The 922,746-nt window shown below is 59.9% G+C and carries 769 protein-coding genes, 15 tRNA genes, 1 other RNA gene, 55 pseudogenes and 3 riboswitches (2 of these 843 only partly in view); of the genes and pseudogenes, 432 read left to right on the top strand and 408 right to left on the bottom strand.

All coding sequences use genetic code 11. The features are described 5' to 3' along the window. From M0746_RS16450 to puuE, 6 genes are all read right to left on the bottom strand, one after another. Positions 1-420: the beginning of a nucleobase:cation symporter-2 family protein gene (locus tag M0746_RS16450; protein ID WP_258449933.1), read on the bottom strand. 933 nt of this gene lie to the left of the window's left edge; only the first 420 of its 1,353 coding nucleotides appear in the window; its start codon is at positions 418-420; its stop codon lies off the left edge, out of view. 168 nt (positions 421-588) lie between these two features. Next, positions 589-1,902, bottom strand: coding sequence for a urate hydroxylase PuuD (locus M0746_RS16445; RefSeq protein ID WP_258449932.1), 1,314 nt, complete (start codon positions 1,900-1,902; stop codon positions 589-591). Positions 1,903-1,953: 51 nt separating this feature from the next. Beyond that, the gene (locus M0746_RS16440) at positions 1,954-2,457 is read right to left on the bottom strand and encodes an ureidoglycolate lyase (protein ID WP_258449931.1); all 504 of its coding nucleotides are present in this window, start codon (positions 2,455-2,457) and stop codon (positions 1,954-1,956) included. A gap of 120 nt (positions 2,458-2,577) precedes the next feature. After that, complete coding sequence (gene alc, locus M0746_RS16435; protein WP_126361596.1) at positions 2,578-3,573, bottom strand: allantoicase; 996 nt, start codon at positions 3,571-3,573, stop codon at positions 2,578-2,580. Between the two features lie 87 nt (positions 3,574-3,660). Beyond that, positions 3,661-4,176, bottom strand: a complete 516-nt coding sequence (gene uraD / locus M0746_RS16430) for a 2-oxo-4-hydroxy-4-carboxy-5-ureidoimidazoline decarboxylase (protein WP_258449930.1) — start codon at positions 4,174-4,176, stop codon at positions 3,661-3,663. Next, the gene (gene puuE / locus M0746_RS16425; RefSeq protein ID WP_208938137.1) at positions 4,173-5,099 is read right to left on the bottom strand and encodes an allantoinase PuuE; all 927 of its coding nucleotides are present in this window, start codon (positions 5,097-5,099) and stop codon (positions 4,173-4,175) included. Before puuE ends, uraD begins: the two co-directional genes overlap by 4 nt. A gap of 430 nt (positions 5,100-5,529) precedes the next feature. On the opposite strand from puuE, the gene uraH reads away from it, so the two are divergent. Continuing rightward, on the top strand, positions 5,530-5,883 hold the full coding sequence (uraH, locus tag M0746_RS16420; RefSeq protein ID WP_208938131.1) for a hydroxyisourate hydrolase: 354 nt from the start codon (positions 5,530-5,532) through the stop codon (positions 5,881-5,883). A 100-nt stretch (positions 5,884-5,983) separates the two neighbouring features. Here uraH and M0746_RS16415 read toward each other — a convergent pair whose 3' ends face one another. From M0746_RS16415 to M0746_RS16380, 8 genes are all read right to left on the bottom strand, one after another. Then, positions 5,984-7,525: a hypothetical protein gene (locus M0746_RS16415; protein WP_258449929.1), complete on the bottom strand. Its 1,542-nt coding sequence runs from the start codon at positions 7,523-7,525 to the stop codon at positions 5,984-5,986. A gap of 86 nt (positions 7,526-7,611) precedes the next feature. Continuing rightward, positions 7,612-9,276, bottom strand: coding sequence for a hypothetical protein (locus M0746_RS16410; RefSeq protein WP_258449928.1), 1,665 nt, complete (start codon positions 9,274-9,276; stop codon positions 7,612-7,614). A gap of 240 nt (positions 9,277-9,516) precedes the next feature. Further along, positions 9,517-11,361 (bottom strand): hypothetical protein, encoded by a 1,845-nt coding sequence (locus tag M0746_RS16405; RefSeq protein WP_258449927.1) that lies wholly within the window; start codon positions 11,359-11,361, stop codon positions 9,517-9,519. Positions 11,362-11,528: 167 nt separating this feature from the next. Continuing rightward, complete coding sequence (locus M0746_RS16400) at positions 11,529-14,183, bottom strand: calcium-binding protein (protein WP_258449926.1); 2,655 nt, start codon at positions 14,181-14,183, stop codon at positions 11,529-11,531. A 17-nt stretch (positions 14,184-14,200) separates the two neighbouring features. Next, a complete protein-coding gene (locus M0746_RS16395; protein WP_258449925.1) occupies positions 14,201-15,040 on the bottom strand; it encodes a hypothetical protein in 840 nt (279 codons plus the stop codon). 219 nt (positions 15,041-15,259) lie between these two features. After that, positions 15,260-15,889, bottom strand: a complete 630-nt coding sequence (locus M0746_RS16390; RefSeq protein WP_090282497.1) for a LysE family translocator — start codon at positions 15,887-15,889, stop codon at positions 15,260-15,262. Between the two features lie 88 nt (positions 15,890-15,977). Beyond that, complete coding sequence (locus M0746_RS16385; RefSeq protein WP_090282498.1) at positions 15,978-17,327, bottom strand: NCS2 family permease; 1,350 nt, start codon at positions 17,325-17,327, stop codon at positions 15,978-15,980. A gap of 316 nt (positions 17,328-17,643) precedes the next feature. Beyond that, a complete protein-coding gene (locus M0746_RS16380; protein ID WP_208938119.1) occupies positions 17,644-18,090 on the bottom strand; it encodes a MarR family winged helix-turn-helix transcriptional regulator in 447 nt (148 codons plus the stop codon). 82 nt (positions 18,091-18,172) lie between these two features. Here M0746_RS16380 and M0746_RS16375 point away from each other — a divergent pair, with 82 nt between their 5' ends. Beyond that, positions 18,173-19,339 (top strand): aminotransferase-like domain-containing protein, encoded by a 1,167-nt coding sequence (locus tag M0746_RS16375; RefSeq protein WP_258449924.1) that lies wholly within the window; start codon positions 18,173-18,175, stop codon positions 19,337-19,339. 161 nt (positions 19,340-19,500) lie between these two features. Here M0746_RS16375 and M0746_RS16370 read toward each other — a convergent pair whose 3' ends face one another. The 5 genes from M0746_RS16370 to M0746_RS16350 all read right to left on the bottom strand — a co-directional run bounded on the left by M0746_RS16370 (position 19,501) and on the right by M0746_RS16350 (position 22,273). Next, entirely contained in the window at positions 19,501-19,872 is a 372-nt protein-coding gene (locus M0746_RS16370) for a glutathione S-transferase N-terminal domain-containing protein (protein WP_208938115.1), read from the bottom strand. A 105-nt stretch (positions 19,873-19,977) separates the two neighbouring features. Then, a complete protein-coding gene (gene folE / locus M0746_RS16365) occupies positions 19,978-20,523 on the bottom strand; it encodes a GTP cyclohydrolase I FolE (protein WP_003236739.1) in 546 nt (181 codons plus the stop codon). Between the two features lie 77 nt (positions 20,524-20,600). Next, positions 20,601-21,158 (bottom strand): Smr/MutS family protein, encoded by a 558-nt coding sequence (locus tag M0746_RS16360; RefSeq protein WP_258449923.1) that lies wholly within the window; start codon positions 21,156-21,158, stop codon positions 20,601-20,603. A gap of 73 nt (positions 21,159-21,231) precedes the next feature. Next, a complete protein-coding gene (locus M0746_RS16355; protein WP_258449922.1) occupies positions 21,232-21,552 on the bottom strand; it encodes a hypothetical protein in 321 nt (106 codons plus the stop codon). A 130-nt stretch (positions 21,553-21,682) separates the two neighbouring features. Continuing rightward, positions 21,683-22,273, bottom strand: a complete 591-nt coding sequence (locus M0746_RS16350) for a cysteine hydrolase family protein (protein WP_090282502.1) — start codon at positions 22,271-22,273, stop codon at positions 21,683-21,685. A gap of 238 nt (positions 22,274-22,511) precedes the next feature. On the opposite strand from M0746_RS16350, the gene prmB reads away from it, so the two are divergent. Then, positions 22,512-23,420, top strand: coding sequence for a 50S ribosomal protein L3 N(5)-glutamine methyltransferase (gene prmB, locus M0746_RS16345; RefSeq protein WP_208938082.1), 909 nt, complete (start codon positions 22,512-22,514; stop codon positions 23,418-23,420). A 167-nt stretch (positions 23,421-23,587) separates the two neighbouring features. On the opposite strand, the gene M0746_RS16340 is transcribed toward prmB, so the two are convergent. Both M0746_RS16340 and M0746_RS16335 read right to left on the bottom strand, forming a co-directional pair. Beyond that, complete coding sequence (locus M0746_RS16340) at positions 23,588-24,379, bottom strand: hypothetical protein (RefSeq protein WP_258449921.1); 792 nt, start codon at positions 24,377-24,379, stop codon at positions 23,588-23,590. A 99-nt stretch (positions 24,380-24,478) separates the two neighbouring features. Then, positions 24,479-25,432 carry an alpha/beta hydrolase gene (locus M0746_RS16335; protein WP_258449920.1) on the bottom strand — a complete coding sequence of 318 codons (954 nt, stop codon included), beginning with the start codon at positions 25,430-25,432 and terminating at the stop codon, positions 24,479-24,481. Between the two features lie 130 nt (positions 25,433-25,562). On the opposite strand from M0746_RS16335, the gene aroC reads away from it, so the two are divergent. The 5 genes from aroC to mtnC all read left to right on the top strand — a co-directional run bounded on the left by aroC (position 25,563) and on the right by mtnC (position 29,783). After that, positions 25,563-26,654, top strand: coding sequence for a chorismate synthase (gene aroC / locus M0746_RS16330; protein ID WP_258449919.1), 1,092 nt, complete (start codon positions 25,563-25,565; stop codon positions 26,652-26,654). Positions 26,655-26,688: 34 nt separating this feature from the next. Continuing rightward, positions 26,689-27,834 (top strand): MFS transporter, encoded by a 1,146-nt coding sequence (locus M0746_RS16325; RefSeq protein WP_208938074.1) that lies wholly within the window; start codon positions 26,689-26,691, stop codon positions 27,832-27,834. After that, positions 27,831-28,457, top strand: coding sequence for a methylthioribulose 1-phosphate dehydratase (locus M0746_RS16320; RefSeq protein ID WP_258449918.1), 627 nt, complete (start codon positions 27,831-27,833; stop codon positions 28,455-28,457). Before M0746_RS16325 ends, M0746_RS16320 begins: the two co-directional genes overlap by 4 nt. 92 nt (positions 28,458-28,549) lie before the next feature. Then, positions 28,550-29,095 carry a 1,2-dihydroxy-3-keto-5-methylthiopentene dioxygenase gene (locus M0746_RS16315; protein WP_258451496.1) on the top strand — a complete coding sequence of 182 codons (546 nt, stop codon included), beginning with the start codon at positions 28,550-28,552 and terminating at the stop codon, positions 29,093-29,095. A gap of 4 nt (positions 29,096-29,099) precedes the next feature. Next, positions 29,100-29,783, top strand: coding sequence for an acireductone synthase (gene mtnC / locus M0746_RS16310; RefSeq protein WP_258449917.1), 684 nt, complete (start codon positions 29,100-29,102; stop codon positions 29,781-29,783). Between the two features lie 111 nt (positions 29,784-29,894). On the opposite strand, the gene M0746_RS16305 is transcribed toward mtnC, so the two are convergent. After that, positions 29,895-30,173 carry a DUF3509 domain-containing protein gene (locus M0746_RS16305; protein WP_016773780.1) on the bottom strand — a complete coding sequence of 93 codons (279 nt, stop codon included), beginning with the start codon at positions 30,171-30,173 and terminating at the stop codon, positions 29,895-29,897. A gap of 383 nt (positions 30,174-30,556) precedes the next feature. Here M0746_RS16305 and M0746_RS16300 point away from each other — a divergent pair, with 383 nt between their 5' ends. The 10 genes from M0746_RS16300 to M0746_RS16255 all read left to right on the top strand — a co-directional run bounded on the left by M0746_RS16300 (position 30,557) and on the right by M0746_RS16255 (position 39,661). Next, positions 30,557-32,395: a long-chain-acyl-CoA synthetase gene (locus M0746_RS16300; protein WP_258449916.1), complete on the top strand. Its 1,839-nt coding sequence runs from the start codon at positions 30,557-30,559 to the stop codon at positions 32,393-32,395. Positions 32,396-32,491: 96 nt separating this feature from the next. Further along, positions 32,492-33,010 (top strand): ankyrin repeat domain-containing protein, encoded by a 519-nt coding sequence (locus M0746_RS16295; RefSeq protein ID WP_208938060.1) that lies wholly within the window; start codon positions 32,492-32,494, stop codon positions 33,008-33,010. An 86-nt stretch (positions 33,011-33,096) separates the two neighbouring features. Continuing rightward, positions 33,097-33,627: a hypothetical protein gene (locus M0746_RS16290; protein ID WP_258449915.1), complete on the top strand. Its 531-nt coding sequence runs from the start codon at positions 33,097-33,099 to the stop codon at positions 33,625-33,627. Positions 33,628-33,699: 72 nt separating this feature from the next. After that, positions 33,700-33,891 (top strand): PLDc N-terminal domain-containing protein, encoded by a 192-nt coding sequence (locus M0746_RS16285; protein ID WP_090282512.1) that lies wholly within the window; start codon positions 33,700-33,702, stop codon positions 33,889-33,891. Between the two features lie 237 nt (positions 33,892-34,128). Then, entirely contained in the window at positions 34,129-35,004 is an 876-nt protein-coding gene (gene speE, locus M0746_RS16280; protein WP_090282513.1) for a polyamine aminopropyltransferase, read from the top strand. Positions 35,005-35,209: 205 nt separating this feature from the next. Next, entirely contained in the window at positions 35,210-35,443 is a 234-nt protein-coding gene (locus M0746_RS16275; protein WP_093103157.1) for a hypothetical protein, read from the top strand. 212 nt (positions 35,444-35,655) lie between these two features. Continuing rightward, entirely contained in the window at positions 35,656-36,003 is a 348-nt protein-coding gene (locus tag M0746_RS16270) for a ribonuclease E inhibitor RraB (protein WP_003223226.1), read from the top strand. Between the two features lie 485 nt (positions 36,004-36,488). After that, positions 36,489-37,898: a circularly permuted type 2 ATP-grasp protein gene (locus tag M0746_RS16265; RefSeq protein ID WP_103303811.1), complete on the top strand. Its 1,410-nt coding sequence runs from the start codon at positions 36,489-36,491 to the stop codon at positions 37,896-37,898. 12 nt (positions 37,899-37,910) lie between these two features. Then, positions 37,911-38,861, top strand: coding sequence for an alpha-E domain-containing protein (locus M0746_RS16260; RefSeq protein ID WP_007914063.1), 951 nt, complete (start codon positions 37,911-37,913; stop codon positions 38,859-38,861). Continuing rightward, positions 38,858-39,661 (top strand): transglutaminase family protein, encoded by an 804-nt coding sequence (locus M0746_RS16255; protein WP_090282517.1) that lies wholly within the window; start codon positions 38,858-38,860, stop codon positions 39,659-39,661. The genes M0746_RS16260 and M0746_RS16255 overlap by 4 nt, the downstream gene beginning before the upstream one ends. A gap of 117 nt (positions 39,662-39,778) precedes the next feature. On the opposite strand, the pseudogene M0746_RS16250 reads toward M0746_RS16255, so the two are convergent. Further along, positions 39,779-40,557 (bottom strand): annotated as a pseudogene (locus M0746_RS16250) (c-type cytochrome). A gap of 626 nt (positions 40,558-41,183) precedes the next feature. Here M0746_RS16250 and M0746_RS16245 point away from each other — a divergent pair. From M0746_RS16245 to M0746_RS16235, 3 genes are read left to right on the top strand one after another with little or no spacing between them, the layout of a single operon-like run. Next, complete coding sequence (locus M0746_RS16245) at positions 41,184-42,389, top strand: acetyl-CoA C-acetyltransferase (protein ID WP_258449914.1); 1,206 nt, start codon at positions 41,184-41,186, stop codon at positions 42,387-42,389. Between the two features lie 24 nt (positions 42,390-42,413). Then, positions 42,414-44,558, top strand: a complete 2,145-nt coding sequence (locus M0746_RS16240) for a 3-hydroxyacyl-CoA dehydrogenase NAD-binding domain-containing protein (protein ID WP_258449913.1) — start codon at positions 42,414-42,416, stop codon at positions 44,556-44,558. A gap of 55 nt (positions 44,559-44,613) precedes the next feature. Further along, positions 44,614-45,378 (top strand): amidotransferase, encoded by a 765-nt coding sequence (locus M0746_RS16235; RefSeq protein WP_258449912.1) that lies wholly within the window; start codon positions 44,614-44,616, stop codon positions 45,376-45,378. Between the two features lie 92 nt (positions 45,379-45,470). Here M0746_RS16235 and M0746_RS16230 read toward each other — a convergent pair whose 3' ends face one another. The 3 genes from M0746_RS16230 to M0746_RS16220 all read right to left on the bottom strand — a co-directional run bounded on the left by M0746_RS16230 (position 45,471) and on the right by M0746_RS16220 (position 48,205). Continuing rightward, positions 45,471-46,442 (bottom strand): magnesium and cobalt transport protein CorA, encoded by a 972-nt coding sequence (locus tag M0746_RS16230; protein ID WP_206414991.1) that lies wholly within the window; start codon positions 46,440-46,442, stop codon positions 45,471-45,473. A gap of 132 nt (positions 46,443-46,574) precedes the next feature. Next, positions 46,575-47,297 (bottom strand): 1-acylglycerol-3-phosphate O-acyltransferase, encoded by a 723-nt coding sequence (locus M0746_RS16225; protein ID WP_258449911.1) that lies wholly within the window; start codon positions 47,295-47,297, stop codon positions 46,575-46,577. Positions 47,298-47,515: 218 nt separating this feature from the next. Next, positions 47,516-48,205, bottom strand: coding sequence for a crotonase/enoyl-CoA hydratase family protein (locus tag M0746_RS16220; protein WP_258449910.1), 690 nt, complete (start codon positions 48,203-48,205; stop codon positions 47,516-47,518). Between the two features lie 292 nt (positions 48,206-48,497). On the opposite strand from M0746_RS16220, the gene M0746_RS16215 reads away from it, so the two are divergent. From M0746_RS16215 to M0746_RS16200, 4 genes and pseudogenes are all read left to right on the top strand, one after another. Next, positions 48,498-48,587, top strand: a tRNA-Ser gene (locus M0746_RS16215). Between the two features lie 198 nt (positions 48,588-48,785). After that, positions 48,786-49,217 (top strand): LexA family protein, encoded by a 432-nt coding sequence (locus M0746_RS16210; RefSeq protein ID WP_258449909.1) that lies wholly within the window; start codon positions 48,786-48,788, stop codon positions 49,215-49,217. Further along, a complete protein-coding gene (locus tag M0746_RS16205; protein ID WP_258449908.1) occupies positions 49,204-50,484 on the top strand; it encodes a Y-family DNA polymerase in 1,281 nt (426 codons plus the stop codon). Before M0746_RS16210 ends, M0746_RS16205 begins: the two co-directional genes overlap by 14 nt. A 96-nt stretch (positions 50,485-50,580) precedes the next feature. Beyond that, positions 50,581-50,900, top strand: a pseudogene (locus M0746_RS16200) (YbjQ family protein). Between the two features lie 55 nt (positions 50,901-50,955). On the opposite strand, the gene M0746_RS16195 reads toward M0746_RS16200, so the two are convergent. After that, positions 50,956-51,234, bottom strand: a complete 279-nt coding sequence (locus tag M0746_RS16195) for a hypothetical protein (protein WP_258449907.1) — start codon at positions 51,232-51,234, stop codon at positions 50,956-50,958. Positions 51,235-51,459: 225 nt separating this feature from the next. On the opposite strand from M0746_RS16195, the gene M0746_RS16190 reads away from it, so the two are divergent. From M0746_RS16190 to M0746_RS16175, 4 genes are all read left to right on the top strand, one after another. After that, the gene (locus tag M0746_RS16190; RefSeq protein ID WP_258451495.1) at positions 51,460-51,648 is read left to right on the top strand and encodes a hypothetical protein; all 189 of its coding nucleotides are present in this window, start codon (positions 51,460-51,462) and stop codon (positions 51,646-51,648) included. Between the two features lie 301 nt (positions 51,649-51,949). Beyond that, positions 51,950-52,321, top strand: coding sequence for a bacteriocin (locus M0746_RS16185; protein ID WP_258449906.1), 372 nt, complete (start codon positions 51,950-51,952; stop codon positions 52,319-52,321). A gap of 135 nt (positions 52,322-52,456) precedes the next feature. Next, positions 52,457-52,873 carry a YMGG-like glycine zipper-containing protein gene (locus M0746_RS16180; RefSeq protein ID WP_203421357.1) on the top strand — a complete coding sequence of 139 codons (417 nt, stop codon included), beginning with the start codon at positions 52,457-52,459 and terminating at the stop codon, positions 52,871-52,873. A 117-nt stretch (positions 52,874-52,990) separates the two neighbouring features. Further along, on the top strand, positions 52,991-53,158 hold the full coding sequence (locus tag M0746_RS16175) for a hypothetical protein (protein WP_258449905.1): 168 nt from the start codon (positions 52,991-52,993) through the stop codon (positions 53,156-53,158). Positions 53,159-53,236: 78 nt separating this feature from the next. Here M0746_RS16175 and M0746_RS16170 read toward each other — a convergent pair whose 3' ends face one another. Then, on the bottom strand, positions 53,237-53,620 hold the full coding sequence (locus tag M0746_RS16170; protein WP_258449903.1) for a hypothetical protein: 384 nt from the start codon (positions 53,618-53,620) through the stop codon (positions 53,237-53,239). After that, positions 53,613-58,402, bottom strand: a pseudogene (locus tag M0746_RS16165) (RHS repeat-associated core domain-containing protein). The gene M0746_RS16170 and the pseudogene M0746_RS16165 overlap by 8 nt, the downstream one beginning before the upstream one ends. A gap of 242 nt (positions 58,403-58,644) precedes the next feature. On the opposite strand from M0746_RS16165, the gene M0746_RS16160 reads away from it, so the two are divergent. After that, positions 58,645-59,340: an HAD-IA family hydrolase gene (locus M0746_RS16160; RefSeq protein WP_258449902.1), complete on the top strand. Its 696-nt coding sequence runs from the start codon at positions 58,645-58,647 to the stop codon at positions 59,338-59,340. 87 nt (positions 59,341-59,427) lie between these two features. On the opposite strand, the gene M0746_RS16155 is transcribed toward M0746_RS16160, so the two are convergent. Further along, positions 59,428-60,174 (bottom strand): 3-oxoacyl-ACP reductase family protein, encoded by a 747-nt coding sequence (locus M0746_RS16155; protein WP_258449901.1) that lies wholly within the window; start codon positions 60,172-60,174, stop codon positions 59,428-59,430. 126 nt (positions 60,175-60,300) lie between these two features. Between M0746_RS16155 and M0746_RS16150 the strand changes: the two genes are divergently transcribed. After that, a complete protein-coding gene (locus M0746_RS16150; protein ID WP_258449900.1) occupies positions 60,301-61,224 on the top strand; it encodes a LysR family transcriptional regulator in 924 nt (307 codons plus the stop codon). A gap of 105 nt (positions 61,225-61,329) precedes the next feature. Here the strand turns inward: M0746_RS16150 and M0746_RS16145 are convergent, their stop codons facing one another. The 3 genes from M0746_RS16145 to M0746_RS16135 form a co-directional block, all read right to left on the bottom strand. Further along, positions 61,330-62,058 carry an aspartate/glutamate racemase family protein gene (locus tag M0746_RS16145; RefSeq protein ID WP_258449899.1) on the bottom strand — a complete coding sequence of 243 codons (729 nt, stop codon included), beginning with the start codon at positions 62,056-62,058 and terminating at the stop codon, positions 61,330-61,332. Positions 62,059-62,113: 55 nt separating this feature from the next. Then, the gene (locus M0746_RS16140) at positions 62,114-63,652 is read right to left on the bottom strand and encodes an NCS1 family nucleobase:cation symporter-1 (RefSeq protein WP_258449898.1); all 1,539 of its coding nucleotides are present in this window, start codon (positions 63,650-63,652) and stop codon (positions 62,114-62,116) included. A 574-nt stretch (positions 63,653-64,226) separates the two neighbouring features. Next, entirely contained in the window at positions 64,227-64,967 is a 741-nt protein-coding gene (locus M0746_RS16135) for a phosphoadenylyl-sulfate reductase (protein ID WP_093103105.1), read from the bottom strand. A gap of 163 nt (positions 64,968-65,130) precedes the next feature. Between M0746_RS16135 and thrH the strand changes: the two genes are divergently transcribed. Continuing rightward, the gene (gene thrH, locus M0746_RS16130) at positions 65,131-65,748 is read left to right on the top strand and encodes a bifunctional phosphoserine phosphatase/homoserine phosphotransferase ThrH (protein ID WP_258449897.1); all 618 of its coding nucleotides are present in this window, start codon (positions 65,131-65,133) and stop codon (positions 65,746-65,748) included. A 197-nt stretch (positions 65,749-65,945) separates the two neighbouring features. Here the strand turns inward: thrH and pabB are convergent, their stop codons facing one another. The 4 genes from pabB to rloA all read right to left on the bottom strand — a co-directional run bounded on the left by pabB (position 65,946) and on the right by rloA (position 70,615). Continuing rightward, positions 65,946-67,289, bottom strand: coding sequence for an aminodeoxychorismate synthase component I (pabB, locus tag M0746_RS16125; RefSeq protein WP_258449896.1), 1,344 nt, complete (start codon positions 67,287-67,289; stop codon positions 65,946-65,948). Positions 67,290-67,551: 262 nt separating this feature from the next. Further along, a complete protein-coding gene (locus M0746_RS16120) occupies positions 67,552-68,538 on the bottom strand; it encodes an alpha-L-glutamate ligase-like protein (protein WP_056784132.1) in 987 nt (328 codons plus the stop codon). Further along, on the bottom strand, positions 68,538-70,073 hold the full coding sequence (gene rloB / locus M0746_RS16115; protein ID WP_258449895.1) for an osmotic stress tolerance membrane protein RloB: 1,536 nt from the start codon (positions 70,071-70,073) through the stop codon (positions 68,538-68,540). The genes M0746_RS16120 and rloB overlap by 1 nt, the downstream gene beginning before the upstream one ends. Positions 70,074-70,078: 5 nt before the next feature. Then, positions 70,079-70,615 (bottom strand): retropepsin-like aspartic peptidase RloA, encoded by a 537-nt coding sequence (gene rloA, locus M0746_RS16110; RefSeq protein WP_258451494.1) that lies wholly within the window; start codon positions 70,613-70,615, stop codon positions 70,079-70,081. A gap of 402 nt (positions 70,616-71,017) precedes the next feature. Between rloA and M0746_RS16105 the strand changes: the two genes are divergently transcribed. The 6 genes from M0746_RS16105 (at position 71,018) to prpD (ending at position 79,643) form a co-directional block, all read left to right on the top strand. Continuing rightward, complete coding sequence (locus M0746_RS16105) at positions 71,018-71,740, top strand: GntR family transcriptional regulator (protein ID WP_172833342.1); 723 nt, start codon at positions 71,018-71,020, stop codon at positions 71,738-71,740. Next, positions 71,737-72,630, top strand: a complete 894-nt coding sequence (gene prpB, locus M0746_RS16100) for a methylisocitrate lyase (RefSeq protein ID WP_203421366.1) — start codon at positions 71,737-71,739, stop codon at positions 72,628-72,630. Before M0746_RS16105 ends, prpB begins: the two co-directional genes overlap by 4 nt. Before the next feature lie 67 nt (positions 72,631-72,697). Further along, a complete protein-coding gene (prpC, locus tag M0746_RS16095; RefSeq protein ID WP_093103085.1) occupies positions 72,698-73,825 on the top strand; it encodes a bifunctional 2-methylcitrate synthase/citrate synthase in 1,128 nt (375 codons plus the stop codon). 205 nt (positions 73,826-74,030) lie between these two features. Continuing rightward, positions 74,031-76,625 carry a Fe/S-dependent 2-methylisocitrate dehydratase AcnD gene (gene acnD, locus M0746_RS16090; RefSeq protein ID WP_258449894.1) on the top strand — a complete coding sequence of 865 codons (2,595 nt, stop codon included), beginning with the start codon at positions 74,031-74,033 and terminating at the stop codon, positions 76,623-76,625. A gap of 54 nt (positions 76,626-76,679) precedes the next feature. Then, on the top strand, positions 76,680-77,870 hold the full coding sequence (gene prpF / locus M0746_RS16085; protein ID WP_258449893.1) for a 2-methylaconitate cis-trans isomerase PrpF: 1,191 nt from the start codon (positions 76,680-76,682) through the stop codon (positions 77,868-77,870). A 288-nt stretch (positions 77,871-78,158) separates the two neighbouring features. After that, positions 78,159-79,643 carry a 2-methylcitrate dehydratase gene (gene prpD, locus M0746_RS16080; protein WP_258449892.1) on the top strand — a complete coding sequence of 495 codons (1,485 nt, stop codon included), beginning with the start codon at positions 78,159-78,161 and terminating at the stop codon, positions 79,641-79,643. A gap of 133 nt (positions 79,644-79,776) precedes the next feature. Here prpD and ppsR read toward each other — a convergent pair whose 3' ends face one another. Beyond that, entirely contained in the window at positions 79,777-80,595 is an 819-nt protein-coding gene (ppsR, locus tag M0746_RS16075; RefSeq protein WP_203421371.1) for a posphoenolpyruvate synthetase regulatory kinase/phosphorylase PpsR, read from the bottom strand. Between the two features lie 168 nt (positions 80,596-80,763). Between ppsR and ppsA the strand changes: the two genes are divergently transcribed. The 8 genes from ppsA (at position 80,764) to M0746_RS16035 (ending at position 88,993) form a co-directional block, all read left to right on the top strand. Then, the gene (gene ppsA, locus M0746_RS16070; protein ID WP_258449891.1) at positions 80,764-83,139 is read left to right on the top strand and encodes a phosphoenolpyruvate synthase; all 2,376 of its coding nucleotides are present in this window, start codon (positions 80,764-80,766) and stop codon (positions 83,137-83,139) included. A 183-nt stretch (positions 83,140-83,322) separates the two neighbouring features. Continuing rightward, complete coding sequence (locus M0746_RS16065; RefSeq protein WP_258449890.1) at positions 83,323-84,312, top strand: lysophospholipase; 990 nt, start codon at positions 83,323-83,325, stop codon at positions 84,310-84,312. 210 nt (positions 84,313-84,522) lie between these two features. Then, a complete protein-coding gene (gene rraA / locus M0746_RS16060; protein ID WP_258449889.1) occupies positions 84,523-85,014 on the top strand; it encodes a ribonuclease E activity regulator RraA in 492 nt (163 codons plus the stop codon). Positions 85,015-85,035: 21 nt separating this feature from the next. Then, positions 85,036-86,031 carry a zinc transporter ZntB gene (locus M0746_RS16055; protein ID WP_258449888.1) on the top strand — a complete coding sequence of 332 codons (996 nt, stop codon included), beginning with the start codon at positions 85,036-85,038 and terminating at the stop codon, positions 86,029-86,031. Between the two features lie 63 nt (positions 86,032-86,094). Then, complete coding sequence (locus tag M0746_RS16050; protein WP_090282551.1) at positions 86,095-86,343, top strand: CrfX protein; 249 nt, start codon at positions 86,095-86,097, stop codon at positions 86,341-86,343. Between the two features lie 2 nt (positions 86,344-86,345). Next, on the top strand, positions 86,346-87,170 hold the full coding sequence (locus tag M0746_RS16045) for a mechanosensitive ion channel family protein (protein WP_007944522.1): 825 nt from the start codon (positions 86,346-86,348) through the stop codon (positions 87,168-87,170). Between the two features lie 90 nt (positions 87,171-87,260). Then, entirely contained in the window at positions 87,261-87,851 is a 591-nt protein-coding gene (gene sigX, locus M0746_RS16040; RefSeq protein ID WP_042558499.1) for an RNA polymerase sigma factor SigX, read from the top strand. A 107-nt stretch (positions 87,852-87,958) separates the two neighbouring features. Next, entirely contained in the window at positions 87,959-88,993 is a 1,035-nt protein-coding gene (locus M0746_RS16035; RefSeq protein WP_016773833.1) for an OmpA family protein, read from the top strand. Positions 88,994-89,068: 75 nt separating this feature from the next. On the opposite strand, the gene cobA is transcribed toward M0746_RS16035, so the two are convergent. The 8 genes from cobA to M0746_RS15995 form a co-directional block, all read right to left on the bottom strand. Next, entirely contained in the window at positions 89,069-89,818 is a 750-nt protein-coding gene (gene cobA, locus M0746_RS16030) for a uroporphyrinogen-III C-methyltransferase (protein WP_258449887.1), read from the bottom strand. A 13-nt stretch (positions 89,819-89,831) separates the two neighbouring features. Next, positions 89,832-92,546 carry a nitrate reductase gene (locus M0746_RS16025; protein ID WP_258449886.1) on the bottom strand — a complete coding sequence of 905 codons (2,715 nt, stop codon included), beginning with the start codon at positions 92,544-92,546 and terminating at the stop codon, positions 89,832-89,834. After that, positions 92,546-92,863 carry a nitrite reductase small subunit NirD gene (gene nirD / locus M0746_RS16020; protein WP_090282554.1) on the bottom strand — a complete coding sequence of 106 codons (318 nt, stop codon included), beginning with the start codon at positions 92,861-92,863 and terminating at the stop codon, positions 92,546-92,548. The genes M0746_RS16025 and nirD overlap by 1 nt, the downstream gene beginning before the upstream one ends. Beyond that, entirely contained in the window at positions 92,860-95,313 is a 2,454-nt protein-coding gene (nirB, locus tag M0746_RS16015) for a nitrite reductase large subunit NirB (RefSeq protein WP_258449885.1), read from the bottom strand. Before nirB ends, nirD begins: the two co-directional genes overlap by 4 nt. Before the next feature lie 412 nt (positions 95,314-95,725). Beyond that, positions 95,726-97,396 (bottom strand): bifunctional protein-serine/threonine kinase/phosphatase, encoded by a 1,671-nt coding sequence (locus M0746_RS16010; RefSeq protein ID WP_258449884.1) that lies wholly within the window; start codon positions 97,394-97,396, stop codon positions 95,726-95,728. A gap of 7 nt (positions 97,397-97,403) precedes the next feature. Continuing rightward, a complete protein-coding gene (locus M0746_RS16005) occupies positions 97,404-98,615 on the bottom strand; it encodes a nitrate/nitrite transporter (RefSeq protein WP_258449883.1) in 1,212 nt (403 codons plus the stop codon). Positions 98,616-99,042: 427 nt separating this feature from the next. Next, the gene (locus M0746_RS16000; RefSeq protein WP_093103051.1) at positions 99,043-99,618 is read right to left on the bottom strand and encodes an ANTAR domain-containing response regulator; all 576 of its coding nucleotides are present in this window, start codon (positions 99,616-99,618) and stop codon (positions 99,043-99,045) included. A gap of 15 nt (positions 99,619-99,633) precedes the next feature. Beyond that, complete coding sequence (locus M0746_RS15995) at positions 99,634-100,845, bottom strand: CmpA/NrtA family ABC transporter substrate-binding protein (protein WP_258449882.1); 1,212 nt, start codon at positions 100,843-100,845, stop codon at positions 99,634-99,636. Between the two features lie 224 nt (positions 100,846-101,069). Here M0746_RS15995 and M0746_RS15990 point away from each other — a divergent pair, with 224 nt between their 5' ends. Continuing rightward, the gene (locus M0746_RS15990) at positions 101,070-102,089 is read left to right on the top strand and encodes a quinone-dependent dihydroorotate dehydrogenase (protein WP_258449881.1); all 1,020 of its coding nucleotides are present in this window, start codon (positions 101,070-101,072) and stop codon (positions 102,087-102,089) included. Positions 102,090-102,347: 258 nt separating this feature from the next. On the opposite strand, the gene rmf is transcribed toward M0746_RS15990, so the two are convergent. Continuing rightward, positions 102,348-102,563: a ribosome modulation factor gene (gene rmf / locus M0746_RS15985; RefSeq protein WP_003223300.1), complete on the bottom strand. Its 216-nt coding sequence runs from the start codon at positions 102,561-102,563 to the stop codon at positions 102,348-102,350. Positions 102,564-103,094: 531 nt separating this feature from the next. Between rmf and rlmKL the strand changes: the two genes are divergently transcribed. Continuing rightward, positions 103,095-105,365 (top strand): bifunctional 23S rRNA (guanine(2069)-N(7))-methyltransferase RlmK/23S rRNA (guanine(2445)-N(2))-methyltransferase RlmL, encoded by a 2,271-nt coding sequence (gene rlmKL, locus M0746_RS15980; RefSeq protein WP_258449880.1) that lies wholly within the window; start codon positions 103,095-103,097, stop codon positions 105,363-105,365. Positions 105,366-105,509: 144 nt separating this feature from the next. Next, positions 105,510-107,893, top strand: a pseudogene (locus tag M0746_RS15975) (sensor domain-containing diguanylate cyclase). A 145-nt stretch (positions 107,894-108,038) separates the two neighbouring features. Here M0746_RS15975 and dacB read toward each other — a convergent pair. Further along, on the bottom strand, positions 108,039-109,499 hold the full coding sequence (gene dacB / locus M0746_RS15970) for a D-alanyl-D-alanine carboxypeptidase/D-alanyl-D-alanine endopeptidase (RefSeq protein WP_258449879.1): 1,461 nt from the start codon (positions 109,497-109,499) through the stop codon (positions 108,039-108,041). A gap of 233 nt (positions 109,500-109,732) precedes the next feature. Between dacB and M0746_RS15965 the strand changes: the two genes are divergently transcribed. Further along, positions 109,733-110,077, top strand: coding sequence for a YggL family protein (locus M0746_RS15965; RefSeq protein WP_258449878.1), 345 nt, complete (start codon positions 109,733-109,735; stop codon positions 110,075-110,077). A 240-nt stretch (positions 110,078-110,317) separates the two neighbouring features. Here the strand turns inward: M0746_RS15965 and M0746_RS15960 are convergent, their stop codons facing one another. Next, the gene (locus tag M0746_RS15960) at positions 110,318-111,508 is read right to left on the bottom strand and encodes a benzoate/H(+) symporter BenE family transporter (RefSeq protein ID WP_258449877.1); all 1,191 of its coding nucleotides are present in this window, start codon (positions 111,506-111,508) and stop codon (positions 110,318-110,320) included. Between the two features lie 357 nt (positions 111,509-111,865). Between M0746_RS15960 and M0746_RS15955 the strand changes: the two genes are divergently transcribed. Continuing rightward, a complete protein-coding gene (locus tag M0746_RS15955; protein WP_039763010.1) occupies positions 111,866-112,630 on the top strand; it encodes a GntR family transcriptional regulator in 765 nt (254 codons plus the stop codon). Between the two features lie 275 nt (positions 112,631-112,905). Here the strand turns inward: M0746_RS15955 and guaD are convergent, their stop codons facing one another. From guaD to xdhA, 4 genes are all read right to left on the bottom strand, one after another. Continuing rightward, positions 112,906-114,210: a guanine deaminase gene (gene guaD / locus M0746_RS15950; protein WP_258449876.1), complete on the bottom strand. Its 1,305-nt coding sequence runs from the start codon at positions 114,208-114,210 to the stop codon at positions 112,906-112,908. 13 nt (positions 114,211-114,223) lie between these two features. Next, positions 114,224-115,081 (bottom strand): xanthine dehydrogenase accessory protein XdhC, encoded by an 858-nt coding sequence (gene xdhC / locus M0746_RS15945; RefSeq protein ID WP_258449875.1) that lies wholly within the window; start codon positions 115,079-115,081, stop codon positions 114,224-114,226. A 126-nt stretch (positions 115,082-115,207) separates the two neighbouring features. Continuing rightward, positions 115,208-117,601: a xanthine dehydrogenase molybdopterin binding subunit gene (xdhB, locus tag M0746_RS15940; RefSeq protein ID WP_258449874.1), complete on the bottom strand. Its 2,394-nt coding sequence runs from the start codon at positions 117,599-117,601 to the stop codon at positions 115,208-115,210. Further along, positions 117,594-119,048 (bottom strand): xanthine dehydrogenase small subunit, encoded by a 1,455-nt coding sequence (gene xdhA / locus M0746_RS15935; protein WP_258449873.1) that lies wholly within the window; start codon positions 119,046-119,048, stop codon positions 117,594-117,596. The genes xdhB and xdhA overlap by 8 nt, the downstream gene beginning before the upstream one ends. Positions 119,049-119,316: 268 nt before the next feature. Between xdhA and M0746_RS15930 the strand changes: the two genes are divergently transcribed. From M0746_RS15930 to ffs, 6 genes are all read left to right on the top strand, one after another. Beyond that, complete coding sequence (locus M0746_RS15930; RefSeq protein ID WP_093103020.1) at positions 119,317-119,976, top strand: GntR family transcriptional regulator; 660 nt, start codon at positions 119,317-119,319, stop codon at positions 119,974-119,976. Positions 119,977-119,978: 2 nt separating this feature from the next. Further along, positions 119,979-123,467 carry a chromosome segregation protein SMC gene (gene smc, locus M0746_RS15925; RefSeq protein ID WP_258449872.1) on the top strand — a complete coding sequence of 1,163 codons (3,489 nt, stop codon included), beginning with the start codon at positions 119,979-119,981 and terminating at the stop codon, positions 123,465-123,467. A 225-nt stretch (positions 123,468-123,692) separates the two neighbouring features. Beyond that, on the top strand, positions 123,693-124,556 hold the full coding sequence (gene zipA / locus M0746_RS15920; RefSeq protein WP_258449871.1) for a cell division protein ZipA: 864 nt from the start codon (positions 123,693-123,695) through the stop codon (positions 124,554-124,556). An 85-nt stretch (positions 124,557-124,641) separates the two neighbouring features. Continuing rightward, complete coding sequence (gene ligA, locus M0746_RS15915; RefSeq protein ID WP_258449870.1) at positions 124,642-126,999, top strand: NAD-dependent DNA ligase LigA; 2,358 nt, start codon at positions 124,642-124,644, stop codon at positions 126,997-126,999. A 258-nt stretch (positions 127,000-127,257) separates the two neighbouring features. Continuing rightward, positions 127,258-128,424: a zinc-binding metallopeptidase family protein gene (locus tag M0746_RS15910; protein ID WP_258449869.1), complete on the top strand. Its 1,167-nt coding sequence runs from the start codon at positions 127,258-127,260 to the stop codon at positions 128,422-128,424. A 110-nt stretch (positions 128,425-128,534) separates the two neighbouring features. Beyond that, positions 128,535-128,631, top strand: an RNA gene (gene ffs, locus M0746_RS15905) — signal recognition particle sRNA small type. 210 nt (positions 128,632-128,841) lie between these two features. On the opposite strand, the gene M0746_RS15900 is transcribed toward ffs, so the two are convergent. Beyond that, a complete protein-coding gene (locus M0746_RS15900) occupies positions 128,842-129,591 on the bottom strand; it encodes a substrate-binding periplasmic protein (RefSeq protein WP_258449868.1) in 750 nt (249 codons plus the stop codon). Positions 129,592-129,736: 145 nt separating this feature from the next. Here M0746_RS15900 and dnaX point away from each other — a divergent pair, with 145 nt between their 5' ends. The 5 genes from dnaX to M0746_RS15875 all read left to right on the top strand — a co-directional run bounded on the left by dnaX (position 129,737) and on the right by M0746_RS15875 (position 135,498). Continuing rightward, positions 129,737-131,830: a DNA polymerase III subunit gamma/tau gene (dnaX, locus tag M0746_RS15895; RefSeq protein ID WP_258449867.1), complete on the top strand. Its 2,094-nt coding sequence runs from the start codon at positions 129,737-129,739 to the stop codon at positions 131,828-131,830. 67 nt (positions 131,831-131,897) lie between these two features. After that, on the top strand, positions 131,898-132,236 hold the full coding sequence (locus M0746_RS15890; RefSeq protein ID WP_093103000.1) for a YbaB/EbfC family nucleoid-associated protein: 339 nt from the start codon (positions 131,898-131,900) through the stop codon (positions 132,234-132,236). A gap of 201 nt (positions 132,237-132,437) precedes the next feature. Further along, positions 132,438-133,472: an NADP-dependent oxidoreductase gene (locus M0746_RS15885; protein ID WP_258449866.1), complete on the top strand. Its 1,035-nt coding sequence runs from the start codon at positions 132,438-132,440 to the stop codon at positions 133,470-133,472. A 65-nt stretch (positions 133,473-133,537) separates the two neighbouring features. Continuing rightward, positions 133,538-134,140, top strand: coding sequence for a recombination mediator RecR (gene recR / locus M0746_RS15880; RefSeq protein WP_258449865.1), 603 nt, complete (start codon positions 133,538-133,540; stop codon positions 134,138-134,140). A gap of 209 nt (positions 134,141-134,349) precedes the next feature. Next, on the top strand, positions 134,350-135,498 hold the full coding sequence (locus tag M0746_RS15875) for an acyl-CoA dehydrogenase family protein (protein WP_258449864.1): 1,149 nt from the start codon (positions 134,350-134,352) through the stop codon (positions 135,496-135,498). A gap of 184 nt (positions 135,499-135,682) precedes the next feature. On the opposite strand, the gene M0746_RS15870 is transcribed toward M0746_RS15875, so the two are convergent. Together M0746_RS15870 and fnr are read right to left on the bottom strand one after the other, a co-directional pair. Then, positions 135,683-136,231 carry an adenine phosphoribosyltransferase gene (locus M0746_RS15870; RefSeq protein ID WP_024012326.1) on the bottom strand — a complete coding sequence of 183 codons (549 nt, stop codon included), beginning with the start codon at positions 136,229-136,231 and terminating at the stop codon, positions 135,683-135,685. A gap of 87 nt (positions 136,232-136,318) precedes the next feature. Then, positions 136,319-137,053 (bottom strand): fumarate/nitrate reduction transcriptional regulator Fnr, encoded by a 735-nt coding sequence (fnr, locus tag M0746_RS15865; protein WP_090282580.1) that lies wholly within the window; start codon positions 137,051-137,053, stop codon positions 136,319-136,321. A 154-nt stretch (positions 137,054-137,207) separates the two neighbouring features. On the opposite strand from fnr, the gene M0746_RS15860 reads away from it, so the two are divergent. Next, on the top strand, positions 137,208-137,690 hold the full coding sequence (locus M0746_RS15860) for a hypothetical protein (protein ID WP_258449863.1): 483 nt from the start codon (positions 137,208-137,210) through the stop codon (positions 137,688-137,690). Here M0746_RS15860 and hemN read toward each other — a convergent pair. The 6 genes from hemN to ccoG form a co-directional block, all read right to left on the bottom strand. Beyond that, a complete protein-coding gene (gene hemN / locus M0746_RS15855; protein WP_258449862.1) occupies positions 137,687-139,069 on the bottom strand; it encodes an oxygen-independent coproporphyrinogen III oxidase in 1,383 nt (460 codons plus the stop codon). The two genes, M0746_RS15860 and hemN, sit on opposite strands and share 4 nt — an antisense overlap. A gap of 195 nt (positions 139,070-139,264) precedes the next feature. Further along, positions 139,265-139,948: a sulfite exporter TauE/SafE family protein gene (locus M0746_RS15850; protein ID WP_258449861.1), complete on the bottom strand. Its 684-nt coding sequence runs from the start codon at positions 139,946-139,948 to the stop codon at positions 139,265-139,267. Beyond that, positions 139,941-140,153 (bottom strand): cbb3-type cytochrome oxidase assembly protein CcoS, encoded by a 213-nt coding sequence (ccoS, locus tag M0746_RS15845; protein WP_258449860.1) that lies wholly within the window; start codon positions 140,151-140,153, stop codon positions 139,941-139,943. The genes M0746_RS15850 and ccoS overlap by 8 nt, the downstream gene beginning before the upstream one ends. A 22-nt stretch (positions 140,154-140,175) precedes the next feature. Next, positions 140,176-142,626: a heavy metal translocating P-type ATPase gene (locus tag M0746_RS15840; RefSeq protein WP_258449859.1), complete on the bottom strand. Its 2,451-nt coding sequence runs from the start codon at positions 142,624-142,626 to the stop codon at positions 140,176-140,178. 240 nt (positions 142,627-142,866) lie between these two features. Continuing rightward, positions 142,867-143,406, bottom strand: coding sequence for a FixH family protein (locus tag M0746_RS15835; RefSeq protein WP_258449858.1), 540 nt, complete (start codon positions 143,404-143,406; stop codon positions 142,867-142,869). Positions 143,407-143,417: 11 nt separating this feature from the next. Continuing rightward, positions 143,418-144,833 carry a cytochrome c oxidase accessory protein CcoG gene (ccoG, locus tag M0746_RS15830; RefSeq protein WP_258449857.1) on the bottom strand — a complete coding sequence of 472 codons (1,416 nt, stop codon included), beginning with the start codon at positions 144,831-144,833 and terminating at the stop codon, positions 143,418-143,420. A gap of 482 nt (positions 144,834-145,315) precedes the next feature. Between ccoG and M0746_RS15825 the strand changes: the two genes are divergently transcribed. Then, positions 145,316-146,329, top strand: coding sequence for a metallophosphoesterase family protein (locus M0746_RS15825; RefSeq protein ID WP_258449856.1), 1,014 nt, complete (start codon positions 145,316-145,318; stop codon positions 146,327-146,329). A 53-nt stretch (positions 146,330-146,382) separates the two neighbouring features. Here the strand turns inward: M0746_RS15825 and M0746_RS15820 are convergent, their stop codons facing one another. From M0746_RS15820 to ccoN (M0746_RS15775), 10 genes are all read right to left on the bottom strand, one after another. Next, positions 146,383-146,802, bottom strand: coding sequence for a type II toxin-antitoxin system VapC family toxin (locus M0746_RS15820; RefSeq protein WP_258449855.1), 420 nt, complete (start codon positions 146,800-146,802; stop codon positions 146,383-146,385). Next, positions 146,802-147,056 (bottom strand): type II toxin-antitoxin system Phd/YefM family antitoxin, encoded by a 255-nt coding sequence (locus tag M0746_RS15815; RefSeq protein WP_258449854.1) that lies wholly within the window; start codon positions 147,054-147,056, stop codon positions 146,802-146,804. Before M0746_RS15815 ends, M0746_RS15820 begins: the two co-directional genes overlap by 1 nt. 500 nt (positions 147,057-147,556) lie before the next feature. Beyond that, positions 147,557-148,540 carry a cytochrome-c oxidase, cbb3-type subunit III gene (ccoP, locus tag M0746_RS15810; RefSeq protein ID WP_101157381.1) on the bottom strand — a complete coding sequence of 328 codons (984 nt, stop codon included), beginning with the start codon at positions 148,538-148,540 and terminating at the stop codon, positions 147,557-147,559. Continuing rightward, positions 148,537-148,722, bottom strand: a complete 186-nt coding sequence (locus M0746_RS15805) for a CcoQ/FixQ family Cbb3-type cytochrome c oxidase assembly chaperone (protein ID WP_003175465.1) — start codon at positions 148,720-148,722, stop codon at positions 148,537-148,539. Before M0746_RS15805 ends, ccoP (M0746_RS15810) begins: the two co-directional genes overlap by 4 nt. A gap of 5 nt (positions 148,723-148,727) precedes the next feature. Continuing rightward, positions 148,728-149,336, bottom strand: coding sequence for a cytochrome-c oxidase, cbb3-type subunit II (ccoO, locus tag M0746_RS15800; RefSeq protein ID WP_007917161.1), 609 nt, complete (start codon positions 149,334-149,336; stop codon positions 148,728-148,730). Further along, positions 149,336-150,778 (bottom strand): cytochrome-c oxidase, cbb3-type subunit I, encoded by a 1,443-nt coding sequence (gene ccoN / locus M0746_RS15795; RefSeq protein WP_024012334.1) that lies wholly within the window; start codon positions 150,776-150,778, stop codon positions 149,336-149,338. The genes ccoO (M0746_RS15800) and ccoN (M0746_RS15795) overlap by 1 nt, the downstream gene beginning before the upstream one ends. A gap of 499 nt (positions 150,779-151,277) precedes the next feature. Further along, on the bottom strand, positions 151,278-152,234 hold the full coding sequence (ccoP, locus tag M0746_RS15790) for a cytochrome-c oxidase, cbb3-type subunit III (RefSeq protein ID WP_258449853.1): 957 nt from the start codon (positions 152,232-152,234) through the stop codon (positions 151,278-151,280). Continuing rightward, complete coding sequence (locus M0746_RS15785) at positions 152,231-152,428, bottom strand: cbb3-type cytochrome oxidase subunit 3 (protein WP_258449852.1); 198 nt, start codon at positions 152,426-152,428, stop codon at positions 152,231-152,233. The genes ccoP (M0746_RS15790) and M0746_RS15785 overlap by 4 nt, the downstream gene beginning before the upstream one ends. A 3-nt stretch (positions 152,429-152,431) precedes the next feature. Further along, positions 152,432-153,040, bottom strand: coding sequence for a cytochrome-c oxidase, cbb3-type subunit II (gene ccoO, locus M0746_RS15780; protein WP_090282591.1), 609 nt, complete (start codon positions 153,038-153,040; stop codon positions 152,432-152,434). 10 nt (positions 153,041-153,050) lie between these two features. Beyond that, a complete protein-coding gene (ccoN, locus tag M0746_RS15775) occupies positions 153,051-154,475 on the bottom strand; it encodes a cytochrome-c oxidase, cbb3-type subunit I (RefSeq protein WP_090282592.1) in 1,425 nt (474 codons plus the stop codon). Positions 154,476-154,567: 92 nt separating this feature from the next. On the opposite strand from ccoN (M0746_RS15775), the gene M0746_RS15770 reads away from it, so the two are divergent. Both M0746_RS15770 and M0746_RS15765 read left to right on the top strand, forming a co-directional pair. After that, positions 154,568-155,248 carry an alpha/beta family hydrolase gene (locus M0746_RS15770; protein WP_258449851.1) on the top strand — a complete coding sequence of 227 codons (681 nt, stop codon included), beginning with the start codon at positions 154,568-154,570 and terminating at the stop codon, positions 155,246-155,248. A gap of 1,115 nt (positions 155,249-156,363) precedes the next feature. Next, positions 156,364-156,728 (top strand): annotated as a pseudogene (locus tag M0746_RS15765) (DUF6124 family protein). A 194-nt stretch (positions 156,729-156,922) separates the two neighbouring features. Here M0746_RS15765 and M0746_RS15760 read toward each other — a convergent pair. The 6 genes from M0746_RS15760 to inhA form a co-directional block, all read right to left on the bottom strand. After that, complete coding sequence (locus tag M0746_RS15760) at positions 156,923-157,432, bottom strand: hypothetical protein (protein ID WP_258449850.1); 510 nt, start codon at positions 157,430-157,432, stop codon at positions 156,923-156,925. A gap of 133 nt (positions 157,433-157,565) precedes the next feature. Further along, positions 157,566-158,036 (bottom strand): hypothetical protein, encoded by a 471-nt coding sequence (locus M0746_RS15755; protein ID WP_258449849.1) that lies wholly within the window; start codon positions 158,034-158,036, stop codon positions 157,566-157,568. 430 nt (positions 158,037-158,466) lie between these two features. Beyond that, entirely contained in the window at positions 158,467-158,886 is a 420-nt protein-coding gene (locus tag M0746_RS15750) for a type II toxin-antitoxin system YafO family toxin (RefSeq protein ID WP_258449848.1), read from the bottom strand. A 499-nt stretch (positions 158,887-159,385) separates the two neighbouring features. Beyond that, positions 159,386-160,951: a methyl-accepting chemotaxis protein gene (locus tag M0746_RS15745; protein WP_090282598.1), complete on the bottom strand. Its 1,566-nt coding sequence runs from the start codon at positions 160,949-160,951 to the stop codon at positions 159,386-159,388. Between the two features lie 101 nt (positions 160,952-161,052). Next, positions 161,053-161,844, bottom strand: coding sequence for a CPBP family intramembrane glutamic endopeptidase (locus M0746_RS15740; RefSeq protein WP_258449847.1), 792 nt, complete (start codon positions 161,842-161,844; stop codon positions 161,053-161,055). Between the two features lie 225 nt (positions 161,845-162,069). Then, positions 162,070-162,756 carry an isonitrile hydratase gene (inhA, locus tag M0746_RS15735; RefSeq protein WP_258449846.1) on the bottom strand — a complete coding sequence of 229 codons (687 nt, stop codon included), beginning with the start codon at positions 162,754-162,756 and terminating at the stop codon, positions 162,070-162,072. 90 nt (positions 162,757-162,846) lie between these two features. On the opposite strand from inhA, the gene M0746_RS15730 reads away from it, so the two are divergent. After that, the gene (locus M0746_RS15730; RefSeq protein ID WP_258449845.1) at positions 162,847-163,830 is read left to right on the top strand and encodes a GlxA family transcriptional regulator; all 984 of its coding nucleotides are present in this window, start codon (positions 162,847-162,849) and stop codon (positions 163,828-163,830) included. On the opposite strand, the gene M0746_RS15725 is transcribed toward M0746_RS15730, so the two are convergent. The 4 genes and pseudogenes from M0746_RS15725 to M0746_RS15710 form a co-directional block, all read right to left on the bottom strand. After that, entirely contained in the window at positions 163,799-164,686 is an 888-nt protein-coding gene (locus M0746_RS15725) for an alpha/beta fold hydrolase (protein ID WP_258449844.1), read from the bottom strand. The genes M0746_RS15730 and M0746_RS15725 overlap by 32 nt on opposite strands. Positions 164,687-164,774: 88 nt before the next feature. Beyond that, positions 164,775-165,164: a hypothetical protein gene (locus M0746_RS15720; protein WP_258449843.1), complete on the bottom strand. Its 390-nt coding sequence runs from the start codon at positions 165,162-165,164 to the stop codon at positions 164,775-164,777. Between the two features lie 309 nt (positions 165,165-165,473). After that, positions 165,474-167,299, bottom strand: a pseudogene (locus M0746_RS15715) (glycoside hydrolase family 15 protein). After that, positions 167,292-168,091 (bottom strand): annotated as a pseudogene (locus M0746_RS15710) (SDR family oxidoreductase). The pseudogenes M0746_RS15715 and M0746_RS15710 overlap by 8 nt, the downstream one beginning before the upstream one ends. A gap of 241 nt (positions 168,092-168,332) precedes the next feature. Between M0746_RS15710 and M0746_RS15705 the strand changes: the two are divergent. Then, positions 168,333-169,505, top strand: a complete 1,173-nt coding sequence (locus M0746_RS15705; RefSeq protein ID WP_258449841.1) for an MFS transporter — start codon at positions 168,333-168,335, stop codon at positions 169,503-169,505. Between the two features lie 107 nt (positions 169,506-169,612). Here the strand turns inward: M0746_RS15705 and M0746_RS15700 are convergent, their stop codons facing one another. Beyond that, complete coding sequence (locus tag M0746_RS15700; protein ID WP_258449840.1) at positions 169,613-170,749, bottom strand: cupin-like domain-containing protein; 1,137 nt, start codon at positions 170,747-170,749, stop codon at positions 169,613-169,615. Between the two features lie 129 nt (positions 170,750-170,878). On the opposite strand from M0746_RS15700, the gene M0746_RS15695 reads away from it, so the two are divergent. The 7 genes from M0746_RS15695 to M0746_RS15675 all read left to right on the top strand — a co-directional run bounded on the left by M0746_RS15695 (position 170,879) and on the right by M0746_RS15675 (position 200,346). Next, positions 170,879-171,616, top strand: coding sequence for a thioesterase II family protein (locus M0746_RS15695; RefSeq protein ID WP_258449839.1), 738 nt, complete (start codon positions 170,879-170,881; stop codon positions 171,614-171,616). A gap of 244 nt (positions 171,617-171,860) precedes the next feature. Then, positions 171,861-174,011 (top strand): condensation domain-containing protein, encoded by a 2,151-nt coding sequence (locus tag M0746_RS29515; RefSeq protein WP_446731335.1) that lies wholly within the window; start codon positions 171,861-171,863, stop codon positions 174,009-174,011. Between the two features lie 17 nt (positions 174,012-174,028). After that, positions 174,029-180,946, top strand: coding sequence for an amino acid adenylation domain-containing protein (locus M0746_RS29510; protein ID WP_446731334.1), 6,918 nt, complete (start codon positions 174,029-174,031; stop codon positions 180,944-180,946). 20 nt (positions 180,947-180,966) lie between these two features. Further along, entirely contained in the window at positions 180,967-184,272 is a 3,306-nt protein-coding gene (locus tag M0746_RS29505; protein WP_446731333.1) for an amino acid adenylation domain-containing protein, read from the top strand. Then, positions 184,272-197,951 carry a non-ribosomal peptide synthase/polyketide synthase gene (locus M0746_RS15685; RefSeq protein ID WP_342454881.1) on the top strand — a complete coding sequence of 4,560 codons (13,680 nt, stop codon included), beginning with the start codon at positions 184,272-184,274 and terminating at the stop codon, positions 197,949-197,951. Before M0746_RS29505 ends, M0746_RS15685 begins: the two co-directional genes overlap by 1 nt. Further along, positions 197,840-199,321, top strand: coding sequence for an alpha/beta fold hydrolase (locus tag M0746_RS15680; protein WP_342454880.1), 1,482 nt, complete (start codon positions 197,840-197,842; stop codon positions 199,319-199,321). The genes M0746_RS15685 and M0746_RS15680 overlap by 112 nt, the downstream gene beginning before the upstream one ends. Before the next feature lie 65 nt (positions 199,322-199,386). Further along, positions 199,387-200,346, top strand: coding sequence for an alpha/beta hydrolase (locus M0746_RS15675; protein WP_258449838.1), 960 nt, complete (start codon positions 199,387-199,389; stop codon positions 200,344-200,346). Positions 200,347-200,415: 69 nt separating this feature from the next. Here the strand turns inward: M0746_RS15675 and M0746_RS15670 are convergent, their stop codons facing one another. The 5 genes from M0746_RS15670 to pvdM all read right to left on the bottom strand — a co-directional run bounded on the left by M0746_RS15670 (position 200,416) and on the right by pvdM (position 208,377). Beyond that, positions 200,416-202,878 carry a TonB-dependent siderophore receptor gene (locus M0746_RS15670; RefSeq protein WP_258449837.1) on the bottom strand — a complete coding sequence of 821 codons (2,463 nt, stop codon included), beginning with the start codon at positions 202,876-202,878 and terminating at the stop codon, positions 200,416-200,418. 117 nt (positions 202,879-202,995) lie between these two features. After that, positions 202,996-204,645: a cyclic peptide export ABC transporter gene (locus M0746_RS15665; RefSeq protein ID WP_258449836.1), complete on the bottom strand. Its 1,650-nt coding sequence runs from the start codon at positions 204,643-204,645 to the stop codon at positions 202,996-202,998. Positions 204,646-204,788: 143 nt separating this feature from the next. Beyond that, entirely contained in the window at positions 204,789-205,697 is a 909-nt protein-coding gene (pvdO, locus tag M0746_RS15660) for a dihydropyoverdine dehydrogenase (protein ID WP_258449835.1), read from the bottom strand. Between the two features lie 32 nt (positions 205,698-205,729). Next, positions 205,730-207,010 carry a pyoverdine-tailoring periplasmic protein PvdN gene (gene pvdN, locus M0746_RS15655; RefSeq protein WP_258449834.1) on the bottom strand — a complete coding sequence of 427 codons (1,281 nt, stop codon included), beginning with the start codon at positions 207,008-207,010 and terminating at the stop codon, positions 205,730-205,732. Further along, positions 207,007-208,377, bottom strand: a complete 1,371-nt coding sequence (gene pvdM, locus M0746_RS15650; protein WP_258449833.1) for a pyoverdine-tailoring dipeptidase-like protein PvdM — start codon at positions 208,375-208,377, stop codon at positions 207,007-207,009. The genes pvdN and pvdM overlap by 4 nt, the downstream gene beginning before the upstream one ends. Positions 208,378-208,569: 192 nt before the next feature. Here pvdM and pvdP point away from each other — a divergent pair, with 192 nt between their 5' ends. Next, positions 208,570-210,189, top strand: a complete 1,620-nt coding sequence (gene pvdP / locus M0746_RS15645) for a pyoverdine maturation tyrosinase PvdP (protein WP_258449832.1) — start codon at positions 208,570-208,572, stop codon at positions 210,187-210,189. Between the two features lie 119 nt (positions 210,190-210,308). On the opposite strand, the gene M0746_RS15640 is transcribed toward pvdP, so the two are convergent. The 3 genes and pseudogenes from M0746_RS15640 to M0746_RS15630 form a co-directional block, all read right to left on the bottom strand. Then, positions 210,309-211,703, bottom strand: a complete 1,395-nt coding sequence (locus tag M0746_RS15640) for an efflux transporter outer membrane subunit (RefSeq protein WP_258449831.1) — start codon at positions 211,701-211,703, stop codon at positions 210,309-210,311. Positions 211,704-211,710: 7 nt separating this feature from the next. Further along, entirely contained in the window at positions 211,711-213,684 is a 1,974-nt protein-coding gene (locus M0746_RS15635; RefSeq protein ID WP_258449830.1) for a MacB family efflux pump subunit, read from the bottom strand. Then, positions 213,685-214,859 (bottom strand): annotated as a pseudogene (locus M0746_RS15630) (efflux RND transporter periplasmic adaptor subunit). 322 nt (positions 214,860-215,181) lie between these two features. On the opposite strand from M0746_RS15630, the gene M0746_RS15625 reads away from it, so the two are divergent. From M0746_RS15625 to M0746_RS15515, 23 genes are all read left to right on the top strand, one after another. Beyond that, complete coding sequence (locus M0746_RS15625; protein WP_274705820.1) at positions 215,182-215,664, top strand: sigma-70 family RNA polymerase sigma factor; 483 nt, start codon at positions 215,182-215,184, stop codon at positions 215,662-215,664. 133 nt (positions 215,665-215,797) lie between these two features. After that, positions 215,798-217,132 carry a lysine N(6)-hydroxylase/L-ornithine N(5)-oxygenase family protein gene (locus M0746_RS15620; protein WP_258449829.1) on the top strand — a complete coding sequence of 445 codons (1,335 nt, stop codon included), beginning with the start codon at positions 215,798-215,800 and terminating at the stop codon, positions 217,130-217,132. Between the two features lie 616 nt (positions 217,133-217,748). Beyond that, positions 217,749-220,448: a magnesium-translocating P-type ATPase gene (gene mgtA, locus M0746_RS15615; protein WP_258449828.1), complete on the top strand. Its 2,700-nt coding sequence runs from the start codon at positions 217,749-217,751 to the stop codon at positions 220,446-220,448. Between the two features lie 1,300 nt (positions 220,449-221,748). Then, positions 221,749-222,282, top strand: a complete 534-nt coding sequence (locus M0746_RS15610; RefSeq protein WP_258449827.1) for a fimbrial protein — start codon at positions 221,749-221,751, stop codon at positions 222,280-222,282. 114 nt (positions 222,283-222,396) lie between these two features. Then, the gene (locus M0746_RS15605; protein ID WP_258449826.1) at positions 222,397-223,155 is read left to right on the top strand and encodes a FimD/PapC N-terminal domain-containing protein; all 759 of its coding nucleotides are present in this window, start codon (positions 222,397-222,399) and stop codon (positions 223,153-223,155) included. 4 nt (positions 223,156-223,159) lie between these two features. After that, positions 223,160-224,812 (top strand): fimbria/pilus outer membrane usher protein, encoded by a 1,653-nt coding sequence (locus M0746_RS15600; RefSeq protein WP_258449825.1) that lies wholly within the window; start codon positions 223,160-223,162, stop codon positions 224,810-224,812. Between the two features lie 29 nt (positions 224,813-224,841). Beyond that, positions 224,842-225,576, top strand: coding sequence for a fimbrial biogenesis chaperone (locus tag M0746_RS15595; protein ID WP_258449824.1), 735 nt, complete (start codon positions 224,842-224,844; stop codon positions 225,574-225,576). After that, a complete protein-coding gene (locus M0746_RS15590) occupies positions 225,573-226,595 on the top strand; it encodes a fimbrial protein (protein WP_258449823.1) in 1,023 nt (340 codons plus the stop codon). Before M0746_RS15595 ends, M0746_RS15590 begins: the two co-directional genes overlap by 4 nt. A gap of 113 nt (positions 226,596-226,708) precedes the next feature. Then, entirely contained in the window at positions 226,709-227,884 is a 1,176-nt protein-coding gene (locus M0746_RS15585; RefSeq protein ID WP_258449822.1) for an EAL domain-containing response regulator, read from the top strand. Between the two features lie 162 nt (positions 227,885-228,046). Next, positions 228,047-228,673 (top strand): response regulator transcription factor, encoded by a 627-nt coding sequence (locus M0746_RS15580; protein WP_258449821.1) that lies wholly within the window; start codon positions 228,047-228,049, stop codon positions 228,671-228,673. A gap of 57 nt (positions 228,674-228,730) precedes the next feature. Further along, a complete protein-coding gene (locus M0746_RS15575) occupies positions 228,731-232,309 on the top strand; it encodes a transporter substrate-binding domain-containing protein (protein ID WP_446731341.1) in 3,579 nt (1,192 codons plus the stop codon). Between the two features lie 132 nt (positions 232,310-232,441). Further along, positions 232,442-232,855: a DUF4398 domain-containing protein gene (locus tag M0746_RS15570; protein ID WP_258449819.1), complete on the top strand. Its 414-nt coding sequence runs from the start codon at positions 232,442-232,444 to the stop codon at positions 232,853-232,855. A gap of 10 nt (positions 232,856-232,865) precedes the next feature. Beyond that, the gene (locus tag M0746_RS15565) at positions 232,866-233,639 is read left to right on the top strand and encodes an OmpA family protein (RefSeq protein WP_258449818.1); all 774 of its coding nucleotides are present in this window, start codon (positions 232,866-232,868) and stop codon (positions 233,637-233,639) included. 191 nt (positions 233,640-233,830) lie between these two features. Then, a complete protein-coding gene (locus tag M0746_RS15560) occupies positions 233,831-235,999 on the top strand; it encodes an autotransporter outer membrane beta-barrel domain-containing protein (protein ID WP_258449817.1) in 2,169 nt (722 codons plus the stop codon). A gap of 166 nt (positions 236,000-236,165) precedes the next feature. Continuing rightward, the gene (locus M0746_RS15555) at positions 236,166-236,588 is read left to right on the top strand and encodes a hypothetical protein (protein WP_258449816.1); all 423 of its coding nucleotides are present in this window, start codon (positions 236,166-236,168) and stop codon (positions 236,586-236,588) included. Then, on the top strand, positions 236,578-237,813 hold the full coding sequence (locus M0746_RS15550) for an EAL domain-containing response regulator (protein WP_258449815.1): 1,236 nt from the start codon (positions 236,578-236,580) through the stop codon (positions 237,811-237,813). The genes M0746_RS15555 and M0746_RS15550 overlap by 11 nt, the downstream gene beginning before the upstream one ends. Before the next feature lie 90 nt (positions 237,814-237,903). Further along, positions 237,904-238,344 carry a chemotaxis protein CheY gene (locus M0746_RS15545; RefSeq protein ID WP_258449814.1) on the top strand — a complete coding sequence of 147 codons (441 nt, stop codon included), beginning with the start codon at positions 237,904-237,906 and terminating at the stop codon, positions 238,342-238,344. A 144-nt stretch (positions 238,345-238,488) separates the two neighbouring features. After that, positions 238,489-239,115 carry a response regulator transcription factor gene (locus M0746_RS15540; RefSeq protein ID WP_258451491.1) on the top strand — a complete coding sequence of 209 codons (627 nt, stop codon included), beginning with the start codon at positions 238,489-238,491 and terminating at the stop codon, positions 239,113-239,115. A 9-nt stretch (positions 239,116-239,124) separates the two neighbouring features. After that, on the top strand, positions 239,125-242,340 hold the full coding sequence (locus tag M0746_RS15535) for a transporter substrate-binding domain-containing protein (protein ID WP_258449813.1): 3,216 nt from the start codon (positions 239,125-239,127) through the stop codon (positions 242,338-242,340). A 173-nt stretch (positions 242,341-242,513) separates the two neighbouring features. Further along, positions 242,514-243,380 carry a pirin family protein gene (locus M0746_RS15530; protein ID WP_258449812.1) on the top strand — a complete coding sequence of 289 codons (867 nt, stop codon included), beginning with the start codon at positions 242,514-242,516 and terminating at the stop codon, positions 243,378-243,380. Between the two features lie 326 nt (positions 243,381-243,706). After that, entirely contained in the window at positions 243,707-245,149 is a 1,443-nt protein-coding gene (locus M0746_RS15525; protein ID WP_258449811.1) for a mechanosensitive ion channel family protein, read from the top strand. Between the two features lie 81 nt (positions 245,150-245,230). Continuing rightward, positions 245,231-246,025: an exodeoxyribonuclease III gene (gene xth / locus M0746_RS15520; protein WP_258449810.1), complete on the top strand. Its 795-nt coding sequence runs from the start codon at positions 245,231-245,233 to the stop codon at positions 246,023-246,025. Positions 246,026-246,125: 100 nt separating this feature from the next. Then, a complete protein-coding gene (locus M0746_RS15515; RefSeq protein ID WP_258449809.1) occupies positions 246,126-246,959 on the top strand; it encodes an arylamine N-acetyltransferase family protein in 834 nt (277 codons plus the stop codon). On the opposite strand, the gene M0746_RS15510 is transcribed toward M0746_RS15515, so the two are convergent. Continuing rightward, entirely contained in the window at positions 246,956-247,285 is a 330-nt protein-coding gene (locus M0746_RS15510) for a BrnA antitoxin family protein (protein ID WP_258449808.1), read from the bottom strand. The two genes, M0746_RS15515 and M0746_RS15510, sit on opposite strands and share 4 nt — an antisense overlap. Before the next feature lie 324 nt (positions 247,286-247,609). On the opposite strand from M0746_RS15510, the gene M0746_RS15505 reads away from it, so the two are divergent. After that, the gene (locus M0746_RS15505) at positions 247,610-249,133 is read left to right on the top strand and encodes a nucleobase:cation symporter-2 family protein (protein ID WP_090282630.1); all 1,524 of its coding nucleotides are present in this window, start codon (positions 247,610-247,612) and stop codon (positions 249,131-249,133) included. A gap of 119 nt (positions 249,134-249,252) precedes the next feature. Here the strand turns inward: M0746_RS15505 and M0746_RS15500 are convergent. Continuing rightward, positions 249,253-249,328 (bottom strand) — tRNA-Asn (locus M0746_RS15500). A gap of 219 nt (positions 249,329-249,547) precedes the next feature. Between M0746_RS15500 and M0746_RS15495 the strand changes: the two genes are divergently transcribed. Further along, positions 249,548-249,778 carry a hypothetical protein gene (locus M0746_RS15495; protein WP_258449807.1) on the top strand — a complete coding sequence of 77 codons (231 nt, stop codon included), beginning with the start codon at positions 249,548-249,550 and terminating at the stop codon, positions 249,776-249,778. Here the strand turns inward: M0746_RS15495 and M0746_RS15490 are convergent. Further along, positions 249,775-249,975: a hypothetical protein gene (locus tag M0746_RS15490; protein WP_258449806.1), complete on the bottom strand. Its 201-nt coding sequence runs from the start codon at positions 249,973-249,975 to the stop codon at positions 249,775-249,777. The genes M0746_RS15495 and M0746_RS15490 overlap by 4 nt on opposite strands. Before the next feature lie 225 nt (positions 249,976-250,200). Further along, positions 250,201-251,397, bottom strand: a complete 1,197-nt coding sequence (locus M0746_RS15485) for an amino acid aminotransferase (RefSeq protein WP_258449805.1) — start codon at positions 251,395-251,397, stop codon at positions 250,201-250,203. 337 nt (positions 251,398-251,734) lie between these two features. On the opposite strand from M0746_RS15485, the gene uvrB reads away from it, so the two are divergent. From uvrB to M0746_RS15420, 13 genes are all read left to right on the top strand, one after another. Next, a complete protein-coding gene (uvrB, locus tag M0746_RS15480) occupies positions 251,735-253,750 on the top strand; it encodes an excinuclease ABC subunit UvrB (RefSeq protein ID WP_090282634.1) in 2,016 nt (671 codons plus the stop codon). A gap of 227 nt (positions 253,751-253,977) precedes the next feature. Next, positions 253,978-255,459 (top strand): glutamate--tRNA ligase, encoded by a 1,482-nt coding sequence (gene gltX / locus M0746_RS15475; protein ID WP_258449804.1) that lies wholly within the window; start codon positions 253,978-253,980, stop codon positions 255,457-255,459. Between the two features lie 202 nt (positions 255,460-255,661). Beyond that, positions 255,662-255,737: transfer RNA gene (locus M0746_RS15470), tRNA-Ala, on the top strand. A gap of 79 nt (positions 255,738-255,816) precedes the next feature. After that, positions 255,817-255,892, top strand: a tRNA-Glu gene (locus M0746_RS15465). Positions 255,893-255,945: 53 nt separating this feature from the next. Next, a tRNA-Ala gene (locus M0746_RS15460) sits at positions 255,946-256,021 on the top strand. 80 nt (positions 256,022-256,101) lie between these two features. Next, positions 256,102-256,177: transfer RNA gene (locus M0746_RS15455), tRNA-Glu, on the top strand. Between the two features lie 182 nt (positions 256,178-256,359). Next, positions 256,360-256,899 carry a TetR/AcrR family transcriptional regulator gene (locus M0746_RS15450; RefSeq protein ID WP_093102857.1) on the top strand — a complete coding sequence of 180 codons (540 nt, stop codon included), beginning with the start codon at positions 256,360-256,362 and terminating at the stop codon, positions 256,897-256,899. 30 nt (positions 256,900-256,929) lie between these two features. Beyond that, positions 256,930-257,763: an alpha/beta fold hydrolase gene (locus M0746_RS15445; protein ID WP_258449803.1), complete on the top strand. Its 834-nt coding sequence runs from the start codon at positions 256,930-256,932 to the stop codon at positions 257,761-257,763. Positions 257,764-257,810: 47 nt separating this feature from the next. Then, entirely contained in the window at positions 257,811-258,260 is a 450-nt protein-coding gene (locus M0746_RS15440) for an acyl-CoA thioesterase (protein WP_258449802.1), read from the top strand. A gap of 143 nt (positions 258,261-258,403) precedes the next feature. Next, a complete protein-coding gene (locus M0746_RS15435) occupies positions 258,404-259,363 on the top strand; it encodes a tRNA dihydrouridine synthase (RefSeq protein ID WP_258449801.1) in 960 nt (319 codons plus the stop codon). Between the two features lie 119 nt (positions 259,364-259,482). Continuing rightward, positions 259,483-259,929 (top strand): Hsp20 family protein, encoded by a 447-nt coding sequence (locus tag M0746_RS15430; protein WP_258449800.1) that lies wholly within the window; start codon positions 259,483-259,485, stop codon positions 259,927-259,929. Positions 259,930-260,116: 187 nt separating this feature from the next. Then, complete coding sequence (locus M0746_RS15425; protein WP_258449799.1) at positions 260,117-260,812, top strand: DUF1266 domain-containing protein; 696 nt, start codon at positions 260,117-260,119, stop codon at positions 260,810-260,812. Continuing rightward, positions 260,809-263,499 (top strand): DUF805 domain-containing protein, encoded by a 2,691-nt coding sequence (locus M0746_RS15420; RefSeq protein WP_258449798.1) that lies wholly within the window; start codon positions 260,809-260,811, stop codon positions 263,497-263,499. Before M0746_RS15425 ends, M0746_RS15420 begins: the two co-directional genes overlap by 4 nt. Here M0746_RS15420 and M0746_RS15415 read toward each other — a convergent pair. From M0746_RS15415 to M0746_RS15405, 3 genes are all read right to left on the bottom strand, one after another. Continuing rightward, on the bottom strand, positions 263,496-265,187 hold the full coding sequence (locus M0746_RS15415; RefSeq protein WP_258449797.1) for a molecular chaperone HscC: 1,692 nt from the start codon (positions 265,185-265,187) through the stop codon (positions 263,496-263,498). The genes M0746_RS15420 and M0746_RS15415 overlap by 4 nt on opposite strands. 90 nt (positions 265,188-265,277) lie before the next feature. After that, a complete protein-coding gene (locus M0746_RS15410) occupies positions 265,278-268,556 on the bottom strand; it encodes a PAS domain S-box protein (RefSeq protein WP_258449796.1) in 3,279 nt (1,092 codons plus the stop codon). Positions 268,557-268,630: 74 nt separating this feature from the next. Next, positions 268,631-269,515: a LysR family transcriptional regulator gene (locus M0746_RS15405; RefSeq protein WP_258449795.1), complete on the bottom strand. Its 885-nt coding sequence runs from the start codon at positions 269,513-269,515 to the stop codon at positions 268,631-268,633. Between the two features lie 139 nt (positions 269,516-269,654). On the opposite strand from M0746_RS15405, the gene leuC reads away from it, so the two are divergent. The 23 genes and pseudogenes from leuC to M0746_RS15290 all read left to right on the top strand — a co-directional run bounded on the left by leuC (position 269,655) and on the right by M0746_RS15290 (position 295,288). Beyond that, on the top strand, positions 269,655-271,073 hold the full coding sequence (leuC, locus tag M0746_RS15400; protein ID WP_258449794.1) for a 3-isopropylmalate dehydratase large subunit: 1,419 nt from the start codon (positions 269,655-269,657) through the stop codon (positions 271,071-271,073). A 12-nt stretch (positions 271,074-271,085) separates the two neighbouring features. Then, the gene (gene leuD / locus M0746_RS15395) at positions 271,086-271,730 is read left to right on the top strand and encodes a 3-isopropylmalate dehydratase small subunit (RefSeq protein WP_258449793.1); all 645 of its coding nucleotides are present in this window, start codon (positions 271,086-271,088) and stop codon (positions 271,728-271,730) included. Between the two features lie 145 nt (positions 271,731-271,875). Beyond that, positions 271,876-272,643 carry a class I SAM-dependent methyltransferase gene (locus M0746_RS15390; protein WP_258449791.1) on the top strand — a complete coding sequence of 256 codons (768 nt, stop codon included), beginning with the start codon at positions 271,876-271,878 and terminating at the stop codon, positions 272,641-272,643. Between the two features lie 54 nt (positions 272,644-272,697). Then, complete coding sequence (leuB, locus tag M0746_RS15385; RefSeq protein WP_090282646.1) at positions 272,698-273,780, top strand: 3-isopropylmalate dehydrogenase; 1,083 nt, start codon at positions 272,698-272,700, stop codon at positions 273,778-273,780. Between the two features lie 66 nt (positions 273,781-273,846). Then, complete coding sequence (asd, locus tag M0746_RS15380; RefSeq protein ID WP_039762046.1) at positions 273,847-274,959, top strand: aspartate-semialdehyde dehydrogenase; 1,113 nt, start codon at positions 273,847-273,849, stop codon at positions 274,957-274,959. A 709-nt stretch (positions 274,960-275,668) separates the two neighbouring features. Further along, positions 275,669-276,679 carry an aspartate-semialdehyde dehydrogenase gene (locus M0746_RS15375; RefSeq protein WP_258449790.1) on the top strand — a complete coding sequence of 337 codons (1,011 nt, stop codon included), beginning with the start codon at positions 275,669-275,671 and terminating at the stop codon, positions 276,677-276,679. Between the two features lie 209 nt (positions 276,680-276,888). Then, entirely contained in the window at positions 276,889-279,543 is a 2,655-nt protein-coding gene (locus M0746_RS15370; protein WP_258449789.1) for a FimV/HubP family polar landmark protein, read from the top strand. 275 nt (positions 279,544-279,818) lie between these two features. Then, the gene (gene truA / locus M0746_RS15365; protein ID WP_047600206.1) at positions 279,819-280,643 is read left to right on the top strand and encodes a tRNA pseudouridine(38-40) synthase TruA; all 825 of its coding nucleotides are present in this window, start codon (positions 279,819-279,821) and stop codon (positions 280,641-280,643) included. A 63-nt stretch (positions 280,644-280,706) separates the two neighbouring features. Further along, positions 280,707-281,330 carry a phosphoribosylanthranilate isomerase gene (locus M0746_RS15360; protein WP_258449788.1) on the top strand — a complete coding sequence of 208 codons (624 nt, stop codon included), beginning with the start codon at positions 280,707-280,709 and terminating at the stop codon, positions 281,328-281,330. A 206-nt stretch (positions 281,331-281,536) separates the two neighbouring features. Then, complete coding sequence (gene accD / locus M0746_RS15355; protein WP_090282652.1) at positions 281,537-282,457, top strand: acetyl-CoA carboxylase, carboxyltransferase subunit beta; 921 nt, start codon at positions 281,537-281,539, stop codon at positions 282,455-282,457. Continuing rightward, the gene (gene folC / locus M0746_RS15350; protein ID WP_258449787.1) at positions 282,454-283,761 is read left to right on the top strand and encodes a bifunctional tetrahydrofolate synthase/dihydrofolate synthase; all 1,308 of its coding nucleotides are present in this window, start codon (positions 282,454-282,456) and stop codon (positions 283,759-283,761) included. Before accD ends, folC begins: the two co-directional genes overlap by 4 nt. After that, positions 283,745-284,410 (top strand): SPOR domain-containing protein, encoded by a 666-nt coding sequence (locus tag M0746_RS15345; RefSeq protein WP_258449786.1) that lies wholly within the window; start codon positions 283,745-283,747, stop codon positions 284,408-284,410. Before folC ends, M0746_RS15345 begins: the two co-directional genes overlap by 17 nt. A gap of 98 nt (positions 284,411-284,508) precedes the next feature. Further along, positions 284,509-285,069 (top strand): CvpA family protein, encoded by a 561-nt coding sequence (locus M0746_RS15340; RefSeq protein WP_090282655.1) that lies wholly within the window; start codon positions 284,509-284,511, stop codon positions 285,067-285,069. A 41-nt stretch (positions 285,070-285,110) separates the two neighbouring features. Then, on the top strand, positions 285,111-286,616 hold the full coding sequence (purF, locus tag M0746_RS15335) for an amidophosphoribosyltransferase (protein ID WP_090282656.1): 1,506 nt from the start codon (positions 285,111-285,113) through the stop codon (positions 286,614-286,616). Between the two features lie 73 nt (positions 286,617-286,689). Further along, positions 286,690-287,900, top strand: a pseudogene (locus tag M0746_RS15330) (O-succinylhomoserine sulfhydrylase). Beyond that, positions 287,897-288,673: an SDR family oxidoreductase gene (locus M0746_RS15325; RefSeq protein ID WP_258449785.1), complete on the top strand. Its 777-nt coding sequence runs from the start codon at positions 287,897-287,899 to the stop codon at positions 288,671-288,673. Before M0746_RS15330 ends, M0746_RS15325 begins: the two are co-directional and overlap by 4 nt. 190 nt (positions 288,674-288,863) lie before the next feature. Then, positions 288,864-288,939, top strand: a tRNA-Val gene (locus M0746_RS15320). 54 nt (positions 288,940-288,993) lie between these two features. After that, a tRNA-Asp gene (locus M0746_RS15315) sits at positions 288,994-289,070 on the top strand. A gap of 93 nt (positions 289,071-289,163) precedes the next feature. Continuing rightward, positions 289,164-289,240, top strand: a tRNA-Asp gene (locus M0746_RS15310). 474 nt (positions 289,241-289,714) lie between these two features. Beyond that, positions 289,715-292,546: a xanthine dehydrogenase family protein molybdopterin-binding subunit gene (locus M0746_RS15305; protein WP_258449784.1), complete on the top strand. Its 2,832-nt coding sequence runs from the start codon at positions 289,715-289,717 to the stop codon at positions 292,544-292,546. Next, positions 292,539-293,078 (top strand): (2Fe-2S)-binding protein, encoded by a 540-nt coding sequence (locus M0746_RS15300; RefSeq protein WP_258449783.1) that lies wholly within the window; start codon positions 292,539-292,541, stop codon positions 293,076-293,078. The genes M0746_RS15305 and M0746_RS15300 overlap by 8 nt, the downstream gene beginning before the upstream one ends. Before the next feature lies 1 nt (position 293,079). Further along, positions 293,080-294,315 (top strand): c-type cytochrome, encoded by a 1,236-nt coding sequence (locus M0746_RS15295; protein ID WP_258449782.1) that lies wholly within the window; start codon positions 293,080-293,082, stop codon positions 294,313-294,315. A 1-nt stretch (position 294,316) separates the two neighbouring features. Continuing rightward, positions 294,317-295,288, top strand: a pseudogene (locus tag M0746_RS15290) (XdhC family protein). A gap of 46 nt (positions 295,289-295,334) precedes the next feature. On the opposite strand, the gene M0746_RS15285 reads toward M0746_RS15290, so the two are convergent. Then, on the bottom strand, positions 295,335-296,618 hold the full coding sequence (locus M0746_RS15285; RefSeq protein WP_258449781.1) for an NAD(P)/FAD-dependent oxidoreductase: 1,284 nt from the start codon (positions 296,616-296,618) through the stop codon (positions 295,335-295,337). A gap of 183 nt (positions 296,619-296,801) precedes the next feature. Between M0746_RS15285 and M0746_RS15280 the strand changes: the two genes are divergently transcribed. Further along, positions 296,802-296,878 (top strand) — tRNA-Val (locus M0746_RS15280). Positions 296,879-296,987: 109 nt separating this feature from the next. Here M0746_RS15280 and M0746_RS15275 read toward each other — a convergent pair. From M0746_RS15275 to M0746_RS15195, 17 genes are all read right to left on the bottom strand, one after another. Further along, positions 296,988-298,124, bottom strand: a complete 1,137-nt coding sequence (locus M0746_RS15275) for a tyrosine-type recombinase/integrase (protein WP_258449780.1) — start codon at positions 298,122-298,124, stop codon at positions 296,988-296,990. Then, positions 298,124-298,357 carry a hypothetical protein gene (locus M0746_RS15270; RefSeq protein ID WP_258449779.1) on the bottom strand — a complete coding sequence of 78 codons (234 nt, stop codon included), beginning with the start codon at positions 298,355-298,357 and terminating at the stop codon, positions 298,124-298,126. Before M0746_RS15270 ends, M0746_RS15275 begins: the two co-directional genes overlap by 1 nt. Positions 298,358-298,401: 44 nt before the next feature. Beyond that, positions 298,402-298,581 (bottom strand): hypothetical protein, encoded by a 180-nt coding sequence (locus M0746_RS15265; RefSeq protein WP_258449778.1) that lies wholly within the window; start codon positions 298,579-298,581, stop codon positions 298,402-298,404. Between the two features lie 51 nt (positions 298,582-298,632). Beyond that, positions 298,633-299,397, bottom strand: a complete 765-nt coding sequence (locus M0746_RS15260) for a hypothetical protein (RefSeq protein WP_258451490.1) — start codon at positions 299,395-299,397, stop codon at positions 298,633-298,635. A 49-nt stretch (positions 299,398-299,446) separates the two neighbouring features. Further along, on the bottom strand, positions 299,447-299,854 hold the full coding sequence (locus M0746_RS15255) for an ASCH domain-containing protein (protein ID WP_446731300.1): 408 nt from the start codon (positions 299,852-299,854) through the stop codon (positions 299,447-299,449). Between the two features lie 232 nt (positions 299,855-300,086). Continuing rightward, positions 300,087-300,449, bottom strand: a complete 363-nt coding sequence (locus M0746_RS15250) for an HNH endonuclease (protein ID WP_258449776.1) — start codon at positions 300,447-300,449, stop codon at positions 300,087-300,089. A gap of 44 nt (positions 300,450-300,493) precedes the next feature. Beyond that, positions 300,494-301,243 carry a coiled-coil domain-containing protein gene (locus M0746_RS15245; RefSeq protein ID WP_258449775.1) on the bottom strand — a complete coding sequence of 250 codons (750 nt, stop codon included), beginning with the start codon at positions 301,241-301,243 and terminating at the stop codon, positions 300,494-300,496. Positions 301,244-301,254: 11 nt separating this feature from the next. Then, positions 301,255-301,812: a hypothetical protein gene (locus M0746_RS15240; RefSeq protein WP_258449774.1), complete on the bottom strand. Its 558-nt coding sequence runs from the start codon at positions 301,810-301,812 to the stop codon at positions 301,255-301,257. Between the two features lie 44 nt (positions 301,813-301,856). Then, positions 301,857-302,780, bottom strand: coding sequence for a DNA cytosine methyltransferase (locus M0746_RS15235; RefSeq protein WP_258449773.1), 924 nt, complete (start codon positions 302,778-302,780; stop codon positions 301,857-301,859). Between the two features lie 44 nt (positions 302,781-302,824). Continuing rightward, a complete protein-coding gene (locus M0746_RS15230; protein WP_258449772.1) occupies positions 302,825-303,982 on the bottom strand; it encodes an RNA-directed DNA polymerase in 1,158 nt (385 codons plus the stop codon). A gap of 212 nt (positions 303,983-304,194) precedes the next feature. Then, on the bottom strand, positions 304,195-304,548 hold the full coding sequence (locus M0746_RS15225) for a four helix bundle protein (protein WP_210555617.1): 354 nt from the start codon (positions 304,546-304,548) through the stop codon (positions 304,195-304,197). A 56-nt stretch (positions 304,549-304,604) separates the two neighbouring features. After that, complete coding sequence (locus M0746_RS15220) at positions 304,605-305,198, bottom strand: DUF1566 domain-containing protein (RefSeq protein ID WP_258449771.1); 594 nt, start codon at positions 305,196-305,198, stop codon at positions 304,605-304,607. Between the two features lie 118 nt (positions 305,199-305,316). After that, positions 305,317-305,793, bottom strand: coding sequence for a hypothetical protein (locus M0746_RS15215; protein WP_258449770.1), 477 nt, complete (start codon positions 305,791-305,793; stop codon positions 305,317-305,319). Positions 305,794-305,849: 56 nt separating this feature from the next. After that, entirely contained in the window at positions 305,850-306,161 is a 312-nt protein-coding gene (locus M0746_RS15210) for a hypothetical protein (protein ID WP_258449769.1), read from the bottom strand. A gap of 81 nt (positions 306,162-306,242) precedes the next feature. Continuing rightward, a complete protein-coding gene (locus tag M0746_RS15205; protein ID WP_258449768.1) occupies positions 306,243-306,533 on the bottom strand; it encodes a hypothetical protein in 291 nt (96 codons plus the stop codon). A gap of 11 nt (positions 306,534-306,544) precedes the next feature. Then, positions 306,545-306,829, bottom strand: a complete 285-nt coding sequence (locus tag M0746_RS15200; protein WP_258449767.1) for a hypothetical protein — start codon at positions 306,827-306,829, stop codon at positions 306,545-306,547. Between the two features lie 549 nt (positions 306,830-307,378). Then, positions 307,379-307,525 carry a hypothetical protein gene (locus M0746_RS15195; RefSeq protein WP_178116885.1) on the bottom strand — a complete coding sequence of 49 codons (147 nt, stop codon included), beginning with the start codon at positions 307,523-307,525 and terminating at the stop codon, positions 307,379-307,381. 11 nt (positions 307,526-307,536) lie between these two features. Here M0746_RS15195 and M0746_RS15190 point away from each other — a divergent pair, with 11 nt between their 5' ends. Continuing rightward, a complete protein-coding gene (locus tag M0746_RS15190; protein WP_258449766.1) occupies positions 307,537-307,746 on the top strand; it encodes a hypothetical protein in 210 nt (69 codons plus the stop codon). Positions 307,747-307,796: 50 nt separating this feature from the next. Here M0746_RS15190 and M0746_RS15185 read toward each other — a convergent pair whose 3' ends face one another. Next, positions 307,797-307,958 carry a hypothetical protein gene (locus M0746_RS15185; RefSeq protein WP_258449765.1) on the bottom strand — a complete coding sequence of 54 codons (162 nt, stop codon included), beginning with the start codon at positions 307,956-307,958 and terminating at the stop codon, positions 307,797-307,799. 401 nt (positions 307,959-308,359) lie between these two features. Next, entirely contained in the window at positions 308,360-308,995 is a 636-nt protein-coding gene (locus tag M0746_RS29060; protein WP_342454879.1) for a S24 family peptidase, read from the bottom strand. 186 nt (positions 308,996-309,181) lie between these two features. On the opposite strand from M0746_RS29060, the gene M0746_RS15175 reads away from it, so the two are divergent. From M0746_RS15175 to M0746_RS14955, 45 genes and pseudogenes are all read left to right on the top strand, one after another. After that, positions 309,182-309,382, top strand: coding sequence for a transcriptional regulator (locus M0746_RS15175; protein ID WP_258449764.1), 201 nt, complete (start codon positions 309,182-309,184; stop codon positions 309,380-309,382). A 68-nt stretch (positions 309,383-309,450) separates the two neighbouring features. Further along, positions 309,451-309,876 (top strand): phage regulatory CII family protein, encoded by a 426-nt coding sequence (locus M0746_RS15170; RefSeq protein WP_258449763.1) that lies wholly within the window; start codon positions 309,451-309,453, stop codon positions 309,874-309,876. 71 nt (positions 309,877-309,947) lie between these two features. Continuing rightward, a complete protein-coding gene (locus tag M0746_RS15165; RefSeq protein ID WP_342454878.1) occupies positions 309,948-310,685 on the top strand; it encodes a phage antirepressor KilAC domain-containing protein in 738 nt (245 codons plus the stop codon). Beyond that, the gene (locus tag M0746_RS15160) at positions 310,685-311,428 is read left to right on the top strand and encodes a DnaT-like ssDNA-binding domain-containing protein (protein WP_258449762.1); all 744 of its coding nucleotides are present in this window, start codon (positions 310,685-310,687) and stop codon (positions 311,426-311,428) included. Before M0746_RS15165 ends, M0746_RS15160 begins: the two co-directional genes overlap by 1 nt. Before the next feature lie 242 nt (positions 311,429-311,670). Next, positions 311,671-312,120, top strand: coding sequence for a replication protein P (locus M0746_RS15155; protein WP_258449761.1), 450 nt, complete (start codon positions 311,671-311,673; stop codon positions 312,118-312,120). Further along, positions 312,113-312,322: a hypothetical protein gene (locus M0746_RS15150; RefSeq protein ID WP_122747179.1), complete on the top strand. Its 210-nt coding sequence runs from the start codon at positions 312,113-312,115 to the stop codon at positions 312,320-312,322. Before M0746_RS15155 ends, M0746_RS15150 begins: the two co-directional genes overlap by 8 nt. Next, entirely contained in the window at positions 312,313-312,615 is a 303-nt protein-coding gene (locus M0746_RS15145; RefSeq protein ID WP_258449760.1) for a DUF1364 domain-containing protein, read from the top strand. The genes M0746_RS15150 and M0746_RS15145 overlap by 10 nt, the downstream gene beginning before the upstream one ends. Further along, positions 312,612-312,743, top strand: a complete 132-nt coding sequence (locus tag M0746_RS15140) for a hypothetical protein (protein ID WP_258449759.1) — start codon at positions 312,612-312,614, stop codon at positions 312,741-312,743. Before M0746_RS15145 ends, M0746_RS15140 begins: the two co-directional genes overlap by 4 nt. Continuing rightward, positions 312,740-313,171 (top strand): VRR-NUC domain-containing protein, encoded by a 432-nt coding sequence (locus M0746_RS15135; RefSeq protein ID WP_258449758.1) that lies wholly within the window; start codon positions 312,740-312,742, stop codon positions 313,169-313,171. The genes M0746_RS15140 and M0746_RS15135 overlap by 4 nt, the downstream gene beginning before the upstream one ends. Beyond that, a complete protein-coding gene (locus M0746_RS15130; protein ID WP_258449757.1) occupies positions 313,168-314,451 on the top strand; it encodes a tyrosine-type recombinase/integrase in 1,284 nt (427 codons plus the stop codon). The genes M0746_RS15135 and M0746_RS15130 overlap by 4 nt, the downstream gene beginning before the upstream one ends. Before the next feature lie 13 nt (positions 314,452-314,464). After that, positions 314,465-314,659: a hypothetical protein gene (locus M0746_RS15125; protein ID WP_258449756.1), complete on the top strand. Its 195-nt coding sequence runs from the start codon at positions 314,465-314,467 to the stop codon at positions 314,657-314,659. Then, positions 314,656-314,973 (top strand): hypothetical protein, encoded by a 318-nt coding sequence (locus M0746_RS15120; protein WP_258449755.1) that lies wholly within the window; start codon positions 314,656-314,658, stop codon positions 314,971-314,973. The genes M0746_RS15125 and M0746_RS15120 overlap by 4 nt, the downstream gene beginning before the upstream one ends. A gap of 2 nt (positions 314,974-314,975) precedes the next feature. After that, positions 314,976-315,167: a hypothetical protein gene (locus M0746_RS15115; protein WP_258449754.1), complete on the top strand. Its 192-nt coding sequence runs from the start codon at positions 314,976-314,978 to the stop codon at positions 315,165-315,167. 2 nt (positions 315,168-315,169) lie between these two features. Beyond that, complete coding sequence (locus tag M0746_RS15110; RefSeq protein WP_258449753.1) at positions 315,170-315,733, top strand: hypothetical protein; 564 nt, start codon at positions 315,170-315,172, stop codon at positions 315,731-315,733. Between the two features lie 151 nt (positions 315,734-315,884). After that, positions 315,885-316,259 (top strand): putative holin, encoded by a 375-nt coding sequence (locus M0746_RS15105; protein ID WP_151550806.1) that lies wholly within the window; start codon positions 315,885-315,887, stop codon positions 316,257-316,259. Beyond that, positions 316,260-316,541, top strand: coding sequence for a phage holin family protein (locus M0746_RS15100; protein WP_071171687.1), 282 nt, complete (start codon positions 316,260-316,262; stop codon positions 316,539-316,541). A gap of 1 nt (position 316,542) precedes the next feature. Further along, complete coding sequence (locus M0746_RS15095) at positions 316,543-316,926, top strand: HNH endonuclease signature motif containing protein (protein WP_258449750.1); 384 nt, start codon at positions 316,543-316,545, stop codon at positions 316,924-316,926. A gap of 148 nt (positions 316,927-317,074) precedes the next feature. After that, the gene (locus M0746_RS15090; protein WP_258449748.1) at positions 317,075-317,227 is read left to right on the top strand and encodes a hypothetical protein; all 153 of its coding nucleotides are present in this window, start codon (positions 317,075-317,077) and stop codon (positions 317,225-317,227) included. After that, positions 317,224-317,562 (top strand): phage terminase small subunit P27 family, encoded by a 339-nt coding sequence (locus tag M0746_RS15085; RefSeq protein ID WP_258449747.1) that lies wholly within the window; start codon positions 317,224-317,226, stop codon positions 317,560-317,562. Before M0746_RS15090 ends, M0746_RS15085 begins: the two co-directional genes overlap by 4 nt. Beyond that, positions 317,563-319,290 carry a terminase large subunit gene (locus tag M0746_RS15080; protein WP_258449746.1) on the top strand — a complete coding sequence of 576 codons (1,728 nt, stop codon included), beginning with the start codon at positions 317,563-317,565 and terminating at the stop codon, positions 319,288-319,290. Between the two features lie 6 nt (positions 319,291-319,296). Beyond that, a complete protein-coding gene (locus tag M0746_RS15075) occupies positions 319,297-319,461 on the top strand; it encodes a hypothetical protein (RefSeq protein ID WP_164488109.1) in 165 nt (54 codons plus the stop codon). Next, positions 319,454-320,791: a phage portal protein gene (locus M0746_RS15070; RefSeq protein WP_151550810.1), complete on the top strand. Its 1,338-nt coding sequence runs from the start codon at positions 319,454-319,456 to the stop codon at positions 320,789-320,791. Before M0746_RS15075 ends, M0746_RS15070 begins: the two co-directional genes overlap by 8 nt. Then, positions 320,788-321,489 carry an HK97 family phage prohead protease gene (locus tag M0746_RS15065; RefSeq protein WP_258449745.1) on the top strand — a complete coding sequence of 234 codons (702 nt, stop codon included), beginning with the start codon at positions 320,788-320,790 and terminating at the stop codon, positions 321,487-321,489. Before M0746_RS15070 ends, M0746_RS15065 begins: the two co-directional genes overlap by 4 nt. A 9-nt stretch (positions 321,490-321,498) precedes the next feature. Further along, positions 321,499-322,758, top strand: coding sequence for a phage major capsid protein (locus tag M0746_RS15060; protein WP_150743304.1), 1,260 nt, complete (start codon positions 321,499-321,501; stop codon positions 322,756-322,758). 58 nt (positions 322,759-322,816) lie between these two features. After that, positions 322,817-323,044: a hypothetical protein gene (locus tag M0746_RS15055; protein WP_258449744.1), complete on the top strand. Its 228-nt coding sequence runs from the start codon at positions 322,817-322,819 to the stop codon at positions 323,042-323,044. Positions 323,045-323,046: 2 nt separating this feature from the next. After that, on the top strand, positions 323,047-323,532 hold the full coding sequence (locus M0746_RS15050; protein ID WP_258449743.1) for a phage gp6-like head-tail connector protein: 486 nt from the start codon (positions 323,047-323,049) through the stop codon (positions 323,530-323,532). After that, positions 323,533-323,895, top strand: coding sequence for a phage head closure protein (locus M0746_RS15045; RefSeq protein ID WP_258449742.1), 363 nt, complete (start codon positions 323,533-323,535; stop codon positions 323,893-323,895). Further along, entirely contained in the window at positions 323,888-324,409 is a 522-nt protein-coding gene (locus tag M0746_RS15040) for a hypothetical protein (protein WP_258449741.1), read from the top strand. The genes M0746_RS15045 and M0746_RS15040 overlap by 8 nt, the downstream gene beginning before the upstream one ends. A 20-nt stretch (positions 324,410-324,429) precedes the next feature. Next, on the top strand, positions 324,430-325,020 hold the full coding sequence (locus M0746_RS15035; protein ID WP_258449740.1) for a phage tail terminator protein: 591 nt from the start codon (positions 324,430-324,432) through the stop codon (positions 325,018-325,020). Next, positions 325,017-325,223: a DUF2635 domain-containing protein gene (locus tag M0746_RS15030; RefSeq protein ID WP_258449739.1), complete on the top strand. Its 207-nt coding sequence runs from the start codon at positions 325,017-325,019 to the stop codon at positions 325,221-325,223. Before M0746_RS15035 ends, M0746_RS15030 begins: the two co-directional genes overlap by 4 nt. Next, entirely contained in the window at positions 325,223-326,719 is a 1,497-nt protein-coding gene (locus tag M0746_RS15025) for a phage tail sheath subtilisin-like domain-containing protein (RefSeq protein WP_258449738.1), read from the top strand. The genes M0746_RS15030 and M0746_RS15025 overlap by 1 nt, the downstream gene beginning before the upstream one ends. Positions 326,720-326,778: 59 nt before the next feature. Next, entirely contained in the window at positions 326,779-327,126 is a 348-nt protein-coding gene (locus M0746_RS15020; protein ID WP_258449737.1) for a phage tail tube protein, read from the top strand. Next, complete coding sequence (locus M0746_RS15015; protein WP_150743313.1) at positions 327,123-327,416, top strand: phage tail assembly protein; 294 nt, start codon at positions 327,123-327,125, stop codon at positions 327,414-327,416. The genes M0746_RS15020 and M0746_RS15015 overlap by 4 nt, the downstream gene beginning before the upstream one ends. Before the next feature lie 130 nt (positions 327,417-327,546). Further along, positions 327,547-329,616, top strand: a complete 2,070-nt coding sequence (locus M0746_RS15010) for a phage tail tape measure protein (RefSeq protein WP_258449736.1) — start codon at positions 327,547-327,549, stop codon at positions 329,614-329,616. After that, positions 329,617-330,872 (top strand): annotated as a pseudogene (locus M0746_RS15005) (DNA circularization protein). A gap of 3 nt (positions 330,873-330,875) precedes the next feature. Then, a pseudogene (locus M0746_RS15000) lies at positions 330,876-331,976 on the top strand (phage baseplate assembly protein); the annotation flags it as partial. 9 nt (positions 331,977-331,985) lie between these two features. Continuing rightward, positions 331,986-332,492 carry a phage baseplate assembly protein V gene (locus tag M0746_RS14995; RefSeq protein WP_258451488.1) on the top strand — a complete coding sequence of 169 codons (507 nt, stop codon included), beginning with the start codon at positions 331,986-331,988 and terminating at the stop codon, positions 332,490-332,492. After that, on the top strand, positions 332,492-332,890 hold the full coding sequence (locus M0746_RS14990) for a phage GP46 family protein (RefSeq protein WP_258449735.1): 399 nt from the start codon (positions 332,492-332,494) through the stop codon (positions 332,888-332,890). Before M0746_RS14995 ends, M0746_RS14990 begins: the two co-directional genes overlap by 1 nt. Further along, entirely contained in the window at positions 332,880-333,917 is a 1,038-nt protein-coding gene (locus M0746_RS14985) for a baseplate J/gp47 family protein (RefSeq protein WP_258449734.1), read from the top strand. Before M0746_RS14990 ends, M0746_RS14985 begins: the two co-directional genes overlap by 11 nt. Beyond that, positions 333,908-334,507 carry a YmfQ family protein gene (locus M0746_RS14980; protein WP_258449733.1) on the top strand — a complete coding sequence of 200 codons (600 nt, stop codon included), beginning with the start codon at positions 333,908-333,910 and terminating at the stop codon, positions 334,505-334,507. The genes M0746_RS14985 and M0746_RS14980 overlap by 10 nt, the downstream gene beginning before the upstream one ends. Positions 334,508-334,518: 11 nt before the next feature. Next, entirely contained in the window at positions 334,519-335,394 is an 876-nt protein-coding gene (locus M0746_RS14975; protein ID WP_258449732.1) for a hypothetical protein, read from the top strand. Then, entirely contained in the window at positions 335,391-335,816 is a 426-nt protein-coding gene (locus M0746_RS14970) for a tail fiber assembly protein (protein WP_274705818.1), read from the top strand. Before M0746_RS14975 ends, M0746_RS14970 begins: the two co-directional genes overlap by 4 nt. Before the next feature lie 96 nt (positions 335,817-335,912). Further along, positions 335,913-337,049, top strand: a complete 1,137-nt coding sequence (locus M0746_RS14965; protein WP_258449731.1) for an acyltransferase family protein — start codon at positions 335,913-335,915, stop codon at positions 337,047-337,049. Between the two features lie 55 nt (positions 337,050-337,104). Further along, entirely contained in the window at positions 337,105-337,527 is a 423-nt protein-coding gene (locus M0746_RS14960; protein WP_258449730.1) for a cell wall hydrolase, read from the top strand. Continuing rightward, entirely contained in the window at positions 337,524-338,030 is a 507-nt protein-coding gene (locus tag M0746_RS14955; protein WP_258449729.1) for a lysis protein, read from the top strand. The genes M0746_RS14960 and M0746_RS14955 overlap by 4 nt, the downstream gene beginning before the upstream one ends. Here M0746_RS14955 and M0746_RS14950 read toward each other — a convergent pair. Next, entirely contained in the window at positions 338,006-338,395 is a 390-nt protein-coding gene (locus M0746_RS14950) for a hypothetical protein (RefSeq protein ID WP_258449728.1), read from the bottom strand. The two genes, M0746_RS14955 and M0746_RS14950, sit on opposite strands and share 25 nt — an antisense overlap. Positions 338,396-338,625: 230 nt before the next feature. On the opposite strand from M0746_RS14950, the gene M0746_RS14945 reads away from it, so the two are divergent. Then, positions 338,626-338,690: transfer RNA gene (locus tag M0746_RS14945), tRNA-Val, on the top strand. A gap of 124 nt (positions 338,691-338,814) precedes the next feature. Here M0746_RS14945 and M0746_RS14940 read toward each other — a convergent pair. Further along, a complete protein-coding gene (locus tag M0746_RS14940; protein WP_258449727.1) occupies positions 338,815-339,345 on the bottom strand; it encodes a GAF domain-containing protein in 531 nt (176 codons plus the stop codon). A 198-nt stretch (positions 339,346-339,543) separates the two neighbouring features. Here M0746_RS14940 and M0746_RS14935 point away from each other — a divergent pair, with 198 nt between their 5' ends. Beyond that, positions 339,544-339,798 (top strand): hypothetical protein, encoded by a 255-nt coding sequence (locus M0746_RS14935; protein ID WP_258449726.1) that lies wholly within the window; start codon positions 339,544-339,546, stop codon positions 339,796-339,798. A 14-nt stretch (positions 339,799-339,812) separates the two neighbouring features. Further along, the gene (locus M0746_RS14930; RefSeq protein ID WP_258449725.1) at positions 339,813-340,268 is read left to right on the top strand and encodes a DUF2214 family protein; all 456 of its coding nucleotides are present in this window, start codon (positions 339,813-339,815) and stop codon (positions 340,266-340,268) included. Between the two features lie 225 nt (positions 340,269-340,493). On the opposite strand, the gene csrA is transcribed toward M0746_RS14930, so the two are convergent. Further along, positions 340,494-340,688: a carbon storage regulator CsrA gene (csrA, locus tag M0746_RS14925; RefSeq protein WP_003179932.1), complete on the bottom strand. Its 195-nt coding sequence runs from the start codon at positions 340,686-340,688 to the stop codon at positions 340,494-340,496. 249 nt (positions 340,689-340,937) lie between these two features. On the opposite strand from csrA, the gene M0746_RS14920 reads away from it, so the two are divergent. Beyond that, on the top strand, positions 340,938-341,303 hold the full coding sequence (locus M0746_RS14920) for an SPOR domain-containing protein (protein ID WP_208938017.1): 366 nt from the start codon (positions 340,938-340,940) through the stop codon (positions 341,301-341,303). Between the two features lie 86 nt (positions 341,304-341,389). Next, entirely contained in the window at positions 341,390-342,301 is a 912-nt protein-coding gene (locus tag M0746_RS14915; RefSeq protein WP_258449724.1) for a siderophore-interacting protein, read from the top strand. 51 nt (positions 342,302-342,352) lie between these two features. Here the strand turns inward: M0746_RS14915 and M0746_RS14910 are convergent, their stop codons facing one another. From M0746_RS14910 to M0746_RS14900, 3 genes and pseudogenes are all read right to left on the bottom strand, one after another. Next, the gene (locus M0746_RS14910; protein WP_208938008.1) at positions 342,353-343,042 is read right to left on the bottom strand and encodes an endonuclease; all 690 of its coding nucleotides are present in this window, start codon (positions 343,040-343,042) and stop codon (positions 342,353-342,355) included. A gap of 39 nt (positions 343,043-343,081) precedes the next feature. After that, positions 343,082-343,246, bottom strand: a pseudogene (locus M0746_RS14905) (DUF1654 domain-containing protein); the annotation flags it as partial. 268 nt (positions 343,247-343,514) lie between these two features. Further along, positions 343,515-344,603: an asparaginase gene (locus M0746_RS14900; protein WP_258449723.1), complete on the bottom strand. Its 1,089-nt coding sequence runs from the start codon at positions 344,601-344,603 to the stop codon at positions 343,515-343,517. Between the two features lie 348 nt (positions 344,604-344,951). Here M0746_RS14900 and M0746_RS14895 point away from each other — a divergent pair, with 348 nt between their 5' ends. The 8 genes from M0746_RS14895 (at position 344,952) to M0746_RS14860 (ending at position 352,567) form a co-directional block, all read left to right on the top strand. Further along, a complete protein-coding gene (locus tag M0746_RS14895; RefSeq protein WP_258449722.1) occupies positions 344,952-345,398 on the top strand; it encodes a hypothetical protein in 447 nt (148 codons plus the stop codon). A 201-nt stretch (positions 345,399-345,599) separates the two neighbouring features. Further along, a complete protein-coding gene (locus M0746_RS14890) occupies positions 345,600-346,556 on the top strand; it encodes a sugar ABC transporter substrate-binding protein (protein ID WP_258449721.1) in 957 nt (318 codons plus the stop codon). A gap of 56 nt (positions 346,557-346,612) precedes the next feature. After that, complete coding sequence (locus M0746_RS14885) at positions 346,613-348,166, top strand: sugar ABC transporter ATP-binding protein (RefSeq protein ID WP_258449720.1); 1,554 nt, start codon at positions 346,613-346,615, stop codon at positions 348,164-348,166. Further along, complete coding sequence (locus M0746_RS14880; protein ID WP_258449719.1) at positions 348,163-349,140, top strand: ABC transporter permease; 978 nt, start codon at positions 348,163-348,165, stop codon at positions 349,138-349,140. Before M0746_RS14885 ends, M0746_RS14880 begins: the two co-directional genes overlap by 4 nt. A 3-nt stretch (positions 349,141-349,143) precedes the next feature. Next, on the top strand, positions 349,144-350,163 hold the full coding sequence (locus M0746_RS14875) for a LacI family DNA-binding transcriptional regulator (protein WP_258449718.1): 1,020 nt from the start codon (positions 349,144-349,146) through the stop codon (positions 350,161-350,163). A gap of 24 nt (positions 350,164-350,187) precedes the next feature. Next, complete coding sequence (gene rbsK / locus M0746_RS14870; RefSeq protein ID WP_258449717.1) at positions 350,188-351,105, top strand: ribokinase; 918 nt, start codon at positions 350,188-350,190, stop codon at positions 351,103-351,105. Next, the gene (gene rbsD / locus M0746_RS14865; RefSeq protein ID WP_208937999.1) at positions 351,102-351,506 is read left to right on the top strand and encodes a D-ribose pyranase; all 405 of its coding nucleotides are present in this window, start codon (positions 351,102-351,104) and stop codon (positions 351,504-351,506) included. Before rbsK ends, rbsD begins: the two co-directional genes overlap by 4 nt. Positions 351,507-351,538: 32 nt before the next feature. Next, positions 351,539-352,567, top strand: coding sequence for a nucleoside hydrolase (locus tag M0746_RS14860; protein ID WP_208937998.1), 1,029 nt, complete (start codon positions 351,539-351,541; stop codon positions 352,565-352,567). Positions 352,568-352,599: 32 nt separating this feature from the next. Here M0746_RS14860 and M0746_RS14855 read toward each other — a convergent pair whose 3' ends face one another. Further along, positions 352,600-352,809 carry a hypothetical protein gene (locus M0746_RS14855; RefSeq protein WP_258449716.1) on the bottom strand — a complete coding sequence of 70 codons (210 nt, stop codon included), beginning with the start codon at positions 352,807-352,809 and terminating at the stop codon, positions 352,600-352,602. A gap of 129 nt (positions 352,810-352,938) precedes the next feature. Here M0746_RS14855 and M0746_RS14850 point away from each other — a divergent pair, with 129 nt between their 5' ends. Both M0746_RS14850 and M0746_RS14845 read left to right on the top strand, forming a co-directional pair. Next, positions 352,939-353,241 carry a hypothetical protein gene (locus M0746_RS14850; RefSeq protein WP_208937996.1) on the top strand — a complete coding sequence of 101 codons (303 nt, stop codon included), beginning with the start codon at positions 352,939-352,941 and terminating at the stop codon, positions 353,239-353,241. Positions 353,242-353,408: 167 nt separating this feature from the next. Further along, positions 353,409-353,725: pseudogene (locus tag M0746_RS14845) on the top strand (I78 family peptidase inhibitor). Between the two features lie 69 nt (positions 353,726-353,794). Here the strand turns inward: M0746_RS14845 and M0746_RS14840 are convergent. Both M0746_RS14840 and M0746_RS14835 read right to left on the bottom strand, forming a co-directional pair. Next, positions 353,795-354,007: a cold-shock protein gene (locus M0746_RS14840; protein WP_003179963.1), complete on the bottom strand. Its 213-nt coding sequence runs from the start codon at positions 354,005-354,007 to the stop codon at positions 353,795-353,797. A 290-nt stretch (positions 354,008-354,297) separates the two neighbouring features. Further along, positions 354,298-354,600: a hypothetical protein gene (locus tag M0746_RS14835; RefSeq protein WP_208937994.1), complete on the bottom strand. Its 303-nt coding sequence runs from the start codon at positions 354,598-354,600 to the stop codon at positions 354,298-354,300. A 370-nt stretch (positions 354,601-354,970) separates the two neighbouring features. Between M0746_RS14835 and thrS the strand changes: the two genes are divergently transcribed. From thrS to M0746_RS14790, 9 genes are all read left to right on the top strand, one after another. Next, on the top strand, positions 354,971-356,893 hold the full coding sequence (gene thrS / locus M0746_RS14830; RefSeq protein WP_258449715.1) for a threonine--tRNA ligase: 1,923 nt from the start codon (positions 354,971-354,973) through the stop codon (positions 356,891-356,893). Continuing rightward, positions 356,893-357,444: a translation initiation factor IF-3 gene (gene infC, locus M0746_RS14825; protein WP_169432615.1), complete on the top strand. Its 552-nt coding sequence runs from the start codon at positions 356,893-356,895 to the stop codon at positions 357,442-357,444. The genes thrS and infC overlap by 1 nt, the downstream gene beginning before the upstream one ends. 60 nt (positions 357,445-357,504) lie before the next feature. After that, entirely contained in the window at positions 357,505-357,699 is a 195-nt protein-coding gene (rpmI, locus tag M0746_RS14820; RefSeq protein WP_002553160.1) for a 50S ribosomal protein L35, read from the top strand. A gap of 27 nt (positions 357,700-357,726) precedes the next feature. Beyond that, complete coding sequence (gene rplT, locus M0746_RS14815; protein ID WP_002553161.1) at positions 357,727-358,083, top strand: 50S ribosomal protein L20; 357 nt, start codon at positions 357,727-357,729, stop codon at positions 358,081-358,083. Between the two features lie 109 nt (positions 358,084-358,192). Then, a complete protein-coding gene (gene pheS, locus M0746_RS14810; protein ID WP_090282682.1) occupies positions 358,193-359,209 on the top strand; it encodes a phenylalanine--tRNA ligase subunit alpha in 1,017 nt (338 codons plus the stop codon). Positions 359,210-359,235: 26 nt separating this feature from the next. After that, entirely contained in the window at positions 359,236-361,614 is a 2,379-nt protein-coding gene (pheT, locus tag M0746_RS14805) for a phenylalanine--tRNA ligase subunit beta (RefSeq protein ID WP_258449714.1), read from the top strand. A gap of 3 nt (positions 361,615-361,617) precedes the next feature. Further along, positions 361,618-361,920 carry an integration host factor subunit alpha gene (gene ihfA, locus M0746_RS14800; RefSeq protein ID WP_002553164.1) on the top strand — a complete coding sequence of 101 codons (303 nt, stop codon included), beginning with the start codon at positions 361,618-361,620 and terminating at the stop codon, positions 361,918-361,920. Further along, positions 361,901-362,257, top strand: a complete 357-nt coding sequence (locus M0746_RS14795; RefSeq protein ID WP_003179985.1) for a MerR family transcriptional regulator — start codon at positions 361,901-361,903, stop codon at positions 362,255-362,257. The genes ihfA and M0746_RS14795 overlap by 20 nt, the downstream gene beginning before the upstream one ends. An 89-nt stretch (positions 362,258-362,346) precedes the next feature. After that, positions 362,347-362,423, top strand: a tRNA-Pro gene (locus tag M0746_RS14790). A 78-nt stretch (positions 362,424-362,501) separates the two neighbouring features. Here M0746_RS14790 and M0746_RS14785 read toward each other — a convergent pair. The 3 genes and pseudogenes from M0746_RS14785 to M0746_RS14775 form a co-directional block, all read right to left on the bottom strand. After that, positions 362,502-362,840, bottom strand: a pseudogene (locus tag M0746_RS14785) (integrase); the annotation flags it as partial. Between the two features lie 90 nt (positions 362,841-362,930). Further along, a complete protein-coding gene (locus M0746_RS14780; RefSeq protein WP_258449713.1) occupies positions 362,931-363,056 on the bottom strand; it encodes a hypothetical protein in 126 nt (41 codons plus the stop codon). Positions 363,057-363,085: 29 nt separating this feature from the next. After that, a complete protein-coding gene (locus M0746_RS14775; protein WP_258449712.1) occupies positions 363,086-363,241 on the bottom strand; it encodes a hypothetical protein in 156 nt (51 codons plus the stop codon). Between the two features lie 288 nt (positions 363,242-363,529). Between M0746_RS14775 and M0746_RS14770 the strand changes: the two genes are divergently transcribed. The 4 genes and pseudogenes from M0746_RS14770 to M0746_RS14755 all read left to right on the top strand — a co-directional run bounded on the left by M0746_RS14770 (position 363,530) and on the right by M0746_RS14755 (position 366,929). Beyond that, positions 363,530-364,651: an acyltransferase family protein gene (locus tag M0746_RS14770; protein ID WP_258449711.1), complete on the top strand. Its 1,122-nt coding sequence runs from the start codon at positions 363,530-363,532 to the stop codon at positions 364,649-364,651. Between the two features lie 61 nt (positions 364,652-364,712). Next, positions 364,713-365,135 (top strand): annotated as a pseudogene (locus M0746_RS14765) (cell wall hydrolase). After that, positions 365,135-365,634: pseudogene (locus M0746_RS14760) on the top strand (lysis protein). The pseudogenes M0746_RS14765 and M0746_RS14760 overlap by 1 nt, the downstream one beginning before the upstream one ends. A gap of 587 nt (positions 365,635-366,221) precedes the next feature. Next, positions 366,222-366,929, top strand: a complete 708-nt coding sequence (locus tag M0746_RS14755) for an acyltransferase family protein (RefSeq protein ID WP_258449710.1) — start codon at positions 366,222-366,224, stop codon at positions 366,927-366,929. A 399-nt stretch (positions 366,930-367,328) separates the two neighbouring features. On the opposite strand, the pseudogene M0746_RS14750 reads toward M0746_RS14755, so the two are convergent. Continuing rightward, positions 367,329-368,012, bottom strand: a pseudogene (locus M0746_RS14750) (SOS response-associated peptidase family protein). 54 nt (positions 368,013-368,066) lie between these two features. Further along, positions 368,067-368,561 (bottom strand): hypothetical protein, encoded by a 495-nt coding sequence (locus M0746_RS14745; RefSeq protein WP_258449709.1) that lies wholly within the window; start codon positions 368,559-368,561, stop codon positions 368,067-368,069. A gap of 400 nt (positions 368,562-368,961) precedes the next feature. On the opposite strand from M0746_RS14745, the gene M0746_RS14740 reads away from it, so the two are divergent. Both M0746_RS14740 and M0746_RS14735 read left to right on the top strand, forming a co-directional pair. Further along, entirely contained in the window at positions 368,962-369,138 is a 177-nt protein-coding gene (locus tag M0746_RS14740) for a hypothetical protein (RefSeq protein WP_258449708.1), read from the top strand. Positions 369,139-370,054: 916 nt separating this feature from the next. Beyond that, the gene (locus M0746_RS14735) at positions 370,055-370,342 is read left to right on the top strand and encodes a hypothetical protein (protein ID WP_258449707.1); all 288 of its coding nucleotides are present in this window, start codon (positions 370,055-370,057) and stop codon (positions 370,340-370,342) included. Between the two features lie 113 nt (positions 370,343-370,455). Here M0746_RS14735 and M0746_RS14730 read toward each other — a convergent pair whose 3' ends face one another. Continuing rightward, positions 370,456-370,731, bottom strand: a complete 276-nt coding sequence (locus M0746_RS14730) for a hypothetical protein (RefSeq protein WP_258449706.1) — start codon at positions 370,729-370,731, stop codon at positions 370,456-370,458. A 196-nt stretch (positions 370,732-370,927) separates the two neighbouring features. Between M0746_RS14730 and M0746_RS14725 the strand changes: the two genes are divergently transcribed. Then, on the top strand, positions 370,928-371,257 hold the full coding sequence (locus M0746_RS14725; RefSeq protein ID WP_258449705.1) for a hypothetical protein: 330 nt from the start codon (positions 370,928-370,930) through the stop codon (positions 371,255-371,257). Positions 371,258-371,286: 29 nt separating this feature from the next. Here the strand turns inward: M0746_RS14725 and M0746_RS14720 are convergent, their stop codons facing one another. The 3 genes from M0746_RS14720 to M0746_RS14710 all read right to left on the bottom strand — a co-directional run bounded on the left by M0746_RS14720 (position 371,287) and on the right by M0746_RS14710 (position 374,601). Beyond that, positions 371,287-372,231, bottom strand: a complete 945-nt coding sequence (locus M0746_RS14720; RefSeq protein ID WP_258449704.1) for an alpha/beta hydrolase — start codon at positions 372,229-372,231, stop codon at positions 371,287-371,289. Positions 372,232-372,343: 112 nt separating this feature from the next. After that, positions 372,344-373,342, bottom strand: a complete 999-nt coding sequence (locus tag M0746_RS14715) for an NAD(P)H-quinone oxidoreductase (protein ID WP_258449703.1) — start codon at positions 373,340-373,342, stop codon at positions 372,344-372,346. Positions 373,343-373,401: 59 nt separating this feature from the next. After that, a complete protein-coding gene (locus M0746_RS14710; protein WP_258449702.1) occupies positions 373,402-374,601 on the bottom strand; it encodes an MFS transporter in 1,200 nt (399 codons plus the stop codon). 109 nt (positions 374,602-374,710) lie between these two features. Between M0746_RS14710 and M0746_RS14705 the strand changes: the two genes are divergently transcribed. Together M0746_RS14705 and M0746_RS14700 are read left to right on the top strand one after the other, a co-directional pair. Further along, positions 374,711-375,586 carry a LysR family transcriptional regulator gene (locus M0746_RS14705; protein WP_258449701.1) on the top strand — a complete coding sequence of 292 codons (876 nt, stop codon included), beginning with the start codon at positions 374,711-374,713 and terminating at the stop codon, positions 375,584-375,586. 250 nt (positions 375,587-375,836) lie between these two features. Next, positions 375,837-376,307, top strand: a complete 471-nt coding sequence (locus M0746_RS14700; RefSeq protein WP_090282692.1) for a hypothetical protein — start codon at positions 375,837-375,839, stop codon at positions 376,305-376,307. 50 nt (positions 376,308-376,357) lie between these two features. On the opposite strand, the gene M0746_RS14695 is transcribed toward M0746_RS14700, so the two are convergent. Continuing rightward, a complete protein-coding gene (locus M0746_RS14695; RefSeq protein ID WP_208937983.1) occupies positions 376,358-377,080 on the bottom strand; it encodes a pirin family protein in 723 nt (240 codons plus the stop codon). Between the two features lie 214 nt (positions 377,081-377,294). On the opposite strand from M0746_RS14695, the gene M0746_RS14690 reads away from it, so the two are divergent. Beyond that, positions 377,295-378,245, top strand: a complete 951-nt coding sequence (locus tag M0746_RS14690; protein ID WP_090282694.1) for a GlxA family transcriptional regulator — start codon at positions 377,295-377,297, stop codon at positions 378,243-378,245. A gap of 90 nt (positions 378,246-378,335) precedes the next feature. Next, positions 378,336-379,792 (top strand): annotated as a pseudogene (locus M0746_RS14685) (ATP-binding protein). On the opposite strand, the pseudogene M0746_RS14680 reads toward M0746_RS14685, so the two are convergent. Together M0746_RS14680 and M0746_RS14675 are read right to left on the bottom strand one after the other, a co-directional pair. Next, positions 379,769-382,599 (bottom strand): annotated as a pseudogene (locus M0746_RS14680) (ATP-binding protein). The pseudogenes M0746_RS14685 and M0746_RS14680 sit on opposite strands and share 24 nt — an antisense overlap. 147 nt (positions 382,600-382,746) lie before the next feature. Next, positions 382,747-383,178, bottom strand: a complete 432-nt coding sequence (locus M0746_RS14675; RefSeq protein ID WP_258449700.1) for a helix-turn-helix domain-containing protein — start codon at positions 383,176-383,178, stop codon at positions 382,747-382,749. A gap of 248 nt (positions 383,179-383,426) precedes the next feature. On the opposite strand from M0746_RS14675, the gene M0746_RS14670 reads away from it, so the two are divergent. The 6 genes from M0746_RS14670 to ycaC all read left to right on the top strand — a co-directional run bounded on the left by M0746_RS14670 (position 383,427) and on the right by ycaC (position 389,823). Then, positions 383,427-384,410, top strand: a complete 984-nt coding sequence (locus M0746_RS14670; protein ID WP_446731273.1) for an MBL fold metallo-hydrolase — start codon at positions 383,427-383,429, stop codon at positions 384,408-384,410. A 54-nt stretch (positions 384,411-384,464) separates the two neighbouring features. Further along, positions 384,465-385,388, top strand: coding sequence for a LysR family transcriptional regulator (locus M0746_RS14665; RefSeq protein WP_208937977.1), 924 nt, complete (start codon positions 384,465-384,467; stop codon positions 385,386-385,388). An 831-nt stretch (positions 385,389-386,219) separates the two neighbouring features. Next, positions 386,220-386,633, top strand: coding sequence for a DoxX family protein (locus M0746_RS14660; protein WP_258449699.1), 414 nt, complete (start codon positions 386,220-386,222; stop codon positions 386,631-386,633). Next, the gene (locus M0746_RS14655) at positions 386,626-387,252 is read left to right on the top strand and encodes an antibiotic biosynthesis monooxygenase (protein WP_258449698.1); all 627 of its coding nucleotides are present in this window, start codon (positions 386,626-386,628) and stop codon (positions 387,250-387,252) included. Before M0746_RS14660 ends, M0746_RS14655 begins: the two co-directional genes overlap by 8 nt. Positions 387,253-387,292: 40 nt before the next feature. Next, the gene (locus M0746_RS14650) at positions 387,293-389,131 is read left to right on the top strand and encodes an amidohydrolase (RefSeq protein WP_208937974.1); all 1,839 of its coding nucleotides are present in this window, start codon (positions 387,293-387,295) and stop codon (positions 389,129-389,131) included. Positions 389,132-389,199: 68 nt separating this feature from the next. Then, positions 389,200-389,823 carry an isochorismate family cysteine hydrolase YcaC gene (gene ycaC / locus M0746_RS14645; RefSeq protein WP_090282704.1) on the top strand — a complete coding sequence of 208 codons (624 nt, stop codon included), beginning with the start codon at positions 389,200-389,202 and terminating at the stop codon, positions 389,821-389,823. 241 nt (positions 389,824-390,064) lie between these two features. Here ycaC and M0746_RS14640 read toward each other — a convergent pair whose 3' ends face one another. Both M0746_RS14640 and M0746_RS14635 read right to left on the bottom strand, forming a co-directional pair. Then, positions 390,065-391,492 carry a mechanosensitive ion channel family protein gene (locus M0746_RS14640; protein WP_258449697.1) on the bottom strand — a complete coding sequence of 476 codons (1,428 nt, stop codon included), beginning with the start codon at positions 391,490-391,492 and terminating at the stop codon, positions 390,065-390,067. A 51-nt stretch (positions 391,493-391,543) separates the two neighbouring features. Further along, a complete protein-coding gene (locus M0746_RS14635; RefSeq protein ID WP_258449696.1) occupies positions 391,544-392,563 on the bottom strand; it encodes an alpha/beta hydrolase in 1,020 nt (339 codons plus the stop codon). A 161-nt stretch (positions 392,564-392,724) separates the two neighbouring features. Between M0746_RS14635 and M0746_RS14630 the strand changes: the two genes are divergently transcribed. After that, positions 392,725-393,624 (top strand): LysR family transcriptional regulator, encoded by a 900-nt coding sequence (locus M0746_RS14630; protein WP_258449695.1) that lies wholly within the window; start codon positions 392,725-392,727, stop codon positions 393,622-393,624. Positions 393,625-393,884: 260 nt separating this feature from the next. Here M0746_RS14630 and M0746_RS14625 read toward each other — a convergent pair. Next, positions 393,885-394,165, bottom strand: a pseudogene (locus M0746_RS14625) (hypothetical protein); the annotation flags it as partial. 138 nt (positions 394,166-394,303) lie between these two features. Between M0746_RS14625 and M0746_RS14620 the strand changes: the two are divergent. Then, positions 394,304-395,101: a class I SAM-dependent methyltransferase gene (locus tag M0746_RS14620; protein WP_258449694.1), complete on the top strand. Its 798-nt coding sequence runs from the start codon at positions 394,304-394,306 to the stop codon at positions 395,099-395,101. Positions 395,102-395,712: 611 nt separating this feature from the next. Here the strand turns inward: M0746_RS14620 and M0746_RS14615 are convergent. From M0746_RS14615 to M0746_RS14540, 16 genes are all read right to left on the bottom strand, one after another. Next, positions 395,713-396,405 (bottom strand): N-acetyltransferase, encoded by a 693-nt coding sequence (locus M0746_RS14615; RefSeq protein ID WP_258449693.1) that lies wholly within the window; start codon positions 396,403-396,405, stop codon positions 395,713-395,715. Next, the gene (locus tag M0746_RS14610) at positions 396,402-397,592 is read right to left on the bottom strand and encodes a GNAT family N-acetyltransferase (protein WP_258449692.1); all 1,191 of its coding nucleotides are present in this window, start codon (positions 397,590-397,592) and stop codon (positions 396,402-396,404) included. Before M0746_RS14610 ends, M0746_RS14615 begins: the two co-directional genes overlap by 4 nt. Before the next feature lie 4 nt (positions 397,593-397,596). Continuing rightward, entirely contained in the window at positions 397,597-398,286 is a 690-nt protein-coding gene (locus M0746_RS14605; RefSeq protein WP_258449691.1) for a GNAT family N-acetyltransferase, read from the bottom strand. Between the two features lie 61 nt (positions 398,287-398,347). Continuing rightward, on the bottom strand, positions 398,348-400,267 hold the full coding sequence (locus tag M0746_RS14600) for a hypothetical protein (RefSeq protein ID WP_258449690.1): 1,920 nt from the start codon (positions 400,265-400,267) through the stop codon (positions 398,348-398,350). Further along, positions 400,264-401,571: an oligosaccharide flippase family protein gene (locus M0746_RS14595; RefSeq protein ID WP_258449689.1), complete on the bottom strand. Its 1,308-nt coding sequence runs from the start codon at positions 401,569-401,571 to the stop codon at positions 400,264-400,266. Before M0746_RS14595 ends, M0746_RS14600 begins: the two co-directional genes overlap by 4 nt. After that, positions 401,568-402,569: a polysaccharide deacetylase family protein gene (locus M0746_RS14590; RefSeq protein WP_258449688.1), complete on the bottom strand. Its 1,002-nt coding sequence runs from the start codon at positions 402,567-402,569 to the stop codon at positions 401,568-401,570. Before M0746_RS14590 ends, M0746_RS14595 begins: the two co-directional genes overlap by 4 nt. A gap of 13 nt (positions 402,570-402,582) precedes the next feature. Continuing rightward, positions 402,583-403,719 (bottom strand): glycosyltransferase, encoded by a 1,137-nt coding sequence (locus M0746_RS14585; protein ID WP_258449687.1) that lies wholly within the window; start codon positions 403,717-403,719, stop codon positions 402,583-402,585. Beyond that, a complete protein-coding gene (locus M0746_RS14580; RefSeq protein WP_258449686.1) occupies positions 403,712-404,680 on the bottom strand; it encodes a glycosyltransferase in 969 nt (322 codons plus the stop codon). The genes M0746_RS14585 and M0746_RS14580 overlap by 8 nt, the downstream gene beginning before the upstream one ends. After that, positions 404,677-406,044, bottom strand: a complete 1,368-nt coding sequence (locus tag M0746_RS14575; protein WP_258449685.1) for an O-antigen ligase family protein — start codon at positions 406,042-406,044, stop codon at positions 404,677-404,679. Before M0746_RS14575 ends, M0746_RS14580 begins: the two co-directional genes overlap by 4 nt. Next, on the bottom strand, positions 406,041-407,132 hold the full coding sequence (locus tag M0746_RS14570; protein ID WP_258449684.1) for a glycosyltransferase family 4 protein: 1,092 nt from the start codon (positions 407,130-407,132) through the stop codon (positions 406,041-406,043). The genes M0746_RS14575 and M0746_RS14570 overlap by 4 nt, the downstream gene beginning before the upstream one ends. Next, positions 407,129-408,721: a GumC family protein gene (locus M0746_RS14565; RefSeq protein WP_258449683.1), complete on the bottom strand. Its 1,593-nt coding sequence runs from the start codon at positions 408,719-408,721 to the stop codon at positions 407,129-407,131. Before M0746_RS14565 ends, M0746_RS14570 begins: the two co-directional genes overlap by 4 nt. A 16-nt stretch (positions 408,722-408,737) precedes the next feature. Next, positions 408,738-409,760, bottom strand: a complete 1,023-nt coding sequence (locus tag M0746_RS14560; protein WP_090282722.1) for a polysaccharide biosynthesis/export family protein — start codon at positions 409,758-409,760, stop codon at positions 408,738-408,740. A gap of 21 nt (positions 409,761-409,781) precedes the next feature. Then, positions 409,782-410,429: a CpsD/CapB family tyrosine-protein kinase gene (locus M0746_RS14555; protein ID WP_258449682.1), complete on the bottom strand. Its 648-nt coding sequence runs from the start codon at positions 410,427-410,429 to the stop codon at positions 409,782-409,784. Beyond that, positions 410,429-411,175, bottom strand: coding sequence for a sugar transferase (locus M0746_RS14550; RefSeq protein ID WP_258449681.1), 747 nt, complete (start codon positions 411,173-411,175; stop codon positions 410,429-410,431). The genes M0746_RS14555 and M0746_RS14550 overlap by 1 nt, the downstream gene beginning before the upstream one ends. A 14-nt stretch (positions 411,176-411,189) precedes the next feature. Further along, complete coding sequence (locus M0746_RS14545) at positions 411,190-412,224, bottom strand: NAD-dependent epimerase (protein WP_258449680.1); 1,035 nt, start codon at positions 412,222-412,224, stop codon at positions 411,190-411,192. Next, the gene (locus M0746_RS14540) at positions 412,221-413,573 is read right to left on the bottom strand and encodes a UDP-glucose dehydrogenase family protein (protein WP_258449679.1); all 1,353 of its coding nucleotides are present in this window, start codon (positions 413,571-413,573) and stop codon (positions 412,221-412,223) included. The genes M0746_RS14545 and M0746_RS14540 overlap by 4 nt, the downstream gene beginning before the upstream one ends. Before the next feature lie 388 nt (positions 413,574-413,961). Between M0746_RS14540 and M0746_RS14535 the strand changes: the two genes are divergently transcribed. The 7 genes and pseudogenes from M0746_RS14535 to M0746_RS14505 all read left to right on the top strand — a co-directional run bounded on the left by M0746_RS14535 (position 413,962) and on the right by M0746_RS14505 (position 422,517). Continuing rightward, a complete protein-coding gene (locus M0746_RS14535) occupies positions 413,962-415,659 on the top strand; it encodes a sulfatase-like hydrolase/transferase (protein WP_258449678.1) in 1,698 nt (565 codons plus the stop codon). A 790-nt stretch (positions 415,660-416,449) separates the two neighbouring features. Continuing rightward, entirely contained in the window at positions 416,450-417,103 is a 654-nt protein-coding gene (locus M0746_RS14530; RefSeq protein ID WP_208937919.1) for an ABC transporter ATP-binding protein, read from the top strand. Next, positions 417,100-419,571 (top strand): ABC transporter permease, encoded by a 2,472-nt coding sequence (locus tag M0746_RS14525; protein WP_258449677.1) that lies wholly within the window; start codon positions 417,100-417,102, stop codon positions 419,569-419,571. The genes M0746_RS14530 and M0746_RS14525 overlap by 4 nt, the downstream gene beginning before the upstream one ends. Continuing rightward, positions 419,561-420,639 (top strand): annotated as a pseudogene (locus M0746_RS14520) (lipocalin-like domain-containing protein). Before M0746_RS14525 ends, M0746_RS14520 begins: the two are co-directional and overlap by 11 nt. Positions 420,640-421,394: 755 nt before the next feature. Beyond that, positions 421,395-421,637 (top strand): hypothetical protein, encoded by a 243-nt coding sequence (locus M0746_RS14515; protein ID WP_258449676.1) that lies wholly within the window; start codon positions 421,395-421,397, stop codon positions 421,635-421,637. Between the two features lie 11 nt (positions 421,638-421,648). Then, on the top strand, positions 421,649-421,846 hold the full coding sequence (locus M0746_RS14510; protein ID WP_208937914.1) for a hypothetical protein: 198 nt from the start codon (positions 421,649-421,651) through the stop codon (positions 421,844-421,846). An 86-nt stretch (positions 421,847-421,932) separates the two neighbouring features. Continuing rightward, positions 421,933-422,517 carry a hypothetical protein gene (locus tag M0746_RS14505; RefSeq protein WP_208941122.1) on the top strand — a complete coding sequence of 195 codons (585 nt, stop codon included), beginning with the start codon at positions 421,933-421,935 and terminating at the stop codon, positions 422,515-422,517. Positions 422,518-422,837: 320 nt separating this feature from the next. Here M0746_RS14505 and M0746_RS14500 read toward each other — a convergent pair whose 3' ends face one another. The 7 genes from M0746_RS14500 to M0746_RS14470 form a co-directional block, all read right to left on the bottom strand. Continuing rightward, positions 422,838-423,665, bottom strand: a complete 828-nt coding sequence (locus M0746_RS14500) for a glycosyltransferase family 2 protein (RefSeq protein WP_258451485.1) — start codon at positions 423,663-423,665, stop codon at positions 422,838-422,840. A 258-nt stretch (positions 423,666-423,923) separates the two neighbouring features. After that, positions 423,924-425,312, bottom strand: a complete 1,389-nt coding sequence (gene hglS, locus M0746_RS14495; protein WP_258449675.1) for a 2-oxoadipate dioxygenase/decarboxylase HglS — start codon at positions 425,310-425,312, stop codon at positions 423,924-423,926. Positions 425,313-425,395: 83 nt separating this feature from the next. Further along, positions 425,396-426,616: a glycolate oxidase subunit GlcF gene (gene glcF / locus M0746_RS14490; RefSeq protein ID WP_258449674.1), complete on the bottom strand. Its 1,221-nt coding sequence runs from the start codon at positions 426,614-426,616 to the stop codon at positions 425,396-425,398. A gap of 2 nt (positions 426,617-426,618) precedes the next feature. Continuing rightward, complete coding sequence (gene glcE, locus M0746_RS14485; RefSeq protein ID WP_258449673.1) at positions 426,619-427,668, bottom strand: glycolate oxidase subunit GlcE; 1,050 nt, start codon at positions 427,666-427,668, stop codon at positions 426,619-426,621. After that, on the bottom strand, positions 427,668-429,167 hold the full coding sequence (gene glcD / locus M0746_RS14480) for a glycolate oxidase subunit GlcD (RefSeq protein WP_258449672.1): 1,500 nt from the start codon (positions 429,165-429,167) through the stop codon (positions 427,668-427,670). The genes glcE and glcD overlap by 1 nt, the downstream gene beginning before the upstream one ends. A 151-nt stretch (positions 429,168-429,318) precedes the next feature. Continuing rightward, on the bottom strand, positions 429,319-430,245 hold the full coding sequence (locus M0746_RS14475) for an alpha/beta fold hydrolase (RefSeq protein WP_258449671.1): 927 nt from the start codon (positions 430,243-430,245) through the stop codon (positions 429,319-429,321). A 21-nt stretch (positions 430,246-430,266) separates the two neighbouring features. Beyond that, a complete protein-coding gene (locus tag M0746_RS14470; protein ID WP_258449670.1) occupies positions 430,267-431,721 on the bottom strand; it encodes a flavin-containing monooxygenase in 1,455 nt (484 codons plus the stop codon). 177 nt (positions 431,722-431,898) lie between these two features. On the opposite strand from M0746_RS14470, the gene M0746_RS14465 reads away from it, so the two are divergent. Further along, the gene (locus tag M0746_RS14465) at positions 431,899-432,972 is read left to right on the top strand and encodes a diguanylate cyclase (RefSeq protein ID WP_258449669.1); all 1,074 of its coding nucleotides are present in this window, start codon (positions 431,899-431,901) and stop codon (positions 432,970-432,972) included. A 212-nt stretch (positions 432,973-433,184) separates the two neighbouring features. Next, positions 433,185-434,423, top strand: a complete 1,239-nt coding sequence (locus tag M0746_RS14460; protein WP_258449668.1) for a M20/M25/M40 family metallo-hydrolase — start codon at positions 433,185-433,187, stop codon at positions 434,421-434,423. Positions 434,424-434,640: 217 nt separating this feature from the next. On the opposite strand, the gene M0746_RS14455 is transcribed toward M0746_RS14460, so the two are convergent. From M0746_RS14455 to M0746_RS14420, 8 genes are all read right to left on the bottom strand, one after another. Next, positions 434,641-435,510 carry an isocitrate lyase/PEP mutase family protein gene (locus M0746_RS14455; RefSeq protein WP_024012471.1) on the bottom strand — a complete coding sequence of 290 codons (870 nt, stop codon included), beginning with the start codon at positions 435,508-435,510 and terminating at the stop codon, positions 434,641-434,643. A gap of 164 nt (positions 435,511-435,674) precedes the next feature. Further along, positions 435,675-436,709 (bottom strand): arginine N-succinyltransferase, encoded by a 1,035-nt coding sequence (gene astA, locus M0746_RS14450; protein WP_208937905.1) that lies wholly within the window; start codon positions 436,707-436,709, stop codon positions 435,675-435,677. A gap of 61 nt (positions 436,710-436,770) precedes the next feature. After that, complete coding sequence (locus M0746_RS14445; protein ID WP_258449667.1) at positions 436,771-437,787, bottom strand: arginine N-succinyltransferase; 1,017 nt, start codon at positions 437,785-437,787, stop codon at positions 436,771-436,773. Positions 437,788-437,905: 118 nt separating this feature from the next. Next, entirely contained in the window at positions 437,906-439,255 is a 1,350-nt protein-coding gene (locus M0746_RS14440) for an APC family permease (protein WP_258449666.1), read from the bottom strand. A gap of 92 nt (positions 439,256-439,347) precedes the next feature. Further along, a complete protein-coding gene (locus M0746_RS14435; RefSeq protein WP_258449665.1) occupies positions 439,348-440,100 on the bottom strand; it encodes an N-formylglutamate amidohydrolase in 753 nt (250 codons plus the stop codon). After that, positions 440,084-441,415, bottom strand: coding sequence for a glutamine synthetase (locus M0746_RS14430; RefSeq protein WP_258449664.1), 1,332 nt, complete (start codon positions 441,413-441,415; stop codon positions 440,084-440,086). The genes M0746_RS14435 and M0746_RS14430 overlap by 17 nt, the downstream gene beginning before the upstream one ends. Next, complete coding sequence (locus M0746_RS14425; RefSeq protein WP_258449663.1) at positions 441,412-442,056, bottom strand: isochorismatase family cysteine hydrolase; 645 nt, start codon at positions 442,054-442,056, stop codon at positions 441,412-441,414. Before M0746_RS14425 ends, M0746_RS14430 begins: the two co-directional genes overlap by 4 nt. A gap of 2 nt (positions 442,057-442,058) precedes the next feature. Next, positions 442,059-442,913 carry a MurR/RpiR family transcriptional regulator gene (locus M0746_RS14420; RefSeq protein ID WP_258449662.1) on the bottom strand — a complete coding sequence of 285 codons (855 nt, stop codon included), beginning with the start codon at positions 442,911-442,913 and terminating at the stop codon, positions 442,059-442,061. Positions 442,914-443,245: 332 nt separating this feature from the next. Here M0746_RS14420 and M0746_RS14415 point away from each other — a divergent pair, with 332 nt between their 5' ends. Next, positions 443,246-443,815, top strand: a complete 570-nt coding sequence (locus M0746_RS14415) for a histidine phosphatase family protein (RefSeq protein ID WP_258449661.1) — start codon at positions 443,246-443,248, stop codon at positions 443,813-443,815. After that, entirely contained in the window at positions 443,815-444,573 is a 759-nt protein-coding gene (gene cobF, locus M0746_RS14410; protein ID WP_258449660.1) for a precorrin-6A synthase (deacetylating), read from the top strand. The genes M0746_RS14415 and cobF overlap by 1 nt, the downstream gene beginning before the upstream one ends. 258 nt (positions 444,574-444,831) lie before the next feature. Here cobF and M0746_RS14405 read toward each other — a convergent pair. The 3 genes and pseudogenes from M0746_RS14405 to M0746_RS14395 all read right to left on the bottom strand — a co-directional run bounded on the left by M0746_RS14405 (position 444,832) and on the right by M0746_RS14395 (position 447,412). After that, positions 444,832-446,012, bottom strand: a pseudogene (locus tag M0746_RS14405) (acetyl-CoA C-acetyltransferase). Positions 446,013-446,023: 11 nt separating this feature from the next. Then, on the bottom strand, positions 446,024-446,689 hold the full coding sequence (locus tag M0746_RS14400) for a CoA transferase subunit B (RefSeq protein WP_201238959.1): 666 nt from the start codon (positions 446,687-446,689) through the stop codon (positions 446,024-446,026). Positions 446,690-446,713: 24 nt separating this feature from the next. After that, entirely contained in the window at positions 446,714-447,412 is a 699-nt protein-coding gene (locus tag M0746_RS14395; RefSeq protein WP_258449659.1) for a CoA transferase subunit A, read from the bottom strand. 283 nt (positions 447,413-447,695) lie between these two features. Here M0746_RS14395 and M0746_RS14390 point away from each other — a divergent pair, with 283 nt between their 5' ends. After that, on the top strand, positions 447,696-448,577 hold the full coding sequence (locus tag M0746_RS14390; RefSeq protein WP_258449658.1) for a LysR family transcriptional regulator: 882 nt from the start codon (positions 447,696-447,698) through the stop codon (positions 448,575-448,577). 250 nt (positions 448,578-448,827) lie between these two features. Here M0746_RS14390 and M0746_RS14385 read toward each other — a convergent pair whose 3' ends face one another. The 3 genes from M0746_RS14385 to M0746_RS14375 form a co-directional block, all read right to left on the bottom strand. Next, positions 448,828-449,670, bottom strand: a complete 843-nt coding sequence (locus M0746_RS14385; RefSeq protein ID WP_258449657.1) for an NAD-dependent protein deacetylase — start codon at positions 449,668-449,670, stop codon at positions 448,828-448,830. A gap of 51 nt (positions 449,671-449,721) precedes the next feature. After that, a complete protein-coding gene (locus M0746_RS14380; protein WP_258451484.1) occupies positions 449,722-450,768 on the bottom strand; it encodes a class I SAM-dependent methyltransferase in 1,047 nt (348 codons plus the stop codon). A 158-nt stretch (positions 450,769-450,926) separates the two neighbouring features. Further along, positions 450,927-451,781, bottom strand: coding sequence for a hypothetical protein (locus M0746_RS14375; protein ID WP_258449656.1), 855 nt, complete (start codon positions 451,779-451,781; stop codon positions 450,927-450,929). Between the two features lie 283 nt (positions 451,782-452,064). On the opposite strand from M0746_RS14375, the gene M0746_RS14370 reads away from it, so the two are divergent. Then, positions 452,065-452,904 (top strand): HvfB family MNIO-type RiPP peptide maturase, encoded by an 840-nt coding sequence (locus tag M0746_RS14370; RefSeq protein ID WP_258449655.1) that lies wholly within the window; start codon positions 452,065-452,067, stop codon positions 452,902-452,904. Beyond that, on the top strand, positions 452,897-453,646 hold the full coding sequence (locus M0746_RS14365; RefSeq protein ID WP_258449654.1) for an HvfC family RiPP maturation protein: 750 nt from the start codon (positions 452,897-452,899) through the stop codon (positions 453,644-453,646). Before M0746_RS14370 ends, M0746_RS14365 begins: the two co-directional genes overlap by 8 nt. A 118-nt stretch (positions 453,647-453,764) precedes the next feature. On the opposite strand, the gene M0746_RS14360 is transcribed toward M0746_RS14365, so the two are convergent. Further along, positions 453,765-455,072 carry an ATP-binding protein gene (locus M0746_RS14360; RefSeq protein ID WP_208937889.1) on the bottom strand — a complete coding sequence of 436 codons (1,308 nt, stop codon included), beginning with the start codon at positions 455,070-455,072 and terminating at the stop codon, positions 453,765-453,767. Beyond that, positions 455,069-455,809, bottom strand: a complete 741-nt coding sequence (locus M0746_RS14355) for a response regulator (protein ID WP_090282763.1) — start codon at positions 455,807-455,809, stop codon at positions 455,069-455,071. Before M0746_RS14355 ends, M0746_RS14360 begins: the two co-directional genes overlap by 4 nt. A gap of 298 nt (positions 455,810-456,107) precedes the next feature. On the opposite strand from M0746_RS14355, the gene M0746_RS14350 reads away from it, so the two are divergent. Genes M0746_RS14350 through M0746_RS14340 form a run of 3 tightly spaced genes read left to right on the top strand, consistent with a single transcriptional unit; the run spans position 456,108 to position 458,197 of the window. Beyond that, positions 456,108-456,371 (top strand): DUF2790 domain-containing protein, encoded by a 264-nt coding sequence (locus M0746_RS14350; RefSeq protein ID WP_258449653.1) that lies wholly within the window; start codon positions 456,108-456,110, stop codon positions 456,369-456,371. A gap of 29 nt (positions 456,372-456,400) precedes the next feature. Continuing rightward, positions 456,401-456,949: a hypothetical protein gene (locus M0746_RS14345; protein ID WP_258449652.1), complete on the top strand. Its 549-nt coding sequence runs from the start codon at positions 456,401-456,403 to the stop codon at positions 456,947-456,949. Between the two features lie 36 nt (positions 456,950-456,985). After that, a complete protein-coding gene (locus M0746_RS14340) occupies positions 456,986-458,197 on the top strand; it encodes a cytochrome c biogenesis protein DipZ (protein WP_258449650.1) in 1,212 nt (403 codons plus the stop codon). A gap of 17 nt (positions 458,198-458,214) precedes the next feature. Here the strand turns inward: M0746_RS14340 and M0746_RS14335 are convergent, their stop codons facing one another. Next, positions 458,215-458,676 carry a GNAT family N-acetyltransferase gene (locus tag M0746_RS14335; protein WP_258449649.1) on the bottom strand — a complete coding sequence of 154 codons (462 nt, stop codon included), beginning with the start codon at positions 458,674-458,676 and terminating at the stop codon, positions 458,215-458,217. 235 nt (positions 458,677-458,911) lie between these two features. Between M0746_RS14335 and M0746_RS14330 the strand changes: the two genes are divergently transcribed. Together M0746_RS14330 and M0746_RS14325 are read left to right on the top strand one after the other, a co-directional pair. Next, positions 458,912-459,184 carry a DUF4242 domain-containing protein gene (locus M0746_RS14330; RefSeq protein ID WP_208937884.1) on the top strand — a complete coding sequence of 91 codons (273 nt, stop codon included), beginning with the start codon at positions 458,912-458,914 and terminating at the stop codon, positions 459,182-459,184. Positions 459,185-459,217: 33 nt separating this feature from the next. After that, positions 459,218-460,029: pseudogene (locus tag M0746_RS14325) on the top strand (class I SAM-dependent methyltransferase). 664 nt (positions 460,030-460,693) lie between these two features. Here the strand turns inward: M0746_RS14325 and pcsA are convergent. After that, the gene (gene pcsA / locus M0746_RS14320; RefSeq protein ID WP_208937882.1) at positions 460,694-461,416 is read right to left on the bottom strand and encodes a phosphatidylcholine synthase; all 723 of its coding nucleotides are present in this window, start codon (positions 461,414-461,416) and stop codon (positions 460,694-460,696) included. A gap of 254 nt (positions 461,417-461,670) precedes the next feature. Between pcsA and M0746_RS14315 the strand changes: the two genes are divergently transcribed. Together M0746_RS14315 and ligD are read left to right on the top strand one after the other, a co-directional pair. Beyond that, complete coding sequence (locus tag M0746_RS14315; protein WP_258449648.1) at positions 461,671-462,432, top strand: tellurite resistance TerB family protein; 762 nt, start codon at positions 461,671-461,673, stop codon at positions 462,430-462,432. 134 nt (positions 462,433-462,566) lie between these two features. After that, positions 462,567-465,200: a DNA ligase D gene (gene ligD, locus M0746_RS14310; RefSeq protein WP_258449647.1), complete on the top strand. Its 2,634-nt coding sequence runs from the start codon at positions 462,567-462,569 to the stop codon at positions 465,198-465,200. Here ligD and M0746_RS14305 read toward each other — a convergent pair whose 3' ends face one another. Together M0746_RS14305 and M0746_RS14300 are read right to left on the bottom strand one after the other, a co-directional pair. After that, positions 465,201-465,602, bottom strand: coding sequence for a hypothetical protein (locus tag M0746_RS14305; RefSeq protein ID WP_258449646.1), 402 nt, complete (start codon positions 465,600-465,602; stop codon positions 465,201-465,203). A gap of 80 nt (positions 465,603-465,682) precedes the next feature. Then, positions 465,683-465,997: a DUF2388 domain-containing protein gene (locus tag M0746_RS14300; RefSeq protein WP_090282773.1), complete on the bottom strand. Its 315-nt coding sequence runs from the start codon at positions 465,995-465,997 to the stop codon at positions 465,683-465,685. A gap of 163 nt (positions 465,998-466,160) precedes the next feature. Between M0746_RS14300 and M0746_RS14295 the strand changes: the two genes are divergently transcribed. Further along, positions 466,161-466,814 carry a DUF2238 domain-containing protein gene (locus M0746_RS14295; protein ID WP_258449645.1) on the top strand — a complete coding sequence of 218 codons (654 nt, stop codon included), beginning with the start codon at positions 466,161-466,163 and terminating at the stop codon, positions 466,812-466,814. Between the two features lie 4 nt (positions 466,815-466,818). On the opposite strand, the gene sodC is transcribed toward M0746_RS14295, so the two are convergent. Continuing rightward, complete coding sequence (gene sodC, locus M0746_RS14290) at positions 466,819-467,340, bottom strand: superoxide dismutase [Cu-Zn] SodC (RefSeq protein ID WP_258449644.1); 522 nt, start codon at positions 467,338-467,340, stop codon at positions 466,819-466,821. Between the two features lie 180 nt (positions 467,341-467,520). On the opposite strand from sodC, the pseudogene M0746_RS29500 reads away from it, so the two are divergent. Both M0746_RS29500 and M0746_RS29495 read left to right on the top strand, forming a co-directional pair. Further along, positions 467,521-468,339: pseudogene (locus M0746_RS29500) on the top strand (MCP four helix bundle domain-containing protein); the annotation flags it as partial. Next, positions 468,334-469,197 (top strand): methyl-accepting chemotaxis protein, encoded by an 864-nt coding sequence (locus M0746_RS29495; protein WP_446731299.1) that lies wholly within the window; start codon positions 468,334-468,336, stop codon positions 469,195-469,197. The pseudogene M0746_RS29500 and the gene M0746_RS29495, both read left to right, overlap by 6 nt. 152 nt (positions 469,198-469,349) lie before the next feature. Here the strand turns inward: M0746_RS29495 and M0746_RS14280 are convergent, their stop codons facing one another. Then, positions 469,350-469,781: a nuclear transport factor 2 family protein gene (locus M0746_RS14280; RefSeq protein ID WP_258449642.1), complete on the bottom strand. Its 432-nt coding sequence runs from the start codon at positions 469,779-469,781 to the stop codon at positions 469,350-469,352. Between the two features lie 495 nt (positions 469,782-470,276). Between M0746_RS14280 and mqo the strand changes: the two genes are divergently transcribed. Further along, on the top strand, positions 470,277-471,926 hold the full coding sequence (mqo, locus tag M0746_RS14275; protein ID WP_258449641.1) for a malate dehydrogenase (quinone): 1,650 nt from the start codon (positions 470,277-470,279) through the stop codon (positions 471,924-471,926). A gap of 67 nt (positions 471,927-471,993) precedes the next feature. On the opposite strand, the gene M0746_RS14270 is transcribed toward mqo, so the two are convergent. Together M0746_RS14270 and M0746_RS14265 are read right to left on the bottom strand one after the other, a co-directional pair. Then, positions 471,994-472,422 (bottom strand): nuclear transport factor 2 family protein, encoded by a 429-nt coding sequence (locus M0746_RS14270; RefSeq protein WP_258449640.1) that lies wholly within the window; start codon positions 472,420-472,422, stop codon positions 471,994-471,996. 27 nt (positions 472,423-472,449) lie between these two features. Next, positions 472,450-472,800, bottom strand: a complete 351-nt coding sequence (locus tag M0746_RS14265) for a hypothetical protein (protein WP_258449639.1) — start codon at positions 472,798-472,800, stop codon at positions 472,450-472,452. Positions 472,801-472,868: 68 nt separating this feature from the next. On the opposite strand from M0746_RS14265, the gene M0746_RS14260 reads away from it, so the two are divergent. Beyond that, positions 472,869-473,684: an OBAP family protein gene (locus M0746_RS14260; protein ID WP_258449638.1), complete on the top strand. Its 816-nt coding sequence runs from the start codon at positions 472,869-472,871 to the stop codon at positions 473,682-473,684. Positions 473,685-473,794: 110 nt separating this feature from the next. Here the strand turns inward: M0746_RS14260 and M0746_RS14255 are convergent, their stop codons facing one another. After that, a complete protein-coding gene (locus tag M0746_RS14255) occupies positions 473,795-473,986 on the bottom strand; it encodes a hypothetical protein (protein WP_258449637.1) in 192 nt (63 codons plus the stop codon). A 289-nt stretch (positions 473,987-474,275) separates the two neighbouring features. Here M0746_RS14255 and M0746_RS14250 point away from each other — a divergent pair. The 3 genes and pseudogenes from M0746_RS14250 (at position 474,276) to M0746_RS14240 (ending at position 476,600) form a co-directional block, all read left to right on the top strand. Next, positions 474,276-475,771 (top strand): annotated as a pseudogene (locus M0746_RS14250) (helix-turn-helix transcriptional regulator). 140 nt (positions 475,772-475,911) lie between these two features. Beyond that, positions 475,912-476,166: a DUF1652 domain-containing protein gene (locus M0746_RS14245; RefSeq protein WP_208937859.1), complete on the top strand. Its 255-nt coding sequence runs from the start codon at positions 475,912-475,914 to the stop codon at positions 476,164-476,166. Positions 476,167-476,387: 221 nt separating this feature from the next. After that, positions 476,388-476,600, top strand: a complete 213-nt coding sequence (locus tag M0746_RS14240) for a hypothetical protein (RefSeq protein WP_208937858.1) — start codon at positions 476,388-476,390, stop codon at positions 476,598-476,600. A 72-nt stretch (positions 476,601-476,672) separates the two neighbouring features. On the opposite strand, the gene M0746_RS14235 is transcribed toward M0746_RS14240, so the two are convergent. From M0746_RS14235 to M0746_RS14220, 4 genes are all read right to left on the bottom strand, one after another. Continuing rightward, on the bottom strand, positions 476,673-477,440 hold the full coding sequence (locus tag M0746_RS14235) for an SDR family oxidoreductase (RefSeq protein WP_007911074.1): 768 nt from the start codon (positions 477,438-477,440) through the stop codon (positions 476,673-476,675). A gap of 22 nt (positions 477,441-477,462) precedes the next feature. After that, positions 477,463-478,530, bottom strand: coding sequence for a phosphotransferase family protein (locus M0746_RS14230; protein ID WP_258449636.1), 1,068 nt, complete (start codon positions 478,528-478,530; stop codon positions 477,463-477,465). Positions 478,531-478,728: 198 nt separating this feature from the next. After that, a complete protein-coding gene (locus tag M0746_RS14225; protein WP_258449635.1) occupies positions 478,729-479,697 on the bottom strand; it encodes a 2-hydroxyacid dehydrogenase in 969 nt (322 codons plus the stop codon). A 240-nt stretch (positions 479,698-479,937) separates the two neighbouring features. Next, positions 479,938-480,321 carry a tautomerase family protein gene (locus tag M0746_RS14220; protein WP_258449634.1) on the bottom strand — a complete coding sequence of 128 codons (384 nt, stop codon included), beginning with the start codon at positions 480,319-480,321 and terminating at the stop codon, positions 479,938-479,940. A 209-nt stretch (positions 480,322-480,530) separates the two neighbouring features. Here M0746_RS14220 and M0746_RS14215 point away from each other — a divergent pair, with 209 nt between their 5' ends. The 3 genes from M0746_RS14215 to M0746_RS14205 all read left to right on the top strand — a co-directional run bounded on the left by M0746_RS14215 (position 480,531) and on the right by M0746_RS14205 (position 482,474). Continuing rightward, on the top strand, positions 480,531-480,725 hold the full coding sequence (locus M0746_RS14215) for a hypothetical protein (protein ID WP_258449633.1): 195 nt from the start codon (positions 480,531-480,533) through the stop codon (positions 480,723-480,725). A 50-nt stretch (positions 480,726-480,775) separates the two neighbouring features. Then, positions 480,776-480,946, top strand: a complete 171-nt coding sequence (locus tag M0746_RS14210) for a hypothetical protein (protein WP_258449632.1) — start codon at positions 480,776-480,778, stop codon at positions 480,944-480,946. Positions 480,947-481,193: 247 nt separating this feature from the next. Beyond that, positions 481,194-482,474 (top strand): HAAAP family serine/threonine permease, encoded by a 1,281-nt coding sequence (locus tag M0746_RS14205; RefSeq protein ID WP_258449631.1) that lies wholly within the window; start codon positions 481,194-481,196, stop codon positions 482,472-482,474. 282 nt (positions 482,475-482,756) lie between these two features. On the opposite strand, the gene acnB is transcribed toward M0746_RS14205, so the two are convergent. Further along, on the bottom strand, positions 482,757-485,366 hold the full coding sequence (gene acnB / locus M0746_RS14200) for a bifunctional aconitate hydratase 2/2-methylisocitrate dehydratase (RefSeq protein ID WP_101155229.1): 2,610 nt from the start codon (positions 485,364-485,366) through the stop codon (positions 482,757-482,759). Between the two features lie 468 nt (positions 485,367-485,834). On the opposite strand from acnB, the gene M0746_RS14195 reads away from it, so the two are divergent. After that, on the top strand, positions 485,835-486,305 hold the full coding sequence (locus M0746_RS14195; protein ID WP_208937850.1) for a DUF1289 domain-containing protein: 471 nt from the start codon (positions 485,835-485,837) through the stop codon (positions 486,303-486,305). Positions 486,306-486,555: 250 nt separating this feature from the next. Here M0746_RS14195 and M0746_RS14190 read toward each other — a convergent pair whose 3' ends face one another. Further along, the gene (locus tag M0746_RS14190) at positions 486,556-487,419 is read right to left on the bottom strand and encodes a universal stress protein (protein ID WP_258449630.1); all 864 of its coding nucleotides are present in this window, start codon (positions 487,417-487,419) and stop codon (positions 486,556-486,558) included. A gap of 159 nt (positions 487,420-487,578) precedes the next feature. Here M0746_RS14190 and miaE point away from each other — a divergent pair, with 159 nt between their 5' ends. The 3 genes from miaE to M0746_RS14175 all read left to right on the top strand — a co-directional run bounded on the left by miaE (position 487,579) and on the right by M0746_RS14175 (position 490,317). Next, positions 487,579-488,181, top strand: coding sequence for a tRNA-(ms[2]io[6]A)-hydroxylase (gene miaE / locus M0746_RS14185; protein WP_073471188.1), 603 nt, complete (start codon positions 487,579-487,581; stop codon positions 488,179-488,181). A 141-nt stretch (positions 488,182-488,322) separates the two neighbouring features. Next, positions 488,323-489,030: a winged helix-turn-helix domain-containing protein gene (locus tag M0746_RS14180; RefSeq protein WP_258449629.1), complete on the top strand. Its 708-nt coding sequence runs from the start codon at positions 488,323-488,325 to the stop codon at positions 489,028-489,030. Then, a complete protein-coding gene (locus tag M0746_RS14175; protein WP_258449628.1) occupies positions 489,031-490,317 on the top strand; it encodes an ATP-binding protein in 1,287 nt (428 codons plus the stop codon). It begins immediately after the preceding gene. A 99-nt stretch (positions 490,318-490,416) separates the two neighbouring features. Here M0746_RS14175 and M0746_RS14170 read toward each other — a convergent pair whose 3' ends face one another. Then, the gene (locus M0746_RS14170) at positions 490,417-490,905 is read right to left on the bottom strand and encodes a GFA family protein (protein ID WP_258449627.1); all 489 of its coding nucleotides are present in this window, start codon (positions 490,903-490,905) and stop codon (positions 490,417-490,419) included. A gap of 139 nt (positions 490,906-491,044) precedes the next feature. Here M0746_RS14170 and glsB point away from each other — a divergent pair, with 139 nt between their 5' ends. Continuing rightward, positions 491,045-491,953, top strand: a complete 909-nt coding sequence (gene glsB / locus M0746_RS14165; RefSeq protein ID WP_024013269.1) for a glutaminase B — start codon at positions 491,045-491,047, stop codon at positions 491,951-491,953. A 196-nt stretch (positions 491,954-492,149) separates the two neighbouring features. After that, complete coding sequence (locus tag M0746_RS14160) at positions 492,150-493,652, top strand: aldehyde dehydrogenase family protein (protein ID WP_258449626.1); 1,503 nt, start codon at positions 492,150-492,152, stop codon at positions 493,650-493,652. Positions 493,653-493,771: 119 nt separating this feature from the next. Here the strand turns inward: M0746_RS14160 and M0746_RS14155 are convergent, their stop codons facing one another. Both M0746_RS14155 and cynS read right to left on the bottom strand, forming a co-directional pair. After that, a complete protein-coding gene (locus tag M0746_RS14155) occupies positions 493,772-494,431 on the bottom strand; it encodes a carbonic anhydrase (protein WP_258449625.1) in 660 nt (219 codons plus the stop codon). A gap of 58 nt (positions 494,432-494,489) precedes the next feature. Then, on the bottom strand, positions 494,490-494,957 hold the full coding sequence (gene cynS / locus M0746_RS14150) for a cyanase (protein WP_133336556.1): 468 nt from the start codon (positions 494,955-494,957) through the stop codon (positions 494,490-494,492). A gap of 122 nt (positions 494,958-495,079) precedes the next feature. Here cynS and cynR point away from each other — a divergent pair, with 122 nt between their 5' ends. Next, a complete protein-coding gene (gene cynR / locus M0746_RS14145) occupies positions 495,080-495,961 on the top strand; it encodes a transcriptional regulator CynR (RefSeq protein WP_258449624.1) in 882 nt (293 codons plus the stop codon). Positions 495,962-496,134: 173 nt separating this feature from the next. Here cynR and M0746_RS14140 read toward each other — a convergent pair whose 3' ends face one another. Together M0746_RS14140 and M0746_RS14135 are read right to left on the bottom strand one after the other, a co-directional pair. Further along, positions 496,135-496,464: a hypothetical protein gene (locus M0746_RS14140; protein ID WP_041480831.1), complete on the bottom strand. Its 330-nt coding sequence runs from the start codon at positions 496,462-496,464 to the stop codon at positions 496,135-496,137. A 542-nt stretch (positions 496,465-497,006) separates the two neighbouring features. Next, positions 497,007-498,950, bottom strand: coding sequence for a DNA topoisomerase III (locus tag M0746_RS14135; RefSeq protein ID WP_258449623.1), 1,944 nt, complete (start codon positions 498,948-498,950; stop codon positions 497,007-497,009). Between the two features lie 186 nt (positions 498,951-499,136). Between M0746_RS14135 and M0746_RS14130 the strand changes: the two genes are divergently transcribed. Beyond that, the gene (locus M0746_RS14130; RefSeq protein ID WP_258449622.1) at positions 499,137-499,505 is read left to right on the top strand and encodes a DUF427 domain-containing protein; all 369 of its coding nucleotides are present in this window, start codon (positions 499,137-499,139) and stop codon (positions 499,503-499,505) included. Between the two features lie 61 nt (positions 499,506-499,566). Here the strand turns inward: M0746_RS14130 and M0746_RS14125 are convergent, their stop codons facing one another. From M0746_RS14125 to M0746_RS14110, 4 genes are all read right to left on the bottom strand, one after another. Beyond that, on the bottom strand, positions 499,567-500,568 hold the full coding sequence (locus M0746_RS14125; protein WP_258449621.1) for a hypothetical protein: 1,002 nt from the start codon (positions 500,566-500,568) through the stop codon (positions 499,567-499,569). Positions 500,569-500,659: 91 nt separating this feature from the next. Then, positions 500,660-501,343, bottom strand: a complete 684-nt coding sequence (locus tag M0746_RS14120) for a hypothetical protein (RefSeq protein WP_258449620.1) — start codon at positions 501,341-501,343, stop codon at positions 500,660-500,662. Between the two features lie 147 nt (positions 501,344-501,490). Then, positions 501,491-503,113: an MFS transporter gene (locus M0746_RS14115; protein WP_258449619.1), complete on the bottom strand. Its 1,623-nt coding sequence runs from the start codon at positions 503,111-503,113 to the stop codon at positions 501,491-501,493. Between the two features lie 134 nt (positions 503,114-503,247). Continuing rightward, positions 503,248-504,909, bottom strand: a complete 1,662-nt coding sequence (locus tag M0746_RS14110; RefSeq protein WP_258449618.1) for a GMC family oxidoreductase — start codon at positions 504,907-504,909, stop codon at positions 503,248-503,250. 133 nt (positions 504,910-505,042) lie between these two features. Between M0746_RS14110 and M0746_RS14105 the strand changes: the two genes are divergently transcribed. From M0746_RS14105 to arsH, 4 genes are all read left to right on the top strand, one after another. After that, a complete protein-coding gene (locus M0746_RS14105) occupies positions 505,043-505,927 on the top strand; it encodes a LysR family transcriptional regulator (RefSeq protein WP_258449617.1) in 885 nt (294 codons plus the stop codon). 111 nt (positions 505,928-506,038) lie between these two features. Then, on the top strand, positions 506,039-506,386 hold the full coding sequence (locus M0746_RS14100; RefSeq protein ID WP_258449616.1) for a metalloregulator ArsR/SmtB family transcription factor: 348 nt from the start codon (positions 506,039-506,041) through the stop codon (positions 506,384-506,386). A 14-nt stretch (positions 506,387-506,400) separates the two neighbouring features. Continuing rightward, entirely contained in the window at positions 506,401-506,871 is a 471-nt protein-coding gene (locus M0746_RS14095) for an arsenate reductase ArsC (RefSeq protein ID WP_258449615.1), read from the top strand. A gap of 9 nt (positions 506,872-506,880) precedes the next feature. Further along, positions 506,881-507,579 (top strand): arsenical resistance protein ArsH, encoded by a 699-nt coding sequence (gene arsH, locus M0746_RS14090; protein ID WP_258449614.1) that lies wholly within the window; start codon positions 506,881-506,883, stop codon positions 507,577-507,579. Between the two features lie 91 nt (positions 507,580-507,670). On the opposite strand, the gene M0746_RS14085 is transcribed toward arsH, so the two are convergent. The 3 genes from M0746_RS14085 to M0746_RS14075 all read right to left on the bottom strand — a co-directional run bounded on the left by M0746_RS14085 (position 507,671) and on the right by M0746_RS14075 (position 511,013). Further along, positions 507,671-508,612: an AraC family transcriptional regulator gene (locus tag M0746_RS14085; protein WP_258449613.1), complete on the bottom strand. Its 942-nt coding sequence runs from the start codon at positions 508,610-508,612 to the stop codon at positions 507,671-507,673. 28 nt (positions 508,613-508,640) lie between these two features. Continuing rightward, complete coding sequence (locus tag M0746_RS14080) at positions 508,641-509,474, bottom strand: oxidoreductase (RefSeq protein WP_258449612.1); 834 nt, start codon at positions 509,472-509,474, stop codon at positions 508,641-508,643. 138 nt (positions 509,475-509,612) lie between these two features. Beyond that, positions 509,613-511,013 (bottom strand): amino acid permease, encoded by a 1,401-nt coding sequence (locus M0746_RS14075; RefSeq protein WP_258449611.1) that lies wholly within the window; start codon positions 511,011-511,013, stop codon positions 509,613-509,615. A 943-nt stretch (positions 511,014-511,956) separates the two neighbouring features. Here M0746_RS14075 and M0746_RS14070 point away from each other — a divergent pair. The 6 genes and pseudogenes from M0746_RS14070 to M0746_RS14045 all read left to right on the top strand — a co-directional run. Then, positions 511,957-512,319 carry a DUF6124 family protein gene (locus M0746_RS14070; protein ID WP_258449610.1) on the top strand — a complete coding sequence of 121 codons (363 nt, stop codon included), beginning with the start codon at positions 511,957-511,959 and terminating at the stop codon, positions 512,317-512,319. Positions 512,320-512,455: 136 nt separating this feature from the next. After that, positions 512,456-513,997 (top strand): phospholipase effector Tle1 domain-containing protein, encoded by a 1,542-nt coding sequence (locus tag M0746_RS14065; RefSeq protein ID WP_258449609.1) that lies wholly within the window; start codon positions 512,456-512,458, stop codon positions 513,995-513,997. Continuing rightward, a pseudogene (locus M0746_RS14060) lies at positions 513,997-514,652 on the top strand (DUF2931 family protein). Before M0746_RS14065 ends, M0746_RS14060 begins: the two are co-directional and overlap by 1 nt. An 8-nt stretch (positions 514,653-514,660) precedes the next feature. Beyond that, complete coding sequence (locus M0746_RS14055) at positions 514,661-515,317, top strand: DUF2931 family protein (protein WP_258449608.1); 657 nt, start codon at positions 514,661-514,663, stop codon at positions 515,315-515,317. A gap of 202 nt (positions 515,318-515,519) precedes the next feature. Then, positions 515,520-515,929 (top strand): annotated as a pseudogene (locus M0746_RS14050) (GNAT family acetyltransferase); the annotation flags it as partial. Positions 515,930-516,170: 241 nt separating this feature from the next. Next, positions 516,171-516,603, top strand: a pseudogene (locus tag M0746_RS14045) (GNAT family N-acetyltransferase); the annotation flags it as partial. Positions 516,604-516,752: 149 nt separating this feature from the next. Here M0746_RS14045 and M0746_RS14040 read toward each other — a convergent pair. Continuing rightward, positions 516,753-517,748 (bottom strand): IS110 family transposase, encoded by a 996-nt coding sequence (locus M0746_RS14040; RefSeq protein WP_258449372.1) that lies wholly within the window; start codon positions 517,746-517,748, stop codon positions 516,753-516,755. A gap of 741 nt (positions 517,749-518,489) precedes the next feature. On the opposite strand from M0746_RS14040, the pseudogene M0746_RS29490 reads away from it, so the two are divergent. Continuing rightward, positions 518,490-518,995: pseudogene (locus M0746_RS29490) on the top strand (chemotaxis protein CheW). A gap of 420 nt (positions 518,996-519,415) precedes the next feature. Here M0746_RS29490 and M0746_RS14030 read toward each other — a convergent pair. Next, a complete protein-coding gene (locus tag M0746_RS14030; RefSeq protein ID WP_258449606.1) occupies positions 519,416-520,519 on the bottom strand; it encodes a DNA alkylation repair protein in 1,104 nt (367 codons plus the stop codon). Between the two features lie 2 nt (positions 520,520-520,521). Beyond that, the gene (locus M0746_RS14025; protein ID WP_258449605.1) at positions 520,522-521,127 is read right to left on the bottom strand and encodes a glutathione S-transferase; all 606 of its coding nucleotides are present in this window, start codon (positions 521,125-521,127) and stop codon (positions 520,522-520,524) included. Positions 521,128-521,256: 129 nt separating this feature from the next. Here M0746_RS14025 and M0746_RS14020 point away from each other — a divergent pair, with 129 nt between their 5' ends. Beyond that, positions 521,257-522,363 carry a hypothetical protein gene (locus M0746_RS14020; RefSeq protein WP_258449604.1) on the top strand — a complete coding sequence of 369 codons (1,107 nt, stop codon included), beginning with the start codon at positions 521,257-521,259 and terminating at the stop codon, positions 522,361-522,363. A gap of 25 nt (positions 522,364-522,388) precedes the next feature. Here the strand turns inward: M0746_RS14020 and M0746_RS14015 are convergent, their stop codons facing one another. Further along, complete coding sequence (locus M0746_RS14015; RefSeq protein ID WP_258449603.1) at positions 522,389-523,297, bottom strand: MurR/RpiR family transcriptional regulator; 909 nt, start codon at positions 523,295-523,297, stop codon at positions 522,389-522,391. Between the two features lie 404 nt (positions 523,298-523,701). Between M0746_RS14015 and M0746_RS14010 the strand changes: the two genes are divergently transcribed. The 3 genes from M0746_RS14010 to M0746_RS14000 all read left to right on the top strand — a co-directional run bounded on the left by M0746_RS14010 (position 523,702) and on the right by M0746_RS14000 (position 526,245). Next, positions 523,702-524,106 carry a TraR/DksA family transcriptional regulator gene (locus tag M0746_RS14010; RefSeq protein WP_065260998.1) on the top strand — a complete coding sequence of 135 codons (405 nt, stop codon included), beginning with the start codon at positions 523,702-523,704 and terminating at the stop codon, positions 524,104-524,106. A 217-nt stretch (positions 524,107-524,323) separates the two neighbouring features. After that, the gene (locus tag M0746_RS14005; RefSeq protein ID WP_258449602.1) at positions 524,324-525,928 is read left to right on the top strand and encodes a methyl-accepting chemotaxis protein; all 1,605 of its coding nucleotides are present in this window, start codon (positions 524,324-524,326) and stop codon (positions 525,926-525,928) included. A 113-nt stretch (positions 525,929-526,041) separates the two neighbouring features. Then, positions 526,042-526,245, top strand: a complete 204-nt coding sequence (locus tag M0746_RS14000; RefSeq protein ID WP_258449601.1) for a hypothetical protein — start codon at positions 526,042-526,044, stop codon at positions 526,243-526,245. A 5-nt stretch (positions 526,246-526,250) separates the two neighbouring features. Here M0746_RS14000 and M0746_RS13995 read toward each other — a convergent pair whose 3' ends face one another. The 3 genes from M0746_RS13995 to M0746_RS13985 are packed head-to-tail and all read right to left on the bottom strand — an operon-like array spanning position 526,251 to position 527,235. Further along, positions 526,251-526,490, bottom strand: coding sequence for a DUF2789 domain-containing protein (locus tag M0746_RS13995; RefSeq protein ID WP_258449600.1), 240 nt, complete (start codon positions 526,488-526,490; stop codon positions 526,251-526,253). 50 nt (positions 526,491-526,540) lie between these two features. Further along, positions 526,541-526,810 carry a hypothetical protein gene (locus tag M0746_RS13990; RefSeq protein ID WP_258449599.1) on the bottom strand — a complete coding sequence of 90 codons (270 nt, stop codon included), beginning with the start codon at positions 526,808-526,810 and terminating at the stop codon, positions 526,541-526,543. After that, positions 526,798-527,235: a hypothetical protein gene (locus M0746_RS13985; RefSeq protein ID WP_258449598.1), complete on the bottom strand. Its 438-nt coding sequence runs from the start codon at positions 527,233-527,235 to the stop codon at positions 526,798-526,800. The genes M0746_RS13990 and M0746_RS13985 overlap by 13 nt, the downstream gene beginning before the upstream one ends. Between M0746_RS13985 and M0746_RS13980 the strand changes: the two genes are divergently transcribed. From M0746_RS13980 to M0746_RS13965, 4 genes are all read left to right on the top strand, one after another. Then, entirely contained in the window at positions 527,230-527,679 is a 450-nt protein-coding gene (locus tag M0746_RS13980; protein ID WP_052178306.1) for a hypothetical protein, read from the top strand. The genes M0746_RS13985 and M0746_RS13980 overlap by 6 nt on opposite strands. Then, entirely contained in the window at positions 527,676-527,873 is a 198-nt protein-coding gene (locus M0746_RS13975) for a hypothetical protein (RefSeq protein WP_208937814.1), read from the top strand. Before M0746_RS13980 ends, M0746_RS13975 begins: the two co-directional genes overlap by 4 nt. 126 nt (positions 527,874-527,999) lie before the next feature. Beyond that, complete coding sequence (locus M0746_RS13970; protein ID WP_258449597.1) at positions 528,000-529,016, top strand: ABC transporter substrate-binding protein; 1,017 nt, start codon at positions 528,000-528,002, stop codon at positions 529,014-529,016. Positions 529,017-529,207: 191 nt separating this feature from the next. After that, the gene (locus M0746_RS13965) at positions 529,208-529,648 is read left to right on the top strand and encodes a DUF3995 domain-containing protein (RefSeq protein ID WP_208937812.1); all 441 of its coding nucleotides are present in this window, start codon (positions 529,208-529,210) and stop codon (positions 529,646-529,648) included. A 110-nt stretch (positions 529,649-529,758) separates the two neighbouring features. Here M0746_RS13965 and M0746_RS13960 read toward each other — a convergent pair whose 3' ends face one another. From M0746_RS13960 to M0746_RS13930, 7 genes and pseudogenes are all read right to left on the bottom strand, one after another. Further along, entirely contained in the window at positions 529,759-530,121 is a 363-nt protein-coding gene (locus tag M0746_RS13960) for a Na+/H+ antiporter subunit G (protein ID WP_208937811.1), read from the bottom strand. After that, the gene (locus M0746_RS13955) at positions 530,118-530,396 is read right to left on the bottom strand and encodes a K+/H+ antiporter subunit F (RefSeq protein ID WP_090284207.1); all 279 of its coding nucleotides are present in this window, start codon (positions 530,394-530,396) and stop codon (positions 530,118-530,120) included. Before M0746_RS13955 ends, M0746_RS13960 begins: the two co-directional genes overlap by 4 nt. Next, positions 530,393-530,881: a Na+/H+ antiporter subunit E gene (locus tag M0746_RS13950; protein WP_258449596.1), complete on the bottom strand. Its 489-nt coding sequence runs from the start codon at positions 530,879-530,881 to the stop codon at positions 530,393-530,395. The genes M0746_RS13955 and M0746_RS13950 overlap by 4 nt, the downstream gene beginning before the upstream one ends. Next, positions 530,878-532,556, bottom strand: a pseudogene (locus M0746_RS13945) (monovalent cation/H+ antiporter subunit D). The gene M0746_RS13950 and the pseudogene M0746_RS13945 overlap by 4 nt, the downstream one beginning before the upstream one ends. After that, positions 532,553-532,897 (bottom strand): Na+/H+ antiporter subunit C, encoded by a 345-nt coding sequence (locus M0746_RS13940; protein WP_007910763.1) that lies wholly within the window; start codon positions 532,895-532,897, stop codon positions 532,553-532,555. The pseudogene M0746_RS13945 and the gene M0746_RS13940 overlap by 4 nt, the downstream one beginning before the upstream one ends. Next, complete coding sequence (locus tag M0746_RS13935) at positions 532,897-535,815, bottom strand: monovalent cation/H+ antiporter subunit A (RefSeq protein ID WP_258449595.1); 2,919 nt, start codon at positions 535,813-535,815, stop codon at positions 532,897-532,899. The genes M0746_RS13940 and M0746_RS13935 overlap by 1 nt, the downstream gene beginning before the upstream one ends. 245 nt (positions 535,816-536,060) lie before the next feature. Further along, complete coding sequence (locus tag M0746_RS13930) at positions 536,061-536,993, bottom strand: DMT family transporter (RefSeq protein WP_258449594.1); 933 nt, start codon at positions 536,991-536,993, stop codon at positions 536,061-536,063. An 88-nt stretch (positions 536,994-537,081) separates the two neighbouring features. Here M0746_RS13930 and M0746_RS13925 point away from each other — a divergent pair, with 88 nt between their 5' ends. Together M0746_RS13925 and M0746_RS13920 are read left to right on the top strand one after the other, a co-directional pair. Continuing rightward, a complete protein-coding gene (locus M0746_RS13925) occupies positions 537,082-537,645 on the top strand; it encodes a helix-turn-helix domain-containing protein (protein WP_208937807.1) in 564 nt (187 codons plus the stop codon). Next, a complete protein-coding gene (locus tag M0746_RS13920) occupies positions 537,646-539,055 on the top strand; it encodes an FAD/NAD(P)-binding protein (protein WP_258449593.1) in 1,410 nt (469 codons plus the stop codon). Between the two features lie 100 nt (positions 539,056-539,155). Here the strand turns inward: M0746_RS13920 and M0746_RS29215 are convergent, their stop codons facing one another. Together M0746_RS29215 and M0746_RS29210 are read right to left on the bottom strand one after the other, a co-directional pair. Further along, positions 539,156-539,551, bottom strand: a complete 396-nt coding sequence (locus tag M0746_RS29215; RefSeq protein ID WP_342454988.1) for a hypothetical protein — start codon at positions 539,549-539,551, stop codon at positions 539,156-539,158. A 32-nt stretch (positions 539,552-539,583) separates the two neighbouring features. Next, positions 539,584-540,090, bottom strand: coding sequence for a polyprenyl synthetase family protein (locus tag M0746_RS29210; protein ID WP_342454987.1), 507 nt, complete (start codon positions 540,088-540,090; stop codon positions 539,584-539,586). Positions 540,091-540,471: 381 nt separating this feature from the next. On the opposite strand from M0746_RS29210, the gene M0746_RS13910 reads away from it, so the two are divergent. Further along, a complete protein-coding gene (locus tag M0746_RS13910; protein ID WP_258449592.1) occupies positions 540,472-541,455 on the top strand; it encodes a terpene synthase family protein in 984 nt (327 codons plus the stop codon). 94 nt (positions 541,456-541,549) lie between these two features. Here M0746_RS13910 and ppnN read toward each other — a convergent pair whose 3' ends face one another. Continuing rightward, entirely contained in the window at positions 541,550-542,923 is a 1,374-nt protein-coding gene (ppnN, locus tag M0746_RS13905) for a nucleotide 5'-monophosphate nucleosidase PpnN (protein WP_090284194.1), read from the bottom strand. A 224-nt stretch (positions 542,924-543,147) separates the two neighbouring features. Here ppnN and M0746_RS13900 point away from each other — a divergent pair, with 224 nt between their 5' ends. Then, positions 543,148-543,675 carry a DUF3087 domain-containing protein gene (locus tag M0746_RS13900; RefSeq protein WP_208937805.1) on the top strand — a complete coding sequence of 176 codons (528 nt, stop codon included), beginning with the start codon at positions 543,148-543,150 and terminating at the stop codon, positions 543,673-543,675. Between the two features lie 13 nt (positions 543,676-543,688). Here the strand turns inward: M0746_RS13900 and M0746_RS13895 are convergent, their stop codons facing one another. Then, positions 543,689-544,576 (bottom strand): NAD(P)/FAD-dependent oxidoreductase, encoded by an 888-nt coding sequence (locus M0746_RS13895; protein WP_258449591.1) that lies wholly within the window; start codon positions 544,574-544,576, stop codon positions 543,689-543,691. Between the two features lie 131 nt (positions 544,577-544,707). Between M0746_RS13895 and M0746_RS13890 the strand changes: the two genes are divergently transcribed. Continuing rightward, positions 544,708-545,154, top strand: coding sequence for an Rrf2 family transcriptional regulator (locus tag M0746_RS13890; RefSeq protein WP_258449590.1), 447 nt, complete (start codon positions 544,708-544,710; stop codon positions 545,152-545,154). Here M0746_RS13890 and M0746_RS13885 read toward each other — a convergent pair. Beyond that, the gene (locus M0746_RS13885) at positions 545,145-545,528 is read right to left on the bottom strand and encodes a DUF2784 domain-containing protein (RefSeq protein ID WP_258449589.1); all 384 of its coding nucleotides are present in this window, start codon (positions 545,526-545,528) and stop codon (positions 545,145-545,147) included. The genes M0746_RS13890 and M0746_RS13885 overlap by 10 nt on opposite strands. Positions 545,529-545,675: 147 nt before the next feature. Between M0746_RS13885 and M0746_RS13880 the strand changes: the two genes are divergently transcribed. Then, complete coding sequence (locus M0746_RS13880) at positions 545,676-545,816, top strand: hypothetical protein (RefSeq protein ID WP_258449588.1); 141 nt, start codon at positions 545,676-545,678, stop codon at positions 545,814-545,816. Positions 545,817-545,862: 46 nt separating this feature from the next. Here the strand turns inward: M0746_RS13880 and M0746_RS13875 are convergent, their stop codons facing one another. Next, a complete protein-coding gene (locus M0746_RS13875) occupies positions 545,863-546,135 on the bottom strand; it encodes a hypothetical protein (RefSeq protein ID WP_090284184.1) in 273 nt (90 codons plus the stop codon). Between the two features lie 248 nt (positions 546,136-546,383). Then, positions 546,384-547,064, bottom strand: a complete 681-nt coding sequence (locus tag M0746_RS13870) for an SOS response-associated peptidase family protein (RefSeq protein ID WP_258449587.1) — start codon at positions 547,062-547,064, stop codon at positions 546,384-546,386. Between the two features lie 211 nt (positions 547,065-547,275). Here M0746_RS13870 and M0746_RS13865 point away from each other — a divergent pair, with 211 nt between their 5' ends. Then, on the top strand, positions 547,276-548,175 hold the full coding sequence (locus M0746_RS13865; protein ID WP_258449586.1) for a polysaccharide deacetylase family protein: 900 nt from the start codon (positions 547,276-547,278) through the stop codon (positions 548,173-548,175). Between the two features lie 97 nt (positions 548,176-548,272). Next, a complete protein-coding gene (locus M0746_RS13860; protein ID WP_208937800.1) occupies positions 548,273-548,515 on the top strand; it encodes a DUF1652 domain-containing protein in 243 nt (80 codons plus the stop codon). A 4-nt stretch (positions 548,516-548,519) separates the two neighbouring features. On the opposite strand, the pseudogene M0746_RS13855 reads toward M0746_RS13860, so the two are convergent. Beyond that, positions 548,520-548,881, bottom strand: a pseudogene (locus M0746_RS13855) (NUDIX hydrolase). Between the two features lie 224 nt (positions 548,882-549,105). Here M0746_RS13855 and M0746_RS13850 point away from each other — a divergent pair. Beyond that, positions 549,106-549,303: a DUF2188 domain-containing protein gene (locus M0746_RS13850; protein ID WP_208937798.1), complete on the top strand. Its 198-nt coding sequence runs from the start codon at positions 549,106-549,108 to the stop codon at positions 549,301-549,303. A gap of 67 nt (positions 549,304-549,370) precedes the next feature. Here M0746_RS13850 and M0746_RS13845 read toward each other — a convergent pair whose 3' ends face one another. Continuing rightward, positions 549,371-549,610: a hypothetical protein gene (locus tag M0746_RS13845; protein WP_208937797.1), complete on the bottom strand. Its 240-nt coding sequence runs from the start codon at positions 549,608-549,610 to the stop codon at positions 549,371-549,373. A 184-nt stretch (positions 549,611-549,794) separates the two neighbouring features. On the opposite strand from M0746_RS13845, the gene M0746_RS13840 reads away from it, so the two are divergent. Both M0746_RS13840 and M0746_RS13835 read left to right on the top strand, forming a co-directional pair. Then, positions 549,795-550,130 carry a hypothetical protein gene (locus tag M0746_RS13840; protein WP_258449585.1) on the top strand — a complete coding sequence of 112 codons (336 nt, stop codon included), beginning with the start codon at positions 549,795-549,797 and terminating at the stop codon, positions 550,128-550,130. A gap of 107 nt (positions 550,131-550,237) precedes the next feature. Further along, entirely contained in the window at positions 550,238-550,843 is a 606-nt protein-coding gene (locus M0746_RS13835; protein ID WP_258449584.1) for a DUF6338 family protein, read from the top strand. A gap of 128 nt (positions 550,844-550,971) precedes the next feature. On the opposite strand, the gene M0746_RS13830 is transcribed toward M0746_RS13835, so the two are convergent. Then, positions 550,972-551,874 carry a LysR substrate-binding domain-containing protein gene (locus tag M0746_RS13830; protein ID WP_258449583.1) on the bottom strand — a complete coding sequence of 301 codons (903 nt, stop codon included), beginning with the start codon at positions 551,872-551,874 and terminating at the stop codon, positions 550,972-550,974. 120 nt (positions 551,875-551,994) lie between these two features. Here M0746_RS13830 and M0746_RS13825 point away from each other — a divergent pair, with 120 nt between their 5' ends. Then, positions 551,995-553,362 carry an MFS transporter gene (locus M0746_RS13825; RefSeq protein WP_258449582.1) on the top strand — a complete coding sequence of 456 codons (1,368 nt, stop codon included), beginning with the start codon at positions 551,995-551,997 and terminating at the stop codon, positions 553,360-553,362. Positions 553,363-553,392: 30 nt separating this feature from the next. After that, entirely contained in the window at positions 553,393-554,667 is a 1,275-nt protein-coding gene (locus M0746_RS13820; RefSeq protein ID WP_258449581.1) for a glucarate dehydratase family protein, read from the top strand. Positions 554,668-554,769: 102 nt separating this feature from the next. Here M0746_RS13820 and M0746_RS13815 read toward each other — a convergent pair whose 3' ends face one another. Continuing rightward, on the bottom strand, positions 554,770-555,654 hold the full coding sequence (locus tag M0746_RS13815) for a LysR substrate-binding domain-containing protein (RefSeq protein ID WP_258449580.1): 885 nt from the start codon (positions 555,652-555,654) through the stop codon (positions 554,770-554,772). Positions 555,655-555,812: 158 nt separating this feature from the next. Between M0746_RS13815 and ydiJ the strand changes: the two genes are divergently transcribed. After that, positions 555,813-558,839: a D-2-hydroxyglutarate dehydrogenase YdiJ gene (gene ydiJ, locus M0746_RS13810; protein WP_258449579.1), complete on the top strand. Its 3,027-nt coding sequence runs from the start codon at positions 555,813-555,815 to the stop codon at positions 558,837-558,839. Here the strand turns inward: ydiJ and M0746_RS13805 are convergent. The 3 genes from M0746_RS13805 to M0746_RS13795 all read right to left on the bottom strand — a co-directional run bounded on the left by M0746_RS13805 (position 558,772) and on the right by M0746_RS13795 (position 562,243). Continuing rightward, positions 558,772-559,458 (bottom strand): paraquat-inducible protein A, encoded by a 687-nt coding sequence (locus tag M0746_RS13805; protein WP_258449578.1) that lies wholly within the window; start codon positions 559,456-559,458, stop codon positions 558,772-558,774. The genes ydiJ and M0746_RS13805 overlap by 68 nt on opposite strands. Beyond that, entirely contained in the window at positions 559,455-560,051 is a 597-nt protein-coding gene (locus tag M0746_RS13800; RefSeq protein ID WP_258449577.1) for a paraquat-inducible protein A, read from the bottom strand. The genes M0746_RS13805 and M0746_RS13800 overlap by 4 nt, the downstream gene beginning before the upstream one ends. 800 nt (positions 560,052-560,851) lie before the next feature. Then, positions 560,852-562,243, bottom strand: coding sequence for an aldehyde dehydrogenase family protein (locus M0746_RS13795; RefSeq protein WP_208937787.1), 1,392 nt, complete (start codon positions 562,241-562,243; stop codon positions 560,852-560,854). Between the two features lie 105 nt (positions 562,244-562,348). Between M0746_RS13795 and ptrR the strand changes: the two genes are divergently transcribed. Beyond that, entirely contained in the window at positions 562,349-563,227 is an 879-nt protein-coding gene (ptrR, locus tag M0746_RS13790) for a putrescine utilization regulator PtrR (protein WP_258451483.1), read from the top strand. 24 nt (positions 563,228-563,251) lie between these two features. On the opposite strand, the gene M0746_RS13785 is transcribed toward ptrR, so the two are convergent. After that, positions 563,252-563,878 (bottom strand): isochorismatase family cysteine hydrolase, encoded by a 627-nt coding sequence (locus M0746_RS13785; protein WP_258449576.1) that lies wholly within the window; start codon positions 563,876-563,878, stop codon positions 563,252-563,254. Between the two features lie 99 nt (positions 563,879-563,977). Here M0746_RS13785 and M0746_RS13780 point away from each other — a divergent pair, with 99 nt between their 5' ends. After that, positions 563,978-564,475 carry a winged helix-turn-helix transcriptional regulator gene (locus M0746_RS13780; RefSeq protein WP_258449575.1) on the top strand — a complete coding sequence of 166 codons (498 nt, stop codon included), beginning with the start codon at positions 563,978-563,980 and terminating at the stop codon, positions 564,473-564,475. A gap of 701 nt (positions 564,476-565,176) precedes the next feature. Here the strand turns inward: M0746_RS13780 and M0746_RS13775 are convergent. The 7 genes from M0746_RS13775 to M0746_RS13745 all read right to left on the bottom strand — a co-directional run bounded on the left by M0746_RS13775 (position 565,177) and on the right by M0746_RS13745 (position 572,269). Next, positions 565,177-565,800, bottom strand: a complete 624-nt coding sequence (locus M0746_RS13775) for a glutathione S-transferase family protein (RefSeq protein ID WP_258449574.1) — start codon at positions 565,798-565,800, stop codon at positions 565,177-565,179. Positions 565,801-565,901: 101 nt separating this feature from the next. After that, the gene (locus M0746_RS13770; protein ID WP_258449573.1) at positions 565,902-567,317 is read right to left on the bottom strand and encodes a purine-cytosine permease family protein; all 1,416 of its coding nucleotides are present in this window, start codon (positions 567,315-567,317) and stop codon (positions 565,902-565,904) included. A gap of 160 nt (positions 567,318-567,477) precedes the next feature. Beyond that, on the bottom strand, positions 567,478-568,626 hold the full coding sequence (gene argE / locus M0746_RS13765; RefSeq protein WP_258449572.1) for an acetylornithine deacetylase: 1,149 nt from the start codon (positions 568,624-568,626) through the stop codon (positions 567,478-567,480). Next, on the bottom strand, positions 568,623-569,300 hold the full coding sequence (locus M0746_RS13760; RefSeq protein ID WP_258449571.1) for a DUF1028 domain-containing protein: 678 nt from the start codon (positions 569,298-569,300) through the stop codon (positions 568,623-568,625). Before M0746_RS13760 ends, argE begins: the two co-directional genes overlap by 4 nt. A 127-nt stretch (positions 569,301-569,427) precedes the next feature. Next, complete coding sequence (locus tag M0746_RS13755) at positions 569,428-569,844, bottom strand: RidA family protein (protein WP_039763092.1); 417 nt, start codon at positions 569,842-569,844, stop codon at positions 569,428-569,430. A 51-nt stretch (positions 569,845-569,895) separates the two neighbouring features. Further along, positions 569,896-571,215, bottom strand: a complete 1,320-nt coding sequence (locus tag M0746_RS13750; protein ID WP_258449570.1) for a flavin-containing monooxygenase — start codon at positions 571,213-571,215, stop codon at positions 569,896-569,898. A gap of 235 nt (positions 571,216-571,450) precedes the next feature. Beyond that, a complete protein-coding gene (locus M0746_RS13745) occupies positions 571,451-572,269 on the bottom strand; it encodes an alpha/beta fold hydrolase (RefSeq protein WP_208937779.1) in 819 nt (272 codons plus the stop codon). A gap of 220 nt (positions 572,270-572,489) precedes the next feature. Here M0746_RS13745 and M0746_RS13740 point away from each other — a divergent pair, with 220 nt between their 5' ends. The 4 genes from M0746_RS13740 to M0746_RS13725 all read left to right on the top strand — a co-directional run bounded on the left by M0746_RS13740 (position 572,490) and on the right by M0746_RS13725 (position 587,773). Continuing rightward, a complete protein-coding gene (locus M0746_RS13740) occupies positions 572,490-574,196 on the top strand; it encodes a ShlB/FhaC/HecB family hemolysin secretion/activation protein (protein WP_258449569.1) in 1,707 nt (568 codons plus the stop codon). Positions 574,197-574,222: 26 nt separating this feature from the next. Further along, complete coding sequence (locus M0746_RS13735) at positions 574,223-585,763, top strand: two-partner secretion domain-containing protein (protein ID WP_258449568.1); 11,541 nt, start codon at positions 574,223-574,225, stop codon at positions 585,761-585,763. Continuing rightward, on the top strand, positions 585,760-586,305 hold the full coding sequence (locus M0746_RS13730; RefSeq protein ID WP_258449567.1) for a hypothetical protein: 546 nt from the start codon (positions 585,760-585,762) through the stop codon (positions 586,303-586,305). Before M0746_RS13735 ends, M0746_RS13730 begins: the two co-directional genes overlap by 4 nt. A 460-nt stretch (positions 586,306-586,765) precedes the next feature. Next, a complete protein-coding gene (locus M0746_RS13725) occupies positions 586,766-587,773 on the top strand; it encodes a glycosyltransferase family 2 protein (RefSeq protein ID WP_258449566.1) in 1,008 nt (335 codons plus the stop codon). 88 nt (positions 587,774-587,861) lie between these two features. On the opposite strand, the gene M0746_RS13720 is transcribed toward M0746_RS13725, so the two are convergent. Continuing rightward, on the bottom strand, positions 587,862-588,905 hold the full coding sequence (locus tag M0746_RS13720; RefSeq protein WP_258449565.1) for an LLM class flavin-dependent oxidoreductase: 1,044 nt from the start codon (positions 588,903-588,905) through the stop codon (positions 587,862-587,864). Between the two features lie 203 nt (positions 588,906-589,108). Here M0746_RS13720 and M0746_RS29485 point away from each other — a divergent pair. Both M0746_RS29485 and M0746_RS29480 read left to right on the top strand, forming a co-directional pair. Then, positions 589,109-590,149 (top strand): annotated as a pseudogene (locus M0746_RS29485) (cache domain-containing protein); the annotation flags it as partial. A 138-nt stretch (positions 590,150-590,287) separates the two neighbouring features. Further along, positions 590,288-591,058 (top strand): methyl-accepting chemotaxis protein, encoded by a 771-nt coding sequence (locus tag M0746_RS29480; protein WP_446731298.1) that lies wholly within the window; start codon positions 590,288-590,290, stop codon positions 591,056-591,058. Positions 591,059-591,190: 132 nt separating this feature from the next. Here the strand turns inward: M0746_RS29480 and M0746_RS13710 are convergent, their stop codons facing one another. Next, positions 591,191-591,676, bottom strand: coding sequence for a flavin reductase family protein (locus M0746_RS13710; protein WP_258449563.1), 486 nt, complete (start codon positions 591,674-591,676; stop codon positions 591,191-591,193). A 324-nt stretch (positions 591,677-592,000) separates the two neighbouring features. Here M0746_RS13710 and M0746_RS13705 point away from each other — a divergent pair, with 324 nt between their 5' ends. Both M0746_RS13705 and M0746_RS13700 read left to right on the top strand, forming a co-directional pair. Then, complete coding sequence (locus M0746_RS13705; RefSeq protein WP_258449562.1) at positions 592,001-593,407, top strand: purine-cytosine permease family protein; 1,407 nt, start codon at positions 592,001-592,003, stop codon at positions 593,405-593,407. A 266-nt stretch (positions 593,408-593,673) separates the two neighbouring features. Beyond that, on the top strand, positions 593,674-594,774 hold the full coding sequence (locus tag M0746_RS13700) for a polyamine ABC transporter substrate-binding protein (RefSeq protein WP_258449561.1): 1,101 nt from the start codon (positions 593,674-593,676) through the stop codon (positions 594,772-594,774). Between the two features lie 116 nt (positions 594,775-594,890). Here the strand turns inward: M0746_RS13700 and M0746_RS13695 are convergent, their stop codons facing one another. The 3 genes from M0746_RS13695 to M0746_RS13685 form a co-directional block, all read right to left on the bottom strand. Continuing rightward, positions 594,891-595,865, bottom strand: coding sequence for a TerC family protein (locus tag M0746_RS13695; protein ID WP_258449560.1), 975 nt, complete (start codon positions 595,863-595,865; stop codon positions 594,891-594,893). A 243-nt stretch (positions 595,866-596,108) separates the two neighbouring features. Continuing rightward, the gene (locus M0746_RS13690) at positions 596,109-596,576 is read right to left on the bottom strand and encodes a hypothetical protein (protein WP_258449559.1); all 468 of its coding nucleotides are present in this window, start codon (positions 596,574-596,576) and stop codon (positions 596,109-596,111) included. Positions 596,577-596,752: 176 nt separating this feature from the next. Continuing rightward, a complete protein-coding gene (locus M0746_RS13685; RefSeq protein WP_258449558.1) occupies positions 596,753-597,541 on the bottom strand; it encodes an AraC family transcriptional regulator in 789 nt (262 codons plus the stop codon). Between the two features lie 82 nt (positions 597,542-597,623). On the opposite strand from M0746_RS13685, the gene M0746_RS13680 reads away from it, so the two are divergent. Then, positions 597,624-598,622 (top strand): bile acid:sodium symporter family protein, encoded by a 999-nt coding sequence (locus M0746_RS13680; RefSeq protein WP_258449557.1) that lies wholly within the window; start codon positions 597,624-597,626, stop codon positions 598,620-598,622. A gap of 10 nt (positions 598,623-598,632) precedes the next feature. Here the strand turns inward: M0746_RS13680 and M0746_RS13675 are convergent, their stop codons facing one another. The 12 genes and pseudogenes from M0746_RS13675 to M0746_RS13620 all read right to left on the bottom strand — a co-directional run bounded on the left by M0746_RS13675 (position 598,633) and on the right by M0746_RS13620 (position 613,759). Continuing rightward, entirely contained in the window at positions 598,633-599,388 is a 756-nt protein-coding gene (locus tag M0746_RS13675; protein WP_258449556.1) for an ABC transporter ATP-binding protein, read from the bottom strand. Then, positions 599,382-600,443 carry a FecCD family ABC transporter permease gene (locus M0746_RS13670; RefSeq protein WP_258449555.1) on the bottom strand — a complete coding sequence of 354 codons (1,062 nt, stop codon included), beginning with the start codon at positions 600,441-600,443 and terminating at the stop codon, positions 599,382-599,384. The genes M0746_RS13675 and M0746_RS13670 overlap by 7 nt, the downstream gene beginning before the upstream one ends. Beyond that, positions 600,440-601,621, bottom strand: coding sequence for an ABC transporter substrate-binding protein (locus M0746_RS13665; RefSeq protein WP_258449554.1), 1,182 nt, complete (start codon positions 601,619-601,621; stop codon positions 600,440-600,442). Before M0746_RS13665 ends, M0746_RS13670 begins: the two co-directional genes overlap by 4 nt. Positions 601,622-601,682: 61 nt before the next feature. Further along, the gene (locus M0746_RS13660; protein ID WP_258449553.1) at positions 601,683-604,097 is read right to left on the bottom strand and encodes a TonB-dependent receptor; all 2,415 of its coding nucleotides are present in this window, start codon (positions 604,095-604,097) and stop codon (positions 601,683-601,685) included. A 97-nt stretch (positions 604,098-604,194) separates the two neighbouring features. Next, positions 604,195-605,174, bottom strand: a pseudogene (locus tag M0746_RS13655) (FecR domain-containing protein). Beyond that, complete coding sequence (locus M0746_RS13650) at positions 605,175-605,690, bottom strand: sigma-70 family RNA polymerase sigma factor (protein WP_258449552.1); 516 nt, start codon at positions 605,688-605,690, stop codon at positions 605,175-605,177. A gap of 86 nt (positions 605,691-605,776) precedes the next feature. Beyond that, entirely contained in the window at positions 605,777-606,961 is a 1,185-nt protein-coding gene (locus M0746_RS13645) for an aminotransferase class V-fold PLP-dependent enzyme (protein ID WP_258449551.1), read from the bottom strand. Positions 606,962-606,976: 15 nt separating this feature from the next. Beyond that, positions 606,977-608,218, bottom strand: coding sequence for an MFS transporter (locus M0746_RS13640; RefSeq protein ID WP_258449550.1), 1,242 nt, complete (start codon positions 608,216-608,218; stop codon positions 606,977-606,979). A 13-nt stretch (positions 608,219-608,231) separates the two neighbouring features. Next, positions 608,232-610,082: an IucA/IucC family protein gene (locus tag M0746_RS13635; protein WP_258449549.1), complete on the bottom strand. Its 1,851-nt coding sequence runs from the start codon at positions 610,080-610,082 to the stop codon at positions 608,232-608,234. A 36-nt stretch (positions 610,083-610,118) separates the two neighbouring features. Next, positions 610,119-611,279 carry an NAD/NADP-dependent octopine/nopaline dehydrogenase family protein gene (locus tag M0746_RS13630; protein WP_258449548.1) on the bottom strand — a complete coding sequence of 387 codons (1,161 nt, stop codon included), beginning with the start codon at positions 611,277-611,279 and terminating at the stop codon, positions 610,119-610,121. A gap of 28 nt (positions 611,280-611,307) precedes the next feature. Continuing rightward, complete coding sequence (locus M0746_RS13625; protein WP_258449547.1) at positions 611,308-612,351, bottom strand: PLP-dependent cysteine synthase family protein; 1,044 nt, start codon at positions 612,349-612,351, stop codon at positions 611,308-611,310. 13 nt (positions 612,352-612,364) lie between these two features. Further along, positions 612,365-613,759, bottom strand: coding sequence for a Y4yA family PLP-dependent enzyme (locus M0746_RS13620; protein WP_258449546.1), 1,395 nt, complete (start codon positions 613,757-613,759; stop codon positions 612,365-612,367). 614 nt (positions 613,760-614,373) lie between these two features. Between M0746_RS13620 and M0746_RS13615 the strand changes: the two genes are divergently transcribed. From M0746_RS13615 to M0746_RS13600, 4 genes are all read left to right on the top strand, one after another. Beyond that, a complete protein-coding gene (locus tag M0746_RS13615) occupies positions 614,374-615,264 on the top strand; it encodes an HpcH/HpaI aldolase/citrate lyase family protein (RefSeq protein ID WP_258449545.1) in 891 nt (296 codons plus the stop codon). 23 nt (positions 615,265-615,287) lie between these two features. Further along, positions 615,288-615,689: a ParB N-terminal domain-containing protein gene (locus tag M0746_RS13610; protein WP_208937755.1), complete on the top strand. Its 402-nt coding sequence runs from the start codon at positions 615,288-615,290 to the stop codon at positions 615,687-615,689. A 110-nt stretch (positions 615,690-615,799) separates the two neighbouring features. Further along, positions 615,800-618,037 carry a TonB-dependent receptor gene (locus M0746_RS13605; RefSeq protein ID WP_258449544.1) on the top strand — a complete coding sequence of 746 codons (2,238 nt, stop codon included), beginning with the start codon at positions 615,800-615,802 and terminating at the stop codon, positions 618,035-618,037. A 90-nt stretch (positions 618,038-618,127) separates the two neighbouring features. Further along, positions 618,128-618,496: a fe2+ zn2+ uptake regulation protein gene (locus M0746_RS13600; protein ID WP_208937753.1), complete on the top strand. Its 369-nt coding sequence runs from the start codon at positions 618,128-618,130 to the stop codon at positions 618,494-618,496. Positions 618,497-618,514: 18 nt separating this feature from the next. On the opposite strand, the gene M0746_RS13595 is transcribed toward M0746_RS13600, so the two are convergent. Further along, the gene (locus M0746_RS13595; protein WP_258449543.1) at positions 618,515-619,114 is read right to left on the bottom strand and encodes a LuxR C-terminal-related transcriptional regulator; all 600 of its coding nucleotides are present in this window, start codon (positions 619,112-619,114) and stop codon (positions 618,515-618,517) included. Between the two features lie 113 nt (positions 619,115-619,227). Here M0746_RS13595 and M0746_RS13590 point away from each other — a divergent pair, with 113 nt between their 5' ends. After that, positions 619,228-620,883 (top strand): ATP-binding response regulator, encoded by a 1,656-nt coding sequence (locus M0746_RS13590; protein WP_258449542.1) that lies wholly within the window; start codon positions 619,228-619,230, stop codon positions 620,881-620,883. Here the strand turns inward: M0746_RS13590 and yecR are convergent. From yecR to M0746_RS13575, 3 genes are all read right to left on the bottom strand, one after another. Further along, positions 620,855-621,163: a YecR family lipoprotein gene (gene yecR, locus M0746_RS13585; protein WP_090284101.1), complete on the bottom strand. Its 309-nt coding sequence runs from the start codon at positions 621,161-621,163 to the stop codon at positions 620,855-620,857. The two genes, M0746_RS13590 and yecR, sit on opposite strands and share 29 nt — an antisense overlap. Positions 621,164-621,361: 198 nt before the next feature. Continuing rightward, positions 621,362-622,534: a cystathionine gamma-synthase gene (locus M0746_RS13580; RefSeq protein ID WP_258449541.1), complete on the bottom strand. Its 1,173-nt coding sequence runs from the start codon at positions 622,532-622,534 to the stop codon at positions 621,362-621,364. Then, the gene (locus M0746_RS13575; RefSeq protein ID WP_258449540.1) at positions 622,531-623,907 is read right to left on the bottom strand and encodes a pyridoxal-phosphate dependent enzyme; all 1,377 of its coding nucleotides are present in this window, start codon (positions 623,905-623,907) and stop codon (positions 622,531-622,533) included. The genes M0746_RS13580 and M0746_RS13575 overlap by 4 nt, the downstream gene beginning before the upstream one ends. Before the next feature lie 359 nt (positions 623,908-624,266). Between M0746_RS13575 and metE the strand changes: the two are divergent. Further along, positions 624,267-626,552: pseudogene (gene metE / locus M0746_RS13570) on the top strand (5-methyltetrahydropteroyltriglutamate--homocysteine S-methyltransferase); the annotation flags it as partial. Between the two features lie 651 nt (positions 626,553-627,203). Here the strand turns inward: metE and M0746_RS13565 are convergent. From M0746_RS13565 to M0746_RS13555, 3 genes and pseudogenes are all read right to left on the bottom strand, one after another. Beyond that, positions 627,204-627,967, bottom strand: a pseudogene (locus M0746_RS13565) (ABC transporter ATP-binding protein). Further along, the gene (locus tag M0746_RS13560; protein WP_446731272.1) at positions 627,964-628,980 is read right to left on the bottom strand and encodes a FecCD family ABC transporter permease; all 1,017 of its coding nucleotides are present in this window, start codon (positions 628,978-628,980) and stop codon (positions 627,964-627,966) included. The pseudogene M0746_RS13565 and the gene M0746_RS13560 overlap by 4 nt, the downstream one beginning before the upstream one ends. Then, entirely contained in the window at positions 628,977-629,990 is a 1,014-nt protein-coding gene (locus M0746_RS13555; protein ID WP_258449539.1) for an ABC transporter substrate-binding protein, read from the bottom strand. Before M0746_RS13555 ends, M0746_RS13560 begins: the two co-directional genes overlap by 4 nt. 143 nt (positions 629,991-630,133) lie before the next feature. Next, a riboswitch (cobalamin riboswitch) is annotated at positions 630,134-630,326 on the bottom strand. A gap of 247 nt (positions 630,327-630,573) precedes the next feature. Here M0746_RS13555 and M0746_RS13550 point away from each other — a divergent pair. After that, positions 630,574-630,927: pseudogene (locus M0746_RS13550) on the top strand (ParD-like family protein); the annotation flags it as partial. After that, a complete protein-coding gene (map, locus tag M0746_RS13545) occupies positions 630,924-631,715 on the top strand; it encodes a type I methionyl aminopeptidase (protein WP_258449538.1) in 792 nt (263 codons plus the stop codon). The pseudogene M0746_RS13550 and the gene map, both read left to right, overlap by 4 nt. 171 nt (positions 631,716-631,886) lie before the next feature. Here the strand turns inward: map and M0746_RS13540 are convergent, their stop codons facing one another. From M0746_RS13540 to ribBA, 5 genes are all read right to left on the bottom strand, one after another. Then, entirely contained in the window at positions 631,887-633,041 is a 1,155-nt protein-coding gene (locus M0746_RS13540; RefSeq protein WP_258449537.1) for an ABC transporter ATP-binding protein, read from the bottom strand. Positions 633,042-633,058: 17 nt separating this feature from the next. Beyond that, positions 633,059-633,868 (bottom strand): ABC transporter permease, encoded by an 810-nt coding sequence (locus tag M0746_RS13535; RefSeq protein WP_008088090.1) that lies wholly within the window; start codon positions 633,866-633,868, stop codon positions 633,059-633,061. Positions 633,869-633,874: 6 nt separating this feature from the next. After that, positions 633,875-634,783, bottom strand: coding sequence for an ABC transporter permease (locus M0746_RS13530; RefSeq protein WP_258449536.1), 909 nt, complete (start codon positions 634,781-634,783; stop codon positions 633,875-633,877). Continuing rightward, complete coding sequence (locus M0746_RS13525) at positions 634,780-635,805, bottom strand: ABC transporter substrate-binding protein (protein ID WP_258449535.1); 1,026 nt, start codon at positions 635,803-635,805, stop codon at positions 634,780-634,782. Before M0746_RS13525 ends, M0746_RS13530 begins: the two co-directional genes overlap by 4 nt. 320 nt (positions 635,806-636,125) lie before the next feature. Continuing rightward, the gene (ribBA, locus tag M0746_RS13520) at positions 636,126-637,235 is read right to left on the bottom strand and encodes a bifunctional 3,4-dihydroxy-2-butanone-4-phosphate synthase/GTP cyclohydrolase II (protein ID WP_258449534.1); all 1,110 of its coding nucleotides are present in this window, start codon (positions 637,233-637,235) and stop codon (positions 636,126-636,128) included. 68 nt (positions 637,236-637,303) lie between these two features. Here ribBA and M0746_RS13515 point away from each other — a divergent pair, with 68 nt between their 5' ends. After that, entirely contained in the window at positions 637,304-637,600 is a 297-nt protein-coding gene (locus tag M0746_RS13515; protein WP_208937743.1) for a DUF1330 domain-containing protein, read from the top strand. 124 nt (positions 637,601-637,724) lie between these two features. On the opposite strand, the gene M0746_RS13510 is transcribed toward M0746_RS13515, so the two are convergent. The 7 genes from M0746_RS13510 to M0746_RS13480 form a co-directional block, all read right to left on the bottom strand. Beyond that, entirely contained in the window at positions 637,725-638,288 is a 564-nt protein-coding gene (locus tag M0746_RS13510) for an NUDIX hydrolase (RefSeq protein WP_258449533.1), read from the bottom strand. Position 638,289: 1 nt separating this feature from the next. Beyond that, complete coding sequence (locus M0746_RS13505; protein ID WP_090282928.1) at positions 638,290-639,042, bottom strand: GntR family transcriptional regulator; 753 nt, start codon at positions 639,040-639,042, stop codon at positions 638,290-638,292. A 58-nt stretch (positions 639,043-639,100) separates the two neighbouring features. After that, entirely contained in the window at positions 639,101-639,490 is a 390-nt protein-coding gene (locus M0746_RS13500) for a carboxymuconolactone decarboxylase family protein (RefSeq protein WP_090282929.1), read from the bottom strand. Positions 639,491-639,621: 131 nt separating this feature from the next. Then, positions 639,622-640,107 (bottom strand): flavin reductase family protein, encoded by a 486-nt coding sequence (locus M0746_RS13495; protein ID WP_258449532.1) that lies wholly within the window; start codon positions 640,105-640,107, stop codon positions 639,622-639,624. Between the two features lie 12 nt (positions 640,108-640,119). Next, on the bottom strand, positions 640,120-641,601 hold the full coding sequence (locus M0746_RS13490) for an aldehyde dehydrogenase (RefSeq protein WP_258449531.1): 1,482 nt from the start codon (positions 641,599-641,601) through the stop codon (positions 640,120-640,122). After that, positions 641,598-642,431: an alpha/beta fold hydrolase gene (locus tag M0746_RS13485; RefSeq protein WP_208937741.1), complete on the bottom strand. Its 834-nt coding sequence runs from the start codon at positions 642,429-642,431 to the stop codon at positions 641,598-641,600. The genes M0746_RS13490 and M0746_RS13485 overlap by 4 nt, the downstream gene beginning before the upstream one ends. Before the next feature lie 31 nt (positions 642,432-642,462). Continuing rightward, positions 642,463-643,053 carry an amino acid synthesis family protein gene (locus M0746_RS13480; RefSeq protein ID WP_258449530.1) on the bottom strand — a complete coding sequence of 197 codons (591 nt, stop codon included), beginning with the start codon at positions 643,051-643,053 and terminating at the stop codon, positions 642,463-642,465. 462 nt (positions 643,054-643,515) lie between these two features. Here M0746_RS13480 and M0746_RS13475 point away from each other — a divergent pair, with 462 nt between their 5' ends. Together M0746_RS13475 and M0746_RS13470 are read left to right on the top strand one after the other, a co-directional pair. Then, positions 643,516-644,559, top strand: coding sequence for a WD40/YVTN/BNR-like repeat-containing protein (locus M0746_RS13475; protein WP_258449529.1), 1,044 nt, complete (start codon positions 643,516-643,518; stop codon positions 644,557-644,559). After that, entirely contained in the window at positions 644,556-646,940 is a 2,385-nt protein-coding gene (locus M0746_RS13470) for an efflux RND transporter permease subunit (protein WP_258449528.1), read from the top strand. The genes M0746_RS13475 and M0746_RS13470 overlap by 4 nt, the downstream gene beginning before the upstream one ends. Positions 646,941-647,341: 401 nt before the next feature. Here M0746_RS13470 and M0746_RS13465 read toward each other — a convergent pair whose 3' ends face one another. Together M0746_RS13465 and M0746_RS13460 are read right to left on the bottom strand one after the other, a co-directional pair. After that, a complete protein-coding gene (locus M0746_RS13465; RefSeq protein WP_024013185.1) occupies positions 647,342-648,061 on the bottom strand; it encodes a FadR/GntR family transcriptional regulator in 720 nt (239 codons plus the stop codon). 199 nt (positions 648,062-648,260) lie between these two features. After that, entirely contained in the window at positions 648,261-649,997 is a 1,737-nt protein-coding gene (locus M0746_RS13460; protein WP_258449527.1) for an IlvD/Edd family dehydratase, read from the bottom strand. 194 nt (positions 649,998-650,191) lie between these two features. Here M0746_RS13460 and M0746_RS13455 point away from each other — a divergent pair, with 194 nt between their 5' ends. The 8 genes from M0746_RS13455 (at position 650,192) to M0746_RS13420 (ending at position 657,191) form a co-directional block, all read left to right on the top strand. Continuing rightward, positions 650,192-651,514: an MFS transporter gene (locus M0746_RS13455; protein ID WP_258449526.1), complete on the top strand. Its 1,323-nt coding sequence runs from the start codon at positions 650,192-650,194 to the stop codon at positions 651,512-651,514. Positions 651,515-651,673: 159 nt separating this feature from the next. Then, positions 651,674-652,666, top strand: coding sequence for an AraD1 family protein (araD1, locus tag M0746_RS13450; protein ID WP_258449525.1), 993 nt, complete (start codon positions 651,674-651,676; stop codon positions 652,664-652,666). Between the two features lie 9 nt (positions 652,667-652,675). Next, positions 652,676-654,256 (top strand): aldehyde dehydrogenase (NADP(+)), encoded by a 1,581-nt coding sequence (locus M0746_RS13445; protein WP_258449523.1) that lies wholly within the window; start codon positions 652,676-652,678, stop codon positions 654,254-654,256. A gap of 267 nt (positions 654,257-654,523) precedes the next feature. Then, a complete protein-coding gene (locus M0746_RS13440) occupies positions 654,524-654,823 on the top strand; it encodes a DUF5629 family protein (RefSeq protein WP_208937734.1) in 300 nt (99 codons plus the stop codon). Continuing rightward, the gene (locus M0746_RS13435) at positions 654,823-655,998 is read left to right on the top strand and encodes a lactonase family protein (RefSeq protein ID WP_258449522.1); all 1,176 of its coding nucleotides are present in this window, start codon (positions 654,823-654,825) and stop codon (positions 655,996-655,998) included. The genes M0746_RS13440 and M0746_RS13435 overlap by 1 nt, the downstream gene beginning before the upstream one ends. Positions 655,999-656,153: 155 nt before the next feature. After that, entirely contained in the window at positions 656,154-656,333 is a 180-nt protein-coding gene (locus M0746_RS13430) for a hypothetical protein (protein ID WP_090282941.1), read from the top strand. A 391-nt stretch (positions 656,334-656,724) separates the two neighbouring features. Next, entirely contained in the window at positions 656,725-656,937 is a 213-nt protein-coding gene (locus M0746_RS13425) for a hypothetical protein (protein WP_093102180.1), read from the top strand. Then, complete coding sequence (locus M0746_RS13420) at positions 656,934-657,191, top strand: hypothetical protein (protein ID WP_208937732.1); 258 nt, start codon at positions 656,934-656,936, stop codon at positions 657,189-657,191. Before M0746_RS13425 ends, M0746_RS13420 begins: the two co-directional genes overlap by 4 nt. Before the next feature lie 85 nt (positions 657,192-657,276). Here M0746_RS13420 and M0746_RS13415 read toward each other — a convergent pair whose 3' ends face one another. From M0746_RS13415 to M0746_RS13370, 10 genes are all read right to left on the bottom strand, one after another. Continuing rightward, positions 657,277-657,873: a glutathione S-transferase gene (locus M0746_RS13415; protein WP_258449521.1), complete on the bottom strand. Its 597-nt coding sequence runs from the start codon at positions 657,871-657,873 to the stop codon at positions 657,277-657,279. Then, positions 657,870-661,511 carry an AAA family ATPase gene (locus M0746_RS13410; protein ID WP_258449520.1) on the bottom strand — a complete coding sequence of 1,214 codons (3,642 nt, stop codon included), beginning with the start codon at positions 661,509-661,511 and terminating at the stop codon, positions 657,870-657,872. Before M0746_RS13410 ends, M0746_RS13415 begins: the two co-directional genes overlap by 4 nt. Continuing rightward, on the bottom strand, positions 661,508-662,752 hold the full coding sequence (locus M0746_RS13405; RefSeq protein WP_258449519.1) for an exonuclease SbcCD subunit D C-terminal domain-containing protein: 1,245 nt from the start codon (positions 662,750-662,752) through the stop codon (positions 661,508-661,510). The genes M0746_RS13410 and M0746_RS13405 overlap by 4 nt, the downstream gene beginning before the upstream one ends. A gap of 175 nt (positions 662,753-662,927) precedes the next feature. Then, entirely contained in the window at positions 662,928-664,565 is a 1,638-nt protein-coding gene (locus tag M0746_RS13400; RefSeq protein WP_258449518.1) for a BatD family protein, read from the bottom strand. Beyond that, on the bottom strand, positions 664,562-666,301 hold the full coding sequence (locus M0746_RS13395; RefSeq protein WP_258449517.1) for a tetratricopeptide repeat protein: 1,740 nt from the start codon (positions 666,299-666,301) through the stop codon (positions 664,562-664,564). The genes M0746_RS13400 and M0746_RS13395 overlap by 4 nt, the downstream gene beginning before the upstream one ends. Continuing rightward, complete coding sequence (locus tag M0746_RS13390; RefSeq protein ID WP_258449516.1) at positions 666,298-667,377, bottom strand: vWA domain-containing protein; 1,080 nt, start codon at positions 667,375-667,377, stop codon at positions 666,298-666,300. The genes M0746_RS13395 and M0746_RS13390 overlap by 4 nt, the downstream gene beginning before the upstream one ends. Further along, positions 667,370-667,867, bottom strand: a complete 498-nt coding sequence (locus M0746_RS13385; protein WP_258449515.1) for a DUF4381 domain-containing protein — start codon at positions 667,865-667,867, stop codon at positions 667,370-667,372. The genes M0746_RS13390 and M0746_RS13385 overlap by 8 nt, the downstream gene beginning before the upstream one ends. Beyond that, positions 667,864-668,808: a DUF58 domain-containing protein gene (locus tag M0746_RS13380; RefSeq protein WP_258449514.1), complete on the bottom strand. Its 945-nt coding sequence runs from the start codon at positions 668,806-668,808 to the stop codon at positions 667,864-667,866. Before M0746_RS13380 ends, M0746_RS13385 begins: the two co-directional genes overlap by 4 nt. Before the next feature lie 5 nt (positions 668,809-668,813). Beyond that, positions 668,814-669,773, bottom strand: a complete 960-nt coding sequence (locus M0746_RS13375; RefSeq protein WP_007913915.1) for an AAA family ATPase — start codon at positions 669,771-669,773, stop codon at positions 668,814-668,816. A 290-nt stretch (positions 669,774-670,063) separates the two neighbouring features. Then, the gene (locus M0746_RS13370; RefSeq protein ID WP_258449513.1) at positions 670,064-670,417 is read right to left on the bottom strand and encodes a hypothetical protein; all 354 of its coding nucleotides are present in this window, start codon (positions 670,415-670,417) and stop codon (positions 670,064-670,066) included. A 291-nt stretch (positions 670,418-670,708) separates the two neighbouring features. On the opposite strand from M0746_RS13370, the gene M0746_RS13365 reads away from it, so the two are divergent. Together M0746_RS13365 and M0746_RS13360 are read left to right on the top strand one after the other, a co-directional pair. Beyond that, the gene (locus tag M0746_RS13365) at positions 670,709-672,103 is read left to right on the top strand and encodes a hypothetical protein (RefSeq protein ID WP_258449512.1); all 1,395 of its coding nucleotides are present in this window, start codon (positions 670,709-670,711) and stop codon (positions 672,101-672,103) included. A 480-nt stretch (positions 672,104-672,583) separates the two neighbouring features. Further along, positions 672,584-677,479: an NAD-glutamate dehydrogenase gene (locus tag M0746_RS13360; RefSeq protein ID WP_258449511.1), complete on the top strand. Its 4,896-nt coding sequence runs from the start codon at positions 672,584-672,586 to the stop codon at positions 677,477-677,479. 59 nt (positions 677,480-677,538) lie between these two features. Here M0746_RS13360 and M0746_RS29475 read toward each other — a convergent pair whose 3' ends face one another. The 6 genes from M0746_RS29475 to pdxR all read right to left on the bottom strand — a co-directional run bounded on the left by M0746_RS29475 (position 677,539) and on the right by pdxR (position 682,508). Then, the gene (locus M0746_RS29475) at positions 677,539-677,790 is read right to left on the bottom strand and encodes a delta-60 repeat domain-containing protein (RefSeq protein ID WP_446731271.1); all 252 of its coding nucleotides are present in this window, start codon (positions 677,788-677,790) and stop codon (positions 677,539-677,541) included. Positions 677,791-677,876: 86 nt separating this feature from the next. Next, positions 677,877-678,668: a hypothetical protein gene (locus M0746_RS13355; protein WP_258451481.1), complete on the bottom strand. Its 792-nt coding sequence runs from the start codon at positions 678,666-678,668 to the stop codon at positions 677,877-677,879. A gap of 423 nt (positions 678,669-679,091) precedes the next feature. Beyond that, on the bottom strand, positions 679,092-679,805 hold the full coding sequence (locus M0746_RS13350; protein ID WP_258449510.1) for an ATPase: 714 nt from the start codon (positions 679,803-679,805) through the stop codon (positions 679,092-679,094). 217 nt (positions 679,806-680,022) lie between these two features. Then, positions 680,023-680,424 carry a cupin domain-containing protein gene (locus tag M0746_RS13345; RefSeq protein WP_258449509.1) on the bottom strand — a complete coding sequence of 134 codons (402 nt, stop codon included), beginning with the start codon at positions 680,422-680,424 and terminating at the stop codon, positions 680,023-680,025. A 233-nt stretch (positions 680,425-680,657) separates the two neighbouring features. Further along, the gene (locus tag M0746_RS13340) at positions 680,658-680,951 is read right to left on the bottom strand and encodes a putative quinol monooxygenase (protein WP_169430672.1); all 294 of its coding nucleotides are present in this window, start codon (positions 680,949-680,951) and stop codon (positions 680,658-680,660) included. A gap of 123 nt (positions 680,952-681,074) precedes the next feature. Further along, positions 681,075-682,508 (bottom strand): MocR-like pyridoxine biosynthesis transcription factor PdxR, encoded by a 1,434-nt coding sequence (gene pdxR / locus M0746_RS13335; protein WP_258449508.1) that lies wholly within the window; start codon positions 682,506-682,508, stop codon positions 681,075-681,077. A gap of 496 nt (positions 682,509-683,004) precedes the next feature. Between pdxR and M0746_RS13330 the strand changes: the two genes are divergently transcribed. Next, positions 683,005-683,445 (top strand): carboxymuconolactone decarboxylase family protein, encoded by a 441-nt coding sequence (locus M0746_RS13330; protein WP_258449507.1) that lies wholly within the window; start codon positions 683,005-683,007, stop codon positions 683,443-683,445. Positions 683,446-684,303: 858 nt separating this feature from the next. Here M0746_RS13330 and M0746_RS13325 read toward each other — a convergent pair. Then, the gene (locus M0746_RS13325; RefSeq protein ID WP_258449506.1) at positions 684,304-684,618 is read right to left on the bottom strand and encodes a hypothetical protein; all 315 of its coding nucleotides are present in this window, start codon (positions 684,616-684,618) and stop codon (positions 684,304-684,306) included. Positions 684,619-684,767: 149 nt separating this feature from the next. Between M0746_RS13325 and M0746_RS13320 the strand changes: the two genes are divergently transcribed. Genes M0746_RS13320 through M0746_RS13310 form a run of 3 tightly spaced genes read left to right on the top strand, consistent with a single transcriptional unit; the run spans position 684,768 to position 687,008 of the window. After that, positions 684,768-685,490 carry a secretin and TonB N-terminal domain-containing protein gene (locus tag M0746_RS13320; protein ID WP_258449505.1) on the top strand — a complete coding sequence of 241 codons (723 nt, stop codon included), beginning with the start codon at positions 684,768-684,770 and terminating at the stop codon, positions 685,488-685,490. Beyond that, on the top strand, positions 685,487-686,038 hold the full coding sequence (locus tag M0746_RS13315; protein WP_090282961.1) for an RNA polymerase sigma factor: 552 nt from the start codon (positions 685,487-685,489) through the stop codon (positions 686,036-686,038). The genes M0746_RS13320 and M0746_RS13315 overlap by 4 nt, the downstream gene beginning before the upstream one ends. A 31-nt stretch (positions 686,039-686,069) precedes the next feature. After that, on the top strand, positions 686,070-687,008 hold the full coding sequence (locus M0746_RS13310) for a FecR family protein (protein ID WP_258449504.1): 939 nt from the start codon (positions 686,070-686,072) through the stop codon (positions 687,006-687,008). A 550-nt stretch (positions 687,009-687,558) separates the two neighbouring features. On the opposite strand, the gene M0746_RS13305 is transcribed toward M0746_RS13310, so the two are convergent. Both M0746_RS13305 and gspH read right to left on the bottom strand, forming a co-directional pair. Further along, positions 687,559-688,167, bottom strand: a complete 609-nt coding sequence (locus M0746_RS13305) for a prepilin-type N-terminal cleavage/methylation domain-containing protein (protein WP_258449503.1) — start codon at positions 688,165-688,167, stop codon at positions 687,559-687,561. After that, complete coding sequence (gene gspH, locus M0746_RS13300; RefSeq protein WP_208937715.1) at positions 688,164-688,616, bottom strand: type II secretion system minor pseudopilin GspH; 453 nt, start codon at positions 688,614-688,616, stop codon at positions 688,164-688,166. Before gspH ends, M0746_RS13305 begins: the two co-directional genes overlap by 4 nt. A 133-nt stretch (positions 688,617-688,749) precedes the next feature. Between gspH and M0746_RS13295 the strand changes: the two are divergent. The 10 genes and pseudogenes from M0746_RS13295 to M0746_RS13250 all read left to right on the top strand — a co-directional run bounded on the left by M0746_RS13295 (position 688,750) and on the right by M0746_RS13250 (position 699,027). Then, positions 688,750-689,179 (top strand): annotated as a pseudogene (locus M0746_RS13295) (type II secretion system protein N). A gap of 394 nt (positions 689,180-689,573) precedes the next feature. Continuing rightward, positions 689,574-690,800 carry an SIR2 family protein gene (locus M0746_RS13290; RefSeq protein ID WP_258449502.1) on the top strand — a complete coding sequence of 409 codons (1,227 nt, stop codon included), beginning with the start codon at positions 689,574-689,576 and terminating at the stop codon, positions 690,798-690,800. Further along, positions 690,793-691,773 carry an ATP-binding protein gene (locus tag M0746_RS13285; RefSeq protein WP_258449501.1) on the top strand — a complete coding sequence of 327 codons (981 nt, stop codon included), beginning with the start codon at positions 690,793-690,795 and terminating at the stop codon, positions 691,771-691,773. Before M0746_RS13290 ends, M0746_RS13285 begins: the two co-directional genes overlap by 8 nt. Then, complete coding sequence (locus M0746_RS13280; protein ID WP_258449500.1) at positions 691,728-692,663, top strand: ATP-binding protein; 936 nt, start codon at positions 691,728-691,730, stop codon at positions 692,661-692,663. Before M0746_RS13285 ends, M0746_RS13280 begins: the two co-directional genes overlap by 46 nt. A gap of 8 nt (positions 692,664-692,671) precedes the next feature. Further along, on the top strand, positions 692,672-692,881 hold the full coding sequence (locus tag M0746_RS13275) for a KTSC domain-containing protein (protein WP_258449499.1): 210 nt from the start codon (positions 692,672-692,674) through the stop codon (positions 692,879-692,881). A 429-nt stretch (positions 692,882-693,310) separates the two neighbouring features. Beyond that, positions 693,311-693,670, top strand: coding sequence for a DUF6124 family protein (locus M0746_RS13270; RefSeq protein WP_203418357.1), 360 nt, complete (start codon positions 693,311-693,313; stop codon positions 693,668-693,670). A gap of 429 nt (positions 693,671-694,099) precedes the next feature. Beyond that, the gene (locus M0746_RS13265; protein ID WP_258449498.1) at positions 694,100-694,888 is read left to right on the top strand and encodes an SDR family NAD(P)-dependent oxidoreductase; all 789 of its coding nucleotides are present in this window, start codon (positions 694,100-694,102) and stop codon (positions 694,886-694,888) included. A 147-nt stretch (positions 694,889-695,035) separates the two neighbouring features. Then, positions 695,036-695,551, top strand: a complete 516-nt coding sequence (locus M0746_RS13260; RefSeq protein ID WP_258451480.1) for a sigma-70 family RNA polymerase sigma factor — start codon at positions 695,036-695,038, stop codon at positions 695,549-695,551. Continuing rightward, positions 695,538-696,518 (top strand): FecR domain-containing protein, encoded by a 981-nt coding sequence (locus tag M0746_RS13255; RefSeq protein WP_258449497.1) that lies wholly within the window; start codon positions 695,538-695,540, stop codon positions 696,516-696,518. Before M0746_RS13260 ends, M0746_RS13255 begins: the two co-directional genes overlap by 14 nt. Before the next feature lie 118 nt (positions 696,519-696,636). Next, positions 696,637-699,027: a TonB-dependent siderophore receptor gene (locus M0746_RS13250; protein WP_258449496.1), complete on the top strand. Its 2,391-nt coding sequence runs from the start codon at positions 696,637-696,639 to the stop codon at positions 699,025-699,027. A gap of 97 nt (positions 699,028-699,124) precedes the next feature. Here the strand turns inward: M0746_RS13250 and M0746_RS13245 are convergent, their stop codons facing one another. The 4 genes from M0746_RS13245 to M0746_RS13230 all read right to left on the bottom strand — a co-directional run bounded on the left by M0746_RS13245 (position 699,125) and on the right by M0746_RS13230 (position 703,872). Further along, positions 699,125-699,937, bottom strand: a complete 813-nt coding sequence (locus M0746_RS13245; RefSeq protein WP_258449495.1) for a DUF1206 domain-containing protein — start codon at positions 699,935-699,937, stop codon at positions 699,125-699,127. Between the two features lie 363 nt (positions 699,938-700,300). Further along, on the bottom strand, positions 700,301-701,173 hold the full coding sequence (locus tag M0746_RS13240) for an isocitrate lyase/PEP mutase family protein (RefSeq protein ID WP_258449494.1): 873 nt from the start codon (positions 701,171-701,173) through the stop codon (positions 700,301-700,303). 118 nt (positions 701,174-701,291) lie between these two features. Continuing rightward, complete coding sequence (gene dctA / locus M0746_RS13235; RefSeq protein WP_258449493.1) at positions 701,292-702,599, bottom strand: C4-dicarboxylate transporter DctA; 1,308 nt, start codon at positions 702,597-702,599, stop codon at positions 701,292-701,294. A gap of 103 nt (positions 702,600-702,702) precedes the next feature. Further along, the gene (locus M0746_RS13230; RefSeq protein WP_258449492.1) at positions 702,703-703,872 is read right to left on the bottom strand and encodes a mandelate racemase/muconate lactonizing enzyme family protein; all 1,170 of its coding nucleotides are present in this window, start codon (positions 703,870-703,872) and stop codon (positions 702,703-702,705) included. 99 nt (positions 703,873-703,971) lie between these two features. Between M0746_RS13230 and M0746_RS13225 the strand changes: the two genes are divergently transcribed. Beyond that, positions 703,972-704,847 (top strand): LysR family transcriptional regulator, encoded by an 876-nt coding sequence (locus tag M0746_RS13225; protein ID WP_258449491.1) that lies wholly within the window; start codon positions 703,972-703,974, stop codon positions 704,845-704,847. A 55-nt stretch (positions 704,848-704,902) separates the two neighbouring features. On the opposite strand, the pseudogene M0746_RS13220 reads toward M0746_RS13225, so the two are convergent. Next, positions 704,903-705,963, bottom strand: a pseudogene (locus M0746_RS13220) (SDR family oxidoreductase). Positions 705,964-706,065: 102 nt separating this feature from the next. Between M0746_RS13220 and M0746_RS13215 the strand changes: the two are divergent. Further along, complete coding sequence (locus M0746_RS13215) at positions 706,066-706,695, top strand: dTMP kinase (RefSeq protein ID WP_258449490.1); 630 nt, start codon at positions 706,066-706,068, stop codon at positions 706,693-706,695. Between the two features lie 93 nt (positions 706,696-706,788). Here M0746_RS13215 and gspI read toward each other — a convergent pair whose 3' ends face one another. Next, a complete protein-coding gene (gspI, locus tag M0746_RS13210; protein WP_258449489.1) occupies positions 706,789-707,175 on the bottom strand; it encodes a type II secretion system minor pseudopilin GspI in 387 nt (128 codons plus the stop codon). Positions 707,176-707,322: 147 nt separating this feature from the next. Between gspI and gspG the strand changes: the two genes are divergently transcribed. The 23 genes and pseudogenes from gspG (at position 707,323) to M0746_RS13105 (ending at position 743,910) form a co-directional block, all read left to right on the top strand. Beyond that, the gene (gene gspG / locus M0746_RS13205; protein WP_090282977.1) at positions 707,323-707,781 is read left to right on the top strand and encodes a type II secretion system major pseudopilin GspG; all 459 of its coding nucleotides are present in this window, start codon (positions 707,323-707,325) and stop codon (positions 707,779-707,781) included. 8 nt (positions 707,782-707,789) lie between these two features. Next, entirely contained in the window at positions 707,790-708,749 is a 960-nt protein-coding gene (gene gspK, locus M0746_RS13200; RefSeq protein WP_258449488.1) for a type II secretion system minor pseudopilin GspK, read from the top strand. Beyond that, positions 708,746-709,924: a type II secretion system protein GspL gene (gene gspL, locus M0746_RS13195; RefSeq protein WP_258449487.1), complete on the top strand. Its 1,179-nt coding sequence runs from the start codon at positions 708,746-708,748 to the stop codon at positions 709,922-709,924. Before gspK ends, gspL begins: the two co-directional genes overlap by 4 nt. Then, complete coding sequence (locus tag M0746_RS13190; protein WP_258449486.1) at positions 709,917-710,459, top strand: type II secretion system protein M; 543 nt, start codon at positions 709,917-709,919, stop codon at positions 710,457-710,459. The genes gspL and M0746_RS13190 overlap by 8 nt, the downstream gene beginning before the upstream one ends. Beyond that, entirely contained in the window at positions 710,456-712,837 is a 2,382-nt protein-coding gene (gspD, locus tag M0746_RS13185) for a type II secretion system secretin GspD (RefSeq protein ID WP_258449485.1), read from the top strand. Before M0746_RS13190 ends, gspD begins: the two co-directional genes overlap by 4 nt. Continuing rightward, positions 712,834-714,240, top strand: coding sequence for a type II secretion system ATPase GspE (gspE, locus tag M0746_RS13180; protein ID WP_258449484.1), 1,407 nt, complete (start codon positions 712,834-712,836; stop codon positions 714,238-714,240). The genes gspD and gspE overlap by 4 nt, the downstream gene beginning before the upstream one ends. Next, positions 714,240-715,451 (top strand): type II secretion system inner membrane protein GspF, encoded by a 1,212-nt coding sequence (gene gspF / locus M0746_RS13175; RefSeq protein ID WP_208937695.1) that lies wholly within the window; start codon positions 714,240-714,242, stop codon positions 715,449-715,451. Before gspE ends, gspF begins: the two co-directional genes overlap by 1 nt. A 498-nt stretch (positions 715,452-715,949) precedes the next feature. Next, positions 715,950-717,059, top strand: a complete 1,110-nt coding sequence (locus tag M0746_RS13170; RefSeq protein WP_208937694.1) for a substrate-binding domain-containing protein — start codon at positions 715,950-715,952, stop codon at positions 717,057-717,059. A 93-nt stretch (positions 717,060-717,152) separates the two neighbouring features. Beyond that, entirely contained in the window at positions 717,153-718,262 is a 1,110-nt protein-coding gene (locus M0746_RS13165) for a substrate-binding domain-containing protein (protein WP_258449483.1), read from the top strand. 229 nt (positions 718,263-718,491) lie between these two features. After that, a complete protein-coding gene (locus M0746_RS29470) occupies positions 718,492-724,002 on the top strand; it encodes a two-partner secretion domain-containing protein (RefSeq protein ID WP_446731332.1) in 5,511 nt (1,836 codons plus the stop codon). Between the two features lie 26 nt (positions 724,003-724,028). Beyond that, entirely contained in the window at positions 724,029-728,339 is a 4,311-nt protein-coding gene (locus M0746_RS29465) for a hypothetical protein (protein WP_446731331.1), read from the top strand. A 2-nt stretch (positions 728,340-728,341) separates the two neighbouring features. Next, positions 728,342-730,993, top strand: a complete 2,652-nt coding sequence (locus M0746_RS29460; protein WP_446731330.1) for a filamentous hemagglutinin family protein — start codon at positions 728,342-728,344, stop codon at positions 730,991-730,993. Positions 730,994-731,047: 54 nt separating this feature from the next. Continuing rightward, a protein-coding gene (locus tag M0746_RS13155; RefSeq protein WP_446731262.1) for an IS3 family transposase occupies positions 731,048-732,189 on the top strand; the annotation gives its coding sequence in 2 pieces (ribosomal slippage) (positions 731,048-731,309 and positions 731,309-732,189; 1,143 coding nt in all). 718 nt (positions 732,190-732,907) lie between these two features. Then, entirely contained in the window at positions 732,908-733,795 is an 888-nt protein-coding gene (locus M0746_RS13150) for a Dyp-type peroxidase (RefSeq protein ID WP_258449482.1), read from the top strand. A gap of 219 nt (positions 733,796-734,014) precedes the next feature. Further along, a complete protein-coding gene (locus M0746_RS13145; protein ID WP_258449481.1) occupies positions 734,015-734,767 on the top strand; it encodes a GntR family transcriptional regulator in 753 nt (250 codons plus the stop codon). After that, on the top strand, positions 734,764-736,494 hold the full coding sequence (locus tag M0746_RS13140; protein WP_258449480.1) for a fumarate reductase/succinate dehydrogenase flavoprotein subunit: 1,731 nt from the start codon (positions 734,764-734,766) through the stop codon (positions 736,492-736,494). Before M0746_RS13145 ends, M0746_RS13140 begins: the two co-directional genes overlap by 4 nt. A gap of 28 nt (positions 736,495-736,522) precedes the next feature. After that, positions 736,523-736,768 carry a 4Fe-4S dicluster domain-containing protein gene (locus M0746_RS13135; RefSeq protein ID WP_003225615.1) on the top strand — a complete coding sequence of 82 codons (246 nt, stop codon included), beginning with the start codon at positions 736,523-736,525 and terminating at the stop codon, positions 736,766-736,768. A gap of 234 nt (positions 736,769-737,002) precedes the next feature. After that, on the top strand, positions 737,003-738,406 hold the full coding sequence (locus M0746_RS13130; protein ID WP_258449479.1) for an ABC transporter substrate-binding protein: 1,404 nt from the start codon (positions 737,003-737,005) through the stop codon (positions 738,404-738,406). Positions 738,407-738,537: 131 nt separating this feature from the next. Next, a complete protein-coding gene (locus M0746_RS13125) occupies positions 738,538-739,311 on the top strand; it encodes an ABC transporter permease (protein ID WP_258449478.1) in 774 nt (257 codons plus the stop codon). Further along, positions 739,311-740,159 (top strand): ABC transporter ATP-binding protein, encoded by an 849-nt coding sequence (locus tag M0746_RS13120; protein ID WP_258449477.1) that lies wholly within the window; start codon positions 739,311-739,313, stop codon positions 740,157-740,159. Before M0746_RS13125 ends, M0746_RS13120 begins: the two co-directional genes overlap by 1 nt. Next, entirely contained in the window at positions 740,156-741,118 is a 963-nt protein-coding gene (locus M0746_RS13115; RefSeq protein ID WP_258449476.1) for a HEAT repeat domain-containing protein, read from the top strand. The genes M0746_RS13120 and M0746_RS13115 overlap by 4 nt, the downstream gene beginning before the upstream one ends. Then, on the top strand, positions 741,115-741,402 hold the full coding sequence (locus M0746_RS13110; RefSeq protein ID WP_258449475.1) for a DUF971 domain-containing protein: 288 nt from the start codon (positions 741,115-741,117) through the stop codon (positions 741,400-741,402). The genes M0746_RS13115 and M0746_RS13110 overlap by 4 nt, the downstream gene beginning before the upstream one ends. Positions 741,403-741,989: 587 nt before the next feature. Beyond that, positions 741,990-743,910, top strand: a pseudogene (locus M0746_RS13105) (tyrosine-protein phosphatase). A gap of 48 nt (positions 743,911-743,958) precedes the next feature. On the opposite strand, the gene M0746_RS13100 reads toward M0746_RS13105, so the two are convergent. The 3 genes from M0746_RS13100 to M0746_RS13090 form a co-directional block, all read right to left on the bottom strand. Beyond that, a complete protein-coding gene (locus M0746_RS13100; RefSeq protein ID WP_258449474.1) occupies positions 743,959-745,086 on the bottom strand; it encodes a mechanosensitive ion channel family protein in 1,128 nt (375 codons plus the stop codon). A 186-nt stretch (positions 745,087-745,272) separates the two neighbouring features. Then, positions 745,273-746,250 (bottom strand): AraC family transcriptional regulator, encoded by a 978-nt coding sequence (locus tag M0746_RS13095; RefSeq protein ID WP_258449473.1) that lies wholly within the window; start codon positions 746,248-746,250, stop codon positions 745,273-745,275. Between the two features lie 81 nt (positions 746,251-746,331). Then, on the bottom strand, positions 746,332-747,897 hold the full coding sequence (locus M0746_RS13090; RefSeq protein WP_258449472.1) for a sensor domain-containing diguanylate cyclase: 1,566 nt from the start codon (positions 747,895-747,897) through the stop codon (positions 746,332-746,334). Positions 747,898-748,163: 266 nt separating this feature from the next. Between M0746_RS13090 and M0746_RS13085 the strand changes: the two genes are divergently transcribed. Then, on the top strand, positions 748,164-748,601 hold the full coding sequence (locus M0746_RS13085; protein ID WP_258449471.1) for a DNA methylase: 438 nt from the start codon (positions 748,164-748,166) through the stop codon (positions 748,599-748,601). A gap of 19 nt (positions 748,602-748,620) precedes the next feature. On the opposite strand, the pseudogene M0746_RS29455 reads toward M0746_RS13085, so the two are convergent. Then, positions 748,621-749,517 (bottom strand): annotated as a pseudogene (locus M0746_RS29455) (LysR family transcriptional regulator). Positions 749,518-749,742: 225 nt separating this feature from the next. Between M0746_RS29455 and M0746_RS13070 the strand changes: the two are divergent. After that, positions 749,743-750,369 (top strand): hydrolase, encoded by a 627-nt coding sequence (locus tag M0746_RS13070; RefSeq protein ID WP_258449469.1) that lies wholly within the window; start codon positions 749,743-749,745, stop codon positions 750,367-750,369. A 143-nt stretch (positions 750,370-750,512) separates the two neighbouring features. On the opposite strand, the pseudogene M0746_RS13065 reads toward M0746_RS13070, so the two are convergent. From M0746_RS13065 to M0746_RS13055, 3 genes and pseudogenes are all read right to left on the bottom strand, one after another. Further along, positions 750,513-751,564, bottom strand: a pseudogene (locus M0746_RS13065) (alpha/beta hydrolase family protein). 54 nt (positions 751,565-751,618) lie between these two features. After that, entirely contained in the window at positions 751,619-751,978 is a 360-nt protein-coding gene (locus M0746_RS13060) for a hypothetical protein (protein ID WP_258449468.1), read from the bottom strand. A 94-nt stretch (positions 751,979-752,072) separates the two neighbouring features. Next, the gene (locus M0746_RS13055; RefSeq protein WP_258449467.1) at positions 752,073-754,199 is read right to left on the bottom strand and encodes a TonB-dependent receptor family protein; all 2,127 of its coding nucleotides are present in this window, start codon (positions 754,197-754,199) and stop codon (positions 752,073-752,075) included. Positions 754,200-754,452: 253 nt separating this feature from the next. On the opposite strand from M0746_RS13055, the gene M0746_RS13050 reads away from it, so the two are divergent. The 4 genes from M0746_RS13050 to cydB are packed head-to-tail and all read left to right on the top strand — an operon-like array spanning position 754,453 to position 757,480. Then, entirely contained in the window at positions 754,453-754,668 is a 216-nt protein-coding gene (locus M0746_RS13050; protein WP_258449466.1) for a hypothetical protein, read from the top strand. Between the two features lie 23 nt (positions 754,669-754,691). After that, positions 754,692-755,081: a VOC family protein gene (locus M0746_RS13045; RefSeq protein ID WP_258449465.1), complete on the top strand. Its 390-nt coding sequence runs from the start codon at positions 754,692-754,694 to the stop codon at positions 755,079-755,081. A 32-nt stretch (positions 755,082-755,113) separates the two neighbouring features. Then, complete coding sequence (locus M0746_RS13040) at positions 755,114-756,466, top strand: cytochrome ubiquinol oxidase subunit I (protein ID WP_258449464.1); 1,353 nt, start codon at positions 755,114-755,116, stop codon at positions 756,464-756,466. A gap of 12 nt (positions 756,467-756,478) precedes the next feature. Next, a complete protein-coding gene (gene cydB, locus M0746_RS13035; RefSeq protein ID WP_258449463.1) occupies positions 756,479-757,480 on the top strand; it encodes a cytochrome d ubiquinol oxidase subunit II in 1,002 nt (333 codons plus the stop codon). 2 nt (positions 757,481-757,482) lie between these two features. Here the strand turns inward: cydB and M0746_RS13030 are convergent, their stop codons facing one another. Then, positions 757,483-760,104 carry a bifunctional diguanylate cyclase/phosphodiesterase gene (locus M0746_RS13030; protein ID WP_258449462.1) on the bottom strand — a complete coding sequence of 874 codons (2,622 nt, stop codon included), beginning with the start codon at positions 760,102-760,104 and terminating at the stop codon, positions 757,483-757,485. A gap of 219 nt (positions 760,105-760,323) precedes the next feature. On the opposite strand from M0746_RS13030, the gene M0746_RS13025 reads away from it, so the two are divergent. Continuing rightward, positions 760,324-762,519, top strand: a complete 2,196-nt coding sequence (locus M0746_RS13025) for an OsmC domain/YcaO domain-containing protein (RefSeq protein ID WP_208937668.1) — start codon at positions 760,324-760,326, stop codon at positions 762,517-762,519. Positions 762,520-762,621: 102 nt separating this feature from the next. Here the strand turns inward: M0746_RS13025 and M0746_RS13020 are convergent, their stop codons facing one another. The 4 genes from M0746_RS13020 to M0746_RS13005 form a co-directional block, all read right to left on the bottom strand. Further along, positions 762,622-763,698, bottom strand: a complete 1,077-nt coding sequence (locus M0746_RS13020) for an SMP-30/gluconolactonase/LRE family protein (protein WP_258449461.1) — start codon at positions 763,696-763,698, stop codon at positions 762,622-762,624. Next, the gene (locus tag M0746_RS13015; protein WP_258449460.1) at positions 763,695-764,840 is read right to left on the bottom strand and encodes a sterol desaturase/SRPBCC family protein; all 1,146 of its coding nucleotides are present in this window, start codon (positions 764,838-764,840) and stop codon (positions 763,695-763,697) included. The genes M0746_RS13020 and M0746_RS13015 overlap by 4 nt, the downstream gene beginning before the upstream one ends. Before the next feature lie 111 nt (positions 764,841-764,951). Then, complete coding sequence (locus M0746_RS13010; RefSeq protein ID WP_203421961.1) at positions 764,952-765,815, bottom strand: LysR family transcriptional regulator; 864 nt, start codon at positions 765,813-765,815, stop codon at positions 764,952-764,954. Between the two features lie 177 nt (positions 765,816-765,992). After that, a complete protein-coding gene (locus tag M0746_RS13005; protein WP_258449459.1) occupies positions 765,993-767,711 on the bottom strand; it encodes a hydrogenase maturation protein in 1,719 nt (572 codons plus the stop codon). Between the two features lie 403 nt (positions 767,712-768,114). Between M0746_RS13005 and M0746_RS13000 the strand changes: the two genes are divergently transcribed. Together M0746_RS13000 and M0746_RS12995 are read left to right on the top strand one after the other, a co-directional pair. Continuing rightward, the gene (locus M0746_RS13000; protein ID WP_208941108.1) at positions 768,115-768,591 is read left to right on the top strand and encodes an MbcA/ParS/Xre antitoxin family protein; all 477 of its coding nucleotides are present in this window, start codon (positions 768,115-768,117) and stop codon (positions 768,589-768,591) included. Continuing rightward, a complete protein-coding gene (locus tag M0746_RS12995; RefSeq protein WP_258449458.1) occupies positions 768,588-769,091 on the top strand; it encodes an RES family NAD+ phosphorylase in 504 nt (167 codons plus the stop codon). The genes M0746_RS13000 and M0746_RS12995 overlap by 4 nt, the downstream gene beginning before the upstream one ends. A gap of 88 nt (positions 769,092-769,179) precedes the next feature. Here the strand turns inward: M0746_RS12995 and M0746_RS12990 are convergent, their stop codons facing one another. Both M0746_RS12990 and M0746_RS12985 read right to left on the bottom strand, forming a co-directional pair. Then, a complete protein-coding gene (locus tag M0746_RS12990; RefSeq protein WP_016774477.1) occupies positions 769,180-769,497 on the bottom strand; it encodes an SCP2 sterol-binding domain-containing protein in 318 nt (105 codons plus the stop codon). A 62-nt stretch (positions 769,498-769,559) separates the two neighbouring features. Beyond that, the gene (locus tag M0746_RS12985) at positions 769,560-770,270 is read right to left on the bottom strand and encodes a histidine phosphatase family protein (RefSeq protein ID WP_258449457.1); all 711 of its coding nucleotides are present in this window, start codon (positions 770,268-770,270) and stop codon (positions 769,560-769,562) included. A 204-nt stretch (positions 770,271-770,474) separates the two neighbouring features. On the opposite strand from M0746_RS12985, the gene sohB reads away from it, so the two are divergent. Further along, a complete protein-coding gene (sohB, locus tag M0746_RS12980) occupies positions 770,475-771,506 on the top strand; it encodes a protease SohB (RefSeq protein WP_258449456.1) in 1,032 nt (343 codons plus the stop codon). Between the two features lie 69 nt (positions 771,507-771,575). Here the strand turns inward: sohB and M0746_RS12975 are convergent, their stop codons facing one another. The 4 genes from M0746_RS12975 to metH all read right to left on the bottom strand — a co-directional run bounded on the left by M0746_RS12975 (position 771,576) and on the right by metH (position 778,334). After that, positions 771,576-772,070: a DUF934 domain-containing protein gene (locus tag M0746_RS12975; protein WP_208937660.1), complete on the bottom strand. Its 495-nt coding sequence runs from the start codon at positions 772,068-772,070 to the stop codon at positions 771,576-771,578. Further along, positions 772,054-773,712 (bottom strand): nitrite/sulfite reductase, encoded by a 1,659-nt coding sequence (locus M0746_RS12970; protein WP_258449455.1) that lies wholly within the window; start codon positions 773,710-773,712, stop codon positions 772,054-772,056. The genes M0746_RS12975 and M0746_RS12970 overlap by 17 nt, the downstream gene beginning before the upstream one ends. Before the next feature lie 504 nt (positions 773,713-774,216). Then, complete coding sequence (locus tag M0746_RS12965; protein ID WP_258449454.1) at positions 774,217-774,435, bottom strand: DUF2970 domain-containing protein; 219 nt, start codon at positions 774,433-774,435, stop codon at positions 774,217-774,219. Positions 774,436-774,623: 188 nt separating this feature from the next. Then, positions 774,624-778,334: a methionine synthase gene (gene metH / locus M0746_RS12960; protein ID WP_258449453.1), complete on the bottom strand. Its 3,711-nt coding sequence runs from the start codon at positions 778,332-778,334 to the stop codon at positions 774,624-774,626. A 154-nt stretch (positions 778,335-778,488) separates the two neighbouring features. On the opposite strand from metH, the gene M0746_RS12955 reads away from it, so the two are divergent. After that, positions 778,489-780,783 (top strand): fatty acid cis/trans isomerase, encoded by a 2,295-nt coding sequence (locus M0746_RS12955; protein WP_258449452.1) that lies wholly within the window; start codon positions 778,489-778,491, stop codon positions 780,781-780,783. 58 nt (positions 780,784-780,841) lie between these two features. Here M0746_RS12955 and M0746_RS12950 read toward each other — a convergent pair whose 3' ends face one another. Then, positions 780,842-781,354 carry an SET domain-containing protein-lysine N-methyltransferase gene (locus M0746_RS12950; RefSeq protein ID WP_258449451.1) on the bottom strand — a complete coding sequence of 171 codons (513 nt, stop codon included), beginning with the start codon at positions 781,352-781,354 and terminating at the stop codon, positions 780,842-780,844. A 299-nt stretch (positions 781,355-781,653) separates the two neighbouring features. Next, positions 781,654-785,337, bottom strand: coding sequence for an SET domain-containing protein (locus M0746_RS12945; RefSeq protein WP_258449450.1), 3,684 nt, complete (start codon positions 785,335-785,337; stop codon positions 781,654-781,656). A gap of 268 nt (positions 785,338-785,605) precedes the next feature. Here M0746_RS12945 and nfuA point away from each other — a divergent pair, with 268 nt between their 5' ends. Next, complete coding sequence (nfuA, locus tag M0746_RS12940; RefSeq protein WP_003225494.1) at positions 785,606-786,190, top strand: Fe-S biogenesis protein NfuA; 585 nt, start codon at positions 785,606-785,608, stop codon at positions 786,188-786,190. Between the two features lie 123 nt (positions 786,191-786,313). Here nfuA and cobM read toward each other — a convergent pair whose 3' ends face one another. From cobM to M0746_RS12920, 4 genes are all read right to left on the bottom strand, one after another. Next, positions 786,314-787,060 (bottom strand): precorrin-4 C(11)-methyltransferase, encoded by a 747-nt coding sequence (gene cobM, locus M0746_RS12935; RefSeq protein WP_258449449.1) that lies wholly within the window; start codon positions 787,058-787,060, stop codon positions 786,314-786,316. 78 nt (positions 787,061-787,138) lie between these two features. Next, the gene (locus M0746_RS12930; protein WP_208937652.1) at positions 787,139-787,552 is read right to left on the bottom strand and encodes a cobalamin biosynthesis protein; all 414 of its coding nucleotides are present in this window, start codon (positions 787,550-787,552) and stop codon (positions 787,139-787,141) included. Next, on the bottom strand, positions 787,549-788,250 hold the full coding sequence (locus tag M0746_RS12925) for a CbtA family protein (protein WP_258449448.1): 702 nt from the start codon (positions 788,248-788,250) through the stop codon (positions 787,549-787,551). Before M0746_RS12925 ends, M0746_RS12930 begins: the two co-directional genes overlap by 4 nt. 10 nt (positions 788,251-788,260) lie before the next feature. Continuing rightward, positions 788,261-788,458, bottom strand: coding sequence for a CbtB domain-containing protein (locus tag M0746_RS12920; RefSeq protein WP_208937650.1), 198 nt, complete (start codon positions 788,456-788,458; stop codon positions 788,261-788,263). Between the two features lie 117 nt (positions 788,459-788,575). Then, positions 788,576-788,797: riboswitch (cobalamin riboswitch) on the bottom strand. A gap of 84 nt (positions 788,798-788,881) precedes the next feature. Next, a riboswitch (cobalamin riboswitch) is annotated at positions 788,882-789,093 on the top strand. Between the two features lie 100 nt (positions 789,094-789,193). Between M0746_RS12920 and cobW the strand changes: the two genes are divergently transcribed. The 5 genes and pseudogenes from cobW (at position 789,194) to M0746_RS12895 (ending at position 797,965) form a co-directional block, all read left to right on the top strand. Continuing rightward, complete coding sequence (gene cobW, locus M0746_RS12915) at positions 789,194-790,264, top strand: cobalamin biosynthesis protein CobW (protein ID WP_258449447.1); 1,071 nt, start codon at positions 789,194-789,196, stop codon at positions 790,262-790,264. Between the two features lie 3 nt (positions 790,265-790,267). Then, on the top strand, positions 790,268-794,116 hold the full coding sequence (cobN, locus tag M0746_RS12910; protein ID WP_258449446.1) for a cobaltochelatase subunit CobN: 3,849 nt from the start codon (positions 790,268-790,270) through the stop codon (positions 794,114-794,116). A 303-nt stretch (positions 794,117-794,419) separates the two neighbouring features. Beyond that, positions 794,420-795,427: pseudogene (locus M0746_RS12905) on the top strand (ATP-binding protein); the annotation flags it as partial. 4 nt (positions 795,428-795,431) lie between these two features. Then, on the top strand, positions 795,432-796,094 hold the full coding sequence (locus tag M0746_RS12900) for a vWA domain-containing protein (protein ID WP_446731340.1): 663 nt from the start codon (positions 795,432-795,434) through the stop codon (positions 796,092-796,094). Between the two features lie 311 nt (positions 796,095-796,405). Continuing rightward, positions 796,406-797,965 (top strand): TerC family protein, encoded by a 1,560-nt coding sequence (locus M0746_RS12895; protein ID WP_258449444.1) that lies wholly within the window; start codon positions 796,406-796,408, stop codon positions 797,963-797,965. Between the two features lie 138 nt (positions 797,966-798,103). Here the strand turns inward: M0746_RS12895 and M0746_RS12890 are convergent, their stop codons facing one another. The 3 genes from M0746_RS12890 to M0746_RS12880 form a co-directional block, all read right to left on the bottom strand. Next, complete coding sequence (locus M0746_RS12890) at positions 798,104-799,180, bottom strand: GGDEF domain-containing protein (RefSeq protein ID WP_258449443.1); 1,077 nt, start codon at positions 799,178-799,180, stop codon at positions 798,104-798,106. A gap of 158 nt (positions 799,181-799,338) precedes the next feature. Continuing rightward, positions 799,339-799,773: a thioredoxin domain-containing protein gene (locus M0746_RS12885; RefSeq protein ID WP_258449442.1), complete on the bottom strand. Its 435-nt coding sequence runs from the start codon at positions 799,771-799,773 to the stop codon at positions 799,339-799,341. 91 nt (positions 799,774-799,864) lie between these two features. Then, the gene (locus tag M0746_RS12880; protein ID WP_258449441.1) at positions 799,865-800,269 is read right to left on the bottom strand and encodes a hypothetical protein; all 405 of its coding nucleotides are present in this window, start codon (positions 800,267-800,269) and stop codon (positions 799,865-799,867) included. 424 nt (positions 800,270-800,693) lie between these two features. On the opposite strand from M0746_RS12880, the gene M0746_RS12875 reads away from it, so the two are divergent. The 8 genes and pseudogenes from M0746_RS12875 to M0746_RS12840 all read left to right on the top strand — a co-directional run bounded on the left by M0746_RS12875 (position 800,694) and on the right by M0746_RS12840 (position 807,429). After that, positions 800,694-801,542, top strand: coding sequence for a transporter substrate-binding domain-containing protein (locus tag M0746_RS12875; RefSeq protein ID WP_258449440.1), 849 nt, complete (start codon positions 800,694-800,696; stop codon positions 801,540-801,542). 51 nt (positions 801,543-801,593) lie between these two features. Then, on the top strand, positions 801,594-802,256 hold the full coding sequence (locus M0746_RS12870; protein ID WP_024012746.1) for an amino acid ABC transporter permease: 663 nt from the start codon (positions 801,594-801,596) through the stop codon (positions 802,254-802,256). A gap of 9 nt (positions 802,257-802,265) precedes the next feature. Then, positions 802,266-802,928: an amino acid ABC transporter permease gene (locus M0746_RS12865; protein ID WP_258449439.1), complete on the top strand. Its 663-nt coding sequence runs from the start codon at positions 802,266-802,268 to the stop codon at positions 802,926-802,928. Further along, positions 802,925-803,716: an amino acid ABC transporter ATP-binding protein gene (locus M0746_RS12860; RefSeq protein WP_208937641.1), complete on the top strand. Its 792-nt coding sequence runs from the start codon at positions 802,925-802,927 to the stop codon at positions 803,714-803,716. The genes M0746_RS12865 and M0746_RS12860 overlap by 4 nt, the downstream gene beginning before the upstream one ends. A gap of 29 nt (positions 803,717-803,745) precedes the next feature. Further along, entirely contained in the window at positions 803,746-804,135 is a 390-nt protein-coding gene (locus M0746_RS12855) for a RidA family protein (RefSeq protein WP_258449438.1), read from the top strand. Between the two features lie 211 nt (positions 804,136-804,346). Beyond that, entirely contained in the window at positions 804,347-805,111 is a 765-nt protein-coding gene (locus M0746_RS12850; RefSeq protein ID WP_258451478.1) for an IclR family transcriptional regulator, read from the top strand. Between the two features lie 39 nt (positions 805,112-805,150). Beyond that, on the top strand, positions 805,151-806,365 hold the full coding sequence (locus tag M0746_RS12845; RefSeq protein ID WP_258449437.1) for an amino acid deaminase: 1,215 nt from the start codon (positions 805,151-805,153) through the stop codon (positions 806,363-806,365). Positions 806,366-806,497: 132 nt separating this feature from the next. Then, positions 806,498-807,429 (top strand): annotated as a pseudogene (locus M0746_RS12840) (sugar kinase). A gap of 114 nt (positions 807,430-807,543) precedes the next feature. Here the strand turns inward: M0746_RS12840 and M0746_RS12835 are convergent. Both M0746_RS12835 and M0746_RS12830 read right to left on the bottom strand, forming a co-directional pair. Then, positions 807,544-807,819: a peptidylprolyl isomerase gene (locus M0746_RS12835; RefSeq protein WP_007912322.1), complete on the bottom strand. Its 276-nt coding sequence runs from the start codon at positions 807,817-807,819 to the stop codon at positions 807,544-807,546. A 50-nt stretch (positions 807,820-807,869) separates the two neighbouring features. Continuing rightward, the gene (locus M0746_RS12830) at positions 807,870-810,407 is read right to left on the bottom strand and encodes a PAS domain-containing hybrid sensor histidine kinase/response regulator (protein WP_258449436.1); all 2,538 of its coding nucleotides are present in this window, start codon (positions 810,405-810,407) and stop codon (positions 807,870-807,872) included. Positions 810,408-810,521: 114 nt separating this feature from the next. On the opposite strand from M0746_RS12830, the pseudogene M0746_RS12825 reads away from it, so the two are divergent. Both M0746_RS12825 and M0746_RS12820 read left to right on the top strand, forming a co-directional pair. After that, positions 810,522-811,627 (top strand): annotated as a pseudogene (locus tag M0746_RS12825) (PilT/PilU family type 4a pilus ATPase). Between the two features lie 125 nt (positions 811,628-811,752). Further along, positions 811,753-815,595, top strand: a complete 3,843-nt coding sequence (locus M0746_RS12820; protein WP_258449435.1) for a hypothetical protein — start codon at positions 811,753-811,755, stop codon at positions 815,593-815,595. 23 nt (positions 815,596-815,618) lie between these two features. On the opposite strand, the gene M0746_RS12815 is transcribed toward M0746_RS12820, so the two are convergent. The 10 genes and pseudogenes from M0746_RS12815 to M0746_RS12770 form a co-directional block, all read right to left on the bottom strand. Beyond that, the gene (locus M0746_RS12815; RefSeq protein ID WP_258449434.1) at positions 815,619-817,574 is read right to left on the bottom strand and encodes an acetoacetate--CoA ligase; all 1,956 of its coding nucleotides are present in this window, start codon (positions 817,572-817,574) and stop codon (positions 815,619-815,621) included. Between the two features lie 71 nt (positions 817,575-817,645). Next, positions 817,646-818,419 (bottom strand): 3-hydroxybutyrate dehydrogenase, encoded by a 774-nt coding sequence (gene hbdH, locus M0746_RS12810; RefSeq protein WP_208937635.1) that lies wholly within the window; start codon positions 818,417-818,419, stop codon positions 817,646-817,648. Between the two features lie 7 nt (positions 818,420-818,426). Continuing rightward, entirely contained in the window at positions 818,427-819,818 is a 1,392-nt protein-coding gene (locus M0746_RS12805; protein ID WP_258449433.1) for a GntP family permease, read from the bottom strand. 284 nt (positions 819,819-820,102) lie between these two features. Beyond that, complete coding sequence (locus tag M0746_RS12800; RefSeq protein WP_258449432.1) at positions 820,103-821,509, bottom strand: sigma-54 interaction domain-containing protein; 1,407 nt, start codon at positions 821,507-821,509, stop codon at positions 820,103-820,105. A 168-nt stretch (positions 821,510-821,677) separates the two neighbouring features. Further along, on the bottom strand, positions 821,678-823,252 hold the full coding sequence (locus M0746_RS12795) for an ABC transporter ATP-binding protein (RefSeq protein WP_258449431.1): 1,575 nt from the start codon (positions 823,250-823,252) through the stop codon (positions 821,678-821,680). Positions 823,253-823,261: 9 nt separating this feature from the next. Next, positions 823,262-824,284: an ABC transporter permease gene (locus M0746_RS12790; protein ID WP_258449430.1), complete on the bottom strand. Its 1,023-nt coding sequence runs from the start codon at positions 824,282-824,284 to the stop codon at positions 823,262-823,264. After that, complete coding sequence (locus tag M0746_RS12785) at positions 824,284-825,345, bottom strand: microcin C ABC transporter permease YejB (RefSeq protein WP_258449429.1); 1,062 nt, start codon at positions 825,343-825,345, stop codon at positions 824,284-824,286. The genes M0746_RS12790 and M0746_RS12785 overlap by 1 nt, the downstream gene beginning before the upstream one ends. Next, positions 825,345-827,212 (bottom strand): annotated as a pseudogene (locus M0746_RS12780) (extracellular solute-binding protein). The gene M0746_RS12785 and the pseudogene M0746_RS12780 overlap by 1 nt, the downstream one beginning before the upstream one ends. Positions 827,213-827,342: 130 nt before the next feature. Then, positions 827,343-827,624, bottom strand: coding sequence for a peptidylprolyl isomerase (locus M0746_RS12775; protein ID WP_016774509.1), 282 nt, complete (start codon positions 827,622-827,624; stop codon positions 827,343-827,345). A gap of 97 nt (positions 827,625-827,721) precedes the next feature. After that, on the bottom strand, positions 827,722-828,591 hold the full coding sequence (locus tag M0746_RS12770) for a lipase family alpha/beta hydrolase (protein WP_258449428.1): 870 nt from the start codon (positions 828,589-828,591) through the stop codon (positions 827,722-827,724). Positions 828,592-828,924: 333 nt separating this feature from the next. On the opposite strand from M0746_RS12770, the gene M0746_RS12765 reads away from it, so the two are divergent. Continuing rightward, positions 828,925-830,004: a hypothetical protein gene (locus M0746_RS12765; RefSeq protein ID WP_258449427.1), complete on the top strand. Its 1,080-nt coding sequence runs from the start codon at positions 828,925-828,927 to the stop codon at positions 830,002-830,004. A gap of 51 nt (positions 830,005-830,055) precedes the next feature. On the opposite strand, the gene M0746_RS12760 is transcribed toward M0746_RS12765, so the two are convergent. Then, on the bottom strand, positions 830,056-831,132 hold the full coding sequence (locus M0746_RS12760) for a 3-deoxy-7-phosphoheptulonate synthase (protein WP_258449426.1): 1,077 nt from the start codon (positions 831,130-831,132) through the stop codon (positions 830,056-830,058). A gap of 336 nt (positions 831,133-831,468) precedes the next feature. Next, positions 831,469-831,597 (bottom strand): hypothetical protein, encoded by a 129-nt coding sequence (locus tag M0746_RS12755; protein WP_258449425.1) that lies wholly within the window; start codon positions 831,595-831,597, stop codon positions 831,469-831,471. Positions 831,598-831,830: 233 nt separating this feature from the next. Between M0746_RS12755 and M0746_RS12750 the strand changes: the two genes are divergently transcribed. The 7 genes and pseudogenes from M0746_RS12750 (at position 831,831) to M0746_RS12720 (ending at position 835,997) form a co-directional block, all read left to right on the top strand. Then, entirely contained in the window at positions 831,831-832,274 is a 444-nt protein-coding gene (locus M0746_RS12750; RefSeq protein ID WP_208937625.1) for a GNAT family N-acetyltransferase, read from the top strand. Between the two features lie 127 nt (positions 832,275-832,401). Further along, entirely contained in the window at positions 832,402-833,043 is a 642-nt protein-coding gene (gacA, locus tag M0746_RS12745; RefSeq protein ID WP_016984198.1) for a response regulator transcription factor GacA, read from the top strand. A gap of 1 nt (position 833,044) precedes the next feature. Then, positions 833,045-834,867, top strand: a pseudogene (uvrC, locus tag M0746_RS12740) (excinuclease ABC subunit UvrC). A 32-nt stretch (positions 834,868-834,899) separates the two neighbouring features. After that, on the top strand, positions 834,900-835,460 hold the full coding sequence (pgsA, locus tag M0746_RS12735; RefSeq protein WP_007950102.1) for a CDP-diacylglycerol--glycerol-3-phosphate 3-phosphatidyltransferase: 561 nt from the start codon (positions 834,900-834,902) through the stop codon (positions 835,458-835,460). Between the two features lie 60 nt (positions 835,461-835,520). Then, positions 835,521-835,596: transfer RNA gene (locus tag M0746_RS12730), tRNA-Gly, on the top strand. A 45-nt stretch (positions 835,597-835,641) separates the two neighbouring features. Further along, positions 835,642-835,715, top strand: a tRNA-Cys gene (locus M0746_RS12725). A 195-nt stretch (positions 835,716-835,910) separates the two neighbouring features. Then, positions 835,911-835,997 (top strand) — tRNA-Leu (locus tag M0746_RS12720). Positions 835,998-836,288: 291 nt separating this feature from the next. Here M0746_RS12720 and M0746_RS12715 read toward each other — a convergent pair. From M0746_RS12715 to M0746_RS12680, 8 genes are all read right to left on the bottom strand, one after another. Next, positions 836,289-836,519 (bottom strand): hypothetical protein, encoded by a 231-nt coding sequence (locus tag M0746_RS12715; protein WP_090283253.1) that lies wholly within the window; start codon positions 836,517-836,519, stop codon positions 836,289-836,291. 121 nt (positions 836,520-836,640) lie between these two features. Next, on the bottom strand, positions 836,641-836,865 hold the full coding sequence (locus M0746_RS12710; RefSeq protein WP_258449424.1) for a hypothetical protein: 225 nt from the start codon (positions 836,863-836,865) through the stop codon (positions 836,641-836,643). A gap of 103 nt (positions 836,866-836,968) precedes the next feature. Continuing rightward, positions 836,969-838,006: a DNA topoisomerase IB gene (locus M0746_RS12705; protein ID WP_258449423.1), complete on the bottom strand. Its 1,038-nt coding sequence runs from the start codon at positions 838,004-838,006 to the stop codon at positions 836,969-836,971. 69 nt (positions 838,007-838,075) lie between these two features. After that, entirely contained in the window at positions 838,076-839,155 is a 1,080-nt protein-coding gene (gene modC, locus M0746_RS12700) for a molybdenum ABC transporter ATP-binding protein (protein WP_258449422.1), read from the bottom strand. A 3-nt stretch (positions 839,156-839,158) separates the two neighbouring features. Then, positions 839,159-839,839 carry a molybdate ABC transporter permease subunit gene (gene modB, locus M0746_RS12695; protein WP_208937621.1) on the bottom strand — a complete coding sequence of 227 codons (681 nt, stop codon included), beginning with the start codon at positions 839,837-839,839 and terminating at the stop codon, positions 839,159-839,161. Further along, positions 839,840-840,607 carry a molybdate ABC transporter substrate-binding protein gene (modA, locus tag M0746_RS12690; RefSeq protein WP_258449421.1) on the bottom strand — a complete coding sequence of 256 codons (768 nt, stop codon included), beginning with the start codon at positions 840,605-840,607 and terminating at the stop codon, positions 839,840-839,842. It abuts the gene before it with no gap. A gap of 128 nt (positions 840,608-840,735) precedes the next feature. Further along, positions 840,736-841,800 (bottom strand): NAD(P)H-dependent flavin oxidoreductase, encoded by a 1,065-nt coding sequence (locus M0746_RS12685; RefSeq protein ID WP_258449420.1) that lies wholly within the window; start codon positions 841,798-841,800, stop codon positions 840,736-840,738. Positions 841,801-841,908: 108 nt separating this feature from the next. Beyond that, complete coding sequence (locus M0746_RS12680) at positions 841,909-844,341, bottom strand: autotransporter (RefSeq protein WP_258449419.1); 2,433 nt, start codon at positions 844,339-844,341, stop codon at positions 841,909-841,911. 188 nt (positions 844,342-844,529) lie between these two features. Here M0746_RS12680 and acuI point away from each other — a divergent pair, with 188 nt between their 5' ends. Beyond that, a complete protein-coding gene (gene acuI / locus M0746_RS12675; protein WP_258449418.1) occupies positions 844,530-845,513 on the top strand; it encodes an acrylyl-CoA reductase (NADPH) in 984 nt (327 codons plus the stop codon). A gap of 19 nt (positions 845,514-845,532) precedes the next feature. Here acuI and ada read toward each other — a convergent pair whose 3' ends face one another. From ada to M0746_RS12655, 4 genes and pseudogenes are all read right to left on the bottom strand, one after another. Beyond that, positions 845,533-846,600: a bifunctional DNA-binding transcriptional regulator/O6-methylguanine-DNA methyltransferase Ada gene (ada, locus tag M0746_RS12670; protein ID WP_258449417.1), complete on the bottom strand. Its 1,068-nt coding sequence runs from the start codon at positions 846,598-846,600 to the stop codon at positions 845,533-845,535. A gap of 80 nt (positions 846,601-846,680) precedes the next feature. Continuing rightward, positions 846,681-847,353: pseudogene (alkB, locus tag M0746_RS12665) on the bottom strand (DNA oxidative demethylase AlkB). An 8-nt stretch (positions 847,354-847,361) separates the two neighbouring features. Continuing rightward, positions 847,362-847,526 carry a hypothetical protein gene (locus tag M0746_RS12660; RefSeq protein ID WP_208941159.1) on the bottom strand — a complete coding sequence of 55 codons (165 nt, stop codon included), beginning with the start codon at positions 847,524-847,526 and terminating at the stop codon, positions 847,362-847,364. Between the two features lie 29 nt (positions 847,527-847,555). Then, positions 847,556-847,858: a DUF1883 domain-containing protein gene (locus tag M0746_RS12655; protein WP_007912251.1), complete on the bottom strand. Its 303-nt coding sequence runs from the start codon at positions 847,856-847,858 to the stop codon at positions 847,556-847,558. Positions 847,859-848,068: 210 nt separating this feature from the next. Between M0746_RS12655 and M0746_RS12650 the strand changes: the two genes are divergently transcribed. Together M0746_RS12650 and M0746_RS12645 are read left to right on the top strand one after the other, a co-directional pair. Beyond that, positions 848,069-848,425 (top strand): hypothetical protein, encoded by a 357-nt coding sequence (locus tag M0746_RS12650; RefSeq protein WP_203417816.1) that lies wholly within the window; start codon positions 848,069-848,071, stop codon positions 848,423-848,425. Positions 848,426-848,496: 71 nt separating this feature from the next. Next, entirely contained in the window at positions 848,497-848,727 is a 231-nt protein-coding gene (locus M0746_RS12645) for a hypothetical protein (protein ID WP_090283265.1), read from the top strand. A 3-nt stretch (positions 848,728-848,730) separates the two neighbouring features. Here M0746_RS12645 and M0746_RS12640 read toward each other — a convergent pair whose 3' ends face one another. Together M0746_RS12640 and M0746_RS12635 are read right to left on the bottom strand one after the other, a co-directional pair. Beyond that, entirely contained in the window at positions 848,731-849,018 is a 288-nt protein-coding gene (locus M0746_RS12640) for a hypothetical protein (protein ID WP_203422080.1), read from the bottom strand. A 138-nt stretch (positions 849,019-849,156) separates the two neighbouring features. Next, a complete protein-coding gene (locus M0746_RS12635) occupies positions 849,157-849,342 on the bottom strand; it encodes a hypothetical protein (protein WP_090283267.1) in 186 nt (61 codons plus the stop codon). A gap of 256 nt (positions 849,343-849,598) precedes the next feature. Here M0746_RS12635 and galU point away from each other — a divergent pair, with 256 nt between their 5' ends. Beyond that, entirely contained in the window at positions 849,599-850,438 is an 840-nt protein-coding gene (galU, locus tag M0746_RS12630) for a UTP--glucose-1-phosphate uridylyltransferase GalU (RefSeq protein ID WP_053120371.1), read from the top strand. A 128-nt stretch (positions 850,439-850,566) separates the two neighbouring features. Then, positions 850,567-851,925: a glutathione-disulfide reductase gene (gorA, locus tag M0746_RS12625; RefSeq protein ID WP_258449416.1), complete on the top strand. Its 1,359-nt coding sequence runs from the start codon at positions 850,567-850,569 to the stop codon at positions 851,923-851,925. Here the strand turns inward: gorA and M0746_RS12620 are convergent. Then, positions 851,922-852,930 (bottom strand): annotated as a pseudogene (locus M0746_RS12620) (DNA-binding protein). The gene gorA and the pseudogene M0746_RS12620 overlap by 4 nt on opposite strands. 175 nt (positions 852,931-853,105) lie before the next feature. On the opposite strand from M0746_RS12620, the gene M0746_RS12615 reads away from it, so the two are divergent. The 3 genes from M0746_RS12615 (at position 853,106) to ahpF (ending at position 856,432) form a co-directional block, all read left to right on the top strand. Continuing rightward, complete coding sequence (locus M0746_RS12615; protein ID WP_258449415.1) at positions 853,106-854,044, top strand: site-specific integrase; 939 nt, start codon at positions 853,106-853,108, stop codon at positions 854,042-854,044. Between the two features lie 137 nt (positions 854,045-854,181). After that, the gene (gene ahpC, locus M0746_RS12610; RefSeq protein WP_016774916.1) at positions 854,182-854,745 is read left to right on the top strand and encodes an alkyl hydroperoxide reductase subunit C; all 564 of its coding nucleotides are present in this window, start codon (positions 854,182-854,184) and stop codon (positions 854,743-854,745) included. Positions 854,746-854,869: 124 nt separating this feature from the next. Beyond that, positions 854,870-856,432 carry an alkyl hydroperoxide reductase subunit F gene (gene ahpF / locus M0746_RS12605; protein ID WP_258449414.1) on the top strand — a complete coding sequence of 521 codons (1,563 nt, stop codon included), beginning with the start codon at positions 854,870-854,872 and terminating at the stop codon, positions 856,430-856,432. A gap of 161 nt (positions 856,433-856,593) precedes the next feature. Here ahpF and gloA read toward each other — a convergent pair whose 3' ends face one another. Then, positions 856,594-857,115 (bottom strand): lactoylglutathione lyase, encoded by a 522-nt coding sequence (gene gloA / locus M0746_RS12600; RefSeq protein ID WP_108182643.1) that lies wholly within the window; start codon positions 857,113-857,115, stop codon positions 856,594-856,596. 138 nt (positions 857,116-857,253) lie between these two features. On the opposite strand from gloA, the gene M0746_RS12595 reads away from it, so the two are divergent. Then, the gene (locus M0746_RS12595) at positions 857,254-857,772 is read left to right on the top strand and encodes a DUF4946 domain-containing protein (protein WP_258449413.1); all 519 of its coding nucleotides are present in this window, start codon (positions 857,254-857,256) and stop codon (positions 857,770-857,772) included. Positions 857,773-857,988: 216 nt separating this feature from the next. Here M0746_RS12595 and M0746_RS12590 read toward each other — a convergent pair whose 3' ends face one another. From M0746_RS12590 to M0746_RS12580, 3 genes are all read right to left on the bottom strand, one after another. After that, the gene (locus M0746_RS12590; protein WP_090283274.1) at positions 857,989-858,354 is read right to left on the bottom strand and encodes a histone-like nucleoid-structuring protein, MvaT/MvaU family; all 366 of its coding nucleotides are present in this window, start codon (positions 858,352-858,354) and stop codon (positions 857,989-857,991) included. 233 nt (positions 858,355-858,587) lie between these two features. Beyond that, positions 858,588-860,123, bottom strand: coding sequence for an EAL domain-containing protein (locus M0746_RS12585; protein WP_258449412.1), 1,536 nt, complete (start codon positions 860,121-860,123; stop codon positions 858,588-858,590). A gap of 98 nt (positions 860,124-860,221) precedes the next feature. Continuing rightward, the gene (locus M0746_RS12580) at positions 860,222-861,094 is read right to left on the bottom strand and encodes a LysR family transcriptional regulator (protein ID WP_258449411.1); all 873 of its coding nucleotides are present in this window, start codon (positions 861,092-861,094) and stop codon (positions 860,222-860,224) included. 76 nt (positions 861,095-861,170) lie between these two features. Here M0746_RS12580 and M0746_RS12575 point away from each other — a divergent pair, with 76 nt between their 5' ends. Both M0746_RS12575 and hppD read left to right on the top strand, forming a co-directional pair. Continuing rightward, complete coding sequence (locus tag M0746_RS12575; RefSeq protein WP_258449410.1) at positions 861,171-862,106, top strand: DMT family transporter; 936 nt, start codon at positions 861,171-861,173, stop codon at positions 862,104-862,106. A gap of 250 nt (positions 862,107-862,356) precedes the next feature. Then, on the top strand, positions 862,357-863,433 hold the full coding sequence (hppD, locus tag M0746_RS12570; RefSeq protein ID WP_258449409.1) for a 4-hydroxyphenylpyruvate dioxygenase: 1,077 nt from the start codon (positions 862,357-862,359) through the stop codon (positions 863,431-863,433). Positions 863,434-863,558: 125 nt separating this feature from the next. Here hppD and rarD read toward each other — a convergent pair whose 3' ends face one another. The 4 genes from rarD to M0746_RS12550 all read right to left on the bottom strand — a co-directional run bounded on the left by rarD (position 863,559) and on the right by M0746_RS12550 (position 869,491). Further along, entirely contained in the window at positions 863,559-864,440 is an 882-nt protein-coding gene (gene rarD / locus M0746_RS12565) for an EamA family transporter RarD (RefSeq protein ID WP_258449408.1), read from the bottom strand. 169 nt (positions 864,441-864,609) lie between these two features. Continuing rightward, positions 864,610-866,721, bottom strand: coding sequence for an acyltransferase family protein (locus M0746_RS12560; protein ID WP_258449407.1), 2,112 nt, complete (start codon positions 866,719-866,721; stop codon positions 864,610-864,612). Between the two features lie 110 nt (positions 866,722-866,831). Next, positions 866,832-867,845: an aldo/keto reductase gene (locus M0746_RS12555; RefSeq protein WP_258449406.1), complete on the bottom strand. Its 1,014-nt coding sequence runs from the start codon at positions 867,843-867,845 to the stop codon at positions 866,832-866,834. Positions 867,846-868,177: 332 nt separating this feature from the next. Next, positions 868,178-869,491, bottom strand: coding sequence for an MFS transporter (locus tag M0746_RS12550; RefSeq protein ID WP_258449405.1), 1,314 nt, complete (start codon positions 869,489-869,491; stop codon positions 868,178-868,180). Between the two features lie 171 nt (positions 869,492-869,662). On the opposite strand from M0746_RS12550, the gene M0746_RS12545 reads away from it, so the two are divergent. The 4 genes from M0746_RS12545 to M0746_RS12530 all read left to right on the top strand — a co-directional run bounded on the left by M0746_RS12545 (position 869,663) and on the right by M0746_RS12530 (position 875,213). Next, entirely contained in the window at positions 869,663-870,784 is a 1,122-nt protein-coding gene (locus M0746_RS12545) for a sugar diacid recognition domain-containing protein (RefSeq protein WP_208937598.1), read from the top strand. A 238-nt stretch (positions 870,785-871,022) separates the two neighbouring features. Next, positions 871,023-872,162: a glycerate kinase gene (locus tag M0746_RS12540; RefSeq protein WP_258449404.1), complete on the top strand. Its 1,140-nt coding sequence runs from the start codon at positions 871,023-871,025 to the stop codon at positions 872,160-872,162. 196 nt (positions 872,163-872,358) lie between these two features. Continuing rightward, complete coding sequence (locus M0746_RS12535) at positions 872,359-873,984, top strand: methyl-accepting chemotaxis protein (protein ID WP_258449403.1); 1,626 nt, start codon at positions 872,359-872,361, stop codon at positions 873,982-873,984. Between the two features lie 41 nt (positions 873,985-874,025). After that, the gene (locus M0746_RS12530) at positions 874,026-875,213 is read left to right on the top strand and encodes a pyridoxal phosphate-dependent aminotransferase (RefSeq protein ID WP_258449402.1); all 1,188 of its coding nucleotides are present in this window, start codon (positions 874,026-874,028) and stop codon (positions 875,211-875,213) included. Between the two features lie 149 nt (positions 875,214-875,362). Here the strand turns inward: M0746_RS12530 and M0746_RS12525 are convergent. The 5 genes and pseudogenes from M0746_RS12525 to M0746_RS12505 form a co-directional block, all read right to left on the bottom strand. Continuing rightward, a pseudogene (locus M0746_RS12525) lies at positions 875,363-876,330 on the bottom strand (2-hydroxyacid dehydrogenase). A 12-nt stretch (positions 876,331-876,342) separates the two neighbouring features. Continuing rightward, the gene (locus M0746_RS12520; RefSeq protein WP_208937592.1) at positions 876,343-877,641 is read right to left on the bottom strand and encodes an MFS transporter; all 1,299 of its coding nucleotides are present in this window, start codon (positions 877,639-877,641) and stop codon (positions 876,343-876,345) included. Between the two features lie 57 nt (positions 877,642-877,698). Then, positions 877,699-878,718: a sugar kinase gene (locus tag M0746_RS12515; RefSeq protein WP_258449401.1), complete on the bottom strand. Its 1,020-nt coding sequence runs from the start codon at positions 878,716-878,718 to the stop codon at positions 877,699-877,701. Further along, a complete protein-coding gene (locus M0746_RS12510) occupies positions 878,711-879,493 on the bottom strand; it encodes a sugar phosphate isomerase/epimerase family protein (RefSeq protein WP_258449400.1) in 783 nt (260 codons plus the stop codon). Before M0746_RS12510 ends, M0746_RS12515 begins: the two co-directional genes overlap by 8 nt. Positions 879,494-879,631: 138 nt before the next feature. Then, complete coding sequence (locus M0746_RS12505; RefSeq protein ID WP_258449399.1) at positions 879,632-880,660, bottom strand: LacI family DNA-binding transcriptional regulator; 1,029 nt, start codon at positions 880,658-880,660, stop codon at positions 879,632-879,634. Between the two features lie 220 nt (positions 880,661-880,880). On the opposite strand from M0746_RS12505, the gene M0746_RS12500 reads away from it, so the two are divergent. The 5 genes and pseudogenes from M0746_RS12500 (at position 880,881) to M0746_RS12480 (ending at position 886,191) form a co-directional block, all read left to right on the top strand. Continuing rightward, positions 880,881-881,636 (top strand): hypothetical protein, encoded by a 756-nt coding sequence (locus M0746_RS12500; protein WP_258449398.1) that lies wholly within the window; start codon positions 880,881-880,883, stop codon positions 881,634-881,636. A gap of 140 nt (positions 881,637-881,776) precedes the next feature. Further along, entirely contained in the window at positions 881,777-882,814 is a 1,038-nt protein-coding gene (locus M0746_RS12495; protein ID WP_258449397.1) for a hypothetical protein, read from the top strand. Between the two features lie 95 nt (positions 882,815-882,909). Continuing rightward, the gene (locus tag M0746_RS12490; RefSeq protein WP_258449396.1) at positions 882,910-883,800 is read left to right on the top strand and encodes a hypothetical protein; all 891 of its coding nucleotides are present in this window, start codon (positions 882,910-882,912) and stop codon (positions 883,798-883,800) included. 182 nt (positions 883,801-883,982) lie between these two features. Continuing rightward, positions 883,983-884,759 carry a hypothetical protein gene (locus M0746_RS12485; protein ID WP_258449395.1) on the top strand — a complete coding sequence of 259 codons (777 nt, stop codon included), beginning with the start codon at positions 883,983-883,985 and terminating at the stop codon, positions 884,757-884,759. Next, positions 884,756-886,191: pseudogene (locus M0746_RS12480) on the top strand (autotransporter outer membrane beta-barrel domain-containing protein). The gene M0746_RS12485 and the pseudogene M0746_RS12480 overlap by 4 nt, the downstream one beginning before the upstream one ends. Before the next feature lie 67 nt (positions 886,192-886,258). Here M0746_RS12480 and M0746_RS12475 read toward each other — a convergent pair. The 5 genes and pseudogenes from M0746_RS12475 to M0746_RS12455 all read right to left on the bottom strand — a co-directional run bounded on the left by M0746_RS12475 (position 886,259) and on the right by M0746_RS12455 (position 891,947). Beyond that, on the bottom strand, positions 886,259-886,477 hold the full coding sequence (locus M0746_RS12475) for a hypothetical protein (protein ID WP_258449394.1): 219 nt from the start codon (positions 886,475-886,477) through the stop codon (positions 886,259-886,261). 9 nt (positions 886,478-886,486) lie between these two features. Then, complete coding sequence (locus M0746_RS12470; RefSeq protein WP_258449393.1) at positions 886,487-886,717, bottom strand: hypothetical protein; 231 nt, start codon at positions 886,715-886,717, stop codon at positions 886,487-886,489. A 201-nt stretch (positions 886,718-886,918) separates the two neighbouring features. After that, positions 886,919-887,560 (bottom strand): DUF1345 domain-containing protein, encoded by a 642-nt coding sequence (locus tag M0746_RS12465; RefSeq protein WP_258449392.1) that lies wholly within the window; start codon positions 887,558-887,560, stop codon positions 886,919-886,921. Between the two features lie 116 nt (positions 887,561-887,676). Then, a pseudogene (locus M0746_RS12460) lies at positions 887,677-890,774 on the bottom strand (multidrug efflux RND transporter permease subunit). A 15-nt stretch (positions 890,775-890,789) separates the two neighbouring features. Continuing rightward, positions 890,790-891,947, bottom strand: coding sequence for an efflux RND transporter periplasmic adaptor subunit (locus M0746_RS12455; RefSeq protein ID WP_258449391.1), 1,158 nt, complete (start codon positions 891,945-891,947; stop codon positions 890,790-890,792). Between the two features lie 265 nt (positions 891,948-892,212). On the opposite strand from M0746_RS12455, the gene M0746_RS12450 reads away from it, so the two are divergent. Continuing rightward, positions 892,213-892,914 carry a response regulator transcription factor gene (locus M0746_RS12450; RefSeq protein ID WP_258449390.1) on the top strand — a complete coding sequence of 234 codons (702 nt, stop codon included), beginning with the start codon at positions 892,213-892,215 and terminating at the stop codon, positions 892,912-892,914. Positions 892,915-892,918: 4 nt separating this feature from the next. Further along, a complete protein-coding gene (locus M0746_RS12445) occupies positions 892,919-894,220 on the top strand; it encodes an ATP-binding protein (protein ID WP_258449389.1) in 1,302 nt (433 codons plus the stop codon). Between the two features lie 140 nt (positions 894,221-894,360). Here M0746_RS12445 and pncA read toward each other — a convergent pair whose 3' ends face one another. The 6 genes and pseudogenes from pncA to M0746_RS12415 all read right to left on the bottom strand — a co-directional run bounded on the left by pncA (position 894,361) and on the right by M0746_RS12415 (position 897,604). Next, positions 894,361-894,987, bottom strand: coding sequence for a bifunctional nicotinamidase/pyrazinamidase (pncA, locus tag M0746_RS12440; RefSeq protein WP_258449388.1), 627 nt, complete (start codon positions 894,985-894,987; stop codon positions 894,361-894,363). Between the two features lie 168 nt (positions 894,988-895,155). Then, positions 895,156-895,488: pseudogene (locus M0746_RS12435) on the bottom strand (transcriptional regulator); the annotation flags it as partial. After that, positions 895,485-895,958: an RNA polymerase sigma factor gene (locus tag M0746_RS12430; protein WP_446731297.1), complete on the bottom strand. Its 474-nt coding sequence runs from the start codon at positions 895,956-895,958 to the stop codon at positions 895,485-895,487. The gene M0746_RS12430 and the pseudogene M0746_RS12435, both read right to left, overlap by 4 nt. 53 nt (positions 895,959-896,011) lie before the next feature. After that, positions 896,012-896,212, bottom strand: coding sequence for a hypothetical protein (locus M0746_RS12425; RefSeq protein ID WP_208941157.1), 201 nt, complete (start codon positions 896,210-896,212; stop codon positions 896,012-896,014). Positions 896,213-896,566: 354 nt separating this feature from the next. Further along, positions 896,567-897,046 (bottom strand): hypothetical protein, encoded by a 480-nt coding sequence (locus M0746_RS12420; protein ID WP_258449387.1) that lies wholly within the window; start codon positions 897,044-897,046, stop codon positions 896,567-896,569. A gap of 219 nt (positions 897,047-897,265) precedes the next feature. Further along, positions 897,266-897,604 (bottom strand): DUF2834 domain-containing protein, encoded by a 339-nt coding sequence (locus M0746_RS12415; protein ID WP_208937452.1) that lies wholly within the window; start codon positions 897,602-897,604, stop codon positions 897,266-897,268. 250 nt (positions 897,605-897,854) lie between these two features. On the opposite strand from M0746_RS12415, the pseudogene ilvA reads away from it, so the two are divergent. Continuing rightward, positions 897,855-898,839 (top strand): annotated as a pseudogene (ilvA, locus tag M0746_RS12410) (threonine ammonia-lyase, biosynthetic); the annotation flags it as partial. 33 nt (positions 898,840-898,872) lie between these two features. Here ilvA and M0746_RS12405 read toward each other — a convergent pair. Next, positions 898,873-899,178, bottom strand: coding sequence for an NIPSNAP family protein (locus tag M0746_RS12405; protein WP_258449386.1), 306 nt, complete (start codon positions 899,176-899,178; stop codon positions 898,873-898,875). Positions 899,179-899,199: 21 nt separating this feature from the next. Then, positions 899,200-899,685 carry a serine protease inhibitor ecotin gene (gene eco / locus M0746_RS12400; protein ID WP_258449385.1) on the bottom strand — a complete coding sequence of 162 codons (486 nt, stop codon included), beginning with the start codon at positions 899,683-899,685 and terminating at the stop codon, positions 899,200-899,202. A 366-nt stretch (positions 899,686-900,051) separates the two neighbouring features. On the opposite strand from eco, the gene M0746_RS12395 reads away from it, so the two are divergent. After that, on the top strand, positions 900,052-900,321 hold the full coding sequence (locus M0746_RS12395) for a DUF1652 domain-containing protein (protein WP_258449384.1): 270 nt from the start codon (positions 900,052-900,054) through the stop codon (positions 900,319-900,321). Here the strand turns inward: M0746_RS12395 and M0746_RS12390 are convergent. Together M0746_RS12390 and M0746_RS12385 are read right to left on the bottom strand one after the other, a co-directional pair. Continuing rightward, on the bottom strand, positions 900,318-900,716 hold the full coding sequence (locus M0746_RS12390) for a hypothetical protein (RefSeq protein ID WP_203417854.1): 399 nt from the start codon (positions 900,714-900,716) through the stop codon (positions 900,318-900,320). The two genes, M0746_RS12395 and M0746_RS12390, sit on opposite strands and share 4 nt — an antisense overlap. Before the next feature lie 89 nt (positions 900,717-900,805). Beyond that, a pseudogene (locus tag M0746_RS12385) lies at positions 900,806-901,074 on the bottom strand (DUF2790 domain-containing protein). Between the two features lie 489 nt (positions 901,075-901,563). Here M0746_RS12385 and M0746_RS12380 point away from each other — a divergent pair. Continuing rightward, a complete protein-coding gene (locus M0746_RS12380; RefSeq protein ID WP_258449383.1) occupies positions 901,564-901,860 on the top strand; it encodes a hypothetical protein in 297 nt (98 codons plus the stop codon). A 52-nt stretch (positions 901,861-901,912) separates the two neighbouring features. Here M0746_RS12380 and M0746_RS12375 read toward each other — a convergent pair whose 3' ends face one another. The 10 genes from M0746_RS12375 to M0746_RS12330 all read right to left on the bottom strand — a co-directional run bounded on the left by M0746_RS12375 (position 901,913) and on the right by M0746_RS12330 (position 913,697). Next, entirely contained in the window at positions 901,913-902,332 is a 420-nt protein-coding gene (locus M0746_RS12375; protein WP_258449382.1) for a DUF3304 domain-containing protein, read from the bottom strand. Positions 902,333-902,357: 25 nt separating this feature from the next. Beyond that, complete coding sequence (locus M0746_RS12370; RefSeq protein WP_258449381.1) at positions 902,358-902,855, bottom strand: DUF3304 domain-containing protein; 498 nt, start codon at positions 902,853-902,855, stop codon at positions 902,358-902,360. A gap of 72 nt (positions 902,856-902,927) precedes the next feature. After that, positions 902,928-903,401 (bottom strand): DUF3304 domain-containing protein, encoded by a 474-nt coding sequence (locus tag M0746_RS12365; protein WP_258449380.1) that lies wholly within the window; start codon positions 903,399-903,401, stop codon positions 902,928-902,930. A gap of 94 nt (positions 903,402-903,495) precedes the next feature. Continuing rightward, the gene (locus tag M0746_RS12360) at positions 903,496-904,470 is read right to left on the bottom strand and encodes a tetratricopeptide repeat protein (protein WP_258449379.1); all 975 of its coding nucleotides are present in this window, start codon (positions 904,468-904,470) and stop codon (positions 903,496-903,498) included. 55 nt (positions 904,471-904,525) lie between these two features. Next, positions 904,526-905,065 carry a sel1 repeat family protein gene (locus tag M0746_RS12355; protein ID WP_258449378.1) on the bottom strand — a complete coding sequence of 180 codons (540 nt, stop codon included), beginning with the start codon at positions 905,063-905,065 and terminating at the stop codon, positions 904,526-904,528. Between the two features lie 420 nt (positions 905,066-905,485). Further along, complete coding sequence (locus M0746_RS12350) at positions 905,486-906,457, bottom strand: tetratricopeptide repeat protein (protein WP_258449377.1); 972 nt, start codon at positions 906,455-906,457, stop codon at positions 905,486-905,488. 48 nt (positions 906,458-906,505) lie between these two features. After that, on the bottom strand, positions 906,506-907,480 hold the full coding sequence (locus M0746_RS12345; protein WP_258449376.1) for a tetratricopeptide repeat protein: 975 nt from the start codon (positions 907,478-907,480) through the stop codon (positions 906,506-906,508). 9 nt (positions 907,481-907,489) lie between these two features. Beyond that, positions 907,490-910,756, bottom strand: a complete 3,267-nt coding sequence (locus tag M0746_RS12340) for a hypothetical protein (RefSeq protein WP_258449375.1) — start codon at positions 910,754-910,756, stop codon at positions 907,490-907,492. A gap of 32 nt (positions 910,757-910,788) precedes the next feature. Next, positions 910,789-911,652, bottom strand: a complete 864-nt coding sequence (locus M0746_RS12335) for a DUF4123 domain-containing protein (protein ID WP_258449374.1) — start codon at positions 911,650-911,652, stop codon at positions 910,789-910,791. After that, positions 911,643-913,697, bottom strand: coding sequence for a type VI secretion system Vgr family protein (locus M0746_RS12330; protein ID WP_258449373.1), 2,055 nt, complete (start codon positions 913,695-913,697; stop codon positions 911,643-911,645). Before M0746_RS12330 ends, M0746_RS12335 begins: the two co-directional genes overlap by 10 nt. Before the next feature lie 642 nt (positions 913,698-914,339). Here M0746_RS12330 and M0746_RS12325 point away from each other — a divergent pair. Further along, entirely contained in the window at positions 914,340-915,335 is a 996-nt protein-coding gene (locus tag M0746_RS12325; protein WP_258449372.1) for an IS110 family transposase, read from the top strand. 95 nt (positions 915,336-915,430) lie between these two features. On the opposite strand, the gene M0746_RS12320 is transcribed toward M0746_RS12325, so the two are convergent. The 7 genes from M0746_RS12320 to M0746_RS12290 form a co-directional block, all read right to left on the bottom strand. Then, the gene (locus tag M0746_RS12320; protein WP_258449371.1) at positions 915,431-916,051 is read right to left on the bottom strand and encodes a transglycosylase SLT domain-containing protein; all 621 of its coding nucleotides are present in this window, start codon (positions 916,049-916,051) and stop codon (positions 915,431-915,433) included. 44 nt (positions 916,052-916,095) lie between these two features. Then, positions 916,096-917,034 (bottom strand): carbohydrate kinase family protein, encoded by a 939-nt coding sequence (locus M0746_RS12315; RefSeq protein WP_258451476.1) that lies wholly within the window; start codon positions 917,032-917,034, stop codon positions 916,096-916,098. Positions 917,035-917,047: 13 nt separating this feature from the next. Further along, entirely contained in the window at positions 917,048-918,544 is a 1,497-nt protein-coding gene (gene xylB / locus M0746_RS12310; protein WP_258449370.1) for a xylulokinase, read from the bottom strand. Positions 918,545-918,683: 139 nt separating this feature from the next. Continuing rightward, a complete protein-coding gene (locus tag M0746_RS12305) occupies positions 918,684-920,159 on the bottom strand; it encodes a mannitol dehydrogenase family protein (protein ID WP_258449369.1) in 1,476 nt (491 codons plus the stop codon). A gap of 15 nt (positions 920,160-920,174) precedes the next feature. After that, positions 920,175-921,278, bottom strand: a complete 1,104-nt coding sequence (locus tag M0746_RS12300; protein WP_090288524.1) for an ABC transporter ATP-binding protein — start codon at positions 921,276-921,278, stop codon at positions 920,175-920,177. Between the two features lie 163 nt (positions 921,279-921,441). After that, positions 921,442-922,272, bottom strand: a complete 831-nt coding sequence (locus M0746_RS12295) for a carbohydrate ABC transporter permease (RefSeq protein WP_090283315.1) — start codon at positions 922,270-922,272, stop codon at positions 921,442-921,444. Between the two features lie 8 nt (positions 922,273-922,280). Beyond that, positions 922,281-922,746, bottom strand: the 3' portion of a protein-coding gene (locus M0746_RS12290) for a carbohydrate ABC transporter permease (protein ID WP_203417866.1). Its footprint extends 461 nt past the window's final position; only the last 466 of its 927 coding nucleotides appear in the window; its start codon lies beyond the right edge, outside the window — the gene reads right to left on this strand; it ends in the stop codon at positions 922,281-922,283.

Genomic DNA, 922,746 nt, shown 5'->3' with positions numbered 1-922,746 from the left:
CGGCGGGAAGAAACGCACGACCTTGGACATGAACGGCGCGATCAGCATGCCGAAGAAACCGGCGGCGATGGTGGCGCCGAAGATCCCTTGCAGACCAATGCCGGGCATGCCCGCCATGGCGACCATGCTGCCGACCGCCGCAAAACTGGCGCCCATCATCACCGGCATGCGAATGCCCATCGGGCCGATGCCCAGCGATTGCACGATGGTGGCGATGCCGGCGACCAGCAGGTCGGCGTTGATCAGGAAGGCGATTTCTTCACGACTCAGGCCAGCGGCCTGTCCGATGATCAGCGGCACCGCGATGGCGCCACCGTACATCAGCAGAACATGTTGCAGACCGACCAGGATCAGTTGCAAAAGGGGCAAACGCTGAATGGCGGGTGCGTCGGGGATGCGCGCGTTGGACAGCTCGGACATGCAACACCTCGGATCTTTTTTATTCTTGTGATTAACAGCTGCCGGGTTGCTTGCAGCTGTTTCTTTGCATCAGGTTGACCGCATTGCGGCCAATCGCTGGCAAGCCAGCCCCCACACAGGCAGTGCAAAACCTTGTGGGAGCTGGCTTGCCAGCGATGCTTTTACGGCTTAGTTGGTCTGCGCTCCCTGGGCAATCCAGGCACCGATCAGGTCACGTTCCTGCTGGGTCATCTGGGTGATGTTGCCCAGTGGCATGATCTGCGTGGTGATGGCTTGCGCCTGAATGCGCGCGGCGTTCTGGCGGATCTGCTCGGGGGTGTCGAGGATCACACCGGCAGGCGCTGCGCTGAACAACGGGCTGGTCGGCTTCGACGAGTGACAAACCGTGCAACGTTCCTGAATCACGTGGTGCACTTTGTCAAAACCGGGACCGGCATTGGCGGCTTGCGCCGGTGCTGCAGCAGGCTCGGCAGGTGCCGCAGGTTGCGCCGCTTCAGCCGGTTTTGCGCCACCCCCCAGCGCCGTTTCCGGCAATGGCTGGTACTCGATTTGCGCCGGTGCCTTGGCCACTTCCGGGGCGTTCGACATTGGCATCGGACCGGTGACGTAAGCCAGGCAGATCATGCCCACAGCGCCGACCGGCAGGGTCCAGGCGAACTTGTGGCTGTCGTGACGGGTATTGAAGTAGTGACGCACCAACACCGCCAACACCGCGATCCCGGCCAGGATCAACCAGTTGTACTGGCTGCCGTAGGTGCTCGGGAAGTGGTTGCTGATCATGATGAACAGCACCGGCAGGGTGAAGTAGTTGTTGTGTCGCGAACGCAGCAGGCCTTTGGCCGGCAGCGCCGGGTCCGGCGTGCGGTTCTCAGCGATGGCTGCAACCAGTGCGCGTTGTGCCGGCATGATGATGCGGAACACGTTGCCGACCATGATGGTGCCGATGATCGCGCCGACGTGCAGGTACGCACCGCGACCGCTGAACACTTTGCTGAAGCCATACGCCGCGCCGATGATCAGCACGAACAGAATGAAACCGAGCAGGGCAGGGCGTTTGCCCAGTGCCGAGTCGCAGAGGAAGGAGTAGATGAACCAGCCGACGAACAGCGAGCCGAGACCGATGGCCACGCCTTCCGGACCGCTCAGCGTGCTGCCCGGTGCGAGCAGGTAGAGCGTCGGATTGGAGTAGAACACCACGCACAGCAGCGCGATCCCCGACATCCAGGTGAAATAGGCTTCCCACTTGAACCAGTGCAGGTTGTCCGGCATGGACGGTGGGGCCAGTTTGTATTTTTCCAGGTGGTAGATGCCGCCGCCGTGGATCGCCCACAGATCACCGGCCAGACCGGTTTTCGGGTTGACGCGGTTGAGGTTGTTCTCCAGCCAGACGAAGTAGAACGACGCGCCGATCCAGGCCACGCCAGTGATCATGTGAACCCAGCGCACGCTCAGGTTCAGCCATTCCAACAGATGTGCTTCCACAGTCTTTACCTCTCGCCTGTCACTCTTGTTGTCGAGTGATCAGACCTTCTCTTATTGGTGGGGGGCGAGGATCAAACGCTCATCCTCTTTGAAAAAATGCTCATCGCAGTTATTGCCTGTGCCACTGCGATCAACCACCAGGAAGTCATCCCGCTTTTCGATCGTCAGCACCGGGTGGTGCCAGACGCCGCGATGGTAATTGATGCCCTGCCTGCCGTTGGTGACGAAGGCGCGGACCAAGCCTGATACAGGTACATCGCCAAGTGGCGCGACCACGATCAGAAAGGGGTTGCCGAGCAGCGGAATGAAAGCCTGGCTGCCCAGCGGATGGCGTTCCAGCATGCAAACGGTCAGCGGCATGTCCTGCGCATCGGCGCGGAAAATGCTGATGATCGCGTTGTCCTCAGGCTGTGCGGTTTCGACCGTCGCCAGTTTGTGGAAGCGCATGGTCGAACCGTTGTTGATCATGAAGTGATCGCTGCCGTCGGTTTCGATCACGTCACCGAAAGGGGCGAAGGCTTCTTTGGTCAGCGGTTCAATCGTCAGTGTGCGCATGCTGTTCTTCTTATCCGAATTCTGTGTTGACTGTTCTGACGCCTTCGCGAGCAGGCTCGCTCCCACCTTTGGAATGCAATCCCCTGTGGGAGCGAGCCTGCTCGCGAATGGGTTCAGCGCTTATTTAGCGACCTTGCCCAGTACACGCAGGCGACTCACGCCCCCATCCGGGAACACGTTCAGGCGGATGTGGGTGATCGGGCCCAGCGCTTTGATCTGCTCGACGAAGGTGTGTTCGGCGTGCATTTCCAGCTTCTGGCTTGGCAGCAGTTCGCGCCAGAACAGCGACTGGGTTTCGATCTGGCTGTCGGTGCCGCCCTTGACGAACGCGCCCTGGATCGAGCAGGTGTCCGGGTAGTTGCCCTTGAAGTGCAGGGTGTCGACAACGATTTTTTCGATTTCGCCCGGATGACCCAGGGCGACGATCACCCAGTCATTGCCCGGCGTACGGCGACGTGCGGTTTCCCAGCCGTCGCCCATGTTGATGCCACGGCCCGGGTTGAGGATGTTGCTCATGCGGCCGAAGTGTTCGTCGGAGCAGGCGAGGGCGCGGCCACCGTTGAGGGCTGCTGCCAGGTCGACTTGCTCGTTGTCGCCAACCGCCGACCAGTCGCGGAACGGAACGCCGTACACACGCAGGCGCGCAACACCGCCGTCCGGGTAGATGTTGAAACGCAGGTGGCTGAACGCCTGGTCGTTGCTGATTTCATGATAGTGGTGGCTGTTGCCCTGCAGCTCGACGGCCGACAGCACTTCAGTCCATTGAGTGTTTTCATCCGGCTCGCCCGAGGCCAGGAAGCAGGCTTCCAGCGAGGCCGACGGCGGGTAGTTGCCGGTGAAGAATGAGGTGTCGATGTCCACGCCCTTGATCGAGCCCGGTACGCCGAGGCGGATCACTGCGCTGTCGAAACCTTCGAAACGCTTGCGACGCGACTCCCAGCCGTCCATCCACTTGCCGTTGTCATCGAACACGCCCTCCTTCCATACGGCCGGGGTCGGCTGAAACAGACGATTGGCGTCTGCGAACCAGTCATCGGTGACCGAAATGATCTTGGTGCCCAGACGGGCGTCGGCCAGGTTGACGTATTTTTCGAAAGGTACGGCGTAAGCTTTCATTCTTCTTGTCTGCCTTTGAATAAGTGGCTGGGGATGCTTGCAGGGCCCTGGGCGTTTACGCGTTCATTCACGCTCGGGCCAGGCTTGCTAAAGAGTCAGTAAACGGAACAGGGCAATCTTGTTGATCTCCGCCAGCGCGCATTTGAACTCGGCTTCCACCGAATGATTGATGCGCGTTTCGAACGCCGCGAGGATCTGATGCCGGTTGCTGCCTTTTACCGCCATGATGAAGGGAAACTTGAACTTGGCCTTGTAGGCGTCGTTCAGCTCGGTGAAGCGCTGGAACTCTTCGGCCGTGCATTGGTGAATACCGGCGCCAGCCTGTTCATTGGTGCTGGCTTCGGTCAGTTGGCCCTGGACGGCGGCTTTGCCGGCCAGGTCCGGGTGAGCGTTGATCAGTGCCAGCTGACTGGCGTGATCGGCGCTCAACAGGATGTCGCTCATGCGCTGGTGCAGGGTTTCGATCTCGTCGATCGAGGTGTCCGCACCGAGGTCGTAGGCCTTTTCGGCCACCCATGGCGAATGTTCGTAGATGTCGGCGAAGGCTTTGACGAAAGCGTCGCGGCTCAGGGTCGACGGCTGCAGGGTTTGAAAGCGGCTCATTGGGCGGCCTCTTGGTACGGGTGGGTTTCATGCCAGTGGCGCGCGATGTCGACGCGACGGCTGAACCACACCTGTTCATGACTTTTGGCGTATTCGATAAAGCGCTTGAGCGAAGCGAGGCGACCGGGGCGGCCGATCAGCCGGCAGTGCAGACCGATCGAAAGCATTTTCGGCGCTTCGGCACCTTCGGCGTAAAGCACATCGAAGGCGTCTTTGAGGTATTCGAAGAAATCGTCGCCCTTGTTGAACCCCTGCACCTGGGTGAAGCGCATGTCGTTGGTGTCGAGGGTATACGGAATCACCAGGTGCGGCTTGCCCGTCGGGTTGTTCGGTTCCCAGTAGGGCAGGTCGTCATCGTAGGTGTCGCAGTCGTAGAGGAAACCACCTTCTTCCATCACCAGCCGACGGGTATTCGGCCCGGTGCGGCCGGTGTACCAGCCCAGCGGGCGCTCGCCGGTCAGTTCGGTGAGGATGCGGATCGCTTCGAGCATGTGCTCGCGTTCCTGCGCTTCGTCCATGTACTGATAGTCGATCCAGCGGTAGCCGTGGCTGCAGATTTCGTGGCCGGCCTCGACCATCGCGCGGATCACATCCGGGTGACGCTGAGCGGCCATGGCCACGGCGAAGATGGTCAGCGGAATGTCGAATTCCTTGAACAGTTTCAGAATGCGCCAGACGCCGGCACGGCTGCCATACTCGTAAAGCGATTCCATGCTCATGTTGCGCGCGCCTTGCAGCGGCTGCGCGGCGACCATTTCAGACAGGAACGCTTCGGATTCCTTGTCGCCGTGGAGAATGTTGCGCTCGCCACCTTCTTCGTAATTGAGCACGAAGGACAAGGCGATGCGGGCATTGCCCGGCCAGTGTGGGTGAGGAGGGTTACTGCCGTAACCGATCAGGTCGCGTGGGTAGTCAGCGCTCACTGCAGTCTTCCTTCTTATACGTTGACAGAGGGTGTGGCGGCCTGGCGGTGAGGGATCAGGCTGGCGTCACAGCGATGGGCTGATTGTATACAACTTTATTTACATTTTGTAAGCCTGAATTTTCGCATTTTTCGCCGACTGTCATCTTTTCCTGATAATGGCGTGAGCCTGCAAGAAACCTGCCTGCCCCGTCAGCTATTGCACGGAAGGCGCAATGAATAGGCGTATCGCCGGTTAATCCGGAGGAAACCCCCGGATGGCGGGGGTGGCAAGAAAAATGTCGTTTTTATTGTGTACAATTTTTTTGAAAAGTGTCTTAATCAGTCGCTCGCCGCAGCGTTTCGTGCTCCGAATCGGTGCGGTCTCCTTTTCAACTGACTTCGGGAGGCGCGCAGTCTGACTGCTCCACGCAGGCAGGCGCGCAGAATCAATGGGACGTTTGACTACTCACGTTTTGGACGCTGCACACGGTTGCCCGGGCAGTTCGATCAAGGTCGAGCTGTACCGCGTTGAAGGTTCGCAACTGGAATTGGTCGCCAGTGCGGTCACCAACAGCGACGGCCGGGTCGATGCACCGCTGCTGCAAGGCGATGACTATCGCACCGGGGTTTATCAGGTTCAGTTCCATGCGGGCGATTACTACCGCGCCCGTGGCGTCCAGTTGCCGGAGCCGGCGTTTCTGGATGTGGTGGTGCTGCGTTTCGGTATCTCTGCCGAGCAGGAGCACTACCACGTGCCGTTGCTGATTTCGCCTTACAGCTATTCCACCTATCGGGGCAGTTGATCCCCCAAGCGGCTGCCCCTGCCGGGAAGCGACTGCGCATATAGCTTCTTTGGTCTTTCGCCCGCTCACACTGCGGGCTTTTTTTCGTCTGGCGGCCCCCTCAATTTTCTCTGACGATAAACAACGTCGTCTGCCCCAACGCGTCCACTTGTATGCCGCCGCGCAACCAGACCGCTTCGCGTGTATCGCTGGCCTCGGCACGCGGCTGCTCCCTCTCGCTCACGCTCGGCACCTGTGCGGTATCGTCGAGCGCGTTGACCGGATAAACCTTCAGCGCAAATGCCTGGTCGATGCCATGCCGATGAAAGCGCAGTTCATGGCGTGACCCTGGCGGTGCGGTGCGTTCGATGACGTAGCCTTCATCGGCCAGCACCTCGCTGAACAGTTTATGCAATCGGGCCGTCGAAGGCTGGCTGGCGAAGCGGTTCCAGTGATGAGCGAAGCGCCCGGGGTCGAAGTCCAGTCGCGGCAAACCATAATCTGGCGTCGAGGGCAGGGACTGCATGCCGGATATCGCGAGCGGCCGGCGCAACATCAACAACGGCTCGGCCAGTTGCCCTTGCGGTGCTTTGTGCAGATGCCGGTGGGTCCAATGGCGCAAGACCTGGTTGAGCGATGCCAAGCCTGTACCGGTGATGATCTCGCAATCACTGGCATGATTGAACATCGCCCGGGCCAGTGCGCTGACGGAGCGGTCTGCCAGCGATTTGAAGGTTCGGGCGATGTATTGGGTGATCGGCATTTCGAAGGGAACGACGCTGTCGAGTACCGTCCACTGGTTATTGCTCAGTACGGCATATTTGGGTTGCAGCGATGGGTGATCTCGCAGCATGTATTCGAAAGCGTCGTACAGGGCCGGGGAGAACAACGGATTTTCCAGATAGACCAGTCGCGAGTGCGCATTCAGGTCTTGCTTCACTATCTGATAGAAGTGTCCGTCTATTTCGATGTGTTGCCCGAGCGCCGGGCGAACACGGCGGCCCCAATTTCGCCAGAGGCCGAACGGCAAGTTCAGTGCCCCGGGATGGGCTGCGAGCAGACTGTCGCTGAGTGTCTGGCTGGTGTCTGCGGTTTCTTCGGCAGGTACGCTGCCACGCGGTTGGTATCGCCACAGTCGGGTCCCGGGAATACGTTCGAACAACACCGTTGAAACGTTTCGCGTTGTTGCAAAAATCTGTTGATACTGACCGGCGCTGTTTTTGCGCACCAGGACGGTTCCGAGCGCGGTGTCGACATAGGTTTTGCGATGTTTGTCATAGCGCACCCCATCCTGCGTATCGAGCGCAGAGGTGAGCAGGGCGGCATCTTGCGCAGCCAGATAAACCGGGGTTTGTGACTCAATGCGCTGAGCATCGACGTACGGCGATTCAATTGCCGTAATTGGCGAAAAGCCGTGTCTGTTGATCTGGACCGCGCCAGGTGGTAACAGCGTAGTTTCACTGATCTGTACCGAGGCCGGATAAGCAGGCGCGCTCGGTTTTCCGGCGGGGAACAGGTGGGCGTTGTATTCGTCGGTGAGTCCGACGGGTAAATCGGCGGAACCGGAGCGGACGCTGTCGGACGCGGCGGTTTTGGGGCGTAGCGATGTTGGCAGAGTATCGGGCGGAATGATTCCCGCCCCGCGGCTTGGTGGCTTGACCATGGAGAGTATCCCTTGTGGAGCGATGTGTGGATGGCAGTGCTTGCGCGAGGAGAAATGCGCATCACCGCCGTGGCTCTGGCTGTGTTTCAACCTTCTCGCACAATGAAAAGCGTTGGATGGTCGACGGACAGGTACTGTATGCCGCCCACCAGATAGGCCACTTCGGTTTGATCCAGGAAGCGTTTCAGTGCCTGTTTGTTCTGGGAATTGAGCAGCGCCAGGAATTGCGGATTGGTGAAATTCGAGCCCGGGGCGGTATAACGCGCAACATGGTCGCCGCTGACGGGTGGCAGTTTCAGGATGAACAGTGCGGCAATGTTCGGTGGACTGAAAACCACGGCGTTTTCTTCGAGCTGACGCGGGGACGGCGTAACGGTGTAACCGTTGTCCTGCAGGATGTGTGCAAACAATGCGCGCAAATTTGCCGGAGTAGGCGCCGCCGTATAGGCGTCCCATTGCTGTGGAAATTTCTTCGGCTCGAAATCCAGGCGCTGCAGCAGGTTGACGTCAGGCGCGGGTAACGCCAGTAATCTGCCGCCTGTCAGGTTGCCGGGCAACGTCGACAGTGTCGGCAACATCAGCAGCGGGTCGCTCAGGCCAAGGCCTGGGGCTTCATGGTTGACCCTGTCGAGCCAATAGCGGTAGGTCAGGGTCATGACTGACAAGCCGTCGCCCGTTATGCCGTCCGGCAGCGATACGCGATCAAACACCGCTCTGGCAAGGTTGTCGATCGACGGGTCCGAAAGGTGCTTGAAGGCCGTGGAAACGTATTGGGCCTGGGGCATCGCGAACGGCGGGTGATCGTCGAGCACTCTCCACAGGCCATCCCGTTTCAGGGCCCATTTTGGTTGGCGCGAGGGGTCATGACGCAACATGTCTTCGAATGCGTCATATCGGCCCGGCGAAAAACCGGGGTGCTGCAGATAGACCAGACCGCTGTCGGCTCCCAGGCTCTGGGCGACGATCCGGTAATGCAAACCGTCTATTTCGATCGACTCGCCTGATTCGGGTCGTGTGGTTCGGCCCCAGTTTTTCCATAGCGCAGTTGAAAGATCCAGAGCGGTATCCTGGCGCGAGACGAGATCCGCCACCAGAGCGCGTGTATCGCTCGCCGCAAGGGCTTGCTCTTGCGCAGAAATACGCCTGGCCGGTACCGCCAGGACGTGCGCGGACTCAGCGAACAGCGGGTCGACCCACGGATCAGTGGCTTGCCGCGACGAGTCGACCTCACGCCAGAGCGTGCTCCCGGGAATCTGCTCGACTCGCTGGCCGGTCGGCGTCGATTCACCTGCGAAGGTTTGTCGCCAGCCATCCGCGCTTCTGCCCACCATGACGACGCCCTCAGGCAGCTCGACATAAGTTTTGTTGCGCTTGTCGTACAGAAAACCTTCGGTGCCGTTTGCCTTGCGTTTAAGTAGCAGGACGGATGCGGGATTGATGTATGCCGGCGGCGAGAACCGCTCATCGCTTGAGGTGCCGGCCAGTGCAAACGGTTCGTTATGTACAGGATTTATCGCCAGCGAGTCAGTCACCCGCGCTGTACTCGCTACGGTGCGGCTGGCCGGTGCGGGGCTAATGATGACACTGGGGCGGGGCGCGGGTGCACCCGGCAAGGTTTGCGGAGTGTTCGGATCCGGATTGGCCCCCGTGTCAGCCGTGGATGTGGCCGGTTGATCAGGCAGGGGATGTGGCAATGTCGCCGGCGTTTCGGGCGATGTCGGGCGAGGGATTTTTTTCGGCGGTTTGGCCATTTGATTGCTCGTTGCAAGGCTGGGCAGGGTTGGCCGTAAACTCGGGAGGCTGCTTCGCTGTGCTGATGCGCAACCGCGCGCTTGCCCGATGTGTTGGCGTGAAGATGCCATGGTCGGCAAACGCCTGGTCCGGCGTGCGGTACATATGTATCGAGCAGAGGGAGATTGCTGCGGGCTGTTACGCGTTTCGTGAACAGCCTGCGCTCGCTGAAAAATCCGGCGAGCGCAGGCAGGCCGGGTTTACCGATCTCTGATGATGAACACCGAGTCCGGATTGGAATCGACCTTCAATACGCCGCCGATGAGCCAGGTCACTTTGTTGTCTGCCGTCGCGGTGGTCAGGGTGCGAAAGGCGTCGTCGCCAATCCTCGCCGGCAGATGCGGATCTGCCAGTTCATTGCCCGGCGTGTGGGACAGGCCGACGTGGTCAACCGAGCCCAGTTTCAGGAAATACACCTGATCATGGGGCTGGCGCCTGAACACCAGGGTTGGCCTGTGATGGTCATGCGTCAGCGGGAAGATGTCGTAGCCACTGCGTACCAACAGGGCGCCAAGCAAACGCCTGAGGTTCAGATCGCTGGGGTAGGTCTTGTAATGATTCCATTCGACTGGAAAGCGCAGCGGGTCAAAACTCAGCCGTTGCAGCTCGCTGTCGGACTGCGAGGGCATGGGGATGAGCTTTTTGCCGTTGATATCGATTGAGGGCGCCACCGCCAGCATGTTCAACGGGTCGGCATAGGCCGGAGCGGTGGGAAAGGGCTTTTGCTTCCACTGGTGCAGCACCGCCTGAATATTCACCAGACCGGTGCCGGTAATGACGGCCGAGTTGTCTGCCAGTTCAAACAGCTTTCGCGCGACGGCCCATGCCGTGGCTGCGGAAAAGTCCGTAAAGGTATTGGCAACCGATTGCGCGATGGGCTCTTCGAAAAAGCGTTTTCCAGGATGGACTTCGCCGGGGTCGTTACCGATGCGAAACGTGGCGACCGGTTGCAATGACGGCGCGGTGCGCAGCATCTTCTCAAACGCATCGAAGCGCCCCGGAACAAAGTCGGGGTGTTGCACAAAATAGACTTTGGGGGTGCGGTTGGAGCCGACGGGCACGATTGGATAATGAAACCAGCCAAGCTGGATCGATTCCACCGCCGGTGGTTTGTTCAAATGTCCCCACGGTAACCAGAAGAATGGCGTTTGCGCGGTCGGTACGTTGGCGTCAAGCGGAGCCGCAAACGGTTGTTCGGTCACTTCTGGCCGCGCTCGTTTGCTCGGGCCGGCGGCCGGCTCGGCCGATTCTGCGCCACGCCGAGACGCAGCGGCTGGCGGAGTGCCGGTGGCGAGTGTCTGCAGTGCTTTGGGTCGCCAAAGCAGCGTGCCGGGGATCGGCTCGAACACGATATCGGAGGAATGTCTTGTTACCGCCGAGGCGTGTCGGTACTCGCCTTGCGGATCTTTACGCACCATCACCGTGCCTTCTGCGGTATCGACGAACGCTTGCTTGAGCTTGTTGTAGCGGATGCCACTCGTTGAAAGTTCGGCTTTGGTCAGGGTATTGGCGTCATCCGCTGAGAGGTAGCTGAGCTGATGCGAAGGAGCCGGGGCGCCGGTGGGGACGCCGGGACGATGAATGGACCAACTGGCCTGGCCCTCGATCCGCGTCAGCAGTGGGCCGGGCACGCCGGGGGCGAAAGTCATGGGCACGTAATAATTGCCGCGAGGATTCTGCTCGACGAGAAAACGGCCGGCGCTGCCGAGTTGCGCGTAGGTGCGTTGATCGGGCCCGGTAAACAGCCCGCTGTCATCACCGATCGGTGTTAGCTCATGCAAACGTTCCTGCGGCCAGGCGACTGCATTGCGCGCGCCATTTCCGGTATCGCTGGCTGACTCCGGCATCACGCGCACGGTGATTGCCGAACGGTCGGTGACTGACGCGTCGGGCAATGCCGTGGCCGAATCGATAGCGGAGGCAAGGGGATCGGGCAGGTGGGGGCGCCCGCGGGTGCCTGTACCTGAATTCAATGGCTCGGCTCGTGTGGTCACGGTGGTATCGACTGCTTTTGTCACAACAATTTTTTTCGGTGGCTTGGCCATATACAACTACTCAATGAGGGTGAGAACGAGCGCAATCAGCCGCTCGCCGTATTGTTCAGGCGCACCCGTTTACATCCCGTAAGGCCAAGGCCCGGGAAGTGCTGACGAAGTTCGCTTACTTCAACTGCAGAGTGCGCAAAAGATCAGTGGTGGACACTGTGGAGGCGTTACGCCGGCGGGACGTTGATCAACGGCGGATTGAAAATGCGCGCATCCTGATGGCCGCATTGATTGAGCACTCGCAATGCGGAATATTCGACACGGGATTTGTCGCTGCGCAGGATCCAGTCAAATGTGGCAAAGCTGTAACTGAATGCGCCGGGCCAGTTGTCGGCGAAGGCGATATTGCGCACTTTTACTTGCCGACCGGCCATCGATGCGAAGGCTTTTGGCAAGGGCCGGGTCGGGTCGGGTGCTTCGAAATACCGCGCATCAAGGCCGTCTTCATAGACCCGGTCAAATGAAAGATCCACGACATGCACGACGCCTTTTTCGCTGATCACGCGGATTTGATCGATCAGATCTTCACTGCCGTAAACGGGCAGGTGCACCGTGCAATTGCCGATCAGCAACTGATTGTTTTCCAGGCTCACCTCGACCGGTCCCAATGCTGTCGCATCGATTTCCCAGGTCGATGAGTAAGGCAGCCTGAGTTCGGCATCGGCCATTGCGCCAGGCGTGGAAAGTCTGATGGTCATGGCGGCAGCCAGATGCACCAGATAGGTTGCCCCTTGACCTTCCAGAGTCTCCATCGCGGTTTGACGGGGCAACGAGCTAAGCGTGGCGCAGGCATTCAAAGCACCGAGCTTGTACGCTTCATTCGTTGGCAACTCATAGTCAAATTGCTTCTTTCGAAACTCGAGAGGCAGATGGATAGGGGTGGTCCAGTGCAGGAATTCAGTCGCCTGATAGTTGGCATCGGCAGGCGCGGCATCCGTTTCCGGCGTGAGCTCAGCGTTCAGGGCAATGCCGTCACTGAATATCAGCAAATATTTATGGCTGGGGCGCGCGGCCATGGTGCGCAAGATCTTGATCATGTTTCTGGGATCAGAACCACCTCGCGCTTGGGCAAAATATTTAAGTGTGATGTGCGTTTTGCCGAAGTGATACGTCAGATCACAACCGGCTATCAGGTCTTTATATTTTTCCGACTCACGCGCAAAAAAATGCGCTTCGACCTTGCTCAATTCGCTGCTGGCGTAGTCCAGATGAATGCTGGTAACCACGTCGGGTCTTTCGACGGCATAGAATGCGATGCTTTGCATCGCGCGGGGCACGTAATACTGAGTTTCGCGCTGATCCATTGTCCAGCATTCGGGTGAATAAAGGATAATCGGTCGCGCCGGGCTTCCGTGTTTGCTGATTACTACTTCGATATCAACTTTTGCTCCGCTTTCAATTGTCTCGGGAAGGTCCGGGCGTAGTTGATAGCCGTCCTTGGTCAGAAAAGTAAGCTTGCCATTTTTCAGTTGGGTTATACCGTCTACTTTTTTATAAACATCGCGAATGATGACCAGGTTTTTTGGTCTGTCGTAGAACTCAAATCCGGAAGTAATAACCAGCGCGTTGTTTTCGATATGCCAGCTTTCAATCAAACCAATACGCCAGTTCAATTCGACGCTGCTTTCTTGCTCGCCGTCTTCGATGATGCAGATACGACCTTCCACGTGATCGACGAAATATTCATCGACGCCTTCCTCACCCGATGCGGTTGCATCTTTATGCAGCATGTGTATCTGGTCGTTGCCGGCACCCGCATTGATCGTGTCACTGCCGCGTGACTTGATGATGTTGCGGTGCTCGTTTCCCCTGACAGTGCTGGCAGCACTGCGAACGGTGTCAATATTTTCGATATTTTCCACAAGGCTGTGGAATTGGTAGGTTGCGCCATCCTCCACCTTGGAGGCCGGCGTTCTTATGTGCAACGTGCCTGCGGGCAAGTCTATGTCATAGCCTTTGTCCGTGAAGTTGTGACCGTTGAGCGTTAGCGTGTCATTACCTGCGCCGCCTCTCAGTTTTGAGTAATCCGATTCAGCAATGTTTTTTCTTAGCGCCTCTGCTGCATCTTCAAACACGAACTGGTCATCTTTTTCCCCGCCCGTCAGGTCCTTGGTTCCCGAGCCGTAATGGAAAACGTTGGGTTTCTTCTCAACGCCTTTGATCGAATCACGGCCATCGCCGATAAACCACAAGATGCTCTTGTCGTCTCCGGCAACGCCCAGCTCTGCGCCGGGTGTGTCCTTGGTGACGCCATCACGGGCGTCGATCGTGTCATCTGTCCCCCGTACCACCGGGACGTTTTCCATTTCCCAGGAATCGACCTTGGTCCACCAGTTGCGCCTGCGTACGCGCGTGGCCACCAGATCAACGGCGAAGGCGCCATTGACGACCGCTTCGGTGGTGTCCTTCAGGTCTGCATCCAGCAGCCTGCGCGCCTTGTGTTTGAGCTGTTGCGAATGCTGGATCAAGGTTTTGGCCTGGTTGTAGCGGTCCTTGACGCCTTGCTCGACATCCATCATGCAGAACGTAAAAAAACCGGAGCGCCAGCGTTCGCCCAGCGTCAGTTCAATGTATTCGTCGATGTCTTCGACGACGCGTACCGCCCCATATACCTGCGATCCGATGGCCAGGCACGCGCCGGCCAACAGTCCCGCTGGCCCCACGAAGGGCAAGCCGGCCATCGCTGCCGTTCCCAGGATGACGGTCATGGCGGCGCTGGTGATGCTCAAACCGGCGCTGACGTAATGATCAATGGCTTCTTTTCCGGTGGCATGACTGGCAGCGTTCAGCGAGCGGACCGCTGTGTAGATATCGAAAGGCAAGGTCAGGGCGCCGCCAATCAACCCCCGGAGCGACCCAGCCTGAGCGCAAATCGGGTTTTGGCAAAGTCGCGGAAAACGGTCTGCCCGGCGGTCAACATCTCGGTGGCAATCTTGCTGACGCCAATATCAATCGCAATGGAACCGATTTCCGAAGCAATCCCGACACTGTTTATTACCACTTCCGAGGTGTCGCCCGCTTTGATTGCAGCGATCACGCCGCGCAATCCCGCGTATATGCCGAACGCTTGAAGGCCGACGCTTGAGCCAACGGTCAGATAGGATTTTGTCGCGGCAGCCCAGCGGCCGGTATTTTTCGGGAGTTGGGTATGTTGCAAATCGAGGTTTTGTGCGCGGGTAAGAAGTTGCTCGATTTTGTTGCGATAGTTGCCAGGGCCGGCTTCGCTTTGCGTGACTTCACGGATCATTCGTGGCGCCGTGAGAGGGCGGCGACTGGCCATGTCAAAGAGCAGATTCGGTAGCAGGTATACGTCGTTGCCGCTCGAAGCCTTCATGCAACGCTCTACGGCGCTGGCGTTGAACTGCAACGAGTTGATGAACGATCGCTTGGGCGTGCGGAAGAAGGTGTTTTCACCGTTCAACGGTTTTCCGTCAATGGTTGCGCCCAAAGCATCGAGGGAAGCCCGTGTTATCGAAATTTCGCCGATTTGTAGCGGGCCGAAGACCGTGTCGTTGACCTTCAATTGGCCAGTTTTGTTTTTGCGGGAAGTGTCCGGTGCAGTATCTGCAGCGTTATCGAAATCAATTGTCGAAGCATCATGTGCGTTTTTCTCGAACTTCATGTCGTTGATCACGACCGGATCTAATTGAATCGAGGCTTCGCTTATCAGAGTGGCCATTTGAACTTCCTTGTCCTGGCGGGTTGTTGTTAAAACAGGCCGGGATAATAAGGGGAGTGTTCAAATGGTGTACATCAATGGGTTGTTGCGGTGTATTGCGCATCATCCCGGTGATGTTTGCGGCGGGGCTTTCAAGTTGGGGTCGCCGTCTGACGGAAATCTCTCAAGTCAGACGGTGCCAATAGTCGATTCGTAATGAACCAACGGATCAAACCTTTTTCAGTGACTGCTGAGCAACGAGGCTGCACCGGCACCGCCGAACAGACCGGCACTGATACGGTTGAACCAGCTTTGCCCCTTGCCGCTGCGCAGGTACCGTGCCGCGCCATGGGCACCGAGGCCGTAGGCCAGTTTGCACAACAGGTCCAGCACGGTCCAGGTGGCGATCATCACCAGCAGTTGCGGCAGAAACGGTTGCTCGGCGCTGAGGAACTGCGGCAGGAACGCGGCAAAAAACAGGATGTCTTTCGGGTTGCTGGCGCCCAGCACGAAGGCGCGGGTAAACAGTGCGCGAAAGCGCGGCACCGGCGCGGCTTGCGGTACGTCGGCACCGACCGACGGCTGACGCGACTGTTGCCAGCTCTGCCAGGCGAGGTAGAACAGGTACAGCGCGCCGACGATTTTCAGTGCACTGAACAATTGCTCGGAGGCGAGCAACAATGCACCCAGGCCCAGGGCCGATGCGCTGAGCAGGCAGATCGAGGCCGTGACACCGCCTAAAAACGCCGGGTAGGAACGGCGCAGTCCGTAGTTCAGGCTGTTGCTGATCATCAACAACGACAGCGGCCCCGGAATGAGGATCACCACCAGCGCAGCGCCGCTGAACAGCAGCCAGGTTTCCAGACTCATCTTGTTGCTCCTTTTTTGTTGTATTCATGAATGTGCAAAAGCCCCACCGGTGAGGGTGGGGCTGTCTGGAAACCGGACCGCGTAGCGCTTAGAGGAAGATGAACTTGGCGATGAAGATCGCGCAGAGTACCCACAGGCTGACGGAGATTTCCTTGTACTTGCCGGTCCCGGCCTTCAACGCCACGTAGGTGATGAAGCCCAGTGCGATGCCGTCGGCGACCGAAAAGGTCAGCGGCATCATGATCGCGGTGACGATGGCCGGAATCGCATCAGTGGCCTCATCCCATTCGATATGGGCCATGCCGCCCATCATCAGCATCGCGACGTAGATCAATGCACCGGCGGTGGCATACGCGGGAATCATGCCGGCCAGCGGTGCGAAAAACATCGCCGCTATAAATAGCACACCTACGGTCACGGCGGTAAGACCAGTCCGACCACCCGCTGCCACACCTGCGGCACTTTCCACGTAACTGGTTACTGGCGGAACGCCGACCACGGCACCGAAAACGCTGGAGGCGCTGTCGGCCTTCATCGCGCGCGAAAGGTTTTCGATACGACCGTCAGGGTTGACCAGATTGGCGCGCTGGGCGACACCCATCAGCGTGCCGGCGGTGTCGAACATGTGCACGAACAGGAAGGCGAGGACCACGCTGATCATGCTGACGTTGAACACGCCGGCAACGTTCATGGCCATCCAGGTCGGCGCCAGGCTCGGCGGGGCGGACATGATGCCCTGGTAGTGAACGATGCCCAGCCCCCAACCGGCGAGGGTGACGGTGATGATGCTGATGAGAATGGCGCCGAAGACTTTGTGATAGCTGAGAATCGCGATCATCAGAAAGCAGATCGCGGCGAGCAGCGGGCCGGGTTCGCGCAGCGAGCCAAGCTTGATCAGGGTGGCCGGGCTATCAACGACGATGCCAGCGGTTTTCAAACCGATCAGCCCGAGAAACAGACCGACGCCGGCGCCCATCGCGAAGCGCAGGCTGACCGGGATGCTGTTGAGCAGCCATTCGCGAATCCGCGAGAACGTCAGGATCATGAACAGCACACCGGAAACGAACACCGCGCCCAGTGCGGTCTCCCAGTTGTAGCCCATGGTCCCGACCACGGTGTAGGTGAAGAATGCGTTGAGGCCCATGCCCGGCGCCAGGCCCACCGGCCAGTTCGCATAGAGGCCCATCAACAGGCAGCCCAGCGCGGCGGCGATGCACGTGGCGACGAAGGCTGCACCGTGATCGATCCCGGCATCGGCCATGATGTTCGGGTTGACGAAAATGATGTAAGCCATGGTGATGAAGGTTGTCAGACCAGCAATTAGCTCGGTCTTCACCGTGGTGCCATGCAAGCTGAGTTTAAACAGACGCTCCAGCAGGCCAGTGCGTAAGGGCGGCGAGAGATCCAGCGGCGATGCTTCGGATTTGCGGCTTTCCACAGCGAGTACTCCTCAAGAGTTTTATTGTTATTTCCAGGGCCGGACCCATGAGGGGTGGCAGCGGCCCTTTGAGGCATACGCGAATTTGTTGACCATGCGGTCAGGAACTCGCACGCTGTGGATTATGCTTTTGTGTACAAATAAAGCAAATATTGTTTTTGGTTTTGTCTTCAGTTTTTCCAGTGATAGGGATATATGGCCCTTCAGGCCCCCATCGCTGGCAAGCCAGCTTCCAAAGGATTCTTGGGTTTCTTCATATCTGTGTACGCCCCTGATCATTGTGGGAGCTGGCTTGCCAGCGATGAGGCCCGAACAATCAATCGAGAGCTGCCTGGCTCTTGCCCAGCGCCACATTCACCGCCAGCCAGCCGTTCACTGCCGCCTCGCCAGCCTCGGCAAACACCCGTTCGAGCAATTTCACCTGTTCGCGGCGCAGCGCCTGCTCGAACTTCGCGCCTTCGGCAGTCAATTCCAGCAGGCGTTTTCGCTTGTCGGTCTGCGACGCCACGCTGTCGACCAAATGCATTTCCTGCAACTGGCGCAACGGCATATTCAGCGCCTGTTTGCTCACGCCGAGCAGTGCGAGCAATTCCTTCACGCTCAGATTCGGGTAACGGGCGATGAAAAACACGATGCGCTGATGCACCCGCGACAGGCCGCGGCGTTCGAGCATTTCGTCTGCCTTGGCAGTGAACGCCTGATAGCCGAAGAAAAACGCTTCCATGGCGTGCTGTTGGCTGATCGGGTTTTTAAGGTCAAGCATGTTGACGTACTCGTTGGCGTTGGCGTAATTTCAGTCAATCAGTTTGACTCATTTTCCTTACGCCTCGCTACCGGTGACTTCCATGGCTTTTTCCGAACGTGTCACGCGCCTTAAAAGTTCTTTGATCCGCGAAATTCTCGCTGCCGCTCAGCGGCCCGAGGTGATGTCGTTTGCCGGTGGCTTGCCCGCCGAGGCCATGCTGCCGAAAGTCGAGTGGGCCGACATGCCGCTGTCGCTCGGCCAGTACGGCATGAGCGAAGGCGAACCGGCATTGCGTGAAGCCTTGGCGGCGGAGGCGAGGGCGCTCGGGCTGGAGTGCCAGGCGAGTCAGGTGCTGGTGGTCAGCGGTTCGCAGCAAACTCTCGATCTGGCGGCGAAGCTGTACATCGACAAAGGCACGGAGATTTTGCTCGAAGCGCCGACCTACCTCGCCGCGCTGCAGATTTTCCAGCTGTTCGGCGCCGATTGCCTGACCGTCGCGCAAGAGGTCGACGGCCCGAATCTGGTGCAGTTGCGCGAGCGCCTGCAGCAGCATCGTCCCGCGTTCATCTATCTGATCCCGACCTTTCAGAACCCGTCCGCTGTGCGCTACAGCGAAGCCAAGCGTGCCGCCGTCGCCGCGCTGCTCGATGAATTTGGCGTGACGCTGATCGAAGACGAGCCCTACCGCGAACTGACGTTCGACGGCGCCAGTGCCAGACCGATCGCCGGCCGCTTGCAAAGCGCCAGCTGGATCTACACCGGCACCGTGTCGAAAACCCTGCTGCCAGGGTTGCGCGTCGGCTATCTGATTGCCAGTCCCGACCTGTTTCCGCATTTGCTGAAACTCAAGCAGTCCGCCGATCTGCACACCAATCGCATCGGCCAATGGCAGGCGCTGCAATGGATCGGCAGCGACAAGTATCAGCAGCATTTGAACGAGCTGCGCGGGTTTTACCGGCAGCGGCGCGATGAATTTCAGTCGGCGCTGGAAAAGCATTTTGCCGACCTGGCTGATTGGGAGATACCGCAGGGCGGGCTGTTTTTCTGGCTGACACTGAAGCGGCCGCTGGACACGCGAACATTACTCAACGATGCCTTGGCCAACGATGTGGCGTTCATGCCCGGTGAGCCGTTTTTCCCGGATCCGGATAACCACCTTGGGCATTTACGTTTGAATTTCAGCCACATCGATCCGGCGCGGCTGGATGAAGGATTGCAGCGATTGGCGGCGGTGGTGCGCAAGGCTCAGCACGATAAAGCGGCGTAAAAAAACCGGCTTGAGGGCCGGTTTATTGTTGGCTGGGATTTTTGGTGCCTGGGAGGGCCTCATCGCTGGCAAGCCAGCTCCCACAGGTTTTTTTAACGCCACAGATCAATGTGGGAGCTGGCTTGCCAGTGATGGGGCCATCAGCAACTCCGCCCCAACCATCAGACCGCAGCGAAGCGCTTGTCCAGATAATCAATAATCACCTTGGACTCATACATCCAGGTCGTCTGGCCATTCTCTTCGATGCGCAGGCAAGGCACCTTGATCCGGCCGCCCTGTTCCAGCAGGGTCTGGCGGTCCCGCTCGTTGTTCTTGGCGTCTTTGAGCGCCACCGGCACATTCAGGCGACGCAGGGTGCGACGGGTCTTCACGCAGAACGGGCAGGCATGGAACTGATACAGGGTCAGATCCTTGGCGGCAGCGTCGACTTGCGCCTGAGCAGCGGCGGGGCGCTGTTTCTTGCCCGGGCGGGTGATGAAGTCGATGAAGATAACCAGTTGGCCGAGGCCGACACGAAGCGCTTTGACGAACACGTTGAAAGCCTCACGGTGCGAATTGAGAAAGGCGCGCAGCTTACCCGATTTTTCACGGACGAAAAAAAACCGGCGATGAAAGCCGGTTTTTTCTGCCGCGGCGAATTACTTGATGAGGCTGAGGAATTCGCTGCGGGTCGCGGCGTTTTCGCGGAATTCACCGAGCATCACCGAGGTGATCATCGATGAGTTCTGCTTCTCGACACCGCGCATCATCATGCACATGTGCTTGGCCTCGATCACCACGGCCACGCCCAGCGCCCCGGTCACCTGCAACACGGCATCGGCGATCTGGCGGCTCAGGTTTTCCTGAATCTGCAGGCGGCGAGCGTACATGTCGACGATCCGCGCCACCTTCGACAGGCCCAGCACCTTGCCGCTCGGGATGTAGGCCACATGCGCCTTGCCGATGAACGGCAGCAGGTGGTGTTCGCACAACGAATACAGCTCGATGTCCTTGACCAGCACCATTTCGCTGTTGTCGGAGCTGAACAGGGCACCGTTGGTGACCTCTTCGAGCGTCTGTTCATAACCGCGGCAGAGGTACTGCATGGCTTTGGCGGCACGCTTTGGCGTGTCGAGCAGGCCCTCGCGGGAGACGTCCTCGCCCAGTTGGCCGAGAATCGCGGTGTAATTCTGTTCCAGGGACATGAAACTACCTGTGGGGATTTTCGCAAGCGGCAAGGGTACGGCGGCGGACACAACCCTGCAAGTTCGGTGTGACGCGATTATTCGTCGCGGCCTTCCATCATGGTGCGTTTGAGCATCACGTAAACCGCGCCGGCGCCGCCGTGTTTTGCCTGGCAGGAGCAGAATCCGAGGACCTGCGCATGCTGGCGCAGCCAGGTGTTGACGTGGCTTTTGATCATCGGCCGCTTGCCGTCCAGCCGCACAGCCTTGCCGTGGGTCACGCGTACGCAGCGGATTTCAAATCTGGTCGCTTCGGCGAGAAAGGCCCACAGAGTTTCCCGGGCTTTTTCCACGCTCATGCCATGCAGGTCGAGGCTGCCTTCGAACTGGATCTGGCCGATCTTGAGCTTGCGCATCTGGCTTTCCTGCACCCCGTCGCGCGCCCACATCAACTCGTCTTCCGGGCCGACGTCGATCACGAACTGGTCGGACAGGCCGTCAATGATCGTGGTGCCGGTGCGCACGGTAGCGGACTGGCGCAATTTGGCGATTTGCGCGCGGTCAGCCTTGGGTTTGCCGGTGTCGGCGCGGTCGTGCTTGATCGGCTTGACGCCTTGGATGGCACTTTTGAACAGGGAAAAATCGTCGTCTTGCATGTCAGCCTCCGCGAAGGGCGGCCAGTTTACCCAAGTCGAAACAAAACGGCCCGGCAAAAAGCCAGGCCGTTGATCAGTCGTGTTTTTTCATCAGGTGCGGGGACATGTTCAGTTCCCGCGATTGCCGTGCGCGACGGCGGCAGCGGCGCCACAGGGCGACACCGAAATACAGAAACAGCAAGCCGACCGCCAGAATGATTGCCGAGCCCTTCGGCGTAGCGTTCAGGTCACCGAGCGCCGGCGGGCGCCCGAGCAGGCTGGCCGCCCCGGCCATCGCCAGCAGCACGCCGAACGTCGCCAGAATGGCGGCGATCGCAGCGCCGAATCGAAAACGCCAGTTGCTTTGGCCTTTGGGCCGCAAGCGGCGTGCGTCAAATCCATCGGATAACTTCATTCCGACCTTCCTCAATGGGTATCGGCCCTTCGACCGGGAGTTGACCGGGTTGTTCCTGAGGCTATGGCATTTGCGGCAAATCAGCGGGCTTAATGGATGAGCGGCGCCGCAAGCCGCTCATCCGCGCAGATCAGATCAGGTCTTGCGTCAGGGCGAGGGTGGCGAAGTTGTCCGCCATGATCGCCATTTCGGCTTCCTGCACTTGCTCGGCCTTGAGTACGCCGCCCTTGAATGGCAAGTCACGGGTCGCGCAGGCGTCTTCGACCAGGGTGCAGCGAAAACCCAGATTCTTCGCTGCGCGCACGGTGGTGCTGACGCTGGAATGGCTCATGAAACCGCAGACGATCAGGTCCAGCGAACCCAGGTTTTGCAGGCGGTCGAGCAATTCGGTGCCGTGAAACGCGCTCGGCAGCAGTTTGCCGATGATGGTTTCATCGCCCTGCGGCTCCAGGCCGGGGATGAATTCGCCGCGCTCGCCCTGCGGGTCGAACAGGCCACCGACGGTGCCGAGGTGACGCACGTGCACGATCGGCCGACCGGCGGCACGGGCTGCGGCAACCAGTTGTTTGATGTTCGCGACGGCCGCGTCCATGCCACTCAGGGCCAGCGGGCCACTGAGATATTCTTTCTGGGCATCGATGATGACCACGGTGGCATGACTCAGTGTGGCCGCTGCGTAACCGCGACCGCTGAGTTGAAACATCGTTTTTGGAACGGACATTCTGGGGCTCCTTGGGGTGGGGCTTTTGCGACATTGTCCTCTGGCTGAGCGCTTCTGTGAATCGCTACCATCGTAGGCGCCGTCGTTATTGGCCTGCAGCCTTGTCAAGTTACACCTTCTGTTCAATAGCTGATGCAAAAAACAGAAAACTCCTACCGTTGCCGCACGGGTTTTCCTGCGTCGTCGTCGCGCGTTTTGGCTGTTAGAATCGCCAGTCGTTTTTTCAGGAGTTCTGCCCGTGATCACTTCCCGACTTCGTACCCTGCGCGACCACATCCGTTGGGCCGTCAGCCGCTTCCATGGGGAGGATCTGTTTTTCGGCCATGGCACCGACAATGCCTGGGACGAAGCCCGGCAATTGGTACTGGGTGCGCTGCATCTGCCGTGGGAGATCGCCGACAGCTACCTCGATTGCGCGCTGGAAGACGATGAACTGGTCAACCTGCAACGCCTGCTCAAGCGTCGCATCGAAGAACGCATTCCTACCGCGTACCTGCTGGGCGAGGCGTGGTTCTGTGGTATGTCGTTTATCGTCGACGAGCGCGTATTGATTCCGCGTTCACCGATTGGCGAGCTGATCGAAAACCGCTTTGCACCGTGGCTCGGCAACGAACCGGCGCGGATCCTTGACCTGTGCACCGGCTCCGGTTGCATCGGTATCGCCTGTGCCTACGAGTTCCAGAATGCTGAAGTAGTGCTGGCCGATCTTTCGTTCGAAGCACTGGAAGTGGCCAATCAGAATATCGAACGGCATGGCGTCGACGAGCGCGTCTATACCGTGCAGGGCGATGGTTTCGATGGGTTGCCGGGGCAGCGTTTCGACCTGATCGTGTCGAACCCGCCTTACGTGGACGCGGAAGATTTCGCCGACATGCCGGACGAATATCAACATGAGCCTGAGCTGGGCCTGGCCTGTGGCGATGATGGCTTGAACCTGGTGCGGCGCATGCTCGCCGAAGCGGCCGATCACCTGACCGAGAAGGGCCTGCTGATTGTTGAAGTGGGCAACAGCCAGGTGCATGTCGAGGCGTTGTACCCGGAAGTGGATTTTGCCTGGCTGGAATTCGCCCGTGGCGGGCATGGGGTGTTCATGCTGACGGCGGAGCAGTGCCGCAACCATCAGGCCCTGTTCGCGTCCCGCGTTTAAGGTTGTGACAGATCGTTCCCACGTTCCGCGTGGGAATGCCTCAACGGACGCTCTGCGTCCGCTTTTGGGACGCGGAGCGTCCCGGGCTGCATTCCCACGCAGAGCGTGGGAACGATCAGGGTGGGAGCGAGCCTGCTCGCGAATGGTCGCGCCCCGGTCTAAAGCCCTCAGCGGTGCGTAGCAATCCAGATCAGCAGCCCCGCCTGAAACACCGCAAACGCCACCAGACAGGTGATGGTGAAACGCAATCCGGCGTCTTCACGCTTGAACTTGCTGACTTTCTCTTCCTGCTTTTTCAGCTTCACTTCCTGCTCGGCCAGATTCTGCTCGGCCTGCTGGAGCATCTGCGCCGCTTCAAGAATCTCGACGATCTGTAGCTTTTCGCTGTTCCAGTCACCGAGCAGATCGCCGACCTGCACGGTCTTGATACTGCCTTTGAGATGCTGGGCATCGGCGTACGCCACGTCGAAACCGTGCACCCGCAAAAAATGATCGCGACGCAGACGGGTGTCTTCGTTCAGCGCGTCCTTGTTGTTCAGATCCATGCCGTCGACGGTGTAGCCGGGCCAGCGTTTTTTCGCCCAGTTGATGCCTTGCGCGGCGATGAAACGGCCGATGCCACGGTTCAGCGGTTCGATCTGCAAGCCGCTTTCCGGGCCGAAGCGCACACGCTTGGTGCTGTGGTCGGCCCACACATCGAGGTGGTTCTGTTCCTTGCGCACCCGTTGGCCGGGCAGTTTGATTGCCATGCGCATCAGGCTGTGTTCTTTGCTGTGACGCTCGGCGTAGCCAAATTCGACGAAGCGCAGCGGCCGCCCGCCGGTGTGGCGGTCGGTCTGCAGCGGCGCCAGGCGGAGCATCTTGTGGTGCTCGGCGTGAACATCCGCCCACGGCAGCTCGACCGCTGGCGGTGCGTCTTTTTCAGCGGTGGTGTCGGGTGAAGTCTGGGTATCAGTCATAACGGCGCGATCCTGTCCATGCCCTGCTTGTCACCAGCCGTTGCGCTGGCGACAAAGGCTTATCGGCCGTTTTTTCAAGGACTGGAGGGTAAACAGCGGTTAACGGATTCGAAGTCCGTCAATAAAACCGAGGATCGCCGAACCCAGTTCGGCGGCCAGCGGCAAATTCGGGTCCTTGTACGAGGCTAATTGACGTTTCATGTCGTTGTGCACGATGCGCAGCACGTGGTTCATACCTTCGATCACCACCAGTTGTGCATCCGGTTTGGCGGCCTTGAGCAGCTTCGCGTCTTCGGTGCCGACCTGAATGTCATTGCTGCCCTGAACGATCAATGCCGGCATCTGCAACTGCGCGAAGGCTTTGGCGGGGTCCTGGCGGAACAGCGAAATCAGATACGGCTGCACGCTCGGGCGGAAAATCACCTGCAACGGTTGCGGCACATTGTCATCGGTGCGGCCGGCCTTGAGGCTGTCGAGCAGTTCATTGCTGCGCAGCATCAGTGGCGGCGGCAGGCTGCGCGCCAATTGTTCGCGGATCACCTGATCGACCGGTCGCGCGCTGCCGGACAGGGAAATCACCGCCGCCGCATCGAGCTTCGGCGCGGCGAGGCTGGCAATCAGCGCACCTTCGCTGTGTCCGAGCACGATCAGCGGGCCGAAACGCGGATCGGCCTTGAGCTTTTGCCCCCACGCCACGGCGTCCGCCGCGTAAGCCTCCACCGACAGATTGCGCTCGTCCGGAGTTGCGGCGAGGCTCGCGGCCACTCCGCGCTTGTCGTAACGCACGCTGGCAATGTTGTGTTTGGCCAGGACCCACGCCAGTCGTTTCAAGCTGTCGTTACGCCCGCCGTCGGGGTTGTTGCCGTCACGATCGGTAGGACCGGAGCCAGAAATGATCAGGACAACCGGCACCGGGCTGTCAGACTTTGGTAGCAACAGCGAACCGAAAAGTTCGCCGTTGTCTGTAGTCAAAGTGACCGGGCGTTGCAGGACCGTCGCTTGGGCAAAGCCCGTGAACAGGGTAAGACTCAAGATCAAAACTCGCAGCATCATCACGCCATCATTCGCCAAGGTGCCGGTTGGACTCGCCAACACCGCCAAGGTTCGAGGATGAACTACTCGGTTAGCCTGCGTATACTGGCGCGCATCAAGAATTCGGGTTTGATTTCACGGAGCGTCCTGCATGTCCGGCAATACCTACGGCAAGTTGTTCACTGTCACCACCGCTGGCGAAAGCCATGGTCCGGCGTTGGTCGCCATTGTCGACGGCTGCCCGCCGGGCCTGGAGATTTCCCTGGAAGATCTGCAGCGCGACCTCGATCGCCGCAAGCCGGGCACCAGCCGCCACACCACCCAGCGCCAGGAAGCCGACGAAGTCGAAATCCTCTCGGGCGTGTTCGAGGGGCGCACCACCGGTTGCGCGATCGGCCTGTTGATCCGCAACACTGACCAGAAGTCCAAGGACTACTCGGCGATCAAGGATCTGTTCCGCCCGGCCCACGCCGACTACACCTACCATCACAAATACGGCGAGCGCGATTATCGCGGCGGCGGTCGCAGCTCGGCGCGCGAAACCGCCATGCGCGTGGCGGCCGGGGCCATTGCGAAGAAATACCTGGCCAGCCAGGGCATCGTCATCCGCGGCTACATGAGCCAGCTCGGCCCGATCGACATCCCGTTCAAGACCTGGGATTCGGTGGAAGAGAACGCCTTTTTCAGCCCTGACCCGGACAAGGTGCCGGAGCTGGAAGCCTACATGGACCAGTTGCGTCGCGATCAGGACTCGGTCGGGGCGAAGATCACCGTGGTTGCCGAAGGTGTGATGCCCGGCCTGGGCGAGCCGATTTTCGATCGTCTCGACGCCGAACTGGCCCACGCGCTGATGAGCATCAACGCGGTGAAAGGCGTGGAAATCGGCGCCGGTTTCGCCTCGGTGGCCCAGCGCGGCACCGAGCACCGCGATGAAATGACTCCCGAAGGTTTTCTCAGCAACAACGCTGGCGGCATTCTCGGTGGTATCTCATCCGGTCAGCCGATCGTCGCCCATCTGGCGTTGAAGCCGACATCGAGTATCACCACCCCGGGCCGTTCGATCGACATTCACGGCAACCCGGTCGACGTGATCACCAAGGGCCGTCACGACCCGTGCGTCGGCATCCGTGCCACGCCGATTGCCGAGGCAATGATGGCCATCGTGCTGATGGATCACCTGCTGCGTCACCGTGGGCAGAACGCCGATGTACGCGTGAGCACGCCGGTACTGGGCCAGCTCTGATGGCTGCGCTCAAAGCCGTCGCGGCATAACCGGCGTGGCGGCGCTTCCGTACTGGCGGCTGTCCAGTTTCTATCTGTTCTATTTCGCCTTGCTCGGTTCGACGGCGCCGTTTCTGGCGCTGTACTTCGATCATCTCGGCTTCAGCGCGGCGCGCATCGGCGAGCTGGTGGCGATCCCGATGTTGATGCGCTGCGTGGCGCCGAACATCTGGGGCTGGCTCGGTGACTACACCGGCAGGCGTCTGGCCATCGTGCGCTTTGGCGCGGTATGCACGCTGCTGACCTTTTCGCTGATTTTCGTCAGCAAGAGCTACGCGTGGCTGGCGATGGTCATGGCCCTGCATGCGTTTTTCTGGCACGCGGTGCTGCCACAATTTGAAGTCATCACCCTGGCGCACTTGCAGGGTCAGACTTCGCGCTACAGCCAGATTCGCCTGTGGGGCTCGATCGGTTTCATCATCACCGTGGTCGCGCTGGGCCGGCTGTTCGAATGGCTGAGCCTGGATATCTACCCGGCGGCGCTGGTGCTGATCATGGCCGGCATCGTACTCAGCAGCCTGTGGGTGCCCAATGCGCAGCCGCCACAAGGCAACCGGGCGAGCGGCGAGGGCTTTCTCAAGCAGTTGCGCAATCCTGGCGTGCTGGCGTTTTATGGTTGCGTGGCGCTGATGCAGATGAGCCACGGCCCGTATTACACCTTTCTGACCTTGCACCTTGAGCGACTCGGTTACAGCCGCGGCGTGATCGGCATGCTGTGGGCAGTGGGGGTGGTGGCCGAGGTGCTGATGTTCATGGCCATGAGCCGGATTCTGGCGCGGTTTTCCCTGCGTCGGGTGCTGATGGCGAGTTTTCTATTGGCGGCGCTGCGTTGGGTACTGCTGGGCACGTTCGCCGAATTTCTCTGGGTGCTGCTGTTCGCCCAAGTGCTGCACGCGGCGACTTTCGGCAGCTTTCACGCCGCTGCCATCGCGTTCGTGCAACGTAGCTTCGGCGCACGTCAACAGGGCCAGGGCCAGGCGCTGTATGCGGCGCTGGCCGGCACCGGTGGTGCGCTCGGCGCGCTGTATTCCGGCTACAGCTGGAATGCCTTGGGCGCGACATTGACGTTCAGTATTGCCAGTCTCGCGGCGCTCGCCGCGGCCGTTATCATTGCCACACGCATGCAAGAGGACAGGCCATGAGCCTTACCCGTGAACAACTCGCTCAGCAAATCGTCGACGCCGGGCGCTTCCTCTATGGTCGCGGCTGGTCGCCGGCCACCAGCAGCAACTATTCGACGCGCCTGTCGCCGAGCGAAGCGCTGCTGACCGTGTCGGGCAAGCACAAGGGCCAGTTGGGCCTGGACGATGTGCTCGCCACCGATCTCTCCGGCAACAGTCTGGAACCGGGCAAAAAGCCCTCCGCCGAAACCCTGCTGCACACTCAGCTTTATAGCTGGCGCGCGGAAATCGGCGCGGTGCTGCACACCCATTCGGTGAACGCCACCGTGCTGTCGCGCCTGACGCCGCAAGACTTCATCGAGTTCGAAGACTACGAGCTGCAAAAAGCCTTCAGCGGCATCTCGACCCACGAATCCCGGGTGCGTGTGCCGATTTTCGACAACGATCAGGACATTGCGCGCCTCGCCGCCAAGGTGCAGCCTTGGCTCGACGCCCATCCCGATTGCGTCGGCTACCTGATTCGCGGCCACGGCCTGTACACCTGGGGCGCACAAATGAGCGACGCACTGCGCCAGATCGAGGCCTTTGAATTTCTGTTTGAATGCGAGTTGACAACCCGCAGCGTCATGAACCGTCAGGGCTGACTGCACCGCAAGTCGCCCGTTTGCCTGATAAAACGCACTGCCCGACCGGTCTGCAAGAGCCGGACGGCAAGGCCGATACCGAGGAATTGCCCATGAGCAGCCTGTCCGTTTACCACGTTTCCAGCCCTGAAATTCCCAACAAGGTGCTGACCCATTTCGAAGACATCGCCTCGACGCTGGCCGAGCAGGGCGTGCGCTTCGACCGCTGGCAAGCCGCGGCGAAGATTCAGCCCGGCGCCACTCAGGAGGAAGTGATCAGTGCTTATAAAGAGCAGATCGACAAGTTGATGACCGAGCGTGGCTACATCACCGTCGATGTGATCAGCCTGAACAGCGATCACCCGCAAAGAGCCGAATTGCGCGCCAAGTTCCTTGAAGAACATCGGCACGGCGAAGACGAAGTCAGATTTTTCGTCGCTGGCCGTGGCTTGTTTACCCTGCACATCGACGATTACGTTTATGCCGTGCTTTGCGAAAAGAACGACCTGATCTCGGTTCCGGCGGGCACCAAGCACTGGTTCGACATGGGCGAGCATCCGCATTTCGTGGCGATCCGTCTGTTCAACAACCCGGAAGGCTGGGTTGCCAATTTCACCGGCGAAGACATCGCCGGCCGTTTCCCGCGTCTGGAGGACTGAGCCCGTGCCGATCAAAGCCATCCTCACCGATATCGAAGGCACCACCAGCGCGGTCAGTTTCGTGTTCGACGTGCTGTTCCCCTACGCGGCAGAACATCTGCCGGACTTTGTGCGCCAGAACGCCGAGCGTGCCGATGTCGCTGAACAGCTTGATGCAGTACGCCGTGACAGCAACGAGCCGAATGCGGACATTGAGCGGGTTGTTGAAATCCTCCTCGGCTGGATCGCCGAAGACCGCAAAGCCACGCCGCTAAAGGCCTTGCAGGGCATGGTCTGGGCCGAGGGGTATCACGCCGGGCAGTTGAAGGGGCATGTTTACGCGGATGCCGTTGAAGCTCTGCAACGTTGGTATCAGGCCGGTTATCAACTGTTTGTTTACTCGTCCGGCTCGATTCAGGCGCAGAAGCTGATTTTCGGCTGCTCGGAGGCGGGAGATCTGACGCCGCTGTTCAGCGGTTACTTCGACACCACGTCGGGGGGCAAGCGCGAGGCGCAGTCGTACACCAACATCCAGCAAGCGCTGGGCGTGGCGCCCGAGGAAATCCTGTTCCTTTCGGACATCGTCGAAGAACTGGACGCTGCTCAAGCCGCTGGCCTGCAGACCTGCGGCCTGGCGCGTGAAGGCGGGGAGCTGGGAAGCCACATTACTGTCGACAGCTTCACCGGCATCGAACCGGAAGCCTTCTGATCTTGCAGTGAAAGGAAAATGTGGGAGCTTGCTCGCGCAATGGTTTCTCACCGGAAAAAAACAAACAGGCCGTGAAGCGCATGCTCCACGGCCTGTTTTGTTTGAAGCGAATTACAGCGAGTGATACGTCGGCAGGGCAAAACGCTGCTGGCTCTGCAGCATTGCAATTTGCGGCAACTCACTGGCTTGTTCGGCCAGGTCACGACGGATTGCGCTGATCGCCCACGACAGTTGGTCGCCAGCGTGCAACTGCTGATACGAGAGTGCGCGTTTGAAGACTTTGCCGTCGCTGCTACGCAGAGTGAGCAGGATGCCACCGTCAGGACGTGGGGCAGTGCTGACTTCGTAGTTGGAGAACAGCGATGTAAATTTTTCTTGAATCAGGCTCATGTCATCAGCTCCGTATGTACTTGAATGGCAAGCATGCATAGGAGGTTGCAGCGATTGTGCCAGCATTTATCTTTTTAAAAATTGTTTAAAAACAACAACTTACGATAATACGAATTTTAGCTGGTCGTGCAAACTGCATGAATGGCCATCGTGCATCCTGCATTTTGCGGGATTATTCCTGGCACCATGGAACCAAATGCCGCAGCGAAGATCTTCGCGGCGGCCGTGCGCCCGGTGGATACAAAACATTGCAAAAACCGCGTGTACAGCCCGCGAAGCGCTGACGTATTTTCAAGCTCGACCCGCGTTTGAATGCGCCGGTTGCTTCAAGCCAAGCCCGACAATAAAAACATCGGCCAGCCAAGGTCGAACGGGGAGCTTCCATGCGTCACGCGCCAAGCGACACGATTACCTGGGGCATGATGCTCCGCAAACTGCCGATGATTGCCAAAGCCATCCCGCGGGTGGTCAAAGGCATGAAAGCAGCCAACGTCACGGACCCGACGCAAACCTGTGGCCTTGGCTGGACGTTCGAACAAGCGACGCTGCGCAACCCCGACGGCCCGGCCCTGATGCAGGGCGATGTGCGGCTGACGTACGCGCAGGTCAATCAATGGGCCAATCGCATCGCGCACTACCTGAACGGGCAGGGCATCGGTAAGGGCGACGTGGTTGCGGTGTTCATCGAGAACCGCCCGGAATTGCTGGTTACCATTCTGGCGCTGGCCAAGGTCGGCGCGGTCAGTGCCTTGCTCAATACCGCACAGACCCGCGATGCGCTGATTCACAGTATCAACCTGGTCGCTCCGGTGGCGATCGTGGTCGGCGAAGAGTTGCTGCCAGCCTTTGCCGCCGTCCGCGAGCACGTGTCGATTGGCGCGCAACGCACCTGGTTCGTGGCCGATCAGGACACCTACAGCCATCCGGGCATCGCGCCCGAAGGCTACATAAACCTGATCAGCGCCAGCGCCGATGCCAGCAGCGACAATCCGCCGAGCAGCCAGCAAATCTTCTGCAACGATCCGTGTTTCTACATCTACACCTCTGGCACCACCGGCCTGCCCAAGGCCGGGGTATTCAAGCATGGGCGCTGGATGCGCAGCTCCGCCAGTTTCGGCATGATCGCCCTCGACATGAGCCCTGACGACGTCGTCTATTGCACCTTGCCGCTGTACCACGCCACCGGTCTGTGCGTGTGTTGGGGCTCGGCGGTCAACGGCGCAGCGGGCTTTGCGATCCGGCGAAAATTCAGCGCCAGTCAGTTCTGGAGCGACGTGCGCCGCTACCGTGCGACCACGATCGGCTACGTCGGCGAGTTGTGTCGCTATCTGGTCGATCAACCGCCCAATGCCGACGACAGTCGCCACGATGTGCGCAAGATGATCGGCAATGGCTTGCGCCCCGGGGCCTGGGCCGAGTTCAAGGGCCGTTTCGCGGTCGAACACATTTGCGAGTTGTACGCAGCGAGCGACGGCAATATCGGTTTCACCAACGTGCTCAACTTCGACAACACCATCGGTTTCTCGCTGATGGCCTGGGAGTTGGTGGCCTACGATCACGACACTGGCGAGCCGCTGCGCAGCGCCGATGGTTTCATGCGCAAGGTCGGCAAGGGCGAGGAGGGCCTGCTGCTGGCAAGGATCGACGAAAAAGCCCCGCTGGACGGCTACACCGACCCGCAGAAAACCGCCCGGGTCGTGCTGCAAGACGTTTTCACCAAGGGTGACCGTTATTTCAACACCGGCGATCTGCTGCGCAATATCGGTTTCGGTCATGCGCAGTTTGTCGATCGCCTCGGCGACACCTATCGCTGGAAGGGCGAGAACGTCTCGACCACCGAAGTCGAAAACCTGTTGCTGCTACACCCGCACATCTCCGAGGCGGTGGCCTATGGCGTGGAGATCCACAACACCAACGGCCGTGCCGGAATGGCCGCCATCACCCCGGCGGAATCCCTGGCGACGCTGGATTTCGCCGAGCTGCTGGCCTTCGCCCGCGAGCGCCTGCCGTCCTATGCGGTGCCGTTGTTCCTGCGGGTCAAGGTGAAAATGGAAACCACCGGCACCTTCAAATACCAGAAAACCCGTTTAAAAAATGAAGCTTTCGACCCCGGCCAGACGGGAGGCGACCCGATTTATGCGTGGCTGCCTGGCACACAGACGTATAGCCGCGTCACCGAGCAGATACTGGCGGAAATCCTCGAAGGCAAACACCGTTATTGATTTCAGCTATGGCGGCGCTGTGGAAAAAGAGGGTGACAGTTTTCGTCTGCCTCGGGAAACTGTGGGCTTTCCGATTGACCGAAGTGGAGTTGCCCCATGTCCGACCAAAGCCGCCAGATGACCCCGGAAGAAGCTGCCGAATTCACCGAGCAGGTCTTCAACAAGGCGCGTGACGGTGATGCCGAAATGCTTGATCGTTTGGTGACGGCCGGTTTGCCGGTGAACCTGAAAAACAGCAAGGGCGACACTTTGCTGATGCTCGCCAGCTACTACGGCCATGTCGATGCCGTGAACGTGCTGCTCAAACACAAAGCTGATCCGGAAATGCGCAATGGCAACGGCCAGAGCCCGATCGCCGGCGCCGCGTTCAAAGGCGATCTGCCGGTGGTCAAAGCGTTGGTGGAGGCGGGTGCCGAGATCGAAGGGTCGTCCTTTGATGGCCGTACCGCCTTGATGATGGCGGCGATGTTCAATCGCGTGGAAATCGTCGATTACCTGATCAGCAAGGGCGCCGATCCGCGGGCCAAGGACGCCAATGGCGTTACGGCGCTGGACGCTGCGCGCACCATGGGCGCGGTCGACACCACCGCGCAACTCGAGAAGCTGTTGGGCTGAAATCCGCCCTCACGGACTGTGGCGAAGCAGAGAATGCGCTATCCTTCGCGCCCTTGAAATCTCCCTTCGCCACAGGATCCGCCCTCATGAAAGCTGCACTCGTCGAACTCATCAGCAAAATCAGCTCCGGCTGCATGGGCGAGGACGAAATCCTGAAAGTGGCTGACGAAGCGGCGCAAGCCTACGCTGATGCCGACGCCTTTCTGACCGCCAACCCGGACATCAACTACGACGACACCTTCCCGATTCCGTTGGGCGAGTGGGTGGTGGTTGGCAGCCTGCCCGAAACCGTGCTGTTCCAGGCCGATACCTACGTCGACCTGTTCGCGCAAATCGTCGCCTCGTTCGGCCCCGGTGTGGATTTCAATCTCAAGCCCAAGCAACTGGCCAAGACCGAAGCCTTGACCGCGCTCAACCGCATTCAGGTACAGATGAGCAGCCTGAACAAGGAGAACGGCGGCTACACGCTGATGAACTTCAGCCAGTTGCTCGACGACGAACTGCAAATGGTGCTGGTCTACGGCAACGACGTGCCGCGCGTACTGGAGCTGTGCGCCGAAGTCGGCATCAGCGCTGCACCGGCACTCGAAGCGTTGAAGGTCGCCGTTCACGTCTGATTCGCAATAAAACGGAACCCTGCGCCGGGCCGTCTATCCTAGAAGTGCATGCCACTATTCTGGAGCGACATTATGGGTTCCACGTTCAACGGTCTGATCGGCCTGATCATCCTCGCCCTCGACATCTGGGCCATCATCAATGTGCTGAAAAGCGGCGCGTCCACCGGAATGAAAATCGTCTGGGTGCTGCTGATCATCCTCCTGCCGGTGCTTGGCCTGATCATCTGGGCGATTGCCGGACCGCGGGGCAATGTGCGGGTCTGAATCTGGTTCACGATCAATACATCACCTGTGGGAGCTGGCTTGCCAGCGATGGGATCAACGCGGTGTCTCTGACGAACCGGGTTGGCCCCATCGCTGGCAAGCCAGCTCCCACACGGTTATCTGTCCGGCTGAACAAGTGAGGTTCGACCTGTCATCTTCGGCAACGTAGAATGCGCGCCTTTCCCGGGCAATCGTCCCCACGATTGGCGCCCGCGCATTTCATCGGAGCACTTGACCATGACCGTCACCAAAACCAGCGAGTACCTGGAAACCCTCTACGAAGGCTACGGCCAGCGTTTTCGCATGGAAAAACTGCTGCACGAAGTGCGCACCGAACACCAGCATCTGGTGATCTTCCAGAACCCGCGCATGGGCCGGGTGATGGCGCTGGACGGCGTGATCCAGACCACCGAAGCCGACGAATTCATCTACCACGAAATGCTCACCCACGTGCCGATTCTCGCCCATGGCAGCGCCAAGCGTGTGCTGATCATCGGTGGCGGTGACGGCGGCATGCTGCGCGAAGTGACCAAGCACGCTGGCGTTGAACACATCACCATGGTCGAAATCGACGGCACCGTGGTCGACATGTGCAAAGAGTTTCTGCCGAACCATTCCGCCGGCGCCTACGACGATCCACGCCTGAACCTGGTGATCGACGACGGCATGCGTTTCGTCGCCACCACCACGGAAAAATTCGACGTGATCATCTCTGACTCCACCGACCCGATCGGCCCGGGCGAAGTGCTGTTTTCGGAGAACTTCTACCAGGCCTGCCACCGCTGCCTCAACGAGGGCGGCATTCTGGTCACGCAGAACGGCACACCGTTCATGCAGATCGACGAAGTGAAAACCACTGCCGGTCGCCTCAACAGCCTGTTCCCGGACTGGCATTTCTATCAGGCGGCGGTGCCGACCTACATCGGCGGCTCGATGACCTTCGCGTGGGGCTCGACCAACCCGGCTTATCGCAAACTCAGCCGTGAAACCCTGCAACAGCGTTTCATCGGCAGCGGCATCGTCACCCGCTACTACAATCCGGAAATCCACATCGGCGCCTTCGCCTTGCCGCAATACGTGCTGCAAGCAATCAACAAGCCGGGCAATAACTGACTCCCAACACAGCACCCCTGTAGGAGTGAGCCTGCTCGCGATAGCTATTGATCAGTCGATATCTCTGTGACTGGCAAACCGCAATCGCGAGCAGGCTCACTCCTGCAATTCGATCATCGCGCTGTGTAATCCTTTTGAACCAACTATCGCGGCAAAACGTCCAGATAGAGGTAAGCCCATCTACGGGTTGATCGAGGAGGCACTGATGCAAAAGTGGAAAGTCACTTTCGTGGATGATCATGGTGAAATCGTTGATGAAATCTTCGAACGTGAGGAATGCCCGACCGACGATGAAGCCGCGCGGCTGATCAAGGAAAGGCTCCTTCCGGTGGCTGCCCAACTGGATCTGAACGATCTGGAAGGACGCACCGCCGATGCTGGCGTTAAAAACCTCAAGACCCAGAACGGCATCGAGATCCGCAGCATCACGCCAATCTGAACACTTCCTGTCATCTCGTAAACCAGGCCTTGGCAGCGCCGCTCTCTTGCGGCTACTCTGCAGGGGAGATCAGCGAATGGATCGCTAAGGTCTGGTCTTGTCAGCTACATGCTTGTTTCCCGCGTACAACCGCAGCGTTGTCGAAGTACTTAGGCCACAGGCCCGGGGCGGGAATACGGAAAGTCTATCCATCTATGCGAGGGGGACGATTCATGAGCACAGCCTATCAAGAAGACATCAGCAGCAATGTTCTGCGCCGCATGAAAGAAGGCGGTTTCGACTTTTCCCGGTTTCATCCCATCGAGTTCTACGCCATTTTCCCGGACGAGGAGCGGGCGCGCAGGGCGGCAGGCAAATTTCGCGGTGAATCCATCAATGCTCAGGTCAGCGCGCGTGATGATGGCGCCTGGTCGCTGGAACTCAGCAAGGTCATGTACGCAACCTATGACGATATCGGTGATTTCGAGCAGGGCTTTTCCGCCGTGGTCGAACCGCTGGGCGGCATCATCGAAGGCTGGGGCGTCAAGCAGGAGGTGCGCAACCGCTACCGTTTGAACTGATCGCTTGCACGGCTTGTAGCGCAACGGCTGACCTTCGGGTCGGCCGTTGTTGTTTGTGCGCTGCGCAAACGCTGTGGCAAAACCCTGAAACAAGAATCCGGGGCAAAAAAAAGCCACCGGAGAGGGTGGCTAAAAGGGAAGAGCGATCCGCGACTGAAACCCTTGCGGGCTATAGCGGGCGGGCTGCCGGAGCAGTCCAGGTCAGTTGAGCTGGCAGTTTCGTGAGGCGGTGGCCGGCGAAGTTTTGCAGCGAATGCGCGGATTATCCGTACGCTGCGGCGGGCAGTGAAATCAGTTCTGACTATGCTGGTGATAGGCGTTGCAATGCGTCGCAATGAAGCGGGGGCAATCCTGTTGGAGCATTTGTCGCACAGGAATGGTGCGGTGTCTGCGATGTGAATATCCAACCGATTGAAATTAAAGCGTTTATGCCGATGGCACGGGCCTTGCGAAGGCCTGTATGTCCGGGTGACAAGGAGTACGGCATGATCCGCACCTATTTTGATGAGATGTACGATGCCGGCGGCCAGGTTCGCCCGCATTATCGCGAGTTCGCCCGATGGCTGGCCGATACGCCGGATGAACTGCTGGCGCAACGGCGGCGCGAAGCCGATCTGCTGTTCCACCGCGCCGGGATTACCTTCACGCTCTATGGGGACGAGCAGGGCACCGAGCGTTTGATTCCGTTCGACACTATCCCGCGCAGCATTCCTGCCAGCGAATGGCGGATCGTCGAGCGCGGCTGCATCCAGCGGGTCAAGGCGCTGAACATGTTTCTCGCCGACCTGTATCACGAGCAGCGCATCATCAAGGCCGGGATCATTCCCGCCGAACAGGTGCTGGCCAACGAGCAATACCAGTTGGCGATGCAAGGCCTGGATCTGCACCGGGATATCTATTCGCATATTTCCGGCGTCGATCTGGTGCGCGACGGCGACGGCACCTATTACGTGCTCGAAGACAATCTGCGTACGCCGAGCGGCGTGAGCTACATGCTCGAAGACCGCAAGATGATGATGCGCCTGTTTCCGGAGCTGTTCGCCGCCCAGCGCATCGCACCGATCGACCACTACCCGAACCTGTTGCTCGACACCTTGAAAAGCTCAAGCCCGATTGATGACCCGAGTGTGGTGGTGCTGACGCCGGGGCGCTTCAACAGTGCGTTTTTCGAGCATGCGTTTCTGGCGCGGGAAATGGGCGTGGAACTGGTCGAGGGCGCGGACCTGTTCGTGCGTGACGACAAGGTGTTCATGCGCACCACCGATGGCCCGAAAGCGGTCGACGTGATCTATCGACGCCTCGATGACGCCTTTCTCGACCCGCTGGCGTTCAACCCGGATTCGATGCTTGGCGTGCCGGGGCTGCTGTCGTCCTACCGCTCCGGGAATGTCGTACTCGCCAACGCGATCGGCACTGGCGTGGCGGATGACAAGTCGGTGTATCCGTTTGTCACCGACATGATCCGTTTCTACCTCGACGAAGAGCCGATCCTGAAAAACGTGCCGACCTGGCAATGCCGCAACCCGTCTGAACTGTCCCACGTGCTGGCCAATCTGCCAGATCTGGTGGTCAAGGAAACCCAAGGCTCCGGCGGTTACGGAATGCTGGTGGGGCCGGCCGCGACGACGGCCGAAATCGATGCGTTTCGCGAGCGCATCAAAGCCAAACCGCATGCGTACATTGCACAGCCGACGCTGTCGCTGTCGACCTGTCCGACCTTTGTCGAAAACGGCATCGCGCCGCGCCATATCGATTTGCGTCCGTTTGTCCTGTCCGGGCGCGAAACCCGGGTGGTGCCTGGCGGTTTGACGCGCGTGGCCCTGCGTGAGGGTTCCCTGGTGGTGAATTCCTCTCAGGGTGGCGGAACCAAGGACACCTGGGTGGTCGAGGATTGAAGGAAGCTTGCCATGTTAAGTAGAACTGCCTCGGATCTGTATTGGATGTCGCGTTATCTGGAGCGCGCGGAAAACCTCGCGCGGATGCTCGACATCAGTTATTCGCTGTCGCTGATGCCGCAGGACGGGCGTGGCGACGGTTTGCATGAGCTGGCGATGCCGCTGCTGATCACCGGCACCCTCGATGATTATCTGGAGCGTCACGGCGCGCTGCATGCCGAACGCCTGCTGCACTTTTTCGCCCTCGATGCGGCCAACCCGGCCAGCATCTACAGTTGCCTTGGCGCCGCGCGGGCCAGCGCTCACGCAGTGCGCGGGCGGATCACGGCGGACATGTGGGAGAACATCAACGCCACCTGGCTGGAAATTCGCGGGATCGCCGAGCAGGGCCTGAGCCGCTATGGCATGAGCCGTTTCTGCGAATGGATCAAGGAGCGCTCGCACCTGTTTCGCGGCGCATCCTACGGCACGATCATGCGCAACGATGCGTTCCGCTTCATTCGTCTGGGTACGTTCATCGAGCGCGCAGACAATACGCTGCGCTTGCTCGATGCCCGTTATGAAATGGCCGGCGATCAGGCCGAAGCCGTCAGCGACGGCACTGCGCATGCGTATTACCAGTGGAGTGCCTTGCTGCGCGCATTGTCATCCTTCGAGGCCTACACCGAAATCTACCGCGATGCTCCCGGCGCCCGACATGTCGCCGAACTGCTGCTGTTGCGCGCTGATGTGCCGCGTTCGCTGCGTGCCTGCACCGAAGAGATCGACCAGATCCTCGCGCAACTGCCCGGTGCCAACGGGCGACCGGCGCAACGTCTGGCCGCGGAAATGGACGCGCGCCTGCGCTACACCGGCATCAACGAAATCCTCGAGGAAGGCCTGCACGCTTGGCTGACCGAATTCATTCCCTTGGTGCGCCAGTTGGGCAACGCCATTCACAGTTCCTACCTGGAGGCTGCATGAGACTCTCCATTAGCCACGAGACCACCTATCACTACGAAGATCAGGTGCGCGCGAGCATCCAGTACCTGCGCCTGACACCTCACGACAGCGAGCGTCAACATGTGCTGAGCTGGCAACTCGACTTGCCGCGCCCGGTGCGCGCGCAACTCGATCCGTTCGGCAATATCCTGCATGTGCTGACCATGGATGAGCCCCACGAAGCGATCATCATCGGCGCGCGCGGGCAGGTCGATATCGATGAGCTGCGCGAGGCCGAGCATGAGAGCCAGTCGGCGCTGCCATTCCTGCGTTTTACCCGACTGACCGAGGCGGACGAGGCGCTGCGCGCGTTCGCGGAAAAATCCTGCAAGCAGCGTCGTGATCGCACGGCGTTGATCGATTTGATGCACGGCTTGAATCAGTACATGACCTACACGCCGGGCTCTACCGAAGTCGATACCAGCGCCGCCGAAGCATTTGCCGGGCGCGCTGGTGTGTGCCAGGACCATACCCACGCGTTTCTGGCCTGCGCCCGCAGCCTGGGGGTTCCGTCACGCTACGTATCGGGCTATTTGTACAGCGAGGATTGTGAGCATCTGGCCAGTCACGCCTGGGCGGAAGCCTGGCTGGATGACGCCTGGTACAGCTTCGACGTGACCAATCAACTGGCGCGGCCGGAGCGGCATCTGAAGCTGGCGGTAGGTCTGGATTACCTGGATGCCTGCCCGGTACGCGGCATGCGCCGTGGCGGCGGGTGTGAGCAGATGCATGCGAAGGTGCTGGTGTCGCCGACGCCGGTCATTTCCGTGCAACAACAATAACTGACACACGCGACCCCCTGTAGGAGTGAGCCTGCTCGCGATAGCGATAGGTCAGACACATTAATGCTGACTGACCCACCGCTATCGCGAGCAGGCTCACTCCTGCAGGGAATGGCGTCAGGGCTTAACCTTGCGTCCGGCCATGTGCCTTAGATACCCCACCAGCATTTCCAGCTCCCCATCCGGCAACACCTCTGCAGAGAACCCCGGCATCTTCGCCTGCGGCCACTGGCGCAAGCTCTGCGGATCGCGAATGTAGCGCTTGAGGAAGTCCGCGCCGAAATACTCGGTCGGGTTGTACGGGATATTCAGATCCGGCCCGAATTGCGCATCCCCGCGCCGTTCAAGCGGTGACAGGCCAGGCAGTTTTTCTGAAACAGCGCGAAACCCTGATTCACCGGGTCATCTGCCTTCAACGCCGGGTCCGGCAGCAGGGCAGGGAAGCGCTCGGCGACGGGCGCCATGCGCTTGATGCTCGCCACTTCGAACGGCCATTGTTCGGGACTGATGTGACCTTTCTGCGGATCGCTCCAGACCAGATAGAACGGCCCGGCGCTGTGTTTGCCTGCCGCCAGCGGTGGCCAGGGCTGCGCCGGGTCTTCGATGGCCAGCCACGCTCGCGCGCCGTCACGGTTGAGCAACGGCGCCGCAGCCAACTCTGCGGCAAAGCCGTCCAGCGCCACCGCTTGCAGGTGATCTTGCGGCTGGATGCCGGTCAGCAACGCGGCCATCGGCACGACACGATAGGTCATGTCCCTTTTGTAGGACACATCGTTTTTGATCGTCAGGGTTTGCACTTGAGGATGCCTGAGCAATTCCTCGGTCTGCCAGGTGCGAGCGGTTGCGCCCAACTGCAAATCAAGCTGAGCGGCTGACAAGGGCATGCTGAGCAGCATCGCCCCGAACACAATGAGCGCTTTCAATTGAACGCCATCCCTGTCGTGGAAAGGCGCAAAGATTGGCACAGCCACGCTGGCCCGGATAGCGGGCCAGTCATCTATTCGCTGGCGATTGTTTGCACCTGCCGCTTGATTCAGCCGATGACCTTGGTCAGATTCGGCAAAATCAACAACAGCGTCGTGGCAAAAAGAATGAGCCCTGCTTGACGTACTTTGGGTTGTTTGAACATGGCTTGACCGCCTTTTTGTTATTTCCTGATGCCTGCCTGCATATCCATGACGGCACGCGTTGCACTTCCTGTTGAAGAACGCCGGCCTCGGCAAAACCCGACGACCATGACGTACATCTTCTACATTAGGGCCCACGCGGACCGTGCCTTAGATCCATTTCATATGTCCTTGCTGCGATCCGCGATTAAAACGCTATGAGGCGTATTGCCAGCTTCTTGGTTGGCCGCTGGCTAGACAACTCGCCGACCTGAACCGGTTCACCTGATGGCCGATGACCGTCCGTCTGAGCATGTGCGTCAAGCGCTTTGAGCGCTGTGGTCATTGAATCCTCGGGCGCTGCGGTCGAGAGTGAGGCCACACCCCTTCACTGATCGCCCAGGTTCGAGGACGCCATGACCGAAGCTCTGATATTCGATGCGTTACGCACGCCCCGCGGCAGGGGCAAGGCCGACGGCGCTTTGCACAGTGTCAAACCGGTGAATCTGGTCGCCGGACTGTTGACCGCATTGCAGCAACGCACCGCGCTGGATACCAGCCAGGTGGATGATGTAGTGCTTGGCTGCGTCACGCCGGTCGGTGATCAAGGCGCTGACATCGGCAAAACCGCGGTGCAGGTCGCCGATTGGGACGTCAGCGTGGCGGGGCTGCAAATCAATCGTTTCTGCGCTTCGGGTCTGGAAGCGGTCAATCTTGGCGCGATGAAAGTGCGTTCGGGTTTCGAAGAATTAGTGGTGGTCGGTGGCGTCGAATCCATGTCGCGCGTGCCGATGGGCAGCGATGGCGGCGCTTGGGCGCTGGACCCGCAAACCAACCTGCACAGCCATTTCACTCCGCAAGGCGTCGGCGCGGACCTGATCGCGACAATTGAGGGTTTCAGCCGCCACGACGTCGATGCCTACGCGCTGCACTCCCAACAAAAAGCCGCGCGGGCCCGGGCCGATGGCTCGTTCAACAAATCACTGGTGCCGGTGCAGGACCAGAACGGCATTATCCTGCTCGACCACGATGAGTTCATTCGCGCCGAATCGACGCTTGAAGGTCTCGGCAAACTCAAGCCGAGTTTCGAAATGATCGGCCAGATGGGTTTCGACGCCACCGCGCTGCGGGTGTACAGCCATGTCGAGCGGATCGATCATGTGCATACGCCGGGCAACAGTTCCGGGATCGTTGACGGTGCCGCGCTGATGCTGATCGGCTCCGAAGCCAAGGGCAAAGCGCTGGGCCTGCAACCCCGCGCGCGCATCGTCGCCACGGCGGTGACCAGTACCGACCCGACCATCATGCTCACCGGCCCGGCACCGGCCACCCGCAAGGCACTGGCCAAGGCCGGGCTGCGCGTGGAAGACATTGACTTGTTCGAGGTCAACGAAGCGTTTGCCTCGGTGGTGCTCAAATTCATCAAGGACATGGCCGTCGATCCGCACAAGGTCAACGTCAACGGCGGCTCGATCGCCATGGGCCATCCGCTCGGTGCCACTGGCTGCGCCATTCTCGGCACGTTGCTCGATGAGCTGGAGGCGCGGCGCTTGCGCTACGGCCTGGCGACGCTGTGTGTCGGCGGCGGCATGGGCATTGCCACCATCATCGAACGCCTCTGAGCCCCGCATTCAAGGAACCGTGTCATGAACCAAGCCATTCGTTACGAAGCAGGCCCGGACGGCATCGTCGTGCTGACCATCGACCTGCCGGGCCAGAGCGCCAACACCATGAGCGCCGTGTACCGCGAGGCCATGGCCGCCTGCGTCGCCCGGCTGGTCGCGGAAAAAGACCAGATTGCCGGGGTGATCATTACCTCGGCGAAGAAAACCTTCTTCGCCGGCGGCGATCTCAACGAACTGATCAAGGTCGGCAAGCCCGAAGCCAAAGCTTTTTACGACATGGTGCTAACCCTCAAAGGGCAATTGCGCACCCTGGAAACCCTCGGCAAACCGGTGGTCGCCGCGATCAATGGTGCGGCGCTGGGCGGCGGTTGGGAGATATGTCTGGCCTGCCACCACCGGGTGGCGCTCGACGATGCTTCGGTGCAGCTTGGTCTGCCGGAAGTGACCCTCGGCCTGTTGCCAGGTGGCGGCGGCGTGGTGCGCATGGTACGCATGCTCGGCATCGAAAAAGCCCTGCCATATTTGCTCGAAGGCAAGAAAGTCCGTCCGCAGCAAGCGCTGCAGGCGGGTTTGATCGACGAGCTGGCGGCGGATCGAGACGATTTGCTGGCCAAGGCTCGCGCCTGGATCGTCGCCAACCCGACGGCGGTGCAGCGTTGGGATGTGAAGGGTTACCAGATTCCTGGCGGTACGCCGTCGAACCCGAAAGTCGCGCAGATGCTGGCGATTGCGCCGTCAATTCTGCGCGCGAAAACCCAAGGCACGTTGCCTGCGCCGGAGAAGATTCTCTGCGCGGCGGTGGAGGGCGCGCAGGTCGATTTCGATACTGCGCATTTGATCGAAACCCGTTATTTCACCGAACTGACCACTGGGCAGATCTCGAAAAACCTGATCGGCACGTTCTGGTTTCAGCTCAATGAAATCAACGCCGGCGGTTCGCGGCCTCAGAGTGTCGCCCCTTACAAAACGCAGAAAGTCGGCGTGCTTGGCGCGGGGATGATGGGCGCCGGCATCGCTTTCGTCAGCGCGTCGGCGGGCATCGACGTGGTCCTCAAGGACATCAATCTCGCCGCCGCCGAGAAGGGCAAGGCCCATTCGGCGGCGTTGCTCGACAAGAAAGTTGCCCGTGGCCACATGGACGCGGCAAAGCGCGAGGCAATACTGGCGCGGATTCGGACCACTGACAATGATGCCGATCTGGCCGGTTGCGACCTGATCATTGAAGCGGTGTTTGAAGATCGCGAGCTCAAGGCCCGGGTTTCTGCGGCGGCACAGCGTGTCGTGGGGCAGGAAGCGGTGATCGCTTCCAATACCTCAACACTGCCCATTACCGGTCTGGCCGCTGCTGTGCCTGATCCGGGCAAATTCATCGGCCTGCATTTTTTCAGCCCGGTGGAAAAAATGCCGCTGGTGGAAATCATCAAAGGCGCACACACCAGTGATGAAACCCTGGCGCGTGGTTTCGATTTCGTCCTGCAGATCAAGAAAACCCCGATCGTGGTCAACGACAGTCGCGGCTTCTTCACCTCGCGGGTATTCGGCACCTTTACCAACGAAGGCATCGCCATGCTCGGCGAGGGCGTCAGCGCGCCGATGATCGAGACCGAGGCGCGCAAGGCCGGCATGCCGGTCGGGCCTCTGGCAATCTCCGACGAAGTTTCCCTCAGCCTGATGAGCCATATCCGCCAGCAAACCGCCAAGGACCTACGGGCTGAAGGGAAACCGCTGACCGAGCATCCTGCCTTCGCCGTGATCGACTTGCTGCTCAATGAATACAAGCGAGCGGGCAAAGCGGCCGGCGGCGGCTTCTACGAATACCCGGCCGGTGCGCAGAAGCATTTGTGGCCAGAGTTGAAGGCGCGTTTCGAGAACGCCGACGGGCAGATTCCAGCCAAGGATGTGCGTGATCGGCTGCTCTTCGTGCAAGCTCTGGAAACCGTGCGCTGTGTGGAGGAGGGCGTGTTGACCTCGACGGCAGACGCCAACATAGGCTCGATTTTCGGTATCGGTTTCGCCGCGTGGACCGGCGGCGCGCTGCAGTTCATCAATCAATATGGCGTGAAGGATTTCGTCGCCCGAGCGCAGTACCTGGCCGAGCAATATGGCGAGCGGTTTGCGCCGCCGGCGTTGTTGCTGGACAAAGCGGCAAAAGGCGAAAGGTTCTAGACACGGGAGCATGTCGGGGCTTGCCTTGGTCGGGTGTTTCAGGGCAGGCTCTGGGGTGTGCAATATTCCCATCACGTGTCAGGTATTTTTTTGTGCGCTACGCATCTGCATTCTGGAAACCGACAACCTGCGTCCGGAACTGGTCGACCAATATCAGGGTTACGGGCAGATGTTTCAGCGCCTGTTCTCGCAGCAACCCATTGCCGCCGAGTTCACTGTCTACAACGTGATGGAAGGCCAATACCCGAGCGATGAGCTGAGTTTCGATGCGTACCTGATCACAGGCAGCAAGGCCGATTCGTTCGGCACCGATCCATGGATTCAAACTCTCAAGACTTACCTGCTGAACCGCTACGAGCGCGGTGACAAGCTGCTGGGCGTGTGCTTCGGCCATCAGCTGCTGGCGCTTTTGCTGGGCGGCAAGAGCGAGCGCGCCACCCAAGGCTGGGGCGTTGGCACGCACAATTACAAACTGGCGGCCAAGGCACCGTGGATGAACCCGGTGCGCGAAGAACTGACCTTGCTGATCAGCCATCAGGATCAGGTCACTGCGCTACCGGAAAACGCCACGGTGATCGCCTCCAGCGATTTCTGCCCGTTCGCCGCGTACCACATCAACGACCAAGTGCTGTGCTTCCAGGGGCACCCGGAATTCATTCACGACTTTTCGCGAGCACTGCTGGATCTGCGGCAGGAGGCGCTGGGTTCACAGATCTACAGCAAAGGCGTGGCCAGCCTGGAGCAAGAGCATCATGGCGCGACAGTCGCCGAATGGATGATGCGTTTCGTCGCGCACAAGCCGCAAACCGTTCAAAGCTGAAAAGCTTCGCGAACAGGCTCGCTCCCACCTTTGACACCGATCAATGTGGAGAGCGAGCTTGCTCGCGAATCGCCCGGACAACCCGGTTCCCTTTACAACCACCCAGACCGCTTGAAACTCGTCCACAACCCCACACACCCCACCGTAATAAACCCCAGCACCGCAAAATAGCCGTAGTGCCAGGTCAACTCCGGCATGTTCTCGAAGTTCATCCCGTAAATCCCCGCCACTGCCGTCGGGAATGCGAGAATCGCAGCCCACGCGGCAAACTTGCGCTGCACCACACTCTGCCGTGACGCCTCTAGCAACACGCCAATTTCGATGGTCTGGCTGGCGATGTCGGCCAGCGTGCTCAGGTCTTCCATCTGCCGCGTGACGTGGATCTGCACGTCGCGAAAGTACGGGCGCATGTTCTTGTCGATAAACGGGAAGCTGAGCTTTTGCAGCTCCTCGCCAATTTCCACCATCGGCGCTGCGTAGCGGCGCAGGCGCACGACATCACGGCGCAAGCCATGCAGTTTTTGAATGTCACGCTCGTTCAACGCGCTACACAGGACGTTGCGCTCCAGCTCATCAATCTCGGCATGAATCGCTTCGCCCACGGGCTGGTAGTTTTCGATGACAAAATCGAGCAAGGCATACAGCACGAAATCTTCGCCGTGCTCCAGCAGCAGCGGGCGTGCCTCGCAGCGTTGCCGAACGTGCGCGTAGGACGCCGAATGGCCGTTGCGGGCGGTGATGATGTAGCCCTTGCCGGCGAAGATATGCGTCTCGATGAATTGCAGAACGCCGTTTTCACGCACCGGCGAGTAGGTGACGATAAACAAAGCGTCACCGAAGGTTTCCAGTTTCGGCCGGCTGTGTTTTTCCAGGGCGTCTTCGATGGCCAGTTCGTGCAGGTTGAACTGGCGTTGCAAATTGAACAGTTCCTGAGCGTCCGGTTCTTCAAGGCCGATCCACACAAAATGCCCGGGCTTTGCCGCCCAGGCCGCGCCTTCGTCGATGGAAATATCGCTAACTTTCTTGCCTTCGCTGTACACCGCAGCAGCAACAACTCGACCCATGGTGGTGATTCACTTCTTCTTGGCTGGTGGCAGGGATTCACGGCATCAGCTTAGCCGTGTCGCTGCTTGAGAGTCAGTGAAATCTGCACAGTTCAGCCGGCAAAAGAAAACCCGCACAGGGCGGGTTTCGTTTCACGCGGCTTGCAACTGCCGATCCATCGATGCGATGCACTCGCGCATCTGTTCGCGGCACTGGTTGATGAGCATGGGCATGTCGTCCATGGTCAGGCCGGCGGTAGGAATCGCCGGCAGCGATCGTATGAGAATGTCGCCGCTGCGCCAGCGATCGAGGCGCATCTGTTTAACGTAACTGCTGACGCACACCGGAACGATCGGCACGCCCGCTGCAATGGCCATCTGGAACGCGCCTTTCTTGAATGGCAGCAGTTCTTCACCCAGATTGCGCGTCCCTTCCGGGAATACCCAGATCGAGGTGTCTTCGTTCTGCAAGGTGTGGGTGGTGGTGAGCATCGACTGGCGCGCCTTGTGCGCGTTGCCACGGTCGATCAACACATTGCCGGCCAGCCAGAACAACTGCCCGAACAGCGGCACCCACTTCAGGCTCTTCTTGCCGATGCACACGGTACGCCGTGGCACGACGTTGCCGAACACGAACAGATCATAGTTGGACTGATGGTTGGCGATGATCACGCAGCTGTCGGGCTTGTTCATCAGGCCGCTGACCTCGGACTTCACCCGCAGGCGCAAAATGCACATTGCCGGCAGTGCGTAGAGGCGGGCACAGAGGCGACTGTTGTCGGGATTGAACGGACGGCAAAGCCCAAGAATCACGCCAAGCACACCGGCCAGAATAAAGTGCAGGCCCATCAACAACATACGAAACACGAACAGCATTTTCAGGCCCATCGGGACAAAAGGTGGCGCAGTGTACGGATGTGCACTGTTTTCGGCAATTGCCGCCATAGAGGGCGCAGATAGGCGATGTTTAAGCGCATGTTTCAGTGGGGGCTGTCAGGCGCGTCCTAGAGCCACCCGCGAATGTTCAACAACGGGCGTAAGAAAAAGCCCGACACGACGGTCGGGCTTTTCTGGTGCTCTGCATTCGCCAAAGGTCAGCCCAGATGCTGCTGATCCAACGCGATGGCGTTATCGAGAGTTTCCAGCAGCGCCTTGCGTACCTTCAGCTTGGTGTTCTTGTGCGCCGTCATGTTGATCTTCTTCAACTGACGCGCAGCGGCGAGGGCGGCCGCTTGCAACTCCTCGGCCGAGACCACCTTGTCGAGGAAACCGGCGTCGACCGCGTTTTGCGGATCGAACATCTCGCCGTTGATCACCGAGCGATGGAACGCCGAGCGACGCAGACGATCCCGCGCCAGCTCGATACCCGCGTGGTGCATGGTCATGCCGATCTGCACTTCGTTCAGGCCGATGCTGAACGGCCCGTCAACGCCAATCCGGTAATCGGCCGACAACAGAATGAACGCGCCTTTCGCCACCGCGTGCCCTGGGCAAGCGACGATGACCGGGAACGGGTGAGCGAGCAGGCGACGCGCCAATGTCGAACCGGCCGTCACCAGCGACACTGCTTCCTTAGGGCCGGCGGTCATGACCTTCAAATCGTAACCACCCGACAAAATCCCCGGCTGCCCGGTGATGATCACCACGGCACGATCAGCCACCGCTTGATCCAGCGCCGCATTGAATGCCGCAATCACATCCGGCGAAATGGCATTGACCTTGCCATTGTTCAGGGTCAGGGTCGCGATACCGTCTTCGAGGTGGTAGGCAATCAGCTCACTCATGACGCTATTCCTTATTAGAAAGATGGGCAGACGTTACCCACCGCCGCAGGCCAGGTAAAGCGCCGTGACTGACCCGCCAGTCACCGTTTCCCGGCTCTTCCTGCGTAACGAGGCGTTTGCTTCTATAAGGAAGCGCCTGCCCACCGGAGATTGGCCGGTTTGGCATCGCGGGTCGATGCAGAAAATCGTTTCTCGCTTAACCGCATGAAAATTCTGAAAAAAAATTTGCCATCGCAAAAGCTTTCGACTACATTAGCGCGCCTCGACAGACAGAACATGTTTGAAGAGATACGGTGAAGTGTCCGAGTGGCTTAAGGAGCACGCCTGGAAAGTGTGTATACAGGAAACTGTATCGAGAGTTCGAATCTCTCCTTCACCGCCATATTCAGTAAACACAAACCCCTGATTTTCCTAGAGAAAGTCGGGGGTTTGTGGTTTTTGGCGTTTAAAAAAAGTTGTTCACTTAAAGTTGTACAAATCAGTGTCACCCGTCGAAATCTCCTACCCACCTCATTGACCGACTGAAGCCTCACGCGTTTACTGTATGTGCATACAGTAAACTCACTATCAGGTTCGTCCCATGAGCGTCACCCTCCTTGGTTCCCTTGCCGACGCCGGCGAAAAGCTTCCGCTGTATTCGTTTCAGATTCCTGCGGGTTTTCCTTCGCCGGCGGCCGATCACATCGAAAAGCACATTTCCCTTGATGAGGTTTTCGAGATTCGTGCGCCGCACGTTTATCTGGCGAAGATCGAAGGGGAAAGCATGCGCGATGCCGGGATATTTTGCGGCGATCTGGTGATTGTCGATCGCAGCCGCACGGCAGAGCATGGCGATATCGTTATCGCCGGGCTCAACTCCGAGCCGATTTGCAAGCGTCTGCACATGCGCGATAACACCATCATTCTGTTGTCCGCCAACAGCAAATACCCGCCGCGCTACGTGATGGAGGGCGACGAGCTGGTTATCTGGGGCGTGGTGACTTACAGCGTGCGCGACCATGGCAAATCGTGACCAGGTTTTTGCGCTGATCGATTGCAACAGCTTCTACGCAAGTTGTGAGCGGGTATTCCGGCCTGATCTGGCGAAGACGCCGATCGTGGTGCTGAGCAATAACGACGGCTGCGTTATCGCGCGCAGTTACGACGCCAAACCTTTTGTGAAAATGGGCGCGCCGTACTTTCAGATTCGCGATGATCTGCGCCGGCACGGCATCCAGGTGTTCAGCAGTAACTACGCGTTGTATGGCGACATGAGCGAACGGGTGATGACGATCATCGAGTCCATGGTGCCCGCCGTCGAGGTGTACAGCATCGATGAAGCGTTCGCCGATCTCAGTGGCATTCCTGGTGATCTGACGGTATTTGGCAGGACCATTCGTTCTGCCGTTTACAAACGCACCGGTATCCCGGTCGGCGTCGGCATCGCGCCGACGAAGACGCTGGCCAAACTCGCCAACCACACGGCAAAACGCTTACAGGCGCACACCGGCGGCGTTGTCGATATTTGCGACCCGGTCAAACGTGACTGGGTGCTGCGCAACACCGACGTGGGTGACGTGTGGGGCGTTGGCCGGCGGATGAAGGCTCATCTCGAAAGCATGCAGATAAGAAGCGCGATGGACCTGGCGAAGGCTGATCCGTGGACATTGCGGCGCAAGTTCAGCGTGGTGATCGAGAAGACTGCGCGCGAACTCTGTGGGACATCGTGTCTGGAGCTGTCGGAAACAGAGCCGCCGAAGCAGGAAATCTGCAGTAGCCGCATGTTCGGCAACCGCCTGACCACAATCGAACCAATCAAGGAAGCGGTGGCGACCTATGTGCATCGCGCGGCAGAAAAGCTGCGTGCGCAGAACTCGTTATGCAAGAAGATCCGCGTGAGCATCCGCACCGGCATGTTCAATCCGGAGGAGGCCAAGTACGCCAATGGCGCGCTGATTGAGCTGCCTTACCCGACGAACGACGTGCGCTTGCTGTGCAAGGCGGCGAGCGAGGCGATTGACCGGTTGTTCAGGCCGGGCTTCAAGTACAGCAAGGCTGAGGTGTTGTTGATGGATCTGCGCCAGCCCGGGGAATTTACCCAGGATCTGTTTGCTCAGGCACAACCGCAGGCGGCGGAGAAAGTGATGGGCGTTCTGGATCGGATCAATCAGCGCTGGGGCAGCGGGACGCTGCGCGCGGCAAGCGTGCCAGCGGATCCGGCCTGGGGGATGCGGCGGGAGATGATGAGTTCGAGTTTCACGACGAGGATCGATCAGTTGTGGGTGGTTAAATGCAATTGAGGCAACAAGGATTACGGTTTGGCGTCGCATTGCTTCAATCGAGTGGATCGGCCTTACAATCGCGGCCTTCACTTTTGCAATAAAAGGACTTTTTTCATGATCATTTCCACCACTCATTCCGTCGAGGGGCGGCAGATCACCGCGTACCTGGACATTGTCAGCGCCGAGTCTGTACAAGGCGTCAACGTTATCCGCGATATGTTTGCGGGCATGCGCGACTTCTTTGGCGGGCGATCGCAAACCTTGGAGCGTGCGTTAAAAGAAGCTCGCGTTCAGGCAACCGACGAACTCAAGGATCGTGCGCGGGCTCTGCAGGCTGACGCCGTGGTCGGCGTGGATTTTGAGATCAGCATGCCGGCAGGCAAGGGGGCATGGTGGTGGTTTTCGTGACCGGTACGGCAGTGAAGCTGCGCTGATCATCGCCGTCAGAGCAACGCCCATCCGCACAAAGAATGGGCGTTGCCGCGTCAATCAGCCTTGAGGCTTGAGAATCACCGTGCCTCTTGAGTCATAGGTCAGCGGTGTGTCGATGGCGACAAGGGGCGGTGTTCCGTCAGGCTGGGTTGATGGTGCTGGTTCGCGGGGGTGATAGATGACGCCTGGCTGCAGAAGCGGTTTGTCCGGGTATTTGATGGTGATCTCGCCCGAGGCGATCTTTTCCTTGAGTTTTTCCGCACCGGCTTTGCCGGCTGCGATCTGCTCGTCCGTGAGTTTTACGACTGGCATGTTCGGGAATCCGTTGATCTGCATGATCTCTCCTTGAGATTCATTTGTAGGAACAAGGGCAACGGCTGTTCAAAGAAAATCTTTAGGGGTTGATCACCGTGTTACGACGCTTGATCCATTCGTCGGTGATCAGCATGGTTGGACGGCAAGTCCAGTCGTGACCAGCTAGTCTCAAAAGCGCTGAGGGGCGATATTTTTGCAGGCAAAACTGTTTTGCCGGTGTCGACCCGGTTATGCAGGGGAGAGGCTATGACAGGTCCGTATGTCGAAGATGATGGCGCTGAGTTTTCATTCAACAACTGTGTGCGCTGCGGTCAGTCGGAGTATCAGTCGGGTTTTGGCGAAGATCCGGTGAGCAACGGCAAAATCAAATCCATGGCCCCGAAAGGGCCGAAAGCGAAATTCCTGCCCAAGGTCACGGCAAGGACCAGAAAGTGATTTCATCCCGCAACCCCGTCATCGAACGGGGTTTTTTACGAGCGCAGGAACGTGGCCACGGCGTTGACATTAATGTCGGGTTTTTTTCACAAACTTTTCACGTTGGTCAACGTAGGGTGAAGCCATCCGTTAGAAAGCAAGTCTCCAGCCCGTCTCCCCAGCGGGCTTTTTTTTGTCTGGCATAAAACCTTTTCTCTGATTGCGGTCCAAACGACGCTGTCGCGTGCGTCTGGACTTTCCCGCGCCAAGCGCATTAAATCCCGGCCCTTCTTGTTCATCCCGTTTATTTGAGGTTTTCGTCATGCGTTTAACACTGCCTGCTCTGGTTCTTGGCCTACTGGTTGCTCAAGGTGCAATGGCTGCCGGCGACGGCACCGCTGCGCTGGGCGGCGGCCTGGGTGGCGCGCTGGGTAACGTGGTCGGTCAGAAAATGGGCGGCAGCACGGGTGCAGCCATTGGCGCTGGCGTCGCGGGCGCAGCGGGCAGCGCAGTCGCCGCACGCAAGGGCAGTCGCACCAAAGCGGCGATCGGCGGCGGTGTCGGCGCAGCCGGTGGTTCGGTGATCGGCAATAGCCTGGGCGGCAAGACTGGCGCCACCATTGGCGCAGGTCTGGGTGGTGCGGCCGGCGGCGCGGTGGGTAGCAACCTGGGCAAAGGTCACAAGCGCCACTGAGCCTGATCGCTGGTCAGAAAAAGCCCGACTTGATGTCGGGCTTTTTCATGGCTGAACGTTTCGCCAGAAATCATCTCCAATCTGCATACGCCCGGCTTGGGCGGACTGTCCCGATTCGGGAACTGCGAGGTTCAAATGCGATTGTCATTATCTGCACTGTTTTTCGGTTTGTTCGTGGCGCAGGGCGCGATGGCTGCCGGAGACGGCAGCGCTGCCGTGGGCGGTGGTCTCGGCGGTGTGCTGGGTAATGTGGTTGGCGGACAACTCGGCGGCAGCACGGGCGCAGCGGTCGGCGCGGGTGTTGGCGGTGCGGCCGGCAGTGCCGTCGGCGCGGACAAACGCAATCGCACCGAAGCCGCCATTGGTGGCGGTCTTGGCGCAGCAGGCGGCTCGGTCGTCGGCAACAGCCTCGGCGGCTCCACCGGGTCAGCTATTGGCGCCGGTCTAGGCGGCGCAGCGGGCGGTGCGGTGGGTAACAATCTTGGCGACGACGGTGGATCTCATTCCGGCGGCCACAAGCACAAGAACAAACACAAAAATAAACACCGCTGATTGATCAACGGAAACCCGGCCCGGCGCCGGGTTTTTCGTGTCTGGCAGTTGGAAAGAGGAACGATTGGTGGCGGGGCTTTTCGAACGTCATACATCCACGCGATCAAGAGGTTCGCCATGACTCCTGAAACTGAAGGCAAAGAAGAGAAGGGCCCGAATGGACAGCCGTTTATCAATGATCCGGGGAATGAGGATCCGGGGTCGTTGATGGAGGATGCGACTGTGCCGTTGAATGATTCAGATGAGGCGGATATGGAGTATGAGGAGGATGGGGATGAGCAGTAATAGGATTTTCATATAATCGAATAAGACGATATGTGTCATACAGGAGGGCCTGTATGCTCAGGCCCTGTATGAAAAAAATTAGCTAGTTAAAAAAGAAACATCAATCCGCTCTGCGTTGATTTTCACGAAATGGCCGTTCAGATGAGGGTATTCGAAGTGGATACCTTGATCAGGGAACTCGACGACAGACTTGAATGTGTCTCCGTCCAAATATCCATATATTTCACACGAAAAACTATTTTCAAGCATTTCGACGTATAAGTTTTCATTTTGTATTTTTGAAATGCGCAATTCATTCGGTAACACCATGTCAAATTCGACTTCATACGTCTCGCCCGCCTCAATTGCAGATGGGCAGTGGCTTACGAAACATCTTAGAATCGTTCCGTTCACCTCGAGTACGACGAGTTCTTCGATGATTGGGTCGATCTCAATGATCTGAACTGGGTACTTATTAATCATCAGCCTGCCTCACTGTTTTATCTTTTACGTTGCCGTTCACCGTCCGCCAGAAGTCTTTTCCGCTTTTAGCATGTAGGGTTGTGATTTCGTTTTCTTGATTTGTGCCTACAAAAGCAAATTTTGCCTCTCCCTTGCGATTGTTTCCCATGAGCTTCAGATAACCTGAGCGAATTTCACCCTTATATGCGTACTCAACGCGTGTGCCTGAATCTATCACTTCCCTAGCGATGGTTAAGTATTCTTCTTTGCTAATGGCATTGAACTCTGAACCATGTTTTTGAAAATGCCCATTGAGCTTTTCTTCGCTACCGAAATTCCGAGGCGAAGACCTAGGTACTGGGGTCTTCGGCTCACCTTCATCAACCTTAGCCCCACCAGTCCCACCCGGCACCTCACAACCCGGCTTCCCCGGCGGCGGGCAGTTGGAACTCAACCCCAACGGATCCACCCACCCCGTCGGATTCGGCACGTACTGGTACTGATTCAACCCACCGGCCAGCTTCACCGGGTCCGGCGTCAGATACCGCCCCAGCCGCGGGTCGTAATACCGGTGCCGGTTGTAATGCAATCCGCTTTCGTCATCGAAATACTGCCCCTGAAAACGCAGCGGCTGGTTCAGGTAATCGTCGCCGGCGAGGGTCAGCGCGGCGGTTTTGCCGTAGGCGTCGTATTGCGCGGACCAGACGATGTCGCCGCCGTAATCGGTGAGTTCTTGCGGCGTGCCGAGGTGGTCGAGTTGGTAGTAGAACGGGCAGGCTTTTTTCGGGCCTTTGCCATCGAGCAACGCGAGTGGGCGGAAGGTGCCGGGTTCGTAGACGTAGCTGCGGTATTCGTTTTCGCTGCTTTCGGCGACGACTTGGTCGCCTTGCCAGAAGAACTCGGTGGTCTGGCCGTCGACGGTTTTGCGGATGCGCCGGCCGAAGGCGTCGTATTGGTAAGTGGCGGTCTGGCCGTCGGGGCGGGTCAGGCTGATCAGGCGGTGCTGGCTGTCGTAGCGGTATTCGGTGACGAGTGTTTGCGCTTTGCCGCGGCGTTCGCGGATCAGGTTGCCGAAGGCGTCGTAGTCGTAATGGCGGTCGCCCTGCATCAGCAGGCGGTTGCCCTGAATCCGGCACGGGCCGGGGCGGTCCTGCATCAGCAGGTTGCCGGCCGGGTCGTGGGCGAAGGATTCCGGCAGTTCGTCGCGTGAGTGGCGGACGCGGATCAACCGGTCGAGGGCGTCGTAGCCGTAGGTGCGTTGGCCGTGGCGGCTGTCGGCGATGTGGGCGAGATTGCCGTTGGCGCTGTAGGCATAATCGCGGCGGTAGAGCGAATCGCGCTGATGGCCTACGGCGTGGGCGAGCAATCTTCCCTGTTCGTCGTAGGCATATTCGCTGAGCAGCAGGCCTTGCTGGCGCTGCACTTCGCGGCCGAACTGGTAGACGTGGCGGGTCAGTGGTGTGCCGTTGAGGTCGATCGCGGTCAGCGCGCCGCCCTTGGCGTAGTGATAGTCGAGTTTGCTGTTGTCCGGCAGGCGCAGGCGTTTGAGCTGACCGCAGGCGTCGTAGGCGTAACGCAAGGTGCCCCAGCCCTGATGCTCGGTGATCAGCCGATCCTGGCGGTCATATTCGAAGGCCAGCGGGTGGTTGTGGCCGTCATCGACGGCGATCAGACGGCCGAGGCGGTCGTAGGCATATTCAACCTTCACACCATCGGGAAGGGTCTTGACCAACAAGCGTCCGGCCGCATCGCGCTCATAAGCAGTCAGCAAACATGAGCCATCATCACCAAACTCGGTCTTCTCCAGCAGATGCCCGTTCAGGTCATAGGCATACGCCGTGCGCCGTCCGTCAAAACCCGTCTCCTGTCGGATCAATCCGCTTGGCGTGTAGTCCAGCCGGTACTTTTCCCCGGACTCGTTTTCGATCTCGGTGAGCAGCAGCTGCGCATGGTCATAGCGGTACTGCACCTGCGTGCCGTCGGGATTGATCCGCCGCGAGACCAGATGCAAGTCATCGTCATACTCGTAACGGGTGATGCGCCCGAGCTCGTCGCGTTCGGCAGTGACCTGGCCGTAAGCGCCGTAGCTGTAGGCGCGAGTGCTGCCGGTAGGAAAAGTCGTCTGGATCAGTCGGCCAACGGCATCCCACTGCTGGCGGGTAACGGCGCCGTGTTCGTCAGCACTTGTAGTTCGCCGCCCCAATGCATCGTAGGAAAAACGCCGCACGCCGCCGTCGGGCAGGGTTTCTTCGGTCAATTGGCCGAGCGGATTCCACACCAGCTTATGGCGGCTGCTGTCCGGGTAGCGGATCGACAGCAGCTGGCCGCGCACGTTGTAGTAGTAATGGGTGACCTGGCCGTCAGGGTCGACCGCTTCGGTGACATCGCCCTCGGCGTTGCGCCGGTAGGTCCACACCGCATCGCCTCGGCAACGCTTGTAGAGGAAACCGTTGCGGTACTCGTATGACGTTGGCGCGTCGTCCGGCGGAATCAGCGCGATCAGCCGTCCGACTTCGTCGTAGCGGTATTCGGTGACGGCGCCCAGCGGGTCCTGCTCGGCGATCAAGCGGCCGGCCGCATCATAGGCCTTGAGGTGTTCGCCGCCATCCGCCTCGACCTTGCGCACCAGCCGCGCGCGGTCGTCGTGGACGTAGGTTTCTTCGGTGCCGTCGACGTACTGCACCGCGACACTGCCGTCGTCCGCCCAGACGTAACGGGTGTTCATCTGCGAGAACGAGGCCCAGTGCCGGACGCAGCGCGCCGCTTTTCCCGTGCGCTCCCATTCCCAGAAGAAACTGGCGCCGCCGGCCAGTTGCCGCTGCAAAATCACATGAGCGTCGTCGTAGTCGTAACGCTCGCTGTCGCCGACCGCGTTGGTCGCTTCGATCAGATTTTGATAGGCGTCGAAGCGGTAGCTGACCAGCGTTTGCTCCGTGTGCCAGGCGCCCTCACGAAACACCTGATAATCCACGCCAACCAGCTGTGCGCGGTCATAGCGCAACAGCAGCGAGCGACCGGCGCCGTTATCCAGCCGATGCACCCGATCAGCCCGATCACGCTGCACCGAAAGCCGATTGCCATACGCATCACTGACCGCCACCAACCGCCCGGCGCGAAAGTGATAAAACCGCGCCGCTTCCCCGGCCAGCGCCAGAACCAGCTCTTCCGGCTCATCCCCAGAAAAATCGCTGCACGCGACAAACTGTTGTGAATCGCCGGCCGGGTCCCACTCGGCAAGGGAAACCGCGTACGCCGGTTTTCATGGTCGACCCAGACAACAAAGTCACCCTCAAACTCCAGCCGATGCGCCAGCGAATGGCTCCAGCCAAACCCCAGGCCAATGTCGATCTCGACCGCGCTTGATCGATACAAACGACTGAACTCGAACGGCAGCACACCATCAAGCACCGCATCGGTCAGCGTCAGTAGCTCTTCGCCGGTGACCATCGACACCGGACAACCATTGGTGCAGGTGTGCGGCACGCAATCGGCGCTGTCGCCGTTGGGGTTTTTCGCTTGGTCGGGGGAGTCGTCGTAAGGCTCATGGCGCTCCATCCGCGTCGAGCCGCCAGATTTGGCCCGCGCCAGCGGCGCCGGATTCGGCACCGTCAGCACCACCGAATCGGCCTGACGAATGTTCAGCGGGATGGAAGGCGCCGGTTTCAACGCCACGTCACGCGCATGCAACACCAGCGGTTTCAACACGCTCGCATGCTTGTTCAGTTCCGGCGTCGTCGACGTCAACTCCGCCAGGCGCAGCGCCGAGCCCGCCAGCCATTGCCGCGCCCGTGGCGACTTGATCTTGTCCAGCACCTTGCTGCTCGAACGCAGCGACACACCGGCACCGCCGGCCACGCGCATCAGCAGAAAACTGACCAGCAGTTCGACCCGCACCTCGGCCACTACTTCGGCGAGGTACTGCGGCGGCAGCATCTTCAACCAACTGGTAAACGCGGCCAGATGAATGAACAGCAGCGGCTCGTCGCTGAGCATCAACAGCGCGTTGGCGATGGCCTCGTTTGAAGCCGCGAGCAACGCCTCCAGTTCGAGGTCGCTCAGGTATTCGAGGAGTTTTTCGCTGTTGAGCTGCAAATCAGCGAGGAGGGCGAAGACCTGTTTGACGTCGTCCCAAACACCGTTCAAAGCGTTCTCGAAACCGCGCCAGTCGGCCCGTTGCAACTGCCCGTAACGCTCAAGAAACCCTGCGCTGGAAAACTCCGTCCACTGCGGTTGAAACCCGGCCCATTCGCCGCGCAACCAGCCTTCCAGTTCCGCAATAACCCCTTCATAAGAGGCATACAGCGCCCGCACCTGCGCAGTGGAAACATCGGGAAAGAAGGTGATGCGATAACGCTGGCCCCGTTCGCAGTCGGTGACTTGCAGAATGCCGCTGGGGCCGATGGTGTAACGCAGCGGTTCGCCGAAGGACGGGACGCCGTCGACTTCGCCGAGCAGCGGTTCAAGCATCACCGGTGTATTGCCGATCGGCACAAAACGCGCGGCTTCGAACAGGTGCACCAGCGTCAGCGACCCGCCGGCCGGGCACATGACCACCGATGAACTGAGCGGCTGGCGCGAGGTGATCGGTGCACTGAGGCGCACGTCGTTGCCGACGGTAAACACCTGCTCGATATCGAGCGCGGTGCCGGTCCAGAACTGCTCGGCCCAAGCGTCGTAGTTGTTCAGGCACAGGCGGAATTCGCCGATGAGGGCTTCGAAATCCGGTTGCTCGGGATTCAGCGCGGCCACCACCAGCAAACCGATGCTGTTGTTCAGGGCCAGGAGCCGATCAGGTTCAAACATTCGCAGTCGCTCGCGCACATCAAAAAGGTGCGGGGACTTTGCGGGGGATCAAACGAGAAAGAAGTCGGGTAAGTAGGCAGTGTCTGTAGGATGTTTCGCTAATTTTTCGCGAGTGTTTCAGCGCCCCGCGGACATTGGCCGTTGCTCAAAGTCTGTCGGGCTCGCTATGCTGCTGAACCCTTTAATCCGATCCGAGCAGCGGCCATTTTGCCGCCTGGGATGTCATTGATAACGGATCCGAGATGAATGCACCGCTGAAGGCGTTAGGCCCGATCAAGGCCGTGATTTTCGATATGGACGGTTTGCTGCTGGACACGGAGGGCATCTACACCGAAGTCACTTCGCTGATTGTCGGGCGCTACGGGCGCACCTTTGACTGGAGCATCAAACAGAACATCATTGGCCGTGGCGCCAATGATCTGGCGAACTACGTGGTGCAGGCGCTGGACCTGCCGATCACTGCCGAAGAGTTTCTGCAGATCCGCGAGCCACTGATGCGCGAGCGTTTCCCCAAAGCGCAAGCGATGCCGGGCGCAGAGGAATTGGTCCGCCATCTCAAGGCGCACGATATTCCGATCGCCGTGGGCACCAGTTCTTCGCGACAGTCGTTCGGCCAGAAAACCACGCTGCACCGTGATTGGTTCGCGCTGTTCGATTTCATCGTCACCGCCGACGATCCGGAAGTCGGCGCGGCGAAACCGGCGCCGGATATTTTCCTCACCGCCGCCCGACGTCTGGGCGTCGCGCCGCAGGATTGTCTGGTATTCGAGGATTCGCCGTTCGGCGTAACCGCCGCGAAAGCCGCCGGGATGACCGCCATCGCTATCCCCGATGCCGCGATGCCCGATGAAAAGTACGCACACGCCGACGGCATTCTTCGTACCTTGAAAGGCTTTACGCCAAGCGCCTTCGGTTTGCCGATGCTGGAATGGGCCTGAACCGGAATGGGCCTGAACCTGAAATAAAAAACGCCGCCGCTCTATAAAAGGAGCGGCGGCGTTTTACTTTCAGGCAACTCAGTAAGATCAGGCGCCGAAACCACCGTCGATGGTCAGGCTGGCACCGGTGATGTAACCGGCTTCCGGTCCTGCGAGATAAGCGACGAAACCGGCGATTTCCGCAGCGGTGCCGTAACGACCGACGGCCATCAGCGGGATCAGGCTTTCGGCGAAGTCACCGTGCGCCGGGTTCATGTCGGTGTCGACCGGGCCGGGCTGCACATTGTTGATGGTGATGCCGCGCGGGCCGAGGTCGCGGGCCAGACCTTTGGTCAGGCCGACCAGCGCCGATTTGCTCATGGCATACACACCGCCACCGCCGAAGGGCATGCGGTCGGCGTTGGTGCTGCCAATGTTGATGATCCGCGCGCCTTCGCCCATGTGCTTCGCTGCTTCCTGCGAGGCGATGAACACGCTGCGCACGTTGATGGCCAGTGTCCGGTCGAAATCTTCCAGGCTGAAGTCTTCCAGTGGCGCAATGGCCAGCACGCCGGCGTTGTTGACCAGAATATCGAGGCGACCAAAGGCTTCGACGGTGGCGCTGACGGCGTCGCGGATGGCTTCGGCGTCGGCGCTGTCAGCCTTGATCGCCAGGGCTTTGCCGCCGTTGGCAGTAATGCTGTTTTGCAGTTCTTCGGCCTTGGCGGCGGAGCTGACGTAAGTGAAGGCAACAGCAGCGCCTTCAGCGGCCAGGCGGTTGACGATGGCAGCGCCGATGCCGCGCGAACCGCCTTGAATCAGAGCGACTTTGCCGCTGAGGTGTTGAGTGGTCATTGTTCGATCTCCAAATGTTCAAGGCGGGATGCCTTGGTGTTGGTGCCGAGTATCGGCGTGGTATCGACAACCGTGTAGACCCTGATTGCTATAGTCTGTGTAAACCAGAAGTTTATAGTGGTGATCATGGAAACGTTCAGCAGTATCGAATGCTTCGTGCGCAGTGCCGAGGTTGGCAGCTTCGCCGAAGCCGCGCGCCGCTTGAGTCTGACTCCGGCGGCGGTTGGCAAAAGTGTGGCGAAACTCGAAGCGCGGCTCGGCGTGCGGCTGTTCCAGCGTAGTACACGCAGCCTGACGCTGACCGAGGCCGGGCAATTGTTTTTGAGCGAAGTCAGCGCCAGCCTGACCACGATCCAGAACGCCGTAGCCAACCTGGCCAGCGCCGGAGGCCAGCCCGCCGGCACGTTGAAAGTCAGCATGGGCACGGTGTTCGGGCGCCTGTATATCGTGCCGTTGCTTGGTGAGTTCTTACGGCGCTTTCCGGCGATCAACCCGGACTGGCATTTCGATAATCGACAGGTCGATCTGATAGGTCAGGGGTTCGATGCGGCAATTGGCGGTGGTTTCGAACTGCCTCAAGGCGTGGTCGCACGCAAACTGACCCCGGCTCATCGGGTGCTGGTCGCGTCGCAGGACTATCTATCGGCGCACCCGGCGATCACTCAGCCGGACGACCTCAAACAGCACGACGGTATCCTGATTCGCTCGCCGCAAACCGGGCGCGTGCGTTCCTGGCAACTGACCCACCGCGACCGACAACACAGCCCGTTGACCCTGCAGGCGCGGATGACCATGAGCGATTCCGAAGCGGCGTGTGCGACGGCGATGCAAGGGTTGGGCATTGCGCTGGTGAGCATGCCGTTTGCGGTCGGGTATCTGCAGGCGGGGACGTTACAGCGGGTGCTGCCGGACTGGTTTGTCGACGATGGCAATATTTCGATTTACTACGCCGAGCATAAATTGTTGCCGGGCAAGACCCGGGCATTTGTCGACTTTGTGATTGAACAGTTTGCGGAGCGGGGGTTGGCGCGGCAGTTCAGTGCCATTTGAGCAGGGCTTGAGACCGAGTTGCCCCTTTCGCGAGCAGGCTCGCTCCCACGGGGGAGCGCATCCAAATGTAGGAGTGAGCCTGCTCGCGATGAACGATAACGTGGGCTATCGAGCAAACCGCCCCGGCCAGCCCACAATGTTCTTCGGCCGCGGCGTTGCATACGTGCGTACTTTCGAAGTCGACAAACGCAAGCGCACCAGCGATTCGGCAATCGTCACCGCCGCTGTCACGCCATCGACCACCGGCACACCGGTCCGCCGACGAATCTGCTCATCGAGCCCGGCCATGCCGCCGCAACCCAGGCAGATCACCTCGGCCTTATCCTGGGTCACCGCCAATTCAGCTTGATGCACAATCGCTTCCAGCGCACGTTGCGGCTCGTGTTCCAGCTCGAGCACGGCCAGACCACTGGCCCGTACCGACGCGCAACGATCCCACAGACCGGACAGTTTCAGCCGATCCTCAATCAGCGGAACGGTGCGATCGAGCGTGGTTACCACCGAATAGGCGTGGCCGAGAAACATCGCCGTACTCGCCGCCGCATCGGTGATGTCCACCACTGGCACGTTGAGCAGTTCCTGCAGACCTTCGCGGCCGTGTTCGCCGTAGCCAGCCTGAATCACCGCGTCGAACGGCTGGTCGTAAGACATCACCCGGTCCATCACGGCGATGGCGGCGAGATAGCTTTCGAAGTTGCCTTCGATTGAGTCTGCGCCGAAGTACGGGGTCAGGCCGACGATTTCGGTGCCGGGTGACGCGACCGCCTGCGCCGAACGGGCGATGGCTTCGGTGATGGATTCGGTGGTGTTGACGTTGACCACGAGAATGCGCATGGGGAAATCCTTATTGCGGGCAGTAGTGCGGCCCGAAAACCGGGCCGCGAAGGGCTTAATGGCAGACGTTATCGACCGCGATGGACTCGCCGCTGACGTCGGCGTAGTGCGGCTGACGTTTGGCGATGATCAGATAAAGCATCCCGGCGATCCCGGCGCCGATCAGCCAGGAAAACGGTGAGACGCTGTGGAAACCCGGCACCAGCGCCAAGACGATGGCGATCAGCGCTGCGGGAATGAACGCCGCCACGGCGCGGAAATTGACGCCACGGCTGTAGTAATAAGCGCCATCGGCTGCTTCGCTGTAGAGCTGAGGCACGTTGATCCGGCCTTTGCGGATCAGCCAGTAGTCGACCATGATCACCCCGTACAACGGGCCGAGCAGGGCGCCGAGACCGGAGAGGAAATACACGATCACCAGCGGGCTGTTGTAAAGATTCCACGGCAGGATCAGCACCGCGATGGTCGCGCTGATCAATCCGGCGCGGCGGAAGGTCAGGTACTTCGGCGCCAGGTTGCTCAGCACGAAGGCCGGCGCGACGAAGTTGGCCATGATGTTCACCGCCACGGTGACGATCAGAAACGCCAGGCAGCCGAGTACCAGAAAGAACGTGTTGGGAATCGAGGCGATGATTTCGGTCGGGCTTTCGATGATTCGCCCGTTGATCTGAAATTGCGCGCCGCAGAGCAGGACAGTAATCGCAGCGAATACCAGAATGTTTACCGGCAAGCCCCAGAAATTTCCCACCTTGATGGTCTTGCGGCACGGTGAGGAGCGGGCGAAATCGCAGAAATTCAGAATCAAAGTGCCGTAGATCGCCAGCCACAATGCGCCACCGGCAAAAATGTTGCGCCACATCTCGGCACCGGTCAGCGGTTCGCGGATCGACCAGGCGATGGTCGCGTTGGCCTGGAAGTACATCCATGCGGCGAGGGCGGCGACGGTCAGCAGAATCACCGGACCGGCAAAGGCCTCGTATCGACGCACCATCTCCATGCCATAGGCAAGAATCGCCAGTTGCACCAGCCAGATCGCCACGAAACACACCCAGCCCAGACTCGACAGGCCGAGGATCGAGTTGTGGTCGTATTCGGCGAAGCCGGGATGCACCGCTGTGAGCAACACCCGGAATACCACTGACGCCAGATACGTCTGAATGCCGAACCATGCAATCGCGATCACGGCACGAATCAGCGCAGGAATCTGCGCCCCATGAATGCCGAAACTGATCCGGCTGATCACCGGAAACGGCACCCCGGTTTTCTGTCCCATGTAACCGGACAGGTTCATGAAGAAGTACACCAGCGCCGCGCCGATCCCCAGCGACAGCAGAATCTGCCAGCCACCCAGGCCCAACGCGTACAGACCGATGGCGAACGAGTAGTTGGCGATGTTGTGCACGTCATTCGTCCACAGCGCGAAGATGCTGTATTTGCCCCAGCGCCGTCCTTCGACCTTGGTCGGCGCCAGGTCGCTGTTGTGCAGACGTGGGCTCAGTTGCAGCGGCTCGCTCAGTCCGCCGTCGGGCAACGGCTGATCAAGCGCGGAGGAGGGCAGATTCAGCGCGATGTTATTGGAGAGACTTGTACGCATTCCGGCAGGCTCCTGATGTTCAGGCCGCGATGACTGTGCATGAGCCGGCGGGCTCGACATATCTTCGTCGCGACAGTGACAACATCACTGGTTACGGGGCATCTGCAGCCTGTACGGGATAGGGCGCTTCAGGCTTGCGGATCGAAAGTGATTTCATGTTCTGCAGTTTTGTATACAAAAAATGTATGCACCTAAGCGAGATCTATGCCAGTTGCGGGTCTATACGCAGCGTTGCTAATTTCGAAACGTTATCGACAGTCGATAAGTGGCTGAAAACCGGGCGGTAAAAACTGACCGATTGCACAGTTAATTATTTTCGGCGGAGGATTTTGTTCGAGGGCGCGAAGGAGGGGATTTGAGCGGGGATGTAACTTTTCAGGGCGTGAAAAGAAAAGTGCACACATAAATGGCACCGATGGTGACAGTCGTGTGTACACATTTTTCGATTCGCAGGAGATTCAATGTAGGAGTGAGCCTGCTCGCGATAGCGGTGTGTCTGTCCTGAACATCATGGCAGACACACCGCTATCGCGAGCAGGCTCACTCCTACAAGGGAAATCAGTGTCGCTGAAGCCTATGCTTTGGACTTGCTGATGATATTCCCTGCATGCAACCCGCATTCTTTCTGCGTCGCTTCTTCCCACCACCAACGGCCTTCGCGCTCGTGCTGGTTGGGCAGGACCGGGCGGGTGCAGGGTTCGCAGCCGATGCTGATAAAGCCGCGTTCATGCAGGCTGTTGTAAGGCAGCTCCAGCATGCGGATGTAGCCCCAGATTTCTTCGCTGGTCATTTGCGCCAGCGGGTTGAACTTGTACAAGGTGCGCTCCGGGGTGGAGAACGCGGTATCGATTTCCAGCACCGCCACGGCACTGCGCGTGCCTGGGCTCTGGTCGCGGCGCTGGCCGGTGGCCCAGGCTTTGACGCCGGCGAGTTTGCGCCGCAGCGGCTCGATCTTGCGGATGCCGCAGCATTCGCCGTGGCCGTCGCGGTAGAAACTGAACAGGCCTTTTTCCTTCACGAACGGCTCAAGTTTCGCATGGTCCGGCGAGACGATTTCGATGTCGATCTTGTAGTGCTCGCGCACCTGCTCGATGAAACGGTAGGTTTCCGGGTGCAGACGCCCGGTATCGAGGCTGAACACTTTGACGTTCTTGTTGAGCTTCCAGGCCATGTCCACCAGCACCACATCCTCGGCGCCGCTGAAAGATATCCACAGCTCATCACCGAACTCGGCGAAGGCGAGTTTGAGGATGTCTTGTGCGGATTTGTTGGCATAGGTCGTGGCGAGTTCCACGACGTCGAACGTTGGGCTCATCAGGGCGGCTTCCTACAGGTCGGTGGCGCTGGGCGCTCTATATGGCGCCGATGGTAACAAAAACCAACAGGGCTCGGGGCGTGCTGTGCGTTGCGCGTCGGCAGTCGAGTCGCTAGAGTTCGGCCTCGCTCGACTCGATAATCACTACAAACGGGAGTGTCTTGTGGAAATTGCTTGCCTGGATCTTGAAGGGGTACTGGTACCGGAAATCTGGATCGCTTTCGCGGAAAAAACCGGCATCGACTCGCTCAAGGCCACCACCCGGGACATTCCCGACTACGACGTGCTGATGAAGCAACGTCTGCGCATTCTCGATGAGCACGGCTTGAAACTGTCGGACATCCAGGAAGTGATCGCCACGCTCAAGCCGCTGGACGGCGCGGTGGAGTTCGTCGACTGGCTGCGCGAACGCTTTCAGGTGGTGATCCTGTCGGACACGTTTTATGAGTTCTCTCAGCCGTTGATGCGCCAGCTGGGTTTCCCGACGCTGCTTTGCCATCGTCTGATTACTGACGAAACCGGGCGCGTGACCAGCTATCAGTTGCGTCAGAAAGATCCCAAGCGCCAGTCGGTGCTGGCATTCAAGAGCCTGTATTATCGGGTGATTGCGGCGGGGGATTCGTATAACGACACGAGCATGCTGGGTGAAGCGGATGCCGGGATTCTGTTTCATGCACCGGACAATGTGATCCGCGAGTTTCCGCAGTTTCCGGCGGTGCATACATTTGCCGACCTTAAGCAGGAATTCCTGAAAGCCTCTAATAGAGAGTTGAGTTTGTAGTCGTCTGAAAGGGCGTCTTCGCGAGCAGGCTCGCTCCTACACGGTGATCGTTCCCATGCTCTGCGTGGGGATGCCTCAATGGACGCTCCGCGTTCGGCTTTGGATAGGGACGCGGAGCGTCCCGGGCTGCATTCCTTTGCTGCGCGTGGGAACGATCGATGTAGGAGGCTGCTTCGGGCGGCGTTCCGACGATGCTTTTAGAGGTTTTGCAGGGTATCGAGCAGGATGCGGACCTTGGTGATCGACTCCTGATACTCCGCCTGCCAGTCCGAATCGGCGACGATCCCGCCGCCGCCCCAGCAGCACACCTGCCCATCCTTGACCAACAGACTGCGAATGGCGATGGAGCTGTCCATCTCGCCGCGCACGTCCAGATACAGCAACGACCCGCAATACAGGCCGCGCCGCGTCGGCTCCAGTTCGTCGATGATCTGCATCGCACGAATCTTCGGGGCACCAGTAATCGAGCCGCCGGGGAAGCTGCCGGCGATCAGATCCAATGCGTCGCGCTCCTCTGCCAGTTCCCCGGTCACGCTGCTGACCAGATGATGCACATTCGGATAGCTTTCCAGGCTGAACAACTCCGGCACTCGCACCGAGCCGATGCGACAGGTGCGGCCGAGATCGTTGCGCAGCAGGTCGACGATCATCAGGTTTTCCGCGCGATCCTTGGGGCTGGCCAGCAGTTCCGCGGCGTTGGCGGCGTCTTCGGCTGGCGTCAGGCCGCGTGGGCGGGTGCCTTTGATCGGGCGGGTTTCGACCTGGCGCTGGCTGACTTTGACGAAACGCTCCGGCGACAGGCTCAGCACCGCGCCGCCGTCGGCCAGACTCTGGAAACCGGAAAAGGGTGTCGGGCAGGCTTCACGCAACTTGCAGTAAGCCAGCCATGGATCGCCCTGGCACGACGCGCGAAAGCGCTGGGCGAAGTTGACCTGATAGCAGTCGCCGGCCTGGATGTACTGCTGAATACGCTCGAACGCCTGACGGTAATCGTCGGCTGAGAGGTCGGCTTTCATTGGCTGGTTGAGTTTGAACGGGATCAACGCATCAACCGCCGGCTGCGTGAACAGAGCGATCAGTCGCTGCTGTTCACTGTCGGCAAGGGACGGGTGAAAGACCAATTGGCTGGTTTGGGTCTGGTGATCGCTGATCAGCGCCCAGTCGTACAATCCGAAACGCGCGTCCGGCAGTTGCAGATCATCCTGGGCCTGACTCGGCAGGTTTTCCAGATGCCGGCCGAAGTCGTAGCTCAGGTAACCGATCAGGCCACCGGCGAATGGCAGCTCGCAGCCCGTTGGCAAATCAGCCTCGCCCAAGCGGTCGAGGTTATCGCGCAGGCGCTGCAGAAAATGCGCACCGCTTTCATCCGGCAATACCGCCAATTGTTCCAGCGGCCATGCGCTGAGCAGGTCGAAGCGACCCCGTTCGGCACTCGGCCGACCACTGTCGAGCAGCACGGCGCCGGGCGCGTTGCGGATGGCCGCGAAGTAGTCGGCGGGATTGGCGCGATAGGGCAGCGGGTGTACGGAGCAGGTCAACATGGGCGGGGCAGATCGGCCGTGGAGGCGGGGTGGGGATTGTAGTCTTCTGCGCTGCCAGATCAAAGTCAAAAGCCACCCCCTCACCCCAGCCCTCTCCCCTAAGGGGGCGAGGGGGAAAGGGAGCCGATCTCCATGGCTTTCAAGGCCTGAGTTCGACTGGGCTTCACAAGTCAGCGTATCTCTCGCATTCACCACGGTCAGTCCCCTCTCCCTCTGGGAGAGGGCTAGGGTGAGGGGCTTTTGCTCCTGGCTTTTAGGCTTGTCAGCCCTCGACCGCCGGAATATGCCCAAACATCTCCTGGGTAAACGCCACCCGCTCTTCAACCGACTCCGTCACGCCGCGTGCCTTCAGCTCTTCCAGTCGCGCTTCCACCGCATGGGTACGCAAGGTCAGTCCGCAGTCATTGGCGATCTGGATATTCAGTCCCGGCCGCGCATTCAGCTCGAGAATCAGCGGGCCTTTCTCCTGATCGAGCACCATGTCCACGCCGATATAACCCAGCCCGCACAACTCATAGCAGCCGGCGGCGAGTTTCATGAAACCGTCCCAGTAGGGCAGTTGCACGCCGTCCACCGCGTTGGTGGTGTCGGGGTGTTTGGTGATGATGTTGTTCAGCCAGGTGCCGCGCAGGGTCAGGCCGGTCGCCAGGTCGACACCGACGCCGATCGCGCCTTGGTGCAGGTTGGCCTTGCCGCCGGACTGGCGGGTCGGCAGGCGCAGCATGGCCATCACCGGGTAACCCATCAGCACGATGATGCGGATGTCCGGCACGCCTTCATAGCTGATGCTTTTGAAAATCTGGTCCGGCGTGACGCGGTATTCGATCAGCGCGCGGTCACGGTGGCCGCCCAGCGAATACAGGCCGGTGAGGATGCTCGAAATGTGGTGCTCGAGCTCTTCGTGGGCGAGGATCTTGCCCGACACGGTGCGATACCGACCCTCGAAGCGGTCGGCGATGACAATGATGCCGTCGCCACCCGCGCCCTGGGCCGGTTTGATCACGAAGTCGCTGCGCCCGCCGATGATCTCGTCGAGCTTGTCGATTTCCTTCTCGGTGGAGATCACCCCGTACAGTTCCGGCACATGGATGCCGGCGGCGATGGCGCGCTCCTTGGTGAGGATCTTGTCATCGACGATCGGGTAGAGGCTGCGCTTGTTGTACTTGAGCACGTAATCGGCATTACGCCGATTGATGCCCATGATGCCGCGCGCCTCCAGCGCCTTCCAGGTCTTCCAGAAACCGAACATCAGGCGTCAGCCTTCTTCAGGAAAGCCTTGAAACGCACCAGTTCGGTCAGGCGGTAGCCGCGATAGCGACCCATCGCCAGCATGAAGCCGACCAGAATCAGCAGGATCGCCGGGAAGGTAAACACGAAGTACACCAGCTCCGGCACCGTCATGATCAGGTGCGCCAGCGAGGCGGCGAACAGCGTGCCGATCGCCACTTTCAGCGCATGGTTGGCGCCGCGTTCTTCCCAGGTGATCGACAGCCGTTCAATGGTCATGGTCAAAATCACCATCGGGAACAGCGCCACCGACAGACCGCGTTCCAGACCCAGTTTATGGCTGAACAGACTGATCGCCGCGATCAGCACCACGACAAACGTCAGCACCACCGACAGGCGCGGCAGCATTTGCAGTTTCAGGTGTTCCAGATACGAACGCAGCGACAGCCCCAGCGCGGTAATCACCGTGAACAGCAAGATACCGAAGCCCAGTTGCGTTTCGCGGAAGGCGAGGGCTATCAGCACCGGCGTAAACGTGCCGAGGGTCTGCAGGCCGATCAGGTTGCGCAGGATCAGAATCACCAGCACGCCGATCGGGATCATCACCATGATCATGAACGTCTGCTGGGTCTGCAGCGGCAAGCCGTACAGCGAGTATTCGAGGAAGTTGGCGTCGGTGTTTTCGTCGGTCAGCTTGGCCAGACGAATCGCGTTCATTTCGCTGTTGTTGAGGCTGAAGGTCACGTTGGCTTTCTTGCCGCCGTCGACGGTGATCAGGTTTTCGTCGCCGGTCCACCACAGCAGGCGGTCGGTCGGCAGGCCTTGCTCGCCGGTTTCCGGGTTGAAGTACAGCCAGTCGTTGCCGTTGAAACTGCGCAGCCACAATTCAGGCATTTGCGGCTGGTCGGCGACGAGGCGGATGGTGTGGACTTTTTCCACCGGCACATGGGCGATGGACAGCAGCAGTTCGACGATTTTGGCTTTGTGCGCGGTCGACGGATCGCCGGCCAGCAGCAGTTTCACGTTGTCGTCATTGAGATTGTTGACGCGTTTGATCGCCTCGCCAATAAAGGTTTCGACGTCGGCGGAGTGCTGGCGGATCGGCGCGAGCAGGGCTTCGGCAGCGATTTTTTCCGGGCCTTCGATGACCATGCTGTCGCGGAAGGTCGGGCCTTTGACCTTGGATTTTTCCGCGGTGAAGCGTTTGGTCAGGACCAGACGGTAATACAGGGTCTGATTGCCCTTGGCGCGGCGGGCCGACCAGGTCACCTTGCGGTTGCCGTCGACGCGGTTCACCGCGACCCCGTAATTATTGGAGATGAAGCTCTCGTTGAGGCTCACATAGTCGCGGCTCAGCGGCGGCACGAACATCTGGATCTTCACCGGATCCTTGGTGCTGGCGACGAACTCGACCTTGGCGTCGATGTTCCACAAGTCGTCGGTGGCGTCTTCGGTCACCGGGATGCCGAGCACGAAAATCTGATAGGCCGTAACCGAAACGCCCAGCAGCACCAGCACGGCGATCAGGATTTTCAGGTGGAAGGTTAGAGAACGCATGGAAATTACTCGGCGGTATGAGCGGCGATGGTGCAGGCAGGTTTGCCGGCAGCGTATTTAAGACTGGGGTCGACCAGCGCGTCGAAGCGTTTCAGCGCCTCGGAGCCGATCAAAAGCGGATATTGGAACGCACTTCGGTCGGTCAGGTTCACTTCGATGCTGCGCAGCGCCGAACCCATGCAGATATCCAGCTCGATCACCGGACGGGCGGTGTACTTCTTGCCTTCTTCCGGGTCGTAGTCGCCGGCGCGGCGCTTGATCTTGCTGACCCGTGCCAGCGGCCGTTCGATCGGGTGCGAGTGCGCGGCGTCGATCGCCAGGTAGAAACGTACCCAGGACTCGCCGTTGCGTTTGAAGCGTTTGATGTCGCGGGCGCTCAGCGAGGCGGTTTTCGCGCCGGTGTCGAGTTTGGCCGCGACTTCGAGATTGATGCCGTCAAGCGAAGCATATTCGTTGAGACCGTACACGGTTTTTTCCCCCGCGGCGGCGAGGCCGGGCAGGCAAAAAAGGGCAAAAAAGGCGGGATAAGGCTTGAGTCTCATAAATCCTGGTGCGCAGCGTTCCGTGGTCGGTTCAGGCCTTTGGCAATGGTTGCCCAAGACCTTTCGTGTGCCTGGCAGCTTTTTATGACAAGCCGTACAAATGGCCAGCAAATGCGGGCGGCATTCTAGCACGGTGGTTTTATGGCGCCAGCGCCACAGCCGGTCTATAACCCCTGACGGATTCCCCTTGTGGGAGCGAGCCTGCTCGCGAATGCGCTGGGTCATTCGAAACATCTTTGATTGACACACCGCATTCGCGAGCAGGCTCGCTCCCACAGGTTTCAATGCGCTCCATGGGTTTGGTTATTAGACGATTGTCGACAATCCATATTTATCCTTTGACGTATGGCGCTCGATTGGCTAATTTTTGCCGCATTGGATTTGAAGGTGTCGACAATCATGCTGGATCAACTCGATCCCCCGGTCATCAGCGGCGACGATTCGGAAACGCTCTCGGAGAATGTCTTCCGGCGGATTCAGGCAGCCATCGTCAAAGGCGAGATCGCCCCGGGCAGCAAGATCTCCGAGCCGGAGCTGGCGCGCACCTACGGCATCAGTCGCGGGCCGTTGCGCGAGGCTATTCACCGCCTGGAAGGCCAGCGCCTGCTGGTGCGGGTGCCGCATGTCGGTGCGCGGGTGGTCTCGCTCAGCCACGCCGAACTGCTCGAACTCTATGAAATCCGCGAATCCCTTGAAGGCATGGCCTGCCGGCTGGCCGCCGAGCGCATGAGCGTCGAAGAAATCGACGAACTGCGTCGGGTGCTGGAAACCCACGAGCGCGACGCGGCGTTCCAGGCCGGCGTCGGTTATTACCAGCAGGAAGGCGATTTCGATTTCCACTACCGGATCATTCAGGGCAGCGGCAACCGCACATTGACGCAAATGCTCTGTGGCGAGCTGTACCAACTGGTGCGCATGTACCGCATCCAGTTTTCCACCACGCCGAACCGCCCGCGCCAGGCCTTTGCCGAACACCACCGGATTCTCGATGCCATCGCCGACCGTGACGGTGAGCTCGCCGAATTGTTGATGCGCCGTCACATTGGCGCCTCGAAACGCAACATCGCCCGTCATTACCAGGACGGCGCCCATAACCAGACAGCCACTGAACGAGGTGAGTCATGAGTTCCAACCCGAACACTCCCGGCCAGCGTTTCCGCGATGCGGTCGCCAGCGAGCACCCTTTGCAAGTGGTCGGCGCGATCAACGCCAATCACGCGCTGCTGGCCAAGCGCGCCGGTTTCAAGGCGATCTACCTGTCCGGTGGCGGGGTGGCCGCAGGTTCGCTCGGCGTGCCGGATCTGGGCATCACCGGTCTGGATGACGTGCTCACCGATGTGCGGCGCATTACCGACGTCTGCGATCTGCCGTTGCTGGTGGATGTGGACACCGGTTTCGGTTCCTCGGCGTTCAACGTCGCGCGTACCGTCAAGTCGATGAGCAAGTTCGGCGCGGCGGCGATTCACATCGAGGATCAGGTCGGCGCCAAGCGCTGCGGCCATCGTCCCAATAAAGAAATCGTCAGCCAGCAGGAAATGGTCGACCGCATCAAAGCCGCGGTCGATGCGCGCACCGACGACAGCTTCGTGATCATGGCGCGCACCGATGCGCTGGCGGTGGAAGGGCTGGAATCGGCACTTGATCGTGCCGCCGCGTGCATCGAGGCCGGTGCCGACATGATTTTCCCGGAAGCCATCACCGAACTGGACATGTACAAGCTGTTCGCCAGCCGCGTGAAAGCGCCGATTTTGGCCAACATCACCGAATTCGGCGCGACGCCGCTGTACACCACCGAGCAACTGGCCGGCGCCGACGTGTCGCTGGTGCTCTATCCGCTGTCGGCGTTCCGCGCGATGAACAAGGCGGCGGAAAACGTCTACACCGCTATCCGTCGCGACGGCACGCAACAGAATGTCATCGACACCATGCAGACTCGCATGGAGCTTTACGATCGCATCGACTATCACACCTTCGAGCAGAAGCTTGATGCGCTGTTTGCACAGAAGAAAGGCTGATCAAAAACCCTGTGGGAGCCTGCTCCCACCTGTTTCCCCTACAAGTTCAAGAAAACTGGAGACAACAATGGCCGAAGCAAAAGTACTCAGTGGCGCCGGGCTCCGTGGCCAGGTGGCCGGGCAAACCGCGCTGTCCACCGTGGGCCAGGCCGGTGCCGGGCTGACCTATCGCGGCTATGACGTGCGCGAACTGGCCGCCGACGCGCAGTTCGAGGAAGTCGCCTACCTGCTGCTGTACGGCGAACTGCCGACCCAGGCGCAACTCGCCGATTACCAGCAAAAGCTCAGCAAACTGCGCGACCTGCCGCAAGCCTTGAAGGAAGTGCTCGAACGCATCCCGGCCGACGCCCACCCGATGGACGTGATGCGCACCGGTTGCTCGTTCCTCGGCAACATCGAGCCGGAGAAAGATTTCTCCGAGCAGCGCGACAAGACCGACCGCCTGCTCGCCGCGTTTCCGGCGATCATGTGCTACTGGTATCGCTTCAGCCACGACGGCAAACGCATCGATTGCGTCAGTGACGAGCCGACCATTGGCGGCCACTTCCTGCACTTGCTGCACGGCAAGAAGCCGAGCGAGTTGCACGTCAAAGTGATGAACGTGTCGCTGATCCTCTACGCCGAGCACGAATTCAACGCCTCGACCTTCACCGCCCGCGTTTGCGCTTCGACCCTGTCCGATCTGTATTCCTGCGTCACCGCGGCGATCGGTTCGCTGCGCGGCCCGTTGCACGGCGGCGCCAACGAAGCGGCGATGGAAATGATCGAGCGCTTCTCGTCGCCCGAAGAGGCGATCAAAGGCACCCTCGGCATGCTCGAGCGCAAGGACAAGATCATGGGCTTCGGCCACGCGATCTATAAGGACAGCGACCCGCGCAACGAGGTGATCAAGGGCTGGTCGAAAAAGCTTGCTGACGAAGTCGGCGACAAGGTGCTGTTCCCGGTTTCCGAAGCCATCGACAAGACTATGTGGGAGCAGAAGAAGCTGTTCCCGAATGCCGACTTCTACCATGCCTCGGCGTACCACTTCATGGGCATCCCGACCAAGCTGTTCACGCCGATCTTCGTCTGCTCGCGCCTGACCGGCTGGGCCGCGCACGTGTTCGAACAACGCGCCAACAACCGCATCATCCGTCCAAGCGCCGAGTACACCGGCGTCGAACAGCGCAAGTTCGTGCCAATCGAACGTCGCTGACCGGGGAGGGCCGAACACTGATCTTGAAGTCCACCTGAAACCCTGTGGGAGCTGGCTTGCCAGCGATGACTGAGTCACATGCACCATTGATGTCGACTAGCGCACCGCTATCGCTGGCAAGCCAGCTCCCACAGGGTGCAGTGTGGATTGCAAGATCGGTGTCTGGCCTTAGCCTTGAAACCACCGTGACCCGAGTCCTGACCCGATGAACACACAATTTCGTAAAACCCTGCCCGGCAGTCCTCTGGATTATTTCGACGCCCGAGCGGCAGTCGAGGCGATCCAGCCCGGGAGCTACGACACGCTGCCGTACACCTCGCGCGTCCTCGCGGAAAACCTCGTGCGGCGCTGCGACCCGGCCACGCTCACTGATTCCCTCAAGCAATTGATCGAGCGTAAGCGCGACCTGGATTTTCCGTGGTTCCCGGCGCGGGTGGTCTGCCACGACATTCTCGGCCAGACCGCACTGGTCGACCTCGCTGGCCTGCGCGACGCCATCGCCTTGCAGGGCGGCGACCCGGCACAGGTCAACCCGGTGGTGCCGACGCAGTTGATCGTCGACCACTCGCTGGCCGTCGAGGCCGGCGGTTTCGACGCTCAGGCGTTCGAGAAGAACCGCGCCATCGAAGACCGTCGCAACGAGGACCGTTTTCACTTCATCAACTGGACCAAAAAGGCTTTCAAGAACGTTGATGTGATCCCGCCGGGCAACGGCATCATGCACCAGATCAACCTGGAGAAAATGTCCCCGGTGATTCAGGTGCGTGACGGCGTGGCGTTCCCCGACACCTGCGTCGGCACCGACAGCCACACCCCGCACGTCGATGCGCTGGGTGTAATCGCCATCGGCGTCGGCGGTCTCGAAGCCGAAAGCGTGATGCTCGGTCGTGCGTCGTGGATGCGTCTGCCGGAAAGCGTCGGCGTCGAACTGACCGGCAAGCTGCAACCGGGCATCACCGCCACCGACATGGTCCTGGCGCTGACCGAATACCTGCGCAAACAGAAAGTCGTCGGCGCTTGGCTGGAGTTCTTCGGCGAAGGCGCCGCAGCGCTGACCCTCGGCGATCGCGCGACCATCTCCAACATGGCCCCGGAATATGGCGCCACTGCAGCGATGTTCTACATCGATCAGCAGACCATCGATTACCTGAAGCTCACCGGTCGCGAAGACCAGCAGGTACAACTGGTCGAGCAGTACGCCAAGCTGACTGGCCTGTGGGCCGACAGCCTGAAAGGCGCGCAATACGAGCGCGGCCTGAGCTTCGATCTGTCGTCGGTGGTGCGCAACATGGCCGGCCCGAGCAACCCGCATGCGCGCGTCGCGGTATCCGATCTGGCCGCCAAAGGCATTTCCGGGCAGTGGGATGAGGTGCCGGGGCAAATGCCCGACGGCGCAGTGATTATCGCCGCCATCACCAGTTGCACCAACACCAGCAACCCGCGCAACGTCATCGCCGCAGGTCTCTTGGCGCGCAATGCCAATAAACTCGGCCTGACCCGCAAACCGTGGGTAAAATCGTCGCTGGCGCCGGGCTCGAAAACCGTGGCGCTGTACCTCGACGAAGCCGGGCTGACCACTGAATTGGAACAGCTCGGTTTTGGTGTGGTGGCCTTCGCCTGCACCACCTGCAACGGCATGTCCGGCGCGCTCGATCCCGTGATTCAGCAAGAAATCATCGACCGTGATCTGTACGCCACCGCCGTGCTTTCCGGCAACCGCAACTTCGACGGGCGCATTCACCCGTATGCCAAGCAGGCATTCCTCGCTTCGCCGCCGCTGGTGGTCGCTTACGCCATCGCCGGAACCATCCGCTTCGATATCGAGAAAGATGTGCTGGGCGTGGTCGATGGCCGGGAAATTCGCCTGAAAGACATCTGGCCGAGCGATGAAGAAATCGACGCCGTGGTGAAGTCGTCGGTCAAGCCTGAGCAGTTCCGTCAGGTCTATATCCCGATGTTCGCCGTCCACGAAGACACCGGCCCGAAAGTCGCGCCGCTGTACGAATGGCGCGAGATGAGCACCTACATTCGCCGTCCGCCTTACTGGGAAGGCGCACTGGCCGGCGCACGACCACTGAAGGGCATGCGCCCGCTGGCGGTGCTGCCGGACAACATCACCACCGATCACCTGTCGCCCTCCAACGCGATCATGCTCGACAGTGCCGCTGGCGAATACCTGGCGAAAATGGGCCTGCCGGAAGAGGACTTCAACTCTTACGCCACCCACCGTGGCGACCACTTGACCGCGCAGCGCGCAACCTTTGCCAACCCGAAACTGTTCAACGAAATGGTCGTGGAAAACGGCCAGGTCAAGCAGGGTTCGCTGGCCCGTGTCGAGCCGGAAGGCAAAGTGATGCGCATGTGGGAAGCCATCGAAACCTACATGCAGCGCAAGCAGCCGCTGATCATCATCGCCGGCGCCGATTACGGTCAGGGCTCGTCCCGCGACTGGGCGGCGAAAGGCGTGCGCCTGGCCGGTGTCGAGGCGATTGCCGCCGAAGGCTTCGAGCGCATCCACCGCACCAATCTGGTGGGCATGGGCGTGCTGCCGCTGGAGTTCAAACCCGGCACCAACCGTCACACGCTGGCGATTGATGGCAGCGAGACCTACGACGTGATCGGCGAGCGCAAACCGCGCGCGGACCTGACGCTGGTGATCCATCGCAAGAACGGTGATCGGGTGGAAGTGCCGGTGACCTGCCGTCTGGATACCGCTGAAGAAGTGTCGATCTACGAGGCCGGCGGCGTGTTGCAGCGTTTTGCGCAGGACTTCCTCGAGGAGTCGGCGGTTGCCGTTTAAATCAACTGATGTGGGCATGGGATTTCAAGTCCCATGCTTTCGGTAAGGAGCAATATGGCTCACGCAGCACAAATCAAGATCCCCGCGACCTACATGCGCGGCGGCACCAGCAAAGGCGTGTTCTTCAGCCTCAAGGATCTGCCCGAAGCCGCGCAGGTTCCCGGCCCGGCCCGCGATGCTTTATTGCTGCGGGTGATCGGCAGCCCCGACCCGTACGACAAGCAGATCGACGGCATGGGTGGCGCCACGTCGAGCACCAGCAAAACCGTGATCCTGTCGAAGAGCACCCGCGCCGATCACGACGTCGACTACCTGTTCGGTCAGGTCTCGATCGACAAGCCGTTTGTGGACTGGAGTGGCAATTGCGGCAACCTCTCGGCGGCGGTCGGTTCGTTCGCCATCAGCAACGGTCTGGTCGACGCCAGCCGCATCCCGCAAAACGGTGTTGCGGTGGTGCGCGTGTGGCAGGCCAACATCGGCAAAACGATTATTGCTCACGTGCCGATCACCGATGGCGAAGTGCAGGAAACCGGTGATTTCGAACTCGATGGCGTGACCTTTCCCGCTGCTGAAGTGCAGGTGGAGTTCATGGACCCGGCGGCGGAAGAAGAGGGTGGTGGCGGTTCGATGTTCCCCACCGGCAACCTGGTCGACGAGCTGGAAGTGCCGGGTGTCGGCACGTTCAAGGCAACGCTGATCAACGCAGGCATTCCGACGATTTTCGTCAACGCCGCAGACATCGGCTACACCGGCACCGAGCTGCAAGGCGCGATCAACAGCGATCCGAAAGCGCTGCTGATGTTCGAGACGATTCGCGCGTACGGCGCACTGCGCATGGGCCTGATCGCGAATGTCGAGGAAGCGGCGAAACGGCAGCACACGCCGAAAGTCGCGTTTGTCGCCAAACCTGCGGATTACATCGCGTCCAGCGGCAAGGCCGTTAACGCTGGCGACGTCGATTTGCTGGTGCGCGCGCTGTCGATGGGCAAGCTGCACCACGCGATGATGGGCACCGCTGCGGTAGCGATCGGCACAGCGGCGGCGATTCCCGGCACGCTGGTCAATCTCGCTGCTGGCGGAGTCGAGCGCAACGCCGTGCGCTTTGGCCATCCGTCCGGCACGTTGCGCGTCGGTGCCGAGGCCAGTCTGGAAAGCGGCGAGTGGGTGGTGAAGAAAGCCATCATGAGTCGCAGTGCGCGGGTTCTGATGGAAGGCTACGTGCGCGTGCCCGGCGATTCTTTCTGACCCGGCACTTTTTACCCTCACCCCAGCCCTCTCCCAAAGGGAGAGGGGGCCGACCAAGGTGTCTTGGGTCATACATCGACCTGAGAGATCGAGTCGATTATGGATTCAGCGACGTGCTTTCAGGTCGGTGAACCTCAACAGCATCCCCCGATCGGTCCCCTCTCCCTCGGGAGAGGGCTAGGGTGAGGGGCTACCCTCTGACACAACAATAACCAGACACCACCCGACCATAACCCGCCAGGCCTTTGAGGAAGACCCACCACTCACATTCAGAACAGGAGAACAGCCATGAGCGCCAACGTCGACCTGAACAACCGCCCCGACTACGACGATGTCCTGCAGACGATCGCCGACTACGTCCTGACCTTCGAAACACCCTCCGCCGAAGCCCTCGACACCGCCCGCAACTGCCTGATGGACACGTTGGGCTGCGGCCTGCTGGCGCTGCGGTTTCCCGAATGCACCAAACACCTCGGCCCGATCGTCGAGGGTACGGTTGTGCCTTTTGGTGCCCGAGTCCCCGGCACCAGCTATCGTCTTGATCCGGTCAAAGCCGCGTGGGACATCGGCTGCATCGTTCGCTGGCTGGATTACAACGACACCTGGCTCGCTGCCGAGTGGGGTCATCCGTCGGACAACCTCGGCGCCATCCTCGCCGTTGCTGATCACCTGTCGCAAAAACGTATCGCCAATGGCGAGCCGCCGCTGACCATTCGCGATGTGCTGGAAGCAATGATCATGGCCCACGAGATTCAGGGCGTGATCGCTTTGGAAAATGCCTTCAATCGCGTCGGCCTCGACCACGTGATGCTGGTGAAAGTCGCTTCAACCGCTGTCAGCGCCAGACTCATGGGGGCTAATCGCGACCAGTTGCTGTCGGCGCTGTCGCATGCCTTTGCCGACGGGCAGGCGCTGCGCACGTATCGCCATGCGCCCAACGCCGGTTCGCGCAAATCCTGGGCGGCGGGGGATGCGGCGAGTCGTGGTGTGCGTCTGGCCGATATCGCCATGCGTGGCGAAATGGGCATACCCGGTGTTTTGAGTGCGAAACAGTGGGGCTTTTACGACGTGTCGTTCAGCCACACCAACAACGATCTGGCGCTGAAACCCGAGGGCAAACGCGCTTTCAGTTTTTCCCGACCGTTCGGCAGTTACGTCATGGAAAACGTGCTGTTCAAGATCAGCTTCCCCGCCGAGTTTCATGCGCAAACGGCCTGCGAAGCGGCGGTGACCCTGCACCCGCAGGTGCGCAATCGTCTGCATGAAATCGACCGGATCGTCATCACCACCCATGAATCGGCGATTCGCATCATTTCAAAGGTCGGGCCGCTGGCCAATGCTGCCGACCGCGATCATTGCCTGCAGTACATGACCGCCGTGCCGCTGGCGTTCGGCACTCTGGTGGCCGAACAGTACGAAGACGATTTCCACAAGGCGCACCCGATCATCGACGTGCTGCGCGAAAAAATGGTCATCGTTGAAGATCCGCGATTCAGCCGTGAATACCTCGAGCCCGACAAGCGTTCGATTGCCAATGCGGTGCAGGTGTTTTTCAAGGACGGCAGCAGCACCGACAACGTGCTGGTGGAATACCCGCTCGGCCATCGCCGCCGTCGGGCTGAGGGGATTCCGTTGTTGGAGGACAAGTTCAAGGCCAACCTGGCGACACGTTATGTCGGGCAGCGTTGCGCGCAGATTGTTGCCTTGTGCAAGGATCAATCGCGGCTGGAAGGCACACCGGTGAATCGGTTCATTGATCTGTTGGTGATCTGACAGACCGCGTCATCGTTCTTCGCGGGCAAGCCCGCTCCCACAGGGTTTTGTGATGAACGCAAAAATCGTGAACGCCTTCAGAACCTGTGGGAGCGGGCTTGCCCGCGATAGCGTCAGGTCAGGCACCGCAAACCTACTTGAACCGCCGCTCAACCCCTTTCTCCACCAGAATCTTCGCGGAAATCTCTTCCACGGAAAAATGCGTGGAGTTGATGTGCGGGATGTTCTCGCGGCGGAACAGGTTTTCCACTTCGCGCACTTCGAATTCGCACTGGGCGTAGCTCGAATAGCGGCTGTTGGGCTTGCGCTCGTTGCGGATGGCGGTGAGGCGGTCCGGGTCGATGGTCAGGCCGAACAGCTTGTGCTGATGGGCGCGCAGGGCGCTCGGCAGGGTCAGGCGCTCCATGTCGTCTTCGGTCAACGGATAGTTGGCCGCACGGATGCCGAACTGCATCGCCATGTACAGACACGTCGGCGTTTTGCCGCATCGCGACACGCCGACTAGTATCAGATCGGCTTTGTCGTAATAGTGGGTGCGCGCGCCGTCGTCGTTGTCGAGGGCAAAGTTCACCGCCTCGATGCGCTCCATGTAATTGGAGTTGTGCCCGATCGAATGCGATTTGCCGACGGTGTACGACGAATGCTCGGTCAGCTCCTGTTCGAGCGGGGCGAGGAAGGTCGAGAAAATGTCGATCATGAAACCATTGGACGTTGCGAGAATCTCACGAATGTCCTGATTGACGATGGTGTCGAAGATGATCGGCCGAAAGCCGTCGGTTTCAGCGGCTTTGTTGATTTGTTGTACCATGGCCCGCGCTTTTTCAACGCTGTCGATGTACGGCCGCGTGAACTTGCTGAAGGTAATGTTTTCGAACTGCGCCAACAGGCTTTGACCCAGGGTTTCGGCAGTGATGCCGGTGCCATCGGAGATGAAGAAAGCGGATCGTTTCATTTGCACCTTGGGCCTTAAGTTAATTCTTGGATATGATAGGCGCGATTTGTCGGCCGCGATTGGCCCGCATTCTCACTTATTTTCCAGGTCCAGGCCATACAGCCGGCCAAGGCTCCCCCGGGCCGCCGGCTTCTGAGCTTTTCCAACACAGTTAGTGGAGAGATCACCTTGGTAGAGTACGTAGTTTCCCTCGATAAGCTCGGCAAACACGATGTTGAGCATGTGGGGGGCAAGAACGCATCCCTGGGCGAGATGATCAGTAACCTGGCAGGCGCCGGTGTTTCGGTCCCCGGCGGCTTCGCCACGACGGCTCAGGCCTATCGTGACTTCCTCGAACTGAGCGGCCTGAACGAGCAGATCCACAAGGCCCTCGACGCGCTCGACGTCGACGACGTCAATGCCCTGGCCAAGACCGGTGCGCAGATCCGCCAATGGATCATGGACGCCGAATTCCCCGAAAAACTCAACACCGAGATCCGCACCGCGTTCGCCGCGCTGTCGGCCGGTAATCCTGATGTCGCCGTGGCCGTGCGTTCCTCTGCCACCGCCGAAGACCTGCCGGACGCGTCCTTCGCCGGTCAGCAGGAAACCTTCCTGAACATCCGTGGCGTGGACAATGTCATCCGCGCCGCCAAAGAGGTATTCGCTTCGCTGTTCAACGACCGGGCGATTTCCTACCGCGTGCATCAGGGCTTCGACCACAAACTGGTCGCCCTGTCGGCCGGCGTGCAGCGCATGGTGCGGTCGGAAACCGGCACCGCCGGCGTGATGTTCACCCTCGATACCGAATCCGGCTTCCGTGACGTGGTGTTCATCACCGGCGCCTACGGCCTGGGCGAAACCGTCGTACAAGGCGCGGTTAACCCGGATGAGTTCTACGTACATAAAGGCACGCTGGAGGCCGGTCGTCCGGCGATCCTGCGTCGTAACCTGGGCAGCAAAGCCATCAAGATGATCTACGGCGACGAGGCCAAGGCCGGCCGTTCGGTCAAGACCGTCGATGTCGACAAGGCTGAGCGCGCGCGTTTCTGCCTCACCGATGCTGAAGTCAGCGAACTGGCCAAGCAGGCGATGATCATCGAGAAGCACTACGGCTGCCCGATGGACATCGAGTGGGCCAAGGACGGTGACGACGGCAAGCTGTACATCGTGCAGGCGCGTCCGGAAACCGTGAAAAGCCGCACCCAGGCCAACGTCATGGAACGTTACCTGCTCAAGGAAACCGGAACCGTGCTGGTGGAAGGCCGCGCCATCGGCCAGCGCATCGGCGCCGGCAAAGTGCGGATCATCAAAGACGTTTCCGAGATGGACAAGGTCCAGCCGGGCGACGTGCTGGTCTCCGACATGACCGACCCGGACTGGGAACCGGTAATGAAGCGCGCCAGCGCCATCGTCACCAACCGTGGCGGGCGTACCTGCCACGCGGCGATCATCGCGCGCGAACTGGGCATTCCAGCGGTCGTCGGTTGCGGCAACGCCACCCAGCTGCTGAAGGATGGCCAGGGCGTGACCGTGTCCTGCGCCGAAGGCGACACCGGTTACATCTTCGAAGGCGAACTGGGCTTCGACATCAAGAAGAACTCCGTTGATGCCATGCCGGAGCTGCCGTTCAAGATCATGATGAACGTCGGCAACCCGGACCGCGCCTTCGACTTCGCGCAACTGCCAAACGCCGGCGTTGGCCTGGCCCGTCTGGAATTCATCATCAACCGCATGATCGGCGTGCACCCGAAAGCACTGTTGAACTACGACGGTCTGCCGCAGGACATCAAGGAAAGCGTCGACAAGCGCATCGCCGGTTACGACGATCCGGTCGGTTTCTATGTCGAGAAACTGGTCGAAGGCATCAGCACCCTGGCTGCCGCGTTCGCACCGAAGAAAGTCATCGTGCGTCTGTCGGACTTCAAGTCCAACGAATACGCCAACCTGATCGGCGGCAAGCTCTACGAACCGGAAGAAGAAAACCCGATGCTGGGCTTCCGTGGCGCTTCGCGTTACATCAGCGAATCGTTCCGCGACTGCTTCGAACTCGAATGCCGCGCGCTGAAACGCGTGCGCAACGAGATGGGCCTGACCAACGTCGAAATCATGGTGCCGTTCGTCCGTACCCTTGGCGAAGCCAGCCAGGTGGTCGACCTGCTCGCCGAAAACGGCCTGGCCCGTGGCGACAACGGTTTGCGCGTGATCATGATGTGCGAACTGCCATCCAACGCGATTCTGGCTGACGAGTTCCTTGAGTTCTTCGACGGTTTCTCGATCGGTTCCAACGACCTGACTCAGTTGACCCTGGGCCTGGACCGCGATTCCGGTATCATCGCGCACCTGTTTGACGAGCGTAATCCGGCGGTCAAGAAGCTGCTGGCCAATGCCATCCAGGCCTGCAACAAGGCCGGCAAGTACATCGGCATCTGCGGTCAGGGCCCTTCGGACCATCCGGACCTGGCCAAATGGCTGATGGAGCAGGGCATCGAAAGCGTTTCGCTGAACCCGGACACCGTGCTGGAAACCTGGTTCTTCCTCGCCGAAGGTCAGGCTCAGGCTTGATAGATATGTAACGGCCCGCTCCCCTGTAGGAGTGAGCCTGCTCGCGATAGCGATATAACAGCCGCCATCAATGGAGGCTGACACACCGCTATCGTGAGCAGGCTCACTTCTACAAGGGGGATGGCTTTAGATTGAAGTAGGGCGGGCTCTTGTAGATGCCGCCCTTTTTTGTGCAAGAGCATTATGCAAAGCAGCAGCAACCTGTTTCCTGTCGCCCTGATCAGCGCCGAGCGGCGCGGCGATCTGAGCGAAGATGTGTATCGACTCAAACCCGGCAACAGCCCCGACTGGTCCGTGGAAATCGCCGTCACCCGCCTGGGCATGGCCGATGACTCGGCGCCGCGCGGCGTGCCGGTAATCCTGCTGCACGGCAGTTTTTCCAATCGACGTTTCTGGTTTTCGCCCAAAGGTCTGGGCCTGGGCGCGTATCTGACGCGGCTGGGCTTCGATGTGTGGATCCCGGAGATGCGCGGCCACGGTCTGTCGCAGCGCAACGAGGACTATCGGCGCAACCGCGTCGCCGATTACGCGCGCTACGATCTGCCGGCGATTGCCGCGTTCGTGCGGGAGCAGAGCGGGCAGATTCCGCACTGGATCGGCCACTCGCTGGGCGGGATTACCCTGGCGGCGGCGCTGGGTGGCGAATATCTAGGCGAACCGGCGGTGGCGTCGGCGGCGTTTTTCGGCACGCAGGTCAGCCGCACGTACTGGCCGCTGAAAATTCCGCCGCTGGAGTGGGGCAGTCGCTTTATTCTCAAGCGTTTCGCACAGTTGTCCGGTTCACGCCTGCGGCGCGGCCCGGAAGACGAGCCGATCGGCCTGGCCATCGAAAGCATGCGCTGGTACGGCTTGTTCGGCCGCTTTGGCGACAAGGACAAGGATTGGTGGGCCGGGCTCGCCGATGTTCAGGTGCCGGTGTTGGCGGTGACGGCGGCGGGCGATCATCAGGACCCGGCGTGGGCCTGTCGCAAGCTGTTCGAGCAGATCGGCTCCGAGCACAAGCAGTTCGTCAATCTGGGGCGCGAGCAAGGTTTCAGCGACAATTTTGGCCATGTCGAAATGCTGGTGAGCAAAGCGGCGCAGACCGAAGTGTGGCCGCTGGTGGCGCGCTGGCTGAATGATCAGCAGACGCCATTGCTGGCGCAAGCGGCGGATCTGGCCGCGGCGGTGTAAGGGGCGTTCCGTTCGGCCGGGCTTGCGGCTAAGATATGACGCATTGTGCGGTTCTGGTCATATTTTGCGGCTGTTTAGCGATTACGTTTCAGGCTGTGTTCAGGTTCGCTCAGCGACCATGGCGTGGGCTAAGGTAAACAGCGACTGGCCGGACTCGTCTCATCAGAATGCGGCATCCTTGATCGTCTTGCTTTTTACAGGAGTTTTTCGATGGACCATTACCTTACGCCTGACCTGTGCGACGCCTACCCGGAGCTGGTGCAGGTGCTGGAACCGATGTTCAGCAATTTCGGCGGCCGTGATTCCTTTGGCGGCGAAATCGTGACCATCAAATGCTTCGAAGACAACTCGCTGGTCAAGGAACAGGCCGAACTCGACGGCACCGGCAAAGTGCTGGTGGTCGACGGCGGTGGCTCGCTGCGCCGTGCACTGCTGGGCGACATGATTGCCGAAAAGGCTGCGAAAAACGGTTGGGAAGGCATGGTGATCTACGGCTGCATCCGTGACGTCGATGTCCTCGCCCAGACCGATCTCGGCGTGCAGGCGCTGGCCAGCCACCCGATGAAGACCGAAAAGCGCGGCATTGGCGACCTCAACGTCGCGGTGACCTTCGCCGGTGTGACCTTCCATCCGGGCCACTATGTCTATGCGGACAACAACGGCGTGATCGTTTCGCCGAGTCCGCTGCAGATGCCTGAATAAGCTTTTCGACAAGGGATGCGGATGTTCGAGGAAGAAAACGCGCAGTGGGGGCTGGTGCATGCCCTGGTGCTGGACGGTAAGGGCGGCGCGCGTTCGATAGCCCGGACGGAACTGGACGATCTGCAGCTGCAGGCGCACGAAAGCCTGTGGCTGCATTGGGATCGCAGCCATCCGCAGACCCAGACCTGGCTGCGCAAATCCAGCGGACTCAACGAGTTCACCTGCGACCTGCTGCTGGAAGAGAATACCCGCCCGCGTCTGTTGCCGCTGCCGGACTCCGAATTGCTGCTGTTTTTGCGCGGGGTCAATCTCAATCCGGGTGCCGAGCCGGAAGACATGGTGTCGGTGCGGATTTTCGCTTCAGCGCAACGGGTGATCTCCCTGCGTTTGCGGCCACTGCGGGCCACTGATGAATTGCTTGCGCAATTGGCTGACGGCAGAGGCCCGAAGACATCATCAGAACTCATCCTCTATCTGGCGCAGTTCCTCACCAACAAAGTGCAGGACCTGGTCACGTGCCTCTCGGAAATCGCTGATGAGGAAGAAGAAAAGATGGATGCCGACGAACGGTATTCTCCCGAACACGGGTCGATTTTGCACATCCGCCGGCGAGCAGCCGGGCTCAAGCGTTTTCTCGCTCCACAGCGGGATATTTTTGGCCTGCTGACACGCATAAAGCTGCCGTGGTTCGTTGAAGACGATGCCGATTACTGGAACGAACTGAACAACAGCCTGACCCGCTATCTGGAAGAGCTGGAATTGACCCGAGAGCGCGTGGGGCTTGTGCTGGAGGCCGAGGACCGGCGTCTGAACGTGCACATGAATCGCACCATGTACCGCTTCGGCATCATCACCTGCATCTTCCTGCCGATGAGTTTTATCACCGGTCTTCTGGGCATCAACGTTGGCGGGATTCCGTTCGCCAGCAGCCCGTACGGTTTCCTCATCGCATGCTCGACGGTGCTTGCCCTGGCCTTCGGTCAGTGGTGGTTGTTCCGACGTTTGCGCTGGGTTTGAAGAGGCCGCATGTGACCCGACCAAATTTGCCCGCGTCTTTCACAGACATCACGAGAGGTGCGTATGCACGATCCGTTTGAACAGTCTTTGCGCGACATGCTCAACGCCTCGCCGTCCAGCCGCGACGACGACGCCTGCCTGGGCCGCGTGCTCAAAACCGCCAACCGCCAGGTCGGCGCCGGTGATCTGTTCAGCCTGCTGGGCCGCTGGCTGCCCGCGCTGATGATCGCCCTGAACAATGGTTCGGCGCATGTCTCGCCGGTTTCCCGTCTTCGTAAACCTGCTGTTCGCACTGCTGATAAGGCTGATTGAATATGGAACTTGATCTCTGGACTCAGAGCCTCGTCACTGCAATGACTGCGTTGTGGACCAAAGTCGCTAATTTCATTCCGAACCTGTTCGGCGCACTGGTGGTGCTGCTGTTGGGTTTCGTCGTGGCCAAGCTGCTCGACACCTTGCTCTCCAAGTTGCTGGCCAAATTGGGCCTCGATCGCCTGATGGGCGGCACCGGTCTGACCAAACTGTTGTCGCGTGCGGGCCTGCAAGTGCCGATCTCGACCTTGATCGGCAAAATCGTTTACTGGTTCGTTCTGCTGATTTTCCTGGTATCTGCAGCAGAATCCCTTGGCCTTGAGCGAGTTTCAGCTACGCTGGACATGCTGGCGCTATATCTGCCGAAAGTTTTCGGCGCCGCCCTGGTGCTGCTGGTCGGTGTGTTGCTCGCGCAATTGGCCAATGGCCTGGTGCGCGGGGCGGCGGAAGGCGTAGGCCTGGACTACGCTTCGGGGCTGGGGCGTATCGCGCAGGGGCTGGTGATCATCATCAGTATCTCGGTGGCGATCAGTCAGCTCGAGGTCAAGACCGACCTGCTGAACCACGTGATTGTTATCGTTTTGATTACCGTTGGTCTGGCCGTTGCGCTGGCCATGGGTTTGGGAAGCCGGGAAATTGCCGGTCAGATTCTTGCGGGAATCTATGTGCGTGAGTTGTACGAGGTTGGGCAACAAGTGCGTGTTGGCGAGGTCGAAGGCCAGATCGAAGAGATCGGCACGGTTAAAACCACATTGCTGACCGATGAGGGTGAGCTAGTCTCTCTCTCCAATCGGATCCTGCTGGAACAGCATGTGAGTAGCCGCTAAACCGGCAAACCCTGCTAATGTATGCCGCCGCAAAATGCCAGCCGAGGCTGGCTGCGGTGGACATTGACCTGACTGTCGGCACGACTTGTTTTGAATAAAGCCCAAACGCTATCCACGCGCTACGACCCCCGCGAGCTCTCTGATGAGGAGTTGGTCGCGCGCTCGCACACCGAGCTTTTTCACGTAACGCGCGCCTACGAAGAGTTGATGCGGCGTTACCAGCGAACATTATTTAATGTCTGTGCGAGATATCTTGGGAACGATCGCGACGCAGACGATGTCTGTCAGGAAGTGATGCTGAAGGTGCTGTATGGCCTGAAGAACTTCGAGGGGAAATCGAAGTTCAAAACCTGGCTTTACAGCATCACTTACAACGAATGCATCACGCAGTATCGGAAGGAACGGCGTAAGCGTCGCTTGATGGACGCTCTCAGCCTCGACCCTCTTGAAGAAGCGTCTGAAGAAAAGGCGCCGAAACCGGAGGATAAGGGTGGGCTTGATCGCTGGCTGGTGTATGTGAATCCGATTGACCGCGAAATTCTGGTGCTACGATTTGTCGCAGAGCTGGAGTTTCAGGAGATCGCAGACATCATGCACATGGGTTTGAGTGCGACAAAAATGCGTTACAAACGCGCTCTAGATAAATTGCGTGAGAAATTTGCAGGCATTGCTGAAACTTAGTTCAGCGCAAATATCTCTTACGTGTAGGCAAGTTCTGATAGACTTGCCGCCGAGTTGTCCCCCGGTTTGCGGGACTGCTTCACAATCACCAGATGGGGATTTAACGGATGAAACTGAAAAACACCTTGGGCTTGGCCATTGGTTCTCTGATTGCCGCCACTTCGTTCGGCGCTCTGGCACAAGGCCAAGGCGCAGTTGAAATCGAAGGCTTCGCTAAGAAAGAACAATTCGACAGCGCTCGTAACTTCAAGAACAACGGCAACCTGTTCGGCGGTTCGATCGGTTACTTCCTGACCGACGACGTAGAACTGCGTCTGGGCTACGACGAAGTGCACAACGTACGTGCCGACGATGGCAAGAACGTCAAAGGCGCTAACACCGCTCTGGACGCTCTGTACCACTTCAACAACCCAGGCGACATGATTCGTCCATACGTTTCGGCCGGTTTCTCTGACCAGAGCATCGACCAGAACGGTTCGAACGGTCGTAACCGTTCCACCTTCGCCAACGTTGGCGGCGGTGCCAAGCTGTACTTCACCGAGAACTTCTACGCCCGTGCTGGCGTTGAAGCTCAATACAACATCGACCAGGGCGACACCGAGTGGGCTCCTAGCGTCGGTATCGGTGTGAACTTCGGTGGCGGCTCCAAGCCTGCTGCTGCTCCAGTTCCAGCACCAGCTGAAGTCTGCTCCGACAGCGACAACGATGGCGTTTGCGACAACGTTGACAAGTGCCCGGACACCCCAGCCAACGTAACTGTTGACGCTGATGGCTGCCCAGCAGTTGCTGAAGTTGTTCGTGTTGAGCTGGACGTGAAATTCGACTTCGACAAGTCGGTTGTCAAGCCAAACAGCTACGGCGACATCAAGAACCTGGCTGACTTCATGAAGCAGTACCCATCCACCACCACTACTGTTGAAGGTCACACTGACTCCGTCGGTCCTGACGCTTACAACCAGAAACTGTCCGAGCGTCGTGCAAACGCCGTTAAGCAAGTTCTGACCAACCAGTACGGTGTTGAATCGTCCCGCGTTCAGTCTGTTGGCTACGGCGAATCCCGCCCGGTTGCTGACAACAAAACTGACGCTGGCCGCGCTGTAAACCGTCGCGTAGAAGCGCAGGTTGAAGCTCAAGCTAAGTAATTAGCTGCCGCTCTGAGAAAAGCCCGGCTTAGGCCGGGCTTTTCTTTGTCTGCGATTTGCCGAGGTGGTGTGTATTCAGGCCGTCGCCAGCGAAGGCAGATCGTATTGCGCTGACTGACTGGCGGCCGCAACTGCGCCGATCACCAGAATCGCAGGACTTTTCAGCTCGAATAACCGGGCATCCTCACACATGGCGCTCAGGTCGCTGCGGCATTCGCGCTGCACCGGCAGTGAAGCATTCTCGATCATCGCCACCGGCGTATCCGCCGCCATGCCCCCGGCCAGCAGTTGCTCGCGAATCTCGCCTAGTTTGGCCACACCCATATAGATCACCAGTGTCGTCCCGCTCTGTGCCAGTGCCTGCCAGTTCAGTTGGCTATCGTCCTGAGTGTGCGCGGTCACCAGCGTTACGCCGCGGGCCACGCCGCGCAAGGTCAGGGATATATCGCATTGCGTGGCGCCGGCCAGGCCAGCGGTGATGCCGTTGACCAGTTCCACTTCGACGCCGCGCTCGCGCAGCCACTGCGCCTCTTCACCGCCACGGCCGAAAATGCACGGATCGCCACCCTTGAGCCGCACCACGCATTTGCCGTGGCGTGCGTAACGCAGCATCAGCCGGTGGATGAACGCCTGCGGAGTCGAGCGACAGCCGCCGCGCTTGCCCACGGCAATGATCCGCGCGTCAGGGCAGTGTTCCAGCACCGCTGCGTTGACCAGGTCATCGATCAGCACCACATCGGCCGCGCGCAATGCGCGTACCGCTTTGAGGGTCAGCAATTCCGGATCACCAGGACCTGCACCCACCAGCCAGACTTTTGCATTCATGGTGTTTTCCTCATCAGATGACGGCGGCTGGCTGCACATCGGCGGCCAGCAGGCGTTTGATTTCCGGGACGCACGAGCCGCATTGCGTGCCGCAGCCCAATTGATTTTTCAGACCCTGCAGATCCAGACCCTGGCGAATGCCAGCGCAGACAGCGTTGAGGCTGACGTTTTTGCAGTTGCACAGCGTTTTATTGGCCGCGACCTGCACCCCGGTATTGCCCGGCGGCGCACTCATCGGCGCCAGTAGCCAACGGCGCAGTTGTTCGTCGGCGCGACCCTCCAGCCACAAGCCCTGCAACCAATGTTGCGCGAGGGTTTCGCCGGCCAGACGAATCGCGGTGATCCGGCCATTCTCGATGCGCACGCGTTTGCCAATGGCGCGGCGTGGATCGTCGTAAGCGAGGACCGGACCGTCGATCAGTGACAGACATTGATCGATTTGCGCGAGCAATGGCGCATCCGGCGCCTCGTGGCTGGCAGCGCGTATCAGCAGCGCCGGACGTTCGCGTCCGACAAGGCTGAGGCTGACGTAGGAAAACGCCTCGCAGAGCGGTCGTAGCGTCTCGAAATGCCGCTGCACATCGCCCTCGATCAAAGCGAAAAGCTGCCACGGCAGATGGACCGGCTCCAGACGCACGCCGCTGTGTTTCAGTTCCGGTTGTTTTGATAACGGATCGAAGGCCGGCTGGGTCAGGTTGTTCACGCCGCCCTTGAGAAAACGATCGCCCCAGTGCATCGGCAAAAACGCCTGACCGGGGCGCACGCTGTCATCGCTGCCGACCGCAACAATCACCGCGCCACGACGGCTTTTCAGATTGACCAGATCGCCCGGTTGCAGACGGTGCCGGCGCATTTCATCGGGATGCAGGCTCAACACCGCTTCGCTGACATGGCCGAACAGTTGCGCAGCAGTGCCGGTGCGGCTCATGCCGTGCCACTGATCGCGCAGGCGCCCGGTGAGCAGGGTCAGCGGGAAACGCGCGTCGCGTTGCTCCTTGGCGGCACGGTACGGCTCGGCGATGAATTGCGCGCGACCGCTGGCGGTAGGAAAAATACCATCGCCGTACAAGCGTGACGTGCCTTGGCGGGCGCCGGCAGGGAAGGGCCACTGTTGCGGGCCGATCTCATCGATCAGCGCATGGCTGATGCCGGACAGGTCGAGATCGCGGCCACGGGTCAGGCCTTTGAACTCATCGAACAATTGCGCAGGCTCAGCGAAGGCAAACAGACTCGGTTGCTGCGCACGCAGACGTTGCTCCAGCCGCTGGGCGAAATCCACGGTGATCGCCCAGTCCGCCCGTGCTTCGCCGGGTGGGAGAATCGCCTGGCGAACGTGGGAAATGCGCCGCTCGGAGTTGGTCACCGAGCCTTCCTTCTCGCCCCAACTGGCGGCGGGCAGCAACAGGTCAGCGAAGGCGGCGGTTTCGGTGGTGCGAAACGCTTCCTGCAACACCACGAACGGGCACGCCTCAAGGGCCGCGCGCACCGCGCTTTGGTCCGGCATCGATTGCGCCGGGTTGGTACAGGCAATCCACAGCGCCTTGATCTTGCCGCTGCGCAGGTTTTCAAACAGTTCGATGGCGCTGAGCCCGGGCGCTTCCGGTAAATTTGCCACGCCCCAATATTCCGCCACTTCCGCTCGGTGCTGCGGGTTGGTCGCATCGCGGTGGCCGGGCAGCAGATTTGACAGACTGCCGGTTTCACGCCCGCCCATGGCATTCGGCTGACCGGTCAGGGAGAAAGGTCCTGCGCCCGGCCGGCCGATTTGCCCGGTGGCCAGGTGCAGATTGATCAGCGCGCTGTTCTTCGCGCTGCCGGCGGTGGACTGGTTCAAGCCCATGCACCACAGCGACAGAAAGCTCGGCGATGTACCGATCCATTCGGCGCACTGCTGCAACTGCTCGACGCTGATCCCGCACAGTTGCGAAACCATTTGCGGGGTGTAGTCGCGCACCAGATTCTTCAGCTCGGCCAGTCCTTCGGTGTGTGCCTTGATGAAATCGCGGTCGACCCAGTCTTCCCACAGCAGCAGATGCAAAATCCCATGAAACAGCGCGACATCGGTGCCCGGCAGAATCGCCAGATGCAGGTCGGCCAGATCGCAGGTGTCGGTACGCCGCGGATCGATGACGATGACTTTCATCTGCGGACGCCGCGCTTTGGCGTCTTCCAGGCGCCGGAAAAGTACCGGATGGGCGTAGGCCATGTTACTGCCGACGATCATCATGCAATCGCTCAGCTCCAGATCTTCATAACTGCACGGTGGCGCGTCGGCACCGAGGCTGCGTTTGTAGCCGACCACGGCCGAAGACATGCACAGCCGTGAGTTGCTGTCGATGTTGTTGGTGCCGACCAGCGCCCGCGCCAGTTTGTTGAAGGCGTAATAATCCTCGGTGAGCAACTGTCCGGAGATATAGAACGCCACGCTGTCCGGGCCGTGCTCGGCGATGGTGTCGGCGAAAACATTGGCCGCATGTTCCAGCGCGGTGTCCCAGTCTGTGCGGCTGCGCGCCAGGCCTTTGCCCAGGCGCAACTCCGGATAGAGCGCGCGGGCGGCGAGGTCGCCGGTCAGGTGCAGGGTCGAGCCTTTGCTGCACAGTTTGCCGAAGTTGGCCGGGTGCGCCGGATCGCCGCTGACGCCGAGGATGCGCTCGCCGTCATGCTCGATCAGTACGCCGCAGCCGACCCCGCAATAGCAGCAGGTCGAGGCGGTCGTCTGGCGGTTCATCAGATGGCGTCCCGCAGGGCCAATTGCACCCGACCGTTTTCCACCCGCGCTGGATGGTGATGGGCGCAGCCAACGTCCGGCGCCTGGGCTTCACCGGATTCGAGGTCGATCTGCCAGTTGTGCAGCGGGCAGGCCACGCGTTTGCCATAGATCAGGCCTTGGGACAGCGGCCCGCCCTTGTGCGGGCAGCGGTCGTCGAGGGCGAAAACCTCATCGTCGCTGGTACGAAAAATCGCGATGTCTCCTTTGGGCCCGGCAATGATCCGCGAGCCAAGCGCGTTGATCTCGTCGAGGGCACAGATATCGAGCCAGTTCATGCCGGCACCTCCAGGTTTTTCACAGGGATCACATCGAATTCTTTCTTCAGTTGCGGTTGCGCCAGACGCTCTTTCCACGGGTCCTGTTCGAACGACAGAGAGAATTGCAGGCGCTCGTTCAAGGCTTTGCGACGCTCGGCGTCTTCGAGCACGTTCTTCTTGATGTGCTCCATGCCGACCCGTTGCAGGTAGTGCACGGTGCGTTCGAGGTAGAAGGCTTCTTCGCGATACAGCTGCAGGAACGCGCCGTTGTATTCGCGCACTTCATCAGCGGTTTTCAGTTTGACGAAGAACTCGGCGACTTCGGTTTTGATCCCGCCGTTGCCGCCGATGTACATCTCCCAGCCGGAATCGACGCCGATGATTCCTACGTCCTTGATGCCCGCTTCCGAGCAATTGCGCGGGCAGCCGGAGACCGCAAGTTTGACCTTGTGCGGCGACCACATGTTGAACAGGTCGTGCTCGAGGTCGATGCCCAGTTGCGTCGAATTCTGCGTGCCGAAGCGGCAGAACTCGCTGCCAACGCAAGTCTTCACCGTGCGGATGGATTTGCCGTAGGCGTGGCCGGACGGCATGTCGAGGTCTTTCCACACGCCGGGCAGGTCCTGCTTTTTGATGCCGAGCAAGTCGATGCGCTGACCGCCAGTGACCTTGACCATCGGCACGTTGTATTTGTCAGCCACATCGGCAATTCGCCGCAGCTCCGAAGGATTGGTCACGCCGCCCCACATCCGTGGCACCACCGAATAGGTGCCGTCCTTTTGAATGTTGGCGTGGGCGCGTTCGTTGATCAGGCGCGATTGCGGATCGTCCCTGGCTTCGCCCGGCCAGGTGGAAATCAGGTAGTAGTTGAGCGCCGGGCGGCAGGTCGCACAGCCGTTCGGCGTGCGCCAGTTCAGGTAGCTCATGGTGTCGGCGATGGTCAGCAGATGCTCCTGGCGTATCGCCTGGCGGATCTGCCCGTGATTGAGGTCGCTGCAACCGCAAATGGCTTTTTCGCTTTTCGGTTTGACGTCTGCCGCGCCGCCGACCGTGTTGATCAGGATCTGCTCGACCAGGCCAGCGCAGGAACCGCAGGAGCTGGCAGCCTTGGTGTGTTTCTTCACTTCATCGACGCTGAACAGGCCGTGTTCCTGAATCGCTTTGACGATGGTGCCTTTGCACACCCCGTTGCAACCGCAGACCTCGGCGCTGTCGGCCATGACCATGGCTTTGTCCTGGCCCTGATGTCCTACGTCGCCTAAAGCGTTTTCGCCGAACATCAAGTGATCGCGGATCTCACCGATGGCGTGATTCTCACGAATCTGCCGGAAATACCAACCACCATCTGCCGTATCGCCGTACAGACAGGCGCCGACCAGCACGTCATCCTTGATCACCAGTTTTTTGTACACACCGCCAATCGGGTCGGAGAGGGTGATGGTTTCGGTGCCTTCGCCGCCCATGAAGTCGCCGGCGGAGAACAGGTCGATGCCGGTGACTTTGAGTTTGGTCGAGGTCACCGAGCCCTGATAGCGAGCGAAGCCCAGTTGCGCGAGGTGGTTGGCGCAGACCTTGGCCTGTTCGAACAGCGGCGCGACCAGACCGTAGGCGATGCCGCGGTGGCTGGCGCATTCGCCGATCGCGTAGATACGCGGGTCGTAGGTTTGCAGGGTGTCGTTGACGAGAATCCCGCGGTTGCACGGGATGCCGGCCTTTTCCGCCAGTTCGGTGTTGGGGCGGATGCCAGCGGCCATGACCACCAGATCGGCGGGGATGATGTCGCCGTTCTTGAACTGCACCGAGCCGACCCGGCCATTGCCAGCGTCGTGCAGGGCCTGGGTCTGTTCGCACAGGCGGAAATGCAGGCCGCGCGATTCCAGTGCCGATTGCAGAAGCTGGCCGCTGGTCTTGTCCAGTTGTCGCTCCAGCAGCCATTCACCGAGGTGCACCACGGTGACGTGCATGCCGCGCAGCATCAGGCCATTGGCCGCTTCGAGGCCGAGCAGGCCCCCGCCGATGACCACGGCGTGCTTGTGGGTTTTGGCGGTGTCGATCATCGCCTGGGTGTCGGCAATGTCACGGTAACCGATCACGCCCTGCAGGGTGTTGCCAGGAATCGGCAGGATGAACGGCGTCGAGCCGGTGGCGATCAGCAGGCGATCGTATTCGGCTTCGCTGCCATCCTCGGCGATCACCCGGCGTTTGACCCGGTCGATCTCCACCACTTTGCGGTTGAGCAGCAGCTTGATGTTGTTTTCCAGGTACCAGTCGAGGTCGTTGAGCACGATCTCTTCGAAGGTCTGCTCACCGGCCAGCACCGGCGACAGCAGGATGCGGTTGTAGTTGGTGTGCGGTTCGGCGCCGAAGACCGTGATGTCGTACAGCTCGTTGCTCAGTTTCAGCAGTTCTTCGAGGGTGCGAACCCCGGCCATGCCATTGCCGATCATCACCAGTTTGAGTTTCTTCATCAGGTTCTCCGGGGAGCTGCGGCGGGCCTCTGGTGGGCCGTCGGGCCGTGCTCGACAAATTTTGCGCAAACAAAAAAAGGCGTCCCGCTAGTTGCCTAGCGAGGACGCCTTTGTCCTGGTCCCGTTCTCTCGGGGAGCCCAGCTTCGTCGTTGAAGGTTGGGCTTTATGTGTGTGTTGAGAGGAGTAATGCAGTGGTTGTGCCAACTTGGGAAGTGGCGGGTTTATTGGGGGCTGGCTGAATATGAAGGGTGGTTTTTGCACCGATTGGAGGCGTGTTGCTCGTTCGTGGCGCATTCAACCGGAAAGATTTGCAGCGCAGCGTCTGGCGTCATTGCGAGCAGGCTCACTCCTACAGGGGACCGCATTTCAACTTGTAGGAGTGAGGCTGCTCGCGATAGCCGCAACTCGGTTTCAACTGTGAAACAACAACACAAGCAGCACCACATTCCCCAACAACGCCACCAACGCCATGGTCCGCCAGACCTTCAACGGCTCGCGCTCCAGCAAAGGTCTGGGCCGCACACTCAAACTGCGCCGCTCACCCTGTTCCAGCAGCAGCAACCATTCCTCCGCCGTTTCAAAGCGCTGCTGCGGATCGGCCGCGACGCCGCGCTCCAGACTCTGCGCCAGCCATTCCGGCAGATCCGGGCGGAAACGACTGGCGCTCACCGGCACGCCAAATCGCGGCCGCTGAAACGCTTCGATCTCGCCGTAGGGAAAATGTCCGCTGAGCAGGTAATACAGGGTTACGCCGACCGAATACAGATCCTGCTGCACGCTCGGCGAATCACCGCGAAATGCTTCCGGGGCAATGAAGCTGGGGGTTCCCGGCAACGTCGACGGCGCGTCCTGCGACAGACCGGGGCAGTAGGCGAGGCCGAAGTCCAGCAGACGCAATTCGCCGTCATCGCCCCAATGCAGGTTTTCCGGCTTGACGTCGCGGTGCAGTATCTGCCGCCGATGCAGCAGGCCAACCGCGCGCAGCAAGCGCTCGGCAATGTCCTGCCACTGCGCCAGCGGCAGTGGGCCGTGTTGTTGAAATAATTGGGCGAGGGTCGTTCCGGGGTATTCGCGCATCACGTAATACAGATGCTGGCGCTGCGGGCAGGCATGTACTTCGGGGAAGTGCCGACCGGCGACGCGCCTGAGAAACCATTCTTCGGACAGCAGTGCTTGCCCGGCCTGCGGATCATCCTCCAGACGCGCCGGCAAGGTTTTCAACAACCACGACTGGCCCTGGCCATCGGCGACCCGATACAGCAGCGATTGCTGGCTCTGCGCAACAATGCCTTGCACTTGCCAGCCTTCGAATGACTGGCCGGGTTTCAGCGGCGGCGGCAAGGGCCATTGCTGCAGATGAATCAAGGCGTCGCCAATGCTCGACTCGCCGAGCGCATCGACGCGCACCAGCAAGGCACTGGCGTTGTCCTGACTGCCGGCCAGATGCGCGGCGTTGATCAGCGTCTGTGCGGCGTTGGGCAGGTCCGGTTGATCGCGCAAAATCGCCGCGATCGCGGTATCACCCAGCGTCGACCAGACGCCATCGCTGAGCAGCACGAAGCTTTCGCCTTCCTGCAACTCACCGTCGAGAAAATCCAGTACCAGGTGCTGATCCAGGCCCAGCGCGCGCTTGAGCACATGTTGCATGCCCGGTTGGTCCCAGACGTGATCCTCGGAGATGCGCTGCAAGGTGTCGGCGTGCCAGCGATACACCCGGCAATCGCCGACGTGGGCGAGGGTGAAGCGCCGACCGCGCAGCACCAGCGCACTGACCGTGGTCAGCAGCGGTTGCCCACTGCCATTGGCCTGCAACCAGCGGTTTTGCGCGAGTAACAGACGATCCAGCGCTTGTGCCACGCTCCAGGTTTCCGGCGTGGCGTAGTAGTCCAGCGCCAGCGCCTGCAAGGTCGAACGCGCGGCGAGGCCGCCATCGGCGCACTGGCTGACGCCGTCGGCGATGGCGAACAGATAACCTTTGCTTGCGGCCAGCGCTGGCGCCGGCGTCACCGCACGCAGCGCGTCCTGATTCTCCGCGCGCGGGCCAGTGGCGCTGGCTTCGGCAAAGCTCAGTTGCAGAGCCATCGACGCCTCAGACCCGCGCCGCCGTCACCGCTGCCGAACCCCAGGTGGTCCTCCAGCGACGCTTGACGCCGTGCAGGCCAAACCATGCCAGGACGCCGAGGCTGGCGAACAACCACAGCGCCAGTTGATAGCTGCCGGTGCTCTGTTTGATCGCGCCCATGCCAGCCGCCAAAGCGAAACCGCCGATGCCGCCGGCCATGCCGATCAAACCGGTCATTACACCGATTTCCAGACGGAAACGTTGTGGCACCAGTTGGAACACCGCACCGTTGCCGGCGCCCAGACCGAGCATGGTGCAGACGAAAAGCGCCAGCGCGGCGTAGGAACTTGGCAGGTTGAAGCCGACGGCGGCGATGCAGATGGCAGCGACGGTGTACATCGCCAGCAAGGTGCGGATGCCACCGAAGCGATCCGCCAGCGCGCCACCCAATGGGCGCATCAGGCTGCCGCCGAACACGCAGGCGGCGGTGTAGTAACCGGCGGTGACCGGGCTCAGACCGTATTGATCGTTGAAGTAGCCGGGCAGGGCGCTGGCCAGACCGATGAAGCCGCCGAAGGTCACGCTGTAGAAAAACATGAACCACCAGCTGTCACGGTCGCCGAGGGCTTTGAAGTAATCGGCCATGGCTTTTGGTTTCGGCCGCTGCGGGGCGTTTTTCGCCAGCAAGGCAAACAGCATCAACGTCAGCATCAGCGGGATCAGGGCGAAACCAAAGACATTGCTCCAGCCGAACGCGGCGGCAATCACTGGCGCGAGCAGTGCGGCGAACACCGTGCCGGAGTTGCCCGCACCGGCAATGCCCATGGCTTTGCCCTGATGCTCTGGCGGATACCATTGCGAGGCCAGCGGCAGGGCCACGGCGAACGAGGCGCCGGCCATGCCGAGGAACAGGCCGAGGATCAGCGCCTGTTCATAACTGTGAATACCGAGTTTCCACGCACCGAACAGTGCGCAGATGACGATGACCTGGCCGATCAGCCCGGCGGTTTTCGGCGATAGCCGATCAGCCAGCATGCCCATAATGAAGCGCAGCACCGCGCCGGCGAGAATCGGCGTGGCGACGACCAGGCCGCGTTGTTGGGTGGTCAGTTGCAGGTCGGTGGCAATCTGCACCGCCAGTGGGCCGAGCAGGTACCAGACCATGAAGCTCAGGTCGAAATACAGAAAGGCCGCGAACAATGTCGGGGTGTGGCCGGATTTCCAGAAGCTTGAATTCATCGCGCACCTCAGCTGATAAGAGTCTCGGGAGTCATGCACAGCAGGTGGAGCGCCTGCACGGCCGCACCACCGGCCCCGGTCTGTGGGGCCAAAACGCAAAAACGCCGCTACCGGATTCGCGATTGAGCGAATGGGGTGAGCGACGTCTTTGTCGTGGGTGGGGCAACCGCCGTTGGTTACCTGTGCGTTTACATAGCGAGATTTGTGCCAACAGGGAAAGATCAAAAGCCCCTCACCCTAGCCCTCTCCCAGAGGGAGAGGGAACCGAGCGGGGATGGCCGAGTGATTTGCCGATCTGAACGATTTCGAGTGAATCCATAATCGACTCGGTCGTTCAGGTCGGCGGACAGCGCAAGACAGCGCGGTCGGTCCCCTCTCCCTCCGGGAGAGGGCTAGGGTGAGGAGCTCTTGATTTGCAACGAAGATTTCAGCCCAGCAACTCGCTCATCGCAATTATCTGCTCCGCCACCTGTATCAGCTTCTGCTGCCGGCTCATGGCCTGGCGCCGCATTAGCGTGTAAGCCTCTTCTTCATTGCAATCCTTCATCTTCATCAACAAACCCTTGGCCAGTTCGATGCGCTTGCGCTCGGCCAGTTGCTGGTCCCGTGCCTGCAACTGCGCGCGCAAGGCCTGGTCGCTTTCGAAGCGCGCCATCGCCACGTCGAGAATCGGCTGCAGGCGCTGGGCGTGGATGCCCTCGACGATGTAGGCGCTGACCCCGGACTTGATCGCCTGGCGCATCACCGTTGGGTCATGTTCATCGGTAAACATCACGATCGGCCGTGGCTGGTCGCGGCTGACCAGCACCACTTGCTCCATGACATCGCGGCTTGGTGACTCGGTATCGATCAGGATCACGTCCGGGCGCACCGTTTCGACGCGTGCAGGCAGGTCGATGGTCAGACCGGACTCGTCGATCACCTCGAAACCGGCCTCGGTCAACGCGGCCTTCAGACGGCCGACTTTTTTCGCGGTGTCGTTGATCAGCAGAATGCGCAACATGTTCGCGGCCTCCGGTCAGCGCTGGGCAAGCAGGGGAGCGTCGTCGCTCAGCGCGTGCAGCTTGAAGCTACGCGCATAGCCGGCCGGATCGCTGCCGTCCCAGACCTTGCCGTCGAGCAACTGGCTGCTGCGCATGTCGGTGCCCCAGGCGGCCACGCCAACTGCCGTTGCGGCATCACGATACAGCTGCAATTGCTGCACCTGACGCGCCACGGCGAGGTAGTCCGGGTCGCTGCGCAGCAGACCCCAGCGGCGGAACTGGGTCATGAACCACATGCCGTCGGAAAGGTACGGCAAGTTGACCTCGCCATGGCCGTGAAAGCGCAGCGCGTGCGGGTCTTGCCAGCGATTGCCGAGGCCGTCGGCATAGTCGCCGAGAAAACGCGGTTCGATGCACGCCACCGGCGCATCGAGATATTCCGCCGCGCTGAGCAGGTGCGCGGTGCTGCGACGATTTTCCGGGCTGGCTTCGATGAAGCGGCTGGCCTCGAGAATCGCCATCACCAAGGCCCGCGCGGTATTCGGGTATTGCTCGACGAATTCACGGGTGCAACCGAGGACTTTTTCCGGGTGATCGGGCCAGATGGTCTGGCTGGTGGCAAGGGTGAAACCGAGGTCCTGCTGCACCGCGCTGGCGGCCCACGGCTCGCCGACGCAAAAACCGTCGATGCGCCCGGCTTGCAGGTGCGCGACCATTTGCGGCGGCGGCACCACCACACTGTCGACGTCCTGCAACGGATGAATGCCTTGGCTCGCCAGCCAGTAATACAGCCACATCGCATGGGTGCCGGTGGGGAAGGTCTGGGCGAAGGTCAGTTTTGCGCGGCTTTGGTGCACGTGGCGGTCGAGCGCTTCAGGACTGTTCACGCCGAGGTTTTGCAGACCTCGCGACAGGTTCAGGCTTTGGCCGTTCTGATTGAGGCCCATCAGCACCGCCATGTCGGTCGGTGCGACACCGCCGATGCCCAGGTGCACGGCGTAGATCAAGCCGTACAAACTGTGCGCGGCGTCGAGTTCGCCGCTCACCAGGTTGTCGCGCAGGTTGGCCCACGAGGCCTGGCGCTTGAGGTTCAGGGTCAGGCCGTAAGGCTGGGCAAAGCCCTGCGTGGCCGCGACGACGACCGAGGCGCAGTCGCTCAGGGCCATGAAGCCGAGGTTGATCGCGCTCTTTTCCGGCGCATCGCTGCCATTGACCCAGGCCAGTGGCCCGGCCGTCAGTTCATTCATATACCGCCACCTCGAAAAAAAAGCGCCGCCGCGGACTTTGCCCAGGCAAATCCCGTCGACGACGCCATTGTCCGTGCTCGTCTGCCGTCATTGGCCGGCGAGTTGATAACCGGGAAAGTGCAAGGCATATGCCAGCCGGCGCGATTTGCGCGTGCGCCTCGCGCCGCAGGGCGATGCCCGGCTATAATCGCCGCCTCTTTTCGCCGCCCGAGTCATCGCCGCCCATGTACACCCTGGCCCGTCAGCTGTTGTTCAAACTTTCCCCGGAAACCTCCCACGATCTGTCGCTGGATCTGATCGGCGCGGGTGGGCGTTTGGGCCTCAACGGCTTGCTGTGCAAGGCGCCGGCGCAGGTGCCGGTGACCGTCATGGGCCTGGAGTTTGCCAACCCGGTCGGGCTGGCGGCGGGTCTGGACAAGAACGGCGCGGCCATCGATGGTTTCGCACAACTGGGTTTTGGCTTTGTCGAAATCGGCACCGTGACCCCGCGCGCCCAACCGGGTAATCCGAAACCACGGATTTTCCGCCTGCCGGAAGCCGAGGCGATCATCAATCGCATGGGTTTCAACAACCTCGGCGTCGACAACCTGCTGGCGCGCGTCGCTGCAGCGAAATACAAGGGCGTGCTGGGCATCAACATCGGCAAGAACTTCGACACGCCGGTTGAACGAGCGGTCGACGATTACCTGATCTGCCTCGACAAGGTCTATGCCCACGCCAGCTACGTGACGGTCAACGTCAGCTCGCCAAACACCCCGGGCCTGCGCAGCCTGCAGTTCGGTGATTCGCTCAAACAGCTGCTGGCGAACCTGGCCACGCGCCGCGCCGAACTGGCGCTGCGCCACGGCAAACATGTGCCGCTGGCGATCAAGATCGCCCCGGACATGACTGACGAAGAAACCGTGCAGGTGGCGCAGGCGTTGATCGACACCGGCATGGACGCGGTGATCGCCACCAACACCACCCTCAGCCGGGTCGGCGTTGAAGGCATGGAGCATGGCGACGAGGCGGGCGGTCTGTCCGGCGCACCGGTGCGCGAGAAGAGCACCCACACCGTGAAGGTGCTGGCGGGTGAGCTGGCCGGGCGTTTGCCGATCATTGCCGCTGGCGGGATCACCGAAGGCAAGCACGCGGCCGAGAAGATCGAGGCGGGTGCGAGTCTGGTGCAGATTTATTCGGGCTTCATCTACAAGGGCCCGGCGCTGATTCGCGAAGCGGTCGACGCCATCGCCGCACTGCGCTGAGCCATCTGACACCACGGTGATCCCTTGTAGGAGCGAGCCTGCTCGCGAAAGCGGTATGTCAGTCACATTATTGGGTCTGGTACACCGCCTTCGCGAGCAGGCTCGCTCCCACAGGCTATCTGTTCAGCTCAATGATTTCGCAGGCAATAAAAAGGGCTCCTCGAAGGAGCCCCTGGGCCGTAGCCCGCCGTCCGGGAGGGACGTGCGTGGTTAATTCGTTACAGATTCAGATTGTCGTGTCGGAATAAATGCCCTGTGTCAGCCGACGGCGTGAAGTTCGTTGAGTCTGTGGATTCCCGCAGTGCCGGTCATACCGTCCCAGTTGTCGCCGCGTCCTTCTCGCCAGCCGTTGATCCAGGCTTGACGTACCGACGGTAGAGTAAATGGGCAAAGCTCACGGGATTTGCCACCAACGCCATATTGATATCCGCGCAAAAACGCTCTTTCCAACGGATCACGCTTAAGTCTTCTCATAGGGTGTTTCCCTCACTTGTTGACTGTAGTGTCGCGTTGACCTCAATTGAGGTCTGGCAGAAAAAACCTGCCATGGTGCGGCTCGCTGCCGGCGTGGCGAGCCAAGGTGTTGACGCCGTTGCGACGTCAACCTGTATGCAGTTCTAACCAATGAGTCACAGCGAGGGAATGACCGTTTTGTCATAAGCACGTAACGGAAAGGATGCTATGGCAATAAGTAACCGCGTATTAATTGAACGATTCTTGAGCAAACCCCGGTATGATCGGCGCCGCGCTGGATGATGGGGTTAATTCTTTAGTGAGAATGACCCACGTTTGCGCTCAGGTAATAAGCGACGAAGGGTCACTTCGAGACATTTTGTTGCTTCAACTTTTTTATCTGTCCCGGCATCTAAGCTCTTTTAACCCGAGCAGCGGGGATGGAACGGCACACCTTCGTGCCACGCGGGCGCTCTTTCAGAAAAGCGCCTGATTGAAAACCGGATCGGCAATGCGTTGCCGATCCACTAGCCAAAGGCTCTGGAAATCACCATGTCCGACCGTTTCGAACTCTTCCTCACTTGCCCCAAAGGCCTTGAAGGCCTGCTCATCGAGGAAGCCGTCGGGCTTGGCCTTGAAGAAGCGCGCGAGCACACCTCCGCCGTGCGTGGCATAGCGACCATGGAAACCGCCTATCGCCTGTGCCTCTGGTCGCGTCTGGCCAACCGTGTGTTGCTGGTGCTCAAGCGCTTCCCGATGAAAGACGCCGAAGACCTGTATCACGGCGTGCTCGACATCGACTGGCAAGACCACATGCTCAGCGACGGCACTCTGGCCGTTGAATTCAGCGGCCACGGCTCGGGCATCGACAACACCCACTTCGGCGCCTTGAAAGTCAAAGACGCCATCGTCGACAAGCTGCGCACGCCGCAGGGCGACCGCCCGTCGATCGACAAGCTCAACCCGGACCTGCGCATTCACCTGCGTCTGGATCGCGGCGAAGCGATCCTCTCCCTCGACCTCTCCGGCCACAGCCTGCACCAGCGCGGCTATCGCTTGCAGCAGGGCGCGGCGCCGCTGAAGGAAAACCTCGCGGCCGCCATCCTGATCCGTTCCGGCTGGCCGCGCATTGCTGCCGAAGGTGGCGCACTGGCTGACCCGATGTGCGGTGTCGGCACGTTCCTCGTCGAAGCGGCGATGATCGCCGCCGATATGGCGCCGAACCTGCGCCGTGAGCAATGGGGCTTCACCGCCTGGCTCGGCCACGTTCCGGCGTTGTGGAAAAAACTCCACGAAGAAGCCGTTGAACGCGCTGCGGCCGGTCTGGCCAAGCCGCCGCTGTGGATTCGCGGTTACGAAGCCGATCCACGCTTGATCCAGCCGGGCCGCAACAACGTTGAGCGCGCCGGTCTGAGCGAGTGGATCAAGATCTATCAGGGCGAAGTCGCGACCTTCGAACCGCGTCCGGACCAGCACCAGAAAGGCCTTGTCATCTGCAACCCGCCGTACGGCGAGCGTCTCGGTGACGAAGCCAGCCTGTTGTACCTCTACCAGAACCTCGGCGAGCGTCTGCGTCAGGCCTGCCTGAACTGGGAGGCGGCGGTGTTCACCGGCGCCCCGGATCTGGGCAAGCGCATGGGCATCCGCAGCCACAAACAGTATTCGTTCTGGAACGGCGCGCTGCCGTGCAAGCTGCTGTTGATCAAGGTCCTGCCAGATCAGTTCGTCACCGGCGAGCGGCGAACCCCGGAACAGCGTCAGGCCGAGCGCGAGCAAGCGGCCTACGATCAGACCCCGGACGAGCCGCAGGAACGCAAGTTCAACAAGAACGGCAACCCGATCAAGCCGACCCCAGCCCCGGCACCGGTGATCGAACAGCCGCGCTTGAGCGAAGGCGGGCAGATGTTCGCCAACCGCCTGCAGAAAAACCTCAAGGCCATGGGCAAGTGGGTCAAGCGCGAAGGCATCGATTGCTACCGCGTCTACGATGCCGACATGCCGGAATATGCGATGGCCATCGACCTGTACCACGACTGGGTGCACGTCCAGGAATACGCCGCGCCGAAATCCATCGACCCGGAAAAGGCCTCGGCGCGCATGTTCGACGCGCTGGCAGCGATTCCGCAGGCGCTGAACGTCGACAAGAGCCGCGTGGTGGTCAAGCGTCGCGAACGTCAAAGCGGCACCAAGCAGTACGAGCGTCAGGCGGCACAGGGCAAGTTTGTCGAGGTCAATGAAGGCGGGGTGAAGCTGCTGGTCAACCTCACCGACTACCTCGACACCGGCCTGTTCCTTGATCACCGGCCGATGCGCATGCGCATTCAGAAAGAGGCCGCCGGCAAGCGCTTCCTCAATCTGTTCTGCTACACCGCGACCGCCAGCGTGCACGCGGCCAAGGGCGGCGCGCGCAGCACCACCAGCGTCGACCTGTCGAAAACCTACCTGGACTGGGCGCGCCGCAACCTGTCGCTGAACGGTTTCTCGGACAAGAACCGTCTGGAGCAGGGCGACGTGATGGCCTGGCTGGAAAGCAGTCGTGACGAGTACGACCTGATTTTCATCGACCCGCCGACCTTTTCCAACTCCAAGCGCATGGAAGGCATCTTCGACGTGCAGCGTGATCAGGTGCAGTTGATCGATCTGGCCATGGCGCGTCTGGCACCGGGCGGGGTGCTGTATTTCTCCAACAACTTCCGCAAGTTTCAATTGGAAGAAAACCTCGCCGAGCGTTACGCGGTCGAGGAAATCAGCGCACAGACCATTGATCCGGACTTCGCCCGCAATACCAAGATCCACCGCGCCTGGAAAATCACGGCTCGTTGACGCCTGCCGGGATTGGATCCTCAGAGCCTTGATTTTAAAAGGCTCCGCGGATCTGCCCGCGCTAGCTAAATTAGTGGCTAATAGCTATAACTCACACACGGTCAATGGGGTTTTCCCGTAATGCTCGCGCAGTGAGTGGTCTTTATGTCGTTGCACCCCGTGCGCCCGAAGATACTGGGCTTTATCAGTGAAGACGTCTCGGCCTGGCTGGTCGCGATGCTGGTATTGCTCGCCGGCGGGATTCTCACGGGGCTGCTCGCCTGGGCCAGTTACAACCAGTTTCAACAACAATTGCGTCAGCGCTTCCAATTGCTGGCCAACGAACGCTACAGCCGCATCGAAGAACGCTTTCAGGATCAGGAACAACGCCTCGATAGCCTGCGGCGGTTCTTCGCCAATTCCGAATCAGTTTCCCGTGCCGAATTCGACGGTTACACCCGACCGTTATTGCTGCGCACCCAAGCCTATACCTATGCCCCAAGAATCAGCGGCGCCGAACGTGCGCTGTTCGAGCAGCGTGTGCGTGACGAAGGCCTGAGCACATTCACCCTGCGTGAGCTGGACGCAAACGGCGAACTGCAACTGGCGGCGCCGCGCGATGAATACGTGCCGGTGCTGTACACCCAGACGCAGAGCCGACTGCCGGCGCCGCTGGGCTATGACTTGCTCGCCCAGCCATTGCGCCGAGAAACCCTGCAACGTGCCGACCAACTGCGCAGCCTGGTGGTGTCGCAACCGATGCACCTGGTCGGTATAGAACCGTCCTATGCGCGCGGTGTATTGCTACTCGCACCGGTGATACGCCCTGGCGAGGCACAACCGTTCGGCTATGTGATGGCGGTGATCAGCATGCGTCAGTTGCTCGCCGACGGCTTGCCGGATGCGCTGCATGATTATCTCTCGGTGCGCATCCTTGATCTGTCGACCCAGGACCAGCATGAGGTGCTGTTCGAGTCGAGCAATCAAGCGGTGCCGAGCGATCTGGCGACCACGCGACTGGTGCGCATGGCCGATCATGACTATCAGGTCGATATCCTGCCGAGCGAAGGGTTCATGCAGGCCAATCACTCGTCAGTCAGCAGCGTGGTTGTGCTGGGCAGCTTGCTCAGTCTGTTGCTCAGCGCGTTGCTCTACGTGCTGGTCAGCCAGCGCCAGCGCGCCTTGCGCCTGGTTGAGCTGCGCACTCAGGAACTGCACGCCAGCGAACAGGAACTGCGCGGCACCCACGGCCAGTTGCGCGGAGTGCTCAACGCGGCCACTCAGGTGGCAATCATCGCCACGGACTTGCGCGGTGTGATCAATACCTTCAACCCCGGCGCCGAGCAGATGCTCGGCTACAGCAGCGCCGAAGTCGTCGGCCGCATGACTCTGGAAAACCTGCACTTGCCCCGCGAACTGGCCGCCCGCGCGGCCGAGCTGAGCGCGCGTTACGGCAAAAGCATTCCGACCTGCCATGCCATGCTGGTCGAGGGCGGAGAAGTCGGCGGTCACGAGGCCCGCGAATGGACGCTGGTGCGCAGCGACGGCAGTCACCTGCCGGTGAATATGCTCGCCACCCCGGTGCTCGATGAGCAGGGTTTGTGGGTCGGGCATCTGGCGATCTGCATCGACATCACCGAGCGCAAGCGCGTGCACGAAGTGCTCGCCGCGCGCGATGTACTGCTAAAGAAGCTCAGCGCCCATGTGCCCGGTGGCATCTACCAGTTCAAGATGGAATTCGATGGGCGTTTCAGTGTGATTTACGCCAGCGACGGTATCCGCGAGATCTACGAACTGGAGCCGGACGTGCTGCTGTTCAACGCTGAGGCGATCTTCACCCGCATTCATCCACAGGACGTGACCCGTGTGCGCTCCTCGATTCGCGCCTCGGCCGAAAGCCTCAGCCCGTGGCGCGAAGAGTACCGCGTGCAACTGCCCGAGCGCGGCCTGCGCTGGGTACGCGGTGAAGCGACGCCCGAGGAGCAGCCGGGCGGAGGCGTGTTGTGGCACGGCTACATCTCGGACATTTCCGACCTCAAACGCGTGGAAGAAGAACTGCGCGCGTTGTCGATCACCGACTCACTGACCGGCATTTACAATCGCCGCTACTTCCAGGAACGCCTGACCACCGAAATGGCCCGGGTCGAGCGCGGCGGTGGCGAGTTGTCGGTGATCATGCTCGATATCGATCACTTCAAGCGCATCAACGACCATTACGGCCACGCCGTTGGCGACCGAGTGTTGCAAGCAGTGTGCGAACGGATTGGCCATCGTTTGCGCCGCACCGATGTGTTCTGCCGTCTGGGCGGCGAGGAGTTCATGGTGCTGTGCCCGGACATCGACGGCGAACACGCTTACATGCTGGCGATGGAACTCTGGGAAGGCCTGCGCAGTGCGCCGCTGGATGTGGTTGGCGTGGTCACGGCGAGTTTCGGCATCGCCAGCTGGCGACCGGGGAGGGCGCGGATGCGTTGTTGCTGAGGGCAGACTCGGGCGTGTATGCGGCGAAGCAGAAGGGGCGGGATCGGGTTGAGCGGCAGATGAACTGAGCCGCTGATGCTCGATACACCACAAACCCGTGGGAGCTGGCTTGCCAGCGATAGGGTCATTCCTGTCAGCATATTCGGTGACTGACAGTCCGCTATCGCTGGCAAGCCAGCTCCCACCGGGTTTTGTGGTGTGGCTTGGATTGCGTTACAGCACCGAAGCGGTCTGCGGCAGCTTCGGCTGTTTGTACAGGTCCAGTAGCACCTGATCGAGCACCGACGATGCGCCGAACGGTGCCTTGTCATTCAGAATCGCCACCACCGCCCAGGTGTTGCCGTTCACATCACGGCTGAACCCGGCAATTGCCCGCACGGTGTTCAACGTACCGGTCTTGATGTGCGCTTCACCGCGCATGGCGGTGGTCTTCAGCCGTTTGCGCATGGTGCCGTCGGTACCGGCGATCGGCATCGAGCTGATGTATTCGGCGGCATACGGGCTGTGCCAAGCGGCTTGCAGCATGCTTGCCATTTCACGGGCGCTGACACGTTCGGCGCGAGACAGGCCGGAGCCGTTTTCCATCACCAGATGCGGCGCGGTAATGCCTTTCTTCGCCAGCCACTGGCGTACTACCCGTTGCGCGGCCTTGGCGTCGTCACCGTCGGCTTCGTTGCGAAAACGCTGGCCGAGGCTGAGGAACAGCTGTTGGGCCATGGTGTTGTTACTGTATTTGTTGATGTCGCGGATGATCTCGGCGAGGTCCGGCGAATAGGCGCGCGCCAGCAGCTTGGCATTGCCCGGCGTCGAGGCCAGACGATCCTGGCCCTGGATGCTCCCACCCAGTTCTTTCCAGATCGCCCGCACGGCACCTGCGGTGTAGGTGGCGTGATCGAGCAGCGACAGGTAGGTCTGCGAGCTGCAACCTTCGCCCAACTGCCCGGCGACGGTCACGTTGACGCTGCCGTCAGCCTGCGGCACCGGGTTGTAGCGCACGCCGCCGGTGCACTGCTTGGATGGCAGCGCCTTGACGGTGTTCTGGATATGGATGCTGGCGATCGGTGGCTCAACGGAAATCAGCACGCGGCCACCGTCGTTGCGTGCGACGAAGCGCAGCGCCTTGAGGTTGACCAGCAGCGAGTCGGGTTTGACCAGAAACGGCTTGTTGTCGTCATTGCCGTCGTCGTTGAATTCCGGCAGTTGCGGCTGGATGAAGAAGTTGCGGTCGAGCACCAGATCCCCGGTGATCTGAGTCACGCCGTTGGCGCGCAGGTCGCGCATCAGCAGCCAGAGCTTTTCCATGTTCAGCTTCGGATCGCCGCCACCCTTGAGGTAGAGATTGCCATTGAGAATGCCGCCACTCAGGTCGCCATCGGTGTAGAACTCGGTTTTCCACTGGTGGTTGGGGCCGAGCATTTCCAGCGCCGCGTAAGTGGTCACCAGTTTCATCGTCGAGGCCGGGTTCACCGACACGTCGGCGTTGAACACGGTCGGCGTGCCCGGACCTTCCAGCGGCACCATCACCAGCGACAAAGCGCTGGGCTGCAGCTTGCTGGCCTTGAGGGCTTTTTCGACGTTGGGGGTGAGGGCGGTGTTGATGGTGGCGGCGGAAACAGGCAGTGCCAGCGGCAGAAGAAGGCCGGCGAGGAGCAATGGACGCAACGATTTGATCATATGAAATAAAACCCTACAGCCGAGGGGGAAAATAACGAGGGCATGGATGAAAAAGCCCTCAGTGGTCATGAAAGTGTCGGCATTATGCCCCAAGCTGTAACAGCTTGTGCCTTGTCGGGGCACTGCAAATCGTTATTTTTTACAGGCGGTCGGCCACAGAGGCCAGAGAGTCGGGCAATCGCCGGCTTAAACTGGTAAAGTGCCGGCCGTTATTACTTAAGAGGATTGTTCCAATGGCGACTAACCGTTCCCAGCGTCTGCGCAAAAAACTGTGCGTTGATGAATTTCAAGAGCTGGGTTTCGAACTGAACCTGGACTTCAAAGAAGACTTGTCCGAAGAAGCCATTGACGCTTTCCTCGAATCATTCATCAAAGAAGCCATGGAAGCCAACGGTCTGGGTTATGTCGGCGGCGATGACTTCGGTCTGGTGTGCCTGCAGAAGCGTGGCTCGGTCAACGAAGAGCAGCGCGCTGCCGTTGAAGCCTGGCTGAAAAACCGCTCCGAGCTGACCAAGTACGAAGTCAGCCCGTTGCTGGACGTGTGGTATCCGGAAAAGCCGATCAACGCGGCCAAGTGATACTGAAAGAACGGCGACCTGAGGGTCGCCGTTTTTTTTCGTCTGGGGTTTGGGGGGTCGGCTTGGGTTCAGCGCTGAGCCAGACCCTCACCCCAGCCCTCTCCCAGAGGGAGAGGGAGCCGATCTGTGGGCTTTTCAAAATGTGGTTCGACTCGGTATCCCATGTCAGCATATTTTGCGAATTCAACGCGGTCAGTCCCCTCTCCCCCGGGAGAGGGTTAGGGTGAGGGGCTTTTGATCTTAGGCTTTGCGCCAATTGAGGATCACCAGCGTCAGCACTCCCGCCACAATCCCCCAGAACGCCGACCCAATCGAAAACAACGTCAGCCCCGACGCCGTAACCATAAAGGTGATCAGCGCCGCCTCACGTTCTTTCACCTCAGTCATCGCAATGCTCAAACCATTGATGATCGAACCAAACAGCGCCAATGCCGCAATCGACAGCACCAGCTCTTTCGGCAGTGCGGCAAACAGTGCCGCCAACGTTGCGCCGAACACCCCGGCAATCCCGTAGAAAATTCCGCACCAGACGGCAGCGGTGTAACGCTTGTTGCGATCTTCGTGGGCGTGCGGGCCGGTGCAGATGGCGGCGCTGATGGCGGCGAGGTTGATCCCGTGGGAGCCGAACGGCGCCAGCAGCAGCGAGGCGATGCCGGTGGTGGTGATCAGCGGCGAGGCCGGGACGTTGTAGCCGTCGGCGCGCAGGACGGCGACGCCGGGCATGTTCTGTGAGGTCATGGCGACCACGAACAGCGGAATGCCGATGCTGATGGTAGCGGCCAGGGAGAAGTGCGGCGTGGTCCACACCGGGGTGGCCACTTCCAGATGAAAGCCGCTGAAATCAAGCAGCCCCATGAAGCCCGACAGCGCGGTGCCGATCAGCAGCGCCGCGAGCACGGCATAGCGTGGCGACAGGCGTTTGACCAGCAGATAAGTGAAGAACATCCCCAGCACCAGCCCGGTACGGTGCTGCGCAGCGACGAAGATTTCGCTGCCGATCTTGAACAGGATCCCGGCCAGCAATGCCGCGGCCAGTGAGGCGGGGATCTTTTTTACCAGCCGTTCGAAGCTGCCGGTCAGGCCGCAAATGGTTACCAGCACTGCGCAGGTGATGTAGGCGCCGATTGCCTCGCCGTAGCTCACGCCGCCGAGGCTGGTGATCAACAGTGCAGCGCCGGGTGTCGACCAGGCGATGGTGATCGGCGTGCGATAACGCAGCGACAGGCCGATCGAGCACACCGCCATGCCGATCGAGATCGCCCAGATCCACGAGGAAATCTGCCCGCTGGTCAGGCCCGCCGCTTGCCCGGCCTGAAACATCAGCACCAGCGAACTGGTGTAACCGGTCATCATCGCAATGAAGCCGGCGACGATGGCGGACGGTGTGGTGTCGGCGAGGGGCCGCAAGCGGGCGTGGGTGGCGTCGGTCATGACGGTGGTGTTCCTTATACCAATGGAGATCCCCGCCACAGCACAGAGCCCCTGTAGGAGCGAGCCTGCTCGCGAAAACGGAGTGTCAGTCAGCATTCATAGTGAATGTGAAATGGCTTTCGCGAGCAGGCTCGCTCCCACCGGGATCACCGGCGTGCAGCGGATTCTGCGATCAAGCCTAAACTCAAACCGGACGGATCGTTGCAATACAGCCGAAGTCGCAAACAGCCGTACAGTCGTGTTGCCACCATTCATTGTGTACAATCGCGCTGTTTTTTACGCGATACTTGCCAGCGACCTACTGTGCCGTATTACAGTCACGGTCTATTCGCCGCAGTTCTTCCGACCCGAGTGCCCATGAACGAACAGTTGCAACCCCTCAAGAAACAACCGCGAGCAGGCAAAGCCGGGCGCAGCGGAACCCAGGACGATATTGTCTACGCGCATATCTTCGAGGCGATCCTCGAGCAGCGTCTGGCGCCCGGCACCAAGTTGAGCGAAGAAGCGCTAGGGGAAATCTTCGGGGTCAGCCGTACCATCATTCGCCGTGCGCTGTCGCGTCTGGCCCATGAAGGCGTGGTGTTGTTGCGGCCCAACCGTGGCGCGGTGGTCGCCAGCCCGAGCGTTGAGGAAGCACGTCAGGTGTTTCTCGCACGGCGTCTGGTCGAGCGTGCGATCACTGAACTGGCGGTGCAGCACGCCACGGCCGAGCAGATCGCCGAGCTGCGGCAGATGGTCAATGACGAACGCGACAGCTTCTCGCGCGGTGATCGCGGCGCCGGTATTCGCCTCTCGGGTGAGTTTCATCTGAAGCTGGCGGAAGCGGCGATGAACGCGCCATTGATCAGCTTCCAGCGCAGCCTGGTTTCGCAGACATCGCTGATCATCGCCCAATACGAAAGCGGCAACCGTTCGCACTGTTCGTACGATGAACACACCCAGTTGATCGACGCGATCGAAAAACGCGACGGCGAACTGGCGGTGAACCTGATGATGCACCACATGGATCACATCGACAGCAAGCTCAACCTCGACGAGGAAGGCGCGTCGGATGACCTGCATGCGGTGTTCTCGCATTTGTTGCAGACCAAGAAGCCGGGGCGTTCGAGCGCCAAGCTCTGAGTTGAACCGAGTCGCTCCAATCGCTGGCAAGCCAGCTCCCACAGGTTTTGCGGCGTATCACAGATTGTGTGAGCCTCACAAAACCCTGTGGGAGCTGGCTTGCCAGCGATAGCTCCCTGACCGGCAACAAAAATCCCCCGGGGTAAACACCACTGGGGATGATCGTTCCCACGCTCCGCGTGGGAATGCCTCTTGGGACGCTCCGCGTCCAGTGACGCGGAGCGTCACGGGTTGCATTCCCACGCAGAGCGTGGGAACGATCAGTGCGAAGAGGCTTAGCGCTGATGCACCAAAGCCCCCGCCGCATAGGTCTGCGACACGGTTCGGTCATCGCCCAAAGTCATCAGCACGAACAACGTTTCGGCAATGTTATTGGACTGCTTCAACCGGTAGTTCAGCAGCGGCGTGGCGTTGTAATCCAGCACCAGGAAGTCGGCATCACTGCCGGGTTGCAGGTTGCCGATCTTGTCTTCCAGACGCAGCGCCCGCGCACCGCCCAGGGTCGCCAGATACAGCGACTTGAACGGGCTCAGCCGCGCACCTTGCAGTTGCATTACCTTGTACGCTTCGTTCAGCGTCTGCAGCAGCGAGAAACTGGTGCCGCCGCCGACATCCGTGCCCAGGCCGACATTGAGCTTGTGCTTTTCCGCCATCGGCAGGTTGAACAAACCGCTGCCGAGGAACAGGTTCGAGGTCGGGCAGAACGAGATCGCCGAACCGGTCTCCGCCAGCCGCGCGCATTCGTCATCGCACAGGTGCACGCCGTGGGCAAACACCGAGCGCTCGCCGAGCAGCTGATAGTGGTCGTAAACGTCGAGGTAGCCTTTGCGTTCCGGGAACAGCTCCTTGACCCACTCGATTTCCTTGAGGTTCTCGCTGATGTGGGTCTGCATGTACAGATCCGGGTATTCGGTCAGCAGTTGGCCGGCGAGGGTCAGTTGTTCCGGGGTGCTGGTCGGCGCGAAGCGCGGGGTCACTGCATAGTGCAGGCGGCCCTTGCCGTGCCAGCGCTCGATCAACGCCTTGCTCTCGACGTAGCTCGATTCGGCGGTGTCGACCAGGTAGTCCGGGGCGTTGCGGTCCATCATCACTTTGCCGGCGATCATCCGCAGGTCGAGCTTTTCGGCCGCTTCAAAAAACGAGTTCACCGATTGCGGGTGCACGCTGCCGAACACCAGCGCGGTGGTGGTGCCGTTGCGCAGCAGTTCCTTGATGAAAATGTCCGCCACTTCGTCGGCGTGAGCCTTGTCGCCGAACTGGCTTTCGCAGGGGAAGGTGTAGGTGTTGAGCCAGTCGAGCAGTTGCTCGCCATAGGAACCGACCATACCGGTTTGCGGCAGGTGGATGTGGGTGTCGATGAAGCCCGGGGTGATCAGCGCGTCTTGATGATGCTCGATCTCAATGTCCGCCGGCAGGGTCGGCAGCAGGTCGCTGGCGTGGCCGAGGGCACTGATCTTGCCGCCATCGACCACCAGCAGGCCGTCCTCGAAATATTCGTAGGAGGCTTCGATGCCGACTTCGGCGGGGTCGGCAATGCTGTGCAGGATGGCGGCGCGGTAGGCTTTGCGAGTCAGAGGCATGAGGGTTCTCTAATCAGTTTGAGGCTTTGAGTTTGGCGGACTGGCTGCGGCGCGAGGCCGGCAGCAATCGGGCAATCGGTTCGGCGCTGGCGCTGTGCTGGCCGAAGTTGGCGTTGTAGGTGGCGATGATTTCGCCGGCGATGGAAATGGCGATCTCCACCGGCAGTTTGCCTTTGACTTCGCTGATGCCCATCGGGCAGCGCATGCGTTGCACCACGCCGGGGTCGAAACCGCGATCACGCAGGCGATGTTCGAACTTGACGCGTTTGGTCTTCGAGCCGATCAGGCCGAACCAGGCGAAGTCGTTGCGTTTGAGAATGGCGGCGGTGAGTTCCAGGTCGAGCTGATGGTTGTGGGTCATGACGATGCAATAGCTGCCGGCGGGCAAATCATCGATTTCATCCACAGGCTCTTCGCTGACGATTTTACGTACGCCGTGGGGGATGTGCTCAGGGAATTCCGCCGCGCGCGAATCGATCCAGCGCACCCGGCAGCGCAGACTGGCAAGCAGCGGCACCAGGGCGCGACCGACGTGGCCGGCGCCGAATACGGCGATCTGCGCTTGCACCTGGCCCATCGGTTCGAACAGCAACACCGTGGCGCCACCGCAGCACTGGCCGAGACTGGCACCGAGGCTGAAACGCTCCAGATGGGTGTCCTGCTTGCCGCTGGCGAGCATGTCGCGGGCGATCTGCATGGCCTTGTATTCCAGATGCCCGCCACCGATGGTGTCGAACATCCGGTGGGCGCTGACGACCATTTTCGAGCCGGCATTGCGTGGTGTCGAGCCGAGCTCTTCGATGATCGTCACCAGCACACAGGGCTCGCCCTGGTTCTGCAGGTCGGCGAGGGCGTCGATCCAGTTGTACATAAACACCTCTCAGATCGTTCCCACGCTCTGCGTGGGAATGCATCACTGGACGCTCCGCGTCCGCTGTTCAGGGAGCGACGCAGAGCGTCGCGGGCTGCATTCCCACGCGGAGCGTGGGAACGATCATCAAACAACCTCGACTTCGGTCGCGGTCGTTTTCACCGCTTTGAGCTGGCGCATCTGCTCACATCCCCACAACACCCGCTCCGGGGTCGCCGGTGCGTCGATTTTCGGTTGATGCTTGTAGTCACCGAGGCTCGCCACCGCATCCTTGATCGCGCACCACGCGGCAATCCCGAGCATGAACGGCGGCTCGCCCACAGCCTTGGAATGGAACACCGTGTCTTCCGGGTTCTTGCGGTTTTCCACCAGTTTCACCCGCAGGTCCAGCGGCATGTCCGCCACGGCCGGGATCTTGTAACTGGCCGGGCCGTTGGTCATCAGCTTGCCCTTGTTGTTCCAGACCAGCTCTTCCATGGTCAGCCAGCCCATGCCCTGGACGAAACCGCCCTCGACCTGACCGATGTCGATCGACGCGTTCAGCGAGGCGCCGACGTCGTGAAGAATGTCGGTGCGCAGCATCTTGTACTCGCCGGTCAGTGTGTCGACGATCACTTCGCAGCACGCCGCGCCGAACGCGAAGTAGTAGAACGGACGACCACGGGCCTGACTGCGGTCGTAGTAGATTTTCGGCGTCTTGTAGAAGCCGGTGCTCGACAGCGACACCTGATTGAAATACGCCTGCTGGATCAGCGCTTCGAAGGTCAGAATGTGTTCACGCACGCGCACATGGCCGTTGCGGAACTCGACGTCTTCTTCGCTGACCTTGAAGTGCCGCGCGGCGAATTCGACCAGACGATGCTTGATGGTTTCTGCCGCGTTCTGCGCCGCTTTACCGTTGAGGTCGGCACCGCTGGAGGCGGCGGTCGGCGAGGTGTTCGGCACCTTGTCGGTATTGGTCGCGGTAATCTGCACGCGGTCGATTTCGACCTGGAACACTTCAGCCACAACTTGGGCGACTTTGGTGTTCAGACCCTGGCCCATTTCCGTGCCACCGTGGTTCAGGTGGATGCTGCCGTCGGTGTAGATGTGGATCAGCGCACCGGCCTGGTTCAAGAAGCTCGCGGTAAAAGAAATACCGAATTTCACCGGGGTCAGCGCCAGACCCTTTTTCAGGATCGGGCTGTTGGCGTTGTAGCGACGGATCGCTTCGCGGCGCTCGGCGTACTGGCTGCTTTCTTCCAGTTCGGCGGTCATCTCTTCGAGCATGTTGTGCTCGACGGTCTGGTAGTAGTGAGTAACGTTGCGTTCGGTCTTGCCGTAGTAGTTGGCCTTGCGCACCGCCAGCGGATCGAGGTTGAGGTGGCGGGCGATCGCGTCCATCACTTCTTCGATGGCGACCATGCCTTGTGGGCCGCCGAAGCCGCGATAGGCGGTGTTCGACGCAGTGTTGGTCTTGCAGCGGTGACCGTTGATGGTCGCATCGCCGAGGTAGTAGGAGTTGTCCGAGTGGAACATCGCGCGGTCAACGATCGACGCCGACAGGTCCGGCGAGCAACCGCAGTTGCCGGCCAGGTCCATGTTGATCCCGTGCAGGCGACCGGTGCTGTCGAAACCGACGTCGTACTCGACATAGAACGGGTGGCGCTTGCCGGTCATCAGCATGTCTTCGACGCGCGGCAGGCGCATCTTGGTCGGCTGGCCGGTGAGGTGCGCGACCACCGCGCAGAGGCACGCCGGGCTCGCGGCCTGGGTTTCCTTGCCGCCGAAACCACCGCCCATGCGGCGCATGTCGACGACGATCTTGTTCATCGACACGTCCAGCACTTCGGCGACCAGTTTCTGCACTTCGGTGGGGTTCTGCGTCGAGCAGTAGACGATCATGCCGCCGTCTTCGGTCGGCATCACCGAGGAGATCTGCGTTTCCAGATAGAAGTGTTCCTGACCGCCGATGTGCAAGGTGCCCTGAATGCGGTGTTCGGCGCTGGCCAGCGCGGACACTGAATCGCCACGCTGATGGGTGTGGCTGTCGAGCACGAAATGGCGTTTGCGCAAGGCTTCGACCACGTCGAGCACCGGTTCCAGATCTTCGTATTCGATGATCGCGGCCATCGCCGCTTTGCGCGCGGTTTCCAGATCCTTCGCCGCGACGGCGAGCACCGGCTGGCCGACGAATTGCACATCGTCGATGGCCAGCAGCGGATCGCCCGGTAGCAACGGGCCGATGTCTTTCAGGCCCGGCACGTCTTCGTGGGTGATGACGATGCGCACGCCTTCGAAGGCGTAGCAGGGCTGGGTGTCGATGCTGAGGATTTTCGCGTGGGCGCGGTCCGACAGACGCGCGTACAGGTGCAACTGGTTCGGAAATTCCAGACGATCATCAATGTACTGCGCTTCACCGGACACATGCTTGGCGGCGCTGTCGTGCTTGACGCTGCGGCCGACGCCGGTGGTCAGGTCTTTGGCGAACAGTTCAGCCAGTTCAGCTTGAGTTTTCTCTACGCCGTGATGGTTAGACATAAGCGGTCACCCGAGTCTCGATGTGCGGTGTTTGCAGTTCGATGAAGTATTTGCGCAGCAGGTTCTGCGCGCTGAGCAGGCGATATTCCTTGCTCGCGCGGAAGTCGCTCAGCGGCGTGAAGTCCTCGGCCAGTGCGGCGCAGGCGCGTTCGATCACGGCGTTATTGAACGGCTGACCGAGCAGCACGGCTTCGCAATGCGCGGCGCGTTTCGGAATGGCTGCCATGCCGCCGAAGGCGACGCGGGCGTCGGCGATCACACCGTTTTCCACGCGCAGATTGAACGCGGCGCAGACGGCGGAGATGTCGTCGTCCAGACGCTTCGACACTTTATAGGCACGGAACAACTGCTCGGCGCTGGCACGCGGGACGATGATTTTTTCGATGAACTCACTTTCCTGGCGGGCCGTGACGCGGTAATCGATGAAGTAATCTTCCAGATTCAACGTGCGGCGGGTTTCGCCTTTGCACAGCACGATCTGCGCGCCGAGGGCGATCAGCAGCGGTGGCGAATCACCGATCGGCGAGGCGTTGCCGATGTTGCCGCCGAGGGTGCCCTGGTTGCGGATCTGCAGGGAGGCGAAGCGCTGCAGCAGTTCGCCGAAGTCCGGGTACTCGGCCTTCAGTGCTTCGTAGCAGTCGGAGAGGGCGGTGGCGGCGCCGATTTCGAGGCGATCTTCAAAGCGTTCGATGCGCTTCATTTCCGCGACGTTGCCGACGTAGATCATAACCGGCAAGGTGCGGTGGAACTGGGTGACCTCCAGGGCCAGATCGGTGCCGCCGGCGAGCAGCCGGGCTTGTGGATAAGCGTCGTAAAGGTCGGCCAGATCGGCCACGGTCAGCGGCACCAGGCAGCGCTTGTCGCCGCTGTTGAGTTCGCCGATATCGGTCGGGGCGATGGCTTTGAGGCGGGCGATGGTTTCGGCTTCGCGGGCGTCGAACTGATCGGGCTGTTTAGCGCAGCACGATTGCTCGGCCGCCGCCAGAATCGGCCGATAGCCAGTGCAGCGGCAGAGGTTGCCGGCCAGCGCTTCGTGGGCCTTGGCGTGATCCGGGGCATCGCTGTTCTTTTGCAGGGCAAACAGCGACATGACGAAGCCGGGGGTGCAGAAACCGCACTGCGAGCCGTGGCACTCGACCATGGCTTGCTGGACGCTGTGCAGTTCGCCTTTATGTTTGAGGTCTTCAACGCTGATCAGTTGTTTGCCGTGCAGCGACGACACAAAGGTCAGGCACGAATTGAGGCTGCGATAACGAATGTGCTCACGCCCGGCGTCATCCGTCTGCAACTCGCCGACCACCACGGTGCACGCACCGCAGTCACCGCTGGCGCAACCTTCTTTGGTGCCGGGCTTGCCGACATGGTCGCGCAGGTAATTGAGCACAGTCAGATTCGGGTCCAGGGCGTGCTCGCTACGGAGTTCCTGGTTAAGTAAAAACTGGATCACGGAAGGCCTCGCAGACTCATTATTGTTGTTAACCGACGTGAACCGAATTTAGCAGGTCTGACTTTTCGGTCAATGGTTTTCTGACTTAAAGGTCAGGAAAAACGGTTTCGCCGATCAACAACGTGTCTATTCAGTATTGACCCTCATCGGTCACTGCGCTTTTTTGCGGGAATCGTGCCAAAAACCGCTGAGTGGGCACTCCGCCATGACCGTGCATTTGCGCTACACTGCGCCGCTTGTGCAGATCGATAGAGTTTGAAGGACAACCATGACGTTCAAGGCGCCGGACAGCCTCGCCGAGCAAATCGCTCACCACCTCGCCGAGCGCATCATTCGTGGCGAAATGAAGCCGGGAGAGCGTATCCAGGAACAGAAGGTCACGCTGGCGCTCAATGTCAGCCGCGGCTCGGTCCGCGAAGCCTTGCTCATCCTCGAACGCCGCCACCTGATCGCGATCCTGCCGCGGCGTGGCGCCCACGTCACCGAACTCACTGCGCACAAGGTGCAGAGCCTGTGCACGCTGATGAGCGAGCTGTACATCCTGCTCGGCAATTCGGTGGCCAACGGCTGGCAAGTGCAGTCGGACATGGCGCCGTTCGTGCAGATCCAGCAGCGCCTGACCGGGCATTACGAACGCGGCGATATCCGCAGCTTCGTCGATGACAGCTTCGCGGTGATGCGCGCGGCTTATCCGTTCGCCAACAATCCGTATCTGCAGGAAACCGTCGAGAACCTGCAACCGGCGATGAGCCGTGCGTACTTTCTCGCCCTCGAACAGCGCAAGGCAGAAATGAGCGAGTTCCTTGAGCTGTTCGAACGCCTGCTCGCCGCCGTGCTCGCCCGTGATTTGCCGCAGATCCGCATCGTGCTGACGGCGTACGCCCAGCGCAGCTGCGATCTGGTGGTGTCTGCGCTGACGGTTGCTTAAGCGTGCGGCTCAAGTGCATCAAACTGGCAGGATTCAAATCCTTCGTCGATCCGACCACGGTGAACTTCCCCAGTAACATGGCGGCAGTGGTCGGGCCGAACGGTTGCGGCAAGTCGAACATCATCGACGCCGTACGCTGGGTGATGGGCGAAAGTTCGGCAAAGAACCTTCGCGGCGAGTCGATGACCGACGTCATCTTCAATGGCTCGACCAGCCGCAAGCCGGTGAGCCAGGCGAGCATCGAACTGGTGTTCGACAACTCCGACGGGACCTTGCTGGGTGAGTACGCGGCCTACGCCGAGATTTCCATTCGCCGCAAAGTCACCCGCGACAGCCAGACCACTTATTACCTCAACGGCACCAAATGCCGGCGGCGCGACATCACCGATATCTTCCTCGGCACCGGCCTCGGGCCGCGCAGCTACTCGATCATCGAGCAGGGGATGATCTCCAAGCTGATCGAGTCCAAGCCCGAAGACCTGCGTAACTTCATCGAAGAAGCCGCCGGCATCTCCAAGTACAAGGAACGTCGGCGCGAAACCGAAAACCGCATCCGCCGCACCCACGAAAACCTCGCGCGTCTGACCGACCTGCGCGAAGAGCTGGAACGCCAGCTCGAACGCCTGCACCGGCAGGCCGAAGCGGCGAAGAAGTATCAGGAATTCAAGGCCGAGGAGCGTCAGCTCAAGGCGCAACTGTCGGCGCTGCGCTGGCAGGATCTCAACGAGCAGGTCGGCCAGCGCGAGTCGATCATCGGCACCCAGGAAATCAGTTTCGAGGCGTTGGTCGCCGAGCAGCGTAACGCTGACGCGGCGATCGAGCGCCTGCGCGACGGCCACCACGATCTGTCCGAGCGCTTCAATCTGGTGCAGGGGCGTTTCTATTCGGTCGGCGGCGACATCGCCCGGGTCGAGCAGAGCATCCAGCATGGCCAGCAACGCTTGCGCCAATTGCAGGACGATCTCAAGGAAGCCGAACGCGCGCGCCTGGAAACCGAATCGCACCTGGGTCACGACCGCACCTTATTGCTGACCCTTGGCGAAGAGCTCGACATGCTCGTCCCCGAGCAGGAAGTCACCAGCGCCGCCGCCGAAGAAGCCGCCGCGGCACTGGAAGATTCCGAAAGCGTGATGCACGGCTGGCAGGAGCAGTGGGATGCGTTCAACCTGACCTCCGCCGAACCGCGGCGTCAGGCCGAAGTGCAGCAGTCGCGCATTCAGCAACTCGAGTCGAGCATGGAGCGTCTGGCCGACCGGCAGAAACGCCTCGGCGAAGAACGCGCGCTGCTGTCCGCCGACCCGGAAGACGCAGCGATCATGGCGCTCAACGAGCAACTCGCCGAGTCCGAAGCGACGCTGGAAGATTTGCAAACCAGTGAAGAAGCGCAGGTCGAAAAGCTCGAACAGCTGCGCCAGGAGCTGCAGCAAGCGCTGACCGCGCAGCAACAGGCGCAGGGCGATCTGCAGCGGCTCAACGGGCGCCTCGCATCCCTTGAAGCCTTGCAACAGGCGGCGCTGGATCCGGGCACCGGCACTGCCGAATGGCTGAAGGAACACAACCTCACCGAGCGCCCGCGTCTGGCCGAAGGCCTCAAGGTCGAGGCCGGTTGGGAGCTGGCGGTGGAAACCGTGCTCGGCGCCGATCTGCAAGCGGTGCTGGTCGACGATTTCAGCGGCTTCGATCTGTCCGGCTTCAGCCAGGGCGATCTGCGCCTGCTCAGTCCGGCCAGCGATGGTGTGCGCGTGGCTGGCAGTCTGCTGGATAAAGTCGAGGCGCAGATCGATCTGTCGCCGTGGCTCGCTCAGGTCAAACCGGTCGATAGCCTCGAGCAGGCCTTGGCCATGCGCGGGCAGCTCGGCGCTGGCGAAAGCCTGATCAGCCGCGACGGTTACTGGGTCGGTCGGCACTTTTTGCGCGTGCGCCGGGCCAGCGAAGCGGAAAGCGGCATGCTCGCTCGTGGGCAGGAAATCGAAGCACTGCACCTCGAGCGCGAAGAGAAGGAAGCCACGGTCGAGGCCATGGAAGCGCGCCTGCAAACCCTGCGTGCGCAACAGCGTCAACAGGAAAACGGTCGCGAGCATCTGCGCCGTTTGCTGCAGGACGAAGCCCGTCAGCAAGGCGAATTGAAAGCGCAGTTGTCCGCCGGCAAAGCCAAGGCCGAACAACTGACCCTGCGCCGCACGCGTCTCGATGAAGAACTGGTCGAACTCGCCGAACAACGCGAGCTGGAACACGAACAGGTCGGCGAAGCGCGCATGCAATTGCAGGAAGCGCTGGACGCCATGGCGCTCGATACCGAGCAGCGCGAGTTGCTGCTGGCCCAGCGCGACAGCCTGCGCGAACGCCTCGATCGGGTGCGTCAGGAAGCGCGGCAGCACAAGGACCACGCCCATCAATTGGCCGTGCGTCTCGGCTCGTTGCGCGCGCAGCACGACTCCACGCGCCAGGCGCTCGAGCGCCTGGAAATGCAGGCCGAGCGCCTGACCGAAAAACGCGAACAGTTGAGTCTGAATCTGGAGGAGGGCGAGGCGCCGCTGGAAGAGCTGCGCCTGAAACTCGAAGAACTGCTCGACAAGCGCATGACCGTCGACGAAGAACTCAAGACCGCACAGATCGCCCTGGAAGACGCCGACCGCGAACTGCGCGACGCGGAAAAACGCCGCACCCAGGCCGAGCAGCAATCGCAGCTGATTCGCGGCCAGCTCGAACAGCAACGCATGGAATGGCAAGCCCTGACCGTGCGGCGCAAGGCCTTGCAGGATCAGTTGCTCGAAGACGGCTACGATCTCAACGGTGTGCTCGCGACATTGACCGCACAGGCCAGTGAACGCGAAGCCGAGGAAGAACTCGAACGCATCAATGCGCGGATTCAGCGCCTGGGCGCGATCAACCTCGCGGCCATCGACGAATACACGCAACAATCGGAGCGTAAACGTTATCTGGATGCGCAGGATGCCGATCTGGTCGAAGCGCTGGAGACGCTGGAAAACGTCATTCGCAAGATCGACAAGGAGACCCGCAACCGTTTCAAGGATACCTTTGATCAGATCAACGGCGGTTTACAGGCGCTTTTCCCAAAAGTTTTTGGCGGCGGGCGCGCGTATTTGGAACTGACGGGCGAAGATCTACTCGATACAGGGGTGACGATCATGGCGCAGCCGCCCGGAAAGAAGAACAGCACCATCCATTTGCTCTCCGGTGGCGAAAAAGCCCTGACGGCACTGGCCCTGGTTTTTGCCATCTTCAAGTTGAATCCGGCGCCGTTCTGCATGCTCGATGAGGTTGACGCGCCACTGGATGACGCTAACGTTGGACGCTACGCACGCCTGGTCAAAGAGATGTCGCAGACCGTGCAGTTCATCTATATCACCCACAACAAGATCGCCATGGAAATGGCCGAGCAGTTGATGGGCGTGACGATGCACGAGCCGGGTTGTTCGCGGCTGGTGGCGGTGGATGTCGAGGAGGCGATGGCGATGGTGGACGCCTAGCGGCGCAGCTTTGAGCCGCGAGCTTCAAGCTGCAAGTAAATGGCTTGGAGCCTGTAGCTTAAAGCTTGTAGCTGCGAAGCCGTTGATCGTGCTAGTTTAATGTCAATTTTTCGTATACGTGGGCAAAACGCCTGTCAGAACATAGAGTTGGCGCCACGTTTTAAAGCGGTTTACGCAGTGTAAACCCCTTATTTTTCAGCATTTTTTATAGAGGCACGGGATTACATGGAAATCGGTCTGCGCGAGTGGCTGATCGTCATCGGCATCATTGTGATAGCCGGTATTCTTTTCGATGGCTGGCGCCGTATGCGCGGCGGCAAGGGAAAACTGAAATTCCGTCTTGACCGAAGTCTGTCCAACCTGCCGGACGAGGACAGCAGCGCCGAGCTGCTGGGCCCGGCCCGCGTACTGGACACGCACAAGGAACCGCAACTGGACGAGCACGATCTGCCGTCGGTAAGCATGCCGGCCCGTGAAGCCCGCGAGCCGCGCGAATCCGCTTCGAAACGTGGCAAGCGGGGCAGCAACGGCCCGGCACAGGGCGACCTGAACCTTGACCTGGATCTGGATGGCGGCCCGAGCTTCAACAGCCGTGACGACGACTTCGCTGAAGACAGCAAGCCTTCGCCGGCGGTAGCCGACAAGGATCAGCCGCAAGCCGAAGAGGTGTTGGTGATCAGCGTGATCTGCCGCGACCCGGCCGGCTTCAAAGGCCCGGCGTTGTTGCAGAACATCCTCGAAAGCGGTCTGCGATTTGGCGAGATGGATATTTTCCACCGCCACGAAAGCATGGCTGGCAACGGTGAAGTGCTGTTCTCCATGGCCAATGCGGTCAAGCCGGGCATTTTCGATCTGGACGACATCGACCATTTCAGCACCCCGGCGGTGAGCTTCTTCCTCGGCCTGCCAGGCCCGCGTCATCCGAAGCAAGCCTTCGACGTGATGGTGGCGGCAGCCCGCAAGCTGTCGCAGGAACTCAATGGCGAGCTGAAAGATGACCAGCGCAGCGTTCTGACCGCGCAGACCATCGAGCATTACCGCCAGCGCATCGTCGAATTCGAGCGCCGCGCCCTGACCCAGAAGCGTTGATACAAAAGGTTGTTCCTGTTTAACGGGACGATCGGCAGAATGATTGAGCAGCCTCGGCTGCTCTTTTGCTTTATGAGAGACCACCATGACCGCCGCGAAAAACCGCATCCTCGAGCTGCGCGCTGAACTCGACCAGCACAACTACCGCTACCACGTTCTCGACGAGCCGAGCATTCCGGACGCCGAGTACGACCGGTTGTTCCACGAGCTCAAGGCGCTGGAAGCGGCCAACCCGGAACTGATCACCAGCGACTCGCCGACCCAGCGCGTCGGCAGCGTGGCGCTCACCGCGTTCACTCAGGTTCGCCATGAAGTGCCGATGCTCAGCCTCGGCAACGCCTTCGAAGAAACCGACATGCGCGAGTTCGATCGCCGCGTCACCGAAGGGCTCGACCTGCCCGCGGGCGATCTGTTCGGCAACGGGGCGGCCGTGGAATACAGCTGCGAGCCAAAACTCGATGGCCTGGCGGTCAGTCTGCTGTATCAGGACGGTGTGCTGGTGCGCGGCGCCACGCGCGGCGACGGCACCACCGGTGAAGACATCAGCGTCAACGTGCGCACCGTGCGCAACATCCCGCTCAAGCTGCATGGCGAAGGCTGGCCGGCGACGCTGGAAGTGCGCGGCGAAGTGTTCATGTCCAAGGCCGGGTTCGAGCGCCTCAATGCCTCGCAACTGGAAATCGGCGGCAAGACCTTCGCCAACCCGCGCAACGCCGCGGCCGGCAGCCTGCGCCAGCTCGATTCGAAGATCACCGCCAACCGGCCGCTGGAATTCTGCTGCTACGGCATCGGCCAGGTCTCGCACGATATTTCCGACACCCACATCGGCAACCTCAAGCAGTTGCAGAAGTGGGGCATGCCGATCAGCCACGAACTGAAACTGGCCAAGGGCATCGACGAGTGCCTGGAGTACTACCGCGACATCGGCGCGCGACGTGATTCGCTGGCCTATGAAATCGACGGCGTGGTGTTCAAGATCAACAGCATTGCCGATCAGCGCGAACTGGGCTTTCGCGCCCGCGAGCCGCGCTGGGCGATCGCGCACAAATTCCCGGCCATGGAAGAACTCACCGAACTGCTCGACGTGGAATTCCAGGTCGGCCGCACCGGCGCAGTCACGCCGGTGGCGCGCTTGAAACCGGTGAAAGTCGCCGGCGTTACCGTCGCCAATGCCACGCTGCACAACATGGACGAAGTCGCGCGACTGGGCCTGATGATCGGCGATACCGTGATCATTCGCCGCGCCGGTGATGTGATTCCGCAAGTCGTGCAAGTGGTTACCGAGCGTCGCCCGGAACACGCGCGAGCAGTGGCCATTCCAGAGAATTGCCCGGTCTGCGGTTCTCATGTCGAGCGCACGCAACTGATCAAGCGCAGCAAGGGCAAGGAAACCGTCAGCGAAGGCGCGGTGTATCGCTGCGTCGGCCGTCTGGCCTGTGGCGCGCAACTCAAGCAGGCGATCATTCACTTCGTCTCGCGCCGGGCTATGGACATTGAAGGGCTGGGTGACAAGAGCGTCGAACAATTGGTCGACGAGGGACTGGTCAATTCCCCGGCCGATCTGTATGCGCTGAAGTTCGACGACATCGTCGATCTGGAAGGCTTTGCCGAGGTGTCCAGCAACAAGCTGTTGAAGGCGATCGAGGACAGCAAACAGCCGGGGCTGGCGCGTTTTATCTACGCGCTCGGCATCCCGGATGTTGGCGAGGAGACCGCCAAGGTGCTGGCGCGCTCGCTGGGGTCGCTGGAGCGGGTACAACAAGCCTTGCCGCAAGTGCTGACCTACCTGCCGGATGTTGGGCTGGAAGTGGCTCACGAGATTCACAGCTTCTTTGAGGATGCGCATAACCAGCAGGTCATCAGCGAGTTGCTCGGCCACGGTTTGCAGATTCAGGATCAGGGCGAACTGGGCGCCGAGTTCGCCGCGAGCACCACGCTGGGCGGGTTTCTCGACAAGCTGCATATTCCTTCGGTGGGCCCGGGTGGCGCGCAGAAACTCGCCGACAAGTTCGGTTCGCTGGAAGCGGTGATGAGCGCTGACTGGCTGGACATGCGCCAGGCCTTGCCGGAGAAACAGGCGAATGCGGTGCGCGAGTTTTTTGCCCTGCCCGAGCATCGACAACTGGCTGAGGCGTCGGAAAAACAGCTGCGTGATTTCGGCATGCACTGGCAGAGCGAAAAGAAAGTCGTCGAAGGCCTGCCATTGTCCGGCGAGACCTGGGTGCTGACCGGCAAGGTCGAATTGATGAGCCGGGATGTGGCGAAAGAGCATCTGGAAAGCCTCGGCGCGAAAGTCGCAGGCTCGGTGTCGGCCAAGACCCATTGCGTGGTCGCCGGGCCCGGTGCCGGCTCGAAACTGACCAAGGCCAATGAGCTGGGCGTGAAGGTCATGGATGAAGAGGCGTTTATCGCTTTCCTCAAAACCCACGGTATTTCCGTGTGACCTTTTTCTAACGTCCCTTTAACTGATCGTTCCCACGCTCCGCGTGGTAACGCATCCCGTGACGCTCTGCGTCACAGCGGACGCGGAGCGTCCGGGGCGGCATTCCCACGCGGAGCGTGGGAACGATCAGTCGAGAAGGCGTGGGAACGATCAGGTGGCGAGGTGCGGCGGAGCGTGGGAACGATCAGTCGAGAAGGTGCGGGAACGATCTTCGCGCCAGGATGATCTAGTCTTGGCCAGTCCCAGGGAGAGATCGCCATGCACCGCTTCTTCGAGCAGCTCAGTTCCCGCATCATCGCGCCGTTCATGGCCGGGTCTTCACGCAACAGCAAAATCTGGCCGTGCCGCTGCGGGCAGTCGCTGTTCTTTCGCAACAGCCAGTGCCTGGCGTGCAACGCCTTGCTCGGTTATCAACCGGAAGAAAGCCGCCTGACCTCGCTGCAGCCGGGGCCGCAAGCCGATACATGGACGCTCGACGCCGATCCCGACGCCGGATTGTTTCGCCGGTGCGCCAACCTCGATACAGCCGCTGCGTGCAACTGGCTGCTGCCGGCCAACGAGCACGACAGCCTGTGCATCGCCTGCAGTCTCAATCGCACCATTCCCGATCTCTCCGTCCCGGAGAACCCGGAGCGCTGGCGCAAAGTCGAAATCGCCAAACGCCGCCTCGTCGCGCAACTGATCACCCTTGGCCTGCCGGTCATCCCGAAAAGCGTCGACGAAGAAACCGGACTGGCCTTCGACTTCATCGGCATCGACCTCGAAGGCAACGCACCGATGACCGGCCACGCCAACGGCCTGATCACCCTCGACATCAAGGAAGCCGACGACGCCCACCGCGAGCAGGTGCGGGCGCAGATGCACGAACCCTATCGCACGCTGCTCGGGCATTTTCGCCACGAAGTCGGCCACTACTACTGGGATCGCCTGATCGCCAACGGCCCGTGGCTCGGCGCGTTTCGAAGCCTGTTCGGCGACGAGCGCGCCAGTTACGCCGAAGCGCTCGATCGGCATTACCAGCAGGGCGCCCCGCTGGACTGGCCGCAGCACTACGTCAGCGCCTACGCGACCATGCACCCATGGGAAGACTGGGCGGAAACCTGGGCGCATTACCTGCACATGATGGACGCCGTGGACACCGCACTGGGCTTTGGCATGAGCGCGCGGGAAATGGACTTTGACTACCAACCGTTTCCATCCAGCACCTTGTACGACCCGGAGCATCCCGGTGGCGAAGCGTTTCTGTCATTCGTCAACGCGTGGATCGAACTGGCTGGCATGCTCAACGAATTGTCGCGCAGCATGGGGCAGCCGGATTTCTACCCGTTCGTGCTGCCAGCGCCGGCGATTGCCAAGCTGCACTTCATCCATCTGGTCATCCAGCAGGCGGGAGGGCGGGCCGACGAGGTGCTCCAGGCGCAATAGCAAGTGCTTGAGCCCCTTGATATTTTTAATCTGCAACCAGGGTTGTAACTTCGTCTCAGACAGGTACAATGGCGCGGCTCGCCGACAGGCAAGCGTCGTTATGGTGACCCCATCGGTCCCCCCGCAACGATTACCCGTGAACCTGGTCAGAGCCGGAAGGCAGCAGCCACAGCGGGAACATTGTGTGCCGGGGTGTGGCTGGTGGGGTCGCCACCTTAACGAACAATCGAACGCTTCAACCAGAACTGCATGGGTTTCGCCCACTGCGGTTTTTTTGTGTCTGTGATTTACCAATTCGACACAAATACCCTTGGCGACAAAGCTCCTGTGGGAGCTGGCTTGCCAGCGATAGCGGTGGGTCAGGTTCAACTATTTCACTGAAAATCCGCAATCGCTGGCAAGCCAGCTCCCACAAGGTTATGGGGTATTGTCGGAATTGCCGGTATACAACCGAATAATCTCCTCAATCTCCCCCGACATCTTCATCCGCAGCAACGTGCGCAATATCCGCTGCACCGGCACGCTCGGATCGTTCCTCACGTAACAGCCCACTTCCTGCTCCTGCAGCACCGCGACCGCTTGCAGTTGCTGGGCCGGCAGCAGGCGTTGATTGAACCAGTCCAGTGTCCACTGGTTGCTCACCGCGTAGCGATAACGCCCGGCCAGCAGTTTTTCCAGCACCAGCTCCTGATTGCGTGCGTCTTCACGTTGCAGTTGATCGGCGTCGAACAGCGGTTGCAGTGTCGGGTAGGTGTAGCCTCGCACGGTGCCGAGGGTCTGGCGGGGCAGGTGGGCGGGATCAATGTTTGGCGGTTGGTCCTTGCGGCTGACCAGCAGGTCGCGCTGGAACAGCAGCGGCACGCTCCACAGGTAATCGCCGGACTGATTCGGCAGCCACGACTGGGCGGCATAGCAGCGCACATCGATCTCGTCGTTTTCCATGGCGCTTTGTACGCGCGCGCGCGGCAGCACGATGAATTCGGCCGGCACGCCGACCTGCGTCGCCAGGCTGAGCATCAGGTCGTAAAGAATGCCCTGGGTCGGGCGGTTGCGTTCGAGCTGCACCATCGGCATCGCCCAACTGTCGGACACCGCGAAGCGCAGCGGCGGTTCGGCCGCCGTCGCGCTCAGGCTGATCCCCAGCAATGCCGCCATCGCCCACCGCATAAACGCTCCGGTCATTGCCCGTCCCGAGCCGATAAAAGCCTCTTCTGATGGAGCTTAGCCATTTTAGGCGCGGACACCGGATGCAATTTTGCCCTTGCTCCGCTAGCATTAGCCGCTTCAGCTTCCTTCGTTGCGACGGTTTTCGATGAGTTATCAGGTTCTTGCACGTAAATGGCGTCCGCGCTCGTTCCGCGAAATGGTCGGCCAGACCCATGTGCTCAAGGCTCTGATCAATGCCTTGGACAGCCAGCGGCTGCACCATGCGTACCTGTTTACCGGGACGCGCGGGGTGGGCAAGACCACCATTGCGCGGATCATTGCCAAATGCCTGAACTGTGAAACAGGTATCACCTCCAGCCCGTGCGGCGAGTGCTCGGTGTGCCGGGAAATCGATGAGGGGCGTTTCGTCGACCTGATCGAAATCGACGCCGCCAGCCGCACCAAGGTCGAAGATACTCGCGAGCTGCTCGACAACGTGCAGTACGCGCCGAGCCGTGGGCGCTTCAAGGTCTACCTGATCGACGAAGTGCACATGCTTTCCAGCCATTCCTTCAATGCGCTGCTGAAAACCCTCGAAGAGCCGCCGCCGTACGTCAAGTTCATCCTGGCGACCACTGATCCGCAGAAACTTCCGGCAACGATTCTCTCGCGCTGCCTGCAGTTCTCCCTGAAGAACATGACGCCCGAGCGTGTGGTCGAGCATTTGACCCACGTCCTCAGCGCCGAGAACGTGCCGTTTGAAGACGATGCATTGTGGCTGCTCGGTCGCGCCGCTGACGGTTCGATGCGCGATGCCATGAGCCTGACCGATCAGGCCATCGCTTTCGGTGAAGGCAAGGTCCTTGCTACCGACGTGCGGGCGATGCTCGGCACGCTGGATCACGGCCAGGTCTATGACGTCCTGCATGCGTTGATCGAAGGCGACGCCAAGGCATTGCTCGAAGCCGTGCGGCATCTGGCCGAGCAGGGCCCGGACTGGAACGGCGTGCTCTCGGAAATTCTTAACGTATTGCACCGTGTCGCCATCGCCCAGGCGTTGCCCGAAGGCGTCGACAACGGACACGGCGACCGTGATCGCGTATTGGCGTTGGCCCAGGCGTTGCCGGCCGAAGACGTGCAGTTCTATTACCAGATGGGCCTGATCGGTCGCCGCGACTTGCCGCTGGCGCCGGACCCGCGCGGTGGTTTCGAGATGGTTCTGCTGCGGATGCTGGCGTTCCGACCGGCCGACACGGCAGACGCCCCGAGGCAACCGCTAAAGCCAGTGGGGATCAGCCAGGCCACAGTTGATTCCGCAAACACCGTGGCTGCCGCGCCCAAGCCTGCGCCGGTGGTCGCCGCGCCCGTTGCGCCAGCGCCGACGCCAGTGGCTGCGCCTGCACCTGCACCGGCCGCCGCGCCCGCGCCAGTTGCAGCCGCTGAACCGGAACCCGTGGCAGAGCCTGAGCCCGTGGCCGTCGAAGCGGTGGTTGATCTGCCGTGGAACGACCCGGTAGAAGCCGAGGCTGAACCGGCGCCAGTGCAGCAGCCCGCCGTCGAGCCGGTGCTGGAAACTGCCGCCGAGCAACCCGAGTTGCCGCCGATGCCGCTGCCAACCCCGGACAGCGTCGTCCCTGATGCGCCGGAGTGGGCTGCGGCGCCGATTCCTGAGCCGTCGGTCGCGGATGTCGATGCCGCCACGCCGGGCATTGATCTGGACGACGAGCCGCCGCTGGACGAGGATTACATCGAGCCGGACATCGATTCGGCGTACAGCTACCTCGACGAACTGGCCAGTGAACACGCCGCCGACCCCGAACCGGAACCCGAGCCTGAACCGGCTGCGGCCCCGGCCACCGGTCTGGCTGCGCAATGGCTGGAGCTGTTTCCGAAACTGCCGATTTCCGGCATGACCGGCAGCATCGCCGCCAACTGCACACTGATCGCGGTGGATGGCGATCACTGGCTGATGCACCTCGATCCGGCGCACAGCGCGCTGTTCAACGCCACTCAGCAGCGCCGTCTCAACGATGCGCTGAACCAGTTCCACGGGCGTACGCTGAGCCTGACCATCGAGCTGATCAAGCCCGAGCAGGAAACCCCGGCCCAGGCTGCCTCACGGCGCCGCGCCAACCGTCAGCGCGAGGCGGAGGAGTCGATCCACGGCGATCCGTTCATCCAGCAGATGGTTCAGCAGTTCGGTGCGGTGGTGCGACACGATACTATTGAACCTGTCGACGCCTTGGTCACCCAAGGCTAATAACTGAAGGTGTCCGGCCGACTTCGCCGGGCGCTGTTTTGATCCAAGTACATTTGAGGTGATTACCATGATGAAAGGTGGCATGGCCGGCCTGATGAAGCAGGCGCAGCAGATGCAGGAAAAAATGGCCAAGATGCAGGAAGAACTGGCCAACGCCGAAGTCATCGGCAAGGCCGGCGGCGATATGGTCACCGTGGTGATGACCGGCCGTCATGACGTCAAGAGCGTGACCATCGACCCGAGCCTGGTCGAAGGCATGAGCGAAGACGACAAGGAAATGCTCGAAGCTGTGGTCGCTTCCGCCGTCAACGACGCGGTGCGCAAGATCGAAGCCAACAGCCAGGAAAAAATGGGCAGCATGACCGCCGGCATGAACCTGCCAGCGGGGATGAAACTGCCATTCTGATTCGCCAAGCGGCGGCAGATGAGCTACACAAAATGCCAGGCATTGCGCCTGGCATTTTTGTTTCTGCCGGGGCAGCCTGATCGTTCCCACGCGGAGCATGGGAACGATCAGTCCCGGCCAACTGAAGAAACATCGAACACACCACCGCCACAACGGTCTGCTCCCTATACCGCCGATTTCCAATTCACAGGAGACGCTGACATGTCCGACCCTCTCACCCTCAACCAACGCTTCGTCCTCGCCTCGCGGCCGACCGGTGCGCCGACACCGGAGAATTTCCGTCTTGAGCGCGAAGCGTTGCCGGACCTCGAAGACGGTCAGGTGCTGCTGAAAACCCTGTACCTGTCGCTCGATCCGTACATGCGCGGGCGTATGAGCGATGCTCCGTCTTACGCAGCGCCAGTGCAGATCGGCGAAGTGATGACGGGCGGCGCGGTCAGCCGTGTCGAGGATTCGCGTCATCCGAAATTCCACAAGGGCGATCTGGTGGTCGGCGCGACCGGTTGGCAGAGCCATAGCATCAGCGACGGCCGGAACATCATTCCGATTCCCGCTGGCCTGCCGAGTCCGTCCATGGCCCTCGGTGTGCTGGGGATGCCGGGCATGACCGCGTACATGGGCCTGATGGACATCGGCCAGCCGCAAGAAGGCGAGACCCTGGTGGTCGCCGCCGCTTCCGGTGCAGTCGGCTCGGTGGTCGGCCAGGTGGCGAAGATCAAAGGCCTGCGTGTGGTCGGTGTGGCCGGCGGTGCCGAAAAATGCCAATACGTGGTCGAGGAACTGGGCTTCGACGCCTGCATCGACCACAAGGCGGACGATTTCGCCGAGCAATTGGCCAAGGCCTGCCCCGAGGGCATCGACATTTATTTCGAGAACGTCGGCGGCCATGTCTTCGATGCGGTGGTGCCGTTGCTCAATCCCAAGGCGCGCATTCCGTTGTGCGGCCTGATTGCCGGGTACAACGCTTCGGAAGCGCCGAAAGGCCCGGATCGCCTGCCAATGTTGCAACGCGCGTTGCTGACCAAGCGCGTGCGCATTCAGGGCTTTATCGTCTTCGACGACTACGGTGACCGCCAGCCGGAATTCATCAGCCACATGGTGCCCTGGGTGCGCGACGGCAAGGTCAAATTCCGCGAGGACGTGGTCGAAGGTCTGGAGCAGGCGCCCGAGGCGTTTATCGGTCTGCTGGAGGGGCGCAACTTCGGCAAACTGGTGGTGAAGGTCGCTGAGGATTGAGCATTTGACGCTGGCCGGAGGCGCGGGTATAAACCGCGTCTCGTTGTTTTGTCGGACTTTTCCCCATGAGCTTCAGCCCTTTGATTCGCCAACTGATCGACGCCTTGCGCACCTTGCCGGGTGTCGGTCAGAAAACCGCCCAGCGCATGGCGTTGCAGATGCTCGAGCGCGATCGCAGCGGTGGCGTGCGTCTGGCCCAGGCCCTGAGTCAGGCCATGGAAGGGGTCGGCCATTGCCGGCAATGCCGCACGCTGACCGAAGACGATCTGTGCCCGCAATGCGCCGATAATCGCCGCGACGACACGCTGTTGTGCGTGGTTGAAGGTCCGATGGACGTTTACGCGGTCGAGCAGACCGGTTTTCGTGGACGTTATTTCGTGCTCAAGGGGCATTTGTCGCCGCTCGATGGCCTCGGGCCTGAGGCGATCGGCATTCCGCAGTTGATGGCGCGGATTGAAGAGGCGGGCACGTTTACCGAAGTCATCCTCGCGACCAACCCGACGGTGGAAGGTGAAGCGACCGCGCATTACATCGCGCAACTGCTGCAGAACAAGGGCCTGATCGCCTCGCGGATTGCGCACGGCGTGCCGCTGGGTGGCGAACTGGAACTGGTCGACGGCGGCACGCTGGCGCATTCGTTTGCCGGGCGTAAACCCATCTCACTGTAAGTTCTTTACTGTCTGTTCTGGCCTCATCGCTGGCAAGCCAGCTCCCACAGGTTTCTTTGTTGAACACAATATTTGTGAACGCCCGAGATCCCTGTGGGAGCTGGCTTGCCAGCGATGACCGCACCGCGGTCCGTCAGATTTACACAATAGAGTTGAAAACCAAGCAAGCGCTCGGTTAAGTTCGGTGAACCCCTTCGCGGAGTTTGCCCATGCCCGCCTTCCAGGAATACTTCGACCCCAGCCATCAATTGGTCCGCGACAGCGTCCGGCGTTTCGTCGAGCGCGAGATCCTGCCGGACATTGACCAGTGGGAAGAAGCCGAAAGTTTCCCTCGTGAGCTGTACCTGAAGGCCGGCGCGGCGGGCATCCTTGGTATCGGTTATCCCGAAGCGCTCGGTGGCAGCCATGCGGGCGATCTGTTTGCCAAGGTTGCCGCCAGTGAGGAGTTGATGCGCTGCGGCTCTGGCGGCCTGGTGGCGGGGCTGGGTTCGCTGGACATCGGCTTGCCGCCGATCGTCAAATGGGCGCGGCCCGAGGTGCGTGATCGCGTGGTGCCGCAGGTGCTCAGCGGCGAGAAAATCAGCGCCTTGGCGGTGACCGAACCCGGCGGCGGTTCCGACGTCGCCAACCTGCAGACCCGCGCGGTACGCGACGGCGACTGCTACCGGGTCAGCGGCAGTAAAACTTTTATCACCAGTGGCGTGCGCGCCGACTTCTACACTGTCGCGGTGCGCACCGGTGCGCCGGGTTTTGGCGGCATCAGCCTCTTGCTGATCGAGAAGGGCACACCGGGTTTCACCGTTGGCCGCTCGTTGAAGAAGATGGGCTGGTGGGCGTCGGACACCGCCGAGTTGTTCTTCGACGATTGCCGAGTGCCGCTGGGCAATCTGATCGGTGCGGAAAACATGGGCTTCGCCTGCATCATGGGCAACTTTCAGAGCGAACGCCTGGCGCTGGCGCTGATGGCCAACATGACCTCGCAGCTTGCGCTGGATGAGAGTCTGAAATGGGCGCGCGAGCGTGAGGCCTTCGGCAAACCAATCGGCAAGTTTCAGGTGATCAAGCATCGCCTTGCCGAAATGGCCACGGCATTGGAAGTGTCGCGCGAATTTACTTACCGGCAAGCGGCGAAAATGGCCGCGGGGCAGAGCGTGATCAAGGAGATCTCCATGGCGAAGAACTTTGCCACGGACACCTCAGACCGGATCACCACCGAAGCGGTGCAGATTCTCGGCGGGCTCGGTTACATGCGTGAAAGTCTGGTGGAGCGGCTGTATCGGGATAACCGCATACTGTCGATTGGCGGCGGGACTCGGGAAGTGATGAACGAGATCATCAGCAAGCAGATGGGGCTTTGAGTTGATCGTTCCCACTCGCAGCAAAGGAATGCAGCCCGGGACGCTCCGCGTCCCTATCACAAGCTGCTGGCCTCATCGCTGGCAAGCCAGCTCCCACATGTTTTGGGTGCATACACAATATTTGTGAACGACCGAAATCACTGTGGGAGCTGGCTTGCCAGCGATAGCGTCAGTACAAGCGCTGCTACTTATCGGTCAAGGCAAACTGCGTCAGGCAGAACGTCGGAATGCCCATGTCCTGCAGGCGCTGCGAGCCTTGTAGCTCGGGCAGGTCGATAATCGCTGCGGCTTCATGCACGCGCGCACCCATGCGGCGGATCAGGTTGGCGGCGGCGATCAGCGTGCCGCCGGTGGCGATCAGGTCATCGAACATCACCACCGAGTCGCCTTCGCACAGGCTGTCGGCATGCACTTCCAGAAACGCCTCGCCGTACTCGGTGGCGTAACCTTCGGCGAGCACGTCCGCCGGCAGTTTGCCTTGCTTGCGGAACAGCACCAGCGGCTTGTTCAACTGATAGGCCAATACCGATCCGATCAGGAAACCACGGGCATCCATCGCACCGATGTGGGTGAAGTCGGCTTCGACATAGCGGTGGGCGAAGCTGTCCATCACCAGGCGCAGCGCCGTCGGCGACTGGAACAGCGGGGTGATGTCGCGAAAGATCACGCCCGGTTTCGGGAAGTCGATCACAGGGCGGATTAGGGATTTGATGTCGAAGGAGTCGAAGACCATCGTCGAGGTGTCCTGGCAGGGCTGCAAACGGCGCAGTATACTCGCGGCTGAAACGATTCGCTCAACCGCGGGTCGTGATCGGCCTTCTTAGCCTTCGATCGAGCCACCGGCCAGCGCGCACAGCTGGATAGGGTCGAGGATGTGAATTTCCTTGCCCTCGGCGGCGATCAGTTCGTTCTGCTGGAAACGCGTGAACACCCGCGACACGGTTTCCACCGCCAGGCCCAGATAGTTACCGATTTCATTGCGCGACATGCTCAGGCGGAACTGGTTGGCCGAGAATCCGCGGGCGCGGAAACGTGCGGACAGGTTGACCAGAAACGTCGCGATGCGCTCGTCAGCGGTTTTCTTCGACAGCAGCAACATCATTTGCTGGTCGTCGCGGATTTCCCGGCTCATCACGCGCATCAACTGACGGCGCAGCTGTGGCAGTTGCAGGGCCAGTTCGTCGAGACGTTCGAAGGGGATTTCGCAGACCGAGGTAGTCTCCAGTGCCTGGGCCGACACCGGATGTTTCTCGGTGTCCATGCCGGACAGGCCGACCAGTTCGCTCGGCAGGTGGAAGCCGGTCAATTGCTCTTCGCCGCTGTCGCTAAGGCTGAACGTCTTGAGGGCGCCGGAGCGTACTGCATAAACGGAATCGAACGTGTCGCCCTGGCGGAACAGGAATTCACCCTTTTTCAGCGGGCGACCGCGTTTAACGATTTCGTCCAGCGCGTCCATGTCTTCCAGATTCAACGAGAGTGGCAGACACAGCGGGGCCAGGCTGCAATCCTTGCAATGGGCCTGGGTGTGAGCGCGCAGTTTGACTGGCTCGGACATTTCTTCAATCCTTGTGGGAAAACACACATAAGACGTAAGGGTAACTCACCGAAGGACCTTCAGGCCAGCGCATGGCGATGTTGTCCTTCAGACATAAAGCCCTACCCAAAGCGGCCGATAAACAGGTATCAGACCGCATGAAAGGAAGGATCCGATGACTGCCATTGGCACGCTAGGCCCCGGTAACAGCGGCGTTCCGGCATTGCCGGAGGTCGCCAGCAACGACGTCGCCAACGAGCGCGACGCTGACGCGTTGAACAGCACAACCCCGACCTTGGTCGAGGGCGTCAAAGTGTCGCTGTCCGGTGCGTCGATCGCCAGGGCCGCCACTGTCGGCGGTGAAAACAGTGATATCGACAACAGCGGTCTGCCGGAAAACATCCAGCAGTTGCTGAAGATGATCCGCAAGTTGCAAAAACAGATTGCCGAGAAGAAGGCGCAAATGAACAAGGTCATGGCTGACAAGAGCCTGTCCAACGAAGAACGGATCAACAAGCTTGCCGCCCTGCGCGGGGCCATTGCCGCGCTGAACAGCGGCGTGGTCACCGCCAACCTGGCCCTGTCCAAAGTCATGGGCCAGTCGGCGATGACACCGGACCAGAACCTCAAGGTCGGCGCCTTGCTCACCAAAAACTAGATCACCCGTGAAAAGCGCTGACGATTCTGTTGTTGCAGGTATGCGTCGAACACCATGCACACCGAGCGCACCAGCAGACGCCCGGCCGGCGACACACTGATCCGCTCGCGATCCAGTTCAATCAGGCCATCGTTGGCCATGCCTTGCAGTTGCGGCCACAGTTCAGCGAAATAGCCCTCAAAGTCGATGTTGAAACGTTGCTCGATGTCGGCGAATTCCAGGCTGAAGTTGCAGATCAGTTGCTGAATCACTTCGCGGCGCAAGCGATCGTCGGCGTTGCACACCAGGCCACGGCTGGTTGCCAGCTGCGCGCTCGCCAAGGTGTTTTGGTATTGGTTGAGATCGCTGGTGTTCTGGCAGTACAGGTCACCGATCTGGCTGATCGCCGAAACGCCCAGGCCAATCAGGTCGCAATGGCCGTGGGTGGTGTAGCCCTGGAAGTTGCGTTGCAGGGTCTGTTCTTCCTGAGCGATCGCCAGTTCATCGTCGGGCAGGGCGAAGTGGTCCATGCCGATGTAGCGATAGCCGGCGGCGGTGAGCTGTTGAATGGTGCGTTCAAGCATTTCCAGCTTTTGCGCCGGCGCTGGCAGTTCGTGGCTATTGATCCGCCGTTGCGGCATGAAGCGTTCCGGCAGATGCGCGTAGTTGAACACCGAGAGCCGATCCGGCTGCAGGCTGATCACTTCCTCGACGGTGCGCGCGAAGTTGTCCGGGGTCTGTTTGGGCAGGCCGTAGATCAGGTCGATGTTGATCGAGCGAAATTGCAGGGTGCGCGCGGCGTCGATCACCGCGCGGGTTTCTTCCAGGCTTTGCAGGCGATTGACGGCGCGCTGCACGGCCGGATCGAGGTCTTGCAGGCCGATGCTGACGCGGTTGAAGCCCAGCTCGCGCAGCAGGCCCATGGTCGACCAGTCGGCCTCGCGTGGGTCGATCTCAATACCGTAATCACCGGAATCATCATCGAGCAGATTGAAATGCTTGCGCAGGTGCGCCATCAGTTGCCGCAGTTCGTCGTGGCTGAGAAAGGTCGGCGTGCCGCCGCCAAAGTGCAATTGCTCGACTTTCTGGGCCGGGTCAAGGTGGCAGGCGATCAGCTGGATTTCCTGCTCCAGCCGTTGCAGGTACGGCGCGGCGCGTCCGCGGTCCTTGGTGATGACCTTGTTGCACGCGCAGTAGTAGCAAATGTTCGCGCAGAACGGCACATGCACGTACAGCGATAATGGGCGCTGAGCTTTGCGGCTGTCGCGCAGGGCATGGAACAGATCGAAGGTGCCGACCTGACCGTGAAATTGCACGGCGGTCGGATACGAGGTGTAGCGCGGCCCCGCCAGGTCATAGCGGCGGATCAAATCGGTGTCCCAACGAATGGCGTCGAGCATGCGGGCATTCCCCCGGATAGGCTGGCAGTGTGGGCGAGTCTAGGGGAGGGGGCTGCGGGGCATCTTGATTTGCATCAACAGGGGGGATTTGTATTGTTTGTGCGGGCCTCTTCGCGAGCAGGCTCGCTCCCACAAGGGATTTGCAGTGTTCACTAGATCAGTGAGCGAGCCTGCTCGCGAAGGCCGCACCGCCGATCAATGGCCCATAAGCCAATGCTGATGCGGGCCGGGAAGGGTCCATATACCAAACAGAATGACCAGCAACCCACCGGCCATGCGCACACTGCGCTTGCGCAGGATCGCGGTCACCCGTTCCGCCGCCAGCCCGGTCGCCAGCAACACCGGCCAGGTGCCCAGGCCAAATGCGAGCATCAGCAGGGCACTGTCCAGTGCATTGCCTTGGCTCGCCGACCACAGCAACGTGCTGTAAACCAGCCCGCACGGCAGCCAGCCCCACAGCGCGCCGAGCAGCAAGGCGCGTGGCAGACTCGACACCGGCAGCAAGCGATTGGCGACGGGCTGAATGAAGCGCCACAACCCACGCCCGAGCGACTCAATGCGCGTCAGCCCGCTCCACCAACCGGCGAGATACAAGCCCATGGCGATCAGCAGCAACCCGGCCAGCACGCGCATGAACAGCGCCGCCGGGCTGTTGGCGACCGCCCAGCCGGCGAGGCCGATGAGCAGGCCGGCTGTGGCGTAGCTGAGAATCCGCCCGAGGTTGTACGCCAGCAGCAAACGAAAGCGCCGGCTGCGCTGCTCCTTGGGAATCGCCAGGGTCAGTGCGCCCATCAGGCCGCCGCACATGCCCAGGCAGTGGCCGCCACCCAGCAAGCCAAGAATCAGGGCGGATACCAGCAGTGGCGCCAGTTCAAGCATGCGGTGGCGCCTTGTCGTCCGGTTTGTTCGCGTTGATCTCGTCTACGGCGGCGGTGTGGTTCGGGTCCTGATCGTCGAACAGGATGCTGTGCGCCGGGCCGTCGAGGTCGTCGTACTGGCCGCTGTCCACCGCCCAGAAGAAGATGTACACGGCGATGGCCACGATCAGCAGTGCAGCGGGAATCATCACGTAGAGAGCTGGCATCGGTACTCCGGGCTCGCGCGGCTCAGGCCGGTAGCGGGCGGGTTTCTGAACGGGTGCTGGTGTGCGGCGCACCCGGCAGGCGAGTCAGGCGCAGGGCATTGAGCACCACGGTCAGCGAACTGATCGACATGCCGACCGCAGCCCACACCGGAGTGATCCAGCCGAGGGCGGCAAACGGCAACATGAGGCCATTGTACAGCGCCGCCCACAGCAGGTTTTCGATGATTACCCGACGCGTACGGCGTGCCAGTGTGAAGGCTTGCACCAGCGCGTCGAGGCGGTTCGACAGCAACACCGCATCGGCACTGGTTTTCGCCAGATCGGTGGCCGAGCCCATGGCTACACTGATGTCGGCCGCCGCCAGCACCGGCACATCGTTGACGCCGTCGCCGAGCATCAGCACTTTGCGTCCTTCTCTGTGCAGTTGTTGCAGCACTTGCAGCTTGTCGTCCGGGCGCAAACTGCCGCGTGCCTCATCAATACCCAGTTCGGCGGCGACGCTGGCGACCATTGGCGAGCTGTCGCCGGACAGTAGCAGCGTGCGCCAGCCGCGCGCCTTGCACGCGGCGAGCAGGGCGGGTGCATCGTCGCGCAGGCGATCGTCGAGCACCAGCCACGCCAGCGGAGCGTTTTCGTCACCGAGCAGCAACCATTGGCCTGCCTCATTCGGCATCGCCGGGACGCTCGCACCGCTCAGCGCGCAAACGAAGTCTGCCTGACCAATGCGCAAGCGCTGCCCGGCCACCGAGCCTTCAAGGCCTAGCCCCGGCGTGCTGTGTACTTCATCAGCGGCCAGGGGCGCACGGCCGAAAGCGCGGGCGATCGGGTGTTCGGAACGGTTCTCCAGGGCGGCGGCGAGGCTCAGACACTGCTCGCTGTCGAGTGCGCCGAGCGGTCGGATCGAGCGCAGCACCAGGCGGCCTTCGGTGAGGGTACCGGTCTTGTCAAAAATCACCGTGTCGATCTGGTTCAGACCTTCCAGTACATGCCCGCGCGTCAGCAGCAAGCCGAGTTTGTGCAAGGTGCCGGTGGCGGCGGTGAGGGCGGTCGGCGTCGCCAGCGACAGTGCGCAAGGGCAGGTCGCGACCAGCATGGCGAGGACGATCCAGAACGCTCGCGACGCATCCAGTTGCCACCACAGCAGGCCGATGGCGGCAGCGGCGATCAGCGACAACAGCAGGAACCATTGCGCGGCGCGGTCGGCGATTTCTGCCAGTCGCGGTTTCTCGGCCTGGGCGCGGTCGAGCAGGCGCACGATCGCTGACAGGCGCGTGTCGTGGCCCAGCGCCTGAACTTCCACAGTCAGTACGCCTTCGACATTCAGCGTGCCGGCGGTTACAGCATCGCCCAGCGTGCGCGGTTGCGGCAGGTATTCGCCGGTCAGCAGCGATTCGTCGATGCTTGACTGGCCGTCGATGATCTTGCCGTCCGCCGGCAGCACCGAGCCGGGCTGCACCAGAATCCGCTCGCCGACGCGCAGTTCGCTGAGCAGGATGCGCTCGCTCTGACCGTTGGCATCCAGCCGCAAACAGGAGGCCGGCAGCAGGTTGACCAGTTGCGCGGTGGCGGCCGCGGTGCGCTCGCGGGCGCGCCGTTCCAGATAGCGACCGGCGAGCAGGAATAGCGCGAACATGCCGACCGCATCGAAATACAACTCGCCGACGCCAGTGATTGCCGTCCAGATTCCGGCGATGTAAGCACTGCCGATCGCCAGCGAAACCGACACGTCCATGGTCAGGTGGCGTGTGCGCAGATCGCGCATCGCCCCTTTGAAAAACGGTGCGCAGCTGTAGAACACGATTGGCGTGGTCAGAAACAGCGCGACCCAGCGCAGGATCGTGTGCAGTTCCGGGCTGAGGTCGATGTTGAATTCCGGCCACGTCGCCATGGTCGCCATCATCGCCTGGAACCACAGCAGCCCGGCGACGCCGAGCTGGCGCAGGGCACGGCGGTTTTCGCTGGCCAGTTGTTCGCTGGCGCGGTCGGCCTGATACGGGTGGGCGGCGTAGCCGATGTGGCGCAGTTCGGCGAGGATCTGGCTCAGCGGTAACTGCGCGTCGGACCAGCGCACGTGCAGGCGATGGTTGGACAGGTTCAGTCGCGCTTCGGCAACCGCAGGCAGGGTGCGCAGATGTTTCTCGATCAGCCAGCCGCAGGCGGCGCAACTGATGCCTTCCATCAACAGCGTGGTTTCGGCCAGCTCGCCTTCGTGGCGCACGAACGGTTGCTGGACGTCAGCGCGGTCGTACAGCGCCAGTTCGTCGGTCAATTGCACCGGCAGGGCTTCGGGGTTGGCCGAGGCTTCGCTGCGGTGGTGGTAATAGCTTTCCAGCCCGCCGGCAACGATCGCCTCGGCCACGGCCTGACAGCCCGGGCAGCAGAATTCGCGCGATTGCCCGAGGACGACGGCGGTGAAGCGGCTGCCGGACGGGACGGGCAGGGCGCAGTGGTAGCAGGGGAGTGGGGTGGTCACGATGCGCGTTCCGATGATCGTTCCCACGCTCGGCGTGGGAATGCCTCCCCGGGCGCTCCGCGTCCGCTTCGGCTGGGACGCAGAGCGTCCCTGGCTGCGTTCCCACGCTGGAGCGTGGGAACGATCAAAGCGGTGTCAGTCGCCGACATTGCTATGGTCATGCGCAAAACCCTGAGGCGCTGAAGATCAGTCCCCTCTCCCTCTGGGAGAGGGTTAGGGTGAGGGGCTTTGGACCTTGACTCACTTTTTCAGATCTTCCGCACCCTGCAACGGCTCATCGCCCAGCAGCAGTTCCTTGTCATGGCTGACCAGTTCTTCCTCGAACATGCGCCACACATGTTCATCCTGACTACCCAGCAACTCGACAAACCGCCGACCTTCAACCTTGTCATTCAACTGACCGATGTAACGCCCGGTCTCGCTCTCGCTGCGAGTCAGGACAATCTTGCGATCCTTCTCGGGTTGCGTCGGCGAGATCAGATTCAATTCCAGCGTGTTCGGCTGACTGTCACCGCTCAAGCGCAAGTCGACTTCACCGGTGACATCGTCCAGATGCACCGCCGCGCGCATTTTCAGGGTTTGCGCCAGCAGTTCACGGTCCAGCGAACGGTTGATGCCTTTGCCCGCCTCGTAATAGTTGTCGTTGACCAGATTGTCCGGGTTGTTCACCGCAATCGTCACCATCGACAGGGTCAGCGCCACCGAGCAGGCCAGAATGCCGATGATGATCCACGGCCAGAGGTGCTTGTACCAGGGACTTGCAGCGTTTGCGGCAGACATATGCAGTTCTCTCAACGAATTTGCGGGCCGATGAATCGGCTCTTGGCTTCAATGTGGACGCTGTTGTCATCGGCATCCTTGAGGATGAATTTCACCTCATTGGTGCTCGATGGCAGTTGTTCCGGTGCGCTCGACAACTCGACCGGCATGCTGACGATATCGCCGGCAGCCACCTTGATCTCGCGCTTGCCTTGCAGACGCAGGTCCGGCAGACCTTCGGCTTGCAGCACATAGGTGTGATCGCGCTGGTCCTTGTTCATGATTTTCAGGCTGTAGACGTTTTCGATCCGGCCTTCGGCGTTTTCCCGGTACAGCACACGGTCCTTGCTGACGTCGAAACCGACCAGAGAGCGCATGAAGAAGGCCGCGACCAGCAGGCTGATCATCGCCAGCAACACCACGGCATAACCAATCAGGCGTGGCCGCAGTTTATGGGTTTTCTGCCCGGACAGGTTGTGTTCGGTGGTGTAGCTGATCAGCCCGCGCGGGTAATCCATCTTGTCCATGATGCTGTCGCAGGCGTCGATACAGGCAGCGCAACCAATGCACTCGATCTGCAGGCCGTCGCGAATGTCGATGCCGGTCGGGCAGACCTGCACGCACATCGTGCAGTCGATGCAGTCGCCCAGCCCCAGCGCCTTGTAGTCGATGCCTTTTTTACGTGGGCCACGGCTTTCGCCACGGCGCGGGTCGTAGGAAACGATCAGCGTGTCCTTGTCGAACATCACGCTCTGAAAGCGCGCATACGGACACATGTAGATGCACACCTGCTCGCGCAACCAGCCGGCGTTGCCATAAGTGGCGAGGGTGAAGAAACCGACCCAGAAGTACGACCAGCCATCGGCCTGGCCAGTGAAGAACTCAATGACCAGTTCGCGGATCGGCGAGAAGTAACCGACGAAGGTCATGCCGGTGACAAAACCAATCAATAGCCACAGCGCGTGCTTGGCCGCTTTGCGCAGAAACTTGTTGGCGCTCATTGGCGCCTTGTCGAGTTTGATGCGCTGGTTGCGGTCGCCTTCGGTGACCTTTTCGCACCACATGAAAATCCATGTCCACACACTTTGCGGACAGGTGTAACCGCACCAGACTCGCCCGGCATACACGGTGATGAAAAACAGGCCAAACGCGGCAATGATCAACAGGCCCGACAGCAAGATGAAGTCCTGCGGCCAGAACGTCGCGCCAAAAATGAAGAACTTGCGCTCCGGCAGGTTCCACCACACGGCCTGATGACCGCCCCAGTTCAGCCACACCGTACCGAAATACAACAGGAACAGCGCCGCACCGCCGAGCATCCGCAGATTGCGGAACAGGCCGGTGAAGGCGCGGGTGTAGATTTTTTCGCGTGAGGCGTAAAGGTCGACGCTGTTGTTCGGGTTTTTGCTCGGTGGTGTGACGTCGTGTACCGGAATCTGGTTGCTCATCATTGCATCCCACGGCAGTGGAAAAATGCCTTGGTCGATACGTGCCAACCAAGGTCAAAAAGGGCTGTTGCAGTGGCGCGATGATACGCCTGTCGCTCTGGCTCAAGGGTGCGACCTTTGGTCGCGTTGGGTAAAAAACCTGAATGGTGTAGCGATTGCAGGAAAGGCTGATGCAGATCAATTGACTATAGACGAAGGGTGTTGCTTGCATTCTCTGTGTTGCCGCAGCAGAACAGCGCCTTGAGTCAATCATCGGCGCAGCCTGCGGTTCTGTGTGAAAGCGATTAATCGGCGGCTATTTCTAGAAATACATGTAGCGGTGAATCTTTTTCAGTTGTCTTTAAGTTCTTTCGTAAGTTGCGCACCCGGCTGTTGCTTGAAATAAAGGTTATTAATGTTTGATATGTCTCAATTGCCCGAATGCGGTAGCTTTAATCGCCGTTCAATGGTGGACGGTTAAAGTTTAATGAGAGGGATCTCCCATGTTTTATAAAAAGTTTCTGGGTGCGTGCTCGCTATGGGTTTTTCTATTGGCGACCTCCGCTTACGGACAAGACAGTGAATATTCTCCCCAGTATTTGATTTTTACTTCCGACCCACAATTTCCGTGGACCGAGAGTTCTGATTTCGGTTGGAAGGAGACCGCATCAGACCGTGACAAGCGCTCGCGCTGGCTGATTGAAACCCAGTACTCGGATGTGGCTAATTTTCGACGCAACTTTCATCGATACCCGGAGCGAATTCCGGTGATGATCAATGGTGACATGACCGCTTTTGGCCATGGCTCGGAACGCTCGACAGTGCAGGAAATTCTCGATCGACAACTGGGTGGCAACTACGACTACGGTCTGGGCAATCACGACTACCAGAACAACATCAACGATTGCGCTTTTCCCGAGAATAATTGTGCGGCCGGCAGCATATCGGACTTGAAAGACCGCTATTGGGGTAAGGTCGATAACTTTGATCTGGCACTGAGGGATGACGGCGGCCGGAAAACCTTTTACGGCAGTCTCGCCTATTCCAAAGATTATGGTGACGTACATCTGGTGCAGTTGAATAACGAACCGACTTATTCAGTGCGGTTTTCTTCCGGGTTTCCACTGTTCAAAACCGATTACGAGATTTCCGATTCGCTGGACTGGCTGGAAAAAGATCTGAAAGTGGCGCGTGACAAAAATCAGATCATTATTCTCAACATGCACAAGCCTGATCGCTGGGCCGGCACGCGTGAGCAAATGGAGCGATTTCGTATGATGATCGAGAAGTACGCCGTGACCGCAGTGTTCGCAGGACACTTGCATACCGATCCTGGCGGCTACTACCGCAATTCGAGCAGTTTCGGCAGTGTTCCGGTGTATCTGAGTGGCGGCGCGTCGAATCAGACCTATCTGATCGCTGAATTCGCCGCAGATCGCAAGACCATGGACGTGCATCAGGTCAATGCCAACAACTGGCCGAGCCGTAAGCTGATCGCGACGGTGGATGTTCGATAAGAAGCAGTAAATGGAAAAAAGCCCTGCCAGTGAATGGCAGGGCTGTCAGGCGTTCAGCTATTTCCAGTGCGCCATGGATTGAGCACAGAAACGCCGCTTGGCTGAAAATCGACAACGTTACGAGTGACCACCGTCAGACCATGCACAAGTGCGGTAGCAGCGATCAAGGCGTCGCATTCATTGCTGCGATCAGGCACATGCAGCTGTGCGCATCGGGTAGCCACGGAACTATCGACTGGCAGGATTCTTCCCGAGAACGCTGGTTTGACGTGACGCTCAAGCCAGCTGCGCAGTTGGGCACCCTGTGCCGGATCACGTCGCTCGACGCGCAATATCCCGATTTCCAGCTCCAGCACAGTAATGGCGGATAAATACAAATTGGCGGGGGCAATGCTGTTTGCCCACTCAATGACCTGTTTGTCACCGCGAGGTTTTCTTAACTCGGATACCACGTTTGTATCGAGCAGAAACATCAGGGCAGATCCACTTTGCGAGCCGTGATGATTGCGCGTTGTGGCTCGAAATCGACTTCAGGTGGGTCCGGCATGACGAGCAGATCGACAATGCTGGCTTGGGTGCTGGTCAGTTTTTGGTATTGCTCGATGCTTAGCAATACATGCGCAGGTTTGCCGCGGTCAGTAATGAAAACGGGTCCATGATTCGCAGCTTTTTTCGCACCGCTCGTATCCTGGTTGAATTCGCGGCTGGACATGGTCGTGATCGTCATGCTCGGCTTCCGGATATTTTGGTGTAGAAACGTTACTACTCCGGGTGTTGTCAAGCAATCAGAAAGACGTATGGCAGGCGATTGAGTTGTCATTTTCATAAGGCACCCTGGAAGCGCCCTGTTGAATACAGGCGCAAAATGTTTAGGATCGATTGGTTTTTCATAGCCTGTCAAGGCAGCCTGCCACCCCCAGGCCGTCCAGCCCGCCAGCGTTACCTGGGGCGCAAGAGGTGTCGAGTGGCCTTTCTATAGGGGCGGGCGCCAGGCTCGATGCCTTGCGTGCGCAGGGCTGAACCGGTTGCTGCGGTGTGCTCTGATTGTTTTCTGACATGCGGACCTCTTCCTTGAAGATTCTCCCGGTGCGGCTCACCGGGGTTAAAAAAATTACAGCGCACCGCAGCAGGGGTCTATCAACAAAACGTCTCAAAGCGTAAATGCCAGCATGAAAAAAGGCCCCGCCAATCGAAATTGGCGGGGCCTTTGTGTTTGAAGCGTTGGCCTTACTCGGCGTTCGCCTCGGGTGCTTTTTCACCGTGGGACAAGCTATAAACATACGCCGCCAGCAGGTGCACCTTGTCGTTGCCCTGCAGTTGTTCCTGCGCCGGCATCTGGCCCTGGCGGCCGTAACGGATGGTCTGCTGCAGTTGCGCGAAGCTCGAGCCGTAGATGAATGCGCCCGGATGGGTCAGGTCAGGCGCGCCCATGGCCGGGGTGCCTTTACCTGCAGGACCGTGGCAGGCCACGCAGTTGGCCGCGAACAGTTTCTGCCCGTTGGCCGGATCGGCCTTGGTGCCTTCCGGCAGTTTGCGCCCGTCGAGGTTGGTCACGACAAACGCCGCCACGTCGGCCACGCCTTGCTCGCCGATGACTTCCGCCCACGCCGGCATCACCGCGTGGCGACCGCCCATGATGGTGGTCTTGATGGTTTCTGGCTCGCCGCCCCAGCGCCAGTCGGCGTCGGTCAGGTTAGGGAAGCCATAGGCACCCTTGGCGTCGGAGCCGTGGCACACCGAGCAGTTGGAGGCAAACAGGCGACCGCCCATTTTCAATGCTTGCGGGTCCTTGGCGACTTCTTCGATCGGCATCGCTGCGAACTTGGCGAAGATCGGACCGAAGCGGGCGTCCGAACGGGCCATTTCCTTTTCCCATTCGTGCACGCCGGTCCAGCCGGTCTGGCCGTTGGCGAACGCGGTCTGCTTTTCGTTATCCAGATAGTTGTAGCCCGGCAGCAGACCTTTCCAGTTGCCCAGACCCGGATACAGCACCAGGTAGCCCAAGGCGAAAATGATGGTGCCGACGAACAGCATGAACCACCATTTCGGCAGCGGGTTGTCGTACTCCTCGATCCCGTCGAAGGAGTGGCCGACCGTCTCGTCCGTCTGTTCGCTGCGCTGGCCCTTGCGGGTCGACAGCAACAGCCAGGTCAGGGCGAAGATCGTACCGAGACTGAGGACTGTGACGTACAGACTCCAGAATGTAGTCATTCTTTGTTACTCCTAGAAGCTTGCTCGACGTGCTTGATGGCTTCGGGATCATCCGCAAAAGGCAGCAAGGTCGCGTCTTCAAACTCCGACTTGCGCTTGGGGCTGAACACCCACAATGCCAGACCGATAAAGGCCACCATCACGACAACGGTGCCCAGGCCGCGAATCATCCCGATATCCATCAGATTCACCGTTTGCTTTTGATGATGGTGCCCAGGCCTTGCAGATAGGCCACCAGCGCGTCCATTTCGGTTTTGCCCTTCACGGCATCCTGTGCACCGGCGATGTCTTCGTCGGTGTAAGGAACGCCGAGGGTGCGCAACACTTCCATTTTCTTCGCGGTTTCCTTGCCGTCGAGCTTGTTTTCCACGAGGAACGGGTAAGCCGGCATTTTCGACTCGGGCACCACGTTGCGCGGGTTGTACAAGTGCGCACGTTGCCAGTCATCGGAGTAACGACCGCCGACACGGGCCAGGTCCGGACCGGTACGTTTGGAACCCCACAGGAACGGGTGGTCCCAGACGCTTTCACCGGCAACCGAATAGTGCCCGTAGCGTTCGGTTTCAGCGCGGAACGGGCGGATCATCTGCGAGTGGCAGCCGACACAACCGTTGGCGATGTAGACGTCGCGGCCTTCCAGTTCCAGCGCCGAGCGTGGCTTCATGCCCTCGACCGGCTTGTTGGTAACGTCCTGGAAGAACAGCGGAACAATTTGAGTCAAGCCACCGACGCTGACGGCGATGACCATGAAGAAGGCCAGCAGGCCAATATTCTTCTCGACAGCTTCATGCTTCATCAGTGAGCTCCAACGACGGCAATCTTGGCGGCGGCTTCGGCTTCAACCGGGTCCGACGCACGGACGGTGCGGTACACGTTGTACGCCATCAGCAACATGCCGCTGGCAAAGAACGCCCCGCCCAGCGCACGGACGATGAAGCCCGGGTGGCTGGCCTGCAGCGCTTCGACGAACGAGTAGGTGAGGGTGCCGTCATCATTGATTGCACGCCACATCAGGCCCTGGGTGATGCCGTTGACCCACATCGAAGCGATGTACAGCACGGTGCCAATAGTGGCGAGCCAGAAGTGCGCGTTGATCAGGCCGGTGCTGTGCATCTGCGCACGGCCGAACAGCTTCGGAATCATGTGGTAGATCGCGCCGATCGAAATCATGGCTACCCAGCCGAGAGCACCGGCGTGTACGTGGCCGATGGTCCAGTCGGTGTAGTGCGAGAGCGAGTTGACGGTCTTGATCGCCATCATCGGCCCTTCGAAGGTCGACATGCCGTAGAACGCCAGCGAGACCACGAGGAAACGCAGGATCGGGTCGGTGCGCAACTTATGCCAGGCGCCCGAGAGGGTCATCATGCCGTTGATCATGCCGCCCCAGCTCGGCGCCAGCAGGATGATCGACATTGCCATGCCCAGCGACTGCGCCCAGTCCGGCAGGGCGGTGTAGTGCAGGTGGTGGGGGCCGGCCCAGATGTACAGGGTGATCAGCGCCCAGAAGTGCACGATCGACAGGCGATAGGAGTAGATCGGGCGTTCGGCCTGTTTCGGCACGAAGTAGTACATCATCCCGAGAAAACCGGTGGTCAGGAAAAAGCCCACGGCGTTGTGGCCGTACCACCACTGGATCATTGCATCGGTGGCGCCCGAGTAGGCCGAATACGACTTGAACAGGCTGACCGGCAGCGACATGTGGTTGACGATGTGCAGCATCGCGGTCACGACAATGAACGCGCCGTAGAACCAGTTACCGACATAGATGTGCTTGGTTTTGCGTTTGGTGATGGTGCCGAAGAACACCAGACCGTAGGTGACCCAGACAATCGCCAGCAGAATCGCGATCGGCCATTCCAGCTCGGCGTATTCCTTGGTGGTGGTGTAACCCAGCGGCAAGGTGATGATGGCGCCGACGATCACCGCTTGCCAGCCCCAGAAGGTGAAGGCCGCGAGGCTGTCGGAAATCAGTCGCGTCTGGCAGGTTCGCTGCACGACATAGTAGGAAGTGGCGAACAGTGCACAACCACCGAAGGCGAAAATCACTAGGTTTGTGTGCAACGGGCGCAAGCGTCCAAAGCTCGTCCACGGCAGACCGAAGTTCAGTTCCGGCCAGACCAGTTGCGAGGCGATGAAGACACCGAGCCCCATGCCAAGGATCCCCCAGACCACCGTCATGATGGCGAACTGGCGGACTACCTTATAGTTATAAGCAGTCGGACTGATTGCTGTGCTCATTCTAAGGTTCCACGGTTTGGGTATTTTTATAGGGATAAAATCGGCCGCAAGTATGTATAAAGCAGGGGGTCATTGCAACGCGCCATGACCTGAGTCAATGCTTTCCAACGCTGATTCTGCGGCCTTTCCATGTGCCGCGTAAGGTCAAAAATGGCCTCTGACAAAATGTCGCAGTGGACGAAAAATCTGCGTGGTCCGGATCGCTGCCGACGGCGTCTGTTCCTGCGTCGTATTCGGGACGATGAAGGGCTATCGGCGCAACAGCCGGTATCCATTGGCGTTGGCGGCGAATCCGTCTGCCGGTTCATCGAACGCATCGCGCAAAATCGATCTGCGACCGCAACGAGCCGGTCCGCTTCGATGAAGCGTAGACCCGAATCCGGGGTTCCGAAAGGAGAGGGTGTGAGGGGTGCGACAAAAAGAAGCAGCTACGAGCTGCAAGCTGCAAGCGACAAGTGGGTACAAGTCGCCTGCAGATTTGTATACAGGGATGTCGCTTTTACTTGGAGCTTTCAGCTTGAAGCTTGTCGCTCAATTGCTCATTATTTCTAGAAAGGCTGTACACATAAGCGGCAAGCAATTGTACTTTATCGTTGCCCAGCAGCTCGTTCTGCGCTGGCATGTGTCCTTGTCGACCGTGGCGAATGGTCTGTTCCAATTGGGTCAGACTGGTGCCATAGATGAAGCCGGCCGGGTGCGTCAGGTTCGGCGCGCCCATCGCCGCAGTGCCTTGGCCGGTGGCGCCATGGCAGGCGACGCAAGTCGTGCTGAATGCCTGCTGCCCGGCCTGCAGATCCGCCTTGCTGTCGGCGGGTAGCGGCAGGCCGGCCAGTTCGTGGCGCACGTAGGCTGCAACGTTTTTCACTCCGGCCTCACCGAGTACTTCGCCCCAGGCTGGCATCGCTGCCATCCGCCCACCCATGATGGTGGTCTTGATGGTTTCGGCGTCGCCGCCCCAGCGCCAGTCGCTGTCGGCGAGGTTAGGGAAGCCGAACGCGCCTTTGGCATCCGAGCCGTGGCACACCGAGCAGTTGGAGGCGAACAGACGGCCGCCCATTTTCAGCGCCTGTGGATCCTTGGCCACTTCTTCCAGCGGCATCGCCGCGAACCTGGCGAAGATCGGCCCGAAGCGAGCGTCGGCCTTGTTCATTTCCTTTTCCCACTCGTGCGCGCCGGTCCAGCCATCCTCGTAACCGGGCAGGATGCCTTTCCAGTTACCCAGTCCCGGATACAGGATCAGATAGCCCACAGCAAACACCAGCGTGCCGGCGAACAGCATGAACCACCACTGCGGCAGCGGGTTGTCGTACTCCTCGATGCCGTCGAAGCTGTGGCCCATGGTCTGGTCGACGCTGCCTTTGGTCTCGCCCCGGCGGGTGCCGATCAGCAGCCAGGTCAGGCCGATCAGGCTGCCAATGGTCAGCACGCAGATCCACGTACTCCAGAAGGTGGTCATGGCCGGGTACTCCTTGTTTCAGGGGCTGAAGGTGTTTCGGGTAGTGGTTCGTCGGCGAACGGCAGCAAGCGTGCTTCGGCAAACTCCGGCGTGCGCTTGCGGTTGAATACCCACAATGTCAGGCCAACGAAGGCGACGAACACCACGACCGTGCCGAGGCCGCGTATCAGGCCAGTGCTCATTTCAATGACCATGGCTCACCTCTTGCTCTTGATCGCAGTGCCGAGCACTTGCAGGTAGGCGACGAGGGCGTCCATTTCGGTTTTGCCCTTGAGGCTGGCGACCGCGCCACTGATGTCGTCGTCGGTGTACGGCACGCCGAGGGTGCGCATGGTTTTCAGCTTGGTTTCGGTGTGGCTGCTGTCGACCGCTTGCGTGACCAGCCACGGGTAGGCTGGCATCTTCGACTCCGGCACAACGTTGCGTGGGTTGTACAAATGCGCGCGGTGCCAGTCATCCGAGTAGCGCGCGCCGACCCGCGCCAGGTCCGGCCCGGTACGTTTCGAACCCCACAGGAACGGGTGATCCCAGACGCTCTCACCGGCCACAGAGTAGTGCCCATAGCGCTCGGTTTCGGCGCGGAACGGGCGGATCATCTGCGAATGGCAACCGACGCAGCCTTCGCGGATATAGATGTCGCGGCCTTCCAGTTGCAGCGCGGTGTAGGGTTTCATGCCTTCCACCGGTTTGTTGGTGACGTCCTGGAAGAACAGCGGGACGATCTGGGTCAGGCCGCCGATGCTCACGGCGAACACCATCAGCAGCATCAAAAGGCCGACGTTCTTTTCAATGGTTTCGTGTTTCATGGCGGACTCCTCAGGCCATCTGCGCGGCAGCGACGACGTCGGCAGGCTGCGAGGCCCGCACGGTGCGCCAGGTGTTGTAAGCCATCAGCAACATGCCGCTCAGGAAAATCGCCCCGCCGATCAGGCGCACGACAAAGCCCGGATGGCTGGCCACCAGGGTTTCGACGAAGGAATAGGTCAGCGTGCCGTCCTCGTTCACTGCGCGCCACATCAGGCCCTGGGCGATGCCGTTGACCCACATCGACGCGATGTAAAGCACGGTGCCGATGGTCGCGAGCCAGAAGTGCGCGTTGATCAAACCGATGCTATGCATCTGCGCCTTGCCGAAGATTTTCGGGATCATGTGGTACAGCGCGCCGATCGAGATCATCGCCACCCAGCCGAGCGCGCCGGCGTGAACGTGGCCGATGGTCCAGTCGGTGTAGTGGGAGAGGGCGTTGACAGTCTTGATGGCCATCATCGGCCCTTCGAAGGTCGACATGCCGTAGAACGCCAGCGACACCACGAGGAAGCGCAGGATCGGATCGCTGCGCAATTTATGCCAGGCACCCGACAGGGTCATCATGCCGTTGATCATGCCGCCCCAGCTCGGCGCCAGCAGAATCAGCGACATCACCATGCCCAGCGACTGCGCCCAGTCCGGCAGCGCGGTGTAGTGCAAGTGGTGCGGGCCGGCCCAGATGTACAGGGTGATCAACGCCCAGAAGTGCACGATCGACAGGCGATACGAATACACCGGGCGCTCGGCCTGTTTCGGTACGAAGTAATACATCATGCCGAGGAAGCCTGCGGTGAGGAAAAAGCCCACGGCGTTGTGGCCGTACCACCACTGCACCATCGCGTCGGTTGCACCGGCGTACAGCGAATAGGACTTGGTGAAACTTACCGGCAGCTCAAGATTGTTGACGATGTGCAGAATCGCCACGGTGATGATGAAACCGCCGAAGAACCAGTTACCGACATAGATGTGCCTGGTCTTGCGCTGCATGATCGTGCCGAAGAACACGATTGCGTAGGCGACCCAGACGATGGTGATCAGGATGTCGATCGGCCATTCCAGCTCGGCGTATTCCTTGGAACTGGTGTAACCCAGCGGCAGGCTGATGGCCGCCAGCAGGATCACCAGTTGCCAGCCCCAGAAACAGAACGCGGCGATTTTCGGTGCAAACAGTTGCGTCTGGCAGGTGCGTTGCACCGAGTAGAACGAACTGGCGAACAGCGCGCAGCCACCGAAGGCGAAGATCACCGCGTTGGTGTGCAGCGGGCGCAGGCGGCCGAAACTGGTCCAGGGCAAATCGAAGTTGAGTTGCGGCCAGACCAATTGCGCCGCGAGAAAAACCCCGAGGCCCATGCCGACGATGCCCCACACCACCGTCATAATGGCGAATTGGCGGACCACCTTGTAGTTGTAGGCGGTACTGATAGAAGTGTTCATGGTTCCCCATCCACGGTTCAGCCGAAGTGAGCGCGCGCAAACCGCGCGAATCCTTCGCCTGGAGTTATAGGCAGACTAAAAGCGAGGCAAGCATGGACAAACAGCACAAGGCCAGTATTGACGGGGATCAATGGGCGCAGTGTGTGCGTGATCATGGGTGGCTTTGGGATGCCGCTGTTGGTGAGGCTTCGGCGACTCTGATCCTTGCTCACGGTGCTGGTGCGCCGATGGATAGCGACTGGATGAACGACATGGCTGGGCGCCTTGCCGGGCTTGGGGTCAATGTGTTGCGGTTTGAGTTTCCGTATATGGCGCAGGGGCGGGTGGATGGGGTTAAACGTCCGCCGAATCCGGCGCCGAAACTTTTGCAATGCTGGCGGGAGGTGTTTGCGCTTGTGCGGCGTCATGTCGCTGGGGTTTTGGCGGTTGGCGGGAAATCGATGGGCGGGCGGATGGCCAGTTTGCTCGCGGATGAGTTGGGGGTGGATGCGCTGGTGTGTCTGGGGTATCCGTTTTATGCGGTGGGGAAGCCGGAGAAGCCGCGGGTTGAGCATTTGGCTTCGCTGCGCACGCGGACGCTGATTGTGCAAGGTGAGCGGGATGCTCTCGGCAATCGTGAGGCGGTTGAAGCGTATTCGTTGTCGGCGAGTATTTCTGTGGTCTGGATGGTGGCTGGGGATCATGATTTGAAGCCGCTCAAGGCTTCCGGGTTTACGCATTCGGGTCATTTGGCGGGTGCTGCGCAGAAGGTGGCTGAATTTCTCCGCAACTGAATTTGAGCCGGGTCGGGATTTTGCGTTGCATGAAGATCTGCCCCCTTTCCCCCTCGCCCCCTTGGAGGGAGAGGGTTGGAGTGAGGGGGGCGCTTTTGATCTTGGCTCTTGAGGGCATATCCGTTGCTGCGGTAACGGCCGCTTACGGTTTCGCCTGACGGCGACTCACTTTTTTACAAACGCCTAAAAAAAGTAAGCAAAAAAACGCTTGCTCCTACGTTCGGCCCTCGCAGGCTCGGGTCCCTTCGCTCCGGGATCGATCCGGGCGCAGCGGCTACGGTTTGCTTCGCTGCACCTCCTTCCGCTGTGTACGACTGCGTCGTACGGTCGCTGCGCTCCCACGCCCGGATCAATCCCTCCACTCAGCCTTCCGACGTCGCCGATGAGTCAAGATCAAAAGCACTCGAGCTAACGCTCATTGTTGAGTGGTGCGGCTTCGCCGCGGGCAGCTGCGCTGCTTTGCTTTTGTGAGCGAGCTTGCTCGCGAAGGCGGTCTGACAGCCGACCTGTTTCTTACGGATGTACCCAATCCAACTGTAGGAGTGAGCCTGCTCGCGATGACGCCCTGACAACCGACGATTATCTACCGGCTGGACTCAATCCCTGTGGGAGCTGGCTTGCCAGCGATGGCGACCTCCGAGCCGACCAATCCCCCACTGATGTACCCGGTCCAAATGTGGGAGCGAGCCTGCTCGCGAAAGCTCTCGTTCAAACGACATCAAACCAACCAGCCTGTCAGAGGTGATCCCAGCACTTAAACATCATCGGATGGCCGCGTTTAAACTACACGAGCCGTTACTCCATAACGGCTACAACTCCTTGCGCCATTACCTACGCCTACGCCAGAATCCGCCGGCTTACACGGCTATGGGGCGGGCTATATCGTTTGCCGGTCACTGCAAATTAGTGATCGGGTTTGGTAGCCCGCTTCGGTACGGTCGTATAGCGTCACCTTATGCAGCTTTTTTGGCCGCGTTTTATATGGTGGACATGCGTGGGGCTCATTCGTGAGCGCCGGGTTCTGTATCGACCGGTCTACCAACCCGCGCATGGCCGCCACCCGCCGTTTGGTAGCGAGGGTGATGGCTCCTATGTCTCGATACGGAGCTTTATCTATGTTCAAAATCACACCCAACCCACCCGTCACCGACCAAATCCCCACGACCCGGCGCTGACCCCGCAAAAGGTCAAAGAAGCCACCGACCGCGCGCTCGATTACTATCTCAAGCCCGAAGACCTGGCGGCCGCGCCAACCTCGCCAAAAAATCGCCCGGTCTATCTCGTCGACCCGACGCTGGATGACGAAACCCTGCTGGTGGAGGCGAGCGCGTCGCTTTCATATGCTCATGCCATGGCCGGCAACATCGCCCACTCCATAGGCGGCCCGGAGCGTAAACCGCTGCTGGCGCTGCAACAGGTGATCATGCTGAACGAGCTGTTGGTCAATCGACTGTTGGATAAGCTGAAGTTGCCTGACTAATCGTCAGTTTCGGCGATGTACAGTTCAGCGGCGCAAAGAGCCCGGAAGCTTCCGCTGTCCGGGCTTCATCAAATAACCGGCGTCGACGAGCGATCGTCGACGCGATCTGCCGTGGTTGCAGGCATTGCCGACTTTGCTGAATGAAATTGCCGCGAGTAAAGAAGGCGTTTTTTGAGGGAGGAGCCCCTGCGCGATTATCTTGGTGTGGATGAATGATAGTCATGACCCTTGTGGGGTGCGTTTCGTGTCAGTTTGAAGTTTCCATGCGGATTTAAACGATAACGACCGGACAGGAATTTCGCGCTGAATTCGCCGGTGACGGTACCCACTTTACGATCCAGTCTGATGGTAAGTTCCGCATCGTCGGCATCGACAGATGTGAATCCCGTGTATCCCGGTGGCGCCGGGATTGAATGAAGATGGCTACAGTGCATACCTAGGCCATCATTCAGTTTGTAGGTGTACTCCATCAAGTCTTGGTCGCGGTAAGGCACGCTTAACTGAAAAGCAAACCAGTTCCCTTTCTCAGCGCTCCCGGTCGAACCGGCAAAGACCCAGTGTTCTTCACCCGTGGGTGGAAAGATATCGTGGAAAAACGAGCAGTTTTGAGCGTTGATTAACTCTGATCCGTAATTCCAATGAAAGTCATCGGTAGTGTGCTTAATATTCTTTTTATTCGGAATAAAAATTGTCTTATTGCTCATGATGGAACCCTCCTTCGTATTCGTCCAAGTGTGTGATCCTGCGGGATTCCACAGTTTGAGCGAGCCTGCTGGCGAAAGCGTTGCACTGTTATGGAGTGAGCTATCTTTTTAGTCGAGGCGCTAACGTAGCAGATTACAAATCATCTCTGAGCAAGTTGAAAGTTCCTTCCGGCTGGGGGCGGTAACCATGACTTTTGAATGTTGCTTCGAATTTACCTACAGCAGTCCCCTTGGTGGGATGGAGGTCGATACTGAGTGTGGCTTCATCAGCATCCACATAAGTAATTCCATAATATCCAGACGGTCCAGGCGATGAGTGACCATGCTTGAACGTTAGCCCATCTTTTAGCGTATAGGTTTTATTGAACGGAGCGTCATTGGTGTAGGGGATCGAGAAAAGGTAGAGGAAGAGGTTTTCGCCCTCCAGCGTTCCCGTCGACCCTGATATTGACCAGCTTTTTTCGCCGGTCGGAATAAAATGGTGTAGATAAAAGACAGTACTTGTGGCTATCGTTTCATCACCGGTATCAAATTGCCAGGCAAGGACGTTTTCCTGTTTCTGAATGAAATCTTTTTTCGGGATGAAAATAGCTTGTGCGGACATCTTTAGCTCCTTGTTCATATCGTGAGAATCATCGCCAGTTGTCTGTTTTGACAATCTATAGATATGCCCATGAAAGTTGACTGTCTACTGTCAAACCTGACAGTAGACAGTCGCGATGTTTTGTGGGCTCCGTAAATATTCTCGATTATCCAGCGCAAATCTTTTAGAGAAGTTAGTACGAGTTTCACATACCTGGGGCGGGTGAATGCTGCGCAATGGTGGCTGAGCTCTTCATACGCAGCCTCGACTCAAACCGAACCGCTGTTTGGGTAATTTCCATGACGCAACAAAAAACCCGGAAGCTCACGCCGTCCGGGTTTTTTGATTCCAGCCTACCAATCAGCGGTTAAACCGCTCCACCAAGGAGTACTAACCTGTGGCGATCACGCCGTCAGAGCTGTAAATCTCGCTTGCTTTCGGCATTGACCGCTTACAGATTATCCACATCAGGAAAAATAACCCTGCCCAGTGTCCAAGGCTCAACGATATCGCAATGCACGCTGCGCAAAAAAGATCCCCACTCTTTTCGGTTATGCGCATCCGGGCCGGTGATTGTCAGTAGTAAATACTCATCGCGAAAGGCGTCATACGCATAGATCAACCAAAAGTCATTGTCAGCATCGTCACGCAATGCTGTCCGGTAATACTGACGATTGATTTTTGCCCATCGAGCCTGCTGTGCCTGTGTACTGGCAAGATGAATATGATGCATGTCGCTCAGATCGAGACGCTCATCGCGCCCGAAAATGGCAGGCAATTCATCGCAGAGTTTGTAGTTGTAGAAGTGTGCAGCGAAGTTTTGCCAGTTATTGATTCGTTCAAAAAGTGCAGAAATTTTGATGGCTGGCATCCAGGCCTACTTTGTAATAGGTAGCCTGCCAGTGATCACAAATTTATCGAACACTTTCTGCCCATCACGCGCGGCTTGCCGAACATCAAGGAATGTCAGTTCTTCACGGACTGCCTTTTTGCTGGGTTTGTCGGTTTTTCGAGTGGTGGCCATCGGAGCCTCCGAAGGATGTGTATTCATGCTGACCAGCTTATGTGAATAAGTTTTGACCGGCAAACGATAGAACCTTGCCTCAACGAGCACCAGTCGGCGCATTCTGGGCGAGTTGTAGGCAGTGTCGGCATTGCTTGAGTGAGATCGTCGTCGGCAGAGAAGGCCTCTTCGCGAGCAGGCTCGCTCCTACAAGGGATCGTGACCGGGTACATAAACCTGTGATCACCGCAGATCCAATGTAGGCCTTCGCCTGTTCGCGATGACGATCTGCCGGCGACCAAAAATCCCAGATCAAAAAAAACCCGGAAGCTCACGCCGTCCGGGTTTTTTGATTCCAGCCTACCCATCAGCGGTTAAACCGCTCCACCAACGAGTACTGCGTATTCGCCGTCTTCGTCAGCTCTTCACTCAGCAACGCCGAGTTATGCGCTTGTTCCGAGGTCTGGTCCGCCAGTTCCGAGATGTTGCTGATGTTGCGGCTGATCTCTTCAGCCACCGCACTTTGCTCTTCGGTTGCCGCAGCGATCTGCGTGGTCATGTCGGTGATGTTGGCCACTGCTTCGCTGATGCCGACCAGTGCCTGATCCGCTTCCAGCACCCGCGCCACGCCTTCTTCGGCCTGGCGGTGCCCGGCTTCCATGGTTTGTACGGCGCTGGAGGCGGTCTGCTGCAGCTTAGCGATCAGCGCATGAATCTGCCCGGTGGATTCGCTGGTGCGTTGCGCCAGTTGACGGACTTCGTCAGCCACTACGGCAAAACCACGACCCATCTCGCCGGCACGCGCCGCTTCAATGGCGGCGTTGAGGGCGAGCAGGTTGGTCTGGTCGGCGATGCCTTTGATCACGTCGACCACGCCGCCGATTTCGTCGCTGTCTTTGGCCAGTTGCGTCACGGTCAGGCCGGTTTCGCCGACGACCACCGACAGGCGCTGGATGGCTTCGCGGGTTTCGCCGGCGATGTCGCGGCCGCGGCCGGTGAGGCGGTTGGCTTCCTGGGTGGCGTCAGCGGTGCGTTGTACGTGGCTGGCGACTTCCTGGGTGGTGGCGGCCATTTGGTTGACGGCGGTGGCGACCTGTTCGGTTTCCACACGCTGGCGTTCCAGACCGGTCGAGCTGTTGTGCGCCAGGGCGTCGGACTGCTTGGCCTGGTCGGTCAAGTGTTCGGCGGTGTCCTGCAGACGGGTCAGGCAGGTTTTCAGGCGCGCTTCCTGGCTGAGGATCGACATTTCCAGACGCGCCTGCGCACCGCGACTGTCGGTGTACATCTGCGCGATCAGCGGGTCGGAAGTGGTCTGCTCGGCCAGGCGCAGCAGGCGCTTGAGCCCGCGTTGCTGCCATTGCAGGCCCATCAGGCCCAGCGGCACCGACAGCGCGGCGGCGAGGGCGAAGCCCCACTGTGAGGTCAGGGTCGCGCCGATCATGAAGCTCAACTGGCTGACCAGAATGAACGGCAGCCAGTCCTGCAGGATCGGCAGCCATTTATCGGTGGATGGAATGGCCGACTTGCCCTGGTTGATGCGTTGGTAGAGCGCTTCGGCACGGCGGATCTGTTCGGCGGTGGGCTTGACGCGCACCGACTCGTAACCGATCACCTGGCTGCCATCAAACACCGGTGTGACGTAGGCATTCACCCAATAATGGTCACCGGATTTGCAGCGATTCTTGACAATGCCCATCCATGGCAAGCCTTGTTTCAGTGTGCCCCACATGTGCGAAAACACCGCCGACGGCACGTCAGGGTGACGGACCAGATTGTGCGGTGCACGGATCAGCTCCTCACGCGAAAACCCGCTGATCTCGACGAAAGCGTCGTTGCAGTAGGTGATCACGCCCTTGGCGTCGGTTGTGGAAATCAACCGTTGCTGTGCCGGAAAAGTCCGTTCGCGTTGTGTGATGGGCTGGTTATTACGCATGTTGTTCAATCCGCAAGGCTTTGAAAGGTTGTCGGCGCTGACAGGTTTTTATTGAAGTTTTTTTTCAGATTTAAGTACGCCGTCGCAAAACGGCGCTTGCGTCAACTGGCCAGCATCGGATAGGTGAACAGGCCGAAGTGCAGCAGGTTCAGGCCGAAATGCGTGGCGATCGCCGCGCCAAGACCGCCGAAACGGTAGGCCAGACCATAGCCGACCCCCGCCAGCCCTGCCAGTAACACCCAGGTCCAGCCGGCACCGACATGCGCCAGGCCAAACAGCAGCGAGGCCAGCAGCAGCGCGAGGTTTTCGCCGTAAGGCAGGTGTTGCAAGCGACGGCTGAGGCCGCCCTGTATATAGCCGCGAAACAACGCTTCCTCGACCAGCGTCACCAGCAACAGATTGTTCAGCACCCACAGCCAGGCTTGATCCGGCCACTTCGGTGCCCAGGCGATGATGCCGAGCAACAGCGCGCCTCCGAGGGCAAGAACGGCGCAGAGCGTCAGTGCGAGGGCTGTGGCGTACACGCTAAGGCGCAATGAACGGCGACCGACAATCCATGGGCATACCAGCAATAGCCAGAAGCCCGCCAGCGGTTTGTCCAGATTCAGGTACATCGAGAAGGGCACGGCGTTGTCGGTGAAACGCTGGGGGTCAATGACCCGTCCGTTGGCGAAGCCCGGTAGCCAGTGCAGCGCCAGCGCGAGGGCCAATACGATAAACAAGCCATGGCCAAGAAAACGTGCGACCGGTACCTGTTGCTGGCGAACCGCGAACCCGGCGAATACCAGCAGCGCCACTGAGATCAGTGCCAGCCAGCCGAGCTGACCGTGGCTCAGTGCCCATCCATAACCGAGGCTGAGTAGCGCAAGATAGAGCCATGGCAGAGCCTTCATCGAAAAATCCTTGTGCGAGTTTTGTCGAAGGGCTTTCTACACGGGCGGGGGAGGGGACAAGTGAAGGTGTGGCCGTAAAACGGGACAGATAGCAAACCTGAGCATGGCCGGATTCCCTGTGGGAGCTGGCTTGCCAGCGATTAAGCCGTCCAGCCGACATTTCATCGACTGGACCATTGCTATCGCTGGCAAGCCAGCTCCCACAGGTTTTGTATCCAACGGAATCTAGCGCATGTTGAGCCTGGCCGCGGCGCGCTCGGTAATCTCCGTACGCAACTTCAACGAAGGCGCGGCGCGCAGGCGGGCTTCATCGACAACTGCACTCGGCGCACTGTCCGGGCTGCCCGCGTTGAACGGTGGCGCCGGCGCATATTCCAGCTGCAACTGCACCAGTTGCGCGGTATCCGCACCCACCAGTTCCGCCGCCAGTACCAAGGCAAAATCGATCCCGGCGGTAATCCCGCCACCGGTAAACAGATTGCCGTCGCGCACCACCCGATCCTTCACCGCAATCGCGCCCAGCGTCGGCAGCAGATCGTGATACGCCCAGTGGGTGGTCGCACGTTTGCCTTGCAGCAGACCCGCCGCGCCGAGCACCAGCGAACCGGTGCAAACGGAGGTCACGTAACGCGCCTGCGCTGCCTGGCGTTTGATGAAATTCAGGGTTTGCTCATCTTCCATCAGCGGCCCGACGCCGCCACCGCCGGGCACGCAGATCACATCCAGATCCGGGCAGTCCTCGAACGTGGTGGTCGGTTTCAGCAGCAGGCCGGTGCTGGCGGTGACCGGCATCAAATCCTTCCAGACCAGATGCACCTGCACCCCCGGCAGCGAGGCGAGTACGTCATAAGGGCCAGTCAGGTCGAGTTGCTGAACCTGGGGAAACAACAGAAAACCGATCTGCAAAGTCATCGTGCTTACTCTCATGATAGGGCTGGACGGCTTCACTGTAGGCGCGTAGGTTCTGGCGCATACGCCAATCACCCCACGAATTACGCCAATATGCCTAAAGCCATTCATGTTCTCGCGTTTGCCAACATGCAGATCCTCGACGTCACCGGGCCGTTGCAGGTGTTCGCCTCGGCGAACGATCTGGCTCGCCAGCGCGGGATGCCGGTGCCCTATGCGCCAACGGTGATTGCCAGCGGCGGCGGGGCGGTGATGTCGTCGGCGGGTTTGGCGGTGTTGGCCGAACCCTTGCCGAGCGAGCCCAGCGATACTTTGATCATTGCCGGAGGCTGGGGCATTTATCCCGCCGCTGAAGATCTGCAGCTGGTCGATTGGGTGCGCCAGCACGGTAATCATTGCCGGCGCGTGGCCTCGGTGTGCACCGGCGCGTTTCTCCTCGCTGCCAGCGGCTGGCTCGATGGCCGCCGCGTGGTAACCCACTGGACGCGCTGCGAGCAACTGGCGCAGCAGCACCCGAATCTGCACGTCGAAGCCAACCCGATCTTCATCAATGACGGCCCGGTCTGGACCTCGGCGGGCGTCACCGCCGGCATCGACCTGGCCTTGGCGATGGTCGAAGAAGACCTTGGCCGAGACATCGCCCTCGATGTCGCACGGCATTTGGTGGTGTTCCTCAAGCGTCCCGGCGGTCAATCACAATTCAGCGTGACGCTGTCGTTGCAAAATCAGGGCAACCGTTTCGACGAACTGCACGCCTGGATCGCCGAAAACCTGACCTGCGACCTCGGCATCCCGACCCTCGCCGAACAGGCCGGCATGAGCGAACGCAGCTTCGTGCGCCACTACCGCGCCGACACTGGCCAGACCCCGGCCCGCGCCATCGAACTGATCCGCGTCGAAACCGCGCGACGGCTGCTCAGCGACAGCGCTTTGCCGGTGAAACGCATCGCCGCCCATTGCGGATTTGGCAGTGAGGAGACGCTACGGCGCAGTTTCCTGCGCGCCATCGGGGTGACGCCGCAGGCTTATCGCGAGCGGTTTTCGCTCAGCGCTGCAGCAGATCCAGCAATGCCTTGAGGATTTGCTGCGGCGCTTCCTCGGGAATGTTGTGGCCGACCCCGGCCAAAATCCGCCGCTCATAAAAGCCGCTGAAATGTTCGGCATCCGCATCAATAACCGCAGGCGGGCCAACGCCATCGTCGGCGCCGCACAGCGAAATGGTCGGAATGCTGATCATCGGTTGTTTCGCAAGCGCCTCTTCCATCCACTCCAGTGCCGGATCGCCCGAAGCGTAGCCGAAGCGATGCCGGTAGGAATGAATCGCCACGTCGACAAAATCAGGATTATCAAAAGCCGTCGCGGTCAGCGGGTAGCGCTCCTCCCTTCTCGACCACGTCGGCGACCACAGCCGCCAGAGCAACTGGCACAACTGCCGACGGTTTTGCCTCAGCCCCTCGGCGCCACGCGGCGTGTGGAAGTAGTACTGATACCAGAGCCGATGCTCGTCTTCGGGATCCAGCGGCTGATTCGAATGGGCGATGTCCTGCACGAGGTAGCCGTCGCCACTGACCAATCCGCGCACCCGTGCTGGATAGAGCGCCGCGACAATGCACGCCGCCCGACCGCCCCAGTCATAACCGCCAAGCGTTGCCTGATCGATGCCCAGCGCGTCCATCAGATCGAGCAAGTCCTGCGCGATCGCGGCTTGCTGGCCTGAGCGCAGCGTCTGCTCACTGTTGAAGCGGGTCGGCCCATAGCCGCGCAAGTACGGCACGATCACGCGGTAGCCGTGTGCGGCAAGCGCCGGGGCGACGTCGTCGAAGGCGCGCGGCGAATAGGGAAAGCCGTGGAGCAGAATCACTGCGGCGCCGTTTTCCGGGCCATGCTGTTCGTAGGCGATGGTCAGGGTTGGGGTAAGCACGGTCTCGATCATGATTAACCACTCCGTTTGAATCGCATTCAAGAGCTCTGGACTCGCGATCAGACAGCCCGGCTCAACTCAACCGACGAGACGCCAGGCGCTAAGCCTCGACTTCCGCCACCTGATTGAAATACTTCGCCCGCTCCGGCGTGAACGTCACCTTCATTTTCGTTCGCGAGCACGTCAGCGAGCGCTCGACGCTCAAATCAATGTCCAGATCCTCGCCGCGCAGCCCTTGCCACTGCGCCAGATATTTCAGCGAGCCGTATTTTTCGTTTTTCTTCAGGCTGCGACTGACGCCACCCTTCCAGCCGAGGACCGGCAGTTCACCGGCCACGCAGCGTTGAGCCAGTTCGGGAAAGCGTGCGGCGCGCTGGCGGCCGACTTCCCAGCATTTGATCAGGCCCTGGTCAGAGTCTTCCCAGAGCTGGCCGCGGGTCAGACCGGTGCGAAGAGGGGAGTCGATGCTGCGCTGGATGTGTCGGGACATTCTGCTTCCTTGAATTCGGGTTTTGTTGGACAGCTCCGCTGTGCCCGTTGCGCTGGATGTTAGGGGCGGATGTGACGGCTGGCAACAAGGTATTTCGGGGTGTAAGTGCAAGTTACCGAGGCAGCTTTGCCAGCGATTTGTCGGGTTTCATACGCCGTGGTTTTACACAAACTGTCGCTGGAAGTAACCGCTGCGGGCGGCAGCGGTGACTGGGGGCGCTTGCATATGTTGATCGAGTGTAGGACGGACTTCGACAAAACGCGTTTAACCTGCGATTCGTCTGACGGACTCTGGCGAATAATCGGCGGGTTACGGCTGCCAGCTGCTCTTTTCTCCGCTCAGTTTGCGATCGAGAAAGCTCGCTGCGCTGATCAACGCCAGGTGGGTCAGCGCTTGCGGTGTGTTGCCCAAATGTCGGCCGTGGCTGTCGAATTCTTCGGCGTAGAGGCCCAGCGGGTTGGCGTAACGCAACAGTTGTTCGAACTCCAGATGGGCTTTTTCCACCTGACCGGCGCGGGCCAGGCATTCGACGTACCAGAACGAGCACGCCGCGAACGCGCCTTCGGTGCCGGTCAAACCATCGATGTTGTCGTCGTCGTTGCGATAGCGATAGACCATGCCGTCGCGCACCAGGCTCTTCTCGATCGCTTCAAGGGTCGACAACCAGCGCGGGTCTTTGGCGCTGACAAACCGCACCAGCGGCATCAGCAGCATCGAGCCGTCGAGCGCGGTGCCGCCCTTGTACTGCACGAAATGCCCGCGTTCGTCGTCCCAGAAGTTGTCCCAGATGTCGGCGTAGATCGCTTGCCGGGTCTGATCCCATTGAGTGAAAGGCGCGGGCAGCGAGCGTTTCGACGCCAGGCGGATGGCCCGGTCCAGGGCAACCCAGCACATCAGCCGCGAGTGCAGAAAATGATGCTGCTCACCGCGCATTTCCCAGATGCCGACGTCTTTGGTCTGCCAGGTCTCACAGACCTGACCGACCACTTCGCAGACGTGTTTCCAGCCTTCGTGGGAAATCGCATCGCCGTATTTGTTGACCAGATACACGGCGTCCATCAGCTCGCCAAAGATGTCGAGCTGGATCTGATCGTAAGCCTGATTGCCGATCCGCACCGGCTGTGCACCGCCGTGTCCGGAAAGGTGCGAGAGTTCGGTCTCGGGTAACTCCTGTTGGCCGTCGATGGCGTAGAGGATGTTCAGCTTCATCGGCTTGCCGCAGCAATCGCTGACGCGTCCGCGCAGCCATTGCATGTAGTGGTTGGCTTCGTCGACAAAGCCCAGACGCATGAACGCGTACACGGTGAACGAGGCGTCGCGGATCCACGTATAGCGGTAGTCCCAGTTGCGCTCGCCGCCGCGTGATTCCGGCAGGCCGAACGTCGCGGCGGCGAGGATCGCGCCGTGGCGACGGGAAGTCAGCAGCTTGAGTGCGAGGGCCGAGCGGTTGACCATTTCGCGCCAGCGCCCGCGGTAGTTGGACTGGCCGATCCAGCCGCGCCAGAACTGCAAGGTGCGCTGCACACACAACTGCGCCGCGCCCTCCTGAAAGCGCGGATCGTCCTCGGCGCCGAGAATGAATTCGGCACTTTGCTGGTGGGTCAGGGTGAAGGTGGCGACCGCCGCATCTGTGTCGACGCTCAGTGACTGATCGGCGGCCAGGCGCAGTGACGGCTGCCCCTCGGCGCTGAACACCACGGTTTGCCCGTCCATGTGCGCACGGGTGTCGGCGCGGGCATAGTCGTGGCGCACGGCGCAGCGCATATGAAACGTGGCCTCACCGCTGACCACCCGCACCCGGCGCAGCAATACGGACAAGTCGTCCGGGTTGTCGGCCACCGGCAGCAGGTCGGTGATTTCCACCACGGCGCGTTCGCTCAGCCAGCGGGTTTGCAGGACGTTGGTGTCGGGCAGGTAAATCTGCTCACGGCGAGCGTCCGGCAGGTCCGGCGCGAGCTGGAAGATGCCGGCGTCGGGCGTGCCGAGCAATGAACAGAAAATCGACGGGCTGTCGAACTCCGGCCAGCAAAAAAATCCACGCTGCCGCGGTCGTTGATCAGCGCCGCGCTGCGCATGTCGCCGATGATGCCGTGGGCATCGATGGCGCTTTGTCGTTCCAGAGGATGCTCAGCCATTGCCGCGAAACTCCGGATAGAGGCTCATGCCGCCGTCGATGAACAGGGTGGTGCCAACGATGTAATCGGAGGCATCCGAGGCGAGAAACACCACGGCGTTGGCGACATCTTCGACATCGCCAATCCGGCCGTAGGGGATCAGTTCAAGAAGTTTGTCTGCAGCGTCGTCAGCGGTGGCTTTGGCGTTGATCGCCGTGCGAATCGCTCCCGGCGCGATGCCGTTGATACGAATGCGCTGATGGCTGACTTCTTGGGCGAGGGTCTGCATCAACTGGTCGACACCCCCTTGGAGGCGGCGTAATTGACGTGTCCGGCCCAGGGAATGCGCTGATGCACCGAACTCATGTGAATGATCTTGCCGGCGGCGCGTGACACGCCTTCGCGAATGCCCTGGCGATTGAAAATCCGCAGGGCGGCGCGGGCACAGAGGAACTGGCCGGTGAGGTTGACGCCGATCACCGTGTTCCAGTCATCCAGAGTCATGTCTACCGCTGGCGCATCCTTTTGCAGCCCGGAATTGGCCAGCAGAATGTCCAGCGTACCGAAGGCGTCGAGGGTTTCGCTGAACAGCCGTTCGACCTCATCCTCCTTCGACACATCGGCGCCGATGGCCAGCGCCTGGCCGCCGTCGGCGATGATCTGCCGGGCGAGTTTTTCAGCGGGTTCGGCGTTGCTGTTGTAGTTGATGACCACCGCGGCGCCGGCTGCGGCGAGGGCTTTGGCACAGGCGTGGCCGATGCCGGAGCTGGCACCGGTGACAATCGCGACTTGTCGGGCGAGGGAAATCTGCATGGAACGTTGCGCCTTGAGTGAGGGCTTACCTAGCTGACTGGTGGTGTGGCGCCAGAGTTCATTTGGCGCAAAGGTCGAGGTGGTTTTGCTGGCGTCTTCGCGAGCAGGCTTGCTCCCACAGGGTTGGTGTACACCGCAAGTCCAAGGTGAGAGCGGCCTTTCACATTCCACCAACAATTGCGCGCTTCCCCCGCGCCGCGAGCCTATGGCAACGTGTCGGCCCTTGATGAGGCTGCAACCGATGGCGAATCCTTACCGCGAATTGTTCAACGCTCCCGGCGCGCGAAACTTTGTCCTGGCCGGAATGATCGCGCGCATGCCGATCTCGATGACCGGTATCGGCCTGATCACCATGCTTTCGCAACTCAAGGGCGGCTATGCGCTGGCCGGCGGCGTGGCGGCGACGTTTGCCCTGGCCACGGCGTTTTGTGCACCGCAGGTATCGCGGCTGGTTGACCGTTTCGGTCAGGGGCGGATTCTGCCGTTGTCGGCGCTGATCGGCGGCGGGGCGCTGTTGCTGTTGTTGCTGTGCACGCGGTTGCAGGCACCGAGCTGGACGTTGTTCGTGTTTGCCGCGCTGGCCGGCTGCATGCCGAGCATGTCGGCGATGGTGCGGGCGCGCTGGACCGAAATCTATCGCGGTCAGCCGCAATTGCAGACCGCCTATGCGCTGGAGTCGGTGCTCGATGAGGTGTGCTTTATCGTCGGCCCGCCGTTGTCGGTGGGCCTGTGCGTGGCGGTGTTCCCCGAGGCCGGACCGTTGGCGGCGCTGCTGGCGCTGGCCATTGGTGTGACCGCGTTTGTCGCCCAACGCAGCACCGAGCCGCCGGTGCATCCGCATACGGCTGAGCATCACGGCTCGATCATCGCCTCGACCGACGTGCAACTGTTGCTGGCGCTGATGATCGCCATGGGGGTGATCGTCGGTGTAGTCGATGTGGTCAGCGTCGCGTTCGCGCAACACCAGGGGCAACCGGCGGCGGCGAGCATCGTCTTGTCGGTGTATGCGATTGGCTCGTGTCTGGCAGGGATCGCCTTCGGCGCGATGCGTTCGAAACTGCCATTGCCGCGCTTGTTCTTGTACGGCGGGGTGGCGACGGCGGTGACCACGTTACCGTTGTTGCTGGCGAGCAACATTATCGGGTTGTCGGTGGCAATGTTCGTTGCCGGGTTGTTCTTTTCGCCGACGCTGATCGTGGCCATGGCCTTGATTGAGCGCATCGTGCCGCCGGCCAGATTGACCGAAGGCCTGACCTGGCTGGTCACCGGTTTGAGCATTGGCGTGGCGATCGGTGCGGCGGGCTCCGGCGCATTGGTCGATGCGTTGGGTGCGCGCAGTGGTTTCTGGCTGGCGATTGCTGCAGGGGCGGTGGTGCTCGGCGCTGCGGTGCAGAGCTTCCGCCATTTGAAATAGATCGCTTTCTGTAGGCGTGAGCCTGCTCGCGAAAGCGGTGTGTCAGTCAATATGATTGTGAATGAAAGACCGCTATCGCGAGCAGGCTCACTCCTGCAGGGGGCTTGTTACCAGCCCCGTCCCGAATTCACCCAGAAATTCACCGACAGCGATGTCGATACCGACTCCACCTGGTGGAACCAGCCCTCCGGCAGAAACAGCAGATCTCCAGCCTCCAGCGTCACCCGCAGAAACGGCACGTCACGTGCTTTGGGAAAGCGCTGGTAGTCCGGTGCGTCCGGATTGAAATCACAACCGTCCAGGCCACCCTCCGGTGCCGTTGACCACGTGCCCAGTGCCTCGCGGTGATGCGGCGCGGCGAGGGTGAAGGTCTTCTGCCCCCAGACCTGCGCGAACAGATTATCGGTGTCGTCGCGGTGCAGCGGGGTCAGCGTGCCCTTGGGCCCGATCCAGATGCGCGGCGGTATGAACTGCGAGGCATCGAAGTAGGGCGGGTATTTGATCTGTTGCAGCAGTTGCGCCGGGAGAATGTTGTTGCCCATGTAGGCAGGCGGCTCGCCATCTGCGCTTTTCGCCGCCGGGTGGTCCAGCGAGGCGATGAACTCGGCCATCGAGGTCGAGCGAAAATCCCGTTCGGTGGAGAACGTCTTCTTCACGTAATCGCCATGGCGGGTGATGCCTTGCAGCTCGGCGAAATGCACCAGCGACTCTTCGCGGCTGAGCTTGAACAACGGCCAGTCGTGCAGGGCATTGCTGATCACCACGGGAATGCCGTGCGGTAAGTAGTGGCGCTTGAATTCACTCACCGGGAGTTCGTCGCGCGTACGGCGTTGAACGCTGAGCTGGGTCGGCAGGCTGGCGGTCAGTTGTTCGCTGAAGCGCGGCGGGGTCGGGTAGCGCTTGTTCATATCGACTTTTTCAAAGGCCGCACCGCCACCGTGGCGAGCGTGATCGATGATCTGCGGCAACAGGGTCGCCAGGCCCATGTTGCCGCCGATCTTCAGGCGGCCGCTGGCGAACAGCTCTTCGACGTTGGCCATGCCGCCCATGATCCCGAGAAAATCCTGTTCCGCGACTTCGATGGTCACATCCGGGCTGGCGTGGAGGCCAGCCTCGGTGCGACTGCTGGCCTTGACCTCGGACCAGTAGGCCTGCTGCGGACCGAACACGAATTGAAACACGCCTTCGATGCCGACAGCGCCGGCATTGGCGAACAGTTTGCCGAGAATGCTCTGCAGGTCCACGGTGATCCCTCGTTATTGGTTTTGGCCTGAACAGTTAACGAGCATGCGTTTGGGCAATTTACTGGTCGGCGACTAATTTGCCCGGCAGGGCATCCGTTTCTCTCTCAAGATGATTTTTTCGAGGAAAGCGTGGTGACTCAGTTGACCCTGCTGTGCCTGCCATACTCCGGCGCCAGCGCCATGGTCTACAGCCGCTGGCGGCCGAAGTTGCCGCAATGGCTGCAGCTCAGGCCGGTGGAACTGCCGGGGCGCGGCGCACGATTTGACGAGCCCCTCCAGACCGATATGCGTGCCTTGGCGATGCAGTTGGCCAAGGAATTGCGCCCGACACTTGAAGCGCCCTATGCGCTGTTCGGCCATAGCCTGGGCGCCTTGCTGGCCTGCGAGATGGCCCATGCCTTGCCCGCGCTGGGCTGCCCGGAACCGCTGGCGCTGTTCGCTTCGGGCACAGCGGCGCCGACCCTGCGTGCCGATTACGATCGCGGCTTTGCCGAACCGAAAACCGATGCTGAACTGATCGAGCAACTGCGCACGCTCAATGGCACCAGCGAAGAAGTGTTGGCCAACGAAGAACTGATGAGCCTGACCCTGCCGATCCTGCGCGCCGACTTTCTGCTGTGCGGCAAATTCGAGCCGGTGCAGCGCCCACTGCTCAATTGCCCGGTGCACGTGCTCGGCGGCAAGGCCGACCGCGCCACCACCGAGCAGTTGATCGGCTGGAGCCAGGAAACCCGTGGCAGCTTTTCCGTGGACATGCTCGCCGGCGGGCACTTCTTCATTCATGAACACGAAGCCAAAGTGCTCAAGGTGATCAAGGATCAGCTGGAAAGGCATCACCGCCGCCACGCCGTCGCCGCAACCGCCTGATCAGCACCAAAAACCCTGTGGGAGCGAGCCTGCTCGCGAAGGCGTCGAATCAGTCGATATTGATGTCGCCTGATCCACCGCTTTCGCGAGCAGGCTCGCTCCCACAGGGGTTGTGTGTGTCCGCAAAAGCCCTCGGTAGTCTCGTCTGACAGTTGTTCGCATTCGCTAATTTTTCCGGTCTGCATTCGTTTTACAGGCATGACGTGCCTTTGTGCTTCCTGCCTACTGATCCGGATGCTGAGAAATGAATGCTGAAGACTCCTTGAAACTTGCTCGCCGGTTTATCGGGTTGCCCCTGGAAAAGCGCCAGATGTTCCTCGCGGCTTTGCAGAGGGAAGGGGTGGATTTCTCCCGGTTTCCGATCCCGGCCGGCGTCGAGGCCGAGGATCGGCAAGCGCTGTCCTATGCCCAGCAACGCATGTGGTTTCTCTGGCATCTGGATCCGCAGAGCGGCGCGTACAACCTGCCGGCCGCGGTGCGTCTGAGCGGGCGCCTGAATCAACCGGCGCTGGAGCAGGCGTTTGCCAGCCTGATCGAACGCCACGAAACCCTGCGCACAGTCTTTCAACAGCAGCCCGACGACAGCCTGCTGCAAGTGCCACTGCAACAACCGCTGGATATCCAGCGCATCGACCTCAACACCTTGCCGGCTGCCGAGCGCGAACTGCGCGTCGCGGCGGCGGCTGAAGAGCAGTCGCTGTTGCCGTTCGATCTGGCCAACGGGCCACTGCTGCGCGTGCGCTTGCTGCAGCTGGCCGAAGAGGAACACGTGCTGCTGCTGACCCTGCACCACATCGTTTCCGATGGCTGGTCGATGAACGTGTTGATCGACGAGTTCTGCCGCTTCTACGACGCCCACGATCAGCGGCAAGAGGCCGAATTGCCGCCGATGCCGGTGCAGTACAGCGATTACGCGCTGTGGCAACGGCGCTGGCTGGAGGCTGGCGAGCAACAGCGTCAGCTCGATTACTGGCTGGCCCAAATGGGCGACGAGCATCCGGTACTGGAATTGCCGCTCGACCGACCGCGCCCGGTGTTGCCGAGCCATCGCGGGCGGCGCCACGAGCGCGTGGTGGACGCAGCACTGGTCGAGCAACTGCGCGGCGTGGCACGCCAGCATGGCGTCACGCTGTTCATGCTGCTGCTCGGCGCCTTCAATGTTCTGTTGCACCGTTACACCGGGCAGACCGACCTGCGCGTCGGTGTGCCGATCGCCAACCGCAACCGTCGCGAGATCGAAGGGCTGATCGGCTTCTTCGTCAACACCCAGGTGCTGCGCGTGCAGCTCGACGCTCAGACGTCATTTACGGACCTGCTCGGCGCAATCAAGGAAACCGCGCTCGGTGCACAGGCGCATCAGGATCTGCCGTTCGAACGTCTGGTTGAAGCGCTGAAACTGGAGCGCAGCCTGAGTTACAACCCGCTGTTCCAGGTGATGTACAACCATCAGCCGGAAGTCGCTGACGTCACGTCGCTCAAGGTTGGCAGCGGTCTGGAACTCGGTGTGATCGAGTGGGAAAGCCGCAGCACTCAGTTCGACCTGAGCCTGGACACCTACGAAAAGGCCGGCCAGTTGCATGCGGCCTTCACCTACGCCAGCGACCTGTTCGACGGCGCCACCATCGAACGCATGGCGCGGCACTGGACACATTTACTGCACAGCATCGTCAACGATCCGCAGCAGCGCGTCGGCGAGATCGCTTTGCTGCAGGCGCAGGAACTCGAGCAACTGACTCAGGACTGGGGCCGCCACGACGCCGTCTGGCCCAGCGCGCGTGCGGTGCATGAGCTGTTCGAAGCGCAGGCCGCGCAGACGCCGAACGCCATCGCGCTGATTTTCGACGGCCAGCAGCAGACTTACGCACAGCTCAATGCCCGCGCCAATCGTCTGGCTCGAACGCTTGTGGCGCAGGGCGTGGGGCCGGAAGTGCTGGTCGGCGTTGCGCTGGATCGGGGAATGGAGCTGATCGCGGCTATTCTCGCCGTCCTCAAGGCTGGCGGCGCGTACGTGCCCCTCGATCCGCAATACCCGCGCGAGCGCCTGCTGTGCATGATCGAAGACAGCGGCAGTCGCTTGCTGCTGAGCCAAAGCCATCTGCTTGAGCGTCTGCCGGTGCCGCACAACGTGCGCAGCCTGTGCCTCGATCAGGCCGAGGCCTGGGCGTGCAGCGACGACAGCAATCCGCAACGCACGGTGTGGGCGGATAACCTCGCGTATGTGATGTTCACTTCCGGGTCCACCGGCCGCCCCAAAGGCGTCGGCATCAGCCACGGCGCGTTGAGCAAACATGCCTTCGCTTCGCAGCATTACTACGGTTTGAACGCCGCCGATCGCGCTCTGCAATTTGCCACGTTCAACTTCGATGCCTTTGGCGAGCAACTGTTTGGCCCCTGACCTGCGGCGCCGCGGTCGTGTTACGCGGCAACGAAGTCTGGGACAGCGAAACCCTGTATCGCAACATCGTCGAGCACGGCATCACGGTCATGGACTTGACCACCGCTTACTGGAACATGATCGCCAAGGAGTTCGCCGCCGCCGGCCCGCGTGATTACGCCGGGCTGCGTCAGGTACACAGCGGTGGTGAGGCGATGCCGCCAGAAGGTGTGCAGGCCTGGCGCGAGGCCGGTCTGGAGCACGTCAGGTTGCTCAACACTTACGGCCCGACCGAAGCCACGGTCACCGCGACCACCCTCGACTGCTGCGATTACCTTTCCGGTCTTCAGCCATTGCCGCTGACCCTGCCTATCGGTCAGCCGTTGCCGGGGCGGCATGCGTACCTGCTGGATGCTGACGGTCAGCCGACGCCGATTGGCGTGGTCGGCGAGTTGCTGATTGGCGGTGAGTTGCTGGCGCGTGGTTATTTCCAGCGTGCGGACCTGACCGCAGAACGTTTTATTCCTGATCCATTTTCCACCACCGGTGCACGGCTTTACCGCACGGGTGACCTTGCGCGTTTCAATGCCCTGGGCCAGATCGAATATGTCGGTCGCGTTGATCATCAAGTAAAAATCCGTGGCTTTCGTATCGAGTTGGGCGAAGTCGAAGCGCGTCTGCTCGAACTCGATGCCGTGAAAGAAACCGTGGTGCTGGCGCTGCAGGGCGCCAGCAGTCTGCAACTGGTGGCCTACGTGGTGCCGACCGACGCTGACGTGACGGCGGCGTCCAGCGAAGATCAAGGCGCCGCGCGGGAAGCGATCAAAGCGCAACTCAACAACCGCCTGCCGGACTACATGGTGCCGACGCAGCTGTTGTTTCTCGAATCACTGCCGCTGAGCCCCAACGGCAAACTCGATCGCAAGGCGCTACCGGCGCCGGACGCCAGCCAGATGCAGCAGGCGTTTGTCGCGCCGCGCAGTGAACTGGAGCAGAAAATCGCCGCCATCTGGCAGGACGTGCTCAAACTCGAACAGGTCGGTCTGACCGACAACTTTTTCGAGCTGGGGGGTGATTCGATCATCTCGATTCAAGTGGTCAGCCGTTCGCGTCAGGCCGGCATTCATTTCAGCCCGCGCGACCTGTTCCAGCACCAGACCGTGCAAGGGCTGGCCAGCGTTGCCCGGCAGGGCGACGCGGGTGTGAATATCGATCAGGGCCCGGTCAGCGGGGTGTTGCCGTTGCTGCCGGTCCAGCAGACGTTTTTCGCCGAAGACATTCCCCAGCGCCATCACTGGAACCAGGCCGTGCTGCTGCGCAGCCACCAGTCCCTGAATGCCGACGCACTCTCACAGGCGCTGAATGCCTTGCTGGCGCAGCATGATGCGTTGCGTTCGCGCTTCGTCGAGGATGCCGATGGCTGGCGTGCGGAAGTCGCACCGGTGGCGGTTGAGCCTGAACTGCTGTGGACCGCTGACCGTCTCGACGCCGACGCTCTGCAAGCGCTGTACGCCCAGGCCCAGCAAAGCCTGAACCTGCAAAACGGCCCGCTGCTGCGCGGGGTGCTGGCGACCGTCGCCGATGGCAGTCAGCGTCTGTTATTGGCCGTGCATCACCTGGCGGTGGACGGTGTGTCGTGGCGGATTCTGCTGGAAGACTTGCAACAGGCTTATCAGCAAACGCTGCAAGGCGCGGCGATCAGACTCCCGGCCAAAACCAGTTCGTACAAAGCCTGGGGCGAACATCTGCAAACCCATGCCGCGACCGACGCGGTGCACGCCGAGCTGGGTTTCTGGCAGCAGCAACTCGACGGCGCCGCGCTGGATCTGCCCTGCGACAACCCGCAGGGCAGCCGGCAAAGTCGCTACGCGCAGGTGCTGCACAGCCGCCTCGACAAAACCCTCACCCGGCAACTGCTGCAACAGGCGCCGGCGGCGTACCGCACACAGGTCAATGACCTGTTGCTGACGGCGCTGGCGCGGGTGATCTGCCGCTGGAGCGGGCACGCCGACGCGCTGATTCAACTGGAAGGTCACGGTCGCGAAGACCTGTTCGACGACATCGACCTGACCCGCACCGTCGGCTGGTTCACCAGCCTGTTCCCGGTGCGCCTGACCCCGGCTGATTCGTTGCCGGCTGCGATCAAGCAGATCAAGGAGCAACTGCGCGCGATCCCCAATAAAGGCATCGGTTTTGGTGTGTTGCGTTACCTCGGCGATGACACGGCGCGAGCCGCGCTCGAAGCGCTGCCGGTGCCGCGCATCACCTTCAATTATCTCGGCCAGTTCGATGGCAGTTTCGACGCTCAAGAAGGGGCGCTGTTCAGCCCGGCCGGCGAACGCGCCGGGCCGGAGCAAAGTCTTGAGGCACCGCTGGATAACTGGCTGGGCGTCGAAGGCCAGGTCTACGACGGTGAACTCGACCTGCGCTGGACCTTCAGCCGCGAACAGTTCAACGAGGCGACCATCGCCCGCCTGGCCGACGCCTACAGCGCTGAACTGCAAGCGCTGATCAGCCATTGCTGCCTGCCGGACACCATGGGCGTCACGCCCTCGGACTTCCCGCTGGCGCAGATCACGCAGGCACAACTGGATGCGATTGCCGTACCGGCCGCCAGCATTGAAGACATTTATCCGCTGTCGCCGATGCAGCAGGGCATGCTGTTCCACACGTTGTACGAGCAGGGCACTGGCAGCTACATCAACCAGCTCTGCGTGGACGTCGACGGCCTCGACCCCGAGCGTTTCCGTGCCGCGTGGCAAGCCACCCTGGACGCCCACGACATCCTGCGCAGCGGCTTTCTCTGGCAGGGTGAATTGCCGGAACAACTGCAAATCATCCATCGCCGTCTCGAATTGCCATACACCGTGCTCGACTGGCGCGCGCGCACCGACATCGCTCAGGCGCTCAAGGATTTCACGGCTGCCGATCTGGCGCAGGGCTTCGATCTGAGTGCGGCTGGACTGCTGCGTGTCACGCTGATTGAAGTCAGCGATCAGCGTCATCATTTGATCTTCACCAATCACCACATCCTCATGGACGGCTGGAGCAGCGCGCAGATGCTCGGCGAAGTGCTGCAGCGCTATGCCGGGCAGCAACCGCCGCGTCCGCTGAGCCGCTACGCCGACTACATTCAGTGGCTGCAACGTCAGGACGGCGCCGTCAGCGAAGCGTTCTGGCGCACACAACTGGCCGACTTGCACGAGCCAACCGTGCTGGCGCAAGCGGCGGCGGGCGCGGGTGAAGTGCGTGCCGAACGCGGCCATGCGCTCCAGCATTACTCGCTCGAGGCGCTACGTACGCAACGCCTGAACGAATTCGCCCGGCAGCAGAAAGTCACTGCCAACACCTTGGTGCAAGCCGCATGGCTGCTGCTGTTGCAGCGTTACACCGGCAGCGCGTGCGTGGCGTTCGGCACCACCGTGGCCGGGCGCCCGGCGGAGCTGGTCGGCATCGAGCAGCAGGTCGGCCTGTTCATCAACACCTTGCCGGTGATCGCCGGTTCGCGCCCGGATCAAAGCGTAGCTGCGTGGCTGGCGGCGGTGCAGGCGCAGAACCTCAGCCTGCGCGAGTTCGAACACACGCCGCTGGCGAACATTCAGCGTTGGGCCGGGCAGGGCGGTGAGTCGCTGTTCGACACGCTGCTGGTGTTCGAAAACTTTCCGATTTCCGCCGCGCTGCAGCACGGCACCGCGCAAGGCGTGGTGTTTGGTGAAGTGAGCAACCAGGACCAGACGCACTACCCGCTGACCGTGGGCGTGACGCTGGGCGAAACCCTGACGCTGCACATGAGTTTCGATCAGGCGCATTTCAGCATCGCCACGGTTGAGCGCTTGAGCGCACAACTGCTGCACTTGCTGGAGCAGTTCGCCGAATCCGCCGAGCGTCGTCTCGGTGAAATCGCCTTGGCCAGCGCAGATGAGCATGCGCGGCAGATATCTGCCAACCAGACGCAGGCTTACCCGGTCGATCTCGCCGTACATCAACGCTACGCGCGCCTGGCGGCGCAACAGCCGGATCGCACCGCAGTGATCTTCAACGGCCAGCATTTCAGCTATGGCGACATCGACGCCCGCGCCAACCGTCTCGCCCATGAACTGGTGGCGCGTGGGGTGCGCGCCGAAGTGCGTGTCGGTGTCGCGCTGCCACGCAGCGAAGGCTTGATCGTCGCGCTGCTGGCGGTGCTCAAGGCGGGTGGCGCTTACGTGCCGCTGGACACCAGCTACCCGCGTGAGCGCCTGGCGTACCTGATGGAGGATTCAGGGCTGGCGCTGCTGCTGAGCGATTCGCGGGTGACGGCGCAATTGCCGATCGCTGACACACTGACCGTGCTGGAACTTGATCACCTCGATCTCAGCGCGCACCCGGCGCAGGCGCCGAGCGTTACGCTGGATCCGTGCAACCTCGCCTACGTGATCTATACCTCGGGCTCCACCGGCAACCCGAAAGGCGTCAGCGTCACCCACGGCCCGCTGGCCATGCATTGCCTGGCAATCGGTGAGCGTTACGAAATGCGCGCCAGCGATTGCGAATTGCATTTCATGTCGTTCGCCTTCGACGGTGCCCACGAGCGCTGGTTGACCAGCCTGACCCACGGCGGCTCGCTGCTGATCCGCGACGACAGCCTGTGGACACCGGAGCAGACGTACAACGCAATGATCGAACACGGCGTGACGGTGGTCGCGTTCCCGCCGGTGTATTTGCAACAACTGGCGGAACACGCCGAGCGCGTCGGCAATCCGCCGAAGGTGCGCATCTACTGCTTCGGCGGTGATGCGGTGGCCAATGCCAGTTTCGAACGGGTCAAGCGTGCGCTGAATCCCGAGTTCATCATCAACGGTTATGGCCCCACCGAAACCGTGGTCACGCCGCTGATCTGGAAGGCCGCTCGCGGTGAGTCCTGTGGTGCCGCGTATGCGCCCATCGGCAGTCGCATCGGTGATCGTAGCGCTTATGTGCTGGACGCCGATCTGAACCTGTTGCCGCAAGGCATGGCCGGTGAGCTGTATCTGGGCGGCAGCGGTGTGGCGCGGGGTTATCTGAATCGCCCGGCAATGACCGCCGAGCGGTTTGTCGCTGACCCGTTCAACCGCCGCGGTGGCGTGCTCTATCGCACCGGCGACCTGGTGCGCCAGCGCGCCGACGGTACGTTCGACTATCTGCAGCGTATCGACAATCAGGTAAAAATCCGCGGGTTCCGCATCGAGCTGGGCGAAATCGAGGCGCGTCTGCAAGCCCTCGACGGCGTGCGCGAAGCGGCGGTCGTGGCGCAGGAAAGCGCCGGCAGCAAACGGCTGGTCGCGTATGTGATCAGCGACTCGCCGCGCGAGGATTTCACCGAACAGCTGCGTGAACAGCTCAAGGCAACGCTGCCGGCGCACATGGTGCCGGCCTACGTCGTGCGGCTGCAACGCATGCCACTGACACCCAACGGCAAGCTTGACCGCAAGAACCTGCCCCAGCCGGATGTCAGCCAGCTGCAGCAATTCTACGTTGCGCCGCACGGTGCTCTGGAGGAGCAACTGGCGGTCATTTGGCAGGACGTGCTGAAGCTTGAGCGTGTGGGGCGCAACGACAACTTCTTCGAGCTGGGCGGCGATTCGATCATCTCGATTCAAGTGGTCAGCCGTGCGCGGCAGGGCGGTTTGCGCTTTACCCCCAAAGACCTGTTCCAGCACCAGACCATTCAGGCGCTCGCCGCCGTGGTGCAAAGTGGCGAACCGCTGCAACCGATCGATCAGCAACCGGCGACCGGCGCAACGGCGCTGCTGCCGATCCATCAGTGGTTTTTCGCCCAGCCCATCCCGGATCGTCATCACTGGAACCAGTCGGTGATGCTCAAACCGGCGCAGGCGCTGGACGCACAGGCGCTGGAGCAGGCACTGGATGCGCTGGTGGCGCATCACGACAGCCTGCGTCTGAACTTCATCGAACAGGCGCAAGGCTGGTCGGCGCACTACCGCGATGTCGCAACGCAAGCGGGCGAAACCGTTCTGTGGCAAGCCGAGGTCGCTGATCTGGCGGCGCTTGAAGTGCTGGGCAATCAGGCCCAGCGCAGTTTGCAACTGAATGACGGCTCGCTGATTCGCGCGGTGCTGGCAGATCTTGCTGACGGCACGCAACGGCTGTTGCTGGTGATTCACCACCTGGTGGTGGATGGCGTGTCGTGGCGGATTCTGTTCGAAGACCTGCAAAGCGCGTATCGGCAGATTCTGAGCGGGGCGGCCGTGCAGTTGCCGGCCAGGACCAGTGCCGTCAAGGCCTGGGCCGAGGCGCTGCAAGGTTACGCCGCGAGCGCGTCGTTGCAGACCGAACTGGGGTTCTGGCAGCAACAGCTGCAAGGGGCCCCGAGTCAATTGCCCTGGGACAACCCGCACGGTGGTCAGCGACATGATCAGGCGCAATCGATCCGTACGCAGCTGGACAAAACCCTGACCCGGCAGCTGTTGCAGGAAGCGCCGGCGGCCTATCGCACGCAAGTCAACGATTTGCTGCTGACCGCACTGGCACGGGTGATGGTGCGCTGGACCGGCGCAGACAGTGTGCTGGTGCAACTGGAAGGCCATGGCCGCGAAGACCTGTTCGACAACGTCGACCTGACCCGCACCGTCGGCTGGTTCACCAGCGTGTTCCCGGCACGCCTGGCACCGGTTGCCGACCTCGGCGCCTCGCTGAAACAGATCAAGGAACAGCTGCGCGCGATCCCCGACAAAGGCATCGGTTTCGGTGCTCTTGCGCACCTTGGCGACGCCGCTGTGCAACAAGCGCTGCAAGCCTTGCCGCAACCGCGCCTGACCTTCAATTACCTCGGCCAGTTCGACGGCAGCTTCGATGCCGGCGCCGACGCCTTGTTCGTACCGACCAGCGAGTCGGGCGGGGCAGAGGTCAACCTGGCCGGCCCCTGGGCAGCCCGCTGGCGCTGGACGGCAAAGTCTTCGGCGGCGAACTCGACCTGAGCTGGACCTTCAGCCGCGAGATGTTCAACCCGGCGACGATCCAGCGTCTGGCTGACGAATACCTGCAAGAACTCACCGCGCTGATTGCCCACTGCTGCGACAGCGCCAACCGTGGCGTAACGCCGTCGGATTTCCCGTTGGCCGCGTTGACTCAGGCGCAACTGGACGCGCTGGTGCCACAACCGCAATCCGTCGCTGACATCTATCCGCTGTCGCCGATGCAGCAGGGCATGTTGTTCCATACCTTGCTCGAACAGGGCGCTGGCGACTACATCAACCAGATGCGGCTGGACGTCGATGGCGTCGATCCGCAGCGCTTCCGGGCGGCGTGGCAAGCGGTGGTCGATGCCCATGACGTTCTGCGCACCGGGTTTTTCTGGCAGGGCGATCTGCAGCAACCGGTGCAGATGGTACTGCGCCAGCTCGACGTGCCGTTCCGCGTGCTCGACTGGAGCGCTCAGGCGGATCTGGACGCGGCGCTGCAAGCCCTCGCGGCTGAGGAGCGCGCGCAAGGTCTGGATCTGCGCGCGGCACCGCTGATGCGTCTGGTCCTGGTGCGCACGGCTGCCGACCGGCATCACCTGATCTACACCAACCATCACATTCTGATGGACGGCTGGAGCAGCGCACAGTTGCTCGGCGAAGTGTTGCAGCACTACCGCGGTGAAGCCGTGGCGCGGCCGAGCGGGCGTTATCGCGATTACATTGAGTGGTTGCAGGGTCAGGACGCGGCGCTTGCGCAAACGTATTGGCAGGCTGCACTGACTGATCTCCATGAGCCGACACGTCTGGCCGACGCCCTCGCCAGGCCCCACGGTGGCCTTGCGCAGGTCGGTTACGGCGATCATTTCCAGCGACTCGACGCTGATCTGAGCCGACGTCTTGGCGAGTTTGCCCGCGCCTCGAAAGTCACCGTCAACACCTTGGTGCAAGCCGCGTGGTTGCTGTTGTTGCAGCGCTACACCGGCAAGCATTGCGTGGCGTTCGGCGCAACAGTCGCCGGGCGTCCGGCGGATTTGCCGGGTGCCGAGCAGCAGATCGGTCTGTTCATCAACACCCTGCCAGTGATTGGCGCGCCGCAAGCGCAACAAACGCTGGCCGGGTGGTTGCAAGCGGTGCAGGCGCAGAATCTGCAACTGCGCGAATTCGAGCACACGCCCTTGGCGGACATTCAGCGCTGGGCCGGGCAGGGCGGTGACGCGCTGTTCGACAGCCTGATGGTGTTCGAAAACTATCCGATTGCCGAGGCACTGGCGCAAGGCGCGCCGCAAGGTCTGCGCTTCGGCGCGGTGACCAACCATGAGCAGACCAACTATCCACTGACATTGCTGGTGCACATGGGCGCTGAGCTCTCGGTGCATTTCAGTTACCAGCGCGACCACTTTGCTGCCGCCAGTGTGGCGCAATTGGGCGCGCATCTTGAGCACTTGCTCAGCCAGATGAGCGCGACCGGCGAACGCTCGCTCAGTGAATTGACGCTGACCGAGCCAACCCCGACCGTGGCCAGCGTTTTCGCCACGCCACTGTGCATCCATCAAGGCATCGCTCGCCAGGTAGCGGCGACGCCGGATGCCCTGGCGGTGACCTTCGGCACTGCGCAACTGAGCTACGCCGGACTGGACGCGCAGGCCAACCGTCTGGCGCACAAGCTGATCGAACTCGGCGTCGGCCCGGAGGTGCGCGTGGGCGTGGCGATGCCGCGTTCCGCGCAGTTGCTCGTGGCGTTGCTGGCGGTGCTCAAGGCGGGTGGGGCGTATGTGCCGCTGGATCCGGATTACCCGGCCGATCGCGTCGCTTACATGCTCGAAGACAGCCGTGCGCGTGTGCTGCTGACCGAGCAAGCCGTTGCCGCGAGCCTGAGCGTGCCGGGCGAAACCCAGGTGTTGCTGATGGATCAGTTGCCGCTCGACGGCTACCCGACGGATGCGCCGCAAACGCGGGTGCAGCCAGACAACCTGGCCTACGTGATCTACACCTCCGGTTCCACCGGCAAACCCAAAGGCGTGGCCATTGCTCATCGCAACGTCATGGCGCTGATCGACTGGTCAGCCAGGGTTTACAGCCGCGACGACATTCAAGGTGTGCTGGCGTCGACCTCGGTGTGCTTCGACCTCTCGGTGTGGGAGCTGTTTGTCACATTGGCCAACGGCGGTTCGGTGATCATCGCGCGCAACGCACTGGAGCTGCCGCAACTGCCGGCGCGTGATCAGGTGCGCCTGATCAACACGGTGCCGTCGGCCATCGCTGCACTGCAGCGTGCCGGGCAGATTCCCGCCGGCGTGCGGATCATCAATCTGGCGGGTGAACCGCTCAAGCAGGGGCTGGTCGACGCGCTGTATCAACAGTCGACGGTCGAGCACGTCTACGACCTCTATGGACCGTCGGAAGACACCACCTATTCGACCTGGACGCGCCGCACCGTCGGCGGCCAGCCACGCATCGGCCGTGCCCTCACGCACAGCGACAGCCATCTGCTCGATGCCGATCTGCAAGCGGTGCCGCACGGGGTGTCGGCCGAGCTGTACCTGTCCGGTGCCGGCATCACGCGCGGCTATCTGGGGCGTGCGGCGATGACCGCCGAGCGCTTTGTGCCGAACCCGTTGGGCGGCAATGGCGAGCGGCTGTACCGCACCGGCGACCTGATTCGTGAACGCGAACACGGCGATCTCGAGTACCTGGGCCGCATCGACCATCAGGTGAAAATTCGGGGATTCCGCATCGAACTGGGAGAGATCGAGGCGCGATTGCTCGCTCAGCCGGCGGTTACCGAAGCCGCTGTGCTCGCGGTTGAAGGCGAGGCGGGCGCGCAACTGGTGGCGTACGTGGTCGCCGCGTCACTGAATCTGTACGACGGCGAAGCGCAGCGGCAACTGCGCGACGGACTAAAGACTGGCCTCAAGTCTTCGTTACCTGACTACATGATTCCCGCGCACCTGCTGTTCCCTGAGCAGTTGCCACTGACCCCCAACGGCAAACTCGACCGCAAGGCCTTGCCGACGGTCGATGCCAGCCAGATGCAGGCCGCGTATGTCGCGCCGCAGAGTGAGCTTGAGCAACAGGTCGCGGCGATCTGGCAGCAAGTGCTCGAGATTGAACGCATCGGTTTGCATGACCACTTCTTCGAACTGGGCGGGCACTCGCTGCTGGCGGTCAACGTGGTGTCGCGCATCGCCCTTGAACTGGGCCTGACGCTGACCCCGCAACTGTTATTCCAGCACCCCGTCCTGAGCGATTTTGTCGCTCGACTCGATACAGGAGGCGGGGCAATCAATGAACAGAAACTGAGCAAGCTGGAAGCCCTGCTTGACGATATGGAGGAAGTCTGATGGACAAGAGTGTTGCTTTGAGGGTAGCCAAGCGCTTTATCACTCTGCCGCTGGACAAACGCAAACTGTACCTGGAGAAGATGCTCGAAGAGGGCGTCTCGCCGGCCAATCTGCCGATCCCGGAGACGCGTTCCGGGTTCGCGGCGATTCCTCTGTCGTATGCGCAGGAACGCCAGTTGTTCCTCTGGCAAATGGACCCGCACAGCAGCGCCTATCACATCCCCAGCGCCTTGCGCCTCAAAGGGCAACTGGACGTCGCGGCGCTGGAGCGCAGCTTCAATGCCCTGGTCGCGCGGCATGAAAGCTTGCGCACCACCTTCGCCGAGCAGGGCGAAACGTTTTGCCAGGTGATTCATCCGCACATGCCGTTGAGCATCGGCGTCGAGCCATTGCCGCAAGGCCTGGACGCCGGCGGTGTCGAAGCCTGCATCAAGGCGTTCGTCGAAGCCCAGACCTCGCGTCCGTTCGACTTGCAGCACGGGCCGTTGCTGCGCGTGGCGCTCTTGCAGGTGGCGCAAGACGATCACGTGCTGGCGTTGATCCAGCACCACATCATTTCCGATGGCTGGTCGATGCAAGTGCTGGTCGGCGAGCTGATCCAGCATTACGCCGCCGACACCAGCGGCCAGTCGCTGACCCTGCCGGCACTGGACGTGCAATACGCCGATTACGCGATCTGGCAACGCCATTGGCTGGAGGCCGGTGAACGTGAGCGGCAGTTGGCCTACTGGGTAAAAACCCTGGGCAGCGAGCAACCGGTGCTGGAGCTGCCGATTGATCAGCCGCGTCCGGCGGTACAAAGTTTCCGCGGGGCGCGCCTCGATCTGCAATTGCCGTCGGCGCTGGCCGATGCACTCAAGCAACTGGCGCAACGTGAGGGCGCGAGCCTGTTCATGCTGTTGCTGGCGTCATTCCAGGCCTTGCTGCATCGCTACAGCGGGCAGTCGCAGATCCGTGTCGGTGTGCCGACCGCCAACCGCAACCGCGTGGAAACGGAAGGGCTGATCGGCTTTTTCGTCAACACGCAAGTGCTCAGCGCCGAGGTGCACGGCCAACTGCCGTTCAACCAGTTGCTGGCCCAGGTCAAACAGGCCGCGATGGCCGCCCAGGCGCATCAGGATCTGCCGTTCGAGCAACTGATCGAAGCGCTGCAGCCGGAGCGCAGCCTCAGCCACAGCCCGCTGTTCCAGGTGATGTACAACCATCAGGCGGTTAGCGAGCAAACCCAGCGGCAGAGCCAGAGGCAGTTGCCGCAGCTGAGCGTCGCAGACATTGTCTGGGAAGGCCGCACGGCCCAATTCGACCTGACGCTGGGCACCTACGAGTCCAGCGACGGCGTGGCGGCGGAACTGACGTACGCCACCGATCTGTTCAAAGCTGACACCATCGAGCGTCTGGCGCGTCACTGGCAGAACCTGTTGCAAGGCATTGTCGCTGCGCCGACTCAACGCATCGGCGAACTGCCGTTGCTGGAGGACCGCGAGCACAAGGTGCTGCTGCAAGACTGGTTGCGTGTTGCCGATCACGCCGCGAACGCCGAATGCGTGCACCAGGCTTTTGCCTTGCAGGCGCAGCAAACCCCGGACGCGACCGCGCTGATCATTGGCGAAGACGCGTTGACGTATGGCGAGCTGGAAACGCGGGCCAATCAACTGGCGCACAAGCTGATCGAGGCGGGCGTCGGCCCGGACCGACTGGTCGGCATCGCGGTCGAGCGCAGTGTGGAGATGATTGTCGGCCTGTTGGCCATCCTCAAGGCTGGCGGCGCGTATGTGCCGCTGGATCCGGCGTACCCGCAGGATCGGCTGGCCTACATGATCGAGGACAGCGGCCTGCAGTTGCTGCTGACCCAGGCGCACTTGCAGGCGCAGTTGCCGATCCCGCCGGGTGTGCAAACCCTGCTGCTCGATCAGCCGGCCGAGTGGCTGGCCGCTTATCCACAGACCGCGCCGGAGGTTGCCGTCAATGGCGAACATCTGGCCTATACGATCTACACCTCGGGTTCCACCGGTAAACCGAAAGGCGTCATGGTGCGCCACGCGGCGCTGAGCAATTTTGTCGCCAGCATGATCGAGCAACCGGGCCTTGCGGCGGCAGATCGCATGCTCTCGCTGACCACTTTCTCGTTCGATATTTTCGCTCTGGAAATCTACGCCCCGCTGCTCGCCGGGGCCTGCGTAGTGCTGACCGGCAAGGACGTGCATCAGGATCCGCAAGCGGTCCTCGAACTGATCGAACGTCACGCCGTCAGCATCCTGCAAGCCACGCCGTCGACCTGGCGCATGCTGCTCGACAACGAGCACGCGGCGCTGCTCAGCGGTCGCACGTTCCTCTGTGGCGGTGAAGCGCTGTCGCAGGAACTGGCCACGCGCATGCTGGCGCTGACGCCAAGGGTGTGGAACCTGTATGGTCCGACCGAAACCACGATCTGGTCGGCGCAACATGCGCTCAGCGCGGACAACAGCCGGCCGTTCCTCGGCACGCCCGTCGCTAACACGGCGCTGTACATCCTCGGCAGCGACCTTGCACTGAATCCGCTCGGCGCGCCGGGCGAATTGCTCATCGGTGGCGAGGGCCTGGCGCGCGGTTATTTGCGGCGTCCGGGCCTGACCGCTGAACGCTTCGTGCCGGATCCGTTCGCGAAAAACGGTGCGCGTCTGTACCGCACGGGCGACCTGACCCGCTACCGCGCCGAAGGCGTGATCGAATACATCGGGCGCATTGACCATCAAGTAAAAATTCGCGGTTTCCGTATCGAACTGGGCGAAATCGAAGCACGCTTGCTCGCGCTGGACAGCGTGCGCGAAGCCATCGTGGTGGCGCAGGAAGGCCCGACCGGTGCGCAACTGGTCGGCTATGTTGTGCCGGCCGCCAGCGATGCCGCGCACGCCGATCTGCGCGCGGCGCTGAAGTCCAGCCTGAAGGCTGAACTGCCGGAATACATGGTGCCCGCGCACCTGTTGTTCCTCGCGCAATTGCCGCTGACCCCCAACGGCAAGGTCGACCGCAAAGCCTTGCCGGCGCCCGACGCCAGTCAGTTGCAATCAACTTATCTCGCCCCGCAAACCGCCACCCAGCATACGGTCGCCGAGATCTGGCAGGCGGTGCTCAAACTTGAGCAGGTGGGCCTGAGCGACAACTTCTTCGAACTGGGCGGTCACTCGTTGCTGGTCACACAAGTGGTGTCGCGGGTGCGCCAGGCACTCAACGTACAAGTACCGCTGCGCACCTTGTTCGAACACAGCACGCTGATCGATTTCGTCGCGGCACTGGGCGTCGAACAGGCACACCGGCAACCTCCGATCATCGCGCTGCCACGGCTGCAACCGCTCCCATTGTCCTACGCTCAGGAACGTCAATGGTTCCTCTGGCAACTCGAACCGGGCAGCAACGCCTACCATGTTCCGGCCGCTTTGCGTTTGCGCGGCGAACTGGATCTGCCGGCGTTGCAACGCAGCTTCGATGCCTTGATCGCCCGCCACGAATCGCTGCGCACCTGCTTTGTGGAAGAACAGGGCCAGACCCTGCAAGTGATTCAGGCCGAGGCGGCGCTGGATCTGCAGGTGCAGGATGTCGGTAACGTCGAAGACGACGCTCTGCAAGCGCTGGTCGCTGAAGAAACCGGGCAGCTGTTCAACCTGCAGCAAGGCCCGTTGTTGCGGGTCAAACTGCTGCGCCTGGCTGCGGATGATCACGCGCTGATCATCACCTTGCATCACATCGTCTGCGATGGCTGGTCGATGAACATCATGATCGACGAACTGGTTGCCCTGTATGCCGCCCACACTCTGGGCCGGACTGCCGCATTACCAACGCTGGCGGTGCAATACGCCGACTATGCGGTGTGGCAGCGTCAGTGGATGGATGCCGGTGAGCGGGAACGGCAGTTGAATTACTGGACGGCACAATTGGGCGATGGCGACCAGCCGTTGCTGGAGCTGCCGACCGACCGTCCGCGCCCGGCCGAACAAAGCTATCGCGGCGCTCGTCAGGACATTCCACTGAGCGCAGAACTGGCGGCGGGCCTCAAGGACCTTGCGCAGCGCGAACATGTCACGCTGTTCGCCGTGTTGTTGGCGTCATTCCAGACCGTGCTGCATCGCTACAGCGGTCAGGCCGAGATTCGCGTCGGCGTGCCCGTGGCTAACCGCAACCGGGTCGAGACCGAGGGCTTGATCGGTTTCTTCGTCAACACGCAGGTGCTCAAGGCCCAATTCGACAGCCAACAGACGTTCCGCAGCGTGTTGCAGCAAGTGAAAAATACCGTGCTCGGCGCGCAGGCCCATCAGGATCTGCCGTTCGAACAACTGGTCGACGCGCTGCAACCGGAGCGCAGCCTGAGTCATGCGCCGCTGTTCCAGGTGCTGCACAATCACCAGAGCCAGGCCCGTCGGGAGCAGGGCGCGACACGCTTGCCGAAGCTGGCCATCGAAGGCTTGAACTGGGTCTCGCACACCGCGCAATTCGACCTGACCCTCGACACGTTTGAATCGGCCGACAACGTCTGGGCTGAACTGACCTATGCCACAGACCTGTTCGACGCTGAAACCATGGCGCGTTTTGCTGGCCATTGGACAAATCTGCTGCACGGCATCGTTGCCGACAGCGGCCAGCGTATCGCTGATTTGCCGCTGCAGGACGCTGCCGAGCGCGCGGCGACCTTGCGCCAATGGAACCCGGCGGTGGCCGATTTCCCCAGCGAGCAGTGCCTGCACTCGTTGATCGAAGCGCAGGCGGCGCACGCACCGCAGGCGGTTGCTGTGACGTGCGCCGAGCAATCACTGAGCTACGGTGAGCTCAACACTTGCGCAAACCGATTGGCCCACCAGCTGATCGCCAGTGGCGTCGGCCCGGACGTGCGCGTCGGCCTGGCAGTGGAGCGCAGCCTCGACATGCTGGTCGGCCTGCTGGCGATTCTCAAGGCCGGCGGCGCTTATGTACCGCTGGATCCGAGCTACCCGCAAGAACGTCTGAGCTACATGATCGGCGACAGCGGCATTGCGTTGCTGTTGACCCAAAGCCATTTGCTCGCGCGTCTGCCGGTGCCCGATTCCGTGCGCAGCCTGATGCTTGATCAGCCAGATGGCCTCGAAGGCTACAGCGAAAGCAATCCGCAAGTGCTGATGAGCGCCGACAACCTCGCGTATGTGATTTACACCTCGGGTTCGACCGGTCAACCGAAGGGCACCTTGCTCGCGCATCGCAATGTGTTGCGGCTGTTCGCCGCCACGGATGCCTGGTTCGACTTTGGCCCTTCAGACGTCTGGAGCCTGTTCCATTCCTACGCGTTCGACTTCTCGGTGTGGGAGATCTTCGGTGCGCTGCTGTACGGCGGCAAACTGGTGGTGGTGCCTTACGAGGTCAGCCGCTCACCGCAAGACTTTTTTGCCTTGCTCAGCCGCGCCGGTATCACCGTACTCAACCAGACGCCGTCGGCATTCAAACAACTGATGCAAGTGGCCTGTGCCCCGGAGCACGCCGCGCAACCACTGGCGCTGCGCTACGTGGTATTTGGCGGCGAGGCGCTGGAGGTCAAGAGCCTGCGGCCGTGGTTCGAGCGTTTCGGTGATCAGGCGCCGCAACTGGTCAACATGTACGGCATCACCGAAACCACCGTCCACGTGACCTACCGACCTTTGTCGATGGCCGACTTGCAGCGCGACGCAAGCAGCCCGATCGGTGAAGCGATTGGCGACTTGTCGTGGTACTTGCTCGATGGCGACCTCAACCCGGTGGCCAAGGGCTGCATCGGTGAGCTGTACGTCGGCCGCGCCGGCCTGGCGCGCGGTTACCTGAACCGTGCCGATCTGACGGCACTGCGCTTTATTCCCGATCCGTTTGCCGCTGACGGCGGTCGTCTGTACCGCACCGGTGACCTGGCGCGTTATCGCGCCGACGGCGTGATCGAATACATCGGACGCATCGATCATCAGGTGAAAATTCGCGGTTTCCGTATCGAGCTGGGTGAAATCGAAGCACAACTGCTCGAACAGACCGCCGTGCGCCAGGCAGCCGTGCTCGCGCAGCCCGGCCTCAGCGGCCAGCAACTGGTTGCGTATCTGGTGCCGAACGACGAGGCGTTGCTCGACGCCAGTGCGACGCAACAGACGCAATGGCGCGATCGCGTGCGTGCCGAACTCAAGGCCAACCTGCCGGATCACATGATTCCGGCGCATCTGTTGCTGCTCGCGCAATTACCGCTGACGGCAAACGGCAAACTCAACCGCAGCGCGCTGCCATCGCCGGATGCACGCCAGGCACAACAGCCCTGGCAAGCGCCGCAAAGCGAGCTGGAACTGCGTTTGGCGGCGATCTGGCAAGACGTGTTGAAACTGCCGCAAGTGGGCCTCAACGACAACTTCTTCGAACTCGGCGGCGATTCGATCATTTCGATTCAGGTGGTCAGCCGTGCGCGTCAGGCCGGGATTCGTTTGAACCCCAAAGACCTGTTCCAGCATCAGACCATTCAACGTCTGGCACACGTCGCGCAGTGGGCCGATGACGCATCGTCCATCGATCAGCAAGCCGTGACCGGCGTGGCCCGGCTGTTGCCGATTCAACAGCAGTTCTTCGACGATGAAATCCCTGAGCGTCACCACTGGAACCAGTCCGTGCTGCTCAAACCCCGCGAGCCCCTGGACGCGGACAAAATCGAGCAGGTGTTGCGTGCGCTGGTCGCCCATCACGATGCCCTGCGCCTGAGCTTCAGCGAGCGCGATGGCGTGTGGCAGGCCGAACACCGCGCGGTCGAAGACCTGCCGCATGACCTGTTGTGGCAAGCGCGTGTCGCCGATGCGTCGGCGCTGGAAGCCTTGGGCAATCGCGCACAGCGCAGCCTCGATTTGCGCAACGGTCCATTGCTGCGCGCCGTGTTGGCGACGCTGGCCGACGGCACGCAGCGCTTGCAGCTGGTGATCCATCACCTGGCAGTCGACGGCGTGTCGTGGCGGATTCTGCTGGAGGATCTGCAAAACGCTTATCAGCAATTGCTCGACGCTCAGCCCGTGAAACTGCCGGCGAAAACCAGCGCCTTCAAGGACTGGAGCGAGCACTTGCAACGCTACGCCACAAGCGCGGCCTTGCAACAAGAGCTGGCGTACTGGCAGGCCTGCCTGCGCGATGTCAGCACTGATCTGCCGTGTAAAAACATCAATGCCGGTCAGCACAACCGACTGGCGCACACCGTGCAGACCAGACTCGACGCGCAATTGACCCGACAACTGCTGCAAGAAGCCCCGGCGGCGTATCGCACGCAGGTCAATGATCTGCTGCTGACGGCGCTGGCGCGGGTCATCGGGCGCTGGAGCGGTCAGGCGTCGACGCTGATTCAGCTTGAAGGCCACGGTCGCGAAGACCTGTTCGACGGCGTTGACCTGAGCCGCACTGTCGGCTGGTTCACCTCGATGTTCCCGGTGCGCCTGACCCCGGCGGCGACAGCGGGCGAGTCGATCAAACAGATCAAGGAACAACTGCGCGCCATCCCTGGCAAAGGCATCGGTTTCGGCGCACTGCGCCACCTCGGTGATGCTCAGGCCCAAGCGAGCCTGCGCGCCTTGCCGACGCCGCGCATTACCTTCAACTACCTCGGCCAGTTCGACGGCAGTTTTGCCGCGGATGACGGCGCACTGTTTGCGCCAGCGCCGGATAACGCCGGCGTGGATCAAAGCCCGGACGCACCGATGGGCAACTGGCTGACCTTGAACGGTCAGGTGTATGGCGGTGAATTGAGCGTTGGCTGGACGTTCAGCACAGAGCGCTTCGACAGCGACACCATCGAGCGTCTGGCCGCTGAATACGCCGAAGAACTGGCATTGCTGATTGATCATTGCCTGACGCCGGGCGTGGCGGGCCTGACGCCGTCGGACTTCCCGCTGGCGGGCCTGACGCAGGCGCAACTCGACGGTTTGCCGGTTGCGGCGCAGCAGATTGCCGATATCTACCCGCTGTCAGCGATGCAGCAAGGCATGTTGTTCCACAGTCTCTATGAGCAGGCGAGCGGTGACTACATCAACCAGGTTCGCCTCGATGTCGACGGCCTCGACCCGCAACGTTTCCGGCAAGCCTGGCAAGCGGCGGTGGATAACCACGACATCCTGCGCACCGGTTTTGTCTGGCAGGGTGAACTGGCACATGCCGTCCAGGTGGTGCACAAGCAACTGCAGATGCCGTTCAGCGTGCTCGACTGGCGCGAGCGCGGTGATTGCCAGAATGAGCTCGATACGCTGGCCGCGGCCGAGCAGGCGCAAGGTTTCGACCTGGGCCAGGGGCCGCTGCTACGCATGGTCGTGGTGCGTCTTGACGATCAGCGCTGCCACCTGATTTACACCAACCATCACATTCTCATGGACGGCTGGAGCAACTCGCAGTTGCTCGGCGAAGTCCTCCAGCGTTATGCCGGTGAAACCGTGCCGGCGCTGGCCGGGCGGTATCGCGATTATATCGAGTGGCTGCAACGTCAGGACGCGCAGGTCAGTGAGCAATACTGGACGGCACAACTGGCCAGTCTGCAGGAACCGACCCGTCTGGCGCAGGCGATTCAGACGCACATTGGCGATGAGTCCCGTGACGGCCACGGTGAGTTGTATCGCTTCCTCGATGCCGGGCAAACCCGACGTCTGGGCGAATTTGCCCGGCAGCAGAAAGTCACCCTCAACACCCTGATTCAAGCGGCCTGGCTGCTGCTGTTGCAGCGCCTGACCGGGCACGACAGCGTCGCGTTCGGCGCGACGGTGGCGGGGCGTCCGACCGAGCTCAAAGGTGTCGAGCAACAGATCGGCTTGTTCATCAACACCTTGCCGGTGATCGCCAGCCCGCGCCCGGAACACAGCGTCGGCCAGTGGTTGCAGAGCGTGCAGGCGCAAAACATCGGCCTGCGCGAGCACGAGCACACGCCGTTGTTCGATATCCAGCGCTGGGCCGGGCAGAGCGGTGAAGCGCTGTTCGACAACATTCTGGTGTTCGAAAACTACCCGGTGTCGCAGGCGCTGGAGCAGGGCGCGCCGCAGGAACTGCGCTTCGGCGCGGTCAACAACCACGAGCAAACCAACTACCCGCTGACGCTGGCGGTGAATGTCAGTGATGAATTGTCCCTGCATTACAGCTATCAGCGCGGGCAGTTCACCGACTCGGTGATCGAACGCCTCAGCGCGCAACTGCACAACCTGTTGCAGCAGATGGTGCAGTCGGGTGAAACCCGGCTGGGCACGCTGGATCTGCTTGACGCTGCCGAGCGCAGCCTGATGGTTGAACAGTGGAACGCCACCGCCGTCGACTACCCGCTCGAACAAGGCGTTCACCGCTTGATCGAAGCGCAGGCCGCACGCACCCCGCACGCCCCGTCGCTGGTCTTTGCCGGGCAGACGCTGAGTTACGAACAGCTCAACGTCCGTGCCAACCAGCTCGCCCATGCGTTGATCGCACGAGGTGTCGGCGCGGATGTGCTGGTGGGCATTGCGCTCGAGCGCAGCCTGGAAATGGTCGTCGGCTTGCTGGCAATTCTCAAGGCCGGTGGCGCGTATGTGCCGCTCGATCCGCAGTATCCGCGTGATCGCCTGAGCTACATGATCGCCGACAGCGGCATAGACCAGTTGCTGACGCAGGCGCCTCTGCTCGCGGATCTGCCGATTCCCGACCACGTACAGACGTTGTGCCTGGCGGCTGACGGCGCTGACTTCGCGGCGCAGCCCACGCACAATCCGCAGGTGGCCTGCGACGCCAGTAACCTGGCTTACGTGATTTACACCTCGGGCTCCACCGGCATGCCCAAAGGTGCCGGCAACGCGCATCGCGCGCTGACCAACCGGTTGCTGTGGATGCAGCAGGCTTACGCGCTGACGGCGGCAGACACCGTGCTGCAGAAAACCCCGTTCAGCTTTGACGTGTCGGTGTGGGAGTTCTTCTGGCCCCTGATGACCGGCGCGCGGCTGGTGGTGGCAGCACCGGGCGATCACCGCGATCCTGCCCGACTGATCGCCTTGATCAACGAGCACCGGGTGACCACGCTGCACTTTGTGCCTTCGATGCTGCAGGCGTTCTTGCAGGACGGCCATGTGTCGAGCTGCACCAGCCTGACCCGCATCGTGTGCAGCGGTGAAGCGCTGCAAGTGGACGCGCAGACGCAGGTCTTCGCCAAACTGCCGGGCGCCGGTTTGTATAACTTGTACGGTCCGACCGAGGCAGCCATCGATGTCACCCATTGGACCTGCCGTGACGAAGGCGTTGACGCGGTGCCGATTGGTCAGCCGATCGCCAACCTGTCGACGTTCATTCTCGACAGTGGCCTCAATCCGTTGCCGATCGGTGTCGCCGGTGAGTTGTACCTGGGCGGGGTCGGTCTGGCACGGGGTTATCACCGTCGCCCGGGGCTCAGCGCCGAGCGTTTTGTCGCCAGCCCGTTTGGCGATGGCGAACGCCTGTATCGCACCGGTGACCTGGCGCGCTATCGCGCCGACGGGGTCATCGAATACGTCGGGCGTATCGACCATCAGGTCAAGCTGCGCGGCTTGCGCATCGAACTGGGCGAAATCGAAGCGCGCCTGCTCGAACATGCCGCCGTGCGCGAAGCCGTGGTGGTCGCCCGCGACGTTTTGGGCAGCCAGCAACTGGTGGCATATCTGGTGCCGAATGATCCGGCGATCGTTGACGCCGGCGAGTCGCAGCGCACCGGGTTGCACGACGACCTGTCGAGCTGGCTGGGCGCACGCCTGCCGGATTACATGGTGCCGGCGCACCGCGTGTGGCTGGCGCAAATGCCGCTGAGCCCGAACGGTAAACTCGAGCGCAAACGCCTGCCGGCGCTGCAATTCTCGACGGCGCAGCAACACGTTGAACCGGCGAATGCCATCGAGCAGACGCTGGTGGACATCTGGAAGGACGTGCTGGGACTTGAGCGAATCAGCACCACCGAGAGTTTCTTCGCCTTGGGCGGTGACTCGATCATCTCGATTCAGGTGGTCAGCCGTGCGCGCACGCAGGGCATCGAGCTGAGCCCGAAAGATCTGTTCCAGCAACCGACCATTCAACAACTGGCCCTGCGCGCCGAGACCGGTGCCGGCACTCGGGCGCCGGTGGCGGCCCTGATCGATATGCCGTTGCACGGTCTGAGCGAGGCGCAAATCGCGCAATTGCCCTTGCCGCGCGGTCAGCTCGACGGTCTGTACCGCTTGTCGCCGATGCAGCAGGGCATGCTGTTCCTGGGGTTGAATTCGCCGCAAGCCGATCTGTATATCAATCAGGTGAGCATTGCGGTGCAAGGTCTGCAGCCGCAGCGCTTTGCGGCAGCATGGGAAGCGGTCGCCCGTCGCCATGACATTCTGCGCACCGGGTTCCTCTGGCAGGACATGGCCGAACCGCTGCAGTTCGTGCTCGCCGACGCGCCGTTGCCGATCAGCGTGCTCGACTGGCGTGCGCAGGATCATTCTGCCGCCGCCTTGCAAGCGCTGGCCGATGCCGAGCGGGCCAAGGGCTTCGATCTCGATCAGCCGCCGCTGCAACGCCTGACGCTGGTGCAGGTGGGCGAGGACAGCTATCAACTGATCTGGACCTATCACCACATTCTGATCGACGGCTGGAGCAGTTCGCAGCTGATCGGTGAAGTGCTCAGCCAGTATTCCGGTCAGGCCCTGGCCGAGGCGGTGCCGTACCGCCGTTACATCAACTGGCTGCAACAACAGGACGCCCAGGCCAGCGAAGGTTTCTGGCGTGAACACCTGGCGTTGCTCGACGAGCCGACCTACCTCGCCGATGCGCTGGTGCGCACCGGTAGCGGGCAGGGTCACGAAGCGTTGTACAGCCGTTTGGGCGAACCCCGAACCGAGCAACTCAAGGCGTTCGCGCAATCGCAGCAGATCACCCTCAATACGCTGGTGCAGGGCGCGTGGCTGATGCTGCTCAGCCGCTACAGCGGCCAGCGGTGCGTGGCGTTCGGCGCCACGGTGGCGGGGCGGCCGGCGAGTCTGCCGGCGTCCGAGTCGATCCTCGGTCTGTTCATCAACACCTTGCCAGTGATCAAGGACGTACCGGCCGAGCAGGCAGTCGGCGAGTGGCTGCGCGAGTTGCAGGACTTCAACCTGGAGATGCGTGAGCGCGAATACACCCCGCTCACCGATGTGCAGCGTTGGGCCGGACGCGCCGGGCAATCATTGTTCGACAGCATCATCGTGTTCGAGAACCACCCGATCGATCAGGCCTTGCGTGAGTGGCGCGATGATTCGCTGCAGTTCGGCGAGAGCAACAGCGCCGGCCTGACCAACTTCCCGATGGACTTGATGGTCACGCTCGAAGAAGGGCTGGTGATCGAGTACATGTTCCTGCGCGAGCACTTTGACCGGGCGACGGTGGAGGGCATTCGCAGCCACATGGAAGGCTTGCTGGTGGCGCTGATGCAAGACCCCGCGCAACCGTTGGGACGCATCGGTCTGCCGACGGCGCAGGCATTGTTGACGCCGCCGGTGCCTCTGCCCGCGCAGACGCCGGTGGTGCATCAGCGTATCGCTGAATGGGCAATGCAACACGGCGAGCAGACGGCAGTGATCTTCAACGGTCAGACGTTCAGTTATGCCGACATCGATGCGCGGGCCAATGCCTTGGCGCATGCGTTGGTTGCCCAGGGCGTCGGCCCGGAAGTCCGTGTCGGCGTGGCCCTGCCGCGCAGCGAAAACCTGATCGTTGCGCTACTGGCGGTGCTCAAGGCCGGCGGCGCCTATGTGCCGCTGGACGCGACGTATCCGCGTGAGCGCCTGAGCTATCTGATGGGTGATTCGGGTATGGCGTTGCTGCTCAGCGATTCGACGCTGCGTGAGGGGCTGCCGGTGCCGGACAACCTGCAGGTGCTGGAACTCGATGGTCTTGATCTGAGCGCACAGTCGCGCGTCGCGCCGCAGGTGATGGTGCATGCCGATAACCTGGCCTACGTGATCTACACCTCCGGTTCCACCGGCCAGCCGAAAGGCGTCGGCGTGGCGCACGGAGCGCTGGCGATGCACTGCGAGGCGATCGGTCAGCGTTATGAAATGAGCACGGACGACTGCGAATTGCATTTCATGTCGTTCGCCTTCGACGGTGCCCATGAACGCTGGCTGACCACGCTGACGCACGGTGCGCGCCTGCTGATGCGTGACGACAGCCTGTGGACTGCCGAGCAGACCTATAACGCGCTGCATGAGCATCGCGTCAGCGTGGCGGCGTTCCCGCCGGTGTACTTGCAACAATTGGCCGAGCACGCGCAACAGCACGGCAACCCGCCGCCCATGCGCATTTACTGCTTCGGCGGGGATGCGGTGCCTGAGGCGAGTTTCGAACTGGCCAGGCGTGCGCTCAAACCGCAATACATCATCAACGGCTACGGCCCGACGGAAACGGTGGTCACGCCACTGATCTGGAAGGCCGGCGCGGACGATCGTTGCGGCGCTGCGTATGCACCGATCGGCAGCGTGGTGGGCGAGCGCAGCGGTTATGTCCTCGACCGCGACCTCAACTGCCTGCCAACCGGCATTGCCGGTGAGTTGTACCTGGGGGCGCACTGGCCCGTGGTTATCTGGGCCGCGCCGGCGGCACGGCCGAGCGTTTCGTGGCTAACCCGTTCAGCGCCGATGGCAGTCGCTTGTACCGCACTGGTGATCTGGTGCGTCAGCGCGCCGACGGCACGTTCGACTACCTCGGGCGCATCGACCATCAGGTGAAAATTCGCGGCTTCCGCATCGAGCTCGGGGAAATCGAGGCACGCCTCAAGCAGCAACCGGGCGTGCGCGATGCGGCCGTGGTGGCGCGTGAAGGGGCCAGCGGCAAGCAACTGCTCGGCTATGTGCTGGCGGGCCGCGATGCGCCGGTCAACGGTTTCTGCGAGCAGTTGCGTGAACAGCTCAAGGCCAGCCTGCCGGATTACATGGTGCCGACGCACCTGACGTTGCTCGACCGCATGCCGTTGACCCCGAATGGCAAACTTGACCGCAAGGCGTTGCCGGATCCGGACAACGCCCAGCGTCAGACCTACGTAGCGCCGCACACCGAGCTGGAAAAAGCCCTGGCGAAGATCTGGCAGGACGTGCTGAAAATCGAGCGTGTCGGCCTCACGGACAACTTCTTCGAACTCGGCGGGGATTCGATTCTCAGCCTGCAAGTGGTGGCACGCAGCCGCGTACTCAAGGCGCAGGGGCTGAGCCTGAAACTGCGCGATCTGATGCAGAAACCGAGCATCGCCGAACTGGTTGCCAGTGTGCAGGGCAGCGCCGGGAAAGCTTGCGCTGTGTTGGCGATGAACGCCGAGGTCAAGGCTGTGGCGCCGCTGTTCTGCATTCACGCCGGTTTCGGCACGGTGTTCGACTACGAGCCGCTGGCCCGCCGTTTGAACGGTCGGCGTCAGGTGTTGGCGATCCAGTCGCGGATGCTCCTGGATCCGGCGTTCAATGATGTGTCGCTGCAAAGCATGGCAAGCGATTACGTCGCGCAGATCCGCGAGAAACAGCCGCAGGGGCCGTATCACTTGCTGGGCTGGTCGCTGGGCGGAACGCTGGCGACGCTGATGGCCGCGCAACTGGAGCACGCCGGGCAGGCCGTGCAGTTTGTCGGACTGGTCGACAGCTTCGTGCCGTCGGCCAAGGTCAACGTCGGGGCCGTGGATGACTGGCGCGACGACCTGCGCGAGTTCTTGCGCGTGACCCTGCCGGAGGCAGCAGACGTGAACATCGAGGGCGAGGAGAGCGCGCAGAATCTGCGTGCTGTGTTCAGCGTCGCGATGGCCACGGAACGTGGCGCTTCGACCTACGTGGCGCTGGGCGCCGATGAGCTGGCGCATGTGTTCAGTGTGGCGCGGCGGCTCAAGCTGTTGTCGCGCAAACTCGATCGCTGTGTGCCGCTCGACGTCAATCCGGTGTGCTGGTGGACGCTGGGCCGTGAGGAGGAGGCGCTGGAACTGGCAGGGCAACTCGAACAGCCGGGCATGGGCGGTGAATGGCTCGATTGCGGGCACTTCCAGATCCCGCGCGATGAAACTTTCCTGCTGGAGGCTGAAGAAATGCTCGGCGAGATCGTTGAACCAGTAGCCATGTCCTGAACTGTGTTCTGAACCTGAAAAACGCTCGGGCGCCTGTATGGCGCCCGACGCGTCTGGAGAATTGAATGTCGTTGAACCCTGATATCGCCGCGTTTCTGCAATTGGTCGGCAATGGTCGCGCCAGTGGCAAACGTGTCGGCATGCATGAATTGAGTCCAGCGGTCGCCCGTGAGCAGTTCGATCAGTCGTCGCTGTTGATGGATGCTGGCGGTGAAGACCTGCATTCGGTGGACGAGGTGCAATTAGCGGTGCGCGATGGTTCGCGCCTGCATGCGCGGATCTACCGTCCTCAACCTTTGGCAATGGGTGCGCCGCGCCCGGCGCTGTTGTATTTCCACGGCGGCGGCTATGTGGTCGGCAGCCTCGATTCCCATGATTCGCTGTGCCGCGCCCTGGCGTCGATGGCCGATTGTGTGGTGGTGTCGGTGGCGTATCGGCTGGCGCCGGAATGGCGTTTTCCGACAGCTGCCGAGGATGCCCGGGATGCCTGGGACTGGCTGCTGGCGAGTGCTGCGGATCTGGGGCTGGATGTCACGCGTCTGGCGATTGCCGGGGACAGCGTCGGCGCCAGTCTGGCCACGGTGCTCGCCGGGCAGTTGGCGGACGCAGCAGTACGGCCGCACTTGCAGGTGCTGATTTACCCGGTGACCGATGCCAGTGGCAGCACGCCGTCCATCGAGCAGTATGCCGAGGGGTATCTGTTGGAGAAGGCATCGCTGCAGTGGTTTTACCAGCACTATCAGCGTGACGCTGGCGATCGCCTCGATCCGCGTTTCTCGCCATTGCTGGCCGAGGTACCGGCGAACGTAGCGCCGGCACTGCTGGTGCTTGCCGAGTGTGATCCGCTGCACGATGAAGGCGTGGCGTATGCGCGGCATTTGCAGGCGGCGGGTGTGGACGTGGAACTGAAAGTGTACGAAGGCATGACCCATGATTTCATGCGCATGGGCGCGATCATCGATGAGGCGCAGGAAGCGCAACAGCACATTGCCGCGCGTCTGATGCAGGTGTTTGCAGCGGTGTAACGGATGTGAAGCGTTGCAGACAATAAAAAACGCCGGCATTTGCCGGCGTTTCTGTGAGCGCAGTACGGGTTACCAGTTGTAGGTCACGTCGGCGGTCATGGTACGGCCTTCGCCGTAGTAGCAGTCGAGCGTGCTGTTGCAGCTGGCGACGTATTTCTCGTCGGTGAGGTTTTCCATGTTCATGCGCAACTTCACGCCTTTGACGTGCAGCGGCGATTTCTCCAGATCGTAGGAAACCATGGCGTCATACACCGTGTACGAAGGAATCTGGAACGAATCTTCCTCGTAGTCCGAACCGTAGCTGCTGCGCACGTAACGGGCGCCCAGGCCCATGCCCAGACCGGCCAGCGACGTGGAGATGTCGAAGTCGTAGTTGACCCATGCGGAGGCGGTCAGCGGCGGGCTCATGGCCAGCGTGCGACCTTCGCGGCCGTCGTTGACGCTGCGCCATTTGATCTGGTTACGCGACACGGCCGCCAGCACGCGCAGGTTCTGCGTGACGTTGACCTTGCCCTCCAGTTCCACGCCGCGCGAACGCACCGAACCGCTCTGGTTGCTGAAACCCGGGTTGCCCAGATCGTTGGTCAGCATGTTGCTCTGATCGATCTGATACGCCGACAGCTGAATGAAACCGTCGATGGCCGTTGGCTCGTACTTGACCCCGACTTCATACTGCTTGCCTTCGGTCGGTTCGAACGCTTTGCCGTCCAGACCGTTACCGGTTTGTGGCAGGAACGATTCGGCGTAACTGGCGTACGGCGTGAGACCGTTTTCGAATTCGTAACCAAAGCCGAAGCGACCGGTAAACTTCTCGTCCTTGATGTTCGAGTGGGTGCCGCTCAACGGTTCCTTGTTATCGGTTTCGGCGAAGTCATAACGACCGCCGATGGTCACGAACCACTGGTTCCAGCGGATCTGATCCTGGGTGTAGAGGCCGGTTTGCTTGACGGTGTTGTCCCATTTGTAAGGCTGGGTGAAGTTGAACTCACTGCCGTACACCGGGTTGTACAGATCGATCGGTGGCCCGTTGCGGTCATAGCGACCGAGGAACTGGGTGTTGAAGTGGTAGTAATCCACACCGAGCAACAAGGTGTGATCCACTTCGCCGGTCTTGAATTTGGCCTGGGCAATGTTATCGATGCCGTAAACCCGGTTGTGCTGCGCCCAGTCCACACCGTAGCGGGTCTGGTAGCTGCCATCGTCGATGCCGGTGTTCGGGTTCGGCTCGAAGGAGTAGCCGTGCAGCGGCGCAACGTAGCGATCGTTGACGTCGGCGTAACGGGCGTTCTGCTTGAGGGTCCAGACATCGTTGAGCTCGTGGGCGATCTCGTAACCCACCACGAACTGCTCGCGATCGTACTTGTTCACGCTTGGTTCGCCGAGGAACAGGCTGCGGCTGATACGGCCGTTGGCAGTACGGTAAACGGTACCGTCGGCTGGCAAGCCTTGCGCTTCCGGGGTATCGCGGTCTTTCTGGTACTGGCCGTACAGCGTGATGCTGGTGCTGTCGTTCGGCAGCCAGGTCAGGCTCGGCGCGAGCATCATGCGGTTCTGGTCGGCGTAGTCGATCTGCGCGTTGCTGTCGTTGACCACACCGGTCAGGCGGTAGAGAAATTCGCCTTGATCGTCGATCGGGCCGCCGAGGTCGAAGGCGCCGTATTTGCGGTCGTAGCTGCCGCCGCCGATGATCACTTCATGCAACGGTGTCGCGGTCGGGCGTTTGCCGACCATGTTGACGATGCCACCGGGCTGGTTCTGGCCGTAGAGGACCGACGCCGGGCCTTTGAGCACTTCGATGCGTTCGAGGCTGTACGGGTCGATCTGCAGCGAACCACCGGTACTGCCGCCGCCGTAAGGCAGGTGCAGACCATCAAGGTACAGCGGGGTCGGCGAGAAGCCGCGCGAGGTTGGCTCGTCGAAAATCTTTACCCGATCAGAGAAGCCGCCGCCGGTCATGCCTGCGGTGTAGCGCAGGGCTTCGGTGACCGACTGCGAACCGCGCATCTTGATTTCGTCCTGAGTGACGACGTTGATGGTCTGCGGGATTTCCTTCAGCGCCGTGTCGGTTTTCGAACCGGTGGCGCTGCGCTTGGCGACGATCCCATCGACCGGGCCCCAGGCCGATTCGGCGCTGGCGGTAACGTTGGTCGGAGCCAGATCAAGGCTCGCACCGCTGGCGCTGCGCGAACGCAAGGCGACATTGTTGCCCTCAATGCTGTAAGCGATGCCGGTGCCTTGCAGCAACTGGCCGATGGCGGCGGTCGGTTCCAGCGTGCCACTGACGGCTGCGCTGCGCAGACCGCTCACTTCATCCGGGCTGTACAGCACCTGAAGATTGGTCTGGCGACCGAATTCCTGCAACGCGCTCCCCAGCGACTGAGCAGGAATATTGATCGCCACGGCGGCGGCCTGCGCCTGGCCCATCATCGGCAGCGTCAGGGCCATGGCGCACAGCGCCGGCAAGGTGGAACGTAAGGAACGGCGGATCAGCAGAGCCTTGGCGAGCGGGTGGAGTCCGTGCGGTGCGGGCATTGTTCTTCTACTCTTCAAAGTGTTGACTGAGAACTATTTCTATTAACTGTAAGTGAGACGTTGAGCCTTCCGAAAACCGGAAAGACTCAACGCAGTTTTTTTACAGAATTTTCACAGTCAGGCAGGTTGCAGCTCGGTGAGCACTTTGCCGGCGTTCATCCGCACCAGTTGGTCGGCAACGTCGAAGTAACGATCGTCGTGGGAAATGACGATGATGGTTTTGCCCAGACGCTTCAGATCGGGCAGCAACTCGGTGTAGAAAATCCTGCGGAAGGTCGGATCCTGATCCGCCGCCCACTCGTCGAAGACCAGCACCGGACGCTCCTCCAGCCACGCATTGATCAGCGCCAGACGCTTGCGCTGACCGGTCGACAGGTCGGTGGTGGTGAACGAGCCGTCGCGCACGCTGACCTTGTGCGCGATTTCCAGACGCTGCAGGTATTTGTTCGCGTCCTCCGGGATGTGCGTGTCGCCCTGCACCACGTCATCGAACAGGTAATAGTCGGCGAAGATCGTCGTGAACAACTGGCGGTAATCGTCGCGGTTGAGCGCATCGACGATCTGCTCATTGAAGCGAATCTCACCGTGTTGTGGCGCATACAGGCCCAGCAGCAGTTTGATGAGCGTGGTTTTGCCGCAGCCGTTTTCCCCGACGATGAACACGATGTCGCCTTGTTCGATCTTCAGATTCACCGGGCCCAGCTTGAACGGCGCCGCGCCTTCGACGCTCGGGAAACTGTAGGACACATTGGTCAGTTCCAGGCTGTGCACCGCAGTGGGAGGGTGCGCTGGCTCACTGAGCAGCAGATGCGGTTCAGGGGAGGAGAACTGCTCGGACAGATCAGCGATGCGCCGAAACGCGATCTGCGCCCGACCAATGATCGGCAGTGCGGCAATGACGTGTTCCAGCGGACCTTTCATATACAGCAGCACCAGTACGAAGCCGCTCATCACCGCTTTGTCGGCGCTCGGCCACAGCGATTGCATGGCCAGTGCCAGACCGATCACCACGAAAAACAGCATTGAGCCGAGGGTTTTGGCGACGACGAAAATGTTCACCGAGCGCACCTGGGTGGCGCAGATCTTGTCGGCGGTTTCGGCAATGCCGGAAACGAACATGCGATGCCGGCGCGGACGATGAATCCGCAGTTCCTTGGCGCCTTCGGCAACGGCGTTGTAGTGCTTTTGCAGATCGTCTTCGTAATCGCGGGCCTTGCGGAAACCCTGCATGCCCCGACCGCTGGCGATGTATTGAATGACGGTACCGATCACGATAGCGCTGCCCATCATCAGGAACATCGGCCAGGACAGCATCGCCAGGTAACCCATGCAGCCGAGGGTCACCGTCATGGAAATGGCCAGTGCCGAGAAGGAAAAGGCGAAATCGCTGATGGTGTCGACGTCGTGGGTCAGCACCGGAATCAGCCGATGGCTGCGGTAGCGCTCGATCTGCTCGATCGGTGCCGAAAGGACTTTTTCACCCAGCTCTTTACGCAGTTTGGCAATGATGTGCTGGCCGACGTAATTGGTACCGATGTCGGAGAAAATCGAACTGGTCAGCGCCAACAGGCAGAGGCCGGCGAACAGCGTGACGACGTTTTGGGTCAGGCCGCCTTCGGCATGCAGCGCATTGTTGATCGTCGCCAGCAGTACCGTGACACTCAGGCCGCCAACCATGCCCAGCAGCGTCGAGGCGATAACAATCAGACGAAAGGGTTTGAGCAGGGTGAACAGATCGTTGATCACTCCGCGTGTTGGTTTGCTCATGGAGGTTCCCTGCGTGAAAGAACGACGAAAGCCGGCATCGGTCGCAGGCTTCGCCCGGGGCGTAGAGGGCGGGGGCGCGTCGCAACGGATCGCGCCCACCTGTAAAACGACTGGGGGCGGGCTGAATTTAACGGACGCTACGGTTACAGGTCGCGGGCCACCCGGAAGCCGATCCAGTCGCCGCGATCACCCGGCACCAGCGCGTTGCGGTTGCCTGAGCGGGAGAACACCGGCGCCTCGCCCCAGTCATTGCCGCGAATGCGCTTGAACTCGCACTTGCCGGTCAGCCAGGCACTGCCGTCGCTTGGTGCGCCGACGTAGTTTTCGTTGTAGCAATCGGCCGTCCATTCGTAGATGTTGCCGTGCATGTCGTACACGCCAAACGCATTGGGCGCGAAGCTGCCGGCCGGGGCGGTGAAGTTGTAGCCGTCGGCGGCGCCATAGGTGTTGGCGTGCCTGGCGATGCTGTATTCCTTGCCTTCATCGAAGGGGAAGGGGAACGGCCCGCTGGTGCCGCCACGGGCAGCGTATTCGCGCAGCGATTCACTGACCAGTCGGTACTGTTTTCCGGTCTTTTTCGACAACCACGCGACGTAGGCGTTGGCCTCGGCGAAGTCCATGCACACGGCCGGATGGCGGTCGGTGTATTGCTTGCGCGGGTCACTGCCCTGATAGTCCGGGACGCCCGCTTTGCACGCGCGGCCCGGGCGGTCGTCGCCGTCAGGCATCTGGTAACCGCTGTCCTTGAGGTAGGCGAACCATTCGCCCTTGAGTACCTGAAAGCGGCTGATGGCCAAAGGTCTGGCGAACGTCACCGGGTGCATCGGGCCTTCGTCGGGCTCGCGACCGACTTCGTCATCCGGGGTGCCCATGGTGAAAGTGCCGGTGGGCAGCACGACCATTTCCGGGCAGTCCTTGCAGTCCTTGAACACTTTGCCCGGCGCCGGTGGCGTGGCGGCCTGAGCGGCACTCGGCAACAAGCCGCTGGCGAGAGCTGCGAGCACAAGTGCGGGCAGGGCGTTCACGGAAAAACGGGGCGACTCAGGGTTCATTTCGCGTCTCGCTAAAAGGAAAATGGGCTGGCTCAAAGAGCCTGGTCGAGGATGCTCAGCAGGCGGTCGATCTGCGCTTCGTTGTTGAGCAGCCCCGGTGCGGTACGGATCACCGGGCCAACATCGCGTTCGACGGCATCGGCCACCACGCGATTGGCCATCAGGTGCGCGGCGATCTTGTCGCTGTCCTTGCCCTTGACCCGGAAGAAGGTGAAGCCAGCCGAAAATTCGGGGCTCAGCGGCGTCACCAGTTCGATCTGCGGGCGCTGCAGCAGGCGTTTTTTCAGGTAGCTGTTGAGCTCATGGATGCGCGCCTGCACCTCGGCCTTGCCCAGTTGCAGGTGCAACCGGAACGCCTCGGTCAGCGCCCAGCGATGTTCGAAGGCGTGATAGCCACCCGGTGTCATCGTCGTGGAAAAATGCTCGGCCTCGGAAAAGGTCGGGATGATCGGCGTGACGTATTTCACTTGCGGCGTGCGGCTGCAGACGATGCCGGTGCCGCGTGGGCCGAACATCCATTTGTGCGTGCCGGCGATGAAAAAGTCGCAATTCATCGCCGGGAAACTCAGGTCCTCGACGCCAAAACCGTGCACACCGTCGACGACGTAAATGATCCGGTCGGCATCGCTGCGATTGCGGTTGTGCTTGTCGACCATTGCCCCGATCGCGCCGAGCGGCAGCTTCACGCCGCTGCCTGAATGCACCCAGCACATGCCGAGCACGCGGGTCTGCGGACGGATGCTGCGGTCGATTCTGGCGAGCAGATCTTGCTCGCTGATCTGTTGCGGATCGTCGAACAGGCGAATCTTGCGCACCTGGGTGCCTTCGCGCGCGGTGCGCAGTTCGAGAATCGTGTGGGTGGCGTAGTGCTCGTGTTCGGTGGTGAGGATTTCCTGATCGGCGCGCACGTGCACGCCGCCATAAATCATCGTCAGTCCGTCGGTGGTGCTGCCGGTCAGCGCGATCTGTGTCGCATCGGCTTGCAGGTATTTCCCGGCCCACACCCGCACGTCGTGTTCGCGCTGTTCGATCACGCCGACATCCCAGTCCATCGCCAGCCCCGGATTCTTGTCGAGCGCGGCGCGGTGCCTCTCAATCGCCTCGCGCACCGGTTTCGGGTGGGTGGTGATGAGGAAGTTGGAGAAGTGCAGATACTCAGGGTCCTGATCGAACAGCTGCTGCAACTGCGCCCATGTATTGCGCGGCAGTGGCGCGATCGGTGTGGCGGCGGCGACGCTCGGCAAGCTCGCGCCCAGAGGCAGCGCCGCCGCGAGGATGCCGGCCTGCTTCAGAAAGTCACGACGGTTGCTCATGGCTTGACGGTGTCCTGCGCTGCGGCCAGCGCCGGTTTTGCCGATTTCTCGACCTGCTCCCAGACGCGCAGGAAGTTGCCGCCCCAGAGCTTGGCGATATCGGCTTCGGAATAGCCGCGGCTGAGCAATTCGGCGGTGACGTTGCGGATCTCGCCGACGTTCTCCCAGCCTTTGACGCCGCCGCCTTCGTTGAAGTCGGAACTGATGCCGACGTGATCGATGCCGATCTTGCGCACGGTGTAATCGATGGCATCGCCGAGGTCCTTGAGGCTGGCTTTCGGTTCCTCCTCGAGAATCGCGTAGAGCTGACCGGCGTATTCACCAAATTTCTGCTCCGACCACGCGGCGATGATCGGGTCGCCCGGCATCAGCGCCATGGCCAGGTTCGGCAGCGGTGGCAGGTCATAGCGCTTGCGCAGTTCGTTGAGTTTGTCCTGCGTGGCTTGGGTCAGCGGGCGCAGGTACTGCGAGAAGCCAACGATTTGCACCACGCCGCCGCTGTTCTTGATCAGCTGCAGTTCCTTGTCGCTGAGGTTGCGCGGGATATCCACCATCGCGCGCGGTGCCGAATGCGAGGCCACCAGCGGCGTGCGGCTCAATTGCGCAATTTGCTCCAGTGCCTTGGTCGACATTTGCGAGACATCGATGATCACCCCCAGATCGTTTAGGCGTTTGACCGCTTGCCGGCCCAGATCCGACAGCCCGTTGAGGGCATCCGGCGAATCATTGAAGAACGGCAGCGGCCGCGACGAGTCAGCCCAGTCGTTGTTGCCGATGTAGCTGAAACCGAACATGCGCATGCCGCGCGCCGTCCACAGATTGAGCAGATCGAGGTCGTGGCCGAGCGGGTAGGCGTTGAGCATGCTGATGAAGATCGCAAACTTGCCTTCGCCGTGCAGTCGACGGAAGTCGGCGGGGGTGTAAGCGATCCCGACCTGATTGGGGAAATCGCGGACCATGCCGGAAATGATCTTGTAGCGGACCTCCTGCTGATTGCGTGCCTCATCGACGAAACCGGCTGTGGGTTTGTGCGGGGCGTTGGCGCCGTTCCAGATTTCCGGCCAGCCGAAAATCGTCAGCGCCGCACCGGACAGGCGCCCACGATTGGCTTTGACCAGGTCGAACTGGCCGCTGCCGTCCTTGTCGACTTCGTTGCCGGTGGTGCCGAAATCCTGGGTGACGGTGATGTGGCTGTCGAACGAAAGCATGTGTTCGTGCAGTTCTTCGGCCTGCTGCATGACTTTGTGCGGGTAGCCGGGATTGTCATTGAACCAGGTGTCCCAAACCGCAAACGCAGCGCCGGCGCTGATCGCCAGCGCCAGCGGCAGGCCGATGAAAAGAGCCTTGTTCGAACGTGGTTTTGTCATTGCCATCTCAGTCAGGTTCGCCGTCGAGGTGCAGGCGCAGAGGCCTTTGCTATCTGGGAGGAACGAGTGGATGGCGCGTAAATTTAGTCACGAGGGTGGCAGGTAAATCATTGAGCAAGGGCTTAAATTTGCCGATCCAGCAAACGTTCTAGCTTGGATAAAGCCTGCTTCAGGGCTGACACAGGTAGGGCAATGAGGATTTCTCGACGATGGTTCATGGCAGGCCTGGCGTTGACCGGTGCTGCCGTACCTGCAGCTTGGTTCGGGCATCGTGAGTGGACGAAGCCGGACCCGACGATCACCCCCGGTGAGGCGTCGTTCGATGTCGCCGACGCGGCCGGGCAGCGCCTGGCCAATGCCTTGCGCGGTGTCTGGACGATTCGCTTTGTCGGCAGCGACGCGGGCCTTGATGGCTTGCCCGGCGAAGGCCTGGAAGTGTTTCTCGACATCGGCCAAAAGGGCCGAGGCGTCAATGGCTTTCTCGACACCGCCGAGCGTTTGCGCAGTGATGAAACACCCCGTTATCGAATTCTTGGCGATCTGGCCGGGGCTGAGGCGGCGAAACTCAGCTGGCGTTTGCTCGGCCCTGACGGTCGTGTCGTTTACCAGCTGAACATGATCCTTGATGAGGTCTGGGCCGATTTCGGCAACGCCGGCAGCGGTACGCTCAGTGGCACCGTGCAGCGCCTCGATCGATCGTTGGCCCTGCCTGCGCAGGACAACCGCTTCGTCGCGGTCAAATGTCTGTTCCCCGAAGCCCGTCAGCGCACCCCGCTCAACGAGCCGTTGCTGGCGTGGCTGGTGTCGCCCGAACATCGCCTGTTCCATCAGGTCTGGCACGCCACCCGCGACAAGTGGCACACGCTGCCCGAGGACAAACGCAACGCACTGCGCGGCCTCGGCTGGCAGCCCGGGCCGCGTGGCCAGGAGCGTGACGCCCGCGGCGCGCGTAAGGATCGTAACGGTTCCGGCATCGACTTTTTCTTCATGCATCGGCACATGCTCGGTACGGCGCGCTCGATGATGGATCTGCCGTCGTGGGCGTTTTTCCCGCTGCCGCAACCTGAGCTGGTGCGTGATCGTCAGGGCTTCGCGCGCTACTTCGACAACCACGACGGCACGGCGCTGCCGCCGACCTGGCTGGCCGCCGAAGATGATGAGTACAGCCAGTGGGTCAGCGACCTGAAAACCGCCGAGACCTATGAAAGTAATTTTCAGGTCTGGGAGTCGCAGTACCGCGATCCACAGTATCTGTCGCAGCTGACCCTGGGCCAGTTCGGGTCCGAGGTGGAGCTGGGCCTGCATGACTGGCTGCACATGCGCTGGGCGTCGGTACCGCGCGATCCTTCCAACGGTCAGCCGGTGCCGCTGGCACGGGATCTGGATGACTTCGCCGCGCGTTGGTTCGCTGCGGAAAACGATTTTCTCGGCGACCCGTTTTCATCCCATGTGAACCCGGTGTTCTGGCATTTTCACGGCTGGATCGATGATCGCGTCGAGGACTGGTTTCGCGCGCACGAGCGCTTCCATCCGGGCCAGGTGACGCGCCTTGAGGTCAACGGCGTGAAGTGGTTTGCGCCGGGGCGCTGGGTGGAAATCGCTGATCCATGGCTGGGGCCGGACACTCACGGTTGCAGCACCACGCCGGGCCTGCAAAAGGGCAGGTCGGTGGAGATGGATCCGGAAACCATGAAACTGGCCCTGCGCATCACCTTCGGCGAGGACCAGGAGAAACTCTCCGGCCTGTTGCGCCGCGTGCCGCAACGGCCCTGGTATGCGCGCAATCTCAAGCCGAAACAGACGTCGGCTTGAGACCCCGCCATGGCCCTTCGCGAGCAGGCTCGCTCCCACCTTTGATCGAGTTCTTCAGTAGGAATGGATCCAGGGTGGGAGCGAGCCTGCTCGCGAATCCGGTCTTCCAGTCAAAGCACCTACAACGCCTGCCAGCCACCCCCCAACGCTTTGTACAGCGCAATACTCGCCTGCATCCGCGATAGCCGCAGTTGCACATTCAGGTCCTGCGCCGCATACAGCGTGCGCTGGGTTTCCAGCACGGTCAGCAAGTCTTCGGCGCCGGCCTGATAGCGGCTTTGGGCGATGTTGAACGCGCTCTGCGCCTGATTCAGTTCTTCGCTCTGCCATTGGCGTTGTTGATCCAGGCCGCGAATACTATTGAGGGCTTTTTCGACGTCGGCAAAGCCGTTGATGATCGCGGCGCGATAGGTTTGCAGCAGTTCTTGCTGACGCGCCGTGGCCTTGTCGCGCTCAGCACGCAGGCGGCCGTTATTGAAGATCGGCGCGACCAGCCCGGCCGTCAGGTTGTAGAAAGGACTGCGCAGCAAATCGTCAAACTGGTTGGCCCCCGAACCGAGCTGAGCGGTCAGCGTGACGGCCGGCAACATCGCTGCGCGCGCAACCTTGACGTCGGCTGCAGCGCCAGCCAATTGTGCTTCGGCGCGGGCAATGTCCGGGCGATGAGTGAGCAGATCGCTCGGCACACCGCTGGCAATCCCGGGCCATTGCAGGCGATCGAAGGATTCCTGATGGGCCGCCAGTTGCTGCACCGGTTGGCCGAGCAGGGCGGCCAGGCTGATCAAGGCGTCCTGTGCCTGTTGTTGTATCAGCGGCAATTGCCGTTGCTGCGCGGCGACCAGACTTTTCTGCTGCGCCAGCTCCAGGGCTGTCGCCGAGCCGGAATCAAAGCGGGTCTGCACCAGCTTCAGCACGCTCTGCGCATTGGCAAGATTGAGTTCGGCAATGCGCTGCTGTTCGCGCAATGACAAGGTTTGCGCATACGTATTGGCGACACCGCTGAGCAACGTCAGCTCAACGGTTGCGCGATCGAATTCGCTGGCCTGCAACGCAAATTGCGCACTGTCGCGAGAGGCCCGTTTAGCGCCCCAGAAATCGATTTCGTAGGTGGCACTCAGATTGGCATCAAAATAATCCACAGCCTTGTTGCTGCTGTCGGCATCCAGCTGGCTGTAGCCATTGCCGCGCAACAGTTTCTGCCGATTGGCATTGAGCCCGGCCTTGACCTCCGGCAACAACGAGCCGCCAGCAATCACCGTGCTGGCCTGTGCCTGCTGCACGCGCGCAACCGCCGCGGCAAGGTCGAAACTGCCCACGCGGGCCTGTTCGATCAGGCGATTGAGTTGCGGGCTGCCGAACTGTGTCCACCACTGTGGATTGGTGCGGGCGATGCTGGCGCTGTGCGGCGCTTGCCAGGCCGCGGGGGCCTGCACGCCGCTGTCCGGGCGCTGAACGGGACTGCCGCAGGCGCTGAGCATCAAGCACACGGTCAATACACTGAGACGCGCTTTCATAGATCGATCATTCACTGGTAAGGGCCGTGACCGGGTCGAGCCGGGCAGCTTTGCGGGCCGGCATGAAGCCGAAGACAACACCGGTCACAAGGGCGCAACCGAAAGCGCCGAGCACGGCGATCAATGAGAACGCCACGGCGATGTCGCTGAGGATCAACACGCCGCCAACGATCAGCGCCAGGGCGATCCCGGCGATGCCGCCGACCACCGACAGCATCACCGCCTCGGTGAGGAACTGGCGCAGGATGTCGCGCTGGCGTGCGCCAGTGGCCATGCGAATGCCGATCTCGCGGGTGCGTTCGCGCACGGTCATCAGCATGATGTTCATCACACCGATGCCGCCGACCAGCAGCGAGATCGCGGCGATCGAACCGAGCATCAGCGACAGGGTATTTTGCGTGCGCGCTTCGGCCTGGATCATCGCGGCGTTGTTGGTCAGCTCGAAATCCTTCTTGCCGTTGTGCAGGCGCAGCATCAGTTGTTCGATGGCCTGCTCGGCGTCCTTGACCTTGCCGGCGTCGGTGGCAGCGATGGCGACGTATTCCGGATCACGCGTGCCGAACAGTCGCACGCTCGCTGCGGAGTAGGGGATGGCGATGCGGTCGTCACTGTCGGAGTCGCCGGAGCTGGCGCCTTTTTCCGCGAGCACGCCGACCACCTGAAATGGCACGTTTTCAATGAGGATGTATTGGCCGATCGGGTTGGCGACATCCTTGAGCAGTTTGTTGCGCACCTTGTGCCCGATCACCGCGACGGCGGCGGCGTTGGCTTCATCGGCCTCGGTGAAATAGCTGCCTTGCACCACCGGCCAGTTGAAGATCGCCGGGAAGTGGGTGTCGTTGCCACCGACGTAACTCAAGTGGTCGGCATTGCCGTAGCGCACGCCAGCCTCGGTGCCGATCACCGGCATGATGCGCTGCACCTGCGGCAGGCTTGCCAGCGCCCGCACGTCGTCGAGGGTGACGATGCCCGGCGGCGTGCGCGGATTGGGTGCCGAGCCGCTGAGGTAAATGATGTTCGAACCGAACGCGCCCATCTGCGCCATGACCTGGCGCTTGCTGCCTTCGCCGACGGCGAGCATCACCACCACCGAGGCCACGCCGATGACGATCCCGAGCAGAGTCAGTGCGGTGCGGAAGCGGTTGATCCACATCACTCGCCATGCCGCGTGCAGGGCGTCGACCAGTTCGCCTTTCCATGCACCGGTGGCTTCGGCGCCCTCGGCCAGGCGCTTGCGCAGATCAACGGCTTGCAAGGCGCCGGGGTTGGCGCTGGTCTGGGCGTCGGGATTGTCTTTCGCGCTGTCGCTGATGATCAGGCCGTCACTGATTTCGATGATGCGTTTGGCCCGCGCCGCCACTTCGCGGTCGTGAGTAATAAGAATCACCACATGGCCCTGGCTCGCCAGCTCGTCGAGCAGCGCCATGACCTCTTTGCCGCTGTGGCTGTCGAGGGCGCCGGTCGGTTCGTCGGCGAGAATGATGTGGCCGCCGTTCATCAAGGCGCGCGCGATCGACACTCGTTGCTGCTGACCACCGGACAGCTGATGCGGACGGTTGCCGGTGCGCGACGCCAGACCGAGGCGGTCGAGCAGAGCGGCGGCGCGGGCATGCCGCTCGGCGGCCGGGGTGCCGGCGTAGATCGCCGGCATCTCGACATTTTCCTGCGCCGAGCCGGACGGGATCAGGTGGTAGCCCTGAAACACGAAACCGAAGGCTTCACGGCGCAGCCAGGCCAGTTCGTCGCTGTCCAGGCCGGCGACGTTTTCCCCGGCAAAACGGTATTCGCCTGAAGTCGGCCGGTCGAGGCAGCCGAGGATATTCATCAGCGTCGATTTGCCGGAGCCGGACGCGCCGACGATCGCCACGAACTCGCCGGCGTGGATCGACAGGTCGATGCCGCGCAGCACATGAACTTGCGGTGCGTCGCCGCCGCCGTAGGATTTGCGGATGTCGTGCAGGTCGATCAGGGGCGTTTGCATTCAACCCCCGCTGCCGCTGGCCGGGCCGATCAGCAGATGATCGCCTTCATTGAGGCCATCGAGAATCTGCACCTTAAGCCGGTCACTGATGCCGGTGCGCACTTCACGGGATTCGATCTTGCCGTTGGCGGCGATCACTTGCGCGGTCTGCCGGTCAGCGTTGGCGCTGCCTTGCAGGGCCGCCACCGGCGCGGTGAGCACGTCTTTGGCCTGATCAGCGACAAAGAACACCTGTGTGGTCATTTCCGCCATCAAGGCGTTGTCGGCGTTATCGACATCCAGCAGCACGGTGTAGAGCACCACCCGGGCGCTGCCGCTTTGCTGCTGCTGCTGGCCGGGCTGCCACCGCCCTGGCTGGTCTGGTCCAGCGGCTTGGGCGGTACCGGCAGAATTTGCCGCACGGTACTGCTCCAGCGCCGGTTGCCGCCGCTGAGCGTGGTGAAGTACGCGGTCATGCCTGGTTTGACGTGGCCGATATCCGCTTCCGAAACCTCGGCCCACACGGTCATCGGCGACAGTTTGGCGATGCGCAGAATCAGTGGCGTCTGTTGCTGGGCATTGAGGGTCTGGCCTTCGCGCGCGTCGAGGGCGACCACGGTGCCGGCCATTGGCGCGTAGATCTGCGTGTAGCCGAGTTCAGCCTGATCGCTGCGCAGGCTGGCTTGTGCCTGGCGGATCTGCGCCTCGAACATGTCGATGCGCGCCTGGGTGGCTTTCAGTTCGGCGCGGGCGGTCTGCACGTCTTCTTCACGGGTCGCGCCGCCAGCCGCGAGGTTTTGCTGGCGCTGGTATTTCTGTTGAGCGAGTTCGTGCTGGGCGCGCTGCTCCTGCGATTGCGCCTTGAGGTTTTCGATCGAGAAACGCCCGGCGTCGAGTTTGGCTTTCTGCGTCGACGGGTCGATTTCCACCAGCAACTGGCCTTCCTTGACCACGTCGCCGACTTCGACATGAATCTTCTGAATCTGCCCGGACGCCTGTGCGCCGACGTCTACATAACGGCGCGGTTGCAGGGTGCCGAGGGCGGTGACGCTGCTTTCTATATCGCCGCGCGACACTTGCACGGTGGCAAATTTTTCCCGACCCGGTGGCAGCATCTGCCACGCGGCGTAACCGACAACCGGGATCAGACAGAGGATTACGAGCAGGGCGCGTCGGGCAGGGCGGGGACGTTTCATGCAGGGTTCCGGCCAGTGGAAATCGGCCCGTCGTTCGGCTGGCACAGAAGGTGGGGCCGCATCGAACGCTGTCACGGAGCGCGACAGACACGGGGAGCTGTCCTGTAAACGTTGCAAGGGCGGCGGAATTTAACTGCGGACACACAAAGTTACAGCTATAGAAGCGGACTATTTGTCAGTCAAGGCCAAACACTACTTTAAATCTATATGAGAATTACTATAAATTACGCCTCTCAAGTTGCCACTATCTTGCTACTGCCGTTTGCGGCGTCGCCGATCAGTGCGCTCAAGGACAGAACCCGCAGGTTTGCGGCCGGGAGTCATGTTGGAAAACTACTATCGAGAGCTGGTGTGTTTCCTGAACGCCAAGCTCGGCAACCGTCAGGTTGCCGAAGATGTGGTGCATGACGCCTATTTGCGGGTGCTCGAACGCTCCAGCGAAACCCCGATCGAACAGCCCCGCGCATTTCTCTACCGCACCGCGCTGAATCTGGTCATCGATGGCCATCGGCGCAATGCCCTGCGCCAGGTCGAATCGCTGGAAGTGCTCGACAACGAAGAGCGCTATTTCACCCCGTCCCCGCACAGCACGCTCGACCATGGTCAGCGCCTCGCCATGCTCCAGCGCGCCCTGGCCGAATTGTCGCCGCTGTGCCGCGACAGTTTTCTACTGCGCAAGATCGAAGGTCTGTCGCACCCGGAAATCGCCGAGCAACTGGGCATTTCCAAGGCGCTGGTGGAAAAGCACATCGTCAACGCGATGAAACATTGCCGCCAGCGGATCAAGCAATGGGACGCCCATTGAGCGTCACGGTTAAATTTTATTTCTTTGTCCTCGTTCCTACTCAACAGACGATCTGCTGTCCTGCTCAAGGCCGGTCAGGTCATTTAGGCTCTCCTTGCCCCTTGTTGAGGGGTTCATCCAGAGGACACTGGAAATGACTCAGGCAATTGCATCGCCCATCGTTCACGACCTGATCGGCGTCGGTTTCGGCCCTTCGAACCTGGCGCTGGCCATCGCTCTGCAAGAGCGCGGCCCGATCCACGGCGAGCTGGATGTGCTGTTCCTCGACAAGCAGGCCGATTACAGCTGGCACGGCAACACCCTGTCGACCCAGAGCGAATTGCAGATTTCCTTCCTCAAGGACCTGGTAACCCTGCGCAATCCGACCAGCCCCTACTCGTTCGTCAACTACCTGAAATATCACGGTCGTCTGGTCGACTTCATCAACCTCGGCACCTTTTACCCGTGCCGCATGGAGTACAACGACTACCTGCGCTGGGTCGCCGGGCAGTTCACCGCGCAGAGCCGTTACGGTGAAGAAGTGCTGACCATCGAACCGGTCCTGCACAACCAGCAGGTTGAAGCGTTGCGGGTGATTTCCCGTGGCAGCGACGGCCAGCAATTCGTGCGCACCACGCGTTCGGTGGTGGTCAGTGCCGGCGGTACGCCGCGTATTCCCGAGGCGTTCAAGGCGCTGAAGGGCGATCGCCGGGTTTTCCACCACTCGCAGTACCTGTCGCAAATGGCCAGACAACCGTGCGTGAACAATCAGCCGATGAGCATCGCGATCATTGGGGGCGGGCAGAGCGCGGCAGAAGCGTTCATCGATCTCAACGATTCGTTCCCGTCGGTGCAGGTCGACATGATCTTGCGCGGTTCGGCGTTGAAGCCTGCCGATGACAGCCCGTTCGTCAACGAAGTGTTCTCGCCGGAATTCACCGACCTGGTGTTCCAGCAGAACAGCGCTGAACGCGAGCGTCTGGTCAACGAGTATCACAACACCAATTACTCGGTGGTCGACATCGACCTGATCGAGCGCATCTACGGCATCTTTTACCGGCAGAAGGTCTCCGGGATCGCCCGGCATGCCTTCCGCACCCTGACCACGGTCGAAAGCGCCACGCCTACCGAAAACGGTATCGAACTGGCGGTGCGCAACAACGCCACCGGCGAAGTCACCGTGCGGCATTACGATGCGGTGGTGCTGGCCACCGGTTATGAACGGCAGATGCATCGCAAGCTGTTGGCGCCGCTGGAAGAGTATCTGGGCGAGTTCGAGGTCGACCGCCATTACAAGCTGATCACCGATGAGCGCTGCAAGGCCGGCATCTACATGCAGGGCTTCTGCCAGGCCAGCCATGGCTTGAGCGACACCTTGCTGTCGGTGCTGCCGATCCGCGCTGACGAGATTGCCGGTTCGCTGTATGAGCATGGCAGACACCGTGGGCAGCGCTCGGTGGCGGATCTGCTGCTGGCGACGGCCAGCTGAGTTCTGCTGCGCCAGACACACCGCCATCGCGGGCAAGCCCGCTCCCACAGTGGACGGTGTTCGATCGTTCCCACGCTCTGCGTGGGAATGCCTCAACGGACGCTCCGCGTTCGGCTTTGATGGGACGCGGAGCGTCCCGGGCTGCATTCCCACGCAGAGCGTGGGAACGATCTACGGGGCTTCCTGAACCCTTCCTGAACATTCCGCACATGCCGTTCCTTTGCCGTTTACTCGCCCGACATTCGGGGCGTAAGCTCCACGCGTTTTCATCAATAGCGGAGACCCACAGTGGGTACTTGTTCGAGTGACAGTTGTCGGCCGGTCTCGGTAACCGGCAGATGCTCGGCAAGATAACGCGCAGCCTTTTCCTGCCGTTGTCTCGCCGTAACAGCGAGCAGCGGCATCCCGTGCATGGCCCGTCCTGGGCATGCCTCGACGTCCTTCTCATCGACGCTGAACAGAGCGCGAATACGACCGTACCGTCGTGATCGCAGCCCTATCGACACGCCTGTCTTGTTGACCGGCGCGCCACGCCTTGCCGTGCCGGTTTTTCCGGCGGCAGCGGTGCGGTCGTACCTGCTTGACGGTTTCCCGGCTGACCACAGGGGCAACAGCCATGAAACTTACGCTCAAGGAATTTTTCGCAGGCTTCCTGCGCAACCGCCACATCGCCCGGCACTTCCGCCGTCTGGCGCTGCTGGAATCGCTCAACGACAGCACGGTCAACCGTGAAGTCCCGCCAACCCTGGCCAACACGCTGGTCGACGCCGCGCATGGCGACAGCAGCGAATTGCTGGCATCCCTTGGCAGCCATTGCGAAGGCCTGCGCGACATCGAAGTCGACGCGCTGCGCGCGCTACACGGCTTCAACGAGGTCGAGCACGAGCAACCGCTGCCAGGGTGGACGCACTTGTGGCACTGCTACCAAAACCCGTTCAACCTGCTGTTGACCTTGTTGGCGCTGATCTCGTGGCTGACCGAAGACTTGAAAGCCGCCGTGGTGATTTTTTCCATGGTGGTGCTGTCGACGCTGCTGCGCTTCTGGCAGGAAAGCAAATCCAACCAGGCCGCCGATGCACTCAAGGCCATGGTCAGCAACACCGCCACGGTGCTGCGCCGTGACGCGCCGCGCCGCGAACTGCCGATCAAGCAACTGGTGCCGGGCGATCTGATCGTGCTCTCGGCCGGCGACATGATTCCCGCTGATTGCCGGGTGCTCAGCGCCAAGGATTTGTTCGTCAGCCAGGCGGCGATGACCGGTGAATCGATGCCGGTGGAGAAATTCCCGCGCCAGGCCGATTGCGATACGCGCAATCCGCTGGAGCTGGACAACATTCTGTTCATGGGCACCAACGTCGTGTCCGGAACCGCCGTGGCGGTGATCCTCACCACCGGCAATCACACCTATTTCGGCGCGCTGGCGCAGCGGGTCGGCGCCACCGATCGGGCGGTGACGTCGTTCCAGCAAGGGGTCAACAAGGTCAGCTGGCTATTGATCCGTTTCATGTTCGTCATGGCGCCGCTGGTGCTGTTCATCAATGGCTTCACCAAGGGCGACTGGACCGAAGCGCTGCTGTTCGCGCTGTCGATCGCCGTCGGCCTGACCCCGGAAATGCTGCCGATGATCGTCACCTCGACCCTGGCCAAAGGCGCGGTGTTTCTGTCGCGCAAGAAAGTCATCGTCAAACGCCTCGACGCGATCCAGAACTTCGGCGCCATGGACGTGCTGTGCACCGACAAGACCGGCACCCTGACCCAGGACAAGATCTTCCTCGCGCGCAATGTCGACGTCTGGGGCGAAGACTCTGACGACGTGCTGGAAATGGCCTACCTCAACAGCTACTACCAGACCGGCCTGAAAAACCTGCTCGACGTCGCGGTGCTGGAGCATGTTGAAATCCACCGCGAACTGAAAGTCGGCACGGCGTTTCGCAAGGTCGATGAGATCCCGTTCGACTTCAATCGGCGGCGCATGTCGGTGGTGGTCGAAGGCCGTGGCCAGCCGCATCAACTGATCTGCAAAGGCGCGGTGGAAGAAGTGTTGGCGGTGTGCAGCCGGGTGCGCCACGGCGAGGTCGATGAAGCCTTGAACGATGAACTGCTGAGCCGGATTCGTCAGGTTACTGCAGCGTTCAACGCTGAAGGCTTGCGCGTGGTGGCGGTGGCGGCTCGCTCGATGCCGCAGGGTCGCGATGTCTACAGCCTTGCCGATGAACAGGAGCTGACGCTGATCGGTTACGTGGCCTTCCTCGATCCACCCAAGGAAAGCACCGCGCCGGCGCTCAAGGCTCTGGCCGCACATGGCGTGGCGGTGAAAGTGCTGACCGGCGACAACGAACTGGTGACAGCGAAGATCTGTCGCGAGGTCGGCCTCGCTCAGCAAGGCTTGCTGATGGGCAATGATATCGAGCGCATGAGCGATGCCGAACTGACCGTGGCCGTTGAGCACACCAACGTCTTCGCCAGACTGACGCCGTCGCACAAGGAACGCATCGTGCGCCTCCTCAAAGGCAACGGCCACGTGGTCGGCTTCATGGGTGACGGCATCAACGACGCGCCAGCGCTGCGCACGGCCGATATCGGGATTTCCGTCGACAGCGCGGTGGACATTGCCAAGGAAGCAGCTGACATCATCCTCCTGGAAAAAAGCCTGATGGTGCTGGAGGAGGGCGTGCTCGAAGGGCGGCGCACCTTCGCCAACATGCTCAAGTACATCAAGATGACCGCCAGTTCCAACTTCGGCAACGTGTTCTCGGTGCTGGTGGCCAGTGCGTTCATTCCGTTTCTGCCGATGCTGCCGATGCACCTGCTGGTGCAGAACCTGCTTTACGACATTTCGCAGATTGCCATTCCGTTCGATAACGTCGATGAGGAGATGCTCAAACAACCGCAGCGCTGGCAGCCAGGTGACGTTGGGCGGTTCATGTTGTTTTTCGGCCCGATCAGTTCGATTTTCGATATCAGCACGTTCGCCTTGATGTGGTACGTGTTCGATGCCAACACGCCGGATCACCAGACCCTGTTCCAGTCTGGCTGGTTTGTGGTCGGGCTGCTGACCCAGACGTTGATCGTGCACATGATTCGCACGCCGAAGATTCCGTTTCTGCAAAGCCGCGCTGCGATGCCGCTGCTGGTGATGACCGGGATGATCATGGCGGTCGGGATTTTTCTGCCGATGGGGCCGTTGGCGCATTACTTCAAGTTGCAGGCGCTGCCGTCGCTGTATTTTGTGTTTTTGCCGGTGATTCTGTTGGCGTATATGGGGCTGACTCAGGCGGTGAAGGGGTTTTATGTTCGGCGGTTTGGCTGGCAGTGATTGTTCTGCGATGGCTTTCGTTCAGGGGCTGGATTTTGGGTGCATATCCGTTGCCGCGGTAACGGCTTCTTATGGTTTCGCCCTTACGGGCACTTTTTCCAGACGCCGAAAAAGTACCCAAAAGGCTTGCTCCTACGTACGGCCCTCGCAAGCTCGGGTCCCTTCGCTGCGGGATCGATCCGGGCGCAGCGGCTACGGTTTGCTTCGCTGCACCTCCTTCCGCTGTGTACGACTTCGTCGTACGGTCGCTGCGCTCCCACGCCCGGATCGATCCCTCCACTCAGCCTTCCGACGTCGCCGGTTAGGCAAGATCAAGAGCACGCGAGCTAACGCTCATTGTTGAGTGGTTAGAAGCGGGTGGTTGGCTTGGGATTTTGGGTGGATTCGCCCCTCACCCCAGCCCTCTCCCGAGGGAGAGGGAGCCGATCTTTGGGCTTTTCAAGTTTTGTGTTCGACTCGGTATTTCAGGTCGGCGTCGCTCTCGCATCCACCACGGTCAGTACCCTCTCCCTCCGGGAGAGGGCTAGGGTGAGGGGCTTTTGACGTTGCTTTTGATTTTCAGTCCTCCGTGAAGGCGCAACCCCAAGCGGCAGTTACTGCAGCGCCGAACATGTACTAAAAAACACCGCCTGGAAACAAAGCCATCGCGAGCAGATCCACACAAGAGCGGTGCAATCATCAGGCCGAGTGTCAGCTCGCCTGCTTTTGATCTTGCCTCACCGGCGACGTCGGGAGGCTGAGTGGAGGGATTGATCCGGGGGTGGGAGCGCAGCGACCGTACGACGAAGTCGTACACAGCGGAAGGAGGTGCAGCGAAGCAAACCGTAGCCGCTGCGCCCGGATCGATCCCGGAGCGAAGGGACCCGAGCCTGCGAGGGCCGTACGTAGGAGCAAGCCTTTTGGGTTACCTTTTTGGCGTTTGAAAAAGGTGACCCGCTGTAAGAGCGGAACCTTAAGTAGCCGTGACCGCAGCAACGGATATGTACACGGAATAAAAACCATCGCGAGCAGGCTAGCTCCCACAAATAGGGGGATGTGGCGCTGCGAATCGTCCTACACAGCGACAAGAAAGAACTTACATTTTCCCCCTTGGGGCTCGACCACTATGCGTTCCGGAGCAGAGATGCCCGGCGTCCCGATCACTCGATGCGCAAACACGACCAGGCAATCGGCAACTGGCCAGTCCGGCAAGGAACCGCCGGAAAACGGGGAAGCCAGCCGTTGCACCGTCAAGCGCATCAATGCTCGGGAATGCCCGGCCGCTGGGCCGAACACATAACTATCCCAAGAGATGTAAAACATGAAAAAGCTCGTCGCTGTTACCGCCGCTACCGTTGTCATGGGTCTTGCTTCTTTCGCCAACGCGGCGACGCCGGCTACCGGCAACCCGGGCACTGTGCGTTTCATCGGTGAAATCGTTTCCGGCGCCTGCGGTATCGACGCCAACTCGCTGGACCAGACCGTTTCCCTGGGTCAGGTGCCGTCGAACCAGTTCACCGCCATCGGCAGCCGCTCGACGCCGGTCAAGTTCGACATCGTCCTGACCGACTGTGACACCACCACCCAGAAGAACGCCCGTTTCACCTTCAGCGGTGTGCAGGATCCAGCCGTTCCAGCGTTGTTCGCCACTACCGGTCTGGCGCAGAACGTCGGCATCCGTCTGCAGGCCAGCGCCGGCGAAATGCTCGACAACGGCAAGGAGCAAGTCGCGCCGGTTGTGCTGCAGGACGGCAACAACACCGTGACCTTCGCCGCCATGTACGAAGCTACCGCGGCCACCGTCACCACCGGTGAAGCCGACAGCGTGGCCAACTTCACCGTGGCCTACAACTGATCCGCCGCCCTCGCGGGTTGTAAGAAAAAGGGGTGAAAGCCCCTTTTTTCTTTTCCGTCAAAGTTCTGATAAAGGCTCATTCCCGTGTACGGCCGAACACTTTTCGTGTCCTGCGTGTTGCTCTCCTGTGCGCGCTATTCAAGCGCTGTGGAGTTCAATTCGGAGTTTCTGAATATCGATAAAAACGACGATATCAGCCTCGGACAGTTTGCCCATGCGCAATACACCGTGCCGGGCCGTTACTTGCTCGATATCAGCGTGAATCAGCGTTATTTCGGTTCGCGCACGATTGAGTTCATGGCCGGCGACAAGGCTGACGAAAGTTTCGCCTGTCTGCCCGAAGAGCTGGTCGCCACCTTCGGTCTCAAACCGCCATTGATGAAAAGCCTGCCGCGCCTGGCGGACGGGCAATGCGTGGACCTGCGCGGCATCGATAACGCCGCGATCAAATACCTGAAAAACCTCGGGCGCTTGTCGATCAGCCTGCCGCAGGCGACGTTCGAATACGACGACCCCAACTATATTCCGCCTGCCGCCTGGAGCGACGGGCTCAATGGTGCGTTGCTCGATTATCGGGTGATCGCCAACAACCGTGAAACCAACGGCCCCTCCGGTGACTCGCGCTCGCTGCAAAGTTATGGCACGGCCGGCGTCAACCTCGATGCCTGGCGCATCCGCGCCGATTATCAGGCGCGTCAGGAATCGGGCAGCCAGAGCCAGAATCTGCACGGCGAGGCGTTCCAGTTGAACCGCTTGTACGCCTATCGTGCATTGCCTTCGATCCGCTCGAAGCTGTCGGTCGGTGAGGATTACCTGAACTCCGACGTGTTCGATACGTTCGCTCTGCGCGGCGCGACCCCTGAGCAGCGATGACCGCATGTTGCCGCCGAACCTGCGCGGTTACGCGCCGCTGATCAGCGGTGTGGCGCGCACCAACGCCACGGTCACCGTGTCGCAGCAGGGCCGTGTGTTGTACTCGACCACGGTGACGCCCGGCGCGTTCAGCCTGCAGGACCTCAACAGCAGCGTGCAGGGCACGCTGGACGTGACCGTGCGTGAAGAGGACGGCACCGAGCAAACCTTCACCGTCGCCACCGCCGCCGTGCCGTTCCTGTCGCGCGAAGGCGAGTTGCGTTACAAGGTCTCCGCCGGCCAGCCGCGTCTGACTGGCAATGGCGGCACCGAGCCGCAGTTCATCGCTTCGGAAGCCGCTTACGGTCTGGCCCGTGACTGGACGCTGTACGGTGGTCTGCTCGCCGCCTCGGGTTACCAGTCGAATGCGTTCGGGATCGGCAAGGACCTCGGCGTGTTCGGCGCGCTCTCGGGCGACGTCACCAGCTCCCGCGCCAAATTGCGCTGGAGCGATAAAACCGTGGTCGGCAATTCCTACCGGATCAACTATTCCAAGCGCTTCGATGCGATTGGCACTGACCTGCGCTTTTTGGGCTATCGCTTTTCCGACAAGACCTTCACCAACTTTTCGCAGTTTGCCGGTGACGCCGATTCCTACGCGCTGAACTCGGGCAAGCAACGCTATTCGGTGACGGTGGCCAAGCATTTCTCCTGGCTGTCGACGAGTTTTTCCTACGACCACTCGACCTATTGGGACGCGCCGGCCGCTGATCGTTTCGGCCTGACCGTGGCGCGCAGCTTTTCGCTGGGCAACGTCAAGAATATCAACGTCAACGTATCCGCCTACCAGACCCAGAACAGCCGGCAGAACGACTCGCAGATCTACCTCGGCGTCACCGTGCCGCTGGGCGGCAACTCGATGCTTTCAAGCAACGTGCAGCGCTCGGCCTCGGGCGGCTCGTCGGGCAGTGTCGGTTACAGCCATGACGATGGCGAAGGCATGAATTATCAGGTGTACGGCGGCGTCGGCGACAACCGCTACGTCAACGCCTATGTCGGTAAACGTGCGTCGAGCTACCGCGCCAACGCCTCGGCGTCCACTGATGGCAGCACTTATCGCTCGCTGACCGGTGAACTCGACAGTTCGCTGGTCGCCACCCGTTATGGCGTCTCGGCTCACGGCAACGGCAGCAACGGCGACACGCGCCTGCTGGTGTCTACCGACGGCGTGCCGGACGTGGCCTTCAGCGGCCAGACCCGCACCAACCGCGACGGTTACGCAGTCATGGATGGCTTGCCGTCGTTTCAGGCGTACGAAGCGCGGGTCAATGTCGAAAAGCTGCCGCTCAACACCGAAGTCTCCAACCCGATCCAGCGTCTGGCGCTGACCGAGGGCGCGATCGGTTATGTGAATTTCGCCACGGGGCAGGGCTACAACGCGTTCGTCGTGTTGAGCCGCCGCGACGGTAAACCGGTGCCGTTCGGCGCGTCGGTGCAGGACAAGAACACCAACAAGGAGGTGGGCATCGTCGGCGAGGCGGGCGTCACTTATCTGTTGGGCATCAAGGCAGGGGCTGAACTGGTAGCGCGTTGGGATGACGCCGGCCAATGCAGTCTGGCCAAACTCCCTGAGCAGGACGTGCTGACCAACGTCGCCACGCCCGCTCAGTGTCTGTAATCGCCTCATTCCTCGAATCCGGAGTCCGCATGTACCGTTCAACTTTGTCTATTGCTCAACGTCTGTTACTCGCAGGCAGCCTGTGCCTGCCGCTCCTGGCCAGCGCCGCCGTGGTGCCGGATCGCACCCGCGTGGTGTTCGAAGAGAGCGCGCCCTCGGTCAGCGTCACGGTCAGCAACAAGAATCCGCAGTTGCCGTTCATTGTGCAGTCGTGGATCGAAAACGAAAGCGGCGTGAAAGTCACCTCGCCATTCATGGTCTTGCCGCCGTTGCAGCGCATCGAACCGAATGAAAGCAGCGTGCTGCGCATCGTCAAATTGCCCGAGCTGGCGCTGCCGACTGATCGCGAATCGGTGTTCTACCTGAACATCCGCGAGATCCCGCCAAAAACCCAGGCGGTCAATTCGATGCAGATTGCCCTGCAGTCGAAAATCAAATTGTTCTACCGCCCGGCCGCGGTGAAACGCGAACGCGGCGAGGACTTTGCCCTGGGCTTGAAGTTGAAAATCGACCCGGCGGCGAAACAGCTGATCGTCGATAACCCGACGCCGTTTCACATCACCGTGGTGGGTCTGCTCACCGGCCCGGAAAAAACCAAAATGCCGATCGATACGGTGATGATCGCCCCGCGCGGCAGCGCCCGGATCGCCTTGAGCACCACCGCATTCACCACGTTGCGGGTGTCGAACATGAATGATTTTGGCGGCCAGACCGACACCTTGTTCAGTTGCGTGGCGAACCTGTGCCAGGGCGTCAAGCCATGAAGCCGTGGCGCGCGCTGAGCCGCCTCATCCTCGCGGCGAGCCTGCTGACGGTGTCGCAGTTCGCTTCGGCGATGATCTGCAAAGCCATGGACGGCAGCGACAGCCTGAGCGAATACATTGGTCCGGTGTCGGTGCCCGATACGGTGCCGGACGGCACGATCATCTGGCGCTCGAAAACTCACGTGGTTACGGCCGAGTGCTGGAAGAAGTTCGACCAGCACCGTGCCGAGGACGATCCGATCTACTTTTACGGCAACCCGGCCGGGCTCAATGCGACGCCATGGGGCATCGAATTCGGCCTGGTCTATCGCGGTGTAACGGCGTGGGACGGCGATTGGAGTTCCAACCCGACGCAGGGCGTGAACAGCGGATTCACGTCGCCCGGTTGCCCGAATGCCCAGAATGCCGAGGACATGCGCAAGTGTTCAACGGTGACCCCGACCATTGCCTTTCAGGTGGTGATCCGCAAACGCGGTTTGCTGCCGCTGCAGCGCCCGTCACAAGACACTTACGATGTGTTCCAGTTCGACGGCCTTTACGGCCTCAACGGCGGGCCGAGCAACCCGGACGGCAACTTTCGCTTTCGCTTGAGCGGCTTGCAGAACATCGTCGGCACCGCCTGTACGGTCGACGTCACGGTCACGCCTGAGCCGGGCATTGTCGATTTCGGCGTGGTGCAGAAAACCCCCACCGGGTTTTCCCCGCCCAATCCGAGCAAACCCTTCAGCCTCGCGCTGGAGAAGAAATGCAGCAGCGCCATCAACATCGGCGCGACGCTGGTCACCGCCAATCAGCAGGGCCTGTACAACATTCTGCCGGCGGCGGACAGCCAGTTCGGCATTCAGGTACGCGACGCGCGCAATAACCTGGTGCAGGTCAACGAGCCGTTTGCGCTGGCGAATTTTCCCGCGGACGTCAGCCATATCGACGTGCCGTTCAGCGCTTCGCTGGTATCGCTCGGCGATCCCCAGGTCGGCCGGTTCGAGGCGATCATGGTGGTGCAGATCGTGTACTACTGACGGTGGCTCTCGCTGGGAAATTTCCTACACGGACGCAGGATAAGTCCTTCGTTCATCCCGGCCGTTGCAGGCCAATATCCCGTTCCTCGGGTCGATTGAGTGATGACAGGACAATGGCCTCTCCACGAATTCTGGTGCTGGAAAATCATGAATTTACCCGCAACGTGCTGGTCAGGATGCTGCATCGCCTGAGCGTGCCCGATGTGCTGCACGCACCGGACGCTGAACAGGCGATGGTGCAGATGCACCTGCAGGGCGGGGTCGATATCGTTCTTTGCGACCTGACCGATCGCGGCCTCGATTGCCTGGAGTTCCTGCGCCTGGCCAGCCACAGCGGCATGGTGCGCGCCGTGGTGCTGTGCAGCGAGTTGCCGCCGGAACTGAGCCGCACCCTGGGGCAGATGGCCTCGCTGGCGGGGTTGCAGTTGCTCGGCGTGCTCAACCGGCCGATTCAGCTGCGCGCGCTGTACCGGCTGTTGCAGCGCTACAGCCGTGGCCGCGCGGTGCCTGCCCTGGAGCCGTTGAACACAACGTTGCCCAGCGAGGACGAAGTGCGTCGTGGCCTCGCCCTGGGTGAGTTCCGCGCCTGGTTCCAGCCGCAATTCAAACTGCACAGTGGCGAGGTCAGCGGTGTCGAGGCCCTGGTGCGCTGGGAGCATCCGGCCCGTGGCACGCTGTTGCCCTGCGATTTTCTCGCGGCGGTGCTGGCCTACGACCTGATCGACCAGATGTTCAAACACCTGCTCGAACAGGGCTTGAGCCTGCTGGGCATTCTGCGCCGGCGCGGCATTGCGCTGGAGCTGTCATTCAACCTGCACGCATCCCAACTCAACGACTGCGCCTTGGTCGAGCACATCAAGCAGACGCTCGAGCAGCATGCTTTCAAGGGCTCGGTGCTGATGTTCGAAGTGGCGGAAAACGGTTTGCTCGACTGCCCCTGCGGGCTCCAGGAAAACCTGCTGCGCTTGCGCCTGCTGGGCTGCGGCTTGGCGGTCGATGACTTCGGCGTGGGTTTTTCCTCGTTGAAACTGCTGTGCCAGTTGCCGTTTACCCAGATCAAACTCGACGGACGCTTCGTGCAGAACCTCGACCGCCAGCGTAACCGCGCAATGGTCGCCAGTACTCGGGTCATGGCACGGTCATTGGGCATGGACCTGGTGATCGAAGGTGTCAGCGGGCCGAAGGTGCTCGAGCGTTTGCTGGCGCTGGAATGCGAGATGGGTCAGGGGTATTACCTGGCGCGGCCGATGAACGGGCATGACCTGCTCAAATGGCTCGAAGCGCCCTAGGTGTTGTGCTGATCTTGTACATTTTTTAAGTGTTGTCCAAGAAATTTCCTACACTCCAGTGGCGCTCGTGTATTTTCGACACGCGGATCGTCTGGGTTGCTGTTCAATCGCTGTGCCTGGTGTTGCCGATGCTGCACATCGACGTGTCTTACAGGAGTTTTTATGCTTAAAGCGATCATCGTGGACGACCATCCGTTCATCCGCTCTGCCGTCAAAATGCTGTTGAAGCAGGAAAACTTCGAAGTCGTCGCCGAGGCGGATAACGGCGCCGACGCGGTCCAGCAGGCCCGCGAGCACAATCCAGACCTGATCATTCTCGACATCGCCATGCCCAAGCTCGATGGCCTGGAAGTGATTTCGCGAATCAGCGCGCTGAACCTGCACTGCAAGATTCTTGTGCTGACCTCGCAGTCGGCGCAGTTCTATTCGATGCGCTGCATGAAAGCAGGGGCGGCGGGGTACATCTCCAAGACCAACGACCTGGACGAACTGGTCAAGGCGATCAAGGTGGTCATCGACGGCTATACCTTTTTTCCCAACCTGGCCAGCAGTTCGGTGCGTCGCAGCGATGCCCAGGCCACCGATCTGGAACTGATCCAGAGCCTGTCCGACCGTGAACTGACCATCCTCCAGCAGTTGGCCAAAGGCCTGAGCAACAAGGAGATCGGCGAAGCGATGCTATTGAGCAACAAGACCGTCAGCACCTACAAGACGCGGCTGATCGAGAAACTCAACGTCAAGTCGGTGGTGTACCTCGCTGATTTTGCCAAGCGCAACAACCTGCTGTAGATGATGACTTTCTTCAGAAGCTGCGTGGCCGCTGTGCTGCTGTTCAGCGTGGTGGGGATGGCACACGCGGCGCCGGCAGTGGCCCCGGACACGCTGAAAGTGCTCGGCCGCTCTGACGTCGGCGAATACGCGGTGTCGCTGGACGAGCCGGACTGGCGCTGGCTGCGTCGCAAGGGCACGCTGTTGCTCGGCGACAGCAGCCCGGACTATTCGCCGTTCGCGATTACCGGTAACGGCAACGAATATGAGGGCATGAGCGCCGATTATGCTCAGTTGATCGGGCAATTATTGCGGGTCAACGTCGAGGTGCGGCGCTATGCGTCGCGTGGCGATCTGTTGGCGGCCTTGAAGAACGGCGAGATCGATCTGATCGGCACCGCCAACGGTTTCGAGGCCGCCGATCCGGAGCTGGCAATCTCCTTGCCGTACGCCGACGACAATCCGAGCCTGGTCACGCGCATCGACGAAAGCCACAACCTGCCGCAAGACCTCGCCGGCAAACGCGTGGCGATGCTCTATCACTATCTGCCACCGGCGACGGTCAAGGCGTTTTATCCCAAGGCCGATGTGCAGCTGTATCCGTCGACACTGGCCGCTATCGGTGCGGTGGCGTTCGGCCAGGCGGACGTCTATCTGGGCGATTTGCTCAGTTCCAATTACCTGATCAAGAAGAATTACCTCAACAACGTCCAGCTCAGCGACTTTTCGCGCATGGAAACCCAGCCGTTCAGCTTTGCGGTCAAGCGTGACAACGAACAGTTGTTGCGCGTGGTCGATGCGGCGCTGACGGTCATTCCCGTCGAGGAGCGCATGAGCATTCGCCGCCGCTGGAGCGTTGGCGGCGTGGCGATTCCGGGGCAGCACGTGCTGCATTTCAGTATCAAGGAACAGCAGTGGCTGGACCGCCATCCGCGGATCAAAGTGGCGATCAACGAGAATTTCCTGCCGCTGACCTTCGTTGACGAGGCCGGCAAGTTTCGCGGCATCAGTGCCGATGTACTGGCCAAGATCAGCCTGCGCACCGGTCTGCAATTCGACATGCAACGCGTCGATTCGGTGGCCGATCTGATCAGGCAAGTCAGCAGCGGCAAGGCCGACATGCTCGCGGCGTTCACGCCGAGCAGCGAGCGCGAAGGCGAGCTGCGTTTTACCCGCCCGTACCTGATCAACCCGTTTGTGCTGGTCAGCCGCCGCGATGGCGAACCGCAAACGCTCGATCAGATGGCCGGCGAGCGTCTGGCGCTGATCACCGGTAACGTTTTGCGTGAATACCTGGTCGAGCAGTTTCCGAATATTCAATTGGTGCCGGCCAACAATGCCGCGGATGCCATGCAGATGGTCGCCGAGGGCAAGGTCGACGGTGCGATCAACTCGCTGATCAGCGCGCGTTACATGATTTCGCGCCAGTACCGCGAGACCTTGCAGATCTCCAGTACGGTCGGCACCCAACCGGCACGCATCGCCCTGGCGACCAATCGCGGCGCGCTCGAGTTGTACTCGATTCTCGACAAGGCGCTGCTGAGCATCAGCCCGGAAGAAATGGACGAACTGACCAACCGCTGGCGCAGCGAAGTGGTGGTCGATGACAGTTACTGGCTGCGCAACCGCGGCATGATCATTCAAGGCTTCGTGATTGCCGGTGTGTTGCTGCTGCTGGCGTTTGGCTGGATCGCCTATCTGCGCCTGCTGATGCGCAAGCGTCGTCAGGCGGAAATGGCCTTGAACGACCAGATGGAATTCATGCGCGTGCTGATCGACGGCACGCCGCACCCGATTTATGTGCGCGACCGTGAAGGCCGTCTGGTGATTTGCAACAGCGGCTATTTGCAAGTGTTTGGCACCGAGCGTGACGCGGTGATCGGCAAAACCGTGACCCAGGGCGTGCTGAGCGATGCACCGCAGGCTCAGGCCTATCACGACGATTACCTGCGCGTGATGGCCGACGGGCAGCCGAGCATCCAGGACCGCAGTCTGACCCTGGCCGACGGCAGGCAGCTGACGATCTATCACTGGATGCTCCCGTACCGCGGCAGCGATGGCGCGGTCAACGGCATGATCGCCGGCTGGATCGACGTCAGCGAACGCCAGCATTTATTGCAGGAACTGCAGATCGCCAAGGACAGCGCCGACGACGCCAACCGCGCCAAGACCACGTTCCTCGCTTCAATGAGCCACGAAATCCGCACGCCGATGAACGCCATCATCGGCATGCTTGAGCTGGCCATGAAAAAGGCCGATCAAGGCGTGACCGATCGTTTTGCCATCGAAGTGGCCTCGGGCGCCGCGCGCGGCTTGCTCGACTTGATCGGCGACATTCTCGACATCGCGCGCATCGAATCCGGGCGCCTGTCGCTGGCGCCGCAACGGGCCAACCTGCGCGAGCTGGTGGAATCGGTGGTGCGGATTTTCGAAGGGCTGGCGCGGCAGAAACAGCTGCGTCTGCAACTGGATGTGGACGCTTTGAGCAATGTCGACGTACTGATCGATCCGCTGCGTTTCAAGCAGGTGCTGTCGAATCTGCTGAGCAATGCGATCAAGTTCACCGACGCCGGTCAGGTGCAGTTGAGCCTGCAGGTCGATATCGACAGCGACGAACGCCTGAGCCTGTGCTTGCGGGTCAAGGACAGCGGTCGCGGGATTTCCGCTGAGGACCAGGCGCTGTTGTTCAGCCCGTTCGCTCAGGCCGGCAACCATGGCCAGTCGGCGCGCAGCGGTTCCGGGCTGGGCCTGGTGATCAGTCGTACCTTGTGCGAAATGATGGGCGGCAGCCTGACCTTGTCCAGCGAACTGGGGCAGGGCACGCAGATCGAAGTGCGCCTGAATCTGCCGACCCTTGAGCCGCTGGTGGCTGCGCCGGTCGAAGAACTCGAACCGGTGAACAGCCAGCACAGCCTGAACATTCTGGTGATCGACGATTACCCGGCCAACCGCTTGTTGCTCACGCAGCAACTGAATTATCTGGGCCATCGGGTCGTCGACGCGGAGGACGGCGCCCACGGCTTGCGCGCCTGGCGCAATCAGCTGTTTGACGTGGTCATCACCGATTGCAACATGCCGATCATGAACGGCTACCAACTGGCGCGCGCGATCCGTGATGAAGAAGCGGCGCGCGGCCTGCCACGCAGTCTGGTGCTGGGCTTTACCGCCAACGCGCTGCCCGAGGAAAAGCAACGTTGTGCCGAAGCCGGGATGGACGATTGTCTGTTCAAACCGATCAGTCTCAAGGACCTCAATCTGCGTCTGGTCGGTATCGTTGCGCAGCAGCCGGCAGCGGCCGCGATGTCAGACACCGAGCCTGCGTCGGGTGACCTCGATCTGGGCAGTCTCGAGCAGTTGACGCGCGGCGACGAGGAATCGATCAAGAGCCTGTTGGGCGATCTGGCCACCAGCAACGCGCAGGACATGGCCAAACTGCTGCGGCTGTTCAGCGAGCATGACATTCCTGGTCTTTCCGACCTCGCGCACCGGGTCAAGGGCGGCGCGCGGATCATCAAGGCGCAGTCGCTGATACAGGCTTGTGAGGCGCTGGAACGCGCCAGTGAAGGCCTGGACACGCAATTGCTGACCGAAGCTGTCGATACCTTGCAGCAGGCGATGGAGCATTTGTCCGAGCAACTGGACGAGCGCTTGGCGTAAACCCGTTTTTTTGCCCGTTTGCCTGCAATCTTGCGAATTTTCCTACATTCGCCACTCACGCTCTATCGCTAACGTGCAGGTGTCCCGGCGTCACGCCGGGCTCACTTGTTCAGTTAACGTTTGGAGTTGTTGATGACCCTTCCCCGTATGTCTTCCCGTGTACGCCTGGCCGTCAGTGGACTGGCCGTCGCGGCGGCGTTGAGCGCCTGTGCCAGCGCGCCGATCCCGGAGCAGCAGATCACACTGGCCAAGGATGCGGTCAACCGCGCGGTCTCGGCCGAGGCGACGCAATACGCGCCGCTGGAAATGAAGTCGGCGCAGGACAAGATGTTCCAGATGGAGCGCGCCCTCGGCGAGAAACAGTACCCGCAGGCCAGGCTGCTGGCCGAGCAGATCGAGGCCGATGCCAACCTCGCCGAGCGCAAATCCCGCGCAGTGAAATGGCAGAAGCAATTGACCGACGCCCGCAGCGGCATCCAGGTGCTCAAGCAGGAAATGCTGCAAGACCCGGTCACCGGTTTCAATCCGCCCGCCGCCGCTCAATAAGGACACGTCCATGCCTAATTTCAAACTGTTGCCGGTCGCCGGCCTGTTCGCCGTGATGCTTGCCGGTTGCGCCACCCCGCCAGAAAATCCGCAGTTGTTGCAGGCGCGCGCGCAATTTTCCGCGCTGCAAAACAAGCCGGAATCCAACACCCTGGCGGCGATTGAAACCAAGTCGGCGTTCACCGCGCTGAACGCCGCTGATCAGGCTTCGCTGCAAGATCGCAAAGCCCCGCAGATCGACCAGTTGGCGTACCTGGCCAGCCAGAAGATTGCCCTCGCCGAACAGACCATCGCTGGTCGCCAGGCGGAAGCCGGGCTGAAGAAAATCGATGCCGAGCGCACCCAGGTGCAACTGGATGTGCGTACCCAGCAGTTGAAAGCGCTGCAAGCGCTGAAGGCCAAACCGACCGATCGTGGTCAGGTGGTGACATTTGGCGACGTGCTGTTCGACACCGGTAAAGCCGACTTGAAGTACGGCAGCCAGCGGCAGTTCCAGCAACTGGCCGACTTCCTCAACAACAACCTCGAGCGCAAGGTGCGCGTCGAAGGCTTCACCGATGACGTGGGCAGCGAACAGGCCAATCAGCGGCTGTCCGAGCGTCGCGCGGCGTCGGTGGCGACGGCTTTGACGCAACTGGGCGTCGATCGCCAGCGCATCCTGACCCAGGGTTATGGCGAAGAATACGCCGTTGCCGACAACGGCAGCGCGGCCGGCCGCCAGCACAATCGCCGGGTCGAGGTGATTGTGTCCAACGGTGCCGAGGCGGTGGGCCTGCGTCGCTGAGACAGGACGCGTGTAATGCAATGAGTGTGTTTTGAGCAGGAAATTTCCTACAAAAATAAGGAAATTTCCTGCTCTTTTTTCCTCCCCGATCTCTAAATTCGCTACCTCATCACTGAGGTACGCGCCATGAAAACTGTCTCTGCCACACGCCACCCAGCACTGAGCCTGTCCCCCTGGCACTGGCCATCGTCATGTGCCTGCCGATGCAGGCGCAGGCCTTTACCGTTCTGGTCGAGAAGGGCGCTGTGGTCAATGGCGAAAGCGTGTCGGGTGCCCAGCAGAATATTGGTGCCCAAGGCACCGCCAACCACACCTCGATCGAAGTCAGTGGCACTCAAGCGGTGTTTTTCGGCGGCGTGTCGAACGATGCCACGGTCATGGGCCGTCAAGTGGTGCAAAGCGGTACGTCGAACCGCTCGATCGTCGAAGCGGGTGGCTCGCAACGGGTGTCGATCAACGGCACGGCCAACGACACGGTGTTGAACGGTGGTACGCAAACCGTGCAGACCACCAAGAGCGTCGCCAACCGCACGGTGATCAATCGCGATGCCGTGCAGACTGTGCAGTTATCCGGCCGCGCCGTGGACACACTGATCAATGCGGGCGGCGTGCAAGTGGTCACCGATCTGGGCATTGCCGACAACTCCCGGGTGCTCAGCGGTGGTGAACAGCGTTTGACGGTTACCCGGTTCGGTGGAGCAGTCGCCACCGATACCCATATCGAGGGCGGTGTGCAGAGCGTGTATGGCCTTGGCACAGCCAACAACAGCACCGTCAGCCAGGGCGGACGCGTCGATTTGTACACGGGTGCACAGGCCAATGGTCTGGTGGCCGAGGCGGGCGGTACCGTCAACATCATGGAGAACGGCGTGAAAACCGTGGATTCGTTGCGTCTTGACGGCGGTCGTCTGGCCTTCGCCCCCAGCCTGGATGGCAGCTTCAAGACGTTTACGGTCAATGCGCTGTCCGGCAGCGGCAGCGTGTTGATGAACACCGACATCGCCAGTCAGCAGCACGATCTGCTGGTGGTGCAGGGCGCCGGTCAGGCCAACGGTGATCACACCTTGATCGTCGCTGACTCCGGGCATGAACCGGCCGATGCGGACGGGCGTTTGCTGCTGGTTGACACCCATGGCGGCAACGCGAAGTTCGGCCTGTACGGTGGGCATGTCGATGCCGGTGCGTTTCGTTACACCTTGCAGCAGCAGGGGGACGACTGGGTGCTGGCCAGCGCGGGGGCGGTTGTGCCAGAGCCGGTAGTGCCAGTAGCGCCTGTTTCACCTGTTACACCCGTAGCGCCCGTTACACCGCCAGATCTGCAGGCGCCTGTCGATTCGGGCACTCCGGTAGTACCGGTCACGCCGGTAAATCCGGCGACGCCCGCCGAACCGCTGAAACCGCTGGACCCGGTCACCCCATCAAGGCCGCTCGATCCGGCACCGGCGCACTTGTCCAAGGGCGCCAACGCCGCCATCGCCGCGCACACCGCTGGCGCCAGCCTGTGGGGCGCGCAAATGGACGCACTGGTGCAGCGCCTCGGCGAACTGCGCATGGGCGAGGATGACGGCGGAATCTGGAGCCGGGCCATCGGCAAACGCCTTGAAGTCAGCGAACGCTCCAGCCGTGCCTACGCCCAGGACATCAGCGGCGTGGAAATCGGTGCCGACAAGGCGTTCGCGGTGGACGGCGGCAAGCTCTATGTCGGTGGCATGTTCGGCACTGCCCGCTCCGAGCTGGACTTTGGCGAGGGCGCCAGCGGCAACATCGAGAGCCGCATGCTCGGTGTCTATGCCACCTGGCTCAACGACAACGGTGTGTATGTCGACAGCGTGTTGAAGCACAGCCGTTTCGACAACGAGATCAAGACGCCGACCAATCTCGGTCAGGCGGTGAAAAGTTCTTACAACAGCAACGGCATCGGTGTGAATGTTGAAGTCGGCAAGCGCATCAAATTGCGCGATGGCTGGTTCGTCGAGCCGCAAGCGCAACTGACGGCGACCCGCACCGAGGGCGCGAGCTACACCGCCAGCAACGGGCTGCGCGTCAAGACCGATGACCTCGACTCGCTGCAGAGCCGCGTCGGCGCGATGTTCGGCCGCAGCCTCACGCTGGGCAACGGCATGCAGGCCCAGCCGTACGCAAAAGCGTCGTACATCACCGAGCACAAAGGCCGCAGCAAGGTCAGCGTCAACGGCAACCGCTTCGATACCGAATTGCCCGGTAACCGTGTGGAACTGGGTTTCGGCGCCGTGTTGCAGCTCAGTGAGCGCAGCAAGCTCTCGCTGGATGCCGAGTACGCCAAGGGTGATGGCATCGAACAGCCGTTCGGCGTGAGCGTCGGTTATCGCTACCTCTGGTAGCGGCACGGCAGCCACATCGGTCCCTGTCGATGTGGCGAATTGCTGAAAAGCCCTCGGAGTATTCCGGGTGTCTTTTCAGATTTGTCCTACATGCTCCGGCGACTCTTTTGCCTAGTGTGAGGCTCTCGCGCTAGCGCGGTAATTTTTCTTCTGACAGCTGATCTCAATGACCTACAAACGCTGGCGAATCCTGATTGCTGAAGAGCAGCCCGCGCTGCAGTTCAGCGTCGGCCAATGTCTCAAAGAGCTGGGCTACCGTGCGCCGACACCGGTGCGGTCGTTCCGCGAACTGCTGGGCATGACCCATTACTCGTGCGAGCCCTTCGAGCATTTCGATCTGTTGTTGATCAACGGCCAATTGCTGGCGGCAGCGGGCATCGATCCGGTGCGCTTTTTTGTCAGCAATTCGCAGATCCGCCATGGCGTGATCTACGACGCACGACGCGGTCGGTCCTGTGCCGAATCGATCTACGCCAATCAGCGACGGCAGTTGAGCCTGATCCATACACCGGATCGCCAAACCCTCGTACCTCTGTTGGAGCAGCTCAATGGTCAAGCGATTTCCCGAGGTGTCCGAGATGTTCACTGACAAGCCGATGACGGCCGTGCCCGAACTGCCACTGCGGGTTCTGGTGCTCGAAGATCATCCGTTCCAGCGTTCCGTCGCGGTCAACATGCTGCGCGGGCTAGGCTGCCGCGAGGTTTTCGAGGCGAGTGACGGCGCTCAGGCGCTGACGGTGCTCGACACGGTCGGCACCGTCGATGTCGCCCTGTGCGACTTGCAGATGGAGGGCATGGACGGTCTGGAGTTTCTGCAGCGGGTCGGCGCTTCGGGGCAGGTCAGATCGGTGATCATCAGCAGCTCCTTGTCGGTGGATCTGCGCCGGGCGGTGCAGCAGATGGTAGCGCTGCTCGGCCTGGATCTGCTCGGCGATGTGGGTAAACCGCTGCATCAGGACGTTCTTGCGGACCTGTTGCACAAGTCCCTCGACCGGCCTGCCGCGCTTGTGCGCGTTGCGGCTGCACCGGCGCTGGCCAGCGAGTCCGCGGTGCGCCAGGCACTGGCCAGTCAGCAGTTGCACGCCTGGTATCAGCCCAAGTTCAACCTGCGCAGTGGTGAGATCTGTGGCGTTGAAGTGTTGTGTCGCTGGTTGCACCCGACACGCGGAATCCTGTCTCCGGCGCTGTTCATGCCGGTGCTTGAGCGCTGCGGCCTGCTCGACGAGTTGCTGTTCGCCCAGGTTGAACAGGCCTTGGCTGTGCAGCGCAGGGCTCGTGAGCAAGGCTTCGTGTTGAACATGGCGTTCAATCTGCAGGCGGTGCAACTGGCCAATGCCGAGCTGACTTGCAGCCTCAAAACCCTGCTGGCCGGGCAGGGTGCCTGCGGCGCGGGAGTCACGTTCGAACTGACCGAAAGCGGTTTGCTCGAAGCCCCGGCCACCAGTCTCGAAAGCCTGGTGCGCCTGCGCATGATGGGCTGCCGGTTATCGATCGATGACTTCGGTGCCGGGTTTTCCTCCTTGCAGCGTTTGTGTCAGTTGCCCTTCAACGAGATCAAGCTCGATGCTGATTTCGTCCGCAACCTTGCCCACGAACCGCGGTGCCGGGCCGCCATCAGCAGCACTCTGGCGCTGGGCGAGACCCTGGGCATGAGCGTGGTCATCGAGGGCATCGAAACCGATGCCCAACGCCGCGAACTGTTGACCCTGGGCTGCACGCAGGGCCAAGGCTACTGGTACGCGCGGCCAATGGCTGGAGCCGATTTGCTGGTGTGGCTGCAACAGCGCCGGGCCCGGCCAGCCTCGGATGAATGACCTGTTTTTTAGGAATAGTCCTACAGAGCCCTTCACGGGGCATTGCGTAGTCTTGCCCCACCCAGAAACCCTCACAGCGGGAAAATGACCATGATCAACAAAGCCCTGCGAATCCTGATCGCCGATGCACAACATTTTCACCGGATGAAAATCGAGCGCCTGTTCAACCGTCTCGATTATTACCGCGTGGCCCCGGCGCAAAGCCTCGCCGAGCTGTTGACGCTGGTCGATTACGGCTGCGAGCCGTTCGATGCGGTGGTCATCAATGCCGATCTGGCGGCCGGTTCGCTCGACCTGCTGGGGTTTTTCCTCGATAACCCGCAGGTGCGTCAGGCACTGATCTACAACGAGCGGACGGCACCCTTGCAATCGGTTGCCGGTTTCGCTCAGGACAATGTGCAGATAAGTCCTCTGGCGCTGCCGGGCCTGCCGGCAATCAGCCAGATGATGGCGCTGGTCGATGCGCCAGCCCGTCGCCGCGGGGCGGATCCTGCCCCATTCGCGGCTTTGCGCAGCGCCGCTCATGCATGAAAATTCAAAACGCGCAACTGTCAGACCTGACAGGTGATTTGCCCATCGTTCCGTGCAACAGTCGCTGCGCAGCCACTGGGTCCGGATCGGTCCATAGCGGTGGGCTGTTCGTCAGACTTTGCAGTGGGAGTGGCAATGAAGCCCATGAAGTCAGCGCTGATCGTTGACGATCATCCGGTGGTGCGCGCCGCCATCCGGATCGTGTTGCAAGCGGAAGGGTTCAAACAGATTTTCGAGGCCTCTCAGGGCAACGAGGTACTCGCCCTCGTTCGTGAACATCAGCCACACCTGATGATCCTCGATATCAACCTGCCAGCGCTCGGCGGGCTCGAAGTACTGGCGCGGATCAAGGCCAATGATCTGGAGTGCCGGGTGCTGGTGTTCAGCACCCACGATCCGTTGTTCTACCAGGAACGCTGCCTGCGCGCCGGGGCGATGGGCTATGTCACCAAGACCAATCAACTGGAGCATCTGCACAAAGCGGTTCAAGCATTGATGTCCGGCTACACCTATTTCGCCGCGCTGCCGGATAACGCCAGCGTGCTGAGCGGAGTGCAAGCCACGGAACAGCAACTTATCAATCAGCTCTCCAATCGTGAGCTGGAAATTCTGGGCAAGCTGGCACAGGGCAAGACCAACAAGTCGATCGCCGAGGACATGCACTTGAGCCACAAGACCGTCAGCACCTACAAGACCCGAGTGATGACGAAAATCTGCGTCAAATCGACGATGCACTTGTGCGACTTCGCCAAGCGCAACAACGTCATCTGAGCGACCCTCATGCGCCAGGGAGGCTGGATCGTCGGGCTGTGGCTGAGCCTGACAGCCCTGTGCGCGGCGAGTGAGGCGCCGCAGGTACTGGAGGTGCTGACCCGTACCGGCCTGGAGAATGTCCAGTTGCGCCTCGACGCGCAGGATCGGCAGTGGCTGCGTCAGCATCCGGTGTTGCGCATGGGAATTTCCGGGCGCGATTACCCGCCGTTCGAGCTCACGCGCAACCAGCATGAACTCGAAGGGCTGACCGCTGATTACGCGGACCTGCTGGCGCAATTACTGGGCATTCGCATCGAGGTTCGCCGGTTTGCCGACCGCGAGGCACTGATGGCCGCGCTCAAGCGCGGCGAACTCGATCTGCTCGGCACCTCCAATAGCTTTGAAGTTGCCGACCCGGCCTTCGTCCTGTCGCGACCCTACGCCGAAGATCAACCGATGCTGGTGACTCGCCTCGACGAGCCGTCAGCAACCGATCTGGCCGGCAAGCGCATCGCGATGGTCGAAGACTATCTGCCGCTGGCGACGGTCCAGGCGTTCTATCCGCAAGCCCATGTGCAGCGTTATTCGTCGGCGATGGATGCACTCGGCGCAGTGGCGTTCGGCGGGGATGACGTGTATCTGGGCGACTTCATCAGTGCCAATTACCTGATCAACACCAATTATCGCAACGATCTGCAATTGGCCGGTCCCTCAGGCCTGGACGCCAATGCGTTCGGTTTCGCCATGCTGCGTAGCGATGCGCGCCTCAAACGCATCGTCGACCAGGCGCTGGCGGCCATTCCCATGGAGCGCCGCCAGCGCATCGAACAGCGCTGGAGTGCCGGTCTGGCCGAGATGGCTGAACAATCGCGGGTGCAGCTCAGCGCCAGCGAACAGCAATGGCTGGACCAGCACCCGGTGGTGCGCGTCGGCGTCATCGAAGATTTCGCGCCGCTGACGTTTTTCGATGCCGCAGGCCGTCTCAGCGGGTTGTCGGCGCAATTGCTGAGTCTGATCAGCCAGCGCAGCGGGCTTAATTTTCAAATTGTGCGCGGAACGTCGCTGGATCGTCAGATCGAACAGCTCAAGGCTGGCGAGCTGGACCTGTTGCCGGTGGTGACGCCCAGCAGCGAGCGCGAAGCCGAGCTGCAATTTACCCGGGCTTATTTGAACAATCCCTTCGTGCTGGTCGCTGCGAGCAGCACACAGGTGCCGCTGAATCTGGATGACCTGGCGGGCAAACGCCTGGCGATTTATCGCGGTCACCCGTTACGCAGTTATCTGTCGGCCCGCGCCCCGCAGCTACGGCTGGTCGAAACCGCGAGCCCGGCCGAAGGCATGGCGATGATCGCCAAGGGGCAGGTCGACATCACGGTGAGCTCGTTGGTGGTGGCGCGATTCCTGATTGCACGGCACTACCGTGACCGTCTGCGCATCAGCGGTACGGTAGGGGATCAGCCAGCGCGTATTGCGATGGCAACTGCGCCGCAAATGTCGGCGTTGCATTCGATCCTGAACAAGGCGCTGTTGAGCATCGCTCCGCAACAGATGGACGAACTGGTGGAGCGCTGGAGCCACGATGTGGTCGTCGATGAAAGTTACTGGCTGCGCCATCGTCACGAGATTCTCCTCGGCTTTGCTGCGGCGGCACTCCTGCTGGCGCTGGCGCTGGGCTGGATCGTCTGGCAGCGCCGCCAGTTGCGCCGCCGCCAGCAATGGCTGCAGCAGCTGCAGGACGCCAAGGACGCCGCCGATGATGCCAATCGTGCCAAGACCACGTTTCTGGCGACCATGAGTCATGAAATCCGCACGCCGATGAACGCCTTGATCGGCATGCTCGAGCTGGCCCTGAAACGCGCGGAGGAGGGCGTGACTGACCGTCTGGCGATTCAGGTGGCATCCAATGCCGGGCAACAATTGCTGGCGCTGATCGGCGACATTCTCGATATCGCGCGGATCGAGACCGGGCATCTGTCGCTTGCGCCCGAACGCGCCAACCTGCGTGAGCTGGTGGTTTCGGTCTGTCGCGTCTTCGAAGGGCTGGCGCGGCAGAAGCACTTGCTTTGGCACCTGCAAGTTGATGCCGGCAGCGATGTCGACGTACTGATCGACCCGACACGCTTCAAACAGGTGCTGTCGAATCTTTTGAGCAACGCCATCAAGTTCACTGAAGAAGGCGAAATCAGCCTGCGTCTGCTGGTGAGCGCTACCACGGCCGAGCGGTTGGCGGTGCAGGTGCTGATCGACGACAGCGGCGTGGGCATCAGCCCGCAGGATCGCCAACGGTTGTTCAGCCCGTTCGTGCAGGCGAACAATCATTCGCAAGCAGCGCGCAGTGGGTCCGGGCTGGGCCTGGTGATCAGCCGCAGCCTGTGCGAGATGATGGGTGGCACGCTGCGACTGGACAGCGTGGCCGGTGAAGGTACCCAGGTCGAGGTCAGTCTCGAATTGCCGCTGCTGGCGGCGCTTGCTCAAGCCCCGTCCGCTCCCGTAGCGGATCTCGACGCTGGATGTTCTCTGGATGTGCTGGTAGTCGATGATCATCCGGTCAACCGTTTGCTGCTGTGCTGGCAGCTGAGCGAGCTGGGCCATCGCACGGTCGACACCGACAACGCTGACGACGCACTGCAGCGCTGGCGCACACAGGCATTCGACGTGGTGATCACCGATTGCAACATGCCGCGGCGCAACGGTTATCAACTGGCGCGATCGATTCGTGAGGAAGAAGTCTCGGCCGAGCGTACAGCGTGTCTGCTGCTGGGCTTTACCGCCAACGCGCAAGCCGAGGAACGCGTGCGCTGCCTGGCCGCGGGCATGGACGACTGCCTGTTCAAACCGATCCGTTTGCTCGATCTGGCACAGGCCCTGGCCTCAGCCAGCCACTGTAACGTGCCGGCGCAGCACGTTGCTGCCCCGGCGCTGTTGGAGATCGACTTGAGCGCGCTGGAGCAAATGGCCGGCAATGATCGCGATCTGATCGAACGTCTGCGCGGGGAAGTGCTGAACAGCCTGTATCTGGATCGGCAACGTCTGGCGCTGTTGCAGCATGACCGCGACCGCGCCGGCTTGCGCGAACTGGCGCATCACATCAAGGGCGGCGCGCAAATGGTCGGCGCGGCGCGGGTGGTGGCGGCCTGCGTCGATCTGGAACGGGCCTGTGACGATCAAACTGCGCTGTCCAGCGAGGCGATCAACGCGTTGCGTGAGGCCATGGACGGCCTCGCGCAACGGCTGCAAGCCTGACAGCGGCGCTGCGCTTTCAGGTGAGCCAGCCTGCTGGCGATTGCAGCACCCCGGATTCAAATGGGCGGTGATTGTTCTCCAGGTAGAACGCTGAGGCCGGTTTTTGCCATCTAGTCCGATATTGGTTATGCGTTTAGGATTAATCCAATGCTTTTATCCAGATTGGAGGCCCCATGAAAAACCTTATCGGTATCTACACCAGCCCGCGCGGCCATTGGGTCGGCGACGGGTTTCCGGTGCGTACGCTGTTTTCCTACGACAACCTGGGCCAACACATCAGCCCGTTTCTGCTGCTCGATCATGCCGGCCCGGCTGAATTCACGCCGACCACTGAACAGCGCGGCGTGGGTCAGCATCCGCATCGCGGTTTCGAGACCGTGACGATCGTTTACGACGGCGAAGTACAGCACCGCGATTCGACCGGCAGTGGCGGGGTGATCGGCCCCGGCGATGTGCAGTGGATGACGGCGGCGTCGGGCATTCTGCATGAGGAGTTTCACTCGGAAAACTTCGCCAGAACCGGCGGCAAACTGGAGATGGTCCAGCTTTGGGTCAATCTGCCGGCCAAGGACAAGATGGCCGCGCCGGGGTATCAGACGATTCTCGACAGTGATATTCCGCGCATCGCGCTCAAGGACAATGCTGGCAGCCTGCGTTTGATTGCGGGTGAGTTCGAGGGGCATAAAGGCCCGTCGCGCACGTTTACCCCGATTGATGTGTGGGATTTACGGTTGAACGCAGGCCGGTTGCTGACGCTTGATTTGCATGAGGGCCGCAATACCGCGTTGGTGGTGTTGAAGGGCTCGGTGCGGGTCAATGCTGGCGAGTCGGCAAGCGTCGGGCAGTTGGTGCTGTTCGAGCGCGCGGGGCGGGAGGTGTCGCTTGAGGCGGGTGACGATGCGGTAGTGTTGTTGCTCAGTGGCGAGCCGATTGATGAGCCGATTGTCGGGCATGGGCCGTTTGTGATGAATTCCGAGGCGGAGATTCATCAGGCGTTTGCTGATTTTCAGTCGGGGCGGTTTGGGCGAATGCGGGGTTGAGATGAGTCTTTTTTGGGTACATATTGTGGCTGCCCCTCACCCCAGCCCTCTCCCCCTGGAGAGGGAGCCGATTTTGGTTGGTTTCGAAACTTGCGTTCGACTCGGTATCGCAGGTCGGTTTAGCTCTCGCATCCACCTCGGTCAGTCCCCTCTCCCTCCGGGAGAGGGCTAGGTAAGGGGCTTTTGATTTTCAGCCGACTTCAAGCCTCACTCAGCCTCCCGACGTCACCGCTGGACCAGGATCAAAACAGCGTCGAAATCATTTGCTCCTACACTGTGCCAATCTGTGCGATCTTCTCGCGATTGGCCTTCGTCGGAGTTGTTTGATGCTGTCTCTGCTGACCGAACATCCGCTGTTTAGCGCGTTTATCCTGATCCTGCTCGACCTCGGTCTGTGGCGGTTGATCAGTTCCCGTGGCAGTGAGTGGAAGCTGTTGGTGCGGGTGCTGATTTTTGCCTTGTTCAGCGTGTTGCTGTTCAACGAGGGGCTCAATCCGATGGAGCCGGCGCCGTGGGCCGAGAATGTGCCGTTGCATCTGGCGGCGACCGGGTTGCAGATCGGTTGGTGGCTGTTTGGCGCGCGCACGCTGACGGTGTTGATCGGTGCGGTGATGATGCAGCGGGTCGGGCATACCGGGCGGCTGTTGCAGGATCTGCTCGGGGCGGTGATTTTTCTGGTCGCGATCATTGCGGCGCTGGCCTATGTGCTCGATCTGCCGGTCAAAGGCGTGCTGGCGACCTCTGGCGCGTTGGCGATCATTGTCGGCCTGGCTTTGCAGAGCACGCTCAGTGATGTGTTCTCGGGGATCGTCCTCAACACCACCAAGCCTTATCAACTGGATGACTGGATTTCCATCGATGGTACCGAGGGTCGGGTGACCGATATCGATTGGCGCGCCACGCGTCTGCAAACCAGCCAGGGCAGCATGGCGGTGATTCCCAACTCGCTGGCGGCCAAGGCCAAGATCATCAACTTCAGCCGGCCAAGCAATATGTTTGGCGTCGCGGTCAGCGTGCAGGTCAGCCCGCACGCGCGGCCCAGTTCGGTCATCGAGGCGCTGGAGCGTGCGATGCAGGGCTGTCGGCAATTGCTCGACACCCCGGCGCCGAGCGTCGCGCTGAAAAGCTCTGCCAGCGCTGGCGCGGAGTACGAGATCAGCGGTTTTGTTGCGTCGATGGGCGAGAAGCGTGTCGTGCGCAATCAGCTGTTCGACCTGGCGTATCGGCATTTGCAGGCGTCCGGGGTCAATCTGCTGTCGAGTAATGAAACCGGCATCGCGCCGCACTTGTCGCGCCCGCGGGCATTGCTCGACAGTTCGCCAATTTTCTCGACCCTGCGCGAGGAAGAGAAGGACACCTTCAGCCAGAACATGAACCTGCAGACCTTCCGCGCCGGCGAGATCATTCTGGCGGGCGGGGAGGTCAGCGATCATTTGTTCATTATCGAGTCCGGCGTGGTCTCGGTGACCTTGAAGCGCCACGGCAGCGTGCTCGAGTCGGGGCGCATGGGGCCGGGCGAGGTGATCGGCGAAGCGGGGATTTTGTCTGACACCGCGCTACCGGCGGACTTCACGGCGAAGACGTTCTGCGCCTTGTACCGCATCGAAAAGTCCTATCTGAAACCTTGTCTGGATGCCCGTCACGACATCCACGACGCCATGCAGGCCTTGCTCGATTACCGCCTGCACAAGGCGCAAGCGCTGACCGAGGAGACGCCCGTGGTTGCGCCGAAACGCGGCTTTCTGCAATGGCTGCGCAATCGCGCCTGAGGTCACCGCTGTTATCGAATGCAACCTGCGCGGCGCTCTCGGGGTCACTATTGGCATACCCACTGGCCGGAGTAGCAGACGATGAAAAACCTGCGGATCGCCACCTTCAACGTCAACGGCATGCGCGCGCGGCTGCCGAATCTGCTCGAATGGCTCAAGCGCGAGCAACCGGACATCGTCTGCCTGCAAGAGTTGAAATCGGTGGACAGCGCCTTTCCCGCCGCCGAGCTGGAAGCGGCCGGTTACGGCGCGATCTGGCAGGGCCAGGCGTCGTGGAACGGTGTGGCGATTCTGGCGCGCGATGCGCAACCGCTCGAGAGTCGGCGCGGACTGCCGGGCGACCCCGATGACACCCACAGCCGCTACATTGAGGCGGCGGTGCACGGTGTGCTGGTCGGGTGCCTGTATCTGCCCAACGGCAACCCGCAGCCGGGGCCGAAATTCGATTACAAGCTGGCATGGTTCGAACGGCTGATCACTTACGCGAAAGATTTGCAGAGCAGCGATCACCCGGTGGTGCTGGCCGGCGATTACAACGTTGTGCCCACCGACATGGACATCTACAACACCCGCTCATGGCTCAAGGATGCCTTGCTGCAACCCGAGAGCCGCGAATGTTATCAACGCCTGCTTGATCAAGGCTGGACCGATTCGCTGCGGCATCTGTACCCCGAAGAGCGCATTTATACGTTCTGGGATTACTTTCGTCAGCACTGGCAAACCAATTCCGGCCTGCGCATCGATCATCTGCTGCTCAACCCGGCGCTGAGTCCGTATCTGCAGGATGCCGGAGTAGACGCGTGGGTGCGCAACGAGCCGCATGCCAGCGACCATGCGCCCACGTGGATTCGCATTGGCTCGCGCAAAAAGCGCTGATGGCGATTGGCGAAATCAATTGTCGAAAAGTGCGCCCGATCCGTATACATGGCGAGCAGCAACGCAGTGAACTGCGGCCTCCCTGCCTAAGGATCGAGCAATGAGCGCGCCACGCCTGAACAATCTGAAGCTTTACCTGCAACGCCTGGGTTTCGCTGCGCCGCCACCTGCGACGCTGGACACGCTGCGTCAGTTGCAGCTACGCCATACCGGGGTTTTTCCTTTCGAGAATCTGGCGACCATCACCGGCGCGCCAGTGTTGATCGATCTGCCGTCCATTGAGGAGAAAATCCTGCTCGGTGGTCGCGGTGGTTATTGCTACGAACTCAATCACTTGTTCTTCGCGCTGCTGTTGGAATTGGGCTTCGACGCACGGGCAATCAGCGGGCGCGTAGTGATGAATCAGCCCGAAGGCAGCTGGACGGCGCGCACCCATCGCTTGAGCCTGGTCACGATCGATAACGTGCGCTACATCACCGATGTGGGATTCGGCGGCATGGTCCCCACCGCACCCTTGTTGCTCGACACCGAAGCCGAACAAGCAACCCCCCACGAATCTTATCGTCTCCAACAACAGGCTGATGGCTACATGCTCCGTGCCAACGTCGCCGGTGAGTGGCGGCCCATGTACCTGTTCGACCTGCAACGTCAGGAGGACGTCGATTACACCGTTGGCAACTGGTACGTCTCGACGCATCCGGAATCACCGTTCACTCAGCGGCTGATGATCGCCCGTACTGGCGATGGCTGGCGCAAGACGCTGAACAATGGCTCCTTCGCTATCCATCACATGGGCGCGGAGAGTGAGCGGCGCGAGGTGACCGAGGTCGATGAGTTGCTCGACGTGCTGCGATGTGAATTTGGCCTACACGTCTCTGAGTTGCCGGGTATCCGCAAGGCCCTGGCGCGGGTGATAGCGCCGGTCTCGGCCTAGGGTTTGACGTCCGGCTCGAGCACGCGGCGGATTTCGCCGATCGCGGCCGAAAGCTTCCTTTCCAGACTCTTCAGATCACTGGCGGTGATGCCTTTTTTGAACTGCCCGCTCAGCCCCGAATCTTCAGGTTGCTGGCGGGCGGTTTCGAGCAAGGCGTGGCGCAACGTATTGTTGATGACCGTCTGATAGCCGAACCCCTCATTTTCTGCGGCCGCACGCGCCGCTTCGATCACTGCGTCATCCAGCATGATGGTGATGCGGGTCTTGCCTTTGTTGGGTGCCACTGCGCCGCGTTTGCCCGCGGAAAAGTCATATTCGTCTTGCATGGTTCAAGCCTCCTGAAAATAGGCACGTCGTTCGCTCGGTGTGGCGAGGCGTGGAAAAGATTTAAACGACATTATGCATACGTTATATGCATAAAAAAAGAGCGACCGCACCGCTGGTCGCCATGAACACTTCAGCCTGGTGGGCATGTGCATGGACGCAGTGGAGGATTTGTTGCCGGATTTGTGAGGGCAGAAGCCGCAGGCTAGAAGGTTGGGTGGCTAGCTAACCATTATGTGACCGATAAGTTGTATACAACTCTATGGACATTTGTCACGGGTATTGAATACAGTGTGCGCATAACAAAAACCAGGGAACCCCCCACCATGAAAACGCCCCATGTTTCACACCCACGGCCCGAGGACGAAAATCTCGGGGTCGGCGCGAATATGGCTTACGGCCTGCAACATGTGCTGACCATGTACGGCGGTATCGTTGCGGTGCCGCTGATCATCGGCCAGGCGGCCGGCCTGTCGCCGGCGGACATCGGTTTGTTGATTGCTGCTTCATTGTTTGCGGGGGGGCTGGCGACGCTGCTGCAAACCCTGGGTCTGCCGTTTTTTGGCTGTCAGTTGCCGCTGGTGCAGGGCGTGTCGTTTTCCGGCGTGGCGACCATGGTCGCGATCGTCAGCAGTGGCGGGGAGGGCGGCTTCCAGTCGGTGCTCGGTGCGGTGATTGCGGCCTCGCTGATCGGTTTATTGATCACCCCGGTGTTCTCGCGCATTACCAAGTTCTTTCCGCCGCTGGTCACCGGCATCGTGATTACCACCATCGGCCTGACGCTGATGCCAGTGGCCGCACGTTGGGCCATGGGCGGCAACAGTCATGCACCGGACTTCGGCAGCATGCAGAACATTGGTTTGGCGGCAGTTACGTTGGTGCTGGTGTTGCTGCTGAGCAAGGTCGGCAGTGCGACCATTTCGCGTCTGTCGATCCTGTTGGCCATGGTGATCGGCACGGTGCTGGCGGTGTTCCTCGGCATGGCCGATTTCTCCAGCGTCACCACCGGGCCGATGTTCGGCTTCCCGACGCCGTTTCACTTCGGCATGCCGACCTTCCACTTCGCCGCCATTCTGTCGATGTGCATTGTGGTCATGGTGACGTTGGTGGAAACCTCGGCGGACATTCTGGCGGTCGGTGAGATCATCGGCACCAAGGTCGATTCCAAGCGCCTAGGCAATGGCTTGCGCGCGGACATGCTGTCGAGCATGTTTGCGCCGATCTTCGGTTCGTTCACCCAGAGCGCCTTCGCGCAGAACGTCGGTCTCGTAGCAGTGACCGGGATCAAGAGTCGTTACGTGGTGGCCACGGGCGGTCTGTTTCTGGTAATCCTCGGCTTGTTGCCGTTCATGGGAAGGGTCATTGCCGCGGTGCCGACTTCGGTGCTTGGCGGTGCCGGTATCGTGCTGTTCGGCACGGTGGCTGCGAGTGGCATTCGCACCTTGTCCAAGGTGGATTATCGCAACAACGTCAACCTGATCATCGTCGCCACCTCGATCGGTTTCGGCATGATCCCGATTGCCGCCCCGAGTTTTTACGACCAGTTCCCGAGCTGGTTCGCGACGATTTTCCATTCGGGGATCAGTTCGTCGGCGATCATGGCGATCCTGCTCAACCTGGCGTTCAACCACTTCACCGCCGGTAACTCGGATCAGCAGTCGGTGTTTGCCGCAGCGGAAGAGCGCACCTTGCGCTATCGCGATCTGGCGGCGCTGCGTGAAGGTGATTATTTCAGCGACGGCAAGCTGCATGACTGCGATGGCAAGGAAGTGCCGGTGATCGAGCCTGATGAACACGACCCTGGGCACGGTGCAGCAAAAGTGCAGATCAAGAGCAGCGAGCACGTTTGACGGCTGCGACTGAATAGAAAAGGGCCGATCTGTCATGGGCAGATCGGCCCTTTTCATTGGCGCTTTTCGAGCGCCCACAAAAAAGCCCCTGAATCTTTCGATTCAGGGGCTTTGCTATTTGGCTCCACAACCTGGACTCGAACCAGGGACCCAATGATTAACAGTCATTTGCTCTACCAACTGAGCTATTGCGGAATTGGTGCGTATGTTACTGATTTAAAAAGACTAGTCAAGCGCCTGATGCAAAATCGCAAGAATCTTCGGGACGGACGGTGATTTCTCAGCGATTGGCGGTTACCAGAAAAGCCCCAGAGGTCTACCATGGCCGCCCGGAAGTGGTCACACGCGCTGCCGGCCATTCGCCGCAAAGGTACGCGCCATGTCTCAAATCACTAGCAATATCGAGGTGCTCGCATGAGCACTGCACAAATCAGCCTGCCCAAAGGGATCGGCCCGCATGCGGAAAAACTCTTCGATGCAATAGCGGGGGCCAGTACTGCTGAAGAATTGAACCGCGCCGGCGGCAAGGCCGAAGGGTTCGTCCTCGGGCTTGAAAGCAGCAAGACCATCAAGAGCCAAGTGGCCGAATCGCTGTATGTGATTTACGACGATGCCGCCGCTCAGCGCTCGGCTGAACTGGCTTAACTGCCGAAAGTAATCGTGCCGAGCATCAGCTTGGCATAGGCCGCCGTGATTGCCAGTTGCACCAGCCAGAGTGCCAGACCGCCGAGGAAGACCCCGGTGGCGACTTGCAGCACCAGACTTTTTTCGCGTTTGACCGAGGCGCGCGGGATGAAATCATCCAGATCGTCACGGTCGGCGCGCAGGTTGTCGTTTTTCATAGCTGATCTCACAAGACTCTGGAATGTATTCATCACCTGTGGGAGCGAGCCTGCTCGCGAATACGGTCTGTCGGTCACGCAATGGTCGACTGACAGGTTGCTTTCGCGAGCAGGCTCGCTCCCACAGGTTCGATCTGCTGTGCAGTTTAGAGGAATGCGACATTTCCTCGGGCAAATAAAAAACGGGAAGCCCCAGGGCTTCCCGTTTTTCATCAAGCTGCGAAATCAGATGACCTGAACAATCGCATCCGTCACAGCCTTGATGTTGCTCTGATTCAACGCCGCTACGCAGATACGGCCGGTGTCCAGGGCGTAGATGCCGAACTCGTTGCGCAGGCGATGCACCTGTTCAGTGGTCAGACCCGAGTAGGAGAACATGCCGCGCTGACGACCGACAAAGCTGAAATCACGGCCCGGCGCTTTCTCTGCCAGCAGATCGACCATCTGCGTACGCATGCCGCGAATACGCAGACGCATTTCGGCGAGCTCGGCTTCCCACTGCGCGCGCAGCTCAGGGCTGTTCAGCACGGCGGCCACGATGCTCGCACCATGGGTCGGCGGGTTGGAGTAGTTGGTGCGGATCACGCGTTTGACTTGCGAGAGTACGCGCGCGCTTTCTTCCTTCGATTCGCTGATGATCGACAGCGCGCCAACGCGCTCGCCGTACAGCGAGAACGACTTGGAGAACGAGCTGGAAACGAAGAAGGTCAGGCCGGACTCGGCGAACAGGCGCACGGCAGCGGCGTCTTCGTCGATGCCGTCGCCGAAACCCTGGTAGGCCATGTCGAGGAACGGCACGTGGCCTTTGGCTTTGACCGCTTGCAGTACGTTGTTCCAGTCCGCCGGGCTCAGGTCGACGCCGGTCGGGTTGTGGCAGCACGCATGCAGAACCACGATCGAGCCGTTCGGCAGGGCGTTGAGATCTTCGAGCATGCCGGCACGGTTCACGTCGTGAGTGGCGGCGTCGTAGTAACGGTAGTTCTGCACCGGGAAACCGGCGGTTTCGAACAAGGCGCGGTGGTTTTCCCAGCTCGGATCGCTGATTGCCACGACGGCGTTCGGCAGCAGCTGCTTGAGGAAGTCGGCGCCGATTTTCAGTGCGCCGGTACCGCCGACGGCCTGCGTGGTGATGACGCGGCCAGCGTTGATCAGCGGCGAGTCATTACCGAACAGCAGCTTTTGCACAGCCTGGTCGTAGGCGGCAATGCCGTCGATTGGCAGGTAACCGCGCGAAGCGTGTTGCGCGACGCGAATCGACTCGGCTTCGATCACCGCGCGCAGCAGTGGAATTCGCCCCTCTTCGTTGCAGTACACACCCACGCCCAGATTGACCTTGGTGGTCCGGGTATCGGCGTTGAATGCTTCGTTGAGGCCCAGGATTGGATCGCGGGGTGCCATTTCGACAGCGGAGAACAGGCTCATTATTGCGGCGGCTCTGAATGGAATATGGAGGGACGTGTCGCGCTCCAGCCGGATGCACTAGAGCGGTGCACAAACGGGGAGCTAGTATAGAGGCCATTACTCGGCAATGGCGACAGGCGAATCGGCTTTTGCGCGAAGTTTTTCCGATTATTTCTTGACCGTTAGTCGCCTGCCCGTGTCAGAGTCTTTAACAGATGTAGGACGTTTGCCTTGAAAGAGCCGGCAATCGCCACCACATTGAGCACAATCCAAGTTTTTTCTTGCGCGACATCGGTCGTTTGCGGTCGTCCTCGCGGTACTCCGTCTGACTCGGAACGCCGCGATTCCAGAGGTGTGTATGTCGGAATTCCAGCTAGTCACCCGCTTCGAGCCCGCCGGCGATCAGCCGGAAGCGATCCGCCAGATGGTCGAAGGCATCGAGGCCGGGCTGGCGCACCAGACGCTGCTCGGTGTGACCGGCTCGGGCAAGACTTTCAGTATCGCCAACGTCATCGCCCAAGTGCAGCGCCCGACGCTGGTGCTGGCGCCGAACAAGACCCTGGCCGCGCAGTTGTACGGCGAGTTCAAGGCGTTCTTCCCGAACAACGCCGTCGAATACTTCGTTTCCTACTACGACTACTACCAGCCTGAAGCTTATGTACCGTCATCCGACACCTTCATCGAGAAGGACGCGTCGATCAACGACCACATCGAGCAGATGCGCCTCTCCGCGACCAAAGCGCTGCTGGAGCGCAAGGACGCGATCATCGTCACCACGGTGTCGTGCATCTACGGTCTGGGCAGCCCGGAAACCTATCTGAAGATGGTCTTGCACGTCGATCGCGGCGACAAGCTCGATCAGCGCGCACTGCTGCGGCGTCTGGCCGATCTGCAATACACCCGCAACGACATGGATTTTGCCCGTGCGACGTTCCGCGTGCGTGGCGATGTGATCGATATTTTCCCGGCGGAATCCGATCTGGAAGCGATCCGCATCGAGCTGTTCGATGACGAGGTCGAAAGCATTTCCGCGTTCGACCCGCTGACCGGCGAAGTCATTCGCAAGATGCCGCGTTTCACTTTTTATCCGAAGAGTCACTACGTGACGCCGCGCGAGACCTTGCTCGACGCTATCGAAGGCATCAAGGTCGAATTGCAGGAACGTCTGGAATACCTGCGCAGCAACAACAAACTGGTCGAAGCCCAGCGTCTGGAGCAACGCACCCGCTTCGATCTGGAGATGATTCTCGAGCTGGGTTACTGCAACGGCATCGAAAACTACTCGCGCTACCTGTCCGGACGCCCGGCCGGTGCCGCTCCGCCAACGCTTTACGATTACCTGCCGGCCGACGCCTTGCTGGTCATCGACGAGTCCCACGTCAGCGTGCCGCAGGTCGGCGCGATGTATAAGGGCGACCGCTCGCGCAAAGAAACCCTGGTCGAATATGGCTTCCGCCTGCCTTCGGCGCTGGATAACCGGCCGATGCGTTTCGACGAGTGGGAAGGGGTCAGCCCGCAGACCATTTTCGTGTCGGCAACGCCGGGCAATTACGAAGCGGAACACGCCGGGCGCGTGGTCGAGCAAGTGGTGCGTCCGACCGGCCTGGTCGACCCGCAGGTCGAAGTTCGCCCGGCGCTGACCCAGGTTGATGACCTGCTCTCGGAAATCACCAAGCGCGTAGCGGTGGAAGAGCGGGTGCTGGTTACCACGCTGACCAAACGCATGGCCGAAGACCTCACCGATTACCTCGCCGACCACGGCGTGCGCGTGCGTTATCTGCACTCGGACATCGACACCGTCGAACGCGTCGAGATCATTCGCGACTTGCGCCTTGGCGTGTTTGACGTGCTGGTCGGCATCAACCTGTTGCGCGAAGGCCTGGACATGCCGGAAGTCTCGCTGGTGGCGATTCTCGATGCCGACAAGGAAGGTTTCCTGCGTTCCGAGCGTTCGCTGATTCAGACCATCGGCCGCGCGGCACGTAACCTCAATGGCCGGGCCATTCTGTATGCCGATCGGATGACCGGTTCGATGGAGCGGGCGATTGGCGAAACCGAACGCCGCCGTGAGAAACAGATCGCTTTCAACCTCGAGCACGGCATCACGCCGAAGGGCGTGATCAAGGATGTCGCCGACATCATGGAAGGCGCCACCGTGCCGGGCTCGCGCAGCAAGAAGCGCAAAGGCATGGCCAAGGCTGCCGAAGAAAACGCCAAGTACGAAGCCGAACTGCGCTCGCCAAGCGAAATCACCAAACGCATCCGCGCGCTGGAAGAGAAGATGTACCAACTGGCGCGCGATCTGGAGTTTGAAGCGGCGGCGCAAATGCGTGACGAGATTGCCAAATTGCGTGAGCGTCTACTCACAGTCTAAGGAGGATCGTTCCCACGCTCTGCGTGGGAATGCAGCCCCGGACGCTCTGCGTCCCATCGATCATTGTGTATCCCTGTGGGAGCGAGCCTGCTCCCGAATGGCGTTCACACAAATCGGACGGCCTAGCGCATCCGGCTTAAATGCCCTGCCTGCTGGAGCCGGGCGGGTGTCGCCTGTTACCATTCGCCGCTTGATTGTTCTGCTTTTCATTCTTTTCGAGACATGCCATGACCACCGTCCGCACTCGCATCGCGCCATCGCCTACCGGGGACCCCCACGTAGGTACCGCTTACATCGCATTGTTCAACTACTGCTTTGCCAAGCAGCATGGCGGTGAGTTCATCCTGCGCATCGAAGACACCGACCAGTTGCGTTCGACCCGCGAGTCCGAACAACAGATCTTCGACGCCCTGCGCTGGTTGGGTATCGACTGGAGCGAAGGCCCGGACGTCGGCGGCCCGCACGGCCCGTATCGGCAGAGCGAGCGCGGCGACATCTATCAGAAGTACTGCCAGCAACTGGTCGACATGGGCCATGCCTTCCCGTGCTTCTGCACCGCTGAAGAACTCGATCAGATGCGCGCCGAACAAATGGCTCGCGGCGAAACCCCGCGCTATGACGGCCGCGCGCTGCTGCTGTCGAAGGAAGAAGTCGCGGCGCGTCTGGCCGCTGGCGAACCTCATGTGATCCGCATGAAAGTCCCGAGCGAAGGCGTTTGCGTGGTGCCGGACATGCTGCGTGGCGACGTCGAGATCCCGTGGGATCGCATGGACATGCAAGTGCTGATGAAGACCGACGGCCTGCCGACGTACTTCCTCGCCAACGTGGTCGACGATCACCTGATGGGCATTACCCATGTGCTGCGCGGTGAAGAATGGTTGCCGTCGGCGCCGAAACTGATCCTGCTTTACGAATACTTTGGCTGGGAACAGCCAGAGCTGTGTTACATGCCGCTGCTGCGTAACCCGGACAAGAGCAAGCTGTCCAAGCGCAAGAACCCGACTTCGGTGACGTTCTACGAGCGCATGGGCTTCATGCCCGAGGCGATGCTCAACTACCTCGGCCGGATGGGCTGGTCGATGCCGGACGAGCGCGAAAAGTTCTCGCTGCAGGAAATGGTCGACAACTTCGACCTCAAGCGCGTGTCCCTTGGCGGGCCGATTTTCGACATCGAGAAGCTGTCGTGGCTCAACGGCCAGTGGCTGCGCGATCTGCCGGTGGAAGAGTTTGCCGCGCGCGTGCAGAAGTGGGCGTTCAACTCCGAATACATGATGAAGATCGCGCCGCACGTCCAGGGCCGCGTCGAAACCTTCAGCCAGGTCGCACCGCTGGCCGGGTTCTTTTTTGCCGGCGGGGTCAATCCGGACGCCAAATTGTTCGAGTCGAAAAAGCTCTCGAACGATCAGGTGCGCCAGTTGATGCAGTTGATTCTGTGGAAGCTGGAAAGCCTGCGTCAGTGGGAAAAGGACAGCATCACCGCGACAATTCAGGCGGTGGTCGAGTCGCTGGAGTTGAAACTGCGCGACGCGATGCCGCTGATGTTCGCCGCGATCACCGGCCAGGCCAGTTCGGTGTCGGTGCTTGATGCGATGGAGATCCTCGGACCTGACCTGACCCGTTTCCGCCTGCGCCAGGCAATCGACCTGCTGGGCGGCGTGTCGAAGAAAGAAAACAAGGAGTGGGAAAAGCTGCTGGGCGCCATCGCTTAAGCAGGTCTGAGCCAGTATGACGGCAGCCGAAGGCCGCGATCTTTTCATCCGGCCTTCGGCGCTTCTCCCTGATTTACGGGGGGAGGGCGGTAAGTGATTGTTATCCCGACGAAAAATTTTGAAATTTTTCAAAAATAAGTTTGACAGGGTTTCGATACGCCCTTAAGATTCGCCCCGTCCTCAGCGATGACATCAACGATGAGGGGCTATAGCTCAGCTGGGAGAGCGCTTGCATGGCATGCAAGAGGTCGACGGTTCGATCCCGTCTAGCTCCACCAATTTACACTTCAAGGCCTGGCCACACCGGCCTTGAAGCGATCAACACTCAGCGTTGGTCAGTTGTATAGAAGGGTTTGCGTCCCCTTCGTCTAGTGGCCTAGGACACCGCCCTTTCACGGCGGTAACAGGGGTTCGAGTCCCCTAGGGGACGCCAGTTTTACAGAAGCGATGTTGCAAAATGTCGCTCCGCCGCGAGGCGAAAAATCCGGGGCTATAGCTCAGCTGGGAGAGCGCCTGCATGGCATGCAGGAGGTCAGCGGTTCGATCCCGCTTAGCTCCACCAATTTTACAGTTCAAGGTCTGGCCACACCGGCCTTGAATCGATCAGCACTCAGCACTGATCAGTTGTATAGAAGGGTTTGTGTCCCCTTCGTCTAGTGGCCTTGGACACCGCCCTTTCACGGCGGTAACAGGGGTTCGAGTCCCCTAGGGGACGCCACGATTACCCGCTCTGCGGGATTTTATAAGGGTCATTCAATTATTGAATGGCCCTTTTGTTTGTCTGGCGTTTGGCCAACTCTCCTTTTTCCTTACACTGTGCTTCAGACCAGCGGTCATATCCTTGACTTGCAGAATATTATTATGCGAATAATATTCTAGTCGTAATATTCGGAGGCAACGATGAACGATAAAAAAGCTCAAACCCGCGAACGCATCCTCAAGGCTGCCAGCGCCGCGCTGATCCAGCGCGGCCCGGCGGACCCCAGCGTGGGCGAAGTGATGGGCGCGGCCGGCCTGACCGTCGGCGGCTTCTACGCGCACTTCGAAAGCAAGGACGCGATGATGCTCGAAGCGTTCAAGCAACTGCTGGGTCGGCGTCGCGACCTGATTGCCGACATGGATGCCGAGTTGACCGGCGAAGAGCGTCGCGCCCTGGTTGCCGCGTTCTACCTGTCGCGCAAACACCGTGACTCGAGCGAGGCGGCTTGCCCGATTCCCGCTTCGATCGGTGAATTGGGTCGTTTGCCGGAGTCGTTCCGCCTGGCGCTGAACGAGCACCTGGAACTGATGGTCGCGCAACTGGCGGCCAGCCCCGAAGACACCGATAAGGCCTTGGCTGACGTGGCGTTGATGGTGGGCGGTCTGGCGCTGGCACGCGCGCTCGGCCCTGGAGATTTATCCGATCGATTGCTGCGCGCCGCCAAGTCGGCGGTGCGTTGACCTGAAGGCATCCTGCCTGAGGAGAGAGCGATGAACGCGTTGAAGTGGGTTCGTGGCGTTAACGGTACCTTGGGCTGGATTGCACCGAAACGGGTGGCGAGCAAAATGCGTCTGGTGTTCATGACACCGCGCGCGCTGCCCCTGCGCGACTGGGAACTGCCGATGCTGGCCAGTGCCGAGCGCATCACCTTGCGCTTCGGTCTCTCCGCATTGCGTTGGGGCCAGGGCCCGGCGGTGCTGCTGATGCATGGTTGGGAAGGGCGGCCAACCCAGTTCGCCGCGTTGATCACGGCACTGGTCGGTGCCGGTTACACCGTCGTTGCCCTGGACGGCCCGGCCCATGGGCGTTCGCCGGGGCGCGAAGCCAATGTGGTGTTGTTTGCCCGCGCCATGCTCGAAGCCGCGGCTGAGTTGCCGCCGCTGCAAGCCGTCATCGGCCATTCCATGGGCGGTGCCAGCGCGATGCTCGCTGTGCAAATGGGCTTGCGTACTGAAACCCTCGTCAGCATCGCCGCGCCGGCACGCATTCTCGGTGTGTTGCGTGGTTTTGCCCGTATGGTTGGCATGCCGCCGCGCGCGCGCGCGGCGTTTATTCGTCAAGTCGAGCAGGACGTCGGCATGCGCGCCGCGACCCTTGATGTGGCGCGCTATCAATTGGATATGCCCGGCCTGATCGTGCATGCCGAGGACGACAATTTTGTTTCGGTAAAAGAGTCGCAGTTGATCCACGAGGCCTGGTTCGACAGTCGTCTGTTGCGCCTCGAAAGCGGCGGGCATCAGCGGGTGCTGGCCGACCCTCGAGTCATTGATGGCGTGTTATCACTGCTGGCCGGTCGCAGCCTTCAGGCGCGCCAATCGGCGTAGGCATCCGTTACACTGCCCCGGTTCAATACATCGACCGGGAGTGGGGCATGGGCTGGGATCGGGCAACGCCGTTTACCATTGATCTGCAAGTAGGTGCCGAGGACATCGACGGGCTGGGTCACGCCAATAATGCGGTTTATGTGACCTGGCTTGAGCGCTGCGCCTGGCGCCACTCGCAGCGTCTGGGTCTGGATCTGGTCGAGTACCGGCGACTGGATCGGGCGATGGCCGTAGTACGCCATGAAATCGATTATCTGGCTGCTGGCTACGAAGGCGACGAACTGCAATTGTCGACCTGGATCGTCGATTGGGACCAGCGCCTGAAAATGACCCGGCATTTCCAGCTCAAGCGCCCGAGCGACAACGCCACGCTGTTGCGTGCGCAGACCACGTTTGTCTGCATCGAATTGTCGACGGGCAAGCCCAAGCGCATGCCAGCCGAGTTCATCGAAGGCTACGGCCCGGCGATCCAGCTCCCGGCAACCACTCAAATCTGAACCTGTGGGAGCGAGCCTGCTCGCGAAAGCGGTCGGTCAGTTGATATAGGCATAACTGACCCGACGCCTTCGCGAGCAGGCTCGCTCCCACAGGGCGTAATCCAGTAAACTGCCGCACGTTTTTCTTCAAGTAGTGTGTTCCCATGCAAATTGCTCTGGCGCCCATGGAGGGGTTGGTCGACGACATCCTGCGTGACGTGCTGACCCGCGTTGGCGGCATCGACTGGTGCGTGACCGAATTCATCCGGGTCAACGATCAGTTGCTCACGCCAGCCTATTTCCACAAGTTCGGCCCTGAGCTGCTCAATGGTGCACGCACGGCCTCCGGTGTGCCGTTGCGCGTGCAATTGCTCGGTTCCGATCCGGTATGCCTGGCAGAAAACGCAGCGCTGGCCTGCGAACTCGGTTCCGAGGTGATCGACCTCAACTTCGGTTGCCCGGCCAAGACCGTCAACAAGTCCCGTGGCGGCGCGGTACTGCTCAAGGAGCCGGAACTGCTTAACCAGATCGTCGAGCATGTCCGCCGCGCGGTGCCTGCGCACATTCCGGTCACGGCGAAAATGCGCCTTGGTTTTGATAGCCCCGACGGCTCGCTGGTCTGCGCCACGGCGCTGGCCGAGGGCGGCGCCGAGCACATCGTGGTTCACGCGCGGACCAAAATGGACGGCTATAAACCGCCGGCACATTGGGAGTGGATTCCCCGGGTACAAGACGTGGTCAAAGTGCCGGTGTTCGCCAATGGCGATATCTGGAGCGTCGAAGACTGGCGCCGCTGCCGCGAGATCAGCGGCGTCGAAGACATCATGCTCGGTCGTGGACTGGTGTCGCGCCCGGATCTGGCCCGGCAGATCGCTGCGGCCCGCGCCGGTGAAGAAGTGGTCGAGATGACCTGGGCCGAGCTGATGCCGTTGATTCAGGATTTCTGGCTGCAGGCCAAAGCGCAAATGACTGCGCGCCAATCGCCGGGTCGCTTGAAGCAATGGCTGGCGATGTTGACGCGCAACTACCCGCAAGCTACCGAACTGTTCACGGTGTTGCGCCGCGAAACCGAGCCCGATCAGGTCTCGCGTCTGCTCGGTCTGCCGTTCGTCGAGGCCGCATAAAAAATCTGAAAATAATCTCTTGAAACGCAAACAGCGGTCCCTATCTAAGGGGTACGCGATGCCGAATTCGGGTCGCGGAGACACAAAACCTTGCTGATTGTTTTCAGGAGATTTGAATCATGAGTACTGCATTTTCTCTCGCGCCACTGTTCCGTTCCTCGGTAGGTTTCGACCGTTTCAACGACCTGTTCGAAACCGCCCTGCGCAACGAGCCAGGCAGCAGCTACCCACCTTACAACGTCGAAAAACACGGTGATGACCAATACCGTATCGTCGTTGCCGCCGCCGGTTTCCGGGAAGAAGACCTGGAGCTGCAGGTGGAAAAAGGTGTGCTGACCATCAGTGGTGGCAAGCGTGACGCCAACGAAGGTGTGACCTTCCTGCATCAGGGCATCGCCCAGCGTGCGTTCAAGCTGTCGTTCCGTCTGGCCGATCACATCGAGATCAAGGCCGCGGACCTGAGCAACGGCCTGCTGAGCATCGACCTGCTGCGTGTGGTCCCTGAAGAGGCGAAAGCCAAGCGCATTCCAATCAATGGTGCGCAACAGCCGGCGCTGCAGCACTGAGTCATGTGCAGCAACACAATCGTCTGAACTGACGATAAGCCGCTGAACAAAAGGCCCCGATACATCGGGGCCTTTTTGTGGGCGAAGGAAAGCTGACGCGGCGTTTGCTGCTGTTGTCAGGGCTCTTTACAATCTGCGCAGTTTTGCCGACCCCCATTTCGCAGCAGTCGGCCTGGAGCCTTCTTTCATGGACGAGATTCAACAGCGCTGGCTGTGTGCGTTGTCCGCACCCATGGCCGCGCTCAATACCGGCGCCGGGTACGACGACCCCGCGTTCTGCAACGATCGATACATCGACCTCAAAGAGAGTTGGGGTATCGATGATCGCCAGCAATTGTTCGGCATGCTCGAAGCGATGACCGATGACGGCCATGCCAGACACCTCGCTGCGGCCTATCTGGCGTGGCAGCGTTGTTTGCCGAGTGAATGGCAGTCGTTGCTGGATGATCTGAGCCCGCGCGAGCGTGTCCTCCACGAATTTGCCAGCCGCACCTTCGGCAGCTGCGGCCCCGGTGGAATTCTGTCATGGGATTACGGCCGCATGGGATTTCTGTTGCGCTGTGCGGTGCGCAATAACTGGATCGATCTCGCCGAGAGCAACTGGTTGCACAGTCGTCTGGCGTTGAGGGCGCAGTTCCATTACGGCAGCTGGATGGCTTACTTCAATGGCTTTCTGGTGGGACGAACCTTTTGGTGCTGCATGAGCAAAAGCGACGATGAACTGGCGGTCGAGATGAGTCGTGAGGGCACCAGCGCTTTCAACACCAGAATTGCCCGAGGCCTTGCGCAAAACATTCCACATTTTCTCGCCGATCTGCCTTGGCACATGGACATTGATCCGCCGCCTCGTCCGGCATCGCTTGGGGAGTTCGACTGGTCATGAGTTGCTGGATTCGACTGGGCATAGAGCCGACTAACGACGAAACCCTGATTCGCAGCGCCTACCGCGCCCGTTTGCCGGCACATCATCCGGAAACCGACCCGGAAGGTTTTCAGGCGTTACGCATGGCCTACGAGAGCGCCCTGCGTCTGGCCCGTGATGAGGAGGAAGAGGCTGAAGACGAGACCGACACTGCACAAACCAATGTCGTTCGGGCGCCTCAAGCTTTCCTGGATTTCTGTGCGCTGCTGGATGATCCCGCGCGCCGGTTCAATTACGCGGCATGGCAGGCATTCATCCGGACGCTGGATGACTTGTCACTGGAGGTTTTCGATGACCTCAACTGGGGCTTGTACCACCGACTTTCCGGCGCCGGTCCGTTGTCCTACCGTTGTGCGAATCTGTTGGCGCAACGCATGGCCTGGGACCAGCAATTGTTGGATTTGGCATTCGACGATGCGCAAGCGGTAGAAGGCTTTTTGCAGCGCATCAAAACGCCCGACCCGTTCGACACGGATCTGATGAGCGCTTGGTCAGAGCCGGCACAGACCGAGTCGCTGTGGTATGCCCGTAGCCTCGATTTCATATTTACTCAGCGTCCTCTTCACGAGTTCGCAGATTTCGCCAGTCGGCACACGTGTCTGCCGTTGCCCAATGATGCCGCGTACCTCAAGCGTCTGCTGGTGCAGTTCACCCAAGCGGGGATGGGCGCGCTGACATTCCTGCAGTGCTGTGCCGAACAGCACGATGCCGCGCCGGATAACGTCGACTGGCTGTACCTGCTGGCGTGTCAGTACAGTCTGCTGGGGCACGACGATCAAGCGTTTCCATGCTGGATTCGGCTCTGGAGCGAACATCGCCATCCCGCGGCCGAGAGTCGCTTGCTGGAGCTGTGTGCGAAGCGTCAGCCAACCTTTCTGCCGTTGCTGATTCAGGCCTTCGATCGTCTGGAGGACTGCGCCGTTTGGCCGGGCGATCTGGGTGCTGAGTGCCAAATGTATGGCAGTCCGTCACAACGGCCCGAGACGTTGACCCGCTGGTTGGGTGTCGGACGGCTCAAACTTGATACGCTGGCGCAGAGCTTTGTTGATTGGCGCATGGCGGGCGACGAGCTGCCGTTGCTCGCGCAGTTGATCGGCGAAAACCACGACAGCCGTTTGCTGCGTCTGTACCGGCACGCCTGGGCGCTGCATCGCGGTGATTCGGCCTTGTTGCAGCAGATTGTCGACGAACCGCTCCCGGTCGACGCGCTGGAATGCCTGGTTTTGAGCGGCCTCAAGTATCAGGCCAGGCAACATCTGCATTGGCTGGCCAAGGCGCCTGTTGCGCAGGCCATGAGCGCTTTCACTGACTCGCAAACACTTTCACCGCAATTGCCGCTCGCGTTGTCCGAAGGTGCGCTGCATAAAGTTTGTCGTCTGTGGTTGCAGCGCTTGCGGCCCTATAGCGACACGGCTCTTGCACGCATTGCCGACGCGTTCGAACTGAGTGCGGTCAAAGACGGCAATGACCTCTCGGAGCTTGATCTCATGCTCCAGTTGAGTCGGCGCGCGACAGGTTTGCCGCCGATCGGGTTGGGAGCGGCCGCATGGGAGTGGCACGCTCAGACAGTGTTTCTGCTGGCATTGCTGGAGCAACCCGAGCGCTGGCTGCAGTTGATTGATGCACAGTGTCTGGAGCGTTTGCCGTTCAATCCTGCGCATCCTTTGAGCCGACTGCAGCCGCTATTGCGGCGCTTGCTGCGTGAGCAGGGCAATGGCGCCGGTTTGCTGGGTTGGCTGCAGGGTGACGATCCTGTGCACGGTTTGCTGGTGCAACAGTTGTTCAGTGTCGAGCAGGCTCTCGACAGCGCCAGGCTGCCCGCCAATACCCTGCTTTACACCTGCGTCGAAAGCGACCGTGCCGCGTGCGGCGACGATCTGCTGGGCTTGTTGATGTTCTGGGGCGTGCTCTATCACGACCCAAGCCTGGGCGCGGAGCAACATCGGGCATTGTTGCAATCGATCGCAGCGGTCACGTGCGAGGACGACTGGTTCGAAGGTTTTCGTGATGGTCTGATCAAGGGCGAACCGGTGTGGCCGCCGCGCAAGGTATTGGCAGACTTCGGTGTCGACAAACTGTTGACCTACGAGGCGCTGGATGCGCTGAAAAGCTTGATTCGCTACGGCGCTGCGGGTGTGCCAAAAACGCGAGTATTGCGCCAGTTGCAGCAGGGCAAGGATGACGTTGAGAACAGCGTGGGCATGCGCCTGGCCCTGTGTGCGTTGCTCTCTTGGTCGGAACGTTTATTGCTGGCCAACAGTGATGTTCAGCCAGTACCGGCGAAGGCTTTCTGGCGCCTCGGATCGCGGTTGGGGCGCAAGGCTTTTATCGCTCAGGTCGTGGGATGCGTCGTGACAGCACCGATAGCCGGGCTGATAACGGGTACGACGATCGGCGGGATTATCATCTTGTTGCTGGGCGTTCTACTGTTGTTCGCGGCCGTGCTGCGACGGTTGCATGACATGGGCCGTGGTATTCCCACGCTGCTGATATTTCTTGGGCTGTCGCCGTTTCTGCCATTCCTGCCGCTGGTGTTGTTCGGGTTTCCCGGAGACAAGTTGCCCAATCGTTATGGCGTGCCGCCGGACAGCGGGGAAGATATGTTGTCCGGCGGGCTGCAAGCGGCTTTACGACGACTGAATGGCTAAAGACGCAGCTCATCCAGTGCGTCATTCAGCGCAGAGCGCTGGTTGGCGATCTCGGCGGATTGCTGGCCGCCGAGCACTGTGGTGAAGCTGTGCAACCATTCGGCAATCTGCTCGCGCTGGCTGCCCAGACTTTGCATCCATGCTCGCTCCAGCCGCGCCAGTAACGTACGGTTGGGCAAAGCGTCGCGTGGGTGCACTTTCAGCGTCGAAAGACGATCGTGGCTGGCCTCCCGGTCCTGTTCGTCCAGACCGGTGGGGCTGCGGTCGATGATGTGGCTGTGACGTTCGCCTGTGTTGAGCAGCGTGACGTCAACTTCAAGCAGGCCATTGATGTCATAGCTGAAACGCACGTCCAGCGCTTGTATGTCTTCGCTGGGCTGCAAGGCGACATCGAAGGCATCAATCAGAATGTTGTCGCGTACCCATGGCCGCTCACCCTGGTAAACCGCAATCCGGATCAACGCTTGCCGTGGATGAGCTGTGTAGTAACGCTCGACTCTAGAGGTCGGAATAATGGTGTTGCGTTCTATGATTGGCGAAAAGGCGCCTTCGATGCCTTTGCCGCGCAGGGTTTCGATCCCCAGCGTATAAGGACAGACATCCGTCAGAATCAACTCCTCGACCGCACCGTCGCGCGCCTTGCACGCTGCCTGCGTCGCCGCGCCCAGCGCGACGATGGTGTCCGGATCGAGATGCCGGTAAGGCAGGCGCCCGAACAGCGTGGCGACCATTTGTTGCACCGCCGGCATGCGCGTTGCGCCACCGACCAGGACCAGGCTGTCGAGGTCGCGCGGTTTTAACCGGGCATCGCGCAGGGCCTGTTCGATCGGTGCGCGCAAGCGGGCGAGCAGTGGTTCCCAGATCTTTACGGCGGTGGCTTCGTCCAGCGCCCATTCGAACGTCTGCTCGGCCTGGCGCCAGCTCAACTGTTGGGTGCCTTCGCCGAGCTTGCGCTTGAGCTGTTCCAGCGCATCACCGAGCCTGGCCATGGCTTGCGCATCGATCTGCGTCGCGTCCAGTTGCCAGTGCTTGAGGCAGGCCTGCAACAGGGCGGCAGTGAAGTCTTCGCCGCCGAGAAAATTGTCGCCGGTGGAGGCGTGCACTTCGATCAGCGGCAACGCATATTCCAGCACCGTGACGTCGAAGGTGCCGCCACCCAGATCGAAAATCAGCGTGCGTTCGAACTTCTGCTCGTGCAGCCCGTACGCCATGGCGGCAGCGGTCGGTTCATTGATCAGGCGGGTCACAGACAGTCCGGCCAGTTCGGCGGCAAACAAGGTGCGCTTGCGCTGCTCGTCGCTGAAATACGCCGGGACGGAAATGACCGCTTCCGAGACCGCGTGGCCGAGGAAAGCTTCAGCGTCTTGCTTGAGCGAGCCGAGCACCAGCGCCGACAACTCTTCGGGGCTGAAGAGGCGGGCGCCGAGGCGGATTTGCCTGTCGCTGCCCATGAAACGTTTGAACGCGGCGGCGCTGCGTTCCGGGTGCGTGGTCAGGCGGGCGCGGGCGGCTGCGCCGACCAGAATCGTATCGTCTTCATCGAGACTGACGACCGACGGTGTCAGTACCTCGCCGAGTGCGTTGGGGATCAGCTCGGCGCGGCCTTCTCGCCAGATGGCGATCAAACTGTTGGTAGTGCCAAGGTCGATGCCCAGCAGGGCCGGGCGGGTGAGGGTTGCATCCTGCATGGTTGCTCTCGAAACGGCGCAAAACCGCGACCCTACAGGCTGGCGCAAATCATGGCAATTGTTGCTCTGTTGCCATTTGCTGGCGGTCGCTCAGGGCAGCAACCTTTTCAGATCCTCCAGGGCCACCGGCCGACTGTGCAGATACCCCTGATACAAATGACAGCCCAGCCCCTGCAAGAACGCCAGCTGCTCCGGCGTTTCCACACCTTCGGCAATCACCTCAAGTTCGAGGCTACGCGCCATGGCGACAATCGCACGGATGATCTCGGCGTCGTTCGGGTCGGTGGTCGCGTCGCGGATGAATGACTGGTCGATTTTCAACGTGTCCACCGGCAAGCGTTTGAGGTAAGTCAGCGATGAATAACCGGTGCCGAAATCGTCCATGGCAAAACTCACGCCGAGCTTTTTCAAGCGGCGCATCTTGCCGATGGTGTCTTCCAGATTCTGGATGACGATGCCTTCGGTGATTTCCAGTTTCAGCAGCGAGCAGGGCAGGCCGTGGCTGGTCATGCTGTGTTCGATGCGTTCGACGAAATCGTTCTGGCGGAACTGTCGTGGACTGATGTTCACGCACAGGCTGAAATCGAGTGGGTCAACCAGCCGCAGCGCGATCAGTTGTTTGAAGGCATTGCAGGCTTCGTCGAGGATCCAGGTGCCGACTTCGAGAATCAGCCCGCTGTCCTCCAGCACCTTGATGAACTCGGTGGGCGATTGCGCGCCCAGCTGCGGATGGTTCCAGCGCACCAGCGCTTCGGCGCCAATGATGCGGTTGTCGCGCGCATCGACTTGCGGCTGAAAATGCACATTGAACTCGCCGCGTGACAGCGCCAGACGCAAGTCGGTCTCCATGCGCAGCCGCTCGCTCGCGGCTTTCTGCATGGTGTTGTGGTACATCTGCGTGGTGTTGCGCCCGGAGTCCTTGGCCCGATACAGGGCAATGTCAGCGCGTTTGAGCAGGTCGGTCGGCGTCGAGCCGTGATCGGGAATCAGTGCTACACCGATGCTCGGCGTCACTTGCAGGCGCTGACCGTCGAGAAACATCGGCTCGGAGAGCAATTCGCGAATGGTGTCAGCCAGCGCGCGCACCTGTTCGCTGACGTCGCTGCGCGAGCCTTCGAGACCGCTCAGCAGCACGACGAATTCGTCGCCACCGAGGCGCGCGACCGTGTCTTCCATGCGCACGCTGGCTTCGAGGCGCGCGGTGATGATTTTCAGCACGGTGTCGCCGACCGGATGCCCCAGCGAATCGTTGATGTGCTTGAAGTGGTCAAGATCGAGAAACAGCAGGGCGCCGCGCAGGTTATGGCGCTTGAGCAGCGCGATCTGCTGGCTCAGGCGATCCATCAGCAAGGCGCGGTTGGGCAGGTTGGTCAGTGGGTCGTGATAGGCCAGATGGCGGATCTGCGCTTCGGCGTTTTTCAGCAGGCTGACATCGCGCGCGGTCAGCAGCAGGCAGGCGGTTTCGTTGAGGGTGATCGGCTCGACCGAGACCTCGACGGTCAGCAATTCCCCGCGCTTGTTACGCCCGAGCATTTCCTGATGATGCACGCGCCCCTTGATCTGCAACTCGGCGAGCAATGCCGAGCGCTGTTTTTCCTCGGCCCAGATGCCGACCTGATACACGGTTTTGCCCACCACTTCGTCGGCGCGATAGCCGGTCAGGCGGCAAAAACCGTCGTTGACCTCCAGATAACGTCCGGTATCGCGCTCGGTGATGGTGATGGCGTCCGGGCTGGAATGAAACGCCTTGGCAAACTTTTCCTCGCTGGCCTTCAGCGCCGCTTCGGAGCGCTGTTGCTGAGTGATATCGCGCAACGTGGTAACGATGCACGGCTGATTGCCAACGCTGATCTGCCGACTGGAAATCACACAGGTCAGCGACTGGCCGTCCTTGTGCTGGACGATGATCGCGACATTACTCAAACCCTGCTCACGAATGACCCGTTCAATGCGTTGCAGGCTTTTTGCCGAGGCGTCCCACAGGCCGATTTCTTCGGCGGTGTGGCCAATTACGTCAGCGGCGCTCCAGCCGAACGTCTGGGTGAAACTGGAGTTGATCTCGATGAACTGGCCGGTTTCCTGGCGGGTGACGCAGATCGGGTCCGGGCTGACCTGAAACAGCGTGGCGAATTTTTCTTCCGAGGCCACCAGGCGCTGCTCGCGCTCAACCTGATCGGTGATGTCCAGCAGCGTCCCGGCCATGCGCAGCGGCGCGCCATTGTCATCGCGATACAGGCGCGCGCGGCTTTCCAGATAACGCGAGCTGCCGTCCGGCAGTTGTACTCGATACGTCAGTTGATAATTGCCCGCCGGGCCTTCGCGCAGGCTGCGGTAGGCATCGCGCATGCTGTCGCGCTCTTCGCCGGGCACACCTTCGAAAAACGCCTCGAATGATTCATGAAACGGAATCGGGTCGAGCCCGTGCAATTGCGCGGCCCGTGCCGAGCCGTAGAGCATGCCGCTGGGGATGTGCCAGTCCCAGGTGCCGAGCTGCGCCGAATCGAGCGCCAGGTCGAGGCGTTCCTGGCTGTCTTTCAGGGCCAGCTCGGCGGCTTTGCGTTCGGTGGTGTCGAGGAAAGTGCTGAGCAGGTACGGCTGGCCTTCGAGTTCGACTTTCTGTGCACTGAGAATGCCGTCATGCACCTGGCCATTGCTGGCGCGAAACTGCACTTCCATGCTGATCAGTTCGCCCTTGGCCTTGGTTTTTTTCACCAGTTCGGCGCGCTGCTCGGGATGCACCCACAGGCCAAGTTCGAGGGTGGTTCGACCAATGGCATTCTGCACTGGCCAGCCGAACAGACTTTCAAAGTATTGATTGGCTTCGCTGATCAAGCCGTCTTCCTGACGGGTCAGCAGCACCATGTTGGGGCACAGGTGGAAAAGTGTGGCGAAACGTTTTTCCGAGCTGCTCAGCGCCTGTTCACGTTGACGCTGGTGGGTGATTTCGCGAATCACCCCGATCATTCGGGGGCGGCCGTTTTTGTCCGGCAGCAGGCTGCCATTGATTTCCAGCCAGTGCAGGCTGCCGTCGGGCCAGCGGATGCGGTGATGCATCGCCTGTTCCAGTGGCGCCCCGGCGATCACTGCGTGGAAGGCCCGAACGGTTTTGGCCCGGTCCTCCGGTGGCAGCAGATCAAGATATTCCAGATCTTCGGGCAACGGTTGCCGCGGATCGAAGCCGAACAGGGCCTGGGTGCCGCGCGACCAGCTGATCTGCCCGCGCTCAATGTCCCAGTACCAGGCGCCGAGCCGGGCGCCGTTGAGCGCCGCCAGCAATTGCGGCGCGCTTTCCCAGCTCTGCTCGGAGTGGCGCGGGTCAATCGCCTGGATACGCGGCATCGGCGGAGTTCGGTCAACAGATTTCGGCATTGTGGACAGGCCTTGAGCGGATGGTGGCGTTAGGCACAGCAATCGCGGCTCTACAGGAGTAGCACAAGTCGGCCTCAAGTCCCTGGCAGATCGGTTTGTGCATCCAGCAAGGCCATGAAGGCTCTTGCCGCGTTCGAGAGCGTCCGTTCGGTGTGCAGGATATAGCCTAGCTGGCGACTGAGCTGTATGCCCGGCAATGCGATGCTTGCCACTTGCTCATCCAGCATGGTGCGCGGCAACACGCTCCAGGCCAGGCCGATCGAGACCATCATTTTGATGGTTTCCAGATAATTGGTGCTCATGGCGATGTTTGGCGTCAGGCCCTGGGCCTCGAATAGCCGCTGGACGATGTGGTGGGTAAAAGTGTTGCCGCCGGGGAAAACTGCCGGATGGCCGGCAATGTCGATCAGACTGACGGCGCCGTTATTGATCAGCGAGTGCTCCGGGGCGACCACGAAATCCAGCGGGTCGTCCCAGACTGGCGTCGCCCTCACCAGTGCATGCGGCTCCGGCGCGAGGGTGATGACGGCCAGTTCAGCGCGACCGTGGAGAATCTCTTCGTAGGCCACTTCCGAATCGAGGAACTGAATATCCAGCGCGACCTGTGGGTAGCGGCGAGTAAATTCCCTTAATAAGGGCGGTAAACGATGCAGGCCGATGTGGTGACTGGTGGCCAGGGTCAGGCGGCCGCTGACTTCGCCGGTCAGGTTGGTCAGGGCGCGGCGGGTGTCATCCAGCACGTTGAGGATCTGATAAGCCCGTGGCAGCAGGGCGCGGCCGGCCTCGGTCAGGCCGACTTCACGGCCCAAACGGTCGAACAGGCGCACCTTCAATTGCTGCTCCAGCCCGGCGATGCGCTTGCTGATCGCCGGTTGGGTCAAGTGCAGACGCTCGCCAGCGCCGGAGAAGCTGCCGGTCTCGGCGATGGCAATAAAAGCATTCAGGTTGGCCAGATCCATTTAGTATTCCAGTCGGTTATCCAAAGCATAAAAAATATGAATTTGAGTTATTTAATCTAACCCCATAGGATCGGCCTCACAAGCCAAAGGGTTATTGATAAGCCCAGGGCATAGAAACAAGCTGATGAGGAACCGTCTGATGGCCGGCAAAACGCTGTACGACAAGCTCTGGGATTCGCATTTGGTCAAGCAGCGCGACGATGGCTCTGCGCTGATCTACATCGACCGTCACATCATTCACGAAGTGACCTCGCCGCAAGCCTTCGAAGGCCTGCGTCTGGCCGGGCGCAAGCCGTGGCGCATCGATGCCAACATCGCGACCCCGGACCACAACGTACCGACCACGCCAGAGCGCAAGGGTGGAATCGAAGCCATTGCCGACCAGGTCTCGCGCTTGCAGGTGCAGACCCTCGACGACAACTGTGATGAATACGGCATCGTCGAGTTCAAGATGAATGACGTGCGCCAGGGCATCGTCCACGTCATCAGCCCGGAGCAGGGCGCGACCTTGCCGGGCATGACCGTGGTTTGCGGCGACTCGCACACCTCGACTCACGGTGCCTTCGGCGCGTTGGCTCACGGTATCGGCACTTCCGAGGTCGAGCATGTGCTCGCCACTCAGTGCCTGGTCGCCAAGAAAATGAAAAACATGCTGGTGCGCGTCGAAGGGCAATTGCCGTTCGGCGTGACCGCCAAGGACATCGTCCTCGCGGTGATCGGCAAGATCGGCACTGCTGGCGGTAATGGCCATGCGATCGAATTTGCCGGCAGCGCGATTCGCGATCTGTCCGTCGAAGGCCGCATGACCATTTGCAACATGTCCATCGAAGCCGGCGCTCGCGTGGGGCTGGTGGCGGCGGATCAGAAAACCATCGACTACGTGAAGGGTCGTCCATTCGCACCGAAAGGCGCGCAGTGGGACATGGCCGTCGAAGCGTGGAAAGATCTGGTCTCCGACGCCGATGCGCAGTTCGACACCGTGGTTGAGCTCGACGCCACGCAGATCAAGCCGCAAGTCAGCTGGGGCACTTCGCCGGAAATGGTTCTGGCCGTTGATCAGAACGTGCCGGACCCGGCCAAAGAGATGGATCTGGTCAAGCGCGACTCGATCGTCCGCGCCCTGAAATACATGGGTCTGACCGCCAATCAGGCGATCACCGACATTCAGCTCGACCGCGTATTCATCGGTTCCTGCACCAACTCGCGGATCGAAGACTTGCGCGCCGCGGCGGTGATCGCCAAGGGCCGCAAGGTGGCGTCGACCATCAAGCAAGCGATCGTCGTGCCGGGCTCCGGTCTGGTCAAGGCGCAGGCGGAAGCCGAAGGCCTCGACAAGATTTTCCTCGAAGCCGGTTTCGAATGGCGTGAGCCGGGTTGCTCGATGTGCCTGGCGATGAACCCGGACCGTTTGGAGTCCGGCGAGCATTGCGCCTCGACCTCCAACCGCAACTTTGAAGGCCGTCAAGGCGCCGGTGGCCGTACCCACCTGGTCAGCCCGGCCATGGCCGCGGCGGCAGCGGTGAACGGTCGTTTCGTCGACGTTCGTGAATTGATCTAAAAGGAGCGCAGCATGAAAGCTTTTACCCAGCACACTGGTCTTGTCGCGCCTCTGGATCGTGCCAACGTCGACACCGATCAGATCATTCCCAAGCAGTTTTTGAAGTCGATCAAGCGCACCGGTTTCGGTCCGAACCTGTTCGACGAGTGGCGTTACCTCGACGTTGGCCAGCCGTACCAGGACAACTCCAAGCGCCCGCTGAACCAGGATTTTGTGCTCAACGCCGAGCGTTATCAGGGCGCCAGCGTATTGCTCGCGCGTGAGAATTTCGGTTGCGGCTCCAGCCGCGAGCACGCGCCGTGGGCGCTGGAAGAATACGGTTTCCGTAGCATCATCGCGCCGAGCTACGCCGACATCTTCTTCAACAACAGTTTCAAGAATGGCTTGCTGCCGATCATCCTCAGCGATGCCGAAGTCGATGAATTGTTTAAGCAGGTTGAGGCTGAGCCGGGTTATCAATTGCAGATCGACCTGCAAGCGCAAACCGTGACCCGCCCTGATGGCAAGGTGTACCGTTTTGAGATCGATGCGTTTCGCAAGCACTGCCTGCTGAACGGGCTCGATGATATCGGCCTGACCTTGCAGGACGGCGATGCGATTGCCACGTTCGAAGCGAAGCACCGGGTGAGTCAGCCTTGGTTGTTTCGCGACGCGTGATTGATTCGAGGCTGATGTAGTCAGGGAGGGCCCCATCGCTGGCAAGCCAGCTCCCACAGGTTTTGTGAACACCGCAAATCACTGTGGGAGCTGGCTTGCCAGCGATGAGGCCGGAACAGGCACCACAAAATCAAAGGGAAGTCCCATGACCAGCACCGTCCAGCACACCCAGGTCGTCCAGAAGCAATTCGGCGAACAGGCCGCCGCTTACCTGAGCAGCGCCGTTCACGCGCAGGGCAGTGAATTTGCCCTGCTGCAGGCCGAGCTGGCCGGGCAGGGCGCGGCGCGGGTGCTGGACCTGGGCTGCGGCGCCGGTCATGTGAGTTTTCATGTCGCGCCGCTGGTCAGCGAAGTGGTGGCGTACGATCTGTCGCAGCAGATGCTCGACGTGGTCGCCGCCGCTGCGGCCGAACGCGGGATGGGCAATATTTCCACGGTCAACGGCGCCGCCGAGCGTTTGCCGTTCGCCGATGGCGAGTTCGATTTTGTGTTCAGCCGTTATTCGGCGCATCACTGGAGCGACCTCGGCGTGGCCCTGCGTGAGGTGCGGCGGGTGCTGAAGCCTGGCGGTGTTGCGGCGTTCGTGGACGTATTGTCCCCGGGCACTCCGCTGTTCGACACTTACCTGCAAAGCGTCGAAGTGCTGCGCGACACCAGCCACGTGCGCGATTACTCCGCCGCCGAGTGGCTGCGCCAGGTCAGCGAGGCCGGGCTGCATGTGCGCAGCACCACGCGTCAGCGCCTGCGGCTGGAGTACACCAGCTGGGTTGAGCGCATGCGCACCCCCGAGGTGATGCGCGCCGCGATTGTTCAGTTGCAACAATCGATGGGCAACGAAGTGCGCGAATATTTCGAAATTGAGGCCGACGGCTCCTTCAGTACCGATGTGATTGTGTTGATGGCCGAGCGATAAGCATTTTTCCGGGCGCGCCGGTGAAGGCGCACCGATTGAAGACACGAGGAAAGCATGAGCAAGCAGATTCTGATTCTCCCAGGTGACGGTATTGGTCCGGAAATCATGGCCGAAGCGGTCAAGGTGCTGGAATTGGCCAACGACAAGTACAGCCTGGGTTTCGAGCTGAGCCACGACGTGATCGGTGGCGCGGCCATCGACAAGCACGGCGTGCCATTGGCCGACGAAACCCTCGACCGCGCCCGCGCTGCCGATGCCGTACTGCTGGGCGCCGTCGGTGGTCCGAAATGGGACACCATCGAGCGTGACATCCGTCCTGAGCGCGGTCTGCTGAAAATCCGTGCGCAACTGGGCCTGTTCGGCAACCTGCGTCCGGCGATTCTGTACCCGCAACTGGCTGATGCTTCGAGCCTGAAGCCGGAAATCGTTGCCGGTCTGGACATCCTGATCGTTCGCGAATTGACCGGCGGCATCTACTTCGGCGCGCCGCGCGGCACCCGTACGCTGGACAACGGCGAGCGTCAGTCCTACGACACCCTGCCATACAGCGAAAGCGAAATCCGCCGCATTGCCCGTGTCGGTTTCGACATGGCCATGGTCCGTGGCAAGAAGCTCTGCTCGGTGGACAAGGCCAACGTGCTGGCGTCCAGCCAACTGTGGCGCGAAGTGGTCGAGCAAGTGGCCAAAGACTATCCAGAAGTCGAGCTGAGCCACATGTACGTCGACAACGCCGCCATGCAACTGGTGCGCGCGCCGAAGCAGTTCGACGTGATCGTCACCGACAACATGTTCGGCGACATTCTCTCTGACGAAGCGTCGATGCTCACCGGCTCCATCGGCATGCTGCCGTCGGCCTCGCTGGATTCCAACAACAAGGGCATGTACGAGCCTTGCCACGGTTCCGCACCGGACATCGCCGGCCAAGGCATTGCCAACCCATTGGCGACCATTCTGTCGGTATCGATGATGCTGCGTTACAGCTTCAATCTGCACGACGCCGCCGATGCCATCGAGAAAGCCGTCAGCGTCGTGCTCGATCAGGGCTTGCGCACTGGCGATATCCATTCGGCCGGTTGTACCAAAGTCGGTACGCAGCAAATGGGCGACGCAGTAGTCGCCGCGCTGCGGAATCTGTAATCTCTCGGGCCCGCTGCGAAATTCAATACAAAGCAGCGGCCCACTTTTCAAGAAGGTGTAGTTGCGATGAAACGTGTAGGTCTGATCGGTTGGCGCGGGATGGTCGGTTCCGTGCTCATGCAGCGGATGCTGGAAGAGCAGGATTTCGATCTAATCGAGCCGGTGTTTTTCACCACGTCCAATGTCGGTGGCCAAGGCCCGTCGGTGGGCAAGGACATTGCTCCGCTCAAGGATGCTTACAGCATTGACGAGTTGAAGACCCTCGACGTGATCCTGACCTGCCAGGGCGGCGACTACACCAGCGAAGTATTCCCCAAGCTGCGCGAAGCCGGCTGGCAGGGTTACTGGATCGACGCGGCCTCCAGCCTGCGCATGAACGATGACGCGGTGATCATTCTCGACCCGGTCAACCGCAAGGTCATTGATCAGCAACTGGATGCCGGCACCAAGAACTACATCGGTGGCAACTGCACCGTCAGCTTGATGCTGATGGGCCTGGGCGGTCTGTTCGAGGCCGGTCTGGTCGAGTGGATGAGCGCCATGACTTATCAGGCGGCCTCCGGGGCCGGCGCGCAGAACATGCGTGAACTGATCAAGCAGATGGGCGCGACCCACGCCGCTGTCGCCGATCAACTGGCCGACCCGGCCAGCGCGATCCTCGACATCGACCGTCGCGTGGCTGACGCCATGCGCAGCGAAGCGTACCCGACCGAAAACTTCGGCGTACCGCTGGCCGGCAGCCTGATCCCGTGGATCGACAAGGAACTGCCAAACGGTCAGAGCCGCGAAGAGTGGAAGGCCCAGGCCGAGACCAACAAGATTCTCGGTCGCTTCAAGAGTCCGATCCCGGTCGACGGTATCTGCGTGCGCATCGGCGCCATGCGTTGCCATAGCCAGGCGCTGACCATCAAGCTCAACAAGGATGTGCCGATCGCTGATATCGAAGGGCTGATCAGTCAGCACAACCCTTGGGTCAAGCTGGTGCCGAATAACCGTGAGATCAGCATGCAGGAGCTGAGCCCGACCAAGGTCACCGGCACTCTGAATGTACCGGTTGGGCGTCTGCGCAAGCTGAACATGGGTTCGCAGTTTGTCGGCGCGTTTACCGTGGGCGATCAGTTGTTGTGGGGTGCGGCGGAACCGCTGCGTCGCATGCTGCGGATTTTGCTTGAGCGTTGATTGGTTGATGTGATGAAGAAGCCCGCGCCTTTTTTGAGGTGCGGGTTTTTTTGTCGGGTGGTTGGAGGAGTACATATCCGTTGCTGCGGTAACGGCGGCTTGCGGTTTCGCCTGACGGCGACTCACTTTTTTTCAAACGCCAAAAAAAGTAAGCAAAAAACGCTTGCTCCTACGTACGGCCCTCGCAGGCTCGGGTCCCTTCGCTGCGGGATCGATCCGGGCGCAGCGGCTACGGTTTGCTTCGCTGCACCTCCTTCCGCTGTGTCTGGCTACGCCAGACGGTCGCTGCGCTCCCACGCCCGGATCAATCCCTCCACTCAGCCTTCCGATGTCGCCGGTTAGGCAAGATCAAGATCAAGGGCACTCGAGCTAACGCTCATTGTTGAGTGGTGAGAAGCGATTGTTCGGCTTGGGGTTTGTGGTGGATCCGCCCCTCACCCCAGCCCTCTCCCCGAGGAGAGGGAGCCGATCTTTGGGCTTTTCAGAATTTGTGTTCGACTCGGTATTTCAGGTCGGCGTTGCTCTTGCATCCACCACGGTCAGTTCCCTCTCCCTACGGGCGGTCCGACGTTTCGGGAGGGCTAGGGTGAGGGGCTTTTGATTTTTGGAATGGGTCAGGCATTTGCCTGAGCGATCGCTGGCAGAAATTGCCTGCACGCCAGCCACCCGGTAAAGTGCCGCTCCCCCCGTTTCACCAGAGGCTCGCAGCATGACCCAGACCCTAGATATTGCCGTGATCGGCGCCACCGGTACTGTCGGCGAAACCCTCGTGCAAATCCTTGAAGAGCGCGACTTTCCCGTTGGCAATCTGCACCTGCTGGCCAGCAGTGAATCGGCTGGCAGCTCGGTGCTGTTTCGCAATAAGAATGTCCGCGTGCGTGAAGTCGACGAATTCGATTTCAGCAAGGTCAAACTGGTGTTTTTCGCCGCTGGCGCAGCGGTCTCGCTGAGCTTCGCCGCCCGTGCGTATGCTGCCGGTTGTTCGTTGATCGACCTGTCCGGCGCCTTGCCGGCCGATCAGGCGCCGCAAGTGGTGCCGGAAGCCAATGCCGAGCTGCTCGCCACTTTGAGCGCGCCATTCCAGGTCAGTAGCCCGAGTCCTTCGGCGACGTCGCTTGCCGTGGTGCTGGCGCCATTGCTTGATCTGCTCGACCTGCAATACGTCAACGTCACCGCCAATCTGGCGGTGTCCGCGCAAGGTCGCGAAGCGGTGGCCGAGCTGGCGCGGCAGACCGCCGAGCTGTTGAACATGCGTCCGCTTGAGCCGACCTTTTTCGATCGGCAGATGGCGTTCAACTTGCTGGCTCAGGTCGGCACGCCTGATGCGCAGGGCCATACGCTGCTGGAAAAGCGTCTGGTGCGCGAGTTGCGTCAGGTGCTCGCGCAGCCTTCGCTAAAGATTTCCGCAACTTGCGTTCAAGCCCCGGTGTTTTTTGGCGATAGCTTTAGCGTGACCTTACAATCGGCGCGGGCTGTCGACCTGGAAAAGGTCAACGCTGCGCTGGAAGCGGCGCCGGGCATCGAGCTGGTCGAGGCCGGCGATTACCCGACCGCCGTCGGCGACGCGGTGGGGCAGGATGTGGTGTATGTCGGTCGCGTGCGCCTCGGTGTCGACGATCCGGCGGAACTAAATCTGTGGCTGACGTCAGATAACGTACGCAAAGGTGCAGCGCTCAATGCTGTGCAGGTGGCTGAATTGTTGATAAAAGACCTGCTGTAAAAGATACTTGGCAACAATTTGTCGACTGATTCTAGGTCAGCGCTATGCTTGATCCGAAACGTCGATGACGTGTCAGCCCTCCGGGACTTTCCGGGGCATCAAAGAAATGATCGCGCGCGACATCTGTCGTCGTTGCGCGCAATGCCTTACGGCAGCGCTATTCAAAAGCTTCTCGCTGGCCGAGGAACGTTCAAACAAAGGATGAGGCTATGGTTCAAGTTCGCAAACTGGTGTTAGCAATAGCGGCCGCCTCGGCGCTGTCCTCCGGTATGGCGCATGCCCTCGGGCTCGGGGAGCTGACCCTGAAGTCGACCCTGAACCAGCCGCTGGTGGCTGAAATCGAGCTGCTTGATGTCAAGGATCTCACCGCGGCAGAAGTGGTGCCGAGCCTGGCCTCACCTGAAGATTTCGCCAAGGCCGGCGTTGACCGCCAGGCTTTCCTCAATGATCTGACGTTTACCCCGGTGCTCAACGCCAGCGGCAAAAGCGTTTTGCGCGTGACTTCGAGCAAGCCGCTGTCGGAACCAATGGTGAAATTCCTCGTGCAGGTGATGTGGCCAAACGGCCGCTTGCTGCGCGATTACAGCGTGCTGCTGGATCCATCGAAGTTCTCGCCGCAGACCGCAGACGCCGCCGCCCAACCGGCACCGGCGCCAACCATCGCCGCACCGACCACGGGCGCCACGCACCGCGGGCAATACACCACCACACCGCGCGATACCCTCTGGGAAATCGCCGCGAAGGCGCGTAACGGCGGCTCGGTGCAGCAGACCATGCTGGCCATTCAAGCGCTGAATCCGGATGCATTTATCGGCGGCAACATCAACCGCCTGAAAACCGGCCAGGTATTGCGTCTGCCAGATCCTGTACAAAGCACGGCGTTGCCGCAGTCGGCTGCCATCGCCGAAGTTGCAGCGCAGAACGAAGCCTGGCGTCAGGGCCGGCGTTATGTGGCCAAGCCGGGCAGCGGTCAGCAGCAGCTCGATGCCACCAATCGCGGTCGTGGCAATGCCGGTGCTGCGGCCAACGCTCAGGACAACCTGAGCCTGGTCTCCGCCGAAAGCGCCAAGGCTGGCGGCAAGGGCCGGGCGGGCGACGCACAGGCGCTGAGCAACAAACTGGCGATCACTCAGGAAAACCTCGACACGACCCGTCGTGACAACGAGGAACTGAAAAGCCGCATGGCCGATCTGCAAAGCCAGTTGGACAAGCTGCAAAAGCTGATCGAGCTGAAGAACAATCAACTGGCGAAGATGCAGGCCGATGGTGCCGGCGCTGCGCCTGGGGCCACTGGTGCGGTGCCGCCGGTACCGGCAATCACCGCTGAATTGGCGGCGACACCGCCGGCCACTCCGGCTGACGCTGCCTCGGCATCGCCAACCCCGGAATCGGCGATCGCGCCACCGGCAGAAACTCCGGTTGAGCCAGTGGTCGAGCCGGTTGTCGAAACCACGCCGACCGCTGACGACGACAAGACCTTCAATGAGCTGCTGACCAATCCGATCCTGCTGGGTCTGATTGGCGGCGGTGCGGTGGTGCTGCTGCTTCTGCTGTTGTTGCTGGCCCGTCGCCGCAAAGCCCAGCAGGAAGCCGAGAAGCATGTGCGCATGGCCCGTGCGCTGGCCGAAGAGCAAGAATTCTCCGCTGAACAGGATCTGCCGGAAAGCAGCTTCGAAGGCCTGGAAACCCCAGCGGCGAGCGTCAAGCTCAATACCCCGGCGCCTGCGCCTGCACCGACTCCTGCACCTATCGTGGCGCCAGTGGTCATGGCTGAGCCGATTGCCGCGCCGCTGGTGGCGCCAGCTGCGGATCGCTCCGATGATGTGCTCGACAAGGCTCAGTCGCATATCAATGCCGGGCGTCTGAATCAGGCGGCCGCGCTGCTGGAAGAGGGTGTCAGCCTCGAGCCGGAGCGCAGTGACCTGCGTCTGAAGCTGATGGAAGTCTACGGTCAGCAGGGCGATCGCGACGCGTTCGTCGCGCAGGAGCGGCAACTGGTGGCCAACGGCGACAACTTCGCCAAGGTCGAAGCGCTGAAAAGCCGCTTCCCGGCGATGGCGCTTGTGGCTGCGGGCGGTCTGGCCGCTGCGGCGGTCGCCGCCGAACTGGATGCGCAATACGTCAAGGACCTGCTGCTCGACGAGCCTGAGGCGCCTGCGCCGGCTGAAGATGACCTGGACAGCGCATTCGACCTGAGCCTGGACGATCTCGACAACATTACCCCGGTTGAACCGGCGCCAGCGGTCGAGCCTGAAGCGCCGGTCGAGCTGGACGCGTTTCCGGCCGACGACGACCTGAGTTTCGAATCGGTGCTGCAACAGCAGACCGAAGCGAAAGAGAATCTCGACGACCTGTCGGACTTCGATCTCGATATGGACCTGGGGGCCGAGCCGTCCCCGACGACCCTGGCAGAAGACGACTTCCTGCTTGATCTGGACGAGGGCGTGAAGGATCTGCCGCCGGTCGAGGCGCCAGTCGTCGCCGACGTGGCGCAGGATGATCTGGAACTGCCGGCGGATTTCGATCTGTCGCTGGCCGACGAAATGGACAGCAACCCGGCCACCGAGTCGAACGCGTTCACGAACGAATTGGATGATGTCAACGCCGAGCTCGATCGCCTGTCGCAAAGCATCGCCGAACCGACCTTCACCGAGGCCGACGCGGCGCTGGGTGATGATCTGGGTGAGGACGATTTTGACTTCCTCGCGGGTACTGACGAGGCCGCAACCAAGCTTGATCTGGCTCAGGCCTATATCGATATGGAGGATCACGCCGGCGCTCGCGACATCCTCAATGAAGTGTTGACCGAGGGTAATGAAACCCAGCGGGCCGAGGCCAAGGAAATGCTTTCCCACCTGGCGTAAGTTCAGCGGTAAACAACAAGCGGCAGCCCGGTGGGGCTGCCGTTTTTGTTGGTGCCGGATAAAGGGTTGTCAGTGCCGTCGTCATCGCTGGCAAGCCAGCTCCCACAGGTTGGGTGCACGCCGCAAATCAATGTGGGAGCTGGCTTGCCAGCGATGGCGGCAGATCAGGCGACAGAGAACCTCTGGCATCCCTGAACCACCGCCTTATAATGCCCGCCTTTGCAAACACAGCAGGCTGTCCCACCTTGGCAAACATAGATAACCCGGTCGCCGAAATGGCCCCCGACGGCTTTTACCGCGTCGCGCTGGGCGTCGAGTACAAAGGCTCGCGCTACAGCGGCTGGCAGCGGCAGCTGACGGGTGTCGCGACGGTTCAGGAAGAACTCGAAAAGGCCTTGTCGAAAGTAGCCAATTCGCCGGTTTCACTGCAATGCGCCGGGCGTACCGACGCCGGCGTGCATGCCTGCGGGCAAGTGGTGCATTTCGACACTCAGGTCGATCGCTCGCTGAAGGCCTGGGTCATGGGTGCCAACATCAATCTGCCCCATGACATCAGCGTCAGCTGGGCGCGGGTGATGCCGGCGCACTTTCATGCGCGCTTCAAAGCGATCGCCCGGCGTTATCGGTATGTGATCTACAACGACCAGATCCGCCCGGCGCATCTCAACGAAGAAATCACCTGGAATCACCGTCCGCTGGACGTCGAGCGCATGGCCGAGGCAGCGCAATATCTGATCGGTACTCATGATTTCAGTGCGTTTCGCGCCGGCCAGTGTCAGGCCAAGTCACCGATCAAGAAGATGCATCACCTGCGTGTGACCCGGCACGGCAAAATGATCGTGCTGGATATTCGCGCCAATGCCTTTCTGCATCACATGGTGCGCAATATTGCGGGTGTGCTGATGACCATCGGTGCAGGCGAGCGCCCGGTGGAGTGGATGAAAGAAGTACTGGAAAGCCGCGAACGCCGCTCCGGCGGGGTGACCGCGCATCCTTACGGTCTGTATCTGGTGCAAGTCGAATACCACGATGAATTTCCGCTGCCGGAGCGTTTCATCGGGCCACATTTCCTTACGGGTTTCTCCGAACTTGACGGCTGACGCCCTCGAACGCTTTTGTTACCATCCGGAACTTTCCCGGATTTAGCCTCGGAGTTTTTCCACATGTCAGCCGTTCGCAGCAAGATTTGCGGGATTACCCGCATCGACGATGCGCTCGCCGCGGTTGAAGCCGGGGCCGACGCGATCGGTCTGGTGTTCTATGCCAAGAGTCCGCGGGCCGTAAGCGTGCAGCAGGCCCGGGCGATCATTCAGGCGCTGCCTCCATTCGTCACCACGGTCGGCCTGTTCGTCAACGCCAGCCGCTGCGAACTCGGCGAAATCCTCGATGCGGTGCCGCTGGACCTGCTGCAGTTTCATGGTGATGAAGCCGCCGAGGACTGTGAAGGCTGGCATCGGCCGTACATCAAGGCGTTGCGGGTCAAGGCCGGTGACGACATCGCGGCGGCTTGTGACGCTTATCCGGGCGCCAGTGGCGTGCTGCTCGACACGTACGTTGAGGGCGTGCCCGGCGGAACCGGGGAAGCATTCGACTGGTCACTGATTCCGCAGCATTTGAGCAAACCGTTGATTCTGGCGGGCGGTTTGACACCCGAGAACGTCGCTGATGCGGTCGCCCGGGTAAAACCCTACGCGGTGGACGTCAGCGGCGGGGTGGAGCTGAGCAAGGGCATCAAGGATCACGCAAAGATTCGGGCATTCATCGAGGCGGTACGCAAAGCACCATAAGGATGTGACGGCTGGCAGTCTGCCGCCGTCCATCAATGCACCTGCACACGGCAGGCGCGGCTGAGGGTTGTTGTTTCGCACGCAGGTCATGTTTTGCGCTGACCGTGGCTGGCGGCAATCATCGCCACACACATGAATTTAGCTCAAGGGCATACGCGGGGCTGCGAACCAGAGCGTTCGGGCCGCCGGTACTGGAGAAAGAAAGCATGAGCAACTGGTTAGTAGACAAACTGATCCCTTCGATCATGCGCTCGGAGGTCAAGAAGAGCTCGGTGCCTGAAGGTTTGTGGCACAAATGCCCTTCGTGCGAGGCTGTGCTGTACCGTCCGGAGCTGGAAAAGACCCTGGACGTTTGCCCCAAGTGCAACCACCACATGCGCATCGGCGCACGCGCGCGCATCGATATTTTCCTCGATGCCGAAGGTCGCAATGAACTGGGCGCCGATCTGGAGCCGGTTGACCGTCTGAAATTCCGCGACGGCAAGAAGTACAAGGACCGCCTGACTGCGGCGCAGAAGCAGACCGGCGAGAAAGACGCGCTGATCTCGGTCAGCGGCACCCTGCTGGGCATGCCGGTGGTGGTTTCGGCTTTCGAATTCAATTTCATGGGCGGTTCGATGGGCGCCATCGTCGGTGAGCGCTTTGTCCGCGCTGCCAACTACGCGCTGGAAAACCGTTGCCCGATGATCTGCTTCGCTGCTTCCGGCGGTGCGCGCATGCAGGAAGCACTGATCTCGCTGATGCAAATGGCCAAGACTTCGGCGGTACTGGCGCGTCTGCGTGAAGAAGGCATTCCGTTCATCTCGGTGCTGACCGACCCGGTCTACGGCGGTGTTTCCGCCAGTCTGGCGATGCTTGGCGACGTCATTGTCGGTGAGCCGAAAGCGCTGATCGGTTTCGCCGGCCCGCGCGTTATCGAACAAACCGTGCGGGAAAAACTGCCGGAAGGTTTCCAGCGCAGCGAGTTCCTTCTGGAGCACGGCGCGATCGACATGATCATCCATCGTCAGGAGCTGCGCCCGCGTCTGGGTAACCTGCTGGCGCAAATGACTGGCAAGCCGACACCAAAATTCGTTGCTGCGCCCGTCGAGCCGATCGTTGTGCCACCGGTCCCTGCCGGCCTATGACCGAGCGCACCCTTGGCGAATGGCTCGCCTACCTTGAACAATTGCATCCCTCAGCCATCGACATGGGGCTGGAGCGTTCGCAACAGGTAGCGTCCCGCATGGGGCTTGGCCAGCCGGCGCCTCGGGTGATCACGGTCACTGGCACCAACGGCAAGGGTTCGACTTGCGCATTCGTGGCGTCATTGCTGCGTGCGCAGGGCCTGAACGTTGGTGTCTACAATTCTCCGCACCTGCTGCGTTACAACGAGCGGGTGCAGCTCAATGGCATCGAAGCCACTGATGCACAGTTGTGCCAGGCCTTTGCTGCCGTCGAGGCCGGGCGCGGCGACACTTCCCTGACTTACTTCGAAATGGGCACGCTGGCGGCGTTCTGGCTGTTTCAACAGGCCGGACTGGATGCGGTGGTGCTGGAAGTCGGCCTGGGCGGGCGGCTGGATACGGTCAACGTGGTCGATGCCGACATCGCGCTGGTGACCAGTATCGGCGTCGATCACGCTGACTATCTTGGAGACACCCGCGAATCCGTGGCCTTTGAAAAGGCCGGTATCTTCCGACAGGGCAAACCTGCCTTGTGTGGCGATCTCAATCCTCCGCAACCGCTGCTCGACAAGGCGCGCGAACTGGCGTGCCCGTTTTTCTTGCGCGGGCGTGATTTCGACCTTGGTATCACTGATCAGCACTGGCAGTGGCGCGGGACCGATGCGCAGGGCCAAGTGGTTGAGCTGCGCGATTTGCCGCTGCTCGATCTGCCGATGGAAAACGCCGCGCTGGCCTTGCAGGCGTACCTGTTGCTCGGGTTGCCCTGGGATGCGCAGCAGATCGTGGCTGCATTGCAGGCCACGCGCGTAGTCGGGCGCCTTGATCGGCGCACCTTCGAGTGGAACGGCAAACGTCTGAATCTGTTGCTGGATGTCGGTCACAATCCGCATGCCGCTGAATACCTGGCGCGTCGCTTGGCGGCGCGTCCGCCGCGCGGTAAGCGTCTGGCGGTGTTCGGCCTGCTGGCCGACAAGGATCTGGATGGTGTTGTCGGCGAATTGAATGCTAGTGTCCAGCACTGGGCGGTAGCGCCGCTGGATTCGCCGCGCGCGCGCCCGGTTGCCGAATTGCACGCGGCGTTGCAGGGGCTTGGCGCCTCTGTCACGTCTTACGCCAGTGTCGCCGCCGCTTTGCAAGGGCAGTGCGCGCTGGCGACCGCTGACGACGAGATTCTGTTGTTCGGCTCATTTTATTGTGTCGCCGAGGCCCTTGAATGGCTGTCCCGGCGCTCCACGGAGGAAGCGGCAAATGGCTTTGCTGGATAAAGCGTACAAGCAGCGTATGGTTGGTGCGCTGGTGCTGGTAGCCTTGGCAGTGATCTTCCTGCCGATGCTGTTTTCCCGTCAGGATGAGCAGCGGCAGGTGACCGTGGATGCGCCGACTGCGCCGCAAGCGCCGGTCGTGCCGCAGGTGCAAATGGAGCCGGTCGCTGTACCGGAGCCGCAAGCCTTGCCGCAAGAGCCTGTGCCAACCGACGAAGAGGTCGCCGAAGATACCGCGCCGGCAGCTCCAGTGGTCCCCGCCGCGCCAGCGCCAGCCCCCACTGCGCCTATCGCCATCGCCAAACCGGCAGCGCCGCCTGCAGTGTCCAAGCCGATTCCGGCACCGGCGCAGCCGATTACTTCATCGTCGACCAAGCCTGACCCGGCGCAAAGCCGCGTCGATGCCAATGGTCTGTCGGTGAGCTGGTCGGTGCAACTGGCCAGTCTGTCGAGCCGCGCCAGTGCCGAAAGCTTGCAGAAAAACCTGCGCAGCCAGGGCTATAACGCCTACATTCGTTCTGCCGACGGCAAGAATCGGGTGTTCGTCGGTCCGCTGATCGAGCGCGCCGAAGCCGATCGTCTGCGCGATCTGCTCAGCCGTCAGCAGAACCTCAAAGGCTTTGTTGTGCGTTTCCAGCCCGAGCGCGGTTAAAAACTATCGCCTCGATTGAAAAGCACAGGAAATCGCAGCTTACCGAGAGGCATGCGCTCTGCTAAAATGCGCCGCCTTATCCGTCTGTAGGCTGCACTGTGCCATTTACCTGGGTTGACTGGGCGATCGTTGCAATCATCGCCATCTCCGCTTTGATCAGTCTGAGCCGCGGCTTCGTCAAGGAAGCATTATCGCTGGTGACCTGGATCATCGCAGGAGCCGTTGCCTGGATGTTCGGTGGCTCATTGTCCGAGTACCTCGCCGGATACATCGAAACCCCATCGGCTCGCGTGATCGCGGGCTGTGCCATCATGTTTGTCGCCACACTGATCGTGGGCGCAATGATCAATTATCTTATCGGCGAGTTGGTTCGCGTCACCGGGTTGTCCGGGACCGATCGATTCCTCGGCATGGCCTTCGGCGCAGCGCGTGGCGTGTTGCTGGTGGTCGTGGCGGTCGGGCTGTTGAGCCTGGGGCCGGTACAGCAGGACGGGTGGTGGAAAGAATCACAGCTCGTACCCAAGTTTCTATTGGTCGCCGACTGGTCCAAAAACCTGATTCTCGGGTGGAGCAGTCAGTGGCTTGCCAGCGGAATCAGCGTACCCGCTGATATTCCGTTCAAGGAGCAACTCTTGCCGGCGGCGAAAACGCCTCAGTGAGTGTTGTTCAGTTCAGATCCATTAAGTAGGGGTTGCGTCGCATGTGTGGCATCGTCGGTATCGTCGGTAAGTCGAACGTCAATCAGGCGCTGTATGACGCGCTAACCGTGCTCCAGCACCGCGGCCAGGACGCTGCCGGTATCGTGACCAGCCATGATGGCCGGTTGTTCCTGCGCAAGGACAATGGCCTGGTGCGGGACGTGTTCCAGCAGCGTCACATGCAGCGCCTGGTCGGCCACATGGGTATCGGCCACGTCCGTTACCCGACAGCGGGCAGCTCGACTTCAGCTGAAGCCCAGCCGTTCTACGTCAACTCGCCTTACGGCATCACCCTGGCGCACAACGGTAACCTGACCAACGTTGAACAGTTGGCCAAGGAAATCTACGAATCCGATCTGCGTCACGTCAACACCAGTTCCGACTCGGAAGTGCTGCTCAACGTGTTCGCCCACGAGCTGGCCCAGCGCGGCAAGCTGCAACCGACCGAAGAAGACGTGTTTGCCGCCGTGACCGACGTGCACAACCGTTGCGTCGGTGGTTACGCGGTCGTGGCGATGGTCACCGGTTACGGCATTGTCGGTTTCCGTGATCCGCACGGCATCCGTCCGATCGTCTTCGGCCAGCGTCACACCGACGAAGGTGTCGAGTACATGATCGCCTCGGAAAGCGTTTCGCTGGACGTGCTCGGTTTCACCCTGATTCGCGACCTCGCCCCGGGCGAAGCGGTGTACATCACCGAAGACGGCAAGCTGCACACCCGTCAGTGCGCGACCAATCCGTCGCTGACCCCGTGCATCTTCGAGCACGTCTATCTGGCGCGTCCGGATTCGATCATCGATGGCGTGTCGGTCTACAAGGCGCGTCTGCGCATGGGTGAGAAGCTCGCCGAGAAGATCCAGCGCGAGCGTCCGGAACACGATATCGACGTGGTCATCCCGATTCCGGACACCAGCCGGACCGCGGCACTGGAACTGGCCAATCATCTGGGCGTGAAATTCCGCGAAGGTTTCGTCAAGAACCGCTACATCGGCCGGACCTTCATCATGCCCGGCCAGGCGGCACGCAAGAAGTCGGTGCGCCAGAAGCTCAACGCCATCGAGCTGGAATTCCGCGGCAAGAACGTGATGCTGGTCGACGACTCGATCGTGCGTGGCACCACCTGCAAGCAGATCATCCAGATGGCCCGCGAAGCCGGCGCGAAAAACGTCTACTTCTGCTCGGCCGCCCCGGCGGTGCGCTTCCCGAACGTGTACGGCATCGACATGCCGAGCGCCCACGAACTGATCGCGCATAACCGCTCGACCCAGGACGTGGCCGATCTGATCGGCGCTGACTGGCTGATCTATCAGGATCTGCCGGACTTGATCGAAGCAGTCGGTGGCGGCAAGATCAAGATCGAGCAGTTCGATTGTGCGGTGTTTGACGGCAAGTACGTCACTGGCGATGTCGACGAGGCGTACCTGAACAAGATCGAACAGGCACGCAACGATGCCTCGAAGGTCAAGACCCAGGCGGTCAGTGCGATCATCGATCTGTACAACAACTGAGTTTCTACCGGCCCTGAGGGGCCGGTTTTGTATCTGATATTCAATTTTCGAGCACAGGGCAAGGAGTGACAGCATGAGTCAGGAATGGGATGCCGGTCGGCTGGACAGCGACCTCGAAGGCGTAGCGTTCGATACTCTGGCCGTACGCGCCGGTCAGCACCGTACGCCGGAAGGCGAACACGGCGATCCGATGTTCTTCACCTCCAGCTACGTGTTCCGTACCGCTGCCGATGCGGCCGCACGGTTTGCCGGTGAAGTGCCGGGCAACGTCTACTCGCGCTACACCAACCCGACCGTGCGCGCATTCGAAGAGCGCATTGCTGCGCTGGAAGGTGCCGAGCAGGCCGTTGCGACCGCCACTGGCATGGCCGCAATCATGGCGGTGGTGATGAGCCTGTGCAGCGCCGGCGATCACGTGCTGGTGTCGCGCAGCGTATTCGGTTCGACCATCAGCCTGTTCGAGAAGTACTTCAAGCGCTTCGGCGTGGAAGTCGATTATGTGCCGCTTGCCGATCTGTCGGCGTGGGATGCGGCGATCAAATCCAACACCAAATTGCTTTTTGTCGAGTCGCCCTCCAATCCGCTGGCCGAACTGGTCGATATCGCGGCGCTGGCAGAGATCGCTCACGGCAAAGGCGCGATGCTGGTGGTTGATAACTGCTTCTGCACGCCGGCGTTGCAGCAACCGCTGAAAATGGGCGCAGACATCGTCGTGCATTCGGCGACCAAATTCATCGACGGCCAGGGCCGTTGCATGGGCGGTGTGGTCGCTGGTCGCAGCGAGCAAATGAAAGAAGTCGTGGGCTTCCTGCGTACCGCCGGGCCGACCTTAAGCCCCTTCAATGCGTGGATTTTCCTCAAGGGCCTGGAAACTCTCAACCTGCGCATGAAGGCGCATTGCGCCAACGCGCAAGAGCTGGCCGAATGGCTGGAGCAGCAGGAAGGCATCGAGAAGGTCCATTACGCCGGCCTCAAAAGTCACCCGCAGCACGAACTGGCGCAGCGTCAGCAGAAGGCCTTCGGCGCGGTGGTCAGTTTTGAAGTCAAGGGGGCAAGGAGGGCGCCTGGCGCTTCATCGACGCCACTCGTCTGATCTCGATCACCGCCAACCTGGGCGACAGCAAGACCACCATCACCCATCCGAGCACCACCTCCCACGGCCGACTGGCGCCGCAGGAGCGCGAAGCGGCGGGTATTCGTGACAGCCTGATCCGCATTGCGGTCGGACTGGAAGACGTCGCTGATCTGCAGGCCGATCTGGCGCGCGGTCTGGCTGCGTTGTGATTGAGTTGTCTACGCCGAGCGCAGGCACCCATGGCCGCGTTGCGCTGGTCACAGGCGCCGCGCGTGGCATCGGTCTGGGGATCTCGGCCTGGCTGATCAGCGAAGGCTGGCAAGTGGTGCTGACCGATCTGGATCGCGCTCGGGGATCAAAAGTGGCGAAGGTGCTGGGTGAGAATGCCTGGTTCATCGCCATGGATGTCGCCGACGAGAGTCAGGTCGCCTTGGGGGTGGCTGAGGTGCTGGGTCAATTTGGCCGGCTCGATGCGCTGGTCTGCAACGCCGCTGTGGCTGATCCGCATAACATCACACTGGAAAGCCTTGATCTGGCGTACTGGAATCGCGTGCTGGCGGTGAACCTCAGCGGGCCGATGCTGCTGGCCAAGCACTGCGCGCCGTACTTGCGCGCGCACAACGGTTCGATCGTCAATCTGGCCTCGACCCGCGCCCGCCAGTCCGAAGCAGATAGCGAGGCGTATGCGGCAAGCAAGGGCGGGCTGCTGGCGCTGACTCACGCACTGGCGATCAGCCTCGGCCCGGAGATTCGCGTCAATGCCGTCAGCCCCGGCTGGATCGATGCGCGCGACCCCTCTACGCGGCGCGCCGAACCGCTGGCGGATGCCGATCACGCCCAGCATCCGGCGGGCAGGGTAGGCACGGTCGAAGACGTCGCGGCGATGGTGGCGTGGTTGCTGTCGAGGAATGCCGGGTTTGTTACCGGGCAGGAATTCGTCGTCGATGGCGGCATGACCAAGAAAATGATTTACGAGCAGTGAGCGTCAGCTTCGAGCTTCTAGCTTCAAGCTGCAAGTTGAAGAAGGGCGGTGATGTACCTGCTTTGGGTGTTCATGCTTTTTCTTGCAGCTGATAGCTTGCAGCTAAAAGCTGTTTTTGAAAAAAACTCCAATCCTGCTATTGACTTAGGTTCGCTACCTGCGTAAATTTCGCGGCCTCGGAGATGCAAACGGGTGATTAGCTCAGCTGGGAGAGCGTCTGCCTTACAAGCAGAATGTCGGCGGTTCGATCCCGTCATCACCCACCACTCCCGAGAACTTGCGCAAGCAAGAACGTAGGCTGAAAGTGCCTGCACCGACGCGCAGCGGTAGTTCAGTCGGTTAGAATACCGGCCTGTCACGCCGGGGGTCGCGGGTTCGAGTCCCGTCCGCTGCGCCATATTTTACGAGTCAGATCAATCTGGTTCGCGATTGCAGAGCACCGAAGCCTGCAGTCAAAACGAGTTACTTGAGCGCAAGCTCAAAGCGATACGCAGCGGTAGTTCAGTCGGTTAGAATACCGGCCTGTCACGCCGGGGGTCGCGGGTTCGAGTCCCGTCCGCTGCGCCATATCTGCTCCAAGGACCACTGAACGCCTTGAAGCACCGAAGTCAGCCATTGGCGGATTCGGAATCGATAGCAAAGACCCTGGTCGAAAGACCGGGGTTTTTTGTGTCTGAAATTTGGCTTTTCCTCCTGAATCCAGCGCAAATCCCTTGTAGGAGTGAGCCTGCTCGCGATCACGGTAGTCCAGTCGCCAACTTTGTGACTGAAAAATCGCGATCGCGAGCAGGCTCACTCCTACAGGATTCGATTTTCAAATCAGTTGCTGCGATACCACGCCGCATTGATTTTTTGATTATTTAGTCAGCTTTTTTGTGTCTGGTTGTTTGCTGCGGCCTCGGAAACCTTTAAAGTTAACCTTTCGGTCAGCTTTGCACTGTCAACACAGCTCTTTGCTTCGCCAGAAAGGGCTTCTGCAAGACTCGAGATCCCCAGTAGATAACCACAAGGGCGGATACATAACCGCCCAGAGGATGATCCATGTCCAACCGTGAAATATCCCGGCGCTCGTTCCTCCAGGGCGGGCTGGTGGCGGGAGTGAGCGTCACGCTCACGCCGCTCAGCAGTCAGGCGCTGGCTGCCTTGATGGAAAACAGCGTCACCGTGCCCTCCGAGCAGTGGCTCGGCAACAATGGCAAGGCGCGTCAGCGTAACGATGCCTTGTCCAAGGTCTGCGGCAGCAAAGTGTTTGCTCGCGACATACGTTCCAAAGACATGCCCGGCTGGCCGCAGCAGCAAGGCCACGCCATGTTGCTGAAAACCATCAAGGCTGACCGAATCTACAACGGCTTCGACCTGTCCTGGCTCGGCACCGGGTTGCAGCCGGACCGCATCGTCACCGCCGCTGACCTGGACAAGGACGGCATTGTCTTCCCCGAAGAACACGCCCCTGATCCATTGCTGCCGGAAGGCAAGGTACCGATGTTCATCGGCCACCCGGTGGCGATCCTGATCTGGAACGATTTCGAGCGTTTCCGTCAGGCCAAGAACCAGCTCAAATTCAACGACAAGGCGATTCGTTACGGCGACAAAGTGCCGTTCTACGAAGGCGATCCCTACGGCAGCTTCCGCTATGTACGTGTCGGCGGGCCGACCTCGGCGGATGAAGACGAGTTTGCCAGCCTCAAGGACTCGATCCTGTTCCCGATGCTGAAAAACCGTCGCCCGGTGTGGAATTCCCAGCCGAACCTGCACGGCAACCTGACCGAGCGCGGCCTGTTCTACGCCGATCGCATGAAGAAAGAGATCGATACGCCGCCAGACAACTGGCTGGTGTTCGACGAGCGCTACAAGACGCCATCGATCGAGCCGGCCGCGCTGGAGCCGGACAACGGCAACGGCTGGTACGATCCGCAGACCAAGACCCTGCACTTCGTCGTGGCCACCCAGTGCCCGCTGGAAGTGGCGACCGAGACCGCGAAAATGATCGCGCCGTCGCGTTTTGGCCTCGCCAACCTGAACATGCACCCCGGCTACACCGTCGGTTACGGCTCCAAGGACCACAATATTTTCGTCTACTACGCAGCCCTCGCTGCGCTGTATGGCGCCGGCGTGCCGGTGCGTCTGGCCAACGATCGCTACGAGCAGTTCCAGAGTGGCATCAAGCGTCACCCGTTCGACATTCGCTACCAGTTGGCGGTGGACAAGAACGACTACACCTTCAAGATTTTCCGCGCGGAAATGAACGTCGACGGTGGCGGCCGGGTCAACTACAGCCCGTCGGTGGCGGCGGTCGGTGCGACAGCGGCGCAGTCGATCTACTACATGCCGCAGAACGATCTGCAGGTCACCGCGTATCACTCGCGGGCGGTGGAAGCGGGTTCGATGCGCGGATACGGCACGTTGCAGAGCATGGCGTCGACCGAAATGATGGTCGATGAAATCGCCGATCGCCTGGGTGTCGACGCGATTGATCTGCGCCGCAAGAATGCCCTGCGTTCGGGCATGAAAAACACTCAGGGCGCGATTCCTGCCGGTGCGCTGCGCCTGCACGAAATCCTCGACAAAGCCGCAGTGCACGAAGTCTGGAAAAACCGCAACGCGATCAAGCAGCAACGCGAAGCGGCAGACCCGAACAACTGGTACGGCGTCGGTTTCGCTATTTGCCAGAAAGACTTCGGTACCGGTTCCGAAGCGCCGATGGCCAGCATCGAGTTCAGCGCTGACGGGCGCATCAGTCTGCGTCACATCGGCATCGAAATCGGCACCGGCATGTCCACCTCGCAAGCACTGGTTGTCGCCGATTTCCTCGGCAGCCCGGCTCATGACGTGAAGACCGGCGAAACCGAATGGAAGGAAATGCAGCTGATCACCAGCGGCAACCCTTACATTATGAGCCAGGCCGAGCAGGACAGCCTGCTGCGCAACCCGCGTTGGGTCGGCAAACTGGCTTCGGCATCCTCGGCGACCAACTCGGCTTACTACTTCAGCCACGCCACCCGTGAAGCGGCGCGCGTGCTGTTCAATCATGGCTTGTGGCCCGCCGCGCTGGAGATCTGGCGTCAGGGTCCGTATGGCGGCCAGGCCAATCCTTACGTGGTGCGTCGCGAAGATGCGCACTGGGTGGACGGTAAACTCACCGCCAACGGCATGCAGCCGCTGAGCTTTGAAGAACTGGCCAAGCGCGCTCACGAGCGCGGTTTGGTCACCGCAGCCACCGTGCACGGGTTCAACCGCTGGAGCTGGGCCGAGGCTGAATACAGCATCGACGGCGTACGCGAGCGCTTGCCGCTCGACGGTCTGGCGGTGAAGTACGGTGATGGCGCGCCGCAAGCGAAAAAGGCGCAGATGAACAGTGCCGGTTTCCATTTGCTCGATCGCCAGAACATCAACTATCCGGTGGTGCAACTGAACAACGCGGCAGTGACTTACTACAGCCCGGTCGCCACGCTGGTCGAACTGAAGGTCAACAAAGGCTCTGCCGAAGTTGAAGTGCTCAACCACCATTCGTGGGTCGAGTGCGGCCGCGTGCTGGTCGAAGAACTGGTCAGGGGCCAGCTTGAAGGCGGTATCGCCATGGGCATCGGGCACGCCTTGATGGAAGAAATGCCGCTGTACGAAGGTGGGCCGGGGGAGGGGGACTGGAACTTCAACCGCTATCGCTTGCCGATGGCCCGTCACGTTGCGGTGTGGAAGCAGACCGCGGAAATTCTGCCGCCGTTGTCGCCGAGCGATCCGTCCAAAGGCATCGCCGAAGTGGTGATGATCCCGGTTGTCGGTGCCATCGGTAACGCCGTGGCCCACGCCATCGGTAAACGTGTTCGCGACCTGCCCATCACTGCTGCGCGCATCAAGGAGGCCCTCAATGGCTAACCGTCCGCTTCAACTGACCCTCAACGGTCAATCCGTCGGCCCGGTGGACATCCCTGATGACCTGCCGATGATCGACTACCTGCACGAATACAAAAACCTCACTGGTTCGCGTCTGGGCTGTGGCCAGGGTATCTGCCACGCCTGCGTGGTGATTGTCGACAACCCGGATGGCACCAGCGAAGAAGTGCGCACCTGCATCACCGGCGCGCATTATTTCGAGGGCAAAAAGGTCCGCACCATCGAGTCCCACGCCAAGCGTGACGAGCACGGGCAGGTCACTGAGCTGAATCCGATCCAGCAACGCTTCGTCGATGAGTTCGCCTTCCAGTGCAGCTACTGCGCGCCGGGCTTCGTCAACGCCGCGACGGTGCTGGTGGAAAAGCTGCAGCGCCAGCCGATCGTCAAAAGCCAGCTGGAACAAGTCATCGAGGACAGCCTTGGCCATCACGTCTGCCGTTGCACCGGGTACGTACGTTATTACAACGCCACCCGCAACGTGCTGACCGATCTCGGCCTGGTCAAGGAGGGTTGACATGAAGCGTTTACTGACCCGCTTGACGCTGGCGGTCGGCCTTGCCGCGCCAGCGTTGTTCACCCATGCCGATGAGCAAGTCAAACGCGGCGAATCCCTCGCCCGCGCGGCTGACTGCATGGCTTGCCACACCGCTGCCGGTGGCGCGCCGTTTGCCGGCGGGTTGCCGATCGTCTCGCCGTTCGGCACGATCTACGGCACCAACATCACCCCGAGCAAGAAATACGGCATCGGTTTGTACAACGATGACGAGTTTTTCGCTGCACTGACCGAAGGCAAGCGGCGCGACGGGGCAAACCTGTATCCAGCTATGCCGTATACCTCGTATCACCTGATGCCGCGCGCAGACTCCGACGCGATCCATGCGTATCTGAAAACCATCGAGCCGATCGAGCGCGCCGCACCCGTGACCAGCCTGAGCTTTCCGTTTAACGTGCGCCCGGGGCTGATGGGCTGGAACATGCTTTACGGTAAAGACTTGAAGCTGGAGCCGGCCGAAGGCAAAAGCGAAGCGTGGAAGCGCGGCCAGTACATGGTCGAAGTGCTCGGCCACTGCGGCGAATGCCATACCCCGCGCGGCCTGCCGGGAGCAATGCAGTTGGACAAGCGTCTGACGGGCGGCATTCTCAACGGCTACCTCGCACCGAGCCTGCTCGCCACCGATCTGGCTGCGCGCGGCTGGAACCAGCAGGATCTGGCGACATTTCTTAAACACGGCATGAGTGCACAGGGCACGATGTTCAACGAGATGTTCCCGGTGTTTCACAACAGCACTCAGGGCCTCAAGGATGCAGATCTTGCAGCCATGGCGACCTTCCTGCTGGGTGAGCAACCACCGGCAGCCAAGGCGCTGGTTGAAGTGCCAGTCGAGCAGCTTGGCGCCAGTGCCCAGCGTGGCCGTCAGGAATACCTGAATGTCTGCGCCGGCTGCCACGCGGCGGGTGGCGAAGGCAAGCCGCACATCGCGGTGGCCATGCGCGGCAACACCACGTTGCGTCTCGAAGACCCGCGTAACCTGCTGCGCGTGATCGAGGACGGCATCGGCGAACAGAAGTTTTCCGGGTTCGAGCACATGCAACCAATGCCGGGTTTCGCCGACAAGCTCAGTCCTGAGCAACTGACCGATCTGCTCAACTACCTGCGTCAAGGCTGGGGCGGGCAATCGACAGAGCTGGCGGTGAGCGAGGTGCAGAAGCTGCAAGCGGACGCTCCGTCGATCGAGCACAAGGCGCACTGACATGCAGCATCTCGATCTGCAAGTGGTGCGACGGGCGCTGGAGTGGTCACAGGCCGGGCAGCGCATCTGGCTGTGCACGGTGTTGGCCACCTATGGCTCAGCACCGCGCGCGCCGGGGTCGCTGTTGGCGGTCAGCGAGGGCGGGCAGTGGATCGGGTCGCTGTCCGGTGGTTGCGTCGAGGAGAATTTTCTCCAACGCGTCGCCGAAGGTGCCTTTTTGAATGCCGTCAACGTTGTGCGTTACGGCGAGGGGGGACGATCCGCGCTCGCGAGTCAGTCTGCCCTGCGGCGGCATTCTTGATGTGCTGGTGGAAAAGCTCGAAGCCGACTGCGAGGTGCAAGCGCATCTGCACGAATTGCAATCGGCGCTGCTCGGTCAGCGTCGTCTGATTCGCGAGGTCGATCTGGCTGATGGTGCGCGCAGTCTGTTCGCTGATCGCGAGCAGGGTGCGCGGATCGAGCGCGAGCTTGATCGGGTGCGCATTCGTATCGGCGCTGCGCAGCGCTTGTTGCTCGCCGGGTACTCCAGCGTCGCGCAGGCGTGTGCCGAGTTCGCCGTGGGTCTCGGCTTCGAGGTGATTCTCTGTGATCCGCGTGATGAAGCGCTCGAAGGAGTCAGGCTGGACGGCGTGGAGATTCGTCGACAGTTGCCGTCGGTGTTCATTGCTGATGGCGGCTGCCATCGCGACACCGCGGTGGTGGCGCTGACGCACGATCCACGCATCGACGATCTGGCGATGATGGAAGCGGTGCGCACCGAAGCGTTCTACATCGGCGTAATGGGTTCACTGCAGACTTCGCAAAAGCGCTTCGAGCGCTTGCGTCGGATTGGTGGGCTGGGGAGGGCGACCTGGCGCGGATTCACGCGCCGATCGGTCTCAATCTTGGCAGCAAGACGCCGGCAGAAATCGCCTTGGCGGTGCTGGCGGATATCGTGCGGATCCGTAGCGGGATACCTCGGGACCAGCTCTGAGTCTACGTTTCATGAAAAAGGGGCCGCTATTCAGCAAGCCCCTTTTTTACATTCCGAATTTGTCGCGCAGTCCGTAGTACCACGCACCGAGTGCGGCGAATGGTGTGCGCAGCAGCTGCCCGCCAGGGAACGGGTAGTGCGGCAGGTCGGCGAACGCATCGAAACGCTCGGCCTGGCCGCGCAAAGCTTCGGCCAACACCTTGCCCGCCAGGTGCGTGTAGGTGACACCATGGCCGCTGCAACCTTGCGAGTAATAGATGTTGTCGCCAAGGCGACCGACCTGCGGCAAGCGCGACAGCGTCAGCAGGAAATTTCCGGTCCAGGCGTAGTCAATTTTCACATCCTTGAGCTGCGGAAAAGCCTTGAGCATTTTCGGGCGGATGATCGCCTCGATATTGGCCGGGTCCCGCGCGCCATACACCACGCCACCGCCGAAGATCAGGCGCTTGTCGCTTGTCAGGCGGTAGTAGTCGAGCAGGTAGTTACAATCTTCAACACAGTAATCCTGCGGCAGCAGCGCCTTGGCCAACTCATCGCCCAATGGCTCGGTGGTGATGACTTGAGTGCCGCACGGCATGGATTTGGCCGCGAGTTCCGGCACCAGATTACCGAGGTAAGCGTTGCCCGCCACGATGATGAATTTGGCCCTGACCTTGCCTTGCGGCGTGTGCACCACCGGATTGGCACCGCGTTCGATACGCACCGCCGGCGACTGTTCATAGATAGTGCCGCCAAGAGATTCAACCGCCGCCGCTTCGCCGAGCGCCAGGTTCAACGGGTGGATATGCCCGCCGCTCATGTCGAGCATGCCGCCGATGTATTGCTCGCAACCGACGACTTCGCGAATACGGCGTTGATCGAGCAGTTCGAGTTGCGTATGACCGAAGCGCTCCCAGAGGCGCTTCTGCGATTCCAGATGGCCCATCTGCTTGGGCGTGAGCGCGGCGAACACGCCGCCGTCTTTCAAATCGCATTGAATATTGTATTTGGCCACGCGCTCGCGAATGATCCGGCCACCCTCGAAAGCCATCTGCCCAAGCAGTTGCGCTTGCTTCGGGCCGACGCTGCGTTCGATCACGTCAATGTCGCGGCTGTAACTGTTGACGATCTGCCCGCCATTGCGCCCCGAGGCGCCGAAGCCGACCCTGGCCGCTTCCAGCACGGTCACGCGAAAACCGCTCTCCAGCAGAAACAGCGCCGAGGACAGCCCGGTGTACCCGGCGCCGATCACACAGACATCCGTCTCTACCTCATCCTGCAGCGCCGGACGTGACGGCGCGGCGTTGGCCGACGCAGCGTAATAAGACTCTGGGTAAGGGGTGTTCGCCATCCTGCCGCCTCTGTTTAATATATTTTACGAGTGCGCTGATCCTACCCGAGTTGAAAAACCTCCGCCAGCCACCGGAAAAACCGCGTTGTCAGGGGCAAATTAAATATTTTGCATATTCATAGGGTTAGGTGAAAAAAAGGTGTTGACACCCCTTCGGAATTCCGTAGAATGCCGCCTCACAGCAGGCACGTAGCTCAGTTGGTTAGAGCACCACCTTGACATGGTGGGGGTCGTTGGTTCGAGTCCAATCGCGCCTACCAAACAAAATCCGCTCTGCTGGGCGGTCTAGAAGGGCTCACCGAAAGGTGAGCCCTTTTTTGTTGTCTGCGATTTGCAAAACTTTTGCAAAACTTTTGCAAAACCCCCACCTCAGAACGCCAGTTCGGCGCTCACCTCAACATAGTCAATCGTCTTGTCGCCGTGTCCCTCCTGATAGTGCTTCGTCATCTTCTCGTCCGCGTGGCCCAGCAGCGCCTGGATGTATTCCTGTGGGAAGTTTTGCTGCTCGTACAGCCATGCTCCTAAAGCGCGGATCTCGTGAAAAGTGGGGCGCTCACCGGCGGGCACATGGTCGTAAGCGTGCGCCGCGTCCCGCGCCTTGCTGAACTCTTTGGTCAGATAATCCGGCGTTACCGACGTCCAGTGGTCCTTGGCGTCGATCTGTTCACGGCGCCGGGCCTTCGGCTTGTAGTGGATCAGGTAGGGCGAGACCAGCGGCGATCGTAAGCATTCGCCGACGACCTCACGCAGCGCTGCACCCATGGTGATCTTCAGGTGAACCGGGTTGTCGTACCCCTGAGTCTTGCCCGGCGACACGGTCAGCGTGTTCTTGTCCATGTCGACCGCCGACTTCAACCAGGTCACGATATCCTCGCGGCGCTGGAGGCTGGCCAGTGCCAGGCGGATTGCCCGTTTCAGCCAGGGCGGCGTGGTCGCCGCGCCGATGATCGTCTGTAGTCCTTTCAGCGTGTGCCGCTGGCGCTTCTTCTCGGCTTCCTTCTTGACCAGCGTCAGCTCGGCGCAATTGCGCTCGGCCAACCCCTTGGCCACGGCGAAAGCGAAGATCTGCACCCACAGCCCGCGATGCTTTGTGTAGGCGTTGTTGCTGAACTGGTCCAGGTATTCAGCCATGGCCAGTACGTCCATCTGCCCGATCAGGCGATCTCCGATATCTTGCCGGTACCGCTCGAGCTTGAATTTGATCTCTTCCAGTGTCCGCGCCGCATAGCCCTTGTCCACCAGCCATTCGTCATTGAACCGCTGCAGCAGGTTGCTCACCGTCGGCAACCGGTCGCCCGTCAGCAGAGTCAGCAGCGCGCCGTCATCGACGACCAGCGCTGCGACCTTGAGGTTTGCTGCGTGCGCGAGCTTGATTGCCTCCTCAAGTGGGCGGTTGATGCTGGTCATCAAGCCGGTAATGGGGTTCCGGTACCGAAAATATTTACCGTTCGGGTAAAGATTTGGCGGTAGTTTCCTATTTTTGAGCGTGCGCGGCCGGGCAGCCATCAGCCTATCTCCAACATCTTGGCCAGCAGGGGATCGTCTGTCCCCATCACGGCCGCTTGCACGTCGACGAAATACATCCCGCCTTTTACCTCTCCTACCACTTCGCCTTCCTCAATCCATTTTTTCAACTGTTGCAGACTTGGCTTGCCGCCGACATACCGGAGCTTCCTGTATTCGCCCGCCTCCATTAGGCGCGGCAACTTGACCGTGATCTGGGCCAGAACTTTTGCCATTGTGATGCTCCATGCCGCGCGTGGCGGCAGAAGGTGGTGATGGGTTATGCGCTGGCCTTGGCCAGGACTGCGTCGATCCGTTGCACGGTGGCGTGCTGCGCCACCTTTTCGTCTGTGTCGAACCAGTCGGGCGCCCCGGCCTTGAGCGCCGCGGCAATCACTTGGCGAGCCTCAACGAGGGCCGCGCTCATTTCTTCGTGCAGGTGGTCTTTCTGATCAGGCATGCGAATTCCTCGCCCGCCGTAGGGCGGCAGGCTATTGAGTTGGGGGAGGGGTTACGAGTTGTTTGCGATGTCGGCTTCGGCCATCTCGCAAAAAAACGAGCAGGACGGGATCTTCTCGTTTCGCCGCACTGGGCCTTCGCCAAGGTCGCGAAGGGAAAACCGCACGTTGGTAGTTCGGTTGCGGAAAAGGTAGGAGCCTTCGCCCAAGTCGTCTTGGATCAGGCACAGCCCCTCAAATTGCTCCGGGAAATCTTCCCGAATAGCACGGAAATAACCTTCGCCACCCTTCACGCAGCCGATGCAGTTGGCGTTGTCGTAGCCCATGCGGTACATCAGCGGCAGCTCAATACCGGCGCGCTCGATCATTGCCTTGCAGTCTTCCTTGCCTAGGCCGCGATCAATCAGCGGTGCAATAACCGGCCGATCAGGGTTGCGCTCGCGGAAGTCAGCCAGGCGATCAGCCTCTTCGGCGGTATAGCCGAACACCATTACGTCACCTGGTTGCTTCCAGGTGTCGAGCAGCCTGCGCTTGAGCAGCTTGGTGCATGGCGCGCCGTATTGGTTCTTCATGTACCGCTCGCGCCGGAACACCTCCTGAGCGTCAGCGCCGTATTTCTCATCCCGCAGCACAGTCACCTGGCGGCCGAACCACGCTTCGCAGTCCAGGGCGAAGCGGCGGTTGTCGGGATGCTCATTTGCCAGGAATGCATTGATGATCTGCACATCGTGTGTCGTACCGTACTGCGCCAGTGCCAGCTTGGTCGCCACCGCCGAGGCGGCACCGCAACTGAACTGGCAAACGATTCTGTTACTCATCACCGCGTCCCCTTGTAGCAGCACACGTAGGCGAACCAGGCGAGGGCGATCATGGCGTCACCAATTCGGATGGAACATCGAAGAAGTTGAGGCGACCTTTCAGCGGCGTGAATGCCAGCGGCTTTGGATCGCGGAGAAGGAAGGCTTTCTCGCCCATGTACCAGGGCGACTCGCTGGAATCAGTGCTATCTACCAACTCCACCGAGCCGACGATGCCGCCGAGCAGCAGCTCGTTGATTGGTGGAACCTCCGCTGGGTGATTGATCAATCCAGCCTTCAGGGCAAACGAAACTGCCTCGGACCACTGCTTACGTGTGCAACTCGACGATGCGTGTAAGAGGAACCGACCTCGAAACTTCGTGTTCCAGCTTCGGTTTTCAACGTCCTTGCCGCGGTGAAGGATGAGCCATGCCCACGGCTGCCGAATTGAAAGTGCCTTCGTTGACTTGCGCGTCAGCTTGTTCCAGCGGCGGATCACCGCCTCTTCGGAGCAGACGTGCTGGAGCTTGAATTCACAGCCGCGGCATTCAACCCAGCTCGCGGCATTCGCGGCGCTGTCGACTTCGAGGTCATCGTCGCCGCATTCAGGGCAAGGTTTCGGTTTTGGATCGCTCATCCGATCACCGCCTTTATGGTCAGTACCAATGGAAGCCAGAAGAAGAGGGTGCAGCCGATTGCGCACTTGGTGATCATGACTGCACCTTTTCGAAGTAGAAGACCACCGGCGCGCCGGTCTCAGCGATCAGGCCGTACGACTTGGCCAGCCGGTAGATGGGGTGGTAGCTGTTGAGGGAGTTGATGTGACCGGCGATCCAGGCCCGCCAGCCTTCCAACGTCTGCCGGCCCTTGCTGATGTTGCAGGGGGCGCAAGCTGGCATCATGTTGCCGAGGTTGTGCTTATCAATCTGCTCGGCGACACGCTCATCAGCGACCCGGATAACGGGTTCCAGGTGATCGGCGTGCCACCGGTCCCCCAGCAGCACGCCACAGTAGGCGCAATGGCCGCCGTATTTCAGCCGCACTTGTTCGCGCTCAGCTTTCTTCAGGCGCATAGGTATCCTTGCCGCTATAGCGGCTGACTTTGAAGGGGAGGGAGTTAAGGCTTGGCGTGAATTTCGAGGAGGTGTTCGACTTGGTTCGACATCTGGCCGCCGTCCTGTGCGGCTTCGACAAGTTCGAGCGCCCAGTCTTCAAGCCAGTTGCGCGGCACGCCGATAATCTGGGTGTCCGGTGCATCGGAGCAATCCAGCGGCCAAGCCCTGAGAACCTTATCCCCGGTGTACGTCAGCAGGGACTCACCGGTTTCTTTGTCAGTCCACTTGCCGTCGGCGTCGAGCATCGCGAACGTCAGCACTACATCGCGCTCACCGTCCCAGTTGTCGATGTGCCGCACGGCGTAGAGACCGGGCTTGTAGGTCGAACGGGCTGCTGGCTTGAGCGCTGTAAAAACGTCGCCGCGCATTGCATCAATCGACGAAGACGGCACCGCGCCCGGGTCACCCTGGATCGCATAGAACAGCTCGTTGGATCGGACCAACAGCGCCTCCAGCTCATCAACCCGCTGATCCACTGCGTTCAGGCGTTGCTGCAGGGCATCGACCTTGTTCACCGCCCGGTCGTACTCACCTTTCACAGCGCCAAGCTCATCGCGCAATTCGCTGATGCGATCCTGCGCCTGGTCGACGATCTTCTGCGCTTCGTGCACATCGATCCAGTTGCCCATAGCCTGGTCTTCGAATTTCTGCACCGAGTTGCCCGATGGTGAAAGTAGGAAGGCATAGCGGGGCAGCGCGTTCAGCTTGTCCCAGAACTCAAAGCCTTCGCGGGTTTTGATGTCACGCATCATGCAATCTCCAGTCAGTTATCCGAATTGGTGTAGGTGCGCCAAGGCACCTTCACGCCGTTTACGAGGAATCCCCAAGTCCCTTTGTAGGGGCTGGTGATGAACAGGGTGAATGCGCCGCCTTCGGCGACGCTGTCGATCCGGTGGTATTCGCCGTAGCTGAGCTGCGCTGTTTCGCCTGGGCGCCGGTCGATGTACTCGGTGGCTTGGGCATTGGCCGGCACGTTCAGCCCTGACAACACCGGGTCTTCATGGTCGAGCAGGCGCTGCTCTGTATAACCGCCGCGCAAAATGATCGTGCGGGCGTTCCATGGGTGGTCGTGAAGATCGCGGTCGTTGTCCTCGCGCTTGATGTGGTGGATGCGTATCGACCAAGGAATCAGGCTGAAGCGGCGCTCACCGGTTACTGGGTCGTACGGGTTGAACAGCCACCAGCGGCCCATGTACATCTCGGTGCCGTCGGCGGACATGATGTGCTGGTACGGGGTGAGCTTTGCGCGGGCGATGAGCCATTCTGCGATGGCTGGGCGCGCGAGTACCTTGGCGATGATTCGCCAGAAGAGATTGATCACGTGGGCGTCCTATGCCGGGGCATGCCCGGGCGGTAGAGGGTGGGTTATGCGGCGGCCTTCAGCGCTTCGATGATTCGTTGTCCGGCCAGCGGCGGTACCGCATTGCCGGCCATGTGCATGGTCAAACGGTGGTTGTCCGGACGTAGGGTGTTGGCCGGGAACGACATGGCGGCAAGCGCCTCGTTGGCTGAGAGCATCCGCATCTCGTCGCCACGAACCAGCGCCCATCGGTCAAGCGTGGTGATGGTGCCGATCGGGCGATTGATATCTCGTCCAGTCAGGCCAGAGCCTTTGCCGTAGTAGGGCATGATGAACTGATCGCCAAAGCGCTCTCGCCCGTTGCGCACCCGATCGAGAGTTGCTTGCGCACGTCCCGGCTTCTCGATTCGTGACCAGCGTCCCGCGTCGAACTGGAGGAAACTGGCGGCGGGAACGTGCTGGCGCCGGTGCAACTCGAGCATCAGCGGCGATCTGCTTCGGGTGCAGACCAAGAACAGGCGCACGCGGTGCTGTGGCACGCCTAGATCGGCACAGTCGACTACGTGCGGCGCGATCATGTAGCCCAACGCTGTCATGGCCTGCGACCAGGCTGGATACAGCGCCCAGTCGGTGAACTCTTCGACGTTTTCGACCAGCACCACTTCCGGCTTGTGGTACTCGGCGGCGGACACAACGGCCCATGCTGTCGATCTGGATGCATCGTGCTGTGCATTGCCTGACTTCTTGCCCCGGGCTTTCGAATGGCCTTGGCAGCAGGGTGACGCGAGCATGATGTCGTGAGCGGGCACCTTCGACCAATCCGCCTGATGCAGGTCTTGGCAGATGTGAATCGCTTCTGGATGGTTGGCGCTGTGCCATTCCACGGCGACCGGCCAGTGGTTGGCCGCCCAGATAACTTCGATGCCGGCGTTACGCGCGCCGGTAGACCATCCGCCGAGGCCGGCGAACAAATCGATTGCTGTGAGCATGGGGCGTCCTATGCCGGGTCATGCCCGGGCGGTGGAGTGGGTGTTTACTTCTTCGGATAGGTCTTTGTCAGCGCGCCGTTGACTGCACGGCCGCGCAACAGAACGAGGTTGGCCAGCTTCTCGCGGTCTTTCTCGCTGTGGCTGGCCTGGCTGAGCAGGCCGAAGTAACTGTTTGCGGTTTCACGCAGATCCTCGGCGGGCGCCGCGGCTGTTCGCTTCAATGCCTGGGCCAGTGATCGCTTGCGGGTTGATCGCCGCCACGGCTTGATGACGTGCCCGACGAAGTCGACGCCGCGATCTACCGGTTGCAGGATGGTCTTCGTGGGATTCAGTTTGGCGCCGAGCCTCGGCAGGAACGCTTCGACCTGCTCGCGCCACTGATTCAGTTGCTGTGGCGATTCATGGAGAAACACGAAGTCGTCGACGTATCGGATGTAGTGCTTGGCGCCGAGCTCGTGCTTTGCGAACTGGTCGAGCGCGTCGAGGTACACGTTCGCGAAGAACTGCGACGATAGGTTGCCGATCGGCAGGCCTAGGCGAGCGGGCTGTGCAGTCAGACGCTTGTGCTGCGGCACTCGGTTGAACAGGTGCGGCGGGCTGCGCAGTACGTAGTCGTCACGCGGGTCGTGCATCAGGATCGTTTCGGCCAGTGACAGCCACCAGAGCTCGGTGATCTTCTTTGCCAGCTGCTGGCGCAGGACCTGCTTATCAATCGCCACGAAGAAGTTCGCCAAGTCACACTTGAGGTAGAAGATCGGCTTAGACCAGTTTTGGCTGGCGCTGCGGATTTTCGATTCAAGGCGTTTAGCGGCGTACAAGGTGCCGCGCCCCGGGATGCATGCGCAACTGTCCGCTATGAAGCTGGCGTAGAAGCGCGGTGCCACATGGTTGTACATCAGGTGGTGAACGACGCGGTCCCGGAACGCTGCCGCCCAAACCTCGCGGGCTTTCGGTCGGGTGACCACGAAGCAAATAGAACGGCCCGGCCGGTAGGTGCCGGCGATCAGGTCGTCGTGGAGCTCCAGTAAGTTGATCTCCATATCCTTCTCGAAGTGCCGGGCGCTCGCGGTGTTCCGCTTGTTCCGGCGACAGTCGTAATACGCTTGGACGAGATCCTCGAACTGGAAAGGTGCAACACTTAAATCTGCGGACCGGGCGCGCAACGCGCTCGTTGTTCTTGTCGTTGTTGTTGAGCCAGCCATCTTCAAAGTCCATGTTGTAGGCGTTGTTGGCGGAGAACTGCGACCTATCGAGCTATCTACATCTCCTTGCCAAAGGCGGAACCGATCAGCAAGGAAACTGCACAAGACCTACGCGGACGCTTTAGACCGGCGGTATCTTTTGTGTGCATGGCGGTGACCCAAAGGTCAGCGGCTCGACCAGATTTTGCGCACAGACGCGAGAGCCTTGGCCCTCACGCAGCGGGCGCGGTTGCGGACTTCTTCCAGGCATTCGCCTGTCGGCCTACAGAGGCCGTTAACTTCATTGCTTTGGCGTGCTGCCCCTTGCTGATGAACGCCTTGTTAGTGAGCGCTCGCAGCAAGTAATTCAGCATCCAAATGCTTTCCAGTAGGAGGTTCAGGTGGGGAAGCTTGTCTCGCGACATATTGGCCCGACCAATCAGCACCAGAACCTGCAGGCACTCATCTCGAATCTTTGCTCCAACGACCTGTTTAAGGTCGCGGGGGATGTTGCGCACCAGATCGAGCGACATGCCGAGCAGTTCTTCTGCAACCTTGTGGATCTCCAGATCCATGTGAAGGGCCATCCTGGCCTCCTTGAAAAGCGGGGCGCTATCGCGCCCATGAATGAAGGATTGAAGGATCAAATAAATCGTCTGCGGACCGGGCGCGCAACGCGCTCGTCGCTCTTGCCGTAGCTGGTGAGCCAGCCAACTTCAAAGGACATGTTGTAGGCGTTGTTGGCGGAGAACTGCGAACTGGTCCAGTGATAGCGCTTACTGAACACGTCCTTGTCGCCGAGCGTGATCTCCAGAAATGAAGCCTCGCGGCGGGACATCAAGTAGAAGTCCTTGTGACCCTCGCGCTCAAAGGCCGTGCAGAACTGGGCGGCGGGGTAGGATTCATCGGCGCCGATCAGGTCGTCAGTGTTGGCTCGACCATCCCAAGCACTCTTGGCGCCGTTGAGTTCGTTGCCGTAACCACCCCATTCGAACTCGCCCTCAGCATCGGCGCCGGTCGGGACAATCAGGTAGTAGGGCTTGCCGTCGCCCGGGAACAGACCGCCATTCACACCGCCTTCTCCGGGCCAGATTTCACCTACGGCAGGAATGCCGCTCGCAGAAGCGACCGGGGCGGCGGCAATGGCCAGCGAAGCGAGCTTGAGCACTACCGATTCATTTGGGCTGCTGATCGTCAGATCGCCACGGGTGTAGGTGGTCAGTTGATTCGTTTGCATTGGATGCTCCTGTGAGCGAATTGGGCGCAGGCCGCCGGCGCTACCCGGCAAGCTTCTGGTCTGAGCGTCGTCCTGACGCTCCCGGGAATCGCCTGCATAAAAGCAATGAAGGAATGAATTACTGAATAGGAAGGCTGCGGACCGGGCGCGCAACGCGCTCGAAGCCCTTGACGTCGTCGTAGAGCCAGCCATCTTCAAAGTCCATGCTGTAGGCGGTGTCGGCGCAGAACTGCGAACTCAGCCAGTGCCAGCGATCTTCGTGCAGCGTCACCACGCCCTCGGCCTTGGCTGCCATCAACAGAGCGCCTTCGAGGTAGGAGGGGATGTGTGCATCCAGCTCCAGCGCCTTCACTGCGATATCGCTGCCGGCTTCGGCCATGGCGCGGGTATTCGCGGCGCCGTCACTGAGGCTTTTGGCTCCGGCGACGTCTTCGCCATACTTGCCCCAGGTGCCGATCAGTTCGTTGTCGAGCAAAACCAGTGCGCGCTCTTCGCCGTTCAGCCAGTAGCGAGTTACGAAGGTGCCACCGTCGAGAGGCTGGCCGCGTTCTGGCAGGTCAGCGGCGGCTACGGATTGCTGTGCATGTTGAGTCATGGTTTTCTCCGGGTATGCGCCGCCCTCCGTGACCGGATGCGCAGCGTGGGTAGGGGTTATTCGTCGTGAGTGATGCGAAGGGCTTCGCGGTTGTAGGCGAGCTTCAATTTCCGCGACACGTTTTCGGGTATCACGTATTCGTGTCGCGGCGGGGTGAGCAGGGGAAGGGCGCCGCCCGGGCCAAGGCCGTGCAGGTGATGAATCATCAGCGTGATCGCCTCGCCCTGTTCCTCGATGCCGCTCCATGCCATCAGCTCAGCAAGTGCTTGGCGAGTACCGGGCAGGCAGTGCAGCCTGATTTCCTCTTCGCCGCGTTCCTTTCTCTTCGTCGCGGCTTTCGCTGAGCGATCTGCATTGCTCTTGGCCATGGCCTACCTCTTCAATTCCGCTGGCCGGCAAGTCAAGCCAGGTCTGTTTGCGGCGCTGCTGCACCTGTCTGCTGATGCGCTTCATGATTTGAACTTGAAGCCGTTCTCGCGAGCGATGAGACGGACGCGCTTATGATCGAGCCCAAGCGTTTCGGCTGCCTTGTTCAAGGACATGCCTTCGTCGGCCAACTTCTTGAGCTGGGGAGCGAAACGGTCGCGCACCGCGCGCAGCTTGTTGGTGTGGGAGGTACCAAACATGGACACCTCGGCGCTCACACCGCTGGCGATCTCTTGGACGGTTTTGCCGGAGCCGAAGAACTGTTCCATCTTCTTGTTCAGGTCTTCGATGATCGAGTCCCGCGGGTTGAGCATTGGTACTCCGATCATGGTCGATCTCCCGATAGCGTGACCTTGATGCCGTCGGCGCGCGATTCGAGCTGCTGGGCGAAGTTGACTGCTTCCTTGTAGCTGAAGCGGAAGCCGCGGACCTTGTCGGTAGCCAGCTCCACGATGTGGTAGGCGTTCTCGCCCTTGGCCACGACCTGGTAGCGAATCTTCTGCACGGGTGGCTCCTTGCCGATCAGGGCGTAGAACGCGGCGGTGGCGATGGTGGAGCGAATGTGCAGGGCCGCAACCCCGTCGACGCGCTGTTGAATTGATGGATGCATGGCAGATGCCTCGGTGTGGGTTGCGTGTATTCGTCAGCACTCTGGGCCGCCTGCTGCTTGCCGTTGGGCGCAGGGGAGAGAGTGCTGACGGATAAATGCGGGCGAAGAAAAGGCCCAACTGGACGGGAGGGCCTTTTGTGTAGCAACAGATGCAGTGATTTTCGGGTTCCGGTGTTTTTGGCGGGACCGATCAGCGCCAGAACGCTGCGACCCCGGCGATACATCGCCATCGCTCACGGTGTGCACGTTGCGGATCGGTTGGCAGCGCTATAGAGCAGGGCGGTTCTGGCCGCACATGACCCAGCGCTGCGCCGATCAGTATGATCAGGAGCATGTGATTCTCCGGTTGATTGCAGGTGTCCAGCGTCTGCTGGGTTGGCGTCCGCATCGGGGTGTGATCTGTGACTACTGCTGGCTTCTGTTTGCGGATACCGGCACCACACCGGCAATTTGTGCACTCAGCCACAGCGTTTTCATGCAAATCACACCCCGATGCGCTCTCATAGAGAGGATCGGGCAGTTAACGACAGGCTGTCGTGGCGCTGGTTGTCAGATTCGCGTCAGATCGTAGCCGTTGGCGCCATATGCTTTGGTGAGGCGGTCATTGATCTGCTGAAGCGAATAGGCGATTCCGCCATGGCCTCGCGGCCCTTTGTAGATGTACATTCCACCCTTCACTTCGTAGGTAAATTGCATAGGTGCATTCCATGGTTGGGAAGATTGAACCGCGTTTCGGCGCAGAGGTTTACATTTCGGATGCTGGAAACATTTGCATCAAGCAGGATCAGGGGATCCGAGAAGAGTTGATCCTGATTTTTGATGAAGGCGAAGTAGATGAGCTGATCGACCTGCTGAATCAGGCCAAAAGGGATCTCGAAGAAGAGCGCCGCGTAGTGCAGGAAAACGAAGAAAACTAATCGCCTTGAGCATATGGCTGCACCCAATTGCTAAGGTGCAGCAGCGATGATCACGCCGCTTGGAGTGCTTCGATTGCTTGCCGATATTCGGCGGCGTTGCTACAGCTGTTCGCCGCTTCTTCGTACTGACCCTCACGCTCCTGGATCACCGCGTTGTTCTCGCAGTTGGAGGCGTGGATTTCGAGCTGAGCAATTGCTGTTTCGTGCTTCATGGTTGATTACCTGTCGGTTGTCATCCCAAGCAGCCCTCGCGAGAAGGCTGCTCAGTGATGCTTACCGTTTCTTGCTGCACGTATCCGCCGGAGTCCTCTCTCTGCCCGCTGCCGCAACTGGCGTCACATCGGGTGGCTGTGCAACTTCGCGTGCTCTCATGAGGGAGCCCGGCCAGTTCCAGAGCTGGCATGGGGATCGAAGTTTATGTTTCGCGCTATGCCCGTTTTCGGGGATCGATCCGCGAAGATTCCTGACTGTTAAAGAGCGGCGCCTGTTTACAAGGCGTGCCCACAGTAAACAACGTGTTTATGATCGAGTCAACAGATCCTGTTTATTTTTGTTTATTTATTTTCTCCAGACGAAAAAAACCGGCCGAAGCCGGTTTCGCTTTTCTGTCACATCACCACAAGGCGGAAGACCAAAACACCTTCCCAAGGATCCGTATTTCGTTGGCCACCATCTGCTCAGCGCTGTATTCCTCGTCAGGATGGTCGTCCCGATTGAAGCTGCGCATTCGGATTCCCCCTCCTGGGAGGCGATACAACGTTTTCACCCGGAGTTGGCCCCCATGATTAATCGCGTACATTTTTCCGTCTACTACCGCGGTAGCGCCTGTGTTAATGCCTACAGTCGAACCATGAGGTAACACTGGTTCCATGCTGTTTCCGGAAACAGTCACGCATACCGCCTCATCCGGCTGAACATTTTGTCTCCTAAGAGTCGCTTTTCCGAAGCGGATCTTCTTACGGTGGGAAGGCTCGACCGCCGTTACTCCCTGTCCAGCTGAAAGCTCCACTTCCTTTAGGAACGGCACATAGACCTCGTCATCATCGAGCGGTGTTCCGTCATCCCAAACACTCAGCTCAACAATGCCTGGATGAGGATCTACTTCCTCATTCTTGCCTTTTTTCCAGGGTGAGCCAGGTGTGTCCACCTCACCAATCCCGTATTGGAGCCAGTTGCGCTCAACCCAAAAGAGAGCCGTGACCATAGACAGGGCAGATAACGGGATGCCCCGGTTGAACCAGTTATTCAAGACCTGGGCACTGATACCCAGAGTTTCAGCTAACTGCTTGGGCCGTAAGCCCCGGTCGTTAGCCAATTGCCTAAGGCGTTCGCCTGAATGTGTGTTTTCCATAAACAGAAAGTTTACTCGGCTTGCGGTGTTTATTAAATAAACGTATCGTTGACGAATGTTTACTCGCCACTGGGCGGTTTGTTTATGAATCTCACAGCTCTTGAACGCGCAATTCTTGCGGCCGGCTCAGCAAAAGCTCTGGCAAAGCTGCTTGGGGTGACGCCAATGACCATTTCCCATTGGAAGGTTAGAGGCGTGCCAGCTTGCCGCGCAGTAATGATCGAGAAGGCTACTGGCGTTCTCCGACAGGACTTGCGTCCCGATCTGTACTCGTCAGCGGCTTGACCCGTAGCAAGTCGACATTCTGACGCGGCAGGTGGCGCTTCGCCACGTAACAAAAAATGAGGTGTTACATGCAGGCATTGATGAAGGCGATCTACGACGTGGTTGATGACCACGGCACAAAGAAGATTGCCGAAGGCGCGGACTTCAAATCACGGACATTGCTTTCCCAGAAAGCAAACCCCGACTACGACACCCATCGCATGAACGTCGAGGAGCTGCACCGGATCATGAAGTTCACCCAGGACTTCCGTCCGCTCAAAGCATGGGCGGAGGCGTTCGGTTTCGAACTGGTTCCGAAGGAAAGGCCGGAAGGCATCAATCTCAATTCCGCGCTTCTGCGCCTGCACGCCGATCTTGCCGACGTTACCCGTCTTGCGTTTGACGCACAGGCTGATGGCCGCGTGTGCTCGGTCGAGAAATCGACACTGCTAAAGGAGGCCGAGGAAGTGATCGTCAGCCTTGAAGTTTTCAAGCAGTCCGTGAAGGCCGCCTGAATTCCAGGCACAAAAAAGCCGACGGTCAAGGTCGGCTTCTTCAACAGCGGTAAAACTTTGTGGAGATGATTATGCACAACCAGATCACCCCCGGCAATACCTGCCAAGTCGCGACACATTTTCGCCAAGAGCAAAACGTGTCGCGACACACCATGTCCTCACGCGAGATCTCGGAACTGACTGGAAAGCGTCACGACAATGTGAAACGCACCATCGATACGTTGGCCGCCGACCGGGTAATCAATTTTCCTCAAATTGAGGAGAACCCCGCCACCGTTGGGCGCCCCGGGAAACACTATCTGATCGGTAAGCGCGACAGCTTTGTCGTCGTCGCCCAACTGAGCCCGGAATTTACAGCGCGTTTGGTGGACCGCTGGCAGGAGCTGGAAGAGCAGGCAGCCCCGCGCATTCCCGCAAACTACGCCGAAGCATTGCAACTGGCTGCTGACCAGGCGCGGGAGAACACCCGTTTGCTCGGCGTGATCGAGCTTCAGGCACCAAAGGTTGCCGCTATCAGGCGTTTGGCAGCAGCCGAGGGCGCGATCTGCATCACCGACGCCGCCAAACACCTTGGCATTCCGCCGTCAAAACTCTTCGACTGGATGCAGGCCAATCGCTGGATCTATCGGCGCGGTGGTTCTTCTCGTTGGGTAGCAGCGGAACCACGTATCCGCTCGGGCTACATGAAGCATAAGGTCACAGCGCTAAAGCCTGACACCGAGACTGGCATCGAGCGCGCAGCATTTCAGGCACTGGTCACACCGAAAGGCCTTACTCGTCTCGCTGAACTTCTGCAGGAGGCCGCGTAATGGCCGGCGACTGGATCAAATTCGAACTCACCACCCTGGACAAGCCCGAGGTTTGCCAGATCGCTGATTTCGCCAATATCGACCCTGACGCGGTAGTCGGGAAACTGATGCGTGTTTGGGGTTGGTTTGATCAGCAAACAGAAAACGGTAACGCTCCGAGCGTTAGCAAAAAGTTACTAGATCGTTTGGTGGGCGTTAACGATTTCTGCGAATTCATGAAACTCGTTGACTGGATGATCGAGGCTGATGGCGTCATCAGTCTCCCGCATTTTGACCGCCACAACGGCAAGACCGCTAAAAACAGGCTTCTCACGGCAAAGCGCGTTGCAAACCACAAAGCGGGTAACGCAAAAGCTAACGCTGCCAGCGTTAGCGGTGCGTTACCTAAAGAAGATGTAGAGAAGAATAAAGACCCTCTCTCTGCGCGTGATTCCGTTGACCCTCGCATGCCGAGCGAAATGACCCTGCACTGGACGCCAGATCCGAAGATCCTCAAGACCTACGCGCTGCACCAGGGCGTCTCGCTGGATCTTTTCACCGACCATGTCTTGAACGCTTTCACTGGCCACTACGAGCCGAAAGGGCAAGTCAACACCGAGGCCGAGTGGGTCAGCATGCTGGTCAAGTGGGTGCGCAACGACCTGAACAGGTCTTCCAACGTCAAGCCATTCGCACCACGCCAAGCGCCTCAGGACTTTGATGATGATGCCACCGATTGGATTGAGCAGGGGGCCGCACAATGAAGAGCGTTGCAGTCGTAACGACCGGTCTCTGGGCGAAGGTTCAGTCGGGGCAGCACATCGCCAACGGAGCAGCAGCTGCCACAAGAGATTCAGGCAGAACTCAATCGTGAAACTGCCATTGTTATCAACGGTTTGTTCCGCCAGTTGCGGGCGATCTTCCCGGCATGGAAGCAGGCGTGGCCTGACATGGCGGCCTACAAATCGGCAAAAAAGAGTGGCTGCAGGCCTTTCTGGAGGCGGGATTGCGCAGCCTTGATCAGTTGCAGTTCGGTCTGATGGGCGCTCGTCAGTCTGGCCGGGATTTTATCCCCGCGCCTGGCGTGTTCATCGCTTGGTGCACACCGAGTGCCGAGATGCTTGGTCTGCCAACGTTGGCCGTCGCACATCGGGAAGCATGCCGCAACGCCCATCCCTGCATGGCTGGTCGTGCGCGGTGGAGTCACGACGCGGTCTGGCATACGGCGAAAGAGTGCGGTTTTGAGAGCCTCAACAAGCTTGAGGAATCGCTCAGCCTCAAGCTATTCGAGCGCAATTACACCATCACCGTTCGCCGCCTCATCGAGGGTCTGCCGTTGCAGAAAATGCCCTTGGCTCTGCCAGAGCGAGTTGAAGGGCGCCGGACTCCTGAGATCGGTAACAGAGCGCTCGCCGAACTGCGCGCCATGCGTTCGAGTGGTGCTCGTCATGCCTGATCGCCGTCTTGCCGTTCCTGAGATTGAGACCTACCGCTGGGCGGTGTTTTGCTGCTCGTTCAAGGTCGATTTGAGCTCGCCACCTGATCACGCGCTGGCTTTGTTCGCCGACTCGGCTATGGCGAAGCGCTACGGCGCTTGGATGTGGCCAGGAACCTACGAAGTCGTCGATGTCATCACAGGGAAGCCGGCATGCGAGTGACCTCGAAGAGACTCCGTGCTTCGGCGAACGGCCAGGACTGCACGTTGCGCATGCCGGGCGTCTGCAATCACAACCCGGAAACCACCGTGCTCGCGCATCTGCCTTGCGGGCAAAAAGGCATGGGCATGAAGGGCTTCGACACAGTGGCGGTGTACGCGTGCAGCGCCTGCCATGACGTGATCGATGGCCGCGCCGCCGGCGAGATCGATTGGCAGGACGTGCCACGCGCGATCGCCGAAACCCACGAAGCCCTGATCAGGGCAGGAATTCTCACCGTGAAGGGGGCCGCATGATCGCCTTTCTGGAAAACAATCTGCTCCACTTTTACTTCGGCTTTTTGCTCGTTCTGTTCGGCGCGTGTTTTTGGGGCGTACGCCGGCTCATGCGTCGTGCACGCATGGTGCGTGGGGAGCGCGTATGAAGCCTGCTGCCATGAGGTTGTTCAAGGCCAAGCCTGTGCGGGCCAAGCGGGTCGACCGCGAAGGTCTCGAGCAGGCCGCGCTGATGTGTGATCTTGAGCTGTCTCTGCCGGCCGTGTTCGATCTGATCTACCACGTCCCGAACGGCGGACACCGGGTAAAGGCTGTCGCGGCCAAGCTCAAAGCCCAGGGCGTGAAGCCCGGTATACCGGATCTGGTACTGAGCATGGCCCGCGGCGGCTACTTCGGTCTGTACATCGAATTCAAGGCCACGCCACCGAATGACGCGGCGGTGTCGGCGAACCAGCAGGAGCGACTGCGCAAACTGAACGATCAGGGTTATCTCGCCATCGTCTGCCGCGGTCACTTCGACGCGATGGAGCAGATCCGCGCCTACCTTCGACTCGCTCCTACAGTGGTGGCTGCATGACTCAACCCAAGACACTAACGGTGACTCTCTCGGATGCCGAGATTCGCCGGCATGCAGCCAGTGAGGTGCGGGATCTTCGGGATGCGCGCCAACCCGCTTTCAGGTTCCGCTACAAGAAAGACCGCACCAAAGGATCGTGGTACTTGGTCGTGGGCAGTGCGTGGAACAAGATCGCAAATTATCCCGACCTGAACACCAAGCACATGCTCGCTGCTTTGCCTGCGGTGCGTGCCCGCCTGGTCACCGAGCCCGACGCCGGTACAGCGATAGGTACGTGGGCGACTGTTGGCGAGCTGCTGGCATGGTTCGACGACAGGATGGGCCGCGACCGTAATCTTTCTGCCAAGCGCAAGACTACGGCGCGGTCGGTGATGAGTAAGCACCTTCGCCCCCGACTCGGCGAACTGGTGTTGTCGAGTGTGAGCAAATCCGAGATCGACCAGCGACTGATGTGGCCCTTGCAGGCCGAGCTGTCGCTTGAATACCTGCGCCTGATCTTTCGCTTGCTGGTGTTGGCGTTTCGCCAGGCGGCCCGTCTCGGCTTGATCGAAACCAACCCTATGAACGCGATCCGCTTCAGCGACTTCTCCAAAACCAAGATCAAACCCAAGGCGGCGCGCCTGCGTGACGTGCAGGTGGAGGAGGTGCTGACCGGTCTGGCATCCAAGTTCAACTCGGCACCGGCTGATGCGATGCTGGCGTTGATGATGCTCTGTCACGGCACCCGCGCTGGCGAAACGAGGATGGCTGAGTGGTCTGACTTCAGTTTCGAGGAGCGTCAGTGGCACATCCCGGCCGAGCATACGAAGACCCGTTGCCAACTGACCCTGCCACTCACTGAGCAGGTTTGCGCCTTGCTGAAGCGTTACCACGCTGCACAGGCTGCCACCGGCTACCAAGGCAAATATTTGTTCCCTTCACGAGGCGGCAAGCCACTGACCGACAGCCAGGCCTGCGCCGTATTCACACGACTGGCCCAGGGTGAGTGGACCAGCCATGACCTGCGCAAGGTGGCTCGTACTGGCTGGGTTGATCTGGGTGTCGACTTCCTGATCGGAGAGCTGCTGCTGAACCATGCGATGGGCCACAACGTGCAGGCGTACATCCATACATGGGTTGAAGCAGGCAAACGGGAGGCGCTGGAGAAGTGGCACGAATGGTTAGACGGGCGTGGGTTCGGCGCGATCCACACCATTGCAGAGCCATTATGCGAAGTTTCACGTATTCCCGCGCAGGCCACGGATTGCGCGGGCTCTGGCCAAATCAACGACAAACCATAGGCGAGGTTTAAAAATGATGATTTTGCTCAATGCGGCCACCGGCCTCGCTGTAAATCCCAAGCTGATCGCGGCAATCAAGATCGTCGAGAACGGCAGGCCTCGTTTGATCATCACCATGAAGGACGGGTTTGAACTTGAGATCCCGCATGATCCGGAAGCCGGGATTGATGTCCGATCGATTCACCGCCGCCTGATGGTGTCCGTATGAAGAAGTCGCACGGACCGAGCCTCCGAGCCTTGCAGTTGGATTTGGCCAAATGCTCAACCTGCAGAGGAAAAGCAGTGACTAAGGGCGTTTTTCATGACCTGGCCTGCGCCCGCTGCAATGCCTCCGGCTGGGTGACGGCTGAGACTGGCGAGGCGCTGCCACTGGAGGTGCTTGTGACGCAGCTGAGCATCCGGCTCCAGGCCGCAGATCATCAACTTGCGCAATTTCGCAAGTTGGCCCCATCAGGGGCTTCCGCGCAGTACGAACAGAACAACCGCCGCGGCGCCGGCGGATCGAATTACACGGGGGATTGACCATGAAAACCGAAGTTACCGATCGTGAGGCGTTTATGGTCGGACTCCTAGCTGGCGTCTGGAATGAGTATTTGAAGCTACCTGCCGAACATCCACTTGAGCGCCAAGAGTTCTGTTTGGCGATCCACGCCTGCCAAGACAAGATTTTGGCTCGTGCTGGGCGTCGCGCCGTTAATGCCGAATTTGGGGAATAACCATGGGTATGTATAAAGACGTGATGAGCACCCTGGTACGCGTACTGGCTGCCGATAACATCGACAACAGCACCAAGCAATCTTGGCAAAAGCTGATCGATGCCGATCTGCGCCAAGGCGGCAACGGCAGCTCTCTATCACCCCGTGACAAGTTCGATTACGACTGCTGCTTATATGCGCTGCTGCACCGCCAGCTCGCTCCCGCGCAGTGGGACGTTCTGGTCGCCAAATATTCGACTCACAAGGCCAACAAGGTCGCCGCGATCGGTCGGCTGGTATCGCGAATGACGTCTCCGGCGCCGGAGCTGTTCATTTACAAAGCGCTCACGGCCTGGGCGATTCCGAAGCTGAAGGGTGTGCAGTCGGGTAAGCGGTCGACCGACATGATCGTGCTGCCGGCCGAGTTCTACGACATGAACGCCTGGGATCTGGCCGGCTCGCCAGAGCGCACCCGTCGTAACTGGCGTGGTGGAATTCACAAGCGACTTGAGCAGCTGGAAGAGGCTGCGGTGATCCATGCCACCGAGATTTTCGACCGGGAACAAATCTTTGTAGATGCCGCTTGACCATGATGGCCAACTGGCCGTAAATTAACCCCATCATGTCGATCTTGCGCGTTATGAGAGACGACACATGAAGCCCCGCCACCGAGCGGGGCTTTTTCGTTTTCGGGCATTGCCCAGGCCGCGCAGGCCTCTTTTATTGATGGAGCGGCACATGGCTGAGCCGAGCACTGGCGCACTCGCTGTAACTGGTGTGGTCGCCAGCCTTGGCTTGGGTGCAGCTTTCCCCCAGATTGACCTGTCAGCACTTGTTGGAGCATTCGGCGGAGCGTTTCTCTTCGTCGTGGCAGCGGACGCCATGCCAACGTGGCGCCGTATCGGTTACCTCTTCGCCGGCTGGATCGGCGGTTATTTCGGCTCTGCCGAACTCTTGGGGCTCACCTGGACCAAAACGGCCGGATTCAGTGGGTTCGTCTGTGGCGCAATTTGCGTGGCAGTCGCGACCGGCATTCTTGAATGGATGCACACAGGCGTGATGCCGCGCTGGCTGCAATGGTTCTTCCGCCTCCGGGCACGGAAGGAGAGTTAAATGGCTGCTGTCATTCAGGCCGCGCTATGTGCGGTCATCTTTACCATGATCGGGTTGCGCTACAGCCCATATCCAAACTCCCGCTACAAGCTCTCGATCTCACTGATTGCATGGGCTGCATGCGCCGTCACCGGTATGCAGTGCGTAAGCCTGGTCGGCCGTATGGTGATCGAGGGTGAGTTCGCTGATGCGTCGTGGTTCAACACGGCGTTCTACGGGTTGGCCGCCGTTCTGGTTTGGCGAGCCCGTGGCAACGTTGCCCGTATCGTTCAGGTGGATTGATATGCCCCTCAGGCCCCAGAAGCCGTGCACCGCGCTTGGCTGCCGGGCGCTGACCCGCAATGCCCGTTACTGCGATGACCATGCCGAGCTTGCCAAGGCTGCGGCAGCCAAGCGTGTCGATGCGCAGAGAGAGAGCAGCACGCAGCGTGGCTACGGGTACAAGTGGCAGAAGGCGAGCAAAGGCTTCCTCACCAAGCACCCGCTGTGCGCTGAGCATGATCGGCGCGGCGAGGTCGTGCTCGCGACAGACGTTGATCACATCGTCCCTCACAAGGGCGACATGACTCTGTTCTGGGATCGCAGCAACTGGCAGTCGCTGTGCCATAGCTGTCACAGCACGAAGACGGCCTCGGAAGACGGTGGTTGGGGCAATCCAAGGCGGTAGTCGTGCGAAATGCACGGAAAATGGTCAAATGAGACGGATTCTCACTCAGAGGGGTGGGGAGGGTCAAAAGTCGAGGGCTTTTTGCTTCTAGACCGTCCGCCCAGCCTTTTTCTTACGCCCGCGAAATTAAAAAATCAGGAGTTGCGCGATGGGAGGCACCGCCACGGTCGCCGGCCGTGGTCGCAAACCCAAGCCAACGGCCAAGAAAGCACTGGCCGGTAATCCCGGCAAGCGGGCGCTGAACACGTCCGAGCCGCAGTTTTCAGAAATCACGAAAGACATCGATCCCCCGAGTGGATGAGCGATATCGCCGCGACCATGTGGAAGATGGTCGTCCCGGAATTGCTTCGCGAACACGTCATCGCCCTGACCGACCTTCACAACGTGGAGGCGTTTTGCACTGCGTACAGCAAGTGGCGGATGGCCGAAGATTCTGTCCAGCAGTTCGGCATCGTTGTCAGTTCCGCCCAGGGCAGTCCGATTAAAAATCCAGCCCTGACCGCGGCCAATGAGGCGATGCGGCAGATGGTGACGTTCGGGTCGATGCTCGGCCTTGATCCGTCGAGCCGCTCGCGCCTAATCGGCGGGAACAAGGAAAAACAAACCAATGAATTCGCCCAACTACTGAGATCCTAAATGGCCAAGTCTCCTACGCCGAACGTCGATAAGGCGACGGCGTGGGGGCGGTCCGTTCTGCGTGGGAAGGTGCCGGCTTGCCGGTATGTTCACCAAGCGATCCAGCGTCACTTCGATGACCTGGCTGCCAGTCGCAAGCGAGGATTTCGCTACAAATTCGATGCCGCCAAGGCTGAGAAAAAGCTCAAGTTGAGCCAACTGCTTCCGCATACCAAAGGTGAGTGGGCGTTCAAGCGTCAGCTCATTACCCTTGAGCCATGGCAGTTGTTCGGCCTTGCCGCCACCTTCGGCTGGGTAAAGAAGAAGGGCGGCCACCGGCGTTTCCGTGAAAGTTACTGGGAAGTGCCCCGCAAGAATGGCAAGTCTGTCGTCGCGGGCTGCGTGGGCATCAGCATGTTCGTTGCCGATGATGAATTCGGCGCCGAGGTCTACGCCGGCGCCACAACTGAGAAGCAGGCGTGGGAGGTTTTTCGGCCAGCCAAGCTGATGGTGAGCAAGTCACCGATGCTCATCCAAGCGGCTGGCATCGAGGTCAACGCCTCGAACATGAACATCCCGTCAGACTTCAGCCGGTTCGAACCGCTGATCGGCAACCCTGGCGACGGCGCCTCACCGAGCTGCGCCATTGTCGACGAATACCACGAGCACCCGACCTCGGCTCAATACGACACCATGCTCACCGGCATGGGTGCCCGCCGGCAGCCGCTGATGTTCATCATCACCACCGCCGGTGCGGATATCGAAGGGCCGTGCTACGACAAGCGTCGACAAGTGATCGAGATGCTCGAAGGCACAGTGCCAGACGACGAACTGTTCGGCTGGATATGGACGCTGGACGAGGGCGATGACTGGACCGATCCGAAGATGCTGGCCAAGGCCAACCCCAACCATGGGGTGTCTGTGTTCCAGGAGTATCTGGAGAGCCAGCAGGCGCGCGCGATCCGATCGGCAAGGTTCACCAACACATTCAAAACGAAGCACCTCAATCTCTGGGTGAGCGCCAAGGCCGGCTTCTACAACATGGAAAGCTGGAAAGCCTGTGAAGACACGACGCTGACGCTCGAGCAGTTCGAGGGCCAAGAGTGGATCGCCGGCTTCGACCTGGCGCGCAAGCTGGATATGAACTCGCGCGCCAGATTGTTTTGGCGCGTGATCGATGGGAAGACGCATTACTACAGTGTCGCCCCAAAATTCTGGGTGCCAGAGGACACTGCTTTCAACAGTGACAACAAGCGCATGTCGGAACGCTTTCAGGCCTGGATCAACTCTCGGCACCTTGATGTCACCGAAGGCGCCGAGATTGACTATCGCGAGATCCTCGAGGACACCAAAGAGGCTAACCATCAGGCTCCCATCCGGGAATGTCCAATCGATCCGTTCGGCGCTTCCGGTCTGATGCACGACCTCGATGACGAGGGCTTCAGTCCGATCACCATCACGCAGAACTACACGAACATGTCAGACCCGATGAAGGAACTTGAGGCGGCCATTGAGTCAGGTCGATTCCACCACGATGGCAACCCGATCATGACGTGGTGTATCAGCAACGTCATTGGCAAAAATCTGCCGGGGAACAACGACGTCGTGCGGCCGATCAAGCAGGGCGATGACAATAAGATCGACGGTGCGATCGCACTGATCATGGCTATCGGGCGGGTCATCATCATGGCTGGCGACAGCAGCGGCAACATCAGCGACTTCTTCTCCAAACCAATCATCGTTGGATAACTGACCATGGAAACAGGCCTGATCCTATTTATTGCCGTGGCCGTAGTGGCGTTCTGCCTTATCGCCGCTGGAGTGTTTGTTCTCGCCGGCCTCGGCTGGGCTCTGGTGGCGGGCGGCGTTTCCTTTCTGATTGCGGCAGGGTTCATTCGTAAGGGGTTGACCGGTGGATAGATCCCTCAAGGCAGTTTTGCGCCAGGCGCTGCACAAGTCGGCCGAGCCTGGGCTTATGCGATCCTCGCTTGCCGGTTGGGTGGGGCGCCGTATCGGGCTTGGGGATGCGTCTTTCTGGAACGGTTACTACGGCACCGATTCGGCTTCGGGCAAAACCGTCAGCCAGCAAACCGCTCTGCAGCTGTCTACGGTCTGGGCTTGTGTTCGGTTGATTGCTGAGACCTTGGCGACACTACCGATCGCCCTTTACGAAGATCAGAAAGGCGTGCCGGTAGTGGCAAGCGCGCATCCGGTTCACCGGGTGATCAGCGTTCAGCCCAACGCTGACCAGACGCCTGTCGAATTCTGGGAGTGCGTGGTCGCAAGCTTGTTGCTATCTGGCAACAGCTTCAACGAACCAACGCGGGTGGGGAAGGACGTTTCATCGCTCGAGTTTTTGCTTCCGCAGTCCGTTTCGCCGCCTCGCCGGTTGGGTGACGGCTCAATCGAATACCGATTCATCGATAGCACTGGGAAGTCTCATACGCTGCTCGACGAACAAATGATGCACACACGGGGGTTCGGAACCGACCCGTTATGCGGATTGAGCCCCATCGCGATGGGGCGCAACGTGTTCGGCGCTGCAATGGCCGCAGATGAGTCGGCGAGCAAGATGTTTGCCAACGGCATGAAGTTGGGCGGCGTCTTATCAACTGATTCGATCCTGAACAAGACGCAGCGCGAAGACATTCGAGAGGACATGGCTGCGCAGTTCGCCAGTACGGTTAACACCGGCAAGACAATGGTTCTCGAGGCTGGGATGAAGTATCAGCAGGTGTCGATGTCGCCTGAAGATGCCCAGATGCTGCAGACGCGAGCGTTCAACGTGGAAGAGATCTGCCGCTGGTTTCGTGTGCCGCCATGGATGGTTGGTCATACCTCGAACAGCACCAGTTGGGGAACGGGGATGGAGCAGCAAATGCTCGGCTTCCTCAGCTTCACGCTGTTGCCCTGGATGAAGCGCATCGAACAGAGCATCAATCGCCGCTTGCTTCGGCCGGATGAGCGCCGTCGTTTCTACGCGAAGTTCAATCCTGAAGGACTGCTTCGCGCCGACAGCGCTGCGCGCGCTGCGTTTTACAGCTCGATGACCCAGAACGGCATCTACACCCGTGACGATTGCCGGATTAAAGAGAACATGGCTCCCCATGGCGGCAACGCGGCGAAACTGACTGTGCAGTCCAACATGCTCCCGATCGACAAACTCGGCGAAGGCGCGGGCGATGCTCAGCAAGCGAGATCAGCGCTCATTGATTGGCTCAACGACAAGCCAAAAGGTAATTCTGAATGAACCGAAAAGACCAATCGGTGGCGGTGAAATACCGCTCATTCGACTATGACGTGAAGGCTGTCGGAGACGACGGCCTTTTTTCTGGCTACGGATCAGTGTTTGGCGTTGTCGACAGCTACAACGAAGTCGTGGCGCCGGGGGCTTTCCTCGAATCCATCGCGGATGCCAAGGCTAAAAGCCGGACCTTCCCAGTGTTGTGGCAGCACCGCACCGGCGAGCCGATCGGTAGCTGGGATATCGAGAGCCTGAAAGAGGATGACCGAGGCCTGTTCGGTTCCGGCGGACTCTGGCTGGCAGACGCACCCTATGCCCGCATCGCTTTGCGTGGAATGCAGTCGCGCTCCATCACTGGCTTGTCGATCGGGTACTACGTTCGCGATTCCAAGTTCGACGAAAAGACGCGTATTCGAACGCTGACCAAACTCGACTTGGTGGAAATCTCGATCGTCACTGTGCCGGCGAACGACGAGGCGCGTACCGACACTATCAAATCGAAGCTTGCCCATGGCGGCCTGCCTTCGATGCCTGAATTTGAGCTGCTCCTGCGCGAGGCAGGCTTCTCGAAAACTCAGTCTGCGGTGATTGCCAATCGCGGACTGCAGCATTTGCTCCGGAGCGAGTCCGAGGGCGACCTGGCAGCCATCGAAATCGTCGAGGCGCTTAAATCGCGTCCGGCGCTGGTTCTCCCTTCTTTTTGAGGATTCACCATGCACAACGTCATGAGCAACGACGCTCGCTCCGAGCATCGTCAAATTCAGCGTAAGGAACACGCTGGCGATCAGGTTCAGCTGAAAGCGGTCAATGATCTGCTCGATCAGCGGGACAAAGAAATCAAGGCGTTCGCCGAGAAGGCGAGCCAAGAAATCAAAGAGCACGGCACCATTCTGGCTGACACCAAAACTGTCCTGGACGGACTGGTCAAAGATGGCCTGGGTCTGCAAGATCGGTTGAATGAGATCGAGCAGAAGATGGCGCGCCGTTTCTCTGCAAATGATCCGAACGATCAAAAGTCCTTCGGTGAGCAGCTCGCTGAATCCGAAGGCTTCCAGGCCTTGGTGAAGCAAGACCACGGTCGTGCCCGCCTTCGGCTGAAGGCCGTTACCAACATCACCAGCGCCACCACCGGCACCGGTGGTGTCGGCGTGGGCATCCAGCCAACCCGCGTGCCAGGGATTGTCACCGACCCCGAGCGCCAGTTCACTATCCGTGACCTGATCATGCCGGGCCGCACTGGATCGAACGCGATTGAGTTCGTACAGGAAACCGGTTTCCAAAACATGGCGGCGCCGCAGGCTGGTGAAGGCGCAGCGAAGGCACAGTCTGATCTGTCGTTCGGCCTGGTCACCACCACTGTAAAGACCATCGCTCACTGGTTCCGTGCGTCGAAACAGGTGCTGTCGGACATTCCGCTCCTGCAGAGCTACATCAACGGCCGAGCAATTTACGGCCTGAAGTACAAAGAAGAAGAGCAGATCCTCGCTGGTGACGGCACCGGTCAAAACCTGCTGGGTCTGATCCCACAAGCCACCGCCTTCAACGAGTCGCTGCGCAAATCCGGCGATACGAAGATCGACACTTTGCGCCGTGCAATCCTCCAAGTGCGCGTAGCCGAATACCGCGCCTCGGCGATTGCACTTAACCCAGTGGACTGGGCAGATATTGAGCTGACCAAGGACAGCACCGGGTCCTACATCTGGGTAAACGTTCAGGAAGGTGGTGTCCAGCGTCTCTGGAAATTGCCGGTTGTCGACAGCAACGCTGTTCCAGAGGGCGAGTTCCTGGTGGGGGCAATGAACATCGCTGCTCAAGTGTTCGATCGGGAAGACGCAGCTGTCGAGGTTTCGACCGAAGACGGCGACAACTTCCGCACCAACATGGTGACCATTCGTGCTGAAGAGCGTTTGGCTCTCGCGGTTTACCGTCCCGAGTCGTTCGTGCACGGCGAGTTCGACGATCCAACGCCGTAAGCCGGTTCATTCCTTTCACTGATCAGGAGCGCGCCCGGGAGACTGGGCGCGACAGGCCATGCCAGAGATTCAACTGAAAACCAAAAAGGGATTCCTCGATGGGCATGTGTATGCCAAGCGCGGGTCCACGATCACAGCCGATGAATTCCGCGCCAAAGAATTGCACCGGCTCGGCCTCGTCGAGGATTACGAATTGAAAGAAGCCGAAAACGCTGAAAACAAGAAAGCGCCGGAAGCTGAAAACAAATCCGCTCCGAAGCCCAGCACCAAGAAAAAGGCCGAGTAACTATGAGCGTCATCAGCATCGAACTGGCAATGAAACACCTTCGAGCAGAATCCGAGGATGTCGAAGACGTACAGTCGAAGCTTGATAGTGCTGAAACCGCTGCCCAGAAGTTCTTGCAGCGGCGGTTCTATGCCGACGCTGCGACCTTGGCTGCTGCGCGTGCAGGCGTCCCAGCAGCGCGCCTCGCCGCTCGCACGGCTTATCAACTGGCCGTCACGGCGGCGGAATCCGTTGAAAACTGGGATGACCGCTGCGCTGCTTTTACCGATGCAGAGTTCGTGTTCTCTGAGGCGCTGCGAGATTGCACTGCGGTCGCGCGCGGCATGGTCATAAACAAGTCAATCGTTGCGGCCTGCCTGCTTACCCTTGGTCATTTATGGATGAGCCGTGAGGACACGGTGACCGGAATCAATACGTCCTCGGTGATCGAGCTACCACACGGTTCGCGATCGCTACTGCAACCCGACAGAATCCAGATGGGGGTTTGAATGGCATATCGCGAACCTGGCGCTGGCGAGCTGAACAAGCACGTCACGTTGCGCCGCCGAGATGATGCCCCCTCTGAGGACATGGGCCTGGAGTCGCTGTTCTCGGAGCTCAACCCGCGATGGGCAAAGATTGAGCCTGTCGGGTCGGCCGTCTACACAGACAGCGCACAGACCGAAAACAAGATTACCCACCGCATATTCCTCCGTTTTCGAACTGGCATAACGACGGCCTACGAAGTGGTTCATCAGCAAACCCTGTATCGGGTGAAGCGTGGGTTAGACATGAACGGCCGTGGCCGATTCGTTGTGCTGGAAGTCGAAGAACTCGGCCTGATCAACTCAGGTGGAGGCATCTATGGCTAACTCAGCATCAATCGATGGTTACCTTCATGTCGAAGGCTTTGACAACTTTCAGCGTGACGCCTTCGATAAACGGAAGATTCGCGCCGGGATGCGCAAGGTCGGTTTGCTGGTGGTGCAACGAGCCCAGATGAACCTGGTGCTGGGCAAAGGGCAGGATGGGTACCCGGTGAACCGCACCGGCGCTACGGTCGAGTCCGTGACCTACAAGGTTTCCCGATCTGGATTCCTTGTGCGTATCTCTCCGACCAAAACGTCGGCGATGGAAGAGTTTTATCCGGCATATCTGCACTACGGCGTGAAGAAGGGCCGCAAGCTGGGGAAGCTTGCGCCGGGGCAGGGGAAAGGGAAATCCAATCGCCGCGCGCGAGGCGAGCGTGCTTCAGCTTTAGCTGAGCGTGCCGCCGGCGAATGGCGCATCAAGCCGCGCGACAACTACATGGCCGACGCTCTGCAGGACTCGGCTTCGCAAGTTCAATCGATCCTCTCTGTCGCATTCGCAAACGCGCTGGGCTGATCGCTGCCCCGGACACCCGCATGAAACTGAACCCTATCGTTGCCCATCTGCGGCTGACGTGCCCAACCTTTGCCGGTCGTATTGCCGGCGGCATCGACTGGGATGCTGTCGTCGACAGTGCTCAGCTCGAGTTGCCGGCCGCTTATGTGATTGCCACGGCGGACGCGGCCACCCCCAGCAAGGCGCAGAACATGGTCATTCAGGAAATCACTGACCAGTTCAATGTGGTGATCGTGCTGAAAACGTCGGACGATCGCGGCCAGGCCGACAACGATCTGTTGCACGACATCCGCGCTGAGCTCTGGCGCGCTCTTGTTGGCTGGGTGCCAGGGCCTGAGTACACAAAAATCGAATACGGGAAAGGCGCCTTGCTACACATAAGCCGGGCGCGGGTGGTTTACCAGTTCACCTTCTTCTCCGAATTCCAGATCGGCCGCAATCGGCGGGACCAGCCGCCAGAAACATGGCAGGAGTGGGAGCTCGACGGCTTGCCCGGCTTCACTGGCGCGACCATCAACATGGACTGCATTGACCCTGCAGACCCCAACCTGAAACGACCTGGCCCTGACGGGCGCATTGAAGTTGCATTCACTGGAGACGTAACACCATGACCAAGCGCATCACTGTGGTGCCGGCCGCTGGCCGCTCTGTGCCCGATCCGGAGGCTGGCGACCTGTTGCCCGTTGAAGGTCGGGAAGTCCCCGACAACGCCTGGTGGCGCCGCCGCCTGGCTGACGGTGACGTCAGAACCAAAAATGTCGAAGCCCTACCAACCAAAGCCGGCAAAACGGCGCTGATCGAGGAAGGCAAATAATGGCCGTCGGATTCAGCAACATCCCCGCCGATATCCGAGTGCCGCTGTTCTATGCGGAGATGGATAGCTCGGCGGCAAACAGCGCTTCGAGCGTGATGCGCCGTCTCATCGTCGCGCAGGTCAATGACGACGCCGATAGCGAAAGCATCGGCAAGCTGGTGCTGGTCTCCAGCCTCGCGATCGCCAAGAGCATTGCCGGCCAAGGCTCGATGCTCGCTGCGATGTACGAGACCTGGCGCAAGGTCGATCCGATTGGCGAGGTCTGGTGTCTGCCGCTCCAGAATGAAACCGGCGAATCCGCTTCGGCAACCATCACCATCACCGGCGCTGCTACCGAGGCCGGGCTCCTGAACCTGTACATCGGCGGCGTGCGCGTCCAGTCGGTGGTGGCATCGGCGGCAACCCCGCCGATCGCGGCCGCGGCCTTGGCCGTGAAGATCAACGCCACACCAGACCTGCCCGTCACCGCGGCGGCCGCTGCTGGCGTGGTGACGCTGACCTGCAAATGGACCGGCGAAAGCGGCAACGACATCAGCATTCAGATGAACCGTCTCGGCAAGTCCAACGGCGAATCCACGCCGGCAGGCTTGACTGTGGTCACCACTGCGATGACCGCGGGCGCCGGCGCGCCGGATGTTATCGATGCGATCGCCGCGCTGGGCGACGAACCCTTCGAATTCCTGTGCCAGCCATGGTCTGACACGACCACGCTGAATGCCTGGAAGGATGCGATGGACGACAACACTGGCCGCTGGAGCTGGGCGAAACAGTTGTTCGGCCATGTGTACACTGCTAAGCGCGGCACCATCGGCGCGCTGGTCGCTGCCGGGCAGGTGCGCAACGATCAACACATGACCATTCAGGGCGTCGAACCCGGGGTGCCTCAACCGGTTTGGGTGGTGGCGGCATCGCTTGCTGCTCGCACGGCGGTGTTCATCACTGCCGATGCCAGCCGTCCAACGCAGAGCGGCAGCATGCCAGGCGTCGATCCGGCGCCGGCCAGTGACCGCTTCACCTTGACCGAACGCCAGTCCCTGCTGAACTACGGTATCGCAACTGCGTACTACGAGGGCGGCTACGTGCGCATCCAGCGCTCGATCACTACCTATCAGAAGAACGCCTACGGCCAGGCCGACAATTCTTACCTGGACAGCGAGACCATGCACCAGTCGGCGTTCATCGTCCGGCGCATGCAAAGTGTGATCACCAGCAAGTACGGTCGGCACAAGTTGGCGAGCGACGGCACCCGCTTCGGCGCCGGCCAGCCCATCGTCACCCCGGCGACCATTCGCGGCGAACTGATCGCCCAGTACGCCAAGCTCGAGTTGGAAGGCCACGTGGAAAACGCTGACCTTTTCGCCGAGCATCTGGTAGTTGAGCGCGATCTCAACGATCCGAGCCGGGTCAATGTGCTATTCCCGCCTGACTACATCAACGGCCTGCGCATCTTCGCGCTGCTCAACCAGTTCCGCCTCCAGTACGACGAAGCGGCGTAACGCTCAACTGAACATCCAGCCCGCCCATTGCGGGCTTTTTCATTCTGGAGACAAAGACCATGGGCGAAAAAGTAGCCGGCACCGCGTACGTAAAAGTAGACGGTGAGCAGCTGACCATCACGGGAGGCGCGGAAGCACCACTGATGGAGGTAAAACGCGAGACCGTCTATGCCGGTTTTTACAAGGAAGAAGTGCTCCCGCCTTACCTGAAGATGACCGCGTTGATGCCGCAGGGCTTTCCGATCAAAAAGCTGGCCAACGGCCGCGATATGACGGTGACCTGTGAATTCAACAACGGTCGTGTCTACGTGTTGTCTGGGGCGTTCCTCGTCGATGAGCCTTCCTTCAAGGGCGACGACGGCACACTTGAATTGCAATTCGACGGCGTGAAAGGGAGCTGGCAATGAGCGCAGTAAAATTACAGGTTGCGATCGAGGCTCACGGCGAGCCGGTGACGGAGCTGACCATGCGCCGTCCGACGGTGCAGGAAGTGCGGGCCATAAAGGCGCTGCCGTACAAGATCGACAAAAACGAAGAAGTCAGCCTGGACATGGACGTGGCCGCCAAATACATCGCCGTCTGCGCTGGCATCCCGCCGTCGTCGGTCAACCAGCTGGATCTGGCAGATCTCAACTCGCTGAGCTGGGCGGTGGCCAGTTTTTTCATGAGTGCGGCGTCGACTCCATCCACGACCTGATCGCCGTTGCTTATGACCTGGCGTGGTTCTGGAAAACGGATCCGGAACTGATGTTGGCTCGCCCGCTCGACGTGCTCCGCGAATCCATGGAGCACGCGCAACGAATCAATAATCTCCAGCAGGTGCAGTGATGGCGGATAAATTCCAGCTCAAGGCGTTGATCACCGGCGTCGACAAGCTGTCGCCGATGCTGGGCGGCATCCGGAAAAAGGTCGCGGGCTTTCGCAAGCAAATGGAAAGCTCGGGCCTCGGGAAGATCAGTTTTCAAGATGTGTTGCAGGGCGGGGCATTCGCTGCCCCATTTGTTGCCGGCACGAAGGCCGCGATTGACTTCGAGTCGTCGATGGCAGATGTAAAAAAAGTAGTGGATTTCGAGAGCCCAGATCAGTTCAAGCAGATGGGGGCTGACGTGCTCGAGCTGTCGGAGAAGCTGCCGATGGCCGCGACTGAAATCGCGGCCATCGTTGCGGCCGGTGGTCAGGCAAACTTTCCTCGCGACGAGCTGATTGCCTTTGCGCAGGACGCGGTGAAGATGGGCATTGCGTTTGACCAGACGGCCGATGTATCGGGTCAGATGATGGCCAAGTGGCGAGCTGCGTTCAAAATGAACCAGAACGAAGTCGTGTCACTCGCCGATCAGATCAACTACCTCGGCAACACGGGCGCCAAGGCCAGCACCGTAGCAGACGTGGTGACCTCAGTGGGTGCTCTTGGCGGTGTGGCCGGCTTGGCGGCTGGGCAAGTGGCAGCGATGGCGGCAACGTTGGACAAGGTTGGGGTTGCGCAAGACGTAGCCAGTACCGGCCTGCAAAACTTCATGCTCACCATGACAGCCGGCGCTGCGGCAACCAAACAACAACAGCAAGCGTTCAAGGCGTTGAGACTCGACACGAAGGCGCTCGCCAAGGGAATGCAGACCGATGCGAAAGGCACAATCGAAGACGTGTTGGACCGAATCTCAAAGGTCGACAAGTCGAAGCAGGCAGGGCTGCTGACGCAGTTGTTTGGTAAAGAATCCATCAAGCCGATATCGCAACTGCTTACGAGTCTCGACATTCTGAAGCAAAACTTTGCGGCGGTTGGCGATTCGAAGATTTACGCCAAGTCGATGGAAAAGGAATTTTCCTCTCGCGCGGCAACAACAGCGAATGCCATGCAGTTGATGCGCAACCGCGTGACCCGTCTGGGCATTGAGATCGGCAACGCACTGCTGCCGCCGCTCAACGAAATCATGACGCTGATGGGGCCGATCGTGAGCCAGATTTCTGAATTCGCCGCGGCGAACCCCGGGCTGGTCAAGGGCATCCTTGGTGCAGGTCTTGCCTTCGTCGCCCTCAAGTTGGCGGTGATGGGCAGCATTGTGGCGATGAAACTGTTCGACACCGCGACCAAGGTTTCCGTCGTTGGCTGGGTGATACGCGGCCTAGCGCTAGCTGCTGGCCTGCTCATCGCGAACTGGCAGAAGGTGGCGCCGTTCTTCTCGGCGCTGTGGAATCTGATTAAAGCCGTCGCCCAGCGTGCCCAGTTGGCGTGGGACAAATTCACCCAGACCAGCCCGGTTCTGGCCAAGAGCCTGATGGGCGCGGCCGCTGGGTTCCTTGCGATGCGTGTTGCCATGTTGGCAGCAACCGTTGCCGGGAAAATCTTCAGTGCAACGCTGGTAGTGGTGAGGGGGGCGGTGCTGGCTGCGACGGTAGCGACCCGGATATTCAACCTGGTGGCGAAAGCCAACCCCTTCATCCTGATTGCCAGCCTGATCGCCATGGCCGCCGGCGCCCTGATTGCAAACTGGGAGCCGGCGCTGAAGTGGTTCAAGGATGCCTGGGACAAGATCAGCGGGTGGGTGAAATCGATCATGGGCGCATTCGGCATGGTGGGCGAGGCCGGCATGGATGGGGCGGTGAATAACGCAACCGATGCCGTCAACAACCTGACCATGCAGGTGGCTCCCGCGCGGGCTGGTAACGGCGACGGCACGCTGCTGCGCCCGCGGCCGGAGGGTGAGCGTTGGTCACCGCAGGGTGATTCGCTGGTTCAGAACGCCATGGCCGCCAGTCAGCCGAAGCTGCAGGGCGAGTTGGTGATGCGCTTCGAGAATCCGCCACCTGGCTTTCAGGTCGACAAGCCACAAACCAATCAGCCTGGGCTGAACATCAAGCCCAACGTAGGCACCCGCACCGTGGGTGTGATGAGGCCATAAATGGATCAGACATGGCGTGATCAAATGCTGCCGGCGTCGTTCCGGGGATCAGTTTTTTGATCCCTCAGGCTTCGGTGCCGGTCGGCATGAAAGTGCAGCTGCACGAGTTTCCGCAACGCGACGAGCCCTATGCCGAGCAAATGGGCAAACAGGCTCAGGTTCACCGGCTGGTCTGCTGGATCATCGGTGACGACTGCTTCGAGCGCCGCGATAAATTCATGGAAGCCGTGCAAACTCCTGGCGCTGGTGAGTTGGTGCACCCTTGGCTCGGACGCATGCAGGTCAAGGCCGGTGAAGCCGAGCTGACGCACGACTTCAAGCAGGGTGGCATGGCGGCGTTCGCGGTGACGTTCTATCCGGACATCCCGCTGAAGTTTCCAACAGCGAAGGTCAACACCCAGCAGCAGGTGGTGAAAGCCTCCGATAGCCTGCTCGATTCCGCGCTGGCCCGGTACAAGTCGGCGATGGCTAAAGTGGATCAGGCCCGTCTGGGATTGGCCCGTCTGCGCAACAGCCTGTCGGGTGTGTACACGGTGATCCAGCAGCAGTTCTCCACCATCATCGGTGCCTTCACCAATCTGACCGGTTTTGTGCAGTCATTGATGAATGCGCCGGATTCACTGTCGTCGCTGTTCTCCAGCTACTTCAGCGAATTTTCGGTGGATGATTACCTGGGCGACGACTCTGGTTCGAGCTACAGGAACTCGGTGGCCACCGCTACGCAGCAGACCGAAGCCGTGGCCAGCATCAATACCGTCAGCGATTCAGGCGGTGTTGATGCGGCGGCGGCATCACAAGCCACTGCAAACCTGGTGCAGGACGCTTTGCTGGTGCAGGTCGCCCTGATCATCAGTGAAATGCCTGTCGCCTCGCAGCCGGTTTCGACGGCCACGGTGGCGTCGGTCGAGCAGCAGGCGGTCCAGCCGATCGTTCGCCCGGAGGTTCCGGTGGCTGACGACGTGATCGAGCTGCGCGACAACCTCAACGAGGCGATTTTTCAAGCGTCATTGAAGGCCGATCCTGAGCACTACATGGTGCTCAACACCGTGCGACAGACCATCGTCAAACACCTGACCGCTGTAGCGGAGTCGGGCGTGCGCCTGGTTGAGATCACACCGCCTGAAACGCTGTCGGCGCTGGTGCTGGCCTACCGTCGTTTCGGTGATGCCACTCGGGAATCCGAAGTAGTGCAGCGCAATCGGCTGCGTCACCCCGGGTTCGTCCCGGCCCGCCCGATCAAAATCGCCCAGAGGTAACCCATGGAAGACGTCAACGCTGTCAGCCTCACGGTTGACGGTCTGGATTACTTCGGCTGGAAATCGGTAGAGATCACCGCCGGGCTTGAGGATCAGGCGCGGTCGTTCACCCTGAACATTACATGGAAGTGGCCCGGGCAGCCGTTGCCTTTGCCGATCAAGCAGGGTGCCAAATGCCAGGTCAGGATCGGCGACGACCTTGTTCTGACGGGCTGGGTGTTCGCCACGCCGATCAGCTACGACCATCAGCAAATCACCACCAGCGTCAGCGGCCGCTCCCTCGCCGCCGATCTGGTGGACTGTGCGGCAATCAATAAGCCGGGGCAGTGGAACAACCAAAGCGTCCTTTCGATCGTCAGGGCGCTGTCGGCGCCGTACGGCGTGCGTGTCCGTAGCGAGATCCCGGAAGGGGCAAAGCTGTCAGACCACACGATCGAGCCAGGCGAAACCGTTTTTGAATCCATCGACCGCCTGCTGACGCTGTTCCGCGTTTTCTCCACCGATGACGCCAAGGGCATGGCGGTGCTCGCCAAGCCCGGCAGCGAAGTCCGGGCGTTCGATGCGCTGGAAGTCGGCAATAACATTCTGACAGGTGACGCCGCGCTGGACTTCTCGGCGGTGTTTTCCGAGTACCAGGTGCTCGGCCAGAAGAGCGGTACCGACGACGAATTCGGCGAGCAGGCGGCAGAGGTGTCGGCGGTGGTGGCGGATCCACGCGTTGGACGCAAGCGGGTCATGATCATTCAGGAATCCGGCCAGATGACCAATGAGCTGGCGCAGGCCCGGGCGAACTGGGAACGCGGCACACGCATGGGTAAAGCCCTCACCACCAATTACACGGTGCAGGGCTGGCGGCAGTCGAACGGCGCGCTGTGGAAACACAACTCGCTGGTGCGTGTGATCGATCCAATAGTGGGCTTCGATCGCATCATGCTCATCGCCCGGGTGACTTATACGCTCACCGACAGCGGGCAGATCACCAAGTTGGAGGTCGGTCCGCCGGACGGCTTCGAGCCGGAACCGCACGACCCGCACAAAGACCGCAAGTTGAAGAAGGGCGGCAAGGCCGACAACTTCGAATACCTCATCCCCGCAGACTACGAGCCGAAAAAAATGAGCCTGAAAAGCATGATGGCGCGCGGCACCGTGGTGCTGGCGGCAGCCGGGAAAATGATGCAGACGCTGCAAGTGAGGCTGACTGCCGGCGAGTTGAAGGACAACGTCGAACACTTCGAGCCCTACGGGCTGACCAGCAATCCACACCCGGGTGCCGAGGTGCTCACAATGTTTCTCGGCGGCGACCGGTCTCACGCCGTTGTCGTGGTTGCCGCTGATCGTCGGTACCGAATCACGGCGCTGGAGCCGGGCGAGGTGGCCATCTACACCGACGAAGGCGACAAGATCCACTTCAAGCGTGGACGGATCATCGATATCGAAACCGCCACGCTGAACATCAAGGCGACCACCGCGGTGAACTTTGACACTCCAGTCATCAACCAGACGGGGGAAATCGTCTCGACTGGTGATCAGGTCGCCGGCGGCGTCAGCCAGATTCTTCACGTCCACACCAATGTCCAGGCGGGCAACGGAAACAGCGGTCCACCCGCGGCGGGGGCCTGATGATCTTTTCTGATGATCGTGAATCAGCCCTGACCCGCGCCGTGCTGGTCAGTCTGTTTACCTGGCGCCGAGCGCTGACCGATGACCCCGTGGACGATGAAGAGCTGTTCGGCTGGTGGGGGGACAGTTACCCGGATATTGCCGACGACCGCATAGGTTCGCGGCTGTGGCTGTTGCGCCGGGTAAAGCTGACTGACGCCACGCAACGTGATGCGGAGTTCTACGCGAACGAAGCCCTGCGCTGGCTTCTGGACGATGGCCACGCGATCGCGATCGAGATCACCAGCGAGAAGGTCGACATCAGCAGGCTGAACCTGACGGTCATTCTCACGGTCCACGGCGGCGATCGCATCGAAATTAAACCCATCTCTTCCTGGCAGGTGATCTATGCCGTTTGAAACCCCTTCACTGCCGGTGCTCATCAGCCGCACGCAAAGCGACCTTGCCAGCGAAGCGCTTCGGCGCTCCGACGCGCAGGTGCTGGCGCGAACGTTGAGCGGAACGGCCTACGGGCTTTACGGCTACCTCGACTGGATTGCTGACCAGATCCTGCCAGACAAAGCCGACGAGGAAACGCTCGAGCGCATTGCTGCGCTGCGTCTGAATCGTCCGCGCAACGCTGCTCAGCCTGCGGAGGGTAGCGTGAGCTTCAGCGCTGCCGCTGGCGCCGTGCTGGATGTCGATGTGATTCTGCAGGCTGGTGACGGCCGCATGTATCGAGTTACCGCCGGCGTCACTACGGTGGCGGGACTGAATACGACCACGATTGAAGCGGTTGAAGCTGGAGCGCTCGGCAACGCCGATGCTGGCCTTCAGCTCACGCTGGTCCAGCCGGTGGCCGGCGTGACCAATGCTTTCACCGTTATTACCCCCGGGTTGTCTGGTGGCATTGAAAGGGAAAGTATCGAATCCCTCCGCGCGCGAGTGATCCGTTCATACCGCGTCATCCCGCACGGTGGATCGGTGGACGATTACGAGACTTGGGCCTTGGAGTTTCCCGGCGTCACGCGGGCATGGTGCCGTGGCAATTTCCTTGGGCCTGGCACGGTCGGCCTGTTCGTCATGCGTGATAACGATCCAGTACCAGTGCCGAACCCGGCGCAGCTGCAGGAGATCAAGGATTACATCGAGCCGTTGCGGCCGGTAACAGCCGAGCTTTACGTCTTTGCCCCTACGCTGAAACCCGTGCTTTACAGCATCCACCCCGTACCCGATACAACCGCGGTACGCGCCGCTATCACCGCAAGCCTGAAAGACCTTCATGAGCGCGAGGCGGGCCTGGGTGACAAGCTGTTGATCAGCCATATTCGTGAAGCAATCAGCGGCGCAGCTGGGGAAACCGACCACTCGTTGACTGTCCCGTCCGCCGACGTGACCGCTGCTGCCAATGAGCTGCTGACCTTTGGAGGCATCACATGGCTGTAGCGAGAACTGCCGATCAGTACCGTCGCCAACTGCGCGGCCTCTTGCCTGCCGGTCCAGCCTGGGATCCTGAACTGGTACCAGAAATTGACTTGGTGCTGAAGGGTGTCTCTGTTGAATTTTCGCGCCTCGATGCCCGCGCCGTGGACCTGTTGAACGAGATGGACCCTTCGGGCGTCAGCGAGCTGGTGCCGGATTGGGAATCGGTGATGAACCTTCCGGATCCCTGCCTTGGGCCAAACCCGGCTTTTGAGGATCGCCGCTTGGCCGTTCGCCGTCGGCTCGTAGAGGTAGGCGGGCAGAGCAGGGCGTACTTCATTGAAATCGCGGTGAGCCAAGGCTACCCGGACGCGACCATCACCGAACACCGAGCACCGCGTTTCGGTCGATCTCGTTTCGGCTCGGCCCATTTTGGGACTTGGCGAGCGCAGTTCATGTGGACGCTGAATACCGGCGGGAGGCAGCGGCAGGGTCGCCGCTTCGGTGTCAGCTATTGGGGAGAGCGCTTCGGCACCAACCCAGGCGACCCCCTTGAATGCTCGATTCGCCGGCCTGCACCTGCGCACACCGTCGTACACATCAATTATGACTGAGAGGTAAAACTGTGGATTATCCGATTAGTGTGCCCAGCGTTGGTTTGGTGGGCGGGAAATTTGTGGATGAGGATCCGCTGGCCGGCACTCCCGGCTCGTTGATTCCTGCCCAGTGGGGCAATGCGGTCACCGATGAAATTATTCATGTCATCACCGGTGCGGGCCTCACGCCTGATGAGCTCAACAACATGCAACTGCTTGCAGCAATCAAGGCTGTCGTGACGCAGTCAGGGGTTTCTCCAGGTCGCCTGATAGGCGTTCGGGTTTTTAATGTTGCCGGCACTTTTACTTACAACGCAACACCAGGAACTAACAGCGTAATCGAAGAGGTTCAAGGCGCTGGCGGCGGTAGTGGTGGGCTTTCGGCAACTGGGGCAACCACTGGGGCTGCGAGTGGTGGGGGTTCTGCGGGAGCATATGCGATCGCTCGGCATACCTCTGGATTCAATGGTGTGACTGTGACAGTTGGCGCCAAAGGTGCTGGTGGTGCAGCAGGCGCGAACAATGGTTCAGCAGGAGGATCGAGCAGTTTTGGGTCTCTGGTAACTGCGCCAGGAGGCCCAGGTGGATTAGGAGGGGCAGCGGCTGCGCCACCGGCCGTTGGAATTTCCGGAGCTGCTTCTGCAGCACCAACTGGTGGAAATATTTATCAGAACGTTGGAGCCGCTGCTTCGTCTAGCTTGCTTGCTGGTCTTTCCGCTCCTATTTTTGGGCCGGGTGCCAGCACAAAGTTCGGGTGCGGTCAGAGGGGCAATAGCAGCAGTGCGACTGTCCCTGCTATCGGTTATGGAGTTGGCGGCGGTGGTTGTGTAAACGGCGTCAGCTCGCCCGCTCTTGCTGGTGCAGACGGCTCTGGCGGTATTGTAATCGTATGGGAGTATGCATGATGAATTGGTTTGTGAGGGTCGAAGGTGGGGTGGTTCAGGAGTTGATTCCGCCATTCGAAACAGAGGGTGGTGTTAAGATTCCTATCGGCGAACGCTTTACCCTGGAGTTTGTCGACCAACTGATCGACGTCACGGAGCTGAAGCCAATGCCTGAAAGCGGTTGGAATTACGACGGCAGCTCTTTCTCTCCACCGGTTCCTTATCAGCCATCTCCAGCTGAGCTGGTTGCAAGTAATACCGCCGTAAGAGATAGTCTGCTTCAACTCGCTGCGCGTGCGATAGCGCCACTTCAGTATGCTGTCGATCTCGAGGATGCAACGCCTGCCGAAGCAGCGCAATTAAAAAAATGGAAACAATACAGCGTGTCAGTGAACCGAGTGGATCTGGCCTTGGCTGATCCGACCTGGCCAGTGCAACCTTGATTGATAATGGCGCAGCTCTGCTCAAATTTGTTCCTGGGTGGGGCCTCATTCTGTAGAATCGCCGGCTGATGAATTCGACACCAAAAGGATCATGCAGTGTCAGAGCGCGCCAAACTTAACCCTCTTACCTCTCTTAGATTTATAGCTGCCGCGTTCATTGCAATCGGTCACTCTGGGCAGCAAGTTGGTTTTGAGGCGTTCAGGTTTGATCTATTCAATGCAGGAAATGCTGTCTCATTTTTTTACGTGCTTTCAGGATTTATTCTGAGCTACACGTATTTTAAAATGGATGAGAAACGCGACTATAGGAAGTATCTGGTTGCGAGGGTTAGCAGAGTTTGGCCCTTGCACATGGTAACTTTAGCTTGCGTTGTTTATGAGTTTGGGTCTGCCCCTTTAATGTCAAACGGTTTTGACGTAATAGCTAAGTTTGGCGCTAATGCTATTCTTCTGCATTCTTGGGTTCCATATGCTGATTGGTTCTACTCGTACAATTTTGTTTCGTGGAGCATTTCAACCGAGCTCGCGTTTTATGTGACTTTCCCAGTGCTTTTATTTTTTATGAAAAAAAATTGGAAGATTGTTGCGGCGATGGCGGTTGGTATGCTTGTGACGATGATGGGTATATGCATTACTCTAGATCTCCCCGCTCGACCTTCTACAGAGGTGATAAGTAGTTCTGCACTTTTATACATAAGTCCGTTGTGCCGAATCGTAGAGTTTATGGTGGGAATGCTCACTTGGAAGGTTTACAACTCAATTCGAGAAACATCGCATTCGCCGCTTTCGGCTACCGTATTAGAGGTCGGTACGCTGGCCATCCTTGTGCTCTCGATGGCCATCACGCACCAACTTTGGAAATATAATAACGACCTGTTGCCTGGTGGTGTGATGGATTGGTTGGCAACGGCTGGAAGCTTCCCAGCCATTGCAATCGCAATTTTTGTTATGGCCAAGCAGAGAGGATTCGTCAGTAAGTTACTTTCTAATAAGGTTCTCGTTTACCTCGGTGAGATAAGCTTTTCCGTATATATGGTTCATCAGATAATACTAAGAGTGATGGATAAATATTGCTCTGATCTTATGGTTTCAGATCCGGTTGCGCTGTATTTCGCATTTTGGGTTGCAACAATTATAGTTTCTGCGGCTCTTTATCATTTGGTAGAAACGCCGTGCAGGAGAGTTATAAGAAACAAACTCTCCGGTGCGCGGCCGGTAGCTGCGGCAGCATAAAAGGAAAAATTATTAGGACCCGCCTCGGCGGGTTTTTTTCGCCTGGAGAAAAGTGATGACTGCTACCGAAAAAGATCGCGATATCCTCGCTCGCACCCTATGGGGTGAAGCGCGCGGCGAAGGTGCGGCCGGTCTAGTGGCCGTGGCCTGGACTATCCGCAACCGTGTTTTCGATGGAAAGGATAAGTCATGGTGGGGTGAGGGCTACGCCGGCGTGTGCCAGAAGCCGTACCAGTTCAGTTGCTGGAACAAGACTGACGCGAACTATCAGTTCCTGATCGGCGTGAAGCAGATCCCGTTCCGTGAACTGGCCCAGTGCCGGATAGCGGCTGACCAGGTGATCGACGGCTCGGTGGCTGACCCAACTGGCGGCGCCACGCATTACTACGCCACCAGCATCAAGGCGCCGGCCTGGGCGAAGAAGGCCAAGCAGACACTCAAGCTGGGCGGTCACGTCTTCTTTAAGGATGTGCCGTGAGTACTGTCCCATGGCGGTTGATCGGCGTGGTGGTGCTGGTGCTCGCCGGCTTCGGCAGCGCCTGGCAGTTTCAGGACTGGCGCTACGGCCGGCAGCTCGCCGAGCAGGCCAAGCTCAATGGCGAGACCCTCAACCAGCTTGCCACGGCCGGCACCGACGCGCAGAAGGCCGAGCAGGACAAGCGTCTGGCGCTCGAGCAGCGGTTGGCGGCCAGCGAGCAAACACACTTCAGGAAATTGAGCGATGCCCAACGTGACCAAGATCGCCTGCGTGATCGCCTTGCCACTGCTGATCTGCGGCTGTCAGTCCTCATCGACGCGGATTCAGCCAGTGGCTGTGACGTGCCAAAAACCACCGGTGCCGGCGGCGTGGATCATGCAGCAGTACGAGCCCGACTTAACCCGGCGCATGCTCAACGAATTATCGCCATCACCGACACCGGCGACCGCGGACTGATCGCGCTGCAGGCGTGCCAAGATTACGTCCGATCGGTTTCCCGCTGATGGGGAAAACGCGACTCGTAGGGATTCTCGCCCTTGAGGATTTGGATTTCTGTCGCCAGGTGAGAGATGTGTTTGTTCTTCGCCATGAGCTCCCAATTGCTTCTGGTCTCGATATCGGTGGCGCGCCGGCGCTCATCTGCCGCCGATGATTCGGCTGCTGCCAACTTTGTGCGCAGCGAATCCGTTTGCTGCCTGAGCGCGTCGTTGTCTTTGACCAGACCGTGAACATTTTCCAGTGCGCGCTCCAGCTTCAGGGTGAGTGCTTCGAATTCGTTCTCGTACATCCTGAGCTGGTGTCGGCAGGTTTCGAGCGGTGTGGGGTTGCCGAGCCAATCGTCGGTGTCTTCTATATAGAGGGGGTCCACGGGAATGCCTTGCTGGTTACTGGTTGCATATACAGTAATCGAGGCGCGGTAAGCGGGCGATGGTGAGGCGACGAGCTGTAGGATTTTGGATTGGTGAATGTCGGCAGAACGCCGGGGAAGCGCGGAGTACTGTAGGAAAATACAGCGCTAAGTTGTTGATTATTATAGGGTGTAAAGGCGATTTATTACCCCGTTGATTTTGGCACGTTTCCTTTATGTATCAATAGCTTGCGTGTATTCCGAAGTCACCTTGACATGGTGGGGGTCGTTGGTTCGAGTCCAATCGCGCCTACCAAACAAAATCCGCTCTGCTGGGCGGTCTGGAAGGGCTCACCGAAAGGTGGGCCCTTTTTGTTGTCTGGGATTTGTAAAGCCGCTTGGTGGCCAACGTAACTGAGAGGGCTTTCAAGCGTGTACGGTCAGGCGCGCTGCGGTGCGCTGCGTCCGTTTTCTTCTGCCGCCAGGTTGGTGAAGAAAATGCAGCCTATGAGCCTCGCGAACAGCGTCAGTGTTTCCGCAAGGTCCGGGTTATCGAAAAGCACAGCGCGAGAATCCAGCGCGCACAATGCTCCCCACAATCTTCCATCCGGCAGAAAAACAGGTGCGCCTGCATAGCTTTCGATCGCGAACTGCTTCACCACTGGCCGTGAGCACAACCGTCCGTCTTCACTGATTTTCGGCAGAAAAAGCACCTTGGGGTCGCGCCGAAATTCGCTGCAAAGCGTGGTCTCCAGATCCAGGGTATCGCCGACGTTGATGCCGAGTTCGATCGGATCGTACGCCGAGCAGACTATCCATTCGGTTTCGGTAAATTTTGCGATCCCGGCGAAGCGTGTGCCGGTCAGGCGCGTAACGAGCTGCAAGATATTGGTGGTTGCTTCGATCTCGGCGATCGCCGAGCGTTCTTCTGCACTCAGGGATGCTTTGAGAACAGTCTCACTCATTTCCATACGTTCAAATCTCCGGATTGCTTCTGCGTTGCCGAGCCTGCCCTGGCATCATAATCAAGGTCCTTGCCAGGGTCATTAGCGTAGCCTTCCTCGCCAGCCTTTGTCACAAGACCATTTCTTTCACCTACCGTTCGCTTTCCGGTACCTTCGTCCTACATCCACTAAAATAGTGTGGATATTGAAAGGGTTACAGTTTTATTGAACCAGCCGGTTATCAGAAAACTGTTGTGGCAGCAGGTGGGTTTCAGTACTATCCGCCCCGCGTTCACCACCACGGTTTATGCATTTTTAAATCCCAAGCTTCCATCAGCTGCTTGGGATTTTTTTTGCCTGCGATTTGGCTTTTCTCATTCGTCGACGATTCGGTTCGACGGGGCGCGTTTCACGATTGCGCCGAAGCGCATCGGGATTTTTTCAACTACTACTGACTGGCCGATTTTCAACTTCCTGTGAAGGAGAGTGCATCGATGCTGGCTCACTGGTTTCTCGCCGCTATTCACTTGCTCGCTCTTGCCTTGGGCTTCTGGGCTGTGCTGACCCGCGGTACCGCATTCGCGCGGCTGACCGCTGAGGATGGTAATCCCCGGCGCGTCTTGCTGGCTGATAATTTTTGGGGACTGTCTGCGTTGATCCTGCTGGTCACTGGCGGGATGCGGGCCTTTGGCGGGTTTGAAAAGGGCACGGATTATTATCTGCATCAACCGCTGTTCCATTTGAAAATGACCTTGTTCGTGCTGATCCTGTTGCTGGAGCTTGCCCCGATGGTGACGCTGATCAAGTGGCGGATCGCCTTGGCGCGCGGCGCAGCGCTGTCGACAAAGCGCGCGGGGCTCTACGCGCGTATCAGTCATGTCGAGGCGCTGTTATTGGTATTGATGGTGATCGCAGCGACGGGAATGGCGCGTGGCGTGTCATTTGTTTAGCGGTGCGAATTCCCTGCGCTCTGTCGGAAACGTCCGACAGCCAGTCGCTGAGATGGCGGGTAGTATCTGGCGGGCAACGGGAGGAGTGGGATGTTGAAGTGAAGGCGGGACTTGCGTGTCAGGCGCCGTGCCCAGGGATGTGGGAAGCGGATAGCAAAACGGCGCGTAAATCTCTAGCCAGTCATTCCACAAGGTAAACGGACTGGCTACTGACTGCGAGGCGACTCAAGGCGTTTGTGGCTTGTCCGGTGCGGTCAGGCCAGCCTGGATGCGCTGGTAGATCTCTTCACGGTGCACGGCCACGTTTTTTGGTGCGTTGATGCCAATGCGGACCTGTTGGCCGCTAACGCCCAGAATAGTGATAGTGATGTCGTCGCCAATGTTTATGCTTTCACCGACTTTGCGGGTGAGTATCAGCATGGTCTTCTCCTTGATTGCTTTGTAGGGCACCTGATTCAGACAGTGCAGAGGTCGGTGGTACGTATAGATTAGTGCGAAGTCTCACGGTTTGGGTGCCTCTTTCTGACGCGCAGAAGCGGCATTAATTCCCAGGGCGTAACTATACAGAGGCTGTAAGCATCAATCTCGTTGTTTTGTGCCCATTTTGCGGGGCTCGCGAAGATTTATGAATGATAAGATCGCGGCTTTGGAATTTTCGAGGAAAGCGTTGTGCGCAAATTGGTCTGGGTAATCGCAGCACTGGTACTGGCGGGCTGCGGAGAGGGCAAGCAAGGTGATGTGCCGACACCAAAAACTGCCGTTGCAGCGCCGGCAGTCGCCGCGGCTCCGCAGTGGGATCTGGAAGTGCGCGGAGAGACTCCGCAGGCGGTCAGTGACCTGAGTGGCTGGTTGATCGAACATGCTTTCGTGCCGACCGTCATCAAGGACAGCAGTGGCAAAACGCGCATTCTGATTGGCCCGTTCAATTCCAGGGCAGAGGCCGAAGCACGGAAGGTGCAGGTGGACGCGGCGCTGGTCAAGGCAAAAAAACAGAACATTGAGTCGGTGTTGATCGAGCATCCGATCGCGCCGTAAACGATCCGCTCGGCGGAGCCTGCTAAAGGTTGTCAGGCGCGACTCGTTCCTTGTGCAGTCGCTGATGATTTCCAATAGGAGCTCCCATGGCCTCCGCCAACCCGTACAAGCTGTTTGATACAACCCTGCATCGCAAGACCCGGTTGAGTCCACACCTGATGCGCATCACGCTGGCGGGTCCGGCAGTGAGTGAGATGGCTACCTGGGCCCCGGATCAGCGGGTAAAACTGTTTTTCCCTGCAGCCAATGGTTCGCACGCGAAGCTCGCCCAGGAGGACGGCTGGTACGCTCGGTTTCGCGCGATGCTGGCGGATCGACGCCCGGCTATGCGCACCTACACTATCCGCCACTTGCGCGCCGAGGAGGGCGAAGTCGATATCGATTTTGTCCTGCACGGCGAGACAGGTCCGGCGTCGCGCTGGGCACTGCATTCGCAGCCAGGCGATGCGATGCAGATCCTTGCACCTGACCGGCAATTCTCGGCGAAGGAAGCGGGCGGTTTTGAGTGGAAGCCGCCGCAAACCCTCAAGCAGGTGCTGCTGGTTGCCGATGCGACAGCGCTGCCGGCCGCGATGGGCATACTGGAGCAGTTGGCGATGTCTTCGGTGGCGCCGCAAGTCCAGGCGTTTTTTGAAGTGGACAGCCTGCAGGACATGCTTGCCGTTCCCGATTGGCCGGGATTGTCGGTGCAGTGGCTGATTCGCGATCGGGTGAGCGAGTCGGTCGCTGGAACCTTGATGGTGCAAGCCGTACGGGCGGCTGCTCTGCCAATTCGTGCGGCCTCGGGCACTCAATCACCTGAACTGGCTGACGTCGATATCGAAAAAGACATTCTCTGGGAGATCGCCGATAACGCTGCGGATGGATTTTATGGCTGGATTGCCGGAGAGTCTGCGGCGGTGATGAGCTTGCGCAGATACCTGATCAAGGACTGCGGCCTGCCGCGCGAATCGCTCAATCTGATGGGGTACTGGCGACACAACAAGGCGGCTAATTAGCCAATAAAAAAGCCTCGAACATCACGTTCGAGGCTTTCTTTACCTGCCGATTCAGCCGCAGGCTTTCATGTTCACCGGACCGACGAATTCATTGCCGCGTCCCATCACGCACGCCACGCTCTGATTGCGTTGACGTTCCCAGTCTTGCACAGGGTAGGTCTTGTCCCACGCCTCATACAGTTTTCGATCCTGTTTCGACAGGCGCAAGCCGTACTGCTTGCTCATGTAGAAGTACGTTCGGGCGATCATGCCGCGGATCGAAGGGCGGGGCATCACCTTCTTTGCCTTGAAATCAACTTGGGTCAGGCACGAGCCATATTGGCCCGATTGCACTGGCAACCAGCCGAAGCTGAAATTGCTGCGGTCGCCATTCACCTCGCCAATGCTCGGCACCAGGTTGTGCAGATCGGCTTCGGCTTTCTGATAGACCGGGTCGTAGCGTGTGCAGTTCTTGCGTCCACCGCTCTGCCAGCATTGGCGCTGATGACCGATTTGCCAGGCCGGCACAATGTGTTCCCACTCGATGCGCGACGCACGCTTGGCATTTTTGCGCGGTACGTAACCGCAGGCTTTCAGATCAACCCGGTTCCCGGTGTATTTGCATCCGCAATAAAACTCGGTGGACTGGGGCGCATAAAGCTTCCAGGCAGCCTTCTTGGCTTCGGAGAAGGTTCGGGGCGCGCCGGCCTGAGCACTCACGGCGATAAAAAACAGCAGCAACGCAAAACAGCGGACACTCATTGAATCAATCTTCCTTCGGCACAACCCAAAAATCTGTACGCCACCGTCGTCGCGATAAGCGAGGGTGACATTGTCGTTCTCGTCGATTTCCTCGAGCAGGCGTTCCCAATCGTCCATAGGCTCGTCTGGCAAACGGAAGATCAATGCGGCTTTAGCTTTTTGGGCGGTGGGGGAATTGATGATTTTCTGAACGCGCATGCCCATGCGTTCGTAAGCGTCAGGAGCATCAGGGGAAGTGGCCACGAGGTTATCCTTATTAAGCTGTACGTGCATACAGTATTTAACTGTAAGCGTTTTCGCAACTGCTTAAAATTCAAGAAAATCCTCTGACAGTGGTTTTCTGATTTTGGTGTGGGAGGTATCGAATTTTTTGTAGGAAAAGTGCGCGAGGGCGGTGAGCAGCGCATCACCCATTTTAGGGGATGGATGATGCGCAGATTGCCCGGTCAGGAATGGACCGGGCGAAGGTCAATCAGTATTCCCAGAACATCCGCTGCAGCTCTTTGCTGTCGTTGGTCTTGGTCAGCGCGACCATCGCCAGGATGCGGGCTTTCTGCGGGTTCAGGTCATGTGCAACGACCCAGTCATACTTGTCGTCAGGTTGCTCGGCGTTGCGCAGAACGAAGCCGCCAGCGTTGACGTGGGACGAGCGAATGATCTGTACGCCGTCCTTGCGCAGCGCTTGCAGGGCCGGGACGACGCGGGAGGACACCGAGCCGTTGCCGGTGCCGGCGTGAATGATCGCCTTGGCGCCGGACTGCGCGAGAGCCTTGTAGGCCGTATCGCTGACGTTGCCGTAGGAATAGGCGATTTCTACGTCAGGCAGGCTCTTGATGTTCTTGATGTCGAATTCCGAATCCATGGTGTGGCGCTTGGCTGGCAAGCGGAACCAGTAGGACTTGCCTTCAACGACCATGCCCAACGGGCCCCAGGCACTTTTGAACGCCTCGGTCTTGATGTTGATCATTTTGCTGACGTCGCGACCGGACTGGATCTCATCGTTCATGGTCACCAGTACGCCTTTGCCGTGTGCTTCTTTGCTGCTGGCCACGGCCACGGCGTTGTACAGGTTGAGCATGCCGTCAGCGGACATGGCGGTGCCCGGACGCATCGAGCCGACCACGATGATTGGCTTGTCGGTTTTTTCCACCAGGTTCAGGAAGTACGCGGTTTCTTCCAGGGTGTCGGTACCGTGGGTGATGACGATGCCGTCGACATCCTTGCTGTCGGCCAGTTCGGCGACGCGACGCCCCAACTGCAGCAGGTTTTCGTTGGTGATGCTTTCCGAGGCGATCTGCATGACTTGTTCGCCGCGCACATTGGCCAGTTTGCTCAGTTCGGGAATGCCGGCAATCAGTTGCTCCACACCGACCTTCGCGGCCTGATAAGTGGCGCTGTTGGCGGCACTGGCGCCGGCACCGGCAATCGTGCCGCCGGTGGCGAGTACCACGACATTGGCGAGCCTGGTCTGTGTTTCGACTTCTTTTGCATGAAGGGCGGTGGGCAGGAGCAGCAGGAGGGCCAAAGCGCCCGGAACCAAAGTGTTGAAAGCAGATTTCATTATTTTTCTCTCTAGTAGTGAGACGGTGCTGATGCAGGTTCATCTAGATGCGCCCCAAGCCGATCTGGATGCCCGGGGTGCGATGAAAGGAGCAGGATCTGTACCAGCCGTACTGTGCCTCGCCAAAATGCTTAACTTGATGATTTACATCAAGATTTCAGGTGTAAGTAAAAGTTGGGCGCAAGGTTCTATCCGGTTTCCCGAACAAAGTACGCTTTCGTGTTCGGCTCGCCGAAAAAGACTACGACCGCTGTCGAGCCCATCGGCTGGCCGATTTTCGATTTTCTGCTAAAGAAATCCGGGCGAGCGCCGATGGATGTTCAAGGAATCTGAAATCTGGGGATACACATGTCACTGACGGTCGGCTTTGCAAATCCGGGTGCTGTCACCATCGGCGGTAAAACCGCTGCGACGATCAATACTTTGAACGAGGCGGGGAAGGACGCTTCCGCCGAGGCCCTGGGCGTCGAGAAAGACAAAAGCAATCAGGTCAGGACCGGCGGCGCTGCGCCAGAAGAAGGCACAGCCGAGAGCAGCAGCAACCTCAATACCACTGTAAAAATGCTGCTCAAGCGCATGCAGGAATTGCAAAAGCAGCTTCAGGAGCAGCAACAGCAGTTGGCCGCCGCCCAGGCCAAGAGCTACCCGACACCCGAAGCCAAGTCCCAGGCGGTCATGTCGATTCAGGGGCAGATCGCGCAAACCAGCGCCGCGATGACGGAAGTCGCCGCTGCATTGGTCAATGAAATGTCCAAGGGTTCAACCAGTGGCAATGTGGTGAACACCACGGTTTGACGAAGAACGGGCGCATCGGGGGATTCGCCCTACAACAAATGACGATTTCTGATTGTTGACAAATGTCGGCGGGATTCGCATAGTTCGGTCTACGCAAACGTTTGCGTCGATTGCCTCTGGCGCTGTCGCCCCATTCGCAAGCGATGTAGCTTACGCCAGCGCAAGCGTTGCTCACAATAATCATAAGATCGGAGTGAACCCATGAAGCTGCCATTCGCTGGACGTCTTCTTGCTGTCGCTATGCTGGCTGCCACAGCCGCCGCGCTACCTGTCTCCTCGGCGTTCGCCGAATCCGCTGCAAAGCCCAAAGTCGCCCTGGTCATGAAATCCCTGGCCAACGAATTCTTCCTGACCATGGAAGACGGCGCCAAGGCCTACCAGAAAGAACACTCCGCCGATTTCGACCTGATCTCCAATGGCATCAAGGACGAGACCGATACCGCAGGCCAGACAAGGATTGTCGAGCAGATGATCCTCGCCAAAGTCGATGCACTGGTTATCGCCCCCTCGGACTCCAAAGCCATGGTGCCGGTGATCAAGAAGGCCGTCGACGCGGGCATCACCGTGATCAATATCGACAACCAGCTTGATCCGGCAATCGTCAAAAGCAAAAACATCAGCGTCCCTTTCGTAGGGCCCGACAACCGTAAAGGTGCGCGACTGGTCGGTGAGTACCTGGCCAAGCAGCTCAAGGCCGGTGACGAAGTCGGCATCATTGAAGGTGTGTCCACGACCACCAATGCCCAGCAACGTACTGCCGGCTTCAAGGATGCGATGGAGGCTGCACAGATCAAGATTGTCTCCCTGCAATCCGGAGACTGGGAAATCGACAAGGGCAACAAGGTTGCCGCTTCGATTCTCAGTGAATACCCGGACGTCAAAGCATTGCTGACCGGCAATGACAGCATGGCAGTCGGCGCCGTTTCCGCCGTCCGTGCTGCCGGCAAGGCGGGTCAGGTGAAGATCGTCGGTTACGACAACATCAATGCAATCAAGCCGATGCTCAAGGACGGTCGCGTGCTGGCCACGGCTGACCAGTTCGCCGCCAAACAGGCGGTATTCGGCATCGAAACCGCGTTGAAAATCATCAAGGGCGAAAAAGTCGACAGCGGTGCCAACGGCGTGATCGAAACACCGGTCGAGCTGGTCACTCAGTAAGCTTCTGGCGACACAATGGCGCTCGTCCGTCCGGGCGAGCGCACGGAGAGTTTTCTATGTCAGTTTCCGCCCCGAACGCTGTCCTCTCGGTCAGCGGTATCGGTAAGACCTATGCGCAACCGGTGCTGACCGGCATCGATCTGACGCTGATGCGCGGTGAAGTGCTGGCGCTGACCGGTGAGAATGGCGCCGGCAAAAGCACCCTGTCGAAGATCATCGGCGGGCTCGTTACGCCGACCACCGGCCAGATGCAATTCCACGGCAAGGACTATCGTCCGGGCAGTCGCACCCAAGCCGAAGAGCTGGGTGTGCGGATGGTCATGCAAGAACTCAATCTGTTACCGACCCTGTCGGTAGCGGAAAACCTGTTTCTCGACAATTTGCCCAGTAACGGCGGCTGGATCAGCCGCAAGCAACTGCGCAAAGCCGCTATCGAAGCGATGGCGCAGGTCGGTCTCGACGCGATCGACCCGGATACCCTGGTCGGCGAGCTGGGTATCGGCCATCAGCAAATGGTCGAAATCGCCCGCAACCTGATCGGCGATTGCCATGTACTGATTCTCGACGAGCCGACCGCGATGCTCACGGCGCGTGAAGTCGAAATGCTCTTTGAACAGATCACCCGATTGCAGGCGCGCGGCGTCTCGATCATCTACATTTCCCATCGTCTCGAAGAACTCGCGCGCGTCGCGCAGCGGATTGCCGTGTTGCGTGACGGCAATCTGGTCTGCGTCGAGCCGATGGCCAATTACAACAGTGAGCAACTGGTCACGCTGATGGTCGGTCGCGAACTGGGTGAACACATCGACATGGGCTCGCGCAAGATCGGTGCCCCGGCCCTGACGATCAACGGCCTGACTCGCGGTGACAAAGTCCGCGATGTCTCGTTCGAAGTGCGCGCCGGGGAGATCTTCGGGATTTCCGGGTTGATCGGGGCAGGGCGCACGGAACTGCTGCGACTGATCTTTGGCGCGGACGTGGCCGACAGCGGCACCATCGCCCTCGGCTCGCCAGCCAAGGCAGTCAGTGTGCGTTCGCCGGTCGATGCCGTGCGTCATGGCATTGCGTTGATTACCGAGGACCGTAAAGGCGAGGGTTTGCTGCTCAGTCAGTCGATCAGTGCCAACATCGCACTGGGCAACATGCCGGAAATTTCCAGTGGCGGTTTCGTCAACAATGGCGATGAAATCTCTCTGGCGCAGCGTCAGATCGACGCCATGCGCATCCGCAGTTCGAGCCCGACGCAACTGGTTTCTGAATTATCCGGGGGCAATCAGCAGAAGGTTGTCATCGGCCGCTGGCTGGAGCGTGACTGTTCGGTGTTGCTGTTCGACGAGCCGACCCGTGGCATCGACGTCGGCGCCAAGTTCGACATTTATGCCTTGCTCGGCGAGCTGACGCGGCAAGGCAAAGCGCTGGTGGTGGTGTCCAGTGATCTGCGCGAACTGATGTTGATCTGCGACCGCATCGGCGTGTTGTCGGCGGGGCGTCTGATCGATACGTTCGAGCGCGACAGCTGGACCCAGGATGACTTGCTTGCCGCCGCATTCGCCGGCTACCAAAAACGTGATGCGTTGCTCAATGAAGCGGCGCCTAGGGATCTCCCATGAAAACTGCATCTCCTGCCGGCAAACGTAGTGGCAACTTTTTTGGTCTGGGCACCTATCTGGGCCTGGCCGGTGCCTTGCTGGCGATGATTGCGCTGTTCTCGGTCTTGAGCAGCCACTTTTTGTCCTATAACACCTTCAGCACGCTGGCCAACCAGATTCCGGATCTGATGGTGCTGGCGGTCGGCATGACGTTCGTGTTGATCATCGGCGGCATCGACCTCTCGGTCGGTTCGGTGCTGGCGCTGGCGGCTTCAACCGTCAGTGTGGCAATTCTCGGCTGGGGCTGGAGTGTGTTGCCGTCGGCGTTGCTCGGCATGGCGGTAGCGGCACTCGCCGGCACCGTCACCGGTTCCATCACGGTGGCCTGGCGGATTCCTTCCTTTATCGTGTCGCTCGGTGTGCTGGAAATGGCCCGTGGTCTGGCGTATCAGATGACGGGCTCGCGCACGGCTTACATCGGTGATTCGTTCGCCTGGCTGTCGAACCCGATCGCGTTCGGTATTTCGCCGTCGTTCATCATTGCCTTGCTGGTGATTTTCATCGCGCAGGCCGTGCTGACGCGCACCGTATTCGGTCGCTACCTGATCGGCATCGGCACCAACGAAGAGGCCGTTCGGCTCGCGGGGATCAATCCGAAGCCTTACAAGATTCTGGTGTTCAGCCTGATGGGCCTGCTGGCCGGCATCGCGGCGCTGTTTCAGATTTCCCGTCTGGAAGCTGCCGACCCGAATGCCGGTTCCGGTCTGGAGCTGCAGGTGATCGCTGCGGTAGTGATCGGCGGCACCAGCCTGATGGGCGGGCGCGGTTCGGTAATCAGCACGTTTTTCGGTGTGTTGATCATCTCGGTGCTGGCGGCGGGGCTGGCGCAGATCGGCGCGACCGAGCCGACCAAACGCATCATTACCGGCGCCGTCATCGTGATCGCGGTGGTGCTCGACACTTACCGCAGTCAGCGCGCCAGTCGGCGGGGCTAAGACATGGCAACGATCAAGGATGTGGCAGCGCTGGCAGGCATTTCCTACACGACCGTGTCGCATGTGGTGAACAACACGCGGCCGGTCAGCAAGGAAGTGCGCTTGAAAGTCGAAGCGGCGATCAAGAGCCTCGACTATGTGCCGAGCGCGGTGGCGCGTTCGCTGAAAGCCAAGACCACGGCAACCATTGGCCTGCTGGTACCGAACAGTCTCAACCCTTACTTTGCCGAGCTGGCGCGCGGGATCGAGGATTACTGCGAGCGTAACGGCTACTGCGTGATCCTTTGCAACTCCGACGACAATCCCGACAAGCAACGCAGCTATTTGCGTGTATTGCTGGAAAAACGCATCGACGGTCTGATCTTCGCGTCTGCCGGCGGTGACAGCGCCCTGGCGCAGGGGCTGGCCGGGGTGAAAACGCCTATGGTCATCGTCGACCGGGGTCTTGAAGGCGTCGACGCCGATCTGGTGCGTATCGACCATGAATACGGCGCGTACCTCGCAACCCGCCATCTGCTGGAGTTGGGGCATCGCGACATCGCCACCATCGGCGGCCCGGCGAGCACCAGTGTTGCGCAGATGCGTCAGGCCGGTTATTGCCGGGCGTTGACCGAAGCGGGTATCGAGGTGCGGCAGGAGCGCATGCTGGAAAGTGACTTCACCAGCACGGGCGGTTACAACGCCGCGGCGAAGCTGCTGGAAAACAATCCGCCGAGCGCGATTTTTGCCGGTAACGACATGATCGGCATCGGCGTCTTGCGCGCGGCAGCAGAACGCAACGTGCGGGTGCCTGGCGAGCTGTCGGTAATCGGCTTCGATGACATTCAGATGAGCCGTTACGTCTATCCGGCGTTGACCACGGTGGGGCAATCGATCCTGCAACTGGGTGAGATGGCGGCCGAAGTGTTGCTGCGCAGGATCGCCACGCCGAATCTGGGCACCGATCAACGCATCGTTACCCCGAGTATTGTCTTGCGCGAATCCACCGCACCGCTGTCCGGCGTGTTCACCGAATACCGCTGAAACCGAATTGATGAGTAATGATGTATGCCCGCAAATGTAGTGGTAATAGGCAGCCTGAACATGGATCTGGTGACCCGCGCGCCTCGGCTGCCGGTCGGCGGTGAAACCCTGATCGGCCATTCGTTTGCCACGGTGTCCGGTGGCAAGGGCGCCAATCAGGCGGTGGCGGCTGCACGGCTCGGCGCGCAGGTGGCAATGGTCGGCTGTGTCGGCAATGACGATTACGGTGTGCAGTTGCGCGATGCGCTGCTGGCCGAGCAGATCGACTGCCAGGCCGTGAGTACCGTTGACGGTTCCAGTGGTGTGGCGCTGATTGTGGTCGATGACAACAGCCAGAACGCGATTGTGATCGTCGCCGGTGCCAACGGTGCCATGACGCCCGCCGTCATCGATCGGTTTGACGCAGTGCTGCAAGCGGCAGACGTGATCATCTGCCAGCTGGAAATTCCTGATGCCACGGTAGGGCATGCGCTCAAACGCGCGCGCGCCCTCGGCAAGATTGTCATTCTCAACCCGGCCCCAGCCAGTCGTCCGCTGCCGGCGGACTGGTTTGCGGCAATTGATTACCTGATTCCGAACGAGAGCGAGGCGGGCGCACTGAGCGGCATGCCGGTGGACTCGCTGCAGACTGCCGAAAGTGCAGCCACTCGCTTGATTGCCATGGGCGCCGGCAAGGTCATCGTGACCCTGGGCGCGCAAGGTTCGCTGTTTGCCAATGGTCAGGGCTTCGAGCATTTCCCGGCGCCGAAAGTACAGGCTGTCGATACCACCGCGGCGGGGGACACGTTTGTCGGCGGTTTCGCCGCGGCCCTGGCCAGTGGCCAATCCGAAGCTTCAGCCATTCGCTATGGACAGATCGCTGCCGCGCTGTCGGTCACCCGCGCGGGCGCGCAGCCGTCCATTCCCACCATTTCCGACGTAAAGGCTTTTGCATCCGCATGAAAAAAACTCCTTTGCTCAATGTCGCCTTGTCGCGACTGATTGCGTCCCTGGGCCATGGCGACATGGTGGTGATTGGCGACGCCGGTTTGCCCGTCCCGCCGGGTGTCGAGCTGATCGACCTGGCGCTGACTCACGGCGTGCCGGATTTCATCAGCACCCTCAACGTGGTGCTCAGCGAAATGCAGGTGGAAAGCCATGCAATTGCCAAGGAAATCTTCGATAAACAACCGAGCGCCCTGACTGCGCTAGAAGCGTTGAACGAAGAGGGGGCTCTGGGCCGGCGCGATCTGCTCGGCCACGAGCAATTCAAGGTACTCAGCCGACAGGCGCGGGCGATTGTTCGTACGGGCGAATGCCAGCCGTACTGCAACATCGTGCTGGTCGCGGGAGTTACGTTCTGATTTTTCGATTTCACCTGCACAAGGAATGCGCCATGCAACGCTATGCTCAGAAACTGCACCAATTGCTCCGGAGTCTGCTGCTTTTGTCCGTCATCACTGCCACCGGCGCCCAGGCGGCGGAAAAAATCGACCTGATCATCGACACCGATCCCGGCGCTGACGACGTGGTCGCCTTGCTGTTCGCACTGGCTTCGCCGGACGAGTTGAATATCCGCGCGCTGACCACCGTGGCCGGCAACGTACGTCTGGACAAAACCTCTCGTAATGCCCGGCTGGCTCGCGAATGGGCAGGGCGCGAAGATGTGCCGGTATACGCCGGTGCGCCGAAACCGCTGATGCGCACGCCGATCTACGCCGAAAACATTCATGGCAAGGAAGGCCTGTCGGGTGTCACCGTCCACGAACCGAAAAAAGGTCTGGCTGAGGGCAGTGCGGTCAATTACCTGATCGACACGCTGAAAAAGGCCAAGCCACACAGCATCACCATCGCTATGCTGGGTCCGCAGACCAACCTGGCGCTGGCGTTGATTCAGGAGCCGGAGATCGTTCAGGGCATCAAGGAAGTGGTGATCATGGGTGGCGCGCATTTCAATGGCGGCAACATCACGCCTGTAGCCGAATTCAACCTGTTCGCCGACCCGCAAGCAGCGGAAGTGGTGCTCAAAAGCGGGGTGAAGCTGACTTATCTACCGCTGGACGTGACTCACAAGATCCTCACCAGCGATGCCCGCCTGAAGCAGATTGCCGCGCTCAATAACAATGCGAGCAAAATTGTTGGCGACATCCTCAACGAATACATCAAAGGCGATATGGAGCACTACGGCATTCCGGGTGGCCCGGTGCATGACGCCACCGTTGTTGCGTATCTGCTCAAGCCTGAGCTGTTCACTGGTCGCGCGGTCAACGTGGTGGTCGACAGTCGCGAAGGCCCGACGTTTGGTCAGACCATTGTCGATTGGTACGATGGCCTGAAGGCACCCAAGAATGCTTTCTGGGTTGAGAATGGCGATGCTCAGGGCTTCTTTGATTTGCTGACCGAGCGTCTCAAGCGCTTGAAATAAACGACCCGCCCGCAGGTGCCAGCCTGCGGGTTTTATCCCTGTTCCTGCGTGCCTTTTTCGGTAGGGTAGCGCTCGAAAGCCTGCTTGATGAATTGCTGGGCCGCTTCGGTGCCCAGAGCCTTGACCAACAGATCAATGCCAATCAACGCAAGCTCCTCGGTAGTGCCCGGGCTGTATGAACTGTGCCCGTCTGCCCATTTGGCTTTGATGTCGGCGTCGATGTTGATGTTGATGGTGTTCATGGGGCGCTCGAAGAGTTGAAAGTCCGAACGTCGAGTTAACCATTTTGTCGTGCGCTTGGCACTGCGACTTAGGCATGAGCGGGGTGCTATGCGACACTTGGTCTTTTTCAGCGATCCAGGGACCATGCTGTGCAAATTGATTTGAACACACCTGATGGCCTCACCCTTGAAGCTGTGCGCCAGTTATTGGCCTCGGCCAGTGATGACATGCACGTGCAGCTTCGTGTGACCAAGGGTGGCATCGCCTATTTGTCGACGGTTACGGGTGGGCAGGATATCGACGGTCTGCTGTTTCGCCTCGAAACGTGGGCGAAGGGTTCAGGGTATGTCGGCAATGTGGCGGCCAGCGATGAGGTCTGGGTCATGCAGATCTACAACGCGCTCAAGGACAACTGGCCGAATCCGCCTTACGACTACATCGACGTCTACTGAACGCCGTTAATATTCAGTCACGATTGCAGGCTGAGAACGCGGGTGCGCTCAGGCACACTCGGCATTTTTCCGATCGTGCGCCGGCTGATGGCTTTGCTGGCGAAACCAAACGCCGGATTGGCGGTCGCACGATCTCAGCTTAACCATTTTGAAATCAAGGAGGCTTCATGCCTTTGAAGTTCGCGACACTGGGTGCACTTATCGCCGCTGCGCTGTTGGCCGGTTGCAGCACGAGCTCCAGCGAGTCGGCAAAGGAAAGCGTGGCGACCGACACCGGTCACAGCCGCTGTGAAGCATCGGCGGCGCAGTTTACCGTCGGCAAAAGGCTTCGCCGGAACTCCTGGAGCAGGCGCGCGCCAAGGCCGGCGCGCAAAATGCACGTTTTCTCAAGCCGACCGACATGATCACCCTGGAATACCGTTCCGACCGTTTGAATCTGAACACCGACAACAATCTGGTGGTCACCCGCGTCAACTGCGGCTGATCGCACTTTTTTGTTGCAGGCACAAAAAACCCCGTCACATGGACGGGGTTTTTTTAGTGCGCCGGGAAATTACTCTGGGCGAACTTGTGCAGCTTGCATACCCTTTTGGCCTTTCTCAGCCACGAAAGAGACGGTCTGGCCTTCTTTCAGGCTTTTGAAACCGTCGGATTCGATAGCTTTGAAGTGTACGAACAGGTCGTCACCGCCACCTTGAGGAGTGATGAAGCCGAAGCCTTTTTCATCGTTGAACCATTTAACGGTGCCGGTTTGGCGATTAGACATGGTGTATCTCCAAGAAACATATATTTTCAGTAGTGCTGTGCTGCTCAGGCCAACTGGGCACACCCGGGTATCATAGTCGAAATGTTCGCTTTGGGAGCCCCCCGGACGTGCTGTTTGCCAATCAGTCGTGTTTTCTTTACCACCTGTTTCTGCTGTAAGCCCCGGTTTGAAAGGCTTGCAGCGAAACGTAAAGACGATAAAAAAACCTGTAAAACCTGCATAAATCGTCTGAAAAGCTTCATTTCCAGCACTTTTTTCCAGCTTTTAGCCGATCAGAATGCCCGGTTTTTTCATTTTTTTGCTGGGGTATTTGCCTTGCATTTGGCGATCTGACCCAAGGCTTTCTGTTGCAGTTCCGGGGTCGCCTTGTTGTCCATCAATGCCTGAATGTCGCTGGCAGGGTAGGACTTGATGGCATCAGCGCCACAGGCACAATGGGATTTTGCTGCGGCAGCGCCAATTTGCGGCGTCGCCGCCTGCGTGCATTGCGCCATGTATTTTTCGCGCTCGCCCTTCGGCCAATCGGCGTGAGCGCTCAGCGGCAGCAGCAGAGCGAGAGGGGCGACGACGGCGAATAAGGTGTTCAGACGCATGCGAGGATGCTCCTTGTGGGTCAGTGTCTTGTTATCTGAGGGCTGAAAAGCCGATCTAGTTCAGCACTCTGGCATAAAAACGGACGGTTTGCCTTCTGCCAAATCAGCACGTAAGCGACCGCTCATCTGTGCTAGGATGCCGGTCTCATGCGTTTTCAGGCGCCGGATGACCTTCAGTCCCGGCCGCGGTCAGCGTGCGAATATCCTGATTTGAATCCCAGTCACTCTGGTTCGGTTTTCCGGTTGGCCGCAAGGCTCCTGCCGCTGTAAGGCAGGCGTTCGTCATTGAATGGCCTGGACCGGATCTTGTACTGGCTCATCCCAACCCACGTGACCTTTGGTAGGGGTCACCACTAGGAGAGGAGGCGCCATGCCAACTATTACTCTTCCCGACGGCAGTCAACGTTCATTCGATCACCCGGTTTCCGTAGCCGAGGTCGCGGCATCCATTGGTGCCGGTCTGGCCAAAGCCACCCTGGCCGGCAAGGTCAATGGGCAACTGGTCGACGCCAGCGACATCATCAGAAGCGACGCGACCTTGCAAATCATCACGCCAAAGGATGAAGAGGGGCTGGAGATCATTCGCCACTCTTGCGCCCACCTGGTTGGCCACGCGGTCAAGCAGCTGTACCCGACTGCCAAAATGGTCATCGGGCCGGTCATCGACGAAGGCTTCTATTACGACATCGCCTTCGAGCGTCCTTTTACTCCGGACGATATGGCTGCGATCGAACAGCGCATGCAGCAGCTGATCGAGAAAGATTACGACGTGATCAAGAAAGTCACTCCGCGCGCCGAAGTGATTGAAGTGTTCAAGGCCCGCGGCGAAGACTACAAGCTGCGTCTGGTCGAGGACATGCCGAACGAGCAGGCCATGGGCCTGTACTATCACGAAGAATACGTCGACATGTGCCGCGGTCCGCACGTGCCGAACACGCGTTTCCTGAAATCCTTCAAGCTGACCAAGCTGTCCGGCGCCTACTGGCGCGGCGACGCCAAGAACGAGCAATTGCAGCGCGTTTACGGCACGGCCTGGGCCGACAAGAAACAACTGGCGGCCTACATTCAGCGCATCGAAGAAGCTGAAAAGCGCGATCACCGCAAGATCGGCAAGCGTCTGGGCCTGTTCCACACCCAGGAAGAAGCGCCGGGCATGGTCTTCTGGCACCCGAACGGCTGGACTCTGTACCAGGTGCTTGAGCAGTACATGCGCAAGGTGCAACGCGACAACGGCTACCTCGAGATCAAAACGCCGCAAGTCGTTGACCGTAGCCTGTGGGAGAAATCCGGGCACTGGGCCAACTACGCCGACAACATGTTCACCACCGAGTCGGAAAGCCGCGACTACGCGATCAAGCCGATGAACTGCCCGTGCCACGTACAGGTGTTCAATCAGGGCCTGAAGAGCTACCGCGAGCTGCCGATGCGTCTGGCCGAGTTCGGTGCCTGCCACCGCAACGAGCCATCGGGCGCGCTGCACGGCATCATGCGTGTGCGTGCGTTCACTCAGGATGACGCCCACATTTTCTGCACCGAAGAGCAGATGCAGGCCGAATCCGCTGCGTTCATCAAGCTGACCATGGACGTTTATCGCGACTTCGGTTTCACCGATGTCGAGATGAAGCTGTCCACTCGTCCGGAAAAACGTGTCGGTTCCGACGAGCTGTGGGATCGAGCTGAAGCTGCATTGGCTGCAGCCCTTGATTCTGCGGGCCTGCCGTACGATCTGCAGCCGGGCGAGGGAGCGTTCTACGGTCCGAAGATCGAGTTCTCGTTAAAAGATTGCCTTGGTCGCGTCTGGCAATGTGGTACCTTGCAGCTCGATTTTAACCTGCCTGTCCGTTTGGGCGCTGAATACGTCTCCGAAGACAACAGCCGCAAACACCCGGTGATGCTGCACCGCGCGATCCTCGGTTCGTTCGAGCGTTTCGTCGGGATTCTGATCGAGCACTACGAAGGTGCGTTCCCTGCCTGGCTGGCGCCAACGCAGGCGGTGATCATGAATATCACTGATAAACAGGCAGATTTTGTTGCAGAGGTTGAAAAAACTCTCAACGAAAGCGGATTTCGTGCCAAGTCCGACTTGAGAAATGAAAAGATCGGCTTTAAAATCCGCGAGCATACTTTGCTCAAGGTTCCCTATCTTTTGGTTATCGGAGATAAGGAAGTCGAGATGCAGACTGTCGCTGTGCGTACTCGTGAAGGTGCTGACCTGGGCTCGATGCCCGTCGCCCGGTTCGCTGAGTTTCTCGCGCAAGCGGTTTCCCGGCGTGGTCGCCCAGATTCGGAGTAATTATTATTAAGCGTGAAATGAGACAAGATAAACGAGCTGCACCGAAAGCCCCGATCAACGAGAATATCTCGGCACGCGAGGTTCGGTTAATTGGCGCTGATGGCGAGCAGATTGGCATCGTCTCGATTGATGAAGCGCTTCGTATCGCTGAAGAAGCAAAGCTTGATCTGGTGGAAATCTCCGCAGACGCAGTCCCGCCGGTTTGCCGTGTGATGGACTACGGCAAGTCGATCTTCGAAAAGAAGAAGCAGATTGCCGCGGCGAAGAAGAACCAGAAGCAGATTCAGGTTAAAGAAATCAAGTTTCGTCCAGGGACGGAGGAAGGGGATTACCAGGTAAAACTGCGCAACCTGGTACGTTTCCTGAGTGACGGGGACAGGGCCAAGGTATCCTTGCGATTCCGCGGCCGTGAGATGGCCCACCAGGAGCTGGGGATGGAACTCCTCAAGCGGGTTGAACAAGACCTGCTCGAGTACGGTTCGGTCGAACAGCATCCTAAGATGGAAGGACGCCAGCTGATCATGGTCATCGCCCCGAAAAAGAAGAAGTAATCAACAGGGCACGGCAGGCCTTCTGATTATGTTTATCAACTGAATGCGGAGTATCCGAACATGCCAAAAATGAAAACCAAAAGTGGTGCTGCCAAGCGGTTTCTGAAAACTGCTAACGGCATCAAGCACAAGCACGCTTTCAAGAGCCACATCCTGACTAAAATGTCGACCAAGCGTAAGCGTCAACTGCGCGGTAGCAGCTTGCTGCATCCGTCTGACGTGGCAAAAGTCGAGCGCATGCTGCGCCTTCGTTAATTTAGTCAAGAATAGAGGAAGTAACTCATGGCTCGTGTAAAGCGTGGCGTCATTGCCCGTAAGCGTCACAAAAAAATTCTGAAACTTGCTAAAGGCTACTACGGCGCACGCTCCCGCGTATTCCGTGTTGCCAAGCAAGCGGTAATCAAGGCAGGCCAGTACGCCTACCGTGACCGTCGTCAGAAAAAACGTCAGTTCCGCGCTCTGTGGATCGCTCGTATCAATGCTGGTGCTCGTGTTAACGGTCTGTCCTACAGCCGTTTCATCGCTGGCCTGAAAAAAGCGTCCATCGAGATCGACCGTAAGGTTCTGGCTGATCTGGCAGTGAACGAAAAAGCGGCGTTTGCTGCGATTGTCGAGAAAGCTAAAGCCACCTTGGCTTAAGTACCCCCGACAGTCACCTGGCCTCACCTTTGTGGGGTCAGGTGTTAAACGTCATAAATAGGGGAAGAGCCTTCAAGCTCTTCCCCTATTTTGTATCTGGAGTCTGTACATGGAAAACCTGGATGCGCTGGTCGCTCAAGCACTAGAGGCTGTGCAAAGCGCTGAAGATATCAATGCCCTGGAGCAAATCCGGGTTCAATACCTTGGCAAAAAGGGCGAATTGACTCAGGTGATGAAGACCCTGGGGAATCTGCCGGCAGAAGAGCGTCCGCAAGTCGGTGCCCTGATCAACGTTGCCAAGGAGCGTGTCACAGGCGTTCTCAATGCGCGCATGGCTCTGTTTGAAGAAGCCGAACTGGCTGCCAAACTGTCCGCCGAATCCATCGACGTGACATTGCCGGGCCGTGGCCAGACCTCCGGTGGTCTGCATCCGGTGACCCGCACGCTGGAGCGTGTCGAGCAGTTCTTCACCCGCATTGGCTACGGCATCGCCGAAGGCCCCGAGGTCGAAGACGATTATCACAACTTCGAAGCGCTCAACATCCCAGGCCACCACCCGGCCAGGTCGATGCATGACACCTTCTATTTCAATGCCAACATGCTGTTGCGCACCCATACCTCGCCGGTACAGGTCCGCACCATGGAATCGAAGCAGCCGCCGATCCGCATCGTCTGTCCGGGCCGTGTGTATCGCAGCGACTCCGATATCACCCACTCGCCGATGTTCCACCAGGTCGAAGGCCTACTGGTTGATCGCGACATCAATTTTGCCGATCTCAAAGGCACCATCGAAGAGTTCCTGCGGGTGTTCTTCGAGAAAGAGCTGGCCGTACGTTTCCGTCCTTCGTACTTCCCGTTCACCGAGCCATCCGCTGAAGTCGACATGGAATGCGTGATGTGCAGCGGTAAAGGCTGCCGCGTCTGCAAGCAGACCGGCTGGCTGGAAGTGATGGGCTGCGGCATGGTTCACCCGAACGTGCTGCGCATGTCCGGCATCGATCCGGAAGAGTTCTCCGGCTTTGCTTTCGGCATGGGCGTCGAACGTCTGGCCATGCTCCGTTACGGCGTGAACGACTTGCGTCTGTTCTTCGACAACGACTTGCGGTTCCTCGCGCAATTTCGCTAGTCGTAACGAATTCTTAGGAGAGCAGGATGAAATTCAGTGAACAATGGCTGCGTGGCTGGGTTAGCCCGCAGGTAGATCGCGACGAGCTGGTTGCCCGTCTGTCGATGGCCGGTCTGGAGGTCGACAGCGTGACTCCGGCCGCCGGTGTATTCAGCGGTGTGGTGGTGGGTGAGGTGCTGAGCACCGAGCAGCACCCTGATGCCGACAAATTGCGCGTGTGCCAGGTCAGCAATGGCGCGGAAACCTTTCAGGTCGTGTGCGGTGCGCCGAACGTGCGTCCGGGCCTGAAGATTCCGTTCGCCATGATCGGCGCCGAGCTGCCGGGCGACTTCAAAATCAAGAAAGCCAAGCTGCGCGGCGTCGAGTCCAACGGCATGCTGTGCTCGCAAGCCGAGCTGCAGATTGGCGAAGGCAACGACGGTCTGATGGAGCTGCCAGCCGATGCGCCGGTGGGCGAAGATTTCCGGGTTTATCTGGATCTGGAAGACGCGAGCATCGAGGTCGACCTGACCCCGAACCGTGGCGACTGCCTGTCGCTGGCCGGTCTGGCCCGTGAAGTCGGTGCGCTGTACGCAGCGCCAGTAACGCGTCCGGTCGTGGCCGCCGTTGCCGCCGCGCATGACGAAGTACGCTCGGTCGAAGTACTGGCGCCCGCCGCATGCCCGCGTTATCTGGGTCGTGTGATTCGTAACGTCGACCTTTCGAAGCCGACGCCGCTGTGGATGATTGAGCGCCTGCGTCGCGCCGACGTACGCAGCATCGACGCTGCCGTCGACATCACCAACTACGTGATGCTCGAACTGGGTCAGCCGTTGCACGCGTTCGATCTCGCCGAAATCAATGGTGGTATCCGTGTGCGCATGGCCGAAGAGGGCGAGAAGCTGGTACTGCTCGACGGTCAGGAAGTCAGCCTGCGTAGCGATACGCTGGTAATCGCTGACCACACCCGTGCATTGGCAATTGCCGGTGTGATGGGCGGTGAGCACAGCGGTGTGTCCTCGACTACGCGCGACGTTTTCCTGGAAAGTGCGTTCTTCGACCAGATCGCTGTCGCGGGCAAAGCTCGTTCGTATGGTTTGCACACTGATGCCTCGCACCGCTACGAGCGTGGCGTTGACTGGCAACTGGCCCGTGAAGCCATGGAGCGCGCCACTGGCCTGCTGCTGGAGATCACCGGTGGCGAAGCCGGCCCGATCATCGAGACCGTCAGCGAGCAGCACTTGCCGTCGATCGCGCCGATCACTCTGCGTTCCCAGCGCATCACGCAAATGCTGGGCATGGAAATGGATTCGGCTCAGGTCGAAAGCCTGCTTAGCGGGCTGGGTCTGAATATTACTGCCGATGGGGCAGGGCAGTGGCGCGTTGAAGTGCCAAGCCATCGCTTCGACATCAGCCTGGAAGTCGATCTGATCGAAGAGCTGGCGCGTCTTTACGGCTACAACCGTCTGCCGGTTCGTTACCCGCAAGCGCGTCTGGCACCGCAAGCCAAGGCAGAAGCGCGTAGCGATCTGCCGGAGCTGCGTCGTCTGCTGGTCGCTCGTGGCTATCAGGAAGCGATCACTTACAGCTTCATCGATCCGCGTCAGTTCGAACTGTTCAATCCGGGCGTTGAGCCGCTGTTGCTGGCCAACCCGATTTCCAATGACATGGCCGCCATGCGTTCGTCGCTGTGGCCGGGCCTGGTCAAAGCGCTGCAGCACAACCTCAATCGTCAACAGGATCGCGTGCGGCTGTTCGAAAGCGGTCTGCGTTTCGTCGGCCAGCTCGACGGCCTGAAGCAAGAACCGATGTTGTCGGGTGTGGTTTGCGGCAGCCGCCTGCCGGAAGGCTGGGCACAAGGTCGCGATACGGTGGACTTCTTCGACGTCAAGGCTGATGTGGAAGCGGTACTGGGCTTCGCCGGCGCGCTGGATTCGTTCACCTTTGCACCGGGCAAACACCCGGCGCTGCACCCGGGCCAAACCGCGCGCATCGAACGTGAAGGCCGTGAGGTCGGTTTCATCGGCGCCATTCACCCTGAATTGTCGAAAGCGCTGGGCCTGGATCGTCCGGTCTTCGTTTTCGAGCTGGTTCTGGCTGAAGTGGCACTGGGTAAAATGCCGAAATTCCACGAGTTGTCGCGCTTTCCTGAAGTGCGCCGTGACCTTGCTCTGATCGCGCATAAAGACGTCGCAGCCTCGGCTGTACTGGACGTAATCCGTGAAAATGCAGGCGAATGGCTCACAGATCTCAGGCTGTTTGACGTGTATCAGGGTAAAGGCATTGATCCTGATAGAAAAAGCCTCGCCGTTGGCTTGACCTGGCAGCATCCATCGCGCACTCTTAATGACGATGAGGTGAATTCGACGACGCAAAATATCCTCACCTCGCTCGAACAAAGGTTGAACGCCACGTTAAGGAAGTGACGTATGGGGGCTTTGACGAAAGCTGAGATGGCGGAACGTCTGTATGAAGAGCTGGGCCTGAACAAGCGGGAAGCCAAGGAATTGGTAGAACTGTTTTTCGAGGAAATCAGGCACGCTCTTGAAGACAACGAGCAGGTCAAATTGTCCGGTTTCGGCAATTTCGACCTTCGGGACAAACGCCAGCGGCCTGGCCGCAACCCGAAAACGGGGGAAGAAATCCCGATCACGGCTCGCCGTGTGGTCACCTTTCGTCCAGGGCAGAAGTTGAAGGCCCGAGTTGAGGCTTATGCTGGAACCAAGTCATAACGACGAGCTACCCGTTATCCCGGGCAAACGCTACTTCACCATTGGTGAAGTCAGCGAGCTGTGTGCCGTAAAGCCACACGTGCTGCGCTACTGGGAGCAGGAGTTTCCTCAACTCAACCCCGTCAAACGCCGCGGAAACCGCCGGTATTATCAGCGCCAGGACGTGCTGATGATCCGGCAGATCCGCGCGCTCCTTTACGATCAGGGTTTCACCATCGGCGGCGCACGCCTGCGCCTGTCCGGCGATGAAGCCAAAGACGACACCACCCAGTACAAGCAGATGATCCGGCAGATGATTGCCGAGCTGGAAGACGTGCTGGTAGTACTCAAGAAATAAAAAGCAGCGTTTGAATACTTCCAGTTTTCAAATGCTTGCGCTATATTCTTGAGCGTTCTTCGAGGTGAAGAACGAGATGCAACATCAGTCGGGGCGTAGCGCAGTCCGGTAGCGCACTAGCATGGGGTGCTAGGGGTCGAGTGTTCGAATCACTCCGTCCCGACCATTATTCCTGATTAAAATCAGACACTTAAGCCGATCAGATGGATCGGCTTTTTTGTGCCTGCGCAAAACTTGCGCAAAACTACCCGGTGATTTCGCTGATATTCAAATCAGGAATTGCCTCTGACCAAGCGATCTCTGCATGGTCTTTCTGGTAGTTCTTCGTCATGGTCTCGCTGGCGTGGCCGGCGATCTTCTGACCGTCCTTTCCGGCTTTCTGGTACAGGTGCAGCGACCGCGCGCGCACTTCATGGAAGCCAGGCATTTCCTCTTCGTTCCATCCCTTGTAACAACCCGCCGCTTCCCGGGCCTCCTTGAAGGCTCGCGTCAAATATCGCTCTTCGACCTGAGTCCAGTGGTCCTTCGTCTGCGCCTGCTTCTGCTTTTTGCGATCGGGCCGGCGGTGGATGAGGTACGGTGAGGGCGCAGAGCAGCATCAGGAAGGTGTATATCGCGAGAACTCGAAACGATCCGCGCCGAATCAGAAGGCGGCATGCCTGCTGAAGGCTGGTCATCGGAATAGGTAGTAAGTGTTGGAGCGTGGCGCCTGGCACGTACCCTGACCATCGTGAACGACGCCGTAGGCACCTGCTCCGGCAACCAGAATCACGGCGAGAATCCAGTAGACGAGGTTCATGGCCGAGCCCTCACAGCGATGTGCCCGCCTTACATGGTTTCCTGCTCAATTTCGATACTACGAGCGGCTCGCCGCGCTGCATCGCCGGAAACACCAGCACGTTCCGCCTCCTCAGCAATTTTCAGCCACTGTGCAATTGCCGGGTGTGGCCCTGCCTTTCCGGGCAGATCAATTTCGATTTGCATCGTCCTATCCTCGGTTGTTTTCCCAACCCCAAACCTAAAACCCGCGCTTGAGCAGGTTTTGCCTGGAGAAAAGTGATGACTGGAACCCGTGAAAATGCGGTACCTCAGCGCGATCGTTTTAGGGCATAACCACTGATATGTGAGTTGAGGTCAGCAAAATACTCTAGAAGCCTCAATATCCATCCAATGTTGTCGACCATAGCGTTTCATCAGTGAAGCCTGCAGAGCTCTGGTTTTGCAGCAAATGGCGTGTAAAATGCGCCATTTACTCTCATAAGAAACAGATTCGTGATTATAAAAGGGCAGATTGATTCATTAACATCATTAAGATTTTTTGCAGCCGCAATGATTGTTGCAGGGCACGGAGGGTCCGGTAGTTACTTTTCGTACAGTATAAATTTTTTAGACGTAAGGAATGCAGTATCTTTTTTCTTTGTTTTGTCAGGCTTTATACTAAGTCACGCCTATGGAAAGTTGGACTGGCATAGTGGATTGCGTTCGTTTTTTGCTGCGAGAATATCAAGGCTTTATCCGTTGCATGTTTTTACAGCATTTTTTTCGATTTTGTTTTTATCGCCCATTGGTTCGGTATATGATGCAGCCAGAGCTACTGTAAATTTGCTCATGCTTCAATCCATGATTCCTTTGTTGCCATGGCACTACTCTTTAAACGCAGTGTCCTGGAGTATTTCAACAGAGTTTTTCTTTTACGCACTATTTCCATTTATAATACCGTTCGCTAAGGCGCGACCTCAGTTGCTGGCGATAGGCTCAGTTGTTCTGATCGTTCTTATGGTAATGATTTCCAGTCTTCTCAATCTATCAACCAATGAACCATCAGGTGGCGTGACAGCTTGGGGTGTCCTGTATATTTCCCCGGCTACAAGGTTGGCAGAATTTATGGCAGGAATGATTGCATATCAGGCCGCTATTAAAATTCACGCAGGATCAGAATTATGGTCAAGAACAAAAGCTACTTGTCTCGAGGTTGGGGCGTTGCTTTTAGCGGTTGGAGCGATGTCCAGTTTAACGTGGCTTTCTAAGCATACGCTTGCATATGTTGTGCCACAGGCAAGTGTTTGGGTTCTTGTTGCAGGGTCTTTCATCCCATTCTGTTTTCTTATTGCTGTTCTGAGCGGTCAGCGCGGAGCTCTGTCTGGATTTCTCACTTGGGGGCCGCTGGTTTATCTTGGGAAGATTAGTTTCTCTTTGTACATGGTTCACCAACTTGTCATTCGGTACATGTACAAATGGAATGGAGGGGGCTTTGATTCTAACTGGCTCCTTTTTTATATTTCTTATTGGTTAATTTCAATTGTATGTGCCGCTGCTGTATATCATTTTATAGAAAATCCACTTCAGGCCCCGCTGAGACGGATTATTTCAGGGGCTAGGCCGAGGCATGCCTAACTAATATTCGCAACATCATCCAAACCACCTGCGGGTGGTTTTTTATTGCCTGGAGAAAAATATGACTGCAACCGAGAAGGATCGCGACATCCTCGCCCGCACGATTTGGGGCGAGGCCCGCGGCGAAGGAACCGCCGGCCAGATCGCCGTGGCCTGGACGATCCGCAACCGCGTGTTTGATGGGAAGGAAAAGTCGTGGTGGGGCGAAGGCTACGCCGGCGTGTGCCAGTAGCCGTACCAGTTCAGCTGGTGGAACAAGACTGACCCAAACTATCAGTTCCTGATCGGCGTGAAGGAAATTCCGTTCCGCGAGCTGGCACAATGCCGGATCGCTGCTGACCGGGTGATCGACGGAAAGGTGCCTGATCCCACCGGCGGAGCCACGCACTATTACGCCACCAGCATTAAGGCGCCCGCTTGGGCGACGAAGGCTAAGCAGACACTCAAGCTGGGCGGTCACGTCTTCTTCAAGGATGTGCCGTGATGGTCGTTCCGTGGAGAGCGGTGGGCGCGCTGGCGCTGGTTCTCGCTGGCGCCGGCAGTGCTTGGCAGTTTCAGGATGGCGCTACGGAAAGCAACTGGCGGAGCAGGCTCGGTTGTATGCCGAAACCCTCGATCAAATGACCCAAGCCGCCGCCACCGCGCAGCAGGCCGAGCAGGACAAGCGCCTGGCGCTCGAGCAGCGGCTGGCGGCCAAGGAGCAAACACACTTCAGGAAAATGAGCGATGCCCAACGTGACCAAGATCGCCTCCGCGATCCCCTTGCCACTGCTGATCTGCGGTTGGCAGTCCTCCTCGACGCAACCGACGCTACAAAAGGCCGTGGGGTGCCTGCCGCCGCCGGCGCCGTGGATTATGCAGCCGTACGAGCCCGACTTGACCCAGCGCATGCTCAACGAATTATCGCCATCACCGACACGGGCGACCCGGGGTTGATCGCGCTGCAAGCGTGCCAGGCTTATGTGAAGGAACTGCAACGCTAACGGCGCAGAGCCATCCTCGCGAGGCGCGCGCCAGTGAGCCATGATTCCGATCCAAACAGGAAGAATGCCGAAACTGGAATTTGAATGTAGAATCAGCCCTCAAAGGGAGGCCAGTCGATATCTAAATCACTAAGCCTTGAGAAAACAATATGCAGGGTTTTTAGATGGGGCTGTTAAGACTTTTTCTAGCGCTTTCAGTTATCGCTGGACACGCTCAAACCACTATATTCGGCGCCAATGGCATTGGAGCTTGATACGCGGTTAATTTCTTTTTATAATTTCCGGCTTTTATATGGCAATGGTGCTGAACGGGAAGTACAAAGAGGTTAGCAGCTATCAGTTTTATAAGAGTAGGATTTTAAGAATTTTCCCAGCCTATTATATTGGCTTGGGTTTGGCGTTAGTGGCTTCATATGCAGCTGTATTTGATTTGTTTGATCGGCTCACTATCACGTCCAAGATAATTTATGTTTTTCAGAATTTGTTTATCGTTGGTCAGGATCTCTCGTATTTATTCTGTGTGGAAACGAAATCGGGCGGTTGCGCGGATTAGGTTGGGCTTACTATAAATCCTCCGGCATGGTCGCTTGCAGTTGAATTGGGCTTTTATCTCGTCTCCTTTTATTCTAAAAAGCCAAACAAAAACCTTTTTATTCGTTTTGGCCGGCGCGGTGTATCTTGGCGCGCTCAATTTTATTGAGTTCCCTATAAGCCAGGTTGGGTTGCTTAAGCCTGCAGAGAGTTGGGCTTATACTTATTATTTCTACCCGTCTTCATTTGCATTTTTTGGTGGTGGCGCGCTTGCGTATCACTTGTCCCAAAATAGTTGTGAGCCAAACTATTTTGCGGCTATATGCGCGCTTATAGTTCTTTCTTTGTCACAAACAATAATGCCTTTTTGGCATCTCTTATTTTTCTCTATGGCTGTACCGGTTCTATTTAAGTGCACGGCTAACAACAAGATTGACAGAGTGGTGGGAGAGCTATCATATCCTGTGCATATCCTGCACTTTCCTATTCTAATACTGTTGAAAAGGTATTTGTCGGCAGAAGCAGAGGTTCTAGAGTTCTTCAGTCTTGGTACGCTTGCTGCAATTTGTTCCATCGTTCTTGGTGCGGCCGTATATTATTTTGTTGAGCGGAGATTCTCTAACTTTCGTCATTTTAAGGGGTTTCTTAGCTCGGAAAGTATGTCAAAACAATTTTACGCATCGCAGCGCATCGAAGGGCCTTGCGGTTCTTTATATGGTTGCTCCTGTTATCGTTACGGCGCATATAATTGTCGCTCAGCATGACACGCGCAGTACCCCATCGATCACAGCGTACAACCTTACTGACTCCAACTGGAATGGCGGGATTAACAAGAGCACTCCAGCTTTTTTTATAAAGAGAACGGATGCCAATCTGAAGGCGTATAAAGTTGGAGCAAAGGTTAAACTCAGCGCCTCTGGCGTGCGAGAAATCATCAGAGTTGATAAGTCTCCAGCTTACATAAATGTTTTCTTGAATGGAGACCTCCCGGATGGTGAGGTGGATTGCTATCCCAACAAGATTTATATCGAATAGTTAACCGGCACGTATCGCTACGCTGATGAGGTTTGGCCTCTTCACATGCCAAAAGGCTGAAAGAGTCAGCGGGGAACCGTTTGCCTCCTCAGGCCGAAAAGCTCCTCAGCAAGCGTATGTGCGAGAAGTCACGCGCTGACTGGGCGGATCAGTTCGGGGCCTTGATTGCGAACGTTGCCTACGGCGCGATCTACCTGGAACCATTCGAATTCCTCTGATGGCTCGCCCTGGTGCAGCGCCATCTGTTCGGCTCGTTCTTTTGGCGTGGCCGGGTCGAGCCATTCGCGGGCAAGCTCTGGCGAGAGGACTACAGGCCGTCGGTCGTGAACATCAACCATGCCGCCGGCGCTGTCGGCGGTAATGATCACAAAGCCGTCGTGCTCTCCGGAGCCGTGTTCTTCATTTGGATATTGGCCGATCGCAGCGCAGAGGATTGGGGATTGGTCGCGGTGCCGGATCAGGTAGGGCTGCTTCTTCGGTCCGCCTTCGTCGACCCACTCTAACCAGTTGTTGATCGCGATGATTGCCCGGTGCGGCCAGATTGCGCGGAAGAACGGGCCATGGGCGACTTTCTCCACGCGGGCGTTGATTGGCGCTGCTCGGTCTTTCGCCCGGTGCGGGCGCCACCCCCAGCGAACCATGTCGGCGTGCAGGAACTGGCCTTCTTGGTGGAAGAGAACCAGTTGAGTGGTTGGCGCGGCGTTTTAACGCTCGAAGGGCTGCTCGCCGGTCGAGTTGATGAGCGCGTTCGGCATGCTCAGCGCCGCCACGAAGTCGTGAATTCCGCTGTACTGTGAAAGTCGTCCGCACATTGCCATGTCCTCGGCTGGATCTGATTCAGCGTAGACCCGCCAGCGCTGGCCTCGTCACAAACCTTTTTCGGCGCAGCATTCGCAATGACCTGCCATCTCCTCCCGGTCTCGAGCTTCTCTTAGCAGGCGCTGGTTTTCATTGAACAGATGGCTTCTGTTGTGCTCGACATTGGCTGATCTGCGCCTCTCGCTCAGCAAATAGCCCTCGGCGTACTGAAGCTTTGTCCTGAGAGAGTTTCTCTCCTCCGTGAGCGCGTCATTGCCTCGAACCAAGCCTTGGATGTTTTCCAATGCTCGCTCCTCCTTGAGGGTCAGCGCTTCAAATTCGTTTTCATACATCCGAAGCTGATGCCGGTACGGTTCGAGCGGGGTCGGGTTGCCGAGCCAATCGTCGGTGTCTTCTATATAGAGGGGGTCCACGGGGATGCCTTGCTGAATACTGTTTTGATGTACAGTGATCGAGGCGATGCGAACGAGCGAGAGTGAGACGACGAGCTGTAGGATTCTGGATTGGTGTTTGTCGGCAGGACGCCGGAGGAGGGTGCGCAAAACCTCCTATGGAGGCCGCGTGTTTTCGTTTGCATAAGCACAAAAATTCGGATGTTTTGCTAGCCGTAAAACAGGGTATTATCCATACAAATCAGTTACTTGCGTTGCTACAGTCCCCAGCTGGGGTGCTAGGGGTGCTAGGGGTCGAGTGTTCGAATCACTCCGTCCCGACCATATTTTTCAATGACTTAGCCCAACTCTAACCAGTTGGGCTTTTTCATGGGCGGTAGATTTGCAGGGGCTTCTCGATTTGGATTCTCTCCGGCGACGCTTGCTACTGGACGCAGTAGGCTCGGGCTTCGCGATGAATCGCAATTTTGCACGTGGCTGTTGAAATTCAAACCCTCCATGACTTGTAGGCACTCCAGTGGATTAACAAAGACCTGAATGGAATCGAGTAATGGATAAGGCGTTCAAGCAGCCAATGTTTATCGTGGGACTGCCGCTGGCGATTTGCGGCTTCGTTTTCGGCCTTACAGGTCTTCTCGCCAGCGGAACCTTTGCCTATGTCGCGCCGGGCCTGTTGATACCGGGTCTGGTTTTTATGCTGACAGGTTGGCTGCAGCGTAATAAATGATCGGGCCTCGTCGTCATACCGTCTTTTTAATTCCCGCTCGTCGAGCGAATCGCACTCCTTGGCGTCGGATCGTCTCTCACTGTTATGCGCAGACGTTGCGCCACTGACGGGAGAAAATGATGATTGACGACAATAACGGCCCTGAAGCTCCGTATCCGGGACCCAGCGAACAAACGCCGGACTCTGGCGCCGGCCATGATTCTGGCCTGGAACAGGCTGTTTCTGAGCCAAAGCAGGGGGCCGAGGAGCGACCAGAGGACTGGAATCCGCCACCCGGGAATCCTGGTTCCGATCAGGATGCCCAGACAGGCCGGGATAACGGCGGCGCGAAACAGGCGCCATGAACTTCTATCCTTCACAACACCCGGCCAACGCGCCGGGTTTTTTGTTGCCGTCGAAGTGTGGATTAATTCTGAAAAAGTCGAGGACATCGCCAGCGTGGGGCAAAAAGAGCTGAACCCGGGGCGCCCGCGCTGGATAGTTCGATCCAGCTGCGGGCAGTCAGCACATTCACTCTACGGTACAGATCCAGCGATGGTTGTAGCGGTAAGGCGCGCGGGTGAAATGGATGTCTGAAACCCTGTTCATGCCTCGCTCTTGAAGCGCTTCAGTCAGTTTTGCGAGTGTCTCTGCCTGGATAGTCATTACTGTCACCTCGTCAGATTTACTGCATTCATAATTCTTGACCGAGGGATCAGCTGGCTAATTCATTTTTTCTAATTTAGTAATTGAGGCTGCGCAAATATCCTTGCGTCACCCGAAAAATAGTTGCAAACCTCATCGGGAGCGACGCTAGCTTTCAGCCATTAGCACATCCGACCTAATTGCCCCTGTCCCGGCTCGACTTTAAAGTCCTGTCGCCTGACAGCTTGCTGTCAAAATTTTCCTGCATAAAAATCAAAAAGGTCGATCTGCAATGAACTCATCAAGGACTGTCCCGGTTCTCGTTTTATTCGCAACATTCGCGCTCGCGGTCTCTGGATGCCAGACCGTCAAACCGGGAGAAAGTGATCTGAAGGATCGAGCGCAGACCACCATTGGCAAACCCGTTATCAAGGTTACAAACATCCGCAACGACTTCAATACGACGTACTACACCGCTCAAACCGATGGCGGCGAATACAAATGCGAACTTCCGAGTGGCCCGATGGTTGCGCTGGGTGCCATGGGAATGGGGCTTGGCGCTCAGTGCACCAAGCAATGACGAACCGGTTTGTTCGAGACTGAAATGCAAAGGCCAATGTCAACGACATTGGCCTTCGTCATTTCTGGGTGCCCGAGCTACAGACCGGATGGTCTTCGATTGTTAATGGGATATCACTGAGCAGGCTTTTTCTCCATATCTTTGGAGTCGCTGGATGTGGCGGCATCCTTTTCCGTCTCATGAGGCTGTGACCCCGCGTTGGCACCCGATGACTCTTCGCCTTTCTTGTCTGCCTTCTCATCATGGTCGCGGGAGCTTTCTGCATGATTGACACCCGGCAGGGCGGTGGCGGGGGTGGCAGCACCTGCGGTTGTTTCGGCGGACGATGCATGAAGCGGGACGATCAGAAACAGACTGGCGAGCGATAGGGCGGCGATGTTTCTGTTCATGGCGTGAGCCTTCTGCGGGGCGGGATGTACTGTTTTGGATAGGCCGGCCCGCCAAAGGTGCGAGGGACTGGACGAGTGGCAGAGCTCAGGATGCATTCGTTTCAAAGGTGAGTATTCGCAAGAAGGCAAATTGCTGGCCCCCGGACTTGGTCTGTCCCGGCAAAATCGCCTTTTTTCAGAAGGTTAGATCGGCTATATGCGGACGATTGTCATGACCGTTGCGACGCTTTCCCTGGCTTTGATCGTCTCGGGCGTGCAAGCAAAAGAGCTAAGCAAGAACCATCGCTTTGCCTGCACCTGGGGCTCGGACATTGCTGCCGGCGCGCAGCGGTCAAAACTCTCTGGAGTCTCGTTGTATGGCGCGCGAAAACAGTTGCAGGTTCGGCGGTTCCAGCAGCCCTGGATGCGCATGACCGCGATGGGCATTACCGAGCAAACCTATAACAGCAGTTCGAAGCTAAAACCCGCGGCGGTCAAACAGACCTATTACGAACAGTGCGTACGCCACGAGCTGGCACGGCGCTAATGCCGGTGTGTGTAGGTTGACCGGACAGCTCAGGAGTCGCCAGAGCCCTTGGCCACTGCCGGCCCGGCAATCCGCGGCGATGGTTTGGTCTGCATCAACGCATCCAGTGCCTTGCGATAGTCCCGGCCGCCGAGGGCCATGCTGTTGTTGTGTGTCGCTCCGGGCACCAGTAGCAGGCGTTTGGGCTGCTCAGCGGCATTGAACAATTGCTCGCTGAAGCGCGGCGGTACGAAGGCATCAGCCTGGCCATGTACTACCAGCAATGGCATGTGGATGTCGGCGATCTTGTCGATGGAGTCGAATTTCTGTGACAAGAGCCAGCGCACGGGTAGCGAGGTATTGGCGACGGCGGCAGCCACGTCGGCCAGCGAGGTGAAGGTCGACTCAATGACCAGACCGCGCACGGGTAAGGGGGAGTGGCTGCGAGCAGCGCGCTGTCCGAGTTCAGCGGCCAGATCAATCGCTACCGCGCCGCCGAGAGAGTGACCGTAAATCAGGCGCTTGTTCGGGTCCGGTTGCAGCAGTTGGAAGCGCTCCCACGCAACGCGAGCGTCTTCATAAACACTGCTTTCCGACGGTAGATCACCTTTGCTCTGGCCAAAGCCACGGTAATCGATGGCCAACACCGAATAGCCCGCCGCGCGCAGTTGTTCAATGCGGAACAACTGCCCGGTGAGATTCCAGCGCACCCCGTGCAGATACAAAATCGCCGGCGCATCGGCTTTCTCCGCCGGCCACCACCAGGCATGGATGTTTTGTCCGGCCTTGAAGCTTTTCGGTTGCAGGTCGAGTTCCTGCACGCTGCCGGGCAAGCCGCGATACCAGCCAGCGTTGCCCGGTTCGATGCGAAACAGCAGGGTGCGCTCGGTGTGTTCAAGCACGGCACAACTGGTCGGCACGCCGATGATCAACGCGGCCATGCAGGCGAACGCCAAGCGGCGACGGCGCAGACGCGTCATGAAGGACCGGAGCATTAAACGTTTCACCCAATCGCAGACAAAGAACGCGTTTTACCAGATGCTCAGGTCTGCGCGTGATTTTTTCGACCGCTGTCCGGCGGCATTGATTACAAAATGCTGCGATGGCTCAACTCACCTGCAGCGCGATCTTGCCGATATGGTCACCTGCCTCCATATGAGCGTGGGCCTTCGCCGCGTCGGAGAGCGGGTAGACCTTATCGATCATCGGCAGACAGCGTCCGGCAGCCAGCGCTGGCCAGACATGCTCACGCAGTTGATCGGCAATGGCGGCTTTTTCGGCAGCAGTGCGGGCGCGCAAGAGAGAGCCAGTGATCACCGCGCGTTTGGCCATCATTGCCAGCAGATCAAAGTCATTGGCCCGCGCGCCGCCGAGGAAACCGAGCATCACCAGTCGGCCGTCCATCGCCAGCGCACTGACATTACTGTTGAGGTACGAACCGCCCATGATGTCGAGAATGACGTTGACCCCGTGGTTGTCGGTCTTCTCGGCGATGACTGCCGCGAAATCCTCATCGCGATAGTTGATCGCTTCGCCACCCAGATCGCGAATCGCTGCGCATTTGTCCGGGCTGCCGGCGGTGGCGAATGCTTCAATACCGAACTCGCGGCACAGCATCAGCGCGGTAGTGCCGATACCGCTGGTGCCACCGTGAATCAGCACGCGCTGCCCACGACTCGCGCCGCCAAGGCCGAACAGGTTGGCCCAGACGGTGAAGAAGGTTTCCGGAATGGCCGCAGCATGCACCCAGTCGAGGCCGGCGGGGATCGGCAGCGTCTGGCCGGCTGGAACTGCACAGTATTCGGCATAGCCGCCACCATTGGTCAGCGCGCAGACGCGGTCACCGATGGCGAACTGCTTGACACCTTGGCCAAGCGCGACGACTTCGCCGGCGACTTCCAGGCCTGGAATCGGGTTCATGCCGGGTTTCATCGGGTATTTGCCGGCACGCTGCAACGCGTCCGGGCGATTGATACCGGCGGCATGCACGCGAATCAGCACTTCGCCGGCGGCAGCGACCGGCAGCGGCACGCGCTTGGCCTGCAAGACTTCCGGCCCACCAGGTTCGGTGATTTCGATACGGTTCATTTCATTGGGCAGGGACATGTCGACTCCTGTTGGATACGTTCTGTAATGGGAGCTTGCCGGGTGGGCAATGATTCCCCTCAATTTGCGCAACGGCGTGGTTCAATCGGGGCGGGCAGCCATCTCATGGCTTGTTCCAGCAGTAGCGCCACAACGATCGCGCCTGCGGCGACCACGAACAACAATGTGTGATGACCGCCACTGGCGTTGAACAATGCCGAATAGGCAAACCCGGCCAAGGCTTGAAACGTGGCGAACGACACGGTGGCGCGGCTCCAGGCAATCTGCTGACGATGATGCTCCGGCACCAGCTCATGCACCCGCGCCAGGGCCAGCGGCACGATCCCCGGCGGAAAGGAACCGAGAATCACCGCCAGCAACGCCAGTACCAGAAACGAGTGAGATACTGCGAGCAAACCGAGAGCAATTGCTTGCACCACCAGCACCATACGAATGCCAGCGCGCGCGCCCAGGTGATCGGCAAGAAAACCATAACTCACCGGCCCGACAATCGCGCCCAGACCGTACATCACCCAGATCAGCGCACCGGTGTGCGCGCCGGCGCCAAGACCACGCGCCACGTAATCCACCAGGAACACCATCGCCGGCACCAGACCTGCGGCCATGAACGCGTACTGGGCGAACAACAGATACACCGCGCGCGGTGTCGACTCTACTCCCGTCGCTTCATGTGTCACTGGCGGATGGGCAAAGTCGTCTGGCCAGCCGAACCAGCTCAGTGCGGTCAGCACCAGTGCCAAAGCGCCAAGGCCCAGCCATGTTGCCTGCAAGCCCAAGCTCAACAGCGGCGGCACCAACGTCCCGGAGCCAGCGATGCCGAGGCCGATGCCGAGGAAGATCGCGCCACTGGCCAATCCTTTGCGTGCTGCCGGCACATGCGGCAGAACGGTTGCAGCCACCAGCACCATGATTGCGCCACCGGCAATGCCCGACAGCAGCCGCCAGCCGAAGAACCAGCTCACCGACAACGGGAATGCGCAGGCGAAAAACGCTGCCGTGACCACCAGCATCATCAGCCGCAAGGCATTTTTGTTACCGAGCTGGCGCGCCGTCGGCCGACCGATCAGGGCGCCGATAAGGTAGCCGACCAGATTGGCCGCGCCGAGGTAGACCACATCATTGGCGCTGAACCAGCGGGCTTCAATCAGCGAAGGAATCAACGGGGTGTAGGCGAAGCGCGCCAGGCCAATGCTGACAAGGCTGGCACAGAGTCCGGCGAAGATCGGCATCCAGATGCCGGAGGAGGTTGAAGTACGCATGACAGCGATCTCAAGAAAGGTTTATGCCATTGAGCATATCCGCTATCGTCGCTGCATCAGTGCAGCGATTAAGCGGCGCGCTGATGCATTTTTGCATTGTGGGGGAAACATGAATTGGGATGACGCACGAGTGTTTCTGGCGGTTTGCCGTGAGTCGACGCTGCGCGGCGCGGCGCGAGTACTGGGTGTGGATCAGGCGACTGTCGGGCGGCGTATCACGGCGCTGGAAAAGACCCTCAGTGCAACGCTGTTCCTGCGTACTTCCGACGGTTACGCATTGACTGCGGTCGGCGAAGCGGCGCTCAAGAGTGTGGAGAAAATGGAGCAGTCGGCGCTGGATCTGCAGCGACAGATCGAGGGCCTGGATGATCGCCTGACCGGCACCGTGCGAGTCAGCACCACCGATTCGCTGGCCATCGATTTCCTGGTTCCGGCCATGGCGCGCTTGCATGCCCAACATCCGGATGTGCGCGTGCAACTGGATGCGTCCACACAGATTCTCAGCCTGGCCAAGCGCGAAGCCGATATCGCCGTGCGCAATACCCGGCCGGACAACCCCGACCTGATCGCCCGACGCATCGCCCGCTGGCCGGTGGGCCTGTTCGCTTCGCAAGCCTACATCGATGCCAATGGCTCACCGCAGCCAGACACGGCGTTCGAAGGTCATGATCTGGTGGTCTATCAACCGTATCTGCAAAGCAAGAAAGACCTGACGCTGGTCTCCGAACCGTTGAGTCGCGGGCGAATTGTCGCCAGCCTCAGCTCCAGTTTGCTGGTGCGCCGCTCGATTGCGGCGGGTCTGGGTGTAGGAGAAATCCCGGTATACATGGGCGAACGCGATGGCCTGATCAGGTTGTGGCCACAACGCACGCGACCGCTGCCGTACGACGTGTGGCTGGTGACTCATGCGGATTTGCGCCACACGGCGCGGGTGAGGGCGGTAATCGAGCAGATAGTCGAAGCGTTTGCGCCGGAAAATCAATGACCTCAAGGCTGCTTTGAGGAGGCTACGTGGGCTGACGAAAACGCCTACAAACCAGGCCGAATCGGCCGGCTTGTGAGCATCGGCTAACAGCTCTATCGTTTCCACAGTCCGGTGAGAGTCACAGGGCTCGCACTGAAACGATCGACCACGGAAGGTCTCGGTAAGCGCCAAAGGTGACGAATTGAAAGCCAGGGAATTGAGGCAATATTCAGACAGTGATCCATTCAACGACAGCCGGAACACGCACACCATGAGCAGCATAAGCCGCGAAGAATTCGATGCCAGGATCGAGACCATAGAAGCAAGGATGGATGCGCGGATGGAAGGCGTATCGATGCGTATTGATGCGTTTCTGGCGGCTCAGGCCGAGCGGGACAAGGCAGACTCCCGGATTCGGTCAGAGATGGACAGGGCGCAGTCGGAGCGAGACAGAGCCCAGTCAGAACGAGATAAACGCTTCGAATTAATGTCTTCAGCAATCCAGAACATTGCACAGGAATCGAAAGAAGCCATCAGGCAAGCGAGCACGACGAAAGCCAATGTCTGGGCAGCGGCCGCCGTGCAGTTGGTGGGGCTGGTCGCCATCGTCGTCGGTGCCTGTTATGCCAATCAGGCCAACACCTACGCAGCGGTCCAGACGACGTTGGCGGCGATTCAGGCGGGCAAGGAGTTCACCGTGCCCATACCGCCGATGCTGCCGTGGAGCAAATCACCCGAATAAAAAACGGCCTTCATCGGAAGGCCGTTCTCATAAGGTGCAGAAGCCCTGCGTCATGGCATCTGCGGCAATTCCTGCGGACGCAAGTCAAACACCAGCACCTCGGCATCGACACCGTTGCTCAAGGTCAGCAATTGTTCTTCGCGAACCCGCACACCATCGCCTTCCTGCAATGGCTGGCCATTGAGTTCAACACTGCCGCGTGCAACATGCACATAAGCGTAGCGGTCGGCCGGCAGTTTCAGCGTGGCGCTTTCTTCGCCGTCGAACAGTCCGGCGTACACTCGGGCGTCCTGGCGCACTTTCAGCGAGCCGTCCTTGCCGTCTGGCGAGATGATCAATTGCAGGCGACCGCGTTTTTTCTGCGCGGTGAAATGCTCCTGCTGATAGCGCGGTTTGGCGCCGCTGACTTCCGGCACGATCCAGATCTGCAGGAAATGCACAGGCTTGGTGGCCGAATGGTTGAACTCGCTGTGCGCCACGCCGCTGCCGGCGCTCATCAGTTGCACGTCGCCCGGGCGGATGACCGAGCCGGTGCCCAGCGTGTCCTTGTGTTCCAGCGCACCTTCCAGCACGTAGGAAAAAATCTCCATGTCGCGGTGCGGGTGCTGGCCGAAACCTTTGCCAGCGGCAACGCGGTCGTCATTGATCACCAGCAGGTCGGAGAAACCCTGTTCACGAGGGTTGCGGTAGCTGGCGAAGGAAAAGGTGTGAAACGACTTCAACCAGCCATGATTGGCGAGGCCACGATCGGAGGCTTTGCGAAGGGTCAGCATGATTAAAATCTCCTGGCGGGACGTGAATTCGTCCGAGTGAGGAGAAGGTTACTGTTAACCGTGAAATCCAATAAGTAGATGAAAATTGAAAGACTGTCCTGATCAGGTTGACAGTTGTGCGAGGCCGCTCACACATTTTTTCGCGCCTGAAAAGCCTCGCTTGGTCATAATGTCCAGCCTGTCTCAAGTTCTCTGATTGAAGTGACGTGCTCCCATGAAAACCGTGGCAATGGTGCTGTTTCCCGACTTTCTCCTGCTCGACATGGCCGGGCCGCTGGAGGTATTTGCGGTTGCCAACCGCTACCTCAAACCCGATGCGCACTATCAATTGGTCACTCTGGGGACTGAGCCCGGCGCGTTGCGGGCATCCAACGGCGTGATGGTGCAGGCCGACCGGACAATCGACGAAGACACCGAGCGCTATGACCTGTTGCTCGTGCCCGGCGGCCCCGGCGCCTACAACCAGCAGTTTCCTGCCTTGTTCGCCTGGCTCAAGGGCGCCGTGCAGCGGGCCGAGTATTACGGTTCGATTTGCACTGGCGCTTTTGTGTTGGGGCATGCCGGTCTGCTTGACGGCTATCAAGTCACCACTCACTGGAATTACACCGAGCGACTGATCCGGGCGTTTCCCAAGGCCGATGTCGCCACCGATCAGATCTATATCGAAGATCGCAACCTGATCACATCGGGCGGTGTCACCGCAGGTATCGATATGGCGCTGGCCGTGGTGGCCCGCGATCACGGCAAGAAGCTCGCCCAGGATGTGGCCAAAGTTCTACTGGTGGTGATGAAGCGGCAGGGCGGGCAGGCGCAGTTCAGCCCATTGATGGCGGCCGTGGCGCCGCAGGAAACGCCGATCACTCGTGCGCAGAGCTACGTACTGGAGCATCTCGACGAAGCGTTTACGGTCGAACGCATGGCCGCCATCGCCAATATGAGCGCGCGCCACTTCGCCCGGGTGTTCGCCCGGGAAATCAACATGACGCCGATGGAGTTTCTGCAAAGCGCCCGCGTCGACTGTGCACGAAATCTTTTGGAAACCAGTGAGTTACCGCTCAAGACCGTGGCCTACAAAAGCGGTTTCGGCAGCGTTCGGCACATGCGGTCACTGTTCGCTGAAAAGCTCGGCCTGACCCCGGCGCAATACCGCGAACAGTTCAGCTAGAGCGTTTCTGTCCGTCTGGCGCCTCGGTATGTCCGTGTTGCGCCCCGTGTCGCCATTGTCGCGTCATCGAACGCTGCCAAGATGGTTGGCATGAACAGCCTCGATGATTTCAACCCGGTGTCAGTGCTGCGTTTCGGCCCTTATACCTTCCATGTGCGACAACGACTGATACTCAACGGGGATCAGCCGGTGCGCGTGGGCAGTCGTGCGCTGGACATCTTGCAGGTGCTGGTCGAGCGCGCCGGTCGGGTGGTCACCAAAGAGCAATTGATCGCCCAGGTGTGGCCGACCTCGGTGGTCGAGGAAATCAACCTGCGCGTGCACATCGCGGCACTGCGGCGCGCCTTGGGAGACGGTGGCAACGGTCAACGTTACATCGTCAACGTGCCGCAATGCGGCTACAGCTTTATCGCCCCGGTGCATCGCGACAGTGCAACACCCCAGCCCCCGCCAATCCGCCACCGCCACTGCACAACCTGCCGGCGCGGCTGACCCCGGTGATCGGTCGCGATGCGCTGGTGGGCAGTCTGATGCGACTCATGCCAGCGTGTCGCCTGCTGACCATTGCCGGCCCGACCGGCGTGGGCAAGTCCACCGTGGCCCTGCGGGTAGCGGAACTGTTGGTGCAGTATTTTCGCCATGGCGTCTGGTATGTCGATCTAGCGCAGGTCAGCGACAACAGTTCATTGCTGGAGCATTGCCTGCACCGGCTCGACAGCGATCTGGCCGGGCTGTGCGAACGGCATGCCTTGCTGGTGCTCGACAACGCCGAGCATCAGCACGCAGCCTGCAAGGCATTGATCGAAAGCCTGTCTGGCGCGGCGCCACGTGTGTCCATTCTGGTTACCAGCCGTGAGCCCTTGCAGGTCAGCGGTGAAGTGCTCAAGCAACTGCCACCCTTGAGCATGCCAAAGCCTGTGGCGGTCGATGATGTCGCCGAGGCCATGGGCTGTCCGGCGGTGCAGTTGTTCGTCAGTCGCGCGCGGGCGCGCCAGCATGATTTCCAGTTGCGTACTCAGGATGTGCAACCGCTGCGCGAAATTTGCCGGCAACTCGACGGTTTGCCACTGGCGATCGAACTGGCGGTGGCACAGATCGATGCGCTGGGCCTGGTCGGGTTGCAGGCGCATGTGGCCAACGGCTTGCAAGTGCTCAGCCACGGCCGGCGCACCGCCGTGCCACGCCACCAGTCGATGCAGGCTGCGCTGGATTGCAGTTATCGGCGGTTGAGTGAGTCGGAGCAGCGCGTATTGCAGCGCTTGTCGGTGTTCAAGATGCCTTTCACCTTGGAAGCGGCTCTTGCGGTGGTCAGTTGCACGCAACTGGCCTCGTTGCGCCTGGCCGCCATCATCAGAAGTCTGGCGCACAAATCGCTGTTGATGGAGGAGGGCAGCGGCAGCGCTTGCCGCTACCGAATGCTCAACACCACTCGACGTTATGCTCGCGAGCAGCTTGAGCGCAGCGGGGAAGAGGTCGAACTTGAGCGCCGGTATGCGCGCCACGTTGATCAGTTACGCCGCGTCTCAGGCGTGCGTGTCTTCACTTAGGGCCTCGACCAACCCGCACGCTTTACGCAGATCCGGGGTCGCGTGGCCTTCGCTGAACCGCTCGAGGACAGGACGCAGCAGATTCAGTGCTTGATGACCGCGCGACTGGCGTTGCCAGAGTTGCGCCAGTGATGTGGCGCTGCGCAGTTCCCAGGCGAGGGCGCCCTGGGCGCGGGCGGTGGTCAGGGCTTGTTGCAGGAGGTGTTCGGCTTGCTTGATATTGCTGCTGTCTGACAGGACGCCATCGCTGGCAAGCCAGCTCCCACAGGGATCTGAGGCGTTTCCAGAACCTTCCAGCAGCAATGCCTGCGCCTGAGCGCGCAAGATCTCCGCCGTGCTCCATCCCGCCTCGCCACTCAATGCCCGCTGCAGCAACGCATCGTCGACGAAACGCGGATCCAGCGTGACCATCATTTCACCGATCAACCCGCCGCTCTCCGCCGGCCGCTGGACGATGACGTCTGCATCAATCACCTGCGCGTAGTGCCGACCCCAATGATTGAACAACAGCACCGAATGCTTCTGCGATTGCTCCAGCAGCAGGCGCAACAGCATGCGGGCGTTTTGTTGATCGCCGTTGTAATGAGCGATCGGGCAACTGGCCAAGGCCAGGGTGTAACAGATCGAGGTGCCATGGTCGATCTGCACGGCAATGTCCAGCGCCTGCCGCGCCGCACGCCACGCCTGCTGGGGCAGACCCTGCATCCACAGTACCCGCGCCAGTACCGTTAGCGAGGCGACACTCTGGTCGTATTGCACACCAAAGCCGTGGGTGAAGCGGTTGACGTTTCCGCTGTGCGCCATGCGCTGCAGGACCTGCTCGGCATGTGTGCGCGCCTGCGTCTGGTCGCCGGCGTAATGCAGCGCCAGCACGCGCAAGCGGTGCGTGCTCAGTGACAGCAACGGATCGCCGTGCAGGCCGAGGCGGTCGAACTGCTCGCTCTGCGCCAGCGCTAGGCGGTAATGCCCGCAACTGAGGTTGACCGCCATGTGCCCAGACACCGCACGCAACTGGCCAGCAACGTCGTTGTGCGCCTGCGCCAGTTGCTGCGCCTGGGCAAAGGCGTCGATGGTTTCGGCGGTGCCGCCCCAGGTGTGGTAGCAGGCACTGCCCAGGGCCAGTTTCAGCGTGATATGCAGCCGCGGGCAAGGCTCGTTCCGTTCATCGAACAGGCTTAGCGCCCGGCGCACATAGCCGCCATATTCCTTGAGCAGCGACAATTCTTGCCACAACGGCGCCGAGGCCGCCGCCAGACGAATCCCCAACCCCCGGAGCCGACCCCATGCAGGCTCCACTCCAGCGCCGCGCGCAAATCTTCGAGCCCACGGGCGTAGCGTTCGATCCACAGTGCCGTTGGGGTATGTTCCCATTCGCTTTTCGCTTGCTGCATCAGCGCCAGGCAGCGCTCGGCATGACGGTCACGGGTGTCATCGAATTCAGCAGCCTGTTCGAGTTTTTCCAGCGCATAGCGGCGGGTCGTGTCGAGCAGGCGATAGAACACCTGTTCATCGCCGACCTCGACGCTGAGCAAGGATTTGGCCACCAATTGGGTGATCGAGACGAACACCACGCTGGGGTCGATCTGCTCACCGACGATCACGGCCGCCGCCGACTCCAGGGTAAACCCGCCGCGAAAAACCGCCAGACGCCGCAGGCAGGTCTGCTCGCAACGCTCCAGCAGATTGAAACTCCAGTCCAGTGTGGCGCGCAGTGTGAGGTGGCGCTCATGGCTGCTCTGTCGGCCTTTGCCCAACGCCGGCAGGCGACCCTGCAACTGTCCGAGCAGGCCGTCGAGACCAAGCTCGGCGACCTGCGCGGCGGCCAGTTCCAGCGCCAGTGGCATACCGTCCAGCCGGTGGCAGATCTCGATCACCTGCGGCAGTTGGGGATCGCTCAGCTCGAAACTTTCCTGGGCGGCTGTGGCTCGCTCGATGAACAGTTGCAGCGCCGAAAATTCGAGTATCTGTCCACGACTCAGCATCGTACTCATCGACGGGTAGGCGAGGGCATCCAGACGCTGAACATATTCCCCTTCAGCCCGCAGGCTTTCGCGGCTGGTGGCGAGGATGTGTACTTTGGGTGCGCCGCGCAGAATGCTTTCGCTGAGGGTCGCGACGGCATCGATCAGGTGTTCACAGTTGTCGAGCAGCAACAGCATCTGCCGCTGTTGCAGGGCATTGATCAGTGCTGTCAGCGAGTCACCTTCAGGCAGCACCAGATCAAGCAGAGCGGCGAGGTGCGAGCCGATCAGCGCGGGATCGTTGAGCGGCGCCAGATCCACCAGGCGAATACCGTCGCGGTAAAAGCCGATCAGTTGTTCAGCGACGCGCAGCGCCACGGTGGTTTTGCCGATCCCGCCAGGGCCGACCAAGGTGATGCAGCGTCGGCGCGGCAGCTCATTCATCAGGCTGTCGACCAATGGCTGGCGGCCGATCATGCGTGTGCGCCGCAAGGGCAGATTGTGGCGACCGCCGGCATCGTCCAAAGGACGCTCCTCCATGGAATGCAGCAGGAGCGGCGCGACAAAACTGTAGCCTCGCTGCGCCACCGTGACGATGTAACGCTGCCCGGCCTGACCGTCACCGAGCGCCTTGCGCAATGCCGCCATGTGCACACGCAAATTGATTTCTTCGACCACACTGTCCGGCCAGACCCCGGCCATCAGTTCCTGCTTGCTCACCACTTCGCCGGCCTGCGCCAGCAGAATCAGCAGAATATCCATCGCCCGTCGGCCCAGACGCAGCGGTTGCTCGCCTTCGAATACGCGGCGTTGTCCGGGATGAATCCGATAGGGGCCAAAACCGATGGCCTGATTCGGGGAAGACTCAACAGTTCACTCCTGCGGCGCTGCGACGGACGGTACCGACCCATCGCGCACGCAGGCGCGGGCTCTCTGGTTCGGGTGTCTGGGCATGATCCTCAGGTTCGCGCATCGGTGCAACGGTGGCCTCAATCAAAGTACGCCGGGCTGTGAGCGCAGAGGCCGCGGTTCGCGCATGATCTGGCAGCGCCAGGCGAACGGATTGATGCCTTCGCTGCGGGTGAACATGTGACAGAAATGCGCCTGATCGCAAAAGCCGCATTCCAGACTGATGTGGGTCAGGCTCAGATCGGTGTGCTGGATCAGCAATTTCGCGCGGGCGATGCGCTGGGTGCGAATCCAGTCCTGCGGCGAAAGCCCGGTGCTGCACTTGAAGGCGCGGGAAAAGTGACTGCGCGACAGCGAACAGGCGCGGGCCAGTTCGGCCACTTCCAGGCTGTCACCGAGGCGTTCGAGGATCAGTTGTTTGACCAGCCGTTCGCGTTGCGGACTGAGCCCGCCGATAGCGGGCGTATCCGGTTGGCGGGCAGGGGCGAGGGCGACGGTGGGTTGCAATTGAGCCATGGCCAAGGTCCGTGTCGATGGGGAATGCACGAAAGGCGCATCCCGTCAGGTCAAAAAACAACGCTGTGCGAGTGACGGCATTGTTCAGCGCAGGCGCCAGGCTGACGAGTTAATCGTTGTTAATTGCCGCGCATGGACTGGAACTCAGCACATGCTTGCAAGTCTGCGCCGGGCGTTTTGCGCGACGATCAGGACCAGCGAGGCGAACCGAGAGGGGCGCCGCAATCGGGCAGGTTCAGGAGCGTTTGATGAAAAGCATGTTCAAAGCCGCGACAACGTTAACGACCGCACTGGCGATGTCCTGCGCGATGGCGCAAGCGCCACAAGTGGGCACGCAGGCGCCGGGTTATTTCCGCCTGGCGGTGGGGGACTACGAAGTCACGGCGTTGTTCGACGGCTACAACGACTTGTCGCCCAAGCTGCTGCAAGGCATGAGTCAGAGCCAGATTCGTGCGCTGCTGGCGCGCCGTTCGATTGAAACGCCGGGCGTGCAGACCGCGTTCAACGCCTTTCTGGTCAATACCGGCAAGCAACTGATTCTGGTCGACAGCGGCGCCGGCCAATGCATTGGCGCCACCGCTGGCCAGCTGCTGAGCAACCTGCAGGCGGCCGGCTACAAGCCGGAGCAGGTCGATACGATTCTGCTGACGCACCTGCACCTGGATCACGTCTGCGGTCTGGTCGACGGGCAACAGCAGGCATTGTTCAACAACGCCACGGTGTACGCGGCCAAGGCTGAAGCCGATTACTGGCTCGATCCTGCCGCACTGGCCAAGGCCCCGGCCGGCGCCAAGGCGTTCTTCAAGATTGCCCAGCAATCCACCGCCGCTTACGTTGCCGCCGGACGTTTCAAGACCTTCAGCGCAGGCGAGTCGCCGCTGCCGGGCGTGGTCGAAGCGACGCTCGAAGCCGGGCATACGCCGGGCAGCACCACTTATCGTTTCACCTCGCAGAAGCAGAGCATCGTGTTCATGGGCGATCTGGTGCACAACCTCGCGGTGCAATTCCTGCATCCGGAAGTGTCAATCGGCTTCGACGTCAACAGCCAGCAGGCGATCAATAGCCGGCAGGCCGTGTTCAGCGCGGCGGCGGCGAGCAAGACGTGGGTCACCGCCGCGCATCTGCCATTCCCGGGGATCGGCCACATCACCGCTGAAGGCAAACATTTCCAGTGGGTGCCGGTGGAGTACGGCCCTTACAAACGCGCGGCCAAAGTGCCGTTGATCGAGTAAAGTGCGTAGCGCCGATCCGCTTGAACGGCTGACATTGATAAGGACGACATGCCCATGAACCGTAACGATCTGCGTCGCGTCGACATGAACCTGCTGGTGATTTTCGAAGCGCTGATGTTCGAGAAGAACCTGACCCGCGTCGCCGAAAAACTGTTCATGGGCCAGCCTGCGGTCAGTGCGGCGCTCGGCCGTTTGCGCGACCTGTTCGACGATCCGTTGCTGTTGCGCAATGGACGTAGCATGGAGCCGACCGCACGGGCGCTGGCGATTCTCAAGGAACTGCAACCGGCGATGGATGTGATTTCCGGGGCGGTCAGCCGGGCCAAGGAGTTCGAGCCGGCGAGCAGTTGCGACGTGTTTCGCATCGGCCTCTCGGACGACGCCGAGTTCGGTCTGTTTCCGCCGCTGCTGCGCCAGCTTCAGCAGGAAGCGCCGGGGATTGTCGTGGTCGTGCGCCGCGCCAACTATCTACTGATGCCAGCGCTGCTGGCCTCCGGGGAAATCTCCGTGGGCGTGAGCTACACCACGGATCTGCCGGCCAATGCCAAGCGCAAGAAGCTGCGCGACATTCCCTGCAAGGTATTGCGCGGTGATGACCGTCCTGGGCCGCTGACGCTGGACGAATATTGCGAGCGTCCGCATGCGATGGTGTCGTTCTCGGGTGACCTGAGCGGCAATATCGATCTGGATCTGGCGAAGATCGGCCGCTGTCGCCGGGTGGTTCTCGGTGTGCCGCAATTCAGTGGTCTGCGCGCTTTGCTCGCTGGCACCGAGATGATTGCCACTGTGCCGGATTATGCTGCCTGCGCCTTGGTTGAGGGTTGTGCGCTGCGTGCGGAAGATCCGCCGTTTCCGATCGATGCGGCGCAGTTGTCGATGGCCTGGAGTGGGGTGCATGACAATGACCCGGCGGAGAAGTGGCTCAGGTCGAGGATCAGTCAGTTCATGGCGGCGCCGCTGGATATTCGGCCTGGCTGAGGCTTTGCGTTTCTGGATGAATGGGGGCATATCCGTTGATGCGGGTGCTGCGGCTGGCGGTTTCGCCCTTACGGCGAGTCACCTTTTTCAAACGCCAAAAAGGTAACCCAAAACGCTTGCTCCTGCGTTCGGCCCTCGCAGGCTCGGGTTCCTTCGCTCCGGGATCGATCCGGGCGCAGCGGCTACGGTTTGCTGCGCTGCACCTCCTTCCGCTGTGTCTGGCTGCTCCAGACGGTCGCTGCGCTCCCACGCCCGGATCAATCCCTCCACTCAGCCTTCCGATGTCGCCGGTGACGCAAGATCAAGATCAAGATCAACAGCACTCGAGCTAACGCTCATTGTTGAGTGGTTAGAAGCGTCGCATGGCTTGGGATTTGCGGTGGATTCGCCCCTCACCCCAGCCCTCTCCCGAGGGAGAGGGAGCCGATTTGGTTTGGCTTCGAATTTGGAATACGACTCGGTATTTCACGTCGGCATATCTCTCGCATCCACCCCGGTCAGTTCCCTCTCCCTCCGGGAGAGGGTTAGGGTGAGGGGCTTTTGATTTTCAGGCTGAGCCGTTATATCAAGGTCAACATCAACGGCAGGCGAGCTGATACTCGGCCTCAGGGTGGGCTCGGTTCATGCGGGAGCTTGCCTGCAAGCGACGTCAGCCTGACAGCCGTCCCGTTCCGCACGGGTATCACTGGTTCCCCGTAAACCTTTCACCCGCATTTTTCATCGCTGTCTACACACCCTCCATGCCCTGAAAACCAACTAAGCACACCCATCCAATTTCTTCCGCCCTTGCCTTGGCATGATTCTCGTCAATGACATTCAAAGGGTCGGGTCATGATTAATTCGAGGGATGAACGGGCGCAGGACTTCGGTTTGCTGTTTCTGCGGGTCAGTGGCGGGTTGTTTCTGTTGTGGGTGCACGGCTTGCCCAAGCTGCTCGACTTCACCGCGCAGTTGCAATTGATCGAAGACCCGTTTCACCTCGGTGCCCACCTCACGCTGAGCCTGGCGATTTTCGCCGAAGTTCTCTGTCCGCTGCTGATCGTCGCCGGTGTTCTGGCGCGGTTGGCCTGCTTGCCTATTCTCTTTGTGCTGCTCGTTGCGCTGCTGGTCGTGCATCCGCAATGGAGTGTGGCTGAAGGGCAGTTCGGCTGGTTGCTGTTGATCCTGTTTACCACTGTGTTCATCGCCGGGCCGGGTCGGCTGGCGATCAATGTTCGTTTGCCCGGAGTACTGCGTTATGCCTGAAGCCCTGAATCCACTCACACCGGGGGCCGATGAGACCGTCACGTTGATCATCAAGCACCGGGTCAAGGCCGGTTTCGAGTCGGCGTATGAAGCCTGGCTGCGCAATACCGTTCGTGTAGCGGGGCAGCGTGAAGGGCATCTGGGCGTCGATGTGGTGCGCGGCAAGCGCGGGCGCCTCGACTTCTATACCTGCGTGCTGCGTTTCAGCAGCACCGAAGCGATGCAAGGCTGGCTGGAATCGTCCGAGCGTCAGGCGCTGGTCGCCGAGGCGGCGCCGATGCTGGCTGACGGCGATCAGACGGAAGTCGCGCCGGTCAACGAATTCTGGTTCACACCGCTGGCCGAGGCGGGCTCGCCGCCGCCGCGCTGGAAGCAGGCTGTCGTCACCCTGTTGGTGATTCTGCCGCACACCTTGCTGGTGCCGCTGATCTGGGGGCCGTTGCTGGCGCTGCATCCGATTCTTTCCAACTACGTGGTCGCCACCTTCTTCATCACCCTGACCATCGTCCTCTCGGTGGTGTACGTGGTGATGCCGCCGGTGACCCGTTTGTTCACGCCGTGGCTGGAAGCCAGCCAGGCCCATGAGCACCTTGATTCCCAAGAAACCTCGCCGCGTTGAGCGGGGTTTGCTTCTTTTCACTTTTGCTTGAGGAACTGCGATGAACGCCGATCTGATTCTGTTCAATGGCCAATTTCATACGGTTGACCGCGAAAAACCGCTCGCCAGCGCCGTGGCGATCAAGGATGGCCGCTTCGTCGCCGTCGGTAACGACGCCGAAGCCATGGCCCTCAAGGGCAGCGCCACGCAAGTGGTCGACATGAAGGGCCGCTGCGTCATTCCTGGCCTCAATGACTCGCACCTGCACTTGATCCGTGGCGGTTTGAACTACAACCTCGAACTGCGCTGGGAAGGTGTGCCGTCGCTCGCCGACGCTCTGCGCATGCTCAAGGATCAGGCCGATCGCACGCCGACCCCGCAATGGGTGCGCGTGGTCGGTGGCTGGAACGAATTCCAGTTCGCCGAAAAACGCATGCCGACCCTGGAAGAAATCAACCAGGCGGCGCCGGACACCCCGGTGTTCATCCTGCACCTGTACGATCGTGCCTTGCTCAACCGCGCGGCGTTGCGCGTCGCCGGTTATACCCGCGACACGCCGAACCCGCCGGGCGGCGAGATCGTGCGTGACAGCAACGGCAACCCGACCGGCATGCTGGTTGCGCGGCCGAACGCGATGATTCTCTACTCGACGCTGGCCAAGGGGCCGAAGCTGCCGCTGGAATATCAGGTCAACTCGACCCGGCAGTTCATGCGCGAACTCAATCGCCTCGGCCTGACCAGTGCGATCGACGCCGGCGGTGGTTTCCAGAACTACCCGGACGATTATCAGGTGATCGAGCAACTGGCCAAAGAAGACCAGTTGACCGTGCGCATCGCCTACAACCTGTTCACCCAGAAGCCGAAAGAAGAACTGACCGATTTCCAGAACTGGACCGGCAGCGTCAAGTTGCACCAGGGTGACGACTTCCTGCGCCACAACGGCGCCGGCGAAATGCTGGTGTTCTCGGCGGCCGACTTCGAGGACTTCCTCGAACCGCGTCCGGACCTGCCGCAGACCATGGAACAAGAGCTGGAGCCGGTGGTGCGTCATCTGGTCGAACAGCGCTGGCCGTTCCGTCTGCACGCCACCTACAACGAATCGATCAGCCGCATGCTCGACGTATTCGAGAAGGTCAACCGTGACATTCCGTTCAACGGTCTGCCGTGGTTCTTCGACCACGCCGAAACCATCACCCCGCAGAACATCGAGCGAGTAAAAGCGCTGGGCGGCGGCATCGCGATCCAGGATCGCATGGCGTTCCAGGGGGAGTACTTCGTCGATCGCTACGGCAAACAAGCCGCCGAAGCCACGCCGCCGATCAAGCGCATGCTCGCCGAAGGCGTGCCGGTAGGCGCCGGTACCGACGCCACACGAGTGTCGAGCTACAACCCGTGGACTTCGCTGTACTGGATGGTCAGCGGTCGCACCGTCGGCGGTCTGGCTCTGTACGAAGAAGGTCTGCCACGCAGCACCGCGCTGGAGCTGTTCACCCACGGCAGCGCCTGGTTCTCCTCGGAGCAGGGCAAGAAAGGCCAGATTCGCGTCGGCCAACTGGCTGACCTGGCAGCACTCAGCGCCGACTTTTTCAGCGTTGAAGAAGAAGCGATCAAGTGGATCGAGTCGGTGATGACCGTGGTCGGCGGCAAGATCGTCTACGCCGCCGGCGACTTCGAAGACCTCGGCCCACGCTCGATTCCGGTACTGCCGGACTGGTCGCCGGTGGTCAAGGTGCCGGGCCACTGGCGCCCGAACTCGCCGTTGCAGGCGCAGGTTCACCAGTGCAGCGGGCCGTGCGCGGTGCACACCCACAGCCATGAAAAGGCGCGGATGTCGAACGCGCCGGTCAGCGACTTCGCCGGTTTCTGGGGCGCGTTCGGCTGTTCCTGCTTCGCCTTCTGATTTCGAAAAAAGCGCCGGCCATCCGGGCCGGCGCTGCAAGCACCATCCAACCACCGAGGAGTTTTGCCATGAGCGTTCCCTACAAGCGTTTGAACAAAGACGATGCTGTCGTTCTGCTGGTCGATCACCAGACCGGTCTGATCTCGCTGGTCCAGGATTTCACCCCGAACGAGTTCAAGAACAACGTGCTGGCACTGGGCGACATCGCCAAGTTCTTCAAGCTGCCAACCATCCTCACCACCAGCTTCGATGCCGGTCCCAACGGCCCGATCGTGCCTGAGCTGCGCGAGCAGTTTCCGGACGCACCGTTCATCCAGCGTCCAGGCCAGATCAACGCCTGGGACAACGAAGACTTCGTCAAGGCGATCAAGGCCACTGGCCGCAAGCAACTGATCATCGCTGGCGTGGTGACCGACGTTTGCGTAGCGTTCCCGACCCTGTCGGCTATCGCTGAAGGTTTTGAAGTGTTCGTGGTGACCGACTCGTCGGGTACCTTCAACACCACCGTGCAACAAGCGGCGTGGGCGCGCATGTCGGCTGCCGGTGCACACCTGTTGAACTGGTTCTCGGTGGCGTGCGAGCTGCAGGGTGACTGGCGCAACGATATGGAAGGTCTGGCGCATCTGCTGTCGGAGCGTCTGCCTAACTATCGCAACCTGATCAACAGCTATACCAAGTTTACTGCCCAGTAATTGGGTGCGAGCCTGAAAAGCCCCTCACCCTAACCCTCTCCCAGAGGGAGAGGGGACTGACCGAGGGGCTCTTTCGAGATACTCCGACCTGCAATATCGAGTCGATCTGCGGTTTTGAAAGGCTTGAAGATCAACGCGGCACAATCACGTCGATCTGCGGTTTTGAAAGGCTTGAAGATCGGCTCCCTTTCCCCCTCGCCCCCTTGGGGAGAGGGTTGGGGTGAGGGGGGGCTCTTGATCTTCAGCGCTTCTGCAACCACCCCAAAAACCCTCCTTTCTTCACCGCCACCGGTTTGGCCATCAACGCGAGGCGACTGTTCTGCTGACGCACCGCCTGCAATTTGTTCAAGGCCCGACCCACTTCACTGCGTTTGCCCATGCACTCACGGGTCAACTGCTTGTCGAGTCGATAAACGATGCTCGACGTCAGCGCCGTGAACGTCGCCTGCGACGGCGTATCGGCAAGAATGCTTTGTTCACCCATCACCTCACTCGGGCCCATGCGTCCGGCTTCGATTTTGTTGTCGCCATCCGGCACAGTCGCGCTGACCACACCGGTGGCAATCACGAACAGGCTGTCCGGCACTTCATCCAGATCCAGCACCACCTGACCCGCCGTGTATTGCTGGGCGACCATCGATTCGGCGAGGCGATCGCGCTCGTCACTGCTCAGCGAGCGGAAGATCTTCACCTCATCGAGCAACGCGCGGGCGCGGCTCGAGGGTTCGATCACGCCGTCGGGATGACGCGAGATGCCAGCCGCTTCGAGATGCCGGTGGGCGAGGTCGAACAATTGATTGCGCACTTCACTTTTCTTGGCCAGTTCGGCAATGAAACCACTGGCGACGTACTCGGACATGGTTTCGCCGGCCTCTTTGAGCACGGCTTTCGGTGCTGGGCTGAGCAACAGCGAACTGCTGCCTTGCAGCGTGCGATCCAGCGCATCGAGCACCCGGCGTGGGCGAATATGGTTGGGGACTTTGATGCTGATCGACACGCCATGCATGTTGTTCGGACGGCTGAGGTTGACGATCTTCGCCTTGGCCGCCACCGAGTTCGGCACCACCGCCATGGTCCCGGCGCTGGTCAGCAAATGGGTGGCGCGCCAGTCGATGTCGAACACCTTGCCTTCGACGCCGTCGATCATCACGAAATCGTCCACCTGATACGGCTTGGTGGTGTTCAGCACGATTCCGGAAAAAACATCGGCCAGGGTGCTTTGCAGCGCCAGACCGACAACGATGGCGACCACGCCCGACGTCGCCAGCAGACCCTTGACCGGCAGCTCCAGCACATAACCGGCGGCGGCGACGATGGCGACAAGAAACACCAGCGCGCCGATCACGTCCTGCAGCAGACGGCCGCTGTGACCGATGCGACGCATCAGGGCCAGGCCGATGACTTCGGTCAGCACGCGTGCGGCGTACAGCCACCAGAGAATGCCCAGCGCCGTCGCGCCCAGTTGCGCTACGCGGTCATCGGCAAATTGCGGCGCCTGCAACGGGCTGACGCCGGCATTGATCACCAGCGCGCTAAAGGCCAGAAACAGCACCAGCCGCACACCGACCTTCGGCGCGCGATGCTTATACGGCGCGAAGTGCCACAGCGCGGCGTCGAGCAACAGCAGCACGGCGCTCCAGGAGAGCAGGTGAGCGAGAAGGAAAGTCATGGGCGTTACTCACACAAAAAACCCGGCGCTTTTCGGGCGCCGGGCCTGGGCTCAGTTGAGGTGGGTTTTCAGCTCGGCGGCGGCTTGCCGTACCGCCGCTTGCACTTCGGGGATCTGGCTCAGTGGGTTGAGCAGGCCGAAGTCATGAATCATCCCGTTGTAGCGCACCGAGGTCACCGCGACGCCGGCCGCATCGAGGTGCCGCGCATAGCCTTCGCCTTCATCGCGCAGCACGTCGAATTCGGCGGTCTGCACCAGCGCTGCCGGCAAGCCCTTGAGCTGTTCGCTGCTGGCGTTGAGCGGCGAGGCGTGGATCTGTGCACGCTCGGCCGGGTTAGTGGTGTAGTTGTCCCAGAACCACTGCATCATGCCTTTGGTGAGGAAATGTCCCTCGGCAAATTGCTGGTACGAACCGTCCTCGAACTGCGCGTTGGTCACCGGCCACATCAGCAACTGGAAGCGCAGCGCCGGGGCTTTCTGTTCTTTGGCCATCAACGCCACCACCGCCGCCATGTTGCCGCCGACGCTGTTGCCGGCCACGGCGAGGCGTTTGCCATCGACACCGATTTGCTTGCCGTGCTCGGCGACCCATTTCGTCGCGGCGTAGGCCTGGTTGATTGCGGTCGGGTACTGCGCTTCCGGCGACGGCGTGTAATCGACGTACACCGCAACAGCCCCAGAACCCACCACCAGGTCACGAATCAGCCGTTGGTGCGTCGGGAAGTCGCCGAGCACCCAGCCGCCACCGTGGAAGAACATGAACACCGGCAACTCGCCCTTGACCTTGGCCGGGCGCACCACTTTCAGGTTGATCGTCTGGCCGTCAACCTTGATTGCCTTGTCGCTGACTTCAATCCCCGACAGATCCACTTTCACCGACGCCTGGGCACCGGTCAGCACCGCACGGGCGTCTTTCGGGCTCAGTTGCTCCAGCGGTTTGCCACCGCCAGCGGCGAGGGCATCGAGGAAGGCCTGAGTGTTGTGTTCGACACCGCTACTTTCAGCCGCGAACGCGTTGCCGATGGACAGGGCGAGGAGGGAGGCCGCGAGGGTTTTCTTGACGATGCTCATGGGTGGAAATCCTTTTGAATGATTTGTGATTTTTTGCCTGAGTTGCGGGCTGCTGTGGCGCTGGGTTTCTGGCCTCAGCAACACCGTGAGCACAGATTAATGGGCTGCTGAAAAGTGAAAAAGCGGCTATAAAGCGTTTAACTGTCCACCAGAGAGTGACAATGAACCCGTTCGAAGACATGCGTATTTTTTGCCAGGTCATGGACTCCGGCAGCTTCACCTCAGCGGCCGATCAGTTGGGCCTGTCCAAGCAGTTCGTCAGCCGGCGCTTGATGCAATTGGAAGAGCGGCTGGGCGTGCGCTTATTGAACCGCTCGACCCGGCGCCTCGACGTCACTCCGCTGGGGCAGAGTTATTACGAAGCGGCGTTGCGCTTGCTGGGCGAAGTCGAGCAAGTCGAACAGGGCATCGCCGGAGAGACGGCGGAGCCGCGCGGGACGATCCGCCTGAGCGCGCCGCTGTCGTTTGCCGTGGCGCATCTGGGCTGCCTGCTGCCGATGTTTCTGCAGCGTTATCGCGAAGTGACCGTGGAAGTGGACCTGAGCGATCGCCCGGTGGACTTGCTGGGCGAGGGCTACGACCTGGCACTGCGCATTGGCACGCTGGAAGATTCGACGCTGATCGCCCGGCGCCTCGCGTCCATCGAACGGGTGTATTGCGCCAGTCCCGCGTACCTGGCAGAACGCGGCACGCCACTCAAGCCTGAAGACCTGCACAGCCATGATTGCTTGCCGTATGGTCACGGGCGCTCGGTGCAATGGCGATTCAACGAAGGGCAGGGCAAACCTGTGTTGATCAACGTCGCCGGGCGCATGCGCGTGAACAATGGTGAATTGCTGCGCGATGCGGCGGTGCAGGGGATGGGCATTACTTATCTGCCGACATTCATTGTTGGCGCGGCGTTGAAGGATGGGCGACTGGTACCGGTGCTGGACGAACTGCGCCCCGAGCCGCTGACCTTGTCGGCGGTGTATCCGCAGCATCGCCAGGCTTCAAGGCCGGTGCAGGCGCTGGTGGAGTTTCTGCGTGAACGGTTGAACCAGAGCCACGTCAATCTCTGAGCCTTACGTAGATCAAAACTGTAGGAGTGAGCCTGCTCGCGAAGGCGGTGGTTCAGCCAACATCGGTGCCGACTGACCCGACGCTATCGCGAGCAGGCTCGCCCACAGGGGTTGGGGTTGCCTGCGAGCTTTTTGTACGCCAAATAACTCTGTGGGAGCTGGCTTGCCAGCGATGGCGGTGGGTCAGGCAATGCAGTTGTGACTGAAGGACCGCTATCGCGAGCGGGCTCACTCCTACAATTGATGGTGGTCGTCTGCGTAATCCCACGCTCGGCATCGTACGTGCGGATAAACACCCGCACCGTCGCATCCGCGACGGTCGGCAATTGCGAATCGGTAAACTCCTGGCCCCCGGCAGGACGATGAAGTCTGCCGGGGCGGTGTCCTCGTAAGGCCTGGGCGGCGTCGCGTTCAGCGAATACGGGGCAGGGTGGGCAAAGGGCTGGTTGGGCCCGTAGTAAATGAAATTGCTGTCCAGCGCTTGCGCCTCAGTGGCAGCGAGCAGACAACCCATCAACAGCAACCGATTGAGCGTTTGCATGGCGGCACCTGCGAATGCGGTTTTACCCAAGGCTGTTAACTAAAGCCGCGTTACCGCTTACAAGTTTGCAACACGGCCGATTGCCAGGCTGATCTAGACTCTGCCCCGCTCAATCACGAGCATCGTCTGGAGAGCGCCATGGAAGTGCCCGAAAACAAAAAAGCCATCGAGAGCAATCGACAGGCCTGGAATGATTCCGCTCAGCACCATCAGAATTCGCCGGACTGGCAGGCCTTGCTCAGCGACGTCGCGCAGGCGGACTTTTCCTGTCTCGACGCCACCCTGAGCGGCTTGCTGGATGTCGACGGCAAGGATGTGATTCAACTGGGCTGCAATAACGGCCGAGAAAGCCTGTCGCTGTTTGCCCTGGGCGCGCACAGTGTGATCGGCGTCGATCAGTCGGCAGCCTTCCTCGAGCAAGCCCGCGCGCTGAATGCTCGCTCACCGCATCATGCCGAGTTCGTCGAAAGCGATATCCATCATTTGCCTGCGTCATTGCATAACCGGTTTGACGTCGCCCTGATCACTATCGGCGTGCTCAACTGGATGCCCGACATTGGTGAGTTTTTTCGGCATGTCGCGCAGGTGCTCAAACCGGGTGGCAAGCTGGTGATCTACGAAACCCATCCGTTTCTGGAAATGGTCGATCCGGCCGGCGAAGATCCTTACCGCCTCGCCAGCTCGTACTCTCGCGCCGAGCCGTTTGTGCAGCAAGAGCCGATTGTCTACGTCGGCAAGATTGAACAGCCGGCGGCAAAGTCGTACTGGTTCGCGCACACCCTCGGCGCGATATTCAGCGGGGTGATCGGGGCAGGGTTGAATGTTGCGCACTTCAGGGAATATGCGCATTCGAATCGGGAAGAGGTGTATGACCGCTATCTGAATCGAGAGGCGCAGATGCCGATGTGCTTTACCTTGGTGGCGAGCAAGGTCTGAGTATCTCTATATCGCGATGGCTTTCTTTCGGGCGCTGAATTTTTGGTTGCGGTGTACATATCCGTTGCTTCGGGTGCTGCGGCTGGCGGTTTCGCCTGACGGCGACTTACTTTTTTTCAAACGCCCGGAGTGCCGGCCCAGAAAAAATATAAGCAAAAAACGCTTGCTCCTGCGTTCGGCCCTCGCAGGCTCGGGTCCCTTCCGACGTCGCCGGTGGATCAAGATCAAGAGCACTCGAGCTGGCGCTCATTGTTGAGTGGTTAGAAGCGCCGCATGGCTTGGGATTTGTGGTGGATACGCCCCTCACCCCAGCCCTCTCCCCTTGAAGAGGGAGCCGACTTGTGGGCCGTTCAAAAGCTGAGTTCGACTCGGTATTTGATGTTGGCTCAACTCTCACATCCACCAAGATCTGTCCCCTCTCCCTCCGGGAGAGGGTTAGGGTGAGGGGCTTTTGATTTTCAGGACTGGGTCAAGCATTTACCTGTAATACCACCATCGCCAGCAGGCTGGCTCACAGGTTGATAACGCTCCAACTGAAAAAATGCAATCAAATCTGGAAGCTCGCCTGCAAGCGATGGCGGCCCAAGGGCCACCGCCGCTTGTGAGGTGAACTACGCCTGCGCCGCCGCACTCACTACCGGGCTTTCCGGCTTGCGCAGCGCTTCCAGTCTTGATTCGCTGTAGCGCGTTTCGCGGGTGAAGCGCCAGTGCCCGAACAGGTCGTAGACGTGGGTGATCCGCCCTTGTTCCTGATAGCCCAGGCGCATGTGCATTTTCAGGGCCTGAATATTGGCGCTGTCGCAGATATCCACGACTTTCTTGAAGCCGCGGGCCGCCATGACTTGCCAGAGTGCAACCTGTGCATCGACGGTCAGGCTACTGCCGAAATAGTGCCGGGTAATTTCGGCACCGAACTGGAAGTATTCACCGGGCTGGACCGGGAACGTGCAGCGATAGAAGTGGCGGTCGTAATAGTCGCGCGCACTGGCCCAGACGAACCCGACGGTGTGATCGTCCTGGTCCAGGTACATGTGCCCCGTATGTCCTTCAGCGGCCAGTTCGGCCATGGTCTGCACGCGGTCACCAAAGTACTTGCTGAAGGCCTTGGCGTTTTCTTCGGTGATGTCGACCCTGCGCAACCCTTCACAGGGGCGCAGTTTGTTCGGGGCAATCGGCGTGACCAGATCGCGCTCCATCCAGAGCAATTCTCGGTGAGCGAATACGTAACGTTTCCCCAGCGCGCCAAGGGTGCGGCGCAGACCTTTTTGTTTGATGCGCAGAAGCAGTTCTTCGATGACGTTCATGATGCTCTCCGAGGCGCTAGCCCAGGTGTGGGGGATGATGTTGTCGGTTGAATTGCAGATGTATCTGTTGCCGCCGGGTTGCCCGCACGCTGTGCGCGTCTTTTTTGCAAGGCCGGTTTGACGCAGTACCAAAGACGTAGCCCAAGGCCCAGCAGCAGGCCACTGGGGCGCCATGAGTAGAAACTCCAGCGCCAGTGTTCGAGTTGGCCGGTCATGCGCTCGTGCAGCTGATGGCTGGAGTTCTCCAGGCTGACCCGCGACGCATCGATCCAGTGCCATTGTTCGTCCAGGCCCCAGCGAATCCATTCCTCCAGCAGCACGCGGCCGCTGCCCAGATCGGCATGCTGCGGCAGGAACGCAAGGTTGTAGTCGTAGAGTCGGCCCTGCTCGAGCAGGCCCAGTCGATAGCTGATGCAGCGACCGTCCAGCTCCAGCGTCACGACCCGCACCAGGCCCTGAGCGGCGAGGGCGGTGAAAGCGCTGTTTATCCACTGACGACTGTGTTCGGTGGCAAAAATCCCGACGCCTTCGTCACCTTTCCAACTGACCGACTCGACTGTCTGCAGCGCTTGTAAAACCGCAGGCATCGACAGCGCATCGGGGGTGATTCGCCGCACTTGAGCGCCGCACGCGGCAATCCGTTTGCGCGCCCGCCGCAGTTTGTAGCGCGGGTCGCCGGAGACTTCCTGATGGTCGGCTTCGCTGATCAGATGCACCGGCACCCGGCAACTCAGGCGCCGTTCAGCCGTGGAGCTGCGCACCATCCATTCGGTCAGTGCACTTTCTTCGCCGGCCGGTTCCGACAGTTCATTGAGCTGCAGCAGCGCATGGGGCAGGTGCTGTCGGATCAGCCCCAGCGCATAGCGCATGTCCTCGGCGCCGAGCAATGACAGCAGGGCCAGCCGATCGGCCAGCGGATAACCCAAGTGGCGCAGGACGCGAAAGGGCACCCCAGCGAAGCGTTCGCGGCCGGCCACCAGCGGCAGGCACAGGCGCAATGTGTCTGCGTCCCAGCCGAGCAGAATGTGCAGGCGCTGATCATCGCCCAGGGCCTGCTCGGCCGCGCACAACCAGCCAAGGTTGTTGAACGGTGTGTGGTCGGCTACGTGCAGGCGCAGTGCTTCGTAGGCGTTCGCCGGGAAGTCCGCTGCGCACAGGGAGGTGCGCCATTCAAATCGCATCGCCATGGGTTCAGGCCGCCGTTGCTTCGACAGGTGGACGGGAAGGTTTGCGCAGCGCCGCCAGGCGTGAGCCGCTGTAGCGGGTTTCGCGATAGAAGCGCCAGCGGCCGAACAGCGTGTAGATATTCATGATCCGCTGTTGTTCGGTATAGCCCATGCGCAGGTGCAGCTTGAGCGCCGGGATGTTGCTCGAATCACAGACATCGACCACTTTGCTGCAGCCCTGCACGGCCATGGCCTGCCACAGGCGCACTTGCACATCGACAGACAATGCGGTGCCCCAGTAGGCGCGGGCCATTTCCCCACCAAATTCGAAAAACTCGCCGGGCTTCACCGGGAACCGGCAACAGTAGTAATGCCGATCAAAATAATCGCGCGGCGTGCCCCAGATGAACGCCACGGCATCGCCGTGCTCGTCGACATGCATATGCCCGGTGTGACCTTCACTGGCCAGCTCGGCCATGACGCCGACACGGTCGCCGAAGTAACGGGTGAAGGCGCTGGCGTTGTCCGCGGTGATGTTCATTACCCGCAGTGGCGGGTAAGGCTTGAGGCTGTACGGCGGCACGGGACTGACCAGGTCGCGCTCCATCCACAGCAATTGCCGATGGGAAAAAACATACATTCTGCGGATCTTCGCCAAGGTCGCTCGCAGGCCTTTACGACGGATATGTCCGCTGAGTTTTTTCAAGATATCCATGGTCTCTTCTCCTGATGAAGGTGCCACGCGCAGCATGACGCTTGCAGGGCAGTAGGGCGGTTCATGAAGCGTTCCAGGTCAGGGCAAACAGGGTTTGCCCCGGTAATTCGAAACGCACACGCCCGTTTTCGCAGGCAAACGGTGCGTCGCGGGCGCGATTGTCAACGCCGAAGAAACTCAAGGCTGCGTGGTCAAGCGGGCACTTCGCACCGCTCAGATCAACGCGTTGCAGGCGGGTAGTTTTGTTTACCCCAAGCAATGTGCGCTGCTCATCGCCGGCCATCGCCAGCACATCCACTTCGAAAGCGTCGTTATCCAGTTGCAGCACGTGCGGCAGCCAATGCCGGGCGATGAATTGCTGGGCCAGGCCCACCGGTTTCAGCTCGAAGCGACCGTCGCCCGACACGCGCGCCATGCCCTTGGCATAGGGCGGTTCGTCAGCGGCCTGAAACCAGTTGAGCATGCTCAGCAGACCATCCTGAGAAGCGTTGATGACGACCGAGGCCCACCACAGCGCGGTGTAGTGAGTTTCCTGATCGTACGGGCTCAGGCTCGAGCCGCTGGACAGGTTGGTCTGATCGAGCAGCAAGGCTTTGCGCGGTTGACCGTTTGCGTCCAGACCCACCAGATCGGCGGCGCGGCGCACGCTGTCGCGGTAGACCCGGGTTGCCAGCAGGTCGCGAACCATCCATTCGTGCCAGGCCAATGCGTCGACCTGATCGGCGGATTCGCTGAGTATTCGGCGGGCCCAGTCGATGCCGCGTTTGCCGGCTGCGTTGCGCGTGAACGGCCCGTTGACCAAGCGTGAAGTGGCGGGCATGGCGATGCGCACGCCGGCCTGGGCGTTGGCCGGGTCGCTGCGCACCTGGCGAGCCATGCTGACAAAAATCGCCCGGTAATCTTCGTAGCTCGAATAGTTGAGGTTCGGCTCGTCGGCGAAGCCGATGTAATGCGTGCCTTGACCATCCAGTGCGCGCGTCGCGGCGAGCCACGCGTCAAGACCGTTGCTGCTTTGCCCGTCGGCGCGCAGATTGGCCTGGCGCCCGGTGCCGGCGAGCAGGGTGATGTCCTGACGGATGCCGAAGCGAGTCTGATAGAGCTGACGAACCGGGTCTGCAAAACCGGCATTTTTCGAGGCAACATCAACGTAGCTGTAATAACTCGCCGCGCCCGGTTTCAAGGCATCCAGTGCGGCATGGCTGGCGGCGGGCGGCATGAGATTGGGCAGGGCAATGCCCAGATCGGGAGTGCGCCCGAGGACTTTATTGTGCAGGGTCAGCCGTACCTGACCCGGCTCTTCACGCAATGGCTGGAGCTGCTGCGGATGCTGCGCAAACAGGTTGGCCGTGCCATCGAGCCAGAACGCCGCTCTGCCGCTGCCCTGCAGACGCAAGCGCCAGATCTGGGCCTGGTCGCTGACCGGCAAGGCCACTTGATCGAATTGCCAATAGGCGGGGTGGCGCGTGAGGGCCAGCGACAGTTGTTGGCCGTCCTCCACGCGCTGTGCCTGCAGTGCGTTGACACCGCCATGGTATTTGCCGTTCAGCACCGCGCGTTCGCCCGGTGCGACCCGGAAAAACAGCTCATCGCCACTGCGCGTTTCGACACTGAAGTGCACCTTGGCCGGACTGAACAGCGCCACGGTCTGGTCGTCATGCTCGACGCGGTAACTGCGAAAGCTGTAGCCGGGAATCTCCAGGCGATAGCTGGCCGCTCCCGGCACCAGCGGCCAGCGCTGCGAACCGCTGACCTCACTGGCCTTGATGAAGCGGTCACCTTGCAATCGGCCGTGGCCGTCGAGCAGGTAGATATGCTCTTCATTGGCCTCGGCCTGCCACGCCGGAACCCAGCTCACCGTGACGGTATCCGGACGATCAGCTTGCAGATACAGGCTGCCGTCGCGGATGTCGCCCCACTGCATCGGCGCAGCGAAGCCGTTCAGCGACATGCCGAGTCCGAGCAACAGGGCCAGGCGATTCATGCGGCTTTCCGACGGTGCAACATCAGCCACATCGGGCTGATGTCAGCGGGCAGGATGAACAGCGTGTTCCAGAACTTGACGCCGCTGAGTTTGCAATACAGCACCAGCATCGCCAGGGTCACTGCCAGGTAGGCAATCGAGGACGCCGCCGCTGCGCCGACGATGCCGTAGCTCGGGATCAGCAACAGATTCAACGCCAGATTGAGCAAGGCACCCACTCCCATCATCAGCGATACAGTGGCGGGCCGGTTCTTGCCGATCAGGTCCAGGCGCAGAATGCTCGCGTAGCACAGACCCAACAGCCCCGGCAGCAATGCCAGCAACGCCGGGTACGCCGGCTGATAGGCGACACCGAACAAGGTGACGATCAGCCACTCGCCGATCAGCGCCATGCTGATGCAGGCGCCGAGCATCACCGTGGCGGTGAGGCGCAGCGCCAACGGCGTGACCTTGTCCATGCCTTTGTCCTGTTGCAGCAGACGTTTCATCAGCGGTGTGGTGACGGCTTCCGGAACGATCAGCAGCAGTTCGGCGGCGGCGCTGGCCATGGCGTAATGGCCGAGCGCGGTGCTACCCAGAAGGGCCCCGATAAACAAGTAATCGGAGCGCAGAATGACCTGTTGGAACAGCAGATCCGGATGGCTGCGCGCACTGAATCGCAGCAGCTCATTCTGGCTCGCACGATTCCATTGCAACTGAGTTGGCTGTGCGCGTTTGAGCCACATCCAGCCGACCAGCACCACCAGGCTGATACCAGCCAGCCAACTGATCAGCGCGGCTTCCAGTGCGGCCTCTTTCCACATCCAGAACAGCGCCACAAACAGCAGCAACGGCGCCAGCGATTCGATCAGGCGCAGGACATTGAACGCGACCACACCACCCGAGGCGTTGTGCAAGGTCAGCAGGCCGCTTTTGAGCACCGTCAGCGGCACCGCCAGCAGCAACAGCCACGCCAGCAACCCGAGTTGCATCGTGACGTCGAGTTCGCTGCCGAACTCTCGCGCCAGCGCCACCACCAGCAACGTCAGCAGCCCGGCCAGCAGACAGCCGAACACCAACACCTGAGCGAGCAACAAGCCCATCGGCCGCTGATTGGCCGCTTGATAGCCGACCGCTGAATTCAAGCCGCCGCTGGTGGCCGCGCTGATCAGATCCGGCAGGGTGCTGAGCAGGGCGAACAAACCGCGCTCGCTCGGCCCGAGAATCCGCGCCAGCAACACATTGCGCAGCAGGCGCAAGGCGATCATCGCCAATTTCGTGCCCATGCTCAGGGCGAGGTGCTTGAGGTAGCTGCCGCGACTCATGGCCGTGCCCCGCGAAAGATCCGTAACGACAACAGTTCCGGATTGCGCGCGGTGCGCTGGCTGACGCCGAAGCGTGGCAGGTTCAGCGGATCGCCGGCGCCGCGATAGAGTCCTGTGGTGGTGCCCAGGGCAAACGGATAGTCGTGATTGGCAACCTGCTCACGCACGCGCTCATCGTTGTCACCGTTGGGGTAGCAATACACCGGCAATGGCCGATTGCAGCCGTTCTGCAAGGCACCGCGGCTGCGGCTGATTTCTTCGTGCAGACGCACATCGTCCAGTCCGGTGAGGATCGAATGACTGGCGCCATGTGGGCCAAAACGCACCAGACCGGAGGCTTCCATGGCGCGTACCTGATGCCAGTCCAGCGCTTGCGGCAGAGAATCCGGCGGGCACTCATTGGTCAGACGTTCAAGTTCCTGCGGATCAAGGCTCTTCAGCCCCTGCAGGTAATGCAGCAGCGCCAGGCTGCGCCGGTCGACATCGATATCGTCGAGCAGCACCGGCAACGGATGACCGGTGATGCGCAAGTGCTCGATCAGGTGCATGCGGGCCTTTTCGCCATGACTGCCCCACAGCGTTTCGCCCACGCTTTCCCACCAGAAGCGTTGCCGGCTGCCAATGAAATCGGTGGAGAGAAATATGCTCGCCGCCACCTGATGTTTTTGCAGCAGCGGATAGGCGTTCACCGCGTTGTCACGCCAGCCATCATCGAAGGTCAGTGCCACGCGCGGGCGCTCGGTGCGCAGGGCGTTGGGCTGCAGCAATTCCATCAGCGGCACGCAATCGAAATGCTTGCGCAGCCATATCAGCAAGTGTTCGAACGCCTGCGGGCCGACGCACAGTTCATTGCGATGCGGCAGGTTGGCGGCACGGTCGTTGCCCAGCACCCGGTGGAGCATCAGGATGACCCCGGCCCCGTGCAACTGGTTGCGCCCCACCGACGAGTTGAGATAAAGCCAGCCGCTGGTGCGTTTGAGCAATTGTTTGATCGCCATGGCATGCGTCCTCTCAACGATTCTGGTCAGGGTTCCACTGCGCGTACCGTTGCCCGCGCAGGAACTGCCACAGGCCGGCGCTCATGCCGGCCAGCGTCACCAGCAGGAATGCCGCAAGGCGGAACGGTTTCGGCAAACGGTGTTGTGAATCCAGCAGGCCGGCGATGGCAATCGAGTAACCGATCAGTTGCGCGACCAGACTCAGGCGATAGAAACCGTGTTCGTTCCACAGCCAGAAATTGCTCAGCAGCAGCGGCAGCAACAGCACCGGCGCCAGTCGACGGATCAGTTTGTGGCTGATCAAGGCGATGGCATACAGGCCGTGCTTGAACGGATTGAGCAGTTCGCGGCGTTGCGCCAGGCTCTGCAGGCCACCGACCGTGACCCGCTGGCGGCGACGCCATTGCTTGTCCGCTTCGTCGACGCCCTGATCGATCACCTGGGCCTCGGGCACGTAGACGATGCGTTTGCGCGCCACCGGTGCGCAGGTACTGATGAAGAAATCATCGTTGACCTCGGCCGGCACGGGCTGGAACAACTCGCGGCGCAGCGCAAGCAGCGCGCCGTCGGCGGAGACCATGCAGCCGGTGCGATTCTCGACCCGGCGCAACCAGCCTTCGTAGTGCCGATAGAGGCTGTCGCCGATGCTCAGGCCGCCACCGGTAACCGGAATGACCATGTGCCCGGCACAGGCCCCGACTTGTGGATCGTTCAACGGCGCGAGCAAGTGCCCGAGGGTGTCGCGCGACCATTGGTTGTCGGCGTCGGTGAACACCAGAATGTCGCCATTGCTCACGGCAACCCCGGCATTGAGCGTGGCGGCTTTGCCCTGGCGCGGCAGGTCGAGCACGGTAACGCGCGGATCGATCACTTTGTGCGCGCAGGCCACGGTGTCATCGGTCGAACCGTCGCTGGCGAGAATGATCTGCAGCGTGGCCGGCTGATAATCCTGGGCCAGCAGCGTGCGCAACTTGTGCTCGATATGCCGCGCCTCGTTGTGCGCGGCGATGACGATGCTGATGTTCAGCGGCGGTGCCGGGGCATGCCGCCAGGCCGGGAACAGCGGCGCGAGCAAGGTCAGCAGCAACGGATAGCCGATGTACGCGTACACCGGCAGCAACAGGCACAGGCAAAAAATGAGTTCAGCCACGGGCGGGCCTCCTGGCGTTCCAATGACACAGACCGAGAATCAATGCCGCGCTGGCCAGGTGCAGGCGCACCCAGTGCAGGCCCCAGAGTTGCAACGTCAGACCGAGGTTTTGCTGGCGAATGCTTTGCCGCACGCTGAGCAGCAGACTCGGCAGCAGGCCCAGCATCAGCAGCAGCAACGCCTGATTCGCGTAGCCCGTGAGCAACGCCAGGATCGCCAGCGCATCGAGCAACCACACCAGCACTGACAGCAACGGAAAACGCAGCAGGCGCAGGCTCATGCCATGTGCGCGCAGCAATTGCAGGTGACTGCCCTGACGCCACAGTTCCTTGCCGATCCATTCGCGCCAGGTCATTTCATAGCCCCAGTGCAGGGCGACGCTGCTATTGACCGACAGCAAACGCGCGCCGTGTCCGTGCAGACGCAGGGTGTATTCCTTGTCCTCACCGGTGCGCAGGGTTTCGTTGAAACCGCCGGCATTGTCGAACCACTGCTTGCGCATCAACAGGTTGGCACTGGGCAGCCAGTGCACGGTGCGTGTGGCGCGGCTCGACGGACGCAAAGAGCGGCGCTGCCAGGCTGCGGCGAACCATGGCGCGGCGGCAGGGGTGTGCAGGTCCAGGCCGAAGACGTCGCCCTGGTCGTTCGCAGCCAGGGCGAACATCTGCTTGAGCCAGTCCTCGGGCATTTCGATATCGGCGTCGATGAACGCCAGCCAGTCGCCGCTGGCAACCGCGGCGCCACGGTTGCGCAAGGCGCCGATCAGCAGGCCGGGCAGCACCAGAACCCGTGCGCCGAATGCGCGGGCGATCTGTGGCCCGTCGTCGGTGGAGCCGTTGTCGACCACGATCAGTTCACAGTCGATGTCGGCGGCGTGCGCCGCTTTGCGCGCGGCCAGCAGGGTGCGGCCGATGTGCCGGGCCTCGTTGAACATCGGCATGACAATGCTGATCCGGCTCATGTTCTGACCTCCGTCAGCGGTGCCTGCTCGGCTTTCAGGCGCAGTACCCAGGTCAGTGCAAGCATGATCCACAGGTATTTCAGGTTCGGCGCGCTGAGGAACATCAGGAACAACGTCAACGACAGAAAACTCATGCCCAGGTGGGTCACCAGATCCGCGTGCAGCCACTCGCGCCGCTCAAGCCACGCGCCGCGTGCGCGGATCAGGTTGAAGAAGCCCTGCACGAGCATTCCGACAAACAGCAGTCCGGCGGGAATGCCCAGTTCGCTGAAAATCTCCAGATAGGTGTTGTGCGCCCGCCGATACAGGTCGCCGATCTTGCGGTTGGCCGAAAACGCCTTGGCATAACCGGTGGTTGCGTAGTGCAGCGGGAAGGTGCCGGGGCCGGAGCCGAGCAGCGGATGCTCGCGGATGATCTGGCTGCCGACGACAATGTACGAGGCACGACGGCCGAGGGATTCGTCCTGCGCCTTGGCGCCGGCGCTGAGGATACTCAGCGACTGGATGCGTGCCAGATAACCGGCCGGCATCGCGTAGATCGCCAAGGGCAGAATGATCGCGGCGCCGAGCATGGCAAAGCCGAAATGCCGTGGGCGAATGCGTGTCAGCTGCTGGCGGTAATGCCAGACACCGATTGCCAGACTCAAGGCCAGTACCACCAGGCCTGAGCGCGACTCGGTTTTGGTCATGCCGCCCAACAGCAAGAGGCAGCAGCCCGCCCAGAACAACCGGTGCAGCAGGTTCGGGCTGCGGATCACCAGCAGCAGACCCAGCGGCACGGCGAAGGCGATCAGCAAGGCAAAGGCGTTAGGGTCTTCGAGCAGGCCGGCGGCACGACCCTTGTCCTGGAATCTGCTGGAAAACATCGCCATGGCACAGGTTGCGCTGACGCTGAGGGTGACCAGTCGGGCGAACAGATCCAGATTCAGTTCACGGCCGATCAACAAGGTGATGACAAACAGCAGCAGGCCCACGCTCAATTCACGCAGATGACTTTGTGACATGCCCAGGTTGTCGGTGGCGAACAGGCTCAGCATATACAGCGCCATAAAGCCGATCAGGTAACGCCACAGGTTGCTGCGCAGGCGCTGCGATGGAATCTGATGCAGCGCCAGTTGCAGCATCACGATCACCGCCAGCGAAGCACCGAGCAACTTGCTGCCGGACACTGAACTGTCCTTGAAGAAACCTTCGAACGGCACCAGCGCGGCAATGCCGAGCAGGCCCCAGGTCGGCTTGCGGTACAGGACGGTAAAGCCGACCAGACCAATGACTGCCCCCGGTGCCAGATAGGGCCAGGGACTGGCCAGCAAACCCAGGCTGACCAGTGCGAACAGACTGACGATCGAGAGCGGGAAAATCATGCGCGTGTCTCCCGTGCCGTATGGATGTACAGCTGCGACCAGCGTTCGGCCAGGGCCTTGAGGTCGTAGCGTTCCTGTTGTGTGCGTCTGGCGTTGTCGCGCAGCTGCGCGGCCAGTTTCGGTTCGGCCAGCAAGGTGTCGAGCTGGCGGGTGAGGGCGGCGGTATCGGTTGGCGGCGCGAGCAGCCCGTTCACGCCATGCTGCAAGACATCGGGAATACCGCCGACCGCGAACGCGACCACCGGCACGCCGGCCTGCATCGCTTCAAGCAGAATCATCGGCGTGCCCTCGGTGCGCGAACTGATCACCAGCGCATCGAGTTGTTGCCACCAGCCTGGCATCGCCGTCTGATAGCCCGGCAGACGAATCCGCCGCGGCAAACCGGCAGCGTTGATGCGCGCCTGCAAGCTCTCCCGTTCCGGGCCGTCACCGAGCATCACGGCGTCCAGTTGCGGGTGCTGGTGACACAAGGGAATCAGCGCATCGAGAAACAGATCCGGGCCTTTTTCACTGCTCAACCGACCGACGTAACCGGCCAGCCAGCGTTGCCGATCCGCCACCGGCGGCATGGCTGGCGCCGCTGGCAAACCGTTGGGAATCACCTGTAATTTCTCCGCCGGCACGCGGGCCTCGAGGTGCAGCGCGGCGATGCTTTGCGCCACGCAAACCACCCGTTTCACCGCTGCGGTGCGGCACAGTTGCAGGCTCAGCCAGGTGTAGAACTTTTGCTTGCGACTGCGCGGCGTGAACCCGTGTTGAGTGATCACCAGCGGCAGGTGCAACAGCGTTGCACCGACCCAGCCGAACAACAGCCCTTTGAAGTTGTGCGTGTTGAGCAACGGCTTGTCGCTCCGGCGCTGCCGCAGGTGCCGCAACAATTCGCCCAGCCCGGCGCAGTAGCAAGCGTCCACCCCAGCCTCACGAAAGCGCGCGATCAGCTCTGGCGGCGCGTCGAGAAACAGCACCTGGTGCTGCCCCGGCGTGGCCAGGCAATGATCCAGCAACATTCGCTCGGCCCCATAGAAGCCGCCGCTGCTGAGCAAATGAATGATCGGCAGGGCGACGATTGGGGTGGACACCGCGTTCAATTGCGCACCCAGTGAACCAGGCTCGGCATGGTCCAGTTCTTGTGCGGATTGCCCGCCTGTGGTGTTTCTTCGTTGAGCACCAACAGCACCGGCAGGCCCAGTTCGTGACTGATTTGCGCCGGATGCTTGAAGCGATGGTCGAAGAACTCACGTACGTAGACGAACGCGATTGCCAGCAACAGCCCGGTGAACAGCCCGAACGGGATGATCAGCATCGGCTTGGGAAAAGCCGCCTCGGTCGGTTCATACGGCGGGCTGAGGACACGAGCGTTGGACAGATCGTTATCCAGCGCGCGGGTCGTGCTGCTTTCCGCAAAGCGTTGCGCATAGGTAGAAAACGCCGCATGCAACGCGCCGATCTCGGTGTCCATCTGGCGCAGCTTGCTTTGGGTCTGCTGCAATTGATGGATGCGATTCTTGAACTCGGCAATGCGCGCGGTTTTCTGCTCGATGACCTGGCTGACCACCGACAAGTCGATCGTGCGTTCCTGGATGCGGTTGTTGACCACTTTGAGGAACTGCTGGCGCGTGCGGGCAATCTGCTCGCGGGCCAGCAACATCGGCTCGCTGCCTGGCTGGAACACCGCCAGGTCATTCATATAGCGGCTGACTTGAGTGGTCAGCGCCTCGCCCATCTGCCTGATCTCGCGGTCCTCGAACGCGATGTTGTCCACCGTCGTGGTGAAGGTGAACGGGAAGGTGTAGTCATTGAGTTTGTTGGTATTGGCGGCGGCCAGACTGGTTTTCAGGTAATCGAGCCAGCGCTGGCTTTGCAGCAAGCGATCGCGATACAGGTTGAGCGCCTGCTCTTCGGTGTTGATCGCGTTGAGGCGGAAGGTGATTTCCTCTTTCGGATCGGACGAACCGACGCTTTCCAGCAGGCCCAGCCTCGCGCCTTCGAGGCCATCGAGCCGCACCTGATATTGATGCTTCTTGGTCTCGTAGAACGAGTGCGGCAGCTCGATCGATTGCAACGCCTGACGATCGACCAGATAGTTTTGCAGCAACGCGGCCACGAACATCGTGCCTTGGGCGGGATCAGGGAAGCTGTAGACGATCGAGATGACATTGGAACCCGGCAGGGTTTCGATCTTCAGATTGTCGATGGCTTCCTGGGTCAAGCCGTCCAGCGCCGTGTCGCGCACCGGATCGGTTTGCATGCCCAGTGCATCACGCAGCGGATTGATCACGTACTCGCGCAGTGGCGTGCTGACGTAACGCTTGAACGGCTCGCCGGCCAGCTTGCTGAGCATCCCCGGCGGCGGGTTGTACTGGCCGTTGTCGCGCAGTTCGCTGATGGTCTGACGGATCAGCGCCGGCGAACGGAGGATATTGCTCTCGGTTTCCATGTCCGCCAGCGATGGCGGAATGAAGGTGGCGTTGTCCTGGGTCAGCGAGGTGGTCGCATCGCCCTGGGAGAGTTTTTTCGACTGCACGATCACCTGCGCGGTGATATCGAAGCTCTGTTTGAGCAGCAACGGCAGCAGCAGGGCGATCACTGCAAAGGTCAGGAAGATGCGCTTCACCAGTTGCTTGTTGGCGAAGAAAATCCTGAAGAACTCGTGCAGGTAATTTTCTTTTGGGTTCATGTCGGTCACCTGAGAGTCAGTTGTCACTGCCTTTGTTGTCGACGCGGTAGCCGAAGCTGAAACCGACGCCCTGGAACAGCACCACATCGGCCAGTTGGCGGGCGAGTTCGCCGGCGCTGGCCAGTTTGGTTTTTGGCACGTAGAGCATGTCGTCCGGCTGCAGATAAGCGATTTGTGGGGCGTCGCCGGACAAGGCCTTTTCGACGTCGTAGTTCATCGCCTGCACCTGATTGCCGTTGCGCCGCATGATCACTACCGAGTCGAGCCGCGCCTTGACGTTGGTGCCTCGCGCCAGGGTTAGTGCCTCGAGCACCGATACCGGTCGACGGATGGGGTAGGAGCCTGGCTGCGCGACTTCGCCGAGCACGTAGATCTCATTGCCGGCAGTGGACTTGAGCAGCACGTCGACGGTCATCCGCCCCGGCAGTTGCGCGTACCTTTGATTGAGGAAGGTTTCCAGCTGGTTGACCGTCATGCCTTGCAGCGGCACGGCGCCGATTTCCGGGAAACTCGCATAGCCGTCGGTGCCGACGGTGATCTCGCGGCTCATACCGGTGGCCGGGTGGTTCAACGCGCTTTTGAGGTTCTGCTCGTTGCTCAGCGGGCTGAGAATCTGCACCGCGAGCTGATTGCGGTTGGGCTGGAACAGTTGCTTGCGCTCATACGCGCGCTGGATTTCCTGCCGCGCTTCTTCGCTGGTCAGCCCGGCGATTTTCACTGAAGTGTTAGCGCCCGGCAGTTCGATTGTGCCGTCGGGCAGCACCAGTTGCGTGCCGTTAAGCTGGCTGGCGGCGGTGAAGTTCAGGCCGATCTGGTCACCTGACTGCACGCGGTAAGCATCCGAGCCACTGGTGCTGATGTGGAAAATCACATCGAGCACGTCTTTCGGGCGCAGGGTCTGCTCGACTCGCGGCATATCGGTGGCCTGGGCATTGGCCGGGGTGGCGGTGAGGATATTCACCGGCATGTTGCGGGTCTCGGAAGTGCTGGAGCAGCCCGCAAGCGGCAGCATCAGCAGGACAAGCATTTTGGCGTTCATGGCGTCATCCTTCGCGTTCGCTTACAGGTTTTTGTAAAGCCATTTGGGCATGTAGTACTTGCGCCGGTTGAACACGCTACCGACCACTTTCGCCCCGGCCTGGGTCAGGCGTTGCACGGCGGCCTGGGCGACTTCCCAGCGGGTGTCTTCGGCGCGCACGACAAACACCACACCATCGACTTGCGTACTGATGACCAGCGTGTCGGCGGCGGAATACACCGCGTCGCCGTCGATCACCACAAAGCGGTACTGGCTGCCCAACTGGTCGAGCAACGGGCTCAGGCGTTCGGCGGTCAGGTGTTCCAGCGTGCGGATCGGCCGGCCGTTGGGCAGCACATGGAACGGCAGGCTGGAGGTGTGCACCACGCAATCCTGCAACAGCGGCGGGTTGCCCGAGCTGAACAGCAAGTCACGCAGGCCGCGTTCCTTGCTCAGGTTCAACTGCTGGGTGAGGTTGCTCGTCGACTGGCTGGCATCGACCAGCAGCACCTGGCCGCTGCTCATTTGCGCCAGCTGGCTGGCCAGCGCCATGGCACTGGTGGTGGTGCCCGCGCCGGGGTTGGCGGCGGTCAGCAACAGGATCCGCAGATCGAGATCCAGCACGGTCGACGTCAGGTTCGATTCGCTGGGATTGGCGATGCTCAGGCTTGTATTGGTTGAACCGTCCATTAGCTTGCTCCGTGGCCGCTGAATACTTTGAAGGGGGTTTTCAACAGAATCTTCAGATCAAGCAGAAGGCTCTGCTCGGCGATGTAGCTGAGGTCCAACTCAACGCGCTGGTCGAAGTCGATATTGCTGCGTCCGGAGATCTGCCACAGGCCGGTCATGCCGGGGTAGATGCTCAGACGTGCGAGGTGATTGTCCTTGTAGCGATAGGCGTTGAACGAAGTCGGGCGAGGGCCGACCAGGCGCATGTCACCGGTTACCACGTTGATCAGGTTGGGCAGCTCATCAAGGCTGGTACGCCGCAGAATTGCGCCGATGCCGGTGACGCGCGGGTCCTTGTCGATCTTGAAGTCGATGGCGTCGGCCCCGTGTTTGTTCAGGTGTCGCAGCGATTCCTTGAGTTCTTCGGCGTTGCAGACCATGGTGCGGAATTTGTACATGCCGAACTTGCGGCCGCGATAACCGGTGCGCTTTTGCACGAACATCACCGGGCCGGGGCTGGTGAATTTGATCGCCAGCGCCAGGCCCAGCAGCAGCGGCGAAATCAGCAGCAGGATCAGCAGCGCGCCGAAGCACGCGACCACCCGATTGGTCCGCGACAATTGCCACGGTCGACCGCCGTCGCGGCCGCTGAGCCAGCCGCGGCCCTGGCGGTGAATCGCCGCGTCGAGGCGCATGCGATGTTCAGGATCGACGCGCTTGTCGGGGCGCATCTGCGCAATCGCCACACTTTTTTCATGTCCAGTCATGAGGTCCTCCGCATTCATTCAGCCGCAAGCGGCGCACGAGCCGTGGGGTAGTAGCCGCGAAACCAGGCGATGAATCGCCCCAGCCCTTCGTCCAGCTCGATCCGGGGCTGGAACCCGGTGGCCTGGGCCAGATCGCTGGCCTCGGCGCAGGTGTTGAGCACGTCGCCCGGTTGCAGTGGCAGCAGCTCGACAATGGCTTGTTGGCCGAGGTGTTTTTCCATCAGGGCCAGGTAGGTTTTCAGCGCGACCGGCTGCTGCCCGCCGATGTTGAACAGCCGCCACGGCGCCATGCTGGTGGCCGGGTCGGGTTGTTCGCGATCCCACTGCGGATTGGCCTGCGGGGGCTGGTCGATGAGGCGCGCGATGCTTTCGATGATGTCGTCGATGTAGGTGAAGTCGCGCTGGTGCTCGCCATAGTTGAACAACTTCAGCGGCGTGCCTTCGCTGATCGCTTTGGCGAACTGGATCGGCGACATGTCCGGCCGGCCCCAAGGCCCATACACGGTGAAAAAGCGCAGGCCGGTGCAGGGAATACCGAACAGGTGGCTGTAGCTGTGCGCCATCAGCTCATTGGCTTTCTTGGTCGCGGCGTACAGCGACAACGGATGATTGACGCCGTCCTTCACCGAGTAGGGCGTGTGCTGATTGGCGCCGTACACCGAACTCGACGAGGCGTAGATCAGATGCTCGACCGGGTGATGTCGGCAGCTCTCCAGAATGTTCAGAAAACCGTTGAGGTTGCTGTCCAGATAAGCCCGTGGGTTGTCCAGCGAATAACGCACCCCGGCCTGCGCCGCCAGATGAATCACCACTTGCGGTTGTTCGCGGGCAAACAGCGCATCGATGGCCGAGGCGTGCGCCAGATCGACCGTCGCCAGCTGGAAATCGCCAACTTCTTCGCGCACCCACTGCACGCGATCCTGTTTGAGCTGCGGATCGTAGTAGTGGTTGAAATTGTCCAGGCCAACCACCGTGTGCCCGTCACGCAACAGGCGCAGCACGCAGTGGGCACCGATGAAACCGGCCGCGCCGGTGACCAGCACCTTCATGGCCGCAGCCCTTCAGGAGCGATGTGGCGCAGACCGATGCCACTGTAATGCAGGCCGGCAGCCGCCACCTGTTCCGGGTTGTACAGGTTGCGCCCGTCGATGATCACCTTCGAGCGCAGTTTCTCGGCAAGCAGTTCGAAGTCGACCACACGGAAATTTTTCCACTCGGTACAGATCACCAGCGCGTCGGCATCTTCCAGGGTGTCGTCGCGGGTCGCACACAGGTGCAGGTCGTTGCGATAGCCATAGAGGCGGCGGCATTCGGACATCGCTTCCGGATCGTAAGCCTGCACGCTCGCGCCCTCGGCCCACAACGCGTCCATTAAATAACGGCTGGGTGCCTCACGCATGTCGTCGGTGTTGGGCTTGAACGCCAGGCCCCAGACCGCGATCGACTTGCCGGCCAGACCTTGAGGAAATTGCGCCTGTAGTTTGCTGAAGAGGATGTGCCGCTGGCTGTCGTTGACGTCGGTGACGCTGCGCAGCAGTTTCAGCGGCATGCCGTTGTGTTCGGCGGTATGCAGCAGGGCGCGCAAGTCCTTGGGAAAGCACGAACCGCCAAAGCCGCAACCGGGATAGATGAAGTGGTAGCCGATACGCGGATCTGAGCCGATGCCTTTGCGCACGGCTTCGATGTCGGCGCCGAGCAGTTCGGTGAGGTTGGCCAGCTCGTTCATGAAACTGATGCGCGTGGCGAGCATCGCGTTGGCCGCGTACTTGGTCAGCTCGGCGCTGCGGTTGTCCATGAACATCAGTTTTTCGCGGTTGCGGCAGAACGGCGCGTACAGCTCGCTCATCTGCTCGCGGGCCGCGTCATCGTGGGTACCGACGATGATCCGGTCGGGGCGCATGCAGTCGGCGAGGGCACTGCCTTCCTTAAGGAATTCGGGGTTGGAGACCACGCGTACCGCTAGCCCGGTCTTGCCGCGGCGCAGCAACTCGCTGTTGGCCGCGGCCAGAACCTGATCGGCCGTGCCGACCGGCACCGTCGACTTGATGATCAGGGTGCGATCGGCCTCCATGAAACCGGCGATCTGCCGGGAGACGTTGAGCACGTGGCTGAGATCGGCCGAACCGTCTTCGTCGGCCGGGGTGCCCACGGCGATGAAAATCAGCTCGGCATGCGCCACCGCATCGCTGGCCTGGGTGCTGAACATCAGGCGGCCGGCCTTGATGTTTTCTTCCAGGGTGGCGGAGAGACCCGGTTCGCTGATAGGCGGCACCGCTTGTTGCAGTTGTCTGATCTTGTTCGGGTCAATGTCGATGCATAAAACCCGATGACCGACATCTGCAAGTGCGGCGGCTTGTATAAGTCCAACATAGCCCGTGCCAAATACGCTCACGTCCATCTGCGCACCTCGATAAAACCAAAAAGTTAACTACGGAAAGAGATTGTTAAAGGGGTATAGCGCAGCGTTTGAAAAACGTGTCAGCAAAATGACATGTTGCAGCGGTATAACACTTGAGTGCATTTTGGCGATTGGCCATCAAGTCATTGCTGCGCTTGAAATTGTTCTGTTAGTGCAGATTTGTTCAGATTTCAAATAAGCGATAAACGGTCGTAAGCCTTTAATTTAAAGGCTTGTAGCGCCTCGCCTGTGTCAGATTTGAGTCATCGTTTTTTTGACACTAAATCCGGCTATCAGTCATTTCTTGCGCTTTTATTTCCGGGTGCTAGTGTCAGCTTCTGGCTGACAAACCTTTGACTCCTAGCCGTTTCGTACGACCGGTATCGCCATGTTCCGATTTGCCAAAGAACTGCTGTTAATTGCCTGGCTGTTGCTTTTCTCCGGTTATTACATTGACCGGTTAAATGCTATCGGGTGGAGTTTTAATGTACTTATTTTTGGCGCGATGTTTTTGGCGCTGACATTTGCGTTGTATTTAACAGCCTATATACGACAGGCGCTCATCCGCCATGCATTCGCATTGACGATGTTTGTTTCGGCGGTTTTCTTTGATGTGTATACCCGCGTCACCGCTGACTACCTGAGGTACAGCGATTTCGTCTCGCTGGTGTATTCCGGCGGCTTCATTCAGGAAGCGGCGTATCAATATCGCGAGGCGATCCTGCGTAGCGTGCTCGGCGGGTTATTGCTGCTGTTCGGCATCGGACTCAAGCCACGGCATGCGCTGGTGATACCAAACGCTTGGAGAGTGGCGGCGCCGTTCGCCGGCGTGCTGATGCTCAGTGCATTGCTGTTTCTGCGCGCGGGTGAGGGCGCCCGCGGCTTGCCGATCCCGTACACGCCGCTGGCCTACCTCAACCTGTTTGCCTACGAAGCGCTGCACGACAGCGTCGGCCCGCGCGAGCCGGTCACCCTGACGCGCAGCGCGCCTGCGGTTGCCCACGACATCGTGCTGATCATTGACGAAAGCATTTCCGGCAATTACCTGGACATCAATGCGCCGTTCGGCGTGCACAGCAACCTCAAGCAGGCACCGGCCGGGGTCGACATCTTCAATTACGGCTACGCCGCGTCCATCGCCAATTGCAGCGCCGACACCAATGTCACCCTGCGCTACGGCGGCACTCGCAACGATTACATGCGCATCAACAGCACGCTGCCGTCGATCTGGCAGTACGCGAAAAATGCCGGGCTGCGCACGGTGTATATCGACAGCCAGCGCACCGGCGGCAACCTGCAGAACCTGATGACCGCGAGCGAAAAAACCGACATCGATCTGTTTGTGCAATTCGACCAGACCAGCGTGCGCGACCGCGACATGGCGGCCGCGGCGAAGTTGATCGAACTGCTCAACGATGACACGCCAGAGCTGGTGGTGATCAACAAGGTCGGCGCGCATTTCCCGGTGCATGACAAATACCCCGACGCGTTCATGGCGTACCGGCCGACCTTGCCACGCGGGCAGTTCACCGAAGTCGCCGACACCGGTGAGCGCGCCGGTTTCAACGGTCAGCCGGATGACTGGGTGTTGTACCGCAACGCCTACAAGAACACGGTGTTGTGGAATGTCGGCGAGTTCTTTGCGCGAGTGTTTGCCCAGGCGAAGCTCGACAATGCGCTGCTGATCTATACCTCCGATCATGGCCAGGATTTGCATGAACGGGGCAACCCGGGCTTGAACACTCATTGCGGCGGCGACCCGGTGGAGGAGGAGGGGCTGGTGCCGCTGGTGGTGATTTCCGGCAGCGGGTTGAAGACTCTGGACTGGTCGGCGCAACTGGCGGCGAACAAGGATCGCTCCAGCCACTACAACATTTTTCCGACGCTGTTGCAGTTGATGGGGTATGACCTGGCGGGGATCGAGGCGGTGTATGGCAAACCGCTGAGTGTGTCGACCGCCGATGATTTCACCTTCAACTATCGGTTCAATGCGCGGTTGGGGGCTAAACCTGAGTGGAAGCACATTGATCTGGGGAGCATTGTCACTCCGGGGCAGGCGCCTGCGAGTGTGGCGGTTGGGCAGTGATTTTGGGTGGGCCTTATTGTTCGTGGTTATGAGGGGTTGATTGGGGACATATCCGTTGCTGCGGGTGTTGCAGCTGGCGGTTTCGCCCTTACGGCGAGTCCCTTTTTCAGACGCCAAAAAGGAACCAAAAGGCTTTGCTCCTGCGTCCGGCCCTCGCAGGCTCGGGTTCCTTCGCTGCGGGATCGCTCCGGGCGCAGCGGCTACGGTTTGCTGCGCTGCACCTCCTTCCGCTGTGTCTGGCTACGCCAGACGGTCGCTGCGCTCCCACGCCCGGATCAATCCCTCCACTCAGCCTTCCGATGTCGCCGGTGACGCAAGATCAAGAGCACGCGAGCTAACGCTCATTGTTGAGTGGTTAGAAGCGGGTGGTTGGTTGGGGATTGGTGGTGTGGCTGCCCCTCACCCCAGCCCTCTCCCGAGGGAGAGGGAGCCGATCTTTGGGCTTTTCAAGTTGTGTGTACAACCCGGTATTGCATGTTGGCGTACGTCTGCCAATCAACGCGGTCAGTCCCCTCTCCCTCCGGGAGAGGGTTAGGGTGAGGGGCTTTTGATTTTCAGGACTGAGTCAAACATCTGCCTGACCTCCACCTTCGCCAGCAGGCCGGCTCTCAGAGGTTGACCGCATTCCAGCTGAAACAATGCGATCAAATGTGGGCGCTTGCCTGCAAGCGATGAGGCCTTCCCGAGCGACGCCAATAACAAGCGGGGTAACCCTGTCGAGCTCTATCAATGCGCACAAAACCGGTCCATGCCGCTATCCTTGGCCCAGGCTCATTGATCAGGTTCAGCCATGCTCGAGGTTCGCAACGTCTACAAAAGTTACTCCACGCCGCAAGGTTCGCTGCCGGTGTTGCAGGGTGTCGACCTGTCGCTGGCGGCCGGTAGCAGCCTGGCGCTGATGGGCGAATCGGGCAGCGGCAAGAGCACTTTGCTGCATCTGGTCGCCGGCCTCGACAAGGTTGATCGCGGCAGCATTCACAGCGGTGAACATCGGCTGGAGTCGATGAGCGAGGCGCAACTGGCCAACTGGCGGCGTACGGAAATCGGTCTGGTGTTTCAGCAGTTCAACCTGATCGGCAGTTTGCGTGTTGAAGACAATCTGGCGTTTCAGGCGCGGCTGGCCGGCCGTCATGAGCCGCGCTGGCAGGCGCATCTGGTACAGCGTCTGGGCCTGGGCGATTTGCTCAAGCGTTATCCCGAACAACTTTCCGGTGGTCAGCAGCAGCGGGTCGCGCTGGGCCGGGCGCTGGCGTCGCAGCCCAAGTTACTGCTGGCCGACGAACCGACCGGCAGCCTCGATGAAGCCACCAGCGATGAAGTGCTGCGGCTGTTGCTGGAACTGCTCGATGACACGCCGACGACGTTGCTGATGGTCACCCACAGTCCACGGGTGGCGGCGCGCCTGGCGCAGCAAGTGGTGCTGTCCAGCGGGCGCCTGACGTGAGGGTTTTCCGGCAGACGCTGCGCGCGCTGCTCAGCCATTGGCGGCGTCATCCGGTGCAGTTTTTCAGTGTGCTCACCGGGTTGTGGCTGGCGACCAGCTTGCTGACCGGCGTCGAGGCGTTGAACAGCCAGGCGCGCGACAGTTATGCGCGGGCCAGTCAACTGATCGGCGGCGAACCGCAGGCCAGCCTGAGCACACCGGGCGGGGCGACGTTCACCCAGCAATGGTTCGTTGATTTGCGCCGCCAGGGCTGGCCGGTGTCGCCGCTGTTGCAGAGCCGTTTGTTGCTCAAAGGTCACGAAGACCAGCGCCTGCAATTGATGGGGATCGAACCGGTGTCATTGCCGTCTGACTCAGCGGTGGCCGGGCAGGCCATGCCGATCGAACGGGTTGTCGAATTCTTCACGCCGCCGGGCAGCACGTGGATTTCCGCCGATACCTTGCAAGCGCTGCAACTGCGCGAAGGCGCTACGCCGCAGGCAGTCAACGGTCAGATTCTGCCGCCGCTCGTGGTCCAGAAAGACATGGCCCCCGGCGTGTTGCTGGTGGACATCGGCGTGGCGCAAACCGTGCTGGAGCAACCGGGGCAGCTATCGCGAATGCTGCTGCCGAAGGATTTTCACGCCGAGTTGCCGGCCTCGTTGAAAGGCCAGTTGCAACTCAAAAGCAGCGGCGAAGAAAACAACCTCGCGCGGCTGACCGAGAGCTTTCACCTCAATCTCGATGCGTTGGGCTTTCTGTCGTTCGTGGTCGGTTTGTTCATCGTTCACGCGGCGATTGGCCTGGCGCTGGAACAGCGCCGTGGCCTGTTGCGTACGTTGCGCGCTTGCGGCGTCAGTGCGCGGATGCTGATTACTTGTCTGATCGTCGAACTCGGCGTGCTGGCGCTGCTCGGCGGCGTATTTGGCGTGATCAGCGGTTACTGGCTGGCCAGTGTGTTGCTGCCGGATGTCGCCGCCAGCCTGCGCGGTTTGTATGGCGCGGAAGTGGCGGGGCAGTTGCGTTTGAGTCCTTGGTGGTGGTTCAGCGGCATCGGGTTGAGTCTGCTCGGCGCCTTGCTCGCCGGCGCCAGCAGCCTGTTGCGGGCGGCGCGTCTACCGTTGCTGGCGGTCGCCGATCCGCAGGCCTGGCACGAGCAATATTCCCGCTGGTTGCGTCGGCAGGGTTGGTTGGCGGCGGGGTTGCTGGTGATTGCACTGGCGGCGCTGATCTGGGGCGACAGTTTGAGCAGCGGCTTCGTCTTGATGGCCGGGCTGCTGCTCGGCGCGGCGCTGGCCTTGCCGGTGTTGCTCAGCGCGCTTTTGAAGCCGTTGCTGGGGCGCAGCCGTTCGGTGTTGGGGCAGTGGTTTCTCGCCGATTGTCGGCAGCAATTGCCGGCGCTGAGTCTGGCGCTGATGGCGCTGCTGCTGGCGCTCGCCGCCAACATCGGCGCGGGCAGCATGACCGCCGGGTTTCGCCAGACCTTCAACGACTGGCTCGAACAACGCCTGAGCGCCGAGCTGTACATCAACCCGAGCAATCCGGCCCAGTCGCGGGAAATGTACAGTTGGCTCAAGCAGCAGCCGAATGTCCGCGCGGTGCTGCCCAACTGGGAGGTCACGGTGACCCTGCAAGGCTGGCCGGCGGAGCTGTTCGGCATCGTCGATCATCCGCATTATCGCCAGCATTGGCCGCTGCTCGAAAGCAACGGCAGCGACCCGTGGGCGCATCTGGCGACAGACGATGCGGTGATGCTCAGCGAGCAACTGGCGCGCCGGCTCAAGGTGCGCGCGGGCGATCGGCTGACGATTCCCGCGCCAAATGGCACATGGTCGCCGCGCATCGTTGGTATCTACGCCGATTACGGCAATCCCAAGGGCCACTTGCTGGTCAACAGCAATCACCTGCTGCGTGGCTGGCCGCAACTGACGCCGAACCGTTTCAACTTGCGCATCGACCCGCAGCACATTCCGGCGTTCCTGAACGCCTTGCAGACACGTTTTCAACTGGACGACAGCCGCATCATTGATCAGGCGCGGCTTAAAGGCTGGTCGCTACAGGTCTTCGAACGCACCTTCGCTGCGACGGCGGCGTTGAACAGCCTGACCCTGGCGGTCGCGGGCGTCGCGTTGTTCATCAGCCTGCTGACGCAGAGCCAAAGCCGTCTCGGCCAGCTCGCGCCGCTGTGGGCGCTGGGCGTAACGCGGCGGCAACTGATGCTGCTCAACCTCGGCCAGACCTGGCTGCTGGCGGTGTTGACGCTGATATTGGCGTTGCCGCTGGGCATTGCCCTGGCGTGGTGCCTCGATGCGGTGATCAACGTCCAGGCGTTCGGCTGGCGCCTGCCGTTGCGCGTGTTCCCGTGGCAACTGCTGCAACTGATGGGGCTGGCGTTGCTGGCGACCTTGCTTGCTTCGGCGTGGCCGCTGTATTCGCTGTACCGTACGCAACCGGCGGATCTGCTGAGGACCTTTGCCCATGAGGATTAAGCTCGTCGCGCTGCTGGCCGCGCTGCTGGCCGCGCTGTTGCTGACAGCTTGCGATCAGTCCGTACCGCAACAGAAGGGCTTTGCCGGTATGGGCGCGCAGGCGCAGGCGTTCACCCCGGTGGTGCCGGGGCGGGTGTTCAGTTTTCCGGCGGATCACGGCGCGCATGATGGCTTTCGCATCGAATGGTGGTACGTCACGGCGAATCTCAAGGATCAGCAAGGCAACGATTTCGGCGTGCAATGGACCTTGTTTCGCAGCGCCTTGAAACCCGAGGCGGAGCAGCCAGGGTGGGGCAACCAGACGGTGTGGCTGGGGCATGCAGCCGTGACGTCGAGCACGGTGCATCACGCCGCCGAGCGCTACGCACGCGGTGGCGTCGGGCAGGCGGGTGTGCGCCTGGCGCCGTTCGAGGCATGGATCGATGACTGGATGTTTGCCGGCAAGGCGGCGGACCCGTTGAGCGACATGCAGCTGCGCGCTCGCGATAAAAACTTCGCTTATGACCTGCGGCTGACGTCCAGTCGGCCGCTGGTGTTGCAGGGCGACAAGGGTTTCAGCCAGAAGTCCGAGCAGGGTCAGGCGTCGTATTACTACAGCCAGCCGTTTTTTCAGGCCAGCGGGACGCTGCAGATTGATGGTCAGACTTACACGGTCAGCGGGCCAGCGTGGCTGGACCGGGAATGGAGCAGCCAGCCGCTGACCGCCAATCAGACCGGTTGGGACTGGTTTTCCCTGCATCTGGACAGTGGTGAGCATGTGATGCTTTACCGGATGCGGCAGAAGGAGGGGGCGGCTTATCTGACGGGTACGTGGATTGCTGCGGATGGGCAGATTCAGACGTTGCGCAGTGAGCAGATCAGTCTTGTGCCGCAGGACACGGCTGAGGTTGCTGGGCGGTCGATGCCGGTGAAGTGGTGGGTCCGTATTCCTGACAAGCGCCTCGACATCAGCGTCGATGCGCTTAATCGTGACGCGTGGATGGATTTGCGTATTCCTTATTGGGAAGGGCCGGTGGGGATTGGGGGAGTCATGCGGGGCGGGGATATCTAGAGATGACCGGGTATTGAGTTGTCCCGGTTTTTCGTGGACGGCGCGATAGATACCCTTGTGGGAGCCAGCCTGCTGGCGATGGCTTTCTTTCAGGCGCTGGTTTTCTATTTTTTGTGTACATATCCGTTGCTTCGGGTGCTGCGGCTGGCGGTTTCGCCTGACGGCGACTCACTTTTTTCAGACGCCAAAAAAAGTAAGCAAAAAACGCTTGCTCCTGCGTTCGGCCCTCGCAGGCTCGGGTCCCTTCGCTCCGGGATCGATCCGGGCGCAGCGGCTACGGTTTGCTTCGCTGCACCTCCTTCCGCTGTGTCTGGCTGCGCCAGACGGTCGCTGCGCTCCCACGCCCGGATCAATCCCTCCACTCAGCCTTCCGATGTCGCCGGTGACGCAAGATCAAGATCAAGAGCACTCGAGCTAACGCTCATTGTTGAGTGGTGAGAAGCGGGTGTTTGGCTTGGGGTTTGCGGTGGATTCGCCCCTCACCCCAGCCCTCTCCCGAGGGAGAGGGGGCCGGTTTTGGTTGGTTTTGAAATTTGCATTCGACTCGGTATTGCATGTTGGCGTATGTCTGCCAATCAACGCGGTCAGTCCCCCTCTCCCTACGGGCGGTCAGACGTTTCGGGAGGGCTAGGGTGAGGGGCTTTTGATTTTTCTGGCTGTTTCAAGCCTCACCCAGCAATCCCTGTCCGCGTTCTACCGCTGGGCAAACCGTCCGGAACTCTCTCCGCCACCCGCCGCTCTACCCAGAAACCCGCGAATTTCCGGACTCACCATGAGCGACGACTTGCAATCCCCAGACCTCAATACCTGGCAACGCCTGTACGACGATCAGTCCTATTGGCAAAACTCCCCCGACGCTCACTATCTCGATCTGCAGCGCATCGCCGACGATTTGCTCGGCCAGGGCGCAATCGATCTTGAACAGTGGCAGCTCATGCGCGCCAAGGCCGATGATCTGCACAAGGACTCACCCGCGGTCAACGTCGCCCGCGAACTCGACGACCCCGAAGCTTGAGGATTCGCCCCATGAACACTACTGTCAGCCAGAACGACAATCCCGATGAACCGCGCCCGGCCGGTGAAACCGAGCGTGACAATGATGCTCTGCGGCCGACCGATCCCAAGCAGCGACAGGGCAGCAAAGGCACACCGAGCGGCGAATCGACCGCTCAGGAGACTGCAAAGCCGCACACGCGAGGGCCACAAACGCAAGTCAAGCCCTGAACAGCGTCTATGCTCACTGGCACGCCCGCTGCTGAAGTCGCTTCGGCGGCGGGCGTCGCCATTTCATAACAGGGAAAGTCATGCATATGAAGCTCGACGCACTGGCCAAGGCCATCACGCTCGCAACGCTCCTTTCTGCCACCAGTTTCGGCGCCTGGGCTGCCGATATTCCGTTGTCCGCCACGGTTGAAGCGGATGTCGTCACTACCAAAGTGCTGGCGGTTGATCCGGCCAATCATCAGGTGGTGCTGGAGGGGCCGGAAGGCGCGAAAGTCCACGTTCAGCTCAGCGACAAAGCGAAGAACCTGGCCAATCTCAAGGCCGGCGATCTAGTGAAGATCGAGGTGCAGCGTTCTGTTGCCGCTTATCTGGATACCGATGTGGATAAAGGTCTGCCGGGCACCACCGAGCGCACCGGCGAATTGCGCAAGGCGCCGGGCAGCGACAACCCCGGTGGCGAGGCTTACCGGCAGGTACAGGTGCAGTTGAAAATCAGCAAAATTGATTTGAAGTCCAATCAGGTCACGCTCCAGAACCCGTCCGGACAATCGAAGACGCTTGATGTGAAGAAGCCGGAGATTCAAGCCAAGCTCAAGGATTTGAAAGTGGGGCAGAGCGTTATTGTCACTTACACCGATATCCTGAAAGTGACCAGTCAGCACGATACTTGAGTATTAACTCTACAAGATGATTGTTCTTGTACAGCTTTGTGTATGAGAACAATCATATAAAAACTGCCGTAGGAAGTTTCCCGGTAAATATCGACGAGACACACTTTTTAACTTCCCAGTACAAAAATTTCATGTTCCAGCCTGACGACATATCCGCCAACTTCAATTAAAATCCTCCCGGTTCGCCCAGTGTCAGGGCTCTTTACCGGTGCATGGATTGCCAGGCCATTACACTGGGCGAACACCTGTTTTGATCGATGTATACAATTTTCCGCTACAAAAAGGGCGACTGAAAAGTCGCCCTTTTTTGTTGCTTCGCGTTACGCCGAGGCGTGCATGTCTGTTTTGCCTTGTTGTACCTGGAGGCGCCTCAGCGTGGCCTGGTACATCTTCGTCCGCCGGTGGTTATCCCCGTAAATGCCTGCCGCAGCGACGGTGCCGGCCTGGATGTGATCCAGATAACTGAAGATCTTGCGCGGTGAGAGGAACTTGATGCCATAGCCCAAACCGCTCATGCGATCTTGCAGGGCATAACCGGGAACTTGATCGTCCATACAGAAGTGCAGGCCCAGCGATTTCATCAGACGCGCATTCCACAGTGTGCAGAAACTTTTCAAATGCGTTTCTTTATAAGGCCGCGGCTGTTTCGAGCGCATGCCAAGATGCAGTTTCGCTCGACGAACATGGTGCTTGCAGAATCGCGAAGTTAACCGCCACGTATCGCGCAGTAATCCGCGGTTGAGTTGTTCGACACAACCCACCGCCGCCATGTCCGGCGACTTGACGCATTCGCGCATCATCATCGCAAACACTTCCTTGTCGTAGACAAAAGTGTCCGTATGCAGCAAAAACAGATAATCGGTTTCAACTTTGGCCAAGGCCAGATCCAGCGCCTTGCCGTGGGCAATATGTCCCGCTTCCTTGCCCGGCGACGGACGCTCGATCAAATTGATCCAATCCAGCGACCGCAAGTAATCGAGGCTGGCATCCGCCGAATCGTTATCCACCACCCACACCGGAATGCGCTGCGCATGAACGTGCTCACGCAGCAGTTCGAGGCACATCCGGGTAATGTCAGCGGTTTTGTAATTGACCAGGACCAGGCTGAAGTTCGCTGGCGGCTGGCTGGAGAAATCGAAGGCTTGCATCTCGGAAGAATTCATTCACGGCTCATGACGACAGGGTTCATGAGGCGCGATGCTAGCGAGGGAAGCTTAGGCGAAGCTTAATTTGCGGGTATCGCGCTGCCCGTCGACATGCGCGTTGCCGCGGAGCATTAATCCACCACAAAACCTGTAGGAGTGAGCCTGCTCGCGATGGCGTCGGTTCAGGCAAATCCTTGGTGGCTGATACACCGCTATCGCGAGCAGGCTCGCTCCTACAGGGGATTTGTGGGTTCCCCGGAATCAGCGGAATTTAATCCGCAATACCGCAGCGCATTCATCGATCGACCGCTTTTGCGTCTCGGCATACAAGCCCAACTCGTCAATGGTCGCGCGTCCGAGCGCTTGTTCGAACGCCTGGCGGTTGGAATGCTCGCCATAGTGCGTCTGCGCGGCATCCCCGAGGTTTGACTGAAAAATCCCCGCCGCACTCACCGGCAGGAAATCTTCGTACACCAGTGGTTCAGCTTTCACATAGTCCTCGCGCAACAAATCCTCCAGCGAAGATTCGCCGAGTCCGCTGGCCGCCCTGCCTTTTTCCGTAGCGAAATAACGAAAATACGCCAGCCCTTGTTCGCGCATGCCCTCGACGCTGTCAGGAAATTCGCCAAAGTGTTGAGTCATCAACGCGTTGTAGCGTGCGGCATTGCTTTCATTGGGGAATTCGCCCAGTTCATCCCGCGCCGCATTCAGCAAGCGGTCATACAGCGCGCGGCCCTTGGGCGTCAGTGCGGCGCCGCGTTGTTCGATTTCGCCGAAGCGCGCGCTGTGACTGCCGCGAGTCTGCTGCTGATCGATGAAGGCGATCGGCTCGTCCAGTGCCTTGAAACTGGTCTGGCGCAGCAGGATCGGACATTGCCGGCGCGGTGGGCCTTCAATCACTGCTTTGGGCGTGATGCCATGCTTGGGCATTTGCTCCTGCACGCTATCGATATCCAGCGTACGCGGGGTCAAGTGGTTGATGTGCGGACCTTTGAAGGCGACCACGTCGGCGATCAAACGGTGCTGCGCGCTCAGCGTCTGGTATTGCGCGGCGGTGACGGTGGCGCTGTGGTGCCAGCGAAAGGTTTCCAGTGCCTGTAGGACGAATGCCTCGGCCTCGCTTTCATTCAGCCCGCCCGCGGTTTCAGCCTGGGCGATCAGGCGCAATGCTTGCGGGGTAAAAATTGAACGCCGAGCCAGCACCGATTCGGCAAAGGCGCGCACGTCGGGATCTTCAATCAGCTCCAGGCGCAGTAGCGAGGTGAACACGCGAAACGGGCTGAGCTGTAAGGCGTCTTCATGCACTGCGCGAAACGCCGTCGAATGCACCGGAACACCCGCCGGCGTCAGGTCGTAATAGCCCACCGGCTGCATGCCCATCACCGCAAACAGGCGGGCGAGGGTGGCCAGTTCGGTGGCGGTGCCGACGCGGATGGCGCCGTGGCGTTCCATGTCCAGTCGTTCGAATTCTCCGGTGCTGTGCAGTTGCCGGGCTATGTCGGGTTGATTAGCCAGCACATCGCGGTTGGTCTGCTCCACCAATTGCATCAGCGCACCGTACAGCGGCACTTCTTCGCGGTACATGTCGGACATCGCTTTGGAGAAGCGTTGGCGGATCAGGTCGGGGCTGACAAACGGCTGCACGGTCATGAAATTCCTGCCAGGTCACGGAATGGATAGCAGAAAAGATCGCAGCCTTCACCTACGCGGGCAAACGAAGAATCCTACGAACTTCATTCTGCCAACGACTGATCCACCAGTTCGATCCAGTGCAACACGCGGGTACGACCGGCGCTGGCCAGATGGCTCTGGCAGCCGACGTTGGAAGTGACGATCAATTGCGGCCGGCCGCTCTCCAGCGCGTTGAGACGGTTGTCGCGCAGTTGCCGGGCCAGCACGGGTTGCGTCAGCGAATAGGTGCCCGCCGAGCCGCAACACAAATGGCCGTCCGGTACGGCGGTGAGATTGAATCCGAGACGGGTCAACACCGACTCCACCGCGCCGCCGAGTTTCAGCGCGTGCTGCAAGGTGCATGGGCAATGCACGGCGATTCGTTGTTCACTGGCGGCGCACACCTGTTCCAGCGGTTCCTGCGCGAGGATCTGCACCAGATCCAGCGTCCGCTCGCTGATCTGCCGCGCCTTGGCCGCATAAGCCGGATCGTCCGCCAGCAAGTGCCCGTAATCCTTGATGAACGCGCCGCAGCCGCTGGCGGTTTGCACGATCGCTTCGGCGCCGTTCTGCAGATGCGGCCACCACGCATCGATATTTTGCCGGGCGCGATCAAGGCCTTTGGCCTGGGCATCGAGGTGATAATCCAGCGCGCCGCAACATCCGGCCTCCGCAACCGGAATAACGCTGATGCCGAGTCGATCCAGCACCCGCGCCGTTGCATCATTGGTGTTCGGCGACAATCCCGGTTGTACGCAACCTTCAAGCAGCAACACGCGGCGCGCATGCCTTGGGGCCGGGCGCAAATTAGTGACTGACACAGGATGCGGCAGTTTGCTTTCCAGCAAGCGCGGCAACAACGGGCGAAACGTCGCGCCTACCCGCAGCAGGCTTTTGAACACGCGTGGATTCGGCGCCAAGGCCCGCAAGCCCTCACGCAACAGCCGCTGAGCCGGCGGGCGCGGCACGGCCTGATCGACCACCGCACGGCCGATGTCGAGCAGGTTGTGATAGTCAACGCCGGACGGGCAGGTGGTTTCGCAATTGCGGCAGGACAGGCAGCGGTCCAGATGCAATTGCGTTTGTGCAGTCGCCGGCGCGCCTTCGAGCACTTGCTTGATCAGATAAATCCGCCCGCGCGGTCCGTCGAGTTCATCGCCGAGCAGTTGATAAGTCGGACAGGTCGCGTTGCAAAAGCCGCAATGTACGCAGGTGCGCAGAATCTTTTCCGCCTCGGCGGCTCGGGGCAGCTGTCGCGCTTTCTCGCTCAGAGTGGTTTGCATGGCTAGAACTCCGCGTACATCCGCCCGGGATTGAACAGCCCTTGCGGATCGAGTTGCGCCTTGAGCTGGCGGTGATAGCGCAACAGCGTCGGCGCCAACGGCTGGAACGGTGTGTCACTGACACCGTGGCTGAAACAGGTGGCATGGCCGCCCAGCGATTGGGCCAAGGTGTGAATTTCCGCGCTGGCAGATTTCAGCCAGCGTTGCGCACCGCCCCAGTCGATCAATTGCTCGCCGGGCAGCTCCAGCGGGCCGAGATTGTTCGGTAGCGACAGACGCCACAACGGCAGGCCCTCATCGAAAAAGGCCAGGCGATGCTCGTTCAGGTCACGCCAGAAAATCGAGTCCAACAGCTCGCCACCGAGGCGTTGATGCGCCGCAGTTACCGAACCCTCGCCACCCTCAAGGCGCAGATACAGACTCTGGCCATCGTGACACGCCGCACTGATCGGCAGCGGTTGCTGACCCCACTCGGCGAGTTTGACCAAGGCACGAGCACAGTCAATATCCAGGCGAATGCTCAGGCATTGACGCGGTTTGGGCAGGACCTTCAGCGAGACTTCGGTGAGCACGCCAAGGCAACCAAAACTGCCGGCCAGCAGCCGTGACAGGTCGTAGCCGGCGACGTTTTTCATCACTTCGCCGCCAAAACGCAAGTGCTGACCGAGGCCGGTGATGACCCGCGTACCGAGTACGAAGTCGCGTACCGAGCCTGACCACGGCCGGCGCGGGCCCGATAAACCTGTGGCGATCATGCCACCGACGGTGGCGCTGTCGGCGAACGATGGTGGTTCGCACGGCAGCATTTGCCCGGCGTTATCCAGCGCCGCCAACAACTCCGATAACGGCGTCCCCGCACGCGCGGTGATCACCAGTTCGGTCGGTTCGTAGCGCACGATGCCGCAGTGGGCACGCGTGTCGAGTATTTCGCCCGCCACCTCGCGGCCGAGAAATGCCTTGCTGTTACCTCCCTGGATTTTCAACGGTGTGCGGTTGGCGCGCGCGGCGTTGACCTGCTCGAGCAGGGCGCTGGCGCCGTCGAAATCGGCCATCAGAAACGCTCCAGCTCGGGGAAGGGCAGTTGCCCGGCGTGAATGTGCATGGCGCCAAATTCGGCGCAGCGGTGCAGGGTCGGGATGTTCTTGCCGGGGTTGAGTAGGCCTTTGGGATCGAACGCCGCTTTTACTGCATGGAACAGGCGCAGTTCGTCATTGTTGAATTGCGCACACATCTGATTGATTTTCTCGCGGCCGACACCGTGCTCGCCGGTAATGCTGCCACCGACTTGCACGCACAGTTCAAGGATCTTGCCGCCCAAGGCTTCGGCGCGCTGCAGTTCGCCCGGTTGATTGGCGTCGAACAGGATCAGCGGGTGCATGTTGCCGTCGCCGGCATGGAATACGTTGGCGACACGCAAACCGTACTCTTCGCTGAGTCTGGCGATACCTTGCAGGACACCGGGCAATTCGCGGCGCGGGATGGTGCCGTCCATGCAGTAATAGTCCGGCGACAAACGGCCAATCGCCGGGAAGGCATTCTTGCGACCGGCCCAGAAACGCACGCGCTCGGCTTCGTCTTGCGCCTGACGCACTTCAGTCGCACCCGCGGCAAGCATGACCTCGCGTACACGCTGGCAATCGTCATGCACATCGGCTTCGACGCCATCGAGTTCGCACAGCAGAATGGCCTCGGCATCGACCGGGTAACCGGCGTGGATGAAGTCTTCGGCGGCGCGGAGGGCCAGGTTGTCCATCATTTCCAGGCCACCGGGAATGATTCCGGCAGCGATGATTTCGGCCACCGCGCGGCCGGCCTTTTCCACCGAATCGAAACTCGCCAGCAGGACTTTCGCCACTTGCGGTCTGGGCAGCAACTTGACCGTGACTTCGGTGATGATCCCCAGCAGGCCTTCGGAGCCGGTGAACAGCGCGAGCAAATCGAAACCTGCCGAATCCAGGGCCTCGGAGCCCAGGGTCAGGCGTTCGCCTTCGATGGTCAGCACTTCGATTTTCAGCAAGTTGTGCACGGTCAGGCCGTACTTGAGGCAATGCACGCCCCCGGCGTTTTCGGCGACATTGCCGCCAATCGAACAGGCGATTTGCGAGGACGGATCCGGCGCGTAGTACAGGCCAAACGGCGCCGCCGCCTGAGAGATCGCCAGGTTGCGTACCCCCGGCTGAACCCGCGCGGTGCGGGCGGCGGGGTCGATCTGCAGAATATTGTTGAACCGCGCCATCACCAGCAGCACGCCCTGTTCCAGCGGCAAGGCGCCGCCGGACAAACCGGTGCCGGCACCACGCGCGACCACCGGGACGTTCTGTGCGTGGCAAAGTTTCAGCAGGCTCTGCACCTGATCGAGACGCCGGGGCAGGGCGACCAGCATTGGCGTGGTGCGGTAGGCGGAGAGGCCGTCGCATTCGTAAGGTTTCAGTTCCTCCTCGCGCCACAGCAGGTCGAGATCAGGCACGGCCCGTTGCAGTGCCTTGAGCAGTTCGGCCTTGTTCACCTGCGGCAGCGGGCCGTCGAGGCGCTCGTCGTAGAGAATGTTCATCTCAGCTCCAGGCCCCGCCGCTGATCGTTCCCACGCTCCCGCGTGGGAATGCCTCTGGGGACGCTCTGCGTCCAGTGACGCGGAGCGTCACGGGCTGCATTCCCACGCAGAGCGTGGGAACGATCAGGACCAGGACAATCAGGGGAAGTTGTCATCGCTGGCTTTCGAGAAACGTCTGATACAGGCGTGCGCTGTTCGTCGGCTGCTCGACCATCGGCATGTGCCCGACGTGGTCCCAGACGTCCACGCGCAAATTGGCGATGCCCTTGCTCCAGACCGGCACGCTGCTCACGTCGATCAGGCGATCCTTGCGCCCCCACAGCAACAACGCCGGGCAGCGGATTTCGGCCAACTTCGGCTCCATCGGCGGGCTGGCGCGGAAGTCGCGGAAAATTTCTTCCAGTTCATCGCGTTGCTGCACGTAGCGCTGGGCGATGGCGTCGAGCACCACTTTCGGCACCCAGGGCGGTGAGGCCATGGTCATTGCATACAGATAGCGAAACTCTTCGCGCGAATTGACCAGAAACGGATTGTGCCCGCGCGCCAGATGCCGCTCCATGTCGCTGGCCTCGGGCGCGGTGACGCCCGCCGGATCGATCAGCGCCAGCGAGGCGATGCGCTCGGGATAGGTTGCCGTCAGCCACGCCGCAAGGTAGCCGCCCATCGAATTGCCGATCACATGCACTTTTTCCACGCCGCAGACATCGAGCAACTGGATCATGCGCTTGGCCTGCAGCGGAATGTCAAAACCGCCACCGGCCTTGAAGCCGGTTTCACCATGGCCGGGCAAGTCCGGAATGATCACCCGATACTGCCGCACAAAATGCCGGGAGAAGCGCAGCCACAGATTCTTGTCGGCGCTGAAACCGTGCAGCATCAGGATCGCACTGGCCGCTTCATACGGCCCGCCCTGCCAGGTCGACACCGTCATCTCGGCAATCGGCACTTCGATCTTGTGCAACTTGTACAACCTGGCCTCGATGGCCATGCTCAGGTCGTACAGCCAGTGCCCGACCGCCGGATAACTCAACCAGCTCCAGGCCACGAAAACCGCGAGGGCGACAAGCAGCAAAAGCATCGACGTCTTCCTTTTACGTGTTCAGGACAAAATGTGGTCGGCGGGTTTCAGCGCCCGGGTCAAACGGTAATAGCTGAAACTGAAGCCGGGAAACATGGCGATCACATGACCGCTCTGGCTTTGATACCAACTGTGGCAACCACCGGACTTCCACACCGTGCGCTGCATTTCCCGGTGGATCATTGCAGTGTAGGTACGTTCCGCGTCGCGGCGAACTTCGATGCTGCGCAAGCCTTGATCGCGCACGGTGCGGATGCAATCGATGATGTAGTTCATCTGCGACTCGATAATGAACAGCGCCGAGGTGTGGCCAATGCCGGTGTTCGGCCCGGTGACGATAAACAGGTTGGGGAAGTCCGGCAGGCTGGTGCCCAGATAGGCGCGCGGATATTCGGCCCAGACATCGCTGAGCTGCACGGCGTTTTTTCCGCTGACCGGGTAGGAAATCACCCCGTCGGTGGCGTCGTAACCGGTCGACCAGACGATCAGATCAACCTCGATGTGTTGGCCGTCCTGCGTGTTGATCCCGGTTTCGTCGATAGAGGCGATGCCTTGTTCGCGGCTATGCAATGTGACGTTCGGGCGGCTCAATGTCGGGTAGTAAGTGCTTGAGACCAGCACGCGTTTGCAGCCGATGGTGAAGTCCGGGACGAGTTTTTCCCGCAAGATTGGGTCCGGTACCTGACGCTTGAGAAAGCGCAGAGCGTGCTGCTGCACCATATGGATCGCCGGTTTCGAGTATTTGAAAGCGATGACACGGGTTTCGAACTGCCAGTAGATCAGCCAGCGCAGCAGTTTGTAGGCGGGTTTGCGACCCAGCAGCCAGCGTTGTACGGGGCCGAATGGGCGATCGGCGCGCGGCAACACCCAATGTGGTGTGCGCTGGAATACGTGCAAATGTTCGACTTGCGGGGCAATCGTCGGAATCACCTGGACCGCGCTGGCGCCACTGCCAACGATGGCCACGCGTTTACCGCGATAGTCGTAGCTGTGGTCCCAGTTGTTTGTATGAAAAGTCTTGCCTTGAAAGCGATCCCGGCCGGGGAAGTCCGGGATCACCGGTTGGCTTAGCGGTCCGCTGGCGTTGATCAGAAATTGTGCATGGAAGAGGCCTTTGCGGCTGGTATGCACGGCCCAGCGTTTTTCCGACTCGTCCCATTCGACACGTTCGACATTGGCTTCCAGCTCGACGCGGTCGCGCAAACCGAACTGCTCGATGACGTGCTTGGTATAGCGCTGCAGCTCGGCTTGGCCGGCGAACATCTGCGACCAGCGGTAAGGCGCGAACGACAGTGAATACAGCGGCGACGGCACGTCCACTGCGGCGCCGGGGTAGGTGTTCTGGCACCAGGTGCCGCCGAAAAAGCCCCGTCTCTCCAGCAGGCGAAAATCGTCGATCCCGGCCTTGAGCAGGTTGACCGCCGCACACTGGCCGCCGAAACCGCTGCCGATGATCAATACTTGGTAGGTGCGCATGGGCCTCCTTCTTATAGTTGTTTTTCCATTTTGCTCCTTTCATGTATAGCCAAATATTTGTCCTGTGCGCGGTCCTGATATCGCGCTATTCAGCCCGCTGGCCGGTGATGGCTATTTAACGTCGCCCTGATAGACTCCCATCACGTCCGCACAGCGGAGTGCGGGGTCGAGGTCCTTATGGGAAATGCCGGAGGAAAGGGACTTTCATTAGCCAGGAGGCTTTATACGTCGCGAATCCTCGGGCTGTTGCTTGGGCTGCTGTGTGTGTCCGTGGCGATGTATGCGCTGGATCCGCCGCTGTGGGTCTGGGCATTGATGCTGTTCAACGGCCTGGTCTGGCCGCACCTGGCGTTTCAATGGGCACGCCGCTCCAGCGTTCCCTATCACGCTGAACATCGGAATCTGTTGATCGATGCCTTTTTCGGTGGCTTCTGGGTCGCCGCCATGCATTTCAATCCATTGCCCACGGCGGTGACCATTTCAATGATGGCGATGAACAACGTCGCGATCGGCGGTGCACGCTTTCTGATGGCAGGCTCTGCGGCGCAATTGCTAGGGGTGTTCGTCGGCCTGGCGGTGTTTGCCCCGGCATTCGTCCCGCAAACTTCGCCTGCACAGATGTATGCCTGTTTCCCGTTATTGCTGCTATACCCGCTGGCACTGGGCTGGATCTGCTTTCGTCAGGCCTACAACCTTGGCCGACATAAACGTGAACTGCTTGCCCTGAGCCGCACCGACAGTCTCACCGGGCTGCTCAATCATGGCGCCTGGAAGGATCAACTGGAGATTGCGTTTCAACGTTGCAGACGCCAGCAGCAGGGCGCGGCGATTGCGTTGATCGACATCGATCACTTCAAGACGATCAACGACACCTATGGTCATGTCGCGGGCGATATCGTGTTGCGCCAGTTGAGCAAATTGCTCAAGCACAACCTGCGCGCGACGGATGTGGCCGGGCGCTACGGCGGCGATGAATTCTGCGTGATCCTGCCCGAACTGCCACTGTTCAACGCCGCCCAGGCCATGGAGGCGTTGCGCGAGCGTTTCGCGACGCTGGGCTACGAGCAGAATCCGGCGCTTGAAGTCAGTTTGAGCATCGGCCTGGCGGCCTACGATCCAACGCATGCCGACGCCATGCGCTGGCTCAATGAGGCCGATCAGGCGTTGTACGAAGCCAAGGCGAGCGGGCGCAATCGGGTGATCTGCAATTGCGACGAGCAGCCTCGACAGGCGGTGCTCGATTCGGTCTGAATGCGTGCAACAAATCCCTTGTAGGAGGGAGCCTGCTCGCGATGGCGTCGTGTCAGCTGGTATCGATGTCGACTGACACAACGCCATCGCGAGCAGGCTCGCTCCTACAGCGGGGTTGTGGCGTTGGTTAGATCAGTGTCGCATCCGGTGTAGAGCCTCGCGCCGATGTCGGGTACGGTTAAAGGCCCCGTACGCGAAACAAGGACCGCTTCATGACGTTCTCATTTCCTCGCTCCCTGTTGGCCGCCAGCCTCGGCCTGTCTCTGACCCTCGCCGCCACCGGCGCCTTCGCCGAACCGCACAAACAAGTGCTCGCCGATGCCGAGCAGTACCAGCCCGCAGCCCTGAAGCTGCTCGAGCGGCTGGTCAATATCGACTCCGGTTCCGGTTACGAACCTGGCCTCAAGCAAGTCAGCGAGATTGCCATCGACGAGCTGAAAAAGCTCGGCGCGACGATCGAGTTGGTGCCGAATACGCCGGATAAATCCAACCATGTACTGGCCACGCTGAAAGGCACCGGCAAGGCGAAGATCCTGCTGATGGCGCACATGGATACCGTTTTCAAGGAAGGCTCGGCGGCCGAGCGGCCGTTTCACATCAAGGATGGCCGCGCCTACGGGCCGGGGGTGATGGATGACAAGGGCGGTATCGTCGCCGGGATTTATGCCCTGAAGGTGCTGAAGAACCTTGATTTCAAGGACTACGCGCAAATCACCTTTCTGCTCGACGCCAGCGAAGAAACCGGTTCGGACGTCGCCACCGACCTGATCAAGAAAACCGCCAAACAGCACGACGTGACCCTCAACCTCGAGCCGGGCCGCCCGGCCGATGGCCTGGTGGTGTGGCGCAAGGGCAGCGCGACGGCGCTGGTCGAGGTCAAGGGCAAAGCCGCGCACGCCGGTGTCGCGCCAGAACTGGGGCGCAACGCCGCCATGGAAGCAGCGCACCAGATTCTTCAATTGGGCAAGCTCGGCGATGAACAGAAGAAAACCACCATCAACTTCACCGTGCTCAAGGCCGGCGATCGCACCAACGTGATTCCCGATCAAGCCACCGCCAAGGCTGACGTGCGCGCGGCGGTGCCCGAAGAGTTCGACCGGATCGAAAAAGACCTGGCGCGGGTTTCCCAGGACAAGCTGATTGCTGAAACCGAAGTGAAGACCTCCTTGCAACGTGGCTTGCCACCAATGCCGCAGACGCCCGAGTCGGATCGCCTGATGGCCATGGCCCAAGGCATCTACGGCGAGATCGGCCGCAAACTGACAGAAGAGGGCAGTGGGGGCGCGGCGGATGCGAGTTTGTCGGCCGGGGTCGGCACGCCGACGCTGGATGGCTTCGGCATTGTTGGCGGCAATATCCATACGCCGGAGGAATACGCCGAAGTGGCGAGCGTGGCGCCGCGGATTTATCTGTTGTCGCGGATGATCATGGAGTTGGCCAAGCCGCGGTGAAGGGCGATCGTTCCCACGCTCTGCGTGGGAATGCCTCTACGGACGCTCCGCGTTCGGCTTTGGCTGGGACGCAGAGCGTCCCGGGCTGCATTCCTTTGCTGCGCGTGGGAACGATCATTAGTGCAGTGTCACACGTCGGCGCAAATCCAGAACATCCCCCAATCAGTTCCCTCTCCCTCTGGGAGAGGGCCAGGGTGAGGGGCTTTTGTTTCGGGCATCACTCCTTGACGCTCATGTACTCCTTGGCCCAGAGAATGTATTCCTCCGGCTGGGTGTAAGTGTGGGTCAATTCCGTCGCGCTGAGGTCCGCGGCCTGGGTAAAGATCTGCCGCTGTTCGCGCAGGCTGTCGTAGGTCGCTTTGATCGCCGCAAAGTAAGCGCCATGCCCGTCGATAGTGACGCGCACACCCAGCTCGGCCAGGCGTTTGTCGTCGCGCAGCGCCGGGTTGCCGTAGGTCACCAGCATCAGCGGCACGGTCAGGTGTTCGGCGATCTGCTCGAGCTGATCGAAATCCTGTACGCCGACCATGCAGATGCCATCGGCGCCCGCCGCCTGATATTGGCGGGTGCGGCTGATGATTTCCTGGTTCGGCAGGATGCCGGCGTTGGTGCGGGCGATGATGGCCATTTCCGTGTCGACCCGGGCTTCCAGCGCCGCGCGGATCTTGCCGACGCCTTCGGCGACGGTGATCAGGTCGGTGGATTTGCGGCCGAATTGCGCCGGCAGCAGGGTGTCTTCGATGGTCAGGGCGGCGACGCCGGCGCGTTCCAGTTCAACAATGGTCCGCATCACATTGAGGGCGTTGCCGTAGCCGTGGTCGGCATCGGCGATCACTGGCAACTGGGCAACGCGGCCGATTCGGGTGGCTTGTTCGGCGAACTCGCTGAGGGTGATCAGGGCAAAGTCCGGGGCGCCGAGGACCTGCAACGAAGCCACGGAACCGCCGAGAATGCCCACTTCAAAACCGAGATCGGCGGCGATGCGCGCAGACATCGGGTCAAACACCGAGGCCGTGTGGTAGCAGGTGTCGGAGGCCAGCAACTGACGGAAGTTACGGCGCAAGTCTTGATGAGAAAGCCTGGTCATTCGAGTTCCACCAATACAAAGGAATGGAACGGCTTGAACAAATGTGTCAACGCCGAAGAATGAAAAGGCTATCACGCGAATGGGTCAATGATCATGACGAATTTGCGCAGGCAGCATGCTGGGCTGGCTTTTGCTGAAAGGATTTACCCTGACGGTGGCAATGATTAAGCCGCCACCGCCTGTTGCTGTTGATTCGGCAGCGCGACTGCCCGCACTGAATTGCCTGGTTGCAGTTGCAGGCGTTTGGCCGTGAGGCGATCGATCATCAGGCTGCTGCCGACCCGCCGTGCATGGGCCACGGTGATGCGGCAGTTTTCCAGCCGACGATTGTGAATCAGCCATAACGGTGCCTGTTCGTCCGGGCTGCCCAGGCTCAAGGTCAGCTCAACGCTGTCTCGCACAGTGCGGATATTGCGCAGCGGTGCTTCGATGACCGGGCCGCCGTCAAAAATATCGATGTAGCCTTTGTGGGTAAATCCTTCGGCCTGGAGGATTTTCAGCGCCGGCTCGGTGTTCGGGTGCGGCTGACCGATGGCGGCCTGGGCTGCTTCGGTGAGCATGCAGGTGTACAGCGGCTGGCGCGGCATCAGTTCGGCGATAAAAGCCTTGTTGCCCATGCCGGACAAGTGGTCGGCATGGCTGAAATCCATCTGGAAAAAATGCCGACCGAGACTGTCCCAGAACGGCGAACAGCCTTGTTCGTCGGCGCTGCCGCGCAGCTCGGCAATCATTTTTTCGCCGAACAGGTGGGGGAATTCGGCAGCGAACAACAGGCGCCCGAGCGAGAGCAGACGCCCATTGCTGCCCAGACGGTGGTCATGGCTCAGAAACAGCGAACACAGTTCCGACTGGCCAGTCAGTTCGTTGTTGAGGAACAGCGTCGGAATCTGCCGCTGAATGCCCAGATCAGGGGCCGAACTGACCGTTAACCCGACCCGGTAGTTGTACCAGGGCTCACGCAGGCCGACCGCACCGGTCATTGCGCTGACGCCGACCACGCGCATCTCGTCGTCTTCGAGTACAAACAGATAGTCGGCGTCGGCGCGTTCCAGCTGTTCGGCAAACGCCCGTTGCGCCCAGCGCACGCGATGGGCCAAGCGCTCTTCATTGGCCGGCAATGTGGTGAACCCCGGGCCGGCCTGTTGCACCAGGGTCATCAAGGCGGGCAGATCGCTGACTTTCACCGGGCGGACAATCATCGTGTAACTCCTTCTGCGCGCCTGTTCGGGCGTAGTCGTTGGCTGTGGATCCGAGCAGGATTCACAGGGCAATCAGCCGGACCGGGCTGCCATCAGTCACGTTCAACGCCGCGCACAGGGCCGGGCTGAGGGACAGCGGTTGATCGGGGTGGTAATCCAGTTCGGCGACGATGGCGCGAAATCCCTGCAACGCATCGTTGCTCAACAGAAAACGGCCTCGCGCATCGACGTGTGCCTCTTGCCGCACGCGGACGATCTGGCTGTGCGCAATCGATCGAATGTTGGCCGTACGCGCGTAAAGTGTCGGGCCGGCATCGAACAGATCGATGTAGCTGTTGGTCTCGAATCCCTCACGCTCGAGGATGTCGAACGCCTCCTGACCGTCTGGATGGACGCGACCGATACATGCCTGCGCTGCGGGCGGCAGCATTGGCACGTAGATCGGGTATTGCGGCATCAGTTCGGCGAGAAACCGCCGGCTCTGCAGGCCACACAAACGTTCGGCTTCGGCGTAGGGCAGGTCGAAGAAATGCTTGCCCAGCGCATCCCAGAACGGCGAATGCCCGTCCGCATCGCTGTAACCGACGATTTCGGTGATCACCGCTTCGGCAAAGCGCGGCGCGTGGGCAGCGATGAACAGCAGTCGTGCCCGTGACAGCAACTCGGAAAAGGGCGTGCGCACCAGCGCCGCGTCGATGTGGAAGCCGCGCAGCAGGGTGTGATCGTTGAGGTCGTGGCACAGCGACAGCGCCGGCACGCCGTGTTCGATGTTCAGCTCCCGCGATGCGCTGGTGAAATGGCGGTTGCGCAGGCTGTAGAACGGCTCGTCGTAGCCAGCGGTGGCGAGGATTTCCGAGCAGCCGCGCAAGCGCTGGCTGTCGAGGTCTTCGAGCACGAAGCAATAGCTCTCCGGGCCATGCGCCGCCGCAGCGCTGGCAAACGAGGCGATGGACGCGGCGATTTTCTCGCGCAGGCGTTCGCTGTCGTCCGGCAAGGAGGTCACGCCCAGCAGGCTGTCGCGGGCCAATTGTTGGAGCTGGGGCAGGTCAGTCTGCTCGACCGGGCGTAAGACCAGCATGGATGTACTCCTGTATCAAAAGGTTCGGCGATGGCGCCGAACCTGACTATCACTGTCGGTTTCCACGCAATAAATCGGCAGTCGCCTGATTCGTTGTCAGACGCTGCTCTTTTTCTTGTCAGCCGTTGCTCGGATCCGGCAGCGCGGTGCTGGCCCCGAATTTGTTGAGGAAGAACAGGTACACCAGACCCAGGGCAATCCAGATCAGGCCGAGTTTCTGTGCATCGACGCCCATGTTGTACATGATGGCCGCGACGATGATGAAGCCGACCACCGGGCAGAGCAGATGACGCACGATCTGCCCCGACTTCTGCCGACGCCAGTAGTAGTTGATCACCGTCAGGTGCAGCAGCATGAAACCGCTCAGTGCGCCGAAGTTGACCAGCGAGGTCAGGGTGTCGACCGAATTGATGAACAGGTAGCAGATCACCAGCGACAGCACGGCCACCAGATAAATGCTCAGGTACGGCGTGTTGTGTTTCGGGTGCACCTTGGCCAGCACTTTCGGCAATTTGCCGTCGCGGGCCATGCCGAACAGCAGGCGCGACACCGCGGCTTGCGAGGTGATGGCCACCGCCACACCCCAGGCCAGCGCCGTGGCCACCGCGGTCAGGGTCGCGAGCCAGCTGCCGGCGGCGAGTTCGGCAATTTCATAGAACGCGGTGTCGGCGGATTTGAAACCCATGCCCGCCGCCAGATCGGTAGCGATCCAGGTTTGCGCAACGAAAATCACCCCCATCACCACCAACGTGATCAGCGCTGCTTTGCCGACGCTCTTGCCTGGGTCGCCCTTGATTTCTTCGGCGAGGGTAGAGATGGCGTCAAAACCGAGGAACGACAGTACGGCAATCGACACGGCTTGCATCAGCAGGGCGAAGTTGAAGGTTTCAGGGTGGTACAGCGGGGCCAGTGTCAGCTCGCCGTTGCCGCCGCCGTTGTGCAGGGCATTCCATGCGTAGAACAGGAAAATCCCCAGCACCACGAGTTGCGCGAGCAGGAAGATGATGTTCATGCGCGCGGTGAAGGTGATGCCACGCAGGTTGACGAAGGTCGCGCTGACCAGGAATGCCAGGATGAAGCCGACTTTCGGAATGTCCGGATACAAATGGTTTAACGCCATCGCCGCATAAACATAGAGCAGCGGCGGAATCAGCAGGTAATCGAGCAGCATCAGCCAGCCGGCGATGAAGCCGACGTGTTGATTCAGCCCGCGTTGCGCGTAGGAATACACCGAGCCGGCGATCGGAAAGGCCTTGGCCATGCTGCCGTAGCTCAGCGCGGTGAACAGCATCGCCACCATGCCGATGATGTAAGCCAGCGGCACCATGCCCGGCGCCTCGGCGTTGACGTAGCCATACACACCGAACGGGGCGATGGGGATCATGAAGATCATCCCGTACACCACCAGATCGGTCAGCGTCAGGCTACGTTTGAGCTCTTGCTTGTAGCCGAATTGTTCAATTTCCATGAAGCCTACCTCCTTGTCAGCCAATCGGTTTTTTTGGTTGTTTTCGGTCCGTCGTTTACAGCGTCAGCGGTGTTTCTTTACAGCAATTCTGATTACAGCAAGGGTGCGAGGTAACCGGCCCAGCGCGACACGGCTTCAGGGCTGCGCAGCAAGTCGTTGCGCACCTCGATCAGCACCGAGTCGAGGCCACGCGCATCGCCATGCACCGGCACGGTCATGTCGCCCAGCGGGTCGATGCGGTAGGGCTGATTGCCGGCCACTTTCAGCGGATGCGCTTCGAGCCCGTCGAGCAGTCGTTGGGCATAGGCCTTGGCCTGGCCGAACAGCACGCCGGCTTCCAGCGTTCGCGGCTGGCCGTAATACACCGGGGTAAAACTGTGAATGCCAACCACGCGCACAGGTTGCCCTTGGGCAATGCGCGCGTCGATCAACGTTTGCAAACGCGCGTGGAACGGTTTGAAGAGCATCTGCCGGCGGTATTCGCGAGTGGCTTCGTCGAGTTCGCGGTTGCCTGGCACCTGATAGATCTCGCTTTGCGCCGGAATGCTGTCGGCGGCATGCCGCGGCCGGTTCAGGTCGATCAGCAGCCGCGAATAATTGGCATTCAGCAAGGTGGCGCCCAGTTGCTCGGAAAGCTGTTCGGCCAGTTGCAGAGCGCCGATGTCCCAGGCGATGTGTTCCTGTGCAGCAGCATCGTCCAGGCCCAGGTTGTTCAGGGCGGCAGGGATGTAACGGCTGGCGTGTTCGCACACCAGAATCAACGGGTGTGTCGAGTGCTCGCGGATCAGGTTGTAGGCCGGTCGGGTGTACAACCCCAGCTCGGTGGATTCAGTACAGGCGTGCATAGTGCTCACACAAGTCAGCGGGCGAGAGCTGTTCCGTCAGCGCCAGTTCCTCGGTTTTCAGGGCGTAATACGTATCGAGCAATGGCTTGGGCAGCCATTCGGTGAACGCGGGGCTGTTGCGCAGGCAATCCAGCGCCTGGGCCAGCGAGGCGGGCAGGGCGACGATGCCCCGAGCCTTGCGTTGCTCGTCGTTGAGTGAATCGGGGATTTCATCGGTGATCGCGTTCAGTGCCAGACGCTGTTCGATGCCCAGCCGTCCGGCGATCAGCAGCGCGGCCATGGCCAGATGCGGTGAAGCGGTGGCGTCCATCGCGCGAAATTCAACATTGAACTGCCGGGCGACGGACTTGCCGCCCAGACTCACGGTAGGGCAGATGCGCAGCGCCGCTTCGCGGTTTTGCTGACCCAGACACGCGTAGGACGCGCTCCAGTGATGCGGCTGCAGGCGCTCGTAGGACACCGGCGTCGGCGCGGTAAACGCGCACAGCGCCGGCAGATAATGCAGGATACCCGCCGCCCAGTGCTGACCGAGGCCCGACAGGCCGTTACGGGTGCCAGCGTCGTAAAGCATCGGCTGGCCGTCCAGATCGAGCAGGCTGACATGCAGATGCACGCCGTTGCACACCGCGTCAGCGTTGGTTTTCGGCGCGAAGCTCAAGTCGAGGCCCAGTTGCCGGGCGATCTCGCGGCTGATCTCGCGCACGTTTACCGCGCGATCGGCCGCCGCCACGCCGAGGGTCGGGCGACAGGTGATTTCGTACTGGTGCTTGCCGTATTCGGGCAGAAACATCTCCGGCTCGACCCCGCCGGCGCGCAGGGCGCTGAGCAGCCAGCCGCCGAATTCGGCGCCCTGACGTTGGGCCTGTAGAGAGAAAGCCAGATGCTCGGCGGACCCGGCGTGCAGGTTGAATTCGTGTTCGAACGCCGCGTTGACCTGCAGGCCCAGCTTATCGCGATAGCGCTCGATTTCATCACGCAGCAACGTGCGCGGGCAGGCGCCCCACGGGCGGCCGTCGGTTTCGCGGATATCGCCGTGGATGAAGTCCAGGGCCGGGGCGTTAACGTCTGGGCCATTGCTGACGGTGACGCGGCTGCTCAGATCAGGAATCAGCCGCAAGTCACCGTAGGCGCCCCACGGATTGCTCGAAGCGATGATGTCCTGTGGGGTCAGCGCACTGTTGGCCGGGACCCAGCCGCAGCCGGCAGCCAGGTAATGCTCCAGTTCATCGGTAGGAAACGAGCGGCCGCGGGTAATGCCGATAAGATCGGTGGTGACCACTGTGGTCATCGGCAGCGGCGTCAGGCGCGCGCTCATGCCTGCATCTCCTGCAACCGGCCGAGTACGGTATTGGTGTCGGTGATCCAGCAGTAACCCTTGATCGCATTCAGGCAGGCGTGATGGCGTTCGGCGCTGTAGGTGGCGCAGGCATCTTCTACCAGCGTGACCAGATAACCGCGGTCGGCGGCGTCGCGCACAGCCATGTCGACGCATTGGTCGGTGACGATGCCGGCAATGATCAAGTGGCGGGTTTCGAGGTTGCGCAGGACGTAGTCGATGTTGGTCGAGTTGAACACGCCGGAGGAGGTCTTCGGCAGGACGATTTCGTTTTCGGCCGGGTTCAGTTCAGCAATGATCTGCGCCTGCGCGCTGCCTTTGGGCAGGTGCATGTCTGACAGTTTGTGATCGAGCGAGCGGTCGCGGCCGTCGGCGGTCAGGCTCTCAATGATCGTGTGCAGCACGTTCTGCCGCGCTTCACGGAAGGCTGCGAGCAAGCGTTGCTGGTTGGGCACCACCTGAGTGCGTGCGCGGCTGAGGAAATATTCGGCATCAGGCCCCATCAGGTAAGCGTCGAACTGCGGTTCGAGCCAGGCACGCTGCATGTCCACCAGCAACAGCGCGGTGTGGTCGCTGGCAAACGGCAAGTCCCGCGGCGAGCGGTGGGGAAGGCTGAACATCCTTATTTATCCTCCAGCAAATGGGTGTTGAAGTCGTTGCGCAGGGCGTCGATGCCTTCCAGGCGATCGGCCAGATTGTCGGTGCGCAACGTCAGGCAGGCGATCAGCGCCTCGACCTGCGCCAGCGCCGGGACCATGGTGTCGAACGGCGAGGCCGATTCGACCGGGGCGCTGATGATCAGGTCAGCCAGCTCGCGCAAAGGCGAGGCATATATATCGGTGAAAAGCACCACCCGGGCATTGTTGTTTTTTGCAGCACTGGCGACGCGCAACGCCTGCGTCTGGTAGCGGCGATAGTCGAACAGCAGCACCACGTCCTGGCGTTGCAGATCAAACAGGCGATCAGGCAATTGCGCGTTGTCTTCCAGCGCAAAGCAACCGGGGCGCAACAGGCGCAAGTGATTGAGCAGATAGGTGGCCATCAGGCTGCTGAAGCGTCCGCCGAAGCAATACACTTGATGCCGCGCATCGAGCAGCCAGTCGGTAAGGATGCGCACGTCTTCCGGTTGCGTCAGCGATCGGGTTTCTACCAGCAGGCGCTGGCTGTCGTCCAGGTAGTGGCTCCAGGCATCATCCCTGTGTTGCCGGGCGCGCGGTTGCAACAGCGTGCGCGGCGAGCGCAGGCGGTGGTCCATGTCGCTGAGCAGGGCTTCCTGAAATTCGGCATAACCCCCGAAACCGAGTTTTTTTACCAGCCGCACGATGGTCGGATCGCTGACACCGGCGTGTTCGGCCAGCCGCGCCATCGGCCCCAGGCCATTACGCGGGTACTGATCGAGCAAGGCGCGAACGACTTTGCGCTCCGACGGCGTAAGATCCAGGCCAGGTTCGGTGATCAGGTCTCTGAGAGGGGGCATCCGGGCTCCTGCTGGATGGGGGGTGTCGAATTCGCTTCATAATCCGTTAAAAGAGTATTTATGTAAGTGGCGCTACATGTCTAGCGAATTTTTCGGCGTGTTGAAACGGCACCAAAACAGGGCGAGACGCCCGTGTAACAAGGGCTTCATGAATGTCGACCGGTTTTGTAGTCCATTGCCCATGACAGCGTCAGAAGTTGGCGTATCTGTAGTCATTTCAACGGCGAAAGACGATCGGACAACTGCCCTGCAGCCTGCGGTTTACGGCACAATTGCCGACAATTCAGAGCAGTGACTTTCATTGCAGCAGTGACCCACCGGAGCGCTTCCCCGTGCAGACCACGCGTTTGACATTGATGTGCCATGCACGAACCGTCGCACAGAAACTGGCGCGTTTTCCTACGAACGAGCCTGTTGAAAATACCGGTTGGGCGCCAAATGCCTTGGTCGAACATTTCGCCTCTGTGCAGCGTTTGCTTTGCGCGCCAGAACTGCGCACGCGGCAGACGGCGGCGTGGTTTGGCGCGGATGCGCAAATCGACGAGGCGCTGCGCGACTATGATTGGGGGCGCTGGCAGGGCCTGTCGATCAAGGATCTGCAACGCAGCGAAGCGGCAGCCTTGGGCAGTTGGCTGCAGGACACCGATGCGGCGCCGCATGGCGGAGAATCGGTAGCACAACTCTGTGAGCGGGTAGCGGGGTGGCTGGCCAGTGTGCAAGCGATTCCGGGTCATGTGCTGGCGGTGACTCATCCGTTTGTCATTCGCGCAGCGCTGACTCATGTCATGCGCGGGGCGGCGTTTCATGACATCGATGTCGAGCCGCTGTCGACGGTGGAACTGCGTTTCAGCGGCCGCTGGCGCCTGCTTCTACCCGGCCAGGATATGACTGGAGCTCTGTGATGAAACAACTGCTGGTGATCGGCATTGGTGCCGGAAATCCCGACTACATCACGATGCAGGCGGTCAAAGCGCTGAATCGGGTGGATGTGTTCTTTCTCATGGACAAAGGTCCGCGCAAGGACAAGCTGATCGATTTGCGCCGTGAGATCTGCGCGCAATACATCAGCGACGACCGCGAATATCGTTTTGTCGAGGCCCCCAGCCCGGAACGCGAGCGCGGTGCTGTCGACTACACGGTCAGTGTCGATGAGCTCAATAAGTCCAAACAGCGCACCTTTGAACGGCTGATCAAAGACGAATTGTCCGACGGCCAGTGCGGCGCTTTTCTGGTGTGGGGCGACCCGGCGTTGTACGACAGCACGGTGCGCATTCTTCAGGTGATATTGGCATCGGGTGCGTGCGTCTTCGAGTTTGAGGTGATCCCCGGGATCACCAGCGTTCAGGCACTGGCAGCGCAGCACAAGGTGGCGCTGAACACGATTGGCCGCTCGATCGAAATCACCACGGGACGGCGTTTGGCGGCCGGGCAGGTGAGTGATACGGACAGTCTGGTGGTGATGCTTGATGCCGAGGATGCGTATCAGCGGGTGGCCGATGCGCAGACCGAGATTTTTTGGGGCGCCTATCTGGGCACGCCGGACGAAATCCTGATCAGCGGCCGGCTGGCGGACGTTGCCGACGAGATCGAGCGGGTGCGCAAGGCGGCGCGGGCGGAGCATGGGTGGATCATGGATACGTATTTGTTGCGCAAACCCTAGACTCGCGCAATCTGGACTGGCCCCTTCGCGAGCAGGCTCGCTCCCACATTTTGAAATGCGATCCCCTGTGGGAGCAGGCTTGCCCCACATTTGGAATGCGTTCCCTGTGGGAGCGAGCCTGCTCGCGAAGAGGCCGGGACATTCAAAGCAATTTTTGGCAGGCAAAAAAAACACCGGTGCAACGCAAGTCGCCCCGGGTTTTTTGTTGCCGGCAAACAGCGGATGTCGTGGATCCGCCGCCTGCCGTAGAACTCGTTGTCAGCCGCGTTCCAGCGCCAGCGCCACGCCCTGGCCGCCGCCGATGCACAAGGTCGCCAGACCTTTTTCGCATCGCGCTTGAGCATTTCGTGGAGCAGGGTCACCAGCACCCGGCAACCCGACGCACCGATCGGGTGACCCAGCGCGATGGCGCCGCCGTTGACGTTGACCTTGTCCAGATCCCATTGCAGATCCTTGGCCACCGCCAGCGATTGTGCGGCAAAGGCTTCGTTGGCCTCGATCAGATCAAGTTGCTCAATGCTCCAGCCGGCCTTGTCCAGGCAGCGGCGGGTCGCCGACACCGGGCCGATGCCCATGATCGCCGGGTCAACGCCAGCATTGGCGTAAGCGGCGATTTTCGCCAGCACCGGCAGGCCCAGATACTTGGCTTTTTCGGCACTCATCAGAATCACCGCAGCCGCGCCGTCGTTCAGCGACGAAGCGTTGCCGGCGGTGACGCTGCCGTCCTTCTTGAACGCCGGGCGCAGTTTCGCCAGGGATTCGGCGCTGGTATCGCCGCGCGGCTGTTCGTCGACTTTGAACGCGAGCGGATCGCCTTTGCGCTGCGGAATCAGGATCGGTGTGATCTCGTCGGCAAAACGACCCGCCTCAATGGCTGCCGCAGCTTTTTGCTGCGATGCGGCCGCGAAGGCGTCCTGCTGTTCACGAGTGATCTGGTATTTGTCGACCAGGTTCTCGGCGGTGATGCCCATGTGGTAGTCGTTGAACGCATCCCACAGGCCGTCGCTGATCATGGTGTCGACGATTTGCGCGTGACCCATGCGCAGACCGGTGCGTGCGCCCGGCATCACATAGTTGGACAGGCTCATGTTTTCCTGACCGCCGGCGATGATCACGTCAGCGTCGCCGCAACGGATTGCCTGCGCGCCGAGGTGCAGAGCTTTCAGGCCCGAACCGCAGACCTTGTTCAGGGTCATTGCCGGCACGGCGTGGGGCAGGCCGGCCTTGATCGCGGCCTGACGCGCCGGGTTTTGACCCGCACCGGCGGTGAGCACCTGGCCCATGATCACTTCATCGACCTGGGCACCGTCCAGGCCGGTCTGCTCAAGCAACTGGCGGATCACCGCAGCGCCCAGATCGACTGCGGACACGCTGGCCAGCGAGCCTTGAAAACTGCCGATCGCGGTACGCGTGGCGGCAACAATGACGACGTCTTGCATTTTCGAATTCCTCACTCGGCAGCGAACTGCATTTCCGGTACGTGATCCGGGACGATCAGTTTACCAGCGGTTTTGGCGACGATTTCCTCGACGCTGACGCCAGGTGCGCGTTCCTTGAGGACAAAAGCGCCATTTTCGATTTCCAGGTAGGCGAGGTCGGTCAGCACACGCTTGATGCAACCGGCGCCGGTCAGCGGCAGGCTGCATTTGCTCAGCAGCTTGGATTCACCGTCCTTCGACGCGTGAGTCATGATCACGATGATGTTGTCGGCGCCGGCCACTAAATCCATCGCGCCGCCCATGCCCTTGACCAGTTTGCCGGGGATCATCCACGAAGCGATGTTGCCTTCGACGTCGACTTCGAACGCGCCGAGCACGGTCAGGTCGACATGGCCACCACGGATCATTGCGAAGGATTCGGCGGAGTTGAAGATCGACGCGCCGATCCGCGCGGTGACGGTCTGTTTGCCGGCGTTGATCATGTCGGCATCGATGGTTTCTTCGGTAGGGAACGGTCCCATGCCGAGCAGGCCGTTTTCCGACTGCAGCATGACTTCCATGCCTTCAGGAATGTAGTTGGCGACCAGGGTCGGAATGCCGATACCGAGGTTCACGTAGTAGCCGTCCTGCATTTCGCGGGCGACGCGCTGAGCCATTTGTTCGCGGGAAAGTGCCATGGTTTTGTTCTCCGTCAGCCTGAATTATTTGCGGATGGTGCGCTGTTCGATGCGTTTTTCGAACGTGCCGCAAATGACCCGATCGACGTAGATGCCCGGGGTGTGGATCTGCGTGGGGTCGAGTTCGCCGGGTTCGACGATTTCCTCAACTTCGACCACGGTGATCTTGCCGGCAGTCGCTGCCAGTGGGTTGAAGTTTTGCGCGGTGTGGCGGTAGACGACGTTGCCGAAGTGGTCGGCTTTCCAGCCTTTGACGATGGCGAAGTCGCCGGTGATGGATTCTTCCATCAGGTACTTGCGTCCGTTGAACTCGCGCACTTCCTTGCCTTCGGCGACCGGGGTGCCGACGCCGGTAGCGGTGAAGAACGCAGGAATGCCAGCACCGCCGGCGCGCATCTTCTCGGCGAGGGTGCCTTGCGGGGTCAGGATGACTTCGATTTCGCCTTTGAGCAGCTGCTCTTCGAACAGCTTGTTTTCGCCGACGTAGGAGGCGATGACTTTGCTGATCTGACGGTCGGACAGCAGCACGCCAAGGCCGAAGCCGTCGACGCCGCAGTTATTGGAGACCACGGTGAGGTCGCGGGTGCCTTTGCGCTTGATCTCGGCGATCAGGTTTTCCGGAATGCCGCACAGACCAAAGCCACCGGCGATGACGGTCATGCCGTCCTTAAGCCCGGCCAGGGCTTCCTCGTAGGAACTCACGCGTTTGTCGAAACCTGCCATATGCACCTCTTTTATTATTTGCGGGCGGCTGGCTAGCCGAATGACTGGAGTGTCGCGCTACAGGATATATTTGTTAAGTTGATTTTTAAGGTTGATTGATTGATAAAACTCAACAGTACCCGGCAAGATCGTTCCCACGCTCCGCGTGGTAATGCCTCAAGGGACGCTCTGCTTCCAGTGACGCGGAGCGTCACGGGCTGCATTTCCACGCAGAGCGTGGGAACGATCACCGTGTCAGGCTTGCAGCTTGGCGCTTGTAGCTTGGAACTGGAGCGCAGCGACGATGACCATCAAACAGATCCGTGCCTTTCTCGCCGTCGCCCAAAGCCTGAGCTTCGCGGTGGCCTGCGAGCGCTTGCACCTGTCGCAATCAGCGTTGAGCCTGACCATCAAGGCGCTGGAGGAGGGCCTGGGTGGACGCCTGTTCAGCCGCAACACGCGTAATGTGGCGCTGACCGCAGAAGGCGAGTCGCTGCTGCCACTGGCCCGGCGCCTGATCGCCGACTGGGACAACGCCGAAGATGAAATGCGCCAGCGCTTCAGCCTGCAACGCGGGCGGGTGACGCTGGCGGCGATGCCATCGTTTGCCGGCAACCTGCTGCCGCCGATTCTGAAAACCTTCCGCGCGCGTTATCCGAACGTCAACGTCACGGTGAACGACGTGATCAACGAGCAAGTGCTGGAAATGGTCCGTGACCGCCAGGTTGAACTGGGCGTGGCGTTCGAGCCGATGCAGAGCACGTCGCTGACGTTTACCCCGTTGTACATGGATCGCTTCGTTGCCGTGGTGCCCAGGGATTCACTCTTGGCCCGGCGCACCGAGATCGACTGGCAGACGCTGCTGCAGGAACCGTTTATCACCTTGCAGCGGCCGTCGACGGTGCGGGTGATGCTCGAGGAACATTTGCAGGCGCGGGGCAAGAAATTGCCGGTGGAATTTGAGAGCCATCAATTGGCGACGGTCGGGCGGATGGTCGCCAACGGGCTAGGGGTGAGTGCGGTGCCGGCGTTGTGCGCCGAGCAGATGCAGGAACTTGGCGCTCAGTGCCTGACGCTGATTGACTCGGTGGAACGCGCCATTGGCGTGCTGACTGAACCGGGCAATGAGCTGTCGGCGGCGGCGCAGGCGTTGTTTGATATTTTCAAGGCTGAAGATTTGCGATAACGGGCGGATGCGGACCCTCACCCCAGCCCTCTCCCGGAGGGAGAGGGGGCCGATCGGGTTGTCTTGCGTCATACATCGACCTGCAAAACCGAGTCGACTACGGATCCATGCTGTACGTTTTCCAATTGGGGATTCACAGCCGGACGTTCATTTCGCTACAGCACTCGAATATCCCCCAATCAGACCCCTCTCCCTCGGGAGAGGGCCAGGGTGAGGGGCCGATTTAAAGCCGAACACTAACTCCAGACACTCATCGCCCCAGCGCCAATGCCAACAAAGGCAACAACCGCTCACACGAAGCCTCTATCTTCACATCCAGCAACTCATCCGCCCGGGTCTTGCCCAGATTGATCGCAATTAGCGGCTTACCACGATCGGCAATCACCCGACATAAACGGAACGCCGAGTAAGCCATCAACGAAGACCCGACCACCAGCATGCCCCCGGCAGTTTCCGCGGCTTTCATCGCCCGGGCCGCCGTGGGCTGCGCGACGTTTTCACCAAAAAACACCACGTCCGGCTTCATCCGTTCACCTGCGCAATGCGGGCAGTGGGGCACCTGAAAGCGTGCTTCGAAAGCGGGGTCGAGCAAGGTGTCGCCATCAGGCGCCTGCACCGCATCGACGCCGGCCAGATAAGGATTTTGCTGTTCCATCAACTGCTGGATCGCATCGCGCTCACTGCGCTGGCCGCAGTCCAGGCACAGCACCCGGTGCAGGCTGCCGTGCAGTTCGATCACATCACGACTGCCGGCCTGATCGTGCAGGGTGTCGACATTCTGCGTGATCAAGTCGCTGATCAGTCCTTGCTGCTGCAAACCGGCCAAGGCCTCGTGCGCCGCATTCGGCCGCGCCTGACGCACCCTCGGCCAGCCCAGCATGGCCCGTGCCCAATAACGCCGGCGCGATTCCGGCGCGGATAGAAACTCCTGATACATCATCGGCTGCCGGCCACGGCGTACACCGTCGCTGTCGCGGTAGTCGGGAATGCCCGACGGCGTGCTGATGCCAGCGCCGGTCAGCACCAGAAAATCGCCAGCGGCCATGAGTTGTTGCAGGGTATCGAGGTGTTCGCGGGTCGGGCTGTCGAGCATGGTCAGCGCTCCGAAAAGACGTTGCCAGCAGGTTAGCACGACACGCGCAGGTTACTTGCGCGCCTCCAGAATCAGGTTGAACGGTGTCTGGCTGGCACGGCGGAAGTGCTTGAACCCGGCTTCCGTGAAGACCTTGCGCAAGCGCATTTCCCCCGCCTGAGCACCGAGGCCGAGGCCGACCTCCTGCGACAGCGAGTTCGGCGTGCAGATAAACGTCGACGCTGCATAAAACAGCCGCCCGACCGGATTGATATTGTCGTCCAGCGTGTCGTTGGCGAACGGCTCGACGAGTAGCACCGTGCCGTCATCCTTCAGCGCTGCATAGGCGTGACGCGCGGCGCCGACCGGGTCGCCCATGTCGTGCAGGCAGTCGAAATAGCAGATCAGGTCGTAGTCGTTGCCCGGGTAGCCTTTGGCCGAACCCTGAAAGAACTTCGCCCGGCTGCTGACGCCGCCTTCCTCGGCGCGCTGGGTGGCGACGCTGATTGACGGCGCGTGATAGTCGTAGCCGACGAAACGCGAGTTGGGAAACGCCTGCGCCATGATCACCGTCGAAGCGCCGTGGCCGCAGCCGATGTCGGCGACTTTCGCGCCTTCTTCCAGTTTGGCCACCACACCGTCCAGTGCCGGCAACCATTCGGCGATCAGATGGCCCTTGTAGCCCGGGCGAAAGAAGCGTTCGGTGCCGCTGAACATGCACGGATGGTGATCGCCCCAGGGCAGGGCGCCATTGCCGCGCATGGCTTTGACCAGTTTGTCCTTGTCATGGAAAAACGACGCCACCACGCCAAGCCCGCCCGCCACGTAGACCGGTGAGTCCTCGATGGCCAGGGCCAGCGCCTGTTCTTCCGGCAGACGGAACTGCCCGTCCCGATGCTCCATGTAGCCGGATGCCGCGTGTGCGCTGAGCCATTCGCGCACCAGCCGTGGATTGCAGGTGGTTTTTGCAGCAAGGGCATCGGCACTGATCGGCTGACTGTCGGCCATCGCCCGGTACAGCCCGAGTTCTTCGCCGACGATGACATTGGCCAGCATCGCCGCGCCGCCCATGTCGTTGACCAGTTTGCCCATGAATTGGTTGAGCTTCGCCTCGTCCATCATGTGTGCTCCTGAAACAGGATCACAGTCCGGCGGCGTCGAAGGTCGAGGCGTGCGCCACCGGGCGGTGGTCTTCTTGGTTTGCGCGGTGCACCCTACTGTGTGCACCGCGAGTACACACTGAGTCTAGTCTTTTCAATGCTACCGGGTAGTTCATCTCAGGATTTTTTTATGCCTGTCTGGTTAGAACCTAAAGCCGGGGCCGCATAACTAACTACCCCATTGCTGACTTCCACTTTTCGCGGATGAGAGGACAGTATTTCCGCTGAGAATTTGAACGAAGCTTCGAACTCGGTTTCGGAAGCATCCGCTGTGAGCGCAAGTTGCCCACTCAGAGCGACGTAAATCCCCTCGTCGTTTATATATCCTGCATGGACTTCGCCGTCTCGGACTATTTCATAAGTGCCTTTTTTGGCCCCCTCTGGAACAAATAGGGTTAAGCGGTGGATTCTGGCAGGGAGTGGTTCCCAGACTCTTTGATAACCGACAACTGCAAGTTCGCGATTTTGTTGGTTGATGCTCACTTCCATGTAATCGGCTTCGAAACGACTCACATTTGTTCCTTCCAGATCAGCGGTGAATCGCATATTGGAAAGCGTGGTTGTGTCCAGGATGCCAATCAGGTCGAATGTTCCATTCGTAACGTTGTATATCAGGTTGCCCATAACGCTTTTGAAGTGAAATGTGCCCTTGATTCTCTGTTGACTTACAAAGTATTCAACGATCAGTGTCCCTTCGTTTGAAAGAATCGCGGCATTGTTTGCTTCGAAAATCGCTACTGCACGTGGACCTCCGCCGCTGGAACCCAGATCAAATACAGTAGTGCCTTCTGCGAGGCTTAACGGAACATGAAAATCGATATGACGGTGTCCGCTTTCAGTTCTATGCGTGGCACCAAGTACCCAACTTGAAGAGCCTTTTTTGATGGCGAATCCGGAGTTGGCGACGAACGTATCCTGATTTTCGACGCTGGCGGTCATTGATCCTTCTGTCATTGAAAGCATTCCTTTCATAAGTACAATTCCTTTTTTATGTAACGCTGCCGGGATTGTCATGTTAAAGGGCGATGTGCTGTTCGGTAACTGTCAACAATGACAGGTATAAGAAAATTTTTTTATTCCATCAGGCATATTTCGTCAGCGACGCCCACGCGTTTTGTATCTCAGTGAGTACATGGCGGCCATTGATACAAAACTTGCCTTTCAAGCTTGTCATCAAAACAGTTGTGACATATTTGACGAATATTTTTGCCTCCTGCTAGCGCATCGCTGTGATGCTCAGAGGGAGGAGGAAGGCATGGCCAGTACCGATTTATCTCTATCAACTCAAGTCGGCCTCGGCCTGCGCCGTGGCCTGCTCAATGATCTGCGAAACGCCCGCCCCGGCGATTTCGACTTTCTTGAGGTCGCGCCGGAAAACTGGATTGGCGTTGGCGGGGCGCATGGCGCGGCGCTGGGGGAACTGGCCGAGCGTTATCCGTTGTCCTGCCACGGCTTGTCGCTGTCGCTTGGTGGCCCGGCGCCGCTGGATGTCGGTTTCCTGCAAGAGGTTCGGGTGTTTCTCGACCACTACAACGTGCCGCTGTACAGCGAACATTTGAGCTACTGCAGCGATGACGGGCATTTGTATGATTTGCTGCCGCTGCCATTCACTGAAGAAGCGGTGTATCACGTCGCCGCGCGTATTCGTCAGGCTCAGGACGTCCTCGGCCGGCGTCTGGCGGTAGAAAACGTGTCGTATTACGCCGCACCGCGTCAGGACATGGACGAAGTGACATTCACCAACGCCGTGCTGCGCGAGGCCGATTGCGATCTGCTGCTGGACGTCAATAACGTCTACGTCAATTCGGTCAATCACGGCTTTGATCCGCAGACATTTCTCGCGGGCATCGAACCGCAGCGGGTGGTGGGCATGCACGTCGCGGGGCATTTCGATGAGTCCGACACGCTGAAAATCGACACTCACGGGGCCTCGGTAAAATCCGTGGTGTGGGACTTGCTGGCGCAGGCCTATGCGCGGTTCGGTGCGCAGCCGACCTTGCTGGAGCGGGATTTCAACTTTTCGGCCTTTGCCGAACTGGTCGGCGAACTGCAGACCATTCGCCACTTGCAAGCAGGAGGGCGACCTCGTGGATAACCTGCAACAGCAACAACAGGCACTGACCCGCTACCTGCGTGATCCCGAGCAGCAGATGCCGCCCGCCGATATGAACGTAGCGCGAGCCGAGGTTTATCGTGATCTGGTGTTCAACAACGTTTCGCAGCTGTTGAGCGGAACCTTTCCGGTGCTGATCCGGATCATCGGTGAACCACGCTGGCGCTTGCTGGTGCGTGGCTTTTTGCGTGACTGGCGGGCGCAGACACCGAAATTCGGCGAGATCGCCGGAGAATTTATCGACTATCTGGCGGCGCAACCGCAGGTGTTGCAGGACGGGCAGTGGCCGGCGTTTTTATTGGAGCTGGCGCATTACGAATGGGTCGAGATGCTTCTGCAGCAGTCTGATGCACCTGCGTTGCCGCTGACGGATCCGGCCCTGTTGCTGCACCGTCCGCTGCTGGTTTCGGCATTGGCCTGGCCGCTGGCGTATGTCTGGCCGGTGCATGAACTTGACCCGAACAACCAGCCCGATTCGCCGCCGGCGCAACCGACCCTGCTTCTGGTGCGGCGCACTGAGGATTTCAGCGTGAAGTTTTCCCTGCTGAGTCCGTTGGCTTTGCGTTTGTTGCAGCGTGTTGGCGAATTTGCAGAGCTGACGGGGCGTGAGCATTTGCAGGAACTTGCAGAGGAGGCAGGGCAAGCGGCCAGTGATGCGTTCGTCGACGAAGGCCTGGCGTTGCTGCAACAGCTGCATGCGGATCGGGTGGTGGGCATCACCTGAATGAAACACAAGTCATTGTAGGAGTGAGCCTGCTCGCGATAGCGGTCGGTCAGACATATTTGCATCGGCTGACACACCGCTATCGCGAGCAGGCTCACTCGTACAATTATGTGTGCGCTTATTGGTTGATGGGCAACTCCAGTTCCGCACACAGCCCGCCGCCCTCACGGTTGCTCAAGGTCAGCGTGCCGCCCAGCGCCATCGCCAGTTGCTGAGCGATGGCCAAACCCAGACCAGTCCCGCCGGTATCGCGATTACGCGAGTTCTCCACCCGGTAGAACGGCTGCAGCACCTGCGCCAGTTCGGCTTCGGCGATGCCCGGGCCGCGATCAAGCACGCTGATCGACAGACTGGCGCCATCCGCCGCGACGTGGACTTCAGCAGCGCCAGCGAACTTCAACGCATTGTCAGTAAGGTTCACCAGCACCCGGCGCAAGGCGTGCGGGCGGGTGTCGATGATCGCTGCGCTGTGGCCGACCAGTTGCACCTGCTTGCCCATGTCCTGGTAGTCGAACACCAGGCTTTCGAGAAACGAATCCATGTTGGTGCGCCGGCTCTCTTCAGTCGAACCGTGGACACTGCGCGCATAGGCCACACCTTCGCGCACCAGATGTTCCATCTCGCTGAGGTCGTTCCACAGTTTGTCTTTCTCGGCGCAGTCGTCCATGAACTCGGCGCGCAGTTTCATCCGGGTGATCGGTGTTTGCAGGTCGTGGGAAATCGCTGCCAGCAATTGCATGCGTTCTTTCAGGTAGGCGGCGATGCGCGCCTGCATGGTGTTGAAGGCACGCGCCGCGTAAACCACTTCAGTCGGGCCGGATTCGTCGAGATTGATCGGCTGGGCGTTGGGGTCGAGGGTTTCCACGGCGTTGGCCAGGCGGGTCAGCGGCCGGATCGCGATGCGTACCGCCAGCCAGGTGCAGGCGATCATCAAGGCCAACTGGCCGAGCAGCACGGCCGGCAACCATGGTGACAGCGGGGCCATGGCCGGGCGTACGTCGATGGTCAGCGGGCTGCCGTCGCTCAGGCGCAGATGACCCTGAAAGTGCTGGCGCGGCCCCGGAATGTCGGTGAAGGTCAGCGGATAGCGCTCGCCGATGGCTTCGGTGATCGAGGTCACCGCCACCGGCACATCACGGGCATCGATCGGCGTGCCCGGATCGCCTTCGCTCAGCAGATAACCGTAATTCTTGCGCGCCAGACGGGTGAGCCACGCCGAACGTTCTTCGGCAGGCAGGCGATCGAGAATCGCAACCGAGGTGGAAACGTCGGTTTCCAGGTTGCCCAGCATGGTGTTCTTCGCGCTTTCGTAGCGCTCGTAGTACTGCGCGCCAAATGACAGCGCCTGGGCGAGGATCAGCCCGATCAGGAAAATCAGCGACAGGCGCGACGCGAGGGTGCGTGGCCAATGCAGCTTCAGGGTCATGCCGGCGCCCCGAGAATCTCCACCGGCAACGAAAACACATAACCCTCGCTGCGCACGGTCTTGATGTACGCCGGTTCGCGCGCGTCATCGAGCAGGCGCTGGCGCAAACGGCTGACCAGCAAGTCGATGGAGCGGTCGAACAGGTCGGCATCGCGGCCCTGGGTCAGGTTGAGTAACTGATCGCGGCTGAGCACTCGTTGCGGATGATCGAGGAACACCCGCAACAAGCGATATTCGGCACCGCTGAGAGCGACCATGGTGCCGTCGGTGTCCAGCAGATGCCGGGCCGAGGTGTCCAGTTGCCAACGGCCAAAAGCGAGCAGGCGGCCAGCTTCGGTGACCACCAGATTCGGCGGCAGCATGCGCGTGCGGCGCAACACCGCGTTGATCCGCGCCAGCAGTTCGCGCGCGGCGAATGGTTTGGTCAAGTAGTCGTCGGCGCCCATTTCCAGGCCGATGATGCGGTCGGTTTCATCGTTGCGCGCGGTCAGCATCAACACCGGCGTGGCCTTGTGTTTGCCCACGCGCAGTTCCCGGCACAACTGCAGGCCATCGTCACCGGGCATCATGATGTCGAGCACGATCAGGTCGACAGTGTTGGCTTCCAGGAAGCTGCGCATCTGCCGGCCATCAGCGACGACTGTCGTGCGCAGACCGTTTTTCTTCAGGTAGTTGCCCACCAGTTCACGGATCTCGCGGTCGTCGTCGACGATGAGAATGTGATCGACATGTTCCATCGGTTCAAGCCTCTGTCAGAAGGGGAGTGGACTGCAGTCTATAGCGCCTCTATCGGCGCGCCTGCCAGCCTTTGTATTGCAGTGTATCTGCCGTGTCGACAGATACACGGAAACGCAAAAACACGATTTTTTCAGGGTTTTGTATCGCTGTGTATCGTCCGGTGGCAGGGATACACAGCGATTGAATCGCGCCTGTTCCTGACACAGACGCGATACCTCGCGAGCTTTAAATAGGTTCCATCGAGGCAAACGCAGAACGCCTCGGCCCAAACCCAATGAAGCCTTGAGGAGTACCGCCATGAACAACAAATCCGTCGTCGCCGCCTGCCTGTTTGCCGCTTTGAACATTTGCACGCTGTCGGCCCGTGCCGAAGCATCGCCCGCCCCGCAAACCTACACCTACGGCACCCACCTGGATATCCACAAAGTGATCTCGCTTGAGCAGGACAACTCGGTGGCCTGCGGCATCGTCGAAGCGCGCATGACTTACCTCGATTCGGCCGGCACCACCCGCGTACTCGATTACAGCAAATTCGCTGACGGCTGCAACAACGACAACTGATCCATCACTCTTTCTGGAAGGTAAACATCATGAACAACGTAACGTGCATTCTGACGGCCATCGCTTTCTCTCTGGCCGGCGTGGCCGCCCATGCCAACGCTGCGGTTGAACAGCCTGGCTGCAACAGCAGCACTTGTTTCCAACTGACCCCGGTGGCGAAGCAGGGCACCGATGGCTTGCTCGCGGCGGACGGCGCCAGTCGCACACCGCAGGGGCAGATGGTTGCTGCGGACGGCGCCAGTCGCACACCGCAGGGGCAGATGGTTGCTGCGGACGGCGCCAGTCGCACACCGCAGGGGCAGATGGTTGCTGCGGACGGCGCCAGTCGCACACCGCAGGGGCAGATGGTTGCTGCGGACGGCGCCAGTCGCACACCGCAGGGGCAGATGGTTGCTGCGGACGGCGCCAGTCGCACACCGCAGGGGCAGATGGTTGCTGCGGACGGCGCCAGTCGCACACCGCAGGGGCAGATGGTTGCTGCGGACGGCGCCAGTCGCACACCGCAAGGCCAGATGTTTGCCGAGAACGGCTCCAGCCGCACACCACAGGGCCAATGGCTGCAAAGCCAGAGCGCCTGATTGCTCGCCACCGTCATTAAGAAAAGGTGACTCACCATGTACCTCATCGCGTTTCTCGGCGGTCTGCTGACCGTGCTCAGCCCCTGCATCCTGCCGGTGGTGCCGTTTCTGTTTGCCGGTGCGCAGCGTAGCCGCGCTTCGATCCTGCTCACCCTCGGCGGCATGGCCCTGACGTTCGCGCTGATCTCCAGCCTGGCGGTGGTCAGCAGCGAATGGGTGATTCAGGCCAGCAACACCGGACGCCACGTCGCGTTGATCGTGATGAGCGTGTTCGCCTTGTCGCTGATCTCGGCGCGCATCGGTGACTGGCTGACGCGTCCTTTTGTAATGCTCGGCAACCGTCTCGACCCGAATGCACAAAACAAGGCCGGGCCGCTGGGCTCGATCATGCTCGGGGTCGCCACCGGGCTACTGTGGGCACCGTGCGCCGGGCCGATCCTTGGCGTGATTCTCACTGGCGCCATGCTGCAAGGCGCGAATGCGCAAACCAGCCTGCTGTTGTTGGCGTATGGCGCCGGCAGTGCCTTGTCGCTGGGCTTGCTGATCTTCGCCGGACGTGGGCTGGTCAATCGCCTGAAGCCGTCGATTCCGTTCACCGGCTGGTTGCGTCGCGGTGCCGGTGTCGCCGTGCTGGGAGCGGCTGCGGTCATTGCCACGGGTTTCGATAGAACCCTGCTGGCGAACACTTCCTCCGAAGGTGTGGCCAGCGTGGAAAAAAGCGTGCTGGAGAACGTGCCGAAAGTCGTCGACTACCTCGTCACCAAGGTCCGGGCGGACTCGCCGATGGAGGAGGGCAAAGGCGTGATGCCGCCACTGACGGGTGCGGTGCAATGGCTCAATTCGCCGGAGCTGAGCAGCGAATCCCTGCGCGGCAAAGTGGTGCTGGTCGACTTCTGGACCTACGACTGCATCAACTGCCAGCACACCCTGCCGTACGTCAAGGACTGGGCGAAAAAGTATGAAAAGGACGGCCTCGTGGTGATCGGTGTCCACACCCCGGAGTACGGCTACGAGCGGATCATCGACAACGTCAAGGATCAGGTGAAAAAGCTCGGCATCACCTACCCGGTAGCGATCGATAACAACTATGCGATCTGGCGCAACTTCGATAACCAGTACTGGCCGGCGCATTACCTGATCGACGCCAAGGGGCAGGTGCGTTACACCCACTTCGGTGAAGGTCGCTACGAGGCGCAGGAGCAGATGATCAGGCAACTGCTGGAAGAGGCGAAAGCGCCGGCAGCCTGATCATTCAAATCAATGGCTCAGAGGTCGCGGACCATGAGCCATTGCTCGTTTCCCCAGGCTTGAAAGTTTTCCAGTACTTGCCAGCCTCGTTTGGCGTAGTAATCCCGCTGGGTTTGCGTATGCAGGTACAAACGTGGCCAGCCGCGATCCTTCGCCTCCTGGCAAACCCCTTCAATCAAGCGCTCCGCCAACCCCTGGCCGCGGGCGTCAGGGCTGACGAACACGCAGGCCAGCCAAGGTTCGAGGTCGGGCCGCAGGGCAAGGTCGGCGCGAGCCAGTGCGGCGCCACCGATCAACTGCTCATCGTCGAGGGCAACGAGGCAAGGCCAGTCACCATTGCTTTGCCCTGCAGCGAATTCGCGTTGCCAATCGGCGAGCGGCTGGTGAGCGTATTCGTAGGAGAACTGGCTGTGAATCCATTCGGCATAGCGGTCGCTGTGGTGCAGATGATCGGCTAGCCAGACGAGGTGCGCAGACATCGGTCGAGTCCTTTCCTGAATTGGACGTGCATCAAAAACCAATCTTGCTTCGCAGGCAATCGTCGAGGTGTTTCAAGTGCTTGACAGATTGCCACCATTCATCGGCAAAGCCCGGTTTTCATGGGTTGACGGACGATCGGCAGGGACGCCGATCCGCCGTAGCGCGATAGTGGCAAAGCAGGGCGAGACCCGGCGACCTGCGCTTTTGGCCACATAACAAGAATGCGAGGTTGTCATGCCCAAATTCGTGATTGAACGCGAGATACCTGGTGCCGGTGAACTGTCGCCAACCGAACTCAAGGCCGTGTCGCAAACGTCGTGTCAGGCGTTGCGTGACCTCGGTCCGCAAGTCCAGTGGCTGCACAGCTATGTGACTGCCGACAAAATCTATTGCGTGTACATCGCACCTGACGAGGAACAGGTGCGCGAACATGCCCGGCTGGGTGGTTTTCCGGCCAACAGTGTCGCGCGGGTGGAGCGGATCATCGATCCGACTACCGCCGAATGACCACGCTTTCACTGTTCAGCGGAGTTCGACGTCATGAGTACCCCGATTGATCTGACTGCCCTCAAGGAACGCCAGAAAGTGGCATGGGCCAGTGGCGATTACGCCTTGATCGGCACCACGTTGCAAATCGTCGGTGAGAACCTCGCCGAGGCCTGCGATTTGCGTTGCGATGAGCAGGTGCTGGACGTCGCTGCCGGCAATGGCAATGCCACGCTGGCGGCGGCGCGGCGTGGGTGTCTGGTGACGTCGACCGATTACGTTGCGGCATTGCTGGAACGTGGGCAGGATCGGGCCCGGGCCGAGCATCTGGATGTGACCTTTCAAGTGGCTGATGCCGAGGCGTTGCCGTTCGCTGATGAAAGTTACGACGCGGTGTTGTCGACCTTCGGCGTGATGTTTGCGCCGGATCAGGCCCAGGCGGCGGCGGAGTTGGGCAGGGTCTGTCGGCGTGGCGGGCGGATTGGTCTGGCCAACTGGACGCCCGGTGGTTTCGTGGGGCAGATGTTCAAGGTGCTCGGCCGGCATCTGCCACCGCCGGCCGGTGCGCAACCGCCGTCAAACTGGGGCACGGAGGCGTGGTTGCATACGCATTTTGCTGATCAGGATTTTGTAATTGAGGTGACGCGCCGGCATTTCAATTTTCGTTATCGATCGGCGGCGCATTTCATTGATATTTTTCGTCATTGGTATGGGCCGGTGCACAAGGCTTTTGCGGTGTTGCCGGCGGAGGGCGCGGAGGCGCTGGAGGCGGATCTGACGGAGTTGCTTGAGCGGTTGAATCGGGCGGGGAGGGATCGTTGGTGGTGCCGAGTGAGTATCTTGAGGTGGTGATTGGCAAGCGTTGATTTTTTTCTGGTTTGATTGGGGGCATATCCGTTGCTGCGGTAACGGCTGCTTATGGTTTCGCCCTTACGGCGAGTCCCTTTTTCAGACGCCAAAAAGGAACCAAAAGGCTTGCTCCTACGTACGGCCCTCGCAAGCTCGGGTCCCTTCGCTGCGGGATCGATCCGGGCGCAGCGGCTACGGTTTGCTTCGCTGCACCTCCTTCCGCTGTGTACGACTGCGTCGTACGGTCGCTGCGCTCCCACGCCCGGATCAATCCCTCCGCTCAGCCTTCCGATGTCGCCGGTGACGCAAGATCAAGATCAAGATCAAGATCAAGAGCACTCGAGCTAACGCTCATTGTTGAGTGGTTAGAAGCGGGTGGTTGGCTGGGGATTGGTGGTGTGGCTGCCCCTCACCCCAGCCCTCTCCCGAGGGAGAGGGAGCCGATTTTTGGGCCGTTCAAAATCTGCATTCGACTCGGTATTTCACGTTGGCGTATCTCTACCAAACCACTCGGTCAGTTCCCTCTCCCTCCGGGAGAGGGCTAGGGTGAGGGGCTTTTGATCTTCAACGTCGCAAAACAGGGGAGCTGACACTCGGCTTGATGGTTGTACTCGCCCCCTGTGGGAGCTTGCCTGCAAGCGATGCCAGCCTCACACCCGACCAATTTCCAATCAATGCCACCTATTTCACCTGCCCCCGATCAAACCACTCCAGCGCCGTGCGCCAGATGCAGATACCCAGAAAATAAGCCGACATGAGCAGCCACACACCCATGACCATCGGGTTGATCTGCGGATGGTTAAGCACCAGGGAAAGGCTGCACAGCAGCCAAATCGCAGTGACGGCGATGTTGATCGGCATGAACCGGCGTACGCGGAAGGGGTGGAGGAATTTCATCCGGGTGACGGTTAGCAGCGCCAGGCCGATCACGGTGAGGAAGGTGATCCACGGTCCCGGGCCGATGATGTACAGGCACAGCGCGACCACGTTCCAGGCCGCCGGGAAGCCGACAAAGTAGTTGTCTTTGCTTTTCATGTTGACGTTGCAGAAGCAGAACAGCGATGACACCAGAATCAGCGATACCGTCAGCAGCAAGGTGTAGTCGGGCAAGGGGATGTAGCGATAGATGAACAGCGCCGGGATGAAGACGTACGTCAGGTAATCAATCACCAGGTCGAGGATCGAGCCGTCGAAGCTCGGTAGCACCGATTGCACGTTGACCTTGCGCGCCAGTGCGCCGTCGAGGCCGTCGACGATCAGCGCCACGCCCAGCCACATCAGGCAGTGGGTGGGCTGGTTTTCCAGCAGGGCGAGGGTCGCCAGAAATGCGGTGACCACGCCAGTCGCGGTAAAACCATGGGCGCCCCATGCTTTGAGCCTGGCGATGTGTATGGTCGATATCACGGGAGCGTTCTCCAGAAAGTGCAGCTGGCCGGGTGTCACCCTTGCAAGGGCGCCGGCGAACCGGGTCGGGGTTGCAGCTATCGACCGGTTTGGCCGGGATAAGGTTCACGCACCATCAATCTTAGCCGGGCGATGAAAAAATTCCTCGACCGGCGTGGCCAGACGTCGAGTGTCAGCCAAACGGTGCTGGCGCTGCGGCTGGTGGGGGCTATCGTTGCCTGACGCAGTCACGGCCAATGCTTGAGGATGACGTCATGAACACCAGCGATTTGCTCGAACAACTGTTGCGGGGCCAGGCCTCGGGGCGGCAGTCCACGGGGGCGTCTGCCGGAGAGGGTCTGGGTGGGCTCGGTGGTTTGCTTGGCGGGCTGTTGGGCGGCGGTCAGGCCGGTGGCGGTGGAGCGGCGGCATCCGGCGGGCTCGGCGGGTTGGGTGGATTGCTCGGAGGCTTGCTTGGCGGTGGCGGTGGCGGATTGGGCGGTGCTTTGGGCGGGGCGCTGGGGGGCGGCAGTCGCAGTCGTTCCGGCGGTACGAACTACGCGGCGCTGGCATCGCTGGGAATGATGGCCTTTCAGGCTTATCAGGCCTGGCAACGCAGCCAGGCCAGCGCGGCGCCGCAGCAGATTCCGCAGACGGCCGATCTGCTCGCTGGCCCGCAAATCGAAGAGCACAGCCACGCGGTGTTGCGTGCGTTGATTGCGGCGGCCAAGGCTGACGGTGAAATTGATCCTCGTGAGCAGCAGATGATTGAAGAGCAGATCGGCAAATGCACAGATGATCGACAATTGCAGCAATGGTTCGCTGATGAAATCTCGAAACCACTGGATGTGTACGAAGTCGCACAGGCGGCGAAGGGAGATGAAGCGGTTGCCGCAGAAATGTACTTGCTCAGCGTAATCCTTGTAGACGACCAACAAAACGCCGAGCGCAGCTACCTCGACGAACTCGCCGCCGCCCTCAACATCGACCCCGATCTGCAAGTGCATCTGGAAGCACAGGCCAAAGGTCAGGCCTGAGCAAAAAGCCAAAACCCGCCGACAATCAAAGCCCTTGGCGCTCCATCCGTCCGGGGCTTTTTCAGCTCGATTGAATTTTTCTCACGGCGCATCGCTCTTCTGCATAACAGAGCCAGTCTGCAATCGGTGCGCCCATGAACAGGAATCTCGACGACTACAACCGCATGCGCGATTTTTCCGCGACTTCGGAACCGGCCGCGGTAAAACGCTCCGGCCGTAAAACCGCCAAGGATCACGCCTTGCAGTTCTGCATACAGAAGCACGACGCTTCGCACCTGCACTACGATTTTCGCCTCGAACTCGACGGCGCCCTCAAGAGCTGGGCGGTGCCGAAAGGGCCGTCGCTGGATCCCAAGGTCAAGCGCCTGGCGGTGCACGTCGAAGATCACCCGTTGGATTACGCGACGTTCGAGGGCAGCATTCCCGAGGGGCATTACGGCGCAGGCGACGTGATCGTCTGGGATCGCGGCGTGTGGATCCCCCTCGACGATCCGCAAAAGGCCTACGCCAAGGGCCGGCTCAAATTCGAATTGCAGGGCGAGAAGCTTGGCGGTATATGGAATCTGGTGCGCACGCACATGCCGGGCAAAAAAGAGCAGTGGTTTCTGATCAAGCATCAGGACAACGCCGCGCGCCCGCAGGATGATTACGACGTTTTGGTTGCCGAACCGGACAGCGTGTTGAGTGAGCGCACGATCGTCGCCAGCCCTAAGAAAACCGCTGAACAAGCCAAACCGCTTAAAAAGGCCCCGGCGAAACCGCGCAAACAGGCGAGCGGCAAGCTCACTGGCGCACACAAGGCCAAGCTGCCGGCGCAACTCAAACCCGAGCTGGCGACGCTGGTCGACAGCGCGCCCGAGGGGCAGTGGAGTTACGAAATCAAGTTCGATGGCTACCGGATCATGGCGCGCATCGAGGGTGATCAGGTGCAACTGTTCACCCGTAACGGCCATGACTGGACGCACAAACTGCCGCAACAAGCCGAAGCGCTGGCTGCGTTAGGCCTGGAGTCGGCATGGCTCGACGGCGAAATGATCGTCGCCAACGAGCAGGGCGTGCCGGATTTTCAGGCGTTGCAAAACGCTTTTGAAGTCGGGCGCAGCGGCAACATCGTTTATTACCTGTTCGATTTGCCCTATCTCAACGGCGTCGATCTGCGCGAAGTCGCGGTCGAGGAACGGCGTGCCGCGTTGGCGACCATTCTCGGTTCGCAGAAAAGCCAATTGCTGCGCTTTTCCGAAGCTTTCGAAGAGACCCCGGACGCGCTGCTCAACAGTGCCTGCCAGATGCAAATGGAAGGCTTGATCGGCAAGCGCCTCGGCTCGCCTTACGTGTCTCGGCGCAGCAGCGACTGGATCAAGCTCAAATGCAAACACCGCCAGGAATTCGTGATCGTCGGTTACACCGATCCGAAAGGCGCCCGCAGTGCTTTCGGCGCCTTGCTGCTCGGCTTGCATGATCGCGACAGCGGTGAGTTGCGCTACGCCGGCAAGGTGGGCACCGGGTTCAACGAAACCACGCTGAAAAGCATTTTGGCGCAACTCAAACCGTTACAGGCCAAAAGCGCGGCGGTGGTCAATCCGCCCAGCGGCTTTGAGGCCAAAGGTGTGCATTGGCTCAAGCCGAAACTGCTGGCAGAAGTGGCGTTCGCCGAAATGACCAAGGACGGCTCGGTGCGCCACGCCGTGTTCCATGGCCTGCGCAACGACAAACCGGCCAAAGCCATCACCGAGGAGCGAGCGAAGCCTGTGAAGACTGTCGAAAGCAAAACTGCCGAGAAGAAGCCGGCGAAGAAGACTGCTGCCAGCAAGGCTCCGAGCAAGGCTGCGAGCAAAAAAACGGCGGCGAGCAAAACCGAAAGCGCGCCGTCGCAAGCGAACCTGGCCAACGGCAAAGTGCGTATCACCCACCCGGACCGGGTGATCGACGCGGTCAGCGGCACCACGAAAATGCAGCTCGCCGAGTATTACGCCAGCGTCGCCGAATACATTCTGCCGCACCTCAAGGATCGCCCGGTGGCACTGGTCCGCGCCCCGGACGGGATCGCCGGCGAACTGTTCTTCCAGAAAAACGCCGAGCGCCTGGCAATCCCCGGCATCAGTACGCTCGACAAGGACGTCACCGGGCAGCCGGTGATGATGATCAACAGTGCCGAAGCGCTGATTGGCGCGGTGCAGATGAGCACGGTCGAATTGCACACCTGGAACGCCACCCAAACCGATCTGGACAAGCCCGACCGCTTCGTCCTCGACCTCGACCCGGACCCGGCGTTGCCCTGGAAAAGCATGGTCGAAGCCACGGCGCTGACGTTGACCGTGCTTGATGAACTGGGGCTCAAGGCATTCCTGAAAACCAGCGGTGGCAAAGGGATTCACCTTGTCGTGCCGCTGACTCGCAAGCACGGCTGGGACGAGGTCAAGGATTTCAGCCACGCCATCGTCAGCCATATGGCCAAGCTGTTGCCGGACCGTTTTTCAGCGGTGTCCGGACCGAAAAACCGCGTCGGCAAGATCTTTATCGATTACCTGCGCAACGGTCTGGGCGCCACCACCATTTGCACCTATGCGGCGCGCGCGCGTGAAGGCATGCCGGTGTCCGTGCCGGTTTTCCGCGAGGAAGTGGCGGAGATCAAAGGTGGCAATCACTGGAATATTCATAACGTCCACGAGCGCCTGGCCGAGGTCGGTGAAGAGCCGTGGGTGCAGATGAAGAAAACCCGTCAGACCATCACCGCGCAGATGCGCAAACGCGTCGGCATGAAAAAGTGATCAGGCGTCGCGGAGCAAGTCGTGGGCGTTGAGCAGTTCGAAGGCGATCGCCGGGTTGTTGTTCAGGCCTCGGCGAATCGCCGTCGGAATGGCTTTGCGGGTTTTGCGGCATAGCCCCGGCAGATCGTCGATTTCGATGTCGATGCCGAGCATGGTCCGGACCTCGTGAAAGCCGGGGGAGACTTCAACGCGGACACCCAACTGCTCATACATGCGTTTTTGCAGGTGGCGCAGATCGTTGAGATCCTTGAGTTGCTCAAGGCGCGCCAGCAGGACTTTCTCTTCGTTGCGGGTCAGGCGCAGGATGCGCAAATCCGCGCCGGGCGTGTCCAGCAACGGGTCGCGCCCGCAAACGCAGGCGCCGGGTGGGCAAGGGGAGCGCAAGGGCGCGGTGGTCGTCATGGCCTCCATCATAGAGGCCGTCGGACCGTTTTGCCTATGTGCGTGAGGCAGCCGTCCATCGGCCGCCGTCTTCCTGAAAACTAAGGTTTCAGGCCTTCGTAATGCACCAGGATCGCGTTGGCGAGGTCTTCATCGCTGGCGTTGAGGCCTGGGTTGTCCTGGCGCACCTGTTGCAGCACCGATTCAAGATAAACCCCACGGATGGCCCCGCCACTGGCGACGAATGCAGACACGTCGTCACGGGCTGGAATGACCATCTTGTCATCCTTGAAGGTCGAGTACAGCGACGCGGAAACACCGGCCGAGGTGGCGACATCGCCCGCATCGACACGGGCCAGCGCCGAACCGACCGGCAGGCAAAGGAGTAGAGATGAAACGAGCACTAACTTGCGCATGACGGTGTTCCTCCGAAGGCGCGAAGCAAAAGGGAAGGGACTACATAACGTCAGAGATGATCGGCGCGCGGGAGTTCCGTGAGCGGCGAAAACCCAGCGGCAAGGAACCGGGGAAAACGGCGAAAGGTCTACCGCTTGCCCGTATTGTTTGAGAGTCGATTTGATGCTCGTCAGAGTCAGCGACAACGTTGCCCGCCCGGCAGACACGCGAATCGAAGCCGCCTTGTTCGGCGGGTTCATCCTGCTGGCCATCGCCCTCGGCATAGCCCCGCGAAGTCGCGTCGACTGGCTGCTGGAAAATGTGCTGGCCGTGGCGCTGGTGTTGACCCTGGTACTGGCGTATCGGCGGTTTCGCTTGTCGTCCTGGTCGCTGGTGATGATCTTCGCCTTTTTGTGCATCCATGAAGTCGGCTCGCATTACACCTATTCGCGGGTGCCTTACGATCAATGGAGCACGCTGCTGACCGGCGTCAGCGTCAACAAGGTTCTGGGCCTGGAACGCAATCACTATGATCGGCTGGTGCACCTGAGCTACGGATTACTGTTGGTCTGGCCGATGCGCGAAGTGCTGCTGCGCCTGACCCCGTTGCGCGGCGGCTGGCTGGTGCTGATGACCTTGAATGTGGTGCTGGCGACCTCGGCGTTGTACGAATTGATCGAGTGGGTCGGCGGCGCTTATCTGGGCGATGACACTGGACAGGCGTTCGTCGGCGCGCAGAACGATCCCTGGGACTCGCAGAAGGACATGGCCCTGGCGCTGGTCGGCGCCGGGCTGTCCTTGCTGATATTGGCAGGCGGGCGTCGAGCGCCGCGTTGAGCCGTCAGATCACTCCGCAGGCCATGCGATCGCCGCCACCGCCCAGTGGCTTGGGCATGTCGGCGTGGTTGTCGCCGCCGGCGTGAATCATCAGGGCGTGGCCCTTGATCTCGGAGATTTTCTTCAGACGCGGGGCCAGCACCGGATAATTGGCGACACCGTCAGCCGTCACATACACCGCCGGCAGATCACCCAGGTGTCCGTCGGCGTAGGGACCAAGGTGCTTGCCGGTTTTCGCCGGATCGAAATGACCGCCAGCTGCCAATGCCGCGCCTTTCACCCCATCCTTCATGCCCGCTTCGCAGCTGCCGTTTTCATGCACGTGAAAACCGTGAATGCCGGCCGGCAGGGATTTCAGCTCGGGCGAAAACAGCAGCCCATAAGGCGTCTCGCTGACAGTGACCGAGCCGATCGCCTGCGGCGCTCCGTCGGCGCTGACCAGATTGATTGCGACTTTTTCCGTTGCTGCCTGTGCGGTGCCCAACGTTAGGGTACCGAGCAGGCCAAACCACAGTGCGCGTTTCATAAGCATTTCCTTCAGCTGCATGAATGTTCGAAGCGATGGAGTCATAGCCTGCCAGCGTTAGCCGGCGATTAAAGACGCATCCATCGGCGCTGCAGCGTGTGACTGGCCGCTCGATCGAAAAGTTTTGCCGGATTCAAGTCGCGGCTGACATCAGCCGATACGCTCTGTGTCGGCAGTTCCATGCAAATAGGCTTAACTGAAATCCGACAAGCGCAATCCAGCGTGCCCACGGGAGATTCCACGGTGTCGATCAAACTGCGTTTGGTGTTGCTGATTGCGACCAGCCTGCTGACGGCGCTGATCGTGAGTCTGGTCAGTTATGTCGGCAATCTGCGGATGGCCACGGCGGTCAGCGAAAACACGGTAAGCATGAGCGCGCTGCGCAACCACATGGAAGCCGATATGATGCACGACGCCCTGCGCGCCGATGTCTATTCGGCGATGTTGGTGGGGCTGGGCAAAAGCACCGGTACGGCGACCGAAGTGCGTGATTCGCTGGCCGAGCACGCCGGGCATTTTCGTGAAGTGCTGGATGACAATCTGAAACTGCCCATCAACCCGCCGCTGCGCACGGCGCTGGAGCAGATCAAGCCGAGCCTCGACACCTACATCAAATCCGCTGAGCAGATTGTCGGCGTGGCGCTGGACAACCCGGAAGCCGCCCAGCAACAACTCGGCGGCTTCAGTGCAGCGTTCAGCCAGCTTGAAGAGCAAATGGCGACGCTTAGCGAGTTGATCGAAAGCAACACCCGGCAAACCAGCGAGGGCACCGAAGCCGCCATTGGCAATGCCAACCTCGCCCTCGGCGTCGTGCTGATCGCCAGTCTTTTATTGCTGTTGGTTCAAGGCCGCTGGGTCATCCGGAGCATCACCGGGCCGTTGCAAACCGCCAGTCGCATCGCCGAAAGCATCGCCCATGGCAACCTCAGCGAGCCAATTGCCGAGCCCTCTGGCAATGACGAGGCCAGCGTGTTGATACGCACCTTGGCGACCATGCAGCGCGACCTGCGCAACATGATCGATGTGGTGCGGCGCAACGCTCACGGGGTCAGCGGCATGAGCGAACAGCTCAGCCAGGGTTGCCATCAGGTCGCTGACAGCAGCCAGCAGCAAAGCGTCGCCGCCGGCACCATGGCCGCAGCCGCGAGCCAGATGACCGCCAGCATCGAAGAAATCACTCGCCACGCCGAGCGCGCGCTGAGCATGGCCAATCAGGCCGAGACCCTGGCGAAGGAGGGCGGCGGGGTGATCCACCAGGTGGTCAGCGATATGGATGACATTGCCCGCTCGGCGCAACAGTCGGCGCAGGTCATCCGCACGCTGGATCAGGAATCGGAAGCCATCTTCAACATCATCCAGGTGATCAAGAGCATCGCCGACCAGACCAACCTGCTGGCGCTCAACGCCGCGATCGAAGCGGCCCGGGCTGGCGAACAGGGGCGCGGGTTTGCCGTGGTCGCAGACGAGGTACGCAGTCTGGCGGCGCGCACCAGTGCCTCGACCCAGGAAATCGCCGCGATGGTTGCGCGCATCCAGAACAGCACGCGTGAAGCGGTCAGCAGCATGGAGGCCGGGGTGGCGCAGGTCGACAAAGGCATGGCGGTAACGGCGGAGGTCGAACGGGCGATCCGTGAAATCCTCGACGCAACCTTGAGCACCACGCAATTGGTGAATGACATCACCCGCACGATTGGCGAGCAGAGCCAGGCTAGTAATGAAATCGCCCATCAGGTGGAAATGATTGCCGGAATGTCGGAAGGCAACAGCCGGGTGATCGGCCAGACCGCGACGACCACGGACGAGTTGTCGAGCCTGGCGGGGCAGTTGGCGCAGTCGGTGGATCGGTTTCGCCTTTGAGCGTCAGGCGAGTCAGGCGTTTTTGGAGTGCCTGACCCGCCGCCTTCGCGAGCAGGCTCGCTCCCACATTTGAAATGCAATTCCCCTGTGGGAGCGAGCCTGCTCGCGAAGAGGCCAGCCCGATCAACAAAAATCAGGCTGGATAATCACGATCAGAACTTGAACGCCTGCCGCCCAATCAGCAACCACTTGCCCTGCTGCTTCTGCCATATCTGGAAGTTTTCGATCTCGGTCGGCACCACCTCAGTGCCCTTCAACGCCTGCGCCGAAAAATGGTTGCGCACCAGCGCGGTATCGCCGGACATTGTGATCGTCTGCTTTTGCATTTCCAGGGTCTTGAACGCGCTTCGGCCGGTTTCGATGTCGGCGATGAATTCTTTCTTGTCCTGAATCTTGCCGCTGGAATGGCCGTAGGTCAGGTTGGGCGCGGTGAGGGCGTTCAGTTCGGCGATATCCTTGTGCAGCATCGCCTGTGTCAGATGATCCACGGCCTGGGCGACGTCCTTTTCCGCCGCGGCAGGCGCGGCCATGGCGTAACCATTGAAGGCGCAGAGAAAGCCGATCAGAAGTCGGGTCTTGGTCATTTGCGGTAGTTCCTTGTTGTTATGGGGTTATGACTGGTTCGTCAGTCATCGTACAACGTAGCAGATTATCCGGCGGTCAGGCAGTAGTTTGCGGCGCTTCGTCTTCCGGCAATAAGCCGGGTGTCAGCAGTCATGTTCCGCCGCTTCCGGCCGATAAACCGCTCGTAGCGCAAAACGACTTTGAAGTCGGGAACAGACGCGCGGGTTTGCCCTGACGTGATATTCTGCGCGCCAACTTGGTTTGACCTTATTCAGTCAGCGTGCTCGTGGGTGCGCTGGCAGGATCCCTGTCGCTCAAGTAGCTGAAGCCAATAATGATAAGAAGTCAGTTCAGAAGGGACATCAACTGAGGTCGATGCGGCATGTCGGCCTTGTGTGCCCACCCGTCAAAATTGAAGTGTGCCGGAATCTGCGACGCCAGCCTGAGCGTCACCCAAGCGGATCGCATGCTGATAACAGAGGCGGGCGGAAGGCGTTTTATCATAGGTGCAACAGATGTTTAAGAAAGTGAACACAGCCTTGCTGGGTCTGGCTTTGGCAATGGGGATGACATCCGCCAACGCTGACGAAGCAAAGAAAGTCGACGTCCTGCTGATCGGCGGCGGCATCATGAGCACCACCCTGGGTGTGTGGATCAATGAGCTGGAGCCGAGCTGGTCGATGGAAATGGTCGAGCGCCTCGATGGCGTCGCCCAGGAAAGCTCCAACGGCTGGAACAACGCCGGTACCGGTCACTCGGCACTCGCCGAGCTGAACTACACCCCGGAAGACGACAAAGGCAACGTAACGATCCCGAAAGCCGTCGAGATCAACGAAGCGTTCCAGGTGTCCCGTCAGTTCTGGGCGTGGCAGGTTCAGCAGGGCGTTCTGAAGAACCCTCGTTCGTTCATCAACACCACACCGCACATGAGCTTCGTGTGGGGCGATGACAACATCAAGTTCCTGAAAAAGCGCTACGAAGCCCTGCAGGCGAGCCCGCTGTTCGCCGGCATGCAGTACTCCGAAGACCCGGCCGTGATCAAGAAGTGGGTCCCGCTGATGATGGAAGGGCGTGACCCGAACCAGAAAATCGCGGCCACCTGGAGCCCGCTGGGTACCGACATGAACTTCGGCGAAATCACCCGCCAGTTCGCCGCGCACCTGCAGACCAAGCCTAACTTCGATCTGAAACTGTCGAGCGAAGTCGAGGACATCACCAAGAACGCCGATGGCACCTGGCGCGTCAGCTACAAAAACCTCAAAGACGGCACCAAAACCGAAACCGACGCCAAGTTCGTCTTCATCGGCGCTGGCGGCGGTGCCCTGCACCTGCTGCAGAAGTCGGGCATTCCTGAAGCCAAGGAATACGGTGGCTTCCCGGTGGGTGGTTCGTTCCTCGTGACCGAAAACCCGACCATTGCTGAACAGCACCTGGCCAAGGCTTACGGTAAAGCTTCGGTGGGCTCGCCGCCGATGTCGGTTCCGCACCTGGACACCCGTGTCCTGGACGGCAAGCGCGTGATCCTGTTTGGCCCATTCGCGACCTTCAGCACCAAGTTCCTCAAGGAAGGTTCGTACCTGGACCTGCTGACCAGCACCACCACACACAACATCTGGCCTATGACCAAGGTCGGCATCAAGGAATACCCGCTGGTCGAGTACCTGGCTGGCCAACTGATGCTGTCGGATGAAGACCGCATGAACGCGCTGAAGGAATACTTCCCGAACGCCAAAGCCGAAGACTGGCGCCTGTGGCAAGCCGGCCAGCGTGTGCAGATCATCAAGCGTGATGAAGCTGCAGGCGGCGTGCTGAAACTGGGCACCGAAATCGTTGCTGCTCAGGACGGCTCCATCGCCGGCCTGCTGGGCGCATCGCCAGGCGCGTCGACCGCTGCACCGATCATGCTGAGCGTGCTGCAGAAAGTCTTCAAAGACAAAGTTGCTACCCCTGAATGGCAAGCCAAGCTGCACCAGATCGTTCCAAGCTACGGCACTCAGCTGAACAGCGATCCGGCCAAAGTGGCCGCGGAATGGGCTTACACCGCCAAGATCCTCGAACTGCCGACGCCTCCGGTGATCGGTCAGGCCGCTGCTCCGGCAGCCGGCGCTGCGGCTGAAAAAGCCCCGGCTCTGAAGGACAACGCTGCACGCGACATGGCGCTCTAAAACACACGCCTGACGCACAAAGCCCACTGCACCGGTGACGGTCAGTGGGCTTTTTTGTGCCTGCGCTTCAAGCCTTGGCTTTGGCCAGATACGCCCCCAGCCGCTGGCCCATCTCTGCACCCAGCGCCTGCAAGCCACTCAGCGGCCGCACCATCACTTCGAACTCGACGATCTTGCCGTGCTCGTCGAAGCGAATCATGTCGATGCCTTTGAGTTCTTTCGTGCCGACCCTGGCGCTGAATTCCAGAATCACGCTGAGCCCGTCGGCACTGGCCAGCTCGCGGTGATATTGAAAGTCCTCGAAAACCTCGAACACCGTATTGAGGATCATCGACACCACCGGCGCGCCGGGATAGGGCGTGTGGGCCATCGGCGAACGAAACACGGCCTGGGCGCCAAGCAACTCGGGCAGCGCGCGCAGGTTGCCGGTGCGGATCATCTCGTGCCAGCGCTGCAGGGATTGGGCGACGGGGGCTTGCAGGGACAGCTCGGTCATGGGGGCTCCGGTTTTTATTGTTGGTCTTCAATGGCACTGACTGTAGATCAACCACGCGGCAAGAACATCCTGATGTGCCGTGCTGAATACCGAACCATCGCCCATGCAGATCAGATGTGCATCTGATCCGTATTTTTTCACTTGATCTGACGCTGTAACCGGTTCAGCCAAGCGCTCACAATGCCCCGGCAGTGCGGGCACCTGCGACATGCCTTCATCCCGAAGCGTCCAGTGCACCGCAAACCCGGCATTGAGGAGAGCAAGATGAATAAGATGGCGATTTTCCTGGGTGGCTTCCTGACACTGACCATTCTGATCGGTTTGCTGGCGACGATTTCTCCGGTCTGACGCGCCCGCAGTTTTTTCGAACTCCGCCATGTTCGCGCTTTCAGTTGCAGTACAGGGCCATGCCAGCGGCCCCACGGACTGTAAAGAAGGAGCGAGACATGCGTTGCACAACCCCGCACGGACGATGGCTATCGATGGGCATGCTGCTGACGGCACTGACCGGCTGCGCGATGAGCAACACCGAGTCGCCGGTGCAGACACCCGGCAAGGCCAAGGCCTCCGATACCGAATTACTTGAAACCGGCGCGCAGTGGCTGCAAGACAAGCCGCCGATTCGCGCCTTGAACCTGTACCTCGACGGCTTCCACTTCTACAACGGGCACCCCGATGTGCAAATGGAGGCGCACCACTATTGTTCGGTGCTCAACGAAGAAGTTTTTCAATGCGTGATTTATGACGGCAACAGCGCTGACGCGAAGTTGATGGGCGTCGAATACATCATCAGCAAACGCCTGTTCGCGCAACTCCCGGCCAAGGAAAAAGCCCTTTGGCATAGCCATGCGCACGAAGTCACGTCCGGCCAACTGGTCGCTCCGGGTATCGCGCAAGTCGCCGAAACCCGGCTGATGGAAAAACTCGCCAACACCTACGGCAAGACCTGGCACACCTGGCATACCGATCAGGACAAACAACTGCCGCTTGGCGTACCGCAATTGATGATGGGCTTCACCGCCGACGGCCAGGCCGATCCGCAGATGGTGGAGCAACGCGACAAGCGTCTGGGCGTCGACACTGCGAAAAACAAGGCCGCCCGCGCTGCGATCAAACCGGCCCCCATCGAGCAGGGCGCCGATGCCTGGCAACGGGGCAACGCGCTGCAACTTCCCGACCCGACCGGGCACACGCACCTGATGCCACGTCCCTCGACGGGCAGCGATGAGAATGCGCGGGGACGCAGCCCAAGCCGTAAGTAACCATCGGTAGATGTTGCGCTCGGTTGTCCCCACAGGGTTTGCAGGTGCACACGAGAGTTGTGTTCATCCGCAATCCCTGTAGGAGTGAGCCTGCTCGCGAAAGCGGTTGGTCAGCCACCGCCGCTGCGGCGACTTTCGGCAGCCTCAGGGCCGCCGACGTCCAGCAATCGCCTTTCCAGCAAAACACGCTCAAGCGCCTGGCGCTCCACCAGCGCCATCTGGTGCTCGCGCTTTTTCAGCTCCAGCAAAATGGGGCTGGACCAGGTGCGGTAAGTCTGTTCGATGTTGCGGCGGGACATCATCAGTCTCTCCTTGATCAAGAGCCCGGTGTTGCGGGCAGGGGCTCAATCCGATGAGGCCTTAACGTTAGACGACAAAATGAGCGGACGCCTGTTTTCTGTGGCGCCGGATCAATAATGCGGGCGATTGCTTACTGCCGCGCCATGTCAGATGAATCGATGCATACTCACCCACAACCTGTGCGAGCAGGCTTGCTCGCACAGGTGTTTTTCGTAGTTTTCAAGCTGCCGCACGATCCCGAGCCGCTGCGGTCGTACTCTTCACCGAGCCGCCTCACTGTGTGGAGATCCAATGAGCCAGGAAGTCCTGACCACCGAAACCAACCGTCGCCAGTTGCAGCAGATCATCGCCGGGCTGTCCGACGGGGTGATTCTGCTGGAGCTCGATCAAAGCATTCTGTGGGCCAACGAAGCAGCGCTGGCCATGCATGGCGTCAGCCGGATCGGCGAGCTGGGCACCAATGCCGAGGAATACGCCAAGCGGTTCAGCCTGCGCTATCGCAACAATCACACGTTGCCCCCGGAGAACTATCCGATCAGCCGCGTCGCGCGCTGCGAGATGTTCAATGATGTACTGATCGAAGTCTCACCGACCGATGACCCGGAACGTATCTGGGTGCACAGCGTACGCAGCATGGTGCTAACCGACCGTTTGGGCCAGCCCGAGTCGCTGGTGCTGATCATGAGTGACGTCACCGACTGGGCCAACGCCGAGCAGCGTTTCGAAAAAACCTTCAATGCCAACCCGGCGCCGGCGGTGATCTGCCGCCTCAGCGACTTGCGCTATATCAAGGTCAATCCGGGGTTCCTCGAAATGACCGGTTACAGCCGCGAGCAGGTGATCGGCACCTCGGCGTACGAAATCGATATCTTCGAGCAGGCCGAGAAACGTGATCTGGCCATCCAGCGCCTGCGCGACGTAGCGACCATCCCTCAGATGCAGGCGGAACTGCGTCTGCCCGATGGCGGCAGCAAGCAAGTGATCGTCGCCGGGCAACCGCTGTTGCTCAACGATGAGAATTGCATGCTGTTTTCCTTCGTCGACATGGAGCCACGGCGCAAGGTCGAACTCGCCCTGCGCCAGAGCGAGGAGCGTTTCGCCAAGGCGTTCCGCCTGACCCCGGTGCCGATTCTGATCTGCACTGCCGACCAGCAAGAGATCATCGACGTCAACCAGGCCTTCCTCGACACCCTGGCCTATAAAAGCGATGACGTCCTTGGCAAAACCGTCACCCAGCTGAAGTTCATCGACGACGACGGCGAGCGCACACGGCTGCTGGCGGCGCTGGCAACAAACGGCCGGGTCGACCGGGTCGACGTGCGCGTGCGCAAGCGCGACGACGAATGGCTCGAATGCGCGGTGTCGGCCGACACGGTGAACATCCACGACACGTCCTGCTATCTGCTGGTGCTGATGGACATGACCGAGCGCAAGCGCAGCGAGCTGGAGCTGGTCGCGGCGATTGAAGAGGTGATGAAGGATGCGTCGTGGTTTAGTCGTACCCTGATTGAAAAACTGGCGAACGTGAAAAGATCAATTCGCCGCAACTGCCGAGTGCGTCGTTCACCGATCTGACCGCGCGCGAGCGCGACGTGCTGGGGCTGATTTGCGAGGGTCTGGCGGACAAGGAAATCGCCGCACGGCTGAAGCTGGCGCCCAACACCGTGCGCAATCATGTTGCCACCGTGTACTCCAAGCTCGACGTGCACAGCCGTAGCGAGGCGATCGTCTGGGCCCGCGAACGCGGATTGTTTTCCGGCGAGTGGGGCGCCAAGGGGCAGCGCTAGGGGTGCAAATGCACTAGTGATTCGGGTGCAAATTCGTGTATTGGCCGGCGACGTCTGTTCTTAGGCTGGTGGGGTGCGGTACGAGCCTTTTATTGGCACGGGACCGCGTCCCCCTCGATGCAGCCAAAGGAACAACCCAAATGATGAATCTTGCACAGTTGCGTGCGCAGCTTGAGCGCAGTTTTCCGCCGCTGGCGTGTGAGTGTTCGGTGGATGGCGATCATTCGCTGACGGTAAAGCTCTATCACAAGGATTCGGAAGAGGTGGACCTGGTGATTAGTGGTCTGAAGCTCGATGAGTTGCGGACACCGGAGTCGGTGCAGGCGCTGGTCGACGAACTGCGCTATGAACTGGAAAGTAATTTTCTGCGCTCGTCAGCAGATTCAGGCTGCTGATGTGCTTGTGTGGGAGCGAGCCTGCTCGCGAAGGCGATCCACCTTACAGCGCCTTTTCCCTCACTGACCCGAACCTCCAACGCAAAATCGACAGCTCCAACCCGTTCAAACAGCCTGCTCACTGGCACTTGCAAGGGTCTCGGCTATAAATAGTGAGTCGTCAGGTTTTCCGTGACCCATCCCGGTCGCGGAAATTTGTCTTTCTCACCGCGGACCATCCTATGAAAAATCCTGGGAATCGCGTGTTGCCGTTGGCTTTTCTGTTTGTATTGCTGGCCGGTTGTGCCAGTCCACCACCACCGCCGCCCGTGGCGCCGCCACCACCGCCGGAACGTACCTGTCAGGTCATGGAAAACACCGAGGTCGCCGGTGACATGTACATGGACGGGCAGGTTACCCGGCACATCACCACCACACGTTGCATCACTCAGTAGCAGCGGCGCACAAACCCTGCGGGAACGAGCGCGCTCTTTTCCGCAGGGCCGGCACTTGTCTGAATTATCAGATCAGGACAGGAAGCCACCGTCCACGTTCAGCGCCACACCGGTGGTATAGCTCGACGCATCGCTGGCCAGGTACAACACCGCGCCGGCCATTTCGCTTGGATCAGCCACGCGCTTGAGCGGGATCTGGGTCAGCGCCTGCTTCAGGATCGCATCGTTTTTCACCAGTGCCGAGGCGAACTTGGTGTCCGTCAGACCTGGCAGCAGGGCATTGCAGCGGATGCCGAATTGCGCGCATTCCTTGGCGAACACCTTGGTCATGTTGATCACCGCCGCTTTGGTCACCGAATAGATGCCCTGGAAAATCCCCGGCGAGATGCCGTTGATCGAGGCGACGTTGATGATGCTGCCGCCACCGTTTTCGCGCATCAGCTTGCCGGCTTCGACCGACATGAAGAAGTAGCCGCGGATGTTCACGTCGACGGTCTTCTGGAAAGCCCCCAGGTCGGTGTCCAGCACATTGCAGAACTGCGGGTTGGTCGCGGCGTTGTTGACCAGGATGTCGAGGCGGCCGAATTGCTCCTTGATCCCGGCGAACACCTGAGCAATCTGTTCCATTTCACCAATGTGGCAGGCCACGGCCGTGGCTTTGCCGCCGGCGGCGATGATCGCGTCGGCGACGTGCTGGCAGCCGTCGAGCTTGCGGCTCGAGACGATCACATGGGCACCTTGCTGGGCCAGCAGTTTGGCGATCGCTTCGCCAATGCCACGGCTGGCGCCGGAGACGAAAGCGATCTTGCCGTCGAGGTCGAACAACTGAGTCTTGGACATAAAGGTTCCTTGGTGTGGGCCGTCAGAGGCTCGATTTGGCAATGACCTGCAGGCTCATCTGCTCCAGCAGTTTGTTCATGTGAATGAACTGCGCGAAGCGTTTGTCCTGGGTCTGGCCATGGTAGAAGCGGTAGTAGATCTGCTGCACGATGCCGGCCAGACGGAACAGGCCGTAGGTGTAGTAGAAGTCGAAATTGTCGATCTGGATGCCCGAGCGCTCGGCGTAGTAATCGACGAATTCACGGCGGGTGAGCATGCCCGGTGCATGGCTCGGCTGGCGGCGCATCAGCTGCACCGGCGCCGGGTCGTCAGCCTGGATCCAGTAGGCGAGGGTGTTGCCCAGGTCCATCAGCGGATCGCCGAGGGTGGTCAGCTCCCAGTCGAGTACGCCGATGATCTGCATCGGGTTCTGCGGATCAAGGATGACGTTATCAAAGCGGTAATCGTTGTGGACGATGCTCGACGTTGGGTGGTCGGCCGGCATCTTGTCGTTGAGCCAGGCCTTGACCTGCTCCCAGTGCGGCGCGTCCGGGGTCAGGGCTTTCTCGTAGCGCTCGCTCCAGCCTTTGATCTGGCGGGCGACATAGCCTTCAGGCTTGCCAAGATCGCCCAAGCCACAGGCGTTGTAATCGACGCGGTGCAGTTCAACGAAACGATCGATGAAGCTTTTGCACAGCGCTTCGGTCTTCGCTGAGTCGAGGCCCAGTTCCGGCGGCAGTTCCGAGCGCAAAATGATGCCCTTGACCCGTTCCATCACGTAGAACTCGGCGCCGATCACCGCTTCGTCGGTGCAGTGCACATAGGCTTTCGGGCAATACGGGAAGCCGTCGCGCAATTGATTGAGGATGCGGAATTCGCGGCCCATGTCATGGGCGGATTTGGCCTTGTGGCCGAAGGGCGGACGGCGCAGGACGAATTCCTGCTCGGGGTATTCGAGCAGGTAGGTCAGGTTCGATGCACCTCCGGGAAACTGGCTGATTGCAGGAGTGCCGGTCAGGCCCGGAATGTGCGCTTTGAGGTACGGATCGATCAGGCTGGCATCGAGTTCTTCGCCGGAGCGGATACGGGTGGACTGGTCAGTAAGCGCCATGCTTATCCCTTCTGCTTATTTTGGAGGCCAGACATCATTGGCTAATCTAATGGCACGCTCGTGCACCGACAAGCGCGGGTCGGTCTTATAGGTTAGCGTGTTGCCGGATAATCACCCTTGGGAATGAGCCCTCCCTTGCGCGCGGAAGGGGGCTGCAGGCGTGGGCTCTTTGCGATGCAGAACGCGGGTTGGCGATCTTCAGCAAGCGCGCTGGTCGTTAAGGCGGGGCGGCAAGGCAACGGGGGTTAACACGGGTTGTCCGGAGAAAAACGCCACGAGATTTTTCCCCACCAGCTCCACCGTGCCTTGCATGGCTTCCGGTGACAGGCCGGCTACGTGCGGGGTGAGCAATACATTGCCAAGGGTTTTCAAGGCGTCGGGCACCTGCGGCTCATGGTCGAACACATCGAGCGCGGCACCGGCAATCCGGCGTTGTTCGAGGGCCGCAACCAGTTCCGCCGTATCGATGACACTGGCGCGGGCGATATTGACGATGAAACCGTTCGGGCCCAGCGCATCCAGCACCGGGCGGGTCACCAGATGCTGTGTGCCGATGCCACCGGGCGTAGCGACGATCAGAAAATCCGCAGCCCGCGCCAGCTCGCTCGGGGTCGAGCAGAACGCGTAAGGCACATCACTGCGTACCTGACGGTTGTGGTAACTGACCGGCATGTCGAAACCCAGATTGGCCCGTTTGGCGATCGCCATGCCCACCGCGCCGAGCCCGAGAATGCCCAAGTGTTTACCGGCCAGCGACGGGCGCATGATCTTCGGCCATTCACCCCGGCGCACGGCCGCGTCGCACCGGGGAATATCGCGCACCAGCGCCAATAGCATCGCCATCGCATGATCGGCCACCGACGAAGCGTTGACCCCGGCGCCATTGGTGACGGTAATTGCGCGATCACTGGCTGCCTGCAGATCGACCTGCTCGTAACCGGCGCCGATCACGGTGATGATCTTCAGCGCGGGCAGGGCGGCGATTTCCTCGGCGGTCAGGCCCAGCGGGCCACGGGTCAGCACAGCGTCGATGCGGCTGCCCTGACTGGCAATGGCTTGAGCACGTTCGGCAGGGGTCGGCGCGAGGATCAGGTGAAAGCCCTGATGTTCGAGAATCGGCAGATAGTCATTGATGGTTTCAACCAGTACCAGAACGGTTGCGGGCATTGCACGGCTCCTGAGATCAATGGCGGGTGTATCGCGAAATCGTTTCAGCGTGGTGAATCCGCAGCGTTTTGGCAATCCTGATCATTCACGCAATCGTGCTTTGATTCTGGACGGCTTCGGGCAAGAAGCAAGGGGTGGCAGCACATCGGTGAACCGCAGTGCTGCGGGCCTCATTGCGCTGCCCGGGCCTGGTTTGTCGAGTCAGGCTCAGGTTCGCTTCGGGCTATCGGCGCAGGGCGGTCAGGTAACGTATTGCGCAATACCATTGCCAAACGACCAGTTCTCTTTCTTCACCTCGATCAGATTGATGAACACGTCTTCCAGACGCACCGCCAATTCAGCGTGCAGGTTATCGGCGATGGTTTTGAACAACCGCTGCTTCTTCTCCACTGACCGGCCCTCGCTGATGGTGATCTGAATGAACACCACGCCGTCGCTGCGCTGAATGCCGAGGTATTGCGGGTCGTAAACCAAGTGCTGCGCATCGTGCTCGGTGAGAATCTGGAAATTGTCATGTTCCGGCACATCGATGCAGCTGCGCAGGGCGGCATAGATCTGTTCGCCGATACGCTTTGCGAAGGTGGCGTCGGGGTTTTGTTTTATGTCGATGCGAACGAGGGGCATGAGGTGGCTCCTGAGAGTGGGGAACTACTACACGCTAGATGACGTGGGCCAAATTGAAAGTATCGGAGAGTGAACTGACGTAGCCAGGCGACTGACGAAACTCGCGGATTTTGCCTACGCATTCGGCAGATCGATCTGCTATCCGGCACACGGGATAACAAGAAATCATAAAGCCAGGGCAGACATTGCCAGCAGCCAGGGAAGGCGAAATGCTCAGGAACGATCGTGAAAATCTCGAACTCGACAGGCTGGAGAACGAGTCGCGCAAACTCGTGGCCGAACGACAAAAGCTTCTGGCGGAAGAAAAAAAGCTTGTTCGGGAGACGAGTTTATATCCGCTCGCAGTGTTGGCTGGGGTCGTGACCGCGGTCACTGCAGTCGCAGGGGTTTTTTTCAAATCATGAGTATGAACGCTGTATAACCGACAAACGCGGGACGCAGAGGGAGGGCCAGTATGAGTACCTATGATCGCAAAGCCAGAATGGAAGCAATGGAGCGGGAACATGATGAGTGGGCTGAAAGAATGCGTATCAAAAACAAGGGTGACATGTACCCGATCTGGGGGATGTTGGGTTTCGGGATTTTTTGCATGTCACTGGGATTTCTGCTGGCCCGCACGATCTGAGCCTATTTCCCGGTAACACGCGGTCAGAATTCAAAAGCGACGTCTGGCGTGTCTGTTTGCGACGGATATCTTCCCGAAAACGACGCTGCATTCATCTGCACCGCACAACCATTCCTCAGCTAAGTCTTTGCTTCTGTTGATTTATCACGGAGAATCGCGACCCTGTTTCGGCCGGAGCATGTCTGTCGGTTTTTTCCGACGCGTCCTGACCGAGTGGCAAGTGACCGGAATGCGGAGATCCGACCGGATGAATGATCAGGCCAATAGCGTCGACGAGCGCTTTGATGCAGCAGCACCCGCTGAACTTTCGAGCTGGAATCGCCAGGACACCACCTGGATGTTGGGACTGTTCGGAACGGCCATTGGCGCCGGCACCCTGTTTCTGCCGATCAACGCGGGGCTTGGGGGCTTCTGGCCGCTGGTGATCCTCGCGCTGCTGGCGTTCCCGATGACATTCTATGCGCACCGAGGTCTGACCCGTTTCGTGTTGTCCGGGCGTGAAGGCGCCGACATCACCGAAGTGGTCGAACAGCATTTCGGCATCAAGGCCGGCGCACTGATCACATTGCTGTACTTCTTCGCCATCTTTCCCATCCTGCTGATCTACAGCGTTGGCCTGACCAATACGGTCGCCAGTTTTCTCGAACACCAACTGCACATCACGCCGCCGCCACGGGCGCTGCTGTCGTTCGTGCTGATCCTCGGTTTGCTGGCAGTCGTGCGTTGCGGTGAGCAGGCGATCGTCAAAGCGATGAGCCTGATGGTCTACCCGTTTATCGTTGCGCTGCTGTTTCTCGCGGTGTACCTGATCCCGCACTGGAACGGCGGTATTCTCGCCACCGCATCGCACGTACCGGCACCGTCTGAGCTGTTGCTTACGCTGTGGCTGGCGATTACGGTGATGGTGTTCTCATTCAACCATTCGCCAATCATCTCGGCCTTTGCGGTCGATCAGAAGCGACGCTACGGCCAGCACGCAGAGGAGCGCAGTTCGCAGATCCTGTCGCGCGCCCATGCATTGATGGTGCTGATGGTGATGTTCTTCGTGTTCAGTTGCGTGCTGACGCTGTCGCCGGAGCAACTGGCTGAGGCCAAGGCGCAGAACCTGTCGATCCTGTCGTACCTGGCCAACCACTTCAGCAACCCGACCATTGCCTTTGCGGCGCCGTTGATTGCGTTTGTGGCAATCTCCAAGTCGTTCCTCGGCCACTACATCGGTGCCAGCGAGGGTCTGAAAGGCTTGATCATCAAGAGCGGCAAGCGTCCGGGAGCCAAGGCACTGGATCGCATCGTCGCGGCGCTCATGCTGGTGATCTGCTGGATCGTGGCGACGCTGAACCCGAGCATTCTGGGGATGATCGAGACAATTGGCGGTCCGGTGATCGCGGCGATTCTGTTCCTGATGCCGATGTATGCGATTCGCAAAGTGCCGGCCATGGCGCGCTATCGTGGGCAGGCGTCGAATGTGTTTGTTACGGCTGTTGGTCTGGTAGCGATTTCGGCGCTGGTTTACAAACTGGCGATGTAACGCGGCTTCAATCGATAAGAACCGCTGTGCCTGCCCGGGCACAGCGGTTTTTTTGGCTCGCAAGCGGTGAGTCATTAGCAATGATGTCGACTGACACTCCGCCATCGCTGGCAAGCCAGCTCCCACAGGGTCATGTGTAAAACTCACCCTCTTGAAACGCCATAAGTCCCTGTGGGAGCTGGCTTGCCAGCGATGAGGCCCGAACAGGCGATCACCCTCCATCAGGCATAAAAAAACGCCGCTCATCTCATGGTGGGCGGCGTTTTTTATTGCTTTGTAACGTTAGGCTTGAACGACCGGGATCTTGGCGTTCGCAGCCGCTTCACGGAACTCGGCGATCTGGTCGAAGGACAGGTAGCGGTAGACATCGGCCGCCATGCTGTCGATCTTGCCAGCGTATTCCATGTACTCCTCGACGGTCGGCAGGCGACCCAGGATCGAAGCAACGGACGCCAGCTCGGCCGAGGCCAGGTAGACGTTCGCGCCGTCGCCCAGACGGTTCGGGAAGTTACGCGTGGAAGTCGAGACCACCGTGCTGTTCGGCTCAACGCGTGCCTGGTTACCCATGCACAGCGAGCAGCCTGGCATTTCCATGCGTGCGCCGGCCTTGCCGTAGATGCCGTAGTAGCCTTCTTCGGTCAGCTGGTGAGCGTCCATTTTAGTCGGCGGCGACAGCCACAGACGGGTTGGCAGCTGACCCTTGACCTGATCCAGCAGTTTACCGGCAGCGCGGAAGTGACCGATGTTGGTCATGCACGAACCGATGAACACTTCGTCGATCTTCTCCCCAGCAACGCTGGACAGCAGACGGGCGTCGTCTGGATCGTTTGGCGCGCAGAGCACAGGCTCGTTGATCTCGGCCAGATCGATTTCGATGACTTCGGCGTATTCGGCGTCGGCATCGGCTTCCATCAGCTCAGGGTTGGCGATCCAGGCTTCCATCGCTTGAGCGCGACGTTCCAGAGTACGCGCATCGCCGTAGCCTTCGCCGATCATCCAGCGCAGCAGGGTGATGTTGGACTGCAGGTACTCGGTGATCGACTCTTTCGACAGCTTGATGGTGCAACCGGCAGCCGAACGTTCGGCCGAGGCGTCGGACAGTTCGAACGCCTGCTCCAGGGTCAGACCTTCCAGACCTTCGATTTCCAGGATGCGGCCGGAGAAGGCGTTTTTCTTGCCTTTCTTCTCGACAGTCAGCAGACCGTTCTGGATGGCGAAGTAAGGAATGGCATGAACCAGGTCACGCAGGGTGATGCCAGGTTTCATCTTGCCTTTGAAGCGCACCAGGATCGATTCCGGCATGTCCAGCGGCATGACGCCAGTGGCTGCAGCAAATGCCACCAGACCGGAACCAGCCGGGAACGAAATGCCCATTGGGAAACGGGTGTGCGAGTCACCACCGGTACCGACGGTGTCCGGCAGCAGCATGCGGTTCAGCCACGAGTGGATGATGCCGTCGCCCGGACGCAGGGAAACGCCACCGCGGGTCATGATGAAGTCAGGCAGGGTGTGGTGGGTGGTCACGTCGATCGGCTTTGGATAGGCCGCGGTGTGGCAGAACGACTGCATCACCAGATCAGCGGAGAAGCCCAGGCACGCCAGGTCTTTCAGTTCGTCACGGGTCATGGGACCAGTGGTGTCCTGAGAGCCCACGGTGGTCATCTTCGGTTCGCAGTAGGTCCCAGGACGAACGCCTTGGCCTTCCGCCAGACCGCAGGCCTTGCCGACCATTTTCTGCGCCAGGGTGAAACCCTTGGTGCTTTCAGCCGGAGCTTCAGGCTTCTTGAACAGATCGAACGCTGGCAGCCCCAGTTCGGCGCGAGCCTTCTCGGTCAGGCCACGGCCGATGATCAACGGGATACGACCGCCAGCACGGACTTCGTCCAGCAGCACCGGGGTTTTCATTTCGAAGGTGGTGATGACTTCGTCGGTACCGTGCTTGCAGACTTTGCCAGCGTGCGGGTACAGGTCGATCACGTCGCCCATGTTCATGTTCGACACGTCGAACTCGATCGGCAGGGCGCCGGCATCTTCCATGGTGTTGTAGAAGATCGGAGCGATCTTGCTGCCGAAGCAGAAACCGCCAGCGCGCTTGTTCGGCACGTACGGGATATCGTCGCCGAAGAACCACAGCACCGAGTTGGTGGCCGATTTACGCGAAGAACCGGTACCGACCACGTCACCGACGTAGGCGATCGGGAAGCCCTGGCCGCGCATTTCTTCGATCTGCTTCATCGGGCCGGTTTTGCCTTGCTCGTCCGGAACGATGCCGTCACGGGCCATTTTCAGCATGGCAAGAGCGTGCAGCGGGATGTCAGGACGCGACCAGGCGTCTGGCGCCGGGGAGAGGTCGTCGGTGTTGGTTTCGCCGGTGACCTTGAACACGCGCAGGCTGATCTTGTCGGCCAGCACCGGGCGCTTCTTGAACCACTCGCCGTCAGCCCAGGATTGCAGCACGGCCTTGGCGTGAACGTTGCCGTTCTTGGCTTTTTCAGCCACATCGTGGAAGGCGTCGAACATCAGCAGGGTGTGCTTGAGTTCTTCGGCGGCGACAGGCGCCAGCTCGGCGTCGTCCAGCAGTTCAACGAGGGTGACGATGTTGTAGCCGCCCTGCATGGTGCCGAGCAGTTCGACAGCGCGTTTCTTGTCCAGCAGAGGGGAGGAGGCTTCGCCCTTGGCCAGTGCAGACAGGAAGCCGGCCTTGACGTAGGCGGCTTCGTCCACTCCAGGCGGTACGCGGTTGGTGATCAGGTCAACGAGGAAAGCTTCTTCGCCAGCCGGAGGGTTCTTCAGCAGCTCGATCAGGCCTGCTGTTTGTTCGGCGTTAAGCGGCTGGGGAACGATACCCAGGGCTGCACGCTCTTCGATATGTTTGCGGTAGGCTTCAAGCACAGTTATTACCCTCATCAGTGGTCCCAAATGGGTGTCCGGGACGCTCGTCGCGAAATGCTCGTACTCATGCGCTGCGTGGCGTTGTGGGCCGCTTAGCCAGAATTACCGGGCATTCCTTACAGAAGCTGCTTTCAAAGTTTTACGCCTGCAGAACGGGGAGCTGATGAGGGTTGGCGTTGGGCTTTTCCCCGCTGGAAAAACCCTTCGCCAACACCGCTCTGAAGGAACGACTGTGCTCGTGACGCTTTGAAAACAGCTTCTAACGGACATTGGCGCCTTAAAAGGCTGGCTGATTCTACGGCAAAAAAAATTTAAAGGTAAGTCGCGCTCTATTGGACTTTCGTGGCAATCGGCGCGGTGGCAGCGAAGTCCCGGCGCGGCTTTGCCCCTGATGTGCGAGGGGTGATCAATGGCCGACAAAGGGCTAACATGCCGGTCTGTTCCGCGTTTCAGTGCCTTGCCTACCTTATGCCCAATCAGACCATCAAGACTCCCTGCGTCGGCCTTTGCTCCACCGTTTACGGTGACCTGGTGTGCCGTGGCTGCAAGCGTTTCCATCACGAAGTGATTCACTGGAACGGTTACAACGAGGAGCAGAAGCGCGCCGTGTGGCTGCGTCTGGAACAATTGCTGTCGCAAGTGATGGCAAGCAAGGTCGAGATCTTCGACCCGGCGCGCCTGCGTGAACAGCTGGAACAGCGCAAGATCCGCTTCGTGCCGCATCAGTCGGAATATTGCTGGGCCTATCAGTTGATTGCCCGCGGGGCGCGGGTGATCGTTAATCTGGAAGCGTACGGGATGGTCTTGCTGCCGGAGTTTCGCGACTGGAACCTGCCGGAACTGCGCGATGCCATTGATCGGGAATTCTTCCTGCTGTCGGAAGCGCATTATCAGCGCTACATCGCCCCCGGTTTCCTCAGAGACGCCTTTGGCGCCTGAAGACCCAAAGCCTCGCGAGCAGGCTCGCTCCCACAGTAATTGGGGGTGGAATACAGATCCGAGGCATCAGCTGATCCTGTGGGAGCTGGCTTGCCAGCGATGAGGTCGGCCCATCCAGTATCAATGTGACTGACACACCGCCATCGCTGGCAAGCCAGCTCCCACAGGGGAATGCATTCAGCTGCTGAAATGCATTTCAAATGTGGGAGCGAGCCTGCTCGCGAAGGCGCCAGTCCAGGCACCGCCATCCTTAATGTTTCACCGCCAACTCCACCAGATGATCCTCAACCTCCTGCGGCTTGAGCACCAGCACATCGCTTTCCAGCGTATCCAGCACCGCTTCAGCGGTATTGCCGATCAGCGCGCCTGACAAACCACTGCGCGCCACCGTGCCAATTACCGTTACCGCCGCCTGGAGCTTGTGCGCCATGAACGGGAGCAGCACATCCGCCGGGCCTTCCTCAATGTGCAGATGCTCGTCATCGACATCGAACTCCGCCTGAAACGCCCGGCACTGTTCGCGGTATTTGGCTTCTATGGTCGATTTGAGCTGGAACGTCGGGTCCGCCGCCGAGAGCATCGGCGACGGATGCGCGGTAATCACATGCAGATGCGCCTTGGCCAGACTGGCGATGTCATAGCCGTGATCGATGATGGTGCTGTGCAAATGCCGATGCTCACCGTCGGCATTGCCGACATCGACCGCAGCCAGGATCACTTTGTCCTTCCAGGAACCTGCGGTTTTTACCAGCAGCACCGGGGTAGGGCAGTGGCGCAGGAGCTTCCAGTCGGCCGGGGTCAGCAGGGCTTTTTTCAGCGAGCTGTCGGGAAAGTGCTGTTTGATCACCAGGCCGCAACCTTCGGCCTGCTGCACATCGATGATGGTTTCGTGCAGGCTCTCGTTCCACGCCTGTTCGGTGGTCACGCTGTACCCTTCGGCGAGCAATGCCGCCTTGAGCACGCTGAGCAGGCCGGCGTGGTCATGCTTCTTGTCACACACCAGCAGATGCAGATGGGCCTGGGTGACACCGGCGATCAGCTTGGCGCGCTTGAGCGCCAGGCTTTCTGCATGTTCAGGTTCGATGACCACCAGAATGCTGCGAATGGCTTGCATGAGCGGAGTCTCCAGCAAAGAAAAGGCACGGCGTTGCACAACTATAGTTGCTACCCGAACGTCTGCGACTTGATGCATATCAACAGCCGCCGCTGGTGGTCTGCGGGCAGGCCGGTATAATCGGCGCCCTTCGCTCGAACACCTTTTACCGTGAGCCCCATGATCCTTCCCGAAATCCACGAATTCCTTGGCTGCCGCACGCCCGACGCCTGGGTTCAGGCCGCCCTGGCCGATCAGGAAACCCTGCTGATCGATCACAAGAACTGCGAGTTCAAGGCCGCCAGCACGGCGCTGAGCCTGATTGCCAAGTACCACGCCCATGTCGACCTGATCAACATGATGTCGCGCCTGGCCCGGGAAGAACTGGTGCACCACGAGCAAGTCATGCGCATCATGAAGCGGCGCAAGATCGAGTTGCGTCAGCTGCACGCCGGCCGCTACGCCTCGGGCCTGCGCAAGGTGGTGCGCAGCCACGAACCGGTGAAACTGGTGGATACGCTGGTGGTTGGTGCTTTCATCGAAGCGCGCAGTTGCGAACGCTTTGAAGCATTGGTGCCGCATCTGGACGAAGAACTGGGCAAGTTTTATTTCGGTTTGCTGAAAAGCGAGGCGCGGCACTTTCAGGGTTATCTCAAATTGGCCTATCAGTATGGTGATGCCAAGGATGTCGCGCAGGTGATCGACCGCGTCCGTGCGGCCGAGCAGGAACTGATCGAATCGCCGGATGAGGAATTCCGCTTCCACAGCGGTGTGCCCGCCTGAATTTGTTAAAAACTCTTAAGAGTATGAAACATCACCGAAAACCGGCCCGAGTGGCCGGTTTTTGCTGTCTGCCGTCATCGCCTGTTCGATGAATGCCAGCATAATATCGGCCCTTCCACGTTTGGCTTGGCAACGGTTGTTATGGATAACCTGGGTTTCGGCAAAGTTCTGCTGGTCGAAGACGATGAGCGTCTCGCCGCACTGATCGCACACTTTCTTGAGCAACATGGCTACGAGGTACGCACGGTGCATCGCGGCGATCTGGCCATGGCTGCATTCCTGGAATTCAAGCCGAAAGTGCTGGTGCTCGACCTGATGTTGCCGGGGCAGAGCGGTTTGCAGGTCTGCCGGGAAGTTCGCAGTGTCTCGGACACGCCGATCGTGATCCTCACCGCCAAGGAAGACGATCTCGATCACATCCTCGGTCTGGAATCCGGCGCTGACGATTACGTGATCAAACCGATCAAACCGCCGGTGTTGCTCGCGCGGCTGCGGGCGTTGCAACGGCGGCAGACGCCGGACACCAGCGTCGTCAGTTTCCTCGAGTTCGGGCAATTGAGCATCGACCGCAGTTGCCGGGAGGTGCGCCTGACCGGTGAGCTGATCGAGCTGACCACCATGGAGTTCGAATTGCTCTGGTTGCTCGCCAGCGCGGCGGGCAAGATTCTTTCCCGCGATGACATTCTCAATCGCATGCGCGGCATTGCCTTCGACGGCCTCAATCGCAGCGTCGACGTCTACATCAGCAAGTTGCGCAACAAGCTCAAGGACAACCCTCGCGAGCCGGTGTGCATCAAGACCGTGTGGGGCAAGGGCTATCTGTTCAATCCGTTCGCGTGGGAGCTCTAGATGCTGCGCTTGTTCCTCGGCCTGTTTCTGGTGATGACGGTGGGTCTGGTGCTGGCCTTGCAGACGGTTGAGCACACCTTCAACGCCTTGCTCGACAGCCAGACGCAGGATTACAACCGTGAAGCCGTGCGCGGTCAGGCGTGGTCGCTGGTCGATCATCTGCAAGGCCGTCAGGGCGCCGAGCGTGAACAGAAACTCGATTCATTGCGGGCGCATTACGGTCTGTCGCTGAGTCTGGTCGAGGCCGATCAACTGGCCCTGACACCGCAGGAAAAAGCCGAGCTCGCGCGGAACCTGTTGGTGATCCGCGACGATTACACGCAATTCATCAGCAATATCGATGGTGGCTCGCAGTTGCTCAGCATCAAGCTGCCGCCAGAGCCGAGCCTGATGCCGTTCTACATCACCGCGGCTTACATGATGCTCGCGGTGTTGATCGGCATCGTTCTGTTTTTCTGGGTGCGCCCGCACTGGCGCGATCTGGAAAAGCTGCGGCTGGCGGCCGAGCGTTTCGGCGACAACGATCTGTCGGTGCGCATCCAGTTGTCGCGGCGCTCGAACATCCGCGATCTGGCCGAGCACTTCAATCTGATGGCGGCGCGCATCGAGGGGCTGATTGCCAATCAGCGCGAGCTGACCAACGCCGTGTCTCACGAACTGCGCACACCAATCGCGCGGCTTTCGTTTGAGCTCGATCAGCTCAAGCAGCAACCCGACGCTAGCCAGAATCGCGAGCTGATCGCCGACATGTATGCCGACCTTGGTGAGCTTGAGGAGATGGTCTCGGAGCTGCTGACCTACGCCAGCCTCGAGCACGGCGCGACGGTGATAAAGCGGGAAAATATTCACGCGGCCGACTGGCTCGACAGTGTCGTCGGCAGTGTGGCGCTTGAGGCCGAAGCTGTGGGCGTGCAGTTGTCGATCGCCGGTTGCCAGGTCGACACGGTAAGCATCGAACCGCGCTTCATGGCGCGGGCGGTGATCAACCTTTTGCGCAATGCCATTCGCTATGCCGAGCATCGCGTCGAGGTGTCGCTGCAGCGCAATGGCGATGACTATGAAGTGCGGGTCAGCGATGACGGGCCGGGCGTGCCGCTGGAGGGACGGGAGAAAATCTTCGAACCGTTTTCCCGACTGGATGCCAGCCGTGATCGGCGCACCGGTGGTTTCGGGCTGGGCCTGGCGCTGGTGCGGAGGGTGTCGCAGTCCCATGGCGGGCAGGTTGAGGTTGGCGAATCGGTGTGGGGCGGGGCGTTGTTCAGGATGACCTGGGCGCATCTGGACTGATTGATATTGCCTGACCCGGCCCCTTCGCGAGCAGGCTCGCTCCCACAGGTGATCGCAATCCAAATGTGGCAGCGAGCCTGCTCGCGAAGGGCGCGGTGTTCAGCGAGTTACACCGAGTCGCTCATGCCACTGGGCAATCGATTCCTCCGGGTACTCATCGAACTGCTGATCATTCGGCTCCGCCTCGACTTCAACCCACGGCGCTTTCGAACCTAGCATCAGGTGCGTGTGTTCCGGCGGCACCGGCAGTGGCGTGTCGATCGCCGAGGCGAATGGATGAATCAGCTCTGGCCACTCCGGGCTGAACAGCCACAAACCGCTGCCGCACAGCGCACAGAAGTGGCGTTCGGCGCTGCTGCGATGGGCGCGTTTATCGCCGTCAGCTTTCATCTTCGCGTGATAGATGCTGATGTTTTGGCGTCCGCGAACCTTGAGAGTGGTCGCGTCGCCGCCAAGGTTGATCGCATAACCGCCGCCGCCCTGGGTCTTGCGGCAGATCGAGCAATAGCAGCGTTGATAGGGATAAGGATGGGCGCTGTCGAGGCTGAACGTGACTTCGCCGCAATGGCAGGAGCCTTCGAGGTGCATGGTGCTCTCCTGTGTCTGAATGGTCCGCTTCAGCCTAAAACATTTTGCCTGGCGCTTGCCGGTGTGATGCGACCGGCGGGCGCAGCGTCTAGCCCCAGTGTCCCCGCGATCCCATGGGGCGAGACTTTCGGAACCCCGCATGCAAGCGCTGTTGAACGAGATCCTTGACGCCGTCCGGCCCCTGATCGGGCAGGGCAAAGTTGCTGACTATATTCCCGCCCTCGGCACGGTGCCGGCCAACCAGTTGGGCATCGCCGTGTACAGTAACGACGGCGAAATGTATTGCGCCGGCGACGCTGAAACGCCGTTCTCGGTGCAGAGTATTTCCAAGGTGTTCAGCCTGGTGCAGGCCATCGATCATTCCGGCGAAGCGATCTGGGAGCGGCTTGGCCACGAGCCGTCCGGCCAGCCGTTCAACTCGCTGGTGCAACTGGAGTTCGAGCGCGGCCGCCCGCGTAACCCGTTCATCAACGCCGGGGCGCTGGTGATCTGCGACATCAACCAGTCGCGCTTCGCCGCGCCGACATTGTCGATGCGCGACTTCGTCCGGCGTCTGTCCGGCAACCCGCAAATCATGATCGACGGCAAGGTCGCTGACTCCGAATATCAGCATCGCGCGCGTAATGCGGCGATGGCGTATCTGATGCAGTCGTTCGGCAACTTTCACAACGATGTCGAGGCGGTGTTGCGCAGCTATTTCAGCCACTGCGCACTGCGGATGAATTGCATCGATCTGGCCCGGGCGTTCTGCTTTCTGGCCAATGACGGGTTCTGCAAGCACAGCGGCGAGCAGATCCTGACGCGCCGCCAGACCCAGCAGGTCAATTCGATCATGGCCACCAGCGGTCTGTATGACGAGGCGGGCAACTTCGCTTATCGCGTCGGCCTGCCGGGCAAGAGCGGGGTCGGCGGCGGCATCGTTGCGGTGGTGCCGGGGCAGTTCAGCGTGTGCGTGTGGTCGCCGGAGTTGAACGCCGCCGGCAACTCGCTGGCGGGGATGGCGGCGCTGGAACTGCTGAGCTCGCGGATTGGCTGGTCGGTGTTCTGACCCACCTGAACACCACATGACCCTGTGGGAGCTGGCTTGCCAGCGATGAGGACCTGTCAGTCACTATAAATTTGCCTGAACCACCGCTATCGCTGGCAAGCCAGCTCCCACAGGTTTCTTTAGTGTTTGAGGAGGTGTATTTCAGCCAGTAATCCGCTACATTTTCCGGCCGCCCTCTGCATGGTGAATCCGCTTCATGTCTCTTGCGCTCGAACGTCTAGTCGCTGGCACGCCGATCCCTTTCGCTGGTAACCGCGTCACCGTGGTCAGCCCCGAACTGGCCGCGCGGTTTCAGCCCGGTGACCATTTGCTGGTCGAGCAGGTCAGTGGCGAGTTGTTGCTGATCCCCGTGGCCGATCAACAGGCCGCCTCGGTGGCAATCGAGCGTGCGGCTGCGGCATTCACAGTGTTGTCGGCGGTCTCCGATGAAGCCATCAGCCGGTTCTTCGATCTATTCGCTCAGCGCCTGGAAAATCCTCAGTGCTGGACGCAGATCGAAGCCGCCAACCGCGCCGACATCGAACGGGCCAAGGCGCGCGGTCGCTCGACCACACGCTTGCTCGCCGATGAACGCATGCGCCGCGACATGATCGCCGGGCTGCGCGCCTGGCGTGATGCGCCACCGACCCGGGGCAAAGTGATCAGCAGTGTCGAGCACGACGGCTGGAAGGTTGAGCAAGTGGTCTCGCCGTTGGGCATCGTCGCCTTTGTCTTCGAAGGTCGGCCCAACGTATTTGCCGACGCCGCCGGGGTGTTGCGCACCGGCAATACTGCTGTGCTGCGCATCGGCAGCGATGCGTTGGGCACTGCGCAAGCCATCGTCACTCACGCTTTGAACCCGGCGCTGGCCGAAGCCGGTTTGCCGGTGGGGGCGGTGTCGTTGGTCGAAAGTGTCAATCATGCTGCCGGTTGGGCGATGTTCGCCGACCGGCGTCTGTCGCTGGCAGTGGCGCGGGGCTCGGGCCGTGCGGTCAGCCAGTTGGGCAGCATTGCCCAGCAGGCCGGTACCGCCGTCAGCCTGCACGGCACCGGCGGTGCGTGGCTGATCGCCGACCGTCATGCCGATGCCACGCGCTTCGCGGCGGTGGTGCGCAACTCGCTTGACCGCAAGGTCTGCAATACCCTGAACGTCTGCCTGATTCAGCGCGAACGCGCCGATGAGCTGGTGCCGCTGTTCCTCGAAGCTTTGAAAGACGCCGGTACTGCGCGCGGCCAAGGCTGCAAATTGCACATCGTCGCGGGCAGTGAAAGTTGCCTGCCAAGCGAATGGCAGAACGCAACAGTCGAGGTTTATCGCGCCGAGGGTTACCAGACCGAAGCGCTGGCCGAGTCTTTGCCCGAGTCGGAGCTGGGCCGCGAGTGGGAATGGGAAGAAACCCCGGAAGTCAGCCTGATGATTGTCGATGATCTGGATCAGGCGATTGCGCTGTTCAACCGTTACAGCCCGCAATTCACCGTGTCGTTGATCAGCGAGGATGCGGCGGTTCAGGAGCGCTTCTACAACGCGGTGAATGCGCCGTTCGTAGGCAACGGCATCACCCGTTGGGTCGATGGCCAGTACGCGTTGAACAAGCCGGAACTGGGCCTTTCGAACTGGGAGAGCGGGCGCCTGTTTGCGCGCAGTGCGATTCTTTCCGGGGATGGCGTGTTTACCGTGCGTAGCCGGATGACTCAGGTTGATCTCACGGTGAAACGCTGATCTGTTGATCGTTCCCACGCTCCGCGTGGGAATGCAGCCCGTGACGCTCCGCGTCACTGGACGCAGAGCGTCCCTTGAGGCATTCCCACGCAGAGCGTGGGAACGATCACGGTGGGGAGTCAGGCAGCGTGGCTGGCTTGCGCGCTGATCGCGCAAGTCTCAGGTTGCACGGCCAGCGGCACAAACGTGCGACGGTCGGCCGACAGCGCGTCGATCGAACCGGTCTCGATGTCGTATACCCAGCCATGCAGATTCAGCCGCCCTTGCTCCTGGGCCAGGCGCACACTCGGGTGGGTCTGGATATTCGCCAATTGCGCGATCACGTTCTCGCGCACCATCGAACTCAATTTCGCCGCGTCGCTGCCATGCACGCGCGCTTCGTTCATCACCTTCGCCGACTCGGCATGCTGCAGCCAGCCGCTGACGGCGGGCAGGTGATCCATGCATTTGCACTGGGCAATCGCCGTCATTGCGCCGCAATCGGAGTGGCCGCAAATCACGATATCGGTCACCCCCAGTACCGCCACCGCATACTCCACTGTCGCCGAGACCCCGCCCGGATGCGGGCTGTAGGAGGGCACGATATTGCCGGCGTTACGGATCACGAACAGTTCGCCGGGCTCTTGCTGGGTCAGCAGCTCAGGCACCACGCGACTGTCGGAACAGGTGATGAACAGCGTGCCGGGTTGCTGAGTCGTGGCCAGGTGTTTGAACAGCTCGCTGCGTTGCGGGAAGGCTTCGTTCTGGAATTTCAGGAAGCCGTCGATCAGGGCTTTCATGGGCGTGTCCTCGTGGCAGAAATGAGATGGCCCGCACGCAGGATGCGGGCCGGGCGTATCAGAACGGGCGCAGTGGCAGGAACTTGCCGTCGAGGGTGACCACCGCGCGGGAGCCGCCTTCCGGGTCTTCGACTTTCTTGATGTCCAGTTTGAAGTTGATCGCACTGATGATGCCGTCACCGAACTGCTCGTGAACCAACGCTTTCAGCGTGGTGCCGTAGATCTGGATCATTTCGTAAAAACGGTAGATGGTCGGATCGGTCGGCACGCCGCTGAGGCTGCCACGCAAAGGAATGATCTGCAGTGCGGCGACGTCATCGGCGTTTAGGTCAAGCTTGTCGCCGACCACTTGAGCAGCGTTTTCCGGCAGCGGATGCTGGCCGAGCAGGGCGGCGGTGACGTAGGCCAGGCTGAGGCCGGTGCCGTCAGCAAGATCCTGCCACGACAGATCTTTTTTCGCCTTGGCGTCGAGAACGCGGGTGGCCAGGGCCAGGCTGTTGTCGTTGTAGGCGTGGGACTGTTGCATGGTGTCACTCCTTTCAGGGGTTGGCTTGCTGTGTGTGGAAGCAATCTTGCGCCGGTCGATCCATAGCGTCCAAGACCGATATACAATGCTTCGCATAAGCCCTGCCTATAGTTGGTGTCCTCATGCTGTTGCGACATTTGCGTTATTTGCTCGCCGTTGCCGATCACGGTGGCTTCACCCGAGCTGCCGAAGCGCTGCATGTATCGCAGCCGACCCTGTCGCAGCAGATTCGTCAATTGGAAGAAACCCTCGGTGTGACTCTCTTTGATCGCACCTCACGCACGGTGAAGCCGACGGATGCCGGAGCGGCTTACATTGAATGCGCGCGGCGCGTGCTGGTGGAGCTGGAGGCCGGGCAGCGCGCCTTGCACGACGTGAAGGATTTGTCGCGCGGCACACTGCGCCTGGCGATGACGCCGACGTTCATGGCGTATCTGGTCGGGCCGTTGGTGCGTGATTACAGGGCACGGTTTCCCGGGATTCATCTGGAGATCTTCGAGTTGTCGATGGACGACATCAAGGCAGGGCTGGCGGATGACTCGCTGGACGTCGCGATCGCGTTTACCCCGGTGCGCAATGCCGATATCGAATGCATACCGGCGTTTACCGAGACGCTGGGGATCATGGTCGGGCCTGGGCATCCGCTCTATGACAGCCCTTCGATGTTGACGCCGACGGAATTGGCTTCAATGGATTTCGCCTTGCTGGCGCCGGGTTTCATTACGCGGTTATTGGTGGATGAGTATTTCCGTGAGCAGGGGATTACGCCGCAGGTGCGGATTGAAGTGAATTCGGTGAGTACGTTGCTGGAAGTGGTGCGGCATGCGCCGCTGGCGACCATGCTGCCCGAGGCGATTGCCAGCGAAGATCGCGCATTGCGCCGCTTGCGGGTCGAAGGGGAGGCGCCACAGCGGGGAGCGGCGTTGTTGCGGCGCAGGAATAATTATCACAGTGCGGCGGCGTTGGCGTTTGTTGATCTTGTTCTGCAAACGCATATGACATGAACAAGACCTGTGGGAGCGAGCCTGCTCGCGAATGTGGCATGTCAGACACTGATGCTTGCGCCTGAAGACTGCATTCGCGAGCAGGCTCGCTCCCACAAAGTTGCAGGGTGAATTCCGGATATAAAAAGGGCCTGCTTCTTATCGAAGCAGGCCCTTTTTTACTGAAGCGTTATTCAATACAACCGATCAATCACCCGAACTTCATTCTGATTCTGCATCGAATCCCACGCCTGTTTCAGCGTCTGCAGCACACTTCCAATGAAGTCCTTGTCGGCCGCAGCCTTCTTGCCGACATAACCGTGGCCGCGGCGGTACATCTTCAGGCGGGCCAGCAGGTTCTGGTGGTTGCGGTCGAATTCCTCTTCGCCAGCATGGGGCGACAGGCAGTCGATGTGTACCTGGCCCGACTTGCTGATCCAGAGAATATGGCTGTCGTGGCTGTCTTTCTGCGCCGCGAACATACGCGCCAATTCTTCGATGGTGGGTTGATTGTTCAGATTCATTGTTATGCCCCTTGACCAGTCTGGTGATCTTTCAAAGTTGATTCGCTAATACAGGTAGCCCATCGGTTAGTTGATCCCTGGCACCGAAACCAGGACGTCAGCGCTCGCCCGTATGAAGTACGGGGTCGTGCATCTGTTGCATGTAGTCGTGTTGAATAACTGCTACGCAATAGCGTCACAACGAGGAGAAGCAGCGAAAACCGGGAGGCTTCTTGACGACAATCCAGTGTCGGCCACAAGCGTCTTGAGAATTTTCGCCAGCGCTTCTCGTCCTTGTACTGGACGTTCAGGCCAGGTCAGCTTCTTCAATCTGCCTTGTGGGCAGCGTGTATCCGGAAAAAACAACTCGGCGGTCAGACGAGTTTGCTCAAGCGTGTTACCAGTGCTCCCGATCGGGGAACGTCTTCATCATGCAAAAGCAAAACGATGCCGTCAACGGTTTTGTAGTGATTATTTTCAAGCACTACATATTGTCGGACAAAGCTGTTTTGGAATGAGAAAAGATCCGTTTCAGCAACGTAGAGAAGGGAACCTCAAGGGATTCAGCGAGTCGCCGGACGCGCCGTGCGTTTGCGCGTACCGGCGGCGTTGCTGGCTGTCGACTTGCGCTTTTTCTTCCACGGCGCTGCGGCTTTGCCGGCAGGCGGCGGGCCGCTGATGGTCAGGCTGAGGGCGGAGCAGCGGCTGACCTGCTTGCTCATCCACGCAGCCTGTTTGGTGACGAATTCTTCCAGACTCATCTCGCCGCTCTGCACCATGTCCAGCGCCTGTTCCCAGATCGCCGTGGTGCCGGGGTCGGCGATCGCGCGCGGAACCGCATCGATCAGGCTGTACGCGGCAGGTGTCGCCGCCAGCGCCTTGCCGTTCTTCACTAGATAACCGCGATCCAGCAGCCCCTGGATGATCGACGCGCGGGTGGCTTCGGTGCCGATGCCGGTGGTGTCCTTGAGTTTCTGTTTGAGCAGCGGATCCTCGACCAGTTTGGCGACGTTCTTCATCGCCTTGATCAGATCACCTTCGGTGTAGGGTTTTGGCGGTTGCGTCCACAGATCCTTGAGATTCACTTTCGCCACAGCGCATTCGACGCCCTGGCTGAGGGTCGGCAAGGTTTGCGGTGCTGGTGCTTCGCGGCCCTTGGCCGGTGCCAGTGCTTCGGGCAATGCGCGCTTCCAGCCTGGTTCGATGATCTGCTTGCCGACCGCACGCAACGCCTGCCCATTGCAATCGAAATCAGCCTGAGTGCGATCGTATTCGTGATTGGGCAGGAACTGCGCCAGGTAGCGCGCGCGAATCAGCGTGTACACCGCGCGATGTTTGCCGGTCAGGCGTTCGAGGTTTTTCGCGGCGATGGTGGGAATGATGCCGTGGTGAGCGCTGACCTTGGCGTCATTCCAGGCCCGCGAGCGCCGCTGCGGTTCGAGATAACCCTGCAAGGCTTCAAGGCTCGGATCGGCCTGACGCAATGCTGTGATGATCGATGGCGCCTCACCGTGTTGACTCAACGGCAGAAAGCCGCAATCACTGCGCGGATAGGTGATGACTTTGTAGGTTTCGTAAAGGGCTTGGGCGATGTCGAGGGTCTCCTGCGCGCCAAGGCCAAGCTTTTTCGAGCAGACTTCCTGCAAGGTGCCGAGATCGAAGGGCAGGGGCGCCACTTCGCGCATGCGCTCGGTTTTCAGCTTGATCACCCGTGCGCTGTCTGCACTGCTGATCGCCGCCGCTGCTTGTTGCGCCAACGCCTGATTCAGGCAGCGATCCTGATCATCACAAGCGTCCGCTGGTGCGCGCCATTGCGCGCTAAACGCTGTGCCGTTGTGCAGCAGTTCCACATCGATTGCCCAGAACGGTACGGGGACGAAATCGGCGATGCTGCGGTCGCGGTCGACCACCAGTCGCAGGGTGGGCGTCTGCACTCGGCCCACAGGCAGCACGCCCTGATAACCCGACTGCCGGCCCAGCAAGGTGAACAGTCGACTCATGTTCATGCCGATCAGCCAGTCCGCCCGTGAACGGCCCAGCGCCGAGTGATACAGGCTGAATGTTTCGGCTCCCGGTTTCAGCGCGGCCAAGGCCTTGCGAATCGACGCCTCGTCCAGCGCCGACAGCCACAAGCGGCGGATCGGCCCGCGATAGCGGCAGTGCTCGACCAGTTCCCGGGCGATCATCTCGCCCTCACGGTCGGCGTCGGTGGCGATGATCAGTTCGCTGGCCTCGCCAAGCAGACGCTTCACCGCTTTGTACTGGCTGGCGGTGCGCGGCTTGACGGTCATTTTCCACTTGTCCGGAATGATCGGCAGGTCCGCCAGCACCCAGCGTTTGTAGCGTGCGTCATAGGCATCCGGTGGCGCGGTTTCAAGCAAGTGGCCGATGCACCAGGTCACTGTGACGTCCGTTCCCAGCCAGCAGCCATCGCCCCGGCGTCTCGCGCCGAGCACGGCCGCAATATCTTTGGCCTGGGAGGGTTTTTCACAGAGGTACAGCCGCATAGCCACCATCGTCCATCGTTGTCCGGAGAGGGCACAGAATGGCCGGACTTGGCGCTGGGGGCAACTTTTATCTGTATGGATATACAGCGGCGGACACGGTGAGCCGTTCGGCTGTAAACCCAACCAGACGCCGACGCATCAGCTATACCTGAATCGGTCTCTTCGCCGTATTCAGGAGAACCCCCGATGAAAAGCCCCGAACTCAGTCCCGTCATCAGCCTCGAACAACTCACCGGTTGCCTGTTGGTAAAATTCCACGGCATCCAGATTGCCGCATCCGCCCACGCGCTGATCCTCAACGAAGCCAATTACCCACCGGTTTATTACGTCCCCCGCGAAGACATCGAGGAAAAGTACTTCGCCCGCACGGATCACACCAGCTATTGCCCATACAAGGGCGACGCCAATTATTTCACGCTACAAGTGCCGGGACATGAAGCCGCGAATGCGGTGTGGACGTATGAGCATCCGAAAGTGTCAGTCGCCCCGATCCGCGACTACGTGGCGTTCTATCCGGATCAGGTAGAGTTTAAGGTGATCGTGCCTGAGGACTGAGTCCACGTCCCGCGAATTGACACTCGAGTGGGGCTGTGTCTGCTAGGGTAACAGCCCATATTCAGTCAAGCCGAAGAAGGTAATGCTGATAGATGGAATATTTCTTTTTCAGCAATGCACCAAAAAATACAGAAACGTCCCGGCCGTCCAGTTTCTGGAGATACTTCAACGCATGGGAAGTGTTCTGAAAGTTCGTGGTTCGGGACAGAAATGCCGAGCTGAGCGATTCCGAAACATCAGAGGCCTTTATGTTGAGGCCTTGCGTAGCAGGATCGAATGCTTCCTCTATCCAGCTCAATTGCGTGTCTTTGAGTCTTTCAAACGAGACAGGGCGGGTAATCCTGCTGAATACCTTGTCGGGGATTTGGCTTTGACTGCTCAGTGTTTCCACAAAAGAAGTGAACGAGCGGGCTTCACCAACGTTTTCCGGGTCCGAATGAAAAACAATACTCGGCGTAGCGCTGTTGTCGTAGCTGTAGCGGTGACGGTAAGTGGCCACGAGGCGATGAGGAATAATCGTTAACAGCCCATGAAAGTGTAAGGCTTGGAAACTCTGCGATTGGCTGTTGCCGGCCTCCGTATACACGTCATCACGGTAGTGCCATATTTCATGTCGCTTCAAATCCAGGGCTTTTTCGAGTCGGTTTTCCAGTTCGTGCTCGGACAGGAAAGTCGGGCATACGTAGGCGGCCGTGGATCGCAGCGAAAGCCAATACAAGGCATTGTGTTGCAGAGGTTCATCAGTACCCCTGTGTTTGCGAAGATCAAAGGCGAAGGCGCCTGGGTTGCTATTCACCGGGATGGCGTTGCGCGAAGAAATGATTTTGCTGGTGGATTTGCCGGAGTGAAAGCTTGAGGTTTTAGCCTGTATATAAAAGGGCTGAACGCTGGTTGCGACGGCATCGTAGCCACCGAGGTTACGTTCTTGTCTTTGCGTAACCTGCCGAATCTTGGCCCTGCCACCATTCCCGTCCGGTAGATCACGCAGCATTCGATCTATCAGGGTCAACAATTCGGCTTCAGCGAATTTGGCTTTTGAAATCACGGATTCTTCCTTGGACATTGAAACAGTTCTATGGATTGAAATGGCAAACGCGGGCTGCCTGCCTGGCTAGTCGGATTCACTGTTCCTTTGATGAGCCCAAAGCTTTCAATCACGAACTCAACAAGAGCAACGCCACCATCGGGTAGTACCTGCCGTCGTGGCTATGCGTCTTCTGCGCATGGCTCGGAGCGACCCAGGCAATCGCAGCACAGGAGATGTCCAGAAGCATTTTCCGGAACATCCGGATCTGCACTACATCTGCTGGCTTGCCTGCTGAGTACGGAGCAATGAATACGGCGCCCAGCCTCGGCTCGTCGTAATGGACCCGGTTGGCATCCCGGATGGCCCACGCGCATTTTTCGTTGATTTGCGTCCTGGCACGCTCCGGGTTATCGACGGGGACGTAGGAGACCTTTGCCTCGATGCTCCAACCGTGAGTTTCATTGGCAATATACAGATCGTTGCGCCCAATGGAGGAGTACGACTCTGTCCCCTCGTTTGCAATTTTACGAACCTGATATTCCTCGATGGCTGTCCAGTCAGCCTTCCAGGCAGCACCCGCAAGAATGCTGACGTTAGCCTGCTCGTTGTACCAGTAAGGCAAATCATCGGCGTCCCATACATCGATGTAGCGCTGGACGCACTTAATCCAGCTGAGGAGGACTGGCCTTAGACCTTCTAGCGGTGCGTAGGGAATCCCGACATGTCGGTCTTTTGCCGAAAGGTGATTTTCTGACGGAAATTGTTCGTTTTCTTGGGTAGGGCTGACAGTGGAACGTGGCGCATCGGTCATATCCGGTTCCTTAGGATTAGCGGCTAGCCACCCGGTGAATGCTTGCCCGGGATGCGATGGTATTGAAGTGCCATTAATCTGTCGATGGTAATAATGCAGGCAGCAGAAAGCCGCTCGGGTACCCCCGAGACGGCTCGGTTAATGTACTCAGTTCTTGTCCAGATCGATATTCTTCGTCTCACGCAAGCAGATCATCCCCACCACCAGGCTCACCCCTGTAATCAGCACCGGGTACCACAGCCCATAGAAGATATCGCCGGTGTAGACCACCAAGGCAAACGACACGGTCGGCAGGAACCCGCCGAACCAGCCATTGCCGATGTGATACGGCAGCGACATCGAGGTGTAGCGAATGCGTGTCGGGAACAGTTCGACCATCAGCGCCGCCAGCGGCCCGTAGCACATGGCGGAGATGATGATCAGCGCGACGATCAAGGCGACGATCATCGGTTTGTTGATCTGCTGCATGTCAGCTTGTTGCGGGTAGCCGGCGAGGGTGATCGCGCCGCGCAGTGCCGCCTCATCGAAACCATCCAGCTTCACGTCGCCGACACTCACTTGCACAGCGCTGCCCGCAGGTGCAGCGACGCTGGAGTAGGGCAGGCCTTGCTTGACCAAAAAGGTCTTGACCTTGTCGCACGGACTGTCGAATTTGGCCTTGCCCACCGGATCGAACTGGAAGGTGCAAGTGGCGGGGTCGGCGAGGACGGTGATCGGCGCCTGACGGCTGGCCAGGTCGATTGCCGGGTTGGCGTAGTGGGCGAGAGATTTGAAGATCGGAAAGTACAGCGCGGTCGCCAGCAACAAGCCCAGCATCAACACCGGTTTGCGCCCGACCTTGTCCGACAGCCAGCCGAAGAAAATGAAGAACGGCGCGCCGATGATCACGCTGACAATCAGCAGACTGTTGGCCACCGCCGGGTCCATTTTCAGGAACTGGGTGAGGAAGAACAGCACGTAGAACTGCGCCGCATAAAACGTCACCGCTTGCCCAGCGTTGATGCTGAACAGGGCGATCAGCACGACCTTGAGGTTTTCCCATTTGCCGAAGGATTCGCGGATCGGCGCTTTCGAGGTTTTGCCTTCTTCCTTCATTTTCAGGTAGGCCGGCGACTCGTGCAGGCTCAGGCGAATCCAGGTGGAAATGCCCAGCAGCACGATCGACAGCAGAAACGGAATACGCCAGCCCCAGACTTCAAACTGGTCACCGGTGAAATAGCGGCAACCGAGCACCACCAGCAGCGACAGCAACAGGCCAAGGGTCGCGGTGGACTGAATCCAGCTGGTGTGGAAACCGCGCTTGCCGATCGGCGCGTGCTCGGCCACGTAAGTCGCTGCGCCGCCGTATTCGCCGCCGAGCGCCAACCCCTGCAGCATCCGCAGCACCACCAGAATGATCGGCGCGGCAATACCGATGCTCGCATAGGTCGGCAGCAGGCCGACGCAGAACGTCGCCACGCCCATCAGAATGATCGTCGCCAGAAACGTGTATTTGCGCCCGATCATGTCGCCCAGTCGGCCGAACACCAGCGCGCCGAACGGCCGCACGATGAAGCCGGCGGCGAACGCCATCAGGGCAAAAATGAACGCGGTGGTGTCGTTGACCCCGGCGAAAAACTGCTTGCTGATCACCGCCGCGAGCGCGCCGTAGAGAAAGAAGTCATACCACTCGAATACCGTCCCGAGCGACGAGGCGAAGATGACTTTTTGCGTGGCATTGCTGGTCGCGGCGCTGCTCGCAGCGTCCAGCGGCTGAGCGTGTTCTGACATGTCGGTATCCCTCACAGTGATTGTTTTTGTTGTTCCACTGGTGTTGCGTGTCCCGGTGTTGCGCGATGCCTTGCAGGTGTTGCAAAACCCCGTGGGAGCGAGCCTGCTCGCGAAAGCGTTGTGTCAGTCAACTGCTAGGCCGAGTGAGCTACCGCATTCGCGAGCAGGCTCGCTCCCACAAGGGAGATATCTGTAGATTTGGACAGAATCAGTTGCGCAGCCTTCTCGCCAATCATCAGCGTAGGCGAACAGGTGTTGCCGGAGATGATTCGCGGCATGATCGACGCATCGGCCACGCGCAAACCGGGCACGCCGTGCACGCGCAGTTGCGCATCGACCACCGCATCGCCGTCGTTGCCCATGCGGCAGGTACCGACCGGATGGAAAATCGTCGTGCCGATTTTCGCCGCGGCTTCGTGCAGTTGTTCCTCGGTTTGCAGGCTGTCGCCCGGCAGATATTCGACCGGTTTGAACCCGCGCAAGGCAGGGGCGCTGACGATGCGTCGGGTTAACCGAATGGCATCGGCGGCCACCCGCAGATCTTCAGGATGGCTCAAATAATCGGGGTTGATCAGCGGCGCCTGCTGCGGGTCGGCTGAACGGATCTCGATGCGCCCGCGGCTTTGCGGACGCAGATCGCAGACCGAGGCAGTGAAGGCCGGGAAGCTGTGCAACGGCTCACCAAAACGCTCCAGCGACAGCGGCTGGACGTGATATTCGAGATTCGCCGAAGTCTGCTCCGGCCCCGAGCGCGCAAACGCGCCCAATTGACTAGGCGCCATCGACAGCGGCCCGCTGCGGTCGTACAGATAACGCAAGCCCATGCCCATCTTGCCCCAGACGCTGCCGGCGATCTGGTTCAGCGTGCGCGCGTTTTCCAGCTTGTAGATCAGGCGCAGTTGCAGGTGATCCTGCAGGTTTCCGCCAACGCCTGGCAGTTCATGAATCACGCCGATGCCCAACCGTTCCAGCAACGGTCGCGGGCCGATGCCCGAGCGCTGCAGAATGCTCGGCGAACCCACTGACCCGGCGCACAGTACGATCTCCTTGCGTGCCTTGAATTGTTTGACCTGGCCTTCATGCCGCGCACTGACTTTCGAGGCGCGGCCATCCTCCAGCAGCACGCGGTCGACCTCGACGCCGGTCAGCACGGTCAGATTCGCGCGGTTGCGCACGGGTTTCAAAAACGCCTTGGCGGCATTCCAGCGCACCCCGGCTTTCTGGTTGACCTGAAAGTAGCCGCAACCCTCGTTGTCGCCCTGATTGAAATCGCTGACGCTGGCAATGCCGCTCTGCTCGGCCGCGCTGCGAAAGGCGTCGAGAATCGGCCACGACAAGCGCTGCTGCTCGACCCGCCATTCGCCCTGGGCGCCATGAAAATCAGCGCTGCCGGCAAAGTGGTTTTCGCTCTGTTTGAACAACGGCAATACATCGTTCCACGCCCACCCGGGATTGCCCTCGGCGGCCCAGCCGTCGTAGTCGCTGGCCTGGCCGCGCATGTAGATCATGCCGTTGATCGAGGAACAGCCGCCCAGCACTTTGCCGCGCGGATAGCTCAGCGCGCGGCCGTTGAGGCCGGTCTGTTGTTCGGTTTTGAAACACCAGTCGGTGCGCGGGTTACCGATGCAGAACAGGTAGCCGACCGGGATGTGAATCCATGCATAGTTGTCGCGCCCGCCGGCCTCGAGCAATAGCACGCGGCGCTGCGGGTCGGCCGACAATCGATTGGCCAGCACACAGCCGGCCGGACCGGCGCCGACCACGATGTAGTCGTATTCATCGAGGGAAGTTTGCATTCCCTGACCTCGCTTGTTGTTTTTATTGTCGGACACTCTAGTTGTTAGCTTTCGTTAAAAGAATGTTAGTTTTTGCGCAGCCGCTGTTCGTTTTCAAACAGCCCGCATTGACCTTAGCTGACAAGGAAGCGCCATGTTCGACTGGAACGACCTGCGGTTTTTTCTTGAGCTGCAACGCAGCGGCCGCCTGCTCACCGCCGCCCGCCGGCTCAACACCACCCATGCCACCGTCGCCCGCCATATCGAAGCCATAGAAAAGAGCCTCGGCACCGCGCTGTTCGTCCAGCACGCTCAAGGGTACGAGATGACCCCGGCCGGGGAGGCGCTGCTCAAGCATGCCGAAGCGATGGAAAACGTCGCGCTGCTGGCCCAGGAAGAAATCACCCAGTCCAGCGCGCCGCTGGGCAAGATCCGCGTTGGCGTGACCGAAGGCCTCGGCGTCAGGTTTCTCGCCAGTCGTATGATCGGCCTGTTCGAACGCTATCCGGGGCTGGAGGTGGAGCTGGTTGCGGTGCCGCGCTTTGTCAGCATCCTCAACCGCGAGGCGGAAATCAGCATCCACCTCGAACGCCCGGCGGCCGACATGCTGGTCACCCGTAAACTCACCGACTACCGACTGGCGCTCTATGCCAGCCAGGCTTATCTGGACAAGGCGCCGCCCTTGCACAGCCGCGAAGATCTGGGGCGGCATGCATGGATCGGCTATGTCGATGATCTGCTGTTCAGTCAGGAACTGATGTTCCTCAACAGCTTTTGCCGCAGCCCTCGGGTGGTTTTCCACAGCACCAGCGTCATCGCCCAGCAGGAAGCCGCTCGCTCGGGCTTGGGCATTGCGGTTTTGCCTTGCTACATGGCAGCTGCCGATCCAGAGCTGGTGCCGTTGCTGGCGGATGAAAGCATTGAACGCAGCTACTGGATCAGTACGCGGCGTGAGTTGCACAAGTCAGTGCGCCTGCGTGTGGTCTGGGATTATGTGGTGGGATTGTGTGAGGCGGAGCAAGGGTTGCTGCTCGGTTAACCGCCTCACAGAAATCCCGTGTAGGCCTTCGCCTGCAAGGGGCAGTATTTCAGATTGCTAAATATATGGATATCCGTATATTCGATTTTCCGTATGTCTTGGGGTCATCCCATGCTCACTCCCACCGAAGTATTCAAAAGCCTCGCCGATGAAACCCGCGTCCGCGCCATGTTGCTGATCGCCGCGCAGGGTGAGTTGTGCGTCTGCGAACTGATGTGCGCGCTCAACGACAGCCAACCGAAGATCAGCCGCCACCTCGCGCAATTGCGCAGCAATGGCCTGCTGCTCGACCGGCGCCAAGGCCAGTGGGTCTATTACCGCCTCAACCCGGATCTGCCAGCGTGGATCGCGCAAATCCTGCAAATGACGTCCGAAGCCAACACCGCCTGGCTGCAGGACAACATCGCCCGCCTGCAGAACATGCACGGGCGTCCGGTTCGTGAAACAGCGTGCTGCTGATGGAGAAAAAAACCATGCAAGTCTTGTTCATGTGCACGGCCAACAGTTGCCGCAGCATCCTTTCTGAAGCGATGTTCAATCACTTGGCGCCAGCGGGATTCGAAGCGGTGAGTGCCGGCAGTTTCCCCAAAGGTCAGGTGTTGCCGCGCAGCCTGTCGACATTGCAACAGGCCGGCATCGCCATTGATGGCTTGCACAGCAAAGGCAACGACGCTTTTGCAAGCAACCCGCCGGACATCGTCATCACCGTGTGCGACAAAGCCGCCGGCGAGACTTGCCCGGTGTATTTCGGCCCGGCGCTGAAATCCCACTGGGGGCTGGAAGATCCCTCGGAAGTCAGCGGTGACGAGGCGACGATTGAGGCGGCTTTTCGCGCGACATTGGCGCGCATCGGACATCGCTGCCAGGCCTTTCTCGATCTGCCTTTTGAAACCCTCAGCCGCGATGAATTGAAAACCGCGCTCGACCGCATCGGTACGCTTTAAGGAGAACCCATGTTCGCCGATCTACCCAACCTTGATTCCAGCCTGTTCGATGACGGCAAACCTGTGAAACCGGGCGAACACAAGCCACGCATCCTGCTGCTCTACGGCTCGACCCGCGAACGCTCCTTCAGCCGTTTGCTGGTCGAGGAGGCCGCGCGCCTGCTTGAGCACTTCGGTGCCGAAACGCGCATTTTCAACCCGTCCGGTTTGCCACTGCCCGACGACGCTCCTGTCGACCATCCAAAAGTGCAGGAACTGCGCGAGCTGGTGCTGTGGTCGGAAGGCCAGGTCTGGTGCTCGCCGGAACGCCACGGAGCGATGTCCGGCGTGTTCAAGGCACAGATCGACTGGATCCCGCTGGAACTCGGTGCGGTGCGTCCGACGCAGGGCAAAACCCTCGCGGTGATGCAGGTGTGCGGCGGTTCGCAGTCGTTCAACGTGGTCAATCAATTGCGCGTGCTCGGTCGCTGGATGCGCATGTTCACCATCCCCAACCAATCCTCGGTGCCCAAGGCCTACATGGAATTCGACGACGCGGGGCGGATGAAACCGTCGCCGTTCTACGACCGCGTGGTGGATGTGATGGAGGAACTGGTGAAGTTCACCGTATTGCTGCGCGGGCACCAGGCGCATCTGGTTGACCGCTACTCCGAGCGCAAGGAAAGCGCTGAGCAGTTGATGGCCCGGGTCAATCAGCGCTCGATCTGAAAGAGCCGAGTTCACCAGGACTTCGTATGGGCGCGAGCCGCCTCGCGAAAGCGCCAGCCCTGTCACCGCAAGTGCCGGCCGCGTTTCTTCCTCAATGCGACGAGACAAACGGCGAAGGCGTGTTCGGCGCCGGCAACGCATACGCGCGCTTCATCCACGCCACTTCCGCCAGCGGGGTGCGGCCGAAGAATCGTTTGAAGTCGCGGCTGAATTGCGAGGCGCTTTCGTAACCGACCAGAAACGCTGAGCGGGCGGCGGTGAAGTCGTTACGCAGCATCAATAACCGCGCCTGATGCAAGCGCGTCGACTTGAGGTACTGCATCGGCGAGGTGTCGGTGACCTTGCGAAAGTGCAGGTGAAAGTTCGGCACGCTCATCTGCGCTTCCTCGGCGAGCGCTTCCACGTCGAGATGCTGGTGATAACAGCTGTGGATTTTATGGATCGCGCGGGTCACTTTGCCGAACTGACCTTGCTGGGCGATGGCCGCGCGCAACGTGCCGCCCTGGGCGCCGGTGAGAATGCGGTAGTAGAGCTCGCGCAACATCGCCGGGCCGAGGATCTGCGCGTCGTTGCGGTCGTTCATGATGTGCAGAAAGCGCAAGGTCGACTCGCGCAGCGCATCATCCATCGGCGAGGCGTACATGCCGCGTGGCACCGTGGCGTCGAAGCCGCGGACCTCATCGACTTGCTGAATCAGCTCGCCGGCAAGGGCGAAATCCAGACGCAGATACACCGCCAGCATCGGCTGATCTTCGCTGGCATCGGTTTCCATGGTGAACGGTACCGGCACGGACACCACCAGGTAATGCTGGGCGTCGTAGACGTAGATCTCGTCACCCAGATAGCCGCGTTTCTGCCCCTGACAGAGGATCACGATACCCGGCTCGTACAACACCGGCGTGCGCGTCAACGGGCGGTTGGAACGCAGAAACCGCACGTCGTCGAGCACGCTCAGGTTGTAGCCTTCCAGCGGCGCCAGTTCGCTCATCAGCTGCACCATGCGCGCCGTCGTCAGGTCTTCGGATTTCGCCATTCACTGCACCTTTTTTTCACGCGGCTGCTCAGCCATCGGTAGAGCAACTGAGCGCCTGCCATTGCTCAATACTCTCCGCCGTGCGCTGCAACTTGTCACGCACCAGCGCGACGGCGTCGCTGCCCAACAGCAGATGAGCCGGCGGGGCAGGGCTGGCGATCAGCGTCAGCATGGCCCGCGCGGCTTTCTGCGGATCGCCGAGTTGCTGGCCGCTTTTCTCTTCGCGCGCCTTGCGCACCGGGTCGAAGCTTGCATCGTAGTCGCTGATGCTGCGCGGCGTGCGCTGCATCGAACGCCCGGCCCAGTCGGTGCGAAAAGACCCCGGCGCGACTGCCGTGACGAAAATATTGAAGGGGGCGAGCTCTTTGCTCAAGGTGTCGGAAATGCCCTCCAGAGCGAATTTGCTGCCGCAGTAATAGGCGATGCCGGGCATGGTGATATAGCCGCCCATGGAGGTGATGTTGATGATATGCCCGGCGCGGCGCTGGCGGAAATACGGCACGAACGCCTTGGTTACCGCCACTGCGCCAAACACATTCACATCGAACTGACGGCGCATTTGCGCCAGCGGCGATTCCTCGAAAACCCCTTCGTGACCATAACCGGCGTTGTTCACCAGTACGTCCACTGGCCCATAACTTTTTTCGACGGCGGCGACCACGCTGTCGATGGCTTCGAAATCGGTCACGTCCAACACCACGCCATGGGCGCGTTCCGGCGCCAGCGCTTCGAACGTCGCCACGGCGGATTCGCTGCGCACGGTACCAATCACCCGGTGGCCCTCGGCGAGCGCCTGCTTCGCCAGCGCCTGGCCGAAGCCGCTGCTGACACCGGTGATGAACAGGGTTTTTGCAGTCTTCATGTCGCACACTCCAGAACAGACAAGGTGCGAGCATGCTAGGGCGAAGGAGGGCGGGGGACGATGCCGAATCGGATCTGAGTATTGCCTGTTCCTATCAGCAAGGTTTGGCGGCGGTGCCGGATTGATTCCGGCACATGTTCAGCCCACAGACGTAACACTGACCGTCTGCGCAGGATGCCGCGAAGTCAGCAAACCGATAAACGATATCGCCAGCGCCAGACCAATCGTCGTGCTCACTTCGGTGCGGTGTTCCGGGGTGATCATCATCACCGCCAGCGCGGCGCAGATGAACACGATCACCAGCCAGGTCAGCCACGGAAACAGCCACATGCGGAACGTCAGCTCGACGTTCTGCCGGCGCAACATCCGTCGCATGCGCAGTTGCGACACGGCGATCGCCAGGTACACCAGCAAGGCAATCGCGCCGGAGCTGGCCAGCAAAAACTCAAACAGCCCGGCCGGCATCACATAGCTCCACACGGTGATCGCCGCGCCAAGCACGGTGCTGGCGATGACCGCCGCACGCGGCACGCCTTCGGACGAGGTCACTTTCAACGCCTTCGGCGCATCGCCACGCCGGCCCAGCGAATAAAGCATGCGCGAGGCGATGTAGATCGACGAATTCATGCAACTCGCCACGGCGATCAACACCACCACATCGACCATGAATTTGGCGTGCGGAATGTTCATGATTTCCAGCGCCCGCTGATAGGAACCGACCGAGGCCAGCAGCGGGTCATTCCACGGCACTACCGAAATCACCACGAAGATCGACAGCAGATAAAACACGCCGATGCGCCAGATCACCGAGCGCGTGGCCTTGGCAATGTTCTGCGCCGGGTTATTCGATTCGGCTGCGGCGATGGTCACCGCTTCGGTGCCGATGAAACTGAACATGATGGTGATAAACGCACCGACCACCGCCGACAACCCGTTCGGCGCGAACCCGCCATGCGCCGCCATCAGGCCACTCAAACCGCTGACTTCACGATCGGGAATCCAGCCCATAAGCACCGCAAATCCAACGCCGATAAAGCCGATGATCGCCACCACCTTGGCCATGGCAAACCAGAACTCGAACTCGCCATATTTCGACACGCTGAACAGGTTGGTGACCACCAGCGCAATGATCGAGCCCAAGGCGAACAGCCAGGCATCCACCTGTGGAAACCACTGATGCAACACGTGCCCGGCTGCCAACGCTTCGATCGGAATCACCAGCACCCAGAACCACCAGTACAGCCAGCCGATGGTAAACCCGGCCCAACGCCCGATGGCCTGATCGGCATAGGTGGAAAACGACCCGGTGTCCGGGTTGGCCACCGCCATTTCGCCGAGCATGCGCATGACCAGCACCACCAGCAACCCGGAAAACAGATAGGCCAGCAACACCGCCGGCCCGGCCGCCGCAATGGCATGCCCCGAACCGACAAACAAACCGGCGCCGATGATCCCGGCGATAGACAGCATCGTCACATGACGAGGCTTGAAGCCCTGCGCCAAGTGGCCAGTCGAATCCTTGGAGGTGGGGCTGATCATTGTTTTCTTGTTCTCTGCTGATCGACGTTCAAGCGAATGAAAAGGGCCGAGCGATTACCGATGGTGCTTGCTGAACAGCTCTAAATCGGCCCTTTTGAACGTCGCAGTGCTTATTGGATCCGCCACGGCAGACGGGGGTTTTGCGCAAAAGCTGCGTCACCTTACCCGGCTTGTACGCTAAATCAGATGCCTGATCACGCCACGGTTGTGTCTGTTATCGACATTCGGGTGGGGGATTGTTTGAAGTGAGAACTGGTTGGTCATGGGGTGTGTGGGAGGACAGCGAACTGACGATATTTACAGATCAATCCGATTTTCCTGCGGGTGAAGGGAAGTCGACCGGACTGGTATCCGCTTTCGCAGACGTGAGCGATCGCGCCTCTTTTGAATTCAAAGCAGATCGTTCAGGACGACCAAGCTCTCCAATCTCCCCCAATCGGTCCCCTCGCCCTCCGGGAGAGGGCTAGGGTGAGGGCAGCCATATCAGCACCCGCCACAACTTCCGAATCCACACCGTCCCGATGTGCCCCAATGGGTAATACCCGATCACAAACAGACAAGGGCAAAACCATCCAGCAAGGCACTAAACGTAAAATCCAGCATTTGTTTAAAAGCGAAAAACGCACGCCACCCAAACCCTACAACGTCTTGCGCCGTTACCTACGACTACGCCAGAATCCGCCGGCTTGTGCGCTTGGCACTCCCTCCGTACCTTGATTCCCGTCACTGCTCATCAGTGATCGGGTCTGCAAGCCCGCCGGAAAAACCAGTCGCACAGCCAGCCAATGGACACTCGTTTGTGTTTGCTCAATGGCAGCTTTGTGCGGGAGACCTTCGGGTCTGCCGGGTGCCTGGTTTCCCGGTCTTGCAGACCCGCGCATAGCTGCCACCCATCATCTGCAAGTGATGCTGGTAGCTCCTAATCAGAACCAGGAGTTTCACCATGTTCAAAGTCACGCCCAACCCGCCAGAAACCGATCCCGCATCCCCCTACGAATCCCCCGATTCCAAGCGCTTCCACCCAGCCGCCGAACGCGCCCTCGACCACTACCTCAAACCCGCCAGCCAGATCATGGCCAGCGTCAACGAACCCGAACGCATGTACCTCGCCAACCCGAAATTCGACAGCGAATCGCTGCTCGCCAACGCCAGCGAAACCCTCGGCTCGGCCAGCGAAATGCTGGTCAACTTCGCCGCCATGCTCGACCCCCAACACCGCAAAACCGCACTGGGCATCGCCCAGGTCGTGATGCTCGGCGAACTCGCCGTCAACCAGGCGCTCGACAACGTTGAAGTCACCAGCTGACCGCAACAACGACGAGGGGAAACCCTCGTCGCAACATCGAACCAAACCGCGCTGGCACACCGCCACGCCTTGCGCCGCCCAGCCCCGACTGTCACGCTTCGCGCCGTTCTCAAGGATCAGGACCAAGGAAACAAGGATGAGTGGCTACGTACCCAATCCCCCGAAAAACTACCGCTACGAACAAGCCAAACCCGTCGACCTCCACGCCCAGCACTGGGCGGAATACGAAAAACACGGCAAAGAACCCGCGCCCGAGCCTGAGAAGGTTGGGATAGCGTTGCGGATCGGAGTGTTTTTTGATGGGACGGGGAATAATGCGAATAACGCCGCCGCGGGTTTGCTTTGTGGTGCGCATCATCCGATTGCGCCGGGGGATATTCCGGCGAGTTGCATGCCCTACATGAGTGATCCGGATAGCAGTTATGGCAACGATGTCAGCAATGTGAAAAGGCTGAGCGACTTGTATGATGCCGTACCTGATGCAGTGGGAGAGGGGACGCTGAAGCGAACTTCCCGCGTCGTCTATATCGAGGGCATTGGCACCCGTTCTGGAGAGGAAGATAGTAAATTCGGCTCAGGTACCGGGCGCGGTGAGACTGGCGTTGCCAGTCGAGTGGAGTCCTCATTTCCAGTCATTCAACAAGCGATCAGCCGAGTCTTGATCGATAATCCTGACAGCGAAATCACTTCACTGACGTTCGATACCTTCGGCTTCAGCCGCGGCGCCGCAGCAGCTCGATATTTTGCCAATGAGATCGTCCGAACCAGCCGTGGCCCACTGGGCACCGTCCTGAGGAACCTGCCGAGAGCCTTCAGCCCTAAATTCAACGACCAGTACAAAAGCGATATCAATATGGGTTTTATCGGCTTGTTCGATACAGTCCCATCAATTGCTGGTTGGTCAAATCTTGGCAACATCAAAAGCGCTGTCGCCCCAGGCGTCAAACTTTATCTTGATCGCCGTTTTTTTACTGATGTCGTGCAGTTGACCGCCCGTGATGAATGCCGCGCCAACTTCGCACTCAGTCGAGTAAAAGCAGATCATTTGGAGATAAGCTTGCCGGGTGTGCATTCAGATATCGGCGGAGGCTATCTGGAAGAAGCGCAGGAATGTGTGCTTGTAAGTCCTATGCAAACGCTGATCGTGCCTTTGAATATTGATGTCACGACGACCTCGATATACCGCGATGCCGTCGAAGCCAAGGCCCAATGGTTAGCCAAAGGCTGGCCTGCGGAAATGCTTGAAATCGTAACGCCCGACGCATTGCTGATGCCGAACAGCCCGCAAGATCGACTGAGTCCCAAAGTGAAGCGTGTGTACGCCGCTCTGCAGCTTAAACGCTCGGTAAGCGGCATGTTATCTAGGATCTATTTGCGAGTGATGCACCGCTTGGCAAAAGAAAAGGGCGCTCGCTTCAACGACATTCCAGATACGCCTGATCTTGCCATTCCTGAAGAGCTGCAGCCCCTGTGCGATAGATTCTTGGCGGGGGACTACAGCGTCACAGCGCAAGAAGATGAATTGTTGAAATTGAAGTACATTCACACCTCCGCCAATTGGAACCATCCGCTTGGCCGAAAAGATGGCAGCGGGATCAACGCGGTTTACATCAACGCCCCCACGGAAGATTCAATCCGCGTGCAACATCCTCATATACCTGACTGGACGCTTTGGTAATGAAAGTTCTCGTGACTTTGATGTGTGCACTATTCATGACAGCATGCCAATCTGCTAATCCGATGTCGGCGAAGAACGATCCCAAATCGGAATCATGGGAACTCGCCTTTACCGAACCTTATTACATGAAGGTATGGGTTGAAGACAGCGCGGTAGAGGACATCAACGGCAAGCTATTCAAGCGCACAGGATCAGGAACCGCAGCAGGTGGAGAGCCAGAAAATGGTAAGGAATCCGCTCGTGGCTGGCACGCGGTAGGTGGTGCTGCGAAAGCGGTAATTGGTGCTGATCTACCCAAGCGTATCTACGTGCGCTGGCAATCCATGGTTGAACCACAGACCTATAAGGTTTGGGTAGATGTACCCGAGGAGGCGAGAGACCTGATGTTGCAATCGGTTAATCAGCGTTGCCCGCAAACTCCAGAGCAGCAAGCTAGCTATAGCGCGTCTATCTATTTAGGGTTAGCTCCTGGGGAGTCGTGCAGGTTTTCGTCAGAGACTCTTGCCATCGTCCGGTCAAGGTGGCCAGAGCCCAAGCTGATATCGAACCGCTGGGGCCTAGTCAAGGGAAGAACGAAGGACGTTACGCTTATCCCGTGAGTGAAAAGGCAAAGCGCTACATCGAAAAATACGGCATCCCTTATGGAAGCTGGTAAGTCAAACGATGAAGAAGCTTGTTATTGCTTTGTGCGCGCTTTTTGTCTGCGGTTGCCAGTCCACTGATCCGCTTTCGGCCAAAAACGATCCCAAATCCGAATGGTGGGAGTTGGCCTTTACAGAACCTGATTACATGAAGGTCTGGGTGGAAGACAGCTCCGTACTCGACATCAAAGGTAGAGTCTTTTTCAGAACCGGAGCCGGCACCGCGGCCGGTGGAGAGCCTGAAGATGGAATAGAGTCTGCGCGTGGTTGGACAGGCGTGGGTGGCAGTGGAAGACAGGTAATAGGTGCCGATCTGCCGTTGCTTATCTATGTTCGCTGGCAATCGATCGTTGAACAGAAAATTTGGCAAGCGTGGGTGGATATTCCGGAAGAAGCCAGGCGAATAATGGTGGCGTCCACAAATCAACGTTGCGCGGAGAGGCCCGACAGAACCGCACGCTACATGGCTTCAGTTTATCTAGGTCTTGCTCCTGGCGGTGTGGTGCAAGTTTGGGTTAGAGATTCCTGCCACCATCCAGTCAAGGTCGCGAGAGGGAAAGGCGAAATCGATCCGTTGGGTCCGGAACGGGGCAAGAACGGCGGTCGTTATGCCTATCCAGTGAGTGACAAGGCAAAGCGGTATATCGAGAAGTACGGCATTCCATACGGAAGCTGGTAGACGTCAGCAATCTGCGGGCTTGCTGCGCTTTCATTGCCTGTACCTTGAGCCATCACTTTCGACTCCCGTGGCTTATCCGTTTGTTGGCGGCTGCTTATGGCCAGAAGCAGCCAGTGGACACAGACCTTCACAGGGAGTTAGCGTCGCCGTTTAACCAAGAGGCTGCTCCATGGATGTTATTGCCGATTACTCAAACGAACATCATCGGATTCCTGTCATGGCGCTATGGGAAACCGTTTTCGGTTACGAAACCGCGCACAACACACCGAGCCTTGCTATCGATAAGAAACTGGCCGTCAAGGACGGCCTCTTTTTGTCGCGCTGTCCGGAAATGACGTAGTCGGCACCGTCCTCGCGGGGTATGACGGTCATCGTGGCTGGTTATATTCAGTTGCCGTGCACCCTACACATCGCAGAAAGGGTTTGGGCGCACAACTCGTTAATCATGCTGAGCGCGCCTTAACCTTGCGCGGGTGCATGAAAATCAATCTGCAAATCGTCAGCACCAATGAAAGCGTCAAAGCCTTCTACGGGTCTCTTGGCTACACGACCGAACCGCGCATCAGCATGGGGAAAAAGGTGGATTCGAATATAGCAACGCGTGGGCGGTAGTTTTAGAAGCATCCGCTGGCTGATTGCTGACTATCACGAAGGGCGGCAGTTGGCCGGGAGTGGACGTTCTGACGTCTCATGGAGAACCGGCAAAGAGAGACGGTCAATGGACTTCATTATCGATTTGATAGCTCATCGAATTAGCGTGTTTGTGTTGGGCTTGCTGAGTGGCGGCCGTTTCGAGGGAGAAAGTGGTTTTGCCTGGGGCTGGGCAGTTGTCGTCGGCCGACGATGTCAAAACGGCTTTCCGCAGAGCGTTCAAGAGTTGTACTTCATGTTCCCGAAAGCGCAGTACCCGCTGACGGAAGAACAGATGCACAGCGCAATCAGCCAGCGCTTAGACTCTAAGGTGTTCTCGGCCAACGGCGAGTTCGTTGGCTTCGCCAATTTCTACCGGGCTGAGCACGATGGCATCTGCTGCATCGGCATCGGCAACGTCATCGTCGCGTCCTACGCCCGAGGCCAGGGTGTTGCGCGATACATCGTCGACCATGACCGCCGTCGGCTTCGAAAAATACCAGGCCAAGGAAGTGCAACTCTCCTGCTTCAACGAAAACACCGCCGACCTGCTGCTCTACCCAAAACTCGGCTTCGTGCCGTTCTCCATCGAAGAACGCCCGGCACCAAATGGTGGACGATCCGCCCTGATCAACATGACGCGCCACCGACCCTAACTATCCCCCAATCCCAGTGGGAGCGGGACTTGTCGAATGCTCCAATGCCTGGCCCGGCCACTGTCGGAGCGAGCCTGCTCGCGAAGACACCAGCCCGATCACCCCGAATCCCAACCCAACCACAATCCCTGTAGATACTCTGTTCACGGTCAAGCTTTTGCGAGGTGTTTCTCGCTAAAAAGCTTGGCCGTATTGAAATCTTCGCCGGCTCGCATACAGGCCCACAAGCCGGTCAGGTATTTGCGCATGACGGCGATGATGGCCTGCATCTTTCTTTTCCCTCGCCCGATCAAGGCTTCGTAAAAAGCTTTCACGTTACTGTCGCAACGTATGGCAGTCAGCGCTGGCATATACATCGCTGAGCGTAGGTAGGCGTTTCCGCCCTTACTTATCCGTCCAGGTTTATCGATGCTGGTACCTGATTGCGTAAGCCGCACATCGAGCCCTGCATGTCGGCTGACCTGGGCGGACTTAAGCGTCACTGGCAAGGTCGTCAATTCAGCCAATGCCGAAAATACTGAAATTTCGCCCATGCCTGGCGCTGCGATCATGTGCCCGAACTGGGCGCTTAGGGTTGGGCAATTGTCGATCAGCGCCCGACCTGCGAGCCTGAAACGCTCGATTCGCTTGTCAAAAGCTTCAATGGCTTCTTCTTCGTCTTCAATCAGCATTTTCACGGTTGTTTGAGTAGCTTTCAGCGCATGCAGCTCGTTCTTGGCTCGGGTGCGATGACACGTCAAACGATTGATATGCCTTCCGATAGCCCGCAGTTCCAGCTGTATGGTCGTGGGCGGCGTCCACAATTTTGGACTCATGCGTTCGCCGTATTCAGCTAGCAGCTGGGCATCGATCGCATCGGTTTTGCTGTTTTTCAACATCAGCTTGGCAAAGTTATGAAAGCTCTTCGGGTTGATAACCGAAACGGGCAAACCCGCCGCATTGAGTTCCATGGCCAAATCCAGGTAATAGATGCCGGTGGCCTCCATCACTACGGATAAAGGCTTGAGCTCGAGCAATCTGTTGACCGCTGCTTTGCGCCCGGCGGGCGTTTGGTCGATGTTGCAGGCACCTGCAAAACGGCCGTCGTTGCGCCAGCCCATGGCGGTCGTGCGAGACCCCACATCCAAACCGACATGCATGCTCATGCTTTCAACTCCGAGTGAACTGGGTTAGAAATGCATCCTGGTTCCCCTGACCTCGAACTTCATGCCACTGCAACCTTGTAATGCGAAGTCCGACTTGTCGGCTTCTCGATACTCTTCGTGGTGGGCAATGAGGCGGGGGACCTCTCTACAGACAAGGTCAGGAGCAAGTCCTGCCTTTAGGAGTGATCGGTCTCCCCAGAAACACATCTTCGTATGTCCGCACCAGCGAGCTTAGATCTCAATCGACTGGTGTGAGGGCAACATACAAGGAGTGAGCCTGCTCGCGATAACGCCAGCCCAGCCGCCACCTACCTAAAACCAGACACAAACCCCTGTGGAGCGAGCTTGCTCGCGAAAGCGTCAGCCCAAACAACACATCAATCACCGAATTGCCGACTATCTTTTGCTGCCACTGACCTTGACCTTCTCCAGTCTCTAAACAGAATAACCACAGCTGTTTAAGCGAAATCTCAAGTAACCACCGAAACCCTACAACGCCTTGCGCCATTACGTACGGTAGAATCCGCCGGCTTGTGTGGCTGGCACTCAATCCGTATTTCAGCGGACCGGCAAGTCTATCTCTAACTCAACATTATCTGATGGCTTTTATAGTATTAGTCTTGTGTTGCGATTTTTTGAGGGGCACTACTAAAAAGCTTGAATGCAAAGCCCAGTTCTTAGCTAATCAACACTTGTGCAGTGTTTGCTATATAAGTAAATACAAAATATTAAAGTATTTTTATGAAAAAAATATCTAAAGCACTGTCAGATCTGACAGTTCACAAAGAACAGGATTTCAATATATGGTTGGGCGTATTTTTTGGATATTCAAGGAGAAAAGTCATGTCGGAACAAGTTGAGTTACTCGTTTTTGAACTAGGTGAAAATGAATATGTCGTCGATGTTTCGAAAGTGAATGAGGTACGTGGCTTTGACGGCGTAAGCAGAGTCCCTGATCGTCCAAGCTTTATGCGGGGGTGATTAATTTACGTAACGTTGTCGTCCCAATCATAGATTTACGGATAAAATTCATCACGTCCAATCCGAATCCCGATCAGTTTGTGTCGGTTATAATATTAAGAACTGAAACTCGAGTAATGGGCTTGGTCGTGGATAGCGTTTCAGACGTTATTTCAGCGCTTGGTCCAATAGGGCCGCGTGGGGTAATAGGTGCTAGTGGCACCTACTCGGTAGAAGAACGCACATTGCATTTGCTGGATGTCGATGACCTAGAATCTTCAATCTAACTCCGGATAAAAGCAGGAAGGTTTTTCGGTTGTATATGATAAGAATTTTTGTTTGTGAAGTACCGTTGTAAAGACGCAAAAACGCCCATCGGGCGCAAGGTGGCGCGGCCATACCAATGGGAAAGTGATTGTCGTAATAAATCCATAATTAATAAACAGCGACCAATAAATGCGTTAAAAAATGATGCTGGCTAGGAGACAGACCCTACAACGCCTTGCGCCGTTACCTACGACTAAGCCAGAGTCCGCCGGCTTGTGCGTCTAGGTCGTGGGTTCTATCGTTTGTCGGTCGCTGAAAAACCGCGATTGGGTTTGGTAGCCCGGTATTAGATGTGCAGCTCCACCATCGCCGAAACTTCTTTGTTTGGAATTTATGGGGGTCATGTGCAGGGCGTCCTAGGGCGGCCATCCACGCCACCCTCAACCAACCAAATCAAAACCCCCACTACCCAAAACCTCCCCATTAACCATCACCCAAACCCCATGCCGCCCCACAAAATGCTTCCGCGTCGTAAAGTCTTTAATCACCTGCTTCCGCCGTACCATCTCACTCCCAAACCCCGCCAATTCCACCATCTTCAACTTGAAAACCTTCCGCGAAACCCCGCCATTCGCCTTCACATAGTCAATCGCATAATCAATCACCAACCGCTGCCCAACCGGCACAGTGGATCTCACTGAAAACGACAACGTAATCGCATCCCCCAACCGCACCACCGCCGGTTCAACCCGCACATCCAGCAATTCCACCTCAGCCTTCGCCCCCGCACCAATCACTGTCAGCGCGCGCGTATCTCCCTGCTTGATCAAACTGCGCAACGCATGCTTCGCAATCCAGCCCGTGTGCTTGTTGTCCAGCGACCATCCTTCAATCGTGTCCAGCACCCACTCAGGATGCACTTTCGTCACATCATTCAAATGATTCGCCACGGACTTGCGCACGTACAAACTCTCATCGGCCTTCAATCGATCCAGTATTCCAGCGGTCAATTGCGGGTTGGCTTGAATCGGTTCCAGTCGAAACGACCACGGCAGGCGAGGGCGGCTGCCTTCGCTGGCGAGGCGGCGGATGTGGTGGTTTTCGTCGTGGGCCCAGTCGTGCATGTGTTCCAGGGTGCGTTCGAGGTCGCTGCGCAGGAAGTGGCGGATGGCGAATTCGGAGGAGCCGAAGGTGGTGAAGTATTTCAGCGCGTTCATTGATGTGTCGAACGCGTGGCCGCCGTAGCTCGCGACGTAGTGCGGCAGGCACATGCTGACGAATCCGCTGTTCAATCGCGGGGCGAGTTCGAACAGTCTTTCGAGGGAATCTTCGTAATCCAGTGGCAGCACGGCATGCAGGCTTTCGCTGACACGGGCCATGCGCTGCATCACCGATAATTCTGCGAGGCCGTGCTGGGCATGTTCAAGAAATGCCTTGGTCTTGAACGCCGGGTAAACGGCGCTCATCTCGCTGGCGATGTGTTGCAGGCGTTCGGCGTTGAAGATTTCCTTTAGCGCCGGAGCGGCGGTTTCGGGCGCACTCATGCTCAGGTCATCGGCGTGCTGACGAACGCTTCGAGGGTTTCGGCGTACGTGGTGTATTGGGCGATGTGCGGGTAACGGCTGGCGTCGATTTGATCGGGGACGACAAGGTCGGTGAAACTCCAGGCCACGGCGAGGCTGATGCCGGCTTGGGTGAGGGGGCCGTCGGTGGGCAAGGCGTGTTTTTCCAGTTCCTGTTCGAGAGCGGTGAAAGCGGCGGCGAGTTGGCTTTCGACGCGTTCGACCCACGGCTGGTATTGAATGTCGGCGGGGCGCAGGTTGCGTTCGTAATAGAGCTGCACGGCTTTTTCGCAGGCGGCGAGGCTGAGGCCGATCAGGCGCAGGGCGTGGGCGCGCAGGCTAAGGTCGGTCGGCAGCAGGCTCTTGCCGGAACTGGCTTCGAGGTAGTCGAGGATCAGCGTTGAGTCCATCAGCACGACGCCGTCGTCGAGGATCAGCGTCGGGGCTTTGACCACCGGGTTGATCTGCTGGAATTGCTCGAAGTGGCGGAACACCGAGACCGACTCGTGTTCGAGGTCGATGCCGAGGCGTTTGGCGGAGATTGCTACGCGGCGCACGTAAGGGGAGTCCAGCATGCCGATCAGTTTCATTCATGGCTCCTTGCATTTGATCGTTCGGTTTTTTGCCCCTAACGGCTTCAAGAAAACCGGTGCGGGGATTTGCAATGTTGACGTGCGTCGACTAATCCATGTGATGGCGCATTGCCAATGGAGCTCATCATGCAATGGACAATACTGGTTTATTTGCTGGCGTTGACGGTAGCCGTTCCTGCTTCTGCATTTCAACTGCGACCGGAGGTTAAAAACGGGGAAAAGCTGCTTAGGGCATCGGACGATGCCTACTGGCGAATGAAAATGAATGTCGTGGGGTACTGGGGTATAGAGCAGTTCACCAACCCGGTTCACGAAATTATTACCAACAGGATTTACGGTTGCGGGTCGGATGACGGCTGTGCGGTGACGGTGGGTAACCGTTTCATGCAGCCAGCGGCGCCCATGGCTGTGCTGGCTGGGGTTCGATGGAATGACAACCCACCTTTTCGTTTGAGCGATACATCACTTTCTGGCTGTAAGAACGTGTATGTGCTGTTGCCTATGCAAGGGAGTTGTTGGGCTTCGGTTTTCTCTGATGGGAAAAAGAAAGCCGAGATGGCCAAGGGTGCGGTTCTTTACAAATTCCAATCCAACAAACCCGAGCAGTACTCAATGTTGCTCAGATCACATTTTGGCGATCTGCAGTTTTTGCATGCGATGGCTTCGCGCCCGGGAGAGCGTGCGGGTGAGACCGCGGACAACATCATGATGTGGGCGGAGTTTGTCTGGCGAATCACTACCAGTGAATACAGTCGGGGTACCACCATCGCAGAAGCATCCGTTGACGTGCCTTTGTTGCTCGACTTCTTCGACCTCAGAGATACGGTCCAGAGCATTCTGTTCAAAGGCGAGGCGGGCTATAACAAAGACTATCGCGACTTTGCTTTCGGTACCTTGTTACACCTCGTTCAGGACAGCTATTCCGAAGCCCATATGGCTCGACAGGATCCCGACGGTCGTTTATGCGAGAAAACTAACTATGACCGTCCTGGCCGTGCTGTCCGGTATTACACCTATGTTGGTCAGAACTCACGAAATCATGGGCGAAAGGATGAATTGATAGCGGTGACGCGGCAATTATCAAACACACCTACGCCCAACCTCGTTGATGTTGGCCAAGCAATAAAAGAGATGAGGGATAAACACTTGAGCTGGAATGCGGTTGAACCTTACTTCGATTGTCTGTTTCGTACAGCGCAGCCGATGACTGAGGCTGATAAAGGACCCTTTTGATTGAGCCGATTAGGTGCTGGGTAACTCAGTCGTCGAAGCCCGGTTGTTCGTGAATCTCATCAACATTCAGTTCCAGCCGATACGCCACTGCGACAAACAACGCCTGGCACAAACACAGCGTCGCACTCAGCGAGCGAAAGGCCAGGGCGCTGCCTTCGTTGACCAGCAGCACGCTGTTGGCCTGTTTGACCAGCGGCGAGAGGTGGCTGTCGGTGAGGATCAGGGTGCTGGCATGTTGCTCGCGGGCGAAGCGCAGGCAGTGTTGGGTTTCCTTGGCGTAGGGAACGAAGCTGATGGCGATGACCAGATCACCGGTGCGCACGCTGCGCATTTGCTCGCGATAGCTGCCGCCAAGCCCTGACACCAGATGGATGCGTTTCTGCGTGTGTTGCAGGTTGTAGACGAGGTAGTCGGCGACGGCGAAGGAGCGGCGTACGCCGACGACATAAATGTTGTCAGCGTTAACGATGAGGTCGACGGCGATGGCGAACGCCGCGTCGTCGAGTTCGCGGCCCAGGCGTTCGATCCCCGAGCGCGTCGCATCAATGCATTCGCGGGCGAGGTCGCCGTCGCTGGCGTTGCGTGAGGGGCTGGCAATCAGGCTGCGGATGCGTTGCTGGTAGTTTTGCGCGGGCGAGGCTTTGTGCGTGTAGGCGCTGCGGAACAACGCCTGCATTTCGCTGAAGCCGCTGAAACCGAAGCGTTGCGAGAAGCGCACGATGGCGGAGGGCTGTACTTCGCATTCGCGGGCGATGTCGCTGATGCGGTCGACCATGATCCGCTCGCTCTGCTGGCTGATGTAGCTGGCAATGCGCTTGAGCTGGCGCGGCAGGCTGTCGTACTGCTCGGTAATCTGTTGCAGCAAACGCTCGGCATTGATCGGGGGGCTGGCCAGGGCAGTCTCGTCGGTGGCCGGCAGATCGGGGCGGGGCATACGTCATCCTTCAGGCTGTTTGAGCACAGGTTGCGCCTGATAGTAGTGGGGCTTGGGGAGCTTTGCTGTGCTGAAACGATGCACTGCGCGCGGAAAAATTCATTGAGCAAGCGCGGCGTAGTTAGCCGTTTGTCTTCTATATACAGCCGCTCGACTGAATTTCTTGCTATAAACGCACTCCGATGGCCGTGTGAAGCCTGTGTCAGAGCAGTTTCCGGGTGTTGTCGGACAAATTCCCAGTATTTACAGTTGCTGAGGCCTCGATCGGGCCTTAGACTGCCGCCCCTTCGTAAATTGAGTGCCGGGTGGCGTTTGCCATAAACGATGCCTTTTCGACGACCGGACACGGCTCGCCGAAACGCTCCCTAATTCGCCTTAATGCACGTTTTTTTATAGAGATATCAATGACAAAGGACAAGTTGCTGGCCATGCCGGCAGATGACTACATGAATGCAGAGCAACACGCTTTCTTCACTGAGCTGTTGCAGAACATGAAAGTCGAAACCCACGAGCGCATTGAGCAAAACCGTATCGCCATCGAAAGCCTGGACACCCCGGCTGACCCGGCAGACGCGGCTTCGGTTGAAGAAGAGCGCACCTGGCTGGTCAACGCAATCGATCGCGACCAGCGCATGCTGCCACAACTGGAACAAGCCCTTGAGCGCATCAAGGAAGACAGCTTCGGCTGGTGCGACGACAGCGGCGAGCCTATCGGCCTGAAACGCCTGCTGATCAGTCCGACCACCAAGTACTGCATCGAAGCTCAGGAACGTCACGAGCAAATCGACAAGCACCAGCGTCAGGCCTGATTTTTCCGGCGCTGTGATCGCGGGCAAGTCCGCCCCATCAGGTTCGAATCGAACCGGTGGGCGCCGGGCTTGCCCGCGAAGCTTTTTATCGCCTGCAACATTTCCTCCGCGTTTGCATTGACCTGCCACAGACCTCACGACTAACGGACCATGGATAATGGCGTTGTAGTGGCGTTTAATGCAGTCACAACAATGAGAACAGGCGTGGGGTGATGATATGACGAGAGATGGATCTCTGGTTGCGGCGCTGCCTGCACCAGTGCAATTAGCAAAAAACCGCTGGATCGCACCGACCCTGCAAAGCATCGCCCTGATGCTCTTGCTGACCGGCATGACTCTGGCCGAGTGGTCGCTGTACATCATTCTGCCGCTGGCGGTGCTGATTATCTGGCTGCCGCGCCTGCGCAGCCGCGCTGTCCCCGCTGCGTTGCCTGCCGACAACCGCAGCGCGATTTCCGAACTCACTCGCGATCTTTCCTACACCACCAGCCATAACGCGCTGTCCGCAGCTGGCGTGGCGTTTTCGGTCAAAGAGCTGGCGAGCAAACTCGAATCGCAACTGGACGCGGCCGCGCAGATCGTCAGCAATGCCGAAGTGATGATCGCCACCGAGCAGGCCACGTCGCAGCTCAGCCGAGCGGCTCTGGAAGCCGCCAGTCAAGCGCATCACAGCAGCGCGGCGGGGCGCACGGAGCTGGTGGATTCGATTGCGCGCATGCATCAACTCAGTGAGCGCGCCAATGCCAGTCGTGAACTGATCGAAGCCCTGAGTCTGCGCAGCGATGACATTCAGCGCGTCACGCTGGTGATCCAGTCGATAGCCAGCCAGACCAATCTGCTCGCATTGAACGCGGCGATCGAGGCGGCGCGGGCCGGTGAACACGGTCGCGGGTTTGCCGTGGTAGCCGATGAAGTGCGTGGACTGGCGGCGCGCACGGCGTCGGCGACCGGCGAAGTTGGCGAAATGGTCGCCGATATTCAGCAGCGCACTGCTCAGGTGGTTGAGCAGATTCGCCAGCTCTCCAGCGATCTGCAGACTGGCGTTGAGCAGGTCGAGCACACTGGCGAGCATCTGGAAAACATCGCCCGACTGGCGGCCGGGGTGGAGAATCAGGTCGGCGAAATCGCCCAGGGTGCGCAAACCAATCGCGAGCAGCTCGACAGCTTGTTCATAGCGATTGAGCAGATGCGCAGCGACCTGGCGATCAGCGATCAACAGACTCGGCGCCTCGCTGAAGCAGCAGTACAGATGGAAGGGCAGGCCGAAACCATCAGCGAGCGTCTGGCCGAAGTCGGTCTGGATGACTATCACCAGCGCGTCTACGATCTGGCCCGTGAAGGCGCGAGTCAGATTGCCGCGCGTTTCGAGGCGGATGTCGAACAGGGCAAGATCAGCCTGGAAGATCTGTTCGACCGCCAGTACCAGCCGATCCCGAATACCCAGCCGGCGAAATTTCACAGCCGTTTCGACCGCTACACCGATCAGGTGCTGCCGGCAATTCAGGAACCGTTGTTGCCGCGTCACGAAGGGCTGGTTTTCGCCATCGCCTGCACACAACAGGGTTATGTGCCGACGCACAACCAGCAGTTCAGTCAGCCGCTGACGGGTGATGCGCAGGTCGATGCAGTCAACAACCGCACCAAACGCAAGTTCGCCGACCGCACCGGGATTCGTTGCGGCAGCCACCAGCAACCGGTGCTGCTGCAGACCTATACGCGCGATACCGGCGAGCTGATGCATGACCTGTCAGTGCCGATCGTGGTCAAGGGCCGGCATTGGGGCGGGCTTCGTCTGGGGTATAAGCCAGAGAAGCCGCGCTGAGTGATTGTTACGCCTGGCGCAATGAATCTGTGCACATGTGTTGCTGTTTCCGCTTGACCGAAACCCTTAATCTGCACGCTTAGTTAGGTTGCTAATGATTTCGGGAGAGCTGCATGCAATGCAGAATTGATGTGGCGGTGATGATCGGCAGCGGTGTGCCGGCTGGCTTGCGCGCCTTGGGACGCAGTGTGTGCTGGGTGGTGTTGCTCAACGGCGAGCGGCGTGGGACGGCTTTTGTCAGTCGCGACGAGGCTGAGGCCTGCAAGGCTGCCTGGCTCGAACAACTGAACTTCGAGCCCGGCGACCGTCTGCACTGATTGGCTCATTTGCCGCGATGCAGGCGCACATTGAGCTCATCGACAATCGGCGCTTCTTCGCCGTCTGCACGTAGCCATTCCTTAAGCAATTGTGCTTGTTGCGGCGTCCAGAATTCAGCATCAATAAGCTTGGTGTCCTGATCCAACGGGTGCGCTTCGACGAAATCGTTGATCGACGCTTCGTCCGACGGCAAGCCCAGTTGGTCAAAAAGGGTGGTCAGGTTAAGTTCGGTTGGCAGTTCCATCATCTACTCCCAGATCGGTGCCGGTACGGCGTGTGCGTTCATTCCCCTTATCAGAGGTAACCGTTGGCGTGGAGTTCGATTTTTAATTCAAGGGAGCGGGCGAGGGCGCAGGCTTCGTTGTGATCGCCGCGGAAACCTCTGACAAGGCCGGTGGATGTTTCCTTTATATGGAAGAACGCGTTACCGGCAGGTACCACCTGGAATCGCGGGGGCGGATTGTTAGAAGTTGTCGGCGGATCATTCAGGTGCGCGACCTGCAGGATCAGCGGTGCGCTGCTGCGGGTGTCAGTCGATACGGCGAAATGCGTCAGAGTGCACATATGAAGTCCTTTTCATCAGTCGGCCGGGAATTACCGGCAGTTTCGGGTAGTCGGAATGAGCATCGCTGCTCTAGAATCGCCAGTGCCTGTTGACGACAGGGCTTATCTAAAGCAATTTTTCGCCAGCGATATGTCGGAAAAATGCTTTTTTCGTGAGAATTTTCCCTAATGTTCGTAGTCAGTCTGCTTGCGCCATCAGTAAGGATTTTTCCTTCGACCTGTGGCGACTTTGGGGCGAGTTTCGCGGGTGACAATCCATTAGTCTTACCAATCTCGCGTTGAACGAGCACTCCGCTCGATTCGGATTCAGTTGAGTCATTTGGCAGCTTCATCGGCCTCGACGTTTTTTGCCGTGCGCGTTTTCCGGGTGCGGTTTTTTTAAGTGTGGGGATGTTTCCTTGGCAGTCAGTAATCTCGATATGCATGCTTTGTTCGTGTTGGGTGATTTGCGCGCAAAGCTGGTCAAACTTTTTCAATCGCGTTTTGTTTACATCACCGAGCAAAACGCCGAAGGCATTTACGTTGCCGAAATCGACACCGAAAGTGCTTTGGTCGTCGACGATAAGCCCGGTCTCAAGCTCAAGGTCGGTGATCATTTCAGCGCATCGGTCTTGCCCAGCCGGGAAGGCGGGAAGATGGATATCCGCTTCCGTGAAATCAAACTGACGGTATATGGCCTGGGCGATTACGCCTTCGTCGAGACCGCTGACGGCCATGCGATCCTGTTCAAGGAAGGGCACAGCGTGGTGACGGTGTTCGCCGCTCATCAACAGTTGCAGGAAGGCCTGACCAAAACCCTCAAAGCCGTCACTGCCAAGGCGGCCAAATGGCGCAAGGGTGAACTCGTGACCTTCAAGGCGAGCGAGTGAGTCGCGCAGATTTCCATTCACAACACCTCGAAGCCGCGCGCAAAGAGGCCCAGCGTTTGTTTGCCGCAAAGACTGAGTTGCAGGGCGCATGGCTCAATTGGGTGGCGGCGCAACTTTATACCTTGCGGCCCGCGGAATACGCCGGGATGGTCAGACGCGAGCTGCAAAGCCTGCAGGAAAAATCTGAAACGTAACCTCGTCGTGGCGCAGGCCCGGAAAAAGCAGGAACCTCGGCTACAGTGAGTTGACTGAGTATTCAGCGGCTTGCGGTCTTCTCTCAGGCCAACTGCCATGGCTGTGAACAGCACGAGGTGCAATGCATGAACGGATTTCGACGGTTACTGGCCGCCAGCGTGGCCACCTTCGGTTTGCTGACGTCAGCGCAATCGGTCTCGGCCGCGCAGGCGCCGATCCATTTCGCCGACCTGAACTGGGAAAGTGGCAGCCTGATCACCGATGTCCTGCGGGTCATCGTCGAGAAAGGCTATGGATTGCCGACTGACACGTTGCCGGGAACCACCATCACCCTGGAAACCGCATTGGCCAACAATGATATTCAGGTGATTGGCGAGGAATGGGCCGGGCGCAGTCCGGTGTGGGTCAAGGCCGAGGCCGAGGGCAAAGTGGTCAGCCTGGGCGATACGGTGAAAGGCGCCACCGAGGGCTGGTGGGTGCCTGAATACGTGATCAAGGGCGACCCGGCCAAGGGCATCAAACCCATGGCCCCGGACTTGCGCAGCGTCAGCGACCTGAAGAAGTACAAAGACGTGTTCAAGGATCCGGAAAACCCCAGCAAGGGGCGTTTTCTGAACAGCCCGATCGGCTGGACTTCGGAAGTGGTCAACAAGCAGAAGTTGACGGCTTACGGCCTGCAGGACGATTTCACCAACTTCCGCAGCGGCTCGGGGGCAGCACTGGATGCCGAGATCAGCTCGTCTATCCGTCGCGGCAAGCCCGTACTGTTTTATTACTGGTCGCCAACCCCGCTGCTCGGCAAGTACAAACTGGTGCAACTGGAAGAGCCAGCGTTTGACGCCGAGGCCTGGAAGACCCTGACCGACGCCGACAACCCCAATCCGAAACCGACCCGCTCGCTGGCCTCAAAGCTGTCGATCGGCGTGTCGACGCCGTTCCAGAAGCAATATCCGCAGATCGCTGAATTCTTCAGCAAGGTGGACTTCCCGATCGAACCGCTGAACAAAGCGCTGGCGCAGATGAGCGAGAAGCACACCTCGCCACGGGAGGCGGCAGTGGCGTTCATGAAGGCGCATCCGGATGTCTGGCAGGCGTGGTTACCGAAGGATGTGGCGGATAAGGTTTCGGCTGATCTGAAATAGTCGTCTCGGCGACTGCATTCATCGCCAGCGGGCTGCCCCCAAAAGGGGATCCCATACCCAATGTGGGGGCCACCCTGCTGGCGATGCTTTGGAAATTCGGCTCATGCCCATGCATACCGCCGACCGGTCGTGCAGATGAGAAAAATCCGACTACGATGGTTTGTTCAAATCCCTTTCCAAGGATTTCAACCATGACCTTTGTGTTGGCTCAATGGCTGGTGAGTGTGTTTGCGTTGATCGGCCTGATGCATGTGTATTGGGCGCTGGGTGGGCAATGGGCGGCGGCGGTAGTGGTGCCGCAGGTTCCGGTGGCCGGGTTTGTCGAAACGCTGCGGCCGGCATTCAAGCCGTCTGGCTGGATTACCTTGCTGGTGGCAGGTGCCTTGTTGTTGATTGCCGTGCTGGTGTGCATGCGGGTCGGCTGGGGTATGCCGGCGGTGCAGCACAAGGCGTTGCAATGGGTAATCAGCGCGATTGCCTTGTTGTTGTTTGCCCGCGCGATTGGCGATTCCAATCTGGTGGGGTTTTTCAAGGAAGTGAAGGATTCACGGTTTGCACGGCTGGATACCTGGGTGTATTCGCCGTTGTGTGCGGTGCTGGGAGCGGGGTTGTTGGCGGTGGCCTGGATTTGAGGTGAAGGGGATATTGCTATCGCGAGCAGGCTCACTCCTACGTTTGAAATGCGTTCCCATGTAGGAATGAGCCTGCTCGCGATAGCTTTACTGCAGGCCATAAAAAACTTTCAGCTACCGCTTTCAGTCCGCCGGCTACTGACCTCTGCCGGCACATCATCACCGGCCATGCGCTTGCGAAACAGTGCCGCCCGCGCCAGCAGCAGTGTCGTCACCGGTACGGTAATCGCCAGCAGGATCGGAATCAGCCAGGCATGCACCACCGCCGTGGTTTTCAGCGCCGAAAAACAGATTATCGAGGCCAGCGCCACACACCAGGCGCCCAGTGTTGATGCCAGTGCCGGCGGGTGCATGCGCTGGAAGTAATCCTTCATGCGTAACAGACCCAAGGCGCCAATCAGGGCGAACACGCCGCTGAGCACCAGCAGAATCGCCACCGGAATTTCGACCCAGAGAGACAGTTCAGCGGTCATTCGATCACCTCGCCACGCAGCAGGAACTTCGCCAGTGCAAACGAGCCGACGAAGCCGAACAGCGCAATCAACAACGCCGCTTCGAAGTAAGTGTCACTGGCATAACGAATACCCAGAGTGAGCATCATCAGCATCGCGACGATGTACAGGTAGTCCAGCGCCAGGACGCGGTCCTGCGCCGAGGGGCCTTTGAACAGGCGAATCAGCGTCAGTACCATGGCCAGCGAGAACAGGAACAGCGTCAGCAGAATCGCATTCGACAGCAATGGGCTCATTCGAAAATCTCCATCAACGGTCGCTCGTAGGTGCTTTTGAAGTGCTCGATGAATTGCGTTTCGTCATGCAGATCCCAAACGTGCAGCAACAGAACGCTGCGATCCAGTGCCAGCTCTGACCACACCGTGCCGGGCACCACTGTGCAGATCATCGCCAGCGCCGCGAGCCCGTGAGCATCGCGCAGATCAAGTGGCACTTTGATAAAGCACGAGCGCGGCGCACGACGGCCGGCGTTGAGCACGCCCCAAGCGACAATCAGATTCGACATCACCACATCGCGCCCGACCAGAAAGAACAGGCGCATGATGCTGCCCGGGCGTCGAATGCGCGCGCGTTTGGGACGCAGTTTGCGCATCATCAACGGTGCCGCAAAGCCCAGTGCCGCACCCAATATCAGATTGCCCGGGCTGATCGATAGATTCAGCGTCAGCCACAAAATCCACAACGCTAAAGACAACCACGGTGCCGGAAACAGTCGCTTCATGGCTGCACCTCCAGCATTGCGGCTTTGCCTTCCGGGCTGGGAACGGCGCGTGTGCCAAGCACTGCCATCACGTATTGCTGGGGTTGTGCAGCGCATCGGCGGTGGCCTGGGTGTAGCGCAGCAGCGGCTCAGCCTTGAACGTCAGCACGATGCTCAGCCCCAGCAGCAGGAAGATTGGCGCGCATTCAAGTTTGCGCAGCAGCGGCGAAGGACGCTCTTCGGGCGTCCAGAAACGCTGGATGCCCAAGCGCGAAAACGCCATCAACGAAGCCAGCCCGGTAAGGATCAGCAAGGCCAGCAGCGCCCACGCGGCATTGGCGATCGGCCCGCCGTTGCCCAGCCCCAGCGGGTTAAGCAATGCACCGATCAGGCTGAGTTTGCCGATGAACCCTGACAGCGGCGGCATGCCGATGATCAACAGTGCGCAGGCAATGAAGCTCAGGCCGAGAAACGCCATGGTCCATGGAATCACCTGACCGACCACGGCTTTTTGCTCGTCGTCGAGGTTGATGCCTTTGGGCGGTTGCAGAGATTCCTGCGGTCGCGGCAGCAGTTCGCTCTCGTCTTCCAGCGGGATTTCATTGGCCGAGCGCGAACGCTCGATCAACTCCGCCAGCAGAAACAGCGCACTCAGTGCCAGAGTCGAGCTGACCAGATAGAACAGCGCGCCGCCGATCAGGTTGGGCTGAGCGAAACCTACCGCCGACAGCAGAATTCCCGCCGACACCAGAATGCTCAGGCTGGCCATGCGTTCGAGTCGTTGTGCCGCCAGAATCGCCAGTGCTGCGATGCCCATGGTCGCCATGCCGCCATAGATCAGCCAGTCGCCGCCAAAAAATGCCGATGCCCCCGCTTGCTCGGAGAACAGCAGCGTCCACAGGCGCAACAGGGTGTAAACGCCAACCTTGGTCATGATCGCGAACATCGCCGCCACCGGTGCGCTGGCCGAGGAATACGCTGGCACCAGCCAGAAATTCAGTGGCCACATACCAGCCTTGGCCAGGAATGCGACTGCAAGAATGCCGGCGCCCGCGTGCAGCAAGCCACGGTCGGCTTCTGACACCAGCGGAATCTTCAGCGCCAGATCAGCCATGTTCAGGGTGCCGGTAACGCCGTAGATCAGGGCTGCGCCAATCAGGAACAGCGACGAAGCGAGCAGATTGATCGAGATGTAATGCAACCCCGACGACACCCGCGCCCGACCCGAGCCATGCAGCAGCAAGCCGTAGGACGCCGCCAGCAGGACTTCAAAGAATACGAACAGGTTGAACAGGTCCGCCGTCAGGAAGGCGCCGTACAGTCCCATCAATTGAATCTGGAACAGCGCGTGGAAGCTTGAGCCTGCGCCATCCCAGCGTGCCATGGCGAACAACAGGGCGCTGACGCCGATGATCCCGGTCAGCACCAGCATCAGCGCCGACAGTCGATCAATCACCAGCACGATACCGAACGGCGCCTGCCAGTTGCCCGGCAAGTAAACGCCGATCGAGCCAGGCACACCGGTGGTCTGCGTCCATTGCAACAGCATCACTGAAATGAACAGGCCGAGAAGACTGGAGAACAGGTTTATTTTCGCTTTCAGCGGCCGGTGCCGTTCGCCGAGCATCAGCATGAGCGCGGCGGTGAGCAGCGGCAGCAGAATCGGTGCGGCGATCAGGTGCGTCATCGCCATCATTCCTTAGGCTCCCGGCCGTCAACGTGGTCAGTGCCGGTCAGGCCGCGCGAAGCGAGCAGCACGACGAGGAACAGCGCGGTCATGGCAAAACTAATGACTATCGCCGTGAGTACCAGCGCTTGTGGCAGTGGGTCGGTGTAGTGCAGCAAGTCCTGGGTGACACCGTCCTTGATCACTGGCTCCTTGCCGATGAACAGGCTGCCCATGCTGAAAATGAACAGGTTGACCCCATACGACAGCAGACACAAACCCATCACCACCTGAAACGTCCGCGGCCGCAATATCAGCCAGACCCCGGACGCGGCGAGAACGCCGATGGCGATTGCGATGACTTCTTCCATCAGACGGCTCCTTTGCTGGCGACGGACCTGGGTAGCGACGCGGTCTTGTGGCCCCGTACCGATTGGTGGGCGAGGGCGGTGAGGATCAACAACGTCGAACCGACCACCACGCCATACACCCCAATGTCGAAAAACAGTGCGCTGGCGATGTGAATATCGCCCAGCACCGGCAGCTCGAAGTGCCAGGTGTGCGTGGTCAGGAATGGATAACCGACCAGCATCGCCCCTAGACCTGTGGCAGTGGCGAACAGCAAACCGGTGCCCATCCAGCGCAGCGGTCGCAGGCTCATTTGCGCTTCGACCCACTGCGTACCGGCCACCATGTATTGCAGGATGAACGCCACCGACATCACCAGGCCGGCGACAAAACCGCCGCCCGGCTGGTTGTGCCCCCGCATGAACAGGTAGAACGACACCACCAGCGCAACCGGCAGCAGCAGACGCACAAGTACTGCCGGCACCATCATGAAGCCCAGCGCGGTGTCGCTGGCCGAGCGCGGGTTGACCAGATCGGTGACCACGTCCGGCGCCAGCAAGCGTTGCTGCGCTGGCAGTTGCAGGCTTTCTTTCGGTGGGCGGAAGCGGCGCAGCAGGGCGAACACGGTCAACGCTACGGCGACCAGCACGGTGATTTCGCCGAGGGTATCGAAGCCGCGGAAATCCACCAGCATCACGTTGACCACATTGCTGCCGCCGCCTTCGGGCAGGGCGCGACTGAGATAGAAGGAGGAAATGTCGTTGGGCGTCTGCCGGGTCAGCATCGCGTAGGACAGCAGCGCCATGCCACCGCCGACAGCGATCGACAGCAGCAAGTCGCGCAGGCGACGAATCCGCGCTTTGCGCAGGCTGCTCGGCAATGGCGAGACTTCTTCAATACGGCGTGGCAACCAGCGTAGACCGAGCAGGATCAGCACCGTGGTAACCACTTCGACGGCGAGCTGCGTGAGCGCCAGGTCCGGCGCGGAGAACCAGACGAAGGTTACACAGGTCATCAAGCCGCAGACGCTGACCATGGTCAGTGCCGCGAGGCGGTGATACTTGGCCTGCCAGGCTGCACCAAGGGCGCAGGCGATTGCCAGCAGCCACAGGGTGACGAAGACGATCGAGCCGGGGATCTTCGGCCGGTCGCCCCAGCTCAGGCTGCTGTGCAACATCGGGATGAGGCCAGCAAGCACTGCCGCCAATACCACCAGAAACAACTGCATCTGCAGGCGCTTGGTGCCGAGGCGGCGCTCGACGCGTCGGGCCAGGCGCATCATCACCACCAGACTGCGCTCGAACAGGCGCTTGCCATTGAAACGGCCCACCAGCGGCGGATATTTGAAGCGCCCCAGTCTGAATTGTCTGCGCAGCAGCAAATAAAGGACGATCCCGCCCGACATGGCGATCAGGCTCATGATCATCGGCGCGTTCAGGCCATGCCAGATCGCCAGGCTGTATTCGGGCAACTCGCCGCCGACCACCGGCAGCGCCGCAGCGGCGAGCAGCGGGCCGACGATCTGCGCGGGGAAAATCCCCACCAGGAGGCAGGTGAACACCAGCAATTCGACGGGTGCGCGCATCCAGCGCGGCGGTTCATGCGGGGAGTGCGGCAGGTCGGTGGCGGTCGGGCCGAAGAACACATCGACGGTAAACCGCAGCGAATAGGCGACGCTGAACATGCCGGCGATGGTGGCGACGATCGGCAGACTGGTTTCGACCCACGCCGTGGCATTGATGAACACGGTTTCGGCGAAGAACATTTCTTTCGAGAGGAAACCGTTGAGCAACGGCACGCCCGCCATCGAGGCGCTGGCGACCATGGCCAGTGTTGCGGTGAAGGGGATCAGCTTGAACAGGCCGCTGAGTTTGCGGATATCGCGGGTGCCGCTTTCATGGTCGATGATGCCGGCGGCCATGAACAGCGAGGCCTTGAAGGTGGCGTGGTTGAGAATGTGGAAGACGGCGGCCACGGCTGCCAGCGGACTGTTCAGACCGAGCAGCAGGGTGATCAGGCCAAGATGGCTGATGGTCGAATAGGCCAGCAAGCCTTTCAGGTCGTTCTGGAACATCGCGCAATACGCGCCGAGCAGCAGCGTGCAGGCGCCAGCGCCGCTGACGATGTAGAACCATTCTTCGCTGCCCGACAGTGAGGGCCAAAGGCGCGCCAGCAGGAAAACCCCGGCCTTGACCATGGTCGCCGAGTGCAGATAGGCAGAAACCGGGGTCGGTGCCGCCATCGCATGGGGTAGCCAGAAGTGGAAGGGGAACTGTGCGCTTTTGCTGAGAGCGCCGATGAGAATCAGCGGCAGGAGGATGGGGTAGAGGGCGTGTGCGCGAATCATGTCGCCGGCGGCCAGGACCTTGTCGAGGTCATAGCTGCCGACCACATGGCCGAGGATCATGACCCCCGCCAGCAGGCACAATCCGCCGGCCCCCGTGACCATCAACGCCATGTAGGCGCCGCGCCGGGCGTCGGCACGGTGATGCCAGTAGCCGATCAGCAGGAACGAGAACAGGCTGGTCAGCTCCCAGAAAAACACCATTTGAATCAGGTTGCCGGAAATCACCAGCCCGAGCATGGCGCCCATGAACGCCAGAAAAAATGCGAAGAAACGTGGCACCGGATCGTCCGGCGACATGTAATAACGGGCATATAAAGAAACGAGGGTGCCGATGCCCAGCACCAGCATCGAGAACAACCAGGCGAAGCCGTCCATGCGCAGAATGAAATTCAGCCCGAGGCTGGGCAGCCACATGAATTCTTCGCGGATCACCCCGCCATGGGCAATTTGCGGGTACAGCATTGCGACCTGGACGGTGCCGATCAGAGCGACCAGACCAGCCAGCAGGGATTCGGCGTTGCGCGCATTGTGTGGCAGCACGGCTGCCAGACAGCTGCCTATGAAGGGCAGAAGCAGTAGAACTATCAGGGACATAGGCTTCTAATCTGCGGAGGTTTGTGAAGCATCATACGTGCCAGCTCCCCGATCACCAAACGCCAGGATGTCTCAGAATCCTACAAAGTAGTCCGGATTTTTGTGTTTAGCCTTGTTTCAGTGGCAGGGATGTTGTGGCGGATGGCATTTTCGCGAACAGGCTCGCTCCCACCTTGAAATACATTCCATTGTGGGAGCGAGCCTGCTCGCGAAAGCGCCACGCCAGACGCTCGAGATGTTATCGATCAACCCTGAGTTTCCCGCTCCAACTCAGCTTCGGTCTCAGACCTCGCAGCCTTGGTCTTCAACTCACTGACAATCACCGCCGCAACGATCAACCCGGCACCTACCAGCGCAATCGCCGGCAACCGCTCGCCAGCAATCCGCCCGACAATCCCGGCCCACACCGGCTCACCGGCATAAATCAGCGTTGCCCGCGTCGGCGAAACGCTTTTCTGCGCCCAGTTCATCGCTACTTGAATCGCCGCGCTCGCTGCGCCCAGGCCCAGCGCGGTGATCAGCAGCGTCCAGGAAAAATCCGGAATCAGCTCACCGGTCGGCACCACCAACAGGAACGACAGCACTGATGTGGTTGCCAGTTGCACCACCGTTACCCGTCGCACATCGACCTGGCCGGCGTAGGTGCTGATCAGAATGATCTCGGCAGCAATGGCGATCGCGCTGATCAATGTCGCGATCTCGCCGGGACTGAAATTCAGCGCCGCGCCGGACGGGCCGGACAACAGCATCAACCCGGTAAACGCCAGCATGATGCCGATGCTTGGCATCAAACCTGGTCGCCGTCCCAGCACCAGCCATTGCAACAACGGCACGAACGGTACATACAAAGCCGTGATAAACGCTGACTGACTGCTCGGGATGGTTTGCAGGCCCACCGTCTGCAAGCCGTAACCCAGCATGATCGCCACGCCGATGAACGCGCCGGCCTTGAGTTCGAACAGGCTCAGTTCGCGCAGATGACGCCAGGAGAACAGCGCGACGATTAACGCCGCTGCCGCAAAACGCAGGCCGACAAAGAACATCGGGCCGCTGACGGTCATCGCATGCTGAACCAGCAGGAACGTTCCGCCCCAGATCATCGTAATCAGCACCAGCACGCACTCGGCTTTGCTGAAACGGGAGAGACGCACGGGAGCGGGAGAACTGTTCGATGACATGGTGACCTTGCGCACTATAAAAAGGAGGCTGCACAATGCGGCCAACGTTGCGCAGTATACTGCCCAACCCCACCGAGTGAGCAATATAGTGCACAAAGATTCCACGCAACGCGCTTCCGTCCTGCAACACGTCAGCCAGAATGTCCGGCGTTTGCGGCATGCCGCCGATCTGAGCCAGACGGCGCTGGCGGAAAAATCCGGGGTCAGTCGGCGCATGCTGGTGGCGATCGAGGCGGGCGAGAAGAATGTCAGCCTGACTACGCTGGATCGCGTCGCCGAAGCGCTCGATGTGGCGTTCAGTGATCTCATCCAGGCCCCGGATGCCCGCGATCCCAGCCGCATCAATGAAGTGGCGTGGGCCGGCAGCATTCCTGGTAGCAAAGCAGTGCTGCTGTCGAAAGCCATCGCTACACGCGAAGTCGAGCAGTGGGAATGGTGTCTGCAACCCGGTGAGGTCTATCCGTCGCAGGTCGACGCCGAGGGCTGGAGTGAGCAGATTTTTGTTTTCGAGGGATGTCTGACCCTGATGCTCGGCGATCAGCCGCAGCACATCAATGCCGGGGAGTTCTACATGTTTGCCAGCCATCAGCCGCATTCCTATCGCAATGACGGTGATGTGGCGGCGCGATTCATCCGTAATGTGGTGATTTGAATGAGCGTGAGTGCAGATGTTCTGATCATCGGCGGCGGCCTCAGTGGAACGATGCTCGCGGTGCAATTGCTGCGTCTTCCCGGGCAGCGCAAAATCCTGATCATCGAGCCGCGCGCCGAACTCGGCCGGGGCGAGGCCTACAGCGCAGTGGAGCTGGGCCATACGCTCAATGGCAACGCCGCGCGCATGAGCGTCGACCCGGATAATCCTGACGACCTGACTCAATGGCTCACCGAGCACATCGCTGCCGGCGGCTGGCCGGAGTCTGCCGAGCAGAACGTGCCGGTCAGCGAACTGTTTCCGCCGCGCGGATTGTTCGGTGTCTATGTCCAGCAGCGTCTGGCCGAAGCCCGCGCAATCGGCGCTCAATTCGGCTCGAGCGTCGAACACCTCTGCGCCGAAGTCACTGACCTGATATCCGCTACGGATTCGGTACAACTGAGCTTGAGCGACGGGCAAAACCTGCGCGGGGCCTATGCGGTGCTGGCGACCGGCATGTTCCCCGCCGCGCGAACCCCGCAGAAAACCTCCAGCGGCCTCAACGCCGCCGCGCTGGATCCCTGGGACGTCGCCGCCATGCGCCTGCTCGATCCGCAATCGGCCGTGCTGATCATCGGCTCCGGCCTGACCATGGTCGATGCGGTGGTGTCGCTGGAGCAGGCCGGGCATCGCGGGCCGATCAAAGTGTTTTCCCGGCATGGCTTGCTGCCGCATGTGCGCCGGCAGCCACCAGCGTGGGTGGATTTCCTCGCTGCCGATCACGACCTTCGCACGCCACGGCAGTTGGTGCGTGAACTGCGTCGACAATGCCAGATAGCCAGTGCGCAAGGTATCGACTGGCAGGCCCCGCTGGACACGGTTCGCGTGCACATCGCGCGTTTGTGGAGTCAAGCGACCGACGTACAGCGGCGACAATTCGTACGCCATGTGCGGCCATGGTGGGAAAGTCATCATCACCGCTCGCCGCCGTTGAGCGCGCAGTTGCTTGAGAGACTGCACGGGAAGGAAGGGCGGCTGACGATTGATGCGGCCTCGTTCAAGGGGCTCGAGCCGAGTTCGGAGGGCGGAGTCGGGATTCGCATTCGGCGTCGTGGAGAATCCGAAACGCGCGTGGTAACGGGCGCCGCGCTGATCAACTCCAGCGGTATCGAGTACGACTGGCGCCGTGTGGCGCGACCATTGCCGCAGCAGTTGCTGGCCCGCGGTCTGGCGCAACCCGGGCCGCTGGCGCTGGGGATTGCCGCAGCGGCGGACGGCGCGGTGCTGGATGCCGAAGGGCACGCCTCCAGGCGTTTGTACGCCATGGGACCACCTTTGCGCGGGATGTGGTGGGAGAGTACGGCGGTGACGGATGTGGCGATCCAGGCCAAGGCACTGGCTGCACGGTTGGCAGCTGAGCGGATCAAATAGCAGCGGCTTGACCTCCGCGATCAAGGCGCTGACAGAGTGTCATTTCCCTTGAAAATGTATGGGCAAATAATGCTTCGGTTCAAGCCAGTGAGGCTTGAGTTTATTGTTTTTTCAGCCATTCATAATAATTGTCGTGAATGGACTGTTGAAAATGAATGCTCTTCAAGAAGCGCCGAAGATCGCTGAAGTTGCGCTGGTTGCACTTGCGCTGCGCACGTTCGTAATGTTGCGTTAACAGCGCGTAACTGGCGTCCATGGTTGCCAATGCCTTGTCGAATACACCCGCGTTGCCCCATTCAAGAATGATTGCATCCTTTCTTTTTTTGCTTCTTGACTTCTTTAGCAGACAACGGTCTGCAAGTATCATCAAGAAAGACTTCGGTCCGCCCTCCAGATCGGTGGCGAATCCTTTCCTGTCAAAATGAGGTCTGTGGTTGATGTCACAATAATCATTGACCAGGCGATAATAAACGGCCAGCTCCAAAAGCATTTGCATGAGGGCGCTGTAGCTTCCTTGGGGCAGCGGCTTCAGTTGTTGGCAGGCCTGCAGGATGAAAGTAAAAAACAGCCGGTGTTGGATTGGGCAATAAACCGGTATTCCTCGAAGGTGGGAAGCGAACTGCCTTTGCTTATTTGCGTGTCGATGTGCTGACCAATGTGCAGTTCTTCAAGACTGCGTAGCGAGGCGCGAAGCAAGTTCACATCGTCCAGCTCTGCCAATAATTGCAAGCCTTTGATGTACCCGTACATCCCGGAAATCAGAGCAGTGTCTACACCGAATTTGACCCAGACTGCGGGGGCGCCCCGACGGATTCGGTCTTCGTCCACTATGTCGTCGTGGATCAGCGATGCTGTGTTTTTTCGCTCCACGCATCGACTAATGATATTCGACTGCTGCGAATCGATCTGAAAAACGGCTGCCAGTGCGCGAGTCAGAGCAGTCCTGACCTTCTTCCCGGCATGCTGTTCCTGATAATCGAAAGCGGCCGCCCAACTTCGTTTGGCGAGTGTGTATTGCGGCGACATCGAAGACATTTGACGGGGCTCCTCATCCTGTATTGCTGATTCCTTATATGGAAAGTTACGTCGTAAACAAGATGTCTTGATTTTTCTCAAAAGATAGACAGATTTTTGCCAGGTGCAAACAGGGATTTAGAATGGTTAGTTATAGATTTTGCCTGGTTGCGTTCTATGACAGGTGGTTTAAGTTCATGATGCAAGACTAATTGTTCTTAATGGCGGGCAAGGCGGACTGGTGCTTGGCGCGAATGTAAAAGGTTACTCTTGCAGGTTTTTAGTGAAATGATTTTTCTGGCCTATATATTCAATATGCTTCCAGGCTTGTCGATGGTCGATGTTGCCGGACAGTCGCTTGGGCAATGTTCTTGCGCTGTCGCCCCGTAAATAGAGACTCATATGGATATTCTCATGAACTATTCATTACCACCGCTTATGAATTTGTTGGATGTGAAAATGAGTCCTCATGTGCGGGATGCCGAGCGGCACGCACGCAAATGGCTCAAGAGTCTTGGCCTCGAGGACACCCGTTACGAGGTCTGCCAGCGCGATATGTATATGGCTGGTCTCTACGCGGCCTACATGTGGCCCAATTCGAGTCGTAACGATCTTCGCATCCTTGCGCTTCTGACGGCATGGTTCAGTTGTCAGGATGATTTGGCGGACGAGACGTTAGGCGACGACCCCGAGGCCTTGGAGGAGGTGTTGAGCCAAGTGTATGAGAAGGCTTGTGCGGGTAGCGTTACTTCCGGTAGTGGGCTCGCCGGTGGTTTGGCAGACGTCATTGGCCGTGCTGGGGCTTTCATGCCTGATCAGTGGAGGCGGCGGACGCTTGATCAATATCAAACGTACATTTACCCCTGTATGCGTGCAGCGGTTCATCGACTGGAACGGAGTCAGCCCGGTCGGGATGATTACAAATGCAACTGGCGCAGCGCCGGCGGATTTCAGGTATGTGTTGAATTTACCTACTTTGCAATGAGAGTGAATCTTCCATCGACCGTGTATTACTCCATGATTTGGCAGACAGTACGGCGGCTGACTTTGAACTTGCTCAAGGCAGTGAACGATCTGTTGTCGTTCAAGATCATGAAAAATCCCGATGAGGATATTTACAACCTGATCACCCATTGGCGCCACCAGAATGATTCAAGTCCGGACCAGGCGGCCGCGCAGCTTGGTCGGCAAATAGAAAATTGGGTTCGGCAGTTCTTCAGAACGCGGACTCGATTGCCCGTCGAGTTAGGTAGGCTGGGTTGTGAGGCCGTGGTTATTGAACAGGCAGTCCGGTGCGCAGAAGCCTTTGAATGGCTATGGCGTGGTAATGCCGCCTGGCATATGGCTGTCCCGCGTTATCGCGAGGTGCGCTTCCAGCCAGATTGAGCGGATCTTTGCATAGCGGCTGAGGGGCGTTGACGAGTTCGCTCTGCCCTTGAGAGTTGGCAGAGCGAACAAGCTTTGCATGTGGCTGGTGGAACTACGCCACCACGCGATAGCACGGCACATACGCCGCGCCACCCGGCAGTTTCATCCGATGCTGGGCGACAAAGGCTTTGAGCAGGGCGTCGAGCGGTTGCATGATCGCCGCGTCACCGCGGATCTGGTACGGCCCGTGTTCTTCGATTAAACGAATACCCTTGTCCTTGACGTTACCGGCGACGATCCCCGAGAACGCGCGCCGCAGATTGGCCGCCAGTTCGTGGGCAGGCTGGTCGAGGTGCAACTTCAGGTTGGCCATGTTTTCGTGGGTCGGATCGAACGGGCGCTGGAAGCCTTCGTCGATCTTCAACAGCCAGTTGAAATGGAAAGCGTCGTTGCGTTCGCGGCGGAACTGCTTCACGGCTTTCAAGCCTTGGGTCATCTGTCGCGCCACTTCGGCCGGGTCATCGATGATGATTTCGTAATGCTGACGGGCCGCTTCGCCGAGAGTTGCAGTGACGAACGCATCGAGCTGTTCCAGATACGGCGCGGCATTTTTCGGGCCGGTGAGGATCACCGGGAAGGGCAGGCCTTTGTTGTCCGGGTGCATCAGGATGCCCAGCAGGTAGAGGAACTCTTCGGCCGTACCGGCGCCGCCGGGGAAAATGATGATGCCGTGGCCGACCCGCACGAATGCTTCCAGACGTTTTTCGATATCCGGGAGGATCACCAGTTCGTTGACGATCGGGTTCGGCGCTTCAGCGGCGATGATGCCAGGCTCGGTCAGGCCGAGGTAGCGACCGCCGTGAATGCGCTGTTTAGCGTGGGCGATGGTCGCGCCTTTCATCGGGCCTTTCATCACGCCCGGGCCGCAGCCGGTGCAGATGTCGAGGCTGCGCAGGCCCAGCTCATGGCCGACCTTCTTGGTGTATTTGTATTCTTCGGTGTTGATCGAGTGACCGCCCCAGCACACGACAATCTTCGGTTCGACACCCGGACGCAAGGTGCGCGCGTTGCGCAGCAGGTGGAACACGTAGTCGCTGATGCCTTGGGAATTGCTCAGGTCGATGCGCTGGCTGTCCAGTTCGTTTTCGGTGTAGACGATGTCGCGCAGGGCGCTGAACAGCATTTCACGGGTGCTGGCGATCATTTCGCCGTCGACGAATGCGTCGGCCGGAGCGTTCAACAGCTCCAGGCGCACGCCGCGATCCTGTTGGTGAATGCGGATTTCGAAATCCTTGTAGGCTTCGAGAATGGTCTTGGCGTTATCGACGTGGGCGCCGGTGTTGAGAATGGCCAGGGCGCACTGGCGGAAGAGGGTGTAGGTGCTGCCGGAACCGGCTTCGCTCAGTTGTTGCACTTCACGTTGAGAAAGGGTTTCGAGGCTGCCTTTCGGACTGACCGAGGCATTGATTACGTGTCGTTGGGTCATGCAGTGATCCTTAAAACGATGTCATTCCCTGAACAGGCGAACGGCATCCGAATAATGTGTATCCATGAATGAAGATGGCACGATCTGCGCTATACCGCCATGTCCCCGTTGGACGCTGAAAAGATCAAAAGGAGCCCCAGCATAGCTAAATCCGCACCAGAGGCGATAATGCGCCGGGCGGTTTTTTCCGTTACCCCTCTTGTCGCTCAAGGAAGTCATTTGTGATGTTCGAGATTCAGCCGATGGACGCCGCCACTTTCCGCCAGCAGACCCGGCGCAGCACGATCATCATCGCCGTACTGTTTCTGGTATTGGCAATGCTGTTTTCCAGCGTGGCCGTGGCGCTGTTCGGCGAGCCTGACGGCGACAACCTGCGCTTCAATGTCGGCGGGGTGTTCCTGGCCTTTTTACTGACCGGCGCCTTGCTGCGAGGACGCTTCTGGCATCAGAGCTGGATGGCGCCGGCGGTGTACAGCTGGCGGCTCAAGCGCAGCCTGATGAGTGTCACCAATGTGATGCATCACCTGACCGCCGCCGTCGCGCAAAACGATCCGACCGCGTTTAAAGTGCTGCGGTTCTATCATCTGGGCCTGATGCAGATGCACGAGCTGGACGGCAACTCCAGCGATCAGGGGCAACTGTGGCGGGAAGTCGAAGAGCATAAACAGCGCATGCAGGCGCAGGGGCTCGATACCGAGCAGACGCGCCTGGATCCGGCATGGCTGGACGCGTTGAAGCAGACGCCGCGCTAAGGCGTCAGCGTATTCAGGCGAAAATCAGCGAGCGGTGTGTGCCTGCCCCGGCGCGGGCTCCATCGCCGACCGCCAGTGCGACGGAGCCGGCAGCCAGTGCGGCATCTCCGCAGGCGAAGACCCCAGGGACGCTGGTCTGTTGGGTTGCGTCAGTCTGGATAAAAGGCCCCATCGGCCCTTCTTCGAATACACAGCCCAACTGATCGGCCAGCGGACTTGCCATGCGTGTGCGCGGCATGGCGAACAGACCGGCGACCGCGACGATCTCGCCGTCGCTGAGGACCACGTCGGCACGCGCGCCATCGATGCGCCTGACGCGCCGGGTTTCCAGCCTCACTCCGCGTGCAGCCAATTGCGCCAGTTGCTCGGCATCGGGTTCGAAAACGCCATTGATGAAGAATGTGGTTGGGCCCCAGTCAGGCAGCATCAGGGCGTGATGAATTGACAGGGGCGAAGTCGCCAGTACGCCGATTGCGCCCTGATTCAGTTCATAGCCGTGACAGTAAGGACAGTGAAAAACGCTTTGGCCCCAGCGTGGTTGGAGTCCTTCGATGTCCGGCAATTCGTCGATCACGCCCGACGCGAGGATCAGGCGCCTGGCGCTGAGCTGTTTGCCGGCCAGGGTGCGCACGTCAAAACCCGCGGCAGCTTGCATCGCTTCTTCCGCCGTATCTGCCAGCCATTGCACGGTAGGGTAGGCCATCAATTGCGCTCGCGCCTCGGCAGCAATGTCGCCCGGCGTGCGTCCGTCCTGTCCGAGAAATCCGTGGGAAGTGCCGGCGAAGCGATTGCGTCGCAGGCCTGAATCGAGCACTAGCACGCTGCGCCGGGCGCGGGCCAGTTGCAGGCCGGCGGACAGCCCGGCGTAACTGCCGCCGACAATGATGACGTCGTACACCATGATCCAGATCTCCGCTGTGAGGTTTCAGGGTACAGCGTAAGTTACGTGAAAAAAGACTGTCAATAGTCTCGTAACTTCAGATCTTGCAAGCGATACTCGGAGACATTCTTTATCAGTCTGGAAATGCTCAAGTGAGAAATGACACGCGCCTGTCGCGCATGCTGCATGTGTTGATTCACATGGATCGCCATGAAAAACGCGCCACCTCGGAAACCATCGCCGGGATGCTTGGCACCAATCCGGTGGTGGTGCGGCGCACCATGGGCTTGCTCAAGGAGCAGGGTTTCGTGACGTCGGAGAAGGGCCATCAGGGCGGCTGGGCGCTGGCCAAACCGTTGAAGCAGATTACGTTGCTGGATATTCACCATGCATTGGGCACGCAGTCGATTTTTTCCATCGGTTTATCGACGGATCATCCGCAGTGCCTGGTCGAGCAGGCTGTGAATGCAGCGCTGACCCGCACCTTCGATGAGGCGCAGGCGCTATTGCTGTCGCGGCTGGGCAGTATCACGCTGGCGGATCTGGCGGCGGATTTCGATTCGCGTTTCAAAACCGTGTGCGAGGTCGATCAGGGCTGAGCGGCGGCGCGACGCAACTTCCACGAGCGGATCAAGCGCCCGTACACCAGCACGTTGATCGCCAGCACCACGCTGCCGAGCACCAGTTGAATCTGCGGGGTCAGTCCGGCCGGGTAGATGATCGGCCAGATGTAATGCTCGATGAAGCCACCGGCGTATTCGGTCTGCCCGGCGGCGTGACGCATGAGGTTTTCCCAGTAGGTCAGCGGGCAGGTCAAATGCAGCACCTCGACCGCCACGCCCCAGGCGGCAGCCGGCAAATGCAGCCACAGCAAGCGTGGCCATTTGAGCACCAGCAGACCGCCAAACAGCACGAACAGAATGAAAGACAAATGAAACAGCACCAGCCCGTCGGCTGCGATTCGGTACAGCATGTCGTCTCCCTGACGCGATCGTGAATGTCGCCATGTTACGCCGGCGCGGAGATTAAAGCTCAGGGCAGACGTCACGCATGAAGCCATTGGCTGAAACCTGATCTACGCTTCAAGAAAGACTGTTGACGATGGCAGGAGGTGCGCAGGGTGAGTGAGCAAAAACAGCCTGAAAACGAGAAAGACACGGATCAACCGAGCGAAGAAGAAATAGAACGCGAGAAGCGCAAGGAAAAAACCTGGAAGCATGACGATAGCCAGGAGCTTTCCGAACCTGACCGCAAGTTCTAGACAGTCGATACGAAGAGCCCCGCAAGTGCGGGGCTTTTTCACAGGCTCAAAGATCGTCCAGCTGGGTGAAGTCCGGGTGTGAAGCCCGATAGCCCAGTGTCCTGTCGATCCAGGCATTCAGCTCGTTGACCATCACTGGCGCATGGCCGGGATAGTTTTCGAGGGTACTGCGCAGGGTGCGTTCGATGTCGGGAACGGCACTCAGGTTTCGAGTCTTGATGTAGTGGCCGATAAAACAGTCGAGTTCAAAGCGTTCTGTCGTGGACAGATGAATACACTCCAGGCCACCGACCTGTTTGATTGCAAAATCGTCGCGCAACTTAGTTCTCTGCAAGGCTTGTAGATGTTATTGGGATCCTGGTTTGTTGACTCTTTGGTCAACTGGTATACCAAATGGAAATGCGGCGCGCATGCTAGCTGTAGTGCAGCGAAATGTATGTACGATGGTCGGGTTGTCTGACAAGCGGTTGGTCTATTTGCGTATCGGTTACATTCGCACTGTTTCAGCAGTGAAACAGCCGTTGTAATGACGCCGAGTCAATGATTTGCTCAAATCGCGTTCACCGCTCATTCAACCGGCTGAATCAATTCAGCATTTTGATTGCGGACGTTACCGACGGCTTTGCCGACTTTGTGCCATTCGAACGACTCGCTGCCTTCACCTTCGAACAACAACATCTGCTCGGCGCGCTCAATGGTGGTCGCCGGATCGAGCCACTCGCGTGCCAGTTCCGCGCCGAACACCACCGGGCGGCGATCATGGACATCGAGCAGGCCTCCGACCGCCTCGGCGGTAATGATCAAAAAACCGTCATCGTTTCGAGCCGCGCTTTGCGCTGTGGGAAACTGGCCGATGGCGGCGCAGAAAACCGCGCCCTGGTCCGCTCGACGAATCAGCCATGGCTGGCGGGTTTTTTCGCCGGTATCGACCCATTCAAACCAGTTGTCGACGGGGACAATCAGGCGATGGCGCCAGATCGCGCGGAAAAAAGCGCCATGGGCGACTTTTTCTACGCGGGCATTGATCGGCGCCGGGCGATCCGTGGCCCAGTGCGGCCGCCAGCCCCAGCGCAGGTTGTCGGCCTGAATGCTTTGCCCCTGTTGATGGAGAACCGCCAGCGCGGTGGTCGGCGCCGCGTTGTAGCGGGCCAGCGGCGCATCGCCGACGTGATTGATCAAGGCGTCGGGAATGCTCAGTGTGGCGACGAAGTCATGTATGCCGCGATATTGCGAGAGTCTTCCGCACATGGGCTGAAATCTCCGGTTGGCCATTTCAGGATAGTCGCTGAGGTCTCCAGCGGAAACTCTCTGCGTCAAAGCGCAATGACGTAGCGAGCGCCGGAACCAAAGCCTGTGTACCCTGTCCCATCTCGGCTCGCGAAGGGCGGTTCAGGGGCGGGAAGGGCGAGGGAAGTTGCCAATCGACAACATGACGGCAGCGCTCGCGCTCAAGGCGAACATGACATCTGGATTCAAGCTTTTTACTGCTGCGCTCATGGTGCTCGTCCTGGCCGGTTGCATCGCCGCACCGATAGAAATGACTGCGCAGACCCAAGCGCGCCTGCAGGCCCAGGCACCGGTGCGTTTCTTGTTGACCTTCGACGACGGTCCCAGCGCCTCGAGTTTGTGGAACCCGACGGCGATGGTGCTTGACGGCCTCAAGGACAATCCGCTGCAAGCCAATATCAAAGCGGTGTTTTTTGTGCAGACCCGTGCGCCGCGTGCGGGTAACAGCGAGACTGGTCGCAGTCTGATGCGGCGTGAACACGATGAGGGCCACATCCTCGCGTTTCACACGGCGACTCACTGGCACACCAATCATCGTTCACTCGACCCGCAACAACTGGAAGCGTCGCTGAGTAACGGCACGGCCGATATCGCTGCGATCACCGGGGCGCCGCCGAAATTGCTGCGTCCGCCATTCTGGAATTACGACAAACGCACCTTCGCCGCGTATCAGCAGCACGGTTTGCAGGTGTTGCTGACGGATCTAAGTGCCAACGACGGCAAGATCTGGGGCTTCAATGCCAGCCCACGTCGGCGCGCCAATTTGCTGCGGCAGTTATCCGAGGTGCGTGAACGTATCGCCGCGGGGGAATTGCCAACGGTGGACGGAGTGATACCGGTGGTGATGACCTTTCATGACCTCAATCGCTACACCGCGCGACATACCCGCGAATATCTGCAGATCCTGCTCGACAGCGCGGCCGCTACGGGCGTGAAGCTGGACCGCAAGCCTTTCTATGATGATCACGAAGCGCTGCAAAAAGCGGCGCTGGCGCGCACCGTTGAAAAAAGCTCGGAGCCGGTGAGTCTGCCGGGAATGTGGAACTGGATCTGGGATCATGACTCGCACTGATTTGTGAACCAATAGACATTCCAGCGTCAACGCATCTGCAGATGCTGATCTATGCTCTATCGATTAAACGGCCCCATCGCCCGCGAGGCGTGCCCCCATGCTTGCTCTTGACGACATCTGCTGCATCGTTGAATCAGGCTTTCCCGGGTTTGAATGCGAATGCAGATCCATGTCGCATGGTCTGTTACAGATCAAGGTCTATCGGCCGGAAAACGGCCGGGTCGAGTTGCTGCTCAACGGCGTATCGCCGGAACATCTCGTCACGATTCGCGCCATATCAAACTTCATCGGTGAACTGCGCACGGAGATGAGCGCCGGGCGCCGGGCGTTTGCCGGTTAAGGCGTCATAGACGCCGTTGAAACGCTTCAACAATGCGCAGCGTCGCTTCATTGGTCTTCAAATGACGCACCGCATCCAGCGGATGCCAGAGGCAATCGATGATTTCGTTCTGCGGGCGCACCTTCTCGAGGTCTGCAACCGACGCTTCATATACATGATGCCGGGTGCTGCCGCTCTGCATTTCCATCAAATACAACACATCGTCGGCATTCAGCCCGGTTTCTTCCTGCAATTCACGCACGGCCGCCTGCGCGCGGGTTTCCCAGGCTCGACCTTGCCGCCGGGCAATGTCCAGTGGCTGCGCGGTTTGCGGACCAGGAGGATGTGGCGATCCTGTTCGCATATAACGGTTGCACGTACTTTCATGTGTTACCTGTTTACGGCTTGTCACGATATTGTCATCAAACTGCAATATTTGAGCCGATGCCTCAAGTAAAGGTTTCAATAAGATTTTGAGCGCGCGTGGTGGCGTAAAGTGCAAGATTTCTGAGGGTCAGACCTGGCGACATCCGGTCGGCAAATTCTGTGAGTCAGGGTGTAAGGTAAGCCGGTGAAGCTTGAACTGACCGTAAGCAACTATGGAGGTGTCCATGAGCATGCCGATGTTGAACAAGATGCACATGAACGGCTATGACGTGCTTAGCGTGAACAATGGCCCGTGGCGGGTCTGCACCCAGGGTGACCGGCTGGCATCGTTTGCCAGCAAAGAGGAGGCGCTGGCTTACGCCGCAGCACTGCCTGGCTACAAAAAACGCTCGACGCGGGCGAAAAGTCACACAGCTCAGTGAATGGTTGTAACCGAGAGCCCCGGCAAATGCCGGGGCTCTTTGGTTGAAGGGGAAACCAGGTTGATACTCAGTGCACCTTGATTCGGCTGATGGCCCGCGCTTTCACTTCTTTGGCGTAGATTTGCAGCCGTTCCTCATCGCTTTGCAGCACCTGGCACGACCTCAGCACCGCTTGCGCGTCCGCTTCGTTGCCCGATTTGCGCAACTGCTCGGCGATGCGTTTCAGATCGACAGCTGACCAGCGCAAGTCCGATGCAACGCTTTGCAGGTCGCGCTGAAGTTCGTGTTCGTATTCATTGAGCCGCATGATCATCTCCTGAACATTCTCGGTAAAAGAGAGTAGTCGCATTTTTTCGCCGATGGGCAAAGCTCGTTCGTCTGTCTGTCCAGGTTGTGAAAAGTTGTGCAGATTGAACCACGGGCGGCGTGCCACGATGGATGTACGCCCGGTTACACGTTACATTCGCTTTTTTTTGGATCAGGAATACACCATGCGGATGTGGATCGGGGTTTTGGCGTTTGCCCTGTTGGCGGGTTGCTCGTTGCCGAGGTCACTCGTGCCGGGTGAACCGAATGTCAGCAAGACCAGCGACAAGGCACCCAAGGACTATGCCGCCTGTGTATTACCGTTGTGGCAGCGGGATGTAGCGAAGACCTCGCAAACCTCTATCTCCAACGGCTACCGCATCACCGCGCCAAGTGTCATCACTGCGGATGAGATCCTGGATATCGTCAAATACAAGGACGGCAGCCGGGTTTCGTTGTATCAGGGGCCGCCATGGGCCAAGTCGGGGGCGTTGCGCCAATCGGTGCGTGATTGCCTGTAGCCGTCTACGGCGTGAAACGCGCGGTGACAGTTGTAAGCAAACCGTTTGCCAGCGTGCGCTAGGCTTTCGAGTGTCGGTCGGCAAGACCTCGAAGGGAGCCTCGGATCATGGATGATCTGGTCAAAGAAGTCATACCGTTGTTGCAGTATCTGATTCCCGGGTTTCTATCCGCATGGATTTTCTATTCGCTCACAGCGTTCAAACGGCCTGATACATTCGGGCAGATTGTGCAGGCGTTGATTTTCACGTTTGTGGTTCAGGGAGCGGTCTGGGCGATAGGCTCTCTGTGTTTGTGGGTGGGTTCGAAAGGTTTTTCCATCGGCCGCTGGGACGCCAAAGCCGAAACCATGTGGGCATTCGTTGTGTCGCTGACGCTTGGACTGCTGTCCTGTTATCTGGCCACCAATGACAAATTGCATGGCTGGTTACGCGGTCGAAACGTGACGAAACAATCTTCCTACCCCAGTGAATGGTTCAGCATTTTTGCCCAGCACCATCGCCTCATCACGCTGCATCTGAACGATGAAAGGCGCGTTTTTGGCTGGCCTGTGGAGTGGCCACCAGAGGCCAGCAATGGCCAGTTCGTGATGCAAAATCCGTGTTGGCTGGATGCCGACGGGAAAGAAGTGCCTTTTGGCGCCGAGTTTTTGCTGATAGATTCCGGGAAAGTCAAATGGGTCGAATTCGGCCCGAAACAGGAGGTGTCGTCATGACAGCCAGAGCACCGCAACCAATGCCAGAATGGGTCGCACGTCGTTACACGCCAGATGGCAAGCCTGTGGCGAATGCGCAGCCCAAGGCACCTAGTGGTCCACCACCGCTTAAAAACCAGTAAGCTTTTTTACCCGCCCCAACCTTGCGCCACAGCCCGGCGAATCGCTTCCAGCAGCATCGCAAACGCCGGGTTGTCATTGTTCTCCCGCCAGATCAGGTGCAGTTCGCTCTGCACCCCCTCGCCCAGATCAATATCGCGAAACACCACGTTCTTGAACACCACGCTGGTCGCGCAACGCGGTACCAGCGCCAGGCCCATGCCGGCGTTGACCAACGCCAGAATCGTCAGTGATGAACCCAGCCACTGCACGTAGTCCGGTGCGACCCGCGCCGAGCGCAGCATGCCGGTCAGCAGTTCGTTGAACGGGGGATAGGCCGCGTGTGAATACATCAGAAACGGCTGTTGATCCAGATCGCTGACCAGCACTTGCGCGGCGGTCGCCAACGGATGTGCACTGGGCACCGCCAGCACAAACGGCTCACGGACCAGGCATTCGGTGGCGTAGCCCGGCTCCAGCAGCGGCGCGCGGGCGATGCCCAGATCGATGCGTCGTGCGCGCAGGGCTTCGTGTTGCTGATAGGTGTTCATCTCGCTCAGATCGATTTTCACCTGCGGCTGTTTCAAGCGTGCCTCGGCGATCACCTTGGGCAAAAACTCATACACCGCGCTGCCGACAAAACTGATGTTCACCGAGCCGATATCACCCTCGGCGAAACGCCGCGCGGTGATTGCTGCCTGCTGGGCGCGCTCAAGCAAATTCTGCGCTTCGATGAAAAATGCGCGCCCGGCGGCCGTCAGCGCAACGCTACGGGTGCTGCGGGTGAACAATTCGACGCCGAGGTGATGCTCCAGCAACTGGATCTGCCGGCTCAGCGGCGGCTGAGTCATGTTGAGCCGTTCGGCGGCGCGGCGAAAATTCAGTTCGGTGGCAACGGTGGTGAAGCAACGCAGTTGGGTCAGTTCGAACATTGATCTAATCCGGGTATCAATCGAATGCCAAGTTAGATTAGACGGGATCAATGCACGGCGTCCATGATCGACCCATCGCTTCACGCCATTCCTAAAAACAACAAGATCGGGAGTCGCCCCTTGAAAACCCTGCAGAGTCCAGCGGACGTCACGGTGCTCGCCCGTGCCGCCGCCAAGGTCAAGCGCCACGTGCTGCCGCTGTTCGTGGTGATGTTCATCGTCAACTACATCGATCGGGTCAACATCGGCTTTGTCCGCAGTCATCTGGAAACCGATCTGGGTATCGGGGCTGCGGCATATGGCCTTGGCGCCGGTCTGTTCTTTATCGGCTACGCGTTGTTCGAAGTGCCCTCCAACATGCTGTTGCAGCGTTACGGCGCACGGGTATGGCTGACGCGGATCATGTTCACCTGGGGTGCGGCCGCCATGGCCATGGCGTTCGTGCGCGGTGAAACCAGCTTCTATGTGTTGCGCTTCATTCTTGGCGCGGCCGAGGCGGGGTTCTTTCCGGGAATCATCTATTACTTCACGCAATGGCTGCCAGCCTCCGAACGCGGCAAGACCATGGCGGTGTTTCTCAGTGGCTCGGCGATTGCCTCGGTGATCTCCGGCCCGGTGTCCGGTGCGTTGCTGCACATCAGCGGCCTGGGCCTGCACGGCTGGCAGTGGATGTTTCTGATCGAGGGCGCGGCGTCGGTGGTGCTGTGCGCGTTCGTCTGGTTCTGGCTGCAATCGCATCCGCGTCAGGCGAAGTGGCTGAGCGAAGACGAGCGTGAAGCGCTGGTCGCGGCGATCGCTGAAGAGCAGCGTGCCCGCGAAGCAGTGCAGGTGAGCAAGCCGTCAATGTTCAAGTTGCTGGCGGATCGGCAAATCGCGTTGTTCTGCTTCATCTATTTTTCGATTGCCCTGACCATTTACGGCGCGACGTTCTGGCTGCCGAGCATGATCAAGAAGATGGGCAACCTTGGCGACTTCCAGGTCGGCCTGCTCAATTCGATTCCGTGGATCATTTCGATTGTTGCCATGTACGGGTTCGCCGCGATGGCCGGCAAGTGGAAGTTCCAGCAGGCGTGGGTCGCTCTGACCCTGGTGATCGCCGCTATTGGCATGTTCATGTCGACCACCGGCGGTCCGGTTTTCGCCTTCGTTGCCATCTGCTTCGCGGCGATTGGCTTCAAAGCGGCATCGGCGCTGTTCTGGCCGATCCCGCAGAGCTATCTCGATGCGCGCATCGCGGCGGCGGTGATCGCACTGATCAATTCCATCGGCAATCTCGGCGGCTTCGTCGCGCCGACGGCGTTCGGCATTCTCGAACAAACCACCGGCTCAATCGAGGGCGGACTGTATGGCCTGGCGGCGACTTCACTGATCGCCGCGGTGGTGATTTTCTTTGCCCGTACGGCGCCGGGCGCCAAAGGCAAAACCCCGGCAAAGCCCGCTGATGAAACCGCCGTCGTCGCGACGGCCAGCCCGGCCGCGAGCCACTGAATCGATTGTTGATCTGTCAGGAGCATCATCTTGAAAATCACCCGTGTCACGGTCACCCCGATTGCCTTTCGTGATCCGCCGCTGCTCAACGCCAGTGGCATCCACGAACCCTATGCCCTGCGCTCGATCATCGAGATCGAAAGCGATAACGGTTACATCGGCCTCGGTGAAAGTTATGGCGACGCGCCGGCGCTGGCGATCCAGCAACAAGTGCAGGCGCAACTGATCGGTCTCGACCCGTTCAACCTCAATCAGTTGCGTGCGATCGTGCAGGCGACGGTGGCGGCGCACAAACCGGCCAGTCTGGCCGGAGCCGAGCTGGCGCCGGGTTCACATGCCAGCAAAGCGGTGAGCAACGCCTATTCGGCGTTCGAAGTGGCGTTTCTCGATCTGCAGGCGCATTACCTGAACGTGCCGCTGGTGGACCTGCTCGGCGGCGCGATCCGCGAAGAAGTACCGTTCAGCGCCTACCTGTTTTTCAAATACGCGCAGCATGTCGATTCGCCGTACAAGCCGGATGATTGGGGCGAAGCGCTCAGCGAGCAGCAGATCGTTGCGCAAGCGACGCGGATGATCGAGGCGTACGGTTTCAAGAGTATCAAGCTCAAGGCCGGCACCTTGCCCCCGGAACACGAAGTGGCCTGCATCAAGGCGCTGAAGAAAGCCTTTCCCGGCTACCCGCTGCGCATCGATCCGAATGGCAACTGGTCGCTGCAAACCTCGATTCGCATGGCCGAGCTGCTCGGTGATGATCTGCAATATTACGAAGACCCGACGCCAGGCCTCGACGGTATGGCTGAACTGCACAAGCGCACCGGCCTGCCGCTGGCGACCAATATGGTGGTCACCGATTTCGAGGAGTTTCGCCGCAGCGTGGCGCAGAACAGCGTGCAGATCGTGCTCGCCGACCACCACTATTGGGGTGGCCTGCGCGACACCCAGACCCTGGCGAAAATGTGCGAGGTATTCGGCCTCGGTGTATCGATGCACTCCAACTCGCACCTGGGGATCAGCCTGATGGCCATGGCGCATGTCGCGGCCGCTGTGCCAAATCTGGATTACGCCTGCGACACCCATTACCCATGGCAGGAGCCGGACGAAGAGGTGATCAAGGGCGGCAAGCTGCCGATTGTCGATGGCTGCGTGAAGATCAGTCGCGCGCCCGGGCTCGGGCTGGAACTGGATCATGAGCAGTTGGGCAAACTGCATGATCAATACCTGACCTGCGGGATTCGCCAGCGCGATGATGTACGGCAGATGCAGCGGTACAAGCCGGATTGGAGGGCGGTCAAGCCGAGGTTTTGAGATCACCAGATCTGGCGCCTTCGCGAGCAGGCTCGCTCCCACAGAGGAAATGTATTCCAAATGTGGGAGCGAGCCTGCTCGCGAACGGAGCAACTGAATTCTTCAGAGTGTATGCATCAGCCAATCCCGAAACGCCGCCAGCGACGGCAGCTTTTCATTTCGCGGCGGATACACCAGATAGTAGCTGCGCCGACTGGTGATCGGCTCGCCCAGTTGCAGCAGCTCGCCATTCGCCAGCTCATCCTCGACCAGAATCCGCGGCACCAGCCCCACACCAATATTGGCCCGCACCGCTTGAATCAGGTGTGAGGTCATTTCAAAGCTTGGCCCGATGCGCATGCTGCGATGGGGCAAGCTGTGCTGACTGAACCATTCCGCCCACGCCTGGGCATTGCTGCTGACATTGAGCAGCAGTTGCCCGGCGATGTGTCGTTCGGCGTCGTCGCGCTCGGCGGCGGACAGTTGCGCGCTGGCAATGACCACCAGTTCCTCGGTGTGCAAGGGCAGGGCGGTCAGCCCCGGCCAATCGCCGCCACCGACGCAGATCGCCGCGTCGATTTCGCTGGTATCGAAGTCGATTGCTTCGATGCGCGAATGCAAATGCACGGTCATGCCCGGATGCGCGGTGTAGAAATCCTTGAGTCGCGGCAGCAGCCATTTCGAGCCGAAGGTTGGCAGCGTCGCCAGGCGCAGGCTGTGAATGCCGGAACCGAATGCCATCGCCTGCAGCGTCGCGCTGCGTATCTGCCCGAGCGCTTCGTTCAACTCCCGTTGATACAGGCGCCCGACGTCTGTCAGCACCACTTGCCGGCCTTCGCGAGTGAACAGGCGCATGCCGAGCATTTTTTCCAGAATCTGCACCTGACGGCTGACCGCACTTTGCGTCAGCGACAGTTCGTGGGCGGCGCGGGTGTAGCTTTCGTGGCGGGCAGCGGCCTCGAAAGCCAGCAATAACGACATGGACGGAGTAAGCGTGCGCGGATTCATTCGCAAAAGTCATCAATAGCGGGTCGAATTTACGGTTGTCCCAACGTTTGCCAGCAATGAACATGGACACCCTGAGATGGCGGAGCCTGACGCAATCATTCGTTGCGTACAACTGTTCACCGCCACACGGCCCGATTTTCACCGAGATACCCTGACCAATGATTGCCCAGCTGTCGCCCGCAAGCACCCTCACCGCCGATTACCAGGCGTTCCTCAAAGCCCTCAAGGCCAGCGGTTTTCGCGGTGAGATCAGCGCCGATTACGCCAGTCGCGTGGTACTGGCCACCGATAACTCGATTTATCAGCGCCTGCCCCAAGCGGCGGTGTTTCCCATGGATGCCGACGATGTCGCGCGAGTGGCGAAGCTGATCGCCGAGCCGGCGCATCAGCACGTGGTGATCACGCCACGCGGCGGCGGCACCGGCACCAACGGCCAGTCGCTGACGGACGGCATCGTCGTCGACTTGTCGCGCTACATGAACCGCATTCTCGAAATCAACGTCGAGCAACGCTGGGTGCGGGTGCAGGCCGGCGTGGTCAAGGATCAGCTCAATGCCGCGCTGAAATCCGCCGGGCTGTTTTTCGCCCCGGAACTGTCTACATCCAACCGCGCCACCGTCGGCGGCATGATCAACACCGATGCCAGCGGCCAGGGCAGTTGCACCTACGGCAAGACCCGCGACCATGTGCTGGAACTCGACATGATCCTGCGTGGCGGCGAGCGTTTGCACACTCAGGCGCTGGACGAGAGCGAGTTGCAAACGCTGTGCGCGCGTGATGACCGGGTCGGTGAAGTCTATCGCTGCGCGCGGCAGATCATTGATGAGCAGGGCGAACTGATCGAACAGCGCTTTCCCGACCTCAACCGCTGCCTGACCGGTTACGACCTCGCGCACCTGCGTGAGGCGGATGGCCGTTTCAACCTCAACAGCGTGTTGTGCGGCGCCGAAGGTTCGCTCGGTTTTGTCGTCGAGGCGCGGCTGAATGTGTTGCCGATACCCAAGCACACGATGCTGGTGAACATCCGCTACGCCGGTTTCATGGACGCGCTGCGCGATGCGCGGGCGTTGATGGCGCTCAAGCCGCTGTCGATCGAAACCGTCGATTCGAAAGTGTTGCTGCTGGCGATGCAGGACATTGTCTGGCATGGCGTCGCCGAGTATTTCCCGGCCAGCGCCGAGCGGCCGACATTGGGCATCAACCTGGTTGAATTCTGCGGCGACGATCCGGAAGAGCTGCAAGCTCGCGTCGCTGCGTTTGTCGAGCACCTGAGCAGTGATCAAACCGTCGAACGCCTGGGCCACACGCTGGCGGTCGGTCACGCGGCGGTGAACAAGGTCTACGGCATGCGCAAGCGCGCGGTCGGCCTGCTCGGCAACGTCGCTGGCGAAGCGCGGCCGCAACCGTTTGTCGAGGACACCGCAGTACCGCCGCAGCACCTGGCCGAGTACATCGCCGAGCTGCGCGATCTGCTCGACAGCCACGGCTTGCAGTACGGCATGTTCGGCCACGTCGATGCCGGCGTGCTGCACGTACGGCCGATTCTCGACATGAAAGATCCGCAGCAAGCGGCGTTGGTGCGCCCGGTATCGGACGGCGTTGCAGCGCTCACTCAGCGTTACGGCGGTCTGCTCTGGGGCGAGCACGGCAAAGGCTTGCGCTCGGAATACGCGCCGGCGTTTTTCGGCGAGCTGTACCCGGCACTGCAAGCGCTGAAAGCCGCGTTCGACCCGTTCAATCAGTTCAATCCCGGCAAGATCGCCACGCCGGCCAACGCCGGCGCGGCGCTGCTGAAAATCGATGAGGTGACCCTGCGCGGCGAACTCGATCGGCAGATCGACGAAAAGGTCTGGCAGGATTACGGCGCGGCGATGCATTGCAACGGCAATGGCGCCTGCTACAACTTCGATCCCGATGACGCCATGTGCCCGTCGTGGAAAGCCACCCGCGAGCGCGCGCAATCGCCCAAGGGCCGCGCCTCGTTGATCCGCGAGTGGTTGCGGTTGCAGGGCGAGGCGGGTGTCGACGTGTTGTCCGGAGCGATTCGCCGACCGGCGTTCTTTGCGACGTTATGGCAGCGCTGGCGCAACACGCGATCGCAATCGGCGGATTTTTCCCATGAGGTCTACGACGCCATGGCCGGTTGCCTGGCGTGCAAATCCTGCGCGGGACAGTGCCCGGTCAAGGTCAACGTGCCGGATTTTCGCTCGCGTTTTCTTGAGCTGTACCACACACGGTATCTGCGTCCGGCGCGGGATTATCTGATCGCTTCGCTGGAGTACAGCATTCCGTACATGGCGCGAATTCCGGCGCTCTACAACGGTTTGATGGGCGCGGCGTGGGTGCGCGGTCTGCTTGAGCGCGTCGGTGGCATGGTCGATGTGCCGTTGCTCAGCCGTTTCGATTTCCACGCGGCGATGCGCCGCTGGCAGGTGCAGCCGGCAACCGTTGCGACGCTGTCAGCGCTGACACCGGCGCAGCGTGAACGCAGCGTGGTGATCGTCCAGGACGCCTTCACCCGGTATTTCGAAGCGCCGCTGCTGGCGGATCTGGTCGAGTTGATTTCGCGCCTTGGTTATCAGGTTTACCTGGCGCCGTTCAGCGCCAACGGCAAGCCGTTGCATGTGCAAGGCTTCCTCGCGGCGTTCAATCGCGCGGCGCTGCGTAATGCCCGGCAGTTGCGTGAACTGGCGGACATCGGCGTGCCATTGCTGGGACTCGACCCGGCCATGACGCTGGTCTATCGCCAGGAATACCTCAAGGTTCCCGGTCTGCAGGCCTGCCCCGAGGTGCAACTGGTACAAGAGTGGTTGCTCAAGGCAATGCCCGAACAGGCGCCGCAACAGAGCGAGGCAAAATTCCGCCTGCTCGCCCACTGCACCGAGAAAACCAACGCGCCCGCCGCGACTCGGCAATGGGAGCAGGTGTTCGAACGTGCCGGGTTGAAACTGGCGACTCAGGCCACCGGTTGCTGCGGCATGTCCGGCACGTACGGTCACGAGGCGCGCAATCGCCAGACCTCGGCGCTGATCTACGAGCAGTCGTGGGCGCGTCAGGTCGACGCATCGGCGGAGCAGGGCGAAGCGCTGGCGACCGGTTATTCGTGCCGCAGTCAGGTCAAGCGCCAGTCGGATCAGGCGTTGCGTCATCCGTTACAGGTGCTGTTGGCGGCTCAGCGTCGCTGACGCTGTCGTCGCGGTCCTTGTCCCAGATCAGCCGCGGATCGAAGCTCATCGCCGCGAGCATGGTGAACACCACGACCAGGCCGAAAAACAGAATGCCCGGTCGTGGCTCGATATCGCCCAGCGTCTGGAATTTCACCAGCGCGGCGACCAGCGCCACCACCAGCACGTCGAGCATCGACCAATAGCCGATCAGCTCGACGAAGCGGTACAGCTTCGAGCGCTCCTTGCGCGCCCAGGCGCTGTCGCGCTGCACGGTGATCAGCAGCAAGGTCAGGGCGACGAACTTGATCCCTGGCACGGCGATACTGGCGATGAAAATGATCAGGGCGATGTCCCACGCTCCGGCTTCCCAGAATTCCAGCACGCCGCTCATGATCGTGCTGTCGGCGCCGCTGCCGAGCATCAGCGTGTTCATCACCGGCAGCAGATTGGCCGGTACGTAAAAGGCCAGTGCCGCGAGCATATAGGCCCAGGTGCGCGTCAGCGAATTGGTTTTGCGTCGGTGCAGTGGCGCATCGCAGCGCGGGCAATCATGCGGCTCGTCGCGCATGTCGCAGGCCAGGCCGCAACTGTGGCACAGGCACAGGTTGAGCTCGGCGGCGGTCGGTGGACGCTTCATAAAATGTCCCACAGTTCACGGATGTCGCGTCCGGCAATGCGGATCATCATCAGGCTCAGTGCCGCGAGGGCGAACAGGCCGATGCCCGGCAGCACATCAAGCAGTCCGGCGAGTTTGAACACCGCGACCATCGCCCCCAGCAGACAGACTTCGAGCATGCTCCACGGGCGCAGGGTTTCCAGCCAGCGCATTGACAGCTTGAAGCCCGGCGCCCGCCGCGACGTCAGGGCAAAACCCAGTACCCAGATCAGCAGCACCAGTTGAAAGGCCGGGGCGATGATGATTGCGATCGCTGCGACCATGGCGATGAAGGTGATCGGCCCCTGACTCAGGGCCAGCACCGAGTCCCACAGCGTGGCGCTGTTTTTCAGGCCCTGGAGGCTGATGCTCATCACCGGATAGAAATTGGCGAACAGCCAGAGCATCGCTGCTGTGAAGGTCAGGGCCAGACGCTGTTCGATGGTCAGGCCGTTGTAGCGCTGCAGCACGCCGCCGCAGCGTACGCAGAGGGTTTTCTGGTGTTTGGCGAGGGCGACTTTCTGGTAAACGCAGTCGCAGTGCTCGCAGATGATCAGGTGTTCGGTGTTGACCATGGACCACGCTCGGCAGCTCGCCGCAAGGGCAGGGGACTTGATCACTATAGAAGGCTGGGGGATTGGGCAAATGCTGGGTGGCTGCGGTACAGCGGATTTACTGTGTGGCTTGACCGCGGACAGTCAGCCAGTTTTCGCGAATGGATACAGTTTCCCTGTGGGAGCGAGCCTGCTCGCGAAGGCTTTTCCGGTCGGTGAGTTTCTGATTGTTGTGTACATATCCGTTGCTGCGGTAACGGCGGCTTAGGGTTTCGCCCTTACGGCGAGTCCCTTTTTCAGACGCCAAAAAGGAACCAAAGGCTTTGCTCCTGCGTTCGGCCCTCGCAGGCTCGGGTTCCTTCGCTCCGGGTTCGATCCGGGCGCAGCGGCTACGGTTTGCTTCGCTGCACCTACGTCCGCTGTGTCTGGCTGCGCCAGACGGTCGCTGCGCTCCCACGCCCGGATCGATCCCTCCACTCAGCCTTCCGATGTCGCTGGTTAGGCAAGATCAAGATCAAATGCACGCGAGCTAACGCTCATTGTTGAGTGGTTAGAAGCGTCGCATGGCTTGAGATATTCGGTGGATTCGCCCCTCACCCCAGCCCTCTCCCGAGGGAGAGGGAGCCGATCTTTGGGCTTTTCAAATTTTGTGTTCGATTCGGTATTTCAGGTCGGCGTCGCTCTCGCATCCACCGCGGTCAGTCCCCTCTCCCTCCGGGAGAGGGCTAGGGTGAGGGGCTTTTGATTTTGCCTGCAAGCGATAGCGGCGCTCAGATAATGCAACTGCAATTGACACTCCGCCATCGCCAGCGGGCTGGCTACTATTTACGGTCCAGCCACACAGTCTGCGCGTTGCAGAACTCGCGAACACCAAAGTGTGAAAGTTCGCGGCCGAAACCGCTTTTCTTCACGCCGCCGAAGGTCACGCGCGGGTCGCTGGCGGAGTAGCCGTTGATGAATACGCCGCCGGTGTCGAGTTCGCTGGTCAGTTGCTGGGCCAGTGGCACGTTGGCGGTGTAGATCGTCGCGGTCAGGCCGAATTCGCTGTCGTTGGCCAGCGCCACGGCGTGGGCGCAGTCGCGGGCGGTGATGATCGAGGCGACCGGGCCGAACAGTTCCTGTTTAAAGGAGGTCATGCGGTCGGTGACGTCAGCCAGCACGGTGGGTTCGTAGTAGTTGCCCGGGCCTGTCGTTTTGCTGCCGCCGAGCAGCAGCGTTGCGCCTTCTTCCAGGGTGTCACGTACTTGCTGGTCGAGTTCGTCGCGCAGATCGAAACGCGCCATCGGGCCGATGTAAGTGTCGGCTGCCAATGGGTCGCCGACCTTCAACTGACGTGTGGCTTCGACGAACTTACGCGTGAACTCCTCGACCACGCCTTCCTCGATGATCAGACGCTTGGCCGCTGCACAAACCTGACCGGAATTCTGATAGCGACCGATGACAGCAGCCTGCACGGCTTCATCGATGTCAGCGTCGTTGAGCACGATGAACGGGTCGGAGCCGCCCAGTTCCAGCACGCATTTTTTCAGGGCTGCACCGGCCTGAGCACCGATGGCCATACCGGCGCGGACGCTGCCGGTCAGGGTAACCGCGGCAATGCGCGGATCGGCGATGGCGGTCGACACACCTTCTGGCGTGACGTTGATCACTTCAAACACGCCGTCGGCGAATCCGGCGCGGGTGAACGCGTCGCGCAGCAGGTAAGCGCTGCCCATCACGTTCGGCGCATGCTTGAGCACATAGGTGTTGCCGGCGATCAGCGCCGGCACCGCGCCGCGCAGCACCTGCCAGATCGGGAAGTTCCACGGCATCACCGCCAGAATCGGCCCGAGCGGGCGGTATTCAATGCGCGCCTTGCCGCCTTCGACCTGAGTCGGTTCAGCGTCGAGCATGGCGGGGCCGTGTTCGGCGTACCACTCGCAGAGCTTGGCGCATTTTTCGATTTCACCGCGGGCCTGAGCAATCGGCTTGCCCATTTCCAGAGTGATCATGGTTGCCATGGCTTCAGCGGTGTCGCGCAGCGAGCCGGCGAGGGCGGTCAGCAAGCGAGAGCGGTCCTGCAGCGGCTTGCGTTTCCACTTGCCGAAGCCGTAGGCGGCGCGGGTCAGCGCAGCATCGAGGGCGGCAGCGGATTCGAATGCATAGTGGCCGATCTGCTCACCGGTCGCTGGGTTGATCGAGATGGCGTGGGTCTGGCTGGAAATCTGGCTCATGGCGTCGTCCTGCGTATGTTCAGTGGATGGGCCTAGAGTAGGGTGGCGTTTGTTTTCTGGAAACTGAATAATAAAGATCGTTTCTTTCACGATTGGAGAATGTCTGTGGATCTGGTGCAACTGGAAATCTTCAAGGCCGTTGCCGAGCATGGCAGCATCAGCGCCGCCGCCACGCAGATCCATCGCGTGCCGTCGAACCTGACCACGCGCATCAAGCAACTGGAGCAGGACCTGGGCGTTGATTTGTTTATCCGCGAGAAAAGCCGTTTGCGCCTGTCACCGGCCGGGTGGAGTTTTCTTGAGTACGCGCGGCGGATTCTCGATCTGGTGCAGGAGGCGCGGGCAACGGTCGCGGGTGAAGAACCGCAGGGTGCGTTTCCCCTGGGCTCGCTGGAAAGCACGGCAGCGGTGCGCATACCCGAACTGCTGGCGGCGTATAACCAGTTGCACCCGAAAGTCGATCTCGACCTGTCTACCGGGCCTTCCGGCACCATGATTGACGGCGTGCTGTCCGGGCGCCTCGCGGCGGCGTTCGTTGATGGCCCGGTGTTGCATCCGACCCTGGAAGGCGTGCCGGCCTTTGAGGAGGAAATGGTCATCATCGCGCCGCTCAACCACGCACCGGTGCAGCGTGCGGCGGATGTGAACGGCGAAAACATTTACGCCTTCCGTTCCAACTGCTCCTATCGGCATCACTTCGAAAAATGGTTCAGCACCGATGCCGCCGTGCCGGGCAAGATCTTCGAAATGGAGTCCTACCACGGCATGCTCGCCTGCGTCAGTGCCGGCGCCGGGCTGGCGCTGATGCCGCGCAGAATGCTGCAAAGCATGCCCGGTAGCGCAACCGTCAGCGTCTGGCCGCTGACCGCGGATTTTCGTTACCTGACGACCTGGCTGGTCTGGCGTCGGGGTACGGTGTCACGCAGCTTGAGCATGTTCGTGCGCTTGCTCGAAGAGCGCGGAGTGGTGCCGGCGGATGCCTGACCGAGGCCGCGGTCAGGCATGTGCTCATTGTGACTCGAGGCCGGTGATCAACGCCTCGGTGTCGGTAATGACATGAGCGAACGTCGGGCCGTTGAGCTCGTGGGCGGCGTGCATCATTTCCGCTTTGAACGCGGCGGTCGCATCGCGTACCAGGGTGACGTGGTAGCCGAGTTCCGCTGCATAGCGGGCGGTGGCTTCGATGCAGGTGTTGGCCAGCAGGCCGACGATGATGACGTGGGTGATGCCTTTCTGCTTCAGGCGAAAATCCAGGTCGGTGTTGGCAAATCCGCTTGAGCCCCAATGCTCCTGAACGACAATGTCGCCGTCCTGCGGGGCGAAATCCGGATGCCATTCGCCGCCCCATTCGCCACGGGCGAAATGGTGCATGTGCATGATCTTGCACTGCGTGGGTGTGGGGTGATCCCAGTTTTCGTAGTCGCCTTTTTCCCAACGGTGATGGGGTACGATCACCACCGGAATCCGCAGGCTGCGCACCGCGTGGTCGAGTTTGCGCAGGTTGTCGAGCAGGCCGTTCTGCTCCGCCATGGGTTTGAGCAAAGGGAAAACCTTGCCACCCTCGGAAAGAAAATCGTTGTACGGATCGACCAGCAGATAAGCGGTGCGGTCCAGCGGGTAAACAGGGTTCGACATGGCGGCTTGCTCCACGAAAAGGAAAGAGCGGTGCGCAGGGCTTGTCCCGGCATCGTGTTGATATGATAATCATAGTAACTGTGAAAGAGGCAAGCCCTGATGACAAACAACGATAGCGCGCCCGACACGCTGTGCCCGATTTCACGGGCCGAAAACATCGTCGGTGATCGCTGGACCGTGCTGGTTCTGCGCGAGTTGTTCATGGGCAATCATCGCTACGACGAGATCCAGGCCCAGACCGGCGGCACCCCGCAAATGGTTGCCACGCGTCTCAAATGCCTGGAGGCGGACGGTCTGGTCGAGCGGCGTTTGTATAACGAACGGCCGAAACGCTACGAGTATCACCTCACCGCGAAAGGTGAAGCGTTCTACCCGGTGATCCTGGCCTTGCGCGCGTGGGGCGAAACCTGGTGCAAAGTGCCCGAGGAAGGGTTGGCGGTGATCTTCACCCACAAACCCTGCAACCACCCCGCAGGTCTCGGGCCGCTGTGCGCACATTGCGGCGAACCGCTACGCCGGGAAGACCTGATCAGCCAGCCACAAGAGGCTTATGCAGCCGAACGCCAGGCGCGGCGCGAGGCGTTCAAGAGTAAATGACAAAACGCGGGATTAGCCCGGGTGTGGGAGCGCAGCGAGCGTCTGGTTCAGCCTGGATTGCCGGGGGATGCTGGAACTCAGTCCGAAAATCAAAAGCCCCTCACCTAGCCCTCTCCCGGAGGGAGAGGGGACTGACCTTGGTGGATGCGAAAGTTACGCCGACTTGAAATACCGAGTCGTACTCAATTTCCAAAGCCAACGCAGATCTGCTCCCTCTCCAGGGGGAGAGGGCTGGGGTGAGGGGCGAATCCACCGCAAATCCCAAGCCATGCGACGCTTCACACCACTCTACAATGAGCGCCAGCTCGAGTGCTTTTGATCTTGCCTAACCAGCGACATCGGAAGGCTGAGCGTAGGGATTGATCCGGGCGTGGGAGCGCAGCGACCGTACGACGAAGTCGTACACAGCGGAAGGAGGTGCAGCGAAGCAAACCGTAGCCGCTGCGCCGGGATCGATCCCGGAGCGAAGGGACCCGAGCTTGCGAGGGCCGTACGTAGGAGCAAAGCCTTTTGGTTCCTTTTTGGCGTTTGAAAAAGGGACTCGCCGTAAGGGCGAAACCGCCATAAGCAACACCCGAAGCAACGGATATGTACCCAAACCAAAAAAACTCACCGCCTGAAAGAAAGCCTTCGCGAGCAGGCTCGCTCCCACAGGTTTTGCAGCGTCAAAAAATCCCGGGCATTCCACCAGATTCAACCCCTCACGGCGTCCCATTGCGCCCATACAACCGATACCCCTCACGCAAACTCAACCGCTCGTAATAAGCGCTAACCGCCGGAAAATCAGGATGCGCCAGCGGCGTTTCGAACCAGCGATTGACCGACAGCCCGATCGGAATATCAGCCAGAGAAAACTCCTGCCCACTGACGTAAGCCCCGGTCTTCTGCAATTGCCGATCCAGAATCTCCATGTTCCGCGCCCAGTCCCGGCAACCTGCGGCCAGCGCAGCGCTGTCCTGGTACTCCGGGGATTTGCGCACCAGCGCCATCAGCGGATACGACCACGACCGGTTCATCTCCGAAGCCTGCCAGTCAATCCACTGATCGACCTGCGCCCGCGCCTGCGATTCAGCGGGATACAGAGCTGCGCCGCCATAGCGCGACACCAGATAACGAATGATCGTATTCGACTCCCACAGGGTGAAATCATCGTCCTGAATCACCGGCACCATCGCGCACGGATTGAGCGCGAGAAACTCTGGCGTGTGCGTTGACTGAAACCCTGAGCCCCAGTCTTCCCGCTCGAACGGGATGTTCAATTCAGCACAGGTCCACAGCACCTTGCGCACGTTGATCGACGAAGCTTTACCGAGTATTCGCAACATGGCTTGTCCTTCCACAGAGTCGACACAAACCCATAAATACCACAGCACAATGCAGAAGGCCCGCACACCGGCGGGCCTCCTTTTTCAGTCTGGTCAACTGCTCACAGACTGCTCGCCAGCTTCGCGCCCATCATCCGTCGACGATACGAGGTATCGCGACTGGCCAGCCAGAAGTACAGCGGCGAAGTCACCAGCAAACCCACCAGCCACGACAGATCCGCGCCGTTGATGTGCGCCGACACCGGGCCGACGTACAGCGGGGTGTTCATGAACGGAATCTGTACGGCAATGCCGATCACATAAGCGAGCAAGGCCTGCGGGTTGTAGCGTCCGTAAATGCCGCCATCGATCTGGAAAATCGACTGGATGTCGTACTGACCTTTGTGTATTGCGTAGAAGTCGATCAGGTTGATTGCCGTCCACGGCACCAACACCACCAGCAGCACCAGCACCATGTCGACGAAGTGGCCGATGAAATCTGCCGACGCACCGACAGCGGCAAAGCAGCACGCCAGCAGGACGATCAGCGAAATCACCGCTCGGCTTTTCGCGGTGGGAATCCAGCGATAGGCGAAGGTCTGCACCAAGGTGATCAGCGACAGCACCGCGCCGTACAGGTTGAGCGCGTTATGGCTGATCACGCTGAGCAGGAACAGCACCAGCATCAGCGGGCCGATCGAGCCGGTGGCGAGTTTGACCGCGTCCATGGTGTCCATGCCCACCGGCGTCGCCAGCACTGCCACGGCGCCGAACACGAACGACAGGCTCGAACCCAGTGCCGAACCCAGATAGGTCGTCCAGAAGGTCGACGACACTTTCACGTCAGCCGGCAAGTAACGCGAATAGTCCGACACGTAGGGCGCGAACGCGATCTGCCACAACGCCGCCAGCGACACCGTGGCGAGCCAGCCGGACAGGTTGAAGCTACCGCGCGTGAGAAAATCATCGGTCTGAATGTGCGTCAGGATATAGCCGAAACCGACCACGATGCCGATGCCCAGCACCCAGGTGCCGATGCGGTTGAGCACATGGATGAAACGGTAGCCGATGATGCCGATGATCCCCGAACCGAGCGCGCCGATGACGATGCCCACCGGCACCGGAACGCTGTCGACCACGCCGTGCAGCGACTTGCCGGCGAGGACGATGTTGGAGGCGAAAAAACCGATGTACATGACCCCGGCAATCAACACCACCAGCAAGGCGCCGAGCGAGCCGAACTGCGCACGGCTCTGGATCATCTGCGGAATGCCCATCTGTGGACCTTGCGCCGAATGCAGCGCCATCAGCACGCCGCCGACCAGATGGCCGACGAGAATTGCCACGATGCCCCAGAGCAGATTCAGCTGAAACAGCTGCACGCCCAGCGCTCCGGTGACGATGGGCAACGGTGCGATGTTGCCGCCGAACCAGAGCGTGAACAGATCCCTGACTTTGCCGTGGCGATCTTCAGGAGGCACGTAGCCTATCGTGTGTTTTTCAATGAGCGGAGCGGAAGAAGCGGTTGCGCTAGCCATGACGAACTCCAAGGCAAGGTTGAGTACGTGGACGTACTTCGGTAAGCGCCGGCACGGACGGCGCACTTGTTGTTGGAGTGATCATGTGCAAAGTGAGGCGGGAGATAAATTAGTAAGTTTGTTGCTTGAAACCCTAAAAAAACAGGCTTCGGCGAAGGGGTCAGAGGCTGATGAATGCGAGCATCCGCTGAAGCATTTCTTCGCAGGCGTGCAGTTGCCCACGGCTGACAAACTCATCGGGTTTATGCCCCTGATCCATGCTGCCGGGGCCGCACACCACGGTAGGAATGCCAACGGCATCGAACAGTCCGCCCTCGGTGCCGAACGCCACCGTGCCGAATTCTCGAGAACCGCTGAACGCTGCAATCAGCTCAGCGGCCTGACTCTGCGCATCGGTGACCAGCCCCGGATACGCCGACAATGCCCGGAAGCGAATATCGCTTTGCGCACTGACCGCACGCATGCGCGGCAACACTTCGCGCTCGGCAAAGTCTTTCAATGCTTCGGCAACCAGTGCCGGGTCCTGTGAGGGCAGGGCGCGGATCTCGAAATCGAAACGACAATCGGCCGGCACGATGTTCAATGCCTTGCCGCCGCCGATCACGCCGGTCTGCACCGTGCTGTAAGGCGGATCGAAGCGCGCGTCGTGATGCTGCGGCGCTTTCAGTTGCTGGCCGAGTCGGCCCAGTTCAGCGATCAGTTCGGCGGCATATTCGATGGCGTTGACCCCGAGCGGCGCATAGGCCGAATGACACGGATGACCTTGCACATCGCAGCGCATCGCCAGTTTGCCCTTGTGGCCGAGTACCGGTTTCAGCTCGGTCGGCTCGCCGATGATGCACAGCAATGGTTTGACCGGGCGCTGCTGCAATACCTCAAGCAACGAACGCACGCCGAGGCAGCCGACCTCTTCGTCATAGGACAGCGCAATGTGCACCGGCAGACGCAGCGGCGTCGTGATCAGCGCCGGCACCAGGGCCAGCACGCACGCGATATAACCCTTCATGTCCGCCGTGCCGCGGCCAAACAATTTACCGTCGCGCTCGCTGAGTTCGAACGGCGGCAGCGTCCACGGCTGACCGTCGACCGGCACAACATCGGTGTGCCCGGACAAGACAATGCCCGGTTGATCCACCGGGCCGATCGTGGCGAACAGGTTGGCCTTGCTGCGCTCATCGTTGTAGATCAGCGCGCACGGTACGTCGAACCCGGCGAGGTAATCGCGGACGAACTCGATCAGTTGCAGATTCGACTCACGGCTGGTGGTGTCGAATCCCACCAGCACCTTGAGCAGTTCGACGCTGTTCATCGATCGTCCCCGGCAACGCCATAGCCCGGTGCCCTGGCCGGATCGAGGGCGCGGTCGATGTAATCCTGCAACTGCGGTTCGTAGGCGTTCCAGAGCTTTTGCAATTGACCGATCGGGTCTTCATCGGCCCAGTCGACGCGCAGATTGACGATCGGCCAGGTCTGCTCGCCCACCACCACCACGGCGGCCGAATGCACCGGCCCGGCTTCGCCACCCAAGGCTTGAGCCGCGTGCAGAGCGGCGAGCAAGCGGTCGGCCAACTGGCCTTCGCCGGCGTCGAATGCGCTGACCATTGCCTCGATCACCTCACGCCCGGCGAGCATGTTGCCGGCGGCCACGCACTGTTCGCCGCTGACGGCATGGTGCACGCCGAGGGTCTGCGCACCGCTGAAATGCGCGGTCTCGCCGAGATGGTTGATCGCGGTGATCTGCCGATACTGGCTGTAACCGTTGCGCGTGAGCACTTGGTCGAGGGCAGCATCCGGATGCAAGCCTTGCTCCAGCAGCCCGAGCACTTCCGGGCCGAGTGAGGGCAGGGTGATGTTCTGGCTCGACACCGCGCCAACGCCCGGCAACAGCCAGGGGCAACGGGCGCCGACGGCGATGCTGGAGGAACTGATGGCGACACCGAACTGACCGGTTTCGGCGCAGCGGGCGGTGATGGAAAAAGTCATTCGGGTGATCCTTCTCAGAAATTTGTTTGTCCTTTCTGGCCCCTTCGCGAGCAGGCTCGCTCCCACATTGAAATGCATTCTCCTGTGGGAGCGAGCCTGCTCGCGAAGGCTGACGCGGTCTGATGCCTTACTCAGGAATCACCGCAATCACATCAATCTCCATCAACCACTGCGGTTGCCCCAACGCCGATACCACCAGCCCGGTGGAAATCGGGAACACGCCTTTGAGCCACTTGCCGACCTCCTGATAGACCGCCTCGCGGTAGCGCGGGTCGATCAGGTAGGTGGTGGTCTTGACGATGTGGCTCATGTCGCTGCCGGCTTCTTCGAGCAGTTGCTTGACGTTGCGCATGGCCTGTTCGGCCTGCGCACGCGGGTCGCCCAGACCGACCAGATTGCCGTCGAAATCAGTGCCGACCTGACCGCGCACATACACGGTGTTGCCGGCGCGCACCGCCTGGCACAAATCGTTGTCGAGCGTCTGGTTCGGGTAAGTGTCCTTGGTGTTGAACATGCGGATGCGCGTGTGTGTAGGCTGGCTCATGTGCCGCTCCTCAAAACAGGTTGGGCGGCGCCATTGGCGCCGCGAAAGAAATCAGGCGTCGACGGCGTCGGCGACCGGGCTGTGGACTGCTGAATGCAACGCGGCTTCACGCTGTTCGGCATCGCGGTATTCGAGGTATTTGCGCTGGGTCGCGATGTGATCGGCGACATGTTTGGCGTCATGCCAGACGCCCCAGATGAACGACGAACCGCGACGCGACTGCCAGGGCAGACCGAGGAAATACACCCCCGGCTCAGCCGACACGCCGCGCTGATGCACCGGTTTGCCCTTGTCATCGAAAGCCGCGACCTGTAGCCAGGAATAATCCACGGCAAACCCGGTGGCCCAGATGATCGACGTCACGCCAGCCTCGGCCAGATGCAGATTGCGCAGCGGATTTTTCACGCATTCAGGGTCGGCGAAGCGTTTACGCGCCTCTGGCTCTTGCGGCAGATCGAGGCCATTGCTCTCGATGTAAGCGTCAGCGGCATCAAGCAGGGCCAGATAATTTTCGTCGCCGCGATTGAGGTTTTCGAGCAGGTCCTGCTTGAAGCTCACCACGCCGTTTTCGAATGACTCGGTAACCCCGACCAGGGTCATGCCGCGATGGGCCAGGCCACGAAAATCGATGGTGCGCCCGCCATGAGCGCCGCTGACCGCGATGGTCACGTGCTCGCGGCCCGGTTTCATCGCCGCTTGATCCCACTCGCCCAGCACCCCCAGCCACCAGCAGAAATCACGATTGCGATAGGCACGCGGCGGCCGGTCATGGGCGCCGACCGACAGGTAGACCTGTTTGCCGGAGCGTTGCAGTTCATCGGCAATCTGCACCCCGGATGAGCCGGCGCCCACCACCAGCACCGCGCCTTCCGGCAGCTGCTGCGGGTTGCGGTAATCAGCGGAATGGATTTGCAGCAATCGTGGGTCCTGCGGTGCGATCGGCGGGATCACTGGCCGCTGGAACGGCCCGGTTGCCGCGACCACACGGCTGGCTTCGATCACGCCTTCCGAGGTCTCGACGGTGAAGCCGGGGCGACCGACATTGCGCACCACGCTTTTGACATCTACGCCGGTGCGGATCGGCGCGTTGAATTTCTTCGCATAGGCTTCGAAGTAATCGGCCACGCGTTCCTTCGGCGCAAAACCGTCGGGATCGACGTCATCGAATTCCAGACCGGGGAAGCGGTCGTGCCACGCCGGGCCGTTGGCGACCAGCGAGTCCCAGCGCCCGTTGCGCCAGCGTTCGGCAATGCGACTGCGCTCCAGCACCAGGTGTGGCACGCCGAGTTTGCTCAGGTGTTCGCTCATCGCGACGCCTGCCTGGCCAGCACCCACGATCAGCGTGTCGATTGTTGTTATGTCAGTGGTCATCTCTACATCCTTCCTAGCAAGGCAGTGGGATTCGGGCCGCTGTTGGCTTGTCCGTTTGGCTTGAGGTCAGACTAGGGAGAGGGGGGATATCGGTAAAATATTATTAAGCTGGGATGTGAAGATAAAATTCTGATGCAGCGCGGCGAAAGCCTGTGAATACGGGGGATGGGCGACGAGCCCGAGCAAAGCAAGGTGCCCGGGCGACGAAGAAATCTTCATCGCCCGGGCAGTTTTGTCAGCGCTGCAGGAACGCCAGCAAATCTTCGTTCAACGCCTGCGCATGAGTCACGGCAAAACCGTGCGGCGCACCGGCATAGACTTTCAGCTCGGCGCCTTTGATCTGCGCGGCGGCCTGTTTGCCGGTGGTTTCGAACGGTACGATCTGGTCACCGTCGCCATGGATCACCAGCGTCGGCACATCGACTTTGGCCATGTCCGGGCGGAAGTCGGTTTCCGAGAACGCGGTCACGCAATCCACCGTACCTTTCAAAGACGCCATGAGCGCGATGTTCAGGGTCTGCGTGAGCACGCCGTCGGAAACCGTCTGGCCTTGATTGGTGCCATAGAACGGCGCGGCAAAATCGGCGATGAACTGCGCGCGGTCTTTCAGCAGGCCGGCCTTGATTCCGTCGAACACCGATTTGTCGACGCCTTGGGCGAAGTCGGGCTTCTTGCCGAACAGCGGCGTCACCGCACCCAACAACACCAGACCTGCTACGCGCTCGTTGCCGTGCCGGGCGATGTAGCGGCTGACGTCACCGCCACCCATGGAGAAGCCGACCAAGGTCACGTCGCGCAGGTCCAGATGGTTGATCAGGCCGGCGATATCATCGGCAAACGTGTCGTAGTCATAACCGGTCCACGGCTGATCAGAGCGGCCAAACCCGCGACGGTCGAAAGCGATGGTGCGATAGCCGCGGCTGCTCAGGTATTCCATCTGGTATTCCCACATGTCGCCGTCCAGTGGCCAGCCATGGCTGAACAGCACGGGTTTGCCGCTGCCCCAGTCCTTGTAATAGATCTCGGTGCCGTCTTGGGTCTTGAAGGTGCTCATGAAAACTCCTTGTGATCGTGTGTGGGTACGACTGAATGCCTAATCGGCAGCGTTCACTATCTGCGCAAGCGCGGTTTCACACTTGTACGCAGGTGCTGGTTTACCCGCGCAACATCGCCTCGAGCCCGACCAATGGTAGAACATAAGTTTGACGTCAAAATGATGGCCATCTAATATCGCGCCACTATTTTGATGTCACTTTCGTCTCGAGGGATCGAACATGTCCTCACCCGCCCTCGTGGCGCGGTTGTGCGTAGCGTTGCTGTGCCTTTCTCCGCTTCAGATCGCCGTTGCTGCACCCACCCCCGGTGAAACCGACCTTATCCGCGACCGCCAGAATCGCCTGCTCGAAGAGCAGCAGCGCCGCCTCGAAGAACTCAAGGATCTGCCCGGTAAGGACATTAAGCCTGCGCAACCGGCAGCGCCCACCGATACCCGTTGTTTCCTGATCAAGGACATCGAACTCAAAGGCGCAGACAGCCTGAGCGAGGGCGAAAAGACTCACCTGCTCACGCCATATATCGGCGCATGCCTCGGTGTACCCCAGCTCAATGAGCTGCTCAAAGTCATCACCGATCACTACATCGAGAAGGGCCTGGTCACCAGCCGCGCCTATCTGCCGCAACAGGACCTGTCCAGCGGGCATCTGCAAGTGCTGGTGGTCGAAGGCCGGCTCGAAGGTATGAAGGGCGCCGAGAACAGTCGGCTCTCCGATCGCGAACTGGCCATGGCGTTTCCCGGCAAGACCGGTGAACTGGTCAACCTGCGCGAGATCGAGCAAATGGTCGATCAGCTCAATCGCCTGCCGTCCAATCAGGCAAAAATGGAGTTGGCCCCCGGGCAGAACGTCGGCGGCAGTGAAGTGCGTGTGACCAACAACCCGCAGAAGCCATGGCGCGCCGGTCTGTCGCGCAGCAACGACGGTCAGCGCAGCACCGGCGAACAGCAGTGGGGCACCACGTTCGACTGGGACAGCCCGCTTGGCCTGGCCGATCAGTTGAGCCTGCGCGGCGGCCACGATGCGATGAGTGACCATCAGCACACCTCCAATAACGCCATGCTCAATTACAACCTGCCGTGGGGCTGGTGGACGTTCAGCTACACCTACAGCCAGAGCGAATACCGTTCGCAGATCGCCGCCAACGGCTACAACTTCAAGCAGACCGGCGATAGCGAAAACCATCAGTTGCGCGCCGAGCGGGTGATCCATCGCGATTCAGTCAGCAAGACTTCCCTCAGCGCCGGCCTGTCGTACCTGCGCACCAACAACTTCATTGAAGACAGCAAGCTCAAGCTGAGCAGCAACCGCATCAGCGAAGCGCAGTTTGGTTTCAACCACGGTCGCCGCGTAGGCAGTGCCTTCGTCAATTTTGACGCCGGCATGCAGGAAGGCATTGGCGCCTTCGATGCGCAGGGCAGCCACGATCCCGGCCCCGGCGAACCCGAAGCGCGCTACCGCAAATACAGCGCAACCCTGAGCTACTTGCAGCCGTTCAAGCTCTGGGGCGAGTCGTTCAGCTTCAGCAGCCTGATGACCGGCCAACGCAGCGAAGACGTGCTGTTCAGTTCGCAGCGCACCAGCCTCGGCGGATCGTCATCGATCCGTGGCTACAAGGACCAGTCGCTGTCCGGCGACAGCGGTGGTTACTGGCGCAACGACCTGCGCTGGAGCCGACCGGTGAATGCCGACTGGCTGCAACCGGTGTTCGCCGAATACGGCGCCAGCCTCGGTTACGACCAGGGTGTGATTGCCAATGATCGCTATAACGGCGATCAGCATGGGCGCATGTCGAGCAACTCGCTGGAGCTGTTCGCCCGCGGCCAGCACGTCGCCGCCAGCGTGACCTTTGCCCATTCCCTGGAACGACCGGATGCGCTGCCCGAGCGCGAAGCACCGATCTATTTCCGCCTCGACTTTTTCATCTGATAACGACTTTCTAGAGAACCGCCCACATGGACGTTCGTCACCCCGTCTCGCTCGCCGATCAGCCCCGCGCAGCCGCAAACAACCAGGAAACGTTCCTTGGCATGCCCAAGCGCGGGCTGGCCTTTTTGCTGGCGAACGTCATGTTCTGGCAACCGATCTGGGCGCAGGCTGACGGCATCGTCGTCGCCAACCCGAACACCACGCTGGATCGCGCCGGCAACGGTGTGCCGATCATCAACATCGCCACACCCAATGCCAGCGGTCTGTCGCACAACCAGTTTCATGACTACAACGTCGGCGCGCAGGGCGTCATCCTCAACAACGGTTCTGCACAAACGTCGAACACGCAACTGGGCGGGCACGTCATTGGCAACCCGAACCTGAAGAACAGCGGTTCGGCGCAGGCGATTCTCAACGAAGTCATCAGCGGTAACCCGAGCCAGTTGCGCGGTTACACCGAGGTGGCGGGGCAGTCGGCGCGGGTGATTGTCGCCAACCCGTACGGCATCACCTGCAATGGCTGCGGTTTTATCAACGCACCACGGGTGACGCTGACCACTGGTAAACCGGTGCTGGAAAACGGCCGGCTGGACCGGTTCCAGGTCGATCAAGGCACGGTAGCGATTGAGGGCGCGGGCATTAACGCAAGCAACGTCGATCGCTTCGAAATCATCACCCGCAGCGCGAAAATCAATGCGCAGATTCAGGCGCAGAACCTAGCGATTGTTGCCGGTCGTAACGACGTTAACGCCGACAGCCTGAATGCCACCGCGCGCGCCGATGACGGCAGCGCCAAACCGCAGCTGGCGATCGACTCCTCGGCACTCGGTGGGATGTATGCCGGGGCGATCAAACTGGTCGGCACCGAAGCTGGGATCGGGGTGAAACTCGACGGCAAGCTGATCGCCAGCGGCGGTGATATCCAGCTCGATGCCAACGGCCAGTTAAGCCTGGCCGACACCTCAGCGGCCGGCGCGGTCAACGTCAAAGCCGCCAGCCTTGACGCAAAAAGTCCGATCTACGCCGGCACCGCGCTGAACGTGCAAACCCAAGGCAACCTGACCAACCGCCAGACCTTCGCCGCGCGCGACAGCATCAGCCTCAGCGCAGGCGGGCAACTGACGAATGCCGGCGCCATCGAGGCCGGCGTCAATGCTGACGGCAGCCGCAATGCCAGTGGCGATCTGAGCCTGAGCGCACGGATCGTTGATAACGCCGGCAAAAGCCTTGCCGCCAGCCGCAACCTGAGCGTCACCGCCACGCAAGCCCTGAACAACCAGAGCGGCATGCTCAGCGCGAAAAACATCACCGTCACGGGCGGGGTGCTGAACAATCTCAGCGGCCAGGTGCTCGGTGATCTGGGCCTGTCGATCGATCTGCGCGGTGCGCTGGACAACCGTGACGGCGTGCTCGGTTCGGGCGCTGCGGTGTTCGTCAAAGCCGCGAGTCTGGATAACCGCCAGGGCGGTGCGCTGGTCAGCGACGGCAGCCTGACGACACGCATCAGCGGCATGCTCGACAACCGCAACAAGGGCGATATCTCGGCCAAAGGCGCCATCGATGTGCAGGCCGGTACGCTGGATAACCGCGACGGCAAAATCATCGGCAAAAGCACGCTGGCGTTGCGCAGCGATGTGGCCGATAACCGGGCCGGGGTGATTCAGGCTGATCAGCAGTTGAGCGTGAATGTCGCGCAACTGGATAACCGTGACAAAGGCGTAATCAGCGCCAAGGCCGGCCTGACGTACGCAGGCACCCGACTGGACAACAGCGGCGGTCTGGTCAGCGCAGCGGGGCCTTTCAGTCTGACGGCCGCCGAGATTCAAAACGCTGCCGGGCGGATTTCCAGTCAGGGCGACCTGCTGGCGACCATCGGTCTGCTACAACAGCAGGGCGGTGAACTGGTTGCCCAAGGCAATCTGAACCTCAGCGGTAAAACCCTCGACAACCGGAACGGTGGTCTGGTCGGCACCACCAAAGCGCTGACACTGAGTGTTGACGACATCGATAACCGCAGCGGCGAGATCTCCAGCAGCCTGTTGCTGAACGTCAAAGGCCTGCGCCTGGACAATAGTGATGGCGGCAAAATCCTTGCCGGTACCGATCTCGGTCTGAGCGTCGCCAGACTGATCAACCAGAACAAGGGCTTGATCTCCGCCGTCAAAGGCGCGGCGACCGTTACTGGCACGACGCTGGACAACAGCGGCGGCACGCTGAGCAGCCTCAATGGCCTGGTGATCACCCTCGACGATGCGCTGATCAATGCCGGCATCATCAGCACCGAAGGCGCGCTGAGCGTCACCGCCGCGCGTATCGACAACCGCAGCGGCAGCCTCGGCAGTGCGGGCAATCTGCGCCTGACCAGCACCGGCACGTTGCTCAATTCGGGCGGTTCGATCAGCACTGACTCGGCGCTGACCCTCTACAGCGCCAGCCTGGATAACAGCCTCAAAGGCGTGATCTTCGGCCAGGGCATCAGCCGCGTCGAAACCGGCGCGTTCGACAACAGCGATGGCGGCAAACTCACCAGCGGTGCGGCACTGACGCTCAAGGCCGGGCAGGTCAACAACGCCAGCGGACGCATCGCCAGCCAGCAGACGCTCGACGTTTCGCTGACCGGGCTGGATCAGCAGGGCGGTGAACTGTTCAGCAAGTCCGATCTGACCCTCGACCTGCACAATGGCCAGTTGAACAACCAGAACGGCTTGATCAACGCGCCGGGCACGCTGTTGCTGAAAAACCTCAACGGCGTGAACAACCAGAATGGCGAAATCTCCAGCCAGCAGGCCTTTGCGCTCGCCGCGCAAAGTCTCGATAACAGCAACGGCAAACTGCTCAGCCAACAGGGCCTGACCCTGCGCATCGCAGCGGCCTTGAACAACGTAAAGGGTGTGATTTCCGCTGCCTCGCTGGACAGCCACAGCGCCAGCCTCGACAACGGGCAAGGCCTGATCAGCAGCCGTGGCGTGTTGCTTTTGACCGCCGACAACGCTCTGAACAACCAGCTCGGCACGGTCATCGCTGACGGCCAACTGACGGTTACCGCCGATGAGCTGATCAACGGCGAAGGCAGCATGGCCGGTAAAGCGGACGTCAGTGTCGAGTCGCGCAGCGTCAACAACCAGAAAGGTCAGTTGATCGCCACCGGTGTACTCAAACTGGACGCTGATCAACTCGACAACCGGCAGAACGGCCTGCTCGGTTCAAGCCAGAACATGACTTTGACCGTTGCTGATCTGGACAACCGTGGCGGTGAGATCAGCACCAACGGTGATCTGCACATCAGCGGCACAAAGCTCGACAACAGCGAGGGCGGCAAAATCTTCACCGGCAAGGCGCTGACCCTGATCGTCGACGAGGTGATCAATCGCAGCAAAGGCCTGATCGACGCCGGTACATCGCTCGATCTACGCGGGCGCACCCTGGTCAATGGCGGATCGTTGCTCAGTCAGCACGATCTGCAATTGACCCTCAGCGGCGCGTTCGATAACAGCGGCGGCAAAGTCAGTAGCGAACAGGCGCTGACCGTCAAAACGGCGCAACTGACCAACACCGGCGGCAGTCTGTCCAGCGCCGGCGATCTGACCGTGAACAGTGACGGTAGCGTCGTCAACCAGGGCGGCCAGATCGTCACCGACGGCGCGCTGGTGCTCAACAGCGCCAGCCTCGACAACCGCTCGCAGGGCACCCTCAGCGCTAAAGGCGCCGTCAGCATCGGCACGGGCGCCTTCGATAACAGCAACGGTCGGCTCAGTAGCGCCGACACGCTGAACCTGACGGCTGGCCAGGTCATCAACGGCGGTGACGGCAGCATTGGCAGCCAGAATGCTCTGACAGCCTCGGTCGCAAGCTTCGATCAACGCGGCGGCAAACTGTTCAGCAACTCAAGCCTGAGCCTCGATCTGAACCACGGTCAGTTGAACAACATCGGTGGTCTGATCAACGCACCGGGGACGCTGCTGCTGACGCAGCTCAACGGCGTCAACAACCAGGGCGGCACGATCTCCAGCGCTGAAGCCTTCACGCTTGCCGCGCAAAGCCTCGACAACAGCAACGGCAAGCTGCTGAGCAATCAGAGCCTGACCCTGCGTATCGCCACAGCCCTGAACAACGTGCAAGGCATGATCGGCGCCGCAGCCATCGATACGCATGCCGCAAGTCTGAACAACAGCGGTGGCAGCGTGGTCAGCCGTGGCGACCTCGCCCTGAGTATCGACGGCCTGCTGCGCAACGACGCCAAAGGGCTGATCAGTGCCGCGCAAACCCTCGAGCTCAGCAGTGGCGAGTTGAACAACCGCGACGATGGCCTGATCAACAGCCAGGGCCAGCTGACGCTGACCGCCACCGACCTGGACTCCAGCAATGGCGGCGAAGTCTCCGCCAGTAGCGACATTGATCTGCACCTGACCTCGCTGACCCAGAACGGCGGTCGCCTGCTCGGCGATAAAGCCGTCACCCTCGACCTGGCCAACGGCAACCTCGACAACCAGAACGGCTGGCTCACCGCCAAAGGTCCGCTGACCCTCAAGCGTCTGCGCGACCTGAACAACCAGAGTGGCGAGATCTCCAGCAACCTCGGTTTCGATCTGATCGCCCAAGCGGTCAACAACACCTCGGGCAAAATCATCAGCGGCGAAAAACTGCTGCTGCACGGCACTACTCTGATCAACCAGAAAGGCCTGCTGTCGGGCTGGCAAGGCCTCATCGTCAATGGCGACAGCCTGGACAACCGCAACGGCGGCACGCTCTCGAGCAAGTTCGCCGATGTATCGGTCGATCTCAAGGACGCGCTGCTCAACAGCAACGCCGGCGCCGTGGTCGCGCAGGGCGATCTGAACATCAAGGCCAGCTCACTCGACAACAGTGACAAAGGCAACCTCAGTAGCGCAGCCGGGCAGACCCTGACGCTCAGCGGCGGGCTGAACAACAACCTCGGTGGCCTGATTTCCAGTGGCGCGGCGCTGGACATCGTCAGCACGGCGTTCAGCAATGCCGGCGGGATCATCAATGCCGAGCAGGCATTCAACGCCACCGCTACCCGGCTCGACAACCAAGGCGGACAGGTCGCCAGCAATGCGGCGATCACCCTCAACCTGAGCGGTGAGCTGAACAACACCTCCGGCAAACTCGCCGCCGCAGGACCGATGCTGATCAAGGGCGTGACCGATCTGCGCAACCAGAACGGCCAGATCGCCAGCCAGAAAAACCTGGAGGTTCGCACCGGTTCGCTGGACAACAGCAACAAGGGCACGATCGCTGCCAATGACCGGTTGCAGCTCAGCGCGACTGGCGTCGTCAACAACAGTGGCGACGGTCTGATCTACAGCAAGAACGCCGATGTGCAGCTGACGGCGGCCAGCCTGGGCAACGCCAAAGGCTCGATCCAGAGTGAAAGCGCACTGACCCTCGACGTCAGCGGCGACTTCGACAACCAGAGCGGCAAGGTCATCGCCCAGAACGGCAATGTCCTGGTCAAAGCGGCCAACATCGATAACCGTGGCGGTACCCTGGCGAGCATCCAAGGCGCATTGGAAGCGCGCACCGTGGGCGTGCTACGCAACGGCTTCGACCTCAACAACAATCGTCAGGGCGGCGTCATTCAGGCGCAGAGCCTGACCCTCTCGGCACTGGCTGGCCTGAACAACAACGGCGGGCGGATTTCCGCGCAAGCGGCAGATCTGGGCATTTCCACGGCGGCGCTGGATAACAGCAGTGGCGTGCTCTATTCCAAAGGTCTGCTTAGCGTCAGCGGCACCAGCCTGGAAAACGCCGGTGGCCAGATCGCTGCCAACCGCATCGACTTCGGCCTCAGCGGCGCACTGCGCAATGGCGCGGGCGTCATCGAAAGCACCACTCAACTGACCGTCAAGGCCGCCAGCGTCGACAACCAGAACGGTCGTCTGCGTTCGCTGGGCAATACTGGCAAGACCCTGTTCCAGATCGGCGGTTTGCTCGACAACCGCAACGGCGTGCTGGAAACCGCCAACGTCGACATGACCCTTGCCCTCGGCGGCTTCCTCAATGGCGGCGGGCAACTCAACCACGTCGGGCGCGGCAAGTTCGACATCTCCACCGCCAATGTCATCGGCGCCGGCGGCAGCATCGTCACCGGTGGCCTGCTGGAACTCAACGCCGATACCTGGAGCAACTCCAACGTCATTCAGGCCGGGCGCCTCAACGTCAACGTGCGCGAGTTCAGCCAGACCGCCAGCGGCAAATTGCTGGCTTCGGATTCGTTGCAGATCCGCGGTAGCAACTGGACCAACGATGGCTTGATCGCCAGTGACGGTTCGATCGACATGCGCTTGTCCGGCCACTATGGCGGCAACGGGCGCTTGACCAGCCTGCGCGACACCTATCTGTCGGCGGCGTCGTTGAACCTTGGCGCGGCCGGCAGTTTTGCCGCAGGTGCGACGTCGACGATCCAGATTGACGGGCAACTGCTAAATGCTGGTCGCATCACGTCCGGCGAAGACCTGACTGTCAACGCTGGCAGCCTCGTCAACCATGGCACCCTCGGTGCGGCGCAAAACCTGATCGTCAAGGCGCCGGTCTTGCTGAACGACCGCGGACTGATTTTCAGCGGCAACGACATGACCCTCAACGTCGGCACGCTGACCAACCAGAGCGGTGATTTCTACGGTCTGGGCAACGTGGTGATCGCCGGCTATAGCGGCGGCACGCGCGCGGCGGGGGTGTACAACATTTCCGGTTCGATGGAGAGCGGCGGCGGGTTCACGCTGGATGCCGATGTGTTCGAGAACCGTACCGAAGGGCCAACGGCGTCGGCTGAACGCAAGTTGATTTCAGGCTTCATCGCGGCCAGTTGCGGTGACTGCGTCGGCGGCACGTTCAACAACTTTCTTGCGACTCGCGAGACGTACCAGTTCATCGACACCGATAACAGCGCATCTGCCGTCCTTAACGTCGGCAAGGACTTCGTCTTCCACGGCGGTACGTTCCTCAACAGCAAAAGCACCATAGCGGCGGGCGGCGGCATCGACATCACCGCGGTCAGTCTGAAGAACATCGGCACCCAAAGCGGGACCATCGAGGTCACCCGTCAGTACAACTTTGAAATGGGCACGGGCACCACGGCGCAGTTCATGGCCAACGTGATCATGCCGTACAACCAGCGCAACAACCCTGATTTCCCGTTTGTGTATTACGTGATTGCGCCGGAAGGCCTGATCCGTAAAGCCATCGCTAAAACCGTGGGCAACGGCATCGTCATTGTCGACGCCGAGACGGGCGAAAACATAGGTAGCCGCAAGTATGGCCGGGCCATGTCGGGTTACAGCGCCGGCTTCGAAACGTCGACGCCCTCGTTGTACGACCCGAATAACCTGATGGCCATACCGACCGAACTGACGCAGTACCAAAAGGGCGACGCGGTTGAAGTGAGCGTCGATGGCGCGGGTGCGCCCGGCACAACCACCGGACGCAACGCGGTGATTCAGGCCGGTGGCAAGGTCTCGATCAACGCCACCAAAGAAATCGAAAACAGCGTTATCCAGCAGGACTACAGCGCCAGCGGCGGCACCAACAAAGTCGCCGACACCAGCGTCGGCAACAGCAACACCACGGTGGTGCGCATCAACAGTCAATTGCCGCCGGACCTGGCTCAACAGCAAGTCAATCCGCTGAGTCTGCCAGGGTTCTCGTTGCCGACCGGCGAGAACGGTTTGTTCCGTTTGAGCGGGCAGGGCAGCAGCGACGCTGTCGCCGGCAACATCGGGCCAACGCCGACCTGGACGGTCGCTACTGAGTCAGTGAGCGCTCTGGATCATATGGTCGCTGGCACTGCTGGCGGTCCACGCAATCTGTTCGTCGACGGCCCGGCTCCGGTCTCCGACAGCACACGTGCCGTCGATACGTTCCACCGCACGCCAACCGTGGTGAAGGCCGTTGCCAGCGAGATTGACGTCAAGTTGCCGCAGAGTTCGGCGGGCCCCGGCATGAAAGACCGGGGCAACGACGCCAAGGAGTCCATCGACACCCGTCCGGTCACCCGCGTGACTGGCCTGCCCGACACCCAGGCACCGTCCAATCCGCACAAATACCTGATCGAAACCAACCCGGCACTCACCGACCTCAAGTCGTTCATGAGCTCCGATTACCTGCTCGACAAACTTGGCTACGACCCCGACCAGAGCGCCAAGCGCCTGGGCGATGGCCTCTATGAACAACGCCTGATCCAGCAAGCCGTCACCGCCCGCACCGGCCAGGCCTTCCTCGACGGCCAGACCTCCAACGAGGGCATGTTCAAGTACCTGATGAACAACGCCATCGCCAGCAAGGACGCGCTCAACCTGTCGGTCGGCGTCGGCCTGACGTCGCAGCAAGTCGCCGCGCTGACCCACGACATCGTCTGGCTCGAAGAGCACGAAGTAAACGGCGAAAAAGTGCTGGTGCCGGTGGTGTATCTGGCACAAGCCAATGGCCGCCTCGGCCCGACCGGGGCACTGATTGCCGGTAATGACGTGACGCTGATCGCCGGGGAAAACCTCGACAACGTCGGCACGCTGAAAGCTACCAATAATCTGTCCGCGACAGCCGGCAAGGACCTGATCAACAGCGGTTCGATCGAGGCGGGCAATCGTCTCGATCTGCTGGCGACCAACAACATCATCAACAAGGCCGGCGGCATCATCACCGGCAAGGACGTCAGCCTGACCACTCGCACCGGCGATGTGATCAACGAGCGAACCATCACCTCGATGGACGACCAGTACGGCTCCGTCACTCGTCATCAGGATTTTGCCGACAACGCAGCACGCATCGAAGCCGTGAATGACCTGACCATCAAAGCGGCGAAGGACATCAACGTCATCGGCGGCGTTCTGAAAAGCGGCCAGGACATGACGCTGGATGCCGGGCGTGATGTGAATGTGGCGTCGGTGCAGGTCAACGACAGCGCGTCGCTGGGCTCGCGGGCAAATGCCAGCGATATCACCCAACTGGGTGCCGAGATCGACGCCGGTCGAGATTTCAAGGCAGACGCCAAACGCGACATCAACGTCATCGCCAGCGAGATCGATGCCAAGCGTGATGTGTCGATGAAGGCGACCGAGAATCTGGTGATCACCTCGGCGGCGGACGAGGAACATTCGGACTCGAAAAACAAAAACGAGAAACGCCAGGAGGACCATGTCACTCAGGTGATGTCCGGCATCACGGCGGGCGGCGACGTCAAGCTGGATGCGGGCAAGGACCTGAGTGTGATTTCCAGTCGGGTGACGGCGGGGGATGAAGCGTATCTGGTGGCGGGCGATAACCTGCAGATTCTCGCTTTGCAGGACACCGATTACTCGCTGTACGACATGAAGAAAAAGGGTGGCTTCGGCAAGCTGAAAATGCAGCACGACGAGGTTACCGATAACAAGTATGTCGGCTCGGAGATCAAGTCTGGCGGCGATCTGACCCTCAAGAGTGGCGGCGATCAGCTTTATCAGGTTGCCAAGCTTGAAAGTGGCAACAACATCACCCTGGACAGCGGTGGCTCGATCACTTTTGAAGCGGTAAAAGACCTTCACAACGAAAGCCATACCAAGACCGACAACAACGCTGCTTGGGTGTCCTCCAAAGGCAAGGGCAACACTGACGAAACCCTGCGCCAGACCCAGATGATTGCCAAGGGCAACATCGTGATCAAAGCCGTCGATGGCTTGAAAATCGACATCAAGGATGTAAACCAGCAGTCCGTCAGCCAGACCATCGACAGCATGGTCAAGGCCGACCCGCAACTGGCGTGGTTGAAAGAAGCCGAGGCCCGTGGGGATGTCGATTGGCGGCTTGTTAAAGAGATTCACGAGTCGTTCAAGTACAACAATTCGGGGCTTGGCCCGGCGTCCCAAATGATCATTGCGATCGTGATGGCTGCGGTTGTTGGACCGGCAGCTTTGACGGCGATGAGTGGGATGGGCACGTTCTGGGCGGCATCTTATGCTGCTGTAGCTACCGGAGCAGCGACAAATGCCGCCACTAGTTTTATCAATAACGGTGGCAACCTTGGCGCTGTATTCAAAGACGTAACGTCTTCTGATGCGCTGGCTGGCTATATTATTTCAGGAGTAACTGCTGGCCTGACGGCGGGCTACTTCGACAGCATTCTCAAGACCACAACAAATCCGATAACCGGCCAAGTCATGACAGACTTGAGCAGTCTGGAAGGCATCGGCCGTTTCGCCGGTAACCAGCTGCTGCAGAACACGACTTCCACTGTTTTGGGCGCGGCTTTTGGTCAGCACGCGGATTTCGGTAATGCGTTGACGGGCGCTCTGTTGAGTACTCTGAACGCGGCGGCATTCAATGCTGTAGGCGATTTTGCTGCTAATCAGGGCTGGAAAGACGGCAGTCTCGAAAAAATCGCATTGCACGCGGTTGTTGGAGGGTTGCTGACTGAAGCTGCAGGCGGCGATTTCAAAACGGGTGCATTGGCAGCGGGTGCAAATGAGGCTCTGGTTACCCAGTTGGCCACGCTGGTCAAGAACGACAGCAACCTGTTGTCGATGTCCTCCCAACTAGTGGGTATCGCCGCGGCAGCCGTAAGCGACGGTAACCTTCAAGAGGGCGCGACTATTGCGAAGGACGCTACTAATTACAACTACCTTATGCACCACGAAATCGTGGAAATGCTGGATGAGCAGGCAAAATGCGCATCCGAGACGTGCAAAGCAGAAGTACGAGAGCGTTATGCCAATCTGGATGAGCAGCGAAATGCGGAGTTGGGTAGCGTCTGTCAGAAAAACTTGACTGCCTGCAAGCAGCTTTCGGATCAGCTCCTAGCCGATCAGCCAAAAATTCGCGAACTGGCAGAGCAGCTCAGGCTCAGTGGGGATATAGGTGCAGCTGCAAACGTAGGCTGGATCATTACGGAGAATAACCAAACTGCGCAAAACACGATCATCAGAGAGATTGTGGTTCAGCGTGATGGTGAAAGCGCCGCGTTTTGGGCAGATGCTGCAGGCGTAGCCGCAGATGTCGCGGGCGGTGGTAAACCGGGCGGTAGCAAAGGAACGACTAAGACTGGCATTGCTGATAACACGGAGTCTTCCCTCCCAAATTCAACGTCCACGAAAGGGCCGAGTGAAGATATACCTCCTGCCACGTCTGCCATTTCCCGCGTAGGTTTGAAAGAGGATCTCGCAGGACAGGCGGGCATTCCGCGGGATATGATTGGTAATCCATCCAGCGTTTGGGGACGATCGATTGACGATATTAAACAGTCACTTACAATGGACGGAGCAACCGCTACTTTGTCGACAAAGAGCAAAACGTCAGGTAATGCTCAAGTTTACGAGATCAGTGGGAGTGCAACAGGTATTAAGGAAATCCAATATAGTCCGTCTACCGTTGATAGCGTCAATAAATCAACGCACATAGGTGAGTACTATAGAATCACGTATAGTGATAATACTTCAGTTAAAGTGGTTGATCCTGATACGTATCGACCTCAGTTTAAAGGGCCGAACGAGCCGATTTATGACAAAGATACGCTTTTCATGAACCCTCAGGGGCAAGAAGTGCTATTTAACCCGGCTACCAACAAGTGGGTACCAAAATGAGTAATGTTTTCATATCTTGGGTCGCAACCATATTGCCTGGGAAATCACTTGCTGGAGTGCCGCTAGGGCTAGCGGTGCCTGATCTCGAAAAATGGCTGGCAATGTATGCTATTGACGAAGCAAAAACCTTATATAAATTTGAAGAAGGTCCGATCCTAAGGTTGACAAAGTGCGACAATCGAAAGGGCGTAGGTGGTTATGTATTTTATTTATATGATAATAGTGTTATCAATCCCAATAAATCTGGTGTTCCTGCTTTAAGTGTAATGCTGAAATGTAATAAGGTTTTCGCGCTTAAAGTTTATGATTTTAGTTTTCCCGGTGAGGCGGCTAGTGCTTTTGTCTACCAGGGATCGCTAACTTCGAATATAAGATTGGGGAGCAATATTGCTGATTTGAAAAAATTCACGTCATTGGACTTTGATAAGGGCGAAGGCTGGTTTATAACAGATGAAGAGTTTGGTTTGGTTGAGGTTTCTGGCTGGGGAGTACCGCTTGAAGAAGAACCTCAGCAGCTGATTACGGCCATTTGTGTAATTTGATGCGCTTGCACGAAAGCCGATCCGGATTCTTCTTTATGACTCGATAAGATAAATGGGGACAGACTACGTTTAGAAAGCACTCCAAAACGTGGTCTGTCCCCGTTTTCTCGCTCGCCCTGTACTAAATTGCTGGCCAGCAACCACGGTTCACGCTCACGTCTTGCGGACTGTCGACTGAGCTTACTCTTGGCAATTGACCCCGCAATGCGTTGGTGTTTGCGGCCCTTGGCACAGTGCCGTACGCAGTACAAGTCGATGAAGTGTGGGGCGCTTCGCGTCATCTCGACACGGCCAAACCGCTTTGACGCTGAAGACAACACTGAGTAGAATGGCCATCATATTGGCATCATCTTCGTGACTCGTCACAAAAGCCCGAGCGCCTTCACAGGCTCTACGCACCTCAACCTTGCCTCACAAATCTACGCCATCGTTCACTCAGTCATTTCAGGTACTCAGCTCCGTGTCTGTTCCAAGAATTTCCGTCGTCATCCCCACCTACAACGTTGAGTCCTACATCGCCGAAACCCTCGATTCGCTGATCAATCAACCCGTGCCGCTGCATGAAATCATCTTGATCAACGATGGTTCGACCGATGGCACGCTGGCGGTGATTGAAGCCGGTTTTGGCCATCGCCCGGAAGTCAAAGTGGTCACCCAGGACAATCAGGGTGTCGGTGCGGCTCGGCGTAATGGTCTGGCCTTGGCGAGTGGCGAGTACGTGTTTTTCTGTGACCCGGACGATGTGGTCAGCCCCGAGTTGTTCGCGACGCTGGTGGAGCAGGTCCTGGCCAACGCGGCGCTGGAGTTGTTTTATTTCTCCAAGCGTTCCTACACCGAAGTGGACGGCAAAAAACAGCTGTTGCGACGCAACACCGCTGCTAGCCGCGATGGCTGGTTCGATGTCGGGCGCGACTTGCTGGAAGATCTGATCTTGTCCGGCAAATATCACGCCGCGACGTGGCAGTACATTTTCAAGCGTTCGGTGTGCGAGCGATTCGCCGTGCGCCTGGAAGGGCGGGCTCATGAAGATCACGTGTTCAGCATGAACATTTATCTGCACAGCCAGGCCACTTTCGCGACGGCGGCTGACTATTACTTTCAGCGGGTCCGCAGCGGTTCGCTGACGCAAAGTCGTAAGGATGTCGAGTATGTACTGGGCAGTTATGCGGCGTATCGCGACACCTTGGCCGCGTTGAAAAAACACATCCGCTCGTTCAATGCCGGACGCGATGTTGCGCTGAAGTTCATGGAGCGCAATGTCGATGCACTGATCACCAAATGCATCAAATACAGTGTGCCTCTGCCAGCGCAAATATCCTCGATGACTCGCCAGGACAGCCGTGATTGCGGTGTGGCCTTGCACCCTCGCTGGACGTTGCTGTTTCCGCGCATTGCTCACGGGATGCGCAAGTTGCGTTTCAATCTGAAGCAGTTGCGCAGATCGCGGAAAGGCTCATTTCAGGGCTAGTTTCTGTACGATGACTTAAGCAAAAAAAGGGGCGAATTCATGTCGATGAATTCGCCCCTTTTTTATTGAGTGTCAGGCCAACATGCTGTCAGCGAAACGCCGGCACCACATGCTTGATAAACAGCTCCAGCGACTTCTTCTTCTCCGCATGCGGCAAGCTGTTGTCACACCAGAAACTGAACTCATCCACGCCCAGTTCCTGGTAGTACTTGATCCGCGGAATGATCTCTTCCGGTGTACCAATCATCGCGGTCTTGTGCAGGCTTTCCAGTTCGAACTCCGGACGTCCGGCAAACTTCTCTTCCGGGCTCGGGGCGAGGAAACCGTTGACCGGGGTTTGCTTGTTGCCGAACCACGCGTCGAAGGTGCGGTAGAAACGCGAGATCGCTTTCGCGCCGACTTTCCAGCCGTCCGGGTCGTCGGCGGTGTGCACGTGGGTATGGCGCAGCACCATCAGTTGCGGACGCGGTACGTCGGGGTTGTTGTCGAGTGCGCTCTGGAATTTGTTTTTCAGGTCGACGACTTCTTCGTCGCCTTTCATCAATGGCGTGACCATCACGTTGCAGCCGTTGGCCACGGCGAAGTTGTGCGAATCCGGGTCGCGGGCGGCGATCCACATCGGCGGGTTGGGCTTCTGGATCGGCTTCGGCACGCTGGTTGAAGTGGGGAATTTCCAGATATCGCCGTCGTGGGCGTAGTCGCCTTGCCACAGGGCGCGGACCACCGGGACCATTTCGCGCAGGGCCTGGCCACCGCTGGAGGCGGGCATGCCGCCGGCCATACGGTCAAATTCGACTTGATAGGCGCCACGGGCGAGGCCAACTTCCATGCGGCCGTTGCTGATCACGTCGAGCAGGGCACATTCGCCGGCGACGCGCAGTGGGTGCCAGAACGGCGCGATGATGGTGCCAGCGCCGAGGTGGATGGTCGTGGTTTTCGCTGCGAGGTAGGCCAGCAGCGGCATCGGGCTTGGCGAGATGGTGTATTCCATGGCGTGGTGTTCGCCGATCCACACGGTGCTGAAACCGCCGGCCTCGGCCATCAGGGTCAGTTCGGTGAGGTCTTCGAACAGTTGGCGGTGGCTGACGCTTTCGTCCCAGCGTTCCATGTGGATGAACAGGGAAAATTTCATGACGCTACCTCGAGTCTTTTGTCATTGGCCGGTCGTGTGCTGGCCTGTCGAACTGCCGTGAGCGCGGGACGCTCGCGAGTTTTATCACCATTCAGGCACGCCTTCGAGGACGGCTGGTCGGTTGATTGAATATTGGTATACCATAATACGGGATATCCGCAAAATATTTCTGACCGACACTTCGAACAAGGAAGGCGCAACAGATGAACATCAAACAAAAACTGACCATGGCATTCGCCGTGATCGCCAGTCTGCCTGTGTTGCTGGTGGCGGCGCTGATCATTCTCAATGTCCGCGATGGGGCGCGGGACAATTTCGTCGACAGCACCGGGCGCGAAGTGCGTCAGGTCGAAAATGCGATGCAATTGTTCTTTGAGGGGATCAGCCAGAACGTCGCTTATCTGGCCGAGCATCCGCAATTGCAGAGCATCGACGGCAGCCTCAAACGCTATCTGAGCAGCGATGCCGCGCAAGTGCCCATGGGGCCGCAGGATCAACAGTTGTTCAAGCTGTTTGCCGGGCTGGCCAAGGCGCATCCGGCGTACACCTATCTGTCGCTGGGCACCGAGCAGGGCGGTTACCTGTTCTGGCCGGGCGATGCGCAACTGGCCAATTACGACCCGCGCACGCGGCCCTGGTACAAAACCGCCATGGCCAATCCCGGCAAAACCTTGCGCACCGAAGCCTATTACTGGGCGGCCGATGATGTGGTGCTGGTCAGCACCGTGCGCAGCTTCAACAACCAGTTGGGCAGCAATGCCGGCGTGGTCAATATCGACGTTTCGCTCAAGCAACTGACCGATCTGGTCAAGCAGATCCGCCTCGGCGAGAGCGGTTATCTGATGCTGATGGAGGCCAATAACACCGTGTTGGTCAATCCGAGCGACCCGGCGCACAACTTCAAGAAACTCACCGATCTGGGCGATGGCTACCGGCAACTGGCCGAGGCGAGTAAAGGCTTGGTGGAAGTGGAACTGGCCGGTGAGCGCTACATGGCGCTGGTCTGGCCGTCCGAGGCGCTGGCCTGGCGGTTTGTCGGGTTGGTCAAGGCCAGTGAAGTGATGGCCGGGGCCACGCGGCTGACGTGGATCATCGGTGTCATCGCTGTCGTCTGCGCGCTGCTGTTTGCCATGGCCGGGGCGTGGTTTGCCGGGTTGATGGTCAAACCGATTCGCGGCGTCGCCAGTGGTCTGGAAGGCATTGCCCAGGGCGAGGGCGATCTGACCGCACGCCTGGAAGTGCGCGGGCAGGACGAAACGGCGCAACTGGCCGGCTGGTTCAACCAGTTTCTCGAAGCGATCCGCACCTTGATCCAGCGCATCGGCCAGGCGGCGGGGCAGATCCACAGCAGCTCCGGCAGCGCCACGGAAGTCTCGGCAGAGATGGCTGAAGTCGCGTCGCGTCAGCGCGAGGCGGTGGACATGGTCTCGACCGCGTTCCACGAAATGGTCGCCACTTCCAATGAAGTCGCACGCTCCTGCAGTCAGGCCGCAGACTCGGCAGACAACGGCCAGCGTCAGGCCCACACCGGGCAGCAGCAGATCGATGCGGCGGTGAGCAATGTCGGCCGTCTGAGCGAGGAAATCGGTCACAGCGCCGAGTCGATGCAGCAACTGGAGCAGGACAGCAACGATATCCAGTCGATCCTCGGCACCATTCGCTCGATCGCCGAGCAGACCAACCTGCTCGCGCTCAACGCCGCCATTGAAGCGGCGCGGGCGGGGGAGCAGGGGCGGGGTTTCGCGGTGGTGGCCGATGAGGTTCGTGCATTGGCCAAGCGCACTTCGGATTCAACCGGCGAGATCGATGCACTGCTGGGCAATCTGGCGCGGCGCACCCATCAGATGGGCAAGCAGATGCATGCCAGCCTCGAGGTGTCGCAGGAAACCGTGGTGTCGATCAACGAGGCGCGGGCGAGTTTTGAATTGATTCGTGAGTCGGTGGACGTGATCCGCGACATGAACACGCAGATCGCCACGGCGGCCGAGGAACAGCACCAGGTGGCCGAGGATATCAATCGGCACATCAGCCAGATTCATGGTGATGCGCAGTTGGTGGCGAGTCTGGCGGATTCGACCCGTGAGGATGCGCAGAATCTGACGGCGCTGTCGCAGACGTTGAATCAGTTGGTGAGCCGGTTTCGTACACACTAACTGAAGGTCGCGTACCTGTGGGAGCTGGCTTGCCAGCGATAGCGTCAGCCCGGCCAAAGCGTCATTGACTGAACTGGCCTCATCGCTGGCAAGCCAGCTCCCACAGGGATGAGTGTTGATCAGCGCTTGTGATCAAACCAGCACCGGCAACGCCCCCATCTTGCCGTGGCAATACACCAGCGGCCCGGCCACTTGCGCGGGCACGATCAGGTTTTTCACCGCGCCGACCATGATCGCGTGGTCGCCACCTTCGTATTCGCGCCACAGTTCGCACTCGATCACTGCCGTCGCATTGGCGAGGATCGGGTTGCCCAGTTCACTCAACGTCCACTCGATGCCTTGCGCCTTGTCCTTGCCTTTACGGGCGAAGGCGTAGGCTTCGCTTTGCTGGCCGCCAGACAGAACGTGAATGGCGAAGCGCTTGTTCTTGATCAGCACGGGGTAGGAGTCGGAGCTGTAGTTGGGGCAGAACAGCACCAGCGCCGGATCCATCGACAGCGAGCTGAAGGCGCTGGCGGTCAGGCCGACGATCTGGCCGTCATCGTCGAGCGTGGTGATCACAGTGACGCCGGACGGGAACGAGCCCATGACTTGTTTGTAAATGGCAGCATCGATCATTGGTCATTCCTCGAGTGTGTGCAGCGGGTTTTTATTTATTTGATGGTCTGATGGTATACCAGAATTTTGCGTTTGCAAGGCCTTTCAAGCTGAACCGATAAACGTGCCACGTTCGTCGGAAACTCAATATTTACGGGGCTTTCGGCTGGTTTGCCGGCGGCGCTTTGGGCGAGGATGGCGTATCAGATGGCGCGTTAAATCACGGATCAGTCTTGTGAAAAGTTTGGAATACCATAATATGGTCTGCATCTGAGGGGCGACCAAAGAGTCCCCCCGGTTTGGCTTCATACAAAGATAAGAACAGACAAACTCGAGTTCATGCATATGTCCCAGATGTCCCGGCAAGATCCGTTGATCGAGAATCACACGGTCGATTACGTCCCACTCGCGGAACGCCACGGGAAGGCCCGCGACCTGTTCACCCTTTGGTTCAGCACCAACATTGCGCCACTGCCCATCGTCACCGGCGCCATGGTGGTTCAGGTGTTCAATCTTGACTTGTTCTGGGGGCTGCTGGCGATTGCGCTGGGGCACATGATCGGCGGCTTGGTGATTGCGCTGGCGTCGGCCCAGGGCCCGCGCATGGGCATTCCGCAGATGGTCCAGAGTCGCGGCCAGTTCGGCCGGTATGGCGCGCTGTTGATCGTGTTTTTCGCCGCGCTGATCTACATCGGTTTCTTCATTTCCAACATTGTCCTGGCGGGCAAATCGATCGTCGGCATTGCGCCGTCGGTGCCGGCGCCGCTGAGCATTCTGATCGGCGCACTGGCGGCCACGGCGATCGGGGTGATCGGCTACAACTTCATCCACACGCTGAACCGCATCGGTACCTGGGTGATGGGCGGCGCGTTGCTTGCCGGCTTCATTTACATCTTCGCCAATGACTTGCCCGTCGACTTCTTCACCCGTGGCAGCTTCAATCTGTCCGGCTGGCTGGCGACGGTATCGCTGGGGATCATCTGGCAGATAAGCTTCTCGCCGTACGTGTCCGATTATTCGCGCTACCTGCCGGCCGATATCGGTATCGCCAAGCCGTTCTGGGCGACCTATCTGGGCGCGACGCTGGGCACCATTCTGTCGTTCTCCTTCGGCGCCGTTGCGGTGCTGGCCACCCCGGAAGGCACCGAAGCGATGGCGGCGGTCAAGCAGTCGACCGGTTGGTTGGGGCCAATCCTGATGGTGCTGTTTCTGCTCAACATCATCAGCCATAACGCGCTGAATCTGTACGGCGCGGTGCTGTCGATCATTACCTCGATCCAGACCTTCGCCAGCCAGTGGACGCCGAGCATCAAGGTGCGCGTGGTGTTGTCGAGCGTGGTGCTCGCCGGTTGCTGCGTGGTTGCTTTGGGGGCGTCGGCGGATTTCATTTCGCAGTTCATCGGGCTGATTCTGGCGCTGTTGCTGGTGCTGGTGCCGTGGGCCTCGATCAACCTGATCGACTTCTACCTGATCAAGCGCGGCTGCTATGACATCAGCTCAATCTTCCGCGCCGATGGCGGGATCTACGGTCGCTTCAACCTGCACGCAATCATTGCCTATTTCATCGGCATCATCGTGCAGTTGCCGTTCGCCAACACCTCGCTGTACGTCGGGCCTTACGCCAATCTGGTCGAGGGCGCTGACCTTTCGTGGCTGGTCGGCCTGGTAGTTACAGTGCCGCTGTATTACTGCCTGGCGACCCGTGGCCAAACGCAGCAGAGCAGGGCGGCGAAGTTGGGGTATACCGACTAAGGTGACTGATACGGCTTAAGTCGATCCGCTGTTCAATCAATGCCCGGCCTGTGCCGGGCATTGTCGTTTGCGCATCCCGGCGGTCATCTAAATTGGCCATATCGATCCCCTTTTGGCCGATGCCCCACTGTGATCCCCTGGCGCTCTCGGCAAGAATCAAAGCCACAACGAAACGCTCGACCTTATTACCCTTGGCCGCCCTTTCGGTCACTGCCGTGTACAGAACATAAAAACCATCGAACTCACGCCGTTTTTGGGGAACAACCATGGTCACGATGAAACGTATTCTGGGTGCCACTGTGTGTGGGCTGACGCTGTTGGCCAGCGCCGTCCAGGCCGAGCAACGCGAACTGCGCGTCTACAACTGGGCTGATTACATCCTGCCCGCCGTGCCCAAGGATTTCGCCGCGCAAAACGGCATCAAAGTGACCTGGGACACCTTCGACACTAACGAATCGCTGGAAGCCAAGTTGCTCACCGGTAACTCCGGTTACGATCTGGTGGTGCCTTCGAACCAGTTCCTCGAAACACAGATCAAGGCCGGCGTGTTCCAGAAACTCGACAAGTCGAAATTGCCGAACTGGAGCCATCAAGACCCGGAACTGTTGAAGCTGTTGGGCAAGAATGACCCCGGCAACCAATACGGCGTGCCTTACATGGTTGGCACCGTGTTGATCGGTTTCAACCCGGCCAAGGTCAAAGCGGCGCTGGGCGACAACGCGCCGGTGGACAGCTGGGATCTGGTGTTCAAACCGGAAAACATGGAAAAGCTCAAATCCTGCGGCGTGGCGATGCTCGATTCGCCGACGGAAATCCTGCCGCTGGCGCTGCACTATCTCGGCCTCGACCCGAACAGCCAGAATCCCGCCGATTATGAGAAAGCCAAAGCGCTGATGCTCAAGGTTCGCCCGTACGTGACCTATTTCAACTCGGCCAAGTACATGACCGACATCGCCAACGGCGATATCTGCGTGGCCATCGGTTACTCGGGCAGCTTCTACCAGTTCGGCAACCGCGCCAAAGAGGCGGGCAATGGTGTGGTGGTCGACTGGCGCTTGCCGAAGGAAGGCGCGCCGATCTGGTTCGACACCTTCGCCATTCCGAAGAGCGCGAAGAACGTTACCGAGGCCCACGAATTCCTCAACCACTTGCTCGACCCGAAGGTGATTGCGCCAATCAGTGATTTCCTCGGCTACCCGAACGCGAACAAGGATTCGCTGGCGTTGATCAACAAGGAAATCACCGACAACCCGAACCTGACGCCGACCCCTGAGGCACTGAAAAAGCTCTACGTGGTTCAGCCGTTGCCGCAGAAACTCGAACGCGTGCGGACCCGTGTATGGACCAGCATCAAGTCCGATAAATAACAGCGTTCCCCTGTAGGAGTGAGCCTGCTCGCGATAGCGGTGTGTCAGCCAATATTCAGTTCAATGACCCACCGCCATCGCGAGCAGGCTCACTCCTACAAGGTTTTTGTGTTGTGTCATTCAGTCCTGCGTTCACCCTCGCGCGTCATCACCAGGCTCAGCAACACCGAGCCCAGAATCACCGCGCCCACCACCGCCAGCGACCACTCCACCGGCATGTGGAACCACGGCATCAGCACCATCTTGCCGCCGATGAACACCAGCACGATCGCCAGCCCGTACTTGAGCAGATGAAAGCGGTCCGCCATGTCCGCGAGCAGGAAGTACAGCGCGCGCAAGCCCATGATCGCGAAGATATTCGACGTGAAGACAATGAACGGGTCGGTGGTCACCGCGAAAATGGCCGGGATGCTGTCGACCGCGAACATCAGGTCACTGGCCTCGATCAGCACCAGCACCAGAAACATCGGCGTCGCCCAGCGCACACCGTTCTGCACGATAAAAAAACGTTCGCCGTGAAAGCCACTGGTGATGCGCATATGGCTACGGACCCAGCGCAGCAGCGGGTTTTTTTCCAGGTCCGGTTGCTGCTCGGCAAACACCAGCATCTTGATCCCGGTGATGATCAGGAACACCCCGAACGCATACAGCAGCCATTCGAACTGCGACACCAGCCACACCCCGGCGAAGATCATCACTGCGCGCATCACGATCGCCCCGAGGACACCGTACAACAGCACTCGTCGCTGCAATTCCGGTGGCACGGCGAAGTAGCTGAAGATCATCACGAAGACGAACATGTTATCGATCGACAGCGATTGCTCGATCAAATAACCGGTGAGAAATTCGAGGGTTTTCTGCCGGGCGATCTCGCCGCCGAATTCGCCGTGCAGATACCACCAGAGCAAACCGGCGAAGCTCAGCGCCAGCAGACACCAGGCAATCACCCAGGCCAGCGCTTCACGCACTGACACTCGATGCGCCTTGCGCCCGCCAAACACGAACAGGTCGAGTGCCAGCATCGCCAGCACAAAAACGATGAAGGCGCCCCACATCCACGGTTCGCCGATATTAAGGTTGGTCGCTGGCATGTCACGCTCCCTGTCGATGGGCTTGAGGTCAGACAGGGCCATGCTAACGACGGATTTATGCGCGGGAAAAATCGTTTATTTTTGGGGAATAGTTCGGAAAAATCGAAGTTATATAAAGGACGTAACCTAAACCGGGGCCAAAGCAACAAATTCACATGCAAGTTGACGGAGTTTATGAAGCGCTGAGTGTGCCAAACACTACGAAATATTCGTTTCAGTTTGGCCCCCAGATTTCGGTGTGGATTATAAGCCTCCAGTTTCAACTAAAGAAAATTTCCCGTTTTGTACCTCATATACAACACCGCCCCGATCTATTTCAAAATGGAAGCTTGCTCGTACTGTTTTCCCTTCTCGAGTAATATCTATCTTGCCATTTTTCCCGGCGGATATTGCACCATTTGCCACAACATTAGAGCTGACCTTGCCATCGCCCCAATCTTCAATATCGTAAATTTTTGTTTGGAAGTTGTAGGGTAGAACGAATCCGATCTGGTAAAAAACGTCGCCGACGTGGTACCGGCCAATGATGCTCATCGTCTCTTTTGTGAAGGATTGATAGAGAAACTGATTAGGTTGAAAGTTTTCAATATATGGAAAAGCAGGTGAAAACGTCGCCTTGTAATACTGCTCTTGCGTTACTGGTTTACCTTTAATTGGGACAGGTTTGAGGTTGGTATCAAGAGCAAGTTGAGATAATTTAATGTCATTCATGGCATGGATCTCATGGAGTATGGTTTATGCCGTTCGACCAAACGTTTATTCGCCAACGACAATAAAATACTACTCGTGCTCCGTGCTTGTGCAACTGTCAGGTCTGACAGTTGTTAACTTTCCTGAAATATGTATCCGGTACATAATGCGTGATAAAGAAACCCACCCGGCGCTAATCAACGAAAAAACTCCCCCGGCGTCTGCCCAAACTGCTGCCGAAACGCCGCAATGAACGCCGACGTTGAGTCATACCCGCACGCCAGCGCAACATCGGTCACCCGTCCGCCTTTTTCCAGTGGCGTCAGCGCGCCGAGCAGGCGCAGGCGTTGGCGCCAGGCGCGAAAGGTCAGGCCGGTGTCGCGCAGGAACAGGCGGGTGAGGGTTTTTTCGGTGATGCCGAACTGCGCGCTCCAGTGACTGAGCGTGGTTTGTTGTTCCGGGTGCTGTTCGAGGCTCTGGTAGATCTGCTTCAAGCGCGGGTCTTGTGGCAGCGGCAGCATCAGATCGATTGGCGCCGCCTCGGCCAGTTGATCGAGGATCACTTGCGCCAGACGCCCGTGGGCGCCGTTCTCGTCGTATTCGACCGGCACCTGGCTGAACGCACGGATCAGTTCGCGCAGCAGATCGCTGACGGCCAACACATGGCAGTGCCCGGCGGCCCAGGCCGAAACGCTGCAATCAATGTACAGGCTGCGCATTTCCGTGTGTGGCGTGCTGAAAACCCGATGCGGTACACCGGCGGGAATCCACACCGCGCGCTCGGGCGGCGCGACGAAACGCCCGGCGCTGGTCTGCACTTCGAGCACGCCTTGAATCGCGTAGGACAACTGCACCCACGGGTGACTGTGGCGGCGGGTCAGCGCGCGATTGGGCAGCGATTCGGTTCTGCCGTACAGCGGCCGCGGCAGGCTGGGCAACCCGGGAATACTGCGGCGAACGCTGTTGGTCTGTCCTTTAGGCGGCATCTTGCGGCTCTTCGGCGTTAGTCGGTAATTGCCAGTCACGTTAGAGTCGTCGGCAAGCACTGGCAACCCCCGGATGAATATCATGACGCGCCCCCGTTTTTTACCCGATAACTTCACCCTGACGTTGATCGGCGTGGTCCTGCTGGCGAGTTTTCTGCCGGCCAGCGGCCAGGTCGCGGTCGGTTTCGGCTGGCTGACCAATCTCGCCATCGCGCTGCTGTTTTTCCTGCACGGCGCCAAACTGTCCCGCGAGTCGATCATCGCCGGTGCCGGCCACTGGCGCCTGCATTTGCTGGTGTTCGGTCTGACCTTCGTGCTGTTTCCACTATTGGGGCTGGCGCTCAAGCCTGTGCTGTCACCGTTGATTGGCGACAAGCTGTACATGGGCATGCTGTATCTGTGCGCGTTGCCCGCGACGGTGCAATCGGCGATTGCCTTCACGTCGCTGGCGCGGGGCAATATTCCGGCGGCGATCTGCAGCGCGGCGGCGTCGAGTCTGTTCGGGATTTTCCTGACGCCGTTGCTGGTCACGCTGTTGCTCAACGTCCACGGTGATGGTGGTTCGACGCTCGATGCCATCATGAAAATCAGCGTGCAGTTGCTGCTGCCATTCATTGCCGGGCAGATCGCCCGGCGCTGGATCGGCGCCTGGGTCGGGCGCAACAAGAACTGGCTGAAGTTCGTCGATCAGGGTTCGATTCTGCTGGTGGTCTACGGCGCGTTCAGCGAGGCGGTCAACGAGGGCATCTGGCAGCAGATTCCGCTGTTCGAATTGCTCGGGCTGATCGTGGTCTGCTGCATCCTGCTGGCGCTGGTGCTGCTGGCGTCGATCCTGCTCGGCAAAGCATTTGGCTTCAATCAGGAGGACCGCATCACCATTCTGTTCTGCGGTTCGAAAAAGAGCCTGGCCACCGGCGTGCCGATGGCGCAGGTACTGTTCGCGGGCAGCACCATCGGCGTGCTGATCCTGCCGCTGATGCTGTTCCATCAGATCCAGCTGATGGTCTGCGCAGTGCTGGCCCAGCGTTACGCGCGCCGGCCGGAATCGGTGCCGGAGCTGATGGCCCAGGTCGATCCCTGAGCGCTGCGCCTCAGACGATATCGTCGATCAGAATATGGTGCAGCCCGCGGCTGCACTGTTCGATCCGTGCTTCGACCTTGTACACGCTGCGCAGCATCTGTTCGGTGATCACCTCACTGCTCGGGCCGCTGCCCTGGGTGGTGCCATCAGCGATGACCAGCACCTGATCGGCAAACCGCAACGCCTGATTCAGATCATGAATCGCGATGAACACGATCACCTCGCGTTGCCGCGCCAGGCTGCGCATGAAGTTCAGCACCTGCACTTGCCGATGCATGTCGAGGGCGCTGGTCGGTTCGTCCATCAGCATGATTTCCGGCTCGCGTACCAGCGTCTGCGCGATGGATACCAGTTGCTGCTGCCCGCCACTGAGTTCACCGAGGTTGCGAAATGACAGGGCGGTGATGCCCAGCGCCGCGAGAATGTCGTCGACCAGTTTCAGCTCGTCGTCATGCACAACCCAGCCCGGCGTCAGTTGCTTGCGCGCCAGCAGCACTGATTCGTACACGGTCAGACGGGCGCTGGCGTTCAGGCCCTGGGGCATGTAGCTGATTCCCGTCGGGCCTTTTTTCGAGTCCTGCAGGATCACTTGGCCGGGGCCGTCGATCAGTCCCGCCATGCGCTTGAACAGCGTCGATTTGCCGGCCGCGTTCGGCCCGACCACCGCCACCACCTGACCGCCCAGAAACGGCGCGGTGGAGACGCCGCGGATGATCTCGCGCTGGCCATAGCGGGCGCCCAGATTGTCCAGCTGCAGCTTCACCATGAGTTTTTCTTCCCGCCGAGAATCAGTGAAATGAAGAACGGCACGCCGATCAGCGAGGTGACCACGCCGATCGGGAAAATCGCGCCGGGAATCAGGGTCTTGCTGACCACCGAACTGGCCGACAGGATCAGCGCCCCCGTGAGCAGCGAGGCCGGCAGAAAGAAGCGCTGGTCCTCGCCGATCAGCATGCGGGCGATGTGCGGGCCGACCAGGCCGATAAAGCCGATGGTGCCGACGAACGCCACGGGAAACGAGGCGAGCAGACTGACCATGATCAATGTCTGAAAGCGCAGGCTGCGCACATTGATGCCGAAACTCGCCGCCTTGTCATCGCCCAGGCGCAGGGCGGTCAAGGCCCAGGCGCGGCGGGCGAAAATCGGCAGGGTGATGAGGATCACCAGGCAAATGATGCCAAGTTTTGGCCAGGTGGCTTTGGTCAGGCTGCCCATGGTCCAGAACACCACGGCGGCGACGGCTTGCTCGGTGGCAAAAAACTGCACCAGCGCCAGCAGCGCGTTGAAGGTGAAGACCAGGGCAATGCCGAGCAGAACAATGGTCTCGGCGGTAACCCCGCGGCGCATGCTCAGAAAGTGAATCAACAGCGCCGATAGCATGGCCATGATGAACGCATTGAGCGGCACCATGAATTGCGCGGCCAGCGGAAACAGCGCGACACCGAAGGCCAGGCCCAGCGCAGCGCCGAAACTGGCGGCGGCAGAAATGCCCAGGGTGAACGGGCTGGCCAGCGGATTGTTGAGGATCGTCTGCATCTGCGCGCCGGCCAGCGACAACGCCGCGCCGACGGCCACCGCCATCAACGCCACGGGCAGGCGAATGTCCCACATCACCACGCGCACTTGCGGCGAGGCGCTGTCCGGTGAAAACAGCGCACCGATCACTTCGCCGAGGCTGTAGCTGGCCGGCCCGAGCGCCAGATCGAGCAGGACGCTGCACAGCAGTAAAAACACCAGCCCGGCGAGGATCAGGCGCTTGCGCAGGACCAGGCGGCGATAGGTTTCGCGCTGGACTTCCACGGTGTCGGTCATTGAGCTCATGGCTTGACCTCGGTTTCGCCCAGGCTGATGAAGTAGCCCGATTCGTACGGCACCGGCAGGAAGCGTTCATGCAGTTCGCGGAACGCCGCATCCGGATCGAGATCGGCGAACAGGTCGGGGTGAAACCATTTGGCCAATTGCTGGATGGCCACGAACTGGTAGGGGCTGTTGTAGAACTGGTGCCAGATTGCGTGGAAGGCTTGGTGCTCCTGAGCCTTGATGCCGGCGTAGGCAGGGCGTTGGGTGTACCAGGCGAGTTTTTTTCGCGCCTGCGCCATGTCCGCGCCGGGGCCGACACCGACCCAGTGACCACCGGGGGCAAACGCTTCCCAGTTGGCGCTGGTGACCACTACGTGTGCCGGATTGGCGACGATGACTTGCTCGGGATTCAACTGGCCGAACGTAGTCGGAATGATGCCGCGCGCGACGTTGTTGCCGCCGGCCATGTCGACGAACAGGCCGAAGTTTTCGTTGCCGAAACTCAGGCAGCAATCATCGGTGTAGCCGCCGATGCGCTCGATGAACACGCTCGGGCGAGGCGGGTGCTGCTTTTCAATGACGTCGGTGACGCGATGAATCTGCTGGTTGCGAAAATCGATGAACGCTTCGGCCCGTTGCTCCTTGCCGAACAACTGACCGAACAGGCGCATGGTCGGCTCGGTGTTCTGCATCGGGTTGTTGCGAAAGTCGACGTACACCACCGGAATGCCGAGGGCGTCGAGCTTTTCGATGTAACGCGCATCCTCGGTGGCGTGCTGCGCCTCGATGTTGAGGATGATCACGTCCGGGCGTTGCGAGATGGCCTGCTCGATATCGAAGGTGCCGTCTTCAAAGCCGCCGAAAGTGGGAATTTTCGCGATGGCGGGGAATTTGCGCAGGTACGCGTTGTAGGTGTCCGGGTCAGACTGGATCAGGTCCTTGCGCCAGCCGACGATGCGTTCGATCGGGTTCTGTGTATCAAGTGCGGCGACCAGATACAGCTGCCGGCCTTCGCCGAGAATCACCCGTCTGACCGGCAGATGCACCTTGACCTTGCGCCCCAGCAGGTCAGTGACTTCGGTGCGTGCGGTGTCGCTGTCAGCGGCGTCAGCATTGCGCGGCGCCAGGGAAAACAGGCTCAACAGGCCTGCCAGTAACAGCGCAGCAACCGCCTGGTTGCGTCGATCAAAAATCGCCATGGTCCAACCTTTGCCAAAGTCAGCGCGGCCCACGGCGCCTGCCGCCGCCACGCTGAACGTTTCAGAAATCGACAGTCGCCGACAGTAATAAAGTGCGCGGTGAGCCCTGGGAGAACGCGCCGTAAGAGGCAACGCCCGACCAGTACTCCCGATCGAATACGTTCTGCACCGTGGCGCGGAACGTGGTCGGCCGCTCATCGATGCGCGTGGTGTAACGTGCACCGACATCGAAGCGGGTCCAGTCATCGAGTTTTTGCGTGTTGGCCTGATTCACGTACTGGCTGCCGGTGTGGATGGCGCCACCGGTCAGGGTCAGCCCTTCAAGCCACGAGGTGTCCCATTCGGCCCAGAGGTTGGCCTGCACCGACGGCACGCCGACCGGCTTGTTGCCGCGATTGCCGGCCACGGCAGTTTTCGTCAGTTCGGCGTCCAGCAGGGTCACGCCACCGAGCAACCGCGTGCCCGGCGTCACTTCGCCAAACACGTTCAGCTCGAGGCCGCGGTTGCGCTGCTCGCCTTGCACCGAAAACACCCCGGCGGCCAGTTCGCCGCTGGGCTTGGTGATCTGGAACAGGCTCAGGGTCGAGGTGAAGCTGCCGTAGTCGGCCTTGACCCCGACTTCATGCTGGCGCGAAACATACGGTGCGAAGATCTCCCCCGCATTGCTGGCGGTGGAGGGCGCGATGTCGCCCTTGCTCAGGCCTTCGATGTAGTTGTAGTAGAGCGCGACGTGATCCCAGGGCTTGATGACCGCACCGAACAGCGGCGTAGTGCGGCTTTCGTCGTAGGAGGTGGTGACCACGCCGCTGGCGTTGTAATTGTCCGATTTGATGTTCTGCTGGCGCACGCCGAGGGTCACCTGGGCGCGGTCGTCGAGGATCGACAGGGTGTCGGCGAGGGCCACGCCGGTCAGTTCGCTCTCGGAGACTTTCGGCGTGGCCGGTTCCGGAATGTAGGGTTCGGGTCGATCCACCGGGTGATAGATGTTCGACAGGATCGGCGCGGCAGAAATGATTCCTCGTGACAACACGTCACGATAACGGCTGACCTGCACCGCGGTGCGATGGCTGACCGGCCCGGTGTCGAAACGCAGCCGCGCACCGGTGTCGACGGTGTAGCGCTTGACCTCGAATTTGTAATAACCGGGCGTCGAAGACGTGTCGCCTGCCGGGTTGATGATGGTCGGGGTCTGGTCGGACATGCGCGCCACCGCCGATTTGCCGCCGCCGGCATGGGCGAACACCGTCAGCGCATCGCTGAGGTCGTATTCGCCGCTGAGCAGCGCCGAAGTGTCACGGGTTTTCGACCAGCCCCAGTCCTGGCTCACGCTGGTTCGGCCGTTGGCGGCGGAGGGAATGTCCACGCCCGGGGCAATCAGAAACGGCCGCGAGGCGGCATCGAAGCGTTCTTTCTGCTGCAACCAGTCGAAGCTGGTGCGCAGGCGCTCGCCTTGATAATCGAGGGCGATCGCGCCGATGTTGACCTGGCGCGACTGCTTGTCGATCGCCGTGTCGCCCAGTTGCGTGCTGCCATTGATGCGCACGCCAAAGCGCCGTTCTTCACCGAAACGCCGACTGACATCGACATGCCCGCCGAGCTGCGCATTCATCGCGTAACTGGCGGTGAAACGACTCAGGTCTTCGTCGAGCGAACGTTTCGGCACCACGTTGATCACGCCGCCCACCGCATTGTTAGGGGACATGCCGTAGAGCAGGGCGCCGGGCCCTTTGACCAGTTCGATGCGCTCGGCGTATTCGGTGAAGACCCGGTAGTTCGGCGCGACGCCGTAGACGCCATCGAACGCCAGTTCACCGAGATTGCCTTCGCCCACCGGAAAGCCACGAATGAAAAACGAGTCGACGATGCCGCCGGTCTGCCCGGTGGAGCGCACCGAGGAGTCGCGTTCCAGCACATCGCCAACGGTAACGGCCTGTTGATCCTTGATCAGCGCCGAGGTGTAGGTGCTGACACTGAACGGCGCGTCCATCACGTCGGTGTTGCCGAGCAGGCCCAGTCGTCCGCCACTGGCGACCTGGCCGCCGGCATACACCGCCGGTAGCGCGTCGCTGCGCCGGTCGGTGCCGATCACCGCCGTTTCATCCAGCGTGACCCGGCGCGCAACCAGCGTGTAACTGCCGTCGCTGCGCCGCACCATGTCCAGACCACTGCCGGCCAACAGGCGATTGACCGCTTCCTGGGTCGAGTAGCGGCCGCTCAGCGCCGGGCTGCTCAAGCCGTCGGTCAGCGCTGGCTGGAACGACAGGGCAATGCCGGCGTCCACGGCAAAGCTCGACAGGGTCGCACCGAGCGGCCCGGCCGGGATGTCGTAGACACGCAGGGCGAGCGTGTCCAGTTGCGCCGGCTCGCCGGCGATGGCCAGCGGGCAGGCGACAGCGATCAGGACCAGGCTCAGCAACGCACTGCGAATAGCGGGTTTGAACGGACGATCCGGGCGCAGGAGGCGTGCAGCGGGCATGGATGGATGAGCCTATGAACAGGACGAAAAAATGCATCTCCCCCATAGCCAGTCGAGCGCGGAAAAAGTATCAGCACGGCGGCAACTATTTTTCCGCTCAGGCGCGGGAGAGCATGACCCAGTAGCCATTCAAGTGGCCGCTGACCAGAATCGGGTAGGTTTGCGCGAGCATGTTCAAGGTGCGCTGGCTGTCGCCGATCGGGTACGCACCGGAAATGCGCAAGTCGGCAATCGCCGGATCGAGACGGATGAAACCGCGACGATAGCGCGTCAGTTCAGCGACGAAATCGGCGAGGCGCATCTTGTCGGCCATCAGCATGCCTTGGCTCCAGGCACCGGCGTAACGGTCGGTCGCACCGAGCGCGCCAAAGGTCGAAGAGGAGAAATCGGTGCGTTGCCCGGCGTTGACGATCAGTGGCGTGTGCTGGCGGTTCTCCGCGAGTTCGACTTTCACCGCGCCTTCCAGTACCGCGAGGTGCGTCTGTGGAGACAGCGCGCGCACGGTAAACCGCGTGCCCAGCGCCTGCATCCGGCCTTGGCGGGTGGTGACCACAAAGGGCCGCGCCATGGCTGCAATGTCCGCTGCGGTCTGCACCAGTATTTCACCTTCGCGCAGGTGGATCAGGCGCTGACTGGCATCAAACAGCACGTCGATGGCGGAATCGGTGTTGAGGATGATTTTTGAGCCGTCGGCCAGGGTCAATTCGCGTTGTTGGCCAACGGATGTGCGGTAATCGGCTGACCATTGCTGGGTCTGCGCCAGCTTCCAGCCACCCCAGCCCGCCGGGGCCAACGCCAGCAGCAGCGCCAGTTTGCCTATCGCTGCGCGGCGTTCCGGGCTGCTCGGCCGATCGAGGGCCGACATGGCCAAGGACGGCGGCAGGCCGCCGAGTTTGCCCTGCAACAATTGCGCACGGGCCCAGGCGCGCGCGTGCGCTCGGGGCTGCTGGCTTTCCACAACTCCCATTCGCCGCGTTCGCGGTCGCTGAGCTCGCGCTCGCTCATGCGCATCAGCCAATCCGCGGCTTCTTCCAATGCCTGAGGAGCGGGTTGCGCTTCACTGCGCCGGGCGAACATTCACTCCACCAGCAACAGGCATTGCACGAAGGCTTGCTTCATGTAGCGCTTGACCGTGATCAACGACACGCCCAGTTGCACGGCAATGTCGTCGTACTTCAAACCGCTGATCTGCGACAGCAGGAACGCACGTTTGACCAGCGGTGGCAGGGCGTCGAGCATCGCGTCGATCTCATGCAGGGTTTCCAGCACCATGAAACGCGATTCTGGCGACGGCACCTCGGGCGCAGGCAACTGCGCGAGCGCCTCCAGATAGGCACGTTCGAGCGCTTTGCGCTGATACCAGTTGACCAGAATGCCCTTGGCCACGCAGCTGAGGTAGGCGCGCGGCTGCTCGATCACCGTGACCTGGGAGGCGAGGATGCGCGTGAAGGTGTCCTGCGCCAGATCCGCCGCATCCATGGCGTTACCCAGTTTTTTTCTCAGCGTCGCATACAGCCAGCCGTGATGGCCGCTGTACAGGGCTTCGATCGCGCGCAGGTGCTGGTCGTTATTCGCGGGAAGGGTTTGGCTCATGGCTGCAGATTTTCATGCAATTGAGAAGTATTCCCAATGCTAGTTTACAACGCCTGTGCGACGCAAGCGCCGATTGGCCTGCGCTTTCAAAGCTTCGGCAAAGCGCGCAACGCGGCGATCATCGCGTCGATTTCCGCTTCGGTGTTGTAGGCATGCAGCGAGGCGCGGCTGACTTCCAGCAAGTCCCGGTGCTGCATGTCCAGCAGGGTCGAGCGAAACGTCGAAGTGCTGACATTGATGCGCTTGTCCCGCCCGGCCAGCCACTGTTGCACCTGCGCGGCGCTGTGGTGACGATGACTGAAGGTGACGATACCGGACCTGTTCATGCTCGGATCCTGCAGCGTGAAACCGGGGATCTGCGCCAGGTGCTGGCGCAGATGATCGGCCAGTTGCTGAATGCGCAGCCACATCGGCTCAATGCCTTGCGCCAGTGCGTACTCCACCGCCGCACCAAGGCCGAGTTTTGCCGCGACATTGCATTCCCAGTTTTCGAAACGCCGGGCATCGGCGCGGACCGTATAGCTGTCGGCGTTTTGCAACGACGCCGCGTGCAGATCGAGAAACACCGGTTCAAGGTTCTGGCACAGCGCTTTTTCGATGTACAAAAAACCCATACCCCGTGGCCCGCGCAAGTATTTGCGGCTGGTGGCGGTGAGCATGTGGCAGCCGATCTTCTGCACATCCAGCGGCATCTGCCCGGCGCCCTGGCAGGCATCGAGCAGATACAGCACGCCGGCCGCACGGGCCAGGGCGCCGATCTGTTCGATCGGCTGCACTGGCCCGCCGTTGGTGGCGATGACCGGCAGCGAGATCAGCGCCACGCGCTCGTCCTCGAGCATCGTCTGCAACGCCGGCAACGAGACCTGCCCGTGTTCATCGTTGGCAATGATGCGAATCTCGATGCCGCGCTGCTGTTTCAGTTGCAGATACGGAATGTAGTTGCCGGCGTATTCGGTGGCCGACGTCAGCAGCACATCGCCGCGTTGCAACGGCAAGGAATAGAAGGCCATGTCCCAGGCCCGGGTGGCGTTCTCGATCACCGCGATTTCATCCGGCGCGGCGTTGAGCAAGCGCCCGATCGATCCGTAGACCTGTTCGATCCCGGCCGCTTGCTGCCCGGCGGCTTCATAGCCGCCAAGGCTGGCTTCGAGCTGGATATGCCGGGTCACGGCCTCGATCACCGGCGTCGGCATCAGCGCCGCGCCGGCATTGTTGAAGTGGATCAGTTGCGCGACGGCGGGAGTGTCGGCGCGCAGTTGTTCAATATTCAAGACATCACTCCTTGATCAGTCCGCGGGCGGTGCGGCGCTCGGTTGCATCGCCGCCGGCCAGTAACGCAGGGCGACAATCGGGATCAGCGCGACCCCATAGGCCAGGCACACGAACAGGTAGGTGTACTGCAGACCGTAGACCTGACTGAGCAGGCCGCCAGCCGATATCCCGGCAATCGAGGCGAATTGCGCGGTGCCCTGCGCGATGCCCAGGACATGACCCTGCTGCGAGCTGTCGGCGGTTTTCGAGATCAGCGCCATCAGCACCGGCGTCGTCGCGCCCAGCAACACGCCCCAAATGAAATACGCCACGACAAACACCAGCGGATTACGCGTGACGCCCGCCACTGCGGTCAGTGCGATGCAGCCGATCACCACGTAGGTCATGCGCTGCAAAGTGTCCTGCTGACCACGGTGTTCGAAATAGCGTGACCACGCTGTGGCCGACAAAATGAAGCCCAGCGCGAGCAAGCCGTAACACAGGCCGACCACCGAATTGCTCACCTCGAACACCGAACTCACGTACAGCGAAAACGACGTCTGCGGCAGCATGCGCGCGAGCAGCAGAATGCCCATCACGCCGAGCAGCGAGAGCAACGGCGAGCCTTGCCAGAGACTGGCGCGGCTTGCGGGCGTGGCGGTTTCGCTGACCACGGCCTTTTTCACCGGTGGCACGTCCGGCAGCGTCACTGCGGCGATCACCGTACACACCGCGCACAGTGCCGAAGCGATGATGTTGATCCAGAAGAATGTCGCGTAATCGAGGATCAGCCCGCCGACCACGGCCCCCAGCAGCGAGCCGACGTTGGTCGAAATCTGCAGGATCGCGAAAAGGCGCGCCCGTCGCGACGGCGCTTCGATACTGACGCCATACGCCTGCGCCGGGGCGATGTAACCGGCGAAAGCGCCTTGCAGAAACCGCAGAATCAGAATGGCCCAGATATCACTGAACAGGGCCAGTCCCAACTGGGTCAATGACAACCCGGCGAGCGCACGGATCATCATCAGCTTGTGACCGTAGCGGTCACCGATGCGGCCCCAGAAGGCACTGGTCAGAATAATCCCCAGCATCGGCCCGACATACACGGCGATGCTGGCGAAGCTGAAAACCGTTTCGGAGTCGGTCAGCCCACGCAGGTGGACAGGCCAGAACGGCCCGCTCATTTCCATCGCGCCCATCGACACCAGCTGGATCGCGAACAGAAGATAAATCAGGATTCGTACACGTGAACCCTGGATGGCACCTGCATGGGACATGAGTCGGCCTCGGTTAAACGCTGGCGAGCGGGTTGGTCAGGGTGTGTTGCAAACGATAGTTGCTGTACTGCATCAGGTGCATGCGCAGCAACGAACGCGTCGGCCAGGGCTCTTCGACGAACGCGCGGTGCTCGGTTTCCCAGATTTGCGGCGCGACGCGCTCGCGCACTGCGTCGAAGGCGAGGTCGGTTTCTTCGCGCAGGATGTGCCAGAGGCGCGTGTCGTTCAAGCCATACTCCTTGGTCAGCCACAAAGCCAGTTCATGCAGGTGCGTGAGGAACGCCGCATCCAGGACAAACATGCGCACCGGCTCGATGTCACCGCTGAACACCGTTGGCAGGATACCCGGCTGGACGTGCGGTTGCAGGCTGTAGCCGCGACCTTCGAGCAGCGGCGCATAGGTGCGGCCATCGCCAAAATCGCGGATCAGCACACTGCGTGCTTTGCCGTCGGCAGAGAACAGCACCATGGTGTTTTGCTGATGCGCTTCCAGACCGATGCCATACAGCAGATAGATCGCCACCACCGGGTGAGTGACCACTTTCGCGTATTCGCGGTACCAGCTCTCAACCTGAGCGGCGGTCGCGCGGACGCCGTCACGTTCGATCAGATCGGTGAACAGCGGGCGACTGTTGCCGGGCAAACGGGTGAACAGCGACGCCACGGTAATCGGCAGGCAGGCATCGGCGCGTTCGAACGCGGGTGCACTGGCGCGATAGACCACGGACAAATGCCGGCCGGGATGATCGTCCTGAGTGACGGCGTTCTTGTAGCGCACGCCGATCTCTTCCGGAAAGATTTCCAAACGTTGGTCGAAGCCGTTTTCGGCCTGCAGAATCTGGCTGATCACCGTGCTGATGCGCGGGCCCATGTGAATCGATTTGGCTTGCAGGCTGCGCAGTTCGCTGGTCATCCACACGGCGATCGGCAGCTTGATCAGCGGCGCGCAAACGTCCAGAACCGGCATCATCGTGCGATAGGACATGGTCGGCAGCGTCGCCAGGTCCGGGCCGTCGGTGATCAAGATCCCTGCTTCGATTTCTGCAGCGAACGTCTTTAGCACGTAGGCCTGCAAATGCCAGCCGTGAATCGGCAGCGGCAGCCACTCGCGTTCATCCAGCCCCTTACGATTGAGCGCGGCTTTCCATTGTTCCCATTGCGCGGGGAAGTTGGCGGCGAACCAGTCGTGGTAGCTGCTCACGTGCGGCATGCTTTCGCTTTGCGCATGTTCGGCGCGCAACGCGGCGATGCGTAGCGGCACTTGCGCGTTGAACTCCGGCGACAGTTGCGCGACTTCCTCATCGCTCAAGCCCGGCCGGGCTTTCCAGGTCGGGTAATACGGATGGCCTTCCAGCGAGCCCCACTGGTCGAGCAGGATCGCCGCGTCTTTGGTGCTCGCGTGCTGGCGCAGGTAATCGGTGAAGCTGTCGAGCCCGTGAGCCTTAGCGGCCTCATGCAGCCGCGCGTTCCACTGCTGGCGGTGCTGGCGGGCGTGAGCATCATTGGTCAGGCTGTTTTCCATGTCGGCCTTGAGCCCGGCCACGCCTTCGTCGGTCGGCGCGAAATCGAAGCTGTCGCGCAGCACATCGAGCATGTCCTGATGGCTGGTGATGGTCTGGCGTACGCCTTCGTCGGTGACCAGCACCACGTCACCGTCGTTGACGATGGTGTCGGCCGGGCCTTTGGCAATGTCGGAAAACGCCAGGTGGGCGCGACCGCCCTTGAGCGGGTAAGTGGCCTGATTGCCGCCAGCGGAAAAGCTCAGGGCCGCACGGTCGAGAATGTTTTCCGCAAACAGGCAGCGCACCAGGCGGCGCATGGCGTTGCGGCGGGAATAGGCGATCAGTGTCTTGAAGTCATCCATATCAGCGGTCTGCTCGTCGAAAATTGAGTGGAAAGGTCATGCCGCAGCGCTTGCGGTGTATGGCCAGTGGCGCGGGAAATAGTCGAGGGCCGAATCGCGCAGACCGTGCATATACGCCACGCTCCACTGCAGGACTTCCTCGATGTGGGGCACCTTGAGTTCGAAGCGCCGGGCCATCTCTACCAACAGCACCAGGCCGTAAGCGACGTCTTCGTTGAAGGCACGGCTTTCGCGTTCGATCACGTAGCCTGCGCGGTTGTCGGCGGCCGGCACCATCGGCGCGAGAATGTCGTTGTAGGCCTGATTGGTGCGCAGGATCGAGAGCATGCTGCTGGTGTCGCGGATCTGCTCACCGTAGGCCTCGATGATTTCCTGCTTCAGCGATTTCACTGACGACAGATCAATGCCCAGACGCTGGCTGATCACCGCGCAGAGCGCCTGGCTTTCCTCGTCCATGCGCTCGAGAAAGTACGCGCCCAGCTCCGGGCATTCGGTCCACCAGCACATGCGCTGCGGGAAGATCTTGCGATGCCACTGGCCGTACGGGCCGATCAAACCGTAGATCACCGAGCTGTGCATGATCGGGTTGCCCGGCGTCAGGGTGATTTCCAGATAGTGTTCGAGCAGCGTTACGCAGGGGCCATACAGACGCGTGAGAATGGCCTGAAGCTGATGCTGCGACGCCTGCGATTCACGGGCGTGGGTTGCCACGTACAACTGGCTTTTGCCGCCGCCCATTTTGATCGAGCGTCCCGGAGCCAGCTCGAACGCGGTGTGCGGCACATCCTTCATGCCCCAGATCACCACATTCGGCCGCTCGGGCAGTGTCGCCTCGGCCAGCCAGTCGAAACCGCAGAAGCCCGGAATCGCGCCGACGTACACCGGTTTGCTTGCACTCAGATGCGGGGCGATGGCTTGCAGGGTTTGCTGGCGCACGTGAGCGGGCACGGTGATGATGACCAGGTCGGCATCTTCCACCGCGTTACGCGCATCCGCCGTGACCCGGTCGAGACGCGCGCTCAGGCACGAGCCATCCGGCAACAGCGCTTGCATCGGCATCTGCCGTGCGTGCTGTTCGATGACCTCGGGATTGTGGGTGAGCAGTGACACCTGCACATCGGCCAGTTGCTTGAACAGAATGGCGTTGAGGTGGCCGGTCCTGCCGCCACCACAAATGGCGACTTTCAACAGATTCATCGAGAGGCGTTCCTGTGTGAAGGGTGGGTCATGCGACGCTCAATTGCAGCGGCGTGGAAGCGGATTCCAGCCATTGGGTCTTGCCCAGCCAGATGTCCAGTTGTGCGCCGATGCCCGGATCGAGCAGGTCGCGCTCTTGCAGCCATTGATCGTCGAACACGGTGTGCAGGTATTTCTCACCGCCATCGGCAATCGGCACCACGACATTGCCGCGCAGCACACCTTTGTGAATCAGCTCCAGCGCCTTGAAAATCGCCCCGCCGGTGGAACCGCCGACCAGCAAGGCGAAGTTGCGCGCGATGTAGCGTGCGGTTTCGAAGGCTTGCGAGTCGGTGACCTGCACGCCCAGATCGATGCAGCTGTAATCGAGCACCAGACCGACGGTGTCGCCCGCCGGAGTGCCTGTGCCCGATTGGTAATAGGGATAGCCCGGATGACCGAACACGATCGAACCGGCCGGTTCGACGCCGACGGTCACGGTGTCGGGGTTGTGCACTTTCAGGCCGCGCGCAATGCCGGTCATCGAACCGCCCGTGCCGACACAACCGACGTACGCACCGATCAGGCCTTCAGCCTGAGCCACGGTTTCGCGGACGAAGTCGCTATAGCCGCCGGCGTTCGCGGCATTGTCGGACTGGTTCATGAACACCGCGCCGGGAATTTCTGCGGCGAGCTCGGCAGCCATTCGTTGCCGTTCGACCACAGCGACTTCGTCTTCGCGATAGGCGCCTTTGACGAAACGAACGTCGGCGCCGAGCGCCTTCATCACCGCGATCTTGTCCTGCGCGGCGTGGTGATCGACCACGGCGATGAAATGCAGACCGAACTCGACCGCCGCCATGGCCAGGCCGATCCCGGTGTTGCCGGACGATGACTCGACTACCACGCCGCCGGGTTTCAGCCGTCCGGACTTGAGCGCCGCCAGCACCATGTTGCGCGCCATGCGATCCTTGATGCTGCCGCCGGGATTGTTCTTTTCGACTTTCAACAACAACCGGGCGTTGGTGTCCGGTACTTCAATCGCCAGCATCGGTGTATTACCGATAAGATCGGAAACTTTATTCAAGATCATTTATATAGTCCCTTCAGTAGTCAGGTGTGAACGCATAGTTACCTTCCGTACAACAGGTCGCCGTCAACCGCCGGGGCAGGGGATGGCGATGAAACTGGTTTTCCAGCAAGTCCATCTGATAACCGGCGGTATTGATATAAACCAATAAGTCGCCGCTTTCGGGGCGGGTTGCGAAGTTGACCAAGCGATAACTGATGACGTCGTCGTCGAGACAACTATGTCCAGCGATATAGGCTTGGCTCGGGGCAGCGGGGCGTGGCTCTGCGCTGATCAACAGCGGATCAACCAGATATTCCGAAGCGAACCAGGTTTCACAAGCGCTGAAACTACTGCCTTCAACAAAGATGACAGTTTTGTTGTCGGCGAGCTTTTTCGTGCGGGTGATGCGGAAGATCGAAATCGCCGCTTGGTCCACCAGACTTCGTCCCGGTTCCAGTGCCAGTGTTATGGACTTCTGCTGCAAGTAAGCGGCAATTGACAGTCCTGGCGAATGTTCGGCTTCGAGGAATAATGTCAGCCATTGCGGTGCGGTCAAATCGCTGCCGTAGGGGTAATAATCAGCCGGAACTTTCTGGTTGTAATAGTGGCTCGGGTTATTGTCGTTCTGCAAAAAGCCGGCATACATCCGGGGCTCGACATAACGAATCGGCAACCCGCCACCGATATCGATCATCTGCGGATCGAGGCCCATTTCCCGTGCCGCTTCGACGAATCCGGTGACTTCCCGGAACGCTTGAACGCGGGATTCGAAGCTGTAGCCGCCGAGGTGAAAATGAAACCCCTCGAAGCGGAAAATTTCGGGGTGTGCGATCAGTCGTTGCAGGCATTCGAGCAGTTCTTCAGCACCCATTCCGAAACGGCTTGTGCCGCTGTTCTTCGGCCGATATCGCAGCAGAACCCTCGATTTTACGGGGCTTGGTTGCGCTTTCAGTACGCTGCGCAGGTGGTCGAATTCTTCCAGCGAGTCCAGGCAAATCAGCGAACCTGCACTGATCAGCGCCTGGTGGAACAGCGCCGTTTTCGCCGGTCCGGTGGCGCAGATCTTCTCGCCGGGGATGGCAGCGTGTAGCGCGTCCTGCAGTTCGTGAAGGCTCGACACATCGACACCGATGCCTGAATTGGCGGCGGCGCCGAGCAGGCTTTGCGACTTGTTGGCCTTGGCGCCATAGAAGATTGCGTGGGCAATGTTGAACCGTTTCAACACATTCACCAGCGCTTGTGTATTCGCTTCAAACGCATGCGGCCAGACCAGATTCAGAGGCGATCCATGTTGTTCCAGCAAATTACCAAGTGTATTCGGGAAGTGCTTGATAAACGTGGCAATAACCGGGTCGATCAACGGCTGTAACATGAGCGGATGATGGACTTTATGGTCCTGCTCGGAAGTTGCGGTATTTATTCCAGGCATAGTTAACCTCTGGCGCGGAAAAATAACTTCGCCATAGCAATGTCGACAACAAGCCGTTATCGAGTCATGAAGTGTCGCTGCTCGTCAGATACGAGTTTTTATTTCTATGGGTGGCGGATGCCAAATGAACGCAAGTGTTGGATCCGAAATACCCGGCATCATAAATAATTCATCAAGCGCTTGCATAAGAACCCCGATCCATAAGGTTTGCACGAATGTGCTAACTGGCCATTAGTTCTCGGCCAATACTCTTTGGAATACCAGCACTGATGTTCAAGTGACATCAGCTGATCGGTATTTTCCAGGTGTTACTGACTTGCTTTGAAACGCGGATAGTTTCTGTTGGCGGCGTGAACAATATTGCGAACAGGAACGATTATCAAGTAAGGTTTTCAAATATTTTTGAATAAAGCCCGGCGCAATGCGAACCCATGAACGTGTATTAACACGCTCAAGGACTCGTTCGCCCGCAAATAAAAACAACGGTTAATTGCTTGATAGAAAAGGCGTTAACGGTTGTCGCGACAAGCCCCGCAACGGCAGGCGAAAAGGCCCGTTCAAGGGCTGCGGGAATCTTCCCAAACCACGACTGGTTCACACCAAGGAGCAACGCCATGCAATCGGATCGACTCAACTGCAAAACCCGGCGCGCGATCAGCTACCTGTTCGTGCCGGGCAACCGTCCCGAGCGCTTTGCCAAAGCCGTCGAAGCAGGGCCGGACGCGATCATTCTCGACCTTGAAGACGCGGTGCATCCGGACAGCAAGGCCGCCGCCCGCGCGGCGATCTGGGCGTGGCAGCAGAGCACGCCGAGCGTTGGCTGCGAACGCTATATCCGCTTGAACAGCGTCAGCAGTGCGTTGTTTCGCCAGGACCTGACCTGGCTCAGCGACATGCCCTATCCCGAACGCTGCAATGGAATTTTCCTGCCCAAGGCCGAATGCCCGGAGGCGTTGGCGGCGGTGGTCGAGCGCCTGCTGGCGTGGCAGCCGCAGTTGCACATCGTCGCGATCATCGAGACCGCCAAGGGGTTGCAACAGGTCGAGGCGATTGCCGCGATTCCAGGGTTGGCGCGCCTGGCGTTCGGCTCGCTGGATTTCGCCCTGGACATCGATTGCAGCCAGATTCCCGAGGCGTTTCTGTTCGCGCGCAACCGCATCGTGCTGGCGTCGCGCACCGCGGATCTGCCGGCGCCGATCGATGGCGTGACACCGGCGATCAGCGATCTGGCGGTGGTTGCCAAAGACGCGCATTACGCCCGCTCGCTGGGGTTCGGCGCCAAACTGTGCATCCACCCCGGCCAACTGACCACGGTGCAACGCGCGTTCCTGCCGGATTCGCGGCAACTGGCCTGGGCCGATCGGGTGATGCGCGCCGTGGCCACGGGCAGCCATGCGGTGCAAGTCGATGGCGAGATGGTCGATCTGCCGCTGATCGAACACGCCCAGCGCCTGCTCGACGTCGCCCGCCAGCACGCGTCGGTTGTTCGTGCCGATGCCTGCTGAATCACGGCGCACAGGAGATCACCATGGCACACGGTTATCAGATTGCGCTGCGGCCGCTCTGCGAAGTGCTGCAGTCCGAACAGGTCGATCCGGCCAACGTGACGCTGCTGCGCGAGTCGATTGTCCGCGCCGGGCATTGGCTCGAGCCGATCATCGTCGAGCGCTCGCGCGGCATCGTGATGGATGGCAATCACCGCTTCACCGCAGCGCTGCAACTGGGCCTCAAGCGGGTGCCGTGCATCCAGCTCGATTACGGCGATCCGCGGGTCTGCGTGCGGCACTGGCAGACCGGGCAAGTGTTCGAGGTGGAGCGGATTTTCCGCACCATCGCCCGTGGCGAGATGTTCCCGTACAAGACCACCCGGCACGCCTTTGACCCGGCGTTGCCGGTGGTGGCGATACCGCTGGAGCGCCTGTACGCCTGACCCGCAGCGGGTGCAAAAAAATAAAACCGACTGCGGGTGATACTTTTTCGCAAATCGACTGGCAATAGGAGTGATTACCATTTTCCCTCGATGAAAAGGATCCTCACGTCATGCCTGTTGTCAGTCGTCCTTGCGGTGAGCGGGTGTTAACACTCGCTGTGCGTACCGCCATGCTGAATTTCGTTCTGGTCGCAGGAAGCGCCAACGCCTGGGCCGCCGGCTCCGGGCAGACAGACGTCGCCGCCCAGACATCGAACGCCGCGCCCACCGCGCCGGCCGATGACAGCAAGGATGCGCTGACCCTCGACACCACCAACATCAACGCTCGTTACAACAGCGCCTCGGCGTTGCCGGAAACCCTCGCCGGAGGGCAGGTGGCGCGTGGTGCGCGGCTGGGCATGCTGGGCAACAAGGACGTGATGGACACGCCGTTCAGCGTCACCAGTTACACCGCGAAAACCCTCGCCGATCTGCAGACCGTGACCGTCGCCGATGCGCTGGAACGCGACCCTTCGGTGCGCTCGACCGGCCAGACGGGCGGCATCGTCGACTCGTTTTTCATTCGCGGCTTCCCGATCGGCGAAGGCAACCTCGGCGAGCTGGCATTTGACGGCGTCTACGGCGTGGCGCCGAACTATCGGGTATTTACCGATTACGCCGAACGGGTGGAGGTGCTCAAGGGGCCCGGCGCGTTGATGTACGGCATTTCGCCGAACAGTGGCGTCGGCGGGGTGATCAACATCGTGCCCAAGCGTCCGCTGGACGAAGACCTGACCCGATTCACCGGCAGCTACGCCTCCGACTCGCAAGTGGGTGGGCATCTGGATCTGAGCCGGCGCTTCGGTTCGGAGAACCAGTTCGGCGTGCGTTTCAACGGCAACCTGCAAGGCGGCGACACGGCGGTGGATGATCAGCACCGCGACCTCGGCGTCGGCGCCATCGCCCTGGATTATCGCGGCGAGCGCCTGCGCTTGAACCTCGACTACATCAGTCAGAAAGAGAGCTGGGAAGGCGCCTCGCGGCCCTTCACCATCGCACCGGGTGTCGACGTGCCGTCGGCGCCGAATGGCCGCACCAATCTGCCGCAGGACTGGGGTTGGTCGGATACCAAGGAACAATCGGCGCTGCTCGGTGGCGAATATGACCTGACCGACAACGTCACCGTGTTCGCCCATGCCGGCGGTGGCCGATCCGACGTCAAGCGCCTGTCCGATCAGGTGCCGAGAATCCTCAATGACGCCGGCGACACCAGCAACATTCCGGGCTACTACAAATTCAACGTTGACCGCTCGACCGCCGATGTCGGCATGCGCGGCGTGTTCGCCACCGGCCCGGTCACCCATACCACGACGCTCATGGCCACCCGTTATCAGGATGAACTGTCACGCGGGATCACCAACGGCACCGCGATCCTGTCGAACATCTATCACCCGGTCGACGTGCCGCAGCAGTACCTCAGCTCGCCGAAGGTTCAGCGAGTGTCCGAGTCGGAGCTGTCCGGCGTGGCATTGACCGACACCTTGTCGATGCTCGACGACCGCTTCCAGCTGACCCTCGGCGTGCGCCGTCAGGACATCGAGTCGCGCAATTACAACGCGGCCGGTGCGGTCAGTTCCAAGTACAGCGACAACGCGACGACGCCGCTGGTTGGCGTGGTGGTCAAGCCGTGGCAGGACGTTTCGCTGTACTACAACTATGTCGAAGGGCTGTCCAAGGGCGACATCGCGCCGGGCACTGCGAGCAACGCGGGCGAGACCTTCGCCCCGTATGAGTCGAAGCAGCACGAAATCGGTGTGAAATACGAACACGGGACGTTCATGACCACCCTGGCGTTGTTCCAGATCGAAAAACCCAGCGGCGAGATTGGCGCGGGCAACGTGTTTTCGGTGCAGGCCGAACAACGCAACCGCGGTGTCGAGTTGAGCATGTACGGCGAAGTCGCCAAGGGCACACGTCTGATGGGCGGCGTCACCGTGCTTGACGGTGAGCTGACCGATTCGGCCACGGCAGCCAATCGCGGCAACAAACCGGTCGGCGTGCCGGACGTGCAGGCCAATCTCTGGGCCGAATGGGATACGCCGTGGCTGGAAGGCTTCACCCTGACCGGCGGGGCGATCTACACCGACCGCCAATACGTCAACCAGGCCAACACTCAGCAACTGGATGCCTGGACGCGTTTCGATGCCGGTGCGCGTTATGCGACCAAAATCGAAGGCCGGCCGACTACGTTCCGCGCCACGGTGCAGAACGTGTTCGATCGCGAGTATTGGTCGGGCGTGGCTTCCTACGGCGCGTTCTCGCCGGGCTATCCGCGCACGCTGCAATTGTCGGCGACCGTCGATTTCTGATGACGGCAGCGGGGCAGTTGTCCGGCTATCCGGCGACTGCCTCTTCTATATAGAGAGCGGTTTGAGGAACTCAGAAAAGGAGTCTTCGTCATGTTGAACAATCCCGGCGCTGCGGCGCTTGTCGTTCGGCCCGCAGCCCCTCGACTGCCGCGCGAGTTCGATCACAGTGCCAATCAACATATTCGCCAATTGCTGAGCCATTTCGGACTGCGCAGCAGCCTGATCCGCTTCAAGGTGCTCAATGCGCTTCTGCTTGCCAGCCGCGACGGACATTCGACGGGAGTCAACGGCGTGCATGCGTGGGTGGCCTCGTCGTCACCGCAGTTGTCGTTCATCAGTGTGCGTGAAGTGCTCAAGCGTCTGTGCCTTGAAGGTTTGATCACTTTGGAACATGACAAGAACTACCGCTTCACCCGGCAAGCCCGGGCCATCCTGCAGCAACACGAGCATTGCTTGTAGGCGCGCGACAAGCTGCGCCTACACCCGCCCGACATACTTCACCGCGGCGGCAGCCCGCGAAGGCACATCCAGCGCGCGTAATAAACACGACACGTGAATGCGCACCGTGAAGGGTGAAATGTCCAGCTCACGGGCGATTTCCTTGTTGGTCTTGCCTTGTGCGATCAGCCGCAAAACCTCCTGCTGCCGAGGGGTGAGGGCGCTGGCGGGTTCCAGCGGCAGCAAGCCTGACGGGGCAAACTTCACCAGTACCTCGCCCGCGCGGATTGCCAGAATCGCCTGACCGATTTCATCCGGGGCGATGTTCTTGCCGATAAAACCGTCAACGCCCGCGCTCATGACTTCGCTGATCAGCGCCTGGTCATCGACCATCGACACGATGATCAGCGTGGTGCGCGGCAAGCGTCGGCGCAGTTCGGCGAGTTGGGTAATGCAGGTTAACCCCGGAAAGCGCAGGTCGAGTATCAACGTATCCGGCTCGCTGTCCAGCAGCGCGGTGACCGCGTCAAGGTCGCCGGCCTCGTCGATAGTCGCCTCGGGCAGCAAGCGCTGCACAGTGCGTAACATCGCTTCGCGAAACAGTGGGTGATCGTCGGCTATGATGATCCGGCATGCCATGGCGCGACCCTCCCTGGGTCAAGCGTTAATCAAGGCTGGCACCTTAGCATCGGACGCGAAGGTTGCCTGTAGGCTGCTTCCGAAACTGACGAACGCTGCACAAGGACGTTTACATGAAATTCGAGAAAAACACCGAACTCGATCAGGCCAATCTGCGCATCATCATCGCGGCCATCGCCGTGGTTTACATGGTCGTATTGAGTTTTCTGCCCGGCCATCGCGTCGATACCTACCTGCCGGTCATTACCTACATCAGCCTGTTTTTGCTGGCTTCCATTGTGTTCCGTCAGGCCATTGCGCGATGGCCCGGGCATTATCCGGCGCGGCGGATTTTTGCCATGATCCACGATTACACCGGCACCTGTTTCGGTCTGGTAGTCGGCGGCGAAGCCGCGCTGCCGTTGTACGCGGTGATGGTTTGGGTCAACCTCGGCAATGGCATGCGCTATGGCTCGCGCTATCTGGCGGTGGCCACCGGTCTGGCATTGCTGGCGCTGCTGGCGGTCTATCGCCTGACGCCGTACTGGCAGGCGCAACCGTTCATGGTCCTGATGCTGATGATCACCAGCACGGTGATTCCGTTTTACGCCCACCTGCTGCTCGAGCGTACGCGCAAGGCGTCGGAGGAGGCCGAGGCGGCCAATCTGGAGAAGTCGCGTTTTCTTGCCCAGGCCAGTCATGACCTGCGTCAGCCGATTCATTCCATCGGCTTGTTCACCGCGTGTCTGCGCGAATCGCGCCTGGGCGATGACGAGCGGCGGCTGGTCGATAACATCGACCGTTCACTGCTCAACGTTTCGCAGTTGTTCCGTTCGATCCTCGACCTCTACACCCTCGATAACGGCCGGGTCGAAGCAAAAATGCAAACGCTCAACCTCGGTGAATGGCTCGCGGACATCGTCCGTCAGCATCAGGAAGCGGCGCGCTGGGCGGGTGTCGAGCTGCGTTTGCGTCCCTGTCACCACTGGGTCAGAACCGACCCGGCGCTGCTGGCGACCATGGTGCAGAACGTGCTCTCCAACTGCCTCAAATACGGCGCTCAGCGGCCGGTGCTGATCGGCGTGCGTAAACGCGGGGCAGGGTTGGCTATCGTCATCCACGACTGCGGCAATGGCATTGCCGAAGAGCATCTGCCCAAGGTTTTCGAAGAATTCTATCGAGTGCGGCAACTGCGCGATAAAGACGTCGAGGGCGTCGGGCTGGGCCTGTCGATTATCAAGCGCCTGGGTGAATTGATCGATGTGGACGTTGCTCTGCGCTCGCGGGTCGGGTGCGGCACGGCGGTGACTCTTGCCGGGTTGCCAATCGTAGCGGCGCCGCAGTCACGGGTTGTCCGCGGTGAAGCGCGGCAGGTGGGTTTGTTGACGGGGTTGAAGGTGTGCCTGGTGGAGGATGATCGCAACGTGTTGCTGGCGACGACGACGTTGCTCGAGCGCTGGGGCTGTGTCGTGCAAGCCGAGTGGTCGGCCGAAAACCTGGTCACCGACTGCGACATCCTTGTCGCCGATTATGACCTCGGCACCCACGCCACTGGCATCGAATGCATCGATGCAGTGCGCAGGCAACGCGGTTGGGCAGTGCCAGCGATGATCATCACCGGCCACGACGTCGAAAGGATTCAGGCGGCCTTGCACGATCGGCAGATTGCGATTCTGTCGAAACCGGTGCACCCGGCCGAGTTACGCACGACGCTGCGCGCCCTGCGTGACCGACTGATTCAGCGCGGAGATGACCAAGCTGTCATCGCTTGCAAAGGTAATCCTGAGTAATGGTGGTTTGCAGGCAATTGAACTTGCCCATGGTGCGGCAGATGTTTTTTTCCGAGCCGGTGACCTCGGCACTTTTGTAGCCCCATGTTTTGCAGCGCTGCGCGGCGATAGTCAGTCCCTGTTCGGCGTTGGTCTGGCCGCTTTCAAATTGGCCCAGTTCATAAGAGACCTGGACGATGCCATCGGTTTTGCTGCCGCCGGTGGCCTCCCATTGTTTCGGCGTGGCGCAACCCGTAAGGAACAGCGCGCTGAGGGTGAGCGTTGCGATCAGGGATTTCATGATGCTTCTTCCTTGTGTCGTTCTAAATTGCAGGCAAAACGATCCCGCACGCTGCGAAAGGGCAACGTCGGGAGCGTCTCGGGGGTGCAGGGAATATAACGCTGAGGGGGCGGAGGGTCGATTAGCACAAATGTGCTAGTGCAACATCGGGCGAATCGAATGGGTCGCCCGACGCCGAGGCTTTACATCAATGCATTGCTAGATTTTTGCCAGTGCCCTGGCCAGGTCGGCCCGCAGGTCTTCGACGTCCTCAACCCCGACCGACAGCCGCACCAGCCCATCGCCGATCCCCAGTTTCGCGCGGGTTTCGGGCGGAATGGTCGCGTGGGTCATGATCGCCGGATGTTCGATCAGACTTTCCACGCCGCCGAGACTTTCCGCCAAAGCGAAGATCTGCACGTTCTCGAGAAAGCGCCGCGCGCCGGCGAGATCGCTGTTGAGGTCCACGGAAATCATCCCGCCGAAACCGCGCATCTGCCGTTTCGCCAGTTCATGTTGCGGGTGAGACTCCAAGCCCGGGTAATGGACGCGTTTGACCTGCGGCTGTTGCTCAAGCCACTGCGCCAGATCCAGCGCATTGCTGCAGTGGCGCTCCATGCGCAGCGCCAGGGTTTTCACCCCACGCAAGGTCAGGAAGGCATCGAACGGCCCGGAGATCGCCCCGACGGCGTTCTGCAGAAAGCCAAGTTTCTCCGCCAGTTCGGCGTTCTGCCCGACCACTGCGATACCGCCGATCACATCGGAGTGGCCGTTGAGATACTTGGTGGTCGAGTGCAGCACGATGTCGAAGCTCAACTCCAGCGGGCGCTGAATGTACGGGCTGGCGAACGTATTGTCGGCCACGCAGATGATCCCGCGGGCGCGGCAGATACGGGCGATGGCGGCCAGGTCCGACAGGCTCAGCAGCGGGTTGGTCGGTGTCTCGACCATGACCATGCGCGTGTCGTCCTGCAACGACGCCTCGAATGCCGACAGATCAGTCAGATCGACAAAACTGAAACGGTGCCCGGCGCTGCGCTGGCGGACCTTGTCGAACAGGCGGAACGTGCCGCCGTACAAGTCATTGCCGGAGACGATGTGCGAACCGGCATCGAGCAATTCCAGCACGGTGGAAATCGCCGCCAGCCCCGAGGCGAACGCGAACGCGCGGGTGCCCCCTTCGAGGTCCGCCACACAGCGCTCGAGGGCAAAGCGCGTCGGATTGTGCGAGCGCCCGTAATCGAAACCCTTGTGCACGCCGGGGCTATCTTGCAGGTAGGTGGAGTTGGCGTAGATCGGCGGCATCAGCGCGCCGGTGGTCGGGTCCGGTTGTTGCCCGGCGTGGATCACCCGGGTCGCGAAGCCTTGGGATTTATCGTCGTGCTGACTCATGCAAGGGATCTCCGTAATTGGTTGAGCATGTCGGTGCGAGTGATCAGGCCGTGGAAGCCTGTGGCATCGGCGATGATCGCGACGAGACCGCGACTGAGCACCGCTTCCAGCTCGGCCAGGGTTGCGCCGGGGGCGAGGGTTTGCAGCTTGTCGGTCATCACGCTGGACACCGACTGGCTGAAGCGCGCGGCATCTTCGTGCACCGCCATGAGGATGTCCGATTCATCGATCACCCCCACCAGTTGTTTGCCTTCGACCAGCACCGGCAGTTGCGAAACATCGGCCAGGCGCATGCGCTGGAACGCGGTCAGCAGGGTGTCGTCGGGACCGACACTGATCACCCGACCGTCTTCGAAGCGCCGAGCGATCAGGTCGCGCAAGTCGCCGTAGCCTTTGCGTTGCAGCAGGCCTTGATCGGTCATCCACTGATCGTTGTAGACCTTCGACAGGTAACGCGTGCCGGTGTCACAGACGAAACTGACCACGCGCTTCGGCTCGGTCTGCTCGCGGCAATAGCGCAGCGCAGCGGCGAGGAGCGTGCCGGTTGACGAGCCGCCGAGAATGCCTTCGGCCTTGAGCAACTGGCGCGCGTGATCGAAGCTTTCGGCATCGCTGATCGAGTAGGCGTGGCGTACGCTGGAGAGGTCGGTGATCGACGGGATGAAGTCTTCGCCGATGCCTTCAACCGCCCATGAACCGGGTGTCGGCAGGCTGCCGTCGCGGCTGTATTGCGCCATCACCGAACCGACCGGATCGGCCAGCACCATCTCCAGATCCGGTTGCACACGCTTGAAGAAACGGCTCAGGCCGGTCAGCGTACCGGCCGAACCGACGCCCACCACAATTGCATCCAGATCATGTTCGGTCTGCGCCCAGATTTCCGGTGCGGTGCTGCATTCGTGGGCCAGCGGGTTGGCCGGGTTGTTGAACTGGTCGGCGAAAAATGCGCCGGGAATGTCTTTCGCCAGACGTGCGGCGACGTCCTGGTAATACTCGGGATGGCCCTTGCCGACGTCGGAGCGGGTGATATGCACCTCGGCGCCCATGGCCTTCAAGTGCAGGACTTTCTCGGTGGACATTTTGTCCGGCACTACCAGCACCACGCGGTAGCCCTTAGCGCGGCCGACCAGCGCCAGACCGAGACCGGTGTTTCCGGCTGTCGCCTCAACGATGGTGCCGCCGGCTTGCAGGCGGCCGTCGCGTTCAGCGGCATCGATCATCGCCAGACCGATGCGGTCCTTGATCGAGCCGCCGGGGTTTTGCGATTCGAGTTTGAGAAACAGCGTGCACGGGCCGGTATCGAAACGGGTGACCTGAACCAGCGGAGTATTGCCTATCAGCCCAAGCACGGCAGGGCGTGATTCCTTTGACATTTCTTCACCTCTTGATGGTGTTGATCGCGTTCCGGTCGCGAAGAAAGACTCGCGTGCAACATAGGCTCAGCGCCCATCCGTCGCAACCTTTAGTCCTGTTTTGGTGCAGCCAGTTTGATCTAACGATAGAACGAAATCCGCGTCGTGCCGCACGGGCCCTGATCGTCCCCACGCTCTGCGTGGGAATGCAGCCGGGACGCTCCGCGTCCCGGAACCTGAAGATCGCAGCCTGCGACAGCTCCAGCGCCACACGTCAGTCATGAACAAAACTTGTGATCATTAGGAATAGATTGAGTTTGTTTCATTAAGCACGGGTCCCGACAATAGCTGCTATCGAATAAGCACTGGAGTTGTTTGTCATGGCACTGGCCCATTCCCTTGGATTTCCGCGCATCGGCCGCGATCGCGAACTGAAGAAAGCGCAAGAGGCGTTCTGGAAAGGCGAGCTGAACGAAGCGGGCCTGCGTGACGTCGGTCGCGAGCTGCGCAAGGTACATTGGGAGTTACAGAAAAACGCCGGAATCGAATTGCTCCCGGTCGGCGATTTCGCCTGGTACGACCAGGTGCTGACGCACTCGCTGATGTTCGGCGTGATCCCGGAACGCTTTCGCGCGCACGACGGCAAGGCCACCCTGCAAACCCTGTTCGCCATGGCCCGTGGTGTCAGCGACAATTGCTGCGGCGGCGCCCATGCCCAGGAAATGACCAAGTGGTTCGACACCAACTATCACTACCTCGTCCCGGAATTCAGCGCTGAGCAACAGTTTCAACTGGGCTGGGAGCAGTTGTTCGAAGAAGTCCAAGAGGCACGCGAACTGGGGCACAACGTCAAACCGGTGATCATCGGCCCGCTGACGTACCTGTGGCTGGGCAAGGCCAAGGGCACCGGGTTCGACAAACTCGATTTGCTTGATCGCCTGCTGCCGCTGTACGGCCAGATCTTCGCCCGACTTGCGGCGCTCGGCGTGGAGTGGGTGCAGATCGATGAACCCATTCTGGTGCTCGACCTGCCGCAGGAATGGAAGAATGCCTTCGAGCGTGCCTACAACCAGATTCAGCGCGATCCGCTGAAGAAACTGCTCGCGACCTATTTTGGTGGTCTGGAAGAAAACCTCGGTCTGGCGGCGAACCTGCCGGTCGACGGTCTGCACATTGATCTGGTCCGCGCGCCAGAACAGTATCCGACCATTCTTGATCGTTTGCCGGCTTATAAAGTGTTGTCGCTGGGCATGGTCAATGGCCGCAACGTCTGGCGTTGCGACCTGGAAAATGCCCTCGCGACCTTGCAGCATGCCCATGAACGATTGGGTGAACGTCTGTGGGTCGCGCCGTCCTGCTCGCTGCTGCACACGCCGGTCGACCTGAGCCGTGAAGACCAGCTCGATGCCGAACTGAAAAGCTGGCTGGCGTTCGCTGTGCAGAAGTGCGAAGAGGTGGCGCTGCTGGCGCAAGCGGTGGAGCAGCCGCAAGCGCCGAAAGTGTTGCGCGCGTTGGCGCAAAGCCGCTCGGTGCAGACCAGCCGCGCCGCCTCGCCACGGATTCACAAACCGGCAGTACAGGCGCGTGTGGCGGCGATTACGACCAACGACAGCCAGCGCCAGTCACCGTTCGCCGAGCGCATCGCCAGGCAGCGTGCCGGTCTGAATCTGCCGTTGTTCCCGACTACGACGATTGGCTCGTTTCCGCAAACCGCAGCAATCCGCCTCGCTCGTCAATCGTTCAGACAAGGCAAACTCAGCGCCGCCGAATACACCGAAGCGATGCACAGCGAGATCCGCCACGCCGTACACATCCAGGAATGCCTGGGCCTCGACGTGCTGGTACACGGTGAAGCCGAGCGCAACGACATGGTCGAATACTTCGCCGAACAGCTCGACGGTTATGTGTTCACCCGCTTCGGCTGGGTGCAGAGCTACGGCTCACGCTGCGTCAAACCGGCAGTGATTTATGGCGACCTCAGCCGACCGCAAGCCATGACCGTCGAATGGATTCGCTACGCGCAAAGCCTGACCGATAAGGCCATGAAAGGCATGCTGACCGGTCCCGTGACGATGCTGATGTGGTCGTTCCCGCGTGAAGATGTCAGCCGGGAAACCCAGGCGCGGCAACTGGCGCTGGCGATCCGCGACGAGGTGGTCGATCTGGAAGCCGCCGGCATCCGCATCGTGCAGATCGACGAAGCGGCGTTTCGCGAAGGCCTGCCGCTGCGCCGCGCGCATTGGCAGGCGTATCTGCACTGGGCAACCGAAGCGTTCCGCTTGTGCGCCTCCGGCGTGCGTGACGAAACCCAGATCCACACGCACATGTGCTACAGCGAATTCAACGACGTGATCGAGGCCATCGCCGCGATGGACGCCGACGTCATCACCATCGAAACCTCGCGTTCCGACATGGAACTGCTCAATGCCTTTGAGGCTTTCGCCTACCCGAACGACATCGGCCCGGGCGTCTATGACATCCACTCGCCGCGGATACCGGAAGCGGCAGAAATGGCCCATCTGATCCGCAAAGCCGCCCAGCGGATACTCGCCGAACGGCTGTGGGTCAACCCCGACTGCGGCCTGAAAACCCGCGGCTGGGCCGAGACCGAAGCGGCGCTGGTGCACATGGTTACTGCCGCGCGGCAGCTGCGCAAAGAGCTGGCCGGATCGGCTTGCACACATTCCCCGGTGGGAGCGAGCCCGCTCGCGAAGGCTGTGGGTCAGACGATGAGTCTTTGATCAAATACGTATCGATCAAAAGCAACGTCAAAAGCCCCTCACCCTAGCCCTCCCGAAACGTCGGACCGCCCGTAGGGAGAGGGGACTGACCGAGGTGGATGCGAAAGCTACGCCGACCTGAAATACCGAGTCGAACGCAAATTCCAGACCCAACCAAAATCGGCTCCCTCTCCAGGGGGAGAGGGCTGGGGTGAGGGGTAAAGCCAACACAAATCTCAAGCCGAACAACCGCTTCTCACCACTCATTACAATGAGCGAAGCTCGAGTGCTTTTGCCTAACCAGCGACATCGGAAGGCTGAGTGGAGGGATTGATCCGGGCGTGGGAGCGCAGCGACCGTACGACGCAGTCGTACACAGCGGAAGGAGGTGCAGCGAAGCAAACCGTAGCCGCTGCGCCCGGATCGGTCCCGGAGCGAAGGGACCCGAGCCTGCGAGGGCCGAACGCAGGAGCAAGCCTTTTTGGGTACTTTTTCGGCGTCTGGAAAAAGTGCCTCGCCGTAAGGGCGAAACCGCCAGAAGCATCACCCGCAGCAACGGATATGCACCCAATCAAAAAAACGGGCCTGCCCCCAAAGCTACGAGTGAAACCGCAAAATCTGCTCACCATCAAACGGATCAACCAGATACCGCGCCCGAACCCCAAACGTCTCCAGCAAACGCTGCGGCGTCAGCACCTCCAGCGGCTTGCCCAACGCCACCAGCTCCCCACGCTCCAGCACCGCCAGACGATCACACTTGAGCGCCTGATTCAGATCATGCAGAGCAATCAAGGTAGTCACCGGCAACGCTTTCACAACACTCAAAATCGTCAGCTGATGCTGAATATCGAGATGATTGGCCGGCTCGTCGAGCAACAGAATCTGCGGCCGCTGTGCCAAGGCACGAGCGATATGCACCCGTTGCCGCTCACCCCCGACAGACTGCGCCAGATGCGCTGGCGCAAGTGCACCGCATCGACGTCTACCAGCGCTTGCTCAACAATGCCAGCGTCCGCCGCCGACCACGGTTGCAGCGCCGACAACCAAGGCGTACGCCCCAGCGCCACCGCATCGAACACACGAATGCCGTCATCGGTGTCGGCCTGTTGCTCGACCACCGCGAGTGTCTGCGCAACGCTGCGGCGCGCCATTTTTCCCAGCCGCTGACCGTCGAGCAGTACCTCGCCAGCGCTCGGTTCGCGCAAGCCGGCCAACAGCTTCAACAGGGTCGATTTGCCCGCGCCATTCGGCCCGACGATGCCCAACGTCTCGCCGCGTTGCACCTCAAGGCTGACAGCCTTCAGCAACTCGGCGCCACGCACCTTGAAGCTCAGTTGCGAACAACTCAAGACCGCCGTCATCGCGCCGATCTCCGGCCCACCAGAATCAGCGCGAACACCGGCGCGCCGACCAGCGCGGTGATGACCCCGACCGGAATCACCTGGCCCTTGATCAGGGTGCGTGACAGCACGTCGGCAGCGATCAAAAACACCGCGCCGCCCAAAGCACTCGCCGGCAGCAATCGAGCATGACCGGTGCCGAGCAACAACCGCGCTGCATGGGGAATCACCAGGCCGACAAAACCGATCGAACCGACAATCGAGACCATCACGGCCGTGACCAGCGCTGCGCAACCGATCAGCAGAATCTGCACGCGACGCACCGGTATGCCGAGCGACGCCGCCGAATCCGCGCCAAAGGTAAACGCATCCAGCGCCCGCCGATGCCACAGACACACGACCAGCCCGAGCACGGCCACCGGCACCGCCAGCCACACCGACGGCCAGCGCACCCCGCCGAGGTTGCCAAGCAGCCAGAACATGATCCCGCGGGCCTGTTCGGAACTCGCCGAGCGGGTAATCAAAAACGCTGTCAGCGCATTGAACAATTGCGAACCGGCAATCCCGGCCAGAATGATCTGCCCGGTACCGCTGGCCGAACCGCTGACCCGCGCCAGCAGAATGACCAGCACGAACGCCGTCACCGCACCGGCAAACGCGCCAGCCGACAGCGACACCAGCCCGGCACCCACGCCAAGCAAGGCGACCATCACCGCGCCAGTCGAAGCGCCGGCGGAGATGCCCAGCAGATACGGATCGGCCAGCGGATTGCGCAACAGCGACTGCAAGATCACCCCACACGTTGCCAGCCCGGCACCGCAGGCAGCGGCGACCAGCGCGCGGGTCAGGCGGTAATTCCAGACGATGCCTTCGTCGATCGGGTCGAGCACATAGCCGGCGCCCCAAAGCTTGTTGGCCAGCACCTGCAGCACCACGCTCGGCTCGATCGAAGTCTCACCTATCGCCACGCCGCCCATCAGCGCAAGCGCAAGCGTCAGCAGAACCAGCAGCGAACGGATCAGGCGTCTGCTCATGGCACCAGGTCGTAGGCATTGATGGCGGCGGCCAATTGTGCGAGGCCGTCGAAGGTACGCAGGCTGGCCTGCATGGCCATGGCGTCGAGGATGATGATGCGGTTGTGTTTCACCGCGTCCATGTTGCGCGTTACCGGGTCGCTGCGCAGGAACGCGAGTTTCTTCTGATAGTCATCAGCCGGGAAACGCCGACGATCCATGCGCGCAATGATCAGGAACGTCGGGTTGGCCTTGGCGATGGTTTCCCAGCCCACGGTCGGCCATTCTTCATCTGACTCAACCACATTGCGTACGCCCAGGGTACTCAGCATGAAATCCGGAACGCCTTTGTGCCCGGCCACAAACGGCTCGATGTCCATTTCGGCGCTGGAAAACCAGACCACTGCGCTGACGTCTTTGCGCTGCTGGGTTTTCGCCGTGGCGATCGATTGCGCGAGGCTGGCTTTGAGCTGTTCGTTGAGCTGTTCACCGCGTGCCTGCACATCGAAAATCGCCGCCAGTTGGCTCACGCCTTTGTAGATGCTGTCGATGCGAAACGGCGCCAGCCGCGTTCCGTCCGAGCCGACGAGGTTGTCCTTGGCTTCGCAATCGGAGGGCAGCAGGTAGGTCGGAATCTTCAACTCATGAAACTGCTCGCGAGTGCCGACCGCGCCTTGCGGGCCGACCATCCATTCCAGTTCTACCGCGACCAGTTCAGGGCGCTTGCCGATCACTGCTTCGAAGCTGGGTTCGTTATCGGCGAGGCGCTCGATCGTGTTGTTCTGCGCCTTGTATTGGGTCTGCACGTCGTTGAACCACAGCGAGGTGCCAATGACTTGGTCGCCCAGACCCAGGGCATAGAGCATTTCCGTGCCGGCCTGGCCGATCGTGACTGTGCGGGCGGGGGCGTGCTGGAAGGTCAGGCTGCTGCCGCAATTCTCGATCGTCAGCGGATAAACCGTGGGCGCCGCTTGCGCCAAGGCACAGAGGCTCAGACCGGTGAGCAGGGTGGCAATGCGGGTCAGCAGCATGAAAGCAGTCTCCAATGGAACCGTACGGGGAGGGCGGGTACGGTTTGGAAACACACCATCAAGCGCTGTCGGCAAACAGCGCAAGGCCGGTCATCACGCGAAAAACGCGCACGGCACGATGTCCTTCCCGGACACCCCGCCGGTTAGTAGTCATTGTGCCGGCAGGTCTCCTGACTGATGCGTCATCGCCTGGCTCCGGCCTTCCCGGGGTTACCCAGTGGCAGTCGTGGAGCAGGCTCGGCACCTACAGTTGCGGGGGCAGTTCCGATCGATGCTGAGCAAGCACCTCGGATTCCCTATTAATCCCGTGTGGAAACCGGCGGCGGCATGGTAGACGATTTGGCTGGTTGAGGGGGAGATGAATCTGTTGGCGAGCCGAGATTGAAGCCGATCATGGATGCAAATCAAAAGCCCCTCACCTAGCCCTCTCCCGGAGGGAGAGGGGACTGATCGCGGTGTTTGGGCGACATATGGCCACACCGAGTACCGAGCTGAACACAAATTCAGAAGCTAACGAAGATCGGCTCCCTCTCCCTCGGGAGAGGGCTGGGGTGAGGGGCGGGGCCACCACAGGTTCAAAGCCGACCGCATGCTTCTAACCACCCGCCTGCAGACCCTGAAAAAAACAAACGTCACAACCCGGATTTGCAATCCGCGAACCCCCGCAGCTAATATACGATCCATATACACTTCGTATCGGATAACACCCATGGGCATCGTAAAAATCTCCGAAGACATGCACGAAAACCTGCGCATCTCCAGCAACGCACTCAGCCGCTCGATCAACGCGCAGGCCGAGCACTGGATGCGCATCGGCATGCTCGCCGAACTGCATCCCAACCTCGACCACAGCGCCATCTGCCGCCTGCTGATCCGCGCCGAACAGAACGGCGGGCTCGACCTGCACCAACTGACACAGGAAGTCGCCCTCGCATGAGAAACCAGATCAAACTCAACACCCCGGCCGAGATCGAAAAATCCCGCGCTGCCGGCAAACTTGCTGCCGACGTGCTGGCGATGCTAGTGCCTCACGTCAAGGCTGGCGTGACCACCGATGAACTGGATCGGCTGTGCAACGACTACATCGTCAATGTGCAAAAAGCCGTGCCGGCCAACGTCGGTTATCACGGTTTCCCGAAGACCGTCTGCGCCTCGGTCAACGATGTGGTGTGCCACGGGATTCCATCGGGTACGCCGTTGAAGGACGGCGACATCGTCAATCTCGACATCGCCGTGATCAAGGATGGCTGGTTCGGTGATACCAGCCGTATGTACGTAGTGGGTGAGGCGACCCCCGAAGCTCAGCACCTGATCAAGACCACCTATGAGGCGATGTGCGCGGGCATTCGCGCGGTGAAACCGGGCGCAACACTGGGCGATATTGGCCACGCCATTCAGAGCCTGGCCGAAAAGGAGGGCTTCAGCGTGGTCCGCGAATATTGCGGCCACGGCATCGGCAAGGTCTATCACGATGAACCGCAGATTCTGCATTACGGCTTTCCCAATCAAGGGCTGAAGTTGAAGGCAGGGATGATTTTTACCGTCGAACCGATGCTCAACGCCGGCAAGCGCCATGTGAAGAACATGCCCGATGGCTGGACGGTGCTGACCAAGGACGGCTCCTTGTCAGCGCAGTGGGAACATATGGTCGCGGTGACGGAGACGGGATTTGAAGTGCTGACAGCGTGGCCGGATGAGGTTGAGGGCTTTACGCCCATCGTCTGAAAAGCGGTCTACCGCAACCCGACGCAGGGTGATCCGAGGGTGAAATGCGGTCCAATTGTAGGAGTGAGCCTGCTCGCGATAGCGGTCTATCAGTCAACATCGTTGGCGTCTGATACGTCGCTATCGCGAGCAGGCTCACTCCTACAGGGGGCTTGGAGTGTCAGGAAAAACTCAATGAGCACCGGCAGCCTTGTTCAAATCGCTCTCGGTCCATTCGGTATAAACGCAAGCATCCGTCGTGGCCCAGCGCACATGCACCGGGTCGCCGGCCTTGAGTGGCATGCCGGCGGCTGACAAGGCTTTCACCGTCATCGAGGTTCCGCCTGCGGTGACCACGCTGCAGGTCTGGCTTTCGCCGAGAAACAGCACTTCCACCACGGTCGCTGACACTTCGTTCCAGCCCGACGGCAGCGGTTCGCTGCTCGCCTGCTGCACGCTCAAGGCCAAGGCCTTTTCCGGCCTCACCATCAGCAACACATCCTGATCAGTCTGCAACCCGGCCGTCAGCCGGATCGACAACGGCTGGCCCTCGAAACTCGCCGCCGCATTGCCCTGGGCCTTGAGCTTGAGAAAGTTCGAGTTGCCAAGGAACGACGCGACAAAGGCATTCGGCGGATTTTGATAAAGGTCATAACCGCTGCCCAGGCCGACAATCTTGCCGTGGCTGAAGATCGCAATGCGCTGGGACAAACGCATGGCTTCTTCCTGATCGTGAGTCACGTAGACGATGGTGATGCCCAGGCGCCGGTGCAGTTGGCGCAGTTCGTCCTGAAGGTCTTCGCGCAGCTTCTTGTCCAGCGCACCGAGCGGTTCGTCCATCAGCAGAATGCGTGGTTCGTAAACCAGCGCGCGGGCGATGGCCACACGTTGTTGCTGGCCGCCGGACAGTTGCGAAGGGCGGCGATGGGCGAACTGTTCCAGTTGCACCAGTTTCAACATGGCGTCGACACGCTTGTCGCGCTCCGCCGCCGCCAGTTTGCGAATCGCCAAGGGGAAGGCGATGTTCTCGCGCACCGACAGATGCGGGAACAGCGAATAGCGCTGGAAGACCATGCCGATGTCGCGCTTGTGCGGCGGCACGTTGACCAGCGATTGGCCGTTGACGAGGATCTCGCCGCTGCTCGGTGTTTCGAACCCGGCGAGCATCGACAGCGTCGTACTTTTGCCCGAGCCGCTGGAGCCGAGGAAGGTCAGGAACTCACCGTCCTTGATGTCCAGCGAGATATTGTCCACGGCAGCAAAATCGCCGTAATGCTTGTTCAGGTTGCGCAGGCTGACCAGGGGTTTGTCGTGCTGCTGGGAGGCGTCTTTGATCACGGCACTCATGTCGTACTCCTCGGCGCTCAGGCGCTGATTTCGTTGCGCCGGCGCAGAGCGGCGGCGATCACCATGACCAGGACCGACAGGCCGATCAGCAGCGTCGAAGCGACGGCGATCACCGGGGTCAGGTCCTGGCGCAAAGTGGTCCACATTTTCACGGGAAGGGTTTGCAGAGTCGGGCTTGCCATCATCACGCTGAGCACCACTTCGTCCCACGAAACGAGGAAGGCGAAGAGGGCGCCGGCGACCATGCCCGGACGAATCGCCGGGAACGTCACCTTGAACACCGCTTGCAGGCGCGAGGCGCCGCAGATCACCGCCGCGTCTTCGATCGACTGATCGAACAGCTTCAGTGAGTTGATGATCGAGATGATGGTGAACGGCAGCGCGACGATCACATGGCTGACGACGAAGGCGAACATCGTCCCGGTGTAGCCGAGCTTGAGAAACAGCGCGTACACCGCCACGGCGATGATCACCAGCGGCACGATCATCGGCAGGGTGAACAGGCCGTAAAGCATCTCGCGACCGGGAAAGCGCCCACGTACCAGCGCAAACGCGGTTGGCAAGCCGAGGGCCACGGCGCAAATCGTCGTCAGCACGGCGACTTTAAGACTGGCCGCAGCGGCGCTCATCCAGTCCGGATTGGAGAAGAACTGGCCGTACCACTTCAGCGTCCAGCCCGGTGGCGGGAACACCAGCCACTGCGACGAGCCGAACGACAGCAGCACAATGAACACGATCGGCAACAGCAGGAACAGACCGATCAGCCCGGTAGTGGCGTACAAGCCGAAACGCATGCGCCGGCTCATCGCGTTGGGTGTCAGGAGCATTTCCGCTTACCTCGCATTGCTGGCGCCAACCGGGGATTCCGGCTGAAGCTTCAGGTAGAAGTAGAACAGCACCAGCGTGATCGCGATCAGCAACGCGGCGCCGGCACTGGCCAGGCCCCAGTTGAGGAACGATTGCACCTGCTGAATGATGAACTCCGGCAGCATCATGTTCTGCGCGCCGCCGAGCAGCGCCGGGGTGACGTAGTAACCGAGCGACATCACGAACACCATCAAGCCACCGGAGGCCAGACCCGGCCGGCACAGCGGCAGGAACACCCGGAAGAAATTGGTCCACGGGCTCGCGCCGCAGATCGAGCCGGCCTGCAGGATCATCGGATCGATGGCCTGCATGGTCGCCTGCAACGGCAGGACGATGAACGGGATCATGATGTAGCTCATGCCGATCACCACGCCGGTGAGGTTGTGCACCATCTCCAGTGGCTGATCGATGATGCCCATAGCCATCAGCGCCTTGTTGATCACGCCCGAGGCTTGCAGCAACACCAACCACGAATAGGTGCGAGCGAGCAGGCTGGTCCACATCGACAGCAGCACGATATTGAGAATCCAGCGGCCCCAGCCGCGCGGCACCAGGGTGATCGCCCACGCCAGCGGAAAGCCCAGCAGCAGGCTGAACAAAGTCACCAGTCCGGCCACCGAGAAGGTGTTGAGCAGCACCCGTGCATACGCTGAGTTGGCGAACAGTTGTTCATAGTTGCCAAGGCCTGGCGTTGGTTCGAGCACGCCGCGCAACAGCAGGCCAATCAACGGCGCCAGAAAGAACAGGCCGAGGAACAACAGCGCCGGGGCGAGGTTGCCGGCGCCGCGCCAGCGTTGCTTGAGGGACGAACCGGCAGCGCCGGCGGCGCTCCCGGTGGCAGTGGACGGAACGGGCGCAGTGGCCGCGATTTTCATTTGACCAGCCATTCGTTCCACCGTGTCGCGATGGCCGGACCGTTCTTGGCCCAGTACGCGAAATCAAGAGTGATCTGATCCTTGGCGTAGGCAGTCGGCAGGTTGGGGGCCAGCGTCGAATCCAGACGCTCCACACTGTCGAGGTTGACCGGCGCATAGGCGGTCAGGTTGGAGAAGTCGGCCTGGCCTTTGGCGCTGCTCGCGTTGGCGAGGAATTTCATCGCCGCGTCCTTGTTTTTCGCACCTTTTGGAATGACCAGAATGTCGGCCATGACCAGGTTCTGTTTCCAGCTCACGCCGACCGGGGCGCCGTCTTCCTGCAGAGCGTGGACGCGCCCGTTCCAGAACTGGCCCATGCTCGCTTCACCGGAGGCCAGCAGTTGCTGCGACTGCGCGCCGCCGCCCCACCAGACGATGTCTTTCTTGATGGTGTCGAGTTTCTTGAAGGCACGATCCAGGTCGAGCGGGTAGAGCTTGTCGGCGGCGACGCCATCGGCCAGCAGGGCCAGTTCGAGCACGCCGGGGCTTGGCCATTTGTACAGGGCGCGTTTGCCGGGGTAAGTCTTGGTGTCGAACAGCGCGCTCCAGTCCTGCGGTTTGTTCGCGCCGAGCTTGCCTTCGTTGTAGCCGAGAACAAAGGAGAAGAAGAACGAGCCGACGCCGTGATCGTTGACAAAACGCGGGTCGATCTTGTCGCGCTGGATCACTTTGAAATCGAGGGGTTCGAGCAGGCCTTCAGCCGCGGCACGCAAGGCGAAATCGGCTTCGACGTCGACCACGTCCCATTGCACGTTGCCGCTTTCGACCATGGCCTTGAGTTTGCCGTAGTCGGTCGGGCCGTCCTGGACGACGGTGATGCCGCTGGCCTTGCTGAACGGATCGGCCCAGGCCTGTTTCTGCGCATCCTGGGTGCTACCGCCCCAGCTGACGAAGTTGACGCTTTCGGCAGCCATTGCAGCCTGGCCGGTGACGCTGAGCAGTCCCGCAAACAGAATTGCGGTTGCAGCTTTGTTCAACACCATTTTTACGCCCTCATTGTTGTGTTTATTGAGCGGGCTTGCGTTGTTGCCCGCCTGACGGGAGCAGTAGCTGGACGTTCGTTGGAGTGTCCGGTCTATGGAATATCATATTATGGTATTCCAAGCTTTGTGCAAGCACTTTGCCTTACCGGTTATCTGGCGAAACCGTTTTTTGTGACTCAGGGAAATCATTGCTTGAAATACAAAACCCCTGTGGGAGCGAGCCTGCTCGCGAAAGCGCCGGTTCATGCAACATTGATGTCGACTGACAGGGCGCCTTCGCGAGCAGGCTCGCTCCCACAGGGAAATGTGGTTGCTGTGGGCTATTCGGTGAACGGAATACTCTCGACCACCTCAAGGTCATACCCGGTCAACCCCGCATACTTCAGCGGCGGCCCCAGATGCCGCAGCTTGCCCACCCCAAGGTTCTGCAGAATCTGCGCCCCGGTGCCGACCTCCGAATAAATTCGCGACTGCGAGCGGCTGAACTGTCGCGGTGGCTGGGTCAGTTGCGGCACCCGCTCGAGCAAGGCCTGTGACGACTCATGGTTGGCCAGCACCACGACCACCCCGTGACCTTCGGCCGCCACCCGTTGCAGCGCCGCCCACAGCGTCCAGTTCTTCGGCCCGCTGTACTCGGCGCCGACCAGATCGCGCAGCGGATCGATCACATGTACGCGCACCAGGGTCGGTTCGTCGCGGCGCAGATCGCCCATGACCATCGCCATGTGCACGCCGCCCTCGATGCGGTCTTCAAAGGTGATCAAGCGGAAGGTGCCGTGTACCGTCGGCAATTCACGTTCACCGATCCGTTCGATGGTGTGCTCGGTGCTCAGGCGATAGTGGATCAGGTCGGCGATGGTGCCGATCTTGATCCCGTGCTTGCGTGCAAACAGTTCCAGATCCGGACGTCGGGCCATGGTGCCGTCGTCGTTCATCACTTCGACGATCACCGAGGCTGGAGTGAAACCGGCCAGCCGCGCCAGGTCGCAACCGGCTTCGGTGTGGCCGGCGCGGGTCAGCACGCCACCTTCCTTGGCGCGCAGCGGAAAGATGTGGCCGGGCTGCACCAGATCTTCGGCGCGAGCATTCGGTGCGACGGCGGCGGCAACGGTGCAGGCGCGATCGGCGGCCGAAATTCCGGTGGTCACGCCGATGGCGGCCTCAATGGAGACAGTAAACGCGGTGCTGAACACGCTGCCATTGCTCGGGACCATTTGCTCCAGGCCCAAACGCTGGCAATGTTCATCGGTCAGGGTCAGGCAGATCAGCCCGCGCGCTTCGCGGGCCATGAAGCTGATCGCCTCGGGCGTGCAGCGGTCGGCGGCCAGCAACAGGTCGCCTTCGTTTTCGCGGTCTTCGTCATCGACCAGCAAAACCATTTTGCCGAGGCGATAATCGTCGATGATTTCTTCGATGCTGTTGAAGGCCATGCTGGACTCTCAGGGTTCGTTGGAAATATATTGGTATACCATAATACAAAATCAACAAAGAGGTCACTATGAAGGCGTACTGGATTGCTCATGTGGATATAGCCGATGCCGAACACTACAGCCAATACACCCAGCGCACGCCGCAGGCGATTGCCGCGTTCGGCGGCGTATTTCTCGCCAGAGGCGGACGCAGCGAGGCGATGGAAGGGCGCGAAACGCCGCAACGCACGGTGATCATCGAGTTCGAAAGCTATGAGCAAGCCGTGGCGTGCTACCGCTCGGCGGCGTATCAGGAAGCGAAAAGTTATCGCGAGGACTGGGCGAGGGCGGAGATCATTATCGTTGAGGCCTTTGCCCCGATCTAAGCCGCATTGATCGTTCCCACGCGCAGCAAAGGAATGCAGCCCGGGACGCTCTGCGTCCCATCCAGAGGCGAACGCGGAGCGTCCGTAGAGGCATTCCCACGCGGAGCGTGGGAACGATCAGAACTCAGCGCATGAAGTGGATTTTGCCGCTGTCGTCATTGCCCATGTAAATCCCGTAAACCCCCGCCTGACGCTCTTCGATATAGCGCTCGAGAATCTGCCGGATCGCCGGGTAGTAGATCTGCTCCCAGGGGATGTCTTCAGGGGCGAAGAACTTGTAGTCCAGCGTCTCTGGCCCGTACTGCCCGGTAATCTCCAGGGCGATGGCGCGGAAGATGATGTACACCTCGCTGATCTTCGGCACGCTGAAAATCGAATACGGCGAGACGATCTCGGCGCGCACGCCGCTTTCTTCCCAGACTTCGCGCAACGCCGCCTGCTCAGTGGTCTCAAAGCTTTCCATGAAACCGGCCGGCAGCGTCCAGGTGCCCGGGCGCGGCGGGATCGCCCGTTGGCACAAGAGGTATTTGCCGTCCTGCTCGATGATGCAGCCGGCGATGATCTTCGGATTGACGTAATGGATGTAGCCGCAGCCGCGGCACATCAGGCGCTCGTGCGTATCGCCCACCGGTATCTGCTGACCGAGGTCAGGGCCACCGCATTTCGGGCAATAGCTCGGGCTGAACATATCAGTGACCTATACGCGGTTCTTTCAGCGCGATCGGCAGGGTGATCGCTGGCGTCGCGCCAGTTTCTTCCTGCTTGCGCTTGAGGTAGTCAAGGGCCACGGCCGCCGCCGCGCGGACGTGATCGACACAGGCCTGATGCGCCGCCAGCGGATCGCCGCTCTTGATCGCAGCGACCATTTTTTCCATTTCGTGATTACTCGCGCCGCGACGGTTTTCCTGCGACACCGAGGTCGCGCGCAAATAGCTGATACGCGCCTGCAACTGACGCAGTTGGGTGGCGGCGACATGGTTGCCCGAACCTTCGAGCAGCACGTCGTAGAAGCCCTGCACCGAGTCGATCACCTGTTGCAGCTCGCCGTCCTTCAACGCCTTGCGGTTGTCGTCGAGGGCTTTTTCCAGGGCTTTGATGTCCTTTGCCTTGGCACGCAGGGTAAACAGCTGAACGATCAGGCCTTCGAGCACGCAGCGCAGTTCGTAGATATCGACGGCATCGGCGAGGGTGATGATCGCCACGCGCGGGCCTTTGGCGTCGGCGAATTCGACCAGACCTTCGGATTCAAGATGACGCAGCGCTTCGCGCACCGAGGTACGGCTGACACCGAGGCGATCACACAGGTCGCGCTCGACCAGACGATCGCCTGGCATGAGCTGGAAATTCATGATCGCGCTACGCAGTTTGTCCAGCACGATTTCGCGCAGGGTAACGGGGTTGCGATTGACCTTGAAGCTGTCGTCGAGTGGCTGGCGTTTCATGGGGTCCGCTCTTGAGCTTGGCTGTCCATGCCAGACGGGCATCAAAACAGCCGAGGGGTTAACTGGAGGCCTCGGCGTCGGCTTCGGCAAAGGCTTCACGGGCCAGCCGGAAACTGTCCACGGCTGCCGGAACGCCGCAATAAATGCCGACCTGAAGCAGAATTTCGCGTATTTGCTCACGACTCAGGCCGTTACGCAAGGCGCCACGCACATGCAGCTTGAGTTCGTGCGGACGGTTGAGCGCCGAGATCATCGCCAGGTTGATCATGCTGCGCTCCTTGAGCGACAACCCCTCACGCCCCCAGACATGGCCCCAGCAGTACTCGGTGACCATTTCCTGCAGCGGACGGGTGAAGTCATCGGCGTTGTCGATCGAGCGCTGCACATAGGCTTCGCCCAATACCTGGGTGCGGATCTGCAGGCCTTTTTGGTACTTTTCGTTACTCATATTCTTTGCCTCACCTCGATCCCTGTGGGAGCTGGCTTGCCAGCGATGACGGCATCACAGTCGAGATCAATATTGACTGATCTGACGCCATCGCTGGCAAGCCAGCTCCCACAGGGTTTTGCGCTGTTAGCTCAAGTCAGGGTCGGCAACGCACCCAGCTTGCCCTTGTGGTAAATCATCGGCGTCACCGGTTGCTCGGGCAGGATCAGGTGCTTCACTGCGCCAACAATGATCGCGTGATCGCCGCCGTCGTATTCCCGCCACAACTCGCACTCGATGATCGCCGTGGCCTTGGCGAGGATCGGGTTGCCCAGATCGCTCAGGTGCCACTCGATGTCTTTGGCCTTGTCCTTGCCCTTGCCGGCGAACGCATAGGCTTCGGCGGTCTGTTCGGCAGAGAGCAAGTGAATGGCGAACTTCTTGCTGTCGCGCAGCACCGGATAGGTATCGGAAGCGTAGTTGGGGCAGAACAGCACCAGCGCCGGGTCGATCGACAGCGCGCTGAAGGCGCTGGCGGTGATGCCGACGATGCCGCCGTCCGGGTCCAGCGTCGTTACCACCGTGACGCCGGACGGGAACGAGCTCATGACGTCTTTGTAAATGCCGGGTTCGATCATTTCGCAGGACTCCTAGCGCATCACAAACGGATCAGGCATTGGCGCCTGGGAAAGGTTGATCCACACCGTTTTCAGTTCGGTGTAGGCCAGCACCGAATCGATGCCGCTTTCGCGTCCATAGCCACTGTTCTTGAAGCCGCCGATCGGCGCCATCGCCGACACCGCGCGGTAAGTGTTGACCCAGATAATCCCCGAGCGCACATCGCGCGCCAGCCGATGGGCGCGGCCCAGGTCGCGGGTCCAGATGCCGGCGGCGAGGCCGAACTGCGAGTCGTTGGCGATCGCCAGCGCTTCGGCTTCATCCTTGAAACGAATCACCGACGCCACCGGACCGAAGACTTCTTCCTGCATGATCTTCATCGAGTTGCGGTCGCACTCGAACAGCGTCGGCTCGTAGAACCAGCCTTCGCCGACATCCGTCGGCCGCTTGCCGCCGGTGCGCAGGCGCGCGCCTTCAGCGATGGCATCGGCGACCAGACCTTCGACCACTGCCAATTGCTGCGCGGTGGCCATCGGGCCCATCTCGCTGTGGTCTTCCTGCGGATTGCCGATGCGGATGCGCTGGGCGCGTTCGACCAGGCGGTTGACGAACTCGTCGTAGATTTCGTCCTGCACCAGCAAGCGCGAACCGGATACGCAACTCTGTCCGGACGCTGCGTAGATGCCGGCAATCGCGCCGTTGATCGCACTGTCCAGATCGGCGTCGGCGAAGATGATGTTCGGCGACTTGCCGCCCAGTTCCAGCGACAGCTTGGCGAAGTTCTCGGCGCTGCTGCGCACCACGTGCCGGGCCGTCGCCGCGCCGCCGGTGAAGGCGATCTTGCGGATCAGCGGATGGCGGGTGAGGGCGGCGCCGGTGCTCGGGCCGTAGCCGGTGACGACGTTGACCACGCCCGGCGGAATTCCGGCTTCGAGGGCCAGCCGCGCCAGTTCCAGAATCGTTGCCGAGGCGTGTTCGGACGGCTTGATCACAATGGTGTTGCCGGCGGCGAGCGCCGGGGCCAGTTTGATTGCGGTCAGGTACAGCGGGCTGTTCCACGGAATGATCGCCGCGACCACACCCATCGCTTCGTGCACGGTGTAGGCAAACAGGTCGGGCTTGTCCAGCGGCAGGGTGCCGCCTTCAAGCTTGTCGGCGAGGCCCGCGGTGTAGTGGAAGAACTCCGGCAGATAGCCAACCTGACCACGGGTTTCGCGGATCAGTTTGCCGTTGTCGCGGCTTTCCAGCTGCGCCAGTTGCTCCTTGTTTTCGGCGATCAGGTCGCCGAGACGGCGCAACAGCTTGCCCCGTGCGGTGGCGGTCAGGCCACGCCAGGCCGGGCTGTCGAACGCCGTTTGCGCGGCTTGCACGGCGCGTTCAACGTCGGCTTCATCGGCATCGGGCAGTTCGGCCCAGGCTTGCGCCGAGGCCGGGTTGAGGCTTTCGAAGGTCTTGCCGGAGAGGGCGTCGACCCATGCTCCGCCGATGCACATCTGGAAGCGTGCGAGTGTCATGCAACGATCCCCTTTATATGGTTTTGTCGGGAGTGTGCGAATTGCAGAAATTGCAGCAAGGTCTGGTTGACCAGACGCGGCGACTCTACCGGCATCATATGCCGTTGCTCGGGCAGCACGGCAACCTTCGCACCAGGAATGCGCCGGGCCAGTTGCTCGGCCATTTCCGGAGTCGAACCGGGGTCGAGTTCGCCAGTGGCGATCAAGGTCGGTGCGGTGATCGTGCCGAGGTCGTCGGCGCGGTACATGTCTTGGGTGGCGAACAGTTCGTAGGTGGTCAGGTAGCCCTGCGGATCGTTGTTGGCCAGGGTCTGGCGCAACGCGGCGATCTGCGCCGGGTTGGCCGCCTGATATTCACGGCTGAACCAGCGTGACAGCGCCGCTTCGGCGTTGGCGTCCGGGCCATGCTCGGCGGCCTGCGCGGTGCGTGCGATGACGCCGGCGCGCTGTTCTTCGCTGCGGTTGAACACGCTGTTGAGCACCACCAGGCTTTGCAGGCGCTCTGGGTAGTGCAGGGCGAACGCCCGCGCCACCAGCCCGCCCATGGAGAAGCCGATCACTGCGGCCTGCGGCAGGTTCAGGTGATCGAGCAGCTCGAGCAACTGATCGGCGTAACCGAGCAGGTCGGTGCCGCTGGCCGGCCGCGGACTGGCGCCGTGGCCGAGCATGTCGTAGGCGATCACCTGATAGTCGCTGGACAGGCCAACGATCTGGCCGCCCCACATTTCTTTGTTCAGGCCCACGCCGTGGATCAAAACCACGGGCTGGCCTTGGCCGGTCGCCAGGTAACTGGTGCCAGCCGGGGTGAGTTCAGCGGTGAGCCGAATCATGGAGCGCTCCTGCAATGCCTTTTTATTGTGATTACTGGGCTTTTTCGGCGGCCAGTTCTTCCAGATCGATGTAGCGGTTGCCGATGCGCGGGTGCAAACGGCCGCCGTCAGCGCAGCCCAGCACCACGACGATTTCGTCGGCACGCGGGGCGTCTTCGATCTGCATTTCCAGGGTGATGTAGTGCGAACGCTGACCTTCGTCGTCCTTGTGCATCATCGGGATCTGGATCGAGGTGCCCGGGCCGCCGCGCTTGTTGGTGAAGCTCAGGTAGCTCTTGGCGTTGACCGCTTCGCGGTAGTGGTTGCCGAAGCGCAGGGTGTGGATCACGGCGGAGGCGTGTTCGATCTCGCCGTCAGCGCCGACCACCGCGGCTTTGCCGTAGGCCTCGATCTTCTGCGCACCACCGATGATGCCGACCAGACGCTCGACCATCAGCGCGCCGAGGTCGGAGCAGTTGGCGCGGATCTGCGGCTTGAGGTCTTCGACAAAACCGTTGCCCACCCAAGGGTTCTTCATCACCACGGCGAGGCCAACCATGGTCACAGGCTTGTCGGTGGCTTTGCCGCCTTCGATAAAGGTTTCTTCGACATAGCTGACGATCTTGCGGATTTCGAAACTCATGAGCTGCTCCGTAGGGGGATTGAGAGTGTCTGTGCGTCTGATGGTATACCATAATACCAATCGCGCAAGTCCCCTTGGCAAGATTCGTTTCATCCATCCGGCGAATGGCGCTGCATTCACTGACAACCACAAATCTCAATACCACCTCTAAACCCTGTGGGAGCGAGCCTGCTCGCGAAAGCGGTGTGTCAGCCAATGGAAAGGGTGACTGTTACACCGCCTTCGCGAGCAGGCTCGCTCCCACAGGGAATTCGCTTCGTTACAGAGGGCCGCTTTCGGTTAACAAAAGATAACGTGGCGCCGATTGTCAGACGTTTCCAAAGCCCGATAGGATGAGCCAGCTTCCGAAGGGGCTCTGGATGGCGGGTTTCAGGACTATGCTTCTGATCAGCCATCATCGCAGCACCCTTGCGGCGCCCTTGAAGGCCTGATGGCCCAACAATAATAAATAGGGGAAGGTCTATGAGTCGTTGCCGCCCGCCGGCGTTGCGCAACACCGCGTTGCTGGTCACAGCACTCTCTCTGCTGGGTTTTGCCACCCTCTCGACGCCAGTGATTGCCGCCGAGGCACCTGCCGATGTGGTGTATGCCACTGAATCGGCGAAGGCCGCGAAAAGCCTGATTCTCGATGTGGTCCATGCCGGCACACGCCTGGTCGCGGTCGGTGACCGTGGGCACATTCTTTATTCCGATGACCAGGGCAAAACCTGGACCCAGGCCAAAGTGCCGACCCGGCAACTGCTCACTGCGGTGTATTTCGTCGACGACCAGCACGGCTGGGCGGTCGGCCATGATGCACAGATCCTCGCCAGCGCAGACGGCGGTCTGACCTGGACCAAGCAATTCGAAGACCTCAAACGTGAATCGCCGCTGCTCGACGTCTGGTTCAAGGACGCCAACAGCGGCTTTGCCGTGGGCGCCTACGGCACGCTGCTGGAAACCACCGACGGCGGCAAGGACTGGCAAGACGTCAGCGACCGCCTCGACAACGAAGACCAGTTCCACCTCAACGCCATCGCTGCCGTGAAAGACGCCGGGCTGTTCATCGTCGGCGAGTCGGGCAGCATGTTCCGCTCCGCAGATGACGGCCAGACCTGGGAAAAACTCGAAGGCCCGTACGAAGGTTCGCTGTTCGGCGTGATCGGCACGGCGCAAGCGCAGACCCTGCTGGCCTACGGCTTGCGCGGCAATCTCTACCGCTCCACCGATTTCGGCAGCAACTGGGAGCAGGTCGAATTGAAGGCCGGGCGCGGTGCGCTGGAGTTCGGTCTGTCCGGCGGCACGCTGCTCGCAGACGGCTCGATCGTCATCGTCGGCAACGGCGGTTCGGTGATCAGCAGCAGCGATAATGGCGAAACCTTCAGCGTGTTCAACCGCCCGGATCGCATCTCGCTGTCGTCAGTCGCTGCTGCCGGCGACGGCAATCTGATTCTGAGCGGGCAGGGCGGTGTACACCTCACTCAGCCAAACGGTGCCGAGACCAATAACAAGAAGGCGGGCCTATGACTTCCTTGATCACTCCCCAGCAGGAAAAGGCGACGGTTCTCGAACGCCTGATTTTCAATAACCGCCCGGCCGTGATTCTGATCTGTCTGGTGGTGAGCATTTTCCTGTTCTGGCAGGCCACGCTGATCCGGCCGTCGACCAGTTTCGAAAAAATGATCCCGCTGCAGCATCCCTTCATCGAAAAGATGATGGAGCACCGCAACGATCTGGCGAACCTCGGCAACACCGTGCGTATCTCGGTGGAAGCCACTGACGGCGACATCTTCTCCAAGGAGTACATGGAGACCCTGCGGCAGATCAACGACGAGGTGTTCTACATCTCCGGCGTTGACCGCTCCGGGCTGAAGTCGCTGTGGAGCCCGAGCGTACGCTGGACCGAAGTGACCGAAGAAGGCTTCGCCGGCGGTGAAGTGATCCCGCAGAGCTACAACGGCTCGCAGGACAGCCTCGATCTGCTGCGCAACAACGTGCTCAAGTCCGGCCAGGTCGGGCGCCTGGTGGCCAACGATTTCAAGTCGAGCATCGTCGACATACCGCTGCTCGAGTCGTATCCCGATCCGCAGGATCAGGGCAAGTTGCTGGCGCTGGACTATCGCAAGTTTTCCCATGAACTCGAAGACAAGATCCGCAACAAGTTCGAAGCGCAGAACCCCAACGTCAAGATCCACATCGTCGGTTTCGCCAAGAAGGTCGGCGACCTGATCGATGGTCTGGTGATGGTGGTGCTGTTCTTCGGCGTCGCGTTCGTCATCACCCTGATCCTGCTGCTGTGGTTCACCAACTGCGTGCGCAGCACCATCGCAGTGCTGAGTACGACGCTGGTCGCGGTGGTCTGGCAGCTCGGCTTGATGCACTTCTTCGGATTCGGCCTCGATCCGTATTCGATGCTGGTGCCGTTCCTGATCTTCGCCATCGGCATTTCCCACGGCGTGCAGAAAATCAACGGTATCGCCCTGCAATCCAGCGAGGCCGATAACGCGCTGACGGCTGCACGGCGCACCTTCCGGCAGTTGTTCCTGCCGGGGATGATCGCGATTCTCGCCGATGCGGTGGGCTTCATTACGCTGCTGATCATCGACATCGGCGTGATCCGTGAACTGGCGATCGGTGCGTCCATCGGCGTGGCGGTGATCGTCTTCACCAACCTGATCCTGCTGCCGGTGGCGATTTCCTATGTCGGCATCAGCAAGCGCGCAATCGCCAAGAGCAAGAAAGACGCGAACCGCGAACATCCGTTCTGGCGCCTGCTGTCGAACTTCGCCAATCCGAAAGTCGCACGCATCTCGGTGGTGCTGGCGCTGATCGCTTTCGGCGGCGGCCTCTGGTACAGCCAGAACCTGAAAATCGGCGACCTCGACCAGGGCGCGCCGGAACTGCGCCCGGACTCGCGCTATAACAAGGACAACAACTTCATCATCAGCAACTACTCAACCAGTTCCGACGTGCTGGTGGTGATGGTCAAGACCAAGGCCGAAGGCTGCTCGCGCTACGAAGCCATGGCGCCAATCGATCAGTTGATGTGGAAGATGCAGAACACCGAGGGCGTGCAGTCGGCGATCTCGCTGGTGACCGTGTCCAAGCAGATGATCAAGGGCATGAACGAGGGCAACCTGAAATGGGAAACCCTGTCGCGCAACCCGGACGTGCTGAACAACTCGATCGCCCGCGCCGATGGTTTGTACAACAACAGTTGCTCACTGGCGCCAGTGCTGGTGTTCCTCAACGATCACAAGGCGGAAACCCTTGATCGTGCAGTGAGCGCGGTGCAGGAATTCGCCAAGGAAAACAACAAGGACGGCCTGGAGTTCATCCTCGCCGCCGGTAACGCCGGGATCGAAGCGGCGACCAACGAAGTCATCAAACAGGCTGAACTGACCATCCTGATTCTGGTGTACATCTGCGTCGCGGTGATGTGCATGATCACCTTCCGCTCGTGGGCGGCAACCCTGTGCATCGTCCTGCCGCTGGTGCTGACCTCGGTCCTCGGCAACGCGCTGATGGCGTTCATGGGCATCGGCGTCAAAGTCGCGACGTTGCCGGTGGTGGCGCTGGGGGTGGGGATTGGCGTGGACTATGGCATCTACATCTACAGCCGTCTGGAAAGTTTCCTGCGTGCCGGGCTGCCGTTGCAGGAAGCCTATTACCAGACCCTGAAGTCGACCGGTAAAGCCGTGCTGTTCACCGGCTTGTGTCTGGCAATCGGCGTGTGCACCTGGATCTTCTCGGCGATCAAGTTCCAGGCTGACATGGGGCTGATGCTGACGTTCATGTTGTTGTGGAACATGTTTGGCGCACTGTGGCTGCTGCCGGCGCTGGCGAAGTTCCTGATCAAGCCGGAGAAACTGGCGGGGCAGAAGGGGAATTCGTTGTTCGCTCACTGATCTGGCTGAAATGACAAAGCCGCAACCTTTGGGGGTTGCGGCTTTTTTTGTGAATCAGGATCAAGATCAACAGCCCCTCACCCTAACCCTCTCCCGGAGGGAGAGGGGACTGATTGGGGGATATTGGAGATTTGCAGCGACCTGAGCGCTCTGCTGTGAATCCATAATCGACTCGGTTATTCAGGTCGACGTATGACGAAACACAACTCGGTCGGTCCTCTCTACCTCTGGGAGGGGAGAGGGGACTGATTGGGGATATTGGAGATTTGCAGCGACCTGAGCGCTTTGCTGTGAATCCATAATCGACTCGGTGATTCAGGTCGACGTATGACGAAACACGACTCGGTCGGTCCCCTCTACCTCTGGGAGAGGGCTAGGGTGAGGGCAGGCGGTCTGAAGCCTTAAGAAAGCTCAGCGCCAAGCACAACACTCAGCGCACTCCGCGCATCATCCAGCTGCACCAGCGTCGCATGCCTTGCACCCAGTGCATCGCGGTTTTCAATGGCAGTCAGAATCGCCTTGTGCCGAGGCAACGCCAATTCATGCAGATTCGGCCGTTGATTGGAATGCTTCAGCGCCTCGGCAATCGCCACCGCCAACATGTTGCACAGATTCGCCAGCAAATCATTGTGCGTCGCGTCGGCAATCCGGCTGTGGAAATCCAGGTCCGGCTGCAACAAGGCTTCCGGCGTCGGCGCCGCTTCCATGCGTTGATACGCTTCATTGATGGCGGCAATGTCGGCATCGGTGGCGTGCTGAGCGGCGAGGGCGGCGGCGGCGGGTTCGATGATGCTGCGCACGCTGGTCAGCACGTTGAAGAATTCATTCTGCGGGCTGCTCTGCATAAGCCAGTGCAGCACGTCCGGGTCGAGCATGTGCCATTCGCGGCGCGCCTTGACCACCGTGCCGACCCGCGGTTTGGAGTACACCAGCCCCTTGGCCACCAGCACCCGCGTGGCTTCGCGCAACACCGGCCGGCTGACCGCGTACTCCTCGCAGAGCAGGGCTTCGGCGGGCAGTTTGTCGTCGGGCAAAAAGCGTCCGGAGACGATCTGCATGCCCAGTTCCTGGACGATGCGCGAGTGCATGCTTTTACGGTCGGAGGGTTTGCGGTAATCCATGGGGAGTGGCGCGATCCTGAGCGATGGAGATGCCGCGCATCATAGCAGGCACGGCGCAATCTTGAGTCGGGCAATGATCGTTCCCACGCTCCGCGCGGAAATGCAGCCCGGGACGCTCTGCGTCCCATTTGCGAGCTGGAACGCGGAGCGTCCCTTGAGGCATTCCCACGCGGAGCGTGGGAACGATCGGTGGGGGCTGTTAGTGCGAGTGGCGCGGTACTTCAGCACCACGGCAGCCGACCAGGAAGTCAAAGTCGCAACCCTGATCCGCCTGTAGCACATGGTCGATGTACAGCTGACGATAACCACCCACCACCAATTGCTGTGGTGGCTGCAGGTCGGCCATGCGCGCGGCCAGTTCGGCATCGGAAATGTCCAGATGCAGACGCCCGCTGGCGCAGTCGAGTTCGATCCAGTCGCCTTCCTTCACCGTCGCCAAAGGCCCGCCGGCCGCCGCTTCCGGCGCGACGTGCAAGACCACCGTGCCGTAGGCGGTGCCGCTCATCCGCGCATCGGAAATGCGCACCATGTCGGTCACACCTTGCGCCAACAGCTTGGCCGGCAAGCCCATGTTGCCGACTTCGGCCATGCCCGGATAACCCTTCGGCCCGCAGTTCTTCATGACCAGAATCGAGTCTTTATCGACGTCCAGCTCCGGATCGTTGATCCGTGCCTTGTACATGTCGAAGTTCTCGAACACCACGGCGCGGCCGCGATGCTGCATCAGTTCAGCAGTGGCGGCGGACGGCTTGAGCACCGCACCCAGCGGCGCGAGGTTGCCGCGCAGTACGCAGATACCGCCGTCGGCGCGGATCGGATTGTCCAGCGTGCGGATCACTTCGTCCTCGCCGTAGATCGGCGCGTCCTTGGTGTTCTCGCCGATCGACTTGCCGTTGACGGTCAGCGCGTGCGGATTCGGGATCAGATTGGCTTCGCCGAGACGACGCAGCACCGCTGGCAAGCCACCGGCGTAATAGAACTCTTCCATCAGGAAGCGCCCGGACGGCTGCAGGTCGACGATGGTCGGCATGCCGCGACCGATGCGCGTCCAGTCGTCCAGATCGAGTTCGACGCCAATACGCCCGGCGATGGCTTTCAAGTGAATTACAGCGTTGGTCGAACCACCGATGGCGGCGTTGACGCGAATGGCGTTTTCGAAGGCTTCCTTGGTGAGGATCTTCGACAGTTTCAGGTCTTCACGCACCATTTCCACGGCACGCATGCCGGACATGTGCGCCAGCACGTAACGGCGCGCATCCACTGCCGGGATCGCTGCGTTATGGGGCAGGGAAGTGCCCAGTGCTTCGGCCATGCAGGCCATGGTCGACGCGGTGCCCATGGTGTTGCAGGTGCCTGCCGAGCGCGACATGCCGCCTTCGGCCGCGAGGAAATCGTCGATGGTAATGGTGCCGGCCTTGACCTGTTCGCTGAGCTGCCAGACCACCGTGCCCGAGCCAATGTCCTTGCCCTTGTGCTTGCCGTTGAGCATCGGCCCGCCGGTGACAACGATCGCCGGCACGTCGCAACTGGCCGCGCCCATCAGCAGCGCCGGGGTGGTCTTGTCGCAACCGGTCAGCAGCACCACGCCGTCGATCGGGTTGCCGCGAATCGCTTCTTCAACGTCCATGCTCGCCAGGTTGCGGGTGAGCATGGCGGTCGGGCGCAGGTTCGATTCGCCGTTAGAGAACACTGGAAATTCCACTGGAAAACCACCGGCCTCGATCACGCCGCGTTTGACGTGTTCGGCGATCTGGCGGAAGTGCGCGTTGCACGGCGTCAGCTCCGACCAGGTGTTGCAGATGCCGATGATTGGCTTGCCGTGAAACTGGTGGTCGGCGATGCCCTGATTCTTCATCCAGCTGCGGTACATGAAGCCGTTCTTGTCGGCCGTGCCAAACCATTGGGCGGAGCGCAGGGTGGGTTTCTTATCAGCCATGATCGATTCTCTTATTGTATGACTATAGTGTTCCAGCGATGGCCTAACATAAGCGCAAATTCGCCGCTTTGGAAGTGTTGTTGCGTAATTAGTATTACTATATAGTCGTTTTCGACGGAGTGATGGCCCTGGCGGCTTTACCGCGAGAGGCGTCCCCCGAGGTTCTATAAAAACAACAATCGGAGACCGATCTCATGAGCCAGGAATTGCGGCTTATCCGGCGCATCACACTGAAACTGATTCCCTTCCTGATCCTGCTGTACCTGATCGCCTATGTGGATCGCTCCGCCGTCGGCTTCGCCAAGCTGCACATGGGCGCCGACATCGGCATTGGCGACGCGGCTTATGGCCTGGGCGCCGGGCCGTTCTTCATTGGTTACTTCCTGCTTGAAATTCCCAGCAATCTGATGCTCGAACGCTTTGGCGCGCGGCGCTGGTTTGCGCGGATCATGATCACCTGGGGCGCGATCACCATCGGCATGGCTTTCGTTCAGGGGCCGCACAGCTTCTATGTGATGCGCTTTCTGCTCGGCGCGGCCGAGGCGGGCTTCTTTCCGGGCGTGCTGTACTACATCACCCAATGGTTCCCGGTGCGCCATCGCGGCAAGATCCTCGGCCTGTTCATCCTCTCGCAACCGATCGCGATGATGATCACCGGTCCCGTGTCCGGTGGCTTGCTCGGCATGGACGGCATCCTCGGCCTGCACGGCTGGCAGTGGCTGTTCATCGTCATCGGCACTCCGGCGATTCTGCTGACCTGGCCGGTGCTGCGCTGGCTGCCGGACGGCCCGCAGCAAGTGAAATGGATGGATCAGTCTGAGAAAGACTGGCTGACCGGCGAATTGAACAAGGATCTGCAGGAATACGGCCAGACCCGTCACGGCAATCCGCTGCATGCGCTCAAAGACAAGCGCGTGTTGCTGCTGGCGCTGTTCTACCTGCCAGTGACCCTGAGCATTTACGGCCTCGGCCTGTGGCTGCCGACGCTGATCAAGCAGTTTGGCGGCAGCGATCTGGTCACCGGCTTCGTGTCCTCGGTGCCGTACATCTTCGGCATCATTGGCCTGCTGATCATCCCGCGCAGTTCGGACCGTTTGAATGATCGCTACGGGCACCTCGCGGTTTTGTATGTGCTGGGCGCTATCGGTCTGTTCATGAGCGCGTGGCTGTCGATGCCGGTAGCACAACTGGCGGCGTTGTGTCTGGTCGCTTTTGCGTTGTTCTCGTGCACGGCGGTGTTCTGGACCTTGCCGGGGCGGTTCTTTGCCGGTGCAAGTGCCGCGGCGGGGATCGCGCTGATCAACTCGGTGGGCAATCTGGGCGGGTACATCGGTCCGTTCGTGATCGGCGCGTTGAAGGAATACACCGGCAATCTGGCTTCGGGGTTGTACTTCCTCTCGGGCGTAATGGTGTTCGGGCTGATTCTGACCGGCATCGTTTACCGCGTGCTGGAGCGCAAGCATGTGCTGCCGGTTGACCAGTTTGCTGCGAGTGCGCGCGGTGCGACCCGCACCTGACCCCGGACGATGATTCACCACCGACCCTGTGGGAGCTGGCTTGCCAGCGATGACGGCGGCCTATCCGACATTGATGTGTCTGACAGATCGCTATCGCTGGCAAGCCAGCTCCCACAGGGATTTGCAGTGTTGCGGCATTTTGACTAAAGGAGAGAACGTATGCATCTGGTTCAATTCGAATTAACCAACGGCGAGCGCCGCGTGGGCGTGGTCGACACGGCGCGGGTGCGTGAAGTGCAGGGCGCGCGCAGCGTGCGCGATCTGGCGCTGGCCGCCATCGAAGCCGGCCACTCGCTGGAACAGCACGTACAAACCCTCGGCTTCGGCGTCGATCACGATTACGCCGAACTGCTCGCCGAGCTGCGCATCCTGCCGCCACTCGATCACCCGGACCCGGCGCACATGCTGGTCAGCGGCACCGGCCTGACCCACTTGGGCAGCGCCTCGGCGCGGGACAAAATGCACCAGCAGGCCGGCGACGAAGCGGCCATGACCGACACCATGCGCATTTTCAAATGGGGTCTGGAGGGAGGCAAACCGGCAGCGGGGCAGGCCGGCGTACAACCGGAATGGTTCTACAAGGGTGACGGCAGCATCGTCGTGCGCCCGGGCCAGCCATTCCCGTTGCCACCGTTCGCCGAAGACGCTGGCGAGGAGCCGGAAATGGCCGGCCTCTACGTGATCGGTCACGACGGCAAGCCGTATCGCCTCGGCTTTGCGGTGGGCAACGAGTTCTCCGATCACGTCATGGAGCGCAAGAATTACCTGTACCTGGCGCATTCGAAATTGCGCAGTTGCAGTTACGGTCCGGAACTTCGCACCGGTGAATTGCCTCAACACCTAGCAGGCGCCAGTCGCATCCTGCGTGACGGTGAAGTGCTGTGGCAGAACGAGTTCCTCAGCGGCGAGGCCAACATGTGCCACAGCCTGGCGAACCTCGAGTATCACCACTTCAAATACCGGCAGTTCCTGCGTCCGGGCGACGTGCACATTCATTTCTTCGGCACCGCGACGCTGTCGTTCGCCGACGGCATTCGTACCCAACCGGGCGACGTGTTTGAAATCAGTCAGGCTGAGTTCGGCGCACCGCTGGTCAATGGTATCGTGCCGATCGACGCAGTGTTTGCCCCCGACAGCATTGGCACCCTTTAAGGAGATCCCATGACTCAGATTCTCGGTCACAACTACATTGGCGGTCAGCGCAGCGCCGCTGGCAGCGTCAAACTGCAATCGGTCGACGCCAGCACCGGCGAAGCACTGCCGCACAACTTCATCCAGGCCACTGCCGAAGAAGTCGACGCCGCCGCCAAGGCTGCCGCCGCCGCATACCCGGCCTATCGCAGCCTTAGCGCTGAACGCCGTGCACAGTTTCTCGACGCGATTGGCGATGAACTGGACGCCCTCGGCGATGACTTCGTCGCCGTGGTCTGCCGCGAAACCGCACTGCCGGCCGGGCGCATTCAGGGCGAACGCGGTCGCACCAGCGGGCAGATGCGTCTGTTTGCCAAGGTCCTGCGTCGCGGTGATTTCTATGGCGCACGCATCGATCAGGCATTGCCCGACCGTCAGCCATTGCCACGCCCGGACCTGCGTCAATATCGCATCGGCCTCGGCCCGGTCGCGGTGTTCGGCGCGAGCAACTTCCCGCTGGCATTCTCCACCGCCGGCGGCGACACCGCAGCGGCGCTGGCCGCCGGTTGCCCGGTAGTCTTCAAGGCCCACAGCGGCCACATGGCCACCGCGGAGCTGGTTGCTGACGCGATCATTCGCGCAGCGGAAAAAACCGGCATGCCTGCCGGCGTGTTCAACATGATCTACGGCGGTGGCGTCGGCGAGTGGCTGGTCAAGCACCCGGCGATTCAGGCCGTCGGTTTCACCGGTTCGCTCAAGGGCGGCCGTGCTCTGTGCGACATGGCTGCGGCGCGTCCGCAACCGATTCCAGTGTTCGCCGAAATGTCGAGCATCAACCCGGTGATCGTGCTGCCGCAAGCGCTGGCGACACGTTCGGAAACCGTCGCCCGCGATCTCACCGCGTCGGTGGTCCAGGGCTGCGGTCAGTTCTGCACCAACCCGGGCCTGGTCATCGGCATCCGCTCGCCGCAGTTCAGCGCGTTCGTGCAGCAGGTCGCTGCAGCGATCGGCGATCAGCCGGCGCAAACAATGCTCAACGCCGGCACCCTCGGCAGCTATGGCAAAGGCCTGGAAAAGCTCTTGGCACATAGCGGCATCGAACATCTGGCCGGTAATCCGCAGCAGGGCAATCAGGCGCAACCGCAGCTGTTCAAAGCGGATGTCAGCCTGTTGATCAACGGCGATGAAGTGCTGCAGGAAGAAGTGTTCGGCCCGACCACGGTGATCGTTGAAGTCGCCGATCAGGCGCAACTCAGCGCGGCGCTGCACGGCCTGCACGGGCAACTCACCGCGACGATCATCGGCGAGCCGGCCGACTTCGAACAGTTCGCCGAACTGACGCCGCTGCTCGAACAGAAAGTCGGGCGCATCCTGCTCAACGGTTATCCGACCGGTGTCGAGGTCTGCGATTCGATGGTTCACGGCGGGCCGTATCCGGCGACGTCCGATGCGCGCGGCACCTCGGTGGGCACGCTGGCGATCGACCGTTTCCTGCGCCCGGTGTGCTTCCAGAACTACCCGGACAGCTTGCTGCCCGAGCCGCTGAAGAACGCCAACCCGCTGCGCATTCAACGACTGGTGGATGGCAAGCCATCGCGTGAGGCGATCTAAAGCCCACCCCTGCAGGAGTGAGCCGGCCCGCGATAGCGGTGAGCTATTGATCGTTCCCACGCTCCGCGTGGGAATGCAGCCCGGGACGCTCTGCGTCCCAGTGGAACGCGGAGCGTCCCTAGAGGCATTCCCACGCAGAGCGTGGGAACGATCAACAGCCTTTCACGGCCTGACCACTGCAATCGCGAGCAGGCTCACTCCTACAAGGGGGCTCGGTGCGACATTAAGCTATCATTGGCCCTTTCCCCCAAAGAAAGACTGTTTGCCATGACTGCCCAAACCCTTCTCAACGCCCTCGAACACTGCGGTATGGTCGAAATCGACGGCCTGCACGCCTTCGAATTCGCTCTCGACGAGGACGACAACCTGCACATCGAATGCATCGATGGTCGTACGGCCAAACATTGGGAATTCACCCCGGCACAAGTCGAGGCTGCAACCTTCGATGACGAGCTGCAGAGCTGGCTGATCATCGGTTACGCCAGCGACACCAAGACCACGGGTGAACACCGCCTGGTCTGCCTCGGCGATGTAGTCAGCAGCAGCGACGATGAGGATGAACAATAATGAAGATGCGTAATTTCTGGCCGCTGCTGATGGCCGGCAGCGTCGGCGCGATGGGCTTTTCCAGCGCCTACGCGGAAAACTTCCAGTTACTGGTCGGCTCGTACACCGCCGGCAGCAGCGAAGGCATTTACCGGATGAATTTCGACAGCGCCACCGGGCAGATCGCCGCCAAGCCGCTGCAAGTGGTCAAAACGGAAAACCCGTCGTGGCTGACCCTGTCCAGGGATCAGAAGCGCCTGTTTGTGGTCAACGAAAACGGTCCGGGCCAGCAGGACCCGGTCGGCCGCGTCAGCAGCTTCGCCATCGATCCGAAAACCCACGCCTTGAGCCTGATCAATCAGGTGCAGAGCCTGGGCAACGAGCCAACCCATTCCAGCCTCAGCGCTGACGCCAGCCACTTGTTCGTCAGCAACTATTCAGTGGTGGAAGATCCGGGCGGCACCCTGGCGGTGCTGCCGGTCGGTGCCGACGGCAAGTTGCAGCCGGTGGTGCAGATGAGCGCGCACCCGGCCAGCGGGGTCAATCCTGAGCGTCAGGCGTCCAACCATGTGCATTCGACGGTGTCCTCGCCGGATGGCCGCTACGTGTTCTCCAACGATCTGGGCGCGGACAAGATCTTCATCTATCAATTCGACCCGAAAGCCAATCCGCACCTGCCGCTGACGCCTGCGAAGACGCCGTCGGTGGCGTTACCGGCCGGCAGCGGCCCGCGCCATCTGTTGTTCAGCGCCGATGGCAAGCACGCCTGGCTGACCATGGAAATGAGCGCGCAGGTCGCGGTGTTCGACTACAAGGATGGCGTCCTTACCCAGACGCAACTGGTCGATCTCGCCGCCGATCAGCCGACCTCGGACAAGGCCGGCGCCGCGTTGCATGCCTCGGCGGATGGCAAGTTTCTCTACGTCAGCAACCGTGGCACTGCCAATCAACTGGTGGTGTTTGCCATCGATGCGGCCAGCGGTCAGTTGAAAGAACTGCAAAAGCGCTCGGTGGAAGGCGACCATCCGCGTGAATTCGCCCTCGATCCGAGTGGGAAATTTGTGCTGATCGCCAACCAGAAGAGCAACGAGATTGTCGTCGTCGAGCGCGATGGCAAGACCGGCCTGCTCGGCAAAACCGTGCAGAAACTGCCGATCGACGCGCCCAGCGACTTGAAGTTTCTAGTGCGACAATAAGCCACAGGCCCCGTTCTACGGGGCCTGCGTCTTTGTATTAATTACGCTGATAACGGCTAATGCTACAAAAGATTTCAAGCGGCAACCCTGCAGCGTTACGTTTGTTTCACAGCCCGACCGGGCAAACCAAGCAAACGAACACGAGGGTTACCGCCATGAACTTCAATCTCTTCTCCGTTATTGCCGCCTCCGCCATTTCCGCCACCGTGGTACTGCCTGCCGGTGCCAACGTCGAAATCGCCGAGAAAAAATCCCATACCCAGAGCTACACCCAGAAATACCTGCAACAAAGCGCTAACTTCTACGCCGCGCTGGATCACAAAACCCAGGCCTGAAATTCCCGTCACCTGAAAAGGGCTGTCGAAGGCTGCGATTTACGTCAAAGATCGCAGCCTTCGACGGCCCTTTTTGCGCGCTCAACAAGTAGCCATGATCGATCGTTCCCACGCTCTGCGTGGGAATGCAGCCGGGGACGCTCCGCGTCCCATGGAACGCGGAGCGTCCCTAGAGGCATTCCCACGCAGAGCGTGGGAACGATCCGTAAAAAACGCAGAGCGTGGGAACGATCAGTACTCAGCTTTCTGCGCTCATAGCTTTGCTCTTGCTGACAAATAGAGCGGGTAAATAATCAACGAAGCTGATGTTTACTATGGCAAACCCTGAGTGGTTGCGACGGCTTTTTTGATTGATTCTGTGGGCATCGAAACCTGCCTACGGGAGAACACCATGGCCAGCGCAATCCTTCACTCCGCCAAACGCGGCGCCTACCTGGCCATTGGTGTGTACCTGGCCGTGGTGCTGTTCGTCAGCATCGCCTCGCAGATGGAACACAACTTCGACGCGCCCATCGACGTCGCCCATCCCGGTGTCCAGTTCGAAGTGCGCTCGCAGAGCGTGATGGTCGACCGGGCCGAACTCGCAGGAGTCGGCGGCGCATGAAAGGCTACAGACTCTGGGTGATCGCCGGTCTGGCGTTCTTCACCAACGGCACTTCGTTATTAGGCATCGGCCAAGGCTCCGTCGGCGCGCTGGCCCGGGCCATAGAGGTCAATCACAGCATCGCTCACAACATCGAACGCGCCAACACGCTGGGGCTGATGGCCGGCAATCCTCCGGCCAAGATCGCAGTGGACTTCCTCGGTCCGTTCGAAGTCGATTGCATGGCGCTGGGCATGTGCCAGGTGCTGGCCTGATCGAGCCGCGCTGAGCATGATGATCGTTCCTACGCGCAGCAAAGGAATGCAGCCCCGGACGCTCGGCGTCCGATCTAACTTCGAGCTACTTCTTCATGATCGACGTGAACAGTTCGGACTCGAGCAACCGCTGCAACCATCCCTGTAACGCCACATACGGCGTCTGCGCGAACCACTCGCGATCGACATGGGCGAACTGGCGAATGAACGGCAGCAGGGCGACGTCGGCGAGGCTGAGCTGATCACCCAGCAAGTAGTCCTGATCCGCCAGCATCAGGTCCAGCGAATGGACGATCATTTCGCATTCCATGCGATAGACCTCCATCGGTTTTTCCGGGTAGCGCTCGGCGTACTTGTAGTGATTCAGTGACGTCTTGAACTGCGTGTCGTTGGTCTCGATCAGCATATCGGCGACGAGCTGCGCGCCGGGATCGCTCTTCAGGCGCCAGTCGTCCGGATCATGCTGCTCCAGGGCCCAGCGCATGATCGCCAGGCTTTCATCGATCACCCGGCCGTTGGCATTGAGCACCGGCACCGTGCCTTTGGGCGAGAGCGCGAGCATCTCGGCCGGTTTGTCCTTGAGGCTGACCTCAACGATCTCCACCGGCACGCCTGAGTAATGCAAGGTCATCCGCGCACGCATCGCATACGGGCAGCGGCGGAAGGAATACAACGTGTTCATTTCACCTCCAGGGTGCTCAAACCATTGCCTTGGCGCTGCACCTGAATCTGCACCGGAATGCGCTCGTGCATTTCCTGCACATGGGAGATCACCGCGACCTTGCGGCCCTGCGCCTGCAAGCCGTCGAGGGCGTCCATCGCCAGTTGCAGGGATTCCGGATCGAGGCTGCCAAAGCCTTCGTCGATAAACAGCGATTCGATTTTCAGCGTGCTCGAGGCCATCGACGCCAGCCCCAATGCCAGCGCCAGCGACACCAGGAACGTCTCGCCGCCGGACAACGAATGCACCGAGCGCAGTTCATCGCCCATTTCCGTGTCCAGCACCAGCAGGCCGAGCATGCTGCCGCCGCGTTTGAGGCGATAGCGTTTGACCAGTTGACGCAACTGCACGTTGGCGTGATGCACCAGCAGATCAAGATTGTAGGCCTGGGCGATCTTGCGGAAAGTGTCGCCGGTGGCCGAGCCGATCAGCGCACTGAGGCGCGCCCAGCGCTGATATTCGGCGTAAGCGTCGGCGATCTGCTGCGCCAGTGCCTGATTGGCGTTCTGCCGGCGCTGGTCTTCGACTTGTTCGGCGCGCAGTTCGGCGCATTGCTGCTCACTGACGGCAAACTGGTTCTGCAGGTCGGCGAGGGCGCTGGCCAGTTGTTCGGCATCGAGATTGCCGTTGTGTTGTGCCTGATGATCGAGCAGACGCTGGTCGCGTTCCTGCAACAACACCTGAGCCTGTTCGATGGCCTTCTCGTTGTGCTGCAAACGCTGGCGCAGTTCGCTGAGTTGCGTGTCGTCGACCTGCAGCAGTGCTTCGAGACCCTGGTCATCCAGCTCCGGATGACGGCCCCGCCAGTCGGCAAGCTTGCCGCACAGGTCCTGATCTTCGCTGTGCAGCGCTTGCTGTCGTTCCTGCTGCGCCCTCAATTCAGCGGTGATCTGCACGAGTTGCGTACGCACACTTTGCAGTTCATGCGCGGTACTGGCTTCGCTGCCGCGCGCCTGTTCAACCGCCTGTTCGAGTTGCTGCTGCCATTGCTCGGCGCTGCGGTGTTCGCCAAGCAGTTGCGCGAGTTTTTGTTGGCAAGCCTGCTGCTGCTCGGTCAAACCGTTGAGTTGCGCTTCGGCGCTGTGTAACTGCTGCGCGCGGGTCTGCTGGCGGTCCTGTTCCTTCTCCAGCGTCTGCTGGCGCTGCAGTTGTTCGGCCTGTTCTTCCTTGTACTGATCGAGCTGAGCCAGACGCTCGGCGATCTGCCGGTCGAGCTGCATGAAGGTCGCGGCCGGTTCCTGACGCAGGGCTTGGAGGGTGTCGGCGGGAAGCAGGCTGGCGAACGCGGCGAGCTCTTCGTCGAGACGCTGACGGTCGCTGCTCAGTTCGCGCTGCTGATTGCTCAATTGTTGCGCGGCTTGCTGATGCGCGGTTTCGGCCTGGCGCAGTTGTTGAGTCAGGCGCGCGGCGTCCTGTTGCAGGGTGAGCAGGGCGCTCTGGCGCTGCTCGTCCTGGCTGATGCTCTGGTTCAGTTGCTCGTTTTGCCGGGTCAGCCAGGCGTCGCGTTTGGCCGCGTCCTGATTGAACAATTGTGCTGCCAGCGGATGCGCCTCGAGGCTTGGCGCCAAGGCTTGTTGCTGCGCTGCCAGCTGCTCCTGCTGCTGCAGCAGTTCTTTCTGTTGCGCGATAACGCCGCCGACTTCGGCGCGCAACTCGATGAGTTTTTCCTTGAGCTGATCGACCATCCGCTGGGCGTTGGCCTGTTCGCTTTCATCGTGACGACCAAGGCTTTGCAGCAACGCTTCGGGCTGATGATACGGATGCTCGTTGCTGCCACAGACCGGGCACGGCTGGTCGTCCTGCAGCTGTGCGCGCAACTCTTCGACACTGGCACTGCGCGCCAGACGCTGGCGCTCAAGCAGCTCGCGGGTGACGTTGAGGGTCTGCTCGGCGACGGTCAGCTCGGCTTTGCTTTTCACCCCGTCCTGAGTCAGTTGCTCGCGCTGCTGCTGGGCGCTGAGCAGGCGTTGTTGCAGTTCGCTGCTGCGCTGGTCGAGGTCCTGTTGGCTGGCCCACAGACGCGACAGATCTTCGAAGGCGCGCAACTGTTTGCGGTTGTCCTGCAGCAACGTGCCGAGCAGGCCGATCTGTTCGGCAACCGCATCGGGCTCGGCGCCAGCCTCCTTGAACAGCACTTCGAGTTGCTGCTTTTGCGCGGTCAGGGCATCTGCGCTGCGGGCGGCGTTGTCTTCGAGGCTGGCCAGTTCCGTCTGGCCCTTGTTCAAACGATTGCCGATCAGCATCAGCTGTTGCAGGCGATCGCGGTAGGCATTCCAGGCGTCGCTCAGCGGCGCCAGATGGGCGCTTTGCTCCAGCTCGCTGGCGATGCGCTGCAAACGTTCGGCGGCCTCGGCCTGCTTCTCCTGCAAAGTCTGAATGGCCTGCTGGCCGTCGGTGCAGGCCTGCTGCGCCGCGAGTCTGGCCTCGGAACTTTGCGCGACGTCCTTGACCAGACGGGCGAGGGTGCTTTGTTCTTCAAAGGCCTGACGCAACAGCGGCGCGTTCTCGCTTTGCCGTTGTTGCGCCTGGCTCAGGGTGGCTTTCGCCGTCTCAAGCGTTTGCTCCAGTTGCGTCTGGCGCTCGCTCAACTTGGCGTGTTGTTGCGTGTGCGCGGCGATCTGCACGGCCAACGGCGTGAGCAGTGCATCAAGTTCGGTCTTGCGGGCGAACTGGTGCCGTTGCGGGGCCAGTTGCTCGAGTTGGCTCAGCTTGACCCGCTCACCGGCCAGCGCTTGCCATTGCTGCTGCGCGCTGTGCAATTGCTCGGTGGCGGCTTGCTGCGAATCCTGCAACAGGCGCAGATCCTTGAGCCAGCCGTGCTGCTGCTCAAGTTGTTTGAGCTGCGCCTGTTGCAGCTTCATTTGTTGCTGCGCGGCGCTGCAACGCGCGTCCAGCTCGGCGCGGGCTTCAGGGGCGAGCGGAGTAACGCCGCTGGCCTGATCCTGCAACAACTTGTGCGCTTCGCGGGCCTCTTTGGTCTTGTCAAAGGCGCGGCGACCGAGGCGCGTATACAGCGCGGTGTCGGTGAGTTTTTCCAGCAATTCGCTGCGATCGTTGTCGTCCGCCTTGAGGAACGCGCTGAACTCACTCTGCGCCAGCAACACGGCGCGGGTGAACTGCTCGAAGTTCAGGCCCAGCGCGGCTTCGAGCTGGGTTTTGTACTCGCCTTTCTGGCTGGCGAGCAACTGATCCTGATCGATATCGCGCAGGCTTTGCCGACTGGCCTGCAACTTGCCGCCGGCCTTCTCGCGCGCACGATTGGCTTCCCAGCGCGCGCGATAGCGTCGACCGTCAACACCGACAAAATCCACCTCGGCATAGCCTTCGCCGGTGCCGCGACGCAACAGCGTACGCGGGTCGCCGGTGGCGATTTCGCCGTCGGCATCGGGGACTTTGGCGTCGCGGCCAGTGTTGTTGAGGCGCGGCACCGCACCGAACAGCGCCAGGCACAAGGCATCGAGCAGCGTGCTTTTGCCGGCGCCGGTCGGGCCGGTGATCGCAAACAAGCCAGCGCTGGCCAGCGGTTCGGCGGTGAAATCGATTTCGAACGGACCGGCCAGCGAGGCCAGGTTCTTCAAACGAATGGCGAGAATCTTCATGGCTGCTCGCCCTCCATTTGTACGTCCTGCAGCAGTTCGGCGAAGTCCTTGAGAGTCTGTTCGTCGACCTCGCTGCCATAGTTGTCGAGCCAGGCGCGGCTGAACAATTCCTGCGGGGTGAGCTGGTCGAGTTCGATCAGCGCGCTGCCGTCCTCGCCGCCGTCAGCGCCTCGGTTACCGGCGTATTCAGCGGCGATGCGCACCAAACGCACGGCTTTGCCTTGCAGCGCGGTTTCCACTTGATGACGCAAATCCGGCTGCGGCTCGTCAAGGCGCACACGCACTTCCAGCCACGGCTGACGCTGGGTTTCGGCGAGCAGGTCGATGTTCGGCAGATCCGCCAGTTGCAGGAGAATCTCGGCCAGCGGCGCCGGACCGATGCGCTGCAGATTGACCGAGCGCGGGATCAGTTTCGGCTCGACGCTGACCAAGGTTTCACCGTCGAGGATGACATCGAGAACCTGGTGCTGATAACCGATCTCCGAGAACGACAGCGGAATCGGCGAGCCGCTGTAGCGAATCCGCTCCTCGCCGTTGACCTTCTGCGGCTTGTGCAAATGGCCGAGGGCGACGTAGCTGATGCTCGCGCCGAACAGGCTGGCGGGCAGGGCTTCGGCGTTGCCGATGATCAGGCTGCGCTCGGAATCCTCCGACACCGAACCGCCGGCCATGTGCGCGTGGCTGATGGCGATCAGCGCCTGACCCGGCTGGCGCTTGGCGTTGGCCGCTTCGATCAGCCATTCATGCACCTGACCGATGCCGCGCAAATAGTTGTCGCCCAAATGCGCACCGGTGACTTCAGCGGGACGCAGGAACGGCAGCGCCAGGCACCATGCGGCGATTTCACCGGTTTTATCCGGCAACGGCAGCAGCAGCCGTTCGGCATCCAGTTGCCCGTCATCCAGCCACAGCACCCGACCCAGCGCATGGGTGCGCAAACGCCGCATCAACGGCGCCGGCAGCTCGATGCGCGAGCCGGAATCATGGTTGCCGGCGATCATCACGATGGTCAGCAACGGCTGCTGTTCGTGGGCGCTGACGATGAAATCGTAGAGGCGTTCCTGGGCTTTGACCGGCGGGTTGACCGTGTCGAAGATATCCCCGGCGATCAGCAGCACATCCGGCTGCGCCAGTTGCAATTGGCGCAGCAGCCATTCGAGAAAGCACGCATGCTCGAAGTCGCGCTCCTGGCCGTGCAGGTTTTGCCCAAGGTGCCAGTCGGAGGTGTGGAACAGACGCAAGGTGGACTCCGCTAAAAATCAGGTGAAGGCCGCTGGAAAATGACGGCGGCAAAAGAAAGAGAGTTTACAGATTAATGTCGGGGCAGGGCTTGTCGTGGCGATCAGCGCTACAGCGTTGGCGCGAGGCGGATCAACAAAGCCTCGCCACCATAGCCACGGAATACGCGGAGCGCAGTCACTTCGGATAAAGCGGCGGCAACCCACTGTCACCCACCGGATCCTGCACCCGCTCCGCCGGCGGTATCGTGCGGATCGCCCGCCACAAATCCTCTCCCTGCCAGTGCTGGCCGGTCTCGCTGTACAGCGCGCCATTCAACCCATCCAGCGCATCCGACAGCGGCACAAACCGCGCCGCCATGTCCGCCAGTGTCTCTGGCTGCTGACGCGCCCACGCATCCAGTGCCTGCCGCGTGGCTTGCGGATCGTTGGCCTCACTCGCCCGTTTGATGTCGTCCATCAAGGTGCGCGGGCTCGGGCCGGTCTGGGCGGCGCGGTGGATTGCCGGTTGCCAGCGGGCGCGCCACCACAGTCCGAAGCCGAGGAGGGTGGTGCAGGCGAGGATCAGGGTGCTGAGTTTCCACCACCACAACACGTCGTTGTCGACGCTGCTCGGTTGCAGGGTGCCGGCCGGGGTGTCGATTTGCAGGCTCGGGTTGTTCGCCACTTGCAAGGTACGCGCAGGCAGGCTGCTGTGTTCGAGGTGGTCTTCGAAGGTGTTCCACCAGACCACATCGACGGTCGGCAGGTCGATTGCGCCGCTGCGATTGGGCACCAGCGCTTCGCGTTCTTCGCGGCTGCCGATGAGGCCGCGTTCGCTGCTCTGGTTGTTCAGCACCGGTTGGTCGGGGTAGCGGCGCAGGCCGGCGACCTCGGTGGCGGGCAGGGGGGGTAATTGCGAGCTGGCGAGGCCTTCGACTTTCAGGGTCAGGCTGCGCGTCAGTGAGTCGCCGACCTGGGTGTGTTCGGGCTCGGGGTTCCAGCTTTCGCTCAGGCTCAGGCTACGGGCGGGCAGCCAGGGTGCGTCGACCGGGTAGGTCAGTGGTTTGGGTTTTACCGTCAGCGGAATTTCCGCGGAGCTGACGCGCATCAGTTTGCCCGGTTTCGGCCCCTGAGCATTTGTGTCCTGAGACGGCTGCGTGTCGACCAGCGTGGCGCTGAACGTTTGCGGGGCGATGGTCAGCAAACCGCTGTGCTGCGGATAAATCGCGTAGCGCATCTCGATCACCCCGTGGCGCACACCGTTGAGGTCTTTCTCGTAGGTGCGCGTGTCGCCCAGTTGTTCAATGCGCGCGTCGGCGATGTGCAGCGGGGTCAGGCTGCTGTCGTCGTACAGCGACACCGAATGATAGATGCGCAGCGTCAGAATCGCCTGGGCCTGCACATAGACGCTGGACTGATCGAGGCTGGCTTCGATGAACACCGGGTCGAGGCTGTTTTCGCTTTTGCGGGTGTCGCTTTCGATGACTTGCACGGTGATCGGCTGGCTCTGCGCCTCGCCCAGTTGCAGCGGCGGAATCACCACGCTGCCGTTCTCTTTCGGCAGCAGGGTGATGATCCAGCGGGTGGTCGCGCGGTTGGCACCGTTGAGGGTATTCAACTGGTTGACCTGGCGCGTGCCGCGCACCTCGAACAGCGGTTCCAGCGCAGTCAGATCGGGTTTACCGAACTGGGTGACGTCATCCGTTTCGAGGGTGAGCTCGACCGTCTCGCCGGAGTTCAGGCGACTGCGATCCACACTGGCGGTCAGCTCGGCCGCCTGGGCGGTGGCCGTGCAGAGCAGCAGGGGCAGCAAGAGAGCGGTGAAGCGGGTCATCGAATGTTTTCCTGATCCTGATGTTGCTGCTGTTCGTACCAGAACTTGCGCCGCAGCAGTTCCCCCGGATCGTCCGGGATCTTGCCCAGCCATTGTTCCAGTGCCTGCCGCTGCTCGCCTTCGAGATTGTTCTCGCTCGGGCGCAGCGTTGGCACGGTGTCGGTTTCTTCGGCCTCGTTACTGCCCGGCACTTCGTTGGGGCCGGGCTGCGGCGGCGTGGTCGGCGGCGGTTCGCTGGCCGACTCGCCTGCTTGCGCCTCGCTCGGGCTGTCATTGCTGGCTGCGGGAGGCGGAGCGCTGGCGGGCGGAGATTCGTCGCCGGGCAGGCTGGGCTGTTCGCTCGGCTTGCTCTCGGGTTCAACCGGCGGCGGGGCGTTTTTCTGCTTGAGCAGATTTTCCACCAGCGCCTTGTTGGTCTGTGCCGGACGCAGATCCGCTTGCAGTTCCAGCGCCTGTTCATAGGCGTCGATCGCCGCTTCCAGCTCGCCGCTTTTCGCCAAGGCATTGCCACGATTGTAGTGGGCGCGGGCATCGCTGCCTTCGGCGAAGCGCTGGGCGGCGCCACTGTAGTCGCCGGCCTCGTACAACGCCACCCCTTGCCACTGGTGATCTTCGAAATGTTGCGCGGCTTCGGCCGGGCGCTTCTGTTTGAGCAGGTGCAGGCCTTGTTGATCCGGGCGTAGCCACAAATCCTCAAAGTCAAAAGCGTAGCTCGGTTGTGGCAGGCATAGCATCAACGGCAGGCAGAACAGCCAGCCGCGACGCCCGGCGCACGCGGCGAGCAACAACAGCGGCAGCAGCAGCCAGTAGCCCTGATCGGCCCAGGTGTCGAGGCGCACGGTCTGGCCGTCGTCGCGCAGACTGCGCGGGCCGTTGAGCAGGCCGAGTGCGCCGAGGTCGCCTTCGTCCAGCCGTGCGGCGTGGTATTCGCCACCGACACTGTCGAGGAACGCCGCCAGACCGGGGCTGTCGAGTTGCGGAATGCGAATCGCGCCTTGTTCGTCCTTGAGGAAACTGCCGTCCTCTTGAGCGATCGGCGCACCTTCAGCGGTGCCGATGCCGAGCATCAGCAGTTGCGCCGATTGCCCGCGCAAGGCACGACGAATACCGTCGCGTTCTTGCTCATCAAGCGACGAGCCGATCAGCAGAATCCGTCCCTGGCCCAGTGCACCCTGTTCCAGCAAGGCCAAGGCTTTGCTGACAGCCAGATCAGCGCGATGGCCGCTTTGTGGCATCAACGACGGTTTCAGCGCATCGAGCAGGTTGCGGCTGGTCGCCAGATCATCCGACAGCGGCACCAGCGTGTGGGCGCTGCCGGCATAGACGACGATGGCGGTCTGCGCATCGCTGCGCGCCTGCAACAGGTCAAAGAGCTTGCGCCGGGCCTGCTCCAGACGCGTCGGAGGCGAGTCGGTGGCGAGCATTTCCGCGGTCAGTTCCAGCACCACAACCAGCGGGTCGGCCGGTTTCTGGCTGGTCTGTTCGACGCGCTCCCAGCTCGGCCCGAGCAACGCCAGGATCGTCAGCAACCACGCCACGCCGAGGGCTACCCACGGCAGCTTGCTGTCGCGGCCATTGCCGCCACTGAGCAGGGCGGCGTGGAAGGCTGGCGGCAGAATCATCTGCCAGCGCCCGGCGCGTTTCTGCCGGTGCCAGAGCTGCCAGATCATCCAGCCCAGCAGCGGCAACAACAGCAGCCACCACGGGCGGAACCAATGCGGCCAGAGCGCGATCATCGACGCCTCCGCAGACGCAAGCGCTTGAGCCGCTCGCGCCAGTCAGGCAACGGACTTTGCAGATTGAGTTCCTTGTTGAGCAGGCGTTGCAGCGGATTGTCAGGCCACAGTTCGCGCGCGACCAATAACAGGCTCAACCACAGCGCCAGTGCCAGCGGCCAGTGATACAAGGCCTGGGCCGGGCGCGCCTGGGTCGGTTGCTGGGTCACCGGCTCGAGCTGGTCGAGGGTGTCTTTGATGGTTTGCAGCTCGAGGCCATCGTGGGCGCGGAAGTATTGCCCGCCGGTGACGTCGGCGATGGCTTTGAGCGCCGGCTCGTCGAGGTCCAGGCTCGGATTGACGCCGAGCAGGCCGGTGGAACCGCTGTCTTCGGGGTTGGCGCCGATGCCGATCGGGTAGATCTTCACGCCTTCGCTGGCGGCGAGCCGGGCGGCCGTCAGCGGATCGATTTCGCCGCCGTTGTTGGCGCCGTCAGTCACCAGGATCAATACGCGGCTTTGTGCCGGGCGCAGGCGCAGGCGTTTCAGCGCCAGACCGATCGCATCGCCAATCGCGGTGTTCTTGCCGGCGATGCCGATCCGCGCCTCGTCGAGCCAGATGCGCACGGTGCGCCGGTCGAAGGTCAGCGGCGCTTGCAGATAGGCCTGGCTGCCGAACAGGATCAGACCGACCCGGTCGCCCTCACGGCTTTCCAGAAAGTCGCCAAGCAAGTGCTGGACCAGCGACAGGCGGCTGACTTCTTCGTCCTGCCACTGCATGTCGGGAAAGTCCATCGAACCGGACACGTCCACCGCCACCAGCAAATCGCGACCACTGGCAGCAATCGGCAGCGGCTCGCCGAGCCATTGCGGGCGCGCGGCGGCGACCAGCAGCAACAACCACAACAGCATGAACGGCGCCTGTTGCCGCCACGCCGGCAGGTTGGCCCGGGCGCGGCGGCGGGCGAGGCCTTCGAGGTCGGCGAGAAAACTGACTTTGAGCGCCGGCTCGCCGCTGTCGGCCACCGGCAGCAGCACCCGCATCAGCCACGGCAGCGGCAACAGTACGAAGATCCACGGCCAGGCGAATTCAAACATGTTTGCGAATCCACGTTTCTACCGCTTGGGTCAGGCCGGCGATGGCTTTGTCGTCGAGTTTGCATTCCGGCTTGTAGGCGCCTTCGACCAGCACCATCCAGCGTGTCAGGCCCGCCGCCGGGCAACGGTTGTCGAGGAACGCCAGCCATTTACGCCCGTTGAGGGTGTGGCTCTGGCTGTACGGATAGTGGTTGCGACACAGGCGTTTGAGCAGGCCATTGAGCTGCTGCAGCCAGGCACCGGCCGGCGCGCCGTCATAGGGCTTGGGCATTTGCGCGAGTTCCGCGAGGGCGGCGATGCGCACCGGGTCGAGCGGCTGTTCGGCGCGTACCACCGGGCGTTTTCTCACCGGAATGAAATGACGCACCTTCCACACGGCGAAACCGAGCAGCGGCAATAGCAGCAGTAACAGCCACCAGCCCGGCGCCGGTGGCCAGAAGCCGATTGGCGGCGGAGAGATCAGCGGTTGCAGTTGTTCGAGGCCGTTCATCGACCAGTCCCCGGCCGCTGCGGGTTGAGGAATTCGCGCATCTGCTCGACCATTTCGCTCTGCGTGCTCAGTGGCATCAATAGCACCCGCAGTTTCTGCGCGAGCAATTCCCAGCGCGCGATGCGCGCCTCGGCCTGGGCGCGATAGGTCTGGCGCAGCTCGAAATTCAAGGTGTCGAGTTCCAGTTGCGCGCCTTTCTGGGCGAAGCGCAAAAGCCCGGCGGCGGGCAGGGCGTGGTCGAGCGGGTCGGACAGCGGCAGCAGCAACAGGTCGCAATGCCGCGACAGCAGGCTCAGTTGCTGCTCGGCACTGTCGGACAACGCGCGCTCATCGCAGATCACGATCACCAGACTGCCCGGGCGCAGGACTTCGCGTGCACGGCGCAGGGCTACGCCCAAGGCGTCACGATCCGGCTCGCGCTCGCTGTGCAGCGACTGATTGACCTTGACCAGCCGATTGAGCAATTGCAGCAGGCTTTGCTTGCTGCGTCGCGGCTTGATTTCGTAATGCTCGTTATCGCCGAATACCAATCCGCCAACGCGGTCGTTGTGACCCAGCGCGGCCCAGCCAATCAGCGCGGCCACTTGTGCCGCCAGCACCGACTTGAACATCAGCCCGGAGCCGAAAAACAGCCGCGTGCTTTGCTCGACCATGATGAAGATCGGCCGTTCGCGCTCTTCGTGGAACAGCTTGGTGTGCGGTTCCTGGGTGCGCGCCGTCACGCGCCAGTCGATGGTGCGCACATCGTCGCCGGCCTGGTAGACCCGCACCTGATCGAAGTCGACGCCGCGCCCGCGGAATTTCGAGTGATGCAGGCCGATCAGCGGGCTGCGCTGACTCGGCGTGGAAAACAGCTGCACCTCGCGCACGCGGTGACGCATCTCGATCAACTCGGTGAGGTTGATGCGGATCGCGGATTCGTCGGGCAGGGCGGCGTTCATGGGGGTCAAGCGACGGCGACGACGTCGAGAATCCGCTGCACCACGCGGTCCTGATCGATGCCCGCGGCTTCAGCTTCAAACGACAGAATGATGCGATGGCGCAACACGTCGAACAGTACGGCCTGAATGTCTTCCGGGCTGACGAAATCACGACCGGCCAGCCAGGCGTGAGCGCGGGCGCAGCGGTCCAGCGCAATCGAACCGCGCGGGCTGGCGCCGTAGGCAATCCACTCGGCCATCTCCGGGTCGAACTTGGCCGGGTTGCGCGTGGCCATGACCAATTGCACCAGGTATTCCTCCACGGCGTCGGCCATGTACAAGCCAAGGATTTCCTTGCGCGCGGCGAAGATCGCCTGCTGGCTGACGCGACGTTCGGGTTTGGTTTCGCCATTCAGCGCTTCGCCACGGGCCTGTTGCAGAATGCGCCGCTCGACGGCGGCGTCCGGGAAACCGATCTTGACGTGCATGAGAAAACGGTCGAGCTGCGCTTCCGGCAGCGGATAGGTGCCTTCCTGCTCGATCGGGTTCTGCGTGGCCATCACCAGAAACAGCGGCGACAGCTCATAGGTGCTGCGCCCGACGCTGACCTGACGCTCGGCCATCGCTTCGAGCAGGGCCGATTGCACCTTGGCCGGGGCCCGGTTGATTTCGTCCGCCAGCACCAGGTTGTGGAAGATCGGCCCTTGCTGGAACACGAAGCTGCCGGTTTCCGGGCGATAGATCTCGGTGCCGGTGATGTCCGCTGGCAACAGGTCAGGGGTAAATTGAATGCGATGGAACTGGGCTTCGATGCCCTCGGCGAGTTCTTTGATCGCTTTGGTCTTGGCCAGCCCCGGCGCGCCCTCGACCAGCATGTGGCCGTCGGCGAGCAGGGCGATGAGCAAACGCTCGATGAGTTTTTCCTGGCCGAGAATCTGCGTTGAAAGAAAGGTTCGCAGCGCCAGCAGCGCTTCACGATGTTCCATCGGTGACGGTTCCTGCAAAGGGGTGGCCACGGGCGATCGATAACGCCGTGGCTGGGGGCGTTACTTTAATCCATCGCGGGGGGTGGGCGACTAACGGCATTTTGCGCAAAGTGCGGGAAATGATTGGGGGATTTGTAGGGATTTTGTAGCGGGGGAGTGCTGAGGGGACAGTTCCGGCCCCATCGCTGGCAAGCCAGCTCCCACAGGTTTCTGCGTTGTGCATGCGATTTGTGCAACACATCGATCACTGTGGGAGCTGGCTTGCCAGCGATGGGGCCAACCCAAGCGGTTCAAACTTCGTTGATGAACGTGCCAGTGCCATCAAGGATGTTCTTGAGGGTCTCGACCACCTCATCCATGTCCACCATATCCGGATTGAAGCTGATCTCCAGCACATCATCCCCGTTCAACGCATCGGCATCTGCCGCAGCAATCTCGATCTTCAACAGACTCGCACTCAAGGTGACCTTGACCCCGTCGAGAGTAGAAGGCTCGCCATCCAGCGTGATCTCCAGCTCATCCTCGTCCGGGTAGCGGCTCATCAGAAACATCTCGCCCTTGTCGCTGTGGCAGCAAAGCATGGCCATGTTGTCTTCTTCGTCATCGCACGGGTTGACGATGAGCAGGGCGGTGGTCATTTGCATGGGGAATTCCTGCCCGGCGAGGGCGCTTGGGTGATCAAAAAGGGATTTTGCCAGTCTCTGTGCATTTGCGCCGCCTGCTTATGTCGTAAGCGCTCAAAAAAGAGGATAAATCCTTCAGTCGACTGTGCTTTTCAGCGAGGAAGTTTCCGGCGGCCCTATAGGCGATTGGTTTTGTCGAGGAAAAGGCCGGTTTTTACGAGTTTTCGCTTGTTTTGCGCGCCAAATTGCCCTTAGTTTGCTGCCAGAACGCAATGGAGTGCGCATCCGGAACTCAAAAAAGGAGCTCTTTTCGTGACTCAATATTTCCAGCGCGCCGAAGAAATCGGCCACCTGTCTGATGAACAAATCGAGACGATGTACCAGCGTTATCTCGCCGGTGAAAAAACCGCCGTACTCATGGCCGAGTACAAAATTCCCGAGACGGTCCGCAGTCTGCTCAAGGTGCTGCCACCCATCGTCAGTCAGGATCTCGCCTGTCCCTACTGCGATCTGCCCATGTGGGTGCGTCGTCACGCCAGAGGCACGCCGATGTCGCTGCGCCATCCGTTCAGATGTGTACGTTGCGACCATCGATATTTTGCAGCGGATGCTCATGGGCGCCGTAGCCCTTGTACGTGCAAGGAATGCTTCAAGGTTAGACAGCAGCAATTGGCGGCTCAGGCTCAGCGTGATCGCCTCGAACTTGAGGCACGTCATGGTGCACCTTGTGCCGCAGTGCCTTACGCCGAGTTGGGTTTCACACAGAAGCTTGTGCTGTTGGCGTTGCTTGACGATGGCGAAGGGCGGCATGCCGAGTCGATTGCGCCCCTGGCGTCGCCGTGCAGAGGCGAAGCCCTGGCGTTCTCCGACGATGCCTGTGAAGACTGGTTGAAGAGTCTTCATGAGGCGGGCGTGCTGGCCGTCGCTACGGATTCGGATATCCGCGCTTTTGATCGCGCCAATGCGTTGGCCATCAGCGATTATCAGGCGGTGCGCTGGTTGGCCAATGTCACCCTGGACGGCGTCGGGCGCAGTTCGCGAGAGCATTTGTATCTGGCGCTGTATCAGGAGTTGTCCGGCGACGTTCAAACGGCCTGGAAGAGCGAGCTCTACGGCTTGATCTTCAAACTGGCCCGAGAGGAATCGATCCGCTACATCCATGTTCTGGCCAACGAAGTGAGTTTTGCGTTCACCGCTGAGGCGCGGGCCGAAGCCGTCGTCGACCAGTTGCTGCAGGATTTCTCGGTCAGCCAACTGTATTACTTCGCCCGGCTGGCGGTGCGTAACGCCGCGCACTTTTACGCCACTGGCAATTCCAAGGGGCGCAGCCACGCCTCCAACACGATTCCGCGCAACATGCTCGGTACGGCGCAGGATGCGCTGGCCCGCAACTGGCGCAAAAACGCTCACCGCGATTCTCGGGTAGCGCAGTCGGCGTTGCAGCGGTTGTTGTATGACGTCGTGCTCAAGGACAGCGGCGCAGGGTTTTCCAAGTCGCCGGGCATGTACTGGCGCGATGAGCTGGTGCCGCAGTTCTTCTCCGGCGCGGCGTTCGGCAGCGATCTGATCGGTCAGATTCAGTTGTTCTGCCGCGAGTGCGACTCCAGCAACATCGACGCCAGCATGGACAAAGTGACGTTGCAGGTGATGTGTTACGACTGCGCCACAGTGAGCCAATTCAAAGCGTTTGAAGCGCTGCCAGACTGATCCGCATCAAGCACCCGCGCTGAACCGCCTGCCACGCCCAGGGTCGATACCACGACCCTGGGCGTTTTCGTTTCCGGATATGTAGCAGCGGCGCGACGGTTTGTGGAACGAATGTGCCGTAAAGCCGGGCTTCGAGTGCGCGTTCTTTCGTAACGACTGCTAGTGTTTACCGGTGCCAACGCCTTGCTTTACGTGCCGATGACCGAATATGTCGCAGCACCGCAAGCAGACACATTGTCGCACCCTTTAAGCTGCGCATCGGATGGGCACCCGTAAAGGCATTGTCGGCAGTCAGGACAGTCGCTTTTGCAGCTGCCCATCCAATGGAAGGTGAATGTGACCTGAGGGTCTCGTCCAGCTTCACCCACCTGTCACCCTGTTTCCTCTGCCCGAGAATCAGGAACAGGGCGACACAGGCCCCGAAAGGGGTGTTGCACGCGACGCTTTCCATCAATAACAAGCTTAAGCGGAGTACCACAGATGGCGTTCTTCACCGCAGCCAGCAAAGCCGACTTCCAGCACCAACTGCAAGCGGCACTGGCGCAGCACATCAGTGAACAGGCACTGCCACAAGTGGCGCTGTTCGCTGAACAATTCTTCGGCATCATTTCTCTGGACGAGCTGACTCAACGTCGTCTCTCCGACCTCGCTGGCTGTACTCTTTCCGCATGGCGCCTGCTTGAGCGCTTCGATCACGCGCAACCGCAAGTGCGCGTCTACAACCCTGATTACGAACGCCACGGCTGGCAGTCGACCCACACCGCGGTCGAAGTCCTGCACCACGACCTGCCATTTCTGGTCGACTCGGTCCGCACCGAGCTGAACCGCCGCGGCTACAGCATCCACACCCTGCAAACCACCGTACTCAGCGTACGCCGTGGCAGCAAGGGCGAGCTGCTGGAAATCCTGCCAAAAGGCAGCACCGGCGAAGACGTGCTGCACGAATCGCTGATGTACCTGGAAATCGACCGCTGCGCCAACGCGGCCGAGCTGAACGTGCTGAGCAAAGAGCTGGAACAGGTTCTCGGTGAAGTCCGCGTCGCGGTCGCTGATTTCGAACCGATGAAAGCCAAGGTTCAGGAAATTCTCGGCAAGCTCGACGGCAGTGCATTCGCCATCGACGCCGATGAAAAGAACGAAATCAAAAGCTTCCTGGAATGGCTGGTGGGCAACCACTTCACCTTCCTCGGCTACGAAGAGTTCGTGGTTACCGATCAGGCCGACGGCGGCCACATCGAGTATGACCAGAATTCCTTCCTCGGCCTGACCAAACTGCTGCGCACCGGCCTGACCTACGAAGACCTGCGCATCGAAGACTACGCCGTAGCCTACCTGCGTGAACCGACGCCGCTGTCGTTCGCCAAGGCCGCGCACCCGAGCCGCGTGCACCGTCCGGCGTACCCTGACTATGTGTCGATCCGCGAAATCGACGCCGACGGCAAGGTCATCAAGGAACACCGCTTCATGGGCTTGTACACCTCCTCGGTGTATGGCGAGAGCGTGCGGGTCATCCCGTTCATTCGCCGCAAGGTCGAAGAAATCGAGCGTCGCTCCGGCTTCCAGTCCAAGGCTCACCTGGGCAAGGAACTGGCGCAGGTACTCGAAGTGCTGCCGCGTGATGATCTGTTCCAGACCCCGGTCGACGAACTCTTCACCACGGTGATGTCGATCGTGCAGATCCAGGAACGCAACAAGATCCGCGTGTTCCTGCGCAAAGACCCGTACGGTCGTTTCTGCTATTGCCTGGCCTACGTGCCGCGCGACATCTATTCCACCGAAGTTCGCCAGAAGATCCAGCAAGTGCTGATGGAGCGCCTGAAGGCTTCCGACTGCGAATTCTGGACGTTCTTCTCCGAGTCGGTACTGGCGCGCGTGCAGTTGATTCTGCGGGTCGACCCGAAAAACCGTCTCGACATCGATCCGGTGCTGCTGGAAAAAGAAGTGGTTCAGGCCTGCCGCAGCTGGCAGGACGATTACGCCGCACTGACCGTCGAAAGCTTCGGCGAAGCCCACGGCACCAACGTGCTGGCGGATTTCCCGAAAGGCTTCCCGGCCGGCTACCGCGAGCGTTTCGCTGCGCATTCGGCCGTGGTCGACATGCAGCACCTGCTGAGCCTCAACGAAAAAAATCCGCTGGTGATGAGCTTCTATCAGCCGCTGGGCCAGGTTTCCGGTCAGCGCGAGCTGCATTGCAAGCTGTATCACGCCGACACGCCGCTGGCGCTGTCCGACGTATTGCCGATCCTCGAAAACCTTGGCCTGCGCGTGCTCGGTGAATTCCCGTACCGTCTGCGTCACACCAATGGCCGCGAGTTCTGGATTCACGACTTTGCGTTCACCGCCGCTGAAGGCCTGGACCTCGACATCCAGCAACTCAACGACACCCTGCAGGATGCCTTTGTCCACATCGTCAGCGGCGACGCCGAAAACGATGCGTTCAACCGTCTGGTGCTGACTGCCGGCCTGCCATGGCGCGACGTTGCGCTGCTGCGTGCCTATGCGCGTTACCTGAAGCAGATTCGTCTGGGCTTCGATCTGGGCTACATCGCCAGCACCCTGAACAACCACACTGACATCGCTCGCGAACTGACCCGGTTGTTCAAAACCCGCTTCTATCTGGCGCGCAAGCTCAGCGACGATGATCTGGAAGACAAGCAACTGCGTCTGGAACAAGCGATTCTGACCGCACTGGACGACGTCCAGGTGCTCAATGAAGACCGCATCCTGCGCCGTTACCTGGACCTGATCAAAGCCACGCTGCGGACCAACTTCTATCAGACTGACGCCAACGGCCAGAACAAGTCGTACTTCAGCTTCAAGTTCAACCCGCACGCGATTCCTGAACTGCCGAAGCCGGTGCCGAAGTTCGAAATCTTCGTCTACTCGCCACGCGTTGAAGGCGTGCACTTGCGCTTCGGTAATGTCGCTCGTGGTGGCCTGCGCTGGTCCGACCGTGAAGAAGACTTCCGTACCGAAGTCCTTGGTCTGGTAAAAGCCCAGCAAGTGAAGAACTCGGTCATCGTACCGGTGGGCGCGAAGGGCGGCTTCCTGCCGCGTCGTCTGCCACTGGGCGGCAGCCGTGACGAGATCGCGGCCGAAGGCATCGCCTGCTACCGCATCTTCATTTCGGGCCTGTTGGACATCACCGACAACCTGAAGGACGGCGCGCTGGTACCGCCGGCCAACGTCGTACGTCATGACGACGATGACCCGTACCTGGTAGTGGCAGCGGACAAGGGCACTGCAACCTTCTCCGACATCGCCAACGGCATCGCCATCGATTACGGCTTCTGGCTGGGCGATGCGTTTGCGTCCGGTGGTTCGGCTGGTTACGACCACAAGAAAATGGGCATTACCGCCAAAGGCGCGTGGGTCGGCGTACAGCGCCACTTCCGCGAGCGCGGTATCAATGTTCAGGAAGACAGCATCACCGTGGTCGGCGTTGGCGACATGGCCGGTGACGTGTTCGGTAACGGCCTGTTGATGTCCGACAAGCTGCAACTGGTCGCGGCCTTCAACCACATGCACATCTTCATCGATCCGAATCCGAATCCGGCGACCAGCTTCGTCGAGCGTCAGCGTCTGTTCGACCTGCCGCGTTCGGCCTGGACCGACTACGACACCAGCATCATGTCTGAAGGTGGCGGGATCTTCTCGCGCAGCGCGAAGAGCATCGCGATCAGCCCGCAGATGCAAGAACGCTTCGACATCAAGGCCGACAAGCTGACCCCGACCGAACTGCTCAATGCCTTGCTCAAGGCCCCGGTGGATCTGTTGTGGAACGGCGGTATCGGCACGTACGTCAAGGCCAGCACCGAAAGCCATGCCGACGTCGGCGACAAGGCCAACGATGCACTGCGCGTCAACGGCAACGAACTGCGCTGCAAGGTCGTGGGCGAGGGCGGTAACCTCGGCATGACCCAACTGGGTCGTGTCGAATTCGGCCTCAATGGCGGCGGTTCCAACACCGACTTCATCGACAACGCCGGTGGCGTGGACTGCTCCGACCACGAAGTGAACATCAAGATCCTGCTGAACGAAGTGGTTCAGGCCGGTGACATGACCGACAAGCAACGCAACCAGTTGCTGGCGAGCATGACCGACGAAGTCGGCAATCTGGTGCTGGGCAACAACTACAAGCAGACTCAGGCCCTGTCCCTGGCGGCGCGTCGTGCGTATGCACGCATCGCTGAGTACAAGCGTCTGATGAGCGATCTGGAAGGCCGCGGCAAGCTGGACCGCGCCATCGAGTTCCTGCCGACCGAAGAGCAACTGGCCGAACGTATCGCTGAAGGCCACGGTCTGACCCGTCCAGAGCTGTCGGTGCTGATTTCCTACAGCAAGATCGACCTTAAGGAGCAACTGCTGGGCTCGCAGGTACCGGACGATGATTACCTGACCCGCGACATGGAAACGGCGTTCCCGCCGACCCTGGTCAGCAAGTTCTCCGAAGCCATGCGCCGTCACCGTCTGAAGCGCGAAATCGTCAGCACCCAGATCGCCAACGATCTGGTCAACCACATGGGCATCACCTTCGTTCAACGACTCAAAGAGTCGACCGGCATGAGCCCGGCGAACGTGGCCGGCGCTTATGTGATCGTGCGCGACATTTTCCACCTCCCGCACTGGTTCCGTCAGATCGAAGCGCTGGACTATCAGGTCTCCGCTGACGTGCAACTGGAGCTGATGGACGAGTTGATGCGTCTGGGTCGCCGCGCCACGCGCTGGTTCCTGCGTGCCCGTCGCAACGAGCAGAACGCTGCCCGGGACGTCGCGCACTTCGGTCCGCATCTGAAAGAACTGGGTCTGAAACTCGACGAACTGCTGAGCGGCGAAATCCGCGAAAACTGGCAGGCGCGCTATCAGGCTTACGTCGCCGCCGGTGTACCGGAGTTGCTGGCACGTATGGTTGCGGGTACTTCGCACCTGTACACGCTGCTGCCGATCATCGAGGCGTCCGACGTCACCGGGCAGAACCCTGCTGAAGTAGCCAAGGCCTACTTCGCCGTGGGTTCGGCGCTGGACATCACCTGGTACCTGCAACAGATCAGCGCGCTGCCGGTTGAAAACAACTGGCAGGCCCTGGCCCGTGAAGCGTTCCGAGACGATGTCGACTGGCAGCAACGTGCGATCACCATCTCCGTCCTGCAACAGGGCGACGGCACCCAGGACGTGGATACACGCCTGGCGCTGTGGATGGAACAGCACGAAAGCATGATCTCGCGCTGGCGCGCCATGCTGGTGGAAATCCGCGCCGCGAGCGGCACGGACTACGCCATGTATGCCGTCGCCAACCGCGAACTGCTGGATCTGGCATTGAGCGGGCAGACGATCGTGCCTGTGGCTGCTGCGAATGCCGCGCTGGAACTGGCGTAAGTAGCGGTTGAATGAAAAAGCCCCGGTGTCGTGAGACGCCGGGGTTTTTTTTATCAAAACTATTTGTGATAACGCAAAAGTACTGCGACCCGATGACCATCCGGGGAGACAGAACCGCCAGCAAGGATGCTACCGTCCTGTTGCAGTGTTACCAGTCTGGCTTCACCCCCGCTAGGGAAAAACCTGAAGCCCTTTTCGCCAAAGGCAGCGTCGAGGCTTCCATCTGTGTTGTAACGCCCCAGCATGCCGCCACGCCCATGGTGTTGTGAGCCAGCCAAAACAATTTTTCCGTCGCTCTGTACCGCGCCCATTATCCACTCCTCATCGTCCACTTGGGTTAGCACTGGCATGCCCAGGTTAAACGTTGTGTCGATATGCCCCTCCTTGTTCAGTCTTGTCAGAAAACCACGAGTGGGCGGTAATCCTGAGCCGAAGGGGGCGCAGTAGTTCTTCCTATCGCCCATATGTGCTGGCCTTGCGCTTGTTGCAGATTCCATATTTCCGAGCCTTTATCAGCCGGTTCTTCTAGCAGCAGATAACCGCCCTTTGCAAAGGTATGGTCGAGTTGTCCACTGAAGTCGTACGCTGCCAGCAGTCCATGCTTTAAAGGGCGGATATTCGCAAAGCTGCCAGTAATAAGCCGCTCTCCTTCAAGAACCGTCATTGCGCTTGGGTACAGAACAAAGTCCTTATAGGAGACTTTCACATAACCACCATTATTGAAGGTCCGATCCAGCACTCCATCTTTTGTGAGTCGTATGAGATAAGTGACGCCGAAGTACTTCCAGAAGATAACGATGGATCCGTCGCTAAATACCGTCACCGCGTTTGATTGTGAACCCGCTTGCGCATTTTCGGACGGTTCTGGTGTGGGACTGTCGGAGGGGGGAGGAATGGCTGCTCTGCCTCTGTCAGCAAATGTCTCGTCCAGATTGCCATCTGGCATAAAGCGAGCCGCGCAGATCCTGTCGCCCCCGTACAAATCACCAGTGATCAACACCCGATTCTGTGAGTCAACGGACACCGTGAATGCCTGGGATTTATGGTCATCAAGAAACACGCCAATGACGTAGCCGACGCCGCCAAATCCGATATCCAGCTTCCCGTCGCGGGTAACACGCGCCACATAAAACTTATTGTCGTGGGTCCTTCCCGCGACATAGGTATTGTCATCGCGATCCGTCGTTATGCCAAAAAGATAGTCAGCTTCGGGAAATAAACGGCGCCGTTGTCGCCATATTTGAGATCAAGTTCTCCCGCTTTGTACTGTTCAGTTTTCATTGCACGCTCCAGAAGTTAGCGCTCTGGCATGGAAGACTTCGCAGAGCGGCGATTCATTAGGAGTCGGGCATGGGAGGCTGTCTACTGTAAGACCTGACAGTAGACAGGCAGCGAATTGCGTGGTTGAGCACGGTAATCAAAGTGGTTTGAGCTAACTACTTTGCGAGTCGATCAACGTGTCTGATAGAGATTTAAAACAAGATGCCGAGGCATTTTATGCCTGAGGATTTTCTGGTGTCTGGATCCAGCGCTATCGCGAGCAGGCTCACTCCTACAAAGGGTACGCATTCCAATTGTAGGAGTGAGCCTGCTCGCGATAGCGCCATTTGATTCAATGCACCTTCGGAACCTGTTTATTCTCGAGCATCGACACCGTCTCTGCCGGCCGAGCGACCAAATTGCTCAACGATTTATCAAATTCCTGCAACGCCCGAACCTGCACGTCCTGCTGCTGATTGATATCGGCAACAATCTCCTCCGAACGTTTGAAATCCGCCCACACCGGTGTCAGCTCTCTGGCCTCGGAGCCTTTCGCCGTGCCGATGTAATTCAGTTGCGCATCATAAAAATCGGCACTGACATTGGCCTTGATGTCGGAGCTGCGCGAGGTGATCAACTGGCTGTGGGTGTCGACGATCGCGACCACATCCGGCCTGGCAGCGCGCAGGCTTTGCATGTCCGGATAGACCGTTACTGTGCCGAACTGGCTTTGCAGGGAGGCGTTGACCCATTCCACCGCCATGTCCGGTTTCGAGCTGGCGACGTAGGCATCATGGATCGATTGCACCAGCAGGCTCTGGCCGAAACCGGTACCGGCGTTGGCTTGATAGTCGCGCAGGTATTGGCGGTTGGTCTGGGTGCTTGGGCTGTAGATCACGCCAAGGGACACGCCGGGGCCGCTTTTGACCCAAGTGGCACTGCTGCGCCCGGTCGGGTGGGGCAAAAGCGTGTCGAGGGATGAAACCGCTTGCGGCGCGGTGGGCACCGAGCAGGCGGACACGGCTAAAAGCGATAACACAAGGGCACTGACTAACGCACGGTTCATGGTGTTACTCCCGTGAGACAACAGCGGTCGGTAGGTTCTGAGTGTCGTCATTGACGACGGAACATTCAGACTAAACCCGCCAACCTGACAATTGCCTGAGGCAAATGCGCGTCGCTAGTTTCATTTGCTGTAACCGATGGCGGGTAATGACTGGCGGAAATTAAAAAGCGCCAATACACGGTTGGCGCCGGTTTATTTATGGCTGGTGGTGCAGCCATCAGTTTTTCAGCGGAATCAGCACCGGTTCATCCGGGGCCAGGACCATGAACACCAACAACTTTGCTGGTTTGCTCTGACTGGCGTTTTTCGACACCAGATGTTCGGAGCCGGCCGCTTCGTACCAGAATTGACCTTTCTTGTAAGTGACCGGTTGTTCACCTTTGACTTGCGAAATCACTTCGCCTTCCAGCACATAGGCCATTGCCGTGCCGTCGTGTTTGTGGGCGATGGACGACTGTCCCGGCTGGTAGTCGACCTCGATCATCATGGCTTTTTTGCCGGGGGCGTTTTTCAGCAGTTGCTCTTGCAGTACGGTGACTTTTTCCGAGGGATCATGGGCCAGGGCGGCGGTCGAAAGGCTGAAGGCGAGGGCGGCGGCGAGCAGGGGCAGGGCTTTCATGGCGGGTTACCTGTGAGGGTGGGGTGTGGCTTCACGGTAATCCGCGGGAGGTGGCGTGCAAACGGCCAATGTTCGGGAAGATGGGGTGACCAATTGCTGGTGTCAGACAGTTTTTCGGTGCGGCGCAAAACGCCTTCGCGAGCAGGCTCGCTCCCACAGGTCCAAGGTTGCTCAGATATTTTGTGAACAACACATAAGCTTGTGGGAGCGAGCCTGCTCGCGAAGGGGCCGGATCAGACGATCGGGAAACTGTTGAAATCCACACTATTGGCCAAGCGGCTATCGATCAGATCGATAAACCCCTGGGCCTCGGGCCGGTTGAAATGCGCCTGCATCGCCGCTTCCGACTGCCAGCGCGCACTGACGGTCCAGCGGTGGCTGTCCTCGGGGCAGCGGTCGACCAGATAGGAATCGCAGCCCGGGGTTTCGCGCAGAGTGTCGACGATTTTTTGCAACTGCTTGCCCAGTTCCTCCGAACGGCCGGCGGCAGCCTGCACCTGCACGGTGTTGATCACTTCGTTGGACATTGCTCACACTCCTGAATCAGGCCGGACGAATCCTGCTCATTGAGGGATAACGCCTGTGCAGAATAGGCCTGCAAACCTCGAAGACCAATAACCAATCGGCGGTTAAATCCTTAGGCCAATGGCTCAGGCGACCTGCTCGAGGATGTCGCGCAGGCGATCCAGCGCGGTGTCGATGTCCAGGGTTTCGATCGCGCCGAAGCCGAAATACAGGCCGTTTTTCGCCGGCTGCTGGTAGTAGAAACCGTTGATCGCGTACAGCCCGACCTCGACCTTTTTCGCCAGCTCGATCACCAGCGGCAAATCGATCGGCACCTTGCACCATACGGTCATGTGGAAACCGGCACTCGGTGGCACCGCTTCCAGCCACGGCGACAGATCGTCCGCCATGCGCGCCAGAATGCGCTCGCGACGCTGGGCGTAAATGGTGTGACAGCGGCGAATGTGCTTGAGCAGACAACCCTCAGCGATGAACTTGGCCAGCGCCCATTGCGGCAGGGTCGAGGCGTGCAGGTCGGTCAGCTGCTTGGCGCGGATCACCGCTTCGAGGATCGCCGGCGGCAGGATCGCATACCCCAGGCGCAGTTCCGGCAGCAGGGTTTTCGAGAAGGTGCCGACGTACGCGACGATGCCGCGCTGGTCGAGGCTGAACAGCGAATCGGTCGGCCGGCCTTCGTAGCGGAACTCGCTGTCGTAGTCGTCTTCGATGATGATTGCGCCCAGCTCATGGGCGCGGGCCAGCAGGGCTTCGCGGCGCGCATGGCTCATCGGCATGCCCAGCGGGAACTGGTGCGATGGCGTGACATAAATGAGGCGCGTGCCATCGGGAATGTGCTCGACCTGCATGCCTTCGGCATCCACCGGAACACCGACCACTTCGGCGCCATGGGTGCCGAACAGCAGGCGAGCCGGCGGGTAACCGGGATCTTCCATCGCCACGATGCTGCCGGGGCGAGTGAGCGCGCGGCTGATCAGGTCCAGCGCCTGTTGCGCGCCGTTGCACACGACGATGTCCTCGTCCTGACAATTGACCCCACGGGAAAACGCGATGTGTCGGGCAATCGCGTTGCGCAGCGCCGGCAGGCCTTCGGGCAGGCTGTAAAAACCCTTGGACTGGGCCATCTGGCGCATCGCGTGGGACACGCAGCGGCGCCAGTCATCGTGAGGGAACTGGCCCTTGCTGGTGGCGCCGCCGATGAAGTCGTAACGCAGCGAACCTTCCAGCGTTGGATGGCGCAAGAGCACCGGCAGATTGCACCAGCTCTCGATCACCTCGGCGCTGGCCAGTTCACTGTGGCTCTGTTTGCGCTGGACCTGCGCCGGGCGGGCGTTGACGTAGGTGCCTTTGCCGATCACCCCGGTGAGGAAGTTTTCGTAGGTCAGCTGCGCGTAGGTGTCGGAAATGGTCTTGCGCGAGATGCCCAGTTGCTCGGCGAGCAGGCGGCTGGGCGGCAGTTGCGTGCCCGCCGCCAGCCGCCCGGATTCGATCGCCCCGCGCAGTTGCTGATACAACTGACCGGCGAGGTCCTTGCGGCCGTTGATTACGACATGAAGTTCCATACGACGGGGCTCCGGGGGCGGTGAATGAAGTGTCGGCCAGATTACTGCTATTGGCGGACTGGCAATAGTTGCCTACCGCAAATATCCGGAATTGGTCTAAATCCCCTGTAGGAGTGAGCCTGCTCGCGAAAGCGTTTCACCTGATCGTTCCCACGCTCCGCGTGGTAACGCCTCCCGTGACGCTCTGCGTCACAGTGGACGCAGAGCGTCCATGGCTGCATTCCCACGCGGAGCGTGGGAACGATCATGACCAAAGCCGTGCCTCCCGGATCGTTCCCACGCTCTGCGTGGTAACGCAGCCCGGGACGCTCCGCGGCCCCTCCAGAGCCGAACGCAGAGCGTCCATGGCTGTATTCCCACGCGGAGCGTGGGAACGATCAGATGGCGTAGATTCGTCGTGATAAGTGGTGTAGCGATAAATCGAAATATTGGGGCTGTAACCCGCGCCCGTCAGCGCTTACGGTGCTCTCATCATTCCGTCCACCGAGACCTGCCCATGTCCCCGCGCCTGGATTACTACAACGCTTCGCCCAAGGCGATGAAAGCGATGATTGCCATGGAGGCGCTGACCGCCAACCTGAGCATTGAGCAGCCGCTGCTGCAATTGATCCGGATCCGCGCCTCGCAGCTCAACGGCTGTGCGTTCTGCACCGACATGCATTCGGTGGACGCGCGGCGGGCCGGGGAGAGTGATCGGCGTCTGTATGCGATTGCGGTGTGGCGCGACAGCAACTTCTTCAACCCACGCGAGCGCGCTGCGCTGGCTTGGGCAGAGGCGGTGACGCTGTTGGCGGACAGCCGCGTACCGGATGACGTTTATCAGCAGGCGCGCGAGCAGTTTACCGAAGGAGAACTGGTCGACCTGACCATGGCGGTGACCACCATCAACAGCTGGAATCGCCTCGCCGTCAGCTTCCGCCAAGTCCCTAGCGACTAGGGCACCGCTGATCGTTCCCACGCTCCCGCGTGGGAATGCCTCAACGGACGCTCTGCGTTCGGCTCTGGAGGGACGCGGAGCGTCCCGGGCTGCATTCCCACGCAGAGCGTGGGAACGATCCGGGAGGCACGGCTTTGGTCATGATCGTTCCCACGCTCCGGCGTGGGAATGCCGCCACGGACGCTCCGCGTTCGGCTCTGGAGGGGACGCAGAGCGTCCCGGGCTGCATTCCCACGCAGAGCGTGGGAACGATCCGGGAGGCACGGATTTGGTCATGATCGTTCCCACGCACCGGCGTGGGAATGCCTCAACGGACGCTCTGCGTTCGGCTCTGGAGGGACGCGGAGCGTCCCGGGCTGCATTCCCACGCAGAGCGTGGGAACGATCCGGGAGGCACGGCTTTGGTCATGATCGTTCCCACGCTCCGGCGTGGGAATGCCGCCACGGACGCTCCGCGTTCGGCTCTGGAGGGGACGCGGAGCGTCCCGGGTTGCGTTCCCACGCAGAGCGTGGGAACGATCAGTGGGGCACGGCTTTGGTCATGATCGTTCCCACGCTCCCGCGTGGGAATGCCTCAACGGACGCTCTGCGTTCGGCTCTGGAGGGGACGCGGAGCGTCCCGGGCTGCATTCCCACGTAGAGCGTGGGAACGATCAGTGGGGCACGGTTTTGGTCATGATCGTTCCCACGCTCCGGCGTGGGAATGCCGCCACGGACGCTCTGCGTTCGGCTCTGGAGGGACGCGGAGCGTCCCGGGCTGCATTCCCACGCAGAGCGTGGGAACGATCCGGGGGCACGGCTTTGGTCATGATCGTTCCCACGCACCGGCGTGGGAACGATCATTGGGTGAGGGTGGGTTTATTGTGGTGGGCGTTGCGGTTTGACCGAGGTGCCGAAGGTGTTGCCCATTCGCGTGCTGGTCGCGGCTGGTGTCGCCAGGCCAACCTGGTTCGGCGGTCGCTTGCTAACCGGTACATTCAGCGCTTCCAGATTCTTCTGCGCCGCCGCTGCGCCTTCGGGGTTGTTGCCCATTTGCTGGCTCAGGCAATCGAAATTCGGCGCCTTGTAACCGCCGACCGTCACTTCCACGCAACCCAACGGTTCCTCGGCATAAGCGCTAGATGCGGCGGTCAGCAACAGCCCGCCGAGGGTGATTCGCCACGATGTTTTCATGCTCGCCTCCTGGCCGGCCCCTGCGGCCGCGCGATGCCTTGAGTCTAGTGCAAGCCCGGCGTAAATCCCGTGATGGTTTTTTTGCACCGGCCGTCACACCAGATTCATAAACAGCCCTCAGGATGACGATTTTCAAGGATTCGTCAGCCGTGCAGCGAGGCACTTCCCGAGGCGGTTTTCAGCGTTCAACGATTCTTGTGCGCCGGATCTGTCTGGGGTGGTTGCTTGGCTGCGCGGCGAGCCCGGTCGGCGCGCAACCGCCGCCCGCGGACATGCGCATGACCCTGCACATTCCTGCACAGGATCTCGCGCATGCGCTGGACCAATACAGCCTCGCCACCGGTGTCGCGGTGCTGGTCGATAGTCAGTTGAGTCGCGGCCGCCGCTCGTTGGCGGTGGACGGTGAATTCACCGCCGCCGATGCCTTGCGTCGGCTGCTCGGCGGCAGTGGCTTGATGGCGCGGTATGCCCGCGCCGACGCGTTCACCCTGCAAGTGGCGCAGGTCGAAGACGTGCCGGCGCCGCCGCAAAAGCAGTCAGCGGAAAGCATCGCCGTCAGCCGCAGTTACGCCACGGCGGTGCAGGCAGCAGTCGAACGCAATCTGTGTCGCTCGCCGCTGACCCGGCCGGGCAGTTACCGCGCGCTGTTGCAGGTCTGGGTCGGGCGCGACGGCGTGGTGCAACACAACCGGTTGGTCACTTCGACCGGCGATGTACGGCGCGACAACGCGCTGGTGGAAAGCTTTCGCCAATTCAGGATCGACCGGCCGACGCCCAGTGCCTTGCGTCAGCCGGTCACGTTGCTGTTGTTACCGGAGTCGTCAGGGAAACGCATGGAATGCACCACATGGGAAGGAGTTTCCGGGGGATGAAAGACACCGGACAAGGGTCGCTGGCGCAACTGTTTCTGACGTCCTACGAGGATTTCCGCGGACGTCTGCGCCGCCGTCTCGGCTCGGAGGACCTGGCCAACGACGTGCTGCACGAAACCTGGCTGCGCGTCGACCGCATGGAGACGCCGCCGAACGTCCTGCGGCCCAATGCCTACCTCTATCGCATGGCCCTGAACATCGCCGCCGACCGACGTCAGGCCGACGCGCGCCTGCTCACCGGCGAGGAAGTCGAAGAGCTGCTGCAGATCGGCGACGAATCGCTCGATCCGTCGCGGGTGGTCGGCGGGCAAAAGGAAATCCAGTCACTGCTCAGCGCCCTGTATGAACTGCCCGCGCGGCGTCGGCGGATCTTCATCGCCGCACGCCTGGAAGAGGCGCCGCACCTGGAAATCTCCCAGCGTTTCGGCATCTCCACGCGCATGGTCGAGAAGGAAATCAAAGCCGCGTTGGGCTACTGCGCGGCGAAACTGGAAAGAAAAGTGTTTCAGCGGTTCGGTCGCGGGGCCGGAAAACCGTCTTCTGAATAGAGCCCGATCAATTCGTTGAGAATCTGCGCGTTTGAACATCTTTCGACTGACCCCTGCCGAACCCTCGGTGGCCGACAACCTGCACAGCGAAGCCCACGACTGGCTGATCCTGCTGACCTCCGGCCGCGCCACTGTCGCCGACGCCCGCGCCCTGCGCGAATGGTGCGCACAGAGCGCCGAACATGCGCAGGCGTTCGAGCAGGCCAAAGTGTTGTGGCACAACCTGCAACCCGCCGCGCAAGGCGTGCAGGCACCGCGCGGTTTCGGTCGACGCGCCTTCCTCGGCGGCGCCATCGCCGCGTCCGCCGCTTTCCTGCTGGTGCGCGGCACCATCCCCGGCGGCTTCGAAGGGCTCGGCGCCGATTACATCACCGAAGTCGGCCAGCAACGCCGCGTCGAACCGGCGCAAGGCGTGAGCCTGGAACTCAACACCCAGACCCGCATCAATCAGCGCACGGTTGCCGAAGGCGTGCAGGGTTTCGAACTGGTCAGCGGCGAAGTCGAAGTACAAACCGCACGTTTGCCGCTGGCGATGCAGGCCGGAGGCGGGTGGTTACGCGCCAGTCAGGCCCGCTTCAACCTGCGCAACACCGACCAGCAAGTCTGCGTAACCTGCCTCGACGGCGCGGTCGAAGTTGACGTAGACGGCCGCAGCCTGCGCCTCGAACCCGGCCAGCAAGTGACCTACGACGCGCGACAAGTCGGCAGCGTCCAAACCGTCGACACCGCCGCCGTGATGAACTGGCGCCAACAAGTCCTGGTCTTCAACGGCGCCACCCTCAGCCAGATGATCGACGAAATCAACCGCTACCGCCCCGGCATGCTCCTGCTGCTCAACCGCGACCTCGGCCAACGCCGCGTCCAGGCCCGCTTCAACCTCGACCAACTCGCCGGCGTCGCCCTACTGATCCGCGACGCCTACGGCATCAAATGCACCGAACTCCCGGGCGGCGTAGTCGTCCTCAGCTAGCCATCCCACCCACACCCCAATCCCACTGTAAGAGCGAGCCTGCTCGCGAAAGCTATCTACAGCCAACCCACGTCCCACTGCCCAACCCCAATCCCTGTGGGAGCTGGCTCGCCAGCGATAGCGCCCGCCCAGCCAACCAATCCCAAACTGACCCAACCCAATCCAATTGTAGGAGTGAGCCTGCTCGCGATAGCGATCCACCAGCCAACCCCACTCCCACTGCCCAAACCACAATCCCTGTGGGAGCTGGCTCGCCAGCGATAACGCCCTCAAACCCAACCAATCCCAAACTGACTCCACCCGATCCAATTGTAGGAGTGAGCCTGCTCGCGATAGCTATCCATCAGCCAACCCAACTCCCACTGCCCAAACCCAATCCCTGTGGGAGCTGGCTTGCCAGCGATAGCGCCCGCACAGCCAACCAGTCCCAAACTGACCCAACCCAATCCAATTGTAGGAGTGAGCCTGCTCGCGATAGCGCCACACCATCCAACCTCTCCATCAACTGACCCACCGCAATCGCGAGCAGGCTCACTCCTACAAAAAAGCATCACTGCAACGGCCCAATCACCTGCCGATAAACCTCCACCCCCTGCGGCGTCCCCGGACTCAACCGAATCTCCAACCCCAGCGGATCCTCCCGCCGATTCCCACTCAACTGCCGCCAGCCCTTGTCCACCTCCCAAACCCGCACCTGTAAATCCCGCACATCCACCAACACCGCCACCCCAGCCCCCGGCGCCGGCAGCGGATACCGACTGCGCGCCTCAGCCACCGCCCGATACAACGTGTCGCCCTTCAACCACCAGCGCACCCGCTGCAACGCCCCTGGCTGATCCGCCGCCGTGCGAATCACATCCAGCCGAAACCCCTTGCTATCGCTACTGCGCACCGTAATCGCAGGCGGCGCGGTCGGCGGCTCATCATCCACGCCAACCTTGCGCGGCTCAGTCAACTCAACCCCCGCACGCATATCCACATCGCGCTGCAACTGATTCAACACCCGCAACAACCCGTCGCTCTGCTCACTGCTGGCCTGCAAATGCCGATCCGCCCGCGTCACACTGTCCAGCCCACGCCAGGCAATCAGACTGACCACCGCCATCAACAAAATCGCGACCATCACCTCGATCAGCGTAAACCCCTGTTGAGCCCTCATTGCAGACTGATCCGACCCGAGCCATCGCGCAGCACACTCAACCGATTCAAGCCATCGGAGAGCGTCACCTGCAACGGCGGATTGATCCACTCAGCATTCAGCACAACCCGCTGCTTCGGCTCCACACGCACCTCGACCTTCGGACTCTGCCAGGCACGCGGGCGCAACTGCGCGTCATCCTTGAAATGCTCAAACCCGCGACCACTGTCATTACGCCGACTAAACCGAAACCCCTTCGCATCACTCACCCAGACAATCGGCCGCCCATCCGCACGCGCCTCCGCCTGCGCCACCTGCAGCAACTGCGCCACGCGCTCGGCATCCTTGCGCAGCAACTGCAAAGGATCAGGCTTGATACTCAAACTGATCGCCGCACTGGCAATGCCGATGATCACCAGCACCACCATCAACTCGATCAGCGTAAAACCCCGTTGCTTGCCCGCGTCCATCGATCGCACGCTCCTTCGCGTCCCGCCATGTCCCGAACAGCCAAGATGCACCGCCAACATGTAAGGCGTGTGAAATAAAACGGAGAGAATTGCCGCGTAGGCTGGCAACAGGGACAAAAAGGAGATTCACCCCATGAGACTCACCACACGCTTTTCCCCACCGCAAATCGCCCAGGCCCTCGCGCTGCTCGCCGCACTGGTCGGCGTCGCGACATGGTCGTCGCTGCTGCTGACCAGCGCCGAATCGCACACACCGGCAGCGGCGCCACAATTGTTGGCGGCAAGGAGTGATAGCCCGGCGTTGCAATGGTTCTCCAACCAGACCGCGCCGGTGGATATCAAGGTGAGCGGGGTAATGGCGGGGAGTCGCGGGGCGGTGGCGATATTGAGTTTGAATGATGGACCGCCCAGGAGCTTTTTGGCGGGGGAGAGGGTTGGGATAGGGGTGAAGTTGGTGGCGGTTGAGGGGGATGGGGTGGTGGTGGAGCAAGGGGGGAGAGGGTGCGGTTGGGGGTGGAGAGGTTGGGGAGGGGGTAGTTTTGCCTAGGTTGGTGAGGCCGTGATTTTAGACTGGAATGGATCTGTATCGAGTCTTATTAAGAAATCATGTTCTTGCTTAACGCGCTCTATTTGTCTTTATGTAGGCAACGCGGCCCTTGATCAGGGTTTAATATCGATGATAGACGTATCATTGAGCAGGATTTTCAATCCTTAAGAAGTGTAATGCCCGGGTTAGACGCTTACTAAGCCGCAAGCTCGCCTCTCCATTTGTACATTTTCGAATTTATGGTCGAGCTTATGGTTCATTGTGGATGGCATTCGGCCATAAAAGTGCTTGTAACAGTTTTGGCTCCCTGCTAGGTTCAAACCAGGCAGGGAATTGTCAGGCGGGAAGCCGGTGTTACGCCCTCTGATATGTGACCAGAAAAATACCTATGTCGGAAGAGGGAAGGTTGTATGGAGGGGGTTCATGATCCAATTAGGCATTTAAAATATCTTCGTCAGTCTTTGTCGCAAGATAATGAATCTATTGGCTTTTTTTTATCTGCGGGATGTCCTTTGTCGGTAACCATGCCAGAGGGCCAGTGGCCATTGATTCCTGATGTGGCGAATCTTACAAAATTCATCAATGCGCAGCTAACCACGGACGTGAAATACGGAACTCTTTTGTCTGAGTTGGTCAAGGCAGAGCGAAACCCAGAAAACATAGAAGATACTTTAAGCTTTTTGAGAAGTTTGTTGGCTGTGTCAAAAGGAGGGCAGGTTAGAGGGTTAAGTGAGGCTAGTCTTCTAGAGCTTGAAAAGATAATCTGCAAAATAATTGTCAAAAAAATTGATGTGCTACTTCCACCTCAAGAAACTCCATATCACCAACTTTGCAAATGGATTCGTTCGATAGATAGAAAAACTCCTATCGAAATTTTTACTACGAATTACGATTTGCTTATGGAACAATCGCTTGAGGACCTAGAGGTTGAGTATTTTGATGGGTTCGTGGGTGCTCGCAGGTCTTTTTTTGACTTGAGAGCTCTGGAAGATAATTTAATACCCGTTCACTGGACTAGGCTTTGGAAGATTCATGGGTCTATCAATTGGTACAAGGAAGAAATTCATGGTCAAAAGAAAGTATATCGGTCTTCTGAAATAAAGGAGGATGCTTCCCATCTTATCTATCCTTCGCATTTAAAGTATGAAGAAAGCAGGAAGATGCCTTATCTTGCCCTCATAGATCAGCTTAATAGATTTATTCGTAAAAAATCTTCATTGCTCATAATGTCAGGCTACTCCTTTAATGATGGACATCTAAATGATTCAATAATCAACGCTCTCAAAGCTAATCCTACTGCGATGGTGCTAGCGCTGATGTATGGGGATTTTGAAGATCAGCTTCCGGAAGGTGTCGTGAGAGAAAGGTATCCTGAGGCTTATCGATTAGCAAAAAATCAGCATAACCTCAATATTTGGACATTCAACAAAGCCATTATTGGCACTACTCCGGGGCGATGGTCTCTATCTCCTGAATACGACGATGCTGACACGGACCTCAGAGCATTCATTTCGTCTTCTAAGATTGATGACACGTCAGACAGGAAAGAGAACGTTATTAAGCTAGGCGACTTTGCTGTCTTTGCGAGCTTTTTGAAAAGGATAATTGGCTCAACGGTAGGAGGAGCTAATGGCTAGTAAAGAAACCTATTTGGGAGATGTCCAAGATGTAAACGGGACAGCCGTTAGTATCTCACTATCCAAAAAGTCATTGACAGGCTTTATTTATATCGATGGTCAAGGTTATAGGGTTGGACAGATCGGTAGTTTCGTGAGAATACCTATTGGGTTTTCTGATTTGTTTGGAATTGTCAGTCAAGTAGGCGCGAGCGCCGTACCGGAAAATAAAGCTAGCATTGACGATCAAGGTAATAGATGGATGAGAATCCAGCTCGTTGGTGAGGGCCAAAGGAATGGTACATTTCAGAGGGGGCTATCACAATATCCTACTGTTGGGGATGAAGTTCACTTAGTATCAGAAAAGGAGCTAAAAACAATTTATGGTCGTCCAGATCGGCCCTATTTCGTAAAATTAGGTCATATCTCAAACGCAGAGTCTATACCGGCTCTGATTGATATTAATAAGCTTGTCACTCGACATTCAGCAATCGTTGGTACAACAGGGTCTGGTAAGTCAACAACGGTGGCGAGCATTATGAACGCGTTATCCGACAATGAAAAATATCCGTCCTCAAGGATTATTATGCTTGACCTGCACGGGGAGTATGGTTCTGCCCTTACAGGGAAAGCTGATATTTTCAAAATCAACGCTTTTAAATCTTCCAAGCTTGCAGAAAACGAACTAAGAATTCCATTTTGGGCGCTAAATTTTGATGAGCTTTGCGAAGTTAGCTTTGGCGAGTTCAGCAATGAAAAAGAAAAGAACGTAGTTATGGAGCGAGTCCATAAGCTAAAGGCTGAGTCAATTGTTAAATATCCGAGAGCTGGTGCATCACTTGATTCGGTTAGCGTAGATTCTCCAATTCCTTTTAGTATCCACCACCTGTGGTATGACCTTTTATTGAAACATTTGCGACTTACTACAAAGGTCGTCCAGGAAAGCCTATGGACAATCTCGCCTTTGAACTTGACTCTAAGGGCAATGAACTGAGAGGGAATCCTTCTGCTGGGATACCTCCAATATTCAAAAATATCGTTACCGAAGCCAATGAAGAGAAAATTAATTATCTGCCGGGGTCGTTGAATATCGGAAAGAACGTCTTGTTACTAGGGACGAAGCTTCGGATACCTAGATATGACTTTATATTCCGCCCGGGTGATTGGATGCCGGAAGCCGATGGCGCCGTAGCAACCGACCTAGATAAATTGCTTGAGAGGTGGATTGGCGGCAAGTCTACTTCTATTCTGGACTTGTCTGGAGTTCCTCCCGATATATTGCAAACTACCATAGGTGCAGTGCTAAGGATTCTATATGAAGCTCTGTTTTGGGCAAGAAACTTGTCTCAAGGTGGCAGGCATCGTCCTTTATTAATTGTTATGGAAGAAGCTCACATATATCTTAATGATAGCTTCAAAGGTATGGCTTCTAAAATTGTGCAGCGGATAGTGAAGGAGGGACGAAAATATGGTATCGGGGCGATGATAGTGAGCCAGCGCCCGTCTGAAATAGACCCAACAATTCTATCTCAGTGCGGAACATTTTTTTCTCTTAGATTGACTAACTCGACAGATCGAGCTCACATTACCTCTGCACTTTCAGATAATTTGGACGGGCTAACTAGTATGCTTCCAATTTTAAGAACAGGTGAAGCAATTATCTTGGGTGAGGCGGTAAAACTTCCTATGAGAACGTCTATTTTACCTCCTCCGAAAAATAGACGACCGGATAGCCAAGATCCTATAGTTTATGATGAGCTTCCTATGAGTGAATCGCTTTCTCCCGGCGGGTGGGGAATAAAAATGGAGGATAATCCAAACTATGAAGAACTAGTTGAGACATGGCGAGCGCAGAATCCTCGAATTGATAAGGTTAAACCCTAGGAGTAATCATGGAGCGAAATCCGGTAACGTCATCCAACATAGAGTCAGTTGGCTTTGATGAAGATAGTGAAACTTTAGAGATAGAATTCAAAAATGGTACGCTTTACCAATACTTTGATGTGCCACAAAGCGTTTTTGATGGTTTGGTAAATGCCGATTCAGTTGGAGGTTATTTGGCTGAAAATATTAAAGGTGTGTATAGGTATTCTAGAGTTTGAGTGCGGCTACTATTGCGATATGGAGGGAGGTTTATTTAGCTATTCAGGGATGCGGGACGTAATGAAGCTTCGATAAACACCAACGTTTAAAAAGACATCTCAAAACACCCTCCCAGGCTACACCTCCTTGCGCCTTTGCCTACAGCTACGCCAGAATCCGCCGGCTTGTGCGCTTTGGGGGCGGGTTCTATCGTGGTCCGGTCGCTGACGAATCAGCGATCGGGTTTCGCAGCCCGGTTAATCAAGGCGCACAGCGCTCCAGATCGTTGCCATTAAAAATTTGGTAACGGTGCTTTATGGCGGCTGTGCGCGGGATACCTTCGGGTATGCCGGGTTCCTTGATTCCCGGTCTGCGAACCTGCGTACAGCTGCCACCTCCATTCGTTTCGCAGCGAAATGTGGCGGCTCCAATAATCAGGGAGCTTCACCATGATCAAACCAACACCCAACCCACCCGAATCCAACCCCACATCCCCCTACGAATCCACCCACTCCAAAAAACTCCACGAAGCCGCCGACCGTGCGCTCGACCATTACCTCTGTCCGCCCGGTTCCACGCCGCCGCCGCGTAAACACCGTGGGATGTATGCGGTAACTGCGGACAACAAAAACGAAGAGCTGCTGATCGATGCCAGTGAAACGCTCGCTTCGGCCCAGACTCTCGCGCAGAACGTTGCCAGTCTGTTGCCGGCGTCGCAGCGGCGGGCGTTGTTGGGGATTTCTCAGTTGATCATGCTCGGGGAGTTGGCGGTGAATCGGGCTTTGGATAATTTGCAGTTGCCGGAGTGATGGGGAGTAGGGCGGGCAGCAGTGGCACATGGGCTGTCTCTGTTGCCTGACCGGCCGCTATCGCCAGCAGGCTGGCTCCCACAGGGTTTTGTGTTGGTCGCGGATATTGTGTTCGGGGCTGGGACCTGTGGGAGTGGGGCGGTTACTTTTCTGCGCCAACTTTACTGGGTTATTGAGGCGCTTCAGGGCATTCGCGGGTCCAGCGCGTCACGTTCATGTCGTTGAGTTGTTCGCCAATGGTATCGACGCGCAGGCATGTGCCTTTCTTTGAGCTAATGCAGTAACCCGCGTACCCATAAGCGATGGACCTTGAGCGGCGAAGGCCGACCATAATTCGACAAACGCCAAAAGTCATCTCTAATCCAACCGGACTATCGAGGCGCGACAAACACTGCATCATCCAGCCATTCACCCCATTGCGAGGTCATCATGAACATTGATTTCACCGGACGTAAGGTTTTGGTTTCGGGCTCCACCAGCGGCATCGGTTTTGCGACGGCCAAGGGCTTTTTGCAAGCGGGGGCGCAGGTGGTGATCAACGGTCGCAGCCAGGAAAGCGTCGACGGCGCTTTGCAACGGCTGGGCGAACTGGCCGCCAAGGCCATCGGTTTTGCCGGTGATCTGGGCAGCGAGGCTGGCGTGGACAAACTGGTCGCGGAGCACAGTGCTTTCGACGTCGTCATCAACAATCTGGGCGTGTTCAATCCGCAGGATTTCTTCGAGATACCGGACAGCGAGTGGCAACGTTTTTTCGACGTCAACGTCATGTCCGGCGTGCGCCTGTCACGCGCTTATGCGCAGGGCATGGTGCAGCGCAAGTGGGGGCGGATCGTGTTTATCTCGTCGGAGTCGGCGGTGAATATTCCGGCTGACATGATCCATTACGGCTTCAGCAAAACCGCGCAACTCGCTGTGTCGCGCGGCCTTGCCAAGCGTCTGGCGGGCACCGGGGTGACGGTGAATGCCGTGCTGCCGGGGCCGACCCTGTCTGAAGGCGTGGCGCAAATGCTCAGTTCCACCGTCGAAAGCAGCGGCGAGAGCCTGGAGAAGGTCGCCGCCGATTTCGTCAACGCACACCGCAGCTCCTCGATCATCCAGCGTGCCGCCAGCGTTGAGGAAGTCGCCAACATGATCATCTACGTCAGCTCCGAACAGGCGTCCGCTACCACCGGGGCAGCGTTGCGCGTCGACGGCGGGGTGATCGACAGCATCGTCTGAGATTTATTCTGCTGACGGCGCGTCAATCGGCACGATGGCCGCCGTCAGCACCGAGGGAGGTTTTGGGCGGGAAGGGGTATTTGCCTAAGGCCCCATCCCGTGAGTAGAATGCGATTCATTATCAATCATGTATTCGCCGGGATTCCGATGCGCAGCGACGAAACACTAGGCACTGCTGATCTAGGGCTGCTCTATCGCACCCACCATTCGTGGTTACAGGGCTGGTTGATCCGGCGCACTGGATGTCGCGATAACGCTGCCGATCTGGCGCAGGACACCTTCGTCCGTCTGCTCAAATCCCGTCAATCCAGTCCCTTGCGCGAACCGCGCGCCTATTTGAGCAGCATCGCCCGTGGGCTGATGATTGATCAGTATCGTCGTCGCGAACTTGAACGCGCTTACCTCGAAAGCGTCATGTTGCTGCCGCCACACGAGGTGCCCTCGGAAGAGAGCCGGCTGGAGATTCTGGATGCGCTCGAACGCATAGACCGCATGCTCGGTACGCTTAAACCAAGAGTCCGACAGGCGTTCTTGTTTGCCCGACTCGACGGTCTGACCTGCGCACAAATAGCCGAAAAACTCGGTGTTTCCCGCGCCACGGTGGAGCGCGACCTGGCCACGGCCCTGCAACATTGCTATCGCTTGCGTTATGTCGAGGCCTGAGCCGCAGGCGCTCGATCCGGCCATTGTCGAGCAGGCGATCCAATGGCAGGTGCGCCTGCGTTTTAATCAAGCCGATGAACAGACACAGCGCAGTTTTGAGCACTGGCTGCAGCAGCGCCCGGAGCATGGCTTGGCGTGGCAGCGTGTGGAAACCCTTGGCGATGACTTCGCAGGCGTGCCCGCGCAACTGGCGCGACAAACCCTGGATGGCAGCCGGCAGGGAATGCGCCGGCGCGAAAGCCTGAAGCTGCTGGGCATTTTGGCGACTGTTGGCACGGCAGCCTGGCTCGGCCGGGACTACACGCCGGTCCCCGCCATGCTTGCGCAGCAACGCAGCAGCACCGGCGAGCGACGCCGCTTTCAGCTCGATGATGGCAGCCTGGTCCAGCTCAATAGCGATAGCGCCGTCGACAGCGAGTTCGATGCCCAGCGACGCCTGATCATTCTGCGACGCGGTGAAATCATTGTGAATGTCGGCGCGGACCCGCACTCGCATCAGGTGCGACCGTTCTGGGTGCAATCACGCGACGGCCTCATGCAGGCCCACAGTTCGCGCTTTCTGGTGCGCGAGCGTGACGATGGCACGCTGGTCGCGGCTCAGGAAGGGGCCGTCACGTTGTTCCCCGGCGCGAGTCAAACGCCGGCAAGCCGCAGCGTGCAGGCGGGCGATCAGTTGCTGTTCACAGCCAGTGGCGTGCGAACGTTCAGCGACCAGGGCCTTGATCCATGGAGCTGGGGTGACGGGGTGATCAGTGCGCGCAATATGCGCCTCGGTGATTTCATCGCGGAGTTGTCGCGTTATCGCCCGGGGGTGTTGCGCTGCGCCGACGAGGTCGCGGACCGTCGCGTTTCCGGGACCTTCCAGCTTGCCGACAACGATCAGGTCCTGGCGTTGATCGCGCAATCACTGCATTTGCACGTCGATTATCGAACCCGGTATTGGGTGACCGTGACCGCTGCCAGCTGAATTCTGCATAATTTCTTACTGCGTGAAAAATAATGAGGTGGTTTCTCATTCTCGTTCGACCTCTTTGGAAGGCCGGAATACAGGCCAGTCTGTCGATGTCCTTTCTTGGAGCGAGAAAATGAGTTCGTCCCCGGTTTCACAGCGCCATCCATTGAATCGCGCCTTGCACGCGGCGATTTTGGGTTTGATCGTCAGCAGCTACGCATTGCCGTCGCTGGCGCAAACCTCGAGCGCTGACCAAAGCAATCAAGTCAAACCGTGGAACATCGCTGCGGGCCCGCTGGCGCCGGCGCTTGATCGCTTTGCGCGCGAGGCCGGCATCAGCCTTTCATTCGATGCGTCGAGTGTCGCGAACCGCACCACGGCTGGCGTGAATGGCACGCTCGATACATCGGCAGCGCTGGCCTCGTTGCTGCAGGGCAGCGGATTGCAAACCGAACAGCAAGGCCCGAATGCCTACCAGTTGGTCCCTCAGGCAAAGCCCGCCGGCCCGCTGGAGCTCGACGCAACGGACGTCGAGGACTACCGCCTTGCACCTCTCATCATCAATGCCAAGGTTCGGGTCAGCGCCGACGACGACACCAACTCGGTGGTCGCCAAGGAACTCTGGGTGGGCGGCAAGGTGGCGACCAGCATTCTCAACACACCGGCGTCGGTGTCGGTGGTGACCAACAAGGAAATGCAGCAACGCAGCGTCAGCACCACCGAAGAGGCGCTGCAATACACGCCGGGTGTGGTCAGTGACTTCTATGGCACGGATGACCGCAACGACTACTTTCAGATCCGCGGCTTCCAGGCCACCACCTACCGTGACGGCTTAACCCTGAGTTCGATGCGCGGCGTACGCGAAGACCCATTCGCCTATGAGCGCATCGAGATTCTGCGTGGCGCCAACTCCACGCTGTTTGGCCCCGCAGACCCCGGCGGTTCGGTGAACTTCGTGACCAAACAACCGCGCTTCGAGAAGTTTGGTCAGGGCTATGTGACCTACGGCTCGTTCGACCATGTCGAGACCGGCATCGATGTGGGCGATGCGCTGAACGACGAGAAAACCCTGGCTGGGCGCTTTACTGCCAAAGGCCAGAACAGCGACCGCGAGTACGACCACTCGCAGGACGACAACCAGTTGTTTATGGGTGGCCTGACCTGGGCTCCGACGGATTACACGTCGGCGACGGTGATTCTGGATTACTTGAAAACCGAAAGTTCGCCCAACAGTGGCGGTTACCCGCTGGACAAGGAATACGACCGCAGCAAGTTCTATGGCGAGCCGAGCTACAACTTCCACGATGTCGAGCGCACCAGCCTCAGCGGTAACGTCACCCATGACTTCGACAACGGCTTCGTACTGCGCAGCAATCTGCGTTACAGCAAGTTGACCGATGATTTTGGCTACGTTTACTTAAGCGACAGCGCCGCACGTGTCGGTACGACCGTCGACCGCTATCTGTTTGGCACAGACACCGAGGCGGACCAGTTCAACGGCAATCTGATGCTGCAATACGATGCCCGCTTCGAGAACATCGACAGCAGCAGTCTGGTGGGCGTGGAATATCTGGATTCGACCACCAAGGAAAGCTCTGTCTACGCCCTGACGACCCCGATTGATATTGCCAATCCCGTGTTTACTGGCGTTTCACGCTCGATCGCGCCGTATGCCGTGAACAAGCGAGACGCGACCACCAAGGCGGTGTTCCTTCAGCAGAACCTGTCGTTCTACGAGCGTTTCATCGTCACCGGGGGTGTGCGCAACGATTCGATGGACCTGACCAGCAAAGGCTTGCAGTCGACTGAGAAAGACACCTTCTCCGAAACCTCTTACCGCGGTGCGTTGACTTACATCGTCAACGACGAAGTGTCCACTTATGTGAGCATGGTGGAATCCGTCTCGCCGCCGCAGGTTGGCGTCACACCGCAGACGGGCCGGCAGTACGAAGTGGGCGTGAAGTATGCGCCGATGGGGATGGACGCACTGTTTTCCGCCGCCGTTTATGACCTGACCCAGGAAAACGTCACCATCGCCGTGGTGCTGCCGAGCGGCATCATCGAGCAACAAACGGTGGGCGAGTCGCGGGCCCGTGGTCTCGACCTGGAGGCCAAGGCGCAGGTGACGCAGAACCTCAGCCTGATCGGTGGCTATTCCTATATGGAGTCGGAAGTACTGCGCGGTTCGTTGTACGACGGCAGTTCGCTGAAGGGTAACGAGTTCGCCACGGCACCCAAGCATTCCGCTTCGCTCTGGAGTTATTACGACTTGCCCGGCACGGATGTCAGCGTTGGTTTGGGTGCGCGCTACGTCGGTTCTTATTACTTCGATGCAGCCAACTCCGACAAAAGCGATGGCACCACGCTGTTCGACGCCGCCTTCAACTACAAGATCGCCAAGGGCACCGACCTGGCGGTGAACGTCAGCAACTTGCTGGATGAGCAGCACGTGGTCGGTTCCGGCACAGCGAACTTCTACAACCCGGGTCGCGAGATTACCGCCAAAGTGAGTTACAACTGGTAAGTGGGCGTTTAAGCCTTCTTTGATGTCAGGAAGCGGTGCCCGCTTTATCGCGGGTACCGCCAACCTGGTTACCAATCGGCAAGCGGTGAACGTAGCTTTACGGTCTCGCTACCCCAGGCACATCCATATTGATCTTTCGCCAGAACGCTTCAGAAAAGCTGTAAACCGAGAAAGCAATCAGCCCCAACGCCATCACGATCAAGATCAACCAGCCCGCTGGAAGATTCTGCAGCGCGTCCAGAGCCTCTTTCATACCCGGTGGATCCATCGCTTGATAAGTGGAACCGCTGACGGCCAGCAGCACCGCAATCTCGATAAAAACCACCCCACGGGCGATAAGGCCGAACCTGGAGACGGGACGGACATACCGCATGACATCCTCGTCAGCCTCAAAGTATTTCTCGAACGTCGCCTTCCAGCCCTTGATGATGTGCGCAATACCCACACCCAGCGGAACGAGTGCGATCAGGTACACCAAAAGATTCGAGTGATCCCAGGACAACAAATGCGCCAGCCAGTCCTTGGTCTGCCCACCGGAATCGCCCGAGCTTCTGATGCCGCTGACGAGCAAACCCAGTGCAAAGATCGCTAAAGCGCCGTTGACCATACCGCCCGCCAGCAGACCCGCACGAATGACCAGACCTTTGAGGTCCTTGCCATGATGATCGACATCACGCGTCGCTTGCAGGACGCGCCAAGCTGCAAAGGCAAGCAAGCCTGCTACCACAAGCCCAACCAGGAAATAGCCGAACGGTTGGCTGAGCAGTGCCTCCAGGCTTTTGTGGCTGTCCTTGGGTTTTGTCGAGTCTTGCGCCGCCAGCAGCGCGAAAATACCGATGATCAAATACAGCACGCCACGAGCGGCATAACCGCCTCGAGCAAGTATTACCAAGCTATGTTGCGCGGACATTCGAAGTATTCCAGAGAAGGTATACAAGAGCAGACCCCTCGTGCTGGCCGGGGTTCTACTTGCTGTCTATCAATCTGATTGGCGATGGCGCGCTGCCCTCACCCCAGCCCTCTCCCGGAGGGAGAGGGGGCCGACCGAGGTGTCTTTAGGGGTACATCGACCTGCAAGACCATAGTGATTATGGCTTTTGGTTAACTTCAGCGATTCCTGATTCAACGAACCACGTTCAGCTCGACGCAACCCACGAATATCCCCGAATCGGTTCCCTCTCCAGGGGGAGAGGGCTAGGGTGAGGGGCGGTCCGTCTGCGGCAACAATGTCTCCAGCCTCGCCCCATGACGCTTCAGTTCACCTGCTTCAAACTCAATTCAAATCGCGACCTGACCTCAAATAGGTTTCCGCCCACTCCCGGTAATGGTCCGAAAGTGTGTATCTGGCAAGCAGCTCAGAAAGCGAAAGCTCGCGTCCCTTTGCGCCGCTTTGTTCACACAACGCCCCGTACGTCGCTTCGATGGCGGCCAGATACGGCGCATGCCCATTGACCACAATCCGCACATTGGCAGCACTCAGTCGCTCAACATCGCTCAGCGCCGGATTTGCATAGTTGATCAACATGATCGGCACACTCAGATGGGCAGTGAGTGCGTGCAGATGTTCGAAGTCTTTGACCCCGACGAGGCAAATCGCGTCGGCGCCAGCCTTTTCATACGCCGTGGTGCGTGCGATGGAATCTCCCAGCGTGGTCACGGCCACGTTGGTTCGGGCGATGATGCTGAGGGCGTCATCTGACCGGGCAAACCGCGCGGCGTAAATCTTGCTCGCGGCTTCTTCCCTCTGGATAAGCACAGGCGATTGCTCGGCGTACCTGGCCGGCAGGTGAGTGTCTTCCAGCGTCAGGGCAGCGACACCGGCTTTCTGCAACTCGGTCACGGTGCGCATGACATTCAGCGCGTTTCCGAATCCATGGTCAGCATCCGCGATGATCGGGATCTGGCTGGCCCGGCCGACTCGGGAAACCTGCTCGACATATTCATCCAGTGTGAGCAACGCGATGTCCGGTGCCCCGAGTACCTGAAGCGAGGCGACCGAACCTCCTTGAATGGCCACCTCAAAGCCAAGATCGCCAGCCATGCGAACCGAGATAGGGTCGAATACCGAAGCAGCAAACTTGCAGACGTTTCCTTTGAGTAAATCACCGAACACGTTGCGTAGTTGATGATGTGATCGCTCAGTCATTCTCGGCTCCATCAGATTTCTACCAGTGATGTGCGAGGTCTCATTCGAGTTGAACGAGACCTGGAAGGCGCTACCGGTCATCACCGTTGAAGGCGAGATGACCGGATCCCTTTGCAGATTATTTCTGCGCCAGCAACGCCTTTCTGGTCGCTTTCTCGTGTTTCATGGCGGCGATTTCACGCTCGCACGCCTCGACATCAAACGAGTTGTCCCACTTGGCAATAGCGATGGTGCCGATGCCGTTACCGATCAGGTTGGTCACGGCCCGCGCTTCGTTGAGGAACCGGTCAATGCCCAGCAGCAAGACCAGGCCCACCAGAGGAATGGAGTGAATGGTGGTGAGCGTTGCGGCCAGCGTTACAAAACCTGCGCCTGCCACCCCGGCCGAGCCCTTTGAGGTCAGCAGGAATACGCCCAGCAAGATCATCTGATCCATGAAGGTCAGTGGCGTATTGGTCGCCTGGGCAATGAAGATGGCGGCCATGGTCAGATAGATGCAGGTGCCGTCGGCGTTGAAGGTGTAGCCCGTCGGCAGCACCATGCCGACGACCGATTTTTTGCAGCCAAGTTTTTCCAGTTTCACCATCATGCGTGGCAACACCGCTTCGGTTGAGCAGGTGCCAAGTGTGATGAGAATTTCATCCTTGAAGTAGCGCAGAAACTGCATCAGCGGCATACCCGACCATCTGGCCACCGTACCGAGTACCACGACGATGAAAATCAAGGTGGTGATGTAGAGGGCGACCAACAACTGCCCGAGCGATAGCAGCGTGCCAATCCCGTATTTGCCGATCGTGAATGCCATGCCGGCACCGGCACCCAGTGGCGCCAGACGCATGACCATCGCCACGATCCTGAACAGACCCTGCAGAAACAGATCGATGGTATTGATCAACGGCTTACTGGTTTCGCCCATTTGAACCAGCGCCACACCCATCAATACCGAAAGCAGAATGACCTGCAGCATGACGCCGTTGGAGAACGCGCCGAGGAAGGTGTGAGGGATGATGTTCAGAAAGAACTCAACGGTGCCGCCTTGCTCAGTCGCGGCCTGGCTGTACTTGCTGATCGCATTGGCATCCAGCGCGCTGACGTTGATGTTCATCCCGACGCCAGGCTTGACGATGTTGACCACGATCAGGCCGACGACAAGGGCGATGGTTGAAAGAATCTCGAAGTAGAGCAGCGCTTTCACGCCAATTCGCCCGACCTCTTTGATACTGCCCATCTTCGCGATACCGACCACGACCGTACCGAAAATGATGGGTGCCAAGAGCATTTTGATCAGCTTGATGAAGCCATCGGCAAAGGGTTGGAGCTTGGCGCCGATATCGGGTACGAAGTAACCGATCGCGGCACCGATCACGATGCCGATCAGCACTTGCACATACAGCTGGCTGTACCAGCGGGACTTGGACGTTTCCACGGAAGCACCTCATTTTATTGTTGTGATGGGCGTGTGGTTTGGCGTCTGCGAAAGACGCCTGAGTCTGCGGCCCCTCTTAAAAGAAACCGCAGATCGATCGGGATCAGCCTTCGCCCAGCTCGCGCATGACGGCGTACAAGGCGGATTTGGCTTCGAAGCCCACCCCTGGAATATCCGGCAGGCCGACATAGCCGTTTTCCACCTTGATGCCGTCGGCGAAGCCGCCGAAAGGCTGGAACACGTCGGGATAGGATTCGTTGCCGCCCAGGTGCAGGCCGGCGGCGATGTTCAAGGACATCTGGTGACCACCGTGCGGAACGACGCGGCGCGAAGACCAGCCCATTTCTTCCATCACTTTCAACGTGCGCATGTACTCCACGAGCCCATAGGACAGCGCGCAGTCGAACTGGAGGAAGTCGCGATCCGGGCGCATGCCGCCGTGACGCAGCAAGTTACGCGCGTCCTGATGGGAAAACAGGTTTTCCCCGGTGGCCATGGGCAGTTCATAGTGATTGGCAAGCTCGGCCTGCAGTGCGTAGTCGAGCGGGTCGCCGATCTCCTCGTACCAGAACAGGTTGTACTTCTTGATCGCTTCGGCGTAAGCGATACCGGTCTGCAGATCGAAACGACCGTTGGCATCGACTGCCAGGCGACGACCGTCGCCAACCACTTCGAGTACCGCTTCGATGCGACGGATATCTTCGTCCAGTGGCACCGCACCGATTTTCATTTTGACAACGTCGTAGCCACGATCCAGGTAGCTCTGCATTTCTGCTTTGAGTTTGGTCTGGTCTTTACCTGGGTAGTAGTAGCCACCTGCTGCGTAGACCCAAACTTTGTCATCGGCCACGCCGTTACGGTAACGATCGGCCAGCAGACGATAGAGCGGTTTGCCTTCGATCTTGGCGACGGCATCCCATACCGCCATGTCGATGGTGCCCACCGCGACCGAACGTTCGCCGTGACCGCCAGGCTTTTCGTTGGTCATCAGGGCCTTCCAGATGGCAAACGGATCGAGGTTATTGTTTTCATGGTCGACGAGCGTTTCTGGATCAGCTTCGGTGATGCGCGCCAGGAAGCGATCACGCATCAGAGCGCCTTGACCATACCGACCGTTGGAGTTGAAACCGTAGCCGATGACCGGTTTTCCATCGCGAATCACATCCGTGATAACCGCGACGACCGAGCAGGTCATTTTGGAAAAATCGATATACGCGTTGGCAATCGGGGAGGCAATGGAAACGGTTTTTTCACGGATGTCGACGATACGCATGACGGGTTCCTCTTGTTGTTTGTGGCCCCACGTTATGCTTTGCGATGACACCCGCCCAATGCTATTAATGCCGCGCCCTATGCACAGGAGGCATTGCCCTTGGAACTCGTTTGGCTAGAGGATTTTTCAGCGCTTGCGGAGTACGGCAGCTTTGTTCGTGCCGCTGAAGCGCGCCACGTGACGCAGCCTGCCTTCAGTCGCAGAGTCCGTTCGCTGGAGAACTGGATGGGCGTCGAACTGTTCGTGCGCACCCCGCAGGGCGCGACCTTGACCGAGGCGGGAAGACAGATTTTGCCTAGTGCTCAAGAGGCGGCCAGGCGCCTGTACCGGATGCGCTCCGAGGCGCAGGAAGTGGCCGGGATGGCTGCAAAAACACTGCAATTTGCCGCCACTCATTCTCTGTCATTCACTTTCTTCCCACGATGGTTGAGAAGTGCCGAAAACGGCGCACCGATAGAAGCGGTACGTCTGCATTCGGACAGCATGGCGGTGTGCGAGCAGATGCTGATCCAAGGCCAGGTTCAGTTTCTCCTGTGTCATCGCCACCCCGATGTACCGCCGTTACTAGCCCCTGATCAGTTCATTGGCAAGAAGATCGGCGAGGATGTGCTGGTGCCGCTGGCGAGTCCTTCTGCCCATTTCGGTACCTCCCCTGAAACACTGCCTTATCTGGCCTACACCCACGAATCGGGCCTCGGCCGAATCGTTGCTCATCGACTCCATGGCAAAGAAGATTATCTTCACCTCAAGCCGCTTTTCAGCAGTCATCTAGCGGCGGTTCTGATGTCGATGGCGTTGGAGAGCAAGGGGGTCGCCTGGTTACCCAAGAGTCTGACCGAACAGGAAATGACTGACGGACGGCTGGTGCGGGCGCTGGATGAAAGCTGGGATATCCCTCTGGAAATCCACCTCACGCGCCCGACGGCACCCATCAGCCCTTCAGCGGAAGAATTCTGGGCTCGCGTGGGCGGTTAGCGGGATGGCGCCTGAAGTCAGGCGCTATCCCGTTTCATATCCGCTGTGGAACGACCTAAGGGATCAAGCGCATCTCGCGCAGTTTGTCGAACACGTCGAAAAATGCCTGATCGCTCGCCTGGTAGGCCGTGAAACCCATTGCACGGCTTTTCGACATGTCCGTGACCACTTCGATGGGTCGACCAAGGTCTGCATCGGTATGCCATGGCGATATCAGTCGACCAATGTCAGATTCTTTCAAACCATGTTCGGCAACTATTTGCGTCCATACGGCCTGGTCGTTGGCCATCTGCTCCTCCAGAGGTGAGAGTGCAGCGGGATACTCGGCAGCGGGCACCTCGAAGTATTCGGCAATCCGCCCCCACATCCATTTCCAACGAAACACATCGCCATTGGTGACATTGAATGCCTGATTAGCCGCCGCCGGCGTGGTGGCCGCCCATAGTTGCTGTTTCGCCAACTGCCGGGCATCGGTCATGTCGGTGAGGCTGTCCCACTGCACCCGTGATCCGGGAAACACAAATGGGCGATTGTTTTTTTGCAAATCGAGGCGTAGACGGCGAGGGTGGTGGCCATGTTCATCGCGTTGCCAACGGCTACTCCGGTGACGGTATGCGGGCGGTGAACGCTCCAGGTGAAACCATCCTTTTCGGCGGCGGCGAAGAGCTCGTCTTCCTGGGCGTAATAGAAATTCTCGACATCCAGACGACCCTGCTCTTCGCGAAACGGTGTTTGCGGCAGGCTGCCTTTTCCATACGCTTCGAACGGGCCGAGGTAGTGTTTCAGGCCGGTAACCAGCGCTACGTGCTCAACGCTTTTGGCGGGACGAACGGCGGCGAGGACGTTGCGGACCATGGCGGCATTGACGCGAATATTCTCGGCTTCCGTGGCTTGCCGTGACCATGTGGTGATGAACACATGGGTGGGTTTCAACCCCGCGAGTGCACGTTCCAGCGAAGCCGGATCCTGAAGATCAGCCGCGACCGGGATCACGCCTGACGCTTGCGAGGGGTGGCGCGACAGCGCGGCGACCTGCCACTGGTTATCGATGAGTAACTGCGTGATGGCGCTGCCGACGATACCGCTGGCGCCCACGACCAAAGCTGTCTGAGTCATAGCTTTCTCCTGTATTCAGGTTTCGGAGTACGCCTGAGCAACAGAGGTTCAACCGGAAAATCCGTTAGAGTGTTCCCTCATCCCCGTTGAAGCCCGAGAAAAATGAATCGTCCGCTGTTTGTCGCGCTGGATGGCCCCAAAGGCGTTGGCAAGACCTCGCTGTTGGAGGCCATCACCGAAGTCCTGAGGGCCGACAACCAGAAAGTCATCCGGCTGTGCGAGAAAAAAAGCGACCCTTTCCGGGGCGAGACCATGCACTTGGTGAACCGGCTTGCCCGCCAACCTGACCGGGATCTGGAGCTGCAAGTTTGTGAGCGTCTGGCTGATAGCCGCCGCTGGATTTCCCGGCACGTGCTGACCAGACAGCCCACCGACAGCATTATCCTGATCGATCGCTGGTACCCGTCCGAGGCCGCGTTTCGCCGCACAGTTCCGTTCGCAGAAATCCTGAAACTGAACCTTGATCGCGACGTCCAGGTGCCAGACCTGCATGTCGGCGTGGTCACAGCGGCGGAGATCTCCTGGGCGAGGGCGGCTGCACGACGGCGCGGCTTGAGCAGTACCGTGCTTCGAGGACTGGAGGAACATGTCGCTTGTACTCAGGCGTTTGAACAAGCCGTTGCGGATCAGGGTTGGTTTTTATGCCGGAATGAGGGAACGATCGAGGAGGCGACGAGGCGGGTGGTTGGGGAGATTAATCGGGTGATGAGCGGTCTCTGCACATCGACCTGAATGACCGTGTCGATGATGGATTCAATGCGTCACGCTCGGGTCAGCGCAACTCTCGAATATGCCCGAATCAGTTCCCTCTCCTGAGGGAGAGGGCTAGGGTGAGGGGCTGTCCGTCCGCGACGCTAAAGTCTCCAGCCTGGCCAACGGCGGCGCATCCTGACTGCGATCAAACACCTGAATCCCGACCTTGAGGAGCCGTCCCTTTTCTGCGGTCGCGATCACCTGCTCGCAGCGCAACAACAACCGCCCCTGATCACACTCAACCGCTTTCATGCCTGTCGGCAACCGCCCCTCCAATCGCAACTCCGCCATGCGGCTCTGCGCCGCCACCAGCGCAATCGACCGATCCCGCAGCAGCCCGTTGCTCTGCGTCATCAACCCCGCCACACGCACGGCCGCGGACATCGCCACGGCGATGATCGCCAGCGCCACCAGCACTTCAATCAGGGTGAATCCGGCTTCTCGGGAGCGCGCAGGCATAAAAGGCCCAAAAGCAAAAAACAGCCCTCGACGCTAACCCGCGTCCTTGACGGCTTGACGACGAAAACTCCCGAGGATTTTCAACATCCCTGACATATCTTCTTGCAACACTGCGCGTCGAATCGAACCAAGCCAAGGACTGTCGAGATGGATATCGCACCTTTCACTTCGCGCAAACAACCGCTGCGCACGCCGCGTGGTCAGCAGGGTTTTACCCTGATCGAGATCATGGTGGTGGTGGTCATTCTGGGGATTCTCGCGGCGATGGTGGTGCCCAAGGTGCTCGACCGGCCGGATCAGGCGCGGGCGACGGCGGCGAAGCAGGACATTGGCGGCTTGATGCAGGCGTTGAAGTTGTATCGCCTCGATCACGGCACGTACCCGAGCATGAATCAGGGCTTGAAAGTGTTGGTGGAGCGGCCGGCGGATGCGAAGAACAGCAACTGGCGTTCGTACCTGGAGCGCTTGCCGAACGATCCGTGGGGGCGGCCTTATCAGTACCTCAACCCCGGCGCCAATGGCGAGATCGACATCTTTTCCCTCGGTGCCGACGGTCAGCCGGACGGCGACGGCGTGAATGCCGATATCGGTTCCTGGCAGTTGTAAGGCCGGCCATGAATCGCCGTTCGCCCAAAGGGGCGAAGCAGGGAGGCATGGCGATCATCAGCGCCTTGTTGATTGCTGCCGTGGTGGCGGTGATCGCGGCAGGGATGTTGACGCGCCAGAGCGTTTCGACCCGTGCGCTGGAAGCCGATCAGCAACGGATTCAGGGGCGTTGGCTGGCGCAGGGTGGGCTGGAGATCAGCCGCCAATTGCTCTGGGATGCGCGCCAGCGTGACCCCTTGACCCGGCTCGATCAGCCGTGGGCGCAACGCTTGAATGCGCAGGGTTTTGAGGGGCGGCTGGAGGATGAGCAGGGCAAGTTCAACCTGCGCAATCTGGTGGCCAACGAGCGCGTTGATGACGAGCAGGTGCAAGCGTTCGAGCGCTTGTGCGGGTTGCTCGGTGTCAATGCCGGGCTGAGCCAGCGGATCATCCAGCGGGTGATCGGCGCTTACCCGCGACTGCTCAATGCGCAGATCGCCGAGACGACGAAAAACACCTTTGACAGCGGCCGCTTGACCTCGCCAAACACTTCACGCAAACCACAAAACCCGACATTGCCGATGCTGCGCAGCCTTGAAGATTTGCGCAGCGTCGATGGGGTGAATGACGCGGTGATCGGCAAACTCGCGGCGTATCTGACGGTGATTCCGGCGACGACCTGGCTCAATGGCAACACGGCCACCGCGCCGGTGTTGGCGGCGTATGTGCCGGGGTTATCGCTGGAGCGCGCGCAGGCGCTGATCAATGAGCGCGATGCCGGGCGCTGGTTCATCAACCGGGGCGATTTCGTCAACCGCTTGCGCATGCCTGAGCTGGAGCTGACCACTGTGCGCGTTGGCATCACCAGCTACTGGTTTCGCCTGCGCGGCGAAGCGCGGCGCGATCAGCGGCGGGTCAGTCTCGAGGCGTTGCTGCATCGCAGTCAGGATCGTTTGCCGCAAGTGGTCTGGTCGCGGGTGGGCGCATGAGTCAGCTCAGAGTGGCACTGCCGCCATTGGCGGATCTTGATCTCGATAGCGAGCTGCACGTTGCCTGGCTGGACCGTGCCGGTCAGGTCAGCCGTGAACAATCCATGAGCTTTAGGCAGTTGAGCCAGGTGCCGAAACTGCCGCCGCTGCTGGGTTTTCTGCACCCGGCGGACAGCCTGTTGGCGAGTATCGATCTGCCGCCGCTGCCGGCCAATAAAACCGCAGCGGCGGTGCAATGCGCGGCGCAGGCCTTGGTGCTTGGCGACCTCAGCGAGATGCACGTTGCCCACGGGCCGCGCGACGAGGCCGGGCGGGTGCAGATCGCCTGGGCACCGCGGCAACCGTTGCTACAACTGGCGCAGTTGTTGAAACACGCGGGTCTGAATCTGCGCGGTCTCTACCCGGCGGCATACAGCTTGCCGGTGTTGCCGGGCACCGTCGCGTGTGTGCGGGACGGGCATCTGCTGCTGCGTGACAGCGTGCAAGCCGCGCGGGTGCAGCCATTGTTCGGCGAGGATGTCGACACCGCGATGTGGGAGCCGGGCACCACCCTGCACTGGATTGGCGATCAGGCGCCGGCGTCTGCCGAGGTGCCGATGGCCGAAGCCCAGCGTTGGACTGGACCGTTGCCGGGGTGGGGCTTGCACGGCGCGGTGCAGTCGCAGACTACCGAACATCGCGGCTGGGGCCGGGCCATCGGCTTAGCGGCACTGGCCGTTACGGTGTGGGTTGTTGGCCTGAATTTGTATGCCGCGCGCGAAGCCAGCCAGGGCCAGCAGCTCAAGGCGCAGATGAGCCAACGGGTCAAACAGGCTTTCCCGCAATTGCCGGTGATCCTCAACCCGCTGCAACAGGCGCGTCAGCAATTGGCCGAGCGGCAGAAAGGCGCAACCGATGATCCGGCACAAACCTTCAATCGCCTGGTGCTGCAGGCCGGCAGCGGCATGCCGTCCATGGCCGGTACGGTCGAGCGCCTGACCTTTGCCGACGGCACGTTGCAACTGGCGTTGCTCAGCGAGGCCCGGCGCAGCGCCAACAATCAAGAGTGGCAAAGCACGTTGGCGCAGGCCGGCATCAGCGTCACCGCCGACGAGGAGGGCTGGATTTTGCGCCCGTCCAGCGAAGCCACTGCAAGCGACAGCGACGACAGCAGCGGAGCAAATGAAGATGAATAAGCTCGCGCCTTACCGGGCGAAGTGGCAGCGCTTCAGCGCTCAGTTGCAGGCGCGCTGGCAGCCGTTGGCGCCGCGCGAGAAACGCATGGTCGGCGGCATGGCCGTGGCGCTGATTGGCCTTTTACTGTGGGTTGCGCTGATCCAGCCGCCGTTGAAAAAAATCAGCTATTGGCAAGCCGAAACGCCGAAGCTGCGCGCACAAACCGAAGCGCTGGAGGTGCTGCTGCGCGAAGTCAGCGTGCGTCCGGACGGGCAAAGCGTGGCCCAGGCGCTGGAGCAATCCCTGCAGGCCAGCAGCCTGGCCGGGCACTATCAATTGCAACCCGGTGAGGCCGGCGCCTGGCAACTGAGCTTCGATGGCGCGCCAGCGGACGCCGTAATCGACTGGCTGCTGAGCACGCCGTCGCAACTTTCTCTGCAAGTGGTCGAGGCGCGTTTGCAGCGCGCAGACAACCCCTCGACCGAAGTCACTGCCGGCACGTTGTCAGGCACCGTTCGCATGGATCAGGCGCTGGGCGCTAAGGAAGCTTCATGAAGGGGTCAGGATCCAAACCGGCACAACTGGCATTGCCGTTGTTGCTGATGGCGTTGAGTGCGTGCAGCAACACCGGAGCGCCGCAAAATCAGCCACCGCTGCTGGTCGACAGTGAACTGGGCCGACCGCTGGCGAATACCCAGCGCAGTGGCGACGCGGTGCTCGATCGCGAACGCGCGCAGGCGCAGGCGCGACCGGCGCCCAAACAGTTGCACAACATCAGCAAAAGCGCGCGGGCCGGCGCCACGTCCACGGGCAGCACCTTGCCGAGCAACCCGTTGGGCGATCAACCGGTGACATTGAATTTTGTCGACGCCGATATTCAAGCGGTGGTGCGCGCACTGTCGCGTTCGACCGGCCAGCAGTTTCTCGTCGATCCACGGGTCAAGGGCACGCTGACCCTGGTTTCGGAAGGACAGGTGCCGGCGCGGCAGGCCTACGACATGTTGCTGGCGGCATTGCGCATGCAGGGCTTCAGCGTGGTCGATGTCGGCGGTGTCGCCCAGGTGGTGCCGGAAGCCGATGCGAAACTGCTCGGCGGGCCGATCTACAGCGCCGACAAACCGGCCGGCAACGGCATGCTCACCCGCACCTTTCGCCTGCAATACGAGAACGCGGTGAATCTGATTCCGGTGCTGCGGCCGATCGTCTCGCCGAACAACCCGATCAATGCCTATCCCGGCAACAACACCATTGTCATCACTGACTACGCCGAGAACCTCACCCGCGTGGCGCAGTTGATCGCCAGCATCGATTCGCCAAGCGCGATCGACACCGACGTGGTGCAGATCCAGAACGGTATCGCCGCCGACATCGCACCGATGGTTGCCGACCTGCTCGATGCACCGGGCAATGATCCGACGCAGAAAATTGCCGTTATCGGCGATCCACGTTCCAACAGCATCATCATTCGCGCCGGCAGCCCCGAGCGCACCGAACTGGCGCGCAACCTGATCTACAAACTCGATAACGCGCAAAGCAATCCGAGCAATTTGCATGTCGTCTATCTGCGCAACGCGCAAGCGGCGAAACTGGCGCAAGCCCTGCGCGGCCTGCTGACCGGTGAGAGCGACAGCGGCAGCAGCGACAGTGCGCGCTCGGTGCTCAGCAGCATGGGCGGCAGCACCGGTGGCAACGCTGGGCAGAGTGGCCAGAGCGGTACTCAAACCAGCGGCACTGCAACGACGACCAACAGCGGCAGCAGCGGCGGCAGTTACGCCCAGGGCAGCGGCGCCAGCAGCAGTAGCGGCGGGGCGCAGAGCAGCGAGCAGAACGTCGCGTTCACCGCTGGCGGCGTGACCATTCAGGCCGACGCCACCACCAACACCTTGCTGATTTCCGCGCCGGAGCCGCTGTACCGCAACCTGCGCGAGGTCATTGACTTGCTCGACCAGCGCCGCGCGCAAGTGGTCATCGAAAGCCTGATCGTCGAAGTCGGCGAGGACGATGCCAGCGAATTCGGCGTGCAATGGCAGACCGGCGATCTCGGCGGCAAAGGCGTGATCGGCGGCGCCAACCTGGGCGGTTCGGGGATCAACCTCAACGGCAAGACCAGCCTTGATGTGCTGCCGCAGGGGCTGAACCTCGGCTACGTCAACGGCACCGTCGACATTCCCGGGATCGGCAAGATTCTCGACCTGAAAGTGCTGGCCCGCGCGCTGAAGAGCAAGGGCGGCACCAACGTGCTGTCGACGCCGAACCTGCTGACTCTGGACAACGAAGCGGCGAGCATTTTCGTCGGCCAGACCATCCCGTTTGTCAGCGGCAGTTACGTCACCGGCGGCGGTGGCACCAGCAACAACCCGTTTCAGACCGTGACCCGCGAAGAGGTCGGCCTCAAGCTCAACGTGCGCCCGCAGATTTCCGAGGGCGGCACGGTCAAGCTCGACATTTATCAGGAAGTCAGCAGCATCGACGAACGCGCTTCCGCCAGTGCGAACGCGGCCGGCATCGTCACCAACAAACGCGCGATCGACACCAGTATTTTGCTTGATGACGGGCAGATCATGGTCCTCGGCGGCCTGCTGCAGGACGGCTACAGCCAGAGCAACGACGCGGTGCCGTGGCTGTCGACGATTCCCGGGATCGGCGCGCTGTTTCGCAACGAGCGCCGGGCGATTACCAAGACCAACCTGATGGTGTTCCTGCGCCCGTACATCATTCGCGACAGCGAATCGGGGCGCAGCATCACGCTCAACCGCTACGACTTCATGCGCCGCGCGCAGGGTGGTCTGCAACCGGAGCGCAGCTGGGCGATGCCGGACATGCAGGCGCCGCAGTTGCCGACAGCGGCGCAAGGTGTGCCGGCGGTGGTGCCGACTTCTGGCCCGCGCGCAACGATCAAGGCAGTGCCAATTCAGGGAGGCCCGCGCCTGTGAGCCGCTTGCCCTACGCCTGGGCCAAGGCGCAGCGGATTCTGCTGCGTGATGACGTGCTGACGGTGTGCCCGTCGACGCCGGGCTGGTCGATCAGCGAAGCGCGGCGCCAGTTTGGCGTGGCGCGGCTGGAGCGGGTGCGCGATGACGAACTCGACGGCTTGCTCGCCGCCGCGTATTCCGACACCGGCAGCGCCGCCGCCGTGGTGGGTGCTGCGGAAAACGAAGTCGACCTCGACCGTTTGATGCAGGACATGCCGGAAATCACCGACCTGCTCGACACCCAGGACGGCGCGCCGGTGATCCGCATGATCAACGCCTTGCTGACCCAGGCGGCGCGCGATGAGGCCAGCGACATTCACATCGAGCCGTTCGAAACCCATTCGGTGGTGCGCTACCGCGTCGACGGCACCCTGCGCGATGTGGTTTCGCCGCGCAAGGCGCTGCACGGCGCGCTGGTGTCGCGGATCAAGATCATGGCCCAGCTCGATATTGCCGAAAAACGTCTGCCGCAGGACGGTCGGATCGCCTTGCGTGTGGCCGGGCGGCCGATCGATATTCGTGTGTCCACCGTGCCGACCGGCCATGGCGAGCGCGTGGTGATGCGCTTGCTCGACAAACAGGCCGGGCGCCTGCAACTGGAAACCCTCGGCATGGACGCGCAGGTGCTGGCCAAACTCGATCATCTGATCCGTCAGCCCCACGGCATTGTGCTGGTCACCGGGCCGACCGGCAGTGGCAAGACCACCAGCCTGTACGCGGCGCTGGCGCGACTGGACGCCAGCACCAGCAACATTCTCACCGTCGAAGACCCGGTCGAATATGACTTGCCCGGGATCAGCCAGATACAGGTCAACGCCAAGATCGACATGACTTTCGCCCTGGCATTGCGAGCGATTCTGCGGCAGGACCCGGACGTCATCATGATCGGCGAGATCCGCGATCTGGAAACCGCACAAATCGCCGTGCAGGCCTCGCTGACCGGTCACCTGGTACTGGCGACGCTGCACACCAACGACGCGGTGTCGGCGGTCAACCGCTTGATCGACATGGGTGTCGAGCCGTTTCTGCTGGCCTCATCGATGCTCGGCGTACTCGCGCAGCGACTGGTGCGGCGCCTGTGCAACCAATGCAAACAGGAAGATCCGGCAGCGCCCGGCACCTGGCGGCCGGTCGGTTGCGCCGCGTGCAACCAGACCGGTTACAGCGGCCGCACCGGCATCCACGAGTTGTTCTGCATCGACGACGACATTCGCACGCTGATCCACCAAGGGGCAGGCGAGCAGGCTTTGCGCGCTTCGGCCGCCAAGGCCGGGATGTTCAGTTTGCGTGAGGACGGTGAGCGCTGGATCCGCAGCGGCGCCACCGCGCCGGAAGAAATTCTGCGTGTGACCCGGGACACCTGATGAATCGCTATCGTTTTGAGGCTGCCGATGCCAGCGGCAAGATCGAGTCCGGGCATCTGGAGGCGGACAGTCAGGGCGCGGCATTCAGCGCCTTGCGTGGCCGCGGCTTGACCGCGTTGTCGGTGCACAAGGAAAGCAACGTTGCCCAGCATGGTGGCGGTGGACTGTTCAGCGCCAGGCTGTCGGACAACGATCTGGCCTGGGCCACGCGGCAACTGGCGAGCCTGCTCGGCGCGAGTCTGCCACTGGAAGCGGCGCTGAGTGCCACCGTCGAGCAGGCGGAGAAAAAGCACATCGCTCACACCCTCAGCGCCGTGCGCGCCGATGTGCGCAGCGGCATGCGCCTGGCGGAATCGCTGGCGGCGCGACCGCGGGACTTTCCCGAGATCTATCGGGCGCTGATTGCCGCAGGAGAAGAGTCCGGGGATCTGGCGCAAGTCATGGAACGTCTCGCGGATTACATCGAGGAGCGCAACAATTTGCGCGGCAAGATTCTCACCGCGTTCATCTACCCGGGCGTGGTCGGGTTGGTGTCGATCGGCATTGTGATTTTCCTGCTCAGTTACGTGGTGCCGCAGGTGGTCAGTGCGTTTTCCCAGGCGCGCCAGGATTTGCCGGGGCTGACTCTGGCGATGCTTACCGCGAGCGATTTCATTCGTGCCTGGGGCTGGTTGTGTGCGGCGCTCATGGCCGGGGCGTTCTGGTGTTGGCGGCTGTATCTGCGCAACCCGGCGGCGCGGTTGAGCTGGCATCACCGGGTGCTGAAGTTGCCGCTGTTCGGGCGGTTTATCTTGGGCTTGAACACGGCACGGTTCGCCTCGACCCTGGCGATTCTCGGCGGCGCCGGGGTGCCGCTGTTGCGCGCGCTGGAGGCGGCGCGGCAGACGTTGTCCAACGAGCGCTTGAGCCTGAGCGTCAGCGAGGCAACCGCGAAAGTGCGCGAGGGCGCGAATCTGGCCGCGGCGTTGCGCGTCGAAAACGTGTTTCCGCCGGTGCTGATTCACTTGATCGCCAGCGGCGAAAAAACCGGCTCGTTGCCGCCCATGCTCGAGCGCGCGGCGCAGACCCTGTCGCGCGACATCGAGCGCCGGGCGATGGGCATGACTGCACTGCTGGAGCCGCTGATGATTGTGGTGATGGGAGGAGTGGTGCTGGTGATTGTGATGGCGGTGTTGTTGCCGATCATTGAGATCAATCAGTTGGTCCAGTAGCGGTGTGCCTGAAATATTGATGGTGACTGGGCCGGCCTCATCGCTGGCAAGCCAGCTCCCACAGGGTTTTGTGTTGTGTCGCAGTTCGCATTGTCAACCTGGCTCCTTGTGGGAGCTGGCTTGCCAGCGATGAGGCCAGTCAGGCCAATGAACAATTCAAAGTTTTTGCAAAAGATTCTCCATCACCCGACCGTCAATTCCCCCATCCTCGGGTTCTCCTTTCTGTCATCTGCAACCACCCGCCAACGGCTCCAGCCCGATTGCGCCAAACCCGCGATCCAGAGACTCCGACAAACCCCACAAACACCCGAGAAAACCGCTCTGAAAACAGCGTTCAGCTCCCGAGGTTTTTTCCTTTATCTGTCACCGGAAACTGCGAATTTCTCAGTGCGACTTAACCCAGGCCAGCCAGCGAGGGCCCGGTGAGTCCTCAATAAAAGCGTCATGCAAGTCATCCGAAAACCTGTGTTCACAACCTAGTTGAAAAGGAGATTCTTCATGTTCAAGCGCACTCTGATCGCCGCGTCCCTGACCGTCGCCGCTCTGGCCTCCGCTCAAGCCATGGCCGTTACCGGTGGTGGTGCAACGCTGCCTGCCGCTCTGTACAAAGGTTCTGCCGACAGCATCCTGCCCGCCAACTTCAGCTACGCGGCTGTGGGTAGCGGCGCCGGCAAAACGGCTTTCCTGACCAACGTCGCCACTGGCTTTGGCGCCACCGGCACTGTGCACTTCGCCGGCAGCGACTCGGTGCTCAGCGCTTCGGAAATCAGCACCTACAACAGCGCGTTCGGCGGTTCATACGGTCCGCTGATCCAACTGCCTTCGGTTGCCACTTCGGTTGCCATCCCTTACAAAAAATCCGGCCAGACCGCTCTGAACCTGACCAGCGCTCAACTGTGCGACGCCTTCTCGGGCACCGTGACGACCTGGGGCGGCCTGCTGGGCACTGCTGACACCACGCCGATCCGCATCGTTTATCGCAACACTTCCAGCGGTACTTCGGAAATTCTCACCCGTCACCTGAATGCTGTCTGCCCAACCAAGTTCACCACCAACTCGACGTTCGTCAAAGCACGTCCAGCCGGTTCCACCTTGCCTTCGAACTGGGTCGGTGTCGCTGGCACTGCTGACGTTGCGCCTACCGTTGCAGCCGTTGATGGTTCGCTCGGTTATGTCGGTCCGGATGGTGTAGACGCCACCAGCAACGCCCTGGTTTCGCGCATCAACAACGTGCAGCCAACCTCGGCCAACGTTGCCCTGGCACTGGCTTCGGTGACTCCACCGGCGACCGCTGCTCTGGCCGCTGATCCGACTCGCTGGTCGCCAGTGGTGGCTAACCCGGCCATCGGTTACAAACTGGCTGCCTACACCAACCTCATCGTTGGTCAGTGCTACAAGGATGCAGCTGTGGCCAACGACGTGAAGGCTTTCCTGACCACTCACTACAACACCACCACCAACGACCTGGCCATCAAGAACCACGGTTTCGTGACTGTGCCATCGGCCTGGAAAACCAAGGTGTATGAGACCTTCGTTTCCAACGCTAACGGTTACAACCTGAACATCAACAACACCAGCGTCTGCAACACCATCGGTCGTCCTCAGTAAGGCGCTCGATTCACTCTGCAACACGAATGGCAGCCCTCGGGGCTGCCATTTTTTTGGCTCCCGTTCGCGGGGCATTCGATAAGGAGATTGAACATGTACAAACACATTGCAAAGGTTGCGTTGCTGTCGGGGGCGTTGATGTCGGGCCACGCGTTGGCGGTGACCGGTGGCGGGGCGACGTTGCCTGCGGCGCTTTACAAGGGCTCGGCCAACAGCATTTTGCCGGTCAGTTTCAGCTACGCCGGTGTTGGCAGCGGGGCAGGTAAAGCGGCGTTTTTAAGCAACAATGCTGCGCCGTTCGGCACTACAGGCACTGTGCATTTCACTGGCAGCGATTCGATCCTGACGGCAAGCGAAATCCGCCAATACCAGAGCGCTTTTAACGCCAGTTATGGTCCGCTGATTCAGCTGCCATCCGTTGGCACTGCAATCGCCGTGTCCTATAAGAAGAGCGGTATCAATAATCTCAACCTGACGAGCAGCCAGTTGTGCTGGGCGCTGTCGGGTGAGGCCCCAACGTGGGGCCATCTCATGGGCACTGCCGACACCACACCGATTCGCGTGGTCTACCGGAACAACGCCAGCGGCACCTCGGAAATCCTCACTCGCCACCTCAATTCCGTTTGCCCGACAAAGTTCTCGACCAGTTCGTTGTTCACGACGGCGCGCCAGCCGTCAGGTTCGACACTGCCGAGCAACTGGGTCGGGGTGTCGAGCGACAGAGATGTCTTGCCTACGATCAATCAGGTCGACGGCTCGATCGGTTACTCCGGCCCTGACGGTGTACTGGTGAGCGATAACACTGTCGTTGCGCGTCTTAATGGTGTGTTGCCAACCCTGATCAACATCGCGCTCGGACTGTCGTCCATTGCGCCACCGGCGTCAGAGTCTCAGGCAGCCAATCCCGCCAATTGGTCGCCCGTGGTGGCGAACCCTTTCAACGGCTACAAAATGGTCGCCTACAGCAACTTGATCATCGGGCAGTGCTACAGGGATGCCAACGTGGCCAACGAGATTCGCGCCTTCCTGACCACCCACTACAGCAATCCTGGCAACAATGCCGCGGTGGTGGCGCACAAATTACTGGTGATGCCACTGAGCTGGAAAAACGCCGTCACCGCCAACTTCATCACTAACACCACTGGCTACAACCTCGACATCAACAACCCTTCCGTTTGCAACGGGATTGGCCGTCCTCTTTGAAACAGCGGCGTGCCAATCAATGGCAGCCCCTGGGCTGCCATTTTATTGCCTGCAAAACAACCACAGACACCGCGGATACTCCGCAAACATGAAGTTTGTGTGACATCCGTTCGGTCGCGACCGCCGCCAACTGCCTATGACGTAACAGCAGGTTTTTGCACGCCTGCGGCCTGTGTGGCAACCAAAGTGTGGCAACCAAAGTGTGGCAACCCAAAAGGATCTCGTAGTGATGCTCGCTCGCCCATCCCGTCGTACCAACGTCCAGCCGTTCAAACGTGAAGCCGCGGAGCCGGCGCTGTGGTTGCTCAAGCCACTGGCCCAAGCGGTGGCGTTGTGTCTGGTGGCGGGTAATGCGCAGGCGGCAACGGCGTTCAGTTCGAACTGGTTCGCCGCCAAGGGGGCCGCGCAGCAAGGTGCAGCCGCGCGGCCGAGCAGCGGCGGCTTGCCCGGCATGACGCCGCCACTGGCACAGCAGCAAAAAGCCAACCAGCAATTGCAGCGCTCGATCCAGACCCTGAACAATACGGTCGCCGCGATTGCCGCGCAGCAGGCGGCTCAGGCGGCGGGTCGGGCCGCTGCGCTGGGGTCGGTGCAGTTTGTCCCGGACGGTCTGGGCGAGGGTGGCCTGAAAGTCGATAACAGCCTCACCCAAGGTTGGCAGAATGCCAAGGGCCCGCAGCAAACCCAGGCCGACGGCAAGACCACGGTGAAGATCGAACAGACCGCCGACAAGGCCATTCTCAATTGGGAAACCTTCAACGTCGGGCGCAACACCACGGTTGAATTTGACCAGCAAGCGAACTGGGCGGTGCTCAACCGGGTCAACGATCCGAATGCCCGGGCGAGCCAGATCCAGGGGCAGATCAAGGGCGACGGCACGGTGATGCTGATCAACCGCAACGGCATCGTCTTCAGCGGCAGCAGTCAGGTCAATGTGCGCAACCTGGTGGCAGCGGCGGCCAGCATCACCGATACCCAGTTCCGCGAGCGTGGTCTGTACTTTGACAGTAGCGCCACGCAGCCGACCTTTACCGATGCCGCGGGCAAGGTGCTGGTGGAACGCGGCGCGAGCATTGCCACGCACCCACCCGCGACGTCTACTGATGGCGGTGGTTATTCCTTGTTGCTCGGCAGCGAAGTGCAGAACGACGGCAGCATCAGCACCGCCAAGGGCCAGACCGTGCTCGGCGCCGGTGACCGCTTCTATATCCGCAAGGGCGCGGGCACCGAGGGCAATGCGCTGTCGACCACGTTCGGCAACGAAGTCACGCCGGGCTTCAAGGCCGGCGATGTCAGCGGCAAGGTCAGCAACAACGGTTTGATCCAGGCCGCCACAGGCGACATCACTCTGACCGGCCACGAAGTCGTGCAGAACGGCGTATTGCTCGCCAGCACCTCAGTGGCTGCTCGCGGCACCGTTCACCTGTCCAACCCCGCCAGCGACACCAACGGCAGCGTCACGCTGACGCAAGGCAGTGTCACGGCGATCATGCTCGACAGCAGCGACCTGACCGCGCTCGACAGTCAGCATCAGGCGGCCCTCAGCGCGGTCACTGCGAACAACCGGATTCGGGGCGATCAGTCGCGTATCGAGATTCAGAGCGGTGGCAGCGTCGAGTTCCAGAACGGCTCGATTACCCTCGCTACCGGCGGGCAAGTGGCAGTGACGGCGCAGCGCCGCAGCCTGGTGCGCGACGGGGCGATGATCGACGTGTCGGGCGCACTCGGCGTCAAGGTGGCGATGGAAAACAACAACATCAAGATCAATGTGCAAGGCAACGAGCAGCGCGATGCTTCGGTCAACCGCGAGAAGGGCGCGCTCAACAGCAATGACATCTGGATCGATGTACGCGAACTGGTCTACGTGCCGGCGGGCACCAACGGCTATGCCACGGATCGCTGGTACACCGCCGGCGGCTTGCTTGAAGTCGGCGGTTATCTCGGCACCCAGACGCACAGCGTCGGCGAATGGATGGCGCAGGGTGGGACGGTGAGTTTTGCCGGCAACGATGTGGTCACCGAAAAGGGCTCGTTGATCAAACTGTCCGGCGGCACCCTGGATGTGCAAAGCGGCGAGATTCGCCAGACCTGGCTGCGCGGTGCGGACGGCAAGTTGTATGAAGTGTCCCGTGCGCCGGGCGATCTGCTTTACACCGGGTTGTACAACGGTTTCGAGGACAGCAGTGAACGCTGGGGTCAGACCCGCTATTTTTACAACCCGCTGATTGCCCCGCGCTCGCGTATCGAGTCGGGTTACACCGTGGGGCGGGACGCCGGGCAACTGGTGATCGCCACGGCCAACGCCATGCTCGACGGGCAGATGCTCGGCGAGGTGTATCAGGGCGAGCGGCAAAATCAGGCGCCCAAACCGGTGCTCGACGGGTATGAGCAGAGCCAGACCGCGCTGGCACGCCGCGCGCAATTGATCGTCGGCAGTTATGACCCGGCGTATGTCGCGGCGGCGGGCGGCGTATTGTATACGCTCAATCCGTTGCTGGATCAGGTGCAGATCGGTGGCGACAGGCCGCTGGCCGGCAATGACCTGGACCTCGCCAGTGCGGTGTCAGAGACGCGCCAGGGCAAGCTGTTTCTCGATAACGAGCAGCTCAACGGCTTGCGTCTCGGTGCGCTCAAGGTGGCGGCCCGGGATCAAGTCGTCGTTGACGGCGCGATCACCGTTGATACCGCTGGCGACATCACGCTGTATGCGCCGGATGTGCAGATCGGCGCAGACCTGACCGCGCGTAGCGGCAGCCTGCGTCTGGGCAACGTGCTCAATCAGTTCAACGGTACCCAGAGCAGCGACACCCGGCTCACGGCGACAACCGGCAAGCCGACGCAAGTGTCTGTGGCCGAAGACGTTCACCTCGATACCCGCGGCGTCTGGAGCAATCTGCGTACCCGGCCGGACGATGGCGCGAGCCTGGCCTCGCTCAACGGTGGGCGGGTGTCGATCCGCAGCAGCGGCGATATCAATATCGGTGCCGGCAGCGTGCTCGATGTGTCGTCCGGTGGCGCGATCCTCGCCAACGGCAAGACCCGCGGCGGCAAGGGCGGTGATTTGACGCTGGAATCCAGCGCGATATCTACGCCCGGCCAATCGCACCTGCGCCTCGATGGCCAGTTGCGTGGCTACGGTGTAACGGGTGGCGGCACCTTGACCGTGCAGGCCAACAAGATCCTGATCGGCCAGAGCGACAAACCGTTGGCCGACAACACCCTGCAACTGTCTACCGATCTGTTCAACAAAGGTTTCTCCGCTTACAACCTGATTGGCTTGAGCGGTCTGGACGTGGTTGAAGGCAGTGTCGTGGACGTCAGTCTGCCGCTGTACCGTTTTAGCGATGCCGCGCCGAATCAGCTCAGCGGCGCCGATCCACAAGCGGCGCTGGAGTTGTGGACGCCGGCGCTGTTCCAGCAAAACCCGACTGAGGGCGTGCTGACGCAACGCGCCGGTGCCAGCCTGACGCTGCAAGGCGGGGCCAGCCTGCTCAGCCTGATCGATGCGGCCAACAGCAGCCTGACCCTCGGCCGTGGCTCGCGCATCAGCGTCGACCCGGGGCAAAGCATCACATTGCGCGGCGCCGGGCAGATCACCGTGGACGGTGAACTCAATGCCTGGGGCGGCACCATTGATATCCGCCAGCAGCAGTTCGGCTCGATCAAACCGGCCACCTCCGATCAACTCGCGGAGCCGAACGCGCATGACCGTTCGATCTGGATCGGTGAACACGCGCGGCTGGATGTGGCAGGGCGCGTGAACACCGCAGTGGACGCTTTGGGTCGCACCTATGGGCAGGTCGGCAAGGCGGGCAGCATCATCCTCGGTGGCGAGATCGACGCGAAACTCGCCACGGCCACTGCCGCCGATGCTTACGTGGTGGTGCGCCAGGGCGCACAACTCGATGCTTCGGGCGCCGAGGCGCTGCTGGACATCGCCGGGCAGGGACCGACGCGCGTAGCCACGGATGGCGGACGCATCGCGATCGGCTCTTACAACGGCCTGTTCATTGACGGTGATCTGCGCGCACTGGCCGGCGGTGCCGGGGCAGCCGGTGGTCGTCTGGAAGTGGCGCTGGAGACACCGTTGTACGTCGATTCGGCGGACAACAGTGTACGCACGCCACGCGAGTTGATCATCGACCAGACATCGACCGGGCCGACGCTTGCCGCCGACCTGCGCCCAGGCGAGGCTGACGACGGTTTGCGCTACGGTCAGGCTCGTGTGCATGCCGACAGTCTGATGGCGGGCGGCTTCGACACCCTGAGCCTGCTGAGTAACGGACTGTTGTCGTTCGACGGTGACGTCAACCTGCACATGCAGCAAAGCCTTAGCCTGTACGCCGGGGCGTTGTCCCTGGCCGAGTCAGCCAAAGACACGGCACGGGTCGATCTGAGCGCGCCGTATCTGCGCCTGTCCGGCGTCGGCAGCTATTACAGCGTGGTCGGCAGCGTGCGCCCGCGCCTGACGAACAGCCCGACCGCCAGGCTGGCGGATGCCCGCTTCACGGCGTCGGCCAACCTGATGGATCTGGGCAATGGTCTGTCGTTCGGGGCACAGGGTTCGATCCTGCAACTGAAGGCAGCGGCCGCCGAATACAGTCGCCGTGGTTTTGCCCAGGTGAGTCTCGACAGCAGCGGTGATCTGCGCTTTCTGGCACCAACCGATGGCGCGGAGAAGAGCCGTTTGTGGACCCCGGGTGATTTGAACCTGCGTGCGGCACAGATCTATCCCGCCAGTGATGTTCAGGCAGAAGTGCGTGTCGGTTATCAGGGCGCGCAGTCGCCGGCCGAACATACCCTGCGCATCGGCGGCCACGGAGCGGCGCCGGCTGCTGCGCCTTTTTCGGCGTTCGGCAAGCTGACCTTCTCGGCGGCGTCTATCGAGCAGGGCGGTGTGTTGCGTGCACCGCTGGGCAAGATTGTCCTTGGCGACGACTTGTTGACCACCACCCGTGAAGTTCGTTTGTTGCCGGGCAGCGTGACGTCGGTCAGCGCTGCCGGGCTGGTCATGCCATACGGTGGAACCACTGATGGCATCGATTACCGCTACGGCGGCAGATCGGTGGTGTTGAACGGCGTCACCGGGGAAGCGACCGGTGTGTCGATGAGCACGCAGTACATCGATGTGCAGAGCGGCGCAATCATCGATTTGTCGGGCGGTGGCGACCTGCGCGGTGCCGGTTTCATTTCCGGGCGCGGCGGTTCAACAGATGCCCGTTTCAATCCGCTGGTGCGCAACGCTACCGACGGCACGTTCAGCTTGCCGGGTTTGGCGAGCAACCCTGTTTACGCAATCGTTCCGGGCAACCAGAGCACCTACGCACCGGTGTTGGCCGAGGCCGGCGCAGTCGATCCGCGTATCGGTCAGCAGGTCACTATTGGCGCTGGAGTGCCGGGTCTGGCGGCGGGTACATACACGTTGTTGCCGTCGACGTTTGCCTTGCTGCCCGGGGCATTCCGGGTCGAAGTCAACGGTCAGGCAACGCCGGGTGCAAGCCAGGGTGCGTTGCCGATGCGTAATGGTTCGTGGACTGGCAGCGGACAAATGTCGATTGCCAACACCCCCCTGCGCGACAGCCTCGCCCAACAGATCATCCTGACGCCGGCGGATGTGTTGCGCCGTTACTCGCAGTACAACGAAACCAGTCTCGGCCAATTCATTCAGAGCGATGCCGTGCGCCGTGGAGTCCCCGGGCGCTGGCCCCGCAGGACGGCAAGACGCTGGACCTGCGCCTGATTGACGGTGGCGAGCAGGACATCGCATTGCAGTTCAACGGACAGGCGCGCTTCGGCGCCGCCGCGGGTGGCCTGGTGGGCACGGCAGTGGTGCGCAGTGGCAATGCCCGCAGCAGCTTCGAAATCCTCGGCAGCGGGCAGGCGCCCACCGAGGGCTTCAACGGTATCTCGCTATACGCCGAAACGTTGAATAACCTCAACGCCGGACGTTTGACCCTCGGCGCGATGCCGACCGTCAGTTACAGCACGTCGGGCAACATCATCGGATTCATCGGGGACACCTCCAGCATCGTCCTGCGTGACGGGGCGTTGCTGGCGGCGCCGGAAGTATTGCTGCGCACCAACTCGATCAGTGGCGGCATCACCGTCGAAGCGGGCGCCGGGATCAACGCCCTGGGGCGTGGCAACGCCGCTTATGACTCGACGGCCGGGTACATTTACCAGCCGGGCGCGTCCAGTGTGGTGGTGGTCTCGAACGGCTGGACCAATGTGCTGGCGCCGGAGGCGGGCGGCGGTTTCACCGGTGCCGGCAGCATTCGGATCGGCACTTGCACCACGACGGTTTGTGCCAGCCCGGCGCTGCTGTATTCAAACGGCAGTATCACCGCCGCGACGGATAACCAGTTCGAGCTTGGTGAAGCCGTGCGTTTTGGCACGCGTCATCTGGCGCTGGCGGTGGGTGCGCTCAACGCTGGCAGTGCCCAGGCACTGGCGGCTGCTGGCGACCGCGTACCGGCCGGTCTGACCTTGAACCAGAATGTTCTGGATCGTTTGCTGCGCGGTGATACCCGGTTCGGCGCGCCGGCTCTGGAGACACTGAGCCTGACCACGCGTGATGCCTTCAATCTCTACGGCAGCGTGACCCTCGATACCTTCGATGCGCAGACAGGCCAGAGCAAGCTGCAAAACCTCGTGCTCGCCACCCCGGCGATTTATGGCGCAGGCGTTGCCGAGGATATCGCGACGATCCGCACCGCCAACCTGATCTGGAACGGGGCCACTCAGGACCCCGGTAGTGTGATCAGCGGCGGCGCCGGTACCGGCAGCGGTACCCTGGATATTCAGGCACAACGCATCGAGTTGGGTTACGGCCCTATGCCACAACCCAATGGCCTCGATCAGAACAATCGTCTGGCGCTGGGGTTTGCCAACGTTAACCTGAGCGCCAGCGAACGTATCACCGCCAATCACAAAGGCAGCCTGGCGGTGTATCAGCAGCAGGGCGCTTACGACCCGCTCAAGGGTTACGCCTACACGGGCGGCAACCTCACGCTGCGCACACCGTTGCTGACCGGTGAGGCAGCGTCGGTCAATCTGCTCAAAGCCGGCAATCGCTTGACGCTCGGCGGTGCGGCAGCTTCGGGTGTGGCCGATGCCCTCGGCGCTGAGCTCCATCTGCAAGCCCGCGATATCGTGCTCGACAGCCGCATTGCGCTGGCCAGCGGCAAACTCACGGCCAAAGCCGAACACGACTTGACGCTGGCCGACGGTGCGCAACTGGACATGTCCGGGCGCACCTTGCCGTTCAACGACGTCAGCAAATACAGCTGGGGCGGCGACGTATCCTTGTTGAGCAACAACGGCAATATCCGCCAGCTTGCCGGGTCGCGCATCGACCTGTCGGCAAAAAACAACCAGGCCGGCAACCTCAGCGCCGTGGCCTTGGCAGCGGATGCCGGCATCGTCGATCTGCAGGGCGAGATTCTCGGCGCCAGCAGTGGCTATTACGATGCCGGCGGCACGCTGGTGCCGTACAACGCCGCTGGCGTGGACATTCGCGCGCAGCAGTTGGGCGGTGATGCGAGCGTGCAGTGCGCGGCACTCAACCAGCGCCTGAACGCCGGGCAGGTGTTCGGCAGTCGCAGCTTGCAACTCAAACAAGGCGATCTGCGGATTGGCGACGGGCTCAAGGCTGGCGAGGTCAATGTCTCGGTGGACAATGGCAGCCTGACGGTCGACGGTTTGATCGATGCCAGCGGCGAGCGGGTCGGCAGCATTCGACTGTCGGCACAAAACGGCCTGACGCTGGCCGGCGACAGCGTGCTCGATGCCCATGGTCGGGTGTTGCGCGTCGACAGTTACGGCAAGATCATCGACGCGCCGAACCGTGCCATGGTCGAGCTGAATTCAGGCGCCGGGTTGTTGACCCTGGCGTCGGGTACGCGCATCGACTTGCGTCATGGTACCGATGCGGTGCCGGGTGTGCTCGCCGGTCAGCACGATCAGATGCTGCGCGGTACCCTGGAACTCAACGCACCGCGTCTGGGCGCCGGTGACATCGCCATCGACGCGACTGGCACCGTGAATATTCAAGGCGCGCGTTCCATCGGTCTCAATGGCACGCGGCGCTATACCGATGCGCGCGATGGCGTCGATCCAGCGGTCAGTGGCCGGCCGTATCAGGTGATCGATCAGGCGCTCTTTACCCGCATCGACGGCGACAACACGACTTTCATCGAAGCCGCGCTGAGTAACGCCGATCTGTTGCAACGCAAACTGGCCGGTCTGAACAACGCGGCTTACGCCGATGCTTTCCATCTGCGTCCCGGCGTCGAAATCGCCAGCAAGACAGCGGACGGTGACCTGGTGGTGGAAGGTGACATCGATCTGTCGCGCTACCGCTATGACAGCATCAATCCGCACTCTCGCAAGGTCGCTGGTGTTTATGGCTCTGGTGAGTCCGCCAGCCTGGTGATCCGCGCCGGCGGCAACCTGGATATCTACGGCAGCATCAACGACGGTTTCGCGCCGCCACCCGAAACCGTCGACGACGCTGGCTGGAAGCTGTTGCCGGGCGTGCAGCCGTTCGGCGGCGATCTGATTGTGCCGGGAGCCGGGGTGACGCTGGCCCCGGGTACGCAGTTTCCCTCGGGCGTGGCCCTCAACTACGATTTGCCCATTCAGGCGACGACACTGGTCAGCGGTACGCTGCTGCCGGTGCAGGTAGAACTGGCCGCACCTTATACCTTCAGCGCCGGCACGGTGCTGGCGGGGGCGGTGCATGACGCTTCGGGCAATCTGTTGTATGCCGCCGGGACGCTGCTCGGCGACGATGTCACGGTACCGGCCAATAGCCGTCTGGGCGCCGGTATTCGCTTGAATCGCAACACGGCATTGAATGCCATGACCTGGCCCAAAGGCGTGCCGTTGCCAGGCGCTTTCGATGCCGACACGGGCAGTAGCAAGAATTTGATGTTGAGCGGTTCACTGGCGCTGTTGCGCGGCTCGCTGATTCCGTCGATGACCAATGTGGTGCTCGCTGACGGTGTCGCGTTCATCGAGTTGCGCGCTTTGAATGGCGCCAGCCAGGGCGCCAACTGGGCACTCGCGCCGATGTTGCCGTCCGGCAGTGCGTCGTGGTCGATCCGCGCGGTGGCGGGGGCTGATCTTTCCGCAGCCGACAGTCGTGCGGTGCAACCGCTTACCGCCGAGGGCAATCTGCGCCTGGCGGACACCCATTACGGGGCGAAGATCACCGAAGGCAATCCACGCGCGGTGTGGTCGGAAACCAATCAGTATGGTTTCCCAGCCTTCGAACCGGTGCCCGAGGAATACCTGATTCTCTGCGACACCGATCCCGGTGCCTGTGCACCCATGGCGCGCTGGACCTGGGCGCCAGGCAACCAGTTCGGTTTCCAGGATTACGCGCCGATTCCCGAGGAATACCTGACGCTGTGCGACAGTTATCCCGAGGTGTGCGTCGAAAGCAATCCGGCGAAGAGCGCTGCCATCCACAGTCAGATGTTCAGCGTCTTGCGCACCGGCACCGGCGATCTGGATCTGATCGCCGCCGGTAATCTGAGCATGGCCTCGCCATTTGGCGTGTACACCGCGGGCACCCAGTCGGCCGATGTCGATCCGCGCTACAACCAGATGCGTGGGCGCTTGTCGGACAAGGACTCGGTATTGGGCAGCGCCGGCAGCGATGTCGAAAAATGGGTTAACGGCGGCGCCGACAGTCTTTATCAGGCCTGGTATCCACAGTTGGGGGGCAACCTGACGATCAGTGCCGGCGGTTCGGTTTCTGGCGATACCCTTGGGCGCAAGGCCGCCAATAGCGGCGGCTACCGTGAGCAGGTGCCGAGTGTGGCAGTGGGCAACTGGCTATGGCGTCAGGGCACCGGCAACACTGACGTGCCGACCGCCTGGTGGATCAACTTCGGCAGTTATGTGACTCAGCCATTACCGGATGCCGACATGGACGCTGCGCCCTATCTGGTGGGCTTCACCGGTTTCGGTACGCTGGGGGGCGGCAATATCCGCCTGCGCGCCGGCGAAGACGCCGGCATGCTCAGACCGATGGGGATTCGCGGACCCATCCGCGCAGTCAGGGGCTGATCGTGGCGGTGGGCAGCACCGGTCGCGTCGGCAGCGACGGCAGCCTGCAACTGACCGGTGGCGGTGACATGGATATCCGCATCGGTGGCTCGCTCAACCCGTCCCTTCAAGCGCGGGCCGGCAACGATGGGATCACGCCGCCCAAACATGATCTGCAAGGCGCACTGATCAACCTGCGCGGCGCGGCCCAGATGAGCGGCAGCGCGGTCGGCGGCATCAATCTGCAATATGGCGCCAACAACGTGCTGCATGACGCCCGCGAAACCCGTGCGCTTGACCCGTTCACCGCGACCACCAGCAACGCATCCGGCGGGTTGGTGCTGATTCCCGGCGACTCGGGCATGCGCATCAACACCCGTGGCGATCTGGTGCTCGGCGGCGCGGCAGACCCGGGCCGCGTGCGTCTGCAGAACGCCACGCCGTTGTTTGACGAGGCGGGGGACATCACCCAGGGCGGAATTTTGAGCGGCTTCTCGCTGTGGACCGAGCACACGGCGATCGATCTGTTCTCTGCTGGCGGCAATCTCACCCCGAGTACCCAATTGGCCGAGACCGACACCAACGGGCCACTCAAAGGGCAGAACACTTCGCCCACCGACAGCCGTTTCGTCTATCCATCGATTCTGCGCGCAGTGGCGGGGCAGGGTTCGATTTACGCAGGTTCGTCGGCGGCTTACAGCGTCGGCAACACCGCTCCCGCGACCGCTTGGTCGCTGTTGTTGGCGCCGTCGGCCTCAGGTCAACTGGAGCTGTTGGCCGGTGACTCGATTTATGCCGGCGGCTATGCGATCAACCAGTCCGGGGCCAGTCCATTGGCGATTGCCACGCCGTTTGCCCCGGCGTTCAACGGCTATGCCAGCAACTCGGCGCAAACCCCGTTCATCTCCAACAGCGGCAGCGATGGTGTCGCCGCAGAACCAAATCTGCGTTATCCCTTGTTCGCTTTCGGCAGCAACTCGTACTCCCGTCTCAGCGATGTAATGGGCCCGGCGCGAATCTACGCGTTGACCGGCGATCTGGTTGGCATCCGCAGCGGCGAATCGTTGCGGGCGAGCGATTCGCTGCGCACCTGGTACGAAGCCGCCGGGCCGGTCTGGATGATGGCCGGTCGCGACATCGTCGCCTCTGGCACCTATCTGGGCCAGCCGACGACTTCGCCGAAGGATGGCGTCGGCACCACCAAGGACACGATCTACTCCACCGGCAACCTGTTCGTGCATAACGATCCAAGGGACGTGTCGAAAGTATCGGCCGGTCGCGACATCCTCTACAGCAGCTTCGACATCGCCGGCCCTGGCACCCTGGAGGTGAATGCCGGGCGTAACATTCTCATGGAAGACCGGGCCAGCATCACCAGCCTCGGTTCGTTGCTGGCAGGTGATCAGCGGCCGGGCGCCAGCGTGGTCTTGCAGGCCGGTACCGGCGCGCAAGGGCCGGATTATTCACGGTTCATCGCGCATTACCTGAATCCGCAAAATCTGGCCAATCCGGATACCTCGTTGAGCGCGCAACCGGGCAAGGTGATCAAGACGTACCTCGACGAGCTGCAAAGCTGGCTGACCCTCGGTTACGGCTTCAGCGGTGATGCCGTGCAGGCCAAGGCATTCTTCGCCGCGCTGCCGACTGCCGAGCAAGCGATCTTCGCGCGGCAGGTGTACTTCGCCGAACTGCGTGCCGGTGGCCTGGAATACAACGATGCCGACGGTCCACGGCAGGGCAGTTACTTGCGCGGTCGCAATGCTATTGCGGCGTTGTTCCCGACCACCGATGTCGCCGGCAACGCGATCCGCTACGACGGCGATATCACGCTGTACGGCGGAGCAGGGGTCAAGACCCTGTTTGGCGGCGACATTCAGATGCTCACCCCGGGCGGTGGTCAGGTGTTCGGTATCGAAGGCGCAGCGCCGCCTTCGACAGCGGGGATCATCACCCAGGGCTCTGGCAATATTCAGCTGTATTCGCAGGGCAGCATTCTGCTCGGCCAGAGCCGCATCATGACCACGTTTGGCGGCTCGATTCTCGGCTGGTCGGCCGAGGGCGATATCAACGCTGGTCGCGGCTCGAAAACCACCGTGGTCTACACGCCGCCGAAACGGGTATACGACACCTGGGGCAACGTCACGCTGTCACCGTCGGTGCCGAGCACCGGCGCCGGTATCGCCACGCTCAATCCGATTGCCGAAGTGGCGCCGGGCGATATCGACCTGATCGCGCCGCTGGGTACCATCGATGCGGGCGAGGCGGGGATTCGCGTGTCGGGCAACGTCAACATCGCCGCGCTGACGGTGGTCAACGCCGCGAACATTTCGGTGCAAGGCAAGGCGAGCGGTGTGCCGGTGGTATCGGCGGTGAATACCGGCGCGATCACCTCGGCCAGCTCGGCGGCATCGTCTGCCACGCAAGCCGCTGAAGACGTGGCGCGCCAGCAACAAGCGGCGGCGCGGCAGAATCAGGCCTCGGTGTTTACCGTGCAGGTGCTGAGCTTCGGCAACGAACAACTCACACCGTCGCGCGATGGCGCCAGCCGCGCACAGGCCCCGGGTTACAACCCGAACAGCCCGGTGCAGGTGCTGGGCGCGGGGGCGTTGGATGAGCAGGCCAGGCAGCAGTTGACCGAGGAGGAGCGGGGGCAGCTGACGGTTGATCTGGCTTAATGATTCTGGACACCCCTAAAGGGCGGTAATCTACGCCCAGCGACGAGGTGTGATTTGACCAGACGATATTTTTCGACAGATTTTAAACGGGATGCGGCTTGCCTGGTTTTGGATAAAGACTATTCGGTGAGTGAAGCCTGCGAGGCAATGGGTGTGGGCCCTACAGCTCTGCGCCGCTGGGTTGAGCAACTGCGTGCGGAGCGCAGCGGCAAGACACCTGAGAAGTCCAAGGCCATGACTTCTGACCAACAACGCATCCAGGAACTGGAAGCAAAAATTCGACGGATTGAGCGCGAGAAGGAAATTTTAAAAAAGGCTACAGCTCTCTTGATGTCGGATTCCCTCGATCGGTAAGGCTGATCGAGGAGTTAAGCGAGCAATATCCAAGATCCGAGTTGTGTGGCGTATTTGGTATCAACCGCAGCAGTTATTACGAGCGTCTGAAACAGCGGACAAAAGTGGACGTCGAGCGCGATCGCCTCAAGATCAAGGCTGCTGAATTACATGAGCAAAGTCGTGGATCAATGGGCGCGCGCAGCCTGGCAAAGGCGCTGTGTAACGAAAAGGAGTCGGTAGGTCGTTACATGGCTCGTAGCCTGATGCGCGAGCTCGGGTTGAAGAGCCAGCAACGGCGCAGACATCGTTACAAACCAAGCGGTGCGGAAGCGCAATACGCCCCCAATCATTTGGAGCGTAAGTTCAACGTCGAGGCCCCCAATCAAGTGTGGTGTGGCGACGTAACTTACATTTGGGCCGGTACTTACTGGGTTTATCTGGCTGCTGTGCTCGATCTGCATGCCCGACGCATCGTCGGCTGGGCGATGTCCAGAAGTCCTGATTCGGCTCTGACTTGTAAAGCGTTGAAGTTGGCTTTCGAGTCGCGAGGACGCCCTGAAAACTTGATGTTCCATTCGGATCAGGGTTGCCATTACAGCAGCAAAATGTTCCGTGAAACGCTATCGGAGATGCGCATAAAACAGAGCATGAGTCGACGAGGAAACTGCTGGGATAACGCCCCGATGGAACGTTTCTTTGGCAGCTTGAAATCTGAATGGATACCCAAGGCTGGCTACCGAAACGAAGACGAGGCCAGTACCGATGTGTTGCGCTACCTGACCCATTATTACAATCGGATCAGGCTACACAGTTACAACGGCTATCGAACTCCGGTAGCCATGGAAGCGTTGGCAGCATGAGAAATGACCTAAACCCTATAACCGTGTCCAGTATCGTTTGACCAGATCAGTTGTAAGAGAACTCTCGAGCGGTATGTTTGGGCGACCGTTGGGTCGCCCTTATTTTTCTGATTCAGGGCATATCCGTTGCTGCGGTAACGGCCGCTTATGGTTTCGCCTGACGGCGACTCACTTTTTTACAAACGCCTAAAAAAGTAAGCAAAAAAACGCTTGCTCCTACGTTCGGCCCTCGCAAGCTCGGGTCCCTTCGCTCCGGGATCGATCCGGGCGCAGCGGCTACGGTTTGCTTCGCTGCACCTCCTTCCGCTGTGTACGACTGCGTCGTACGGTCGCTGCGCTCCCACGCCCGGATCAATCCCTCCACTCAGCCTTCCGACGTCGCCGGTGAGTCAAAAGCAAGATCAAAAGCACGCGAGCTAACGCTCATTGTTGAGCCGTTAGAAGCGGGTGGTTGGCTTTGGGTTTGTGGTGGAGCTGCCCCTCATCGGAAGACCGCCCGCCCAGCCCTCTCCCCCTGGAGAGGGTGCCGATTTGTGGGGGATCAAAGCTTGAGTACGACTCGGTAATTCACGTCGACGTACCTTTCCCGTTCACCTCGGTCAGCTCCCTCTCCCTCTGGGAGAGGGCTGGGGTGAGGGTTTGGGGCTCCTGCACTCACCAAACCCCCACAAACCCACCGCCCGCAGGTAAACTCCGCGCACTTTTTCAAGGAGTTCACATGAGTTACTACCAGCCGGGCATTCTCGCCACCCCAGTTCCTGCGCAGGCACGTCACCTGTTCTTCGCCCTTGAGTCGGTGGAAGCGCTGCCGCAGGCGCTCGATAACCTGCTCAATCAGGTGGATGGCGCGTCGGCGGTGGTCGGTTTCGGTGAACCGCTGGTGAAGGTACTCAACGTGCAGATCGACGGCCTGCGCAGCTTTCCGGCACTGGCCGGCGTTGGCGTCGAGAACCCTGCGACCCAGCACGCATTGTGGGTCTGGTTGCACGGCGTCGACCGTGGCGAACTGCTCAACCGTTCCAATGCCCTGGAAGCCGCACTCGCACCGGCATTGCGACTGGTTGATCGTCAGGAAGCCTTCCGCCACAAGGACGGCCACGACCTCACCGGTTACGAAGACGGCACGGAAAACCCGCACGATGACGCCGCCATCGCCGCAGCATTGCTCAGCCAGGGCGCTGACGGCCATGTCGGTGCCAGTTTCGCCGCGATCCAGCAGTGGCAGCACGACCTCAAGGGCTTTCACCAATTGTCTGCCGAGGACAAAGACAACATCATGGGCCGGCGCCTGAGCGATAACGAAGAAATCGACGACGCGCCGGTCTCGGCCCACGTCAAACGCACCGCGCAGGAAAGCTTCGCCCCGGAAGCCTTCGTCGTGCGCCGCTCGATGCCGTGGATCGAAGGTGATCGCGCCGGTTTGATGTTCCTCGCGTTCGGCTTCTCGCTGGATGCCTTCGAAGCGCAACTGCGGCGCATGAGCGGCCTGGAAGACGGCATCACTGACGGCCTGTATCGCATCAGCCGGCCGATCACCGGCGGCTACTACTGGTGCCCGCCACTTAAAGACGGCCATCTCGACCTGCGCGCCTTGCGCATCGGCTGATCACTTGCTGTACCGCGATCCCCTGTAGGAGTGAGCCTGCTCGCGATAGCGGTGTGTCAGACAACACATCAATGACTGACCCACCGCTATCGCGAGCAGGCTCACTCCTGCAAAAGCGACCGTGTGAAGCATCTAAGGTTATGTCCAAACAATATTTCTCAAGCTTGTTATAACAACCCTAAGATCACGCCATAACTCGTTATGACAAGTGATCCGAAGATGACCGATAACGTTCTCTCCCTTGGCAGCGTCCCGCTGCACACCCAGTTGCGCGATGTGCTGCGCGCACGGATTCTCGACGGTGAATACCCGCAAGACAGCCAGATGCCTTCCGAAAGCGAACTTGGCGCGTTGTTCAAAGTCAGCCGCATCACCGTGCGCCAGGCACTCGGCGATCTGCAGAAGGAAGGGCTGATCTTCAAGATCCACGGCAAGGGCACCTTTGTCGCCAAGCCAAAAACCTTCCAGAATGTCAGCAGCCTGCAAGGCCTCGCCGAGTCGATGACCGGCCGCGGTTACGAGGTGATCAACCGCTTGCGCAGTTTCAAGTTCATCGCAGCGGACAAACGCGTTGCTGAGCGGCTGCAGGTGGCGGAGGGCGAGACCGTCGCGCAGATCAAACGCGTGCGCCTGATCAATCGCGAGCCGATTTCGCTGGAGATCACCTACCTGCCCAAAGCCGTCGGCGAGCGGTTGGAGAAGGCCGATCTGGTCACCCGCGACATTTTTCTGATCCTCGAAAACGACTGCGGCATCGCTCTCGGCCACGCTGATCTGGCCATCGACGCGGTGCTGGCTGACAGCGACCTGACCCAGGCGCTCAACGTCGAGGCGGGCTCGCCGATCATGCGCATCGAGCGTCTGACCCACGATGCTCAAGGCCAGCCGCTGGACTTCGAACACCTTTACTACCGTGGCGATGCCTTCCAGTACCGCCTGCGGATCGACCGGCAAAAAGGGGAGCAGGCATGACCCGCAATGTGCTCGAACAGGAATACGACATCGTCGTGATTGGCGGCGGTACGGCCGGGCCGATGGCGGCGATCAAGGCGAAAGAGCAGAACCGTGACTTGCGCGTTCTGCTGGTCGACAAGGCCAACGTCAAACGCAGTGGCGCGATCAGTATGGGCATGGACGGCCTGAACAACGCGATCATTCCCGGGCACTCGACGCCGGAGCAGTACACCAAGGAAATCACCATCGCCAACGACGGCATCGTCAATCAGGCAGCGGTGTATGCGTACGCGACCCACAGTTTCGAAACGATCGAACAGCTCGACCGTTGGGGCGTGAAGTTCGAGAAGGACGAAACCGGCGATTACGCGGTGAAAAAGGTTCACCACATGGGCGCGTACGTGCTGCCGATGCCGGAAGGGCACGACATCAAAAAAGTGCTGTATCGGCAGTTGAAACGCGCGCGAGTGAGCATCACCAATCGCCTGGTCTGCACGCGTTTGCTGACCGACGAGGAGGGCGCCGTCAACGGCGTGATGGGCTTCGATTGCCGCACCGCCGATTTCCATGTGATCAAGGCCAAAGCGGTGATCCTGGCGTGCGGCGCGGCGGGGCGCCTCGGTCTGCCGTCGTCGGGCTACCTGATGGGCACCTATGAGAACCCGACCAATGCCGGCGACGGCTATGCGATGGCTTATCACGCTGGCGCCGAGCTGGCCAACCTCGAGTGCTTCCAGATCAACCCGCTGATCAAGGATTACAACGGCCCGGCCTGCGCCTACGTCACCGGCCCCTTGGGCGGCTACACCGCCAACAACAAGGGCGAGCGCTTCATCGAGTGCGACTACTGGAGCGGGCAGATGATGTGGGAGTTTCACCAGGAACTGGAAAGTGGCAACGGCCCGGTGTTCCTCAAACTCGATCACCTGGCCGAGGAAACCATCCAGAACATCGAAGAAATTCTGCACAGCAACGAACGCCCGAGCCGCGGCCAGTTTCACGCCAATCGCGGCACTGACTACCGCACGCAAATGGTCGAGATGCACATTTCCGAAATCGGCTTTTGCAGCGGCCACTCGGCGTCCGGCGTGTGGGTCAACGAACGCGCGGAGACCTCGGTGAAAGGCCTGTACTCGGCAGGTGATATGGCCGCCGTGCCGCACAACTACATGCTCGGCGCCTTCACTTACGGCTGGTTCGCCGGGCACAACGCCGCGGAATTCGTTGCCGGGCGCGCGTTCTCGGCACTGGATGCCGAGCAGATCGCCAAGGAAAAGGCCCGGGTCTACGCCCCTCTGGATCGCGAACACGGCCTGCCACCGGCGCAGGTCGAATACAAGCTGCGGCGCTTCGTCAACGACTACCTGCAACCGCCGAAAGTGACGAAGAAGATGCAGATCGGCCTGCAACGCTTCAGCGACATCGAGCGCGATCTCGAGCAGATGAAAGCCAACAACGCTCACGAGCTGATGCGCGCGATGGAAACCAGCGTGATCCGCGATTGTGCCGAAATGGCCGCGCGCGCCTCGTTGTTCCGCGCCGAAAGCCGCTGGGGCTTGTACCACTACCGCGTCGATCACCCGCAACGCAACGACAGTGAGTGGTTCTGCCATTGCCACCTGAAGAAGGGCGAGGACGGCCAGATGACCAGTTTCAAGAAAGCCGTCGAGCCTTACATCATCCCGCTCGACGCTGAAGAAATGCAGGCCTACGACCGCTTGCGCGTGGGCGCCTTCGCCGCTTGATGCACCCCTAAACAAGAGAGTCCGGACCATGGCCTATCAAGCTCAGGAAATCTTCTTCCGCTCCAACGCTCCCGTCACTGTGGACGAGGACAAATGCATCGCCGAAAAGGGCTGCACCGTGTGTGTCGATGTGTGCCCGATGGACTTGCTGGCGATCAACCCGGCCACGCAAAAGGCCTATATGGCGTTCGACGAATGCTGGTACTGCATGCCGTGCGAGAAGGATTGCCCGACCGGGGCCGTCAAGGTCGACATCCCCTATCTCCTGCGCTGATCGGGCGGACGCCATCGCTGGCAAGCCAGCTCCCACAGGGATTTGTGGTCGAACAACGATTGTATAAACACCGAAGTAACCTGTGGGAGCTGGCTTGCCAGCGATGAGGCCAGCCGAGACCCAAAGCCACCCGGAAACACCGGACGCCAGATTCACCAAAACCCCCTCGTTTCCCACCGCGCCCTGATCGTGGCGGAGACGAACATCCAATAAACGATTCGAGGGGAAACACCCATGTTGCGTGCAGCAATCGCCGGTCTGCTACTGGCTTCCTTCAGCGTGTCAGCGTCGGCGGAAACCATCCGCATCGCCATCGGCACCCAGGACACCACCATCAACTGCGCCGCTGGCGGCCTGTTGATTCGTGAGCTCGGTCTGCTCGACAAATACCTGCCCCACGACGGCGCCTACAAAGACGCCACGTACGACGTGCAGTGGAAGAACTTCACCAGCGGCGCGCCGCTGACCAACGAGATGGTTGCCGGCAAACTCGACTTCGGCGCCATGGCCGATTTCCCCGGTGCGTTCAACGGTGTGGCGTTCGAAACCGCCGGCAAACACAGCCTGTTCATCAGCGTGCTGTCGGGAAGCATCAAGGGCAGCGGCAACGGCATCGTCGTGCCGAGCGCGTCCACGGTGCAGTCATTGGCCGAGCTCAAGGGCAAGACCATTTCCGTGCCGTTCGCCTCCACAGCCCACGGCATGTTGTTGCGTGCGGTGGCGGCGCAGGGCTGGGACCCGCTCAAGGATGTGAACATCATCGCCCAGCCGCCAGAGGTGGCCGGCTCAGCCTTGCAGGCTGGCAAGATCGATGCCCACGCCGATTTCGTGCCGTTCGCCGAACTGTTCCCCAGTCGCGGTTTCGCTCGCAAGATCTACGACGGCTCCCAAGCCAACGCGCCGACATTCCATGGTGCATTGGTCGATCAGGCCTATGCGAAGAAATACCCGGAAGTCGTCGTCGCGTATCTGCGGGCGAGTATCGAGGCCAATCGACTGCTCGCCACTGAGCCTGAGAAATACAGCGAACTGATCGCCAAGGTCACCGGGGTCGATGCCGAGGTCGCCTACCTGTTCCACGGACCGCTCGGCGTGCAGACCCGCGACCTGAGCTGGAAACCTGAATATCGCCAGGCCGTCGGCACCGCCATCGACACCTTGAAGCTTTTGAAGAAGGCCGATCGCGGGCTCGATCTCAACAGCTTTATCGACGATCAGTACATTCGCGCGGCGTTCAAGGCATCGCATCTGGATTACACGGCGCAACTCGCCGATTACGCGCAGACGCCGTTGACGGGCGTGGATGCGGCAACGGGCAAAGCGATTACCGATGTCAGCCATGTCGCGGAAATCTGGGTGCGCGGTGAAGCCAAGGTGCGCCGTTATGCCTCGGCGGAGTCGGCATTCAGCGCATTGGCCGCGTTGAAGCTGGAAGGCAAAAACATTCGTGCGGTGTATGCGCAGGCGAGTGACAGCGGGATCAAGTTGTTGGCCGAGCAGGCGTGGTTTGCCAGTGATGCGAAGGGACGGTTGAGTGCGTTTTTGCTGAAGGGGCAGGCGCAGGAATTTGCGTCGGCGCAGGGGGGCAAGGTTTTCGATTTCAGCGATGCCACCACTCAGGCAGTCGCCGCCCGCTAACTCAAACGTAGATCGTTCCCACGCTCTGCGTGGGAATGCCTCGATGGACGCTCTGCGTCCGCTTTGGATGTGACGCGGAGCGTCACGGGATGCATTCCCACGCAGAGCGTGGGAACGATCAGAGGTGATATATGTTTTCACGCTGGCTATCAAGAGCCGCCTCACTGCTGCTCTGCCTGCTCTTCTGGCAACTCGCCGCCAGCCACCACTGGAATCTCGGCCTGGTGACCTTCGCCAACGTGCCGACACCACTGGCGGTGATCGAAGCCGCTTTGGGCCTCGGCGACTCCGGCAAACTCTGGCAGCACCTCACCGCCAGCCTCAGCCGCGTGTTCGCCGGTTACCTCGCTGCGCTGGTCATCGGCATCGCTTTGGGCCTGGCCATCGGCCGCTCGAAATGGGCTGAAGACGTGTTGCTGCCACCGCTGGAAGTCCTGCGCCCGATCCCCGCCGTGGCGTGGATTCCGCTGGCGATCCTGATGTTCCCGTCCTCGGAACTGTCGATGGTCTTCATCACCTTCACCGGCGCACTGTTCCCGATCCTGCTCAACACCGTGCACGGCGTCGAAGGCGTCGACCCAAGGCTGATCGCATCGGCGAAAAGCCTCGGCGCCGGGCGCCGGGCGATTCTGCTCGAAGTGATTCTGCCCGGTGCGGCGCCGAGCATCATCACCGGTCTGGCCATCGGTATGGGCACGTCGTGGTTCTGTCTGGTGACGGCGGAAATGATCTCAGGTCAGTTCGGCATCGGTTATTACACCTGGGAGTCCTACACCATTCAGAACTACGCCGACATTGTCGTCGGCATGTTGCTGATCGGCGTGCTGGGCATGGGCTGCAGCCTGCTGATCAAACGTCTGGGCGGTGTGTTCACGCCCTGGCATCGACCGCGAGGAAAAGCCTGATGAGCGTGATGCAAACCCCGGAAGGGCGGATCGACATTCGCCAATTGTCGATCGTGCTCGGTGAAGGTCGCGACGCCTTCGAAGCAGTGCAGCATCTCGATTGCCAGATCGAACCCGGCCAGTTCGTGTGCATCCTCGGCCCGTCCGGGTGCGGCAAATCGACGTTGCTCGGCGCCTTGGCCGGACACCTGAAGGCCAGCGTCGGCAGTCTGGCAGTCGACGGCGCGGCAGTATCCGGGCCGTCGCCGCAGCGTGGCATGGTCTTCCAGCATCACACGCTGTTTCCATGGCGTACGGTGCGCGACAACGTTGCCTTTGGCTTGAAGATGCGTGGGATCGGCAAGCCCGAGCGGCATCGCGCGGCCGATGACATTCTCCAACTGGTAGGCCTGGAAGGCTTTGCCGAGCGCTGGCCCGATCAACTCTCCGGCGGCATGCAGCAACGGGTGGAAATCGCTCGGGTGCTGGTCAATCGGCCGCGGCTGCTGCTGATGGACGAGCCGTTCGGTGCGCTGGATGCGCTGACCCGTCTGAACATGCAGGAGCTGCTGCTGGATATCTGGACGCGCATCCGTACCACTGTCGTGTTCGTCACCCATGACATTGACGAAGCGCTGTTTCTCGCCGACCGCTTGCTGGTGATGAGTGCGCGTCCGGGGCGGATCATCGAAGACCTGCGTCTGGATTTCCCGCGTCCGCGCACCAGCGAACTGGTCACCAGCACCGAGTTCGCCCGTCTCAAACGCCATTGCCTCGACCTGCTGCGCCACGACACCGACCGACCGCTGCCGCGCCTCAACCCGCTCGGCTTGCCTCCCGAAAACCCTTTGCCGCGATTTGCCCTATGACGAATATTTTTGCTGTGTCCGATATTGAAGAAATTCTCGCCTTGCAACCGCGCCTCACCGCTGAAGACGCTGGCGTGCGGCGCATCGCCCTGATCGAGCTGGCGGATCTGGAGGAGCCCGATGGCTTGCTCTGGCTGGTCGATCGTCTTGGCCACGATCCTGCCGAAGCCGTACGCGCTGAAGCCGCACGGCTGCTCGAAGCCTGGGAGGATGAGCCGGTCGTGCGCGCCTTGTGCGAGGCGCTGACCGATCCGTCGCCGACCGTGCAAGCGGCTGCTGCGCAAAGCCTGAGTCTGCTCAAGTCCGAAGGGGCAGGGCGAGTCATTCTGCCGTGGACTGATCATGCCGATGTCGGCGTGCGGGTCGCTGCGTTTCGTGCCTTGCGTGAGTTGCGATTTGCCGACGCGGCGCCTGCTGCCGTCGCGGCGCTGAACGATGCCGACGCCAATGTGCGCCGCGAAGCGGTCGGCGTGCTGGGCTGGCTCAAACAACTTGACGCGCTGCCTGCGTTGGCGCGGTTGGCCAGTGATGATCCGGACACCGAAGTGCGCCGTGCGGCGACTGGTGCGCTGGGCTTGGCGTCCAGCGCCGAGGTGTTGCCGGCGCTGCGTCAGGCCTTGCGCGACAGTGCCTGGCAGGTGCGTGAGGAAGCTGCGACGACCTTGGGCAAGGTCGGCCATGACGATGCCGGCCCGGCGCTGGTCGAGGCGTTGAGCGATGACTACTGGCAAGTGCGTCTGCGCGCCGCCCGCAGCCTGGGCCGGTTGCGTTTTGTGCCGGCGCTGGCGGGGTTGATCGAAACGCTGGGGCATCGCATCAGTAATTTGCGCAAAGAGGCCGCGCTGGCCTTGGGCGAGTTGAACGATCGCGGCGCTGTGGCGGCGTTGCAGGCGGCGCAGGATGATGGTGATCCTGAGGTGCGCAAGGCGGTGCGCATTGCCTTGAGTCAGTTGCAGTGAGTCCTTTGGCGGTGGTCAATTCGCAGCGTGAGCGGACGTTGACGCTGAGCTGGGCGGATGGGGGTGAGTCGGTGTTGGGTCATGCCGATTTGCGTCGTCAGTGTCCGTGTTCGCAATGCCGTGCGTTTCGGCTGCGCGGGGTTACGCCGTTGGTCGATGATCGGGTGCGGCTGGTTGAGGTGAATGGTCAGGGGTATGGGGTGCAGCTGGTGTTCAGTGACGGGCATCAGCGGGGGATTTATCCTTGGGATTATCTGCTGGGGCTGGATGGGTGTCGTCTTTGATTGAGGGCATATCCGTTGCTGCGGTAACGGCTACTTAGGGTTCCGCCCTTACGGCGGGTCACCTTTTTCAAACGCCAAAAAGGTAACCCAAAAGGCTTGCTCCTACGTCCGGCCCTCGCAGGCTCGGGTCCCTTCGCTCCGATGTCGCCGGTCAGGCAAGATCAAGATCAAGGGCACTCGAGCTAACGCTCATTATTGAGTGGTTAGAAGCGGGTGGTCGGCTTTGGGTTTGTGGTGTGGCTGCCCCTCACCCCCAGCCCTCTCCCCCGAGGAGAGGGAGCCGATCTTTGGGCTTTTCAGAATTTGTGTTCGACTCGGGATTTCAGGTCGGCATGGCTCTGGCATCCACCTCGGTCAGTTCCCTCTCCCTCCGGGAGAGGGCTAGGGTGAGGGGCTTTTGATTTCAAGACTGGTCTCAAGCCGACCCGGCAATCAGGGCGGCACTGCTCCTGTTGTCCAATACAGACCATTCACGCACCCCACGGACCATTCGCGCGGGCATTTGCTTGCTGATCGAAACTGTCATATTCCGGCCCACTCGCGTCCCCATAGTGACCAGCCCAACGCTTGTTCAATGAGGCTGCACTGTGTTCCAACGTCTTCTGTGTTCGCTGTCCGCTCTGAGCCTGTCCATCGCTGCCGCCCACGCTGCCGAGTCTGTTGTGCTCGATACGCCGCGCCTGCAAGGCATCGATAACTTTCGGGATGTCGCCGGTACCTCCACGGCTTACTCCACCGCCCACGATGGCACCATGCGCAGCGGCGTGTTTTACCGCTCCAATGCGCTGACGCCGTCAGCTGCGGATCTGGCGACGCTCAACGGGCTGGGTATCGGGGCGATTTATGATCTGCGCACACCCAGCGAAATCGCCGCCACGCCTGACACGATGATCGCGGGTGCCACCTGGCAGAACATCGACATCATTGGCAGCACCACATCCGGGGCAGATATCACCAACATCTCGTTCAACAGTGCCGCCGACGCCATTGCCATGATGGAGCAGACCAATCGTGCTTTCGTCAGCGATGCCGGCATGCGCAGTCAGTTCGGCCAGTTGTTCAATGCACTCGCCGGTGTCGATGCCGCGCAGCTGTTTCACTGCACCGCTGGCAAGGACCGCACCGGCTGGACCGCGGCTGTTTTGCAGAGCATCGCCGGGGTCGATGAGGCGACCATCATGGCCAACTATCTGGCGACCAACGATTACACCGCCGCCCGAGTCGCGGCGACGCTGAAAGCCTTGCCACCGAGCATGGCCGCGGTGTACGAGCCGTTACTGGGCGTGCAGGCCAGTTACTTGCAGGCCGGCCTCGACCAGGTCGCCGCCGAGTACGGCAGCATGGACAATTACCTCAAACAGGGTCTCGGTCTGTCGCAGGAAACCATTTACGTGCTGCGCGGCAAACTGGTCGAATACAACAGTTTGCCCGGGCAGGCCGGGCTGATCGGCAACGCGGCGGCCGGTGCCGAGTTGCTGCGGCAGTTGCAGAACACCGACTTGTCCGGCACCTACAGCGCCTACAACTACTATCTGCAATCAGCGATCGATGCCGGGACTCTCGGTGGGGTTGAAAGCCAGGTCGGCGGTCAGGTGCACGCCGACGCGGCGAGCTATCTGCTGCGCCAGAACGCAATGATTGAGCAAGCTGCCGCCCCCTTCGCCAGCGGCAGTGACCTCAAGGTCGGGCAGTACCGCCTCTGGAGCACCGCGCTCGCCGGTTACCTCGGCACCGATAGCTCGGCTCACGCTGCCAGCAGTAACGAACACAGCCAAGGCCTGATGGTCGGCCTCACTCAACGCTTCAGCGAGCAATTCCAGTGCGCGCGGCGGGTTCGGCTACAGCGATGGCAGCGTCGGCGGGGCAGGCGGTGAAGCGGACACGGACTTCACCTTCCTCAATGTCGGCGCGCGCTACGGTTTCAGCAGCCTGGAACGCGGCCTGTTCGTTGACGCCAACGCCAGCGCCGGTTACGTCGATTACACCAGCAAACGCGAACTCGGCGGTGGCCTCGGCACGGCGAAAGGCGACACTCACGGGAACCTCACCGGGGCTACCTTGGCGCTGGGTTATCGCGCCCCGGTTGACGGCATGATCTTCGAGCCGAGCCTCGGCTTGCGCATCAGTCACCTCGACCTCAACAGCTTTAAAGAGAAGGGCAGCGAACTGGCGCTGGACGTCGACGACAACAGCGCCACCCGCCGCAGCGCGATCGCCAATCTCAACGTCGCGTTCGCTCCGCTGGCCATGGGCGCCTGGCAACTGGTGCCGGGCGTGCAGGTTGGCTACGAACGCACCTTGGGTGACAACCGGGTTGACAGCCAAGGCCACTTGCTCGGCCTCGACGTTGAACAGCGCGCGGCTTTCGACAATCGCGATCAGTTCAGCGGCGGCGTCAACCTGATGGCTAATCTCGGCGCGCTGAGCCTGGGCGCTGAAGTCGGCGCGAGCGGTGGCGGTGACAGCCACGGCTTCAACGGCGGGCTCAAGGCCAGTTACGCGTTCTGAACGAACAACCGGCCGCCAGTGCTGCTGGCGGTCGGTTGTTCAAAGCGCTCAGGCGTGTTGCGTACGCGAGACCTGCTGCGCTCTCGGCGGCAATGCTGCCGCTTCGGGCAATGACGCGATGTGCACCGTCCGCGACGGGAAGGCAAACGCCGCATCCACCTCGGCCACCGCCTCCATGATCTGCAAATTGATCCGCTGCTGCACATCCATGTACACGTTGTAACTGGCATCAAGAACGATATACACCGTCTCGAACTCCAGTGCGCTTTCGCCAAAACTGCGGAAGTGGCAGCGATCGAAGCGCGCCTGTTTTTCATTCTTGATGATGCTTTCGACGCGGCGGGTGATCGCTTTGATCTGCTCGGTCGAGCATTCATAGGTCAGGCGAAACTCGAAAACGATCCGCCGCTCCTGCAGCCGTTTGTAGTTCTGAATGGTGCTGCCGATCATGTCGGCGTTGGCCATGACGATCTGCTCACCGCCGAGGCTGCGAATGCGCGTGGTCTTCAGGCCCACGTGTTCGACGGTACCGGCCAGCGTGCCGACGACGATGAAGTCGCCCACTTCAAACGGCTTGTCGACGGCAATCGACAGCGAGGCGAACACATCGCCAAGAATGTTCTGCACCGCCAGCGCCACAGCGATACCGCCGACGCCCAGGCTGGCGACGAACGCGGTGATGTTGACGCCGAGATTCGACAGCATGGCCAGCAGAATCACCGCCCACAACAACACCTTGACGCCCCACAGGCTCAGTGTCGCTAGAGCACTGCCCTGAAACGTGCCGGTGGTGCTGTGACGTGAAAAATAACGATGCAGCGCCAGTGCCAATGCGCGATTGACCCACAGACCGACCTGCAGCGCCGCCACGACAAACCACAGGCTGCTGACCCGATTGAGCCAGCGCTCGGGCAGATCGAGCAAACCGATCCCGATGAGAATCGACGCCAGCAGCAACAGCGTCGTGCTGGTCGCCGACAGCACTTCGCTGGCCATGTAACTCAAATGTCTGTTACCGGCGGCGGCTCGCGCCTGCACCTTGCGGAACACGAAGCGGATCGCCGTACGCGCCAGAAAATAGCTCAGCAACGTTGCGCAGAACGCCAGAATCCAGTTCCCCAGCGAAATGCCTAAAATAGCGTGATCAGTGAAAAATCCAGTGAAATCCTCAGTCATCGAAACCCCCTATCGAAACCTGCGCCGCCGCATCCGCAGCAGCCACCGCAGCCAGGTAGACGCCACGCGATCCGGTGCTGCAATCGGGTGGCCTGTCAGGGTTAGTCGTTATGAGGGTGTAGCTGTTCCATCAAATCACGCTGGGGGCGGATGACGTGCATGGGGAGGCTCGGTAATACGCAAGTTTCAGAGCCTGGATTTCAACTGCGCCGGGCTCACCCCGAACGCACTCTGGAAATACTGGCAAAACCGCCCGACATTGCTGAAACCAAAGCGCAGCGCCACTTGCGTGACCGACGCCGAATGCTGCTGCGCCAAGGCTTCATAAGCGCGCTGCAAACGCACCTGGCGCTGATACGCCACGATCGACATCCCGACAAAGCGACGAAAGCCTTCCTGCAAGGCGCGCTGGCTGACATGGCTCATTCGCGCCAGATCCACGCCGCTGACTGGTTGCTCCGGATACGTTTGAATAAACTCCACTGCCAATCTCACGTGCCTGGGCGCCACCAGCGGCGCCGGTCGCCGCAACGCCTCGGAGAAGTTATGCGGCCACGCCTCCAGCACCGCATCGATCAACATCTCGCGCAGGCGCGAGGGCATCAAGGTTCCGCTGTTGAGCAAGGTGTCGAATTCGCTTCCGGTCGCCAGATCAATCAGCGCCTTGAGGCCCTGAAAGGCTGGCGAATGCAAATCCACGCTGGGCTGAAACACGATCTTCTGCACGATCGGTTTATCCAGCAACGCCGATAAACGCTCGGTGAGCTGATGGCGATTGATCGACATGCCGTGATGCGCGTGATCGTCGCAGAAGCGCATCGAGCGGATGTCCGCCTTGTCGATCGCCAGCCCGGTATGGCAAGCGCCGATGGATTCGCTGGTGTGATTGAACAGGATCTTGCCGGCGGTGGGGATGACGAAGGTGATCTCGTCTTGTGGGTCAGGGAAGGTCACGCTGAAGTCGCCGCGATAATGCATGCGACGAAAGCTCACGCCTTCGTGCCGACCGTAGACGCCGCTGATGACGATGTTCGAGGGAATCGGCGGGGTGTCGGCGTAGCGGTTGCCGAAGAAGCGCGAGAAGAGGGCGCCGAAGTCATCGCAGTGGAGGTTTTCGGAGCGCAGGATGATGGGCTGGCGCAGTGTGGGCTCATTCCATTGCATTTGACGTTGCGGGCCTTTGGCGATTGAGACGTGCGGCAAGGCTATCAGGTCGCGGTGACTGCATTGTGACGAGCGTTGCGATCACGCCAGTTGCGCGGCACTGCAGTAGCGATCACGACCTTGCTGCTTCGCTGCATAGAGCATCTTGTCAGCGGCATTGATCAGCATGGCCGCGCTAACGTCCTGTTCGGCCGGCCTGGCCGCCGCGATGCCGGCGCTGGCAGTGACGTGGCCCAACGGGTGATTGGCGTGCTCTATTTTCAGTGCGCGAATGGTCTCGATGATGTGCCGGGCGACCCGTTGCGCGCCGTCGAGATCGGTATTGGGCAGCAGCACCGAAAACTCTTCCCCGCCATACCGGACGGCAAGATCCCCGGGGCGCTTCAGCGCTTGGGCAATCGCTTTCGCTACGTTTCCCAGGCACTCGTCACCGGCGGCATGCCCGTAGGTATCGTTGTAGCGTTTGAAGTAGTCGACGTCGATCATGATCAATGCCAGTGACGAGTTCTGCCGCTTGGCCAGCCGCATCTCGTCAGCCAGCGCAGTGTCCAGCCGACGCCGGTTGGCCAGGCCGGTGAGGCTGTCGGTCAAGGCCATATCGCGCATGGTCTGATGCGCAAGACGCAGCTCTTTTTCAATGGCCATGCGCTGGCGAAGCTGGTTAAGGACAACCAGACCGAACACGGTAAATGCGCAGATCACCGAGGACAGCACAAATCCGGTCTTGTACAGATCCCAGCGCCAGGGCGCGATGATCGATTCACGGGACAACCCGGTTTCGACAACCAAGGGGTAGGTGCTCAAGGCCCGATAACCATACAGGCGCTCGGTGCCGTCCACGACAGCTTTGACTTCTGCGATGCCGTCGCTGGAGACGGGCAGATAACGGGTGAAAATTTCACTGCTCGCCAGGCTCTGGCCGATAACGGATTTGATAAACGGGCGACGTACCAGAATTGTTCCATCGCGCAGTGCCAGAACCAATGCGCCTCGGTCATCGATTTTGAAATCACCGTAATAATCCACGAAATAACTGACTTTGATGGTCCCAAGAAGAACTCCTGCAAAGGAACCATCAGGGTTGTTCAAGCGACGCGAGATGGGAATGATGAGGTCGTCGGTGGATTTGCTTTTCACCACTTTGCCGATCCGCACATTGCGATCGGTGTGTGTGCGGTGATACTGAAAATAATCGCGGTCGGCGTTGTTCGCAGGCTCTGGAATGACTTCCTTGTCGGTGACAATCCATTGCCCGTCCGGGCCATAAATAAACAGACCGTGCAATTGCGGCATCAATCTGGCTTGCTGTACCAACAGTTTGTGGATGCGATTCACATCGATGTTTCGCAGCCCATCGCCTTCTACTCGCTCGCCCAGAGCCGCTGTGAGCACGTCCACTTGCCGAATGGCATCTTCTGCATGTTGCGCCGTGGCTCTGGCGAGGTTGGTGACGGAATTGCGCGCCGAATTGAACGCTGAGTGATAGTCACGCCAGGTCCGCCAGCCTTCCACGCCGAGAAACGCCAGAATCACCGTCAACATGAACGCCACTGTCAGACGGAACGCCGCGACAGCGCTGACGGCCTTGATCGGGGCACCGTCTGCGTTGTCTTGTATCTTCTCGTCAGGCCGGTTTCGGCCGGGCATGTGCGCATTCATAGGCTGCGAGGCTCATAGGTTCTTCCCGTGGCATTCGTCTGGTCGTCTCAACAAGCTGACCGCATGTGCTGGGTTGAGATTCAATTTAACGGCCGAAGCAGACATCGTTGAGTACATCTTGCGACATGTTCGAAGCGTGATGTTTTTTCGAACTTCACTTGCCTGGGCCTATCGGAACTGACAAGGCGAGGCTGAAATCCAGCTAATACCCGGCAGCCATGCCGGGGGCGAGTGTCATCATTGAGACCAGACCGGTGAGCAAAAACATCAGCGCAAGCGACTTGCACATCGACCTTCAAGGAGCCAACGAAGCGGGGCTGTTCAAATGGCTGGTTGCCAGTTTTCTGATGGGCAAAAGAATCCAGGGCGCAATTGCCGCGCAGGCGTACCAGATCATCGTCGTGGAGCATCGGAACGATACGCCGCAGAAACTCGCGCAGTGCAGCCACCGCCAGTTGGTCGGGCTACTCGGGCAAGCCCGTTATGTGCGTTACGACGAGAGCACTGCAGCGCGTTTGCTCGCATTGGCACACAAACTCAATAGCGAATACGCCGGCAAGGTCAGCAACATCGTGGCCGCGAGCACTGATCACAGGGCGTTTGAAAAACGCCTCTGCGAGTTCGATGGGATCGGACCAAAGACCGTTGAGATTTTCATGCGCGAAGCGGCGGCGGTGTTGTTCCTGCAATAGTGTTTTTTTGCGAAGCCGTTCACACGGATACCGGCTTGGCGAAATGGGGTGACTGTCCGAACGACTCGATCAGCAGTTCGGTGAGGGCCTGGATCTTGCGCGCCGGATGTGGCCCCGGGGGCGCACGACGACATAGGCGCCTGCCGGCGGCGGGGGTAGCGAGTCATGATCGGCACCAGTGCGCCTGACTTCACCTGTTCATAGGTAAGACAGTCCGGCAAATAGGCAACGCCCAATCCGGCCGTTGCAGCGGCAACCAACGCCGTGCCGTTGTCAGCCTTGAAGCGTCCTTGCGGACGAACCGTCACCACGTTGCCGCCGTCCATGAACTGCCAGGTTTCGGTGCCCTGCATCAACGCCTCATGAGCCAGCAGGTCGTGTGGACCTGCCGGTTCGCCATGGGCTTTGATGTAACCGGGGCTGGCGACGAGTTTGGTGAAGATCGGGCCGATGCCACGCGCAATCAGATTCGAGTCCGGTAGATAGCCTACGCGTATCGCACAGTCATACCCTTCACCGATCAGGTCAACGAAGCGATCGCTGTAGCAAGTCTGCATCTGCAGCAGTGGATGACGGCGCGCCATTTCTGCCAGCATCGGGGCGAAATGCGTCGGACCAAAAGACAGCGGCGCGGCAATCCGCAGTCGGCCGCGCAGCGGCCGGCAGGCAGCAGTGTTTCCTTCGCCATGTCCATTTCGGCGCAGGCCTTCGCGGCATGGTCGCGAAACGCAATACCCGCTTCGGTCAGCGCCGCACCGCGAGTCGTGCGCGCGAGCAGTTGAATGCCCAGATCCGCCTCAAGCCGCGCGAGCCGGCGGCTGACGATGGATTTGGACACGCCCAGCCGAGTCGCCGCCGATGAAATTCCGCCCGCATCAGCGACCGCTACAAAGGTCTGCAATTCTTCGATATCCAAAACCAGCGTTCCCCATTCTGCAACACAGCTAGTCTCGGGATGCTACTACTGCGTTGAGTCGAGCAACAGCACAATCCTGCTCTCTGGCAACAGGCCCAACCGGGTCTGTCGCCGGGAAATGCAGTCTCCCTCAATGCAGTGCAGGCTACGAAGCATTCGCCGCTTGTTCGAGCGAGCTATCGGGTCCGCGCTGGCGTACATCACAACTAAAAGCAGGAGCAGCAAATGGCAAGCGAGACAATCCGCAACCCTCTGACCGATCAACTGTTGTCGCCAGTGAATTCGGCGCTGATCGTTATTGATTACCAGCCGATTCAGGTGTCCTCGATCCGCTCGATGCCGCGCGACGAGCTGGTGTTCAACATCACCAGTGTGGCCAAAGCGGCCGTCAACTATAACCTCCCGATCATCCATTCAACGGTCAACGTCGCGACCGGTCGCAACAAACCTCCGATTCCGGAACTGCAAGCGGTACTCGGGCATTTGCCCACCTATGACCGTACCTCGATCAACAGCTGGGAAGACGCTGAGTTCAAGCAAGCCGTCAAGGCACTTGGCCGACCGAAGCTGATCATGACCGCGCTCTGGACCGAAGCCTGCCTGACTTTTCCGGTACTCGATGCGATTCAGGAGGGATATGAGGTCTACATACCGATTGATGCCGTAGGCGGTACGTCGGTTGTTGCTCACGAAGCGGCGTTACGGCGCATGGAACAGGCGGGTGCCCGGTTGATCAGCCGTGTGCAGTTGTACTGCGAGCTTCAGCGCGACTGGGCACGCGAGTCGACGGTCGCGGGGTTCATGGGGGTATTTGAAAATGCCGATGGCTACAATGCGGAAAAAGCGCTGTGAGACTGTAAACAGTAGCAATTCAGTCCGTTGACCAAGTGAGGCCTGTGTTTGCGGGCCTCACTTTTTAGCTCTGGGTGCGCGCCGCGGTTGTTCAGCCCAAGGAGGAAGAGCGGCAGGCCCGTTCTGGCCAGCCGTTCTGCTATTCAACGTTCCACTTTGGCGCTTGCCGCTTGCTTCAGGAAACCGCTGATCAGCGAAGTTACCTGCTGCTGAATCACCTCCCTTGGACGGGCGTTGTCGCCATCGCTGCAAATGATCCCGTCCCCGGTGCGTCATCCTCCAACAGTTCCACCGCCCCCGCTTTGCAGGTTGGCAGAAAGCTGAAATGACTGGCGTCACCGATCTCGACATATCGGCTGGTTGCCTCGGGCAAGCGTTTGGCGAGGTCGGCGGACTCCAGCTCGGCCGGCAGATCCTGCGAGGGTGCACCCGCTGCAATCACCAGCGCCGGCACGGGTAGAGCCGCGAGGCTCTGGTCGGTCATGCCGCGCGAAAGCCCAAGGTCCAAGGTCACGACAGCACTGACCCGAGGGTCGCGCAAATCGCTGGCCAATGCTGTTTTGAGTGGCGTAGTGCTTGCGGGGTTCATGGTCTGGTAAACCTTGCAACTGGACAGCTGCGGATGGGCTTTGCAATCGCCTGCGAACAGCTGTGGGTCAAAGCGTGCACCGGCGATTTCCAGCGCAGTCCAGCCACCGAGGGAATGCCCGACGACGGCGATCCGCCGCTTGGCGGTCGCACCGAATTTGTTCGGTTGTGTCATGACTGCATCAATCGCCCGGCTGACATCGACGGGTCGCTGCCACAACTGTTCTGCTGCTTGTGCGCGGCGATCATGGGTCGTGCTGCCAGGATGGTTGATGGCAGCAACGATGTACCCCTGATGAGCCAGCGCACTGGCCAACCAGATCTGATTGCTCCAGTTGCCGCGATAGCCGTGAGACAACACCACCAAGGGATGTTCCCCTGTAGCAGGAGGCGCGTTGCGAACGGCGCTGGCGCCGGCAAACACGACATCGTCGGCAATCAGCTCTGGCGCGTCGGTTGTCGGGCTCGGGTACCACACGACCAACTCCAGTGGGCGCTGATGGTGCGGGTCGGGCAAGGTGGTGGTCTGGAAGCCGATCTGCTCGACGTCAGCCAAAGCACTGGTTGAAACGCCAATCATAAGCAGGAGGCGCAGAGCTGTTTTCAATGTTGTTATCTTCCTTGATGGGTAGGGCGAAGCGGATCTCGTTGTCTGTGCGTTTCACAATCCCCCGAAACCGCTAAACCAGGGAAACACAATGCCAGCCTTGTGTCCCTGGTATTTTGACGGGTCTCTCAGCTGCCTGCGGCAACGCCATCCGCTGATCATCGCAGGGACGATCAGCAAGGCAAACATCCACGGCAGCACTGGGGATGACCCGACAAACACGGCCGTCAGCATGCCAGCGAGCGCCAGGCAAATAATTGCCCCGTTATAGCCGAGATGCCGACGCTTGATCGAAGCAAAGCTGACCCAATCATAAATCAGCCAGTCGTGGGAGAAACTTCCACACTCGGGGCACTTGTGGGTGGGAGGAATACTGTTCGCAATATAGCCACATTCGGGACATCGAGATTTCATCGGACGATCCATCATCGGAGGCGGGTGAAATCAAAGTCAGCTTGGCGAGAATGACTCTGAGCAACCCGCAGTACTTGCTTCCAAGGGCAATCGGTCAGAGCAAACTCCACGAAACCCCGACATACACCCCCATTCCTTCACCCGGCGTCGACCGTGCTGCATCCAGCCCCTTGTCGTCGTACCCCGGCGTGACCGTGGCCGCGTAGTGCTTGTTGGTCAGGTTGCGCATATCGACCCAGCCCTGCCAGCCACCCTTCGGTGCGTTGTAGCCCAGCGTTGCACCGAACAGCGCGTAGGGGTCAGCGTAGTAGCTGTTGGCGTAATCCACGGCTGCTTTCGAAACCAGTTGGGTGTTCACCGCGGAAAAGAACCCTTGCGGCCAGTCATAACGCAACTCGCCCTGGTAATAGTGCATCGGCAAGCCCGGCAGACGGTTGTCACCAAAACGCGGGTCATCACGATAGTGGAAATCGCTGAAGGTGTAGGCCTGACGCAGGCTCAACTGACGGCCATCCGCCGCCATCCACAGTTTGCTGTTGAGGCTGGCTTCGATCCCCTGGTGCACGGTCGGGCTGGCGTTGAGTTCGTATGGGGTGACCGCCGTGGCATCGGGCAGTACCGAAAGCAGCTCATGGCGCACCTGCGCGTAATACCAGGCCAGGCTCCATTCGCCGAAGGCGCTGTCGCCCCGGCCACCGAGTTCGAGGGTGGTGGCGGTCTGGTTTTGCAGGGTGGTCGGGTCTTTTTGCGTGCCGGTGGCCGCGCCACTGCCGGCCGGGAAACGCACGTTGGAGCTGTAGATCAGCGACCATGGGTGCGGCGCCTCGACCGAGCGGCTGAGGTTACCGAACACTTGTACATCCGGGGCGATCTGGTAGCGCAGGCCGACTCGCGGTGCATAGTCCCAGTCGTTGAGGCTGGTTTTGCCGCCGCTGTCCGGATAGGTCACCGCGCTTTCGCGGCGGGTGTAAATGGCGGCAAGGCCGGTGGTCAGCCACAGGTCATCGGCGATTTCCAGGTCATTGCCAACATGCAGGACGGTGTCCGAACCCTGATAAGTGAAGTTGCGCATGCGCGTGCCCGGCGCGTAGCTGACCGTGTTGCCACTGGGCACCCGCACGAATTCGCTCGCGCCATCATTGGGCAGGTGCTTGGTCACGCGCAGGCCGACGTTGCTGCGGCTTTCCATGCCGAACAGGGTGTCGCGGCGCTTGTAGTCGAAGGTGCCGCTGACGTCGGTGTAGGCGACTTTCAAGCGGTTCGGGCCTTCGCGCAGATCCATCGGATAGTCGTGATAGACGAGGCCGGTCTGGATGCTCGAATCGTCGTCGATGTAGAAGGTGGTCTTGTTGCCGATGAAGGTGCTGCCCGGTTGCTTGCGGCTGTCGTCCCGCGCCACGTAGGACGGGTTGGCGGCCCGTGGATGATGCTCGATGGAATGCTTGGTGACGCGGCCGGCGAGGTCGTTGTCGGTTTCGCGGTAGCGGATATAGAAGCGGGTTTCCAGGTTCGGGTTGAAGCGATAGCCGAAGTTGGCAATCACGCCTTTGCTTTCGCTGGCGGTGTGATCTTGATAGCCGTCGGCGTTGGCATCGGTCAGCGACACGTAGTAATCGAAGTCGCCGAGCACTTGCCCGGAACTGACCTGGCGCTGCTGATAGCCGTGGCTGCCGGTCGCATAACGCACTTGCAGCTTCGGCGCGGTGTAGCCGGTGTGGCTGACGTAATCGATGGCCCCACCCAGCGCCAGCGCGCCGCGATCGAAACCATTGGCGCCGCGCAGCACTTCGACGTGATCGACCCACAACGGCTCGAGCAATTCATACGGCGTGCCGCCGGGGCCGGTCAACGGCAAGCCATCGAGCATCGTGTACAACCCCGAGGCATGCGCCCCCGGCGCGCGGTTGATGCCCGAACCGCGTACCGAAATCTTCACCCCTTCATTGCCTGCCGACTGCGCATAGACGCCCGGTTGATAGGCCAGCACATCCTGATTGCTCGCCACGCGGCCCTGCAATGGCTGGCGCATGTCGACGACATTGGTGCCACCGGGCACCTGTTCCAGACGGGCCCTGGCTTCTTCGACGCTAGCGTCTGCGCCGCTGCGCTCATCCGCCGAAATCAGCACTTGCCCCAGTTCCAGACCTTGGGTCTCGGCCAGCGCCGGGCAGGCAAGGGCCAGGCCGAGCAGGGCGGCGGGCAGGGATTTGGGCGACGGCATCGAAAAACTCCAGCGAACAGGGATGAACAGTGCGACGCAGGAAACAAGCGGGGAAACACATGACAACCGAGCTTTCCCCGGCCAGCAGCAACCACTGGACGGGGAATAACTTCGCGGATCGACGCTGCAGGGTCAATAAACAAATCCCACCGCGCTGTTGACGATTTTCACACAGACCGTCCATCCGTCGTCTGCCCTGAACCTGGGCAGGGCGAAATCTTTCTACCGGATGAGTCTTTCAGGAGATACCCCCATGTTCGATCAGCAAAAAGAGGCATCACTGGCGGCTTGGCGCGAACTGGCGGCGCAAACACAGGACGATCCTGACCCGGAGCAGCGCTACGACGAACTGCTCAGGGCCGCCGATGCGATGGAGGAACAAGGCCTGATCACCGCTGCGGAATGGCGGCAACTGGTGCGCGACGCCGGCAATCTGTTCACCCATAACGAAGAACAAACCCACGGTTGAATGGCCAGCGGAGGAACATCCCCATGCTCAGTTATCTGTTTATTGGCGCCAATGACGTGGAACGTTCGGCGGCCTTTTATCACGCGATCCTCACGCCGCTGGGGTATCAGCATGATCGCGAAGAACACGATTGTTTCTATCTGCCCGGCGCGGCCGACAAGTCCAATGGACCCGGCAGCGTGCATATCGCCAAACCGTTCAACGGCGAGCCGGCGACCGCGGGTAACGGCATGATGCCGGCGTTTCGCGCCGAATCCCGGCAGCAGGTCGACCAGATTTACAAGGCCGGACTCGACAACGGCGGCAGCGACGAAGGCGCGCCGGGCACCCGTGAGGCCTACACGCCGGACTTCTATGTGGCGTACCTGCGCGATCCCGAGGGCAACAAGCTTGCGCTGTTTTTCAGCGGCTGATTGCCTGCATGGAGCCCGTTGATTCTGCCCTGATGGCGGCTCGCGCCCAATTTGCAATCACCATCAGCTTTCACATCGTGCTGGCGGCGTTCAGCATCGGTCTGGCCAACTTCCTGATGGTGCTGGAAGCGTTGTGGTTGAAAACCGGGCGCGCGGTTTATCTGGATGTTTATCGTTATTGGTTGAAAGTGTTCGCCCTCAACGTCGCGGTGGGCACCGCGTCGGGGTTGATTCTGGAATACCAGTTCGGGCTGAACTGGTCGCGGCTGGCGGTGCAGGCGGGCGATGTGATCGGGCCACTGATGTTCTATGAAGTGCTGGCGGCGTTTTTCATCGAAGCGGGTTTCCTCGGCATCATGCTGTTTGGCCTGAAAAAAGTCGGGCCGAAACTGCATTTTTTTGCCACCTGTGCAGTGGCGCTGGGTTCACTGATCAGTGCGTTCTGGATTCTCTCTGCCAATTCCTGGATGCAAACGCCGGCGGGCTATTCGATTGCCCCGGATGGCCGATTCATCGCCGAGGACTGGTGGGCGATCATATTCAACCCGTCGTTTGCGTATCGTCTGGCGCATATGATCCTCGCCGTGTTCATCGGCAGCGCCACGTTCATTGCCGGTGTCAGCGCCTGGCAACTGCGCAAGGCCGCGCACAATCCCCGTGCCCGCGTGCAGTTTTCCATGGCGCTGTGGCTGATTGTGATGTTGATGCCGCTGCAGATCGTGGTCGGCGATCTGCATGGCCGGCACAGTTTGCAGGTCCAGCCGCAGAAGGTCGCCGCGATCGAGGGTTCCTGGACCCGACCACCCGCAGGCGCCGGCGAACCGTTACGCCTGCTGGCCTGGCCGGACATGCGCGAGCGGCGCAATCTGTGGGAGGTATCGATTCCGCGCGTTGGCTCACTCTATTTGCACCATGATCTACACAGCACTATCGCCGCGCTGGATGAATTCCCGCCGCAAGACATCCCGCCCGTGGCGCCGGTGTTCTTTGCCTTTCGCCTGATGGTCGGGCTGGGCCTGTTGATGCTGGCGCAGGGCGTGATAAGCCTGATCCTGCGCCGGCGTCGACGTTTGTACTGCACGCGCTGGTTTTTGAGCGGCTGCGTGTGGCTGGCCCCGGCCGGATTTCTGGCGATGCTCAGCGGCTGGATCGTTACCGAGGTCGGCCGGCAACCGTTTACGGTGTACGGCTTGATGCGCACGGCGGAGAGTCTTTCGTCGGTATCGCGTGCGCAAGTGATCGGTTCGACCTGGTTGATCCTGCTGTTCTATCTATTGATTTTCGCGATTGGCCTGTGGGTGTTGCTGCGCTTGCTGCGTGAGCCGCCGCAAGCCGATGAGCCGGGGCCGCAACCGACCCTGGCCGACGAAACCGGGCATTCCTGAGGACGCCGCTGCATGGACACTGACTGGCTGACCCTGCTCAGCGCCGCCGCGCTGGCGTTCTCGGTGATGAACTACGTGATTCTTGACGGCACCGATCTGGGTGTCGGCATGCTTATGGGCGTGACGGCTTGCAGCCGCGAGCGCCGGGCCATGGCGGTGACGATCCTGCCGGTGTGGGACGCCAACGAGACCTGGCTGGTACTCGGTGGTGGCGGGTTGCTCGCGTTGTTTCCACTGGCTTACGCGATTTTGCTGCCAGCGCTGTACGTACCCTTCATTTTTATGTTTCTGGCGTTGATCGCGCGGGCGGTGGCGCTGGAATTTCGTGACCATGTGTCCAATGCGAGACGCAAAAGGGCGATCGACGGGGTGTTGATGGTCGCGTCGTTGCTGACCGGTTTCCTGCAAGGCGTAGTCCTCGGTACGCTGGTGCAGGGTGTCGCGCATCACAACGGCCAGTACAGCGGCGATGGCCGGGAATGGCTCAGTGCGTTTGCGCTGTTCTGCGGTGTGGTGCTGGTGCTCGGCTATCTGTGGCTCGGCGCCTGCTGGCTTTATTGGCGGACGATGGATCAATTGCAACAGCGCTCGGCGCGCCAGGCGCGGGTACTGGCCTTGATCGTGGTGCTGTCGCTGCTGACGCTGGTTGCGTGGACGGCCACGTTGTATCCGCAATACGCGCAACGCTTGCTGGATATTCGGCTGTGGTTGCCAGCGGGGTTGCTCCTCGGCATTACATTGCTAGTCTTTACCCGGGGTTTTCGCAGCCGCCGGGATTTCCTGCCGTTGTTCGCCGCGCTGGGTGTCTTCGTGCTGGCCTTCGCCGTGATGCTGGTCGCGCTGTTTCCCTACATCATCCCGCCGGACCTGACCTTGAGCGCCGCAGCGTCCGGCCCGAACAGCCAGATATTCATGCTGATCGGTTTTGCCGTGCTGATACCGCTGACGCTGGCTTATAACACCTTCGGCTTCAAGGTTTTCAGCGGCAAGGTGCGGGTAGCCGGGCAGGGCTGAACTCAGGTCACCCGGCCCTTTCTGTTGGTCGTGCTGCTCACTGGCGAGAGGCGCGAGGCCTGCAACAACTCGGCAAACGCGATTTTATCGATCGGTCGACTCATGAAATAGCCTTGGACCTCGTTGCATTGGTCGACGCCGAGAATATCCAGCTGTTCCTCGGTCTCGACGCCTTCGGCAGTCACCGTCAGGCCCATGGCCTTGCCCAGGCCGATGATTGCCTGCACCACGGCGCGATCATTGGTGCCGCTGCTGATCGAGGCGATGAAGCGTTTGTCGATCTTGATGCCATCAAAGGGATAGGCGCGCAGGTAACCGAGCGAAGAGTAACCCGTGCCGAAGTCGTCCATGTTCAGGCGCACGCCAAGTTCTTTCAGCGCGTTCATGGTGGTCAAGGCGCCGTCAGTGTCGTTGAGCATGACGTTCTCGGTAATTTCCAGTTCAAGGCGACTGGCCGGAAAGCGCGTGGCAACCAGCACTTCGCGCACATCCTCGACCACGTCGCTGACGGCGAATTGCGCCGGCGACAGATTCACCGACAACAGCACATCCTCCGGCCATGCCAGCGCGGTCTCGCAGGCTTCGCGCAACACCCAGCGCCCGAGGGGCACGATGAGATCGGTCTGCTCGGCCAGCGGGATGAACACGTCCGGGCCGAGCAAACCCTTGGTCGGATGCTGCCAGCGCACCAGCGCTTCCACCGAGACGATCTGCTTGCCATCGACCTTGTAGCGCGGCTGGTAATGCAGGATGAATTCGTTGTGCTTGAGCGCGTGGCGCATGTCGTCTTCCATCTGCCGACGCGTCTGAATCTGATCGCTCATGTGTGCTTCGAAGTAGCACCAGGTGTTCTTGCCGTCGGATTTGGCCTGATACAGCGCGATGTCGGCATAACGAATCAGATCACTCGGTACATAGCCGTGCCTCCGACTGAGAGCGATACCGACACTGGCGCCGATGTGCAGCGGATGTTCTTCGAACAGGACTGGCTGATGCAGGCTGCCGATCAGCCGTGTACAGAATTTGTCGATCTCGTGATGCGTGTCCATGCCGTTAAGCACGACGATGAACTCATCGCCCCCCAGGCGCGCGACGAGGTCATCTTCGCGCGTGCATTCACGCAGGCGCACGGCGACTTCCTGCAACACCGCATCGCCGGCCGGATGGCCGAGTGAGTCGTTGATAGGCTTGAAATTATCGAGGTCGATCATCAGCAGCGACAGCGGCGGCGCGTGTTCCTTGAGCAACAGGGCTTCATCCAGATAACGCGCGAGTTTGTTGCGGTTGGGCAGGCCGGTCAGGGCATCGTGCATCGACAAGTGCTGGATCTGCGCGTGGGCCGCCACTTCGTCGGTGATGTCGCTGGCGGTGCCGCGATAGCCGACGACATTTTGCTGATGGAAGATTGGCCGTGCGGACAGCCGACAGTGGCGCGGTTGTCCGGAGTGATCGCGATAGGTGCAGCGCAAATCGCTGCTGCTGGTTTCTTCGCTGAGCTTGCGCAGCCACAACTCCAGTGGTGTCGTGTCACAGGTCAGCAATTCGCCGATGTGCTGGCCCAGCCACAAGGTCTGCGGATAACCGGTGACCTCGCTGAAGCGTGCCGACAGGTAAGTCAGCAACAAATCGCGGTCGACTTCCCAGATCCAGTCCGAGGCCGCCTCGGCCACCGCGCGAAAGCGTTCTTCACTGGCTTCGAGGGCATGGTTGGCGCTCTCCAGCGCAAGGTTTGAGGCCTGCATCGCTTCAATGCTGTTATCGACGTACTGCGATGAGCGCAAGGCGTGGCGGAAAAAATACGCAGTCAACAGCATCAGCACCACCAGCGTCGCGCCAAGTGGCGGGACCAACGACCACAGCAACTGCTGGCCAGGACGTTCGAGGTCGGCAACCAGGCTGTAACCGGTGCTGTCGAGCGGCACTCTTGGCTGAGTGCTTTCGATGCTGTCGTCCGGGGCCAGTGTCAGGTTGGTCAGGCCGTAACCGCTGCCGATCTTGCGCAGCTTGGTCGGGGTCAGTTTGTCGACGAACACAAGGACCGAGTTGTTTCGCAGTTCGTCGAGCGGGCGTTCATCGTTGGGTATGATCGGGGCGGCCGTGATCAATGCAGGCCAGCCTTCGAACAGGGAATAGGTGGCGACCGGTTTGGTCAGATCGGGTTGGCTCAGCGCCTTTTCCAACAGCACGGCGGCCGGCACCTGCAACACCTCGGCAAGGTCTGTCTCGACCATTTGCCCGCGAATCACCGAGTATTTGGTGCGATTGCGATCGATCACGAAGACGCCGTCATAGCCGTCACTGGTGAACATGGTTTTGCCCATGTTCTGTTCGGCATAGGCCCACTCGGTGTCCACTGGCCCGCTCAAATGTTCATACGCCGTGGTCCAGTAGGCGTAGCTGGTGATGTAGTTCTTGGTGGCGGTAATACGGTTTTCCAGCGCTCGCGCCGAGTAGAACCGGTTCTGTTCGACGTCTTTCTCATCGAGCTGGCTGGCGATGCCGAGCAGGGCACTGATGGCGGCGATGACCCCGACAACAAACAATGCGCCGACCGCAATGGCCAAGCGGCGGGTGACCGCACGTTGCGGAATCGGCAGAGGTTGCGCAGAAGCAGAAACGGCCATGTGCTCGTCCTTGATCCGGTGTCTTCTGAATCTAGAACAACGGCGCGGGCACATTGTTCAGATTGTTGTCATGGATGACGACGCGTTGCCTGGAAGTGTAGCGAATTTGCCAAAATCGCCAGTGTCGCCGGCCGGCGGCGAATCCCGAAAGCACAAGACATCGCGCGCAAAAGCCGGATAATGGCGGCCATTCGTTTAGCCGTATTCTGGTAATCCCGCATGGAAATCAAGGTCAACTTTCTCGACAACCTTCGACTTGAAGCCAAGTTCGACGACTTCACGGTGATCGCCGATCAGCCCATCCGCTACAAGGGTGATGGCTCGGCACCGGGGCCGTTCGATTACTTTCTGGCCTCGTCGGCGTTGTGTGCGGCTTACTTCGTAAAGTTGTACTGCGACACGCGCAATATCCCCACGGAAAACATTCGCCTGTCGCAGAACAACATCGTCGACCCGGAAAACCGCTACAACCAGATCTTCAAGATCCAGGTCGAATTGCCGGCGGACATTTCCGACAAGGACCGCCAGGGCATCCTGCGTTCGATCGACCGTTGCACCGTAAAGAAGGTCGTGCAAACCGGCCCGGAATTCATCATCGAAGAAGTCGACAACCTCGACGCCGATGCTCAGGCCTTGCTGATGCCGCATGCGGGTTCTGAGGCGGGCACCTACATCGCCGGCAAAGACCTGCCGCTGGAGCAGACCATTGCCAACATGTCGGGCATCCTCGCCGATCTGGGCATGAAGATCGAAATCGCCTCGTGGCGCAATATCGTCCCCAATGTCTGGTCGCTGCACATCCGCGATGCGCATTCGCCGATGTGTTTCACCAACGGCAAGGGTGCCACGAAGGAGGGCGCGCTGGCCTCGGCGCTGGGCGAGTTCATCGAACGGCTGAACTGCAACTTCTTCTACAACGATCAGTTCTGGGGCGAAGAGATCGCCAACGCCGAGTTCGTGCATTACCCGGACGAAAAATGGTTCAAACCGGGCGCAAAAGACGAGTTGCCGAGCGAGATCCTCGACGACTACACCTTGAAGATCTACAACCGCGACGGCGAACTGCGCGGCTCGCACCTGTTCGATACCAACTCCGGCAACACCCAGCGTGGCATCTGTTCGCTGCCGTTCGTGCGTCAGTCCGATAACGAAGTGGTGTACTTCCCGTCGAACCTGATCGAAAACCTTTACCTGAGCAACGGCATGAGCGCCGGCAATACGCTGGCCGAAGCCCAGGTGCAGTGCCTGTCGGAGATTTTCGAGCGGGCGGTGAAGCGCGAAATCCTCGAAGGTGAAATGGCCCTGCCGGACGTGCCGCAACAAGTGCTGGAAAAATACCCGAGCATCCTCGCCGGTATCAAAGGTCTGGAAGAACAGGGCTTTCCGGTGCTGGTCAAGGATGCCTCGCTGGGCGGCGAATTTCCGGTGATGTGCGTGACCCTGATGAACCCGCGCACCGGTGGTGTGTTCGCCTCGTTTGGCGCGCACCCGAGCCTGGAAGTGGCGCTGGAACGCAGCCTGACCGAATTGCTTCAGGGCCGTAGTTTCGAGGGCTTGAACGACCTGCCGCAGCCAACGTTCTCCGGTCAGGCGGTCACCGAGCCGAACAATTTTGTCGAGCACTTCATCGATTCCAGCGGTGTGGTGTCGTGGCGGTTCTTCAGTGCCAGACCCGACTTCGAGTTCGTCGAGTGGGACTTCTCCGGCCAGGGTGAAAACTCCAACGCCGAAGAAGCCGCGACGCTGTTCGGCATCCTTGAAGACATGGGCAAGGAAGTCTACATGGCAGTCTACGAGCACATCGGCGCCAAGGCCTGCCGCATACTCGTGCCGGACTATTCGGAGATCTACCCGATCGAAGACCTGATCTGGGACAATACCAACAAAGCCCTGCAATTTCGCGCCGACATTCTCAACCTGCACAACCTGAGCAAAGTCGGCCTGCGCAACCTCGCCCAAGGTCTGGAAAACAGCGAACAGGACGACTACACCGACATCACCACGCTGATCGGCATCGAGTTCGACGACAACACGCCGTGGGGCAAACTGACGATTCTCGAACTGCGCCTGCTGATCTACCTCGCCCTGCAGAAGTACGAACAAGCCAAGGACCTGGTCGAAGCCTTTCTGCAATATAACGACAACACCGTTGAACGCGGCTTGTTCTACCAAGCGGTCAACGTCGTGCTGGAGATGGAGCTGGACGAAGATCTGCAGCTTGAAGACTATGAAGCCAACTTCCGCCGCATGTTCGGTGATGAGCGCATGGACGCAGCCATTGGCTCGGTCAACGGCAGTGTGCGTTTCTACGGTTTGACGCCGACCAGTATGAAACTGGAAGGGCTGGACCGGCATTTGCGTTTGATCGAGAGCTATAAAAAACTGCATTCGGCACGGGCGTCGTTCTCGCGCTGAATACTTGATGAAAAGGCACCTGCGGGTGCTTTTTCACGCCGGTGCAAACGCTCAGACAAAAGTGATGACTGCAAACGCCTTGTGGGCGCGAGCCCGTGGCATTCATTCCAGCGCCACATCCAGCGCCAACCGCGCCATGTTCTGTGCTTTCAGCGAACCGAAATACAGCCACTGGCCATATTCACGCACCGTGGTAATCGGCGAATAATTGCCGCTGCTTGCGTCCTGCAGGTTGGCGATCACCTTGCCCTGCAGATCCAGCCCTAACACAAAAGCGCGTTTTTCCACCGGTTGTGGCAGCACGGTCAGCGCTCGGACGATGATCTTGCGCAGGAACGGATATCCAGCGGTGCCATCAAGCAAGGCATTGCGCGGCGCGTACAACGCCACCCAGAAACGATTGCTGCCGTTAAACGAGAGGTTATCCGGCAGCCCCGGCAGATTGTCGATGAACACATCATGGGTGCCGGCTTGCGGTCCGCTCAGCCAGAAGCGGCTGATGCGATAAGCGCCGGTTTCATTGACCAGCACGTAGGCCTCATCCGGGCCGAGCGTGACGCCGTTGGCAAACTGCAACTGGTCCAGCAGCACACTGGTCTTGCCCGTCTGAAAGTCATAGCGCAGTAAACGCCCGTCGGCGCCGTGCTCGATGATCGCCTCGCCATCGTGGCCGTAGCCCCAGCGACTGGAAGCATCGCTGAAGTACGCATAGTGCCCGGACTTGTCGATCGCCACGTCATCGGTGAAACCAAAGGCCACGCCGTTGGCCTCAGTGCTCAAAGGAATCAGCCGGCCTTGCGCATCAAGCGAGAGCAAACCCTTGAGCGCATCGGCGATCACCAGCAATCCGTTGGGATGCCGCGCCAGGCCCAGCGGACGTCCGCCCGTGTCAGCCAGCACCTTGCGCTCCTGGCCGTCGAGGCTGGTGCGGATCAATCGACCGTCGTGCAGCCCGGTGATGAGGTAATCATCCTCCAGCAGCAACGCCTCCGGCCCTTCGATATCACTCGGCCCGACTTTTACCGCGCCTTTGAGGGTGTGGTTTTCGGCGTAGATACCTTCCGTCAGCGACGGTGCTCGCGGCGGGGTCCACGCTTGTGGTTCGACGCGGGTCGGCAGCAACAACAGAAAACCGATGACGATGACGATCAGCAATGACAATCCATGCCGTAGCTTCACGCGCGCGCCCTCACTGAGGTCAGGTACTGCGTGGCCATGTCGCGCAACGCCAGCAGCGACGCGGCGGACTCTCGCTCGATGCGCCGCTTGAGCAGCAGGCGATTGGCAACGCGCAAGGCGAAACCTGCAAAACGGTAATCCAGCGTGCGCACGAATCGCGTGGCACCCGCTTCGGCGCTGCATTCATAAGTCAGATTCAACGACAGTCCCTCGTCACTCTGCGCCCGCGCGCACCAGCGGCGGCCGGGCAGGTACTCAGTGACTTCCCAGCGCAAATGACCGCTGCGCCCGCCAGCGTTGATGTCTTCTTCAAATCGCGAACCGGCATGCAGCGGACCTTGAGCACCGTCGATTTTCAGCGAGGAGGGATGCCACTCCGGCCAGCGACTGACATTGGCGGCATAGGCGAGGACAGCAACGGGTTCGCCAGCGATATCGATCTGGTGCTGCATGCGGGTCATGGGCATTCTCGAGTGATTCGAAAGAGGGGCTTCAGGTTCTCGGTAAAGGGTGCCGAACCAGTAATCCATCAACGGCACGACGATGTTGAAATTACGCGCCTGCATGTGCTCGCGGCGGTGGTGCAGTTCATGCAGGCGGCGCATCTGGCGAATCCATGGCAGGCGCGTCAGAAGATTTTGCGGCGGTAGATGCTCGCACGCATGGAACACTTCATAGGTCAGGTAGCCGAGCACCATGCAGCCACCGAACAACCCGGCGATGTTGGCGTTGGCCAGTGCCAGCAGCCACCACAGCGGCAGGGTGATCAGCAGCGTATGGATCACGATCAGCCAGGCTGGAAACAGAATCACCCGCCAGTCGCGCGCGCTGTCGTAGCTCATGTGGCCCGGGGTAAAAAAACTGTGGTGATCACCGGCATGGCGGGCATAGAACATTTTCGCCAAGGACTTCTTGTGGTGACCCAGATGGCGATGAACCATGTACACGCCGAAGTTGAACAGCAGCAGGGTCAGCGGCACCGTCAGCCATTCCAGCGGGCTGACCTGTTGCACGCTACTCCAGAACCCGGCGATCGCCAGCATGCCAAACACCAGCACAAACCCGCCATGCAGCCACGGGTTGTAGCGTGGATGGACGGCCGCGCGATAGCGCTCGCGGAACATCTCGGTGGTCTGCCTCACTGCCTCACCTGCGGGTATTGTGGTTATACCCGGCAGCGTAGCCGATCCGGCCGTAAGTGCAGGACTGACGTCAACGGCAGTTGCGCCATCATCCGGTGTAAAGCGGTCGTGTCAGCTCAACGGGTTCCAGCGCTGCGACCAGTCGTCATCGGTGCGGATCACTTCACGCAGCAGATCGAAGGCGTGCTGCAGGGTTGCCGAATCCCGGTCGCGTGAATACACGAGGTAGGTCGGGTAGCCGAATTCCGGGGCCTTGGTCACCGCCTCGAGCGCGCCAGTCTCCAGATAGGTGCGCACCACGCGAGTGCGGAAGTAGCCGCTGCCGCCGTGTTCGAGAATGTATTGCAGGGCCAGCGGGCCGAGATTGAAGCTCAACGGCGCTTTGGCTTTTTCCGGCAGCGCGGCGTCGTGCTGACGGCGGAAATCCGGGCCCCAGTCGATGTACACATAGGGATCCGGGCGATCCGGGGCGCGCACCAGGATCAGTTTTTCCTCCAGCACTTGCTCGACCTGCAGGCCCGGCCAGTATTCCGGTTGATAGACCAGCGCTGCGTCGAGCACGCCGAGTTCGAGCTGGCGCAGCAGGTTTTCACCGTCGCGGATTTCCATGCGCAAGGCGTGACCGGGAATCTTCTCGCGCAGTTCCGCCGCCCAGCTCAACATCAACGGGTTGCACAAGCTGACTTCGCCGCCAATGTGCAGCACGTTGTGATAGCCCTCAGGCAGCGGCAGGTCGCGGCGTGCGGCCTCCCAGGTCTGCACCAGTTGGTTGGCATAAATCACGAAGGCCTCGCCATTGGGCGTCAGTTTCGCCCCGGCGCGATTGCGCACGAACAGCGTGCTGCCGAGCTGGCTTTCCAGTTTCTGTACCCGAGCGGTAATTGCCGTCTGCGTGACGAACAACTTCTGCGCCGCCGCGGCGAGGCTGCCATGGCGGACAATTTCCAGAAAGGTGCGGGCGAGGTCGATGTCCATGGGGGGGCCGGTATTTTGAGAAGGCGCATTGTAAGTGCCGACTTGATACCGCGTCATCGTTCTTCGCGAGCAGGCTCGCTCCCACAGGTGTCTCTGGCGACCATGAATTACCAGCTCACAACCGAACCCTGTGGGAGCGAGCCTGCTCGCGAAGAGGCCCGTGCGGTCAACCAGAAGTCATCCCGCCAGCTCAACCGAACGCACCCGCGCCCAACCCTCGACCAACCGCGCCGGCGTGCCGCAAACCTTGCGCTTGTAGACGAAGTTGCGGCACTTCTCGGCGAACTGATTGCGGTTGTGCAGCATGTCTTGCTGCATTTCCCGCAGCTCGTTCTCCCGGCATTCGCGGATCAATCCGCGATCAACCCGCGCCTTGCGTTCGCGCACCGGCGCATAAGCCTGGTCGCTCAACGCCGCGTTGGCCCGTTGCAGCAACCACAGGGCAAACTCGTCCGGGCAGCGCGGGCCGACTTCCTGCACCATGCCCAGTTGCCACGCCTGCATTGCGCTCAGCGGCAGACAAGCCTGAGTGAGTTGCTCGGCGATGGCTGGGCCGACGGCGCGGGGCAGGCTGTAGGTCCAGAACTCGGAACCGTACAACCCCATGCTTTTATAGTGCGGATTGAAGACGATATCGGCGCGAGCAAAAACGATATCGGCCGCCAGCGCGAGCATCACGCCGCCGGCGCCGGCATTGCCGGTGACACCACTGATCACCAGTTGCCGGGCTGTCAGCAGTTCTTCGCAGACATCGTCGATCGCCTGAATATTGGCCCAGGCTTCGGCACCGGGATCCTGCGCAGCCTGGATCACATTCAAATGCACGCCATTGGAAAAACTGCCGCGCCCGCCCTTGATCAGCAGCACTTGAGTATCGCGCGACTTGGCCCAGCGCAGCGCGGCAACCATGCGTTGGCATTGTTCGGTGCTCATCGCGCCGTTGTAGAACTCAAACGTCAGCTCGCCGACATTGCCGGACTCGCGATAGCGCAGCGGCTGATACGCCTCGTCGCAGAACGGCTGTGTCGCAATCGACCAGTCCAGCACCGGCACACCGATCAGTTGCCTGCTCAGCACATGCCGCGCCGGGCGCTTGAAGGTTTCCTCGCCTGGTTGCGGTTTGTGCCGCAGTGCGCCGATCCACAAGCTTTGATCGCCGGCGGCCACCAGCACAGCGTCGTCGTGCACGGCGAGAATTTCACCGGGCACGCCGCTGCGCGAGTCGAGGTGTGCGTCATAGACGTAGTACTGACCGCCGGCCAGGCTCGACAATACGCCGGGCTGGCCGTCGGCGGCATCGATACAGCGTTTGATGAAGCGTGCGCAATCGTGCCAGCTGAAACTGCGGTCGACCTGTCTCATGTTTGGCTGCAAGCGGCCGCGCACGCTGGCATCGGCGTAATCCAACGCTACCGGTACGAAGCCTTCGACGAATCTTTCCACCACCTCGCGTATGCAGCGAATCGCCGCATCACTCACCCGGCCGTTGTACAACTCGGATTTGCGCAGACCAGAGGGCAGGTTGAATTCGCAGGTGGCCCATACCGGCCCGGCGTCCATTTCCTCGACCGCTTGCAGCGCAGTCACGCCCCAGCTCGGCAGTTCATGGCTGATCGCCCAGTCCAGAGCGCTGGCGCCGCGGTCGCCGACGATGCCGGGGTGAATGATCACCACCGGACGTTTGGCATTGCTCCATAGCGTGCGTGGCACGCGGTCCTTGAGGAACGGGCAGATCACCAGATCCGCGCCGCTGTGCTCAATCTGCTCGCATACCGATGCTTCATCGGTAAACAGCACCACGCTTGGCGAGTGTCCGGCCTGGCGCAGCTCCAGCCAGGCGCGCTGGGTCAGACCGTTAAACGCGGACGACAGCAGAATGATCTTGAGTGAACGCATGGTGATTTCTTCCTTGAACGAGATCGGGCCGCAGGCTCCCGGTGAGCCTTCCCTGGCCTTCGATGGAGCCGCAAGAGTAATCAGTGCTAGCACGTGCACCAGTGACCCGGGTCAAGGTTCTGTCAGCCAGAGTTTTTTTGGGTGTTTCGTTCAGGTCCTACGGAAACGTGCCTGTTTCCAGCAGATGGGGGGATATTTCTGACGACTCTTTCAGGTTGGTCGTCGGACGCCTGACCTATAGCATCAGTCTCGACATTGAAGTCATTGAGCGCACCGATCGCGCTGCACCCAGACAAAGGACGGAATCATGCGAATCCCATTGATTGAAAACCATACGCCTGCTTACTCCCCTCGCCATTACTGGCGCGACGATCGCGCCAGATGCCCCTCGGAGGACGTCGCCATGCCCGCCGCCAAAGCGCCCCGGCTTACGGGTTTGAAGAAGCTCGAGGGCAAGCCCGTCGAATTGTTGCTGCGAGGGCAGGACACAGGCGACGACCCGATGCTGATCCTCCGTTGCACAACCGAAGGATTTGAATTGCACGACGTCATCAACATGCTCGCCACCAGCGAGCTCTACCAGCGTGGCGATCTGGTCAAACGTATCACTGGCAGGTCCGTGAGAACTGTGCGGCGCCTGATCAAAGAGAACAAACCGGTGCGCCTCGACACGCCGCAGAGCATCATCGCGTACCAATATGCCGCAGCGCTGGAACTGGCCACCGAAGTGTTCGCACGCCAGGCGAAGGCCGAGTCGTGGCTGCAACAATCGGCTACCTATTTCTATGGCCATGTACCCCTCGATCTGGTCGGTCACGCATTGGGCTTCAGTATGGTCGAGGAGTATCTGAACCAGATCAAATACGGGGTTTATCAATGAATCCCTTGCCCTGGGATGAACGCTGGTACGCCTGGCGACTGGATCTCGAGATGTACAGCGATACGTGGGATCGCGGCCTGGGTTCCAATCGCCGTGGCGGCCGCTGGAATACACCCGGGCGACGCGTGGTTTATGCGTCAGTCGACCCCTCCACGGCCATCCTCGAAGTGGCCGCCCATGGCGGGTTCGATGCGCTGGACGAGGAGCCTCATGTATTGACCTGCTTTGAGGTCATCCACGAAGCCAGCGTCAGAATCGTGCAACCGGAAGAAGTGCCCAATCCGCATTGGCTGCACCCGATGAAAACCTCGCCCAACCAGCGCCGATTCGCCGACGCCTTGTTGGCCGAGCACCCGTTCGTACTGGTGCCCTCGGTGGCAACCCGCCATTCCTGGAACTTGCTGGTGAGCTGCGAACTGGCGGAGGGGCAATTCAGGATGATTTCGCAGGAGCGGTTTGGTCTGGATACGCGGTTATTGAAGGATTTGGCGGCAAGCTGAGCAGACGCTCAACTGTCAGACTAAAGCTTGGCGCTGAAACGACAAATCCCGCCACAAGGACGGGATTTGCAGATAACCAAGCCGCTTCTTACGAAGGGAACAGCTCGGACAGTTTCATCGACAGCATCATGTCGCCTTCAACGCGCAGCTTGCCGCCCATGAAGGCTTGCATGCCGTCGGTTTCGCCGCTGACGATGTCTTTCAGGGTCTGGCTGTCGAGTACCAGCGTGCAGTTGGCATCCGGGTTTTCGCCTTCCTGGATGTCGCAAGTACCGTCCTTGACGATCAGTGCGTACTGCTTGTCTTCGTCGGTGATGTTGAAACCGAAGACCAGATCCAGACCGGCAGCGGCGGCTGGGTTGAACTTGGCTTGCATTGCTTTTACGGCATCAGCTACGGAGGTCATGGTTCGATCCTTTCTTGGGTAATGGTGCTGGTGTTACAGCAAGGGTCACAGTTGTCCGGTACTCAGCGAAACGTGATGAGTTCCGGAGCCTTCAGCAGTTGCAGATGCGCATGACTGTTGAAGGAAGCCAGAGCCACCTCGCGACCGCGGAACTTCAGCTGGTTGAGCGAGGTGTTGACGATTTGCCAGTTCAGTTCAAAGGCCTGTTTCGCAGGCATTTGCGTAATGAGGTGGAGCAGGGCGGTGATGGTGCCGCCGGAAGTGAACACGGCGATGGTCTGGTGTTTTTCCGCCAGATCAAGAATCCGATGCAGTCCGGCCTGGACACGTTCAACGAAACCCAGCCAGCTCTCCAGGCCCGGCGTGTCGTACGTACCGGCCAGCCAGCGCTCGATGATCAGGGCGAAGATGCGCTGGAATTCGCCACGGTTTTGCGCGGCGTTGCGCAGGATATCGAGCGCTTCCGGTTCTTGCGGCAGCATCGCCGGGAGCAGGGCGCGGATCACTGCGTCGGCATCAAATTCATTGAACGCGGAATCGGTTTCGAGAATCGGCACCGGCAGGCCTTGGGCGCTGAATTGCTCAAGGGCGCTGGTGGCCGTGTGTTGCTGACGGCGCAGGTCACCGGCGAGGCAGCGATCGAAGCGAATCCCCAGTTCAGCGAGGTGCTGACCGAGTATTTCCGCCTGGCGGACACCGGTCGGCGACAGCACGTCATAGTCGTCTGCACCGAAGGAGGCCTGGCCATGTCGAATCAAATAGATGCTGCCCACGTCCGCGTCTTCCCGGTACGTTGAAGGTTTGGCGAGGTTATGAGGATGGCGAGTAGCTGTCAATGAAAAAACATACGCTTGTTTGAAATGCCCGTTACAGGGGTGTTGCCGGAGGTTTCACGGCTGGTCGACAAGGCGGCGCATGGGTATGCTGGGGCCATTCCGCGTGTGCCGTATAACCACGCATTGTTCTAAGGAGTCTCTGTGGAGTTTTTCACCGAATACGCCAGCTTTCTGGCCAAGACTGTCACGCTGGTGATTGCCATTCTGGTGGTGCTGGCCAGCTTTGCTGCATTGCGCAGCAAGGGCCGGCGCAAGTCGGCGGGGCAATTGCAGGTCAGCAAGCTCAACGATTTCTACAAAGGTCTGCGTGAGCGTCTGGAGCAGACATTGCTCGACAACGATCAGCTCAAGGCGTTGCGCAAGAGCGAGGCGAAATCCGAGAAAGGCGAGAAGAAACAAAAGAACAAACCCGAGAAGAAATCGCGGGTGTTCGTGCTCGATTTCGATGGCGATATCAAGGCCTCTGCTACCGAAAGCCTGCGCCACGAGATCACCGCGTTGCTGACCCTCGCCACACCGAAGGACGAAGTGGTCCTGCGCCTGGAAAGCGGCGGCGGCATGGTGCACAGCTACGGCCTGGCTTCGTCGCAACTGGCGCGCATCCGTGAAGCAGGCGTGCCGTTGACCGTGTGCATCGATAAGGTTGCGGCGAGCGGCGGCTACATGATGGCCTGCATCGGCGAGAAGATCATCAGTGCACCGTTCGCGATTCTCGGCTCGATCGGTGTGGTCGCGCAGTTGCCCAACGTCAATCGCCTGCTCAAGAAGCACGATATCGACTTCGAAGTGCTGACTGCCGGTGAGTACAAGCGCACCTTGACCGTGTTTGGCGAAAACACCGAAAAGGGCCGGGAGAAATTCCAGGAAGACCTGGACATTACCCATCAGCTGTTCAAAAACTTCGTCGCACGCTATCGCCCGCAACTGGCGATTGATGATGTGGCAACCGGTGAAGTCTGGCTCGGCATCGCGGCGCTGGACAAACAACTGGTCGACGAACTGAAGACCAGCGACGAATACCTGGCAGATCGGGCGAAAAAGGCCGAGGTTTACCACCTGCACTACGCCGAGCGTAAAAGCCTGCAGGAACGTATCGGCATGGCCGCCAGCGGCTCAGTCGATCGCGTACTGCTGAGCTGGTGGAGCCGCCTCACGCAGCAACGCTTCTGGTAATTCAACAGGCATAAAAAAACGCCGGTCACATGACCGGCGTTTTTGTGTGCGCAGCAAAAGCCGTGAGGCTTAACGGCGACGGAACAACGGCAGCGGTTCGTCCGTCGCGGCCTGGTAGGTCACCGAGAAGTCCTTGAGACCTTCCAGTGCTTCGTACGGGTCTTTGTCGGCGCGGATGGCAAAGGCGTCGAAACCGCAGCGATGCATGTAGAACAGTTGATCGCGCAGCACGTCGCCAATCGCCCGCAGTTCGCCTTTGAAGCCATAGCGGTCACGCAACAGGCGTGCGTTGGAGTAACTGCGGCCGTCGGTGAAAGCCGGGAAGTTCAGGGCAATCACCTGAAACTCATTGACGTCCTCACCGATCTCTTCGGCTTCTTCGTCAGCGTCCAGCCAGACCCCCAGACCGCCGTCGCGGGCCTTGAGCATGCGGCTGTGCTCGCGCCACAGTTGCAGTGGAACGATCAGGTCGTCGCAGTTGCTGATCTCGTCGATGTTGAAATCCTTGGGCAGCAGGTGCCAGGTTTCGTCGACGACTTCGTTGTTCTTAATGATTCGCTGCATAGACGCGTTCCTTGAAGAGGTCGATGCCAATACGCTGATAGGTGTCGATGAAGCGCTCGTCTTCGGTACGTTGTTCAACGTACACGTCGATCAGCTTCGAAATCACGTCAGGCATGGCGTCCTGAGCGAAGGACGGGCCAAGGATCTTGCCCAGGCTCGCGTCACGGCTGGCGCTGCCGCCGAGGGACACCTGATAGAACTCTTCGCCTTTCTTGTCCACGCCGAGGATGCCGATGTGACCGACGTGGTGGTGACCACAGGCGTTCATGCAACCGGAGATGTTCAGGTCCAGTTCACCGATATCGAACAGGTAGTCCAGGTCGTCGAAACGGCGCTGGATCGATTCGGCAATCGGGATCGACTTGGCGTTGGCCAGCGAGCAGAAATCACCGCCAGGGCAGCAGATGATATCGGTCAGCAAGCCGATGTTCGGCGTAGCGAAACCTTGCTCGCGCAATTCACCCCACAGGGTGAACAACTGGCTCTGCTCGACGTCGGCGAGAATGATGTTCTGCTCGTGGGAGGTGCGCAGCTGACCGAAGCTGTAGCGCTCGGCCAGGTCGGCGACGGCATCGAGTTGCTTGTCGGTGATGTCGCCTGGCGCCACGCCGGTCGGCTTCAGCGACAAGGTCACGGCCACGTAACCCGGCTTCTTGTGGGCCAGGGTGTTGCGGCTGCGCCAGCGGGCGAAACCCGGATGCTCTTTGTCCAGATCGGCCAGTTGCGCGGTCTGGTTGTCCAGCGCCTTGTAGTCAGGATCGACAAAGTGCTTGGCGACGCGCTGCAGTTCAGCTTCGGTCAACGTGGTCTGGCCACCGCGCAGGTGCTCCATTTCCGCATCGACTTTCTGTGCGAACACTTCAGGCGTGAGCGCCTTGACGAGGATCTTGATCCGCGCCTTGTACTTGTTGTCACGACGGCCGTAGCGGTTGTAGACCCGCAGGATGGCGTCGAGATAGCTCAACAGGTCCTGCCACGGCAGGAACTCGTTGATGAAGGCGCCAACGACCGGCGTACGACCGAGGCCACCGCCGACCAGCACGCGGAAGCCCAGTTCGCCAGCGGCGCTGTACACCGGCTCAAGGCCGATGTCATGGACTTCAATGGCGGCACGGTCGGTGGTCGAACCGTTGACGGCGATCTTGAATTTGCGCGGCAGGTAAGCGAATTCCGGGTGGAACGTGGTCCACTGGCGAATGATTTCGCACCAGGGGCGCGGGTCGATCACTTCGTCAGCGGCGACACCGGCGAACTGATCGGTGGTGACGTTGCGCAGGCAGTTGCCGCTGGTCTGGATGGCGTGCATCTGCACGGTGGCCAGTTCAGCCAGAATGTCCGGAATGTCTTCGACCGCCGGCCAGTTGAACTGCACGTTCTGCCGCGTACTGATGTGGGCGTAGCCCTTGTCGTAGTCGCGGGCAATCTTGGCCATCATGCGCACCTGACGCGAGGTCAGTTGGCCGTACGGCACGGCCACGCGCAACATCGGCGCGAAACGCTGGATGTACAGGCCATTTTGCAGGCGCAGGGGGCGGAACTCTTCTTCGCTCAGCTCACCTGCCAGATAGCGTCGGGTCTGATCACGGAACTGCTTGACGCGGTCCTCGATGATCCGCTGATCGTACTCGTCGTATACGTACATATAAGTCCTGTTCTCAGGCTTTGGGCTACTCGGAAAACGCTGCGTTTTCGCTTGCTGGAGTCCGATTGTGCCTCTGCAATTCTGCGCGCACGGCCGCGCACTCCCTGACGGAGCCGGGGCAATATACCCGTTTGCAGTTATGCGCAAAAGTGATGTTTGAGTATATGTAAAGAACCAAATCGCCTAACGAGAATCGCCGTCAACTAATCCACATTTGTCGTGCGGACAATCTTCGTCTTAACTGTGGTCGAGTCTTTCTGCAATCACCGATAAAACCGACAAGAGGCGATGCAATGAGCAATCCGACCAAGGCAAGAAAGAGCGACAGCAGTGTCGATGCGTGGGCCATCCTGTTCCTGATCATTCTCGTCGTAGGGACAGCGGTATTCTGGGTCAGTCATCAGTAAGTGAAACGCCGGGCCTGACCGCAAGCCTGTAGCCGGTGGTTCGCCAGTTACAAGGCTCGATCGTTCAGTCATGGCCCGGAGTTTTTTCATGCAGGTCTCAAACCCCGGCCAGATACAGCACCAGTTTGACGATGGCAAACAGCGTCACGCCGAACAGGGCTGTGAACAAGACCCCCAGAATGACGAAATGGCTGGGCTTGCCGTGGGTGAAATCCCTTTCGCGGTTCTTGCCGCTCTGCACCCCGAACGCGGCTGCCATCACGCTGTGCAGCATCTGCCACAGGGTCGGCGGTTTGTTGTCGCCTGGATCGTCCATATATCCCTCTCCACGAAGTCGTTCCTGATCAGCATAGTCAAATAACCGCCCGTCACAGTCCCAGACGCGAGGTAACAACGCTCTCGCGATCCGATAACGATGTACCGCTGCACGGGTCGGCGCGGATGATGTGCTGCCGCTTCAACTACAGGAGCGATGTATGTCCCCCGATTTCCCGGGCCTTCGCCTCAGCTGTCGTAACCCAGATTCGGCGCCAGCCAGCGTTCGGTCACGCTCAGGTCCTGGCCCTTGCGCGCGGTGTAGCTTTGCACCTGGTCCTTGTCGATCTTGCCCACGGCAAAATACTGCGCCTGCGGATGGGCGAAGTACCAGCCGCTGACCGCCGCCGCCGGGAACATCGCGTAGTGTTCGGTCAGGAACACACCGCTGCGTCCGGCGCGCATTTCGGCCGCTTCGGGATCGAGCAGGGTAAACAGCGCAGCCTTCTCGGTGTGGTCCGGGCAGGCCGGGTAGCCGGGGGCCGGGCGGATGCCGCGGTATTGCTCTTTGATCAGCGCATCGTTGTCGAGCGTTTCATCCTTGGCGTACCCCCAGTGCTCCTTGCGCACCTGCTGGTGCAGCCACTCGGCGCACGCCTCGGCCAGACGGTCGGCCAGCGCCTTGACCATGATCGAGTTGTAGTCGTCGCCCGCGTCCTGATAGGCCTTGGCGACTTCTTCGGCGCCGATACCGGCCGTGGTGATGAAACCGCCGACGTAGTCGGTCACTTCGCTGTCCTTCGGTGCGACGAAGTCGGCGAGGCAGAAGTTCGGCTTGCCGTCGGTCTTGATGATCTGCTGACGCAAATGATGCAGCTTGGCCAGTGGCTTGCCGTTGTCGTCGTACAGCTCGATGTCGTCTTCATTCACCTGATTGGCCGGCCAGAAACCGAACACCGCGCGGGCACTGATCAGCTTCTCGTCGATCAGCTTGGCGAGCATTTCCTGCGCGTCCTTGTACAGCGCGGTGGCGGCTTCACCGACCACTTCGTCTTCGAGGATGCGCGGGAACTTGCCGGCCAGGTCCCAGGAAATGAAGAACGGCGTCCAGTCGATGTATTCGGCCAGCACCTTCAAATCAATATTGTCGAGCACTTTGCTGCCAGTGAAAGTCGGCTTCACCGGTTGGTAACTGGCCCAGTCGAATTGCGGCTTCTTGGCGATGGCGGCGGCGTAGCTCAAGCGCTCGGTGCGGGCGCTGCGGTTCGAGGTGCGCTCACGCACGTCGATATATTCCAGTCGGGTCTTCTCGACGAAACCGGCCTTCAGTTCCTTGGACAGCAACTGCGTCGCCACGCCCACCGCACGCGAAGCATCGGTCACGTAAACCACGGCATCGTTGCTGTACTTCGGCTCGATCTTCACCGCAGTGTGCGCTTTGGAAGTCGTTGCGCCACCGATCATCAGCGGCAGGTGGAAATCTTGACGCTGCATTTCGCGCGCGACATGGACCATTTCATCCAGCGACGGCGTGATCAAGCCGGAGAGGCCGATGATGTCGCATTTCTCCTCTTTGGCGACCTGGAGGATTTTCTCCGCCGGGACCATCACGCCGAGGTCGACGATGTCGTAGCCGTTGCAGCCGAGCACCACGCCGACGATGTTCTTGCCGATGTCGTGCACGTCGCCCTTGACCGTGGCCATGAGGATCTTGCCTTTGGCTTCCGGTTTGTCGCCTTTTTCCAGTTCGATGAACGGGATCAGGTGCGCCACGGCCTGCTTCATCACACGCGCGGATTTCACCACTTGCGGGAGGAACATTTTGCCGGCGCCGAACAGGTCGCCGACGATGTTCATGCCGGACATCAGCGGGCCTTCGATCACTTCGATCGGGCGCGCAAACGACTGGCGCGATTCTTCGGTGTCTTCGACGATGTGCGTGGTGATGCCCTTGACCAGCGCATGCTCCAGACGCTTGTTGACGTCCCAGTTGCGCCACTCTTCGGTCTCGGCTTCCTTGACGCTGCCGTCGCCCTTGTATTTGTCGGCGATGGCGAGGAGGGCGTCGGTACCTTCCGGCGTGCGGTTGAGGATCACGTCTTCAACGGCGTCGCGCAGCTCTTGCGGGATCTGGTCGTAGATCTCCAGCTGACCGGCGTTGACGATGCCCATGGTCAGGCCCGCGCGGATCGCATACAGCAGGAACACCGAGTGAATCGCCTCGCGCACCGGGTTGTTGCCACGGAACGAGAACGACACGTTGGACACGCCGCCAGAGCTCAGGGCGTACGGCAGCTCATCGCGGATGTAGGCGCAGGCATTGATGAAGTCGACCGCGTAGTTGTTGTGTTCTTCGATGCCGGTGGCCACGGCGAAGATGTTCGGGTCGAAGATGATGTCTTCCGGCGGGAAGCCGACTTCGTTGACCAGAATGTCGTAGGAGCGTTTGCAGATTTCCTTCTTGCGCGCTTCGGTGTCGGCCTGGCCGGCTTCGTCGAACGCCATCACCACCACCGCCGCGCCGTAGCGCTTGCACAGTTTGGCGTGGTGGATGAACTGCTCGACGCCTTCTTTCATGCTGATCGAGTTGACGATGCCCTTGCCCTGAATGCACTTGAGGCCGGCTTCGATCACTTCCCATTTCGACGAGTCGATCATGATCGGCACGCGCGAGATGTCCGGCTCGCCGGCAATCAGATTGAGGAAGGTCACCATGGCCTTCTTCGAATCGAGCATGCCCTCGTCCATGTTGATGTCGATCACCTGCGCGCCGGCCTCGACCTGCTGCAGGGCGACTTCCAGCGCTTCGGTGTAATTGTCTTCACGGATCAGACGGGCGAACTTGGCCGAACCGGTGATGTTGGTGCGCTCGCCGACGTTGACGAACAGCGAGCTGCGATCAATGGTGAACGGCTCCAGACCCGAGAGGCGGCACGCCTTGGGAATCTCCGGAATCTGCCGCGGCGCGTAACCGGCGACGGCCTTGGCGATGGCTTCGATGTGCCCCGGCGTGGTGCCACAGCAACCGCCGACGATGTTGAGGAAACCGCTCTGGGCGAATTCCTCGATGACTTTGGCCGTTTGCGACGGCAGCTCGTCGTATTCGCCGAACTCGTTCGGCAGGCCGGCGTTCGGGTGCGCGGACACATGGGTGCTGGCCTTGTTCGACAGCTCTTCCAGATACGGACGCAGCTCACTGGCGCCGAGCGCGCAGTTCAGGCCCACGGAAATCGGCTTGGCGTGCGCCACCGAGTTCCAGAACGCCTCGGTGGTCTGCCCCGACAGGGTCCGGCCGGACGCATCGGTGATGGTCCCGGAAATCATGATCGGCAATTCGATGTGCAGCTCTTCGAACACGCCCTGCACGGCGAAAATCGCCGCTTTGGCATTCAGGGTGTCGAAAATGGTTTCGATCAGGATCAGGTCGGCGCCGCCCTCGATCAGGCCTTTGGTGGCTTCGGTGTAGTTCTCCACCAGCTCATCGAAGGTGACGTTGCGGTAGCCGGGGTTGTTGACGTCGGGCGACAGCGAGCAGGTGCGGCTGGTCGGGCCGAGTACGCCGGCGACGAAGCGTGGCTTGGCCGGATTCTCGGCGGTCTTGGCGTCGGCCACCTTGCGGGCCAGGCGTGCGCCTTCTACGTTTAACTCGTAGGCCAGCTCTTCCATGCCGTAATCGGCCATGGAAATGCGTGTGGCGTTGAAGGTGTTGGTTTCGAGAATGTCCGCACCGGCGTCGAGATAGGCTTTCTCGATGCCGCCAATCACGTCCGGACGGGTGATCACCAGCAGGTCGTTGTTGCCCTTGACGTCACTCGGCCAGTCGGCAAAGCGCTTGCCGCGATAATCCTGCTCTTCGAGCTTGTAACTCTGGATCATCGTGCCCATCCCGCCGTCGAGAATCAGGATGCGCTCTTTGAGGGCTTGCTTGAGAGCTTGAAGGCGGACGCTGCGATCGGACATGTGGACTACTCGAAAAGACCATTACGAAGGAGCGGGATCATAACAAACCTGTGCGCTTTTAGAGCATGTCAGGCTTTTCCATGAATATCGCTCATGTTGGTACGGACGTCATAACGGTAGAATCGCAGCCTTTTTTACCATCGGGATCAGCAGCATGTCGTACCGCGTCATCAGTTTCATGTTGCTGTTCCTGAGCGGCGTTGCTGCAGCGCAGACGCCTGCGACTTCGTCCCCGATCAGTTACACGCGCGATATCCAGCCGATCTTCACCGAGAAATGTGTCGCCTGCCACGCCTGTTATGACTCGGCCTGCCAGTTGAACCTGGGCAGCGGCGAAGGTGCCGCGCGTGGGGCGAGCAAGATGCCGGTCTACGACGGCGAACGTACCCAGGCGGCGCCGACCACCCGATTGTTCTACGACGCCTTTGGCAAACGTGCCTGGCAGCAGAAGGATTTCTATTCGGTGCTCGATGCCCAGGGCAGCCAGGCGGCACTGATGGCGCGCATGCTGGAACTCGGCCACAACACCCCGCTGACGCCGAACGCCAAACTGCCGCAAGAGATTGTGCTGGGACTCAACCGCAGCAATCTGTGCGCGATGCCCGCTGAGTTTGACGCGTACGCCGGCGCGCATCCCAAAGAAGGCATGCCGCTGGCGGTCACCGGGCTGACCGACCAGCAATATCAGACCTTGCAGCGCTGGCTGGCGTCGGGCGCGCCGATCGATGAGCAGGGGCTGGCGCCGAGCGCCAAAGAGGCGTTGCAGATCGTCCAGTGGGAAAACCTGCTCAACGCCCCCGGCGCGCGGCAGAGTCTGGTCGGGCGCTGGCTGTTCGAGCACTGGTACCTGGCGCACATCTATTTCAAGGACGGTGAGCCGGGACATTTTTTCCAGTGGGTGCGTTCGCGCACACCGACCGGCCAGCCAATCGACCTGATCGCCACGCGTCGGCCCAACGACGATCCGGGCACGCAGGTGTATTACCGCTTGTGGCCGGTGCAAGGGGTGATCGTGCATAAAACCCACATCACCTATCCGCTGAGCGCGGCGAAGATGGCGCGGGTCAAAAGCCTGTTCTACAGCGGTAACTGGCAGGTCGATGCGTTGCCCGGTTATGGCCCGCAGAGTCGCGCCAACCCGTTTGCCACCTTCGAAGCGATTCCGGCGCAGGCGCGCTACCAGTTCATGCTCGACAACGCGGAATACTTTGTCCGCACCTTTATTCGCGGTCCGGTGTGCCGCGGGCAAATCGCGACTGACGTGATTCGCGACAACTTCTGGGCGCTGTTCCAGGCCCCGGAACATGACCTGTACATCACCGACCCGCTTTATCGCGGTCAGGCCACGCCGCTACTGGCCATGCCGGGGCAGAACGATGATGTCGGCAGTGTGCTGAGCCTGTGGCGCAACTACCGCAACAAACGTAATGAATACGAGGCACTGCGCCGCGATAACTACGCTGAAATCCCGGCGCCGAGCTGGTCGACCCTGTGGGCCGGCAACGACAACGCACTGCTGAGCATTTTTCGGCATTTCGACAGCGCGGCGGTGGTCAAGGGCTTGATCGGCGATGTACCGCAGACGATGTGGCTGTTCGACTATCCGTTGCTGGAGCGCACCTATTATCAGTTGGCGGTCAACTTCGATGTGTTTGGCAATGTCTCCCATCAGGCACAGACGCGTCTGTATTTCGACCTGATCCGCAACGGCGCCGAGCAGAACTTCCTGCGGCTGATGCCCGCCGATTCCCGTGAGGACTACCTCAACGATTGGTACCAGAGCAGCGGCCAGTTCAAGATGTGGCTTGATTACGAAGCCATCGATGACGACAAACCGACCGCGCTGAAGCTCGACGAAAAAGACCCCAAACGCGACTTCGCCCGGCAATTGCTGGCGCGTTACGGTGATCTCAATGCGCGGCCCGATCCGATCAATCGTTGTGATGGCGCTTACTGCTCGCGGCCGAACATCGATCCGGCGCTGCAAAATGCCGAGCAGGCCCTGAGCCGCCTGGCCTCGCGCCCGGCGGCCGGCATGAAGGTGATCGATCAGTTGCCGGAAGCGACGCTGCTACGCATCGAAACGGCTGGCGGTAAACGTGAGGTGTACAGCCTGCTGCGCAATCGTGCACACAGCAACGTGGCGTTTCTGCTTGGTGAATCGCTGCGCTATCAGCCGGGGCTCGACACATTGACGATCTATCCGGGCGTGCTGACCAGTTACCCGAACTTCATCTTCAACGTCCCGGCGGATCAGGTGCCAGCGTTTGCCGATGCCATGGAAAACGCCAGAGATGCCGAGCGTTTCGAAAAAATCGTCGAGCGCTGGGGTATTCGTCGTAGTCACCCGCAGTTCTGGTTCTATTTCCATGACCTGAGCCAATACCTGCACGAAACTGATCCGGTGGAAGAGGGCGTGCTGGACATGAATCGCTACGAGAATCTGTGAGCAGGCGATGACGCAGGCCGCGGGCCCGCGCCGTCGGTGCGTCAATGCAGGGCAGCGCTCATGTCGGATCGGGCGCTGACAGTGCGCCAGCAGGCTTGAAGGCTTTCCAGTAATCCGAGCCGTAATCGAGGAACAGTTCGGTGCCTGCCGGAATCTTCTCCCATGCGAGCAAAAACACCATGTATTTGCCAACATAGATCGAGCCAACGTTTTCGACACCGATGTTGGCCTGGCCGGGCACATTGACCGCGTTGATCAGGCTCAGCATGTTGCTGTTGCCATGACCGCTCAGAGTGGCGCCCTTCGTTGCCGTTGCGAAAAGGAAGGTGCTGACTTTCTCGGTGGATTTCTCCAGCATTTCCGCCCGTACGGATTTGGTCGTGCGGTGCAGTTTGCCGGTGTAGGGCCCCAGCACTTCGAATGGCTCGATATCGACTTTGGCAAATACCGACAACCCGCGTTCCGGACCGTCGAGCGGTCGTCTGACCTCGAGTCGACTGACCAGTCTGTCGTGATGGCGGCCTTCATCCCTGATCCAATCCTGGACGTCTTCGGTGATTCGGCGCGTCATTTCCTTGAGTCTGGGGCCCTCAAACCCCGCAAGAAAGCGATTGGTTTCGGTGATGGTTATGTTGTCGATATCACCTTCCAGTTTGCCCGTCAGGCTGATCCTGACATCCGTCGGGTCCTGAAGAATCGGGGCGTCGTTATTGATGTGATGCCCAAGCGAAGGGGTCAGGTCAGCAGCGCGGGCGTTGTCTGGCGCAGCACTGTCCAGTCGAGGTCGCTTGGAACTGCCAGCAGTCGGCGGCGAAAGTGGCCCTGTTTCGCGAGGCGATGGCGGCTGCGGCATCTGCCAGGAAGCGGATTTTATTCCCGAACCGGGGGAAGGGATTTTCGAGCGCGCATAAGCGCGGAGTCCGAGGCCGCGACCAATTGCAAACACTCTGGGACTGCACTTCTCAACTCGCCCCGATCATTGACAAACGTTGACCAGAGCACCGGGTCGAGATTGTTGTCATCGAGGAACGTACTCATGGTGCTGGCGGACCCGGTAGCGATGTAACGCACACGCCATTGCTCGATATGTTTTGCGGTCAAAGGCGTGAATGCCTGGTTATGGGCATATTTCTCCAGCACCTTGCCCGGAGCCCGGAACGACCCATCGCTGTTGACGTGGGAAACGAAGTCCTGCGGGTCAAGATTGTGCGTGGCGGCGAAGCCTTCGCGGCTGAGGGTGTTGCGGGCTTCCTGCGACAGGCTGCGCCAGTCCCGCAGATGTTCGTAGGTAACGACCGTACGCGCAGTGTCGGCCCGATCCAGTACTTGTTGGCCCAGCGGTTTCAATTGCCCTTGTGTGTGGACGAATTGCCTGAAAGCGGCCGGGTCCAGACGATGTTTCTTCGCGAATGCCTCAAGGGTGACCTCCAGCACATGCTCGCTGAACTGCGACCACTGCTGCAGATGCAAGGGTGTAATCACGTTCGGATCATCCGGCGCGCCGCCTCTGACCCGGATTTCCCGGCTGTACCAATGGCCGGGCTGCACCGATGAGAGGTTGATCGACAGGTCACGGTTGTTTTTCGGATTGACCAGTACCACGGAAAAGCTGTTTTCCCCGGTTTGCGCGGTTTCCTGAATGAATCCATAGGAGTTTTCACGTATCTGGTAAACCGCGACAGTCCCGTGTTCATCGATATTGCAAATGAACTTCTGGTTGTATCCAGGGCGGAAAAAGATCCCTCGCGCGTCGGCTTTGAGGCCGGCAATCCAATGCGGTTTGACCGCGTAGGGACGCAGCAACGGGCTGCTGTTGCTCATGACCGTCACTGGCTCGCGATAGCGCGGGCCGAAAGCCTGGTTCGTCAGCGCGTCGATGAGCCGATAGTCCGCCATGTCGACGCTGCCGACGTTGCGCATGGGAATATTGGCAATCCCCTCGACCGTACACAGCCGGTCACCGGGCAGGCGCGGTTTCCAGGTGGTCGGGTCAACCGCGATCAAGTGCTGAGCGGTCACCGTACCATCGCGCAGTTGGGCAATGCCAAGGCGTGCCTGACGCATGACCGCAGCGCCAACCTTGCGCAGCGTGAAGCGCCCGAGCCTGAGCACCGCCAACACTGACTCCAGCGGGTTGAGTTCGCGCAGCGTCGAGATCAACAGGGTTCGCGTAAGGCTGGCAAATTTTGGCAAGGCGAGACGCAGGCCAATCTTGCCTGCCAGGCTGACCACCCGCGTACAACCGGCGAGGTATCGGCCAATCGGCAGGCCAAACGACACAATATCGGTGAACAGGCCAAGCCCGCCGCTCTCGATGCGCTGAGGCTCGCCGGATGCCAGATCGTCGATGGCCGCCCAGAAGGGTACGAACATTTTTCCCCAGAAGTTCAGGTCTTCGAGAAAATCCCTGCCGATATCCGTGCTGCGCGTGGCCTTGCGGGTATCTTCGAGCAACGCCGACTCATCTCGATAAAACAGTTCGCGGGCAATCATCACGGCCAGTTTTTCTGCCCGGATAGAAGTCAGGTTATTGGCCGCGAAGGGCAGGGTACGGGTTGCTACATCCGGCGCGCGCTGTTCGATGGGAACTGCGGCAAACGTCTCGCCGACCTGCTCGGCAATCAGGTTGGCATGCTGATCTGCTCTGGGTTTGGCGCCGTCGCGGTAGGCTTCCCAGTCAAAGGGCAGGCGGGTGCCTTTTCTGAAGGAGCCGCGGCTGCTGCGACTGCTCGAGCCAACCGTCTCGACCTTGATCTCGCCGCCGACTTTCAGTGAATCAATATCCTTGCGCAGGCGCACGACACCCGCACGGGGGATGACTTCAATGTAGCGGGCCTTCCATGGATAAGCCGGGTTGACCATTCGCAGGATAAACCCGCAGCGGGCACGGACCGCGTCGGTGTTGGTCTTGTTCTCGTGTTCGACCTGCGTGTCGTTGAGCGGCAGGCGCAACGAGTAAACCCTCACTTCATCGCGCTCGAGGTCGCCCCGGCATGCGGGCAGATACTGGGCCAGCAATGTTTTGATCAGGCTCTTGTAGGCCGCTCGTGGCGTGGTCAGCCACGCATCAAATGCCTCGTCGTACGCCGCCTCAGAGGGATATCGAAAGCGACTCGGGGGCCGGAGCGTGAGGTTTGACAGAGCATTGGCCATTTCTCGCTCATGCTGTTCCAGCGTGCTCAACGCCTGTTCTATTTCGCGGGTTGGGTAAGCCGTCTGACGTATGGCGTACAACCCCATCGCCGCTCCCCACTCTACGGTCGGGCGGACTTTGGCGGCAGCGACCAGACGCTGATGTTCGATATCGTGGGCAAACGCCTGAAAGTGTTCTGCCGGCAGATTAAGCAACTGTTCAAAAGTCATGTGCCGCGAGGAGCCAGGCGCCACCGATTCGGCGAGAATGAAACCGCTCTTGAAGTTGACCCAGGCGCTGGATGTGGCGTACGGAAGGTCCTCGGGAATGTCTTCGACCCACGCTTCGCTGGCCACATTTCTTTTCATGATGGCCACCGCTAACAGCGCAATGGGCCGATTGACCGATAGCGATCGTTGAAAGTGTTCGATCAATGACTCGTATATGGCCGTGTAACGACAGCCGGGCTCGATCAGTATCTGCAACTCGTTCTGGTTGTTGCCATGCGGACCCGGCTTGATACTCAGCCAGAGCGCTCGCCATAACAGCTTTGTCAGTACGCTGGCTGGACCGTTTGGCTTGTCTGGCGCGGCGTACCAGTCCAGCTCCGTGGCGATACGTTGTGCCAGTTGCAGGTTGTGTGGCGATTGCAGGGCTGTCTGCAAAAGGGCTATCGGTGTGGAGCTGGCCAGCTTCTCGAATTTGCCGTTGCTTTTCACCGGTACGACGTTTGCCAGCAAGCACCGTGAGGTTTCGGCTTCGATCTTGCGTACCACCCGCATGATCGTGGCGTCGCCATTGGCGCTGAACAAATGCTCGAAATCGCTGACTGGCCCTTGATGCCCGAGCAGCCATAACGCGCGTTGCTCGACCAGATTGTTCAGGAGGCGCTGCCAATCGGCAGAAGTGGCAGGGCGTCGAGGCACCAGCGTGTACCAGGCGAGCACCAGGTCGAGCCGCACCGAACCATCACTTTTGAGTCCGTTGCCGACCTTGCGATGGATGTCCAGCAAGACATCCACGTCGATGGACCAATACAACGGAACTTCCCTCAGCGTGACCGAGTAACCGGCGATGGGGAAAACTTCCGGCGGGTCAGGCGTTGGCGTTCTGGTCGAACTCAGGTGGAAAGACAGCAGGTCATAGAGGAAATCTTTGCCCAACAACGAATGATCGACCGTGGCTGGCGTGGACAAGTGCTGGATGAAGTCTTCGTCTGTTTCGAGTTTCCTGAGGACACGGAATGCTTCCTTGCACTCGCGCCCCAACGCGGAGGCGGCGGGCGGGCAGTAATAGAGCTGACGGGCATCCGTGTTGAACTGATCGTTGATGAGCCCATGCAGGTAGCTGATCAGGTGGTTGAGATCCTGCAATCTGCGAGGCGGCGTCTTGTTGTAGAAACGGGATAACGAGGTAGACATTCAAGGCCTTTGAACCGTAGCGGCTGGTAAATAGTCGAAGGCCGTGAATATAGGGGCATGGAAAACTGGCTGAGGGATACATATATAGGGGCCCGAATGTGCTTGGGTTTCCATTTGTTAACAGCGCAGCAGCCGGCCAAACGCCCACTCGTCGCCACCGTCAGTGAGCGGGCGAGGGCAAACGCCCGGCTTTTTCCGACAAAAATACTGGGACTTTGTCCCGCGCGCCGATTGGCGTAAACTGCGCCCAAGCCTGCGAGGAGTTTCCATGACCGCTATTACCATTACCGACGCCGCCCACGATTACTTGGCTGATCTGCTGTCCAAGCAGAACACCCCGGGCATCGGCATCCGCGTCTTTATCACCCAGCCTGGCACCCAGTACGCCGAGACCTGCATTGCCTATTGCAAGCCGGGCGAAGAAAAACCTGAAGACACGGCGCTGGGGCTGAAAAGCTTCACCGCTTATATCGATTCGTTCAGCGAAGCGTTTCTTGACGACGCCGTGGTCGATTACGCCACCGACCGCATGGGCGGCCAGCTGACCATCAAGGCGCCAAACGCCAAAGTGCCGATGGTCAACGCCGACAGTCCGGTCAACGAACGCATCAACTACTACCTGCAAACCGAAATCAACCCGGGGCTGGCCAGCCACGGCGGTCAGGTCAGCCTGATCGATGTGGTTGAAGACGGCATTGCCGTGTTGCAGTTCGGTGGCGGTTGCCAGGGCTGCGGCCAGGCCGACGTGACCTTGAAGGAAGGCATCGAGCGCACGCTGCTCGAGCGCATCCCGGAACTCAAGGGCGTGCGCGACGTGACCGACCACACGCAGAAAGAAAACGCCTACTACTAAGGCGTTCGCTGCGAACAGAAAAAACGGCGCCCCGTGAGCGCCGTTTTTTTATGCCCCGCAGTTATGTTTGATCGTTCCCACGCTCTGCGTGGTAACGCCGCCCGGGACGCTCCGCGTTCCAGCTCACGGCCTGTATAAATGCGCATGCCCCGCCCGATACAACGACGACTCACTGAACACCTCGCTACCCAACACCCGCCCGACCAGAATCAACGCCGTACGCCGAAAGCCTTTCGCGGCAACTTTGTCGGCAATGTCCGCCAGCGTGCCCACCACCCAGTCCTGATCCGGCCACGTCGCCCGATGAATCACCGCAATCGGGCAATCCGCGCCGTAATGAGGTAATAACTCGAGAATGATCTTCTCCAGATGATTGACTCCGAGGTGAATCGCCATGGTCGCGCCATGCTGTGCCAAATTTCCCAGTTCTTCGCCCGCCGGCATCGCGGTTTTATCGGCATAGCGGGTCAGAATTACGCTTTGGGATACGTCCGGCAAAGTCAGTTCGGCACCGAGCAGCGCCGCGCAGGCGGCGGTGGCCGTGACCCCCGGAACGATCTCGAACGGGATATCAAGCTCGCGCAAACAGCGAATCTGTTCGCCGATTGCGCCATACAGGCTCGGATCGCCGGAATGTACCCGCGCGACGTCCTGGCCGTTGGCGTGCGCGGTCTTGATCAGCTCGATGATCTGTTCAAGGTGCAGCTCGGCACTGTTGACCACGGTTTGCGCCTGATGGCCTTCGAGCACCGCGGCGGGTACCAGTGAACCGGCGTAGATGATCACCGGGCATTGGCGGATCAGCCGCTGGCCTTTGACGGTGATCAATTCCGGATCACCGGGGCCGGCGCCGATGAAGTAAACGGTCATCGTTGAATCCTTGAAGAAGAGGCGCGACAACGCTTCAGATGAAGATTGCTCATGATGGATGGCGGCGATTATCAGGATTTACGCGGCGCCGGCCAATGCCAGCGTTGCCTGAGCGTATTTTTGTCGGCTGATCAGCAGTTTTGCCGGCGCTTGTAGCAATTGTTCTGCAAGCGCCAGCGCCGCGCTTTCCGCCACGCCGTAGCAGCCGGTGCGTTCATAAGCGATTTGCGACTGATGGCTGAGCATGGACTGGTAACCGGCCAGTTCCTCGCTGCTGAAGTACAGCAGGGGTAATGCCAGTTGCGCGGCCAGTTCCTGCAGGCTCGGTTCGTCGCGCTTCAAATCGATGCTGGCCAAGGCCTTGATCGACTTGAGCTCAATGCCATGCGCCTGCAAGGCCTGGTCGAGTAACGCGCGCAGCGTGCTGGTCGGACAGCCGCGCTGGCAGCCGAGGCCGACCACCAGCGTCGACGCTGCGCAGTCATCGCTCATGCGTGATAGTGGCCATCGCTGTTGCGGCGGAACAACCACGCACTGATCAGGCCCAGGGCCAGCCAGAACGCCACGTTGGTCAACTGCGAAGCGATTTTGAATTGGCTTTCCAGCGCTTCGGGCGCGAGCATTGAATGCACCAGCGGCTGCGGCGCGCCGATCACATGCGGCACGGCGAGAATCGCCACGCCCAGCAGCTTCATCAGCCAGTGTCGGCTGAAGGCGATCAGCGACAGGCCGACGGCGGTCGAGGCCGCAGTGCCGATCCACCACATCTGCCGCGACGCCAGATCAGCCGCAGCGGTGCCCGGCAATTCCGGCGGCAGGCCCAGGGTCGGCGCCAGCACGAACGTGGCATAACCGGCCAGCCCCCAAAGCAGGCCTTGCGCGGTGGAGCGCGGCGCACGCAGGGTGTACAGGCCCGCCAGCATCAGGGCGAAACCAACCGCCACCACCAGATTGCCACCTGTGGTCGAAACCACGCGCTGCCAGCCGTTCTCAGGCTCCCAGGCGTCGCCATCGTGGCTGTGCGCCGCAGTGCCGGCCGCGTGTTCGTGGACTTCGGCGACCGGCTCGGATTTTTCAAAGGTTTCGGCCTGAAGAATCAGCGGTGAGACCCAGAAGCTTTGCAGCAGTGTGAGCAGCAGGGCGGCCAGCAGGCCGCTGAAACCTGCGGTTTGCGCAATTCGCTTGATCATTCGGGAGGTCTCAGTGGCAAGGAAACGCAGCGCTGTGGCGGGTATCGTGAGCTGCGTTGTGCACCGCTTCGATATGCGAAAAACCGGCGAAATACACCAGGCCCGCGCCGAGAATCGAGGCGAAGGCTGCCGCGATCAGGCGTTGGCTCAGGGTGGTGGTGCTGGCGATTTTGTCCGTTTTGCTGGCGGTGCTGCTGATGATCGACATGGCGCTTCCCTATAGTGTCAGGGGCAGTCGAACGCATGCGGACCCTGCGTGACGGACACGCAGAGGTACGAACAGCGCCCGCCCACCGCGGGTTTGTTATGTCCAGTGACGCCGATTGCGCACTGTGTGTTGCGGGCCGGTCTCCGGGCTCACGAGGGGTTGGCGCCTGGCCGACCTGCAAGCGTCACCTTCCCATGCCGGGTTGGCACAGTGGCTTTGACGCTTCGCTCGCTTACCGTTGCGGGGGCAGCACCGGACTGACATGGCTCTGAGTAAAGCACATGATTCACCGGTTTCCCGTTTCACCCTGTGAAGGGCACCCGTAACAAGGCGCACAGGAGAGCATGTAGGTGGGTTTGAGTCAATTTCGGGCAGGAGTGAATATCCACGAAACCAAAGCATTGACCCATCATCAACCCATGCGTAGCCTTGCGCCTTCGAGGTTCTTCGACATCTGTCGAAGCTAAGAAGGGAACGCGGTCAAAGCCGCGGCTGCCCCCGCAACTGTGAACAGTGATGTTCGCTGCCACGCCACTGCCAGCTCAATCCACGAGCCCGCGGGAAGGCGCAGCGAACGCCAGGCCCGGCGCCTGAACACTGTCAGCCAGGAGACCTGCCTCGTCACAGATTCTCACTTTCAACCGGGCGGGGTGATCCGGTGGCGAATACTTCCGGCGCGCCTGCGCGTTTCCGGTTCTCGTCCCGTATGCCCGCCGCTTGCCAAAGGGCATACCGATGAAAACACTGGCCAAACTCCCTGTCACCATCGTCACCGGTTTCCTCGGTTCGGGCAAAACCACGTTGCTGCGGCACATGCTCGACAACGCCCAGGGCCGGCGTATCGCGGTGATCGTCAATGAGTTCGGCGAGCTGGGCATCGACGGCGAAATCCTCAAGCAATGCACCATCGGCTGCACCGAAGAAGAAGCCAGCGGCCGCGTTTACGAACTGGCCAACGGCTGCCTGTGCTGCACGGTGCAGGAAGAGTTCTTCCCGGTGATGCGCGAACTGGTCGCACGACGCGGCGATCTCGATCACATCCTCATCGAAACGTCGGGCCTGGCCCTGCCCAAGCCGTTGGTGCAAGCCTTCCAGTGGCCGGAAATCCGCAGCGCCTGCACCGTTGATGCGGTGATCACCGTGGTCGACAGCCCGGCCGTGGCCGCCGGCACCTTCGCCGCATTCCCGGATCAGGTCGATGCGCAGCGCAAGCTTGACCCGAACCTCGATCACGAATCGCCGCTGCACGAATTGTTCGCCGACCAACTGGCCAGCGCCGATCTGGTGATTCTCAACAAGGCCGACCAGACCAGTCCGGAAGATCTGGCGCGTGTACGTCTGGAAGTCGCCGAAGAGCTGCCACCTGCGGTGAAAATCGTTGAAGCCAGCAACGGCCGTCTGCCGCTGGACGTGCTGATCGGCCTCGGCGCCGGTTCCGAAGAGCACATCGACAGCCGGCACAGTCACCACGACCATCATCACGACGGTGATGACGATCACGATGACCACGACCATGACGCCTTCGACTCGATCTCCATCGAACTGCCGCAAGCCGACGAAAGCCTGCTGCTCGACGCGCTGACGCAACTGGTGGTGCAGCACGGCATCCTGCGCGTCAAAGGCTTCGCCGCGATTCCGAACAAGCCGATGCGCTTGCTGATTCAAGGCGTGGGTACGCGCTTTGACAAACATTTCGACCGTCAGTGGGGCGCCGACGAAGCGCGCGTAACGCGGCTGGTATTGATCGGTCAGGAACTCGATGCGACGCAACTCGAAGCGCAACTGCGCGCCGCGCTCAGCGTGTAAGCCATGCACCTGCTCAGGACCCAACCCGGCGGTTTCGTCTCGGATGACAACATTGCCGACCTTGGCCAGACGCCCGCCGAGCTGGTGATCCTGTGCAGCGGCGATTCCAGCCTCGCGCTGCTCGCCGAAGCGGCGCAGCAGTTGCCGCCGGACTACCCGAGCCTGCGTCTGGCCAACCCGATGCAGGTGCAGAATCACGCCTCGGTCGATCTGTATGTCGATGAAGTGTTGCGTCACGCCAAGGTGATTCTGATTTCGCTGCACGGCGGCATCGCCTATTGGCGCTATGGCGTCGAGCGTCTCGTGGAACTGTCTGAACGCGGCGTGCAAGTGATTCTGGTGCCGGGCGACGATCGTCCCGATCCTGAACTGAGTGACTTGAGCACCGTCAGCGCAGCAGATCGTGATCGTCTCTGGCAGTTCTTGCGTCAGGGCGGCCTGGGCAATGCGCTGGATTTCTTCCGTTGCCTGGGCAATCGCTGGTTCGCCCGCGAGTACCCGTGGGATGAGCCGCAAGCCCTGCCGCGCACGGCGATTTATCATCCGAACAAGACCACCGCGACGCTGAGTGACTGGCAGGCCGAATGGCTGCCCGCACAACCGGTCGCGGCGCTGCTGTTTTACCGCTCGCACCTGCAAGCGGCGAACACTGCGTTCATCGATGTGTTTTGCCAGCGCATGCAAGCTGCGGGGCTCAATCCTTTGCCCATCGCCGTGGCCAGTCTGAAAGAACCCGGCTGCCTGACGGTGGTCGAGGATTGGCTGGACCAAGTCGAGGCGGGGGTGATCCTCAATACCACCGGTTTTGCCCAGTCCAGCCCCGAAGCGCCGCACCTGCGACCGTTTCGCCGCAATATCCCGGTGATCCAGGCGATCTGCGCCCAGGACAACGAGCCCGGCTGGCGCGACAGCGAGCAAGGCCTTGGTCCGCGCGATCTGGCCATGCACATTGCCTTGCCGGAGCTCGACGGACGCATCATCAGCCGGCCGATCAGCTTCAAGGATCTGGCGTGGCGTAGCGAGCGCAGCCAGTCCGACGTGGTGTGTTATCGCGCACAACCCGAGCGCATGGATTTTGTCGCTGAACTGGCGCGGCGCTGGACTGATCTGGCGCGGGTGCCGAATGGGGAAAAGCGCATCGCGCTGATCCTCGCCAACTACCCGACCCGCGACGGGCGCATCGGCAACGGTGTCGGCCTCGACACGCCAGCGGCGGCGCTGAATATCCTGCGTGCGTTGCAGGCCGAGGGCTATCCGGTTTCGGCCGGGTTGCCAGGCAGCGGCACCGAGTTGATCCAGCAATTGCTCGGCGGTGTCAGCAATGACCTCGACACGATTGACCTGCGCCCGTGTCAGCAAAGCCTGGCGATGGACGCTTATCTGGCAATGTTCGACGCGCTGCCCGAAACCAATCGCGCCGCCGTGATCGCGCGTTGGGGCGCGCCGCACAACGACCCGATGTGCCGCGACGGACGCATGATGATTGCCGGTCTGCGTTTCGGTCTGACCTTCGTCGGCATTCAGCCGGCACGCGGTTATCAGGTCGACCCGAGCGCGGTGTATCACGACCCAGATCTGGTCCCGCCGCACGCTTATCTGGCGTTCTATTTCTGGCTGCGCAACACCTATGGCGCCCACGGCGTGATCCATGTCGGCAAACACGGCAACCTCGAATGGCTGCCGGGCAAAGGCGTCGGCCTGTCGGAGCATTGCTGGCCGGACGCATTGCTCGGGCCGTTGCCGAATATCTACCCGTTCATCGTCAATGACCCGGGCGAGGGCGCTCAGGCCAAACGGCGCACGCAAGCGGTGATCATCGATCACTTGATGCCGCCGCTGACCCGCGCCGAAACCTACGGGCCGTTGCGCAATCTCGAACTGCTCGCCGACGAGTATTACGAAGCGCAGTTGCTCGACCCGCGCCGCGCCCGGGAATTGCAGCGCGACATCCTGCAACTGGTGCGCGACACGCAGATCGACCGCGAGCTGCAACTCGACGCCGCGCTGGACAGTGACGCCGATGCGGCGATCTGGTTGCCGCGTCTGGATACGTATCTGTGTGATTTGAAGGAATCGCAGATTCGCGATGGCCTGCATATTTTCGGCGAATCGCCGAGCGGGCGTTTGCGCATCGATACCTTGCTGGCCTTGCTGCGGATTCCGCGCGGGGATGGCAAGGGCGCGCAGTCGAGCCTGTTGCGCGCGCTGGCCAAGGCGTTCGAGTTGGGGCTCGACCCGCTGGATTGCGCCCTGGCCGAGCCATGGACCGGCCCGCGCCCAGACGAACTGCAAATCCTCACCGATGAAGCCTGGCGCACCGCCGGCGACACCCGCGAACGCCTGGAATTGTTTGCCACACATCTGATCTTCGAATCCCTGAGGGATTCCTGTGGGAGCGAGCCCGCTCGCGAATGCGCCGGGTCTGATAAGTCATTGTTGAATGACACGCCGCTTTCGCGAGCAGGCTCGCTCCCACAGGGGTCCGGGTGGGCTGAGGTTGGGGCAATCATCGAGCATTTGCGTGAGGTCATCGCCCCACGCCTCGACGCCTGCGGCGTGGCAGAAATGCGCGGTCTGCTCGACGCCCTCAGCGGCCGTTTCGTCCCCGCCGGCCCGAGCGGCGCGCCCAGTCGCGGGCGTCTCGACGTGCTGCCGACCGGACGCAATTTCTATTCGGTGGACGTGCGCAATTTGCCGACCACCACGGCGTGGCGCATCGGTTTCCAGTCGGCGACCTTGATTCTCGAACGGCACTTGCAGGATCACGGCGATCACCTGCGTCAGCTCGGGCTGTCGGTCTGGGGCACTGCGACCATGCGCACCGGCGGTGACGACATTGCCCAGGCCATGGCATTGATGGGCGTGCGCCCGGTGTGGGCCACCGGCAGTCAGCGCGTCGATGATTTCGAGATTCTGCCGCTCAGCCTGCTGGATCGCCCTCGCGTCGATGTGACGTTGCGCGTCTCGGGATTTTTCCGCGATGCGTTTGCCAACCTGATTCGCTTGTTCGACGCCGCCGTGCAAGCGGTCGCAGCGCTGGACGAGCCGGATGACCTCAATCCGCTGGCGGCGAAAGTGCGCGCCGAGCGCGAAGCGCTGCGTCAGTCCGGCGTCGACGAAGACACCGCGCGGCGCCAGGCCGGCTGGCGCATTTTCGGCGCCAAACCGGGTGCTTACGGCGCTGGCGTGCAGGGTGCTATCGACGGTCGTCTGTGGCAGAGCCGCGAAGACCTCGCCGAGGTTTATCTGAACTGGGGCGCTTACGCCTATGGCGGCGCCGACGAGGGTACCGCCGCCCGCGAACAGTTCGTCCAGCGTCTGAGTCAGGTGCAGGCGGTGCTGCAGAATCAGGACAATCGCGAGCATGACTTGCTCGACTCCAACGATTACTACCAGTTCCAGGGCGGCATGCTCGCCGCCGTGGAAAGCCTGAGCGGGCAAGCGGCGGCGAGTTATCACGGCGATCATAGCCAACCCGATTTGCCGAAAATTCGCACCCTGAAAGAAGAGCTGAACCGGGTGATCCGTTCACGCGCGGCCAATCCGAAATGGATCGACGGGGTCAAGCGCCACGGCTATAAAGGCGCGTTCGAGATGGCCGCAACGGTCGACAATCTGTTTGCCTTCGACGCGACCACGCAATTGATCGATGATCATCAATATGCGCTGCTGGCCGACGCCTATCTGCTTGATCCGCAGACGCGGGAGTTCGTCCGCGAGCACAATCCGCATGCGCTGCGCGACATGACCGAGCGCATGCTCGGAGCGCAGCAGCGCGGCATGTGGCAGGAGCCGGGGGCTTATAAGGAAGCGCTGGAGAATTTGTTGCTGGATATCGAGGAAGATGGATAGCGCCTCTGAAGGCCAGCCCTCACCCCAGCCCTCTCCCGGAGGGAGAGGAAGCCGATCTGCGTCGTTTTCGGAATGGGTATTCGACTCGGAGTATCAGGTCGGCGAGATTCGAAAGATCACCTCAATCAGTTCCCTCTCCCTCTGGGAGAGGGCTAGGGTGAGGGGCTTTTAAATGACACCCCGCAAATTGCAGAACACCCGAATCAGTTCCCTCTCCCTTTGGGAGAGGGCTAGGGTGAGGGGCTTTAAAATGACACCCCAAAACATTAAAGAACACCCACGACCACGCCAGAGACCCCACCAATGACCGACACTCCACATTTTCCCCTCTCCGCCGTGGTCGGCGCCGATGACCTCAAGCTCGCCCTGTGCCTCACCGCCATCGACCCGAAAATCGGCGGCGTGCTGATCGAAGGCCCGCGCGGCATGGCCAAATCGACCCTGGCCCGCGGCCTTGCGGACTTGCTCGCCAGCGGCCAGTTCGTCACCTTGCCCCTGGGCGCGACCGAAGAACGTCTGGTCGGCACCCTCGATCTGGACGCTGCCCTCAGCGACGGGCGCGCGCAGTTTTCCCCCGGCGTGCTGGCCAAGGCTGACGGCGGCGTGCTCTATGTCGATGAAGTCAATCTGTTGCCCGATCACCTGGTCGACCTGCTCCTCGACGTCGCCGCCAGCGGCACCAACCTGATCGAACGTGACGGGATTTCCCATCGTCATTCAGCAAAATTTGTCCTGATCGGCACGATGAACCCGGAAGAGGGCGAGTTGCGCCCGCAGCTGCTTGATCGGTTCGGTCTGAACGTCGCCCTCAGTGGCCACACGCAACCGACCGAGCGCGGCCAGATCATCCGTCGGCGGCTGGATTTCGACAGCGATCCGCAAGCGTTCTGCGCGCATTGGGCCGCCGCACAGCAGAACCTGCGTGAGCGCTGCGAAAGCGCGCGGATTGCGCTGGCCGATATTGACCTGGACGATGCCGCGCTGGCGCAGATTACCGAGCGTTGTTTCGCCGCTGGCGTGGATGGTTTGCGCGCGGATCTGGTGTGGCTGCGCGCAGCCCGCGCTCACGCGGCATGGCGTGGGGCGACGCAGATTGGCGAGGAAGATATCGATGCCGTGGCCGAATTTGCCCTGCGCCATCGCCGTCGCGAACCGTCGGCGCCGAGCCCGCAACAGCCACAACAACCGCCGCAGGCGCCCAGTCATGCACAGAACACGGCGAACGAAGGGCAGGGGCAGTGGGGCGATATGCCAGCGCCCGCGCTCGCCACCGGCACTCGACGAGAAGTGCCCGTCTGGCCAAAAAGCCCTAGGCATTCGCCCCCGATCCGACGCGGGGGCGAATGCCAGACCCCGCGCCGGACGGCTCGACAATGGACGTCTAGGGAAACGCCAGAGCGCCAGCAGTGGCTCGGTGAACTGGCCGGGTACGTTGCTCAACGGACGGCCCCGGCTACGCGAAGATCTGCTGTTTCAACTGCGCACCCGCTCGCCCCATGAATTGTGGCTGGTGATCGTCGACGCCTCGGCTTCGACTCGACGTCATCAGGCGCTGAGCGATGCCAAAGGTCTGCTCGCGCAATTGTTCGACGATGCCTACCGCCAGCGCGCGCGGCTCGCTTTGTTGACCGCCAGTGGTTCTACGCCGAAATGGCAAGTGCAGGGACTCAAAGCCTCCAGCGGCTTGCAAGCGTGGCTGCAAGCATTGGGGGCCGGTGGTGGCACGCCGTTGCTCGCGGCGCTGCTGCAGGCGCAGCAATGGCTGGGGCAACGGCGCAAGCGTTTTCCGGCCGAACAGCAGCGATTGCTGGTGATAACGGACGGGCGTTTGAAGCATTGCTCCGGACTGCCAACGCTGGACTGCCCGGGATTGCTGGTGGATATCGAGCGCGGACCGATTCGCCTGGGCCGGGCGCAGGTACTTGCCGAAGCGCTGGGCGCCGACTATCGGCACATCGATGAGCTGGCTGCGCATTGACGGCCGCTTGGTGAGCCCGCTCGCGTACGGCCGTCAGCTCATTCGTACAGATCTTGAAATGATTTGCCACTGGGGGAAATGTGTCTCGAAGTTGTACGCTCCAAGGCCATTTTTCATTCAGGATTTGCATGAACACCCTGTCGGAGCCCCCCGGTTTTCCCGTCTCCTCGCGCCACGGCGCGGTCTTGATGCTCGCGCAGCATCCGGTTTTTCGACTACCAACTATCGTTGCCAATGCGGCTCTTGAGCCTTCGCGTTGCGCTTTGTCGTGTCTGGCAGCCTGAATTCACTGAGAGAGATCGAGACGTTTTATGGAATGGTTAGCGGATCCCACGGCCTGGTTGGGCTTGTTGACATTGATCGTGCTGGAGCTGGTGCTGGGCATCGACAACCTGGTGTTCATCGCGATTCTCGCGGATAAACTGCCGCCGCATCAGCGCGACCGCGCACGAATCATCGGCCTGTCGCTGGCGTTGATCATGCGTCTGGGGCTGCTGGCGAGCATTTCCTGGCTGGTCACGCTGACGCAGCCGCTGTTTGAGGTATTGGGCAAAAGCTTCTCCGGGCGTGACCTGATCATGCTGTTTGGCGGCGTGTTCCTGCTGTTCAAGGCCACCATGGAATTGCACGAACGGCTCGAAGGCCATGTCGGTGAACGCACCACCAACGCGGCGTACGCGCTGTTCTGGCCCATCGTTGCGCAGATCGTGGTGCTGGACGCGGTGTTCTCGCTCGATGCGGTGATTACGGCGGTGGGCATGGTCGATGAACTGGCGGTGATGATGATCGCGGTGATCATTTCCATCGGTCTGATGATCGTCGCCAGCAAGCCGCTGACCCGTTTCGTCAATGCGCACCCGACGGTGATCATGCTGTGCCTGGGCTTTCTGATGATGATCGGTTTCGCCCTGACCGCCGAAGGTCTGGGGTTCCATATTCCGAAGGGTTACCTGTATGCGGCCATCGGTTTCTCGATCCTGATCGAGGTGTTCAACCAGATTGCCCGGGCGCGCCGCAAACGCTCGATGCAGGGCCTGCGCCCGCTGCGTGAGCGCACGGCCCATGCGGTGTTGCGCTTGCTAGGCGGTCGCACTCTGGCCGCGGAAGAGGTCGGTGAAGAAATCTCCGACCTGCTCGACAACGGTGACGCGCCGAGTGCCGAGCTGTTCGACCGTCGCGAGCGGGTGATGATCAGCGGCGTGCTGCAACTGGCCGAGCGACCGATTCGCCAGTTGATGACGGTCCGCGCCGATGTCGACGCGATTGATCTGGCCGATGACGCGGAGACGATTCGCACGAAGTTGATGCATTCGTCCTACTCGCGCTTGCCGCTGATACGCAACGGCGCAGTGGATGAGCCGCTGGGCTTTGTGCACAAGAAGGAACTGCTCAAGGACTATCTGGCCGGCGCCGAGCCGAACCTGGAGCAACTGGCGCGCCAGACCGTCAACCTGCTCGACAGCTATTCGATCCTCAATGCACTGGAACAGATGCGCGCCGCTTCGACGCACATCGCGTTCGTGGTCAACGAATTCGGTGATTTTGTCGGCGTGCTGACCATGACCGATATTCTCGAATCGATTGCCGGTGAGCTGCCCGACGCCAGCGAGATCGAAGGCCCGGACGTGCTGGAGGAGCAGGGCGGTTTTCTGGTCAGCGGTGCGCTACCACTGGCCCGAGTGCGCCAACGTACCGGGTTCGCGGCCGAGCCGACCGAGGATTATCAAACCATGGCCGGGTTGGTGATGAGTCTGCTGGATCGCTTGCCGATGAAGGGCGACCGGCTGGCATACGAAGGTTGGCATTTGACGGTGAAGGCGGTGGAAGAGCGACGCGTCACGCGAGTGTTGCTGGAGCGCGCGGCTGCATGATTGCGATGGTCATTGCCTGACCCTCCGTCATCGCCAGCAGGCTGGCTCCCACAGGTCTTGTGTTTGCTTCAGATCGAATACCGTGCGCATGTGGGAGCTGGCTTGCCAGCGATGGCGATCGGCCAGGCGACGCAGCTGTCATGAATGAAAGGTGTACCGGTCCTTGCCGGTATGCTTTGACTCATACAACGCCGCATCAGCCTTGATCAAAGCCTGATTCAACGTGTCGCCTTCTTCAACCCGGGTAATGCCGATGCTGATCGTGACCGGATGCTCGGCAGGCTGTTCCCGAACCAATCGGCACAGCTCGGTGGCAAGCCCGGCAGCATCATCGCGCCGTACAGCCGGCAGATAAATCGCGAACTCTTCACCCCCCAGGCGCGCATAGTCGAATGCGGCCATCACGGTTTTGATATCAGCGGCGACGCGCTTGAGTACTTCGTCGCCAATGTCGTGGCCATAGGTGTCGTTGACCTTCTTGAAATTGTCGATGTCGATCATCATCAGGAAATGATCGTGTTCCCGCGGTGTTGCTTGCAGGCGTTGCTGCGCGTGCGTCATGAAGGCGCGGCGGTTGGGAATCTGCGTCAACGGATCGTTGTACGCCTGATCCAGCAACAACCTGGACATGATGTAGTTGCTGAACCGCGCCTCGCGAAATTTCAAAAACGCGTACAGGGTCAGCGCGCAGAGGAACACGCTGTAGCAGGCCGTCAATACCCCGCGCAGTTCATTCAGTTCGGTGCTGGTACTGAGGAATGGGTTAAGGACCAGCCAGATAACGACCTGCACGGCGAGAAACGCCCAGCGCCGCAACGGCAATACCGAAACGCTGTACAGCAGGCTCGCAGTGGCGAGCATCAGCCACGAACTGTGCTCCGCTGGGGGCAGACCGTCGACGATCATCCGCACACCCACTGTCAGGCCCAGCGCCAACAGCACGGTCAGTACATCGAAATGTGCAGCTTTGCGGGTAAACGCGAGGACCAGCGTCAAAACACCGAAGGCGCCAAGAAAAACCATCGAGCGCCAGGTGAAGCCTTGTCCCCCCAGGAAGCTGACAATCAGGTCGAACAGCAGCCACATGAAAATGTTGACGACGTAAATCAACAGACTGAAGGGTTTCAGCCGCTCGAACTCTCGCTGAAGAAACTCGTTCTTCAACGGCGCCGATGCGCTTTCCTTCAGAGCCTGCGCTTCCAGGGTTTCGAACATGCTTGTCCTGCTGCTCGTTTTGTTGGCAGCGGCCACACGCCCCTAAAGGCTGTAGCGCTGCGTGTTCGCTCAAGAGCAAAGCAGTCGGATGGGCAGTTGTCCAATCCCGGTTCGTGTGCACGTTTGTCAGTGCTGTACGGCGCGAGTGAGCTTCCCGCTTATCCGATCAGCCGGTGACGGGCACGATCAACCATACACAACGACCGCAGCGCCCGGCGCAACCAGACCAGATCATGCTCAGGCTTACGCGCCGCTGCGGCTGGCGCCTTGGTCTTGCCGACATGCCGGGCAAAGTCCTTTGCAAGCGTCTCTTCGGTTCCGATGCCCTTCAGCTTTTTCAGCAACTTGCCATCCTTGTAGAACAGCACCGTGGGTGTGCCGGTGACCAGCGGATGGCGCGGCGACTGACGGGTGTCGAGCATGTAAACGTTGGCACGGTGGCGGTAGGGTTCGGCAGTCTGGCGAAAAATCGGCCCGGCCCATTCGCACGCGGGGCAGTGCTCGTTGGCGAAATACAGAATGACTGGACGCCAGGTTTTCAGGGCTTTGCGGTAGGTGGCCGGCAAGACGGCGAAAGGGGTTGTCGAGTCCATTGGAAACTCCCTTTTTCGGAATGCAGTGGTGATGCGTTCACGGAGAAAGCGAGCCGTCACGAGATGAAAGCTCGCTTTCAAGAGTTTTGGCTTAGAGCAGCTTGGATAGCGTTACATCGCTGAAATAAGAGCCAAGTTCATCAAACGTACCGTCATCGCATTCTACCTTCACCGTGAACTTGAGTGTCGCGAGAGGGGCGTCGAACTCTTGGAACTTGATCGTCCAGGCTTGATTACCTGCGACGGTAAGTTGAACCGGGTTGCCTGTCGGAAGTGGTTGCACAGTGATGCGACCCGCATAGCCAGGCAGTGTTTTCATTCTTGCCGAGATCATGAATTTACCGCCGCCCTCACTGCCTAGGAGAACGTCCTGACTGATGGAGTCAGGAGGCGCGATGATGCAGAGACCATTTACGTAACTGACGTTATTCGGGGTTGTTGCTGTCCAGTGATCGCCTTGATTCGCAAAATCACCATTTTTAATCAGATTGGCCATTTCAAAAGTCCTTATTGAGATTGCAAGTTCGGTTCTTGACCCGTTTGGTCCAAACCAGTAGGCCTTTCAATTCACCGGTCGACAACTGTCAACTCTGACAGGTCGAGCGGCAAATCCGATGAGCGGTCACTTACGGTCAAGCCATTTTCCAACGCCGATTCACTGCTTTATCTGTGCATCAATCGGTCGCGCACATGCCCTTGAATGTGACGTTACTTCCCAATCGGTTGCCTTAAGTAGCGAAGCTCAAATCTCTACCGGCAATAGTCTCGCGCAGATCCGCGAGCTAACTTGTTGAACCGATTAATGTTTCTGAAGACCTGGGTTTTGTTGCCAAAGCTATGGCACACTTTCTGCTGTCTATTCCGTAGTAACAAACCGTGTTCCGGTATAGCGGAATAAACACCATTCTGGAGTGCTTGCCATGCATCGCCGTCCTTCGTTGTTCAAAGCGTGTGTTTTCGTTCTTGCAGCTTCATCCACCGTGATGGGCCTGGCCCAGGCTGCCGAGAGCAAGCTCGACAGTGTCCTGGCTCGCGGCAAATTGATTGTCGGCACGGGGAGCACCAATGCGCCGTGGCACTTTCAGGGTGCTGACGGCAAGTTGCAGGGCTTCGATATCGATATCGCCAGGATGGTGGCCAAAGGTCTGTTCAACGACCCGAGCAAGGTCGAGTTCGTCGTGCAGTCGTCGGATGCGCGGATCCCCAATCTGCTCACCGACAAGGTCGACATGAGCTGCCAGTTCATCACCGTTACCGCCAGCCGTGCGCAGCAAGTGGCGTTCACCTTGCCGTACTACCGCGAAGGTGTTGGCCTGTTGTTGCCGAACAACAGCAAGTACAAGGAAATCGAAGACCTGCAAGCGGCGGGCGACGACGTCACCGTTGCTGTGCTGCAAAACGTCTACGCCGAGGAACTGGTGCATCAGGCGTTGCCCAAAGCCAAGGTCGACCAGTACGACAGCGTCGATCTGATGTATCAGGCAGTGAACTCTGGCCGTGCCGACGCGGCGGCCACCGATCAGTCTTCGGTCAAATACCTGATGGTGCAGAACCCTGGCCGCTATCGCAGCCCGGCGTACGCCTGGAGCCCGCAGACCTACGCCTGCGCGGTGAAACGTGGCGATGAGGACTGGCTGAACTTCGTCAACACCGCGCTGCACGAAGCCATGACCGGGGTTGAATTCCCGACCTACGCCGCGTCTTTCAAGCAGTGGTTTGGCGTTGATCTGCCGTCGCCGGCCATCGGTTTCCCTGTCGAATTCAAATGATCCCGTGAGAGCGGGGCGATTGCCGTCGCCTCGCTCAAGGTACTGCTGACCATGAACTATCAGTTGAACTTTGCCGCCGTGTGGCGCGATTTCGACACCTTGCTGGCAGGTCTCGGTCTGGGCCTGCAACTGGCGCTGGTGTCGATCGCCATCGGTTGCGTGATCGGCCTGCTGATGGCGTTTGCCTTGCTGTCGAAGCATCGCGCGTTGCGGGTGCTGGCCTCGGTGTACGTCACGGTGGTGCGCAATACGCCGATTCTGGTGTTGATCCTGTTGATCTACTTTGCCCTGCCGAGCCTCGGCATCCGGCTGGACAAGATTCCCTCGTTCATCATCACGCTGTCGTTGTACGCCGGCGCGTATCTGACCGAAGTGTTTCGTGGCGGCTTGCTGAGCATTCCCAAAGGCCAGCGCGAAGCCGGGCTGGCGATCGGGCTGGGCGAGTGGCAGGTCAAGGCTTACGTCACCGTGCCGGTGATGCTGCGCAACGTCTTGCCGGCGCTGTCGAACAACTTTATCTCGCTGTTCAAGGACACCTCGCTGGCGGCTGCGATTGCGGTGCCGGAGCTGACCTATTACGCGCGCAAGATCAACGTCGAAAGCTACCGGGTGATCGAAACCTGGCTGGTGACCACGGCGTTGTATGTCGCGGCCTGTTACCTCATTGCCATGCTGCTGCGTTATCTCGAGCAGCGTCTGGCGATCCGCCGATAGGAGCTTGCGATGTACGAATCACCCAGTTGGCTGCATGAATTGTGGGTTGCCCGAGAGCCGCTTTTCCAAGGTTTTCTGACCAGCGTGCAAGTGTCGGCATTGGCGATTTTACTCGGCACCTTGCTCGGCGTTGTCGCCGGATTGGTGCTGACTTACGGGCGCTTCTGGATGCGTGCGCCATTTCGTTTTTACGTTGATCTGATTCGCGGTACGCCGGTGTTTGTATTGGTATTGGCCTGCTTCTACATGGCGCCGGCGCTGGGTTGGCAGATCAGCGCATTTCAGGCCGGTGCGTTGGGGCTGACGCTGTTTTGCGGCTCGCACGTCGCCGAGATTGTTCGCGGCGCGCTGCAGGCGTTGCCACGCGGGCAGATGGAAGCGGGCAAAGCCATCGGCCTGACGTTTTACCAATCCCTCGGTTACGTGCTGTTGCCTCAGGCATTGCGGCAGATCCTGCCGACCTGGGTCAACTCGTCCACCGAAATCGTCAAGGCCTCGACCTTGCTCTCGGTGATCGGCGTGGCCGAGTTGCTGCTCAGTACGCAGCAGGTGATTGCCCGGAATTTCATGACCCTGGAATTCTATCTGTTCGCCGGTTTTCTGTTCTTCGTCATCAACTTCGGCATCGAATTACTCGGCCGGCACATTGAAAAGCGGGTGGCCTTGCCATGACTCAAGCTCAAGTTTCCCCACAGGATCAGGCGCTGCTGGACATTCGCGGCCTGCACAAACAGTACGGCGCGGTCGAAGTGCTCAAAGGTGTCGACCTGAGCATGCAGCGCGGCAATGTCGTAACGCTGATCGGCTCCAGCGGTTCGGGCAAGACCACACTGCTGCGCTGCGTGAACATGCTCGAAGAATTTCAAGGCGGGCAGATTCTGCTCGACGGTGAATCGATCGGTTATGACGAGGTCAACGGCAAGCGCGTGCGTCACGCGGAAAAGGTCATCGCCCGGCATCGCGCGATGACCGGCATGGCGTTCCAGCAATTCAATCTGTTCCCGCATCTGACCGCGTTGCAGAACGTCACCCTGGGCTTGCTCAAGGTGAAAAAGATGCACAAGGACGAAGCCGTGGTACTCGCCGAGAAATGGCTGGAGCGCGTCGGCCTGCTGGAGCGGCGCAATCACTTTCCCGGCCAGTTGTCCGGCGGTCAGCAACAGCGCGTGGCGATTGCCCGGGCGATTGCGATGAACCCGAGCCTGATGCTGTTTGACGAAGTCACCTCGGCCCTCGACCCGGAACTGGTCGGCGAAGTGCTCAACGTGATCAAGGGCCTGGCCGAAGACGGCATGACCATGTTGCTGGTGACCCACGAGATGCGCTTCGCCTTCGAGGTCTCGGACAAGATCGTGTTCATGAATCAGGGGCGGATCGAAGAGCAGGGGCCTCCCAAGGAGCTGTTCGAGCGCCCGCAGTCACCGCGTCTGGCCGAGTTCTTGAAAAGCACGCGGTTCTAATTTTTGTTTTGTAATCAGGAGAAACACCCATGAGCATTACTCGTTATGGCACCGGCAGCACTGCCGCCGGCGGTCAGCCGCGTCCCTTCGCGCGCGCAGTCGAAGCGGATGGCTGGCTGCACGTCTCCGGTCAGGTGCCAGCGGTGGAGGGCGAGATCATCGTTGGCGGCATCGTCGAGCAGACTCACCAGACCATGAAAAACCTGATCGCGATTCTCACCAAGGCCGGTTATGGGCTGGAAGATGTGGTGCGGGTCGGGGTGTGGCTGGACGATCCGCGGGATTTCAGCAGCTTCAACAAGGTCTTCGGCGAATACTTCAAGCCCGAACACGCCCCGGCGCGGGCCTGTGTGCAGGCGAGCATGATGGTCGATTGCAAGGTTGAGATTGACTGTATCGCGTACAGGAAGAAGGCCTGAGTGATGGCTTCCCCTCACCCTAGCCCTCTCCCGGAGGGAGAGGGGACTGATCGCTGTCGATGCAGGTTTTGTCGGCTAACCACAACATGTGCATCGATACGATCAGGCTCCCTCTCCCTCCGGGAGAGGGCGGGGGGTGAGGGCAGCAATGCCGCTGACACGACACCAAGGGCCAGTTACCATCCGGCGACTTTGAATGGGAACCACTGATATGACCGAAGACACCATCAAGCGCCGGGCTCGCGGTCTGGACCGGGCGTTCGATATTCTCGATTTCCTCAAGGAAATCGGCCAGCCGCTGCGCCCGAACGACATCGCCAACGGCATCGGCAGCCCGAAATCCACGGTCTACGAACTGGTTGCCTCGTTACTCGAGCGCCGGATTCTCGAGCCGGTGGGCAAGGACGGTCATGTCTATTTGGGCCGGCAGCTGTACTTTCTCGGCCAGGCGCATCTGCGCCATTTCGACCTCAGCCGCGAGGCCGATCACGCCTTGCAGGAGATTGTCAGCCAGACCCGCGAAACCGCGCAGATGTGCCTGCTCAACGGGCGCAAATATACGGTGGCGCTAATGAAGGAGGGTGAGCGGCATTTCCGCATTTCTTCCGACATTGGCGAAAACGCGCCGATCCCGTGGACAGCCTCCGGGCGCCTGCTGCTGGGGCACCTGAGCGACCAGCAGATCATCGACCTGATCGACGAAGACGACTACATCCTGCCCGACGGCGAACGTCTGCCGCTGGAGCGCTTTCTGGCGGAGATCCGTCAGGCCGGCATCGACGGTTTCTTCTCCTTCGACAGTGTCGCCGACACCTTCACCCATTGCTTCGCCGCGCCGGTCAAAGACCCGCAAGGCGTGGCGATTTGTACCTTGTGTATCGTCGCGCCACGGGCCGACGCGAAAACCCATTACAACGACTATCGCCGGGTACTGATCGAGAGCGCCAACAGCCTCGCCCGGCGCATCAACGAATAAACGCGGCTGCCTGCGGCCGCGACAACGAGGAGTTCGACCATGACGACTGCCAATGATCATGCTGTGCAAAAGGGCGACGCGGCCATCGGCGCGCAGCTGGTGCGCGACGTCAGCCTGCCCGCGCTGGTGCTGCATCGCCAGGCGCTGGAGCACAACATCCGCTGGATGCAGAAGTTCGTCAGCGACAGCGGTGCCGAACTCGCGCCACACGGCAAAACCAGCATGACTCCGGCGCTGTTCAAGCGCCAGCTCGATGCCGGTGCGTGGGGCATCACCCTCGCCAGCGCGACCCAGACCCGTGCCGCCTACGCCCACGGCGTGCGCCGGGTATTGATGGCCAACCAATTGGTCGGCACGCCGAACATGGCGCTGATCGCCGACTTACTCGCCGATCCGGCATTCGAGTTTCACTGCATGGTCGATCACCCGGATAACGTCGCCAACCTGGGCGCGTACTTCGCCTCGCGCGGGCTCAAGCTCAACGTGATGATCGAGTACGGCGTCGTCGGCGGGCGCTGTGGTTGCCGCAGCGAACAGGAAGTCATCGAACTGGCCAAGGCGATCAACGCCCAGCCGGCGCTGGCACTGACCGGCATCGAAGGTTACGAAGGGGTGATCCACGGCGATCACGCCGTCAGTGGCATTCGCGAGTTCGCCGCCTCGTTGGTACGTCTGGCCGTGCAGTTGCAGGACAGCGGCGCGTTTGCCATCGCCAAACCGATCATCACCGCGTCCGGCTCGGCGTGGTACGACCTGATTGCCGAATCGTTCGAGACGCAAAACGCCGCCGGACGCTTTCTCAGCGTGCTGCGTCCGGGCAGTTACGTCGCCCACGATCACGGCATCTACAAGGATGCGCAATGCTGCGTCCTCGACCGGCGCAGCGATCTGCACGAAGGCTTGCGCCCGGCGCTGGAAGTCTGGGCGCATGTGCAGTCATTGCCGGAGCCGGGGTTTGCGGTAATTGCGCTGGGCAAGCGTGATGTGGCCTTCGACGCCGGTTTGCCGGTGCCATTGCTGCGCTACAAGGCCGGTGCCGTGCCCGCGGTTGGCGATGACGTGAGTGCCTGCAAAGTGACCGCGGTGATGGACCAGCACGCGTTCATGACGGTGGCGCCGGGTGTTGAATTGCGCGTCGGCGATATCATTTCCTTCGGCACCTCGCACCCGTGCCTGACGTTCGACAAGTGGCGGGTGGGGTTGCTGGTGGATGAGCAACTGACGGTGATCGAGAGCATGGAGACGTGTTTCTAAGGCTTCAGACCGCGTCGCGGTCGATCGCGAGCAGGCTCACTGCTACATTTGAAATGCATTCCAGTTGTAGGGAGTGAGCCTGCTCGCGATGACGGCGGCACAGCCACCACCGAACCATCAGAGACCCCTCAAATGAACACCCTCAGCCTCCTGGGCCCAAACACCCCGCGCATCGCCCTGATCGGCGAATGCATGATCGAACTGCAGCAGCGCGCCGATGGCAGCCTGCAGCAGAGCTTCGGTGGCGACACCCTGAACACCGCGGTGTACCTGTCCCGCGCCATGGGCGATCAGGCACAGGTCGACTACGTCACCGCATTGGGCGATGACAGTTTCAGTGACGCCATGTGCCAGATCTGGGCCAGCGAGGGCATCGGCCTGGATCTGGTCCAGCGTTTGCCGGGTCGTTTGCCCGGTTTGTATTGCATTCAGACCGACGCCAACGGTGAGCGACGTTTCCTTTATTGGCGCAACGAAGCCGCCGTCCGCGAGTGCTTCACCACGCCGGCCGCCGAGCCAGTGCTGGCGGCGTTGCCCGATTATGACGTGCTGTATTTCAGCGGTATCACTCTCGCTGTACTCGGTGCAAAGGGCCGGGAAAGACTGATCGAAACCCTGATCAACGCGCGGCAAAACGATGCGCGCGTCGTCTTCGACAACAACTACCGGCCGCGACTGTGGGCTTCTGTCGAAGAAGCGAGAGCGGCGTATCGCAGTATTTTGCCTTACGTTGATCTGGCGTTATTGACGGTGGATGACGAGCAGGCGCTGTTCGGCTTCCCGGACTGCGTTGAAGTTTTTGCGGCGTATGCGCAGATCGGCACGCCGGAAGTGGTGCTCAAGCGCGGCGCCGAGGCTTGTCTGATTCGCTGCGACGGTGAGGCGTATGAAGTGCCGGCGCAACGGGTCGAGAAGGTGGTGGATACCACCGCGGCGGGGATTCGTTCAGTGCGGCGTATCTCGCCAGTCGTCTGTCCGGTGGCAGTCCCGCTGAGGCAGCGCAAGCCGGTCATCTGTTGGCGAGCCGGGTAATTCAGGTGCCGGGGGCGTTGATTCCGAAATAGGTTTTGCATGGCCGCTTGCTGCGCAATCGGTTCGCGAGCAGGCTCGCTCCCACATTTGAAATACGATCCCCTGTGGGAGCGAGCCTGCTCGCGAAGAGGCCCGCAAGCCAACCCCTAATCCCGGTAAAACACCTGAACCAAGTGATAACCAAACTTGCTCTTGATCGGCCCGTGCACGGTGCGCAACGGTTTTTTGAAGATCACCGCATCAATCGCACCAACCATCTGCCCCGGGCGCACTTCACCCAGGTCGCCGCCGCGCTTGCCCGACGGGCAGGTGGAAAATTTCTTCGCCAGCACGTCGAACGCCTCACCCTTGGCGATACGTTGTTTGAGCTGTTCGGCCTCTTCGGCGGTTTTCACCAGAATGTGGCGGGCTTGGGCTTTCATCGGGCGGTCCTGATAACGGGGTGACGGCGGGGCGCGGATTATGCCTCAAGTCACAGGGTTTGGCTGGTCATCGTGCGGATCTTGCTGGCCAGCAGTTCGACCGCGAACGGCTTGGCGACCATGTCCATGCCGTCCTCAAGGAAGCCCTGGCGTTCGGCGGCTTTCTGCGCATAGCCGGTCATGAACAGCACCTTGAGCCCCGGCCGATGCTGGCGGGCAATCTCTGCCAGCTGCCGACCGTTCATGCCCGGCAAGCCGACATCGGTGACCAGTAGGTCCACGCGGCGGCTGGATTCGAGCAGGGGCAGGGCGGTTTTCGCGTCGACGGCTTCGTAGGTTTGATACCCCAGTTCCCGGAGCAGATCGAGCACCAGCATGCGCACCGCCGGGTCGTCCTCGACCACCATCACGGTTTCCCCGGTGGCGATGGTCGGCGTTTGCTCAAGGGCAGGTTGCGTGGCTTGTTGCGCTTCGACGCCGTGCAGGCGCGGCAGATACAAACGCACGCAAGTGCCTTGGCCCGGCAAGCTGTCGAGGCTGACATGCCCGCCGGATTGCTGGGCAAAACCATAAATCATCGACAACCCCAGGCCGGTGCCCTGGCCGATCGGCTTGGTGGTGAAAAACGGATCGAACGCTTTGGCGCGCACCGAGGGGGTCATGCCGGTGCCGTTGTCGCTGACCGCCAGCATCAGGTAATCGCCAGCCTTGACCGGTTCAAGCGTGGTGATGTCGCTGCCGTCGAGATAGACGTTGGCGGTCTCGATCAGCAACTCGCCGCCATCGGGCATGGCATCGCGGGCGTTGATCACCAGGTTGAGCAGGGCGTTTTCCAGTTGGCTGACGTCGGTGCTGACCGGCCACACCCCATCGGTCAGTTGCAGTTTGAGTTCGATCGGATCGCCCTTGGTCCGGCGGATCAGATCCTCCAGCGATAGCACCAGCACATTGACATCGAGGGTTTTGCGGTCCAGTGACTGGCGCCGCGAGAACGCGAGCAAGCGGTGGGTCAGCGCCGCCGCGCGGTTGGCCGAAGACACCGCCGCTTCGGTAAACCGGCCGATCTCGTCGGCCCGGCCGTTGGCAATGTAGCGCTGCATCAAGTCGAGACTGCCGATGATCCCGGTCAGCATGTTGTTGAAGTCGTGGGCGATGCCACCGGTGAGCTGACCGACCGCTTCCATTTTCTGCGCATGACGCAAGGCATCTTCTGCGCGCTCGCGTTCGAACATTTCGCTCTGCAAACGCTGATTGGCCAGAGCCAGTTGCTCGGTGCGGGCACTGACGCGTTCTTCGAGGGTTTCGTTGAGGTTGCGCAGGGCCTCTTCGGTTTTCTTGCGCTCGGTCTCGTCGATCACAAAGATATAAAAGCCGTTGACCGCCCCGTCGGCGCCATAACGCGGCAGATAATTCATCAGCGCGTGGCGGTTGCTGCCGTCGCGGTGCGGCGTATACAGGCTGAAGGAACACGGCCTGCCCGCCAGCGCTTCGGCGATGTAGGGCAGGCGCAGGAAATACGCCTCTTCACCGATCACTTCGCGAATCGTGCGCCCGAACAGTTCCTGCGGAGTAAGCCCGTACCAGTCCAGATAAGCCGCGTTGTTCAAGCGAAAGCGCTCTTCGCGATCAACGTAGCTGATCAGAATCGGCATGGCGTTGATGATCAGTTGCAGCTCGGTCTGACTCTGACGCAATGCCTGTTCAGTCTGCTTGCGTTCGGTCAGGTCCAGCGCCGCGCCGAGAAAGCGCGTCGGCCGGCCATGGTGATCCTTGTAACAGCGCCCCCGCGCAAACACCCAGCGCACCTCGCCGTCATGCTGCAGCAAGCGATATTCCTCGGCGTACTCGGTGCCGTGGGTAATGCAGTGTTTGATGCTGCGCGCGACCATGGCGCGGTCTTCCGGGTGTACGCCTTGCAGGTATTCGCTGATTGGCAGCTGCCGCGCCTGCGTCGGGTCGACGCCATGCAACTGGGCGAAATGCGCGTCGGCGATAAAGCGGTCTTCGCCGATGTTCCAGTCCCAGGTGCCGACCGCGTCGGTGGCGGCCAGAGCCAGTTGCAGACGTTCTTCGGTTTCCCGTTGTGCCTGCAGGCTCTCTTCGGAGCGGCGCTGCAACTCCAGCGCAACGCGTCGGCGTTCGTTGGTTTCAATGGCCGTAACCAGAATCCCGGCGACTTGCGCGGATTCGTCGCGAATCGGGCTGTAGGTCAGGTCAAGCCAGAAATCGCAGTCTTTGCCGTCACGCTGCAAGGTGAAGCGCCGTTCGCTGTAGGTGCGCACCTGGCCTTGCAGGACGGCAGAGTAGATCGGGTCGGTAAAGGCGCGAAGTTCCGGCCAGATTTCATGCGCTGGTTGCCCGAACGCCTGCGGATGCTTCTGCCCGGCAAGCATGGCAAAACCGTTGTTGTAGATCTGCGTGAGCTGCGGGCCCCACAGCAACACCATGGGCATGGGCGAGTGAATGACGATGTCGACCGCGGTGCGCAGGCTCTGCGGCCAGCTTTCGGCAGCGCCCAACGGGCCGCGACTCCAGTCGGTGCGGGTGAGCAGTGCCTGGGCATCATCGGGAATCGGTACAGCGTTCATTACATCGGTCCTGAGCATGGTTGGGTAAGGCGGCGTCTATCATTGTTGCAAACAGGCTTGCGTCAGGTGCAGGCCACTTTCTGTTCATTGAATGCTTCGCGGGTGCTTTTTGCCATGGAAATCGATGCGCTGTTGTCAATTTTGTCCAATAAAAACGGTTCGGACCTGTTCCTTTCCACGGGCGCACCACCCAGCGCGCGGATCGACGGCGTGCTCGTCGCGCTGGGCGATCAGCCGTTCAAACTCGGCGATACCGCCGCCATCGCTGCCTCATTGATGGACGCCGAGCAGCAACGGGAGTTCGACCGGGATCTGGAAATGAATCTGGCAATCTCCCGAACGGGCATCGGCCGCTTTCGGGTGAACATTTTCAAGCAGCGCAACGACGTATCGATCGTCATTCGTAACGTCAAACTGGATATCCCGCGGTTCGCCGATCTGAAGCTGCCGCCGGTCCTGCTCGACACCATCATGCTCAAGCATGGGCTGATTCTGTTCGTCGGCGCGACCAATTCAGGCAAATCGACCTCTCTGGCTGCACTCATCGATCATCGCAGCCGCCATAGTACCGGGCACATCATCACCATCGAAGACCCGATCGAGTACATCCATCGGCATCAGCGCTCGATCGTCAATCAACGAGAGGTCGGCGTCGATACTCGCAGTTTTCACGCGGCGTTGAAAAATACCCTGCGTCAGGCGCCGGATGTGGTGCTGATCGGTGAAATCCGTGACCGCGAAACCATGGAGCATGCCTTGGCGTTTGCCGATACCGGGCACCTGGTGTTGTCGACCCTGCATGCCACCAACGCCAATCAGGCGCTGGATCGAATTATCAATATGTTCCCGGAAGAGCGGCGGCCGCAGTTGCTGCAGACTTTGGGTAATAACTTGAAAGCATGTATTTCACAGCGGCTTGTACGCACGGTTGATGGACAGCGACGGGCGGTAGCAGAGGTGATGTTAGGGACGTCGACCATTAGCGATCTAATACGCCGCAATGAATTAGGCGAACTCAAAGGGATCATGGAAAAATCCGCTGCAGTGGGTATGCAGACGTTTGATCAATCATTGTTCGAATTGTTTGATGGGGGGTAATAAGCGAGGAAGAGGCGTTAAAATATGCTGACTCAGGCACTAATTTGAAGTTGAAAATGAAGTTGCAAGTTGAAGGTGTGAGCAAGACGAGAGATGCCGGTGACTGGGGGTTGCTGGAGTAGTTTTGGCTGCAACTGTTTTTGTGATTTACACATGAACTTATAAAAGCGTGGTGGCGTTTCTGGTGTGAGTGGGTTTAATTCTACTGGCGCAGTTGAAGCGCATTAATATTTATAAGGGAATTGTGATGTCGTCTGAAGTTTCAAGGAAGCTATTCAAGTCTTATGGTGTAGCTCAACAAGAACAAAGCCGTCGGGAAGCGTTTGATGCTGAAGAACGAGCTGCCGTACTTGCTCAGTTGCGAGATGGAATAAAAGAACAAGGGGTTGATCCATTTTATAGTTGGCAGGGCTACCCTGTTGACGTGTTGGCGGGTTCTTCGTTTTATGAGGTTTATAATCCCGGGCGTGCGCTCTGGAACAAGCTGCTCAACAACGCCAGGATCATGAGCGAGCTGCGTCGCCATCGCGCGTTCAGTAATGAGTTTGTTCGGGTAAATGAGAAAGGCACACTTGAGGTCTTTCGGCAAGCTAGCGCTATTTGGCAGGAAGTGGATATTGATAATGTCCCCAGTGTCACCAATCTCTATAAAAATGTTCTGTTGGTCGGTGACGTCGCTAAACAAGCGGGTGGCTATATCTACGACAATGATTACGTCGATATTGATCAGTGGCTCACGTTTCACAATCTGCCCGTTCCGCAAACTCTCGCACAAACGCAGAATCTGATCGGTTATTTTGAGTTCAACCCGGAAGTGGATGCGCTGGGCAATTTCTGGGGGCAGCTGGATGCGGAAGATCATGCACTGATTGAGCTGTCGGCCGAACAATGTCAAGCCATACGTTCGGTGACCAGGCAACTGATCGGGTCAGGCCAGAAACTATTGGAGTTCCTGCACCGCAATAGTGGGCAAACAGTTGTCACCGACGAAAATGCTGCTGGCTGGATTGGCCGTGTGCTCAGTCAGGCCTCTTCACGAGATCTGGCCACTGCTTACCTGAAGAAGTTGCAGTGGTTCGGCTCCCAACCGGAAGATGAGCCATCAGATCGGGGTCTCGACCAGCTATTGGTCACCGCAATTTTGCTCGACATCGATCCTTCGATTGGCGGTAATTCTGTGCGCAAATCCATCGCCGGCTTTGAGCTTTATGCTCCGGGCAATGTTGGACGAACATCCGCGATCGTTTACCAGGAGTTACAGGCGTTTCTGGTTGCAAAGAAAATGGCGGCAGCCAATCTGGCACCGGTGGCCGCGCACTTGTTGCTCGCCGGCCTTGCTCCGGAATTTCTGGTCAAGGGTACTCCACCTTCATTAGTGATGGGATCGGTGGAATGGATGAATTACTGCCGCGCCGTCGTGCTGGCCGAGGCGGTGCGAAAGGGCGCTTCGCGCGTGATGAGCCATGCACAGATGATTGCCTATGCCGAACTGCAGCCCTTGAACGAAGCACAAGTGCATCTGCGGGACATGGCAATGATCGGCCCGATGGTCGATTGGGCATTGATCAATGGAGTGGTGACATCGTCTGCATTGGCGAGCAGGGAAAAAGAAACAACAGAGCGCGCGCTGACCGCGTTTCAGGAATATGCAGACAACTTCGTACCGCGTTTCGGACCTCTGCCGGACAGGCGTCGTATCGCTAAAGAGGCGCTGGAAGACGCGGCACCGCTGTGTGATTTTCTGGAAGACAAAGTGCTGTACCAGCATCCGGGCTTGTACGCGTCTCCAACGGCCGCATGCATGATCGATTTGCATATGTCCGGCGATTTGTCCGGAGGGGAATGGGATCGGCGTGAAGTCTTCCCGGATAACGTCTATTCCACTGATCCTACGCTGCACGCTGGCGTGACCGATTACACGCGGCCAAAATATCACGACCCTTCGGTTGCGAGTATTTACGAAGAGTTTCCCCGACTTCGTCGCCTGCGCCCCAATGATCATGAGTACCGTCGGCAATTACGGGTGTATCTGGAAAAACTCAATCGCTCTTTGGTGGCTACGGTGAAGCTGGCGCTTTCCAATATGCCGCATGCGGATTTACGGGCTTTTCTGACGGGCGACGTGACCTTTTTTACCTTCCGCGATAACGCGATTGAAACGTCGTCAACTCGTTTTGGCGGACCGTTTACCTATGAAATGGGCTACGAAACGCGGCAAGGCAAGGATGCCGCTACCGCGCGCTTCGGGCTTGTAATGTGCGTGGCAAATGGCAATGAAGTTACGACCTATGAGCTGTTCACTTTGAGAGGGGAGTTGGTTAAAAACAATCAGTTGGGAAATACGCTGATCGCGCATGGCGTGTTACATCAGCCTGCCAGGCTTGATTTTAGCGGCGATCTCAAAGCGCGAAACAGTCCAGTCGCCAAATCGTTCTTTGATATTGATTTTTTCAAGTACGCACATGGCGAATCTTCGGAATTTGCTTTGGGTTCTGGTCAAGCAATTGCGGAAAAACTGGGCCAGTTGAAAGCTGATCCGAACCCCGTAATGCTGGAGCAGAGTGTTTACAAAAACTTCAGTAATCCGCAACTCGTGCGCCTTGCCGAGTTCATCATCACCCATCATCCTGTTATTAAATTTGATGATCTGGAGGCTGCTGCAACGGTGCCAACGGAGCTAGAGAGCGAGCGAGCCAAAGGCGAGAAAATCGCCACTTACTTTGTTGATCTTGCCGTACCTTTCAAAAAGTGCATCGAGGACATATCGAGTGGTGAGCATAATCGCGTCGTCGATGGCATATACGGTTGCGTGATGGATGCCATTGCCCTTGGAGGTGCATTCTATGGCGCCGGGGTCAAGGCTTTGAGCATTTCCGCCAAGGCGATATCAGCTGCTAGCAAAGCTGCGCGCGTGACTAAACTGGTGGTGGCGAGCTCGGTATCGGTTTTCAATCCGGTGGATGGGGTACCGACGGCAGTATTCGGCGTCGGCAAGCTCGTTCACAAGGGTGTCCTGCGATTCAGCAAGCCAACGCTTGAACTTCTGGGACTGGCCAAATCTCAGTTAACCACGTTGCATGGCAGTAGCAAGGCGAGGAATCTGATTCGCTCAGCCAATAATGTATCTGCGGTCCATGGTACCTGGCGACCCAACGCTTCGGCTTCCGACACGCTAGGGGTTCTAGCGTTGCGCAAGGACTTCAAGTGGTACGCAATGGATCGACTGGGCAAGCCTTGGGGCCCGGCTCTGGAACATTTCAACGCTACGGGTTCGATGTTGTTGCCGCAGTCCAATCGCACACTGCCTGTCAATTACACGCGTCTGTTCATCGAGCAAAGCTTGCCGCGAGTACGGGCAAAAATCGAAAGTGCGATCAGTGTGTTAACGAACCATGATTATCGGGCTGAGCGCGATGCTCTGATTAAAATATTCATGGGCCAGACGTCAAATGATGCGGTGAATCGCGTGCTGGATTATCTAAGGTTGGTCAGAGCGGATTTTGCCGGCGTTTCCATGAGCAACTTTGTTCTTGATCCGCTCAAGCATACGAACAACGTCGCTGAGTTTGATCCGGATGCTTACCAGAAATGGAAACGCGCCGGTGGGGCTGGCCCGATTCCGTTTATCCAGATCAATACACCCAATATCAACAGACAGTTCCTCGATAAAGGCATGAACCATGACGTGGTAGCGGATGACGTGATCCACGAGTTGTTTCATGGGGTCGCTCAGAACAACGATGTCAGCTATGCCATGGATGTTGATGCTGTAGGCGCCGGACAACAGTTGGACGTGACTGCACTGCTCAATCTTGCAAAGGGCCGACTGGCGGTTGCAGATTCCGGCAACGTTTTTCACCCTGTTACCAAGGCCTTTGAGAACGCTGATTCTTTGGCAGTGCTCACATCGCTCCTTAGCCAGATGAGCACTGATAAAGTGACCTTCGAAAGCAATCTGAGTGTACTTCGCGCAGCCATTGAAAAAGACAGTGGCACGGTTGTCGGCCCCGTCGTGATCAAGCTGAACGCCGCAGCAACACACGACTTGACTGATCCACCCCTGGTAGAAGGCTGGACCAGAGCGGTGTAGTTATCGGGCTCAAACCTCTTGTATCAGGTTTCCAGCTCCGGCCGATCCCGAAACTGCTCCAGCGCTTCGGGATTGGCCAGCGCATCGGTGTTTTTCACTGGCCGCCCGTGTACCACCTCGCGTACCGCCAGTTCGACAATCTTGCCACTGATGGTGCGCGGAATGTCCGTCACTGCAATGATCTTCGCCGGTACATGCCTTGGGGTGGTATTGGCGCGGATCACGTGGCGAATGCGCTGTTCGAGGTCTTCGTCCAGTCGCAGCCCTTCACTCAATCTCACGAACAACACGACCCGCACATCATCGTGCCACTGCTGGCCGATGGCGACGCTGTCCAGCACTTCACCGAGCTTTTCGACCTGACGGTAGATTTCCGCCGTGCCGATGCGCACGCCGCCGGGGTTAAGCACGGCATCCGAACGCCCATGGATCAACATCGCACCGTGCGGCAATTGTTCAGCGTAATCGCCCTGTGCCCAGACGCCGGGAAACAGGCTGAAATACGATTGGCGCAGCTTTGTTCCGTCCGGGTCATTCCACAAACCGATCGGCATGGCCGGAAAATGCCGGGTGCAGACCAGCTCACCTTTCTCGCCAATGACCGTTTGGCCAGCCTCGTTCCAGACCTCGACTGCCATGCCCAGGCTCTTGCCCATGATTTCACCGCGTCTTACCGGCGACAGCGGATTGCCGTTGACGAAGCACGAGACAATATCGGTGCCGCCGGACATCGAGGCCAGACACAGATCGCTTTTTATCTCGCGGTAGACATAGTCATAACTCTGCGGCGACAGCGCCGAGCCGGTGCACAGCAGGGTTTTCAGGCTACCCAGATCATGGCTGTCGCGGGGGCGGGCACCGCTGCTTTCCAGGGTAGCGAGGAACTTCGGGCTGGTGCCGAACACGCTGATGCGCTCATCGTCGATCAAGTCGAGCAAACGCTGGTGATCCGGTTGAAACGGCGAGCCGTCATACAGCACCACGGCACTGCCGACCGCCAGTGCAGAGACTAACCAGCTCCACATCATCCAGCCGCACGTCGTGTAATAAAACAGCCGGTCGCCGGGGCCGAGATCGCAATGCAGCCCGTGTTCCTTGACGTGTTGCAGCAGCACTCCGCCGGTGCTGTGGACGATGCACTTCGGCACGCCGGTGGTGCCGCTGGAATACAGCACATACAACGGATGATTGAACGGCACCGGCACGAAATGCGCTTCGCCGCCCGCTGCGTAGAAGTCTTCCCACGCGCTCACTGCAGCTTGTGTCTGGTACACCTCTATGCGCGCTTGTGGATCGGCGTAGGGGACGATGATCAATTGTTTGAGCGTCGGCAGCTGTTCGAGGATGCCGTTGATCTTGTCGGTCTGGTCGATGGTCTTGCCGGCGTAGCGGTAAGCGGCGCACGTCAGCAGCACTTTCGGTTCAATCTGGCCGAAACGGTCGATGACACCGTGCGTGCCGAAATCCGGCGACGAGCACGACCAGATCGCTCCGAGGCTGGTGGTTGCGAGCATCGCCACCAGCGTTTGCCAGGTATTGGGCATGCATGCCGCGACCCGATCACCGAGGCCCACGCCGGCCGCCTGCAAGCTGGCCTGGAAACCGGCGACATGCTCGGCCAGTTCGGCCCAGGTCAATTGCTCGCGCTGACCGTTCTCCGCCACGCTGACTACCGCCACGGCATCGTCACGACGGCGTAGCAGGTGTTCGGCGAAGTTCAGCGTTGCGCCGGGAAACCATTCGGCGCTGGGCATTTGTGTGCCTTCGCGCAGCACTGCATCGGGCTGGGCGTGAAAGCGGATCTCGAAAAAGTCGACAATCGCCTGCCAGAAATCCGCACGCTGCTCGACGCTCCAGTGGTGCAGGGCGGGGTAGTCGTCGATGTTCAGATCGTGGCGTTGGTTGATCGCATGGCGAAACGCATCCATGCGTGATAGGGCGATACGGTTGGCGTCGGGTTGCCAGAGGATATCGGACATTGCTTGCCTCTTTTTATCGAATTGATGGAGCTCCCCATGGGAGCGAGCCTGCTCGCTCCACAGAGGCGGCGTTATTGCGCGAGCCAGCCGCCATCAATATTCCACGCCGCGCCACGCACTTGACTGCCAGCCTCGCTGCACAGGAACAACACCAGTTCGCCCAGATGCTGCGGTGTAACGAACTCCAGCGACGGTTGCTTCTCGGCCAGCAGGTCATGCTGCGCCTGCTGCGGATCGACACCTTTGGCGGCCCGATCATCGATCTGCTTCTGCACCAGCGGCGTCAGTACCCAGCCCGGGCAAATGGCGTTGCAGGTGACATGGCTGGTCGCGGTTTCCAGGCCGACCACTTTGGTCAGGCCGATCACGCCGTGCTTGGCGGCCACGTACGCGGCTTTACCGGTCGAGCCGACCTGGCCGTGTACCGAGGCGATATTGATGATCCGTCCCCAGTTTTTGCGGCGCATGCCCGGCAGGCTCAGGCGGGTACTGTGGAAAACAGAGGACAGGTTGATGGCGATGATCGAGTCCCAACGCTCGACCGGAAACTCCTCGACCGCCGCGACATGCTGAATGCCGGCGTTATTGACCAGGATATCCACGCCGCCGAATTCGCGCTCGGCGTAGGCGATCATCTCGGCAATTTGCGCGGGGTCACTGACGTCCGCCGGATGGTGGCCGACCTTGCCACCAAACTGGCCGACTTCGGCAATCACTGCCGACGCATCGCCAAAACCGTTGAGAATCAGATTGGCGCCTGCCTTGGCCAGGCTCATTGCGATGCCTAGGCCAATGCCGCTGGTGGAGCCGGTAACCAGTGCGGTCTTGCCGGAAAGAGTCGTCATGAATACCTCACACAATGCCAGTGGCGTAGAAGGTGCCGATCACTACGAAAACCGCCAGGGTCTTGATCAGCGTAATACAGAAAATGTCTTTATAGGCTTCGCGGTGGGTCAGCCCGGTCACCGCCAACAGAGTAATCACCGCGCCGTTGTGCGGCAGGGTGTCCATGCCGCCGCTGGCCATGGCGGCCACGCGGTGCAGCACTTCCAGCGGAATGTTTGCAGCATTGGCGGCGCTGATGAACTGCTCGGACATCGCCGCCAGCGCAATGCTCATGCCGCCGGATGCCGAGCCGGTGATGCCGGCCAGCAGGGTGACGGTGATGGCTTCGTTGACCAGTGGATTGGGAATCTGTTTGAGCCAGTCCGCCAGCACCAGAAAACCCGGCAGCGACGCGATCACTGCGCCAAAACCGTATTCGGACGCGGTGTTCATCGCCGCCAGCAGTGCACCGCTAACCGCGCTCTTGCTGCCTTCGGCGAGCTTGCTGCGAATCGCCTGAAAGCCGAACGCCAGCACCATCAGAATGCCGACCAGCAACGCCGCCTGTACTGCCCAGATCGCCGTGAGCTTGGCGATCTCGGTGGTGACCGGCGTGGTCATGCCCGGCAGCGCGAGGCTGTGGGTCTTGCCGTACCACTGCGGAATCCAGTGGGTGAACAGCAGATTCATGATGCCTACCGCGAGCAGTGGCGATAGGGCAAGCCACGGATTGGGCAGTTTCAGGTCTTCAGCGGTTTCCGGTTCGTTGCGCAGTTCGGTGCGGTAGCCCTCACCAGCACGCTGCGCCTTGTTGCGCTGGCGTTGAAGAAACAGCATGCCGGCACAAAACACGAAAATCGTGCCGATCACACCCAGCCATGGCGCCGCCCACGCGGTGGTGTTGAAGAACGTGCTGGGAATAATGTTCTGAATCTGCGGGGTGCCGGGCAGGGCGTCCATGGTGAAGGAAAACGCGCCGAGGGCGATGGTCGCCGGGATCAGCCGTTTGGGGATGTTGCTCTGGCGGAACATCTCGGCAGCAAACGGATACACCGCAAACACCACCACGAACAACGACACGCCGCCATAGGTGAGCAACGCGCAAACCAGCACGATCACCAGCATGGCCTGGCGAGTGCCGAGCAGGCGAATCGCCGCAGCGACAATCGAGCGGGAGAAACCCGACAGCTCGATCAGCTTGCCGAACACTGCGCCGAGCAGGAACACCGGAAAATACAGTTTGATGAAGCCGACCATTTTTTCCATGAACACCCCGGTGAAGGCGGGCGCAACGGCGGAAGGGTCGGTGAGCAGGACCGCGCCGAGCGCGGCAATCGGGGCGAAGAGGATAACGCTGTAGCCACGGTAGGCGGCCAGCATCAGCAACGCGAGGGCTGCCAAGGCAATGATCACACTCATGGTGTGTCTCTCCAGAATTGTTATTTTTGTGGGTGGAACGGGTGTGGAGAGGTGTTAGCGAGATTTATGCCAATTGGTTAACTGGTTGAAATATAAGATGTTATTGAGTGAATGGCGGAAGTTTGAGAACAAGATGTCTCTATTGTGAGATAGCGGTGCATGATCCGGCGTCTTCGCGAGCAGGCTCGCTCCCACATTTGGCGCGCGTTTTATCCGTGGGAGCGAGCCTGCTCGCGAAGCTTTTGCAGTTGTCTCAATAAAGAGACCGGATCTCAAAAGATGGATCAGGCAATCCCCAACGCCACCATTTTCTTGTACAACGTCGACCGCCCGAGCCCCAGCCGGGCCGCTGCTTCCGGCACTTTGCCCGCGCTTTTTGCCAGTGCGGCCTGTATCAATTGCCGGTCGAAGCGCTCCCGCGCCTGCGCGTAGGTTTCTACCGTCGCCGTTTCGGGCACGTGCGCGGACGTACGTTCAACCGGTGTCAACGTGCCAATCGCTGCGCGCAGATCCTGCTCGGTCAGAATCAAGTCATCACTGAGTAGCGCCGCGCGCTCAAGCACGTTACGCAATTCGCGAATGTTGCCCGGCCACGCATGTTGGCCAAGCAACGTCAGCGCATCCCGGTGCAGCTCGTGCTGGCTGCGCAACTCCTCCAGAATCGCTTCGCTGAGTGCCGGTAAATCATCGAGGCGTTCGCGCAGGGGGGGTACCTGGATCGGCAGCACATTCAGGCGATAGTACAAATCGGCGCGGAATTCGCCACGCTTGATCGCCGCTTGCAGATCGGTCGACGTCGCCGCAATGACTCGTACGTCGCTTTGAATCACTTCGTTGGAGCCAACCGGTTCAAACTCTTTTTCCTGCAGAACGCGCAGCAACTTGCTCTGCAGTGGCAGCGGCATGTCGCCGATCTCGTCGAGAAACAGCGTACCGCCCTGAGCGATTTGCAGCTTGCCGGTGCGCCCCTTGCGATCAGCACCGGTAAACGCGCCGGGAGCCGTGCCGAAAAATTCAGCTTCGAGCAGCGCTTCCGGGATCGCCGCGCTGTTGATGCTGACAAAGGCTTTGTGCGCGCGGGGCGATGCGCTGTGGATCGCTTGAGCGAGCAGTTCCTTGCCGGTGCCGGTTTCTCCGAGCAGCAATACCGGCGATTCGGCACTGGCACTGCGCCGGGCGCGGCGTTTGACTTCAAGACTGGCGGCGCTGGTGCCGATGAAATGGGCAAAGTTGTATTTGGTCTGGCGGGCGCGCAATAGCGAACGGGTCGAGGCCAGTTCTTCCTGCATGCTCAGGTAGCGCTTGAGCATGGGCGACAGCGTGCGCAACTCATCGAACAGGGCAAACCCGATCGCGCCGATCACCGTGCCGGCATCGTCATGGATCGGCAGACGCATCACCACCAATGGCTCTTTGGGCGTGTCTTGCATGTCGAGCAGAATCGGCCGTCCGGTGCGAACCACTTCGCGCAACAGGCTGCTGGGAATTACGCTTTCGCAGGCCTTGCCGATCGCGCTGGCAGCCGATTCAAGGCCGAAGCGCCGGGCATAGCGCTCGTTCATCCAGACGATGTTGGCGTCCCGATCGACAATTACCGTGCCTTCGCTGGACTGCTCGATGATCTCGAACAGCGAGCGGATCGCCAGCGTGCGAACGCGTTGGTAGTCCTTGAGGCTTTCGGTGGTGTTCATCTGGCGGCTGATCCTGATTGTATGTGGCCTGTGCCGGCCCCTTTCGCGAGCAGGCTCGCTCCCACAGTGGAATGATCTTCACACGATGCGTGAGCAGCGGTGAACCCTGTGGGAGCGAGCCTGCTCGCGAAAGCCGCGACGCGGTATCGGGTCGAACACCGATTATGCCTACCCCGGATGCGCCGCCGCCAACAGCTCTTTGGTATACGGGTGCTGCGGCGCATCGAACACCTCATGGCTGGCACCACGCTCAACGACTTTACCGTCCTTGATCACAATCATGTCATGGGCCAGCGCGCGGACGACGGCCAGGTCATGGCTGATGAACAGGTACGTCAGACCGTGCTTTTCCTGCAACTGGCGGAGCAGGGCGACCACTTGTTTCTGCACTGTGCGATCCAGCGCCGACGTTGGCTCGTCGAGCAGGATCAGCGCCGGTTTCAACACCAGTGCCCGGGCGATGGCGATGCGCTGACGTTGCCCACCGGAAAACTCGTGGGGATAACGATGACGACTTTCCGGATCGAGACCGACCTCCTTGAGCACGCGGATCACTTGCTCATCGCACTCATCCGCGCTGGACTCACAATGCACTTCGAGGCCTTCGCTGATGATCTGCGCGACCGACATTCGCGGGCTGAGGCTGCCGAACGGGTCTTGAAAAACCACCTGCATCTGCCGCCGCCATGGGCGCATCTGTTTCTGATTGAGAGCGTCGAGCGCCTCGCCCTGGAAACGGATGCTGCCTTCGGAGTCGAGCAAGCGCAGGATCGCCTGTCCCAGCGTCGACTTGCCTGAGCCCGATTCGCCGACGATGCCCAGCGTCTTGCCGCGCTGAATATTCAGGCTGATGCCATCCACCGCGCGCAGGTACTGCTTGCGCTGAAACAGCCCGCCAGCGACGGCGAACTCGACCTTCAGGTCATCGACCTCCAGCACATTCTCACGCTCGTCCCGCGGCAACGCTTCGCCCTCGGGTTCGGCGTTGAGCAGCACACAGCTGTAAGGGTGCTTTGGCTCGGTGAACAAGGCTTCGCAGGGTGCCTGCTCGACGATTTCGCCTGCCTTCATTACGCACACACGCTGAGCGATGCTGCGCACCAGATTGAGGTCATGGCTGATCAGCAGCAGCGACATGCCCAGACGCTTCTGCAGGGATTTGAGCAGCAGCAGAATCTTGCGCTGCACCGTGACGTCGAGCGCGGTGGTCGGTTCGTCGGCGATCAACAATTCCGGTTCGCACGCCAGCGCCATGGCGATCATGACCCGTTGCCGCTGCCCGCCCGACAGCTGATGCGGGTAAGCCTTCAAGCGCTCTTTTGGCTTCTGAATGCCGACCAGGCCAAGCAATTCGAGAATGCGTTGCTGCGCTGCTTTGCCGCCGAGGCCGCGATGCAACAGAAGCGTCTCGCCAATTTGTTTTTCGATGGTGTGCAGCGGATTGAGCGAGGTCATCGGCTCCTGAAAGATCATCGCGATGCGGTTGCCGCGCAGTTCGCGCAAGACTTTGGGATCCGCGCCGAGCAGTTCCTGTCCACGGTAACGAATGCTGCCGCTGGTTTGCGCTTCGGATTCAGGCAATAACTGCAGGATGGAGTGCGCAGTGACCGACTTTCCCGAGCCGGATTCGCCGACCAGTGCCAGACATTCGCCGGGGCGGATATCCAGGCACAGGTCACGCACCACGGTCTGGCCATGGAACGCGACATTGAGGTTACGGATTTCAATCAGGTGATCAGTCATGTGCACACTTCAGGACCTTGGATCGAATGCGTCACGCAACGCTTCGCCGATGAATACCAATAGAGACAGAATCAGCGCCAGCGTGAAGAACGCCGTCAGGCCGAGCCAAGGGGCTTGCAGGTTCTGTTTGCCCTGGCCAATCAACTCGCCCAGCGAGGCACTGCCGGCGGGCATGCCGAACCCCAGAAAATCCAGCGCAGTCAGGGTCGAGATCGCTCCGGTCAGAATGAACGGCAGGTAGCTCAAGGTTGCGTTCATCGCGTTGGGCAGAATGTGCCGGAAAATCACCTTGCGGTCGCTGAGGCCCAGCGCACGGGCGGCTTTGACGTATTCCAGATTGCGCCCGCGCAGGAACTCGGCGCGCACTACGTCCACCAACGCCAACCACGAAAACAGTGCCATGATCCCCAGCAACCACCAGAAATTCGGCTCGACGAAACCGGAAAGAATGATCAGCAGGTACAACACCGGCAACCCCGACCAGACTTCCAGCAGCCGTTGCCCAAGCAAGTCGACCCAGCCGCCGTAGTAGCCCTGCAATGCACCGGCAGCAATGCCGATCAATGCGCTGACAAACGTCAGCATCAAGGCAAACAGGATCGACACCCGCGCGCCGAAAATCACCCGTGCCAGCACATCCCGCGACTGATCGTCAGTCCCTAGCCAGTTCACCGATGTAGGCGGGCTGGGCGCTGGTTTATTGAGATCATAGTTCGGCGTGTCATCACTGAACGGGATCGGCGGGAACAGCAGCCAACCGCCGTCCTTGCGAATCAGGTTCTGCACATAGTCGCTGCGATAATCGGCCTGGAACGGCAGCTGTCCGCCGAACTCCTGCTCGGTGTGGCGCTTGAACACCGGAAAGAACCACTGGCCCTGATAACTGACGATCAACGGCTTGTCGTTGGCGATCAATTCGCCGCCGAGTGTCAGCACAAACAGGCCGATAAACAGCCACAGTGACCACCAGCCGCGACGGTTTTTCTTGAAACGCTCGAAACGGCGGCGGCCCAACGGCGAGAGCTTGAACATCAGGCGTTCCTCGCGGCGAAGTCGATGCGCGGATCGACCAGGGTGTAACACAGGTCGCCAACCAGTTTTATCAGCAGGCCGAACAGGGTGAAAATGAACAGCGAGCCGAACACTACCGGATAATCCCGCGAAACCGCCGCTTCGTAGCTCATGCGTCCGAGTCCATCGAGCGAAAAGATCACTTCGATCAGCAGGGAGCCGGCGAAGAACACACTGATGAACGCTTGGGGGATTCCCGACACCACCAGCAGCATGGCGTTGCGGAACACATGGCCATACAGCACCCGGCGTTCGCTCAGGCCCTTCGCGCGTGCAGTCACCACATACTGGCGGGTGATCTCATTGAGAAAGGAGTTTTTCGTCAGGATCGTCAGCGTCGCAAAGCCGCCGATCACCAGCGCCGTCACGGGCAGCACCAGATGCCAGAAGTAGTCGGCGATCTTGCCCAGGGTCGACAGGGATTCGAAATTGTCCGAGACCAGGCCGCGCACCGGAAACCAGTTCAGTGAGGTTCCACCGGCAAATACCACGATCAGGAACATCGCAAACAGGAATGCCGGCATCGCGTAGCCGATGATGATCGCGGTGCTGCTCCAGACATCGAAATGACTGCCATGGTGTACCGCCTTGCGAATTCCTAGCGGAATCGACACCAGATAGGTAATCAATGTTGCCCATAAGCCGAGGGAAATGGTCACCGGCATCTTTTCCAGGATCAGATCGGTGACTGTGGCGCCGCGGAAAAAACTCTTGCCGAAGTCCAGCTGCGCATAATTTTTCAGCATCAGCCACAGGCGCTCATGAGCCGGTTTGTCGAAGCCGTATTGTTTCTCGATGTCCTTGATCAGTTGCGGATCGAGGCCACGGCTGGCGCGCGAGGCGCCGCTGGCAGTCTCGCTGGCACCGCCGCCGACGCTGGCACCACCGATCCCTTGCAGATGAGCGATGGCCTGTTCCACCGGGCCGCCGGGAGCGGCCTGAATGATCACGAAATTGACCAGTAGAATGATCACCAGCGTCGGGATGATCAGCAGCAGGCGCCGCAGTATGTAACCCCACATCAGTGCGGCCCTCCGGGTCTGCCACGAGCAATTTTCTCGGCGGTCATCTGTTGGTTGGTCAGCGGCGTGCGGCTGATTTCCCACCAGCTCTCGATCGCTTCGTCATTGCTGGCCTGAATCGTCGGTATGCCGAAACGATTCCACCACACGGTCGAAGTGCCGGGCGGATAGTAATTGGGGATCCAGTAGTAATTCCATTGCAGGACGCGGTCCAGCGCATGCGCATAGCGCAGCATATCGGCCTGGGTGGACGCGCGAACCAGGCCATTGATCAAGGTATCCACCGCCGGGTTTTTCAACACCATGTAGTTGTTGGCGCCGGGATCGTTGGCGGAGGCCGAGCCAAAGTAGTTCAACAGCTCACCGCCGGGGGATGTGGTGACCGGATAGCCCGTGACGATCATGTCGTAATCGCGACTCATCAGCCGGTTGACGTATTGCGACGAATCGATGCGGCGGATATTGAGCTCGATACCGATCTGTTTCAGCGTGCGTTTATACGGTAGCAGCAGACGATCCATGCCGTTCTGGCTGACCAGAAAAGTGAAGCTCAGCGGCTCGCCCTGGGCGTTGACCAATTGATCGCCATCAGGTTTCCAGCCGGCTTGTTCGAGCAGTTCAAGGGCTTGCAGCTGCTTGTCGCGGATCACGCCACTGCCATCGGTTTTCGGCGCTTCGAAGACTTTGCTGAACACCTCGTCGGGAATCTGCCCGCGCAACGGTTCAAGGATTTTCAGTTCTTGCGCATCGGGTAAATCGGTCGCAGCGAGCGACGTGTTGGAGAAGTAGCTCTGCTGGCGGATGTACAGGCTGCGCATCATTTGCCGGTTGCTCCACTCGAAATCCCAGAGCATCGCCAGTGCCTGGCGCACACGCCGGTCGGCGAACATCGGCTTTTGCAAATTGAACACGAAGCCCTGAGCTGATTGGGGCGCTTCGGTCGCCAGATGCGCTTTTTGCAGACGCCCGTCACTCAGCGCGGGGCTGTCATAGCCGATCGAATAGCCGGTGGCCGAGAACTCGCGGTTGTAGTCATAGGCGCCGCCGCGCAGCACTTGCCGGGCGACATCGGTGTCACCGAAGTATTCAATGCTGAAGTGATCGAAGTTGTACAAGCCGCGACTGACCGGCAAGTCTTTGCCCCACCAGTCGGGGTTGCGTTCAAAGGTAATGCTGCGCCCCGAGTCGACCTTGCCGACTCGATAGGGGCCGCTGCCCAAAGGCGCCTCGTAACCGCCGCCACTAGCGAAATCACGGGTTTTCCACCAATGCTCGGGGAACACTGGCAATGTCGCGATATCGAGGGGCAGGGTGCGGTTTTCGTTGCTCTTGAAATCGAAGCGCACGGTCAGCGGCGCTTCCACTTCGACGCCTTTGACGTCGGCAAACTGGGTCCGATAGCGCAGGCTGCCCTGGGTCATCAACAGATCATAGGTGTAACGCACGTCTTCGGCGGTAATTGCTTTGCCGTCGGCAAAGCGTGCCTTGGGATTGATGAAGAAACGCAGCGACAGGCCGTCGTCCGAACGCTCCATCTTTTGCGCGACCAGGCCATATACCGTGTAAGGCTCATCAAGCGAGCGCTGGGCCAGGGCGAGTACAGCAAGCCATCGATCTGGGTGACGCCGATGCCTTTGTCGATGTACGGAAGGACGTGGTCGAAGTGGCCGATTTCGATCGCCGAGCGGCGCATCGTGCCGCCCTTGGGCGCCTGCAGATTGGTGTAGTCGAAATGGCTGAAGCCGGCGGGGTACTTGGCAGGCTCGCCATAAACGGTCAGGGCATGTTGCGGTGCGGCGTTCGCGCTTGCGCCAGCCGTCAGCAGGGCGAGGGCGGCGAGCATCAATGTGGGGAAAAGCAGTCGCATTGTCAGCCTTGGGACTTGAATCGATAAGCGCAAGTTGTACGCGAGAGGCGCGTCGGTCGCCAGCCGTATGTGTAACTGAAACACAACGGCCCGCCATAGGGCGGGCCGTTGCGGGCAGTCAGACGACGAATCAGTCCTGACGGCTGGTGACTTCGAGCAAGTGGTAACCGAACTGGGTCTTCACCGGGCCTTGCACGACATTGATCGGCGCGCTGAACACGACGGTGTCGAATTCCTTGACCATCTGGCCAGGACCGAACGAGCCCAGGTCACCGCCCTGACGGCTCGACGGGCAGCTGGAGTTGGCCTTGGCCACTTCGGCGAAATCGGCGCCGGCTTCGATCTGGGCCTTGAGTTCGTTGCACTTGTCTTCGCTGGAAACCAGGATGTGGCGGGCAGTGGCTTTAGCCATGGGAAATTTCTCCAATGTAGTTCAGTAAAATGCGGAGCCTACCGGATTCAGTGATTGATTTCCCGGCAAAGTTCCGTTGCTTTTCCCGTGAAGCAAATCACAGCCTGGCTGCGCACAAACGTTCGACGTGTTCGACGTACAGTGCAATAGGGTCGGGCAGAGCTGTCACTGTGCCGGCCGGGCGACGCAGCGTGGCTAAATGATCGAACTGATAGTCCGAGCGAATCACTTGCCCCAAGTGTGAGCTGAAACGACCGACGAACCCGTCGTTCTGCTCTGTCTCGGTCATGAAGTATTGGGAAAGTGCCTGACAGACGCTTTGCGTCGGATCGAGTGGCGACGGGTTCTGCGTGGCGATCACGCCGCTCCAGGAGTAATAACGCACCCCATTGACCTGTTCCGCTCCCTGACCACCCCATGTTTTGGGCAGGCCCTGCGGAAAGCGATCATTGAAATCGCCGACCCCCTCCGTCGTCAGTGCGTTGAGCGCCGCCAATGCATTTTGCGGCAACGTCAGGTTGCCACTGATCAATGACAGAAAGTTCGAAAACAAGGTTGCCACGTTCTGCGCGACGGTTTCAGGCAATCTCCCCGGTATCAGTGCCTTGCGCAGAAAATCCGCCAGTTCGGATCCGTGATTAGGGCCACTGACCGAAGTCACCGATGCAACGGCGTGTGGTGCGAGCGCTGCAGCGTATCGAGCGGCCAATGCTCCCTGACTATGCCCAATGAGGTTGACTTTCTTCGCACCTGTGCCCCGCAGGACACGATCAATCTGTGCAAGCAGCTGCTCACCCCTTGTTTCATTTCTATGGGTAGCAGAAAGGTGTGGGACGAACACTTGGCTGCCGGCTGTTTTCAGAGCGTTCTTGACGTCATGGAACAGCTCGAAATGGCCGATGCGCTCGAATCCGAACAGGCCGTGTACCAACAGGATGGGATAACGAGTTGAAGCATTCCGTTGCATGTTCTTACCTTTTTCACAGAAGTTCATTGGGGAATACGGACGCCACTCTAAAACACTCATCCCGTTGAAGAAGTAAGAAGAGGCTTCTCTTGGCTGGTGAATCTGGACTAGGGGTTGTACGAATTTTCAGATACTTATGAACTCCGAATCGGAAGTTGCCGCCATCTTTCGCGTGTTCGATGTCGAATTCGCACTGTTTGCCTACTCCCCGCGCAGCTTTTAACGGATGCGTGCGGCGAACCGGGCTGACAGCGGAAATACGCCGGATCGCTTTCAATGGGTGCTGTCGATGCCGCTCACAAAGCGGCGTTTTTCCAAGGAATGGAGCCACTAATGAACACCCACGAAGTCGAGTTTTGCTATCGGATGCGCCGCCCCGTCGGTGCCGATGTGTCCAGTGAGCTGCTGCCAGCGGTCACCCTGGATTGCGTCGAAGGCGCGGTGCTTGATCCGGCGCTGGGCAGGGTCGTTGTCCGCATCGCGCCTTATCCTGGCATGGCCTGCGGCGACCGCTTGCTGCTTAGCTGGGAGGGGCTGGATGTAGAAGGTTTTGCTTACCAGCATGAAATGGTTCGGTATGTCACCGAAACCCAGGCTGGCAAGGACGTCGTTTTCGTCATCAAGGGTCTGCATGTCTCGGCGCTTGACGGTGGTTCGCTGGAAATCTACTGGACCCGGGTCAGTGCCGGCTGCCCCGAACCCTCATCGTCGGCGCGGCTGCAATTGTCGGTCGGTGATTCGCGGCCTCAGTTGCTTGCACCGATCGTCGAAGGCGTTATCGGCGGGACGCTCGATCCGGCACGGGTGCCTGAGGGGACGCTGGTGGTGATGCAACCCTATGCGCGCATGGCGGCTGGCGACAGGGTCACGTTGCTGTGGGGCACCGACGCGCTGCCTGTGTCCTTCAGGGACAGCCTGAAGGTCGAAGCCTTTGCCGTGGCTGACGTGCTGTCATTCTGGGTTGATGGAGCGCACATCGCCGGACATGACGGCGAGCAGTTAACGGTGCGTTACCGGGTCGAAGACGTCAGGGGCGCGGTGCGTGAGTCCGAAGTGACGAGAGTCGTTCTGGGGCCTTTTGTGCGTGGTGATCTGGACGCCCCCGATGTGCTGGAAGCGCCGGACGGCGTGCTGAACTGTGAGGATTCACTCGATGGCGTGACCATCGTGATCGGTAATGCCCGAACGCAGGAAGGGGAGTTGGTGTACCTCAAATGTGACGGAGAACTTTTCAATCATCGCGATGACCGTGAGATCACTCATGAGACAGCAGGGAAGCCGCTGATCTTTATCGTGCCGCATCGATTCTGGCGTGAGCATCATGGCACGACGGTACGCGTCGCCTACACGGTTGAGCGTCTGGACGACGTCAGTCAGGAGTCGGCAGAAACACAGGTACGGGTAGAGGCTTAGCGCTGCTGTGACCAGCCCCGGCTTCCAAGAAGCCCGGGCTGGGCTTGACTTTCAGACGCTCGCGTGTGCGGCAAGACGCGTTGCAGCGTCGAGCAGCAAGCGCTCCGTCGCACCGAAACCGAGGCAGCCATCGGTGATCGATACCCCATAGCGCAAGGATCCGCTCAGTGGCTGGCAGCCCTCGAACAGGTGGGATTCGAGCATCATGCCGATCATCGCGCGGTCACCCTGCAGGCGTTGCTCAAGCACTTCGTTGAAAACTTCTGGCTGACGCAAAGGATCTTTTCCGCTGTTGGCGTGGCTGCAGTCGACCATGATCCGGCTCGGGATGTTAAGCCTGCTCAAATCAGCGTGAATTTTCGCCACACTCTCGCGATCATGGTTCGGGCCCTTGTGGCCACCGCGCAGCACCAGATGGGTGTCAGGGTTGCCGGGCGTTTGAATGATGGCCGGGTGCCCTTGGCTGTCCACGCCGAAGTGCCGATGCGGGTGTGCTGCCGAACGCATGGCGTCTACCGCAATGGCGGCGCTGCCATCGGTGCCATTCTTGAAGCCTACCGGCATGCTCAAGCCGCTGGCCATCTCGCGGTGAATCTGCGACTCCGTGGTGCGCGCGCCAATCGCTACCCAGCTCAGCAGATCATCAAAGTAGCCGGCTGCCATCGGTTGTAGCAATTCTGTAGCCACAGGCAAGCCGAGCCGAATGATTTCCAGCATCAATTCGCGTGACAGTGCAAGACCGGCGGCCATGTCATCGCTGCCATCCAGATGCGGATCGTAGGCCAGGCCTTTCCAGCCAACCGTGGTACGTGGTTTTTCCACATAGGCGCGCATCACCAAAAGCATTTCACCGCTGACTTGTTCCGCCAGTCGGGCGAGTTTGCCAGCGTATTCAAGCGCGGATTGCGGATCGTGGATGGAGCAGGGGCCGACGATTACCAGCAGGCGCTGGTCCTGACCGTCGAGGATGGCGCGCACCGCCTGACGTTGGGCGGCGACTTGCTGGCTCAAGGCGTTGCTGAGCGGTAATTGCTGTTTGAGTTGCAACGAGCTGGGCAGACGCAACGTCAGCGTTTCGTTGGCAGGGTTCAGAGTGGACAGCGGTAAAGCGGAAACGGACGAGTTCATATTCGGTCTTCCTGGGCTGGCGGCGGTTTATTACCGCTCGCTCGACCCTACTGGGGTGTTCGACAATTGGCCGGACTGGCTACGTGTGTGTGCTTGCCACCTGTGGGTGACCGATCGGAGGCGGCAGGCTGTCCCGAGCGGAAGCTGGTAAATCGCCAGGCGCTGAAGCTGTCGTGACGGTAATAAGTGGCGTAGTTCATGGGGTGAATCCTCGAATGCTTGGTGGTGTGGCTGGAATGTGTGAGGCCTGAAAAAACAAAACCCCCGGTCGGGGAGCCGACCGGGGGTTGAGAAATCTCTGGTTGGCGACCCGTTTTTATGGGCGCCGTTTGGGTATCAGGCGCGCCAGTGGCTAAACCAATACCCAAAATAAAAGCTGACCGGAGCGCAAATGTCATTCACCCAGGCAGCCGCAACCGAGCGCTGGGCGCTGGCGGTATCGAGCTGTTGAAGGATGTTGAACATGGTTTGTCTCCGTTGAGTGAGCCGAGCTTACTCGACCCCGACACGCGGCAGCAATCAGAAAATGCTATCGCCGTGTCAACATAACGCCTATTGCTGAACGCCTTGATAGCCGTGAAACTTGTTATCTCGCTGTTATCAAGGATGGATCATGCCGACAGCTGTGCGCGTTGAAGCACTGATCGAGGTGCTGAACATTGCCAATTGCCCGAGTGAAGTGTTTTCGGAGAGGCCGGATGAGCTTTGAACTGCGTTTCGCCAGCATCGAGGATCTGGCATTTGCCCGCGAGCTGACCTGCCGGAACATGCTGCGTTACTACATCAAGCATGAGCTGCCATGGCAGGATCACGCATTCGATGAAGCTTGGTCGGATCGTCAGAACTGGCTGGTATTGAGCGAAAACGTGGCCGTCGGGTATCTCAGTCTAAGCCGGGACATGCGTGCAATTTATATCCGCGAGTTACAGGTGGCTGAAGCGTTTCATCGGCAGGGTGCAGGGTCATGGGCGGTCGATCAGGTTGTCAGCATGGCGCAGCGAGAGCGTCGTCAGGCTATACGGCTGACCGTCTTCGAAGATAATCCGGCAAGAAATCTGTATGAAAGAAAAGGCCTGCAGGTCCAGGGCAAGGACATGTGTTTTCTGCGCATGCAGCTCGATATCAGCACACATGTGCTCTGAAACCCGCAGCCGGCAAGCCCTCAATGATGTATTGAAACTTTTTAAATGCGCCTTTGCGCTAGGTCTGTGGGGCACTTTTTGCTAAGGTGTCCCGCATTCCAATATGACCATATCGCGAGGTGTCTGCTTGATTAGGGTGCTGGTGGTCGACGACCATGATCTTGTCCGTACAGGCATTACCCGCATGCTGGCCGATATCGACGGCTTGCAGGTGGTCGGCCAGGCCGAATCAGGTGAAGAATCCCTGATCAAGGCTCGAGAGTTGAAGCCCGATGTGGTCCTGATGGACGTGAAAATGCCCGGTATCGGTGGCCTTGAAGCCACGCGCAAACTGCTGCGCAGCCATCCGGACATCAAAGTGGTCGCGGTAACGGTCTGTGAAGAGGATCCTTTCCCGACACGTCTGTTACAGGCCGGCGCCGCGGGGTATCTGACCAAGGGCGCCGGATTGCCGGAAATGGTTCAGGCCATTCGCCTGGTATTTGCCGGACAGCGTTACATCAGTCCGCAAATTGCGCAGCAACTGGCGATCAAATCGTTTCAGCCGTCCAACGATTCGCCCTTCGATGCGCTGTCCGAGCGGGAAATCCAGATCGCGTTGATGATTGTCGGCTGTCAGAAGGTGCAGATCATTTCCGATAAGCTGTGCCTTTCGCCGAAAACCGTGAACACCTACCGCTACCGTATTTTCGAGAAGCTTTCGATCAGCAGCGACGTCGAGTTGACGCTGTTGGCGGTGCGTCACGGCATGGTTGATGCCAGCCTCTGATATGACTGAAACATTCGATCCCAGTGCTTTCCTGTCAACCGTCAGTGGACGCCCGGGCGTCTATCGGATGTTTGATAGTGAAGCGCGGCTTTTATACGTCGGCAAAGCCAAGAACCTGAAAAAACGTCTGGCCAGTTACTTTCGTAAAACTGGCCTGGCGCCTAAAACCGCGGCACTGGTCGGACGGATTGCGCAGGTCGAGACGACCATCACGGCGAATGAGACTGAAGCGCTGTTACTTGAACAGACGCTGATCAAGGAATGGCGTCCGCCGTACAACATTCTGTTGCGCGACGACAAATCCTATCCGTACGTTTTTCTATCCGACGGACAATTCCCGCGCCTGAGCATTCATCGCGGAGCAAAAAAGCCAAGGGCAAGTACTTCGGGCCCTATCCGAGCGCCGGCGCGATCCGCGAGAGCCTGAGCCTGCTGCAAAAAACCTTTTTCGTTCGCCAGTGCGAAGACAGCTACTACAAGAACCGTGCGCGGCCATGCCTGCAATATCAGATCAAACGCTGCAAGGCGCCTTGCGTTGGCCTGGTCGAGCCAGAGGTGTATGCCGAGGACGTGCGTCACTCGGTGATGTTTCTTGAAGGGCGTAGTCATGCGTTGACCAACGAGTTGTCCACGGCCATGGAAGAAGCGGCAATCAACCTGGAGTTCGAGCGAGCCGCCGAACTGCGTGATCAGATCGCACTGCTGAGGCGGGTCCAGGATCAGCAAAGCATGGAGGGTGGCACGGGCGACATTGATGTCATTGCGGCATTCGTCAACCCGGGCGGTGCCTGTGTGCATCTGATCAGCGTCCGCGGCGGACGCGTGCTGGGCAGCAAGAATTTCTTCCCGCAGGTCGGCATCGAAGAAGACGTGTCGGAAGTCATGGCAGCGTTTCTGGGTCAGTACTTCATCAGCAGTCCGGAGCGCGATTTACCGAGTGAGCTGATCGTCAACGTGGTGCACGAAGATTTCCCGGCACTGATCGAGGCCATTCAAGAATTGCGCGGTCGCGAGATGGCAATCAGTCATCGCGTGCGCGGTACCCGTGCGCGCTGGCAGCAACTAGCCGTGACCAATGCTGAACAGGCGTTGGCCGCGCGTCTGGCCAACCGTCAGCACACCGCGGCGCGTTTCGAGGCATTGGCTGAAGTGCTGAATCTGGATGAACCGCCGCAACGTCTGGAGTGCTACGACATCAGTCATTCCAGCGGTGAGGCGACGGTGGCTTCCTGCGTGGTGTTCGGCCCCGAAGGCGCGATCAAATCGGATTATCGACGCTACAACATCGAAGGTGTAACGGCGGGGGACGACTACGCCGCCATGCATCAGGCGCTGACGCGGCGCTTCAGTAAAATCAAGGAAGGCGAGGGCAAGTTGCCGGACATTCTTCTGGTGGACGGTGGCAAGGGCCAGCTTTCGATGGCTCGCGATGTGCTCAATGAGCTGGCCGTGCCGGATCTGATCCTGCTCGGCGTAGCCAAGGGTGCAACCCGCAAGGCCGGCTTCGAAACGTTGTATCTGAATGATGCGGCCCATGAGTTCACATTGCGTGGTGACTCCCCGGCGCTGCACCTGATCCAGCAGATTCGCGACGAGGCACACCGTTTTGCAATCACCGGGCACCGTGCGCGCCGTGGCAAAACCCGCCGTACGTCTACGCTTGAAGGTGTCGCCGGCGTTGGTCCGACCCGCCGTCGCGACTTGTTGAAACATTTTGGTGGATTGCAGGAGCTGTCTCGTGCAAGCATCGAAGAGATCGCCAAAGCCCCGGGGATCAGTAAAAAGCTCGCAGAGTCGATTTATGCGAACCTGCATAGCGAGTAGAATGCCCCCTCACCTCGTAGCCAGTTGTGCCGATGAATATCCCTAATCTGATTACCGTTCTACGCGTCCTGCTCATTCCGATCTTCATTTTGTTGTTCTACCTGCCTTATCAGTGGAGTTACATGGCCTCTGCCTCGGTTTTTGCTTTTGCGGCGGCGACCGACTGGCTGGACGGTTATCTGGCCCGTCGCCTTGAGCAGAGCACGCCGTTCGGCGCGTTTCTCGATCCGGTGGCCGACAAACTCATGGTCGCCGTTGCGCTGGTACTGCTGGTCCAGGAGCACGGCAATCTCTGGCTTACGTTGCCGGCGGCAGTCATCATCGGTCGCGAAATCGTCGTATCAGCATTGCGCGAATGGATGGCCGAACTCGGTGCCCGTGCCCATGTTGCAGTGTCCAACCTGGGTAAATGGAAAACCGCCGCACAGATGCTCGCATTGGTGATTCTGCTGGCCAATCCGAAGGACTTCAGCTTCTGGGTCATATTGGGTTACGCCTTGCTGATGGTATCGGCAGGCCTGACGTTATGGTCGATGGTTCAATACCTTCGCGCCGCCTGGCCGCATCTGAAGACCGATGTGGAAAAGAAATAAAAGTTTTTTGAATCAAGGGGTTGACGGACCTTCTTAATTCTATAGAATGCGCATCACCAAGCGGGAATAGCTCAGTTGGTAGAGCACGACCTTGCCAAGGTCGGGGTCGCGAGTTCGAGTCTCGTTTCCCGCTCCAAGTTTTACGTGTTTGTTGTTCTGCTACTGACAACAAATGCTTTGAGGCCGAGTAGCAAAATGGTTATGCAGTGGATTGCAAATCCACCTACGCCGGTTCGATTCCGACCTCGGCCTCCACTTTAATCAAGCTCCGTAGATCCATGATTTACGGAGCTTTTTTATTTGAGCTGCGCTGCAAGATTCAGTCTTGAAATCCAGCCATTGCAAACTTGCTTCAATGGGAAGTGATGTATATATTTCCCGCACTGCTTCAAGGGCTGCATCCTGTCAAGGTTGCGACGCTGATGCAGACTACAGCAATACCGCGCTACCGCCCGAATGGCGAAACTGGTAGACGCATGGGACTTAAAATCCCCCGCTCGTAAGGGCGTGCCGGTTCGATTCCGGCTTCGGGCACCATGAATATGAAGGGCCTGCATGAGATATCTCATGCAGGCCCTTTTTGTTTTCGGCATTTTTCGTCACCCGCAGGAAGACGCCAGCCGCTTTGGCTGTAGGGCGTGTCTATGCGTGCGGTGTGCTAACGAAATGTCGATGGGCGCTGGCAGATCCAGGCGTAACGTGCTGTTTGCATGAGAGCAGAAAGCGTTGATCGAGGCCGGAGGATAAGCGCAGCCCGCGCACAAGCACGCGGTGACTAAAGCGCCACCGCTGGTAAGGCAACCTTCACGTCCGCTTGTTCAGGCGCTGTCATCTGAACCGAGGCAACGGCCGATCGATCGGTTTCAGCGCCGATAGTGTGTTGCGAATCAGCGGAGCATCCTTTTCGATGTCGTTAAGCCGGTCGCGGATGCGCAGGGCGGTGGGATGGCCGCCTTGGTGATCGACCCAGTCGGCGATTTCCTTGCAGGCGGCGGCGAGCCGGGCCTGGCGAGCGTCGAGCAGGGTGAGGAGGGTGGTGATGGACTCTTTTTCGGACATGGAACACCTCCGTTCTATCTAGCTGAATGGCAGCAAAAAGCTCGCGCTTGCGAGCCTCCAGCCATGGGTGCTGCTCCCTCAGCAGGTTTGAGTATAGACCCGCTTTTGATCGATATCAGCCTCAGGGCTGGCGAGCAACTGACGGGGCGCTGACTGCATTGAGTCGGCTGCATTCGCGCTGTGCATCGTGCTCTTGGTCGTAGCCATCACCGATGAAGCCGCCAGTGCGTGTGTCGCGGATCCGAAACCAGCTTTGCGCTTGAGCGGGTGGTTGCTGGCTATCTCCGGCGCGGCGGCCGTGAATGATGATCTTGTTGCAACGCTGCACGACAAAAATGTCTTCCATGGCGCCACCGCAACGGGTTCGTATCCCAACAACTATAGAAGCCTGTTGCGATTGCGCAAAAAATAGACAATTTAGCGCGTCGCTTGCCACCTCAAACCACGCATCAACTGGCGTCCGCCACCTCAATCATTTGTTCGAGAAACATCGCCAGCGCCACTTCCTCAGCCCGCAGGCCCTTGCGTACGCGCGGTTTCGGCAGCTCGGCAAGGGCGCCAAGCATGAACTTTTCAACGACACCGGGGTGGATGTAGCACTTGCGGCATACCGCCGGGGTATTGCCCAACTGCTTGGCGACGCTTTTCACCATATCCACTACGTGCCGTTTTGCCTCGGCTTCGGACTCCCATTGCAGCTCGCGCAATGTCGACAGGGCCAGGGCGCTGCCGGCCCAGGTACGGTAATCCTTGGCGGTGAAATCGGCGCCAGTGAGGGTCTTCAGATAGGCGTTGACGTCCGAAGAACTGACGGAGTGGCGCTGGCCATTTTCGTCCAGATACTGAAACAGATTTTGCCCGGGAATCTCCAGGCAGCGCTTGATGATGCGCGCCAGCCGCCGATCCTTGACGGTGATCTGGTGTTCGATGCCGCTTTTGCCGCGAAACTGGAACAGGATTGCACTGCCGTTGACCTCGACGTGACGGCTGCGCAGGGTGGTCAAGCCGTAAGAGCGGTTGTCGCGGGCATACTGGGTATTGCCAACTCGTATCAGCGTGGCGTCGAGCAGGGTAATGACCGTGGCCATGACCTTGTCACGGCTGAAGCCGGGCGCCGCCAGCAGCGCTTCCAGTTGCTTGCGCAGTCTTGGCAGTGCCAGACCAAAATCGCGCAAACGCGAATACTTGTCGGCATCGCGCACCTCACGCCAGCGCGGATGATAACGATACTGCTTGCGACCGCGGGCATCGCGGCCTGTGGCTTGCAGATGACCGCAAGGGTCAGGGCAAATCCACACGTCAGTGTAGGCCGGCGGCACGGCGAGGGCGTTGATCCGTTTGATTTCATCCGCATCGGTGATGCGCTGGCCGGAGGGGTCGAAGTAGCAGAACTTGCCCCGCAGCTTCTTGCGAGTGATACCGGGCTGGGTGTCATCGACGTAATGCAGGTCGGATGGCAATGAAGCGGTCAGCTCGGTGTCGGGCATGGCAATTACCTTGAGGGCGTTGGTCTGTAAAACCATTGACCGCAGGCCGTTGCCGTCGTGCCGAATGATTTACGCCAGGACTGCGACTGCTTTGATCTGCGCCCACAACCGCTGGCCGGGATGTACGCCCAATTGGTCTTTGGAGTAGCGGGTGATGCGTGCCAGCAGCGGCGTGCCGCCCGCATCGAGACGAATCAGTACGTGCGCGGCGTTGTCGGCTGCTTGCTCGCCGACCACCGTGACGGGCAGCCGATTGAGGATGCTGCTGGCTTCGCTGTCATGCAGGGCCAGGCTGATGTCGCGTGCGTGGACTTTGCAGCGCAGCGTCTGGCCGATGTCCATAGGCGCATGTGTCACGCGCACGCTCATGTCAGTGGCAGGCAGTTGCAGGCTCAGCAACTGATACTGCGCATCGTAAGCGCAGACCTGTCCTTCAATGATCACTCCAGCGTCATCGCCCAGCGCCATCGGTAGGTCCAGCCGTGCGAGGGTTTCGCCGATCGGGCCACTGGCCAGCACCTTGCCTTCACTGAGCAGGACAAGATGGTCGGCCAGCCGCGCAACTTCATCCTGCGCATGGCTGACGTACAGCACGGGAATGTCCAGTTCATCGTGCAGGCGCTGCAGGTAAGGCACGATTTCGTTTTTGCGCTGGCTGTCGAGTGCGGCCAGCGGTTCGTCCATCAGCAACAGTTTTGGGCTGGTGAGCAAAGCGCGGGCGATACCGACGCGCTGTCGCTCGCCGCCGGACAAATGCTCTGGATGGCGTTCCAGCAAATGGCCGATGCCCAGCAATTCAGTGGCTTGCGCCATGTCGACCCGACGCTGTGCCTTGGCGATACGTTTGAACCCGAATTGCAAATTGGCCATGACTGACAGATGCGCGAACAGGCTCGCTTCCTGAAATACATAACCGAGCGCGCGCTTGTGCGGCGGGACGAAAATGCCGTTCTGGCTGTCCTGCCAGACTTCGCCATTGACCTGAACGAAGCCTTGCGCGGCCCGCTCAAGCCCGGCGATGCAGCGCAAACAGCTGGTCTTGCCTGAGCCGGAGGGTCCGTAGAGTGCGGTGACTCCGCGGCCCGGCAGATGCAAGTCGACATCGAGGCGGAAGCCCGGCCAGACGGTTTTCAAACGTGCTTCAAGCATGGCTCAGCTCCAGCCTGCGCGGGTCTTGCGGCTGGAGTACAGCGCCAGCAACACCACAAACGAAAATATCAGCATCGCACCGGCCAGCCAGTGGGCCTGCGCATATTCCAGTGCTTCGACGTGATCGTAGATCTGCACCGAAACCACGCGGGTCTTGTCCGGAATATTGCCGCCGATCATCAGCACCACACCGAACTCACCGACGGTATGCGCAAAGCCGAGAATCGCCGCAGTGATAAAACCGGGTCGAGCCAATGGCATCGTCACGCTGAAAAACGTATCCCATGGACCGGCGCGAAGGGTAGCGGCGACTTCGAGTGGACGTTGGCCAATGGCCGAAAAGGCGTTTTGCAGCGGTTGCACCACGAACGGCATGGAATAGATCACTGAACCGATCACCAGTCCCGTGAAGCTGAAAGTCAGCGTGCCCAGGCCCAGCCATTGGGTGAATTGGCCAAGAAAACCGTTCGGACCCATCATCAGCAACAGATAAAAACCAATCACGGTGGGCGGCAGGACCAGGGGCAGGGCGACGATCGCCCCGATCGGGCCGCGCAACCAGGAGCGGGTGCGCGACAACCACAGCGCAATCGGTGTGCCGATCACCAACAGGATCGCCGTGGTCACTGACGCCAGTTTCAGGGTCAGCCAGATCGCTGCGAAATCGGCACTGGTCAGCGCCATTTACAGCTGATAACCGTAGGACTTGATCACCGCAGCGGCTTTCGGGCCTTTGAGGTATTCGACCAGTGCCTTGGCGGCAGGATCGTCTTTGCCTTTGTTCAGAATCACCGCGTCCTGTTTGATCGGATCGTGCATGTCGGCAGGCACGACCCACGCCGAACCGCTGCTGACTTTACCGTCCTTGTAAATCTGCGACAGGGCCACAAAACCCAGTTCGGCATTGCCCGTCGAGACAAATTGATAAGCCTGGGTGATGTTTTGTCCCTCAACCAGTTTGGCTTGGGTGGCCTCGGTCAGTTTGAGTTTTGCCAGTACTTGCGTAGCCGCCAGTCCGTAGGGCGCCGCTTTCGGATTGGCGATGGACAGATGTTGGTACTGGTTTTTCAGGAGGACCTCGCCTTTTCCATCGACGTAACCTTCTTTTGCCGACCACAGCGCCAAAGTGCCTACTGCATAAGTGAAGCGGGAGCCCTTGACGGTGTCGCCTTCCTTTTCGAGTTTTTCTGGTGTGGTGTCGTCGGCGGCAAGGAACACTTCGAACGGCGCGCCGTTCTTGATTTGCGTATAGAACTGGCCGGTGGCGCCGTAGGCTGCAACCAGGTTATGGCCGGTGTCTTTTTCGAAGTCGGCGGCGATGGCCTGGATCGGCGCGGTGAAGTTCGCGGCTACGGCCACCTGGACCTCATCAGCCAAAGCACCACTGCTGGTGAACACTGCGATGAGAGACGCCAGGCAGGCGGTGGAAAAACGTGAGACACGAATGGTCATGTAACAGCTCCGTTGTTGGCCCGTACGCTCGCAGCTCTTATTGAGAACTGCCGCGCGGCGACTGTGGTTTCGCTATATACGGAAATATATAGCGAAATCGAGCCAAACAGGAAATGTTCTGTGTCTCGTCAACGACGCGTGAGTTTCGCCAGTGCGCCTTCCGCCAACTGCCGGGTCAGTTCAGCACTGCCCATGTCCTTGCCGAGCGTGAACGCCTGCCCGGCCCAGAGGTTGGCGAACTGTTCTTCTTTCGCCGCGCGCAAAGGCATCAGTGCTCCGCCAGCCAAGGGGAACGCCGGTGCTTGAGCCGACATCGGGCCGAGTTCGCGCATCACCCGGTTGAGAATGCCGCGCGCCGGCCGGCCGGTAAAAAGATTGGTGATCGCGGTTTCACTTTCCTTGGCGGTGCGCAATGCCTTGTGATGACTGGCGCTGATTTTCGCTTCGGGAGTAAACAGATAAGCGGTGCCGACCTGTACGGCCGAGGCGCCAAGCATGAGTGCCGCCGCCACGCCGCGCGCATCGGCAATCGCGCCTGCGGCGATCACCGGGACTGTCACCGCGTCAACTACCTGCGGCACCAAGGCAAACGTGCCGACCTGACTGCTCAAGTCATCGCTGAGAAACATGCCGCGATGGCCGCCAGCCTCATAGCCCATAGCGATGATCGCATCGCAACCGTGCTGCTCCAGCCAGACAGCTTCATCGACCGTAGTGGCCGAAGAGAGGATCTTTGCCCCGGTAGCCTTGACCCGCTCCAGCAGAGATTTTTCTGGCAGGCCGAAATGGAAACTCACCACCTCGGGCCGGAACTCTTCCAGCACTTCGCAGGCTGCCGCATCAAACGGGGCACGATTGGACACTGGCGTCGGTGCGTCAAAGTCTGCGCCCAGTTCACGGTAGTACGGCTCCAGCAGGTTTTTCCATTCGCGTGCGCGTTGCTCGTCGGCCGCCGGCGGCTGATGACAGAAAAAATTGACGTTGAATGGCTTGCTCGTGTGCTGGCGAATGGTTTTGAGCTCTCCGCGCAGTTGCTCGATGCTCAGCATTGCCGCCGGCATTGAGCCCAATCCGCCGGCGTTGCACACAGCGATCACCATCGACGAATTCGTCGCGCCGGCCATCGCCCCCTGGATGATGGGTAATTCAATGCCGAGCAAATCGATGATGCGAGTGTCTGGCCATTGGCTCATGGGGGCAGTTCTCCGAACGAGGAAGCGGGCAGGGACGGCAGAAGCGGTTTGTAACAGCAAAAGCGCGTTTCGAGCCAGTTCGAAATTGAGAACAACCCGTGCAGTTTTTCAGCGCCGATGGAGCCCGCCACCGCCACCGCCAAATGAGCGATTCATCACACGCGATGAGTTGTGAAAATTGTTGGTCCGCTGGTTGCCGAAGTTACGCGCAGCGGAATCCCGGTCAAGGTTCTGTAACTGTGCATTGTTGTGGGTCGCAGGACGTGTCGTGCCGCCCCGGTTCACCGGTTGCCAGCCACCGTCGGTCTTTTTGTAGACATTGCCGTCGCGCCCCGCATAGACGTTGTCGCCGACGTGCGCGGCCCCGCCATTGCGGCCGCGAACACCACCATATTGCGTTGTGTTGCCGGTGTTGGGGTTGTACACCGCACCGCGATTGGCGGTGACTTGCGTACCATTGCGCGCGTTGCCGGCAGTGACCCGTTGGCCAGCAATGGCACCGCCGTTCGGCCCGACCGCGACACCGCTGCGCCCGGCGGCGTAGTTGCCGGTATAGACGTTGTGTACGGCGCCTCTTTGTCCGGCGGCGGCAACCCCGGTGCGCGAGTTGTAGGAAGCGCCGACCTGACCCGCCCAGCGATTGCCCGTCCACGCGTTGTAGCCGGCGCCATACCGGCTGACCGTGGCCCGGTCGCCCCATTGATGGTAAATGTTGCCAGTGGTGCCGGCCCAGCCTCCCGGCCCCCACGCTATGGCGCCGCCGCGATAGCCATACGCCGCGCCGGCCCACGCCAGTGGTGCGGGATACAGATGGGGTCCCCAGGCGTAGCCCCAACCGTAATTGCCCCACCAAGGGTAGGCGCCCCAGCCCCAACCCATAGCGACGGTGCTGCCGCCCCAGCTCCAGCCGAAACCAAAGCCGAAGGTCCAGCCGGTCCACGGCGTATAACGGATCGCAACACCGAAACCGTAGGTCACCGGCGGGCCGTACCAGACGTTGCCGACCCACGGCGCATACGGATAACCGGTGCCATAAACCACCACGCCCGTGCCGGGATCGACATTCGAGCCCTGATAGCCTGGTGTGTAGCCAACCACCACCGTATCGCCACTGGATTCGTAGACTTTGACGTAGGTGAGGTAATGCATTGGTGAGCTCGGCGGTATCGAGTAGATCACCGCCGGAACCGAGCTGGTGACGACCCAAGGCCCGTTGACCGTGGCCGCTGTGAACCAGATGCCGTTCTCCACTGCATACCAGCTGTCGCTGTCGATGCGGATAATCGGCGTGGCGCTGTTGACCACGTATTGCAGCGCGGTGGTGTCGATGGCTTTAAGCTGCGGCTCGCCGTCAAACTGCGGCGCGGTCATCTTTACTGCGCTCTTCTTGATCGCCGAAGTCTGCGGGATGCTTGCAGCAATGGCTGCTTCCTGCGCTTGGGGCGTCCCTGCCACGGAGGCTTTGACGTTTTCTTTCGGGCTGTCATCGGGGATGTTGGCAAAGTCCGCTGGCAATTTGTCTGCCGGGGTAAATGTCCATGGGCCGTTCATGTCGGTCGCGCGAAACCAGCGCCCGGAGATCAGCACATAACTGTTCTGGTCGCCTATTTCCTTGAAGATGTGCCCGGTGGTATTGCTGACATACAACAGGCCGGTGCCTTGAATCGGCGCCCACTGTGCGGCGCCGTCAGTGACCAGCAATTCGGTGGGTGCTGTCGCGACGAAAATTTTCGGCTGCGGCGGTTTGGCCAGGCTCGGAATCTTGTCTTTGGGGTCGCTCTGCCCGGTCAGCAGATCCACTTGCCGGGTTTTGATCGCGGCTTTTTTGGCGGCTTCCAGTTCTGCCATTGGCTGGGCGAGGCGTGTATAGGCGCCGCCGATTTGCTCGGCCACCATCCAGCCATCGAAGACGTGCAGGTAATGTTTGCCCTGCGCGTCCTTCAATAGTAACGGGCGAGTGTTGATCACCCGTTGCAGCGAAGTACCTTCAACCGGTCGATAAGCCGGGTCGCCGTCGATATAGACGAGCAGGGCGGGAACATCGGATGTGATGATGTCCGGAGGCGAATTTTCCAGCGGTGCGCTGTCGACCTTCTGCTCGGCCGACAGCACGCCGACAGCCGCTTCGAGCTGATCCAGCGAGATGGTTTTCTTGCGGTTCGCGGCGTCTTTTTGCAGCGCAGCGATCCAGGTGTTGGCCTGGCTGGCGTCGGCGGGGAAATCGGCCTTGATGATTTTGTACTGGTCGAGCGCGACCCAGCGTGTGGCCTTGTCGACCAGCGTGTGCGCGCTGAACTGCACGATGCCGTAAGTCGATTTGCCATCGGCCGGCGTGGCCTCGACGGCTGCCCGAGCGTTCAGCGTGTAGCCGTCCCAGCTGTCGAGTTGCGGTTGATACACCGTCAGTTTCGCTTTGCCACTGCTGATCACCTGCGGCCAGGTCGGCTCGCTCGCGGCGTCGGTGGCGGGTGCCGCCCAAGCATTTCCGAGTGCGGACAGGCAAAGCAGCAACAACACGAAGAACCAGCGCGGATAAGGCATTGTCAGCTCCATCGACAGACCGCTTTCTTGAGAAACAGCAGCGAACGCACCACCGTCGAAAAAGCATAGCCGCCCGCCATGGAAACACCCGGCAGATTTGCCGTTTGGCCCATGGTCGAATGTGGCAATGTGTTTCGATGTGCTATTCCAGAGCACGAACTTCAAACAAACAGTCATGCGAGGCAGTCATGTTCAACGCCATTGTGATCGACAAAGACGACAGCGGTTACCACGCCAATCTGCAGCAGGTCGACGAAGCGCAATTGCCTGAAGGGGACGTTACGGTAGCTGTCGCCTACAGCACGCTGAACTTCAAGGATGGCCTGGCGATTACCGGCAGCAGCCCTGTCGTGCGCAAGTTTCCGATGGTGCCGGGGATCGATCTGGCCGGCACCGTGGAACACAGCTCCCACCCGGATTACAAGATTGGCGATCAGGTGCTGCTCAATGGCTGGGGTGTCGGTGAACATCACTGGGGCGGTCTGGCACAGAAGGCCAGGCTGAATGGCGACTGGCTGATTCCATTGCCCAAGGCTTTTACCGCGGCGCAGGCCATGGCCGTCGGCACCGCCGGTTACACCGCGATGCTGTGCATTCTGGCGCTCGAACGCAATGGTGTGACGCCAGCCCAGGGCGAGGTGCTGGTCACTGGCGCCAATGGCGGCGTCGGCAGCTTCGCCATCGCGCTGCTGAGCAAACTCGGTTATCGCGTTGTGGCGTCCACCGGGCGAGTGTCAGAGCATGAATACCTGCAGCAATTGGGCGCCAGCGAAATCATCGATCGCGCAACGCTGTCCGAACCGGGCAAGCCGTTGGCCAAGGAACGCTGGGCGGCAGTGATCGATTCAGTCGGCAGTCACACGTTGGCCAACGCTTGTGCCAGCACTCGCGCTGAAGGCACCGTGGCGGCCTGCGGTCTGGCACAAGGCATGGACTTCCCGGCATCGGTGGCGCCGTTCATTTTGCGCGGCGTGACCCTTGCCGGCATCAACAGCGTGACCCAGCCGAAAGCACGACGTTTACAAGCGTGGGAGCGGCTGGCCAAGGATCTGGATTTCTCGCTACTGACCTTGATCAGCCATGAAATGGGTCTGAGCGAAGCCATTGAGGCAGCGCCGCGGTTACTGGCCGGGCAACTGCGCGGACGTGTTGTGGTTGATGTCAATCGCTGACAGGGCCGAGAGCCAGGCGCTACGTCTGCGTTTCGCGCTCGAGCAGTTGTCGTTTGCGCTCAACACCCCAGCGATAGCCTGACAGGTTGCCATCGCTGCGCACCACGCGGTGGCACGGGATTGCCACTGCCAGGCGGTTGGCCCCGCAAGCCTGGGCCACCGCGCGCATCGACGTTGGCGCGCCGATGCGTTGAGCGATTTGTGCGTAACTGGCCGTTTGCCCCGGCGGGATTTCCCGCAGCGCTTGCCATACGCGCTCCTGAAAAGCCGTGCCGCGCACATCGAGCGGTAAGTCCAGGCCGATCGCTGGCGCCTCGACAAACCCCACGACCTGGGCGATCAGTTGCTCGAACCCGGCATCGGCGCCGATCAGGTTGGCCTGGCGGAACTGATCCTGCAAATCACAAACCAGACGATGCGGATCGTCGCCCAGCAGAATGGCGCAAACCCCGCGTTCGCTTTGCGCGACCAGAATCGCCCCAAGCGAACATTGCCCGACGGCGAAGCGAATATCGTTGTTCTTCCCCGCGGCACGATAATCGCCTGGTTTCATCCCGAGCAATTGGTCGGCTGACTCATAAAAGCGGCTATTGGAATTGAATCCCGCGTCATACAGCGCCTCGGTGACCGAGCCACCGTTTGCCAGGTGCTGACGCAGTTTGCGCGAGCGATGAGCGGCGGCGTAACCCTTGGGCGTCAATCCCGTCGCGGCTTTGAATATGCGGTGGAAATGAAATGGACTCAGGCCTGCGGTCTGCGCCAGTTCGCTGAGCGCCGGCAATGTCTCGGCAGCCTCGATATGCCGACAGGCGATGGCGACAGTCGCCGCGTGCTGTGCGGCAACATCGCTGTGATCCTTGCCGGCGCGTTTGCTGGCTCGGTAGCCGGCGGCCTCGGCCTGCTCAGCCGTATCGAAAAACTCGACGTTGTGCGGTTTCGGCAGACGCGAGAGGCTGCTTGGCCGGCAATAAACCCCCGTGGTTTTTACCGCATAGACGAATTGCCCGTCCGCTTTCGGGTCGCGGGCCACCACAGCGGCCCAGCGCGGATCGGCTTCGATGCTGACGGTGTTGCTTAGCGTGTCCATAGGGGGTAATCCGTTGACCTGTTTGATTCAGGTTAACTGGCGTCGATTGCCTCGACACTCCGGGCCTTGCGGTCAAACTTTCAGTCGCTGCCGGCGACGCGAAAGGTAAGGTTGATGCGTCGTTCGCCCAGGCGCGGGTGGTGGCCAGGCTTGATCGGCAACACACCATGGAAACGCAAGCGATCAACGCCGCCCCAGATCACCATGTCGCCATGCAGCAGCGGGATTCGCTGGCACTTGTCGCTGCGTTCAAAGCCGCCGAACAGGAACATTGCCGGCAAGCCCAGCGACAGGGAAACGATCGGCGCGGCGTAGGCTTTTTCGTCCTTGTCCTGATGCAATGACATTTTTGCACCTGGGACATATTGGTTGATCAGGCACGAGTCAGGCACAAAATCAGCGAACCCTGCTTGCTCTGCTGCAGTGCGCGCCAGATCGGCGAAAACCGTGGGCAATGCAGGCCAAAGCAATCCGCTGAGTGGATCGACGCTTGAATAGCGGTAACCCTTGCGATCGGTGATCCAGCCCAGGCCGCCGCAACTGCTGGTACCAACCGACATGCTGAACCCGCCGGGGGGTGACCATATGGCGGAGCGGGGCGGCTGCAAGAGCAGCTTCCAACTCCGACAGCAGCCGATCAACCTGTGACAAGGCAAACCCGCGCAACACCCACGCTTGCTCGCCGATCTGCTCGGCCCGGGCTTGCTGGACGGGTTCGTGGTCGGCGAACAGGTCAAATGTGGTCGGTTGCATGGCGTCGATTACAGCGCTTTGCTGACCTTGATGTCACTGACTGTTTCGTCTGTGTGCATTTTTTTCAGCGTCGCTTCTGCTTCCTCTTCAGTGCCGTTTTCGAGCTCTGCGAACTCGAAACGTTGCTCGCCGTCGAGCTTGTACTTGATGACGTATTTGGTCTTTTGCGCCACGGTGATGTTTCCTCTTCTGTGAGCGTTTGTCAGCTGAGTTTGGTGCTCGAGCGACGAATGATCTTGATCGAATGGGTTAACGTCGGCTTGCGCGTCACGCTGATGGCGCGGCGGTTCACTGTATCGATGGTGATGTTCCAGAAGCCGGTGCTCGGCGCGGTAATACGGGCCGGGAACGTATCGAAGGCGCCGCCGTGATAGGTGTGGCGACCACCATTTTTGAAGCTGCGGAAGTTGGCGTCGTTCATCAAACGAATGTTGCACATCTGCGAGCACTGGATGACGACGATGTCGTCTTCGTTGAGGTGTTCGCGCTGGTGAATGAATTTCATGGGCGCCTCCAGAAGGGCTTTTGCTACAAAATCAAAACGATAGCTTGTCGATGAGCGCAGTTTATCAGCCCGCACGGGTTATTATCTGGCCGTCGGGCATCGGTTTGACAATTTTGAACAGATATTCGCAATCGGATGCGGGTTAAATGCAGAAGGCCCCGGAGAAAAACAGCGTTTGTGCTGTCGGACGGTCTTTAACGGAGGTTTTGTATGAAGTGGGGTGTGGTGTGTCTGCCGTTGATATTGGCTGTCGGTGGTTGTGCGAACGTTTCCGAGATCAATGAAACGCTGCCGACCATGAGCGTAATCTCCGGCAAGAAGCCCCAGGAATATGCCGAATGCCTTGCCGAAAAACTGGCCGACAGCCGCGGCGCGCTGCAAGTGCAGCCGCACAAGGAAGGGGTGCGGGTGATCGTGCCGGGTAAACTTTCAACCGGTGCGGCGGCCGTCTTCGATATCGAAGACCGCTCTGGCGGCAGCAGCATCAAATTGCACGAGCGCATGTCGAATGTGCCAGTGCGTCCGCATGATGTGCAGAAAGCCGCCAACGCCTGTATTTCCGGCTGATAGACTGCTTGTCGTCAGCACCGATGCCGTCGCAGTGATGCTGTGACGGCATTGTCATTTCTGGAGTCGCGATGAAGCGAGAGCACGTTCGGGAGCGCCATGCAGAGGGCCTTATCTCTGCCACCCATGTCATCCAGAACCCGGCCAATCCGGGCGAGTGGATCGTGTTTTTCAAGAAAAGCGCCGGTCGCAGTTATTTTTTGGTGGACGAAAATGACGAAGTCGAATCGTTCAGCCGTCTCGACGATTTGATCGAGGTTGTCCGTGGGCTCGGAATCAAATTCGCCGAGATTCATATGTAGCGGTTATTTGCACACCACGATGACGCTGCGGTTTTTGTAATTGCCGACATCCACGCCAAGAGTCTTGTCGTCTTCCGTGGGCGCGGGCGTGCCGTCCGTGCCGACGATGCGATAACCGGTGCCGGCACATGAGGCATCGGCCTTTTCGTAACACATCGCCCAGGAATTGGCTTCGCCGGAGCAATCGATCGCCAGGCCTTGTTCGCCGTTGTTCAGATAGGCGGGGCGCGAGGTGGCGCAGCCGGCCAGGGTTAATACTGCGAGGAGAGACAGCAAGGATTTCAGGGTCATGTTCAGGTCTTCAGCAAGGGGGGGCTAGACGCTCTGACAGCGCCGCGTCGAAAAGGTTATAGCGATTGGCCACTTGTTTGTCCGCAGGCATGAAAAAGCCCTGCGCTATGGCAGGGCTTGGGGTTGTGGCGCGGCCGGTCAGTCCTGATCCTTGCCGCGTCGCTTGGCCGATGCCGGTGTGTCGGTAAACACTGCCGCCACATCGGTGGCCATTTGTTCGCTGTCGAAAGGCCCGGCGATGTGCTCACCATTGGTGGTGGTCAGCGTCCACTTGCCGTCTTTCTTGTCGATCACATACCCGTTGACGATTTTTACCGCAGCCATCTATCTGTCTCGTTCGCTGATTCAAAGTCGCCATGATACCGGCAAATGCGCACATTGGGGGGCGATCAGGGTATGGTGATCCGGCTCGTCCGGTTCTTGAGCTACGCTCAATACGCCGCTGAAAAACCGGATGGAACTATCGGCAAGATTATTTCTCTATCTTGGCATCGGTTAGCCAGTGCGGGGCATTGTAAGGTGCACGCCGCCTGATTAGACTGCGCCGAAACTCGTACACACAGCCTTTTCAAGGACTTATATGATCAAGAAATGCTTGTTCCCAGCAGCCGGTTACGGTACTCGCTTCCTGCCAGCGACTAAAGCCATGCCTAAAGAAATGCTGCCGGTGGTAAACAAGCCACTGATCCAGTACGGCGTTGAAGAAGCGCTGGACGCTGGCCTGACGGAAATCTCCATCGTGACCGGCCGTGGCAAACGTGCTCTGGAAGACCACTTCGACATCAGCTACGAGCTGGAGAACCAGATCAAAGGCACCGACAAAGAGAAGTACCTGGTCGGTATCCGCAAGCTGCTCGACGAATGCTCGTTCTCCTACACCCGCCAGACTGAAATGAAAGGCCTGGGTCACGCGATCCTCACCGGTCGCCCGCTGATCGGTGACGAACCGTTCGCCGTGGTACTGGCGGATGACCTTTGCGTGAACCTCGACGGCGACGGCGTGCTGACCCAGATGGTCAAGCTGTACAAGCAGTTCCGCTGCTCGATCATCGCCATCCAGGAAGTTGATCCGCAGGAAACCAGCAAGTACGGCGTGATCGCCGGCGAGATGATCCGCGACGACATCTACCGCGTACACAGCATGGTCGAGAAGCCAAAGCCGGAAGACGCGCCGTCGAACCTGGCGATCATCGGTCGTTACATCCTGACGCCGGACATCTTCGATCTGATCGAACAGACCGAACCGGGCAAGGGCGGTGAAATCCAGATCACCGACGCCCTGATGAAGCAGGCCCAGAACGGCTGCGTGATGGCCTACAAGTTCAAAGGCAAGCGTTTCGACTGCGGTGGAGCCGAAGGCTATATCGAAGCGACCAACTTCTGCTTTGAAAACTTCTACAAGACTGGCAAGGCTTACTAAGAGCGCTTGAATGGTCTGCAGGAAAAACCCGCTTCGGCGGGTTTTTTCGTTTTGCGCCCCCATATCATCCGTAACGCTTGCCCAATCAGCGCCTGCGGGTATGCTGAGCGCCTGCCTAGGAGATAGAAATGGCCTACGATTTTGATCTTTATGTGATTGGTGCTGGTTCCGGCGGTGTGCGCGCTGCACGGTTTGCGGCGGGTTTCGGCGCGAAAGTGGCGGTGGCCGAGAGCCGCTATCTGGGCGGCACCTGCGTCAACGTTGGCTGCGTGCCAAAAAAACTGTTGGTACACGGCGCACACTTTGCCGAAGACTTCGAACAGGCGTCGGGTTTCGGCTGGAACCTCGGTGAAGCGAATTTCGACTGGGCGACCTTGATTGCCAACAAGGATCGCGAGATCAATCGTCTCAACGGCATTTATCGCAATCTGCTGGTCAACAGCGGCGTAACGTTGCATGAAGCGCATGCAAAAATCGTCGGCCCGCATGAGGTCGAAGTGAACGGCGAGCGCTTCACTGCGAAAAACATTCTGATCGCGACCGGCGGCTGGCCGCAGATTCCGGAGATTCCCGGTAGCGAACACGCTATTGGCTCCAACGAGGCATTCTTCCTCAAAGAGCTGCCAAAGCGCGTGCTCGTGGTCGGCGGCGGTTACATCGCGGTCGAGTTCGCGGGGATTTTCCATGGCCTCGGCGCGCACACCACGCTGCTGTATCGCGGTGATCTGTTCCTGCGCGGTTTCGACGGCGCGGTGCGCAAGCATCTGCATGAAGAGCTGACCAAGCGCGGCATGGACCTGCAATTCAACGCTGACATCGCGCGTATCGACAAACAGGCTGACGGCAGCCTGAAGGCCACCCTCAAGGACGGTCGCGTGCTGGAAGCTGATTGTGTGTTCTACGCCACAGGTCGACGTCCGATGCTCGACAATCTGGGCCTTGAAAACACCGGCGTTCAGCTGGATGACAAAGGCTTCATCAAGGTCGACGACGAGTACCAAACCACTGAGCCATCGATTCTGGCGCTGGGTGATGTGATCGGTCGTGTGCAGCTGACGCCGGTGGCGCTGGCGGAAGGCATGGCCGTGGCGCGGCGTCTGTTCAAGCCGGAGCACTACCGTCCGGTGGACTACAAGATGATTCCGACGGCGGTGTTCAGCCTGCCGAATATCGGCACGGTCGGCTTGACCGAAGAGCAGGCGCGCGAAGCAGGCCATGAGGTGGTGATTTTCGAAAGCCGCTTCCGGCCGATGAAGCTGACGTTGACCGAGTGTCAGGAGAAGACCTTGATGAAGCTGGTCGTCGATGGCAAGACCGACAAAGTTCTCGGTTGCCACATGGTTGGTCCGGACGCCGGCGAAATCATCCAGGGGCTGGCCATCGCGCTAAAGGCTGGCGCGACCAAGCGTGACTTCGACGACACGATCGGGGTACACCCGACGGCCGCCGAAGAGTTTGTCACCATGCGTACGCCGGTCAGCGCTTAAGCGCCTTTCGGTTCTGGCGCTGCCGCAACGGCAGCCGCCAGACGCTGGCTTTCTTCCAGGCTGGCCTGAGCTTTGGTCAATTCCTTTTCCAGTGACTGGTTGAGCTGCGTTTGCTCATCGACGCTCTGCTTGAGTGCCTGGCTTTCCAGCGAAGCGACGCGCAGCCGTTCCTGGAGGAGGGTGCGTTCGCTGTCGACGCGCGTGGCTTGTTCGAGCAATTGATCCTGGCGCAGATTGCTTTGCTTGAGCTGATCCTGCAGCAGGCTCAGTTCGCGCTGAGTGCCACGGTTTTCAGTGAGTAGACGCTCGTTGTCGCGGTGCAGCTGAGTGATCTCGTCCTGACGCATCAGTGCGCTTTGTTGCGCCTGGCGCAGCTCGGCCTGAATCTGCTGCACCTGACCTTCGTGACGGCTCTGTTCCTGCTCACGCTGTTCTTTGCTGGCGGTGCGGTAGTGCTCCAACGCATCGCGCGCGTGCAAGTGCTTTTCTTCCAGCGAGCGGATCTGCTCGTCCTTGTCCTGCAAGCGCAATTCAAAATCGGCCAAAGCCTGATTGAGACCGGCGTTGCGCGTCTGCTCGGTTTGCAGCATCGAGCGTGTGCTGTTCAACGCTTCGGATTCGCGCGCCAGCGCCGCGCCTTGAATGTCGTATTCGTGCTCGAGCTTTTCCAGCGCCTGCCGGGTCTGCACAAGCCCTGCTTCCAGCGCTTCACGCTGCGCTTCGAACTGCTCGCGAGCCTGCTCTATTGGTTCTTGCGCCTGTTCTTTCAGTCTTTGCGCAAGGCGAGAGACGAGGGCGGTCAACTCGTCATCGATCGGTTCAGCGGATGCTTCAGCCGGTTGTGCGCCGTCATCCAGCTCTTTCAGATAGCGGTGGATGGTGGTTTTCGAGCCGGTGTTGCCCATTTCAATGCGTACTGCGTCGATGCTCGGGTGTTCGCCGCGCGCCAGGAATTGCGGTGCGCGCGATCTGCACCAGTGCCTTGGTAATGCCGCCACGGGCCATGTGAACTCCTACGGTTACGTACTGTGGTACATGCCACTATTATTTGCAGTGTACCATGGTGACATAAAAGTGAAATACGACGAAAATCACAGGCGGGATATTCTGGTAACCCAATGTCACACGGCAAAATGCACGCCTGTCTCTTCCAACCCGTACGCCAGCGAGAAAACAGCCCATGAGCGATCTGGATCGCTATCTGCAAGCCGCTACCCGCGACAACACGCGCCGCAGCTATCGCGCGGCCATCGAGCATTTCGAAGTCAAGTGGGGCGGGTTTCTGCCGGCGACCGCTGACAGCGTTGCGCGCTATCTGGTCGCTCACGCTTCTGAGCTATCGATCAATACCTTGAAGCTGCGCTTGTCGGCGCTGGCGCAGTGGCATAACAGTCAGGGCTTCGCCGACCCGACCAAGGCGCCGGTGGTGCGCAAGGTCTTCAAGGGCATCCGCGCGTTGCATCCGGCGCAGGAGAAACAAGCCGAGCCGTTGCAACTGCAGGACTTGCAGCGGGTCATCGACTGGCTTGAGCAGGAGGCGAAAACCGCGCGCGAGCAGCAGGATCGGCCGGCACTGCTCAAGGCTTACCGCGACCGCGCGTTGATCCTTCTCGGATTCTGGCGTGGCTTTCGCAGCGATGAATTGTGCCGCCTGCAGATCGAGCATGTGCAAGCGCACGCCGGCAAAGGCATCACCTTGTATCTGCCGCGCAGCAAGGGCGATCGGGAAAACCTCGGGCAGACCTATCAAGCCCCCGCACTGCTCAAGCTGTGTCCAGTGCAGGCGTATATCGACTGGATCACCGAAGCGGCGTTGGTGCGCGGGCCGGTGTTTCGCAGCATCGATCGTTGGGGCAATCTGAATGAGGCTGGGCTGCACGCCAACAGCATCATCCCGTTGCTGCGCCAGGCATTGCAGCGCGCCGGGATCGCCGCCGAGGGTTACACCAGTCATTCGTTGCGCCGCGGTTTTGCCACTTGGGCTCATCAAGCCGGTTGGGATCTGAAGTCGCTGATGAGTTACGTCGGCTGGAAGGACATGAAATCAGCGATGCGCTATGTTGAAGTCAGCCCATTTCAGGGAATGGCTCGGATTATGGATAAACCGGATCAACCATAGAGATCGTTTTCTTCTATTAATACAGTCAGCTAATAGCGAAAACAAATCAGCAGCATCAGGTTTGCCAATGAGCGTTCCGTCGAGTGAGTGGGTAGGATTCACCCATCAACTTCATAACCCCTGACGGAGAGTCATCGATGCCTATCATCAACAGCCAAGTAAAACCGTTCAAAGCTACCGCGTTCAAAAACGGCGACTTCGTTCAAGTCTCGGATGCTGACTTGAAAGGCAAGTGGTCCGTAGTGTTCTTCTACCCAGCTGACTTCACCTTCGTTTGCCCAACCGAGCTGGAAGACCTGGCCGACAACTACGCTGAGTTCAAGAAGCTGGGCGTGGAAATCTACAGCGTTTCGACCGATACCCACTTTGCCCACGCTGCCTGGCACAACACTTCGCCAGCCATCGGCAAAATCGAATACACCATGATCGGCGACCCGACCCACGTCATCTCGCGCAACTTCGACGTACTGATCGAAGAAGCCGGTCTGGCTGACCGTGGCACCTTCGTGATCAACCCTGAAGGCCAGATCAAGATCGTTGAACTGAACGATGGCGGCGTTGGCCGTGACGCTTCCGAGCTGCTGCGCAAGATCAAGGCTGCTCAGTACGTCGCTGCACACCCAGGCGAAGTTTGCCCAGCCAAGTGGAAAGAAGGCGAGGCCACTCTGGCTCCGTCCCTGGACCTGGTCGGCAAGATCTAAGTCTGTGACACGCAACGCAGGGCGGCACGCCGCACCTTTCTAAGTTAGCTGCACCGCCCAATAAAAATGCCCGGGCGAGATTCGCTCGGGCTTTTTTTCGCCTCAAATAAAGGAAATCGCCCGTATGTTGGACGCCAATCTTAAAGCCCAGTTGAAATCGTACCTGGAACGGGTCACCCAGCCGATCGAGATCGTTGCCTCCCTCGACGACGGTGCGAAATCCCGTGAAATGCATGACCTGCTCAAAGACGTTGCCAGTCTTTCCAGCCATATTACTTTGATCGACAGCGGTGATGACGCTCGCAAGCCATCGTTTTCGATCAATCGTCCGGGCGCTGACATCAGTCTGCGATTCGCCGGTATCCCGATGGGCCACGAATTCACCTCGCTGGTGCTGGCCCTGTTGCAAGTCGGCGGTCACCCGTCGAAAGCCAGTGTTGAAGTGATCGAGCAGATCCGCTCGCTCAAAGGCGAGTTCAGCTTCGAGACCTACTTCTCGCTGTCTTGCCAGAACTGCCCGGACGTGGTCCAGGCGTTGAACCTGATGGCCGTGCTCAACCCGAACATCCGCCACGTCGCCATCGACGGCGCGTTGTTCCAGGACGAGGTCAACGATCGCAAGATCATGGCCGTGCCGAGCATCTACCTCAACGGTGAGAACTTCGGTCAGGGCCGCATGGGCCTGGAAGAGATCCTCGCCAAACTCGACACCGGCGCCATCGAGCGTCAGGCCGAGAAAATCAGTGCCAAAGACGCCTTTGACGTACTGGTCGTTGGCGGTGGTCCGGCCGGTGCTTCGGCGGCGATCTATGCGGCGCGTAAAGGCATTCGCACCGGTGTTGCGGCTGAGCGTTTCGGCGGTCAGGTGCTCGATACCATGGCCATCGAGAACTTCATTTCCGTTCAGGAAACCGAAGGGCCGAAACTGGCGACTGCGCTGGAAGAACACGTCAAGCAATACGACGTCGACATCATGAACCTGCAACGCGCTGACAAGCTGATCGCCGGCAAAAACGGCGAGCTGCACGAAATCCACTTCGCCAGTGGCGCGACGCTGAAAGCCAAGAGCGTGATTCTCGCCACCGGTGCGCGCTGGCGCGAAATGAACGTGCCGGGCGAGCAGGAATATCGCAACAAAGGCGTGGCGTACTGCCCGCACTGCGACGGTCCGCTGTTCAAAGGCAAGCGTGTTGCTGTGATCGGCGGCGGTAACTCCGGCGTTGAAGCGGCCATCGACCTGGCGGGCATCGTTTCGCACGTCACGCTGCTGGAGTTCGACGTGCAACTGCGCGCCGACGCCGTGTTGCAGCGCAAACTGCACAGCCTGGCGAACGTCACCGTGATCACCAGTGCGCAAACCACTGAAGTCACCGGTAACGGCGAGAAGGTCAACGGTCTGCGCTACAAGGATCGTACGACTGACGAGTTGCGCACGGTCGAGCTGGAAGGCATCTTCGTGCAGATCGGTCTGCTGCCCAACACCGATTGGCTCAAAGGCACCATCGAGCTGTCGCCGCGTGGCGAGATCATTGTCGATAACCGTGGCGAGACGTCGATCCCGGGGATCTTTGCAGCGGGTGACGTGACCACCGTGCCGTACAAGCAGATCGTGATTGCGGTGGGCGAGGGCGCCAAGGCTTCTTTGAGCGCGTTCGATCACTTGATCCGCACGTCGGCTCCGGCTTAAGAGTTAAACCAGGAATGAAAAACCCGTGAGCGATCACGGGTTTTTTATTGCCTGCCACAAATTCAAGGTGGGAGCGAGCCTGCTCGCGAAAGCGGTGCGTCATTCAACGATGATATTGGCTGACCTGACGCCTTCGCGAGCAGGTGGATTTATGCAGTCTGTTACAGCGGTGCTGGCTGAATGATCTCAACCCAATAACCATCCGGGTCCTTGATAAACGCCAGGCTCTTCATCCGCCCATCAGTCAAACGCTTCTGGAAATCGCAGCCCAGTTCTTCAAAGCGCGCGCATGCCGCCACGATGTCCGGCACAGAAATGCAGATGTGACCGAAACCACGCGGGTCGGTATTGCCATTGTGATAGGCGAAATCGGCGTCGTTCTCGGTGCCGTGGTTATGGGTCAATTCGAGAATACCCGGAATCGACTTCATCCATTCGGTGCGAGCAGCGGCGTCAGCCGGGATCTGCGACTTGTCGACCAGCGCGAGGAAGTACAGGCTGAATTCAGCTTCCGGGAAGTCGCGCTTTTCGACCAGCGAGAAACCCAGCACGCGGGTGTAGAAGTCCAGGGACTTGGTGATGTCCTTGACGCGCAACATGGTGTGGTTGAAAACGAAGTTGCGGGTTGCGCTGTCTGGGGTGGCGGTGACGCCGGGGAATGTGTTGAGTTCGTGCAGGCTCATGGGCCCTCCAATATCTATGGGCGAGTGATGGGCGCAATGATACGCATGCCGGCCGGCATCGCCAAATGAAAGGGCAGCCTTGCCCTGCGCCCCGGCGAGCCTCAGACTTTACCGCTCAATTTGCGAGTGCTTGCGGCAATGATCCGACTGTTCAAATCCCTGTTTGTGTTTTCCGCCTTGTCGTTCGTTGCGGTGTGCGCGTCCGCGGACGAGCCGAACATCACCTGGCCGGCCGGTTGGCAGGTTGAAGCGCTGCCCGCAGCAACGGCGCAGGTGTCGCGACAGCGGGCAGTCAAAATTGACGCTGACGGCAATCAGGTCATGGTGATGGAGCTGACCATGACCGAGGTCGAGAAAGACCACCAAGTCAATTTGCCGGGTGTGCTGCTGGAAATGCGCAAGTCGATTCAGAAAGATTTCTTTCAAAGCGGCTACCAAAGTGTCTGCAACAAAGTGCATGCCGCGACGCTGGGTAGTTTGTCCGCGCTGGAAACCACTTGCACGATCACTGAAAACGGGCGGCATGTGTTGTCGCAAACGCTGGTCGCGGCAGTCGACGCGCACAAAGCCTATGTACTTTCCTACGCCGGGCAGGCCGAGGTTTATAAGGCAAGTGCCGACGAGATAGTGGCGGTGAGAAACAGCTTGAAACTTTAAGCCGCTGTTCTGCGCGAGTCGTTTAGATACCGGAAGGGATTAAGACTAAAGTTTGATCGTGGCGCTGCGTGTCAACATCAAGCAGCAAAATGTTTAGCCGTTGGCTCATAAACGTTACACAAATGTCGCAACTTGTACGATGAAATTCATTTCATTTGTTAGATATTGTCAATAAAAAAGCCCCGCTTGATGCAGGGCTTTTAGTCGATTGGCGCGTTAACCGCGCAACCACGAATCAACGGTGCCGGCACCGTATTGTTCCTTCCAGGCTTTCAAACCACGGTGGTTGCCACCCTTGGTTTCAATCAGTTCACCGGTGTGCGGGTTCTGATAGACCTTCACCACGCGCGCGCGGCGGGTTTTAGGCGCTGCAGCGGTCTGTAGGCCGGATTTTGCCGGGTTTGGATCGAGGATGGCGATGATGTCCTTCAGGCCTTTGCCGTAAGTTTTCATCAGCCCCTGGAGCTTTTCTTCGAATTCGATTTCTTTCTTGAGCCCGGCGTCGTTCTTCAGCGATTCCAGCTGCTTGAGCTGTTCCTGAAGGGCCTTTTCAGCTGCACGAAATTCAGCGAGTCTGGACAATATCTTTACTCCAATAGTGTGTTTGGCTGATACCAACCGCAAACAAAGCTATAAGCCAAGAGCCGTGAAGCGACTCGGTGATAATGGCTCACCTGCGAATTTTGCTCAGGTTGAAAAAATTGTAGTAGTTAATGCGCCAAGAGTAAATCCTGATGTTGTCTTGATGTAACAGCAGCGGTCTTTTGTATCAATTTGGTGCGCCTCATCGGTACGCTCGTCTTAACTCACCTTAGTTAACGGTGAGTTAATGCGTCGATGAAATCCGCCGCCGGCATCGGTTTGGCAAACAGATACCCTTGCAGGAAATCGACATGATGCTCGGTGAGATAGTCGGCCTGTGCCTGAGTTTCGACACCTTCGGCAACAATACCCAGATCCAGCTTGGCGGACAGTTCGATAATCGTGTCGAGTATGTGCCGCGATAGCGCGTCGATGCCAATCATGGCGACAAAGCTCTGGTCGATTTTCAGAAAGTCCACATTGAATTTACGCAGGTAAGCCAGGCTCGAGTGTCCGGTGCCGAAGTCGTCAATGGCGATCTTCACCCCGAGTGAATGCAGTTGCTCGAACAGTTGGCGAGTGATCTCGGTGGGCTCGATCAATTCGCTCTCGGTCAACTCCAGCACCAGGCTGACGCTATCGGGGGCGAACGCGGCGAGAAACAGTCGACAGTCCTCCACCAGTTCCAGATCCCGGCAATGGCTGGCGGTAATATTGACGCCAATGTGAAAGGGCGCCGTGAAGGTCGCTGACAACGGTCCCAGCAGCGCGGCGGTTTGTTGCATCAGGGCGCGAGTCATCGGCACGATCAATCCTGAATGTTCGGCAAACGGAATGAACAGGTCCGGTCGCACCAGGCCTTCTTTGGGATGAGCCCAGCGCATCAGCACTTCGGCGCCGGACCAGGCCTTGCTGTCGCCATGCACCACAGGCTGGAAGTAGGGGATGAATTCGCCGGCTTCCAGCGCCCGAAGCATCTCATGACTTGGCGAAACCGAGCGCTTTTGCACGACGTGGCCGATTGCGCCGGAGACTGCACCGAAGAAGATCAGCAGGCTGAACAATGGAGGGTACTCAGCGGCCATGTAGCGCCAGGTTTCACCTTGGGCAAAACCGGCGCTGACGCTGAACCCATAACGCGATGAAACCAGCGTGGTCGGCGCAACGGGCAGTGCGGGGAGGGCGCCCGTTTGGACTTTGCCATCAGCCGCCAGCCAGTTATCCCCCACTTGCAAGACCAGCAGCGTCTGCCGACCGATCAGTCGCAGGATATTGCTCAGGTGATAACCGTCCAGCGTGGTCAACGCGCCACCGCGGCCTTCGCTGAGTCGATACACCAGCAGCGCGGTGTCTGGTGTTACCGGATTGCCGTTCATCAGCCACAACTTGCCTTGGTTGTAGTCGCCGGCATTTACGACTTCCTGGTAGTCGCCAAACAGCGAGCTGCAGTAAAGGTTGTTGTCCCACACCAGATTGGTCGAGCGCACGAACGGGCGGCGGGTCACTTGTTCGCGCAGAGCCAGCTTGACGCTTTCACACGTCTGGCCAGCCAATGGCAAGAGGTCGTGAGCCGCTTGCGCAGTGTTGTCGAGCATCAGCTCAAACTGACGCAAGGCCTGTTCGGCGGTCTCCCCGGAACTCTGTTCAAGGGTGCGTTCGGCCTGCATATGCAGAATCACACCGCCCAATATGATCGGCAGCAGCCCGCTCAGCAGCGTGATGACAATACGTGTGCTGCGTTTGCGGCGGGGTCTGACGGTCAACGGCATGGGCGCATCCTGTCGCGGTGGGTGGGGCGAAACTCGGCGCGCTTCGCAAAAGCAGTCAGCCAGGAGCGAGGATAGATCGAACACGCTGATTGCGCCGCTCAATCATGATTTATCCGCGTCGCCACCTCGATAAACGCCAGCGTGGCGGGTGATGCCTGGCGCCGATCAAGAACGGCGAGTCCAACCTGACGCTTGACCGCAGGCAACAATGGCTTCTTCACGAAACCTGCATTTTGCGCCTCCGGCAATGAGCCTTCGGCGACGATAGTGATGCCGTCGCCACGGCTGACCAGATCGAGCGTGCTGAGCAGTTGCGCGCAGCGGTAGCGGATATTCGGTTGCAGGCGCGCGGCCATGAACAGTCGCGATACCAGTTCAGATGAGCCAGCCTCCGTGAGTACGAATGGCACCTCGCACAAATCTTTCAGGCTTAACGCTGGATGCCTTGTCAACGGGTGCTCCGGCGGCAGCAGGGCGACCATTTGGTCTTCGATCAGGCTGAATGTGTCGAAACGCTCTTCTGGCAGCACGACGAAGCCGACGTCGATCCGGCGCTCCTCCAGCCATTGAATCACCTGACGATCCGGCCCTTCGTCAACGTGCACTTCGATGCCCGGATGAGCTTCTCGATAGCGCCGCAGAATGGCTGGGAGCAGTTTGATCGACGAAGTCGGCCCGAATGAGCCGATGCGCAAGGTACCGCTTTTCATGCCGCGCGCATCGGCGGCCTCCTGGCGCAAGGTATTGGCCAGGCCGAGCATGGCGCGGGCGCGCAATAACAATTGCTCACCAATGGTACTGAGCTCTACTTGCGCCTGATGCCGACGCAGCAGTTCAACGCCCAGTTCCTGCTCCAGTGATTTCATTGCGTGGGATACCGCCGACTGGGAAATCCCCAATCGATGGGCGGCGAGGGTAAAACCGCGCAGTTCGGCGACCAGCGAGAAGATCTCCAGTTGCGTAAGGGTCATGAGTATTTGCTCATTTTACGATGAGGGTGAATGAGCCTGATCATAAAGCATCCGCAACTTTTCGAGCCTCGACTACATGCACAATCTTGATAAAACATCATCCGACGTTCCGGTTTACCTGACCCTGGCAGGGGTAACGATGATATGGGGCGGCACCTTCGTTGCCGGGCGCTTCCTCGCCGGGGGACTAAGCCCGATCTTTGCCGCCAGCCTGCGTTTCCTGTTGGCGAGCGTGGCGTTGCTGGGTTTCATCTGGCTGGCGCGGGTCCCTCTCGTGCGGCCCACCACTGCGCAATGGCTACGCTTGACGCTGCTGGGGTTTTTCGGGATTTTCTTTTACAACCTGTGCTTCTTTTACGGTCTGCAATACATCAACGCGTCGCGCGCTTCGTTGATTGTCGCGCTGAACCCGGCGGTCATCGGCCTGGCTTCGTGGTGCTTGTTCAAGGAGCGCCTGGGCGTAATGAAAACGGCGGGTATCGCAATCTGTATCGCCGGCGCTGCGCTGGTGATCTTCAGCCGCAATCCACAATTACTGGCGGCGACGCCCGACGCATGGATGGGCGATCTGTTGATCCTGGGGTGCGTGCTGGGCTGGGCCGTTTATTCGTTGTTCTCCCGTGAACTTAACCAGTTGTTAGGCCCGGTGCAGACGGTGACGTACTCGATCCTGATCGGCACGCTGATGTTATGGCTGTTGGCGGCAGCGCGCGGCGAACTGAGCTGGCATGCTCTGGTTGATCTGGGCACGGCACAATGGCTGAGCCTCGCCTACCTCGGTGTACTCGGCTCGGCGCTGGCGTACATCGGTTATTACCACGGCATCCGCAAGATCGGCGCGACGCGCAGTGGCGTCTTCATCGCGCTCAACCCATTGACGGCGGTAATCTTCGGCGCGCTGCTGCTGGGCGAGCAGTTGACGTTGACCATGTGCCTGGGCGGTGCGCTGATCCTCGGCGGCATTTACCTGTGCAACAAACCCCTTGCGGCAAACGCAAGAAAGCGGATTTGATAGGGGCAGCAGACAAGCCGGTTTACGCTGTGTAGAATCGGGTTACGCATACAATAATAATCGTCTTCTGGCAGCAGAAGCCTCGCCCGCAAAAGCCTTGGGTCGACAATGAAGATATTCGGGTTTCAACTGATCTACGGTGACTTCCTCGCCCGCAGTGTGCGTGGCATTTCCTGCGCGCCGCCCAGCGCTCTCAGCATGACTCGCCAATAAACCCCGGTTGATTGATAAGAAATGATGAGGCGTCACCATGGCAGATTTATACGAAAACCCAATGGGCCTGATGGGCTTTGAGTTCATCGAGTTCGCATCGCCGACTCCCGGCACCCTGGAGCCGATCTTCGAGATCATGGGCTTCACCAAAGTCGCGACCCACCGTTCCAAGAACGTGCACCTGTACCGTCAGGGCGCGATCAATCTGATCCTCAACAACGAACCGAACAGCGTGGCCTCGTACTTTGCCGCCGAACATGGCCCGTCCGTTTGCGGCATGGCGTTCCGCGTCAAGGATTCGCAAAAGGCCTACAGCCGCGCACTGGAACTCGGTGCCCAGCCGATCCACATCGAAACCGGTCCGATGGAGCTGAACCTGCCGGCCATCAAAGGCATTGGCGGCGCGCCGCTGTACCTGATCGACCGTTTCGGCGAAGGCAGTTCGATCTATGACATCGACTTCGTGTTCATCGAAGGCGTGGACCGCAACCCGATCGGTGCCGGCCTGAAGATCATCGATCACCTGACCCACAACGTGTATCGCGGTCGCATGGCTTACTGGGCGAATTTCTATGAGAAGCTGTTCAACTTCCGTGAAATTCGCTACTTCGACATCAAGGGCGAATACACCGGCCTGACCTCCAAGGCGATGACCGCACCGGACGGTATGATCCGCATCCCGCTGAACGAAGAATCGTCCAAGGGCGCCGGGCAGATCGAAGAGTTCCTGATGCAGTTCAACGGTGAGGGCATTCAGCACGTCGCGTTCCTCACCGACGACCTGATCAAGACCTGGGACCAGTTGAAGAAGATCGGCATGCGCTTCATGACCGCGCCGCCGGACACCTATTACGAAATGCTCGAAGGGCGTCTGCCGAATCACGGTGAGCCGGTCGATCAACTGCAATCGCGCGGTATTCTGCTCGATGGCGCGTCGGAGCAGGGCGACAAGCGTCTGCTGCTGCAGATCTTCTCGGAAACCCTGATGGGCCCGGTGTTCTTCGAATTCATTCAGCGCAAAGGCGATGACGGTTTCGGTGAGGGCAACTTCAAGGCGCTGTTCGAGTCGATCGAACGCGACCAGGTGCGTCGTGGTGTGTTGACCACCGAGTAATCCGTTGCACCGATAAATTGTGGGAGCCAGCCTGCTGGCGATAGCGACTTCAGATTCAACATAAAAGTTGACTGACAGATCGCAATCGCCAGCAGGCTGGCTCCCACATTTGTTTTGTGTTTGGCTTAGGGGCGGCTCTGTCGCATCAAGTGTTTGAAGCCTTCGAAGACCAGTACCACCACCGCCATCCAGATCGGGATATAGGTCAGCCACTCCCCGGACTTGATGCTTTCGCCGAGCAACAGCGCCACGCCGAGCAGCAGCACCGGCTCAACATAACTCAACAAGCCGAACAGACTGAACGGCAGCAAGCGACTGGCAATGATGTACACCACCAACGCCGATGCACTGATCAGCCCGAGCAGCGGAATCAGCCAGAGCAACCCAGGATATTGGTCAAATACGCCGAAGCCCTGCTCGCCGCCTTGCACAAACCAGTACGCGACCGGGAGCATCAACGTCATGTCGACCCACAGGCCGCCGAGGTTGTCGGTCTGAAGATATTTGCGCAGCACGAAGTACAACGGATAACCGACCACGACCACCAGCGTCGCCCAGGAAAAACCGCCAACCTGATACAACTCGTTCAACACGCCAAGGCTGGCGAAAAACACCGCGATCTTTTGCAGATACGACAGGCTTTCGCCATAGGCGATGCGCCCGGTCAATACCATCGCCAGTGGCAGCAGGAAATAACCCAGCGAGACATCGAGGCTGTAATCGTTCAGGGGCGCCCACATGAACAGCCACAACTGCACGCCGAGCAGTGCCGCCGAGACGATCAAGCCGCCGATCAATTTCGGCCTCGCCGCCATCGAGCGCACCAGCTCGACAACCCGCCGCCATTCTCCGGAAACCAGCATGAACACGGTCATGCACGGGACCGTCAGAAGCATCCGCCAGCCGAAGATTTCCACACCGCTCAACGGCGTGAGCAACGAAGTGTAGTAATACATGACGGCAAACAGCACCGAAGCCGAAACCGATAGAGCGATACCTTTAGCCAAGCTGTCCTCGCGGGTTGAGGGGTGAACGGGGCGCGCAGGATACGTGGTTTTTGTGCTGAATATTGATCGAATGCTCAATATTCTCCACAGGCATCAACCGGATCGCCAAGCCATCAGCATAGCTGCCGGTTTCCCTGTGAGAGCGAGCTTGCTCGCGAAGCTCTTGAAATCACTGACCTGACTTCAACGGATTGCCAAAACGCTTGAGGTACATTTCACCGAACCGGTAAGACGCGTAATCGGTCATGTGACCGAGGTCACGATAAACCGGCAAGCCGTCGACCGTGGTCGTGCAAGCGCCGTCCTTGCATTGCAGGCTTTTCGGGTCGATGACGATCAGGCTTGGGTATTCGCCCTGCAATTGGCTGAACAACCTGGCCAATGTCGGATCTTCGTCATTTGACCAAGGCACCGATGCGCATTGAATGCTCTGTTCGGCACTGCCGAGCCAGCCACGCAGCTTTACCTGTTTCAACAGGCATTCATTGATACCCGTCGGCATCGGCAGGGTATTCATCAGGAACACCGGTGTCGCGCCGGACTTGACGATGATGTCCAGGGCTTGGCGGAGCGCGACGCCGAGGCGTTGTTGCGACAGTTCGACACTGCGCGGATCCTCCAGGCGGGTGACGATGGCATCGGTGAGATAAGCCTCCCAGAACTGCCCGATGATCACGTAGCGGAAATGCTGGTTGGCGATCATTTCGTAGTAGCGTTGCGCAGCGTTATGGCATTTCTGATACAGCGCGTTTTTCGCTTTGTACCAGTTGTAGAGGTAGATGTTCGGTAGCGCCAGGCAGGCCGGATAACCCTGCGCGAGCACGGCGAGATCCGCGTCCTTGGCCAGCGTTTCAACGAAACCCCAATAATGGTTCGAGTAGGAATCGCCCATCAGCAGAACCTGAGGCTTGGCCTGTGCCGCGCCCATGATGCAGCCAGGATCGGCACCGTCGCTCACGCCCAGGCATGCCTCGCGGTTGGCCGGTACCGATGCTTTCAAACCGTTGAACAGATTGTTCGAGCCCTGATTGAAGCGGTTCGGCCAGCCCTCGTTCCGGTCTCCCGCCGAATGCAACAATGACAAGGCAATCGCCGGCACGATCATCAGCCAGATCAGGGTTTTGCCGAAGCCTGCACGCGCCTTGCGGAAACGGTTTTCGATCAGCACGAAGGACAGGTAGCCGATGACGAAGGTCGCGGCGAAGTACACCACCTGCACCAGCGGGGTGAGGGCGATGCCCAGGTAGCTCGTCACGGCGAGAATCGGCCAGTGCCACACGTACAGCGAATACGAGAGCGTGCCTACGAACACCAGCGGCCGGAAGGCCAGCAATTTTGAAGTCACGCTGGCATCGCCGATGCCGCGAAACAGCAGCACGGCCGTGGCCAGGCACACCGCGATGGCGTGGTAGCCGGGGAAACCCGACAAAATATCTTCGCGCGTCGCGCAGTAGAACAGCGTCGCCAGCGCCAGCGCACAAATCAGCGAAGCGCTCAGGCGCTTGAGCCGGAAATTCTCGGTGCTGAAAATGACCGCGCAGGAACCGATCATCAGCTCGAAGATGCGGGCGGTGAAGAAGTAATAGTTTCGATCGGGATAGGCGTACGACAGATACAACGCCAGTGCCATTGCCGCGAGGGTCAGACCCAGCACGGTGGCTTTGAAAACTCTTTTCGCCACGTAACGGTTGAGCAGCCAGAGGCCCAGCGGCAAGGCCAGATACCATTGCCATTCGATGGCCAAAGACCAGGTGTGCAGCAACGGCAGACTTGCAGCATCCGGCGTCGCGTAACCGCTGGTCACTTTGGAAAAGTACTGATTGGAAATCAGCAGCGATGTGTATTTTTCGCTTTTGAGAAAATCGACGTAGTCGCTGGGCAGATAAAGCAGCGTGGTGATCAGTAAGGTGACGATGAGCAGCGCAATGATCGCCGGTTGCAGACGCCAGATGCGCCGCGTGTAAAAGCCGCTGAAGCTGAACGTGCCCTTGTCCAGCGAGGACATGATGATCGAGGTGGTCAGGTACCCGGATATCACAAAGAAGATGTCAACGCCGATGTATCCCGACGGAAACAACGCCAGGCCGCCGTGGAAAATCAACACCAGCAGCACGGCGATGGCGCGCAGGCCGTCGATGTCGGCGCGATACTCGATTGAGGTTTTTCGCTCGGCGGCAGTTGCCGCCGCTTCGGTGCGAGGCTGTGACTGCGCATCGTGTTTGTCGCCGGGAATTTTCAGCAGAGAAGGCTTTGTGGGTGCCTCGACGGAACGATCAAACATGCAGTAATCCCTGGCAATTTTGCGACGATCAATCCAGTTTCCGTTTGATCGCGCTGAATTCAATGAAAAACAGCCGATTGTATCGGCTGTTCTACATTAGGGAAGACTTGTTAGGCCTGATGCGGTTTGCGCCCTGGCACGAAATGGCTGACATCGTTGAAACCCGGTGTCGAAGCATGCCCCGGCGTGACCAGTGAATCGATAAACGCCTCATCTTCGGCGCTGATCTTCACCGCCTGCGCCTTGGTATAGGCATCCCACTGCGCCTCGGTCCTTGGCCCGACAATGGCCGAGGTCACGGCGCTGTTGTTCAACACCCAGGCAATCGCAAACTCGACCATGCCGACGCCGCGCTGCTCGGAGTACTGCTGAATCTGCTGGGCAATGCGCAACGACTCGACGCGCCACTCGGTTTCCAGAATGCGCTTGTCCTGGCGCCCGGCACGGCTGTTGGCGTCCGGTTGCACGTCCGGCGCGTACTTGCCGCTGAGCACACCACGGGCCAGCGGGCTGTAAGGCACCACGCCGAGGCCATAGGTTTGCGCAGCGGTGATCTGCTCGGTCTCGGCCTGACGGTTGACGATGTTGTACAGCGGCTGGCTGATCACCGGTCGGTCAACGCCGAGTTTGTCTGCAATGCTGATGACCTCGGCGATGCGCCAGCCGCGATAGTTCGATAGCCCCCAATAGCGAATCTTGCCTTGGCGAATCAGATCGCCAATCGCCGAAACGCTGACTTCAAGCGGCGTGTTGTGGTCTTCGCGGTGCAGGTAATAGATGTCGACGTAGTCAGTGCCGAGCCGAGTAAGGCTGGCTTCCAGACCATTGAAGATGTGCTTGCGGCTCAAACCGCTGCGGTTTGGCACGCCGTCCACCGGACCGAAGCCGACCTTGGTCGCCAGCACCCATTCGTGCCGATGCCGGGCGATCGCTTCACCGACGATTTCTTCGGAGCGGCCATTGGTGTAGACGTCGGCGGTGTCGATGAAATTGATGCCCTGATCCCAGGCCTTGTCGATGATACGCAGCGAGTCTTCGGCGCTGGTCTGCTCGCCGAACATCATTGTGCCGAGCGTCAGCGCCGAGACCTGCAGTCCGGAGTGGCCGAGTGTGCGGTAGCTCATGGCGAAATCCTTTTTGGCGGTGGGAGAGGGATCAAATACCAGATGCGGATGAAGGGGCAAAGTGAATTAACAAGATCGAGTGCCCCGTCACCAAGGGCAGGGCTTCTGATCGTTCCCACGCTCCGCGTGGTAACGCCGCCAAGGACGCTCTGCGTCTGCTTTGGGACGCGGAGCGTCCCGGGCTGCATTCCCACGCGGAGCGTGGGAACGATCAGTGGCGGCAAGCCTGCTAGCGATGATGGCGTCACATTCGATACTTGTGTAACTGAAAGACCGCTATCGCTAGCAGGGCTAGCTACCACAGGGGATGGTGCAGTGTTAGAGAACTCAGGCTAAGCCCGCAACGTCCGCGTCATCCGCAACGCCAACAAGCTCCCGCCGACAATCACCGCCGCCAGCAGATACAACGCGGCATCCGTCGACCCCGTGCTGTCCTTGACCCAACCCACCAGATACGGGCTCAAGAACCCTGCCATTTGCCCCATCGAGTTGATCAACGCCAGTCCACCGGCCGCAGCGCCCGCACTCAACATGGCGGTCGGCACCGGCCAGAACATCGGCAGCCCGGTCAGCGCGCCCATGGTGGCTATGGTCAAACCGAGAATCGCAATCGCCGGATTCGCCGCGAAGTTTACGGCGATGAGCAGACCAATTGCGCCCATGAGCATCGGCACTACCAGATGCCAGCGGCGTTCTTTGCGCAGGTCGGCCGAGCGACCGACAACCAGCATGAACACCGCCGCCAGCAGGTAGGGAATCGCGCTCAACCAACCGATCACCAGGTTATCGCTGAAACCCAGGTTCTTGATGATCGACGGCAGCCAGAAGTTGATCGCGTAGACGCCGCTCTGGATGCAGAAGTAAATCAGCCCGAACGCCCAGATCGCCGGGTTCTTGAACACCGCCAGCAGCGAGTCGGAAGTGGATTTCGGTTTGTTCGCCAGATCTTCGGCCTGATCGGCTTCAAGCACCGCGCGCTCGTGCGGGGTCAGCCACTTGGCATTGGCGAAGCTGTCGCTGAGCAGGAACCAGGCGAGGGCGCCGAGGATGACCGTCGGAATGCCCTGCAGCAGGAACATCCACTGCCAACCAGCGAGACCGCCCTGGCCGGCGGCGAAGTGATTGAGGATCCAGCCGGAGAACGGGCTGCCGAGCAAACCGGACACCGGAATCGCTGACATGAACAGCGCCATGATCCGCCCACGGCGGAACGTCGGGAACCACTGCGAGAGGTACAGCACCACACCCGGAAAGAACCCGGCTTCGGCCGCGCCGGTGAACAGTCGCAGGGTGTAGAACTCGGTCGGCGTGGTGACGAACAGCAGGCAGGTCGACAGCGTGCCCCAGGTAATCATCATCAGCGCAATCCAGCGCCGTGGACCGAATTTCGTCAGCGCGAGATTGCTCGGCACGCCGCACAGCACGTAGCCAATGAAGAAGATCCCGGCACCAAGGCCGTATACGGTTTCGCTGAACTTCAGCGCGTCGAGCATCTGCAGTTTGGCGAAACCAACGTTGACCCGGTCGAGGTAGTTGAACAGGTAGCAGATGAAAATGAAGGGGATCAAACGCAGGGTGATGCGTTTGTAGACGGCGTTTTTACCGTCGGTGTCGATGGTCTGGGTAGCTGCGGCGCTCTGCGACATAGCGGCTCTCTCTTTATTATGATTTTTTGCGATGCAAAGGGTAACGTTGATCGCCCCGAGAGTCTCGGCCACCTCTGGCCGGATTGTCTTTGTGCCTGAGCACAGGGTTTGCCGGCAGACCCTGTGCGGGTGAACAATCGCACGCGCCGAAAATCAAGGATTGCCGCTGTCATGTTCGAACTTGATCACGACCTCGCCCAGGACATCGTCGACCGGGCGATGGCCATTTTGCCCTACAACGTCAACGTCATGGACAGCCAGGGGCTGATCCTCGGCAGTGGCGAACCGGAGCGCATCAATACTCGCCACGAGGGTGCGCAACTGGTGCTGGCCAATGGTCGCGTGGTCGAAATCGATGCGCAGACGGCGGTGCATCTCAAAGGCGTGCAACCGGGCATCAACTTGCCGTTGCTGCTCGATCAGCGCTTGATCGGCGTGCTCGGCCTCACCGGCGAACCGGAGCAGTTGCGCACCTATGCCGAGCTGGTGCGCATGACCGCGGAAATGCTGGTTGGCCAGCGCAACCAGCAGGCCGAGCAGCAATGGCGGCGCCAGCGCTGTGATGATCTGCTGGCGCTGTTGCTGAGCGAGGCGGGTGATTCGCCGCGGCTGGTCGACGAGGCGCAGCAACTCGGGCTCAAGCCGCAATTGACGCGGGTGCCGTACCTGTTCGAATTAAGTCTGGAGCACGGTCCGGGGCAAACCGTCGAGGCGCTGAGTGCCTGGCTGCTGTCGCGTTACCCGGACAGCTGGTGCGTGAGTTCGGCGCAGTCATCGCTGCTGTGGTGTCGCCCGGCGAGTCAACACGTCGAGCACGAGCGCTTGCTGGAAAAACTCGACGGCCTCGGCTGGAAAATCCTGCGCATGGCCGTGGGCGGGCAAGCTGACGGGCTGGCCGGGTTGCGCCGCTGTTATCGACGGGTCGGCGATTTGCTCGCCTACGGGCGCGAAGTCCTGCCGCATTCGCGCGTGCTGACGCTTAACCGTTATCGATTGCCGGTGATGCTCTGGCGCCATCGCAACGATGACGCACTGGACGAACTGCTCAAACCGCTGCGCAAGGTCATCGCCAAGGACAGCAACGGCCAACTGCTGGCGACGCTGCGCAGCTGGTGTGAGCACGACGGCCAGAGTCAGGCCTGTGCCGATGCCTTGGGCATTCATCGCAACAGCTTGCGTTACCGGATGGAGCGGATCGCCGAGTTGAGCGGGGTCGATCCGCTGCGGCTGGACGGAATGCTGGCGTTGTATCTGGGGGTGCAGCTGTTGCCGCAGACGGATCCATCGACATGAGTTGTCCTTGAGGTCGCCATCGCTGGCAAGCCAGCTCCCACAGGTCAGAAGGCGTTCATAACTTCCACATCCGCCACAGAACCCTGTGGGAGCTGGCTTGCCAGCGATGAGGCCGGTACAACCAACATAGATCTTTTGTGAAAATGAACAACAATCCTCTCCAGCCCTTGTGCAACCGACCGGCGTCAACACGTGAACCGACTGGCAGCATGACGGACATTGCCACCGGAGAATTCCCATGAAAGTCGTCATCGCCCCCGATTCATTCAAGGACAGCCTCAGTGCTCAGGGCGTTGCCGAAGCCATCGCCCTTGGCCTGGCCCAGGTGTGGCCGCAGGCGACGCTGGTCAAATGCCCGATGGCTGATGGTGGCGAAGGCACGGTGGAATCGATTCTCGCCGCCTGTGCAGGCGAATTGCGCCGCAGCCGCGTGCGTGGCCCGCTCGGTGCGCCGGTGGAGGCCGCGTGGGGCTGGTTGCCACACACCCAGACCGCGATCATCGAAATGGCCGAGGCCAGCGGCTTGCAATTGGTGCCGCCGGGGCAGCGCGATGCCTGCATCAGCAGCACCTTTGGCACCGGCGAACTGATCCGCGCGGCGCTGGATGCCGGTGCGCAACGGGTGATTCTGGCAATTGGCGGCAGTGCCACCAACGATGGCGGTGCCGGCGCGATGCACGCCCTGGGGCTGAAACTGCTCGATGCGCAGGATCAGGCACTGGTCCCCGGCGGACTGGCATTGGCGCAACTGGCGCGGCTGGACCTCAGCGGACTTGATCCGCGTCTGGCGCAGGTGCGTTTCGATATTGCCGCTGACGTCAACAATCCACTCTGCGGTCCGCACGGTGCCTCAGCGATTTTCGGCCCGCAGAAAGGCGCTTCGCCGGCCCAGGTGCAACAACTCGACCAAGCCTTGGGACACTTTGCCGAACGGTGCGCGCAGGCGCTGGGCAAAAACGTCCGCGATGAACCCGGCAGCGGTGCGGCGGGCGGTCTCGGCTTTGCCGCCAAGGCATTCCTTGGTGCGCAGTTTCAGGCTGGCGTTGAGGTGGTCGCAGAGCTGGTGGGGCTCGCCGATGCGGTCAAAGATGCCGATCTGGTGATCACCGGGGAAGGGCGCTTCGACGCGCAGACCCTGCGCGGCAAGACGCCGTTCGGCGTTGCACGGATCGCCAAACAACACGGTGTGCCGGTGGTGGTGATTGCCGGCACCCTCGGCGACGGTTATCAGGAACTGTATGACCATGGCATCGACGCGGCATTCGCCGTGACCAGCGGGCCGATGACGCTGGAACAGGCCTGCGCCGAAGCGCCACGATTGTTGCGTGAACGCGCCACCGATATTGCTCGCGTCTGGCAGATGGCGCGACGCGTGTGAAACTCCCTGTCGGTGTTTCATCCCTGAAACACTGATAAAAATAGTTGCAACGCACCCGCAATCTTCCTCAAGCCTGGCCGATACAAAGGTCAGGCGCACACAAGACTCCCAAAACAGTGGCGCCGAACTGCAGCCCACCCCCACGGCTCAGTGATATGGCATGGACGCTCGTAGCTTCTATCTTGAGAGTTCAGCCATGTCCTTGCGTAACCTGAATATCGCGCCCCGTGCCTTCCTCGGTTTTGCCTTCATCGCCCTGTTAGTAGTCGTGCTTGGCATGTTTGCCGTCAATCGCATGTCGGTCATCCGCCAGGCGTCGATCGATATGAATTCGACGCAACTGCCCAGCGTGACCCATCTCAGCGTGATAACCGAAAACGTCCTGCGGATGCGCATCCTCTCGTTCCGCGTGCTGGTCAATCGCGAGCCTGCCGCGTTGCAGGAAGCCCAGACGCGTATCGCCGTGCTGGTTGAAAAGGCGCGCAAGGCACAAGCCGCTTATGCCGAACTGCATGCAGGCCCGGAAGAACGTGCGCTGTACCAGACGTTTTCGACCACGCTGGACAACTACGTGCAAGCACAGAACCAGATGCTCGAGCTCTCACGTCAGGACAAAATGGAGGAGTTGCGCGCCCTGATCAACACACGAATCAAGGAAGGCACCGACCAGATGGGCGAGCAGTTGAACAAACTGATCGCGATCAACGCGGCCGATGCCAAAACTGCGTCGACTCGCGCCGGCGACTATTACGACAGCGCCATCACCGGGATCATCATTGTCGCGGTGATTGCTGCGCTGGCCACCGTATTGCTCGCCTGGCTGCTGACCCGCAGCATCGTCACACCACTGAACCGTGCGGTGCTGGCTGCACAAACCATCGCCAGCGGCAACCTGAGCAAAGCCATCGAAGTCGACGGCAAGGACGAGCCGGCGCGCCTGCTCGAAGCCCTCGCGGCGATGCAAGTCAACCTGCGTCAAACCATCGAACAGATCGCCGGTTCCGCCACGCAACTGGGCGCGGCCGCCGAAGAACTCAGCGCCGTCACCGAAGAAGCCTCGCGCGGTTTGCAGCAGCAGAACAACGAAATCGAACAAGCCGCCACCGCCGTCAACGAGATGACTGCCGCCGTCGAAGAAGTCGCGCGCAACGCCGTGTCGACTTCCGAAGCCTCGAACCAGTCAACCCACGCCGCCCGTGAAGGTCGCGATCAGGTGGTGAAAACCGTCGACGCGATCCAGACCATGACCCACGACGTGCAGAACACCGCGCAGATGATCGAAGGTCTCGCCGCGCAGGGCCGCGATATCGGCAAAGTGCTCGACGTGATTCGCGCCATCGCCGAACAGACCAACTTGCTGGCACTCAACGCCGCGATCGAAGCCGCGCGTGCCGGTGAAGCCGGACGAGGATTTGCCGTGGTCGCGGACGAAGTACGGGCGCTGGCCCATCGCACCGCGCAATCGACCCAGGAAATCGAAAAAATGGTCGCCGGTATCCAGAACGGCACCGGCGAGGCCGTCTCCTCAATGCAGCAAAGCAACCAGCGTACCCAGATCACCCTGGAAATGGCCCGTGCCGCCGGCGTGGCGCTGGAGCAGATCACTCAGTCCATCCACCAGATCAACGAGCGCAACCTGGTCATCGCCAGCGCTTCGGAAGAGCAGGCGCAAGTCTCGCGCGAAGTCGATCGCAACCTCGTCAACATCCGCGATCTGGCGACGCAGTCGGCGGCCGGGGCCAACCAGACCAGCGCCGCAACCCATGAGCTGTCGCGTCTGGCAGTGGATTTGAATGCGATGGTGGCGCGTTTCGTGATTTGAGATACGGTGAAGGCTGGAAACCGCGCGATCAGGAGACGTACATGCGCTATTCAGCCTTGACCCAACGCATTGCCGGAGAGGGCGCCGCCGCCTGGCAAATTCACGACCGAGCGTTGGCGTTGCTCGCCGCGGGCGTCGATATTCTGCTGTTGAGCGTCGGCGATCCGGACTTCGATACGCCGCTGCCGATTGTCCATGGCGCCATCGACAGTCTGTTGGCCGGCGATACGCATTACGCCGACATCCGTGGCCGGCTCGAGCTGCGCAGGCTGATTGCCGAGCGCCATTGCCAGCGCAGTGGTCAGCGCGTTGATCCTGATCAGGTGATTGTGTTGCCCGGCGCGCAATGCGCGGTGTATTCGGTGGCGCAATGTCTGCTTGATCCCGGCGACGAGGTGATCGTCGCCGAACCCATGTACGTTACGTACGAAGGTGTGTTCGGCGCTTGCGGCGCAACGGTCATTCCAGTCCCGGTGCGCCCGGAAAATGGTTTTCGCGTCGACCCGGCCGATGTCGCGGCGCGTATTACTGCAAAGACTCGCGCGATGTTGCTCAACAGCCCGAACAACCCCAGCGGTGCGAGCTTGCCGCTGTTGATCTGGCAGGAACTGGCGGCGCTGTGCATCCGCCATGACCTGTGGCTGATCAGCGACGAGGTCTACAGTGATTTGCTTTACGAAGGCCGGCACATCAGCCCGGCGAGCCTGCCGGGCATGGCCGAACGCACGGCAACGATCAACAGTCTGTCGAAATCCCACGCCATGACCGGTTGGCGCATCGGCTGGATGATCGGGCCGCAACCGCTGGCCGAGCATCTGGTCAACCTGTCGCTGAGCATGCTCTTCGGATTGCCGGATTTCGTGCAGAAAGCCGCGCAGGTTGCGCTGCAAAGTGATCTGCCGGAAGTGACGCAGATGCGCGAGGAATATCGCCTGCGCCGCGATCTGGTTTGCGAGCGTTTGCACGGCTGCCCGGGCCTGCATCCGATCAGGCCGGATGGCGGCATGTTCGTGATGGTCGATGTGCGCCAGACCGGGCTCGGTGCTCAGGCGTTTGCCGAGCGATTGCTTGAAGGTTATGGCGTATCGGTACTGGCCGGTGAAGCATTCGGCCCGAGTGCGGCGGGGCATATCCGCATTGGCCTGGTGGTCGATCGGGTGAAACTGGCCGACGCCTGCGCGCGGATTGCATTGTGTGCGGCACAGCTTTTACAGGCGCGCAGTGCCTGATGGTCTTGCATTGCCTGTACCTGCCTCACCACCACACCGATCGTTCCCACGCTCCCGCGTGGGAATGCCTCAAGGGACGCTCCGCGTTCCAGCTTCCGAAGGGGCGCAGAGCGTCCCGGGCTGCATTCCCACGCAGAGCGTGGGAACGATCAGTGTAAAGGGTTCACCAGATTCGCCGGCTTCTTGCCAGCCAGCGCCGCCAGCAGATTCTCCACCGCACACCGCGCCATTGCCTCGCGCGTTTCATGCGTCGCCGAACCCATGTGCGGCGTCGCCACCACATTGTTGAGCTGCAACAACGGCGAATCATGATTGAGCGGTTCACGCTCGAACACATCCAGCCCCGCCGCACGAATGCGCTGATGACGCAGCGCGTCGATCATTGCCGCCTCATCGACGACCTTGCCGCGTGAGATGTTGATGAAAATGCTCTCGGGACGCATCAAGGCAAACTGCTCGGCGCCGATCAACTTTTCCGTCTGCGCGGTCAGCGGCAAGGTCAGGCAAATGAAATCCGCCTGGCTGAGCAAGTCTTCAAGGCTGCGATATTGCGCATCGAAGCGTTCCTCGACTGCCGGTTTGCGCGACTGGCTGTGGTAGATCACCGGCATGCCAAAACCGAAATGCCCGCGCTGGGCCAACGCCTCGCCGATGCGGCCCATGCCGATGATGCCGAGCGTCTTGCCATGCACATCAGTGCCGAAATGCGCCGGGCCGATGTTGCGGCTCCACTGGCCGCTGCGCACCATGTTGGCCAGTTCGACCACCCGCCGTGCGGCTGCGAGAATCAAGGCAAAACCGGTGTCAGCGGTGGTTTCGGTGAGCACGTCCGGGGTGTTGGTCAGCAGGATCTTGCGACGACCGAGGTAATCGATGTCGTAGTTATCGACGCCGACCGACACGCTGGCGATGGCTTGCAGTTGCGGCGCCAGATCAAGCAACGCGGCGTCCAGTTTCAGACTCGCACCGAGCAAGCCGTGAGCGCGGGGCAGGGCGTCACGCAGTTGCATCAGGCCGTCGGCGTCGAGGCTTTCGATCTGCGTCACTTCGAACTGTTCTTGCAGACGCGCCATCAACGCGGGGAGAGTTTCTTGTACAGCACGACGTGTTTTTTCATGACAAAGTCCTTTCAGGAATGCGCCGGCACGCGCGGCGTGGCAACGGTTTTGGCGACGACGCGGTCGCTGGCGCCGGGCTTGAGAAAAATCGTCAGCACCACCGACAACAGCAAGGCGCCGCTCATCAACAGATAGGACGCGCCGGGCGAGCCGGTGGAGCTGTTCAGATAACCGACCAGATACGAGCCGCCGAACGAACCGAGGGCGCCCATGCTGTTGATCAGCGCCATGGCGCCGCCGGCAACGTTGGCCGGCAGGATCTCCGGCACGATCGCGAAGAACGGCCCGTACGGCGCGTACATGCAGGCGCCGGCGATTACCAACAGCGTGTACGACCACCAGAAATGTTCCGCGCCGAGCGCGTAGGAACCATAAAACGCGATGGAGGCGATCAGTAGCGGGGGCCAGACGAAACGTTTGCGCTTCTGCAACTTGTCTGACCCCCACGACACCGCGAGCATGCCGATCACCGCCGCCAGATACGGCAGCGCCGACAGCCAGCCAGCCTCGATCATGTCCATTTTCGCCCCTGCCTTGAGAATCGATGGCAACCACAGCACGAAGCCGTAGACGCCGATGCTCCAGCAGAAAAACTGCAACGCGAGAATGATCACCTTCGGCGAACGGAACGCCTCGGCGTAGTTCTTCACCGCTTTGATGCCAACTTGTTCCGCCGCCAGTGCGCTTTCCAGATCGTGCTTTTCCTGATCGCTGAGCCATTTGGCCTGGGCCGGACGATCATCGGCCAGACGCCACCAGATGAACGCCCACAGCACCGCCGGCAAGCCTTCGATGATGAACATCCAGCGCCAGCTGAAGTGCTGCACCAGATAACCTGAAACCACCGACATCCACAGCATGGTTACCGGGTTGCCGAGGATCAGAAAGGTGTTGGCCCGCGAGCGTTCGGCACGGGTGAACCAGTGGCACAGATAGACCAGCATCGCCGGCATCACTGCCGCTTCGACCACACCGAGCATGAAGCGAATCACGATCAACCAATAAGCATTGGAGACCACGCCGGTCAGGGTAGCGAGGCCACCCCAGAGGATCAGGCTGACAAAAATCAGCTTCTTTACGCTGTGCTTTTGCGCGTAGACCGCACCAGGCACCTGGAAGAAGAAGTAACCGAGAAAGAACAGCGCGCCGAGCAGCGACGACAGGCCTGGGGTGATCATCAGGTCTTCGGCCATGCCGGAAGCGGCGGCGAAGCCATAATTGGCGCGATCGAGATACGCCAGGCTGTAGGTGATGAACACGATCGGCATGATGTACCACCAGCGGCGGGCGGCGAGAGTAGCGTTTTTCATGATCTTGCTCCTGAGCTTGTTGTTTTTGTCGCAGCAGGTTCGTTCAGTTTGTGGTGATCAGGCGGGTCCTTTCGCGAGCAGGCTCGCTCCCACAGGAGATTGCATTTCAAAGGTGGGAGCGAGCCTGCTCGCGAAGACGGCCTCAAATTCACTGGATAATTCCAGGCGGGTAGGAAGGCCTTCCATATCTCCTCGACTCTGCACCGCCCGACTGCCAATCCAGTTCGCGCGTTGCACCGCCTCGGGCACACTTTGATGCTCGAGCAGGGCGCTGATCAGCCCCACCGCAAAGCCGTCACCGGCACCCACGGTATCGACGACCTGGGCCACCGGCACACCAGCGACAAAGCCCTGATCCAGTTGCGTGCGGTAATAAGCGCCTTGCGGCCCGAGCTTGATCGCCACCGCTTCGGCGCCTTGGTCGAGATAGAACGCAGCGATGTCTGCCGGGTCATCGAAACCGGTCAGCAGACGGCCTTCGCTCAAGCCCGGCAAGACCCAATGGGCGAGGGCGGCAAGGCGGTTGATCTCGGCAATCATTTCGCGTTCGCTGGCCCACAGGCTTGGGCGCAGATTGGGGTCGAACGAAACGCTGCGCCCGGCATGGCGCATACGACTCATCAATTCAAAGGACAATTCGCGCGCCGTGGCAGAGAGCGCCGGCGGAATGCCGGTGGCGTGCAAATGGCGGGCGCTGAGCAAGTCCGCAGTGATTGACTGCGGCGCCAAGTGACTGGCCGCCGAACCGCGACGGAAATATTCGACCTGCGGATCGCTGCCATCGTCATTGCGCGACTTGAACTGGAAACCGGTCGGGTGCTGTGGGTCGACATCGACATGGCTGCAATCCAGACCCTCCTTGACCAAGGTCTCGACCACGAAGCGCCCGAGCGAATCATTACCGACCCGGCTCAGCCACGCGACGTTGAAACCCAATCGCGAAAGTCCGATGGCCACATTGCTGTCGGCACCGGCGATGCGTTTGTGAAAGTGTTCGACCGCCGCCAAATCGCCGGTCTGCTCGGCGACCAGCATCGCCATGGTTTCACCGAACGAGAGGATATCGATCTCAGACATGGGCAGGCTCCAGACGCGATTGGCCGAGGCGGGCGAGGGCGGCGACGTGCTCGGTGGTCAGTTGCAGCAGGTCTTCGCCCTGAAGCGGGTATTCGGCCGCGCGCATAACGCCTTGGGCCATGTGCCGCAACAGTTGTTCCCACAGATGCAAGTCGCTGACGGCGGGCGGCACCGCCACGAGTTTGCCGTCGGCGCGACGCGCTACGGCTTTGCAGTGCACATAGCCGACATGCCGGCCCAGCAAGCGCGCGGCGCTGGCGGCGGACTGGTCCTGCCACTGCCAGTTGCCGATGTCAAAAGTCATCTTGATCGGCAGGTCGTGTTGTTCGACCGCCGCGAAGAAGCGCTGAAACGGTTCGATGCGCCCGCCGTGCAGGGTTTGATCGTTCTCGACGAGCAACTGCACCGAGGTTCGTTGCAGACGTTCGGACAAAGCTTGCAGGTCGTTGGTGTCAGTGAAATAGCCGAGCGAGACTTTCAGCCATTTCGAACCGAACGCTTCGGCCTGTTGCAGTGCGGTAATCAATTCGGGATTGGGCTGTGCCTGCCCGGCAAGCCACAGTTCGGTGGGTGAGGAATAAATGCTTTGCAAGCCATGCGCCTCGGTGGCCGCAGCCAATTGCGCCGGCTCTTCACGGGTCAGCAGCTCTTCACGCCACTCGATGCGATTGGCCCCGGCTGCGGCCAGAACGTCGATGAAGGAATCTTGCCCGCGCTGGCGCACAAGCTCGGCACCGTAGCTGGACAAACTGATGGAAACGGCAGGTTTATTCATTGTTATTGACCTCTGAAACCGGTTTCATTTTTGTTCAAAAAAATATCAATGTTCTTTTGTACCCTTTCGCTGGCAGGTCAGCTCCCACATTGGAACGCGGTCACCTGTGGGAGCGAGCCTGCTCGCGAAAGCGTCAGCTCAAACACCGCCAACCCCACGGGTAGATCCTCGCTCAATCAGCACCGGCGCAAAATCCACCACCCGCGCCGCCTCATCATCCCCACGCAAACGCCTGAGCAGGCACTCGAACGCCCGCGCACCAATGTCCTGGGTCGGCTGCGCCAGCGCAGTAATCCCGCCGCCCACCAACGGATACCAATCCAGATCATCCAGTGCGATCAACCCGACATCTTCAAACAGCCGCGAGCCAATCGCCCGCAACGCGGTCGTGGCCGCCAGCGCCGCCACGCCATTCGCGCAAAACAACGCTTTCGGTCCGTTACCTTGAGTGCTTAAAAATGTTTGAAGTTGCGCTTGCAGATCGTCACCGGCTTCCAGAACCGCCCCGACCAAGTCTTCACATTGGGCAATTTGTGCCTGAAAACTGCTGACTCGCTCGATACGTGAACTGGTGCCGTCATACGGTTCGGTGATCAACAACAGATCGCGATAACCGCACTGTTGAAGATGGGTGAGCGCCATTTCAACAGCGCGCGAGTTGTTCAACCCGACCATATCGCTATCGAGGCCAGCGACCTTGCGATCCACCAGCACCAGCGGCATCTCGCGGTGCAGCTCGTGCAACTCGTCACGGTGATGGCCAAGGGTGTTCACGATCAGCCCTTCGATGTTGTACGAGCGCAACAGCGCCAGATGCTGGCGTTCCTGCTCGTCATCGCGGTCGGTGTTGCACACCACCAGGCTGTAGCCGTGCGCGCGGCAGGCGGTTTCCACCCCGTGCATCACGGCAATCGAATAAGGGTTGCGGATGTCGGCGACCAGCATGCCGATCAGGCGCGTGCGCCCGCGTTTGAGACCGCGTGCCATTTGGTTGGGGCGGTAGCCGAGTTCGTCGATGGCTCGCTCGATGCGCAGCGCGATAGCGTCGGAGAGGAGGGCGCGGTCATCGCCGATGAAGCGCGAGACGCTGGCCTTGGAGACGCCCGCGCGTTCGGCAACATCAAGCATGGTGACGCGGCTGCGCTGGGCGGCGGAGAAGTCGTTCATCGTTGGGCCTTGTTTTTATCGTGGTAACGCTGAAACCGGTTTCAGTAGGCAGTAAAAATCGAATACTCGTCAAGCTTGAGGTGCTTTGGCCTTCAGCGGAATCCGACAAGCGGTAGGAAAACCTGTCAGATATGACAGTAGACCGGTCTGGACAAGTCGAGCTTAATTATCTGGCATGGACTCGAATCTGCTTGGTCTTTCATTTTCGGAAGGAAATAGCATGGTTATCTACAAGGGAGAGTCGGGAAATTTTTCTGCTCCTGTACCTCCAATCGGTACTTATGAATACGACGCTCCGGAAGTGGAGGGAGTTGATGTCAATGACCCTGAAGGTAATGTTCCTGAAGAACTTCTACCCGAAGGTTTAAATGTGATCGTTGAGCGGTGGCCGAATTACCCGGATGTACCGCCAAGAGTCGATCGCCTTAAGGTTGCGTGGGAATTTGCCGGGGTAACCCATTGGATCTACGACGAGCTGATTTATCCTGTTCCGCCAGAGAAAATGGTTATAAAAATTGATCCGTCTCGGCTGACTGAAAGTGGAGTCGCTTATGTTTATTATGAAGTCTGGTTCGAGGATTTGAACCTCGACACGTCATTCAAGCGCAAGCTGACCATAGATGCATCTCCGGTAACTATAGCGGCGCCAAAATTTAAGGGAGTGAACGAAAGGGGATGGCTGAATTGTACTTCCGTCCCGCCATTGTGGGATGGAGTTTATATTTTGATCGCACCTGATCCGGAATTTGAGCTCGACGACGTACTCGTTGTGAAATGGAATGGTTATTACAGCCGGAATGGATACGGACCACCTATAGCGGGAACTTATAAAGAAATACGAAAAAAAAAGAAACCCAAGAGGAACTGCTCAACGGCGTGGAAGTTCGGGTGTGGCCATTCGTGCCTCACATTGAGCCTATGGTGGATAAGGCGTCTGCACTGTCTCGATGTTTTCTGGAACGTAACGGCGCAGTAATCCGAAAATCTCAAGTTGGATTAGTGAAAATTGACAGAGTTGTCGTAGGGGAAGAAGAACCCTGTGGCCCGCCGAAACGACTATGACAAAGCAGTGATTAGGCAGCGCCGTGATCGGTGATCAACTATTTGGAGAAGAAGATGAGCAATACATACAGTGGCAAATCGAAAGTTCGTCCGCTGGGCAAGCGCCCCGAAGGGGCTCTGACTGAACCGGCACCAACAATTGCGGGGATACTGGCTGATGGCACATTGCCGATCGAACTCATCCCGATAGGAACAGCGCTAAAGGTGCAGATCCCCTCGTGGAGCAACAGACTGGATTCAGACGAATACGATTTTCGAGTTTTAAAAGATGTTGCTCCGACTGACCCTCAAAACGAGGGCACCGTGCTAATTGATGACCCGGCCGGGCCAGCCGACGGTCAACCGGTAGATGTTGAGATACCCAGTGATCCTTGGCTGCTCGATGACCCAGCTGTACCAGGACCATCAACCTATTATGTCTGGGCAATAATTTACCTGGCCGGCATTAACCCTATTGAAACGTTTCCAACAAAGTATGTCGTCGATCGTTTTGCTCCGGGACAAAGTGAAACGACAGGGATAAAGGCACAGCTTAAAGTCATGAAATGGCCAACTGCCTGGGCTGGCCCCATCACTGATAAACTCATCGCCGATCATCCGGGTGGATTGATCATGGAAGTGGATCGTACCTATGATAATCCACTGGATCCTCCCAATGGCGACAGCTATGAAGTCTGGATGAGTTCAGCTTACTCTGCTGTCCCGACATTTGAACCTGTCATTAGGGGAATGTTGCCTGCGGATGGTTTAGTTACGATACCCATTGATAAGGTGGCCGAGCTAAAAGGCAATACCGTATATGTTTGGTGCAGATTGACTGACTTTGCGGGCAATGTAAGCAACATGTCCATTCCTGCCGGGAAAGCCGTTGCGTTGCTGCCGACACCTGTTTTGGCAGAAATTGAAGTTCCGAAAGCGGATCCTGTAATAACAATCCAAGATGCGGATGACGGTGTCACGGTCGACTTCGAAAGGGGGCTGATGTTCAGAATGATGATCACTACGTACTCTTCTATGATGACCAATCAATTTATGATGATGAAGCCGGTTCGGCAACTACGTACGCAATTCCGATTGACAAGGCGCTGTTAGCTACCAAGTACGTCGACGCTACCGGTGGAGATCAGCCAATCACTGTTACGTGCGCTCTGACTCGCGGTCCGGTACCCGTCGGAGAAAGAAAACAGGTGGATGTTCTCGTTAACTTTGAATACGCCGGTCCGACAAACCCGGACCATCCCGATCCCGTCAATACTGCAATGAAAAAATTGAAGGTGTTCGGTGAGTTGGATAAAGAAAATGAGTTGACGCCGGAGGACTTCGAGAAAGAATGTCGAATCGAAATTGAGTTGTGGGATGAGGCAGGCAGGCAGCCACAAGATGGTCAGGAAGTAAAAGTGTATGTTGACGGAAAGTTTGTCCCACCCGCGATTTTTTTGCAGGATGGTGATGAAGGCACTACCAAAGAACACGTTTTGCCTTGGGACGTTATCAAGGATTTCACGCCTGGTGTTCCATTCAGTGCTTATTGGACAGTTGAAACGATTGGCAGTGCAAACATTCCACAATCAGAACCGACTGACGTCGCCTTCAATGCAATAAAAATCGAACTGGCGGCGCCGGAGGTCGAGGGTACAAGAAACGGCAGGTTGGGTTGCCCCAGTACCAGTGGCGCGGACTATGGTATTACTGTTTTTGTAAAACCCGATGCAGTTTACCTGCCTAAGGATACGGAGGTCACAATTTACTTCAAGGGTTATTCGGATTTTCTAGGGGTTACGCCGAACCCTGCTGCAAATCCGTTCTCGGTGAAACATACAGTGCTGGATACAGAAGTTGCTACCGGGTTCAAAGTGCGCGTGGCGCCGTTCAATCCGATCCTCAAATACTCGACCGCCGAACCGGATGAAAGCGTTCCAGGTACATATTCCGGTGCAGCGGATGTGTGGTATGAAGTCACTATAGGTGGAGGACCAAATCCAACACCGTCACTTGTGAGCAAATATGAAGTCATTCTGATTAGATCGGGTTTTATATATTGCGATGGAAGCAAGTATGACGACGATAAGCCTACTTGACAGGGCAAGTCGGGGAGGGCTTCGACCCTCCCTCGTATTTCCTACGGAATTGGTAAGCCATTTCGCTTGCAGTTGCAGACTATTCCTACATACCGGCCGGGGATGGGATGGATATTCTCACTCGTTGTTTAAAGCTGGGCGATCACCAAGCGCTCTTGATTTGACTTTCCTAAGGAATTGCCATGTCACCCATATTCAGTCCCTCACTTTGCAGTTTTCCAGCGTCTTGTGTTTTCATCGTCGCCATGCCGATGCTGGTCGGCAACCAAGCGCAAGCGCGGCAGTTGCTGCCCGGTGAAACCGCTGTTATTTCGAACCCTTCGCCCGCGGAAACGTGGTCCGCTGGAAGTGCCAGCTCTCTTACCATAAACGGTGGAAGCACTCTCGGCATATCGGCGAGTGGCGCATCTTCTGTGGTACTTAACGGGGTATCGACAACCGGAAGCAGCGGCCCAAGCGCTGTGCAGATTACCAATAGTACCGCTGACATAAATTCCAGCATGATTGTGGGTAACAGAACAGGGCTGAATGTGGCACGAGTTTCAGGAACTGCGAGTGGCTCGGTGGTCAATGCGAATGGCAGTACGATTACAGGCGTTAATCGCGGGGCCGCTGTTTCTTCATACAGCACACTCAACCTGTCCAATACTAAGCTCACAGGCACAGGCACGAACAGTTCTGGCCTCACGTTAGCCGGGGGCAGTGCCACTGCTTCGGCGCAAAGCTTGATTGCAGGCGAGCAGAACGGCGTGGTCTTCACGGCTGACCCGACGGATACGCAATCCAGCGCACTCACTCTGAACCAGTCTCATGTTCAAAGTACAAGCGGTGCTGCCATTCTCATTGATGTTCCAAGCGTCTCCGGTTCAACCGTGCAAATTGATGTTCACGACGGCTCGACGATCGTTGGCGGCAACGGGGTGATCCTTGATGTAAGGGGGGCGCAAATACAACCATGAATGTTGAACGCAGCGCTTTGGCTGGTGACATTGTCAGTGACGCCGCCAGCAACACTGCCGTCGTCTTGGGCAGCCAGGCCATACTCAGCGGGCGTATGGAAAATGTCGCCAACGTAAGCATTAATGATGGTGGTCGATGGGATGTGACGGGAGCAAGCAGTATCGGCGCGATGCAACTGAATGGTGGGGCAGTCTCGCTGCAAACCGCGCCAGGTTTCTACCAGTTGAATGTTGCAAGCCTGAGCGGAAATAACGGCACCTTTGCATTGAAGACTGATTTCACAACCGGTCAGACCGACAGTGTCAATATTGTTGGCAATGCTTCTGGAGATCACAATCTGCAAGTTGCGAGCAGTGGATCCGATGCTCCCAGCGGGCAGCCGATTACATTGGTTCGCACTGGTGGAGGTGATGCGCAGTTCCGCCTGATTAACGGTTCAGTTGATCTGGGTGCATTTCGTTACGAACTGGCAAGCAGCGGTAACGATTGGTTCCTAAATCCCACAACGCGTACCATCAGCCCGGGCGCGCGCTCCGTTCTGGCGTTATTCAATACGGCGATACCCGTTTGGTACGGTGACATGTCCCCTGTTCACACCCGCTTGGGTGAACTGCGCAGCAGTGACCAAAATGCCGGGTCCTGGGGACGAGTCTATGGCAAGAAGAACAATGTCGCTGACGGTTCCGGTGTGGCATACCAGCAAACACAACGAGGTTTCTCGCTTGGTTGGGATGTTCCATTGCCTTCTTTTGCCGATGGTCAATGGCTGATAGGCATCATGGCGGGACACAGTGATTCTGACCTGAACCTTGATTACGGTACATCGGGCGAGATCGAAAGTAATTATCTCGGGGATATGTGACGTGGGTGGATAGAGCAAGCGGCTATTACTTTGATGGTTTGGTTAAGTACAACCATTATCGCAACGAAGCGAAGGTTTCCTTGAGTGATGGTGCGCGTACCAAAGGCAGCTACAATACTTCGGGTATCGGTTGGGAAAGCGAATTCGGGCGTCATATAATGCTCAACGAAAAATCCTTTATTGAACCGTTCGCAAGGCTGTCAGCAGTGGTTATTCAGGGCGATGATTTCCGTCTGGAAAATGGCATGGATGCCAAAGGTGACACAGCGCGATCCTTATTAGGCAGCATTGGGATGAAGGCGGGCCGTACTTTCAATTTTGGAAACGACGTATCCACACAACCATACTTGAAGGTCGGTCTGGAACACGAGTTTGCCGAAAATAACGAGGTCAAAGTCAATAATAATGTGTTCAATAACAACTTGTCGGGTAGTCGTATCGCTTGGGGCACAGGTTTAGCGGTGTCGATGAGTAAATCCTTGCAGGGTCATGCTGAGTTTGACTATATAAAAGGCAAAAACTTTGAGCAGCCTTATGGTTTCAGTCTGGGCATGCGGTATCTCTGGTAATGCTCGGAAAACGGAATTTTTAATAGGGCCGGGGCCGCAATGGTTGCAGACCCCGGTTCGTCCCTTATTAAGTTCCCAGAATCAAAAAGTTTTCAACTTCTATCTTGAATGTCTCGCCGCCATCGCCTCCATTGCTGTCCATGACCGCATCAATATTTCCGCTGAAAATTTTTGCGTCTTTGTCAAGCGTAAAATCAATGTTGCCTCCTACGCTTTTATGAGCGATTGGATTCTGCGTGTCAGAATAGTCAACATAACTGATGATTATTTTGGTGGCCGGATTCAACGGATGAGTTCAATCAATAGTATCTTTTGGGATATAAATGGAAATCTCCTTATAACTAAAGTCAACAGCTCTTTGATGAACACGTGCTTCCCAGTGAGGACCAATAGTTCCTGGAAGACTGTTTTCAGTTAGTCTGAAGCTGTTGGCTTTGTATGCGACACCATCAATTGTTCCTATAAAATTGTTTCCCTGATTATTACGGATTCGAGGCGTGAATACGCGCTGAGCTGATGTGGCCATGATTGAAGACTCCAATTTTGATAGAAGTTATCTTGCAATACGGATGCCTTGCTGCTGGCTACATCATATAATCCGAGGTCTTCAAGCTTGTAAACTGTCAGGTTTTACAGTTTACAAGTTTGAGAAATTATGATCTTTCTCATATTTACTCGCCGAACCACAAGAGGCATGCTCTGGACATTGGAGACAATGCTTGCTGGTTCAGCCAAAAAGACCAGCCGCAATATTAATGGAGAAGCCCAGAATCGCTGTATTGAACACAAAGCCGATCAATGATTGCGCCAGCACTATTTTACGGATCTCTCGAGTTGCAACGCCTACATCGGACGTCTGCACAGCTACCCCAATCGTGAACGAGAAATACAAAAAATCCCAATAATTGGGCGTTCTCAGCCCTTCGGCGAAGCGTAGCGCCGGTTCCTTACCGTCCCAGGTGTAATACAACCTCGCGTAATGCACGCAGAAAATCACCCCGATCAGAAGCCATGAACCGACCACCGTGATAGCGGTGAAGCCGTAGTGCATTAGTTTGTTTGCGGTGTGCAGGTCTTTGCTGCCTGCCAATTCGAAGGTAATGGTCACCAGGCTGGCCAGCGCGGCGATGCACACCACGAACAGTACCAACCCGGCATTTTCGTCTTCGACTTCAGCGATGCGTTTGACGTCTGGTGCCTTGGCACGCACGGTCAGCCAGAACATCAGGATCAGGTACGTCCAGACGCCAGCGTTCCAGCCGATGAGAATTTTACTGACGATGGAATCGACAGGTACCAACAAACCGGTGGCGAGACCGAGCAGAAAGCCGGCAGAGAGGCGAGGGTGGGTGCGGGCGAGGAAGCGCATGGGGACTCGATGGGCCAAAGTGGTTCAGACACATTAGCCCAGCGATGACGGACATGACCACAGCGCTGGATATTTGCAGAACCCCTGTGGGAGCGAGCCCGCTCCCACAATCGTGATCAGTGGGGCTTTGTGAAGCGTCGAACGAGCTTCATGACGACCACAAAGAACACAGGTACAAAGATGACTGCCAGCGTGGCAGTGATCATTCCCCGATCACCCCGGTACCGATCGCTTGCTGACTTGCCGAACTGGCGCCCGTGGCGATTGCCAATGGCACCACACCCAGAATGAACGCCAGCGAGGTCATCACGATTGGTCGCAGACGCAAGCGTGCAGCCTGCAATGTCGCATCGATCAGGTCGTGGCCTTCGTCATACAGGCTTTTGGCGAACTCGATGATCAGAATCGCGTTTTTCGCCGACAGACCGATAATCGTGATCAAGCCTACCTTGAAGAACACATCGTTCGGCATCCCACGCATCGTCACCGCCAGCACCGCGCCGAGCACACCCAGCGGCACGACCAGCAACACTGAGGTCGGAATCGACCAGCTCTCGTACAGCGCCGCCAGACACAGGAACACCACCAGCAGCGACAATCCGAGCAGGATCGGCGCCTGATTGCCGGACAAGCGTTCCTGCAACGACAGGCCGGTCCATTCCTGGCCCAGGCCTTTCGGCCCCTGCGCCACCAGACGCTCGATTTCCGCCATGGCTTCACCGGTGCTGTGCCCCGGTGATGGTTCGCCGGAAATCGCAATCGCCGGATAGCCGTTGTAACGGGTCAACTGCGCCGGGCCCTGGATCCAGTTGGCCTGCACGAACGCCGACAGCGGCACCATATTCCCTGTGTTGTTGCGTACATGCATTTTCAGCAGGTCGGCGACCTGACTGCGTTGATCGCCTTCTGCCTGCACGACAACGCGCTGCATCCGGCCTTGATTGGGGAAGTCATTGATGTAACTCGAACCCACCGCAGTCGACAGGGCGTTACCTATGTCCGCGAAGGAAACGCCCAGCGCGTTCGCTTGCTTGCGATCAACGACGAGCTGTACCTGCGGCGCCTCGGCCAGAGCACTTTCACGCACATTCATCAATATCGGACTTTTCTCGGCGGCGGCGAGCAATTCGCTGCGCGCCTGCATCAAGGTCGCATGGCCGAGCCCGCCACGATCCTGCAAACGGAACTCGAAACCGCTCGATGTGCCGAGGCCGTCTACCGGCGGAGGCAGGACCGAAAACGCCATGGCGTCCTTGACTTCACTCAGGGCGATGTTGGCGCGATCAGCAATTGAACTGGCGGAGTCTTCGCTGCCGCGCTGCGACCAGTCCTTCAACGTCGAAAACGCCAAGGCTGCGTTCTGCCCGCTGCCGGAGAAACTGAAACCGAGAATCACCACACTGTCACTGATACCTGGTTCACCGGCGTTGTGCGCCTCAAGCTGTTCAGCCACGGCCACCGTACGATTCTTGGTCGCACCGGGCGGCAGTTGAATGTCGGTAATGGTGTATCCCTGATCTTCCACCGGTAGGAACGAGGAGGGCAGGCGTGCGAAGCAAAACCCCAGTCCGACTAGCAGCACGACGTAAATCAGCAGGTAGCGACCGCTGCGTTTCAGCGCAAGGCCGACCCAGCCCTGATAGCGGTCAGTCAGTCGCTCGAAGCGCCGGTTGAACCAGCCGAAAAATCCGGACTTTTCATGATGCTCGCCTTTGGCAATCGGCTTGAGCAACGTGGCGCACAGCGCCGGGGTCAGGGTCAGTGCGAGGAATGCCGAGAACAGAATCGACGTGGCCATCGACAGCGAGAATTGCTGGTAGATCACCCCGACCGATCCCTGCATGAAGGCCATCGGAATAAACACCGCCACCAGAACCAGCGTGATACCGATGATCGCGCCGGTGATCTGCGTCATCGCTTTACGAGTGGCTTCCTTGGGCGACAAGCCTTCGCTGGCCATGATCCGCTCGACGTTCTCCACCACGACAATGGCGTCGTCGACCAGAATGCCAATCGCCAGCACCATGCCGAACATGGTCAGCACGTTGATCGAGAAACCCAGAGCGAGCATGGTCGCGAAGGTGCCCATCAGTGCCACCGGCACCACCAGCGTCGGGATCAGCGTGTAGCGCACGTTCTGCAGGAACAGGAACATCACCGCAAACACCAGCAGCATCGCTTCGCCAAGGGTGTACACCACTTTGGTTATCGAGACCTTGACGAAAGGCGAGGTGTCGTACGGGATCTTGTATTTAACGCCCGCCGGGAAATAGCGCGAGAGTTCATCCATCTTCGCCCGCACCAGAGTCGCGGTGTTCAGCGCGTTGGCGCCCGGCGACAATTGCACGCCAACCGCTGTCGACGGCTTGCCGTTCAGGCGTGTGCCGAACTGGTATTCCTGACTGCCGATCTCAACCCGCGCCACGTCGCCGACGCGCACGGTGGAGCCGTCGCGATTGGCCTTGAGCACGATGTCGGCGAACTCTTGCGGCGTCGACAACTGACCTTTCACCAGAATCGTTGCGGTGATTTCCTGCGACGCCGGTGACGGCAGGTCACCGATGCTGCCGGCAGAAACTTGCGCGTTCTGCGCGACGATGGCGGCGTTGACGTCGGCGGGCGTCAGGTCGAAAGCGAGCAGTTTCTGCGGGTCGATCCAGATGCGCATGGCACGCTCGGCGCCATACAACTGCGCCTTGCCGACGCCATCCAGACGCTTGATCTCGTTCATCACGTTGCGCGCCAGATAATCGCTGAGCGCGACGTCGTCGAGCTTGCCGTCACTGGAGGTCAGGGTGATCAGCAACAGGAAACCGGAAGAGACTTTCTCCACCTGCAAGCCTTGCTGGTTGACCGCTTGCGGCAGACGTGACTCGACCACTTTCAGGCGGTTTTGCACGTCGACCTGGGCCAGTTCCGGGTTGGTACCGGGCTGGAACGTGGCTTTGATCGTGGCGCTGCCGAGGCTGCTCTGCGATTCGAAATACAGCAGGTGATCGGCGCCGTTGAGCTCTTCCTCGATCAGGCTGACCACGCTTTCATCGACGGTCTGTGCCGAGGCGCCAGGGTACACGGCGTAGATTTCGATCTGCGGCGGGGCGACGTCAGGGTACTGCGCCACCGGTAGTTGCGGAATGGCCAGCGCACCGGCCAGCAGGATGAAGAGCGCGACAACCCAGGCGAATACCGGGCGATCGATAAAGAACTGCGGCATGAAAAAGCGTCCTGCTTACTGACCCGAGGTCTGGGCAATGGGAAGAGGGCTGTCGTCGATCTGCACGGTTTCGCCGGGGCGGGCATGTTGCAGACCTTCGACGACAATGCGGTCGCCGGGCTTGAGACCACCGGTGACGATCCAGCGATTGTTCTGCACCGCGCCCAGTTGCACCGGTTGCTGGGCGACGCGCATCTGTTCGTCGACCGTCAGCACCTGGGCAATACCGGCGCTGTCACGCTGCACGGCGCGTTGCGGCACGGTGATGCCGTTGGCGATCGTTGCCTGTTCCAGACGTACGCGGATGAAACTGCCCGGCAGCAAATCCAGATCGGGGTTGGGAAATTCGCTGCGCAGGATGATCTGGCCGGTGCCCGGATCGACAGTGATATCGCTGAACAATAACTTGCCGGGCAGCGGGTACAGGCTGCCGTCGTCCTGGATCAGCGTGGCTTTGACCTGATCATGACCGACTTCCTGCAACTGCCCGGAACGGAACGCGCGGCGCAATTCATTGAGCTCGCGGGTCGACTGGGTGAGGTCGGCGTGGATCGGATTGAGTTGCTGAATCAGCGCCAGCGGCGTGGTTTCGTTCTGCCCGACCAAGGCACCTTCGGTCACCAGCGCACGACCGACGCGACCGGAAATCGGCGCAGTAACGGTGGCGTAACCCAGGTTCAGTTTCGCCCGTTCCACCGCGGCTTTATTCGCCGCTACGTCAGCAGCGGTCTGCCGCGCGTTGGCGCGGGCGTTATCGTAGTCCTGACCGCTGATGGCTTTGTCGTCGATCAACTGCGCATAGCGCTGCTCTTGCAGTTTCGCCTGGAACGCATTGGCTTCAGCCTTGCGCAGCGCGGCTTCGGCGCTGTCGAGGTCAGCTTTGAAGGGGGCCGGGTCGATGCGAAACAGCACGTCGCCTTTTTTCACGTCGCTGCCTTCGCGAAAGCTCCGTTGCAGGACCACGCCGGCGACTCGTGCGCGGACTTCGGCAATCCGTGGCGCGGCAATGCGCCCGCTGAGTTCGCTGCTGAGTGTCAGGGGATGCGCCTTGATCGTCTCGATGCGCACGGTGGCCGGCGGTGCCTGCACCTCGGTGTCCGACGATGAATCACAGGCGCTCAGCGTCAGCGCCAGCGCGATCAGGCCGAGCCCGGCCAGCAGTTTGTTCGACATGTACAACCCCCAATATTGAAGTCCGCATCCTACGGGCAGATGCCGAGATTAGCGGTGAAGCTTTGTAGGCGCTGTGTGAAATTGTGTAAGGGTTTTGCTCGGGGAGGGGTGAGGGCGTATATCCTGCAAGCCTTGAATTCTTTTGTGACCGTTAAACCGCTTTCGCGAGCAGGCTCGCTTCCACAATGGATCGCAGTCCAAGTGTGTGAGCGAGCCTGCTCGCGAAAGCGGTTCGACATCCACCACAGCAATATCTGGATCACCCATGCCCAACATCCTCTTGGTCGAAGACGACACCGCTCTCGCCGAACTGATTTCCAGCTACCTGGAGCGCAACGGTTATTCCGTCAGCGTAATCGGCCGTGGCGACCACGTGCGTGAGCGGGCACGGGCCAATCCGCCGGATCTGGTGATCCTCGACCTGATGCTGCCCGGCCTCGACGGCCTGCAGGTTTGCCGCTTGCTGCGCGCTGATTCGGCAATGCTGCCGATCCTCATGCTTACCGCCCGCGATGACAGCCACGATCAGGTGCTGGGCCTGGAAATGGGCGCCGACGATTACGTCACCAAACCGTGCGAGCCGCGTGTATTGCTGGCGCGAGTGCGCACACTGTTGCGCCGCAGCAGCCTGGGCGAGCCGCAGACGGTCAATGACCGTATCGTCATGGGCAATCTGTGCATCGACCTGTCCGAGCGCACGGTGACCTGGCGCGAGCAACCGGTGGAATTGTCCAGCGGCGAATACAACCTGCTGGTGGTGCTGGCCCGGCATGCCGGTGAAGTACTCAGCCGCGACCAGATTCTGCAACGCCTGCGCGGCATCGAATTCAACGGCACTGACCGTTCGGTAGACGTGGCGATCTCCAAGCTGCGGCGCAAGTTTGATGACCATGCCGGCGAGGCGCGCAAAATCAAGACTGTCTGGGGCAAGGGTTATTTGTTCAGCCGCTCCGAATGGGAATGCTGAACTGATGTTTCGCATCCTGTTTCGCCTGTATCTGGTGACCATCGTCTCCTACAGTGCGGCGATCTATCTGGTGCCGGATCTGGTGGTGATGGCGTTCCGAGATCGCTTCGTCACTTACAACCTCGATTTTTCACGTGGCCTGCAATCGCTGATTACCCGCCAGTTTCACGCGGTGCCGCACGATCAGTGGCCGGCCCTGGCAGCGTCGTTGGACAAGGATTTCCAGCCGCTGCACATCGTTCTCGCTCGAATCGATGACGCACAGTTCACTGACATCGAGCGGGAGCGCCTGCGCCGTAAGGAAAACGTTGTGCGCATCGGCGATTGGGGCTGGCGCACGCTGGCGGTAGCGGCGCTGGACGACACCACCGCGGTGAAGATGGTCGTGCCGCCCGATCCAGTTGATGTTGATCTGTTGTACTGGAGCATCAATGTGCTGATCGGCGCGACATTGCTGGCGTGCCTGTTGATGTGGTTGCGCCCGCACTGGCGTGATCTGGAGCGCCTGAAAGGCACTGCCGAACGTTTCGGTAAAGGGCATTTGAGCGAGCGCACGCACATCGCGCCAAGCTCGAACATCGGCAGCCTCGCGCATGTCTTCGACACCATGGCCGGCGACATCGAAAAACTGCTCAACCAGCAACGTGATCTGCTCAACGCCGTGTCCCATGAATTACGCACGCCACTGACGCGCCTGGATTTCGGCCTGGCGCTGGCGCTGTCCGACGAGTTGCCCACCGCCAGCCGTGAGCGTTTGCAGGGGCTGGTCGCGCACATTCGCGAGCTGGACGAATTGGTGCTGGAGTTGCTGTCGTACAGTCGCTTGCAGAATCCGGCGCAGCTGCCCGAACAGGTCGAGGTGTCGCTGGACGAATTCATCGACAGTATTCTTGGCAGTGTCGACGAAGAACTGGAGTCGCCGCAGATCGTTATCGACGTGTTGCTGCATGGTCAGCTCGAGCGCTTTTCGCTCGATCCACGCCTGACCGCGCGAGCAATCCAGAATCTGCTGCGCAACGCCATGCGCTATTGCGAGAAACGTATTCAGATTGGCGTGCAGGTCAATGCCGATGGCTGTGAAATCTGGGTTGACGACGACGGCATCGGTATACCCGATGACGAACGTGAGCGGATTTTCGAGCCGTTCTATCGGCTCGACCGCAGTCGTGACCGGGCGACCGGTGGATTTGGCCTGGGTCTGGCGATCAGCCGCCGGGCTCTGGAAGCGCAGGGCGGCACACTGACCGTCGAACCTTCACCGCTGGGTGGCGCGCGGTTCAGGTTGTGGTTGCCGACGAAAGCCTGAGGCTCCAGCACCTCGGAGATCGGTGTGGGAAATATCCCTGTGGGAGCGAGCCTGCTCGCGAAGGCGTCGGATCAGTCGACTTATGCTTCGCTCATAGACCGCCTTCGCGAGCAGGCTCGCTCCCACAGGGGGTGTGTTGTTCAGGCGAGCTCTGTCGATTGAATCAACTCAACGCCGGCGCTCTGCATTCTCTCCATCGCCGACTGCAGTGATCCATTCATATCAATTGCCCGACACGCATCCAGCACCACATAAGCATTGAAACCCGCCGCCCGCGCGTCCAGCGCGGAAAACATCACACAGAAATCCAGCGCCAGCCCGACCATATAAACCGTGTCGATTCCGCGCTCTTTCAGATAGCCCGACAAGCCAGTGGTGGTGCGGCGATCAGCTTCCAGAAAGGCTGAATAGCTGTCGATCTCAGGATTGCAGCCCTTGCGGATGATCAACTGGGCGTGCGGCAAGTCGAGGTCAGGGTGAAACCCGGCGCCGGCTGTGCCTTGCACACAATGCTCAGGCCACAGGGTTTGCTCGCCGTAGGGCAATTGAATGCTATCGAAGGGTTGCTTGCCGGGATGCCTTGAGGCAAACGAAGCGTGGCCCGGCGGGTGCCAGTCCTGGGCGATGATGACTTGGCTGAACTGGCGGGCGAGCCGGTTGATCAACGGCACGATCAGGTCACCTTCCGGCACTGGCAATTGCCCGCCGGGAATGAAATCGTTCTGCACGTCGATCACCAATAACGCAGCACGGGATGAATCAGGCATTGCGCGTCCTCCTTGAAAACAGTCGCTCAGCATAGTTCAGGACTGCTCATGCGCCGAGGCGGCTTTTGACAATTTCGCCTTGTGTTCCAGTTCTGGCGCAGCGTCGTGCCCGCTCGTGGGCCGGCGCTTGCTCGCCGCGTCCCGAGCGGGTGGCGAACAAGGGTTTGACCGTGTTGCCTGCCAGCCAAGGAACGCGCGATCGGCGAGGACGCCACCGGCAAACAACGCTGCCGCGGCGGCGCCGATAAACCAGCGACGGCTCAGCCTCGGTTTTTCAGGCGAGGGAATCGCGTCCAGCCGCGCCTGTAACCGTTCGAGCGGTGCCTGTTGCGCCAACTCGTCGTAGGCGTTTTGGAAGGGCATGTTACTGCGACTGAGCCACTGCACGCGCAGGTTGAGCAGGGCGTCGTCCGCGATGGCCTGTTCAAGCAGGCTGCGTTGCTCAGCGTCGAGTTCATGGTCGAGCCAGGCGACCAGTTGCTCATCTGATGGTGCCTTCATGAGTGATCAACCTCGTTAGAGGTCGGGACCGGGTACAGCGGTGGGTATTCAGCCAGTTTCAATCTGGCGGTGGCCAGACGCGTCATGACTGTCGCGACAGGAACGTGCAGAATTTCGGCGACTTCGCTGTAGGAAAAACCTTCGACATAAGCCAGATAAACCGTCTCGCGCTGAGTTTCCGGCAAGGCATCGACACGGCGAATGACCTGCGCAGCCATGACGTGTGGTTTCGCGGCAAAGGCATCGTGAGCCTCTGCGCCATTCCGGGCGGGTTCCTGACGCACCCGGCGCGAGCGAACTTCGTTGATCCAGATCGAATGCAGCAAGCCCAACAACCATCGCTCCATACGCATACCAGCCACGTACTGGCCTGTGCGTTCAAGGGCGCACACGCAAGTCGCGTGCACCAGATCCTCAGCCACATGCCGATTGCGCGACAACAGCAAACCGTAGCGCCACAGTCGCGCCAGATGTTGTCCGAGTTCTGCTCTGAAGGCCTGCTCGCTAATGGCGGCTTCCCTTATCAATGTTCAGGTTGTGATGAGTCGTGGACGGCACTGGTTTGCAACGCGCATTTCTGCGATTTGCTGTCCCAGACCTGACCTTTCGGGCATTCGGGTTTTTGCACCGGCTGGCCTTTTTCTTCAGCAGCCAGCGCCAACGGGCTAGAGATTACCGCGACCAACAGCCACGGGGCGGCGAACATAACGGAACGGATAGTCATGAGCAAGGCTCCCCAGAAGGTTCAGTCCGCGCGGGGACAAAACCGGGTGAAATTTTGTTTATTACATTGTCAGTGACTGTTCAGCGTGCGGATAAATTCAAGCGCTATGCTCGGGAGCATCTGCCGTCGATCCGATGTTTTTCCCGTAGGGAGCCTTGCCATGAACGATCAGGTCCATCGTTCAGTCGCGAGCGGTTACAAGACCGCCTTCGGCACCTACGTCAGAGGGGGTGATTGCAGCGGAGCCGCAATTGCGCGGCAGGGACGTGGTCAGGGTGCCCTGTGCAACGGCTGCGTTTGTGGTAGTCAAACGGGGCAGAGGCGGCCGGGCACCGTAAAGGAGAGTTGTGCGCGTCAGGGTTTGTCAAAGGGGGCAGACTTGTAAGGTGACAGGCCGCTGAAGTTGAACTCGCCTGACGTAACTTCGACAGTTGTACCATCGGTTGCGTGTTTAGCGGTGAATTCAATGCTGCCCTTCATTCGCGGATCTTCCACTGTAGGCACAACTTCCAGGTGTATTTTGCCGGTGGTTGACTGATACGATTTCAAATCGGCGTTAGTGCCTGAAGCATAGCTTGCCCTATAAGCCGGCTCCTCGATAAAGTCATGGTCACCCTCTGTGGCGTTCTCCGGTACATAGACACCTAGCCATACAAACTTATTATCTGGTGGGAAGCCTGATGGAATAATCTGTTTGCCCAGCCCCTGCCAATAAGTGTCTGGTGCTTGAAATCTTTCGGAGAGAAACACTTCTTCTGCCGCGAAAAGAGGGCGTTCACCCTTTTCCGTCTCCGCTGTAAATGTACCGGTAGTGCTTTTATTATCATCGCTCATTGCTTATTGCTCCCTGATGCATGAACCCAACGGGAGCGGACTCCCGGTGAAAGTCCAAGTTACCGCATCTGAATCTTTCCCATAACTGTCAGAGCTGACAGTTGACAGCCGCACTATTCGGGACTTTTCAATCGAAACCGCGGCCCCATGCTTGGCATCGTTACCGGAGAAAGCGAACCTGCTCGCAACGGAATTTTGCGCGACAACCGGTCATGCCGATCAGCTCGCGCGGGCCAGACCCGCAGCCTTCCGGTTGCGATCGCGAACCCCACGTACCAGCAGATACAACAACGGCCCAATCGAAACAAAAACCGCCGTCAGCAACAGATAAGGCACCACAGACCAAACCGACTGCCCGCGCGACCGGGAATCCTTGACCATCCAGATGCCCGCCAGCGTGGCCAGCAGGTACAGATCGATAACAACCTGAGCAGTGTCGGGGCGCGACATCAGGCTGATGCCAAAGTCGATCAATGACTGTTCGGCCTGGAGCATCACCGAAACGGTGTAACCGCCAAAAGCGAGCAAAGCCGTAAGCGGCAGGGCGATGGAGATCATGCGTGCCTTCCTTGGTGCGATGAGAGAGTCGCCACACTAACGCTTGCGGCTGAATTTGGCCATTGACTCGCCAGCAGCGCGCAGGCTACTTTCCGTTCCATGACTTCCACCGTATTGCGCTGCCAGCCAAGCATTATTACCGCCATTCCTCACTTGGCGGGCTAGCTCACGACTGCAGCACCCAACCCGCCCTCGAGGCGGGTTTTCACTTTCTGTCTCCGGGGTTCTGAAAAAACGTCAGGAGACGACCATGCCGCACAGCCCCGACCAGCAAGCCCTGCTTGAGCATTACGTGAAAAAGATCCTGGCCGCGCCGGTGTATGACATTGCCGTGCGCACGCCACTGCAAGCGGCGCCGGCGTTGTCGGATGCGCTGGGCAATCGGGTTCTGCTCAAGCGTGAAGACCTGCAGCCGACGTTCTCCTTCAAGATCCGTGGCGCCTACAACAAACTGGTGCAACTGAGCGAAGAGCAGAAAGCGCGCGGGGTCATCACCGCCTCGGCCGGCAACCATGCCCAGGGTGTGGCGCTGGCGGCACGCGAACTGGGTATCACAGCGACAATCGTGATGCCGTCCACCACGCCCGAGCTCAAGGTACAAGGCGTGCGCAGTCGGGGGCGGAAGCGCTGCTGCATGGCGAGAGCTTTCCCTTCGCGCTGGCTCATGCGCTGCAACTGGCCGAGCTCAGCGGACGCACCTTCGTGTCGCCATTCGATGATCCCGAGGTGATTGCCGGGCAGGGCACCGTGGCGATGGAAATCCTTCGCCAGCATCAGGGGAGCTGGACGCAATCTTTGTTCCGGTGGGCGGCGGCGGGCTGATTGCCGGCATCGCCGCTTACGTCAAATATCTGCGTCCGGAGGTGCGGATCATCGGCGTTGAATCCGAACATTCGGCTTGCCTGAAAGCTGCGCTGGATGCGGATCAACGTGTGGTGTTGCCCAGTGTCGGCACCTTCGCCGATGGCGTGGCAGTGGCGCAGATCGGCGCGTTTGGCTTCGAAGTCTGCCGATTTTGCGTGGACGAGGTGATCACCGTCAGCAATGACGATCTCTGTGCCGCGATCAAGAATATCTACGACGACACGCGCTCGATCACCGAGCCTTCCGGCGCCCTGGCAGTGGCAGGCATCAAGCAATACGTGGGACGAACGGGTGTGCAGGGGCGGACCTTCGTGGCGATTGATTCGGGCGCCAATATCAACTTCGACAGTCTGCGTCATGTCGCCGAGCGCGTCGCGGTGTGCGGCGTCCCGGCTTGATGAACGTTACGGCAGCATCGGGCGCAGGAAGCTGCGCTCGTAACTGACGATGAATTTCTTCTCTACAAGATTGGCAACCAGTGCGGTGCTTTCCGCGTCGGTCATCGCAACGTGCCGATAGCTTTCGTAGTCTGCCAGCGAGGGAAAGCTGAACAGACAATAAGCGATATTGCTGGCGCCTTCGGAGGGAAGGAAGTAACCGTGATGGGTGCCGCCCAAACGCTCAACAATGCCGAGCCAAGCCTTCGCATAATCTTCGAATTCGGCCAGTTGATAGGGATCGATGACGTATTTGACGTGGCAGGTAATCAAACCGTGCACTCCTTGCTGTGGTTATTCCGGCAGCGCCGTGCCGACTTTTTCAGATGCCGACCAGATCCGATATCTAACTTCTACGTCCGACGGTGCGTAGATGACAACCGGCAGTTTGCTGTTGTAACGCAGTTTGAAACCGTCACCGATAACCGGCACGAACACGCGTTTCTTTTGCGAACCCGGCGGGCAAGCCATCATTGTGCTCATCGGGCCGGTGACCGTTTCCAGGCGGTAGAACGGATAACCCCAGCCTTCGAGGTTCTTCTCGACGAGCGCACCGCCCAATCGCTGGCGATTGCAGTCGACCTCAAGGGTTTTGCCGGCGAGGATTTCGACTTGGTAGTTCTCTTCCTGCTCTTGTTTGGGCAGATGAATGACCTGGCGGGTGAAGCCGGTTTCAGCCTTTGGATACGGTGCGACGTCTTCGAGCTTGGCCGCGTGGGCGAGGGTGGACAGGCTGGCCACAAGCAGCCCGGTGATCGTATATACGCGTAAAGAACCCATGGAAGCCTCCGTGCGGGTGTCGGGGTAGTGGGGGGCATTCTTGCTGTCGTGAATGCTTAATGCAAATCGGGGCGTACTTGCAAAATGCAGTGCTCGGGGAGGTCTTTCTTGCATTTTGCAAATAGCAGAATGCTGGCCAGCGCGCCAAGTGACTGATTTCAAAGGAGTGAAAACAAGCCGATCAAAGGCACGTTTTATGCGTTCTTTCAGTGCGGCGCACCGGATTTGGGCGCCTACACTCCAATGGGCATTTCGCAGTACCGCCGCTTGACGCACCCAGGGAAACAGCGGGGACACACCCGCGCAGGGGCGCCACGGCCAGCGTGAATACTTGATTGGCATCTCACAGTAAGGAGAGGGTTCGCCATGTTTCTGTCTGCCTTGGAACTACGCAACATCATCGAAAGCAGTTTTCTGCCGAAACGCTGCCAATGCACGCTGTCGCCGGATTTGTCGATGACCGTCAAGGTCTTCGGCGATCATCGTACCGATCAGGTTGATCTGCAGGTCAACGGCATCGATGCCAGCCGGCTCAACAGCTGTCGCGAAATCAACAATCTGGTCGCGGGGCTGCGCTCCGATCTCGCTCAACAGACTGCGTTGCATCAGAGCACTGCTCGTTCGCGAGCCGTTTAACGCACCGTTTCACCCAGTTCGACCGTCACGCGCCGGGCCTGTACAAAACCAAGGCCCAGCGCGAACTCGACCAGCACCGCGAGCAAAATCCCGGGGCCGGCATGACCGTTGAGCCATTCCGCAAAACCCAGCACCGCCAACCCCAGACAACCAACGATAAACCCGTTGCTCAACGCATTGCGCCCCAGCGACGGCGGTGCATTGCGCACCAGATAAAACATCACTCCCAACGCCGCAAACAGCACCGCACTGCGCCGCGCGACAAAACCGGCCCCCTCGGAATATTCGACGCTCCAGATCGCCAGTAGCCGTTCGGGGAAAATGCCCCAGGCCAGCGCGAGCACAAAACACAGTGAACACGTGAGCCCGGACAACGTGCGAAACGACAACTGCATGGCGAATCCTTGCGGCAGTGAGGAAGGCTCCGAGCATAACCGCCGAAACCCCTCCCGCCTACCGCAAAGCCGCGAATCAGAAGTTTCTGTCAGTTTTGCAGCTGGCACGCGTCGGATAATTTCCGGTAGCTGATTTCCTCACGTTTGCCGTTGTTGTCGATGTACTTCATGTCAGCGGTGATGACCTTGCATTCCAGGGTGGCTGGCTCGGTCAGTGCGACTACCTTCGCTACTTGCAGCGGCATGCCGTACTTGTAGGGCACGGCGTTTGAGGGGGGGTTGTGTCATTGGCTTGGGCCAGCCCGGTGAATGCGGTGCAGGTGAGGGCGGCTGCGAGCAGTGAAAGACGAATGTTCATGAGAGGACTCCCGTGCGACGGTTCTGGAGTTCGGCGTGATTCCCGAATCTGCCGCACTGGGCAACAGCCAGAATGGTTGAGGGCGTGCGGTTCAGTGAAGTTTTTGACTACGGCGTTAAGGGACGGTTAACCAGGCTGAACGCGGGCTGTCTGGGGTGGCGTGGTTTTTCCGCGGGATGTTTGGCCAATTCCTACAAAGGCTGGTGCCTTGTCTGCTTCCGGCGGCTGGAGCGGGGCGGTTATTGTCGGTTGCCGCTGCAAAATCAGTGGTTCGGGTTTGGTCACCCGGGAATAATCGATTGCATATGTGCCATCATCTGCACTGCGGAGTTCTTTGACCGTAAAGTGCATAGCTGTGGCGGCCGTGTGCAGGACGCCTTCGGGCGAGCTGAGTTGATTGTTCTCGGTTGACCAAGCCTGTACACGGTCCGCCTCCCATCGTTTGGTCACGGTGTCGGCGGTTACTTTTGAAACAATCGAGTAATCAACATGCCAATAATCAAACTGATACAGAACCGCTATCTCCCCCTCAGCAGCAACGTCACCGAAATTCCGACACTGTTCATCGACACCCAAGCCAACCCGAAAGACATCCTCGAAGCCGCCGTCCAGCGCATCCGCGCCGCCGCCGATCTGCTCGAAACCTTACATTGCCTGTGCTTCAAGCACGCCGACGTGCAGGACGTTCCACACATCACCCATGCGCTTTACCTGCTGACGCAGGATGGCAATGACTTGCTGCAGGTGGCGCAGCAGCAGATGTTGAGTTGGAAGGCGCCGGTTTGATGAGAAACTGAAAGGACTCAGCCACGGGGCGGAGTGAGAAACGACCCGTGTTTCAGCGTGGTAAGGATTCCGTTGAGTGAGGACGCGGATCCAGCACCGTCGATGCCCACTCCAACCCGATACGATTGTTCGGCAGAAAATAGACATGCAACGTGTCATCGCCATGGTTGCGTGAAGGCAAGTGCACTTGCACTTCATGTCTTTCGATCTTCATCCCCAGTTCCTCTTGAGCTTTAGACATGCTCAGAACCCATGCAACTTTAGCGGTGTTGCCATCGATGCTCCAACAGCAGGTCACGCCTCCGTTACCGCCCCAGTGACCATTTACCCAATAGCTGCCGATGGGACGATCAATGTAGTTGTGGGATGTAAGGGCAGCACCGGGAGTACGAACACGGTCATGAATTAGAGATGTCACAAAAGCGGCCAGCAGCACTGCCGCGCAGATCAATATCTTCGAGCGACTGGACATGGGCGTCTGACTGAATCGCATATTCTTACTGCGCCTCACTGCTTTCCGAAACAGCTTTGGTTGGTCGGGGCTCAAATGGGCTAAACAAGTCAGGACTCCATCCGAGCCGTACTTTATTACCCGGATCAAAGCGCACATGCAGGTACTCATCGTGGGGGCCACGCTGGCGAAGCGAAAGCTGAGCTTCATGGTGCTCTTCTACCGCGCCCTGTATTTGCTGCTGTTTGGTCATGTCCAATATCCAGGTGATTTTGGCTGTGTCTCCCTCAAATTTGGAGCAGCACATTATTCCACCGCCGCCGTTGGCAAAAAGGTTCCCACCCCAAAATCCATTGACCCAGAAACTGAAAATCGGTCGCACCATGTGGTTTTCCGAAGTCATCATTGCACCTGGCGTGCGGAACAGTGCGAGGATTTTGGGGGTGGCGTAGCTAAGCAGCAATGCCAGTACAGCTAGGGCTATTCGTCTTCGTCGCCATGTGTGTTTCCGGCTGGCGTCCGCAGCAATATCTATCACGCGCATAAGGTCCAAAGCAGAGAGTTGTACTTATATTCTACGGCTGGATTCTGTTTTGAGAATGACAATGCCGATCAGTTAAGGACCGGTCGTACTCGGTTCAGAATCAAATGGGCTGATCAAGTTAGAACTCCATTTCAGCTCAACTGCGTTTCCGGGTAAAAAACGAACGTGCAGATAATCATCGCCTCGTGCTCGGTGAGGTAGAGGCACGTTTAACTCGTGATATTCTTTCTGCACACCTTTCCTTAGCTGATCGCCAGTTCGGCCGAGAGTCCAGGTAACCCGAACCGATTTCCCTACGATTTTCCTGCAACAAACAATCCCTCCGCCGCCCATTGCAGAAAGATTGCCACCCCCAAAATCATTTACTGAAAAAAAAGAAATTGGGCGATCCGTGTAATTCGATGACGTCAGCATGGCACCAGGGGTACGTAGTAGCTCCAGAATTTTCGGGGTGGCGTAGCAAAATAGTAAAGCCACCACACTAAGAACTATTTTTCGTCGTCGCCAGCTTTTTCTGAGGTGTGTATCTTTCAAAATATCGATCATGTAGCCTTCGGGTTCCTGGCTTGAGATCTAGAAACTTAGTATTTTAGATGACGCTTAATTATTTCTTGCTTGAATTTTTAATGTTTCAACCATTTTATCTGCCAAGTTTCTCTGGAAAGAAGGAGAGCGGTGAGTGAGTGGCTTTCCATTCTTCAGCGACAGCTTTTGAGCTCTCTATCTGTTCAGGCGTCATTTTGCTCCCAATTTCTTCGAGAGTATCTTGAACGAAATCTTGAATAGCGCCTCCACCATCCAGCTCTTTCAGCAGACTAATCAGTGCATAACCTTTAACAAGGTCTAGGGGATAGCCAACTTGGTCAGGCGCATGGGCAATGTAAGAGCCATAACTGCTAATAGCTTTTTGGTCGCCCGTTTCAGCTGCTGCCTGAAGCCAACGGCGCACCCCTTCAAGATCGCCTTTCTTATACAGGATCTCAATGTATTCCATCATTGCTTTTGGGTTGCCGCCTTCAGAGGCAGCTTTCAGCCATTTGCTGATGGCCTCATCACGTTTTCCAGGTAAAAGAAAAAATCCCTCCCCTTGTCGATCACCGACGGCCATCCAATATTGCGCGAGCGCATAACCTGCGCTTGCAGATTTTTCTAACCAAGTACGATCAAAATTTATTTCATACATTAAATATAGCGACTCAGGGTCACCTGTCCTCACTTCCTTCATTACTTGATTTTTTGCTTGGCTCAACCACTCGGAGCTTGATTTTTTGCTAGTGGGGCAATTATCCATTTTTTTGCAAAGGTCATCATTTTGACGGTCTAACTGAATCATTGCGAATATGGATCCGTTATTCGCGGCTGCTTCATACCAATGCTGCGCTTCGGGCGTCATATATCGATTGCGCTTCCGAAGAGCTTCGCCTAAATAATACTGTGCTTCAGGGTCGCCTGCCTCTGCTGCGATGGTCAAAAAGGAAATGGCTGAGGCTGTCTTGTATTGGTTGTAGAGGGTAATGCCGTTATCTCTGGCAGATTCCTGCTCGATATTCAGTTGGGCTTCCACGTATGAGGGAAGCAGTGTCATGAATAACAGGAGAACGGCGAAATACTTCATTGGGTTTATCAGTCTGACTCGTCAAAAAAGATCATGCTAATCAGTCTTCAGCGGCTTAGTTTGTCTGGGTAAAATGAAAGGGGGGGTGAGTTGCCTTCCATTCTTCTGCAAATCTTTTACCTTTGGTAATTTGCTCAGCTGTCATCTTCGCTTCAATTTTAGGTAGTTTGCTCTCCACTCTTGCTTGTAAACCTCCACCCCCATCTAGCTCCTTCAAGGTGTAAACCAGGGCATAACCTTTTACGACATCGAGCGGGAATCCATAGGTGTCTGGCTCATGAGCAAGATCAGAGCCGTAACCATAAACCGTGGTGGCATAGCTTGCTAAAGCGGCTTGCTCATTCCAATGACGGAATCCCTCAATATCACCTTTTTCATAAAGAAGTGCTCCGTATTCCATCATTGCAGGCGGGTAGCCGCCCTCAGCAGAGGCTTTGAATAATTGTTCAACAGCTTCAGAGCGTTTCCACGGTAGGAATACGCCATCTCCTTGATGGTAGCTTTTAGCTAACAAGTACTGTGAGAATCGGTGATTTTTTGCAGCCGCTTTTTCTAACCAAGTTGTATCGAGTGTTAGCTCATACATGATGTACATGGCTTCTGGGTTTCCATCCTCAGCCTCAGGCTGAGCGATGCTAGATGCTTGATTCAGCCAGTCTGATGGTTTTTTTCTGTAGGTGGACAGTCTTCTGATAATTTACATAGATCCTTTTGTACTCGCCCAAGCTGGATCATTGCGTAAAGATCCCCTTGAGCAGCTGCCATTTCATACCACTTTTTAGCTTCAGGATTCATATAGCTATTTTTTTGCCGCAACGACTCAGCTAGATAATATTGTGCCTCATGGTCTCCAGCCTCTGCCGCTATTTTTAGTAGCGGGTGTGCAGTACTTGCTTCAAGTTGATTATACAGAGTTATCCCGCGAGATTTAGCTGCAAGTTCTGAGTCGCTCAGCGCCAGTGCGTTGGAGGTCAGAGCGACAAGAAAAAAACTGCGGCAAGAAATTTCACAGTGGTTAACGGCTTAGTTTGTCAGGGAAGAAAGACAGGGGCGAGTGCGAAGAAGCCCATTCTTTGGAAAGCTTTTTAGCTGCTTCAATCTGTTCAGCAGACATTTTTGCCGCGATTCTAGGTAACGTGTATTCAACGTTTTCCTTCATGCCACCCCCTCCGTCTAGCTCGGACAACCAGGATATAAGCGCATAGCCTTTGATAAGGTCGAGGGGATATCCGAATGTATCGGGCTCATGAGCTAGGTCAGCACCGTATCCGAAAACAGTAGGCGCATACCCTGTTAACGCCGCCTGTTCATTCCAGTGGCGAAATCCCTCAATATCGCCACGTTTATACAGTATTTCACCATATTCCATCATCGACTTAGGGTAACCGCCTTCAGCCGAAAGCTTAAACCACCTTTCAACTGCTTCGCTTCGTTTCCAAGGCAGGAAAAAACCATCACCTTGCTTGAGGGAGACCGCCATCCAATATTGCGCAAATGCATCTCCCGCAGAGGCGGCCTTTTCCAACCAGGTATCATCTAGCGTTATTTCGTACATTATGCACATCGCCTCCGCATCTCCAGCCTCGGCTTTTTCTTGAGCGATTTTTTTTGCCTGATTTAACCATTCTATTGGTGGCTTCTGAGAAGAAGCGCAGTCGTTGGATATTTCACACATATCATGCTCAATGCGGCCCAATTGAATCATGGCATAAAGATTGTTCTGATTTGCTGAGGCTTCATACCACTTTCTGGCCTCTTTGTTCATGTAATGATTTTTCTTTCGAATTGCTTCGCCTAAATAATACTGTGCTTCAGGGTCGCCTGCCTCTGCTGCGATGGTCAAAAAGGAAATGGCTGAGGCTGTCTTGTATTGGTTGTATAGGGTAATGCCGTTATCTCTGGCAGATTCCTGCTCGATATTCAGTTGGGCTTCCACGTATAAGGGAAGCAGTGTCATGAATAACAGGAGAACGGCGAAATACTTCATTGGGTTTATCAGTCTGACTCGTCAAAAAAAGATCATGCTAATCAGTCTTCAGCGGCTTAGTTTGTCCGGGTAAAATGAAAGGGGGGGGTGAGTCGCCTTCCATTCTTCTGCAAATCTTTTACCTTTGGTAATTTGCTCAGTTGTCATCTTCGCTTCAATTTTAGTTAGTTTGCTCTCCACTCTTGCTTGTAAACCTCCACCCCCATCTAGCTCCTTCAAGGTGTAAACCAGGGCATAACCTTTTACGACATCGAGCGGGAATCCATAGGTATCTGGCTCATGAGCAAGATCAGAGCCGTAACCATAAACCGTGGTGGCATAGCTTGCTAAAGCTGCTTGCTCATTCCAATGACGGAATCCCTCAATATCACCTTTTTCATAAAGAAGTGCTCCGTATTCCATCATTGCAGGCGGGTAGCCGCCCTCAGCAGAGGCTTTGAATAATTGTTCAACAGCTTCAGAGCGTTTCCACGGTAGGAATACGCCATCTCCTTGATGGTAGCTTTTAGCTAACAAGTACTGTGAGAATCGGTGATTTTTTGCAGCCGCTTTTTCTAACCAAGTTGTATCGAGTGTTAGCTCATACATGATGTACATGGCTTCTGGGTTTCCATCCTCAGCCTCAGGCTGAGCGATGCTAGATGCTTGATTCAGCCAGTCTGATGGTTTTTTTTCTGTAGGTGGACAGTCTTCTGATAATTTACATAGATCCTTTTGTACTCGTCCAAGCTGGATCATTGCGTAAAGATCCCCTTGAGCAGCTGCCATTTCATACCACTTTTTAGCTTCAGGATTCATATAGCTATTTTTTTGCCGCAACGACTCAGCTAGATAATACTGCGCTTCATGGTCACCAGCCTCTGCCGCTATTCTTAGTAGAGGGGCCGCTGAGACGGCTTTAAGTTGATTGTAAAGGATTACTCCTTGATGTTTTGCTTGCGACTGGTTGGTGTCCAAGTCGGCATTTGCTTGGTTGGCAATGACAAGTATTGATGCGGCTAAAAGTAGTTCTATAAGGCGCATGTTCTTTTCTCAAATGTTACCGGTTGGGGCTATGTATTTGGCTGTGCCAGACGGTATGTAAGTTCGGCCGAAGAACTGGGATCTCTGACATTGTCCATCCTTTTTCGCGCCTAGCACTTTTACGTGGGACAAATAATCGGCGCGCATGTCATCACCGGCACGGTTCGTTAGGCGGAGAACCGGGTCTGCCATGAAGTTGTCAAGTAAAAGCCTGTTCTCGCAATAAAACTGTTCTGCGTTTGCTGGCTTTATTCCGAACTTATTCATAGACATGCATATGTCTTCAAACTGAGTTTGCGCTTTGTCAACGGTATTGTCTTTCTGCGCGCGCTTAAGGAGCCAAGACAAAATTTTCTCAATGGCTTGCTGTTGCAGTAAATGTGACTCTTCCTCACTATATTTAATCGTATCGTCTTTTTCTGCTATTTTCCCTGTGGGGCTGGTAATGGTCACAGAAAAATCACTTGGAGGACTGATCAGGGTCAGAAGTAGAGGGCCTAAAGCTCCGGGTATAGCGTTTATGCACCACTCCTCGAGTTCATGTTGGTTCTCATAAGACATAATGGTTTGCGCTATCGCACTGCCTTTGCCTGTTGCAGTTAAGGTCTCATAAAGCGTCATTACCGCATCAGCGCCCATAAGATAAATCATGCGAATATCAAAACCGCCAATGCCCAACGTATTTAACTTTGAAAGGTACGCATAGGTTTCGTCTTCAATGACAAAGTATGGGTTCTGGTTGTTTTTATAGAGTTCTCTACGAAACATGTTAAGCAACTCTGTGACGGCATCGTAGCCGACTTCGAACTTGAAGGAGCCTCCGACGCCTGGGCCTGCAATCAACGCTGCTTTGAGCACCAGAATCAGACGGCCCTCATGCAGGGAAATACTTGCTTCGGCCCTCGCTCCGAGACCGGCAGCGGCGTTGAGTTCCACGGTCAAACGCGCAAGGCTGAACCATTCGCTGGCTTTCATTCCGGCGGCTTTTCCGGAAACGGGCGCTTTGGTTAGCAAGGCTACTTCGGAGGGTGGAGCCCAGTTTAGTGCTCCGGTGACCATGATCCCGGTTTGAAGGCCAGCGAACAGATTGAATGCGGCTTTTGCGCCGTCCTGTATCTGTAGCGTTTCAGGAGCTTTTTTAATTTGGTCGCTTTTTTCAGTTCTCGCATAGCTGCGCTTGTCGGGGTTGCGCACCACCGGTTCCGGAGGCGCCAAATGGAAGCCAGCGTTACCGACATCCAATGCAATTTCCGAGGAAAGCAGCAACGATGCACCGGCGTAGCCCCAAGCCTTCGCGCCTAGATAGAGCGAAAACCGTCCGAGATTCATCTTTTGCTGTATATCTTCGGCATTTCGGTAGGTGATGACGATATCTTTCGCGCTAGCACGGTCTGGTAAGTCGACTTTAAAAAGTTCGACCTCACCTCTGGCAAGATCAACGGCAAAAGTGGCCTTGGCCGAGGCTTGGAACCCTTCTGCCAGAGTCCAGCCCGGCCCTTCTACTTTTGTCGACGAGTGGATGGTCTCCGTGGTGGAGGGCATCAGGCAACGAACCAGTTGGGCTTGCGGTGTGATGTCGAAAATCCGGAAGGTCTTGCGTACGTTGTCCTTGAACAACACTTGCTGCAATCGGTCCCCCCACTCTTTACGGGTACCAGCGTTCTCCAGCGCAGTGACCTTGTACTTTTTGTTTTCAAGGTAAGCGTTGAATTTTTCGATTTCGAACCACCCTTCGGCGGAGAACCAATCGCTTTCCTGGTCCTTGATTCTTAGCGCGCCTTCGCCTTTCAGCCACTGTCCGAACAAGCTCAGTTCAGTGTCCGTCGCTGCTTTTCCATCGCTGTTGCCCGGACGCTTCGCCAGATCTTTGACTTTGGCGCCAACTTTCTTCCAGTCATCCTTAACGGTCTGTTTGAGTCGTGGTAGCGAATACATGCTGAGGTAAGTCAGCGGTTTTTTCAGGCTGTCCGCCATGCTCATCTCGGCCAACGGAAAGCCGTTTTTGATCAAGCGCTCTTCAGGTCTTGCCTGAAATTGCTCTGGCTCCCACAACAGATGACGGCGAACAGTCGCCGTTGCCACATTGCTCTCAGCCCGAAGACGTAGTTTTTCTTTCGACGCCTGCAAACTGTCCCAGGCGGCACGTTCAATAGTGACCAGGTTGGTGGGCGCTTTTGCTTGCCGGCCACTTGCCTCGATCCAGCCTTTGTACTTGGCACTGAGGCGTTCATTGACGTCCTTTTGCTCTTTCTCGAGCGCCATATACTGCTTGAACAGGTCGACACCACTTTCGACTGCTCCGCCCTCAGGAATCAATGCGAACTCCGGCAGGGCAATTCCGTATTGCGCAACGTCGATGATGGCGTCCAGATAAGCGCTGTAGGTAGCTTTCCTTTCCTTGCGTTTGATTTCCTGGTCGCGCACATAGGTGCAGAGCATCAACTGATTGTTAGTGCCGCACATCGCGATGTCGTCGATTCGCTTTTTGTCTTGAACGAGCATCGGCGCGAGCTCTGCCGAGGTTAACGTGGTGAGATCCTTGTCCTCTAACAGCGCTTCTCGCGCTTTCAGGTACTTTTGAACAGCTTCACGAGCCGCAATGGCTTTGGGCGCATAAAGGTTGCCGCTTTCGTACGCGTAGCCTTTTTCCTTGGCGGCGGCAATGGCCATGCGCTTGAGCTTTTGCCATTCGCTATGCATGCCGCGTACGCGGGTTGCAGCATCCCGGGCGGCCATGAATTGGTTTCTTTTGAGTTGGTCTTGTTCAAGGGCGGTAAGCGGGGCGGTAGATTCTGCTGCTGGCGCTGTGGTTGTTAAGTTCTGCTGAGCCTCCAAGAGCGCTGCATCCAGATTGCTGATGTTCGGATGTTGAGCTTCGATTTCAAGCATCCGTGCCTTCTCTTCACCCTCAAGAAAGTTTGCCAGTTTAGGCTCAAGGAAATACTCAAGGAGCCCCGACTCGTATAGACCTTTTTTCCGTTCTTCGGGAGATTTGCTTGAGCTGACCTTCTGCTCCAAGTCACTGGAAGCTTCTTTCAAGGCGGAGTTTGTCCGCTCTGGCAGTAACCAGAAGGATTCATTTTCCGTATCGTAAATTGCACTGCCATAAATGGTGGAGCAGGGCGTTTTCACTTTGTCGTGATCGCTTGGTGTGTCTTCTGGCGCTTCGGGCTGTTCACCTATATCCCGAGGCGGTTTTGCACAAGTTTCATCTGCCACTACTTGTGTTGCAGGTGCCGACTCGGTGTTAGGTGCTGCGCTGGTATTTTGTTCCATTTCGCTTCCATTCATTCTGTACTGACGGGTCATCAAGCAGCGCTGACAGCTAGTTGCTGCAACTGCTGGACTTTGATGAACGACTCTTCCCTGGATTGCAGGATGGCCATCACTTCTGGCTGCGTTTCGAGCAGAGGACCGTTGGTGATTGCGCCCAGCTTAAGCAGATGGCGACCTTCATAAATGTTGTGGTCAACCAGCGTCTGGAGGTTCGCCACGAGGTGGGGTAGTTGTTCATCGGTAGGATCACCGTAAGCAGCGTATTGCTCGTCTGCCCAATAAACCCATCCAAGATGCGCCTGAACGCTCGGTGCTTCAGGCGGCAGATTGAAAGCTGAAACGTCGCCCAGCCATTCAAGTTCCGAAACGGCGCGCCAACTCAGCCATCGACCGCGATTCCGCCCGAAGTGGGCCGGCGCCGGGCTGTATATACGCTGCCAGGGCCCGAAGAGTTGGTGCAAACTTTCACCGGTGGTATAGGCCAGCGCAGCCCACAGACTAGGTTTGTGATAGCTCAACAAACTCTGGCCGCCAGAACCATCATTGGCTCGCAGGAGCCAACGTGCGTGCGCCAATGACTTGATCGGATCCGCGGTGGTAAGGGCGATGCCAGAGTAGTTCTCTTCGCACAGTTTTGCCGCCTCGGCGGCCAGACGACTGCCCCAAGGTGCGACCAGCCAGAGAGGCCCGTCGGCGGCGATTTCAGCAAAATCGGTATTGAGAAAAAGAGCTTGTGCCTCCACAGGTTCACCGACGCGGTAAAGGCGGCTCATGGCCTCTGGCTGGCGGACGCGGTCAATGATGAAACATAGCGTCACATCAGAGCTTTCTCTCGGCAGTTCCTCGAATGAGTAACGTGGAGCTTCAAGGAGGGTGCTCAGCGCTTTTACATGCATGTGCAATCCTTACGGCTGCAAGCGCCGTTACTTTGTTTTCCGCACAACGGCGTGATGCCGGACTCGCTCAGGCGCTTGGGTAGCGGAATAGGGACGGTACCAGCCTTATCCGCATCCACAACCTTCATCGGCCCCGGCAACAACGGCGCCGCCGGCGTGCCCACCCCAGGCGCACCACCGGTATTAACCTTCACCTCAGCGCCGCTGATGGTCACGCCACCGGCGTCGACTTTTACGAAGCTGCCGCCGGCCTTGGCGGTCAGTTCCATCGCGCCTTCGACCACCACTCGCTGGCCTGCGTAGTAATGGATTTCGTTGCCAGCCTCAACAAACTGCCCAGTCCCCACCTTCACATGCTGCGTCACACCCACCGTCAGGTGATCATCCGCGCGCATTTCGCTGATGCGGTCCAGATGGGTAATCCGGTGTTCTTCAACCTTGAATTCGCTTAGGGTGTTTGCTTCAACAGTGTCATGCCGTTCGTTGCCGACGCGGATTTTCTGGTCGTGTTCGATGTTTTCGTCCCAGTCGCGCTGGGCGTGGATGTAGATCTGTTCGGCGCCTTTCTTGTCTTCGATGCGGAATTCGTTGTAGCCCTTGCCGCCCGGGGAGCTGAGGGTTTTGAAGGTGCTGCGGGTCTTGTTCGCCGGCAGGTCGTAGGGGACGACGTTTTCCTTGTGGTACAGGCAGCCGCTAACCAGCGGCTGGTCGGGGTCGCCTTCGAGGAAGGTGACGAGGACTTCCATGCCGATGCGCGGGATGGCGATGCCGCCGTAGGCCGCGCCGGCCCAGCCGCTGGCGACGCGCAGCCAGCAGGTGGTTTTGTCGTCGGACTGGCCGTCGCGGTCCCAGTGGAACTGCACTTTGACGCGGCCGTACTGATCGCAATGGATCTCTTCGCCGGCAGGGCCGGTGACGATCGCGGTCTGGCTGCCGAGGACTTTCGGTTTCGGGTGTTCGAGGGCAGGGCGGTAGTGTGCGTCCCACGGCGTGGCGAGGAAGCTGTTGCGGTAGCCCTGGTGGAAATCGCTTTTGTTGTCGGTGACGTCGCTGGTGACGTTTTCGCCGAGCACTTGCGGTTGTTTGCCTTCGTGGAAGACTTCGAGCAGCAGCCACAGGTCGTTCCATTCGGCGCGCGGGTGTTCGGCGAGCGTGAGGAAATGGCCGCTGGTCAGCGTTGGTTCGTCACCTTTGCCTTCGGCGAGTTTGTAGTCGCTGCGATGGCGTTCCAGCGCACGCGACGAGAGGAACTTGCCGCGTTCGCGGGTGGTGAAGCGACCGGGGTAGTCGTAATCCTCGAGGTCCGGGGCGAATTCGGATTTGACCGCACCCTCGGGCAAAAGCTTGGGTTTCTCGAAATCGTAATCGCGGCGGCTGACGCGGGTGGTGCGGGTTTCCAGGCGCAGATTGAAGCGTTTGATCACCGGTTTGTCGGCGGCCATGCCGGAGTCCTGCTGGTAGCTCACCGGTTTGAGCTTGCGGAAGACCGTCTGATCGTCGCCGAACACCAGTTTGTGGCCGCTGCTGCTGTGCTGGAAGTGGAAGTGAATGCCTTCCTCTTCGCACAGGCGCTGGATGAAATGCAGGTCGGACTCGTCGTACTGCACGCAGTAATCGCGTTCCGGGTACTCGGCGCCGAGCTGGAAACTGTAGGCGTCGGCGAGGATGCCGCGGTCTTCCAGTACCTGAGCGATTATTTTCGGCACGGTCAGTTGCTGGAAAATCTGCTGATCGTGGTTGTGCCGCAGGTAGGCCAGTTGCGGGACCAGGCTGAGGCTGTAACGGGTCAGGGTCTTGCCGGAGTCGCCTTGCTCGATGCGATAGACCAGGCCGTGGATCTTGCCTTCGCCGGTGGCGCCGAAGGTCAGCACGCCGGGCTTGTGCAGCAGCTCTTCGAGATTGAGGTCGGGGCGGGCGCTGACCAGTTCGAGGTCGAAACGGAACGGCTCATTCAGGGCTTCGCGACCGGTGAAGCTGAGGACCTGCAGGTCGGCGTTGGCGCCTTCCAGGGTGAGGGTGATGTGGGTAGCGTTGGCGTCCAGCATGCCTTGAATTCCGTCCGTGAATAAGCAGGACACAGATGTTGCAGGATTCAGCCGTCTCGTTCAAGGCGCAAAAGGCGTAGGTGGGGTGGGGCTGGGGTATAGGGAAAACCCTTAGGGGTAGCGTTTCGGCCAATGAAATCGGGTGGTTGGCGGAATGTGGCCTTCGGTATTGGCGACTTTTCTTACGCGCTGGTGCTGAAGAAACAACCGTCAAAGTTGCCGGGGAGTACGGCAGGTGGCGATCTTTGGCGTCTGGTCGATGGCTTTCGCGAGCAGGCTCGCTCCCACAGGGGATTGGTGTCGTAGTGGGGGGCAGAGGCTGGTTTTCAGCATTTCAGTGACTGGACGTCAGCTATCGCGAGCAGGCTCACTCCTTGTATGTTGCCCTCACACCAGTCGATTGAGATCTAAGCTCGCTGGTGCGGACATACGAAGATGTGTTTCTGGGGAGACCGATCACTCCTAAAGGCAGGACTTGCTCCTGACCTTGTCTGTAGAGAGGTCCCCCGCCTCATTGCCCACCACGAAGAGTATCGAGAAGCCGACAAGTCGGACTTCGCATTACAAGGTTGCAGTGGCATGAAGTTCGAGGTCAGGGGAACCAGGATGCATTTCTAACCCAGTTCACTCGGAGTTGAAAGCATGAGCATGCATGTCGGTTTGGATGTGGGGTCTCGCACGACCGCCATGGGCTGGCGCAACGACGGCCGTTTTGCAGGTGCCTGCAACATCGACCAAACGCCCGCCGGGCGCAAAGCAGCGGTCAACAGATTGCTCGAGCTCAAGCCTTTATCCGTAGTGATGGAGGCCACCGGCATCTATTACCTGGATTTGGCCATGGAACTCAATGCGGCGGGTTTGCCCGTTTCGGTTATCAACCCGAAGAGCTTTCATAACTTTGCCAAGCTGATGTTGAAAAACAGCAAAACCGATGCGATCGATGCCCAGCTGCTAGCTGAATACGGCGAACGCATGAGTCCAAAATTGTGGACGCCGCCCACGACCATACAGCTGGAACTGCGGGCTATCGGAAGGCATATCAATCGTTTGACGTGTCATCGCACCCGAGCCAAGAACGAGCTGCATGCGCTGAAAGCTACTCAAACAACCGTGAAAATGCTGATTGAAGACGAAGAAGAAGCCATTGAAGCTTTTGACAAGCGAATCGAGCGTTTCAGGCTCGCAGGTCGGGCGCTGATCGACAATTGCCCAACCCTAAGCGCCCAGTTCGGGCACATGATCGCAGCGCCAGGCATGGGCGAAATTTCAGTATTTTCGGCATTGGCTGAATTGACGACCTTGCCAGTGACGCTTAAGTCCGCCCAGGTCAGCCGACATGCAGGGCTCGATGTGCGGCTTACGCAATCAGGTACCAGCATCGATAAACCTGGACGGATAAGTAAGGGCGGAAACGCCTACCTACGCTCAGCGATGTATATGCCAGCGCTGACTGCCATACGTTGCGACAGTAACGTGAAAGCTTTTTACGAAGCCTTGATCGGGCGAGGGAAAAGAAAGATGCAGGCCATCATCGCCGTCATGCGCAAATACCTGACCGGCTTGTGGGCCTGTATGCGAGCCGGCGAAGATTTCAATACGGCCAAGCTTTTTAGCGAGAAACACCTCGCAAAAGCTTGACCGTGAACAGAGTATCTACAGGGGAATGGGTTTCAGGCATGAGAGTTCAACTATGGAAGTTGGCCCTGCTAGCGACGGCGGTCGAACGTTCACCATTACAACCAATGCCAGAACCGGCTCCAGAATCCGCGGTTCAAGTCCTCTTTGCACCCGGCGTATTGCCGTGCGTAAGTGTCGGAGCGTACCTGCACCTTGCGCGCGGTCGGGGGCAGCCAGGCTTTGCTGGCGTAGGTCTTGTTGCGGAAGCCGCCCCAGCCTTCGTGGTAGTTGAGGTACTGGTTGTAGGCGTCGTATTTGTAGATGCCATTGATCGAGGTGGTCTTGTCCATGTACCAACCGATGAAATCGATGGCGTCATCGAAGTCTTCGCGGTCGGCCCAGTTGCGGCCGGTGCTTTTCTGGTAGTCGGCCCAGACTTCATCCTTGGCCTGGGCGTAGCCCGAGGCGGTCGACACCCGGCCCCACGGGATCACCCACAACAGATATTTGCGCGGGGTCTTGGCGTCGTAGCGGTAGCCGGATTCCTGATACATGATCGCGAAGGGCACCTGAATCGGCACGCCCCAGCGTTTTTGCGTGACTTGCGCGGCGTCGTACCAGTCGCTTTTTTCGCGAAAGATTTCGCAGATGTCTTCTGGCGAACGGGGCGGCGAGGTGCCGCACCCGGTCATCAGTGCTGCCAGTGTCAGTAGTCCAAGCGTCTGCCCGTATTTCAAAAGCGGTATCCCGTCGTGCGCAAAAAAGCCGACAGTCTACGCGCTCAGCTCAACTGCTGACGATAGGGCAGATCCGGACCGGTCTTGCTGCAGGTCAGCGCGGCGGCCTGGACGGCGAAACGCAGCATGGCGTCGATCTGTTCGCGCGCCAGTTGTTGCACGCCTTCGACCGAATCCAGACCGTGCTCGGTGAGCCAGGTAATCAGCGCCGCCTGGAAGGTATCGCCAGCGCCCACGGTGTCGGCGATTTTCACCGAGACTGCCGGCACCGACCAATGACCATGCTGACGGCTGAAGACGCTGGCGCCGTCGCCGCCACGGGTGAGGAAAACGATCTGGCAGCGATGCTCGAGCCAGCGTTCGATGACCTGCTGCGGATCCTGTTCGGGATAGAGCAGGCTCAGGTCCTCGTCGCTGACCTTGATCAGGTCCACCAGCGGCACCAGCGTGGCGATGCTTTCGCGCCACAACTCGATGTTCGGCTCGGGATTGAGGCGTACGTTCGGGTCGAGGGTGATCAGGCGCTGGCCGCTTTCGCGCTGCACCAGTTGCAGCAGGGCGTCGCCAATTGGCTGCACCACCAGCGAGAACGAGCCCACGTGCAGGCCGCGCACCTCGGTACCGAGGATCGGCAGGTGCGCCGCGCTCAACTGCCGGTCGGCGCAGCCTTCGCCACGAAAGCTGTAATGCGGCGAGCCGTTGGCACCGACCGCGACCATCGCCAGCGTGGTCGGCGCGGCGAACTCCACCAGATAATCCGGGCGCACGCCTTCGTCTTTCAAGACCTGCTGCAAGCGCCGACCGAGGTAGTCGGTGGACAAGCCGCCAAACAACGCCGAGTCCACACCCAAGCGGCGCAAACCGACGGCGACGTTGAACGGCGAACCGCCGGCGATCGCCTTAAAATTGACCTTCGAGGCCAGACCGCTGGCATCGTCTTCACTGAAAAAATCGAACAGGGCTTCGCCACACACCAGGTACATGATTGTTTGCTCTTTATAAGGTTGCGACATGCTGTTGATAACGTTCATAAGCCTGCTGGAACGCCGCGACATTGGCGGCTATCGGCAGGGTTTCGCTGCTGGCATCGAGTTTTACGCAGCGCTGGCACAAATCTTCAAGGCTGTCTTGCTCACCGTTAGCCGATGCAGTGCACCACGCTGCCTGAATCGCCGCGCCAAGCGCCGCGGCTTCGCTTTGCTCGGTGCAGATCACCGGGGTGTTCATGATATCGGCGACGATCTGCCGCCAGACTGCGCTTTTTGAACCACCGCCGATCAGGCAGATGCGCAGGCTTTGTAAACCATTGCGCCGCAGCAGATCCAGCCCGTAACGCAAACCGAAGGTCGTGCCTTCGACGGCGGCGCGGCACAGGTTGGCCTGGGTCAGGTTGTCCAGCGTCAGGCCGTGCAGGCTGCCGGTGGCGTGGGGCAGGGCGGGGACGCGTTCGCCGTTGAGGAATGGCAACATGCACACGCCATCAGCGCCGATCGGGGCTTGGGCGACCAGATCGTTGAAGCGCGGCAAATCGAGCGCGAACAGCTCGCGAATCGCACCGGTGGCGTTGGTCAGGTTCATCGTGCAGATCAGCGGTAACCAGCCTCCGCTGGAGGAGCAGAACGTCGCGACCGAGGCATCCGGGCTGACAGCCGCTGTGTCGGAATAGGCGTAAACCGTGCCGGAAGAGCCGAGGCTCATGGTGATCGCGCCTGGCTGAATGTTACCGGTGCCGATGGCGCCCATCATGTTGTCGCCGCCGCCACTGGCGACCCGCGCGTTGCGGTTCAGGCCAAGCTGGTCGGCAACCGTCGGCAGGATCGTGCCGACCGCTTCGTGGGCTTCGATCAGCTCGGGCAACGCCGCTTCGAGGCGCCCGCTGGCGTCGATGTCGCGCAGCAGTTGCAAGTCCCACTGGCGGGTGCGCACGTTGAAATAGCCGGTGCCGGAGGCATCGCCGTATTCACTGCAGGCGCGACCGGTCAGCCAGAAGTTCAGGTAGTCATGGGGCAGCAGAATGCGTGCGATGCTCGAAAAAACCTCGGGATGTTGCTCCTTGGTCCAGAGCAGTTTTGACACGGTGTAACCCGGCGCAATGACCACGCCGAGGCGCTCCAGCGAACCTTGCTCGCCACCCAGTTGATTAAGCAGACGGTCGTTTTCAGGGCTGCTTTCGGTGTCGCACCAAAGCTTGGCCGGGCGCAGCACTTCGCCTTGATCATCGAGCAGGACCAGACCGTGCTGCTGTCCGGAAACGCCGATGGCGAGGATGTCCTGACCATCGACATTCGCTGCCTGCAACGCCTGGCGAGTGGCGAGGGCGAAGGCTTCCAGCCATTGCTTCGGGTCCTGCTCGCGGCGACCGTTGGCGCCGCTGATCATCGTGTGTGGTGCGGCGCCCTGGCCGAGGACCTGACCGCTGACGGCTTCGAGGATGATCGCTTTGGTGCCTTGGGTGCCGCAGTCGATGCCGAGGAAGAGCTTTGTCGTTGTCATTTATGCACCGGTCGGATTGTGTCGATCGTTCCCACGCTCAGCGTGGGAATGCCTCAATGGACGCTCCGCGTCCGCTGTTCGCTCTTTGGTGGGACGCAGAGCGTCCCGGGCTGCATTCCCACGCAGAGCGTGGGAACGATCAGTCTGCGAGGATTATTTCCAGCGTTCGCGTCACGCCTTCGTCGCGCAAGCTGTTGTAGCACCACTCGAACGCCGCCACAAACTCCGCCGATTTCGGGATCGCCGCGCCAAAAATCTCCTCGACCCCCAGCAACCGCTCAGTGATCAACTTATCGTCCGCCACCAACGCCTGACAAAATGCCGCCCGTGGGTCAGGAATCGTGTAGGTATCGCCGTTCTCATCGACACCCTTCAAGTACAGCGCCCACGCCGCCGCCACCAACGCGGCGCGCCGGGTCTCGCGGCCATCGGCGATCAGCCGATTGATCGTCGGGATGGTGAACTTGGGAAACTTCGACGAGCCGTCCGAACACACCCGTTCCAGTTGATCGGCAATCGCCTGATTGGAAAACCGCGCGACCAGCGTGTCCTTGTAATCGCTCAGATCGATGCCCGGCACGGGCGCCAGTTGCGGGGTCACGTCCAGGTCCATGTAGGCGCGCATGTAACGCACGAACAGCGGGTCGTTCATGGTCTCGTGGACGAAGCGATAACCCTTGAGAAAACCCAGATACGTCAGCGCCAGATGGCTGCCGTTGAGCAGTTTGATCTTCATTTCCTCGTAGGGCGAAACGTCGTCGGTGAACTGCACGCCGACCTTTTCCCAGGCCGGACGGCCATTCACGAACTTGTCTTCGAGCACCCATTGCACAAACGGCTCGCAGACCACCGGCCAGGCATCGTCGACGCCGTGTTTGTCCGCCAGTTGCAGCCGATGCGCGGTGCTGGTCATCGGCGTGATCCGGTCGACCATCGCGTTGGGGAAGCTGACGTTGGCGTCGATCCAGCTGCACAGGTCGCGGTTGCGCAGGGTGGCGAACGCGAGCAGCGCCTTGCGGGTTACAGCGCCGTTGTGTGGCAGGTTATCGCAGGACATCACGGTGAACGCCGGAATACCCGCCGCCCGGCGTTTTTCCAGCGCTGCACAAAGAAAGCCGAACACGGTTTTCGGTGCCTCTGGATGCGCCAGGTCATGCTGGATCTGCGGCAGATGCGCCATGAATTCGCCGCTGCTGTCGTCGATGCAATAGCCGCCCTCGGTGATGGTCAGCGAGACGATGCGGATCTGCGGATCGGCGAGCTTGTCGATCAGTGCCTGAGCGCCTTCTTCGGCCAGCAACATGTCGCGGATCGCACCGATCACCCGTACTTCGGTGTTATCGCTGTCACCGAGTTCAAACAGGGTGAACAGGTAATCCTGCTCCTTGAGATCGTCACGGGCGCGGCGGTCTTCGGCGCGTAAACCGACGCCGCAGATCGCCCAGTCCAGCGCTTCGCCGCTGTTCATCAGCGCGTCGGTGTAGTACGCCTGATGCGCACGATGGAAGCCGCCGACGCCAATGTGCGCAATGCCCTGGCGGGTGTCGCTGAGGCGATAGGCCGGCAATTGCACTTCAGCGGCGAGCCGGTTGAGGTTCTGTTGGTTGAGTTTCATCGGATAGTCTCGAAATCAGGCCGCGGCACGCAGCGGGCGGGTCAACGCCACACCTTCGGCATCGAATAGATGGCAGTGGGCGGCGTCCAGGTGCAGGTTCAGTTGTTCGCCATAACGGCTGGCGAGATCCCCGCGCACGCGCATGGTCAGGGCTTCGCCGGCGTTGGTGGTGACGTGGCAGAACGTGTCGCTGCCCAAGCGTTCGCTGACGTCGGCGACCACCGCCAGGCTGCAATCGCCCGGTTGCGCCAGTTCCAGATGCTCAGGGCGGATGCCCAAAGTCACCGCGCTGCCGACGCTGAGGCTGGCGGCGTTGAACGGCAGGTTGATGCGCGTGCCGGCATCCAGTGCCACCTCGCAGCTCTGCGCATCGACGCGGGCAATCTTGCCCTTGAGGAAGCCCATCTTCGGCGTACCGAGAAAACCGGCGACGAACAGATTGGCCGGGTTGTGATAGAGGTCCAGCGGCGAGCCGACCTGTTCGATGCGGCCGCCATTGAGCACCACGACCTTGTCGGCCATGGTCATTGCTTCGACCTGATCGTGGGTGACGTAAATCATTGTCGCTTGCAGGTCTTTGTGCAGGCGCAGCAGTTCCAGGCGCATCTGCACGCGCAGCGCGGCGTCGAGGTTGGACAGTGGTTCGTCGAAGAGGAAAATCTTCGGGTTGCGCACGATGGCGCGGCCGATCGCCACGCGCTGACGCTGGCCACCGGAAAGTTGTTTCGGCTTGCGCTCAAGCATCGGGCCGAGCTCAAGAATCCGTGCCGCTTCGCCGACTTTCTTCTCAACTTCAGCTTTCGGCACGCCGGCCAGATCAAGGGCGAACGACATGTTTTTCTTCACGGTCATGTGCGGGTACAGCGCGTAGGTCTGGAACACCATCGCCAGATCGCGCTTGGCCGGGCTGACTTCGGTGATGTCGCGGCCATCCAGTTCAATGGTGCCGTCGCTGACTTCCTCCAGGCCCGCGATCAAACGCAGCAGGGTGGATTTGCCACAGCCCGACGGACCGACGAAGACCACAAATTCCTTGTCGTTCACTTCAAGGTCGATGCCCTTGATGATGGAAAAGCCTTCGAAGCCTTTTTGCAGATTCTTGATTTTCAGGTTGGCCATGAGATGGGCCTCCATGGTTTTTATTCTGTTAAGCCGGACGCGCTTTTCAATGTGGGAGCGAGCCTGCTCGCGAATGCGGTGTGTCATTCAACAGTGAAGTCGCTGACACGGCCCTTTCGCGAGCAGGCTCGCTCCCACAAGGGCGGGGTTGGGTTTGGGATGTTCATTTCACGGCACCGAACGAGAGGCCGCGCACCAGTTGCTTTTGGCTGATCCAGCCGAAGATCAAAATCGGCGCACAGGCCAGCGTCGACACCGCCGACAACTTGGCCCAGAACAAACCTTCGGGACTGGAATACGAGGCGATCAGTGCCGTCAGCGGCGCGGCTTTCGACGAGGTCAGGTTCAGCGACCAGAACGCCTCGTTCCAGCACAGGATCAGCGACAGCAACACGGTCGAGGCGAGGCCGCCCTTGGCGATCGGCAGCAGCACCCGGACCATTTCCTGCCACAGCGTGGCACCGTCGAGGCGGGCGGCTTCGAGGATGTCTTTGGGGATGTCCTTGAAGTAGGTGTAAACCATCCAGACCACGATCGGCAGGTTGATCAGCGTGTAGATCACGATCAGCGCAATGCGCGTGTCGAGCAGGCCGAAACTTTTGGCCAGCAAGTAGATCGGCATCAGTACGCCCACGGGCGGCAGCATCTTGGTCGAGAGCATCCACAGCAGCGTGCCTTTGGTGCGCTGGGTTTCGTAGAACGCCATCGAGTACGCCGCAGGCACCGCAATCAACAGGCACAGGGCCGTGGCGCTGAAGGAGATCACCACTGAGTTCCAGGCGAAACTGAAGTAGTCGCTGCGCTCGTTGATGTGCAGGTAGTTCTCCAGAGTCGGCATGAAGATGAACTGTGGCGGCGTAGCGAACGCATCGATTTCGGTTTTGAAGCTGGTCATCACCATCCACAGGATCGGGAAAAAGATCACGATCGCGATGGCCCAGGCCAAAGTGCCGAGCAACAGGCTTTGCAAGCGGCGGGATTGTTGGAGAGTCATGGCGGGCCTCACGCTTTGTCAGTCAGGTTTTTGCCGATCATTCGCACCAGAATGATCGCCGCGATGTTGGCAATGACCACGGCAATCAAGCCGCCCGCCGAGGCCATGCCGACGTCGAACTGCACCAGCGCCTGGTTGTAGATCAGGTAGGCGAGGTTGGTCGAGGCATAGCCAGGGCCACCGTTGGTGGTGGTGAAAATTTCGGCGAACACCGACAGCAGGAAGATCGTTTCGATCATCACCACCACGGCAATCGGCCGTGCCAGATGCGGCAGGGTCAGGTGCCAGAAAATCGCGATCGGACCGGCGCCATCCAGCCGCGCGGCTTCTTTTTGTTCCTGATCCAGCGACTGCATGGCGGTCATCAGAATCAGGATCGCGAAGGGCAGCCATTGCCAGGAGACAATGATGATGATCGACAGCAGCGGGTAGTGGGCGAGCCAGTCCACTGGTTGGGCGCCGAACAGCTTCCAG

Origin of the sequence: Pseudomonas sp. S11P7 (assembly GCF_023195435.1) — a bacterium.
GTDB classification, from domain to species: domain Bacteria; phylum Pseudomonadota; class Gammaproteobacteria; order Pseudomonadales; family Pseudomonadaceae; genus Aquipseudomonas; species Aquipseudomonas fluorescens_G.
The sequence above is the reverse complement of the archived record's forward strand: the minus strand, read 5'-3'. Positions and strand labels throughout refer to the sequence as shown.

What these genes read in the sequence shown, in the direction of transcription:
- M0746_RS15820 (WP_258449855.1), bottom strand. Translation starts at nt 146,802, where the DNA reads ATGTTTCTGCTCGATACAAACGTGGTATCCGAGTTAAGAAAACCTCGC.
- M0746_RS12325 (WP_258449372.1), top strand. Translation starts at nt 914,340, where the DNA reads ATGAGCATGCATGTCGGTTTGGATGTGGGGTCTCGCACGACCGCCATG.
- glcD (WP_258449672.1), bottom strand. Translation starts at nt 429,167, where the DNA reads ATGAACATTCTCTACGACGAGCGCCTCGACGGCCCGCTGCCGCAGGTG.
- M0746_RS13805 (WP_258449578.1), bottom strand. Translation starts at nt 559,458, where the DNA reads ATGAAGCGTCCACCGACCGCCGCCGAGCTCAACCTGTGCCTGTGCCAC.
- M0746_RS16265 (WP_103303811.1), top strand. Translation starts at nt 36,489, where the DNA reads ATGATCCGCACCTATTTTGATGAGATGTACGATGCCGGCGGCCAGGTT.
- M0746_RS16035 (WP_016773833.1), top strand. Translation starts at nt 87,959, where the DNA reads ATGAAACTGAAAAACACCTTGGGCTTGGCCATTGGTTCTCTGATTGCC.
- M0746_RS13190 (WP_258449486.1), top strand. Translation starts at nt 709,917, where the DNA reads ATGAATAAGCTCGCGCCTTACCGGGCGAAGTGGCAGCGCTTCAGCGCT.
- gltX (WP_258449804.1), top strand. Translation starts at nt 253,978, where the DNA reads ATGACCACCGTCCGCACTCGCATCGCGCCATCGCCTACCGGGGACCCC.
- M0746_RS13100 (WP_258449474.1), bottom strand. Translation starts at nt 745,086, where the DNA reads ATGACTGAGGATTTCACTGGATTTTTCACTGATCACGCTATTTTAGGC.
- M0746_RS13025 (WP_208937668.1), top strand. Translation starts at nt 760,324, where the DNA reads ATGGAAATCAAGGTCAACTTTCTCGACAACCTTCGACTTGAAGCCAAG.
- M0746_RS16150 (WP_258449900.1), top strand. Translation starts at nt 60,301, where the DNA reads ATGGAAACGTTCAGCAGTATCGAATGCTTCGTGCGCAGTGCCGAGGTT.
- M0746_RS14970 (WP_274705818.1), top strand. Translation starts at nt 335,391, where the DNA reads ATGATGAATTGGTTTGTGAGGGTCGAAGGTGGGGTGGTTCAGGAGTTG.
- M0746_RS14835 (WP_208937994.1), bottom strand. Translation starts at nt 354,600, where the DNA reads ATGCGTCTGAACACCTTATTCGCCGTCGTCGCCCCTCTCGCTCTGCTG.
- M0746_RS12950 (WP_258449451.1), bottom strand. Translation starts at nt 781,354, where the DNA reads ATGACGCGCCGAATCACCGAAGACGTCCAGGATTGGATCAGGGATGAA.
- M0746_RS12415 (WP_208937452.1), bottom strand. Translation starts at nt 897,604, where the DNA reads ATGATCTCCATCGCCCTGCCGCTTACGGCTTTGCTCGCTTTTGGCGGT.
- modB (WP_208937621.1), bottom strand. Translation starts at nt 839,839, where the DNA reads ATGGCGCTGACCAGTGCCGATTTCGCAGCGATCTGGCTGACCCTGAAA.
- M0746_RS13370 (WP_258449513.1), bottom strand. Translation starts at nt 670,417, where the DNA reads ATGCAAATGACCACCGCCCTGCTCATCGTCAACCCGTGCGATGACGAA.
- M0746_RS15425 (WP_258449799.1), top strand. Translation starts at nt 260,117, where the DNA reads ATGGACGAGATTCAACAGCGCTGGCTGTGTGCGTTGTCCGCACCCATG.
- M0746_RS15825 (WP_258449856.1), top strand. Translation starts at nt 145,316, where the DNA reads ATGTTTTATAAAAAGTTTCTGGGTGCGTGCTCGCTATGGGTTTTTCTA.
- rloB (WP_258449895.1), bottom strand. Translation starts at nt 70,073, where the DNA reads ATGCGTTCTCTAACCTTCCACCTGAAAATCCTGATCGCCGTGCTGGTG.
- M0746_RS13275 (WP_258449499.1), top strand. Translation starts at nt 692,672, where the DNA reads ATGGAGCGAAATCCGGTAACGTCATCCAACATAGAGTCAGTTGGCTTT.
- M0746_RS14375 (WP_258449656.1), bottom strand. Translation starts at nt 451,781, where the DNA reads ATGAAAGGAATGCTTTCAATGACAGAAGGATCAATGACCGCCAGCGTC.
- M0746_RS14840 (WP_003179963.1), bottom strand. Translation starts at nt 354,007, where the DNA reads ATGTCTAATCGCCAAACCGGCACCGTTAAATGGTTCAACGATGAAAAA.
- M0746_RS15270 (WP_258449779.1), bottom strand. Translation starts at nt 298,357, where the DNA reads ATGGCAAAAGTTCTGGCCCAGATCACGGTCAAGTTGCCGCGCCTAATG.
- M0746_RS13695 (WP_258449560.1), bottom strand. Translation starts at nt 595,865, where the DNA reads ATGCCAGCGACCAACCTTAATATCGGCGAACCGTGGATGTGGGGCGCC.
- M0746_RS14650 (WP_208937974.1), top strand. Translation starts at nt 387,293, where the DNA reads ATGAACGCCGATCTGATTCTGTTCAATGGCCAATTTCATACGGTTGAC.
- M0746_RS14370 (WP_258449655.1), top strand. Translation starts at nt 452,065, where the DNA reads ATGGCCAGTACCGATTTATCTCTATCAACTCAAGTCGGCCTCGGCCTG.
- M0746_RS12555 (WP_258449406.1), bottom strand. Translation starts at nt 867,845, where the DNA reads ATGAGCTACCGCACACTCGGCCACTCCGGACTGCAGGTCTCGGCGCTG.
- M0746_RS14225 (WP_258449635.1), bottom strand. Translation starts at nt 479,697, where the DNA reads ATGCCCGCAACCGTTCTGGTACTGGTTGAAACCATCAATGACTATCTG.
- M0746_RS15085 (WP_258449747.1), top strand. Translation starts at nt 317,224, where the DNA reads ATGAGCGATATCGCCGCGACCATGTGGAAGATGGTCGTCCCGGAATTG.
- M0746_RS12370 (WP_258449381.1), bottom strand. Translation starts at nt 902,855, where the DNA reads ATGCGCGTGATAGATATTGCTGCGGACGCCAGCCGGAAACACACATGG.
- ccoO (WP_007917161.1), bottom strand. Translation starts at nt 149,336, where the DNA reads ATGAAGCATGAAGCTGTCGAGAAGAATATTGGCCTGCTGGCCTTCTTC.
- M0746_RS29475 (WP_446731271.1), bottom strand. Translation starts at nt 677,790, where the DNA reads ATGGGCGCGGTACAGAGCGACGGAAAAATTGTTTTGGCTGGCTCACAA.
- M0746_RS15535 (WP_258449813.1), top strand. Translation starts at nt 239,125, where the DNA reads ATGCGCCAGGGAGGCTGGATCGTCGGGCTGTGGCTGAGCCTGACAGCC.
- M0746_RS15275 (WP_258449780.1), bottom strand. Translation starts at nt 298,124, where the DNA reads ATGGCTGCCCGGCCGCGCACGCTCAAAAATAGGAAACTACCGCCAAAT.
- M0746_RS13525 (WP_258449535.1), bottom strand. Translation starts at nt 635,805, where the DNA reads ATGGTGTTGAACAAAGCTGCAACCGCAATTCTGTTTGCGGGACTGCTC.
- M0746_RS14740 (WP_258449708.1), top strand. Translation starts at nt 368,962, where the DNA reads ATGGATAAGGCGTTCAAGCAGCCAATGTTTATCGTGGGACTGCCGCTG.
- M0746_RS16205 (WP_258449908.1), top strand. Translation starts at nt 49,204, where the DNA reads ATGGCAAATCGTGACCAGGTTTTTGCGCTGATCGATTGCAACAGCTTC.
- M0746_RS13215 (WP_258449490.1), top strand. Translation starts at nt 706,066, where the DNA reads ATGAATCGTCCGCTGTTTGTCGCGCTGGATGGCCCCAAAGGCGTTGGC.
- leuD (WP_258449793.1), top strand. Translation starts at nt 271,086, where the DNA reads ATGAAAGCTTTTACCCAGCACACTGGTCTTGTCGCGCCTCTGGATCGT.
- M0746_RS13245 (WP_258449495.1), bottom strand. Translation starts at nt 699,937, where the DNA reads ATGTCCGCGCAACATAGCTTGGTAATACTTGCTCGAGGCGGTTATGCC.
- cydB (WP_258449463.1), top strand. Translation starts at nt 756,479, where the DNA reads ATGGACACTGACTGGCTGACCCTGCTCAGCGCCGCCGCGCTGGCGTTC.
- M0746_RS15725 (WP_258449844.1), bottom strand. Translation starts at nt 164,686, where the DNA reads ATGATCGAGACCGTGCTTACCCCAACCCTGACCATCGCCTACGAACAG.
- M0746_RS13515 (WP_208937743.1), top strand. Translation starts at nt 637,304, where the DNA reads ATGAAGGCGTACTGGATTGCTCATGTGGATATAGCCGATGCCGAACAC.
- rloA (WP_258451494.1), bottom strand. Translation starts at nt 70,615, where the DNA reads ATGAGACTCAAGCCTTATCCCGCCTTTTTTGCCCTTTTTTGCCTGCCC.
- M0746_RS13740 (WP_258449569.1), top strand. Translation starts at nt 572,490, where the DNA reads ATGTCCTCACCCGCCCTCGTGGCGCGGTTGTGCGTAGCGTTGCTGTGC.
- M0746_RS13130 (WP_258449479.1), top strand. Translation starts at nt 737,003, where the DNA reads ATGTTGCGTGCAGCAATCGCCGGTCTGCTACTGGCTTCCTTCAGCGTG.
- M0746_RS14575 (WP_258449685.1), bottom strand. Translation starts at nt 406,044, where the DNA reads ATGATTTTCCCGCTCTCGATCGTCAGTCTGTTCGCACTGGTCAGCCTG.
- M0746_RS14430 (WP_258449664.1), bottom strand. Translation starts at nt 441,415, where the DNA reads ATGAGCGCGCGCCTGACGCCGCTGCCGATGACCACAGTGGTCACCACC.
- M0746_RS16390 (WP_090282497.1), bottom strand. Translation starts at nt 15,889, where the DNA reads ATGAGTCTGGAAACCTGGCTGCTGTTCAGCGGCGCTGCGCTGGTGGTG.
- M0746_RS15960 (WP_258449877.1), bottom strand. Translation starts at nt 111,508, where the DNA reads ATGACCGACGCCACCCACGCCCGCTTGCGGCCCCTCGCCGACACCACA.
- M0746_RS14205 (WP_258449631.1), top strand. Translation starts at nt 481,194, where the DNA reads ATGAATGATCAGGCCAATAGCGTCGACGAGCGCTTTGATGCAGCAGCA.
- M0746_RS15420 (WP_258449798.1), top strand. Translation starts at nt 260,809, where the DNA reads ATGAGTTGCTGGATTCGACTGGGCATAGAGCCGACTAACGACGAAACC.
- M0746_RS13640 (WP_258449550.1), bottom strand. Translation starts at nt 608,218, where the DNA reads ATGTCCCATGCAGGTGCCATCCAGGGTTCACGTGTACGAATCCTGATT.
- M0746_RS12765 (WP_258449427.1), top strand. Translation starts at nt 828,925, where the DNA reads ATGAACACCCACGAAGTCGAGTTTTGCTATCGGATGCGCCGCCCCGTC.
- M0746_RS14510 (WP_208937914.1), top strand. Translation starts at nt 421,649, where the DNA reads ATGAACACTACTGTCAGCCAGAACGACAATCCCGATGAACCGCGCCCG.
- rpmI (WP_002553160.1), top strand. Translation starts at nt 357,505, where the DNA reads ATGCCAAAAATGAAAACCAAAAGTGGTGCTGCCAAGCGGTTTCTGAAA.
- gorA (WP_258449416.1), top strand. Translation starts at nt 850,567, where the DNA reads ATGGCCTACGATTTTGATCTTTATGTGATTGGTGCTGGTTCCGGCGGT.
- M0746_RS13285 (WP_258449501.1), top strand. Translation starts at nt 690,793, where the DNA reads ATGGCTAGTAAAGAAACCTATTTGGGAGATGTCCAAGATGTAAACGGG.
- M0746_RS12655 (WP_007912251.1), bottom strand. Translation starts at nt 847,858, where the DNA reads ATGAAATTCATTCACCAGCGCGAACACCTCAACGAAGACGACATCGTC.
- M0746_RS14700 (WP_090282692.1), top strand. Translation starts at nt 375,837, where the DNA reads ATGAGCAGCATAAGCCGCGAAGAATTCGATGCCAGGATCGAGACCATA.
- M0746_RS13900 (WP_208937805.1), top strand. Translation starts at nt 543,148, where the DNA reads ATGTTCGAGATTCAGCCGATGGACGCCGCCACTTTCCGCCAGCAGACC.
- M0746_RS13960 (WP_208937811.1), bottom strand. Translation starts at nt 530,121, where the DNA reads ATGACCGCTGAACTGTCTCTCTGGGTCGAAATTCCGGTGGCGATTCTG.
- cobA (WP_258449887.1), bottom strand. Translation starts at nt 89,818, where the DNA reads ATGAATGCAAAAGTCTGGCTGGTGGGTGCAGGTCCTGGTGATCCGGAA.
- araD1 (WP_258449525.1), top strand. Translation starts at nt 651,674, where the DNA reads ATGCATCTGGTTCAATTCGAATTAACCAACGGCGAGCGCCGCGTGGGC.
- M0746_RS14280 (WP_258449642.1), bottom strand. Translation starts at nt 469,781, where the DNA reads ATGACCAAGACCCGACTTCTGATCGGCTTTCTCTGCGCCTTCAATGGT.
- M0746_RS12455 (WP_258449391.1), bottom strand. Translation starts at nt 891,947, where the DNA reads ATGTCGAACAAACTGCTGGCCGGGCTCGGCCTGATCGCGCTGGCGCTG.
- M0746_RS14620 (WP_258449694.1), top strand. Translation starts at nt 394,304, where the DNA reads ATGGAAGTGCCCGAAAACAAAAAAGCCATCGAGAGCAATCGACAGGCC.
- M0746_RS13590 (WP_258449542.1), top strand. Translation starts at nt 619,228, where the DNA reads ATGAAATTCGAGAAAAACACCGAACTCGATCAGGCCAATCTGCGCATC.
- pncA (WP_258449388.1), bottom strand. Translation starts at nt 894,987, where the DNA reads ATGCCTGATTCATCCCGTGCTGCGTTATTGGTGATCGACGTGCAGAAC.
- M0746_RS16180 (WP_203421357.1), top strand. Translation starts at nt 52,457, where the DNA reads ATGCGATTGTCATTATCTGCACTGTTTTTCGGTTTGTTCGTGGCGCAG.
- M0746_RS15890 (WP_093103000.1), top strand. Translation starts at nt 131,898, where the DNA reads ATGATGAAAGGTGGCATGGCCGGCCTGATGAAGCAGGCGCAGCAGATG.
- glcF (WP_258449674.1), bottom strand. Translation starts at nt 426,616, where the DNA reads ATGCAAACCACTCTGAGCGAGAAAGCGCGACAGCTGCCCCGAGCCGCC.
- M0746_RS15020 (WP_258449737.1), top strand. Translation starts at nt 326,779, where the DNA reads ATGGGCGAAAAAGTAGCCGGCACCGCGTACGTAAAAGTAGACGGTGAG.
- M0746_RS13470 (WP_258449528.1), top strand. Translation starts at nt 644,556, where the DNA reads ATGACTTCCTTGATCACTCCCCAGCAGGAAAAGGCGACGGTTCTCGAA.
- M0746_RS15575 (WP_446731341.1), top strand. Translation starts at nt 228,731, where the DNA reads ATGGCACACGCGGCGCCGGCAGTGGCCCCGGACACGCTGAAAGTGCTC.
- M0746_RS12375 (WP_258449382.1), bottom strand. Translation starts at nt 902,332, where the DNA reads ATGTCCAGTCGCTCGAAGATATTGATCTGCGCGGCAGTGCTGCTGGCC.
- pdxR (WP_258449508.1), bottom strand. Translation starts at nt 682,508, where the DNA reads ATGGAACTTCATGTCGTAATCAACGGCCGCAAGGACCTCGCCGGTCAG.
- M0746_RS15610 (WP_258449827.1), top strand. Translation starts at nt 221,749, where the DNA reads ATGAAAAAGCTCGTCGCTGTTACCGCCGCTACCGTTGTCATGGGTCTT.
- M0746_RS14240 (WP_208937858.1), top strand. Translation starts at nt 476,388, where the DNA reads ATGAAAAATCCTGGGAATCGCGTGTTGCCGTTGGCTTTTCTGTTTGTA.
- M0746_RS14915 (WP_258449724.1), top strand. Translation starts at nt 341,390, where the DNA reads ATGGCCTCCGCCAACCCGTACAAGCTGTTTGATACAACCCTGCATCGC.
- M0746_RS13060 (WP_258449468.1), bottom strand. Translation starts at nt 751,978, where the DNA reads ATGAAATCTCGATGTCCCGAATGTGGCTATATTGCGAACAGTATTCCT.
- truA (WP_047600206.1), top strand. Translation starts at nt 279,819, where the DNA reads ATGGCCCCCGACGGCTTTTACCGCGTCGCGCTGGGCGTCGAGTACAAA.
- M0746_RS15440 (WP_258449802.1), top strand. Translation starts at nt 257,811, where the DNA reads ATGGGCTGGGATCGGGCAACGCCGTTTACCATTGATCTGCAAGTAGGT.
- M0746_RS15265 (WP_258449778.1), bottom strand. Translation starts at nt 298,581, where the DNA reads ATGCCTGATCAGAAAGACCACCTGCACGAAGAAATGAGCGCGGCCCTC.
- M0746_RS13120 (WP_258449477.1), top strand. Translation starts at nt 739,311, where the DNA reads ATGAGCGTGATGCAAACCCCGGAAGGGCGGATCGACATTCGCCAATTG.
- ccoN (WP_024012334.1), bottom strand. Translation starts at nt 150,778, where the DNA reads ATGAGCACAGCAATCAGTCCGACTGCTTATAACTATAAGGTAGTCCGC.
- uraH (WP_208938131.1), top strand. Translation starts at nt 5,530, where the DNA reads ATGGGACGTTTGACTACTCACGTTTTGGACGCTGCACACGGTTGCCCG.
- M0746_RS12530 (WP_258449402.1), top strand. Translation starts at nt 874,026, where the DNA reads ATGCGCTATTCAGCCTTGACCCAACGCATTGCCGGAGAGGGCGCCGCC.
- M0746_RS13735 (WP_258449568.1), top strand. Translation starts at nt 574,223, where the DNA reads ATGGACGTTCGTCACCCCGTCTCGCTCGCCGATCAGCCCCGCGCAGCC.
- gspK (WP_258449488.1), top strand. Translation starts at nt 707,790, where the DNA reads ATGAATCGCCGTTCGCCCAAAGGGGCGAAGCAGGGAGGCATGGCGATC.
- M0746_RS15390 (WP_258449791.1), top strand. Translation starts at nt 271,876, where the DNA reads ATGACCAGCACCGTCCAGCACACCCAGGTCGTCCAGAAGCAATTCGGC.
- hglS (WP_258449675.1), bottom strand. Translation starts at nt 425,312, where the DNA reads ATGACCGTGCAGCCGTTTGTCAGCCCCGACCTGATCCGCCAACGCTTC.
- M0746_RS13350 (WP_258449510.1), bottom strand. Translation starts at nt 679,805, where the DNA reads ATGAACCGTGCGTTAGTCAGTGCCCTTGTGTTATCGCTTTTAGCCGTG.
- M0746_RS12510 (WP_258449400.1), bottom strand. Translation starts at nt 879,493, where the DNA reads ATGAATAAACCTGCCGTTTCCATCAGTTTGTCCAGCTACGGTGCCGAG.
- M0746_RS13700 (WP_258449561.1), top strand. Translation starts at nt 593,674, where the DNA reads ATGGTCACGATGAAACGTATTCTGGGTGCCACTGTGTGTGGGCTGACG.
- M0746_RS15450 (WP_093102857.1), top strand. Translation starts at nt 256,360, where the DNA reads ATGAACGATAAAAAAGCTCAAACCCGCGAACGCATCCTCAAGGCTGCC.
- M0746_RS12595 (WP_258449413.1), top strand. Translation starts at nt 857,254, where the DNA reads ATGATCCGACTGTTCAAATCCCTGTTTGTGTTTTCCGCCTTGTCGTTC.
- M0746_RS13485 (WP_208937741.1), bottom strand. Translation starts at nt 642,431, where the DNA reads ATGATTCGGCTCACCGCTGAACTCACCCCGGCTGGCACCAGTTACCTG.
- folC (WP_258449787.1), top strand. Translation starts at nt 282,454, where the DNA reads ATGACCGAGCGCACCCTTGGCGAATGGCTCGCCTACCTTGAACAATTG.
- M0746_RS16335 (WP_258449920.1), bottom strand. Translation starts at nt 25,432, where the DNA reads ATGATGCTGCGAGTTTTGATCTTGAGTCTTACCCTGTTCACGGGCTTT.
- M0746_RS12550 (WP_258449405.1), bottom strand. Translation starts at nt 869,491, where the DNA reads ATGTCGCAGAGCGCCGCAGCTACCCAGACCATCGACACCGACGGTAAA.
- M0746_RS13955 (WP_090284207.1), bottom strand. Translation starts at nt 530,396, where the DNA reads ATGAGCCCATTGCTGTCGAATGCGATTCTGCTGACGCTGTTCCTGTTC.
- M0746_RS13360 (WP_258449511.1), top strand. Translation starts at nt 672,584, where the DNA reads ATGGCGTTCTTCACCGCAGCCAGCAAAGCCGACTTCCAGCACCAACTG.
- M0746_RS14875 (WP_258449718.1), top strand. Translation starts at nt 349,144, where the DNA reads ATGGCAACGATCAAGGATGTGGCAGCGCTGGCAGGCATTTCCTACACG.
- M0746_RS14135 (WP_258449623.1), bottom strand. Translation starts at nt 498,950, where the DNA reads ATGCGGCTGTACCTCTGTGAAAAACCCTCCCAGGCCAAAGATATTGCG.
- M0746_RS14675 (WP_258449700.1), bottom strand. Translation starts at nt 383,178, where the DNA reads ATGGCTCAATTGCAACCCACCGTCGCCCTCGCCCCTGCCCGCCAACCG.
- M0746_RS13970 (WP_258449597.1), top strand. Translation starts at nt 528,000, where the DNA reads ATGAACGGATTTCGACGGTTACTGGCCGCCAGCGTGGCCACCTTCGGT.
- M0746_RS13465 (WP_024013185.1), bottom strand. Translation starts at nt 648,061, where the DNA reads ATGGATTACCGCAAACCCTCCGACCGTAAAAGCATGCACTCGCGCATC.
- M0746_RS15215 (WP_258449770.1), bottom strand. Translation starts at nt 305,793, where the DNA reads ATGACTCAACATGCACAGCAATCCGTAGCCGCCGCTGACCTGCCAGAA.
- rraA (WP_258449889.1), top strand. Translation starts at nt 84,523, where the DNA reads ATGGACCATTACCTTACGCCTGACCTGTGCGACGCCTACCCGGAGCTG.
- M0746_RS15675 (WP_258449838.1), top strand. Translation starts at nt 199,387, where the DNA reads ATGTCGTTGAACCCTGATATCGCCGCGTTTCTGCAATTGGTCGGCAAT.
- M0746_RS15135 (WP_258449758.1), top strand. Translation starts at nt 312,740, where the DNA reads ATGAAGCCTGCTGCCATGAGGTTGTTCAAGGCCAAGCCTGTGCGGGCC.
- hemN (WP_258449862.1), bottom strand. Translation starts at nt 139,069, where the DNA reads ATGCTCGACGCCATTCGTTGGGACACCGATTTGATCCGCCGCTATGAC.
- M0746_RS14170 (WP_258449627.1), bottom strand. Translation starts at nt 490,905, where the DNA reads ATGCACCTCGAAGGCTCCTGCCATTGCGGCGAAGTCACGTTCAGCCTC.
- M0746_RS14930 (WP_258449725.1), top strand. Translation starts at nt 339,813, where the DNA reads ATGCTGGCTCACTGGTTTCTCGCCGCTATTCACTTGCTCGCTCTTGCC.
- gspD (WP_258449485.1), top strand. Translation starts at nt 710,456, where the DNA reads ATGAAGGGGTCAGGATCCAAACCGGCACAACTGGCATTGCCGTTGTTG.
- M0746_RS14330 (WP_208937884.1), top strand. Translation starts at nt 458,912, where the DNA reads ATGCCCAAATTCGTGATTGAACGCGAGATACCTGGTGCCGGTGAACTG.
- miaE (WP_073471188.1), top strand. Translation starts at nt 487,579, where the DNA reads ATGATCCTTCCCGAAATCCACGAATTCCTTGGCTGCCGCACGCCCGAC.
- rplT (WP_002553161.1), top strand. Translation starts at nt 357,727, where the DNA reads ATGGCTCGTGTAAAGCGTGGCGTCATTGCCCGTAAGCGTCACAAAAAA.
- M0746_RS13580 (WP_258449541.1), bottom strand. Translation starts at nt 622,534, where the DNA reads ATGAGTCAGCACGACGATAAATCCCAAGGCTTCGCGACCCGGGTGATC.
- M0746_RS12845 (WP_258449437.1), top strand. Translation starts at nt 805,151, where the DNA reads ATGACGACTGCCAATGATCATGCTGTGCAAAAGGGCGACGCGGCCATC.
- ccoP (WP_101157381.1), bottom strand. Translation starts at nt 148,540, where the DNA reads ATGACTACATTCTGGAGTCTGTACGTCACAGTCCTCAGTCTCGGTACG.
- M0746_RS13615 (WP_258449545.1), top strand. Translation starts at nt 614,374, where the DNA reads ATGCAATCGGATCGACTCAACTGCAAAACCCGGCGCGCGATCAGCTAC.
- M0746_RS13860 (WP_208937800.1), top strand. Translation starts at nt 548,273, where the DNA reads ATGCTTGCTCTTGACGACATCTGCTGCATCGTTGAATCAGGCTTTCCC.
- accD (WP_090282652.1), top strand. Translation starts at nt 281,537, where the DNA reads ATGAGCAACTGGTTAGTAGACAAACTGATCCCTTCGATCATGCGCTCG.
- M0746_RS12495 (WP_258449397.1), top strand. Translation starts at nt 881,777, where the DNA reads ATGAGCAATACATACAGTGGCAAATCGAAAGTTCGTCCGCTGGGCAAG.
- M0746_RS15360 (WP_258449788.1), top strand. Translation starts at nt 280,707, where the DNA reads ATGTCAGCCGTTCGCAGCAAGATTTGCGGGATTACCCGCATCGACGAT.
- nirB (WP_258449885.1), bottom strand. Translation starts at nt 95,313, where the DNA reads ATGAAGAAACTCAAACTGGTGATGATCGGCAATGGCATGGCCGGGGTT.
- M0746_RS12505 (WP_258449399.1), bottom strand. Translation starts at nt 880,660, where the DNA reads ATGAACGACTTCTCCGCCGCCCAGCGCAGCCGCGTCACCATGCTTGAT.
- M0746_RS14885 (WP_258449720.1), top strand. Translation starts at nt 346,613, where the DNA reads ATGTCAGTTTCCGCCCCGAACGCTGTCCTCTCGGTCAGCGGTATCGGT.
- M0746_RS13055 (WP_258449467.1), bottom strand. Translation starts at nt 754,199, where the DNA reads ATGCCGTCGCCCAAATCCCTGCCCGCCGCCCTGCTCGGCCTGGCCCTT.
- M0746_RS12390 (WP_203417854.1), bottom strand. Translation starts at nt 900,716, where the DNA reads ATGCAGTTGTCGTTTCGCACGTTGTCCGGGCTCACGTGTTCACTGTGT.
- pheS (WP_090282682.1), top strand. Translation starts at nt 358,193, where the DNA reads ATGGAAAACCTGGATGCGCTGGTCGCTCAAGCACTAGAGGCTGTGCAA.
- M0746_RS12815 (WP_258449434.1), bottom strand. Translation starts at nt 817,574, where the DNA reads ATGTCCGATATCCTCTGGCAACCCGACGCCAACCGTATCGCCCTATCA.
- M0746_RS13385 (WP_258449515.1), bottom strand. Translation starts at nt 667,867, where the DNA reads ATGAACGGCCTCGAACAACTGCAACCGCTGATCTCTCCGCCGCCAATC.
- ydiJ (WP_258449579.1), top strand. Translation starts at nt 555,813, where the DNA reads ATGATTGCCCAGCTGTCGCCCGCAAGCACCCTCACCGCCGATTACCAG.
- glcE (WP_258449673.1), bottom strand. Translation starts at nt 427,668, where the DNA reads ATGGCCGATTTCGACGGCGCCAGCGCCCTGCTCGAGCAGGTCAACGCC.
- ccoP (WP_258449853.1), bottom strand. Translation starts at nt 152,234, where the DNA reads ATGACCACCTTCTGGAGTACGTGGATCTGCGTGCTGACCATTGGCAGC.
- M0746_RS16005 (WP_258449883.1), bottom strand. Translation starts at nt 98,615, where the DNA reads ATGAATTCAAGCTTCTGGAAATCCGGCCACACCCCGACATTGTTCGCG.
- purF (WP_090282656.1), top strand. Translation starts at nt 285,111, where the DNA reads ATGTGTGGCATCGTCGGTATCGTCGGTAAGTCGAACGTCAATCAGGCG.
- M0746_RS16170 (WP_258449903.1), bottom strand. Translation starts at nt 53,620, where the DNA reads ATGATTAATAAGTACCCAGTTCAGATCATTGAGATCGACCCAATCATC.
- M0746_RS14120 (WP_258449620.1), bottom strand. Translation starts at nt 501,343, where the DNA reads ATGACCGATGCGCCACGTTCCACTGTCAGCCCTACCCAAGAAAACGAA.
- ccoS (WP_258449860.1), bottom strand. Translation starts at nt 140,153, where the DNA reads ATGCCAGCTCTCTACGTGATGATTCCCGCTGCACTGCTGATCGTGGCC.
- M0746_RS15445 (WP_258449803.1), top strand. Translation starts at nt 256,930, where the DNA reads ATGAACGCGTTGAAGTGGGTTCGTGGCGTTAACGGTACCTTGGGCTGG.
- fnr (WP_090282580.1), bottom strand. Translation starts at nt 137,053, where the DNA reads ATGTCCGAGCCAGTCAAACTGCGCGCTCACACCCAGGCCCATTGCAAG.
- M0746_RS12615 (WP_258449415.1), top strand. Translation starts at nt 853,106, where the DNA reads ATGAGCGATCTGGATCGCTATCTGCAAGCCGCTACCCGCGACAACACG.
- M0746_RS13965 (WP_208937812.1), top strand. Translation starts at nt 529,208, where the DNA reads ATGACCTTTGTGTTGGCTCAATGGCTGGTGAGTGTGTTTGCGTTGATC.
- M0746_RS15490 (WP_258449806.1), bottom strand. Translation starts at nt 249,975, where the DNA reads ATGAAAAACGACAACCTGCGCGCCGACCGTGACGATCTGGATGATTTC.
- M0746_RS14710 (WP_258449702.1), bottom strand. Translation starts at nt 374,601, where the DNA reads ATGCGTACTTCAACCTCCTCCGGCATCTGGATGCCGATCTTCGCCGGA.
- M0746_RS12760 (WP_258449426.1), bottom strand. Translation starts at nt 831,132, where the DNA reads ATGAACTCGTCCGTTTCCGCTTTACCGCTGTCCACTCTGAACCCTGCC.
- M0746_RS15165 (WP_342454878.1), top strand. Translation starts at nt 309,948, where the DNA reads ATGCACAACCAGATCACCCCCGGCAATACCTGCCAAGTCGCGACACAT.
- M0746_RS15720 (WP_258449843.1), bottom strand. Translation starts at nt 165,164, where the DNA reads ATGTCCCGACACATCCAGCGCAGCATCGACTCCCCTCTTCGCACCGGT.
- inhA (WP_258449846.1), bottom strand. Translation starts at nt 162,756, where the DNA reads ATGACTTTGCAGATCGGTTTTCTGTTGTTTCCCCAGGTTCAGCAACTC.
- M0746_RS13500 (WP_090282929.1), bottom strand. Translation starts at nt 639,490, where the DNA reads ATGAGTAACGAAAAGTACCAAAAAGGCCTGCAGATCCGCACCCAGGTA.
- M0746_RS16065 (WP_258449890.1), top strand. Translation starts at nt 83,323, where the DNA reads ATGCAAAGCAGCAGCAACCTGTTTCCTGTCGCCCTGATCAGCGCCGAG.
- astA (WP_208937905.1), bottom strand. Translation starts at nt 436,709, where the DNA reads ATGATTGTCCGCCCGGTGAAAGTCAGCGATCTGCCCGCCTTGATGACC.
- M0746_RS15370 (WP_258449789.1), top strand. Translation starts at nt 276,889, where the DNA reads ATGGTTCAAGTTCGCAAACTGGTGTTAGCAATAGCGGCCGCCTCGGCG.
- M0746_RS14245 (WP_208937859.1), top strand. Translation starts at nt 475,912, where the DNA reads ATGATGAATCTTGCACAGTTGCGTGCGCAGCTTGAGCGCAGTTTTCCG.
- pvdN (WP_258449834.1), bottom strand. Translation starts at nt 207,010, where the DNA reads ATGAGCAACCGTCGTGACTTTCTGAAGCAGGCCGGCATCCTCGCGGCG.
- M0746_RS15540 (WP_258451491.1), top strand. Translation starts at nt 238,489, where the DNA reads ATGAAGTCAGCGCTGATCGTTGACGATCATCCGGTGGTGCGCGCCGCC.
- M0746_RS15550 (WP_258449815.1), top strand. Translation starts at nt 236,578, where the DNA reads ATGTTCACTGACAAGCCGATGACGGCCGTGCCCGAACTGCCACTGCGG.
- M0746_RS15035 (WP_258449740.1), top strand. Translation starts at nt 324,430, where the DNA reads ATGAAACTGAACCCTATCGTTGCCCATCTGCGGCTGACGTGCCCAACC.
- M0746_RS14565 (WP_258449683.1), bottom strand. Translation starts at nt 408,721, where the DNA reads ATGAACCCAAAAGAAAATTACCTGCACGAGTTCTTCAGGATTTTCTTC.
- M0746_RS14255 (WP_258449637.1), bottom strand. Translation starts at nt 473,986, where the DNA reads ATGATGTCCCGCCGCAACATCGAACAGACTTACCGCACCTGGTCCAGC.
- M0746_RS16120 (WP_056784132.1), bottom strand. Translation starts at nt 68,538, where the DNA reads ATGTTCGGTTTCTGGAAGACCTGGAAGGCGCTGGAGGCGCGCGGCATC.
- M0746_RS13985 (WP_258449598.1), bottom strand. Translation starts at nt 527,235, where the DNA reads ATGCATATCGAGATTACTGACTGCCAAGGAAACATCCCCACACTTAAA.
- ppsR (WP_203421371.1), bottom strand. Translation starts at nt 80,595, where the DNA reads ATGAAACGATCCGCTTTCTTCATCTCCGATGGCACCGGCATCACTGCC.
- M0746_RS12485 (WP_258449395.1), top strand. Translation starts at nt 883,983, where the DNA reads ATGTCACCCATATTCAGTCCCTCACTTTGCAGTTTTCCAGCGTCTTGT.
- M0746_RS14015 (WP_258449603.1), bottom strand. Translation starts at nt 523,297, where the DNA reads ATGCCCCGCCCCGATCTGCCGGCCACCGACGAGACTGCCCTGGCCAGC.
- M0746_RS15965 (WP_258449878.1), top strand. Translation starts at nt 109,733, where the DNA reads ATGGCGACTAACCGTTCCCAGCGTCTGCGCAAAAAACTGTGCGTTGAT.
- M0746_RS14075 (WP_258449611.1), bottom strand. Translation starts at nt 511,013, where the DNA reads ATGATCAGCCCCACCTCCAAGGATTCGACTGGCCACTTGGCGCAGGGC.
- M0746_RS14385 (WP_258449657.1), bottom strand. Translation starts at nt 449,670, where the DNA reads ATGCTCGACAGCCCGACCCGCGAACACCTCGATACCCTGCAACAACTC.
- dnaX (WP_258449867.1), top strand. Translation starts at nt 129,737, where the DNA reads ATGAGTTATCAGGTTCTTGCACGTAAATGGCGTCCGCGCTCGTTCCGC.
- M0746_RS14505 (WP_208941122.1), top strand. Translation starts at nt 421,933, where the DNA reads ATGAAGCTCGACGCACTGGCCAAGGCCATCACGCTCGCAACGCTCCTT.
- pheT (WP_258449714.1), top strand. Translation starts at nt 359,236, where the DNA reads ATGAAATTCAGTGAACAATGGCTGCGTGGCTGGGTTAGCCCGCAGGTA.
- M0746_RS13575 (WP_258449540.1), bottom strand. Translation starts at nt 623,907, where the DNA reads ATGTCAAAGGAATCACGCCCTGCCGTGCTTGGGCTGATAGGCAATACT.
- M0746_RS14230 (WP_258449636.1), bottom strand. Translation starts at nt 478,530, where the DNA reads ATGGCGCTTACTGACCAGTCCACCCGTATCCGCTCCGGCGAAGAACTC.
- M0746_RS16135 (WP_093103105.1), bottom strand. Translation starts at nt 64,967, where the DNA reads ATGAGCCCAACGTTCGACGTCGTGGAACTCGCCACGACCTATGCCAAC.
- M0746_RS12340 (WP_258449375.1), bottom strand. Translation starts at nt 910,756, where the DNA reads ATGGAACAAAATACCAGCGCAGCACCTAACACCGAGTCGGCACCTGCA.
- M0746_RS16395 (WP_258449925.1), bottom strand. Translation starts at nt 15,040, where the DNA reads ATGGCCACTCTGATAAGCGAAGCCTCGATTCAATTAGATCCGGTCGTG.
- M0746_RS12790 (WP_258449430.1), bottom strand. Translation starts at nt 824,284, where the DNA reads ATGTTCAAGCTCTCGCCGTTGGGCCGCCGCCGTTTCGAGCGTTTCAAG.
- M0746_RS13870 (WP_258449587.1), bottom strand. Translation starts at nt 547,064, where the DNA reads ATGTGCGGAAGACTCTCGCAATATCGCGGCATACATGACTTCGTCGCC.
- M0746_RS15060 (WP_150743304.1), top strand. Translation starts at nt 321,499, where the DNA reads ATGCACAACGTCATGAGCAACGACGCTCGCTCCGAGCATCGTCAAATT.
- M0746_RS12800 (WP_258449432.1), bottom strand. Translation starts at nt 821,509, where the DNA reads ATGAACACCACCGAAAGCCTCAAGGACTACCAACGCGTTCGCACGCTG.
- M0746_RS13600 (WP_208937753.1), top strand. Translation starts at nt 618,128, where the DNA reads ATGTTGAACAATCCCGGCGCTGCGGCGCTTGTCGTTCGGCCCGCAGCC.
- M0746_RS12500 (WP_258449398.1), top strand. Translation starts at nt 880,881, where the DNA reads ATGGTTATCTACAAGGGAGAGTCGGGAAATTTTTCTGCTCCTGTACCT.
- M0746_RS16255 (WP_090282517.1), top strand. Translation starts at nt 38,858, where the DNA reads ATGAGACTCTCCATTAGCCACGAGACCACCTATCACTACGAAGATCAG.
- M0746_RS16440 (WP_258449931.1), bottom strand. Translation starts at nt 2,457, where the DNA reads ATGCGCACACTGACGATTGAACCGCTGACCAAAGAAGCCTTCGCCCCT.
- M0746_RS14380 (WP_258451484.1), bottom strand. Translation starts at nt 450,768, where the DNA reads ATGGACGAGGCGAAGCTCAACCAATTCATGGGCAAACTGGTCAACGAC.
- M0746_RS15555 (WP_258449816.1), top strand. Translation starts at nt 236,166, where the DNA reads ATGACCTACAAACGCTGGCGAATCCTGATTGCTGAAGAGCAGCCCGCG.
- M0746_RS13340 (WP_169430672.1), bottom strand. Translation starts at nt 680,951, where the DNA reads ATGTCCAACGAAGTGATCAACACCGTGCAGGTGCAGGCTGCCGCCGGC.
- rbsK (WP_258449717.1), top strand. Translation starts at nt 350,188, where the DNA reads ATGCCCGCAAATGTAGTGGTAATAGGCAGCCTGAACATGGATCTGGTG.
- M0746_RS16350 (WP_090282502.1), bottom strand. Translation starts at nt 22,273, where the DNA reads ATGTCCGTTCCAAAAACGATGTTTCAACTCAGCGGTCGCGGTTACGCA.
- M0746_RS14690 (WP_090282694.1), top strand. Translation starts at nt 377,295, where the DNA reads ATGAAAACCGTGGCAATGGTGCTGTTTCCCGACTTTCTCCTGCTCGAC.
- cobF (WP_258449660.1), top strand. Translation starts at nt 443,815, where the DNA reads ATGAAACAACTGCTGGTGATCGGCATTGGTGCCGGAAATCCCGACTAC.
- M0746_RS13775 (WP_258449574.1), bottom strand. Translation starts at nt 565,800, where the DNA reads ATGTTGCGAATACTCGGTAAAGCTTCGTCGATCAACGTGCGCAAGGTG.
- M0746_RS12945 (WP_258449450.1), bottom strand. Translation starts at nt 785,337, where the DNA reads ATGTCTACCTCGTTATCCCGTTTCTACAACAAGACGCCGCCTCGCAGA.
- M0746_RS15235 (WP_258449773.1), bottom strand. Translation starts at nt 302,780, where the DNA reads ATGCTCACAGCAATCGATTTGTTCGCCGGCCTCGGCGGATGGTCTACC.
- M0746_RS14180 (WP_258449629.1), top strand. Translation starts at nt 488,323, where the DNA reads ATGGATAACCTGGGTTTCGGCAAAGTTCTGCTGGTCGAAGACGATGAG.
- ccoG (WP_258449857.1), bottom strand. Translation starts at nt 144,833, where the DNA reads ATGAGCAACCAGATTCCGGTACACGACGTCACACCACCGAGCAAAAAC.
- ccoO (WP_090282591.1), bottom strand. Translation starts at nt 153,040, where the DNA reads ATGAAACACGAAACCATTGAAAAGAACGTCGGCCTTTTGATGCTGCTG.
- M0746_RS16160 (WP_258449902.1), top strand. Translation starts at nt 58,645, where the DNA reads ATGAATGCACCGCTGAAGGCGTTAGGCCCGATCAAGGCCGTGATTTTC.
- M0746_RS14550 (WP_258449681.1), bottom strand. Translation starts at nt 411,175, where the DNA reads ATGACTGGACATGAAAAAAGTGTGGCGATTGCGCAGATGCGCCCCGAC.
- M0746_RS13940 (WP_007910763.1), bottom strand. Translation starts at nt 532,897, where the DNA reads ATGGAAGAAGTCATCGCAATCGCCATCGGCGTTCTCGCCGCGTCCGGG.
- M0746_RS14340 (WP_258449650.1), top strand. Translation starts at nt 456,986, where the DNA reads ATGTACCTCATCGCGTTTCTCGGCGGTCTGCTGACCGTGCTCAGCCCC.
- M0746_RS14715 (WP_258449703.1), bottom strand. Translation starts at nt 373,342, where the DNA reads ATGTCCCTGCCCAATGAAATGAACCGTATCGAAATCACCGAACCTGGT.
- M0746_RS12520 (WP_208937592.1), bottom strand. Translation starts at nt 877,641, where the DNA reads ATGAAAAACGCTACTCTCGCCGCCCGCCGCTGGTGGTACATCATGCCG.
- M0746_RS14940 (WP_258449727.1), bottom strand. Translation starts at nt 339,345, where the DNA reads ATGGAAATGAGTGAGACTGTTCTCAAAGCATCCCTGAGTGCAGAAGAA.
- M0746_RS12785 (WP_258449429.1), bottom strand. Translation starts at nt 825,345, where the DNA reads ATGTGGGGTTACATACTGCGGCGCCTGCTGCTGATCATCCCGACGCTG.
- M0746_RS12895 (WP_258449444.1), top strand. Translation starts at nt 796,406, where the DNA reads ATGGAATGGTTAGCGGATCCCACGGCCTGGTTGGGCTTGTTGACATTG.
- M0746_RS15300 (WP_258449783.1), top strand. Translation starts at nt 292,539, where the DNA reads ATGGCTAACCGTCCGCTTCAACTGACCCTCAACGGTCAATCCGTCGGC.
- gspF (WP_208937695.1), top strand. Translation starts at nt 714,240, where the DNA reads ATGAATCGCTATCGTTTTGAGGCTGCCGATGCCAGCGGCAAGATCGAG.
- M0746_RS15670 (WP_258449837.1), bottom strand. Translation starts at nt 202,878, where the DNA reads ATGCCCGCACCGCACGGACTCCACCCGCTCGCCAAGGCTCTGCTGATC.
- M0746_RS13620 (WP_258449546.1), bottom strand. Translation starts at nt 613,759, where the DNA reads ATGCCTGGAATAAATACCGCAACTTCCGAGCAGGACCATAAAGTCCAT.
- M0746_RS14265 (WP_258449639.1), bottom strand. Translation starts at nt 472,800, where the DNA reads ATGGCGGAGTTCGAAAAAACTGCGGGCGCGTCAGACCGGAGAAATCGT.
- M0746_RS14775 (WP_258449712.1), bottom strand. Translation starts at nt 363,241, where the DNA reads ATGCAAATCGAAATTGATCTGCCCGGAAAGGCAGGGCCACACCCGGCA.
- M0746_RS12885 (WP_258449442.1), bottom strand. Translation starts at nt 799,773, where the DNA reads ATGGACTCGACAACCCCTTTCGCCGTCTTGCCGGCCACCTACCGCAAA.
- M0746_RS14995 (WP_258451488.1), top strand. Translation starts at nt 331,986, where the DNA reads ATGAGCCTGAAAAGCATGATGGCGCGCGGCACCGTGGTGCTGGCGGCA.
- folE (WP_003236739.1), bottom strand. Translation starts at nt 20,523, where the DNA reads ATGTCCCTGGAACAGAATTACACCGCGATTCTCGGCCAACTGGGCGAG.
- M0746_RS13135 (WP_003225615.1), top strand. Translation starts at nt 736,523, where the DNA reads ATGGCCTATCAAGCTCAGGAAATCTTCTTCCGCTCCAACGCTCCCGTC.
- M0746_RS15435 (WP_258449801.1), top strand. Translation starts at nt 258,404, where the DNA reads ATGCAAATTGCTCTGGCGCCCATGGAGGGGTTGGTCGACGACATCCTG.
- M0746_RS14070 (WP_258449610.1), top strand. Translation starts at nt 511,957, where the DNA reads ATGTTCAAAGTCACGCCCAACCCGCCAGAAACCGATCCCGCATCCCCC.
- M0746_RS16375 (WP_258449924.1), top strand. Translation starts at nt 18,173, where the DNA reads ATGGCTTTTTCCGAACGTGTCACGCGCCTTAAAAGTTCTTTGATCCGC.
- M0746_RS14545 (WP_258449680.1), bottom strand. Translation starts at nt 412,224, where the DNA reads ATGAAGGTGCTGGTCACCGGCGCGGCCGGTTTCATCGGTGCCCACTGC.
- M0746_RS15545 (WP_258449814.1), top strand. Translation starts at nt 237,904, where the DNA reads ATGATCAACAAAGCCCTGCGAATCCTGATCGCCGATGCACAACATTTT.
- M0746_RS12995 (WP_258449458.1), top strand. Translation starts at nt 768,588, where the DNA reads ATGAATCCCTTGCCCTGGGATGAACGCTGGTACGCCTGGCGACTGGAT.
- M0746_RS15745 (WP_090282598.1), bottom strand. Translation starts at nt 160,951, where the DNA reads ATGCGTAATAACCAGCCCATCACACAACGCGAACGGACTTTTCCGGCA.
- rlmKL (WP_258449880.1), top strand. Translation starts at nt 103,095, where the DNA reads ATGTCCGACCGTTTCGAACTCTTCCTCACTTGCCCCAAAGGCCTTGAA.
- M0746_RS29210 (WP_342454987.1), bottom strand. Translation starts at nt 540,090, where the DNA reads ATGTCTTCGATGTCGCCGCAATACACACTCGCCAAACGAAGTTGGGCG.
- M0746_RS13635 (WP_258449549.1), bottom strand. Translation starts at nt 610,082, where the DNA reads ATGGATGACTTCAAGACACTGATCGCCTATTCCCGCCGCAACGCCATG.
- M0746_RS13930 (WP_258449594.1), bottom strand. Translation starts at nt 536,993, where the DNA reads ATGTCATCGAACAGTTCTCCCGCTCCCGTGCGTCTCTCCCGTTTCAGC.
- M0746_RS15870 (WP_024012326.1), bottom strand. Translation starts at nt 136,231, where the DNA reads ATGGTCTTCGACTCCTTCGACATCAAATCCCTAATCCGCCCTGTGATC.
- M0746_RS13745 (WP_208937779.1), bottom strand. Translation starts at nt 572,269, where the DNA reads ATGAGCACCTTCAAGACCCAAGACGGCACCGAGATCTATTACAAGGAC.
- M0746_RS12545 (WP_208937598.1), top strand. Translation starts at nt 869,663, where the DNA reads ATGTTCGAACTTGATCACGACCTCGCCCAGGACATCGTCGACCGGGCG.
- M0746_RS15110 (WP_258449753.1), top strand. Translation starts at nt 315,170, where the DNA reads ATGGGTATGTATAAAGACGTGATGAGCACCCTGGTACGCGTACTGGCT.
- M0746_RS15955 (WP_039763010.1), top strand. Translation starts at nt 111,866, where the DNA reads ATGAACGAACAGTTGCAACCCCTCAAGAAACAACCGCGAGCAGGCAAA.
- M0746_RS14235 (WP_007911074.1), bottom strand. Translation starts at nt 477,440, where the DNA reads ATGTCCAAGACTCAGTTGTTCGACCTCGACGGCAAGATCGCTTTCGTC.
- M0746_RS14305 (WP_258449646.1), bottom strand. Translation starts at nt 465,602, where the DNA reads ATGACGACCACCGCGCCCTTGCGCTCCCCTTGCCCACCCGGCGCCTGC.
- M0746_RS13240 (WP_258449494.1), bottom strand. Translation starts at nt 701,173, where the DNA reads ATGACTGAGCGATCACATCATCAACTACGCAACGTGTTCGGTGATTTA.
- M0746_RS15095 (WP_258449750.1), top strand. Translation starts at nt 316,543, where the DNA reads ATGCCCCTCAGGCCCCAGAAGCCGTGCACCGCGCTTGGCTGCCGGGCG.
- M0746_RS13140 (WP_258449480.1), top strand. Translation starts at nt 734,764, where the DNA reads ATGACCCGCAATGTGCTCGAACAGGAATACGACATCGTCGTGATTGGC.
- M0746_RS13885 (WP_258449589.1), bottom strand. Translation starts at nt 545,528, where the DNA reads ATGCTGTACCGAATCGCAGCCGACGGGCTGGTGCTGTTTCATTTGTCT.
- M0746_RS15860 (WP_258449863.1), top strand. Translation starts at nt 137,208, where the DNA reads ATGACTGCCATTGGCACGCTAGGCCCCGGTAACAGCGGCGTTCCGGCA.
- M0746_RS16285 (WP_090282512.1), top strand. Translation starts at nt 33,700, where the DNA reads ATGGGTTCCACGTTCAACGGTCTGATCGGCCTGATCATCCTCGCCCTC.
- leuC (WP_258449794.1), top strand. Translation starts at nt 269,655, where the DNA reads ATGGCCGGCAAAACGCTGTACGACAAGCTCTGGGATTCGCATTTGGTC.
- M0746_RS15755 (WP_258449849.1), bottom strand. Translation starts at nt 158,036, where the DNA reads ATGTCCGCACAAGCTATTTTCATCCCGAAAAAAGATTTCATTCAGAAA.
- M0746_RS12970 (WP_258449455.1), bottom strand. Translation starts at nt 773,712, where the DNA reads ATGTACGTATACGACGAGTACGATCAGCGGATCATCGAGGACCGCGTC.
- M0746_RS15050 (WP_258449743.1), top strand. Translation starts at nt 323,047, where the DNA reads ATGAGCGTCATCAGCATCGAACTGGCAATGAAACACCTTCGAGCAGAA.
- M0746_RS13390 (WP_258449516.1), bottom strand. Translation starts at nt 667,377, where the DNA reads ATGTTTGAATTCGCCTGGCCGTGGATCTTCGTACTGTTGCCGCTGCCG.
- prpD (WP_258449892.1), top strand. Translation starts at nt 78,159, where the DNA reads ATGAGCGCCAACGTCGACCTGAACAACCGCCCCGACTACGACGATGTC.
- M0746_RS13230 (WP_258449492.1), bottom strand. Translation starts at nt 703,872, where the DNA reads ATGCGTATCGTCGACATCCGTGAAAAAACCGTTTCCATTGCCTCCCCG.
- M0746_RS15250 (WP_258449776.1), bottom strand. Translation starts at nt 300,449, where the DNA reads ATGCGCCTGAAGAAAGCTGAGCGCGAACAAGTGCGGCTGAAATACGGC.
- M0746_RS14540 (WP_258449679.1), bottom strand. Translation starts at nt 413,573, where the DNA reads ATGGACGTGAGCGTATTTGGCACGGGCTATGTTGGACTTATACAAGCC.
- M0746_RS13420 (WP_208937732.1), top strand. Translation starts at nt 656,934, where the DNA reads ATGAAAGGCTACAGACTCTGGGTGATCGCCGGTCTGGCGTTCTTCACC.
- M0746_RS15580 (WP_258449821.1), top strand. Translation starts at nt 228,047, where the DNA reads ATGCTTAAAGCGATCATCGTGGACGACCATCCGTTCATCCGCTCTGCC.
- M0746_RS14270 (WP_258449640.1), bottom strand. Translation starts at nt 472,422, where the DNA reads ATGACCGAGCTGTCCCTGCAAGCCCCCGTCGCCCAATCCCTGCAGCGC.
- M0746_RS14890 (WP_258449721.1), top strand. Translation starts at nt 345,600, where the DNA reads ATGAAGCTGCCATTCGCTGGACGTCTTCTTGCTGTCGCTATGCTGGCT.
- M0746_RS16230 (WP_206414991.1), bottom strand. Translation starts at nt 46,442, where the DNA reads ATGGGTCGAGTTGTTGCTGCTGCGGTGTACAGCGAAGGCAAGAAAGTT.
- M0746_RS15900 (WP_258449868.1), bottom strand. Translation starts at nt 129,591, where the DNA reads ATGCGGTGGGCGATGGCGGCATTGCTGGGGATCAGCCTGAGCGCGACG.
- M0746_RS13680 (WP_258449557.1), top strand. Translation starts at nt 597,624, where the DNA reads ATGACGCGCCCCCGTTTTTTACCCGATAACTTCACCCTGACGTTGATC.
- M0746_RS15990 (WP_258449881.1), top strand. Translation starts at nt 101,070, where the DNA reads ATGTACACCCTGGCCCGTCAGCTGTTGTTCAAACTTTCCCCGGAAACC.
- M0746_RS13325 (WP_258449506.1), bottom strand. Translation starts at nt 684,618, where the DNA reads ATGAAAACATCGTGGCGAATCACCCTCGGCGGGCTGTTGCTGACCGCC.
- M0746_RS12770 (WP_258449428.1), bottom strand. Translation starts at nt 828,591, where the DNA reads ATGCAACGGAATGCTTCAACTCGTTATCCCATCCTGTTGGTACACGGC.
- M0746_RS13705 (WP_258449562.1), top strand. Translation starts at nt 592,001, where the DNA reads ATGTCCCAGATGTCCCGGCAAGATCCGTTGATCGAGAATCACACGGTC.
- speE (WP_090282513.1), top strand. Translation starts at nt 34,129, where the DNA reads ATGACCGTCACCAAAACCAGCGAGTACCTGGAAACCCTCTACGAAGGC.
- ycaC (WP_090282704.1), top strand. Translation starts at nt 389,200, where the DNA reads ATGAGCGTTCCCTACAAGCGTTTGAACAAAGACGATGCTGTCGTTCTG.
- M0746_RS14860 (WP_208937998.1), top strand. Translation starts at nt 351,539, where the DNA reads ATGCAACGCTATGCTCAGAAACTGCACCAATTGCTCCGGAGTCTGCTG.
- M0746_RS14980 (WP_258449733.1), top strand. Translation starts at nt 333,908, where the DNA reads ATGGCTGTAGCGAGAACTGCCGATCAGTACCGTCGCCAACTGCGCGGC.
- M0746_RS13795 (WP_208937787.1), bottom strand. Translation starts at nt 562,243, where the DNA reads ATGAGCCAGATTTCCAGCCAGACCCACGCCATCTCGATCAACCCAGCG.
- M0746_RS15125 (WP_258449756.1), top strand. Translation starts at nt 314,465, where the DNA reads ATGATGATTTTGCTCAATGCGGCCACCGGCCTCGCTGTAAATCCCAAG.
- M0746_RS13460 (WP_258449527.1), bottom strand. Translation starts at nt 649,997, where the DNA reads ATGGCTGATAAGAAACCCACCCTGCGCTCCGCCCAATGGTTTGGCACG.
- M0746_RS15705 (WP_258449841.1), top strand. Translation starts at nt 168,333, where the DNA reads ATGGCGAATCCTTACCGCGAATTGTTCAACGCTCCCGGCGCGCGAAAC.
- M0746_RS15530 (WP_258449812.1), top strand. Translation starts at nt 242,514, where the DNA reads ATGAAAAACCTTATCGGTATCTACACCAGCCCGCGCGGCCATTGGGTC.
- dacB (WP_258449879.1), bottom strand. Translation starts at nt 109,499, where the DNA reads ATGATCAAATCGTTGCGTCCATTGCTCCTCGCCGGCCTTCTTCTGCCG.
- M0746_RS15760 (WP_258449850.1), bottom strand. Translation starts at nt 157,432, where the DNA reads ATGAGCAATAAGACAATTTTTATTCCGAATAAAAAGAATATTAAGCAC.
- M0746_RS15665 (WP_258449836.1), bottom strand. Translation starts at nt 204,645, where the DNA reads ATGAGCAAACCAACACGCGGAGTGATCAACGATCTGTTCACCCTGCTC.
- M0746_RS14615 (WP_258449693.1), bottom strand. Translation starts at nt 396,405, where the DNA reads ATGAACGTCATCGAAGAACTGCTTCTGCGCATCAAACAAAAAGGTCTG.
- M0746_RS13345 (WP_258449509.1), bottom strand. Translation starts at nt 680,424, where the DNA reads ATGAAAGCCCTGCCCCTGCTCGCCGCCGCCCTCGCCTTCAGCCTTTCG.
- M0746_RS15415 (WP_258449797.1), bottom strand. Translation starts at nt 265,187, where the DNA reads ATGCAGGATGCAACCCTCACCCGCCCGGCCCTGCTGGGCATCGACCTT.
- M0746_RS12585 (WP_258449412.1), bottom strand. Translation starts at nt 860,123, where the DNA reads ATGCCGTTGACCGTCAGACCCCGCCGCAAACGCAGCACACGTATTGTC.
- M0746_RS14660 (WP_258449699.1), top strand. Translation starts at nt 386,220, where the DNA reads ATGATTAATTCGAGGGATGAACGGGCGCAGGACTTCGGTTTGCTGTTT.
- ligD (WP_258449647.1), top strand. Translation starts at nt 462,567, where the DNA reads ATGAACAGGAATCTCGACGACTACAACCGCATGCGCGATTTTTCCGCG.
- asd (WP_039762046.1), top strand. Translation starts at nt 273,847, where the DNA reads ATGAAACGTGTAGGTCTGATCGGTTGGCGCGGGATGGTCGGTTCCGTG.
- M0746_RS14355 (WP_090282763.1), bottom strand. Translation starts at nt 455,809, where the DNA reads ATGGAACATGTCGATCACATTCTCATCGTCGACGACGACCGCGAGATC.
- M0746_RS13505 (WP_090282928.1), bottom strand. Translation starts at nt 639,042, where the DNA reads ATGAAACGCCAGCCACTCGACGACAGCTTCAAGGTCAATCGCAACCCC.
- M0746_RS12835 (WP_007912322.1), bottom strand. Translation starts at nt 807,819, where the DNA reads ATGAAAGCCCAAGCCCGCCACATTCTGGTGAAAACCGCCGAAGAGGCC.
- M0746_RS14000 (WP_258449601.1), top strand. Translation starts at nt 526,042, where the DNA reads ATGCAATGCAGAATTGATGTGGCGGTGATGATCGGCAGCGGTGTGCCG.
- M0746_RS13845 (WP_208937797.1), bottom strand. Translation starts at nt 549,610, where the DNA reads ATGCGGCTCAATGAATACGAACACGAACTTCAGCGCGACCTGCAAAGC.
- M0746_RS15245 (WP_258449775.1), bottom strand. Translation starts at nt 301,243, where the DNA reads ATGATGCGTGACATCAAAACCCGCGAAGGCTTTGAGTTCTGGGACAAG.
- M0746_RS13430 (WP_090282941.1), top strand. Translation starts at nt 656,154, where the DNA reads ATGAACTTCAATCTCTTCTCCGTTATTGCCGCCTCCGCCATTTCCGCC.
- M0746_RS15075 (WP_164488109.1), top strand. Translation starts at nt 319,297, where the DNA reads ATGGAAACAGGCCTGATCCTATTTATTGCCGTGGCCGTAGTGGCGTTC.
- M0746_RS13830 (WP_258449583.1), bottom strand. Translation starts at nt 551,874, where the DNA reads ATGTTCGAACTGACCCAACTGCGTTGCTTCACCACCGTTGCCACCGAA.
- cynS (WP_133336556.1), bottom strand. Translation starts at nt 494,957, where the DNA reads ATGCAACAGTCCCACGCCTACAACGACAACAGCCTGGCCCTGGCCACC.
- M0746_RS14195 (WP_208937850.1), top strand. Translation starts at nt 485,835, where the DNA reads ATGCCCAATCAGACCATCAAGACTCCCTGCGTCGGCCTTTGCTCCACC.
- yecR (WP_090284101.1), bottom strand. Translation starts at nt 621,163, where the DNA reads ATGAAATCCCTGATCGCAACGCTCACCCTCAGCGCGCTGTTCCTTACG.
- M0746_RS15885 (WP_258449866.1), top strand. Translation starts at nt 132,438, where the DNA reads ATGTCCGACCCTCTCACCCTCAACCAACGCTTCGTCCTCGCCTCGCGG.
- M0746_RS29215 (WP_342454988.1), bottom strand. Translation starts at nt 539,551, where the DNA reads ATGCAAATGCTTTTGGAGCTGGCCGTTTATTATCGCCTGGTCAATGAT.
- pvdO (WP_258449835.1), bottom strand. Translation starts at nt 205,697, where the DNA reads ATGAACCCTGAGTCGCCCCGTTTTTCCGTGAACGCCCTGCCCGCACTT.
- gloA (WP_108182643.1), bottom strand. Translation starts at nt 857,115, where the DNA reads ATGAGCCTGCACGAACTCAACACATTCCCCGGCGTCACCGCCACCCCA.
- M0746_RS13755 (WP_039763092.1), bottom strand. Translation starts at nt 569,844, where the DNA reads ATGAGCCAGCCTACACACACGCGCATCCGCATGTTCAACACCAAGGAC.
- M0746_RS14725 (WP_258449705.1), top strand. Translation starts at nt 370,928, where the DNA reads ATGCGGACGATTGTCATGACCGTTGCGACGCTTTCCCTGGCTTTGATC.
- M0746_RS14530 (WP_208937919.1), top strand. Translation starts at nt 416,450, where the DNA reads ATGCTCGAGGTTCGCAACGTCTACAAAAGTTACTCCACGCCGCAAGGT.
- M0746_RS14665 (WP_208937977.1), top strand. Translation starts at nt 384,465, where the DNA reads ATGAACCGTAACGATCTGCGTCGCGTCGACATGAACCTGCTGGTGATT.
- M0746_RS12890 (WP_258449443.1), bottom strand. Translation starts at nt 799,180, where the DNA reads ATGTTCGAAACCCTGGAAGCGCAGGCTCTGAAGGAAAGCGCATCGGCG.
- M0746_RS12335 (WP_258449374.1), bottom strand. Translation starts at nt 911,652, where the DNA reads ATGCATGTAAAAGCGCTGAGCACCCTCCTTGAAGCTCCACGTTACTCA.
- M0746_RS15160 (WP_258449762.1), top strand. Translation starts at nt 310,685, where the DNA reads ATGGCCGGCGACTGGATCAAATTCGAACTCACCACCCTGGACAAGCCC.
- csrA (WP_003179932.1), bottom strand. Translation starts at nt 340,688, where the DNA reads ATGCTGATACTCACCCGCAAAGTCGGTGAAAGCATAAACATTGGCGAC.
- rbsD (WP_208937999.1), top strand. Translation starts at nt 351,102, where the DNA reads ATGAAAAAAACTCCTTTGCTCAATGTCGCCTTGTCGCGACTGATTGCG.
- M0746_RS13410 (WP_258449520.1), bottom strand. Translation starts at nt 661,511, where the DNA reads ATGAAGATTCTCGCCATTCGTTTGAAGAACCTGGCCTCGCTGGCCGGT.
- M0746_RS12930 (WP_208937652.1), bottom strand. Translation starts at nt 787,552, where the DNA reads ATGAGCGATGACTGCGCAGCGTCGACGCTGGTGGTCGGCCTCGGCTGC.
- argE (WP_258449572.1), bottom strand. Translation starts at nt 568,626, where the DNA reads ATGAACAGCGTCGAACTGCTCAAGGTGCTGGTGGGATTCGACACCACC.
- M0746_RS13165 (WP_258449483.1), top strand. Translation starts at nt 717,153, where the DNA reads ATGTACAAACACATTGCAAAGGTTGCGTTGCTGTCGGGGGCGTTGATG.
- M0746_RS15015 (WP_150743313.1), top strand. Translation starts at nt 327,123, where the DNA reads ATGAGCGCAGTAAAATTACAGGTTGCGATCGAGGCTCACGGCGAGCCG.
- M0746_RS13780 (WP_258449575.1), top strand. Translation starts at nt 563,978, where the DNA reads ATGACAAACAACGATAGCGCGCCCGACACGCTGTGCCCGATTTCACGG.
- M0746_RS29505 (WP_446731333.1), top strand. Translation starts at nt 180,967, where the DNA reads ATGTTCAACCCGGCGACGATCCAGCGTCTGGCTGACGAATACCTGCAA.
- xdhC (WP_258449875.1), bottom strand. Translation starts at nt 115,081, where the DNA reads ATGTACAACTGGATCGACGCCCTCGCCGACCTGCAGAACCAGGGCGAG.
- M0746_RS13750 (WP_258449570.1), bottom strand. Translation starts at nt 571,215, where the DNA reads ATGACCACTGACATAACAACAATCGACACGCTGATCGTGGGTGCTGGC.
- M0746_RS14910 (WP_208938008.1), bottom strand. Translation starts at nt 343,042, where the DNA reads ATGAGTGTCCGCTGTTTTGCGTTGCTGCTGTTTTTTATCGCCGTGAGT.
- M0746_RS15505 (WP_090282630.1), top strand. Translation starts at nt 247,610, where the DNA reads ATGAAAACGCCCCATGTTTCACACCCACGGCCCGAGGACGAAAATCTC.
- M0746_RS12920 (WP_208937650.1), bottom strand. Translation starts at nt 788,458, where the DNA reads ATGTCGATCATCAGCAGCACCGCCAGCAAAACGGACAAAATCGCCAGC.
- M0746_RS29470 (WP_446731332.1), top strand. Translation starts at nt 718,492, where the DNA reads ATGCTCGCTCGCCCATCCCGTCGTACCAACGTCCAGCCGTTCAAACGT.
- M0746_RS13950 (WP_258449596.1), bottom strand. Translation starts at nt 530,881, where the DNA reads ATGAAGCGACTGTTTCCGGCACCGTGGTTGTCTTTAGCGTTGTGGATT.
- M0746_RS13495 (WP_258449532.1), bottom strand. Translation starts at nt 640,107, where the DNA reads ATGATCGAACCCGGCATTTACAAAGACGTCATGAGCTCGTTCCCGTCC.
- M0746_RS14175 (WP_258449628.1), top strand. Translation starts at nt 489,031, where the DNA reads ATGCTGCGCTTGTTCCTCGGCCTGTTTCTGGTGATGACGGTGGGTCTG.
- gspH (WP_208937715.1), bottom strand. Translation starts at nt 688,616, where the DNA reads ATGGACGCGGGCAAGCAACGGGGTTTTACGCTGATCGAGTTGATGGTG.
- M0746_RS14440 (WP_258449666.1), bottom strand. Translation starts at nt 439,255, where the DNA reads ATGGAAATTGAACAATTCGGCTACAAGCAAGAGCTCAAACGTAGCCTG.
- M0746_RS12450 (WP_258449390.1), top strand. Translation starts at nt 892,213, where the DNA reads ATGCCCAACATCCTCTTGGTCGAAGACGACACCGCTCTCGCCGAACTG.
- M0746_RS14635 (WP_258449696.1), bottom strand. Translation starts at nt 392,563, where the DNA reads ATGAGCATCGTCAAGAAAACCCTCGCGGCCTCCCTCCTCGCCCTGTCC.
- M0746_RS14640 (WP_258449697.1), bottom strand. Translation starts at nt 391,492, where the DNA reads ATGACTTTCCTTCTCGCTCACCTGCTCTCCTGGAGCGCCGTGCTGCTG.
- M0746_RS16190 (WP_258451495.1), top strand. Translation starts at nt 51,460, where the DNA reads ATGACAGGTCCGTATGTCGAAGATGATGGCGCTGAGTTTTCATTCAAC.
- M0746_RS13560 (WP_446731272.1), bottom strand. Translation starts at nt 628,980, where the DNA reads ATGAGCAGACGCCTGATCCGTTCGCTGCTGGTTCTGCTGACGCTTGCG.
- M0746_RS13625 (WP_258449547.1), bottom strand. Translation starts at nt 612,351, where the DNA reads ATGATCTTGAATAAAGTTTCCGATCTTATCGGTAATACACCGATGCTG.
- M0746_RS14295 (WP_258449645.1), top strand. Translation starts at nt 466,161, where the DNA reads ATGCTCGTCAGAGTCAGCGACAACGTTGCCCGCCCGGCAGACACGCGA.
- M0746_RS15175 (WP_258449764.1), top strand. Translation starts at nt 309,182, where the DNA reads ATGAATCTCACAGCTCTTGAACGCGCAATTCTTGCGGCCGGCTCAGCA.
- M0746_RS12650 (WP_203417816.1), top strand. Translation starts at nt 848,069, where the DNA reads ATGAAGTGGGGTGTGGTGTGTCTGCCGTTGATATTGGCTGTCGGTGGT.
- M0746_RS12465 (WP_258449392.1), bottom strand. Translation starts at nt 887,560, where the DNA reads ATGCGCTTCCTCGCCCGCACCCACCCTCGCCTCTCTGCCGGCTTTCTG.
- M0746_RS14100 (WP_258449616.1), top strand. Translation starts at nt 506,039, where the DNA reads ATGCTCACTCCCACCGAAGTATTCAAAAGCCTCGCCGATGAAACCCGC.
- M0746_RS12870 (WP_024012746.1), top strand. Translation starts at nt 801,594, where the DNA reads ATGAACTATCAGTTGAACTTTGCCGCCGTGTGGCGCGATTTCGACACC.
- M0746_RS13690 (WP_258449559.1), bottom strand. Translation starts at nt 596,576, where the DNA reads ATGAATGACATTAAATTATCTCAACTTGCTCTTGATACCAACCTCAAA.
- M0746_RS15730 (WP_258449845.1), top strand. Translation starts at nt 162,847, where the DNA reads ATGCCTAAAGCCATTCATGTTCTCGCGTTTGCCAACATGCAGATCCTC.
- M0746_RS15120 (WP_258449755.1), top strand. Translation starts at nt 314,656, where the DNA reads ATGAAGAAGTCGCACGGACCGAGCCTCCGAGCCTTGCAGTTGGATTTG.
- M0746_RS15430 (WP_258449800.1), top strand. Translation starts at nt 259,483, where the DNA reads ATGAGTACTGCATTTTCTCTCGCGCCACTGTTCCGTTCCTCGGTAGGT.
- M0746_RS14985 (WP_258449734.1), top strand. Translation starts at nt 332,880, where the DNA reads ATGCCGTTTGAAACCCCTTCACTGCCGGTGCTCATCAGCCGCACGCAA.
- M0746_RS15635 (WP_258449830.1), bottom strand. Translation starts at nt 213,684, where the DNA reads ATGCAAACGCCCCTGATCGACCTGCACGACATCCGCAAATCCTACGGC.
- M0746_RS29515 (WP_446731335.1), top strand. Translation starts at nt 171,861, where the DNA reads ATGAATGCTGAAGACTCCTTGAAACTTGCTCGCCGGTTTATCGGGTTG.
- ribBA (WP_258449534.1), bottom strand. Translation starts at nt 637,235, where the DNA reads ATGGCCTTCAACAGCATCGAAGAAATCATCGACGATTATCGCCTCGGC.
- M0746_RS13400 (WP_258449518.1), bottom strand. Translation starts at nt 664,565, where the DNA reads ATGACCCGCTTCACCGCTCTCTTGCTGCCCCTGCTGCTCTGCACGGCC.
- M0746_RS14095 (WP_258449615.1), top strand. Translation starts at nt 506,401, where the DNA reads ATGCAAGTCTTGTTCATGTGCACGGCCAACAGTTGCCGCAGCATCCTT.
- prpF (WP_258449893.1), top strand. Translation starts at nt 76,680, where the DNA reads ATGGCTCACGCAGCACAAATCAAGATCCCCGCGACCTACATGCGCGGC.
- M0746_RS14005 (WP_258449602.1), top strand. Translation starts at nt 524,324, where the DNA reads ATGACGAGAGATGGATCTCTGGTTGCGGCGCTGCCTGCACCAGTGCAA.
- M0746_RS13865 (WP_258449586.1), top strand. Translation starts at nt 547,276, where the DNA reads ATGACATCTGGATTCAAGCTTTTTACTGCTGCGCTCATGGTGCTCGTC.
- M0746_RS14215 (WP_258449633.1), top strand. Translation starts at nt 480,531, where the DNA reads ATGCTCAGGAACGATCGTGAAAATCTCGAACTCGACAGGCTGGAGAAC.
- M0746_RS13510 (WP_258449533.1), bottom strand. Translation starts at nt 638,288, where the DNA reads ATGTTCAGCCCGAGCTATTGCCCGAAATGCGGTGGCCCTGACCTCGGT.
- mqo (WP_258449641.1), top strand. Translation starts at nt 470,277, where the DNA reads ATGTTTAAGAAAGTGAACACAGCCTTGCTGGGTCTGGCTTTGGCAATG.
- M0746_RS14155 (WP_258449625.1), bottom strand. Translation starts at nt 494,431, where the DNA reads ATGAAAGCCCTGATCGACGGCTTCCTGAAATTCCAGAACGAAGCCTTC.
- M0746_RS13435 (WP_258449522.1), top strand. Translation starts at nt 654,823, where the DNA reads ATGAAGATGCGTAATTTCTGGCCGCTGCTGATGGCCGGCAGCGTCGGC.
- M0746_RS13490 (WP_258449531.1), bottom strand. Translation starts at nt 641,601, where the DNA reads ATGACACTCGCACGCTTCCAGATGTGCATCGGCGGAGCATGGGTCGAC.
- M0746_RS15200 (WP_258449767.1), bottom strand. Translation starts at nt 306,829, where the DNA reads ATGCATCCATCAATTCAACAGCGCGTCGACGGGGTTGCGGCCCTGCAC.
- M0746_RS16000 (WP_093103051.1), bottom strand. Translation starts at nt 99,618, where the DNA reads ATGTTGCGCATTCTGCTGATCAACGACACCGCGAAAAAAGTCGGCCGT.
- alc (WP_126361596.1), bottom strand. Translation starts at nt 3,573, where the DNA reads ATGAAAGCTTACGCCGTACCTTTCGAAAAATACGTCAACCTGGCCGAC.
- M0746_RS13540 (WP_258449537.1), bottom strand. Translation starts at nt 633,041, where the DNA reads ATGAGTGCCGTGATCAAAGACGCCTCCCAGCAGCACGACAAACCCCTG.
- M0746_RS16220 (WP_258449910.1), bottom strand. Translation starts at nt 48,205, where the DNA reads ATGAGTGAGCTGATTGCCTACCACCTCGAAGACGGTATCGCGACCCTG.
- M0746_RS15195 (WP_178116885.1), bottom strand. Translation starts at nt 307,525, where the DNA reads ATGCAATTTACCTACGAAGTGAAGGGTGGAATGTACATCTACAAAGGG.
- M0746_RS15485 (WP_258449805.1), bottom strand. Translation starts at nt 251,397, where the DNA reads ATGAGCCTGTTCTCCGCTGTCGAAATGGCACCCCGCGATCCAATCCTG.
- M0746_RS13710 (WP_258449563.1), bottom strand. Translation starts at nt 591,676, where the DNA reads ATGATCGATGCTGCCATTTACAAACAAGTCATGGGCTCGTTCCCGTCC.
- M0746_RS14555 (WP_258449682.1), bottom strand. Translation starts at nt 410,429, where the DNA reads ATGGACGGTTCAACCAATACAAGCCTGAGCATCGCCAATCCCAGCGAA.
- M0746_RS13045 (WP_258449465.1), top strand. Translation starts at nt 754,692, where the DNA reads ATGCTCAGTTATCTGTTTATTGGCGCCAATGACGTGGAACGTTCGGCG.
- M0746_RS15150 (WP_122747179.1), top strand. Translation starts at nt 312,113, where the DNA reads ATGCCTGATCGCCGTCTTGCCGTTCCTGAGATTGAGACCTACCGCTGG.
- M0746_RS14600 (WP_258449690.1), bottom strand. Translation starts at nt 400,267, where the DNA reads ATGAATCGCCTGGCCCTGTTGCTCGGACTCGGCATGTCGCTGAACGGC.
- M0746_RS15805 (WP_003175465.1), bottom strand. Translation starts at nt 148,722, where the DNA reads ATGGATATCGGGATGATTCGCGGCCTGGGCACCGTTGTCGTGATGGTG.
- M0746_RS15620 (WP_258449829.1), top strand. Translation starts at nt 215,798, where the DNA reads ATGACTCAGGCAATTGCATCGCCCATCGTTCACGACCTGATCGGCGTC.
- M0746_RS13995 (WP_258449600.1), bottom strand. Translation starts at nt 526,490, where the DNA reads ATGGAACTGCCAACCGAACTTAACCTGACCACCCTTTTTGACCAACTG.
- recR (WP_258449865.1), top strand. Translation starts at nt 133,538, where the DNA reads ATGAGCTTCAGCCCTTTGATTCGCCAACTGATCGACGCCTTGCGCACC.
- M0746_RS12330 (WP_258449373.1), bottom strand. Translation starts at nt 913,697, where the DNA reads ATGCTGGACGCCAACGCTACCCACATCACCCTCACCCTGGAAGGCGCC.
- cobM (WP_258449449.1), bottom strand. Translation starts at nt 787,060, where the DNA reads ATGACCGTTTACTTCATCGGCGCCGGCCCCGGTGATCCGGAATTGATC.
- M0746_RS12535 (WP_258449403.1), top strand. Translation starts at nt 872,359, where the DNA reads ATGTCCTTGCGTAACCTGAATATCGCGCCCCGTGCCTTCCTCGGTTTT.
- M0746_RS14655 (WP_258449698.1), top strand. Translation starts at nt 386,626, where the DNA reads ATGCCTGAAGCCCTGAATCCACTCACACCGGGGGCCGATGAGACCGTC.
- M0746_RS15045 (WP_258449742.1), top strand. Translation starts at nt 323,533, where the DNA reads ATGGCATATCGCGAACCTGGCGCTGGCGAGCTGAACAAGCACGTCACG.
- M0746_RS15025 (WP_258449738.1), top strand. Translation starts at nt 325,223, where the DNA reads ATGGCCGTCGGATTCAGCAACATCCCCGCCGATATCCGAGTGCCGCTG.
- M0746_RS14475 (WP_258449671.1), bottom strand. Translation starts at nt 430,245, where the DNA reads ATGCTTTTGCTGCTTGTCGCCCTCGCGGTTTTCGTGGCCTGGAGCTGG.
- M0746_RS12975 (WP_208937660.1), bottom strand. Translation starts at nt 772,070, where the DNA reads ATGCAGCGAATCATTAAGAACAACGAAGTCGTCGACGAAACCTGGCAC.
- M0746_RS16240 (WP_258449913.1), top strand. Translation starts at nt 42,414, where the DNA reads ATGAACCAAGCCATTCGTTACGAAGCAGGCCCGGACGGCATCGTCGTG.
- M0746_RS12425 (WP_208941157.1), bottom strand. Translation starts at nt 896,212, where the DNA reads ATGACTATCCGTTCCGTTATGTTCGCCGCCCCGTGGCTGTTGGTCGCG.
- prpC (WP_093103085.1), top strand. Translation starts at nt 72,698, where the DNA reads ATGGCCGAAGCAAAAGTACTCAGTGGCGCCGGGCTCCGTGGCCAGGTG.
- M0746_RS14595 (WP_258449689.1), bottom strand. Translation starts at nt 401,571, where the DNA reads ATGAGTCGCGGCAGCTACCTCAAGCACCTCGCCCTGAGCATGGGCACG.
- M0746_RS13090 (WP_258449472.1), bottom strand. Translation starts at nt 747,897, where the DNA reads ATGCCCGGCCGAAACCGGCCTGACGAGAAGATACAAGACAACGCAGAC.
- M0746_RS12295 (WP_090283315.1), bottom strand. Translation starts at nt 922,272, where the DNA reads ATGACTCTCCAACAATCCCGCCGCTTGCAAAGCCTGTTGCTCGGCACT.
- M0746_RS15410 (WP_258449796.1), bottom strand. Translation starts at nt 268,556, where the DNA reads ATGCCGAAATCTGTTGACCGAACTCCGCCGATGCCGCGTATCCAGGCG.
- cobW (WP_258449447.1), top strand. Translation starts at nt 789,194, where the DNA reads ATGAAAACACTGGCCAAACTCCCTGTCACCATCGTCACCGGTTTCCTC.
- M0746_RS13675 (WP_258449556.1), bottom strand. Translation starts at nt 599,388, where the DNA reads ATGGTGAAGCTGCAGCTGGACAATCTGGGCGCCCGCTATGGCCAGCGC.
- M0746_RS15585 (WP_258449822.1), top strand. Translation starts at nt 226,709, where the DNA reads ATGGCCTCTCCACGAATTCTGGTGCTGGAAAATCATGAATTTACCCGC.
- M0746_RS12865 (WP_258449439.1), top strand. Translation starts at nt 802,266, where the DNA reads ATGTACGAATCACCCAGTTGGCTGCATGAATTGTGGGTTGCCCGAGAG.
- M0746_RS13760 (WP_258449571.1), bottom strand. Translation starts at nt 569,300, where the DNA reads ATGACTTTTTCCATCACCGCCCGCTGCGCCGAAACCGGTCAGTTCGGT.
- M0746_RS16270 (WP_003223226.1), top strand. Translation starts at nt 35,656, where the DNA reads ATGAGCACAGCCTATCAAGAAGACATCAGCAGCAATGTTCTGCGCCGC.
- xth (WP_258449810.1), top strand. Translation starts at nt 245,231, where the DNA reads ATGAAAAACCTGCGGATCGCCACCTTCAACGTCAACGGCATGCGCGCG.
- M0746_RS13115 (WP_258449476.1), top strand. Translation starts at nt 740,156, where the DNA reads ATGACGAATATTTTTGCTGTGTCCGATATTGAAGAAATTCTCGCCTTG.
- ppnN (WP_090284194.1), bottom strand. Translation starts at nt 542,923, where the DNA reads ATGACCCAACGACACGTAATCAATGCCTCGGTCAGTCCGAAAGGCAGC.
- M0746_RS15225 (WP_210555617.1), bottom strand. Translation starts at nt 304,548, where the DNA reads ATGGCCCTTCACATGGATCTGGAGATCCACAAGGTTGCAGAAGAACTG.
- M0746_RS13305 (WP_258449503.1), bottom strand. Translation starts at nt 688,167, where the DNA reads ATGAGGGCTCAACAGGGGTTTACGCTGATCGAGGTGATGGTCGCGATT.
- M0746_RS14030 (WP_258449606.1), bottom strand. Translation starts at nt 520,519, where the DNA reads ATGAGTGCGCCCGAAACCGCCGCTCCGGCGCTAAAGGAAATCTTCAAC.
- M0746_RS14105 (WP_258449617.1), top strand. Translation starts at nt 505,043, where the DNA reads ATGTTCGACTGGAACGACCTGCGGTTTTTTCTTGAGCTGCAACGCAGC.
- galU (WP_053120371.1), top strand. Translation starts at nt 849,599, where the DNA reads ATGATCAAGAAATGCTTGTTCCCAGCAGCCGGTTACGGTACTCGCTTC.
- M0746_RS15510 (WP_258449808.1), bottom strand. Translation starts at nt 247,285, where the DNA reads ATGCAAGACGAATATGACTTTTCCGCGGGCAAACGCGGCGCAGTGGCA.
- pabB (WP_258449896.1), bottom strand. Translation starts at nt 67,289, where the DNA reads ATGTTGACCTGCTCCGTACACCCGCTGCCCTATCGCGCCAATCCCGCC.
- M0746_RS12750 (WP_208937625.1), top strand. Translation starts at nt 831,831, where the DNA reads ATGAGCTTTGAACTGCGTTTCGCCAGCATCGAGGATCTGGCATTTGCC.
- M0746_RS15495 (WP_258449807.1), top strand. Translation starts at nt 249,548, where the DNA reads ATGAGCACTGCACAAATCAGCCTGCCCAAAGGGATCGGCCCGCATGCG.
- M0746_RS14730 (WP_258449706.1), bottom strand. Translation starts at nt 370,731, where the DNA reads ATGAACAGAAACATCGCCGCCCTATCGCTCGCCAGTCTGTTTCTGATC.
- M0746_RS12420 (WP_258449387.1), bottom strand. Translation starts at nt 897,046, where the DNA reads ATGAGCGATGATAATAAAAGCACTACCGGTACATTTACAGCGGAGACG.
- M0746_RS13010 (WP_203421961.1), bottom strand. Translation starts at nt 765,815, where the DNA reads ATGGACATCGACCTCGCCCGCACCTTTCTGGAAATTGTCCGCCATGGC.
- M0746_RS12640 (WP_203422080.1), bottom strand. Translation starts at nt 849,018, where the DNA reads ATGACCCTGAAATCCTTGCTGTCTCTCCTCGCAGTATTAACCCTGGCC.
- M0746_RS13440 (WP_208937734.1), top strand. Translation starts at nt 654,524, where the DNA reads ATGACTGCCCAAACCCTTCTCAACGCCCTCGAACACTGCGGTATGGTC.
- ihfA (WP_002553164.1), top strand. Translation starts at nt 361,618, where the DNA reads ATGGGGGCTTTGACGAAAGCTGAGATGGCGGAACGTCTGTATGAAGAG.
- M0746_RS13720 (WP_258449565.1), bottom strand. Translation starts at nt 588,905, where the DNA reads ATGAAATTTTCCCTGTTCATCCACATGGAACGCTGGGACGAAAGCGTC.
- M0746_RS16415 (WP_258449929.1), bottom strand. Translation starts at nt 7,525, where the DNA reads ATGGTCAAGCCACCAAGCCGCGGGGCGGGAATCATTCCGCCCGATACT.
- guaD (WP_258449876.1), bottom strand. Translation starts at nt 114,210, where the DNA reads ATGCCTCTGACTCGCAAAGCCTACCGCGCCGCCATCCTGCACAGCATT.
- M0746_RS13835 (WP_258449584.1), top strand. Translation starts at nt 550,238, where the DNA reads ATGGATGATCTGGTCAAAGAAGTCATACCGTTGTTGCAGTATCTGATT.
- M0746_RS13630 (WP_258449548.1), bottom strand. Translation starts at nt 611,279, where the DNA reads ATGAATCTGTTGAAAGTCGCCATTTGTGGTGGCGGCAGGACCGGCCAC.
- M0746_RS15525 (WP_258449811.1), top strand. Translation starts at nt 243,707, where the DNA reads ATGCTGTCTCTGCTGACCGAACATCCGCTGTTTAGCGCGTTTATCCTG.
- M0746_RS15140 (WP_258449759.1), top strand. Translation starts at nt 312,612, where the DNA reads ATGATCGCCTTTCTGGAAAACAATCTGCTCCACTTTTACTTCGGCTTT.
- M0746_RS14560 (WP_090282722.1), bottom strand. Translation starts at nt 409,760, where the DNA reads ATGAACGCCAAAATGCTTGTCCTGCTGATGCTGCCGCTTGCGGGCTGC.
- M0746_RS13610 (WP_208937755.1), top strand. Translation starts at nt 615,288, where the DNA reads ATGGCACACGGTTATCAGATTGCGCTGCGGCCGCTCTGCGAAGTGCTG.
- M0746_RS16225 (WP_258449911.1), bottom strand. Translation starts at nt 47,297, where the DNA reads ATGCTGTTCGTGTTTCGTATGTTGTTGATGGGCCTGCACTTTATTCTG.
- M0746_RS15375 (WP_258449790.1), top strand. Translation starts at nt 275,669, where the DNA reads ATGACCCAGACCCTAGATATTGCCGTGATCGGCGCCACCGGTACTGTC.
- M0746_RS14610 (WP_258449692.1), bottom strand. Translation starts at nt 397,592, where the DNA reads ATGGCGATGCGATTTGAATGGCGCACCTCCCTGTGCGCAGCGGACTTC.
- M0746_RS14065 (WP_258449609.1), top strand. Translation starts at nt 512,456, where the DNA reads ATGAGTGGCTACGTACCCAATCCCCCGAAAAACTACCGCTACGAACAA.
- M0746_RS14535 (WP_258449678.1), top strand. Translation starts at nt 413,962, where the DNA reads ATGTTCCGATTTGCCAAAGAACTGCTGTTAATTGCCTGGCTGTTGCTT.
- M0746_RS13445 (WP_258449523.1), top strand. Translation starts at nt 652,676, where the DNA reads ATGACTCAGATTCTCGGTCACAACTACATTGGCGGTCAGCGCAGCGCC.
- M0746_RS13250 (WP_258449496.1), top strand. Translation starts at nt 696,637, where the DNA reads ATGAGTTCGTCCCCGGTTTCACAGCGCCATCCATTGAATCGCGCCTTG.
- M0746_RS13670 (WP_258449555.1), bottom strand. Translation starts at nt 600,443, where the DNA reads ATGAGCTCAATGACCGACACCGTGGAAGTCCAGCGCGAAACCTATCGC.
- M0746_RS12955 (WP_258449452.1), top strand. Translation starts at nt 778,489, where the DNA reads ATGTCGTACCGCGTCATCAGTTTCATGTTGCTGTTCCTGAGCGGCGTT.
- M0746_RS13535 (WP_008088090.1), bottom strand. Translation starts at nt 633,868, where the DNA reads ATGCTCCTGACACCCAACGCGATGAGCCGGCGCATGCGTTTCGGCTTG.
- M0746_RS13660 (WP_258449553.1), bottom strand. Translation starts at nt 604,097, where the DNA reads ATGCCCGCTGCACGCCTCCTGCGCCCGGATCGTCCGTTCAAACCCGCT.
- M0746_RS12860 (WP_208937641.1), top strand. Translation starts at nt 802,925, where the DNA reads ATGACTCAAGCTCAAGTTTCCCCACAGGATCAGGCGCTGCTGGACATT.
- M0746_RS14435 (WP_258449665.1), bottom strand. Translation starts at nt 440,100, where the DNA reads ATGCACGCCTGTACTGAATCCACCGAGCTGGGGTTGTACACCCGACCG.
- M0746_RS14140 (WP_041480831.1), bottom strand. Translation starts at nt 496,464, where the DNA reads ATGAATCTGAACAATCAACCCACCATCGAAGAATTGGCGCGTATGTTC.
- M0746_RS15145 (WP_258449760.1), top strand. Translation starts at nt 312,313, where the DNA reads ATGCGAGTGACCTCGAAGAGACTCCGTGCTTCGGCGAACGGCCAGGAC.
- M0746_RS14160 (WP_258449626.1), top strand. Translation starts at nt 492,150, where the DNA reads ATGTCTCTTGCGCTCGAACGTCTAGTCGCTGGCACGCCGATCCCTTTC.
- M0746_RS16260 (WP_007914063.1), top strand. Translation starts at nt 37,911, where the DNA reads ATGTTAAGTAGAACTGCCTCGGATCTGTATTGGATGTCGCGTTATCTG.
- M0746_RS13685 (WP_258449558.1), bottom strand. Translation starts at nt 597,541, where the DNA reads ATGCCGCCTAAAGGACAGACCAACAGCGTTCGCCGCAGTATTCCCGGG.
- M0746_RS15570 (WP_258449819.1), top strand. Translation starts at nt 232,442, where the DNA reads ATGACCCTTCCCCGTATGTCTTCCCGTGTACGCCTGGCCGTCAGTGGA.
- M0746_RS12715 (WP_090283253.1), bottom strand. Translation starts at nt 836,519, where the DNA reads ATGTCCGAAAAAGAGTCCATCACCACCCTCCTCACCCTGCTCGACGCT.
- M0746_RS16315 (WP_258451496.1), top strand. Translation starts at nt 28,550, where the DNA reads ATGAGCAGCCTGTCCGTTTACCACGTTTCCAGCCCTGAAATTCCCAAC.
- M0746_RS15260 (WP_258451490.1), bottom strand. Translation starts at nt 299,397, where the DNA reads ATGAGTAACAGAATCGTTTGCCAGTTCAGTTGCGGTGCCGCCTCGGCG.
- M0746_RS15040 (WP_258449741.1), top strand. Translation starts at nt 323,888, where the DNA reads ATGGCTAACTCAGCATCAATCGATGGTTACCTTCATGTCGAAGGCTTT.
- M0746_RS14010 (WP_065260998.1), top strand. Translation starts at nt 523,702, where the DNA reads ATGACAAAGGACAAGTTGCTGGCCATGCCGGCAGATGACTACATGAAT.
- M0746_RS15405 (WP_258449795.1), bottom strand. Translation starts at nt 269,515, where the DNA reads ATGGATCTGGCCAACCTGAATGCTTTTATTGCCATCGCCGAGACCGGC.
- M0746_RS12705 (WP_258449423.1), bottom strand. Translation starts at nt 838,006, where the DNA reads ATGCCCGACACCGAGCTGACCGCTTCATTGCCATCCGACCTGCATTAC.
- M0746_RS12580 (WP_258449411.1), bottom strand. Translation starts at nt 861,094, where the DNA reads ATGACCCTTACGCAACTGGAGATCTTCTCGCTGGTCGCCGAACTGCGC.
- M0746_RS14395 (WP_258449659.1), bottom strand. Translation starts at nt 447,412, where the DNA reads ATGGCAGGTTTCGACAAACGCGTGAGTTCCTACGAGGAAGCCCTGGCC.
- M0746_RS16175 (WP_258449905.1), top strand. Translation starts at nt 52,991, where the DNA reads ATGACTCCTGAAACTGAAGGCAAAGAAGAGAAGGGCCCGAATGGACAG.
- M0746_RS14110 (WP_258449618.1), bottom strand. Translation starts at nt 504,909, where the DNA reads ATGCAAACTTCCCTCGATGAATACGACTACATCGTGGTCGGCGCCGGT.
- M0746_RS13605 (WP_258449544.1), top strand. Translation starts at nt 615,800, where the DNA reads ATGCCTGTTGTCAGTCGTCCTTGCGGTGAGCGGGTGTTAACACTCGCT.
- M0746_RS14345 (WP_258449652.1), top strand. Translation starts at nt 456,401, where the DNA reads ATGAACAACGTAACGTGCATTCTGACGGCCATCGCTTTCTCTCTGGCC.
- M0746_RS16055 (WP_258449888.1), top strand. Translation starts at nt 85,036, where the DNA reads ATGTTCGAGGAAGAAAACGCGCAGTGGGGGCTGGTGCATGCCCTGGTG.
- M0746_RS15205 (WP_258449768.1), bottom strand. Translation starts at nt 306,533, where the DNA reads ATGCTCAACCCGCGGGACTCGATCATCGAAGACCTGAACAAGAAGATG.
- ahpF (WP_258449414.1), top strand. Translation starts at nt 854,870, where the DNA reads ATGTTGGACGCCAATCTTAAAGCCCAGTTGAAATCGTACCTGGAACGG.
- M0746_RS12680 (WP_258449419.1), bottom strand. Translation starts at nt 844,341, where the DNA reads ATGCCTTATCCGCGCTGGTTCTTCGTGTTGTTGCTGCTTTGCCTGTCC.
- M0746_RS13800 (WP_258449577.1), bottom strand. Translation starts at nt 560,051, where the DNA reads ATGGTCAACACCGAACACCTGATCATCTGCGAGCACTGCGACTGCGTT.
- M0746_RS13255 (WP_258449497.1), top strand. Translation starts at nt 695,538, where the DNA reads ATGTCGAGGCCTGAGCCGCAGGCGCTCGATCCGGCCATTGTCGAGCAG.
- ligA (WP_258449870.1), top strand. Translation starts at nt 124,642, where the DNA reads ATGACCGCCGCGAAAAACCGCATCCTCGAGCTGCGCGCTGAACTCGAC.
- M0746_RS15930 (WP_093103020.1), top strand. Translation starts at nt 119,317, where the DNA reads ATGACGTTCAAGGCGCCGGACAGCCTCGCCGAGCAAATCGCTCACCAC.
- M0746_RS14425 (WP_258449663.1), bottom strand. Translation starts at nt 442,056, where the DNA reads ATGTTCAGCCTTCCCCACCGCTCGCCGCGGGACTTGCCGTTTGCCAGC.
- M0746_RS12820 (WP_258449435.1), top strand. Translation starts at nt 811,753, where the DNA reads ATGTCGTCTGAAGTTTCAAGGAAGCTATTCAAGTCTTATGGTGTAGCT.
- M0746_RS15345 (WP_258449786.1), top strand. Translation starts at nt 283,745, where the DNA reads ATGGCTTTGCTGGATAAAGCGTACAAGCAGCGTATGGTTGGTGCGCTG.
- M0746_RS13935 (WP_258449595.1), bottom strand. Translation starts at nt 535,815, where the DNA reads ATGTCCCTGATAGTTCTACTGCTTCTGCCCTTCATAGGCAGCTGTCTG.
- M0746_RS12965 (WP_258449454.1), bottom strand. Translation starts at nt 774,435, where the DNA reads ATGGACGATCCAGGCGACAACAAACCGCCGACCCTGTGGCAGATGCTG.
- M0746_RS15295 (WP_258449782.1), top strand. Translation starts at nt 293,080, where the DNA reads ATGAAGCGTTTACTGACCCGCTTGACGCTGGCGGTCGGCCTTGCCGCG.
- M0746_RS12710 (WP_258449424.1), bottom strand. Translation starts at nt 836,865, where the DNA reads ATGGAAGACATTTTTGTCGTGCAGCGTTGCAACAAGATCATCATTCAC.
- hbdH (WP_208937635.1), bottom strand. Translation starts at nt 818,419, where the DNA reads ATGACGACTCTTTCCGGCAAGACCGCACTGGTTACCGGCTCCACCAGC.
- M0746_RS13380 (WP_258449514.1), bottom strand. Translation starts at nt 668,808, where the DNA reads ATGAACGCCGCCCTGCCCGACGAATCCGCGATCCGCATCAACCTCACC.
- uraD (WP_258449930.1), bottom strand. Translation starts at nt 4,176, where the DNA reads ATGAGCCGCTTTCAAACCCTGCAGCCGTCGACCCTGAGCCGCGACGCT.
- M0746_RS13840 (WP_258449585.1), top strand. Translation starts at nt 549,795, where the DNA reads ATGCGGATGTGGATCGGGGTTTTGGCGTTTGCCCTGTTGGCGGGTTGC.
- M0746_RS14880 (WP_258449719.1), top strand. Translation starts at nt 348,163, where the DNA reads ATGAAAACTGCATCTCCTGCCGGCAAACGTAGTGGCAACTTTTTTGGT.
- modA (WP_258449421.1), bottom strand. Translation starts at nt 840,607, where the DNA reads ATGACCATTCGTGTCTCACGTTTTTCCACCGCCTGCCTGGCGTCTCTC.
- M0746_RS14420 (WP_258449662.1), bottom strand. Translation starts at nt 442,913, where the DNA reads ATGCCCCCTCTCAGAGACCTGATCACCGAACCTGGCCTGGATCTTACG.
- M0746_RS12365 (WP_258449380.1), bottom strand. Translation starts at nt 903,401, where the DNA reads ATGATCGATATTTTGAAAGATACACACCTCAGAAAAAGCTGGCGACGA.
- gspI (WP_258449489.1), bottom strand. Translation starts at nt 707,175, where the DNA reads ATGCCTGCGCGCTCCCGAGAAGCCGGATTCACCCTGATTGAAGTGCTG.
- M0746_RS12755 (WP_258449425.1), bottom strand. Translation starts at nt 831,597, where the DNA reads ATGTTCAACATCCTTCAACAGCTCGATACCGCCAGCGCCCAGCGCTCG.
- M0746_RS16140 (WP_258449898.1), bottom strand. Translation starts at nt 63,652, where the DNA reads ATGCGTACAAGTCTCTCCAATAACATCGCGCTGAATCTGCCCTCCTCC.
- M0746_RS16185 (WP_258449906.1), top strand. Translation starts at nt 51,950, where the DNA reads ATGCGTTTAACACTGCCTGCTCTGGTTCTTGGCCTACTGGTTGCTCAA.
- M0746_RS15590 (WP_258449823.1), top strand. Translation starts at nt 225,573, where the DNA reads ATGAAGCCGTGGCGCGCGCTGAGCCGCCTCATCCTCGCGGCGAGCCTG.
- M0746_RS13665 (WP_258449554.1), bottom strand. Translation starts at nt 601,621, where the DNA reads ATGGCGATTTTTGATCGACGCAACCAGGCGGTTGCTGCGCTGTTACTG.
- M0746_RS13595 (WP_258449543.1), bottom strand. Translation starts at nt 619,114, where the DNA reads ATGGCATGCCGGATCATCATAGCCGACGATCACCCACTGTTTCGCGAA.
- M0746_RS12775 (WP_016774509.1), bottom strand. Translation starts at nt 827,624, where the DNA reads ATGGCTAAAGCCACTGCCCGCCACATCCTGGTTTCCAGCGAAGACAAG.
- M0746_RS14960 (WP_258449730.1), top strand. Translation starts at nt 337,105, where the DNA reads ATGACTGCTACCGAAAAAGATCGCGATATCCTCGCTCGCACCCTATGG.
- ada (WP_258449417.1), bottom strand. Translation starts at nt 846,600, where the DNA reads ATGGACACGCTAAGCAACACCGTCAGCATCGAAGCCGATCCGCGCTGG.
- M0746_RS15910 (WP_258449869.1), top strand. Translation starts at nt 127,258, where the DNA reads ATGCACCGCTTCTTCGAGCAGCTCAGTTCCCGCATCATCGCGCCGTTC.
- M0746_RS16340 (WP_258449921.1), bottom strand. Translation starts at nt 24,379, where the DNA reads ATGACTGATACCCAGACTTCACCCGACACCACCGCTGAAAAAGACGCA.
- nfuA (WP_003225494.1), top strand. Translation starts at nt 785,606, where the DNA reads ATGACCGCTATTACCATTACCGACGCCGCCCACGATTACTTGGCTGAT.
- M0746_RS14210 (WP_258449632.1), top strand. Translation starts at nt 480,776, where the DNA reads ATGAGTACCTATGATCGCAAAGCCAGAATGGAAGCAATGGAGCGGGAA.
- M0746_RS14220 (WP_258449634.1), bottom strand. Translation starts at nt 480,321, where the DNA reads ATGCCCCTCGTTCGCATCGACATAAAACAAAACCCCGACGCCACCTTC.
- M0746_RS13730 (WP_258449567.1), top strand. Translation starts at nt 585,760, where the DNA reads ATGAGTAATGTTTTCATATCTTGGGTCGCAACCATATTGCCTGGGAAA.
- M0746_RS12355 (WP_258449378.1), bottom strand. Translation starts at nt 905,065, where the DNA reads ATGTACATCATGTATGAGCTAACACTCGATACAACTTGGTTAGAAAAA.
- M0746_RS14855 (WP_258449716.1), bottom strand. Translation starts at nt 352,809, where the DNA reads ATGAACACCATCAACATCAACATCGACGCCGACATCAAAGCCAAATGG.
- M0746_RS12850 (WP_258451478.1), top strand. Translation starts at nt 804,347, where the DNA reads ATGACCGAAGACACCATCAAGCGCCGGGCTCGCGGTCTGGACCGGGCG.
- thrS (WP_258449715.1), top strand. Translation starts at nt 354,971, where the DNA reads ATGCCAACTATTACTCTTCCCGACGGCAGTCAACGTTCATTCGATCAC.
- M0746_RS12855 (WP_258449438.1), top strand. Translation starts at nt 803,746, where the DNA reads ATGAGCATTACTCGTTATGGCACCGGCAGCACTGCCGCCGGCGGTCAG.
- M0746_RS13415 (WP_258449521.1), bottom strand. Translation starts at nt 657,873, where the DNA reads ATGAACACGTTGTATTCCTTCCGCCGCTGCCCGTATGCGATGCGTGCG.
- M0746_RS13920 (WP_258449593.1), top strand. Translation starts at nt 537,646, where the DNA reads ATGAGCGTGAGTGCAGATGTTCTGATCATCGGCGGCGGCCTCAGTGGA.
- M0746_RS14605 (WP_258449691.1), bottom strand. Translation starts at nt 398,286, where the DNA reads ATGGATATCTTGAAAAAACTCAGCGGACATATCCGTCGTAAAGGCCTG.
- M0746_RS16050 (WP_090282551.1), top strand. Translation starts at nt 86,095, where the DNA reads ATGCACGATCCGTTTGAACAGTCTTTGCGCGACATGCTCAACGCCTCG.
- M0746_RS14400 (WP_201238959.1), bottom strand. Translation starts at nt 446,689, where the DNA reads ATGGCACTTTCCCGCGAACAAATGGCTCAGCGCGTCGCCCGCGAAATG.
- glsB (WP_024013269.1), top strand. Translation starts at nt 491,045, where the DNA reads ATGCAAGCGCTGTTGAACGAGATCCTTGACGCCGTCCGGCCCCTGATC.
- M0746_RS16320 (WP_258449918.1), top strand. Translation starts at nt 27,831, where the DNA reads ATGAGCCTTACCCGTGAACAACTCGCTCAGCAAATCGTCGACGCCGGG.
- M0746_RS13315 (WP_090282961.1), top strand. Translation starts at nt 685,487, where the DNA reads ATGAAAGACACCGGACAAGGGTCGCTGGCGCAACTGTTTCTGACGTCC.
- M0746_RS14350 (WP_258449653.1), top strand. Translation starts at nt 456,108, where the DNA reads ATGAACAACAAATCCGTCGTCGCCGCCTGCCTGTTTGCCGCTTTGAAC.
- M0746_RS14455 (WP_024012471.1), bottom strand. Translation starts at nt 435,510, where the DNA reads ATGACCAGGCTTTCTCATCAAGACTTGCGCCGTAACTTCCGTCAGTTG.
- M0746_RS12300 (WP_090288524.1), bottom strand. Translation starts at nt 921,278, where the DNA reads ATGGCCAACCTGAAAATCAAGAATCTGCAAAAAGGCTTCGAAGGCTTT.
- M0746_RS13895 (WP_258449591.1), bottom strand. Translation starts at nt 544,576, where the DNA reads ATGGTGTACGACGTCATCATTGTCGGCGGCAGTTACGCCGGGCTGTCC.
- modC (WP_258449422.1), bottom strand. Translation starts at nt 839,155, where the DNA reads ATGCTTGAAGCACGTTTGAAAACCGTCTGGCCGGGCTTCCGCCTCGAT.
- uvrB (WP_090282634.1), top strand. Translation starts at nt 251,735, where the DNA reads ATGTCGGAATTCCAGCTAGTCACCCGCTTCGAGCCCGCCGGCGATCAG.
- M0746_RS12875 (WP_258449440.1), top strand. Translation starts at nt 800,694, where the DNA reads ATGCATCGCCGTCCTTCGTTGTTCAAAGCGTGTGTTTTCGTTCTTGCA.
- M0746_RS16380 (WP_208938119.1), bottom strand. Translation starts at nt 18,090, where the DNA reads ATGCTTGACCTTAAAAACCCGATCAGCCAACAGCACGCCATGGAAGCG.
- M0746_RS13050 (WP_258449466.1), top strand. Translation starts at nt 754,453, where the DNA reads ATGTTCGATCAGCAAAAAGAGGCATCACTGGCGGCTTGGCGCGAACTG.
- M0746_RS12515 (WP_258449401.1), bottom strand. Translation starts at nt 878,718, where the DNA reads ATGTCTGAGATCGATATCCTCTCGTTCGGTGAAACCATGGCGATGCTG.
- M0746_RS29495 (WP_446731299.1), top strand. Translation starts at nt 468,334, where the DNA reads ATGCAGCGCGACCTGCGCAACATGATCGATGTGGTGCGGCGCAACGCT.
- M0746_RS13530 (WP_258449536.1), bottom strand. Translation starts at nt 634,783, where the DNA reads ATGAAAATCGCGGCCACTGCGCCCGTTCCGTCCACTGCCACCGGGAGC.
- M0746_RS12360 (WP_258449379.1), bottom strand. Translation starts at nt 904,470, where the DNA reads ATGAAGTATTTCGCCGTTCTCCTGTTATTCATGACACTGCTTCCCTCA.
- M0746_RS13280 (WP_258449500.1), top strand. Translation starts at nt 691,728, where the DNA reads ATGGACAATCTCGCCTTTGAACTTGACTCTAAGGGCAATGAACTGAGA.
- M0746_RS15875 (WP_258449864.1), top strand. Translation starts at nt 134,350, where the DNA reads ATGCCCGCCTTCCAGGAATACTTCGACCCCAGCCATCAATTGGTCCGC.
- M0746_RS12350 (WP_258449377.1), bottom strand. Translation starts at nt 906,457, where the DNA reads ATGAAGTATTTCGCCGTTCTCCTGTTATTCATGACACTGCTTCCCTTA.
- M0746_RS13095 (WP_258449473.1), bottom strand. Translation starts at nt 746,250, where the DNA reads ATGCAATGGAATGAGCCCACACTGCGCCAGCCCATCATCCTGCGCTCC.
- nirD (WP_090282554.1), bottom strand. Translation starts at nt 92,863, where the DNA reads ATGAACTGGCTCGATATCTGTGCCCTCGACGAGATCAACGCGCTTGGC.
- M0746_RS14085 (WP_258449613.1), bottom strand. Translation starts at nt 508,612, where the DNA reads ATGGCGAAATCCGAAGACCTGACGACGGCGCGCATGGTGCAGCTGATG.
- M0746_RS15835 (WP_258449858.1), bottom strand. Translation starts at nt 143,406, where the DNA reads ATGTCTGCCGCAAACGCTGCAAGTCCCTGGTACAAGCACCTCTGGCCG.
- M0746_RS12575 (WP_258449410.1), top strand. Translation starts at nt 861,171, where the DNA reads ATGCACAATCTTGATAAAACATCATCCGACGTTCCGGTTTACCTGACC.
- M0746_RS13030 (WP_258449462.1), bottom strand. Translation starts at nt 760,104, where the DNA reads ATGGCCGTTTCTGCTTCTGCGCAACCTCTGCCGATTCCGCAACGTGCG.
- zipA (WP_258449871.1), top strand. Translation starts at nt 123,693, where the DNA reads ATGGAAATCGGTCTGCGCGAGTGGCTGATCGTCATCGGCATCATTGTG.
- cobN (WP_258449446.1), top strand. Translation starts at nt 790,268, where the DNA reads ATGCACCTGCTCAGGACCCAACCCGGCGGTTTCGTCTCGGATGACAAC.
- M0746_RS13990 (WP_258449599.1), bottom strand. Translation starts at nt 526,810, where the DNA reads ATGTGCACTCTGACGCATTTCGCCGTATCGACTGACACCCGCAGCAGC.
- M0746_RS14900 (WP_258449723.1), bottom strand. Translation starts at nt 344,603, where the DNA reads ATGAAATCTGCTTTCAACACTTTGGTTCCGGGCGCTTTGGCCCTCCTG.
- pvdP (WP_258449832.1), top strand. Translation starts at nt 208,570, where the DNA reads ATGAGGATTTCTCGACGATGGTTCATGGCAGGCCTGGCGTTGACCGGT.
- M0746_RS14315 (WP_258449648.1), top strand. Translation starts at nt 461,671, where the DNA reads ATGAACACCAGCGATTTGCTCGAACAACTGTTGCGGGGCCAGGCCTCG.
- M0746_RS16355 (WP_258449922.1), bottom strand. Translation starts at nt 21,552, where the DNA reads ATGAAGTTATCCGATGGATTTGACGCACGCCGCTTGCGGCCCAAAGGC.
- M0746_RS15600 (WP_258449825.1), top strand. Translation starts at nt 223,160, where the DNA reads ATGTTGCCGCCGAACCTGCGCGGTTACGCGCCGCTGATCAGCGGTGTG.
- M0746_RS13000 (WP_208941108.1), top strand. Translation starts at nt 768,115, where the DNA reads ATGCCCGCCGCCAAAGCGCCCCGGCTTACGGGTTTGAAGAAGCTCGAG.
- M0746_RS12880 (WP_258449441.1), bottom strand. Translation starts at nt 800,269, where the DNA reads ATGGCCAATCTGATTAAAAATGGTGATTTTGCGAATCAAGGCGATCAC.
- M0746_RS14720 (WP_258449704.1), bottom strand. Translation starts at nt 372,231, where the DNA reads ATGCTCCGGTCCTTCATGACGCGTCTGCGCCGTCGCCGCTTGGCGTTC.
- M0746_RS16210 (WP_258449909.1), top strand. Translation starts at nt 48,786, where the DNA reads ATGAGCGTCACCCTCCTTGGTTCCCTTGCCGACGCCGGCGAAAAGCTT.
- M0746_RS15560 (WP_258449817.1), top strand. Translation starts at nt 233,831, where the DNA reads ATGTGCCTGCCGATGCAGGCGCAGGCCTTTACCGTTCTGGTCGAGAAG.
- xylB (WP_258449370.1), bottom strand. Translation starts at nt 918,544, where the DNA reads ATGACAACGACAAAGCTCTTCCTCGGCATCGACTGCGGCACCCAAGGC.
- M0746_RS13770 (WP_258449573.1), bottom strand. Translation starts at nt 567,317, where the DNA reads ATGGCTAGCGCAACCGCTTCTTCCGCTCCGCTCATTGAAAAACACACG.
- M0746_RS14445 (WP_258449667.1), bottom strand. Translation starts at nt 437,787, where the DNA reads ATGCTGGTCTTACGCCCGGTCGAGCAGACTGACCTGCCCCAGCTCCAA.
- M0746_RS29480 (WP_446731298.1), top strand. Translation starts at nt 590,288, where the DNA reads ATGGCTGAAGTCGCGTCGCGTCAGCGCGAGGCGGTGGACATGGTCTCG.
- M0746_RS14055 (WP_258449608.1), top strand. Translation starts at nt 514,661, where the DNA reads ATGAAGAAGCTTGTTATTGCTTTGTGCGCGCTTTTTGTCTGCGGTTGC.
- M0746_RS16305 (WP_016773780.1), bottom strand. Translation starts at nt 30,173, where the DNA reads ATGAGCCTGATTCAAGAAAAATTTACATCGCTGTTCTCCAACTACGAA.
- M0746_RS14360 (WP_208937889.1), bottom strand. Translation starts at nt 455,072, where the DNA reads ATGACCCTGAAGCTGCATTGGCCACGCACCCTCGCGTCGCGCCTGTCG.
- M0746_RS14115 (WP_258449619.1), bottom strand. Translation starts at nt 503,113, where the DNA reads ATGTCAGAACACGCTCAGCCGCTGGACGCTGCGAGCAGCGCCGCGACC.
- M0746_RS15100 (WP_071171687.1), top strand. Translation starts at nt 316,260, where the DNA reads ATGGCTGCTGTCATTCAGGCCGCGCTATGTGCGGTCATCTTTACCATG.
- M0746_RS16245 (WP_258449914.1), top strand. Translation starts at nt 41,184, where the DNA reads ATGACCGAAGCTCTGATATTCGATGCGTTACGCACGCCCCGCGGCAGG.
- M0746_RS16145 (WP_258449899.1), bottom strand. Translation starts at nt 62,058, where the DNA reads ATGCGCATTCTCGTGGTCAACGTCAACACCACCGAATCCATCACCGAA.
- M0746_RS13555 (WP_258449539.1), bottom strand. Translation starts at nt 629,990, where the DNA reads ATGCTGCTGACCCGCATTGCCACCCTGCTCACCGGTCTGAGCCTCTGT.
- M0746_RS14025 (WP_258449605.1), bottom strand. Translation starts at nt 521,127, where the DNA reads ATGAAACTGATCGGCATGCTGGACTCCCCTTACGTGCGCCGCGTAGCA.
- map (WP_258449538.1), top strand. Translation starts at nt 630,924, where the DNA reads ATGAGAAACCAGATCAAACTCAACACCCCGGCCGAGATCGAAAAATCC.
- rmf (WP_003223300.1), bottom strand. Translation starts at nt 102,563, where the DNA reads ATGAGAAGACTTAAGCGTGATCCGTTGGAAAGAGCGTTTTTGCGCGGA.
- M0746_RS14795 (WP_003179985.1), top strand. Translation starts at nt 361,901, where the DNA reads ATGCTGGAACCAAGTCATAACGACGAGCTACCCGTTATCCCGGGCAAA.
- M0746_RS14695 (WP_208937983.1), bottom strand. Translation starts at nt 377,080, where the DNA reads ATGCTGACCCTTCGCAAAGCCTCCGATCGTGGCCTCGCCAATCATGGC.
- M0746_RS13170 (WP_208937694.1), top strand. Translation starts at nt 715,950, where the DNA reads ATGTTCAAGCGCACTCTGATCGCCGCGTCCCTGACCGTCGCCGCTCTG.
- M0746_RS15210 (WP_258449769.1), bottom strand. Translation starts at nt 306,161, where the DNA reads ATGGCCAAGAGCAATGCAGATCGCTCAGCGAAAGCCGCGACGAAGAGA.
- xdhB (WP_258449874.1), bottom strand. Translation starts at nt 117,601, where the DNA reads ATGTCTAACCATCACGGCGTAGAGAAAACTCAAGCTGAACTGGCTGAA.
- M0746_RS16360 (WP_258449923.1), bottom strand. Translation starts at nt 21,158, where the DNA reads ATGCAAGACGACGATTTTTCCCTGTTCAAAAGTGCCATCCAAGGCGTC.
- M0746_RS16195 (WP_258449907.1), bottom strand. Translation starts at nt 51,234, where the DNA reads ATGCAGATCAACGGATTCCCGAACATGCCAGTCGTAAAACTCACGGAC.
- M0746_RS12315 (WP_258451476.1), bottom strand. Translation starts at nt 917,034, where the DNA reads ATGTACCTGGTGTGTGGCGAAGCCCTGTTCGATTTTTTCAGTGAAGAC.
- M0746_RS14735 (WP_258449707.1), top strand. Translation starts at nt 370,055, where the DNA reads ATGAACTCATCAAGGACTGTCCCGGTTCTCGTTTTATTCGCAACATTC.
- M0746_RS13145 (WP_258449481.1), top strand. Translation starts at nt 734,015, where the DNA reads ATGACCGATAACGTTCTCTCCCTTGGCAGCGTCCCGCTGCACACCCAG.
- M0746_RS15230 (WP_258449772.1), bottom strand. Translation starts at nt 303,982, where the DNA reads ATGGCTGGCTCAACAACAACGACAAGAACAACGAGCGCGTTGCGCGCC.
- M0746_RS14515 (WP_258449676.1), top strand. Translation starts at nt 421,395, where the DNA reads ATGAGCGACGACTTGCAATCCCCAGACCTCAATACCTGGCAACGCCTG.
- M0746_RS12445 (WP_258449389.1), top strand. Translation starts at nt 892,919, where the DNA reads ATGTTTCGCATCCTGTTTCGCCTGTATCTGGTGACCATCGTCTCCTAC.
- M0746_RS16275 (WP_093103157.1), top strand. Translation starts at nt 35,210, where the DNA reads ATGCAAAAGTGGAAAGTCACTTTCGTGGATGATCATGGTGAAATCGTT.
- M0746_RS15030 (WP_258449739.1), top strand. Translation starts at nt 325,017, where the DNA reads ATGACCAAGCGCATCACTGTGGTGCCGGCCGCTGGCCGCTCTGTGCCC.
- leuB (WP_090282646.1), top strand. Translation starts at nt 272,698, where the DNA reads ATGAGCAAGCAGATTCTGATTCTCCCAGGTGACGGTATTGGTCCGGAA.
- M0746_RS12830 (WP_258449436.1), bottom strand. Translation starts at nt 810,407, where the DNA reads ATGAACGCTGTACCGATTCCCGATGATGCCCAGGCACTGCTCACCCGC.
- M0746_RS13260 (WP_258451480.1), top strand. Translation starts at nt 695,036, where the DNA reads ATGCGCAGCGACGAAACACTAGGCACTGCTGATCTAGGGCTGCTCTAT.
- prpB (WP_203421366.1), top strand. Translation starts at nt 71,737, where the DNA reads ATGAGTTCCAACCCGAACACTCCCGGCCAGCGTTTCCGCGATGCGGTC.
- M0746_RS13040 (WP_258449464.1), top strand. Translation starts at nt 755,114, where the DNA reads ATGGCGGCTCGCGCCCAATTTGCAATCACCATCAGCTTTCACATCGTG.
- M0746_RS16010 (WP_258449884.1), bottom strand. Translation starts at nt 97,396, where the DNA reads ATGGCTCTGCAACTGAGCTTTGCCGAAGCCAGCGCCACTGGCCCGCGC.
- M0746_RS12685 (WP_258449420.1), bottom strand. Translation starts at nt 841,800, where the DNA reads ATGAGCCAATGGCCAGACACTCGCATCATCGATTTGCTCGGCATTGAA.
- M0746_RS14895 (WP_258449722.1), top strand. Translation starts at nt 344,952, where the DNA reads ATGTCACTGACGGTCGGCTTTGCAAATCCGGGTGCTGTCACCATCGGC.
- M0746_RS16045 (WP_007944522.1), top strand. Translation starts at nt 86,346, where the DNA reads ATGGAACTTGATCTCTGGACTCAGAGCCTCGTCACTGCAATGACTGCG.
- M0746_RS16025 (WP_258449886.1), bottom strand. Translation starts at nt 92,546, where the DNA reads ATGAACCGCCAGACGACCGCCTCGACCTGCTGCTATTGCGGGGTCGGC.
- M0746_RS16290 (WP_258449915.1), top strand. Translation starts at nt 33,097, where the DNA reads ATGAAAGCTGCACTCGTCGAACTCATCAGCAAAATCAGCTCCGGCTGC.
- M0746_RS14780 (WP_258449713.1), bottom strand. Translation starts at nt 363,056, where the DNA reads ATGAACCTCGTCTACTGGATTCTCGCCGTGATTCTGGTTGCCGGAGCA.
- M0746_RS15115 (WP_258449754.1), top strand. Translation starts at nt 314,976, where the DNA reads ATGAAAACCGAAGTTACCGATCGTGAGGCGTTTATGGTCGGACTCCTA.
- ahpC (WP_016774916.1), top strand. Translation starts at nt 854,182, where the DNA reads ATGCCTATCATCAACAGCCAAGTAAAACCGTTCAAAGCTACCGCGTTC.
- M0746_RS12470 (WP_258449393.1), bottom strand. Translation starts at nt 886,717, where the DNA reads ATGGCCACATCAGCTCAGCGCGTATTCACGCCTCGAATCCGTAATAAT.
- M0746_RS15170 (WP_258449763.1), top strand. Translation starts at nt 309,451, where the DNA reads ATGCAGGCATTGATGAAGGCGATCTACGACGTGGTTGATGACCACGGC.
- M0746_RS15130 (WP_258449757.1), top strand. Translation starts at nt 313,168, where the DNA reads ATGACTCAACCCAAGACACTAACGGTGACTCTCTCGGATGCCGAGATT.
- M0746_RS13815 (WP_258449580.1), bottom strand. Translation starts at nt 555,654, where the DNA reads ATGAATCCGCGCACGCTTACTCCGTCCATGTCGTTATTGCTGGCTTTC.
- M0746_RS14260 (WP_258449638.1), top strand. Translation starts at nt 472,869, where the DNA reads ATGCGTTGCACAACCCCGCACGGACGATGGCTATCGATGGGCATGCTG.
- M0746_RS15595 (WP_258449824.1), top strand. Translation starts at nt 224,842, where the DNA reads ATGTACCGTTCAACTTTGTCTATTGCTCAACGTCTGTTACTCGCAGGC.
- M0746_RS13850 (WP_208937798.1), top strand. Translation starts at nt 549,106, where the DNA reads ATGAGCATGCCGATGTTGAACAAGATGCACATGAACGGCTATGACGTG.
- metH (WP_258449453.1), bottom strand. Translation starts at nt 778,334, where the DNA reads ATGTCCGATCGCAGCGTCCGCCTTCAAGCTCTCAAGCAAGCCCTCAAA.
- M0746_RS15065 (WP_258449745.1), top strand. Translation starts at nt 320,788, where the DNA reads ATGAACCGAAAAGACCAATCGGTGGCGGTGAAATACCGCTCATTCGAC.
- M0746_RS15220 (WP_258449771.1), bottom strand. Translation starts at nt 305,198, where the DNA reads ATGCAAACGAATCAACTGACCACCTACACCCGTGGCGATCTGACGATC.
- M0746_RS14020 (WP_258449604.1), top strand. Translation starts at nt 521,257, where the DNA reads ATGCAATGGACAATACTGGTTTATTTGCTGGCGTTGACGGTAGCCGTT.
- M0746_RS13005 (WP_258449459.1), bottom strand. Translation starts at nt 767,711, where the DNA reads ATGCGTTCACTCAAGATCATTCTGCTGTCGTCCGCGTTTAACGGTCTG.
- M0746_RS12395 (WP_258449384.1), top strand. Translation starts at nt 900,052, where the DNA reads ATGTTTCTGTCTGCCTTGGAACTACGCAACATCATCGAAAGCAGTTTT.
- M0746_RS13290 (WP_258449502.1), top strand. Translation starts at nt 689,574, where the DNA reads ATGGAGGGGGTTCATGATCCAATTAGGCATTTAAAATATCTTCGTCAG.
- M0746_RS14590 (WP_258449688.1), bottom strand. Translation starts at nt 402,569, where the DNA reads ATGGCGATCAAACAATTGCTCAAACGCACCAGCGGCTGGCTTTATCTC.
- M0746_RS13150 (WP_258449482.1), top strand. Translation starts at nt 732,908, where the DNA reads ATGAGTTACTACCAGCCGGGCATTCTCGCCACCCCAGTTCCTGCGCAG.
- acnD (WP_258449894.1), top strand. Translation starts at nt 74,031, where the DNA reads ATGAACACACAATTTCGTAAAACCCTGCCCGGCAGTCCTCTGGATTAT.
- M0746_RS13375 (WP_007913915.1), bottom strand. Translation starts at nt 669,773, where the DNA reads ATGGAACATCGTGAAGCGCTGCTGGCGCTGCGAACCTTTCTTTCAACG.
- M0746_RS14130 (WP_258449622.1), top strand. Translation starts at nt 499,137, where the DNA reads ATGAAAAGCCCCGAACTCAGTCCCGTCATCAGCCTCGAACAACTCACC.
- M0746_RS12925 (WP_258449448.1), bottom strand. Translation starts at nt 788,250, where the DNA reads ATGATCAAGCGAATTGCGCAAACCGCAGGTTTCAGCGGCCTGCTGGCC.
- M0746_RS15995 (WP_258449882.1), bottom strand. Translation starts at nt 100,845, where the DNA reads ATGAATGAACTGACGGCCGGGCCACTGGCCTGGGTCAATGGCAGCGAT.
- acuI (WP_258449418.1), top strand. Translation starts at nt 844,530, where the DNA reads ATGTTCAACGCCATTGTGATCGACAAAGACGACAGCGGTTACCACGCC.
- M0746_RS13650 (WP_258449552.1), bottom strand. Translation starts at nt 605,690, where the DNA reads ATGAGCCAAACCCTTCCCGCGAATAACGACCAGCACCTGCGCGCGATC.
- M0746_RS14390 (WP_258449658.1), top strand. Translation starts at nt 447,696, where the DNA reads ATGACCATCAAACAGATCCGTGCCTTTCTCGCCGTCGCCCAAAGCCTG.
- M0746_RS15850 (WP_258449861.1), bottom strand. Translation starts at nt 139,948, where the DNA reads ATGCTTGAACTGGCGCCACTGCTGGTATCCGCCCTGATTCTTGGCTTG.
- M0746_RS15815 (WP_258449854.1), bottom strand. Translation starts at nt 147,056, where the DNA reads ATGACGATCACGACCATGTCCAGCCGCGAATTCAACCAGGATACGAGC.
- aroC (WP_258449919.1), top strand. Translation starts at nt 25,563, where the DNA reads ATGTCCGGCAATACCTACGGCAAGTTGTTCACTGTCACCACCGCTGGC.
- M0746_RS13785 (WP_258449576.1), bottom strand. Translation starts at nt 563,878, where the DNA reads ATGTCGAACCCTGTTTACCCGCTGGACCGCACCGCTTATCTGCTGGTC.
- M0746_RS13980 (WP_052178306.1), top strand. Translation starts at nt 527,230, where the DNA reads ATGCATGCTTTGTTCGTGTTGGGTGATTTGCGCGCAAAGCTGGTCAAA.
- M0746_RS14470 (WP_258449670.1), bottom strand. Translation starts at nt 431,721, where the DNA reads ATGCGCACCTACCAAGTATTGATCATCGGCAGCGGTTTCGGCGGCCAG.
- M0746_RS12305 (WP_258449369.1), bottom strand. Translation starts at nt 920,159, where the DNA reads ATGAAACTCAACCAACAGAACCTCAACCGGCTCGCCGCTGAAGTGCAA.
- M0746_RS15010 (WP_258449736.1), top strand. Translation starts at nt 327,547, where the DNA reads ATGGCGGATAAATTCCAGCTCAAGGCGTTGATCACCGGCGTCGACAAG.
- M0746_RS14630 (WP_258449695.1), top strand. Translation starts at nt 392,725, where the DNA reads ATGAACCCGTTCGAAGACATGCGTATTTTTTGCCAGGTCATGGACTCC.
- M0746_RS16410 (WP_258449928.1), bottom strand. Translation starts at nt 9,276, where the DNA reads ATGGCCAAACCGCCGAAAAAAATCCCTCGCCCGACATCGCCCGAAACG.
- hppD (WP_258449409.1), top strand. Translation starts at nt 862,357, where the DNA reads ATGGCAGATTTATACGAAAACCCAATGGGCCTGATGGGCTTTGAGTTC.
- M0746_RS12805 (WP_258449433.1), bottom strand. Translation starts at nt 819,818, where the DNA reads ATGAGTGTGATCATTGCCTTGGCAGCCCTCGCGTTGCTGATGCTGGCC.
- cynR (WP_258449624.1), top strand. Translation starts at nt 495,080, where the DNA reads ATGCTGTTGCGACATTTGCGTTATTTGCTCGCCGTTGCCGATCACGGT.
- M0746_RS13330 (WP_258449507.1), top strand. Translation starts at nt 683,005, where the DNA reads ATGTCCCCGCGCCTGGATTACTACAACGCTTCGCCCAAGGCGATGAAA.
- M0746_RS15565 (WP_258449818.1), top strand. Translation starts at nt 232,866, where the DNA reads ATGCCTAATTTCAAACTGTTGCCGGTCGCCGGCCTGTTCGCCGTGATG.
- M0746_RS15090 (WP_258449748.1), top strand. Translation starts at nt 317,075, where the DNA reads ATGGGAGGCACCGCCACGGTCGCCGGCCGTGGTCGCAAACCCAAGCCA.
- M0746_RS14125 (WP_258449621.1), bottom strand. Translation starts at nt 500,568, where the DNA reads ATGTCCAAGGAAGAATCCGTGATTTCAAAAGCCAAATTCGCTGAAGCC.
- M0746_RS12990 (WP_016774477.1), bottom strand. Translation starts at nt 769,497, where the DNA reads ATGACCTCCGTAGCTGATGCCGTAAAAGCAATGCAAGCCAAGTTCAAC.
- M0746_RS15770 (WP_258449851.1), top strand. Translation starts at nt 154,568, where the DNA reads ATGGACAAACAGCACAAGGCCAGTATTGACGGGGATCAATGGGCGCAG.
- M0746_RS13455 (WP_258449526.1), top strand. Translation starts at nt 650,192, where the DNA reads ATGAGCCAGGAATTGCGGCTTATCCGGCGCATCACACTGAAACTGATT.
- M0746_RS13125 (WP_258449478.1), top strand. Translation starts at nt 738,538, where the DNA reads ATGTTTTCACGCTGGCTATCAAGAGCCGCCTCACTGCTGCTCTGCCTG.
- M0746_RS15105 (WP_151550806.1), top strand. Translation starts at nt 315,885, where the DNA reads ATGGCTGAGCCGAGCACTGGCGCACTCGCTGTAACTGGTGTGGTCGCC.
- eco (WP_258449385.1), bottom strand. Translation starts at nt 899,685, where the DNA reads ATGGGTTCTTTACGCGTATATACGATCACCGGGCTGCTTGTGGCCAGC.
- M0746_RS12795 (WP_258449431.1), bottom strand. Translation starts at nt 823,252, where the DNA reads ATGACTGATCACCTGATTGAAATCCGTAACCTCAATGTCGCGTTCCAT.
- M0746_RS14300 (WP_090282773.1), bottom strand. Translation starts at nt 465,997, where the DNA reads ATGCGCAAGTTAGTGCTCGTTTCATCTCTACTCCTTTGCCTGCCGGTC.
- M0746_RS15190 (WP_258449766.1), top strand. Translation starts at nt 307,537, where the DNA reads ATGGTTGGGAAGATTGAACCGCGTTTCGGCGCAGAGGTTTACATTTCG.
- pgsA (WP_007950102.1), top strand. Translation starts at nt 834,900, where the DNA reads ATGAATATCCCTAATCTGATTACCGTTCTACGCGTCCTGCTCATTCCG.
- M0746_RS14460 (WP_258449668.1), top strand. Translation starts at nt 433,185, where the DNA reads ATGACGTTCTCATTTCCTCGCTCCCTGTTGGCCGCCAGCCTCGGCCTG.
- M0746_RS13425 (WP_093102180.1), top strand. Translation starts at nt 656,725, where the DNA reads ATGGCCAGCGCAATCCTTCACTCCGCCAAACGCGGCGCCTACCTGGCC.
- M0746_RS15080 (WP_258449746.1), top strand. Translation starts at nt 317,563, where the DNA reads ATGGCCAAGTCTCCTACGCCGAACGTCGATAAGGCGACGGCGTGGGGG.
- M0746_RS15750 (WP_258449848.1), bottom strand. Translation starts at nt 158,886, where the DNA reads ATGCCAGCCATCAAAATTTCTGCACTTTTTGAACGAATCAATAACTGG.
- mgtA (WP_258449828.1), top strand. Translation starts at nt 217,749, where the DNA reads ATGAAACTTACGCTCAAGGAATTTTTCGCAGGCTTCCTGCGCAACCGC.
- gspG (WP_090282977.1), top strand. Translation starts at nt 707,323, where the DNA reads ATGGATATCGCACCTTTCACTTCGCGCAAACAACCGCTGCGCACGCCG.
- M0746_RS16295 (WP_208938060.1), top strand. Translation starts at nt 32,492, where the DNA reads ATGTCCGACCAAAGCCGCCAGATGACCCCGGAAGAAGCTGCCGAATTC.
- M0746_RS15305 (WP_258449784.1), top strand. Translation starts at nt 289,715, where the DNA reads ATGTCCAACCGTGAAATATCCCGGCGCTCGTTCCTCCAGGGCGGGCTG.
- M0746_RS15055 (WP_258449744.1), top strand. Translation starts at nt 322,817, where the DNA reads ATGCCAGAGATTCAACTGAAAACCAAAAAGGGATTCCTCGATGGGCAT.
- M0746_RS12635 (WP_090283267.1), bottom strand. Translation starts at nt 849,342, where the DNA reads ATGGCTGCGGTAAAAATCGTCAACGGGTATGTGATCGACAAGAAAGAC.
- M0746_RS13270 (WP_203418357.1), top strand. Translation starts at nt 693,311, where the DNA reads ATGATCAAACCAACACCCAACCCACCCGAATCCAACCCCACATCCCCC.
- M0746_RS14080 (WP_258449612.1), bottom strand. Translation starts at nt 509,474, where the DNA reads ATGAAGACTGCAAAAACCCTGTTCATCACCGGTGTCAGCAGCGGCTTC.
- M0746_RS14335 (WP_258449649.1), bottom strand. Translation starts at nt 458,676, where the DNA reads ATGTCTGCGCACCTCGTCTGGCTAGCCGATCATCTGCACCACAGCGAC.
- M0746_RS13475 (WP_258449529.1), top strand. Translation starts at nt 643,516, where the DNA reads ATGAGTCGTTGCCGCCCGCCGGCGTTGCGCAACACCGCGTTGCTGGTC.
- M0746_RS14465 (WP_258449669.1), top strand. Translation starts at nt 431,899, where the DNA reads ATGGGAAATGCCGGAGGAAAGGGACTTTCATTAGCCAGGAGGCTTTAT.
- M0746_RS12380 (WP_258449383.1), top strand. Translation starts at nt 901,564, where the DNA reads ATGCCAATAATCAAACTGATACAGAACCGCTATCTCCCCCTCAGCAGC.
- M0746_RS16300 (WP_258449916.1), top strand. Translation starts at nt 30,557, where the DNA reads ATGCGTCACGCGCCAAGCGACACGATTACCTGGGGCATGATGCTCCGC.
- M0746_RS12560 (WP_258449407.1), bottom strand. Translation starts at nt 866,721, where the DNA reads ATGTTTGATCGTTCCGTCGAGGCACCCACAAAGCCTTCTCTGCTGAAA.
- M0746_RS14670 (WP_446731273.1), top strand. Translation starts at nt 383,427, where the DNA reads ATGAAAAGCATGTTCAAAGCCGCGACAACGTTAACGACCGCACTGGCG.
- M0746_RS15625 (WP_274705820.1), top strand. Translation starts at nt 215,182, where the DNA reads ATGTTGGAAAACTACTATCGAGAGCTGGTGTGTTTCCTGAACGCCAAG.
- M0746_RS13265 (WP_258449498.1), top strand. Translation starts at nt 694,100, where the DNA reads ATGAACATTGATTTCACCGGACGTAAGGTTTTGGTTTCGGGCTCCACC.
- M0746_RS14040 (WP_258449372.1), bottom strand. Translation starts at nt 517,748, where the DNA reads ATGAGCATGCATGTCGGTTTGGATGTGGGGTCTCGCACGACCGCCATG.
- M0746_RS13395 (WP_258449517.1), bottom strand. Translation starts at nt 666,301, where the DNA reads ATGATCGCGCTCTGGCCGCATTGGTTCCGCCCGTGGTGGCTGCTGTTG.
- arsH (WP_258449614.1), top strand. Translation starts at nt 506,881, where the DNA reads ATGTTCGCCGATCTACCCAACCTTGATTCCAGCCTGTTCGATGACGGC.
- M0746_RS13910 (WP_258449592.1), top strand. Translation starts at nt 540,472, where the DNA reads ATGGATATTCTCATGAACTATTCATTACCACCGCTTATGAATTTGTTG.
- M0746_RS15785 (WP_258449852.1), bottom strand. Translation starts at nt 152,428, where the DNA reads ATGGTCATTGAAATGAGCACTGGCCTGATACGCGGCCTCGGCACGGTC.
- ccoN (WP_090282592.1), bottom strand. Translation starts at nt 154,475, where the DNA reads ATGAACACTTCTATCAGTACCGCCTACAACTACAAGGTGGTCCGCCAA.
- M0746_RS13070 (WP_258449469.1), top strand. Translation starts at nt 749,743, where the DNA reads ATGGCAAGCGAGACAATCCGCAACCCTCTGACCGATCAACTGTTGTCG.
- M0746_RS16405 (WP_258449927.1), bottom strand. Translation starts at nt 11,361, where the DNA reads ATGGCCAAGCCACCGAAAAAAATTGTTGTGACAAAAGCAGTCGATACC.
- M0746_RS15640 (WP_258449831.1), bottom strand. Translation starts at nt 211,703, where the DNA reads ATGAAAGCGCGTCTCAGTGTATTGACCGTGTGCTTGATGCTCAGCGCC.
- M0746_RS15185 (WP_258449765.1), bottom strand. Translation starts at nt 307,958, where the DNA reads ATGAAGCACGAAACAGCAATTGCTCAGCTCGAAATCCACGCCTCCAAC.
- M0746_RS14190 (WP_258449630.1), bottom strand. Translation starts at nt 487,419, where the DNA reads ATGCAAGCCATTCGCAGCATTCTGGTGGTCATCGAACCTGAACATGCA.
- M0746_RS12645 (WP_090283265.1), top strand. Translation starts at nt 848,497, where the DNA reads ATGAAGCGAGAGCACGTTCGGGAGCGCCATGCAGAGGGCCTTATCTCT.
- M0746_RS14500 (WP_258451485.1), bottom strand. Translation starts at nt 423,665, where the DNA reads ATGCAAGCCTTCGATTTCTCCAGCCAGCCGCCAGCGAACTTCAGCCTG.
- M0746_RS12345 (WP_258449376.1), bottom strand. Translation starts at nt 907,480, where the DNA reads ATGCGCCTTATAGAACTACTTTTAGCCGCATCAATACTTGTCATTGCC.
- M0746_RS13480 (WP_258449530.1), bottom strand. Translation starts at nt 643,053, where the DNA reads ATGAGTTTCGAAATCCGCAAGATCGTCAGCTATGTCGAAGAAACCTTT.
- M0746_RS14580 (WP_258449686.1), bottom strand. Translation starts at nt 404,680, where the DNA reads ATGAGCCGGATCAGCATTGTCATGCCGATGTTCAACGAGGCCCGGCAC.
- gspL (WP_258449487.1), top strand. Translation starts at nt 708,746, where the DNA reads ATGAGTCAGCTCAGAGTGGCACTGCCGCCATTGGCGGATCTTGATCTC.
- M0746_RS14705 (WP_258449701.1), top strand. Translation starts at nt 374,711, where the DNA reads ATGAATTGGGATGACGCACGAGTGTTTCTGGCGGTTTGCCGTGAGTCG.
- M0746_RS15285 (WP_258449781.1), bottom strand. Translation starts at nt 296,618, where the DNA reads ATGGCGAACACCCCTTACCCAGAGTCTTATTACGCTGCGTCGGCCAAC.
- M0746_RS15740 (WP_258449847.1), bottom strand. Translation starts at nt 161,844, where the DNA reads ATGAAGGCTCTGCCATGGCTCTATCTTGCGCTACTCAGCCTCGGTTAT.
- M0746_RS15515 (WP_258449809.1), top strand. Translation starts at nt 246,126, where the DNA reads ATGAGCGCGCCACGCCTGAACAATCTGAAGCTTTACCTGCAACGCCTG.
- M0746_RS14990 (WP_258449735.1), top strand. Translation starts at nt 332,492, where the DNA reads ATGATCTTTTCTGATGATCGTGAATCAGCCCTGACCCGCGCCGTGCTG.
- M0746_RS15685 (WP_342454881.1), top strand. Translation starts at nt 184,272, where the DNA reads ATGGACAAGAGTGTTGCTTTGAGGGTAGCCAAGCGCTTTATCACTCTG.
- pvdM (WP_258449833.1), bottom strand. Translation starts at nt 208,377, where the DNA reads ATGACAAAACCACGTTCGAACAAGGCTCTTTTCATCGGCCTGCCGCTG.
- sodC (WP_258449644.1), bottom strand. Translation starts at nt 467,340, where the DNA reads ATGAAACGCGCACTGTGGTTTGGCCTGCTCGGTACCCTAACGTTGGGC.
- M0746_RS12540 (WP_258449404.1), top strand. Translation starts at nt 871,023, where the DNA reads ATGAAAGTCGTCATCGCCCCCGATTCATTCAAGGACAGCCTCAGTGCT.
- M0746_RS16155 (WP_258449901.1), bottom strand. Translation starts at nt 60,174, where the DNA reads ATGACCACTCAACACCTCAGCGGCAAAGTCGCTCTGATTCAAGGCGGT.